The following is a 922,746-nucleotide window of genomic DNA, read 5'->3' as shown; positions in this document are numbered from 1 at the left end:
GATTGATTTTTTGATTGACGTTTTGGAACAAGTAAATGTAGAAAATACGTTTTATTTGATTGTAGGTAATGGCTCGGAATATTACAAATTGAAATCTTGGTTTGATAAAAGAAAACCAATGAATGCATTACTATTAAATTACTTGCCAAAACGTGATTACGATACCTTATTACAAAGTTGCGATATAGGATTGATTTTTCTTGATAAAAATTTTCGGATTCCAAATTTCCCATCAAGATTACTATCTTATCTTGAAATGGGTTTTCCTACAGTTGCTGCAACAGATCCTAACACGGATATTGGGAGCATAATTGAACAATATAATTGTGGTAGATCTGTTCTCGCGGGAGATACAGAAGCTTTCGAAGAAGCCATACGATCTATCATCTCTTCAGAAGAAATCTACCAAAAGATGTCTGAGAGTACGATTGATCTTTTAGTGAAAGAATACACTGCGGATAAGTCGGCTTTGATCATCGAACAACAATTTTCCTAGAATCAATGTATAAAACCATCATCAAACCATCCTTAGATTTTATATCAGCCTTAATGGCCGTAATTGCCGCAAGTCCAGTATTGTTGATCTTTGGATTGTTATTAGCCATCAATAATAGAGGTTCTCTATTCTTTACACAGGTACGCCCGGGAAAAAATGGTAAGCTGTTTAAGGTGATTAAGTTCAAAACCATGACCGACAAGAAAGACGCTAACGGTAACCTGTTGCCTGATGATCAGCGACTCACGCCTGTAGGAAAGTTTGTGAGAGCCACATCGATGGACGAGCTGCCCCAAATATTTAATGTGTTGAAAGGAGATTTAAGTTTTGTGGGACCACGACCCTTATTACCTGCCTATCTGGAACTTTACAATGAACGTCAGGCAATGCGTCATCAAGTAAAACCAGGTATTACGGGTTGGGCACAGGTCAATGGTAGAAATGCCATTTCATGGGAGCAAAAATTTGAGTACGATGCTTGGTACGTAGAGAATCAGTCATTTCTACTAGACTTTAAAATCGTCCTGCTTACCTTCAAAAAGGTGTTTAAATCTGATGATATCAACGCAGATGCAAATGCAACCATGTCTGCATTTAAAGGCAGTAAATAGTAGTTATGGAAAAAATAGCAATAGTAGGATCAGGAGGTTTAGGTAAAGAGTTATGGACACTCATTGACGCTATTAATAACAAAAATGCTACGTACGAAGTTATTGGTTTTTATGATGATGCATTTGTGGAGGAATATGAAGTCATCAATGGGGTGAATTGTATCGGTAAGGTTTCGGATTTAATTGATAAATTACCAGACGGAACCTCTATAACTTTTGGAATGGCAAATCGTGAGATCGTTAGTGCTATTTTTGATTCGTTTTCGCGAAAGCGAAACTTTAAATATCCTAATCTAATTCATCCCAATGCTCAACTAGAATACGGGACAGTAATAGGGATAGGAAACACCATTGCGACTGGTACCTTATTATCCTGTCACATTAAGTTAGGAAATTTTAATTTTTTCAACTCCATGTGCGCAGTAGGTCATGATACAATTATAGGAGATTACAATTGCTTCATGCCTAGAACCCAGATTTCTGGAGATGTAACTTTAGGTGACTACAATACCTTTTCAATGGGTTCTAGTATTGTTCAGGGAAAATCCATAGGTAACCACAATTCTATACTGGCAAATACGTTGCTTACTAAAAGTATTAAGAACCATAGAAAATACTTTGGTATTCCTGCCAAAAGACTCGACCTTTGAATAAATATATAAATAATGGAAGATTTTATAAATAATTTTGCTGAGCAGTTTGATGAAACTGATAGAAGTGAGTTTCAAAATGATACTCAATTTAAAGATTTAGATGAATGGGACTCAATGATCGCACTATCAATTATTGCGATGATGGATGAAGAATATGGAACTACAATTAATGGAGACGATATAAAAAAAGCAGATACCATTGAAGATCTCTTTAAAATTGTCAACGCATAAAGCAATATGGCTTCTTCTCGCATTTCTAATATATCAATTAAGGCAATATACACCTCTACTCCATCAAAAAGAATGGATAACCTTAATGATAAATATATAATAGAAAAGCAAGGAGAGAAAGTTCTGGAAAGTACAGGAATTAGGTATCGACACATTGCTGTTAATGAGACTGCAGCAGACTTGTGTTATGATGCTGCTAAGAAACTATTAGAAGAAAATAATAGTGACCTTGACAATATAGATTTTCTTGTATTTGTTTCTCAGACTCCTGATTATATTTTGCCTGCCAGTGCAACAATTCTACAAAATAGGTTGGGGTTAAAAACTACTGTAGCTGCATTTGATGTAAACATGGGGTGTTCCGGATATGTATACGGGCTCTCTATTATTTCTTCATTACTAGCTAGTTCAATTAACAAAAATGCTAATGCACTTTTATTAGTAGGAGACACCATTTCAAAATTGTGTGACCCTACAGACTCTAGTACTTATCCTTTATTTGGAGACGCGGGTAGCGCCACTCTATTAGGTAAGTCTAATTCTAGTGATATAATTTTTGATCTTAATAGTGACGGTTCTGGTTGTGAAGCTATTAAAGTAGAATATGGCGGATTTAAACAATTGAGTGATGGTTTTCAAAAAACTCTATACCTTAATGGGATGGATGTTTTTTCCTTTGGAATAACAAAGGTTCCTAAAGCAATAAAACAGTTTATGGAAGAGCAGTCAGTGGAAACCTCTGATTTTGATTATTTTATTTTTCATCAAGCAAATAAGTTTATGAATGAAAAAATCAGAAAAAAGTTAAAGGCTGAAGTAGAACAGGTTCCTTATTCATTGTTCGATTATGCAAACACGTCATGTGCTACTATACCTTTAACTATCACGAGTCAATTAGAGAATATTTCAAAAAAAACCAAATTGTTTATGTCTGGTTTTGGAGTTGGGTTGTCTTGGGCAAGTGCAATTTTGGAATTAGATGCCAACTGTGTTCTAAATAACAGCACTTACAATGGATAATACCATTTTTTCCCTTGAGAATAAGACTATTCTAGTAACAGGAGCTAGTAGTGGCATAGGTAGGGAGATTGCTATTGCTTGCTCAAATTTTGGGGCGAAAGTTTTAATTCTAGGTAGAAATATCGAGAGACTTAAACAGACACTATCTTTACTAGTAGGTGATGGCCATAGCTACCATTCTTTAGATCTAAATGATGACAAGCTTGTTTTAGAGTTCTGTAATTCCTCAATAGAAATCGACGGCCTCGTACATTCTGCTGGAATCGTAAAATCACAACTTTTTAGTTTTCTTAAAGAAGAATCTTTCCGACATATTTTAGATACGAATTTAGTTGCCCCAGTTATGCTTACTAAGCACCTATTAAAGAAAAAGAAAATCAATAAAGAATCATCAATCGTATTTCTTTCCTCTATTTCAGGACCAGTCGTTACTTATATAGGTAACAGTGCCTATTCTGCCAGTAAAAGTGCTTTGTGTGGAATCGCAAAAACTATGGCCCTCGAATTGGCTTCTAAAGGTATAAGAGTAAATACTATCATGCCTGCTATGATAGAAACTGAATTGATTTCATCTATTGATAGCAGTAAAGAAGATATAGAATTGGATAAGAAAAATTATCCTTTAGGAGATTATGGTAAGCCTGAAGATGTTGCGTTTTCTGTAATATTTTTATTATCTAAAGCTTCAAAATGGATGACTGGAACTGATTTAAAATTAGATGGAGGACTCACTTTAAAATGATACAATCTTATATCAACCATATCGACTATTACCTTCCAGAAAAAGTTCTTTCCAACGAAAATCTCGCTGCGGAATTTCCAGAATGGTCTGTAGAGAAAATCGCAAAGAAAATAGGAATACATAAAAGACATATTGCCGCTCATGATGAGACTTCTATGGATATGGGAATCAAAGCGGCTGCTATTCTTTTTGAGAAAAATCAGATCGATCCAAAATCAATTGACTTTTTATTGTTTTGTACTCAAAGTCCTGATTACTTTTTACCTACCAGTGCCTGTATCATGCAGGAGAAACTTGGACTGAGAAAAACCTGCGGTGCTTTAGACTTTAACTTGGGCTGTTCTGGTTTTATCTACGGCCTAAGTCTTGCAAAAGGACTTATTGCTGGAGGTATCGCAAAGAATGTGTTATTAGTTTGTGGTGAGACTTATAGTAAGTTTCTAAATTCTTCAGATAAAGGAAATCGTACTATTTTTGGAGATGCCGCTAGCGCAGTTTTGATTTCTGATGAAGCGGTAGGTCTTTCAGCAAAAATAGGTGAGTTCAATCTAGGAACAGATGGAACTGGAGCAGAAAACCTTATTGTCAAAGCAGGAGCTATGAGACAACCAGATGCATCTGGTACAGAAGTACAGGATGATTATGGAAACACTACCTCTGATGCGGACTTATTTATGAATGGTCCTGCCATTTTCAACTTTACTTCACAAAATATTCCTGAATTAGTAATCAATAATGTGAGCAAAAACAATTTTGATTTGGGAGACATTACTTATTTTGTTTTTCATCAAGCAAATGCATACATGCTCAATCATTTAAGAAAAAAGATAAAAGTAAGTCAAGACCGTTTTCCTATTAAAATGGATTTCTGTGGCAATACTGTTTCCTCCACCATACAGATCGCGCTCAAAGAGTTACACGAAGAAGGTGATTTTTCAGCAGGAGATAAAGTTCTGCTCGCAGGATTTGGAGTAGGTTACTCTTGGGGAGCAGTCACTATCGAATTAATGTAAGTTACTCGTGTATGAAATCTATCTTTGATTTTGTGCTATCTCTTTTACTAATCACTTTTCTGTTATTTCCCATTTTATTTTGCAAATTAATAATGGGTAAAAGGCTTAAACTTTTTACCCAAACCCGCATAGGCCAGCACGGTATACCCTTTACCATCTATAAATTCCGTACCATGAAGAATGGTCAGGTAACGCAATTCGGGAAATTCTTGCGTAAGACCAAACTGGATGAGCTCCCACAACTATTCAATATACTAACAGGTGATATGACCTTTGTAGGCCCACGACCCGATGTTCCTGGTTACTACGACCAACTTAAAGGAAGCGATAGGCGAGTGCTGGCCCTCAAACCGGGACTTACCAGCCTGGCCGCCATAAAATATAGAAATGAGGAAGATCTTTTGAAAAAGCAAGAAGATCCTAAAGCATATAACGATACCGTCATCTTTCCAGACAAGGTAAGGCTTAATCTAGAATATTTGGAAAATCGCAGCTTCACCTACGACGTCAAAATAATTGGGCTCACGATTATTTCGCTATTCAAGTAACTTATCTTTGACCTTTAAATAGTTGACCATGCAAGATAAAATATGGCTGTCCTCACCACACATGGGCGGCACCGAGAGAGATTTTGTGACTGAGGCCTTTGATACCAACTGGGTCGCTCCATTGGGTCCCAACGTCAATGGGTTTGAAAAGGATCTTGAAAGTTATCAAGGCGAGAACGTCCACGTTGCCGCACTTAGCTCTGGAACTGCTGCGATCCATCTGGCGCTTATTCAGGCTGGAGTTACGGCTGGTGATGAGGTCATTTGCCAGAGTTTTACCTTTTGCGGCAGTTCTAACCCCATATTATATCTGGGCGCGACACCGGTGCTAGTGGATAGCGAGCGCGATACCTGGAATATGTGTCCGCTGGCATTGGAAAAGGCCGTTGAGGATCGCATCGCCAAGGGGAAAAAGCCCAAAGCCATTATCGCGGTACACTTGTATGGTATGCCCTATAAGGTGGATGAGATTCACGCTTTCGCGAAAGCGAACTCCATAAAAGTCATCGAGGATAGTGCAGAGGCTCTGGGAAGTAGCTATAAAGGCCGTAAATGCGGTACGTTTGGGGATTTTGGAATACTGAGCTTTAACGGTAACAAGATCATCACAACGAGCGGTGGCGGTGCCATGGTGTGCCACAGTGAAGAGGACAAGGCAAAAACCGTACATCTAGCTACACAGGCGCGCGATCAAGCGCCACACTACCAGCATAGTGAGGTAGGTTACAATTACCGTATGAGTAATATTAGCGCCGGTATAGGTCGTGGCCAGATGCAAGTCCTAGATAAGCATGTCCATCTGCGCCGTGCTATGAATCAATTTTATCAAGAATTGTTTGCAGCTATCGATGGAGTAGAAGTTCTCGTTGAAAAATCTGCTGATTATTATTCCAACCATTGGCTTAGCGCGATTTTAGTTGATCCAGCTGTCACAGGTGGTATTACCAGAGAGGATTTACGACTGGCACTAGAAGCCGAAAACATAGAATCACGCCCATTATGGAAACCTATGCACCTGCAACCTCTTTATTCCAAGTACCCATATTATGGAGGCAAAGTATGCGAGGAGCTTTTTGAAAAAGGATTGTGCTTACCATCAGGTTCCAATTTGTCAAACAACGATAGAGCGCGCATCGCAAGTGTTATTAGAGGTGTTTTTAATTAAAGCTCAATAATTTAAGCTTCACTTTGTCGACTTTAACTTAATTTCAACGCTATTAACCTAGAGTTAATATTCAGTTCATTTCAGTTTCAGATTCTTCTTCTAATTTTAGTGCATAATTAAAAATCAAAAAGGAAGGTTATGAAACAAAAACTACTTTACTCTCATCTAATTATTCTGTTTTTTACAACAGGATCTTTGATGGCTCAAAACACGGTTTACCAATTAGACTTTGATAGTAATAATTCAGGTTACTCATTGAGTCTAGACGATATTGCTGGTGAGACTACCGATTATTTCAGAAGAACCGATGGGTCGGATATTGGTGCTGATTTCTCTAATGTATCCGGTTTTTATTTTGCAGCTCAAGATATCGATGGTGTTGGAGTTACCCCAATTCCAAGTAGTACACAGACCGTGACCATTCCCAATATCAATATTAGTGGATTGGATAATTTGAACTTTACAATCAAGATTGCAGAGGATGATGATGGTGTTAATCAAGATTGGGACGGTGCAGATTTTTTTCATGTTGATTATAGAATTGACGGAGGCGCCATTCAAAGTTTGATTTGGATTGAAGCAGAGACGTCAGGAACTAATCAATTACCAAGACTCGATGAAGATTTTGATGGTATCGGTGAAGGAATCGAAGTCACTGATGTATTTTCAGAATTTTCTAAGGCCATATCTGGAAATGGGTCAACCTTGGAGCTGATTCTTACATTTAAACTCGACTCAGGAGACGAGGATATTGCGATAGATGATATTTTGGTAACTAGTCAAAATACAGCGGTAAATGATTCACCATCCATTTCAAACATCAGTCAAAATCCTGATAGTGCTGTATCATCTTCAGATGAAGTTTCAATATCTGCTGTTATAACTGATGAGGACGGGCTACAATCAGTAGTATTAGATTATGATGTTGCAGCTAATGATGGATCTTTTGATGGAAGCTACGATCAATCCATTACTATGACAAATAGTAGTAGTACTTATATGGCGATTATTCCCGCACAAGCCGATGGAAGTAATATCTATTATCAAATCACAGCTACAGATTTAAATTCTACACCAGCTGTGACTAGTAGCGCGGCTTTGAGTTATCAAGTACGTGACCCACTGCCTGCACCCTCATTGATTATTACTGAAGTTGCTGACCCTTTTGATAACGCAAATGCCAGATTCGTAGAAATTTATAACAATGGATCACAACCTATAGATTTTGATATAACTCCAGTTTATTTAGCTCGTTTTGCAAATGCAAATACTACCTCTGTTGATGAGCAACTAATTGGCGTTTTGGGCGCAGGCGAGTATTTGGTAATTGCTGGTAGCGGAACCAACTATGAGTCTGCTTATGGTTTTTCGCCAGATGCCATTAGTACTGGTGTTTCTGGAAATGGAGATGATACTTATGCGTTATTCTCAGGATCGGCGGGATCTGGAACTCTATTTGACATCTACGGTGCTATTGGAACAGATGGTACAGGAGAGCCGTGGGAATATGAAGATTCGAGAGCAGTACGTAATGATTTGAATGTAACGCCCAAAACCACCTGGACGGCTAGTGAGTGGGATATAATAACAGCTAATGTCAACGACATGAGTCCAAAACGTGGTGAGCCTGACTATGTTTATGCTGCTGGTAGTTGGAGTCCAGCCGCGCCAGAAGGCTTGTCTACCATTAACGATGAAATAAGAGTAAGGGATAATGTCGCTTTGACTGGAGATCTTGAATTTAGATCGTTGACTGTTGATGAGAACATCACATTCACTGTAGGCGCAAATTCTATTACTTCCTCAAGAAACCTTTTTGTCAACGGAACCCTTGACGGCCAAGATGGAACCCTGAACTTTGCGGGAACTCTGCCACAATCCACTTTTGGAACGGGTACGCTAATTATAGAGGATTTGATAATTAATAATTCTGGTGGAGTAGCTTTCAATAATATCACCAATCTTGAAGGAATATTATCGCTAACTAATGGTGAATTAGCCACCAATGACCTTTTAACTTTAAAAAGTTTTGAAGGCAAGGCGGCGGTTATTAATGAGGTGGTTAGCGGTTCTATTTCCGGAAACGTCACCGTAGAACAATTCTTTCCAGCCACCACGGGTCGTGCCTTTAGGTTTGTATCAGCGCCTGTCAACTTTGATGGTTCCATCACTGCCAACTGGCAAGAAGGCGGTTCCAATGCCGCTGGTTTTGGGGTACAGATCACAGGTGGAGACGTGGCGCATGGTTATGACCCATCTGCTACTAACAACCCGTCACTATTTCGTTACGACAATGGCTATACCGATCCAGTAAGCGCATGGATTCCTCTAAGTACCGCTAATGGTGATGATTTGACTTCTATTTCTCCTGAAGCAGGTGATGCCTACCGTTTGTTTATTAGAGGTGACCGTACCACAGATCTTACTTCCAATACGTCAGCAGCTACCGCTACTACTCTAAGAGCTACAGGAACATTAGTTACGGGCGCCTATCCAGCGACTCCTATAGCACTTGCTGGTCCCAACCTTTATTCTCTCATAGGTAACCCCTACCAATCCAAGGTAGATGTGGAGCAGCTTTTGCAGAATGCGACGAATGTTGTTGCTACAGAATACTATCAATGGGATTCTACCACCAACAATTATGTGTTGTACGAATTTGCGACGCCAACAACACCTATGGGGTCTGACATTTCCAAAAATGCGCTACCGGGACAATCCTTCTTTGTCCAGTCTGATGCTACCGGCAATGGCTCCCTACAATTTCAGGAAAGCTATAAAACGGCAGGTTCTGATGTGGCGACAAAGAATGTGGACATAAGCAATGCGTTGACCATAAATCTATCTACTCAAGAGCAAATCGCGTCTGGTAAAGCCAATGACATAGCCATCGCGCGCTTTGACGAAGAATTCCGTACGGATTTTGATCCACAGGATACTCAAAAGTTCTTTGGGTTATCGCATAGTCTTGCTTGGGAAAAGAACGGTGCATATTACGCGGTCAATAGGGCTGCGATGCCTCAAGATGGTGACCGCTTCAATTTGAGTGTTTTTGTAGGCACCTCTGGCACCTATTTCTTTACGGTCCAGAGTCCCGAATTTGAAGGTCTAACCACTTATTTCTATGATAGCCTTTCTGATACTTATGATTTAGTCACTCCTGGCAATCCTGTTGTGATTAGCAAAAGCATTGATCTTTCAAACAGTAGCTCCACCGCTGGTGATCGCTTTCAAATAGTATTCCGTAAATCTACATTAGGGATGGATGATAATTTTGCTTTCGCGAAAGCGATCTCCTTGTTCCCTAATCCTTCTAGTGATGATGCCATTTCCATCTCCAACCTAGTGGCAGGGAAGCCAGTGACTTTTAAAATCTTCAATACTTTAGGTCAACAAGTGCTCACGGTTGAGAAGACAATAAGTGGAACGATCGAGACAATAAACGGATTGGATAATTTAGCAAATGGTTTATATTTGGTAAATGTGTATCAGAATGATCTCCAAACCTCTATAAAATTAATACTTAACTAATTTTAGTATGAAAAATTTAAAAACTTTACTTTTAATTACAGCGATGCTTTTTGCTGGAAGTTTGTACGCGCAACCACCAGCATTTGAGGAAGATGTTGACGATGTAGTCATGGCGCCAATTCCTGGAATTGCCATCGCGGCAGCAGTTGCATTGGTCATTGGCTTTAAGGTGGCTCAACGAGAAGATTAAGCTTTAAACTTAGGATTTATAATAGGTGGTGCCAGTGCGCCACCTTTTTTGTTATCTTGCATTAGATTGCCAAAAAGCGACAGCCGTGAAGTGGAGGTATTTTAAAATACGTGCTAGACAAATTCTCTGGAATGAGGATAATAGGGTGCGTATACGCAACCTAAATTATTTGCCAAGATGGCTGGTGCTCATCATCGATTTAGCTACCGTTGTTTTTTCATTTTTCATGACGTTTTTCATTGCGTCCAATCTAAATGTGTCCTTTTACAATGTGCTTAATCTATGGGAAGAGTGCGTATTTATTTCCCTGATTTATTTTTCTTCCTTTTTTCTATTTAGCACCTATGCGGGTCTTATACGTCATAGCACTTTTGTAGATATTTTTAAGATAGCTTTCTCTTGCGGTTTCAGTGCTTTCTCGCTGGCAGCCATAAGTTACGGTTACTATTTGTTTTCTGGATCTAAAATATTCTTGATCCCATTTTTGATTATCAATGCAGTGATCACCTTTGCTTGTATGCTTATGTTACGCATATTGGTAAAGTCTTTATATTCCTATATGACTAATATGGGGCGAAAAAAACATCGCGTGCTTATTTTAGGTGTCAATGATGATGCCATTGCGGTTGGGGAAGCCCTATCGATATCTGACCGTCAAAATTTTGTTCTCGGTGGTTTTGTGAGTTTTAAAAAAAGATATCAAAAAATCAAAATTCAAGGCGCTCCTATTTTTAAATACGACGAGCACTTTTTTGAAACCATTGCGCCTTATAAGATCAATGGGTTGGTTATGGTAGGAGACCAAATGAACGTCTCTGAAAAAAATAGACTCGTAGACCTTGCTCTCGAACAGAACTTGAGAATCTATCATGCTCCTTCCATCACCAAATGGGAAAATGAATCTGATGTCAATGGGAATATTAAAGAAGTTCAAATTGAGGACCTATTAGAGCGCCATCCCATCAATTTAGATGATTCACAGATTCATCACTACATCAATAATAAAACCATTCTTATCACCGGTGGTGCAGGATCAATAGGTAGTGAAATTGTACGTCAGGTCAGTCATTATCAACCTAAAAAAGTATTGGTGTTAGATCAGGCGGAATCACCATTACACAATTTAGAGTTAGAGTTACGCAAAGATCATCCGGAGGTTTCCTATGAATTTATTCTGGCGGATGTTCGGAAAAAGTCCAGAATTGAGGAAGTTTTTAAGAGTGAATCAATTGCAGTTGTGTTTCACGCCGCTGCCTATAAACATGTGCCACTTATTGAGAGAAATCCAACCGAGGCGGTACAAGTCAACATCTTAGGAACGGTAAATCTTGCTGATTTATCTGCTGAATACCGTGTAGATCGATTTGTTATGGTAAGTACGGACAAGGCTGTGAACCCTACTAATGTTATGGGAGCGAGCAAAAGGGCGGCTGAAATTTATGTTCAATCGTTGATGAACGAAAGCGAAGGAGACACCAAGTTCATCACTACCAGATTTGGTAATGTTCTTGGATCCAATGGCTCTGTCATTCCTTATTTTAAGGAACAAATCAAAAATGGTGGTCCCGTTACTGTCACTCATGAGAATATCATTAGATATTTTATGACCATTCCAGAAGCTTGTCAATTGGTTCTTCAGGCTGGAACCATGGGACAAGGTGGCGAGGTTTTTGTCTTTGATATGGGGAAACCCGTAAGAATCATGGATCTGGCGAGGAAAATGATTAAACTTTCTGGTTTAGAACCTGATAGAGATATCAAAATTTCAGTGATTGGTTTACGACCTGGTGAGAAGTTGTACGAGGAACTTTTAAGTAACGAGGCCACTACGCTTCCCACACATCACTCCAAGATCTTAAGAGCTATAGACCATGCCCAATCTTTAGAGCACGTCATGAATCTTATCATTGAAATCGCTGCTGCTGCAGAACAGTCCAATGATATCTTTATGATTAGTAAACTAAAAGTTTTGGTACCCGAATTTAAGAGTGAAAATAGCGTTTATGAGTTTCTGGATATACGAACCAATTCAGAAGATTGATTTATTACCTTTGCACCCCAAATTTAACACATGTTACGCAAATCTTTTTTACTTATAAGTTCTGCTTTTTTGCTGATACTAACCGGCTGTTCTTCCAAAAAGGATATTCTTTATTTCCAAGATATAAGCTCCAAGGAGATTTTTACACCTCCAACATATACTTCTATTATTAAGAATAACGACCAGCTATCTATTATTGTAAGTAGTGCGGATATGACAACTGTTTCCAGATACAATCGATTGGTTCCGAGTGTTAATGATGGAGAGTTTAGGCAGCTCAATGGTCAACCGCAGTTGTTGAATTATTTGGTTGACAATAAGGGCACTATTGATTTGCCTGAATTAGGACAGATCAAAGTAGCTGGAATGACAAGATTTGAGTTAGAAAAAATGCTCACGGAAGAATATAAGAAGTTTGCAAAGGATGTTTTAGTAACCGTCCGATTGACAAATTTTAAAATCACTGTATTGGGCGAAGTATCCCGACCCGGCACTTATTCTATACCCGATGAAAGAGTGACTCTACCTCAAGCTCTTGGCTTAGCTGGGGACTTGACTTTGTATGGTAAGCGGACGGATATTCAGTTGCTTAGAGATAATAATGGTGTCCAGGAAAGTTATATTATTGATTTAACCAAGACGAATGTTTTGGATAGCGATTTGTACTATCTACAACAAAATGATGTCTTGTACGTAGGGCCTAACAACGCGCAAGTCAGCGGTTCTTCCTTTAATCGAAATAACCCCTTGTATGTATCTATTGCATCACTTATACTATCAGTAATCATATTAATCGCTCGATAATGCAAGAACAAGGTTCTATAAATGTGGCTTCCGAAGAATCCCTAGCTCAGCAAATACAACCCTACTTAAATAAATGGTTTTGGTTCGTGATTTCTTCGGTTTTGTTTATTACGATAGCCATTTTCTATTTAAGATATTCGACTAAAATATATCAAGCAGAAGCCTCTATACTTATCAAAGACACTCAGGCTGGAGGAGTTTCGGAGTTAGCTGCTTTAGGGGATCTCGGAATGCTCGGTAATAATTTCAATAGTGTAGAGAACGAGATTGAAATTTTGACCTCAAGAAGACTCATGTCCAGAGTGGTAGAAGAACTTCACTTAGATGTGCGGTATTTTAGAGAAGGTAATATTAAAACTTCCGAGCTATTTCAATCAGCTCCTTTTATAGTTTCTAAAGTATTGGATACCGCCAATACAGGAAGAAATTTACAGTTTTATGTGAAGCCGGTTTCTGAGCTAACTTTTGAATATTGGTTAAACGAGGGTCAAGAACCCAATATTGCCAATTTTGGTTCCTATGTAAAAATTGGGGAGAATACCGAAGTTCAAATAAGCTCTATCAATAGTCCTATTGATGGCAGCGACAGCGACAACGTTTTTCTTGTGCGGTTAGCTGATTTTGAAAAGGTCGTCGTTAGCTATGCTGGTAAAGTTTCTGTGACTCAATCTGTAAAGAGAGGTAGTGTGATCGATCTGTCGATATCCGATCCTGTACCTTCTAAAGCCGCTGCAATTTTGAATCAATTGATTACTGAATATAATAAAGATGCGACCGAGGATAAAAACATTGTAGCTAAAAACACGGTGGAATTTATTGAAGATCGTTTGGCTACTATAGAATTGTCTTTAGATTCTGTAGAGATCAAAAAAGAGAATTTTAAGAGAGAAAATAACCTATCCGACATTGCAGCCGAAGCTGGTTTGAACCTGCAATCCAGCGCAGAATATACCTCCTTGCAAATTGAGGCTCAAACGCAATTAAGAATCGCCAGAGATTTGCGCGCTTATATGGCAAGCTTGAATGATACTGAATATATTCCTGCTAATTTAACCTTAGGAAGTAATTCGGTTAATGAAATTATTAATGAGTATAATCAGCTTTTACTTACTTACAATCAACGCTTAGAAACGGCCACTCAGCTCAATCCTATTGTACAAGAATTACAGGATCAACTGTCTAAATTAAGATCCTCCATAAATGCATCTTTAAATTCTTACATTCAGTCCTTAGAAGTTCGATTAGGTAGTATTTCATCTCAGAATAATAGAATTGAAGGCCGATTGGGAGAAATTCCAGCAACCGAAAGAACAGCAAGAGATATAGAACGAGACCAAACCATCGTTGAGGCTATCTATTTGTATCTTTTTCAAAAAAAGGAAGAAACCGCTATAAGCCTAGCCGTTACTGCACCCAAGGCAAAAGTGGTTGATAGTGCCTGGATTTCTGATCAACCTATCTCTCCTAAACCTAAAATTGTGCTTTTGGGAGCTCTTATTGTTGGTCTACTTATACCATTTGCTTTCATCTATTTAAAAGGATTGATTTATAATAAAATTGAAAATAGAAAGGATGTTACGAGACGTCTATCCAACACCTCTTTCCTAGGCGAAGTGCCTAAATTGGCCTCAGATGAATCTGATGTGATTACCAAGAACGACAGGTCCATATTAGCCGAATCGTTTAGGATTTTGCGAACGAATCTCCAGTATAAACTTTCTGCACTGTCTAATACAGTCAAAACACCCGTTATCATTGTAACTTCCTCTGTAAAGGGAGAAGGAAAAACATTTGTCTCTTTCAATCTGGCCATGACTATGGCCAACTCTGGTAAAAATGTGTTGCTTGTTGGAGGCGATATTAGAAATCCGCAGTTGCATAGATATTTGGTAAAAGGCAGCAAAAATTTAAAAGGTGTGACCGAATTTTTGGTATATCCAGAATATCAGCCCGAAGAACTGGTTCATGAAAGTGATGCTAATTCCAACTTGAAAATAATGCTATCTGGAGCCATTCCTCCCAATCCAGCAGAGCTATGGTTAAGTTCACGTGTCGATGAACTTTTGGACTATGGAAAAGAGAATTATGACGTAGTGATTATCGATAGTGCTCCGTCCATGCTGGTTACGGATACCTTATTGATCAGCGATAAAGCGGATGTTACTGTTTATGTCACTCGAGCTAATTATACCGAAAAGCCTTTGTTAGACTTTGTGAGCGATACTATCGAAAGTGAAAAACTTAAGAATGTTGCCATGGTATTGAATAACGTCAAAATAGCCAACTTCGGCTATGGGAACAAATACGCTTACTCTTATGGAGTTGACGCGGATAGCGCATGGACACGATTACTCAAAGCAGTAAAGCTTAAAAAGTAATTGATCTGAATTTTCAGAGACTATTTATTCTCAAATGTACTCATTTGTGTTTTAATGAGGATCTGCAGTGAAGGCATCAATTTTTTGTCTATTTGAATCTCTTTTATTTTGCTCAGGTGTTCCTGTTTATGAGCGTCTGTCGCTAAGAAAGAATAGTGATTGCCCTTTAAAAGTTCTAATGCTTTTTTCTTAGCGTCAGATCCATAGTGTCCCGATAGGCTTAATATATTGAGCTGCAATCTGCAGCCTCTATTTGCAAAATCCAGCATCTGTTGAATGCTTAAATACCTGTATCGTTCTGGATGTGCTAGAATGGGTTTCAAATCCAGATTACTCATTTCAAAAATCAGCTCTTCAGAGTTGAAGGGCTTCTGAAAATAGCTAAATTCAAACAACAGATGATTTCCTGGTAGGGTCAAGAAATTCCTAGTTTTAAGAATGTCCTCAAAACCACCGTCCATCATATATTCTGACGCAGTTCCCAAAAGAAAATCCGCATCGTCTTTTAATAAGCCTGCTTTGGTTTCAGTAAAGCTGCTTTTGATTTTTTCTGCATCATTACCATAGTAATCCTCCATGGTATGAGGTGTCGTGTAAACTCCAGAGAAGCCTAATTCACGATACAATTTGATCATGCTCGAGGTTGTCTCCAAGCTATCCGAACCATCATCAATATTGGGCAATACATGATTGTGCATATCGATGAGGCCATCGATCGCATCTGCCAGAAAAACTTTCTTGGTGAAAAAGAACATTAAGAGTATTGCGCTATGAGATCCTTAACTTCTTTTTCCTTCATCAATTCAGGAAAAAGTTCTTCTAGAATGATGATGTATTCTGGATCTGTTTTTAACGCATTTTGTAGATGAAATCTCGCTTTGACTTTTTGATTCAATTTATAGTAAGCACCAGCAATGCGATATTCCATTTCTACCTGTTGTGGGTAAAATTCAAGACCGTGGTTCAAGTTAGAAACGACAGCTTCAGTTTCACCTAGGGCTAACAGAATATCCGCTCTAGACAACCAGGTTTCTTGCTCGTAATTACCTAATTCAATGGCTTTGCGATAACCATATTCTGCCTCTTCAAAGAAGTTAAGGCGTTTATTCAAATGTGCATATCTTGTCCAATATAACGCATTTTCTCCATCGACTTCAATCGCCTTTTCTATATAACTTAATGCTTTAGGGTAATTCAACTGCTTTGAATAGTAGTCCACAATAGAAATCCAGCCTTTATCCAATAACGGATCTTCATTAATGGTCTTTTTGAAGTATTTAATAGCCAGTTCGCTATTCCCTAATTTGTTGAAGCATTTTCCTAAACGTAAATAAGCAAAGGATGTAGGATCATCCAGCTCTAATGTGATTTGATAATTCTCTATCGCCTCATTGTAGCGACCCAGCTTTTCCAACACCTTACCTTTTTCAAGATAGGCACCTACAAAGTGATCGTCTGAAATGATCGCAAATTCAAAAGCGGCTAGTGACTTCTCATACATCTTCAAATCAAAATACTGCTTGCCTACTTGATGCCAGGCGACCTCACAATATGGATTCTTATTCAGGAACATATTTAAGAAGTCTATGGCTTGCTGATTTTCCTGTAGAAAATCAAAACAATAGATAATGTTATAAAGCGCAGAATAGTCTGTTTCGTCCAGCTCTAGACACTGCATGAAGTTCAACTTGGCACTGGAATAGTCCTCTATAAAAAGAAATTCCATACCTATAAGGTTGTAGACGTCTGCCTTATCATCCGTTAACTGCAATGCATCATTAAGTAGGTTGATTGCCTTCTCATGCTGCTCTGTTTTGGAAAATATATTAGCCTTTTGAATGAATATTTCAGAATTGTGCGGTTGCAATTCATGTAGCTCGTCCAGTAGTTCGTGAGCCAGTTCAAATTTGTCATCAAAAATCAACATCTCTGCATGAAACAGCTTTAAGTTGACTGATGATGGGTGTTGATTCATCGCAAGATGGATCGCTTTGCGAGCCAGAGCCATCTTTCCGTTTTCCAGATAATGCTCAATAATTTCTTCAAATTCATCGCTATCAAAGAAACCTACCTCGTTGGTTTTAAGCATCAATTCAAACTTTTCAATGCTCAAATCATCATCATTATTTAAGTTGAATTCCATAGGTCGAATTTTTAATGATCCGCTTCTTACTAAGTTCAAAAGATTTGCCAAAGTCTCGCAGTTCCCGCCAAATCTCTTGTCAACATCTTATAAACAGCGCAAAACAGCTATTTATGAGCCGTAAAATTCGGCAATTGTTTGCTTCAAAATGTTACAGGCGTGATCAATTTCATCCATAGTCACGGTATAGGGCGGCGTGATGCGTATGGCTCGCTTTTCAAAAAGCAGCAAAAAGAAAATCACACCTTTTTCCCTACAACGATCAACAATGGCAGCCGTATGTGTCGCATCAGGCAATATGGCAGCTAGCATCAAACCGGTGCCTCTTACTTGCACGATATGTTTGGATAGTAAGCTTTCGCGAAAGCGTAATTCCATCATCTTCACACGTTCCATATAACCTTCTCGCAATATCACCTGCAGGGTTGCAAGAGCCGCCGAAGCAATCACAGGATTACCTCCAAAGGTGGTGATGTGCCCCAACATGGGTGATGTTTTGAAGTGATTCAAGTGTTCTGAACTTGCCGTAAGCGAACCAATGGGAAGACCACCTGCAAGGCCTTTACCACTTACTATAACGTCGGGAACAATGTCGTGCTGCTCAAAATGCCACATGGTGCCGGTACGACCAACACCTGGCTGAATCTCGTCCAGAATCAATAAGGCTCCCATTTTGGTACAAGTTTCCCGCAACGCCTGGAACCAGCGTTTGTCTGGCATGATAAAACCCGCACCGCCTTGGATGGTTTCCATCACCACGGCTGCTGTTTTATTGGTAATCCTTTTTAAGTCTGGCAGGCAATTGAATTGAATATGCTTTATATCTGGCAACAGCGGTCTGAAAGGTGCCTTGCGCTCCTCATAATCCATCAGACTAAGTGAACCTAGCGTGTTCCCATGATAACAATTCTTCATGGCGATAATTTCAGAACGTTGGGTAACGGTTTTGGCGAGCTTGATGGAGGCTTCAATGGCTTCTGTACCACTATTGACCAGATAGGTCATGTCTAAGGGCGCTGGCATCGTGCTGGCTAGCAATTTGCACAAATCCACAGCAGGTTGCTGGGCATACTCACCATAGACCATCACGTGCATATACCGATCCACTTGATCTTTAATGGCATTTACCACTTCAGGATGGCAATGTCCCAATGGCAAAGCACTGACACCTGCCACCATATCCAGATACTTGTTACCGTGCGTATCGATGATGTAGTTTCCAGAAGCGCGTTCTATTTCTAGACCTGGCGCAAATGGAGTCGTGGGCGCTTGATATTTAAAAAAGTCCTCTTTCAATTATCTCCTGTACCTTCAATATTTTCTATCTGATCTTCCTTCCTGTTTTCCAGATCCTCTTTTTTGAGCTCACTGTTTTCATTGAGGTTTTCCAAATCTTCTTTGCTAAAGAAATCGTCCTCTCTCACCGGCAACGGCAACCCCTGAATCTTGATTTGTTTAGGAATAGGTTTGCCCTTGAAAAGGTCATTATAAGACAGTATTTGTTCGTCTCCTCGCCAGTTTAATCCTCTTAGTGTTCTCGCATTCACTGGCAATTCATCTGGCGGAAAGGTGGTACCCTTAGCCTCGTTGTAATAGGTGTCCAGAACGAGTTCACCATCTTCAAATTCCAGCACAACGCGGCCACTGGTTCTTTTGTCAATTCCTATCAATTCCTGCGCTTCATTACGTAAATAGACGAGATGTTCCACATTCTTGTCAATGTTGACCACGCTCAATTCATTATCCTTGAAGAATCCCGTGAGTTCTTTTCCTTTTATTTGGTTGAAACCACCCGTCGTATCCTTGTTCACAATAAAGGCGTTGTAGAATACTCTAAGGGAATCCAGTTTTTCAGTTTGAACGTTGCTTTGGATAAAAATGCTATCGCCTGTCATTTGGCTCACGCCATTCCATAATATGGGACTGCCTATCATCTTTGTCAAACCAGTAGTTTGACGTGAGACGATACTATCTGATTTACCGCTTAGATCTTTTTTGAAGATCCTGGCATCATAGAAACCTCTCACCAGCCTATTTTCTGGTTTGCCGGTCACCATTAAGGTGTCTGCGTGTATGTACACACTGTCTTGTTCCTGAACGGATATTGCCACAGCTCTCTTGGTGATAAAGACCGAATCCTTGGCTCTAAAAACTTCGGCATAGTCACCTTTAATGACAGAATTGTTGATGGTGTCTGTGATCTTGATATTGTTGACGCCACTGGCGAAATCCCGACCGCGATTAAAATATAGGCTATCACCTCTCACATTGCGATCGTTGTAATCAATGCTGGAGTTCTTGACAAAATAACCTTCATCTGCTCGAGTATCGTAAAAGCCTCGTTCACAATACACCTTGCTCGTTTTTCCTGTGATGGTCGATGGACCATACATATAAGCATGACCAGAATCTGAATAAAAGTTCAAGTGGTTGGAATTGATCACATATTCTGGATTGGTGACCACTACCTTGTCTAGAAACTGATATTTCTTATCCTTCATGAAGTAGGTGCCAACCCTGCTTTTCAAAGTGCTTGAGGTGTCTCTAACCGTGCCACCGCTACGGTAATAGGCTTGCTGCCTCGCTCTATTGAACCACAAAGTGTCTGTTTGTAGGGTTGATTCTGGACTGCGCATATTGACGTTACCACTAGCAAAAGCCAGCTGATTCCCACCATTGTATTCTGCGTACTTGGAGTTCATAGTGATGGTATCACCTTGATTCATGCGCACGTTTCCTATGGCTTTAATGAAGTTACTTTCTTTATAAAAAACAGCTTTGTCGCAATACATTTCAATACCGCGATGCTGCACATAAACCTGTTTGCCGGAGTTACGTAAATAAAGAATGGCGCCAGGGAATTCATTTTCATTAATGCTTTCAAATGGCGACTCCACACGTATGAGTGAATCCACGGGTTGCTCTTGAGCTATGGCTGTTAGAAAGAACCCTAAGCTCAAAGCAAACGCTAAAACGAATTTTATCTGGTCCATCACAAGCTTACAATTTAATCTCTTTAGCATTTTCAGGTGTTGAGAATGCGACTTCGTTCAATCCCTTAAATTGGATATTGGTTATGGTCGCTTCACCTATGATATTAGATCGATCTACTTTATTTGAGTAGTTATAAAATTTCCAAGACGTGGCGATGGGAATGTCTTTCACTTCTTTATATTCTCCATATGCGATCGCATGAGCATTTTGCGCTGCCTTATCTGCTGGTGTGCCTCCATAGGTGACAATGTAACCCGCATGGTCTATTCGATTCGTTTCTTTATCCACATAAATCTCGTACCAATCATCTGGTGCATCACCTGTTCCTTGCTCAAAAGTGAGTTGGATTACTTTGTAATCTTCGGTATTTGGTAAAACGTTGATGATGGTGCCATCATCAGTAAGTTTGTATGGTAAGGAGAAGAAGTAACTCCAAGTAAAAATGTCAAATCGCGCTCCGCTATCGTCAGCATCCTGCGGACTCATCCAGACCTTATCACCGTCATAAATTAGTGAAGTTCCATCGGTCTTGTCAATTCTAATGTACTTCGAATCTGTGGACAAAGAAACAGTACCGTTGAGTCTTGACTGGCCGCCAAAACTCAGATCTAAATCAAACTGAACCACTTCCATATCCAGAAAAGCACTTTTCTCATGCGCCATTTCAACATCAGCAACGGCCGGTTCAATTTCTTCAACCTTTATGGTTGTATCAGGCGTTATTTGTTCGATAGATAACGAAGAATCACTTTGCTTGCAGCCTACCAAGAAAGAAATGATCCATAAAAGAAGGATTGATTTTTTCATCTAACGGGTTTTGTTGCTCTTAAACATAGAATCCAAAATCGTCTGGATCCCTTGATACATAAATACAATGGCTAAAATGGCAAAAGCAATTCCAGGCATCAAGAAAATAATGGGATGCTCGCTTCCAGCGCCTATATAGATTAAGATAGGACCCAAGAAGAAAAACGGAATCGCCATCATGAGACGCTTCACACCTTTACTTAAAACCTCTCGATCCGTTGATGGTTGTTGGTTTTCCATTAGCATAATCCTATGTGATCCAGAACAGCTCGCACGCTACCGTATTTTTTAAGAAGTTCCTGTGACTGTTCATAATCTATTCTCGTGGCTTCCATGATCATTCGCGTACCTCTATCTACGAGTTTGTCGTTACTCAATTGCATGTCAATCATTTTATTTCCTTTAATGTGACCCAATTTGATCATCACACTTGTACTGATCATGTTGAGTACCATTTTCTGTGCCGTTCCAGCTTTCATACGACTACTGCCTGTTACAAATTCTGGTCCTACTACGGGAACTATAGAATGATGGGCTATCTCATCTAACTTACTACCAGGATTACACGTAATTCCTCCTGTTATTATTCCACGATTTTGGCAGGCTTGAAGTCCGCCTATAACATATGGAGTACGACCACTGGCTGCTATGCCTATGACGACATCTTTATCCGTAATATCATAGTTTTCAAGATCCTTTATTGCTTGTGCTGTGTCATCCTCGGCATTTTCTACAGCGTTTCTGATCGCTTGATCACCGCCGGCAATGATGCCTATGACTTTTCCGGGAGCAACGCCAAAAGTAGGCGGACACTCGCTGGCATCCAGAATTCCCAAACGACCACTCGTACCAGCGCCTATATAAAAAAGACGACCGCCATTGCTCATCTTTTCAGCGATAACATCGACTAGTCGTTCTATTTCGGGCAGGACTTTTTGGACGGCCATGGCCACCTGCTGGTCTTCTTGATTTATCGCCTCCAACAATTCACGAGTGCTCATCCTCTCTAGATGATCGTGATTAGAATCCTGTTCTGTTATGTTGTTAATAGGCATATTATGGAGTTCGCTTTCGTATTTCGACTACGCTCAATATAAACTTTTGTTCACTGCGTTTACAAAAAGCGATATGATTTTAATCTTGATTCTAATATTCTACCGTTTCTACAATTTCAAGGTCATAGCCTATGATCCCGATGCGTTTGCTTTGCTCACTATTAGTCATCAACCTGAGTTTTGAGATGTTCAAATCGTGCAAAATCTGTGCACCTATGCCGTAATCCTTGTTGTCCAAGTGGCGTCTAGGCGCTTTATGGGTACCGTTTTCCTGAAGTGCTTTGAGTTCTTCCAGTCGGCCCAGCATGTTTTCTGGTTCAAACTGCTGATTGATGAACACAATCGCTCCTTTTCCTTCTTTATTCAAGCGCTCAAACATTGCGTCCAGTTTACGATCTGCCTCTGACGTTAGAGTTGAGAAGAGGTCATTGTTCACTTGGGTCGAGTTCATTCTGGTCAACACCACATCGTCGTGATCCCAATCGCCCAAGGTCAACGCTAGATGGATCTGATCGTTTGTCGTCTGTTGATAGGCTCTCAAGCGATAGTTGCCAAACCGAGTCTTCAACTCAAAGTCCTCTTTCTTTACAATCAAGCTATCGTTTTTCATGCGGTAAGCCACGAGATCTTCAATGCTCACCAGCTTAAGATCATGCTTGCGAGCCACTTCCATCAATTGTGGCAATCTTGCCATGGTACCGTTCTCATTCATGATCTCTACGATCACACCTGCAGGTTCATGGCCGGCTAATCTGGCAAAATCAATCGCAGCTTCTGTATGACCAGTTCTTCTTAGAACGCCGCCATCTCTAGCTTTTAAAGGGAAAATATGGCCTGGTTTGCTCAAGTCGTGCGACTTGGTATTCTTGTCAATAATGGCCTTGATGGTTAGAGCGCGGTCACTGGCACTGATTCCAGTAGTGACACCATGACCACGTAGATCTACAGAAACTGTAAATGCAGTTTCCATAGGGTCAGAATTATTATTGACCATCATGGGAAGCTCCAGTTCTTTGACTCGTTTTTCTGTGATAGGACAACAGATCAATCCACGACCGTGAGTCGCCATAAAATTGATCATTTCTGGAGTGACTGATTGAGCACTGGCTAAAAAATCACCTTCATTCTCTCTGTTCTCATCATCGACAACAATAATGACTTTGCCGTTCTTGATGTCTTCAATAGCATCCTCTATACGATCCAGTTGAATCTTTGTCTGCTGCTGTTCTGTAACCATGGTACTTTTGCTCTTTCAATTCTTTGCAAAGATACGGGATTATGCTGCTGTGGTAGGGCTCTTGGGTTTCTTTTTGAACCTGTTGAGAAGGGAATTGACGCTGCCGCCCAAATCAAAGAATCCTTGATCTGTGGTGGCTCTGTAGGTTAAAAATACGCCTATGGGGAAAATAATCAAGGTACTCATCCATGCACCTAGCCATGCGGGAAAGGCACCTTCAGCTGCAGATTTTTCTGCAAAGATTCCTATAAAGTGGTAGGTAAGGAAAAACATGGTGGCCACTACGAGAGGTAAACCCATACCGCCTTTTCTAATGATCGCACCCAACGGCGCACCTATAAAGAACAGAATGATACAAGCAACGCCTAGTACGTATTTTTTGTGGATCTCAATCTCATATTTATTGAGTCGTACCTGTTCTCGTTGCAGCTGCTCTTTACGAGCCGTGATGCTATAGATTTGCTGTGTGGCCTTATTTGTCGCTACGTCTACCGCACGCTTTTGATCGTTTAAAGATAGTCGCTCAAAAAAAGTTTTCTCATTGACTGTGGAATCGACGTATTTAGAAACACGATCTGTCAATTTATTGGGTGACCATTTGAGCAATTGTGTTTGGTTGTAGATGTTTTTTTGGGAATTGTAACTGGAGGAAAACGAATCAATCTGAGTTTGAAGCTCGTTGATCTTCAACATTTGATAATCATCGGTAACGTTTTCCTTGTCCATGTCCACATCATTCAACTCTGATACATCGACATTCAAAGTATAGGTCTCAAAATAGCTTTTTACAAAAGGTGATGAAGCTCGCTTTCTAGGATCGTTCACAAAAAGATCCTCGTAATAATTCCCGTTAGTCAACACCAACTGAATGATATCTGACTTAAGCGAACTTTTAAGTTCACCCTTTTCGCTTTTTATTACTCTCCAGTTTCCAGATCTACCAGGACTTTTCTTATGAATAATAACATCGTCCAAGTACTGCCCACGATCACCAGTCTTGTCAGAAACCTTGATGTTGATATCACCCAACTGATTAAACACGTTTTTACTGATCGCCATTGCTGGTTTGACCTGCGCGATGTTACGTCTTAAATTACGCTGCTTTAAGTTTCCCCATGGAATGACTGTGTTTGCAAAAACAAAACTGGTGATTCCTAATGAAAAGATGACAATCGTCAAGCTGCGCATGGCGCGCTGTAGTGATATACCGTTGGATTTCATGGCGGCAAACTCATAGTTTTCTGCCATGTTCCCAAAGACCATGATCGATGCTAAAAGGATACTAAGTGGTAACGCCAGCGGTACGATTACCGGTATGGTATACATCATGAATTTACCTATGGTAATCAGGTCAATATCCTTACCTGCAATGTCTTTGATGTATAGCCAGATGGCCTGTAGGATCAAAATAAACATTAACACAATAAAGACGCTCAAGAACGTCTTTATAAATTGTGTCAATATGTAGCGATCCAGTATTTTCAAGCTAGTTCATTTCCTCAATGTCCCAGTTTTTGTACTGGCTGGGATCAAAGGTAAAACAGTTTTTAGCTAAAGGCTCGTTGGTCTTAAAGGTTTGTAGGGTGAATGTGATCACCGTACCGCTGCGCTCTGTAATGATGGTGTTGTAAATATGCTTGGTATTGGCATCGATTCCTAAAAGAATGTTCTTGTAATCAGATCCTGATTTGATAGGTGTGAGCTTCACGTATTGGATTTTTCTTCCCTTCACGTTTTGTACAATGTCCAACTCTTTGTTGTAACCTTTTTGATAAAACGTCATGATGTTGGAAGGATTGATCATTTCACTACCGTCATTGTTTTGGGTGGCAATGGTGACTTGTTCGTCCTCACGATTGATGGTGTACAATTTTCTGCCATCGTACATGTAGGTCGTACCGTTGTAGGTCGCATTGTACTTATTACCACTCAATTTTGCCTCACCTTGTAAGTCTGTGTCAAAGTTGGCTTTAGAGTTTTTCAGATTTCCCTTATAGGTAAAAGTGACGTTGTCATAGCTCTTATATTTTGCTGCCACTTCATCCAGCAATTTTGATGCTTGATTGGATTGTGCTGTTCCCGCTTTCGCGAAAGCGAAAAAAACCACCAGCAATAGATATAAATTCTTCATTTTCATTTAATTCTGCTTTTCTGCATTTAAAAATACTTCTAGCGACGCTAAGTCTGGAATAAGCACCTGACGGGCTTTACTACCTTCAAAACCACCTACGATTCCAGCGGCCTCCAGTTGGTCAATAATTCTACCGGCACGATTGTAGCCCAGTTTTAACTTACGTTGCAATAATGAGGCGCTACCTTGTTGTGCTACCACGATAATTTCGGCGGCTTCCTTGAACTTAGCATCACGCTCTTCTATACTAATATCAAGACTTGTGCCACCTTCCTCGCCTACGTATTCTGGTAAGAGATGAGCGTCTGGATAAGCCTTTTGTGAGCCTATAAAATCTGTAATTTTCTCCACTTCTGGCGTGTCCACAAAGGCACATTGAATACGGATGATCTCATTTCCAGAGGTGTACAACATGTCACCACGACCGATCAATTGATCTGCGCCACCACTGTCCAGAATGGTCCTGGAATCGACTTTTTGTTGTACCCTAAATGACACACGTGCTGGGAAGTTGGCCTTGATCATACCGGTAATCACATTAACCGATGGTCGCTGGGTTGCAATGATCAAATGAATCCCAATGGCTCGAGCCAGTTGTGCCAATCTCGCGATAGGCGTTTCTACCTCTTTACCAGCGGTCATGATCAGGTCTGCAAACTCGTCCACGACCAATACTATATATGGTAGGAACTTGTGACCATTTGCTGGGTTCAGTTTTCTAGCCTTAAACTTTGCATTATACTCCTTGATGTTACGGCACATGGCCTCTTTCAAGATGTCATACCGCTGGTCCATCTCGATACACAGACTATTGAGTGTATTGATAACTTTGGAGTTGTCGGTAATGATAGCTTCCTCGCTGTCTGGAAGTTTTGCGAGATAATGACGCTCGATTTTATTGAAGAGCGTTAATTCTACTTTTTTAGGATCTACCAGTACGAATTTGACTTCGGCTGGATGTTTTGAATAGAGTAGTGAGGTTAGCACCGCATTCAATCCTACCGATTTCCCTTGACCTGTAGCACCAGCCATGAGTAGGTGAGGCATTTTGGCAAGATCCACGACAAAGGTCTCGTTGCTGATGGTCTTTCCAAAAGCGATAGGCAGCGCCATTTCTGCATTTTGGAACTTAGGCGATGCAATCACAGATCGCATGGATACAATAGAAGGGTTTTGATTAGGTACCTCAATACCTATAGTACCTTTACCTGGAATGGGAGCGATGATTCTAATTCCAAGTGCCGCAAGTGATAAAGCGATATCGTCCTCTAGATTCTTGATTTTAGAGATACGTACACCAGCTTCTGGTACGATTTCATACAGTGTTACCGTAGGTCCAACAGTAGCTGTGATTTTGGCAATGCCTATTTTGTAATTCTTGAGCGTGTCCACGATGCGATCTTTGTTCGCTTGCAGTTCCTGCTCATTGATGGTGATGGTTTTACCTTTAGTATAATCCTTTAAAAGATCAATAGGCGGGAACTGGTAGTTGCTTAATTCCAGGGTTGGATCAAATTCGCCAAAATCCTGCACCAACTTTGAAGCCTTATTGTCAAACACTTCCTCTTCATCGACCGTTTGCTCTATGTCCATACCTATATCATCACCGTCGCCGGTGGCTGGAATAGAAGTAATAATAGGACTGACAGGTTCGGTTTTTAGGACAGGTTCTGGAATTTCTTCTTCATCGTCCTCAATGATTGTGATGTCAGTGAGATCGACATTATCATCGCCTATCGTTTGGCCTTCAATGGTATTGGTTTTCCAATCGGTTTCCTCGTCAGTCGCTTCAATATTATCCAATGGATCAAATCCTTCTTTAACCTGAGCCGATTTGCGTTTGAAGTAGCTGCTTATTTTCTCTGGCGTGACGCCCAATCTCAACGTGAGATAAATGAGTGCGAGAAACGCCATGACAATAATGGTTCCTATCAAACCAATGTAATCTTGCATGAAGTCGTTAAGTTCCATTCCCACCATACCGCCCAATAATGGTAAGCTCTTGTGGAAAAACCCAAAAAATACGGACAGCCACAGCATGAGCGGCAGACCCCAAACCCATAGAAGGGAAATTCGCTTTCGCGAAAGCGAAAACGCTCCACGCTTTGCTGCAAATAAATAAGTTCCTGTAATAATGAGTAGAATGGCGATGGAAAAAGCCGCAATACCGAACCCGTCATAAACGAAAACGTTGCCCAACCATGCACCAAGTTTGCTGAGCCAGTTTTGAGCTTCCAGCTCACGTTCTGTGAGTCGTCCCAAAATGCTTTGATCGCTGCGCCAGGTAAGTAGGAATGAGGTGAACGATAGTAAAAAGACGATACCTAGAGCAATGAGAAAAAAACCTACAATAACTTCCTGTAAACGAGATAGTTTAAAGGATGGCATGGATAGGGAATTGGTCTTGCCTGTGGCTTTCTTTTTAGTAGTTGATTTTTTGCGGGTCATATCAATAGTGAACGAGCAAAAATAGCAATATTGTATGGTTTCTTTAAGGCTGTAACTAGTTGTTTATGCAAATAAAGGTTGTATCAAATCTTGAAAATAGGGAATGTAGATGATGAGGCCAATGATGGTAGCAATAACTGCTGCAAAGAACACGGCACCAGCGGCGATATCTTTAATATGGCCTATTTTGACATGAAAATCTGGATGTATAAAATCTGCTACGGCCTCGATGGCGCTGTTAATACCTTCGGCAGTGAGTACTAATCCTATCGCAAAACACTGGAACATCCATTGGGTTGTCGTGATCTGGAAGTAGAAGCCCATTGCGGTTACTATAATGGACAGAAATATTTGAACCTGTATGCTAGGTTCTGTTTTAATAAGGGTTGCGGCGCCGTTAAAAGCATAGACACAACCCTTTAATCTTCCTTTTATAAATTGTTTAAACCCCAATTATAGCAGGGATTTTAGTGCTTCAAGGTAATCAGGTTCTTGACCTATTTCTGGAACTTGTTGATTGTAAATGACTTTTCCATTTTCATCAACCACAACTACCGCTCTAGAATGGAAACCTTCAAAAGGTCCATCGACAATGGTCAAGCCATAGCTCTCACCAAATTCTCCTGTTCTAATATCGCTCAAATTCATGACGTTGTTAGTGTCTTCGTCCTTAGTAAATCTCTTGAGAGCGAAAGGTGTATCCCTAGAAACACTCACCACTTTTGTATTTTCTAAATCTGTCGCACGTTTATTAAAGTTGCGCACTGATGTGGCGCAAACGTCTGTGTCAATACTTGGGAAAATATTGAACACCACGCGACTGCCTTTAAAATCGGCTAGGGTTGTGGTAGAAAGGTCATCCTTTAGTAATTCAAAATCTGGAGCTTGTGATCCTACTTCGGGAAGTGAACCTACGGTGTGTATTTCATTACCGCTTAATGTAATCGTTGCCATCTGGTTTGGTTTTTCAGTTTGCACTAAATTACCCATGGTAGAAGCGCTTTAAGTTGGTAAAATGTTAAATAACAAGGGAAAGAATTATAAGAAATGACTCACATAGCCATAGAGTAAGTAAATACATTGTTTTAATTTTGTAGAAAATATCTATAATGACCATCACACAGCTCAAATATGTCCTTGCCGTAGCCCAATACCAAAATTTCACCAAGGCGGCCAATAAGGTGTTTGTGACACAACCTACCTTGAGCATGCAAATCCAGAAGCTGGAAGATGAGTTAGACGTACAGATTTTTGACCGTACTAAAAAACCTATTGAGCTAACCGAGACTGGTAAGAAGATTGTCCAACAAGCGCATAACATTGTCAATGAAAGCGATCGCATTCAGGACATTGTCGATCAAGAAAAAGGATTTATAGGTGGAGATTTTAAAATAGGTGTGATCCCAACGGTGATGCCTACTTTATTACCTATGTTCCTGATGAACTTTGTGAACCGCTACCCTAAGGTGCGCTTGCGCATTGAAGAATTGACCACTGATAATATCATCAATGGATTGTTGGAAGGTTCTATCGATGCAGCTATTGCCGCCACGCCACTGGAAAATGAAATGATCAAGGAACGTGTCCTTTATTACGAACCTTTTGTTTGTTACGATCCTAAAAATTCTGGACAAGAGAACAAAAAAATAAAAGTAGAAGACATCAATATTGATGAACTGCTGCTGTTAGAAGATGGTCACTGTTTTAAGGATAATGTATTGAACCTATGCCGCAGCTCCAAAAAGAATGACGACGATAAATTCACGCTGGAGAGCGGTAGTTTTGAAACGATGATCAAGTTATCTGATGAAGGTCTAGGCATGACTTTACTGCCTTATTTAAATACTTTAGATCTCTCATCCACTAAGAAACAAAACCTTAGATACTTTGAAGAACCATCTCCTGCTAGAGAAGTGAGTTTGATTTATCATAAATCAGAACTTAAAATGCAGATCATTGAGGCCCTACAAGGCGTCATTGCTGGTGTAGTAAAGGGCGCAATCGCCTTTAGCAACGTACAGATTATAAGTCCATTAGCTAAAAGATAATCTGAGAATTATAGCTAAGAGAAAGCTATGTCGCTTGCGGTGGCAAGCATACCTTCAATTCTGGCTGCATCACGTACAGTTTTTTAAGCCAGATATTTAATTCTTGAATTTCGAATGGAAGCAATCGATCCAGTGCCTTGTGGAGTTCCTTACAGAATAACGTGGAATCAAAACTTACCTTTTCGAGTATGATTAGGGTGTATTCAAACATCGCTCGTGCCATAATTTTTAGAATTTTAGAAGCGTAGTTTTGTAGAATAGTAGAACATTTGAGCTCATTAAATATAGGTCAAAACTCTCGCTAGACTCAAATATTAAGTGTTAATATTTGAAGTTTCCCAGTGATAAAAAAGCCTTAACAATCTACTTAAATTTGATTTCCAATACGTTAGCTAACTACTATAACACTTACAATAGATAGAATGGCTAGAAGAAAGGTAGACAAGGCTACTTTTTTCAATTCGGGATCCAGAAGTATGGAAGAAGCTATGCTCCTAACGGTCAACAGATGTTTTAGTAGTGGTATGAAAGCCAGTATAGGTAAGAACAGCACATACGATACGGATAGTTCTAAACTGCCCGATTTAATAAACTGTATCCATAGAAACAGCATCATGGAGACGAAAGCTATTATAAGGTAAGTGAAATGCAACCTTTTTGATTTTTTCAATCCCAACTTTACGGGAATGGTATTCTTTCCAGATTTCTTATCACTTTCAATATCTCGCATGTTGTTCAGATTAAGTACCGCAACACTCAATAACCCGATTGTAAACGATGGTAGGATAAAACTCCAATCCAGAACCGAAGTAATCAAGAAGTAAATACCCATCACGCTTACCGGGCCAAAAAATATAAATACAAAAACATCGCCAAGGCCTCGATAGCCATAGGCATTATCGCCAACGGTGTATTTTATAGCCGCCCATATCGCCGCGATGCCAAGAACTAAGAAGAAAAGAGAAATCAAAAGTTGCTCCAGTCCCAAGCTCACATAAATCAGGGCAACGGCACATAAAAAAGTGAGGACAGAAGTAATGATCATCACACGCTTCATTTCTGGTGGTTTGATGATGCCGCTTTGAATGGCTCTCATGGGACCTATGCGCTCGTCATTATCGGTTCCCTTAACTCCATCGCCATAGTCATTGGCAAAATTGGATAGAATCTGGAAACCTAGCGTTGTTAATAAGGCTAGAATAGGAATCCACCAGTTGAAATAAATGACCGGTATATGATTGTATGGTCCATCGAACACATTATAGCTCGCTTTCGCGAAAGCGATATCCAGATAAGCATAGGCACTACCCACAAGAATGCCACTAATACTCAAAGGCAACGTACGTGGTCTGGCTGCACTGATCCAGGCTTGGGTTTTATTCTTCAAGGTGCCATGATTTTTACCATGGTTTCCTTCAGTAAATCTGCTTGCGGCATTTGTATGGCGCCTACACCTTTAGACTTCACGTCCATTTCACGTATGATCTGGATCGCACGACTGCAATATTTCATGGGATAATTACGCACGGCCACGAGCAGTTCCTGCACAAAAAACGGATTGATTCCGGCTGCACGAGCCACACTTTTAGGCGACCGATCGTTTAAGGCATGCACCTTGAGCAACTGTACAAAAAAGCTGTGAAGTTGCGCAGTGGTGAGCACAATCGGATTGTCCTTAGGGTTCTCTGAAAAATAATTGATGATGCGATGCACCTTTACCGTATCCCGATTTCCCAAAGCCTTGCGCAACTCAAAGTTGTTGAAGTCTTTTGAGAAACCTATGTTTTCTTCAATAGCTTGTGGTGTAATGGGCTGGCTTTTATCGTGCACGATAGTGAGTTTTTCCAACTCATTGCTTATTCTGCTCAGATCATTGCCTATAAATTCCACCAGCATTTGGGTCGCCTTGGGTTCGATGGAATACCCCATTTCCTTGAGGTGCCCACTGATCCAGTTAGGCATCTGGTTGTCATAGACGGTTTTGCTTTCAAATACGACACCATTTTTCTTGATGTTTTTAAAGACTTTAGTGCGACCGTCAGGTTTCTTGTACTTAAAATTGAATACCAAGATCGTCGTGGCAGATGGGTTTTCCATATAGCTTTCCATCTGCGTAAGCTTTGAACTCAAATGCTGGGCTTCTTTCACAATGATCACTTGATAAGGTGCCATCATGGGGAAACGTTTGGCGCTCTCGATGATCTCATCCACTTTGGCATCCTTACCATATAAGACCATTTGATTAAAACCTCTTTCAGATTCATCAAGGACAGAGTTTTCGATCGCGTCACTTATCTGATCAATAAAGTAGGGTTCGTCACCATAGAGAAAATAGACAGGTGCATATTTTTTTGCCTTGATGCTGGTAAGAATATTATTGAGATCACTCATCTAGAGCCGTGGCGCTTTTTGTAGTTTTGTTATATGAAGGCACTGCGATTGCCGCCTGCAAATTTCAGGGTTAAAAATACTGAAAAAGGGCGTCTCATTTTTGATCCCATCCGTAAAAAGTTTGTCCAGCTGCAACCTGAAGAATGGGTTCGCCAGCACATCATTCAGTGGCTTATTACCTACAAGCAGGTGCCTATCAGCCTTATCAATGTAGAAAAGCAATTGATCATTGCTGGTACTTCAAAACGATATGACATTGTTGTTTTTAAGCCAGACGCCAGCATTGAAATCATTGTGGAGTGTAAGGCGCCTAGCATCACCATTGATCAAAGCGTTTTTGATCAAATTGCACGATACAATCTAGCGGTAAAGTCTACCTACCTTATGGTAAGCAATGGTATGGAGCATTACTTTTGCACCATGGACTATGATAACCAGCGGTATAATTTTATTCCAGATCTTCCAGAATATAGTTTATGAAACTAGCCATCGTCATACTTAACTGGAATGGATCAGCATTGTTGAAAGAATTCTTACCAACAGTGGTAGAATACTCTTCCAATCATCAAATTATTATTGCAGATAACGCCTCGACAGATGATAGTGTCCACTGGTTACACGAGTACTATCCAGATATTAAGGTGATCGTAAATGATGAAAACTTGGGCTATGCTGGTGGTTACAATCAAGTCATACCCCAATTAGATGCCGATGTTCTTTGTCTTTTAAATAGTGACGTTGCTGTGACTGACGAATGGTGTCAACCCATCTTGAAGGAATTTGAAAATGATGCCAGTCTTGGAGCTGCTCAGCCAGCGCTGTTGGATTATAAGAACCAAGATCGCTTTGAGTACGCTGGTGCCAGTGGTGGTTTTCTGGATCAATTGGGATATCCATACTGTCGTGGTCGGGTATTTGACTATTTAGAAATGAATCACGGACAATATGATAGCGAAATCGAGATCGATTGGGCTAGCGGTGCCGCTTTATTTGTACGTAAAAAAGCCTTCGTGGAAGCTGGAGGTTTTGACGAGCAATATTTTGCGCATCAAGAAGAAGTAGATCTATGCTGGAGATTAAGAAGACTGGACTACACCGTTAAGGTATTTCCAGATGCTAAAGTATTTCATTTAGGTGGTGGAACCCTAAACAGTCTCAACCCAAGAAAAACATACCTGAATTTTAGAAACAGCCTGCTTACCATCGTAAAAAATGACGGGCGCTCTCTCTTCTGGCTTATTATTCTGGCAAGAATGATACTTGACGGCGTTGCAGCGGTGAAGTTTTTGCTGGAATTTAAAGTAAAACATAGCTATGCAGTTTTAAAAGCACACATCAGTTTTTACAGGTTGCTGCCTTCCTTTTTAAGGAAACGTAAGCTATTGAAAACCTCAGGAATGTTGGGAATTAAAAATAAAGGTGTAACTAGCATTGTATTAAGTTATTACCTGAAAGGCAAAAGACAGTTTTTGTAAGTGATTCTTTCTTATAATTCTATGTTAACAGTTCGTTGGGATATCTCAACCTTTTTACTTTTGGAAGTTAAATAAACACAATTATACCCATGAAAAAAATAGCCCTAGTAGCACTTACTGCATTAATGGCAGTATCATGTGCCTCAAAAAAGGATTTAGAAGCAGCAGAAGCAAAAGCAAGACTTAATCAAGAATTATTGGATTCTGCAACCGTTAAATTAAACGCTTGTCTTGCAGATGAGAAGGCTGCAGCAGCAGAACTTTCTGTACTACGCGCACAAGTTGCAGATCTACGTGCGAACAACCAATCCCTTATAGATAATACAGGTAACTTGACCACGCTTTCTAAAAAAGGAGCCGAAAACCTTGAAAAGTCTTTAGAAAGTCTACGTGAGAAAGACATGCAAATACGTACTCTTAACGATGCTATTACTAGAAAAGACAGTGTAACCTTAGCTCTAGTAACTAGTCTGAAAAGCTCGTTGGGTAATCTTAATGACGAGGACATCAGTGTCAATGTAGAGAAAGGTGTGGTATATGTTTCCATCAGCGACAAGCTATTGTTTGCTAGTGGTAGTGCAAATGTGAACAGCGCTGCTAAAAATGTACTTGGAAAAGTAGCTAAAGTAGTAAACGACAAGCCAGAGATCGAGATCATGATTGAAGGTCATACTGACGACCAATCCATCAGCACTGCTAAGTTTGAAGACAACTGGGCATTGAGTGCCGCTCGTGCAGCATCAGTTACCAGAATCTTACAAAACGAGTTTGACGTGGCTCCAGAGCGTATGACTGCTGCTGGTAGAAGTTACTACGTTCCTGTTGCAGACAATAGTACTGCCGCAGGTCGTGCAAAGAACAGACGTACCAGAATCATAGTACTTCCTAAACTAGATCAATTCTTTGATATGGTAGAGAAAGGAATGGAGCAGGCAAAAGAGAATGCCAAAGCTGGTAAATAATCAAGTGAACCCTTCACTTCAAAAGCCTCCTAGTTTAGGAGGCTTTTTTTATGCAATCACTTCAAGAAAATGAAATAAGGTGTAATGAGAGTTCGCTTTCGCGAAAGTGATAACTACACCATCATCTAGAATATCTAAAGTCGATAGATGTAGCTCAAAACCTTAGGTGACAAAGCGTTTTATACTTTACCAAAAGAGAGAAACTCGTTAAACTACTGAGAAGATCGCCGCGCCATAAAGGGCAAACCTCAAGAAACGGAGTAAGCCAATGACGACCCAATATTTAAACGGGTAGCGTAGCATTCCAGCTACCAGACTACCTATGGAAAAAGGTAGCGGTAATAGCGCACCTACAGCGATTAAGATGCCACCCCATTTTCTGGCCATGATAAGTTGTTTGGCCATTTTGATTTCCAGGTAGTTATGTATCGCCGGGATCTTGAGCGACCATCTACCTATAAAATAGGAGCACATACCGCCTAGATAGGAGAGTAGTGCGATAAAAAACAGGTTGAGCGCTGGATCTGCTGTCTTGCCAGCCCATGCGATAAAAAGTTCTGGTGGGATTAAACCTAATAGAGTTTCAGATAGAAAGAAGAAGGCCAGGACACCATAATTAGGCAGTTCTGCCACGGCAAGTTCCAGTGCATCTGGAATGGGCATCACTGCAAAATGAAAGATGACCAGCAAACCAACGACTATAAGTACTGGTGGCATCGATTTTTTGATGCTTTCCACCACAAAGGAGTAAAACCCGGTGATTTTATAATACCGGTGAGCTCGTTGAGGCTGAAATTTGTTTTTGGAAGAACCCATTTAATCGACGTTGGAATTTGCAAAAATAGGAATAAGCAGCCCTTTACATTGTTAAATTCGCATCAATATAAAATATTTAAAAAGTCAACGTTTACGGTAGTTTCAAAAGGATTTAAATTCCCTATTTTTGCAAATCCCTAAACTGAAAAATAACTTCATCCATGCAGCAAGAATCCAATACAAAAATCAAAAAACTTTACGATTACCAAAAGCGTGATCTGGGTGAGATTTTTGATAGGATCGATGAGAAACCAGACGATTACAAACTTCTATATCAATTGCCTACCGGTGGTGGAAAGACCGTGGTCTTTTCAGAAATCGTGAGGCGTTACCTTAAACAAAAAAACAAAAAGGTTGTCATCCTAACACACCGTATCGAGTTGTGTAAGCAGACTTCTAAAGTCCTGGATAACTTTCAGGTCAAGAACAAGATCATCAATTCCAAGGTTAAGGAACTGGATGATCAAAAGGATTATCAGTGTTTTGTTGCGATGGTGGAAACCCTCAACAATCGTATTCAGGACGATAAACTTAAGCTGGAAGATATCGGCCTAGTGATCGTGGATGAGGCTCACTATAATAGCTTCCGTAAGTTGTTCAAGTATTTTGAACACTGTTTTATGCTAGGTGTTACCGCGACGCCGCTTAGTTCCAACTTCAAGCTCCCAATGAAGGATAACTATGATGAACTTATTGTAGGTGACAGCATCACATCCCTAGTTGACAATGGTTTTCTTGCTCGTGCGGTAACGCATACCTATGATGTAGGCTTGAGTGGCCTCACCATAGGTATGAATGGAGATTATACGGTAAAGTCCAGTGAAAAGCTTTATACAGACCATTCCATGCAGGACAAGCTCTTGCAGGCTTACTTTGAAACGAGTAAGGGAAAGAAAACGCTCATCTTTAATAATGGTATTAGAACCAGTATGGAAGTTGAGGATACCTTTAGAAGAGCAGGTCTGGAGATTAGACATTTGGATAATACCAATAACAAGGAAGAACGTAAGGAAATCTTGAAGTGGTTCAAGAAAAAGCCAGATGCGATCTTGACCTCGGTAAGTATTTTGACCACTGGTTTTGATGAGCCATCTGTGGAATCCATTATTTTGAATAGAGCGACAAAATCGTTGACTCTATATTACCAGATGATAGGTCGTGGATCACGTATCTACAAGAATAAGGAAGAATTCCAGATCATAGATCTGGGTAACAACGTGGCTCGATTTGGACTTTGGAACGAGCCTGTAGACTGGCAGCAAGTATTTAGATCTCCAGATTTCTATGTGGAGAACATTGTTTCTGACGAAGAGATTGAACGCAATTTCGTTTACAAGATGCCAGAAGACGTCAAGGCAGAATTCCCCAATACCAAAGACTTTACATTTGACATTCGTGGTGCCTATAAGCGCATCACTAAAGAAAACCGAAAATCTAAAGAAGTTCTTGATGAGAGTATCGCGCAGCACGTCCAGTGGTGTGTCGAGAATAGCGAGGACGTGTTTGACGCTCGTATCCTAGCAAAGTTGCTCAAAGAAGATATTAAGGACCGCATACGCCGCTATTCCTATTGCATTATCAACAACACCAACAATTACAAGGATTGGTTAGAAGAGGATTACTACCGCAGGTTGCGCGTCGCGATACAGCAAGAGTTTGCTGGTGTAGAAAGTTAAAAGGATTGTTATAGGTTCGCTTTCGCGAAAGCGAAATTCATATCATCATCCTACAGGTTCTTCAAGATTTAGAAGAAATCAATTTTCATAGAAACAAAAAACGCACCCATGAGGTGCGTTTTTTTATGGAAAGCTATTTTGCTTATTTAAGCATTGGACGTTGGTCTGCATTTGCCAATTCCCATGCGGTTGCAAAAATCAACTGTGCGCGCTGTGCGTACAAATCGTATTCAATCTTGTCTGGTGTGTCGCTTGATTTGTGGTAATCTTCATGAGTTCCATTGAAATAGAAGATTACTGGAACATTCTTCTCGGCAAAACTATAATGGTCAGATCTATAGTAAAAACGATTAGGATCATCTTTACCGTTATAGGTGTAGTCAAGATCCATATTCACATACGTCTTATTTGCCTTCTCACTCATGTCATGTAGGTCTTGGCTCAACATATCACTTCCGATAAGGTAAACGTAATTGGTTTTTGCTTCTCTTGCTGGATCGATACGACCTATCATATCAATATTAAGGTCTGCGATGGTATTAGCTAACGGATACACTGGATTTTGAGCATAATATTTACTTCCTTGCAAGCCTATTTCCTCTGCGGTGACGTGCAGGAATAGAATAGAGCGTTTAGGGCCGTTTCCTTCTTCCTTAGCTTGTTGAAAAGCCTCTGCGATCTCTACAAGCGCGATGGTACCACTACCATCATCATCTGCTCCATTATACACTTCGCCATTACGAGTACCAACATGATCCAGATGCGCCGAAATGACTAATACTTCTTCTGGCTTTTCTGAACCTTCGATAAACGCTAAGACATTTTCTGAAGTGATTTCTCTCTTTCCAAAAAACTCTTGAGGAATGCTTTGGAAATACTCACCGTTTTGGGCGCCACCAGGAACGTTCATTACTTGATACTTTCCTTTGAGGTATTCAACTGCTTTTCTTTGTCCAGGAGTTCCAGTCATGCGACCTTCCATATCATCGCTGGCGTACTCATACAGCTGTTCCTTAAGCTCGGCTGCGGTGATGGTGTTCATGTATTTCACCACTAATGGGTTTTTACCATCTTCCATCATTCTAGGTTCATTATCTACAGGAGTCATCGCCGTAGATTCTGTACTAGAGGTTTTTGTTGAGGTGCAGCTGGTAAGCGCAGTAATCGCAAGCGATGCGATAAGAATAGTTTTACGTATCATATATTAATTTTCAATTTTGCTTGAGCACCTTGTATTCCTCATAACACTCGCTAATGGCGTCTAGGATTTGAAGGTCGTTTGCTCCGGTTATAAATTCTTTTGAGTATTGACAGTTTCTCAATATCGCGTCAATACTTATTTTGTCCATTTGCAATAGGTTGACTAGGGTTTCCCTATCATATTTAGACTGCAGTAAATTACGTATCTCGTCCTGCTCTTTAATCCTGCGAACTTTGCTCAAGGATTTCCCTTCTTTACCGAAGGTATTGAACAAGAAGTCTACAGGGTTGAAAATGGAGTTCAATGTTTTTTCTACGGCACCAGGTGCTTTGTTACCGCCTTCATAGGCTTCTGGTAAACCACTAATGCTGAATCTGCGTGTGGCGTAAATAGGAGCGCGCTTGGCATCAATTTCAAGATAGCCAGTAAGACCATTATCGGTCACCACAACATCTTCTAGGGCGATTCCTTTTTCAGTCATGGATATAGTTACATCACCATATTTGATCCAGTCTTCGGTTACTCTAACGTTGATGGTTTGAAATCCAATATATGAAAAGTACAACGTGTCATTTACTGCGGCACGTATTTCAAAAGTTCCGTCAGGTTTGGTGATGGTTCCTATGACCTTGTTGAGGTTCACAATATTCACATCCTGTAATATGGAGTTGTCCTTTGCATTGAGGACTTTACCATTGACTATGGTTGCTTTTTGCGAGGTATTTTGGGTGTTGTTGTTTTCGGCTTGAGCGAAACCTAAATAGGCACCCAAGATTAAAAAAGTAACAACTAGTCTAATTGATTTCATACGGGACTATAAAAATACGGTAAGTGTATTGTTCTAAAATGATAATTAGTCAATTTTGATGCCATTTAAATAGTTAATTAGCTTTTTAAGGGCCTTACCACGATGGCTAATCTCAGATTTTTGATCCATGTCCATTTGCGCAAAACTCTTATCAAACCCATTAGGTCTAAAAATGGGGTCGTAGCCAAATCCCTTGTCGCCTTGTCGATGCTCGAGTATCTCGCCATCACAGCGTCCTTCAAAAACGTGTTGTTTGCCATTTAGATACAGTGAGATGACGGTCAAAAAATAGGCGGATCTGTTTTCCTTGCCTTCAAGGTTTGATAACAGTAGATCCATGTTATCCTCGCTGTTTTTATGCTCGCCGGCATATCTCGCAGATCGCACACCTGGATCGCCAGCAAGCGCGGGAACAATCAAACCGGTATCGTCTGCAAAAACAGGAAGGTCGAATCTAGTTTTGATATAATCAGTTTTAAGGATGGCATTTTCTTTAATTGTGGCAGCCGTCTCTGGAATTTCGTCAAATAATTGGACGTCCTCAAGGCTCAAAAGTTTAATGCTGCTGGGCATCATTTGTTGCACTTCTTGGAGCTTGTTGGGGTTATGCGTGGCAAATATTAATTGCATTAGGATAGTGTTTTAGATATAGATATGAGTAGATCTGAGGCTACTTCATGTTTGATCGTTGGTCGATGAAACTCACATTTTTCACCAAATAAAAGGTCGATCTTTTGCTGCTCTTTTTCTATACGCTCTTCGGTGAGGTACTCATCTTCAGTTCCGACAATATGGATGATGCGATCTGTCATCGACTTGAAGAGCTTACCGTCTTGCTCACTTAACTCATCAGGTATGCTGCCGCTATGCATAAGGAGTGCCTTTATAGGCTGTGCATAGTGCTTCAAGAAACGTGTTGCAATGGAAACACCTTGGGAATACCCCATAAGGATAAGACGTGGATCGCCTACCAACTTTTCATTCTTGATAACCTCGTCAATATAATGGAGGTTGTTGTCCATTTCCTGAACTGTATCCACTCTGGTGAGCCAACTGGCACCGACGTGTTTGAATTTCTTATCTAAATAGAATTTAGAAGGAGCCTGTAGAACGATAACGGCATTTGTTTCTGGATCGAGATCCTTGAAATATTTTTTAAAATATAGAGATAGGTAGCCCAAGCCATGAAAACAAATCCAAATGTTTTTCGTGCTTTTACTAATAGGATATAATACTTCATAGGAATTAGTGTGAACGTAAGAAACCGTCTTTACCATAGAGTCAATTTGATAGCTTATTTTTGATAAAGATATGGACAAACAAAAGATACTATCGCAGTGTAACGCCATTTGTAAGAACACACTTATGGAAACGCTAGATATCGAATTCATCGATGTAGGTGCCGATTTTTTAACGGCAAAAATGCCTGTAAATTCACGCGTGCATCAGCCTGACGGTGTACTTCATGGAGGTGCCAGCGTGGCGCTGGCAGAGTCTGTAGGTAGTGCGGCAAGTTATATATTTCTGGACACGGATTCTTTCGCCATTCGAGGGTTGGAAATTAGTGCCAATCATACCCGATCTAAAGTGGATGGACACGTGTTTGCCACCGCTAGATTCCTACACAAGGGACGAACCACCCAACTATGGGAAATCAAGATTACCGATGAGGAAGAACGTTTGATTTCCATCTGTAAATTAACGACCATAGCTTTAAAGAAAAACACTTAAATTTATATCGCTTGCGCGAAAGCCTGCTCACATACACACAAGAACTTCTACATCAAAATCTGCCGTTCTTACTTTTAAGAAAAAGTGGAGAATCCAACGTAGAAATACTCCATCAAAACTCCCAAAAATTACATGAAACGCCACATGACACAATGTCTTGTGCGGTTTTATCAAAATTTTTATCATCTGAAAACCAGTTTTATATCATTGGTGAAGTGAGGAAAAGCTTTTCATGGGAAATTAAAAGGAGAACCTTAGATGGTGTTGCCGTTAATTTGCCAGAAAATGTAAAAAAGGAGCACCAAAGCAGAGTGCAAAGTGCAGTTACATCGCTAAAAAATGGAGCACTCAAAAAGGTGGTGCTCTCTTTGAAGCACACTGTTTCTAGCAGTACTGATTCGCTAAAAATTCTTACTAATTTGCTGGATGAATATCCTAAAGCTAATTGTTATTTCTTCCATCACCCATCTATTGGAACTTGGTTGGGTGCTACACCAGAAACGCTCGTTTCCTACAAAGATGGATTGCTCAAAACCATGTCGTTGGCAGGTACAAAAAGTGCTCTTGCCGATCCCAAAATACCATGGGGAATCAAAGAGAAAAACGAACAGCAATTGGTTACTGATTTCATATCAAATGCACTAGAAAAAGTGACTGGTGAAAAACCCGTTGTTGGAGATGTCGAAACTATCAAAGCAGGTTCCTTACTCCACTTGAAAACATCGCTAGAAGTTCTTGTTGATTACGGTAAAATTAATGAGGTCGTAAATGAATTGCATCCTACTCCAGCAGTTTGTGGTCTTCCCAGACAAGCAGCTTTGGATTACATCAGGAACCATGAAAACTATGACCGCAGTTTTTATACAGGATACATAGGTATTCAAAATCCGGTGGAGCGACGAGCAGATTATTATGTCAACCTTAGGTGCTTGGAAATTGACAAATCAAATATTTATCTATATGCTGGCGGTGGTATTACAGAGTTGAGCATTCCACAGGATGAGGTTCAAGAAATCGAGAATAAGTTGATGACTATGGCGCGAATTATTACTTAAACACGACACAAAAATCTTATCCCAAGAATATTCCGGCAGCACTTTTTACGGTACGACGCATCTCGTAAAACAAAATGTAGCAATACAATGCGATATATTTAAGTACGATCATAATTGAAGATTCAAGACCATGGCAATGATTGGTATTAAATTACAACTTATTGTGATTCAATTGCTGAAACGTCAATATTCTTTTCTAAATGTTTGTTTCTTCTTTTTTTTGCAATGAATTAATAGCTTAATTCTTTCTAATGAGAATTGTTATGAATTCCTTTTAGAATATGTTGTTAATCCAGTATGAAGAGGTGCATGCGTCTATTACCTTTGATGTATGATGACATCCGTTCTACACGCACAGCAAATCATCCAGTTATTCAAGAAAAGGGATATTAAAAACATTATTATATCTCCAGGTTCTCGTAATGCTCCGTTAACCATTAGTTTCTCTCAGGATTCATTTTTCAATTGTTATAGTATTGTTGATGAGCGATGTGCAGGGCATTTTGCCATGGGAATTGCGCAACAGCTGCAGGAGCCAACGGTTCTGCTTTGTACCAGCGGTAGTGCTTTGCTCAATTATTATCCTGCGGTGGCAGAGGCCTACTATAGTGAGATACCATTAATTGTTTTGAGTGCTGACCGTCCACCGCACAAGATTGATATAGGCGATGGCCAGACCATACGCCAAAAACATGTTTTTGCAAACCATATCTTGTTTGATACGCAATTGGAAATGATCAACAGATCAGATCAGAAGGAATATTTGATTACTAACGAACGGCAGCTCAATAAAGCGATCAACACAGCTATTTCAAAGCACGGTCCCGTTCACATTAACGTCCCGTTTGAAGAACCGCTGTATAATACGGTAGAACAGCCATCCATTGACGTGAAAGTGATGGATGTGCTTAAGGATGAGACCACCGAGATCCCAGCGACATTTTACGAAAATTGGAACAATTCAAAACGTAAGCTTGTTATTCTCTCGACGCTCAATCCGCCAGTATTTGAGAAGGAAGATATAGATCGTTTGACCGCAGACGGCAGTGTGTTGGTGATGAGTGAGGTAAGCTCAAATATCGTGCACGAGAATATTGTTTGGGGAATCGACACCTTGATAGCGCCTATTGAGTTTGACGATGATCAGATTGCAGCCTTGCAGCCAGATATGGTAGTTACCATAGGCGGTATGATCGTTTCTAAAAAGATCAAGCAATACCTGCGCAGGTTTGAGACCAATATCCATTACCATATAGGCAAACGTAGGGCCTATGATACCTTTTTTAAACTTGCCGCGCATATCAAGATCGCGCCTAGAAAATGGTTACAGTCGCTACCAGCGCAAACACAACCCAGCAATTATCAAGAACAATGGCTCAATCATTTCAAGGATTACCTTTCAAAGCGTCCTGCCTATTTTGACAAAATAGGATGGAGCGATATGAAGGTTTTTGAATTGTTATTTGAACACCTTCCAGATGACATCGTTTTGCAATTAGGCAACAGTAGTACCATTAGGTATGCGCAGTTATTCAAGATGAACGCTACACACCGTATTTTTTCAAATCGTGGCACCAGTGGTATTGACGGCTGCACCAGCACCGCCATAGGTGCCGCGGTAGGTTCTGGAATGCCCACGTTTTTAATTACTGGCGATCTTAGTTTTTTCTACGATTCCAATGGCCTTTGGAACAATTACACTCCCAAGGACTTTAAGATCATACTGATCAACAATAGCGGTGGTGGCATCTTTAGAATCTTGCCAGGTGAGAAGCAGGAAGATTATTTCTCCACCTATTTTGAGACCACACACCATTTAGACGCCAGTAACTTGTGTGCCATGCATGGGTTTGGTTATACAAAGATTGATGATGAGTTCGCTTTCGCGAAAGCGTACCAACAATTCATCCATACGAATACTGCACCACAATTGTTGGAGATACAGACACCGCGCGAAATCAACGATAAGATATTATTGGACTACTTCAAATTTTTGAGGTAAAACTTTTGTTAATCTTTTTTTTTCTTTAGCTTTAACAGATAACTAATTACCAAAAAATACACGATGAGTAAATTTGATGAAAAGCTTGAAAAATACGTGGCATCCTACAAAGAACATGTAGGAGGTAGCCTTGATGAAGAATTGCTTAAAAAAGTAACCAAAGGTTTAGGCCCATCGATCTACAATCGCGATGCAGAAACAGTAAGCGCAGAGAAATCTGAGATGGAACGCGTGGTGGCCAACTATCTTCAAAAGAAATTAGGTCTTTCTGGAGATAATCTAATGGCATCTGTTGAAGCCGTCATCGAGAAATACGGAAAGAGTAACCGCTCTAAGTACCGTGCTGTAGTGTATTACATGTTGTGTGTGCACCACGGTAAGCAATCCGTTTACAACTAGGAAATTTTATTATTGCTTTCAAGAAAATCCCCAATCGGTTGCCGATTGGGGATTTTTAATTTCAAATAATTTATAAGGGTTTATTCCTTTTCTACCGCAGCCACTTCTTCCATAGTTACCATATCGCCTTTGTTCCAGGTCTGGATGGTATAATTCATTACATCTGCCACTTCTTGATCGTCCAATCCCAACGGTAGCATCACACTGTTATATGGATCACCGTTGACAACAATCTCACCTTTCAAGCCATATTTTACAGCATGTATACTTTCGGTTCGTTTTTTAGTGAGCCAGTCAGAAGGGTTTAATGGTGGGAACGCACCAGGAACTCCTTTACCGTTGGGCAAGTGGCAGGTCACACATAATTCGGAATAGATTTCCCTGCCGCGTTTCACACTTTCCTCTAATGGGTCGAGAGGCTCTGCTTTTGTTACAGTTGTTGCAGCTGTAGTTTCTTTTTTGGCTTCATTCCCACAACTGGTAAAAAGCAGCGAGAGGATAATAATGCTCAGTATTTTGTTCATGATTTCAATCTTTCTAAAATTTGTTTTGCCTTTTTATGAGACTATTTATCGGCTAATCTTATAGATGCCTTTGCCCTCAACTCCTATATAAATTTGATTGTCGGGACCTATTTTGACATTACGTAAACGGCCTAAACCGTCTACCAGTTTTTCACGTTTGGTCACTTGATGACCATCCATATAGAGCATTTCTAGGTACTGAAATTTTAAACTACCCACTAGAAAATTACCATTCCAGTCTTCATAGGAAGCATCATTTATAACAGCAAAGCCGCTAGGTGCAATGCTGGGAACCCAGTAATAAATAGGCTGTGCCATACCTTCTTTCTCGGTAATCTCAGTGAATTTGCTACCACTATAGTTGATGCCGTAGCTTATGACCGGCCAGCCGTAGTTCACACCAGCTTTTATGATGTTGATTTCATCACCGCCGCGAGGACCATGTTCGTGAGCAATAATCTCACCGGTAACAGGATGTTTCAATAAACCTTGCGGGTTTCTGTTACCGTACGTGTAGGCGGCGGTTTTGGCATCTGTGATTCCCACAAATGGATTGTCTTCTGGAATGCTGCCGTCATCATTAATTCTATAAATCTTACCGCCATCACGAGTAATATCTTGCGGATTCACGTCGCGCTCGCCACGCTCGCCTATGGAGAAGTATAATTTATTATCGTTGCCCCAAGCAAACCTGCTGCCAAAATGCTGTCCTTTTTTAGTATTAGGAACTGCTTTGTACAGTACCTTGAGATTCGTCAATTTGTCGTTGTTTAGAACGGCACTGGCGATAGCGGTGTTTCCGCCATCTTCATCACCGATGGAACTGGCATAGGATATAAAAATGATATTGTTAACATCAAAATCTGGATGAACCATTACATCCAGCAATCCACCTTGTCCACGTATATAAACTTCGGGAACGTTTTGGATTTCAATAGAAGTAGTCCCATCAAAACGAAACATTTTGCCCTCCTTTTCTGTATAGACCAAATCACCGTTAGGCAACCAATCCATGCCCCATGGATTGTTGAGCCCTTCTACAACAGGCGTTAGCGTATAGTTTTTTTGATCTTCAATCAATGGAATACCATCTACTTTAGGCACTTTTTGATTGACACTGTCATTGGTTACATAAGGCGCTTCTAAAGAAGAAGCTGCTAAGGAATCAGCATCTTTGGTCTCAGAAAATGCCTTTTTACAAGATGTGGATAGTATTAGTAAAGCACTTAAGGCAAGCAGAATTCTCATAGCATTTGTTTTTATAAAAATAATCCAATCTATAGAGCTATGGTGGCAATCATAAAAAAATTCCCTAAGCCGTTAAAGGTTTAGGGAATTTTTGAGATAGAGTAGAAGAGGTCTGCTGTTGTGATGCAGGAATCGCATTATGCTAATCTGTATCTTCTTTTAGTGTTCCAAGATTCTGATAATGATTTTTCAGGTCTGAATCTTTTGTTGATCAATTCTCTCGTCTCGTTGAAGGTGTTTGAAGCTATCATAATATAAAGTTTTAAAGGTTATACTATATAGACGAGGCATTTCTAGAATTGTTACACTACTATGTAATACAAGATAGTAAAACCGATGAAATATTTATTATTTACGTTTAAATACATAAAAAAGTCCAGATGTTGAGGTCTGGACTTTTGCTTATTGAATTTAGGTTTGCTCTATTTCAGTGAAATATTATTCCTCTTTTTTGGACTCTTCTGGAACATTGAAAATAATGGGTAAGCCGTAAATGACACCTACATTTTGTCCTCGTTGAGTTCCCGGTTGCATTTTAGGCAACAAGTTGACAACTCGAGCCGCTTCGGCTTGAAGTTCTGGAGCTTTGGCTCTAGATATAATGTTTGCAACATTGCCATTTTGATCAATTTTAAATTGAACAGAAATGGTTTGTTTACCGCTTAACCCCACTTTGTTGGCAATGGAAGTGTCAAAATTTTCTTTTACAAGCTGCGTGATATTTTGCTGCATACATTTCTTTTTCTCTGCGTTATCGCCGCTGCAACCTGGATAAGTTGGAACGTTTTCTATAATTGCAAAAGGAACAACTACTGCCTGATTTTGCATATCAGATTTTTCTTCCACTAACTCCACTTCTGCAACTACGGTCACATCGTCGGCCTTACCGTACTTCTCATGTAAATCTTTTAAATAAGCTGAAATTTCATCATTGCTCATATTTAATTGATCGATCGGACCGGTTCCCGTAAAAGAAGGACTTCCATTTTCATACTCTTGGATAGTTAAGACATAATTATTGTTCTCGACGTCACGTACTATTGTTTTCCCATTATCGTTTATTTTGTCCATGACTCTACGATATTCCTGAAATTTTGGATCCCGCAACATCCTTTTAGCAACCTCAAAACTCTTCTCCTTGCTGGTATCATCACCTATATACTTTTTAATAGTCTCGTTCCCTTTTTCTAAAACCTCCATTTCATCTGCTGTAACACCTTTATAAAAGTCAATTTGCCCATAGACATGATCTTGAAGAGTAGGTAATTCATCAACTCTATAAGTTTTCTGCTCCACTTTGATCACTTCCTGTTCAGTGCTACAAGCCGTATAAATCAAACTTGCAAATAAAACGGGTAGCATCCACAACAACTTGCGGAATGGGAATTTCTGGTTTTGGGATTGTTGTATCATGGTTAAACGGGTTTTAATGGTTTTGGATTTAAAAAATGGATTGGTAAACGAGAAGTCTGGACAATCCAGGGCTTCCTTCAAAAGGTTTTCGTAATAGGATTTTTTGCCATAAGTAGCGATCGTTCTATGATCTGCGATATGCTCATGAACCATTTTAAGTTCGCGCTGCGCTAGATAGGGTACTGGATGGAACCAGAAAACGATGCGCAACAACTCATAGAATAACAAATCCCAACTATGCTTCTGTTTAATGTGCGTGATCTCGTGCAATAGGACTTGTTCGTATCTCGCTTCCGCGAAAGCGTCATTGATATAGATATGGTTCATAAAAGAGAAGGCCGTAGGTAGATCGTGCACTTTTGTGATGTAAACCCCATTTTGGTAGATGGTCTGTCCTTGCTCTTTATAGTTTTGAATACGTGCCAGCTTGATAATAAACAGAATCGCAGCCGTTGTTATCCCCACGAAATAAGTAATCCATAGGATGCTGGTCCATTCTATTATAGGAGTTGCAGGCGTCACAGGTTGTTGATCAGCCTCAATGATGACAGGCATTACATCCATCTCGACAGGCATTAAAAAGGCTGGCGTGGTCAGGGATTGATCCAGTGGTATGACCAGCAATGGCAGTATGAAAGATACTATTGGTATGAGCAGCAAATACAAACGATGCCATTGAAAACCGGTGGTCCCTTTAAGAAATAAACGGTATAAGCCATAGAATAAGATGGCCAAAACGCAGCTGTGTATGAAATGATTCATTATTCTTCCTTTTTGTTGATTTCCTTCAAGATGTCCTCCAGATCCTGAACGCTCAATTTTTCCTGCTCCATGAAGAAGGACACCATACTTTTATAGGAGCCTTTAAAATAATTGCTGGCAAGTTTTCCAGCCGTGGCTCTGGAATACGCATCTTTACTCACGATAGGGAAGTAGATATGACCGCGACCTTCCTTGCGATAGTCCACAAACTTTTTACTTTCTAGGATGCGCGTGATGGTAGAAACCGTATTGTAGGCAGGTTTAGGGTCTGGCATCTGGTCGATAATAGCGGCAACATTAGCCTCATCGAGTTTCCATAAGATCTGCATGATCTCTTCTTCGGCTTGGGTAAGTGTTTTCATCTAACTAAATGTTTAGTTCAAATATAAACTAATATTTTAGTTAAACTAATTATTTAGTTGAATAATTCAAATAAAAAGAGATCAATCGATCTCTTCCCATAATTTTTCTGAGGATAGGCGATAGGTGCCCACATGATCCCAGCGACATTCATTAGGTGCGATGACCGATAGAAAGTGACCGTCGTTATTTTGATACAAGTGATATGTCTCGCCCACGATAGGTTCAAAAGAGAATTTTGCACCGTACACCAACTGGTTGTCGTTAAACTTTTTAGTCATCGCATCATACTGCGCTTTGAGTTGGTCAAACTGCGATTTGATCTCGTGGTTGACTTTAGAGATATTATTCTGCTTCCACGAGGTGATGTCTGGAGTAGAAATCTTAGGAGCACCTACACCGCTGGCATAGGGCAACAAGGCAGCATTATAGGTTCCAGATTCTTCATCATATACAACGGCGTCTGGCTTTTTTTTCTCACTCATGCTGCAAATTTAAGGGACAACTTTCAGTATTGTTTATTGTTAACGTGATTTTGTTAAACAAGAAATCAATAGGTAAGATGTCGTACGGTTGCCTTGATCCTTGCAGTAAGGATGAGATAGAGTTCGCTTTCGCGAAAGCGAAATAATCATTCATCGTAACAATTTTCATTTTACAGCAACTTATAAGCATGACAACAACCATACAATATATCGACTTTGAACCTAGAGTTCTTGAAAAGAGTTTCTGGGGTACACATACCTATGAGACCGTAGATGCTACCCTTGAAAGGGCTAACGAATGGATACGACGCCATTATAGCAAAGAAATCGTCAATGTGGAAACTGTAATCCTGCCGAACATTTATACCAAAGGAAAGGCCCAAACCAATCAAACCACTAAATATCCCACAGGAGGAAGCATCGTGCAAACTTTCCAGATCATTAGAATATGGTATAAAGGATAGACCGTTCTATCTTTGAGTTCTAAACTTTACCCATGAGCACGATCAACTGGAAAACAGCCAAGGAATATAAAGATCTCACCTACAAAAAAGCCGATGGTGTAGCGCGGATAGCGTTCAATAGACCAGAGGTGCGCAATGCCTTTAGGCCACAAACCGTTAGCGAACTCATTGACGCGTTCTATGATGCGCAGGAAGACCTTTCCATAGGCGTAGTGATCCTAACCGGTGAAGGGCCTAGTCCCAAGGATGGTGGTTGGGCTTTTTGTAGTGGTGGTGATCAAAACGCTCGCGGTAAAGACGGTTATAAAGACAGTGCCGGTACCGGTAGATTGAATATTCTAGAGGTGCAGCGCATGATTAGATTCATGCCTAAAGTGGTGATTTGTGCCGTGCCTGGATGGGCTGTAGGTGGTGGACACAGTTTGCATGTGGTTTGTGACATGACGATTGCCAGTAAGGAACATGCCATTTTCAAACAAACAGACCTGGACGTTGCCAGTGTTGATGCTGGTTATGGTAGCGCCTATCTGGCAAAAATGGTAGGTCAAAAAAAGGCTCGCGAGATCTTTTTCTTGGGACGTAACTATAATGCTCAGGAAGCCATGAAAATGGGAATGGTCAACGCGGTTGTACCGCACGAGGAGCTGGATCAAACGGCCTATGAATGGGCCCAAGAAATCATGGAAAAATCGCCAACAGCGATAAAAATGGCCAAGTTTGCCATGAATGCCACTGACGATGGAATGGTTGGGCAACAGGTTTTTGCAGGAGAAATGACTCGATTGATTTATATGACAGATGAGGCCAAAGAAGGCCGCGATGCCTTTTTAGAGAAGCGCAAGCCGAATTTTGGTAGCGATAAGTGGTTGCCATAAATCTAAAGAGTCGGATTTTGATTTTGTCAAATTTCTACTTTTATAGATTAAAGGAAGAAATATTGCGGTTATGTTGAAACAAGCTGGCATAAATACATCAAAAACTCAACAGAGCGTGACATTAACCTAATTTTAAGAAACCTCAATTCTTTGGTCCTACAATTGTCACTAACTTAACAGAGTAAGTTATAAGCAACGAACATGGTTAATGACCTGAAACAAAGCACCTTTCCCTATGAAGAGTTAATGACCAGCACCTGCTTGATATGTATGGTGGTGAGTAATGACTCTGAGCTTATTCAGGCAAATGAAGAGTTTTTCAATGTTTTGGGATACAGTGAGTCCTATTTTGATGATCATACCATCCTTGATATTATAAGTTCAAATGACGATTGGCCTGATCTTAAGGTAAAAGACAGCTCCAAAAGAGAACGGTTGTCAACTACATTAAAATTTCATAACAGCTCTGGAATACCGGTATATTTAAAGTGCAATTTTGGTTTTAGGAAAGATCGAGTCTATATCGCTGGTGTTGATGTCAGTATGGACATTTATTTACAACAACACAATACCACCATTAGCCAAGTGGCCAACCTAGGCGCATGGACTTACATACCAGCTCGAGATAAATTTCACTACAACGGGTTTTTTAAGGAATTGTTTGAACTATCAGATGATCAGGTGTTGGATAATAAAGTCATGTACGATGCTGTACATGATGACAGTCTACCTACTATTGATAAGGCCCTTGAAAAACTATATTTCAATCATGAACCTTATGATGTTGAGATAAAACTAATCATAGGAAAAGACGAAAAAGAAGTCTGGTTAAGAATAATAGCCGCTCCAGAAATATATAAAGGAGAAGTAGCCTTAATTCAAGGCGTTACTCAAAATATAACTCCTTATAAAGAGCTCAATATTGCTCTTGAAGAAACTAAGAAAAACCAAGAACTTGCTCTACGCGCCATTAATTCAGGATACTTTACGTTTGATCTAATTACTGAGGAGAAACGTTACAGTGATTCTTTCATGGCAAGGTCTAATTTCCCTGAGGATATGACTAGGGAAAAATTCTTTAAACTGGTACATCCTGAAGATAGAGTCGCTGCACTAGCTCAACATAAAAGAGAAATCAAAGAAGAAGGTGAGTTCTATTTCAATGCTTTTAGGGTAAGCAATCAACACGGAATCTATAGGCACTATGAAATTCATGGTTTTAAAGTCTTCAATAGTGACGGCGAGCCCATAAAACTTGTAGCTAATTTGATAGATGTTGAGGATAAGTACAAACTTTCAGAAATGGAAGACAAGCACAGGTATCACTTACGTACCATGCTGGATAACACTTTTGTACGTAGCATACTTCTGGATAAAGATTCTAGAATCATAGGACTGGATGCAAAGACCAAGAAGATTTTGATGGATCGCTTGGGTTATAATCCTATTCTCAAAAAATCTCTGTTCTCTGAAATCCTTTCCAGCTTTGATCTTTTAAAATTCAACATCATTGACCGTGTATTGAAGAAGGGTCAAGAATATAGAAATGAACTATACATCGATTTATTTGAAGATAGCAGCACTTGCTACGATGCCTTGTGCAAACCCATTCTTGATTATTCCCAAAAAGTTGATGGCTACGTGTATTACTTCTTTGATCTTAGCAATAGAGTACGCCTGCAAGAAGAAGTAAAATCTTTCCAGCATAAACTCATAACAGCACATCATTTTAAAAATAATGTGCTTGCCCAGATAGCTAACAATCAGCAATTACCTTTTGATAAACTTCTGGCGGTCACCCAAGGTATTTTTCAAGAAGAGGTTATCTACAAAACGGATAACAACTTGTCTGAAGGACAAATTAGAGGTGGTGAGGAACTTATGAATTCCCTCGATGAAATTATAAATAATAAGGATTCTGAGAGTTTGTTCTTTACATCTCAAAAACCGGTTGACCTTGCGTTGTTGTTACAGAACATGCATACCGACAGCATCAATAAAGCAAAGCAGGAAGAAATCGACTTTTCTTTCAATAATTTTGATAAACTGGTATTAGTAAACGCTGATCCTGTTTTTTTACGACAGTCCTTAGCTAATCTCTTAGATCTCTTCTTCAAGATTTGCGATAGCGAAATCGTAATGATTAAATCCAGAATCAACAATGATAGAGCAGAGGTTATTCTCAAAACGAGTTTGACCAAACAAGTCTACCTCATTATTGAACACATATTAAACTCCCATCACGCTAGCGAAGACGGCGACACTTCCAATTTCCAAGCCTTGGGTGAAGGTGTTCCGTTTGCTATAAAATACCTAGAAGGTATTAAAGGAAAAATAGAAATTGAATCTAGTGAAGATTCCAGAGCAGAATTTGTTCTCTCACTTCCATTACATCATTAGGAAACTAGATTAAACAGTGGTTCTTGCGACCACTTCTTCAATCGTCAACTGTAAATGTTTAGGTAACAGATTGTCCTTAGGCAATACAGATAATTGTCGGTCTTCATTGCTGTCAAACACATTTTTGAAAACGGGTTTCTTATCGCTCAATACTTCACAAATCTCCTTAATCAAATCACTATGATGGATTAAGTCTTTACTACCTAGGTGGAAAATTCCGCGCCTTCTTCTATTAATTAAGTAATGTATTTGCTGCGCCAGCTTGTCAATATGAGCGGCGTTGATCACGACATTGGGAAAAACCTCAATGGGAATATCGTTTTGAATTTGCGCTTTGAGTTCCTTAACTCGTGGACTTTGAGCACCGAAAATCATCGGTATGCGGCAAATCACATATTTATCTGGAGGCAGTCTTAACAACCTGTTTTCGATCTTAATTTTAAGCCTGCCATAAATACTCTCTGAAAAAGTCTTATCGTATTCATAGCTGGGGAAATTTGTAAAGCGGTCAAAAACGTTCGCGCTGGATAGAAACAGCAATCGGCAATCATTGTTCATGATATACGTAATCAATTGATCGTGTAGATACAATTGACTGTTTTCATTACCTCTTACCGCACTTATGATGTATTTAGGCTTCAGCTTATCCAGCAGGATCTCAACCATATCAGTCTCCATGTCAAATTCATGGAAATGCTGGTTGTTTCTAAATTCAGATTTGTCGCTTAAGTACGTCGCATGCACATCATACAATGGCGCTAGCTCTTTATAGATCGCATTGCCTACAAAACCGCTACCGCCTATGATCAATATCCTATTCAAATAATTACGATTTGTAGAAAGGAAGTTTTACAACGGTCGCAGGCACTAATTTCTTGCGTATCTGTATAAAGATTTTACTGTCAGGAATACCTAGAGATGAAGGTACGTAGCCCAATCCCAATCCGACATTTAGAGAAGGCGACATGGTACCGCTGGTTACCATTCCTATAGGGTTGCCCTCAGGATCTGTGATATTGTATCCACCGCGAGGTATGCCTTTCTCATCCATGGTAAAACCTACGAGTTTGCGATGTACACCGTTTTCTTTTTGGTCTGCAAGATGTTCAGAATTAACGAAGTCCTTGGTGAATTTAGTTACCCAACCTAGCCCAGCTTCTATGGGACTTGTAGTGTCGTCTATATCATTTCCATATAGACAAAAGCCCATTTCAAGTCGCAGTGTATCTCTTGCAGCAAGTCCTATGGGTTTGATGCCATAGCTTTTACCTGCTTCCAGCACACTATTCCATATTTGTTCCACCTCACTATTCTTGCAGTAAATTTCAAATCCACCGCTACCAGTGTATCCTGTGGCGCTGATGATGACGTGTTCCGCTTTCGCGAAAGCGGCAACTTCAAAATGATAATACTTTATGGCAGAAAGATCAATGTCTGTCAACGACTGCATTGCCTCAACCGCTTTGGGCCCTTGAATGGCAAGCAGTGAATAATCATCACTTAAATCTCTCAAATCTGCACCTATGCTTTCGTTGTATTTTGAGATATGATTCCAGTCCTTCTCTATATTAGAGGCGTTGACGACGAGTAGGTATTGCTCGTCTTTTATCTTGTAAATAAGTAAATCATCAACGATGCCGCCAGTTTCATTAGGTAAATAAGAATATTGAGCTCTACCTATAACCAATTTTGAAGCATCGTTTGCAGATACTTTTTGGATCAATTCCAGGGCTTTGGGACCACTAACGATAAACTCACCCATGTGGGACACATCAAAGACGCCTACATCATTGCGCACGGTGTGATGTTCAATGGTCACGCCTTCATATTGTACCGGCATATTGTATCCTGCAAAAGGAACCATTTTTGCACCTAGCGCTTGATGAACATTAGTGAGAGCGGTGTTTTTCATATCCTTGTTTTATTGGGATGGCAAATGTATCAAAATAGTAGGGAAACGCACGTGCTTTGTTGTGCGATCCCACGATGCTTCCCATTTTTTAAGTCGGGTATTTATTAAATTGCGTACAAATCAAATTCATGAAAATTCTTACGGCTGCACAACTCGCAGAAGCCGATCAGGCTACCCTCAAATCCCAGAACATTTCAAGTATAGATCTTATGGAGCGTGTGTCCACGCTGGTATTCAATAAGATTCATGAGCGTTTGAATGGAGCTCCAGTACAGGTCAAGATTTTTTGTGGTATAGGGAATAATGGCGGTGATGGACTTGCCATAGCGCGCCACATGATACAGCATGGTTATCATGTGACCACCTATGTGACCAACTGCAGCAAGAAACGTTCTAAGGATTTTCTGGTTAATTATGACAAGATCAAAGAGGTCACAAAGGACTGGCCCATTTTGCTGGATTGCGAGGAGGATATTCCCGAAATTAGCCCCGAAGATATTGTGATCGACGCCATTTTTGGAATAGGCCTTAACCGACCTGTACAAGGCTGGATGGCGAGTCTATTCAACCGCATTAATGATTCTGGTGCGTTTACGGTAAGTATTGATATGCCTAGCGGTTTATTTTCTGATACGGCACAGCCGGCAGATTCTGCCGTGATTCAAGCAGATCATACATTTACCTTCAACAGTCCTAAGCTGAGTTTCTTTTTGAAGGATACCGGAAATTACACCGGCACTTTTGAAGTGCTCAACATAGGTTTGGATCCTACATTTATCCATCAGGCAGATCCTGCAGCCATGTTGATCACGAGCGAGTCTGCACAAAACATCTATCGACCACGTAAGAAGTTTTCACACAAAGGAGATTATGGTCATGTGCTTGTAATGGCAGGCAGCAAGGGAAAAATAGGCGCTGCCCTGCTGGCAGCAACAGCAGCCATCAATAGTGGCGCTGGTAAGGTGACGGCATACGTGCCGTCTTGCGGGAATGACATCCTTCAATCTTCAGTTCCAGAGGTCATGACAATTGCAGATTCTGGTATGGATCAATTGAACGATTTCAAAACGGATCTAGAGAAATATACCTTATGTATAGGTCCTGGGATAGGGACAAGTGATGAGGTGGTTTCCGCTTTCGCGAAAGCGATTAAACTTCAATCCTCACCAGTCCTCATTGACGCCGATGGTATCAATATCCTTGCGGCAAATAGCGAATTGCTAAAGGATGTGCCGGCCAAATCCATTTTGACACCTCATGATGGTGAACTAGAACGACTGTTGGGCTCCTGGGATTCCAGTATGGAACGATTGGACAAGGCGCGAGAATTTTCTAAGCAACACGATGTAATCCTCGTCCTTAAAGGTGCGCATAGCATTACCATTTATAAGAATCATATGTACATTAATTATTCGGGTAATGCTGGTATGGCAACTGCTGGTAGCGGTGATGTTCTTTCTGGGATTATCAGTTCCTTAATGGCCCAGAGTTATGATCCATTGATGGCGGCCGTTTTTGGCACATACATCCACGGTGCATCTGGTGACATCGCAGCGCAGACTTATGCTCATGAAGGATTGCGTGCTGGAATTATTTCCAATTTTGTTGGGCCAGCTATTTTGCAACTCTTCCGTCAGGAAAAGCAGCAGCAGTAAGAGACAGATTCATTTTAGAAATTAATAATACGATATAAAAAAATCCCGGGCAGCTGCTCGGGATTTTTGATTTAATATATAAAATGGTCTTACTCTGTAGACTCTTTTGCCTTTTCAATATTCACGGTAAGCTCGTTGGTTTTCTCATCAAGATCCATGAAGATGGAATCGCCTTCTTCCAACTGGCTGTTCACGATTTCTTCGGCTAGAGCGTCTTCAATATATTTCTGTATCGCTCTTTTTAATGGTCGTGCACCATATTGTTTGTCAAAACCTTTGTCTGCAATGTAATCTTTGGCTTTGTCACTTAGCTTCAAGTTATAGCCTAGATCATCTATGCGAGAGAATAATTTCGCCAATTCAATATCAATGATTTTATGGATATCCTCACGTTCTAAAGCATTGAAAATAATCACATCATCAATCCTATTCAAGAATTCTGGAGCAAAGGTCTTTTTCAAAGCACCTTCAATCACACCACGAGCGTTATCCATCTCTGCAGATTTTTGCGCTGCGGTACCAAACCCTACACCAGAACCGAAGTCCTTCAATTTTCTAGCCCCAATATTTGAGGTCATGATAATGATCGAGTTTCTAAAGTCAATTTTTCTACCTAAGCTATCTGTCAAGTATCCATCATCAAGTACCTGCAACAACATGTTGAATACATCTGGATGCGCTTTTTCAATCTCGTCCAGAAGGATGACAGAGTATGGCTTTCTACGAACTTTCTCGGTAAGTTGTCCACCTTCTTCATAACCTACATATCCTGGAGGTGCACCTATCAAACGAGATATGGCAAATTTCTCCATGTACTCGCTCATGTCCACTCTGATGAGTGAGTTTTCGGAATCAAATAATTCCTTGGCAAGAACTTTTGCAAGCTGCGTTTTACCAACACCAGTTTGTCCTAAGAAGATAAAGGAACCGATAGGCTTGTTAGGATCTTTCAATCCAGCGCGGTTACGCTGTATGGCTTTAACCACTTGCTTCACAGCTTTGTCCTGACCTATCACTAAATCGGTTATGGTATTATCAAGATCCTTAAGTTTCTTCATTTCTTTAGTAGCAATACGATTCACAGGTATTCCTGTCATCATGCTTACCACTTCAGCAACGTTCTCTTCGGTTACGGTATCACGCTGTAGTTTTGAAGCTTCATGCCATTCTTCTTGAGCCTCGGCGAGGGCTTTTTCAAGCTTTTTCTCGTCGTCTCTTAGTTTGGCAGCTTGCTCATATTTCTGCTTTTTGACCACATTGTTTTTCTCATGCTTGACATCTTCCAGTTGTTTTTCAAGATCCAGAATTTGCTGCGGAACTTCAATATTTGCAATGTGAATGCGTGATCCAGCCTCATCCAAGGCATCAATAGCTTTGTCTGGCAGAAATCGGTCTGTCATGTATCTGCTGGTCAACTTGACACAGGCTGCAATAGCCTCGTCAGTGTAGCTTACATTGTGGTGATCTTCATACTTTTCCTTGATGTTGTTAAGTATCTCAATCGTCTCTTCAACGTTAGTAGGTTCCACCATTACCTTCTGGAAACGACGTTCTAGTGCTCCATCTTTTTCGATGCTGTTACGATACTCATCAAGCGTCGTGGCACCAATACATTGAATCTCGCCACGTGCTAATGCAGGTTTGAACATGTTGCTCGCATCTAACGATCCAGCCGCACCACCAGCTCCAACGATGGTATGAATTTCATCAATAAACAGAATGATATCTTCATTCTTTTCAAGCTCATTCATCACCGCTTTCATACGCTCTTCAAACTGGCCACGATATTTTGTTCCAGCTACAAGACTCGCAAGATCAAGAGTGATCACTCGCTTGTCATAAAGAATCCTAGAAACCTTACGTTGAATGATGCGTAGTGCAAGACCTTCTGCAATGGCGCTTTTACCAACTCCAGGTTCTCCTATAAGTAATGGGTTATTCTTTTTACGACGGCTCAGGATCTGGGAAACACGCTGTATTTCTTCGGCACGGCCTACTACTGGATCCAGTTTGTCTTCTTCTGCCATACGGGTAAGGTCACGCCCAAAGTTATCCAATACAGGTGTTTTGGATTTTTTGTTCGTTTTCTTATCTCCAGATGGTGAAAATAAATTCTCTTTGCCATCATCCTTCATGTCTTCTGCGTCATCACTAAAGGATGAAGCTAGAGGATCTTCATAATTGTCATCGCTTTGAGAAAGTAATACCTTAAACTCTTCCTTGACTCCATCATAATCTACTCTAAGCTTGTTGAGCAGCTTAGTCGTCGGGTCATTCTCATTGCGTAAAATGCACAACAGTAGATGCGCCGTGTTGATCGACGTACTTTGAAAAAGTTTTGCTTCCAGAAACGTGGTTTTAAGCGCACGCTCTGCCTGTCTGGTCAAATGCAGGTTTTTCTTTTCATTTATGGTAGTGCTTGATCCTGGGTTTGCCGGGCTGAGAATCTCAACCTTTTTACGCAGGTGATCCAGATCAACAGATAAGTTGTTGAGAATTTCAATGGCTTTTCCATCTCCATCGCGCAACAATCCTAGCATTAAATGTTCAGTTCCTATAAAATCGTGTCCCAATCGCAGGGCTTCTTCCTTGCTGTAGGCGATCACGTCTTTGACTCTTGGTGAAAAATTATCGTCCATATCGCTTCTTTGTCTAAATGTAATTAAAGATTTGTTTCAAAAAGCATTCCGTATTGTAATAATGGGTTAAAGTGAAGTTACGCTTTCGCGAAAGCGTACTATCCACACGCCTCGCAACCTATTTTACAGTCTGGAATACTTATCCACAGATCGTGGTACAATGTGTTAATAAAAACAGTACCTAATATGTCGTAGAGCCTTATCATTACTGACATTTTACTTAAATTGCTCTTTGTTAAAATTATACGTAATAAAATAGATTTTAAATGGCAGATGGAGAAAAGTTAATCCCAATTAATATTGAGGATGAGATGAAGTCAGCGTACATCGATTATTCGATGTCGGTCATAGTGTCACGAGCACTGCCAGATGTGCGAGACGGCTTGAAACCCGTGCACAGACGAGTGCTTTATGGAATGTATGAATTGGGAGTTCTATCCAATCGTGGTTATAAAAAAAGTGCAAGAATCGTAGGTGAGGTCCTAGGGAAATATCACCCACATGGTGATACATCGGTTTATGATACCATGGTGCGCATGGCACAAGAATGGTCTTTGAGATACATGCTTGTGGATGGGCAAGGAAACTTTGGTAGTGTGGATGGCGATCCGCCGGCAGCCATGCGATATACAGAAGCTCGCATGCGAAAGATTTCTGAAGAGTTGCTTGCTGATATTGATAAGGAAACGGTAGACACCCAACTTAACTTTGACGATACGTTGTCAGAGCCTACAGTTCTACCTACCAAAGTACCTAATCTTCTAGTCAATGGTGCCAGTGGTATCGCCGTTGGTATGGCGACCAATATGCCACCACACAACCTTACTGAGGTTGTAGATGGAACCATAGCCTACATTGATAACAACGATATTGAGATCGATGAGTTGATGCAGCACATCAAGGCGCCAGATTTCCCAACTGGTGGAATCATCTATGGATATGATGGTGTGAAGGACGCCATGCATACGGGTCGTGGACGCGTTAAGATACGTGGTCGTGTTAGAATTGAAGATGTCAAAGGACGCGAGTGCATCATCGTTGATGAATTGCCATATCAGGTCAACAAAGCTGATATGATCAAAAAAACTGCAGACCTTATTAATGATAAGAAGCTGGATGGTATCGCCTCTATTAGAGATGAATCTGATAGAAAAGGGATGCGTATCGTTTATGTGCTTAAACGCGATGCTATTCCTAACATCGTTGTGAATACGCTTTACAAGCATACTGTGCTTCAATCGTCTTTCAGTGTTAACAATATTGCATTGGTAAACGGTCGTCCAGAAATGCTCAACGTTAAGGAGATGATCCACCATTTTGTGGAGCATCGCCACGAGGTGGTTGTACGACGCACCACTTATGAATTGCGCAAAGCAGAAGAGCGTGCTCATATTCTTGAGGGACTCATTATCGCAAGTGATAATATTGACGAGGTGATCAAAATCATTAGAGGTAGTTCTAATGGTGAAGAGGCCCGCGAGAACCTTATCAAGAGATTTGAGCTGTCTGAAATTCAGGCACGAGCCATTGTAGAAATGCGTTTACGTCAATTGACAGGTCTGGAACAAGACAAATTGCGTACAGAATACAATGAGCTGTTAATTACCATTGCAGACCTTAAGGATATTTTAGAGAAGAAGGAACGCAGAATGGAAATCATCAAGGAAGAGCTCGCAGAAATACGCGAGAAGTACGGCGATGAGAGAAGATCACAAATTGAATACGCAGGTGGTGACTTGAGTATTGAGGATATGATTCCTGATGAGCAGGTGGTCATCACCATCTCACATGCTGGATATATCAAGAGAACCAGCCTAACCGAATACAAAACCCAAAACCGCGGTGGTGTTGGTCAAAAGGCAAGTACCACAAGAGATGAAGACTTCTTGGAAGATATTTTTGTTGGGACCAACCACCAGTACATGCTCTTCTTTACAGAGAAAGGAAAGTGTTTCTGGATGCGAGTCTTTGAAATACCAGAAGGTAGTCGTACTTCAAAAGGAAGAGCGATACAAAACTTGATCAATATTGAACAGGATGATAATGTAAAAGCCGTTATCTGTACTCAAGATATCAAAGATGAAGAGTATATCAATAGTCACTATGTCATAATGTGTACTAAAAAGGGTGTGGTCAAAAAAACCTCGCTAGAACAGTACTCTAGACCAAGAACTAACGGTATCAATGCCATTACCGTGCGTGATGGTGATACATTATTAGAGGCCAAATTGACTACCGGCGATAGCCAGATCATGTTAGGTCTTAAGAGTGGTAAAGCCATTCGATTTGACGAGTCAAAAACCCGTCCTATGGGTAGAAATGCCAGTGGAGTGCGTGGTATAAGACTTGCCAATGAGAAGGATGAGGTTATAGGAATGGTTGCAGTGAACGATATGGATTCAGAGATTCTTGTGGTTTCAGAGAAAGGATATGGTAAGCGTTCCAGCCTGGAGGATTACAGAGAGACCAATCGTGGTGGTAAAGGAGTTAAAACCATTTCCGTTACTGCAAAAACTGGAGGGTTGGTAGCGCTTAAAAACGTAACTGACGATGATGATCTTATGATTATCAACAAATCTGGTGTTGCGATTCGTATCAACGTTTCAGATCTTAGAGTAATGGGTCGTGCAACCCAAGGTGTACGATTAATCAATCTTAAAGGTGATGATAGTATTGCCGCTGTCGCGAAAGTTGCCAATGAAGATGATGAGAACGATGATGAAACATTAGAAGAAGAAACATCCTCAGAAGCAACGGAAGATGGCATAACCCTTGCAGCTGATGACAGTGAAGAATAAAATTAAATAGATAAAGTAATGAAATATAAATTTTTAATAATGGGTCTGGCAATTTCTAGTATTGCCTTTGCCCAGAAAAAGGAGATTAGAAAAATAGAAAAGGCCTTAGAAAAAGGCGATTATCAAGAGGTTTCATCAGTGTTTTCTGAAATTGATGAAAACGAGGTTGAAGATAAGTATCAAGCAGATTATACTTTCTATAAAGCCGTCACAATGATAGGGAACCCGGGAAATCCAAAAGCATCTGGCGGTGAATTGACAGAATCTATCTCAACAATTGATAGAGCAAAAGAGTTAGGTTACGGCAACGATGAATACATTTCAATTTATAAGCAAGCTGCAAAAGCTGCCATTTTTGCTGAAGCACAAAAATTACTGAAAAAAGGTGACCAAAAAGGTGCTCTTGGGAATGTAGTATTCTTGACTAAACTTAATCCTGAAGACCAATCAATGAGACTAAATGCAGCTGATCTTGCTTACCGTATTGGTGATTTTGAGGTTGCAAAGACTAATTATGAAAAGCTAATGTCTGAAGATTATACTGGTATAGAGAAAACGTTTATCGCAACAAACGTGGATACCAACGAAGAAGAGGTTTTTCCTAATAAACAAGCAGCAGATTTTGCAGTTATTTCACAAAAATTCAAGGATTCAAAAGTTGAATTATCAAAATCGAAATTAGGTACTTTGGTTACTAACTTAGCATGGATGTATAAGAACGATGGAGAGTTAGAAAAGGCTAAAACGCTTTTCAGTGATGCTCAAGCCAAATATCCAAATGATGAAAGTTTAAAATTGGCCTCTGCCGATATTTACTTGCTACTCGGAATGAATGATGAGTATGAAAAAGCTATTTCTAAATTAAATAACAATATAACTGATCCAAAGGTTTTTGAAAATCTAGGAATTGCGGCAGGTGAAAAAGAAAATTGGGATCAAGCTATCGACTACTACAAAAAAAGTATTGAATTGAACCCTGACAATTATGTCGTTCAAAATAATATTGCCGTAGCCTATATTCAAAAAGGGAACCTAGAGGAAACTACTGCTGCTGAGCAGAAAGACTTATATATGAGTGCTGCCGAACACTATGAAAAAGTATTAGAGCTCAAGCCAGACATGGATTCAGCAAAACAAACTTTGATAAGTATTTACAAATCTTTTAAAATGGACGATAAAGCTGCTGCATTAGAAGCTGGTAATTAGAACTTATCTTTTATCAAATCAAAAACCTAGCATGTGCTGGGTTTTTTTATAGAATCTTTTTAATCATTCTCAGCTTATGGGAATGGCTGGAAGTATCTAAATTGAAGATGCCTGTTTGATCTAATCGGTCAATCCTGACTTTGCCATGGGCATGAATGATATAGTTATCTTTCATTATCATTCCGACATGGGTGATTTGACCTTCAGAATTGTCAAAGAATGCCAAGTCTCCAGGGTCTGATTCTTCAATGAAACTTAGGACTTCTCCATGTTTGGCTTGATCACTGGCATCTCGGGATAAAAAATAACCGTTGAGCTTATATATCAATTGGGTGAACCCACTACAGTCTATTCCCATGAAGCTGCGTCCACCCCATAAGTAGGGTGTATTGAGTAGCAACAATGCATCGTCAATTAATGCGGATTTGTTATCTATAGCCCCAGGAGTCGTAACAGCATTGAAGGAATAGCTGTCTCCCAAAAATTCTGCCGACGACACTTGAGAACCCATGATAATGGAACTAATGGTTTGGTCTGCATGAGTGACGGTGGTGATAGGATCTTTCGCGAAAGCGATATTCTTCTTACTACTCAGATTTGTATAATCAATTTCTGAGATTTCTTGATACTGCTTGTTGTCCACCCAACCTTCATAATCATCGTTGCTTAATCGAATACGTGACCATTTCTTGCGTTGTTCCAGTACTTTACAGACCTCGCCATATAAGATTTGAGAAACCATCTCGCTCTTATCGCTGGGTTCCTCTCGCATGGGAGCGATGGATATGGGACAAATACCGTATTTCATCAATTGTAAGACTCTATGACTATCGCAGATGCACCGCCGCCGCCGTTGCAAATAGCAGCAGCTCCTAATTTGCCACCTTCGTTTTTAAGGGTACTCAAAAGTGTAGTTACGATCCTAGTACCACTGCACCCTAAAGGATGTCCTAGAGATACCGCGCCACCGTACACATTGACGTTGGTATCCTTAATACCCAGTAATTTCATGTTTGCCAAACCAACAACAGCAAAAGCTTCATTAAGTTCTATGTAATCCATGTCCTTCAATTCTAGCTGTGCCTTTTTAAGTGCTTTGGGCAAGGCTTTTGACGGCGCTGTGGTAAAACGCTCTGGTTCTACAGATGCATCGGCATAACTTACTATGCTAGCGAGTGGTTGAATGTTTAATTCTTTTGCTTTTTCTTCACTCATAAGGATTATAGCAGCGGCACCGTCATTAATGGTACTGGCATTTGCTGCAGTGACTGTTCCATCCTTTGTAAATGCAGCTCTAAGTGATGGGATCTTGTCCATTTTTACATTGGTGAATTCCTCATCAGTATCCACAACGATGTCGTCACCTCTACGTTGTTTTACAGCAACGGGAACCACTTCATCCTTAAACTTACCAGCTTTCCATGCAGCTGCAGATCTTTCATATGACTGGATCGCAAATTGATCTTGATCTTCACGTGTAAAACCATTTTCCGTTGCGCATAAATCTGCACAAACGCCCATGGCCTGTTGATCATAGGCATCTACAAGCCCATCGCGTTGCATTCCATCTACCATGGTCGCTGGGCCAAATTTCTGTGGGTTTCTCAAATGCAAATAGTGAGGAATCTGGCTCATATTTTCCATACCACCAGCTATTACGACATCCTGATCGCCTAATGCTATTGATTGGGCAGCTAGTATGATTGATTTCATACCACTGGCACATACTTTATTGACAGCAGTAGCAGGAACATTATTAGAAATACCTGCGCCCAGTGAAGCTTGCTTTGCTGGTGATTGACCTGTGTTTGCCTGCACTACATGGCCCATGAAGACTTCTTGAACATGCTTAGGGTCTAGTTGAATCTTGTCCATTGCACCTTTAATTGCTATAGAGCCTAATTGCGTCGCTGGGACAGAACTTAGTGCTCCCAAAAAACTGCCTATAGGCGTACGTGCATATGAAACTATTACTACTTTTCTCATGGAGATGTTTTCTTGCGAAAATAATAATTTCAGGCGCTAATTTCTGTCAATAATATCTGAAAAGGGAACAATCTATAATTGTAACTGATAATTATTCTGAGAGTCGTTACTTTGCAACTATGAACACCTCAAAAAATAGACTGTATAAACATCAAGATCTCGTGATCAGGATATTTCTGGTGCTGTTTTGTACCGCTATTATCGTGTATTTTTTTCCTAAAAGTGATCGGTTTAAATATGATTACGCTCAAGGTGAACCATGGGAATATGAGACCTTGTATTCTCCTTTTCGCTTTGCCATAATGAAAGATGAAGAGGAGTTGGCTCAGGAACGTCTTGAAGTGATCGAGCAGACTCCTAGACATTTTTACAGCGTCGACGTTGATCAAAGTGAATTGTTGGAAAATTATGATCAAAGCCTCAAAGCAGGACTTGCTGATAGTATTTATGACAAGTATAATAGGAAAATAAAGAGCAGCGTCAAAGAATTCCTGTCAAATACGTATCGACAGGGATACCTTGAAGACGTCCAGGATCTTAAAGATATTCATCCCATTGTATTAAAAACTGGAGATGATGAGTTGCAGCAGTTGACTTATGGCGACCTTATAACGCCCAAAGAACTGAACCAGCAGTTCGTTGATTTGTTTGCTGACTTCCCGAATGAATTTAATGGAGTGCTCACCCGCCGACTCAAAGCGCTCATCGAGCCCAATGTATTTTATGACCAGCCTATTACAGATTTAAATATTGAGAGTGAGTTGGAAAAAATTCTTCCCACTCGTGGTTTGATAGCCCAAAATGCTAGAATTATCGCTCAAGGCGAAATTGTAGAAGGCGACAAGCTGCAGATTCTCAATACACTCAACAGCACTTATGAGTCGCAAACCTGGTCTGACTCGCAGTATAATTGGAAGCTATTAGGTTATGTGATTCTTGTAGGCATGGCATTGACAATGTTAATGTTGTTCATCAAAAAGTATAGAACAGAGGTTTACCTGAGTAATAAAAAGCTTCTTTTCATTTATTTCAACATTTGTCTTTTTGCCATTCTTACCGCAGCGGTGGTGAAGTTAGATGCCGTATTCGTTTACATAGTACCGGTTTGTATGTTGCCGCTTATTGTAAAGGCATTCTTTGATGCGCGTTTGGGATTATTTAGTCATGTGATCATCATATTCATTTTAAGCTTTGTCATTCCTTCCAGCGCAGAATATCTCTTTTTGCAGATTATGGCTGGTATCGTTACCATTTTATCAGGGAAGGAAATCTATAAACGCGCTAATTTGTTTGTGACAGTAGGTAAGATCGTTCTGGTTTATTTTATTTCCTATTTTGCCTTTTATGCAGTTTACCAAGGCGGCATCACAGGTTGGGAATGGGATAGGTTGTTATACTTCACCCTTTGTGGTCTGGCAATGTTGTTTGTATGGCCACTCATTTATGTGTTTGAAAAGATTTTTAATCTTGTTAGTGACGTTTCTTTATTAGAGCTTTCTGATACCAATTCTAAATTGTTAAAGGAACTGTCCAATAAAGCACCTGGAACATTTCATCATTCCTTGAATGTGGCAAACATTGCAGAGACCATTGCAAATGAAGTAGGAGCTAACGCGATGCTGGTTAGAGTAGGAGCACTCTACCATGATGTAGGTAAAATGGCAAACCCAACATATTTTACTGAAAATCAAGGAAACGGAATCAACCCGCATGATGATTTAGATCCAGAAGAAAGCGCTCAAATTATCATAGATCACGTCATTCACGGTGTGGAGATTGCCAAAAAATACAACCTTCCAGACCGCATCATCGATTTTATAAGAACTCATCATGGGGACAGTCTTGTCTATTACTTTTATAAAAGAGAACTGGATGAAAATCCAGAGCTAGACGAGAGCCTTTTTAGATATCCTGGCCCAAGGCCGTACAGTTTGGAAACGGCAATATTAATGATTTCAGATAGTGTAGAGGCTGCTTCTAAAAGTTTAAAAAGCCCCAGCAGCGTCGCTATCGACAAGTTGGTGGAAAATATCATCACGACACAAATGAATAATGGTCAATTTCTCAATGCAGATATTACTCTAAAGCAGATAGAAGCCGTGAAAACCATCATTAAAAAGAAACTTGCCAGTATGTATCATCTTAGAATTGAGTATCCTGAGTAAAATCGCATAAAAAAAGAGTTTATTCCTTTGGCAAATTATAAACATAACATACATTTGCATCCGCTTTCAGAAATGGTAGTCGTTCTTTAAAATAGGAGAGGTGCCAGAGTGGTAATGGAGCAGATTGCTAATCTGTCGACGGGTAACCGTCGCCAGGGTTCGAGTCCCTGTCTCTCCGCAAACTAATTAAGTCAGAACCGAGACTGACTAAAATAAAAATCGGGGTGTAGCGTAGCCCGGTCATCGCGCCTGCTTTGGGAGCAGGAGGTCGCAGGTTCGAATCCTGCCACCCCGACACTTGAAAAGCCTTGCAATCGCAAGGCTTTCTTTATTTATAGCCTTTTTAAATTGGCACCCATTCCATTGCAAATCGGAAATAATACGCACCTTTAGGCAATAAAATGCAACTTTGATTGCAAATCCATTGCAAATGATTGAAGCGGAAATAATACTAGACACTAGGCGCAAGAGCGATAAGGGATTCCCCTTAAAAATAAGGGTCTATGACAGCAAGCAAAAGAAACACGCCTATATTTCCCTAAGACAATACCAAGCCACAAAGAAGATCAAAATAACGGAATATATTGCAAATCGCGAACGGCAATTGCAAAAAGAAGTGGTTTACTGTAATGAAAATGGTTTTGGCCTGGCACTATCCAAGGAACTTATTAAGTCGGGCATACCCAAAAAAGTAACCAAATCCTTAAGCGATTACGTGGATCTATTCATTCAAGAGAAAATAGATAGAGGAATGAGCGTAGACCACTTCAAAGCATTTCAAAAGGAGTTTGGATATATGTTTCCCGATGTGCCTATTAAAGAAGTAGATTATAATCTAGTGGCTCAATTTATCACACGCAAAAAAAAGTCGGGAACTGGAGACGGTGGCATCTCTCATTACGTGCGTACCGGTTCTACCATATTCAATGAAGCGGTTAGGCGTGGAATAGTCGATAATAACCCATTTAGCGGTCATAGGATCAAACGTAAGCGCACAACACCTTTAATCCTGCCGACACTAGAGCAAGTTAGAAAACTGGCTTTATATGATGGTTATGGTAATAAGGCACAAAAAGCCAACCAAAAAAGGGTTGCAGATACTTTTCTGTTCCAGATACACATAGGCGGTCATTACATTAGTGATCTAGGGCAATTGTCAGATGACAATATAAAAGATGGTAGGATAGTGTTTAAACGCTATAAGAATAGATCGAAAGAGCAAGGCGGTGAACTCGTTGATAATATGCTAAGTGATTTCTCGAAAGCGTATTTGGATAAGTATGGTTTATGGTTCAAGCATCCTGAAGATTCTGGATTCAAAAACTTTAGGGATAATTATAACACCACATTAAGGCTCATATCTAAACGATTGGAGATTGAAAACTTGCGTAGCGGATTGCCGCGATACATATTTAAAACGGCATCCGAAGAATGCAGGGCTAGGAGTGTAGTTGTTAAAAAGATACAAGGACATAAGTTCCAGGCAGTCGATGAGGGTTATATAGGCAGGCTTAGTTATGATCTAATAGACCAAGAGCATCAAATGATACTGGATTATATTTTTGGATAGGTATATGAAGTAGTTAACTACAATGATTTTTTAGTCCGTTTTCTTCTTTTAAGTTCTTGATTTGCGATGGTTTCAATAAGTGGAAAAACTCTGTATTCAGCCCACCAACAGTTTGTTTCTGTTAACTCACTTCCATACTTTATTAAGTATTTTAATTCTTTATTTGTTTTCTGTTCAACTTCATCGTAAATATTAGCATAAAGTTGTGCCAATGGCATTAAATTTTCACGCCACTTATTGAAAGTCCTTTTTGTAATGGTTTTTGATTTATCAGGCACAGTAGTTAACACCGTACAACGATCAGGCTTATTTTTTGTTTCTTTGGTGTCTAATTGCTCAATCATAATTCATATTCTATTTAAAAGTTAATTTATAATTCACTCCCGAACGGTTATACTTTATATTACCCATCAATAAACCTAAGTATCGATTCTTTTACATAAGTACCGCGCTTACCACCTTTTTTTATCTTACCGTCCTTTACGTAGTTAAACAGCGATCTTTCAGAGCAATCTAACAACTCCATAGCCTCTTGTTTGGAAACGCACTTAGAACGCTCCTCAATACGTTGGCGCTTTGCCTCATTGTAGATGAGTTGTTCAAATAACGTTCTGGTTATGATTACGGTATCGGGCGGTATGTCAAAGCTGTGTTCCAAAGTGTTGGGTTAAATAATTTTAGTCATTCGATCGCAATCCTCTACTACCTTAATAGGTGTGTTGAAAATGCTAAATCCAGTAAGTTTATTACCTGAATCTTTTAATTCAAGCTGTATATCAATTCTTAATTTGTTCTTGATTCTTTTAGTTAATGTAAAAGTAGAATCGTCGCTATCAGAACTATAAAAGTTTTCAAATTCAACATCCGAATCCTTAAGAATATGTGTTAATATTCCTTGAACAGTTGTTCCTTGAAGTTGACCATCTTCATTTTTAAAATAGATTTCCATAATATTTTCTTTAGAACTACTGGTGGGTACGAAACCACATCCCAACCCCTAAATGAGACAAGTCCTTAAAGACTACAGTAGTTGTTAATTCTAAATTGTTGTAGGGTTAAAATGGTAGTGAATCATCATCCTCATCTGGAGCATTTTCAATTGGCTCATATTCTTCAAACGGTGGCACATTTGCTGGAGCAGTTCCAGCCGCTACCTTTTCAATACGCCAACCACCTATAGAATTGAAATACTTAGTTTCTCCTTGAGGGCTATCCCATTCACGACCTCTTAAGTTGATACCTATTTTAACGCTATCACCTACATTGTATGAATCCAGTAGAGCGCATTTATCTTGCACGAACTCAATCATTAAAGGTTGTGGATATTGCTCATCAGTCGTTACAACTACTTCACGTTTTTGGAATCCGTTAGATCCGTAGGATTTTGTTTCTCCTAATACTTTGATTGTTCCTTGTACTTCCATGTTTAGTATTTTTTACCGTGTTTATATTCTCTTAGTGAGTTGTATCGCATTTTAGCTTTGATATGCTGTTCTAAGTCAATGTTCTTAAATGCTGCTAAATCCATGACTCTAATCATTATATCTGCGAGTTCATCTTCAAAAGTGTCTTTGCACAATTCTTTGAAATAATATTTAAAATCCTCATCACTAGGGCTGCCGTTTAAAGTGTTCCAAGTATCATTTAATGCATTAGAATACTTGTTATTTCTGTCAGCTTCAAGAGCCTCACTAGCCTCTGAATGAATCAAAGCGATCATTTCGCCTATGTTCTTTTCATCCTCATAGAAACCGTTTTTCACATTGATTTCATGGATTTTTTTTGATAGTTTGTTTATCATTTTTAATATTTATCGATTAAATTTTCTATTTGCTCTTTTGAAGGAAACTGTATTACCATTCCTTTATCTCCAAAGAATTTCGCTAATACGTCTACTATTTTATTGATCTGTTCTGTATTGATCTTTGTGGTACTCTTAATGTCAAATAAGGCAATTTGAATAGGTCTCCAGATGAAATTCTTAACTAGGTCTGGCGTGTGCATCATACTAAGCTGTTGACCTTTTAAACCGTTGTAGGTAAACTCTTGGCCCATTTCATTTAGTTGACTTGAGATAATGGTAAAAAGCAGATGCAATGCGCTGTTTTGCCTTGACGTCCTAGTGTTCTTTTTTTCTAGTAGGTCAATGGTCTTGCCTTGCTTTAATAAGTGGTTAAACCTATCCTTAGCCTTTTCTACTTCGGTTTCATTCTGGAGGTTGTAGATCATTCTTCTATTATTTTGACATTTTCCAAAACCAAATTCCAAAACTTCTCTAACCTTTCTTCAAGTTGCTCTTGCATTATCATATCCCTTTCAATAGTGTAGATATGAATCTGCTTTTTAGGTGGAAACTCTGGGCAGTATGATATGTAATCGCACCAATCTTTATCACTTACAAACAGATGTCCTTGGTATTGCCATTTATAAGATGGATCTGAACCACCTCTTTTAATGTTTTTCCATTGAGTGTTAGGAATTACAGACTTAACCTCTATACATCCACGATCTCCCACCATTCCATCTGTACTATCTCCATAATTGCCATATTCTGTAAATCCACCGTTGGTAACACTATTAAAGGTTTCAAGTTCGTAACGCTCAATTGCCAAAGGCTCTAATTCGCTACCGCGTTCCATAAACTTATTTCTATAGCCTATCTCATCATGTTGACCTGTAACTATCTCTAGCGCTTTCTTTTCGGCATATTCCTTAGCTGGATTACCAAAGGCCTTTCCCATGTTTGCGCAGATCTTATCAAAATTTGATGAAGTGGCTTTCTTTAGTCTAAGGTTAAACCACTCATCGCTATTTTGAATAACATCATGCCATTTACGCTGTAAGTTGGAGTTCATGCTCTTTGCTTAGTTCATAGTGTTTACGGATTGAATCAGGCGTGGTCTTACCGCTCATTACTGCATCCTTGGCCTTTTTCCATTGTTCAGTATTAGGCAGCAGCTTTGGCTTTGTTGCTTGTGGCATCGTAGGTTTAATTCTTACACCGCCAACTATTTCACCTTTCATCTTTACACTTGCATCGATGTAGAGTTCGATAGTTAAACCGCTCCAATCCTCTACAAACTTGCTACCAGCAAACTTTGCTACTTGCTTTGAGTTAGTGGCATTAAGCACCAACGGTTTTATATCTTCTTTGAAATAAGCGATATTGGCATCAATTTTTTTTCCAGCTACTCTGGCGCCCATTTCTTGCTTAACTTCTTTGATGGTAAATACAAGGCGTTTTCCTTCTTCTACCATTTCTTCAAGATCCGCACTTCCTAAGTGATCGGATTTAAATACTGATCTGTAGTGGTGTTTTGTGTTGCTCATAATCTCAATTATTTAGACCTTTTATCTCTAAGGCTTTGTTATTTATCATTTCTATCCATGCGTTAAATTTGGATGGATCTCCTGGATTCCAGTTGTCGGGTATTTGGTTTACTGTAGTTCCCATTACTCTACCGTTTCAGGTTCGTTAATCTCAATATCTCCAGCCTTTAAAAAGCGCACTACAAAACGTTTATCGTCTCGAGACAACTCATTTAAGGTCTTGCCTTTGAATACCCACTTACCACCGATTAGCTTTGGTAGTTCTGGATTATCCCTATTCTCTAATTCATAGCTTTGTATGATTCCATTTTCAAAGGACTTATCCGCGTTCTTTAATGCAACGTTTAGAATCTTCTCGTATAACAAACGGTTGGCATCATCAACATTTACCCTACCTAGTCGGGCTTTTTTGGCTTGTGATTCGCTATACTCGCTTTTGTTGTAAGCCTTTTCCAGATCGCTTATGGTATTGGTGTATTTCATTAGAAACTCCACCAGCTTCTTTGAGGGTCTTTCTCCTATTGTCTCGTAGCTTAGGATCTTGTTGATCCTTTTTTGGTTCTGCATATCTATTTGTTTAGATCGTTAATATTTACGGCCAACCCAGCATCGATAAGACAGAAAACGTCGAAGTGCCATTCAAATAGTTTTTCAAAAACCTCATAAGGGACTGTTTTATCTTCAATTAATATCTCGTGAGATTCATATCCGTGACCAAATTGGAAATAACCAGTACTTGATTTTGAATAATTATGATAGTGCCAATACTTATTTAAAGGGTAAATGCTACAGTATGCCTTGTTATCAATCCCTTTATTAAGATCAGATATCGGTCTTAGGATTGGTTTTACATCTTCGTAATCAAATTCCCATTCATCTCGCATTATAACCCTATGCTTAGATAATGCGCGAACATCAAATGTCTCTTTTTGATTTTCATTATATAATTCAAGTGACGCTTGAGCTTTCAATCCATAAGGCAAATAAGGTGCGAGGTGTTTTAGTTCTAGTTGCATGCTATCTATTTAAAAGGATTATCATTGTTATAAGTATTCCCAAACCGTTGAGATACTTCTCTGGATCGTGCCGTGCCATTAGTTTTGCAACTACCAAAGCAGATCTAACATTAAGTTTCTTCATTATCGCGCGCTTGTGGTTTCTTACCGTGTCGTAAGCGATGAATAACTTATCCGCTATCTCATCCGCGCTTAGTCCGTCAACCCATTCCCAGGCGACCTCTAGTTCTCTATTTGATAAAGTGTTTACAGCGTCCATTAGGCAGGTTCTTTTAAGTGTTCAACATAAGGTCTTTCAGCATCGTCTATCATCTCATCTGCGAGTTCATCAAATCCAAGGTTTCTAGCGTGCTGGATTAGTTCTGTTCCTTTGATGATCATACCTAAGGAATCCAAAGAATCAAACTCTTTACGGATAAGGTCTTTTAGATATGATGCTGTTTGGGCGTTCATTAGTGTAGTAGTTTTAAAAGCCATGATTATTTATTTAAGGGTTAGTTATTATTGGTTTTCTAGTGCTTTGTTTCTCATTTCTTTCATATGATCAGATCTCCTATTTCGTTCTTTTTGGGTTAATTTTATTTTATAACCTTTTTTGTAGGGTCTGTTATTAGTTATTACGGTGTGTTCGCCATGATCTAAAACTTTTAGATTTGAAATTCTGTTGTCTGTTTTAACACCGTTAACGTGATGAACATCCTCACTTTTAAGTAATTTTCTTCCTAAGTGTTTTTCCATGATGTACCTATGCTCTTTATACTGTATTCCGTTTACCTTTATCTCCCTATACCCCTTAGCATTAATCCATCCTTTTCCCTTTCCTTTATTATAAGGGGTTAACTTCCTTATTTTATATCCACAACTTCTAGAACAAGCCCTTTGTATTTCTTTACTAGGCCTAAATTGTTTGCCACAACTCTCACATGTTTTATCAGCAATAGATCTATTTCTTCTACCTAGAGTATCAAGTAATTTATTTGACATGTTTTGATATTATTTGCTTTGCTTCATTACAACCTTTAGCCGCTTGTTTTATGATGTATTTTAGCATTAAAGGGCTATCTGCTATTAGTTGGCCGTTTGCTTTAGATTCAGAGTCTTTGCCATAAACTTCTGCAATACCCACAATTCCAATTTTTGAAATAACAGTACATAAAACACCGTATTCATTGGTGTAGGTTTCCTCTTTGTCAATAAACCAATCTTCTTTATTTCCTTTAAATTCTGTATTCATGATGCTATATTTTTTCGTTTAGTGTTTTGATTAGCAGCCTTGTTATTATAAAGGCTGCGATAATTGTTAGGATTATTAAGATTGCCATTACTAGAGTTCATCGTAATACTGTTCGCATATCTCATCACAGAAATCACCATCGTTTTCTACCTCTACAAATCCACAGTGCTTACACATATGCTGCTCCTTAATAGCAGGTAATTCATATGGGCTTTCGGTCTTCCAGCTGTCGTAATTCATAGTCTTTTAGTATTAAATCGTTTTGAACTTCTTTGTAATACCGTAGCTTTACCTTTAATTTGTGTATGTACGGCAACAAACACATGACAAATCTAAAACAAATAATACAAGTAAAACAACAAAGCGTACTAAATAACACAATTAATACGCTATTTGTATTAATTCTAAATAAGAAACCATGAGCAAAGAGGACCACTCCGACTACGTTAATCACTTAAAAGAGGTGCGTAAAAAGATGAAGCTGCAAGGCGTAACCTTTGCCAAACTAGCGGAATTACTGCCAGTTAAGCAGCAAGCGTTGAGTACGGCTTTTCAAAGGAATAGCGTACAGCCAGAATATCTGGAAATCATAGAGCGTGAGTTAGGAATGGACTCGGTTAATGAACCATCAGCAGAATATAAAACAACTAATACACCAGCTATAATTAATTATAAAGGCAAGGGAGTACCTTATTATGATGTGGATTTTTTAGGCGGCTTTGATGATCTAGGGAACGATCAAACCATTAGACCGTCATATTATATTGACCATCCAGCATATAATGATGCAGATTATTGGGTAAACGTAACCGGTAAGAGTATGAGCCCATTTATATCTCATGGCGATATGATCGCAGTAAGAACAGAGCATAACTGGAAAGACTTTTTGCTAGGTGGCGAGATATACGCAATTGTAACCGATACATTTAGAACGGTCAAGAAAGTAAGGGTTGATGATGGTAAGGATTATTTTACTTTGATACCACAGAACCAAAGCCCAGAATTTACGGAACAAAAAATACCGAAGAAATTAATTCGTTCGGTATTCAGAGTGATGGGATGCGAAAAGCGTTTCGTATAACTACCAGTCGTCCTTTTTAGTTTCTCCTTGTGATCCGCTCTTAATTATCAATGCTTCTAGGTTCATATAGTTTTCAAAAGCCTCTGGCATACCTTCAAACCTACTAGTTATCTTTCCGTTCTTTCTATAGAGCCCTTTTATTGTTTGGTCAAGATCATAACCAGCGCGCGTACCGTCTGAAAACTTAGACCTGGACTCCATATTTGAATAGGTAAGCCTCATTCTGCCGTCCTTAAAATCTATTGTCATTACATATCCCAGATAATAATCTGCTGATACCAGCATCGCTTTATAGGTCCATAGAGTAGGGGAAAACGCCTTATACCTTAAGGTTTCTCCTTCCATATCCAACAGTATAGCATTGTCAGGATTTACAAAGCGGTCCTGAAGATGCCTCTTTGCGTTTTGGTACAATTCCATTGCAGATCCTTCTGCCTCAATGACTATCTGTCCGTTGACTCCTTCACTGTTTACTGTAAACTTTTCCGTCAATTCTTGTGCATTAACTGACAAGCAGCTAATTAGAATCACTGTAAACAACGTATTAAATGTGTTAAACTGCATAGTCTTTTTGTATTATAAGTATTAATTGTATTAAATTCGTACCGTCAAGTATCGTTAAAATATTCTAATCTTTTAATGATTAGCCAATTCTACAAAGCTGCCTAAGATACTTGACATATTTAGGGCGGCTTTTTTGGCTTTTAAATGTACGTCAATAATATGGAAAGCTGGAAAGACATTAAAGGTTACGAAGGACTTTATCAAGTTTCGTCAATAGGAAGGGTTAAAAGTTTAGACAGGTTTGTTTCTAGAAAAAATCATCAGACTTATTTCAAAGGTAAGATTCTTAAACACCGTTCACGAAAGGATGGTTACTACCATGTAGCTCTATGTAAAAAGGGAAAAGTAAAAAATTTTGGAGTTCATCAATTAGTTGCTATGGCTTTTTTAGATCACACACCTTGTGGTTACAAGGTAGTTGTAGACCATATCAATAATGAAAAGTTGGATAACAGATATCAAAATCTGCAACTCATATCTACAAGAGAAAATTGCAGTAAGGACAAGTCAGGATATACTAGTAAATACATTGGTGTTCATAAACATCAATCATACAATAAATGGGTTGCTACAATTAGTGTAAGAGGAAAAAGCAAATACTTAGGCTATTACAATACTGAAAAGGAAGCCTCTATGGTCTACCAGAATCATTTAAAGTCAGTTGAATCAAATCTATAAATTAAAATATTATACCGATGGAAGGATTCACGAATACCACTACCTACAAAGAGTTTCTTCAATTGCAGATCCAAAAGGAACTTGAAAAGGCCAACTCATTACAAAACAACGCGCAGTAATGGATAATACGCTAGCAGTAATAAACGCAATAGGCAGTAGTGATCGATTTATCCTATTCAGAGAAAGTGGATTGGAAATAGAGGTGAACCTTAAAGACGGTAATCTAAAATCACCTTCAAAAGTGTTTAATGAAACCGATAGACAAGCGGTTATAGATTACTTAAACCCAGTACCAGAAAAACCAACAAAACTACTTACACAGTCTGATAGCATTTCCGCTCCAAAGACGGTAAGATGCCTTAATAACGGCAAGATATACCCATCATGCAAGGCAGCAGAAAAGGAGTTGTTTCTACCTAAAAACACGGTTTCACCAGTTGCAAGAGTAACTGATCGCATAAGGACCATACACGGCTACCAATTTGAATATGTCAACAACGATAAAAGAGCAACGGCATAACAACAATCAAATCATAGAATCATGGAAAACGAGATCAAATTAAACTACAGGGAAGTAGCAGTTTTAATGGGTCAAAAATCAACCGATGTAAAGGAAGAAATATTTGCCTCATTCTTTGTTGATGAGGCTAAGATAACACTTCAGCATCAAATGACTATTGAGGAATTAGAAGCCTACTATAAGCCTTTTAGATCAGTTGATTCCAGATATGATGGAAGAGGTTCTGTTGAGATTCATGTTCTTCTTAAGAAACCTGACTATAAAAAACACCTTAAGAGTTCATCTTTTGTAAAGACTGGAAAGTTCGCGGGTGGTGCTAGTTTATTTCTGAAAATATGTAGTGAAGAACAGCTTAAGCATATTTCAGAGGTTAACGATTCTTGGAAGGAATACAGAAAGAGCATTAAAAGACAAGCTGCGCAAAGACGAGAAGAGCTAAAGAGAGAAAGAGAGGCGGCATGAGTTACAGACCAGAATTAAGCGCGGTTCAAAATCTTGAATTGGTTGGAATAAAAGTACATCTGACAGACCGAAAAGGAACTGGACAAAGATTATCAAAAGACGGTAAGTCACTAGGGTATTATTCTGCTGATAAGGCTATGGAAACTTTTTGCGGAAAGCCAAAGGAATCACTATGAAACCACACGATCCAAAAAGGCTAAACAAGCTGCGTAAACAGCTTAAAGACAAAGCAGAAAGGGAAACACCCAAAAAGATCTGTTTAAAGAACCTGAAACGCTCTGTAAAGGCTATAAGAGCCACAGAGAACAACGCAACCCTATCAAGGTATATATCCGATAGGGAAATAGAGAAACTAACATTAAAAGACTTTGAGTAATGGCAAACATTGAAAACATAAACGGCTACGAATTAAGCAAGAATTGGTTTAACTGGAGTTTTGAGAACCCAGACAAGGTAAAGCCCATTCACACCGCTATATACTTTTTTGCCATACAACAATGTAATTCTTTGGGATGGAAGGAAAAATTTGGTTTCCCTAGTCAGGTTGCGATGGATGCCCTAGGTATAAGAAATTGGAAAACCTACTCGAAAGGGCTTAACGATTTAGTTGATTTTGGTTTCATCGAAATGATAGAATCAAGCAAAAACCAGCACACCTCAAACATCATTTCCTTATCTGGTGCTTATGTAAAAAATACCAAAGCACTTACCAAAGCAACGTCAAAGCACAGTACAAAGCAAGTCCAAAGCACACCACAAAGCATTGCTAGTATAGATAAACCAATAACAAAGAACCAAGAAGATGATGTAGAGCCATCATCGACAAAGGATGATTCTTTTAAACACGACAATACCCAAAAGATCTCTATCCAGAAATGGCGGGACACCTATCTCAAGGATGAGACTTTACTCAAAGCGGTATTATCCAACAAGCGAAACAAGTTTCACGGACTGGAAGATCTCAAAAACAAGATGCAGGACTTTGTATCCATCCGCATAGAGACTTCAAAATCAGTAAGCGACTTCCAAGAGTTCTGCAAGCATTTCAGAGATTGGGCAAAATACCAAGATAACTCTCTTGAAAAGGCAGTAGATAAAAACAACATCAACATTGGTTATGCTGAATTGGCGGATCGTGAGGAGCAGGAATACTTTGCCAAATACGCCAACTCGTGATCGTTCAGGATTTTATAGCGATAGGAGTACAGCCAAAAAACAATGGCACCCAGCAAAAGGTTAGATGCCCGAACTGTAAAGCTATAGGCAAAGAGAACTGGAAGGATGAGTGCCTAAGTATAAACCTATCCGACGGCCTTTACAATTGCCATAAATGCAGTTGGTCAGGAACAGTAGCAAAAACCCAAAAAGAAGAAACCGTGTATCAAACCCCAAAGCGTACCAACATCACGAAACTAAACACGCAGGGTCTGGACTTCTTTGTAAAGCGAGGCATAACCCAAGAGGTGATAAAAACCAACAAGATCCACAGCACCAAACAAGGCGATGCGGTGGTATTTCCCTATCTGGAAAACGGTAAGCTGGTAAACTACAAAACACGGTTTCTGGACCGTAAGGATTTTAGGCAGGCAAAGGATGCAAAGCCTATGATGTTTAACTATGATCGCATTTCCAGCGCAAAGGAAATTATCATTTGTGAGGGTGAGATAGATGCCATGAGTTTTGAGGTTGCGGGATTTGAATACCACACCAGCGTAAACCAGGGAGCGCCAAACGAGAACGATAAAAACATCGACGGCAAGCTGGAATGTATAGGCAATTGCTATGATGCCTTTGAGCAGGCAGAACTAATCTATATCGCAGTAGATAACGATCCCAATGGTCGCAGGCTGCAAAAGGAACTGATAAAGCGTTTCGGCTTTGAGAAATGCAAGTTAATTGATTTTGGTGATTGCAAGGATGCAAATGAGTATCTGCAAAAGCATGGAGCGGATAAGCTGGCAGAACTCAAAGCAACCGCAACCGATGTAAAAGTTGAGGGAATCTTTGACGTGTCGGACGTTAGGGAATCGATGCTGGATAGTTTTAGAAACGGCAAGCGTAGAGGTACTACAACCTATTTTCCACAGATAGACGAGGCGTGGACCCATAGGAGCGGTGAAGTAACCGTATGGACTGGATATGAAAACGAGGGTAAGTCAACCCTACTTAATCAACTGCTATTAATCAAGGCGGTTATGGAAGGTGATAAGACTGTTTTCTTTACTCCAGAGAACTTTCCCTTGGATGATTTCTACGATGAATTATCCGAAATGTTTTTGGGTAAGTCCGTAGATAGCCATTATTCTAATTGTGCTACAGAGGATGAGTACAAAGAGGCGCTAGATTTTTGCCAAGGTAAATTTTATGCGATCTATCCAAAGGAAGATTTTAAACTGGATTCAATCTTTGATCGCACCAGATACCTAGTCAGGCGTAAAGGCATAAGCCATTTAGTAATTGATCCATACAACACCATAGAGCATTTACAACGCAGCAACGAGCGCGAAGAACTCTATATCTCACGGTTTATGGCAACGCTTAAACGCTTTGCTATTGAGAATGATATATCTATCCATTTGGTAGCACACCAAAACAGCGCAAAGGTGGATCTAAAGACCGGTAACTTCTATCAACCTTGGAGCGCAAACATCAAAGGCGGTGCGGTGTTCGCTCAAAAGGCAGACAATGTCTGTTTTGTTCAAAGACCCAACATCAAAACGGATCGTAAAGATACCAGCGTACTTTTTGGAAGTCTCAAGGTAAAAAAGCAAAGGCTGGTAGGTATTCCGCAGAATATTGAAGGGATGGTTTATTTGAGAAACAAGGCAAGGTATTTCTTCAATGGCTTTAATCCTCTTAATGACGCCAGCACGGACAATATGCCAAATATTCCATTGGGTAATCCACAGATAGCGTTTGATAGTCCAGATGAGGCTAAGAAAGTGTTTGATGATCTAGGAGAGGACGATGACGGTTTGGCTTTCTAGTTATGGAAGTTCACGAGGCACTACCAAAGTGCATAAACAACGGACTGAAAGTATATCCAATCTATAAAAAGGGATTGATGTATGTAGCTGTAGAAAAGGAAGGTAAAATAAAGATGGGAACGATAGCCCACCATACACAAAAGAGTGCTCAAAAAGCAATTAAAGAAACGCTGGTTTATCTGGCTCAAAAATTAGAGGGATGAAAGAATTTAGAATGACAGTTGCACAAGTTGAAAAGGCTGCAAAAAAGTCTAGGTATTTACTTATGACGATTAGAGGTGGTTACCGTTTCGCTATAAATTCTGGAATCGTTGAGAAAGCTAGGTTAAAGGCTAAAGTTAAGAAAAATCACGTGACTGACTATATAGGTTACCGACCCATCGGATTGCACGAATATATCTCAAACAAAACCCCATTTATATGACAAATAACACAATATAACCAACTGATTTACAAACTAAATATGTATCTTTATGTCAACCAATGCTTTAAGTACTAACAAGGTGGTTTTATCCGATCTACAGCTTAATGAATTAGGCTTTAAAAAAGAGGAGTTAATGACAATGGATGAGGGCTATTATCAGGTCCACGCCATAACCAAAGACGACTCCTTTATCGAGATCACAAATGAGTTTAACAGCGATAAGAAATTGGTACAGCAGTACATGAATGTAAGAGTGGTTGAGGATGCAAAAAGGACTTACACCAATGAAGATTTAAAGGTTTTGATTAAGTACTTAGGGAAATGAGAAAGCACACTCAAATTTATATGGATGCTCTAGGGTTTGATAAGACCGACTTTATGCCGTGCGAGCTTTCTTGTCAGCAAGGAATCGATGTTCATCATGTTATTGGACGCGGTAAGGGTGGTGAAGATAGGATTGAAAACTTAATGCTTTTAACCAGAGAGTTGCACCACAAATTGGGGGACAAGAAGGAACACATGGTGTATTTACTAACCAAGCACATGAATTACCTAGCTGTTAACAGCGTGGATTTTGATATAAAATGGTTTGATGAGAAGATTAAATATTATAAAGCGATAGCGGTATGAGTTTGATTAAAATAGTGTTGTACGTAGTATTACTGATTGCTTTGACTATATGGATAGCACAGCCTAGTATAGATTTTAAGCCATTTAAAATTTCGTTTACCAATGGTTACTACGCTATTGGTTTCACTTTAGTTTTCATTGGATTGGGATTCATAAAATACCAAGGTCATCAAAATGGCAAGAAACAGGTTATGGAAGTTGTTGAGGAAATGATTAAAAGCGGAGATTTAAAATGACTGAAATAACACTAATAGACCTACATAAGCACTCATTAAACGAGATCTATGCCGGTAAGAGTTGGCACGCTAGGAAGAAAGACAAAGACACCTATGCGCTATTAATCAAAAGCCAGGTAAAGGAAGTCTTTACAAAAGATGCGGTTTATGAGGTGGACTATAAATTCTACTACAAGTCAAGACCGCTCGACTGTAGCAATGTAGTGTATAGTTTAAAGATGATAGAGGATGTATTATTTGAGGACGACAGCAACAAGATAGTAAGAAAGCTATCTATAACATCCGAGAAAGGACCAGAGGACAAGGTAACAATCAAAGTAAATAAAATAGCAGCGTAATGACAGCAAAACAGAAAGCAAAAGAGTTGGTGGAAAAATTCAATTACTACAACAATTGCCTATGCGGTACTGGAAAAGGTTGCGCAAGGTGTGAAGAAGGAATTGAAGATATGAAGGTGAGCGCTTTGATTTGTGTTGATGAGATGATTAAAGAGCAAGAAATGTGGCAAAACGGAAGTGTTGATCCTGTTAAATACTGGCAACAAGTCAAACAAGAAATACAGAAGCTATGACACTAGAAGAAGAATTTAAAAATCAGCACGGTTACAATGCTTACGAACAAAATAACTTAAGGCCAGAAGTTCCAAACGACTTTTATGTAGAGTGGTTAGAACATAAAGTTGAATTTCTAAGGTCAATAAATAAAACGCTTATGAATTCAAGCCTAAACCAAAACGCAACGAATAAAATAACAGAGTAATGAAAACCGAACAAGAATATCTAGAAATACAACAAAGTCTTAAGAATAAACAAGAGCCTATTCTGACTAGAAAAGAAAGGCGCAAAATGCTTAGGGAAAAGAAGTCAAGCAAGAAATAGAAAACTGTAACTGCGTAAAAGAATAGGGAATGAAGATACATAGATTTAAGAAAGTAGATAAATACAAACTTAGAAACATTATTGCCGAAGAGTTGGGTATAGATAAAAGCCACTACGGCTATTTTGATCTTGCTAGCCGTTTAGATAGAGAAGGCTTATATGTGGAGAGTAGAGGTAAAAAAACATCATTAATATGGCGTTTGACTGCTCCTTTATTTGTTGTTTACATAGCTTTTGTAATCCTCTATTTATTTACAATTGGATATATAATTACAGGTAGAGCATCTGTTAATTTTAATAGCCCAATTCAGAAAACTATTGATTACTGGTCAAAAAGAATATAGCTATGAAAAAAGACCAAGAGGATATACTTCTCTTTGATTGCAATACACAAACCTATAGCACTTGCGATTGCACAACACAATGTATTAACGGACACCCAGAGTTATGATAGAAGCTAAAGATTTAAGAATTGGAAACTATGTGATGCTAGCTGATAAAGGCTTGTATCAAATTGATTGCGGTCATGATATTGACGAGATAGATGGTTTTCCAGAGGGAGACACTTACTGCGAACCAATCCCACTAACAGAAAAGTGGTTGATTGATTTAGGCGCTCAAAGGATCGCTGGTTGGGATGATATGGTTTTCTACAGAGTTACAAATGGTAATCTATGTGCTGATGTTCAAGTATTGAGTGACGGTTTTGAAAACGATATGGATAAACTTATTTTTTCTGTTCACGAATATCAAAACTATATCTACTCAACAATAGGAAAGGAACTAACTCTAAACAAAAAGCCATGATAGATATAATAGTTTACACAATAGCAGCACTAACCCTAATACTAGTATTTGCTTATTTCATCCTATCACTAGGGCACAAGGCCATTGACTGGTATGTATTAAAAAGAAACCTAATAGTACACTTCTTTGAATACCAGGTACACCGTAAGAAGTTCAAGAGGTGGCTAGAGGCTAACGAGGGAATCAAAAGAAGGTAGTTATGGAATGGATAAGCGTAAATGATAGGTTGCCTGAAGATAAACAGCAAGTAATGGGATTTTTAGGAGATCATATTTCTGGTCGATACAACGACTTTAAGATGCTGCATTATTCATCCACAACAAAAGAATGGATAAATTGGGAAACTGGTGATAATGTAGAAGATGAAATGGATAGTGTTTTCTATTGGCAAGAATTACCAGAACCACCAACAAACTAACAGCAACAAGCAATAAAGAGTAAGAAGATGGCAGCACCATATACAGATGAAGAAAAGACGGCTTTTGTTGAGCAGATCATAACGCTCATCACACAAGGTAGTAGTATCTCTAAAGCATGTAAAGAGGTCGGTATAGCCACAAGTAGTTATATGTTATGGCTTAGCCGTTCGGAACAGTACGCGCGCGATCATGCACGTGCTATGGAGTCCAGAGCCGATGTTATTTTCGAGGAAATCATAGAGATAGCCGATAGCACCGAAAACGATATTATTACCAATGAAGAAGGTAGGGAGATCACTAACCACAACGTTATCCAGCGCGATAGGTTGAGGGTAGATGCTCGTAAATGGGTTGCTGCAAAGATGAACCCTAAGAAGTACAGCGACAAGTATAGTGTAGACCACACGACTAAAGGAGAAAGCATAAGTCAAGTAACTAGGACAATTGTAGATCCTCATGGAACTTGATATAAAAACGCCTAGATGGGCATTACCACTACTAGAGCCTAAACGCTATAAAGGCGTAAAGGGTGGTCGTGGTTCTGGAAAGTCTCACACGCTTGCGGAAAATGCAGTCGAGCGCATGGTAATGAATCCAAACACATCAATCGTATGTATTCGTGAGATCCAAAAGAGTTTAAAGTTTTCGGCAAAGAAAGTAATTGAAGATAAGATACGCTCAATGGGTGTATCTCATTTGTTTGATATTACCCTAAACGAGATAAGAGCGGTAAACGGTAGTGGCATAATGATCTTCCAAGGGATGCAGGACCACACCGCAGATAGTATTAAATCGCTAGAAGGCTTTGATATTGCATGGGTAGAGGAGGCGCACTCACTAAGTAAGAAGTCGCTAAGGCTATTAAGGCCAACGATAAGAGCGCAGGATAGCGAACTTTGGTTTAGTTGGAATCCCAATATGCCAACGGATGCCGTGGATGATTTCTTCGAGGGCAACCCACCTAACAGCGTACTGATCCACGTAAACATATTTGACAATCCATTTGCACCGCAAACACTTATCGATGAGATGGAAGCAGATAGGGCTAGGTTAGATCCAGAAGATTTTGCTCACATATGGCTAGGTGAATATAATCTACAGTCAGACACTCTTGCCTTTCCACCTAGTAAACTCAACAGGTTCAAGATGGATGATCTTAACCTAGACAACGTATCAACCAAAATAGGGTTTATTGACGTGGCAAACCAGGGCGAGGACAAGTTATGCTTTCCCATTGGTTATGTGATAGGTGAGTATTGCTACATAGTTGACGTTCTATTTAGTGGTGAAGGAATGGAATACACCGTACCGGCATCCGCTCAAAAGATCAAACAGCACAAGATGAATAGCGTAATAGTAGAAACCAACTCATTCGGGATCTCATTCTACAACGATCTTAACAGCATGGTATCTATTGACGTTCAAGGCATCTATGAGACTGGAAACAAGCACCAGCGCATCATAGGAGAGCGTTACAATGTAATGAAGTACCTAGTGTTTCGTAATGACTACGAGCAAGGTAGCGAGTATGATCTATACATGAAAGAGATTATGCAATACACCAAGAGCGGTAAGACTGAAAGCGGTAAACCTATCAAACACGACGATGCTCCTGATGCAACAACGGGCTTATCCATCTTTAGGCGTGAAATGTTAGAAGGGTGAATATAGGTGCTCCGATTTGTATCCACGCGGTGGGGAAAGTTAACTTTAGTATTGATAATCAAATAGTTAATACGGTGCTCCGAATCGGTTAAAATTCATTAAATTAGTGGTATGAATGACTTTGTAGATCGTACTTTAATCAAACTCAAAAGAGAGTACAGTAAAGATGAAACCGTTGCAGCATTAACAAAGAAGCTGCGAGAAGTCGAGATTGAACTTGGTAAGGCTAATGCTTATATTTCAGAGTTAGAGGATGAGAGGCACAAGAAAAGCCTAATGACTGGCGGTGAGATCTGGTTTAAGAAGTACATTAAACTAAAAGAACGTTTTGATAAATTAAATTAGTGGTATGGAAGAGAGTAGAAACAACAAAAGATGCCCTATAGGCGATAAGATGAGAGCAGCTTGTATTGAGGTTAGTATCTCAATGGGTTATTTAACTGATTCATTAAACGAGTTATCTGAAAACAGTTTAATTCAAGAGGTTAACGAGATAATCAATAAGTGATGGATTGGATTAAAATAGATAAAAACAATCTTGTGGATGATAGAGAGGTTTTAGCAGCAAATTTTGAGCCTAGAACATTTGGATACCAAGAGAAAATTATAGGCTATCTAAGTATTGATGACGGCAAGATTACTTGCGTAAATGAATACCAAATATTACAAGATACAACCCATTACATAGACATAGATTTGTTTGATTTAAAACAATAATCAAACTTCCTGACCACCGAAAGGGTAAGCGTTAGAGTAGTAAAGATTGCGTAATGCGTGATCGGCAAGCCACCTCAAAAGGGTGGTTTTTTTATTGCATACAAAATAAATAACACAAAAATGTTAAAGTTTGTGATAAATAGCTAATTTATATTCGTTCTAAATAAGAAATAAATCGTAACTTCGCTCTTTATAAGTCTCTTATATGGGTTTAGGTCAATGGTTATTTGGTGATTTTAAAGCTACACGGCACACCGACGGCTCTATCTTCTATGAGATAGGACACCAGAAACATAGCTTTGACGGTTATACTAACCTTGACGTTGCATTAAAGAACCCTTTGCTCTTTGGCTTAATCGATAAGATTGCTTCGTCGTTGGCACAAACAGAGTTCTACATAGGAGATTTGGATAACCCTACACCAGATCCCTTAACGGATCTAATCAACAACCCTAACGACTACCAATCAAAAGAGGACTTCTGGAGAGAGTACGTTTTTCTCCGCATTTCGGATGGTTTCGTATTTCAGGCGCCAATTGGTGCTGAAGGTTTTGAGGACAAGATAGATAGCGTTGACAGCATCTACAATCTCAATACAAAGCACATCACCTATGATAATACTACGTTCCAGACAAAGCTGCTAACTAGAAAGCAGATCCAGGAGCGGCAAGTGAAATTTAGGTACAAGATTGACAACAACGTAAACAGGGCTTTCGACGTATCTCAAATCATTCCATTCTTTGACGTGGCTAACGGTGTCTGCGAGGACTTTCTACTGCGTAGCCCGTCAAAACTGGATAGTGTTTTAATGCCTGCGGTTAATATGCTTAAGGCATTTGAAGCGCAGAACATCATCATAAAGAGCAACGGACGAGAAATGTTCTTTAGTGAAAAGAAAACTAAGGAGTTAGGAATAGCTAAGCCGATAGGATCTGACGATAAGCAAGAGATTCAGCGTAAGAACGCTCAATACGGAATGCAAAGAGGGCAAAACCGTTCCATGTTCCTAAACGGTGAGACTGGATGGAAGTCTTTACATATCCCAATGAAGGATCTAGGATTCCAAGAAGTAATGGAAACCACCGCAGGAGCAATTGCAGCAGCTTTAAATATACCTAGATCACTATTACCCATATTCGACAATCCAAAGTACGAGAACCAAAAGGAAGCTGAAATATCGCTGATACAGACGATTACAGAACCAATGGCAGCCGATATATGCGGGTCCTATAGTTCCTACTTTGGGTATGAAGGAGACAAGAAATTAAAGTATAGTGTGGATCACCTAGCACCGATGCAGCACATAGAGCAGATCAAGGTAAGGAAGTTCCTTGATGTAAGTACAGCTTATAGAAACCTGCAAACTGCTGGATTCACACCAGATCAATCACAAGAACTTGCTCAATCAATGGGCGTAACATTTGGAGACGATGAGTAGATACTTGCCTAACAGCCGTAAAAGATCAATAAAAGAAAGATCTAGAGTATTATTCTTTCATTTTCAACTATGTGTAAACATTATAGGGCTACCTGTTTATTACCAAGTAACGGCAGCAGGAACACAAATAATAACACCATGAGTGATAAGATAACCAAGAAGCGGTTAAAGGAACTCAAGACCGCAAAGCAGAACAAGATCGACAACAACGAAATAATTAGGAAAGATGGATATCCAGAAAATAAAAGACATACTAGCAAATAAAAAAGAGGTGATATCCCTTAAGAAAGCTGCTGTTAAGTTTTCTGATGGATGGTCTACTCCTGCTATTGTCGTAAAGTCAAGCGCAACCAAAGCGGATAACTCCGAAGATAATGGAATCATTACGCGCGACATCATAGGTAATACTAATTACTGGATGGATAGCCACGAGGACGTTCATGTGCCTGGCAACTGGAGCAAAACCATTTCAGATGGTGGTAAGAAATTCCACTTGCACGATCACAAGTTTGAGTTAATGGCGCAAGTAGGGAAGTTTAATAGCTTGGAAGAGCGCCAGATCGCATGGAAGGATCTAGGAGTAAACAAAGAAGGGTTTACATCGTCTCTTGTTGCTAATACATCAATCCTAAAGAGTCTAAACGAGAAGATCTACAATGCGTACAAGAGCGGAGAGATCGACCAGCACAGCGTAGGTATGCGTTATGTAAAATTAGAATTTGCCGTTAATCCAGCAGCAGTTAAAAGCGAAGAAGATAACGCTAATTGGAACGAGATATATCCACTATTGGGAAACCCAGAGAGAGCAGATGAAAAGGGTTATTTCTTCATAGCAAGGGAAACAAAATTAGTAGAAATAAGCGCGGTGTTGATGGGTAGTAACTCACTTACACCAACGCTAGAAAGTAAACAAGAGCCGTCTAAAGACACTCTTGCCGAATCCGAAGCCGCGAAAGCACTTCAACTTAATCAATTTATTAACCTAGTAAAACTCTAAACGATGTCAGAAATCAAGACACCAGAGCAGATAGCAGAGGACTTAAACAAGTCTATCGCTACATTCAAAGAGCAAGTTGACAAAGCGGCTACAAAAGAAGAAATCGCGGCTGTTAACGAGGCTATTGAAACATTTAAAAACGAGCAAAACGCCAAGCTCGAAGGATTGGCTACAAGCAAAGCATTGAAAGAATTGGAAGATCGCGCAATCGCACAAGGCAAAGCAATCACCGAGTTAAAGTCAGGTGGTAAAGCAACTGTAAAAACTCTTGCAGCCGAGTTCATTGAAAAGAAAGATGCAATTAAAGACATCGCACGTGGTGGTCATGGAGAGGTTGAGATAAAAGCCTTAACCACTAGAGGATCCATCACTAACAACGCTTCAGGTTTCTTTTTACCAGAAATAGGACAGTTAGGAGTAAAGGAAAGAAGCCTTTACAACGTTCTACCTAAGGTGAATGTATCTGACAGTAACAATGGCGGTACTATTCGTTACCGTGATTGGGATGAGGCTACAATCGTACGTGCGGCTGCAATGGTTGCAGAAGGAGCAGCTTTCCCAGAATCCAAAGCAGCCTTTGAGTGGTACACTAAAGACTTGCGTAAAGTAGGAGACACCTTGCCAGTAACAGAGGAGTTTTTCGAGGATGAGGCACAAGCAGCAGCAGAACTTGATATGTTCCTTACGGTAAACGTAGAGACTGAAATAGACAGTCAATTAGTAAATGGAGATAATACAGGTCAAAACCTTGACGGTATCTTCAATTCTTCTCCAGCCTATACGCCAGTTGCAAGCGGTATCGCTTCGGCTAACCTTAAGGATCTAGCTATTAAAGTTAGAAACGACATTACACGTTCAAGAGGATCTAAGTATCGTCCTGACATGATGTTGGTTAGTTCTAGCACTATGGAAGGTTTGGTATTGGCTAAAGATGCCAACAACAACTACATATTTGATGAGAACACCGGTACTCTAGGTGGTCTTGCCGTTGTAGTTGATGAGAATACACCAGACAACGCTATCGTAGTTGGAGACAGACGTTATGCCAGAATCTACGAGAAAACAGGACTTGCTATCTCTAGAGGTATGGTTAACAACCAATTCAATGAGGATGAAATGACATTGAAGGCTAGAAAACGTCTTTTATTGTTGATTCGTGAGGTTGACAAAACTGGTTTCCGTAAGGTAACTGATGTCGATGCAGCATTAACAACGTTATCCGCAGCGGTAGCATAATCCAATAAACCATGAAACTAACTTTTAAAAAGGATTATTCTGTTTATAAGAAAGGTGAAGATGCTGTTATTGATAACAGTATGCTAGCTGCAAACCTGATTAGAAAGGGAGTTGCAGAAGTTTATAAGGAGAAGAAACCTAAAGCTAAAAAGAAGTAAAATGATAATAAACGCTACATATTTTAATAGTGGATCGCTTCACATTCCCAATGGTCAGATTGTATCTAGAAATAGAAACGAGACTGACACGGTTAGTGATTTGGATAAGGCTATTAAGGTACATGAGCGTGTATTACTTATCAATGCTTTAAATCCTACTTTGTGGCAAGCCATTGAAGATCGTTATAGTCCAGAGGGTGTGTTAGATACTGACGCACCCGACTGGATTAAAGATCTAGTCAATGGTAAGACCTATGAGATAGACGGCAATAGTTTTGTATGGGATGGACTTAAGGATGCAAATTCTTGTCTTGTCTACTACGTGTTTTCCAAGTATTTAGAAGATGATCTATACTCCTATCAGGTAGGCGGTGTATCTAAACTTCAAAACAAGGGATCGGAAAGAGTAGACAGCGGTCCATTATACCAAGATCGCTGGAATGAATTTGTATCTAAATACCAATCCAATAACTACAATCAACACTATCCAATAGTTAGAGAGTATAGGAGCGGAACTCTTTTAGATTACTACAATTCAGATATTAAAGGCGGTATTGTTCCACTATTAAAGTTTATTGAGGACTACGAGACACTTAATCCAGGCACTTATAGCAATCTGGTAAACAAATGCTATGAGCGCGTTAATTCCTTTGGGTTATGATAGTTATAGAGGACATATTGGAAAAGGTGGTTAATGGTCTGTCAGAGGTCAACCTAGGGGATAATAGGGTACAGTTTCCAGTCTTTGGATGGGGAAACAAGGATGAACTCAATAGATATCTAGAAGAACATCAGGATAAGTCTTATCCTCTTATATGGCTCATGCCAAACAATAAGAACTATTCGGTAAAACGTGTCTCTCAAAGATCAGAATTTATAATCGCTGTCAACCACACAAAGGAAGAAATCGATTTGATGAACGATCAGAGGATGGATCTGGTATTTAAGACAATCCTTTACCCACTAATGGAGAACTTCTTAAAAGGTATCAACCAAAGCCGCAACGCTACGTTTGATAATACCGGTTTTGATGTATTCGACTATCCCAACTACAAAACAAGTGGAGATAACGACGTAGTTCATTTATGGGATGCCTTAACGCTGACCATCGATGCAACTTATTTAAACAACTGCAAATCATAAGATATGGCAACTAAAAAGAAAAAGTCTACCAAAGAGGTAGCAGCGCCACAAAAGCCAAAGGGAAAATTCCAAGAGATCATCCGTAGTGGATATGGTTTCACCAAAGGAGACAAGATCCCGATGCTTCCAGGCGCTATTGAATTTTACAAATCAGTTAATATCATTAAATAATGGCACTTTTAACAAACATAGTAAACACGCTAAAATGCGGCCTTAGTGGCGTATTCGGTGCGGGGCTTGCTCATTGCAAGTTTATTTTTAAAGACATGGCAGGCGGTGCAATCCTCTTGCTTAAAAAAGGTACACAACTACCAGAGGATATCACATTGGATAGTCTTAGGGCTTTACAAGTCGCTGGAAAGTTGATTGTACTTAAAGATCCAGTATCATTTGAGGATCAATCTGGAGAGGATCAAGTAGAAACATTTTCTTCTGGTGTAGAAGTAGATGCAACTTCTGGACTCTACAAGTTGATGTTCCAATTTGTGAATGGATTGTTATTCAACAATGTACTTGCAAGTCTCAACAGTCAAGGCGCTTATGATGTCGTGTTGGTTGATGCTGGTGGTAACGCTATTTTCTACACTTCAAAATCAGGAGTAAGAAAAGGTTTTACACTAGGTCGATTAAAGGCTTCCAAGATCGCTTTTGCATCTGGAGCAACTACCAATAAGACTGGAATAATGATGCAGCTTATCAATCGTGTGGAGATGGACCAAGGTCTATCTGTTATCGATGCAAGCCAATTGGACTTCTCATTACTTGAATTGGAAGGTATCAACCAGATGGAGATCACTCTTGACGCACCAGCAGATGGAGCGGTATCTATCACTGGTAAACTCGTAAGCAAATGGGATGGTAATCTAACAGTTCCATCAATTGCCTTAGAGGATTTTACGTTTACTGGAGTTGTACCAACAGCCGCAGTAGTTGGAGACGATGGAACACTAACGTTGACCGTTCCAGCATTGAGCGCTGACCAAGCAATTACAGCCTCAATTAATGGAGTCTATACGACTACTGAAGGCCAGTTATTCAAGTCGAACACGGCTAAAGTTGTGGTAACGGCATAACCTAAGATCAGTTTAAATATGAAAAGCCTTGCTCTAGAACGGGGCAAGGCTTTTTTTAATTATGGGAACAACAATACGCGATCTATACGAGTCAGTTTCTAGGGCGCATGAGCAATTACCTAGTGAGGTGGAGCGCATTATAGAGAGGTTATCCGATAAGATAATTGAACTCAATACAGAACGCCAAATGTTTGAGGGCGTTGACAACGAGGGAAAGGATTTAGGGGTTTACAAACCACTTACAGAGGAACTAAGCCAGGGAATTAGCGGTAAGGGCTATCCCAAGAGGGCTGGAGATCCATTTAACACATACGCTACTGGCGAACTATGGAAAAGCATAGATATACTATTCAATAATGGGAATCTAAGATTTTTCACAAACAAACCCAATCACCCATTCCTGCAAAAGAAGAACGCAAAAGATCTATTAGGACTAACAAAGGACAACCAATACGAACTTAACTACGAATTACTTAAACCCAGAATCCTAGAATGGCTACACAAGACAATATAATCGACAATTGTGATGATCTGATGTTACCAGCTTTCGCGAAAGTGGTTAATACTGGCGATCTAAAGGTATTGGGAAATGGTACGGACGAGCAGTTAGGCGCTGCATGGGATAAGATAATGGATGAGTACCGATCTATTGTAGGCAAAGGTAGTGATACGGTTGTATGGCGTAAAAAAGTGCAATTACAAGCCGTTATCAATCAATACAATGACGTTACAAAGGCGCTAAACATTTATTTCAATAGTGATTTAGAAGATGATCAAAAATCAGAATTACTAAAGTTACTTAAAAAGGATAAGATAAACATTGATCCTAAAGCTGATGTTAAGCAAGAAATTGAGCGTATAAACCGTCAATTAAAGGCTAAGGAGACAAATATAAATTTCAGGACCAGTGAACTGAAAGCGATTTTACCAGAACCAACAGAAAAAAAGGAATTTGATCTTACTGCTCAACTGTACCAATTAGGTAGAGTATTGGAATACAACTACAAATTAATAGCAAAGGAAACGAGTTTAAAAGAGTTTGCCTTAATGATAAAAGAAGCAGAACAAAGAAACTCTAAAAATAAAGCGGCATGAGCAACAATAGCATAGATACTGTAATTGATAAGCAGGCTTTTGATCAGCTTACTAGGCTAAAAGAGGAAGTTAGAGGTCTTACTTCTGAATTTATAAAAATGTACGAGGCTTCACAAAAACTAAGAAACAAACCTTTTTTATCTCCAAGTGGTGGCGCACCAGCAGCTAGAAAACAGTTATCTGAAATGGAGAAGATGCAAAGGGCCTTAAACACCACCATTGAAAAGACATCCTTAGCAGAAACAGAACTTGCCAGAAAATACGCGGCATCCAGAGAACAGTTAAGACAAAAGAACCTAGAGAACAAACGCGCTGCAATATTAGCCAATGAAGAAACTGGAGCCTACAAAAGACTTTCCACAACCCTAAACAAGTTAAGAGCTGAATACAAGGATGTAGCAGCCGCAGAAGGTATAATGTCCAAAGAGGCTATTAGATTACGTAAGCAAGTTACTACTCTTGACCAATCACTTAAAAAGATTGATGCTAGTGCTGGTCAATTTGGTAGATCAGTAGCAAACTACCCGACAGCTTTCAGAGGTGCAGCTAGTGCATTGAGAAACCTAGTAGGTGCTTTTGGTTTTGTAGGTGGTATATACTTATTCAGTAACGCAGTACGCGATTCATTCCAAAGGGTTAAGCAGTTTGATAACGCCATGCAAAATATTGCGGGTGTAATGCGGGTAACTCGAAAGGATATAAGCGATCTAGAGCGCGAAATAATAAAGGTGTCTGGTGCTAGTATCAAGACCAGTAACGAGGTGGCGAAATTAGCGGAAAACCTTGTAACGTTGGGTAAGACCAAAGAAGAAATCAAAGACCTTTTAAAGCCAGTCAATGACCTTGCAATAGGTTTGGAAACTACAAGCGGTGAGGCTGCTGAATTTCTGGTGCAGATGCTAAATACTTTTGGAGCATCCACGGATGAGGCGGCTAAGTATGCTGATGTAATTGCCACTATTAGAACGTCAACATCGCTAGACTTCCAAAGGATGCGCGATTCATTTCAGTACCTAGCGCCTATTTCCAGAGTATTGAATAAGGATCTAGCCTATACTGGTAGTTTGATAGGTATTCTGTCAGATAACGGTGTAAAAGCGGAACGTGCTGGTAGATTATTGGGTACTGCTCAACAAAAACTGGCAAAGACTGGAAAAACTCTAAACCAAGCATTAGATGAGATAAATGCCAGTACAGCGAGAGGTGATACGGAAATCCAAACGCTAAAGGTCGCTTATCAATTGATGGGCGCGCAAGCGGCTAGTTTAGGTGTCGTTCTTGCAAATAATACCGATATAATTGACACTAATGCCGAGGCTATACGCAATAATTCTGGAGCGTTAAAAGACTTAACTGACCAACAATTAGAGAGTTTAGAGAATAAGCTGAAAATATTGGATGCTACATGGGAAGCATTGATATTAAATATTGATAACGGTACGGGTCCTGTTTCTGATTTCTTTAAAACAGCTATTGAAGGAGCAACAAGGTTGTTAAAGATGTTTGATAAACTTAATGAGACTCGAGATGATAGGCTCCTTAATTCAAATCAAAGAGGTCGCCAAAGCGCTGAAGATGAATTTACAAACCAGCAGACCAAAACCGAATACACGGATGAGGATCTTAAGAACCAAAAAGTATTTGATAGTAGATTAAACAAAAGGGTAACTGATGAGGAATTTGCCAAACAACAAAGAGATAAAAGAAAGCGCGAATTAGATCAGTTTTTAGTAGATAGCAGTAAAGGTGTAACGGTAATCAATCAAGAGTTGGCGAAACTTGACGAGGAGTTTTCCAAAAACACATGGTACAGCACAAAAATGACTGACCGTACCTATGAGAAAAGAAAAAAACAACTCGAAGCAGAAAAGTATTTGATTGAATCACAAGCCGCATCATTACGCGGTCAAGTTGAGTTTTATGATGAGATACTAAACAAGACAGATGAAGTAAATACGGATTTAGATACTGGAGATGGAGATACTGGCGGCGGTTCTGGTGGTGGTTCAACAAACAATCTAGCAGCGAAGCGCATGAAGGATAGTATGGCTCTTAAAGAGTTCTTACTTGAGCAGGAGATAGAACTTAACGATGCTATTTTCCAAGATGAGGAACTAACCTACATTTCAAGACTTGCATCGCTAGAACGCTTTGAGGAAGCTAAGATAGAATTGGCACAACTTAGACTGGATGAGGAACTAAAAGCCAATAAAGACAGTTTAGACGGTCAAAGGTTGGCGCGTTTGAAATACGAGCAGGAACTTGTAGAGATAGACCGTGAAAGGCTGGAACGTCTTAAGACTATGGTAGTCGATGTTAATGACGTGATGGAAGAACAAGGCCTTGAAGAAATCATTGACAACGTACCGGTAGAAGATGCTCTACAGTCATTAGCCAATACATTCAAAACATCATTTGAAGAAATGCAAGAGGCTTACCAGCGATTCCTAGACGGTGGTGGTCAAGGCGGCTTTGGTGCGTTCGCTCAAACTATGGCGGATCAATTCAAGGCTGCAAACGAGCAGATAGCGGATCTATCAGAACAAATAGGTAGGGAGTTAATCAATACTACCAATGCCATATTTGATAATAGACAGCAGCGCATTGAGGACGATATACAGCGCAATAATGACTACTATGCTAGGCTATTAGATAACGAGCGCCTAAGCACGGAACAGCGCGATCAACTGGAAGCTGAACGCGAGGCAAAGAACAGACAGCTAGAGAAGAAAAAAAGAGGGGAACAACGCAAGCAAGCCATATTTAACAAGACGGTTGCACTTGCTGAAATCGCTATTAATACCGCTTTGGCAGTATCTAAGGTTACGGCACAAGCTGGACTGGCAGCACCTCTATTGATTCCTGCAATTATTGCACTAGGAGCAGCCCAAGCCGCTACGGTATTAGCAACTCCAATACCACGCTATAAGACTGGTAAAAAGAAATCCGATAACTACGAAGGTATCGCATTATTAAATGACGGTGGCCGAGATGAAGTACGTGTTAGCGCGGATGGTTCTGTAGAGCGTTTGAAAGGTAGAAACATCATAGGACACGTTGCAAAGGATGATGTTATCTATCCTAGTGAGCAGGCTTTTAATGATGCTTTAAGACAAGGCGATATGGACTATCTAAAAAGCACTTTGAACCAAAACGGTATTATGCTATCTGGAGCGAGTAAATCAAACAAAATCAGCACAGCTGGAATACGTAACGAGATCAAACAAGGGATAAAATCAGGATTTAAAAGCGTAAGGCTCAACCCAACTATTAATGTTCAAAACGGAAGTATTGACGATTACATCAAAAGAAAAACTGGATGGATAAGAAAAGGGTAAAGTTCGTACTTCAAAGCAAAACGCAGCCAGCCTTGGAATTAAAAACCAATCCAGTAGGTTGGGATGATAAGACGCGCAAAATATCCAAAAAGGTAGGTATTGTATTTGACTTTGCAGAAAAACTGACTTTCTATGGTGATGGTTATGAATACATAAGACAAGCGGAAAGCATTGAAGGCTTTGATGCGGTAATACTTTGCACGAAATACTTCTTAAACAAGCATGATAGATACGAGATTGAGTATTCAGGACAAATAGACCTATCAAAAAGAGTTAAGAAGTTCAACTCATATCAAGTCAATCTAGAGAAAGGCGGTTTAGAATTAGACCTTAAGGCATCCTTTAACGATAGCTATGAGTTGGAACGGTTGGATAGTATAGATGGTAAGGTATTGCCACCTCTAAATTACCGCAATGGGTTTTTAAATGGCAGACAGCTACTCGTTACTTCATTGCTGGAGAATAAAGAGACTGTAAACGCTTTTCAGGTTGGATCTTCAAATGCAGTATTAAACTACATCCCAAGCCTAAACAAGGTATATAGTGGAGACTTTGATATAAACGGTGTATTCAATTTGTCCAACGGTTTCAATACTGGCGGTGATACACCACCAATTGATGGAAGTAAGGCGTATATGTCTCGTAGTTTTACTCGTAAGGAACTCAAACTAAAAATAAAAGCGGTTGCAGATTACAGTTTTAATATTTCTGTTTTAAATGGTGCCAACTCTAGTTTTATAGTTCAGTTTTTGGTCTATAAATACATTGATGCAGATAACCCTAGCGTATTTCAAAGAGTGGCAACGGTACAACGATTTGATTATCCAGGATTGCCAAGCGGTCTAAATGAGTTTAGCCTAGACCTAGACACGGATTATAATTTAGTAGTTGAGGAAGATGAAATAGTATTTTTCAGTTTTAGATTCTTTGTTAATGGTCAGGCTCTACCAAGTAATGAATTTAGTATTACTCATACCAATATATCAATAGAAAGTGAAGAAGATAATGCCTATCCATCAACTACCTACGAAGGACTAACCGTACTGGATGCCGCAAAAAGACTTAGCCTGATCACTTTCGGGCGCAATGTGGTACAATCGGAAACACTACTTAACGGACCATTCAAAGATCTACTCATTACATCGGGTAAGAAGTTGAGAGGCTTTCCAGATAGTATGGAGTTAAGCTGGAAAAACTTGATAGAATCATCCCAAAAGATACTTAACATAGATTACGGTATTGAACTCGTGGGCGGCGTTGAAAAGATCGTATTTAGAGAGTTTGATGAGTTCTTTAGACGTAGATCCCTTATTGATTTGGGTTATGTAGGAGACGTTGAGGAAATACCAACAGACCTAAACGAAAAGGTAACGATTGGTTATAAAGAGGCTGGAGAATATGAAGAACAGCAGGGATTGGATGAACACAATACTATTTCCAACTTCAAGCACAATTTCAAGAGCGTGGATGGTGAACTGGATCTTGTTAGCGAGATAAGAGCAGACAATCTAGCAATAGAACTCACACGTAGAAAGCCTAGAGAGGATTTCCCAACCGAAGATACACCCTATGATAAGGATAATTTCTTCATAGACTGCTACCAGCAATCAAGCAGTTACATAAACCGCAATTGGGATAAGGATTTTAAAGTGCTACCTACTGGAATATACAGCCCAGAAACAGCCTTTAATTTGAGGTTATCACCAGTAAACACCTTGTATCGATACAGTAACCGTCTTACTTGCCTATCACAATACCCAGACCGAAAGACATTGTTTGTAAATGCCGTAGGAAACAGTCAACTGGAAACACAATTAAAGGACGTTGGAGCGGTGGAGATCGACCCAAGACTGGAGCGCGGTGATATTCTAAACAGCGACCTATTAAAACCGTTATTCCAGCCATATGAGGCTACGTTCGTTTATAGGTTCAGCGAGGAACAGCTAAGGTATCTGATGAAGTCCACGGACGGCATACCGCATTACTACTACTCATTAAAATACACCGATAGGAACGGTAATATCAATTACGGTTTCCTATTGGAATACCAACCATCAAAAGAAGGACAAATCAAGTTAATCAAGGCAAATTATGGCATCTAAAATAGAAATAACGTTTGACGCAACACCCAATGAAAACTACTTTATTAGGTTGTTTGGTAATGGGTTTTATCTAGGTCTTAGCGGATTGTCAAAGTTCGTGACCCAAAGGGTGCAATCTGGTCAAGTTACCATAGCAGACACCTTGGATGCAACAATTGATAACTATTTCCAAGCATTAAGGGTCGACCTAAACGCTAGCGGTTCTTTTAGTATTGAAAGGATTGAGAATGGAGTATCTATAACGACCGCAGAAGATGGTGTATTTGATAATGTATCTGAAGGGCAGGCAGATGATGAGCAACCAACTGGAACAGCTTCTTTTGTAATTACACAAGTCTCTAGCGTCATACTTTTAAAGGTTGCAGACGTTGAATATTTGCCAGCAACTACAAATCCTTGTGATAATGTCTTGGTTAGGGTTACGGCAACAAAGACCTTTAAGGATCTTACCGCTCCAGTCGTGATAAACGATGTTAACAGCGATGTAGTCGAGTTTGAAGTTACTAGAGGCATCGACTTCTCCATAGGTTTACGCGAGGGTGAAATAGGTGGTTTTACATTTGATGGTTATAGAGCGCCAGCACCCATACTTATATCAGACTTTGCGATCACATCCACAGCCGTACCAACTGGCTATATCTTGAGCGTGGAGAATCTTAATGAGGTTACTTCAAATAATATAACCTACTCATTGGATGGAGTGGAGTATAGATCCAGCGGTGTATTTGATGGACTGCTTCCTGGTACTTTTACAGTCTACATAAAGGATTCATTCAACTGTATTAAAACAGTAAACTACACCATTGAACAAATGGATATTGGAGAGGCCAGCGCAACGCCATACTTCCATTATCCAGTCGGGAACCCTATCCCTATGGTTAGGCAAAAAGTAAACGCGATAGGTGAGAACTACGGAGTAGGTGATCTAATCAGCAGCTTTGAAAAGAACGACATAGCAGGAAATTATTTGCAGCCATTTCTAAATACTGATAGACCTACTTTGCAGGTCCACACGAGTTACAACAACCTTAACCTAGTGCTAAACGATTGCGATGGTAACGAGGTTTTAAGCGTTACGCCAGAACTTGCCATAAAGAATATTAACGCATTTGATTCAAGGGATGCCATAAGCTACACCGATGAGGATGGAGTATTAAGGATCTACTTTACAACTGGAAACACCTATGATGAGTTTGGGCAAATAAAGGTAGATGAGGGTCATTCCCTTGCTGGATCTTTGCCAGCTTTCTATGAGATTGGAAAGTTTATTAAAGTAGGTACATTGTTCCAACAGATAGTAGCTATTGAGTTCAATGATGAGTTTGACCGTAGCGAGGTAATTACTGGAGACAGACCACAGACAGCCGTAAACAATGAGCCAGTTATAGTGTCGGCATATTATAACGAACAGCCCTATAACGTTTACGAGTTTCCCATAAACCTAGATCAGGATTTAGGGATCTATCAGGCTGTTATTACCTACGGTTATTTAGGCAATGATCCAGTAGGAGAATACCGAAGTGAATTTATAGAGGTTAAAGATGATCTTTATAACCACCACCTAATCAAATATTGGTCGGATGGTGTCAAGGGATTGATCTTTAGCAAAGGCTTCTTTGGTTCTATACGTGTGGAATATGATAGTCCAGCTAAGGACGTTACCACAACGGACAGCGAGCAATACCAAGCGGATGATAGGCTGGTTTCCATTGATGATGAAAAGCTGGAGATCTACGAGTTTGATTTCGGTTATGTAGCCAGTAATATTAAACGTCAATTAATAGAGGTGTTACTTAACGACGTGGTGTTTATCGATGGAGTACAATACAAAAAGGTAGGAGACTACGAAAGCGAAAGGTTGGGTACATCAAACCGCTACACCTTTAAAGCGACCTTGCAAAGGCAATATGATAGGGCTTATAGATTGGGTGATTACAGCGTTAGTCAGTTAGTTGTCGATCCTTTCCCAGTCGGTAGATTTGTCGTTTCTAACGGTAGTTTTGTCAATAGTAACGGATTGGTGGTAAGTTGATTGATGGTAATGGATATGCACATCGGGCTGTTTAGGTTCTCTTGAATGGCCTGTTAGCAGATCAAAAAAGAACACGTCTATCTTATATCCAAGATAACCAGATACTAATAGTAAAAATATTATAACAATAAAGCCCAACATATAACAAAAATATGCGGTTTATACTAGCTATTTGCTTAATTTTGTTATTTAGAATGAATATAAATTAGGGTTTAAATACGTATATTTAAGTTATGGCTACAGTTCAAGAACAATTAGACGATTTAAGAAGGGCAGTAACCAACGTTAGCGAACCCAACGATTTTACAGCCGTAACCAGTAGACCTACCAATGGTAGTGCAGTAGGAATTGATCCCGCTACAAATGAATTAGTAAAACTACCTTTTGATGTTCTAGCGCCTACGTTTGGAAAGGTCAAAAAGGTAACAACCGATCAGATTACCTTTGGATATACGCCAGTTGAGGATTACGAACTTGTACAGACAATCCTGCCGAAACAAGGTTATTTCGTTCAAAAAAAACCTACCAAGGCGGATTTTGTAGATAGTGTAATCTTTCTGGAATTAGCAGAAGGTAAAACTCCGTTACAGAACGCAGTTGAAACCGATGATTTTATTTATTGGAGAGTTGACACAGCAGAATCAAATATCAACATACTGCGTTACGTAGTAGATCAGTTCTATTCATTTGAATACTGGAATACTCGTAAGGGTTTTACTTCTTTAGATTTTGAAAACAAACTAGAAACAGGTGGATATGTTGGAACTGCTCAAGATCTAAACGCTGCAATATCAGGGGCGGTATCAGGCTTTAGAGGAACTTTACTAATAACAGATAACCCTACACTTGACGGTTCATACCAACCATTGCAAGCTGGAACTTATCCAAATGCTGGAAACTTGGTCTATGATCCTGAAGATACAGATAAAGGATTTGATGTTAAATTCATAAAAACTGGTTCTAGTTGGAATAAAACAAAAGTAAACATCACAAGCAATGAAGATGAGCCTTGTGTTAATAAAATACTCGATGTACGGACTTACGGATTGCCAGATGACTTTACCCTGCAAACATTTGGGCAGTTAGATTATATTAAACCTTTAGATGCCCTTGTTTCAAGAAGGCAATCCACAATTAGATTTGGCAGAACACTACAAGATATTACTGCAAAATATTGTGCGATCATAGTTAATGAAAACGATTTAGTGTCTCAATTTAATACTAGGGACTCTAATGCGGCTGTTATAGATCAAGCCACCGTCATCATCAGGGGTGGCAAAAAATTGATGTACTTAAACATCGAGAATACATCAATTGATTTTATTCTATTGGTTTTAGGCACAACAGATACTGCTAGGGTTACGTTGCATGATTTCTATTTTGGTGATGATTTCCCAACCTTTAACATCGTCCGAAATATTAAAAACGATGTAGCTGTACCTGATGAACCCTTATGGATGGTTGCAGATTATAGAGATAGAACTTCTGCGAGGGTATTTCGCAGTCAAGTTTTAAATGTTCCATTCAATAGGTTAAATGAGGGTAGATTTAAGAGGTATATCTTTTTTGATGAAATTAAAAGCAATGAAAATCTATCGATGCCTATAGAGATAAGGGTTTTTAATAATTCAAATGGGATTATAAAATCAACTAAAAATATAGGGTCTAAAGGTGTTATTGATCTAGAAAACCAAGCTAATATAGATGCTGCTCGTGTTTTTCAAATTCTAGTGAGTGCTTCTGAGGAAGGTTTAGATGGTATTGACTGGGTTCAAATAACAAACGTAAGAACAAGCGACAGTCTTTCTGTAAATGTTATGGAAAAAGCGGAGATTCCATCCTATGAAACATCTTACGAGGCGAAAGACATAGGTGAAAACCTATTTAGGGTAGGTAAAACCATATTTCAAGGAAAGCCACCTGAAAATGCTGGTAGAGAACCCGACCTTAGCCCTGGCGGTTGGAGTGATGTTTCAAGTTATGACTATACAGGCAAGTCGCTTTCAAGAAAAACGGTTAGAGATATAAAGGTTATTGATACTAAAGGCAACCTGAATACAGGTGGCGCACTTCAGAAGGGGCGTACACTCCTTTATGTAGATAAGGAAGGATTGATGTATTTCTACAATTCAGGAAACATAGAAAGCATCCAATTTGAATCGCTTTTGGCGGGGTTACAACCACACGATCAAATAGGTCTTACTAGGTCTGGGATTACATTTATTACACTCCCACAAGACGCTACAGATACACAAAAAGAGGATCTATGGCAGTCAATGAAAGATAAGTGGAAAATGATTCCAGATACCTTTAATCTTGACATAGTTTCGGCTGTTCCTGCTCTTGCTGGTTACGCCACGCAATTTGGAAACGGTACAATTCAGTTTAATAACCAACTTTTAAGAACAGATGACACCGTATCAGTAGCCAAACTCAAAAATCCTATAGTAGGCAATCCTACTCATTTGTTGATATACGACGCAGCAGATCAATTGTTGGATGAAATCGCTTTAGTAGATCATAACTCGTCAGGGCTTGTTTTTGGTGGTTTAAATGCTAATCAAGGATCAATAACATATCCTAGCGAAATTCAAGCTATTATTGATTGGTACAATGGTCAATCTATTACAATAAACACAACGCTAGCGGCTGGTGATTATAAGTTCGTTTTAAGAGGTCGTAGGTATTCCACAACGCTTGTAGATGGTGATGTGAACATCACAGGCGACAACGGTGCTATTACTACCCTTAACATGACTGGAAACACAGGCCTTTTGCCTGGCGCTTTATTGGATATTTCTTCATCTGTAGTAACAATATCAGCGACTAACACAATAACTCTTACGGTTAATTGTGTTACCGAAAAAGATTTAACACTTGGTAATGGGGCAAGCTCAACACCAAACTGGGGACGTACTGCTGTTGGTAAATATGGCACTATAGTAGAATATGTTATAGCGCCAGAACGTCGCGCTGGTATGTGCTATTTCACAATGGATAATGGCGAGACTTGGCAAATGCTTTTTGATTGCTCACTTAATACTTTGTTTACCGCTACTAATGCCCATCACATGCACGGCGCTTGTTACGATCCTTACTGGAAAAAATTCTTTTTAATTGGTGGTGATGCAGATGAAAATAGACCATTTCATTATACTGATGTAGATGATAATATAAACTTAAGTAATGTAGTATGGACTCTTGCGGATTCAGATCCTGACCTTTACAAAATAGCTTCAGGAGAGCAGCATTGTAGCGTTTACGCGCATAAGGATTACCTGTTCTTTGGTACTGACTTCACACTTACTGGTATATGGAGAATGGCTCGTATAGATCAGGAAAATATGACTGATAGAGAGCCATGTTACATAATTAACAACACTCGAATAACTCATATACCATCTGTTTTTTATCAAAAATATGAAGATGATGAAACTATGTGTTTGTCAATGTTGGGTGATTCTATAGGTGAAGCCGAAGTGGCTCGTGAACTTAGAACATCATTATTACACTCCACGGCAGACGGTGTTACATGGCGAGAGATATGGAAGGACGAAGTTAGAAATGGTGGATTCGGTCTTAACGTTCAAAGCAAAGTGTTTCACTACGGTAATTATATCATCTTGAATATTTACAAGGATGCTAGATTTCCATCAGATCAAAGCATGGTCATAATGAAATATATATAGTTTAATTAATGGCTCAAAAAGCGTTCATATCAAAGGATAAGCAGATCATATTACGCCAGCAAAGGCGTATAGATGAATTGAATCAATCCAACCGCGATCTACAGAATATCGTGGATTCTCTTGTATTCAATTACGTTTCCAAAAATGATGACCACACTCTGACGTCAGATGATAACTACATCGATGTGATTGTTCCAAATAAGGTGATGACATTGCCAGGCGCTAGCCTTAATCCCAACAAGGTTTTTGAGATTTCAAATAGTAGCGGTGGATCTACAATTGTAGTTACCACAAACAAAGAAAAAATCTACCTACCAAACGGAGAATACCTAACTGCAACCATCAATGATGGGGAGGTTTTAAAAGTCGCGAGTACCGGCACAAAATGGAGATCGTTATGAGTTTATTTAGTTCAAGTCCTACATGGCAAAATAGCGGCAGTATAAGCGCACTAAACGGAACGGTAACTCTTAACGCTCCAGGAAGTGCAAGTGCTGTTATAGGTGTTTCTGGAACGTTTATAGGCAAGCTAAAAGTAGTTGGTAGTGGTGATACAATAGAAAGTAACGGAGTTCAGGGCGGTAGGTTATTATTTCGTTCTGGCGTTGGTTCTACTGGCTCTAATGAAACGATTAGGGATAACAACAGCCCAGATACCGAGTTTAGGATAGTAACTGGTGGTCGTTCGATTACCGTTGAAATGATCGAGTACACTTCGGGAACAGCAGAAGTTAAGATCACAGCTAGTGCAACATCATCTACCGTGTTTATAAATGGTCCAGTTCACAGTTCAATGGAAGAAGCCGTAAGGAATGGGCGAGCGTTTTCGGTTGGTACTGGCTCACAATCTGTAGGTTCTGGAAATATAATTAAATCAACTTTTTTTAATCCACCTACAAGCGGTGTTAATGCCTTTGTAACTCTTAGGCAGTTCACCAATAACTCCACCAGTACACCACAGCAGGTAAACTTTTATGTAAGCCCTACCGAGTTGGCATCTGGAGACGTAACGCCTAACAACCTTAAGACTGGCGGTGTAACATCCGCGATAAGGTTTAGAACACTTACCAACGCTACAAGTTTAGGAACTCCAACGCTATCACAAGTATTGCCTATCAACGGTATTGAAAAGAGTATTGAGGTATTGAGAATGGTACAGCCTGGAGAAATATTTGGCTATCAATTATCAGGCGTGGGTAATGGCTCATTGTTAAACACGCTGCAAATGTCTATGACTTTTATCTGGTATGAAGAAGCCGCAAATTAATTACAAGTAAAGAACTGAATATGATTACAACATTTATAAACCAGTTACCCACGGATATGCTAACCGAAGATACTTCGTTTAAGGTGTTTCTGTTTTTTGTAATCGTAGTACTGCTAATTGCGATAGGGTTTCTATACAGAAAGGTGGATAATCTGCAAGAGATGATAACCAAATTGCAGAATAATCACAAAGATGATCTTATAGAGATGCTACAAAAGAGCATTGAAAGTAATAGTTCAATCAAGGAACTTATAATGCACACGAGTATAACGGATAAGGCTACCATACTCAAGGCAATAGAGGAACATGACCGATCCATATTTACCAAGATGCAAGAAATAGTATTAAAAAAAGCATAACTCATGAGCAAAGCACTAGAAATATCAAAGAAGTATAGAACGTTACTATCTAAGCACGGTATCAATACACCGCTTAGGCTTGCTCATTTTTTCGCACAACTGGACCACGAGAGCGGTTTAAAGCCTATTAGCGAGAATCTAAACTATTCTAGGGATGGACTACTTAAGACTTTCAGGAAATACTTTGATTCAAATAGTGCCGCAACATACGCGAGAAAGCCTAAAGAAATAGCAAATAAGGTTTACGCCAACCGTATGGGTAACGGTGATGAGTGTAGCGGTGATGGTTGGAAATATAGAGGGCGTGGATTCATTCAGTTAACCGGCAAGAAAAATTATAGTGCATTGTCAAAATCAACTGGCATAGACTACGTAAACAATCCCGATCTATTACTAACTGAACCTGATGCAATGATAGCAGCTTTATGGTTCTGGACTGAAAACAGACTCAATAAGTTTGCAGATATGGATAATGTAAAGGGACTTACTAGGGCGATAAACGGTGGTTACAACGGCTTAGATCATAGGATAGAACTTACAAATAAGTACAAGAGACTATTTAATTAACGCTTTCGCGAAAGCAAAATAATATTGAGATTATGAGCGTGATCATCCTGAGTCATGAGTTAAATGAAGTAGAGCTACAAGGTTTCTTTTATGAACCTAACTATGGATGGTGTTTCTCTTATTACGAAAATGAGGAAGAAGCATTAACAGATAGTGGTTCTTATGGTTTGTTCCCAGCTGATTTTGTTGAAACCGAAACAAATCATCAAGATAGAATAGAATTGTTTTTATCTAAGAGTCCTAAAATACCACTTAAAGATATTGACTTAAAAACAATGCAGTTATCATGAAAACACTAAAACTCCTATTCCTAGTCCTGCTCATCACATCCTGCGGCTCTCGTAAAAAAGCCCTAGAGAAAACCAGCGAGCAGACCAAAACAGAAAACGCTCGTGAAGTCGATAGCGTGGTGCAAAATGATAAGCAAAAGGATATAAAAGAAGATTCCAAAGAGCGGCAATCCACTACAGATGAAGATATAAAACTTGAGGCGGATATCGCAGACCCAACAAAGCCAGCAAGTGCCAAAAAGATCAGGAATGACAGCGTTACGGAATGGCAGTTCAACAACCTTAAGAATGTAAAACTAGGAGATTCCAAAAAGACAAGTGATTCAAGTAAAGAAACGATCTACGGACTTTCAGAAAGAGACAAGTCAGCAATCAACTACCAGCTTCAAGAGTTCAACAAAGAGCAAATTGATAAGCAGGAAAAGACATTGGAAGTCGAAAGCGATAAAGGCACACCGTGGTCCGCAATGGCTTGGGCTGCAATAGGAATAGCGGCTTTAATCATAATAGGTCTAATGATCTACTTCAATAGGATAAGACCTTAAATAATAACTTACGTCAAAAGGGTATAAACCCAATTACCTAACCTATACAGTCCATAAAGAGCAGCGATAACCAAAGCAGCGTATATATATGCCTTAACTCTTTCTGAATAGTGTTTGTTGTATGGATCTTGCACTTTGTGAAGATAAAAAAACCACCCGATTAAGAGTGGTTTTATTTCCATCTGATAAAGCTCGTGGCGGCTAGGTGAATAACCCGAGGGCAATCGCTGATAATAATCCTAGTTCATAACATAGGCACGTAACTTAAGGCATTACGATTGAGATATCTAGTATTCAGCCAAGTCCTTCACCCTTTGGGTGATGACGGTTTTAATTATTGAAAATACCCAAGATATTTTTCTGATTCCTTTTCTAACCATTTAACAACAAGATCAAAATTTGCTTTAGTCAATTTACTAGCACCCAAATTTTCTGACTCAAAAATTGAATAAGAACCATCTTTATTTAATACAGAGCATCTAATAGCTGGAATTGTTTTTTGTTCTTGATTTTTATTTTGGCAATTCTCAAAAAGCTTGAAAAAAGCAGAAGATGTTCTTTCAAAATTAGAACTATCAACTTTAGAGAATGCTTGTGTGTCAACAATTGTCATAATTATATTTGTTTTTTAAGTTCGTTTAATATTTGTTCAATTGTATTAAACGGATTCAAACCTTCGGATTTATCAAGTAGATCATTTAATCTTCTTTTTAATTCTTTTTTCTTTACATTAGAATTATGCCAAGATTTTAAAGTTATGGCAAATATGGTGATACAAAGTATTCCATTAACCGATAAAAATATTATTCTAAATAATTCACTTTCCATCCTACTAATTTAATCAATTCCAGGCATTTATAATCTGTTTTACCTATCTATTTTATAAAATAACCGACAATCAAAAATAACACCTACATTGCAAATCGATTGCAAATAAACTTTTTAATCTCTTGAAACACCAATAAAATCAATATACTACTTACCGCTTTGGGAGCAGGAGGTCGCAGGTTCGAATCCTGCCACCCCGACGACGATCTGTAAGGATCGCATCATAAGCCCATCAAACCCTGTTTGATGGGCTTTTTGATTTATCCGTTTTTAGAAGACGTGCTTAAATCCTGACTTTCACATAAGAGGCTACTTCATGTAATTCTGCATTTTTTAGTGAATTGTAAAATGTGGTGGTTAAAGTTCGCTTTCGCGAAAGCGAACTGTTTTAAATATTGTTGTCTAGGCTAAATCATCGCAGCTATGTGAAACCTTTCTTTAGAACCCTAAATTTATTTGCTCAAATTCCTAAATTGCAGGGAAACCAACGATATGGAACAGAACCTGCACTCATTGCGGAAATCTTATGAAAAGGACGCGCTCCTTGAAGATCATCTTGCTAAAAATCCGTTTGAGGTATTTTCAAATTGGTTCCAGGATGCAGAAAATGATAAAGGTGTTGAAGAGGCAAATGCTATGGCAATTTCAACTATAGGTCAAGATGGTTTCCCAAAAACACGTATCGTCCTGTTAAAGGAAATAGAGGATGATACTTTTATTTTTTATACCAACTATACATCAGAAAAAGCGGTTTCCATATCAGAGAATCCACAAATTAGCATTCATTTCTTCTGGCCTAGTCTCGAACGACAGGTCATCATTAAGGCGATAGCGAGCAAGACGTCTCGAGAAAAGTCTGCTTCCTATTTTGATTCTCGACCTCGTGGTAGTCAGCTAGGCGCATGGGCAAGTCATCAAAGCGACCCGATAGCATCACGGGAAGCTTTAGAAAAACAATTGGAAGAGGTCGAGAAGCGATTTGAAGGTCAAGAAGTACCACTACCTGAGTTTTGGGGTGGTTTTCAATGTGCACCGGTATCTTTTGAGTTTTGGCAAGGACGCCCCAATCGATTACATGATCGCATCTTATTTGAAAAATCAAATGATGGCTGGAATATTAAAAGACTACAACCCTAATGAAGAAATTGATCCTAGTTAGACACGGTAAATCCAGTTGGGAATTTGATGTGCGAGATCACGATCGACCTTTGATTCAAAAGGGAATCGACGACGCGCACTCCATAGGACGTGCACTTAAAGAAATTCATACGCTACCCGATTTAATTTTATCCAGCACGGCTGCCCGAGCCCTGCAAACAGCCACGATACTTACTGAGTATATCGATTATGAGCTCAAAAAGCTTAAGATCACTAGGAAATTATATACGTTCAATTGGAAGGAACAACTTGAGGTGATCAAAAATTTAAGTGGTGATGTGGATAGCTGCATGATCGTTTCCCACAATCACGGACTTACCGAGCTAGCAGGTATCCTAGGGTCTGAATATTTTTCTAATGTTCCTACTACCGGTGTCGTGATGATTGAGTTTTCCACACAAGAATGGAGTAAAATCGAGAAAGGAAACACCACGTTTCATTTATTTCCCAAAAACATCTGATGATTAACGAATACTATAATAGAGAATTAAGTTGGCTCAAGTTCAATGCGCGAGTACTACAAGAGGCAAATGATCCAACCGTACCATTGATTGAAAGATTGCGTTTTCTGGGTATATTTTCAAATAACCTAGATGAGTTTTTTAAGGTACGATATGCCACTATTCAAAGAATTTATCGTGCAGGTAAAAATGCGACCAAATCATTAGGAGGAATATCTGCTGGAGAATTGCTTAATGAGATCAATGAGGCTGTAATTAAAGATCAGACCTTGAGTTTCCAGATTCTAAATGATCTTGAGCAGGAATTGAGTAAAGAGAACATCGTCATCGTAGATGAGCAAGAAATCCTTAAGGAACATGAAGATTTTATCAGGCAGTATTTCAATGAAAAGGTAAGTCCAGCCTTAGGAGTCATCATGATTGATGAGACTACCGCATTCCCGCCATTACAAGATGGAATGGGTTATCTGGCCGTGAGAATGACCTTTTCCAAAGGCAAAATTAAACACGCCTTAATTGAAAAGCCCAAACATCTCAATAGGTTTGTAGTGTTGCCAGATCTTAAGGATGGTAAGCAATACATTATTCTTATCGATGATTTGATAAGGCATCGCATGCACTATCTATTTAGCATTTTTGATTATCAAGACATTCAGGCCCACATGATCAAGGTCACACTGGATGCAGAGCTTGACATGGACTTGGACCTGAAGAAGAGCTTGCTGGAAAAAATTAGAGATAGTGTTTACGATCGTAAAGATGGTGACCCAGTACGATTTGTTTTTGATCGTGAGATCCATCCGGAGACCATCGACTTGATCATGAGCAAGCTGGATATTGATGATACCGACTCGATTATCCCTAGTGGACGTTATCATAACAGGCGAGATTATTTGAAGTTTCCGAGCTTGGGCAGGCAAGATTTACTATATGAAAAACAAGTAGCGCTTCCCATAAAAGGTATTGATATCAAAGGCTCGCTTTTAAAGCGTATTGCCCAAAAGGACATCCTTCAATACGCTCCATATCATACATTTGCAAACACCACAAAGTTTTTGCGTGAGGCGGCGCTGGACCCACAAGTAGAAGAAATAAAAATCACTATTTATCGACTTGCAGAGGTTTCCCAGATCGCTGGATCACTTGTCAACGCTGCAAAGAATGGGAAATCAGTGACGGTTTCCATCGAGTTGCAGGCGAGATTTGATGAACAGGCCAATATCAATTATGCAGAGCTGATGCAGGAAGAAGGTATCAAGATGATTTTTGGTGTTCCTGGCTTGAAAGTACACTGCAAGGCCTGTATGATTACCAGACGGGAAAGTCAGAAATTGAAACGCTATGGATTTATAAGTACGGGTAATTTCAATGAGGCGACCGCTGGAATTTATACGGATTACACCTTATTCACGGCAGATCGTAGAATTTTGAAGGAAGTAGAACGTGTTTTTGAATTTTTTGAAGTCAATTACAAGCAGCACAAATACAAACACTTATTAGTTAGTCCTAATTTCCTCAGGCCTGGAATAGAACGATTGGTTCGTCGTGAGATCGCTTTCGCGAAAGCGGGAAAACCTGCAAAAATCAGATTGAAACTCAATTCGTTCTCAGATTACAACATGATTGATTTATTCTATGAGGCGTCGAAAGCTGGTGTGATCATAGAATTGATCGTACGTGGTATTTGTTGTTTGATACCAGGCGTCAAAGGAATGAGCGAAAACATTACTGCGATCAGTATTGTAGATCGTTATCTGGAGCATCCACGCGTATATTATTTTCATAATAACGGCGATCCATCGGTATACATTTCAAGTGCAGATTTTATGCAACGCAATCTGGATAGTCGTGTGGAGATTGCATGTCCCATATATGATGAGGACATCAAAAAGGAAATCCTTGAAACCCTCGATATTTGCTGGAATGACAATGTCAAGGCACGAGTGCTTGATGAAACGCAGTCTAATGATTATGTCAAAAATGACAAGCCAGCATTGAGGTCTCAATATGCGACTTATGAATATTATAAAGCCAAAAACCAAAGCTAATGGGATTTAAGATAGAGAAATATGGAGCGATAGATATAGGTTCCAATGCTATACGACTGTTGATCGCCACGGTAAATGTTTTTGACGATCTCGCTCCAGTGTTTAAAAAAACTAGTTTGGTACGAGTGCCCATACGTTTGGGTCAGGACGTTTTTATTAAAGGTGAGATATCAGAGTACAACCAAAAGCGCATGGTTAAAACCATGAAAGCCTATCAACATTTGATGGACGTTCACGAAGTTTTGGACTATAAAGCCTATGCAACCAGTGCGATGCGTGATGCGGTTAATGGCAAGGAAGTTTCTCGCAAAATCAAAAAAGAAGCAGGCATAGATATAGAGATCATTGATGGGTCGCATGAGGCGGCGATCATCGCGATGACAGATCTGCACAGCATCATAGATCAAGAGAAAGTATATCTATATGTTGATGTTGGTGGTGGTAGTACAGAGTTTACCTTGTTCGCTAATGGTAATGCCGTCGAGTCAAGATCTTTCAAAATAGGTACCGTACGATTGCTCAATGATATGGTCAAAAGTTCTCTGTGGACCGAGGCAGAAAATTGGGTCAAGGAAGTTTGCGCACCCTATAATCGCATAGAATTAATTGGTTCTGGTGGTAACATCAACAACATCTTTAAGAACAGCGGCAAGGCATATGGCAAGCCATTATCCTATTTCTATCTGACCAGTTATTATGAAAAGCTGCAAAGCTATACCTATGAAGAACGCATTTATCATCTTGCTCTCAATCAGGATAGGGCAGACGTAATCATACCTGCTTGTCGCATCTATTTGAGATCCATGAAGTGGAGTGAGGCAAAGAACATACACGTTCCAAAAATTGGGCTTACCGATGGTATTATTAAATCCATATATAATTCCAAAATGCAAAACGCATCAGGATAGGCTTTTTTGGTTACTTTTAATCTTAATTTAAAGATCACATTTTTTAAAAATATAATAATGAAACATATACTACTCTTAGCGCTTATAGCTTCTTTTTCAATGACTTCTATCGCTCAAATACGCAACGAAACTTCTTATGGAGTACGTTTGGGCGCGAACTATTCAGACCTCGAAACTGACCTTTTTGAAGATGCAGAAAATAGAATTGCACCTTCTGTGACCTTTTTTGCCGAAATTCCTTTAGGGAATACCTTTTCCATAGTTCCTGAATTGGGATTCAATGCCTTAGGTGTGAAAGAAGAAAGTGTAACGGCTCCAGATGGTAATGAAGTTAATTTCAAGTCCAACTGGCTCAACACAGGCGTTTTGGTTCAAGCTAATATCACTAGATTTCTTTACTTAAATGTTGGCCCTAAGGCTGCTGTTAATGTATCAGAGAATGATGACAACGATTACTATGATTACGATCTTATGGGCGTGGGCGGTATAGGCGTGAGAATCACCAACGGTTTGAGCATTGATGCGAGATATGGCTATGGATTCAAGAATATTTACAGCAGCAATCTTGAGGCTCAAGGCTACGACGCAGAGAATCGCTTCTACCAGTTGACCCTTTCTTACAGGATGTAATTAGAGTTCGCTTTCGCGAAAGCGAATATTCATAAAGCCGCATCCTAGGATTGCGGCTTTTTTATTTATTATAGGATTCTTTGCAACAATCTGTAATTTTTAAAACTCTAGGTTGAACGTCCTGCGTAAAAGGTCTACCGCAGGATTCTTCTCGACCAATATGTTGAACTTGTCTTGATCTGTATAGATATATTTTTTGGTCACAGTTTTGTCAACATCTATCTCAAAATCAATGAGATAGTTTTGAAGTTCTCTTTTCAGGAATTCCAGAATTTGACCTTTCTCTTTCTCAAGATCCTCTTTCATAGAGGCATTGGGAAATTTGAGATGAATGGTAGTTCCCTTCAATTTAGGTTGGTCGATACCTAAAATACTGGAAAGAATAAAATCGCCTCTTTCCTTCAAATGATCGGCATATTTATTCCAAACCATGGTAAGCTCCTCTTGAGAGAAATTCTTTTCGGGTAATTTATCTGTAGAGGCCGTTGCGTCCTTTTGATTCTCCAGCATTTCCTTTTTGCGCTCCATTCCCTGTATGGAAAGTGTGCTTACACGTTTCTGTCCCTTTTGCAGCAACGCCTTGCGTTTCTCTTCTAGCGAACTTTGATCAGAAGAGCTCTTGTTATTAGTGGATGCCTGAGTTTCCTGCGAGACAGTATGCTCAGCTGAAGTTGATGGGTTTTTAATTACAGAATCATCTTCCACTTCTTGAGAAGTATCTATAGAGGCTTCTGTCTCTGTACTCGTTTGGACCGCAGCTGGTGATGTTGCGTTAACTTGATTGATAGATGCGGCAGCAGGTTCTGATACTACAGCGTTTTCAAAGGTTTTAGCCGGTAGTATGTAGGTTAAAGGCTTTTTTTTTTCACCAGATTCTGGAAGTAGGATAGAAGCGAGCTGCATTAAACACAACTCTACCAATAGGCGTTGGTTGCGACTGTTGCGATATTTTAGATCTGCATTGTTGGTGATTTCAATCGCAGTCTTCAAGAATTCCAGGTCTGTTTTTCTGGACTGTTCCAGATATTTCTTTTTGGTGGATTCTCCCAGTTCCAGTAAGACGATCGTACGCTCATCTTTACACACCATTAAATCTCTAAAATGAGATGCCAGACCACTTAAAAAATGTTGCCCATCAAATCCTTTAACCATGATTTGATCATAGTCTATCAATAATTGTGGTATATTATTCTCCAGGATAAGCGAGGTCATGCTGAAGTACGTATCACGATCCAAGACATTCAAATTCTCGGTAACGGCCTGTATCGTCAAATCTTTCCCTGAAAAACTAACGACCCTATCAAAAATCGATAAAGAATCCCTAAGAGCGCCATCTGCTTTTTGCGCAATGATCTGCAAGGCTTCCTCATCGGCATCAATTCCTTCCTTAAAGGCAATACGCTTCAAATGCTCACGCATATCACTCACGGTAATGCGCTTAAAATCAAATATTTGACAACGTGATAAAATCGTCGGTATGATCTTGTGCTTTTCAGTCGTTGCCAGAATAAAAATGGCGTGAGCTGGTGGCTCTTCCAGCGTTTTCAAAAAAGCATTAAACGCTGCAGAGGAGAGCATGTGCACCTCATCAATAATATAAATCTTATACTTTCCTACCTGTGGCGGTATACGCACTTGCGCGATGAGTTCTCTAATGCCGTCCACACTGTTGTTGGAAGCAGCATCCAGTTCAAAAATATTGAAGGCAAAATCTTCATTAGCATCATAATCCACATTATGCTGATTGATCTTTTTTGCCAGGATACGCGCACAGGTCGTTTTACCTACACCACGAGGTCCCGTAAACAGTAGAGCTTGAGCCAGGTGATTGCTTTCAATCGCATTCTCCAAAGTTTTGGTAATGGCAGATTGTCCCACGACGTCCTCAAAGGTTTCGGGTCTATATTTTCTGGCAGATACTATGAACGGTTCCATGCGTTTCAAAGATAAAATGATGCGCCGCTACGACCTTCATTACGGCCTGTTGTTTTTGCCTAAATTATTAACATGCGAGCGATTAATCGGTTAGTTTTGCAGCAGCAGGCCGCTCTATCGTCTCAACTTTTGTTGAGGAGGAAAGTCCGGACACCATAGGATATCATAGCGGCTAACGGCCGTCGTCCCGATAGCTATCGGGATAGGACCAGTGCAACAGAAAGTATGTACAGGTAATGCTGTAGTGAAACCAGGTAAACTCTATGTGGTGAAATGTCGCGTAAATCAGAGCTTGAGCGCGATCCGTGCGATTCTGAAGGGTAGGCAGTTAGAGGTCGTGAGCAATTGCGACCCTAGATAAATGATAGAGGTTCCCGTTTGTGCGGGATCACAGAATCCGGCTTATAGGCCTGCTTTTTTATTCCACATTTTCAATTTGCGTTGCAAATTGTGTTTATGGATTTTCAAATCCAAAATTCCAAAGTCAAGTTCCAAATCGCAAAATTCAAATCCCAAAATTATTGTCATTCTGAACTCGTTTCAGAATCTGCCGGCCACTTGTTTGATAGTTATTAAGTGCTAAACGGAACGATGTTAAGGAAGGGCTAGTAGCAAATTACGCTTTCGCGAAAGCGTTACCTCTTAAAAAAACTAAAAACCGTGCCGCCATATCTGCGGGCATTGTCAAAAGAAGGATGCGCACTTAGATCGGTATGTTTGGAATGCTCGATGATGAGGATTCCGTCTTCGGTAAGTATGTGATTTTCAGAGACAAAATCTGCTATCTTGAGAAAATCGGTAGATTCCAGTGCATAAGGTGGATCTGCAAAGATGATATCGTATTTAATGCTGTGATTTTCTAGGAATTTAAAGACATCTGCCTTGATCGTATCTATGGGCAAATCCAGCTCTGCAGCTGTTTTTTTAATGAAAGCGATGCAGGGAAAGTGTTTGTCTACGGCAAGTACACTGCCAGCGCCGCGACTTGCAAACTCATAGGACATATTCCCACTACCGGCAAAAAGCTCCAACACTTTGATATCACTAATGTGAATGAGATTGCGCAGGATGTTGAAAAGAGCTTCCTTGGCCATGTCTGTCGTGGGACGAACGGGCAGGTTTTTGGGAGCTTGAATACGGCGACCCTTATGAATGCCTGATATTATGCGCATATGATGTTGTTGAGATAGCTTTGATAATCCTCTATGAACGCTACATTTCTAACGTAGGTATAGAGTAAATCAAATAGCTGAGCATCTTGTTGCTCTTGAATTATGGTAAGTGGAATGGTTTCTGGATCTAGCTTATTTTGTTCCAAAGCAAACAAGGTATAGTAAAGTATATCTTCAATTTGCTCATATGGGAATATATTATGAGCTACTAAATGGTTCTTGTCTATGGCTGTAACGTAAAAATGCGACGGCATGATCTCTAGATAGATGCCGCTGGACATTCTTGAAATAACCTCCAAGGATCTCGTGGCATAATGATAATAAGCATGATCACCATAGGTGTCAAAAAAGTAATTGCTAATGTTGGAATAGGCAATGTATACCAATTGCGACCCTAAATTATCCACAGGTTCATCGATGCTAATCGTGTCTGTTTGTAACAACTTGGTGTTGTACTTCAAATAGTCTGCAGCGTGTTCTTCTTCAAATAAGGCTGCTGGTACCGCCGCATATATATTGTGATGATAAATGAGCGTCACCTCTTTGAACTCGTCCTCTAATAACGCTTCTTTTTCAAAGCTTTCTTGAATCGCTTCTAGTAATTCAATAGGATTTGCTGGGTATTTAAAACTCTTGTGTACTGCTTCTTGAACGGTCGCTGAGTTATGGGTATAAAAAGAAAGTCCATCCTGATGAATCAGGACGGACAAACTATATAGGTCGTTATTTTTAGTTGCTTCGGCTCGGTGCATATTGTCTAGGCCAGTTTCCACTTGTGGTCACCTCACTAAGGCTTCCTACTTTAATGGTTGGTCCATCAATAGCTTCTACTGCTTTTACTTCAAGTTCTGCTTTTACCAGACGTTCTGGTTGATCAAAAAGAATATCTTCTTTAGACGCTTTTGCTTCAAAAACGCTCAAGACATTCTCTCCATCAATAAAGGTATCGGTCGCAAGTTCAATTTTTCCTGGAGCACCTTCAATTGGGTAATCCAAAAGTGATCTAATATCAACACCACTAAACAAGGAATCTTTAACTGATTTGAAACCTAAGGTATCAACGATGGTTATTTCCTTAAGATATCCACCTGATCCTGATAGACCATAGCGTCTGTTTTTCTCTTCATCAACAACACTGCTATCACGCTTTTGTATCAATGCAAATTTTGCAGTATCAATGAATCTAGCAAGGGCATCAATATCATCAGTGTACTTACCTACAATTGTTTTATGGGCAGATTCTGCATCACGTAAGGTGATCAATTGAGCCACTACATCTTTATAGCGTTCTTCTTTTACTGCTTCAAATCTTACCGGTTCTGCGATGGATTGATACAACTTGTACGCAAAGAATCCTATAAGCGCAAGTAGCACTAGGATGATGACAATGTGAAGTTTGCGTGGGATTTTGTTTATAAATATCGCAAGTAGTACCAGCACTATAATACCTATTACTACCGACAAGATTAAATTGAACATAAGATGGGATGTTTATTAGCTTAATTTCAAAGCAAACAAATCTACAATTTTTTTTGTCTCGTCCTAATGAGCCGCCATATTTTTGAGTTAAGTTTATCCTCTACCTTTCCACACAATTTTAATGACTCCGCAAGATTTCTTCAAGATTTTAAAACTCGATTTTCCTTTTGAACCTACATTCCAACAGGAAAGAGCACTGGAAGAACTCTCACAATTCATTTTAAGTCCAGAGAAAGACCAGATCTTCATGTTAAGAGGTTATGCGGGAACTGGTAAGACCACCATCATAAGCAGTCTGGTGAAAAGTCTGTGGAAGGCTAAAAAAAGTCCTGTACTGCTCGCGCCTACCGGTCGAGCTGCTAAGGTCATAAGTAGCTATTCTAACAAACAAGCTGCCACGATACACCGTGAAATTTATTATCCCAAAGGTCAAGGGTCTGGCAACGTGCAGTTCACGCTCAAAGTGAATAAGCATCGCAATGCCTTATTTATAGTGGATGAAGCCTCTATGATTCCAGATGTGGTGGCAGAGAATAAAATGTTTGGCGGTAATGGATCCCTATTGGATGATCTTATAGAATATGTATACAATGGTTTTAAGTGTAAACTCATTATAATAGGAGACACTGCACAGTTGCCGCCGGTAAAGCTTAATATTTCGCCAGCGCTCGATGCCCAGTTGATCGAACAGCGGTATTTAAAGACTGTGATCGATATGGAGCTGGACGAGGTCAAACGTCAAACGGAAGGTTCTGGGATACTATATAATGCCACACAAATTAGGGAACACATTGAGGTAGACGATCCTAGTTTCAAATTCAATACGTTGCCTTTTCAAGATATCGAACGCCTTATTGACGGTCATGAGATCATGGAAACCGTTATGAATGCTTATGATAATCAAGGTCATGAAGAGACGGCTATCATTGTTCGATCCAATAAAAGGGCCAATTTATATAACCAGCAAATTAGGTCGCGTATTCTCTTTCGCGAAAGCGAACTAGCATCAGGTGATTACCTCATGGTGGTCAAGAACAATTATCACTGGCTGGATATCACAAGCGACGCAGGGTTCATCGCCAACGGTGACATCATTGAGGTGCTGGAGATTTTCAATTTTAAGGAGATCTACAGTTTCAAGTTTGCTAATGTTAAGGTACGCATGGTGGATTATCCCAATGCCAAACCTTTTGAAACCACTTTACTGCTGGATACCTTGACATCAGAATCACCATCGCTTACCTATGAGCAAAGCAACAGCCTTTATCAAGAAGTACGCATGGATTATCTCAAACTACCCAAATGGAAGCAATACAAGGAGATCAAGGCCAATCCTTATTTTAACGCGTTGCAGGTCAAGTTTTCCTATGCGATTACCTGTCATAAATCCCAGGGTGGTCAATGGGAAAATGTGATCGTAGAACAACCGTATTTGCCAGATGGACCCAGCAAGGAATACTTGCGCTGGCTGTATACGGCAGTCACTCGAGCCAAAACAAATTTGTATCTTATCGGCTTTAAAAATGAAAACTTTATAGAATAACCATGCTCGAGATCATCATAAGCGTCTGTCTGGGAATTGGCCTATCTGCAAGTGCAGGTTTTAGGGTTTTTGTGCCTCTATTGCTGTTGAGTATTGCTGGTTATTTTGAATGGATACTGCTCAATGAAGACTGGCAATGGGCTGGCAGCCTTACCGCCATCATTGTTCTTGCCGTCGCATCCATCATTGAACTGGGCGCTTATTTTATACCTTATGTAGACAACCTATTGGACACCATATCCATACCGCTGGCAACCGTCGCTGGAACACTGGTGATGTTCACGGTTTTGGGCGATGTAGATCCCATTTACAGCTGGACGCTGGCTATCATTGCCGGTGGCGGTACGGCAGCCACAATTGCGACAAGTACCAGTGCCGCGAGAGCCACCAGCACTACCGTAACTGCTGGAGTTGCAAATCCCATCATAAGTTTTCTTGAAGCTGTTTTTTCAACCTTGCTAAGCATATTGTCAATTTTAGCGCCGATTATAGCTGTGGTTGTAGTGATTTTGACGTTTTTTGGGATACGTAAATTGTATCGTAAAATCTTTAGAAAGAGTTCGCTTTCGCGAAAGCGAGATACCTTTAAACCTATTGAAAAATCATGAGCTTCTTCAAAAGAAAAACAAAATGGCAATGGTCAGAAAGTGATGAAGTCCTTGAGTTGAAAGATGATAATCTCTTCTACCTTTTATGGATGCCGCTGTTGATATTCATACCAGCGATAATAAGTTTTGCAATCCATTGGCAACATGGAGAAATGGTTGAGACCATTTTAAGCGGTACGGTAGCTGTTCCTAGTTTAATTGTCATGATGGTATGGCTCAAAACAACCTCAGTAAGAAATGTAATTTCTATGGACGATGTGGATCGTGCGGTAATTAAAAATGAGATGTTATGTATGGTGAGTCTAAAGCTTACTAATGGACGCTACCGTCAGGTATCTTTCAATACCGAGTCTACTTGCACAGCTTTTCTAGATCTTTTGAGAAAGCATCATATTGAAATAGAAAAACGTACTCCATACTGGTCCTTACCCTTAAATTATTAGAATGCTTAAAAAAATTGCCATTATCCCAGCTAGGCTGGAATCCCAACGCTTACCTAAAAAATTATTACTGGATCTGGGCGGCGCTCCAGTTATTGTAAGAACTTATGAAGCCGTAAAAAAAACCAACTTGTTTGATGAAGTTCTCGTGGCGACAGATAGTAATGATATCTATCAAACTGTATTGCAATACGATGGTAAAGCAGTGATGAGCCACAAAGAACATGATTGTGGAAGCAATCGCATCGCGGAAGCTGTCGAGGATCTAGATTATGACATCGTGGTCAATGTTCAAGGCGATGAGCCATTTACTAACAAGGTAGATTTACAGAGGTTGTTGCAGGTTTTTGATAATGACCCAAACCAAGAGATCGCATTAGCTTCATTGATGCATTCCCTAAGCGAAGAACGAGATATTGAAAACCCTAACAATGTTAAAGTGATTGTGGATACCTATGGCAATGCCATTTATTTCTCAAGATCACCCATTCCTTTTATAAGAGATGAGACTGCAAATGTAGATGTTTATAAACACGTGGGCATCTATGCTTTTCGTAAGGATGCTTTGATGGAGTTTTACAATTCAAAACCAACACCACTAGAACTCGCTGAAAAAATTGAGGCGATACGTTATCTGGAATATGGTAAAAAGATACGTATGGTGACAACGTCAAATCATACCATAGGTATAGATACTCCTACAGATCTTGAGAAAGCAAGAGTCATCTGGGACAATAATTAGGATCGTCTAATTAGATGCTAATACCTACGGGAAGCATCTCCTTGTAGTCATTGCGGTGCTTGCGCACAAAACCTGCAATCTTGGGATGAGTAGGTACAACCTTTAATTTCTTATTGTCTCTAATGTCAGCAAAAACGGCTTTTAGAAAGTTTTCCCTAAATTCTACGCTGTCTTCGAGAGTTTCTGGAATAATGAGTTTGGTTAGAAAAATTTTACGTTCTTGTTGAGCGTATTCAATTTTTGCCATGCCTGCATCCTGCTGGCATTCGTATTGACGCAAGAATGCGTTGTCTGTAACTTCGATCATATTGGTTTCCATATTCATTCTTTAAACTCTTTCTAATAAAAAGGCACAGTAACATGTTTCAAAAAAAGTTCTGAAACGCTTGTGAGAAGAGTAAAAATTGCTTGATTAACTTTGCAAAGATACTTTAAATAGCCCATTAATACTCTATGACAATCGTTAAAACCTTGATTCTGAAAGATAATCGGCTATGATTCAAGTCTACCTAATGCCTGGAATGGCGGCTTCACCGCTCATTTTTGAGAATATTTCTTTACCACAGGAGCACTTCGAGGTACACTTAATGGATTGGCTCATCCCAGAGCCTAAAGAACCTCTAACTAGCTATTGTCAAAGACTTTTAAAGCAGGTGAAACATGACAATCCTGTTCTTATTGGAGTGTCTTTTGGCGGTGTGATTGTCCAAGAAATGGCTAAGCTTATCCAAGTAAAGAAGCTCATTATTATTTCAAGTGTCAAGAGTCATCATGAATTCCCTAGGCGTATGAGACTGGCCAGAAGTACTGGCTTGCACAAGCTGCTGCCTACCAGTCTTATGGGCAACTTTGACCAGCTGTCTAAATATGGCATGTCCATCGCACCTAAAAAAATGGAACTGTACAAGCGTTACCTCAATATCAGCGATCCACAATATCTGGATTGGGCGCTGGAAACCATCATCAAATGGCAGCAAGAACAGCCCATGGAAGGAATAATTCACATTCATGGAAGTGCAGATCCTGTTTTCCCTTTAAAGTACATCAAAAACTGTGTTACCGTTGATGGTGGCTCGCATGTGATGATCATCAATAGGTTTCGTTGGTTTAATGAAAACCTGCCACAAATCATCAGGGAAACCTAGCGTTCATTCCGCTGTTTCTGTTACCTTTAGGCAAAAAATTTAGGATGAGAAAAATTGTCATCGGTTTTACAATAGCTGTGCTATCTATTGTGACCATAGGCGCCATTCAAATGGCAGATAATGCGACAGATATAGAAGCAAAATATAAGGATCCGTCCACCACATTAGTGCCTGGATACCAGATCCACTCGTTGCCCATGCCAGAAAACTTGACCTTTGCTGGCGAGTTGGTACCACTTACAGATCCAGATATACAAGAGCGTTTTGACAACGAGTTGTTGTCCAATGTTTATTTCCAGTCCAACGCGATCAAGCTGATCAAGAAATCAAAGAAGTATTTCCCCATTATCGAACCTATCTTGAAAGAGAATGGGATTCCAGACGATTTTAAATATCTGGCCGTTGCAGAAAGTGCCTTGACCAATGCTGTCTCGCCTGCTGGAGCAAAAGGTTTCTGGCAATTGATGCCAGCCACTGCTCGTGAACTGGGCATGGAAGTCAATGACAATGTTGATGAGCGCTATGACATGGAAAAGTCGACCATTGCGGCGACACAGTATTTGAAGGACAGTAAGAAAAACTTTGGTACCTGGACATTAGCGGCAGCTGCGTATAATGCTGGTAATGCAGGTGTGAATAGAGAGCAAAACCGTCAGGAAGCCGAAGAGTATTATGACTTGCTTCTCAATCAAGAGACCGCTAGATACGTTTTCCGTATACTGGCGCTTAAAACCATTCTTGAAAATCCAGAGAGCTACGGTTTCAATGTCGATCCAGAGCATTATTATACGAACGTGCCCGTCAAGAAGATTAAAGTTGATTATGAGATTGATGATTTAGTCGCTTTCGCGAAAGCGAATAACATCACCTACAAAGTGCTCAAATTGCACAATCCATGGTTGCGTGAGACCAAGCTCAACAACAAGTCCAGAAAAACATACTACATTTCTATTCCTGAAGAAGGTTATTACAAGTAGATAGGTATGGGTTGGTTCCTTACAAACTGGTTTTTAACCGCGCTCATCATCAATTACATCGTCGCACTAAGTGCGGCATTTTTCTTGATACGCAATAATCAGAACCCACGTAAGACCTTATCTTCATTACTTTTCCTCATCGCCTTTCCTTTTGTGGGACTGGCCATTTACTATTTCTTTGGGCTCGAATACCGTAAATCAAAAATCTTTAAACGCAAGGATCTTAATTCCCACCATCTGGTAGAGAAATGGAATGACCGTTTGTTCATGCACGATTCTAAACTGGAAGAATACGAGGCCAGTTTTCTAGAAGACCGTGTCAAAATGGTGCGGTTGCTAAGGCACAATCAAAAATCACCGCTCACACTGCGCAACGACTTGCAGGTATTGTATAATGGAGAGAATACTTTTGAAGCGATTTTCAAGGCTATAAAAGAAGCAAAAGACCACATACATCTGGAATACTTCATTTTTAATGATGACAATATCGGTAATCAATTTATCGACCATCTGGTAGATGCGGCGCAACGTGGTATTGAGGTAAAACTGATTTACGATTCAGTTGGTAGTGATCTTTCCAGAGCTGCCAAAAAAAGAATGACCGAAGCTGGAATCGTTCACCATGCCTTCATGCCAGTCATCTTTTCGCGATTCACCAGAAAGGCTAATTACCGCAATCACCGTAAGATTTGTATCGTGGATGGACACATAGGATTCTTGGGTGGTGTGAATGTAAGTGACGAGTACGTCAACACACCAGATCGGGATCCTTTGGACTACTGGCGCGATACGCATCTGCGTATAGAAGGTCACGCGGTAAAAAGCATGCAAGCCCAATGGTTGCTGAATTGGTTTTTTGTTTGTGATGGAGAATATCACGAGGCAGATGATGAGATTAAGGAAACTTACTTTCCAGAAATTGATGAGAAGGAAAACAAAGCGGTACAAATTGCTGCCAGTGGTCCAGACACTGACTGGGCAAATATTATGGAAGCCATCTTTGCAGGAATCAATAGCGCCGAAGAATCCATACGCATCACGACACCCTATTTTATTCCCAACGAGGCCATTCTTATCGCCTTGAAAAGTGCCGCTAGATCTGGAATCAATGTAGAGATCATGCTGCCTAGAATAGGAGACAGTTGGGCAGCACGCTACGCTTCCAGATCCTACTTTGAAGAAATCATGGAAAGCGGTATCAAGATTCATTGGTATTGTAAAGGAATGCTGCATGCAAAAACCATGGTGGTAGACAACAAGTTTTTGACAATAGGTACCTGTAATATGGATTACCGTAGCTTTGATATTAATTTTGAGATCAATGCCCTTATTTTTGATGCAGAAACAGCAAAAAGTCTGGACCAGAAATTTGATGAAGATTTGAAAGACTGCCAGACGTTGGACCTAGAAAAGTGGTTGGAGCGTTCCAAAACCTATAAATTCAAAGAGTCTTTTTGTAGATTGTGGGCACCATTGTTATAATATGAAATTAGGCAAGATGACGTTAGAGATAATATTACTGCTATTGCTTTTAGGCTTGATAGCTGGGTTTTTAAGCGGTAGTGTAGGAGTAGGCGGTGGCGTTGTAATGGTACCACTGGCGATCTGGTTTTTAGGATATGACCAGTACCAGGCTCAAGGTATGAGTCTAGCGGTACTCGCTGTTCCAGTTACCTTTATTGCTGCTTATACTTATCACAGTAGCGGTCATTATCTGGACTGGCGTTACGCCTTGATCATAGCCGTTGCCTTTGTTGTAGGCGGTTATTTTGGATCAAAAATTGCAATTAATCTCAATCAGCAGGTGCTTAAAAAGATCTTCGGATTTGTACTTCTGTTAGTAGCCATTAAAATGATTTTCTTTTCAAGCGCCAAAGCTTGATCCTAAACCTTAAAATAAAAACTATGAAAATGAACCGAATTCTTTTACTTCTTCTTTGTTGCGCAATGAGTGTGACCTTGAATGCACAAATAGAATCACCACAGCCCAGCCCTAGTGCCATGGTTGTTCAAACCGTAGGTTTGACAGATGTGACCCTGGAATACTCTAGACCAGCCATGAGAGATCGCGCGATCTTTGGTAGTCTGGTACCTTACGATCAATTATGGAGAACAGGTGCTAATGAGAATACTGTAGTAACCTTCTCTGACGATGTCACCGTTGGTGGCGCTAAACTAGCGGCGGGAAGCTATGCATTATACAGCAAGCCGGGAAAAGACCAATGGGAAATTATTTTCTATGCCAATACAGACAATTGGGGTACGCCTCAAGATTGGGATGAGAACCTTGTGGCTGCTAGTGTTATGGCAACTCCAGTAAAAACAGCTAACAAGCAGGAAAACTTCACCATTGAAATCAACAACTTGACCATGAATGGTGCAGATCTTGAGATCAAATGGGATCAAACTATGGTAAGCGTTCCTATGGTCGTTCCAACTGATGAGAAGACCTTGCAAAGCATCAATCGTATCATGTCTGGCCCATCCGCTGGTGACTATTACAGTGCAGCAACCTTTTATATGGAAAGCGGTAAGGACATGAATCAGGCCTATGAGTGGATCAACAAGGCGGTTGAGAAAAACCCAAATGCCTACTGGATGTGGAGAAGCAAGTCCTTGATGGAGGCTCAAATGGGTAATAAGGACAAGGCTATCGCCAGTGCCAAGAAATCGTTGGAGCTTGCTGCTGCCGCACCTAATCCAGATTATGTAAGATTGAACAAGATCTCTCTGGAAGAATGGGGCGTGAAGATGTAAGAATATAAGTTTCGCTTTCGCGAAAGCGAACTCATCAAAAAGCCGTTTCTCAAAAGGAAGCGGCTTTTTAATGCGATAAACCTTAGTTAAAGCCCATTGCAGGAGTACTTTCCAATCTTATTTTTATACAAAACAATTAGATTATGAAATTTTCAAGAAAAGCAGAAGCACAGTGGCAAGGAACCGGTAAAGAAGGTAAAGGCCACATATCGACAGACAGTAAAGTAATGGTGGATGTGCCATACTCGTTTGGGACAAGATTTGAAGGCGAGCAAAAAGGTACCAACCCAGAAGAATTATTGGGAGCAGCACATGCAGGTTGTTATACCATGCAGTTAAGTTTTTTACTTAATGAAGAAGGTTTTACCGCGACCAAACTACACACTAACGCAAAAGTACATTTTGAAGATGGCGAAATCACGACTGTAGATCTCGATCTTACAGGTGAGGTTCCAGAAATAAGCGCTGATAAATTTGAAGAAATTGCCAACAAGGCAAAAGAAGTTTGTCCAGTATCCAAGCTATTCAAAGCAAAAGTAAACTTGACTTCAAAGTTGAAATAAACCCATTCTTTTAGAGAATTAAAAATCCGTTACGGTACTGCCATAACGGATTTTTTATGGATTAATTTTAAAAACTACTTGTCTTCTAGAATCGGTTTTGGTTTAAGGGAACTATCACTCCAGCCGGTTTGGATGATCAGTGCTAGTGCTATGGTAAGCAAGGCTCCTAAAGGATTCAACCATAAGAATGGTAGGATCTCTATGCCGTTATCTGCTAGGTCAACAAGGTAGCAAGCTACAACCACAGCTTCAGAAATTAGTGCAGCGATGAAAATCGCTCTTCCCTTGATTTGCTTGAAGTAAAAGGCTACCAGGAATATTCCAAGAATGGTTCCATAAAATAGGGATCCAATGATGTTTACCAATTGGATCAAATTATCAAACAGCGATACTATGCTGGCAAAGGTGATCGCGATAATTCCCCATAACAAGGTGAACCACTTACTTGCCGTTACAAAGTGATCGTCATCCTTGCCGGCGCCTTTAAAACGCTTGTAGATATCAATGGTTGTGGTGGATGATAATGCGTTCAATTCTGATGCTGTAGAAGACATCGCCGCACTGATGATGACTGCTAACAAGAGACCGATAAGCCCTTTGGGCAAATGATTGAGAATAAAATTGATGAAGACAAAATCCTTATCGTTGGTTTCTGCGCTAGGGTCTGCTTTGGTAATAAGTTCGCGGGCTTTTTCCCTGTTGAGTTCTTCGGTGTTTCTAAGGTCTTTTAATTCGTTGCTTAAAAGATTGGACTCTGCAGATGTGCCATTTTCCAAGAGTTTTCCATAAACGATCTGTTTCTCTTGCTTTTCTTGAAGAATACTGGTGTGCGCCTGTTGCAATTCTATGTAATCGCTGGCATATTCACTTTCTAGAACGGCTTTTTCGGCGGCTGGATTGAAGTTAAGTGGTGTAGAATTGAATTGGTAAAACACAAAAACCATCACACCTACCATCAGGATAAAGAATTGCATTGGGACTTTAAGCAAACCATTAAATAGCAAACCTATGCGCATTTGCTTCACCGACTTGCCAGATAAATACCGCTGCACTTGTGACTGATCAGTTCCAAAATAACTAAGCATCAAAAAACTCGCACCGAATAATGCCGTCCACACATTATACCGATCGTCCAAAGAGAAATCAAAATCGAGTATTTTCATTTTGTCCGCATTGCCAGCCATCGTCAAAGCATTGTCAAAAGAAACGCTGTCTGGAAGTTGAGTTACAATCAGCACAAATGCCGTGACCATTCCAGCCATGATGACAATCATTTGTTGTTTTTGGGTAACGTTGACGGCTTTGGTACCACCAGAAACCGTGTATATGATTACCAAAATCCCTATCACAATGTTGAGGTATTTCAGTTCCCAGTTCAATACCGCACTTAAGATGATAGCTGGCGCATAGATGGTGATTCCTGCTGCAAGTCCACGCTGGATTAAAAATAGGATGGAAGCCAGTGACCTGGTCTTGACATCAAACCGCTTTTCCAAAAACTCATAAGCCGTGTACACCTTAAGCTTGTGATAAATGGGAATGAAAGTGACGCAAATAATGATGACGGCAATGGGCAGTCCAAAGTAAAACTGGACAAACTCCATCCCATCAGTATAGGCTTGTCCTGGAGTACTTAAAAAAGTAATGGCGCTGGCTTGTGTTGCCATCACAGATAAGCCTACCGTCCACCAGCGCGCGTCGCCGCCTTTGATATACTGCTCGCTGGTCTGTTTACCACGCGTTTTATAAACACCATAAAGCACGATAAATGCTAGGGTAGAGGCAAGTATGAACCAGTCCACCATAGACAGTTCACCCAGATTTCCTGAAAACCAATCAGCTATTCCCATAAACCGAGCTTAGAATGTAGAATGCCACGGCAAACATCAGGTTAGCGAAGATCACCAGCACGTACAAACGGTTCCACTTTTTAGAACTTTTGATCTTGTTTTGTTTCAAGGTTAGGTCTGTTTTTACTCAAACTAATCATGTTTGCCAGCAATTTGTAAGCACCAGCAACGCCAGCAGGCAATTCTCTAAAAAGGCTTAAACCGGTGTAGACTACATGGCCGTCACCATAAGGTGCGACCAGCAAACTTCCTTTAGTTTGGGACTCGCCTTTATCATTCATGCCTAGGATGGGCTCAAACGCTGGATCCCAGTTTTCTGGGAAATATAGTCCACGTTCTTGAACCCAACCTTCAAAATCTTGTTGCGTGATTTTATTAGGTGTGTTCAGGACTTTGTTTTCTGGATGTAGGAAGGTTACAGCTGCATTCTCGTCGGTAACTCGCTTTCGCGAAAGCGATATCTCCAACGGTCCCAATGCATCACTAGGAATACCGCGATCTGTGTTATACTGCATGACCAGCGTACCGCCGTTTTTAACGAAGGTATCCAGTCTGTTTTGAAGATTTGCCATGGCTTCTGGCTCCACGTTGAAGGCTCTGATTCCCACGACCACGGCATCGTATTTACTCAAATCAGATGGGACCTCGCCAGGCTCAAATTTAAACACCTTGCTGCCTATGGCTTCAATAGCCGTGGCAACATCATCGCCGGCTCCGTTGATGTAGGCAACGGTTTGCGCAAGATTGGAAAGTCCAGGATTGACCAGTTTTGCGGTCGCTGGTCGCACCAGTTGCTGGTCTGGAATGTGGTTGTAATCAATGTTGATGACCTCTTGATCATATTTTTTATTGCCAGATGTGGCATAAATGATCATTTCACCTTCGGCAGAATCGTTAGGTGATGTGATCATAAACGAATAGGACATGGACTCACCTTTGGATAGCGAAAATGGCTTTTGCTTCACCATGGGTTGGATCCAACCTGCTGGAATATCGGCAAAGAGTGCGATGTTGGAAACGTCCTTATAGGCTTTCACGGTGACCGTTACATTTTTTCTCTCGTCGTTGCTAAAAATGTACACAGGATTCTCAACAGAAATAGCAATTTCTGGTACTATATGGAAAGGTTCATAAATCTCGCCACGTACACGGTCTGTGGTTTTGTATATGACAGGTAAAGACATCTCAATTTTCTGATCGCCAAACGTCAAAATTACTGGAACCTGAAAAGCTGCCGTTGCTTCAGGGATTCCTATCATGTTGGGATCGTCCACCACATACATGCCTAAGCTTCCTTCTTTTTCTAAATAGTAAGGACTTGTAGGTGCTTGATCGCTAGGGATATTTAGAGTTCCTTCTACCGTGATGGAAGTATTGTTAGAGATAGAACCAGCGGCTTTTTCAAAAGAAATCGCTGCATTATTGTTGATCTGGTAATTCAATTTATCTATGGCTCGGTTCGCAAGTTCCAGATTCAATTTGATGGTCTCGCCAGACGTGGCATAAGGTTGTGTCACGTAAGCTTTGGCATACAGACCAATTAGTTCTTTTATGATCTTGTCAACCTCGCCTAATTTGACATTTTTCCAATAACCGGCTGATAACGAACTAATTTCTTTGCGCAATGCGAGCAGATCCTCTAGACTTGATGCTGGATTTTTGAAGTCATAGTTGGACAGGACGGTTTCCCATTGCGACTGTACTTTTTTACCGCCATCTACTCTGGTCCAGGTGGTGTTGATACCAGAAAACGGATCGGTTTTGTCGGTAGGAAAAGATCCTTCCAGAAACTCCAGATATTCGGTGGAAGAGCCTCTTGATCCCGATGATCCAAACCCTTGAGATTGATGGCGGCTTCGGCTCAATGCGGCGATCTCGCCTACAGAGTAGCCGGTCGAACTGAAATAATCGCCGTTATCTATTTGTAGAAGATTTGTTTTGTCCGCTTTCGCGAAAGCGTCCTCACTACCATAAAACCACCAGCTGGTGTTGAAGAACAAACGCTCTGGTTTCCAGGTGTCGACGTATTTTAATTGTGCAGGAAAGGCATTTTTATCGCTCACCATATTGAAAGCTTCGACACTTAGAATGGCGCTGCTGGTATGATGGCCATGCGTGGTGCCAGCAGTTCTATGATCAAATCTATTGATAATGATGTCTGGTTGAAATTTACGTATCACCCGAACCACGTCTGACAGAACCTCATTCTTATTCCAGATATCCAGTGTTTCTTCAGGATCCTTAGAATACCCAAAGTCATTTGCGCGTGTGAAAAATTGCTCGCCGCCATCGACGTTTCTGGCTTCCAGCAGTTCTTGCGTCCTGATCATTCCCAATTGTTCCCTCAACTCTGGACCTATTAAATTTTGACCACCATCGCCTCGGGTTAATGATAAATAGGCCGTGCGCGCCATTTTTTCATTGTCCAGCCAGGCGATCAAACGGGTATTTTCATCATCCGGATGTGCCGCAATAAATAAGGCAGATCCTAAAAATCCTAACTTTTCAATATGGTGGTAGATTTCTGAACTGCTTACTGGCGCATCGCCCAGTCTGTTTTCTTGTGCCACTGTGCCTGCCACAAATAAAAACGCAAGTAATAGATTAAGAACGTGTTTTTTCATAGATCGTGAAGATAGAATTTATAGGATTAAATTCTAAATCAATGGTTCACATTCTAGCGTAAGTATTTTCAAGTAAAAGGAGTCAAAGGCAATCGATAAAAGATTACAATTACTTAATGGGAATGTTGCGGTGTTTACCGCTCAAAATGAGATACAAACCATAGCACATTACTCCAAATGCTACCGTTCCCATAATGAATGCGCCATAGGTGGCACTTATAAATGCAAAGGCAGCATCTGCTCCTTCAGGTAAATTTTGAAGATCGTAGTAAGCAGACCTGGCAAGAACATAGGCAAATATCCCAAAAACTATCCCACGACTGAACCTGCCAAATCTACCTAAAAGTAATAGGTACTTATATTGCTTGGGACTCAACTCTTCTGGATTGATCATTTTGTCCATCATTACAGAAAACGAAATCCACCATTCATTCACCGCACTTATGGCAAGTCCCAAAGCAATCATGTAAACCACAATCTTCCCTATGACTGATTGCAATACCATAATCTTCAACTCAGAATCTCCAGAATCGTTCTTGCCTAAAAGAATAGTGATACAGGTCAAGAGCAGGAGACAATATCCTAATCCGTTGATGAGGTAGGCAGCTCTGCGGTATTTGGGTTTGCCGTTGGAACCATCGTAATCGTTGCGGTTGAAAGTGAGGTAGAATCTGGAAAAAATATAACCCGATAAACCAATAATGATAATCAGCAGTAAAAACCAGCCAAATTCCAACCTATAGACCCATTCAATGATCTCTTTTTCGTTTTTTAGGGCATAATTGAGGTTGAGTGCTGTAATAAGCGCCATCACACCTATTAAAAAGAAAACCAATCCTTTAGTGGCAATACCAAATCTGGAAAAACGTCTTGAATTTTTCAATGTTGAGTAGTGGAGTTACTTGAAGCTTAAGAAGGTTCAAGTTACTCAATCTACTGCTATATCAAGAGCTATCGACGGAAAGTTCGGTAGAACTTAACAAATCGAGAATGCCAATTTGAAAAAGATTCTTACTGAATAGGAATGTTTCTATATCTGGAACTGGCCAGCAGATAGATGCCGTACAGAGCCAAGCCAAAGGCTACAATGCCCAGAAGAACCAGGCCACCTTGTTCTTGCAGAAAAGAAAAAGCCTGTTTTGTGCCTCCAGCCATTTGAGCATCAGATTGTGAGGCTGCTTTAAAGAATAAAAACGCTATGATCCCAAATACGATCGCACGAGCCGTAAAACCTGCTTTACCGGCTTTAATTAGAAAGGATTGTGCTTTGTGGTCAAGCTCTGCATTTTGAATACGCTTTTTGAACTTTCCGGAATAGGCCCTGTACAATTCATAAATGGCTTTACCCAATAAGATCAATGCAATAAGGTATACCAAAATAGATCCCCAAGATTGATCCAGAATCATGGAAAGCCATCCTTGCGTTCCAGAACCACCTTGTGAACTATTCAAAATAATTTCAATAGCGGTGTACGCTAACAGCGCATAGGAAACGGCGCTCAAAAAATATCCAATACGTTTCACGGTAGACTTGGCTTCTGAATCTGAATTACCATCTGGATTCTTGATTACGAGATACAATCGCCAGAAAACATATCCTGCGATTCCTATGATTGTAATGATCAACAGTAATTTACCGAAGCTTTGACTTGCAATATATTCCAGCGCACCATCGCTTGAGGTGAGATTTTTCCTGGAATTAAAGGCTGCATAGGCCGTCAATCCTCCTAAAATAGTGTAAATAATTCCTTTAGTCGCGATACCTATACGGGCGAGTGTTTCTTTTTTGCTGGAGCTCATGGTGAGAAATTTGGTCAGTTCTCTCAAATATCCGAAAATTTAATATGTCTTTTCTTACAGAAATCACAATCTAAAGAAAGCGCTTCATTAATAATAAAACAGCAAGTGACTTCTAATTGATAATTTGAGATAGGATTTCCCATAATTCATCGTGCATCACGATGGGAATTTCAGCGTCATCTGGATTGCCTCCTAATCGTACCAAAACTAGGTTCTCACTGGGTACCACGTCAATGATTTGTCCATTTTTCCCTAAAGCGCTGAACATATCATCAGGAGCATTCAAGGTCACTGGCCGATTGACAGCGACTGTTGAAGAGGGAAAAACAGTCTCGCTCTTGCCATTCAACCACCATAAAAAACCGTAAGACGGATTTTGATTTTGTGAGGTTTGTGTCATTTGCGAGAAATATGCTTCAGTAAGTATTTGTTGATCGTCCCAAGTTCCTCGAGCTAGATTGAACAAGCCAAAGCGTGCCGCATCTCTGGCAGTGCTGAAATACACATTATTTTGATCCAATTCTCGCCAGGTACCAGACATACCAATTTTATTTTCAAGCCATTCATCGGTTAATTGGTTATAGCTAGCATTTCCAGCTATAGAAATCACCTCGTGCAACAATGTATATGGCGCATTGTAGTAATACCATTCGGTTGCAGGGTCTGATTTGTAGTTGAGACAAGCTGGATCAGTACAACTCAAATTGCCATTGGTAAAATCCAGTCCGGTATTCATGGACAATTGATTCCTAATAGAAATACGGCGTTCCTGACCAGCCATCATGGATGTCCATCCAGTGCCTAAATAGTCTTGGGTGGCATCATCAATGGATAAAAGTCCTTTGTCTTGCCCAATTCCTGTAAGAACACTGGTCAAGGATTTTCCGGCACTGGCCCAATACCATTGTGAATTAGCATCAAAATCAAAACGTTCCAGAAGGTCTTTTCCCCAATATTTTTCACTAGCTATTTTACCATCTTTAAGTAGTATGAATGCTCTGGTGTTATTGTTTTCCAGAAAGGAATATAATTCTGCTAGTTTAGACTCGTCCCATCCCAAGCTTTCTGGAGTTGTTGTTTCCCAAGTCGTACCATCAACTGGCGGAAAATAAAGCATTGCCTCATCAGGTGTTGAGGACTCAACCGTCTCAGGATCAGAGCAGGAAATGGTCAAGAAAACGAGAAGTAGGGCTGGTAGTAATTTCATGTATCTAAGATCTTGAAAACTCGCGAAAGTTTAAAACATCATTAGCAAGCGCAACGCTATCGTTTTCGTAATTTTGCAGCACCTTAAATACGAAATTCGCAATGCAAGATCAAACGCCATATATCCCAGTAAATAAAGTACGTATCGTTACTGCCGCCAGTCTTTTTGACGGTCATGACGCTGCAATCAATATCATGCGTCGCATCATACAATCCACGGGTTGTGAAGTGATCCACTTGGGCCACGATAGAAGTGTGGAAGAAGTCGTCAATACTGCCATTCAAGAAGATGCCAATGGTATTGCCATGACTTCCTATCAAGGTGGTCACAACGAATATTTCAAGTACATGCGTGATTTGCTGGTAGAAAAGGGCGCTGGCCACATCAAGATTTTTGGTGGTGGTGGTGGTGTGATCCTGCCATCAGAAATTGAGGAATTGATGGAGTATGGTATCACGCGCATCTATTCGCCAGACGACGGTCGTGCCATGGGATTGCAGGGAATGATCAATGATCTTGTGAAGCAGTGTGATGTTCCTGTTCCCGCTTTCGCGAAAGCGAACTTAAACGGAGAATTATTGCAAAACCACGTGCCGACGATTGCAAGGCTCATATCGCTGGCCGAAAACAGACACGAAGACTTCGTAAAACATTTTAACGAAGCCGATAAAACCGAAAAACAAGCACCTGTCCTAGGAATCACGGGAACTGGTGGTGCGGGAAAATCATCATTAGTAGACGAATTGATACGTCGTTTTCTCATCGATTTCCCTGAAAAAAACATAGGTGTGATCTCTGTAGATCCATCAAAGCGCAAGACTGGTGGCGCCTTATTGGGTGATAGAATACGCATGAATGCGATCAACAACGATCGTGTTTATATGCGATCGCTAGCGACACGCCAGTCCAATCTGGCTCTTTCTAAACACGTGCAGGAAGCTGTTGATGTTTTAAAGGCGGCCAACTATGATTTGATCATTCTTGAAACCAGCGGTATAGGGCAAAGCGATACTGAAATCTTGGAGCACAGCGATGTGTCTTTATATGTCATGACACCAGAATTTGGTGCGGCGACACAACTGGAGAAGATCGATATGCTGGATTTTGCAGATGTGGTGGCGATCAACAAATTTGACAAACGTGGCTCACTGGATGCCTTGCGCGATGTTAAAAAACAGTACCAACGCAATCACAACCTTTGGGAAGCAGACCCTGAGACCTTGCCAGTTTATGGTACCATCGCAAGCCAGTTCAACGATCCTGGAATGAATGCGTTGTACGAGGCCTTGATGACTGAGGTCACCGAGAAAACCGGAGCCGATTTCAGCTCTACAAACGAACTTAACAAAGCACAAAGCGAAAAGATCTTTGTGATTCCACCATCGAGAACACGCTACCTGAGCGAGATTGCAGAAAGTAACAGATCTTACGATCAAACCGCTGAAGTTCAGTCAAAGGTTGCCCAAAAGCTATTTGGTATTTATCAAACGATACTTACGCTAGTTGAACAAAATGAAAATGTCAGTTCGAGCGGCAGTCGAGAACAGTTCATTACAGAAAAAGGTTTAAATGAAGAAGAGATCCTGAAACAAGTTCAGGATGACAAAGAATTCATAGAATTGCTCATCGCCCAATTCAACAAAACGTTAAAAGACCTGGATCCCTACAATTGGGAAATCATCACGACTTGGGATGAGAAAGTAAATAGATACAAACAACCTATTTATGAGTTCCAGGTAAGAGATAAAGTCATCAAGATTGAAACGCATACAGAGTCACTTTCCCATAAAATGATTCCTAAAGTAGCGTTGCCTAAATACACTGCTTGGGGCGATATTTTAAAATGGTGCCTGCAGGAAAATGTGCCTGGAGAATTTCCTTATACCGCAGGATTGTATCCGTTTAAGAGAACAGGAGAAGATCCTACCAGAATGTTTGCCGGTGAAGGTGGACCAGAACGTACCAACAAACGTTTTCACTATGTGAGTCTTGGGATGCCGGCAAAACGTTTGAGTACCGCATTTGATAGTGTGACGCTTTACGGTAACGATCCAGGATTGCGACCAGATATTTATGGAAAGATCGGTAATGCTGGTGTAAGCATCTGCTGTCTGGACGATGCTAAAAAATTATATTCTGGTTTTGACCTGTCGCATGCGATGACATCGGTTTCTATGACGATCAATGGTCCAGCGCCCATGTTGTTGGGATTCTTCATGAATGCTGCGATTGATCAAAACTGTGAACGTTTCATTACAGAAAATGGACTAGGCGATAAAGTAGAAGCAAAGCTCAAGGAAATCTATGATGACAATAATGTTGAAAGGCCTTCTTATTTAAACGCTCAAGGCGAAAAGGTGTATTCCAAAAACGGCCAGGTAGATACCAGCAAATTGCCAGAAGGCAATGATGGTCTTGGCCTGATGCTTTTAGGTCTGACGGGCGACCAGATATTGGAACCAGCAGATTATACAAAAATCAAAGCTGAAACGCTGGCGCAAGTGCGCGGTACCGTTCAAGCAGATATCCTAAAGGAAGATCAGGCACAAAACACGTGTATTTTCTCAACCGAATTTGCCCTGCGATTGATGGGTGACGTTCAAGAATACTTTATTGAAGAAAAAGTGCGCAACTTCTATAGCGTTTCTATTTCTGGATATCACATTGCAGAGGCCGGAGCAAACCCCATTACACAGTTGGCTTTTACACTGGCAAATGGATTTACCTATGTAGAATACTACTTGAGCCGCGGTATGGACATCAATAAATTTGGTCCTAACTTAAGTTTCTTCTTCTCAAATGGTATTGATCCAGAGTATTCTGTTATCGGTCGTGTGGCGAGAAAGATTTGGGCCAAAGCCATGAAGAATAAATACGGCGCTAACGAGCGTGCGCAGATGTTGAAATATCACATTCAGACCAGCGGTAGATCACTTCACGCACAAGAGATTGACTTCAACGATATTAGAACTACGCTGCAAGCTCTTTACGCTATAAATGACAATTGTAACTCGTTGCATACCAACGCCTATGACGAGGCGATCACCACACCAACGGAAGAATCGGTAAGACGTGCCATGGCCATCCAGTTGATCATCAATAAGGAATTAGGACTTGCCAAAAACGAGAACCCTATTCAAGGCGCCTTTATCATTGAAGAGTTGACAGAACTGGTTGAGGCTGCCGTTCTCGAGGAATTTGACCGCATCACAGAACGTGGTGGCGTGCTAGGTGCTATGGAAACCATGTATCAGCGCAGCAAGATCCAGGAAGAGTCCATGCATTACGAGATGTTGAAACACACCGGCGAGTTCCCGATCATAGGAGTGAACACGTTCTTAAGCTCGAAAGGTAGCCCAACGGTCCTACCAGCTGAGGTTATTAGAGCGACGGAAGAAGAGAAACAGGCTCAAATTGCTACTAAGGATAATTTGCATTCCGCTTTCGCGAAAGCGCAACAAGAACAACTTTCAAACATTCAACAAGCTGCCGTCGAACAAGGAAATATTTTTGAACACTTGATGGAAGCCACCAAAATCTGTACGCTAGGCCAGATCACTGAAGCTTTGTTTGAGGTAGGTGGTCAGTATAGGAGGAATATGTAGGGAAGCGATAGCAAAGTACCTTAATAGCATTTTAATATTAAATTTTAACCCCAATAAAAGGATGAGCATCAGCTCATCCTTTTATTTTCTTGAAACTCATTAATTGTATAAATCGTAGAAACGATACCTTTAATTTGAGAAATTAATAGACATATTTTTAGTTTAAAAGATTTAAAGGCATTCTCTCGTTTTTCTAACATATTTATGTACATCTTAATACTTTGATTGGTCTTCTTGTTTTATTTTAACAAAAACACTCATCAATGATCCAATCTAATCATCCGATTTTTTCTAACTATGAAAGAGCTCCCGAAACCTATGACGAGATCTTTGATAAGGATGGAAACGTAAAGGAGGTCTACAAAAAGCTCTTTGATATTTACAGCGAGCACAGTGTGGACGATTTTGCCACCTTGAACAATAAGGCAAAATCCTCTTTCTTTAATCAAGGCATCACGTTCCAGGTATATGGTGGGAAAGAAACCAAAGAGAAAATTTTTCCTTTTGATCTCTTTCCCAGAATTATTGATGCTAAGGAATGGGATCACATCGAGCGCGGCGTGTTACAGCGCAGCAAGGCGCTCAATCATTTTCTCTATGATATCTATCACGACAAGAAAATTATCAAGGATGGTATCGTCCCCTTGGAAATGATCAGCTCCAGTACAAATTATCTCAATCAAATGAATGGGATAGAGCCACCTGGTGGCATCTACAACCATATTTCTGGAACAGACCTGATCAAGCATAGCGATGGTGAGTACTATGTGCTCGAGGACAACATACGTTGTCCATCTGGCGTGAGCTACGTGATTTGCAATCGCACTGCATTGAAAAAGGCTTTGTTTGGTGTTTTTGATGAATACCAAACGTTTACCGTGACAGATTATGCGCAGAACCTTTTGGAGATCATGGAGACTGTAAAACCTTTGGGCGTGGACCAGCCCAATTGTGTGGTCATCACGCCAGGAATTTATAATTCGGCATATTATGAGCATTCCTATCTCGCCAAAGCTATGGGCGTGGAGCTTGTGGAAGGTCGTGATCTTTTTGTAGAGAATGATTTCGTTTACATGCAGACCATCAATGGACCAGAACGTGTGGATGTGATCTACCGCAGGATTGATGACCAGTTTATCGATCCCATGGAGTTCAAGCCAGATTCAACATTGGGTGTTCCCGGTTTATTTTCGGCTTACCGCAAGGGCAATGTGACTTTAGTAAACGCACCAGGAACCGGCGTTGCAGATGATAAAGCGGTGTACACTTATATGCCAGAAATCATCAAATATTATCTTGATGAAGAGCCTATTCTAAATAATGTGTATACCTACCATTGCAGCCGCCCAGAAGAGCTGAAATATGTTTTGGAAAACATTGACAAGCTGGTCATCAAACCCGTGGACGAGGCTGGTGGATACGGCATTTCCATAGGGAATAAACTGACAAAGGCTGAAATTGAAGAGGTCAAGAAAACCATACAGGCCAGTCCGCGCAAATACATCGCACAGCCCATCATGTCGCTGTCCGTTCACGCTACCTATATAGAAGATGCCAATTCATTTGAGCCGCGACACGTCGATTTGCGCACATACACGATTCTAGGTAAGGACAAGGAATTTGTGCTCAAAGGCGGCTTGACCCGTGTGGCCTTGCAAAAGGGTAACTTGATTGTGAATTCCTCACAAGGTGGCGGATCAAAAGATACCTGGGTTTTAAAACCATGAGGCTGGTGTTGAGTTCGCTTTCGCGAAAGCGAACCCTTCAAACATCCTTTCATTTACCTATCAACCATTACACAAAAACACATTTATGTTAGCACGCGTTGCCAATAATTTATTCTGGATGGGCCGCTATATCGAGCGCTCAGAACACATCGCCCGATTCTTGAACGTCAATTATTTCTCGTCACTGGATGCGCCCAGCGAGAAATCTCAATCCAGACAACGAGTCCTGCGATCTTCCTTGTTTATGGCAAATACCATCGTAGTGGATCAGGAAACCATCCTGGATGAGAAGGAAGTATTGTTTGACATAGGTTTGAATACCGCATCTGATTTTTCCATCATCAATGCCGTAAAAAATGCTCGTGAAAATGCCAACAGTGCTCGCGATGTGATTTCTACGGAGTTGTATGAATCTCTAAATAAATTTTATCATGCGGTGCTCAATTATGATGTGGAGTTCTATAAAAATAAAGGGCTGTTTGATTTTACTGTTTTGGTTACCGAGTCTTCGGCGATCTTAAGGGAAAAAATACGAGGTACATTATTTCACGATGAGATCTATGCCATTATTATGTTGGGAATAAGTATTGAAAGAGCGATTCAAGTGAGCCGCATCATTCATGCCAAGTATAAGGACGCGCTGGTCTCTCAAAACAGCAACAATGATCTGAACAATAGTTATGAATGGATCACACTATTAAAATGTATTGAGTCGCATGACATGATGCGTCGTTATTACAAAAAGGCACCTAATTGTAAGAATGTGTTGGAGTTTCTGGTACTTCATCCAGATTGCCCGCGATCCATTATGAATAGCCTGAACAGAACAGGTAGACATATTGATGAAATCTCACAGGAAAAGCTGCCAACCAAAGGATCTGCTGCCTATTTGATTGGAAAAACCCAAGCAAAATACAAGTACCTCCAAGTGGAAAGTATCGAGAAGGATATTGAAAAACACATCAGCGAGATCCAGAATACCCTGTACCAAGTCGCCAATACTGTAGAGAAGGAGTACCTACATTATTAGTAAGAATTGCTTTTATTTACACTCTCAATTTGCATAGCCGATGGCCCTGAAATATCAGATCATTTACCACTCTAAAAACACCTATGAGTCGCCATTAAAAGAGGCCTTGTGGCAGTTTTTGATCATTCCGGAAAATAATGAATCACAGTCCATCCATCAATATACTTTTGAGAATTCTGAAGCAGTGCCTTATCAGGAATCTGTAGATGGATTTGGTAATAAGACGCTCAAATTGAGAGTTAAAAAACCTATTCATTCCATTGAGTTTACCGCTCGTATTGAACTGGTCAAAGAAGATCAAAATCCCTTTGCCGCGGTAAAGCCTACAGATCCTACGGCTGATTTTAAAGCGCTTGATCAACTGGTGTTTAAAGTGGATCATGAATCTTTTTTAACTCCAACAGAGTTGACCACGATTCCAAAGCAATTTCAAGAGTTATTTAAAATGGATCGGTCCACAACGGTTTTCCAGAATTTATTGGAATTGACGAAATGGTCTTTTAATTATTTCACTTTCAAAACAGAAGTCACCACAACAGAATCCACAATCACTGAGATATTAACCAAGAAACAAGGTGTTTGTCAGGATTTTACACATGTTTTTTGTGGAATGGCAAGATTGAATGGCATACCAGCGCGTTACGTTTCGGGTTACTTACATCAAGATAATGGACTGGTAGGTGATTTACAGATGCACGCTTGGGTGGAATGCTTTATTCCTGGAAATGGTTGGATAGGTTTTGACCCTACCAACAATCTTATGGCCGCTGGAAATCATATCAAGGTGACGCACGGTCGTGACTATAAAGATTGTGCGCCTATTAAAGGAGTCGTTTATTTATCTGGTAATGGGTCTAACGAGACCACTTACACCGTACGCGTAAAAACTGTAGAAGAATTTGCCGCAGGTCGAATATTCAACAAGATCCAAACACAATCCCAGGAACAGAATTACAAACAGGACCAGATCTTAATGAAACAAATGCAATGGCAGCAGCAACAGCAGCAATAGTTCAATGCTGATATATTCTTAGTATACATTTTACTCCAGCCAATTAAGGCTCAAAAATCTGTACTGCAACGCGAAATTATTTGTACCTACAAATTTAAAATTTTAACAAGAACAATTTTTTAAAGGAAAATACTCACAGTCTCCTTATAAAGTTTTTTTAAGCTGTTTTGTTTTTGATTAGCGACAAAACCTTACCGTTCATCTATAAAATTGATTTTAATCCTTTTATCGTTAAATCTATTAGCATTCCAGGATATTCTTGTTTTCTAATTCCTACATCAAATCTTAAAGTGAAATTGGATTTTATTGGCTTTGCAAGCAGATTGGTGGTTTCAAGACGATAGTGATCTTAACAATTTACCCATTTCGTTATTGGTATGCACAAGTAATTTTGCATAAAAATTTTACAATGAGGCTTTTATGTGTGTTGCTAATCACTTTTTTGCTAACGTCATGGACCTATGGTCAAGTTGGGATCAATACTATTGAGCCCGATCCATCTGCTATGTTAGACATCACCTCAAGCGATAAAGGAGTTTTGTTTCCCAGAATGGACTTGAATGATTTGAATGAAGCGGCTCCTGTAACTAATCCTCAAAAAAGTTTGATGGTTTGGAATACAGATGAGGCAAACGGTGGTGCATTGGAAGGTTTTTACTATTGGGACGGCACAAAATGGAGTTCATTTAAAGGTGAAACTTCACCAGAGTTATCAGGTGTTTACGGGCAGTCCACCTTAAGCAACGACGGTAATTATAATTTGCAGAGAAATAACAACACTGCTATTACTGGAGCATCTTCAAGTTCAGGATCGTCTGGAATGAATGTGTCCAATCAGTTTTCAATGAGTACTCAGATTAGTGGTATTTATGAAGTCATCTTCACCATTACTTTTAGAAAGGAACAAAACAATGGAGCAGACCAAATTCAATTCTTTCTTTCTGAAAACAACAATCCATTACCCGCAGCAACCTTGACTGCGGCTCTTACCAGAAATAAGGAAACGGTTACCTTCAAAGGATTGGTTGAGCTGCGAGCTTTCCAAACCTATGGTCTCGGAATATCTCGCAGCAATCAAGCGCCCAATTCTGTAGCTCTCACAATTTTCAGTGATCTAACGCAATTTAGTCTCGAGAGGCAATAAGCCCTTGCAAAACGATCAAGGATCGTATTTGCACAATCTTATCCTAATCCTAATGGCATTGCCATAGGATTTTAGCAATTTGCCATCCCTAAAGAAGTACCCTAAACGCAACTTGCAAGGTGGCCAAAGACGAAGAAAAGAAGAATAAGGAAGTACGCAAATACCGCTGGCTGCGCAGACTGGCCAGAGTCATTGCCGGTATCCTTATATTTCTGCTACTTCTAGTGCTTTTTATTCGCAGTCCTTGGGGACAAGATATCATTGTAGGTCAAGCCGTTAAATATGTGGAAGGCAAGACCGGTACCGAGGTTTCCATTGATAATCTATTTGTCACTTTTGATGGAAATATTGAACTGGACGGTCTCTATCTAGCCGATAAGAAAGGCGATACACTCGTTTACTCAAAAAGTCTGGAAGCCAGTGTTCCCTTGTGGCCTATCATCAATGGTGGCGGTATAAGTATCGACTATGCGCGTTGGGATGGTTTTAAGGCTAGAATCAACAGGCAGGACACTGTCGATGGATTCAATTATCAGTTTTTAATGGATGCTTTTGTGGTAGAAGATACCACGACAACCTCAGAGCCATTACAGCTGTCCATAGGCGATCTGGATTTTACCAATTTTGACGTCACGTTCAAGGATGATGTGGAACAACTGGACGCTTTGGTAACCTTTGGCAGTTTCCAACTTTCCATGAATGAATTGAATCTGGAGCAAATGGTTGTTGACATCGATGAGGTGTCGCTTACAAATGCCGTGATAAAGTACGATAAGGATACTGTTACCGCTTTCGCGAAAGCGGAACCCGACAACGACCCCAACACAGACACCACCATCGCCGAAGCTATTACAGACGACGCTGGAGACTCGCCATTACCGCAAATCACGGTAGGCAATCTAAAATTGGATCGCGTCCAGTTGGGTTATGAATCTGTCCCAGATGCGATCAACCTTGACAGCTTTATAGGATTATTGGAAACCTCTATTTCCCAGGCAGATGTTCAAAACAGTGCCTACACCGTTGATTTTTTCACACTTAACAACAGCGACATCAAAGTCGCCATGCGCACGGTAAAAAATCAAGAAGAACCTGAGGAAACAACAGCTACCACCGCATTTGAGTGGCCTGAATTTATCATTGACGTTCAAGACCTTGACTTAAAAAACAATCTGGTGGATTACAGCCTTGACGGCGCAACGCCCAAGCAAAACCAGTTTGATCCCAATGCCATTTTGATCAGTGATTTGAGATTACTAGCAGATCGTTTTTATTATGAAAATCAAGGAGCAACAGCATCGATCCAGGAGTTGACTTTTAAGGAAGGTTCTGGAATCAATGTGAATCAATTCTCGTTAGCCATTGCTGCCACAGATCAATCCATCAATATCTCAGATCTCAATGCTCAAGTGAACGATAATGCCTTACAAGGCAATATCGAGTTAGGTTACCAGAGCATGAACAACTTTATCAATAATCCAGAAAATGTGCAGCTGGATGTGGCCATTCCTAGTTATCGTATTGATTTAAGTGATGTGTTCAGATTTCAGCCGGACTTAAGGTCTAATGAATATTTATTGGCTCTTAGCAAACGACCGCTTACCGGTAGCTTAAAGGCAACTGGTTCTACTCAAGCTATGCAAATACCCAATCTCGTTGCAAAATGGGGTAACGAGACTGCCATCATAGCTACAGGTAGCTTGCGCAACGCTACAGATCCCGATAATTTGTATCTTGATTTTCCTTCCATTAAAATGCGATCCACGAGAGCAGATGTGAGCCGATTCGTGAGCGAGCAAGACCTAGGTATTCAATTGCCACAACGATTCTCTCTGGCAGGAAATGCACAAGGTAGGATCGATGATATCACGGCCAAAGCTACTCTAACCACAACTTCAGGTACGATCAAGTTAAATGGCGGTTTTAAAAATCAAGAGGTATTAACTTTCAACGCCACTATGGAAGCTCAAGAAGTGGATTTAGGTAGCATCTTGCAGAACCCGCAATTGGGCACCTTGAGTCTTAATTTAAAGACCAGCGGTTCTGGTACGACCATTAATAACTTGGATGCTGTGATTGATGCAAATGTCAACAGCTTTAGTTACAATGGTTATGAAATCAAGGATCTACCCATCAAAGGAGAGTTTAAAAACGGTAATGGATCCATTATTTCAAAATATAGGGACGACAATATTGATGTCGACCTAGATAGTCAGGTCCAACTGGACAGCGTTGCTACCACAGCAAACGTAAAGCTCGATATTGCTGGTGTTGATTTGAACGCTTTTGGGATTACCAACCAAAACGTCAAGGCTGCCGGTAAGATTTCTGCCACGTTTAAAGGTGATGCCACAAATTATGAGGTCAATTCTACCATCGCAGATGGTATTGCCGTATTTGACCAGCAGTCATATTTACTGGGTAATGTCGACTTGCAAGCCTTTGTACGACCAGACACGACATCGCTTGATGTCAAAAATAAAATGCTCGATTTGCAGCTACGATCCAATGCAGATCCTGCAGCACTTGCAGCAGCCCTGCAGCGCCATATAGATCGCTACTTGACGACTAATGTGGATATGGATACCATCCAGCCGGTAGTCATGAAAATCAAGGGAAACCTTTCTCCAGCACCCATTTTACGAGATGTGATTTTGCCCAGTCTAGAGGCTTTGGACACCGTTCAAATTGCGATGGATTTCAATGAATTGGATCGCAAACTGGATACAGATATCACGGCGCCTTACATAAAATATGCGGGCAGTGAGATAGATAGTTTGCTCATCACATCCAGGTCAGATGCGAGCAGTTTAAAATTTGACATCGGGTTTAAGGATTTGGAGTCTGGACCGCTTGCCATCAAACGCACCAACCTAAACGGTGTCGTGTCGCAAAATGAGTTGAATCTTGATTTTATCTCTTATGATGAAGAAGAAGTTTTGATGCATTTTGGGAGTTCGCTTTCGCGAAAGCGTAACAAAAACGGTATTGAAGACCTATTATTCCGTCTTAAGTTGGAGGACTTAATCCTCAACCGAAAACCGTGGACCATACCAGAAAGCAATAGCATTGCTTATGGTGATAATTTGATCACTTTCACTGACTTTAAACTCTCTAACGAGTCCCAAAGTGTAGAACTGCGAAGTGATTTGACTGGTGTGGATAAGGACCATTTGGCGATACTTTTGGACAACTTTAGGCTACAAGCCTTGCTAAGTCTGCTCAATCCTGATGAAAAACTTGCTACCGGAAGCCTTAATGGTGAACTGGTGCTGGAAGATATGTTCAATAAAATGGGCTTTACCGCAGACTTGAATATCCAAGATCTCAATGTTCTGGAAGTGCCTCTAGGCGTGTTGACGCTAGATGCAGACTCGGGTTCTGGAGATATTTACACGATGGACATGACGCTTAAAGGCGACGATGTTGACATGGGACTTAATGGCGATTACCGTGTGGATTCAGTGGCTGCTCAAATAGACTTTGATCTCGATCTACAGCGCCTTAATATGTCTACAGTAAGCAACATCGCATCAGAGTTTTTGTCTGATGGGAAAGGCTATGTATCAGGAAACATGAAATTGTCTGGTACCACGCTGGAACCTGTTTATGACGGATCTTTTGATTTTAATGAAGCAGGATTCACGGTAGATATGCTTAATGCCGCGTTCTTATTGCAGGACGAAAAACTCGTGATCAATAACGATGGTCTGGTGTTCAATAATTTTGAAGTACGCGATGCAGACCGTAATATTTTCTCCATCGATGGCAACATAGGTACTGAAGATCTGCTCACTCCAACTTTTGACTTGCGTCTGGAAGCCAATGATTTTACCGCACTCAACTCTACCGCTGGTGATAATGATTTGTATTACGGTAATGCCACTTTTGATGCGACGGCAACCATAACAGGTAATCTCACCATTCCAGTTATTAAGATGACCCTGGATGTTGATGATGCTACAGATGTAACCTATGTCATACCAGCAACAGAACTAGACATCGTGCAGCGCGATGGGATCGTTCAATTTGTAAACAAGGAAAACCCAGATGATATTCTTACACAGACTGAAGAAGAAAGCGCAACACTAACGGGTTATGACATTACCGCAGATCTTAGAATCACTAATGGCGCAAAGGTCAATATCATTGTGGATCCAACCACTGGCGACAATTTACAGGTGACTGGCGATGGTGATTTGAAATTTAGAATGACACCTAATGGTCGCATGACGCTTGCAGGTCGCTATGAAATCAATGACGGTTTTTATGAACTAAGTCTTTATGACATCGTCTCCAGAAGGTTTGATCTTGCCAAAGGCGGCAGCGTTTCTTGGTCAGGCGATCCCTTTGATGCCAATCTTGACGTGAGCGCTATTTATCAGGTAGAAACCAGTGCCAGTGCGTTGATGGCCTCACAAACTAGCGGTGCCGATGTGGCGACAAGAAACCGATTCCGTCAGGAATTGCCTTTCTTGGTATACCTCAATGTAGATGGAGAATTGATGGCTCCTGTCATCTCGTTTAGACTCGACATGCCAGAGGATGATCGAGGCGCCATAGGTGGACAGGTTTATGGTCGCGTTCAGCAATTAAATAGCCAGGATCAGGAATTGAACAAGCAGGTGTTTTCGCTTTTGGTACTCAACAAGTTTTTCCCAACCAGTGGTGCTGATGGTAGTTCTGGAGGAACAGCTGCTATTGCCAGAGATAACTTGAATCAAGCCTTGAGTGATCAATTGAATCAGTTTGGTGGTAAATTATTAGGCAATACGGGAGTTGACCTAAACTTTGGACTCGATAGCTATACCGATTATCAAGGGAACAGCCCTCAAGAACGCACCCAACTTGATGTAACGGCAAGTAAGAAATTATTGGATGATCGGTTGATCGTGAGTGTAGGTAGTGAGGTAGATATTCAGGGAAGTGCGGCAGATTCAGATGGGCAGACGCCAGTGATAGGAAACGTGAGTTTAGAATATTTACTCAATGAATCTGGTCAATGGCGATTAAAAGGTTTCCGTAAGAATCAATTTGATAACGTAATTGATGGACAACTTATCGTTAGCGGGATCAGTTTGATATTTACCAAAGAATTCAATGAATTCAAGAACTTGTTTACCAAAACAGTTCAAGAAGAAGCAGCGGCTGCCAAAAGAAAAGAAGACGCGGAGAAGAAAAAAGAACAGGAAAAAGCAGAAGCAGCAAGAAAGGAAGAAGAGGAAGCGCAACAGCAAAAGGAAGCAACCAAGAAGGAGCGTGAGGCTCAAAAGGAAAAAGAGAATTAATAGAAATGAACGACCTTTCTAGTGATAGTGGTACTTAAGAATATTTAATTGAACACAAATAGTTACATAAAAGTTGGTCTGTTATCATTGACAATAATGACAATCTACAGCTGTGCCGTAAAAAAATACGTGCCAGAAGATGAATTGCTATTGGATTCCTATAATCTTGAAATTAAAGTAGATTCTGCCGCAGTAGTAGAAGATGTTGATTTGTTGAAAGCAGAGTTAGAAAAAGCGATTTCTCCTGTTCCCAATACTAAAGTATTGGGTTTGCGTCCTGGATTGCACTATTACTACAAAGTCAATGTGGATAGCGCTGGATGGTTCAGAAAATTCATGAATAAAAAAATAGGTGAGGCGCCTGTGTATTTATCTGATGTTGAGGAAGAATCTACAAGAGACCTGATCAGAAACCGGTTGGAAAATCGTGGTTTCTTCTTCAGCAACATTTCTTCTACTGTGGAACGAAATGAGGATGCCAAAGAAGCCACTGTAGGTTATCAGGTCAATTTGCCACAACCGTATACGCTCGAGACCTATCAGGTGGATCGAGACTCGATTCCGTTTTATGATGTGCTGGAAGAACAGGTGCAAAGTTCACCCATTCAAAAAGGATCGAGATTTGATTTATCTGCCATGAAATTAGAGCGTGAGCGTATCGATCAAAATTTTAAAGAGAAAGGATATTACAACTTCAATTCTGGTTTTCTCATCTTTCAAGCCGACACCAACAGGTACGACAATCGCAAGTTTGATCTATTTCTAAAGCTTAAGAAAGACGTGCCCAGCAAAGCGGTAAAACCCTATAGAATTAAGGAGATTAATGTCTACCCACATAACATCGTAGGAGCGGACAGCGTCGCACAGGACACTACTAGATTTGATAACAAGAACTACATTCAAGATGTAGAGTTTTTCAGGGTAGATCGACTGGATCCCTTTATCACACTTAGAGAAGGAGATTTGTATAGTCCAGAAAAGTCAAAAGCCACCAGCCGTAGACTAGGTTCCATAGGTGCGTATAAATTTGTAAATATTGAATATACTGAGGTCGATAGCATTTTAAATGACTCGGTTAATTATTTGGAAGCCAATATTTATCTATCACCACTCAACAAGAGAGCTATAAGAGCAGAGCTTCAAGGAGTGACAAAATCCAATGATTTTGCTGGTCCCAGTTTGGGTCTCACATTTTCCAATCGCAATCTATTTAAAGGTGGCGAGGTGTTGAATTTATCTGCAAAGGCAGCCTACGAAGTTCAAATAGCCAGCAACAGTCAAGCTGGTCTTACCAGTACAGAATTTGCGCTGGGCGCAGATCTGATTTTCCCTAGAGTGATTGCGCCCATATCATTTGACAGCGATGTTTTTGAGTATTCCATTCCTAAAACCATCATTAGTGCAGAGGCAAACCTTCTTAATCGTAGCAAGCTTTATGGGCTTTTGACCTTTTCGGGAAGTTTTGGATACATCTGGCAGGCAAATAAGTACGTGACGCATGAATTCGATCCCATTGCGATCAATTATGTCAACCTCTTATACCAAAGTGAAGAATTTGATGCCATTCTCAATGATAACGCTTTTTTAAGAACCAGTTTTGACCAGCAGTTCATCTCTGGATTGAATTATAGTTTTACTTATAACGGTATGCTGCGCAGCAATCGCAAGAGCCTTTTCTTTGTCAACAGTAACGTCGACATTGCTGGGAACTCTATTAGTTTGCTGGCTCAAGAAGGAGATCCAGATCCAGACGGCGAGGTGCGCGATGAATTCTTGGGACTGGAATATGCACAATATGCAAAAGTGGATGTAGACTTTAGATATCACTTTATCACGGGCAAGGAACAACGCATCGCCACCAGACTTTTTGCTGGAATAGGTCTTCCTTATGGCAATAGCGATGTGATGCCCTTTAGCAAGCAATATTTTTCGGGTGGTGCCTATAGCGTGCGGGCATTTAGAACCAGATCCTTAGGTCCAGGAACCTACGCACCACCAGCAACCGATAATCGATCCTTTTTTGACCAGTCTGGAAACTTGAGGCTAGAGGCAAATGTGGAATATCGCTTCCCTATTTTCGGGTACGTAAAAGGCGCCTTTTTTGCAGACGCTGGTAACGTATGGAACACCACAAACAATGGTTTGCCAGGCGGGAAATTCAGCGGGAATTTTTACAATGAGTTGGGTATAGGTGCTGGTGCTGGCCTGCGCGTGGACGTTCAGGGATTTGTGATACGTTTTGACCTGGCCGCACCGCTTCACGATCCATCCTTGCCAGATGGCGATCGCTGGGTAAATGACTTTGCAAACCCAGTATTCAACTTTGCGATAGGCTATCCTTTTTAATGATGGATAGAGGTGTATGATGAGTTCGCTTTCGCGAAAGCGAAATTTCCTATCTTTCCTCACTCAAAAAGATCAACCATGGCAGATTTTAACTCACCTACATCCAACGCAGATTACCAAAAGCCAAGATACCAACGTCCCGAGGATGGCACTGTTGCCGCCAAAGGAATGATGGACTATGTCAAGATTTGTTTTAAGAAATATGCAGATTTTAACGGGCGTGCCCGCAGGTCTGAGTATTGGTATTTCTATCTATTTAATGTTCTAGTGTTTTTTGCTCTTTACATTCCAGTGATTGCTCTGCTTGTTGCAGAAAGTGAGCTGGTCATCCTACCGGGAATATTATTGACAATTTATGGAATAGGGATCATTATCCCAAGTCTCGCTGCCGTCGTGCGTCGTCTGCACGATACGGGTCGTAGTGGCTGGTATTACCTTTTAGGTTTGATACCACTCGTGGGCGGTATCATCATTTTGATTTTCACCATTGAGGACAGCAAACCAGGCACCAATGAATGGGGTCCTAACCCTAAAACCGTTGGCAATGACAATTTTGAAAACGATGCCTTTGCATAAACAATGATAAATATTAGGTAATTTCTTACAGGCCCATTGGTATAAGGTTATATTTGAAAAATATCTTTTCATGAATTGGAGAATTACTTTTCAAATTATAGGCTTAATTGCCGCGTTACTTTCATTAGTTCCATTGTTTGCTGCAGATTTCTGGTGGATTAGAATCTTTGATTTCCCGCACTTACAATTGACGGCTTTTACCTTAATAGCGATCTTGCTTTATTTCTTTACATTCAAACCGCGATGGATTAAAGACTACGTGTACATTGGGATTTTATTGGGTTGTTTTGCTTTTCAAATGACTAAAATCTACAAGTTTACACCCTTGAGCAGTGATGAGGTTCTGGAGAGTACTGAAGGAATTTCTGCAGATAAAGAGATCACTTTATTTACCGCTAATGTTCTTCAATCAAACAAGACTAGTGAAAACCTGTTTAAGGATATTCAAGATCAAAACCCAGATGTCATTCTTTTTACAGAAACCAATGAGCGGTGGTCAAATACCATAAAGAGCAAAATAGGCCAGGATTACAGTTTTAAGGTAGAGCAGCCACAGGATAATACCTATGGTATGTTGTTGTATTCAAAACTACCCATACGCAATTCCTCCATCAATTTTATGGTGGATAATGGTATACCTTCCATTGATGCACAAATACAGCTCAAAGATGGCAATTGGTTCCAGTTACTAGCTATACATCCAACTCCACCTATGCCGCAACACAATCCCAAGAGTACCGATCGTGATACTGAATTGATGAAGACGGCTATAAAAAGTTATAATTCAGATCTTCCCGTGGTGGTTTTAGGAGACTTTAATGATGTTGCCTGGTCAGACCCAACTGAGTTGACTAAGAAGATAGGTAAGCTACTGGATTATCGTCTAGGGCGTGGATTTTACAACACCTTTCACGCACAGTATCCAATCATTATGCGCTGGAATCTAGATCATATATTGACATCATCAGAATTTAGATTTAAGAGTGCAGGTACAGGATCAGATTACGGCAGTGATCATTTCCCGGTATTTGTGACTTTGACCCACGAGCCAGAGTTAGCTAAGGAACAAGAAGCATCAGAACCTACTGATCGTGAATGGAAACGTGCCAAGGATCAAATGAGTGAGAAAGGCATTGAAAGTTTTACAGAATTGCCACCAGCATTTGAGAGTCTATTAGATAAATAGGCACACCTTTCCTAAGTTAATAAAATAGTAATTATTACTCCTTTAACGAGACAAAGCAGGCTATTGATGCAATTTTGTAACGCAAAAAAAGGCGCATCATGAATAAACTTATACTCATCCTTGCCATTGTAGCTACTTTGAGCGGTATCATAGGTTTTACCGTTGACTTTACAGCTACTTCTTTCTTAAGAATCTTGTTTCTGGTAACCGCTGATATCGCCGTGATACTTCTATTGGGCAAATTCTTATTTCAATCAGAAAAAGGAAAACGCATTCGTCAACGTATCAGAGTACGATAACGAACTTAGGTATTCTAAGCGATGGACTTGATCCATTGATAAGAGATCATTATGGCAGTAATACCTAACAGCGTACTTGCCAAAAAATATAGGGCCGCCTGCAGATAAGCCATTTGTTTCAATAGGAAATACAACTCTGCAGAAAAGGTGCTAAATGTGGTTAGACCACCACAAAAACCAACAGCCAGCAGTAGGAATGCAGATTCTGACAGCTGGCTTTTATCATTTAGAGCAAGCACGCTTCCCAAAATCAAACATCCTAACACATTTACCGTAAGTGTTGGAATCCATTTGATACTGTCAGAATTTAACCAGATGGAAAAGGCAAACCGCAGACAACTGCCTAAACCGCCACCTATAAAGACAAACAATAAACTTTTAAGCATTAGAGTACTGGTAAATAGATCTCCGTAAGATACTCTGCTGGATTTACCACCTTGTAGGAGTCTGTTTTGTAGAATTCAAATGGTGGCTGTTCAGATCTTTCAAGGCCGTTGACGGTAATAAAACCTTCGCCTACTTGCCATGCTTCTGGTAGATATTTGTAGGCACCTTTAAGAGTGACCTTTACGGCGCGTCCTGGCTCCTGAAAACCACATAATATGGTAGAATTCACTGCAGTGATGACGCGATCCTTTACAGGTATTCCTGCAGAGAAGATGACATTTTCTCTGGTTTCATCAAACTTCTCATAGATCACCATAGGTGCACCATAACTATCTATGTTATTGGCTTGCATATAACTTCTGATCTTTTGTAGGATCTGTGATTGCAGTTTGGAAAAATTATCCAACCTACTACTCGTGGACATATATAAATAATAACCGCCACCATAATCGATCAATCCGTCTGGACTGATGGTGTACTCATCCATTTCCTTCTGGAGATAGGTATTTAGATTGGCCAGGCTCTCATCGTACATGTCACCTAATTCCTGCTCCATATCAGTTCCCGTGATTTTAGTATATACCTTTTCTACGAGTGATTGATCGCCTTGGGCACGCATCGTCACTTTTGAACCGTTCTCAACTTCTACGATTTGGTAATCAATAGTAGCTTTTGAAGTGCCTAAACTATGCTCATAGACCATCTCCATTTCCATGGATTTATTGGGATCAAGTCTGGTAATCGTCACGGTTCCAGTACCGTTCTCGTCTGTAAAAGAGTAGGAGCCATCCACACCGGCAGTCTGATCACTATAGGTTACGTTGATATCTTCTTGATCCTGATAAGCATCCCAGTTTTCCCATTTTTTGAAATCAGATAGCTGTTCGTACACCAGGCTTTTAGGGGCTTCAATAATGGCAGTTCTACTCACATCATAACGACCATCTTGTAATGAGAAATATACAGCGCCTGCGATGATGACTACAAGCAGTAAAATGAAGATATATTTGAGGGCTTTCATTGCTACAGTTGATTTACAACCAAATATACAATTAAATTCAAGCGAGCTTCAAACAAAAAAAACTACCAGACATGGAGTCTGGTAGTTATAAGGAATTGTCTCCAATTCCTTTCCCCTTTTTCTTATTTACTTTCTTACGAGTAAAAGTAGGACTTGAGGAAAGGCCAGAGAATACCCAATAAAGGGTACTTTTTGTTAAAATGTTTAGAAATAATTCGCTTTCGCGAAAGCGAACTCTCTAACAGCCTATTTATAATGATTGTGCTTTTGCAATGCATATCGCATCAATTCACCTTTGCCTTGCAAGCCCAGTTTCTGGATCATGTTCTTGCGGTGCTTGTGGACCGTTCCCACGGCGCAGTGACGTATTTCGGCAATTTGTGAGGATTGATGGCCTGCGGCAATCAGTTTTAAAATCTCGCGCTCTGTGCTTGATAGTAAATCCTCCGCATGGCTGCTGGATGTATAGGTGGACGGCATGATGGTAATCGCGCTATCCATATAGGTGTTTCCCTGCATCACACTCATGATGGCTTCCCTGACGACTGATAGAGGTCTGATTTTGAGAATATAACCATCTGCGCCGGCGTTGATCATGTCCCTTACGGCTTGATCATCATCAAACATGGTAAAGGCAATCACCTTGATACTGGAATTGATCTCTTTGACTTTTGTGCATACCTCGACGCCATTCATTCTGGGCATGCTTATGTCTGTCAAGATCACGTGAGCCTTTTTATGCTCCATAAGCTTTATAAGCTCAACGCCATCTTGAGCCGTGGCGACCACTTCAATATCTGGATCGTTTGCAAACAAAAGTTTCAATCCATCAATGAGTGATTCATGATCCTCTACGATGATGAGCTGTATCATATGATGGGAATTTCAATAGTTATGGTGGTTCCATGACCAGCACTGGAATCAATATCCATCGTACCATCCATTTCTTCTACTCTTTTTTCAATACTGTACAATCCCATTCCATCTGCTTTTTGATTGATCTTGGCTTCAAAGCCTTTTCCATTATCTTCTACCATGAGGTTAATACTTTTTTTGGAACCTATGATGTTCACGGTTGCCACACTGGCGCCGGCATGTTTTACCACGTTGCTGAGCAGCTCCTGGATCATTCTAAATATATTGAGCTCCAGCGAGTTCTCAATAGTACGGTCCATATCATGACTGTAAACGCTTACTTTTATTTTACCGGTATCCGTAAGGTTTTGCGCCAGTTTTTGAACGGTTGGGATTAGACCTTTACTGGCGAGCACACCGTTATGCCGGCTGTGTGACATGCTGCGAATGGTGGCATAGGTTTCTTCCAATAACTTATCGGTCCTGGTATAAATCTCTTTTGAGGTGTCTTCTTTAAAATGATTTTTTAGGTTTTCAAAGTAGAGCCTGATGGTCGTCAAAGAACTGCCCAAATCATCATGCAGCTCGCTTGCCAATTTTTTGCGCTCTTTTTCCTGACCAGCGATCATGGCGTCGATGGTAGCCAATTCTTGGTTTTTCATCAAGTTGTCGGCACGCTGGCGCTCGATTTCAATTTCCTGTAGGGCAATACGGCGTTTTTTACGCTGGTTGTTATAGACAAAACCACCTATAAGTAATAGTGCAAATGCACTTCCTGCGGTAGCGATGATCCATACTTTTTGCCGCTCGTTTGCAGCATTTAGTTCTGCATTTTCAAGTTTGCGTTCCTGGACTTGGTATTTTGTTTCTAGTTCTTGTAATGCATTAAAACGATTGCTTTCATTTTTTTCATTGGAGTAGGCGATGACTTTTTGATAGATCTCGCTACTCTTTTCAAAGTCTCCCATCTTAGTAAAGGCCGTCCCTAGATTCATAAGAATCTTTGACTTGTAGGGTTTTAAATCTTGTGATTCAGAAAGTTCCAGCGCTTTACGTAGGGATTCTATAGCCTCATCATAACGTTTAAGTTGAATATAGGTATAACCTAGATTCGAATAATACACAATGGTCGTTGGAATATAATTTTTATTCTCAACAAAAGATTTTGACTTCTCATAGTAGAATAAAGCAGAATCATATCGTTGTCCAAACTCATGTGTTGCAGCTATATTGAATATCGTATTGCCTGCTATTCTGTAGAGGTTTGCTTTAGCAGCAATCACTCTTGAATAATGTAATAATTTTAGTTTTTTTTCATAGGCCAAAGGATCATCTTGAGCTATTTGCATATAACGATAGGAGTTACACCCTATCAATTGATCTGGATCTTGCGTTTTTTGAGCGATCAGGCAATTTTCATCCATCAATTCATTTGCCGTACTCTCTACTTGTACCAGCGAATATTGAGAATAGATCAGCTCATCGTTAATTTCAAATAACAAGGCTAAGTCTTTTTTACCGACCAATTTTTTAGCCTTTAGAAGAGTTTTGTAGGTCTCTTGCATTTCGCCTTCAATATTGATATGCGAAACGGCATGGACAAAAAAGAATCGACTTTTTTCCAATCTAGTGAAATTGGTGGTATCGACCTTCAATAAAATTTCCCTTGCTTTTTTATATGCGCCTATGTCATGTTTCTCTTGGATGGCATCCAGTAGATTCGATTGACTAGAAACTTGCAGAGAAAAAAGCAATAAAAAAACACTGTAAAGTATTCCTTTAACCATTAAGGTTTATCTCTTATGATGACTCTACCATTAATAATAGGTTCTTCAAGCCCATCTTTTTCATTTAGATCTATCGTTGTTGGATATTCGTGATCCTTCACTAATTTTTTACTTAGATTAAATTTCTTGAGAGGTTTGGCACCTTTAACTAATTTGATATGGAATTTGCCATCTTTAGTGAAATTGGCTTCTCCTACTTGTTTATCTCCATTAAGCTGACAAAACACAACTTCACTAAGTGAAAATTTATCACTCCATTCAAAAAATGCCCAAAGCTGTAAACCAGCAGTATCGCAAAGGCAAACGGGTTTAAAACATGTATCTTGAGAAACAATAACTAAGGATTGAAAGGGGTTTGATTCAGACATTATGGGTGGTTTTTACGGTTGGGTTCAAATATGCCTTGAAATTAGGCAAAAAAAAATACCCATTATTGGGTATTTTTTTTGAATTGCTGTTCTGTCTACCTCATGATTCCCGATGGGAACGACACGACACTTTCAACGCCATCTGCACCTACAGCAGCTACTCCAAAAAAGGAATTGTCGATCACGATTTCTTCCAGCTCAAAAGAGGTCATATTACCTACATATCGTGAGTTATCCCAAGTTGGACTCGTGGTATCACGCCAGTACACCTTGTATCCTACGGCGCCATCTACCGCGTCCCATTGTAGCTTTGCATTTGCCTCTACGATTCCGCCTATTTTTAAATTCATAGGTCGGGTAGGAGCCCAAGCTAATTGTGCCAAATTAATGGCATTGACAGCTGTCAATTTTCTCGCATATGGGAAGTTCACGTGTTCTACTACGTCACCATAAGCGATGCCATCTTCTACACGTATGTCTTGATGTTGCTGAGTATAGTTTTCATGCGCTTCCATGATGCGAACTCCTGCAAATCCCAGATCGTTAAATGGTCTGTGATGTCCACCGCGGCCAAAACGATCCAAGCGATATACCATCATAGGATGCATCTCTGGCATATACGTATTTACTGATTTATAAATGTATCTGGCCAGTTGTCTTGAGATCCCATCGACCTCGCCACCATAGAAACGGCGACCGTTGCGCTCGCGCTCGGTTTCAGTTGGGTCTGTAGGTTCAGAGAAGATTCTAAATTCACGATTGTCAATCACGCCATCGACACCTTCAATATTTCCTATCATATCGTTATTCAAGAAACCTATCACGTTCCATTCATTTTTCTGGGCATACTCTGCAAAACTTTTCCCGCCAAACAATCCTTGTTCCTCACCACTCAATCCTACATAAACGATGGAGTTTCTAAACTTACGCTTGCTTAGCACTCGCGCAGCCTCAATCGTTCCTGCCATACCGCTAGCATTATCATTGGCTCCAGGAGCGTCCTTAGTATAATCAGAACCATCGCTGTTGCGGGAATCAATATCACCGCTCATCATCACAAAATCATTGGGATTTGTGGAGCCTCGCTGGATGGCAATCACATTGACCACATAAGTATCCATGGGAATACGGTTGCTCATTTCTTTAGTTACAAGGTCCTTCTGGTAGAAGACTTCCAGACAACCGCCACATTCACTGCTTATTTTATCAAATTCTGCTTTGATCCATCGTCTGGCGGCGCCTATACCGCGCGTGTCGCTTATGGTGTCAGAAAACGTGTTGCGAGTACCAAATCCTGCTAGCGTACGTACGTCGCTCTCGATGCGCTCTGCGCTCACTTCATCAATAATGTTATATAAATCCTGCTGATGTTCTGATGGTACCTGGGCAAAAGCTATGCTGGTTGCAAAAAGAAATAATAAGGTAATTAAACGCATGTGTTTTTGTTTTAAAGATAATGGTTGTTACGCTTTCGCGAAAGCGAACTCACGAACAATCCTCGTTTCATATTAGGTATTAATCTTCAAGTTCATCTGTTTCCAACTGGGCTTCAAACGAGCTCGCGATGATGTCTTCATTATTGATCCAATAATCTGAAGTGATCAATTCGTACTTCTGGTCAGAAAGTTTTTTGAAATACCACACGATATCGTCAGCCTCATCAAAAGCGGTCTCACCACTAATCTGGTCTTTGAAAAGCCGCTGAAGGATCGCGTGACTGTTGATTCCAGGACTCAATAATCGCAGCGCCGCAGCCTTATCGATTTCATAATCCACCGGTGCGTCTGGTATGGCGCTAAACTGGATTACACTGGCTTTGGCGTGCGGGAACTTACCATTATAGGCCTTGTACAGAAATTCGTTAACGTCAAACAACCTGCTGTGCAAGGAGATGTCAGAGTGCTTTTCGGCGACGTTTTCCTTGAGCATGTCGTTCGAGATCTGTTCATACTGGCCGTCATTTAATTCCTCCTGAAACTTATATCTCAAAACGATTGCTGCCGCTTCTTGAGGTTCATATTCAGATATTGCCAGGTATAACAACTCCTTCAGGTCCTGATCTGTGGCGTCGCCAGTGTCACCAAATTCAAATAGCTCCAACAAATTCACATAATCATCGTGGTTCCATTTATTTTCTATCTCATCAATGCTGGAAACGTCATTTATAGTGACTTGATACTTCATAGGCTTCATTTTTTAAATAAGGTAAAGTTAACAAGCGAGTAATTTCAGCCTACCAAAACCAGCTTAAAACATTCTGTTTTTTTTTTGATAATTCTACTCAGTCGCTTAGATTGTGAGGATCCAGCTTCAAGATGCTATGACAGCTCAAGCTCATTAAAGATCATGAAGAATTTAATAGTGATGAGGTGAATAAAAAAAGCCATCAATAATGATGGCTTTAAAGATATTATTGAACAGAGAATTACTCTTCGTTTTTGCGAATCTCCACGTGATGAGGATAAGGTATCTCGACACCTATCGCATCCAGCGTTGGTTTAAAGTTTTTCTGTAGATAGAAATACACCGGCCAGTGGTCTGCGGTTAAGGTGTATGGTCTTACTAAAATATTGATGCTGCTATCAGCATTAGTAACTACTTCTACAATAGGAGCTGGATCTTCCAGCGTCAATGGATGGTCTGTAGCTAGTTTTCTAAGCGCTTCAATAGTTTTGGGTATGTCAGCATCATAGCTTACACCTATTTCAGTTTCCACTCTCAGGATTCCCGAAGTATCAAAGTTGATAATGTTACCGTTGAGTAATGGACCATTAGGGATGATCGCCGTTTTACGGTTAAACATCAACACCTTAGTTTGTAAAATGTCAATTTCTTGAATCGTACCAGTGATGCCTTGTGCCTCTACCGTGTCACCTACCTTGAAAGGCTTGAAAAGCAATAGCAACACGCCACCGGCAAAATTGGAAAGCGATCCCTGCAGGGCAAGACCTATTGCAAGACCCATCGCGGCAAGAGCGGCAGCAAAACCACTAGTTTCTATACCTAGAGTTCCTACAATAGCAACAATCAATAAGATCCAAAGAACCCAGCGAATGATGTTCAAGAGAAACTTTTGAAGCGTGATTTCATACTCACGCTTTGCCATGATTTTACTCGTTACTTTGATGGCTCTACTAATGAGCCATGCGCCTATGATGTATAATGCAATAGCCTTCAACACGGGAATACCATATTCCAGCACTATAGCAATAACATTCTCTATTTTAAAATCTTCCATGTAAACTTTTAATTTTTGCAAATGTATTGCGTTGAGGATCAAATCTCCTTAGGAATTTGTTAAGGGTAGATGAGTAATAGGTTGAATTTCGCTTTCGCGAAAGCGTGATGACCACAACCATTTTACTATTTGATGGAGACTATACTAAACTTAAACCCTATTTTTAAATCAGAACAAAATATAATTCAAATGATGCGATCGATGATATTCAGAATCTTAGCAGTATTCATAATTACTTCTAGTGCAGTTTATGCTCAAAAAGCAGACAAGCAAACCGCCATTACAGCCGTCGCATACCTTTATTCTTTTAAGATAAATGAATCTGATGTTCAGCCTAAGCAGGAAAATATGAACTTGATCGTGGATGGTAGTGAAACAAGTTTTCAATCCTACAATTTGCGTAAGATGGATACGATCAAAGCCACAACTACCTATACGGATGTAAATGATCCAAAGAGGATAGAAAACAACCGCAAGTATAAATCGTTCAACAAGTACAATATTTATACAAATGGTATGGAAGTGACCTTCAATTCTAAATTGGGAATGGATGTATACGTTTATGAAGAAACTCTGAATCTGGATTGGCAGTTGGGAAGTGATACCAAGGAAATTATGGGTTACACCTGTAAGAATGCCCGTGTGTCTTATGGCGGTAGGCAATGGGAAGTCTGGTATGCACCAGATTTGCCTTTCAATGCAGGACCTTATAAATTTAAAGGTTTACCAGGATTGATTTTAAAAGCTACAGAAGATACCGGCAATTTTGATTTTGAAGCCGCCGCCATGAGAAGTAAAAAGAAAGTCCCATTACAGTACGCTTTTCATTCTAAGTCAAAAAATGAATTAATTAAGACAACGCGAGAAGAGTTTAACAAGATTCAGGCTTCTTATGAAGGTCTTAGTTTCAATGAAAAAATGAATTTTGGCAGAACAGATGGTTCTAGAATCGTCGTTACCCAAATGTGGGACAAAGATGGTAATGAAGAGGATTTGAGAGAATTAGATCAAGCACCTGAAAAAAGGCGACTCTTTATTGAGGTCGATCACCAATAAATCAATACTAAATTTCTCTATGGATCGAATTTTAATCTGTTCTAAAAAAATCTTGGCCTTATGTACCAGTCGTTTTTATCTACAATATTTTTACTTTTTGCTGTAGCTATCAGTATTGCTCAGAAAAACAATACATCAGAAATTCTTCAAGTGACTTATGACCACAGTTACAAGTTATTAGAATCTGATACCCTACATAAGCATGAAACAATGCGTTTGCTTATTCAAGGTATGCGCACCAGCTTTATGGAAAATTTTCAATACAAGTCTGACTCCATTATCAAAAAGAATAGCACTCACTTACCCACGACAGAAGAAGAAGCGGACATTCTCCTACAAGCCAACCAAAAAACGGATAATCTTTATCGCATTCATGCCGACCCAGAGAAACTAGGCTATTACAGTCCATTAGGTATTCACACCGTCTACCGTTATGAAGAAATTCCATCGATGGAATGGCAATTGACAGGAGCATCAAGGAATATCTTGGGATATTCTTGTAAAAGTGCAACAGTATCATATGGTGGTAGAGCCTGGACCGCTTGGTACGCGCCAGAATTACCCTATAATGCTGGACCCTACAAATTTAAAGGGTTGCCAGGACTTATACTTTCCATACACGATGCGACTAATGATTTTTCCTTTGCGATCGTTGGATTGAAAAAAATACAGTCAACGGAATTTCTCAACGTATCTCCCGCGACAAAATTTGAAAAGGCCGAAAAAGTCACACAGAAAGAATTTAACAAACTCAAGCGCGCATTTGATCAGTTGTCTATCGTTGAGAAATTAAACTATGGTAGTACTAGTACGATTAGCATTATTAACTCCAGCGGTGAAGATCTTACCAAGCAAAGAAAGTTTAATAAACGATTAGAAGGGAAGCGGGTTTATATGGAACAGTAAAATAACCGTTATCAGATCTATCAATTCATAATTTATAGTTTGAATAAAGTTAGGTTGTGTCGTTTTTTTTGGAGGTTTATCAGATATTAATCATAAAACCTATTAGTTATGAAAAAAGTATTATTAACGTTAGCAGTCATTTTAAGTCTCTCGTTTACGAATGAAAAAATTATTGACGAAATTACATACCCAGAAGAGTGTGCCGAAAATAGTGTAAGGATTTTAACAGATTGTTCTTACGACTGTTGGACATTCGGCGATCGGATCTCTGATACTTTTATAATTAATACGCGCAGGCCAACATTTCAAGAACGTTTGGATATAATAGCCCAAGAGAATGAACGTTGTGCCCAAGAAGGTCAATTGACATTAACACCTTAAATCTTATGCTAAGATTATTTTCCTTAATTTTAATTTTCAATTATTCATTACTCTTTTCGCAAGTAGAGCAAGAGGTTACATCTATTGCATATTTGCATTCATATAAACTTACAGATGCTAGTGAAAGTTATCGACAAGTAAACATGAATTTACAGATATTCGGTAATGAATCTAGTTTCCAGAGTTATAATCAACGTGTCCTAGATACTCTTATACGAGATAAACAAGCAGTTGATGCAGATATTTCTAGACTCACCACGGATTTAAAGTATCATATATATATCAACGGTAAGAGTGCTGTTTTTACAGATCGTTTTACAAGCGCAGAATATCAGTATGTCGAGAAGTTAGATTATGAATGGGAACTGTTGGATGGTCAGAAAATTATAAAAGGATTTAAATGTTATAAAGCAAGAATTTTTTATGATGGTCGAGAATGGGTGGCATGGTACACTCCTGAGATTCCTTTAAATGCAGGACCTTATAAATTTAAAGGTCTACCAGGTTTAATTATGCGAGTTGCTGATAAGGATGAATTGTTTATTTATGAATATGCCGCATCGAAAATGAGAAATAAAACAGACCTTAAGAAGTTTTTTTATGTTTATGGTTTTGACAATCTTGTTAAAGTTGAAAAAGATTTATACTTAAAAACTCGAAAACTATATAAGAATCTAAGTTCTGATGAGCAGCTTAATTTCAATAGAAAAGGAGGCAAACTCATAAGGATTGGTGAAGAAAATCGTATGCGTAGAAAGTTCATTGAAAAACCAAATCACATATTCCCAGAAATAGATAAAGTTAAATAAATATGTTTTTCCGTTAACCCACAAAAGAGTCAATGAAACCCATTGACTCTTTTTATATTGTAATATCAAACAGTTCCAAACGCCATTGCTTCACAAAACCAAAATTTTAAAAAACCTAATACTAATTCTCACGGTCTTTGGAACAATAGTAACTAATGCTCAGCAAATAGAAATTAAAGGAGTTCTTCAAGATTCTCTCCAGCAACCTGTAGCCTTTGCCACCATCATCGCCTCTAGTGACATTGACGAAAACAACGTGCTGGGCTACACAACTAGCGCAGATAATGGTGTATTCTTACTTAAAATAAAACAGGCAAGTCCATTGGATTCTTTATGGATCACGATACGGCACCTAGAACACGCAAGAAGGCAATTGCATCTTAAAGCTGTTTCTCAAAACATCACGGTGATTCTTGAAAAACAAGAAAACCAACTCAAAGAGGTTCAACTAAAGGCAAAACGAACTATTGAGGTTAAAGGCGATACTATAACCTATAATGTAGAAGGCCTTAAAAAAGAAAAGGATTATACGATTGAAGAAGTGATCGCACGCATTCCTGGTGTAGAAATTTCTGATAGTGGACAGATCAAGTATAAAGATAAGGCCATAAGCCATTTGTATCTTAATGGCGTTGACTTGTTGGAAGGTCGCTATAACATTGCTACACGCGGCATTCCAGCAGATGCAGTAGAGGATATCGACATTATGAAAAAACATAATCACGCACGTATAGATAAAGGGCGATCGGAAAGTGACGATGTAGCCTTCAATCTAAAAATCAAGAAAGATCGCAGTCTGGTTTTTGGCAGTACCAAGGCAGATGCTGGTGTACCGTTTCTAACGGGTCTTGCAGAAGGTTCGCCCATATATATTGAAGACAACTTTCAGGATATTGCAAGCGTTAAAATCAACAATATAGGTAAATCCCTTGCAAGTAATGGAACTAACCTAACCCAGGGAAATGCAGATCTATCGACATTAGAGCTGCCAGATGTTGATATTCTCACTGAACCTAATACGAACGGTACGTCAATATCAGATTCCTACTGGCTGGATAATGAATCATTTTCCATAACAAACGATGCTTTAATCAAAAGCAGTGACCAAGTGATCTTTAAAGCAGGTACAACCTATAATAAGGCTGATAATCAGATTGATCGCTTTTCAAATGCTACCTATTTCTTTGATAACGACAGCACGCAAGTCAACCGCCAGACCAGAAATAAGTTGCAGGAAGAACTATTTTATTTAGGGTTGGTACAAGAAATCAATAAAGATCGATTGTACCTCAATAACAAGATAAAACTAAGCACAGAACGTACAGATGGATTATCCAGTAATATCCAGAATGGAGAAACAATTGATTATTCCTATGATCGTAGTACTACCAGACTTTCTGACTTGCTGGAGTTTAAAACAACGATAGGTGAGCAGGTCTTGAACAATGGCTTCCTTATTGAATTTTCAGAATCTAAAGAAACAAGTTTTACCACACCTGCAGTTTTTACCGATCAGATTCCCAGTGTCATAAATCCAGACGTAACCACTCAAAATATTAAGACAAAACGTTTTAATATAGGTGGATATTCTGGATTTACATTTCTTATAGGCAAAACAAAATGGGAAGCAAAGCAACGCCTTCAATGGAGCTCAGAGAATTTACAGAGTGACTTATTTCAACAGTCTACAACTAACGACCGTTCTCAATCCAGTTTTCCCTTTGCAAGTGATTTTGAACTGAATCAACTAGAGTCGTCAACTTCATTGAAGAGCAGCTATCAAATCGGTAAGTTTAAATTAAGAGTGACACCACAGATTTCTTACCTGTATCTTGACAAAGAAGAACTCCTGCAAACAGATCTCAACCAAAAAGAAGATTATCTGTTTTTTGAACCCAGCGCAAGCCTGTCCTATAAATTGAGTTATAAATGGAATTTTTCGCTTTCTGGATCATGCAATTTGAGCACTTCTAGGTTTTCTCAATTATACAATGGTATTGCGTTACGCGATTTCACCTCTCTAGGTAGGAATCCAGACGCCATTAATGTTACAAGAGCTACCAGCGCCATATTCTTTATCAACTATGACGACATCCTGTCTGGCTTTTTCTTTAATAACAGCACGAGATTCAACGATAATACCTCAGACTTTACCTTTAGTAGCAATATTGATGAAAATGGTCTTATACAAACTATTGCTATTGAACGTGAGAATAATTCCACATCGTTTTCCAATTCAAGTAATTTTACTAAAAGATTTTTTAAAATCCTGCGTACGGACTTGCGATATTCCTTTAGTTATTTTGAAGGAGAACAGTTCTTTAACGGCAATGCCCAGGAATTTAAGAATACGAACCATTCGATTAATCTGGAGTTAGGGTTAGATAACAATACTTGGTACGGCATCACTTACAATGGTGGTTTTAATTATGGAATTTCAAAAGTGACAAACCTTAGAAATACAAATTTGTTTTTAAAGCATAAACTGGAGCTCGATTTCTACACTAGTTCAAAATCTCGACTCAATGTAGGACTTGAATCGGTAAGCTCCACAACATCTACAAATGATGTTACGAACAACAATACTTTGACCAATATTTCCTACTACTACAAGCCGAACAAAAAACTATTTCTAAGAGTCTCAATGAACAATATTTTTAACGAGGATTTTTTCACCACAGTTCAAAATAGCTCCAACTTCATCAGTCAATCTCAGTTTTCTCTGCGACCACGACAGTTTACTATAGGGCTTAATTACTCTTTGTAGAATTTGAAATGTTCCGCTTTCGCAAAAGCGAAATAATCTAACAACATTTTTACAAAAACCCTCTTCTCAATTGCCGCTCGAAACTGGAGTTATGAAATTATTTGAATAATGACAGCCGCCTCGAGCGATAGTCGAGAAGGAGCGATTTATAATTGTCGTTGTTCTAGTAAAACCATATCTCGACTGTCGCTCGATACTGGTTTACAGGATTCCCATTCAACATAAATAGTTAACCACTTGGTATAGTTGAGATTCTACTTTCAAAATTTAAAAAAAGACGACTATAAAAAAATGCCTTGAATTTCTTCAAGGCATTTTTTCAATCTACGTTTTAGTTTCCTAGAAAGGGTACTTATTTTCTTCTGTGACTTTGTCTGCGATCGTGTTTCTCAACTCGATCACGTTAGGCAAGTTAGCGTACTTAGTAAAACGTTTCAAGCCCATCAACATCATGCGTTGTTCATCACCTTCAGCAAAGCTTGCGATTCCTTCTTCAGCTTTTGCCTGGATGATCTTGGAAGCTTTGTACAAGTATAGCTTGGACATCGCGATCTGCTCTTTTTGAGAATCTTCACCATAACGGTTTGCATTTTTCTCTGTTCTTAGGATCGCACTTTCTGCCATATAGATCTCGATCAATATATCAGATGCTGCCAGCAGCAGTTGTTGATGCTTCTCTAACTCGGTTCCTAATTTTTGAACAGCGCTACCAGCTACCATCAAGAATACTTTCTTGAGTTTGGCCAGCATTTCCTTCTCTTCTGCAAATAGCTGTGAATAATCTGGCGTGTCAAAAGATGGAATAGAAGTCAATTCCTGACCTACTGCCATTGCTGGCTCAAGCAAGTTAACGTGACCTTTCATCGCTTTCTTTACTAACATTCCAACAGCTAGCATGCGGTTGATTTCATTAGTTCCTTCATAGATTCTTGAGATACGTGCATCTCTCCAGGCAGCCTCCATAGGAGCATCTGCACTAAAGCCCATACCACCATAGATCTGGATTCCTTCATCGCTACATTCCTGCATATCTTCAGAAACAGCTACTTTAAGAATAGAACATTCAATAGCAAACTCCTCAACACCTTTCAATTCTGACTGTGCGAATGTCTCTCCAGCTTCTTGTCTTGCATGGATTCTGTTTTCAATGTCTTTAGCCGCACGGTAAGAAGCACTTTCACCCACATAAGCGTTGGTGGCCATATCTGCAATCTTCTTGCGTATCGCACCGAACTTAGCAATAGGAGTATTGAACTGCTCACGATCGTTAGCATATTGTGTAGCTAACGAGATCACACGACGTTGTGCATCCAGACATGCTGCTGCTAACTTGATACGACCTACGTTCAAGGCGTTCATGGCGATTTTAAAACCTTCGCCTTGACCTGCAAGCATATTCTCTACCGGTACTAAGGTATCGTTGAAAAACACCTGACGCGTAGAGGATGAGTGGATACCTAGCTTGTGCTCTTCTTCACCCATGGATATTCCATTACTTGGATCGTTTTCTACAATAAATCCTGTGATATTTTTGTCATCGCCCATACGTGCGAAAACCACAAACACATTACAGAATCCAGCATTAGAGATCCACATTTTTTGACCGTTGATCTTGTAGTGCTTTCCGTCTTCAGTAAGTTCTGCTTTCGTTTTACCAGAGTTGGCATCAGATCCTGCGCCTGGCTCGGTCAAACAGTAAGCTCCAAACCACTCACCAGTTGCGAGTTTAGGAACATACTTTTTCTTTTGCTCTTCGGTTCCGTACAAAGTAATTGGCATCGTACCAATTCCTGTATGTGCACCAAAAGCGGTAGCGATAGAACCAGTGGCCCCAGAGATGTAGTCACAGACCAACATCGTAGAGACAAATCCCATTCCTAGACCGTCGTATTCTTCTGGTACCGCGATACCTAAAAAGCCCATTTCTCCAGCTTTGCGCATGACTTCTTCAGTCAGTGCATAGTCTTTCTTTTCAAAACGTTCTTTATGAGGCACTATTTCCTTGTCCACAAACTCGCGGACAGATTCCTTCATCATCTGTTGTTCTTCCGTGAAATCTTCAGGAGTGAACACATCTTCTGCGGCTGTTTCTGTTACTATAAACTGACCACCGCGGATCATTTTCTTTTCTGCTGTTTCTGTACTCATAATAGTATTTAGTATTTAGTATGCAAGCCTAGCTTGCTTTTAGTAATTAGACTTTTTTACTTAGTGATTTTTGTAGTGCTATATTCATTTTACTAATCTCAACGCATTGATCAACGATATTTCCTGCGGTTTCTTCATTGATTAGTTTTTCGGACAGAAACGTTTGAGTGATTAATTCTGACGTACTGCCTGACGCGATAGCTAGGAAATAATTAAACTGTTGGTTACTGTTCCGTCCAGAACCTTCAGCAATATTTGACGGAATTGAAACGGCACTTCTTTGCATTTGTGAGATCAAACCATATTTTTCTTCTTTAGGAAATTGCTCTGTAGCTTTATACACATCAAGAACAAGATCCATCGCTTTCTGCCAAATCTTAAGTTTCTCAAATTGATGCATGATGTTTCAATTATCATTAGCACGCTTTCGCGAAAGCGAAACACACAAAAAACTTTTATTTGAAACCAATCTCTTCTTTCATTAAAAAAGCTGTCAATCTAAGTACTGAAAGCAAAGCGGTCTAACTACTAATTTCTTTAATTCAAAAATTCAAATATTCCAGCCGCTCCTTGTCCGGTACCCACGCACATAGTCACCATACAGTGCTTGCCTTGATGGCCACGCTTGCGCATTTCATCAAAAATCTGCACCGATAGCTTTGCCCCCGTACATCCTAGTGGGTGACCCAATGCGATCGCGCCGCCATTGACGTTGACGATGTCTTTATTAAGATCCAACTCACGCACGACAGCTACGGACTGACTCGCAAAAGCCTCGTTCAACTCGATCAATGCCATGTCTTCTTTTTTAAGACCGGCTTGCTTTAAAGCCTTGGGAATTGCAACGATGGGAGCAATTCCCATCACGCGTGGTTCAACGGCTGCAACGGCAAAACTTACCATTTTTGCAATAGGTTTTATACCTAGTTCGTTCACCATTTCTTCACTCATCACCAGCGTGAAAGCTGCACCATCACTGGTTTGTGAAGAGTTACCAGCAGTAACACTACCGCCAGCGGCAAATACAGGTCTTAATTTTGATAGGGCTTCTACGTTTGTTCCCTTACGCGGACCTTCATCCTTAGTTACAGTGTAGGTTCTTGTTTGTTTTTTGCCGTTCTCATCTAGATAGACTTCTTCAACCTCGATAGGCACAATCTGATCTTGGAAACGATTCTCTTCTTGAGCTTTTAGGGCTTTCATTTGAGACTCGTATGCAAATTGATCTTGCTCTTCACGAGAAACGTTGTATTCGTTTGCGACTTCCTCGGCAGTAAGGCCCATTCCCCAATAGTAATCTTCGTGACCTTGTTTGGCCAGTTTGTAATCTGGAGTTGGTTTGTAACCACCCATGGGAACGTAACTCATACTTTCTACACCACCAGCAACAATACATTCTGCCATTCCTGACTGTATTCTTGCTACGGCTGCACCTATCGCGTCCAGACCTGAGGCACACCATCTATTTATAGTGGTTCCAGGAACGTCAACTCGATCCAATGCCAAAAGTGAGATTTGGCGCGCCATGTTCAAACCTTGTTCGGCTTCGGGCATTGCATTACCAATGATCATATCATCAATACGGCCTTTATCAAAATCAGGAAGATCTTTCAACATTCCTTGAATGGTTTCTGCAGCGAGTTCATCAGGTCTTTTGAACCGAAAGACGCCTCTACCAGATTTTCCTACCGCAGTTCTTTTTGCGGCTACTATATATGCTGTTTTACTCATTGTCTTAGTTTCTAAGTGGTTTACCGTTTTGCAACATGTGCTGCAAACGTTCCAATGTTTTGCGTTCTCCTGTCAAACTCAAGAAGGCTTCTCTTTCAAGATCTAGAAGATATTGTTCTGAGACTTCTTGGGCCTGGCTTAAATTACCACCTGCCATTACGTAGGCGAGTTTATTGGCAATTTTCTTGTCATGTTCACTGATGTATTTACCAGCTTCCATAGCATCTGTTCCTACTAGAAACATACCCAAAGCTTGCTGTCCAAGAACTTTGATGTTTTTGTTAGGTGGTGGTTGGGTATAGCCCATATCCGCTAACATTCTGGCTTCGGCTTTAGCAGCGGCTATCTGGTGTGATGCATTTACAACCACTTTATCCTTTCCATGCTCTAAGATTCCTAAATCAAAAGCCTCATAGGCACTGGTTGCCACTTTAGCCTGTCCAATAGTCAAGAAGTATTCTCTCAAGCGGTTGAGCTCTACATCACCTTTACCAAATCCTTTGGCAGCTCTCAAGGTCATTTCCTTTGATCCACCACCACCAGGAATAACTCCAACTCCAAATTCTACTAATCCAATATAGGTTTCCGCGTGAGCTACCACTGCATCTGCATGCATGGATAATTCACAACCACCACCTAAAGTCATTTGCTGTGGAGCGGCCACCGTTGGTATACTACTGTAGCGCATGCGCATCATCGTATCCTGGAATTGTTTGATAGCCATATTGAGCTCATCATATTCCTGCTCTACGGCCATCATAAAGATCATTCCAATGTTGGCACCTACAGAGAAATTGGTTCCCTGATTAGCCACTACCAATCCATCGTAGTCTTTCTCCGCAAGATCAATGGCTTTATTGATTCCAGCAAGTACATCACCGCCAATAGAATTCATCTTTGAACGGAACTCACAATTAATGATACCATCACCTAAATCCTGAATGGAAACACCAGAATTGCTCCAGATTTCTTTGGAAGGTCTAATGTTATCCAGAATGATGATGCTGTCCTGACCTGGCTTCTTTACATAATCCTTATCTGGAATAGAGTAGTAGTAGGTAGCGCCATCTTTAACTTTATAAAATGAATCAAAACCTTTGTCTAACATTTCAGTTACCCAGGCAGCTGGCTCTTTTCCTAGATCTTTCATGAGATCTATTCCTTTTTGAACTCCTATGGCATCCCAAATTTCGAACGGACCATTTTCCCAACCAAATCCTGCGCTCATGGCATCATCAATGCGATACAATTCGTCAGAGATTCCTGGTATTCTATGTTGTACGTAGGCAAACAGGGCTGCAAATGACTTGCGATAAAATTCACCTGCTTTATCTTTTCCTTTAATTAAAACTGGGAAGCGATCTGGTACATTATCAATGGTTTTTGTCTGCTCCAACGTGGCAAACTTCGCACGTGGTTCCAGTTCATATTCCATTGTCTCGAGATTCAATCCATGAATCTCGCTGTTCCCATCTTTATCTTTTACTTTCTTGTAAAAACCTTGTCCAGATTTACTACCCAACCATTTGTTTTGCATCATCGTGTCGATGAAGGTTGGTAGTTTGAACATATCTCTATGCTCATCTTCTGGAGCGTTTTCATAAACTCCATTGGCTACGTGAACTAATGTGTCTAATCCCACCACGTCGACAGTTCTAAATGTTGCAGATTTGGGTCTACCAATTACAGGACCGGTCAATTTATCAACTTCAGAAACGGTCAATCCCATCGCCTTAACCGTGTGGAACAAGCTCTGTATAGAGAAAATCCCGACACGGTTTCCTATAAACGCTGGTGTATCCTTAGCAAGGACAGATGTCTTCCCTAAGAATTTCTCACCATAGTGCATCAAGAAATCAGTTACCTCTGGATCACAGTCTGGTCCTGGAACCACCTCAAATAACTTTAAATAACGTGGCGGATTAAAAAAGTGAGTCACCGCAAAATGCTTACGGAAATCTTCGCTGCGCCCTTCGTTCATAAATTTGATAGGAATACCAGAAGTATTTGAAGTAATCAAAGTTCCCTTAGCACGGTACTGTTCAATTTTTTCAAAAACCGACTTTTTGATATCCAGTCGTTCTACAACAACTTCAATAATCCAGTCTGTATTCTTGATCTTAGAAAGATCATCATCTAGATTACCTGTAGAAATGCGGTTTGCAAACTCTGGAGAATAGAGTGGTGCAGGTTTACTTTTTATAGCGCTGGCAAGGTTGTCGTTCACCATGCGGTTGCGCACTTGTTTATCTTCAAGGGTTAGACCTTGAGCTTTTTCTTTATCTGTCAGTTCTCTAGGAACAATATCCAGTAATAATACCTCGCAACCTATGTTAGCAAAATGGCAAGCGATACCGCTTCCCATAATTCCTGAACCTATTACGGTTACATGTTTAATTCTGCGTTTTCCCATTTTTATTTTTTAACTAATGCTTGTTCTTGATTGTAGACCTTTTTATTGTTGACCAGCTCGTTAATCTGCTGGGCAACCTCTAGAAAGGTACTTAATTTTTCCTCTGGAATTTCTGCCTTGACCACGTTGTCAAAGGTTTTAACGACATTTTTAGAAAAGTCACGCATCTCTTTCCCAAAATCGGTTAGGTGGATCAAAACACTGCGTCCATCTTCTGGATTGCGACTTCTTTTGATCAATCCTTTTTCTTCCATAGACTTGAGCGTCCTGGATAGAGAAGTAGCTTCCATACCCATTTTGGGCCCTAAAGCAGTGCTAGGTGTTCCCGTATCTGGATCAATACTAATGAGCGCAAACCCAGTAGCCATCGTGCTGTTCTTCACGCTTGCTTGCTCGTTATACATTTTGGCCACAGCCATCCATGTAGAACGCAGCACATAATCTATCGTTTTGTTTTTCATATTCCTGCTACCAAAAATAACATAAAATACTATGCATGCATAGTAAATATGTTAAAATTTGCACTCCAGTATTGAAAGATTTACAAATGATGGTGTCTTGAAATGTGAATGTGGAGTTTTCGCTTTCGCGAAAGCGAAAAAACTACAGCCTTTTCAGTATGTAAGATAGATGTATCCAGCTGGATCATTCACCTCTGGATCATTGAGTTGGATGACATAATAATAGGTACCCGCAGGTAAAAGATCGCCATTAGTTCCTGCAACATTGGAAGTGCCATCCCAATTAGCCGTGGTCGTATCACCGTTCCAGACCAATCTACCATAACGGTTAAAAATGGAAATTCTAAAATCATCGTAGATGTCTCGCAAACCATTTATTTGAAGGCTATCATTTGCACCATCGTTGTTAGGAGTTAACGTGTTGAATACCTGAACGGGACATTTCACAACCGTCAATAGTAATTCTACAATCTCAAAGCAGTTTTCATTTGCCACTCTAACGTAAAGGGTTTGCTCAGAACTATCAATCAGAAATGGAAGCGTCGCATTGATTGCGTTTGTATTATCGATCGCAGCATCTCGAGTCTCGTGAATGGAAACATTTTGATCTTGAATAGGGTTGATGCTAGCTGCGATCCCGCTAAGATCAAAAAATGTAGCGTTGGGTCCTAAATCGCATTCGGTTAGGTTCAAGTCCAGATCATTAATCTGTACTTGAGGATAGATGGTAATTGTATTGGTCAAGGTAATGGTCTGGAACAAGGTGGACACGACTGCGGTGACTTCATAATTTCCAGCAGATGAAAACTCAATGGTTCCTTCACGGTCGCTACTTGAATTAGCCGATCCCAATGCAGGATCTCCAAAATCCCAAGCCACATCATAATCCTGAGTATTAGTTTCAAGGCTATAACTAATGGCGTCGCCGTCGCAACCATTTTCAAGCTTGATTTCAAATTCTTGAAAAAAACTTTGAACAAAAATAGGCAACCCGTAAACGCTTAAAGTGCCTGGCTGCAAGGGTTGCTCGTTAAAACCATAATTAACAGGAATGTTATTATCGTTGGGGTTTGATATAACGCTTAATGCATTTTGATTGATTCTGGAATGATAGATTTTACCATCGATACCCAATTGCAGCGCACCTCTAAACAGCTGATTTTGATCTTGGTAAATTGTTCGTTTTGATGCGGCAATATCTGTAGCGTTTAAATCAAACTGAGCAATCTCACCACCTACAAATTCAAAAATGCTTCTGGTTGAGGGTCGCAGGTAATCCACTTCGGCATAGAGGTAATTTCCATCTGGTGAGAACTCAATACCATAATAGGAACCTTCATCTTCTCTGGTCAATAAAGGAACTGGATTGCTTACTACACCGGTATTGTTATCAAAATCGTAGATATAAAGCTCACCACCTTGTGCATAAGCCAGGCTGCGAGCCTCGAGAATACTGGTGATTCCGTCAAAGTCTGCCAGTGTATTATTGGAAAAATGCGCAGCAGCCAGTTTAGTTCCAGAGCTATTGACCTTTATGTAGCCACGCATCGCAGCCACATCTACATTGGTAATAAAGAAATCCAAAAGCTCAATAAATGGATCAACTTGGGAAACTACTGGGCTCATGGACAATCCTGATGCAGTCAGTTCATAGCTATAAAACTTGTCCTCAAATTGGGTGATGATCCAGTAACCGGTATTGGTTCCATTCTCTATAGCTGTCAATTTTTCTGAGGTTCGTTCTAGGACTTGAGTGTTTTTAGAATCTTGAAGAATGGCGCCATTGCCGTTATCAAGTGTCATGTCCACGATGGAGTAGTGCATACCTTCGGCCAGGCGATAGACCAGGTCGTCTGTATCCACGGTAAAGATGTAAAACAGGTTAGAAGACTCGGGAAAAGGTACCGCAACCGCGCTGCTGGTGCTGGATGAATTGCCTTTCAAACCAGTTCCATTCACCATGATCTCATGGTTTCTATTGTAAACGGTAGAGCCGTCGGTATAAAATAGCAGGTTGCCGTCTTCATCTGATAAAGTGGCACAGCCTTCACCGGTTTGCATCTGGCTTATCGTGGTGGGCGTGATGGTTCCAGACCTAAAATCTATTCCTGCATTCTCTCCAAAAAACCATTGCGATGATTCTAATTGCGCTTTCGCGAAAGCGAAACACAGCAACATCACATAAGGAAGTATCTTTTTTTTCATGAAAAGAAGTGGCCTGCAAGGGCGATATTATCTCTTAAGAGAGAAATTTGCCGAAAACTCTGTACCATCTGTAAGTGTCGCCTTGAACCAATAATCAGTCGATGGTAGCGGCTCTCCATTAAAAGTTCCGTCCCAACCTGGACTACTAGGCGATAACTGTTTCAATAGCTTTCCAAAGCGGTCAAATATATAGATCGTTGCATCTGCTTCAAAGTTGCCATTGACACCATCCAGTTGCCAGAAATCATTGAATCCATCACCATTAGGCGTGAAGAATCTGGGATATCCCACTATACTAAATGTTGCTGTGGTCTCACCGCAACCTTTCCTATCATTCACATACAAGGTGTAAAAACCTGGCTCCAGATTCTCAAAAATAGGACTGTCTTGATATCCAGCATTAGGGTCGATTCTAAACTCATAATCGCCCAAACCGCTCACGACCGCCGTCGCCGACCCGAATGTTCCACCGTTTGCATTGATCACATCAATGTTGTCGATTGCTGCAGGTTCACTTATGACCACTGTCACAATACGTTCACTGGTACAATTGCTTGCATTAGATATAATCACCGTGTAATCACCGCCATTTCTAACATCGATGGAATACGTCGTCTCGCCATTGCTCCATTCATAGGTGTAGTCTGTAGTTGCGCCAGGCAAAGGTCCAGCATCAATGGTCAAAGGTTGTGGATTGTTACCGCAGTACTCTTGGAAATCAGTAGGTACGACTTGTGGTAAATCGTTAACTCTTAATTCTACCTCGCTTATCCCAAAACAGTTTCCATCTGACGATTCTGCTCTGGCGTAGATTATCTGACTATTAGGAACCACATTGGTGTATTGGCTAGGTAGAGCATTACGCTCTGCCAGTGCATCGCTGGCACTTAAATAATAATTGACGGTAACATCGCTGGGCGCATTAGTCAAAACAGCGCCGCTGGCGTTAGTCAGGTCAAATAGGCGCAATCCATCCTGCGTGCCATCATCATCGCACTGTTCTAATAGTGCGTCTTGAGCATCGCTAGCACTTACTCTCAAAGTGACATTTGCCGTGTTGAAACAACCTGTGTTGATATTCGTGACACGAGCCACTATAGTTTGTACCGGTGTTAGATTGCGATAGTCATTGCTGTCCAGGCGATTATTGTCATTATTGGCATCTGTGGCGTTTAAATAATATGTCACCTCTAAGTTGCTTGCATTGTTTGAAATGCTCGCATCAAAACTGGATAGGTTGAAATTGGTTCGTTGATCTGGTAAGCCATCTTCATCACATTGAAATCCAGTAAAATCTATTGCCTCAGGACGCTCTTCAACGATTAGTTCAAAGTTGGTTGTGGCTGCGCAGGAAGCTTCACTAATATTCTCAATCCTTGCGAAAACAGTCTGTCTAAAAGGAGTAGTATTGCGGTACGACAGTGGCAACGGATTTTGATTTAAGTCAGCATCGTTAGCATTCAAATGATAGGAAACAGTAAAATCTGTAGCAGACTGTGATCCTAAAATTCCTGCATTCTGAGCGGCAAGATTAAAAGTCTCGATACCGTCAAAATTGTCATCACATTCTTCTAGATCTGAGACAGGATTTGCTACAGGCTGATCGTAAATATTGATAAGAAACGATGTGGTATCGTAGCACTCAGAATTAAATGTATTATCGACTCTAATAAAAATTTCTTGTTGAGAAAGATCACTAGTAAATGGAACATTAATAGGGTTTGTTTTTTGGTCAGCATCGGTCTGATTCAGATAATAAGTAACCTCAAACATTTGCGGATCCTGACCATTCAGTACCTGATCAGATGCATCGATAAAATCAAAAGTCTCGCTGCCGTCCAAATTGTCATCGCAAGCAAACATATCATCAACAGGATTAGCCACTGGCGATTCAAAAATCTCAATCTGCTTAAAAAACTTTCTCACCGCTCCTGAAAAATCTAATGTTAAGGTAACTTGATAAATGCCTGCGGCGCTGTATTGATTGCTTGATGTTTCCAAGGTGGATGAATTACCATCACCGAATTCCCAAAGAACAGAGGTAGGTGTCACATCTGATTCAAAAGAAAACATGGTGTCATCGCCTAGACATACATTTTCAACATCGATGGTCGCAAAAAAACTTTGAATAAAAGGTGGTAGTCCTTGACGTGATCTTCTTCCGTTTAGAGGTATGGCGTCATGTCGGTAATCAGCGCCAGCACCTCTAATATCAGGATTGTTGATGACTCCTAAAAACGGTACTCCATCATTATAGGTGGCAGACAACGCTCTATAGATCTTACCATTAATCCCTAATTGTAAAGCGCCTCTATAACCTAGTCCAGAGTATAGAGAGAATCTACTGTTGTTGATTTCGGCAATATTGGGTCTAGTCAAATCAAATTGATAGACACTAGAAGTATGGTTAAAGGGATCCTCTGAACCTTGACCATTAAAGTCATTGGAAGCAGAAACATATAGAAGATCATTATTGGGAGAGAACTCAACACCGTAGCCAGCATAATTAGGAAAAGGTAATGTAAGCACTCGTTCATTGGAAACGACACCAGTAATATTATCAAAATCGTAAAGGTTGGTTCCGTCTTGCATATTAGCGCAAACTAATTTTGAACCATCTGAGGAAAACTTCAAATTTCCTCTTCTGCCGCTTATTTTCTGAGGAAAAGTACTTTTTATAGGTGTAAGATCCAGTCCTGTTGAGCTAACGGTATACACATAAAATGTGTCAAAATTTGTTGGTAGAGCGGGAATAGCATTAGCATAGGCAACCACAAAAATATCCTCACCATTATCTGCGCCTATCGCAGCAATTTTTTCTGAACAATCTCGTAGTAGATTAGGTGGGTTTGATACATCTGTGGTAACAGCGCCCAAACCACCGTCAAGGGTCAAATCGACCTCGTAATAATGCATTCCTGTAGGTGTGGAGTTTTGAAGTCTGGTGTCTACAGTAAATATGTAATAAATGTTAGGATCTCCAGGTTTGGGTATGATTATACCGCTTTGAGCGCTAGATGGGTTTCCCCTCAAACCAGTACCATTTTGCATGATGTTGTGGTTACGGTTGTAAACTAAAATCCCATCTGTATAAAATAAAAGGTTACCATCCGTATCTGATATTGTAGAACAGCCTTCATCTGTTTGCAGCCGACCATCTGAAACAGCTGACACTTCTCCTGTTTCAGGATCAAAGCGAATTCCAGCTCTATCACCAAAATACCAGTTCGCAGCCTCTAACTGCGCAAAGCCAACTTGTGAAGCAAAAAGAAGCAACACAAATAAAACAAAACGTGTTTTTATCATGTTGCTAAATTAAGGGATAAGCATCATAAATCCCTACGCTTGATCAACCAGTATGACCAATAAATGAACAAGGTGCTCCAGACAATCACTGAAGCCACATCAATCCATTCCACCGCATACTCAAAAGTGACTTCACCTTGACCCAATTGGTTCAAACCAGAATCGATCAGGCTAATGCGTGTAAATGGTTGTTTGATCAAATTTGACATCGCATTGAGCGGTAAGATGTGCTGCAGCCATTCCAAGGAATTTAATTGGAAATAGTAGTCCAATCCACGAGCGCCCAGATTCAGTAGCGCTTCAAAGATGTACCAAACAAATACAAATCCTAGCGCAAAAGCACTACGCTTCAGTAATATACCGGCAAAAAGACAGAAACAGAAGAAGATCAAATGGCTTAAAAAGAAAGCACCTAGAAATTGCATGTCAGAGAATATGATGCCTATCTCATTATAATCTGAATATATCAGGCCTAGAATAAGAGAAGCCACAAAAACAATGATTGTTGTCAATACAGCCAAGACTAGAACAAAATAGAACTTGGAAAGCACCAGCTCTTTTTTGCTCAATCCATCAATCAAGTTTTGTTTAATGGTTCTATTGCTGTATTCACTGGCAGTGAGGGAAACGATCACTATCGCAATAAAAATCTTTAAAAAACTGGTAAAGTAGGTGCTTATGTGCCATACAATCGGGAAGTTGAAAATGCCCAAATCAGATAGGCTACCAGAAAATCCATTGAACTCAAGGCGTATCATGCCACCGAACATGAGTAACACCACTATAGTCAGGTATATTGTGGTCAATACCTTACTGCTGCGACTATATCTAAATTTATGGAATTCTATATCGAGTAAACGCTTCATTCTGGGCTGGTTTAGTTGTTGGTTAATTCAATGAATTGATCTTCAAGACTTTGTTTTTTGAACATGAGTCGGCTTAGGACAATGCCAGCATTAAAGGCATCTTGATTGATTTTTGTAGTGTCCACGTCACTTAGCAATTTTACCTCAAACCCATCCATGGTATCTTCTGTAGAACCGGCATAGGTTTGCGTTTTGAGAAATTCAGCTAGCGCGGTACGATCCTTTGCATCAATTAATATGGAGCCGAAGTTTTTGTTCATCTCCTCTACAGGGCCACAGTACAACATAATGCCCTTGCGCAGTACAATTACATGAGTGCAAACTTTTTCAACTTCGTCCAGAAGGTGAGAAGCCAGCAAAATTGTCGTTCCTTGGGCTGCAATGTGTTGGATGATGTCCCGTATTTTTCGAATTCCTTGCGGGTCCAGCCCATTGGTAGGCTCATCAAGAATCAATATTTCAGGATCATTGAGCAATGCACTCGCGATGGCAAGACGCTGCTTCATACCTAACGAATATGTTTTAAAGGGACTATGCTTTCGCGAAAGCAAATCTACCAGCTCCAGTTTCTCCTCAATTTTATCTGTAGAGATGTTCTTGATCTTGCAAACAAGCTTGAGATTTTGCACCGCATCCATACTGGGATAAAAATTAGGCCGCTCGATGATCGCGCCTATCTTTTTCAATGCGTCATGGTTACTGGTCGATCCCTCAAACCATGAATAGCTTCCAGATGTTGGGTTGACCACGTTGAGCACCATTCCTAGAGTTGTAGATTTACCACTACCATTAGGACCCAAAATGCCATACACATGACCTTTTTCTATTTTGAAACTTACATTGTCGACCGCCTTAAGAGGTCCATAATGTTTTGAAAGTTGGTTAATGTCAAGGATTTTTTCCACAGTTGGTGTTTTTGTTGTAATATGAGACTAAAATAATCGCAAAACGTTACGACACGAATGAATGAAGTTCACGATGATAAGCTCTTATCAAGAAAAAAGCCCACATTTCCAGTACATCAAAAGCTTAAGGATTATTTGAAAAAATACAATAGAGAATCGAGAATCACGGTTTCCTATGATGACCTTTTACGCTTTCAAGGTGCGGTGACCGTGTACGATAACAATGACGATGATACCTTATGGGTACGTTGCTATTATTCTGATCATGAGCGCGAACACATCGATCGTGATCTCAAACATATATACGATGTATTGCACAGTGATGGTCGCGATCAGTCACAGGATTTCCTTACGGTCGATGCGGTGGACTACTGCACCTTTGGCAATACCAAACCATTTAGGATTAAGATCAGGAACATTTTGAATGACGGTCATACCTATTTCTACGTGAAAAAGGCAGATGCCTCTAGGATCTACGGTCTTGAGTTGGAACACTTGCTCTCACCACACCGTATCAATTTTTTGGTGAATAGGGATACATTGATAGAAGAACATATTGCAGGTATTCCTGGCGATGAATTCATCGAGGATTATCTAGAAGCCTGTAGCCATCAAGAACGCACGCAAATAGCCAAGGAATTTGTGAAATTCAACGAGCGCTGTCTCATACGTTTGTTGGGTGATATGCGCGCCTATAATTATGTCATTATTCCAACACACGACTTTGACCGAGTTAGTTATGCGATACGAGCTATTGATTTTGACCAGCAGAGTTATGAAGGCAGGCTTAAAGTGTACCGGCCACAGTTTTTTAAAGAAAACGTGCCTATGGTCATGAACGTAGCAGAATGCCTCAAAAACGAAAGCATTGAACAGTATAAAAAGGAAGAAAGAGCCCTTATTGCAAAGCGATTGATCAACACACAATCTCGTTACAAGGCGCTGCTTAAATGTATGCGAGCAGACCACTTGAGCTCTAACGATAAGCTCAAAGAACTCAAAAGAGAGCTGCTAGATTTTACCGGTGATGTCAAGTTCAAAAACTGTCGCAACATGGGATCAGTTCTTAATACCGCGTTGGAATTTGTGAGACGTAACTATGCTAACGAGCTGTAGTTACTTCTTCTCTTCACGGTTAAAATAGACGAGGTAGTAGTACATCTGTCGTTCTTCATCCCATCCTTTTTCCACAAATTTCTCGGCACTGTCGCTATTGGTAAAGTCCATTTTGATTTGCACGTGTGTGTCTAGGTTGATAACACTCTTAATGCCTTTGCGGGCAGCACTTACCGCTGTATTTGAAATAGGGAAGTTGGAAACGTCCTCAATACTATACTTAGGACCTTTCTCGACTTTATAGTGTTTAAATTCCGGGATGAGATCTGGATTTTCAAAAGTGTCGTTCAAAAAGGCAGACTCTTCAAAGGTGTCGTTTTTTGCAAAGTGATTGACTGCACGATTCATGAACATCACTTCTTCCTTTTTATCCTCGGCAGGAAGGACGACGTCTTTTGCAAAATCCTGGCAAAATTTCAAATACTTTTTTGTGAAGAAGTTCTCATCCTCAAATACGTCCACGCCCAAAAAGTCATCCAGCCAGTATTTTGCATCATAACGATTGGAATCCACGCTTAGAATCTTGAATCCGTTTTCTTGCTCCACATTAAAAATGATGGCGCCTTTATCCAGTTTGTTCAGGTTAACGCCTTGTTTGAGGATCATTTTAAGATCGGTTTCGGTTTCCTCAAATTGCAGAAAATCCTGCTTGATCTCGCTCTTGAAAATACCTATGGCATCAACCTTATTGTTGTCTAGCATCACGTTAGTTAAGTGACAAACGTAGACCTCACCGCTTCTTATGTGTGGATGTACAGACTGCTGGTACAAGTGTTTCGCAATCTTTTTTGAGTTGTCCAATAAGGTTGCTGGTGTGGAGAATATCGCTTTCGCGAAAGCGAACATCTCATGAAACTCTAGGTCTTCTTCATGATGAAAACTATAGTAAGCCTCTTCTTTAGAACGAAAGGGTTTCAAGAAATACTCCTTGAGCAGCGAGTGCATCTCGTCATCGAGCGGTGTACTGTTGCTGGAAGTGAGCAACATCTCACCTTTATTCTTGTTTCCCACGCGATGGATCGCAAGGTCTTCGATTCTAGTATTATATAGGTTGATCATGTGTTTTTAATAAAACTCGTTATCGTCATAGTCCTCATAGAACTCTTCATCGTCACCGTATTCATCGTCATCGTCGTCCTCTGCAAATCGTGGATCTGCCTCAAACTCTGGATCTGGCGGTGAGTCTGGTAAGGTTCCCATTTCAAAAATGACCTGAGGATAAGCTGTTCCATCTACAGGACCAGCGATATCTGCTAGTTCCAGCATAAATGTCCACATGTTCAAAAAGTCATAGATGTAGATCAACCGGGTGTTGTTCTTGTCCATCACCTCGCTCATCGCGGTATCCTGCATTTTTTTTAAAGGTGCGGCGCCTTCACTCATATCAAATAGGCAATATTCCTCACCTTGGTTCCAGTCTTCATCACTGGTATAAAAGCTCGCCATCTCGTCACCTTGCAGCTGAAATGACTGCGTGATCACGTTGTGCAAATCCTCTAGAGTAGAGTTGTCTTCAATTTCTATGTCTCTAAAAACATCTTCTGTAGCATTCAGAATTGCTCTTAATCTATAAATCATAAACCTAGATTTTAAGGGAGCGCAAAGATAGGATTTTAAAGATTTCTGGAAGCCCTGGAACTACCGCTTATTGAGAAAATCAGGCTTTAATTCTTGCAGACCTCAATCGCATCCAGATGTAGAATTGCAATCCCAAAATCAAGGATGCTACCACAAGGTGGATAGGCTGCGAGGCCAGAGCGAAATCAAAATAATTCATGATCACACCGCTACTTATAGTAATCAATAACAAAGCTGCCAAAATAGAATAGGAGCGTCCAGGATGATTCCATGTTTTAACGGCAACAAAAATGAACCAAGCATGCAGCAATAACAAAACGATGGAAAAACTGCGGTGGATAAAGAAGATTATTGGTCCATTTTCCAACCATTCTGAGCTCAATGGATAGCCAAAAAGGTCTACCTGATGATCTATAAATTGTCGCACCTGTGTACCCATGGCAACCTGAACCAATGTGAGAATGATGATGCCTAAAGCTACTTTACTAAGTTTACCGTCATTTCTATATTTTGTATTTGCCGGCAGCACTTCATAAAGAAGGTAGATCAACAAACCAACGATGAGTAACGCCACGATCATGTGTATGGTGATCAATACTGGTGACAATAAAGTGTCGACAACTATTTTTCCGATTACTGCCTGGATGAGCATGGCAAGCAATGCGACCACGGTCAATACTGTAAGCTTAGGTCTGGTTCTTATGAATTGAAGCGATAATATTGCAGCAAACAAAACAACAAAACCACCTAAGGCACCGATCAACCTATTTATATATTCTGTCCAAGTATGGAATTTGTTGAAGATGGCATAATCGTGTTTGGCATATGGTTGCCAGTTGGATTCTGAGTAAGAATCTGTGGTAAAAAAGTCTTGCCGGGCTACACGCAACTCTTCATCCACAATGATGACCATGCCTTTTTTATAAGATGTGTTGGGAGAGAATTCTAGTTCGGCTTCCTCAGTTGGTGGGATCCAATATCCAAAACATTTAGGCCAATCGGGACAGCCCATACCGCTTCCAGTCATTCGTACCACTGCACCAGCGATAATGATGAGGTAGATGACTAGGATACTAAGCCTGAGCCAGCGACGGTAGTTTTGTACGGTAAATATCACTCTATGATGTTATTTTAAATGTTATTCCGCCATAGGTTGGAATAGGTTTTATGCTAATTGAATGACGGTGCATCATCTTAAATCTTTTGAACAAAAAACCTTTTCCCGACTGTCGCTCGAAATAGGTTTAGAAAGATTTTTCTTGACTCAATCAATGCATTCGATCTCCACGCACTTCTCGGTCTTTCATCATCGCAGCCTCATACTCCAGCCAGTATTGCCATCTGTCCATCACGCGTTCTTCAGGGAAATAAGTCTTACCTAGATCCAAGAACATTCTATAATGAGCAGCCTCGGCAACCATAAATTGATGATAGAATTTTTTCAAACCTTCATCTTCCAATTTTTCTGACAGCATCTTGAAACGCTCGCAACTTCTAGCTTCAATCAAGGCACAAATCAACAGCTGATCCAAGAAAAGGAAATCGCGACTTTGACCTTTGGGCTTTCCTTTCATCAATGTTTTGATGTAGTCGTCTGGTCGTTGCAATCCCAACGAGAGACCGCGTTTTTTTAACTCGGCCAGTACCATTCTAAAATGTCCCCATTCTTCGGTTACAACAGGAGCGAGCGCATCGACTAGTTCTGGTTTGTCAGAATGCATCTGTACCATGGTAATCATGGTGCTGGCTGCCTTTTGCTCACAAAAAGCATGATCTGTTAGTATTTCTTGTAAACTCATTGCAGCGAGATCTACCCATCGTGGATCTGTAGGTAAGTTCAATCCTAAAGTGGTTTTTGAAACGGCTTTTTCCATGATACAAAGATCGTTTACAAATGCTGTAACGTCAAGATATAGCCTAACGAATACGCATTATCTTCAAAATTACAACCAGCTGAAAAAACCAAACTTATTGAGCGTATTAATCATTAAATCAATTTGTTATATTTAAATCGTCACTTAAAAATATTAATTATGAATACTCAAGAAATAGCCAACAAACTCGTGGAATATTGTCGCAACCATCAAGAAGATAAAGCTTACCAAGAACTGTACAGTCCAGAAATTACAAGTATTGAAATGTCAGAGCCCATGAAAGAAGTTCACGGAATGGATGGCCTTCAGAAAAAAGGCGAGTGGTGGAATGAAAACTTTGAAGTACATGGCACTGAAGTGTCAGATCCCATCGTGGCAGATCATCACTTTGCCGTGAGATTCTGGATGGACACGACACATAAGCCTAGTGGTGAACGTTCCCAGATGAACGAATTAGCGGTTTATCAGGTCAAGGATGGTAAGATTTGGAAAGAACAATTTTTCTATGATACGCAAGAGTAATTTGTTAGTAGTTTCAACATTGGTTACACCAATTATAGAAAGTACACAATAAGTTTATAATTAAAAAAGGGTTGCGATATAACAACCCTTTTTTGATCAACAACTATGGCTTTTTCTCCACAATTACTTTTATATGATATCGTAAAACGAATTTTTATTCGCTTGTATAGAACGAAACAGTTTTAGATTTTATCAATGAGTTTTAAAATGGACTCGATCTCGTTAGCATTTAAAGCGTCCGTTAATTCTTTCTCGCGAGCATCTACTTTGGTGTCCAACTTTTCAAGAAGCTTTAACCCTTCATCTGTGATGCGTAATTCAATTTGACGCCTGTCTTCTGGGCATTGAATGCGTTCCACAAGTTTTTTGAGAACTAATTTGTCAATGACTCTAGTCGTATTTGAATTAGAATGCAACATGTCCTTGCTCACATCTTGCAGACTGGCTGGTTTGCCATGACGACCTCTCAAGATACGTAAAACGTTGAACTGCTGTATGGTGATCTTTTCTTCTTTTAATACACTGCCAATAGCTTCCGTCATGTCAGTACCTTTTTTGATTAAAGAGGTAACAAGCTTTCGCGAAAGCGGAACAGACATAGACTTTTGACTCATGATAAATACAATTTCATTTATTGTAGGTACAAATGTACGTAAATTCTGAACCTTCATAAATAATTTACAGAATATTTCACATTTACGACCGCAGCCAAAGTCAATAAACAAGCACCTTTGCCGTTATCTATTCAAAATATACCCTATTATGAAAAATCTTTTATTGATTGCAGTAATGTTGACCACCGTCATGGGATTTGCCCAGGAAGACAGCGGTTTTGGTCTTAAAGGTGGAGTGAACTACGGCTCAACCGGCGATTTTAGAAACGAAATCGAAAACAATGTAGAGAATCCCGACAGTAAAATAGGCTACCATCTAGGTCTATTTGCTAAGGCAGATTTAGGTAGATTATATCTGCGACCAGAACTTATCTACACAAAGCTAAGCAGTGAATACAGCCTTGGAGATCTAGAGGTTCAAAAGCTGGACGCACCTATTTTGTTGGGGCTTAACGTGGTTGGTCCTTTACACATTTTTGCTGGTCCATCCTTACAATATATTCTGGACACCAGTTTTGAAACGGACAGAGTCGAGTTTAATCTGGGCGACGCGCAGGATGATTTTACCGTAGGTGCACAGTTTGGAGTAGGTTTGAATCTAGGAAAGCTAGGTATTGACCTGCGTTACGAGCGCGGTTTCAATGAGAATGAAGCAGAATTCATCAACGACAATACCAGTGTCGACCGCAGTCGCATTGATACGCGACCAGAACAATTGATACTCGCTTTGAGTCTATCCCTATAACACTCAAATTGATTTCAAATAGAACCATCCAGTAGTGAGCTGGATGGTTTTTTTTATGCCGTAAAGTCAAAAGGTGCAGGAACGTTTAAGGTAATTCGCTTTCGCGAAAGCGGATGTTCAAAAATGATCTGTTCTGCATGTAAATGAAGTCTTGAATCGGTAGTTCCATAAAGGTCGTCGCCCACAATGGGTGCGTTGAGTCCATCGACATGGGCAGCGTGAACGCGCAATTGATGGGTGCGACCTGTGATGGGAAAGAAGTGAACTTTGGTTTTGTGGTCATTTCGCTCGATAACTTCAAACCTTGTCCGGGCAGATTTACCAAATTCAAAATCGACCAGCTGGCAAGGTCGATTATCAAGATCCACACGCAGCGGCAGGTCAATAAATCCAGACTCTTTTTCAAGGTGACCGTTAAGAACGGCGACGTACCGCTTTTCTACGGTTCGTTTTAAGAATTGCTGTTGCAAATGATGGTAGGCTTCCATGGTTTTGGCGACCAGTAAGATACCAGAAGTGGACATATCCAGCCGGTGCACGATCATGGGACCAGTGGCATTGGGATATTTTGCCTTCATTCTCGTTTGAACACTGTCCGTAATGGATTTCCCAGCAACCGAAAGAAATTCGGCAGGTTTATGCACCGCGAGCATATGCTCATCTTCAAAAATAATGTCCAACTCCTTATCCACAGCGGGATTCTCCAATAACGGATTATCCTCAACATCCAATCCTTGAAGCATAAATTCCAGAACCGGCTCACACTTACTTCGGCAAGCTGGATAGAAATTCCCGTGCGATCTGACTTTAGACGCAGGTGATGGGCCGTACCAAAACTCGGCCATTGTGATAGGTTTCAAGTTCTGGGCGTAAGCATATTGCAACATTTTAGGCGCTGCACAATCTCCAGTACCTGCTGGTGGCACATCTGGTATGCGATTTTTAAAGAGCTCTTTTACGTTTTGGGTTTCTTTTCTAGCATTAAGAAAATTGTACTCGTCAAAAAGCCAGTCCTGCAACCATAAGGATCCTTTGCGACGTTTGCTACGCAGGTTTTCCAATTCAAGCTGCAAGCTTTCAAATTGATTTTTAAGAGTAGCTATCTTGTCTTCTAGATATACCTCATATTCTTTGAGAAAGAAATTGTTGTTCAGGCTCAGTTGGCGCTGTCGGGCTTCAAAACTTTTAAAAGCTTCGGTTTCCATGACTGCTTTCTCTCGTTTCAATAAACGGCGTCGCTCGCGTTTGATGGCTTTGATGCGTTCTTGTTCACGTTCTAGGGATTCAGTCTGTGCGATAGCTTTCGCATTGTAATCTGCAATTAGTTGGATGTTGACTGGATCATTTTCTAGCGCAGCGATCTGTTTTGTAACGGCATCGAGTTTGTCCGTTTCCTGTTTGAAAAATTGATCTACTCGCTCTAGTTGGTATACGGGTGGCACAAAATGTTCTTGGGTGGTCTCACCGCCCAGTTTCCCAGAAAATCCAGCGAGAAAGCCCAAATTCCTTTTCTCATCCTGAACCACCAAAACGCCAAACATCTTTCCAGCTTCCTGTGTGCCATTAGCGACGAACCATTGGTATTGTTGTTCTAGATATGCCTGCAATTGCTGGGCTGCTAGAACGGCAAGCTCATGTGGCTGATAATAAAACGGATAATTGAACTGCGAAGGCAATTCAATATTTGAAATATCGGTTTTGAAAGAATGAACGAGTGGATCCATGGCTTAAGCCAGACTTTGCATATTCACTAGGTTGTTGTAAATACCTTGTAGCGCAATCAATTCTTCATGAGTGCCTTGTTCCACAATCTTTCCTTTACTCATTACAACGATCTTATCGGCTTTTTGAATGGTGCTTAGCCTATGTGCAATGACGATAGAAGTACGATTCTTCATCACATTTTCTAGTGCCTCTTGTACTAGTCGTTCGCTTTCTGTGTCGAGTGCACTGGTCGCCTCGTCCAAGATCAAAATAGGTGCATTCTTAAGAACCGCGCGAGCAATGCTCAACCGCTGTTTTTGACCACCCGATAATTTGTTACCACTATCACCTATGTTAGTATGAATGCCTTGCGGCAATTGCGATACAAATTCCCAGGCATTCGCAATTTTGAGTGCCTCGATGACTTCTTCATCAGTAGCATTTTTATTGCTTAGCGCCACGTTTACTGCTACCGTATCGTTGAATAGGATGCTGTCCTGAGTGACCAGTGCCATCTGGTTGCGCAAACTTTTCAAGCTTACGTCCTTGATATCATGACCATCGATGCTAATGCTGCCTTTGGAAACATCATAGAATCGCGTGACCAGATTTGCAATGGTGCTTTTCCCACTACCAGACTGGCCTACCAGTGCCACGGTAGAACCTTTTGGAATCTCCAGCGAGAAGTCTTTGAGTACTTCTTCATCCTCATAGGCAAAGGATAGATTGTTGAATTGTACCGCTTTCGCGAAAGCGGAAACCTCAACAGCATTGTCCTTATCCTTAATATGATTCTCTGTATGCAGTATCTGCAGGACACGTTCTGCTGCGGCATTACCTTGCTTGACTCCATAGCTGGCTTTGGAGATAGCTTTGGCAGGCGTTAGGATTCCGTAAGCGAGACCCATGAAAGAAATGAAAATGGCGCCATCAATGTTGCCTTCAAAAACCATGGTGCCACCAAACCACAATAGCGTACCAATTACCAAAATCCCTAGAAACTCGCTCACCGGACTTGCAAGCCCTTTGCGCAGTTCTAGCTTGTTGGCAAAATTATAGTAACGCTGTGTGCTGTCTTGAAAGGTGTCTTCCATGCGACGCTCTGCATTAAATCCTTTTATGACTTTAAGGCCGCCCAATGTTTCTTCCAGTAGTGACAGGAAAAACCCTTGTTCCCGCTGGACTTTATCAGATTGCTTTTTGAGGCGTTTCCCAATGAGTGAAATGATGAATCCAGAAACTGGAATAAAAACCAAAACGAATATGGTAAGCTTTACACTAAATATCAACATCGCCGCTAGGGCAAAAAGAATGTTGAGTGGTTCCTTTACGATCAACTCGAGTATAGAAAGGAAGCTGGTTTGAACTTCTTGTGCATCGCTGGTAGCACGTGCGATAACGTCACCTTTTCGCTTTTCAGAAAAATAGGAGATGGGAAGATTTACAATCTTGTGATACAAGGCATTTCTTATATCACGCATCACGCCGTTGCGTAAAAAAGTGATAAAGTACATTCCTAAATAACCGAATAGATTTTTGAGCAAAAACAAAATAAGCACCAGACCTATCATCATCACCAGTGCCATTTCTTGATCCTCATTCATGACATCAGTCACGTACCAGTTGACGTAATCTTCCAGGTAATCCTTGGCTTGAGTAATGCCTTGCCATTCAGGTTTTACATATTCATCTTCGGTGGTTTGAAATAGCACCTTCATCACGGGAACCAGCGCCACAAAAGACAAGGTTCCAAAAAGGGCATAAAAAATATTACAAATAATATTCAGTACGCCATAGCGACGGTAAGGCCTGGCGTACTGTAGGATTTCCTTGAAGTAATTCATTAATTGATGTCTAGACTTTTAAGAATAGCGTCTAATTTGTTATTGAGTTTGTCCAGCACCGCAGGATAATCATCTGCATGATCCAGCTGTTCCTTGACTGACATGTAGAACTTGATCTTAGGTTCTGTGCCGCTAGGTCGTGCTGCGATCTTACTGCCATCTTCCAGATAGAAAATAAGTACATTAGCTTTAGGGATGTCCATAGTTTCTGTTTTGGACAAATCCTTGTTGGTGCGTTGCGAGCTTTGATAATCTTCAATGATGGTCACCTTTTTCCCGGCGATTTCGGTTGGTGGATTTTCACGCAGATCGATCATCATTTGCTTGATTTCCTGCGCTCCTGAAATTCCTTTTTTCACAAGACTTACCAGTCGTTCCTGATAGCAACCGTATTTTACATAGAGTTCTAACAGGTATTTGTAGGCTGTGGTGTGGTTCGCTTTCGCGAAAGCGATCAATTCACAAGCCAGTAACGTAGCAGTAACGGCATCCTTGTCACGAACAAAATCACCTACCATGTACCCAAAACTTTCCTCGCCACCACCAACGAAATCCTGATCTGGATAATCAACGATCATCTTTGCAATCCACTTGAAGCCGGTGAGTCCTTCCTTGCACTCCACATCATAACCATCTGCCAGCGCATGCATCATGGGAGTACTCACGATTGTTGAGCCTATGAAAGGTTTGTGCAGTGATTTCAAATCTGTTTGTTCCAACAGCAGCGCTGTCATGGCAATCATGGTCTGGTTACCGTTGAGTAACTTCATATGGCCATCGTTGTCGCGCACGGCGATTCCCAGACGGTCACAATCTGGATCTGTACCTATGACAATGTCTGCATGGATTTTATTGGCCAACTGTACTGCAAGCGCCAGTGCTTCTGGCTCTTCTGGATTGGGAGATTCTACGGTTGGGAAATCACCGTTGGGAACGGCTTGTTCCTGCACGATGTGAACATCTGTATATCCGGCTGCCTTGAGTGTGTCGGGCACCATTGTGATGCTGGTACCATGCAGGCTGGTGAATACGATTTTCACTTTGGAACGATCTACGTCACCTGCAATTTTTCCTGCCTTGACACTGTCTTCAATAAAAGCCTGATCATCGCTGTCGTCTAGGTATTTGATCAGGTCATCATTCTTGTCAAAGTTGATGTCCGTAAATTGTGTCTTTTCAATTATGTCGAGTACTTCCTTATCTTGTGGCGGCACGAGTTGACCACCATCTTGCCAGTATACCTTGTACCCATTATATTCTGGCGGGTTGTGACTTGCAGTAAGTACAATTCCAGCGTGACATCCCTTACGTTTTACCGTGTAAGAGAGTAGTGGTGTAGGACGCAGTTCTGGAAAGATATAGGCTAGTATGCCGTTTGCACTAAAAACTTCTGCCACCGTGATGGCCAGTTCTTTAGAGTTATGACGGCAATCGTAAGCGATAGCCACCTTTACCTGCTCCTCTGGGAACGTTTTCTTCAAATATGCCGATAGCCCTTGAGTGTTTTTGCCCAAGGTGTATTTGTTGATGCGATTGGTACCAACACCCATGATTCCACGCATACCACCAGTACCAAATTCTAGATTTTTATAAAAGGATTCCAAAAATTCATCTGACTGTGAAGTAATCAGCTTCTGTGTTTTTGAGATAGTATCTTGATCAAACGGCTCTTGAGTCCAGGCCTGTGCTGTTTTGAGAATGTGCTCCTTATCCATAATTCTGAAAATAGTGTGGTTTACAAAGGTAGTATTTTATAAGACTAGCCTTTAAATGCAATTCAATTTACACAATTCTCGCAGTAACTTTTCTTGAGATAGGCATCTTCTAACAATTGAAAGGTAACGCCGCCTTCCAGTGAAGGATTAAATAATTTGCAATAACGATCTTGATTCAAATTAACCGCATTGAGCATTATGGTGCGATAGGCACTGGTTTGTGTAAGTCTTTTGTCCACAAGGGTCAGATTGAGGTAATAGAACAACAGGTCTTCATCAATAGTGATTTCCTGTGCCCTAGGCTCTAAAAGTTTGATGGCCTCACCATTTTGAGCATAATAGGTTAGGAATTGTGCCAAGCTCAAATAATCGCTATCAGTTAATGGAACTTGATTGTAGGTGCTTAAAATATTGAGAACGCTTTTATCCTTTTCATTGAAGTTGCGTTTGCGCATCTCGCGCTCTGCACGAACAATATGATAATTGATATTCATGCGATTGATAAACGTGCGATTGATTCCGTAATTCTTGAGATCTGCAATTTGTTTTTTGAACTGATTTGCATCTATGGGCGCGGCATTGTTTCTCCAGATGACAAATTTCAAAACTGCAAGATTGTATTGAAGTTTTGGGTTATTGGGATCTAATTCTGCTAGTTCCTTCAATTTATTGTAGGCAATCATCGTCATGCGTATATCCATGAGATAATCATACATCATATTTTTATTGATGAAGTCCACATACTTTATTTGTTGAGGTACCGTGATCTTCTTGATGGCATCTGGCGTGCCTGCAACTCGTATTTTTTCTAATAGGGAATTTTGAATCACTACGGCATCTTCAAGCTCGTCGTTAGCAATGGATGCATTAAAAAGAGTCGTCAACTCTGGAATGGACTGTTCTTTGTACACATCGATTTTATCTAATTCTAGAGTGACTACCGCTTTGCGGTGATTGGCTAGAATAGGTTCTAATGCTGAAGCTGTTGCTCCAGTCAAAGCTGCTTTTATCTGTGATTTTGATTGGGACTTCAGGTCGCGATAGGTTGTTTTTTCAATGTCATTAAAGAATTCCACCCAGTTTTCTGAGGTGGTGATGTTGGTTTCAATTTCTGGAGATTGAAACGATTGCAGGGAACGAGCAATGCTGCTGCCGCGTTCCTGTTGCAATTCCATATTACGTTCTTTACTTCCTTCAACGCTGGCGTATGCCTTGATATCGATGGTTTTTATATTGAAATCGGTTAGTTTGAGAGAATCGTAAAGAGGTTTGATGTCTGATGGATCATAAACCGACTTGTTTTTCTCAAACGGAATCACAAATTGCAGGGTTTTGTAGCGTGTCACGGCCTGCTCCTGATCGCTTACAATCTTGTCGTTTTTATAAGTAATAGAATCTAGATAAATACCCATATCCAACAAACCCCAAGGATATGAAGCCAGATTGAAAATCGTGTAATATTTGCAAAGGGTATTGTTGTTTAGAAAAAGGATGTTGAATTCCAGATCCTGCTTAAGCATAGAGGTAGGAATGTTGCCTACTTCGACTCGGTATCTTTTATTCTCATGAGGTTTTAGGCCTCTTTTAAGTTCTGAAGTAAACACTGGTGCCAATAGTTTTCCTTTGATCTGTGATGGAACTGGATCTACCTCACATTCATATCGATTCTTGGAAACTATATCTACAGCAATCCCATCTTGCGGATTTTTAAATAACTGCTTGAACCATTTCTCATCATTGGTTTCAAAGAACAGTTTTGAGTTTTCCCTTTTGATGACAAAAGAGGTTTCCTTGGGTTTGTTTTGAAATGCCTGTTCAAAATAGCCACAGACATTGCCTCGCATTCCAGAATTGGGAAATTGAATACCAAAATTATCTTGCGCGTGACCAAGTGTCAACGACAGAACAAACAGAAGCGTGATGCAGTATTTCATGAAATCTAGTTAGAGCACTAAAATAGTACATCACTGTATAGGAACAAGAGAATTAGCTATTACTAGGCGTTTTATCGGCAATGGTGTAGCGATCCTGACTAGGTCCGGTTCTTATGATCAATTCACCCAAAAATCCAGCGATAAAGAACAAACTCCCCAAAATCATTGCTGTCAACCCAATGTAGATCCATGGATTTGTAGTAACGAGATTGTAGGGTAGGTCTGCTGCCATTTTGTACAATTTAGAACCACCTACATAAATTGCGATGAAAAAACCTAAGGTAAACATGAGGAATCCCATCGTCCCAAAAAGGTGCATCGGGCGTTTTCCAAAACGCGATATGAACGCAATAGTCACCAGGTCTAAAAACCCTTTGATAAATCGATCGTAACCAAATTTTGTCTCGCCATACTTGCGGGCCTGGTGCTGGACGACCTTTTGGGTAATCTTGGTATAGCCGGCATTTGCTGCCAGCACGGGAATGTACCTGTGCATCTCACCATGAACATCAATATTTTTGATGACTTCCTTGCGGTAGGCCTTCAAACCACAATTAAAATCATTAAGCTGGACGCCACTGGTCTTGCGTGCAGCCCAATTAAATAATTTGCTGGGAATATTTTTAGCAAGAACTGAATCGTAGCGCACCTTTTTCCAGCCGCTCACCAGATCATAATTTTCTTGGGCTACCATGCGGTATAGCGCAGGAATTTCTTCTGGGCTGTCCTGCAAGTCGGCATCCATGGTGATGACCACCGCACCTTGAGCAGCTTTGAAACCTGCGTGTAGCGCTTGTGATTTCCCATAATTACTTAAGAAACGTAGGGCTTTGATGTTGGTTCGCTTTCGCGAAAGCGAACTTAAAATATCCCAACTACCATCGGTACTACCATCGTCTATATAAATGACCTCATAGGACAGCTCTTCTTTCTCCAATACTTTATCGATCCATTCCTGCAGTTCTGGGATGGACTGTGCCTCATTGAGTAGCGGTATGACGATGGAAAGCTGCATCTATGCTGGCGGGTTTTTCTTGATGAAAAATCCAGATATTATTCCCAGAACTGTAAAAAACAACACCTTAGTAAGTGTTGCTTGTACATACTCGCCTATGGTAAATTCCTTTTTTGTAAAGGTTACCGGTGCGTTTGAGATTTCCTTTTGTTTCAATACTGCTGCTTCACTTATCGCATTAATCACGTCTTGAGAGGCAGGATCATGAATCACAAAAATGTAGTAATTGGTTAGGGCCTCTGCAAGGCAGGAGAGAAGTGCAACGATAAAGAATGCCAGAACGGCCTGTTTAAGGCTTATAAAACCACCTAGGCGGCGCTTGCAATAGATCTGACTGAAGACGGCAAGTCCCAAGATAATCCCCATAATCACAAAGAACAGTGATAGGTTTGTATAGGCTTCATTAATCCATATGTAAATATAAGAACAGCTCACCAGTGCAGAACTGATCAGGCCTATTATTAGTGCATTTTTCTTTACGATTTGATCCACTGGATTGTCAACTTTGAGGTTTGAATGCAAATATAACCGTTATGGACCTGTCAATAAATGGTTGAAAAGGATGTATTTTTGCTTCTTATGGTATTGTGTATTTAATTTAAAACATTAAATTTGCAGCCGCTAAAGAATAAAGTACAAGATCATGCAAAAAGGAATTCACCCAGAAGATTATAAATTAGTTGCGTTTAAAGACATGTCTAACGATGAGGTTTTTATTACCAAGTCTACCGCAAACACTAAAGAAACTATTGAAGTTGACGGTACTGAGTATCCGCTGATCAAACTGGAAATATCTAGAACGTCGCACCCATTTTATACGGGTACTACAAAACTTATCGATACCGCTGGACGTATTGACAAGTTCAAAAACAAATACAAGAAATTTGACAAGAAGTCTTAAGGACTGCTTACTTCATATAGAAAAGCCTCGCATTTTGCGAGGCTTTTTTTATGTCGTTATTTTTTTCTTGGACCTTCCTGCGCCTCGGCTCTCGTGATATAAAAATAGATCACATAAAACCAATTAAGAATACCAGCGAGAATGGCCCATTTGATGGATCTATCGCGCGTCCACGAACAAACAACCGCCATGGAGCAACCTAAAGCGGTACCGGTTGATATTCCAGTATTTCTTATGGTGGAGTCGATGAGTATGGAAATTATAGTCAATAGCATGAACTTTTAATTTCTTTGGTTAAGTCAAGTAACATTTATTTTTTAGAAGGGACTTTTCAAAACAGATACTCAGTTCCATTCCCACATATTGATCGTAGTTGGGAATAACGGAATAACCGTTCTTTTTATAAAGTGCAATGGCCTCTGGCTGATGAATGCCAGTTTCCAACCTGCAGACACTAAACCCTAGTTCTTCTGCCCATTTTTCTAGCTCTTTAAGGATTTGGGTGGCAACACCTTTACCTCGTACCGTTTCTAGCGTGAACATACGTTTGATTTCTACAGTTTGTGCGTCCACTTTTTTGATGGCGCCACAACCTACGGCTTTGCTGTCTTGGTAGGCTACGACCACATGATTGATTTGTTCCAGCTGGTTGAATTGGTTATAGAATTCATGATCGTCGCCATCGGTAATCGATAAATACTGGTCCAATAATGGTATCAATGACTTGAAATGGACGTCATCTGCATCAGTTCTTTGTAAATCAAATCTCACTTAAAGCTTTATTATGGATTTGTGATGGTGATAGTTCGCTTTCGCGAAAGCGATATCCTTCATCTACTTTTCAATTTTGTTATACGAAGTGACGATCCCTTTAATAAGCGCGCTGCTAAAGCCGTTATGCTCCATCTCATTAAGACCAGCAATGGTACAGCCTTTAGGAGTGGTGACTTTGTCGATCTCGTGTTCTGGATGTTGCTTGCGCTCTATAAGCAGCTGTGCGGCACCTTTGACGGTGTGCGTCACGATGGTGGTCGCCGTATGCGCATCAAATCCTATCTCGATACCACCTTGAATCATACCGCGCATAAATCTTAATACATAGGCAATACCGCAAGCTCCCAACACGGTGGCGGCATCCATCAATTCTTCATTAATGTGAATGGAGTTACCAATACTGTTGAAACATTGTGTCACCAAATCTTTAGCGCTTTCATCACTGGATGTGGTTGCTATACAGGTCAAGGATTCACCAACATCTGCAGCCGTGTTAGGCATCGCTCTAAAGATGGGTAAGCTCACATTTATCGTGGATTGTATTTGCTTTAAGGAAATACCGGTAGCGAGCGAAACCAATATGTGTCGATTCTGATCCAGAACGTCTTTAAGTTCTCCCAAAATCTCCAAAATGGAATAAGGCTTAAGCGCCACGATCAACAGCTCAGATTCCTGTGCTGCCTTGCGATTATCACTGGTGATTTGAATACCAGTGCTGGCTAGATGTTCCAGACTGGCTGTTTTCCTTTTGGTAACTGTAATGTTTTTAGGATTGATATTGGGATCTGCCAGTAATCCATTGAGAATGGACAATCCTAAATTACCGCAGCCTATGATGGCTATTTTTTTGTTGTGGATGATCATAAGGTCGATTGCTTGAAACGCCTAAGATAATAACTTCAAGGAAAGAAGTTTCTCAGGGCACCTCAATTGACCTATGGCTAAGATTGGATGCAGTGAACGTAAGGCTGCCTTTGCTCTAACGAAGCAAGTCATTAGTGTACAAATCGGTTGGTTTTACGGGCTTAGATTCTAGATTTTTGGAATAGATCCAGTCCACAAAATTTTCAATAACGGCTGGATCAAAAATGCCCCAATCGTCGCCTGGCGAAAAACTAGGTAATGACAATTGTAAAGCCTCATCCAGGTTTATGTGAGCATCCGTACTGGGAACGTGTTTTTGAAACAAGGCGATGCTCTCTTGCGGGTAATCCTTGCAGTGGTAATAACCCTTATGAGTGGCTTCAATAAATTTTTTATAAGATTCGTGATGATCTTTTAAAAGATCTCCGTTTGCTACGAGCACCGGTGAATACGAATACGGAATATCGTAATCTTCCAGCTTAAAAAAGTGAAGCGGTTGGTCAGTGCCTTGCGCTTCTACGCCTTCCCAATTCATAAAAATCCAGGTCGCGTCATAAGAACCATCCAGAATCGTTTCCCAGATGCCTAATTTTTCTGGATAACCTATGTCAAAAGTTCCAGTACCACCATCATTGATGATCATTTGGCGTACAATTTCGTCCTCATATCTCGCTTGATAGGAACTGTATCGCTTACCGTCCAGATCCTTGGGAGAATCAATGCCGCTATCGCCTTTTACCACAATCGCACTCAGATCCTTTTTTAATATTGCAGCAACACCAGTGAGATTGAACGGTCTATTTTTGGTACGATAGCTTATGATGCTTTCGGTAGGGCATAGGGCAAAATCTGCAGTGCCCAGTTCTACTTTTTTGGCTGGTGTGACCTTATAATCATCCTGTATGGGATCGACGATCGATACATCGAGATCAGCATCTTTATAAAAACCCTTTTCTTGGGCGATAAAAAATCCTATGTGATTGATGTTAGGCGTCCAGTCCAGGGCAAGCGTGATCTTCTTCATTGGTGTGATTTTAAGACTTAAAGGTAGATGCCCTTCATTGATTAGTGGACTCATTTTAGGGAATTGACAAAAGTTTAATATGAGTTCGCTTTCGCGAAAGCGGACACACCACAAACTCTATCTTTACCATCTATGAAAGAATCCTCCAAATCCCAAAGCAAGGTGACGATCACATCTGCGTTTAAAACCATCATCTGGCCGCGTAGAAAATTGGTGCTGATTGGTTTGGTACTCATCGTTATTAGTCGATTGGCCAGCCTTGTGTTGCCTTGGAAATCCAAAGCGCTGCTGGACGACGTGATTCCCAATAAGGATTTTGAAGCCTTGTATGATTTGCTCTGGCTGGTAGGTGTGGCCTTGCTGGTGCAGGCGATTACATCATTTTTGTTGACCAGAATTTTGAGCGTGCAAGCGCAGTATTTGATTTCAGAACTACGCGCCCAAGTGCAGAAAAAAGTACTCTCACTGCCTATTAGTTTTTTTGACAATACAAAATCTGGAGCGCTGGTTTCCCGAATCATGAATGATGTAGAAGGTGTACGTAATTTGATAGGAACAGGATTGGTACAGTTGGTAGGCGGTACGATCACAGCCGTAGTCTCGCTGGTGCTATTGATACGCATCAATGCCTGGATGACGCTGTTTGTGTTTTTACCTGTGGCAGTTTTTGGATTTGTTGCCTTGAAAGCCTTCAAATACATACGTCCTATTTTTAGAAATCGCGGGAAAATAAATGCCGAGGTGACCGGTAGGCTTACTGAAACGCTCGCTGGCGTGCGAGTCATCAAAGGTTTTGGCGCTGAGGAACAGGAAAACAAAATCTTTGAAGATGGCGTGGAGCGGCTATATCAAAATGTCAAAAAGAGTTTGACTTCTACTGCTGTGGTAACCAGTAGTGCTACTTTTCTCTTGGGTCTGGCGTCAGTAGGCATCATGGGAATAGGTGGCTACTTTATGATGGAAGGCGATATGACGACAGGAGAGTTTTTGTTCTTCACGATTTTATTGGGGTTTATGATAGCGCCTATCATCCAAATGAGCAACATAGGCAGCCAACTTACAGAAGCGCTTGCAGGACTGGACCGAACTGAAGAATTGATGAACCTGACGCCCGAAGATCAAATGGGCGAGCGCACCATCGAATTGAACCAATTTAAAGGCAATCTCAAATTTGACAATGTCTCATTTTCATACGAGAAAGGTAAAGAGGTCATCCATAACATTTCTTTTGAAGCTATGGCTGGTACTACAGTAGCGCTGGTAGGAAGTTCTGGTTCTGGAAAATCAACCATTGCAGGTTTGTCGGCCACTTTTTTAAATCCAAATAAAGGTGTCGTGACCATTGATGGTCAGGATATGTCCAAAGTGAAACTAGCCAGTTTTAGAAAGCATCTGGGCGTAGTTTTACAAGATGAATTTCTATTTGAGGGAACCATCAGAGAAAATATCTTGTTTCCAAGACCAGACGCTAGCGAGGAACGATTGCTCGCAGCTGTTAAAGCGGGTTATGTCAATGAATTCACGGATCGTTTTGAAGACGGTCTCGATACCTTGATAGGCGAGCGTGGTGTGAAACTTTCTGGAGGCCAGCGTCAACGCATCGCTATTGCCAGAGCCATCCTAGCCGATCCTAAAATCATCATCTTAGATGAAGCTACATCTAACCTAGATACAGAAAGTGAAGCGCTGATTCAAAAATCCCTAAGCGAACTAGTCAAGGATAGAACCACTATCGTCATCGCTCACCGCTTAAGCACGATCAAAAAAGCAAATCAAATTCTAGTCATTGAAGCTGGTGAAATTGCCGAGCGCGGTACCCATGAAGAACTGATCGCTCTAGAAGGCAGATACTTTGATTTGTATACGTATCAGGCTAGGATTTAATCTTGATGAAAGTCTTTTTGTAATTTTTATTGCTTCAATTGTATTTTACAACTAAAAGATTCAAACAAGAAATTAATACCCATCATTATTAGCACCAGCGATACGGTTCCTGCCATTATCCATTGCCATGACTCTGCATCACCGTGCTTTAAGAAACCGCTTTCAACTAGGGCAGATAATCCAAACCCAAGCGCTCCCATTCCTAAACCACCGAAGATCCAGTAGCGACGTCTTAATTGTTGATCAGTATACTTCTTCTTACTCATGATTCACCTTTTTTTAATAATGACAATAGCTATTTAATTCTAATCAGGAACTAAATTAAACTATCATATTTTTACCCCAATTAAAAAGCGCCCTTGCAGGCACTTAAGTAAATAAGTATGATAAAATGGCTTATCCTAGATAAGACTTCAAGATTTTACTGCGGCTGTTCTGGCGCAGTCTCTTGATACATTGATAATATGATCAAAAGCACTCGTATGAGTAAATTCAGAAATTTGAATTCATAATTCATTAATTTATTAGCTCAGAATAAATTTCTTATTTGATCTCAATTATATTGTTATTACTAATTGCGGGCACATCGCTAAGAGACTCGCTCCAATTTATATTCTGAAATTCATCAGTCAAAAGTTCAATGGCTTTTTTTCTGTCATTTGAAATTTCAATTAGCGCTCCATTATCATTTCCATCTTCATAGAATTTGTAATCACCTACGTAGGTAGGCTTGCCTGACTTGACTTCGTAGTTTATTGAAAATTCACTTGAAGTGAAATTTACGGATCCTGCGGCATTAAGTAAAGATTTTTCTAATTGATAAAATTCGTAATTGCCAGGTGAAACTTCAAATGCAAATGAATAGATATATTCATCGGTTGTTTCTTTCTCTGCACTGAATTTTACATATTGTGTAAATGGATTTTTCTGTACGTTTTTGACATATATATTCTGTTTATATTTTTTATCATCTTCCGCACCTTTCAATCGATAAAATAAGCTGAAGTTTTCCATTTTAGATTTTGTCTTTGGAAAAGTAATCGTTCCGAAAAAAATACCTTTTGTACTTGAACTGTCAAATGATTTAGAAATTGACTTCGTTGATGTGCAGCCAGCTAAAAAAAAGAAGGTAAATAATATTATAATCCAATTCTTCATTATGAATCTCTTGTTTAGGTTCAAATATAAGTTTGCGACATTAATTAAAAGATCTTGGCCAATAAAAAAGCGCCCTTGCAGGCGCTTCAGTAAAAAAAAATATGATAAAATGGCTTATCCTAGATAAGACTTCAAGATTTTGCTGCGGCTGTTCTGGCGCAGTCTCTTGATTCCTTTTTCCTTGATCTGGCGCACGCGCTCACGGGTCAAGTCAAAAGTTTCACCTATTTCTTCCAGACTCATAGGCTGCTGGTTCCCGATACCGAAGTATAGCGAAATAACATCTGCCTCTTTTTGAGAAAGTGTCTCTAGGGCACGTGTAATCTCTAGTGTAAGGGATTCATGCAATAGATCCTTGTCAGGATTAGGTGACTCTCCACTACGTACAACGTCATAGAGGTTAGAAGTCTCACCTTCTTTAAGCGGCGCATCCATGGATACGTGACGCCCGGCATTTTTAAGCGATTGTTTCACGTCGCTCACCGTCATGTCTAGCTCAGTGGCTAGTTCTTCTGGCGATGGTGGACGCTCGTGCAATTGCTCAAGGTGTGAAAAAGCCTTGTTGATTTTGTTAATCGAACCAATTTTATTCAATGGAAGACGCACGATACGGGACTGCTCTGCTAGTGCCTGTAAGATCGACTGGCGTATCCACCATACCGCGTACGATATGAATTTGAAACCGCGAGTTTCATCAAACCTTTTGGCAGCCTTTACAAGACCTGCATTTCCTTCATTAATAAGATCGGGTAATTTAAGCCCTTGATTTTGATACTGTTTTGCAACAGAAACCACAAAACGTAAGTTTGCGGTAGTCAATCTCTCAAGTGCTCTCTGATCACCTTTTTTAATACGCTGTGCAAGTTCCACTTCTTCCTCTGCAGTGATCAGGTCGATCTTAGAGATGTCTTGTAGGTACTTGTCCAGGGATTTAGACTCACGGTTAGTGACCTGCTTGGTGATTTTGAGTTGTCTCATTAAAATAAAAAGATTAAAAAATTAGGCGACTGTCAGCTCTTGACAATCAAATTATTAATAGCAATAATCATACCAAAGCCGAATATTCTGACACTTATTCAGACCAGCAATGGCGCGACTTTCAATACTTTTCCATTAGTCGGCAGACCAGGTTTCTTGTTACAGTGCTGGTCGTTTTTATCGCTTTCGCGAAAGCGGATTTTCACGTCACCACTAGTACTATCACGTTGTCGTTAGTGGTGAAAAAAATAATGAGAACACGGCATCTTTGTCTTAAAGCCGAAGCCTTTGTAGCTTTATATGCTTATTTTGTATTCATGAAAAATCTATCGAGCCTTCTTTTCATTCTTTTGGTCTGTCAGGTAGGACTGTCACAAAAAGGTGTGAGCGAGACAGGATTGTGGAGCCAGTATTTCTATAGCTTACCTGTTGGGAACAAGTGGAAGGTAGCTGGAGATTTTCAGTATCGCACCTATGAGTTGAGTAGTGATTTCCAGCAATTTATTGCTAGGGCAGCAGTGGTCTATACACCCGCCATAGGTACGGTAGAGCTGCACGCTGGTTATGGATATTTCTACGGCGAGCCCTTTGGCGACAAGGATGGCAGTACTTCCGAGCATCGTTTGCATCAGGATGTCTGGTTGGATACCAACGCTGGCAAAACGGTGAGTATACGGCATCGCTTTAGGTTTGAAGAGCGGTTTATAGAGGATCAGGATTTCCGTAGCAGGGCGCGTTATACGATTTTTGTAAACATCCATTTTTATAAGGATGAACAGCAATCCAAATTCTATTTGCCGTTTTGGAACGAGGTTTTTATTAATGGCGAGACTCAATTGCGCAACTCTACCGTGAATAGGTTTGATCGCAATTGGAGTTTTGGCGGTGTAGGATATAGGATCTCACAAGATCTGCGCGCACAAGCTGGTTATATGCGTGAGATTACCAGCAATACTTCAAAAGGTCAATTAGTACTCTCTGTATTTCAGTCGTTTTAAGTACTTATCCGTGTATTGACGACAGTCGGCTTTCGCTGGATACTAGTGAAGCCAAAACTATGTATGGTTAGGCTAAGTCAGCTTCCATTTATAGTCGGTATGCACTTTTTTCAAAATCAAGAAAAAAGGAATCCACCAGATGAAGTCATTGGTTACCAGCGTATAGATAAATTCAAAGGGAACTTTTCCCTGCGCATAATTAAAGACAAATCCCAACGGCCCAAAAATCTTACCCAACATACCAACGGCAACTATAGGCCAGTGACGCATGGGATCATAGCTCGCCCACCAGTAGCCTAGACCATAAACACCTATTACCATTCCCATTCCTTGCCATACCATAGGCTGATTTAACGGCTCCATGCCTACCAGTTCCCAAAACATTTGTGGAAATAATACGACCCAAGCACCCCAAAGAATATTGTAGATCGCAGCAAGTTGTAGTGTAAGTTTCATGAATATAATTTAGGTTTTGGTCAGATTTCAAGAAAGAGCTTTCAAAATTCTAAATAAATAACTTATTGAAACCCTGAAAATTCTATTTTGAGATTTGATAAAAAATAGAACATAAAAAAACCAAAGCCTTGACTTTGGTTTTAAAAAAATTTAAAATTAAGGACCTTTTATAGGCGAAATCCCAAACCGACTTGAATATAATTAAAATTAAGCTTAACGTCTTCACCAAAAAATAAATCATCTTCAAAGCGATTGTTTAATCCAAACACATATCGTCCATCAATGAAAAGTTTATCTGTGAGGTCAAAAGAAAGTCCTGCACCAAAACCTACACCAAATTTTCTAAGACCCTCTGATTCTTCATCAAGTAAATATTCAAATTGAGGTCCCGCTTGTAATGCAAGCTTAGGTGTGGCAAGGTATTCAAACATTACTGGTAGTGCAAGAGTGCTTGAAGACTCACCTTCAGAAAACGACAAGATCGCTTGTAATTCTGGCTGTATATTAAAATTTTCACTCAGACCAAACTCCCCATAAACTCCAATGTAGAATCCAGATAAATCTGAGTTTGCAGATACGTTTTCGTCTGATACACTTAAACTAAGACTATTGAAGCCTGCTTTGATACCGTTATTTGACGTTTGAGCTTGAGCGAAAATTGTGCTAAAAATTACCACTCCAATAAATAAAATTTGTTTTACCATTTTTGATTGATTTAATAATTACGATGATTCGAAGATATATTAAAGTGTAAAATTATGATTAGTATTTTTTGAATAATCTTATTGATAAATACAACTCACTAAATAATATTTAATAAAACTATTATTGTCCATACTACAACTCTCCACCAATTGGTCTTAGTTAATTGATCACAAAGTGGTACATCAAACTTTTGAGCGACCAGTTTCTCATGCTGTGGTTTGTAAAATAGTGCTGTAGACAACCACATACTGCCTACCAGTAAAAAATCAACGATATGTAAGAATTCAAACCCTGAATCGTAAAGCAGGTATCCAGAAAGGATTAGTTGTCCCAACATCAATGGCAGGACAATAAACGTAATATTCCTCATGTAGATGTGGTGCCAGCGGTCAAATCCTTCTTTTCCAAAATGGCAAAAACTGGGATAGATCACTAGCTGCACCATCCAGATGAGTACGACCAGACCTACATCAGTACACAGTTTCAATAATTCCCAAAGGGTCAGCCCCATAGCTCGATTTTAGGTGTAAGATTATTCATGGCGTTATGGATTTAAGAGATTCATCGAGATTGGAAATGAGCACGCTTTCGCGAAAGCGAAATCCCCAACTAACAAATAACTAGTACCACTTTATAGCCCGTCAAAAATAAATTAAACTTGCAGTCGTTTAGTTATAGCAATCTACAACTCTTAATGCGTCACCATTACCTCGTTTTACTTACACTACTATTTACCGGCGCGATCTGTTATGGGCAAATAGGTGGTGAGGCGACATATCAATTTCTCAATCTGGTCTCAGGAACAAAACAGGCAGCTTTAGGCGGTCGTGTACTTACTGCTGTAGGTTATGACCCTACAACAGCGATCTACAATCCAGCGACCATCAACCCTAAGATGGATAATCAGTTGCAGGTGAATTATGTCAATTACTTGGGTGATGTCAACTACGGTACGGCAAGCTACGCCTACACTTGGGATCGTCGGGTACAAACCTTTCATGCCGGTGTGACCTATTTGAATTATGGAAAATTTGATGGGTACGACGAGCAGGGAAATTCTACAGGAGAATTTAGCGGTAATGAGGTAGCGGTTTCTTTGGGTTATGCCTACAATATACCATGGTCAGACTTTTATGTGGGTGTCAATGCAAAACTGATTAGTTCACAGCTGGAAAACTTTACCTCGCTAGGTGGTGCGGTTGATCTAGGTTTGCTGTATTATGATGAAGACAAGGCTATACGCGGTGCGTTGGTCATACGCAATCTGGGTACTCAATTCACGGCATATAATGAGGTGTATGAAAATTTACCATTAGAGATTGCAGCAGGTTTTTCAAATACCATGCGCATGTTGCCTTTACGTTTACATGTGACTTTGGAAAATTTACAACAATGGGACATTGCTTTTTCAAACAGTGCCAACGCGCAGCGAGATCTGGATGGAAATGTGATTGAGGACGATCCAGGTTTTTTTAATAATGCATTGCGTCACACGGTTCTAGGTGTAGAGATCTTCCCAGAATCTGATTTCCAGTTGCGATTGGGTTATAGTTTCCGTAGGGCAGAAGAGTTGCGCATCCAGGACACCAGAGCCTTCTCTGGTTTAAGCGCTGGATTCTCACTCAAGATCAGGAAATTGCGTTTTAGCTATGCACACTCTCGTTATAGTCTTGCCTCGCACACCAGTTTTATAGGTGTAAATGTTAACTTGCAATAATATGCAACGTAAAATCACCATTGCCATTGATGGGCATTCCAGCACTGGGAAAAGCACTGCCGCAAAGCAACTTGCGCAAGAATTGGGTTATCTATATGTAGATACAGGAGCGATGTATCGAGCGGTTTCTTTTTTCGCTTTAAGCGAAAACTTAATCCACAACGGCATCTTGGACAAATCAAAGCTGGAGCAAAGACTTCACGAGATCACCATTACGTTTGAACGCCATCCAGAAAACGGAAATAACGAGGTCTGTCTCAATGGTCGCAATATTGAAAAGGAAATAAGAACCCTTGAGGTAAGCAGTGTCGTGAGCAAGATCGCAGAAGTTTCTGCCGTGCGTTCCAAACTTGTGGAACAGCAACAAAAAATGGGTGCCGAAAAAGGCGTCGTCATGGATGGTCGCGATATAGGCACGGTAGTTTTCCCAGATGCGGAATTAAAAGTGTTCATGACCGCAGCCGCTGATGAGCGCGCCAAAAGACGTTATGAAGAACTCAAAAAACGCGGTGATCATGTAAAGTATGAAGACGTTCTCAACAATGTCATAGAACGTGACCAGATAGATTCCAATCGTGAGGACAGTCCATTAGTTCAAGCTGCTGATGCACGATTGCTCGATACCAGTCATATGGATCGTGACGAGCAATTTGACACCTTGTTGCATTGGGCCAGAGAGGAACTCAAAAGACTGCAGGCCTAGACTTTAAACTTAAATTACTCCAACTCATTATCATCTGCATCATTAGGTAAAATCTCTGGCAACTTGCCGGGACGTTTTGCAGGAAAGAATTCATGGATGCTATCGTCTCCTAAATATTTGAAGCGCAGCACATCTCTATTGTTGGCGATAATTTCATAATGTAGGGAATCTCCATTGCGTATGAGGTGCAGGAACGTGACGCCTTCTTCAGCATAGTTTTTACCGTTGTAGTCTTGATTGACCACGTAGTCATAATAGTCATCGATGCTGTCCTGTTCAGACCTGTAGAACATATTGATCTGGTCTTTCTGGATCTCCATGCCGGCATCTGGATCCAGGTCATTGAGATAAGTGTCTTGTTTTAAAACCTCCATCATCTTTACACGTTCTACCGTATCCACTTTTTTAAATTGTTCTGGATGGTTACGTGGATCATCGATCACAACGGGCTTTTCATTACAGGATGCCAGCAGCAACACGCCACAAAAGGCAACTAGAATATTCTTGAACATATTATGGTTTGATTTGGTTTTCATAAATCTTGATCCATTCCCCAACAGAAATCTTGCCACAAAGATCAGCAATTAGGTCTAATGGGATGTCATCCATTTTTTTGTTGATTATGATCATAAAGGATCCGCTTTCGCGAAAGCGAACTCAAAATCAACCACTAGGGTCTCAAAAACTTTGTAGATTTTTAAATTAATTTGTACTTTTGCAAGCCCAAAACGAGAACACGGAAACCGTTTGGGAATCAAAACTTTATAAAAATCTTCTAGGGAAGTTTCTATAAGTTTCCGGCAGACCTTAGAATACAAATTTTAATCAGCAAACAAAACATGGCTGAAGAAACAACAAAACAAGAACTTGAAGCGGCACAAGATGGTGTGGCAGAAACTCAGGTTCAAGAACAAGTAGAAGCGGCGACTCCTGTCGAGGCTCCTAAAAAACAACAAGATCCTCAAGAATTTTTGGACACTTTTGACTGGGAACGTTACAGTGAAGGTATCGAGAAAGTAGATGAGGACCAACTTAAGGCTTTTGAAAAGCTGGTTGCCGAAAACTTTGTGGATACCATCGACTCTGATGTTATTGAAGGTGAGGTAATCAAGATGACAGATCGTGATGCGATCATTGACATCAATGCAAAATCTGAAGGTGTTATTTCCCTTAACGAGTTCCGTTACAACCCTAACCTAAAAGTAGGTGACAAGGTTGAGGTTCTTGTAGACGTGCGTGAAGATGCGACTGGACAATTGATCCTTTCTCACCGTAAAGCTCGTTTGATCAAAGCATGGGAGCGTGTGAACAATGCACACGATACTGGCGAGATCGTTAATGGGTATGTAAAATGTCGTACTAAAGGTGGTATGATCGTAGACGTATTTGGTATCGAGGCGTTCCTTCCAGGATCACAAATCGATGTGAAGCCTATCCGCGACTATGATGCATACGTTGATAAAACAATGGAATTCAAGGTGGTGAAAATCAACCACGAGTTCAAAAACGTTGTTGTATCGCACAAAGCACTTATTGAGGCAGATATTGAAGAGCAGAAAAAAGAAATCATCTCTCGTCTAGAGAAAGGACAAGTACTGGAAGGTGTTGTGAAAAACATCACTTCTTACGGTGTGTTTGTAGATCTAGGTGGTGTAGATGGACTAGTTCACATTACAGACCTTTCATGGTCACGTATCAACCACCCTAATGAGGTAGTAGATCTTGATCAAACACTTAACGTGGTAATCCTTGACTTTGATGAAGATAAGTCACGCATCCAGTTAGGTCTTAAGCAATTGGAGCCACACCCATGGGAAGCTCTTTCTGACAAGATCAAGCCAGGTGATAAAGTAAAAGGTAAAGTAGTAGTTATTGCAGACTACGGTGCATTTGTTGAGGTAGAAGAAGGAGTTGAAGGACTCGTTCACGTATCTGAAATGTCATGGTCAACACACTTAAGAAGTGCTGGTGACTTTGTAAAAGTAGGAGACATTATCGAGGCAGAAGTTCTTACCGTAGATAGAGAAGATCGTAAGATGTCTCTAGGTATGAAGCAACTTTCTCAAGACCCATGGACAGACATTACTTCTAAGTATCCAGTTGGATCACGTCACACAGGTATCGTTAGAAACTTTACCAACTTTGGTGTATTCGTAGAATTGGAAGAAGGAGTTGATGGATTGATCTACATCTCTGACCTTTCTTGGACTAAGAAAATCAAGCACCCATCAGAATTCTGTTCAGTTGGTGACAAGTTAGACGTAGTAGTTCTTGAACTAGATGTTAACGGTCGCAAACTATCTCTAGGTCATAAGCAGACTAAAGATAACCCATGGGATAAGTACGAGGCTGAATTTGGTCTAGGTACTAAGCATGAGGTTGAAATCACTGAAATGGTTGATAAAGGCGCTGTAGTTAAATTCAACGACGATATCACCGTATTCATCCCAACCCGTCACCTTGAAAAAGAAGATGGAACTAAGTTAGGAAAAGGTGAGAAGGCAGAAATCGAGATCATCGAGTTCAACAAAGAATTCAAGCGTGTAGTAGGATCCCATATGGTAATCCATAAGGAAGAAGAGGCTAAAATCGTTAAGCAGGCAGCTAAGCAGCAACAAGAAGCTGATAAGCCAACGCTGGGTGACGCTAACTCTAAGCTACAAGCATTGAAAGACAGAATGGAAGGTAAAGCCCCAAAGGAAGAGCCTAAAAAGAAGTCTAAAAAAGCAGCTAAAGAAGAAGAATAAACTTCAACTTTTATAAACTAGGAATCCCTTGTCATTTAGTTGACAAGGGATTTTTTTATGCAGTAAAACAATAGGTTGATTAGGGCGTTACCGTCCTGATATGATCAGGACGGTCGGGCTTTACATTACAATCTTTTTAAATATAAGAACGCTGCGCTCTCTTCTATTTAAAAAGGATTTTCATTTCAATCCCTAACGCAAAACAGGATTTAAGTTTATTAATTTATCAAATTCTTTATGCTTTATTCTTTTATCAAAACACATATAAACCAGATCCAGTTTGTTCAAATCAACTGGCAAAATTGCCAATCTCCATAAACCATTCATTGTTCAAATACTTTATATTTGTGGTCATTCAAAGATTTAATGAGCCAGAAACTTCTTCTCAACGCCGTAGAGATCGATATCATTTTGAATCGGCTAGCGTGTCAGCTTATTGAAAACCATGGAGATTTTAAAAATACCGCTTTAATAGGCGTACAGCCTAGAGGTACCTTTCTACTTTACAGGCTTAAAAAATTACTGGTAGAGAACTATCAAATTCACAATTTGCGCACTGGATTGTTAGATATTACATTTTATAGAGATGACTTTCGTCGTGGTGAAGAACCACTTAAAGCCAACTCTACCGAGATTGATTTTGTGGTAGAAAACATGAACGTTGTTATAGTTGACGATGTGTTATATACTGGGCGCAGTATTAGAGCGGCCCTAACAGCATTACAGTCTTTTGGTAGACCTAAGGCTATTGAATTGCTTACCCTTATCGATAGACGCTTTTCACGCCATTTGCCCATACAACCAGATTATAACGGTAGACAAGTGGATGCCATTGGCAACCAAAAGGTAAAAGTAATGTGGAAGGAAAACGCAGATGAAGATGCGGTATACCTACTTAAAACTAACGACCAATGAGTCAATTGAGTGTCGACCATCTATTGGGAATCAAATACCTCACGACAGAGGATATCCAATTGATTCATAAAACAGCAGATCAATTTAAGGAAGTCATCAATAGGCCTATTAAGAAAGTACCATCCTTACGGGACATTACTATTGCAAACCTATTCTTTGAAAACTCAACGAGAACAAAGCTTTCCTTTGAGTTGGCGGAAAAGCGCCTTAGTGCAGACGTAATCAACTTTAGTGCAGCTCAAAGTTCTGTCAAGAAGGGCGAAACGCTCATTGACACGGTCAACAATATTCTGGCCATGAAAGTGGATATAGTCGTCATGCGTCACCCCAATCCTGGTGCTGGTGTTTTTCTTTCCAAACACGTCAACGCTAGAATCGTGAATGCCGGTGATGGTGCACATGAGCATCCTACTCAAGCTTTATTGGATAGTTATTCCATAAGAGAAAAGTTAGGTTCCCTTGACGGTAAGAAAGTAGTCATCGTTGGTGATATTCTACACAGCCGCGTGGCGTTGTCTAATATCTATTGTTTGAAAAAACTAGGTGCTGAGGTGATGGTCTGCGGTCCAGCAACATTGATCCCGAGACATATTCAAGATCTAGGAGTCAAGGTTGAACTCAATCTTAAAAAAGCTTTGGAATGGTGTGATGTAGCTAATATGCTACGAGTACAAAATGAGCGTATGGATATCTCATATTTTCCCAGTGTACGAGAATATGTGCAGCAGTACGGTGTTACTAGAGAAATTTTGGACAGTCTGGATAAGGAAATTGTAATCATGCATCCAGGACCTATCAATCGCGGTGTAGAGATTACCAGTGAAGTAGCAGACTCTAGCCAAGCCATTATATTAAATCAAGTAGAAAATGGGGTTGCGATCCGCATGGCGGTTCTTTATTTGATCGCCTCAAAAATTCAGCACAATGACCAGTAAAGTAACCGATAAGTATACCCTATTGAAGGATGATCACGATGACGTTTGTGATTTTGCCAATTTCCTTACACGCATTCACGATAAGTTCATAGATGTCAATCTAGTGATTGATATTTCCAAATACGATGAGATGAGCCTTCAGGATTTGCTGTGCTTCTTGACATTGAGTAATACTCATAGAGCTGAAAAAAAATCTTTGGTTATTATCAATAGTGCCATTCCATCAGGAGATATTCCAGATGAAATCATTGTGGTGCCAACACTACAAGAAGCTGAAGACATTATTGAGATGGAAGAAATAGAACGCGATCTAGGATTTTAATAGTCACAAAAATTGAAACTAACCATCCTAGGCTGTCACAGTGCCACACCACGAGATAAAGCTCGTCCTACAGCTCAGGTATTGGAAATAAAAGGCCATTTAATTCTGATCGATTGCGGAGAAGGAACACAGATGGCCTTACGCAAACAGCGTGTTAAGTTCGCGAGATTCAAGCATATCTTTATTTCACATTTGCATGGCGACCATGTGTATGGGCTTATAGGTCTAATTTCCACGTTTTGCTTGCTGGGTCGTGAGCAGGCACTGCATATCTACGGACCTAAAGGTATCCAGGAAATGATCGAGCTTCAATTGAAGTTGGGCAATAGCTATATGCCTTTTGAGCTTCATTTTACCGAATTGGAAGCCACCAAATCTGTACAAATATTTGAAGACGACTCCATCACGGTGAGTACCATTCCTCTGGATCATCGCGTGTATACTAATGGATATTTATTCAAAGAAAAACCCAACGAGCGACACCTGGATATCATCGCTTGTGAGCAGCTGAATATCGAAAAAGCCTATTACCGCAAAATCAAACAAGGTGCTGACTATGTTAGAGAAAATGGTGAGGTGATCCCTAATGAACGATTAACTACAGATGGAGATCCAGCAAAAAGCTATGCTTTTTGCAGTGATACAATGTATAAGGAAGATATCATCACACACATCAAAGGTGCTACGGCTTTGTATCATGAAAGTACCTTTTTGAAACAGCACGAGGATCTATGTAAAAAAACCAAGCACAGTACTGCGGCGCAGGCTGCTGCGATTGCACGAAAGGCCAACGTTGGTATGCTTATCTTGGGCCATTATTCCAGTCGCTACAAATCCTACGACATGTTTACTGACGAGGCACGACCTATTTTTGAAAACAGTCATTGTGCGCTGGACGGTAAGGTTTTTGAAATCTAGATTCGGACTGTGAAAAAAATTCTTTGTTTATTTTTTTTATTCTCGATTTGTTCTCATTCACAGTCAGATCTGGAAATTCTTGGATATAATCTTTTATTGGGAACCTTGACAGGTGGTTTTGGTTCAGCAATCAATAAGTCGCCAGAACAAAAATGGAACGAAGCTTTTTCTGACGGTGCTTGGAAAGGAGCTGTCGGTGGAACATTACTCTATAGTAGCAAAAAATTAATTGCAGAAGTCAATAGTAAAGAAGAATGGCATCTTGCGTGGTCCTCTAAAATCATTCATGATTCTGGCGCTTCCATTATTGAAAATGCAGCTGCCAATAGACCAATGTTTGATCAAGTTAATTTCAATCTAGGGTTTGTTAGAAACGAATTCAGATTCAAAAACGGCGTCACATGGCGACCTTTAATCAAGCCATTGTCCATGACTCTCACGATATACTCGGCTATTGGTAACGACTTCGATACGGGACTTTCATTAGCCTATGGAACTCCAATATTCATAAGAGACGATGAAAGGTTACCAAATGCTTTCGGGATCACTCATGGTAATGCCATAGTATTGAGAGAATCATTTAAGAACAACTTCAGTTTGATTAATCATGAAATGGTTCACGTTTTTCAATTGGATGAATATGCTGGATTGAATAATTTAATATTACCGCAGCGTAATCGATGGATTAAAAATGAAGCATACGATAAGATTACAGATCTCTTTTATGTGGAATACCATTCATTATTTTATTACTCCTTCTACTTTCTTGATGAGCTTATTCAAGGAAGAGGCTTCAATTTATTGGAAGCTGAGGCCTACAATTTTTCAGATTCTTTTAGAAGGTAAAACCAAAAAAAATCCCGATCTGTAAATCGGGATTTTTAGGTTTTTAAAAGTCAAGACTTTTAAATTTTCTTCATTTGTTGCTTCATCATTTTTACCTGATCGGTCAGCATTCCGTGTTTATCAAGTTTTTTAGCCTCGTTAAGTAGGGTAGTGGCTTCGCGTTTGCGTCTTTTAGTCATTGCGATTCCCGCAAGATTTAATTTTGCCACGGCAAGATCTTGATCCATTCTGAGTCCAGTTTTAATTGCTTTCCTAAAATATTTCTCAGCCTGGGTCATGTTGGTTTGTGATATCATCAAACCTTGTAAGTAATTGTAATATCCCAATTGCTTTGTAACTAGTGCTTTTTCAGGATCATTGATGCGAGCTAGCCATTTTTGAGCTCCAGGAAAATCTTGTTTTCTTAATCTTAGAAAAGCCAAAATGATCATTTCATTCCAAAAATATAAAATGACAAAAATTCCAGCCAATAGTATCAACATGATACCGGTAAGGATCTCGTTTCTAGTAAATTGATAGACGGCAAATGCGACGACGAGTACGGCAAGCACCAACTTAATATTTTTATTGAACATGAGTAGTTTCGTTTGGGGCTGCAAATATAGACAACGCGCTACATTTACCGTAACTCAAAGACTTCATATACCTTTACCGCTTCAAGAATTGCCTGTTATTTTGAATAAAACTGTTCCAGCAGACTATATCCAGCGTGTTGATAAAGCTCTTTTTTACATCGATGAGCATTTGAATGAAGATCTATCTCTGGAAAAGATTGCAGCTGTTGCAGGATATTCCGCTTTTCATTTTCATAGGATCTTCAAGTTGATTACCAATGAGCCACTGCTTACTTACATCAACCGTAAACGCATCGAACGATGCGCCTCACTATTGATGCATAGACGTGATCTTTCCGTTCAAGAGATTTATCTGGAGTACGGTTTCAATAGTGCAAGTAGCTCTTCCAGATCTTTTAAGAAGTATTACGGTTTGAGTCCAGTTCGCTTTCGCGAAAGCGTTACAAACACTAACAACAAGATCCATTCATCAATTAGAAAGAATGGACAAAGGCATCTGGTTATTCAAAAATACATTTGCAGTATTAAGGAACATCTTAAATGGCTAAGCATGAACACTAGTATCCAAATAAAGCAGGTCCCAGAAATGCAACTTGCAGGAGTCACTGCCATAGGTTTTCAAAACGTTGCTGGTAGCTATGACAAACTTGTTAACTGGGCTGGAGATCAAGGGTTACTCGACGCACCAAATGTGAAAATGGTGACGGTCTACCACGACAGTGCCAAAACCACAGCGCCCGATAAGGTCAGGATAAGTGCCTGTATCTTACTCAATAAACAGGTCGAGGTTGCTGGAGAGGTCTCCTTATTGCAGTTGCCGTCGCATCGCTGTATCGTTGCACCTATGGAAATAGGATTATCAGAGTTTGAGCAGGCCTGGAAAAGCCTCTTTATATAGATGCAGGAAAGCGGCCATAAAAAAGCGGCACCGGCGTCTTTTGAAATCTACCATAACAATTACCAGGATCATCCACATAAAAAGTGTATCGTTGACTTGTGTATTCCCATAGAATAAAGGCAATGTTGATAACGTGTGAACTTTCCCAATTATTTTTACTTGTAAACATTGTGTAGTTATAAAGACTTCCTATCTTTGCACCCGATTAAAAATTAAGGTTCGACCTTTTTATTATATAGAATTACACGATGGCACAAAAGAGAACATACCAACCTAGTAAGAGAAAGAGAAGAAACAAGCACGGTTTCAGAGAGCGCATGGCATCTGCAAATGGTCGTAAAGTTCTTGCACGTCGTAGAGCAAAAGGACGCAAGAAACTTTCTGTTTCAACTGAAAGAAGACATAAGAGATAATGATTTATCCTCTATAAATTATAGGCGTTACTTTTTTAGAAGTAACGCCTTTTTTTATGCCCGCACATTAACGAAATTTGAACATCCCACAAAAACATACCCATGCCAAAAAGAAAAGATCTAAAATCCATACTATTAATAGGTAGTGGACCCATCATTATTGGACAGGCCTGTGAATTTGACTACGCAGGTTCTCAATCATTGCGATCAATGAGAGAAGAAGGAATTGAAACCATATTGATCAATTCCAACCCAGCAACCATTATGACAGATCCGTCTATGGCAGACCACGTATATTTGTTGCCATTAACAACCAAGTCCTTACGTAAAATCCTTGCAGAGCATCCACAAATCGATGCGGTATTGCCTACCATGGGCGGACAGACAGCCTTGAATTTATGTATTGAAGCACAGGAAAAAGGCATCTGGGAAGATCACAATGTCGACTTGATAGGTGTTGATATAGATGCTATCAACATCACAGAAGATAGAGAGAAGTTTAGAGAATTGATGGGCAAGATTGGGGTTGGTATGGCTCCACAAGCGACAGCAACCTCTTTCCTAAAAGGTAAGGAAATCGCACAGGAATTTGGTTTTCCATTATGTATACGATCTTCGTTCACGCTAGGTGGTGCTGGTGCAGCAATCGTTCATAAAGAAGAGGACTATGACGAGTTATTGCAGCTGGGTCTAGAGGTATCGCCCATTCATGAGGTCATGATTGACAAAGCCTTGTTGGGCTGGAAGGAATATGAGCTGGAATTGCTACGGGACAAAAATGACAACGTAGTTATTATTTGTACCATAGAAAATATGGATCCCATGGGAATCCATACGGGTGACTCCATCACGGTGGCACCTGCGATGACCTTGTCAGACCGTACCTACCAAAAGATGCGCGACATGGCGATTCACATGATGCGCAGCATAGGTGAATTTGAAGGTGGTTGTAACGTTCAATTTGCTGTGAGCCCAGATGAAAGAGAAGACATCATCGCAATTGAGATCAATCCGCGAGTGTCTCGTTCTAGTGCACTGGCATCTAAGGCCACTGGATATCCTATTGCAAAAATTGCTACAAAATTAGCACTGGGCTACACTCTGGACGAGTTGAGCAACCAGATTACCGGTAGCACTTCGGCATTGTTTGAGCCTACTTTGGATTACGTGATCGTTAAAATACCACGATGGAATTTTGACAAATTTGAAGGCTCTGACCGCACATTAGGCCTGCAAATGAAAGCCGTAGGTGAGGTGATGGGAATAGGTAGATCCTTCCAAGAAGCTTTACATAAAGCCACACAGTCTCTGGAGATCAAACGTAACGGTTTAGGCGCAGACGGTAAAGGCTATACCGATTATAATCAGGTGATTGATAAGTTGACCAACGCAAGTTGGGATCGAGTTTTTGCCCTTTACGACGCCATCGCCATGGGAATATCTCTGTCCAGAATCCATGAGATCACACGCATTGACATGTGGTACTTGAGACAATTTGAGGAGTTACATGAGTTGGAGTTGGAGATAGGAAAGTTTGATATTAGTTCGCTTTCGCGAAAGCTACTTCTAGAAGCAAAACAAAAAGGATTTGCAGATCGTCAAATCGCACACATGCTGGGCTGTTTGGAATCTGAGGTGTACACCAAGCGCGAAGAGATGAATATCAATCGCGTCTACAAACTAGTAGATACTTGTGCTGCAGAGTTCAAAGCAGAAACGCCATATTACTACAGCACCTTTGAAGCAGACATGGAAACACCTGATGGGAAGCGCGCTGCACAAAACGAAAGCATTGTTTCTGATAAGAAAAAAGTCATTGTATTAGGTTCTGGACCTAACCGTATAGGACAAGGAATTGAGTTTGATTATTGTTGTGTCCACGGTGTTTATGCCGCACAGGAATGTGGTTATGAAGCCATCATGATCAACTGTAATCCAGAGACGGTTTCTACCGACTTTGACACGGCAGACAAACTGTACTTTGAACCAGTTTTCTGGGAACATATCTATGACATCATACGTCATGAGAAGCCAGAAGGAGTGATCGTACAATTGGGTGGTCAAACAGCATTGAAATTGGCCGAAAAACTGGATCGCTACGGCATTAAAATAATGGGAACCAGCTTTGAGGCACTTGACCTAGCTGAAGATCGTGGTAGATTCTCTACTTTATTGCAGGATATCAATATTCCATATCCAGAATTTGATACCGCAACATCTCCAGACGAGGCGATGAAAGTGGCCGATAAACTGGACTTCCCGATTTTGGTACGACCTTCATACGTCCTAGGTGGACAAGGAATGAAGATCGTGATCAACAAACAAGAATTGGAAGAACACGTGGTGGACATCTTGAGAAAAATCCCAAACAACGTGTTATTGCTGGATCACTATCTGGATGGTGCGATAGAAGCAGAGGCAGATGCGATATGTGATGGCGAGAACGTCTACATCATAGGTATTATGGAGCATATAGAGCCTTGTGGGATACATTCGGGAGATTCTAATGCCACCTTGCCGCCATTCAACCTGGGCGATCTGGTAATGCAGCAAATTAAGGATCACACTAAAAAGATCGCACTTGCTTTAAAAACAGTTGGGTTAATCAACATTCAATTTGCCATCAAAGACGATATTGTTTACATCATAGAAGCCAATCCTAGAGCCTCTAGAACGGTTCCGTTTATTGCAAAGGCCTATGGAGAACCTTACGTAAACTACGCTACTAAAGTGATGCTAGGGCATAACAAGGTCACAGACTTTGACTTCAACCCACAATTGAAAGGTTATGCCATCAAGCAGCCGGTATTCTCATTCAACAAGTTCCCTAACGTTGACAAACGATTGGGTCCAGAAATGAAATCTACTGGAGAAAGCATCTTGTTTGTAGACAGTTTAAAAGATGATGAGTTTTATGAGCTGTATGCGAGACGTAGGATGTATTTGAGTAAGTAGTGCCACTAAAGTTTTAAAACCCATTTTTATAATGGGTTTTTTTATACATTTTTTAAAGTGTCATAGACAAAGATAGTTTTAATACGCGTATAATCTTTAATTTTGTCATAGATAAAGATAGATAATTGGATTTAATTGAAGTATATAATCGTTTTCCAACACATTTAGATTGTATTCATTTTCTGGAGGAGTTAAGGTGGAAAAATGTACCGATTTGCCCTTATTGTTTTTCTGATTCAACGACTGCTTACAGCAAAAAATATCGACATCAATGCAATAATTGCAACACTTCATTCAGTGTAACGGTAAACACGATGTTTCACAAAACTAGAATTGACTTGCAAAAGTGGTTTTTAGCCATCGAATTATTTACAAATTATGAAAGGAAATATTCGATAAGGGAATTAGCGCAAGAATTAAATATTGCAAAAGATTCTGCGCTACGGATGACTAAGATGATATCTTCTGACCTTAGGCGGAAAGATTCTTTAACTTTTAAAATAATAGATTATGAAAAATAATTTGAAAGCCACACATGAAGGGAAGATTAAAATTGGTGATACAGAACTTAGTGTTGCTGTTTTACAAGACGAAACTAGGGTAATTACTCAGTCGGCTGTTTTCAAAGCTTTTGGTAGAACAAAAAGAGGTAGAAAAATAGGAGAGGTTAGAGTGCCGAATATGCCAGCATTCATAGATGCCAATAACCTTCAACCTTTTATAAATGAAGAGCTAAGACAAACTTTGAATACTATTTCCTATACCTCTAAAAACGGATCAGATTTAGAAGGATATGATGCGAACATCTTACCATTGATGTGTAAGATGTATTTAGATGCTAGAGAAGCTATTAAGTTGAGTCCTCAACAAATGCCACTTGCGAGAGCAAGCGAAATTTTACTTTTGGCTTTGTCTAAGCTAGGTATCACTGCCTTGGTCGATGAGGCAACAGGTTATCAAGATGTTAGGGTAAAGGATGCTCTACAAAAAATTCTTGATCAATATCTGTTAGAAGACGCTAAAAAATACAGAGTAACTTTTCCTTTAGAGCTTTACAAGCAGTGGTTTAGACTTAATAATTGGGACTGGAGAGAGCAAAATGCTCAGAAACGACCTAGCGTTATCGGAAAATGGACGAATAAATATATATATGAACGTATCGCACCAAACATACTAAAAGAGCTAGAGAAAAAAAATCCGAAGAATAGTAAAGGTCATCGTAAGTATAAGCATTTTCAGTTCTTAACTGAAGAGGTTGGTGAGCCAAAACTTCGTGAATTTTTTGGAGGTTTAATAGCTTTAGCAAGAGCAACTAATAGTTGGAAAAAATATACCGAACTTGTTGAAAGGGCATACCCTAAAAGTGGTGATCAACTAGATATGTTTTTGGATGAATAAAATCAGCTTTATTTGACCTATGAAATTACTTGTTGGAAAAATTCACTCATTTTATGACTGTAGGACTTCCACATTATAATCCTTCAACAGTTCCACAAATTCCTCAGCATTAAAGTTGGTGGCTTTCATTTCTTTGGAACTGTTTCTCTTGATGGATTTGCGGCGTATTTCTCGGGCAAATCTCCTGATGTGCGTATCGCTACTTAATTTAAGTCCAGGTACGGCAATGGTTTTACCTTCATCATCTTTGGCCACCATAGTGACATAGCTGGAGTTACAATGCTTTTTATCGCCAGATTTGATGTCTTCAGCATCGACTCTGATGCCTACGACCATAGAAGTGTTTCCTACATAATTGACGGTAGCTTTTAAGGTAACCATCTCACCAACTTCTATAGGCGCTAAAAAGTCTACCACGTCCACACTTGCCGTCACACAATAGTTGTTGCTGTGTTTTGACGCGCAGGCAAAAGCGATCTGGTCAATCAATGATAGGATATGGCCGCCATGAATCTTGCCAGAAAAATTGGCATGCGATGGCAACATCAACATGGATATGACGACTCTGGATTCCTCGGGCGTTTTGAAAATCTTTGACATGGGTTTGAGCTTTGAGTCGATAGCAGTGAGTTTCTATTGATTACGCTTTCGCGAAAGCGAACTATACCAAAAACAATTGCATCACAATGGGCAATTGTTACTGAAAACAGGTCACGGTTTAATTGCGGTTAAAGTGTGGCGATTGCTCCAGCGAGACTTCGGTAATGAAATACTTGGTGTCACCCCAAAAGAAAAAGGTGCCGAAGCGCTCTTCATACTTGAGTTTCACATATTGACCTTGATATTCCTGTAGCTTTTCAATGACTTCTTTTTCCTCGTCCAGGACCGAGAAGGAAAATATTTGAGCACCACTGATGCCTTGAGAGATCTCGCCTTCCCAGGTTTTGACCAAGTAACCTTTACTGGAAAATTTGATCAATTCACCGCTGCGGTACCCGTCTGAATAGGTTGCAAAATATAGAAAGCTGTACCAAATAATAGCCAGCAGGACGATGGTTGCGAGGATAACGCCTAATATTTTTTTCATAATCCGGTCATTTGTTGAAAGGCTATACCCGTAAGTATTGCGATGCCAAAACTAAGCAAAGTCCCGATCAATACATATTCCGTTAATTTCATATTATGTTCTCTGTTGAGATCTCCAAACCTAAAAACTGATTTGGCTGCCAGTAGAAATCCAACAGCACCAAATTGGCCAACGACAATGAATACAAAAACCAGCAGTCGTTCTATGATTCCTATCCAGTTGCCTGCGTTTTTAAGCGAGTCGATACCAGCGTTTTCTGGATTTAATTTCCATCTTGTAAAAAACATTTTAAGCGCTATGCTTATAGGCGTGGTAAGGAAAAGGATGCAGGCGATAAAAAACCAGGTCTGAGCAGGAATTTGAAATGAGAAATAGGTAAAGTCTGCATCATAGCCTTTGATCAAAGCGATTAATACGATGACCGCCACATGGGCTACTTGATCCATCAAAAACAACCATCGCTTGTTTTTCTTATTTGTCCCATACAGTTTGATCAGATCGATTACCAAATGAGACGCCATGATGATTACCGCAATATACCACAAGTATATATCCCATAGCAGAATCATCACCAACGCTCCATGGATCAATACATGAACGTATAGTGCAACCGATTTGATCTTGCGCTTTTCCTTGCTTTTAACGCTGTCGTTAGTCTGCAGGAAAAAGTCTCCTATAAAATGGGCGATGAGAAGTTTAAAGAATAGAATCATTACTTACGTCTTTATAGTATTGAGCAAACTGATCGATCAACTCACTGGTTTCTTTCCAGTTGGCTCTCTGTAGCCTTCGGCTTAGGGTTGCTTGCTGTACTCCTAATATTTTACCTATGGCTTCTTGTGTGATGCCTGGATGCTCCATGACCGCAACAATGACTTCTGCGCTGTTTTGTGTCCAGTGATCCATATATAAGCAGGCCATCTTCAAAGTTAAGTTGAAATAATCATCAAGTGGATGACCTGATTGGACCATCATATTCACACCTTTTTCTTTCAGTGAATCTAGCAGCATACCAGATTTTGTAAGGGCGCTGCCCGTAGAAACGGCGATGTTGTTTTCGATTAGTTCTACATTCCCTAAGCCAATCGCTATTCTAACATCTAGATCTCCAAATCTCTTCAACGCTGCCTTTATTTTAATACTTACATATAGACCAAGCTCAGGAGTTTTTATTAGCGCCTGAAAACTATCACCGCGGTAGATTTGGAAAAGTCCATCACTGGAATATTCGCTCAAAATATCCTTTAATACCTTTACAAAGGTTTCAGGATCATTTTGTTGTGAGTTGATGATATCACCAGCTATAACTACTTTCATAAGTATTACGTAAATGAGTAATAATGTAAATATATTACATACATACGTAATAATCATAAATATTACCTAAAAACGTAATAAATTGAATTATTACGTAAAAGCGTAATAATTATTCTTCATCGTCATTTGGGCTATCCAGCTCTAGATAATCTGGATCGTTATCTACCGCACGACGTACCAGTTTCTCATTGACTGATTTGTTGGCTTTCGCACCTAATTTTTTCAAACGCTCTACGCGTCCTACTAAATTACCGGCACCATCAGTTAGCTTATTCATGCTAGCAGAATAGGATTTCTTAACTGTATCGAGTTGAGCGCCTACCTTGATCAAATCATCAGTAAGACCTACAAATTTGTCATATAGCGCACCAGCAGCTTTTGCAATGTCTAAGGCATTCTTTTGTTGCTTTTCATTTTGCCACATGGTGTCAATGGTGCGCAATGTCGCGAGCAGAGTCGTAGGCGTTACTATCACAATATTCTTTTCAAAGGCATCTGTATAAACTGTTGAGTCTGCGTTCAAGGCCGCCGCAAATGCCGGCTCTATTGGAATGAACAACAACACAAAATCTGGACTTTCAATCGAGTACAATTCATGATAATTCTTATCTGACAAATCGCTGATGTGTTTGCGCAAGGCAGCGACGTGCGCTTTTAAATGCAGGTGTTGTTGCGCTTCATCTTCTTCATTGACCCAGCGCTCATAGGCATTTAGGGAAACCTTGGAGTCGATCACCATTTTATTGCCGCCAGGTAGATGCACGACAACATCAGGGAAATAGGTTTTGCCTTCTTCGGTTTTGACGCTTTGCTGCACCTCATATTCCGACCCTTTTTCAAGACCTGATTTTTCTAGAACTCGTTCCAGCACCAGTTCACCCCAATTTCCGCGCATTTTGGAATCTCCTTTCAATGCCTTGGTCAAATTGCTGGTTTCCTTACTCATCTGCTCATTGAGCTCCTTCAATCCAATGATTTGTTGGCGCAATGAGCTTTGTCTATCGATGGTATCCTTATGCGTGTCTTCCACACGTTTTTCAAAACTCTTGATCTTCTCCTGTAACGGATTCAAAATCTGCTCGATGTTAAGCTTATTTTGAGTCGTGAATTTGGTGCTTTTCTCGTCCAGGATTTTGTTGGCCAGGTTTTCAAATTCCTTGGTGAACTTCTCGTTGAGTTTTTCCAATTCTGCTTGAGACTGCTCGTATTTTTCCTCGGCCTTTTCGTGAATGGTACGCATCTGGGCAAGTTGTACGCTCAAGTGTTCTTTTTCACGATTTAGTTCCTTATAGTTTTCCTCAGTTTTTAAAAGTCGAGTGCGCAGTTCTTCTTGTGTTTCCTTTTTCTGGTGGATTTCTGCATTCAGGGAACTTTGAGCATTACGCAATTCGTCACGTTCTCTTAGGACCAGTTTGCCTTCTTCTACAAGAAGGTTCAAGCGTTCTTTTTCTGCTTCCAAAAACTGGAGCGGTGAAGAGAATTTGTTTTTGGCAAAAAACCAGCCTACCAAGGCGCCTACCAACAATCCCGCGATCAGTAACACTACCGCAAACACATCTGCCGTCATAAAAAATTGATTTAGCGTAAAGTTACAAAGTCAAATAAGGTCATCTCAAAATTGCGCGGAGCAGTTATCCACATTTAATCTTTTCCAGGCCGCAGTCGATAACTTCCATGTTCCCAGCTTAGAAACGGCGATGGGAACAGCTGCTCTAGAATATTCTTCTCCTTGAATTCCTTAATGCTTTTGAACCTGATGTAGCTATCGTGGATATACACGACTTGATCTGCCAGTGCTGTGGCCATGGCAATCTCATGAGAAGAAAATATAATGGTGCGGCTCTGGTTTTGGCAATGGTTTTTGAGCAACATCAACAACTCGGCTTTATGATGAATATCCAGATGGTTGGTAGGCTCGTCCATCAAAATATAGTCGGTATCTTGAACTAAGGATCGCGCGATCAATGCACGTTGCAGCTGGCCGTCACTTAGCGTTGAAAGCTGTCTTTTTTGAAGGTCGAGTAGCTCAAAATCGGTTAGGGTTTTGTCGATGATTTCCTGATCTGCTGCGGTCAAACTTCCCAAAAAATTGGTGTACGGTGCACGGCTTATTTCCAGTAATTGCCTCACGGTGATGGATTTACTGATGGATCTGTCTGTAGTCAAAATCGAGACGTGCTGCGAGAGTTCCTCTAGGTTGATTTGTGTGATAGACCTGCCGTTGAGCGATACGTTTCCGCCCAATAAATGGCTGCCGTTTGCCATGCATCGCAACAAGGTGGACTTGCCCGTGCCGTTTGCACCTATGATGGATATGAATTTCGCTTTCGCGAAAGCGATATGACCCACACATTTTGCAAGAATCTCTTGATCGTAACCTATCTGTATGTCTTGTAAAACCAGCATTAGAAGCGAAGGTATCTCTTTTTAACGATGAGCCAGATCACGAGTGGTGCGCCTACCAGCGATGTCACTGCATTGATGGGTAACGAATAGTTGGAAAATGGCAATTGCGCCACGATATCGCAAGCGAGTAGGAGCGATGCACCAATAATAATCACCAACGGAATCAGTTTTTTGTGATCCATGCTGGGCATGATGAGTCGTGCGATGTGCGGTACGGCCAGGCCTATAAATGCGATAGGACCTGCAAAAGCGGTAATGCTACCGGCCAATATACAGGTGATAGAGATGATGATCCAGCGTGTTTTAGTAATGTTGATTCCCAGACTGCGGGCATAGGTCTCGCCCAGTAACAACGCGTTGAGTGGTTTGATGATGAGCAACAGTGCTACGAGTGATATGATCACCAATACGGCAATGACCGCAAGTTCATTCCACGTGAGGTTTCCCAAACTGCCCAATCCCCAAAATACATAACGTCGTAACTGCTCGCTGGGACTAAAATATTGCAGTATTCCAACCACAGCGCTGCTCAAACTGCCTACCATCAAGCCTATGATCAACAATCCCATCGTGTCTTTGATACGTAATGAGATCAAGAGAATCAGCAAGAAAACTGCGAGACTTCCCAAAACGCTGGAAGCAATCACGCCCAATCCTGACACCATGGAAAAACCCAGTAAAGAACCGCCCATGATACAGATCGCGACACCTAATCCCGCACCAGAAGAAATCCCCAAAACAAACGGTCCCGCTAGCGGATTCCTAAACAAGGTTTGCATGAGCATCCCAGCAATGGCCAGACCAGCGCCGGTCAACACAGCCATGACGGCACGTGGTAAACGCAGTTGCGTAATGATGTAATTATTAGTGGTATCCGGCGCATCTAGAAAAAGCCCCCAAATTTCAGATAAAGAAATATATACAGATCCCAAGGCAATGTCTGCTACAAAAAGTAGGAGCAGCAACGTGATAAGAAGGATATAAGTGGACGTTTTCAATCAGATAAAGGATCAAAGAAGTTGAGATCATTCTCTTGCGGCTTACCATGAAATATTTCGATCAAATCCTTGAGAACCAGATCAGGTCGCATGGCGGCAGATTCATAATATATAACGCCACCAGTTGGGCCTTTGCGCATTGCAAAAGTAAACAGTTGTTTTTCTTGAAATGCCTTGAATAACTCATAAGAGGCATTGTCGGCCAGCAATTGCTCGTAAGAAGTATATTGTCCAGGCGCAATCCAGAAATCGGCATTTTGAGCATCATTCAGGACGGTTTCTACATTGTATGCCAGTGAACCAGAACCTTGGGTTTCTTGGTAGATATAGTTTGCTCCAGCATCATTGATCATGCGTCCTTGCCAGGAATTGCCATAAGGCAAATACCAGACATCTTTCCACGTGGCGCCAGCGATTACCGTAGGCTTGTCTAGATCTTGAACACTTGCTTTTGCTGCTAGATAATCGGCTTCTATTTTTTTGAAAATCGCAAAGGCTTCTTTTTCCTTATTAAACAAAATCCCAAAAACCTTGATCCATTCTGCACGACCTAACGGATGTTGCTCTGTCCAGTCGCCGTTGTAGAGTACAGGAATACCGGCTTCCATCATACGATCATAGGTAGGATTATCTGCATCAATGCCGTATCCTATCACAAGATCCGGCACTAATGAAATGGTGCGCTCTAGATTGACGTCTTCATTAGAACCTAGATCTTCCACATCACCAGTATCAATGCGTTCCCGCATCGCTGGAGAACTGATGTAGTCCGTATCTGGAAAGCCTATGAGTTTGTCGGTTTCGTTCAGTAATTCCAGCGGCGGTATGTGCGTCGTGGACGTCGCGATCAGTTTTTCTACTGGGATTTGCACGTCTCCAACCGTGGCATCTGTACTGAAATCCAATTGCAATGTGTCTGCAGATCCTGGCCACGGATTATTGATCATGAGTCGATAGCCATCTTTGATTCTCATAAGGTCAAATCCCTTGGCGTACTTGACCTCTAGCGTATCGGTAACCGTAATTGCCGTCGCTGGAACAGCTGGATTTTCATTTTTACAGGAAACAAAAATGCTCGATAGGATAAGAATGACGAGTAGAAACCTTGAATTCATAGACCCCAAAAATAGAATTATTCCATGGAACCTTTCCGCATTTGGGAAATGTTCCAGAGTTATGCTGGCGTGTCTAAAGTTGTCATTACATTTGCGACTTGTTATAGGTTATGCCTCGTTGCAGGATCTAGGTGGTGAGTTCGCTTTCGCGAAAGCGAAAACATTCAAAACAACTGCATCAAACAACGAGTCGTATTAAAAGGGAATCTGGTGCAAATCCAGAACTGTTCCCGCAACTGTAGAGAATCTGTGCTATTAGTGCAGCCCGAGAAATCGGGATTTCATGTAACGCCACTGAGAAATTGGGAAGGCGATGAGATATTCAAGTCAGGAGACCTGCCATAACAAATTTGAATTGTAACCTTCGGGATAGAGGTGGCGATGAAAATTTTGTTGGTGTATTAACGCTGTTTGGCGGGTTTCTTCTTGATGCCTGCCAGCTAATTTTCTTCACGCTTGTTTCCCGGTCTAATGAAGATCGATGATCCACAAATACCTAAGTACCGCTTTATTCTCAATGATGGCCATAAGTGCCATCGCACAAGTAGATTCCACCACCACAAAGCTGGAAAAAGTCACCGTTACCGCAGCTTCTAAATTTGAGCAGCAGCGCAAGGATAGTGGCAAACCTGTGATAAAAATCACTCAAGAAGACATTGAAAAGCAAAGCGCCGCCAGCCTGGCTGATTTGTTGAACCAATACGCCGGCATAGAGATTAACGGTGCACGCAGCAATGCTGGGCAAAATCTGTCTTATTTCATTCGCGGTGGAAATAATCGCCAGGTGTCGTTCTTGATTGACGGCGCGCAAGTGAACGATCCCAGTTTGATCGCCAGTGATTTTGATCTAAGACTGGTGGATCTAGGCCAAATCGAAGAAATTGAAATATTGAAAGGCGCCTCGAGCTCGCTTTATGGAGCTAATGCTGGTACGGCTGTCATCAATATTAAATTGAAAGAGGCCGCAAGAAAAAAACTGAGAGTTTCCATAGGCTCTTTTGTAGGTACTAATTCCAGTGCTGAAGATCAGGAAATCAGTCCAGATGAAGTGACCAACTCCATCAACGCAAGCGGCAGATTGGAAAATGGATTGACCTATGCCGCTGGATTTCACCATCAATATACCTATGGATTGAGTGCCGTAGAACCACTGGATGGAAGTGCTGCAAGGCCTGATAAATTTAACCGAATCAATGGTTTGGGTCGCATAGGTTATGACAACAACGATAACTTTAAGTTAACCAGCTATGTATCATTTGATGAGTATACTGCAGAATTTGACAATTTTGATTTCACAGATGCCGATAATGAAACCTACAGCCGCCAGATACGTTGGGGAACCAATGCAGAATATAAATATGCCGACCAAGGTTCTATCGTCTACAATGATGTAAGTACACATACAAGAAGAGACACGCGCAGCGGTTCGCCTACGGTTTTCAATTCCGACGGTTATTCTTTAGACCTCTTTAATAAATATGCATTTGACCTATCGGCAGACGGTTCCCATCAGTTGAAAACGATTTTAGGTTTCAATTTTAGAACCAATAGTTTTGAGAGCGATGCGATTCCTTTTGGTAGTACAGGTTTTGAACAAACAGCTGATGAAGATGAAACTAATTTCCAAATTTATGATCCCTATGCAAATGTCGTTTATGAAAGTGGTTTTGGTTTCAATTTGAATACGGGAATACGTTACAACATCCACAGTGATTATGATAGTGAGTTGGTGTACAGCGTCAATCCGTCATGGGATTTTCAGTTAGAGGACTCGACCTTGAAGTTTTATGGAAGTTACAGTACGGCGTACATCACGCCGTCTTTGTATCAGCTTTTTGATCGCAGTTTTAATTTGGGCAATCCAGATCTACAACCAGAAACCAATAAAACCAGAGAAGTAGGCGTGGAGTGGTTTCAAAAAACCACCAGTTTAACCTTGAGTGTTTTTGACCGCAGGTCAGAAAATGAAGTGATTTTTGTTTCTGATCCCGTTACTTTTCAAGGAAGGTATGAAAATGCACCGGTCGACACACAGGTGTTTGGGTTTGAAGCCTCATTGCAAACCAGAATCGCAGATCGTTTTGATCTTGCAGCCAATTATAGCTTTGCAGATAGGACGGATGACTTGATTATCTCGCGAGTGCCTAAACAAAAAGTCAATGCTTCCCTGCGAACTAAAATTCTGGACCGCACCTTTTTGACCTTGAGATACCAATACAATGATCCACGACAGGACGCTTTTTTCAACAATACCACCTTTACTACAGATCCAGTCACCTTAGAGGCTTATCAATTAATAGATCTTGATGCTACCTATAAATTAAAAAATAGGGACCTCACATTATTTGGTGGAGTGTCCAATCTCTTTAATGAGGATTTTACTGAACTTTATGGTTTCCAAACACGTGGACGCAATTATAAACTAGGCTTGCGAGTCAACCTATAATTATTTTAATAGAAAAACCAGCGGTGTGGCAACGCGGCGGCTCCAGAATTTTTCGCTGTGTTCATGACCTTCAAATTTGATGGATCTATAGTTAGTTGCGTTGTAACCTGTCGTTTCAAAAAGTTTATCGACCCTATTTTGATGCGGTTCATATGCAGCATCAAGAGTTAAGGTGCCGTAGTCAAAATAAAATTTATGGGTAGCAGGATCTGGTATGCGGTTGGGAATATCCTGCATCATGCCTTCACCTAAAATGGGAATAGGAAAGTGAGTACTCATACAAGCCGCACCACCATAAACGTCTGGATATTCCATCATGGCGTACATGGAAATCAAACCGCCCATGGACGCTCCCATGAGAAAAGTATCTTCACGTAGTGTAGACGTCTGGAAGTTTTGGTCTACAAATGGTTTCAGTTCTTGAGTCATGAACTTGAGATAGTCATCGCTGTAGAGACGGTCGTATCCAGTGTTTTCTTTTAATTGCGCTTTCGCGAAAGCGGATTCCACCGCATCATCTGGCATTTGAGGCATGTATTCGCTAAACCGTTTTTTACCGGTGTTCCATGATGTCACAACGATCGTGGGCGATATGGCGCCGGCATCAAGCAGCGAGTCCATTTTCTCATCGATTTCCCATGCGGTGCCATAACTGGAAGTTTCTTTATTGAAAACATTTTGTCCATCGTGCATATATAGCACATGATACTTCACATCCTGTTTAGGGTAGCCCGCAGGCAACCAGATTTCAACATTGCGTTTGTCCACATAAGCAGATTCAAAGTCATTATAATAAAGGATCGTGTCCTGATAGATAGGCTGCATGATAACTTGTTCGTTTTTTGAAATCAAGGGATTTGGTTCAAAAACATTTTTTGGACTGCGATCCTTGCATCCCATTAAGCCAGCAATAAATACGGATATTAGAATACTGCGTGCTGAAAGGTTTGATAACGATTGGGTCATGCTCATAAAACTAAGGTTGAGTATCAAATATATAAAGAATCAAATTTTAAAAACCTACCTTTTACCTCGTTTAAATACACGATTATCTGTTTAAGTGCGTATTAAGATAATTTTAACATGATGTTTTAATAGTCTGTAATACAACGTTTTAATTGTGTTTAATGCATTTCATCGATGTTTTATGTTTGTTTATCGTGTTCAAACCTCCCATATTTGAACCATCATTAAAACGATAACAATCAAAAACCTCTACAAAATGAAAAAATTTACCCTAACAGCAGCTATCCTATTTACCGCAGCAACATTTGTTTCCTGCTCCACAGATTCTGAAGGTATCGACGATACCAGTGCACCGCTAAGCGGTCCCAAAGTGACCTTGTTTACAGGCAGCAACACATCTGGTAAGATCAACATGTTCGACCTTACCGATGCCAACAACATCACCAATAAGTCTTTCCAGAGCGCCAGTACCGATGGTAACGGCATCCACTACGATCCACTCAATGACTGTCTTTTTGAGGCATCAAGATCAGAGAGTAATGTATTGGTCTTTGAAAACCTAAACAACAATGAGTCCGGATCGGCACTCGCTCCATCACTTAGATCTGACGTACAGGTGAAGAACCCAAGAGATATTGCCATCTCTGGAAACCGCATCGTGGTATCTGCAGATGCAGTTGGACCACGCGACAGCAACAAGTTCTATGTATATGAGTCTACGCCCAACTCTGTAAGATTGGTCAACATCTACGAGACAGGTAACCAGCACTGGGGAATCTTCCTTGCCGGGAACACTCTTTATGCAGCCGTGGACAACAGTGGTAGAATAGCCGTCTACAACGACTTCTTCTCCAACAACAGTGGTGAACTTACCGCAGACGACCAGATCACCATTGAAGGTGCACAGTCCCTAAGAGGAATCACTTATGACGAGGTAGAGGACCAACTATTCCTTGCCGATGTCAGAAACCCATTGAACGACAGCGACGGAGCGATCCACACGATCAAGAACTTCTCAGTGATCTACAGCGGTCTTGAGGCTTACGGTACCATCACGGATGTGACCACGGTAAGCGGTTCAGAGACCATGTTGGGCAACCCGGTAGACCTTGAGTACGACAATGTAGGAAAGGTACTCTATGCAGCAGAGCGCAGCACCAACGGTGGCATGGCGCTATCCTTTGACACTACCACTGTAGGCAACGCAAGACCGAAGATGCAACAGTCCGTTTCAGGAATCTCAAGCATCTACCTTAACGTAGAATAACATACAACGATTTTTCAAGTGCAATTTGTAGAGTAGATTGTAGAAAAGAGAAGAGACCCATCTAGGGTCTCTTTTTTTGTTCCATAGTATTGAGGAATGTTACGCTTTCGCGCCTGCCTGCCGGACAGGCAGGAAAGCGAGATAGAAAATAGGGCTACTGTTTCAAACCAAACTTGATTGCCAGTAGTAATAAGAAAAAGGCTAGGAAACCCAGCAAAATCCATTTGACGCCTTTGTAATTCTTACGGTGCAATAATTTATCCTTACCGTACATGAAATAAATCAGGATCACAAAAGCCACAAAAAATACCGCAGCGAAGATGAGTTGACCACTTGAAAACATGGGATCTTTAATTGCAAGAAAGGGTAAACTCATAATGGTCATATTTTTTGTAAAATTACAATACAATAGATCAATAATCCATGAAGAAGAATATCAACGCCGTACGCGACTTTCACAAAGCCTTTAAATTAAACATTCAGGATCAACCTACCGTTAACATCTCACTGGAGCGCAAGCTGTTGCGCTATGAATTGATGCGTGAGGAAAATGAGGAATATCTGGAAGCTGCAAAAAATGATGATCTTATTGAAGTAGCAGATGCGCTGGGCGATATGCTGTATATACTCTGCGGGACGATCATTGAACATGGTATGCAGGATGTCATTGAAGATGTTTTTAACGAGATACAGCGTTCCAACATGAGTAAACTAGGAGCAGATGGAGAACCTATTTATAGAGAAGATGGTAAGGTCCTGAAGGGACCTGACTACTTCAAGCCTGATTTTGGATCCATTCTCAACAAGCACCTACAATCATGACAAACGATCAGATTTATCCAGCAGAGCTACCGCCATTAGAAACATCAGAGTTTAAGAAGCATCCCAAACGTTTTCTAAACAAAAAATTGATTGCAAAGCTTATCGTTTTTGTGCCTTTGCTGATTGCTGCCATTACCTTTATTTTTATTCTTGATGAGCCGTGGTTTACGTGGTCTGTCATTCCCGTATGGTTGCTATTGTTGGTGCTGGCTTTATTCCTTTCTTACAAAGAGTATTTTGTGCGCGGTTATGTTTTAAGAGAACTGGACATTACCTATAGACATGGATGGATCTTCCATCACGAGACTACAGTGCCTTTTAACAGGATCCAACACACGGAGATCAAAGATGGTCCCATTGACCGATTGTTCAATCTTTGTGAATTGGAGATTTATACGGCTGGTGGTAGTTCTTCAGACCTTAGTCTTTCTGGGCTAGATCCAGAAGACGCCAAAAAACTCAAAGAATTTATCTCTCATAAGACAGCCATGCATGCTTGATCTAAGCGAACCTAGGAGACAAAGCCGCAAGAGCATATTATTATATGTCTTCAAGAATGTAAAAGCATTGATTGCCGTTGCGCTATATTCCGCATTTGGGATCAATAACTTTGGTGATTATAGGATTGTCATAGGCCTTACGGCGCTGGTGGTTATTCTAGGATTACTCTCGCCACTGCTTAGTTATTATTTTTTCACCTTTTATGTAGAAGGCGATGAACTGATCATTCAAAAAGGAGTCCTTAATAAAGAACGCAAGGCCATACCGCTGGAACGCATCCAATCTGTCAACATTACCCAAAACTTGGTCCAACGTATTTTACAATTGGTAGCAGTAGAAGTAGAGACCGCTGGCTCTAAAGCTAAAGAACTAGAAATACCTGGACTAAGCCGCGATTTTGCAGAATCTTTTAAAAATCTTTTGCAGGACAAGAGTCTACAAACCTCAAATCAGGAAGTTGTTGATGAAGGGTTGACAGAGGAAATTATCGATGCTCCTAACAAACAACGATCTGAAAAGAGGAGTGAGCTTTTATCCCTAGGAATAATTGATTTATTTAAAATAGGCATTACCCAAAATCATTTGCGCAGTGGTGGCCTAGCATTGGGAGTTGTGTTCGGGTTCTGGTATAATATCAGGGATTTTGTAGAGCGTTTTTACGGGAATGTCTTTGAGGGTTTTGAATGGGAAAACATGGTAGGTTATGCAAGCTTGAGTCTGGTCGTGATGGCAGCCATCGTTTTTATCATCGCATCGGTTATTGTTAGTGTCGTATTGGTTTTCAATAAATATTATGGATACACTTTGCGGCGCAACGGTGATTATCTTGAAATCGAAATGGGATTGCTTAATAGACGCGAGATTAAAATACCTATCCAGAAAATTCAGATTCTGGAATTTCATACCAACCCATTACGCAGGTTGCTGAATTATCAAACGGCCAAAATCTATCAAGCTCAATCGCAGGGAATTTCCCTTACAGGAGCAGAAGTTCCAGCCTGTAGCCCGCAAATGATGGAGTTGTTGCAGGATTTGATTTTTGATCATGGAATGGATCCAGACGCAAGCCAGATGGACTCCATCGCCATCTCACATGCCCGATTGACTTTTTACATCGTTGCCTTACCGCTGATTTTGGCCTGTGCGATCTCCATTTACTTGGAAATTTATGCATTAGCTGCCGTGGCTGTTTTGGTGTTCGGCTGGATGGTTTTTGTGTCGTATCGCAATGGTAAAAGGACACAAATCCAGTCTGATGAAGAGTTAGTCGTCCTGCGATCTGGATGGCTTTTTCATAAAACCATGCTCATTCCCATCTATAAAATCCAAGCGGTAGAAAAATGGCGCAGTATATTTTTGAAACGCCGCCAGCAAATCCATTTTACTGTGCATACTGCCGCAGGTTCTCGAGGGTTGCGTTACTTCAATGAGAGGCAGGTTACCCAACTTAAGAATAAACTGCACAATCTGGTGCTGTTGTCAGACCGCAACTGGATGTAGCTAATAGATCCTTGTGTCTGTAATTTGGGTGATCTTCCACGCATCATCCACAAAAACCATCGTGAAGACATTACGACCGGTATGGGAACGCTTGCCATTCACATAAAATTCATAATCTGTGTGAACGCTGGCGATATGATCATCTGCAACGGTTTTAAGCGAAGTAAGGCGTTCTTCAAAAGTTACGTTTGCAGGAATGGATGCAATGGATTTCAAAAATGTATTGACTGTAGAGGCGCTCGTGGTGCGTTCATCTCCTTTGATGGCAAGGGAATGCATGGAAGCGCCGTTGACGAATTGGTTTTTCAATGCAACCGTGTCTTGTGCATGAAAGTTTTGGAAAAAGGATTCCACGGCCTTGCTTGCGGGTTGATTGTAAAGCAACACGGTAGATGATGTGGTGGCTGTGGCTGGTTGTGAGTTCGCTTTCGCGAAAGCGAGAAAAACAACCAGCACAAGAACAGGTTTCAACATGATAGTTCCATTTAAGTGTTTTTAATATTACTATTTTTACAGCACAAAACGAAGATATGTCCACAGCCAAAAAGGAATACAAACGAATTACCGTCAAATCTCTGACTGAGATGAAGGCAACCCACCAGAAAATAAGCATGTTGACTGCTTATGATTTCACGATGGCCAAAATCATCGACAGTGCTGGTGTGGATGTAATTCTTGTGGGCGATAGTGCAAGTAATGTAATGGCGGGTCACGAGACCACCTTGCCTATCACACTAGACCAGATGATCTATCACGCAAGTAGCGTCGTGCGTGGTACAGAGCGTGCGCTGGTGGTAGTGGATTTGCCTTTTGGTAGTTATCAAAGTGACCCTAAAGAGGCGTTGCGATCTGCCATTAGAATCATGAAGGAAAGTGGCGGCCATACGGTGAAACTGGAAGGTGGCAGCGAGGTCATGGAATCCATCAAACGCATCCTAAACGCTGGTATTCCTGTCATGGGGCATTTAGGCCTGACACCGCAATCGATCTATAAGTTTGGAACCTACACAGTAAGAGCCAAGGAAGAAGAAGAGGCCGAAAAGCTAAAGAATGACGCTCTTGCATTGGAAAAACTGGGATGTTTTGCGCTAGTGCTGGAAAAAGTGCCTGCAAAACTCGCTCAAGAAGTCGCTGAAAGCCTATCGATTCCTGTCATAGGAATAGGTGCCGGTGGTGGCGTTGATGGCCAGGTGTTGGTTTCTCACGACATGTTTGGGATGACTCACGAGTTTCATCCAAGATTCTTGAGACGTTACATGAATCTTTATGAAGATATGGGCAGTGCGGTCTCTCAATACATTAGCGATGTGAAGAGCTCTGATTTCCCTAACGAGGAAGAGCAGTATTGATATTGAAGACCAAGACATACCATATAAATATTCATTCAAGACGCCGATTCATAATCGCCTTTTCACTATTATTTTTCTTATTGATAATTTCACTTGTAGAATTTCTCCCATTTTCTAAATATCAATGGAGTAGCTTTATTCTATTTATTTTGGTTGTTGTACCTGCATATCTAGGTTCAAGATATTTAGCTCTGGGAAAAATAAAAGTTTTGCTAAGCGATAAAGGTCTAGCTCATTTTTGGGAAAAGAGATTTATTTTGAGTTGGCAAAAGAATTTTAAAATTTCAAAGCACAGACTGGTTAGGTGCCATATCAAAGAGGAGCGTTTATTTGACATTATACAAATAGATCTCGATGATAAAAAAAGATATAGTATTAGCAGAATCGTATTATATGGAAAACAAAATGACTTTTATCGATTAGCTAACGATCTCCATTCGATCATAAATACCTTGAAGTACCAATAAATCGATAGGATTTTCAATAGAATTATTGGCGTCCTGTATCATCATGCTCGCTTCACGGTGCAACACTTCTTTATAGTCCTCATTGATAGGTTCAAACCGCAATAACTGTGCGATCATGTCCAGTAGTTTTTGCATGACGGTAACATCGTGTTTACAGTAGGTTCTAAAGGGTGCCAGTACGTTAAAGATGAGTTCTTTAAATGTGATGGTTTTGAGATTGATGACAGGATTTTCATCCTCATCCAATACGATGCTCTTATCACTCTTTTGCATGCGCAGTGCAAACAACTCCGTTAGGTAATTGATGGTGTCTAAGGCCGTACCTGGATCGTTGATTCCAGGTGACATGGCTTTTATTCCTATCTCTGTAATTTGCTTGAATCCCAGGACGTAGTTGTCGCTTACTAACTCAGATTCTGTGAAATTGAAGTTTTTCCCTAATTCCTTGACCTGTTTATCAGTAAGTTCTTTTTCTGACTTGATATACTCCTGATTTTTAAAAACGTACAGCCCTTTTGTAGCAATCAGGTCAAATTTGGTATCACAATCCTTGGCAAGGTCTAGCAAACCAGAGATGCTGATGTTTTGTATGGTTCCACTTCGGGTGGCGTGGTAGGTGTACCAACCAGACGAATCGGGAAATTCCTGACCGTAATCGTTTTCATCGACTAGGTATTGAAGACGCTTTCGCGAAAGCGTATAAATATTCTTCAATATGTTATTGATCTGGATACTGGTGGAAATACTATGAATGAAGTAAACGAATGCTCCTAAAGTAAACACGGCGCTTATGATTCCTATCAGGACAGAGAATCCAGGTAATTGATAATTATCGCCATCAGGTTCGATTCCCATCATGGTGATGATGTTGTACAGGATCATCGCGAGAAATATTCCCAATATCGTCTGGTGCTTTCTATTGGAAATAAGGCTGGGCAATACTCGTGGTGAATAGTTGGCAGCTGCCTGGCTCAATAGTAGCATTACCATGGAAAAGGAGAATACTAACATGCTTAAACCACCAGCAATTAGCGTGGTTAATAGGTTGCGCGCGGTATCCCTATTGTTGATGACTAGAACCGGAGCATTTTCCTGTAAAAATCCTGATACGCCTCTAGATTCTGCATAAATCATGGCAAATGCAAAAAATATGGCTACGATGGAATATAGCGTAGGATAGAATGCAATGGTGCTAGTAATTACATTGAAAAAGGAACGCAGTCGAGTAATTATAATCATGCGTTAAATTTAAAGGTGTAGGATGCGCTCCTGGGTTAATAATTTCATAAGGATTGATTATTTTCACGGAAACATTGATTGCTATGTCCTACACCATACAGGAAAAAACGGATATCCTGAAAGAATTGATTGCGATGGCACACGCTGATGATCATCTTAAAAAGGAAGAAGTCGAATTTATCAAGGCAATTGCCAGCCGGATCGAGGTAGGTGAGGAACAACTGCGCTTCATGTTGGAAAATCCCGATAAAGAACCTGTAAAACCACCTAAGCAATTTGTCAAACGCATCATTCACTTTCATAGATTGATGTTGATGATGCACATCGACGGTAACGTTGATGATAGTGAACTACAACTCTTACATGAAATCGCCTTGCGTTACGGCATACGAGGCGTGACGGTGAACAAATTGTTATCTACTATGGAGAAGTATCCGCATGGTGAGATACCGCCTAGCGAATTGCTGGAAATCCATTCTGAGACGAGTAATTAGACAACTTGACAGTATGATACGAAGTAAAAAGCGACATTGTGTCGCTTTTTTGCTTTGGTATTCATTTTGACTAATGCTATGTGTAATTATTAATCTAAAATTTTCAATTATGAAATTAGCACATAGAACAGCAAACAATTGGTTACCATCTTTAATAGATGAAATGTTTAATAACGATTATTCTGGAGGTACTGCCTTACCGTTAAGTCAACCTGCCGTTAACATCGCGGAAACCGACGAGCGTTTTCACCTTGAAATGATCATTCCTGGTTTTTCTAAGCAAGACGTCGCGATTGAAGTTGATAAGGACGTTTTGACCATATCTTCTGAGGTTCAAGAAGAGAATGAAGAAAAGACAGAGCAGTTCACCAGAAAGGAATTCACGAAGCGTTCTTTCAAAAGAAGTTTCAACCTACCAGAAACCGTGAATCAGGATCAAATCCAAGGATCTTACGAGAACGGAATTCTAAGTATAGAACTTCCTAAAAAAGAAGAAGCTCTACCACAACCAAAGAGAATGATTTCTTTGAAGTAATGATTGTTGAATTAGCCTGTTAATTGCAGAATCCAAAAAAAAATCCCAGCCGCTAGGCTGGGATTTTTGTGTTTAAAACAATCGTTGAACTTCAAAATAGGTTTTGACACCTGACCCGTCAATTTCAAAATTTGAATCAGAGCTCCTTGCAAATATTTCGATAAATCCATTTGCTGGAAGATCAACCGTCGCAGTTACATTTCGGTAAAGTTGACCATTATTATGATGGTTGACAGAGTGTTCTGCATAAATAACTCCATTAACAAAAATGGAAATACCGGTAAAAATATCATTACCGTAAGAATTGGTACTATGGAATTGCGCATTTACTTTGAAGATTCCAGCCTCTGAAGATTCGAACCTATTGGTTGTGCTGTTGTAACCATTGCCTGCATTAATTACAGAATTATTCATATTTAGTTTGATCCATGTGTCAGCGCTCCCTAAGATTTGATTTGCACTTAAAATGTTTCTCGATGAAACAAAACCACCTTTCCAAGTCGCAACTCCAGCGCCATCAGTTGTTAAGACTTGGCCTGCGGTACCTGATATAGTAGGCATTTCGTACCCATCAGAATCATCTTCATTTTTAATGGCAAATCGATCGCCTCTAAAATATCCAGAGTAGGCAGGCTCGCTTCCATTATTTTGAGCTAGTGAGTAGATGGAGTAGATAGTGCCTTCACCGCCTGAATTACCAGCTTCTGTATATATACCGTAATTGGTAGATGCTGCTCCTACGGTGACGCCCATATTGTTTCTAATACCATAATTGACCTGGTCTGCGGCACTGATCTGGACATCGTTATCAATACCAAAATGGGATCCAGCACCATCTGCTGATACTCTATTTCTGATACCATATTTACTACCGCTGGCACTTGCATTATTGATGGCATCAATAGTAAATCGATTGCCGCTACCAGTCCCTGGATTACTATTATTCAAACTAAGAACAGTTGGACTCACGTTGGCATCCATATTCAGTAAAATAGATCCAGATCGTTCAATGGCATCTGTTGTATTTGTAGCTGAATTTAATGTTCCTTCACCGTAAAAAACTGGAGAGCTATTAGCAGCTGGAAGATCGGTCCATGCAGCAACGTCTGTTCCATTGGTCATTAACACTTGGCCTGCATTTCCTGAGATAGTAGGCATTTCGTAACCGTCAGAGTTATCTTCATTTTTAATAGCAAATTTGTCACCTTGAAACCATCCAGAATAGTTGTTTCTAAGGTCGTTCCCTCTAGCGATACTGTAAATACCAAAACTATTGGCGTCACTTGCAGGCGTCCCAATTTCTGAACGTATACCTATATTGATTGCTGTAGTTCCAGATGTTCCACCAACAACATTATTGATTCCAATAACACCTCGAGCAGCACTGCCACTAGATATTACATTGTTGTATATACCAACACGATCGCTGTTACCAGCAGAACTTACTTCAGATCTTATTCCGTATTTAATTCCGGTACCTCCTACTGTACTCTTATTTTCTAAGTAAGCACTATAGGTGTTGACTGATCCAGTTCCGGTATTATTATTCTCAACTTTGATGGCAATTGGATCTGCCGAGTTGTTCGCAGATACTACGTCCACATTAAATTTTCCAGTGCTTAATGAGCTGCCTACACTTACTTTACCAGTACGTTGCACATTAGACGTAGTGGTCGTAGCAAAATTTGTAGTTCCATTATCATAAAACGCGCCTGAAGCAGAAGCCGGCTCCAGCTTTATATACTGACTTCCATCAAACATGTAGATACCTTCAGTGCCGTCTGGCGTGGCACTTGGATTTAGATATACTAATAGTCCAGCTTGCGCCGCAGTTGGAAATGTGGCATCACCAGTTACGGGAAGAGCGTCTACTTTTGGAATAATGATCCCATTGTATTTCCCAGTCATCGGGCTGGCGTCTGCAACGATTTCTAGATCTGCTGTTGGTTCTATGGTATTGATACCAACCTGCGCCATTGCATTGAAAGAAATCGTAAGAATAATTGTTAAGACAAAAAGTAATTTTAACTTCATAACTAGCAAGGTGTTAAGCTAACGAAGTTAAGATTCTGTATCTAAGGTTTTGAGCGCATTTGTCGAGATCGCGACGTTAGACGTTCTATTTTGTATAACGTCTAAAATAAACGTTGAATTATTGATATAATCGTTGAATAACTACTCTTAATTCTCAGTATTTATATTTCAGAGATTTTTTCTTGAAGCATTTTAATTTGGTCTCGCAAACGTGCCGCTTCCATAAAATCCAGTTCCTTAGCGGCTGCTTCCATTCGTTTACGGGTATCTCTTACCTTTTGTTCCAATTGTGGTTTTGACATGTAGGTAGCTTCCTCTTCTGCAGCTTGCAAATTCAAGGTTTCTTCGATCGCATAAACTGCTTTGGTTTTTCCTGAAAGTGCGCTTTCCAGACTTTTCTTGATCGCCGTAGGCGTTAATCCGTGCTTGGTGTTGTACTCAATTTGTTTGGATCTGCGGTAATCGGTTTCATCCATGGTTTTTTGCATGCTCTCAGTAATCTTATCTGCGTAAAGAATGGCTAAACCATTCACGTTACGAGCGGCACGACCTATGGTTTGGGTCAATGATCTATTGTTTCTTAGAAAACCTTCTTTATCGGCATCTAGAATAGCAACTAAGGATACTTCGGGTAAGTCTAGTCCTTCACGTAAGAGGTTGACACCAATCAACACATCAAATATACCTTTACGTAAATCTGACATGATCTCCACACGTTCTAGAGTATCGACATCACTGTGAATGTAGCGACATCTTATGTTGATTCGGGAAAGGTATTTTGTCAATTCCTCAGCCATACGTTTGGTAAGCGTGGTGACAAGAACGCGCTCGTCACGTTCTTCACGTAATCTAATTTCCTCTACCAGGTCGTCAATTTGATTTTGACTGGGTCGTACTTCTATAATGGGATCCAGCAGGCCAGTTGGTCGTATGATTTGTTCCACGACGATTCCTTCACTTTTTTCCAACTCGTAATCGGCTGGCGTGGCACTCACGTAGATCACTTGATTTTGCAAGGCTTCAAACTCTTCAAATTTTAGAGGTCGATTATCCATGGCAGCTGGCAACCTAAATCCATAGTCCACCAAATTCACCTTTCTGGATCTGTCACCACCATACATAGCACCAACTTGTGGAACGCTTACGTGGCTTTCATCAATGATCATCAGGAAATCATCTGGAAAATAATCTAGCAAGCAGAAGGGTCGTGTTCCTGGCATCCTACCGTCTAGATATCTACTATAGTTTTCAATTCCAGAACAATAGCCCAATTCCCTAATCATTTCCAGGTCAAACTCGGTTCGCTCTTGCAAGCGTTTTGCTTCAAGTGGTTTGCCTATTTCTTTAAAATAATCAATTTGCTTTACCAGGTCTTCTTGTATCGCGTGTATTGCACCCTGCAAACGATCTGGAGAGGTCACAAACATGTTTGCCGGATAGATGGTAATGGTTTGATACTTTTCTATCACCCGACCATCTGTTGGATTGAAGCGTTCGATTTCTTCTATTTCATCGCCAAAAAAGTGGATTCTAAACGCCGTATCTGCATAACTGGGAAACACGTCAAGAGTGTCGCCATTGATTCTAAAATTACCACGATTAAATTCTGCTGTGGTTCTGGAATACAAGCTTTGAACGAGTTGCTTCAAAAGATCTGTACGAGCAATGACTTGATCTTGATTAAGGCGTATGACGTTTTTCTGAAATTCTACAGGATTTCCAATACCATAAAGACAGGAAACTGAAGCTACCACAATAATATCACGACGACCCGACAATAGGGAAGAAGTCGTAGAGAGTCGCATCTTCTCGATTTCTTCATTGATGGAAAGATCTTTTTCTATGTACGTACCGCTGGTAGGAATAAACGCTTCTGGCTGATAATAGTCGTAGTAGGACACAAAATACTCCACGGCATTTTCTGGAAAAAATGCCTTGAATTCTGAGTAGAGCTGTGCGGCCAGTGTCTTGTTGTGACACAATACCAAAGTAGGTTTTTGAACCTCTTCCACCACATTTGCTACGGTAAAAGTTTTACCACTTCCGGTAACACCCAGCAGGGTTTGGTAGCGTTCTTCTGCTTTGACTCCAGTCACCAGTTTTTTGATCGCGCTAGGTTGATCGCCAGTAGGCTTGAAGTCTGATACTATCTTAAAATCCATATGTTGTAAAAATAGATTTTTTGGAATCTCGCTTTCGCGAAAGCGTCGTTAAAATAAACACCTTGCATAAAAAAAGCCTCTGTAAAAGAGGCTTTCTATAATTAGATTTTGACGCGCCAGCCGTGCTGGTCTGGTGCGCGATTGTATTGAATGTCCACTAATGCCTTTTTGAATTGGCTGGAATAGCTATTTTCCAATACGGGCAACTCAAAGGTAAAGTCATTGTGCTTGTAACCTTTGATAGGCACAACCACTGCTGCGGTACCACTACCGAAGAGTTCCTTGAGCTCGCCATTCTTTGCGGCTTCATTGATCTCGTTGATGCTTACGCGACGTTCTTCTACATCTATTCCCATGTCTTTGGCAATCTGGATAATGCTGCGACGGGTCACACCATTAAGAATGCGGTCGTTGTGCGGTGCGGTCAATAATTTATCACCTATGCGCACGAAAATATTCATGGTTCCAGCTTCTTCCAGATATTCATGGGTAGCAGCGTCTGTCCAGATGATTTGTTGGTAACCTTCCTTGATGGCAAGGCTGTTGGGATAGAAACTAGCCGCATAATTACCAGCAGCCTTTGCGTACCCTATACCACCATCTGCCGCTCTAGAGTACTCTGTAGCGATAACAACGCGTACATCACCACTGTAGTAGGATCTAGCGGGTGACATCACGATCATGAATTTATATTCTGTAGCAGGAGCTGCGGCAACACCATTCTCGCTGGCAATCATAAAAGGTCTCAAATAAAGGGACAAACCGTCGCCTTTACGTACCCAATCTCTATCGAGGTTGACCAATTCCTTAAGACCATCCATAAATACTTCTTCTGGTACTTCGGGCATGGCAAGTCTTTTGGCACTGGCGTTGAATCGTATCCAGTTATCTTCTGGACGGAAAAGAAATACGTCATCATTCTCATCCTTAAAAGCTTTCATACCTTCAAAAATTGCTTGGCCGTAATGAAATACCTTGCAACTAGGTTCTACCATGATAGGTCCGTAAGGTTTGATTTCGACTTTACTCCAGCTACCATCTTTCCATGTGCACTCGAGCATATGGTCCGTAAAGGTTTTACCAAAAGTTAGGTTCTCAAAATCAGTGGAATCAAGTTTAGAATTCCGAACTTTGTCAATAGCAATTTGGTGAGTGTGATTCATTGGGTATTTCTATTTTTGCAAAGATAGTAGTTATGCCATTATTATCGACATTGTCAAATTCTTAATTTTAAACCAAAATTTTAAAGATGAAACATTTATTTGCTCTAATTTTTATCACATTGACAATAGTGGGTTGTCGCGATGCTCAAGAAAATGATGAAACACCAGCGGTGAATGAAGACCAGCTGGAAGAAGTTGCCTTTACCAATTATGGTGATGACGTGACTGCAGACTCCTACATCAAGTCTGGAGACCTTACCTATTTGTTTTCGCAATTGAAACCTAACGATACGGTTAACGTCAAGGTACGCACGGTGATCAATGAAGTTTGTGCCAAAAAAGGTTGTTGGATTGAAGTACCTGTGGGCGACGATCAATCGGCTAGAGTTACTTTTAAGGATTACGGGTTCTTTTTGCCTAAAAACAGTCAGGGAAAAGAAGTAGTGCTTTCAGGAAAAGCTTTTAAAAGCGTGACCAGTGTAGAAGATGCTAGACATTATGCAATGGATGGTGGTAAAAGCCAAGAAGAAATTAACGATATTACTGAAGATCAAATCACCTTAAGCATCGTTGCCGATGGCGCACTGGTAGAAACCTATGAAGGTGCAGACGTTTTTGTGCCAGCTCCAGCAGAAGAATCAGAATAAGTGAAACGAGAAATCATGACCACAGGCGATGGTTCCAAAACCATCCACATGCCTGATCTTAATGAACAATACCATTCTAAACACGGCGCGCTTCAAGAGGCGCGCCATGTGTTTATAAAAATGGGGTTGGAACATTGGTTAGGGCAATATCCAGAGCTTAGCGAGCTTCATATTTTAGAATATGGCTTTGGAACGGGATTGAATGCTTTACTAACTGCGGTTTATGAAATAAGTGTGAAGATTCTTTACACGGGAATGGAAGCATTTCCTGTGACTATTGAAGAAATCGACGCTATGGATTATGGTTCCTTGATTGAAAAGGAGCAGCTGTACAAATCCATCCATCAAGCTTCATGGGATGAGAACGTGGCCATTTCAGATCGCTTTCAACTGGTTAAACAACAAATGACCTTTGAATCGGTAGCATTTGAGAATCAATTTGATCTTGTTTATTTTGATGCCTTCGGGCCACGTACCCAGCCAGAATTATGGGAACTCAGTGTTTTTAAAGCAGCTTTTAAAGCGTTGAAGAATAGTGGTGTCTTGGTGACCTATTGTGCTGCCGGCCAGGTAAGACGCAATTTGCAAGAAGCTGGATTTCTTGTAGAACGATTGCCTGGACCACCAGGAAAACGCGAAATGCTAAGAGCTACAAAAGCATAACTTTTATTTTGAATTTACTGTTTTTCGGTTCAAAAATGCTATTTGAATACCGCTTTTCATTCATCATTTAATATAAGCTTCACGGGTTGCGCGGTCGTTACCCGTTATTTTTACGACAAAGCTAAAAAAGGAATTATGAGTGAGTTGGTACGCAGTTTAGAACCCTTGACGTTATGGAACCATTTTGCAGATTTAAATGCCGTTCCTAGACCATCAAAGAAAGAAGAAAGAGTAAGGCAATTCATGGTTGATTTTGCCAAAACATTGAACCTAGTCGTCCTGCAGGATGATATAGGTAATGTGATCATTAAAAAACCAGCAAGTCCAGGAATGGAAGATCGCAAAACGGTGATCCTTCAATCTCACCTGGATATGGTGCATCAAAAGAATAATGATACCCAGTTTGATTTTGACACTCAAGGCATCGAGATGGAAGTCAAGACAGACCGAGTTACCGCCAAAGGCACTACGCTAGGAGCAGACAACGGCATAGGCGTCGCTGCCATCATGGCCATTCTATCCTCAAGAAATGTGGCTCATCCACCTATAGAAGCCTTGTTTACCATTGATGAAGAAACCGGTATGACAGGCGCCAAACAATTAGACAAAACTATTTTGACTGGTCAGATTTTGTTGAATCTGGATACCGAGGAAGATGACGAGATCGACATAGGATGTGCCGGTGGTATCGACATCACAGGTACCAAAACTTATACCTTAGAAAGTCTGGACTCAGGCTTTGAAACAAAAAAGCTCACCGTCAAAGGCCTCAAAGGAGGCCATAGTGGTATGGACATCCATAAGGGATTGGGAAATGCCAACAAAATCATCACCCGATTGATGGACGCCATGCAGAAAAAAGGAGTGGTCCACTTGCAGGAATTTCAAGGTGGTAGTTTAAGAAATGCCATACCTAGGGAAGCGGTTAGTGTGGTTCGCTTTCGCGAAAGCGAACTAGAAAACATCATGGCTTCATTTGAAAGATGTAAGTCAGCTATTGAAAAAGAGTATCAATCGCTAGAACCTAATTTATCCATCAGTATTGAGGATGCTGCCAGTAAAGAGGTTTTGAATGGTGAAGACAGCAAACATTTAATCTATATGATTCTGGGTATTCAAAATGGTGTCTATCGCTGGAGCCCAGATTTTGAAGATCTAGTTGAGGCCAGTAACAACCTAGCTCGCATCCAACTGAGCGATGGACAACTCGAAGTGGCTTGTCTGACCAGATCATCAGTTGAGAGTGTGAAAGACGACCTGAAAGCCACGGTGCGTGGTGTCATGGAATTAAATGATCTAGATGTTGTCTTTTCTGGAGATTATCCAGGTTGGGAACCTAGACAAGATAGCGATATCCTCAATGTGGCTACCAGTATCTACACAGATCTATTTACACAAGAACCTAGAGTGGTGGCCTGTCACGCCGGTCTGGAATGCGGGATTTTAGGAGAACGTTATCCAGATCTGGACATGATTTCTTTCGGTCCTAATATTAGAGGTGCGCACAGTCCAGATGAATACGTAGAAATACGATCTGTTCAGAAATTCTGGAAGTATCTACTGGAAATTTTGAAAAACGTGCCAAAAGCATAATGCTTCAATAGTACAAACAAAAAACCGCTGCAAGACGCAGCGGTTTTTTGTTTTTAGAACCTTGGATCTGGCTGTCTGCGCTGGTCGTACTTGATATCACTCAAGGCACCAGACTTAATTCCAATGAAGAAGAACCAGCTGTTGTTGACACCTATAGGATTCCAGTTAAAGCTCATACGGAAACTCTCCAGATCTCGCTGAAACCTTATCGTTGTAAAGGAAACACCTTTACCTACAAAGTCATAACCGGTGTTGCCGCCTATGCTCCATCGTGGTGAGAACTCCACATCACCACTAAGCATGATACTGTTACCGCTTATTTCATTTTGCCTACGTGCATTGTTGTACGTAAAAGTATAGGCAATGTTCAAATTCCACGGGATTTTAAAACGATACAGGCTATCCTCCAGATCTACATCTTGCTGCGTAGGTTCCTCATCATCCAGAAAGTTTCCTGTGGCAGGATCGATAGGATCACCAAACAAATCATCTGCTCGTCCACCATTGCGCAGGGTAGTGCTTTCTACTTTAGTTTCCTTGTCATCTTCATCTTTAGCGCCTTTCTCAAAATCCTTGCTGTCCAGTTTAAAATTGAAACGAGCACCAGCATTTGTCAATCGTGCTAAACTACCGCCATTGTTGATGTTGAACGTATTGATTCTTTGATTGTTGGCATCTAGAGCGTAAGGATCAAAATTGGCATTAAGCTGTAAGTCCACGTCTTTATAGATAGGAATAACGCCACTTAAATTTAAAGGACTTAGTTGCAGGGAATCGCCTGCAAGATTATAGCTCGTACTTATGTTAAGACTCTTGATCCATTGCTTCTTTTTGAGCTCGCCATCTTCACTATCTGGATCCAAGACTTTGGCCTCTAGGTTATTTTGAATACTCAGGCCTATATTGCTGGAGAAAACGCGTCCAGGAGCACCAAACAAAGTACCTTCAAATCGACTAAAGAAGCGTTCCTCGTCAGACACCATGACGCCATCTTCTCTCAATAACCTTTCATAATACTGATCAAAACTTGGGTTGATGTTATAAGAAACGGATGGTCTTATAACGTGACGTACCGCTTGAATCTTAGCTTCTGGATTGGAGCTTGTAAAACTACCATATATGGTGGTACCTAGACTGGCGTTGAAGCTGTAGGTGCGATAACTATCAAAACCGCTTATTGTATCTCTTCTAATGACTTGGTTTCCACTTTCATTAGCGACTAGGGTTTGGTCAATCGTGTCAAAAACCCAATTCTCTTGAAAACTTGCACCAGTACTCACACTAAAATACTTCGCAATCTTAAAGTTGGTCGATATAGGAATGCTATGCTGTATACCGGCACGAGCATCCTTAAAAATATCTGGAGTAAACAGATTATCGTTGGTGGTAGTGGCTCGATTCTCACCTCTCACATTATATTGTAAGTTGATGTTTTGAATGATTCCTTTCTTAAGGCCACCTTCACTAGCAAAGGGAAATACCCTGGAAACACTACCTTGAAATGTAGGTAGGGTAAGGTTGGTGGTGTTGGTATTCACATTCTGGTTAATGGAAACCGTGGTGTTCAAATTGACTTGAGGTTCTCCTGGGAAAGTTTTGGAATAACTAATGGAACTGCTCAAGTTGTTGATAAGCTGTGCGCTCTGGTTGGTTTGATTAAACGAGTTTCTATAGAAATCTGGGCTACCTAGGTTCACACTGGCGCTAAATCTGCTATTAGGACTTGCATTGGCGTCCTGACTGTGTTGCCAGTTAATATTATAACGACCGGTTTGTGCAAAATCTGAAAAACCTCGTTCGCTTCTAATGGACTCTTCCAGTAAAAACCTGATGCTACCAGAATACTTATATCTTTTCCTATAACTACTTTCCACACGGGCACCGTAACTACCATTGGTAAAATAGTCTCCTAATACGGTTAGATCCACGTAGTCATTAATGGCAAAATAGTAACCACCATTGGTCAGGTTATAGCCTCGATTGTTATCATTACCAAAAGATGGCAAAATAATACCACTACGTCGCTCATTGGTCATAGGGAAAAACGCAAATGGCAATCCTAGCGGCGTTGGAACATCTGCGATGTACATGTTCACGAGGCCAGTGACGATTTTCTTTTTGGGAACAAACTTGATCTTGCGCGCTAGGAAATAATACTCGGGATTCTCGGGATTGGAAGATGTGGTGAACCTCGCGTTGCGCATAAAAAAGACACTGTCGTTTACTTTTTTGGTAATCTCGGCCACGACATTGAATTCTCCTTGAGCCGTTTTGGAATTATAGGTAAGCGCTTTTTTCGTGTCTTTATTAAAAATGATAGAATCTGGCTCTACTTTATTGGCACCTTGTGTAAAAATGGGTTTTTGCACATAGGCATTGGTAGAATCCTCGACAATCCCATAAGCATATACGTTGCCCGTGTTATTATTAATAATGATTTTACCAGCTTCCAGTCGTATGTCACCATACACAATGATCGCCTGGTCATAGAGCGTCAAGGTATTTTGTCTGCGGTCAAAACGGTTGTAGCCTTTAGCGCTGGATTCTAGTTTGTATTGAAGAAAAGCTTTGGGTTTGGTCGTGTCTTGAGCCGTAGAATCCTGCTCTACCAAGGCCTCTTGAGTAACCACAACAGGCGTTTCCACCTTACCAGAATCCTGAATAATAGGTATAGGTCGTTGTACCACAGGATTTTCCTGTGCATAACACCAGTGTAGTCCTGTTAAGAAAACTATTGATAAAATGATATGCCGTAAAATGGGATACAATCTATACTAGGGTATATTCGTTAACGAATTGGTCTGGTTTTTGAAAAGTCAAAACTACATATAATTTCTAAGGGTTTTTTTGATATTTACGCTTTCGCGAAAGCGAATTCAAAACAACCTTCTTGCAACCGATGAGGTCCTTTTATGAAAACGAAAATTTATTTCTTTATTGCGCTATTCACTGCACCGTTGGTACTTTTTGCCAATGTTATGGCATCCCATGAGAACGATCCGCCTAACCGAAAGTTCAAGGTAGTTCTAGACGCTGGACATGGTGGCGACGATGGTGGTAATTCCTATGGTGGCGTGCGAGAAAAGGACGTGGCGCTTAAGGTGACCATGGCACTAGGAAAGAAGCTGGAAGCACATGCAGATATTGAGGTGATCTATACCCGCAAAACAGATGTTTTTATACCATTATGGAAGCGTGCAGATATTGCCAACAAGGCGCAGGCAGATCTTTTTGTTTCCATTCACTGTAATGCCTTCAAAAAGGAAAGTGCAAATGGTAATGAAACCTGGGTGCTGGGATTGAGACGTAGTAATGAGAATCTTGACGTGGTGATGAAGGAAAACAGCGTGATCCTGTTAGAGGATGATTATGAAGAAAACTACGATGGATTTGATCCTAATGATCCTTCATCCTATGCGACTAGTGTATTGACTCAAGAAATATATATGGAGGACAGCATCGACCTGGCTGCGATGATTCAAAATAACTTGGCTTCAAATGTCAAACGTACCAATCGCGGCGTGAAACAAAACGTTTTTGCCGTCTTGCGTCAGAGCTACATGCCTAGTGTATTGGTAGAAATAGGTTTTTTACCCAATACAAGTGAACGCAATTACCTGACTAGCACTAATGGTGAGAAGGCAGTCACCACGTCAATTTATGATGGTATCATCGATTATAAGCAGAATAGGGATATCAATGTTTCAACCATTTCTGAAGGTCAAAAAGCATCTTCTTCAAGTGCTGTGGCGATTGAGCCTGTGAGTTCCAAAGCCGTTTACAAAGTCCAGATTGCTGCCAGCAGTAAGGCTTTAGCGCCTAAATCCAACAATTTTAAAAAGTTACCATCTATTTCCAGAGAGAAAGAAGGTGATATCTATCGATATTTTACCGGTGAAACCAATTCTTTGGAAAAGGCTAGTGAACTTAGAGAACTAGCCGTAAACAAAGGCTACAAGACCGCATTCATCGTCATCATCGAGAACGGAACCAGACGCAGATTGTAGCAACTGCTAATTAATTGTTAGTCCTAATATATAGGCAAGTCTTATATTTACATTTGCTGAAACTGCTATGCAATGAAATTTACTAAAGAAATCAAGGTTGGATTATTAACGGTAGCTGCGATAGCACTGTTTGTTTTCGGCTATTCATTCTTGAATGGGCGCAACCTCTTAAAAGCAGATCGCTCCTTCTATGCGGTCTACAATAACGTGGAAGGTTTGACTAAATCTGCTCCAGTGACCATAAACGGTTTGATTGTAGGGAATATCGATGATATCGATTTTCTAGATTCTCGTGGGCGATTGATCGTAAAATTTCATGTGGATGAAAAATTCAACTTCTCTAAAGAAAGCACGGCAACGGTTTACAGCACTGGATTGATAGGTGGTAAAGCACTAGCCATAATTCCTAACTTTGAGTCAGATGCACGACTGGCAAAACCAGGTGATACTTTGATCTCAAAAACGGATAGCGGTATTGAAGGTCAGATCATGGAAGAGTTTCTTCCTTTAAAGGATAAGATTGAAAACATGGTAGTAAGTGCAGACAGTGTTCTTACTGCAGTAAACAAAACACTTAACCCAGATACTCGTAAAGCGATCGTGCAAAGTTTGCAGGAACTTAATAGAACCTTGATTCAAGTGCAAGGTCTTTCCAGTAATGCGAACCAATTCCTAACCAATAACGATAAAGAGCTTTCCAGTACCATAAAGAACCTGAATAAGACGACAGAGAATTTTGCCAAAATATCAGACACGTTAGCACAAGTTCAAATCGCAAGTGTGGTTAAAGATTTGGAAGTCACCGTTGGGAAATTCAATAACCTATTAGATGATGTTGCAGAAGGTGAAGGAACGCTAGGTAAGTTAATGACAGACGATAGGCTTTATACGAATCTTGAACGCGCCACACGCCAGGCAGAAATGCTTCTTCAAGACATTAAATTAAATCCTACTCGATACATCAATATTTCTGTTTTTGGTAAAAAGAATAAGGAATACGTAGAACCAGACGACCGTAAGTTATAATTCATGCAGTACATACCTAATATTATTTTTGCCATCCTGTTAATAGGAATGGTAGGCTTTTTTGCGACGAACATCCGTAAGATGATTCGCAACATCAAAGTAGGTAAAGAAGTCGACCGCAGTGATCGCAAATCAGAACGCTGGTCGCAAATGGCAAAGATTGCGTTAGGTCAATCTAAAATGGTGCGTAGGCCTATTGCTGGATTTCTTCACGTCATCGTGTACGTAGGTTTTGTCATCATCAACATTGAAGTTCTGGAGATTATCATTGATGGTTTGACAGGTCAACATAGAATCTTTGCTCCATTTCTGGGTGGTTTCTATGACTTTTTGATTGCAACTTTTGAAATTTTGGCATTCCTAGTTTTAGTAAGTGTTATCGTTTTCTGGATCCGCAGGAATGTGATGAATATTCGCAGATTCCTTGCAAGGGAATTAAAAGGCTGGCCTAAAAATGATGCGAATTACATCCTATATTTTGAGGTAGTTCTAATGGCATTGTTCCTAACCATGAACGCCACCGATCTGGCAATTCAAAATGGTGTTTTAAACGGAATGTTCACTAGTGAAGCGGCGATGCATTACGTTCATGGCAATACCGTGACCGGTAGTTTTCCTATCAGTAGTTGGATGACACCATGGTATTCAGGGCTTAGCTTTGAAACACTACACATCATCGAGCGAGCCTGCTGGTGGTTGCATATTGTAGGTATCTTGATTTTCCTAAATTATTTGTACTGGTCCAAACACCTTCACATCATGCTGGCGTTTCCAAATGTTTGGTTGGCAAAATTGACACCTAAAGGACAATTCACTAACATGGAAGCCGTCACCGCAGAGGTAAAACTAATGATGGATCCTAATGCAGATCCTTTTGCGGCACCGGCTGCAGGAGTAGAGGACGAGATGCCGGCATCTTTGGGAGCTAACGATATCTTTGACTTGAATCAGGTACAGCTCCTCAACGCCTACACCTGTACAGAATGTGGTCGATGCACGGCAGAATGTCCAGCAAATATCACGGGCAAAAAATTGAGCCCGCGCAAGATCATGATGGACACGCGCGATCGACTGGAAGATGTGGGCAGCATCATCAATAAAGAAGGAGAATGGAAAGATGATGGCAAGACCTTATTGAATGACTACATCACCACAGAAGAGCTTTGGGCTTGTACTACCTGTAACGCCTGTGTAGAAGCATGTCCTATAGGCATAGATCCATTGAGCATCATCATGGAGATGAGAAGATATTTAGTGCTGGAAAACAGCGCTGCACCAACTGAATTGAACGTGACCATGAGCAATATTGAAAACAATGGAGCGCCATGGCCTTATAACCAACAAGATAGATTAAACTGGGCAAACGAAATTTAATGAGCGACGACAAAAACTTTATAGAAGCCAAAGCAGAAGACGGATCACTAATCAGTCCTATTTTGCCAGAAGGCGTGAAGAACTACCTTATAGACATTGACGGTACCATCACAGAAGATGTTCCCAATGAAGAGCCAGAACGCATGGCTACCTGCGAACCGTTTCCAGATGCGCTACAGACTTTGAACGAGTGGTATGATGACGGGCACGTGATCTGTTTTTTCACCTCACGTACAGAGGATCATAGAGAAGTGACAGAGAACTGGCTCAACAAACATGGTTTCAAATACCACAGTTTATTGATGGGCAAGCCTCGCGGCGGCAATTACCACTGGATTGACAACCACATGGTACGCGCCACGAGATACACGGGCGAGTTCACCCATCTGGTAGAGAAAGAAGTGACCATAGAGGTGTTCAAGAATCATAAATAGTTCGCTTTCAAGGAGCTCTGCGACGCAGAAGTTCACACTGAGCACAGTCGAAGTGCGAAAGCGTAACTACACAACATACCTTACAAATTTACAGAGGCTGCGTCTCGACAAAGCCCTGAATGTGAAACAATATGAGTGAAGCAATAAAAGTCCCAACGGTAGCCGAATTTATCGCGCAGAACAAACAACCAGAAGTCCTATTCTGGGTAGGTTGTAGCGGTAGTTTTGACGATCGCTCTAAGAAGATTACCAAAGCTTTTGTAAAGCTTTTGAACAAAGCAGGCGTTGAGTTTGCTGTTCTGGGAGCAGAGGAAAGTTGTACGGGCGATCCAGCAAAACGCGCTGGTAACGAGTTCTTATTCCAGATGCAAGCCATGATGAACATTGAGGTTCTCAATGGTTATGAGATTAAGAGAATAGTAACCGCATGTCCGCACTGTTTCAACACCTTGAAAAATGAGTATCCAGAATTAGGTGGTAACTATGAGGTTATTCATCACACTTCATTCCTTAAAGACTTAATAGCTACAGGAAGACTAACTATTGAAGGTGGGAAATTCAAGGGCAAAAAAATTACATACCACGATCCGTGTTATCTGGGAAGAGCTAACGAGATCTATGAGGCACCTAGAGATTTGATTGAAAAACTGGATGCTGCATTAGTAGAAATGAAGCGCAGCAAGCGTAATGGTTTATGCTGTGGCGCTGGTGGCGCACAAATGTTCAAGGAGCCAGAAGAAGGCAAAAAGGATATCAACATCGAGCGTACTGAGGAAGCATTGGAAACCGGTGCTGAAGTGATTGTTGCTGCTTGTCCATTCTGTAACACCATGATGAGTGACGGTATAAAAGCGGCGAACCAAGAAGGAAAAGTAGAAGTTCTTGACGTGGCAGAGATGATTGCAAATGCCGAGGATTTGTAATGTTTAATATGGAAATTTTAGCAACTAATAAAAATAGAGCAACTTTAAAGGTTAGGATCATGTTTTCTGTGGTCTGTTCTTTAATCACTACAGCTCTCTTAGTCGGCGCTAATTATTGGGTAGACATGATTGATTTTGAATCAACAAACGCTTTTATTTTTCTCTTAGGGTATTCCATCATTTTGTTTTTAACTTCATATTTTTTCTTAAAAACGAACAATGAAAAAAGTCGTTGAGAAAAGGTCTCTGATCTCCGTACTTTCTATCGGTTTTAGTTGTGGATTGTTAATCGCCGTTGGAATGGCTTTATGGGATTATTTTGATAATGAGCCATTTCAATTGACCCAGTTTTTATTTTATATGATATTCTTTGGTTTTTTTATGGGTTTCTCATCCCGTCACAAGATCACAAAAATTTAATTATGTTAGTAGACTTTCAAGAACTTCCTGATGATGCCAGAGTATGGATCTATCAAGCAAATCGCACCTTCAAGGATGAAGAGTTAGAAATTCTCAAGCCTCAACTTGATGCATTTTTACAGCAATGGACGGCTCACGGTAAGGATTTGAAAGCAGGTTATGATCTTCCATATCATCGTTTTATCGTCATAGGATTAGATCAAACAGAAGCTGGAGCCACAGGATGTTCCATAGATGCTTCCGTGCGTTTTATTCAGGCTGTGGAAAAGGAGTTTGATATTGATTTGATGGACAAGATGAATGTATCATTCAAAAACGGACCTTACGTGGCCTATAAAGAGCTTTCTGACTTCAAAAAAATGGCCAAGGCTAAATCCGTATCCGCTAACACCATCGTTTTCAATAACCTCGTTCAAAACGTAGGTGAATACAAGGAACATTGGGAAGTTCCAGCTTCTGAGAGTTGGCACTCTAGATTCTTTTAAACCGTTCATAAAACAGTTGATATCATCTTTTAATTCTGCCGCATCCATTGGCGGATGGCTAGCAATATTGCTATATTTCCGTGTAGGGAACGATTCTTGATTTCCCTTGCAGACAAGCCGTTTTAGAAGATTATGATGAAGAATATTATAGGGCTGTTTTTGGTTTTCGCTTTCGCGAAAGCGTATTCCCAACAATCCACAAACCCATTACAAAGTACAGATGCACAAGCCCAAAAAATATGGGTGGACAGTGTCTATAATTCTTTAAGCCAAAAGGAGAAAATAGGTCAGCTTTTTATGGTGGATCTATTTTCAAACAAGGATAAGGCGCACGTTGACCGTGTGCGCAACCTTGTTAAAAATCACCGTATAGGCGGCATTATCTTTTCTAAAGGTGGACCGCTGCAACAAGCACATTTGACTAATGAATTACAAGCAGCGTCAAAAACGCCCATGATGATTGCTATGGATGCTGAATGGGGTCTTGCGATGCGACTGGACAGTGTGTATGCTTTCCCATGGAACATGACGCTGGGCGCGACACGCACATCTACCAGCAGTTATGAAGTGGGCAAACGTATAGGTGAGCATTGCAAGCGACTGGGCGTTCATATGAATTTTGCTCCAGATGTGGATATCAATACCAATCCTGATAATCCTATTATTGGGAATCGCAGTTTTGGCGAAGACATGGAAAATGTTACCCAAAAATCTTTTGCCTTTATGAAAGGCATGCAAAGCACGGGAACATTAGCTTGTGCAAAACACTTTCCAGGACATGGTGATACAGATCAGGATAGTCACAAAACACTACCTACGGTAGGTTTTACCGCAGCGCGCATTGATAGTGTTGAGCTATATCCTTACAGACGCCTTATCGACCATGGACTGGCCAGCGTCATGGTAGCACACCTTAATATCCCAAGTCTGGAACTTCGCGCAGGATATCCTACCAGCATTAGCAAGAAAGTAGTGACAGATCTTCTTAAAAAGCAACTCAACTTTCAAGGCTTGATCTTTACTGATGCGCTTAATATGAAGGGCGCGAGCAATTTTAGCAAACCTGGCGATATCGATCTTGCAGCCTTCAAGGCAGGAAATGACGTTTTGCTGATTTCTGAAGATATTCCAACCGCCATCATCAAGATTGCAGAGGCCATCAACAAGGGAGAAATTACCCAAGAACGACTGGAGCATAGTGTAAGAAAAATACTGATGGCAAAATATCAGGTAGGCTTAAATAATTATACACCTGTCGATACCGATGACTTGATTAGTGATTTACACACTCAAATGGATGATGTGGTATATGAGTCCGCCATGGAGCAAGCGATTACCTTGCTAAAGAATGATAAGAAGATATTGCCCATCAAGGACCTAGAAACTAAAAAGATCGCCTATGTTCATTTAGGTGACGATTCAGGTGATGCTTTTTTCAAGCAATTGAACAAATACACGACGGTTGATAGGGTAGAAGGTAATGATATAGCCACCTTGTTGCGCAATCTTTCTAAGTACAACACAGTTATCGTAGGAGCTCATCGTAGCAACGATAATCCATGGACATCCTACAAATTATCCTCAAAAGAATTGAGCTGGCTTAAGGCGATAAGTAAAAATCACAGAGTAATTGTGGATTTATTTGTAAGACCCTATATGCTGGATCAGTTAAAGGATATTAAAGGCATGGAAGCCATTTTGATGTCTTATCAAAATAGTCAATGGAGCCAGGAAATAAGCGCACAGATGATTTTTGGTGCTAGAGATATCAACGGTCGTCTACCGGTAAGTTCTGGCAACTTCAAGGTAGGCGATGGACTGGAATTAAAAGGTGTCAAACGACTTTCTTATGGTGCCACACCTGCAAGCGTTGAAATGGATCAATCGATTTTAAATAAAATTGACAGCGTGGCCCAATTTACCATCGATAAAAAAGGCGCTCCTGGAATGCAGATTTTAGTTGCCAGAAAAGGTAAAGTGATCTTTGATAAGAATTATGGTGGTCATACTTATGGTAAAGAAGACCCAGTGATGTCTGAGGATATTTATGATATGGCCTCTATTACCAAGATCATGGCCACCTTGCCGTTGTTAATGGAGCTGGAAGACCGTAATGTAGTCAATCTAGACAAGCCACTTTCCGCTTATGACGAGAAGTATCGCAATACCAATAAATCAGATATTACGCTTAAGGAAATGCTTTCCCATTATGCTCGCTTGAGACCTTGGATTCCTTTTTACAGATATACTTTAGATACTTTGGACGCTACGCCATTACAACAGTTTTACTCTAAAAATAGGAGTGATCGCTATCCCATTGAAGTGGCAGATCATTTCTATGCGAGTAATTTAGTAACAGACACCATATTTAATAGAATTGCGACCAGCGATCTATTGGAAAGAAGAGTATATAAATACAGTGACTTACCGTATTACATTGTCAAGGATTTTTTGGAAGATTATTATAAAAAAGATCTGAATGAATTGACGCAAAATCATTTCTATGCTTCAATGGGAATGGATCATACAGGTTACCTGCCATTAAAACGATTCCCTAAAAATCAGATCGTACCAACTGAAAATGATACCTTATTTCGTAGGCAGCAAATCCAGGGATATGTTCATGATCAAGGCGCTGCCATGCAAGGTGGCATAGGTGGTCATGCAGGTTTATTTTCTAATGCCAATGATGTAGCAAAGATGATGCAAATGTATCTTCAAAAAGGCTCCTATGGTGGCAAAACCTATTTTAGCAGTGAGACCTTTGATAAATTCAACTATCGATATTTTGCTGGTGATAAGGTGCGTCGTGGTGTAGGCTTTGACAAACCATCCTTGGACGATGTAGGGAACACCTGCAATTGTACTAGTGATAGCAGCTTTGGTCATAGTGGTTTCACAGGAACCTACACCTGGGCAGATCCAGAAGAGGAACTTATCTATGTTTTCCTTTCCAATAGGGTTTACCCAGATGCTAATAACCGATTTATCATTAGCGAGAATATCAGGACCAACATTCAGCAAATCATTTACGATTCCATCATCCAGTAAAAACCAATACTTATGAAAATTGCAATAGTCTGTTATCCAACCTTTGGCGGCAGTGGAGTAGTAGCCACCATGTTGGGAACAGCACTGGCACATCGCGGTCACGAGATACATTTTGTCACCTACAAGATGCCGGTACGACTGGAACTATTGTCACAGAAAATATTTTTTCACGAGGTAGATGTAGAGGAATATCCGCTGTTTCATTACCAGCCGTATGATCTGGCTTTGAGTAGTAAGCTAGTGAACGTGGTGCAGGAATACAATATCGATGTGCTTCACGTGCATTATGCGATACCTCATGCTTATGCTGGTTACATGGCACAACAAATGCTGAAGGACCAAGGCATCACCTTACCTATGGTCACCACCTTGCACGGTACGGACATTACCCTGGTAGGAAGTCATCCAGTCTATAAGCCATCAGTTACTTTTAGTATCAACAATAGTGATGTGGTTACATCAGTCAGTGCTAGTTTGAAGCAGGATACCATGGATCTTTTTGATATTAGGAAAGAAATCAATGTGGTTCCAAACTTCATTGATATGTCGCTTTACAAGACCGAGTTTTCTGATTGCGATCGCTCCATTATGGCGTTTCCCAATGAGCGCATCGTGACCCATATAAGCAATATGCGTCCCGTGAAACGTATCAAGGATGTCGTCAAGGTTTTTGAGTTATTATCGCAAGAGGTGCCTAGCGTTCTCATCATGGTAGGCGATGGATCTGATCGTATAGAGGCGGAAGAATATGCTCGTTCCCGCAAGTTGCAGCATAAGATCAAATGGCTGGGAAACAGTAGCGAGATTGATCGTATTTTGTGTTTTTCAGATTTATTTCTCTTGCCGTCAGAAAAGGAAAGCTTTGGACTTGCCGCGCTGGAAGCAATGGCAAACCGCACGCCTGTTATCAGTTCTAACACTGGCGGTCTTCCAGAGGTCAATGAGAATGGAGTCACTGGTTACACAAGCGATGTTGGAAACGTTGAGGAAATGGCGCAAAATGCCATTCACATCCTTAAGGATGACGAAGTGTTGAGAGGTTTTAAAGAGTCCGCTTTCGCGAAAGCGAAACAATTTGACATACAATTGATCATACCACAATATGAGAAACTGTACGAATCCTTACTGCACGTCCAGCGATAAAAAAAAGGCGACCCAATTGGGTCGCCTTTAGTATATAAACATTTGTTTTCTAGAATTGGTATCTGATACCTAGAGCGATATCTAATTCCAAATCGTCGCGATAGTCTGCAAAATAAATTTCTGGACGTACGTCTAGCGAAAGAATCAATGGGAAGTCAAAGTCATACTCGATACCCACTTGGCCAGCTGCAAAAATAAACACCTCGCTATCGTCATTATTATCTCTTCCTGGGAAATCATCGTCAAAATCAATGCTTCCTAGTCCACCACCAACACCTGCGTACCAGTTAAAGCCGCCTTCTATATTCCAAAGCCACTGATAAACACCAGTCAATTTGAATGCGTCAAAGCGTCTTCCAGTTTCAAGGCCTAGATCCACCTCTAATCGATTGTTGCCACCTAATGCGCGCTGATAAGAAATCTCTGTTCCTAATCCGTCGCCATCACCTATTCTTAAGCCTATAGCATTATCTGAAATGGTTTGCGCCTGTACGGCAAAAGTTGTTCCTACGATTAGGGCTAACGTAAAAAGAATTTTTTTCATAATATTTGAATTTGTTGTCAAATATCCAATTATAAAAAAGTATAAAATCCTTATTTCATGTTAAGATGATGAAAGGATTATCCTTCAAATTCTTCATCTGGTGCAGCCTCTTCTTCTCGTCTTTGTTCTCTTTTTTGCTGGTTGAAACGGTACGTGAACGCAAGCGTTACTTGACGTTGTCTATATTGAAATTCACTATCTGATATAAAAGTTGCAGTGTTGGTAGTTGACTCACGTCTTCTGGAATTTAATAAATCGCTAACGTTTAAGGTCAATGAACCCTGCTCATTAAGTATGTCTTTGCTCGCTGCAAGATTAACGGTGGTGATCGCATTTTGTGTTCCCTGAGCATTTTCTGAAGCACCTCTATAGTTGACACGAGCTTGGAAATCAATTTTAGCGGGCAATTCAAACTTCTGGTTCAACCTCAAGAAATAAGTGGTGTTGACAAAATCAAAATTTTGATCGTCTCTTACGCCAGTCGGGTCCACGTAGTCTCCATCTGTCTCTACTCTAAATACATTAGCATCAGAATTGATGGTCCACCATTTGAATGGTCTATACGTTAAGGTTAATTCATATCCTAGACGCTGCTCGGTAGAGAGGTTCACGGGAAATCTAAATACCGCAGTGGTGTTATCACCTGGAGCAATTCCTGAGGTCTCGATGGTTTCCACATTGTCGGTACTTCTATTATAGTAGATAGAGGTGCTCAATGTCAGTTTAGACCATCTTCTCAAATAACCTAAATCTACCTGATTAGAAAACTGCGGATTCAAGTCAACATTCCCTTGATAGAAAGAGTTTTGACTGGACCTACTTGGGAAAGGATTCAATCGGCGGCCTCTTGGTCTGCGGACTCTTCGGTTATATCCCAACGTTATATTTTCATCTTCTTGCAATTCATACCCTAGATTTAGGGTTGGGAAAAAGCTGCTGTAGCTTTTCTTGTTGGAAACATCGGTAGTTTCTTGATTGATATTGATGTTGGTTTGTTCGAATCTAAGACCAGCCAATAGAGAAAATGCGCCAAACTCCTGTCCGTATTGACCGTACACAGCGTTGACGAATTCCTCATAATTAAAAGTATTATTCAATTGAGGATCTGGAATAAATCCGCTACCATCGTTGAAATCTTCTATCTCTTCAAAAAAGTAGCTATTGGAAATATCTCTGTAGTTACCGCGGTAACCAGCTTCATATTGAATGTTTTCACCAACTGGTTTTACCCAATCCACTTGGACCAAAGCTTCAGTTTCATCTTCGGTTTCTAGAAGTCTTTCCAGGTCGTTTAAGGTATTGGAAATGAGTTCTGTTTGATCAATATTGGATTCCTTATCTTCTATAGAAATGGAATATTGAGCGGTCGCTGTCAACTTTTGACCGTTATCATCAAGATCATTTTGATAATCTAGTGAGAATTGCAAATCATCCTCATCTTCTGACTCGAGCTCTCTTCTTAAGTTAATCTCATTAAACTCTTCGCCTTGAAAAGTTCTTGTGTTGTTGTTGGTCGTTTCATCATCATCATTTCCAAGCCTGTAAACAATGTTACCCACAATGCTACTATTATCATTGATAAAGTATTCCGCTCCAAAACTGGTAAAATAGTTTCTACCCAATCGATCAAAATCTCTACGTTCTTGAACAGCTAGCAAGGTAGTGTCAGGAAGCTGAGCATTGTCGTCAAACTTGTAATCAATGTTTGTTCTCGCATAACCGGGCGCAGTTCTATAGTTATATCCTGTATTAGTAAATAGGTTCCATTTATTGGTTCTATAATTAAGGTTTGCAGATGCTCCATAGCGCTCTGGATAACCGGCACTCACATTAAATGACCCGTTAAAACCTTGAATCTGATTCTTTCTAAGAATGATATTTAGGATACCTGCGGTACCTTCAGCATCATACCTGGCACTAGGCGATGTGATCACTTCAACACGCTCGATAGCTTCTGCAGGAATTTGTCTTAATGCTTCTGCACCATTGAAGCCCACTAAGGCGCTGGGACGTCCATCAATAAGTATGCGCACATTATCGTTACCCCTTAAAGAAACATTTCCTTCCACATCAACAGATACCGAAGGTACATTGTCCAAAACATCACTTACAGATCCACCACGCACGGTAAGATCTTGACCTATATTATAGATCTTTTTGTCCAGTCTCAAATCCACCGTGGTCTTTTCTGCCACGACCACGGCTGCTTCTAGCTGTGCGATATCTGGCTCCATGGAGATGGTTTCAAATACTTTTTCGCTCTCGATTACTACATTCTCACGTACCACAGGTTTAAAGGATATAAATTCCCATTTCACGGTATAGGTACCTGGAGTTACCAGAAATTGATAATTACCATTAAGATCAGTAATTCCGCCTTGTGGAGATACGTTAGGATCTGAGCTGATCACAGATACCGTGGCGAATTCTAATGGTGTTTGTGTGGTTTTGTCCAGTAATTTTCCCGAAACCTGTACTGGTTTTTGGGCAAAAGAGATAAAGGAACAAAATAGAAAGAGTGAATAAAGAATATGTTTCATGATAGATTTAGCTTATTGCTAAGACTGCAAATCTATCTTCTGGTTTAAACGCGAGTTGCTAAGTTTGAGTTAAAGGCGTACCGCAATTTCACAACTAAAAGTTAATTACTTGTAGCTACAATTGATCTGTAGGTTTTTCCTGACCAGTTTCCATCAAAAATGCTTTTAGAAACGCATCTAGATCTCCATTAAGAACAGCATCCACATTTCCAGTTTCATGACCGGTTCTGACATCCTTGATCAACTTATATGGGTGCAACACGTAATTACGTATTTGAGAACCCCATTCAATCTTCATTTTACCAGCTTCAATCTCGTCACGAGCAGCATTTTGCTTTTGCAACTCGATTTCATAAAGTTGGGATTTCAACATTTGCATCGCCTTCTCTCTATTTTCAAGCTGCGATCTGGTTTCCGAATTATGGATGATGATTCCTGAAGGATGGTGCGTCAATATTGCCTTGGTTTCTACCTTATTGACGTTTTGCCCACCAGCGCCGCTGGATCGTGCAAAATCCCAAGAAATATCTGCCGGATTGATTTCTATTTCTATACTGTCATCTGCTAGTGGATATACATATACAGACGCAAAGGACGTATGCCTTTTTGCATTGGAATCAAATGGTGATATACGTACTAGGCGGTGTACACCATTCTCACCTTTTAGCCATCCAAAGCTATAATCACCTTCTATCTCTAGCGTCACTGTTTTGATACCGGCTACATCACCAGATTGAAAGTTCAGTTCCTTGACCTTATAGCCACTCTTTTCTGCCCACATAATGTACATGCGCATGAGCATTTCTGCCCAGTCACAAGACTCTGTACCTCCAGCACCAGCCGTGATCTGTAGCACCGCGCTAAAGTCGTCACCTTCATTAGACAACATATTTTTGAACTCCAATTTCTCTACCAGTTCCAGCGCTGCTTGGTACTTTGAGGTAACGTCTTCTTCTGTGGCTTCATCTTCCTTATAAAATTCATAGAGCACCTCAAGGTCCTCGCCCAGCGTTACCGCAGTGGCATAATCTGTGGTCCATGCCTTTTTGTTACGCAGCTGTTTCATGATGGCTTCGGCATCCTTGGGCTTGTTCCAAAAATCTGGTGAGAAGGTTTTCTCCTCAAGATTGGTAATCTCGATTTGCTTGGCCTCAATTTGCAGATAATCTTTCAACGCTGCCGTTCGTTCTTTCAATTGCGCGATTTGGTCTGCTGTAATCATGTACTAGGAATAATTTGGAGGGTAAAAATACAGCTAAATTCCCTTTTTTATTGATGATTCCCGATGGTTAAGTGTGTAAATGGGATTAAATTTATCTCGCTTTCGCGAAAGCGAAATATCCTTAAATCCACCTGCGTCTCTATGGCATGGGAAAATAAAAAGAGTTTATGATTGATTTGCGTAGTGATACCGTGACCAAACCTAGTCCCGCCATGCTTGAAGCCATGTTTCATGCAGAAGTTGGCGATGATGTGTATAAGGAAGATCCAACGGTAAACGAGCTCGAACGCCGTGTGGCCGAAATGTTTGGAATGGATGACGCCTTATTTTTTCCTACCGGTAGCATGGCTAATCAAGCGGCAATCAAAATGCATACGCAACCTGGCGAGCAGTTGATCTGTGATAAATATGCTCATGTGTACAATTATGAAGGTGGTGGCGTGTCTTTTAACAGTGGTGTCTCGTGCAAATTGCTGGACGGTTCTCGCGGTATGGTAACAGCAACACAAGTAGAAGAGGCGATCAATCCGCCAGATTTTTATCACAGTCCATTGACCAAGCTTGTTTGTCTAGAGAATACTACCAATAAAGGTGGCGGCGCATGTTATGATTGGGAAGTGGTTAAGGAGATCAAAGCGGTTTGCATCAAACATGGTTTAGGGTTGCACCTGGATGGTGCCAGATTGTGGAATGCAATGGTCAAAACAAATCAAGATCCCAAAGAGTACGGCGAGTTATTTGATTCGGTTTCCGTTTGTTTTTCAAAGGGAATGGGAACACCGCTGGGAACAGTACTTACCGGGAAGAATCCGCTGATGAAAAAAGCGATGCGCGTACGTAAGGTTTTAGGTGGTGGAATGCGTCAGACCGGTTTTATGGCCGCAGCGGCGCTTTATGCGCTGGATCACAATATCGAGCGACTTAACGAGGATCATCGCAAGGCATCAGAACTGGAAACCTTTCTCGCAGCGCAATCCTGGGTAAAGAAAGTTGAGCCAGTCGAGACCAACATCATCATTTTTGAGGTGTTTGATGAAAAGGCAGTAAGCGATTATTGCGCTCAGAACGATATCATAATTAGCAACATGGGACAAGGCAAGCTGCGACTGGTTACACATCTTGATTACACCGATGTGCAGCACGCGCAGTTTAAGGACTTGATGACGAAGTTTGGAAATTAAACTTGAAAATTGAATAATTAATATTACCCTGAATTTTTATCAGGGTCTACTTGTATCTACTAATTACTCCGTTTATTTTCTTCTGTGACCAATCAAATTGCAGCACGTCACAATCTAATATGCTATCTTAAATATGCTGAAACCCTTTGAAAAGCTCAGGGCAGAAGAGTTTAGCATGACAGAAATAAGATAACCAGCTTACTTAAACATATCCAGTCCCGGAATATTGGGCATTCCTTCAGATGCTACGGCTGCTACCTCTTTATCATAAATGTCAGAGGCGCGATTCAAGGCTTTATTCAAGTTAAGAATCAAGTAATCCTCCAGTTGCTCTTTGTCTTCAAGAAGCTCATCTGCAACTTCAATCTTTTTGATTTGACGATCTGCTGTTATTGTGATATTAAGAAGGCCATCGCTTGATTTTTCATCAATCAACACGGTAGACATTCTTTTCTTGGTGTCTTCTACTTTTTGTTGGGTTTCTTTTAGTTTGCCCATCATTCCCATCATATCTCCGAACATAATCTTCTCTTTTTTGAATTTTAGACCACAAAAATAACAACTCCTAGCTTTCTCAAGCATCAGTTAACCTTTGATTATCTTGCGGGCTTATTTTTCAAGAGTACAATTCCCTATGGATATCACACCACCAAGAGCAAAGAAAATACCATACGTTCACGAGATGCACGGTCATCAACGACTGGATAATTACCACTGGATGAAGGAACGCGACGCTCCTGAAGTCATTAGTTATCTCAATGAAGAGAACGATTACTACGAGAAAATGACCGCTCATACTGCAGACCTTAAATTGGAATTGTTCGAAGAAATTAAAGCCAGACTGAAAGAGGACGACGAATCGGTACCTTACCTATATAACGGCTATTGGTACTTTACTAAGATGGAAAAGGGTGAATCCTATCCTTATTACTATCGTCGCAAAGATGGATCTGAAAAGGTTGAGTTGCTTTTCAATGTGAATGAAATGGCTACTGGTCACGAGTTCTACAAGCTCTCAGGAATCAATGTATCACCTAATAACAATTTAATTGCTTACGGCGTCGATGCGGTAGGTCGTAGAGAGTACTCGCTTTTTGTCAAGAATCTGGAAACCGGTGAGATACACGCAGAATCCATTTTGGGAACCACAGGAAGCTCTGTCTGGGCAAACGATAACCATACCTTGTTTTTTGCGCGTCAGGATCCACAGACTTTGAGAGCTAACAAAATCTTTAAATACAGTCTGGATCAGGAGGCGAGCGATGCATCTGTGATATATGAGGAAAAAGAGGATACTTATAACTGTTTCGTTTACAAAACCATGAGTGCTAGGTACATCATGATCAAATCCTCATCGACATTGAGTGATGAGATAAGATTTATTGATGCCAATAAGCCAGACAGTTCGTTTACCTTGATTCAGGAACGCCAGCCAGAAATGGAATACAGCGCCTCACACTATGGCGATCATTTTTATATCATGACCAATAAGGACGATGCGTTCAACTTTAAGGTAATGAAAACCTCGATTGAAACGCCACAGATGGAAAATTGGGTCGATTTGATCCCGCACGACCCAAAAGCTTTGCTGGAAGACCTCGATATCTTTAAGGAATTCATGGTGGTCACAGATCGTTTCAACGGTTTGAATCGCATCAGGATCAAATCTTGGGATGGAACTGTGGATTATTTTTTGCCCTTTTCCAGTGAAACTTATACTGCATACACCAGTGCCAACTATCAGTTTGATACAGAAGTCCTGCGCTACGGTTACAACTCGCTCACTTTACCGCCATCAGTAATTGAATTCAACATGCGCACGCGTGAGGAGAAAATATTAAAGACTCAAGAAATTGAGGATCCAGATTTTAACCCAGATAACTATGCATCAGAACGTGTTTGGGCTACTGCAAAGGATGGCGTTAAAGTGCCTATAAGCCTGGTGTATAGAAAAGATCAAAAACGCCCAGAAGGAAATCCCTTACTGCAATACGGCTATGGAAGTTATGGACACACGATCGATCCCTATTTCTCTATCTCCAGATTGAGTCTGCTGGATCGTGGTTTCATTTTTGCGATTGCGCACATTCGTGGTGGCGAGTACTTGGGCCGTGAGTGGTATGAGCAAGGCAAGATGTTCCAAAAGATGAACACCTTTACCGACTTCATAGCTTGTAGCGAGTATTTGTTGGAGCACGCTTTCGCGAAAGCGGGACACCTATACGCATCTGGTGGATCTGCTGGTGGATTGTTAATGGGTACCGTCATGAATCTAGCACCACACTTATATAACGGTATTTTAAGTGCCGTACCATTTGTAGACGTGGTAAGTACAATGCTGGATGATTCCATACCGTTGACAACAGGAGAATATGATGAATGGGGAAATCCCAATATCAAGGATAGTTATGATTACATGTTATCATATTCACCTTATGACCAGGTCAAGGATGCGGTATATCCCAATGTTTTAGTGACTACTGGTTATCACGATAGCCAGGTGCAATATTGGGAACCGGCTAAATGGGTCGCAAAATTGAGAGATCATCAAAAAGGGTCGCAAGTCATTCTGTTTAAAACAGATATGACCAGCGGTCACAGTGGCGCATCAGGTAGGTATGATGCCTTAAAAGAAGTCGCTATTGACTTCGCTTTCTTGATCGATCTGGAGAAACAGGCAGAAAAGTAAATTTTGTTTAAATTTGCAACGTTTTGCGCTTTTTTGAGCCGGGACGAAAACATACTATATGAGCGGACAAATTCAGGCGTACAACAATGTTCTTGAGTTAATAGGAGAAACTCCTCTTATTAAACTTTCTAAAACCGTTGAAGGCTTCCCTGGCGATTATTATGCTAAGGTTGAGTCGTTTAATCCAGGACATTCTTCAAAAGATCGAATAGCATTACATATTATAGAGCAGGCAGAAAAGAAGGGAATTCTCAAACCTGGTGATACTATTATAGAGACTACCTCTGGTAACACAGGTTTTAGTATTGCAATGGTAAGCCGCATCAAGGGTTACGACTGTATTCTTGCCGTGAGTTCAAAGTCCAGCGCAGATAAGATCGACATGCTCAAATCCATGGGCGCCAAGGTATATGTTTGTCCAGCACACGTGAGTGCAGATGATCCACGCAGTTATTATGAGGTGGCTAAAAGACTTCACGAAGAAATCAAGAACAGCATTTATATCAACCAATATTTTAATGAGCTTAATATGGAAGCTCATTATCTTTCTACAGGTCCAGAAATCTGGAAACAAACTGCAGGAAAGATCACCCATCTAGTGGCTTGTAGTGGTACTGGAGGAACTATTTCAGGTACCGCAAAGTATTTGAAAGAACAAAATCCTAATGTCCAGATCTTAGGTGTGGACGCTTATGGTAGTGTCTTGAAAAAATACCACGAGACCCAAGAGTTTGATAAAAACGAAATCTATCCGTATCGTATTGAAGGATTAGGTAAAAACCTTATTCCTACGGCGACTGATTTTGACGTGATCGACAGTTTTACTAAGGTAAAGGATGAGGATGCCGCACACATGGCGCGCAGGATATCCCAAACTGAAGGTATGTTCGTAGGCTACACCAGTGGTGCTGCCATGCAAGCCGTCAAGCAGTTGGTAAAGGAAAATGCCTTTGGTGACGATGCTGTTGTAGTGGTGATTTTCCCGGACCACGGCTCTCGATATATGAGCAAGATCTATAACGATAAATGGATGGAAGAACAAGGATTCTTTGACAGCATTTCTACCGCTGCAGATCAACACATCGAGTACATCAAGTAAACTATCTAATAATTAGGTGGTTAGGACGATTGGGTATTCGCTTTCGCGAAAGCGAACTTACATTTTCAACCCTTTAGTTATCAACACTTTATCAACCAGCAAAGGTTATCTTTGCCTGCATAAGTCATAGGAAATATGCGATTTCTATCGTATATTTGCCCACTTAATTTGTATCATGAAAGACTTATTTGATAAGATTTATAAAGACAAGGGACCACTAGGTAAATGGGCATCTGTTGCTGAAGGATATTTTGTATTTCCTAAGCTGGAAGGACCTATAGCAAACCGCATGCGATTTAATGGTCGTGAGGTGATCACCTGGAGTGTCAATGATTACCTAGGTCTGGCTAATCATCCCGAAGTTCGTAAAGTAGATGCAGAAGCTGCTGCAGAATACGGTAGCGCCTATCCAATGGGTGCTCGTATGATGAGTGGACATACAGATCTTCACGAGCAGCTACAGGATGAGCTAGCAGCATTTGTCAATAAAGAGGCAGCTTATCTGCTCAACTTTGGTTACCAAGGTATGGTGTCTACGGTAGACGCACTGGTCTCAAAGGATGATGTGATTGTATATGATGTAGATGCTCATGCTTGTATCATTGATGGTGTACGTTTGCACCACGGTAAGCGATTTACCTATAAGCACAATGATCTTGAGAGTATTGAAAAGAACTTACAACGTGCCACTAAAATCGCTGAAGAAACCGGTGGTGGAATCCTTGTGATTTCTGAAGGTGTTTTTGGAATGCGTGGTGAGCAAGGAAGATTGAAAGAAATTGTTGCTCTAAAAGAGAAATATAACTTCAGATTATTTGTTGATGATGCCCATGGTTTTGGTACCCTAGGTAAAACGGGTGCTGGAGCAGGCGAGGAGCAAGGTGTGCAGGACAAAATTGATGTTTATTTTGCCACATTTGCAAAATCTCTAGCGAGTACAGGAGCTTTTATTGCTGCTGATAAAGAAATTATTGATTATTTGAAGTACAACTTAAGATCACAGATGTTTGCGAAATCTTTGCAAATGCAGCTGGTCGTTGGTGCTTTAAAACGTCTTGATATGTTGCGTACTATGCCAGAGCTTAAAGAGAAGCTTTGGGATAATGTGAACGCTTTACAATCAGGTCTTAAGAAAAGAGGCTTTGACATAGGTACTACACAAAGCTGTGTAACTCCAGTATATCTTAAAGGTAGTATTCCTGAGGCAATGGCACTGGTAAAAGACCTTAGAGAAAACTATGGTGTATTCTGTTCTATCGTTGTGTATCCAGTAATTCCTAAAGGATTGATACTTCTTAGATTGATTCCTACGGCAACACACACCATGGAAGATATTGAAGAAACTCTTGATGCATTTGATGCGATCCGTAACCGCTTGGATACTGGTGTTTACAAAAGATTGAGTGCTTCAGTAGCTGAGGCTTTTGCTTAATCAGCTTCTATATAACAATTAAAAAATCCCGCTTTTCAGCGGGATTTTTTTTGGTTTCAATTCTGTAAAAGAAACTATCGCATACAGCATTTAAGCAACTATTCCTTATAAAGTGTGGCGCGCTGCATTACAGAAAGCGGATAGTTCTTGACGATGGCGCTTTCTTCGTTTCCTGTCATAGAGGTATCTTGAATTCTAGAAAGGGCAATCATGAATTCCATACGGTCGTCATAAAAGATTTCAGTACTATTTAATAGGTTGTCTGCGACCTCATAGGTGCTGTATAGCGTTTGATTGGCATAGGCACTTTCCAGAATGATTCCGTTATTCTCGTCAACTAGAAATAAGTTAGGATTGTGCGTTCGCTTCAAGTTATAATTGCGTGGTGATCGCTCTTCTCCATAATAAATACTGTATTTAAAATTGTCTGTAGAATCTGTGGCGCTCAAATGAAATTCCATAGGGATTTGCTGCTCACCATTACTGGAAGTGATCTTAAGAGTACCTTTATAGACTCCCAGGAAATCCTCTGGAAATTGTTTGATAGCGGCAACCTCGTTCTCAATTACAGGAGCAGCTGTGGTCTCCACAGTTTCTTTCTGTTCCTGTTTGCAGCTCACAAGGAGCAAAACTGTAATTACAAATGCAATATCTTTCATTTCCCAAAAATACTTTATTCTCTATTTTACGAACCTCTATAAACGAGGAAATCCCGAGAGTCAAAAGACATCTCGAGATTTCCCACTAACCAACCAAAAAACTTTATGAAAGAAATTTACTCTTCATAAACAACCTTCAATTACTATATTACAATTCGTGTGCCAAACTAACTTTAGCCTCTTTTACAACCATTTTTTCCATTTGAAAAAACCTAGTAAAGCCACAAACATACAGCCACTTAGAATCCAAAAATATCGGTAACCGTGTTCCCAGTGCAATTCTGGGATATTGTCAAAGTTCATCCCATAGATACCAGCAATGAAGGTAAGCGGTATGAAAATGGAGGACATAATGGTTAGCACCTGCATGATCTGATTCATTTTATGGCTCACACTAGATAAATACATATCTCGTAAACCTCCATTGATCTCTCTATAGGACTCCACGGTTTCTATAATTTGGATGCAGTGGTCGTAGGCATCCTGGAAATAATTCTTGATCTGTGGATCGATGTATTTGGAATCTTCCTTCAACAGTCGGCTTATGGATTCTCTCAAAGGGAATATAGCACGTCTCAATTTGAGCAGCATGCGTTTGTTTTTTTGAACTCGCTCTAGCGATGAGCGTTGTGGATTGTCAAAAATCTCATCTTCTAACTCATCCAGATGTTCTCCTATTTGTTCTACCGCGATAAAGTAATGGTCAATCACCGTATCGATAAGCGCATAGAATAAATAATCATTGTTGCTGTATCTAATGCGGCCGCGATTCTGCTCAATACGCTCTCGTATGTTTTCAAAAACATCACCTGTTTTCTCCTGAAACGTAATTACCGCATGTTTCGTTAGCAAAATGCTCACCTGTTCTTGATCTATGTCCTTTTCTTCTACATTGTAGCTTATCATCTTAATACACTGATAGATGCACTCTTCGTAGAATTCCGTTTTAGGTCGCTGAGTAGTATTCGCAATATCTTCTAACAGCAAATGGTGTAAGTGAAACTTACTACCTACTTTTTCTAATAAGTCGATCTCGTGCACACCATCTACATTGAACCAGTTGACCTGATCATCTTCCAGTTTTTCAAGATAGATACCTTCTAGCTTCGTGTATTCCTTGGCGTCATAAAAGATCGTCTCGGTCGTTACTTCTTCATGTCTATCTTCACCCACATAAGATATGGTTCCAGGCGGCTGAAATACACTGTGTTTTGATTTGGGAGTTGCTTTACGACGCAGTCTAGGCTTTTTCATCAAAAGGTTTTTAGGAACTTCTAATTTAGTTTTTCTGCGATAAATGGAGCCGAGTGACTTTCCTTGACTTTCGCCACTTCCTCAGGTGTTCCAGAAGCTACTAGATAACCGCCTTCTGCGCCACCATCTGGACCTAGATCAATCACGTAATCCGCACATTTAATAAGATCCATGTTGTGCTCTATGACAATTACACTATGACCTTTTTCTATAAGCGCGTTAAAACTATCCAACAGCTTATTGATGTCGTGAAAGTGCAATCCGGTGGTCGGCTCATCAAAAATGAATAGTGTCTTGTCGCTGGTGGTTCCCTTGACTAAAAAGCTCGCCAGTTTGATGCGCTGTGCCTCACCACCAGAAAGTGTGGAACTACTTTGTCCCAGTGTGACATATCCTAAACCAACATCTTGCAATGGTTTGATTTTACGCGAAATTTTATCTTGTGAATGTTCCTCAAAAAATTCCATCGCATCATTGATGGTCAAATTGAGCACATCTTCAATGTTCTTGCCCTCGAACTGTACCTCCAAAATTTCCTTTTTGAAGCGCTTACCGTTGCAGGTCTCACAAACCAAAGTGACATCTGCCATAAACTGCATTTCTATGGTCACCTCGCCATCACCTTTACAAGTTTCACAACGGCCACCATCGACATTGAATGAAAAATGTTTTGGCTGGTAATTTCTAATCTTGGCTACCTTCTGGCTGGCAAACAGACTGCGTATATCATCATAGGCTTTGATATAGGTTATGGGATTGGATCTAGAACTACGCCCTATAGGGTTTTGATCAATAAACTCAACGGTTTTGACGTTCTCAAACTTCCCTTTAATGTCTGTAAACTGTCCTGCTTTGGCACCATATCCACCTAGTTTTTTCAACATGGCTGGATATAGGATCTGCTTGACCAGCGTAGATTTTCCGCTACCTGAAACTCCAGTCACCATGGTGAGAACACCTAATGGAAACGTCACATCGATGTTCTTAAGATTATTTTGTCGGGCACCTGTGATATCAACGTGATATTTATGTTTTCTTCGCTTTCGCGGAAGCGGAATTTCCATAGAACCATTGAGATATTGAGCAGTTAGGCTCTTGCTTTTTAAGATCTCTGCAAGAGTTCCCGCCGCAACTACTTCACCACCATGCGTTCCTGCCTCTGGACCTATGTCGATAATACGGTCTGCTGCCTGCATGATCTCTTCATCATGCTCCACGATGATCACTGTATTACCCAAATCTCTAAGGTTTTTTAAAACCTTAATCAATCGCTTAGTATCTCGTGGGTGCAATCCTATACTTGGCTCGTCCAAAATATACATACTTCCCACAAGGCTACTACCTAGCGATGTTGCCAGATTGATACGTTGTGATTCACCTCCAGAAAGGGAATTGGATTTACGGTTTAAGGTCAGGTAATCCAGACCTACATCAGACAAAAACTCGAGGCGACTGTTGATCTCCTTGAGTAATCGCTTTGCAATGACTTGCTGTGATTCATCCAATTTGATTTCTTGGAAATAGGATTTTAAATTTTTGATGGGCATCTCTACCAGATCTGTGATCGTCGTGTCATTGATCTTGACATAGTTGGCCTCAGGTCTGAGACGTTTTCCCTTACAAACCGAACATTTTGTTTTACCTCTATAACGAGAAAGCATTACTCGGTTTTGGATCTTGTAGGCCTTTGATTCCAGCTCTGCAAAAAAGTCGTTGAGACCGGTGAAATATTTATTGCCGTCCCAAACCAGATCCTTTTGCTTATCTGTTAATTCAAACCAAGGCCTATGTATAGGAAAATCAAATTTTGATGCATTCTTAATCAACTGGTCCTTGTACCAACTCATATTGTCACCGCGCCAGGGAAATACCGCACTTTCATAAACCGATAGTGCGGTGTTGGGAATCACCAGATCTTCATCGATACCTATCACATCGCCATAACCTTCACATTTGGGACACGCACCATAAGGATTATTAAAACTGAACAAGTTAGGATTAGGCTCTAAAAATTCCATGCCATCCAGCTCGAACTTGTTTGTAAATTCTCGAGTCGAAGAACCGTCGAGATGTTCTACATAGGCAACACCTTTACCTTCAAAAAAGGCAGTGTCTACAGCATCTGCAAGACGATTATAAAAATCTTCATCATCGCGTTTGATAATCCTATCGATGACGATAAACACTTTATCCTTACTTGAAAAGTTAAGATCATTTTCATCTATACGATGTACTTCATCATTGACTTTGATACGTGTAAATCCCTGTTGTAATAAAACCGCAAGTTGTTGCGGTATATCACGTTTACCCTTTACAATGAGTCGAGTGGTCAGTAATAACTTGGTTCCGTCTTCCTCTTTTTTAATGTAATTGATGACATCTGTAACCGTGTCCTTTTTCACTTCATTTCCCGAGATAGGCGAGTAGGTGCGGCCTATACGTGCAAATAATAACTTGAGATAATCGTAGATCTCAGTCGTTGTTCCTACAGTACTTCTAGGGTTGGTGGAATTGACTTTTTGCTCAATGGCTATGGCAGGCGCGATACCTTTGATGTATTCTACTTTGGGTTTGTTCAATCTGCCCAAAAACTGACGCGCATAGGAGGAAAGGCTCTCGACATATCGTCGCTGTCCTTCGGCATATAAGGTGTCAAATGCTAGCGAAGATTTTCCACTACCAGAAAGCCCAGTAATCACGACCATTTCGTTTCTGGGAATGACCGCATTGAGCTTTTTAAGGTTGTGTAACTCAGCGCCCTTAACTAAAATATTCTTTTTGGGACTAAGGGAATCTATATTATCGAAGATGATCTTTTCTGCCATAAACACAAAGATAACAAGCGGTTCAACGATAATGGATTCTATCGAATCATTAATATGTTAAATTGTAAAGACAAATTTTGTTAGTTTGGAACAAATGTTGTTATCTTTAACCCGTTAACAAAATTTAAACACTGCGTATACAATAAAACTACTTTAAAACAGATCGGTTTCCATTTGAAAAAGATCGTTAGTTGTTATTGTATGAACTTCAAAGACGCAAGTGATGCGGTACTGGTAAAACAGTACATGAGTGGTCAGGAATCTTCTCTAGAAATCCTCATCAAAAGACATCAACAAAGAATTCACGGTTTTATCTTCTCCAAAGTATTGGACAGAGATATTACTGAAGATATTTTCCAAGATACCTTTATCAAAGTCATTCGCACGCTTAAACGTGGCAAGTATAATGAAGAAGGTAAATTTTTACCTTGGGTAATGAGAATTGCACACAACCTTGTTATCGATCATTTCCGTAGGAACAAGCGTATGCCTAAGTTTCAATCCCGTAACGACTTTGATATTTTTGATGTCATCAGTGATGGTGAGGACAGTATTGAATCTGCGTTGATTACAGATCAAGTGCACAGCGATGTCAAAAGGTTGATTGACGAACTTCCTGAAGACCAAAAGGAAGTCCTACTCATGCGTATTTATAAAGAGATGTCTTTTAAAGAGATCGCAGAAACTACAGATGTTAGTATCAACACAGCCTTGGGAAGAATGCGTTATGCTTTGATCAATCTGCGTAAAGTAATTGATAAACACAATATCGTTTTAACACAATAATCTTTTCTGGATATAATATTGCTTAGTTTTTTGCGTTTTGTGATAAATCAATAAATAATTCACATGCCAAAACTTTACAATCAAACATCTCCAGAATCATTGAAATCATCAGGGCCACGGCCAGAAACCATTCAAAGGATCTTATCCTTTTCAAAAGCACTGAGTGTCGTAAAAATTAATAATATGACTTTTGAAACACTCAACAACTAAGTTTTGTTTTAGATTTGCTTGACCCGTCTATGCCTAGCCTAGACGGGTTTTCTTTTTATAATACTCTGCAAGAACCGTTTTTCTACCTATTGTTTTTGTGATGATATCTTCATCAAGATTCCAGCCACGCGCAGGACTGTATTGACGGCCGTACCATATAATTTGCAAGTGTAGATCATTCCATTTTTCTTTAGGGAATAGACGCTTGGCGTCTTTTTCTGTTTGCACCACATTTTTACCGCTGGTCAGATTCCATCGATACATCAATCTATGAATGTGGGTATCCACAGGAAATGCTGGGATACCGTAGGCTTGAGACAACACAACCGCTGCCGTCTTGTGACCTACTGCAGGAAGTTCTTCCAGTTCCTCATAAGTTTGTGGCACCAGACCGTTGTGTTTGTCAATCAAAATATGACTTAAACCATATATACCTTTGGCCTTCATGGGTGACAGCCCAACAGGCTTGATGATTTCTCTGATCTCTTCCACTGATAATCTGATCATATCATACGGATTATCAGCTCTTTCAAACAACAAAGGTGTAATTTGATTGACGCGTACATCTGTACTTTGTGCGCTCATTAAAACAGCAATCAAAAGTGTGTACGGATCTTTGTGATCCAGCGGCACGGGAATTTCTGGATACAACTCTTCCAAGGTTTGGATGACAAAATCTACTTTTTCCTGCTTATTCATTACTATCTTTATGTTTTAAAAACTTCATTATGACAACTCTCAAAGCTGGCGACAAAGCTCCTGATTTTTCAATTCCCAATCAAGATGGTGACATCGTATCACTTTCTGATTTCAAGGGCAAAAAACTCGTGTTATTCTTTTACCCTAAAGCCAGTACGCCAGGATGTACTGCTGAAGCTTGCAATTTAAGAGATAATGTATCTCGCTTTCGCGAAAGCGGATACGAAATACTAGGTGCCAGCGCCGATAGTCCAAAGCGTCAATCCAATTTCAAGGAAAAATATGAATTGCCCTATGATTTGTTAGCTGATGAAGACCACAAACTACTTAATGCGTACCAAGTTTGGGGTCCAAAAAAGTTTATGGGAAAGGAATATGATGGGATTCACCGCACCACCTTTGTCATTGATGAAAACGGTGTGATTGAGGATGTAATTTCAAAAGTAAAAACCAAAGAACATACCGATCAGATCTTATAGATCCTGATCGACTTGGGCCTCACAATTTTTATTGCAACCGAAGAAGTTACCTTCATCTATCAATTCTGGAATTCCTTCTGGTAACATTTCTTGCCAGCCGTCTTCGCCAGACTCGATCATGCGCAGTACCTCGCGAGAGTAGATGTGACCTATGGTTGGGTCAAAATCTTCAATGTCGATAACGCGACCATTGTATTTGAAGAACTTGTAGAGTTCCTTCATACGTGGATGTACTTTGAGGTTCTCGCTGGTGGTAAGTTCGCCAGTCTCTGCATCCTGCATAGGATACAGATAAACACGCAAGTCTTTGAAAAACAGCTTCCCGAAGGCCTCGAGAATACCACCACTCAAGTGGTTGTAGTATTGTGTGTCAAATATATCAATGAGGTTATTGGTCCCCATGACTAGACCTATGCGCTCTTTAGTATAATTGTTTAGATATTCCACCAGGCGATAATATTCCTTAAAGTTGGAAATCATAACCGTTTGACCTAATGAACAAAGCAGTTCTGCTCTATGCATGAAATCTTCTTCATCAATCTCACCAGAAGCCTTTAAGTTACTGAGCGTAATCTCAAAAATTGTTTCCAATCGATCTTCCTGGACCTTTCCAGACTTGATAAACATGGCTCTGGACTTGTGATACATGTCCATGTTCACCTTAGTCACTGGTCTAAAGCTACCGCGCAATGCCAACACGTTTTTTTTGTAAAGAATTCTTGCCGCTAGAATGTTGTTCCCATCTGGACCGAACATTACGGCTTCCGTCATCTCGTTACGTAATAGCTGCAAACTCATCAATCGATTATCAACATGCGCAAATCGTGGACCATCAAAATTGATCATATCGATTTCAATTTTGTCCTTATCGATATGGTCGTATAAGTATTTCAACAATTTCTTAGGCTGGTCATGCTTATAAAAAGCGCCGTAAATCAAGTTGGTTCCCAGAATCCCTAAAGTAATTTGTTGCAATCGAGCATCACGTTCTTTAAATCTTACGTGTAGGATGATCTCGCTGTATTCTTCACCAGGTGCTGCCTGAAATTTAATACCTACCCAACCATGTCCCAAAAACTTTTTGGCAAAGTCGATGGTAGCAACGGTATTTGCGTAAGTAAAGAATAATTTATCTGGATGTTTTTCTCTGGAAATGCGCTCTTCAATCAGATCAGTTTCATGCTGGAGCATTTTGCGCAGTCTGGATTCTGTAACATATCGACCATCGTCTTGAATGCCATACACGGCATCAGAAAAATCCTTGTCGTAAGCGCTCATGGCTTTTGCGATGGTTCCAGAGGCACCACCAGCCCTAAAGAAATGCCTCACCGTTTCCTGACCAGCACCTATTTCGGCAAAGGTCCCGTAGATATTACGATTTAGATTTATTCTTAGAGCTTTGTTCTTTAAGGAAGGAACTGACTCAAAATCGTTATCTCCTGGTAAGGTAATAGCCATGTAAACGTCTTTATATGTTGTAAACAAAGGTAACGAACGTCCTAGTAGAACAAAAAAATATCAATACTTTTAACCTAACTTAATGAAAGTAAAACTCACCATACTAGGCACCGGCACATCTCAAGGAATTCCTGTCATAGGCAGCGATCATCCTGTATGTCTAAGTACAGATCCCAGAGACACAAGGTTAAGAGTAAGTGCGGCCATAGAAGTGGATGACAAACGATTCATAATCGACTGTGGTCCTGACTTTAGACAACAAATGTTGACCAATCGTATTCACCGTTTTGATGCGCTTTTGTTTACCCATGAACATGCAGACCATACGGCAGGCTTGGACGATTTAAGACCATTTTTTTTCAGGCAAGGAGCGATACAGTGTTATATGTCGCAACGCGTTCAAGAATCCTTGGAAGATCGATTTAGCTACATGTTCAAGGAAGAAGACAAATATCCTGGTGTGGCAGATCTCGATATCCATCTATTTGATACAGATGATCTGATTATTGATGGAATCATCATCAAACCCATTCTAGCTAGTCATGGATTTATTCCGGTTCATGGTTTTCGTATAGGTGATGTTGCCTATATGACAGATGTCAAGACTATAGAGACAGAAGAAAAGGAAAAGCTCAAAAATCTAGATGTTTTAGTCATTAATGCGCTAAGGTATGAACCACACAAGACCCATTTAAATGTGGAAGAAGCTTTAGCAATAGTGGAAGAACTTCAGCCTAAACGTACCTATTTTACCCATATCAGTTTCCATCTAGGCTTTCATGCAGAAGTTGAACAAAAACTTCCTGAAAATGTATTTCTAGCCTACGACACTTTACAATTAACATCCCATTCATGAGACGTAATCTCTTTTTATACCTATTCATATTTGCAGCCTTAATTGCTTTGATACTGTACGTCAACGGTAGAAACTATCAAGAGGCTATTGAAAAGGATGTGATTTCCTTAAGAGCCAAAACTCAAGAGCAGGAAGCGCTCCTAGACAGTATCGCAGACGCTAGACTTGACCAGCCGCTCAATTTTACCTTGGAACAGCATCAAGAAGCCAAAAATTATTTTGAGAAATTGGGCTGGACTTCAGAACGTGTCCAGCAAAATGTTACGGATCAATTGCTGGAACTCAATCTTACCGCTGGCGGGAATCCGTTGGTACCGTTCACAGGTCAAGGTCGCGGTTTCCAGGTGAATGACACGAGATTTGTCAATCACAAATGGGTGCTGGTCAATTTTTCAGACAACAATCAATGGGGTGAGTTGCTGGTCACTTACACCATTGTCGATGAGGAAAACATCACTCTTGAAACTACTGCAGCGGTTCTTAATGATCGTTATCGATAATTACAGACGGCTTTCCAGCCACCTTTTCATATCGTGAAAATTCTCTGGTGAGACGCCATGCCCCATTGGATATTGTTTGAAAACATAATCCACATCCAGTCGTTCCATAACAGGTTGTGCCTGCATAGCCCATGAAAATGGAATAACCTGATCCATTGTACCATGGGAAATGAAAAAGTTGGTCGTGAGTTCGCTTTCGCGAAAGCGAGATTCCAATCCATCCATATCCACTATAAGATCTTCATTCAAATAACCAGACATCGCAACTACATTTTTGAAAATAGAAGGGTCAGACAGTGCCATGGCCATGGATAAAATGGCACCTTGGGAAAAGCCCAACATATTGATGCTCTTTGCATTGACATCGTAACGGTCTTTCACTTCGCCGACAAATTTTTTAAGCAACTGGATGCTTTCTCTAGCTTGATTAAGGTCTGAAAACTTTCCTTTATCTGCAGTGTAATCAATCGCATACCACGCGGCACCATAAGGAGGCAATTCATAAGGCGCCCTAACCGAAACGATGTGTATTCCAGCATCCATTTGTGGAGCAAAGGAAAATAGATCCTGTTCATTGCTACCGTAGCCATGCACCAGAATTAGGAGTGGTGCATTCTTACGGTTTGCAGGTCGCGAGATATAGTGTAGACTCAAATCTGTATTCATATTATTTGATAAAGGTAAACCACTTTTGAAATTGCTCGCCTATGTAGGGAAGTGGTGTGGTTTGGTTTTTATAAGCATCTGCAAAACCTAAAATTGCCATCAAAAAGATAAGGCTGATCAATACAAAAGCAATCCAACCACTAGGTAAAATGCTGCCAAATGCAGTAATCAAGAATGCGATACAAGCAATCCCTAACATTTGCCTGTGATGAAAGGCAGCAAACGGCTGATTCTTGTTAAAGTTAAGTAGTATTGCAACGCCTAACACGGCTATGAAAAGCATGAGATGCACATACAAAAATACCGCACTTGCATATGCTAAAAGCGCTATCGGCTTGCCTTGTGGATCCTTATTCATTCCAAATCAATTTACCGTTATTATAAACACCCAAGACTTTTCCTGTCATTTTAGAACCTAGGAAAAGGCTGTTTTTTGATGTGCTTTTGAGCGTGTTCTTATCCAACGTGATGGTTCCTTGCGGAGTGAAAAAGGATAGGTTTGCTGCCGCACCTTTTTTAAGTTTAGGCATTTCTCGCAAAAATACTTTGTATCCAGCGGTTAGCAATCTGATGATGTTATCTTGATCTAACTTTTGGCTCAAAGCGCAGTAGGCACTTTCTAGACCAATCGTACCATAATCTGCCTGATCAAACTCTACATTTTTCGCCTCAATGGTCAACGGGATGTGATCTGTCGTGATCATGTCCACGGTACCTGATTTAATATGTTTGATCAGATTCTTATTCTCACTGGCTTCCTTTAAAGGTGGCTGCACTTTAAAGTTCGTGTCGTACTCGTTCAAGTCGTCGCTATTCTTCAGTATATGGTGAACAGACACGCTACAAGTGATGCTGAGGCCTTCTTTTTTGGCTTTTTTAATGAGGTCTAACGATGCACCTGTGGTTACCGTTGGAATGTGTAAAGAGGCACCTGTATATCTTGCTATTTCGATATCTCTAGCGATGCGTAATTCTTCGGCAAACTTAGGTATGGTTTTTAAGCCTAATTGTGTGCCAGCCGCATCTTCATTGACCATTCCTTTACCAGCAATTTGAGCATCTTGAGGAAAGGATTGAATTATGGCATTAAATGGTTTCACATATTGCAAACCAACTTTTAGCAGGTTGGCATTTTCAAGTGATTGCTTAAAATCATAGAAGGACACAGCACCTGCTTGATGCATATCATATAGCTCTGCCAGATGTTCTCCTTTTTGGTCCATCGTAAAATTACCTACAGGATGAAGAGTTGTGGCATGTCCACTACTTATAGATTTTAAATAATTGATTCCTGAAGCATCTTGTGGATTAGGCTTATTGTTAGGATTAAGCATTACATATGTAAAGCCACTGCTGGCAGCTGTATCCAGTCCATTTTTCATGGTTTGACGCTCTTCAAATCCAGGTTCACCAAAACTGACGCTACTATCAAACCAACCTATGGACAAGTGCAGATCCTCGTTTTCAATAACTTGATCGGCTTTTATTTTGATGGATGTGGCTATGTCATCAATAATTCCATCCTTGATGAGAATATCCATTCTCTTATCGTGATAATTACCATCTGGATGATGGATGTGCGCGTTTTTGATTAGGATCATTTCAGGAATTTTAAAATCATTAATTCACAAATAAGAAAAAACAATGCAGCGGCAACGAACCATTTCCAGAGTTCTAATCGATTGTTTTCTCCGTTCAACTCTTGGACAAAAGCACCTACCTCGCTGAGTACAGGAGCACCAATTTCTTCATCAGAGTAATAATCGGCTTGATTTTCAATTCTGGATGCATTGAAAGAAACATATGCGATGGACTCATCTTTAAGCATGACATCATAATTCCCAGCACGATTAATCTCTGTACCAGTAACTATGGTGACAAAAGAATTATAGGCTCTTTGCTCAGGTATAATACGGTCATTATCCAATTGTAGTTCCAAAATCTGATCTTGTTGCAGCGATTTAGGGAAACTAATTTCATTGCGTTGGGACATAGGGTAATAAAGAACTCCAACGCTGGTATTTCTCAAACCTATTTTATAAAACACGGGAACTATTAATGGAGAGTTTTGAAAATTTGAATTCTCTTCATTGAGTGGTGCAGCAAATAAAAAGGTGTTTTCAAATTGACCCAAAAACGAACTACCATCATCAAAAGATAGAATTGAACTACCACCAGCATTTTGAAAAGCGGTGGAGCTTACCTTAGGGTATTGGAAATTAGTCACCCGTTGACTAAAAACGTTCTGCAAAATGGGATGATCAAAATTGATTCCAGTGATTCGCTTTTCTACGGCAGATGGTTCTGGACCACGTAATCCATTTAAAGCCTCATATCCTGATGCGTCGCTAGAAGGAATGATAATCAAAGTGTTTCCAGCCATAGTAAAGTCGTTCAGTTCCTTAGCTAATGCTGGACTTACGACGTCTAATTCGTTAATAACGACTATTTGTTGATTTTTGATACTATTGTAATTGACATTACTTGGAGTTGCTGTCGTATAATCAAATTCGTCACCAGTGTAAATACGTTTCAAAAAGTCGTTGTCGGTATTGTTAATGTGTAATACGCTGATTTTTTCTCTCGTATTACTCGAGATGAACAAACGATTGTCAAACTGCAAACCGTCGTCGTCGATTTGAATCGATCCTTTGAAAGAAGTGATGTCAGATAAAGCAAAACTTGCTTCACCACGCTGATCTTTAAGACTCGCAGATGTTTTTGCCACTAATAGATCATCATTAAAAAAACTAATGGTTACCGGTTGTTCCTCTTCAAAATTGGAGGATAATGATAACTGGATGGTGTAATCATTATCATTGGACATAGATACAAAAGCCGAATCAATGCTGATGTTTTGATATTCTACAGGACTTAGTTTTACAAAACGAGTGTTCCACGCCTCATCGGTAGAAACAAATGGACTGTTTCCAGATCGCTGAAAATCTGAAATCCATACGAACGAAATATTATCATTGCTTCTAGGCCTGAAGGAGTCGGCTTTTAAAATGACTTGCTCTGGGCTGAGTTGGGCGGATGAATAGGAGCCTGATAGCAATTCATTGGCGATCTCTTGTTTGGTTACATTTTGAAAAGAAGCATCGTTGGTAAATAACGAAAAGCTAAGTCCAGAAGGTAACTTTTCAATCAAATCATTGACCGCTGCTTGATACAGTCTGCCATCAGTTCCCTTTGCTTGTAAACTGTTGGAATTATCTAAATAAATCACCAGATTTTCATCGAGCTTCAAACCAGATTCTGTTGGAAAAAACGGTTGTGCAAATGCAAATACGATAGCAGCGATTGCTAAAAGTCTAGTAATTAGGGTAAGCCATTTTTTAAGCGTTCGACTTTTTCTAGTTTGAGTGATTAGAGGTTTTAAAAAAGCAACATTAGTAAAAGCCACTTTTTTAAATTTCCTAAGCTGGAAAAGGTGAACAATAATCGGTATTAGGAGGAATAAAAGCCCGTAAAGTAGATTGGGATTTTTAAAAAGCATCGATTATCTAAGATTACTCAAAGATAGGATGTTCCCTAAGATTGACCAACATGTTTTGCAACGGTAAATGTAAAGGTTGTTCCCACATTTAAGGTTGACTTACATTTTATAACGCCACCCAATTTATCCACCAAAATCTTTACCGTAGACAAACCTATGCCATGACCTATCTTGCCACTGCGGTCTGCTTGATTAAGCGTGGTAAATAATTTGAAAACCTCTTTTTGTTTGGCTTCTGGTATTCCTATGCCATTATCAATGACTGAAATACGGTAATACTTATCGCATTCTGTCGCGGTAACTTGAATTCTAATCGATTCGCGATGGTTATATTTTAGACTATTGCCTACGAGATTAACCAGAACCTGTTCCACGGCAGATTCGTCACACTGCATTTCCATGTTTTCTTCAGGAAGTAAGAACTGGATAAAGTCCTGACGCATTCCTAACATCTCTTCAATATTGAGTAGCACTGTGTGAATATCAAATTTGTCACCAGTATTGATCACCATGTGTTCGCTCTCGTAATGCGTCAAGATGTTATCGATATAATCTCTCATTGAAAAAGCAGCAGACTTGATACCCGTTAGGTAATTAACTCCAGCTGCATCCAACTTATCCGCATACTTTTGTCTAATCACATCACTAGTCATGATCATGTTTGCCAGTGGCATTTTCATGTCATGAGAAACGACATGGGCAAAGTTTTTGAGCATGGCGTTCTTTTCTTTTAGAACCGTTTGCTTTTTTTCAAGCTTCAATTTTTCCTTGCGCAACTGCATTTGTCGCATAATCAACTGGCTAATCATTTTAAGCGAGTCCTTTTGTTCCTCACTTAATTTTCTAGGTTTATTGTCAATGACACAGACCGTTCCTAATGGCAGGTTCTCACTGTCCATCATGGGAACTCCAGCATAAAATATGACTGGATCTTCTGCCTTGACATAAGGATGATGCTTGAAATAGGGATGAAGCCTTGTATCCTCAATATAAAAGACGTCTTGATCGCTAGCTATGGCGTGTGAGCAAAAACTCAAATTCCTAGGCGCTGGCGGTAGATTAAATCCATATTGTGATTTGAAATGCACTACATCACGTTCCACGATGGAGATAAGTCCCTTGGGAATGCCCAGTAATCGACAGGCCACATCAAGCAGTTGATCTAAATCCTCAGTAGGTACCTCTGGCTGTACCACAAACGAATTCAAATACTTAAGGCGATCATCTTCAAGATGATGTAAGGGAGCTGGAGTCATCTGTGGCTAGGGCTTAAATGGTTTTTAAAGATACAACTATTTTATTGTAAAAAGTTTAACTACTTACTCTAAATTCCTACAAATCTTTAAAAACGCCTAATCCAAAAAGCGCATAATCATATTTAACGGGATCCACTGGATCCAGTTTTCTCAAGGCATTATCCAGCTCCAGCACTGCTTTTGCATCGTTTTGCTTGCGCTTCAACAGCTTTAGTTTTCGGGAAATATTACCAGTGTGTACATCAAGTGGTAGGGATAGTTCGCTCATCGACAACTGGTTCCAGATGCCAAAATCCACTCCATTTAAATCCTTTCTTACCATCCATCGCAGGAACATATTGATCCTTTTGGCGCTGCTGTTTTTCAACGGGTCGCTTACATGCTTCTGCGTTCGCTGCAAATGTTCGACCTCAAAAAATCGTTGTTTGAACCTTGAGATTCCTTCCTGTAGATTAGTGGATGCTTTGTTCGCTTTCGCGAAAGCGAATTCTAAACCTCCATCTCGCAACTCTATATCCTGCAATGCTCTCATAAAGGTCTTGCAGTCATCGCTGTTGAAGGTGCGATGGACAAACCCTTCAAATCGATCCAGATCTTTGGGCTGAAAATTCCGGATAAAATCTGCTGGAGAATGATCCATAAGTTCCATCAATCGATCTGCATTGTTGATGATGGATTTACGGTTGCCCCATGAAATTGTGGCGGTCAAGAAACCTGAGATGGCGATATCCTTAGGCTCCGTGAACCGGTGCGGTATCTGGATAGGGTCATGTGGGATGAAATCTGGCTGGTTGTAGATCTCTACCTTGTGATCCAGAAATTCCTTGAGCTCCTTTTTATTCATGGTGGACAAATCTACCGTCACTCATGGTAAGTGTGCTATCTGCAAGCGTTGCTAGTTCTTTATTATGGGTAACAATGACAAAGGTCTGGTTGAAATTCTTACGCAGGTCCAGTATGAGTTCATGAAGGTTTGCAGCAGTATTGCTGTCCAGATTTCCCGTGGGCTCATCTGCAAAAATCACTTTAGGGTCGTTGATTAAGGATCGAGCCACCGCAACGCGTTGCTGCTCGCCACCACTTAACTCATTAGGTTTATGGTGAATGCGATCTCCTAGGCTTAGGTATTCCAATAATTCCTGAGCACGCTTTTCTGCTTCTGCCTTTGATTTCTTATTGATATAGGCAGGAATACAAACATTTTCTAATGCCGTGAACTCTGGTAACAGTTGATGAAACTGAAAAATAAACCCTAAAGACTGATTGCGAAAATGACTTAACTGTCGTGAGGATAATTGGGTCACATCTGTACCATCGATGATCAAGGAAGAATTGGCCGCCTTATCAGGCTTTTCCAGTGTACCTAGGATATGCAACAGTGTGGTTTTACCAGCACCTGAACTTCCTATAACACTCACAATCTCTGACTCTTTGATGCTTAGGTCAACACCTTTGAGCACCTGCAGGTCATCATAGCTTTTATATATATTCTTTGCTTCAATCATGGCGGTAAAGGTAATTGCTTTTAAGTGGAAGAAAACCAAGTTTTGGCTTCATTCACGTCTATAAAGTAGGTGATACGCAAACTCAAATTATGTCTAACCGGCTGCATGAACAATTCATCCAGACTGTCTTGAAAACTGATGTCGCCTTGATCATCAAAATTAAAGATGCTGTTGCGATACAATAATCTAGCTTCACTACCTGGTGCAAATCGCCAGCGATAGGATAGATCTAGATTCCACACATTGAAGTTGGCATCTGGATTTGAGTCTTCATCTAATTCAAAGCTGCTATCTTCAGTAGTGCCATCGTCCTGCAATTCTTTAAAATCACGGCTAAAGGATGCTCTATTCCAGTTATTTCTAAACGCTAGGCTCAATGCCTGTTTATTATCAAAATTGTAAGTTCCAGAAACAGAATTTTCCACACTATGCGTATCTCGACGGCTAAGTATGGAAGAGGTGCCATTATTTGTGGTCGTGACAAAGCTATTACGTAGATCGTTTTTGCTCCAGTCAAACCTATAGATCAATAGAAATTTATCACTAAACCTATATCTAGGCGATATATTGAAATCATAGCCTTTTTCTGGATCGTCAAAAAGATAGAAGTAGCCACCTCTAATGTCTATCGCAAATTTTTTGCGATAATCTGTAGATATGAATCCGCCGAAGGATTGATTCGCAGCATACCTTACATTAAGACCAGAGACTCTGGATTCAAACCTGTTCAGGTTGCGAGTATTTAAGGAAGTATCAAAACCGAAGGCATTTCGCTCCTTGGTAAAAAATCTGGAACTTAATCTCACATCACTCTGAATGTGAAAATCTGGATCTGCAGATCTTCTATGGCCAGCACCTAATTCAAACCTATAGCTATTAAATATGCCTTTAGGAACAAATTGCTCGTATTGAATCTCGCCATAAAATTGATGGAAATTGGTTCTAAAATTTCTTCCCAAATCATTAGGATCCCAATCGTTGCTTATAAAATCATAGGATAATCTAGGTTGCCAGTTACCACTGGTACTTCTCCAGTCCAGGGCAACTGCGGTTCCAGATTTTGTCTCATCTGGCTGGAAGCGGTTACTCAATTTTACTTGAGCCCTATAATTGTTGTTCAAGTCACGATCATTATGATCTACCACAAGTGCCGTTACATTAGCGTCCGTAAAACTACCGCTGCGCAATGTACTTGCGTTGGTCAATGATACTGATGAATTAGAGCCATACTGTTGATCCAGCACAAATACATTGTAGTTCGTAATGGGTTCGGTAATCACTTTACGTCTTGAAATGATGGTGTCATTCGCACCTGTTACGTCCACTCGTTCGATGGTGGCTTCTGTTTTTTCAGTAAAGGCGTTGAGAAAACCTATACCTAGACCTCTACGGTTTCTTCCAGTAACTTTTACCGCATTGAGGAGTTTTGCGTTACTGGGATTGTCAACGATGTCTTCATTTTCAAATAATTCTATACTTCCAGCGCCCGAAGGTGTTTGACCTATGCGTCTAGAGAAAAACAGGCCACCTTTATTGAAAAGGTCAGTACCTTCAGAAAAGAACGCGCGGTTCTCGCTAAAGGTTTGTTCAAAAGGACCCAAGTTGAGTGTTACCTGATCAAAAGCCACCTGACCAAAATCTGGAATGAGCGTAGCATCCAGTGTGAATGCTTCATTGATTCCATACTTTATGTCCATACCAGCACTTATATCAAATTGCTTCTCACCATCAAAAATATCATAGCTGGTTGCCGCAAAGGGATAAAGATTAAGCCTAAGTGGCGGATTGATATCTCTCACACCAGTCAATAGAGCATCATATTGTGAAGAAGAACCGGTTGTACGATCAATGTAGTTATAGGAATAGTCCTCGTTCAAATGTCTAATCCTGCGGAATATCTGGAAACTCCAATCTTGAACAGGAGCTTCAGTAAATCGCAGCGTGCGATAGGGAATACGCATCTCTACGTACCATCCATTGTTGTCAATGCTAGTTTCTGACTTGAAAACCACATTGAAACTAAAATCCTCACTACCATTTTCTGACACGGCGTCGCCCAGCGCATTGGCGCTCGTTGCATAAAATCGGGTCTGATTGATTTGATTGTTATAAGTGTTAAGAAAAAAACCAAAAAGATCTGCCTGGGCAAATACCTCATCTCTTTGGGAGAACTGCCTTAAGATGCGCTTTGGTTCGTTATCATACATATAACCAGCCACATACAAAGCATTATCGTCATAGGCAATCTTAAATTTCGTGGGATGCGTATCTCTTTCATCCAGGCCGCTGGTAGGTTCAATCATCTTGAAATCACCACCAGATGGGATGGATTCCCAGAATGCCTCAAAAGGCTTTCCATCAATGGTAGGTTGTGTCGTAACCCTTGTGGCTTGATACGTTTTACGTTTTATGTCAGTCTGGTCTGATGAGGATTGCGCTTTCGCGAAAGCGAAATACATAAAAGCTAAGACCACTAAAAAAGTCCTTTTTAGGACAATAAAATCACGCATTTTGCAAAACTAAAGCAAAAAACCATTTTATAACTAAAGAGTTGTTAAGAATTGATGGGACTGATGCCTGCGTCGTAACTTGTATAAAAAAGAAAAATGGAAGCAATATTTGCAGGCGGATGCTTTTGGTGTACTGAGGCAGTTTTTCAACGCGTCAAAGGTGTTAGTGAGGTCATTCCTGGATTTAGTGGCGGAAACATTAAAAATCCGCCGTATCGCGAAGTGGTACAAGGAAGAACGGGCCATGCCGAGGCTATCAAAATCACTTTTGATCCTGATGTGGTGAGTTTTAATGAATTACTACAGGTATTTTTTGCCACACATGATCCAACGACATTGAATCGTCAAGGTTATGATGTGGGAAGTCATTATCGCAGTGCCATATTTTTCATGAACGAAGAACAGGAAAAAGAAGCTCTAGAGATGATTCAAAAACTCAATGAATCGAATGTTTTTGAAAACCCTATAGTTACAGAAGTGTCGGCATCAAAAGGTTTTTACAAAGCCGAAGATTATCACAAGGATTATTACAATAACAATAGAGAGCAAGGTTATTGCCAAGTTATTATTGATCCCAAAATCAAAAAGCTGATGACAGGATTCAAGGAACTGGCTGTTTAAATAGCTTCTACTTCTATTACCTGAGGATCTTTGGCAGCTGCGGGTTTCTCTTTTTTGATCATGTAGGTATAGATCCAGGTGAGCGTAAAGGTTGGTATAATATCCAGTCCTGGTACCAACTCTTCTATAGTGGTCAAAATACCAGCGGTCTTACCAGTTTGACCTGGATATACCTTAGTCATTAGGTAACCGGCAATAGGTGCCCAAACAATATCAATAAGTTCACCTACAAAAGGAATGGCATAGGATGCCATTCCTATAAGGTCAAATAGAATACTGAAAAATAATTTTGACGATTTTGATTCAAACATGGTTGTTGTCATTTATCACAGAATCTTCAAAATCCGTTCCAATTTTACTAATGCAAGTCGCTGGAAATGAGGTGTAAAAACTCTGATCTGGTTTCTACTTTTTCAAACTGACCTCTAAAACCACTGGTGGTAGTAGAACTATTTTGTTTTTGAACACCGCGCATCATCATACACATGTGCGATGCTTCGATCACCACAGCAACACCTTTAGGCTTTAGCGTTTGATGGATGCATTCTAGGATATCGTGAGTTAAGCGTTCCTGTACTTGTAGTCTTCTTGCAAAAATGTCAACAATTCTTGGGATTTTTGATAGTCCAACGATATGGCCGTTAGGGATATATGCTATATGCGCCTTTCCAAAAAACGGTAGCATGTGGTGCTCACATAGGGAATAAAGTTCAATGTCTTTGATGATGACCATGTCTTGATAATCTTCTGCAAACATGGCGCTCTTCAATACTTCTGCAGCATCCTGATCATATCCACTGGTCAGGAATTGCATGGCTTTTGCAGCTCTTTCTGGGGTCTTGAGAAGACCTTCTCGTTCTACGTCTTCGCCCAGGTCGGTGATGACACTTTTATACTTTTCTCTTATGTCGTCGGTTACTTCAATGTTGTACTCTTCAAATACTCTGTAAGGCATTCTAATAATTTTAAGGGGCCAAAGTTAAAAGCAAAGCTTGTTGAATTGTATTGTTTTTACTGAAAATTGGCTTTTGGTTCATATTCCCAGCCTATGTCGTTAAGAATCCGTTTTTTTTACGAAAACTTCATAAAAAGTTTGAGATAGTGAAACAGCCTCTTTCCATATAGGAGCAATTTGTTTTAAGTTTGTTAACAATCAATATACAATCATGAATCAAAAAGTAGTTACCCTAGGTGAAGTCCTCATGCGCCTAACCGTTCCCAATCAAAAAAGACTCTTCCAGACCGTGAATTTTGACGTCAATTTTGGTGGTTCTGAAGCTAATGTAGGCATCTCACTGGCTCATATGGGATTGAAAAATACACATATCACTGCATTGCCGCACCATGATCTAGGAGAACGAGTAGTACGTTTCTTAAATATGAATAATGTAGGTAATGAAGGAATCGTGAGAAAGGATGGTCGTTTGGGAATCTACTTTTTGGAATGCGGTGCTATGCAACGTCCTTCAAGAATTGTCTACGATCGATTTGATACCACGTTTTCATACTTGAAAGAAGATGAAATTGATTGGGATGCCGTATTTGAAGATGCCAACTGGTTCCATTACAGTGGTATCACGCCAGCCATCTCACAATCTGTGGCAGACGTTACGTTGCGAGCTTTGAAAGAAGCAAAGAAAAGAGATGTGAAGACCAGTGGCGATATCAATTATAGAAGGAACCTATGGCAGTATGGAAAACAACCGCTGGATGTTATGCCTGGATTGGTAGAATTGACAGACTACGTGGTAGGTGGTAGAGTAGATCTAGAGAATTGCCTAGGGATCTATGATGATGATTGGTCACGAAACTGTGAATTGGTTTTGGAAAAGTACCCTAACATTAAGGCGTTCTCAAAATCCATTAGAGATTCACACTCTGCATCCAGAAATGATTTGACGGTAGTGATGTATAAGGATGGTAAGCTCTACACATCCAAGAAGTACGAAATGAACAATATAGTTGATAGAATAGGTGGTGGCGATGCATTTATGGCAGGCCTTATTTATGGACTACTCAATCTAGATGAACAACAAACCGTAGAGTACGCCGTGGCGGCTTCCGTATTAAAGCATAGTACCATTGGTGATGTGAATTTGAGCAGTAAGGAAGAAATCATGCATTTAGTAGATGGTGATAACGTTGGACGTCTTTTAAGATAGCATATGAATATTGAAACCTTTATTTCCAGGACAGACCAGCACACGATCGTACCCGTTTTTTATCACGGCGATCTTCAGACTTGCATTGATGTTGTCAATGCCGCCTACGATGGTGGTGTTCGCACTTTTGAATTTGTGGACCGTGGCGCTAACGCCATTGATACCTTTAAGGAATTGATGAACCGCAAGTCACGGTGGCCAGATTTAGAGATAGGGATAGGTACTATTTATGATCTACAAACTGCTAAAGAATATATCAATTTAGGCGCTGCTTTTGTCGTTTCCCCATGTTTGGTAGACGAGGTGGCCATACATTGTCGCGATCATGATGTCTCTTATATTCCGGGTATTGCTACAATAAAGGAAGCATTTGATGCCAGTACCTTGGGTTGCAAAATGATCAAGATTTTCCCTGCAAATGTGATAGGTTCCGCTTTCGCGAAAGCGATAACATCAGTATTACCTCAACTAGCCATCATGCCTACGGGTGGTATCGAGCCTACTGCAAATGGATTGAAAGAATGGTTTGATGCTGGCGTGAACTGCGTGGGAATGGGAAGCCAGTTGTTTGATAAAAATAAGATTAGCAAAAAAGACTATGTAGGATTGTCAAATGACATCGTGGAGGCGATCAATAATGCTAATCTTGTAAAATAATTACGTGAAAAATTACGATTATGCCTATTTAAACGTCATTATTCGATTAACTTAAAATAATACTAAGCCGGTATTTGGTAAACATCAACTGTTATTGTTTATTTAGTTTACTAGATTGGTCGACCAAACATTTATGATACACCATCGTCTTAAAAATATTACAGATGTAGAGTTGTCTTCTGGTGATATAGATCCAGATAACAATACGTTCAACAATATAAAAAAGCTAATTTCTGACCATGGATACGAGAAAGGTGACAAGTTACCGTCACAGCGTAAATTGAGTGAAAAGTTAGGTGTAGGACGCAATCAGATAATGACTGCCCTGCAAAAGCTTGAGTTCTACGGAATAGTGAAAACCACACCTAAAAGCGGAACGGTTGTAACCGGTATTCAAAACCCATCTGTCAACATGATGATGTCAGATATTCTGGAACTGGAATCACCAGATTTTAAATCACTGGTAGAGTCCAGGCTTATACTGGAAGAGAACGCCGTTAGACTCGCCTCCATACGTAGAACGGATAAGGATCTAGAAGAATTGCAAGAACTGCATGGCGAATTTGTGGAGCGCATACTAAGTAACGAGCCAGCGCTTTCAGAAGATTTTGCTTTTCACAAGGGATTAGTAAAAGCAAGTAACAACAATGTGATTTATAGCTTAATGAGCATTATAGTTCCAGACTTGATCGCCCATTTGAATGCAGAACATATTTGTGATAGGTCTGAGGTGAGTATGCTTATTAGCGAACACACAACGATCTTAGAAATGATTGAGAACCAAGATGAAGAAGGTGCCGTGAAAGCGTTGAAACACCACTTTAGGTTCTTATATCAATATATTAAGAAGTAACATACAGGCTGCCACCTGTATATTTAAAAAAGTAAAGCACAGGCTGCCACCTGTGCTCTAGGGTAAATAAATAATCAAAAAGAGTTGAACCTCTTTATATTGCAAAAATAGGTAGTATCTATTTTTCTTATCTAAAATGGAAGTTTGATAGCTATTTTAAGGCTGGAGTTTATTTACAATCTACAGATCCAGCAGCTTTTGCCACGGTCAAGATTCACAGTTTGGAGGTGACTCATTAGCAAAGTGATCCGTGTACGAAACAAGTGTTTTTTGAGTTCGCTTTCGCGAAAGCGAATTTTCTCAAACCTACATTCTCCTTAAAATTATCGAGGATAAAGATGTTTAAACAAAAACGACCGGTGTGTTAAGCACCGGTCGTTTTTGTTATGGGTTCTCTATCTTAATCGATCAAGTCAAAGACTCGAGGCAACCATAGTGTAAGATCCTCAAAATAGGTGATCATTACCAGCACGGCGATCATGGCTATAAACAAAGGAAGCATAGGTCGTATGACCTTCTGAATCTTAAGATCTGCCACGCTACAGCCCACAAAAAGAACCGAGCCTACCGGTGGTGTACATAAGCCAATACAAAGGTTCATGATCATGATGATCCCAAAATGTACGGGATCCATTCCCATGGCGGTTACGATAGGTAAGAAAATAGGAGTGAAGATCAAAACCGCTGGCGTCATGTCCATAAAGATCCCAACAAATAGAAGAATCAAGTTGATTAGAATAAGGATTACTACAGGATTCTCACTAATACCTAGCAATGCAGCGCTTATTTCTTGAGGGATGTTTTCATAACTCATGACCCAACTCATCGCGATGGATGTAGCGATCAACAAAAGAACGATAGCGCTGGTTTTAATAGTTTCCAAGAGGATAGGAGCTAGGTCCTTAATCTTGATTTCTTTATAGATAAATCCTAAAGCGACTGTATACATTACTGCAACCGCACTTGCCTCGGTAGCTGTAAAAACGCCGCCTACGATTCCACCTATAACAACGACAAGTAGCATAAGACTAGGCAAAGCGTCAAAGAATCTTTTAAGGAAGGTTTTGAGACTTACCAGCTTGTCAGTAGGATACTTTTTAATGATGGAATAAATCGCAGCCACTACCATTAAGGCGACTCCCAGTAAAATTCCGGGCACGTATCCTGCAATAAACAAGGCAGCAATAGAAACACCACCGCTGGCCAAGGAATAAACGATCAACACATTACTAGGCGGAATGATCAATCCCGTTGTGGCACTGGTAATATTGACTGCCGCAGAGAATGGTTTGCTGTATCCATCTTTCTCCATCATAGGATTCATAAAACCTCCAATGGCACTTGCTGCTGCAACCGCACTTCCCGATATCGCTCCAAACAGCATACAGGAAATGATATTTACAAAAGCTAGTCCACCAGGCAATGGTCCTACTATCGCTTTGGCAAAATTGATAAGCCGTACGGCAATACCACCGCGATTCATGATCTGTCCAGCGAGTATAAAGAATGGTATCGCACTAAGTGTGAAGCTATCCAATGAAGTAGCCATGCGTTGCGCCAGCGTGGTTACCGATGGTAGAAATGGCATGGAGTAAATGAGAGTTGCAAAAGCTGCAAGTCCTATGGCGTATGCGATAGGCACACGAAAGGAAAGAAATACCAAAAAGCTTAAAACGAGAATGAGGATTTCAACATAATTCATATTAGGAAGCTTTTTGGGATTTGAGTTTGGCAAAAAATGAATCCAGACTAAAGTAACAGATCAGGATTCCAGAAATAGGTACAATCAAGTAGATAAAACCTAGTGGTAATCCCAATGATGCAGAGGTTTGCTCGAATTGAAAAGTCAATTGGCATAATCTAGAACCGCCTATGATCATGACACAAAACGAGAAAACGAAGACACTTAAATACACGAAACCGTCAAAAAAGGCGAGGTTTCTACCTACCATCTTTTCTGGTAAAAGGTCTATGGCCAGATGTAGGTGTTCACCTGTAGCATATGCGGCACCCAACAATCCAACCCAAATCAGGGCAAAACTAGAGATCTCATCTGTTGCGGTGCTGGGTGATTGAAGAATAAAACGTGAAAATACTTGCCAAGTGACTGCGGCAAGCATGATGATAAGTACAGTAAGGCAGACCTTACCTACAATGTTGACTACTGCTGCTCTCATATTAATTTTCTTGAATGGATTGAACCAATTTTTTCATGCTTGGATTTTCATCAAATATTTGAAGCATCTCTTTGGTAGCTTCTCTAAAGGGTTGTTTTTCTGGATAGTTGACTTTGACGCCGCTTTTGGTGACCGCTTCTAGAGACTCTTTTTCTAATTTTTCCCAAAGTTCGCGCTGGGCTTTTTTAGATTCCTGCACAGCTTCTTCCAACCATTGTTTTTCTTGGTCAGTCAGTCGTGCTAATGTTTCGGTTCCTATGACCAAAACATCTGGCAATGAGGTATGTTCATCAATGCTTAAAAACTTGCAGACTTCAAAATGCTTTGAGGTATAATAACTAGGAATATTGTTTTCTGCACCATCAACCACTCCTTGCTGTAATGCGGTATACAGTTCTCCAAAGGAAATAGGAGTAGGCGCACCACCTAGATCCTGGATCATCTCAATGGCCATATTGCTCTTCATGACTCTTATCTTCATGTCCTTCACATCTGCTGGCGTATTGATGGGTTCTGTTTTTGTATAAAAACTGCGGCTACCGGCATCATAAAATGTCAATCCTTGGAGGTTGAACTTTTCACCTTTGTTGAGAATGGATCTGCCTACTTCTCCGTCATAAATATTGTGGCTGTGCTGCTTGTCCCTAAACAAGTATGGAATACTGAAGACTTTATATTCAGGGATGAAATTTTCCAATACTCCAGCGCTCACTTTTGTAATGTCCAGACTGCCTATTTGGAGTAATTCAATACTTTCACGTTCACCACCTAGCTGGCCGTTGGGATATAATTGAACTTTCATTTTCCCGCCAGACTTTTGTTCCAGACTTTCTCCTAGGACGACCATTCCTTTGTGAACCGGATGCTCTGTATCCAGACTATGTGCTAATCTAAGAACGGTCACATCTTCCTCACCGGCACAGCTGCTCAATAGTAGGATTGGGACAAGAAGCAATACATATTTGAACTTCATGATTTTCATATAATGAGATTATTGAATCAGTATAGGGTTTGCAATGGTTAAACCTGCTTTTTCCACTTCGTTAGTAAAACCTTCGGCTGTTGTGAAAGCGGCATCGCTTGCTTCCCAACCGCTCATGAAGTAATAGGTGAACTCATCGCCACCTCCTAAATTCCATAAATGCGTTTGGGTAATTCCAGCTCCTTCTTTTGGAGCTTCACTTTCAGTTAAGTCATCTGTAGTAAAAATGAGCGCCATGCCCAGCAGGTCGTTGTTTTCGGATTGTTTTCCAAATGTGGGGTAAGCGGAATAACCATTAGTAATAGCGATTTTTTCTCCAACATTGGGTTTAAGATCAACTATACCGGTGACCAGCTCCATTCCTTCAGTATCACCATTGACAACCACATCGCTCTGATAAAACCAGTCTCCTTTTTCTATAGAAATAGTGTGTATGACGTCCACTATGCGGTCGCCTATAGCTTCATCTTTATAGTGTAGTTCAAAAATGGCTCTTACGGGACCTTCTGTAATGGTTTTGAACGTTGCACCATTAGTTCCCGTGACTCTGTAAAGCGAATCTTGATATTTTATGGCTATGGATCCAGCACCTAGAGAGGTGCCTACTTTTAAGATATCCATTCCCCAATCTTCTTGGGCGTGATAGTCCGTTGTCAGGCCTTGTTGCGCCAGAGTAGGTTGGGTAGTGGTTTTACCGAAAATGTCGATCCCATTGCGAGGATCAAAATAAATCCTGAAACCCACTTTATCATTTTCCCAGGCTGGTCCTTCCATTTGTAAAAATAGACTGTCCAGTTCTCTTGGGTCGCCGGTGCGCTCGTACGTTTGGACTTCGGTGGCGTTAGGTTTTGCTTTTCCAACACCAAAATGAACGTCGGTGGTTTTAGGAAATGATGCTTGTTCCGCTTTCGCGAAAGCGGAAAAAACAACTTTCTTCTCTTCATTAGGAGCAAAGTCGATCACTGCAGAAAGCTCGTCCCAATTGCCGTCGCCATCCAGATCATCCAACTGGGACGGAATCGCTTCTCCTGCAAGGGTACGCAAACCAGGAATGGAGTCGCCAGAAGTACCAGACCATTCCTTTTCTACCTCAGATCTTGGGAAAACAATCACTTCAGTCCTAGCTACATCGATTGAGTTCACGAGTAAAATGGAGTCGTCCTCCATTTCTTTTTCCTGCTTGCAGCTTATCACTGCCATTGCGATCCATCCTATAAGAATCCAACTATTCTTCATCTAGTCCTCGTTTGATGGCTTGCCAATGGTGGCTAGAATACCACCATCTACATACAGAATATGACCATTTACAAAATCACTGGCGCTGGCCGCAAGGAAAATCGCCGCACCGGCAAGATCGTCTGGATCACCCCATTTTGCTGCTGGTGTGCGGTTCACGATAAAATCGTTGAATGGATGTCCATCCACTCTAATAGGTGCCGTTTGCGAGGTTGCAAAATATCCTGGACCTATACCGTTTACCTGTATGTTGTGTTTTGCCCATTCTGTCGCCATGTTTTTAGTAAGCATGACAAGACCACCTTTTGCCGCGGCATAGGCACCAACCGTGTTGCGACCCAGCTCACTCATCATGGAGCAAATGTTGATGATCTTTCCTGACTTGCGTTTCATCATTCCTTGAACCACGTGTTTTGATACCAAAAACGGACTCACTAAATCTATATCGATCACTTGTTTGAAGTCTGCGACTTCCATTTCGGCAAGTGGTGTTCTTTTAATGATACCTGCGTTGTTCACTAGGATATCAATGCCGCCTACTTCGTTTTCGATTTTTTGAATGGCATCTTTCACTTGTGCCTCGTCAGAAACATCAAATTTGTAGCCTACAGCTTTGATTCCAGCACTTTTATATTCGGCAACCGCTTTGTCAATTTTATCTTGTGAAGAGTTCCCGTTCACAACAATTGTGGCGCCGGCCTGGCCTAGACCCTTGGCCATAGACATTCCCAAACCATGTGTACTACCGGTCACTAAGGCAACCTTACCTGTTAGGTCAAATAATTTCATAAGTCTGGATTATCTAAGTTCAGTAATTTTTGCAACGTCCATATCTCCATAATCCAGATTTTCTCCGGCCATACCCCATATAAAGGTATAGTTGGAAGTTCCAGATCCTGAATGGATCGACCATGGCGGTGAAATGATCGCTTGATGATTTTGCATCCAGACGTGTCTGGTTTCCTGCGGCTGTCCCATAAAGTGACACACCGATTGTCTTTCTGGTACATCCAGATAAAAATACACTTCCATCCTGCGATCGTGAACGTGGGCTGGCATAGTGTTCCAGACACTACCGGTTTTAAGTTCTGTCATTCCCATTTGCAACTGGCAGGTATCCACTATACCACCTATGATCATCTGGCTTACTGTTCTATGATTGGCTGTTTCAAGACTTCCTAGCTCGATTTTGTTAGCCTCAGCAAGGCTTACTTTTTTTGTTGGGAACGATTTGTGCGCTGGAGCAGAGTTGATGTAAAATTTAGCTGGATCGCTAGCATTAGCGCTATGAAAAACCACCTCTTTTGCACCTTGTCCTATATATAAGGCATCCTTATGATTGATTTCGTATTTTTTACCATCGACCTCAACCGTTCCTGCTGCACCTACATTGATGATTCCCATCTCGCGACGTTCCAGAAAATATTCTGCCTTGAGTGGATCAATGGTTTCCAGTTTCAAAGAACTTGAAGTAGGAACAGCACCACCAGCGATGTATCTATCGTAATGAGTGTAGACTAAATTGATTTTACCTTCCTGTAAGGGCTTATCTATCAAAAACTCATTTCTTAGCTCTTGAGTATCTAGCTTCTTTACTGCATAAGGGCTTGAGGCATAACGTGTTTCAAATGTTGTTGACATGGTTGTTAGTTCTATAATCGGGCTGCTGTCATGTAGTCTGCCGACGTTAATTATAATTAATGTAATCGATTGCCTAATATTACGAAATTGATCTTCTCACTCCTAACTCTAGGCCACGTAATTCTGCCAGACCTCTCAATCTTCCTATGCCTGAGTAGCCTGGGTTTGTTTTTTTCTTGAGATCATCCAGCATTTTATGACCGTGATCTGGCCTAAATGGCATCCTCAAATCTGATCTTCCTGATTGTTCTCTTTTCATCTGTTCTTTAACGAGTGCCTTCATAACGGCATACATATCTACGTCTCCATCTAGGTGGTCTGCTTCATGAAAATTTCCTTCTTCATCTCTTTTGGTAGCTCTTAAATGTATAAAATGGATGCGACTACCCAATCGTTCTACCATTCCAGCAAGATCATTGTCTGCCCGCACACCAAAGCTTCCCGTGCAAAATGTCAAACCATTGTTGGGACTGTCCACGGCTGTGTACAAATCAACAATGTCCTGTTCTGTACTTACCACACGTGGCAAGCCCAAAATAGGGAATGGTGGATCGTCTGGATGGATGCACATAAGCACGCCAGCCTTTTCTGCAGCTGGAATGATTTCTGACAAGAAATAAAATAGGTTTTCTTTTAATTCCTTAGGACCTATGTTTTCATAGGTAGCAAGAATGGTGTTGAATTCTTTGAGTGTGTAGCCTTCTTCAGCGCCTGGTAGTCCAGCTATGATGTTCTTAACAAGTTTCTTTTGTTGCTCTGGAGTGGATTTTTCCAGATAATCCTTGGCAGCTTGTTGCTGGGCTTTTGTGTAGTCATTTTCTGCGCCTGGACGTTTTAGCAAATACAGTTCAAATGCTGCAAACGCTGTAGCTTCAAAACGCAATGCCGTCGAACCGTCTGGCAGTTCATAATCCAGATTAGTACGTGTCCAGTCCAGTACCGGCATAAAGTTGTAACAGACGATGTCAATACCGCACTTGCCTAAATTGGTCAAGGTATTCTTATAACGCTCGATGTAGGTTTTATAATCGCCAGATCTGGTCTTAATATTCTCGTGAATAGGTACACTCTCTACAACAGACCAAGTTAAACCGGCATCCTCGATCCATTTCTTACGTTCCATGATCACCTCGACAGACCATTCTTCGCCATTAGGAATCTGGTGGCAAGCGCTCACGATGCCCGTGGCACCAGCTTGTTTAATATCTGCAAGGGAAACTGGATCCTTGGGACCGTACCATCGCCATGTTTGTTCTAGTTTCATTGTCTATGAGGTTGTTACGCTTTCGCGAAAGCGAAATTATTCTTCTACTTTATTACAAATTACAAATTCTATACACCGCTATAGGCGCTGAATCCGCCATCTATAGGAACCACGATCCCTGTTATGAAGGAAGCCGCATCGTCACACAACCATTCTACGGTGCTAACGAGATCTTCTGGTTTTCCATAGCGGCCCATGGGCGTTTGTCCAATGATTTGCTCACCACGAGGCGTTGCAGACCCGTCACTGTTGGTAAGGAGTGCGCGATTTTGATCTGTCAGAAAAAAGCCAGGCGCGATGGCATTGACACGTATTCCAACTTTAGAAAAATGAACGGCAAGCCATTGTGTAAAATTCGATACGGCAGCTTTGGCACCGCTGTATGCTGGGATTTTAGTAAGTGGAGTGAAGGCATTCATGGATGAGATGTTGAGAATGCTACAACCATCGCGACCTACCATGTCTTTGGCAAACACTTGTGCAGGCAAGAGCGTTCCCAAGAAATTAAGATTGAAGGTAAACTCGATGCCTTTAGGGTCAAGATCAAAAAAGGTCTTGAATCCATCGGTAGTGTTTTCAAGATCTTTCATCTGGAAAAACGGATTGCTGGTTGTTCCCATGGGATGATTGCCTCCAGCGCCGTTGATCAATATATCAACTTTACCGTATGCTTTGTTGATTTCCTTCTTTGCTGTCTCGAGCGAATCCTTTTCCAAAACGTTGCCTGCAATTCCCACGGCTTTTCCTCCATTGGCTTTGATTTCATCTGCCACGGCATCTGCAGCTTCTTTTCTTAAATCAAGAACGGCGATGTTGTGGCCGTGTTTAGCAAGTGCAACTGCTAGTGTGCTGCAAAGCACGCCGCCTGCTCCTGTAAGGACAATTGTTTTAGACATAAATGGATTTTATAAGGTTTTGGTCAACTTGAAAAGGTCAAATATGAGAAATAACTATGAAATCTGGTCGACCAAATATAAATCTATTTATATTTAAACAATATTGAAACATCACTAATTGTCAAAAAACTGATTTCAATACTGATAATTATGCAATGGTGTTGGTTCAAATTTTAAAAACTGCCAACTTTATAACTTTAGATTTGAATCGTGCGTTGAGCAGTGCTAATGACTGAAACCTATTTACAATGAATATCATGAAACCATTAATTGCCCTGATATGCCCCAGATTATGCTTTGCACTTTTCATAAGTTGCATAGGTTTTGAGATGACGGCTCAGGTGACTCCATAAATTTTAAGATCTAAGGATGTTATCAAATCGGTTTATCTACCTGACTTTAGCTATGCAGGCTATAAAAATGGCGAGGAACAAATTCCAAATACTACAGGAACCGTGATTCAATGGTATATTTCTCACGAGACTTTTCAATAGCTGGGAAAGTGACGTGGTCATCCACAATGCAGATATCGGCATATTGTCTGAAGAAATTGCGAATGTGACCATCCAAAACATCACGACCACTGGTGACCATCTGGCGTATTATACCATTGCCATGGCTGCCGTACACAATGTACTGGCCGAAAAAGTGAAGGTGTATAACAAAGCTGTATATCTGTTAAGCTTCAATACTTTTTCTGCCAAAAACGTGTACAAGGATTGTGAAGTATTTACAGATTCTGCACTAGATCAACACAGTAGGACACTCCAGTCTTTTATTTAGCAGTTATCATTACCAAGAAGAGAAATATATGGATCTTTGGAAAACCTTGGATCGCGACTTCTCAACGGTTGAAGTGGTCAGAAACATGCCCGTCAAGCACTACACATTGTGGTTTGATGACCTCTAGATTACAGAATGAAGGAATTACATAAAGCGATTTTATTTATGATGTTAAGTGCTTTTGCATTTGCTATCATGAACGGTCTCGTAAAATATCTTGCCGATTTTAGTGCCTATCAGTTGGTCTTTTTTAGATCTATTGGGACTTTATTAATTACTTCAAGTCTTCTTATGTACCATAAGATTCCCATGTTGGGGAATAAGCGGTGGTTGTTGATCTTGAGAGGTGTTGCTGGTGCGATTTCCCTTCTATTATTTTTTGCGTCCTTAAAATTCCTGCCGGTAGGTACTGCGGTGACCTTGCGGTATTTGTCGCCTATTTTTGCAGCCATCTTTGCAGTGATCTGGCTCAAGGAACGTATCAAACCCTTGCAATGGCTTTTCTTTTTGCTGGCATTTGCTGGAGTTTTGGTCCTCAAGGGATTTGATGATGGCCTCAGTTTGATAGGCTTGAGCATGATCATACTTTCGGCGTTATTTATGGGGTTGATATTTGTAGTCATTTCCAAAATAGGGAAGCAGGACCATCCTATGGTTGTGGTCAACTACTTTATGTTTATCGGGACCGTGCTGGGCGGTTTACTCTCCATGGGCAACTGGAAAAACCCGATAGGAGTAGAGTGGATATGGTTGGGAATATTGGGAATCGTAGGTTTTGTAGGCCAGCTGTATATGACCAAAGCTTTTCAAATTGCCTCTACCAATCAGATTGCACCTTTAAAATATCTGGAAGTGATTTTTACCGTGATGATTGGTGCATTTTGGTTTCTTGAAATCTATACCTGGTGGTCGCTACTGGGTATTTTGATGGTCATGGCAGGATTGACCTTGAATATTTTGTACAAATCAAGAAACGCCTGATTAGAGCTAATGCTCATCTTTACTTGTTGACCTAGTGATCTCACTGGATGGTTAGAGAGTTCGCTTTCGCGAAAGCGAATACACCACAAGCTTAACTGCTTTATTTCCAGATAGCCAATCTATAAGTGCCTAAAAACAAAAATCCCCATTTCTCAATGGGGATTTTGAACCAATCAAATAAATCATCTACTTCCAGCCGCCACCTAGCGCCTGATAAAGATCTACTCTAGCCAGGAGTTGATCTTTTTTAGTTTCAACAAGTTCCATTTTTGATTCCAAAGCATCTCGCTGCGTCAACAAAACCTCCATATAATCTGCTCTGGCTGAGGTGAACAGTTTGTTGATGATGTCAATAGATTCAGTCAACGCGGCAACTTGCTGTTCCTTGAGGTCATAACTCTTTTTGAGGTTATCAATACGTGATAACTCGTTTGCCACCTCAAAGTATCCATTAAGTATGTTCTTCTCATACTCAAATACAGCCTGTAATTGCTGTGCATTTGCCGTGTTGTACTGTGATTTGATGGCATTTCTATTGATCAATGGACTTACCAGGTCCCCAACGAGATTATATGCTAGAGATTCTGGAGTTGAGGTTAGGTATTGAGGTTTGAAGGCTTGTAAGCCTACGCCTGCCTTAATCCCGATGGAAGGAAAGAAGTTGGCTCTTGCGACTTTCACATCGAGTTTTGCAGCCATCAAGTCATATTCTGCCTGTCTTATATCAGGTCTGTTTTGTAGCAGCTGTGACGGTAAGCCTGCATTGATAGTGTCTACCTTTATCTCAAGAAAATTAGCCGAATTACGAGCTATAGGAGACGGTTTTCTTCCTATCAAGAAATTGATTTTGTTCTCAATTTCAGTGATCTGTTGTTCAATCTCATATTTCTCGCTCTGGTTCTTAAAAACCTCTGCATCAAAACGTCGCACACCCAACTGGGTTGCTCTTGCAGCTTCTTTTTGAAGCTTTACAATGCGCAGAGCATCAGTTTGCAGGGCAAGGTTTTGTTCAATGAGGTCCAGTTTGTTGTCCAACGTTATGAGCTCATAATAGGAGTCGGCCAGTTCTGCGATGAGTTGGGTCACCATAAAGTTTTTACCTTCAACGCTGGCTAGATATTCCATCACGGCCGCCTTTTTTGAATTGCGCAGTTTTTTCCAGATATCCAATTCCCAAGAGACTTGAACACCTACATTAAAATCTGTCAATGGATCTGGAAATGCTTCATTCTCACGTATGGGAAGTTGTGTTTCTACAGCACCATTTCTGCTAAATTCACCAACTTTTTCTACTTCTGCACCAGCTTGAACACCAACAAAAGGTAAGAATTCACCCTTGCGAGCTTGCACCTCATTTTGTGCTACACTTACTCGTTGCAGCATGATGTTAAGCTCTTGATTATTTACTAGAGCAGTATCTATAAGGTGTTTGAGATATTCGTCTGCAAAGAAATCTTGCCATTTCATGTTTGCGGTATTCAGGGAATCCACCAGCTTATTTCTATAATGATCTGGCATCGATCTATTTTCTTCTCTAACTTCCAGTGTAGGCGCACAGGAATGAACCAGCACCATTGCCAAAATGAGAAAGGCATACAGTTTTATGTTTCTAATCATGTTCTTCAACTTTATCGTTTTTGATTTTAGATTTCAGCTTTTTCATCAATCTGCGTAGTTTACTGATGTCTTGTTTTGCGTCGTATTGCTCTTCACTGTTTCTAATAAATGATTGAGAGACGGTCTCGTAATCTTCATTTTTAATGAGTGATTTTCCATCTGCCCAAGAACCGAATATGTAATACAATCCTGGTATGACCAGAACTCCTACCAGAGTTCCCAATAGCATTCCACCTAGGGCAGATCCACCTATGGTTTTATTTGCAATCGCACCTGCACCATGAGCAATTACCAATGGTATCAAACCTGCGATAAAGGCAAAGGAAGTCATCAAAATAGGACGGAATCTCATTCTTGCACCTTCAATAGCTGCGTCTAGAATGGTAGCACCTTCACGTCTTTTTTGGACGGCAAATTCAACGATCAATACGGCGTTCTTTCCTAAAAGTCCTACCAGCATGATCAAGCCTATTTGCGCATAAATATCATTGGCAAGGCCCATAAATTTGAGTAATACAAAAGATCCAAATACACCAACCGGCAAGGAGAAAATAACGGCTAATGGTAATATGAAGCTTTCATATTGTGCTGCAAGAACGAAATAGACAAACAGTAACACGACCCCAAAAATGTAGATGGACTCACTACCACGATTAGCCTCATCATAAGACAATCCTTCATAGGCGATGTCATAACCACGAGGTAACTGTTCCTTTGCGACCTCATTGATAGCAGCGATGGCGTCACCACTGGTGAATCCTTTGGCAGGTAATCCACGAATGGAAGCTGAATTATAAAGATTGTAACGAGTGATCTCATTGGGTCCCAATTTCTTTTCCATGGTCATGAAGGATGAATAGGGAACCATTTCACCTTCTTCATTTTTCACAAATAGTTTTTCAAGATCTGATGGTAACCTACGGTACTCAGGACCTGCTTGAGTATACACCTTGAAGAACCTACCGAAACGAATGAATCCTTGCTCATAGGTACTACCAATCAAAATATTCAGATTTTCCATGGCGTTACCGATGGTAACTCCTTTTTGCATGGCTGCCTTATTGTTGATTTTAAGTTCTATTTGAGGATAATTAGCTGCAAAGAATGTGAAGAGGCCTGTGAGTTCCTCTCTTTCGCGTAAAGCGTCCATAAACTCATTGTTCACTCTTTCAAATTCCTGATAATCCGTACCGTTGGTCTTATCCAATAATCGCATGGAGAACCCACCTGATGAACCAAAACCTGGTACTGCTGGCGGCTCAAAGTATTCAATGACGGCACCTAGATCCTTGCTTTGTTCTTCTAATTCTTCCATGATTTCATGAACGGAATGTTCTCGTTCTGACCAGGGTTTAAGGTTGATCAAACAAGTACCGGCGTTGGATCCACGACCTTCAGTCATGATCTCGTAGCCAGCCAGTGATGATACAGATTCTACACCATCAATTTTGGAACAGACGCGCTGTAGGTTTTGGGCGACTTCATTTGTACGCTCTAGTGTTGCTCCTGGCGGTGTTTGTATGATAGCATAGATAGTTCCTTGATCTTCATTAGGAATAAAGCCTGATGGCAATACCTCGTTAGTCAAGAAGATGCCTACACAAAATGCTATCAAAATACCAAAGGTCACTACACGTCTATTGACAATGTGCTTCAAGACCTTAATATATCTTCCAGTCAGCTTTTCAAAACCACGGTTAAAGGCATCGATGAACCTATTCATAATCGATCTACGTCTAGGTTTACCATGATTATTCTTAAGAATCATGGCGCATAAAACGGGTGTAAGTGTCAAAGCCACGATGGCCGAAATGATGATGGAACCAGCCATGGTAATGGAGAATTGACGATAGAATACACCAACAGGTCCAGACATAAATGAAATAGGAATGAACACTGCGACCATGACTAGAGTTATGGCGATAATTGCACCGCCTATCTCTTTGATGACTTTCTTGACCGCATCGTAGGGATTGAGATGCTCTTCTTCCATTTTGGCATGGACTGCCTCGACTACTACAATGGCATCATCCACGACAATACCAATCGCGAGTACTAAGGCAAATAAAGTGATCAGGTTGATGGAGAGCCCAAATAATTGCATAACAAAAAATGCTCCGATCAAAGAAACAGGTACCGCTATAATAGGAATCAAGGTAGACCTCCAATCACCTAAAAAAAGAAAGACCACAATGGCTACCAAGATAAAAGCATCCCGCAAGGTATGAATGACCTGCTCTATGGAAGCATCCAAGAAATTTGAGACATCATAACTGATTTTATACTCGACTCCTGGCGGTAGAGAAGCTTCAAAATCTTTTAAGGTAGACTTCACCTGATCGATGACATCACTTGCGTTGCTACCTACGGTTTGCTTCAAAACGATAGAAGCTGAGGGCTTACCATCCAGATTGGAGTAAATATCAAAAAACTCGCTGCCCAATTCTACATCTGCAATATCCTTGAGCATGAGAAGTTCACCTTCTGCATTTGCCTTGATGATGATATCCTTGTATTGCTCTTCTTTATTGTACCGTTCTTGGAACGACAACACATATTCTAAAGACTGCGATTTGATACCAGAACTTTGACCCAATCTACCAGGTCTGGCAATGATGCTTTGCTCTTCCATGGCTTTGAGAACCTCTTCTGCCGAAACATTATAGGCTCGCATTCTATCTGGTTTGAGCCAAACGCGCATGGCATACTTTCTACTACCTAAAATTTGTGCACTCGCGATACCGTTGATACGCTGGAGTTCAGGAATAATGGTGGTATAGGAATAGTTGTAAAGGAATTTCTCGTCATTTTTCTTGGCATCGCTATAGAGGTTGACATACATCAACATACTGGGTTGTACTGGTGTGATGATAACTCCTTCACGCTGGACCAATTCAGGTAACAAAGGCATGACCTGATCGACTCTAGTTTTAACTCTAACCACAGCTTCATTAGGATCTGTGCCTGGTTCAAAAATAATTCTGATGGTTCCTTCTCCAGCACTGGTGGCGTCTGAAGCAATGTATCGCATATCCTGAACACCATTAATGGCAGTCTCTAAAGGGATAAGCGTGGAATTTACCAAAACCTCTGCGCTGGACCCTGGATAGGCGATAAAGATATTGACCGTGGTAGGTGCAATTTCTGGAAATTGAGAAATTGGTAGATTGTTGATCGATAGAAGTCCTGTGAAAACAATGATCACAGAAATAACTATGGCCAGTACTGGCCGTTTTATAAACTTGCTGAACATCTCTTAATGATTTAGGTGGAACTACTCTGCGTAGAGGTCTAGTGAAGAGATGGACTTTTTAGGCTGTACAAATTCATATTCAATATGATCTCCAGCTTTTACAAGTCGAATACCTTCCAGTAAAATCTTATCTGTTGTGGCAAGGCCTTTTTCTACTACAAAAAGATTGGGAAGTTCTGTACCAACGGTGATCTCACGTTGTTGTACGATACCGTTTTCATCAATAACAAATACAAAACGCTTGTCTAAAACTTCAAAGGTTGCTTTTTGAGGAATGATGATGGCCTTCGTTAAAGGTATGGTCATCAATACGCTACCAGTTTCACCGTGTCTTAAAATTCCTTCTGGATTTGGAAAAGTCGCTCTGAAAGCGATGTTTCCAGTTTCATTGTTGAATTCACCTTCAATGGTTTCTACAATACCTTCATGTGGGAACTCTTTATTGTTTGCCATTAAAAGACGAACATGCTTCTTATCGCCTTGATCCTTACTCATGGCATAATCCAGATATTCGGCTTCTGGGACATTAAAATAAACCCACATTTCACTGTTGTCAGAGAGTGTAGTAAGTAATTCTCCTTCTTCTAAAAGGCTTCCTTCTCTAACTCTTAAATGATCAACGATACCATCAAACGGTGCTTTTACATTAGTGAATCCTAAATGAATTTGAGCCATGGAAACCTCGGCCAGTGCTTTGTCAAGTTTTGCCTTTGACATCGCTAGTTCGTTGGGAGAAACTACATTACCGTCTGATAATAGTTGGGTATTTTTAAGCTCGATTCTGGCAACATTTGCTTCTGCCTGCGCTTTCTGCAACTCGGCCTGATAAACGTTAGGCATGATTCTAAACAAAGACTGCCCTTTTGAGACGGTTTGCCCTTCGTCAATATTGATGCTTTTGAGGTAACCTCTTTCCAGCGCTCTCAACTCTATATTGCGTATAGAATGTATTTGGCTTATGTAATCTTTAGTGATGACCGTATCCATTTGGATAGGACTACTTACTAGATATTTAGTGGATTCGTGTGCTTCTTCTTTTTTATGAGTACAACTGCTTAAGATTGTGCAGAGCCCTAAAAACAATAGGAATTGTTTCATTTTACTAAGTGTTTGTATGTAATATGATTAAAAAATGGTTGGTATGAACTGGCTCTTATTGGAGTCAATTTGCATACATGAATGTTGACCTATTGATTTTATAAAATCACTAGGTGGACCATAATCATATTATAAAAACGCTGTGTAATAAATAGATATGCGGCGAGGAAGAGGCCAGTGCGTTGGAATGCTGTATAGCTCTAGAGGCAGAAACAGGAGCATTAGGCACCTCAAATACTTCTCCACTAGAATTTGAATAATCAAAACCGTAGTGATCCTTTTTCGCTAACTTATAGGACTGTCTCCAATCTTCCTCTTCAACTTCTTCGGCGATTAATTCCAGTTCCTTTTCTTGCTCTAAATTTCCCAAGAAATGATGGTCAAAACTTTGATTTTCTTGAGTCTGGATGGAATGTACTGTCTCCAGTATGGATGCTAATCCAGAAGGTGTAGATGAAGTAAGGTTAGCCGTAGAAAGCGAACCTACCGCCATCAAAATGGCAGCGACAATAAACACGAAAAATGATATTTTTTTCATTTCAACGTGCAAAATTAGAATGAAATAATGATATAAGCGTCAAAAAAGGTCTAATTTTTTTCACTTGGTTAATGGAGTTGGAAGAAAAAAACGTCAGCTTGACAATTTAAAATTGCTTCAATCCATCTTGATTAACTTCATAAAAAAAGGCCCTCAAAAACATGAGGGCCTTTCGTGATCGCAGAAGGATTCGAACCTTCGACCGCCTGCTTAGAAGGCAGGTGCTCTATCCAGCTGAGCTATGCGACCTAAAATCTACTTCTTTCAAAGCGGTTGCAAATATAAAGCATTTTTAAAAAGCCAAAAGCGATTTCCAACTAATTATCGTTCTCTTTATCCAGTTGGATTCCGAATCTGGCTAACATCTTCTTTTCAAACTTCCAGAAAAAGTCAAATTGGCCAAAAAGCCAACCCATAAAAACTAGCAATACCTGATAAAAAGGGAAAATGATCAATAATCGTAAAGGCCAGAAAATCCAACCGCTTGTGGTATCTCTATCCAGGCCTATCCATTCTAAAACCGGTCCAGATAATCGTGCCGATGCCGATCCTGTTATGGCAAAAACAATAAAGATGGCAATCAATTCCCAGCGATACTCGACGTTCCATTTTGGCCCCAATTTTTTGAAGAGCCACATGGCTATAAGATAGAAGATATAAGCATTGACGATCGTAACACCCAAGACAAATAAGTACTCATACATCACATCCTCAAAAGTGTTGGGAATGATCTTGCGAGCCACAAAAAAACCACAGGCGAGAAGGCCTATGATTCCTAGAAAAATATAGATGAGTTGCCAGTTTTTGTCTATTTCCCAGCGTTCTTTAAGTTTTTGCATGCTGCAAAAATAATCTACAGGCGTTGATTAAACCGCTCCTCAAAGAATTTAAAGTAATTAAACAGTAAGTAAGTCACCTCATAGCCGTAATCAATAGAAGTATCATAATCGATACGGAATGGATATAGGTTGGGATCGTACTGTAATGGTTGATTTACTCTCAAGTTATACAATGGGATCTTAAAATCATTAATGATATCCATAGAGCTTTGTGATCGATAACCACGTGGTGGCTGTGTCGCCAGCCAGGAGTTGAAACCAGGTTCAATAATGATGACCTCATATTCCAGACTATCGTTAGCTATACGTATCGTATCAGACTTTTCTAGATAGACACCATCATTTTCTGTACTTCCAGAAGCTTCACTGGTGCCACCACAGCTGGACAGCATCACAATTACAATAAAAAAAGTAAGTACTCCAGCTACTATCTTCATGATCTATTATTTTCCAAAAAAGCCACCCAGCATACCGCCTAAACCACCTTTTTTCTTTTTGTCTCCACCTAGAACCATTCCAGCAACATCATCGATGATGCTACCATCACCATCTGCGTCTAGAATGGTGGTCAAAAAGGATTGATCATGGCTACCAGATTGACCCAGCACAGATCCCAGAAGGTCACCTATGCCGTTTTGACTTATTTGTTGTTCTTGTTTTTGCTTTCCTAAAAGCCCCATAATGATAGGAGCGGCGATCTTGATGATTTGGCCTACAGACTGCATGTCCACACCACTTGAAGATGATATCGCGCTTTCCACTTGCGGTTGTTTGCCACCTAGAACATGCTTTAGTATTCCAGCGCCATCTTGCTCCAGATCGTCTGGACTGCCTGGTCCATCACCAAATAATCCACCCAACATATCCAGCACGCCACCATTGTGTCGTGAATCACTCAACGCGTTTGAAAGTGAGGCTGCACCTTCTGGGGTTTTTGCATTGCGTTGCATCGCGCCTAGAATAAGCGGCATGGCCTGAGATAAGACATTTGCTGTCTTATCAGGTGAAGTGTTTGTTTTTTGGGCAGCTCCTTGGATAAGCGTTTGCCCCATTTCAGTTTGTAAAAGGTCTAATATAGAAGCCATAATAGGTTGGTTTGGGAGTCAAAATACAAATAAACGTGAAAGTATTTTGTAGGAAGATTATATTATTTCGCTTTCGCGAAAGCGAATACATTTAAAGCCTAGTTCTTAATTCAACATAGGAATTAGTATACAGCTTATTTCTCAAGCCATTCAAGCGATTCATGATCTTCATCGACATCAAAAGTTTTACAGCTAATCGTTGGGATCAACATAAACTCCATATTCAATTTTTTTCTTAGGGCAGCGTTAGCGGTCACTACAGCCACCTTTTTGACCGATTTGATGAGGTCAATTACATATTCCAGCAGCATTTTAAAATATTCCCAGGAAGTGCTCAAGGTAAGTTCTTCAAAATCCTCAAACTTTACATAGAGAGACACGGCAGTTTTGGTTCTCGAGTATTTCTGGTCAATGCGTTCTACCAGCCAGTCCACATCTTCTTGTTCCATCTGGGTTTTGATCATGAAGGCGAGAATATCTGGATTCTCTCTATTGACGAGTTTAATCATGGTCGTTTAGTTTACAAATAACAGCTGTTAACTATTTTAACTTCAGTAAGATAGATTTAGGTCATTAAAGATAATCTAAGCTACGTTGATTTTATGAAAGAAAAAACGCACCTCTATCGAAGTGCGTTGTAATCCTATACAGACTAGAATTATCCTAAAATAGCTATGATCTGATCTGCCAGTTCTTCACCTATACGGTCCTGAGCTTCATTAGTCGCTGCACCGATGTGAGGTGTAAGTGACAATTTACTGTTCATCATGAGGGTAACTTCTGGAGCAGGCTCTTTTTCAAAAACGTCCAAGGCTGCAAAACTTAAGTGCTCATTTTCTAGAGCTTCTACCAGTGCAACTTCATCTAGGACTCCACCACGAGCAGCGTTAACTACAGCGCTTCCTTTTTTCATCATGGCAAATTCTTTTTTGCCTAAGACATACTCTTTTTGAGCAGGAACGTGAAGGGTAACAAAATCCGAAGTTTTGAGCAGTTCCTCTTTTTCCACTAGCGGAATCTCTACTTTGATTTCCTGACCGTCAAAAAGTTTCCATGAAATGGTTGGTGCTTTTTCTGCAAAGCTATCGTGAGCGATTACCTTCATTCCAACTCCAGCAGCGATTTTAGCAACTTCTTGTCCTATACGTCCTATACCGATAATCCCTATAGTTTTGCCACGCAGTTCAACACCAGCACCGTACGCTTTTTTCAATCCTTTAAAATTACTATCACCTTCTAGTGGCATGTTTCTATTGGAATCGTACAAGAACCTCACACCACCATATAAGTGTGCAAAAACAAGTTCTGCCACACTAGCGCTGCTCGCTGCAGGTGTGTTGATGACTTTAAGTCCTTTATCTCGAGCATATTGTACATCAATGTTATCCATACCTACACCGCCACGACCTATGATTTTAAGGCTAGGACAGTTGTCAATAAGATCTTGACGAGCGGTAGTCGCAGATCGTACTAGTAACACGTCAATCTCATGTTTATTGATGTAATCCTGTAGTTGCTCTTGAGCCACATTTGTGGTTATGACTTCATAACCGTTAGCTTTCAATTTATCTATTCCGCTTTGGGAAACGCCATCATTGGCCAGTACCTTTTTACTCATATTTCTTGTTTTGAGCATCGCTGTAAGGCGACGTTTTGTGATCCAGCCATTTGTCTATAGCTGTAATTGTTTTGATGATGATGCGTTGATAGTGTTTACGTATCCGCAGTTCTATATTTATCAAAAATATTCTTTGTGAATCAAATTTGTTAGAAAACGAGATCATAATTCATTAAGCCGTACGTTCCAGTTCTTTCATGGTATCTACTAAGGTCTGCACACTTTCCACACTCAAAGCATTGTACATGCTGGCGCGGTAGCCACCTACAGATCTGTGACCATTCAAACCGTTGATTCCAGCTTCTTTTACCATGGCATTAAAGCGCTCTGCAAGTGATTCATCATGTAGAGAAAAGGTAGCGTTCATTTTTGAACGATCTTCTTTGTTGATTACAAACCCTTTAAACAACGGGTTTCTATCAATCTCGCTATATACCATTTCTGCCTTTTGGTCATTGATTTTTTCAATCCAATCAATGCCTCCATTATCTTTCAACCACTCCAATGTCAACATAGTAGCATAGATAGGAAATACAGGTGGCGTGTTGAACATGGATTCCTTCTCAATGTGAACTTTATAATTGAGCATGGAAGGAATTTGTCTGGAAACCTTTCCTAGAATTTCATCTTTAACCACTACAAGTGTGGTACCAGCTGGTCCCATATTTTTCTGGGCACCGGCATAGATCAAATCATATTTTTCAAAATCACGCTTACGAGACATGATATCACTACTCATGTCACAAACTAATGGTACATTTACCTCTGGCGTTTCATGTAATTGTGTTCCAAAAATGGTATTATTTGTCTGGAAGTGAAAGTAATCCACATCATCAGGTACGGTATAACCTTTTGGAATGTGATTGTAATTGTCATCTTTTGATGAGGCCACCACATTTACTTCACCAAACATTTTAGCTTCTTTGATCGCTTTATCAGACCAGGTTCCCGTATTCAAATAAGCGGCCTTTTTTTCCAATAAGTTATAGGCTACCATAAGAAATTGCATACTAGCGCCACCACCTAAATACAAAGCTGAATATCCTTTACCTGTCAATCCTAAATGTTCTAGTGCCAGTGCTTGTGCTTTATCCATTACAGCGATAAAATCCTTGCTGCGGTGAGAAATCTCAAGAATACTTAAATCGTTGAAGTTGAGGATAGCATCAGCTGCTTTTTTGAGAACTTCTTGTGGTAGCACGCATGGACCGGCGCTAAAATTATACTTAAGCATATACTAGGATTTAGGTTTACACAAAGGTGCAAAAATGCCCTTTTAACTATGTTATGAAAGCGATAAGTTTTTAAGATAATGTCAACAGAAAATGTATCGTGTCCACACCATCTGCATAATCAGCTAGTCCAGGTTTTTGGGTTTCTCCAAAATCAACCAACTGTGGTGCTGCCATAGCTTTTAAAGATGGTTCTAGTGTCTGCTGCACTTTTTGATTGGCAACCACGCATTGCAAATCTTCTGCATGGGCAGTGATTTCTGCCACCAAGTCATCGTTGGTAGCATAAGAGCTGTACCCAAGCGACGCAATAGGTGAGGCATAGCTTTCGGTTTCTTCCTTGATGATCAGGAACTCGTTGTCCAATAACTTGAACTCGCTCATCAAATAAACCGCTTTATTATAATCATAATTGTTGGAGTACTTGATGTAATTGATCAACTCTCGTTTTTCATACATGGCCTTGAAAAAGGCGTCAAAATTATAATTCTCCGGCACCTTAATGTGACTCACACTGCGACATCCCAATCCAAAAAATAAAAACACATCATCACTCAACGCGACCAGTTCCTCGTGGGTTTCATCTCCAGTGAGTATGGCGATAGAATTCCGATTCTTGCGTATGATGTTAGGCTTCTTGCCAAAGTAATGCTCAAAATATCGAGCTGTATTGTTACTGCCAGTGGCGATGACCGCATCAAAATCGGTCAGGCGATCTTCAGTAAACTCAAAAGATTCTTCCAGTGCCGGTACATCTGCGCTGGCCAGTTTCAAGATTAAAGGCAACAGCACATCATCGTTGCTGCTGGTTTTGATTTGTGCAAAATGTCCTGTCAAAATGATACAAAGTACATCATGAAATCCCACTAAAGGAATATTTCCCGCAGCGATGACGGCGACTTTTTTAGGCTCGACATTCTTCAGGTGATAAGGCTCCAACCAATTATTGAGATGCTCAACCGTTAAGGCTTGCGACCATTGTTCCAGCGCAAACAGCAGATTGTCACGAGTAAACCAGGAATTTTTCTGCTCGGCGAGCGTTAGGGTTTGGTTAATGGTAATGGCCCACAAGTCCTCATCGATGTCGATGGCACTGTGGTCTGATGCTAGGTATTGGGATAGAATTTTTCCCGCTTTCGCGAAAGCGGAAACCCTATCATTTAACGAGGTATTAATTGGCTTAACAGGCAATGAATCTTATTTTTGCACAAAAGTAAAGAAAACAGCTATGGCGATCATCATCACGGACGAATGTATCAATTGCGGAGCCTGCGAACCGGAATGCCCCAACACGGCAATCTATGAAGCGGCAGATGACTGGCGATATGCAGATGGAACTGATCTGGATGGCAACGTGGTCTTGCCATCTGGCAAGGAAGTGGATGCTAACGAGACCCAAGAGCCTGTGAGCGATGAGTTCTATTACATCGTTCCAGACAAGTGTACGGAATGTGTAGGTTTCCATGAAGAGCCACAGTGTGCTGCCGTGTGTCCCGTAGATTGCTGCGTTCCTGATGAGGATGTAGTGGAAGATGAAGCCACGCTTAGAGCCAAGCAAGCCTTCATGCACAAAAGCTAGTCACGCAATCTTTTACGTATTCTTCTTCTCCTGCGCAGATATCTAAAAAGGATCACTAGCGCGATCAAAACAATGATAAAGGGCCAGATGTTGATCAACCCGATGAAGAACCACACCAGATTGTCCCAGCCATTAGCAAAACTCTCAGAAAATCGGTTTTTGTTGTAGCTCAATTCTGGAGTGGATTCATAAAACGAAATATGAAGGGTCGAGTAGGAGACCTGGTTTTCCAGATATTTTAAGCGTCCTTCAAAACTTTCAATATCAGACCTAAGAACTGCGATCTGCCTTTCAATTTCTAGAATATCGGTTACATTTTTGGCTTGTTCCAAGATTTCCAGATAACGACCTTCCAGTTCTTTTTTCGTTTTTAAACGAGCCTCGACATCCAGAAATTCTTCAGTGACATCCTTTACGTTAATGGTTTTGTAGTCCAACCGGTCCACGCCAGCAGTGGCATCTGACAGTAAGTTGTCAAAGTTTTTTGAGGGAACGCGTATGGTGATAGTATTGGTTTTACGACCGGTGGAGCTGGACTCCTCATCTGCAGCAATATAGCCACGATGTTTATTGACGGCAGTGATGATGTTATTTCTGGTCTGTGAAATATCGTTGGTTTCAAATTCAATCCTGCCATTGGTGATCAATTTACGATCAGTGATCTCGACGGCTTCCTGTTCAGGTTCTAGCATTGGAAACATATCCACATTTTCAACCATTTCGGCATTTGGATTTTCATTACAAGCGGTAAAGCTCGCAGCAATGAAAAGAAGCAAAAAACTGATTTTAAAGATTCTAGCTGTCATCATTTGGCATATTTTTGGTTTCAAATAATTCCGATATCTCATTGACGTTTCTTCAGATCAAACGCGCAGTGTGCTTCAAATATGCAGAATTTATGAAACATAGTTACTTGATTATGGTTTGTTTCGCTTTCGCGAAAGCGAACTCACAACAAACACCACCACAATTAACAGGACCACAGTTGTTGGAAAAAGCGATTGCGTACCACGACCCCAAGGGAAACTGGTCGCGATTTGCAGACAGTCTGGAGATATTGACCACATCACCAGATATGGAAGACCGCACCAGTAACATCAAGATCAATTTGCCGGCAAAAAGTTTTGAATTGGTTTCCAAACGTGGTGACATCGTCAATGAATATACCGTACTTAAAGACAGTATCGTGACCGCCGCAAAGATGGATCTATCGCAAATGGACACCACTTTTGTAATGGGAAAGGAAGATTTTAAACGTGCCGTTTTTATGCGTGACTACTACACATACCTTTACGGCTTGCCCATGAAATTAAAGGATAAAGGCACTGTAATCTCTTATGAAGTGGAGCGTAAAATGTTGAAGGAAAAGGAATATCTAGTACTGCGCGCAGATTATGATCCCAGCGTTGGCAGCGATATCTGGTTCTTTTATTTTGACCCAGAAACGTATCGCATGGAAGCTTATCAATTCTACAAGCAAAAAGAACCTCGAGTCAAGGATCCAAAATCTGGTGAGTTCATTTTACTATCCGAAGAGTACAAAACCAACGGCATCAAAATGCCTAAGGTGCGCAAGTGGTACTACAACAAGAATGATAAATATCTTGCCACTGACACGATTGTGGATTAGGCATCAATTAACTCGATACAGTCAATCAACAATTCAAATTTTTGATCCACTTTTTTTGTGGCAATCAAAAATCTCGCGTGTTTGATCTGATCGTGGTTAAAGTTGGGCATGTTTAGATTTCTACCTCTATAGGTAGGTTTCATTTCATTTAGCTTGATCTCAATAGTTTGCCACTCGCCAGTGGTCTCAAATTCTTTAATGTAGCTTTCTCTCGCGTTGTTGGAATGCTGGATTCTAAACTGATAGGTATTGCCGTCACCTTTAACTTTGATTTTTGCGATTTGGTCAGGAGTTACTTTGATGTCCAGTGAGTTATTTTGTACAGAGCTAAAACCGCCATTACTTTCTACGGTAACATTACCATAAAATCTGGCGTGACCGTCTTCAGTCAATTCCACTTTACCTTGTGAGATACCGCCCATGACACGGTCGTCCTCAATGCGCCAATCGCCCAGCCCATTTTCATTATTGAAGTCGTAAATCATTATAGGTGCGGTCATAATTAAAGTGCTTAGAAAAAGGAATAAGGGTTTCATGAGATCTATTTTTAGAATAGTCGATGAGGAGCGATGGCCTTTCAGTCCGCCGATCTAATCTTCATCAAGTTAATTATTAATATCTGATGAGTACGCAACCTTATGGTAAGTTTTGCATCTAGAATAAAAAGCCAGCCCATGAAAAAACTTATTCTTCTACTCATTCCCATTTTGTTATTGTCCTGTGAGGCACGACTGGATGATGATAAGAGAGCTTTCTTTAAAACCAGAATTGTTGATGCTCAAGGCAATCCCATTAATGATGCGGTAGTAGAAGTGACTAATTTTAGAACCTTTGAGTTCAATCCTTTTGTTTCAAGTATAAGCAAGTTTTCAGAGCCTAGTAGGGACTTTTTGCTAGGTAGAGGCGTTACTGACAATAATGGAGAAACAGATTTTCTGCTGTTGTTTGATACTTCAAATGAATATTTTGTCAATGTGTATCGCGATGGTCAAAATATTTTTAGTGTAGCGACTGGAATCGAGAGTTTTAATAACGACTTGACGCTCAACATCCCATTAATTACGGTTAAGGACGTTGCAGAGGTTGGGTTGGATTTTGTAAATACTTCTGGAACAACAGAGGTTTTTGAACTTCAAGTCAATTATTTTGATTTATCCTGTTCAGAAGTTTTTGAAAATGGCGAATTCCTGTTAGATGGTAATTGCGGCTTTTTCAATCAGATCTTTACGAGGATTAATGAAGATCCTGATGATGGGAACTTTGAGTTTCAAGCCTTTTATCCTTCTATCATCACCATTTCACTTACTGATGAGGCAGGTACTGAAACTACTCAAGAATTGTTTGTCAACAATCCAACAGAGCGCTATGAAATCAATTACTAAAGTCGTTCTAGGATATATTGTTTTAGCTAGCAGCATAGCATTTGCGCAAGAAGATGAAAGCCGACTAGCTGTTCAGATTCCAGATCGAGTTTTTGCTGCAGACATCTACCTTCAAAGAGCTTTTCCCAACGGTGATAACGTCGTAGGCAATGGACTCGCCAGTGGTACTGGTTTTGGGATAAGACTACAAACTGATGTGTATAAAAATATCTACGTAGGTGGCGCCTTGACTCAGGATTATTTTGATGTCAAGGATGTTCAGGAAATAGGGCAGTTCGATAGAGCCACAAAGTTTAATGCCTATCTGTTTGCGGGATATGATTATGTACTCAATGACGATTGGAATTTTACCGCAGATCTGGGTTATGGTTACAGTCAGAATAAAAATAAACAAGGATTTGAGCAAGGTGGCGGCACCTTTAGGGATACAGGTAATCTACTGCGACTTACCACGAGCGCAGAATATGCACTGAGCAACGGTATATCCGTTTACTTGAGTCCTAGCTATGAAAAAGTCTTCTACAAAATTGAATCCGCTCCAGCCTTGGGCGATCATTTTAATGTTGGTAATTATTTCAATCTCGCCATAGGTTTCAGGTTCAATGTGAGAGACTACAACAGTATGGATAATACAACTTCTTACGATCAAGAAATCCAAGAATTACAGAGCCGTGATCGCGATAATTTAAGCATCAGAGAAAAGCGAAAGCTTTATTTTCTCAAAAAGAAAGCTGCTCGTAAAGCCCGTAGAGAGCGTAGAAACAATAATTAATCATTCAGTAGGGTCAGAATATCGATCGCAGCCTCACTGATCTTGGTTCCAGGTCCAAAGACGGCTGCCACGCCAGCATCAAACAAGAACTGGTAGTCCTTGCGCGGTATCACGCCGCCCACGATGATCATGATGTCCTCACGGCCGTATTTTTTGAGATGTTCCATCACTTGCGGTACCAATGTCTTATGGCCGGCTGCCAGCGATGAAATGCCTAGAATATGGACATCATTTTCCACGGCTTGTTTGGCAGCTTCGGCTGGCGTTTGGAACAGCGGTCCTATGTCCACGTCAAAACCTACATCGGCATAGCCCGTAGCGACCACCTTGGCGCCACGATCGTGACCGTCCTGGCCCATTTTTGCAATCATGATGCGTGGTCTACGACCTTCTTTTTTTGCAAAGGCGTCTGCTAATTGTTGCGCTTTCGCGAAAGCGGGATCATCCATAATCTCTTTTTTATACACACCTTGAACGCTCTTGATCTGGGCACGGTAACGGCCAAATTCCTTTTCCAAAGCATCGGAAATCTCACCTAAGGTAGCGCGCTCCTTAGCAGCATTGACCGCGAGTTCCAGTAGGTTGCCTTCTCCAGTTTTTGCGCAAGCGGTTAAAGCTTCCAATGCTTTATTCACTTTATCATCGTTGCGATCTGCCTTGATCTTTTTCAATCGTTCGACTTGCTCAATTCTCACGGCAGCATTGTCCACTTCCAGCGTGTCTATAAGATCCTCATCTGGACTTGGGTATTTATTCACTCCAACGATTACGTCTATATTGGAATCGATGCGTGCCTGCTTTTTGGCAGCGGCTTCCTCGATACGCATTTTTGGGATGCCGGCTTCAATGGCCTTGGTCATACCGCCTAGCTCTTCAACTTCCTCTATAAGTTCCCAGGCTTTATGGGCAATCTGGTCTGTTAAAGACTCTACATAATAGGAGCCGGCCCATGGGTCAACGGTTTTGGTAATTCCGGTTTCTTCTTGTAGGTAAATTTGTGTGTTTCTAGCAATACGCGCGCTGAAGTCGGTTGGCAACGCAATCGCCTCATCCAACGCATTGGTATGAAGACTTTGTGTGCCACCAAAGGCTGCTGCAGCCGCTTCAATGGTAGTTCTGGCCACATTATTAAATGGGTCTTGTTCCGTTAACGACCAGCCTGATGTTTGACAATGCGTTCTTAACGCCAGTGATTTGGCATTTTTAGGATTGAATTGTTTGATCATTTTTGCCCAAAGCATTCTGGCGGCGCGCATTTTGGCGATTTCCATAAAATGGTTCATCCCAATGGCCCAGAAAAAGGATAGTCTAGGAGCAAAAGTGTCTATGTCCATGCCTGCTTCCAGTCCTTTGCGCACATATTCCAAACCATCTGCCAGCGTATAGGCCAACTCAATATCACTGGTCGCGCCAGCTTCATACATATGGTAACCCGAGATCGAGATCGAGTTGAATTTAGGCATGTTCTTGCTGGTATACTCAAATATGTCAGAGATAATCTGCATGCTAGGCGTAGGTGGATAGATGTACGTATTACGCACCATAAACTCCTTAAGGATATCATTCTGGATCGTACCGCTCAACGATGCGATGTCTACACCTTGCTCCATGGCCGCGACGATGTAAAAAGCCATGATAGGCAACACGGCGCCGTTCATGGTCATAGAAACGGACATTTGATCCAGCGGAATTTGATCAAAAAGGATCCTGATATCCTCAACGCTATCAATGGCAACGCCAGCTTTTCCCACGTCGCCTTCCACACGCTCATGATCACTGTCATAACCGCGATGCGTGGCAAGATCAAAAGCTACCGAAAGTCCCTTTTGTCCAGCGGCAAGATTTCTTCTATAAAAGGCGTTGGATTCTGTCGCGCTAGAAAAACCAGCGTATTGTCTAATGGTCCATGGCCGGCGCACGTACATAGTGGAATAGGGTCCACGTAGGTTGGGAGCTATTCCTGCTACAAAATCAAGATGTTCTAGATCGTTTAAGTTTTCTTTAGCATACTGCTTTTTGAGCGAGATACCTTCTGAGGTTTCATAGGAGCTTTGAGCAGCCGCTGTAGCTTGCTCTTCAAACGATTGAAAATCTGCCGTTATGTTCGAGAAGTCTTTTCTTTTCATCATTTGGGCATTTGCGATTTTTCTAATTCTTCGGCTAATCGTTTAGCAGCAATAGGTGTAACAAGCGCCTTGCGAGGCTTTATTTTTTGAAAGGGTAAAATCTCATATTCTTTTTGAAGCGGTGCTTCGGCATTCGGGAATTTGTTGACGCCTACCAGCGTTTTTTCTCCTTTTTTCAGTCGATCACGCTCTGCGATATCACTTTCCTTGATTTTGCGTTGTATCGTTCCTTCAAAAAGCGACTGAACAAATCCGCCAGCTTTTTCAATGCTTTTAAAGATCTCCAGCGCTTTTTCGGTCAACTCCTTAGTCAATGCGTTGATGTAGTACGTGCCATCTGCAGCGTTAGCAACTTTATTTAGGTAAGCTTCTTCTTTAAGAATCAATAATTGGTTGCGAGCGATGCGGTCGCCAAATTCATTTTCCTTATTGAAAAAGGCGTCATAAGGAAGATTGTGGACCGTATCTGCGCCACCTAGGACAGCGCTCATACATTCTGTTGTAGTGCGCAGTAGATTGACATTGTAATCCAGCAAAGATTTGTTGCGCAAACTGGGCGTTGCCGTGATGTAACAGCCTAGGTCTTTTATGCCGTAGGCGTTACCTAATGTTTTGGTCAATATGCGATAGGCTCTGTATTTTGCGATCTCCATAAAATAATTGGAACCTATGGTGGTGTCAATGTTGATACGTTTACTTTGACCATGCTCAGTAACCGTTTCCGCTTTCGGGCCTGCCTGCCGGTCAGGCAGGAAAGCGTCGTAAATATCCTTATCGTGTTCCTTACTGGTATCGCAATAATGATTGAGGTATTCATTGAGGTGCGCCGCAAAATAGGCCAGTTCCTGAGTTACCGTGGCGCCAGCCTGTTGATAGGTGCTGGTGTTGATGGTGATGTTTGAAAAATAACCTTCAAAGGATTTTAGGAAATCGGCATAGTGATTATAGTCTGATTTTTGATTTGTAAACCAGTTCCCAGTAGCAGCTAGCTGGTGTAGAATATCCAGATGCACATAGGCTTTAGGTTTAAATCCATGAAGTTTCTTTAAAAAATCAAGATCTAAAAATCGAGGATGTACTTGTAAACCAACCTCTGGTAAGTCTTTTAATAAAACCTCGAGATCAATATCTGGATTAGGAATGTCTAATAAAACACCTTCAGCTCCTCGAGATAATACGTTGAGCGCTTTTTTGTTTGCAGCTCGTGCATTGCCACAGTAGATCTTTTGAGAAATGTACCAATCATTGTTCTGGGTACCTCGACTAGGAATGTCAATGTTTACGGCACTGTCGCTGTGGTAAATAGGTTTTATGTTGATGCCGTCTGGAGTAGGCGTGACCAATGTCTGATTATAATCGGCGCCTTTGAGATCCATTTGAATCTTTTGTTTCCATGCGGCCTCAGAAACTGGTGTAAAGTCATCAAATAATCGCTTCTTCATCAATCTTCATTTTTTACGGAATCTGCATATTCTATAATATACACTTCCTCATTTTCCTTCTTCATTAAATATCGCTCACGTCCAAATTTTTCTATCCCAGCACTGTCTTCCAACTGCTGGATACGCGCTTTGTCTGCAGCGATGCCTCGCATATAGAAATCTGCTGTTTGTTCCTTGTCAGCAATTTGCTGGTCCAGCGCTCTGTGTGCGGTAAGCCATGCGCTGTCATCCAGAAACAGAATCCAAACCGCAAATAGAATTGTGATAATGAAGTATTTATTAAAATACCATTTGCTTTTGATCTCTTTCCATTTCATAAAGTCAAGATACCAATTTAAGCCAACTTTTGATCCAGAATAGAGCGCAAGATCTTAACACCAACTTCATTAAGCCTATTGGTAGGAATAATGACATCGGCATAGGCTTTAGTAGGCTCTATAAATTGCTGGTGCATAGGCTTGAGCGTGTTTTGGTAACGATCAAGTACCTCGTTGATGTCACGACCACGGTCTGTGATATCGCGTTTCAACCTGCGTATGAGACGCTCATCGCTATCGCAATCAATGTAAACCTTGATGTCAAAAAGCTCGCGAATTTCTGGCAGCGTTAGAATAAGGATTCCTTCTACAATTATGACATTGCTAGGCTCTGTCACAACTGTTTCTTTAGTGCGGTTGTGTTATACAAAAGAATACACTGGTTGCTCAATACTATTTCCCTTGCGCAACTCGATCAAATGCTCCTTCAAAAGCGCAAAGTCTATGGAATTAGGGTGATCAAAATTAATTTTCACACGTTCCTCAAAGGTAAGGTGGCTCGTGTCTTTATAGTAGGAATCTTGAGAGATGACAGTAACGTCAGTATCTGGATATTGATGGGCTACCTGACCCACAACTGTGGTTTTACCAGACCCAGTACCGCCTGCAATACCTATGATAAGCATAATTAGATTTTAGTACTGCAAAGGTAATGGTTCATCACAAATAGAATCAATAATAGACACCTTCAAATTCATTACTCATGATGATAAGGCTCGTTTTTTAGAATGGTAAAGGCCCGATAAATCTGTTCTGTGGCAAAGAGTCGCACCATCTGGTGGGAAAAGGTCATGGCACTTAAGGATAATTTAGAATTGGCTCGAGCGTAAACCGCATCAGAGAATCCGTAGGGTCCACCTATGACATAAACCAGTCGTTTCATTCCAGAAAGACTTCGCTTATTGATCAATTGCGCAAATTGCTGGCTGGAAAGGCTTTTTCCCTTTTCGTCCAGTAAAGTGACAAAATCGCTGGTTTGCAATTGGTTGAGTATAAGCTCACCTTCTTTGACCTTTTGCTGGTCGATGCTTAGGTTCTTGGTTTTTTTAAGATCCGGAATGATTTCCAGCTCAAAATTGATGTAATGCTTGAGCCGTTCCACGTACATATCTGTAAGGTCTGCGATACGGCTATCATCGGTTTTACCTACCGCCAGTAGAGTTATCTTCATGCGCCAAAGGTAAAATCTTTATTCATTTTCATAAGATTGCCTGCAGAATCTTACTTTTGAGAAACCAGAATTTGACCACCATTATGAAGTACCATGGAGCTGCATTTGAAGAAGAAGTTGACCGCATCATTACTAATGCCTTACGGGAAGATGTAGGTGATGGCGACCACAGCAGCCTGGCTTGCATTCCACGCAGTGCCAGTGGTAAGGCACGACTGCTGGTAAAGGATGAAGGAGTGATTGCTGGTATCGCTTTCGCGAAAGCGATATTCCACAAAGTCGATCCTACATTAAAAATTGAAGAATTGAAAAAGGACGGTGATCGCGTAGCTTATGGCGACGAAGTGTTTTATGTGAGCGGTTCTTCCAGATCCATTCTCACGGCCGAACGTCTGGCACTTAACAGCATGCAGCGCATGAGCGCGATCGCGACTAAAACGCGGCAATTTGTCGACCGGTTGGAAGGTACCAAAACCAAGATATTAGACACGCGCAAGACTACACCAGGAATACGTTTGTTGGAAAAATGGGCAGTTCATACTGGTGGTGGCGTTAATCACAGGTCTGGTCTCTATGACATGATCATGCTCAAGGACAATCATATCGATTTTGCAGGTGGCATCACAAAAGCAATTGAAAAAACGACAGACTACCTTCAAGAAACCAACAGGGATTTAAAAATCATTGTAGAGGCAAGAAATCTGGAAGAAATCAAAGAGATTCTAACCTCGGCCGATAAGGTTTACCGCATCCTGATCGATAATTTCAATTACGAAGACACTAGAAAAGCGGTAGAATTAATAGGCGATCAATGCCTGACTGAAAGTAGTGGCGGCATTACTCTGGACACGGTACGACAGTACGCGGAATGTGGTGTGGATTACGTTTCCAGCGGTGCGCTCACGCACAGCGTTTACAACATGGATCTTAGTTTGAAAGCCATGCATGAGTAGGCTTAAGGAAATACTGGATCGTATACCGGTCATTTCTTGGTTCGTCGCGGTCTCTAGCAGGGCACGATTGCCGGGTTTTGAAGGGATGACCATTTACGATCTTTGGGAAACCTACAGTGTTGGTATCGTTCAAGGTGCCTTTACATTGCGCGCCAGTGCGATAAGCTACAGTTTCTTCATGGCAATTTTCCCCTTCATATTGTTCATGCTTAACCTTATTCCTTTTGTACCGGTAGATAATTTCCAGGTAGATTTTTTAGAGTTTGTCAACGGGTTGCTACCGGCACAGGCCGCTGGTTCTTTTGATACCATTTTTAAGGAAATTGCATTACAGGAGAATACAGGTTTATTGACGATTGCTTTTATCACGTCCTTATTTTTTATGAGCAATGGCGTTAATGCGATTTTTGACGGCTTTGAGCGTTCCTATCATTCATCGTTCAACCGCAACATGTTCAGGCAGTATTTTGTGGCGGTTGGTGTATCATTGATGCTCAGTCTTTTTTTATTGATTTCCATAGCTATGTTCGGTCTGGTGGAATACTGGATTGATTCTTTAAGAGCAGAAGATTTTATGACGCAAAGCTCTACAGAGATCTGGTTGATTGTACTGCGCTACATTGCGATTATCATCATGCTTTATCTATTTGTGAGTACGCTATATTACACGGGAACCAAAGAAGGAAGACAAACCAGATTCTTTTCTATAGGCTCTGTGGTGACAACGGTACTTATTTTAATAACATCGTACCTCTACGGGATTTATATAGACAATTTTGCTTCCTATAATGAAATCTATGGTTCCATAGGTGCGCTACTTATTTTAATGATCTATATATGGCTTGCGGCAAACATTTTGCTATTGGGTTATGAGCTTAATGCATCTATCAGATCATTAAAGGCACGGAATTTGAAATAGGAATACTATATTTAAACAATCTAATAATTACTAATATGAAAAAATTACTCTTAATTGCTGTTGCCGCCCTTGGTACCTATACAGCATCTGCACAAATGACCGTTGAAGGTGTAACTGTAGAAAAATCAATTACAGTCGATGGTAAGGAGTTGACACTAAACGGTGCAGGATTGCGTGAAAAGTTCGTTTTTGATCTTTATGTAGGTGGTTTGTACACCACAGCAAAAACTTCTAATGGTGCGGCATTGTTAAGCTCTGATCAGCCTATGGCGATCACACTTGATATCGTCAGTAAATTGGTGACACAGGACAAGATGATTGAAGCCATTACAGAAGGTTTTGAAGACAGCGTTTCCAGTGCAGAGCGTAAAAAACTACAACCTAAAATCGATAAGTTCATCGGATTCTTTAATGAGGAGATCGTAAAAGGAAACGAATTCCAGATCGCATACGTGCCTGGAAAAGGAACTATGGCTCACAAGAATGGTAAGCTATTGGGAACTATCGAAGGTAAGGATTTTGCCAAAGGACTTTTTGGAATCTGGTTGGGTAACAAACCAGCAGACAAAGATTTAAAAAAGGGAATGTTGGGACTTTAATCTCAGACCTGTTGAATTAATTAAAAGCCCGTGAGATTTCATGGGCTTTATAATACACAGATTATGAAATATGTAGTGTTGGTGCTGTTTTGTTTTTTCGCTTTCGCGAAAGCGAACTCACAAGACGTCACTGGAACATGGAAAACCATTGATGATGAATCTGGAGAAGTAAAATCTCACGTACAGGTGTACAAAAAAGGTGATTCCTATTACGGTAAGATATTGAAGGTACTCTCCAAAGACGCGCCACCTAATCCTAAATGCGTTGCCTGTGAAGGAGCCCTAAAAGATCAACCCATTGAAGGTATGGTCATCATGAAGGACCTGAAAAAAAAGGGTAAAATGTACAAGGATGGCACCATTATCGATCCAGAAAACGGCAAAGAATATGACTGTAAAATCTGGCTCAATGAAGATAATCCAGACTTGTTGATGGTACGCGGTTATATCTTGTTTTTGTACAGGACCCAAACCTGGGAACGTCTATAAGTTATTCATAAAATAGGGCACCACAGCAAGCGCACAAAAAGGGAATCGGTTATTTTTACATAACCGATTTTTTTATGTCCTATTTTCTAGATGTCATACTACCATTGCCACTGGAGCGCTATTTTTCATACCGCATCACGGCTGCAGAGGCTGGAATGATTCAGCCAGGTATGCGCGTCGCGGTTCCCTTTGGAAAATCAAAGATCTACACCGGTATCGCTGTGGCCGTACGCGAGAATATTGAGGTTGCATACGATATTAAAGACATAGAGTTTGTTATTGATGAGGCACCTATTTTACAAAAGGGACAAATCAAATTTTGGGAATGGATCGCTTCCTATTACCTATGTAGTGTAGGTCAAGTCATGAAGGCAGCCTTGCCTAAATCACTGCTGCTGGAAAGCGAGACCATAATCCAGCGCAACGAGGAAACTACCGTAGAAGACGATGAATTAACAGATCAGGAATTCCTTATCATGGAAGCATTGGAGAATCGCAAAGCCATGAAAGTGGACGATGTGGCTAGCCTACTGGATCGTAAGACGGTATTGCCTATTTTAAGGAACATGCTGTCCAAGCATTTGATCATCCTGCAAGAAGAACTCTCTAATACCTACAAGGCCAAAACCGAAAAATACATTTCGCTCGCTCCAGAATTTCAGGATGAAGATGCTTTAAGAGAACTACTGGACTCTATGACTCGAGCTCCTAAACAGCGTGAGGTACTCATGACGCTTTTCATGATGCGCGCTGGTGATAAACTGGTCAAATCCAAAGATCTAGAAACGAGATCTAACGTAACTCGTGCCGTAGTAAAATCTTTGATCGACAAGCAAATCTTACTGGAAACGGAACAGGAAGTGAGCCGTATGCTGATGGACCGGCAAACGGGTCATAAGTTGTACGAACTCAATGGTGCTCAAGAAGTCGCATACAATGAGATCAAAACGGCTTTCGAAGACAACAAGGTTTGCCTATTGCATGGCGTGACGTCCAGCGGTAAAACCGAAATCTACGTCAAACTCATTGAGGAATATTTGGCGCTAGGCAAGCAATGTCTGTATCTGTTGCCAGAAATCGCTCTGACCACTCAACTTATTGGAAGGTTACAGAATTACTTCAAACATCAAGTGCTGGTGTACCATTCTAAATACAATCTCAACGAGCGACAGGAAGTATGGAATCTAGTACTGGATGCCCATGAACCGTACGTGGTCATAGGCGCGCGCAGCGCTCTATTGTTGCCCTTTGAAGATCTGGGTTTGATCATCGTGGATGAGGAACACGAGACCAGTTTCAAGCAATTTGATCCTGCACCGCGCTATCACGCCAGAGATTCCAGTATCGTGCTGGGAAAAATGAAAAGTTCACAAGTCCTATTGGGTAGCGCCACGCCTTCCTTAGAAAGTTATTACAATACGACTATTGGTAAATTTGAATTGGTCGAGCTTAAAAAGCGCTATAACAATGTATTGATGCCAGAAATCAATATGATTGACATTAAGGAGAAGCACCGCAAGAAACGCATGACGGGACATTTTTCCGATACGTTGATTGAGGCGATGACTCAAGCCTTTAAAAATGATGAACAGGTCATACTATTCCAAAACCGCCGCGGTTTTGCGCCCATCATGGAGTGTAATACTTGTGGGCATGCACCACAATGTCCCAATTGTGATGTAAGCCTCACCGTGCACCAGCATCGCGGCCAGATGCGATGCCATTACTGTGGTTATCACACATTTATCCCTAAGGAATGCATCGCCTGCTCCAGTACTGACCTAGACACAAAAGGCTTTGGAACCGAACAAATTGAAGCTGAATTCCTAGAGATATTTCCCCAGCGCAAAATCGCACGGATGGATCTGGATACCACGCGAGGAAAATATAGCTATGAAAAACTCATCGATAAAGTCGAGAATAGGGAAGTGGATGCCTTGGTAGGCACCCAAATGCTTACCAAAGGTCTTGATTTTAGACACGTGAGCCTGGTTGGAGTTCTCAATGCAGATGCCATGCTCAATTTCCCAGACTTCAGATCGCACGAGCGTTGTTTCCAATTGTTGACGCAGGTGGCAGGTCGTGCAGGTAGAACTGAGAAGCGAGGTATGGTTTTATTGCAGAGCTACAATCCATATCACATGATTTTGCAGCAGGTAAGCACTTATGATTACAAGACGATGTTCAAGGAGCAGTTAAAGGATCGATACCAGTTTAAATACCCGCCATATCAGCGATTGATTAGGATCACGTTAAAGCATAGGGATTACAAGACCACTTTGCAGGCAGGTGAATGGTTTGTGGGCGCTCTAAATCAAATTGAGCATGGCGTTGAGGTGCTGGGACCAGAGTTTCCGCCGGTTTCTCGAGTGCGCAATCTTTTCAACGTACACGTGCTGGTCAAGATGGGAAAGACCCATTCACCAGAAACTATCAAAGGCTTTATTGCTAAAGTCAAGCGCAGCTTTGAAAGCATCAAGCAATACCGCGCCGTACGTTGCAATATTGATGTGGATTGTTATTAGGCTGGTGTTGAGTTCGCTTTCCTGCCTGACCGGCAGGCAGGCGCGAAAGCGAACTATAAAAAATCATGGAATAATCAGGCTTAGTTCCTCTCAAACGTGAGAAGATCTGTACCGCCGTTTCCACCACTGATGTCAATAAGTTCAATTTTAGTGGAACTCTGCGAAATAATATCCCAGTCGTCACTTAGGTCTTCAAAATCGTTCATTACAGTGAAATTGATGTTGAAGTCAAGATCATCTGGACTGTCATCGCTGCTATTGCTGCTTTCCACACTCCAAGTTCCATCATAGGAATTGACGCCGTTAGTGGCATTTAAAACACCATTTGCATTAAATGTAAAATTATAGCCAGTGAAATCGCTGGTTTCATCGGTACCCGAATCGATAAAGCTGGTAATTTTCCAGGTTCCAATACCTACATTAGCCCTAATCTCATTTTGGATTGTGAGATTGTTAGGATTATCATCATCAGAGGAACATGAAAAAATAAATAAACTGATTCCAAAAAGGAATACTGCAGGAAAATTGTTTTTGAATGATTTCATCATTTCGTTTTTAGGGTTAGGTTCCACTGAAACGAAAATTTACTCTTCTTATTGTTTCACTACCAGCTCGATGCGGTCGTCCAAAATGTTGATGAGTTTTTGCTTGTACAGATTCCCAACAGCTTTTTTAAAGGACTTTTTACTCATATTGAACTCATGGCGTATTTGATCTGGCGAACTCTTATCTGTAATCATGATGGCACCAAATGGGCTTTCGCGTAGGGTTTCCAGGATGGTTTCAGAGTCGGTTTCAATCACGTTCACATAACCTTGTGGTCTTAAAGTGACATCGATCTTGCCGTCTTCACGTATGTTTTTGATAAAACCTATGCCTTCCATACCTTCTTCCAGCTCAATGAATACGTCGTCGTGATAGACGAGTCCCTCAAATTCATTTTCTATCAATACGGTGAAACCTAGTGGTGTCTCTCGTTCAATAAGAAGGTTGACCTTGTCTCCTGGCTTTAGATTCATCGAGTAAAATTTAGAACTTTAATGAGATGCGAAAGTTAGCCAATCCCTTTCAAGAATGTAATAAAAGGAACATAATTACTTTGCTGCAGGACAATAGCCTTGCTAACTTTTTACAAATTTTAAGAAGATGTTGGGCTCACGATTATCGATGATTTCCAGGAAATAGATTCCTGCATTCAAGCCGCTAACGGGAAGCTTAGTGAGATTGTTTTTTGACCTAAAGACTTCTTTGCCTTGAAGATTGTAAATTTTCACCTCGCTTATGTCAACTTGTGAAGGAAATTCTAAATGCAACACTTCTCGAGCTGGAATGGGATACATTTTGATCTGTGATTTTGTAACGCTGTTATGTGATAGTACCAGATTGCTGTACTTAGCTTGATCACCATTAGGTGCTGTTAGGATTAATCTTCTCTCATCGCCATCTTGGGAGATCTCGTACCGATAAACAGTATTTTCATTTCTCAAATAGAACGAAAAGTAGCGTTGTGTATAAATTACATTTTCTAGGGTGCTGCAGCTTCCTGCTAGTTGAACCAAATTTTGAAGAATAAAGGTATCAGTATTTTCATAAATGACTGGCGCGATTCCAGCGGTGCCAGGACAGACATAAGTTTGCAGCTCATTACTTTCGTTAAATTGTAACGGAATAAATGGAATCTCTTCGTGTGTAGGCGGTACATAGTTCTCACCATCAAGAATCAAATCAAATAAATACCATTCCTGCTCGAGCAATCTTGGATCCTGTGCCACAGTAAGGTTAGTGGCGAAAAAAATCAAAAGAAATAAAAGTGGTTTCATAAATTGACCATATCAAATGGTCTTACAAAATATGAAAATTTAATGATTTATAGGGTGTTACGGTTCTTACTGAACTTGTTTCACTTCAAACATCTTTAAAAGATGATAGTAAGATAGGTTTGACTAGGATGCTTTGAGTCTCATAATTTTAGAACGCCTCAATTCTGTAAATGCAAGATTTATTTCCACTTCCAGTAAGGAGTGCAACTATGAAAGCAGTTTTGCCTTTCGTCTTTTACGAAAGGTCAAAATTCCACCTATGAGAATTAGGATCAAGGATGGATACAAACTAAAGAATGCTAAAATCCCGAATCCTACCGCATTTCCAGCTTCTACGAGATGTAAAGCGTCCAGCAACAAAAGTAGGAGTAGAGGACCAACCCCAAAAATAAATAGCAGCAATCCAATCTTTAAAGTCAAGTGTAATTTACTCCAGGCTGATTTCATTCGGATTGATTTAGGTAAGCGTTTCTAACTAGTGATTTGTGAATGTACAACTAGTTGAGGCCGTAACTTACTTTAAATCAATTTATAATTTTAAGAAGCGAAGTGAAGTATTTTAAGTGTTGATGGACTGTGAAGTTTCATCACTATTCCTGAATTTTCTACAACTACTTAGGCAAGGTACAGCTTTGAGGTTTAGCTTTTGCCGTTGGTAATATGTGCCATAGTGGAAAGACTCGAGGATTTTCAGAAGTAGGCGAGAACGGAGCCATTACTTATTGCCATTGTTAGGCAACGTTTTTTATTTTATCCAGTTCGAAAAATTCATTGATTTTATTCAACAGTTCACTTTTCGATTTATTCATATTCAACACTCCATAAAATGGATTATTTATTGATTTGTCAATTAGCTTTCCATTTCTAATTTTCATTAAATGAGGAAATTTATTGTAGTGTTTTAATCCGTATAATGCTTCAGAAATAAATTCCGAATTATATTCAGACTCAATCTTTCTCCCGTTCAGGTATAAGATTTCAATTCCGTCATTAAGATTTGGTATAATATCATCCTCAATATATTGTTTCGAGTTCTTTCTGTTATTGTAGCAGAAGAAATTCTTCCCGTTATTTTTATTTAGAAACACTGCATATTTCTTTTCAAACTTTTTTCGCTGAAAATGTCCAATCGGGATAATAGCTATCATAAACGGAATAGCCAGAATAAATAGTGGAATTCCTATTATAATAATCGCAATGATTATTGATATGTCTTTCAGTTTTCTCAATGGTCCTTCAAATGTTGCCTATCCGTCTAATATAACCGTCAGTTACGGGTTTAGATGTGTTATTATTCGGTTTGGCACAGACGCTAGCAATTCCGAGTGGGTTCGGTCGAAAAAGAATTCGCCGTTATTGCGGTTTTGCATTGTTTTACGCTGGCTTTTTTTCATTTCGCTACTAATTCCGTTTTGTTATTTTTCTTTTCAATTAAATACAATATTCTGCCGAAATACAATAAAAAAGGTATTCCACTACCGACTGTTATAGCAAATAGGAAATTATCATATTCCCAAGCTTCATAACAAACAAAAAGGATTGGCATCAGCATCAAAGTCAGTCCGATATAAATCCAGTTCTTTTTGTTCAAAATATTATTTGAGAACAATAGAAAAATTAAAATCAGTTTTCCAATTAAGGAAACCATAGCAATTAAAATCAGGCTACTTTGAAAAGGGTATTCTTTCTGAAAATCAAATCCGTTTTTAACCATAGTCGGAATACTTATAAATTCAAACATTAGCATTATTCCGTAACCGTGTCCAGCAGGAACACCAATCAGAATTATTGAGTTCAGAATTAGGGTTATTATTATCGCTCTTTTTATCAATTATAATTCGGTTTTCAGCTTGCATACAACGGCTCCGTATATGAAAAGTAGCGCTGAAAATAAGCGATTACTTTTCGGATGAACATCAGCCGCATGTTTAAATTTTACTATTTATCTTTTTATTGGAAATCGTCAAGTTTAAAAATTTAGGGACTTTTCGAAATTACCCAAGCCATAGTGTTAGCAATGACTTGCGCAATTTTTTATATACGTTGTTACCAGTATTCTTTTTCGGTATTTCTCTTAAGTATTTGCTGAAAATATCAATATATCTATCGTCAAAGAGAATTTTTGTTACGTTTCCTAATTCCACTTTTGTTGGTTTTTCATCCAGGATTCCAGTTGCATTAAAATACTGAATAAAAACATTTTTATCAGTAATCCGTTTTATCGGTCCAATTGTAAAAGTATCGATTTCGGGATTTTCACATTCAACTGCTACATTCCGCTTGTTCTTTCTTAAAGATTTGAATATAGTTTTCCAGTCAGTTAAATCCACTTTTGTTTTGATTCCGATATTTTTCTTTTTGTTTTCCAACGACATTATCTTATCATAATATTTGTCGTTATTATTAAATCGGATTTCTTTAAAGTCTTTAATTGGTAAAATATTATAGCCTTTCAGTTCAAAATCATCACATTCCTGAAGAACCACGAATTCAGTTGAAAAATCAACGATATACCCACGACTTATTTCGTCCCAATTTTCCGCAACCTTTCTGGTAATTCGCGCGAATTTTTGGTTTTCATAAAAGTCTTTTATTTTATCGTGCATTGTTTTTTCAAATTACTCTCAACGGTTTGGTTTAACCATCAGTTACAGGTTTATATGTTTTGTTATTCGGTTTAGTACAGACGATAGCAATTCCGAGTGGATTCGTAGGTAATCGAATCCGCCGTAATTGCGATTATACATTTTTAGCAACAGTTTTTATCAGCAACCTGGTGCTTGAAACCAAGATATAATTTTCCATTTTCCTTCGACTTTTGCTATTGTCATTTCTTTAATCACTTCGTATGATGTAAACTTCGAAGCAACATATCCTACATTATTGTCGCCAAGTTTTATTTCAATCCAATTTATTCCGTCTACAGTTTGATAAGTTGTTTTTGTCATTGTCACAATACTGCAATCACATTTAAATTTCTCATAAGATGTTGTTCGAATAATTTCTGAACTTAAACTTGGTTTCTCTCGAATGTTTACATTTTCCGCTAATATTAAAAGTTCATTTTCTGTATCCACATTTTTTAAATAAGATGGTGCTTGAAAAACTACTTTTTCTTGCGGCACAATCCAATCGGTATTCTCATCTACTTTGCGAGTAAATCCAAACCTCAATAAAGTTAACATATCGTTCCAAGACTCATCAGCCAAATCTTTAAAATAGTGGTTTATCAATTCTTCTTTTGAACAACCCGGATATCCGCAAGTATCTTTGCTTTCATAGACTCTTTCCGCTAAAAACTTTTTTAGTTGTAAAGTGTCTTTTTGTATTACGCAATTGATAAGTTCTGTTTTGAATTTTAGAAAATCTAAATCCAAATAAGATTCGTCGTTAATTATTTGACCATATGTATTATAACAAAATGATATAAGAATAAAAAGTATAAATCTTTTCAATGTTGTTTGTCTTAAGTTGTTGCTAACAGCAAAGGTTTAATGCCTGTGAGGCGTTCCCTCAACTTTGACCGTTACCTTGACTTGATTGGTTTAGTTTGATGAAGATAGCTAAAGTCATTGAATAGTAGCCCAGCGTGGTGCAACCTGCAGCTGCCAGTTAAAAACGAGAGCATTAGATTTTTGTAACTATAATTTTAAAAGTTAAAAAGCCTTGCAAACCCACTGATTTTCAATAAGTCGCTCTGACTAGCTCGGAAATAAAAAAAGCCCATTCGCAATGAATGGGCTTTGTATTTATAGATACCAATACAGATTAATCCTCGCGGGAGTATTTCTCCATATAGCGTTCATACAATTCCTTCTGGCGTGTGTCCAGAGAGACATCACGACCATCGATAAAGGCTCTGGTCAGTTTATTGGTTCTCATATCCAGCGCATTGCCTTCAGAGATAAATAGTGTCGCGCTCTTGCCTTGTTCCAGCGAGCCGTACTCCTTATCAATGCCCAAAATTTTGGCAGGATTCAGCGTCACCATCATCAACGCCTTCTCGATATCCAGCCCAAAACCAGCCACGGTGCCTGCATAAAAAGGCACGTTGCGCACCTGGTGGCGTTCCATACTACCTGAGTTTTCCAAACCTACCAAAACACCAGCATCGGCCAGCAGCTTCGGGAATTTGTACGGCATGTCATAATCCTCATCGTCTCTGGACGGCAAGCTGTGCACACGTGCGGCAAGTACCGGCACGCCAGCGGCAGCGATGTCTTTGGCGATCTTTTCAGATCCTTCTGCGCCTACCAGTACGAGATTGTTGGTCAGGTTGTTCGCTTTCGCGAAAGCGAGAACGTCAATCACCGCTTTCTCACCACTTACATGAACGTACATATTAGTGGTTCCTGCCATGGCCGTTCCCATCGCCTGTAGTTTTAAATCCACGTTGTCTGGATTTTTGGTTTTGGCATAGGCCTTGGCCTTGTTGAGAAACAAGCGTAATTCTTCGACCTGCTCGTCATAATCCTTAGCTGGCTCGATAGGGCCAAAGTTGGGCCAGGAACCAGAACGTGCAAAGCTGCGCGGCCAGTTCACGTGGATACCATCGTCCATGCGTACGGCGGCATCTTCCCAGTTCCAGGCGTCCATGTGCACCACACTGGATTTACCCGAAACACGACCACCACGTGGTGTGATTTGTGCCAATAGTATCCCATTGGGTCGCATGGTCTCTACGATCTTACTTTCTGCATTGTAGGCGATAATACTGCGTATGTGCGGATTGTAGGTTCCTATCTCACGCTCGTCATCACTGGCGCCTACAGCGTCAACCTCTACCAGTCCCAGCGTTGTATTTGCTGCGATCATTCCTGGATAGATATGTTTGCCGCTGGCATCGATCACTTCGCCTTTAGGAGCTGCGAGTCTCATGGTGGTGGCATCACCAACGATAGTCAACTTGCCATCTTCAAATTCTATTACCGAATTCTCAATGACCTGACCGTTACCCAAATGTGCGGTACCATTCATGATACGCACGGCCGTTTTTTGCACGGGTGCCGGTGCCTGTTGTGCAAAGCCAGTCGCCGCGACGAGCAAGCTTGCGATATATATTAGTTTTTTCATTCTTTATAATTTACAAATCCAGTTTACCAGATTCAGAATTTCTATATATGTTTTATTTCCTGTAATTCTATGTGACAAACCAAACTTGATATTTCAAATTCAAATTCAAATTCGAGTTCAAGTTTGAGTTCAAACGTTTACCATTCCAAAGTATCACAGTGGTACTCAGTCTTCTTGGATTGTTTAGGAGTTTGAGTTTTAAGTCCCTTGTTTTTGGCCATAATCATCTCATTGGACAATTGCTGACGCTCTTTCTGGACGGCGGCTCTCATTTGCTTGTCTTTTTCAATGTCAAAGAAAACGATCCCATCCACCATCGTGATTTGTGGTCTCGCTTGAACATCTAGTGGGTGCTTGTTCCACAACACAAGGTCTGCATCCTTTCCTTCCTTGATACTACCGGTACGGTCATCGATGTGTAAGAGTTTTGCAGGATTGAGCGTGACAAACTTCCAGGCTTCTTCCTCGCTAACGTTACCGTATTTAACGGCTTTGGCAGCTTCTTGATTCAAGCGACGGGACATCTCGGCATCATCACTGTTAAAAGCAGTTACAACGCCTTGAGAATGCATGATGGCACCGTTGTAGGGTATGGCATCATTCACCTCATACTTGTAGGCCCACCAGTCAGAAAAGGTAGAACCACCAGCGCCGTGCGCTGCCATTTTATCGGCCAGTTTGTAGCCTTCCAGAATGTGCGTGAACGTGTTCAAGGTAAATCCGTAACGTTCTGCTACTTCCATCATCATGTTGATTTCTGTCTGTACATAAGAGTGACAGGTCACGTAGCGTTCGCCTTTCAAGATTTCAGAAAGGGTTTCCATTTCTTCATCATATCTAAAGCTATCTGTACCACGAGTTTTATCGTATTCCTGGGCTCTGGTAAAGTAGTCCTCAAAAACTTGTTCGACACCCATACGCGTTTGCGGGAAACGAATACCGTTATCATATCTGGATTGCTTTACGTTTTCGCCTAGAGCGAACTTGATAAATTTAGGAGAGTTGTCATAAATCATCTCGTCTGGCTTGTAACCCCATTTCAATTTGATGATGGCGCTGCGACCACCTATTGGGTTAGCAGATCCATGCAACAGTTGTGAGGTCGTAACTCCACCAGCTAGGTCACGATATAGGTTGATGTCTTCATGATCGACGACGTCCTCGATGGTCACTTCAGCAGTAGAATTATGGCCAGCTTCATTCACACCGCCATCAATGCCTATGTGAGAGTGCTCATCAATGATACCACTGGTCAAGTGCATGCCGGTAGCATCAATAACCCGTGCGCTACCAGCGCTTAGGTCGGTACCTACTTTTGAGATCTTACCGTTCTTTACCAATACGTCCATATTTTCTACAATACCTTGGTCTTCATTAGTCCAGACCGTAGCATTTTTATACAAAACAGTTTCTTGAGTTGGTTTTTTGGTCGAGCCAAAAGCAACGTTAGGATAAGTGACAGGTCCTATTTCCATAGTAGCCATATCATCCTCATCTTCTTCTTTTTCGTCTTCATCTTCTTTCTCAAATTCCTCACCCGATTTTATCGCAACAAAACTGCTTTCTGTTCCATTAGGTAAATACACTTTACCGTTGATTCTTGAAGTGTCGTTAGTCAATTTCAACGTCCAGCGTGTGAAGGATTTGTCACTGGCATCTTTTTGTGAAGTGGTTACGGTGATCCATTCACCATTGCGCGCGATCTTGCTGCCTAATTTTGTGCTGTCTTGTTTGACGGTGATTTTCTTAGCATCTCCACTGATATCGAAGGAGTAGCTGTCGCCCATCATCTGCACCGTGTAGTTTCCATCTGCATTGATGACACTGCGGTCTTTTAAGATATGCTTGGACCCTTGTACCCAGTTTTCAAAGATCTTGGTGTCCTTGTCAAAAAGCTCACCGCTGGTTACTATAAAGTTGGCTAGTTTTCCTTTTTCCAAGGTTCCTACCATGGCTTCTGCTTTGATAATTTTTGCAGGAATGGTAGTCAAAGAAGCTAGTGCTTGTTCTTTAGTCAGACCGTACTCAATGGCCTTCATCAATTTTTCATTCAAATCTCCAGGAGATTTCAAACCGTGCGTTGTGATAGCATAGGTAATTCCTGCTTTAGAAAGCATCATAGGGTTGGCAGGACCTTGTTTCCAGTCGCGCATATCTGCTAGATTCACGTACCATTCCTGATAAGGATCTGTGGTGTCGTAGGCATCTTCAAAATTGATGGGTAAGATCAATTGTGCGTTAGTAGCTTTGATATCGTCCACCATTTCATAAGCGTCTTCACCACCTACAATGACAAATTGTTTTCCTACGCGGTCACCTAGCTTATCGGCTCTCAAGATATTTTTCTTGTCTCCAGCTTCTATATATTGAACCAGATTCTTGGTAGCGTTTAAAGCTTCCAGAGAACGGTCTTTGGTTTTGGAGTTTCCTTTGGCATACCAGTCGGCATCAAAATGCGACTGACGTAACAAAGCCATCGTGCCCATAAGCGAAGTAGGGTAGGACTGGTTCGTTTGACGACTGCGGTCAAAGGAATAGTAAGCGCCATTTTTGTTGATCAAAATACGCTCAGAATCATTACCGTTGTTGTTCAAGGCCACTAACATACCAGTACCTCTTGCAATACCATCATGTAAATGGGTTTGAACCGCACCATAACCGGCTTCCATCATTTTTTCGGCGGCCTTACTGTCGTACTCGTAAAAATCTATGGCATTCTGTTCTGGTCGTATATGATCATTCCAGTAAAAACCTTCACGGCCTTCATCATATTGTTGACCTCCACGAGATGCTCTTTCTGGAGTTTTCATTCCAAAGTCTCCATAAGCCTCCACAAAAGAAGGATAGATAAAGGTTCCTGCAGCATCTTCTACCAGCGTTCCTTCTGGGATCTTGATGTTTTTGCCTATTTCAACGATTTTTCCGTCCTTGATGAGGATAGAGGCATTCTCCATTTGTTTTCCTGGACTGGTGATGATAGTGGCGTTTGTAATGGCTCTAGTGGCACTACTCACGGCAGATATGTCATCATTGTTGGGGAAATACTCTTGAGCAGTAGCGGTAAAAGCCACCACCGTTAAGAGCGAAAAAAATATTTTTTTCATGTAAAAATTGATTTAAGCTTTAAAGATAGGAATCTGATCACGATTAAAATAGCGATCCGTTAGCGAACTAATCCGTGGTTAGAATTTCCTACAAAATGAATATGGCGGTTACCATTGAAGATTGACGATTGTGGATTAACGATTGGAGATTAACGATTTCAGATTTTTGATTTATTTTTTGTCATGCTGAACTCGTTTCAGTATCTCCATGATACTTATGCACATTGCTTGGTCGATCTGCCTGTGCTGGGCCTGTCCGAGCAAATTCGAGATCTACAATGTTAAAAAATCCTGACCATTCCTAAAAATCTCCTGACCAACGCTCAAACTGGCGGTAAAAAGTCATTTATAATAATTCACCAACAAGGCAACCACATAAGAATACGTCCGCATCCCATCTGGCTGATTGTTAGCCTGTAAATAGGTATTGTAACTGGCTTGAGAAACTTTCTCGATCACATTGTCATCATACGGCGCCCAGAAATCGTCCAGTTCTTTATAGTTCTTAAAAATTCCAGGTGTTATTTCGGGTCTCAAAAGTTCAAACGCCTCAGGATCTTTGAGGTATAAATCGTTAAGGCAATAGCGCAAGGCAAAAATACTCGCACTGAACTGAAAGTATGGATCTTCATGCCTCATACCTGCAATGACCGCAATAAAGTTGGCCTCATTTTCTTTTGCAAATCCCAATTGATGCGACATTTCATGCAGGATCAAAACTGGTGTTTTGTAATTGTTTATATAGCCATTAGTCTGTGCCTCGCCAGTCATGGGATTGAGATAACCGCTGTAGCCCATATAGGTGAGCGGTAACGTGAGCAAGGATTTTTTTATACTGCTGGGTCCATAGGTCAATGATGGATCAATAGATCCTAGATTTTCAAATCCAGAAGGCGCCAGCTCAAATAAGTCGGCTTGAGATCTTGTGAAATCAACCGCTAGACTGTCCTGAGATTGCAGCTGGCTGTGCAGCTCGTTTGACGTGTACACTAGTTGTCGCGTCACTTTCAGCAACTCCTCATCGGTGTAGGTAGATTCCAATTCCAGAATCTTATGGAGCGGTTGACGGTAATAATTGAAACCCCAAGCCGCATGAAAAAACGCCAGTACAACATTTAGAGCCACAAATAGCTGGGTATATCGCTTTCGCGAAAGCGTCACAACCTCATTAAAATGTACTATCAACCACCTAACGGCCAGCAGAATAACCAATACATAATAAACATCGCCAAAAGAAAATGGGATCCAACCCAATCCAAAACGCATGGCGCGGCCTATGTATGTATAGATGCCCGTACTATACCATCGCTCCACAATTTCTGGAAAGTGGCGCAGTACGCGATACATTATGATTTGTACTACCAATAAAGTGATGGAAAGTAAGAGCGGCAGCCATTTTTTCATATTGGCTAAATTACTTTTTAATCTTCTATTTTGACAGGTATCGGGCCGCCATGTCTAACAAAGCCGCCACCTATTTCTTCAACATTAACATCCAGCTCATCCATGGTGCTTATGCGGGAAATGTTTACATCGATAGTCTCGGTATTGGATAAACGCACGTTAATAGAGCCGTCTTTATTTACGGGCAGATTGGGCACGCTGGCATGAGTATCATTATTACTTAGCATTGTTGCGCTTAAAATAGATAGATTGAGTGCAATAACACCTAACATGCTTTTAGTAAATAGGTCATTTTTGAACATAAGATTGTGGTTTTTAGAATTTGAATAACGTTTGTTCTACAATTGGTATTCCAATTTTCTATCTGTTTACTTTTTTACCGACCTTTGAATCAAAACCTACTACATGAACATCGTCCTGTCTGACTTTAACCTGCACACGCCATTATTGCCATTTACCTTTACACGTCCTACATCTCATATAAGATGCGGGATTCTTACCATGGCACAACGTTGGGAAAAGATGCTGGACCAACCGGTGAGTTATCAGACGGAAGATTATTTACAAACTAAATATCCGCTTACGGAAACAGACGATAATCTTGTGGTTGCAGGACACCTTTTTGCAACTAAAAAGTTGACACAAGCCATTCTAAATCTCGAAATAGGGCAGAAGCTTATGGCCGGCAATCATGTGATTGCCTACCGGGCAGCAAAAATCCATACACCAACCATCGAGCTCACTCAGGTTTTGTTTACAGATGAAGAAGTCGATGGCATCTTTAATACCTGGGATATTTTCTCTAAAAATGGCAAAGCTATTCAAGCTGACTTTGACCTGATCACCAACGGTAGAAAGAGCCAGCCCATTCCTGATTCTGTGCAGACCGTGAATTCAGAAAACATATTTTTAGAAGAAGGTGCCGTCGCTCAGTTTTGTATTCTGAATGCGTCGACTGGCCCTATTTATCTAGGTAAAGACAGCGAGGTCATGGAAGGCAGTATCATACGCGGTGGTTTTGCTTTATGTGAACATAGCGCAACCAAATTAGGAACCAAAGTCTACGGGCCAACGACTGTTGGACCACATTCTAAAATAGGCGGCGAGGTGAACAATTCAGTGATTTTTGGATATTCCAATAAAGGACATGAAGGATTTTTAGGCAACAGCGTGCTAGGCGAGTGGTGCAATCTGGGAGCAGATACCAATACCAGCAACCTCAAAAACAATTATGCCGAAGTCAAATTATGGAATTATGAAACCGGTCGTTTTGCACCAACCGGCTTGCAGTTTTGCGGCCTCATGATGGGCGACCACTCAAAATGTGGCATCAACACCATGTTCAATACGGGAACTGTGATAGGTGTAAGTGCTAATATTTATGGCGCTGGATATCCGCGTAATTTTATCTCGAGCTTTTCTTGGGGTGGACCGCAGGGAACTATGACTTACAAACCATCCAAAGCCTATGAGGTGGCAGATGTCGTCATGAAGCGCCGCGGTCTATCATTGGAGCAAACTGATATTGATATTCTCGACGCCGTGTTTGAAAAAACGAGCAAGTATCGCAAGGATTAATCTGCTCTTACATAGCGCTCACCGCAAGCTTCCATGCATTGATAGGTGACCGTTAATTCTCCAGTCGCTTCATCCAATTCGTAGCTAGCGGTACAATCTTCCAGGCTAAATTCCTTGGCATTAGGATTCCACTCTGCGACGGTACCTTCCTTGAAGTTGTTTCCTATGCAAACGTTTTGGTTGGAGATGACTGTGCCGTAGGCAGTAAACAGTAGGGTTTTGTCGCTCTCAACCTTGCGATAGGTGGCGTTACCGTCGCCTATGTCGTTCATGGATTCAGATAACTTCCAGGCTCCAACAACATCATTATCAACGGCTGCATCATTGCAGGAAACGGTCAAAACAATCGCTAGTAAAAAATAGGCGTACTTCATAATCGGTTTTTAATTTATCTGTGGCGGGACGATCTAGCTTTTAGAATATCCTTATTTTAGGTGTTTTGTCTAAAATTATGAAATACCTATCAACTCTCACGTGTTATCTGATGGTTTTGAATTTCGCTTTCGCGAAAGCGAACTCCCAACAACCACCTCAACAATTCAAAGGCTTTTATGACTTCACCTATGACGATAGCAAGGGAACCATCCTGCTGGAAGTCAAAGAGTTGGATAAGGAATTTTTATACGTTCATTCTTTATCTACTGGATTGGGATCCAATGATATAGGTCTGGATCGTGGGCAGTTGGGCGATGGTGTGGTCGTGAAATGGATCAAGGCAGGCAACAAATTGCTGCTCGTGCAACCCAACCTAAAATACCGCGCCATTACAGATAATGATGAGGAGCGCCAGTCTGTAGAAGAGGCTTTTGCACGATCTGTACTCTACGGTTTTGAGATCAAGAATGACAAAAAAGAAAAGACCGCAAAGGAAACCACTTACACGATCGACCTGACACCATTTTTGATGGAAGACGCTCACGGAGTGGTGGACCGACTTAAATCCCGTAATGAAGGTTCGTACAAAAACGATAAATCGCGCAGTGCCCTTTGGATGGAAAATACCAAGGCATTCCCTAAAAACGTGGAGTTTGAAGCGATGCTCACTTTTACCGGCGAGCCTAAAGGTCGCAACTTGCGCAGTGTGGCACCAGATGCGAATAGCGTCACAGTCATCCAACACCACAGCTTTGTGGAATTACCCGACGATGGTTTCGAGCCTAGGGCCTTTCATCCACGGTCAGGATCATTTTACACAAGTTACATGGATTACAGCAGCCCTATAGGTACACCTATGGAAAAACGCTGGATCACCAGACATAGACTGGAAAAGAAGAATCCGCAGGCTGCTGTGAGCGAAGCCGTAGAGCCCATCATCTACTATCTGGACCCAGGAACGCCAGAACCAGTGCGCAGTGCGCTGCTGGAAGGCGCCAGCTGGTGGAATCAGGCATATGAAAGCGCTGGCTATTCCAATGCCTTTCAGGTCAAAATGCTACCAGCAGACGCAGATCCTATGGACTTGAGATACAATTTGATCCAATGGGTTCACCGAAGTACACGTGGCTGGAGTTATGGTGGTTCCATCACAGATCCACGAACGGGTGAAATCCTCAAGGGACATGTGAGCCTTGGTAGTTTGCGTATACGCCAGGACTATATGCTCGCTCAAGGAATGCTGGAGGCGCCTTTTGCCAATGGGAAAGAATCTCCAGAAATGCTCAAAATGGCTTTGGCGAGAATACGTCAATTGGGTGCTCATGAAGTAGGTCATACGTTGGGTTTTGCACATAACTATGCGGCTAGTGTAAGTGATCGATCTAGTGTGATGGATTATCCGCATCCTAAATATGACTTGGTAAATGGCATAATATCCTTAGCAGATGCGTATGATACTGGTATAGGCGAATGGGACAAGTTGACCGTTCAATATTCTTATGGAACACCTGAAGAAAATGAGACTGAAAAAGACTTTTTGTTGAGAATTATCAAAAAGGCAGAATATGAAAATCTCCAATTCATTAGTGACAGCGATGCAAGAGCGGCGAGTGGTGCACATGCAGAGGCGCATCTATGGGATGGCGGCGAGGACGCCGTTGAAGAGCTCAATCGTATGATGCAAATTCGTAAAGTGGCGATGAAGCAATTTGGTTTAGACAATATTCCAGATGGCCAGCCACTAAGTGTTTTGGAAGATGTTTTTGTACCGGTTTATTTTTCGCATCGCTATCAGGTAGAGGCTGCATCTAAGGTAATAGGAGGCATGCGTTATTCTTATGCCATAAAAGGTGATGCCAAATTTGAATACGTCTCCAAAAAGGAGCAGGAAGCAGCACTGGAAGCCTTATTGGCAACGCTAGAACCAGAAAACCTTAAAATTCCAGAGGATTTATTACAGTATTTCCCGCCACGGGCTTATGGTTATAATAGAGATCGTGAAAGTTTTAAATCAGAGACTGGAGTGGCTTTTGATCCCATTGCTGCAGCTGTCACCAGCGCCGAAGTGACTATAGATTTCATGCTTAATGCTACCCGATTGAATAGAATCGCACAACAAGGTATTTATGGTAAAAACCTGGAATTAGGTGCCATGATGAATCAATTGACGGATCAGATTTTTGATGCTAAAACTTCTGGTGATTATGAAACTTTAATTGCCAGACGTTTACAGGAATTGTATTTGAGCAAACTTTTGATAGCAAATAATTCCAGCCAGCTGAATCTTAATGTGAAGTCAAAAGTCAAGAAACAAATTGATGCCATAAACAATCGCCTGCTAGGTTCTAAAGATGATCACGATGTGGTTTTGCACGACATGATAAAGGCTGCGCAAGACCATCCAGAAAACATCAAGGCGATTCCAGTGATGGATATTCCTGATGGTAGTCCTATAGGTAGTTGTGGTATGTAATGACCATAAATTACTTATCGTCGTTCTTGCCCCAAACGAGCTGAGTTCCCAGAATGGCAGCAGAAAGCACTATTCCTAAAACAGAAACACCTGGCCAGCCATAGTTCTCCCATGCGATGGAAGCACATAAGGTTCCCAACGCACCACCCACAAAAAATCCTACCATATAAATGGTATTGATTCTGTTTCTAGCGTCTTTGTTTTTTGAGAATATGATATTCTGATTGGTAATATGTAGGGCCTGCATTCCAAGATCGATTAGTACCACGCCTATTATCAATCCTAGGATGGAATTACCAGAGAAGTAAAACAGTATCCAAGAAATCAATAGAATAATACTCGCCGATAAGATGATGTTATACTTATTCATAGTATCGTTCAACTTACCGGTTACTGTTGCGCCCATCGCGCCTACAACACCTATGAGCCCAAAATACCCAGCAACATCGCTGCCGTAACCAAAAGAGTCTTCCAGCAGGAATACCAAGGTGGTCCAAAAGACACTAATTGCGGCAAAACCAAGGCCGCCACGTAAGGCAGCAACGCGTATAGTTGGCTCTGTTTTGAAATAATGAGCGATGGATCTGAATAAGCTTAGATAGCTTCCTTCATAGGTTGGATTTAATTTCGGTAGCTTAAAATGTAGTAGAATAAAAAGCAAAACCATCAAACCAGCGGCGATGTAAAAGATGGCTCGCCATCCAAAATATTCACCTACAACACCACTAATCGTACGGCTGGCCAGTATCCCGATGAGCAAACCACTCATAACGATGCCTATGGCACGGCCACGATGGGCTTCTTCCGACAACCGTGCTGCCATGGGAACAAACAATTGCGGAATCACAGAAGCAAATCCTATAACAAAGCTGCTGGCAATAAGAATGTAGATATTGCTGGCGACAGCGGTCACCAATAAGGAAATCACTAAAATGAAAAAATCATATTTTAGGATGAGCTTGTTGGAAAATTTGTCGCCTAAAGGAATAATGATCAGTAGTCCTGCCGCATAACCCAACTGTGTGGCCAATGCCACGTTACTAGCTGAAGCCTGAGAAACGCCTAGATTTTGCGATATTAAATTCAGCAGCGGCTGATTGTAATAAATATTTGCCACCACGAGACCGGCAGAAATACTCATTAAGTAAAGAACGGTATTGCTCAGTTTAGGCTCTGCAGTGGCGTTTTGATTCATAGCCTGCAAAGTTGCGTGCTTTTATGCTTTGGTAGTGGTAAGATTTAGTGAAAAAGAACTTACAACTCTGTTCTGTTTTTCGTGCGTTCGACAAGGGTTTACTTTGTTATTGTAAATAAAATCCTAGCGTTGAATGGCAGCTTCTGCGCATCGTTCACCATCCATGGCGGCGCTTACAATACCACCGGCATACCCACCACCTTCACCACATGGAAATAGATTGGAAATCTGTGGATGCTCTAGAGTGTCATTTCTGGGGATTTTGACCGGTGAAGAAGTTCTGGATTCCACACCTACAATATTGGCTTCGTTAGTATTGTAACCATGCATTTTATGTCCAAAGGCTTCAAATCCTTTACGCAATCGGCTGCCCAAATGTTTGGGTAATAAACTATGTAATGGCGCACTGACTAATCCTGGCTGATATGAACTTTCATTAAGTTGAGGCGAGAGTTTACCATCCACAAAGTCCGTCAATCGTTGTGCCGGTGCGGTTTGCGACCTGCCACCAGCCGTAAAGGCCATGCGTTCTAGACTTTTTTGAAATTCAAGACCAGCAAGGGCACCATGCTGCGCAAAGGACCTCAAATCTTCATCGGCATTTATTTCTACGACAATACCAGAGTTGGCAAACTTGTTATTTCTTCTTGATGGTGACATACCGTTTACGACTACCTCGCCAGCTTCAGTAGCTGCTGGGACAATAAAACCACCTGGACACATACAGAACGAGTAAACACCACGGCCTTTTACTTGTTGGACAAGGCTGTACGCCGCTGCAGGCAGTAAGTCTGGCCGCTCCATACCGCAGTTGTATTGTATGGAGTCGATGATATGTTGTGGATGTTCCACACGCACGCCCATAGCAAAGGACTTTGCCTCAATAGCAATATTCTTTTTATGTAGTAATTCAAAAATATCGCGAGCAGAGTGGCCCGTGGCGAGAATAACTTTCTCCACTTTCATTTCACGATTATCGTCTAGAATCAAAGCTTTGATGTGATCCTTCTGGATGACAAAATCAGTTACCTTGGTTTCAAAATGAATCTCACCACCATAATTCAAGATGGTTTCCCTAATCCGCTGGATAATTTTAGGTAGCTTGTTCGTTCCTATATGTGGATGGGCATCTACCAATATCTCATTGGTCGCACCGTGAAACACTAGATTTTCAAAGATGCGTCTCACATCACCGCGTTTTAAACTGCGCGTGTAGAGTTTGCCATCACTATAGGTTCCAGCGCCACCTTCTCCAAAACAATAGTTGGAATCACCATTGACGACATGATCTTGATTGATGGCCTTGATGTCGCGCCGGCGTTTTTGAACATCCTTGCCACGTTCCAGCACCACAGGTTTGTAACCCAACTCGATACAACGCAAAGCGGCATACATTCCCGCAGGTCCAAAGCCTATGATATGAATTTCGCTTGCAGTGGAAACATCTTGATAATCAAAGTGATACTCAGATTCCTTAGGAAGGTCTTCATTGATGTAAACCGCAAGTTTGTAATTGAATACAACGATTTTTTTACGCGCATCAATAGACTTGCGCAATACCACGACACCAGTAATATGGGATACATCCTCACCTAAAAAAGTCGCAGCTCTTTTTTTGATATCAGGATCCTGTTGTTCTTCAGGCAATGTGACGCGCAGTTGTATCTCTTTGATCATGGCGCAAATTTATGTATAAAGCGGTGGATAAAGTTTGCATTCAGCCGATTTCAGATGTCTAGATATTCTCGCACAAACCTTATTTTTAAGATTATGAAATCAACTTTCCTTCTTCTGCTTATGGCCATTGGTGCCAGTGCCCAGCAAACCTATTTTCCAGAGCGTCATGCTATCTGGCAACAAATATCAGTTCAAGATGCTGGTATGGATCCAGAAAAGCTGGATGATGTTATCGCTTTCGCGAAAGCGAACGAATATTCAGGCTCTAGGGACTTGCGCATTGCCATTTTAGACGGTTTTAAATCAGAACCGTTTCATGAGATTTTAGGTCCTACCAAAAAACGTGGCGGTCCTGCCGGCATGATTTTGAAGAATGGAAAATTAGTAGCAAGTTGGGGCGACACTAAGCGTGTGGACATGACATTTTCAGTTACTAAAAGTTTTCTTTCCACGGTTGCTGGACTCGCAGTGGATGACGGATTGATCAAAAATGTCAATGACACGGTAGCTGATTATGTATGGGACGGCACGTTTGCGGGAAGGCATAATTCCCAGATCACCTGGAGCCAATTATTACAGCAAAATAGCGCCTGGCAAGGAACCTTGTACGGTGGTAAGGACTGGGCAGACCGGCCACCACGTGATGGTGATCTGGATGATTGGCAATATGCAGCGCCTGCCACGCCTGGCACTGTTATGGAATACAACGATGTGCGTGTCAATGTGCTCGCCTATAGTTTGCTACAGGTTTTAAGAGAGCCACTGCCGCTTGTTTTAAGAAACAGAATTATGGATAAGATAGGCGCTTCTAGATCCTGGCGCTGGTACGGTTATGATGACGCATGGGAAACGATCGACGGTCTGCAAATGAAGAGTGTTACTGGCGGCGGCCACAGCGGTGCTGGTTTGTTTATCAATACTGAAGATATGGCGCGATTTGGTTTACTGTTTTCCAATAACGGTAAGTGGAAGAACGAACAACTGATCTCCAAAGAATGGATAGAGATGGCTACAATTTCTTCCACACCAGAGCCTAATTACGGTTTTATGTGGTGGCTCAATACAGATGGCAAACGACAATGGGATGGCGTGGATAAAGAGGTGTTTTATGCCGCTGGTTTTGGCGGGAATTTTATCGTGGTAGATCGTAAGAATGACGTAGTGGTTGTCACCAGATGGCTGGAGCCTAGTAAGATTGGTGCGTTCATGAAACTGTTAGTGGCTTCAATGAATTAAATATTAATCTGAGGTCTAGTCTATATCCAAGCGTTTCATCAAAGAACTGATATTTATACCTAGCGTATTTGTATTTTCAAATTTGAGAGTTTTATCCCCAACAGTTAAGGTATAATTGTAACCGGAAAACAGTCTTGGGTCACCTATATAGTTAGTTCGTATTAATTTTTCAAAATGATTTATAATTACTAGGTTTTCCTCTTTCAATTTAACTTTAAAATTACTGATGTTGGTAGGTTTCTTTAGCCATTGTCTTTCAAAGCTGTAATTCAAATAGTAGCTCCCATCGGATTCAAATACTTCTATCTTCGTATCATAAATTGTAAACTCACTATATATTTTTTCTTTAAGCTGCCAAGGAAGTTTTTCCTCAATTGATTTTTGTAAAAAGGTTTCTAATTCATAGTCTTGAAACTTATCTATCCAAATACCTATTTTTTGATTATTTGTACGAATCTCTATAACTGTATCTAAGGCTTGTCCATAAACATTTTTGTAATGAATATTCACCTCTTTTTCAGATGTTTTGAATGAATAGGTTGAACCCCACCACGTTGAGTCTACCAGAGTTTCATGATTACTTAATACTTCAAAATCAACTTCCGAAATGAATTGCTGGGCTTTCTTATCTCTAGAATATTCATAAGCTTCTAAATAAACGGTTTTCTGAGAGTAAGCAAATACATTAATAAGCAAGAAGGTAGCAACGAAATAGTTCATCCTCAATAGATTTAAATTGTTGGAAATCGTTTGAAAAACGGATTTAAAAAAAAGCCCATCAATCTAGATGAGCTTTAAATTTTATGAATTACAAAAATTAATCATTTTTCACGTCATAACGATCCAACATCATGACTTTGTCCCAAGCTTTGACAAAGTCGTGCACAAATCGCTCCTGTGCATCATCAGTGGCATAAACCTCTGCTATGTTGCGCAGCTGTGCGTTGGAGCCAAAAACAAGATCGCATCGTGTCGCGGTATATTTGGTCTCGCCGTTTGCTCTACTATTGATGTCAAAGAGCATTTTGCTGGAACTCTTAGGCTTCCATTCATAGTCCATACTGGTAATGACTTGGAAAAAGTCGTTTGTCAACTGTTCTGGTCTTTCGGTGAAAACACCATGTTTAGAGTGATCAAAATTTTGATCCAGCACTCGCAAACCACCTACTAAAACAGTCCATTCTGGAGCGCTCAAATTCAATAATTGAGCTCTATCCAAAAAGATACGCTCTGAAGACGTGTGATAACCTACTTTGTTATTATGGTAATTTCTAAATCCATCAGAAACAGGTTGTAACCAGTCAAAGCTTTCCACATCAGTCAACTCTTGAGTAGTATCCATACGTCCAGGAGTAAAAGGTACTTTTACATGAGTACCAGCATCATTAGCTGCTTTTTCAATAGCGACGCAACCTCCTAAAACGATAAGATCTGCAAGTGAAACTTTTTTGTTACCAGATTGACTGGAGTTGAAGTTATTTTTAATCTCCTTTAATTTTTGGAGCACTTGATTCAATTCTGCTGGACGATTGACTTCCCAGTTATTCTGTGGTTCTAGCGCAATACGAGCTCCATTAGCGCCACCGCGCTTATCAGAATGTCTATATACCGCGGCAGAGGACCAAGCTGCAGATACTAATGCCGAAATACCGAGTCCACTCGCTAATATCTGATTCTTTAAGTCTTCTATGTCGTGATCATTGACCAGGTCATGATCCAAAGCCGGAACTGGATCTTGCCATAACAAGTCTTCTTCTGGAACCTCTGGACCTAGATAACGATCTTTAGGTCCCATGTCGCGGTGCGTTAATTTGTACCAGGCTTTAGAAAAGGCTGTCGTGAAATAGTCAAAATCGCTCATGAATTTCTCACAAACCTTGCGATATTCCGGATCCATTTTAAGCGCTATATCTGAGGTCATCATCATCAAGTCGTCCATTTTACCGTCAATGTGGGCATCTGGAGTTTTAGGAGCATCAGGATCTATAGGCGTCCACTGACCTGCACCGGCTGGACTTTTCTTTTGCTTCCAATCATACTTAAATAGATTGATCAAATAATCATTATCCCAATTGGTTGGATTAGGCGTCCATGAACCTTCAATACCGTTGGTACTGGTAAATTCTGCATTTCCCGTTCCTACTGGATTATGCCATCCAAAGCCTTGTTCTTCAATACCAGCAGCTTCTGGAGCAGCACCTATTTTTTCTGCAGGCACGGCACCATGACTTTTACCAAATGCGTGTCCACCTGCAATTAGGGCAACTGTTTCTTCATCATTCATCGCCATGCGCTTGAATGATTCTCTTATGTTACGAGCGCTATCCATAGGATCCATGTTACCGCCTGGACCTTCTGGGTTTACATAAATCAAATTAGAGTGCGTTGCTGCTAGTGGGTTTTCAAGATCGTGATATTCTTCTTTAGGTCCGCCTACCCAGCGCAAGTTAGCATTCACCATTTCACCTGGATGACCTTTACGATCTCCACCTGTTTGTGATTCGTCAAATGGTTTTCCATCCCAAAATTCTGGTCCCCAATAGGTACTGCGGTCTGGTTCCCACGCATCACGACGACCACCTGCAAAACCAAAAGTTGGAAAGTTCATGATTTCTAGGGCACAGTTACCTGTTAAGATGATCAAATCTGCCCATGAAAGAGCAGATCCGTATTTTTTCTTAATTGGCCACATCAACCTACGTGACTTATCAATGTTACCATTGTCCCACCAGGAATTGATAGGAGCAAAACGCTGCATTCCTTGTGCGGCGCCACCACGACCGTCTGCGATGCGGTAAGTACCAGCAGAGTGCCAGGCCATACGAATCATTTGAGGGCCATAGTTATTGTAATCTGCAGGCCACCAGTCTTGAGAATCTGTTAGAGCATTTTTAATGTCTTGTTTTAATTCTTGAAAGTTGATCTGATTGAACTTCTCATTATAGTCTTCATCGCTTAAAGGATTCGATATGGGTTGTTCTTGATGCAGTAGATCTACCGGTAATCGGTTAGGCCACCAGTCGTCTGTTCTAGGTGCAGAACCTATAGCACCACCAATTCTGGTACCGCGGAAAGGACATTTCTCTAAGTTCTCTGGGTTGTCAATGTGTTTCATTAAAAAGTTTTTCAATTAGTAAAATGGCAAGAAACAAGATGAAATTTATCGCTTCAAAGGGATTGAAGCTTCTTGAAAGCAAGCTATGCTTGTAAAGTTAGCGGATCAGCGCTAGTTTAAAAATCTTCAAATGCCAAATTTGAATTAAAAAAGCCTTTTACGCATACTGATGATACCTATAGAACAAGCAATGAAAACAATCATTAGTACAAGTCCTATGATCAACTCTCCATAAAGTAGCTTTCCAAAAGAAAACAGCAAACTGTAGACACCAGCAACTCCTAATAGAAAGGCTATCGTTTTATATTGAAAGTTGTGAAATTTAGATTCGTTGCCAAAGATTGCCTTGTTGAACGCTGCTAAAGTGTCTGGACTACTAGGTCTGGTAAAGAAGGTTACGGTTAGCCAGGCAATGCTGGTGACTAGGACGTTTAGACAGATTTTTTCATAACCTGCAATATCTGTAAACAGAACAGCGTCCATTCTTGCGTTAACAAAAAATGCAATAGCCATAAAAAAGGAAACGACCATCGCCGTGATTTCTGACCATGGATTGATACGGTACCAGAACCAGCGAAGTATAAAAAGTAATCCAGAGCCAGCACCTATTTGTATCACTAAATCAAAAGCGTCTTTTGCCTCTTCCAATACTAAAGAGAGCAAACCAGCAAGTATCATCATGATAATGATGGATAAGCGACCAGTGATGATTTTTTGTTTTTCGCTAGCTTTCTTATTGATGAACCTAGCGTAAAAATCATTCACGATATAGCTCGATCCCCAATTCAGGTGAGTAGAAATCGTACTCATGAACGCCGCAACCAGCGATGTAACCACAAGACCCAACAAACCAGCTGGTAAAAAGGTAAGCATGGCAGGATAACTCAGGTCATTTTTAATGAATTGGGATCCTAGGTCTGGAAATGCTGTGGCTAAGGCATCCAGATTGGGATAAATAATTAAGGAAGCTAAACCTATGATAATCCATGGCCATGGACGTAGGGCATAGTGTGCCAAATTAAAAAACAACACGGCCCACGTAGCGTTCTTTTCATCTTTGGCAGCCAGCATACGTTGTGCTACATAACCACCACCACCAGGCTCTGCTCCTGGATACCAGGTGCTCCACCATTGTACGGCAATAGGAATGATAAAGATTCCCATAAGTAAATCGGTATTTGAGAAATCAGGTAGAAGGTTGATTTTATCGACTACGTTGGGATGCGTGATCAGGTTTTGCATGCCACCTATTTGTGGTAGATCTATTATGTAAACGGTTGCCCATATAGAGCCTACCATGGCAATGATAAACTGAATGAAATCTGTGATTAATACACCCTTCAAACCACCCAATAGGGAATAGGCCACTGTCACGACACTCGCAATGATTAGAGTACGCCCAGCGCTAAAACCAAACATGACATGTCCTATTTTAATAGCCGCGAGACAGACAGTTCCCATGATGATCACATTAAAAATCACACCTAAGTAGATCGCTCTAAAGCCTCTCAAAAAAGCCGCACTTTTCCCATCATAACGCATTTCATAAAACTCAAGGTCTGTAGTGATACCGCTCCTGCGCCATAATCGAGCATAGAAAAAAACCGTCAACATTCCAGTAAGTAAAAATGCCCACCATTCCCAGTTTCCAGCGACTCCAGTGGTTCTTACAATGCCTGCAACAAGATTAGGAGTATCTGCTGCAAACGTAGTGGCCACCATGGAAACACCCAGCAACCACCAGGGCATGCTGCGTCCAGAAAGGAAAAAGGAATCGGCATTTTTGGAACTTTGTCTGGAAACGACGATACCTACAATAAGTGAAATGGCAAAAAAGGAGATGATGATTGCGAAATCAATGAATTCAAGCGCCATATAATGAAAAGTTATTAACGATAACGTTTTAGTTGTTACGAAAGGCTAAATATAAAAGATTTAGGTAGCCATTAACTCAAAGATTTAATAGATTAGCTAGGATTTTATCAAAAACTACATGACAAAAAACATTCGTAAGATAGGAGTGATGACTTCGGGTGGAGACTCACCTGGGATGAATGCGGCCATTCGCTCCGTCGTTCGTACCTGTGCTTTTCACAAACTGGAATGTATAGGAATATATCGCGGTTATCAAGGTCTTATTGAAGGAGACTTCAAACCTATGGATGCGCGTAGCGTGAATAATATCATTAATAAAGGTGGTACGATCTTAAAAAGTGCACGATCTAAAGAGTTTAGGACTAGAGAAGGTCGTGATATCGCTTTCGCGAAAGCGAAAAAACAAGGTCTTGATGCACTGGTAGTCATAGGTGGTGACGGTAGCTTTACGGGAGCCATGATTTTTTCTGAGGAAAATGATTTCCCTGTGATGGGTATTCCAGGAACGATTGACAATGACATTTATGGTACATCATCAACCTTGGGTTATGACACCGCTTTAAATACCGTGGTAGATGCGATCGATAAGATACGAGACACGGCAAGTTCCCATAACCGTCTCTTTTTTGTAGAAGTTATGGGTCGCGATGTAGGAAACATTGCGCTAAATGCTGGTGTTGGAGCAGGAGCAGAAGAAATTCTTATTCCAGAAGAAAATCTGGGTAGAGATCGTTTGCTAGAAAGCTTGAAACGTAGCCGCGCATCAGGAAAATCATCAAGTATTGTGGTGGTTGCTGAAGGTGTGGAGACTGGAGAGAATGTCTTTGCATTAAAGGACTATGTGGAACAGAATCTTCCAGAATACGAAGTACGTGTATCGGTTTTAGGACACATGCAGCGAGGTGGTTCGCCTTCTTGTTGGGATCGTGTACTTGCCAGCCGTATGGGCGTCAAAGCCGTTGAAAGTTTGATGGATGGCAATTTCAACAACATGGTTGGGATTCAGGATACTAAAATTGTTTTGTGCCCGCTAGAAAAGGCTGTAAAAGGTAAAACGGATATCGATAAGGAACTCATTAGAGTGAGTGATATCATGACGACATAATATTAAGTCGTTGATAAAGAATATATTTTAGAACTGAAATGATTATTTCAGTTTGAAAGTCAATAAAGTAAACAGCTGCTTTGAGTAGCTATTAATAATTAAAGAACAAAAAAATGAGTAAGAAATTAAGATTAGGAATCAATGGATTCGGCCGTATAGGACGTATCGTATTTAGAGCGACATTAGAACGTGATAACGTTGAGGTTGTTGCTATTAATGACCTTGTAGACATTGATCAACTTGCATATTTATTGGAATACGATTCTGTTCATGGGCGTTACGGCGGTACCATCGAGATCAAAGATGGAAATCTTATCATTGATGGTGTTCATGTACGTGTAACTGCAGAGCGTGATCCAAAGAACTTAAAGTGGGATGAGGTAGATGTGGATGTAGTAGCTGACTGTACAGGAATATTTACAGATCTTGATACTGCACAAGCTCACATTGATGCTGGTGCCAAAAAAGTAGTGATTTCTGCACCATCTAAAACAGCTCCTATGTTTGTAATGGGTGTTAACGATGATCAATTGACTGCAGATCAAACTATTGTTTCTAACGCCTCTTGTACGACCAACTGTCTTGCACCTATGGCAAAAATCCTTAATGACAATTTTGGAATCAAGGAAGCATTGATGACTACGATACATGCAACCACAGCCACTCAAACTACTGTGGATGGACCTAGCAAGAAAGACTTTAGATCTGGACGTAGTTCCTTAGTAAACATCATTCCAGCTTCCACCGGTGCAGCTGTTGCGGTAACTAAAGTAATTCCTTCATTGAAAGGTAAATTGACTGGTATGGCATTCCGTGTTCCTACCGTTGATGTATCTGTAGTGGACTTAACAGTTAAACTGGAAAAGGAAACCAGTCTTGATGAAATCCACGCTGCTTTTGAAAAAGCATCTAAAGGAGATATGAAAGGTGTAGTAGGTTATACTGATGAGCCTGTAGTGTCTCAAGATTTTGTGAGCGATGCTAGAACAAGTATCTATGACGCTGGAGCAGCTATCGAATTGAACCCTTCTTTCTATAAGTTAGTAAGCTGGTACGATAACGAATTTGGTTACTCCAACAAGTTGGTTGACCTAGCAGAAAAGGTTCACTCCTTATAATTTTTTAAAAAAGGCTGTTGGAATTTGATCTAACAGCCTTTTTTGTATCTTAAAACCAATAAAAGTATTACCATGATTTTATTAACTGACAGTGGATCAACTAAGTGCGACTGGATTGCTTTATCTGACGATGGAGAGCAATTATTCAAAGCTCGCACACGTGGTATGAATCCGGCAATTTTATCTGTTGAGGATTTACAGCAACGTCTTGAAGAAAGTGAAGAACTTGTAAATCACCGTGACGAGGTCACGGAAGTATTTTTCTACGGTGCAGGCTGTGGAACGGAAAAACCTAGAACAGCTCTGAGATCTTTGTTGTGCAGTTATTTCACTAATGCAGATGTTACGGTGAAGGAAGATACAGCGGCAGCTGTTTATGCAGCGGTAGGAGATGAGCCTGGAGTGGTCTGTATCCTAGGTACGGGTTCTAATTGCTGTTATTCTGATGGTGAGATATTACATCAACGAGTGGTTTCATTGGGCTACACACTTATGGATGAAGCTAGTGGTAATTGGTATGGAAAAGAATTGATAAGAGATTATTATTTCAAAAACATGCCAGAAAATCTACGAGTTCAGTTCGCTGAAAAATACGACATGAGCGATGATCATATTAAATACAACCTCTACAAACAGCCTAATCCCAACGCTTACCTCGCCAGTCATGCCGAATTTATTTTTCAGCATTTAGAAGAACGTTACATCAAGAAGTTGTTGAGACGTGGTTTACGCAAGTTTTCAAGGAATATGATATTGCAGTTTCATGAAGAAATAAAATCCTGTCAAGTTCACTTTGTGGGTAGTATAGCCCATTTTGCCAAAGGACGCATCCAACAAGTAGCTGAAGAGTTTGATTATGAAGTAGGTAACATCGTGAGACGTCCCATCGACGGTCTTGTAGAATACCATCGCAGCAAACTTAACAGTTAATGAAACCTGATGTATTCAATTTGAAAATTGAAATCGGTAGTTTTTCTGTGACTTGCTAGAATATTGTACCGTTGTATCTCGCTCAGGTAATGCTCTAACTTAGGTTTACGGCTTATATATTCTTTATGGGTATTGTAAATTTTGAAATCAGCCATTTCTAGGTGCATCACCTTCCATTGGTTGGCAACAATATCAATTTCAACACTCAATTTATCTTCTTGCCACGCAGGGTTATGCTCTAACTGAAAGTGATAGGGTTGACCATCTGTTTTTATTTTGATTTCAATGAACTTATAGTCACTTAGGTCGTGCTCTTCTTTTTTTGAGCGCAATCCAGCCCATCCACGATCTAACGTGGGTTTTAAAGATCCTTTAAATTCCAAATAATCCTCATGAAAGATAATGTCACCTTTAGAGAGTCCACCTACTACTTGATCTGAAAATGTATGCCAAGTAATATTTTGGTTTTGAGCACCAAATAAGATGACTTCAGGTTTGATATAATTCATTGGTTTGATTGCTGTTGTATTAAAATTCACCGTTGATTTTGCAAATATTAAAAAGTTTGAACATAGTGCTCAACGGTTTGCAAATCTCTATTTAAAAAGAAGTAAATAATTTGTTTGTCGGTCTCTAATTCCATTTGCAACAAAAATTTATTCTCTTTTATCTTTCTAAAATTTAGGTCGTTTACAATCCATTGAGGATATCCTGCCACTTGATTCTTTTTCGCTTTTCCGGTCAGCTCCTCTTTGGCTTTTTTATACAGCGTCCAGGGATTGTTAGGCTCTAGAGCTACAATTTCCTTGTGCTTCAAAACGTCTACGTGAATCAAGGATTCCCATGTTGGTAAAGAGGGAAATTCATTTGGTATATTTTGGTTTTCCTTATTCTCTATCACCAACTGAATCTTAGAAGAGAGCTTTGCACCCTGTTCTAGGTCAAGATAAACATGCAAAAGATATTCTGGATGTAAAAAAGTTTTATAATAGGGAATAGTTGTTTTCTTAAGATCAAAAAACTGTGGCGTGGTAGACGAACGATCTGCCTCCACTAGACCATAGGATTTTTTGATTAGAGGCTTTAATATCCTTTTTGCCTCTTGGATTTGATCTTCTGTAATCGTCACCTTAGGATCGCGAGACTTCATCAATTTATCATAGTAGATTGATGAGCCTCCTAAAACACGTTGTAAAAATTTCCACATAGATTAAATATACAATAGTTACCTAAGGCGTTTGACTCTTGTAAGCGTTATTTGCCAATTTGATTTTTCAAACGAAAGCCCATTCTTCATAAGAGGAATGGGCTTTCAAGGTTTGTGAAGATTATAGTTATCTAATCCTCATTTTCAGTACCAGAATCTTCCTCTGTTTCATCTTCATTCTCACGTTCTAACTGTCGTTGTAGAATATTCAACTGCTTTTGTTTTTCTTTAATCACATCCAATTCTTTCTGTAGTGCGGCAATGTTCTTACGCTGCTGCACGAGAAATGGATTCTTATCATCTTTGGCATTAATGAATTGCAGATTATTTTCTAGCTGTCGCATTTCATCTTGAATCTCATCTCGACGTTTTCTTAAGTAGAAACGTTCGTTTTTGAAGTCACGTTCATCACCTTCTTTTAGGCTGTCCAACTTGTTATTGTACTTCAGCATCTCTGCATCCACGGCGGTCATACCAGCAGCAATGAATTTAGCTTTTACAAGCTTCTCAAATTTGTCTTGCAATTGGCGCTTAGAATGCGGTACTCTAGCTATGGCAGACCATTCTTCCATTAAAGCCTCTACCTGGGCCTTCATGGCTTCCTGATCATCTTGTGGCAAAAGTTCTTTGATCTTATCATAGACCTTCAACTTCGCCTCATAATTTGCCACTTCTTCTTTGCTTTCGGCTTTGCGCTGAGCGTTTTTCTGATCAAAAAACGAATTACAAGCTTTTTGGAATCGTTTCCAGATTTTATCACTGTCTTTGCGAGGTACGTGGCCAATAGTTTTCCATTCTGCTTGAATGCGCTTCATGGTATCCAGTGATTCATGAAAATTACCAGCCTCTGCATGCTCTTCGGCAATCTTGACCAGTTCCATTTTCTTGTCAAGATTATCCTGTTGCTCTTTTTTCAAGCCTTTGTAATAATCATTTTTCACCTTGTTAAATTCACGCGTCACATTGCGGAATTGATTCCAAAGCTCATTATTAACTTTTTTAGGCGCACCACCGGTGGATGTAAAAAGCTCACGTAAGGCATTAACTTCCTGTAAACTGTCTTGCCACGCTTTATGACTATCGCCGCCGCGCTCAACTATTTTATGAAGCTCTGCAATGATATTCTCCTTAATGGTTTGATTGGTGGCAGCTTGCTTGTCGCGTTCTTCATAATACGCTTGTCTGCGATCATGAATCACATCTGATGCTGCTTTGAACTCTTCCCAGATAGGATCTCTCATTTCCTTTGCAACAGGACCAGTGTCTTCCTTCCACATACGGTGTAGTTCTTGCAATTCCCGTAGTGCTTTGTGAACATCTGGCTCATCAGCGAGCTCTTGGGCTCTAGCGATAATCTTTTTATGAAATTCAAGATTGCGTTCAAAATCCTTATCTCTTAGTTCCTTACTTAGGGAGATGTAATCATAGAAATTCTGGACATGCAGGCGGTAATCTTCCCAAATGATATTATAGGCATCGTGCGGTATGCTTCCCGTATTCTTCCACTCGTCCTGTAGCTGGTTGAATTTCTTGAAAGTCGTACCTATGTTTTCTTCTTCGTCAATAAGGTTTTTGATGCCTTCAATGATGGCACGTCTCTTTTCAAGATTTTGTTCCTTTTGTTTTCTTACCTCACGTTGGAATTCTCCACGTTGTTTGCGATAAAGAGCATGAAGGTCTTTGAATTCCTTACTTTCCTTATTGTCATAATGAAAGTCTGCCGTGCGCTCTTCTTCAGGTAATTCTTGTTGGCCTTTTTCAAAAGCTTCCTTCTGTTCGGCTTGAATTTCCTTATCCTTTTGTTCAAAGGCTTTTTCCAGTTGTTTTACCGGTTCTTTGATCTTATTGATGGGATACTCCTGCATCAAATTGCGCAACTCCTTTGTTAAAAGCGCAATAGACATGACACTGTAATCCTTTTGATCTGGAGATTTGTTTTGGGATGTCGGGTCATCGCTGTCATCATCATCCTCATCATCTTCGTCATCTGCATCGACAAAAGTGTCTACCGTGGTTTCTACTTTTTTCTTTTCTTCAATGATGGCTTCTTCATGGGCGTCATCTTCCTCATTTTCTTTTGGAGTTTGACGGTTGGTTCCTTCTTTCACTTTTTCATCAGATTCTTTTTCTACCTCGATGTGTTCCTCGGTTCTGGTAGTTTCAGATTCTTTGATGATCGCTTCCTCGTGCGTGTTGTCCTCTAACTGCTCGTTAGTAGGTTTTTTGGTTTTTCCGTCTGCGTTTTTGGGCAGGTTATCGTTCGTGTCCATGTAATGGTTTTAAAAAGATGGCAAGATAATTAGAATCTACGGTTGTGACAATGATAGACAGATCACTTATTCCAGAGTTCCCAAGATTTTTCAGCTTGGTTTACCAGCATTTGATAGCCGTTGGTGACTTTGGCGCCATGCTGTTGTCCCTTTTTCATAAATAACGTTAAGCTGGGATTGTAGACCAGATCGTAAAGTATATGATCGCTGGTAAGATGCTCATAGGGAATTGCGGGACACTGGTCAGTATTAGGGTGTGTTCCTACAGGTGTGGTATTGACGATGAGTCGTACCTGTTGCATCAAATCTTTATTGAGTGATGCATAGCCTATGGTAAAATCATCCTGCGGATTCCTACTTACTTTTAGATACGGGATTTGCAAAGCTTCCAGAGTATAGGCGATAGCCTTTGAAGCGCCGCCAGTACCCAGTATCAAAGCATTTCCTATGATGGGAAGAAAAGGTTCCAAAGACTTCCCAAAACCGTAGGCATCTGTATTATGGCCGGTCCAGACGTTATCCTCAATTACCACCGTATTTATGGCGCCTATGGCAGCCGCATCTTCATGAATATGATCCACGATCTTGAGCATGCTTTGTTTATAGGGAATCGTAACATTGAGGCCTCGTAAGATCTCGTTTTTGCCGTTAGTGGTTTGATGTTGCTGGTCGTAGAGTACGCTTTCGCGAAAGCGAACTAATTCTTCCTCACTGCTCAATTCAAAATTGCGGTACTCATGATCGTTTAACTTCAACTTTTCGAATTTTTCACCAAAATAGGCTCTCGAAAAACTGTAGTCTAGGCGTGCGCCTATAAGTCCAAAAATGCTACGCGGGATTTGCTTTGTTTCCATAATGATCCAGTAAATATACGATGGCAAAACCAACGGCAATCATAAGTATGGCAAGCCACGTGTGACCGCTGGTAATCGATGGCCAGTATCGCTGGTAATTTTCCACGATCTTATTGCCGTTGTTGTCCAATAATGCGATTCCTGTCTCGCTAAGCTTAAAAATCTCACGTTTCCACGGCCAGACCACGCCCAGTGATCCGGTTATGAAACCTATGATGGTGGCATTGGTCTCGTCTCTATAATGTTTGAATGTCCAGCCCAACAAGTGTGAAAAACTGATCAAACCAGCCAAAGAGCCTGCGACAAAAACGGTAAGTATAAGCAGCAGCTCTGTTTGCATGGGATCATACCACCAACTAACGTCTCCTTGCAAGGTCAATACCACCGCGTTTAGAAAGGCATTCACACTATCGACCATTAACAAGACGTAATTGCCAAATAGAATCAACAAATAGCTACCACTCAAACCAGGTAGCGTCATTCCTGAGATGCTAACCATCCCGCAAAAGAATACAAATAATAGATTGGTGTTTTGGGTAGCTGGATCGAGTAGGGACGTAGCGATTCCAACTAGCGCACCGGCCATTAGAAATATGACTTTTCTGCTGGTCCAGTCCTCATAGCTGCGCGTGAGATAATAGATGGAACCTAGAATCATACCAAAGAATGCTGCCCAGACCAAAATAGGGTAGTAAGATATAAGCACATCAAAGCCTAAACTAACGGTAAAATAGCTGATGAGTTCGCCCAGTATCAGTAATCCGAGAAACCTACCATTGATGTAGTACATAAAACTGCGCAACCTACCAGCAGCCAAAAGCTTTAGTGCCTTGAGATTTAGTTTCTGAAACGAATAGATGAACTCTTCATAAAAACCGGCGACATAGGCTACAATACCACCACTAACACCGGGAACTTTATTTGCTGTTCCCATGGCGATACCTTTAAGTACCAGAAAAAATTTATCGCTAAGGTTACGAGTAGGTTGACGCACTTATGCTGGTTTTTTAACTGCCCATTGTTCTAAGATAAGAATAAGCAGAAAACCAATGATTACAAGAATACCAACCCATAAAATTTTTGGATCACCCGCATAATTTTGAGGCCATACACTTTTCTCTAAAAAAGGAACTTCAAGACCCTTGGAATTGATCCTGGTGCTGAGCACTTCTTTCCATGGCCATAATTTATTGAGTGATCCAATCATAAAGCCTGTAAGTAAAGCGAGAGTAAGGTTCTTCTTGTTTTCAAACAACCAAGTCAAAACTCTTGAGAATAATTTGATGCCGAATATGGCACCTATGCCAACCAAAACAAGATTGGTAAAGCTTTTAAAAGCAATGGACCACTCGCCATCCAAGATTCCCTCAATCAGATCAGTCAATGAGTTGAGTACGGTTTGATAACTTCCCAACAGCAATAGTAAAAATGCTCCAGACACACCAGGCAAGATCATAGCGATGATCGCTATAAATCCAGAGAAGAGTAAATACCACCAGCTGTCTGGCGCTCCTAAAGGTTCTGCGATGGTAATATAATAAGAAATGATGCTTCCCACTATGATGGCAACTACGGTAAGAATCTTCCAACGATCAATCTGTTTCCCAATGTATAAAATACTGGCAAGTACCAGCCCAAAGAAAAAAGCCCAGACCAGTACTGGATAACTCTCAAGCAGATGGGTGATGATTTTGGCAAGACTTAAAATGCTTATGGCAATTCCAAGTAAAAGCGAAATAAGAAAACCTAGATTATACTTGACAGTAGTGGCTTTCCATCCTATTCTCCAGAAATCTTTAATGACATCGATTCCTAGATTATCGATGGTTTTAATCAACTCCTCATAGATTCCCGTAATAAAAGCAATCGTTCCACCTGATACTCCAGGGACCACGTCTGCTGCTCCCATCATCATTCCTTTCAGTATTACGGTAACGTTTCTTCTAAAGGCCATTATGTGGTATCTGGATGGAAAAGGGTTATTGTGTCAACGTCTTAGGTTTTATTTACCTATGGATGGTTTGTGTACGGTCTGGACCAACGCTTACGATCTTAATAGGAATTTCCAGTTCTTTCTCTAAGAAATCTATGTATTCGTTTAATTCTTTAGGGAACTGTGATGGATCTGTCATTTTGGTCAGGTCTTCTTTCCAGCAAGCAAAGGACTTGTAGACTGGCGTCACATTTTCTGGTTCTATGTTATAGGGTAAATGCTCAATTTCTTTACCGTTGGATTTGTATGCAGTACAAACTTTTAATTCCTTAAATCCAGAAAGCACGTCACCTTTCATCATCATGAGTTGGGTAACTCCGTTGACTTGACAGGTGTATTTTAAAGCAACAAGATCTAGCCAGCCACAACGACGTGGACGACCAGTAACGGCGCCAAATTCATGACCTACTTTGGCCATTTTTTCTCCTATTTCATCAAATAATTCTGTTGGGTAAGGGCCGCTACCTACACGAGTCGTATAGGCTTTGAAAATCCCATAGACTTCACCAATTTGATTAGGAGCAACGCCTAAACCGGTACAAGCACCAGCAGCCGTAGTGTTGGAAGATGTAACGAACGGATAGGTTCCAAAATCTATATCCAATAATGAGCCTTGAGCACCTTCGGCAAGGATGCTTTTCCCACTTTTCTGGGCTTGCTGTAAATATTCTTCAGAATCTATGAACGTCAATTCTTTTAATCGCTCTACAGCGGTAAAAAACTCTTCTTCCATTTCATTAAGATCATACTGAATGTCAACGTCATGGAAATTAATAAGTGCTTCATGCTTGTTAGCCAGCGCACGGTACTTTTCTTTCCAGCCATCCATTTCCAGATCACCTATACGTATACCATTACGGCCAGTCTTATCCATATAAGTAGGACCAATGCCTTTAAGCGTTGAGCCTATTTTTGCCTTTCCTTTTGAAGTTTCAGAAGCCGCATCTAGCAACCTGTGAGTAGGTAGTATGATATGCGCTTTTCTGGAAATGATCAATTTTTTCTTGTAATCAATTTTAAATTGATCCAATCCATCAAGCTCTTGTACAAAAACTACTGGATCGATAACAACACCATTCCCGATGACATTTATGGATTCTTCATGGAATATACCAGATGGAATAGTCCTCAATACATGCTTGATACCATCAAATTCAAGCGTATGTCCCGCATTAGGTCCACCTTGAAATCTTGCGATGATGTTATAGTTAGAAGTGAGTACGTCTACAATCTTTCCTTTTCCCTCGTCGCCCCATTGAAGACCGAGCAATAGATCTACTGCCATTATTTGTTGTTTTCGGTTGTGTTTTTAACGCCGTAAAAGTATAAAGAATGGCTGGCAATCTTAACATCAAACACCTCTTCAATTGTCTTTTTTATCGACTCAATTCTAGGGTCACAAAACTCGATGACCTCGTTAGTATCCTGAATAATTAAATGATCATGCTGTCTGTCAAAATAGGACTTCTCATAATGCGACTGATTCTGCCCAAATTGATGCCTGCGAACCAGTCCACAATCCAACAGTAATTCTATAGTGTTATAAAGCGTGGCGCGGCTTACCCTATAGTTTTGTTCCTTCATTTTGATGTAGAGCGATTCTACATCAAAATGTTCTTCACTGGCATAAATCTCGTCTAATATAGCATATCGTTCTGGGGTCTTTCTGTGCTTATTTTCGCTTAGAAATTGCGTAAAAACACCTCTAACGATTTCTTGTTCTCTTTCTAAATTGTTGATAATTTCTTTCATTGTATCATGATCTGGTAACCTTATCGATACCATTAATTTTATTCAGATTCTGCATGAGCTTTGTGAGCATATTGATATTGGGAACCACCACAGTAATCTGGCCTTTAAATATGCCGTCATCACTAGTAAAGCTTATATTTCTAATGTTCACATGCATATTTTCAGAGATAAGCTGTGTGACTTCCTGTACCAATCCCATGCGATCTATTCCTTCTAGATTGAGATCTGCGCGATGTTCTTTTTGAGAAGAATCAATCCATTTGGCAGAAATAATACGATACGCATATTTACTTTGCAGACTTATCGCATTTGGGCAATTATTTTTATGGACCTTAATGCCTTCACTCACCGTTGTAAAACCAAATACCGCATCGCCAGGAATAGGGTTGCAACATTTAGATAAGGTATAGTCCAGACTGGCTTGCTCCTTACCGAATACCAGTTCATCGTACTTTTGAGTAACCTCTTCCTTATACAGATCAACGTTTTCTTCTTTTTTGCGCATTTTGCTTTTGAAGAAAGAGTACAAGGCATTGCTACGACTGTTTGCGTAGTCCTTGATCATTTTATTGTCAATACTGCCTAATCCAACCCTGTAGAAAAGGTCTTGACTGGTCTTCATTTTAAAGAAGGTAACCATTTCATTGACCGTATTCTCGTCTAGCTTGATCTTTTGGGATTTGAGCTTACGGGTAAGAATTACTTTTCCTTCTGCGGCAACGTCCTTTTGATCTTCTTTAAGGGCGCTTTTAATTTTGGATCGCGCGCGAGCGGTTGTTGCATAATCCAACCAGTTTTTAGTAGGCTTTTGATTATCGCTGGTAATGATGTCTACCTGATCACCACTATTTAGCGTATGTGATAATGGCACAAGTTTACCATTTACGCGAGCGCCACGAGTGTGAAGACCTACTTCGGTATGAATAGCAAATGCAAAATCTAACGGTGTTGCTCCTTTAGGCAGTGACTTGAGCTCACCTTTAGGTGTAAATACAAATATTTCCTTGCTGTAAAGATTCAGCTTGAATTGCTCCACAAAATCAATCGCATTTGATTCTGAATTTTCCAAAGCCTCTTGAAGACGGTTAAGCCATTCATCAAGGCCATCTTCTTGATTTCCCTGCTTGTATTTATAATGCGCGGCATAGCCTTTTTCTGCAATCTCGTGCATGCGTTCACTACGTATCTGTACTTCTACCCAGCGACCATCTGGTCCCATCACGGTAATGTGTAAGGCTTCATAACCAGTAGATTTAGGTGAGCTTATCCAATCTCTCAAACGTACTGGATTAGGTCTAAAATGGTCTGTGACCACACTGTATATTTTCCAAGCTAGAAACTTCTCGTTTGCTCGGTCGCTTCTAAAAACGATACGCACGGCAAACTTGTCATAGACCTCGTCAAAACTTACATTTTGTTTGAGCATCTTACGACGTATGGAAAAAACCGATTTAGGTCTACCCTTGATGTAATATTCCAGGCCTTCTTTTTCCAGACTATCATCAATTATGCAGCTGAATTGCTTGATATAGGCATCCTGTTGCTCCTTACTTTCTTTAATCGATTTCTGGATGTCATCAAAAACCTCTGGCTCTGTATATTTTAGGCCTAAATCTTCAAGTTCGGTTTTGATGTTGTAAAGCCCTAATCGATGGGCGATAGGCGCATAGATATAGAGCGTCTCGCTGGCAATTTTCACTTGCTTTGCCGGTGGCATGCTGTCCATGGTTTGCATGTTGTGCAAACGATCTGCAATCTTGATGATAATAACCCGTACATCATCATTGAGCGTCAACAACATCTTACGGAAGTTCTCTGCCTGTGAGGAAATATCGGCCTCATTCTTAAGGTGCATGATCTTGGTCAGCCCATCTACGATCCTAGCAATGGTGGGATTGAACAGCTCCTCAATATCTGCGAGCGTGTATTGGGTATCCTCAACAACGTCGTGCAATAGGGCAGCGGCGATGGCCGTGGCATCAAGGCCTATTTGTTTGGCAACAATTTTTGCTACCGCAATCGGGTGAAAAATGTACGCCTCTCCAGACTTGCGCCGTTGTGGCGCATGCGCTTCTACCGCAATGTCAAAAGCTTTCCTGATCAGCTTCTTGTCATCATTAGACAAGGCCTGATAACTAATCTTGAGCAATTCCTTGTATTCCTTGGCAATGCGCTTGTTTTCCTCTTTTACGGCAGCTTCTGTCATTATAGTAAAAATACATTAGTTTGAAACATCCACCAATAGTTAATCATGCAGTATGTCGGATTGTTCGAGTTCGCTTTCGCGAAAGCGAGAAAACATTAAACACTGCTTCATTTAATCTAGATTATTCGTTCATAATCAATTAAGTCCAGGTCTTTAACAATTTATATGTAGTTTTAAATCCCCTTTAAGTACATAGTTCAAAAAATGGTGTTGACATGAAAGAAGCGCTTAAAAGGCACAAGTCCCTACTAAAAAGTAACACTCGTTTACCTGAAGATGATTTGAAAAAATTGATTCACAGGTTCAAACGAGCTTCCAATCAATCGCTGCATAAAAATTCATTTTCTTATCTACTCAATCTGCACACGTTGGGATACGAATTCGTCAGCGATCAGTGTGTTGCATTCACTGGATTAACCTCTGCAGAATTTTGCGAGAAAGGGTTGGATGTTCTTCCAGAAATCATGGTTTCAGAAGACCTGGCAAAACTTGCCAAGCACATATTTCCTGAAATGGAGACAGCCTACAAAGCAATGGAGCCTGAAGATAGATCCAAAATCATGTTTGAGATTTATTATAGGTTGAAAGGGCACGATAATAAGGAACCTATTTCTATCGTAGAATATAGTTCTTATACCGTTTTTGATGAAGAAGGCAACGCCACTGCATCTACAGGGATATGTTATGAATCGTCATTGCAGATCAACGGAGTGCGCGGTATTGTCAGACTACAAACAGATAGCGGACAAGAATTGATCTATGATCACATGATTTTACATGAACTTGAGGTGCTTACCGCAACAGAATTAAAACTTACCGAACTACTCTCTAAAGGAAACACTAGAAAGGACATTGCTCAAGAAATGAACGTGTCCATTCACACAGTAAAAACCCATGTAAAGAATATTTACAAAAAGCTCAACGTGAATAGCGCTACAGAGCTTATTAGCCATCTTAATCCCAACTAATAGTGGATTGGCGCTTGCTATTCAGCCTAACATATTTAATCATTCACGTTAGCTATCGAAAAACCGATTGAAATATTACGTCACCTGTCTCGGGATTGAGTTTTAAGGATTATGACTATCATTTATCCAGTTGTTCCTAACAAAGTCTCAACCAGATGATTTTAGATGAAGGTGTCTATCTCATGCACCAATTATACGTTGGCACTTTGAGCCAGTAATCAACTCTTCATATTAATTTCAGTATCGATTAATACTGTTAGAATATTGGCAACGATAGATTTTGACTATGAAGACTTGCGTTTAATCATTGAAAATCTCGTGTACAAGGCTTCAAATTAAAATATATTTGAGAAGTAATGAACTTAAATAACAATCATGGATAACAACAATCACCACGACAAAGGTGCCGCAAACTCAAATGTTTGGGATATAAATGATTCCAGTGCGGTAGCTAAATGTCCTTTTATGGGTGGCGCACCTTCCAGTACTGCTGGAAGCGGAACAACCAACAGAGACTGGTGGCCCAACGCCCTTAAACTAAACATACTAAGACAAAACGCACCTAAGTCTGACCCACTAGACGAGACTTTTGACTATGCAACTGCATTCAAGAATCTTGATCTGGAAGCACTAAAAACTGATCTTAAGAATCTCATGACGGATTCTCAGGAATGGTGGCCTGCAGATTATGGTCATTATGGTGGATTGATGATACGTCTTGCATGGCACGCAGCAGGAACCTATCGCATAGGTGATGGTCGTGGTGGAGCAGGAACGGGTAACCAGAGATTTGCACCATTAAATAGTTGGCCAGATAACGGTAACCTTGACAAGGCAAGATTACTTTTATGGCCTATAAAGAAGAAATATGGTCAGCAAATATCATGGGCAGATCTTTTGATTCTTGCCGGTAATATGGCGATCGAGTCCATGGGACTCAAATTAAAAGGTTTTGCAGGTGGTCGTACGGATGTATGGGAACCAGAACAAGATATCTACTGGGGTTCTGAAACGGAATGGATGGGCAATGAAGCCCGCTATGCAGAAGGAGAATTGGAATCGCCTCTAGGAGCTACCCACATGGGATTGATCTATGTAAACCCAGAAGGACCTAATGCAAATCCAGATCCGTTAGGTTCTGCGCATGACATTAGAGAAACCTTTGGTCGTATGGCGATGAACGATGAAGAAACCGTGGCACTGGTTGCTGGTGGACACACGTTTGGTAAAGCTCATGGTGCCGCAGATCCTGAACAATATGTAGGTGCAGAGCCTGCTGGCGCACCTATGGCAGAAATGTCCATGGGATGGAAAAACAGCTATAAAACAGGAAAAGGTGACCATACCATTACTAGTGGATTAGAAGGAGCCTGGACTCCAAATCCTATACAATGGGATCACGATTACTTTAAGGTCCTGTTGGATTATGAATGGGAACTCACTAAAAGTCCTGCAGGTGCACACCAGTGGAAACCTACTGAAGCCTCAAATGCCATGAAAGCACCTATGGCTGGCGATGCCTCAAAGACTCAAGATCTAATGATGTCTACGGCAGATATGGCACTTAAGATGGATCCAAAATACCTAGAAATATCTAAAAGATTTAGAGCCAATCCAGCTGAATTTGAAGACGCTTTCGCGAAAGCGTGGTTCAAACTTACTCATAGGGACATGGGACCTAAGTCATTGTATCTAGGTGCAGACGTGCCTGAGGAAGACTACACATGGCAAGACCCGATCCCAACGGTAGATTATGACGTGATCGATGCAAATGACGTCGAGCAGTTGAAATCTGAAATTTTAAGTAGAGGATTGTCTGTATCAGAATTGGTAAGCGTGGCTTGGGCATCTGCTTCTACTTATAGACACTCAGATAAACGTGGTGGAGCTAATGGTGGACATATAAGACTGGCACCTCAAAACCAATGGGAAGTCAACAATCCAAAACAGTTGCACAAGGTGTTGAACGTATTGAAAGAGATACAGACTAATTTCAATAACAATGCAAAAGGCAACAAGCAAGTTTCTATGGCAGACCTTATTGTCCTAGGTGGTACAGCTGCGGTTGAAAAAGCAGCTAAAGATGCTGGACATGATATAGAGGTAGAATTCACACCAGGACGTGCAGATGCAATGCAGGAGCAAACTGATGTAGAATCGTTTGGCTATCTAGAGCCTAAAGCAGACGCCTTTAGAAACTATATCGCTAACGGTCAAAAAGCAGCAGGCGAGGAGTTGATGATTGATAGAGCTAACTTGATGACGCTTTCCATTCCAGAAATGACTGTACTAATTGGTGGTATGCGAGCGCTTAATACCAATCATGATGGTAGTGATACTGGAATTTTTACTGATGCTCCGGAGACTTTGACTAATGATTTCTTTGTAGCAATTACTGACTTGGGAATTACATGGAATGCAGCATCTTCAGCAGAGTTGCTGTTTGATGGTACAGATCGCAAAACTGGCCAAAAGAAGTATCGTGGTACTAGAGTAGATCTTATTTTTGGATCCAATAGTGAACTAAGAGCCATTGCAGAGGTTTATGCCAGCGATGATGCCAAAGAAAAGTTTGTAAAAGACTTTGCTAAAGCATGGACCAAAGTAATGAACCTAGACCGTTTTGATCTGGTAGATCAATTCTAATATTCATTTATAATATGCAAAAAGCCGATTCAATATTGAATCGGCTTTTTTGTTTGTTGCCATTTGAAGCTTTTTTAAAAGCTTATTCGACGATCAATTTTCTAACCGTCGTACCTGAGTCACCACTCAAACGTACCATGTAAATACCACTGGCTAGCTGGTGCTGTATTAGAGCATCGCTGGTAAGTTCCTTGGTTAAAGCTTCACGACCTAAGGTATCATAAACTCTCATGGTCAAAGGCTCTGTGATATTTTTGACATAAAACAAACCTCTAGAAGGATTGGGATATATGCTGACTTGATCTATTTCCTCTGTAGCATTTGAAAGCGTATAGGATTGTCCGACCTTATCGCCAAAGATAAAATCTACCAATTCTGGTCGATCAATAAAAGGGTTTCTATTGCGTTGCCAGTCATAGACTACATTATTTCTATTCATTTCAAAATCATCCACTGGATCTTCTTGGTGCCATTGCAATAGCGTTTGAAGATCGCCTATTTGACCTAAACGATTTTCAGGATAACCGTTTACTACTTGAAGCATTTGAGACTCATCGTAGTTGTAACGTAGGGTCATGTAGAAAATGGATCGTGCCACGTCACCATGCCAAGAGCCTTGATTGCCTGTAGGACCGTTATATTCTGGAAAATTATCATCACCTCTAGAAGAGTTTGTTCCAGAGTCTGTGGCTCGTAAATGATGGGCGTCACTATTACCATGTCTCAAACTATCCACGCTGGTTTCTACCCAAACATCAATACCATCTGCGATATCATCTAAATCTTCCAGGCTATTGTAACCACCACGAGATCTTGGAAAGACGTGCTCTCGATTCCATCTTCCAGATCCATCACTACCATCTTGGAACAATACATCACGACGTTCGGTTTCAGAGTACATCAGCCATACTTTGTTGCTGTTGAGAGCGCTGGCATCAGCTTTTTTAAGAATGGTGGTGATGTCTGCATACGTATGGTGGCGTACCACTCCAGTTTCTGCAATAATCGCGGTAATGGCTTGTTCGAGTTCTGGACTGGACTTGTTTTCTAACGCGTCATAATAACCTGCAGGAATGGTAGGTCTCACGATGCCGTAGGTTGGTGTGGTTGGATTACCATAATTTGCTACGGTAAAATCATCATCTAGGACTACATACTCAATATTGTCTTTAATTCTCTTGAAGCCTATTGGAAGGTTATCGTTAAGATCGACTCTCATGAATTCATCACCTTCATCAATATTATCATCCACTAATTCAAAATCCAACTGCTGTGAAGTCTGGCCTGCAGGAATAAATATATCTGTCACGCCAGTATAATCTGCTTCATCAAAAGTTCCATTATTGAGGCTAAAATCTAGGCTGAAATCTTGATCTGCAGGTCTGGTTAAGGTAAAGGTGAGACTAAAAAAGTCACCTTCGTTCAAATCCTCGGTCGCTGTGATTCTAAAATCAACACCTATGTAGGACGGCTCCGTCGCATCGTTCAAGGAATGCGGTGTAGGTGCTTTTACCTCATAGGTTCCATCTTCCTTGCGTTGGATGGATTCTGTTGTTTTTCTACCGTTTTCATTTTCATTGTATTGTACGGTTTCACCTAGACCATCAAGTAGGACTTGAACATCGGCATCATCTGTATCATACACTAGCGCATCGATCAGATTTGGATTATTGGGCTGCACAAAACTTTGATCTGGAAAATCATCTGCGGTCCCAAAGTAAATGGAAACAGCGTCTGCACCCAATTGTATATTACTTTCGGCCAACCTTGCGTCAACGGCTGGCGACACCAGTGAACTTCCCAAAACAAGTAAACCATTGACATCACTTGTCAATCCATCCAATTCATAGCTGTAGTACACTCTACCATTACCGGTAGTAGAGCTACTGCTTCCGTTAAAGAAAACGAGCACCATATTTTCCAAGGTCTGGAACGGCTCATCCGTTTTGAGTTCCACAAATTGCCTATCGTTGGTACTTGGCGTGTCGGCATCCAGTTCGTTAATGACTACTTGTGAGTTCGCTTTCGCGAAAGCGAAAACCACCACAATCCATAAAACATAAAAATTTCTCATAGCTTTTTTTAAGGGTTTGGCAAAAGTATCAATTACCTATAGATTCAATGATACCTAAATGTTAAGTCTGGCTTTTTTAGGATTTTAAGTGGAAGTTATTCCTGCGATCTGGTTATGTTTGAGTATGCCTCAAGATCGATCTGCACATTTTTATTCTGACTTACATGTGTACTCTGGACAGTTGGTAGAGATCTATGCCAATCGTGCCAATTTTTGCCAGGTGCCAAATGAGTGGTTCATCATCGTGACCGATGTGGAAAACTCGACCATCGCCGTACAAAACGGTAAACAGCAGGAAGTCAATCTCGCGGCTACCGGTAGTATTGTGGCTTGCCTAAATATTGCTCGTGAGGCAGGAGTTGATATTCCGTTTTTCTTTGGTGGTGATGGAGCAACGCTCCTTGTTCCTAAACTGATTAAAGAGTCTTGCCTACAGGCTTTGACCTATCATCAGGAGCGATGCCTGACTTCTTTCGACTTTTATCTGCGAGTAGGTTATCGCACGGTTAAGGAGATGCGTGAGCGAGGCTGTGTTCTCAACATTTCAAAGTTTCAGCGCAATTCCTATCACGTGATGCCGCTTATTCAAGGCGACGCGCTACAACGAGCAGAAAGCGAAATCAAATCCAATGAAGCACAGGATTTAGGCATTACCCAATTGGAGACTCAACTGCTCAACCTGGAAGGTATGGAATGCAAATGGGACAAGATCTCGCCGCCACAAGAGCAAAATGAGGTTCTTGCACTTATTATAAATGCAACAGATGTCTCGCTTCAACACGACATCTATACAGCCATTCTCAAAGAAATGGATCGCATCTATGGTGAGGATCACCAGCGTAATCCTGTAACTATGGAGCATTTGAAGATGGTCAATAGTTTAAGCCAATTGAAAAACGAGATCAAGGTCAAATACGCCACTTCAGGTTTGCGCAAGATCATCAGTACGGCAGCACGGTCCATCTTTGGAAGTTTTTACGTCAAGTACACTGAAAAAGGGCGCAACTATCTCAATGAACTTATACAATTGACCGAGGTTTTACTTCTAGACGGATCCATAAATACAGTCATAGCAGGAACCGTTGAAAAACGCAAGGAGTTTTTCAAGATGCTGGACAATATGGAGCGCAATGATCAGATCCAGTACGGTTATTATTCCAGCAAAAGCAGTATTCTATCCTGTTATGTGACGGCTATTGACGATTACCACATTCACTTTCTGGATGGAGACAATGGCGGATATACTAGAGCCAGTAAGGTACTGAAGAAAAAACTAAGTGCTTAACCGCTAACACCTGATTTTAAAGAATTCACGTCAGTAATGTTGCGCTACTCGAAACCTAAGAAACGATTGAAAACAAAACTGCTTTGAAAAATTCTAGGTTTTAGAATCTTTCAAAGCAGCTTAAGAGTTATGATAATCTCTAGTAGTAGGTGTATCTGCGCACTTTTGCAATATACTTAGCCAGTCGTATCACTTGATGGCTATATCCATATTCATTATCGTACCACACATAAATGACAACTTTATTACCTTCTTCATTGACGATGGTTGCGTTGGAATCATAAATGGATGGCGCATTAGACCCAACGATATCAGTGGATACCAATTCATTGTCAATGCTGTATTTGATCTGCTCCACTAGATCGCCTTCTAGAGCATATTTCTTCATAACGGCATTGAGTGCATCCTTGCTGGTTTTGGTTTCTAATTCTAAATTGAGAATGGCAAGAGATCCATTAGGCACAGGTACGCGTATGGCGTTAGAAGTTAGCTTACCTTCAAAAGATGGCAATGCCTTGCTTACCGCTTTACCAGCACCAGTTTCCGTAATCACCATATTAAGGGCAGCAGCACGACCACGACGGTATTTGCTGTGCATATTGTCCACAAGGTTTTGATCATTAGTGTACGCATGAATGGTTTCTAAATGACCATTGACCACACCAAAACTATCTTCAATCGCTTTCAAAACTGGAGTGATGGCATTTGTCGTACAGCTTGCTGCAGAGAAAATATCCACCTTATCGGGATGGTGCTCTTTGTGATTTACACCATGGACAATGTTCGGAATCCCTTTTCCAGGTGCTGTAAGTAATACTTTATGGGCTCCTTTAGCCTTGAGGTGTCTGCTTAGAGCATTATCATCTCTAAACGCACCCGTATTATCGATAATTAAGGCATCATTAATGCCATATGCCGTGTAATCAATATCTTCTGGCGCATTGGCGCTGATCAACTTTACGGTAGTTCCATTGATAATCAAGGATTCATCATCCAGATTATAACTTACCGTTCCAGAAAAATCCCCATGAACCGAGTCTTGGGCAAGGAGCGAGGCTCTTTTCTCCAGAACACTTTCTGTTATCGCGCCTCTGGTCACGATGGCACGCAATCTTAACTGGCTGCCTTTTCCAGCCTTGCACATAAGTTCGCGTGCGAGCAGTCGACCTATCCTACCAAAACCGTACAACACCACATCTTTAGGCGTGATTTCTTCCGTGGTTCTGGCGTCATTTAACTTGCGTGCAACAAAAGCCTGAGCATCCTGCAATTCGTTTTCTTCCAGATGGTATTCATAAGTCAGTTTACCTATATCCAATTTGGATGGCGGCAAATCCAGCGATAGAATGGCCTGAGCGATCTCAACACTATCAAAAATTGAGATAGGTTTTTGAACGAATTCACCAGCATACTCATGCAGGTTGATGATCTCGCTCACATTGCGATCAATCAATTGGTTTCTAAATAGTACCAGCTCGATGGCCTTATCGTACCATAAATCGCTCACCGCTTTGATAAAAGCGACTGCGGCGCGACGTCGATCTGTTTGGAAAGCGAGTTCCTTCTCGTAGATGTCTACTTGACTCATGAAATGAAGCGTTTAATTTTTTGCAAAAATAACCCACTAAATCGTTTTCGTAAAATATGGTGGTGTTTTTTTCGCTTTCGCGAAAGCGAACTCATTAAAATCATGAATTTCATAATAGTTAGACATGTTTTAGCCTTAAGCCAAATGGTTATGACATAAAAAAGGCCCAACAAATGAATTTGGGCCTTTTTGTATGAGTACGATAAAGGAGTTAGTCGACAGTCAATCTCCAACGTTCTATCTGACCTTGTGGATTCTTCACTTCTAGAATCAATCGCTGATTCGCTTCAGTTTGATCCATGATGTATTTTAAGTTTTCCACATTCTTGACATTCCTATCGTTGACCTTGGTAATGACATAACCGTTAAGGTTAGTGTCGGCAAGGCTGTTTTTAGTTCCTATTATGAGAGCACCGTTGTCTAGGTTATATTTTCGTTTTTCATCATTGGTAAGGTCTCTAAAGTCCATATCCAATTCTGGAATAGTGACCGTGCTATTTTTTGTAATCTCGATGGAGATAGGTCTTTCTTTACCATTGCGCAATACAGTTGCTTCTACAAAATCCCCAGGATTTTTAGATCCTACATATCCAGAAAGGTCTGCAAAAGATCTCATGCGCACACCGTCAATACTTGTAATGATATCACCCTTTCTTAGTCCGGCTTTCTCTGCACCACTGTCTTCTACCACTTCTGAAACATAAATTCCTTCAGCACTTTGAAGACCTAATTCTTGAGCGGCACGTCCATTAAGAGTACCTCCAGAAATACCCAGCATCCCTTTTTGTACAAAACCATATTCCATCAAATCCTGAATGATCTTGCGGGCATTGTTGGATGGTACGGCAAAGGAATAGCCTGTGTACGATCCCGTTGGTGATTGAATAGCGGTATTGATCCCAATAAGTTCACCACGATTATTGACCAACGCACCACCAGAATTTCCAGGGTTTACGGCCGCATCTGTCTGGATAAAACTTTGCTGCATTTGATCTCTAGTGTTGAGGTCGCGACCTTTAGCACTTATGATACCTGCGGTTACCGTACTGGTCAAATTAAATGGATTCCCTACGGCAAGTACCCATTCGCCTATTCTTGCCTGATCACTATCACCAAAGGCGACTACCGGTAAATCCTCATCCACATCAATTTTAATCAAGGCAATATCACTTCCAGGTTCAGTTCCTATAATTTCTGCTTCATAGGTGCGATTGTCATTTAAGGTCACTTGTAGCGCCTGAGAATTTTCAATCACGTGATTGTTGGTAACGATATAACCATCCTTGGTGATAATCACACCACTACCAGTTCCAACGGCCTGACGTAAGGGAACACGTCCATACATTAAATCTTGCATGGTTGGATTACCGCGCGATACGGTTAGGTTTTTAACGTGTACTACCGCATGTACGGTTTTTTCGGCTGCCTCAGTAAAATCTACTGCATTAGGAATGGCATTATTGGTATAAGTTACTGGAGTTGCAGTAAGAATGGACTCTTGAGCAAGCTCAATTTTTGATGATGTATCGGGTTCTATAAATGTTTTATAAGATCCCAATACCACTGCGCCACCTAGAACGGCAGCTCCTACAGATTTAAGTATGGATTTCATATAATGGTGTTTAAATTAAAAACTGTTTTATTGTTCTTTCATTGTTTGAGCGTCGATGATTAACCCGTATTTAACAATCGTAATTTTAACGATCCACGTACATTTGCAAGATGCAATCTATTACGTTTCATAAATATCAAGGTACCGGTAACGATTTTATCATCATCGATGATCGTCAAGAACAATTCTCCAAAAAAGATACCAAACTCATAGCAAGACTATGTGATCGCAAATTTGGCATCGGTGCAGATGGATTGATCCTGCTTCAAAACAATAAACTGCATGACTTTACCATGGTTTATTACAATGCCGATGGAAATGAGAGCAGCATGTGTGGAAATGGCGGTAGATGTATTGCCAGTTTTGCACGATTTCTGGGCGTAGCTACTGACAATACGACATTTGAGGCCATTGATGGTCTTCACCACGCTAAGATATTTGACAACGGTACGGTTAGCTTACAAATGATGGATGTCAAAAACCTACAGCTTTTTGACGGTCATGTATTTACAAACACCGGCTCACCACACCATGTGGAGTTGACAGATAATATTGATCATGTAGATGTATTTCATCAAGGGCGACACTTGCGTAACGAGCTTTACGGGAAAGAAGGTGCCAATATCAATTTTGTCCAACCAGTGACCTCATCCACTTTTAAGGTGCGAACTTATGAGCGCGGCGTTGAGGATGAGACCTTAAGTTGTGGTACTGGAGTTACTGCTGTGGCGCTGGCCATGCATAAAACCGGACAGACGCAATCCCAAACGGTAGAATTGCAAACGCCTGGAGGTAATTTGCAGGTAAACTTCGAACCAACACCAACAGGATATCAAAACATCTGGCTCACGGGACCAGCTACTCAAGTTTTTAAAGGCACCATCGAGTTATGATCCTAGAAACTGAAACTTGTAAACTACGTGCCGTAGATCCGGAAGATCTCGAGTATATCTATCAGCTGGAGAATAATCCAGCGCTTTGGGATGTAGGTCATACCTTGACGCCTTATTCAAAGTTTACCATACGCGAGTATCTTGAAAATGCCCATCGCGATATTTACGAGGTAAAACAGTTGCGACTTGCCATTTGTAAAAAAGACGATAGCATTGTTGGAGTAGTGGACCTTTACGATTTTGATCCCTATCACAAACGCGCAGGAGTTGGCATCGTGATTCCGCAAGATCTGGATAGATCAAAAGGCTATGCCAGTGCTGGTTTGCAAATGATGATTGACTACAGCTTCAACCGGCTGAGATTGCATCAATTGTATGCTGGAATTGCAGAGGATAATCTGGCGAGCAGGAAATTATTTGAAAAGTTACGCTTTCGCGAAAGCGGAATAAAAAAAGACTGGATTGCAACGGACAAGGCCTATAAAAATGAGGTCATCTACCAATTGATCAATGAATAAATACAAGAAGATATTACTGGGAATCGTCCTCATGGGACTGGTCGTCATGGCATTTTTTGCCTACAGGGTCTATGATACGTTTTTCACGGTAAACACCAACTTTACCGAAGGCACCTATGAAGTACTTATTCCAACGGGTGCCGATTATAATACCGCATTTCTTGCGATTGCAGATGCTGTCGAGGATCGGGATGCATTGCATGAAACGGCAGTGCGTAAAGGCTATAACAAGAATGTAAAAGCAGGACGTTTCCTGATCGAGCCAGGTATGAGCAACAATGAGATTATCAATGCCGTACGTTCTCGCAATATACCATTGAATGTGAGGTTCAACAATCAAGAGCGATTAGAGGACCTTGCCGGTCGTATAGCGAGCCAGTTGGAACCCGATAGTTTGAGTCTGCTAAATGTCATGAGAGATCCAACTTTCCTTAAGGAAAACGGATTTACCCAGGAGAATGCATTGTCGATGTATCTGCCCAACCAGTATGAATTTTATTGGAACAGCTCGCCTGAGGCTTACAGAAGGCGAATGCTGGCCTCATGGAAAAGCTTCTGGAATGAAACCAGAAGAGCCAGAGCGGCAGCGCTGGGCTTGACGCCACAACAAGTCACATCACTGGCGGCCATAGTTCATAAAGAAACGGCAAAAGTGGACGAACGTCCCGTAGTTGCTGGTGTGTACATCAATAGGCTGAAAAACGGAATCAAACTGGATGCAGATCCAACCGTTATTTATGCCAAGAAATTAACGGACGATGATTTTAATCAAGTGATTAAACGAGTGCTGTATAAAGATCTCACGATTGATAACCGCTACAATACCTACAAATATCCTGGCGTGCCGCCAGGACCCATAGTCACACCTGATCTAAGTGCTATCGATGCGGTTTTGAATTATAAAAAACACGATTATCTCTATTTTGTGGCAGATATTGACAACTTTGGGTACCACGATTTTTCCAAAACCTTATCAGAACATAACCGAAAGGCAGATCGATATCGTCAATGGATAAGTGCTCAAAAAGTCAATCGCTAGATCCAAATCTGACGTTTTGAGGTCCAATTTTTCTTCTATTTAAATCTCAAAATGCCGTTTTTAGTTAATTTTTTTAACTTTTTGAATCGGTTTGGGTTTTCAGCAATCGCCCTAATCATCACTTGTAGCAGCCGATTTTGTGTTCTGAAAATCGGTTAACTAACTGTTTAACAAACTTTTGTAGTTCAACTGGAATTATGTTGTAAATTTGCAGCGCTTTTAGAAAGGGTGACAGCAGCTTTCGAAACAGTAAACTATGAGAACAAACTTTGTAAACTTTTTAGCTTATCCAGTAGTTTTAATCGCTGGATTCTTTGTCTTCAAAAAGGACAATTTAAGTGTAAAAAGCATCCAAAAGCACCAAGAGTCAAAAATGACGTTTTTGACTAGTGCTACAAGACCTGTCCTTTATGGTCCCAATGATGAAACTTTTGAATCCTACACTAAGGATCTTAAGGAGTACTCGCTAGCAACACCTAATTCTGACTCCTTTATCTCTTTTAGAGAGGCGCTTGCGTTTAAGGAATCCCAAGGAAAATATGGTGTCGTGAATACATTGGGATATCTTGGTAAATACCAGTTTGGTATGAGTACCCTGCGCACCTTTGGTGTTAATGATTCCTTGGCTTTTTTACAATCGCCTAGATTACAGGAACGTGTTTTTTTAAAGAACCTAAAGTACAACCACACCATGCTGGAAGATTACATTGAAATGTATGAAGGCAAGGAAGTTGGTGGTGTCAAGGTAACTGAAAGTGGTATTCTTGCCGCAGCTCACCTTAGTGGTGTAGGTGGTGTCAAGAAGTACTTGAGAACAAACGGTTCTGGTCGCAGTCGCGATGCCTACGGTAGTTCTGTAAGAGGTTATCTTAAAAAATTTGGAGGTTATGATTTGAGCCGAGTGCTTGATTAATCACGAATTGACAATAGTATAAAAGCCTGACTGTTAAAGTCAGGCTTTTTGATTTTATTACTTTTTTGTCCCGATGCTCTTGAGCTGTATACTCAATGCTTTTGTAGATAGCTGCACTTCAATTAGAGATAGGATCAAGGAAACCATCAACGCCAATAGACTCACACCAAAAACAATATTTGCCCAGAAGCCCTTCTCAATATAGATCAAAAACATAGTGATCACTGCCAGTAAAAAACTAACGATGGCCACCGCTTGCATGTTCTTGATTATAGTAAGTCGCTTCCTTAATTTACGTACCTGTTGCAATACAGGTTCTGATGCGGACTCTTCGTACTTGCTGTGCAGGCTTCTTATCAATGCTGCTATAGCGAGATACCTAGCATTGTAGGCCAGCATAGTCAATGAGATCGCTGGGAATAGTAATGCTGGTATGCTTAAAGTTAGTTCCACGATTGATGATTTTATGAATTCAAGATGACGTTAATCTCTACTGCCAAAAATTGCGCTGCCTATGCGTACCATGGTACTGCCTTCTTCTAAAGCGATCTCATAATCACCCGTCATTCCCATGGAAAGTTCATTAAACTCATGTCTAGGATCCAGCAGTTGCTCAGATTTGATTTTGTCAAACATCGCCTTGAGCGATTTGAATTCTGCTCTTACTTGGTCTTTGTCATCTGTAAAGGTCGCCATGCCCATAAGGCCGTGAATATTGATATTGTTCAGGTTTTTGAAGGCGTCAGAGTTAAGATATTCCATCAACTCATCCTCATCAAATCCATATTTACTTTCTTCATCTGCTATGAATACTTGTAATAGGCAATTGATGACCCGATCGTTTTTTTGAGCTTGTTTGTTGATTTCTTTGGCCAGTCGTGGTGAGTCTACAGAATGAATCAAATGCACGTAAGGCGCCATGTACTTGACCTTATTACGTTGCGTGTGACCTATCATGTGCCAGTGAATGTCCTTGGGCAACGTTTCCCATTTTTCGGTCATTTCTTGGATCTTGTTCTCACCTAGGTGTCGCTGTCCAGCATCATAGGCCTCTTGCAAATCGCTTATAGGTTTTGTCTTGCTTACCGCTACTAGAGTGGCTTGTGGTTCTACGCTTTCGCGAAAGCGAACTATATTATCTGCTATTTTACTCATTTTCAAATTCGTATATGATCAATCCACTGGGAAGTTTGGGCCTGATGAAGGTGCTTTTGGGAGGCATCCTTAAGTCAGCGTCTGCAATGGATTTCATTTGTTCTACCGTGGCAGGAAATAGTCCAAAACCTACGGCATATTCACCTTGGTCGATTTTTGACTTCATCACCAACAAGTCTGACTTGCCATAACTGTAATCGATGCGTCCGTCATTTCTTAAATCTGCGATTCCCAGAATAGGTTGCAGCACTAAATCGTATAACATCTGTGTATCCAGATCGTCCAGGGCATTCTTGATGCGATGCAAATCCTTGCGCAAATATAGGCTGTAGAAATCACCATCCAGATACATGGAAAAATGATGCTTTTTTGAAGGCTTGTAAATTTCCAGACCACGATTCTGTATCCTGAAATACTGATCCAGCTGCATAAGAAAGGACTCTTTGGAATGTCCATTGAGGTCTTTAACCAATCTATTGAATTCATAGATGTTGAGCTGGCTTTCTGGAATCAGGAAACTCATGAAATAGTTATAGCTTTCATGTTTTTCTCCCATTTCTTGCGCCAGTAATGATGAACTCGAGCTGCGATGGTGACCATCTGCAATGTACAGATGCTCTTTGTTTGCAAATATTTTTTGAATGGAGGCGATCAGATCAGGATCTGTAACCGTCCATACTTTATGGCTGTTAAAATCTGTGGTCGAAAAATGATAGGCAGGTAAAGATTTCTTTATCTGTGCGGTGATGTCATCTATAGCATCATCATCCTGATAGGTCAATAGTACCGGTTCTGCATTGAAACCTACAATTTTAAGATACTCCTTAAACAACACCTCTTTATGAGATAAGGTATCCTCGTGTTTTTTGATGCGGTTGCTCTGGTAATCCTCTACACTTGCGGCCGCAATAATTCCTGTATACTGATGATGCGGATCCTTATTCTCATAAAGGTAAAAGGCAGGAACATCTTCTTGAAGCAAATGATTCTCTTCCCTAAATTCCAGAAACCTGTTGCGTACCAGGTTGAATCGTTCCTCACCAGTAATCTCGTGGCTGTATTTGTATCCTGGATTAAGGATTTGCAAAAAACTAAACGGATTGAATTTAAGCAATGCCTCCAATTCTTCTGGGCCGTAATCCTGATAGGTGCGCGAGATGACATGCGCCGCCTTTTCTGGCGTTGCTCTTATGGCTTTGAAGGGTTTTATGGTGGGCATTGCGATGATGTTGTGGTAACAAAGAAAATGAGTCAGGATTCAGAGCTGAAATAAAGAGCTCTGTCCATTTGATTAAGTGCTTTATGAAAAGCTACTTGAAACCTTTTCTGCTTTTCTTGATTCTGAATAGTCATAAAAACCTTCACCAGATTTAACGCCTTTCTTGCCAGCCATCACCATATTGACCAATAACGGACATGGTGCGTATTTATCTTTTTTGAAACCGTCATACATCACATTCAATATTGAGAGACAAACGTCCAGCCCTATAAAATCTGCAAGCTGTAGTGGTCCCATAGGATGTGCCATTCCCAATTTCATCACGGTATCAATCTCTTCAACTCCAGCAACGCCATTGTATAAGGTTTCAATCGCCTCATTGATCATAGGCATCAAGATGCGGTTAGCCACAAAACCTGGATAGTCGTTTACTTCAGTTGGTGTTTTTCCTAGCTGAACAGATAAGTCCATAATGGTCTTAGTGACTTCATCGCTGGTGGAATAACCGCGTATGATCTCTACCAACTTCATGATAGGCACCGGATTCATAAAATGCATTCCAATAACCTGATCAGGTCTGCTGGTCACGGCAGCAATTTGAGTGATGGAGATGGAAGAAGTGTTTGTAGCTAGAATACAATCTGTTGGTGCAGCCTCATCCAGTTGCTTGAAGATCTTCAATTTCAATTCTAAATTCTCTGTAGCTGCTTCAACAATAAGTTCAGCTTTCTGTACAGCATCTGGGATAGAAGTATAGGAAGTGATATTATCGAGAGTTTCTTTTTTATCTGCCTCGGTAATTCTTTCTTTGGCAATCATGCGGTCCAGATTCTTACTTATCGTTCCCAAACCTCTATCGATAGCTTCCTGAGATATATCAACTAGTGAAACCTTAAATCCTGATTGGGCAAAAGTATGTGCAATGCCGTTTCCCATGGTTCCGGCGCCTATGATGGTAATGTTCTTCATGTGATGTATTTATGGATTAAAAAGTGGTTGCTCTAAAAAAAAATCGGGAGCTGCTTTTTATCAAGTTGTTGTATAAGATTTTAGTTATTCGGTTAGACAAGATTACAAGGACTTGAAGTTTTCAATGACTTGCATCGCAACGTCTAGCGCTGCCGTACCGTCTTCCAGACTAACCACAGGAACGGTATCGTCCTCAATGGCATCTGCAAAAGTCTCCAGTTCCATCAAGATGGCATTCGTTTCGGTAATTTCTGGATTGTCAAAGTAGATTTGTTTCTTGATGCCTTCGGCATTTTGAAGGATCATGTCAAAATCTCCCGGAACTTCTGGAGCATCCTTCATACGCACGACTTCTACCTTTTTGGTTAGAAAATCGACAGAAATGTAGGCATCCCGCTGGAAAAATCTTGCCTTGCGCATTTTTTTGAGGCTAATCCTGCTGGCAGTTAGATTGGCCACACAACCATTTTCGAACTCAATGCGCGCATTGGCAATATCTGGAGTTTCTGATATGACGGAAACGCCACTGGAACTCACATGTTTCACGGGACTTTTCACCACACTCAAAATCGCATCAATGTCATGTATCATTAAATCTAGTACCACGCTCACATCTGTTCCGCGTGGATTGAATTCCGCTAGGCGATGTGTTTCAATAAACATGGGATTCTCGATGCGGTCCTGCACGGTTCTAAAGGCATCATTAAAACGTTCCACTTGTCCTACCTGGCCTTTGACATTATGCTTTCGCGCAAGCGATATCAACTCTTGAGCCTCCTCAACCGTGACCGTGATAGGTTTTTCAATAAAGAGGTGCTTACCAGCTTCAAGAACCTTTTTACCAGACTCGTGATGATAAGTGGTAGGTGTCACGACATCTACCATATCGCAGGCAGCGATGAGCTCATCCATGTTGCTGTAGTACTTGTAGCCGTACTCTTTTTCAATCTCACGGGCATAGGACTCGTTAGCATCATAAAATCCCACGAGATCGTAACGCGTGGACTGCTGTAATAATTTCAAGTGGATTTTACCCAAATGTCCTGCGCCCAGAACGCCAGCTTTCAACATATTGCTTGTGTTTCCCACAAAAATAGGGATTTTGAAGCTGGTTATGGACGTCTTTTGATATCGATCTGACCAATTTTAAAACAATCTGATAATGAAATTTTTAAGGGCGTTCCCTCGCCAAAACCTCGGTCGGGCTTTACGTTTCAATCTTTCTTTCTAGAGTGCCATGAAGGCACACTAGAAAGAAAGGATTTCCTCTTCAATCCCTAACGCAAGTAATACATAGTTTTTCAAATATGTATTAGCAGCGTAGAGTGTTTCGCATCGTTGTAGGAATTATTGGTAAAAACGAGCGTGTTTAAGCCTGTGAATAAATGACCTCAAAAAGGATTGCTACATCCTGATGGATTTGCAGTAGGCGTTCTATTTTTGCGGCATCAAAGACGACTTCATACATAAAGGAAAACGACGCCACCTCATGCAGCTCATGAAGGAGAAAGGTATTTGTGACAATGCCGTGCTGGAAGCTATCAACAAAGTGCCCAGACATTTGTTTTTGGACAGTTCTTTTATGGAGCATGCGTACCAGAACAAAGCCTTCCCTATAGGTGCCGACCAGACCATATCACACCCCTATACCGTAGCTTTTCAAAGCGAACTTCTCCAGGCGCAAGCCGGTGATAAGATTCTGGAAATAGGAACTGGTAGTGGTTATCAATGTGCGGTTCTGTTGGAAATGAAGCTCCAGGTTTACACCATCGAGCGACAAAATGAGTTGTTCAAGAAAACCAGCACACTGTTTAGAAAGCTTCGTTATCGTCCGCGCAAGTTCGTTTTTGGTGACGGATATCTAGGACTACCGGACGAGGCACCCTTTGACGGAATCATAGTCACCTGTGGCGCTCCAGAAATCCCTCAAACCTTGCTGGGTCAGCTTAAAATAGGAGGTAGGCTTGTCATTCCAGTAGGTAAAGACGAGCAAATCATGACGCTTATCGTTAGAGAGTCTGAAACAGATTATCGCAAAACCACTTATGGTGAGTTTAGATTTGTGCCATTTTTAGGTGGTAAGCAGTAAAAATCACTCGTTTCATAGTTGGCAGTTGGTTTAGAAGCTTTGAAATAAAAAAGCCCAACGATTAAGTTGAGCTTTATTATGATGATGGATTATTTTTTTAAAACTGAGAAAGTGCCTCTACCAAGTCTGCCTTGCGGTTACGACTTAATGGCAACACTTCAGAGTCAAGTTCTACTGCTTTGGAATTGAATTTCTCTACACGACGTAAATTGACTATATAAGATTTGTGTATGCGCAGAAAGTCTTCTTCAGGTAACTGCTTTTCAAAAGCTTTCATGGTAGAAAGGACGACAAGACTTTCAGTTTCTGTAATTAATTTAACGTAGTCACCTAAAGCCTGTATAAATTTGAGATCCTTCAGATATACCTTTCTTTTCTTCAGGTTGCTTTTGACAAAAATGAATTCGCCTTTGTCCTCTACCATTTCTGTTCGCATCTTATGAGCAAGAAGCGCACGTTCTACGGCATAAAGGAAGCGGTCTTTTTTGATGGGCTTTTGTAGGTAATCAATAGCACTGTAGTCAAAAGCCTTAAAGGCATACTTAGTTTGACCTGTTACAAATATGACGCCTGGCTTTTCGGTAATGTCATCCAAAAGGTCAAAACCCGTTAGAATAGGCATCTCTACGTCAAGAAATATAAGGTCCACACCAGCATCCTTAATTGCCGCTTTCGTTTCAATAGCATTGCTAAACTCTCCTGCAAGCTTTAAGTTAGGATGGTTTTCAATCAGCTTAACGATCGCAAGTCGCTGTATGCTTGAGTCGTCAACGACAAAACATTTGAGAATAGTATCTGTCATAAGAAAAGTCTGGTTAAGTAAATACTAAACAATACTAATACCTTTATAGACGAAATGCAAATAAAAGTGTTCATTAATCGATACTTTGGGTTTTTTTAACGATTTGAGCCAGTATTATTTTTCAAGTAATTACCTAAATAACTAGTATAAAATATATTGCTGGGTTTGTGGAAAAAATGTATTTTTGCACTCGTTTTAAAATAATGTAACATGAATCAATACGAAACTGTTTTCATTTTGAATCCCGTTTTATCTGATGATCAGGTAAAGGAAACAGTAAAGAAGTTTGAGAATTTCCTTACTGAGCGTGGTGCCAAGATGGTAGCTAACGAAGATTGGGGCCTTAAAAAATTGGCTTACACAATCGACAACAAGAAAAGTGGTTTTTACCACCTTTTCCAATTTGCCGCACCAGGTGAGGTAATCAATGACTATGAGGTAGAATTCCGTCGTGACGAGCGCGTGATGAGATACCTTACTGTAAGACTTGATAAATACGCTATCGAGTGGGCAGAAAAAAGAAGAAGTAGAATGTCTAAAAAATCTCAAGCTTAATTATGGCAACATTACAACAACAAGCTAAAGGAAAAAAAGACGGTGACATACGTTACCTGTCTCCTTTAAAGATCGAGACTCAAGAGAGAAAAAAATACTGTCGTTTTCAACGCAGCGGTATTAAATATATAGACTACAAGGATCCAGATTTCTTGATGGGTCTTGTCAATGAGCAAGGAAAAATACTTCCTAGACGATTGACTGGAACAAGTCTTAAATATCAGCGCAAGGTAGCCGTTGCCATCAAAAGATGTAGACACATCGCTTTGATGCCATTTGAAGGTGACCTATTAAAATAATCTAATCAGACTCAAACAATGGAACTAATACTAAAACAAGATGTAGAGCACCTAGGCTTTACAGACGATGTGGTTACTGTTAAGCCTGGTTATGGCCGTAACTTTTTGATACCTCAAGGTAAAGCTGTAATGGCGACACCAGGAGCAAAAAAGCAACTTGCCGAAACGGTAAAGCAGCGTGCACACAAAGAAGCTTCTAACGTCAAGGCGGCACAATCGCAAGCAGACAAACTAAGCGCTTTGGATCTTAAAATGGCTGTAAAAGCAAGAGAAGGCGATAAGCTTTTCGGCTCTGTAACGACAGCAGATCTTTCTGACGCTCTTGCAAAAGAAGGCATTGAAATAGACAAGAAGTTCATCTCTATCGCTGGTGGTAACATCAAGAGATTGGGACAATACGAAGCAACGGTGCGTTTTCACCGTGAAGTACAGACTTCTTTCACATTTGATGTTGTCGCTACAAAAGGATAACCTACAATTGAATTGAATAGAGCCGTTCCAAATTTTGGGACGGCTTTTTTATGACTTGATATGAAGTACAGAAGACTTACTAAAGAACAGCTGGAAGAATTACATCCAGAATTCATCAACTTTCTAGCCACTCAATCTATTGACGCGGCAGAATGGGACAAAATAAAAAAAGACAAGCCTGAAGTAGCCGAAGAAGAGATCGACATATTCTCAGACTTGGTTTGGGAAGGTGTATTGGGCAAGGCCAAGTTCTTGGAGCACATTAGTCCACAGACGATGAACCTCTTTGAACTGCGAGAAAAGGACATGGGCCTGATCTCAATCATCGTGGGCGACAACAAGATTGACATCACCACTGCGACCGGTTACAAATGGCTGCAAAACAATTTGCTGGATGAAGAAGTAAAAATCTTTACGGCAAACAAGACCTACGGCGAGGATCCCAACCTCGACAAATTCAAACTCATTGAATCTGGTGCTGTCATCACAAAAGGTGATCTATTCCGCTATTTTGATGATTTAATGGAAATGGGAAAAGAGAAAAACGGTTTCTAAAATAACCGTTGCTGGCCGTGCGTAAGATCGACTCCTTCCAGCTCCAATAATCTTTTTTTGGCGTTCAATCCACCAGCATATCCAGTCAATGAACCATCACTACCTATCACTCGGTGGCAAGGTATGATGATGGAAATCGCATTGGCACCATTGGCAGATGCGACCGCTCGCACATCTTTAGGTGATACATCGTTGTCCAGAACCTGTGGTTGAGTTTGTGATGAAAGATTGTTTTTAGTTCGCTTTCGCGAAAGCGAACTATACGAAACCGTTTCTCCATAAAGAATTTGCTGTAGGCTGTTCCACACACTTTGCTGAAATGGCGTACCACATAACCTCAATGGGATATCAAACTGCGTGCGCTCTTTTAGGAAATATTGTTCCAATTGCTGGATGGCGAGATCTATCAATTCATGATTTCCTACAGTCATGGTAGCGCGACAAAAAGCCTGAACGCGTTGATCGATTTGATCACGCATCTTACGATAGGTCCAGTCGCACAAGCAAAGTTGATTTTCAAAAACACCCAAAGTAAGTTCGCCCACAGGAGAACGATACACTTGAGTGATGATCTTATTCATACCTCAATGCCTCAATAGGGTCCAGTCTTGACGCCTTGATTGCGGGAATAATACCAGAGAATATCGTGATCACAATGGAAATGATGATGGCCCAAATAATGGCCGTCCACGGTATTTGAAACGGAATTTCAAACCCTGCCGAAACGCCCCAACCTATCAACATCCCTAAAATAATTCCGACAATACTGCCATACTGGCTCACTAAAAGGGTTTCAATGAAAAACTGCCAGGAAATCGTAGATCTTTTGGCTCCAAGTGCTTTGCGCACGCCTATTTCACGCGTACGCTCAGTTACAGATACCAGCATGATGTTCATCAATGCAATGGAACTACCAAAGATGGTGATCACGCTTATAATAATCGCCGCTACATTAAGCGCAACACTTATTTCGTCAACTGATGACATGAGCTCGTCACGCTGTACGATCCCAAAATTATCTTCTTCCAGTGGTGTCAAACCGCGTATGCTGCGCATGAGCAATGTTGCTTTATCTCTTGCGGCATCCATAAGTTGCTGGTCGTTTACCTTCACGCTTATGTCATAATTAATATTAGGTAAGGTGTAGATGCTGCGCGCAACATTTAATGGTATCAATACGCGTAAGTCGACATTGTTCCCAAAGGTGGATCCTTTTTCTTCCAACAATCCTATCACGGTAAATTTATTACCTCGTATGCTTATGGTCTGACCTATAGGATTCAATCCCTGAAATAAGGCATCTTCCATATCGCTACCCACTAGAGCGACTCTCGAATTATTTTCAATGTCGCTGGCAGAAAAGCCACGGCCATCCACAATTTTAGTACCGCTGTTATCTATGAAGTGTTCATTGACTCCAGATACGATGACTTTAGGTTTTGTCTTTCGATCCTCGCTTTTTACCTCGGCTTGTGAGGTTGCCTGAAATGAGACGCCAACTTGTGCAGTAGGAAAATCGTAATCACCTTCAAAAGCACGAACATCGCTGTACCCTATAACTGGATTGATCTTGCGTACCTCGCCGCCGCCACTGCGTCGTATCCCTAGAGAATATCGCTGGATGCTAAAGGTGTTGGTTCCTATATCAGAAAAACCATCGCTCAAAGTTCTTTCTAACGCATTGACAGCACTTAGAATACCTACTAATGCGGTGATGCCTATAGCGATGATAAAAACGGTAAGAATAGTACGCAGCAGTTGTCCTTTAATATTCTGCTGGGCAATGCTTATGTTTTCCTTAAATAGTCCGATCATGATGGATAGGACGCAAGCTTAATGGCGTTGTTACAAAAATCCAATAATTTTTATAATGAAATTCCACCATCTGCCACATAGGTAGACCCTGTAGTATAGCTACTCATGTCACTAGCGAGAAATGCAACCAATTTTGCCATTTCTTCTTCTTTTCCATAACGCTTTAGTGGAACTTGTTCTTCAAAATCTTTGTGAACCGCGGCCGCATCATCGCCTAAACCACTTTCAATGGCGTTCATCATACGACTGTCAATGACACCAGGATGTATGCTGTTGACTCTTATTTTGCGAGGCGCTAGTTCCAGAGCTGCTGTTCGCATAATTCCTATAACGGCGTGCTTGCTAGTCACGTAGCCCACCATACCAGGCGTCGCTTGCAATCCAGCTACCGAGCTTGATATGATGATACTGCCGCCATCGTTCATATAAGCCGGCGCATATTTCATTCCTAGGAATACACCTGTAACATTCACAGCCATAACTTTTTCAAAATCCTCAAGTTTAAAATCTGGCATTTTGGCTACAGGACCTTCAATTCCCGCATTATTATGGAAAATATCCACCTTACCGAATTTCTTCTCGGCAGTTTTGAAATAACCTTCGACCTGTTTCTCATCTGTAACATCTGCTACAGCATAATCAAGATCTTTAGTATCTCCATCTTTGATTCTTTCCTTTAAAGCCTTTTCTTCTAGGTCTACCAGTAAGACCTTTGCACCATAACTCAATAATACTTGAGCCGTTGCGTAACCTATTTCACCTGCGCCACCGGTAATAACGGCAACCTTGTCTTTCAAATCTTTCATTTTCTCAATTTTTTCTTTTAAAGGTATTTTTAATTCATTTTTTCATCCGTTAAGGAATTAGTAAAATGATTTAAGATACTGATGGGATGAGTAGGCACAACTTGTCAATTCCTATATTTGCAGCCTTACAAAAATTCATGGCACAAAAACCTTCCATACCTAAAGGAACTAGAGATTTTAACCCTACTGAAGTATCTCGTAGGGAATATATCATAAGCAACATCAAGAAGCATTTTCAGACCTACGGATTCATGCCGATTGAGACACCGAGCTTTGAAAATTCTGACACGTTGCTGGGTAAGTATGGAGAAGAAGGAGACCGCTTGATATTCAAAATTTTGAATAACGGTGAGTATTTGAGTAAAGTGAATAACGATGACCTATCCACAAAGGATGAATCGGTCATTACACCGCAAATAAGCGACCGCGCTTTGCGTTACGACCTGACGGTACCTTTTGCGCGATATGTGGTACAGCACCAGAATGAGATTGCGTTTCCCTTTAAGAGATATCAAGTCCAGAACGTGTGGCGAGCAGACCGTCCGCAAAAAGGTCGCTTTAGAGAATTTACGCAATGTGATGCCGATGTTGTTGGTAGCGATTCATTGCTACAGGAAGTAGAATTCATTAAACTCTTTGATGATGTTTATACCGATTTAGGCCTAAAGGGTTGCACGATCAAAATCAATAATCGTAAGGTTCTAGCCGGTATCGCCCAGATGATGGGAGCAGAGGATAAGCTCATTGATTTTACCGTGGCACTGGACAAGCTTGATAAAATTGGAGCAGATAAGGTAAAGCAGGAAATGTTGGACAAAGGCATTGACCCACAGGCGATTGAAAAACTACAACCCGTTTTTGAACTGGATGGTTCTTTTGAAGAGAAGATCGGTCAGATGAAGAATTTGTTGGCGTCTTCCAACATTGGACTACAAGGAATTGCAGAGTTGGAATTTATAAAGGAAAACCTGGTTGGGTTAGAACTCAAAACCACACATCTGGATCTTGACATCACCCTTGCCAGAGGTCTTAACTATTATACCGGCTGCATTTTTGAAGTGGCGGCTCCAGCAGGAGTGGCTATGGGCAGCATAAGTGGTGGCGGTCGTTATGATGACCTTACCGGTATTTTTGGAATGAAGGACATGAGTGGCGTTGGAATCAGCTTTGGGCTGGACCGCATCTATTTGGTCTTGGAAGAACTGAATCTTTTTCCAGAAACCGTTAAAGCAGGCGTGCAGGTATTGTTTATCAATTTTGGCGAGGTAGAAGCTAGTTACTGTATGAAATTGATGTTTCGCTTTCGCGAAAGCGGAATCAAAACAGAGCTCTATCCAGACAGCGGGAAAATGAAAAAGCAAATGACTTATGCAGATAAGAATGACATACCATTTGTAATTCTAGCTGGCGAGGACGAGATCAAATCTGGTAAGCTAACGCTTAAGAACATGAAGACCGGTGAGCAAAACCAACTCACTGCCGATGAGCTTATCCAGCGATTTAAGTAAGGCTTATTTCAAAATAACCTTGCGCTGGTAATCTTGCCCATCACTTTTCATAGTGACGATGTAATTACCACTGGCTAGGCTCTGACGAGGTAGAATGATTTCCTTGCTGCCCGTTGAAATGTTCCAGGATTTTACCTGTTGTCCCAACATATTGATCAATACCACTTCATCCAATTGAATGTTTTCAGGAGTCTTGATATGGATCGCATTAGTCCCTTGTGGCGTGAACACTAAGATATTATTCTGATCATCCAACGTCTCGTTACTCAAAGTGGATTTACCATGAAAAATGATGGAGAATCTGGTTTTATATTGACCTCTAAATAAGAAAGGACTCTCAAATTTGCCTTCTCTCAGGTTGTGCAATTCTCCAGTAACGGCATCTTTAAGAAATACTGGTTGGTCTGGATCTAGGTTTTCTATGTGATCCAATCCTATTTTGATCGTACCATGATCACTAAGCTTTACGTATAACGGCAGTTCCACCGCATCGTCCACAATCCCAATCCCTTGAATGGATAGGCGCTCATTTTTCACCCAGAAAGCCATGTCATCCATTTGATCATCAAATTGCAAACCGTCATAACCGCGATCATAACCTGTGGTAGCGTTTGGGTCAATAGTCAATAATAATTGTCTGTGGATCAAGTTAGGAGAATCAAATCCTATCCTAATTTTTGTACGTTCGTCTGCATGCTGTTGGTAAGTGGCTAGCGATGGATTGTAGTTACTACCAGGCGCAGCCACGAAAACACTATTTCCTGATGCTTCCTTTTCAAAAACGCGCTGGGCATTATTGAACTTGATGGCACCGTCATCTTTAACTACCACAAAAAACCCTTGTGCCACTGGGATGTAGCGTCCAGGAAGTTTGGCTTGTTTACCGTCGTTATTCATTAAGGCATCAGAAGTGCCTATGGTAGGATTAGGAGTGCCACCAGAAAGATTGTACATAGAGTAACCACCTTCATAATTTGCAAGGCTGTGGCTCTCGCCGCCGACATGTTCCCAGAAATAGATAGTGCCATCCAACAAAGGATTGTCTGCGATGAATTGCGCAGCATCCATAGCGCTAGGGTATGGATTGCCAACTAAATAATCGTTGCCAGCATTAGCCGTCAACTCAATGGGGCCGTTGTTAGGTAATCCCATAAAGGTATAGTTCTGATCTGTAGAGCATCCTGTGCCTTTCATGGAATAGGCTTCTCCAGCTTTAAGCTTTCCTGTGTTACCTACAAATTGCCAGTTGGCATAGGTTCCTGAGGTTAGATTGGCATATTTGTGAATCCATTTCGAAGATACGGTTGCTGCCTGGCTTTCGGTCGCTGGTGCACCATCTGAGTCGTTTGGATTGGTAAAGTTTAATGGTTTAGGTACCGATGGGTTGGTTCCATCCATCATAACAGCAGACAGGTCAAAACCACCGTTGATCTCGTTAACACCAGTGTAGCTCACCGGTGAGCTCCAGTAGTTGTAATTGTATTTGTTTCCAGTGCCTTGTTGATCACGTTCAATTTTTCCTGTACTAGATGGGTCTAATTCACTACCACTAGTTTGAATAAGTTGGGATTCATTTTCAAGATCCAAGGTTCCATTAAGTTGTAGAAAGCCATTAATGGTTAGGGCTTGATCATTTTGAACTTTGATGGTGTTAGCTTTAAGTTCTAATGCTAGAAGTTCCGTCTTTTCAGAAACGATAATATCATGATAAGTATTCACAATATTCCAAGTAACACGAACTTGCTCGCCATTCATGATTCTATAAGAACCAGGAGCATGGATGCTTCCTTGAGCGTCCCAAGTATCACTGGCATTCCAGTTTCCATTTTGGATAGAAATATAGGGTAGTGGTGCACTTTGATTGTTTGTCGTGAAGCTTGAATGTTGAGCGTCTAAAGTGGCAGCGCTTGCAGAAAGATCTGCCGCAGTTCCATTATTAAAGGTAAGGTAGGTAATCAAGCTGCTCCAGGGTAAAGCACTGGTGTTATTTGAAGACGTTTTGATGATGGCGCCAGCGAGCATATCATTTTCATTAACTAGCTCCTGATTCATGAAGAAGCGTATCTGCTCTACGGTAAGAGCTCTGTTAAAAACACGAACTTCATCGATAGATCCTTTAAAATGTTGCGGTGTGGATGAATTTGCCGCACCTATAATTAAAGGTAAGTTTTGAGATTGATCAGATAAGTTAAAGTATTGAACAGAGTCCAAAATACCATCTACGTAAATCTTCAAACTGTCATCAGTATAAGTAAGAGTGATCTGGCGCCACACGTCATAACTCAAGAAGTGATTTGAAATCATTTGAGTGGCAGCGCCTTCATTATAGAAAGTCACCTGGATTTCATTGCTTTCATTAAGCTGGATGTTCCATCCGTTATTTTGATCGCCTTTGGAAATGATGGTTTGAACGGCACTGCTTTGATCGCTGCTCGTATTTATCCATGTAGATATGGTAAAATCTTCACCTAATGATATATCATTTTGCAGAATGACTTGATCTGTAGTGCCATTAAGCGAAATGCTACCCATAGATGTGAGAATCGTTGGATTGGCAATTGCAAAACTATTAGATAGAACTATTATCAATGTCGAGATAAAGGAAGTAATTTTTAGCATATCTAGTAATTTTTAGGACACAACTAATATATCACAGATAATCGTTAAAATATGCATTATAACATTTTAATCGTTTTTAATCGATATATAAATGCATTTAAACATTTTGTCGATTCATTAATTAGGATTATTTGTTCGCATAAGCGTATAATGTTAAATTAGGTTTAAAGGTTTTAACGGTTGTTTCGCTTTCGCGAAAGCGAAATTTTAATGGTATCTACAACAAAACATTTACCTTTATTAAAAATTCTAGAGTGAAGAAAAACAAGGTCACCTTAAGTATACTTGCCGAAAAGCTCGGACTGTCTATCTCTACGATTTCAAAATCCCTGAAGAACAGTAACGAGATAAGTGAAGAGACTAAACAACTGGTAGTCAACACGGCCAGGAAAATGGGATACAAAGGCACGGTAGAGCATCCCAAAGCCCATAAGATTATTGCTGTGGTCATTCCAGGTGTGGTCAACGGCTTTTTTGCCCAGGTGCTTACCGGTATCGAACAAATGGCAGCCGAGAATGATTACAAGATCCTGACGTGCCTTACTGGAGACTCTACAGAGAAAGAGTCCTCTTTTATAGAAAGTCTTCTCAACAACTCTATTGATGGTTTTATAGTTGCCGTGGCAGAGGAATCCCAGGTCGCTTCCAACTACAGTCACTTTCAAAAAGTACTGGATCGTAAAATCCCTATGGTTATGTTTGATCGTGTGGTGGACGAGCTTGAATGCGATAAAATCACTAACGATGATTTACTTTCAGGAATAAGAGCGGTACAGTTTCTAGTTGAAAAAGGAGACAAGCAACTGTGCATGATTAGCACCATAAGTCAATTGAGTGTTGGAAAATTAAGAGAAGAAGGAATTAGAAGGCAAGTGGCGCAATACGACGATGTATTGTTGAATGTCATTACCAATGTGGATGAGAAACAACTTGATGCGCGTATTGAGGATGCCTTAAAATATGATGGTATTGATGCTATTATCGCCTTAGATCAAATGGCTGGTATTATTGCGCTCAATAAAGCAAAAGAATTGGGTATCAATATTCCAAACGATCTACAAATCATTTGCTATTCTAACGTTGTCACCTCAGAATACTCGTTCCCTAAAATGACAGTTGTGGATCAACATGCAGTAGAAATGGGAAATAAAACCTTTACAAGATTGCGCAACTTGATCAACAATCTTGAAGATATAAAGGTGACTAGAGTGCATACCTTAAAGACGTCGCTGCTAGAAAGAGGAACCACTAGAAAATAAAAAAAACCCTTCAAATTTGAAGGGTTTTTTCGTAGCGTGAGGCGGGCACGATCCGCCGACCTCAGCATTATGAGTGCTGCGCTCTAACCAGCTGAGCTACCACGCCATTTTCACTTAAACCGCTGATTGCTTAAGCGGCTGCAAATATAACTTTAATTTATATTGTAGACCAAACCCAATCCAGCAAAAATTTTAATTCAATAAATTTTCAAGACTTAATAGGTTTACGTTATATTGCCGCCCAAAGTTTAACACCCATGCAAGAGCCTATAAAATTTGAGTTGGAATTTCTCGTTCAAGTATCTCCCAGTTTATTATACCAATACTTTGCTACTCCATCTGGAATGTCAGAATGGTTTGCAGATAACGTGAACAGTCGCGGTGAATACTTCAGATTCATTTGGGATGGCCAGGAAGAGAAGGCAAAAATTATTAAGAGAATAGGCGAGGAGCGCGCTAGATTTCAATGGGATTATGATGAGGATACTAAGAAGTATTTTGAATTCCGTATTGAGGTAGATGAAATCACAAAGGATGTATCATTAATGATCACAGATTTTGGTGATGATGAGGACGAGGTTGAGGAGCAAAAAATGTTTTGGGAAAACCAAGTGAGCGAACTCAAAAAAGTATTGGGATCACGATAGTGAGCCTTTTATAAAGATTAAATTTGTGCCCTGTAAATCAGGGCATTTTTTATGATATTACTTAATGATCAATTAGTAGAAACAGAACAGGCACACATTGCCTTTAACAATCGTGGTACTTATTATGGTGATGGGGTTTTTGAGACCATACGCTGCTATAAGGGAATCGCTATTTTCTACGAATCACATTATTTTAGACTTATGTCAAGCATGCGCATCTTGCGCATGGAGATTCCCGATTCATTTACTCCAGAATTTTTTGAGGAACAAATAAAAGAGTTGCACGAGGCCAATGAATTGAACTCTGACCATACTAGAATTCGTATTACCGTATGGCGTAATCAAGGTGGATTGTACACTCCAACAGATTCCACCGTATCCTATAGCATGGAAGCTAGTTCACTTTCTCATGTTTTTGAATTCACTGGAACCAATGAAGTAGAGCTATTCAAGGACCATTTGTTGCCGCTAGGGATGCTGGGAACCCTTAAAACGACTACCAAAACTGTCAACATACTTGCCGGAATCTACAAGACAGAGAACGATTATGATGATATGCTACTGCTCAACCAAAATAAAATGGTTGTCGAATCTATATCTGGTAATTTGTTTTTAAGATCTGATAATATCATTAAGACGCCACCTATTGCAGATGGTTGTTTGAATGGTATCATGAGAGGCCAGGTGATTGCGCAATTGAAACGAATGCTCAACTATCAAGTAGTAGAAGAAAGCATTACTCCTTTTGAATTGCAGAGGGCAGATGAGATGTTTTCTACAAATGTGATTCAGGGAATCAAATCTATTAGTAAGTATCGTAAGAAAGAATATGAAACTAGCGCGGCGGACGAGTTGCGCGAGTTTTTTAATCAAAAACTTTTTAGTTAAGATTAATTGTAACTAGGGTTTTCTGGGGCATTGGACCAGATTTCATAGCCATTGCCCAGATCGCGCATCTTGATTTTCCAGATGTCATGAATTTCATCAGATAATACGACCGCACTGTCTTCATTATCTGTTACAACCCAGCTTTTAGAATCCAGTTCCTGTTGTAGTTGATCTCGTTCCCAACCTGAATAGCCTAAAAAGAATTTAATTTCATTTGAGGCAATTTTGTTTTGATTGATTAGGGCACTTACCGTTTGAAAATCGCCACCCCAATAGATGCCGTCTTCTATATGGTGAGAATCTGGAATAAGTTCTGGGACTCGATGTAAAAAATAGAGATTGTCTGTACTTACTGGGCCACCATCATATACTTCAAACTCTTCTTGAATTTCAGGAACCAATTCATTTAGAGTATAGTCCAGTGGTTTGTTGATGATAAACCCTACAATTCCTTCATTATTGAACTCAGTTAAGAGAACAACAGATCTGGAAAATGAAGCATCGCCAATAATACTGGGTTCAGATATCAATAGTTTGCCTCGGTTGGGTGCAAGAGTTTTCATAGTGTGGTGGCTATGATTAAACTTAATAAAATAAATCTGTTTATTAACAAATCATTATAATTTATTTTAAATAGATGCCTTAAAAAGAAAAACCCATCCAGCTGTAGCGGGATGGGTTTTAAATTCGTAAGAATGGGAATTAGTTTACAGCTTTCTGTAAATCGCTTCCTGCTTTGAATTTCACTACTTTTTTAGCAGCGATCTTGATGGTTTTACCAGTCTGTGGGTTTCTTCCTTCACGTGCAGCTCTTTTAGAAACTGAGAATGATCCGAAACCTACTAGAGAAACACGGTCACCTTTTTTAAGGGACTTTTCTACGTTACCTAGAAAAGATTCTAATGCTTTTTTTGCAGCTGCTTTAGAAATGCCAGCAGATTCTGCCATTCCTTCGATTAAATCTGTTTTGTTCATAATTGAATTTAAATTAATGTTGGTTAAACTAAAACGTGAAACAAATTTATACGGATTATGCTAGCACACAAGGAATACTGCAAGAAATGAGAAAAAATGTTGATAAACCTAAACAATTGTTAATAAGTATGCAGCATACGTACCGTTTTATCGCGAGGCCTTGTCAAATCTAGCATTGGCGGTAAATTGATACCCGTTAAGTAAATCGGCTGTCTTCATTCTTTTTTTGTTGGGAAATTGAAGCTCTTTTAGCTCTACCATATTTTCCGCACATGCCGCCAAAAGTTTTCCATCTTCGATGACAATACTACCAGGTATCATTTCATGAATTTTATCAACAACCTCGGTTTTAAATATCTTGATGGTTTGAGTAGTGTCGTCTTTTAGGACCGCTTTTGCTACGGGAAAAGGATTTAGGCCTCTAACCATGGCATCCACAGCGGTTGCAGTAGTATTAAAGTCAATAGTAGTGTTGGCTGCATCTAGCTTGGGAGCCTCTTTGAGCTCTTCAGCATCTTTTTGAATAGTGGTAGTCACATTGCCTGATGCGATATCGTTTACCGTTTTTAAGCTCAGCGCAGCGCCCAGCTCCATAAGTTTCATATAAAGTGTTCCTACGGTTTCTCTTTGTTCTATAGGACACTTTAGTTGATCGATGATGGCACCGGTATCAATTTTTTCATCAATAAAAAACGTTGTCACGCCTGTCTCCTTTTCATTGTTCATGATAGCCCAATTGATGGGAGCAGCTCCTCTATATTGAGGTAACAAACTAGCATGAAGATTAAAGGTACCTAAAGGCGGCATAGCCCAGACCACCTCTGGTAACATACGGAAGGCGACAACCACTTGTAAATCAGCCTCAAGTTCTTTCAATTGTTCTGTAAACTCGGTTGACTTGAGGTTAGTGGGCTGCAATAGGTGCAATTGATTTTCTAATGCATATTTCTTTACGTCACTTTGATGCAGCTGTCTGCCACGTCCCGCTGGTTTATCTGGAGCGGTCACCACGCCCACGATTTCATGTTCTGACTCATTGAGAGTCTTGAGAATACCGGTAGCAAACTCTGGTGTTCCAAAGAATACGATTTTTAGTTTTTTACTCATTGATGTGGTATTTATTGTCTGGAGTTATTTTGATCTTCTTTTGCTCCAGTAAATGTTTAATGTGATAGGTTAATTGATCGGTAGTTACTGCTGCCTTATTTCTTATCTCCTCAAAATTCATGGGTTCTTTCAAAAATTCCAAAAGATCGAGTTCATTGAAAGTGATTTTCGAACTCCTACCGGGTTGACAATTGGAACAGGAACCGCAAGGCGCACCTGATGGTTCATCAAAATACTCCAAAATGAAATTCTGCAAGCAAAGGTCGCGCTCTTGTACTAGTTGCATCATCGCATCCAGTTTTTTTTTCTTTATCTCATTTTGCATTTTAAGCAGTCCAGCAAAACGGTTGATCGTGCGATCGTTTTCTCTAGGAACCAGAAAAAACACCTGGGTATCTGCTTCGGCCAGTTGGGCTTCAATGGCCTCAAGTTGCGCCATTTTCTCAAGGACTTGTACCACTTCCTTTTCGGTCGTGTTGCTGCGCATCGCGATAAGTCCCAGATTGATATGGATCTCTTGTTGCTGGCTGCCGCTGTAGGTTCTCAGAATCGCCTGCATGACGCTACCGGCTACCTGATTGTTTCTTGTGTGATTGATGATGGTGTTTGCGCTTTCGCGAAAGCGAATACTCGACCGTCTTTCTCCATGTTGATGCATCTTCAAGACATCATATCGATCCAGTATCTGCAAGGCATTGAAACAAGAAACGGCATTGAAGTCATGATTCTTGCAAAATTCTGAAAACGAAAATTGGTGCTGCGTCTCCATACCTTCGTTAATTGGTATTTGAAGGTGATTGCACAGTGCCCTGTAGACTTGTTTGACGAATGCCACGCTGGGCAATCCTTTTATGAATTGATTATGAGCGTGATTGAGATCATTAATGTTATAGATGAATTGCGCTATGCTGGGTTGACCATCGCGACCTGCACGACCGGTTTCCTGATAGTAACTCTCGATGCTGTCTGGCAGTTGCAGGTGGACAATGGTGCGCACATCTGGTTTGTCAATTCCCATTCCAAAGGCATTAGTCGCGACCATGACTTGTTTCTGGTTTTGCATCCATTCTTTCATGGAGGCGTCTCGGCTACGCGCATCCAGACCACCATGGTAATACTGGGATGTAACGTTTTGTTGTTCCAGATATGCAGCATATTCCAGACAGTTTTTTCTACTGCGCACGTAGGTGATGGAGCTGCCTTTGTATTTTTTGTAAAAGGAAGCTATGGCGACTCTTTTGTTAGGCGTGTCGAGAATCCTGTAGGTAATATTATCCCTTTTGAAACTGTTCTTGAAAACCTGGGCATTTGGTATTTCAAGATTGTTGAGAATGTCTTCTTGAACTTGAGCGGTTGCTGTTGCGGTTAAAGCAATGATGGGTACCTCTGGTTTTAAAGCTGTGATTGTAGTGATCTGTCGATAAGCTGGCCTAAAATCGTGTCCCCATTCACTTATGCAATGCGCTTCATCCACAGCAATAAGGTTGACATTCATCATTTTGATACGCTGCTGTACCAGTGGATGCTGCAGTCGTTCTGGACTCAAGTACAGGAATTTATAGACATTTTTCCCATCGCTGTCAATGGCATGAATGGCATTGTCCAGCATATCATCCAAGTCTTTGATGCGTACCGATCCTGTTATGCCTATGGCTTTCACTCCGCGTTTTTTGAGTTGTGCGACTTGATCCTTAATTAAAGCAACCAGAGGTGAAATAACGATGCATATACCGTCCAATTGGATGGCTGGTACCTGATAGCAAAGAGACTTGCCACCACCGGTAGGTAGTAAAACGAGGCTGTTGTTTCCCTTTAAAACGTTGGAAATAACTTTTTCCTGTAGCGGTAAAAAATCGGGATGACCAAAAACGTCTTGTAATATTTGCTTTGACTTTTCAATCAATGCTTACATGTTTTAGAATAAACTCAAGTCGTTCTTCAACGCTGGCTTTAGGCACCTCAACAATTTCATAATTAAGGTCTTGATAATAATGTGCTAGAATGGAACCTATGGTTACTGCTTGATCATAACTTTCATAGCGTTCATTATCGCTTTGATAGATCTCTTTCCATGGAGGCAGGTAGAACACTGCATCATATTGATATTTCTCAGAGGCATCTTGATAAGAATCTGGTATAGGATCACCGGTAAATTTATGATAAGCCGGTACATCTGGAATGCCGCGATCATAGAAGTTGATGCCGCTGGACGCGCTTTCAAATTGTTCAATGCGACCTTGTAAGAGTTCATTACTAAACGCCATTGGGTCTTCCAGAAACAGCTGATCAATTCCTTGTTCCTGTGCTCGTTGCGTTACCATTCTAGAAATCTCGTGGTGTACTGTGTAACCAGCTTGTTCAATCGCATGGATTAGCGTGGTTTTTCCAGAACCTGGACCACCTATCAACAAGATTCTTTTTATCTTTTCCATAAACTACAAATTAAGCAAATCTCCAGTTAGCAGTAGCGCTATCCTATTATTATATTTGCATTTCTTATCACTGTTATGAACGACCCAAAGTCAGAAGAATTCTACGAAAAACTCAAATTACAACTAGCAGATACAAGCTTATGGCCTTCTAAATATCTCTATAAGTTCATCGTACCATCGCAGCAATCCAAAATTGTTGAGATTGAACAAATCTTTGACAACATGGGCGCCGTCATCAATACGAAAGAATCCAGTAAAGGCAAATACACGAGCTTGTCTATTTTAGTCAAAATGAAGAACCCAGAGCACGTGATCCAGAAGTATAAGGAAGTGGCGACAGTAGATGGAGTGATTTCCCTATAAGATAGTATTCTTCTATTTACATTAATTTTTTGTTTGAATTAGTGCTTTTTGCTTATTTTGCAGCACTTCACAATACCAATTACAGTCCATTTTGATATCATCATTAGAGTACAACACAGAGCGTAACCAGCTCAACATACCTGAATACGGTCGTCATATACAAAAACTAGTCGAGCATTGCAAAACCTTGGAAACTAAGGAAGAGCGCAATCGCATGGCTAACGCGATCATAGGTGTCATGGGAAATTTAAATCCGCATTTGAGAGATGTGGCAGATTTCCAACACAAGCTTTGGGACCAGTTTTTTATCATAGCAGATTTTGATCTGGACGTAGATTCACCATATCCATTGCCTAAAAGGGAAGATCTTGAGGCGCATCCACCTAGAATGCCTTATCCGCAAAAGAAGCCAAGATATCGTTTCTATGGAAACAACATCCAGAGCATGATCGATGTGGCAAGCTCCTGGGAAAAAGGAGAAAAGCGTGAGGCGCTTACGTTTATCATTGCTAATCACATGAAGAAATCCTTTCTCAATTGGAATAAGGACTCAGTAGATGATGCCGTGATTTTCAAACACTTGTTTGAATTAAGTGACGGAAAAATCAATCTTGCGGCCAAGGATGAAGATCTTTTGGAATCCAAAGATTTGATCTACCGCAATACCAATACAAAACGTCACAATAATAACAACAACAATCGCAACCGCTCGAAAAAAGGCGGACGCAGCAACAATAACAATAGACGTAGACGTAACTAATACAAGCTACGCTTAGATCTGATCTACAAATAGTTGTTGTTCTCAAGGCTTGCCTATGAGAGTTCAGTAATTGGTACTAACCATTCACGTATCCTTTTCAACAAGGCCATTTCTTATTCAACATAGAAAATACTCTTCTGTTGATTACTTATGAATACTTCTCCATAAAAATAAAAGATCTGATTATCCAGATGTCTATTTTTAAATTTTAAACCGATTTGTTTTCATGGGAACATTCATTATAGAAGGCGGTCATGCGCTTAAAGGAGATATTCAACCACAAGGAGCTAAAAATGAAGCGCTACAAATTTTATGTGCGGTTCTTTTAACAGCAGATCCTGTCACCATCAACAATGTTCCTGATATCATTGACGTCAATAAATTGATTGACTTGTTAAGTCATTTAGGCGTTAAAGTCACTAAAAACTCTAGTTCATCCTACACATTTCAAGCAGACAATGTAGATCTGGATTTTCTGCAATCTGAAGAATATAAAATATTAGGTCGTGGATTACGCGGTTCCATCATGCTGGTTGGTCCTTTATTGGCACGTTTTGGTAAAGGCTTTATTCCTAGACCTGGTGGTGATAAAATAGGTCGTCGCCGATTGGACACTCACTTTGAAGGTTTCATCAAATTAGGAGCAAAGTTCAGGTACAACCGTGAAGAGTATTTTTATGGAGTAGAGGCAGATCAGCTTCAAGGTACACACATGCTGCTTGATGAGGCATCAGTTACAGGGACCGCAAATATTGTAATGGCTGCCGTCATGGCAAATGGAACTACCACTATCTACAACGCTGCTTGTGAGCCATATCTACAGCAATTGTGTAAGATGTTAGTGCGCATGGGTGCCAAAATATCTGGAATAGGCTCCAATTTGTTGACCATTGAAGGAGTTGACAAATTAGGTGGTACAGAACACCGCATTTTACCAGATATGATCGAGATAGGTAGCTGGATAGGACTAGCTGCTATGACTAAAAGTGAAGTGACTATCAAGAACGTCGCATATGACGAGTTGGGTTTGATCCCATCTACCTTTCGCAAATTGGGTATAACCATAGAGCGTCGTGGCGATGATATCTATATTCCTGCACATACAGATGGTTACGAGATCCAGAACTATATTGATGGCTCTATATTGACCATAAGTGATGCGCCATGGCCTGGATTTACTCCAGATCTTTTGAGTATTGTGCTGGTTGTTGCCACACAGGCTCGTGGTAGCGTCTTGATACATCAAAAAATGTTTGAAAGCCGCCTGTTCTTTGTAGATAAACTCATAGACATGGGTGCCAAAATCATTCTTTGTGACCCGCATCGTGCAAGTGTGATAGGCCATGATTTCCAGTCCAGTTTAAAGGCTACGACCATGACGTCTCCAGACATACGCGCCGGTATCTCTCTACTCATTGCAGCCTTGAGTGCAAAGGGAACCAGCACGATTCACAACATAGAGCAGATCGACCGTGGTTATCAAAATATTGATGCCAGGCTTAAGCGCATAGGAGCTCATATCCAGCGAGTGAACTAATTTTTTGTAAAGAAGCTTGAAGACGAGTTCGCTTTCGCGAAAGCGATATTTTCAAAGTCAACGTGCAACTATTGGTCTATTCTCGTGTCAGATAGATTAGAAAATTTTCTGCCAAATTCAAGTTAGGCAAGGATTTTGTTATTTTAGTTGTATGAATCTCCGATGTTTATGTATCGTTTTGCTTTTGGGATCTTTTGCGATAGCGCAGGAGACGCCTAGAAGTTCTACAGTTAAAGTCAATCCTGTGGAGCGTAAAGTAGAAACTCCAGAAGAAACGGGTTCTTTGTTATTCCCAAAAAAGGAAGAGGCCATTACTCCATTTTTTTCTAGAACCAAAGCTCGTCCAGAAGTAAGCATGCGCACTGATACCGATCTATTGGATCCTGGTGTGCAATTTGCAAAACCCAAGTTTAAAAAGGATCTTGGGAACAGTATAGGTTTTGTGAGTGATACCTTTCTAGGAGAGATCAAGACAGGTGAAAATGTACTAACCATGGTGTGCCGTGATCATCAATATGAGGATGGTGATCTGGTTAGAGTCTGGTTGGACGACAAGATTTTAGTAGAGCAAATTTACCTGCGTAATATCTTTCAAGGATTTGATATCAATCTAAAGGAAGGATTCAATAAGCTGGAAATTGAGGCATTGAATCAAGGTTCTTCAGGTCCCAACACTGCCGAATTCAAGGTGATGGATAAAGAAGGTAATGTCATTTCTAAAAATGTCTGGAACCTAGCCTCTGGAGTTAAAGCTACAATGATCGTTATCAAGAAATAGCATCTCTTAACGTATTGTCATCAAGTTCCATCACTTCACCACTTTTCATTGTACCTATTTCGTAAATCCCTATTCTTACTCTTACAAGGCGTAGTGTTGGAAAACCTACGGCGCTAGTCATTTTACGCACTTGCCTAAATTTTCCTTCGTTTAAGGTGAGCGAAATCCAACTGGTAGGGCCGTGCCTTTCATCTCTTATTTTTTGCTTTGTTTCTGGCAGGTTAGGAACAGTTTCCAGTTTTTTCACATCACAAATATCTGTTATATACGGTTTACCATTTGCTGTGATCTCTACACCACTAGCTAGCATCTTCAAGGCTTCCTCTGTGATTTCTCCATCTACTTGAGCGTAATATTCTTTGGTAAAGGTTTTGGACCTGTTGATGTTATTACTCAGCTGCCCATCAGTGGTTATGATTAATAAGCCTTCACTGGTTTCATCCAATCTTCCAACAGCCATACAGCCATTTGGGAAATCATGAAGCTCTCCCAGAAACCTTTTCTTTTTTTGATGGCGATCGTTGGAAATAAATTGGCTGACCATTTTAAATGGTTTGTAGATCAAAAAATGCCGGTGCTCCATAAAGCTTGACTAAAAACTTGACTCTTTTGCTAAATAAAAAGCGCTTTACTGTTCTCAAGTAAAGCGCCTCATTTTATGATAAAATTAGTTAGTCTAAATGATAGATCTCCATAATATCTTTCAGGATAGACTTGAAGTCGATTTTTAAGTCAATCAACTTGCCAGATTCAAGATCAAAAACCCAACCGTGAACCGTGATGTTACGATTCTTTACTGCGATCTGTACATCACTGGTTTTAAGAACATTAATACATTGCTCTTGAACATTTAGTTCCACTAGTCTTTTGTATCTAGCTTCTTCATCTTCTATGGCATTAAGCTCATCTTTATGAGTACGGTATACATCACGTATGTTGCGCAGATAAGGATTCAATATTCCTAAATCCTGCGATTGCATGGCTGCTTTTACACCACCACAACCGTAGTGTCCACAAACAATTACATGATCTACCTTTAGATGGGTTACCGCATAATTGATCACGCCCATGGCAGTAAGATCTAGGTTTGAAGCCATATTGGCGATGTTTCTGTGCACAAATATTTCGCCAGGTCCCATTCCCATGATCTCCTCAGCGGTGGCTCTACTGTCAGAACATCCTATGTAAAGAATCTCTGGACTTTGACCAGAAGCCAATTTATCAAAGTACTGTGCATCTTCATCTAGCTTTGATTGGATCCATTGCTTATTATTTTCAAAAATTTGATCTAGGTTTTTCATGGAAAATTTAATTTGTCCTAAAATACCACTAACCACCAACTATTCAAATCCATTAGGAATGTTTTTTGAATTCAATTAAAGACACTCCAAAAAAAAACGGTAAACTGATCAGGCTTACCGTTTTAAAATGATTCTAGCTGATTCTATTTGAGAAAATCTAATAAAATTTTATGCAATTGCTCTTGATGAGTCAAGTACAAACCGTGCGGTGCTCCTTCTATGATTTCCAATCTGGAATCTTTAACTAATTTATGTCCTTGTTCTGATGTAGGTTTTGGTGGTACAATCTCATCGGCATCACCGTGAATGAATAGGGTAGGAATGTCAATTGATTTTAAAGCATCTCTCAAGTCTGTTTTACCGAACGCGTCGATACAGTCTAATGTACCTTTAGGAGAAGCCGAAACAGCAATATTGAAGTTATAATCCATTTGACCTTCAGAAACTTTGTCTTTATTGTCATCGTAGTTCACAAAGTTCTTTCCAAACTCTTTCAAGAAACCTGCTCGATCATTTTTGACGTTTTCTTTCATGCCTTCAAATACTTTTTCGGGCACACCATCTGGATTATCATCTGTTTTGAGCATAAACGGAGCGATAGAGCTTATAAATACTAATTTCTTCAAGTTGCTAGTTCCATATTTTTCCACAAATTTTCCCAGTTCGCCACCGCCCATGGAAAACCCTACGAGAGTTACATTATTGAGACTCAATTTGGTGATGATGTCATGCACGTCCTGTGACATGGTGCTATAGTTATAATTTTGATAAGGTCTGGAAGATTTTCCAAAACCACGGCGATCGTAAGTAATGACTCTATAACCCGCTTCAATCAATACAGGTACTTGATATTCCCACATGTTGCCGCTCAATGGCCAGCCGTGGCTCAAAATAATAGGATCACCTGATCCATAGTCTTCGTAATAGATAGATACGTTAGCTTCTGATGTTCCGGTTGTTTTTTCTAGATATGGCATAATTTGAATTTTTTATTTAAGATACGTTCCATTGTAAGCGACTTCTGATAAAATGATGTGAATTTGCTTTTTATTTGGAAATTGAACTCTAACAAAAAAGCCGCAAACAGGATATTTGCGGCTTTGATTTTTAGCGAGATGTTTCTACAACTCCGTACTTCCTTTTCCTTCTCTTATCAAGGTAGGTTCTGACGTGGTTAAATCAATTACTGTGGAACCGACGTTGCCTCCAGCACCACCATCGATGACAAAATCGACTAATTTGTCCCATTTCTCATGGATCAAACTAGGGTCTGTGGTGTATTCAAGGACTTCATCCTCGTCTTTGATGGAAGTAGAGATAATAGGGTTCCCCAAAGCTTTTACAAGCCCTATGGCAATATTGTTATCTGGAACGCGTATACCTACTGTTTTCTTCTTTTTAAAGATTCCAGGTAAATTGTTATTACCTGGCAAAACAAAAGTATAGGGACCAGGAAGATTACGTTTTAATATTTTAAACGTGCCAGAATCGATTTGACTGGTGTATTCACTCAAATTGCTCAAATCCTCACAAATAAAGGAAAAATTGGCCTTCTCAGATTTCACGCCTTTAAGCTGTGCAATTTTTTCAATTGCAGCCTTATTGGTAATATCACAGCCCAGACCATATACTGTGTCTGTTGGATAAATGACCAGTGCACCTTCACGCATTGCTTTGGCAATACGTTTCAATTGTTTTTGGTCGGTTTTCTCTTCGTAAAGTTTGATTAGCTCTGCCATGTTATGATCGGTTTAGAATGAAGTCAAGAGGTATATAAAGAACACTTGCAATGAGTATAAAAACCGCAATTTTTATCATTATTGAGGTCTGGTCTTTTGGTTCTGCAGGGACTTTGTGATATTCATGCTTACCATCCTTACGCAACTTTATGGCCACCGTATCCTTATGGTCATTAAAGAGATTGATGCCATAAATTATGACAGCTACAATAATAGCGATCACAATAAATTCTGACATGCCACTCATGATAAGTTGAATCATAATTGAGAATTATTAATCGGCGCGTTCGACTTCACTTTCTAGTTTAAGAACGGCGCTACCGTCTTCTTGTTTGATGTATAGGGCTTTGTTTCCTTCCTCACCGTCTCTAGTCACTTCATTTCCCTCAATGGTTCTAGTCACCTTTTTGGTGAATGTAGATTCTACCGTACCTTCTGCAGTACCGTTGCCCCATTCCCATTTTACTTTGGTTCCTTCCTTGATCATAGTTTTTTCTTTTAAAGATAGTAGAAGTTCGCTTTCGCGAAAGCGAAATAACATCAACTTAACCTTTTAATTTCAACCTGAAAAAATGCTTTACGTAGTGTGTTTGACTAAATCCACTTAAAGAATTTCTTGACCAACGAGATACTCTTATTATACGGCGGATACTTCAACGAAATATCCAACCAAGTGCCGCGATGCACCACACTTTTATAATGGCTGAAGGTTTCAAAAGTTTTCTTTCCATGATAACTGCCTATGCCGCTGGTACCCACACCACCAAAGGGCAATCCTTCATTCAAAAACTGAACCACACTGTCGTTCACGGCGCCACCACCAAATGAAAAACGATCTATAAACCAATCTGTAAAACCACTGTCGCCCGCATAAACGTAAGCGCCTAGCGGCTTGTCATAACTCGTTATCCATCGCTCTAGGTCACTCTTGTCCTTGTAACTTAAGATGGGCAAAATAGGGCCGAAGATTTCATCTTTCATCACTTTGCTTTCCCGTGCTGGCTCGTCCAGTAGTGTAGGTGCGATGTACAAATCAGGCTTATCATTATCGCCGCCATAGAGTATGGTTGCATCATCGATCATTTCTTTAAGTGCATCAAAATGAGCGTCTCTTATGATACGTGGATAATCCTTACTCTCTTGCGGATTCTCACCAAAGAATTCCACAATCGCTGTCTTGAGTAGTTCCACAAACTTCGCCTTGACACTATGGTGAATGAGCAGATAGTCAGGAGCGATGCAGGTCTGACCGGTATTGAGAAACTTTGCCCAGGCGATTCGTTTGGCACACACTTCAAGATTGGCGCTCTCATGAACAACGGCAGGATTTTTACCGCCTAATTCCAGTGTTACTGGAGTCAAATGCTTTGCAGCAGCCTGATAAATCTTTTTGCCCACGCCAGGACTTCCTGTAAAAAAGATGTAATCCCAAGATAGAGAGGTGAGTTCTTGTGCGATATCGCCATCGCCTAAAACCACATTCACATGTCCAGATTCAAAGCTTTCTTCACATACTCGTTTAAGCAAATCACTGGTTGCGGTAGAAAATTCGCTAGGCTTCAAAACCACTGTGTTTCCTGCCGCAACTGCTCCTATCAAAGGTGCAAGTGCCAGCTGGAAAGGATAATTCCATGGCGAGATGATCAATGTATTGCCGTAGGGTTCTGGATAGCGTCTCGCCTTAGATGGGAAGTTGAGTAGGGCAGCGCTCACTTTTTTGGGTTGCGACCACTTTCTGGTCTTTTTGATATAGGTATCCAATTCGCCCATCACCACCTGAAACTCTGTTACAAAAGCTTCAAATTCGCTCTTGCCCAAATCCTGTTTTAAGGCTTTGTAGACCTCGTTTTCATTCTTCTCCAGAACAGATTTGAGCTTTTTTAAAGCCTGAACGCGATACGAGACATCAAAGGTTTTGCGGGTTTTAAATAAATCAGATTGTTGTTGATGTACTTGGGCTGGCGTCATAAATTCTTTTCTATAGCTTTCCAGATAGGATCGTGTGAGGGAACTGGTGCTGTGATGTGTACCGGTTCCTTTCTTACTGGATGTATGAAAGATAAGAATCTTGCGTGTAAATGGATGCTTCCATCTTTGTTACTGCGTCTGGCACCATATTTTAAATCTCCTTTAATGACATGGCCTATTTTACTAAGCTGCGACCTGATTTGATGATGCCTACCCGTTTCTAGGTTCACTTCTAATAAACTATAGTTGTCCAGCCTGTGCAGTAATTTGTAATGAAGAGTAGCTTTTTTTGAATTAGGGACCTCGTGATCATGAGCATAGCTCTTATTTTGCTTGGGATTACGCAGCAAATAATGCGTCAAAGACTGACGTTCTTGACTTACGTGACCTTCTACCACGGCCCAATAGATTTTTTTGGTGTCGTGGTCGGCAAAGAGCTTATTCATTCTGGTAAGAGCCTTTGACGTTCTTGCAAAAATCACTGCTCCAGACGTAGGCCTATCCAGTCGATGAGTAACGCCTAAATAGACGGCTCCAGGTTTGTCGTATTTGACCGCAATGTAATCTTTGATAATATCGGGCAGGATCACGTCACCGGTCTTATCGCCTTGGACCAGATCGCCAGAGTTTTTGTTGACGGCAATCAAATGATTGTCCTCAAATAGTATACGTTGTGGGTCTAATTTATTCAAACTAGATCTTTACGATAGATACGGCGGCGCTTGTGTAGTACGGGATCATAATCCTTCCATAAGGCTTGTACAGCTACATTGTCTTCCAGCTCGGGATTAGTCTCACACAGTTCAATGCCATAATCCATAAAGTTTTGGGTCACGTTGCGAAACATCATCGCTGTAACGCCTTTACCTTGAAGCCTAGGGTGAATACCAATCAAATAGAAAGCAGCGCGATTGTTCTTCTTTTTAGCCTTTAATAGGTGAAGGATACCAAAAGGAAAAAGCTTTCCATTTGCTTTTTGCAAAGCTTCAGAGAATGAAGGCATGGTGATGGCAAATGCGACCAGCTTTCCTTCTTCATCCACCACACATTCCAGAAAATCAGGATTGATGATGGGTAGATACTTCTCTTTATACAAATCTATTTGATATTGCTGAATGGGAACGAAAGTGACCAATTTCGAATAGGTCTGATTCAGCAATTCAAACATCGCATCTACATAAGGCTCCACTTCCTTGATGTTCTTGAACTTTAAGGTCGTGAGTTTGTATCGTTTTGCTACAAGGTCTGCAAATTTGTGAAAACGCTCTGGAATAGGGTTGGGTGGCACAAACTTGTATTCTACCCATTCGGCACTTTTTGAGTAGCCCAATTGCTCCATATGTTCCTTATAATAAGGATGGTTGTACCAGGTAATCATGGTCGCTAGTTCATCATATCCTTTTACCAGCATGCCGGCCTTGTCCATGAGTGTGAACCCTACAGGACCTTCAGCATACTCAAGGTGGTGTTCTTTTCCTATTTGGTGCACTTCATTCAAAAGTGCCTTGGTCACTTCGATATCGTCTATCATGTCCAACCAACCAAAGCGCATCTTAGGCTTGTGTTGCTCATTGACTTCCAGATGATTGACAATCGCAGCGATGCGTCCTACTAGTTCGCTTTCGCGAAAAGCGAGAAACAACCAGCAGTCTGCATTTTTAAATACTTTGTTCTTTTCGGGATCAAAAGTTTCCATCTCGTCCTTGATAATGGGCGGTACGAAGTATGGATTGTTCTTGTAAAGCTCCATGGGGAACTTCACAAACTTTTTAATATCCTTTTTACTGGAGATACGTTTAACGGTAATACTCATGAATGATGGTTAGGGGAAATTACTGTTGTATTACGGGATCCTGATGACGGTCGATTCTATAGCTCATGCCCAGGTTGATTTGAAAAAGGCTAGGAGTATCCTTGAAATTAACGGCTGCACTGGCGTCTAACTGCCAGTGGTCATTAATCAAATAAGCGCCACCGGCGCGAGCAATATCGTCACTATAAAAATCTGAAATGATGGTTTGAAACTCTCCAAAAGCGGCCCACTTATTATTGATGCTGTGTGTCAAGGTAAAAATACCGCCGTACGCTGGGAAATCAGTCCCAATACGGTCTGCAATAAAGTTTCCTACAAATACCCAACGGCCAAAGTTGTTTTGGGTAATTAATTCTGCTCTAGGTGAAAAGTTCTCATTATCTGGCGGCAATAAACTGTTGGGATCTGCCAGGTCAATATTAGCACCTGCAAATACCGATATTGCAGGAACCAAGTCGCGCCATTTAAGTCTGCGGTTATCATGATAACTGTAGAGATTTACTTTGCGCTCACCCCATTTTTTTAGCGGATCCAAAATGAGATATTTTGCACCCAACGTGCTGCGGGAGAAATTAGAAAATTTGTTTTCCTGTGTACCAAAACCTTGATTGATCGTCTCGTTTACATTTTCAAAGGTTCCAAAATAGGAGATTTCCAGTTCTTCCCATAAGAGACCATAGCGCAATTGAAAAGCAAGACCGGTTATATCGCGTTCATAATTGAGTAAGCTATGTTCTTCGCTGCGATAAAAAGCAGAACCTTCTACTTGAATAACATTCACACCTACTGCAAAGGCACCTTGTGATTGTCCAGGATTGTTGGTATTGATGGTTTCTGTATACTGGCCCAACACCGCAAACGGAATCATGAACATTCCAAGCAGAAAAGGAACGATTGTTTTGTTAGTTAGCATAGTGTATAATGTGAACCAAATTTAAGATTTATTAAAGAGTCTCAAATAGGTAGCACCGTAATTTTATGGCAAAGGTTTAAAACTTGAAATTACTACAGGCTATTCTAATTATCGTGGGCGTTTATCTTGCTGTGCGATTGATCGTGAGAATGTATGGCAAATCCATTTTAAAATGGGCAGGTAAGAAAGCCATGGATCGAGTTCAACGCCAGTTTGAGCAACGTCAAAATGGTTCTTCCTATCAAAACACTGCCAAAGAAGGCGAGACCATCATCAATAACGGTAATTCTACCTCAAGATCGCATACTCAACAATCCAAGAAAACGTTAGGTGAGTACGTCGACTATGAAGAAATTGACTAATTTTCGGTTTCTAACGATCATAGTTTATTCATGCAGTTTCAGTTCAAGAAAATAATACCGCATCTAGCGGTGTTTGTCATCTTCATTATTGCCTCTCTAGCTTACTTTTATCCTGTACTTTCTGGTAAGAAGTTATACCAAAATGATATTGTTCAATACAAGGGTAACGCTAGACAACTTATCGAAAACAGGGAAGTGAATGGCGAGGAGATTTACTGGACAGATTCCGTTTTTGGAGGTATGCCTACCTATCAATTGGGCGCTAGATACGACTATGATTTCATAGATAGTCTGGATCGTGCAATACGATTCCTGCCGCGTCCCGCAGATTATCTATTTCTATATTTTATTTGTTTTTACATTTTGATGATGGTGCTGCGCGTGGATTGGCGATTGGGTCTTTTAGGTGCGCTGGCCTTTGGATTTTCTACATATCTAGTCATCATTTTGGGAGTTGGTCACAATGCCAAGGCTCATGCTATTGCCTACTTTCCGCTGGTTTTAAGCGGAATTATTTTGGTTTTTCAACGCAGGTACATTTGGGGTGGCATCTTGACCGCTATCGCCATGGCGCTGGAGCTGCAGGCCAACCATCCACAAATGACCTATTACTTGTTAATGGCTGTGGCTGTGCTAGGCACCGCCTATTTAATCGATACCATAAGGCGCAACATCTTACCTCATTACTTTAAGTCCATAGGTATCATGATCGCTGCGGTTCTCCTCGCGCTGGGAACTAATGCTAGTAATCTGCTCGCTACTAAAGAGTACAGTCAAGAGAGCACGCGCGGTCCATCAGAGTTGACTATTAACGCTCAAGGCGAAAGCGTAACAACCACGAACGGCCTCGATTATGATTACATCACGCAATACAGTTATGGCATCGCAGAAAGTCTGAACCTGATCATACCGAGGTTTGCCGGTGGCGGCAGCGGCGAGCGACCTGATGAGGAATCCAATACGGTTGATTTTCTCGTCACTACTTACGGCATTCCTAAAGCAGATGCCTTGGCATTTGCCCAGCAAAACGTTCCCTTATATTGGGGTGCACAACCTATTGTCGAGGCTCCAGCATATATAGGAATCACGGTTTTCTTTTTGGCATTGCTCGCTTGTTTCTTAATCAAAGGAAGATTGAAATGGTGGACAATAGGAGCAGCCGTTCTCGCTTTGTTGCTTTCTTACGGTAAAAACCTGGACTTTTTGACCAGCTTTTTTGTTGAGTATGTGCCTCTGTATTCAAAATTTAGAGCGATCACCTCCATTCAGGTCATTATTGAGTTGTGTATTCCTATTCTCGCCGTTGTTGGACTGTATCAACTGTTCAACAAGAAACATTCTTTAGAAAACAAATGGAAGGCTTTAAAATATGCAGGATTAGGATTGGGTGGCGTGATTCTATTCATTGCGTTATTAGGAAATCAGTTCTTCGATTTTGCTGGTCCTTATGATGCTTCCTATAGAAATAGTGAGCAACTAGGACAAGGTTTTGTGGATGCGTTGCGTCAGGACCGTTTTGAAATGATGCGAGCAGATGCTTTCAGGTCTTTACTCTATGTGGGATTGATCGTGGCAGGCTTATTTCTGTATCTCAAGTCAAAACTTTCAGAAAACCTCTTGATCCTTGGATTGGGTATCTTGATTTTAATTGACCTGGTTGGTTTTGATCAGAATTATATCAACTACGAAGAAACTCCCACTGAACGCAGCAACTTTGTAAGAGCCAGTGATTACGATCCGCCATTTGAGGCGACGCAGGCAGATCTTGAAATCGCAAAGGACGACGAAGTATTTAGAGTGTATGACCTTTTGCAGGATCCATTCAATTCAGGTCGCAGTCCATATTTCCACAGGTCTTTAGGTGGTTATCATGGTGCAAAACCTAAAAGAATTTCAGATCTCGCCGATTTCTACCTAAGAGATGAAAACGGCTATCTAATACCCGAAGTTACTAGCCAGAATCGTGAAATACTCAACATGTTCAACGTGAAGTACATCATCACGGCAAATGAGAATCAAATTCAGATTCAAGAAAATGAAGAACGCCTAGGGCCAGCCTGGTTTGTAAAAGAATATGCAACGGTCAAGGATGCTAATGAGGAGATTCAATCATTGATTTATCTTAATAGAGATAGTGTTGCTATCATCCAGGAAGATCAAAAAAAACTGCTGAATCTGGGAGAATTGGATTTTGGGTTTAATGGATCTATTGAACTAATCGATTATAGTCCTGAAAAACTAACCTATAAATCCAAGAGTTCACAGCCTGAACTAGCTGTGTTTTCTGAAGCTTATTATCCGCATGGATGGAAAGCCACGATTGACGGTAAGGAAGTTCCTATTGCAAAGGTCAACTATGCACTTAGAGGTTTGAGCGTTCCTGCTGGCGATCATGAAATTGTCTTTGAATTTGATCCAGAAGTGGTCAAAACAGGAAACACCGTCATGCTAGCGAGCAACGTGCTGCTGGGATTGGTCATTTTGGGATCGATCTTTCTGTGGATTCGTAAATCACGATAATTGAAACATCAATTGTTTATCGTCGCCTATTACTGGCCGCCAGCTGGTGGTCCAGGCGTACAGCGATGGTTGAAGTTTGTGAAATACCTGCCCAAAGATCAATTTGATATCACGGTAGTCATTCCAGAAAACCCTGATTATGCCAGTACGGATAATTCCTTGATGGACGAAATCCCTCAAGAGGTGACGACTATTAAAGTGCCACTCAATGAGCCCAGCCGATGGATCAAAAAACTGTTTAAAGGCAAAACCAGCAAGTTGCAACGCGGCTTTATTGATAAAAAGCCAGGTCTTTTGGAGCGTGCGCTGCTCTGGATTCGCGGGAACTATTTCATTCCAGATGCTCGTGTTTCCTGGGTTCAAAATGTAGTAAACAGGCTGGAGAATGATATCGCTTTCGCGAAAGTGAACTCCATCATCACCACAGGACCACCACATTCTGTGCATTTGATAGGACAAAGATTGAAGCAAAATGTCAAGTTCCAAAATCTAAAATGGATCGCAGATTTTAGGGATCCATGGACCACGATAGGTTATCACAAGTCGTTGCGATTGACAGAGAAGTCAGCAAAAAAGCATCAGGAACTGGAACGACAAGTATTAAATCAGGCAGATCAATTGATCGTCACCAGTCCATCCACAAAAACCGAGTTTGACTCCAAAACCTCACAACCAGTAACCGTGATCACCAATGGTTTTGATGTGGAGCCTAATACCGTAGATCAACCATCAGGAAACTTTTCCATCAGTCATGTAGGTACGCTATTGGCAGATAGAAATCCGTTACAGTTATGGAAATCGCTGTCTGAACTTTGTAAAGAACACGCCGATTTCAAACAAGATTTTGAATTGATACTGGCAGGTAATGTGAGTCAGGAAATTGTGGATGCCATTGATAATGCTGGATTAGGAGATTACCTAAAACTGGAAGGTTATGTGAATCACGATAGGGCAGTGGCGCTCATGAGGCAGTCACAACTACTTTTGCTCATTGAAATTGACGCTCCAGAAACCAAAGCGATTATTCCTGGAAAAACCTTTGAATATATTTCTAGCCGCAGACCTATCATCGCCATAGGTCCAGAAGGATCTGATATTAAAGGTATCATTGAATCGGTTCAAGCGGGCAATTATTACACTTATGAAGCAATAGGTTTAAAGCAGGAAATCCTTGCAGCATACGAGCGCTATAAAAATCAAGACCTACAAGGAAACACGGCAAATGTTTCCCAGTTTCATAGAAAACAGCTTACGCAGCAATTGGTTAACTTATTGGAGCGCTAGATGGGAATTGTCATCAAACATAGCAGCTGGAATCTGGTCATCACAGGCTTTGGATTTTTATTGGGAGCGATCAATGTTCTGGCGCTCGCCACAACTTATCTAGATGCCGATTACTATGGATTGATGAATTATATCTTGAGCACAGCTTTTTTGCTGTTCCCATTGATGTCCTTTGGATTGCATAATACCATCGTAAAATATTACAGTAGCTACAAAACAGATCGAGAGCGCGATAATTTCCTGACTCAGATGCTATTTTGGCCTATAGTAGGTGCGATTCCTATATTCATTTTGGTGTTTGTTTTTTACGATGACATCAGACTGCTGATTTCTACCACCAACCAGCTTACGGGAGATTTTTTGTGGCCTATTTTACTTATTGCGGTATTCCAAGCCTATTTTGAGATTTTCTACGCCTGGACTAAAGTCTATTTAAAAACCATAGGCGGCAATTTTCTGAAAGAAGTATTCTATAGAGCGGCAGCGACAATCACATTGCTATTGGTTGCTTTTGACTTTATTACCCAAGTCCAATTCATTTACAGCTTAATACTGATTTACTTCCTACGTATGCTGCTCATGGCCATCATGGCCTGGCGTACCTACGCTCCCAAACTCATTTTTTACAAATTGGAAGCTTCAAGAGAGATTTTGTGGTACTCGGTTTTGATGGTGATAGCGGGTAGTGTAGGCACGGCATTGATTGATCTGGATAAAAACATGCTCAATCAATACGTGGATCTTGCGGACATAAGTTACTACGGCGTTGCGGGATTCATTGCCACAGTGGTCGCGATACCGGCGCGTGGCATGGCGCAAATCATGCATCCGTTGACGGCAGGATATTTTAATGCTGGCGACTTGCAAAAAGTGGAATGGTTGTACAAACGCAGCTCACTCAACCTTACCATTGTTGCTGGACTGTTGATGGTTTTAATTATTTGTAATGTCCACGAATTCTATAAGTTTCTTCCAGCAGAATTTGCCGTTGCAATACCAGTTGTTCTGTTGATCTGTGTCGTGAAGTTTACCGAGAACCTTTTAGGTAACAACAATGCCATTCTGTATAACACCAACCTTTATAAATTCACGCTTTGGTTGGGATTAGGCCTTGCGATCGTTGCCTTTCTGCTGAACATTTGGTTGATCCCAAGCTATGGTTTGATAGGAGCTGCCATGGCTACCTGTGTGGCTTATGTTTTGTATGCTTTCGCGAAAGCGTACTACGTCAACATCAAATTGCAAATGCATCCATGGACCAGCAAAACGAGCATCGCCGTTTTAGTGATTTTGGTCACCATAGCCATATTTTACACTTGGGATTTTCAATGGAATTACATCGTAAACATCTTTTTTAAAAGCACCTTGATTTTCTTGGTGTATGCGGCATCTGTATATCTACTCAAACTTTCTAGCGAAGTGAATGCAGCCATCGACCAATTTATTTCCAAAATAAAACGCCCGCAATAACTGCGGGCGCTCTCATCATTTATTTAAACCTATCCTCTCGTGCTACGACGATTGGAAGAAGTGGATCTTGTGTTTCCAGATGACCTGCTGGAGCGTTGTGACGTGCTCTTTGCTTCTGGTCTACTGGATCTACTACTGGTCGCTCTAGTCGATTGACGTTGGGTGTTGCCACTAGATCTCGTACTGGTACGATTAGAAGACTGTTTTACCGCGGGTCTGGTAGATCTATTCACTTGAGGTTGAGAAACTCTAGTGGACGTATTTGATCTGGTACTAACCGCTTTACGCTCATTTGCCACGCGACTGTTGGTATTCACACGAGTCGATGTTCTATTAGAGTTGCTCACGTTCCCAACTGATCTTCCTGTAATCCCAACATTGGGACTGGGTCTAGAAGTGGACATTCTGGTCGTATTGCTCTGACGATTGTCAAAAACACCTCTAGAATTACCAGCGGTTGACCTAGTATTTGAGATAGCTCTCGTGCTACGATCATTATTACGAGGTGTAACTACTTTAGATCTTCTATCATTAGAGTTACTGGCAATCGATCTACTGTTTTGACGATTGAAATTATCGTTTCTAAATATGGATTGTCGACCGCTTGCAATACTATTGCGATACTCTCTGCTGCTACGACTATTGGAAATGGCTCGACCGCGATTGTCACGACGACCTCTTTCATAATCTCTATATACGACACGATCATAAGGTCGATAGAAGGATCTACGAACTCTATTGTCTATATAACAACCGTTGTAGTAGGTAGGCGTATTCCAATAGTTTCTATGGTATGCATAAGAGAATCTAATCGGGTTGTAATATGCTCTATAAGGTCTATTGTATACCACTACACGATCTACAAATGGCGCGGCATAGTATCCATGCCATGGCTGGTAAACATAGTTTCTATTGTAAACATTAATAAAACCAGTATAGTTAAGGATTACTCCTGGACGACTGTAGTTGACATATAGATTTCCAATGTTGCGAACATATCCATTATTGTAATTGATGAATACATCACCAGCTTGAATGATGCGTCCATAGGCATCATAATAGATAGGTGTATTCTCGATTTGAATGACCGCTCCATAGGTATCATATTGTACATAAGGATCGTAATCATAACCCGTATTAAAGGAAACGTTTACATTGCCTATGTTGACGTTGGCGCCAAACCTAGGGCCATAATCCAAGAAATTAAAATCAAACTGACCATCAGGGAAAACGGCAAATTCAATTCCACCTTCTGTGAAAATAAAGCTGTTGGAATAACCGCGATAACGCGTGTCGTCATCGGCTGGTTTTTCTGCAGACGCCATTCCAAATCCTAGGAACAGCATCGCTAATAGGGTAGATAGCTTTTTCATAATTGAAAGGTATTAGCAGTGAACAACATCGTCCACTACTATTAACAAATCAACCAGCGTGCCAAAAAATATTTTAGCTATCTAGTAGTATGTCATAGTAATTGAAAATTTATCTGTAAATAATTTATTTACAGATACTTAAAAGTAAAATGGTTACTATAAACTCATTGGGTAGAAACTACAACGTTTTCGCTTTCGCGAAAGCGAACTCTTCCAAAAACATCTAATATTTAGAATTGGATATAGAGAATTTCAATGTCGTCCTCGAGATCGATGGGTTCATAAACACCGTAAGAAGTGTCCATTCTAAAACTGACTCCATCTTCCTGTACAAAGACTCGAGCCTCAATCTCGCTGCCATAAGCTACTGGGTTCTCATAGGTTTTACGCAGTTTTTCAAAAGTCAATCCTGGACGGATCATGGCATCTGGAACGCCGCCTGGATGTACAATTTCAATGGTACTGATGACATCTGATTCAAAATAGAAATACGCAAGTTCATTATCATATTCATCTACCAATTTATAAATATCAAACGTACCGTCACCAGTTTCAAGGATGTCTTGCACCACTGTATCGCCTTCTCTCAAATCAGCATTCAATAAGGTTGAGACATTACGATCGGCAATCAATTCGCCCAATTGCAACCTTTCCAAAACCTTCGCAATATCAAAGGCTTCATAAACAAATTCCAGATGTTGATCGCTGTATTCTTCTTCGTAATTATTTAAAGGTTCTTCCAGATCTTCTACTTCTTCATCTTTTTCTAGTGGTGTATAAGAGATGCTTTCTTCCTCAACAGCGACCGTGTCGATGCTTTCCATCACTGGTGCCGTTGGTGCTACATTTTTGCAACTAAGTGAGATGAGTAAAAGGGCGATGAAGCAACATCGAGAGAACATGCGAGACAAATTTATCAAGCTAAGATACAGCAGCCTTGTAGGTTTTCAAACAGCGTTCTCTTGCTTCTTTGTGATCCACGATCATTTCAGGATAATCATCAGTATCATGTTCTGGTACAAACTCATTGATGTATTTTCTGTCTTTATCAAACTTGTCCTTTTGAGTAATGGGATTAAATATCCTAAAGTACGGCGCTGCATCCACACCACTACCAGCAGCCCATTGCCAGTTGCCTACATTGCTGGAAAGTTCGTAGTCCAATAATTTCTCGGCAAAATAAGTTTCGCCCCAACGCCAGTCGATCAGTAAATGCTTGCATAAAAAGCTGGCGACCAGCATGCGCACGCGATTGTGCATATAGCCTGTTGTATTGAGCTCGCGCATTCCTGCATCGACTAATTTATATCCTGTCGTTCCCGTTTTCCATTTTTCAAACTCTTCCTCATTGTTGCGCCATTCAATACGATCATATTTCGCTCTAAAGGCATTGTCCGTAGTTTCTGGATAGTGGTAAAGAATCTGCATAAAAAACTCTCGCCAAATCAACTCTGATAGAAAAACCTTGTTGTTGGATTGTAATCCTTTTTTGACCATCTTACGCGGACTTGCCACACCAAACCTTAAATAAACTCCTAATCGGGTAGTGCCGTCTTGAGCCGGGAAATTTCTAGTCTTTTCGTATTGCTCAATCGTCGTTGGAGTCACATCATATTCAGGAACCTCAATGGATGACTTTCTGAAACCCATATCGCTCAAACTGAGATTGGGTAACCTAGAATTCTGGATACAATTCTCTAGAACGGAGCTGGTATAGTAAATACGCAGGCCATCTGCATCTTTATGTTCTTCTTCAAAACGTTCCAGCCATTTGTTTTTGTATGGTGTATAAACAACATAAGGATCGCCATCATTTTTAACGACTTCATCCTTTTCAAAAATCACCTGATCTTTAAACGTGTGGAATGCTATTTCTTCTTTTTCTAGTAGATCTTTGATGGCAGCATCACGTTCCTTGGCATAAGGTTCATAGTCGTGATTGGTAAAAACAGCATTTACATCGTGATCTTTGAGGATCTGTTTCCAGACATCTTCGGGTTTACCATAATACATCGCGATGGAACTTCCCACTTCATCCTGAAGTTGCGAACGCATACGTTGCAATTCTTCATAGATAAAAGTGACACGAGCATCATCTTCAGGTAGTTTATCAAGAATTTCCTTATCAAAAATGAAAATAGGCAGCACCGGCAAATCTGCTGATAAAGCCTCATAGAAACCTACATTATCATCTAATCGTAAATCACGTCTAAACCAAAAAACATTTACTGCATCTGCCATTTTATCCCAAATCTAATGTGGATTTACCACCGTCAAGACCTAAAACCTGGCCTGTCATCCATCCTGCATTTTGTTCCAATAGGTAAACGGCTAGGCCTGCAATATCTTCAGCAGTTCCTACGCGCTTTAATGGATGTAGGTTACCCATTTTTTCTTTTTTATCATCGCTGTTCAATAAACGACCAGCAAGTGGTGTGTCCACCAATGATGGTGCGATGACGTTTACTCGTACGGTTGGTGCATATTCTGCCGCTAGGGCTTTTGCAAAACCTTCAATAGCACCTTTGGCAGCGGCTACGCTGGTGTGAAATGGCATACCTGTTTGTACGGCTACGGTGGAAAAGAAAACCACGCTACCGTTACCACTCTTAGTTAACAATGGCATGATATCTCTAGTGACCTTAATCAAAGAGAAAAAATTGATGGCCATATCTTCTTCAAACTGTTCCTGTTTCAACATTTTGAAAGGTTTCAAATTGATGCTTCCAGGACAGTAAACAAAACCGTCCAACGATTCTGGTAATTGACTGGTGTCTATGGAGTCCGCACTGGCATCAAAGGTGATGTGAGTCACACCATCTGGTAGGTTTTCATTTTCTCTGGATGCTACAAAAACGTTGTTTCCTTCATGAAGGTGTTGAACGATAGCGTTTCCTATTCCGTGGCTGCCGCCTATAAGTAGTATATTTCTTGACATGTTAATTGAGTATATCTTGTTTTAAAGTTGATTGATCTGACGGTGCTGTGTAAACACCAAATTTTTTAATGAGTGCGCTTTCGCGAAAGCGAAATATTTCTTCTAGCTTAGGTTTCACTAGAAAGGGCTGCACTATTTTGCCCAAAATGCCCATGGGCAATCTATAATGAACAATATCCTCCATAAGAGTGCCGCCTGGAATCTCACTTATAAAATGTTTGTGGTGCCACGTGGCATAAGGTCCATACATTTGTTCGTCGACAAAGTATTCTTTGTCTTTCACCTGTGTGATGTGCGTGACCCAATTGGTCTTAAAAAAGGGTAGCGGCTTGACACTATATTCTATAAGTTGTCCTGGATACATGCCGCGTTCTGTTCCATATAGAACGGTCATTTCCATTTCTGGAGGCGTGAGTAGCTTGAGATTGTTGGGATCTGTTAAAAAATCCCAGGCTTGGTCAAGCGATATGGGAAGCTTTTGTTTGGTATGGATCTGGTAAAGTTTCAATACGTTTTGTTTAGCGATTAAAGATAATCCCTAAACAAAAGTACGGCTCTCAATCCTTTGTTAATTGTCTGGCTCGCTATCGTCACGCAGCTCGCCGTTGGTATATTCAGCGTTCAAGGCAAACTTGATTCCTACCGAAAAAATGAGATTGGAAATATCAAAACTGGGCTGTAACCCGGTTTGAAAGACTGGATCATCACTAAAAAAGATGTCGCGTCTATTATCATAAGCAAGAGCATCACCCAGCGACCCATGATATTGTGGCGCAAAGTACAGCTGCACACTACGACGGAAGTAATAATTAAATCGTAGGCCGGTTTCTAAGACTAACGGAAACTCTTTTATAGCATCATTGTTTGGTGAATAATTTTGCTGATTGTTCTGGCTTACCGCATCTTCAGAATTTGTATTGAGATAACCTATTCCAAATCTAGCAAAGGCATCTACCTGAAAACGATTAAAGGTTTTTGAACCTACGATTCCAACACTTAGGCTTGACAGCGATGTATTATCCACATCATACACGGCAGCAAAAGCCGTCTCGTTATAAGTGTGACGAGCACCTATGCTTAACCCTACATTCTTATTGAAGTAATAATCATAAGTAAGTCCAACGGACAACCCAGAGCGTGAAATGTCTTGATAATCTCCAGTAGGTTCGGCTATACCCAGATCAATGGAAAGGTTATATCGTGGAATTTCCCGCAAATGCACAGGCACATCTTCATTTGCGCGTTGTGCTATCGCCATGGCTGGAAAAATGAGTAAAAGCAGGAGTCGTTTCATGCGGTAAATATATCTCAAACGTATTGGGAAAGCTTTATATAAGATTATGATTTCGTTTTGTTCGCTTTCGCGAAAGCGTGGTAACTTTAGGTATAACTTATAAATTAGAAATCATGAGCGATAAAGAAATCGAAGGAAAAATGGATCAAGCCAAAGGAAAAGTAAAAGAAGGTTATGGTAAAGTAACTGGAGACAAATCTACCGAGGCAGAAGGAAAAGCTGATCAAGCCAAAGGGAAAGTGAAAGAAGCTTTTGGCGAGGCAAAACGTAAAATCAAAAACGCACTAGACAGCGACGAAAAATAGAAATGGAAAAACTAACCGAAGCACAGATTGAAAAACATCTGGAAAAAGTAGAAGGATGGGATTATTATGATGATGCCATTCACACTACTTTTGAATTTGACAATTTCATGGATGCCTTTTCAGTAATGACAAGAATAGCCATGGAAGCCGAAAAGATGGAACACCATCCAGACTGGCACAACGTATATAACACACTGGAAATTACCCTGAGCACACATGACGCAGGTGGTCTAACGGAAAAGGATTTTAAACTTGCCGCAGCCATTGAGCATATTGTAGGAGATGAGTAATTTTCTCTTTTAAAATAGAAACCTCGCTACTGGCGAGGTTTTTTTATGCTTGTATTTTAGAAAAGTCTTAAGAAAAATCCCACGAAATGTGGCTAACTTGGAAATAAAAACATGAAACGATTATTAATTATTGCGGTATTATTGATTAGTGGGCTAGCAGCCGCTCAAGATTATGTGGCACCAGAACCTAATGAACGCCAGAAAGAAGAAGGAAAGGAACTAGCCAGAGAAATGGATAAACAACTTTCTCTAACTGAAAAGCAATTGCTACTCGTAGAAAAGGTAAATGCCACTTTTAACGCACAGCGTGACTTAGTTCTGGGTAATAAAGATCTCACCTTAGCAGAAAAAAATGAAGTATTACAATCGTTATATGTCGAGCAAGGTCGTGAGATGACAGATATTTTAGTAAGAGAACAGCTTGATCTTTATGAACGAATAAGAGGTGATATCCAGCCACTCATTGTCATAGAAGAGTAAATCGTATTGATAAATTATGAAACCGCCTTAATGGCGGTTTTTTTTGTGGTTGCAAGAGATAGAGCATAACCTTAATTTTACACTTCAAAATTTAAGTAATCAATGGGAAGAGCATTTGAATTCCGCAAGGCGCGCAAGATGAAACGATGGAGCGCCATGTCAAAAGCATTTACACGTATAGGGAAAGATATCGTGATCGCTGTAAAAGAAGGTGGTCCAGATCCAGATTCCAACGCAAAGTTGCGTGCCGTTATCCAGAATGCAAAGTCGGTCAACATGCCTAAGGCGAATGTGGAGCGCGCGATTAAAAAAGCAAGCGATAAGGATACTAAAAATTATGAAACGGTGCTATTTGAAGGCTATGCACCTCATGGTATCGCTGTTCTTGTAGAGACTTCTACAGACAACAATAACAGAACGGTAGCTAACGTACGTAGCTACTTTACAAAGTACGATGGTAGTTTAGGCACCAGTGGATCGGTTGAATTTATGTTTGAGCATAAGTGTCATTTCCGAATTCCAGCAGAAGGAAAAGACCTGGAAGAGTTAGAGCTGGAGTTGATCGACTATGGAGCTGAGGAATTGTTCCTGGATGAGAAAGATGAAGACGATGACAATAGCGTTGATGGAATCATGATCTATGCAGATTTTCAAAACTATGGTGCGATGCAATCTGGACTGGAAGAAATGGGACTTGAAATATTAAGTTCTGGATTTGAATACATCCCAACCGTTCAAAAAGAATTGACTGATGAGCAGCGTGAAGACGTTGACAAACTTTTGGAGAAACTGGAAGAAGATGACGATGTAAACAATGTTTACACAACCATCAAAGAAGATGAATAAATCGAGTTTTCCTTATTGATAAAAATCAAATTTGATTGTCAATCAGAATGGTGTAGATGTAGAGATAGCTTATTTTATACCTATTGCTTTTGAATCGTCAAGCAAATAGGTATCTTTAATATCTAACCTAAAAATCAAATAAAATGGTAAAGCAGAAATATCAAAGCGTCCTAGATCTAGGAGAAAAATTAAATATCCATGGTGGCGATGTAAAAGTCAATAATGGAAAACTAGAAATTACGGGAACAGCTTCTACACCTTATGAGAAGGACCTTTTGTGGGACGAGATCAAAAAAGTAGGTGGTGAGAATCCGTCAGATCTTATGGCAGATATTAAGGTAGCTGATAGCTCTGTTTATGCCATTCATACCGTAGAAAAAGGTGAGTCTCTTAGTTTGATAGCCAAGCACTATTATGGAGATCCTATGAAGTATAAAAAGATTTTTGAAGCCAACACAGACAAGCTGAAAAATCCAGATATGATTCATCCAGGACAGGATTTAATCATCCCTAATAAATAGGTTTATCCACTTCACAAAAATGCCGCTCAATCGAGCGGCATTTTTTGTATCAAGTCATTAGAGAAATCCTGTAGTTCCTTAAAAAACCTATGGAATTGATCTTCAAGCTCGTCATAGTGTTCGCGCAATTCCTTCAATGCAAATTGCATCTTGCTCTTGTTTTTGGTGCGTTGGTCCATTTGATACAGGATTTTACCCATTCCTTCTATCGTGCGGTAGCTGTACAACCAGTTGTGCTCAACCATGATAGGGTAGAAGCGTTGTATGCGCCTTGGCAGGATATCCCAACGATCTTTCAGGTCTTGATAAAAATCCAATGTAAAGCCTTCTAGATCTTGTGAGTGATACATGGACCAGTTGGCAGCTAGAAAATGGTCATAGTACAAATCAACAATCACACTACTCCATAATCCGTAGACAGGCCTTATCAATTCTTTGCTTTCGCTTACGATTTCATGAGAATCAGTGTAAGAATCAATGAGCCGATGAATAGTGATACCACGTGCAACATCTTCTGGAAACCGTGAAAAGTCCTTTCCTCTAACAGAATCTGCTATAAAATTCCCTATTCGCAGCTCTTTGTGATCTCCAGAAAGAAGGATGTGGGCAAGATAATTCATCGATGGAATTGCGGTTAATGGCGTAGAAAACTACATTTGCCGTAAATGTAAGGCATAAACAACATGACATTAATAAAATCTATTTCAGGAATACGTGGAACCATAGGTGGAGCACCAGGTGATAACCTCACACCATTAGACGCCGTAAAGTTTGCAAGCGCTTATGGGAAATGGATAAAAACGGCTTCTGGTAAAGAAAAACCTGTGGTAGTAATAGGTCGTGATGCCCGCATTAGTGGTTCTATGATCCAGTCGTTGGTTCAAAATACGTTGGTAGGTGTAGGTTGTGATGTTATTGATTTGGGATTGAGTACCACACCTACGGTAGAAGTTGCCGTACCTATGGAAAAAGCAGATGGCGGTATCATTTTAACTGCCAGCCATAATCCAAAACAATGGAATGCCCTAAAACTGCTCAACAACAAAGGAGAATTTCTGGATGGAGTAGAAGGTCAGAAAATATTGGATACTGCAGATGCAGAAGATTTCGCTTACGCGGAAGTTGATGATCTAGGTCAGGTAACCACCATTACCGACTATATCGATAGGCACATAGATGAGGTGCTGCGATTGCCTCTGGTTCAAGCCGAAGCCATTCAAAAAGGAAACTTCAAGGTAGTGGTGGATGGAGTGAATTCCACTGGTGGGATTGCGGTTCCAGCACTATGCAAAAAATTAGGTGTTGAGGTAGTAGAACTATACTGCGATCCCACAGGTCATTTCCCACACAATCCAGAGCCGCTTAAAGAGCATCTAGGCGATTTGTGTGCTGCCGTAAAAGAGCATCAAGCCGACTTTGGTATCACAGTAGATCCAGACGTGGATCGATTGGCATTTATCACAGAAACTGGCGAAATGTTTGGTGAAGAATACACGCTAGTCGCTTGTGCTGATTATGTCCTGAGCAAAAACAAAGGCAATACGGTAAGCAATCTTTCATCTTCCAGAGCCTTGCGCGACGTGACTGAAAAGCATGGTGGCACTTATCAGGCCGCTGCCGTTGGTGAGGTGAACGTAGTTCAAAAAATGAAAGACGTAAAAGCTGTAATAGGTGGTGAAGGAAATGGTGGGATCATATATCCAGACAGTCATTACGGTCGTGACGCGTTGGTTGGGATCGCATTGTTCCTTTCTTTGTTGACTGAAAAGAAAATGAAGGTAAGCGAACTTAGAGCTAGTTATCCCAGCTATTTCATGAGCAAGAAAAAGGTAGAACTTACTAAAGGGATGCCGGTAGATGCCATTCTCAAAGATGTGGAGAAAAAATATGCTTCAGAAGATTTGACAACCATCGATGGTGTCAAGATCGATTTTGAAAACGAATGGGTACACTTGCGGAAATCAAATACCGAACCTATCATTAGAATTTATACAGAATCTGCTAGTCAAGAATCTGCAGATCAATTAGCAGATCGCTTTATTGATGAACTCGAGGCGATAGCTCAACAGCACGCTTAACATCCTGTGGTTTGGTTTTCCAGCGTTTGTGAGACCATAAATAGTATTCTGGCTGTTTCCTGATTTGATCTTCCAGCTTTTGGAAAAATGAATCGGTGACAAGCCATTCTGGTTCTTTACTGGCGTCAAGAGTAATCTTGTCAAAATGCGCCTTGTAATAACCGCGCCGCACTTTTTCTACCTGCAAGTAATATACAGGCATGCCGTATTGATGTGCCATGCGCTCGCCACCCATAAATACCGGTGTTACCTGATCAAAGAACTTTGTAAAAAACTGCGCTGATGATGGCTTGGGCGCTTGATCTGCGACGAGAGCGTACAAACCAGCTTCATCAGAATTGCGACTGGCGCGTATGATGTTATAGGCCTTTTTCATGGGAACGAGATCAGAACCAAATTTGGATCGCACTTCTCTTATGTACTGGTCAAAATGCGGGTTTTTAATGGGTTTGTACACCACATAAGTCCTAAAATCCAGGAAATCATCTAGAGCTATGGTCCATTCGTAACTGGCCTGGTGTGCTAACATGAGGACGATGGGTTGTCCCGCTTTCGCGAAAGCGTTAATCTCATCCACATTGTCACAAACAAATCTTTTTTGAACTTCTCCACGGCTTATTCCTGTCGACTTGATCATCTCGACAAATATGTCACAGAAGTGGCGTGTACTTTTTTTTGAAAGAGCTACGACTTGCTGAGCATTCAACCCAGGAAAGGCAATTTTGATATTTGATGCAATGACCTTTTTGCGGTACCCAATGATGTAATACAGGATAAAGTAAACCACATCACTTAAGGCATAAATCACGGCAAAGGGAAGTCTTGCAATGAGCCAAATAAAAGGGTAAGCGATGTAAAATGCAGCGGCTTGCATCAAAGGATTTTTGGCAAATATACTATCTTGCCCACTAAGTATTTTTATATGTTTTACAGCATTGACCTTGTCACCATTGCTATTATCGCAATCACTTGTATCATTAGCTTTAAAGGCTTTCAGGATCTGGAATTCTTTGATCGATACAAGTTCAATATCTATGGCATCCAGCGTGGTGAACACTTTAGGTTTTTTACCAGTGGTTTTCTACATCTGGATTTACAGCACTTGTTTGTCAATATGCTGACGCTTTATTTTTTTGCTAACATCGTGGTGAGCAGTTTAGGAGATGTTTCTTTTGTCATCCTATACATCGTTAGCTTATTGGGCGGTAATTTTTTGAGTTACTTGTTCCACAAGGATGAATACCATTATAGTGCGATAGGAGCCAGTGGCGCGGTTTCTGGAATTTTGTATAGTAGTATTCTATTGTCTCCAGAAATGATGATTTATGGCATTATACCAGGCTATGTCTTTGGTATAGGGTATCTGGTATATTCTATTTATGGAATCAAGAATAGAGTAGGTAATATTGGGCACGATGCGCATTTTGGCGGTGCTGTTGCAGGCTATGCGACGACCCTAATTTATGATTATAGAATTATCTTAAATGAGCCTATTACCGTCATTGCCTTACTTATTCCTATCATCATTCTATTTGTCCTAATGAAACTGGGAAAAATTTAATTGAGCAGTTCTTCCAGCTTGTCATGTAGTGCTTTTCCTCTGAGGTTTTTTTCAATGATGACACCGTTTTCATCTAAAAGAAAAGTAGCTGGAATTGCAGACACGTTGTACAATTGCGCAATAGGGTCTTGCCATTTTTTTAGTCTTGAAATGTGATTCCAGGTCATTTGATCATCCTCGATGGCTGCTATCCACTTATCTCTGTCACTTTCCTGATCCAGCGATACACTTATGATATTGAAGCCTTTATCGTGGTATTTTTGGTAGGCTTCAACGACATTGGGGTTCTCTCTTCTACAAGGTCCGCACCAGCTGGCCCAAAAATCGATTAGAGTTACTTTCCCCAGCACTTCAGGAAGTTTGATCACCTCACCAGCTGGATTCTTACCTTCAAAATAAGGTGCTTTTTTACCTATGGCGACTGTTTCCACTCTAACCAGTTTTTCATCAATGGACTGCATGACGGGATGATCTACAAGGTCTTTATCAATGAGGTTGTAAAGTTCTCTAATTTTTTCAGGTTCCAGTCTATATTCATTGTACAAAGATTGCAGCGCGACCGGTGCTACGATCTCGTTAGGATGCTTCTTGATAAAATTGATCATGTTGTCATTATAGGTCAACTGCATCGTCTCGTATTCTTTTTTGAGTCGCTCCAGGCCTTCTTGACCTTCTTTGTCAAAAACCTCTTGCTGATCCTGACGTAGATTTTGGGTGGAAACCGCTTGATCAACTCTCATTTTTAGGTATTCAGAAAACACTTCATTTTCTTTTCCAGCACGAACCGTACTGTACACCAGGCTGTCCTTTTTAAGCTCTAATTCTATAGGCTGATTTTCTGACACGAAGAGCAGGATACCATTAGCACCGTCCAGCGTTAGTAGACGTTGATCGCTTAGTTCCTGTACTTCCTGCAAGCCGAAGTCAAACTTCTCGTTCATAACAATGGCGGTATCCAGTGGTATAGGAGAACCATTTCCATCGACTTCATTCAAATAAACACGTATGCCATTAGGAACATTGGGAGCTTTACCTGTAATGATGGCAGGTCCTTTATTTTCCTGACAGCTTAATAGACAAAGAGTTATAAAAAAAAGGGGTAAGACTGATCTCATTTCTTAATTTTTACCAAAAATACTAGATAATTCGGGTTAAAATAATCCCAAGGCACGGATATTGAACCTTAAACCAATCAATAATCGTATTTTTAATATATGAAATGTAACTCTAGTTTTAGTGGAGACCACCAGATGGATGTGGTGCTAAGTTTTGATAGATTAATCAATGCTTATGCCTCTCGCGTTGAAACCGAAAAAAACGGTTTTAAGAAGCTTTACTATTCTGCCTTGTTACAGGCCATCTCTAAGAATGGCTTTCCTAATGCCGATATTACCGAAGAAAATCTAGATGATTATTCTGAACCTATCGATCTAATTCTTTCAGAGCTTTTTCCTAAAAGTCTGACCAGTAATGAGATCAAAGCGGCTACCATACCATTCTCATCAGTGCTGTTCAATTGTACCGATCGATTGACAAAGATTTTTGAGAATGCTGGCGAGAATTACACATTTGACTTTTTAGAAGAAGAGACCTTTGATAGGTTTCGATTGGCTTGCGGCTTGGTTCTCAATAAGTGTTATGATATGAAATTAGATATTGGGAAACTGCTTCATGCAGAAATTCCTGATGCTAATGGTAACATAAGAACTTATAGAATTACCTACAACGCAGATTTCATAGACGTTTTTAGCAACAGCAAATCCGAACAGCTGACCGAGGACGAAATCAATGAATTACTAAGGTTTCCAGACGATGAAGAACGATGGAGAAAAGCCTTCCCACAAGGAGCATATCAATTCAAGGGTTTTGGAATTATATCTTTTACTGATGTCACAGTCGATGCCGCGATATCTGAATTAAAAACCATACTGCTCAATCAGCCAGGCTCAAAGCTTGCAGACAAGGAGAATTTTGTCAACATCTTTAAAAAGATGTTTAATATGGATAAAATCTACGCAGGATTCACCAGTTTTGACCATTATGACAGCACTTTTGAGCAAATGCATTTTTCTGACGCGCCCAGTTATATTTTAGGGCAAAGTCATTCAAAGCTTTCGCAAAATGCTATTTGTAGGGATGCCTACAAGCATTTGGTCCAGCTGCATAAACCACTTATAATTCCTGATGTAGAAGACTATCACAGCAAACAGGAAGTTACCTTCATGACCGGCAACTTGCTGGAAGCTGGAATTAAGAGTGCCGTTTTGTATCCTGTGACTAAGCACGATAAGCTTTTGGGAGTTCTTGAGCTAGGTAGTGATATTACCTTTGGACTTAACAGCTTCAATACGATTAAGATTGAAAACATCATTGATTATATCAAAGCAGCTGTCATACGTGGTGAAGAAGAAGATGAAAATAGGGTAAAGGCCATTATTCAAACAGAATGTACGTCTATACATCCTAGCGTGCAATGGAAATTTGAGCGTGAAGCCAGACGTATCTTAAAATCTAAAATCAACGGCAAGGAAGAAACCTTCAAGGACATCGGTTTTGAGGATGTTTTTCCGTTGTACGGGCAAATTGATATTGTTGGTAGTAGTGATTCCAGAAATCATGCTATCAAGGAAGATCTCTGTTACCAGTTGGATGAAGTCTGTAGTATTATCGCTTCCGCGAAAGCGTACGAACCACTGCCTATCTATGATCAAATAGGCTTTAGAGTTCAAGACTACAAAGAAACACTTGAAGGTCAGGCGATCGATGCCAATTCTGAACGAGGAATCATCAAACTATTGACTGATGAAATCAATCCTGTAATGGATCACATCAAAACCATTTCTGACGATTTGAAAGATCGTGTTGATTCCTACCAAGAGAAGTTGGATCCATTGAGTGGTGTGATTTACGAGAATCGTAATAACTACGATAACACGGTACAGACGATCAATCATGCCCTATCTAGGTATATTGATAAGAAACAAAATGAAGCGCAAGGTATCTATTCACACTTTTTTGAAAGATTCAAAACCGATGGTGTGGAACACAATATTTACATAGGTGGTAGCATCAATGAAGAGGCAGAATTCAATGTAGTTTACCTGTACAACCTAAGATTGTGGCAGTTGCAAACTATGATTGAAATGGAAGATAAATTCTATTCCATTCAGGAAAATCTTCCTTCACAGCTAGATGCCGCATCCATGATTCTGGTGTTTGACAATACTTTAAGCATACGCTACCGCATTGATGAAAAACGATTTGATGTAGATGGAACCTACAACGCTCGGTATGAAGTCATCAAGAAACGCATTGATAAGGCGCACATCAAAGGCACCGATGAGCGTATCACCCAAAAAGGAAAGATCTCTATAATCTATACCAATAATGAGAACCGTCGTGAATACATGCGGTACATCAACTATCTCCAACACAAAAAGTATTTAGGTGACGAGGTAGAACATCTGGAATTAGAAGATGTACAAGGTGTCATAGGCCTTAAAGCGATTAGGGTAAATGTTCTTTACGGTTTCAAAGCGTCTGAAAACAGAATGACTTATGACGATTTGATTGATGAATTATCTCTTAAGCAAGTAGAGAGCGAATAGAGTAATCAGTCTCTTACCTTTATAAAAAGTAAAAGCCACCATTTTTATAAATGGTGGCTTTTTTTGATATCATGTTTTGAATATTACCCTGGAACTATTTCTGCTACTACAGGATATTCATAGGTAGTAAACGCGATCACAAAGGCAATCACTGACGCAATGATACCTATCATGAATATGGTATACGTCCATCTTAATAGACTGTATTTACGGTTGAGTACGACACCTAGCAGCCATAAATCCTTTAGAAGACTTTGATAGACTTCTTCCTTATCATCCAGTAGATTCATCAATGCTTTTTGATATCTCTGGAAAGGCACCTTATGAAAATTACCAAAAAATAGTAGGTTAACCTCACGCTTTTCTACCTGCTCATCGGTAAACTCACCACTGGTGACGTTTGGCCTTGTAGATAAAATGGAAAGAATGATACTGGCCACAGAGAATAAAATTAAGATCAATGTAGGATACAGTAAATGACGGTTGCTCACTTGATCCAGTTTAGGAATCAAGTTAGCCAGTGCTAGTGAGATGATAATAGCATTTACAGACAACAGAATGTTTGCCTTAGTATCTGCAATGTCACTAAGTTTGATGTGGTTTCTTAAAGTAGTTCGAAAGAGCGTTTGAATTGCACGTTCAGGGCTTTGGTTCTTGAGGTCTACCTTAAGTTTCTCCTTGTTGTATTTGGCAGCTTTCTTCTTTTTCTTTTTGAAAAGCTTCATCAAGTTTTCGTTCTTCTTGACGTTCCAGTTTTTTACGGCATACTCGCTGTAATAGCGGTGCTTTTCAGTAAAAACCAGAATATTTTCCTTGCGCCATTCCTTATTAGACATTTCTTTACCACGCAGTTCCAACTCTTTTTTGAGCAATTCGCTGGTTTCAAAGTAATAGTCCTTGGCAAAATGTGAAGAGTCTGCATCACGCAATATTTCTTCTAGCTTACCTGTGGGTTGGTCATTGAACTTAGTAGCTCTTATTAGCTTTTGCACCAGTTTAATGGTGTCCTTATCAACGTTTTGATCTGTGAGGAATTCTTCAGCTATTTTTGCGCTTGCTTCCTCATGTCCATCGGCACCAAGAATGTAGCCCGTGTCGTGCAGCCATGCGGCCAGTAATAAGGCCTCTTTCTCTTTAACATCTATTTCAGAGTTGTCGATAATTTCGTGTGTACTTTTAACAACCCGTTTAGTATGTGTATAGTTGTGATACACATAAATATCATCTAATTTCTCCTTGAAAAGGTGCAACACAAAATCGTCGGCTGCGTTAAGTAATTCAGTCATATTAAGGTTTGAGAATTAAAATTACCACGAATTGATAACTTATGCTTAAAAATAACATTCTTTTATTAATCGCAATCTGCACTCTTGCGGGTTGTGCAAGTTATCAAGCACAGTATAAGGAAGAAGAATTAGAGCAATATCCATCAGGACAAGCGGTAGAAAAGAGCTTTTACTTAATAGGTGATGTAGGCTACTCGCCTTTAGGTGGTAAGAGTGATGGATTGTTGTCGTTAGAAAGTTATCTAGAAGGCAAAAACACTCAAGAAGATTTGCTCATTTTTTTAGGTGATAATATTTATCCCACAGGAATGCCCGCTGAAGATGATGAATTCAGGCCAACAGCAGAAAATCATCTAGATGCGCAAATAGACGTCGCTAAAAGCTTTGGTGGGAAATCCATCTTTATTCCTGGAAATCATGACTATTATAATGAGAACCTTGTCAATGTAGAACGAGAAAAGGAATACATAGAAAAGGCCATGGATGATAAAGATATCTGGCAGCCTAGCGTTGGATGTCCCATAGAAAGTCGCGAGATCACACCAGATATACAGTTAATCATTCTCGATAGCCAGTGGTACCTGGCAAAATGGGATGAGATCCCAACTATCAACGACGACTGTGATCAGATTAAAACCAGAGATCAATTCTTTCTTGCACTGGAAGATGAGTTCAAAAGGAACCAAGACAAAACCATTCTGGTAAGCCTGCACCATCCACTGTTTACCAACGGTGTTCATGGTGGACAGTATGCTGCTATCAAGCACCTTTTTCCAACACAAGGCAGATTACCTATTCCTGTACTGGGATCGCTGGTAAGCTTGATCAGAACCAGTGGTGGCGTGAGTGCGCAGGACAAGCAAAACAAAAGATATCAGGAAATGGCAGACCGTTTAAGCAAGCTTGCCATTGCCTCAAAAGCACCTCGCATCATATTTTCCAGCGGTCACGAACACACCTTGCAATACATTGAAAATTCTGGTGTGAGGCAGATTGTTTCAGGATCTGGTGCTAAGCAAGGTTATGCCACCTTAAGTAATGATGGGCTATTTGCTTATGGCGGTAAAGGCTTTGCCCGCATGGACGTGATGGAAGATGGTAGTTCGTGGGTTCAATATTATGGCTGGGATGGACAGGCTCACAAATTACTGTATACTAAAAAGGTGATTGAGCAACCTAAATCTTTCAATGTGGACTCGTTGCCAGATCGTTTTCCCGCTTTCGCGAAAGCGAACATATACGAAGATGAAAAAACAGACAAATCTGAAGTTTTCAAAGGATTATGGGGCAAAAAGTACCGAGAACTCTATGGCACAGAGATCAATGCCAAAGTTGGGATCCTAGACACTCTCAAAGGAGGTTTAAAAATTCTGAGAGCCAGCGGTAGCATAGAAACCAGATCCTTAAGATTGCAAGATCCCAGCGGTAGGGAATATGTGTTGCGCGCCTTGAAGAAAAGCTCTGTTCAGTTTTTGCAAAAAACCGTTTTCAATGATACAGATGTTTCGGTTGGGTTTGATAATACGGGTGCCGAGGATTTGCTATACGACTTTTACACAGCAGCACATCCATATGGAGCACTAGTCATTCCAGATCTCGCTGCTGCAGTGGATATTTTTCATACCAATCCAGAGATTTATTATATCCCTAAACAAAAAGCGTTAGGGCAGTACAATAATAATTTTGGCGATGAATTGTACATGCTGGTGGAACGACCAGAAGAAAATTATAACGAATTGGCGAGCTTTGGCAGGCCTAACGATATTAAAAGTACCGAGGATCTTTTTGAAAGGTTGCGTCGCGATGAAAAGTATAAGGTGGACGAGGCATCTTTCATTCGCGCCCGCATGTTTGACATGTTGATAGGTGATTGGGATAGAGGCAAGGATCAATGGCGATGGGCAGAATTTGAAAATCCCGATGGCACGGTAACCTATAAACCAATACCAAGAGATAGAGATCAGGTATTTTCCAACTTTGACGGTGCTGTTTTTGCCACCTTGAGAACTTTAGTGGGCATCACCAATCAGTTTGCTACCTACGAGGACGATTTAAGTAACGTGAAATGGTTCAATACTTCTGCCACCTATCTAGATAGAAACCTAGCTCAAGAGGCCAACCTTGAGGCATGGAAAGAACAGGCGAGATACATTCAAGAGAACCTTTCAGATGAGACTATTGAGCAAGCCTTCCAAAACCTACCGGCAGAAATTTATCCAGACGAGAGTACACAGACGATTATTGAAAGCATGAAAGCACGTCGCGATAATCTTGTAGATATTGCGGCTCGTTATTACAATGTCATTTCAAAACTGGCGATAGTCACCGGTACTGATAAAGATGATATCATAGAAATAGAACGCGTTTCAAAAGGTGTTACCAAAGTAACGGTCTATAGGAACAAAGGTGGTGAGAAAGCAGATGTTGTTTTTCAAAGAACCTTTGATCGTTCTGAAACCAAGGAAATCTGGATTTATGGATTGGATGATGACGATATTATTCACGCCACTGGTAATCCCAACAATCCTATAAAGGTAAGAGTCATCGGCGGCCAGAATAACGATATATACGATATTGAAAGCGGCAGAGCCATCACGGTTCATGACCATAAAACAAAGGAAAACACCTTTGTTGAGATGGAAGATGCCGTGAAGAGATTGACGAACAGTTACGAGATCAATACCTACGATCCCAAAAAGGCAATACAGGCCTCCAATATTCTGACGCCAGCCATAGGTTTTAATCCAGATGATGGTTTGCGACTGGCGGTTCAAAACGTCTATACCGTTGATGGATTTAATCGCAATCCGCATACAAGAGTACATAAACTGACTGCCGGATACTTTTTTGGAACTGAAGGTTATACCATTGCTTATGAAGGAGAATTTGCTGGAGTTTTTGGTGAAATGAATCTCTTGCTTTCTGGAAAATGGAATGGTCCTACGTTTACTGAAAACTTTTTTGGTTTTGGAAATGAAACCAATAATCCAGATGACGACTTAACGTACGATTTCAATCGTGTGCGATTGAGTACCTACAGTGCTGGCGCAGGAGCGATTTATCGCGGTGAATATGGTTCTAACTTGAGAGTGAACCTGACTGTAGAAGGGAATCAAATTCTGGAAGATCGTGGTAGGTTTATTACTCAGTTTCCAGGTTCACAAACAGATCCCGAATTCTTTGATAGAAAATGGTTTGGAGATGTCAATATCACTTATAACTACACCTCTTTTGATAATAACTTGAATCCTACTCGTGGGATGATCTTTGAGATCAACAACGGTTTGGTGGGTAATTTCCAGCAGATAGATGACACCTTTTATTACTTCAAACCTAAAATGGGCTTTTACAATGCTTTGACCAGAGACCGTAAACTAGTGCTTCGATCCTTGGCTCAATCTCACATCATCGTAGGTAATGATTACGAATTTTATCAAAGCGCGCAGTTAGGTCAAATGACAGGCTTGAGAGGTTACCGTACCCAGCGATTCTCTGGACAACGATCTTTTGTCACTTCAGGAGACATACGCTATAGTTTTAATGAATTTAAGTCTGGATTTGTACCCTTACAAATAGGAGTCTTTGTGGGTGGTGATGTAGGTCGTGTTTGGTTGAGTGGTGATTTTAGTGAAAGATGGCACAACGATTATGGCGGTGGTATTTGGGTGAATTCTGCAGAGGCAATAGGAGCTACATTCAACCTCTTTCACGGCGATGATGGTTTAAGATTTAGTTTCCAAGTAGGATTTAATTTCTAACAATTTCTGACTATAAATAACAAACTTGATGGATGTTGATTTCCATCAGGTTTTCTATTTTTGATCAAAAGAATAACTAATGCTAAATCCCAGAACCGGAATCGTTTTGATCGCTTTAGGCAGCGTGATTGTTATCATCGGAATTCTATTTTACTTTTTGGAAATATTCGGAGCCACAGGAATGATCCTTTTAGGCGTCTTGGTAGAAATAGTTGGTGGGATCAGTTTTCTCAAGACTCGTAAGAAATATAAGAAATAAGCTACCAGTAAAAATGGGCCATAAAAAAACCGTCCCAAACAAGTTAGAACGGTTTTTTATCAAAAACGTTTTATTAGACCGCTTTGTGAATGTCTCCAGTCTTCATTCTCCATGCATCTAACATCCAGCTGGTAGTTTCCAGTTCACGTATGTAGGCACCAATTAAATCAATAGTACCTTCATCTTCCGCTTCTCCTGCAACTTCCACTACTTTGGACATTTGCTTCAATAACAATCCATGATCATCGATTAATGCATTGACCATTTCAACATCCTTAAGTTCAGATTTTGCTTCTTTAATACTTGACATTTTTAAGTAGTCACTATAGTTAGAAGTAGGCTGAAATCTAAGTGTCAATATACGCTCTGCGATCTCATCTATTTTGAGAATGGCATCGTCGTACATTTCTTCAAATTTCACATGCAAATCAAAGAAGTTATGTCCTAAAATATTCCAGTGAAAATTTCTTAGTTTTTGGTAATACAAATGATAGTCGGCTAATAAGATGTTCAATTCTTTTGAAGTATTATTAGCTTTCTCGGCATTAAAATTTAGGTAACTCATTTTTTGGTTTTTTCTTTTTCTTTTTTGTTGATGGTTGTAGAGTCCAGATCAAAATCTTTTGGCTTTGAACGGTCTCCCATTTCTCCTAGTGGCTTATCACTCTTAGTTCTTTCAAATTTGCGTTCCATAATGTTTTGTTTTTACTAAAGATAAACCGCAACGTGCTCATCTTTAAAAACATCATGTTAAATCGTGCTTAAGGAGTTGGTAAAGCCGCCACCACAAAGAAGCTCTCAAAATCTCCACCAGGCCACTGCATCCATATCATGGGAGCAAATCCACGCTCTAGGCTTTGGCGCACTTCTGGCAATAATTGCTCATGAGTAAATGCCACCTGCAAGGACTGTGGTCGCATTTTCCATTGCTTTTTTTCAGGTAGAAAATAGAGGTTGGAGGTTATCGCTTTCGCGAAAGCGAACTCATCCATATAATATCCCTTGATGCATCTTTTATTGAGGTATTTAAATTCATGCCGCCACATTTCTCGTGGGATATAAACGTGCGCAAGGAAGCAAACCTGCTGCTTGATTTGGGTCACATCTATGTTCAATGATTGGAGCAGTTCAAGGGTTTCAGGTAATTGTAAAATAGGTAGTTGCCTGTTTTTAAGATGGTCAAACTTCTTAATGAAATAATCGCGCCTATTGGGTCCAACATAACTGGAGAGCTCCTGGTTTTGATCGTGGCTCAAGTAAGCGGATTTATAATTTTTGCCCAGCTCAAAAATGTAGAATTTGTACACCAACTCGACATGAAACACCTGCTGCGTACTTTTGTGTTTCAAGATGTAATCAATCTCGCCTAGGGTACGATTGCCTCTAAACACCTGTACGTTGGATGCGAGAACTTCATAGTTGGAGCTTTGCCTCGCGCAGAATTCAAAAAAGTATTCCGCTCGTTTACCCAATACGGTGCCATGAGGAATCGACGGCAATTCTAGAATATCTTCCTCATCGCTCAAATGGCTAAAATCAAAATTGGATAAAGGAAATTGCTGAATACCACCTAGCGTTCCCTGCCAGAAAGTGGACGTCTGGTAGAAAGCCTTGAACCTGTCATAGTCCGTATTCAAAATGGCGATGTGCTTTTGAGATAAGCTCTTGAAGATGGGCCTAAATTGAATAAAAGGTCCAGTCCTGATAACGGCTGCAGGAAACCATGCTTTTCTTGAAATACCTGCATGTAGGGTTTGATTTCAAGATCTGATCTCTTTTTAGCAGTGATCAGGTAGGTGGCAAGCTCATCACTTTGGTAGTCGTCCGTAAAGTTTAAATCGGTAGCTAGATTGAGCTGTGACAAGAGCCACTGCATGGTTTTAATATTCCATTCCATAAGTTTCTCTGGAATGTCCTGATACAACTCCATTAAGTCATCCTCATAATATTCGTAATAAGGACTGCTTTTATAGGCGCTGGTGATGCTTTTGAGATGGTTGGATGCCCAAGGCTGTGATAGGTCTATAAGAACATCTTTGTACAGCGTGGAGTTTTGCTTGCCATCGTGAACGATAGGAATGTTGAGCGTGAGCGGTCCATTGGCGGCTGCAATGTAACAACGGCTGCGATAGGTCTGCTTCACATAACTATCGTTAGCATCTACAACAAGTTGACCGCAGTGATAAATATGTACTAAGGATTCTACATCCACAAAGTAGCTAGGATGTATGATAAGCGACATATCTATTTTTTTGCTTTGCGGTTTTTCATGATTTTACGCACCACAAAATAGATGATCAAAAGCACAACAAAATACACGAAATAGGAGGTAGGCTGACCTGTGCCATTCACGGTGGTAAACAAGCGATCCCAACGCACCATATCGGTCAAACTTTTGCTCCAGTCAATACTCATCCAGACAAATACTGGTTTTCCTACCACGTGTGATTCTGGAACATAACCCCAAATGCGACTATCTTCACTATTGTGACGGTTGTCACCCATAAGCCAGTAATAGTTTTGCAGGAAGGTATATTCCGTTAGTGGTTTTCCGTTGAGGTAGACATCGTTTCCGCGTAGATTGATGGTATTGGAGATTTCCATTTCAGAGCCCTCGTAAACTTCAATGATCCTACGGTAATAGTCAATATTTTTATAGGTAATAGGTGTGGTCATTCCTTTAGCAGGAATGAGAAACGGCTTTATATTATCATAACTATTACCTACCATACCATCATAAGGGAAATAACGCTGTGAGAATGCATCTGAAAAGATGGTCTGCTCGACCTCAACAATGTTCCCGGTAGCTTCAAGTTTTTCTATCGCCTCATCAGTAGCTGCCTTGATGGATAACGCAGGTGTATTGGTACCAGTTAATTGACCTTGCTGGAAACCATCTGTGATACCAAATTCATTCATTTGTTCCTCAGTGTACTGAGCACCTTTAGTTTTTAATAGGAAGGAATGCTGCAATTTGGCTCGTTCTGGTAGTACGAGTGGTTCGCCATTAATGTGCACCTTACCTTCAATCATGGAAAGCGTATCTCCAGGAATACCAACACAGCGCTTGACGTAATTCGATTTCTTATCGATAGGTTTATAGTGGTATTTCCCATCATTATATGGGAATGCATTGACCGTATCCACTGGCCAGTTGAACACCACAATATCGTTGCGCTTCACGTCACTAACGCCTGGTAGACGCAAGTAAGGAAGTTGCGGTCTATCCAAATAACTCTTGACACTTAATACTGGAATCGTATCATGAACCATAGGAGCAGCCACAGGTGTCATGGGAAACCTAGGACCGTAATGAAATTTTGATACAAAAAGGAAGTCGCCGGTGAGTAAGGTTTTCTCAAGTGATGGCGTTGGAATGATAAAAGGCTGCATTACATACGTATGCACAATAGTAGCTGCAACCACCGCAAACAAAATAGAACTGGTCCACTCGCCGGCGGCAGTTCTGGGTTTTAGGGAGCGTTCTTTAATGTGTTCTAACGGCTGCGTGTAATTTACGTAATACAAATAAAGTCCTAGGGTTAGAACGACTAGCGCAGTGTCTTTAGCTTTGTTATAGCCAAAAGACCTCAAGGTCTCCACCCAAATCACCACAAACATGATTAAATTAACGACTGGTAAAAACAACAAAATCGTCCACCATATGGGACGATTAATAATTTTCATCAATACAACCGAGTTATACACAGGAACAAAGGCTTCCCAAGCTTGTCTGCCTGCGGCTTTATAAAATTTCCACGTACCTGCGCCGTGGACAATCTGTAATATGATAAATAGGATGATCCAACCTGTCCAACTCATTCTGTAATCTTTATTGTATTCGTTTCCCTGAAGTATTAGTTATAAAAGTAACGTCATCGTTACAATCCCAACACATCCTTCATGGTAAAGCTTCCTTTTTTGTCTAACAGCCATTCTGCCGCGATGACAGCACCTAATGCAAAACCATCACGGCTGTGTGCTGTGTGTTTGATTTCAATTTGATCTACGTCGCTATTCCAAGAAACCAAATGAGTTCCTTTAACATCATGCTCGCGCAATGCCTCAATGCCAATAGAATCTTTTTCGTTTTCCTTTCCCAGGTGCCAATCTGTAAAATGGGTGTTTTCCATAATGCCTTCCGCAAGGGTAATGGCGGTACCGCTAGGAGCGTCTGCTTTTTCTGTATGGTGTATCTCTTGAACGGCCAATTGATAGTCCTCAAAGGGCTCCATCAAAGCAGCCAATCTCTTGTTGAGCTCAAAGAATAAATTCACGCCCAAACTAAAATTAGAAGCGTGCACCAGAGCCGCATTTTGGTCAGAAACTAGTTCATAGATTTCTTCTATGCTGCTATTCCAACCCGTTGTACCACAAATAATTGGAATCTGTTTATTAATGCAATACTTCAGGTTGTCCAGTGCGCTTTCTGGTGCGGTAAACTCGATGACCACATCGCTCTTTTCTAGATCGTTTTTAGAATCATCTTTATTGATTCTTGCTACAATTTCGTGGCCTCGCTCTTGAGCAATACGCTCGATGACCTTTCCCATTTTGCCGTAGCCTAGTAGTCCGATTTTCATGATTTAAAATGTATAGGATAAAGCAAAACCATAACTGGTTCCAGATGCCGATTGATTGTAATCTAGATAAGGTTTGAAAGATAAATCGCGATCCACATCAAATTGACTTAAGTGACCATCCACATTAGCGTCTATGATTTGAATGGCATAAAATGCAGCAGCGATGAGCAAACTCAATTCTTTGTTGCGCTGTGAGACGCGTTGTGCGCGTTCCAGACCAGCGTTGGTCACAATGGGTTCGCCGTTTTCATTTGAAAATTCATCATCAGTACCACCAGCGAGTCGTATTTGAAAAGCGGTGCGTAACCGTTGATACTCCTTATCGTTAGCGATATACGCCAAAACAGGAATACCTATTCCTGCATAGGCCAAAGGTATTTTCCAGTATTTGCCGTTGTAAGCCTGTCCCAATCCTGGTAGTACAGCACTGTAAAAAGCGGCCTTAGATGGACGGTTAGCATCATATAAATAAGCGGAATAATCTGGCTGTATCAAGCTGTCAGTAACCGCATTGACTTGAATGGGATCACCGGTACGTTGCCCAAAACACCAGCAAGACGCCATCAAAAAAAGATATGGAAGCAGCTTAGCCATTTATCATTTTAGTAATGCGCTCCAGGTCTTCTTTGGATTCAAATGCTATGGTCAGTTTTCCTTTTCCGCTGGAACTTGTGGTAGCGGTCACCTTTGTATTCAAGGCGTCGCTCAATTCTTTTATCGATGATTCCACATGTGCAGGCAAGGATTTTGATTTGTTCTGCTTTCGCGAAAGCGGACTTCCCTTAGACTGTTTAACAAGTGCTTCAGTATCTCGCACGGATAAATTATCACTCAATATTTTTTGATAAATATCCAGCTGATCTTCAAGGTTTTCAATAGTGATCAAGGCACGACCATGACCCATGGAAATAAAGTTGTCACGCATACCTGTCTGGATGATTGGATCTAACTTTAACAATCTCAAATAATTGGCTATCGCGCTACGGCTCTTGCCCACACGCTCACTCATCTGTTCTTGAGTCAAGTCAATTTCTTCAATCAATCGCTGGTAAGAAAGGGCAATCTCGATAGGATCCAGATCCTGTCGCTGGATGTTTTCTACCAGTGCCATTTCCAGGGATTCCTGATCGTTAGCAATGCGTACGTAAGCTGGAATGGTTTTTAATCCCAATAATTTTGACGCACGACAACGACGTTCTCCAGAAACCAATTCAAACTTGCCAAATCCCTTTTTGCGAACGGTAATAGGCTGTATCACACCCAATTCCTTGATGGAAGAGGCCAGCTCACGCAGGTTCTCTTCATTGAAACTGGTACGCGGCTGGAATGGATTCATGTCGATATCTTCCAGCGGCAGGTCAATCACGTTGCCCACGATCTTGTCGGCATTCTTGTCCTGTGCGGTATTGATATCGTTGGATGGATCCTTTAATAAGGCTGATAATCCACGACCCAAAGCTTGTTTCTTAGTTGCTTTTGCCATGTGATTAGGAGTTTTTTGAAATGAGTTCGTTAGCAAGGCTTAGATAATTTTCTGAACCTTTGCTCGCGGCATCATAGTTAATAATACTCTCGCCATAAGATGGCGCTTCACTTAAACGCACATTGCGCTGGATGATTGTCTTGAAGGTCAAACCTTCAAAATGCTGATTGACTTCTTCTACCACTTGATTGGACAATCGCAACCTGCTATCGTACATGGTTAGCAACAATCCCTCAATATCCAGTTGTGGATTATGCAGGTTTTGCACACTCTTTACCGTGTTTAAAAGTTTGCCCAAACCTTCCAATGCAAAATATTCACATTGAATAGGGATCAAGACACTATCGCTGGCGGTTAGAGCATTAAGCGTCAAAAGACCCAATGATGGTGCGCAATCTAGGATAATATAATCGTAATCGTCTTTGATAGGTGCCAGAGCCTTGCGCAGCATCTGCTCACGGTTTTCTTGATCTACCAGTTCAATTTCAATAGCTACAAGATCAATATGTGCGGGAATGATGTCCAGGTTGGGCGACTCTGTCTTTACGATAAGGTCTGCCGCCTTGATGGTGTGTTCCAGCAATTGATACGTTCCTGCTTCAACCTTGTCCACATTGATGCCTAAACCTGAAGATGCGTTTGCCTGTGGATCTGCATCAATAAGCAATACCTTCTTTTCCAAAACACCTAGACAGGCCGCAAGATTCACGGCTGTTGTTGTTTTTCCTACGCCACCTTTCTGATTTGCAATTGCAATGATTTTCCCCATGAAAATTGTTGAATTTTTAAGACTGCTAATGTAAATATTAATGTTCGTATTGCCCAGATTAATCGGCATACTTATACCGCATTTATGTACAGCATTCTAACCTAACTTTGCGTTATGAAAAAGCTGCTCGTCATAGGATACATCTGGCCAGAACCTACTAAAACAGCTGCTGGTTACAGAATCCTACAACTTATAGATCTCTTTTTGGAACAGGAATATGAGGTGGTTTTTTGTTGTGCTGCTCGATTGAAACAGACGGCTCAACCATCGTTAAAAGAACGCCGTATATCCACACATGGTATTGATTTACATAAGGATTCCTTAGATCAATTATTGTTGGAATTTCAACCAGCAGTGGTGTTGTACGATAGATTCTTGATAGAAGAGCAGTACGGCTGGCGTGTGCGTAACCATGCGCCTCAAGCAATCCAAATCCTGGATACAGAAGACCTACATTTCCTGCGAACGGCCAGAGAACAACAGGTGCTGCAAGGCACAAGTCTTCAGGATGGATTTGAGAGCGAACTGGCATTGCGTGAGATAAGCAGTATGAATCGGGTGGATTTGAGCCTGATCATTTCAAGGTTTGAAATGGAACTGTTGCAGGACGATTTCCCAGTGGATCCTGAAACCTTGTTTTACATTCCGTTTTTGGTGGAAGGTGATCAAGTCAATAAACATCAAACTAAGGCCAAACCTTTTGAAGAGCGTCAGGATTATTGCACGATAGGTAATTTAAGGCATGCTCCTAACGTGGATGCGGTAGAAATACTTAAAACTGAGATTTGGCCTATTATAAGAGCCAATCAGCCAGAGGCACAACTATTCATTTATGGTCCCAATGCGCCTCAAAAAATACTGGACTTACATGATCCCGATAGCGGATTCCTCATCAAAGGTCACGCAGCAGACGTAGAAGTGGTGTTGTCAAAACACAAGGTTTTACTGGCGCCGTTGCGCTTTGGTGCCGGTTTGAAGGGCAAAATATTTGACGCCATGAAAAACGGACTGGCCATCGCGGGAACGGCCATGGCGTTTGAGGGAATTCGTTTAAATGATGCTCCTGCAACAGGTTCTTGGGCCGATTTTGCGGAAGATGCTTTGGATTTATCTACAAATCCATCGCGCTGGCAGGATCAAGTAAACGAGAACTTTGAGATTCTTAAAAGGGATTTTGAAAAGTCCGCTTTCGCGAAAGCGTTATTCCTTAAAATCAACGATTTAAAGCAGCATCATCCCAGAAAAAGAAGTCTGGTCAACAAAATCGCACTACATCACGCCGATGCGCATTTCAAGTTCATAAACTACTGGATCAACGCTAAAAAGAACTAATCCTGTCTATCGAGTAGTTTCTGTGAAACCTTGAAATCGGCACGATAGAGCATGTCTTTTTGAGCCCTTTTGAACTTTCCAAATGCCGATTTATACCACTGTGGATGCGTGGCTTTTTTACGGTAGACTTCATGATTGTCAGTCCCAAAAAGTTTCCCGTCGTGGTAGGCTTCCATGTTAAAAATGCCAATGCCGTAATGCTCTGCGCGCAGTAGGATAGAGGCAAAATCATTCTCGCTGAAGTAATTTTTGTCTTCTTCCAGACCTTCGTTTCTATTTTCCAGATCGTAGAAAACCTTTTCAACTAGAAACTCCTGTTGCTTGATTTCATTAGAGTCTGGTGTGGTGGATTCGCTCATAATATTCTTATTGGTCCAAAAGTGAAATGCGCACTTTTCGCTTTTTTATTTTGCTATTGTTAAGTGTATTGATCAATTCGTATGCCTTTTCATAAGGCACCGCCACAAAGGCACAATCCTGCTTGAGCTCGATCACGCCCAATTCATCTCTCGTTAGGTTTCCCTGCTTGAAAAACAAGCCGGCAATATCGCCTTTTGAAATCTTATCCTTGCGACCACCAGAAATATAAAGGGTTTCCCATTCTTGGTCTGGTTTGGCTTTTTTGGAATCGCTAAGTTCGAGAAGGCTTGCATTCTCAATAAAATCAGGTAATTCTTGTTGTTGGAACTTGATCATATATGCCGTACCGCTGGCATGCATGCGCGCCGTTCTACCGTTTCTATGGATAAATTCCTCACGTTTGTACGGCAGTTGATAATGAATGATGTAATCCAGCTCTGGAACGTCAATACCACGAGCAGCAAGGTCTGTTGCGAGAAGGATTTTGTGGGTTCCATTCCTAAACTTGATCAAGGCGCGCTCGCGATCCAGTTGTTCCAGTCCACCGTAAAAAACGGAATGCTGGATGTCACGATCCCATAAATAATCGCTCACTTCGGCAATCGTGTCTTTTAGATTGCAAAAAATGATGCCGCGTTTGGATCCTAAATGAGCGATGAGTTGGCGTAACGTAGCCAACTTATCTGGAGTAGGAGACACCACGATTTTGAGCTCGAGATTGGGCTCCTGATCATTGATAAATATCAATCGTTTAGGATTTGCCATTTTCATAAACGGCGGTATGCCTACTTTTTGAGTGGCAGAAGTCAATATTTTTTTACGAACCTTAGGTAAAGACTCGGCAATCTCGCGCATCTCGCTTTCAAAGCCAGTTTCCAGTGATTTGTCAAATTCGTCCAGCACCAAAGTCTCAAGCTGAGTAACATCAATATGGCCACGACGTAAATGGTCTGCCACACGGCCAGGTGTTCCTATCAAAATGGCTGGTGGAGTGGAAAGTAAAATTTTGTCTCCAGATCCAGATCTACCGCCGTAAACCGCATTGACCTTAAAACCACTGCCCATTTCACGTAGCACTTGCTCGATTTGAATCGCGAGCTCTCTGGACGGCACCAGAATAAGCGCCTGTACTTTCTCCACTTGAGCATCTAGCAACTGCACTAGAGGCAATAGAAACGCCAGTGTTTTTCCAGTACCTGTAGGCGATAACAACACCACTTCATCCTGTGAGCTGATCGCCTCTTGCGCAGCGACTTGCATTTCGTTTAGCTGTTTGATGCCTAGCTTGTCGAGAATTTGTTGCTGGTTTTTTAGGGAATCGCTCATGCCGCAAAGGTAAGAGGTAGTATGGTCATAAAATTGTACAAATTTTGAAAACCAAAAAGTTTACAAGAACAACTTCCCATTCTAAAAAATGGCTTTTGATAGACCTCAATTAACTATTAAAAATTAATAGTTAGTTATGACCCATTAAGTAGGAAATCTTAAGAGTTACTTTATTTCCTTTACAAATTCCCTAAAAACTTCTTTATGTCGCTCCAGATCAAGGTCTGGTGATAGGGAAGCGCGTACGATATAATCCTTGTCGCCTTCCTTAGTGGTTCCTTGGGTACTCGTGGCTGGTACGGTCCAGTAACAGCCTTTCAATTGTCCATAACTCACGCAAAACTTACTTTCCAGCGGAATCTCATCAATCATCAAATGAATCAATTTGAGATTGAGCGCGCGTTTATAGGTTTCGCGTTCTTCTGGCGTGGAACCTTTTGTAGGTAAGTCCATGGAAAACACAGATGGTGTAAAACCTTCTTGTGCGAGTTCTTCACTCACAAAATTGATTTTGGCTTCTGGCAATTCCTGCTGGATAAAATCAACAAAATCCCGAGTGTTTTCGTATGCTAATTGAATACGCTCATTCATGGAGGGCAGTTGCTGGGCAAGTATCTCGTACTGCTGAGCCGTAGCCTCATTATCGCACAATTCAAGATGCAACGCCACCTTGTCCATCAAATCTTGCGTTTTCCCATTTCCCACACAGTATCCTGCGGTACATCTACCGCCGCTAGGGAATTTGGAACCGCTGGCGTAAGAAATGGTTCGTACTTCTGATAGAATTTTACCGTCGCCCAAGAATAAATAGTTAGGACAAAAAGTTTGGTCCAGAATAAATACCGGATCGATTGCAGTCGTCCCATTAGGTGTAGTTCGCTTTCGCGAAAGCGCATTTCTCAAATCCTCCAAAACAGGAACTTCCACTCGTGGATTGGTAGGAATTTCTGCAATGATTAATGGAACAGCGTCCTGCTGGGCAATTTGATCCAGCACTCGATCGACGCTTTTTACCATGTCGTTATCGCCATCTACTGGCAAGTCCACAATTTCCACATGGTCCAAGCAAGCCGCAACGCGTCTGGCCTGGTCGTTAGTACCGCCATAACAGTTAGGTGGCACTACAAATTTGATAGGTTTGCCAGGATGTTGCTCGAGAGCGCTGTCAATAAGTCCCATCATGATGGCATACTGGATGGACAAACCACTGGAACCTACATAGGGTTGGATCGGTGATCCAGTAATCTCATTGATGGAATTTAGTACGCTGGTCTTATCGTTTTCAATGTCAGGTTCTGTTAGATCTAGTGGAGCATCTTGTACAAAGGATTCCAACGCCAACAGGGAATTTGACGGCGTCATCGCAACCGTTTCCCTGCGACGCACGTGTTGGATGTCAGATATATAACCTGAAGTCTTTTTGCCGTTTGCAATCAAGATACTTCCCAGATGACCATATAGATTGACGTAGAAATCAATGTTATTTTCTAAATGGGATACACCCATTTTCTCCTTTGGTGATAATAAAATAGTGGTTCCATCAAAAGCATCCATATCGCTAGTGGATCCAACTTGTTGCAATTCAAAATGATAACCGTAAACCTCTCTGATTTTATCAGCATCAAAAAAGTCGGGCAAATTGCCTTGATGTACTATTCTGGTGTTTTTTCCTTTCAACAGATTTGTACGCAACACCGCAAGAACGGGAACCGTTTGCGATTGAAAAGCGATGACGTGATTTGCAGCGATACCCAATTGCTGAGCAATGCCCCATTCCAAAATACAGGATAGAGGATGACCCAATCTGATATAATCGTAAGCCGTTGGCAATTCCGCCAAGGCTTCTCTTTTAAAATTGTTGGAAGTATATAGATGTTCAAATTTCTCGAGGAATTCCGTTTTGGCAAATTCTTCGTTGTAAACGTCCAGCCTATGTGTTGTAAGACCCAACCAATCTGAAGGTTGATGTTGAAGTACTTGCTTTATATATTCTAGTGACTTGTTTTCTTTCATGTTCCATTCTTATTCCAGACAAAGGTACAATCCATCCCGAGCGATACCATTTTGTTGGTTCGTCTTAGCTAAATTTTGTGATGATGTAATATTTTTTTACAAGGCAGAAAAGAACTGTCCATTGGGACCATCATTTTCTACCAATACCGGTTTTAAAGCTCCAGGCAAGACAGCTTCTACAGGATTGTCTGCGTGCTCACCACCTAGATCTGTTTTCAACCAGGTAGGATCAAAGTAGTTCAAGCGAACTGCGGTGTTCTCTAATGCTACAGCCAGGTCTTGAGAGAGTTTATCTACAGCCCATTTAGAAGCACCATAAGGTGCTAATTGAGGTTGGCCAGAAATACGAGAAGTGACGTTCACGACTCTTCCAAAGTTATTTTCAATCATCGCAGGCACAAATGCTGCACATAATTGGTACATCGCCACGACGTTTACTTTATACGTATCCATCCATTCATCAGTAGAGTGTGACCAGATGTCTTCATGGTAATCCTTCATGATCCCAGCATTGTTGTATAAAATATCGATAGGAATATTGAGATTATTCACCTGATGGATAAGTGCTTTGACTTCTTGATCATCAGCGAGATTGCCGTGAACGCTGTAGGTTTGAATAGGAAAAGATTCCAATAATTCCAGCGTTTTGTCATTGCTTGATGGCTGGCTTCCATGAACGATAATATTACATCCTAAACGTGCCAGTCCCAATGCTATTTGTTGTCCTACACCACGACTGGATCCTGTAATTAGTGCATTTTTCCCTTGTATATCCATCTTTTTAAGCTGTTTGATTTTAGTTCAAAGTTACGAAGAAGCCTCTTGGAACTTACTTGATGTCACTACCTCTTGGTGCGTCGATTTCCTTAAGGACTACGTCAGAATGTAAAAAGTCTGCGGCAGCAGCAGACTCCTTAACCTTTACCGTGCTACGCTCTATCATTTCTTTTTCAAACGCATTGAGCATATTTGTTCTGATTCCTTTTTCTCGCCAGTTCGATGGTGGCTTGCAACCTGTATATATCAGTCGTGCCAGTGAGAGCGCATCCAGTAAGGCTTGATTAGCTCCTTGACCTTTAAAAGGACTCATGGGATGCGCGGCATCGCCCAGTAATGTGATGTATTTTGATTCGTTACTTAGGCCTTGTGATGAAGATTTACCAGTGTTGTCAAAGGCTTTTTGTGATCTCGCTTTCGCGCCTGCCTGCCGGACAGGCAGGAAAGCGAACTCATCCAAAACCTCACGATCATAAACAGGATAACCGGTAACCAAATCCTCTTGCGTTGCCCTCAAAATTTGTGGGATAGGAGCGTGCCAATCTTGAGTGCGATGGATGGCTTCCAGCTTTAGCGCTTTGGGGCCTTGAGCGCTAAGACTTTTTGCATCACTTTCTGACATTGGAAAACTAAACTGCCACATGATGGAATCCCTAGAATAAGGCATCATGTACATACGCTCGTGGCCATTTGCGGTTTGAAACACCGTCGCTGAGTCCAGCAGCTCATGATCGGAATTTTCAATATCAGATAACGGACAAATGCCCAAAATCACCAAACAATCCAGATACCGCAGCTGTGTAGAGTCGTCGCTCAAAATCTGATTACGTACCTGGCTACGTATGCCGTCTGCACCCACAATAAGATCTGCCTCGTAATTACGAATATCATTGTTTACTTTGAACCGCAGCTGGACGCGTTCATTAGAAGCCATGGAACTATCTATAAATTGATGGTTCCATTGAATAGTGGCTTGATCTTTCAATTGATCAAGAAGCGCTTGTCTCAAGGCCTGTCTCGCTATGTGAATGTTGGTTTTTTTGGGAGCCTCTTTGTCACTGTTTTCCATCCATTTGCGCATGCCCCATTCGGCGATTTCTGTTCCATCAGTGTGATGAACGACATGTCTGGTAGAAACAACACCTTCATGAAGTTCTTGGATTCCGAAGCCAGCCATGGCCTTACTGGCTTGTTGTAACGTCAATCCATAACCTTGGGAACGTGCGTCAAAACTGGCGTCGCGCTCGAACAGAGTAAAAGGAATGCCACGATGCAAACAGGCTACAGCAAGTGCTGTACCACCTATACCAGCACCAACAATTGCCACATGTGGGAAGTTTTGATCTGGAATAGGAGCGTGGTCGCTTTGAACTAGTCCAGTACCGTTACAAGTTGTACAAGTTTTGAGATGACCTTTTGGTTTTTTGGGTGCCTTTCCTTCGCCATTCGATTTTTGGAAGTCGGCTAGAGCTTTTTGATATTGAAGTTTAGCCTTTTTGCGAATGCGCTGGCTTTTCTTGCCGCGTCCCAAACAATCGGTGCAGACCTTCCAGAACGTATCGGCTTTTTCCAATGGAAGCTGGTTTTTAATGCGCGGCAGCTTTATCCTTTTTAAAAAATAAAGCCTTCACCAATTTATAGATGCCTAGAGAAAGCGCACCAACTACAAGACCCGTAAGCGCTTCACCTACAATTGCCGGTAAAGAATGCAAAGCATCATGGATAAATTCTAGATTGTGGACAAAAATTCCACCAGCCACTAAAATTAATGCGATGGTTCCTATCACAGATAAACTTTTGACAATCTTAGGCAACGCCGAAACCAAAAATTTTCCAACTGTATATCCAAAACCTTTTCCATCACTGTTTTTGATCAATCGCAATCCTAAATCATCCATACGAACAATCGCAGCCACGATACCGTAAACACCTATGGTGGCAATGATCGCCACTACAGACACTACCATAATCTGATTCAAAATCGGTTCATTGACCACAGAGCTTAACGCAATAATCACGATCTCTACCGAAAGAATAAAATCGGTCACGATGGCGGCCTTGATTTTTTCTTTTTCATGAGCGATGATTTCTTCCTCAGACATTTCTTGAGATGGTATGTCCGTATCTGGTTTTGCATGCGGGAAAATCCATTCATAGATCTTTTCGGCGCCTTCAAAAGCTAGGTAAATACCTCCAAGAAGTAAAATGACGGTCACGGCCCATGGCAAAAAAGCACTTAACAGGAAGGCAATGGGTAAGATGATGAGTTTGTTGATAAAGGAACCTTTTGTGATGGCCCACAATACAGGAATCTCTCTGGAAGATACAAACCCAGAAGCTTTCTCTGCATTTACGGCAAGGTCATCGCCCAGGATTCCAGCCGTTTTTTTAGTCGCGACTTTGCTCATGGCAGCCACATCGTCCATAAGGACACCTATATCATCGAGTAATGCAAAAAATCCTGAAGCCATTAAGAAACCTTTTGTGGCAAAGGTACAAATAGGCGCGTCTTAAAGTCAAATACCCAACTTTTGTAACAAAATATTAATCCATAAAAAATCCGCAAGGGACATCAGCCTTTGCGGGTTTTTAAAGCGATATGCTGCTTATTTGGATTTTTTCAATTTCTTTTCAGCCTTCTTTTCCTTAGCTGTTTTGGTAGGTTCTTTTTTGACGTTTTTCTTAGCGTCCTGTGATTTTGCCATGAGAATTCATTTTACGGTGAACACTAAATCTAACCTTTATCTACACGCGGCCGTCCCAAAAAGTGACATTTAATTTCAAGCAGGTTTACGTTTAGTTGCAGCTATGATCAGACTTGGCTTGAGCATAATTACTCGATCTCTGTAATGATCGATATCGAGAAGCGAGTTGCTGGATCTATGGTTTTGTAACTGCTTTTTTGGGCAATATCCAGCGATTCGCCTTCTGAATCTGGCAATCCCAGCCATGGTTCAATACACACATAATCGGCTCCAGGTTTTGACCAGAGCGCGAGGTGAGGAAACCCTTCAAATCTAACGATGAGGCCCTTGTTTTTATCGCTTTCGCGAAAGCGAACCCATTCAAAATCAATATTGGATAAAATAAGTGCGTCGCGATCAAATAGGTTGTTAGAAAGTGGTAACGTGCCGTTTTTCAATTCGAAAGTCCGGAATTCATTAGATAGCAATCCAGAAGCGCCCAAGGTTTGCGCACGTAAATCCTGCGATGTAGGAAACTCGATCACGTAATCTTCCAAGGTCTGGCCATCTGTCAATGGGCAAGCGTAAGCGGTATGGCCACCGCAGGCAAAATGCATGGGAACCTCATCCTTGTTTTCAATGAAATAACTCATTTTCAAACTTTTGACTACCAGTTCATACACTACAGCAAATGAAAATTTAAACGGATATTGCTTCAAGGTCGCTGGCGAACTGTTCAAGGTAAAGGAGCATTTTGAAGCGCTGTGTTGCTCAAAAACCAATTGGTCACTATGTCTAATGATACCGTGCCGTGGCATGGCGTATTCTTGACCTTTATATATGATTTCGTCGCCCTTAATTTTTCCTATTGCTGGGAACAACACTGGCGAGCTGCTGCCCCAAACGGACTCATCGATTTGCCAGATGTGTTCTTTACCGGTTTCCTTTTCCTTAAGCGAGCGGATTTCTGCACCAGTAGAACTGATGGTGCAGGTGAGTTGGTCGTTTTTGATGGTGTGGAGCATAGAAATATTTTATGGACTCAATTTAAACAAATTGAAAAGTTGGTGAAAGGTAGAACGGTGCAAAACATTCTCTTTTGCTTTAGTTAAAGTGTTCTTCTATGATTCTTTTGTAATGCAATCAGTGAAAGAGCTACCTCTTTTAAATCGGCTCCAACAATCTCTGCTTCAGGTGCTAGCAGGTATTTCTGGTGACCAGGTCTCGCTACAAAGGCCGCTCGCCAGCCAGCCCATTGTGCACCAGCAACATCCCAACCATGAGCGGCAATCATCATACATGCCTTAGGTTTTGTATGCAATTGTTGTGCTGCCCAATCATAGGCTTGCGTAAAAGGTTTGAATTTTCCAGAGTTTTCAATGCTCAATCGAGCCTCAAAAAGTTCTGCTATACCAGCGTTAGTCAGTTGTTGTTCCACACCTTCTTTGGACGAATTAGTGAAGGCTATCAGCTTGTAGCCATCATTTTTCAATTGGATAAGCGCATCTTTCACTTCAGGATGTGGCTTCAAATGACGGAATGAATCTATCACGACGTCTATAGCGACCTCTTCTGGGATGGTAATATCATGATTAGCTGCTACCATTTGTAAGGTAGCGGCACCTATCTTCCCGAAATCTTCATACTGTCCGCTTGCGCTGGTCACTAAAGAATGGTGAAGTAACGTAGTGAACCATAATTTGATAAGATCATCTCTACCATCCAGCAATCCTCTGATGTTTTCTTTCAAGGTAGAAAGATCCAGTAAAGTTTCATTGACGTCAAAAAAAAGCACCTCAGGCCTCATTACCTCTTTCATAAACTTACCAATTATGCATGTTGTTCCATAGCTTCTTTCAAAACCTGTTTGAAAACATCGACTGGTTGTGCGCCGGTAACAGCACTTTTTCTATCAAATACAATGGTAGGAACACTATTGACTCCTAAGCTTTTCCAATAAGCCTCTTTTTTAAGTACCTCGTTGCAAGCTTCTTGATTATCTAGCATAGACAGTGCTTCATCAGCATCCAATCCTACGTCCAGTAGAGCTTGTTTGAGAACTTCTGTTTTTGAAACATCCTGACGCTCGCTAAAAAATGCTTTGGTCAATCGCATTTTTAAATCGGTTTGTTTGCCATATTGATGTGCATATTCCAGTAGAACATGAGCATCGAACGTATTTGACATGCGCTGGTCGTCATAATAATCAAAAACAAAATCTACACTATCGCCAGCAGCTGTCATTTGCTCCTGCATTTGACGGTATTGTTCAGGACTCGTACCGTATTTTTCTATAATATGCTCTTTTAAGTTCTGACCTTCTGCAGGCATGTTGGGATTGAGTTCAAAAGGTTGCCATTGGAGTTCGATTTGGTTCTCGATTCCCAGTTCTTTTATAGCCTTTTCTAATCGTTTATAACCTATCGTACACCATGGACAGACCACGTCTGATACAATGTCGATTTTTAGTTTTTCTTTCATGAGTTGTATTTAGTTCGCTTTCGCGCCTGCCTGCAGGACAGGCAGGAAAGCGAAATTAAAATAAGTTTCCTCCTTAGAAGAAACTTTACCATAAACATTAGACCATCGCAAAATCCTGAACCAGTCGTTCTGAATGGCAAACTACTACAATTCTAATACGTAGTTTAATTCCAAATTGGTGCAAATTCCCATGAAATAAGCCTTGTTCAAAAAGGGGTTAAGTGACTAGACCTTTTATTTCACTTCGTTTTCTAATTCTTGACCTTTGGAAAAAGCATGGATATTTGCCAGAGTGGTCGTAGTTATTTCTTCCATGGCTTCTTTAGTAAAATAGGCCTGATGTGAGGTGATCAAAACGTTAGGGAAACTGTTGAGGCGCAACAGCAAATCATCTTGGATGATACTTTCTGATAAATCCTGATAGAACAAGTTTTCTTCCTGTTCATAGACGTCAATTCCCAAATAACCTATTTTCTTACTGGACAGTCCGTTTATGGCATCTTCTGTATCTACCAGTGCGCCACGGCTGGTGTTGATGATAATGACGCCATTTTTCATCATCGCGATGGATTTTTTGTTGATCAAATGTTTCGTCTGTTCATTGAGTGGACAATGCAGCGATATGATGTCTGCTTGTTTGAATACCTCGTTTAAAGACAAAAATGTTACGCCCAGTTCTTTAAGTTCTGCAGATTCCTGGACGTCAAAAGCAACAAGATTGCACCCAAATCCTTTCATAACGCGGCAAAAAGTGGCACCAATGGTTCCTGTTCCTATAACGCCTACAGTTTTACCATGCAGATTAAAACCCATTAAACCATTAAGGGAAAAGTTCCCTTCACGTACCCGATTGTAGGCTTTATGTGTTTTTCTATTTAGCGTTAATATCAAAGCCACTGCGTGTTCTGCTACGGCTTCTGGTGAGTAGGCAGGAACCCGTACGATTTTGATGTTTTTCTTTTGGGCGGCTTCTACATCAACATTATTGAACCCAGCACAGCGCAGCGCAATAAGTTGAATGCCATTTGTAGAAAGAATTTCAATGGTTGCCTTGTCAACACTATCGTTTACAAAAACAACCACCGCATCAAAATCTATAGTAAGATTTGCAGTATGCCTATTGAGCGACGTTTCAAAAAATGAAAATTCATAGGCTTGATCTTGGGCATACTTTTCAAAATAGGCCTGATCATATGGTTTGGTACTGAATACGGCTATTTTCATAAGAAAGTCAATGGGATTACTCCATTAAGTAACTATAATCCATTCATCCTTACAAGAGGATATGTTTAGAAAGTTTGTTTATGGTAAATAACAATCACCTACTTTATTAAAACGCATGAAGAATGACGAATAGTTGAAAATTATTTTTAAAAGAAAAACTCCCAACCCAATTAAGGATCGAGAGTTTTACAATCATTTAGTAGTTATAATGTAGATGCTGAAACGAGTTCAGCATGACAAATCTACAATCGCCAATCTTAAATCACTAAGCTTCAACCATATCAGAATTCAATTCTAATTCTACTTCCACCTGATTTTTTAAGATATCTTCCATGGTTTCACGCTCGCGTATGAGGTGTGCCTGGCCATTGTGCCATAGCACTTCTGCTGGACGGTAACGTGAGTTGTAGTTGCTCGCCATAGAGTAGCAGTAGGCACCAGCATTAGAGAATGCCAGAATATCACCTTCACTAATCTCACTAATCTGACGGTTTTGTGCAAACGTATCTGTCTCACATATATAACCTACAACACTGTAGAAACGATTTTTACCTTCAGGATTAGATATGTTTTTGATGCCATGGTAGGAACCATACAACATAGGTCTTATCAAGTGATTGAAACCAGAATCCACACCAGCGAAAACCGTACTGGTCGTCTGTTTGATCACGTTGACTTGGGCCAAAAAGTGTCCAGCTTCAGAAACCAAAAATTTTCCAGGTTCAAACGCCAGCGCGATATCTTTACCATAAGACTTGCAGAATTCATTGAATCTGCCCGATAACTGCTCGCCTAGATCCTCAATGTCTGTAGAGACATCGCCTTCTTTATAAGGCACCTTAAATCCAGAGCCAAAATCGATGAATTCCAGATCCTTGAACTTGGCCGCCGTTTCAAAAAGGATTTCGGTGGCATACAAGAATACGCCAATGTCCAGAATGTCGCTACCCGTATGCATATGCACACCGTTAACAGTCATTCCTGTATTCTCCACAATACGCAACAAATGCGGTATCTGGTGGATGGAAATACCAAATTTAGAATCAATGTGACCTACACTTATGTTTGCATTACCACCAGCCATCACGTGCGGGTTGATACGCACACAAACAGGAACTTTCGGGTGTTTGGCACCAAATTGTTCCAGAATCGACAAGTTGTCAATGTTGATTTGCACGCCCATACTGGCCACTTTCTCGATTTCCTCGAGAGAGACGCCATTCGGCGTGTAGATAATTTTTGATGGGTCCACACCAGCAGCGATTCCCAACTGTACTTCCTGTGAACTCACGGTATCGAGTCCGGCGCCTAACTGTTTAAAAAGCTTTAAGATCGAGATGTTTGACAACGCCTTGACAGCGTAGTGAATTCTAAGGTTTTCCACTTTCGCGAAAGCGGACGTCAAACGTTCATACTGCGACACAATCGTGTCTGCATCATAGACATAGACAGGACTACCGTGTTCCTGCGCTACATGTAATAGATCTTGTGCATTCATTAGTTATGCGATTAAATTTTAATTAAGCTAACAAAAATAGGATGGAGACGCCACATAATTGGCTTTATGGCAAAACATTTTAAGTTTTACACCACATAGCGGTATTTATTTTGTTTAAATAATTCCATTTTGTTTTATCTGGGCGTTCCCATCGCTGCCACGATGGTCGGGCTTTACGCTGCAAGTCCTCGCTATCGCTGCGGGCTTTCCACTTCAATCCCTAACGTAAAACCGATCGAGCAGCAGCGATATAGAAGTAACTCTCTGAAAAAAGTAGAACATTCAACCATATCTCGACTGTCGCTCGATAATGGTTTATAAAGATGAAATTAAAGCAAAAAGAAAGCCGGTTCGAGCGACAGCGTCGCTCTGAGCTTGTCGAAGTGCTGAGAACGAGCGATTTGAAAAGAATAGGATTGTCTTAAAAACCTCTTTGGGAAGCATAATGACTTGGATTGATTCATCAAGACAGATTTATAACATATCACATAACAACCTAACGTATTATTAGGATCAATAATTTCCATTTAGAGACTTGCTTTGTTATTTTTGCTAGCCTATTACAAAACTTAAAAAACACATATGAATCTTCACGAATATCAAGGAAAAGAGATTTTAGCCAGTTATGGAGTTACCGTACAAAGAGGTAAAATCGCAACCACTCCAGAAGAAGCGGTTCAAGCGGCAAAAGAACTGACCGATGAAACAGGAACTGGATGGCACGTTATCAAAGCACAAGTACATGCTGGTGGACGTGGTAAAGGTGGTGGCGTAAAACTTGCCAAAAGCCTTGACGATGTGAAGAAAATCTCTGGAGAGATTATAGGAATGGACCTGGTAACACCACAAACTTCAGCTGAAGGGAAACGTGTTCACCAAGTGCTGATTGCAGAGGATGTCTACGAGCCAGGCGAGGTAGAAGTAGAGGAATTCTACATGTCTGTACTTCTGGATCGTGCTCAAGGGAAAAACATGATCATGTATTCTACCGAAGGTGGAATGGATATCGAGACCGTTGCAGAGGAGACTCCGCACCTGATCTTTACTGAAATTATTGATCCGGCTCATGGTCTACAAGGCTTTCAAGCTAGACGCATCGCCTTCAATTTAGGTTTGAGCGGTAAGGCATTTAAAGAAATGACCAAATTTGTGGCGAAGCTTTACAATGCATATGTAGGATCTGACAGTGCTTTGTTTGAGATCAACCCGGTATTGAAAGCTAGCGATGAGAGAATTATCGCTGTGGATTGTAAAATTACTTTGGATGAGAATGCATTGTTCCGTCACAAGGATCTTGAAGCGATGAGAGATATACGTGAAGAAAATCCAACTGAAGTGGAAGCACGTGAAGTAGGATTGAACTATGTTGACCTTGACGGTAACGTAGGTTGTATGGTTAATGGAGCTGGACTTGCCATGGCAACCATGGACTTGATCAAGCAATCTGGTGGTGAACCAGCTAACTTCCTAGATGTAGGTGGTACAGCAGATGCAAAAAGAGTAGAAGAGGCCTTCAAAATTATCTTGAAAGATAAAGGTGTGAAAGCTATTCTAGTCAACATCTTTGGTGGTATCGTACGTTGTGACCGTGTGGCGCAAGGTATTATCGATGCTAAGAAAAGTATGGGCGATGCGATGAATGTACCATTGATCGTAAGACTTCAAGGAACAAATGCAGAAATCGCAAAAGACTTGATCGATAACAGCGGTATGGACGTGCAGAGCGCTATCGAGTTTAAAGAAGCAGCAGATAAGGTCCAAGCGGTACTAGCATAAGTATTGCGAACTTTTCGAAATAAAAAAACCATCCACGAGGATGGTTTTTTGTTTTATGATAAAATCAATGATTTAGTCTTCGTCATCTTCCAGCTCTTCATCTGCAATGTCCTCAGCCTCTGCGTTAGGATCCATTTCTGGTAGTGCATCTGGATCATTCATTTCTGCATCGTCATAATCGTCAACGTCAAAAGCTTCCATCTGCATCTCCAGTTTTTGAGAGATTTTCACTAAGTATTTTGTGTCCTCAGTTTTTACCTCTACGGCGTGGATGGTTTCGTTTTTATGGTTTTTAAAACTGATGACATCGTCATCGCCATATCCGTCTGGATAGCGATCTACTAAAAGTTGCAATACATCAGGTGTCAATTTTTTATAATCTACGATGACATTTCTCATAGGAGCAGGTGTTTCAATTTTTTGGGAAAGTATAAAAATATCTTAGTACGGACAATAAAAATGTTCCAGTTTATTTATTTCAGGTATAATTTAAATCCATTACGTATCTGGTCTACAGAGACCACACAATCGGTTTTGTATTGTCCTATGGCATTGAGAAGTACGAACCGGACCTCGCCGTTAACGTTCTTTTTGTCATGTGCCATAAGGCTGATGATTTGGTCTACTACCTTATCGTTGAAGGATAATTCCAGGTCCAGACTTTGGTAAAAGGAGTCGATTTGATTGAAATCTGCCGCAGACAGTCCAGTGTTAAGCGTACTCAAATAGGATTCAACCATTATTCCTGCGGCGATCGCCTCACCGTGGAGTAAATCTTCATGATCGTCACTTGCCATGCAAAAGGATTCAATCGCGTGGCCCACAGTGTGTCCATAATTGAGGGATTTACGGGCATCCTTTTCATAGGGATCGCTTTGTACCACATCATTTTTAATAATGATGGATTGATAGATCAAGGATTCAAAAGTCTCGTCGCTGTAATCAAAATCAATCGCCAGCATATTTTCCCAATACACACGATCTGCAATCAAGCCATGCTTAAACATTTCAAAGCTACCGTTGCGCAATTGTTTTTGAGGTAAGGTCGCTAGAAAAGTAGGATCCACCAGTGTCATCACCGGCGGTTGTATCACACCTATCTGATTTTTTAAATTCCCCAAATCCACACCATTTTTCCCACCAACGGATGCGTCCACCATCGCCAGTAAACTTGTAGGCACATGAATGAAGTCAATACCACGTTTGATGGTACAAGCCACAAAACCACCTAGATCTGTCACCACGCCGCCGCCCAGACTTATAAAAAGACTGTTGCGATCGCAGCCCAGTTCAATAAGCGCACTCCACACACCAGTACATGTGTCAATATTCTTGAACTCTTCACCAGCTTCAATCTCAATCACTTCAATAGGAGCGACCGTTTCAAGTTTTGCAATAAATGGTGCGTAACAATGCTGCATGGTATTCTCATCGACCAACACAAAAATGATGCTGGGCAACTTTTTGGCCACGTACGTATTGAGTTGTACATAACATTCCTCGCCAAAATGTATGGCATAGGATTCATTGATAATTGAGGTCATTTGCGGGTCATGTTATGATGGCTCTCTTTCCAGAACTCGATAGGTTGCAACGGGATTCTTGAGGAGTTCGCTTTCGCGAAAGCGTCACAATCCACGACCATTGAACTACAAGTCTTAATGAGAACTTAAATAGCTTCAAAAGTACCAACTCTATGATAAACGAGCTGTATTTCCCATTTATATTTGCGGCATGAATAAGCAATTTTTTGAGGATACTAAGACGGCTTTTGCACTCAAGTCCAATGCTGATTTGAAAAAGTCGCGATTTATATTTTCCATGATGGGACAGCAGTGGCTGGTCAATCTAGGGTCAAAACTGACCATGACCGGCTTGAAACTGGGTTTGCCCATCAAAGGACTGATTAGAAATACCATATTTGACCAATTTTGTGGCGGTACTACTGAAGATGAGTGTATGCCTATTGTTGAGAATATGTACACCAAAGGCGTAAGTTCCATTCTGGATTATTCGGTCGAAGGAAAAGAAAATGAAGCCGACTTTGATAGCGTTGTAGGTAAGAAGCTTACCTTGATTCACGCAGCGGCTGTTAATGAGGCATTACCATTTGAAGTGGTCAAACCTACAGGACTTGGAAGATTTTACATCTGGCAAAAGGTGTCAGAAGGTAAGGAACTTACCGCGCCAGAACAGTTGGAGTGGGAACGAATCGTGAATAGGGTCGATCTACTTTGCAAAACGGCCGTAGATAGCGAAGTGATGCTCTTATTTGATGGTGAGGAAAGTTGGATGCAAGATGCCGCAGATGCTTTGGTTAGAGATATGATGCAGAGTTATAATAAGGAGAAAGCATATATCTATAATACGGTACAATGTTACCGTTGGGACCGTTTGCAATACATTGAAAACCTTTATCAAAATGCCAAGGCGAATAATTTTATCGCTGGAGCAAAGATCGTGCGTGGTGCCTACATGGAAAAGGAACGAGAGCGAGCAGAAGAGCTCAATTATCCATCACCTATCTGTAAGGACAAAGCCGCTACTGATCAAATGTTCAACGATGTGATGAACTTTATTCTTGATCATTTAGATACCATCAAATTATGTCTGGGAACTCATAATGAAGAGAGCACGCTTGCGGCTATGGAGTTCATGAAAGAAAAAGGAGTGGACCCTAGAAGTGGTGATGTTTGGTTTGGTCAATTGTACGGTATGAGTGACAATCTCACATTCAATCTAGCTGAAGCAGATCATAATGTATTTAAGATATTGCCATTTGGACCCATCAATGATGTGATGCCTTACTTGATAAGACGTGCCCAAGAAAATACTTCGGTGGCTGGTCAGGTAGGACGTGAATTGAATTTGATCAATAAAGAGATCAAACGACGCGGTATCTAATCCTTTTCTATCACTAGATTCTCAACGCGAACGTAACGATCGCAATTGGTGACGATCAAGGCAGTTTTGGCCAACTCTTGGCGGCCATTGATGTAATATCGATTACATGGAATGGTGTCAGTATTGGATTTTGAAAAATCCACATCGCCATATTTGAGGATCATAATGACGCTGGTGGTGTCAATCTCTTTATTGGCCAGCAGTTCTCTAAATTCTGGTGAGAATCTGACTGAATTCTTTTTATTAATATCTGCAATGACCCGATCTTCTGGAAACCAGTTGCACTGCGCACGTTTACCGCTTAAAAAGAATACAAGAAATACGAGGCCTATGGCAAAACCGCCCATGTAAAAACCTAGACGTTTGATAAAATTCATGAAGTTTGCTTAAAAGATGAGCAAATTTACATCGCTACAAGGTAAGTTATACCACTCGCCAACTGATTTGTTGGTATTAATACCGTGATACATGTAAATACCATTTTTAAGTCCTTTATCCATTCTTATGGAATGTTCAATACCGCCATCATCTGCGATGTTTAAGATATAAGGAGTAAAAATATTGCTCAACGAGATGGATGCTGTTTTAGAATAGCGTGATGGCAAGTTGGGGACGCAATAATGCGTCACGCCGTACTTTACGAAAGTAGGATTTTCATGCGTTGTGAGCTCGCTCGTTTCAAAACAACCGCCCATGTCAATACTTACATCAATAATGACCGAGCCAATTTTCATGTTCTCTACCATGGTTTGGGATACCACCACAGGTGCGCGGTTTTTCCCTGACAGTGCTGCTATGACCACATCACAACGTCGCAAAGCTTTGGAGAGGTATTTGGGTTGAAGAGTGCTTGTAAAAATGGATTGGCTAACGTTGTCTTTGACTTTTCTTAAGTTAGAAATAGAGTTGTCAAACACCTTTACATTGGCGCCGAGACCCAAGGCAGTTCTAATCGCAAACTCGCCTACGGTTCCTGCACCCATAATTACCACATCTACTGGTGGTACACCCGTTATATTACCGAACAATTGCCCGGTACGATTAGGGCCGCTGCTTAATAACTCTGACGCGATAAGAACAGAAGCTACACCTGAAATTTCGCTTAAGGCCGCAGTGGCTATATAGTGACCATCATCATCCTGAATAAATTCAAACGCTAGTGCGGTTATTTTTTTGGCTGCAAGTTTTTCAAAATACTCTTTGTTTCTTGTCTTAAGTTGAAGAGCGCTGATCAAAACGGTTTGAGGCTTGATCATTTTGATCTCCTCCATTGATGGTGGTGCCACCTTTAGAATAGTAGGGCAGGAGAAGACTTTTTTAGTGTCTGAAGTAAGCTCTGCACCAGAATTTAGATATTCGTTATCAGTAAAGCTGCTTCCTAAACCAGCTCCTTTTTCTATGATGATGCGATGTCCATGTGCGGTGAGTGCGGCAACCGCGTCTGGTGTGAGGCAGATTCGTTTTTCAACCTGTTGGTCTTCTTTGGGAATCCCAATAAAAAGCTCCTTTTTAGTGCGTTGAATCTCTAGACGTTCCTCTTGAGGAATCAATTGATCTTTAGTAAATGGATTGAGAATGTGACTCATAACAAGGTTTATGCAGTCAGCAAGTTAGAATAATTACTTGAAAAATCTATCGCTAGGTTTCTTGACGTAGTTTTCAATTTCTGAAATGTCGATGCCGTGAACTTTGTCGAAAACTTTAGTTCTTGCGAGGTAAGTTAATGATAGTGAGGCAATGACAACTGGAACTATAAATCCAAGTTCTTCGCTTTCATCCATAAATTTTAGATCATCATTGATAGAACTATATAGTTGAAAGCCATACATCGCCATAGGTATTAAAATACAGTGGTACCACCAATGTTTACAAGTCAAAAACCAAATCACCATCAGGTAAAAAGGTATGAATTTCGCCATGATAGTCCAAATACTTACTTGAGCTCGTAGATAATAACCAGAATGGTATGTAAATAAAAAATTGTCCCAATCCGGACCGGTTGGGACAACTTCATATGAATAAAAAAAGTATGGTGTAGTGGCCAGAATGACCGCTACAAAACTACCCACGAGAAGGTATAATGATCCACGCTTTGTCGATTTTCTTTGCATTTGTCGTTTCAGGAGCGAAAGATGTCGCTGCAGTTGCAGCTAAAGATACAGCAAAAAGTGAAACTAGGGCGATTGCTTTGAGTGATTTGTTGTTCATGATATTTGGTTTAAGTAATTAAAAAAAGGGTTTAAGTAAATAAGTGATATAAAACTAGCATTGAAACCTCCTTTTTTTATTGCTATGAACGTATAATCGCCGAAATGATAGATATGTCGCTTAGAGAACGTTTGTTGTTAATTATTTAAGTTAAAACATTAATAAATGGTAATAAACTTCATCGACGAACTACATCGCTGATATTTAAAATTCTCGATGTACTGTTAATTATTCTAATTTTAACATACTGATAATCAGAAATAATTGGAACAATTAAAGATGGCCATTCGATCAGTCTCAAAGAAGCTGAATCAAAATATTCCTCGACACCTATATCATGTAGTTCGTCGATAGTATTGATTCTGTACAGGTCAAAGTGATAGATGTCTTTGTCTGTCCCACTGTACTCATTGACTATATTATAGGTAGGAGAAGAAATGGCTTCGGTCACGCCTAGTTGTTTACAGATCGCTGTAATTAGTGTGGTCTTACCAGATCCCATGGGAGCTTCAAATAGGAGGTTATCACTTTTCGCGGAAGCGATAATATGAGCGGCAGCCTTATCTATATCTTTAAGTTGGTATTCCATTTATCGAGGATTGAAGACGGCGAAGGGTATCAACATTTCTTCTAGGGAAACTCCACCATGTTGATACGTGTTCCTATAATAACTCACATAATGGTTGTAATTGTTGGGATAGGCAAAGAATAGGTCGCCCTTTGCAAATATGAAGCTACTGCTCATATTGATTTTAGGGAGACCGATGGTTGATGGGTCTGTTGCTGCTATTACATCCTTATCCTCATAAGATAAACTACGACCAGTTTTATACCTTAAATTGAGACTTGTGTTTTTATCGCCTATGACTTTGCTGGGCGTCGTGACATTTATGGTACCGTGATCTGTGGTTAGCACGAGTTTCATTCCCAATTCTGCACCACGTTGGATCATTTCCAGCAACGGTGAATTTTTGAACCAGCTCACAGTAAGTGATCGATAGGACTTATCGGTACTGGCAAGATCCTTAATTACTTCCATCTCTGTTTTTGAGTGGGAAAGCATGTCGACAAAATTATATACAATGACCGTTAGGTCGTTATCTTTTTGAGTTTTGAAGCTTTCGGCTAGTTTGCGCCCATTTTGTTCATTAGTAATCTTATGGTATTGATGCTTAATGTTAAGACCCAATCGCTTGAGTTGTGCTTCAAGAAAATCCTTTTCATGCATATTCTTCCCACCATCGTCAGTATCATTAAGCCAATAGTTGGGATGTCTCTTTTCCATGTCTGCTGGCATTAAGCCCGAAAATATGGCGTTGCGAGCGTATTGCGTCGCCGTAGGTAAGATGGAGCAGTAGGTTTCTTCCTGGACTTTTTTGTAATTATTGTTGATGATATTCTCAAACATCTTGAATTGATCATACCTCATATTATCTACGACAACAAACAGAACTGGTTCTTTTTCCTTCAACAAAGGAACAACTCGTTTTTTGAAGAGTTGATGGCTTAATACCGGCGCATCCTCTTCATCTTCAAACCATTGCTTGTAATTTTTGTCAACAAATTTGCAAAACTGTTGATTGGCTTCTGTCTTTTGAGCGGTTAGGATCTCAAACATTCCAGAATCGTCTACATTCTCGAGTTCGAGTTCCCAAAAAAGCAATCGCTGATACATTTGCGTCCACTCTTCATAGCTATTGATCATCGACAAATCCATAGCGATCTTGCGAAATTCACGCTGGTAATCTGACGTGGTCTTTGCATTGACCAATCTAGAGTGGTCCAAATTCTTTTTTAGAGATAATAGGATCTGGTTTGGGTTCACGGGTTTAATAAGGTAATCAGCAATCTTGGAACCTATGGCCTCTTCCATAATGTATTCTTCTTCGCTTTTAGTGATCATGATCACGGGAAGATTGGCTTGTTTTTCTTTGATCTCGTGCAAGGTTTCAAGACCGGTCAATCCTGGCATATTCTCGTCTAGAAGGACAATGTCATATAGTTCTTCTTCAATAGCTTCCAGTGCCTCAGTTCCAGATACTCTTGTATCCACTTCATATCCTTTGTTTTTAAGAAATATGATGTGAGGTTTTAAAAGATCTACCTCGTCATCTACCCATAGTATTTTGATCGTCGTCATATCTGTATATTTGTTGAAACGCTTGCATCTATTGAAACAGCAGAACAAACTTAAAATATTAAACGATCCTATCTATGGATTTATTTCCGTCCCCAACAACGAGATATTTGAGTTAATTGAGCATCCTTACTTTCAAAGGCTGCGTCGCATTACCCAGATGGGTCTAAGTTATCTGGTCTATCCTGGAGCCAACCATACTAGATTTCACCATGCAATAGGTTGTATGCACCTTATGCAAAAAGCGGTTCAAGTGCTTAGATCAAAGTCGGTTAGCATCAGTGAAGTAGAAGAAGATGCATTATATAAAGCCATATTATTGCACGATTTAGGTCATGGTCCTTTTTCCCATGCGTTGGAGAATTTGATTGTACCTGGACGACATCATGAGGAGTTATCGTTGCTTTTTATGGAGGATCTCAACCGTCAGTTTAACGGAAGTTTAACCACTGCTATCCAAATATTCAAAGGTGAGTACGACAGGCCATTCATGTTGGAATTGGTATCGAGTCAGCTGGATATGGACCGGCTAGATTATTTGAGAAGGGATAGCTTTTATACAGGTGTTGCAGAAGGTAATATCAATAGCCAGCGGCTTATTGCCATGCTCAATGTCAAGGACGATAGACTAGTGGTGGAGGAAAAAGCACTGTACAGTGTAGAGAGTTTTTTATCCAATCGTAGATTGATGTACTGGCAAGTCTACTTGCACAAGACAGGCATAGGCGCAGAACACCTACTTCAAAGTGTCTTCAAGCGCATTGCAGAACTCATGCAGCGAGATATTGTTGTCGAAACACCACAAACCCTTCGTTATTTTTTGAAAAACGAAATCACTGCTCCCAAAGATTTACTGGAAGCTTTTGCCATGATTGATGACAGCGACGTCATCCAGTTACTCAAAATGAACATGAATTCTGCAGATTTCGTTCTTAGCGAGTTGTGCAAAATGATCATTAATAGGCAGTTGTTGAAAATCAAGATTGTCGATAAGCCCGTATCCACCAACAAATTGAAAAGTAAAATCGAGAAGCTCAAAAAATCCTACAATCTCACTAGTGAAGAGGCTGGCTATTTTATATTTAACGGGACCATTAGTGTTTCCGCTTACGCGAAAGCGAACCCTATTCTAATCCTCAACAAAAAAGGAAAGTTGGAGGAATTGACAGACGCTACTAACGAGCAGAGTTTTGAAGCCTTGACCAAAGTGGTGACCAAATATTACTATTGCTATCCAAAGATTCAAGATTGATTTAAATTAGTATTTTTGCTAGAATGAAATTCAAAGCGCAACAAATTGCTGATATCCTCGAGGGAACCGTAGATGGTGACCCAAATATTGAGGTTCACAAATTGTCAAAAATAGAAGAAGGATCTGCGGGTAGCTTAAGCTTTTTGTCAAATCCTAAGTATAACTCGTATTTATACTCTACTAAGGCTTCTGCGGTGATAGTAAATCAAGATTTTCAAGCAGAAAATGAAGTTTCATCAACTCTTATTAGGGTTAAGGATTCCTACAAAGCTTTTTCTAAATTATTGGAATTTTACCAAGCTGCAAAACTCAACAAAAATGGTATTGAGCAGCCCAGCTTTATTCATGGTAGCGTCAGTCATCTTGATGGTTTTTACTTGGGCGCATTTAGCTACATAGCCGAGAATGTGAAAATTGGTAAAAACGTAAAGATATTTTCTAACGTGCACATCTCAGAAAATGTAAGCATAGGTGACAATTGCGTCATTTACTCTGGTGCAAAAATTATGTCTGAGTCTGTTATAGGGAATCAAGTGATAATCAACTCTGGTTGTGTTATAGGTGCAGACGGCTTTGGATTTTCACCCAATGAGGATGGAAGTTATTCCAAAGTTCCTCAGATAGGCAATGTCATTATAGAAGACAACGTTGATATTGGTGCTTTAACAACGATAGATAGAGCTACCTTAGGTAGTACGGTTATAAGGAAAGGTGTGAAGTTGGATAACCAGATTCAGGTGGCGCATAACGTAGAGATTGGTGAGAACACCGTTATTGCATCGCAAACGGGAATCGCGGGTAGCAGTAAAATAGGTAAGAATTGTAGAATAGGTGGACAGGTAGGAATTGCCGGTCACCTTACTATAGGTGATAATGTAGGTATCCAAGCCCAATCAGGAATAGGTAAAAACATTAAATCAGGTTCCAACATTCAAGGATCACCTGCATTTGAATATGGAGACTGGAATAGATCTTATGTCAATTTCAAAAATCTCCCAAAACTAGAAAAGAGAATTACACAGTTAGAGAAAAATCACGCATAAATGACGGCAACAGAATTTAAGCAAACTACCATTGAAAAAGAGGTATCGCTTAGTGGCGTAGGCCTGCATACGGGAAAATCCGTAAAACTTAATTTTAAACCTGCACCAGCAGATCATGGTTATGCCTTTCAAAGAATTGATTTAGAAGGACAACCAATCATTGAGGCTCTCGCTAATTATGTTACCGATACAAAAAGAGGGACAACGCTGGATAAAAACGGAGTGCAGATCAATACGTGCGAGCATGTACTCGCAGCTCTTGTTGGATTGGAAATTGACAATTGCTTAATAGAAATTGATAGCAGCGAGCCACCTATTATGGATGGTTCTTCAAAGTTTTTCGTGGAAGCGTTAGAAAAGGCTGGAAAAGTAGAGCTTGACGTGATGCGTAAAGAGTTTGTGGTTAAAGAGGTGATCTCATATAAAGATGAAGAAACAGGTAGCGAGATTCTTCTCATGCCAGCCGATTCTTATCAAATCACCACTATGGTCGATTTTGGAACTAAAGTTTTGGGAACCCAAAATGCCACCTTACAAAAGATCTCCAATTTTAAAGATGATATTGCGAGTTCGAGAACCTTCAGTTTCTTACATGAGATTGAAATGCTATTGGAGCACGGCCTGATCCAAGGTGGTGACCTCAATAATGCGATCGTCTATGTGGATAAGGAACTGTCTCAAAAAACCATGGACAACCTCAAGAAGGCATTCAACAAGGATAATATATCGGTAAAGCCTAATGGGATCTTGGATAACTTGACATTACATCATCCTAACGAGGCCGCTAGACATAAGTTGTTGGACGTTATAGGCGACTTGGCATTGGTAGGTTATAGAATACGAGGTAAGGTCATAGCTACGAAACCTGGTCATTTTATAAATACACAGTTCGCTAAAAAACTTTCCAAGCTCATCAAAAAAGAAATTAGGGATAACGTGCCTCAAGTTGATATTCATCAGGAACCATTGATGGATACGGTAAAAATCATGGAAGTTTTACCGCACAGACCTCCATTCCTTTTAGTTGATAAAATTTTCAAGCTAACCGATACTGAAGTTATAGGCCTGAAAAACGTCACTATGAACGAACCGTTTTTTGTAGGTCATTTTCCAGGACAACCAGTAATGCCAGGTGTTCTCATTGTTGAGGCTATGGCACAAAATGGTGGTATTTTAGTCTTGAGTACCGTACCAGATCCCGAGAACTACCTCACGTTCTTCATGAAAATGGATAATGTGAAATTCAAACGAAAGGTTTCTCCTGGTGATACACTTATTTTTAAAGCAGAGCTCATAAGTCCTATTCGTAGAGGAATCGCTCACATGCAAGCCTATGCTTATGCAAATGGAGTATTATGTGCAGAGGCTGAACTCATGGCCCAAATCTCTAAAGTCAAATAATGAACCAACCCTTAGCATACGTACATCCAGGAGCTAAAATCGCCAAAAATGTCGTGATAGAACCTTTCACTACCATTCACAATGATGTTATCATTGGAGAAGGTTCGTGGATAGGTTCCAATGTGACCATTATGGAAGGTGCTCGTATAGGAAAGAACGTTAGTATTTTCCCTGGAGCAGTTATCTCTGCCATACCTCAAGACAAGAAGTTTGACGATGAGGATACACAGACCATCATAGGTGATGGGACTACCATACGGGAATGCGTCACCATTAATAGAGGCACTTCTGATAGGATGAAAACCATCATCGGTAAAAACTGCTGGATCATGGCCTATTGCCATATTGCGCACGATTGTATCGTTGGTGACAATTGCATTTTTTCAAACAACAGCACGCTCGCTGGACATATTACGGTAGGCGATTATGTGGTACTTGCGGGAATGGCTGCTGTACAGCAATTTTGTCAAGTAGGTAGTCATGCATTTGTAACTGGTGGATCCTTGGTTCGTAAGGATGTTCCTCCATTTGTAAAAGCTGGACGTGAACCTTTGAGCTACGTTGGGATCAATAGTGTAGGTTTGCGCCGCCGTGGATTTGAATTGGAAAAAATTCGTGAGATACAAGATATTTTCAGAATACTGTATCAAAAAAATTACAACGTAACTCAAGCTGTGGAGATCATCGAGGCAGAAATGAGTGCAACCACAGAACGTGACGAAATATTAGAATTTATTAAGAACTCAAAACGAGGTATCATGAGAGGATACGTCGGTAGTAACTAACATATGGCATCAACAAGCGACATTAGAAAAGGATTGTGCATTAGGTACAACAACGATATTTATAAAATTATAGAGTTTCTTCACGTGAAGCCAGGTAAAGGACCGGCATTCGTGAGAACAAAGCTTAAAAGCGTGACGTCAGGGAAAGTGCTGGACAATACTTTTTCGGCAGGTCACAAAATTGAAGATATTAGAGTCGAGTCCCAAAAATTTCAATATCTCTACAATGATGGTGAATTCTATCATTTCATGAATACAGACGATTATTCACAAATCAGATTGTTGGAGAGCTCTCTGGATACACCAGAACTTTTGAAAGAAGGTGAGAATGTGACGATCCAGATCAATACAGAGGATAACTCGCCACTATCCGTAGACATGCCACAATACGTAGTGCTTGAAGTAACGGCTACAGAGCCTGGGCTTAAGGGTAACACGGCGACAAATGCTACAAAACCAGCTACTGTAGAGACTGGTGCAACGGTAAACGTTCCTTTGTTTATCAATGAAGGTGACATCATCCGTATTGATACAGAGAAAGGCTCTTACCAAGAGCGCATGAAGCAATAATTGAAGTTCTCAACTACATACACATTAAGCGAAATAGCATCCATTTTGGGATGCGATTTTGTGGGTGCTCCAGATTTTCCTGTGACCGGCATGAATGAAATTCATGTGGTGACTCCAGGCGACATTGTTTTTGTGGACCATCCGAAATATTACGATAAAGCCCTTAACAGTGCCGCTACCATCATCTTGATCAATAAAAAAGTAGACTGTCCAGAAGGCAAGGCGCTGCTTATATCAGATGACCCATTTCGGGATTTCAATGTGCTTACTAAGAAGTTTAGACCGTTTATCGCTTTCGCGAAAGCGAACCAACCAGCCTACAAAATTGGTAAAAACAGTATCGTGCAACCTAACGCCTTCATTGCAAATGGCGTTGAAATAGGCGATAACTGTGTCATTCACAGCAATGTTTCCATCAATAACGACTGTATAATTGGTGATAATGTGATCATCCATTCTGGAACCGTCATAGGTACTGATGCGTTTTACTATAAGAGACGACCAGATGGATACGACAAGCTATTAAGCAACGGTCGTGTGGTCATTGAGGACAATGTGGAAATTGGGGCACTTTGTACTATTGATCGTGGTGTAAGCGGTGATACGACGATAGGTTATGGTTCAAAAATCGACAATCAAGTTCAAATAGGTCACGATACTGTTTTAGGTAAACACGTCTTGATCGCCAGTCAGGTGGGTATATCGGGTTGCGTGGTTATTGAAGATGATGCTAAACTATGGGGTCAGGCCGGTGTGCGCAGCGATGTAACGATAGGTAAAGGAGCAGAGGTTTTTGCCCAAAGCGGTATTTCCAAGGATGTTCCTTCGGGAAGTAGTGTTTTTGGTAGTCCAGCAGGAAATTCCAAAGAAAAGTTTAAAGAGTTGGCTGCTGTACGTATGCTGCCTAACTTTATGAAAAATAACAAATAAGATGTCAGCAGCGGCAAAAAAGTTAGTAACCTCTTTCTTTGAATCAGACGCCTTCAAACAAAAGGAAGTTTACGAGCAATACATTCACAGTGACCTACAGGTGTACTGGCATTCCAGTACAGGCTACAATGTCTATGATTTCACTAGTTATTGGGAATTAATTGAGTCTGCATCATTATCTTATGAAAGTTTGAGATATGATGTGAGCCATATTTTAAGTGAGAAGGATGAAGTTGCCGTACGATACACATTATACACAAGAACTATTGAAAATCCAGGTGAAGAAGTTCCCATAGGATATTTTATAAGCATCTGGAAGATTGAAGATGGAAAGTTGAAAACTTGCCATCAAACCAGTCACCCAGCTATTTAATTAAATAATAATACTCAACTCAAAAAACATATAAATGAGCGTTTTAGTAAACAAGGATTCTAAAATAATTGTTCAAGGATTCACGGGTAGTGAAGGAACATTCCACGCAGGTCAAATGATCGAGTATGGAACTAACGTCGTAGGTGGTGTAACGCCTGGAAAAGGTGGACAAACACATTTAGACAAGCCTGTTTTCAATACCGTACAAGAAGCTGTGGAAAAAGCAGGTGCAGATGTGACCATCATTTTTGTACCGCCAGCATTTGCTGCAGATGCGATCATGGAAGCTGCTGATGCCGGTATCAAAGTAATCATCGCTATTACTGAAGGTATTCCAGTGGCAGACATGGTAAAAGCGGCTGACTATATTAAAAATAAAGATTGCCGTCTGGTAGGTCCTAACTGTCCAGGTGTGATCACTCCAGGTGAAGCAAAGGTTGGTATCATGCCAGGTTTTGTTTTCAAAAAAGGTAAAGTTGGTATCGTTTCTAAATCTGGAACCCTAACATATGAAGCTTCTGACCAAGTCGTAAAACAAGGATACGGAATCTCTACTGCAATAGGAATAGGTGGTGACCCAATCATAGGTACGACTACCAAAGAAGCTGTCGAGCTGTTCATGAACGACCCAGAAACTGAAGCTATCGTTATGATAGGAGAGATAGGTGGTCAACTGGAAGCAGATGCTGCAAAATGGATCAAAGAAAACGGCAACAAAAAACCAGTTATTGGTTTTATCGCTGGAGAAACGGCGCCTGCTGGTAGAACCATGGGTCATGCCGGTGCGATCGTTGGTGGTTCTGAAGATACTGCTCAAGCTAAAAAGAAAATTATGAGAGAATGTGGTATTCACGTAGTAGATTCTCCAGCAGAAATAGGCAAAAAAGTAGCAGAGGTACTTTCTAAGTAATCCTTCGCTTCATGTAGCCAACCATTAAAATTCCCCTTTATGTCTAACTATAAAATTAGTGAGGAAATTGCGGTCAAGATGAAACTGCATTATCAGCAAGAGTATTCACAAACTTTGGAAAAACTTGCAGAGTTAAAATCCATCCTGGAAGAATTGTCTGGTGTGGATACAGGAGTTGTTGAATCTCAGCCTAAGTCTTCAGCAGAAGATGTGTCACCACAAAATGATCGTGGTAGGCGAGAAGAAACTGCAGACAAACCTAAACGTAAGTACAAGAAAAAGCCAGGACGTAAATCCATTTGGGGGAAATTTATACTTTCTCGACTTAAAGCAACTCGCACACCATTGTCTTATGACGATATGACGAGTCATGCTATTGCCATCAAAAATATTGAGCCTACGCAATTTGATAAGATTCGCAAGAAAATCATCGCGGCGGCCTTTGTTTTGAGAACCAAACAAGACAAAATTGACAATTTTGCCATCAAAGGTTCCAGAACAAAATATATGGGGCTTAAGGAATGGTATGAGAGAGAAGGATTATTGAAAGAAGAATACAGAACTAAAATAGTAACAGACTAGATGAAATTACTAGAAGGTAAAAATGTCATTATAACTGGTGCAAGCCGTGGAATAGGTAGTGGTATCGCTAGGGTTTTTGCTAACCATGGCGCAAACGTCGCCTTTACCTACAGCAGCTCAGAAGCTCCAGCGTTAGAATTGGAAAAAGAACTTCAGGGATTGGGCGTCAAGGCAAAGGCTTACAAAAGCAATGCTGCAGACTTTAAAGAATCTCAAGACCTGATTGATCAAGTAGCTAAAGATTTTGACTCCATCGATGTGTTGATCAATAACGCTGGAATCACTAAAGACAATCTATTGATGCGCATTAGTGAGGAAGATTTTGATAACGTGATCGAGGTCAACTTGAAGTCCGTTTTTAATATGACTAAAGCGGTGCAGCGCACCATGCTTAAACAACGTCACGGTAGCATCATCAACATGAGTAGTGTAGTAGGTGTTAAGGGTAATGCTGGTCAAACCAATTATGCAGCGAGTAAAGCTGGTATCATAGGTTTCACAAAGTCAGTGGCTCTTGAATTAGGTTCTAGGAACATCAGATGTAATGCTATTGCACCTGGATTTATAGTAACCGAAATGACTGGCGCACTTAATGAAGATACAGTCAAAAGCTGGAGAGAAGCCATACCGCTTAAACGTGGTGGAACGCCAGAAGATGTAGCAAATGCCTGTGTGTTTCTAGCTAGTGAGCTTAGCGCTTACGTGACGGGACAAACCTTGCACGTGGATGGCGGCATGTTGACATAACAAATATGATGGTCTGGATCTGGTTGTTTATTGCGGCAATTGCTGCAGTTCTTATTGCACTGATTCAGTATGATTATTTGTTTTCCAGTAGTAAAAAGAATAGAAAACCGTTGTTTGCCATTTTAAGGGCAGCAACGGTTTTTTGCATATTGTTGCTTTTTATCAGTCCCAAGTTTGAAAGCACTTCCTATCAAACCATTAAACCACAACTGGTGTTGATGGCAGACAATAGTCAGTCGATTGTAAATCTGGAATTTAATGAACAATTAGCTGCTGACTTTGATCAATTACTGACAGATCCAGAATTGAAAGACAAATTTGAAATTATTTCCTATCAGTTTTCTGATGGGATTTCCTTGTCAGATTCCTTGAATTTTGAAGGAGTTGCGAGTGATATTTCCGCAGCTGTGGAGCAACCACAACAGCTTTTTAGAAATAGAAACAAGGCCATTGTGTTGATGACTGATGGTAACCAAACTCTGGGTTCCAACTATCGATACAGTAAAATTGATTCCAAATCACACGTATATCCAGTCGTTTACGGCGACACCACGAGATATCCAGACCTTAGAATCAATCAGGTAAATGTGAATCGATACAGTTATCTCAATAATGAGTATCCTGTTGAAGTTTTGGTAAGCTATACGGGTGACGATCCGGTTACTACCACTTTTAGGATCATCGATAAAAACGCCACTTTATATCAGGAGAAACTAAGTTTTGATTCAGAAAAATCTTCTGCCGTCATCAATGTACAGCTCAAAAGTACAGCCATCGATTTGCAAAAAATGGCTGCGCAATTGGATCCCATAACTCAAGAGAAAAATATAACAAACAATAGACGTGATTTTGCTGTAGAAGTCATTGATCAGAAGTCTAAAATATTGATTTTAAGCAATATCGTCCATCCAGATATTGCCGCGCTCAAAAAGGCCATCGAGTCCAACAGGCAACGTACCGTTGAGATCAAGAAGACATCAGACTCCTATGATATCAATGACTACAACCTTGTGATTTTGTATGGTATGGATTCCGCTTTCGCGAAAGCGAACTCTACTATAAACACCTTGCAAAAAAACACTTGGCTCTTTTTAGGACCCAAGCCTAATCTAGGTTTTCTGAACGGTTCAACCGAAGCATTTCAAATCGAGAATTACCCACAAAGTGATGACGTGCAGCCTATTATGAATGAGGCGTATGCCAATTTTAATCTAGAATCCTTTGACTTTGAAGACTATCCGCCAGTGACGTCACCATTTGGTCAAATCATTCCTAGAGAATCTTTGAGTGTTTTGATGTACAAACAAATAGGATCAGTCACTACAGACCAACCGTTGTGGTTTACCTATGAAAACACAACGGGTAAACATGCCGTTTTTACGGGAAGTGGCCTGTGGCGATGGAGAGCGCAGAGTTACCTAGCGGAAAAGGATTTCAGAAATTTTGATGATCTCATCAATTCCCAAATCCAATTTCTCGCCAGCAACAAGAAAAGAAATCGACTGGATGTAGATTCCAAGACTTTTTATTTTGAAAATGAGCGCATTTTAATTTCTGCGCAGTATTTGAATAAAAATTATGAGTTTATCACAGATGGTGTTCTTAATATGACCATCACAAATGATGCTTCACAAGAGCAATTGGTACGTCCTTTTGTGCTTTCTGGAAATTCCTATCAGGTGGATTTGAGCGGTTTACCAGCAGGAGATTATAGCTTTACCGTGAGCGCTACTGGGGAAAATTTGAGCCGATCAGGAGCTTTTTCAATTTTGGAATTTAATATTGAGAAACAATTTGTCAACGCAGACTATTCATCTTTACAGTCTATCGCCACAGATGATCAAGTTTTTTACGGAAAGGAAATAGATAAACTCAAGACCAAGTTATTAAGTGATACCTTGCTGCAGGATGTGGAAAGGAGTGAAGTTACCTATGAGTCACTAATTGACTGGAAAATCCTACTGGCTATCATATTACTATTACTTTCTGCGGAATGGTTCCTAAGAAAATACAACGGATTAATTTAAAAAATTACACATGGAGAGATTACCTAGAGCTGCAATATTTATCATTATTGGAGTCGTTTTATTTATTATAGTTTTAATCAAAAGTGCCGTCGTTATTGACGCAGGTCAAGCTGGTGTGCTTTTTAAATTAAGTGATGGAGTTGAATTAGAAAACACCTATGGCGAAGGTTTTCAAATCATAGCACCATGGAATGATATGATCATCTTTCCAGTACGTCAATTGTCCATAAGTGACAGAATGAACGTACTATCTGTGAATGGATTAGAGGTTTCAGTAGATGCTACCGTATGGTATCAACCTGAATATGACAAGTTACCTTATCTCTATAAAGAAAAAGGAAGAGATTATGTCAACGAGATCCTTTCTCCTGCTATTAGTGCTGCAGCACGTAGTGTTGTAGGACGTTATACTCCAGAGCAATTGTATTCCAGCAAACGTGATGTTATACAGGCAGAAATTCTAGATGAAGTACGTAAAGAGTTGGAATCCCAATATGTGCAAGTCAACAGAGTGCTTGTAAAAGATGTAACGCTGCCTGAAAAAATCAAGGAAGCTATCGAGCGTAAATTGCGTCAGGAACAGGAATCTTTGGAATACGAGTTCCGTCTTACTAAAGCAACCAAAGAAGCCGAGCGTCAAAAAATCGATGCTGAAGGTAAAGCGGTGGCCAATCAAATCTTGAGCGCATCACTTACAGACAAAATTTTGACGGAAAAAGGTATCGAGGCGACTCTCAAATTAGCCGAATCACCTAATGCCAAAGTGGTAGTCGTAGGTTCTGGTGATAGTGGTTTACCAATCATCTTAGGCAACCAGTAAAGAAGAGAAGTTATCAGTATTTTGTGAATCAGGCATGAGAGCTTTAGACTTTTATGCCTGATTTTCTTTTTCAGTTAATTTCTTGGCTTGACCTTTCCAGTCATCTCTATGGATACGCCCTGGAAAGAAATCAATTAGTGCGGTAATGGCTTCCATGTCTTTATCAGACATATTAGCCAACTGGCTGAAATTATAGATCCCGATGGAATTGAGTTTTTCTTCAATAAAAGGACCAATACCAATGATCTTTTGAAAATCATCTTTGTTATGGCGATCACCACGGCCAATGGATTCAAAATCCAATTTTTCTTCAGCAAGAGACATCTTTGCATCATTGCTCAAGGATCCAGAACGTTCTCTGGTCTTTAGGGCTCTAATAGGACCAGGACGGCTTAATTCATCTATTTCAATGCGCTTTTTATCCTGTTTATCTTCATCAGCATCTTGTTCTGCTGGCTTTGGTGTGGAACTGGCGAGAGGTACAACAACCTTCTCTGTTTTTACTACCACGGTCTTATTGGACGAATTCCCGAAAAAATAGCCAATGATAAAGGCACCAAAAAGCATGACCACTAGAATCGCATAGAAAGTCCAATTGGTTAGAATATCTTCCATCATAGCTATTATTTGATTACTAGTATTATGCACAAATTGCTTCCTGATCCACCAGCATTTTGCTCACCGCGAGCCACAGACTGAATGCGGTTGGATGGTATGCCACTTTGTAAGAGGATTTTTCTAACGGTGCTGGCATTGTCCCTTGAAATAGCAAAGTTATCCTTGCTATCGCCTTCGCTATCTGTATAGCTGTATGCATATACTTTGCTTGACGGATTTTGATTCAGCAGGCTTTTGATGGTTGTTGTGTAGGCTGTAAATTTTTGATCTCCATAAAAGTATTTTTCCTGGAAGCCTGAGGTAAACTTCTTTGAAGCGATGACTGAATTAGACTCTTTTGGATTGTCTGGAGAGGCGCTTGATTCGTTATCAGCTGTTTGAGATGACGATGGGTTTGAAGTAAATGACCCATTGATTTCCATAGCAACGCCGCCATTAGCAGAACCAGAGCTAAAATTGAGGTTGTTTACAGCAGAAGTTGCAATAATTCTGTCTGCTGGAATTCCTGTATTGGTCAATAGTTTTTTTAGATATTCAGCTCTTCCAATTCCTGTATTGGGCGATTCGTTAGGATCAGTATAACCAGTGATTCTAAGAATAGATTCAGGATTTTTGTCTAAAAAGGATTTGATGCTTATACCGTAATCTCTACAGGCATATGGGATTTTCACCCGAACTTGATCTTGAAACACAACTGAAAAAGAGTTACATTGAATCAATTGCGTGCCATTAGGCAGTACCACATTAAAAGGAATCGCTGGACGATTTATATTTTCGATCGATGCGCTCTCAGTTTGTGGATCAGAATCAGTGAGATCATCAGCATCGACATTATCTGAATTCTGCAGGGAATTATTGATGGAATCATTGTTTACCTCGTCTAATTCACTGGCTGCTGATGAGCCTAAATCGGTTGAATCTTCATAGGAAAGATCGTCGATCGTTTTTTGATCAATTTCATTCTCTCCAACTATTTCAAGAGAGTTCTCCTTTACGGAATAGGTATCCATGGCATAGGATAGGAGCACTACGCACAAAGCGGCATAGAAAAGAAAAACCAATAAGCCTATCAAGAAACTTTTCACTCAAAAAAATTTTCATAAATATAATAGCTTAAACTGTAAGAATGCCAAGATGTTAACTAATACTTAGTCTTGGTCCAGGAACTTAGATTTTAAACCTGGCGTTGGGATCATACAGTTATCCTTCTTACCAAACCAGCTGTATCTATTTCTTGCGATAAAATCGTAGATGGAGTTGGTTATAAACTTAGGTAGGATGACAAAAGCATATACTAATGATATAGCTCCAGAAAGGTCTTTTGCAATACGTAAAGCAGCACTGGCCTTTATATAGGCCTTATCGTTTTTAATTAAGATGATGCTATCAATTTTGGCCGGATCAATCTGATGTTTTGAAAGTAAGGATGTACCTATTTCACTTTGTAAGGCTGCAAATCTAAATTGATCCTTAGGATCATGCTCAATAATAAACGTCACTGCTTTATTACACAGATTACAAACACCGTCAAAAAGCACGATTTTCTTTTCCATTATTTCTTTACTGGTTCTAATTGTTCAAGGCTAACTAAGGTGGTAAACATCCCATAATTGACTGTCGCTCTGCCTTTTTCTATGCTATCAATAGTTCCTATGGATTTTGAGTCGATCAAACGTACCCGTTCGTTCAGCTTAAACGTGTGTTTTGGTTTTTCCTCTACCACGGCTTTAGGCTGGGCTGCTTTTCTTTCCTGCCTTATTTTGGTCACCTTTTGAATGACCTCATTTTCCACTTGTTTCTTTTTGCCTTGCTCTTTTTTGGCTTCCGATTTTTTTGCTGGTTTGGGTTGTCGTTTCACGTTTTCAGTGATGACGAGCTTCATGAGTTCGTTCAACAATAAGCGTTTTTTCTTATTGTTTGAAAAGTCCTTAGCCAGTTGATCAAACTTTTTACCCAGCTGAATGTAGCGCTGGTAACTGTCATAGAGTTCTTGAAAATCTTCCAATTTCTGCTTGACTCGATCCTGAGTGTCCTCTAATTTGTTGGCAGTTTGTGTAGCGCGTACTTCCTTATCTCTCAAAGAAGCGTTGTTTTTGCGCAAATCTGAACGTTCTTTTTGAAGAGCAGCAATAGACTTATCAAAACGTATTTTACCACGTTCGACTTTCTTTTTGGCCTTATTGATCAATGAATATGGGATCCCATTTTTTTGCGCAACTTCAAAAGTGAACGAACTACCAGCTTCTCCTAGCTGCAACTGGTAGATGGGCTCGAGGGTTTGAGCATCAAACAACATATTGGCATTGGTCATCTCATCCAACTCGTTGGCCAGCATTTTTAAGTTGGTGTAGTGCGTGGTAATAATCCCGTAGGATTTTCTCGCATAAAGCTCTTCCAGCATACTTTCTGCTAGAGCACCACCCAATTCTGGGTCGGAACCCGTACCAAATTCATCGATTAGGAAAAGCGTCCTGTCATCTGCTTTGCGCAAAAAACCTCTCATGTTCTTTAAGCGATAACTATAAGTACTTAATTGATTATCAATACTTTGATTATCACCTATGTCAGTTAAAATATTATTGAAAAAACAAACTCTACTTTTTTCATGCACCGGTAATAGCATACCAGACTGCAGCATTACCTGCAGTAATCCTATAGTTTTTAATGTGATGGATTTACCACCAGCGTTAGGTCCAGAAATGACAATGATCCTATTTTCAGGAGCCAGTCGTATACTTTGTGGATAGGTTTTTTGGTCGCGTTCCCTATTGGCTACCATCAGTAATGGATGATAGGCATTTACCAGATCCAGTTCCAGATGATCCACGATAATGGGTAATAATCCATCAATCTTACGCGCGTACTTGGCTTTGGCAGCGACGACATCGGTTTGTGTGAGGTACTTTCGTTGTTCCTCAAATTCTTCCATGAAATAGCGCATGAAATCTGTCAGCTCTTTGAGGATGCGCTGAATTTCTTCATGTTCCTCAATTTCTAATTCTGACAGCTTTCGCGAAAGCGTCAACACGCGCTCTGGTTCAATATAGGTGATGCTACCAGTTTTGGAGCTGCCCATGATCTTTCCCTTTACTTTGCGGCGATGCATGGATCGAACAGCAAGGACGCGACGATTTTCAACAACGGTTTCCCTGATGTCGTCCAAGTATTCCAACTTGAGATAATGAGTCAATGCAGCACCAAAGCTACCGTTGAGCTGGCCGCGTACGGTATTCATTTCCCTACGCAGGTTTTTAAGTACCGGTGAGGCGTCATCCTTGATCTCTCCAAAACGGTCTAAAATCTCATCAACCTTATCTGGCACTTGAGTATTGTATTCCAATTCCTTGGTTCTAGCGGCAAGCGCTGGAAACAGTTCTTCGGTTTTCTTGAAGAATTTGATATGCTCGTTGACAGATCTAGGCAGAACCACCAACTTGCGAATGCTTTCCTTTTCCAAGACGCTATTCTCGATTCCCAGCAGTTGCAACTCGCGATCTATGGGATCAAATCCATGATTGGGAATGGCATAGTCAGAAGAAAAAGATGACAGGTATTCACTGGTGTGCGAGAGCGATTCAACAATTGCTTTTCTACCTTCTAGCGGTCTTACTTTTGATAATGCGGCCTTACCGTCGTCTGTACTGCAATAACCGGTGGCTTGCTCGACAACTTTGTCAAACTCAATATCCTGTAATGTTTTTCTGGAAATTTTCCTCATAGTCACTAACAAAAATAGGGCAGTAACGCCGTTCCCAACCGCTGATTGGTGGTTTTTTAACGGTGCTTAGATGATATGAAGGATGTTGTGAATACTTTAGTCCAGATCGCTCAAGCGTTATAGGTTCTGGATTGTAACTTTACGGTAAAAGCTTAAGATGCCTGTAAAAATTGAGCCCAGCTGGAAGGAAATGCTGCGAGAGGAATTTAGTAAAGAATATTTTGAAAACCTTATTGCATTTGTAAAGCAGGAATACGAAATTAAAACCTGTTATCCACCAGGAAATAAAATCTTTGCGGCCTTTGATCGTACACCTTTTGAAGAGGTCAAGGTGGTTATTTTAGGACAAGACCCATATCATGGTGCCGGTCAAGCAAACGGTTTGTGCTTTTCAGTAGCAGATGGGATTCCGCATCCACCATCACTCATCAATATATTTAAGGAACAGCAACGCGATACTGATTTGAGAAAGCCTTATCCCAAATCAGGCAACCTGGAACACTGGGCAGATCAAGGAGTTTTGCTCCTTAATGCAACACTTACTGTAGAAGCTGGAAAGGCCGGTAGCCATCAGAAAAAAGGTTGGGAACAATTCACCGATCATGTGATTAAAACTCTTGCAGAGGAACGTGAGAAGCTGGTTTTTATGCTTTGGGGAAGTTTTGCCAAAAGCAAGCTCAAATTTATCAATGAGAAAAAGCACTTTGTGCTCACTTCGGGACATCCATCACCATTAAGTGCCAATCGCGGCTACTGGTTTGACAACAAGCATTTCTCCAGATGCAACCGCTATTTGCAGGAGCAAGGGAAGAAGCCCATTGATTGGTAATCTATTCTTCCTCGTCAGGAAACGGTAGATCGTATAATAAATCTTCCAGTCTTATAGGCTCTTTTGATATGCCTACATTCATAAATTGTTCACTGATCTTTGCAACTGTCTTAGCGTTCAATTGCTGGTCGGTAAACTCTGTTCTCAAAAGCCATTGTTGTACGTCACCAACCTGTAGATCGTAATGTGAAGCAATGGTTCGGTCAATGCTTGGAATCTCTTTAAAATCAGCAGAATACTTATTAATAATTTGTAGCATTTTGATCAGTGCTTCCTGCTTTTCTGCAATGCATTGATCTGTTGCTGCAATGACAAAACTGGGCCATGGCGTTGCGATGGTTTCCAATCGTTTGAAAATTCCTTGATCTACATATGGCTGCGTCATATATCGTTCCCAAAGAAACAATTGCGCCTGTCCTGCACTCAAGGATTTTACGGCGCCATCGAGCGTGTTGACCAGGTCAAATTTTAATTCTTCAGGATTCCAATCGTGTCGCTTGGCAAGTAGAAAACTCATCAAATGCGAGCCACTGCCGTAACGACTTATGGCGATGACTGGATCGTGCAGTTGTGCAGTATCCTCTGCGATGAGGTTTGCAGGTGCATGAACACCCCATAACAAAGGTGATTTCACATACACCTGAAGGATTTTGGACGGATTTCCAGCGGTAATATCCTTGATAATTCCATCTGTCAAAATACAGGCGACATCAAGCTCGCCATCACGCAGCGCTTGGCACATTCTACCACTACCTTCTGGTATGTCCTGCCAGTTTAATTCTATGCTCGCTTTCGCGAAAGCGTCATCCTCAATAGCAAGGTGCCACGGTAAATTGAAATGTTCTGGAACGCCACCTATATTGATCGTTGTCATATTTATGCCTGGTGTTTGTTTTTTAAGTATTTATAAACCTCTTCTTGAGAGCGAATGATGTTATTCTCATCCGTCTCTACAAAAGGATTGTCTTCTTCAGGCGTGTGTATGCGTGCCTTGACGTTATCATTGAGTTGGATTTCAAGAATCTCGTCCAGCTCCTTGAAAATATCGTCGTCGTAAATAGGAGCGAGGACCTCTATGCGACGATCTAGATTACGGGACATCCAGTCTGCACTGCCCATAAACATGAGCGGCTCACCGTTATTGTGAAACTTATAAATCCTGCCGTGCTCCAGGTATCGATCTACAATCGAGGTCATATAAATGTTCTCACTTATTTGATCCAATTGTGGGATCAGACTCGAGAAACCACGCACGATCAATCTAATTTGAACTCCAGCTTGACTGGCTTTATAGAGTAAATTGATCATTCCAGGATCTTCCAGCTGATTCATTTTTGCAGTGATTTTGGCTGGTTTTCCTGCTTTAGCCGCATCGATTTCCTTACGAATCAAATCTTCAAAAGTTCTTCTTGTGGTAAACGGAGAAATGAGTAAGTGTTTGGCTCTGGGAATAATCAATTTGCCTTCCAATACCTTGAAAACGCGCGATAGATCTTTGGTGACCTGTTTGTTTGCGGTAAACAAGCCATGGTCGCAGTAGATCTTTGAGGTTTTGGCGTTGAAATTTCCTGTACCTATGTAAGCGTATCTTTTCAGTTTATTTTTCTCACGGCGCAGTACGAGCAATACCTTGCTATGGACCTTAATACGCGGATAACTGTAGATGACCTGAGCGCCATGTTCCTCAAAAATACGACCCCATTTGATGTTGTTTTCCTCATCAAATCTTGCTTTGGCTTCTACAAAAACGGTCACTTTTTTTCCATTTTTAAGGGCCGTTAACAGTGAATCTGTTAGATCACTTTCATCTGCTACGCGATACAAGCTTATTTTGATTTCTTCTACTTGATCGTCTGTGGAGCTTTGATCAATGAATTTTTGAACATAGTCAAAGGACATGAACGGAAAGTGAACCAATTGATCCTTTTCCTTAATGACATCAAAATAATTTTTACCGTGCAGTCCTGAATGTTCGATAACCTTCATTTCTGGCGCATGTAACTCTGGATTGTTGGTAGGATCTGGAAAACCAAAGAAATCATCAAAATTGTGATAGGCGCCACCAGCTACCATATCGATTTTGCCTAATCCCAGGCTTTTTCTAATATTCTTCCGCACCTCTTTAGGCATGGCCTCGTCGTAGAGAAATCGGGTAGGTTGACCATCTGTACGTTGAGCGAGAGATTCGTAAATCTTGTCTGCCAGTTCGCCTTCAAGTTCTTGATCCAGATACAATTCTGCATCTCTAGACAACTTGACCGAATAGCAACCTGTAATGGTTTCCTTTTCGAATAGATGTGGAAGCTTTAACTTGATAATATCATCCAGAAAACAGATGTAAAATTTTCCATCTTCTTGAGCGATCTCAACAAACCGCTGATCTTCATTTGATGGAACCTTGACAATACCGTATTTAGATTCATCCTCAAATGTTACGAGCAGATAGATATGCTGATTCTCAAGGAAAATATCGCTGTGCTTGCTGGCTTCCACTAATTCTGAATGGACCAGGCTCTTTAAATTCTCTTCAAAATAGTGAAGCGCTTCTTTTTTAAATTTATCCTGCAGCTCATCTTTTTTGAGAAGAATGATGTTGTGGTTGGCCAAATCAGGGACAATTTGGTCAAAGAAGATATCTCCTAACCATTGCTGTTGCTCATGGACTTTTTGCAGTAATTGCTTTACAAACTTGGATGGCCGTAGTGCTAGTTTTTTGCGTAAGCTCTTATCAACCCTTTTAAGCTGCCTTAGTTGTGAAACCCGAACTCTAAAATACTCATCGAGATTAGAAGAAAAAATCGCAATGAACTTCAAACGTTCATATAGCGGATTGCTAGTATCTGCAGCTTCTTGCAGCACCCGATCATTGAAGCTAAGCCAATTGATATCTCTGTGCTGATAAGGATAATCCTTTAGTTTTTCCACGAGCGTTTTATATGAACTCAAATTTCTAAATACTTAATATGCGATCTAACGTAAACTGAATCAACTTATCAACCGTCTTGTTGGGCGTTTTGGAAAAATCACCTGTGGCTCTATTGGCAAGAACCGCATTCAAAGAAACTGCTCTATGTCCCAGCAATGCTGCCATGGCATATATACCAGAAGTTTCCATTTCTAGATTGGTAATTTGGTGACCGTTAAATGAAAAATTGGAGATGAGTTGCTTTAATTCCTTATTGGATGGTGCCAACCTTAATCTACGGGACTGTGGACCGTAAAAACCAACATTGGTAATCGTGGTACCGTTTAACATTTCAATCGTCTGAAAGTGTTTTGCAAGCTCCCTATTACACTGGACAATATACGGTGTAGCCATATCATCAGATAACTTAAGTTCTTTGATAAGTGCATCTGCAAATTCTTTATCCTCAATATCATTGTCATACCAGTGCAGTAAACTGTCAAAGCCTATACCGCGCTGGGAAAGAAGAAATGAATCTATAGGAATATTGGGCTGTACGGCTCCTGTCGTACCTATACGTATGATGTCAAGAGAAGTGAGGTTCTCCTTGATCTGTCGAGTTTCAAAGTCAATATTGACCAATGCATCCAATTCATTAAACACGATATCAATATTGTCTGTTCCTATTCCTGTAGAAATAACACTGACAGGTTTACCTTTATAAGTTCCGGTATGTGTATGAAATTCTCTTTTGGCTACTTTATGCTCAATGAAATCAAAATACTTGGAGACTTCAGGAACACGTTCTGGATCACCAACGGTGATGATGGTATGGGCAAGTTGATCAGGTCTTAAATTCAAATGATAAATGCTACCATCCTTATTGAGGATCAACTCAGAATCCGAAAAGGTTGTCTTATCCATTGATCGCGATAGCTGAAATTTCTACATTCACATACTTTGGCAAGTTTGCTACTTCTACTGTTTCCCTTGCTGGTGCGGTGGCTTCATCAAAGTAGCTACCATAAACCTTATTCACTGTAGCAAAGTTTTTCATGTCGCTTAAAAAAATACTGGTCTTGACCACGTGATCAAAACTCATCCCAGCAGCTTTAAGTACTTCTTGTAGGTTTTTCATCACTAAATGAGTTTCCTTTTCAAGATCACTGGTATCAAGATTTCCAGTAGATGGATCAATGGCAATCTGGCCGCTCGTATATAATGTATGTTGATGCAATCCTCTCCATAAAACCGCTTGATTGTACGGTCCTATGGGATTGGGCGCTGTCTTAGTGTATATAATTTCCTTCATGTCGATAAATATAATGGTTTATGATAGAGCAAAAAAAAACGCACCATTTTCAGGCGCGTTTTTACAATAGATTTAGCTTTTCAGGCTATTGATCGGCTTCCATGAGTTCCATCTCAAAGATGATGTTCGAGTTAGGTGGTATAGGACCGTTTCCAGCCTCACCATAGGCAAACTCTGCAGGAATAAAGGCTACGATTTTGTCACCATAATTCATGGATAATAATGCATCTCTAAAACCAGGAATCGCTGCCGCTTGCTTGCTGTACTGCACTGGAATAGCTCTGTACATATTAGCTCTTTCCTTATTAGGGTTGACCGCATCAAATTCTTGAGCCGTTTCAATACTGCTACTGTCAAAGAGGTTACCGTTTTCTAAAAATCCAGAATATTCCAATAAAACTCTAGTTCCTTCTTCTGGCTTACCGCCATTGCCTTTCTCGATAGAATAAACCATCACGCTGCTGTTGGGCAACTTACTGGCCTTAGCTTTCATCTCTGCAAATTCATTTGCTTTTGCCTCACGCTTTGCTGGTGCTGCCGCGCGACGGTCTTCTGCTAGTTTTTGTGCGGCGATACGCTCTTGTTCTGCAAGTTCCTGACCTTCTTTGAAAGTCTTTACGGCATCCCATTTTTTGGCTTCTTTACCTTTTCTAATGATTCTTACTTTTTTCATTATAACGCTATCCACTGGACGATTGTCTCTAGGATTAGTCGCTACCGTCGATATGGAGTCGATCACGGCAAGTCCTTCTATGACTTTACCAAAAACGTTATAACCACCATCCAGATTTGCATTGGGCTCGTCCATGATAAAAAACTGGCTACCATTAGTACCAGGTCCAGCATTTGCCATGGAAAGAATTCCTTTTTCATCGTGCTTTAAAGTATCGACGATTTCTTGAGCAAATTGGTAACCTGTTTGACCAGAACCTGTACCGGTATAGTCACCACCTTGGATCATGAAACTATCAATGACCCTATGGAAGATCAATCCATCATAGAAAGGCTTTCCTTTAAGACTGTCCAGTACGTACTCGTGATTACCTTCGGTAAGTGCGACAAAGTTTGCCACTGTAGTAGGTGCAGCTTCATAATAAAGCTCTGCCAGCATGGTTCCCTTTGTAGTCTGGAATTCTGCATAGATGCCGTCCTCCATGTCTGGATACTCGTTTTTACAGGACGCTGCAGTTAATATGATGGCTAGAATAAGTAGTAAGCCGTGAATTTTCTTCATTTTCAAAAATTTAATTAGAATTATAGGGTTTGTGGTTGAGTTCGCTTTCGCGAAAGCGAAACAAATTTAATATTAATTACTCTTATCAATCTCCAGCAATTTAACCGTGCTTTTGATAGGTGTATGCAAGCCTATCCTTTTTTCATCGCCATAGAAACCATAGGCCGTGTACGACGGGAAATAAAAGACGACTTCATCATTTTCCTGCATCAATTTGAGACCTTCACGCAGGCCTTTGAAGATGCCGTATTCCTGTTCCAGACTTTTAGTGACTGGTGAGAGTTCTTCCTTACTATAAATGGTCTCGCCGTCAATAGTCTCGATGTTGTATTCAAAAGTCACGCGATCGCCAAATTCTGGACGGTCACCAGCAATGCTGTCCTGGACAATAAAACGGTAATAAAATCCATTGGAAGATCTCAGAAATTCAGTAGAATCTGCCTTGATTAGTTTTTCTATATAGGCTTCTTCGGCAGCGTTTCTTTGTTTGTTTAGTTCGATAGAGAAATCAGTCCTGGTGCTGGTTTTACGCTCGATGGGCTCACGCGCCTCCAGGTTTTTGCAACTGATCAACAACCCGACAAGTAGCGTCAGTACGAGACTATATTTGAGTATCCTGTAGGGCTTTTTCATAGTCGCGCAATATAAGGATTAATTTGTCTTTAGTTTCTTGCATACTTAGTTCTGACCTGCCGCCAGCCGCATTCTTGTGGCCACCACCATTCCAGTGTTTTCGGGCCATTTCATTCACGTCAAAATCACCTTTGGACCTTAGGGAAGTCTTGATGATGCTCTCATCCTTTTTCTCGATAAAGATCTGTGCAAATACCACGTCGTCCAGACTCAAGGCATAATTGACAAAGCCTTCAGTATCGCCTTTTTGGAAATTGTTGTCGTCCAGCTCTTGTTGTGTCAAGGTGATAAAGGCAGTTCTATATTGGGGTAGAACGGTGAGATTGTTTAGTGCCACACCCAACAATTTCATTCTTGATGGTGTGTTCACGTCATAGATTTTGCGGTTGATGGCCTCGCTATCGGCACCTTTATCTACCAGGTTAGCTGCAACGCGCAGCGTGGTAGAAGTTGTGGATCTATATTTGAAACTGCCCGTATCTGTTAAAATACCGGTATACAGACTTGTGGCCATGGCAGCATCGATTTGATTCAAGGCATCCATCTTATCTAAAAAGTGATACATCATCTCACATGTACTGCTCATGCTGGTGTCGCTATACATATAGGTAGCAAAATCATCAGGCTGCTGGTGATGATCAATCATCACAAAGGTCGCATTAGACTGTGATAGTGGTGATTCCATATCGCCGGTTCTATGCAAGGCATTGTGATCCAAGATAAAAATGAAATCTGCCGCTGCGATAAGCGCGTCAGATTCAGATCTGCTCTGCTCATAGTTCAAAATCTTATCGCTATGCGTCAACCACGACAGAAAGGATGGGAAATCGTTGGGCGAAATCATACTTACCTCATGATTCTGTTTAATGAGAAAACTATAAAGCGCGGTAATGGAACCAACAGCATCACCGTCCGGACTTTTATGAGGTACGATGACAATTTTCTGTGGCGTTGATAATTCAGCCTTCAGTTTTTGGATTTCTTCTTTTTGCATAAGGCTGCAAAAATAGGATTTCTAGGCATTTGACGATGGTAGATAAGCAGATATGTGTGAAGTACCTATGGCAAAAAAGCTTAAATACATTGTTTAAAGCCTTTTATATGACGTACTTTTGCACCGCAATTTTAAAAATGAAAAATGGCAACGAATAGAACATTTACAATGATCAAACCTGATGCTGTCGAGGATGGACACATAGGTGCTATACTAGAAAAAATAACAAGCAGTGGTTTTAAGATCGCCGCTTTGAAATTGACACAGATGACTGTGGCAGATGCTGAAGAATTTTATGCCATTCACAGTGAGCGTCCATTCTTTGGCGAATTGGTAGAATTCATGTCTCGTGGTCCTATCGTGGCAGCAGTATTGGAGAAAGAAAATGCCGTAGCAGATTTCCGTACCTTGATAGGTGCGACCAACCCATCTGAGGCTGCTGATGGAACCATAAGAAAATTATTTGCCAAAAGTGTAGGCGAGAATGCCGTACACGGTAGCGATAGTGATGAGAATGCAGCGATTGAGGCAGCATTCCACTTTGCAGGAAGAGAGATGTTCTAGAGAACATTCTTTATAAAATTAAAAACCCATCTTGATTGATTCAAGATGGGTTTTTTGTTTCAACGCTTTCGCGAAAGCGAATTTATTTAATCCTCGTGACTTTTAAGATCTTTCAATTTATACATAGTTCGCCACAAATAATAAATGGCCATAACCATCAAAGGTGCAATGGTTTGTAAAAATAGCCATGCAAAATTTTTCCAGTTAAAATATTCATACTGGAAATTTATTTCCGAACTATAGAACAGCAGTGATAGAACAGCCGCTGCAATACTTCCAGCCACAAAACCTTTGTAAATTTTATCCATCAATCCTAATCATTTCAAACTCTTCGGGTCCATCTGGTGTGTAGGATATGCACTTGTAACCATAATCCATCACATCAGTAATCACAACTCTCAGGACGCTGGAAACCACGGCCATGTTATCTAGGTTATCGGTATCGGTAATGTGCAGTTCGTATTCACAATCAGTGATCCATACGACATCGCTGTAAATCTTGAGATCGTCGGTTTTGCTTATTTCCACACTGGTCGTCTCATTGCGGTCAATGATCCACTCGCCATAGGCAGGATTGGCATACTTGAACTTACCCGTTTTAACCGAAGAGCAGTCTAGAACTTCAACCACATCATCTGCGGAAGAGTCCTTATCGTTTTTGCAGCTCATGGTAGCAAACATGAGAACCATAAAGAATAGAGTAGAAGCGATGTTGTTTTTCATACTTAGAAATTCTGTGCAAGCCATTCATAGACTTTAGGTAAAGGTAATCCCATCACGTTATAATAGCAACCATCCAACTTTTCAATGCCGGTATATCCTATCCAGTCTTGTATGCCATAGGCGCCAGCACGATCCATAGGTTGATACGTATCGACGTAATAGGAAATCTCCGCAGTGGTAAGTTTTTTAAAATAGACTTTGGTACAATCGGTTATAGTGTCTTGTTTTGTACTTGTGGTAAATGTGACCGATGTATATACTTCGTGCATCTTGCCACTCATGGAGGCAAGCATTTCTTTGGCGTGCTGTTCGTTTTCTGGTTTGCCTAAAGCCTCATTATCCAACCATACAATGGTGTCGCTGGTTATAAGCAGCTCATTTTCCTTAACGTCATTTTGAAATGCTTTCGCCTTGAGCGCCGCAAGAAAAGCGGTGATTTCACCAGCAGTTAAGTGATCTTCATAAACTTCATCGACAGGCCTAGTTTCAATTCTAAAATCGATGTCCAGTCCTTTTAGTAATTCTTGCCGGCGTGGCGACTGTGAGGCAAGTATGATGTCTATATGTTGAAGTTTTTCCTGTAACATTTAAAATTTGATTAAGGCAATACCTATGATACCAGTGAGTAAAACCAATTTACAAACCAATGAAAGTATTGCTAATTCTTTTTTGGATACGGCCGTCCACAATCTGATTCCCAGAAACATTAACGGCGCCATGATTAAAAACACGATATAGTACAAGGTCACACGGTCTGCAAATAGCTGATCAAAAACCAGATAACCTATAACCAATACTAAGATAATGGTATAAATGGACAACACTTTCAACGCCCTAAGTCGGCCCAGAACGATGGCAAGACTGTTCCTACCAGTGGCGTGATCACCTTTTACATCTTGGCAATCCTTGATATTTTCTCTTAGAAGATTTACTAAAAAAGCAAAAAGGGAAAATATCAAGAGATGCCGGAATACAGATAACTGTATAGCTCTATTTAAATCGGTTATTGAGGGAACCAGTTCAAAAACTGCGATGATAATCACCACCAACGCTACTAGTACAGAGATTACCACATTTCCCAAAAGCAGTATTTTCTTTAGGTTGGTCGCATACAAATAAAGTACAAAGGACACGATGATAAAGATTGCGGCTAGGCTAGGTAAGTGTATGCTATTGGCTAGAATAAATCCAGCAACAACGGCAAGAATAGTCAATAGGATGTAAAAATTGAAGGCTTTTTTTTCTGTGATACGTTTGCCCACGATTACTTTATCCGGTTTATTGAGCACATCTGTAGCAACGTCATAAATATCGTTGATCACGTTACCACTCGCCGTCAACAAAGCGGTGGCCAGTAGCAATAAAAACACCTGCCAAGATTCTAAAGCCAAGGAAGCCTGCGTCTGCGGTAAATAGCCGTATATAATGACCAGCTGAGTAAGAACGGTCATCAACACATTAGGCCATCGAGTAAGTTTTAAGTATATCAACTGCTAGCGGCGTTTTTACCATATTCCACCTTCCATTTACCATGCACTTTCATGACTTGCTCAATGACATCGCGTACACAGGCATCGCCACCTTTTTTGTGGGAAATATAATCGCAAACCGCTTTGACTTCTGGAATGGCATCCTGTGGACAGCTAGCCAGTCCTACATGTTCCAAAACGGGAACGTCAGGCATATCGTCGCCCATGTATAGTAGCTCTTCTGCTGTTAAATCGTGTTTATCCATATATTCCTGGAGCTCCTTCATTTTATCGTGAGCGTCCAGAAACACGTCATTAACGCCTAGTCCCAGTAGTCTGGATTTGACACCTTCATTTTTACCACCAGTTATAATGCAGACCAGATATCCATTATTTAATGCGGTTTTCATTGCATAGCCATCCTTGGCATTCATGGTGCGCAGTAATTCACCACTATCTGAAATTAGCAGTCGACCATCCGTTAGCACGCCATCGACGTCAAAAATAAAGGCCTTGATATTAGTGAGCAGTTTCTTATAATTCGTCTTCATAGGTACGTTTGATGGATTCACTTATGGCCAGATACATGGCTTGATCTTCTTCTTTTAATTGCTTCAAATGACGCTCGATGGTTTTTTGGTCACCACGGCGCGCTGGTCCCGTTTGTGCCTCTTGAGCGGTTGTGGACTGAGCATTTGTGAGCGTTTCTGCCCTCAATTCATTTAGAAGGTCTTGATCAAGGTCGGCGTTTTTTAGGATTTCCGCAGATTTGAAATAACAGTGATTGACAAAATTGTTCATATAGACAGCGGCAAGATGAAGTTGTTGTCGTTGCGTGGAGTTGATATGAGTTCGCTTTCGCGAAAGCGTACCAGCCACCAACCTCAATTTTTCATCAATTTCCTGTGAGTTAGATTCCAGGCATACGGTAACTTCTTCCAAAGCCGCTCTTCGGTATTTGGTAAAAGTTTGCGGGATGTAGAGAACACCATGCTGCTCATGTCGTGCCAAAACATTCATAGGAACGCTACCGCTGGTATGCGCCACGGCCTGATTTTGAGGCACGAACTGACTTACTTCTTGAATCGCATCGTCTGGTACCGCGATGATGTAAAGATCGCATGGCGGCCAGTTTTCTTTGAACAATGGCGCATTGATTTCTGAAAGTTTTGAACCGCTTTGGTTCGTATATCCAACAAGCTTGACTTGAGAATCTACAGCAGTTTCCAGCGCGCTACACAATTGCATTCCCAGATTACCGGTACCTATGACAAAAACACTGATCATACTGTAAAAATAGGAAGTAACAAGCGACAGACAAGGTATGGCATTGCGGCTTTTGTAAAGTATCTTTGCACACCTTTAAATAGACCTATGAAAGACAGGATAATAGCGATTCTTTTCTCCACTAGAACCATGTCCATTTTACTGATTGTTTTTGCGATAAGCATGGCCGTCGGTACCTTTATTGAAAACTCCTACGACACGCCTACTTCAAAGCTTTGGGTATATAATACTTGGTGGTTTAGCGCCTTGATGTTGTGGTTGATGCTCAACTTTATAGGTAACATCAAACGCTATCAATTATGGCAGTGGAAGAAATGGGCAACGCTCACCATGCACTTGTCATGGATTCTTATCATCATAGGCGCTGGAATCACGAGATACATTTCTTATGAAGGAATGATGTTGATACGTGAAGGCCAGACAGAAGATACCTTTTTAAGTGATGAGACGTATTACAGCGTTTTGATCCAGGGCGAGGATCCCAACGGGAATCCCATGCAACGTGAAGTGAGAGAAGAAGTCTTGTTAAGCCGCTATGATTATGACGATGTGGAAACTTTTGAATTCTATGACAAAGAGGTCAGCTTTCAAGTAGATACGCTTATTTATGACGCGGTAGAAGGATTAAAGCCTAGTGAAAATGGCGATCGTTACCTCAAGATTGTTGAAGCTGGATCTGGATCCAGACATGATCACTTGATAAAAGATGGCGAGGAAGCTAGTATTCACGGTGTTCTTTTTGCCGTAAACAAAGATCCTCAAGAAGCGGCCGAGAAAGGCATGATCAACATTATCGAGAACTGGAATGGTTACTCCATCCAGACACCTTTTGAAGGTGATTACCTAAGAATGGCAGACCAGCAAAAGGGCGAGGTCTTTGCAGATTCTCTCCAACCATTACAGTTGCGTTCCCTGTACAACATGGCAGGAATGCAGTTTGTCATTCCAGAACCTATACAGCAAGGAGAAGTAGGTATTGTGGCGAGTGCAGAACCTACATCGGCTAAAGCATATGGCCTTATTGGAACCTTGCGCAGCGGTGATGATGAGCAACGCATTGAATTGATGGGTGGAAAAGGCATCTTGACAGATTATTCCAGCACTGACATTAACGGTCTAAAATTTTATATGAAATATGGATCTATTGACCGCGAACTTCCCTTTAGCATCACTCTCAAAGACTTTATCGCCACTAAATATCCTGGAACGGAAAAAGGTTATTCTGCGTTTGAGAGTCAGGTCGTGGTCAACGATGCTGATAGTACCAAAACTGAAGAACGTATTTATATGAACCACGTTTTGGACAAAGCTGGTTTTAGATTTTTCCAATCTGGTTTTGATCCAGATGAGCTGGGAACACACCTGTCGGTAAATCATGACTTCTGGGGTAAGGCTGTTACCTATGCTGGATATATTTTGTTGTACATAGCGATGATGGCTTTGATCTTTGATCCTAATACCAGATTTGGTGAGCTGCGCAGATTGATCAATCGAGTAGAGAAGCGTAAAGCTAAAAAAGTGTTGATGATCGCAGTGTTGATGAGTGGTAGTTTCGCTTTCGCGAAACCTGCATTGAGCGTAGCCGAAATGGCGAATTACCAACAACCACCTACACAAACTGACAGCGTTGCGGTAGATCATACGGGTCACAACCACGCGGTCCAACAACCTGCCTTTCAAAATCATGCAGGACATGACCTTGAGACTGTAGATGGAGACACCTCCATGGAAAGTCGTGATGGTGTTAGTACCAACATGCCGGCAGACGCCATGAAAGCAGAACAAGCGGCACCTGCCACGCCACAGGTACTTCCAGAAATCCCATTGCGGGTTTTAGATAGCATCATCGTGGCAAATATGGTTCCCAAGGCACAGGCAGACCGTTTTGGTAGAGTAGTGGTACAGGACAATGGTCGTATGAAGCCTATCGCAACTCTAGCATCTGAGGTGCTGCGACGCATGTCAGAGCGTGATTATTATGAGGCAAAAGTGGGCGATTCCACAGTGCGCTTATCTCCAGAACAAACGCTTATAAGCATGATGCAAATGGGCCAACTTTGGTTTGAGGTGCCCATTATCAAATTGTATTACAAGAACGATTCTTTAAAATCGGTTATTGATGTGGATAAAAGTCGCTCGTATGCCAGCGGTATGGATTTCTTTAGAAAACCTAACGGCGAGGTAGGTGGCTATAAATTAAGTCCGTTCTTGGACGATGCCAACAGTGCCGACGTCAAAACCAATATTCAAAACGAATTTATTGATATCAACTTTAGCGTTGGTTTGCTGGACCAAGTCATCAGTGGTTCGATTTTAAAGATTTTCCCTAATCCCAATGCAGAAAATAATACTTGGTATTCTGCACTGGAAAGAGATGAGGCTGGCTTTGAACGTGAAGGCGATTATAATTTTGTAAGGGATTTTGTACCAGCATATACGACATTACTTAATGAAGGTAACCAGACAGGTGATTATTTAAGAGCCAATACTGCGCTCAATAGTCTATTTGAATTTCAGCGCGCTTATGGTACCGATGTGATGCCATCAGAAGACAAGATTGAGGCAGAAATCCTTTACAACAAATATGACGTCTTCAAGAGCTTGTACAAATGGTACGTGTGGTTTGGAGTCGTGATGCTGATCCTATTGATCGTTGAGATCGTTAGGCCTATGAAAGAAATCCGCTGGACGATTAAATTTCACAAGTATGCCATTTTTGGGATCTTCTTGGTACACACTCTTGCGCTGGCGGTTCGCTGGTATTTGAGTGGTCACGCACCATGGTCAGATGCTTATGAATCCTTGATTTATGTCGCTTGGGCTACCATGGCCTTTGGGTTGATGTTTGGAAGAAAAAGTGAAATGACTATTGCCAGCACGGCTTTTGTGGTCGCCATTATATTATGGGTGGCGCAATTGAACTGGCTCGATCCATCGATAGCCAACCTTCAACCGGTACTGGATTCATACTGGTTAATGATTCACGTTGCCGTGATTGTAGGTAGTTATGGGCCATTTGCCTTGGGGATGATTCTAGGTATCGTGACCTTGATCTTGATGATTTTCTCGTCTAAGAAGAATAAAAAGAAAATGGATCTTAACATCAAAGAGTTGACCTACATCAACGAGGTTTCTTTGACGGTAGGCTTGATCATGTTGACCATAGGTAACTTTTTGGGAGCCATGTGGGCTAATGAAAGTTGGGGACGTTACTGGGGTTGGGATCCTAAGGAAACTTGGGCTTTGATTACCATTTTCGTTTATGCCTTTGTACTGCACTTGAGATTGGTTCCAGGCTTGAAAGGCCGCTGGACGTTCAATCTATGGTCTGTGTTGGCTTTTTACAGCGTGATGATGACCTATTTTGGAGTGAATTTTTACCTATCTGGACTGCACAGTTATGCTAGTGGTGACCAGATCATTTCCTATCAAGCCATTTTCGGATCACTCGCATTCGTGGCTATCCTAGCAGGATTTGCCCTATGGAGAGAAAAAAAGGTGTACGGTAAGAAAAGGTTGAAATAGAGTTCGATTTCCTGTCTACCGACAGGCAGGCGCGAAAGTTCGACACTTAATATCTTCTCTTAAACGAGTACCTAGTTCAGTTTTTCACACTTGGTCTTCAAGATCGCTTTTTTCATAGCGGTTATGAATCGCAATGATGCAAAGGCCAAAGGCCACAGCAACGACGATGAGTACCGTGCTGATCAAGTCGTCCACACCAAAGGACATGCGAATGAGTATCGTAGATATGATGAATCCAGAGTTTCTGATGATCTTATGAAAATGGTGCGTGTAGAAAAAGCTAATGAGTAAAAGCACGACGTCAACTAGGATCAAAATGGTAAAGAATTGGTCAAAAAACAGATTATTGATGCTCTCAAAAGCACCAACTTGATCGCTGGTGCCGGCGACTCCTATCACCCAATCTATTAAAGTATACAGCGCCATGCCAAAGAATAATGGCAACAGGAAAACAGCGATGGTTTTCTTTTGAAATATAAAGCTCTGAATAATCTTCTGGTCAATTTTCTCGCTGATATACTTTTTCTTGCCTTGCTTCTGGAATAAATAAATGAGGTAGAATAGGACTAGAGAAGCGATGATGTCATAGGTAAACTGCAGGTCTCCTTTGATCTCAAACCAGTCAGAACTTAGCTTTAAAGCAGATAGGTCCTTAAACAGCTTACGGATGATAATGAGCGTAATGATCTCATACTGCTTGATGATATAGGTCGTAAACGATTTGGGTAGATAATAAATTAGCAGATAGACCTCATAAATCAATATAAAGGAGAAAGGTGTATAAACAGATGAGATTGGGTTCTCCAGTAATTCTGGAAGATTTTGAAAGGTGATCACCTCAAATTTCACCAGATAGATCAATAACAAATGGATAAAGAAACTGATGAGCGCGATGATAAGGATGACACGCTCTACAATGCCTCGTGTTTTATCTGAAAGAAGTACATCAAAGGATTTGTTGAGTAGTTGATTATTTTGCAGCATGTTGGCAGATTAGCATATGGCAACAAGTCGTGCCATATATCTAAGAGTAGTCAACTATCTCTTTAACTTACAGTAGGCTATGTTTTAAATGAACCTTATCAAGACACATTAGTACATAAAAAATCCCAACCGAACGGTTGGGATTTTCCTTTGATTTTGTTGAAAATACTATCGCTTCCCAACCATATCCTCAGGTCTGACCCATTCGTCAAACTCTTCAGCAGTTAGGTAGCCTGTGGCTACGGCAGCTTCTTTTAACGTAGTGCCTTCTTCATGAGCCTTGTTGGCTATTTCGGCGGCTTTGTAGTAGCCTATCTTGGTATTCAAGGCGGTAACCAGCATTAAAGAGTTGTTCAATAAATCCTTGATGCGCGTATGATTAGGTTCGATTCCCGCAGCACAGTGTTCTTCAAAACTTCTACAAGCATCACCTATCAATTGGGCGCTTTGCAAGACGGCAGCAGCCATGACTGGTTTGAAAACGTTCAGTTCATATTGACCTTGCATACCACCAACGCTTACCGTGACATCGTTACCCATTACTTGAGCACTTACCATCGTCAATGCTTCACATTGGGTTGGGTTCACTTTTCCTGGCATGATGGAACTTCCTGGTTCGTTTGCTGGGATGATAATTTCGCCAATACCGCTGCGTGGTCCACTGGCCAGCATTCGTATGTCATTAGCAATTTTATTTAAGGAAACAGCCACTTGCTTTAATGCTCCATGCGTTTCTACCAAAGCATCATGAGCCGCCAAGGCTTCAAATTTATTATCGGCTGTTTTGAAAGGTAGGCCTGTGAATTCTGCAATATAGCCTGCCACTTTAACGTCATAGCCGTCTGGTGTGTTGAGTCCTGTTCCCACAGCGGTTCCACCTAGAGCCAATTCACTCAAATGATCCAAGGTATGCTCCAAAGCAATGATACCGTGATCCAACTGGGAAACATATCCTGAAAATTCTTGACCCAAAGTCAATGGAGTCGCATCCATCAAGTGTGTGCGTCCTATTTTGACTACTTCGCTAAATTCCTGGCTTTTCTCGTGCAATGTATTGCGCAACTGGATGATCCCAGGAATGGTGTCTTCTACAATTCTTTTATAGCAGGCAATATGCATTCCTGTTGGGAAAGTATCGTTACTGCTTTGGGATTTATTGACGTCGTCGTTGGGTTGTATGGTTTTGTCACCTTCGCCTATTTTTTTACCTGCAATCTGGTGGGCGCGGTTGGCAATTACCTCGTTCACATTCATGTTGGATTGCGTTCCAGAACCGGTTTGCCAGATCACCAATGGGAATTGATCGTCATGTTTCCCATCTAGAATCTCATCACAGACCTGGGCGATCAAATCGCGCTTTTCAGTGGCGAGGACACCTAGCTCTTCATTAGTATAAGCCGCCGCTTTTTTGAGATAGGCAAAGCCATAAATTATTTCCAGCGGCATACTGCCAGATGGACCTATCTTAAAATTCTCACGGGAACGCTGTGTTTGCGCGCCCCACAATTTATCTGCTGGAACCTCTATGGGTCCCATGGTATCTTTTTCTATACGGTGTTCCATGGAGTTGATTTTACACAAATATAGAGTTCACCGCGCTTATGGCTGAATCAACCTCAATAAATTGTTCTTAAGATTTGCACAGTGACTTTTGAGGTTATCGCTTTCGCGAAAGCGAACTTATCCACACCACTTTATTCACATCAAACAGAAGATTTTTGTTAATAAAGTATACCTGCAAGTTTTATTTTATGCCTGCAGCCACTATCTTTGCAGTATCTAAACAAAAGTTATGTTTGAATTTGATCAATATTTAGGCTTTTTAGCATTTGCAGCAATTCTAACGATAGGGTTCTGGTTAATGATTTTCTTAACGGCATTTGCGATCCCTTATTGGATTACAGGTACCATGCTTGAAAAAATGAAAATGAAGAGAGAAGCCAAGAAACTGGAAAAGGAAAAGAAAGCAAATTCTTAAACGCTTTCATACGATATAAGAAAAGCCATTCTATCACTAGAATGGCTTTTTTATGGAATAGATCCAGCTGCTTTTACATACCGCCCAATCTTGTGGGAGATCGTGGTGTAGGCCATTCACTAGGCTCACCAGTACGACGGTTGATAGGCAATACAGCCTTTTCACGAGAGGCCTTTTCAGGATCTTCACTGGCTTTGTAAGCCAAGATCGCAGTCAAGATCGCATTGTTGCGCACGTCGTCAAAAACTATTTTATCATATGTATCTCTATTGGTATGCCAGGTGTAATTCCAGTAATCCCAGCTTATAGAGCTCAAACTAAATGCTGGCGCACCAGCAGCCTGGAAGGATGCATAGTCAGATCCACCACGTGCTGGTGAACCTGGGAAACTCGTTTCAATATGCTTGGTAATATCATTGGGTACCGCACTAAGCCATCTGCTCAAGTAGTCATAGGAATATAGAAAACCACCACCAGATAAGTTCACGACACGACCAGTACCGTTATCCTGATTGAATACAGCCTGTACGCCTTCAACGATTTCAGGATGATCTTCTACATAAGCTCTAGAACCGTTCAAACCTTGTTCCTCGCTGCCCCAAAGGCCTACAATAATCGTACGCTTTGGATTAGGGTAGTGCTTTTTAAGCAATCTTGCAGCCTCCATCATGGTGATGGTTCCCGTACCATTATCAGTCGCTCCAGTACCGCCATCCCAAGAATCAAAGTGCGCTGATAGCACCACATATTCATCTGGTTTTTCAGTTCCTTTAATTTCTGCTATCGTGTTGAATGTAGGTTGTTTTCCTAGGTCTTTAGATTCGGCTACAATGTTTACTTCTGGTTTGTGACCTGATTCTGCCAGCCTCCATAACATACCGTAGTCTTCCAGTTCTAGGTCGATTTCAGGAATCTTTTCTGTACTGGTGCTGAAGATCTTATTAACTCCAAAACCTCTAGACCAGTTGGATGAAATTACCGCAATAGCGCCAGCTTTTTCAAGAACGGAATCCAAATCGCGGGAAGAAACACCCATATTACTCATGTTTTTTCTAAACTGCTGGTTGAGTGTATCGCGCATTTCCTTCATTTTCTCAAAGGATTCTGGTGTTGCGAACTCTTCCCAGTTTTCATCTGGTCTACCGGTAGGTTGCGGCATGGATGTCAAGACAATTTTACCTTTAATGGTTTTCAACCAATTTTGGAATTCTGCTTCATTGGAAACGGTAGGAAGTGCCACGACTTCACCGCGTACTCCTTTTTTACCGGTGCTAGGACTCCAGGCCAGTTGCATTCCCTGTAGTGTTTGTACTCTAGGTGCCACCATGTCAATGTGCGTGATACCGCGTTCCCAGCCGCGCCAGTCGCCATATTTTTCGGTTTTGGCATCGATGCCCCATGATTTGTATTTATTCACTGCCCAATCACCAGCGGCTTTCATCTGTGGTGAACCTACTAGACGTGGTCCCACGACATCCATAAGTTCATGCGCTAGGTTTTCCAATTGGGAGTTTTCACTGGCTTCTTTTACCATGGCGTCCACCACTGGATCTTGTTGTTGGGCCGTCACAAGGCCAGCGGCCAGTATGAGACTCGAGAATAATAATTGAGTTTTCTTCATTGGTTTATATTAATTGTTAGGTTTAAAGTTAGGTGGAAAAAGTTTTATGAGATTTCGCTTTGGCTATTGCTTGTCGGTAGACAGTAAAGCGAGACCCTGTATTTTCTTGCATCAAGAAAGATGCTTTTTGAAAAAATCTATTGTACGGCTCCAGGCGAGATCTGCAGCAGCTTTGTCGTACCTAGGTGTGGAATAATTGTGGAAGCCGTGGTTGACACCTTCATAAAAATAAGCGGTATGCTCAATATTGTTGGTTTCCAAAACTTCCTTGTATTCTGGCCAGCCGGCATTCACGCGCTCATCCAGTCCAGCATATTGAAGTAGGAGCGGCGCCTTAACCTCGGCGGCTTGTTCCTTGTCAGGCTGTCGACCATAAAATGGTACCGCAGCGCCTAAACCCGGCAGTTGTACGGCCATCATGTTTGCCACCCAACCACCAAAACAGAAGCCCACAACACCTACATTGCCATTACAGTTCTCGTGGTTTTTGACGTAATGGTAAGCAGCGATAAAGTCTTCCAGCATTTCCAATCGATCGCGCTTGCTTTGCATGGCACGACCTTCATCATCATTACCTGGATAACCGCCCAACGGTGTCAAGGCATCTGGTGCTAATGTGATAAATCCATCAATCGCACCTTGTCGACCTACATCTTCCACATAAGGATTCAACCCACGATTTTCATGAACCACTACTATACCGGGAACTTTACCTGTCAGATGAGCTGGTTTTGAAAGCAAACCTTTAATCTGGCCGCCACCTTTAGGAGACTCATAGGTAATGTATTCACTCGCAAATCTATCGTCATCGACGGGAACCGTTGGGTTTTCATAATTGGGTTGCACAAAACTGAGCAATGAAGGTAGTGTCATCGCGCCTACCGCAAAAACCGATAAACGCTCCAAAAAGACACGTCTGTCAATCTTGTTGTGGGCATAATCGTCATAGAGGTCAAAAACCTCTTGGGAAATGTCTTCTCGTTTGATAATGGCCATAAGTTGTCCTTTTAGTTCCTGTTTGACCCTTTAAAAATAGGCGATCGGCTTGCAGTATCCAACAAAAAGGCAGTCGTGAGCTACCAATTCAAAAATTAATTAAAGGTTCAATCCTATGGCAAGGCCTATGAACAGTAAGTTATTGATTTTCAAAAGTTTTTTATTTAAATATAACTGATAATAATGGCTGTTACTACCTAGAATAAGTCCATCTTTGCAGCTTAATTATTATAACATTTACAATGAGTACAGGAACAGTAAAATTTTTCAATGAAACTAAAGGTTTCGGATTCATCACTGAAGAAGGTGTTGACAAGGACCACTTCGTACATATCTCAGGATTGATCGATGAAATTCGCGAAGGCGATGAAGTATCTTTTGATCTTAAAGAAGGAAACAAAGGATTGAACGCAGTAAACGTAAAAGTTCTTTAATTAGAATTTAAACAAACTGCTCTTCCCGTTTTCTTAAGGAAATAAGGAATTGAAATTAAAACCCATCTAGGCTTACCTAGATGGGTTTTTTGTTGCACAGCATTTTAAAAATGGAACAGCGTTTGAACTCATTATTACATGAAAAAGAATCAAACATTATATTCCATACTTGATCTTGCACTGGTATCGCAAGGTCAAACGACTCAACAGACGTACCACAATGCCCTTAAAATTGCTCAAGCTGCCGAAGACAATGGTTACGAGCGATATTGGCTTGCAGAACATCACAACGCTCCCAACATAGGTAGTAGTGCTACATCCATATTAATTGGATATCTGGCAGAAAACACCAATACCTTGCGCATAGGATCTGGCGGCATCATGTTACCTAATCACTCGCCATTGATTATAGCAGAGCAATTTGGAACTTTGGCAAGCCTTTATCCCAATAGAATCGATCTAGGTTTGGGTCGTGCACCTGGTACAGATCGTGAAACCGCACAAGCGATTCGCTCTGATTTTATGCAAGCCGCACATTCCTTTCCAGCAGAACTGGAAAAACTCGAGACTTATTTCAAGAAGGAAAATGCAAGATCAAAAGTTCGCGCCACGGTAGCTGAAGGTGTTGATGTGCCTTTATACATCCTTGGATCCAGCACCGACAGTGCACATCTCGCGGCAGCAAAAGGATTACCCTATGCATTTGCCAGCCATTTTGCTACCACTCATTTATTTGATGCCCTAAAGATTTATCGAGAAGAATTTAAGCCATCAGAGGTTTTGGATAAACCCTATGTAATGGCAGGTGTGAACGTAATTATTGCTGACACTGACGAAGAAGCACAAGCTCTATCCACATCTCTGATTAAAATGATTCTAGGGATCTTCACTGGCAAACGCGATTTTGTGCAGCCTCCAGTGGAGATGGACGACGATTTACAGCAAGTGATGCAGCATCCACAAATACATCAAATGCTCAAATATTCCTTTATTGGCAGCAAGGAAACTGTCAAGGAGCAAGTAAAAGATTTCTTGAAACAAACCAATGCCGATGAGCTCATCGCAGTTTGTAATATCTATGATATAAATGATAAGATCAAATCCTACACCTCATTTGCAAACATAATGAAAGAGCTAGCTGCCGAAAAGGAAGCAGTGGCAGCATAATTGAGGTTTTAATTTTTAGTTCGCTTTTCTGTCTGCGAGCAGCCAGGTGCGAAAGCGAACTTTGAACAAACCACTTGCAACTATCCATTCTGCGTGGATCATGAAGGTGTAGAAATCACGCCTTCCAATACTTGCCAAACATTATCTGCCAATATTTTATGACCTTCAACGGTAGGATGTATGCCATCGTTTTGATTTAGGGATGGAACACCGCCAACATCTTCTAATAGAAACGGTATCAAAAAGATGTTGTTTTCAGTGGCAAGATCAGAGAACATGGATTTGAATTCGCTAGTATATTGCTGACCCATATTAGGCGGTAGTTGCATTCCAGCTAGAACAATTTTGGTTTCTGGGTCGCTGGCTCTCACGGCATCAATAATGGCTTGTAAATTAGCTCTAGTTTCTGAAACAGGCACGCCACGCAAACCGTCATTGGCGCCTAATTCCAATACAAAAACATCAATTTTTTGGTTGAGTGTCCAATCAATGCGGCTTTTTCCACCAGCCGTAGTTTCACCACTAATACCTGAATTCACTACCTGATAATCAAGACCAGCGGCATCAATCTTTTCCTGAATCACACCAGGAAAGGCATCTGCTGTGTCATCGAGACCATATCCAGCCGTCAGACTATCTCCAAAAAACAAAATGGTTTTATCACTTGAAGTTTGAGCCTCTTCAGATTCTTGACTGGTAGTTTCTGTGGTGGTTTCTGTAGTTGGTGCTGTGTCATTCTTGCAGGAGAAGAGCGACAAAGCACATAGAAAATAACAAAAGTTTAATAGGATACGTTGCTTATAAATTGCTCTGTTAAAAAGGGTTTCCATAGTTTTAGATTTGAGCATAAGCTTAGCAGAAAATATTTAAAGAATCAATGTCAAAGATAATAAAGATTAATGGGCTGGAGAAAACATATACCAGTGGTTCGCGACAATTAACGGTATTGAAAAATGTCTCGTTTGAGGTAGAAAAAGGGCAAACTTTTTCCATTGTCGGGCCATCAGGTAGTGGGAAAACCACCTTGCTAGGTTTGTGCGCAGGTCTTGATCAGCCAAATGCTGGAACTGTTGAACTTTGCGGTCATGATCTGAATCAACTCAATGAAGATGAGCGCGCTCAACTGCGCAACAGAGAGGTAGGCTTTATTTTTCAAAATTTTCAGTTGTTACCTACACTAACAGCTTTAGAGAATGTAAGTGTTCCTCTAGAATTACAAGGTGATGCTACTGCGGTCGAAAGAGCTAGCGAACTGTTGGAAAAAGTAGGTCTAGGCGATCGAGTCAACCACTATCCATCACAATTATCTGGTGGTGAGCAGCAACGTGTAGCGCTGGCAAGAGCTTTTTCCAATCGTCCATCCATTTTGTTTGCAGATGAACCTACGGGAAACCTAGATGAAGAAACTGGCGAGAAGGTCATCAAACTTCTCTTGGATATCAATAAGGATGCAGGAACGACACTGGTGATCATATCGCACGATCTAGACCTTGCTGCGAGAACCCAGCAGATACTAAGGTTGAAAGGTGGACAAGTGTTAACGAATGAACCTATAACTGCGATTTGAATTCGAACCAATTAACCTCAAGCCTAAGGCTAAACTGGCTTTTAAAAATGGCGTGGCGCGATGCTAAAGCCAGTACCTCAAGATTATTGCTGTTTATGGCGTCCATAATTCTGGGTATTGCGGCTGTGGTTTCCATTCAGCTTTTTAGTCAAAATCTTACCGACAATATCCAGCGGCAATCCAAATCCCTGATGGGTGCCGACTTTATCATCGATAGTGACGACATTCCTAATGAACGAGCACAGGCGATCATCGATTCTTTGCAGCCTGACGCCCAGGAAGTGACTTTTGTTTCCATGATTGCATTTCCCAAAAATGGAGGCACAAAGCTCGTTAACGTTCGCGGTCTGGAAGGAAAGTTTCCTTTTTATGGCTCTATAGAAACGCTGCCAGCAAACGCTGGAGATCAGTATCAAAATACTGGCGGAGCACTGGTAGATGCCACATTGATGCTGCAGTACAACATCCAACCTGGAGATTCGATCAAAATAGGTGAACTCACATTACCCATTGCAGGATCGCTCAAATCCATTCCTGGTAGTGAAGGTATTTCCACATCTGTAGCGCCACCTGTGGTGATTCCTTATGAATATGTGGAAGCGACGGAATTGTTGCAATTCGGGAGTCGTAAGGAATATCAATTTTTCTTCAATCAGCCAGAGGCAGATTTGACCGCGCTGGAGCAGAAAGTAGAGCCACAACTTGATGTGGAGGATGCAGATCTGGATACACACACGAGTACCAGTAGGCGACTGGGCAGACGCTATGAAAACGTAGGTGCCTATTTGAATCTAGCCGCTTTTATCGCTTTGTTGTTGGGCTGTGTAGGTATTGCCAGTTCTGTCAATATCTATATCAAGGAAAAACTCAACGCTGTTGCGGTTCTCAAATGCATGGGCGCTTCCAGAAAGCAGAGTTTCCTGATTTACCTCATTCAAATTGCTGGTATTGGCGTCATTGGTGGATTGATAGGAACCGCTATTGGCGTTGGTCTTCAAGCGGTATTTCCCTACATATTACGGGAATTTTTACCTTTTGAGTTAGAGATTACCATTAACACACAACCCTTAATCATGGGTGTGTTGTTGGGTCTTTTCATGTCTGTGCTGTTTGCCTTGCTGCCCTTAATGCGCACCTGGTATGTTTCTCCATTGGAAGTCTTAAGAGTAACCAATTCTTCATCTGCCAGATCTAATACGGCTCGAATTATTGTGATAGGGTTGATCGTTTTGTCCCTGTATCTTTTCTCCTGGTGGCTATTGAAAGATGCGTTGTTTGCGCTAGCGTTTGTGGCTGGTGTACTGGTGACCTTTGCTATTTTAGCTGGTATTGCGATAGGTGCGATGCGCTTGATCAAAAGGAATTTTCCTAAACGCGCTGGATTCACGACCCGACAAAGCTTGCTCAACCTTTTCAGACCCAATAACCAAACCGTCGTGTTACTCGTTGCCATAGGTTTGGGAACCTTTCTGGTAAGCACTTTATACTTTACCAAAGACATTTTACTGGGAAAAACCGAAATAGGACAGGCCTCTGAAAGAGCCAATATCATAGCACTGGACGTACAGCCCGATCAACTGGATGCTGTGGTGGCTACTTTTGAAGAGAATCAATTACCCGTGATTGACAATATTCCGTTAGTCACGATGCGCATGCATAAGATCAAGGATCAATTGGTAAGCGAACTGCGTGTCGATACCACACGACAAATACGCGGCTGGATCCTCAATCATGAGTTTAGAACCACCTATCGCGATAGCTTGATACCGTCAGAAAAGATCATTGCAGGCAGCTGGACACCTTCACAAAAAACAGGCGAACTGGTGCAGATTTCCATTTCAGATAACCTAGCCCAAGATGCCAACGTTACGGTAGGCGACCGCATTACCTTAAACGTACAAGGTGTTCTTATGGAAACTGTGGTGGGCAGCATACGCCAGGTGGATTGGGCCAATCTACAGATCAATTTTTCCATCGTTTTCCCTAGCGGAATTTTAGAAAATGCACCGCAGTTTAATGTGCTAACGACCTACGCACCAACCGAGGAGCAATCGGCAGGATTCCAGCGGGATCTGGTGAGAAAGTTCCCTAATATCTCCATCATCGATTTGCGACAGGTTTTTAACGTGGTAGAAGATATACTGGACAAAGTCTCATGGATCATCAACTTCATGGCGTTCTTCAGCATTCTTACGGGAATCATTGTGTTGATAGGATCTGTAAGAACCAGCAAATATCAGCGCATCAAGGAAAGTGTACTGCTACGCACTTTAGGTGCCAAAAATCGTCAAATCCTTAAGATCACCGCCTTGGAATATCTGTTTCTGGGAATTTTGGGTAGTTTGGTAGGTATCATACTGGCTTTAGTGAGCAGTTTGCTGCTCGCGCTGCTCATATTCAAAGAGCCTTTTGTACCGTCAGCAGTGCCGTTTATAGTGTTTTTACCGGCAATTTCGATATTGGTTTTAATCATAGGATTGAGCAACATTCGCAGTGTATTGAGCAGTTCGCCGTTAGAAGTGCTGCGCAAAGCAGCATGATGCACCTCATTGAGTATCAGTTATGAAGTTTGAAAATAGTAGATGAGTGAATGTTTATTTCGCTTTCGCGAAAGCGAACTAGACCACATTTTCATTATCTTTTCTCACCGTATCAAAAACTACCAAAATGACAAAATCTCTAGGCTTCCTCCTAAAAATCGTAGCTGCCCTGGCAGTGATCGCCATTATCGCGCTGGCGATAGGCGTGGAATTTTATGCATTTAAAGAGATTTATAGCACGCTCTCAAAGATAGTTTTGGGGTATAGTGAAGAGGACGAAGTGATCAAGAATTGTTTGAAGGCACTAGATCTTGTGCTGCTGGGCGTGATTTTGTTATCTGTTGGGACGGCTTTATTTGAATTGTACGTGTGTAAGATTCCCAATTTGCCATCGTGGCTGGTCATTGAGGACCTGGATGGATTAAAGGCGTTGATGATCAAGATGGTGATTTTTATCATGACGATCTCTTTTACGGGACGTGTGGTGGTCTATAACAGTGGTGTCGAGATCTTATATCTAGGCGCTGGACTGGCACTGGTCGTAGGAGCTTTGACCTACTTTTTGGCCAACAAGGACGAGGCCTAAAATTCCAGAAATGGATCGAACCACAAATTTTCAACCTAGCATCATGGACTCCAAAAGCATTTTTTACCGTCGCATCCATCACTATGCGATTCCAGTGATCACGCTGGCGCTCTGTATGAGTTTTGCGAGTTGTCAAGGTCAAAAGAAAGACGAACCAACAGAAAAAACCACTGAGATCTATACCTATAAATCTGGTGATTACAATGGAATAGGGAAGTGGTATCTAGGTCGCGAGATCGCTCATGTCATGGGATTTCAAGGCATGGAATGGCTGAACCGTCCCGAGCGTGAGAAGGAAGAAAATGTTTCCAAACTACTGGAAAATATGGATATCCAAAGTGACGATGTGATTGCTGACATAGGCGCTGGATCTGGATACCACGTTTTTAAAATAGCACCTATAGCTCACGAAGGTGAAGTATATGCGGTCGACATTCAAGAAGAAATGCTTGCAGAGATGCGCAGGCAACTGCAAAATAACGGCATGGATAACGTGAACCTGATTAAAGGCGACGAGCAAAGCGTTAACCTACCCGAAAACACCATCGACAAAGTCTTGATGGTGGACGTGTACCACGAGTTTAATTATCCATTAGAGATGATGTTGTCCATCAAAAAGTCCTTGCGACCCAACGCCAAGGTCTATTTGATTGAATATCGTGGTGAAGATCGATCCATTCCCATCAAAACCATTCATAAAATGACCGAGGCGCAATCCATCAAAGAAATGGAAGCCGCAGGTTTTAAGCTGGTCAAGAACATCGACAACTTGCCATGGCAGCATTGTATGGTTTTTGAGAAATCCTAATCCTCAACAGCGATCAGGGAATCTTCCATTTCCAGTACTTCATCGGTTTCATGAGAAACCGATATTGAGTCTTTAAGAGCCGTGAAGTTTTTCAAACGTTCTACATCATCTTCCTCACCGGTGAAATATGGGAACACATCCATAATAGGTGATTCTGCAACGGCTGTAATCGTATATTCTCCCATTGTATCTGCCATGGCGCTTACGGTATTTTCATACGCTTCTTTCACGTCGTTGGCTTGTACAAGGAAGTAGATGTTGGTTTTACGCTCCTTGCCACTTTCTTCATCTACAGCGATGAGTGAAATCTTTGATTTGAACCAGCGGTCTGAGTTTTCGAATGGATGGATCTCGGCATAATTAGCCACTTTGATGTTGGTGATTTTGATCTCCTCGTTGTCACTCAAATAAGCCGCCATTTCTTCGGTGATTCTGCTTTCGGCTTCTGTGTAGGATATCGCATCTACCAGAAAAGGCTCTGTTTTCATTTTATGACTGGCCGTGGCTTCATTAAATTTTCTATACTTCACTTTGCACTCGTACCATGTGGCGCTCATAGGATTCTTTTTTGGGACGGCAAATATAGAGCGTCATACCAGCGGGAACCGGCAAATTTGAGGATAGATATTCACAATGACTCGCTACAATTCGTAGTCATTTTAGGGTGAGTCATTTAGAAGCTGGATAGTTTTTTATCGCTTTCGCGGAAGAGAATTAAACCATAACTGCATTACAATTATTCGCAATTCGCAGGATAAGCAGCCTAGAAACTATGCCTCATCTCTTGCGTAGAAGAGGCATTAAGCAACTGATGATAGGTTTTGATCAAATTGAAATCGGCATTGATTTCTTGAGATACGATGATTCCAGAGATACCAGTGTCCAAGATGTTCTTGACATCGTTTGTAGTAATGTTGCCAAAACCTAGTAATGGTGTTTCGGTTAGTAAAGCTTCCGCAATAGCGGTATAACCATTGATCCCTAAGGCATTCGTTTTATCTTCCTTAGCCGTTTGAAATGGTCCTAAGGCGATATAATCCACTTCTTTTTTAATCAAGTTCTCACCATCCTGCAAGGTGTGCGCGCTAGCACCAATGCTTTGCCATGGGAACAAATGTTCTCTCACTAGAGTAGGAGAAGCATCAGTTTTTTCCAGGAATACGCCGTCTGCTTTAATAGTTTCGGCAATCTTGTAATGGCTCGTGATGATGAGTCTGGTCTGGAAATGTGACGTGATGGCCTGTACATCTTTAGCCAACTGTAAAAGCGCTGGTTTCTTGATGTGCTTCATGTCCAATTGTACCAATTCGATTCCAGCACTGCAGGCTTTCTGAATGTTGTCCAGATGAAGTTGCGGCGTTTTGGCGTTTGATATGTAATGAAGTTTTGGAATCATAAATTTTAATCGAATAGGCTGACAGCACTCAGGTTATTGAATTTGCAACTAGAGTGGAAGCAAAGGTTCCCAATTCGCCATGTGTTCTAATTTATGGAACTCTTACCGTTTTAGGTGTATTGAAAACAATGAATGCTATGGTCGTAATCAACAGTAACAAGAGGTACCACGTATTAGAAACCAAATCCAGATAATTGATTAGTTCGTTAGACAAACTCAAGATCATCAACACCTGTGCACCATAGGGCAACAATCCCTGAAAAATACAGGCAAAAATATCCAGAATGGATGCGGTTTTCTTGTTATCCAGATGGTACTCATCATTAATGGTTTTGGCAATGGGACCTGTGATGATGATGGAAACTGTATTGTTTGCAATGGCTAGATTCACGGTGCTGACCAGTGAAGCAATTCCCAATTGCGCCGATTTCTTGCTGGAGATCAGCTTTTTTATTTTGATCAGAATAAAATCAATTCCACCATTTCTCGCCACGAGTGCAGCTAGACCACCGGTAAGTAAGGAAAGTAAGAAGATTTCGGTCATACTGGTAAAGCCTTCATAGGCGATTTTGGTAGATTCCAATATGGTGAAATCACCATAGGCAATCCCCAATAGGGCAGCACTGATGCATCCCAAAAGCAGTGTGATAAACACATTAACGCCCAATACAGAAAGCCCAATTACAAGAAGGTACGGCAAAATTTTAATCACCGAATAATCATAAACGATCGTCTCTGCATTGCCAGACTCTAGATCCAACCCTTGAAATATCAAAATGGCAATGGTGACCAATGCAGCTGGAAGAGCGATCTTAATATTCTCCTTGAATTTATCACTCATCTTACAACCCAAAGATTGGGTCGCAGCGATCGTGGTATCTGATATGACCGAGAGATTATCACCAAACATACTACCGCCCAGCAAGGCGCCGCACAAAATGGCGAGGTCTGCGCTGCTTTTATCGGCAAAGCCTACCACAATAGGCGCCAGCGCGACGATCGCACCTACAGAAGTTCCTGTAGAAACCGATAAAAATGCAGCGATAACAAAGATGCCCACGTAGATATATTGCACGGCAATAAAGTCCAGGCCCAAATTGACAATAGCATCCACGCTACCAGTTGCGTTAGTGATGGCAGCAAAAGCACCGGCCAAGAGATAAATCAAACACATGGTCAAGATCTTATCGTCACCACAACCTTTTAAAAGAGTTTGGATTTTGGATTCGATGGTCTGTCTGAACATCAGGAACGCCACGATAATTCCCGCAATAACAGCTATAGGTGCTGGTAATGCGTAAAAGTCATTTTGAATAATACCAACGCCTAGAAAAGTAAAGACGAAGACAAAAAGCGGTATAAGCGCTGAAAATTTAGGGGTAATCACGGTTTTATGATCCATATCTTGATTTGAGATAAGGGAAACAGCGACCAGCAATAGAAGTATGAGTTAACATTTTTTCCAAAAACTTGGCTTATCCATTTAGCACCTTGCTCGTTATTGCAGGTTGCTATCTCCCTAATGAGATTCTTGATAATTATTTGCGGCGGCAAAACTAAACCATAACATTTTAAAATGAAGCTTTGAGAACCTTATAATATGTTAAGAATTATGAGGAGCAGACCTTGCTTGGTAATCTAGTACAATGACGCCTCTGGTAAGAAATAACAGTGATCGTATGAATAGTAGAGTAGTGGTCACCGTAGTAGATTTTTATAGCGGCAGATTAGATTATCTTTATTTTGGAAAAATGGGATCCCAATGAAAAAGGTTTTGTCAATACTATTTGTTTTTAGTGGGATGGCCTTAGGTGTTGCACAGCATTCTGTTGAGGACATTTCTGGAGCGTATCATATTTCAAGTAATGATCCACATGGAGGTTCTGATATGATTATCTCACCAGATCATCATTTTGCTATCGCATTTTTTGGAGGTGTGCTCAAAGGAACTTGGCAAAAAGTAGGAGACCATTATCTATTCACCTATCATAAGGAACCTAAAGTGGTATTGTACGCTCGCTATAATTCGAGTATTCAGGATTCGGTTAAAGTTCGTGTTGGGCTTGACGCCAATAGAGGTTTTGCGATACGTTTCAATGGTTCTGAAAATGATGCCTTTACGGCTATATTTAATGAAGCCGCCAATTGCTTTACGTATCCTTATATCTACTCGCAACGCAATGCCATTGAGCAAATAGAAATCTATCAGCAGGATTTGAGAACATATGTCGAGAGCGAAATCACAAACTCTAAGAACTATATCTTTAGTTTTAAACCAAACGCTACGTATAATGAGTTATTGCTCACAGGTTTACCAAAAGGCTATTCTCAAGGTGGAACCTTTCAAGCAAGGTTCATGGAAGGTCAATTATTTATGGAAGATCAAGGTGGCATTCCAAAGCGATCCGAGTATAAAGACATCAATGCAGAAGATCTCGAATTCTTTGAACAGTATTTCAAGAATGAGATATTTCCAGAAGTTCTGGATTCAAATAATGAACAGTTCCCGTATGCTGAGAATCCTACAGATCAAGATTTAGTACCATTTATTAGAATTAGGCCTAAGATGATGCCTGTAAATACTATAGTTATGAATCCGGGAAGTTTGTTTTATTCGATTTGTGAAGATTAAAAAGAATTCGATATTTGAACCATAATGTATATTATGTCAAATAGAATATTTGAGAACTAAGTAGACTTGTTCTCGTTTTGATTACTTCTTAGAATCGTTGGTTGGTACCACTCTTCCTTGATATTGCATGACCGTTCTGGTGGTACTTCTTACGTAAACTGTTGCTTTACCATTAGCAAATACAACGACGTCCACATCATAATTTTCGGTTTTGTCATTGGCATCAAATTCAATCTCGTATTTGTATGCCTCATTATCTGCCGTGTAGAGATAATCTTCAGGCGCCTGTTCAAAATTGATACCACTGTCTTGCGGATTGTTATAACCAGCACCTTGACGACGCTCTCCAAAAAACGGTAAACTGGCTTTCACCATATCTGGATGAATTTCTAGAAAATAAGAATCACCGCTAAGATCTATCCTGTTAGCTGTGTTTCCCGTATTACGCATCAATTGTTGAATCACTTGTTGGGATGCATACGTATTCAAGGGATAAGCCGCATCCATCTCAATGCGCAACGTATCACCATTAACCACTTTATTGGTCAACGCCTCAAATTCTGCTGGGCTTCCCGTTTTTTGAACGCTGCAGGCAGTAATGCTTAAAATTGCGATAAGTAACAACACACATTTACTATATATAGGACGATACATTTTCATAACAAAGATATTTGAAAGTTAAGCTACCATAATAATGCCAAGCTTCTTGGTAAAATCCTATTAAAAAAGCCATAAGCTTCAGACAACCTTTCGCGTGTATTTTCAGATAAAGACCTTCTACCCTTTTTAAAACATTTACTCGGAACATGGAAAAACCATCAAAACTTCATTTTTTGTAGTGTTATGGATATGGAGTTCGCTTTCGCGAAAGCGTAACTATCTTTTACCTATCTACTAGGTACATATCTCGAATTAGTATTAAGACTTTTTAAGATTTTTAACCGTTCGTCGATAAAATTTAACGACAATCGTAATATTTATCAGATTAAAGTGGTCTATAACCGCGGTTCTTCTATATTAGCCTCTTAAACCAATCAACCCATATCACACCAATTCCCCTTGATCAATTTGTAATTAATTTATATAGGAAGCTATTTTATGAAAAAAAACTACGTAAGTAACTTACTGCCAACACCATGGCTGTTGTTCCTGCTGCTGTTCCTGCCCATGCTACACGCACAGGCACAGTGTCCAACGGTGACCGCTTCACCTCAAGTGATTTGTGATGCCTTTGGACTGACTTTTCAAGACTTAAATGCATTTGCCAATCCTGGCGCCAATCCTATAAGGTGGTATGCTAATCCTACTGGTGGATCGCCCATACCACCATCCCAACTCGTGCGACAAGGCACTTATTATGCGGGTGACACCACAGGAAATTGTGGTACTCGTGATGAGCTGGTCGTAGATTTTACGGTAGATCCCAGCGGCCAAAGTCTAGAAGCCATTTTTTGTGATAACGAGAATCCCACTATTCAATCCTATATCAATCAGGCGCTTGCTCCTAATGTCCCTACTGGAGGATCCGTAGAAATCTATTCAGATTTTGCACTAACAGATCAACGCCAGCCAGCAGAGGCCTTACCAAGAAATGCAAATTACTTTATCGTATTTGTGGACAACGCAGGCTGTAGAAGTCAGATAGAATCTGGTAGTATCGCCGTCTTTGATTCACCAGCTGCTCCTAGTCCACCAACCACTCAAGATTTTTGTTCTGATACTGCACCTACTGTAGCAGACCTTGATCCAGGAACGACCAATAACTTCAACTGGTATAGTGAGGTGGATAGTGATAACAGTCCAATACCACCATCCTTGTCTCCTACTACTTTGTTGATTGATGGAGAAACCTACTACGTACAAGCAGACAATTTCTTTTGTGAGAGTGAAGCTGTGGCAGTTACCGTTCGCATTGCAGAGCCACCTGTTCCAGGTGTAGGAACGACCCAGCAATACTGTATCGATAACCTACCTCAAGATGATTTTGATCTTTTTCCGTTATTGACAGGGAATCCAGATACCACAGGTACTTGGGAAGGCCCTACAACCATTACTAATGGTAATACGGGAACCACTAATATTAGTGCATTGACACCTGGATCCTATAACTATGTGTACACGGTTCCTGGTACTGATCCATGTCCAGATCAAACAGCGACTATTACCATTGTCGTTAATGAAATTTTATCTTCTGGTGTTGCTTCTGGCTTGAGTCCGTTGACTTTTTGTGAGTCACAGGCGCCGACGGCCTATGATTTATTCCAATTGATTGATGATGAAGATGCAGGTGGTAGATGGACCCAAGGAACGACCAGCTCTGATCCAACGGTCTCCTCTACTTTTGATTTTACAACCTTGGCAGTTGGTTCCTATAATTTTACGTACAGTCAGAATTTGGATCCAAATCCTTGCCCTGAAGATAACACGACGGTACAGGTAATTATTTTGGAAGATCCCAATGCAGGAACTGCTGTCCCTGCAGAAATTTGTGAGAACGAGATCGACCAGAATTCTCCTTTTAATTTATTTGATGCTTTAGATGGTTCTCAAGATAACAACAATGGCACCTGGACTGATGCGTCAAACACAACGGTAGCCAACAGTATCGACATCACTGGCTTTGCTGTGGAAGGAAGCCCTTACGTGTTTACCTATACCATCGACAATGGTTCTTGTACCGATAGTGAGTCGATTAGCATCGTTATCCAACCAGCACCAGAATCTGGTAACTATATAGGAACTCCATTTGAGGTTTGTGAAGACGCGGCTGCAGGAAGTTCGCCGTTTGATCTGTTCTCATTATTGGATGGCACGCAAGACACGAATGGTACTTGGTTTGCAGGATCCAATTCAAGTGGTACGGCAGTAACCAACCCCATTGATTTAACCACTCTGGGAACTGGTAGTTTTGACTTTACCTATACCGTACCAGCCATAGGTAACTGTACGGATGACGATGTAACAGTCACCGTGATCATCACAGAGCTGCCTGAAGCAGGAACTCCTACTCCATTTGAAGTTTGTGAAACAGACGCAGCTGCAGTCTCTCCGCTTGATTTATTCAATCAACTAACTGGTGAAGATGCAGGTGGCGATTGGTCAGACGATGATGCGACTGGAGCACTTAATGGCGATAACGTAGACTTGACACTATTAGCGGTAGGTTCCTATAGTTTTACTTATACCATTACTGATGCTAGTTGTACGGCAACATCCACAGTTACCGTTACGGTTACTGATCCGCCAGAGGCTGGTACAGGAACTGACTTTGAGATTTGTTTGGAAGATGTTACCGCTGGTCAACAGTTGGATCTCTTCAATCAGTTAGCAGGTAATGATACCAATGGTACCTGGAATGATGATGATGCCACTGGTGCCTTAACTAACAATATCCTTGACTTGAGCGCCTTATCACAAGGTTCCTATAATTTTACCTACACGGTTACAGGTATAGGAAGTTGTGTTGACGATTCTGAAACCATTACGGTCACCATAAATGATATCGCAGCGCCTGTGGCTCCAGCTACACAGGAGTTTTGTGATCAAGCCACCGTATCGGATCTCAGCGCCACAGGTACTATTATTCAATGGTATAGCGATGCCGAATTGACCAATTTGGTTGCTTCAACAGATGCTTTACAGGATGGTGAAGACTACTACGCTACTCAGACAGATTCAGTAACCAACTGTGAATCATCTGTTTCTACTGCAGTGACCGTTACCATCAATCAAACTCCCAATGCAGGAGTTGCTGCACCTATCACGGTTTGTAGCGATAATAGCGCTGTAGATCTATTTACAGCATTGGATGGCACTCAGGATGCTGGAGGAACTTGGGTGGACACGGATGGATCTGGAGCTTTAACTGGCTCTACTTTTGACGCTAGCGCCGTCGCTCCTGGAACCTACACTTTTGAGTACACCATTACCGGTACAGCACCATGTGGTAATAGTTCCACACTCACAACAGTAACGGTTCAAAATCCAGTTAGTGCAGGAACGAGTACCAGCATTGATTTTTGTTCTGATAATGCCTCAGTAGATTTATTTAGTCTATTGGGCGCAGCAGATGCTGGCGGAACTTGGTCACCTGCCTTAACCAGTAACACCGGTGTTTTTGATCCAGCCGTTGATCCAGCTGGCACCTATACCTATACCGTAATGAATGGTTGTAACACATCCAGTGCTACAGTTGAAGTTACTGTAACCGCTGCTCCAGATGCGGGCACGAGTTCCACCATCATGATTTGTAAAATTGATGCACCATTTGATTTGACTGCTAGCCTAGGTGGCACGCCGGACACCAATGGCGTTTGGTCTCCACAATTGGCAAACGGCGGAAATATTTTTGACCCTGCCGTGGATACAGCTGGAATTTATACGTACACTGTTGCGGCTACGTCTCCATGTAGTACGGATGCCGTATCGCAGGTGGACGTCATGATTGAAGAAACAGCGCCTCCAACAGTGACATCAGCGAGTTTGACATTTTGTGCTAGCGAGATGCCTATGGTAATGGATCTAGATGCAGCGGTTACCGGTGAAACGATCACATGGTACGATTCTGTAGATGCCACCACACCGTTGTCAGATGATACATTACTTGTAGATGGTGCGACTTATTTTGCTACCCAAACCAGTAATACGGGTTGTGAATCAGATCAACGAGTACAAGTTAGTGCCATTATAAATGATGCTCCTACTCCAACACTGACTGCAGATGGAGGCTCGTTTTGTGTAAATGACAATCCGACGTTGTTGGACTTGACTCGCAACATTAATGAATATGATGCTACTGCAAACAACATCCAATGGTATGCAGAAGCAAACGGCACGTCACCGTTATCCTTATCCACCTTATTGTCTCGAGATACGACTTATTATGCGGTGATTGTTGATCCTGCTTCTGCTTGTGAGAGCAGTGTGCGACTAGCCGTTACTCCAGATCTTACAGCGTGTGGTGACGTCGTTGTACCTGATGGCTTCTCTCCTAACAATGATGGCGTCAATGATACTTTTGATATTGATAATCTTGGATTCTTGTATCCAAACTTCGAAATGGAGATTTATAACAGAAACGGAATACTGGTCTATAAAGGTGTGGATAGCACACCAAGATTTGACGGTACCTCTAATCAAGATGCCTTATTTAGCAACGGTCAATTGCCGGTAGGTGTTTATTTCTACATCTTGAAATTCAATGACGGTAGCACTAAACCTAGACAAGGAAGATTATACATAAGTAGATAGAAGCCAGAAAGATGACACACATGAAAAACAACTATACAATCGGTCTGTTCCTAGCTTTTACCTTAGGTATGCTTTGTAAGGCCACTGCACAACAGGATCCACAGTTCACGCAATACATGTACAATCAAAAGATCATCAATCCTGCTTATGCCACTGGCAACCAGCAGGAGATCAATTTGGGAGCTTTGTACAGATCTCAATGGGCAGGCATTGAAGGAGCGCCTAAAACGGCTTCCTTTTTTGTTCATTATCCAGTAAATGATCGCATCGAACTGGGCTTATCCTTTACCAATGATGATATTGGTAACGTAGTTACTGAGAATAATATCTATGCAGACTTTGCGTACATACTACCTGTTTCTGAACAAGGGAAATTATCCCTTGGTTTAAAAGCTGGAGTGACATTATTTGATGCAAATTTTGATGGCTTCACCCTACAATCTGGTGGTACGGATACTGATATTGCCTTTAGGGATAACATCAATCAGACATTCCCTAATGTTGGTGCTGGAGCTTTCTATTATACCGATAGGTTTTATGCAGGATTATCGGCTCCAAATTTATTGACCACTACACACCTAGAAAATGATAATGGTGTACAGTCAACAGGAGTTCAGGATATTCATTTATTCTTGACCAGTGGTTACGTGATGGACCTCAATGACGAAATAAAACTAAAGCCAGCCTTCTTACTACGAGGTGTAAAAGGAGCACCGTTAACACTAGACCTGACGGCTAATGTGTTGTTTAATGAAAAATTTGAAGCTGGTGTAGCCTATAGATTTGGAGATGCGGTTTCTGGACTGGTCAATTATAGAATAGCGCCCAACTTGAGAGTTGGTTATGCCTATGATTATACTGTAAACAATCTAGGGAATTACAATACAGGTTCCCACGAGATCATGCTACTCTTTAATATACAATCAAAAGTTTGGGACAGAGGTTTTGACCGTTCCCCAAGATTCTTTTAATAAGACACCGAGACATTATGAGATTACGAATTACAATTCTGCTCATGGGGCTATGCACCTCATTTTGCGCCCAAGCACAAGAGCTAAGCTTGAAGCAAACCAATAGGCTTTATAAAAATCAAGCCTATGTTGAAGCCATCAAAAATTACGAAAACCTAAAGCCTACCACTGAGGTACTTAAAAAATTAGGGGATTGTTATTACTATGTTGGTGACATGGATAAAGCAGCTTTTACTTATTCCAAAGTAGAAGATAAAGGTGGCGTTATAGAAGACTATGATCGTATTTATAGATATGCACAGTCACTCATGGCAATCAAGGATTATGACAAAGCAGATAGCTATATGCTTTATTATCAAGGTCAATCGTGGAATACCAGAGAATTCCTTAAAGATCTTGAGTTAAGCACGCCGCACACTTTCAATGTTAGGCCTATGGCAAACAATGGTTCCAATAGCGATTTTGGGATGTCTTTTATGGGTAATGATAAAGTAGTCTTTGCGTCTTCTAGAAATAAGGAGCGTCCCATTTATGCCTGGAACGGACTGCCCTATTTGGATTTATACACGGCAACTTTAGATCGCAACGGTTCCTTGAAATCTGTTGAAGCTTTTGAGGCCGTCAACACAGATTTACATGAAAGCAATGCTGTATTTAACCAAGCTGGTACGGTTATGTATTTCAATAGAAATAATGAGGAACGCGTCAAGGTAGACGGTATGCCTGTTTCCAATATGCAGATTTTTAGAGCAGAATTGGTTGACGGTCAATGGACCAATATTACTTCGTTGCCATTTAACGATGAGACCTATAGCAATCAACATCCTTCTTTGAGCAAAGACGGTTCTACCTTATACTATTCCAGCAACATGCCTGGTGGTTATGGAGAGTTTGATATTTACAAAGTGGACATTCTTGGTAATGGAACCTATGGCGAACCAGTCAATTTAGGCGAGGATATCAATACCCAACACCTGGATCAATTTCCATACATCAGTGGCACTAATACTTTGTATTATGCGACCAACGGTAAACCTGGATTAGGTGGTCTGGATATTCATAGAAGTGATATGGTAAATGGTACTTTTGAAAAACCTATCAATTTAGGATCTACCATCAATAGTTCAAGAGACGACTTTGCCTATATCGTTGATGAGAACCTGGATAGAGCCTGGTTTTCATCCAATCGTAGCGGTACAGATGTGTTGTATGAGTCCTTTCGTGAAGAAAATATGCTGGATAAATACGCCGTTGGCGGTGTTGTGAAAGACAGCATCACCAATAAACTACTTCCAGAGTCGCTGGTTTCCCTTCTGGATGAGCGCGGTACGGTTATCGACGATGCTATCGTGGGAGAAGATGCCCGTTACTTTTTCAAGATCAAACCTAATAGAAAGTATACCATTAGAGGAACTCGTAAATTGTACATACCTCAAAACGTAGATTTCTCTACAGATAAAAATGGAAAAATAAGCCATGATATTTTACTGACCTTACTTTCTTATGACGATGCAGAAGATATGATCAGACAGGACCGTAAAGGTGATACTCAGGTAGAACTGGACCAGATCTTCTTTGACTTTGATGAGTCCGTTATCAAACCGAAAGCTGCAGCAACGCTGGATAATTTAGTGGACATTTTGAATAAATATCCAGAAATGGAAATCGAGATATCTTCTCACACAGATGTACGTGGCCCGGCAGAATATAATTTAGATCTATCGAATAGACGCGCCGCTGCTACTCTTGAATACATCGTGAGTAAAGGAATTGACAGGGATCGTTTGAGAAGCATTGGTTATGGTGAAATGCAACCTTTAAACAAATGTGTTAACGAAGGCATGTGTACTGAAGAAGAGTACCGTTTGAATAGACGAAGTGAGTTCAAGATCCTGAATTAAAAGCAGTTTCCACCTATAAAAAAATCCAGATGGCATTCACCATCTGGATTTTTTGTTATAGTCTGTTGATGAGTTCGCTTTCGCGCCTGCCTGCCGGACAGGCAGGAAAGCGAATTCCCTAAAAACTTTATCGCTTCAAAGAAAAATGGCCGGTCACTTCCCTATTGTCGTAAATGATGCGATACCAATAATCTGTACTGGGCAATGGCTCGTTGTTGAAAGTACCGTTCCAGCTGGGATCTGTCGCCGTCATGACTTTTAAAAGCTTCCCAAACCTATCAAACAACTCTACACGAGCGCCAGGAAATGCAGCAAGATTGCCTACTTCCCAGACGTCGTTGAATCCGTCATTGTTGGGTGTGAAAAATTGGTTGATGCCCAACCTATTGAAGGTTTGAGTTACCGTGGTACAGTTTTGCAAATCGCTTACTTCTACCACAGCCTGTAACACGCCAGTAATATCTAAATCATTGCTTCTTTGGTATGGACCGTTGTTGAATCTGTACTGGAAATCACCGTCATTGGTGATGACTGTGAGTATGTTTCCGTTTTCCTGTAATTCCAGGATTTGAGGCGCATCGATGGTGCTAATCGTAAAAGTTGCGGTAGACGAGCATCCATTGGGATTGGTGACTTCTACGGTATACGTGCCAGCACCAATTACCTGTATGGTGGGCGTGCGTTCGCCCGTACTCCATTCATAGGTCGCCAGGCCAGTAAATCCAGTATCCAAAAGGACATTCTCATCTGGACAAACCACTAAATCCTGACCACTCACCACTGGAGGATTGCTTACCGTAAAGTCGATAGCAACTCTATTAGAACTCACACATCCCGAAGCAAAATCTCTGGTTTGGGCATAATAGGTTCCAGTTTGGGTTACCTGCAACGTATTACTGGCAGACTGTAAAAAGTTACCGCCAGTAGCTGAATCGTACCAGTCCACGACAAAACCATTGGCTACGCTCACTTCAAGAGTTGCGCCTTCTCCAGCACAGCTCACGACATCATCTTCTATCGGTGTTGGTTCGGGAACGTCCACTACCCTATATTCAAAAATATCAGAAAAATTGGCGCATTCTGTTCCAATGAGATTCACGGCGTCTTCGGCGATTTTTACCCGATAAAACGTCGTCGCTGTCAATGTTGGTGAAGTGAATGAGTTTCCGTTTTCACCATTGATGTCCGTAAAATTTTGTCCATCAGTACTGGTTTGCCATTGATATTCAGGGCTATCATAAATGGATTCGCTGGTGTTGATGGTCAATGTAATGGCTTCACTGGGATCGTTGATGCATCTAAAAGCTTCCGTGTCGTTGTTTGCGTCTTCCAACTGCACCACGTCACCACAAGTACGGAACACGATATCGTCAATCGCAAGATCATTACCGCAGCCGCCATCACCTTCATTGATCATCTTTAAGATACATCCATTCTGACCTGCTGCTGTGGTGAAGGTCAATCCGTATTGTATCCATACGGGTTGGTTTTCTGCAAACCTGGGATCCATGACGCCTTGGGCAAGCCTGTTGGTATCGGTCACGTCCCATATTTCAAAACGCACCTGCACGGGTACCTCACGACCAGCACATACATTGTTGGAACCGTTAAGCAAATTGATGATCCAAGCGCTAAATTCATAGTTGGTATTCTCGCACAGTCCGTTTATGGTCGTTTGGTAAAATTGGTCAGAATCAAAGGAAGCATTAACAATAAAGGCCTTTCCGTTAGCATCACCGGTATGATCACCTACATTATGAAAGCTACCCAGCTGCTGCAAATTACTGGAAATCGTGTACTGACCGTCTTGCGTATTGGAGTTCACAAAAGTATAGCCGGTTTGAACCGCTGTCAATGGTGGACCGCTCGTGGTTCCACTGCCAAAGGTTTCGGTAAAAATTGCTTCACTGGATGCACCAGAGCAAAATCCTAATTGCGCTTTCGCGAAAGCGAAACTTCCCACCATCACCACAAAAAATATCATCTTTTTCATATTACGAAGATAATAGAACAACATTCATTTTGAGTTGGCGGCTCTAACCATCAATCATCACTCTTTTTCCCGACGTGAAGTCAGGAAATAATAGCTAAAGTGATTTAATCAAATGATTCTAAGACATTTGAAATTGTAGGGGAAATCCGCTTAAGTTTTACTGCATTTTTGCTGAATTCTCAATAACCTTAAATAATATGTAAATCAATGCTAAGAATTGATTAAATTAGGGATGAGATCCTCATCCGCAAAGTATCTTTAATCAAAAACATACATTTATGTCCATAAATTTCAACTACCAACACGTTACAGGAAGCCAAGAATTAGAGGCTTATACCGCTGAAAAACTTCAACCTATATTTGATCGCTACAACTGGGTCACCAGAGCAGATGTATTTTTTAGATTAGAAAATACTTCCAGCCGTGAAACCGGTATGATCGCAGAAATACGCCTAAGCGCACCTGGACCTAGACTTTTTGCCGAAGAATCACACAATACCTTTAAAGAGTCTGTAAAGAAAGTCGTTGCCCAACTCAAAACACAATGTGAGAAGCGCAAGGCAGATATGATAAATCACTAGGATGGTATCAATTGCAACAGACGAGCACGAGATAACGCTTATCTACAACAGCGACATCAAGAATCATAAGGAGATCTTTGCCTATGCAAAATCTGCTGACGATAATTTGAACGCTATAGACGTTACCAAACAAAAATTGACGGGCACTTTTTTCACAGAACTCGCAGATCTATTAGGTATACAAGTTAAGGACCTAATCCCAACAGATCATAGTGCTTTTGTACAAAAACATGGTGAGCACGTGAAACTGGATAACGACGGTGCTATCAAAATTCTACAACACGAACCGGATATGTTGATTTACCCTATTGCAGTCAAAGGCAAAAAAGCCATTGTTGCAAAACTTTATGGTGATATCACTCAATTTTTTGACACAGATACGGCAGCGGTAAACATACCGTAAGATTGTATCTTTGTACACAACTAAGGCTGTAGAGGAATCTTTTTCTTTTACAGCCTTCGTTTTTAAATTCTACTATTTATGATTGTTTGGGTTTCTTTCATCATTCTTGTGAGCATTTTCCTAGTGCTCGACTTATTTGTTTTTAATCGCAAGGCACATGTGATTGACACCAAGGAAGCCTCAAAATATACCGCACTTTGGGTAGGAATTGCTCTGGCATTTACCGGTGCCGTTTACCTCATTTATCAAAACGGCTGGATCGCAAATCCGGATGACCTCACGGCTTCCAATGCTGCTCTTAAATACGTGACAGGTTATTTGATTGAGTTGTCCTTAAGCATCGATAACATTTTTGTCATTGCCGTTATCTTCAAATCCTTCTCCATACCTTTAAAATATCAGCATCGCGTTCTATTTTGGGGAATTGTAGGTGCGCTTGTCTTTAGAGCACTCATGATATTGTTTGGCGTGGCATTGATTAATGAGGTAAGCTGGATGACTTATGTTTTTGGTGCCTTCCTATTGTATACGGCCTACAATATGTTGACCTCGCATGATGAGGATTTTGATCCAGAAAAGTCCTATGTGTATAAATTCGCTCGCAAGTTATTTCCAGTAACCAACACGCTTGACGGACAAAAAATGTTTGTCCATAAAATGGGGAAACGGATTGCTACACCTCTATTCCTTGCCTTGATCGTTATTGAGCTAACCGATATTTTATTTGCGCTGGATTCGATTCCTGCGATTTTAGCGATCACTGCAGATCCATTTTTGGTTTTCTCCAGTAATATCCTTGCGATCATGGGATTGCGTAGCATGTACTTCTTCCTATCCAACTTACTTGATAAATTCCAATACATACATTACAGTCTGGTGGTTATACTTGCCTTTGTAGGTATCAAGCTCATTTTAGTGCACCATGTCGAGTTCCCAGAATGGCTTTCTCTTGCGGTAATCATTCTCGCTTTAGGCTTAGGAATGCTCTTTTCAAGTCTCAAACCTACCGACGAAAAAGATCGACAAAACGTTAAAGAGTCACTCAATACCGATAAAAAGCCCTAAAAAGTGTTAAAACACCCGTTTATCGATATTTAGGTGTTTTTAGTCGGTATATTAGTATCAAATTATTTTAATATGGTACACTTCAACTATAACCACTTAACTAGAAGCAAAAAACTGGAGGAGTTTATTACTGATTCTTTAGAAGAGCTTATGGGAGAGGACTCTCACATCTCTACAGTTTACTGCTTTCTAAGTCGAACTTTTGACAACCGAGACAAACTTATCAGCACGCTTAAGATGCAGATACGTTTGAAGAGCAATGACAGTGTGGTCATCGAGCAATCTGGTACAAATTTCAAGAATGCCTTTAAAACGATTAAACCTGAATTAGCCTTCATGTTTAATGAACAACAGCGCCAGATGGTAGCATCTGCTTAAAAAGGGATACAGGTTTCCCCTAAAAACCTGACCTTTTTTAATAGTTGTGACTGTACTGGGACATTGATTAGTGCAAACACTTAACTACTTTACATTGCCTTAGACTTACCTCTACATTAATCGAGGTAAGTTTTTATTAGCTAAAAATAAAAGCCACGATCCTATAGAATCGTGGCTTTCTTCATTATAAAAGGTTTCTTGTAACTATCTAACACCCAAAAGATCACGCATCTCATCTGCCGTGACGGACTTGCCGTAAACCTTATGATCCACTTCCATGTCTTTAGTAGCGGCAAGATCACCAACATATACGGGATCAAAACCTATATCGCGTATCAACTGTTCGGTCGTTTGTTTACTGGTTTCATCTTGAGCTGCAAAAGGAATTGCTAGCTTATCGCTTTCGCGAAAAGCGCGTTCCTTTAAGTGCTCAGCATGAATCGTGTTGAAAGCTTTGGCCGTGCGAGCAGTATTGAATCTAGTCGCCACATACTCACTGCTGTTTAAATTACCATCTCTCACTTCTTGAGCCATTTCTCCATCTCTATCCGGATATGGATTTGTAGCATCAATGATCACCTTGTTTTTGTACTCACCAGCATATAACTCGGCAGTTTTATCTACTGCCCAGAATGGTGTAGCTAGTAAATAAGCATCAGCATTAGCTTCCCAAGCCTCTGCGACGCTTACCGCTTTTGCATCGCCACCAGCATCGCGTACTAAGTCATTCAACTCCTCAGGATGCCTACTGGAGAACAATACTTCATGACCTGCTTTGGCCCAATGCTTTCCTAGATTACCACCTATGTTTCCACTTCCAATTATTCCAATTTTCATATCAGCTATTTTTTAATAATTAATAATCTTTTTGTCTAGGTTGCCACGTTAATGAACTCATTAATAAGAGGTAAAACGCGATCGCATGAATTATTTGTGACGGTAAAGCTGCCCAGTTTTCGATGAGGCATGTTCCTATCATAAGAATTCCCATCAAAGCGATACCAGCTGCTAGGGCATAACGTATGACCTTCCATCCTATCAAGATTCCTATTCCTACTAACAGTTCTGCAAGAGGAATAAAGTATCCGGCAATAAGTGATGGCGTTCCTTGCAATAAAGTATCTGCAAATTCTGCACTAATCCCATCAGCTACCTGAGTTAGTTTAGGTATTCTAACTGCGCCATGAATCAAAATGCTGATTCCCATCGCAAGTCTGAAGCTGTGATAAGCAAGTTTCTTATTAGACATAAAAAGCCGCTTTTACGATTCGCTTACATCTGCGCGCTCGACATAATCTCCATTAAAGACAAATTCATCTTGCTTTTTGCGTTTACGCTCGCTTTTCTCTTCTTTTTGTAAATCTTCGGGAACATCGCTCACTTCTCCACCATAATATCCTGCGGCAATGGCGGTAGCAACGTGATAGGTATCAGGAAATTTAAATTCTTTGAGAGCTTTTTCGTGATCTAAACCTGCCATTTGATGAATAGCGATTCCCATACTCTGTGCCTGGATCGCCATGTTAGCACTAAATTGACCTAAATCATGTAAAGCATGAAAGTTATCCTTACCATCTGGAGTTTTTTTGTCGAAAACACCTAGCATCAGTACTGGAGCATTTTTAGCCCAACCTTGGTTGAATTCAACCAACACATTCATGATGCGATCATAGGCTTCGCTACCTTTCTTTCCCCAAACGATATTCCAAGGTTGCCAATTATTACTACTAGCTGCCCATCGACCGGCTTCAAATAAAGATTGGAGATCTGTATCACTTACGGGAGTATCTGCAAAAGCTCGTGGACTCCATCGATTTTTGATGAGATCGTGGATCTCATGATCAGTTGGAGTTTTTTTTAATACGTCAGTCTTAGGATCGCTCATAGCAATGTTTTTTAAGTTAGTTTCTTAAAAATACAATGCTATAAAAGGATCAATGCACGTTTAAGAATACTTAAACACGCATTTGGATGGATTTAACGATAGCGGTTGACTAGGCGCTGTTTCTACTGGCGTTGATGTTACCGTAAAGTGATCTCGTCACTAATCGCTCGTAGATTTTACGATCTTCAGAATCTTCCTGACCCATTTCCTGGATGCGTTTCAAGGCAAATTGCTGTATGGTCAATAATGGCAATACAATGTTTTCCCTAGCCAAAATACTGGCTTTTCCAGCAGGTTCGTTTTCCATTAATTCCTTCATGCCAGATAGTTCCAGCATTAAGGCTTTTGTGCGTTTATATTCATCGTGAATTAACGTCCAGAACGCTCCATATTCTTCATCATCTTGCATATAGGCAGTTAAACCAAAGAAAGACTTGGTCAAGCTCATCATGCTATTATCCAGTAATGTACGGAAGAATTTAGAGTGCTTGTACAAAGCTTCAACCTCACTCCATTTCCCAGCTTCCTTCATCTTTTCTAATGCTGTTCCTACACCATAAAAACCAGGTACATTCTGTTTTAATTGGCTCCAGGATCCCACAAAAGGAATGGCCCTCAAGTCCTTGAACTTAAGCTCGCTACTGCTACCGCGTTTGCTGGGTCGGCTACCTATATTGGTCATCGCATAATACTTGAGCGTACTCATGTTTTCCAGATACGGTAAAAACTTAGGATGCTGCTTAAAAGCCATGTAAGTTTCATAACTATAGTCTGCCAGCGCATCCATGGTAGCAGCTTCTTCCGCTGTAAAATCATTTTCCTCGCTGTTGTAGATCGCGTTGGAAACTCCACTACTTAAGAGCTGCTCAAGGTTGTATTGACAACTCTCGAGCGTTCCAAATTTAGAACTAATAGTCTGACCTTGAACGGTTAACTGTATTTGTTTGGATTCAATCTTACTTCCCATAGAAGCATAAAACTGGTGTGTCTGTCCACCACCACGCGCTGGTGGTCCACCACGTCCATCAAAAAATATTACCTCGATACCAAATTCACGACTTACAGCCGTCAATGCTTCCTTAGCCTTATAAATACTCCAATTGGCCATCAAGTATCCACCATCTTTGGTACCATCGCTAAAGCCCAACATGATATGCTGTTGGTCTCCACGACGTGTCAAATGCGCTCGATATTCCTTGTTTCCGTACAATTTGCGCATCACATCTGGTGCATGGACCAGATCTGGAACGGTTTCAAATAATGGAACTACATCAACCGCTGGGTGGTGCATTCCACACAATTTGAGCATTGCATAAGCTTCCATAATATGCAGGATCGTCTGCGTATTTGAGATGATGTAACGATGACAGGCTCTCTCGCCATTACGTTCCTGGATGGTTTTAATCGCCCTAATGCTACCTATGGTGCGTTTCGTATAATCATCGTCCAGGTCATCTTCGGTCAGGTCGCCGCTAACGATTGCCAAAGCCTCCAATTGTTCTGGCTCTGATAGATCCTGATAGTTGTTGGGGAATTTCGCTTTCGCGAAAGCGAACAATTCATCAAACACCTGATCATGAATACTACTGTCCTGACGTATATCCAAGGCAGAAAAATGAATCCCAAACAACTGAATCTTATTGATGAGCGATTGAAGATCTGCAGCAAACAGCCCATTGTGACGCTCTACTACCGTTTTCTTGATGTCTTCCAGTTCCTTTTGCAAATCTGCAGCTGTGAAGTCCAACACACCTTCAGTCGTAATAGCTTCATAACATTGAAGCTCTAGTTTTTTGAGCGGTTGCTCCACGCCCTTGAAAGTGAGCCTGCGACCTAATTTTCTCAGGTCTCTATAATAATTTTTAAATATAGTGGAACGTAGCTTCTGTGCCACGTTAAGCGTAATATCTGTGGTTACAAATGGATTTCCATCACGGTCACCACCTGGCCAGAATCCAACTTCAATAAGTGCATTTTCAAAATCTTGATTATCGGGAAAATTGATTTTAATATAATCGTAGATGTTACCCATCGCATAGTAAAACACGTTCTCCAGATACCAAACGAGACTTGTCGCCTCGTCAAAAGGAGTTGGTTTCTCCTTCTTGAAGAATGGCGTTTTCCCCAATTGCGAAAGTAGCAATTTGACTTCCATAATATCATTGCGAGTCACTGCAGCGCTCAAATCATTGATGATTCCTAACACAGATCCCGGATAGAATTGCGTTGGGTGCGCAGTAAGCACTGGCTTGATCTTAAGTTCCTTAAGATACTGAATCAACTCTGCTTCCTTTTTGTGTTCAACAGCTTCTTCTTTGATGCCTCGCAAGGTACCACGGCCATCTAGGTTTTGTACGGTAGCAAAAGCTGCATCTTCAATCGCATCAAAGAGCACCACTTGACGCTCGATGTACTGAATAAAGCTAAAGAGCAATTGTTCCTTTTCTTCCTTCGTGGTATCTCGCATGTAGCGGTCATAGAAATACTCCACAATTTCGGTAGGGTTTTTCTTAAGCTCAAATCCTTGTTTACAAATCGTATGAAACAAAGGGAGCAATCCACCAGTGTTGGAAATGTTATCAAAAGGTAGCGTCATAAAAATACCGTTGAATATGTGGTATTTTGAAGCTACTTCATTCTCGAATCGTTGTAGTTTGGGTAGTCGTGCCATAGTACGCTAAGGTACTACAGCACATCTTGATTGCCGAATATATACTTAAAGATTACGTTAAATATTGTAGATATACGTACTGAATTTCAGTTTTTCCAAAGAATGTATAGCCAAATTATGGAAAAATGATTTTGGCAATTGATAATTTATCAAATTCTAAATTTCAAATCAAGCCGTTTTCTTCTGCACGATCCGTATAGCGTCGTTGACGGTTTGCATTTCTTCCATGTCTTTTTCATCCAGTGTGATATCAAAAGCATCTTCAACATCTAGGGCCACGTCTACTAGATGGGCGCTATTGATGTTTAAATCATTCATTAAGTGACTGTTTGGCTGGATTGCGCTTGCATCAACATCTTGAGGCAAATAGATTTTTACGATGGAATAGAGTTTGTCCTGTATTTCTTCTTTAGTCATCTAGCTTTTTATTTTGAAAGATACCCATTTGCCTTGCATCAACAAATAGAGCAAGTCCAGTTATCAACTTTTATTTTAATGAAGTTCTTTAGATCAGTCCTTAAACCTGGCCAGAACAGTGCATGCATTAACATCTCCAAATCCAAAACTTGCCTTCAATAGCACATCAATCTTAGTGGTTATGGTTTCATTTGGGATTTTGGCGGGATCCACCAATTCAGCGATTTCTGGGTGCAATACGTTTAAATTATTGTTTTTAAAAATCTGCTGTTCCTGGGTCTGAAGTATACTACCTACCAATTCAATACTTCCAGCTGCGGCAAGACAGTGTCCAATACTCGACTTAAAGCTGTTCATAAACGGGAAATCCGTTCCTGATCGGTCTAAGGCTTTGGACCAATTCATCACTTCATAGGCATCTTTTCCTGTAGCGGTGACATGTCCATTGATGGCATCCACTTCACTCGCATCAATTCCAGCATCTTTCAATGATTGTCGTATGACTTTTTGAACAGCCGCACCATTAGGTGCCGTCATGCTGCCATCACCACGATGACCACCAGCATTAATAGCGCCGCCTAAAACTTCGCAATAAATCTTGGCGCCGCGATCCAAAGCAGATTCCAAGCTTTCCAACAAAATAGCTCCAGCACCAGATCCTGGAACAAATCCAGCAGCGTCCGCCGCAAACGGTCTGCTCGCCTGTTCTGGATTCTCATTATAATGTGTGGGCAAAATGCGCATCGCATCAAATCCACCCCAAATGTAAGGTCCTGAATCACTGGTAGATCCCACGAGCATCTGTCTAGCTTTACCGGCAGCAATACGTTCATAACCCATGATCAGCGCCTCGGTTCCTGTAGAACAAGCACTGGAATTACTCGTTACCATATTTCCTGCGCCCAATTCACCTGCAAGCCAGGCGCTAATACCACTGCTCATGGTCTGGATCACACTCGTACTGCCCAATCTGCGTACTTTAGCATCATCAATAAGATGAATCGCTTCCCTAAACTTCTCGCCACCGCTTTGACCGGTTCCAAAAATGATCCCGAAATCTTCTAAAGCTTGTTCCTTAGGAGCGATACTCAAACCAGCATCTTCAAAAGCTTGTTTACCAGCGATAATACCATAGAGCATGCCGCTCGCTTTAAAACCACGCTGCTGTAGCGGCGTGAGATATTGATCGATTTGTTCTTGAGTCACTTGCGGAGTTCCAGCCACCTGGCACCCAAAGTTTAAATCGGTTAATTGTTGTTGGAATCTTATACCGCTGGTTCCTTGCTGTAACGCTTTCGCGAAAGCGGAAACCCCAACAGCGTTAGGCGCCACAACACCTAATCCAGTGACCACTACTCTACCCGATTTTTGAGAATTCATAAGTGCTAAGCTAGAAACAAAATGGGAGAAAACCGATTATTGTAATTAGCAGAAGGAGATTTCAAGATGATATTCCACATTTACTGATTCGGTTGGTCACCTGAATCATGCGGTTGATTGAGAATCATACCACTCATCCAGCCTTCGGCGATTTTTTGTTCGTTCTCATCCAGCATTTGAACGACAACTTTAAGCTTATTAAATCGAAAATATTCCTTTTTGGCGCTTACGATCACCGTGGTTCCAGGCAGTACCTGATTCAAAAAATGGACGTGAGCTTCTGTAAAGACAAATTGAGGTTTTGACGGTTGATCCTTAAGTAAATAGCTTCCGAGGCAGGCTAGACCAATTTGCGCCATACATTCCTGTAGAATGACGCCTGGTGTGACGGGTTTGTTGGTAAAATGGTGTTTGTAGAAGTATTCGCTTTCGCGAAAGCGATATATCCCAATCACATGATCATCAGTGAGTTCCAGGAGTTGATCGACAAACTTGAAACCATCGCCATAAGGCAGGTTGGCCACTATTTTTTCCTTTTCTGAAAGCAACATAATTTTTAGGTTAAAGACTCGCCACCATCGACTTTTAGTACGCTACCATTGATAAATGCAGCTTCTGGACGGCAAAGTAAATAGACCAAGTTAGCCACGTCTTGCGGCTGGGTCAAGCGGTTCATGGGATTGCGCTGCAGGCTGTTTTTCTTGAGTTCTTCATACATGGGTATGCGCTGGAGGCTTTCAGTATCTGTCACGCCAGCTTGTATGCAATTCGTAGTGATTCCCAGTGGTGCGTATTCCAGTGCCATATTCCTGGTTAGAGCTTCCAGCGTGGCTTTGGCGGCACTTACAGCTGCATAACCTTTCATGGGCTTGTGGTTGCCTTCACTAGTAAAACTCAAAAATCTAGCCGTTGATGCCATAAGATTATTGGAGATCAATTGTTGAGTCCAGCTATAGTAATTGATTCCCATGGAATGGATGGTCTGGGCAAAGTCTGCTGGAGTGAGTTGATGCTCGCCTGTCAATGGTTTTAAATTTCCCTTAGAGATGCTGTGCAAAAAAAGAAATAGCTTGTTGTTGCCCAGATGCTTTTTGATCTGTTCTATCAACGTTGGAATCTTAAGATCATTCGTGGCATCTGCATTGATAAACAAATGATCTGTACTGTTTTCTAAATTATCAAAACACTGACTTATAGCTTCTTGTTGTGCTCTACCTGAACGATAGATAACGATCAACTTCATGCCGTGGTTGGCACATTTAACGGCTGTAGCATAGCCTAAACCGCTACTGCCACCCAGAATTAAACCATATTTTTGTTCCAGATCTTTTACCATTCCAGCAAAATTCTTTGTGCGGTAAATCCTGGACCAAAACTCAACATTAAACCTAAATCGCCTTTAGCAACATCTTTTCTATTCATAAAACGGTCCAACACAAATAAAACCGTGGCACTACTCATATTGCCGTAAAGTCGCAAAACTTCTTTAGTATCATCAATATTTTTACCCAACTTGCTAAAAAGGGCTTCCACAGTTTGTACTATTTTTTTACCTCCAGGATGAAAAATGAGATGATCAACATCTGCTATTTCTAGTCCGTGCTTTTTTAAAAATGGATGGATAATAGCGGGAAAATGAGAGGCGATGGTTTCAGGAACTTCTTTGTCGAGTACCATTTTAAGACCACTATTGACCAGGTCAAAACCCATCATATGCGTAGCATCTGGAAAATGGTACATCTCGTGACCTTTTATGGTAGGACCGGTTTCATCTTCGTTTGAGGAGAGCAACACACAGGCGCAACCATCTCCAAAGATAGCCGCACTCACCATGTTTGCCATGGAGTAGTCATTGAGTTGGAAGGTTGCTGTAGGCGCTTCTATCGCAACCACAGCGGCTTTTTTGTTGGGATTGGCTCGCAGAAAATTATCGGCATAGATCAATCCAGAAATACCTGCGACACAGCCCATTTCGGTTACTGGTAAGCGTACAATATCCTGTCGCATGTCCAATTCATTGATCAAATAGGCATCGATGGATGGTATCATGATTCCCGTACAACTTACCGTGATGATATAATCCAGATCTTGAGCGTTCCAGCTGGCCTTTTCCAGTGCCTTCTCAACAGCGCGTCTAGCTAGTGGGACGACTTCTCGCCTATAAATCTCGTTACGATCCTCAAAGGATGTTCTCGTGAACACCTCGATGGGATCCATAATAGAATAACGTTTATCCACTGCAGCGCCTTCAAAAATCTTGATGGTCTTGCGACGCAGACGTTCGTCCTGATCTGCAAGCCAAGTCTCTACAAAAGGAAGAATTTCTGCGGTTTCTTTATAATACTGCGGTGTTACCGTGGCAACGCTCTTAATTTTTACGCCCATGTGTTGGTATGATCCATATATAACGGAACGACCACTTCCATATCAATCGGTCATCATCTATTTCCAGTGCCGCGGTGTATCGCTCAAAATCTGCACGTCTAAAACCTGAGGCCACTGAAATCAATCCATCATGGATCGAGATCTCATTACGTATAAAAATAGGGCTTAAAAATTTAAAGAAACCATAAGCCACTGGATGTCTATGAAGGTCATTTATAATTACTGCCAGACCAGCCATTTGCATGAAACGCTTGAGAAAATCCAGAATCACATCTTCACCAAAATGATGCAAGGTCAATGTTACCAGCACGATATCACATTCTAGTTCTTTTAAAGGTGTTTTGAAAATATCGCTTTCGCGAAAGCGAACTCCTTCAATACCTCTGCTCTTCTCCGTGGCATTTTCTATAGAACGGCTGCTTAGATCAACGCCTAGAAGGTCTAATTCATATTGCGGCAATTCCTTTTTCAAATACCGCAACATCGCGCCATCACTACATCCTACATCAATAATGCGGTAGTTTTTCTGAGGATTTTGCTTGATGATATCCAGAATGGCCTTTTTTGTGAACTGGTAACCGCCAAGAAAGGTGTTGCACAAATTAATGTCTGCCACCGCCGTATCCAAGATGTTTGGATCCAGTGAAGGGTCGTCCATCCACTCGGCTTCTGTGTTTCGTTTATTGTAATTAAATCTCAAAGCTGGACTGATTTACCGTGTGTTTTCTTAATGATCATGGGCATTAGGAAAGGTAGTTTAGAAAGTAGGAAATACATCCTACGGGTCCATTTTTCATGAATCAATATTTTCTGGATCCAGCTGCCATATCTCATTCTGGATTGGAACACTTTGTTCCATTCTTTGGAATAGGATGCCATCATGCCAGGTCTGTCTGTTTTACCTTGCAGGTATTCGGTGACTTGTTTAGTTGCGATATGCGCACTGTGAATGGCCATCGCCATGCCGTTCCCGCATAAAGGATGAATCAAACCAGCACTGTCACCTATAAAAAGAAAATCAGTGTTTTTAATTTCTTTGGTACCAAAGGAAATCTGTGAGATGGCAATGGGTTTGTCCCATACAGGAGTCGCTGTTTCAAAGAATTGCTTCAGGTTCTCATTCCTGCTCATAACCTCACGCTGAAAAGTGTCAATATCCTTGAACTTTTTAAAAGACTTATAACTCGTCAAATAACACAAGTTCACAGCGCCTGTTTCCACTTGTGAAAGGCCAGCATAACCACCTTCAAAATTGTGGAGCTCTACTTTATCACTGGGCATGTCAAACTGATAATGCATTTTGACCGCAAGCCATTCTGATTTGGATTGAATAAAGTCTCGTTGTAATTTTTTATCTAGAATCGATCGTTTTCCTGTTGCGACAATGACTTGGTTACAGATATAAGAATCTGTTGCCGTGATGACTGTTTGAATCTCACCAGCAGATTGTAAATCCACCACTCGGTCTTTCACAAAATCGCATCGCTTCTTTGCTATTTGATAAAGTGAGTGATCCAGATGATGCCGTGAAATTCCATAGCCTCCTAGCGGTAATGGTGATGTGATACGGCTACCGTTGCGAAGGGTTATTTCAAAATCAGAAATTTTTGCTGGAGTCAATTCGTCTAGGTCTATTCCTTGACTTTTAAGTAAACCGTAAACTTCAGCACTTAAATATTCTCCACACATCTTATGGCGTGGATATTCGTCTGGATCGATGACCAAGACTTTAAATTGATGGGATAAAGAAACGGCAGCAAAAAGTCCTGATAGGCCGCCGCCGCAAATAATGATATCGTAGTGGGTAGTCACATCTCAAAGATAGATGTGATCCAGCGTATCAAGTGGTGAGAATGTGTTAAGATTGAATTTCTTCAGTTTCCTTATCAGAATAATATCTGCGCTGAATCACTTTCAAAATCAAATAAATGACCAATAGGCTTGCAAAAAGGCCTAACAATAATCTTCCCGTACGTCCCAATGTGCCCTCACTAGGACCAAAGAAAACTAAAAAAGAAAAGAGAATTGTCAGGAACCAAAGGACATATCTAAAATTGTCTGCTTCATCCATAAATTTCATAATCGTAACATTTAGTTTATAATGATTAGGGGAATTTTTCCAAATTTAGCAAAATTCTATAAAGTAGGTTTAGTACTCTAGCAAAGATTTAAGAGATTCCTTAATTCTCTTTTGCGGTAAATAATCTGATTCCAGATCTTTATGGAACGGTATAGGTGTATCGATACTACCTATCCTCATTACTGGAGCGTCCAGGTATTCAAAACAGCTTTCTCCTATCATAGAAGCAATATCACTGGAAACGCTACCAGTTAAATTATCTTCAGAGACCAGCAACACTCGACCGGTTTTCTTGATACTCGTGAGAATGGTTTCCACGTCTAGAGGCGATAAAGTTCTCAAGTCTAGCACATCCATGGTCTCTTCAAAATCGCCGATTAACGGTAATACCCAATGCACAGCGGCTCCATATGTAATGATGGTCGCATCTTTTCCTTCACAAACCAATCGGGCTTTTCCTATTTCAATTTCTACGTCATCAATGGGCACATCACCATAAATAGACCTGTATAAAGCTTTGTGCTCAAAGTAAAGAACAGGATTGGGGTCATTGATGGCCGCGATCAATAATCCTTTTGCATCTGCTGGACTGGATGGATACACAATTTTCAGACCTGGAATGGTATAGAACCAGGATTCATTAGTTTGGGAATGAAATGGACCAGCGCCAACACCAGCACCACAAGGCATCCTGATCACGACATCTGCATTTTGATTCCAGCGGTAATGGGATTTGGCCAGATAATTTACGATAGGATTAAATCCGCTGCTCACAAAATCTGCAAACTGCATTTCTACAACCGCCTTCATCCCAGCAATACTCAATCCCATGGCCACTTCTACGATAGCGCTTTCACAAATAGGCGTGTTACGCACGCGATCCTTGCCAAATTCCTCAAGAAAGCCATCAGTAATCTTAAAAACACCTCCATAATCTGCGATGTCCTGTCCCATGATGATCAGGTCTTCATGCGCTCGCATGGCAGATTTCAAACCTTTATGAATGGCATCCACAAACCTGATGTTCTCCGTTTCACCGTTAGAAGTTGTATTGTTATACGTGACGGGTTTGTAGACGTCTGCCAACTCTTTTTCTATGGTGGAATTAGGTTCCGCTTTCGCGAAAGCGATATTCAAATGATCTTCAATCTGTGACTTGATCTCATCGCTCCATTCCAAGATGTCTGCTGATGTGATGTATTGTTTATCCAAAAGTTCCTGCTCCAACATGCGCACTGGATCGCGCTGTTCCCAGTAATCCATGAGCTCATCTGGAACATATTTGGTACCGCTGGCCTCTTCATGTCCACGTCTCCTAAAGGTTTTAAATTCTATCAAAACAGGCCGCGGATTCTTTCTCATATCTTCCAGAATCTGCGAGGTTTTATGATACACCTCGATGATATTATTGCCATCAATGACGTGCGATTCCATTCCATAACCTATGGCGCGATCTGCTAGGTTTTCACAGCGGTATTGCTCTGACGTTGGTGTACTAAGTCCATAGCCGTTGTTCTCTATACAAAACAAAACAGGAAGATCCCAAACGCTGGCTACGTTGAGCGCCTCGTGAAAATCGCCTTCGCTGGTTCCACCTTCACCAGTAAAAACTACGGTAGCCTTTTGGCTATTTCTTAATTTTTGGGCAAGCGCGATACCATCTGCCACACCCAATTGTGGTCCCAGATGCGAAATCATTCCTATGATCTTGTACTCTTGAGTTCCAAAATGGAAGCTGCGGTCGCGACCTTTTGTAAAACCTTCCAGCTTGCCCTGCCACTGTGCGAATAGTTTCCACAATGGGATGCCTCTTGAAGTGAATACACCCAAGTTTCTATGCATAGGTAAAATGTATTCATCAGATTGCATCGCCATAGTCACACCTACAGCGATCGCTTCTTGACCTATGCCAGAGAACCATTTTGAAATCCTGCCTTGGCGCAATAGGATGAGCATTTTTTCTTCTACTAGTCTGGGTAATAGCATGCCTTTGTATAGTTCTAAAGCCAGCTCGTGATTGATTTGATTTAATTCTATTCCAGAAGAAATTGAAGACATCTTAATTAGTTTTGCAAGTATCCAAATGTAGGATAAACTTATATGTTTGTATAGAATTTACAGAGCGTCCATCATGTTCAAAAAAATATGTTTTATCCTGCTTTCATTCTGTGTCACAATCAATGCACAGAAAGACAGTATTATAGATTCTACAAAAACAGAGATTCAATTAACCGGATTTATAGCTCCTGCAGCACTGATTGCTATAGGTATGTATGGACTACATAACGAGCCCTTTAAAAAATGGGATGTCGATCTCAATAATTCTTTAAGTAAAGAAGGCCAACAAACATCAATAGATGACTATATCTATCTGGTTCCTGGGATCGCGGTTTATGGTTTGGACCTCATGGGTGTCGAACCTAAAAACAATGTTCTTGATAGAAGTTTACAATTGGGAGCCAGTTTAGGTTTGATGTATGTAGGCGTTAAAACCATGAAACGAACTATAGGCAGAAAAAGGCCAGACGGTTTAGGAAACAGCGCTTTTCCTTCTGGGCATACGGCATTTGCATTTGTGTTGGCAGAGTTTGCCCATCAGGAATTAGGGCATATTTCATATTGGTACAGCATAGGTGCGTACTCCATCGCGACAACAACGGCTTATTTGAGATTATATAATAATAAGCACTGGTTTACCGATGTAATTGCTGGCGCTGGTATAGGAATGTTTTTGACTAAGTTGGTGTATTATGCCTATCCAAAGCTAAAGAATCTTATCTTTAAACCTAGTATTGATAACGAATCTGTGAGGTTTTCATTCTCACCACAATTGGTTGAAAATAAAATTGGAGCAGGATTTAATTTGACTTTTTAATATTTTAAGATGAACAACATACCTAGCGTGGATCTTGCAGATTTCCTAAGCGATGATCCAGAGAGAAAAAAGAAATTTATTGATGAAATTGGAAAGGCCTATGAAGAGATAGGTTTTGTGGCGCTTAAGAACCACTTTCTTTCTGATGAGTTGGTAGAAAAATTATATGCACAGGTTGAAAAATTCTTTCAGCTGCCTGTGGAAACCAAGGAATCCTATGAGCGTCCAGAATTAGGCGGCCAGCGTGGATATGTTTCTTTTGGGAAAGAACATGCCAAAGGAAAAAAAGAAGGTGATTTGAAGGAGTTCTGGCATTTTGGTCAAGAGCCTAGCGATGATGCAGACCTTACGGAAACCTATCCGGATAACGTAAAAGTCAAAGAACTACCCGAATTCAACAAAACAGGAATGGAAGCTTATAGAATGCTGGAGAAAACCGGTATTTATGTACTTAGAGCTTTGGCACTGCACATAGGACTTCAAGAAAATTACTTTGATCACTGGGCTAGTAATGGTAACTCTATTTTGAGACCTATTCATTATCCACCTATAACCAGCGAACCAGAAAATGCGGTACGCGCCGGTGCTCATGGTGATATCAATTTGATTACCCTATTGATGGGCGCGAGCGCTCCTGGATTACAAGTACAACGTCGTGATGGTGAGTGGCTGGATGCCATCGCCCAAGAAGATGAATTAGTGATCAACGTAGGTGATATGTTGCAACGACACACCAACAATAAATTGCGATCTACCATTCACCGAGTGGTAAATCCACCAAGAGAATTGTGGCATACACACCGCTACTCTATTCCGTTCTTTTTACATCCACGTAGTGATATGAGATTGGATTGTCTGGAAGAGTGTATCGATGAGGATCACCCTAAACAATATGAAGACATCACTGCAGGTGAGTTTTTACACCAGCGATTAGTAGAAATAGGACTGATCAAGAAATAGCTTGATCTTCTAAAAACTAAAAATCTAGAGCTGACCTAAAAGTTTGCTCTGGATTTTTTTTTGATCTCACGTGAAGTTCTAGCCTACCACTACTTTTCCTTCAATTTTATCGATCACGGCTTGTGCTGCAGCTTTACCGTTGAGCATTGCTGCATTGAGCGATCCATTACTCAATTGATCACCTGCTAGATATATGTTTTGGGTTAGCTGTGTTTCAGTAGGATTCATGGAGTAATTAAGATTTTTCAAGTCTGGTAATGCTTTATGGATCGTTTTAGAATGGACCAATTCACCAGCATCGATCTTACAATGCTCCTTCATTTCCATTCGCACTCTCGCTGCCAGTTCGTTAATGTCGTATTCATGGCTCTTCACAATAGAAACGCTCAGCATTGTTTCATGACCTTCAAACACATCTTGCAAAAAATGGAAATTATTACTTAGCGTGTTTTTTGCGCTCACCAGTCCAATAATAGGTTTGCCGAAACCTTTATGTTCCGTTTTGAAGTATAGCACGGTAACCTCCTGCCACTTCATGTTTGAGATAGGAAGATTAGGTACCAGCCTATCGGCTTGTGTGGCTATGATCGTGTAATCAGATTCCAGTTTTGATCCATCAGCTAGCGTGATTTGGGAACCTACTACTCTAGATACGGGTTGGTTAAGGTGAATGTGCTCACTTGGCAACTGTTCTGCAAGCTGCTTTGGAATGTCTGCAATTCCGTTTTTAGATAAGGTGGCACTGCCCTGCGCGAACATTTTGAATACAAATTCAAACATTCGGCTACTGGTTTGCAGCTCATCTTCCAGAAAGATTCCCGCATAGAATGGTTTAAAGAATTTTGAAATGATCTTCTCTGAAAATCCAGCTTCTTGCAGGTAAGCCAGTGTGGTTTGTTCCTTTGCCTCAAAGATTTCCTTAAGAGATTTTTGTTTCAGCTTTCGCGAAAGCGTAAATATTTTCAACTTGTCTTTTATCAATCCAACTTTTGAAAAAGCGACCATGAATAGAAAACTAGGATCTCTGGTAGGATCTCCAACGGTTGATTTTTTACCGTCAGTGAATAGGTAGGCACCTGGTGAGAATTTGATAAGATCCAAAGATTCCAGATCCAAGAATTCCTGCGCTGCTGGGTAGGAATCCAACAATACCTGGAACCCATGATCGAGTATGTTACCGTCCTTGTAGTCTGTCGCTACACGACCACCTACATGAGCCGCAGCGTCATATAATTGTGCGTTGTACCCAGAATTCTTGAGGTGAATGGCGGCGCACAGACCGCTCACGCCTGCGCCTATGATGGTTATGGTTGGAGAATTTTGCATCTTACAAAAATAAACCAGCAAGGCAGACCGCATCGACTTTTGTCTAAGCTTAACACTTATCATTCAAACACAGTCTATTTTTACATAAATCCAGCATCATGACCCAAGAAAAAATTGAAAACGCAGAGTCCTTTAGCGAGCAGATCAGCATCGCTTTGGGCAATTATTATAACCATTTTGTTGAGTTGCTGCCACGCTTAGGACTAGGATTGATCATCATCATATTAGGATTTTTGATAGCTGGTTATATAGGTAGGTTTACCTCGAGACGCGTGAAAGCCAGAACTGCAGATCCCTTAATGAGCCGTTTCCTGGGACAAGCCATACGGTTATTGTTGATCATTGCATTTATAGTCTTGTCACTTCAAGCTGCCGGTTTTGGTAACGTGAGTGCAGGGATTTTTGCCACTGCTGGAGCCAGTGCCGTGATATTGGGATTTGCATTCAAGGACATAGGTCAAAATTTTATCGCCGGAGTCATCTTGAGTTTCAACAGACCTTTTAATGTTAATGATACGGTTGAGATTGGAGACAATTTTGGGAAGGTAAAAGCATTGGAATTTAGATACACAAAACTCAAAACCTTTGACGGTAAAGATGTCTACATCCCTAATAGTGATGTCATTACCAGACCTGTAACCAATTATACCGAAGACGGATTCTTCCGTTGGGATTTTATGGTAGGGCTAGATTACGAAGATGATATCAATCTCGCCAAAGCGGTTATTCTCAAAACCCTTGAAGATGACCCTAGAGTAATAACCAATGAGGAACATCAAAGCTATGTGGCAGAGGACGAACTAGCCACAAGTACCGTGAACGTAAAAGTCATGTTCTGGGTAGATACGACAGATTATGGTAGGGTCGCTACACAAACGAAAGGTCGAGTCATAGGCAATGTGAAAAAAGCCCTGATGCAAGAAGGATTCTATCTACCGGCAGATATTCAGGAAATCAAGCTGTATGGTCGTGAGTCTGAACTAAATTTGTCCATGAAAGAAATAAAAAGCAGCGATGATTAAAATTTTTAGATACCTAGCCATTGCAGAAGGTTATTCATTCCTTTTGGTCCTCTTTGTGACCATGCCACTCAAATATCTAGGCGGTATAGGAATGCCCAACAAAATTGTAGGAATGGCGCATGGTTTTTTGTTTTTAGGCTATGTGGTTCTTGCCATTGTGGTGGCTCAAATCCTCAAGTGGAAATTTAAGGACACGATTATAGTGATCTTAATGTCTGTAGTGCCTTTTGGTACATTCTGGATGAAGGATAAATATTTGAACGATGGTTCAGAAACTTTAGAGGCAGCCTAATCGTTGAAATAAGATCTAGAATTAAGACTAAACTCACGACACAAAAGAACTTATTTAAGAGTTCGTCGTTTTCAGTTGCAAGCTGAATTTATAGTTTGTTATTCCTCTATTCCCAAGATTATCCGCCTATACCTCGACGCTTCATGCGTTCTGATTGATATTCGGTTTCTGTTTTACCGTGAGGTGCTGGCTTTCCATTCTCATCCAGATTGACAAGGATGATCGTTTTGATGGTGATGATGGTTTCATACGTCATCTTATTGCGCACCACACAATGCAGATTGATGGAAGTCTTCCCAAAGGAATTGACCTCAAGACCTATTTCAATGATGTCGCCTGTTTTGGCGCTGGCTTTAAAGTCAATGTCACTCATATACTTAGTCACCACTCTAGAATTTTCAAACTGTATGATGGTGTAAAGGGCTGCTTCTTCATCAATCCAGTCCAACAACCTACCACCGAATAGCGTGCCGTTAGGGTTGAGATCTTCTGGTTTGATCCATTTGCGCGTGTGGAAATTCATGACTTTAGTTTGTTCAAAATTAAGCAAACCCACAATCAATTACATATTGCATTAACTTTGTCGCATCAACCCTACCACGTGAAATACATCTCGAGCCCGCATAATGCCATCATACGCCATGCAGAGCAACTGCAGCGCAAGAGCAAGACCCGCAAAAAAGAAGGTCTTTTCTTGATTGAAGGACAACGAGAAATAGGTCTCGCCATTACTGGCGGCTTTGAAATCAATAAAGTGCTCATTTGTGGTGATATTCTTTATAGCTCCAACGATTTTACAAATGACCAGGTCATTGCAGATCTTGGTTTAAAAGGCGACGAGGAGTTGATTGCCGTCTCTCAGGACGTTTATGAAAAGCTTGCCTACCGCAGTGGTACGGAAGGTTGTATCGCTTTCGCGAAAGCGAAAAAAACCAATCTATCCAACTTACCATTATCAGACAACCCATTGATTCTCATCGCAGAATCACCAGAAAAACCAGGAAACGTAGGTGCCCTGTTAAGGACGGCAGATGCTGCTGGAATTGATGCTGTGATCATCGTTGACCCCATATCAGATTTGTTTAATCCCAACGTGATTCGATCCAGTGTAGGCTGTATTTTTACTATGCCTACCGTCATCGCTACCGCTGCAGAATGTGTGGCATTTTTGCAAAGCAAATCGATTGACCTGTATGCGGCGACCCTTCAAACAAGTGAACGCTATGACCTTGTGGATTTTAAGAAGCCTGCAGCCATCGCGGTAGGCACAGAAGCTACCGGTTTATCCCAAGTGCTACGAGATGCTGCCACCACTAACATTATTATTCCCATGAGTGGCGCCATTGATAGTATGAATGTAAGTGTGAGCGCAGCTATCCTACTTTTTGAAGCGAGACGCCAGCGTGGTTTTTAACCGAGAATCGTGTACAACTCCTGTGCATTTTGTAACATTAAACATCTTGATCCAGCTACCTTTGTAATATGGATGCGCAAACTCTTTTTTACATCATTATAGGAATTCTGAGCTTTGAATTTCTATTGGAACGCACCTTGAGTTACCTTAACTATACCTGGTATTCTAAGCCAATTCCTGAAGTTGTGAGCGATGTCTATGATGCTGCAGAGTATGATCGCTCGCAGGAATATAAAGAGACCAATTTTAGATTTGGCACCATATCGGCTACTGTTTCCTTTGTCGCAACCATAATGTTCCTGTTTTTGGATGGTTTTGCCATTGTAAATGCCTGGGCGCGATCTGTGGCAGATAATGACATTCTGATTGCCATTGTTTTCTTTGGGATCATTGCGATTGCTGGCGAGTTGATCTCATTGCCGTTCTCATATTTTGGCACCTTTGTGATAGAAGAGCGTTTTGGTTTCAACAAGACCACAAAGAAAACATTCATTATCGATAAGATAAAAGGCTGGTTGCTTACCGCGATTTTAGGTGGCGGTTTGCTGGCCATCGTCATTTTGTGCTATCAATGGGCTGGCGATGATTTCTGGTGGTACGTCTGGATTTTGGTTTTTGTGATTTCGCTGTTAATGAACATGTTCTATGCGAGATTGTTTGTTCCCTTATTCAACAAACAAGTACCGCTGGAAGAAGGACCGCTGAAACATAAAATCAGCGATTATGCGGCAACGGTTGGATTCCAGCTCGACAAAATATTTGTCATCGATGGTAGTAAGCGATCTACCAAAGCAAATGCCTATTTCAGCGGTTTTGGCAGCGAAAAGCGCGTGACGCTTTACGACACCTTGATTGATAAGCTCTCTCACGAAGAGATCGTGGCCGTCCTCGCTCACGAGGTAGGCCATTACAAGAAGAAACACATCATCTACAATCTTGTGGCTAGCACAATCACTACTGGATTGACGTTATGGTTGTTTTCGCTTTTTGTCGATAGTGATTTATTGGCTCAGGCGTTAGGCGTGACTCAGGCATCCTTTCATGTAGGTCTGGTTGCTTTTGGACTGCTCTACGCACCCATTTCTAGAATTACAGGTCTGATTATGAGTTCGCTTTCGCGAAAGTTTGAATACCAGGCAGACCACTATGCCCAAGAAACCTATGCAGGTTTGCCATTGATCAATGCGCTCAAGAAGCTTTCCAGTTCGAGCCTAAGCAATTTGACACCACATCCGGCCTATGTCTTTTTTCACTACTCACACCCAAGTTTAGAGCAACGTATCGAGGCGATGAATGGGTGATCCAGCACAGGTTTAATTTCCGCTTACAGTGCGATTCTGAACGATCTTTGTCATTACGACAATTCACGACAAACCAAATGTCGTAAGTAATACCGTGGCAAAAAGTACCGTACTTCGACTGAATTACTATTTTTAGAAAATTAAATTTTCAGTACATGAATTGGATCGCAAAAAAATAAGTGAAACCCGTAAGATCAAAGGTCTCACTTAAGAACAGTTAAAAAGCTAGATTTAATTATTTCTGCGTTTTCGGCGTCGCTCCTTTTTAGCCTTTTTCTTTAAGTACTCCTCACGTTTTTTGGCACGTTCCGCTAGATTGACTTTGTCGTAATTGGGCGGCAAATTGGCTTCAAAATCCTTCCACAACGCTCGTCCTGCAAAATAATCTACTGGTATGGCTGGATCCTGTGGTTCCAGTGTGTCACGTTTGAATTGCTGCTGTAGGATGTCCTCAATATAAAAATCTTCTACCACAGTCATGGGCTGGTATTCTTCCTTAAGTGAGATGTCAAAAAAGCTCGCGGTATTATTGAACCAGAACGCACTCCAGCCACTGCGCAATCGCTTGATCAATTCAAAAGCGGTATCACCCGTCTGTCTATGGATCAATTTGATAAGGATCTGACCTTCCGTACGGGTTAGTTTTTTCAGTTCTTCTTTGAACTCGTCCTCGATGTAATTCTCCACCATTTTGGCATATCGCCTTTGGTCTCCTTTATTATCTATGGTGGCGAGCCTTCTGTCCAGTTCGGTAAGGCGTTCTGCGGCGAGTTTTGCATATGGCCACACGCGTTTTACCTTGCGTTGTAAAATCAGATATCTAACACGCTCGTAACGGCTGGTAAATTTTAGGTCTTGGATAAGCAAAATCTCATCGAGTTCCACGGCACTTACACTATCGCCATCTATGTAAAAGTAGTCTGCATTTGCGGTCTTGACGCTGTCTGTAGGTTGTGGAGAAGATGGTGTTGTTTGCGCTTTCGCGAAAGCGGAACACATCAAAAGCAACATCAAAAAATAAAGTCTCTGAATCATACCCAAATAGTGCCAAAAAGCATTCCAAAGTTAAGAATATACCCTAGAAACAAACGGTTTCTAGAGGTCGATTATTATCTTCACGACAAATTGAAAAAATAATGGCAGACAAGAGCATACTTAACGATACATCGATGGAATTTCTAGAGAAATACCTCAATACCGCATCGCCTACCGGTTATGAATGGAATGGGCAGCAAGTATGGATGGATTATCTTAAACCATATGTGGATGAATTTATTACGGACAATTATGGTACCGCTGTAGGTGTCATCAATCCAGATGCAAAATATAAAGTCGTGATAGAAGGACACGCCGATGAAATCTCGTGGTATGTCAACTACATCACTGATGATGGACTAATTTACGTCGTGCGCAATGGTGGATCTGACCACCAAATTGCACCGTCAAAAAGAGTGAATATCCATACACCGCAAGGTATTGTTACAGGCGTTTTTGGCTGGCCAGCGATTCACACTCGTGATAAATCCAAAGAGGAATCTCCCAAACTCGAAAACATCTTTATCGATATAGGTGCCGAGGATAAGGAAGAAGTGCTTAAAATGGGCGTTGATGTAGGTTGTGTCATTACCTATCCAGATAAATTCATGGTGCTGAACAAAAACAAATTTGTCTGTCGTGCCCTAGATAACCGCATGGGCGGATTCATGATCGCCGAAGTGGCTCGATTGCTTAAAGAGAATAAAAAGGAATTGGACTTTGGACTTTATGTGACCAACAGCGTGCAGGAAGAAATAGGATTACGTGGCGCCGAAATGATCACACAAACGATCAAACCTAACGTGGCCATCGTGACAGATGTAACGCATGACACAACTACACCTATGATCGATAAGAAAACCAATGGTGATGCTGCCATAGGCAAAGGTCCAGTACTGGCTTATGCACCAGCGATACAGAATAAGCTGCGCAACATCATCATGGAAACAGCGACGAAAAACAAGATTCCTTTCCAGCGTCGTGCTACCAGTAGATCCACAGGGACTGATACAGATGCATTTGCCTACAGCAATGGTGGCGTACCTAGCGCCTTGATTTCATTACCATTGCGTTATATGCACACCACAGTGGAAATGGTACATCGTGAAGACGTAGAGAACGTGATTAAAATGATATATGAGACCTTGCTGGTTCTTAAAGCAGATCAAAGCTTCAATTATTTTGAAGGTCGCAGCGAGAAACTCATCTAATCTAGGTTTTAGACCCTTGATAAATCTGCCAGTTGATGCCTAAAGACATGAGCTGGCAGTTTTTTTACCAAAACAAAGAAAATATGTTGACCGCTACAGATTGGATAGGTGCTATAGGAGTCTTTCTTATTTTACTGGCGTACTTCCTCACGGTAATCAAGAAAGTAAAGAACGAAGATCTAACTTTTGTACTCCTCAACTTTGTGGGCGCATCGCTGGCTTGCTTTGCTTCCATCCTATTGGAATACTGGCCGTTTATAATTCTGGAAGCCTGCTGGAGTTTGATTTCCTTATACTCATTGGTGAATTACTTCACTCGAAAAAACCAACTTTAAGAATCTCAGCTATTTATTTAGATCAGATAATTTATCTACCTATAAATAAACAAACTAGCAATCCGATAAGGCTACGTTTACGGCAAGACCACCTTCACTAGTTTCTTTGTATTTGGAGTTCATGTCTTGTGCCGTTTGCCACATGGTTTGAATGATTTTATCCAGTGGCACCTTTGCATTTTTGGCATCTGTATCTAGTGCCATCTCACAGGCATTGATGGCTTTGATGGCGCCCATGGCATTTCTCTCAATACATGGAATCTGGACCAATCCAGCAATGGGATCGCAAGTCATCCCTAGGTGATGTTCCATAGCGATCTCGCTCGCCATTAATACTTGGGCTGGTGTGCCGCCCATCAATTCAGTTAAGGCACCAGCAGCCATGGCACTACTCACGCCTATTTCTGCCTGACAACCGCCCATTGCCGCGCTTATGGTGGCTCCTTTCTTAAACAACGAACCTATTTCTCCAGCAACGAGTAGGAACTTTTTGATGTCTTTAAAATCGGCAGAATGGTTTTCTATCACTAAATAATACATCAATACGGCTGGAATAACGCCAGCGCTACCGTTAGTTGGTGCAGTGACTACTCTGCCTAGAGACGCGTTGACTTCATTAACGGCCAGAGCAAAACAGGAAACCCATTTGAGGATTTCCCTAAATTTTACCTCAGTACCTCTTATGGCTTCAATCCATTCTTCTTTATTCGAGTATTCGGCGCCTTTCTGTAAACGCTGGTGCGTATCATAGGCTCGACGTCTTACATTCAAACCACCTGGTAAGATACCTTCTGTATGACAACCAGTGTACATCGAGTCCAGCATCACATCCCAAATATCTTGCAATCGGGAATCGATGTCTTCAGAATCATTGAGATATTCCTCATTTTCCAAAACAATCTGTGAAACCGATTTATTTTCTCGATCACAATAAGCCAATAAATCTACCGCATTGGAAACCGGTCGTGGAAAACACTCAAAAATAGCTCTTTGTCTTGCTGCTCTTTTACGCTCTTTTTGCACAAAGAATCCGCCGCCTATGCTGTAATAGGTTTCAAATATGGTCTTGCCTGAATCCAACACGGCTTTGAATCGAATACCGTTAGGATGAAACGGCAAAAAGTTTTTATTGAACCTAATCGCCTTTTCTGGATGAAACGTAATGAGGTGAACGCCATCCAGCTGCAACAAATGCTGGTGGTTGACATACTGCACGGTTTCTGGAATCTCTGCTATATCGCAGGTTTGTGGATCTGCATTGGTGAGTCCTAAGATGACCGCGATGTCAGTAGCGTGACCCTTTCCTGTCAAGGACAGTGAGCCATAAAGATCAATTTCTATGGCAGTGACATTTCCTAAAACACCTTTATCTCGCAATTTCCCTAAAAAATTGCGAGCTGCTCGCCATGGTCCTAACGTATGCGAACTGGAAGGTCCAACGCCTATTTTAAGCATATCAAATACGCTTATAGCCTCAATCTTTTTAGGTAATTCACTCATGCAATCTGTACTTAATTTTCGCGCGCAAATATACATGGAATCCTAAGTCCATATCGCAAAAACCAAGATCACTAACCTATTGAAAAAGTGTTCCCTTCCAGATTAAACAAATAGCAACACCAGCGTGAGTACCAATCCAGCGGCGGCAAACCACATCCCTTTTTTGAAAATAGGTGTGGACGGTAAAAACATCCAGAAAGCCGACACTACAAAGAATAACAGACTGACACCAAAGAAGATATTCAAAAAATAAAGCGGATCTCCAGTTTCTGCTTTATGGAAGTTTTGAAGCTTATTGAGTAAGTATGGTGTTTCTACTTTAGTGTAGGCCGCAGCTCCAGTTGTTTTGTCGTAAGAGCCGTTTTTAAAATTGATGGTCGTAGCCGTTTCTGACGTGGCGCTAAATCTTCTAATCTTCAGCTCCTTACCTACTTGATCTGCAGTAAGATTAGGCTCTAGAGTGGTCTCGATCTCGGTTTTCTTTTTGAAAACATCGGTGTCACGATAGATGAGTGTCACACCACTTATTGCATACACAGCCATGATTCCCGCTAGGAAAAATCCTAGATAGCGGTGATACATTCTTACTTTGTTAGAGGTTTTTCTTCCCATGAAAAATTATTATTTGGAATATTTCTAAATAGCAAATTTACTATAGCTTTCTCAATTTGGAGAACACTAACTCCATTTAATTTTCAAGATTGTATCCTGAAAATAAAATTATTTTTTTGGGAAGAACATGGTGTCAATGTCGATTACCATCAACAAACTGATACGTTGTGTGTTTGATGGTACTATAGTTCGCTTTCGCGAAAGCGAATTCCTTACATATATCAACGGTTCAAAATCAAGAGACTGTGGTTGTTCAAGAGACTTTATCTTCATTTCATAGAAGGATTTTCTAGGGTCGCTTAGTAGCTACCACATCATCCTTTGTTCTCTTACGGCTATTGATAAAATAGACGCCAGTCAATAACAAGAGTGCCGCGATGCCGGTTTGAAGGCTTAATTCTTCTTCAAGAAAATACCAGCCCAGCAAAATGGCGATCACTGGATTAACAAAGCTGGATGTAGATACTTTTTCTGGAGATACGTTTTTAAGCAAATAATTAAACGAGGTGAAGGCAGCAATACTTCCAAAAAGAATCAAACAAACCAATGAGATTTGCGTTTGTGCTTCCCACGCCAGCGGTGATTTCCATGTTTCATCAAAGGCCAAACTCCCAATGACCAACAAGACTCCAGCAGACAACATCTGGTAAGCTGTAGCCACAAAAAAATTGGCTGGTAAGTCTGCAGAAGCCACAAAAAGACTGCCGCTACACCAAGCGATCAAACAGGTGAAGATCATAAGAATCCCTATGATCATGCCGTCTTTTGCGATGATATCGTTTTGGCTTACCAAAAAATACATCCCTATAATTCCCAGCGTGACTCCTACCATGGATTTCCACTGTAATTTTTTGCGTTGTATAATGCGCATCATCAATAAAATTATCAATGGCTGTAATGCGGCGAGTAAGGATGCAAAACCAGAGTCAACCCATTTGAGCGCCCAGACAAACACACCGTTACCATAAGCCAAGAACAGAAAACCAGCCAGAATGCAATTAAGCAATTGCTTTTTTGTAATCGCTAGACTGTACTTTAAAGATCTGGCAATAATAAATATGATGATGCTGGCAGATATAAATCTTATCGACGCCAGAAAGAATGGCGGCAACTCAAGCACTGCCATCTTATTCCAAAGATAGGTGCTGCCCCAAAAAACATAGATACAGAAAAAAGCAAGAATTAATATCCACGTTTTTTTGGAAAACTTCATGGTTGTGCAGCTTCTGGAATTAAGCGGGCAAAGCTATGCTTTTCCACAACCATAGACCGTTGAAGGCGTTTATTTAATTCTTAAAAAACCTTAGGACCATTTGTTTCTAATTTCTTCTAGATTCAAATTATGGATGCTACCCTCGTGAGAATGCTTTTTTGAATAATCAGGTTGGTAAGTTCCATCCTGAACTTGACCACCTATCGTTTTATAGGCGTCTCTAAAACTAGCGCCGTCCACTACAAGATTATTGATGCTATCTACTGTAAATAAATATTGATATTTAGGGTCGTTGAGATCTATGTCGGTCACAATTACTTGCTGGATGGCATAGTTCAAGATCGCTAAACAATCCTGCATGTCCACAATGGCTCTAATCATGGATTCTTTCATCAATTGATAATCTCTGTGATAGCCGCTAGGAAGATTGTTTGTCAATAAAACCATCTCACTTTGAAGCGCTTGTATGCGATTACATTTCCCACGAATGAGTTCAAAAACGTCTGGATTCTTTTTGTGAGGCATGATACTACTACCTGTGGTAAGCGCATCAGGAAAGCTCACGAAGCCAAAATTCTGACTCATGTACAAACAAATGTCCATCGCAAATCTGGAAAGTGTATTTGCCAGACTTCCCAAGGCATAACTAATCGTGCGCTCACTCTTACCACGAGCCATTTGTGCGGCCACGACGTTATATTTGAGTGTGGAAAAACCCATTTTCTCTGTAGTAAAAGTCCTGTCAATCGGGAACGAACTACCATAACCAGCCGCACTTCCCAACGGATTTTGATCCACAGTTTTAAAAGCGGCTTGAAGCAAATAGTTGTCATCTACCAGCAATTCTGCATAGGCAGAAAACCACAACCCAAAAGAAGATGGCATTGCCACCTGCAAGTGCGTGTAACCTGGAAGCAATTGATCTTTATGAGTTTCGGCGAGGTTCAATAAGGTTTCAAACAACTCATGACTTTGAGATTGAATGGCGGTTAATTGCTCTTTATAAAACAGTTGTAAAGCCGTGATCACCTGATCGTTTCGTGATCTTGCGGTATGTATCTTTTTACCAACATCACCATAACGCTGGGTAAGCTCGCTTTCAATTTTTGAGTGTACATCTTCAAATTCTTGCTCAATGACAAATTCGTCATTATCGATCTGTTCTTTGAGAATCGCAAGGCCTTCCGTAAGCTGAGCCAATTCATCTGCTTCCAAGATGCCTATTTCCTTAAGCATTTGCGCGTGCGCCAGTGAAGCTTGAACATCGTATGCAGCAATGTGTAAGTCAATCTCACGATCGTTACCTACGGTAAATTGCTCAATCCTATCGTCTATCTTAATTCCTTTGTCCCAAAGTTTCATAACCTAATTTTCTCTATTTACTATTGCCTAATCCTCTAATTCCTATTTCCTAATTCTAGTTTACAATATCTTCTCTAAGATCTGCTTGTAGATTTCAATACCTTCCACGATTTCAGAGACGTAAATAAATTCATCTGCTGTGTGTGATCGCTGGCTTAAACCTGGACCCAACTTAACGGATGGACAGGTTAAAACTGCTTGATCTGATAAGGTAGGCGATCCATAGGTTTCCCTACCTATCGCAAGTCCAGCTTTTACAATATCGTGATCCATAGGAATGCTGGAAGAGTTAAGTTTCAACCCGCGAGGCTTGATGCTGTCGCAAGGTGATTCCTTTTGAAGCAAATCGGCTATTTCCTTATTGCTGTAGGCATCGTTGACTCTAACATCTATAACCAGATCCACTTGGGATGGCACGGCGTTGTGTTGCTGTCCGGCCTTGATCTGTGTAACGGTCATCTTGACATCTCCCAAAGCCTTGCTGCCTTTCTCAAACTTGTAATTCTTGAACCACTCCAACACCTTGATACAGTTGTAAATTGCATTGTCACTATTGGGATGCGCCGCATGGCTAGCAGTTCCCTTGACAATAGCGTCAAAAACCACCAGACCTTTTTCGGCTACCGCAAGGTGCATTTGGGTAGGTTCGCCCACAATGGCTACATCGATTTTAGGAATCACCGGAATCATACTGACCAAACCCTTATCACCACTGCTCTCTTCTTCGGCGCTGGCGACGATGACTAAATTGTATTTCAGGTTTTTTTTGTCATAAAAATGGACGAAAGTCGCCAGTAAACTCACCAAACAACCGCCGGCATCATTGCTGCCCAAACCATACAACTTATCATCTTCTATAGTTGCAGTAAAAGGATCTCTCGTGTACGCTTTATTGGGCTTGACCGTATCGTGATGCGAGTTGAGCAATATCGTGGGTTTGCTCTCGTCAAAATACTTATTGATCGCCCAGACGTTATAATCCGTTTGCTTGACTTCTACGCCATGAGCCTCAAGCCAGTTGGAAATATGGCGAGCCGTTTGATCTTCCTCACTAGAGAACGACGGCGTTTGGATCAATTCCTTGAGTAATTCGATCGCATCTGTAGTTAATGAGCTCATAGAGTTAGAGTTGTGTGGTTATTATCTGTACTTGTAATCATCGAGGCCAGTCCTATATGAACGCTGGAAACCTCATTTTGAAGGGCTCTAAAACTGTTCTCCATCTTGGGCAACATGCCATCTGCAATGACCTTTTCAGATTTTAATTTTTCGTAATGGTTTTGGTCAATACTCTGGATCAAACTGCTAGGATCGTTGATGTCTCTTAAAACCCCTTGTTTTTCAAAGCAGTAGTAAAGCTGAGTGGTGTACGCTTTCGCGAAAGCGGAACATACGTCAGCCGAAACGGTATCTGCATTGGTATTGAGTAATTGACCAGCACCATCGTGCGTGATCGCGCAAAAAACGGGCGTGATGCCATGATCCAACAACAGCTGTATGAAATATACGTTCACCGTTTTGGGATCGCCCACATGACCAAAATCAATAGGTTGTTTGTCCCGTATTTTTGATAAAATGCTATTGCCATCAGCACCGGTCAAGCCTAAAGCGTTGCAGCCTAGACCTTGTAATCGCGCCACCAGATTCTTATTAATTTTACCGGCATAAGCCATGGTAATGATGTCCAACGTGGCATCGTCTGTAATGCGACGACCGTCGATTTGCTGCACTGGAACATCCAAATCCCGAGCCATCGAACTGGCCAAATTACCACCACCATGAATCAAAATCTTAGGCTCCTTGATCGCTGCAAAATCCTCCAAAAATGAACTAATAGCCGTTGGGTCATCAATCAGCTTACCTCCTATTTTTATGACTTTTAGTGTATTCATTTTTAAAACTTTGCATTTGTCTACCTAATCAATTACTTTATGTTTTCTAAAAGTGTCTTCAGAACCGCCTGCGCCGCATAAATTCGGTTTCCAGCCTGCTGGATCACTACCGATTGATCACTGTCCAGTACCGCATCTTCTACCACAACATTGCGTCGTACCGGCAAACAGTGCATGAAAATCGCATGGCCTAATTTTTTTTTGGTCATCATCCAATGGCTATCTGTATTGGTGACCTGGCCATAATCATCAAAACTGCTCCAGTTCTTCACATAAACCACATCGGCATCCTTGAGCGCTTCCTGCTGATTGTGATTGATGGTGATGCCGTTGGTGATTTCAGGATCGAGGTCGTAACCTACTGGATTGGTAATCACGAAATCTACATCACACAGCTTCATGGATTTCACAAAACTATTGGCCACGGCATGTGGCAACGCACGTGGATGTGGTGCCCAAGACAACACGACTTTGGGACGTTTTTTTGTGACTGTTTCTTTGATCGTTACGGCATCCGTCAATCCTTGTAATGGATGCGACAAGGCACTTTCCATATTCACAATGGGTACTCCAGCATATTTGATAAAAGCATTCATGACTTTCTCAGTAGCATCTGCTGCCTTGTCTTTTAAGCCTGCAAAGGCACGGACGGCAATAATATCAGCATACTGTGCAATGACCTGGGTCGCTTCCTTGATATGTTCTGCAGTGTCGAGGTTCATGACGGTACCATCACCAAATTCAAGATTCCAGGAGTCAGATACATTCAAAACCATTACATCCATACCTAGGTTGCGTGCCGCCTTCTCAGTACTCAATCGAGTTCTCAAACTGTTGTTGAAAAACACCAAGGCGATCGTTTTTCGCTTTCCTAATTCTTCAAAAGCAAACGGATCTTTCTTAAGTTGTAAAGCCAGATCTACCGTAGCGTCAAAGTTCTCCAGGCTATCTAAATTGCTGTAATGTTTCATTGAACTGCTGTTTTCAAAGCGGTCTTAAGCGCGTCGACAAAAGTGTCTATGTGTGATTTTTGAACCGTTAAGGATGGTAAGATCCTTATCAGATTAGGGTTTTTGGAATTTCCAGTAAAGATGTGATGATTAAGAATCAGGTCTTTACGCAAATCTGCAATAGGGAAATCAAACTCTAATCCCAGCATCAATCCACGTCCTTTGACCCTTTTGATCGCAGGAATATCCTTGATCTGATCCAGAAAATAAGCCGACATATCAGTAGCGGCCTGCATCAATTGCTCTTTCTCAATGATATCCAGTACCGCATTGACCGCGGCACAAGCGAGATGATTCCCGCCAAAGGTCGTTCCCAACATTCCAAAGCTAGCCTTGATGTCGTGATGGATCAATACGCCACCTACGGGAAAACCATTGCCCATACCTTTGGCAATCGGTATCAGGTCTGGCGTCCAGTCGTGTTTCTGAAAGGCAAAGAAATCACCGGTCCTACCAAATCCAGATTGAACTTCATCTGCAATGATAAGGCAATGATGCTTTCGCGAAAGCGAATATATTTCATGAAAAAAGCTCCTATCAGCTTCATCAAGTCCACCAACACCTTGAATGGTCTCTACAATGATCGCGCAGACGTCGCCGGTTTCCAAGGCTTTCTGTACCGCAGCCAAATCACCCAACTCACAAAAGATAACTTCCTGCTGGGCATTGAGCGGCGCGACGATCTTAGGATTATCCGTCGCAGCAACAGCAGCCGATGTGCGGCCGTGAAAACTGTTTTTAAAAGCAATAATCTTGTGCTTTCCCGTAGCAAACGAGGCTACTTTAAGTGCGTTCTCATTAGCCTCTGCGCCAGAATTGCACAGAAACAGATCATAATCGCCACAGCCTGAAAGTCTAGCGAGTTTTTCGGCCATTTCTTCCTGTAACGGATTCTGGATCGAATTGCTATAAAAGGCAATTTTACTAAGTTGGTCTGAAAGACGCGCAACATATTCTGGATGTGAATGACCTACTGAAATTACAGCGTGGCCGCCGTATAAATCCAGGTATTCCACATCGTTCTCGTCGTAAATAAAAACATCCTGCGCTCGAACCGGTGTGACATCAAACAGCGGATAAACATTAAATAATCCCATTAGAAATAGCTGGCTTTAAATTCAAGACCCAAGGTTTCTTCAAGTCCATAAATCAAGTTCATGTTATGTACCGCTTGTCCAGAGGCACCTTTTAATAAATTGTCAATCGTGCTGGTGATGAGTAATTGATCACCGTGCTTTTCTAAATGAATCAAACAATTATTAGTATTCACAACCTGTTTCATATGGATAGGCCGCTCACTGATGTGTGTAAAGGTCGCGTGCTTATAAAAATTGAGGTAAATAGATTGCGCCTCACTCAAATCACCTTCAAATTGGGTATAAACCGTTGCAAATATTCCTCTCGAGAAATTACCACGATTGGGAATAAAGTGAATCACTTTATCAAAGTCATGTTGTAATTGAGCTATGGATTGATTGATCTCACCTAAGTGTTGATGGTTAAAAGCTTTGTAGTGACTAAAATTGTTATCACGCCATACAAAACTGGTCGTATCTGACAGGCTCGCGCCAGCACCAGTTGCTCCAGTCACTGCATTCACGTGAATATCTGCATGGATTAATCCATGAGCGGCCAATGGTAAAATGGCCTGCTGGATCGCTGTGGCAAAGCAACCCGGATTTGCAATGTGATCTGCCTTTTCAATTTGTTCCCGATTCAATTCAGGTAAGCCGTAAACGAATTGTTTACCTTGAAAATGAGCATCTGCATTGAGCCTAAAATCATTACTTAAATCAATGATTTTAGTGTGGTCAGCAAAATGATTCTCTTCTAAAAATCTACTGCTGTTGCCGTGCCCTAGGCAAAGAAAGAGAACATCTACCTCTTTGTTTATTTGATCTGTGAACTTGAGGTCGGTCACGCCATAGAGGTCCTGATGGATATCACTAACTGGCTGTCCGGCTTTGGAAGTGGTAAAGACAAAATCTATTTCTGCCGCAGGATGGTTTAGTAGGATTCTGATCAACTCACCAGCAGTGAAGCCACTACCTCCTATAATTCCAGCTTTGATCATGAGTCCTTGTTTACGTGTTGGTAAATCTTTTGTGCGTTGCTGTAGATCTTGATAAAACCTTTGGCATCGTCTGCCGTCCAGGCCTTATTTTCTTCACCGTACGTACCAAAACCGGCATTCATCAAATCAAATGGAGATTCAATACCGTCCAATAAGAACTGATATGGTTTCAACGTAACAAAGACTTTTCCCGTGACGCTTTTTTGACTGCTTTGAAGAAAGGATTCAATATTGCGCATCACTGGATCGAGATACAAGCCTTCATGCAAATGCATCCCATAGAAACTCGATAGGTACTCTTTATGCTGCAACTGCCATTTGCTAAGCGTATGCTTTTCCAATAAATGATGAGCCTTGACAAGGATCAAGGATGCTGCAGCTTCAAAGCCTACACGACCTTTAATCCCTACGATAGTGTCGCCCACGTGAATGTCGCGACCTATGGCATAAATAGACGCCATATCATTCAGTTTCTCGATCAGTTTGTGCGATTCATCTTTGCCTCCATCAATAGAAGTCAGCTCACCATTTGTAAAACCTAATTCTATTTGTTTAGGTTCTTTGGCTTCCAACTGCGATGGATAAGCATTTTCGGGTAAGGATTTGCTGGAAGTCAAGGTCTCTGCACCACCAACGCTGGTTCCCCATAATCCTTTGTTGACTGAATATTGGGATTTTTCCCAATTCATGTCAATACCATTGGATTTTAGGTATTCAATCTCTTCCTGACGTGAGAGTTTTTTATCTCTGATAGGTGTGATAATTTCAATATCTGGTGCAAAAGTTTGAAAGATCATGTCAAATCGTACCTGATCATTTCCTGCACCTGTGCTACCGTGAGCGATAGCCGTCGCTCCTATCTCGTTTGCATAATTGATGATTTCCAACGCTTGAATAATTCGCTCAGAACTTACTGATAACGGATAGGTGTTATTTTTTAAGACATTACCAAAAATGAGATACTTCACGATTTTTTCGTAAAAAGTCTGGATTGCATCAATGTTTTGATACGTAGAAACACCCATTTTATAAGCGTTGCTTTCTATATGTTCAATTTCGGTTTTAGTGAAACCGCCTGTATTGACGCTTACGGCATGTACCTCATACCCTAGATCTTTGGATAGATGGACGGCGCAGTATGAAGTATCAAGACCGCCACTATATGCTAGAACTAATTTTTTCATTTGGATGGATCTTTTGGCTCTTCTTTTTTAAAGAGTATTGATTTTTTAATGTTTTGCAAGCGCTCGTGCAGCTTTTTGGAAACCACTTTCTTTTCTGGTTCTTTGACTTTTTTATTGGGGTCATAGAGCATCCCTGTACACAGGCACATCTTACGGTTGGTTCTGGTAAGAACGTCAAAGTTTTTGCAGGTTTGGCAGCCATTCCAGAAAGCTTCGTCTGTTGTTAGTTCTGAAAAAGTAACTGGTTGGTAACCCAATTCATAATTAATTTTCATGACGGCTAGTCCTGTGGTGATTCCAAAGATTTTGGCATCCGGAAATTTGGTTCTGGAAAGTTCAAAGACTTTTTCCTTGATCTTTTTGGCATAACCTAAACCACGATAATCATGATGTACGATCAAACCAGAGTTAGCCACATATTTACCGTGATCCCAGCGTTCTATATAACAAAAGCCCACGAACTTATCGCCATCTGTGGCGATAATGGCGTTCCCGTTGTCCATTTTGGTTTTGATATATTCTGGAGTGCGCTTTGCAATTCCCGTATCGCGCTCTACGGCAGATTTATTAATGGTCTCACAGATAATATCTGCAAACTTGTAATGTGAGGTGTCGGCAATTCCTATATTCATTGCGAGCGGTTTAAAATGAGTAAAAAATGGTAGTTTTTAGTTGCGGAAACGGACTCACCTGATTCCAATGTCGATGTAGCCCTTACGGGCGACGACGGTACCATAACGATGTCCTGCAAAAAGGAATGGCTAAGGTTTGTAAATAAAAAGAAGAAGGTTGATTCAAAATAATAGGTTTTAAAAAGAGATAACGCGCACAACACTACTAGCAGCTGCGGCGCATTCTGGGAAGGATACCTGTATGTCTATTTTGAAACATAATTTAAAACTACATACTTCTTGAAGATCTTGCAACTTATGGACTTAATTTCTAAAAATTTATCCCTGTAGAGATGGGTAAAATGAGTTCGCTTTCGCGAAAGCGAACCCTAATCGATTTAACAAATTTTTGACTTTTTACGTTGTCCTGCGAATATCATATTTGTAGGATCGTTCCTATATTTGTAGTTAATAAATTCTGATTATCAAGTACATATATGAGTAAACGAAGTGATCATAATACTGAAAGACAGTTACAGTCCATCAAAGGAATCTTTGAGGATCAAAACGCATTGTCTTTCAATGTTTTCCAACACATGCCTATAGGAATTTGCGTGACAGATTCTAATGGTATTTTTACTGATGTGAACGCTACGTACTGCGATATTTACGGTTATACCAAAGATGAATTAATAGGAAACTCCTTTACCTATGTGGTACCAGAAGAGTATCAAGAAAAACTGGTAAGCTATCATGACGAGTTCATGAAAAAGCAATACGAGTTGCAAGGTAGATGGACCGTAAAAAATAAAAATGACGAGAAGTTTGACATCATTGCCAACGCTGCATTTCTAAAAACTGCAGACGACGACAAGCGCAAAATGACGCTTGTGGTAAAGGCTGAAGAACTGGAAGATACCGTCAAGCGACTGGAGACAACTATAGCTATTCTTGAAAGAAAACTGGAAACTCAAGATATCGCCAATAGACTGGCAGAACACGATTTGCGTAATCGATTGAGTTCCATCGTATCTGTAGCTGATATTTTGTCTAAAAGTAAAGTTGACGAAAAGCAGCGCAAGTGGATTGACACCATCAAGCGCATTGGAAAAGACACTTTATTACTGCTATCATCTGCAAGGGATTTTGCTCGCATGGAACGAGGTGAGTTTGAGCCTACCATTACTGAATTTGACCTAGTTACCTCACTGGCCAATGTGACCAAGGATTATATGGAAACCATTGAGCAAAAGGAACTAGAAATCTATATGTTGCAAGATGGTCGAGAGCTTGAACCTAGTACTGACGAGATTCTTGTCAAGGGCGATGAATTTTATCTGGAACATATGTTTCAAAATCTTTTGGGGAACGCCATAGATGCTTCACCTAAAAGAGAAAAAATTACCATTGATATTAAATGTGATGACGAGCTCAAGATATCGTTTTCCAATATGGGAATGATTCCAGAGGAAATCCAGCCGACATTCTTTGAAAAATACACGACCTCAGGAAAAGATCGAGGTACTGGTCTAGGAACTTACATCGCTAGAATGATTGCAGGTTTCCATGGCGGCAATATTTCTTTTATATCTTCTAAAGAACATGGAACTACTCTATTTGTAGTATTGCCTATTGAATGTATTGTTTAAAAAAGAACCACGCTTAAAGCGTGGTTTTTTAATTTGTATTTGATTCTATAATCGCATTCCGTTTTTTCTGTATTCCACTTTATAAGTTGAATCTATGGTCTGGATCTCAAGATCATAGAATATTCCTTTATTGTAATGGTGAACTAAATCTGCACTTACTATTTTTTCAGTTTGGTGGTTTTGATTCACGGCATTTACCACAGCGGCTGGAAGGTTGTCTATGTTGACACTGTATTCTGTTTCCACCCAAAGTCCATTTTGTTGAAAACCTGCTCGCAATCTTTCTCCTTTGCTTTCAAACTGCGCTTCCCATAGTCCATTTTCATCTTTGATCCATTTCGGATTTTCCTGAGTAGGATATTTATTTACAAAAGTGGCAACTACAGATTGTGGCACTTTGGTTTCCTTGGATTCTATACAGCCTACCGCTACCATCAACCACCCTAGGATTAGTATAATTTTGATTTTCATAATCCTTGCATTTTTGGGAAATATAAGATCATAATGCAGATAATCTTGTTTATAAAAATCCAATTGGCTTAGGTTTAGCGATAGCTTAGGGAAGATTCCCTCAATTGTTAAAACGAAATCCTGCTTCGTGTGAAGGGTTTGTTTAACCTCGTTTAAAAGATTCCAATTTCTTAAAAAAACTATAGGAAATGTTAGTATATGATGCTTTCCAAATGATTCTTTGTAAGTTGCGCGGCCTTAATGGGTTGAAGACAACATCAAAACAATAGATAGCTTCCATTTAAAAAACTTATGAAGACTGCTCCAAGACCTTCTAACGAAAAATTGAGACAGCAAGCGCTAGAAAAGTATAAGATTCTAGATAGCTTGCCAGAAGATAGCTATGACGATATCACAAGAATCATTGCGTCCATCTGTGATACACCAATTGCCCTGATATCTTTATTGGATAACGACAGGAATTTCTTCAAATCCAGACATGGAGTTGATTTGTCAGAAGCTCCTAGAGATCTGTCCTTTTGCTCACATACCATTATAAGCGATGATGACATTATGGTGGTCAATGATGCGCGTGAAGATGAACGATTTATAGGAAATCCTTCTATTGAAGAGGAAAATACGGTGTTTTATGCCGGTGTACCACTCATTGACAAAGAAGGCTTTAAGCTGGGAACTCTTTGTGTTTTTGACGGCAAGCCTAGAGAACTGAATAAAACTCAAATGGAGTCTCTAAAAAGCATGGCAAAGCATGTTACCTTATTATTTGAGGAAAGACTTAAAAACTTTGAATTAGAAAGAATACAAGACGAGCTTAAAGTAAAAAATCAGGAACTAAAAGACTTTGCAGGTATTGTCACGCATGATTTGAAAACACCGCTGTCGCATATATCGATGATTTCTCAATTGCTTGCCGCAGACAATAAAGACAAGTTTTCAAAAGATTCCATGGAGTACCTCAAATTGCTTGAAGAAGCAGGATTTAACTTGAGCCGATATATCGATGGGATGCTCCTATTCTATCAAAGTGACGAACTTGTATCTGATGAATTGGATAATGTTAATTTTAAAGAGTTAGTAGAGGACATTATCGCCATGACGGGCAAAGATCCATCGGTTAAAATTTCTTATTCTCCAGCAGAACCTACAATCATTAGATCAAGTAAAGCTGCGTTGCATCAAATACTGCTCAATTTTGTAAACAACAGCATTAAATATGGTGACAAGAAAACGACTAGAGTTTCTTTAGACCTATTTGATCATGAAGATTATTACAGTATATCTGTATCGGATAACGGTCGTGGTATCCCAGAAGATAAAATTGACCATGTATTCAATCTGTTCTATACCGCAGATGATGAAGATCGACACGGTAATAAAGGAACTGGAATAGGTCTCGCTACAGCAAAAAGACTATTGAACCATCTAGATGGTACGTTTGACATCCAGTCTGAAGTGGGCAAAGGAACAAACATTACCATATTTCTACCTAAGTTCCCTAATCTTAACTCCTAACTTAACTTATCCTTGCTTTAATTCGGGTTGATCAGGCATTTGCTGCTTCGTCGGTTTGATGACAAACGGTGTGAACCAATCCCAAGTAATACCTACAGAAAATCTAGTATAATCATCTAGAAAACGATAATTGTAATCGTCACGACCTACAGATAACTGAGCCATAAAACCAAAGTCATTACTAAACGGATAGATCATAAATCTGGATTCTGATCTAAAAGGTGCACTGGATGGATGCGAACCGAAATGGTACATCGCCTGTTCGCTCAACACATATCTAATGTCTTTGAAATAACCGGTATACTCATAGCCCAACTCTATCCTGTGTCTACCATAAATATCAATATCCTCTGGATTGTAACCTCCAAAATCAGCGACTCCCAAGAATTTATTGTGGTATAACTGATATGTAGCCGTGATGGAGTGTATTTGCTCTGGTACGTTTTGAGCATCAAACGTATTTAGTCTATAATTAAAACTTACTCGAGTGAGATTGGTTGAAAAATTACCGGTCTGTCTATTGAGTAATGCGGCAAGATCTGTATCGTCTGTAAACGTATCATAGAGCGCTCTACTTTCTTCAGAATTGTCTTCAAATTCTGTACTAAAAGCGCTGCGAGATTGCCCATTACTGTAGTGACCTGTTTCAATGGCCGCAGTCAGAAAGTTGTCGTTATCTGTTTTGATAATTTTTTGCCAGCCTATCAATAATTTATAGCTAGGTGTCTTTACCGGTTTAGATTCTTCATTGTAGATTCTAAACTCTGGTTGAAAAGCTAAATAAATAGCATCACCATTTGTAATCGTATCCTTATTTAACGCAGATCGTAAATCGTTGTAGATTCCATAATACACGGTTGGCTTGGCTTCCAGAAGTATCTGTTCATAAGGATTATTTCCCAATCCAAGTGATAACTCAGGTCGTACGGATATGGGATAATACTCTTTAAAGGCACTGGTCTTGCTGTCCTGGGCATTGATCAAAAAGCCGACAAGCAATATAAAAATTGAAAAATATCTCATCATTTGTAAATAGTGAAATCGGGTACTGTACATAAAGAGCAGTACCCGATTTTAAAAAATTAAATTATTACAATTAGTTCTTTAATGACTGCATATCGATAACAAAACGATACTTCACATCACCATCTGTCACACGGTCAAAAGCTGTGTTGATTTCATCCATGTTGATCATTTCTACATCACAAACAATGTCATTCTCACCACAAAAATCAAGCATTTCTTGAGTTTCCTTGATACCACCTATTAGAGATCCAGCAATACTCTTGCGACCCATGATGATATTACCACCATTCATTGGTTCTAACGGTTCGATAGCGCCCACCATAACCATCGTAGAGTCTCTTTTAAGTAATTGTAGATAAGGATTGACATCATGTTTCACGGGAACGGTATTCAAGATGAAGTCAAAAGATCCACGGTGTTTTTTCATGGCATCTTCATCCTTAGAAATCAATACACCATCCGCTCCTAGTCTTTTGGCATCTTCTGCTTTTTCTGGTGATGTGGTAATCATGATTGTTTCTGCGCCCATAGCGGCGGCAAATTTGATTCCCATGTGGCCTAAACCACCTAATCCTACAACACCTACCTTATCACCTTCCTTGATGTTCCAATGATTAAGCGGAGAGAATGTAGTAATTCCAGCACATAAAAGTGGCGCCACGGCTTTAGTATCCAGATTAGTAGGTATTTTTAAAACAAAATGTTCTCTCACGGTAACACTTGTAGAATACCCACCATAGGTATGACCGCCTAAATGCTTGTCCTTACCATTATAGGTTCCCACCATTCCTTCTTCACAAAATTGTTCAAGGTCTTCTTCACAAGCGCTACAACTTAAACAAGAATCTACCATACAGCCTACGCCTACTAGGTCACCTTCTTTAAAGTTGGAAACATCAGAACCTACTTCTACTACTTTACCAATGATTTCATGTCCTGGAACCGATGGATACTTTGCATTTCCCCAATCGTTTCTTACGGTATGGATGTCACTATGACACACACCACAATATAGGATATCTATTTTGACGTCATTGGAATTCAAATCACGACGTTCAATCGTCATCTCTTTCAAATCTGCTTTTGAATCCTGTGCGCCGTAAGCTTTTATCTTTGTACTCATTTTTTCGTTTTATAGTTAGCAATAATTTTAAAAGTAACATTCAGTGGTAGAGCAATCGGTTAAGTTGTCGTTAAAGATTACGGGAAACGAAGCGACTATGGCGGATTAGTTTAAGTTTAACAGGAATTTCGCTTTCGCGAAAGCGATAACCCTCAAAAGCAACCTATGTCCGTACTCAGTTTGTTGATCTACTTTAGCGGTATTGCATTTCTGTTTTTTGGAGTCACTTGTTTGGTTACTCCGAGAATGAAGATGGAGTTTACAAGATTTGGCCTCTCAACCCTACAACGTCAAATCACAGGTGTGTTTCAAGTTGCTGGCGCCATAGGCCTTTTAATCTACAGCTACAACCTCACGATTGCTACCGTTGCTGCCGCAGGATTGTCGCTTCTCATGTTCCTAGGATTTATAATAAGAATGCGGATCAAGGATTCTATTTATGATTCCTCGCCCGCATTTATTTTTATGGTGCTCAATGGCATTATCGCCTATAAGCTATGGTTGATCATCTAGATAAAGATGATAAGTATCGATAGTATAAGAAATATCGCCGCTGGCAATGATTTTTTAGGTGGATCACCTACTTTAAAGTGCATGGAGATCGCGCCTGCCATAAGCAAGGCAATACCTGCTGCTCCTATCCATTCTATACTGGGAAATGCATTTGACGGATAGAAAATAGAAATGAGCAATAAGACGGCAAAGAAGCATTTCAAGGTTCCAACGATGATCATCATGTTTTTAGAAAGGCCGTAAACGGCAAATTCTTCCTTCATGCTGCTGGCGTCTTTTGCTCGCCATGGAGTTGCTTTTTTTCTATTGATAAGCCATACATTTAATATGCTTAGGCCTATTCCTAATTTGAGAATGATCTCAAAGACTTCTAGTGCTGTGTATTCCATTTGGTCTGGTATTAATGACTTCTACTAAAGTATTGCAGATGCGCTGACCAACCTCTAAATTAAGTCATAAAAAAACCGCCTTGCGATAAGCAAAGCGGTTATTCAAAAATGAAAGCTGTTTCTTATCCTTTCACTTCTTGTTCTGCATCGCGGCGCATTTCTTCACCAGCGACAATACCTATTTCTACACGACGGTTTTGTGCACGACCTTCGGCAGTATCATTAGTGGCAACAGGATTAGTTTCACCAGAGTAAGTTACAGCCATACGACTGGAAGCGATACCATCTGCTACTAGATAATCACGAACTGCAAAAGCTCTTCTCTTTGAAAGATCCATGTTATATGCGGCTTCACCTTGGCTATCTGTATGACCAGAAACCAAAATTTCTGTACCTGGATAGTCATTCATTACGTTGACCAATTTATCCAAAGTAGCTTTTGAAGATGCGTTTAATGTTGCTTGATTTGTGGCAAAACGTACACCGCTACCTTCATCAAAAGTTACAACGATACCTTCACCTACACGCTCTACTTGCGCTCCAGGGATTTCTTGAGAAATCTCCTGCGCTTGTTTATCCATCTTACGTCCTATTACGTTACCAGCAACACCACCAACTACGGCACCTATCACAGCACCTTCAGTTTGATTATTACCGTCACCTACGTTATTACCTATAATGGCACCTAGGATGGCACCACCAGCAGCACCAATGGCAGTACCACGTTGTTGCTTATTAGTGTTTTGAAGGGATTGACAGCTTACGATTAATAATAATGCTGTCGCTATACTTAAAATTCTAGTTTTCATAAATTCAGTTTAATGTTTGTGATTATTATTAGGGATAATGCTTAGTCTGCTAGCTTTCTAAAGTTCATGTTGACTTTTACCGTCTTTCCGTTGACAAGAACGCTTTGGCTCCAGGTCATGCTAGTTTCTGTTAGGTTGTTGACATTTAATCTAAATCCAGCATCTGTCTCGCTTTTATAGTTGTCACCCGTAGGCTTCAACAATAGATCACCTTCAATAATATCTTCAGATCCAGGAATCACCCATATGAAGTTTCTCGTTCCTGTATTACATTCTGGAGATTCAATTTTATAGCTACCACGGTTGTTGTTAGCGACAAAATACCACTGGCTACCCTCAAAACATTGAGCGCTTACATCTTGAAGCAAAGTAGATTCAAATTGACCATTACCTGTATAGGTTACAGAGTCAATGACCCAGTTCCCACGTACGGTTCTTTCGGTTTGTTTGATTGCATTTTGTGTACCGCCACAACCTACTAATAGAAGTGCTGCAATGGCACTTAAAAGGATATATTTTTTCATTGGTTTAGATTTTGCGACGAAATTAAATGGGTTGCGCGATCACATTTCAAAGATTAACTATGTTTAACTAGCAATCGTTAAAAACCATTAAAATGAAACAAGCCTCTTAATTATAAAATAGCGGCGCCATTGAGTATTCCTATCTTTGCACCAAAATTGAGCTATGAAGACGATTCCATTTTTTCTATCTCTATTACTTTTTGTTTCCTGCAATGCACCTAACTCTGATACAGAATCACCAGTAGCTAATAATGAGCTATCAGCTGCAGTGGTAAATGAAGCTCCTAAAAGAAATTTGAGTCCCGAGTTTAAAGATTACTGGTATGCTGGTGTGGCAGAGATTAGTAATTATGAACTGAAACAAAGTCGCTATGGCGAGATAAGAGACGGTCATGCGGTTCTCATATTTGTTACAGAACCTTTTGATCCCAACGATCAAGTAAAAGCTGATCAAGAACAAGAATCCAATAGATCTGTATTAAAGCTTAATGCCACTAGAGATTTTTATACGGGAATATATCCTTATAAAATCATGAGTAGTACGTTCTTACCATTGGACCTAGAAGGAAACGCAATTAAAGTAGCGACCTCTATTCAAGAATGGTGCGGTCATACCTACATGCAACTTAACAATAGGAACGATAAGTATGAATGTGTCCTCTTTAGTTATTTTCAAAAGGAAGGTAATAAAGAATTTGCAATCGATAATGCCATGCTGGAAAATCAAATTCCCAATCAGTTGCGCGTTGATCCTGAGTTGATGCCTACGGGTAACATCAAAATCATTCCTTCAACGGAATATTTACGGCTTACCCACAATCCCACGGAAGTCCTTAATGCAACTGCAACTTTAGAAAAACAAGACGATCAATTCATGTATTCGGTTGAGTATGAAAATGGAAGAAAGGTTTCATACACTCTTGAAAGCTCGAGTCCTTTTCAAATTCTTTCATGGAGTGAAGAATATCCAGATCGCGGAAACATAGCTACAACGACCGCGACGTTGAAAAAAACCATAAGAACGCCTTACTGGAATCAAAATAGTAATCAATACTCTGTATTAAGAGATAGTCTAGGTTTATGAAAACATTTTTAAATCAACCAGAGGTCATTCCGACGCTCATCATTCTCATAATAGCTTTTTTAATTCATAGGAGTATCATTTGGAGTGCTGGTAAGCTCAGTAAAAAGGTAGAGCGCTCCAAATTGCGCAAACAGTACCTCAATCGTTATGTAGGCTATGTCATCTGGACCATGGCAGTGATTGCTGTCATTCTTGTTTGGAGCCTAAAAAGAGATGGATTTTTGGTTGCACTAGGATCTACCTTTGCCGTAGTAGGTGTCGCTTTATTTGCGAACTGGAGCATCTTAAGCAATGTCACGGCTAGCTTTATACTCTACTTCACCTTTCCCTATAAAATTGGTGATCGAGTACGTATTCACGATAAAGATTTACCAGTAACGGCAGTGATTGAAGACATTAAAGGATTTTACACCATTTTGAGAACGGCAGAAGGCGAGCTCATCACCTATCCCAACAATTTACTATTGCAAAAAGGGGTCAGTATTCTATATAATCGTGAAGAATCTATATTTGATATCGATAAACACGAAGAAACAGATCCTACCGCAAGATAATTTACCACCATGGACCTAAAAGACCAACTTAAAAATCTATTTCCAGAGTACGAAGTACAAGAAGAAGCGCAAGAAGAACAAAGCGACGTTTGGTTGCAGGATGAGCCTTTAGAATGTCGTTTTGAAAAGCGCAAAGGAAAAGTCAATACTATTATTGCGGGATATACTGGTGCGACAGAGGATTTTAAAATACTCGCCAAAGACATCAAAACCACTTTAGGAGTCGGCGGCAGTTTTAAAAACGACACCATCATCGTTCAAGGTGATTACCGTGATCGTATCATGGATATTCTTAAGGAGAAAGGCTTTAAAGTCAAAAGAGTTGGTGGCTAAAACATATCTTTCCTAGGTTCTTTAATTATTTTTTGCTGATCTTGTACCAGATCGACTAAATAACCAACCTATTTTTTCCAAGACCGCAAAATGGCTCAACATTCTATTGCTCATCTTAGCGGGTGAAGCAGTTTTCATTTTGCCCTTTGTTCTGCCCAGAATATTTCGGCCTACGGTGTTGGAAGTCTTTCAATTATCTAATGTGGAACTGGGCGCGCTATTTTCAACCTATGGCGTTGTCGCTTTCTTTTCTTACTTATTTGGAGGTTCCATAGCCGATAAATACCAACCTAAGTACCTCATTAGTGTAGCATTACTTCTTACGGCTGCTGGTGGCTTGGTACTCGCTACCATTCCTGATTTCTGGACCTTGCAATGGCTTTACGGCTATTGGGGTTTCACTACCATATTCTTGTTTTGGGCTGCCATGCTCAAAGCAACCCGTGTTACTGGTGGTAAAAACCGGCAAGGGCTGGCCTTCGGGTTGTTGGATGGTGGTCGTGGACTGGTCGCTGCTGGATTTGGATCCTTGGGAATCTTTGTGTTTACCTTTTTTGTAGTTGATCGGGTAGCCACATCGGTTGAAAATCAAGCGGATTCTTTTCAATACGTTGTGCTAACATTCTCTGCCGTGATTGCCGTGATAGGTGTTCTGGTAGCGATATTTTTAAAATCAACCGCTCGTGCGGAAGAAGTACAAGTCACAAAATGGAAGGAATTGATTACAAACTTCAAAACCGTCATTAAGATCAAAGCGGTATGGTTATTAATGATCATAATCCTTTGTGCCTATGTAGGTTACAAGATCACAGATGTATTTTCACTTTATGCTAACGATGTACTCAAGTATGACGAGGTAGAATCGGCTAAGGTTGGGACCTATCTTCTTTACATCAGACCATTTGTAGGTGTTGGCGTCGGTTTGCTGGCAGACAAGACCAAAACCTCGCTCATGATGATTATCGGGTTTCTCCTTTCCTTACTGGGTTGTGCGCTTTTTGCCAGCGGCATCATCGATGAAGGTTTGGGAACCTTGTTTATCATTTCCATTCTCGTCACGGCTACTGGCGTTTACGCCTTTCGCACACTATATTTTGCGGCATTGCAGGAAGGTCACATACCGCTTATAATGACAGGCACCGCTATAGGGTTAATCTCGTTGGTGGGTTATACACCAGACATTTTTATGGGACCTTTGATAGGTTATTTTTTGGATGGATGGCCTGGCGAGTTGGGCCATCAGTACGTTTTTATCATGTGCGGTGCATTTATGATCATTGGTGCGATTGCCTCTATAGGCTTTTGGAACGTGACTCAAAATACACGATTGCAGTAAAGATTTTTAATGAATTCGCTTTCGCGAAAGCGAACTACATTCAAACATCACTATCAACAAAATTTTCCATCTTACAAAGAACATCTTGGATAACGCCAAGGGTAAAAATTGACAACGATCTTAACCAGCCAATGTTTGTAAAGTATCTTTGCAGACATGGCTAGACCTAAATTACAATCCATTACAGATAAACAGAAAACCTCTGTTTTCTCTCTTGATTCCTTGTCTGCAATCCCACGATTTTTTGGCGAAATCTGGCGCGTAAGCCCCAAACTTTTTACGGTCAATTCCATAGGCAGGCTGCTTACCGCGCTGTCACCAGTGATTACTTTGTGGATAGGGAAAATCATCATTGATGAAATCATCACCCAAATTGCTCTTGAAGAACAAGACCTAACGAGGCTTTGGACTTTTGTAGGTATCGAACTAGGTGTCGTGATTCTGACAGAATTACTCAACAGACTCGTCACACTTACTGATGGTTTGATAGGCGACCTCTACTCCAACGCTTCCTCAGAAAAAATTATACGCAAGACGAATGAACTTTCTCTGGAACAATTGGAAGATCCAGAATTCTATGACAAACTGGAACGTGCCAGACAGCAAACCAATGGTCGTGTAAACTTAATGAGTGACGCGCTAGGACAGGTACAGGCGCTCATTTCCATTGTTTCTTTAATTGCTGCACTTATCTATTTTGAACCTTGGCTAATTGTTCTTTTGATCCTAAGTATTATACCATCGTTTATCAATGAGGCAAAATACAGTTCGCACCGCTATTCTCTCGCACGCAGCTGGACCGCAGAACGTCGTGAGTTGGATTACCTAAGATTTGTAGGTGCCAACAATACCACGGCCAAAGAGGTGAAGCTTTTTGGACTTACCGATTATATCGCGCTGCGATTTAAAAACTTGTCCAACAAGTACTACCACATCAATAAAAACCTGTCGATCAAGCAAAGTATCTACGGCTCCCTTTTCAATATATTGGGAACCTTGTCCTATTATGGTGCTTATGTGTTTATCATTATTGAGGTCATCGCTGGCGTTCTAACTATAGGTGAATTGACCTTCTTATCTGGATCATTCAATAGATTACGCAACAACTTGCAACAGTTTTTTTCACGATTCACCCGCATTTCAGAAAGTGCTTTGTATTTAAGGGATTATTTTGACTTTCTCGATATACCTCTAGAGCAACACACAATCAATCCTGTACCATTACCAGAAGTCATTACCGAAGGATTTGAGCTAAGAAATGTTCAATTTCATTATCCAGGCAGTGACACACCGGTGCTTAAAGGTGTCAGTTTCCATATAAAGGCCGGCGAGAAGATTGCCTTTGTAGGCGAGAATGGTGCTGGTAAAACCACGCTCATCAAGCTAATTTTAAGATTTTACGAGCCTACTAGCGGTGAAATTTTGCTTGACGGCATCAACATCAAGAAATTTTCTAAAGAAGAATACCGGGCAAGATTTGGTGTGATATTTCAGGATTTTTTCAAGTATGAATTTCGCTTACGCGAAAACATAGCCGTAGGAGACATTGCCCAAATCGACAATGATTCCTTGATTACAGACGCAGCAGAGCGCAGCCTCGCCAGTCAGGTCATTGCAGAGATGACAGACGGCATTGACCAGCAACTGGGACGTCGTTTTGCCAAAGGTCAAGAACTAAGTGGTGGACAGTGGCAAAAAGTTGCGCTCGCGAGAGCCTACATGAAAAATGCCGACATCATGGTGCTGGACGAGCCGACCAGCGCACTGGACGCGCAAGCGGAATTTGATGTGTTTGAGCGATTTATAGGGCTTACTAAAGGTAAAACCAGCATCATTATCTCGCACCGATTCTCCACCGTACGCATGGCAGATCGTATTCTGGTATTGAAAAATGGCAAGATTGAAGAAATTGGGACGCATGAAGAACTCATGAATAATCCGCAGACGTATTCCAGATTGTTCAATTTACAAGCTGCTGGGTATCAATAATATTAAATGCATTTCTAAACCGTGATGTGGTTGAATTGCTATTAAAATTGACTGCGCTTTCGTGTCTGTCTGACAGGCAGAAAAGTGAAATAAAAAAAGCTCAGAATCACATCTGAGCTTTTAGTTTACCTAGAATATTTCAAATACTATTCACGAATCTGTCCGGTACCTGAAACATAGTATTTATTGGTAACTAATTGTTTCAATCCTAGTGGCCCGCGGTGATGCAGCTTGTCCGTACTAATGGCAAGCTCTGCACCTACGCCCATTTGTCCACCATCTGTAAATCGTGTAGAGGCGTTATGGTACACCGCTGCACTATCGATTTGCTCCATAAAAGTGGCGGCATCATCCTTATTTTCCGTTAGGATAATGTTGGAATGGCCTCCAGAATAGGTGTTGATGCGTTCGATGGCATCTGCCAATCCATTGACTGTTCCCATGGCTGCTTTTCTAGCTAGAAATTCCTGAAACCAGACATTTTGATCTTCAATCAGATCATTGGTTTCTAAGATGTCGGTAAATTCTTTACTAGCGACAATATGAACCTCTTTATCCGTCAACTCTTTTTCTATCCTGCGACTTACATTTTCAAAATCGGGATGATTTTGATCGATGTAAATTTTGTCAAGAGCATTACAGCCAGAAATTTTATTGGTTTTGGCATTCACGATAACCGGAATTACTTTTTCAATATCTGCGCTTGGTGCGACATAGGCAAAATTATTACCGCGACCACTTACCAGAACGGCGCATTTTGCATGCAATTTGACAAATTCAATAAGTCGTTCACCACCACGTGGTACGATGAGATCTAATGGCTGATCTGGGTTCTTTAAAAACTCCTGAGTAGCTGTGCGATCCATCTTAAGATATTGGATCCAGTCAGTGGAAAGATCATTATCCTTCAAGGCTTGATGCCAACATTTTACAAGTTCTTCATTGCTGTGGTGCGCTTCTTTACCACCTTTGAGTAATATCTTATTATTGGCTTTAAAGGCGAGAACGGCGGCCTCGATGGTGACATCTGGTCGTGATTCATAAATGATCATGATGGTTCCAAAGGGCGCTGTTCTATTGGTGATGTTCAATCCATTTTCCAAGGTGTCATCACTAATCGTTTGCCCAACAGGATCCTGCTGATCTTTAACCTCACGCACGGCACGAATCATGTCCTCTACTTTACTGTCGTCAACAATCAATCGCTCATAAAGCGCCTGATCATCACCGCTAAAAGCCTCTAGATCTTTTTTATTGGCCGCAATGATGTGATCCTTGCGCTGTGCCAATAGCTCCATCATGGACTGTAATACATTATTTTTTATGTCTTCTTTCAATAATTTCATTCTGTTTGTTTCAATTTTTTTTACGCTTTACGCTTCTTCTTCTACTAGGTGGACACGTGTTCCTACATCTTTTCCATTGACAATATCAATGATGCAATCTTCTCGTTTTCCGTTCGCGATGTAGGTTGGAATATTTTTGGCAGCAGTTTGCTTTGCTACGTTTATTTTTGATTTCATTCCGCCACGTCCTTCTCCTTCACTTTTATTGGAAGATTGAATAAACTGCTCTACCGGTTGATTGGTGGTCACGGTTTTAATCAGTCTGGACGATTCATCTGCTGGGTTACCATCATAAACACCATCGATATCAGTCAATAATATCAACATATCTGCCTGTATCAATTCTGCTACTAGGCTGGCAAGTTCGTCGTTGTCTGAAAACATCGACATGGATAGTGAAACGGCATCGTCTTCATTTGCGATGGGTACAATTCCTTGACTCAACAAACCTTCATAGCAATTGATCATGTTGTCACGGTGCTTACCTTCTGCAAAATCACGTTTAGTGGCGAGTACTTGAGCACAACGCATCCCATAATCGTGAAAGATGCTATAGTAATGACGCATCATTCTAGGTTGTCCAACTGCGGAATACACCTGACGTCTGATCGTAATATCTTCAATATCATTATCGTCCAGAACTTCCATTCCTGCAATGACAGATCCTGAAGAAATCAATACCGTAATGATATCTTCCTCATACAATCGGGCAATTTGATCCACCAATTTTTTTAAAATAGGTCTCACAATTCGATTGTCTTTATTGGTCATCACATTAGTTCCGACTTTTACGACAACTCTCTTTTTATGTCTCTTTCTTGCTTTATCTAAGTCTAACATATCTATTTTCCTAATTCAACAGCTCTATTAAAGGCAGCATACGCCGCTTCCTGAATTAAATCCTGCACATTATTATCATCCATGGAGTCCAATGCAGCTCTTGTGGTTCCACCTTTTGAGGCCACACGATTCATCCAGGATTCTGGACTCAAATCTGATTGATTGAAAAGCTCTACGGCTCCTTCAAAAGTCTGACTTACCAGAACTTTTGAGTCATGATCAGAAAAGCCCATTTTTTTTGCGGCTTCCATCATGGATTGCATAAAATAAAACACATAAGCTGGACCGCTACCAGAAATTCCTGTAGAAGCGTCAATGTCATTTTCAGTATCTAAATACACGGACTTTCCTGTGGTATCCAATAATTTCTGGACGGTTGAAAGCTCCAATCTAGAAACTTCGCTAGATGCTGTAAATGAAGTCAATCCTTTACCTACCTGTGCCGGTAGGTTAGGCATGGCACGTACGACCTTGACAATGCCTAAACCATCCTGAATAGTTTTTATGGTTACACCAGCCATGATAGAAACAATGACTTGGTCTTTTTTGGTCAATGGTTTTAACTCTGCTAGCAATTCACCAGCGTGGTAAGGCTTAACGGCTAAGAAGATAATATCTGCAGATGGTAAACAATCGGCTAGATTGGTGTACACATCAAACCGACTTTCTTTCTTGAGTTCTATGGTTTTTTCAGGACTGGTGTCTGAAATCATCAGGTTGTCCTTACTTAGGTATTCAGATTTTATGAGTGCCTTTGCATATGCAAGTCCCATATTTCCTGCTCCTATTACAAGTACTTTCATTAGGTAACTTTAATGGTTATTAGTTACCTGTAAAGCTGCAAGCACCATGCGATGGTGCCATATGAAACTTATAATTTGAAATAACTCAAAGTTATCAGTTTAAAAACCTTAAAGTCAGTGCTTTATAAAATAAATGATTGATAAGATCGCTTCCGCGAAATACTGCCAGATCGGCACCAAAAGATATAAAACTGAATTACTGGCAGGTTTTTAATCGAATAATGTTTGTATTAAAGTAACAGTTATTCGATTAATAAAGATAAAAAGAGTAAAATCAAAGATCTATGTATTAAAGATTCTAAATCACATCGTTGTATCTATTGATCATCTATTCAATTAAAAATTATTTTACCGTTGTAGATCGTCAGAAATGGCGACGTTAAAATTCCATCCAAAATCGTTAGTAAGAGCACCTTCAAAATCTTTAAGGAAAAAACTCCTATAATCTGCATCATTCTCGTCTAAGTATCTCCAATAAACCTTACTATTCTTTACTTCACCAAATTTGGTCAGAGTAATATTTAATTGATCTTTAGAAGGTTTAATGTTATTTAATTCAACAATATAAAACCTCTCAATAAACATTCTATTATCAACAAAATTTGGACTAATTGCTAGGTTAACACCTTTGCGATTAGTTTGATTACTCGGGTACAATAAGATATCAGTAGCATATTCATGTGGAGCGTTCATAGCTCTATTTGCAAAAAACGCTGTAACTTCATAATTATCTGAATCTAAAAATGTAGAGTGAAGAAATTTCAGATACACTGATAGTCCTTTCTTCTGATCATCAGTGAGTTTATTTTCAAAATTTTTATCTAATTCACTAATTTCATTTTCGGGTATAGAACTAAAGTTATTGTTGGTATTCATTTTTGAATGAAGGAAAGTTTGAAAAACAATATTCTCATTCAAGTTATGAGTATTCCATTTTGAAATACAAAATTTAATTCCTTTAAATTGAGTATTTCTAACCACTTCAAGTAATGCAGTTAATGGATTGTTGGAACAATAAAAAACTGGTTTTCCATTATAATTGCATCTATTTAATGAAGCAAATTTTATGGGTGGATAGCTGTGCTCACAGAACCTATTTATATCTATGAAAGATTGAAGCGGACGTACTCTAAATATTGGTAAAGAAAAATCAGAAAGGGAAATTGACCTTTTAATGTCAGGAATCATTTCAAATTCACTAAAAATAATCTGTTCAATTTTTTTTCTATATAATTCAATATCATCGTTTGGGCTATAAATAGGCCAAATTGTTTCTCGTAATTTTTTTACAGAAGCTAAAGACTGTTTTTCCGTTGGAAATGACCTTAAATCTTCCAAGACTAATAATTTCGTAACCAAGCTACCACATTCTTCTCGATACGATCCAGAATGTTATTGGTGTCTGCCTTATCAAATGGCTCTCCAGTGATTTTCTCGTACAACTCAATGTAGCGTTCACTGACAGATAGGATATACTCATCGCTCATTGTGGGTACTTTTTGACCTTCTAATCCCTGAAAGTCATTGGAGATCAACCACTGGCGTACGAACTCTTTACTCAGTTGTTTTTGAGGTACGCCCTTTTCCTGGCGTTCTTCATAACCATCGGCATAAAAATATCTGGAAGAATCTGGTGTATGTATCTCGTCAATGAGAACGATCGTTCCATCTGCAGTTTTACCAAATTCGTATTTAGTATCTACCAGTATCAAACCACGATCTGCTGCCAGCTGTGTACCTCTTTCAAATAAGGCGCGTGTGTATTTCTCCAGCACCTCATAATCTTCCTTGGAAACAATTCCACGAGCCAAAATGTTTTCACGCGAGATATCCTCATCGTGATCGCCCATTTCGGCTTTGGTGGCTGGTGTGATGATGGGTTGTGGGAACTTGTCGTTTTCCTTCATACCGTCAGGCATGGTGACACCACACAACTCACGTTTTCCCGATTTATACTCGCGCGCGGCATGACCGCTCATATAACCTCGTATGACCATTTCTACCTTAAAAGGCTCACACTTGTGCCCTATCGCCACATTAGGATCTGGCGTTGCGATCAACCAGTTGGGAACGATGTCTGCCGTGGCAGCCATCATTTTGGTCGCTATTTGATTCAGGATTTGTCCCTTAAATGGAATACCTCGTGGCATCACGACGTCAAAAGCACTCAATCGATCACTGGCGATCATGACCAATAGATCATTTTCCAGAGTGTACACTTCACGAACCTTTCCTTTATAAACAGATTGCTGTCCTGGAAATTTAAAATCAGTATTGGTTATGGTATCAAATAGGAACATGAAGGTTTGTTTTAATCTTTGGTAAATTTCAGAAATCCCACTTGCAATGCAGCAAATGGGATTCATTTTTATTCAATAGTTATTGACGATGTTTGGGAAGAGCACGCTTTCGCGAAAGCGAACTCACAAAAAACCTAATTGCGATTTTCTATCTCCTTATAAGCCGCAATCACTTTTTTGACCAATCTGTGACGTACCACATCGCTATCGTCCAGATACATCATACCAACACCTTCTACTTCTTTAAGGATCAACAAGGCTTCCTTGAGTCCTGAAATGGTGCGTCGCGGTAGATCGATCTGCCCTGGATCGCCGGTAATGAAAAACTTGGCGTCCTTACCCATGCGCGTCAGGAACATCTTCATCTGTGCATGTGTGGTGTTTTGGGATTCATCAAGGATAACATAAGCCTGATCCAGCGTGCGGCCACGCATAAAAGCTAGCGGCGCAATCTGGATGGTACCTTTTTCTATGTAAGACGCGAGACGTTCTGCTGGCACCATGTCGCGCAAAGCATCATAAATGGGTTGCATATATGGATCCAGTTTCTCTTTGAGGTCACCAGGTAAAAAACCAAGGTTTTCGCCAGCTTCCACAGCCGGGCGCGTGATGATGATACGTTTTACCTCGCGATTTTTAAGTGCCTGAACAGCTAGCGCGACACCTATATAAGTTTTACCGGTTCCCGCAGGACCTATGGCAAAAACCATATCGTTTTGCTTGCAAAGCGCTACCAATTTACGCTGGTTGGGTGTTTTGGGACGTATAAGCGCTCCATTATTACCATGAACCAAGACATCGTTGGTGCCCTTGGCCTCGTAATTTTCGGTCTCGTTTGCGGTTAATAAACGCTCCATGACGTTCTCGTCCATTTTGTTGTACTTGGTAAAATGTTTGAGCAACATTTCAAGTCTCTTGTCAAATTCGGCCAGTTGTTCTTCATCGCCATAGACCTTCATGACAGAGCCACGAGCGACGATTTTAAGTTTGGGATAATGTTGTTTTAAGAAGGCTAGATTCTTGTTCTTGACGCCAAAAAATTCTCTGGGATTTGCGTCTGCAAGGTCGATGACAAGTTCGTTCAAAAGCGGTAAATTAAGTGACAGATTGCGTCTATTATTTTTTAGTTTTGTTGAGGATGATCCTATGGCTTATGAAATTAGTAAATTCTAGTCTAGAGCGTTCATTTAAGAGCCAATTTTAATTATCATTTAATCAACAACCACCTACCTTTTATATGGCCATAATTACATTGACGACAGATTTTGGCTGGAAAGATCCCTATGTAGGCGCGGTTAAGGGTGCTATCCTTAAAGAATTAGACGCTGTTACTATTGTTGATATTTCACACGACATATCACCTTTTCACATTGCAGAGGCTGCCTACATCATTCAAAAGGCCTACGATTCCTTTCCTGATGGGACGATTCACATCATAGGCGTCGATGCCGAACATACTCCAGAAAATAAGCATGTCGCCATTCTATTGAACGGCCATTATTTTATTTGTGCTGACAATGGATCGCTATGTTTGATCATGAGTAAGCTCAAGGCAGAAAAAATGGTAGAGATCAACATTCACGATCGCATATCGTCCAACTTCACGACGCTGGACGTATTTGTGAAAACGGCCTGCCACATTGCTCGTGGCGGTACGCTAGAAGTTATAGGCAAGCCCATCAATTCCTTACGATCTATTACGGGTATCCATCCGCAAGTGTCTGAAAGCGGGAACTACATTAATGGCCAAGTGATTTACATTGATAATTATGGGAACAGTGTGACCAACATTAGTCGGGAATTGTTCAAAGAAGTAGGTCGTGGCCGTACTTTTGAGCTCGCGGCACGCAGTGAAAAGCACAAAGTGATTTACGACCGCTATTCTGATATCGTGAATTTTGACACGCCACCAGAAAAACGTGACGTGGACGGTAAAGGACTGGTCATTTTCAACACGGCTGGATTGATTGAAATCGCCACCTATAGATCTAATCCTTTGACCGTTGGTAGCGCGAGTACGTTATTCGGTTTGCAGCTAGATGCACCAGTCATCATAAACTTTGAAAACAAATGATAGTAAGGATTGTACAGATGCATTTTTCTGAAAACAAAATCGATGATTTCAAAGTCCTTTTTGAGGACATCAAAGAGAAGATACGTCATCAACCAGGATGTGAATTTTTAGAGCTTTATCAAGGAACTGATGATCCACAAACCTTTTTTACCTACAGTTACTGGAATTCTTCAACCGATTTAAATAACTATCGAAATTCTGCGTTGTTTCAAGAGATATGGCCTAAAACCAAAGCCATGTTTGATCAAAAGCCCATCGCCACCAGCGTAGAAAAACTTCACAGCCTTTCATGAAAGCCATTTATCTAAAGGAAATACGTGGATTCTTCAGCAGCCTGAGCGGTTATTTGGTGCTGTGTATTTTCCTATTGGTTAGTGGTTTGTTTGTGTTTGTATTTGATGGTGAATTCAATGTGCTTAATTATGGTTTTGCAGATCTGACTCCGTTTTTTCTATTGATACCATGGTTGTTTATGTTCTTGATTCCCGCGATATGTATGCGCAGCTTCACGGTAGAACGTGATCTGGGCACATTGGAAATATTGTTGACCAGACCCATTTCCATACGATCTTTAATAGGTGGGAAATTTGCTGCGGCCTTTACAATAACCACCTTGGCCTTAGTGCCTACGGTCATTTATGTCATCACGGTCGGTACTTTGGGACAGACTTCTTACAATATCGATTTGGGCAGTACCTTCGGTAGCTATTTAGGTGCCTTATTGATGTCGTTGGGCTACGTGAGTATTTCCATCTGGTGCAGTACGGTGACTAAAAATCAGATCATAGCCTTTCTCATTGCGGCGCTGGTTTGTTTTGTGATGTACTTTGGGTTTGAAGGTGCCGCAGGTTATCTCGTTACCGACGATTTGATCGCATCTTTTGGAATGAAATATCACTATGAAAGTATGGCGCGCGGCGTTATAGATACTCGTGATGTTGTATACTTTTTGAGCGTCGCTGTTTTCTTTTTCGCTTTAAGCGAAATTTCACTCAAAACAAGCCTGAATAGGAATTCATGATTAAGATCGTTAGAAATATAGCCTTGTTGATCGTTGCACTCGTTGCGATAAATTACCTGTCTGGAACGTTTCACAAACGCTTTGACCTGACTGAAAACCAGCGGTACACCATTGCTCCCGAAACGAAAAAACTGCTGGATGAAGCCGAGCTTCCCATTTTCATAGATGTATTCTTGGATGGCGAGTTACCGTCAGAATTTCTCAAATTGAAACAGGAGACCAAACAATTACTGGAAGAACTGGCCGCCATACATCCCAATTTGAAATATGATTTTCTCGATCCTGTGGAAAATCTCAATCCAGAAGAAGCCAATCAGGTCGTCCAGCAACTCGCTCGAGAAGGCGTACAACCTGCCGTCGCCAATATTATTGAAAAGGGAAAACAGACCAATGTTACCGTGTTTCCCTATGCGATCATCGCTTATGACGGTAAACGTACCGCGATCCCGTTGTTGAAATCGGTAGCGCGATCCACTACAGAGCAACGAGTGAATTCTTCTATTAATCAATTAGAATACCAACTGGCAGATGGCTTGCGCAAGGTGTCCAAGCCCAAGGAAAAAACCATTGCCATACTGCGCGACAGCGGTGAATTGAGTAACCTTCAAATCGCCGATTTCATTAGATCTCTACAGGCATATTATCGTATTGCGCCATTCGGGATTGAATTTGTTACTTCTAGTGATAGTGTGACGCCAGTAAAAGTGCTGAATGAATTGAAGAAATACGATCTGGTGATCGAGCCCAAACCAACCGTCGCCTTTTCTGAAACCAAAAAATACGTTCTTGATCAATATATCATGAATGGTGGGAATTTGCTCATGGCGGTAGATCCTATCATTATGGAAAATGATAGCCTGGCAAACCCTGATCAAAAAGCCTATGCACTCTCCAGAGATTTAAATTTGGATGACATGCTCTTTAGATACGGTCTACGTTTGAATCGTGGCTTGATTAAAGATGTTCAAAGTGGTGCGCTGGCTCTAGCGACAGGACAAGGTCGAAACACACAGTACGAAGCTTTTCAATGGCCCTACTACCCTATGGCTAGTGGTGATAGTACCAGCGATATCACACGCAATCTGGAAGAAGTGAAATTTGAATATACCGGTAGCCTGGACACGTTGAAAAGCTCCAGTAAAAAGCACATTCTATTATCATCAAGTACTGAAACTGCAATAGTTACTTTACCATCTGCCATTTCTCTAAATGAACTGGATGATGAAATAGATCCGCAATTGTATAGATCAGGTAGCCAGCCACTGGCAGCCATTGCCCAAGGATCTTTTACAAGTGCCTATAAAAACCGTGTCAAGCCATTTGAAATCAAAGATCATAAGGATGAGACCAGCAAGGCTTCCATTTTTCTCGCGGCAGATGGCGATATCATGAAAAATCAAATAGATCGCGGTCAGCCGCAAGATCTAGGATATGATATGCGTACCGGTCAGTTTTATGGGAATAAAGAATTCTTGATGAATGTGGTCAACTATATGCTGGATGATGACAATTTGATTGCCCTGAGAAACAAGGAAATCAAGGTTCCGTTTCTAGATATCAAACGCAGTTATGACCATAGATTATTGTGGCAAACGATCAACATTGTCGTGCCGTTGTTGATCATACTCGGTTTCGGTGGATTGTTCCTGTGGTTGCGTAAGAGAAAATATACTTCTTAACTCTTCTTCACGTACTGCGTCAAAATCACAATATGCTGGCCATTGACTTTTCCTTCTATGTGATTTTCGTTTTCATGATCCAGTGAAATGTTGCGCACAGGTGTACCACGCTTTGCTGTAAAACTAGCTCCTTTAACGTCTAGATCTTTAATCAGTACAACACTATCGCCTTTTGACAGAATATGACCGTTAGCATCACGATGCACTATTTGCGGCCCAGACGCAATACCTGCCATCGCCCATTCTTTGACATCATCTTCCAGATACATCATATCCAGTAAATCCACTGGCCAACCTTTAGGTTTGAGTTGGTTCAACATTCTATAGGCTACAACTTGAACTGCTGGAACGGGACTCCACATAGAGTCGTTAAGACAACGCCAGTGATTCGCATCAACTTGATCAGAATCTGTGAGCTGATTGACACAGGTAGAACAAGCTAGAATCTGAGTATCCTTGACATCACTAGGTGATTCAGGTACATCGTAGACCAGCAGTGATTCCTTGGAAGCACAAAGTTCACAAACGTTTCCAGAGCGTTCTTCGAGCTCTTTTTGCAATTCTGACATGGATTGGATTTTATGGCCGCAAAGATAGGTAGAATGTATAGTGTTAGCTCTGTATTAATATCGATAGGATTTTAAAGAAAGTAGACTTACGTTCAGCGTTTACTAAAGTATAGTTTATCTGCCCAGCGGCACACTTTTTTCAAAATCGAGATCCAAGTTGGGATTAGAAATGAGCCCATTGGCATCAATCGAGATGACGCGAGGTAGTAATAATATTCCAAGGTCTTCTTTAAATTCAAAACCATCTTTGGGACTTGCTTTTACATTAAGTCCAGCAAGCTGACTGGAAAATTGCAATTCCTTCCAAGTATCCTCATAAAGTGAGGCATCAACTCCATAAGCTACATAGTAGGTGTCTGGTTCTTGCTGTACCGCGAATTTATTCCACTTGGTTAGATTTTGGCTTAGAAAAGGATCTCTAAAACTATAAACCAATAATTGGATTTTTTTACCTTGAAAATTATTGAAATTCACGCTAGCACCATCAACGGTTTGCACTTCAGGATACTCAAACTCACTGCCCTTACCTGTTCTCTTACTTTTTCTATATAGGCGTCGTTCTTTACTTGTATGCGGATTGTAAAGTGGTTTTGAAATGTCATACAAAAAGTCTGCTCTAGGATGATGCTCCGTAGACTGGACAAATGCTTTCTTTTTAAGATCGCTAGTAATAAAACCATCTAAATCATTGACAAATCGGCGACCATACCGCACTTTTTCCAGCTGCAATAATTTCTTGAAGTTATATACCTGCGCCATGGCCTTGTATTGTGGTATAGTCGTATAATAACGATTGTTAGAGAAATCCATATCAGGAAAATCCTGCAATTCAAGATCTTCAAGCGAAGTGGTTTGGTTCATTTGATATTGCTGGTGTGCCAGTTTTACATAAGCCTGAAAACTCTTATAATACATGGCCTCATCTTCTTTAAACAACTCGCTAAAAGGCATGCTTTTTAGCTTTTCCATCCATACATTGGTCAGACTATCGACCGATGGAGCGAGTTGTGCCATGGGCTGCTTCAATAAATCCTTTTGATTGGCAAACTCGGCGTAAACTTCATTACGCGTAATCAAATATTCATTTTTTAACGCGCCTTGAGCACCTGAGTAAATGACCGTAATAAGGCTGTCATTTTTAAAAACAGCTGCATTGAAATCATCAAAGTCCTCTAGATGAATGGGAAAGATTTTATTTTCTACAATCAAGCTGTTAAAGCCTCCAAAACCAGATATATATGCAGAATCTACTCTTTCATAGACCTGATCGACCAAACTATTGGTAACGATCCTTACCGGTACATTCTCTGAAGTTGTTGTGGTAACATATATGGGAATTTCATATTGGGCCCATGATTTTAGGGAACTTATAAAAAGTAATATTAAAAACGAGACTATTTTAAATTTTGCAATATCCATTCTACACGTTGGTCTTTATTGTTATTGAAATTGTAGGATTTGCATTTAAATGTAATTGGTTTAGCAAGACCTACTTCCTGCAATCTCTTTACAGATGGCAAGTATTCTAGGGAACATTTACCCATCAACAATGATTCCATATTTTCGCCTGCTTGATGACGGTTGTATATTTTTTGAAGACCAGAAAGATATAAGGCATCTTTTGTAAAACCGCCACCACGATGAACTCTCAAGGTAATATTGAAGGCTCGCTCACGATCCAGACCGTATTGATTATGAATCAGGTTAAAGGTTTCTGTGAAGTCGTTACCTTTAATGAGACTGTCTGTGGCAATCACACGATAAGCCAGTTCTCGCAGTCTTGAAACGGTCAAATTACCGCTCATATATTCCGCAAAAACGGCTAGTCCTTCCTGTGTTTCCACATTGTTGGGAAATCCATTCCCGAACACTTTTAAGGGTTGCTCGATCGCATTAAAAGTCGTGACCAGATGAACTCCTATCTCGTGATGCGCCAAAACATTAAGCTGGTGCTGCGAGAACTGGTGGTTCTTCTTCAGTATAAGTGCACGGTCTTTATTGGAAACCATTGCCGCGGCACTCATGGCGCTGCTGGTTTTGATGGCAAAATTGAAACCGTATTCCTTTTTATAATCTTCAAAGAATTGGATCGCTTGTTCTGTAGATAATTGAGGTTCCGCTTTCGCGAAAGCGGACTCATCATCTTCCCTATGATGTAGGATAAACTTTGCGTTTTCCACCATCTTATCGGTAGGCGTACCGTAAAACCGAAGGCTGTTGAAATAAAACCTGTTGTCCGGCTGGCTTATGGTCTCAATGCACTGGACCATACCGCTGTAAGTGTATACCACGTCCTTGTAAAGGTCGCGTATGACCTTGTCATCAATGTCCTTGAGCCGCTGGCTAAAAAACAGCCGATGCAGTTTATAGGTGTCAAAACGCACCTTGCGGTATTTGAATTGTGGGTTGTACTTGTACTTTTCCTTGAAAAATTGCTTGCGTTCCTGGGCAATATTCAACGGATTTATAAACGCCAGCAGTTCCAGATTACCGACCAATCGATGAATGTTCTCATCGATTTCCAGCACTTCCTGAAACTCGCCAGTAGATTTAGATAACTTCATAAAAATTTACTGATCAAAAGTATGGTGGCGATCATAGAAACGATAAGCGTGCGACTGTATGTAGTACTTGAGCTTGTCCTTCAAGGCGTGAACCACTTCTGGATACACAACACCGGTTTCTTCATCGCAATAGATTTTGGAAACCTCGGTAGCCAGAACCAAGGAGTTCTTGGAATTGGCAGTCACGTATTTTAAAAAGAATCCGTTTCCTTGAAACACATCATTGATTTCGCAAGAAACTTCTTGTTCAATAGGCAATTCAATTTTATTGAGAATTTCCTTCCATTGTTCAATGGCCAGTTTGTATTTGATCTGATCGACGTTTGAAGTACCTATATTAAATACTGGCACTTTGCGGTCCCAACGTTTGTAATTGTAAGAATGTAGATCATAAAACACGGTCGTCCCGAAGAGCTCTTCCAACTTGACAATCAATTGCAGAATGACTCTATAAAAGTTTTCGTGCTTTTGAAGTGCACGGTCTTTTTCCTCTTCTGACAAAGGCGTTTTCCAAAGTGTCTTACCCCAAGCGGTTTCATAAATCGCGTTTTTGGGATCTCTATTGAGATCATACTCAAACCTACTGTCATGCGCTATAATCGTGATGGGCAACATGGAAATCATGGTACCCGTTGCTGGATCTTCTTCATACCAGCGATCGTACTCTGTATGCAAGCACTTTTTCCATAGTCTTTTATCAAAATGGTGTCCGTCATGTATCGCGGCGCATACGTAGGGAACGTAATCGTCAATTTTTATGGAAAACGAGTAATCGTCAACAACGGCATGAAATGTTTCTTCATGCTCGATCTTATTCAAGATCTGACGGATGGACATTTTATTCATTCAGTAGGGTGTTCTTGAGTTTTTGGGTTCTGTCTAATGCTTTTTTTCTAATGCTGGTCTCTTCTTCAAAGTAGTCAATGATCTTTTCTTGTACTTTGGTTTTAGAGGACTTGTTGATTTGAACGATGCCACCAGGCGACATCACGTTAACTTCTACCAGCATACCATTGATCACATCGATCCCTACAAAGAACAAACCATCGTTTACTAGTTTGGGACCTATTTTTTTACACAGTAGCTTTTCGGCTTTGGTAAGTACGTGCTTTTCAAAACTACCGCCAGCGCTAATGTTGGACCTATGATCATCGCCGCCAGGAACACGTCTTACGGCGCCTATAGGTTTACCGTTGAGGAGTAGAATGCGACTATCTCCTTGATCTGCGCCATCGATATAATCCTGAAGGATTACATAATTAGTAGTACCATCTTTATTGTCAATGTAGAAATCCAGCAAAGAGTTTACATTAAACATCGCACTCTTCTCAATCATGATCACGCCGCTACCACCATAACCGTTAAGCGGCTTCATGATCATGCGATCTCTAGGGTTTTCCTTAATGACTGATTTTAAATATTCCTTGTTTTTGGATACGTGCGTGCGAGGTATAATCGTGTTGTCTGGATCTACAAAACAAGCCGTATACAACTTATTGTTGGCCTCACGCAGTCCTTCAATATCATTCACGATAAATACATCTTCCTTGACTGAGTCCAAGAAGTTGAGGGCAATAGGATCTAGAGGTGGATTAGCTCGCATCATGATCACATCAAAACCAGCCAGTGGTAACATCTTTTCCTTGAATTGCGCGCGCTTATAGAAGGATTTCATTTGAGCTGGCACTTTGTCCATCTTACGTATCACTTTTGAGAATGCATAAGCTATACTATCGCGTATGGTAAGATTTGCTGGAGTTGCCATTGCAACAGTGTGACCACGCTTCATACATTCATGGATCAGCACCAACGTGGAATCACTCTCGGGATGGACTTCTTCCCACGGGTACATGATAAAACAGACATTCATAAGCTTTTCTTTTTGGTTGGTACCGTGCAAACTAGGAATAAAAAGAAAACGATGCTGTTAAGTAAATGCAATAGTTAAGTGGTAGAGGTCTTTGATTATTTTGCTTTCCTGCCTGACCGGCAGGCAGGCGCGAAAGCGAAATAATCAAAGACCAGTATCTAGCCAACATAATCTACGTGCCTAAGAGCTTAAAAACATAACTTACTCGATAGGAGTTTATGAAGAAACTTCGTCCAGGTGGTCATCCCATTCCTGTACATCTGGCTCGCCGAATTTACCCAAAGACTTCGCCACTATGGATGCTACTGTCGCGTCACCAGTAACATTCACTGTAGTACGCAACATATCTAGCGGTCGATCAACGGCAAAGATTAAGGCTAGAGCGACTGGTAGTAGTTCGCTAGGGAAATTAATGGACTCCAAAACAATCACCAGCATCACCATTCCAGCGCCAGGAACCGCAGCAGAGCCAATAGATGCCAACAGCGCCGTCAACACTATGGTTAATTGAGCGGTCAAAGCCAATTCAATTCCCAGAGCCTGACAAACAAACACCGCAGCGACTGCCTGATATAGACTGGTACCATCCATATTAATGGTGGCACCGACGGGCAGCACAAAACTCGCTACCTCTTTTTCTACGCCCATATGCTCTTCCACACGCTCCATGGTTACGGGTAGCGTTGCGGCACTAGAACTAGTTGAAAAAGCCAATAGTTGTGCAGGAGCGATTTTGTCTAAAAACCATAGCGGTGACTTCTTGACGTACAACCAGAATATCAAACAATACACACCTATCATCAAAATCAGTCCCAGAACAACAGTACCTGCATAGAATAACAAGGCGAGCAGAATATCTGGATCGTCTGCACTCACGACAACATTTGCCAATAACGCAAACACTGCAAAAGGTGCTGTCAACATGATCAGATCGACCATTTTAAGCACTACATCATTTAAGGAGTCAAAGAAATTTTTCAAAGGTTCTGCGGCCTTTTCACCTATCAATAGCATAGAAATACCTAAGAAAATGGCAAAGAAAATTACCTGCAACATCAGGCTGTTGTTGGACATCGCAGCAACCGCATTATCGGGAACCATATCTACTAATGCTTGTAATGGTCCGCTATCTTTTTGCATGGCTGCAGTGGATAGTTTACCAGCAATATCAGAATTGCCTTCATAGGTAGCGCTCAAATTGTCTATGGTTTCTTGTGAGATTCCAGAACCTGGATTCAATAGATTCACCAACCCTAAGCCTAAGGTGATCGCAATTACCGTGGTGGCTATATAAATGATAATGGTACGTAATCCCATTTTACGGAATTTCGCTATATCCTTAAGGTCAGAAATTCCTTTGATCAGCGAGGCAAGAATCAATGGCACGGCGATAAGCTTGAGCAAATTCACGAATATCGTCCCGAATGGATTGATCCAGTCTTCTACAAAACCACGACCCCAATCAAATTGTACCATCAGGAACCCAAAAAGGATTCCCAGTACCATTCCTATTAATATTTGCCAGTGAAGTGCTAATTTTTTCATGTATGATAATTAATTCGCTTTGGTTTGTACCTGAGGTCTAGGTATTAAAGCGATTTTATATTAAACTCTTGATGTTTTATTTCTCAAAAAATGATCTGCTAGAACCAGTGCTGCCATGGCTTCTACAATGGGTACCGCTCTGGGAACCACACATGGGTCGTGACGGCCTTTGCCTTGCATTTCAGTGGCGTTTCCATCTTTGTCAATGGTAGGTTGTGATTGCATAATGGTGGCGACAGGCTTGAAAGCCACGCTAAAGTAGATATCCATCCCATTAGAGATACCACCTTGAATACCGCCACTGTAATTGGTTTTTGTACTGCCGTCTGCATTGTAGAGATCATTATGCTCACTGCCCAGCATGGCGCTACCCGCAAAACCGCTACCGTATTCAAAACCCTTGACGGCATTAATGGAGAGCATGGCTTTTCCCAGATCTGCATGTAGTTTGTCAAATACAGGCTCGCCTAAGGATGGTGGCACATTTTGAATCACGCAACTTACCACACCACCTATAGTATCGCCAGCCTTGCGCACTTGCAGGATTTTTTCTTCACACGCTTTCGCGAAAGCGGAATCTGCACATCTTACTGCGTTATTCTCAATTTCTGCAAAATCCAGCTCTTGATAGGGCTGGTCCATTTTGAGATCGCCAACGCTACTCGTGTAGGCGTGGAACTGGATGGATGATAGCATCTGCTTTGCCACGGCACCAGCCACCACTCTACAAGCGGTTTCTCGAGCACTGCTGCGTCCACCGCCGCGATAGTCGCGAGTACCATATTTATCCGTATAGGTCTTATCTGCATGGCTGGGACGATAGCTGTCTGCGATGTGTGAGTAGTCCTTAGACTTTTGGTTCTCGTTGACAATCTGGAAACCGATGGGCGTTCCTGTACTCACTCCTTCAAAAATACCGGATAAAAATTCTACAGTATCAGATTCTTTACGCTGGGTAACGATCTTACTTTGACCAGGCTTGCGCCTGTCAAGATCTCTTTGAACGGCAGCAAAATCAATTTTGATTCCTGCGGGACAACCGTCAATGATGCCACCTATTGCTATACCGTGTGATTCTCCAAAGGTGGTCAGTTTAAAAGCCTGCCCAAAAGTATTTCCTGCCATAGAAGACAAATATAAGGTTTGATGGATTTAAAAGTATAGGATGTTGTTTTTTGATCTATATATTTGAAAACCATGAAGAATTTTATCTGTATTTCAATTTTATGCCTCTCGTTATTTCAATCATGTTTTGCGCAATCCGCAAACGCAGATTCAAAATTAATCAGAAGGTCCAAAAAAGCCTACAGCCAGCTTGACTGGAAAAAAGCTGAAAGGCTATTTAAGAAGGCTAGAGAGCGAGAGAATCTAGAAGATGACGTTAGTAGTCAGATCTATTACGCGAACATTTTATTTGCAAAAAAAGATTATGAGAAATCTAGAAATTTATATCATTCTATATTAAGCAATCTTGCTGCTAATGATGATAAACGGTCTTTTTTACAGCAAGGAATCTCAAGGTCACAAAAAAACATAGAATACCAGAGAAAACTCAAAGAACCTAGATTAGATATTGAGAAAGAATTGAAGAGTGGTATCATAAAACTTGACAGTTATGATAAAATCACAAGTTTAGATCAAATGGTTGTTTATCCAGGCTGTGAATCATCTGCTGATCAAAAGGCAACCGACAGATGTTTACATTATTATCTAAATGATTTAATTAGCTATAATTTTAGAAAGAACATATTGACCGATTTAGGGCTGCCAACTTCCCTTGTTATGTATCTCGATTTTAAAGTGATGACTGATGGCGTTTTAAAAGATATAGAGGTGTATTCTGTACACCCAACGGTGGAACTTGAAGCCATAAGAATATTAAAAGGTGCACCAAAACTAGAACCGGCAGTGATTAGTGGTAAACCTATCGCTGTGCTAGAAAATTTTCATGTTCATCTGTATTGAAATTTAATGATTCAGTTATTTAAAATTCTACTGTCTTGTTAGACTAATATGTGTTTGCAGGAAATTTAGCGACAAGTTGATCTTTGTATTCCAGTTCCTATATTTAGCAGTTTAAAAATCCAATTGATGTATAGATTATTCGCTTCCTTATTGCTTTTCAACTTGTTCTCCTTTTCGGTTTATGCACAAACGGAAATATCGATAAGCAAAAAGAATGAAAAGCTACTGGGCCAGTCTTATAAGTACTACTCCAAAAAGAAATTTGACAAAGCGTTGAATTATGTAGAAAAGGCCATGCAGGAATCTGAAGTTCAAGATATTGCCATGGCATCATTACTGGAAGGCAACATTCACTTTGCACTAGATAACTTAGAAGAAGCCAAAACAGCCTACCTAAAAGCCATTCAGGTTTCAAAACCAACTGATAATGCAGCCTACACGGCGCAAATAGGCCTCGCTCGCAGTATGACTAAAATAAACCGACGTAAGGAAATTGAGACCAAGAAAAGGGAAAGGGAAGCTTTAAAAGACTCCACAGATACTAAAAAGAAGAACAAAGACAAAACTGCTGCCTTTGCCATAATTGAACAGGTTCCTATCTATCCTGGTTGTGAACGAAAGCTGTCCAATGCCGCTTACAAAAGCTGCATGCAGGAAAAAATCACGGCGCACGTTTCTGAAAACTTCAATACAGGTGTTTCCAAAGCCATAGGCATCAAGGGTAAAATTAATATAAATGTGCAATTTAAGATTAGTGCCCAAGGTGATGTCATCGATATTTATGCAAAGGCTTTGAACCCTTTACTGGAAGAAGAAGCCATACGAGTGATCCAGCGCCTACCTAACATGCAACCCGGCACGCAGCAAGGAAAACCAGTAAACGTCATTTATGGTCTGCCGATCATTTTTCAGCTGAATTGATCAGCTTTGTTTGGACGTTTATTTTATTACGACATTTTGTATTCAACATAGATTTGTTGAAAGTGGTACTTTGAATGGTATGGATTCTTGCTAAAAATGGTATTTCGCTTTCACGCATGCCTGCCGGTCAGGCAGGAAAGCGAACTAAACCAACGCTATCCTAATAATACCATCTTCATCGATCGTATCAAGCTTTACGGTCTGTAATTCATTGACCAGCTCTGGATTGTAATAGGTTTTGACCTTTACGTAGTTCTCGGTAAAACCATGGATAAAACCTTCCTTATTTTCAGCTTCCCAGAGAACTGTCTTTGTTGTACCTAGCTGACTCTCATAGAAGGCTCTGCGTTTTTTGACCGATAAGCCACGCAGCATTTTGGAACGCTTTTTACGCACGTTCATGGGCACGACGCCATCCATCACAGCGGCTTCTGTATTTTCTCGCTCGCTGTAAGTGAACACGTGCAGGTAGGAAATATTTAATTCACTCAGGAACTTAAACGTATCCATAAAATGTGCATCTGTCTCACCAGGAAAACCTACGATCACATCAACACCTATGCAGCCATCTGGCATTACTTCTTTGATCTTGTTCACGCGATCCACATAAAGCTCACGATTATAACGACGCTTCATTTTTCCCAGCAATTCGTTATTACCTGACTGCAACGGAATGTGAAAGTGCGGTACAAAGGCGCGCGATCTGGAAACCAAATCAATGGTTTCATTCTTCAACAAATTGGGCTCAATGGAAGAAATGCGCAAACGCTCAATGCCTTCAACTTGATCTAGTTCTTTCACCAAATCCAAAAAGGTATGCTCATGGAGCTTGTTGCCAAATTCACCTTTCCCAAAATCACCTATGTTGACGCCGGTAAGTACGATTTCCTTGATATCCTGCGCAGCAATATCACGGGCATTTTGCAATACATTTTCCATGGTATCGCTGCGTGAAATACCTCGTGCCAGCGGTATGGTGCAATAGGTACATTTATAATCACAACCATCTTGAACTTTTAAGAAAGCTCTTGTACGATCACCTATGGAATAAGATCCCACATAAAAATCTGCCTCATCAATCTCGCAGGAATGGATTTGTGCCGGCTCATCTTTGGACAGCTGGTTGATATAATCTGTAATCTTGAACTTCTCGGTGGCACCCAGCACCAGATCAACTCCATCGACGGCCGCCAGTTCTTCTGGTTTCAATTGCGCATAGCAGCCTACGGCAATGGTAAACGCATCTTTATTTTGCTTTTGTGCTCTCTTGACAATAGACTTGAAACGTTTGTCAGCATTTTCAGTGACGCTACAGGTGTTGATGACATAGATATCAGCTGGCTCGTCAAACTCCTTGCGATCGTAGCCCTGCTTATCAAAATCGCGCGCGATGGTCGATGTCTCGCTAAAATTAAGCTTACATCCCAAAGTATAAAAAGCAACGGATTTCTTGTCTGCTACGGCGTTCATAATACGTTTTTAATAAGTTGCAAAGATACTGGCATTTCAAGACAGTAAAAAGTTTCAAAACCCATTTTGCAAAGCGATAAATTATGGATGTTCAAGTCCATCAAACCCCTATCTTTGCTAGCATGAATCGATGGTGGTCTCTCCTACTTTTTTACGTTATGATTATTGCCTGTTCTGAAGGTTCAGATCAGATTGATTCTAGGACTGTTTTCCGTTATAACGAGCATGCCAATATCACAAGTATGGACCCTGCATTTGCCAAGGATCAACGCAACATTTGGGCCTGCAACTTGATGTATAACGGTTTGGTCAAGCTTGATAACAACCTTCAAGTGGTTCCAGATATTGCTGATTCATTGGGAGTTAGCAGCGATGGTCTTACCTATAGCTTTAGATTAAAGGATAGCGTTTATTTTCATGATAATTTCGCTTTCCTGCCTGACCGGCAGGCAGGCGCGAAAGCGAACAAAACTTCAACATCATTACATAAAGTAACCGCAGCCGATTTTAAATATGCTCTGGAACGACTTACAGATCCCAGCGTTGCCTCGCCTGGCGCATGGGTCATGAGCAATGTCAAACAAATCAAGGCAGCATCTTCCAAAGAGTTAGTCATCGAATTGAAACAACCGTTTCCAGCATTTTTGGGATTGTTGACGATGAAATATTGTTCGGTCATTCCAGAAGCTTCACGGTTAGTGGATGACTACGACCGGCGTTCCAATCCCATAGGCACTGGACCTTTCTACATGAAGCGCTGGGAAGAAAATGTCAAACTGGTGTTGCGACGCAACGATCATTACTTTGAACGTGATGAAAAAGGAGCACCACTGCCCTATCTGGAAGCTGTGGCGATCACATTTAAAAATGACAAACAGTCCGAATTTCTGGAGTTTGCCCAAGGTAATCTGGACTTTATCAATGCATTGGATCCTAGCTATAAGGACGAGTTGCTAACGACACAAGGTGATTTAAAACCTGCGTATGCGTCCAGTGTGAATATGATTAAAGCTCCGTTTCTCAATACAGAATATCTAGGCCTACAACTGGATAGTGACACACCGGAATTACAAAGTTTGAAGCTGAGACGTGCCATTAATCTGGGCTTTGATCGGGTTCAAATGATCAAATACTTAAGAAACAACATAGGCACGCCTGCTACAAAAGGTTTCATTCCAGCAGGATTACCCGCTGGCGGACAGGTAGAAGGTTTTGAATATGATCCCTTAGAGGCTCAAAAATTAGTGAACGAATACCGTCAGGTAACAGGTGACGAGAATCCGCAAGTGGTGATAAGTACGAATGCTAACTATCTGGATTTGTGTGAATACATTCAAAAGGAATTAGAGAAAATAGGCATTCAAGTCAACGTAGAAGTAATGCCGCCATCAACCTTGCGACAAGCGCGCAGTGCCGGCCAATTGGATATTTACAGATCCAGCTGGATAGCCGATTACCCAGATGCTGAAAATTATCTTTCCCTATTTTATTCTGACAACTTTGCGCCCAACGGGCCCAATTACACGCATTTTTCCAACGAGACTTATGATCGCCTGTATGAGCAGGCACTAGCCAATCCAGATTCCAAGGCACGCGAACGTCTATACGTTCAAATGGATTCGCTAATCATTGATCAGGCGGCGATCGTTCCTTTATATTATGACCAGAGCGTGAGGTTTATCAGCAAGAATGTTCATGGACTGGAAACCAATGGGATCAATATTTTGGATTTGACTAGAGTGTATAAAACAGCCCATTGATGCGCGATTTCAAACTACTTTCCTCACCATTACAAGGCTTTACCGATTTTAGATTCCGTAATGCGTTGCATGAATTTTATGGTGGTATTGATACCTATTATGCTCCCTATATAAGATTCAACGGGAAACTGGAAATCAAATCTTCCTATCAAAGAGATCTGGACCCAGAGAATAATCAGGTTCCTGAACTGATCCCACAAGTCATGACGGCAGATGCAGATGAGTTTCTGCTGGCAGCAAATTATATCAAATCCTTAGGCTATAAAGAGCTCAACTGGAATCTAGGTTGTCCCTATCCCATGGTGACCAAACGCGGTATGGGATCTGGACTTATCTGTAATCATGAAGGCATCGACCACATTCTCGAAAGAGTTCATGCAGAAACTGATGTGACCATCTCCATGAAAATGCGATTGGGCTATCACGAGACGACAGAGATTCTTGAGGCCTTTGAAACGCTCAAAAAATATCCGCTTAAAAGTATTGCGGTCCACGCTCGTACGGGTCAACAATTATATAAAGGTGGCGTGCATCTAGATGCCTTTGAAAAATGCATAGAGCAATCGCCGCATACGTTATATTATAATGGAGATATTACCACGGTAGAAGTATTTCAGCAGCGACTGGAGCGCTTTCCCAGCATTGAACATTTTATGATAGGCCGCGGACTCATCGCAGATCCTTACCTACCACTTATGATCAAGCAAAATATTCATGAACACCCATCAGATCGTTGGGAACGATTCCGGGCTTTCCACGATCAGATCTTCACGCAATACGATGCGTTTCTTCAAGGTCCAACGCCCATCAAAATGAAGATGCAGGGATTCTGGGGTTATTTTGCAGAGCAATTTGACAACCCACAAAAGACGTTTAAAAAGATCAAGAAAGCTGGAAATACAAAAAATTATCAAATTGCTGTCAACGAGATCTTGAACTCGGTTAAATAATCTGGATTTACTCCATAAAAAAAGAGCGATCTCCACCGCTCTTTTTACTAGCGATCTCCACCGCTATATTTTAATAAACAACAAATTTTCAGATTGATTGCTTATTTACTTAAACCGTGATAAATGTAATACGTCGATTCAATTTAGAAGCTCTAGAACTTGTTAATTTATCCTTATAACGGTTATTAAAATATAACAACCTGTTTATCAATTGTTTGAAATTTAGCTAAAAATGCAGTTTATCGATAGCCTATTTTCGATCAAGTTCAAATCGGCTGATCTGGTTGTTTCCTGCTAACAGTCCTTGTTGATCATCAATCATCGCAATGGTGTAAAAACCAGTAGTTGATAACTGTTTCCAGTCTTGGCCTTGATTGCCGCTCCACCATATTCCAGGGCTACCTACAGCGATAAGTTCGTTACCATGTGTTTGAGGTACAAAAGCAATGTCGCTGCAATAACCAGGACCATTCCCGTCGGCGATGAGTTTCCAAGTTTTACCGCCATCGCGGGTAATCGCCTTATTGGCAATCTTATTATCCTTTGCATTCCAATCGCCGCCTATCATAACACCTAGGTTTTCGTCATAAAAATCCAGCGCATAGATACCAGTCATCTCGCCACCGCTCGTCATAGGCGTTTCTTGAACTTCCCAGGTTTTGCCGTGATCTGGGCTGTGCAATACTCTGGCAGCCAAGCCACCTGTTGCGATCCATATATGGTCACCTTGCAAGGCAATGTTAGAGTTGCTAGCCGCATAAGCCGCTTCTCCTTCTACTATTGTAGGTAATTTATCGCAAGTTATCTTGGACCAAGTGTCGCCGCCATCGTTGGTGGTCAAAACTGTAAAACAATCTTCCTGCGGGTCGCCCATGGCAATACCGTCCATGTCGTTCCAAAATTTCATGCTGTCGTAAAATACCTTCTCACCAGATTCTTCATACACCAGCGCCAGTGAATCGTTTTGGTGCGATATCCTATAGATCAAAGCGGGATTTCCAGCCGTAAGGATAAAGGTGTAATCGGCAGTAACCGCGATGGATCTAAGTTCCAATTGATCGTTGCCGTTAAAAACAACACGACCTTTTTGAATGCTGCCTAAAGTGTCATGATAAGCACCGTAGGTGCTGCGATTACCTGCAAACCAGAAGGTGCCGTCCTTCACATCCAGCGCCCGTACGCTCAATGTATCTGTAGATATAGGTTCCAATTGTATGGAGACTTCCTTGGGTGATTGATATGTTGATGTTGAGTCGTTCTTGCAGGACAGCAACAAACCTGGCAATAGAAATAAGAAGATCTTTCTCATGAATAGGATTGAAATAGGTGGTAAAGTTGAGGAATAGTTCGCTTTCGCGAAAGCGATTACAAAAACAACCTTTTAATAACTTTAAGAGCGATGAGATAAATGTATTTTTGCAGCATGAGATTTCACCACAATTTACTTCAGGCAACGGTCGATGCCTTACACAACATATTTAATGACGGCAAATATGCCGATCAAGCCATACAGCGCATTCTTAAAAGGGACACGCGATGGGGTTCTAGAGACCGTGGTTTTATTGCAGAGACGACTTATGATATCGTGCGCTACAAGCGACTCTATGCTGCGATTGCAAATGTAAAAGAGCCATTTAAACCAGCAGATTTATGGCGCATGACTGCCGTATGGATCGTGCTTAAAGGGCATGATGTTCCTGCCTGGGAAGAATATTACAACACGCCGGTACGACGCATCAAAGGAAAATTTGACGAACTATCGGCCATTACCAAATACCGTGAATCCATTCCTGACTGGATGGATGAAATGGGTAAAGAAGAACTGGGCGAAGAATTGTGGAACAAAGAAATAAGCGCCCTTAACCAGCAAGCTGATGTAGTACTGCGGACCAACACACTTCAAACAGACGTTAAAACACTACAGGAAAAATTACTGGCGCTAGAAATAGCAACGACTACAGACGAGCGCTTTCCAGATGCCTTGATTCTTAAAGAACGTGCCAACGTCTTTCAAACCGAATTATTCCAAAATGGCCTTTTTGAGGTACAGGATGCTGGATCGCAGACCATTGCTCCTTTCGCTCAAGTAGAGCCAGGCATGCGTGTCATGGATTCTTGTGCTGGTGCTGGAGGCAAATCATTGCACCTTGCAGCTTTGATGGAAAATAAGGGTCAGATCATCTCGACAGATATTTACAACGGTAAACTTAACGAGCTCAAACGTCGCGCACGTCGCGCTGGTGCCCACAACATAGAAACCCGATTGATTGACTCTACTAAAGTGATCAAAAAATTGGATGGAAAAATGGACCGCCTTGTCATAGATGCACCTTGTAGTGGTTTAGGCGTATTACGCAGAAATCCTGATGCCAAATGGAAACTGGAACCAGAATTTCTAGATAACATAAGAAAAACGCAACAGGAGATTCTGCAATCCTATAGTCGTGTGGTAAAGCCAGAAGGCATGATGGTCTATGCTACTTGCTCCATCCTACCATCAGAGAATGAGAAACAGGTCGAGACCTTTTTGAATTCTGAATCTGGAGCTGATTTTGAGTTGTTAGATTCCCAGTCGCTGATGGCTCACAAAGATGGATTTGATGGGTTTTACATGGCCTTGATGAAAAAGAAAAAATAAACTTGTTCCCCTATGAGAATAGCATTACTCTCTACCCTATTTCTAAGTGTTGTTCTAGGTGCTGCACAACCGCCAGATGGTTATTACAGCAGCGCTCAAGGCCTAACAGGCTACGAACTCAAAACCGAACTTAAGGAAATCATTACCAACGGTTTTAATGGACAGTCGTATGGTGATCTTATTGATCTTTACCAGACATCTGACAACGATGATTACTACGACGACAATCAATCGTTCACCATTCTAGACATATATTCTGAAAATCCTGATGGGCCAGATCCCTATGTGTACTCGTTCAACGATAATTGCGGGAATGTAAGTGCCAATGAAGGTGGTTGCTACAATCGCGAGCACCTGTATCCACAAGGTTTTTTTAATCAAGAGGACATCATGCGCAACGATGCGCACCACGTCGTGCCTACAGACGGTCAAGTGAATGGAAGACGTAGTAACTTTCCTTTTGGCGAAGTGAATAACCCAACCTTTACCTCGCGCAATGGCAGTAAGGTAGGACCATCTGCTACTCCAGGATTTACACAAACCGTATTTGAGCCTATCGATGAATTTAAAGGAGACATCGCTCGCAGCCTTTTGTATTTTGCTACCCGATATGAAGATAATTGGGACGACAGCTCTTGGGATGATAAGGATGCTAACGTAAGCGATCCACGTGGTGGACCCAACAAGAATCAATGGTATGAGCAATGGTTCATCGATCTATTGGTACAATGGCACAATGAAGATCCTGTAAACCAGCGTGAGCAGGATCGCAACAATGATGTTTTTGAATATCAGAATAATCGCAATCCTTTTATAGATAACCCAGAATGGGTCAACCAGATCTGGACTACAACGGCATCTACCAGCGATAATTCTTTTACTACAATAAACATTTTCCCTAATCCATCCACTGGTAGATTTCAAATCACCGATTTGCAAGAATCGGTAACAATTTCAGTGTTTGACGTTTCAGGAAGAATGGTGAAGGCAAATCAAACCTTGGAAGGCAACGCATTTGAAATTAACGGTACAGGTGTATATTTTGTGAAGTTGAATTCAAACTTAGCCAGCAAAACTTTTAGGGTGATCGTGAAATAAGTTAAGAGATATAAAACTAAAAAGCCCAATCAGAATTGATTGGGCTTTTTTATTTAGAAAATAAACAAGGTCGAACTACAAACTCATATTGAGCACCGCTCTGAATCTGGTCTCGTTATTCATCATTTTTTCAAAAGCTTCTTTGGCATCCTTCAAGGCAAATTCTTCAATCATAGGTTTGGTGCCTGTCATCGCGCTAAAATTGAGCGTATCCTCACTATCTGGCGCCGTACCACTAGGCCATCCTTTTAGACTTTTACGAGCTTGAAGCAATTGCATGGGCGATACTTCCACTTTATCTGCGGTCGCTGCAATAAGCAACATCGTACCATCCATGGCGAGACCATCAACGATGCTCGAGATGGCATCGGCATGTGGTGCGGTAGCAACGATTAAGTCGGCTCCACCCATTTCTTGTAGCTTTTCTACAGCATCCACATCATCTGTTGCGATAAACTCGTTAGCGCCTAATTCTAACGCTAGTTTCTTTTTATCCTCACTAGTAGAAATAGCAATGGTACGCATTCCCATTTTGTTGGCATATTGAATGGCAAGGTGACCTAAACCACCTATTCCTTGCACGGCAACGGTGTCTCCAGCTCTCAACCCAGCGTTGCGCATACCGTTATAGACCGTAATACCGGCACAAAGCAACGGTGCCGCCTCTGTGCTTTTAAGTTCGTCTGGAATGGATGCCGCGGCTTCATAAGGTGCCGTCATATATTCTGCATAACCACCATCATAGGAGATTCCAGAAACTTTTGCATTCTCACAATTAATGAATTTTCCACGTCGACAGGGATCACAGGTAAAACAGTGGCCACCATGCCAGCCTATGCCTACACGCTGTCCTTTCTTTAGACTGGTGACATTATCGCCCAACTCTTCGATAATACCAACAACTTCATGTCCTGGAGTTCTAGGAAATTCGTTTCCCATGGCACCTTGTTTGACAAAGACATCGCTGTGACAAACGCCACAAGCTTCGACTTTTATTAAAATCTCATTACTTCTTGGTGTTGGTTTGTCCATGTCAACGACTTGTAAATCGCCACCTTGTTCTAAAAATCTTGCTGCTTTCATAATAGTTTTTGGTTTGAAGTTAAGTTACAAAGAGAACCATTGATGTGACTTGAAATTTGAAAAACCTTAACTGTAAAACAAGGTTTATTGAGATATTGCTTTCGCGCGTGCTTGAACATCAGGCAGGAAAGCGAACTTATTTTTCCGGCTATTTCACATCTATTTCTGTCCCGTTTATCCCAGAATCCGCTTACTTTTAAAGTTTAAGATCGATCTAATGAAATGGACCAAAATTCTCGTCTTGTGCCTACTGGTTTCCAGTTGTAAAACTCCAGTGAAACGCATCATGACCATGCCCGTCAAACAGGACGCCAAATTGACCCTGATGTCTGAAATCACCGACCTTTCTCATGCCGAATCTGTGGCCTACGATCCTAATTACAATAGGTTGTACGTCTCAGTTCAAGGAGAGCAAGAGCCAGGTGATGGTGGTATTGCCACGATCGATGTGGAAGGTAATATCATTGATCTCGCATTTACAGCAGGCTTAAACAACCCTAAAGGCATTGCCTTATTAGATGATTACATTTACGTTTCTGATGTCACAGAACTAGTAGAAATCTCCCGAGAGACTGGAAAAGTTTCCAACCGATATGCCGTCGGTGACGAACAGTTTTTAAACGATGTTGCCGTGGACGATCAAGGTAACGTGTATGTTTCTGACATGCGCAGTTCTTCCATTTATCGCCTGGATTCCAATAAGGTTTTTACCAAATGGCTTTCTAGTCTAGAACTTGAAAATCCCAACGGATTATTAGCTGTAGAAAATGATCTTTACATCGCTGGCTGGGGTTTGCCAGGATCTGAAAATAGCGAAGGAAATACTCAAGGAAGGTTGCTTAAACTCAACATTACCAACAAAAAAATCGATAAGGTAACCGCCTTACCACAGGGAAATCTTGATGGTATCCAGGTTTTTGACGACACCCATTTTTTGGTTTCTGACTGGCGCCGAGGCACCATATTCAAAATTTCCAAGTTAGGTGATGTCAAAGTCTTCATGACGTCTGAAGCTAGTGTAGGTGATATTCTTTATTTACGGGATCAAAAACTTCTGGCCTTACCACTCAATCGACAAAACAAGGTACAGCTGTACAAAGTAAACTGATGGTATGAAACGAGAAGCTTTACAACTCAATGAAGACATCAAACTCTTACCCATCGCCATTGATGAGCAGGAACGTTTAAGGCGCATGATGCATCTTATCTATAAACCTGTATATCAGCATTTATGGCAAGATAATGGCGACGCCTATGTAGAATCCCAGTACAATCGGGATCAAGTGATGAGCGAACTTTCCTTAGAAAATGCCAGGTACTATTTTGTAGAATATAAAGGCGAGGTTATGGGAATGTTGCGCTATCTCTTTGATTGCCCATTTCCTGACAGCCATCATCATAACGTGACAAAACTTCACCGTATATACCTGGATCCTGCAACACACGGCTCTGGTATTGGCGCATTGTTAGTAAATTACGTGGTTCAGCAAGCCACGCTTGCAGGGCAAAAATCAGTCTGGTTGGAATGCATGGATACCCAAGAACCTGCCATAAAATTTTACACCAAAATGGGTTTTTATACAGAGCGTCGTTTTCAACTGGATTCTCCGACTATGAAACCAGAATTTCGCGGGATGTTGTTGATGAAAAAAGATCTTTGATATTGTTAAAAAGCTGGTGGTAATTCCGCTTTCGCGAAAGCGTATTCCCATCAAATACCATCCTAAAAAACTATCTTTGTAACAGCCACAAAAGCGCTCGCAATGATCCATTTTTACGGAAATCCCACCAAGAAAATTTACGCAGTACAAACCTCTTCCCATCTTACTGAAGAAGACGATAAAAAACTACAATGGCTCTTTGCCGATGCCCTTAAATTAGAGGCCGAAGCCATACCAGGTTATTTTACGGGACCACGTGCAACGACGATTACACCATGGTCTACCAATGCGGTAGAGATCACCCAAAACATGGAAATCAAAGGCATCACTCGCATTGAAGAGTTTGTCGCCTGTACGGAAAACTCGGCCTACGACAAGATGTTACAAGTCAAATTTGACGGTCTTGACCAGTCGCAATTTGAAATCAATGTTGCAGCAGATGGTGTTCTGGAAGTAGATGATATCGCCGCGTACAACATGCAGGAAGGACTTTCACTTAGTGACGATGAGATTGATTATCTCATAGCGTTGTCAGAGAAGTTGGATCGCAAGCTTACGGATAGTGAGGTTTTTGGATTTTCTCAAGTGAATTCAGAGCACTGCCGTCACAAGATCTTCAATGGGACTTTTATCATCGATGGCGAGGAAAAACCTACTTCCTTATTCAAACTTATCAAAGAAACAAGCAAGCAAAACCCCAACGAGATCGTTAGTGCTTATTCTGATAACGTGGCTTTCGTCAATGGTCCAAATGCGGAGCAATTTGCGCCCAAAACGCCCAACAAACCAGAGGTTTATCAAACCAGCCTTTTTGATAGCGTGATATCGTTAAAGGCAGAAACTCACAACTTCCCAACAACCGTAGAGCCATTTAATGGTGCGGCCACAGGATCTGGTGGAGAAATACGTGATCGACTGGCTGGTGGTCAAGGATCCTTGCCACTGGCAGGAACAGCCGTTTACATGACCAGTTATTCCAGATTGAACGATGAGCGTCCATGGGAAAAAGGTTTTGAAGCCAGAAAATGGTTGTATCAAACACCTATGGATATCTTGATCAAGGCGTCTAATGGTGCTAGTGATTTTGGAAACAAATTTGGGCAGCCATTGATCGTTGGATCTGTGTTGACCTTTGAGCATAAAGAAGCTGATCAAAATCTAGGTTTTGACAAAGTCATCATGCAGGCTGGTGGTATAGGTTATGGAAAACGTTCCCAAGCCTTGAAAAAAACACCAGAAACTGGCGACGACATCATCGTCATGGGTGGTGATAATTACCGCATAGGAATGGGCGGCGCTGCCGTGAGCAGTGCAGATACAGGAGCTCTAGATTCAGGACTGGAACTCAATGCCGTGCAACGCTCTAATCCCGAAATGCAAAAACGTGCTGCCAATGCCATACGTGGCCTAGTAGAAAGCGAGAACAACCCCATAAAATCCATTCACGATCACGGCGCTGGAGGACACTTGAACTGTCTATCAGAATTAGTGGAAGAAACTGGTGGTACTATAGATGTGGATGCCTTACCAGTTGGTGATCCTACACTTTCTCGTAAGGAGTTGATAGGTAATGAATCCCAGGAACGCATGGGTCTGGTCATGGATGCCGGCGATACTCCTATCCTAGAAGAAATAGCCGCTCGCGAGCGCGCACCACTCTATAAAGTTGGTAAGGTTACCGGCGACAATCGATTCACCTTTAGCGAGAAAGATGGTCGCAGCCCAATGGATCTGGCGTTGGAAGACATGTTCGGTTCGAGTCCTAAAACGATCATGAATGATACCACCATTGCTCGCACATATCAAGACATCTCATACGATCAAGAAGACCTTAAAAAATATGTCGAGCAAGTCCTGAAACTAGAGGCTGTGGCTTGTAAAGACTGGCTTACCAACAAAGTAGACCGTTGCGTGACCGGTCGTGTAGCTAAACAGCAAACCTGCGGCGAGCTGCAGTTGCCACTCAATAATGTAGGTGTCATGGCCATGGACTACCAGGGCAAAAATGGCGTCGCTACCACCATTGGACACGCACCTGTGGCCGCGCTTATCAATCCTGCAGCTGGCTCGCGCAATGCGATTGCAGAGGCTTTGACGAATCTGGTTTTTGCACCGCTGGAAAAAGGACTTAAAGGAGTAAGCCTTAGTGCCAACTGGATGTGGCCTTGTAACAATCCTGGTGAGGACGCTAGATTATACGCCGCGGTAGAAGCTGTTAGTAAATTTGCAATCGATCTAGGCATCAACATCCCAACAGGTAAGGACAGTTTAAGCATGAAGCAAAAATATCCAGACATGGATGTGCTGGCGCCTGGAACCGTTATCATCAGTACCGTTGGCTCTTGCGATGATATTACAAAGGTGGTTGAGCCTGTTTTACAGCGCGATGTGGATGCACCTATTTATTATATCAACATGAGCAGCACGGCTTTGGAATTAGGTGGCTCCAGCTTTGCGCAAACTCAAAATGCCGTTGGAAAAACTTGTCCAGATGTGTTGAATGTTTCCGCTTTCGCGAAAGCGTTTACTTCCATCCAGCAGTTCATCAAGCAAGGCAAAGTGCTTGCAGGTCACGACGTTGCCAGCGGCGGACTGATCACCACCTTATTGGAAATGTGTTTCCCATCGCAAAATGTAGGAATGGATCTGGACTTGTCTGAATTGGGTGACGATTTGATCAAAACATTGTTCTCTGAAAATGCCGGGATCGTGCTCCAAACCACTGATACATCGATTGAAAAAGAGTTGGCTAACAGTGGTGTCGCCTTTTACAAAATAGGAACCGCCACTGCCGAAGCAACATTGAAATTCAATGGAAATACGTTAGATATCAACGAGCTGCGCGATGTATGGTATGAGACTTCTCACCTACTCGACCGCCAGCAATCGGGAACAGCCAAAGCCGACGAGCGATTTGAAAACTATAAAAAGCAACCGTTGCAGTTTGAGTTCCCATCAAAATTTGACGGGAAATTACCAGCCTTGCCTACCAAAAGAATAAAAGCCGCAGTCATCAGAGAAAAAGGTAGTAATTCTGAACGTGAGATGGCGCGCGCCATGTATCTCGCTGGCTTTGAAGTGCTGGACGTCCACATGACCGACTTGATTAGCGGTCGTGAAAATCTGGAAGATGTACAATTCATAGCAGCGGTTGGAGGGTTTTCCAACAGCGACGTTTTAGGAAGCGCCAAAGGTTGGGCTGGTGCCTTTCTCTATAATGACAAGGCAAATGCAGCGCTGAAAAACTTTTTTGCTAGACCAGATACCATGAGTATTGGAGTCTGTAATGGTTGTCAATTGTTTGTGGAATTAGGATTGATCAATCCAGATCACGATGAGAAACCTAAAATGCTTCATAACGACAGCGGTAAGTTTGAATGTAATTTCACGAGCGTAGAGATTGCACAGAACAATTCCATCATGCTGAAATCCTTAGCAGGAAGCAAACTAGGCATCTGGGCCGCGCATGGTGAAGGAAAATTCCAGTTACCAAAGGATCGTAGTGCCTACCAAATACCAGCGACTTACGCTTATGAAGGCTACCCTGCAAATCCTAACGGCTCTGATTATAATGCCGCCATGCTTAATTCAGAAGACGGTCGTCACCTAGTGATGATGCCACACTTGGAACGCAGCTCATTCCCGTGGAATTGGGGTTACTACCCATCAGATCGTAAAGATGATGTGGTAACGCCTTGGTTAGAAGCCTTTGTGAATGCTAGGGTTTGGTTGGAGAAGAATTGATTAATTATGGGATCAATTAAAAAATTCATCAGAAAGTCATGGCATGATACCGTTGGGAGTAAAGTGATAGCATTTCTAATTATTTCAATTCTTACCGGAATTGGTTTTATAGTAAGCTCATTATTTCAATTATTATTCGGCGAATTAAGTCTAAGTAAGGTTGTTGCATCTACCAAATATTTTTTGACTTCTGAGGTTGTATTTCCGCTTTGGTTAATATTTATTTTCCTAATTATATTACTCAGTATCTATGCAAAAAAAATATTTAATTACTTAATCCAGATCAGGAAACGCAAGAATTTTCCTAGCGATATCAATGAACCTGAGAAAATTTGTATAACTGAAACTTCTACATCCTTCTTCCATCGAAGAATGTCCGAAGCGTTCCCAGATGTGAGAGGTTTAGGATGGTTTAATAATCCAAAAATAGCTATCCAAAGATTGGAAGTCCTGCTAAAGGACCCGTTGGTATTTGACAATTGGGAATCCGAATTTCATACAGACCCCAGTTGGTGGTTTCGAGCAAATCATAATATGAAAATTGACTTTGCCACAAAAATTGACAGATCAACATTTTTACTTAATCATGATCGTTTAAAAAATTAAAAGAATAGCAGCTTATAGAGGAAACAACTATAAGAGAGATTTCGTATACGTTGAAGTACATGGGGAATATAAAACAGGTCTTTACGAAACGTCCGAAACAGATATTTTAAAAAACATTTCAGACTTCGGTTATAGCTGGGAAGAATACGGTTTGCTAAAACGTAAAAATAAAAGAGACAGAAAAATCACTAGGCAAAGCTTCGATGACGGAAGTACAATTATTAATGATAAGGTTGTAGACGCAAAAAATTCGGAACTTAGAGTTCGATACTTATCAGATTATAATCTAATAATATGCGCCAAAGAATCACCTTATAATTCCAATGAATTCCTAAAGAACTCTGGAGAATATTTCAACTCAATCTTGAAAAACGAAATTGACCCTCAAGATTTATTCAATTACATGAATAGCATTGAATAATCTAGCTAGAATCTACCCAACCATCTGCTTTAATCCGGCGCGGTATTTACTGGCGCTTTTACCAGTGACTTCCTTAAACAGTTTATTGAAGTGTGAGAAATTATTGAAGCCACATTCAAAAGCCACATCGCTAATGCTCATGGGACTTTCTGCCAATAGTTTTGTGGCGTGAACCACACGGTACTCGTTGACTAGTTTAGTAAAAGTTTTTCCTGTAGATTTTTTGAAGTACCTACAAAACGCTGGAACGGTCATGCTTACCTTATCAGCGATCTCGTCCAATGAGATGTGCTCCTTAAAGTTTTGGTTGATGTGTTTGTAAATGGTCTCCATCTTAGAATTATTTTGATGGTCGGTTTCAAACACAAACTTTTCGGCATTGAGGATCTCGTAATGTTCGGTAGTTGCCAGCGTATTTAAAATGTCCAATAATAACAGGATACGCTCAAAACCTTCTACTTCATTCAATTGATGAAGCTTGTCTCCTATTTGCTCCTTCACCGGTTTGAGGAAAACGATTCCGTTTTTTGCCCTTTCAAAAAGCTGCTTGATAGGTTGTGTCGCTGGTCGTTCCAGAAAATCCTTTCCCAAAAAGTCGGGTAGGAATTGAACAAGTAGTTCAGAACCGTGATTGGGACTATCCGTATAACCTATATGTGGTAGGTTGGACCCTATCAAGATAAGCTGGCTGTTGTTATAATAAGACATGTGGTTCCCTATATGGCGCTTGCCTTGACCTTTATCTACATAAACCAACTCTATTTCTGGATGATAATGCCAGAAAGGTTTCCAGTCGATACGCTCTGTGGTGCTCCTGCTCACAAAGACGGTACTCTTCATTTCTGGATGAACTTTCTTGAGGACTGGTTTACGTAATTGCATGTCTTTCATAACACTACAAATGTACTACATCCCAAATATTCAAATGCTACTCTATTACCCTAAAAATATGGTATTTTAATACGAAAACGTTTTAGTTAATAACCTAAATGTTAATTTAGTATACAAAGTGATCAAATATGATGTTTTCTATGCATGCATAGCTATATAACTTTGCCATGTATAACAGTTAAAAACTGATTACTATGAAAACACTAAAACACATCGTACTGACTGCCTTAATGCTTACAGCACTTAACGGCTACTCCACTGAAATCGAAATCGTATCATCTGCAAGCGTGACCACCTTGCAATTTTCAAATGTCAAGAAAGGACAACAGATTACCATTAAGGACAACTCTAATATTACCTTATATAAAGAGGTCGTTGCCGGGAACGGTACTTATGCCAAAAGATTTGACCTTACCGCTCTAGAAAACGGCACCTACTTTATTGAATTGAGCAAGGATTGTGAGATCATTGTCAAGTCTTTTACCATTCAAGGCAACAGAGTTAGGTTTATTCAGGATTCTGAATACAAAATATTCAAGCCAACAGTGCGACTGGACAACGAGCACTTGATCGTTTCCCAACTATCATTGACTAACGCACCTCTAAATGTAGAATTATACTACAATGGCGTGTTGATTCACACAGATATCATCACGGGAGCGACCATTTTGAATCGAGTGTATCAACTGTCTGCTTCACAAAAAGGAGCCTACACCGTCGTTATGAATACTGGTGATCGCAATTTTGTACAAAACTTCACGATCTAAATACAAACACACACAACTTGACTAAAGGGCTACTCATTTGGGTAGCCTTTTTTGTTGTTGGACATTGAAGTTAAAGACTCTGTTCTTGTGAAAAGAAAGATTGAAGCATGAGGTTTTTAAGCAATTTGCTTTCGCTTCTGGCTGTCTGCAAACAAGAAAGCGAACACAAAAAAGCCTCTCCTATTTGGAGAGGCTTTATCATTTATAGTCAGTATAGCTGGTTATGCCATTTCTTGATCCTTCTTGCTCTTGCGATATAAATAGTCGTTGAAGATATTGCGTTTTGCAAAACGATACCTGTTAGGTGCGTTGATCAACTTTTGAAAAATAGGCTTTTGTACGCCAAAGTATTCATACGTACTACCATCTGTAAAGGTGATTTCCAACACTTGCCCTTTATGGTCAAAATCCTCGATTCCGGTATTGGTAGTGGTTTCCTTGTAGGCTTCTAGATTTGCTTCTTTGGTTTCTGGAGCGATACTTACCAGAAAATGGTACCCATCAATAATTTGACGGCTCATCACCTCGGCTTCTTCTTTCTTCTCATCACCGTCCTGGAATTTATCAGGATGCCATTCTTTTACAAGATTGCGGTAAGACTTCTTAAGCTCTTTAAGCTCAATGGGTCCTTCTACACTAAACATCTTTTTATACTGATTGATACGCTTCATAATCGCATTTTTTAAAACGCGCAAAAGTACGTCCTTAAATTTGATTACCACTATTGATATGATAAATAAAATTTTAAGAATTATCTATCTTAATCAACTGTAAATCAACGTATAATATTTTGTAAGTTTAAGAAATAGAAAATGAAAAACTAATGCAGATATACATACATTAGATCTAACATTTAATCAAAATAAAGGTGATACATCCGCATACCGAAGTACGTTTTATAAGTGAAGAAATAGGCTATGGAGTCGTGGCAAAACAGCTCATTCCAGCAGGTACCATCACATGGGTACTGGACCAACTGGACCGCGAGTTCACGCCGGCACAGTACGAGCAAATGGACTTTGTCTACAAGGAAATCCTCGATACCTACACCTTTAGAAACAACAAGGGAAACATGATTCTATGCTGGGATATAGGCAGATTTGTGAATCACAGTTTTAATTCCAACTGTCTGACCACAGCCTATGATTTTGAGATCGCAATACGTGATATCCAACCAGGCGAGCAATTGACAGACGATTATGGCTACCTCAATATTTCGGAGCCTTTTGAGGCGATGAATGAAGGTACCGACCGCAAAATGGTCTATCCAGATGACCTAACCCGTTACCACGAGGTTTGGGATGAGCAGATCAAAACGGTATTTCACAAAATACCAGAGTTGGATCAACCCATGAAGTTTCTGTTACCAGAATCACTGTGGACTAAAGTAGAGCACATTGCCGCAGGCCGTGAACAAATGGCATCCATACTTACCAATTATTTTGACCCAGAAAAGGCTTAATCCTGTTATTCATTTTTAATGGTATTCGCTTTCGCGAAAGCGTAACAATTACAGAGTACATCGTACGATTCACCATTCATCCATTTATCCAGAGCTATGTTCAAATCAAATCTAGCCGTCTTGCTATTCATTGCCATCTCGATGTTCTCCTGCAAAAATGTTGAGGAAAAAATACCTACTGAAGAAAACATCATTGAGGAACCCCAAACCTCAGACCTGCAGGACAGATCAATGAATTGAAGAACCAGTTGCAAGGCACCTGGAAGCGAGTGGATTATCCATACAGCACCTACGAGTTCAAAGGCAATACTGCAAAATTAATTTCTGAAGGTCAATATGAAGAACCTCAATTTGATCCCTACGAACTGTCCACCAGCTGCCGTTTTGCAGATGAATTCAATACCGAGTTAGCTTCAGACGAATTGGTGTTGACCAATCCTATCTTTGAAGCTTGCAGCATCGTGAGTGTGCGTCGGGATACTTTGAGAATAACTGATCTAGAACGTAGCTTTGTGATCGAGTACGCCAGGAACTAATTACTGAATCTCTATGTGGAAAAAGATTTCTCTCATTCTATTTATCATTTTTTATGGCTTTGCTGGAGTCAACCACTTTTTGAATCCTGAAACCTATGAGGAAGTCATCCCTAATTGGTTGGGCGATGCAGGTGTCATCAACATTCTTGCTGGCGTGGTAGAAATAGCAGTAGCTGTGCTTGCCATTTTTAAACCTACTAGAAAATATGCCGGATGGATCACAATCGCCATGCTGCTGGCGTTTGTCATATCGCACGTTTACTTTATTCAGTTAGGGCATTGTGCTGGTGGTGTCTGCCTGGATCCATGGGTAGGTTGGGTACGACTGGTTGTTATTCATCCGCTATTGATTTATTGGGCCTATGCCATTAGTAAATCTTAAGGCTGAACTTATTTTCTAGAGTAAGGTAGAAAGCAATAGGGTTCCCACAATCCAAAGAATGATGCTTAAAATACCACCTATGATTAAAAAGTGCTTGAATTTATAGATTCCAGTACCATAAATCAAGGCGTTGGTTTGATAACCAACAGGCGTAAAAAAGCTGAAGTTTGCCGCAAACATGACGGCAAGAATAAATGGCTTTACCTCTAGGCCAAATCCGGCACCAACAGACATTGCGATAGGCGTCATGATGATGGCGGTTGCATTATTGGATATGGTGCCGCTCATCAACATGGTAAACAAAAATATAAGTCCCAGAACAATTATAGGCGCCTGACCTTGAAGGATCTCCAGCAATTGCTCTGATATCCAAGTATCTGTACCAGTGTTGTTCATTGCAATTCCCAAAGGAATCATTCCCGCAAGTAGAAAAACAATTTGCCAGTTCACCTTTTGATAGATTTTTTCCAGAGAGATACAATTCGTCAACAACAAGATTCCTATGCCTGTCAACGCACTGGCAAGAATGGTCAAAACGCCGCTACTGGCTAGACCTATTACCGCTAACAAAGTAAATAACGTGATGTATTTTTTATACAAAGGCACGCTGCTTTTAAGTTCATGCTCGTTGAGTATGGCCACATTTTCCAGGCGTTCCAAGTCTCGCATCGATCCATCCTGTAATTCCAGCAACAATCGATCACCAGGTTTGACGCGTATGTCATTGATGTCCTTGCGTATCAAGCGATCTTTTGTGTTTCTAATGTTCTTACGCTTTTGAATGGCCAGCGGATAAGCGCCATACAAGGATGATCTGCGTATTTTTCTTAGCGTACTTCCTATAAGATTGGAACCTGGTAAGATGAGCAGCTCTATATATTTCATCACAGGCGACTCTTCATCCTTTTCCTCAATATTATTGGCCTGTTGGATTTTGTCTTTAGTGTTGCGCTCGTCGTGGAGCAACAAGTTTTCCTTTTGTACAAATTGCGCGAGATCTTCAACCGTACCCATCAGGACCAGCTCATCTCCTACTTTTACATTGATGTATTTTCCTGGCGCGTTGACCACCTTGCGATCACGTATCAATTTTATAATACTTATATCAGGATTTTCTTCGAGAATACTTTCTGATAGTAGTTGATCTACGAGCTTGCTTTCTTCAGTAATGGTCACCGTAAAGATGAATTCCTGGAGTCCATAATTTTCTGCCAGGTCTTTGCTTTTGTCCTTGGGAAGCCATTTTGAGGCGATGGTCATAAATACAATACCGATTACGAGAAATACCAATCCAAATACCGTAAACTCAAAGAATCCCAAACGCTCAGCGCCTAAGTTACGGGCAACAGAGTTCACTATAAGGTTGGTAGATGTTCCCATCAAGGTACAACTACCACCTAAAATACCAGCAAAAGATATGGGCATCAATAATTTACTGGCAGAGAAATTATACTTAGCCGATAGCTGTGAAACAATTTTTATAAAAATGATAACCACCGCCGTGGTACTAATAAAGGCAGATATACTGGCACTAACAAACATAAACACTGGTGTGATGAGAATTAGCGGCAGTATGCTGACTCTTTTAATACCACTCGTCAACCATTCAATCACGCCGTTATCTTCCAGGCTTATGGCAATAATCATAAGCGACAATACGGTAATGGTTGCAGGATCTGCAAAGCCACTAATGGCTTCTTCTGGTTTTGTAAGACCTAGAAGAACCAAGCTCACGATGATTAAAAATGCAATTTTGTCAATGGGAAACCATTCGGTTAGGAACAGTAAGATGGTCATTCCCAACACACAAAAGACTAAGATGATTTCCATTTCCATAAAGCAGCGCTAAGTCTTAAATGTATTTTTTTGTTATGCTACGCCGCTATTAAAGAATTACTAAATTTTAGAAGCTTTTGAAGCGACTTGGCTAACTTCCATGAGTTGTTTTAAAGAAACATAACGAAATGCTTAAACAGAAAGGTTACTCAAGAATCAAATACAGTTGGATCTATGCGTTGATCATAACCGGTTCCATTGTGGTCCTTTCCATACTGGTTTTTCAATTGGGCCTGCGTCAGGAATGGTATGTAAAGGCATTGTACATTCCTATAATTTTTTTGGGAATTCTCTCTTTTATTAGGGATGTCGTCTATAACTCTGCGAAAAAATTAAAGTTCAAAAAGCTCATGTTTTACGCCATGCGCACAGGAGTATTTACTTGCGTGTTTCTCTATCCGCTCATTATGTTGTTTCTTATTTATTATTACTCAGACGGCGGCATGATAAAAATGCGCGAGACCGTCATGGGTGATGCCGGTGATTTACGAGTGCTTTTCTCGCTAGAATTGGAGATTTTTATCATCGTAATTTTGTCCGCATTGGTTTCCAGTGCTATTTATTTGAACCGGCAAGACAGACCTGTGGATCTATAGGTGGTTGTTTTTTCGCTTTCGCGAAAGCGAAATACCTCTATATCTTCTAATGATTTCTTAATCAACTTAATATAGGATTTGCCTACATAAGGTCTGTAAGTAAAATCGCATTTATTATAAATAATTGATTATAAACGGGTTAAAGAATTATATTTTCTTAAATATACCCCTTTGAGGGTATTTTCATTGGCGTCGTGAAGCTGTAGCTTTAATGCTTAATCCTTAAAGGCTTCATTATGAACAAAATTACTCTTCTATTTTTCTCCTTGATTTGTTTGAGCTTAAATGCTCAAAATCAGCTATTGTCTTCTGTCCAACAAATATCAGACGGCAGTGGTGGCTTTGAGAACGTCTACGGCTATAACTATGAATACGATTCCAGCGATAATCTAATTCAGGAGACCGCTTTGAGATGGGAATCCAGTACAGCATCTTGGATTCCTGAATATCAGGACACCTATGAATATAATGCTAATCGCAGGGCAACTTTATTGATATCACAGGTATACAATTCGACATCAGGAACGTTTGTCAATGATTACAGAGACATTTACACCTATAATTCCAAGGGTGATCTGGTTGAAATAAGATCTGAAGAATTTGTAAATGGAAGTTATCAGAATGAATTTAGATTGACCGCAAGTTATAGTAACAACAGACTAACGTCTTTTATCGAATATGTTTGGGATGGATCACAATGGGTGGCAGAGGATCGTGCCTTTATCAACTATAACACTAATGGTTCAATTTCAAATCTAGTGGGCGAGACTTTAGTGAACGGTGTCTGGCAAACCGACTATAGAGACACGTTGACGTATAATAATAGTAATCAACTAGTAAGAAAAATCTTTGAAAACTGGAACGGTTCCAGTTATGATCTGGATGAAGAATTTGATTACACCTATGATAATAATGGAAACCTTACTATCGAGGTTACTGATTTCGATTTTACTGAATCTGGACCGTCCAATAGAGAAACCTATATTTATGATACAAATGTATTGATGAGCAATATCGCAAATCCATTTAGAGATAAAACAGGTACGGAATATCTTTTTGAAGACTTCCCATATGTCAATAAAATATTAGAGCAGCGTTATCAAGATTATGATTCCAGCACCATGTCCTATGAAGACGTTAGCAGTAAAACGGTTTATGACTATAATTCAACTCTTGGTGTAGAGTCTCCGGAAGCATTGGCATCTACCATCAATGTATACCCAAATCCTACAACTGGTTTGCTCAACATAGAATCTACTAATTTTGAGATCGCTCGAGTAGACGTTTATAGTGTATTGGGAAGTAAAGTGCTGAGCAGCAATAATCAAAATGTTGATTTAAGCAACGTGACTGCTGGAGTTTACTTTGTTCAAATAGCTAATAAAGAAGGTCAATTGAGCAATCATAAGATTGTCAAAAACTAATCATCTTCACACAAACAAAAAAGACCCGATGGCTTGCAGTCATCGGGTCTTTTATTTTAAAAGTAATTTGAATTACAACACCTTTGCATTTTTGACCTTTTGCTTAGTCAACGCCAATTCCAATACATTGCTCATATCACTTACATAATGGAAGGTCAAGCCTTTTAGGTAGTCAGGTTTGATTTCCTCTATGTCTCTACGGTTTTGCTCGCAAAGTAGGATTTCCTTGATTCTTGCACGTTTTGCCGCGAGGATCTTTTCCTTAATTCCGCCAACGGGTAGCACCTTACCGCGTAGCGTGATCTCACCTGTCATGGCAATGCTTTTCTTGACTTTACGTTGTGTAAATAAAGAAACTAGCGAAGTCAACATCGTGATTCCAGCACTAGGACCATCTTTTGGGGTAGCTCCTTCAGGTACGTGAATGTGAACATTGTACTTCTCAAATATTCCTGAATCGATGCCCAGTTCATCGGCATGTGCCTTGATGTATTCCATCGCTATTGTGGCACTTTCCTTCATGACCTTACCTAGATTACCGGTAACGCTCAGCTGGCCTTTACCTTTACTTAGGATGGATTCTATAAATAATATATCTCCACCTACACGAGTCCAGGCAAGTCCAGTGACCACACCAGCAACATCATTGTTTTCATACTTATCGCGCGTCATGCGTGGCGCACCTAAAACTTCAATAATAGTGTTGTTGGTGACTTTAAGGTCGTACTCGTCTTCCATCGCAATACTTTTGGCAGCATAGCGCACCATTTTTGCGATTTGTTTGTCTAGTGTACGTACACCGCTTTCCCTAGTGTATCCTTCAACGATTTTCTCTATTTGTGGTTTCCCTATTTTCAAGTGGTCTTTAGTAAGACCATGTTCCTTCAATTGTTTAGGTAACAAGTGCCTCTTCCCTATTTCTACCTTTTCCTCTATGGTATAACCAGTCACATTAATGACTTCCATACGATCGCGTAAGGCTGGCTGTATGGTTTGCATACTATTGGAAGTAGCCACAAACATCACTTTACTCAAATCAAACCCCATTTCTAGGAAGTTATCGTAAAAGCTGTTGTTCTGCTCTGGATCCAAGACTTCTAGCATCGCGCTGGATGGATCACCGTTGTGCGAACTTCCCAATTTGTCAATCTCGTCCAGTACAAATACTGGATTGGATGTTTTGGCTTTCTTGATGCTCTGTATGATACGACCCGGCATGGCTCCTATATAGGTTTTACGGTGCCCGCGTATTTCTGCCTCATCACGCAATCCACCTAGCGAAATGCGAACATACTCGCGTCCCAAAGCCTCAGCAATGGATTTTCCCAAAGATGTTTTACCAACTCCTGGAGGTCCATAAAGACAAAGGATAGGAGATTTCATATCATTACGCAATTTCAAGACTGCTAGATATTCTATAATACGTTTCTTGACATCATCCAGACCGTAATGATCACGGTCCAAGATCTTCATGGCACGCTTCAAGTCAAAATTATCCTTGGAGTACTCGTTCCATGGCAAGTCCAGAAATAAATCCAGGTAGTTGCGCTGTATGGAAAATTCTGCCACCTGCGGATTCATGCGCTGCATTTTGGCAAGTTCCTTTTCAAAATGTTCCTTGACCTTGTCGTCCCATTTTTTGGTTTTGGCACGCTGGCGCATCTCATCAATTTCTTGATGCGAGCTCACGCCACCACCCAATTCCTCTTGAATGGTCTTCATTTGCTGGTGCAGGAAATACTCACGTTGTTGCTTATTGATATCGGTTTGCACGCGTGACTGGATATCATTTTTTAGTTCGAGCTTTTGACGCTCAATATTCATGAACTTCAAGGTTTCCAATGCACGTTCTTTAAGATCATTGATCTCCAGCAATCGTTGTTTATCCTCAACCTTTAAGTTCATGTTTGAGGAAACAAAATTGACGAGAAAGCTATTGGACTCGATGTTTTTGATCGCAAAACTCGCCTCACTTGGGATGTTCGGACTTTCTTTTATAATCTCTAGAGAGAGCTCCTTAATCTTATCAATAATCGCGTTGAACTCCTCATTATCTGCGGCTGGCCTGGCTTCATCAATCGCTTTAGTCGTCGCTTTTAAATACGGTTTGGTTTCTACGATGGCATCAATTTGAAATCGCTTTTTACCTTGAATAATGACCGTGGTATTCCCATCAGGCATCTTGAATACTTTAAGGATACGCGCCACCACACCAGTCTCGTGCAGGTCTTCTAGTCCTGGATCTTCTACAGATTCATCTTTTTGCGCCACGACACCTATAGGCTCGTTGGCCTTATTGGCTTCCTGTAATAATTTTATGGATTGATCACGTCCAGCAGTAATGGGAATCACCACACCTGGAAAAAGGACCATGTTGCGCAACGGTAGGATCGCAAGGGTTTCTGGCACCGCTTCTGCATGCATTTCTTCCTCATCCTTAGAGCTCAACAATGGAATAAACTCGGCATCTTGATCAAATTCCTGCTGTGACATAATGTCTATTTGAAACTTCTTTGGTTTGAACATATATCTTCAAGTCGCCACAATGACAGTGCAGTGCGGCATATTTAAATTATTTTATTTTGGATCGTTGGGATGTTTGTAGGTATTTCGCTTTCGCGAAAGCGAACTCATCCACCATCAACCCTTTATCTATCAGTATCTTATTTGGATCTTGACTCTTGAACAACCTGCATTTCCAAAAAATGAATACCAATATTTCTATATAAATTTCAAAATCAATGCCATCAACTGTAACATGCAGGCGAAAGTTGCATCTTTAAGACAGAAACACTAACCAAGTGAACCTAACCGAACTAAAAAACGACGTATTTGATCTGTGTGAAAAAGGCGACCGGCGCGCACAAATGCAAGTGTATAATGATTATGCAAAAGGAATGTACCATGTGGCATTGCGCATTGTTGAAGATACCGCACAGGCAGAGGACATCATGCAGGAAAGTATGATCACCGCATTCTCAAAAATTCACCAGTGGAATCGTGAAGCCACCTTTGGCAGCTGGCTCAAACGCATCGTGATCAACAACTGCCTGAACTATAAAAGAAAAGCTGGTAGAATGACCACCACGACTTTTGAAGATCACCACGATGCCGTGGATGACACTGAAAACATCGATATGGAACATGCCGGATGGACCGCAAAACGCGTCCTTGCAGCCATGAAGGAACTAAAGGATAGCTACAGAGAAGTGCTCACCCTATCGCTTATTGAAGGCATGGATAATGAAGAGATCGCACAGATCATGGGAATCTCGCACGGTATGTGCCGCACGACGATCTCGAGAGCAAAAACAAGTTTAAGAAGTAAAATGGAGTTGATATGAAAGATGAAATGAAAGAGTGGTTCAAGAAGCAGGATTTTGATCTTACGGATTTGCCACAAGGACATGAACAACGTTTTCTAGACAAGCTGGAAGCCGCTTGCCAGGAAGAACCCATAAAGGAAGCCGCTGAAAATAATGAGGTACATCAAGAAACTAAACCCAAAGGTCGCATCATAAAAATGTCTGCAATCCTGAAATGGTCTGCAGCTGCCGTGATTGCCTTAATGATAGGTTCTGCCAGTTTTATGGCCGGTCGTTCCCAGACCTATGAACTTAAATCTGTTTCTCCAGAAATGGCTGCCGCACAAAGCAATTATGTAGAAGCGATTGACCAGCAACTGGCGGCCTTGAACCAGCTAAAATCTCCAGCCACAGAGCGCATCATTGCAGATGCTAAAGCCAGCCTACAAAAACTGGAAACCGATTATAAAAAGATTCAAAAAGATTTTAGGTCCAATAGTGAGAATCCAGCCGTCATTGATGCGATGATCCAAAACTTCAAGACCAGAATATTATTGCTAGAGGACGCTCGAGCACAGATTAAAGCCAAAGAACAACAACTTAAGAAACAACAAAATGAACTTATATAAAACCCTATTCCTTGTATGGATGATAATGCCGCTGGTAGCGGTAGCAAATCCAAACGACAAGTACAGAAAAACCAAAAAGATCAATAAGACCTACAGCGTCAACAGCGATGCTCGAGTGGATATTGAAAATAGCTTTGGCAATGTAACCGTAGAGTTATGGAATCAAAACACCGTAAGCATCGATGTCATCGTTGAGGTAAGCGGTAACGATGAAGATCGTGTTAATGAACTTCTGGAGCGTATCGACGTAGATTTCACAGCATCCAAGTCAAATGTGAGCGCAAAAAGTGACATTCCCAACGAAGTTTCTGGTTTTATGAGCCTATTCACAGGCAAAAATAAAACGAATACCAAGGTTGACTTTGTGGTGAAAATGCCCATGAATTCACCATTGGATCTTGAAAATGATTATGGTGCCGTGATCATCAAAAAAATGATGGCTCCATTGAAGATGAGCTGTGATTTTGGAAGATTGGAAATAGGCCAATTGTTAAATCCTAATAATGATCTTTCCTTTGACTATACCAAGAGTTCGCATATAGATTATATAAAAGGCGGCGTGATCAAAGCAGACTTTAGCGAGTTTAAAGTTTACGGTGCTGGAAGCATTGATTTTAGTGGTGACTATACTACAGCGACTTTTGGAGAGATGGAAAATATGAAATATAATTCTGATTTCTCCACCTTTAAAATTGAGAAACTCATAAGTGTGGATGGCCGTGGCGATTACAGTAAAGTTACTCTTGACAAAGTAGAGAAAGAAGCTATTTTAAAAGCAGATTTTGGTACAATGACCATCAATGAGTTAAGCAAGAACTTCAAAACCGTAAACATCAAATCAGATTACACGACCATCAAAATAGGATATGATAAGGAAGCTAGTTTTGAATATGAATGCGATACGGAATTTGGTTCACTTAACTTAGGTTCTGGATTGAACACTGTAAATTCCAAAAAAGAAATGAACGCATCCTACAAGCAAGGTTACCATATCACTCAAGGCAGCTCAAGCAACATTAATATTAATAGCAGTTTTGGTAGTGTAACCCTAAAACCCAACAACTAAACAATCAACTATAAAAATTACATCATGAAAAAAGCAATTCTTATTCTAATGACCATCGCTGCATTTCAATCTGCCAATGCACAATGGTTCGGCAATAAAAAAGTAACTGGTAATGGCGATGTCATAACCAAGAACTTCAAGACCTCAGGCTATGACGAGATAAGCATGGCAGGTTCCATGGATGTGGAACTTGTAAGCGGCACAGAAGGTACCATCACCGTCGAGGCAGAATCCAACCTAATGGAATATCTAGAAATCGAGGTCAAAGGTGATCGTCTTACCATAGGTGTGGAAAAAGGGATCAACCTTAACAGTCGTAAAGGTATCAAGGTGACCGTACCTGTAGAGTATATCGACCATGTGAGCCTTGCCGGCAGCGGCGATATCTATAGTGACCTGACCTTGAAATCTGAAAAAATGAAAATATCACTTGCTGGTAGCGGTGATATCAAATTAAAAACAGAATCCAAGAACCTAAGTCTTGCCGTGGCCGGTAGTGGTGATCTAAAAATTTCTGGAAGAACTGAGAATCTGGATGCCAGTGTTGCCGGTAGCGGAGATATAAGTGCCTATGATCTTAAGGCGAACAATGTAAAGGCGAGTATTGCCGGTAGCGGCGATGTGGCTGTTTTTTGTAATGGTGGTGAGATGAATGCCAGCATTGTAGGATCTGGTGACCTGCGTTATAAAGGTGAAACCAGCAAATTAAAAAAGACCGTCATGGGTAGTGGAGACATTACTAAGATGTAACTGATTCACGCTTTCGCGCCTGCCTGCCGGACAGGCAGGAAAGCGAAATAAACCTCAAATTAACAACATCTAATCCCGAGCAGGTACATCTGTCTCGGGATTTTTTGCTCTTGGAAATCAGGGTTTTTAACCAAAACTCAATTAATCATTATGCACTAAGTTTGCAAATTCAAATTTGAGATTGCCTTCATGTCTAAATTACCGCCTAAACACCAATTTCTAGATCTTTCCGATTATGGTCGATCTGGTGGTAAGTGGATTGCCCATTCTTTAAAAGAAACCAGCTTCACTCCTATTCATGTGACTTTGCTTTTTGTATTGAGCGGTATGATCGCCATCTACGCCATCTTGAATGGTCACTACGTCACCGCTGCCTTTTTTCTTATTCTTAAATCGGTTATTGATGCGGCAGATGGTGAACTGGCACGTTTAAAGAAGACACCATCTTATGTAGGACGCTATTTGGATTCCGTGAGTGATTTGTTGCTCAACATGATGTTTTTACTGGCCATTATGTACGTTACCCAGGCAAGTTTGCTCTGGACGGTTTTGGCTTTTGTAGGTTTGCAGTTACAGGGAACCTTATATAATTTTTACTATGTCATTTTACGCAACAGTGTGGACGGTGACCTGACCAGTCGCGTGCGTGAGAATAGCGTACCTGTAGCATTAAAAGGTGAAAATCAATCTACTGTTACCTTATTCTATCACTTATATAAAAGTCTGTATGGAGTTTTTGATTTTGTGATCTACCGTTTAGACAGTAGCGCGCGCAAATGCGAACCCTTTCCCAGCTGGTTCATGACGTTGCTTTCGGTTTATGGACTGGGCTTTCAGTTATTGATCATGGCGATACTATTGCTGTTCGGTTGGGTGCATCTCATCATCCCAACGTTACTGGCCATGTCTGTCCTGATCTTTGCTTTTATAGCGATTCGTAAAGTGTTCCTTAAATAGCGTAGCAGATTATTCTTGATTCACTTCGCTGGTTGTTTTGAGTTTGGGAACGCGTATCAATAGAATGATACCGATCACAAAAAATACTACCAGAAATAGAATACTACCACGCATGGATCCTGTAATCTCACCAACGACGGCAAAAAGCAACATCCCTATCACGATCCCAATCTTTTCAGCTACATCAAAAAAGCTGAAATAGGATGCGGTATCCAGACTGCTTTCTGGAATCATTTTAGAATACGTACTTCTGGAAAGTGACTGGATGGAACCCATCACAAAACCTACGAATCCAGCGGTGATATAGAACTGTATGGGCGTGGTGACAAAATAGCCATAGATACAAACGCACGCCCATACGATGTTGATACCTATGAGAACGTTGATGTTTCCATGCTTTCGCGAAAGCGAACTCGCCACAAACGCTCCTGCAATGGCCACCAGCTGTATCAATAGGATAGAGATAATCAAGCCTGTCGTAGCGCCTCCTTCACCCCATTCTACTTCTTCCGTACCAAAATAAGTCGCCACGAGCATCACGGTCTGAACGGCCATACTGTAGATGAAAAATGCGGCTAGATAGCGCTTCATCTGTAAGTTTTCACCCAACTGATTCCATATTTTCCTCAATTCCTTAAAGCCATTGGTAAAAATATTGTCGACGTTACTACTATCCTTTCTGGTTCCCATGGGCAAATACGCATAGGTGTACTGCGCAAATCCTATCCACCATACTCCAACGAGAACGAAGGAAATCTGCGTGGGCAATTTTTCACTTTCAAAAAAACCACCTTGAATCAAAACAAGACAAATGACCAAAAGAATAACGCTTCCTATATATCCCATGGAAAAACCTCGTGCGCTGGTTTTGTCCTGCTGGTCTGGATGCGCTACATCTGGTAAATACGAATTATAAAATACAAGCGATCCCCAAAAACCTACCAAAGCCAGCAAATAGATCAACAAACTGATCCACAGGTGATCAAAACTAAAAAACGCCAAGCCGATGCTGCAGGCGCCACCCAAATAACAGAAAAACTGTAAAAAGCGTTTCTTCTTACCAGAATAATCTGCCACTCCAGAAAGTATAGGTGAAATTATGCTGACGATCAAAAAGGCCAAGGCCGTGGTAATGATGATAATCGACTCATTGTTCATTCCCTTAAAAATCTGGGGAACGTTTCCAGTCTCATAGGCGTTACTGCTTATGGCACTGTAGTAGATAGGAAATATGGCACTAGCGATAACTAGGGAATAAACTGAATTTGCCCAGTCGTAGAACGCCCATGCGGTCAATAATTTGGGATGGCCTTTCGGGTAAGTTTGTTTCATAAAAAAAGGGTTCTTGAAGAACCCTTTAAAAGTATGTGTTTGAACTGACTATTTGAATGAAGTCACTCCGTATTTTGCCGCTTCTTTTTTAGCTATTGGTGCTAGTTGTCTCAAGTTTGCAATACGAGTATCGTTTGATGGGTGCGTGCTTAAAAATTCTGGTGGAGCCTGACCGCCGCTATTGGCTTTCATACGTTCCCAAAGTCTCGCACCTTCATCTGGATCATATCCTGCGATAGCGGTAAGAACCAATCCTATTTTGTCTGCTTCAGACTCTTGAGCTCTTGAGAATGGAAGAATGGCACCAAACTGTGACCCTAATCCATAAGCCTGATTTAAAATATTCATGGTTTGTGGACTAGTTCCAGATACAACTCCACCTACAGCAAGACCAACAGCTCCTAATTGTTGAAGTTGGCTAGCGCGCATGCGCTGTCCACCATGATTTGCAAGTGCGTGTGCTACTTCATGACCCATGATAACGGCAACACCTGTTTCTGATTGTGCTATGGGTAAAATACCTGTGTAAAATGCAATTTTACCACCTGGCATCGCCCAAGCATTTACTTGGTCATCATTAATGAGATTATATTCCCATTCGTAACCATCCAAATATTCTGGGTGGCCCAAGGCATTCAACCATTTTTGAGATGCATTTTTAATATTCTGACCTACATTGGTGATCATTCTGGATTCTGATGTTCCAGTGACAACTTTACTTTCCTGCAATACTTCATTGTAAGCAGAAAATGCAGCAGGAAATACTTGGTCGTTAGATACAGGCTTTAAGGTTCTTTCTCCCGTAAATACATTGGTAGCACAAGAGAGGACTAGCATAGAGCTAGCGATTAAATAAAATCGGATGTTTTTCATGGTTAATTTATTTGATTAGGGACTGGATTTTTTTGATATCGATACCGTGATGACTTTCAGTATGGATGATCTTTTCATCTTTAAGGACAATGACTTGAGGTGATTGATGCTGTACTTTAAGTTCCTCTGCAATAGAATTGCTAACCTCTCTAAAGTTGAGCAAGTCTAATAAATAATAGGTCACATTTTGATCTAGATTCTCATAATTACGCTCAAAATTGCTAAGCGCCATTCTGGAAATCCCACACCTCGTACTATGCTTAAAAATTACTTTGGTTTTAAGATTTGAATTTTTAACAAGATTATGCAACTGGTCAACAGACTCCAATGGTTCCCATTGAATATCTTTGATTTCGTCTTTGGCAATGTCTCGTTGCGATTTGAATAACTTGTCCATTAAACCCATAATCTGTAAGAATTTTAACCCTACAAATATAGGTGGATGTCAGGTGATAAAGTGCTAATTAATTAATAATATGTCAACCTGTCGCTTAAATCATTAAATTTTACTGACTTTTTGTCAAAATTGTTTTAGGAACATCATTTGACATAGACTCACAAAACAAAACATATGAACTTTAATAAACTCACTATAAAATCGCAAGAAGCTGTTCAACAAGCACAGCAGCTTGCACAAGAAATGGGACATCAAATCATTGAGAACGCCCATTTATTCAAGGCCATCTTAACCGTTGATGAAAACGTGATGCCTTTTCTTTTCAAGAAATTGAACCTTAATCTATCTCTGGTCGAACAGCTTATCGATAGCCAGTTAGCCCCTCTTCCAAAAGTGGAAGGTGGCGAACTTCAACTTTCCAGAGAGGCAAATAGAGTATTGAACAACGCCACATCCATTGCCAACAAAATGGACGATGAATATGTGTCTGTTGAACATTTACTGCTCAGTATTTTTGATGGTAATTCAAAAACTGCCCAGATTCTCAAAGATCAGGGCTTGACGCTTAAAGATCTTAATGCTGCTATTAACGAATTGCGTCAAGGTGAAAAGATCACCTCGCAAAGCGCCGAGGAAACGTATAACAGTTTAAGCAAATACGCCAAAAACCTCAATGAGTTAGCCGACCAAGGTAAATTGGACCCAGTAATAGGACGTGATGAAGAAATTCGCAGAATTCTACAAATTCTATCCAGACGTACCAAGAACAACCCGATGCTGGTAGGTGAACCAGGTACTGGTAAAACTGCCATTGCCGAAGGTCTTGCACACCGTATCGTGGCTGGTGACGTACCAGAAAATCTTAAGAACAAACAGATTTTCTCTTTAGATATGGGTGCACTTATTGCCGGTGCAAAGTATAAAGGTGAATTTGAAGAACGCCTAAAAGCCGTTATCAAAGAAGTGACCTCTAGCAATGGAGACATCGTGCTATTCATTGATGAGATTCACACTCTCGTTGGTGCTGGTGGTGGTCAAGGCGCCATGGACGCAGCCAATATTTTAAAACCAGCTTTGGCTCGTGGCGAGCTTAGAGCCATTGGTGCCACAACTCTAGATGAGTATCAAAAGTATTTTGAAAAAGACAAGGCACTGGAACGTCGCTTCCAAAAGGTGCAAGTGAACGAACCAGACACCGAAAGTGCCATTTCCATCCTGCGAGGTATCAAGGATAAATATGAAACGCACCACAAGGTACGTATCATGGATGAGGCCATCATAGGCGCCGTAGAGCTGTCACAACGTTACATAACAAACAGATTCCTGCCAGATAAAGCGATTGACCTTATGGACGAGGCTGCATCAAAATTACGCATGGAGATCAACTCTAAACCAGAAGAACTGGACGTGCTTGACCGCAAGATCATGCAAATCGAAATCGAAATTGAGGCCATCAAGCGTGAAAAGGACGAAGTCAAAATGAAAACCCTGCGCAGTGACCTCGCAAATCTTAAGGAAGAACGTAACGCACTCAATGCCCAGTGGGAAACTGAAAAAGAACTGGTCGACAATATTCAGAACACCAAAATTGAAATTGAAAACCTTAAACTGGAAGCAGAACGTGCAGAACGTGAAGGTGACTATGGTAAGGTAGCAGAGTTGCGTTATGGTAAGATCAAGGAAAGTCAGGAAGAGCTGGAACGTCTTCAAAAAGAAGTCAATGAAAGCGATAAGAGCAAATCGCTCATTCAGGAAGAGGTGACCTATGATGATATTGCAGAGGTTGTCGCAAAATGGACCGGTATACCAGTAGCCAAAATGCTGCAAAGCGAGCGTGAAAAACTCTTGAGACTTGAAGAAGAATTACACAGACGTGTGGTAGGGCAAGAAGAAGCCATTGTGGCCGTAAGTGATGCCGTGCGACGCAGTCGTGCTGGCTTGCAGGATCAGAAAAAACCAGTAGGTTCCTTCCTGTTCTTAGGAACAACCGGTGTAGGTAAAACAGAACTAGCCAAAGCTCTTGCAGAATATCTTTTCAACGACGATAACGCCATGACACGTATCGATATGAGCGAGTATCAAGAGCGTCATAGCGTGAGCCGTCTGGTAGGTGCACCACCAGGATACGTAGGTTATGATGAAGGTGGACAGCTCACTGAGGCCGTTCGCAGAAAACCATACTCTGTGATCTTGTTGGATGAAATTGAAAAAGCGCATCCAGATACGTTCAATACCTTGTTACAAGTCCTTGATGAAGGTCGCTTGACTGACAATAAAGGACGTGTGGCAGATTTCAAAAACTCCATCATCATAATGACTTCCAACATGGGAGCCGAGGTGATTCAGGAGCGATTTGAAAACGCGGTAGCAGATCGAGAGTCCGTTATTGAAGCGACTAAACTTGAGGTTCTTGCAGCGCTCAAGCAACGTGTGAGACCAGAGTTTATCAACCGTATTGATGACATCGTGATGTTCACACCGCTTAATGCCGCAGAAATCAAGAAAATCGTGAGCCTGCAACTTAAAGGCGTGACTAAAATGCTCGCACAGCAAGGCATCATTATAGACGCTACTCAAGAGGCGATCGACTTACTGGCACAGCAAGGATTTGATCCACAATATGGAGCGAGACCCGTGAAGCGTGTGATTCAAAAGAACGTCCTCAACCAGCTTTCAAAAAGCATACTTTCGGGATCGATTACCACAGATAGTGTGGTATTGATCGATGCTTTTGAAAATGAGTTGGTGTTCCGTAATCAATCTCAGGACGTCGATGTTGAATAATTGAAATGTGGATGATGGTTAGTTCGCTTTCGCGAAAGCGAACTCAAAATCAACCTAATAAAAAAGCCCATTCTACCTAAATAGAATGGGCTCTTTGTTTTTAATTGAATGGCTTATTCAATAATCAACTTCAAACTTTGAGATTGATCTGCCGCGGTAACTTGAACTATGTAGATTCCAGCGGACAGATTATTCATCTGTAAATTGTTAACTCCTGTTCTAAGGCTTGATCCACCTACTACTTTTCCAGTCATATCTGTTATTCTGTAAGTAGCTGTCGATGTCACCTGTGCAGGTAACTGTATGGTAAATCGCCCATCACTACTAGGATTAGGGTACAAACGCACGGCGGCTAATGCAGCGGCAATGTCATCATTAGAAAGTGTTTGTTGCGCTTCAAAAGAACCAATATCACGTGCTGGTCCAAAAACGGCTTCACCGCGTTGATCCGTCAGGTTGTTATTAGGATTTCCTTGATCCTGTGCTCTTGTCCCATCCAGTATCGCATGAGTAAAGGTGTTACCACCATTATCTTGCAATGGTCCTAAAGATGCAAATTCTGGACTAGCGACCGTACCTACAATATCATTAGGCATAGCCGTAAATGAATTTGTGTCGTCGATCTCGATAAGGTTATAATCGTTAGAAGTAATACCTGAAACGTTGAAATCACTAGCAGCTTGATTTTCTGCCACCAAAGTATTGGTAATACTAAAAGTCCCTGCAACTGATGCTAAGCCACCACCATTACCAGTGGCAATGTTTCGGGCAACGGTAACAATATCAAAAAGAGCATTGGTTCCTGCATGATAAACGCCAGCACCATCTAAAGATGCCGTGTTTGACGATATTGTTGAAGTCTCAACGATTAAAGATCCCACTTGGTTAGAGATACCACCACCATTAGAAACACTGGTATTGTTTGAAATTGTAGTGTCATAAACCTCAGTATCACCACCATTATTGAAAATAGCTCCACCACCATTGTCGACGGCTGTACCGTTGGCACTGTTGCCATCAAGTGTTGAGTTGGAGACCACCATTACGGAATTCAATTGATTCCAAAGAGCTCCACCTTCTGCAGCTGCGCTGTTGGAATTTATGATACTAGAGTCGATATTAACAACAGAACTTCCTGAGATATGCAAAGCACCACCATTTCCTGGCGCTGCCGTACCTGCAGTTCCATCCACATCATTATTTGATATTTCAGAACTTGAGATATCCAACGTACCGTCAATTAACTCAATCGCACCACCAGCTCTGTTAGCGGCGTTATTGGTAATTGTAGTATTAGTGATCGTGACGGCTCCAGTAGTGCTCAATAACGCTCCACCAGATCCAGACGCTCCTGTTGCAAGGTTTCCATCAATAAAGGAATCAGATACATTTAAAGTACCGCCATTATTAAATAAAGCTGCACCACCATCATCTGCACCAGCTCCAGTAGAAGTGTTATTTGTGATATCCACATCACTAATGGTCATGGTACCTACGTTATTCCAAAACGCTCCACCTTCCAGCGCAGCCGAATTAGAATCTGCTGTACCTCCAATAATATCCATCAATCCTGGTCCCGTTATATGGATCGCTCCACCGTTTCCAGGTCCGCCATTTGCAATGAAGTCACCACTATTTAATCCAGCCGTGTTCCCTGTAAAGTTCACATTTGTAATTGTAGATGTTGTTGCTCCTAAGGACCAATCCTCAATTCCACCACCAGCACGACTAGCGCTGTTGTTAGAAATCACCACTGGATTTGCAGTAGTACCATTTATGGTAAGTGTAGTTCCTGTAGCCATCAATATTCCACCACCAGAACCTTGTACTCCAGTCGCGACATTACCGTCGATAATTGTTCCTTCATTAATAACAACACTACCAGTCATGCTATCTTCTGAGAAGATTGCTCCACCACCAACTATTTCTGGAGGCATACCTGCAACGAAGTCACCTTGAGCATCATTTCCTGATAAGGTAGTTCCGTTAATGGTAAGTAATCCACCATTATTCCAGAGTCCACCACCTTCTTTTCTAGCGATATTGTTATTAACAGTTCCACCGGTAATAGTTACAGGTGCTGCACCACTCACATGAAGACCACCACCATTACCTGGTGCTCCAGGACCGGTTGTTGCTCCTGTAAGATTCCCGTCAAGGTTTGTGTTTGTAAGCTCTACTGAACTATCGCCATTGGTTTCGATTCCGCCACCAGCTCTGTTGGATTCATTTCCTGAAATCTCAGAATCTGTTGCTGTAAATACACCAGCAGCATTTAAAACTCCACCACCGGTAGATTGAGCACCTGTGGCTTGATTGTTAGAAACAACTGTATTGTTTGTAAGATTAACTGTACCACCTTCGTTGTAGATTCCTCCACCACCAGACGCTCCAGCAACCTCTGCATCTGATCCTCTTGCGGTGTTTGCAGAAATAGTTGTTCCAGATACTGTCATAGTTCCAGTACCATTCCATAATCCACCACCTTCATTTGCGGCATCATTTGTATTAACCGTTCCTCCAGTAATATCTACAGAACCAGCACCGCTTACGTGAAGAGCACCACCATTACCAGGTGCGCCCATTCCTGTAACCACGCCTGTGATATTACTATCTAAGGTTACGTTAGTTAATGTAACACTTGAAGTACCATTGGTTTCTATTCCACCACCAGCTCTGTTGGACTCATTGGAAGAAATCTCTGAGTCAGTTGCAGTAAATGTACCAGCAGCATTTAAAACACCACCACCAGTAGACTGTGCACCTGTGGCTTGATTGTTTGAAACAACTGTGTTGTTAGTGAGAACAACTGTTCCTCCTTCATTATAAATTCCACCGCCACCAGCAGCGCCAGGAGATGATGTGTCATTACCTGCTGCTATGTTAGAATCAATTTGGACACCACTTACGGTCATTGTCCCAGATCCATTCCATAGGCCGCCACCTTCGTTTGATGCTGTATTATTATTTACGGTTCCACCTGTGATCGTGGAAGTAGCCGCGCCAGTGAGGTGCATACCACCACCATTACCTGGAGAAGCAGAAGTGTTGTTGCTATCTAGAGTCACACCATCTAGAGAAATTGAACCTACCGGTACAGACCCATTTACATCTATAGTAGAATTATCCTCAATTCCGCCACCAGCTCTCACTGCTGTATTATTAGTTATTGATGAGGACGTAACATTGATGGTTCCTCCGCGAGTATTCAAAATACCACCACCAGAACCAGCAGCACCGCTAGCGGCATTACCATCAATAATAGCACTTGAAATATCTAATGTACCGCCCAGATTGAAGAATCCGCCACCACCATTTGCGGCTCCTGCGCCGCTTGCTGTATTATTTGCAATGCTGGTACCATCAACAGTCATTGTTCCCGTACCATTCCAAAATGCTCCACCTTCATTAGCTGCAAGATTAGCTGTTGCAGTACCACCAGTAATCGTATTACTTCCTGGTCCTGTAACGTGAATCGCGCCTCCATTTCCTGGACCACCATTAGCGGTGAAATTTGTACCATCTAGACCTGCGGAATTTCCAGAGAAATCAACATTTGTAATCGTATTTGAATTGGTGTCTAGAGACCAGTCTTCAATTCCACCACCTGCACGGCTTGCTTGATTATCCATGATCATGACAGGGTTTGCGACCGTACCATTAATGGTAAGTGTGGTACCTGTAGCCATCAAAATTCCACCACCAGAACCTTGTACACCAGTTGCCTGATTACGTCTGATGATCGTACCTTCATTAATGACAACGACACCAGTACCGTCCTCTGCAAATATTCCTCCACCACCAACGATTTGTGGAGGCGTTCCAGCAACAAAGTCGCCTTGTGCAACATTATCTTCTATGATAGTACCATTGATGGTAAGTGTGCCTAGATTGTTCCATAAACCACCACCTTCTTTTCCTGCAATATTTTCACGTACGGCTCCGCCATCAAAAGTGTAAGAACTAGATCCTGAAACGTGCAAAGCACCACCATTACCGGGATTGGTTCCCGCTTCATTTTTAGCGAATGTAGAATTGGAGATAGTTATGACACTCGCAGCATTGGCATTATCCTCAATCGCACCACCAGCTCTTTGAGAAACATTGACTCTGAATATAGAATTGTCTATCGCAAGAGTACCTCCATTAGAATTGAGTATGGCACCACCACTACCTGATGTTCCAGTAGCGCGGTTATCTCTAAATAATGTTCCTGTAATTGCAACCGTGGCACCATCATTAAAAATAGCTCCACCACCATTGGTCGCAGCGGCACCTGTGGCTATATTACTGCGGAATTCACAATCTGCGATATTGACTACCGTTGTTGCACCGCTGGCAAGAATAGCGCCACCACTTTCTGCAGATCCATCTCTAAAAATTACAGAGTCAAAATTAATGACTGCCGCAATGGTTGCATCCACATCAAAGATGCGGCTATTGGATCCTGAAGAAATCGTGGTTGAAGTACCACCATTATTTCCATCAATGGTGATGGCCGCAAAGGCATTAATAGGTATCGCTCCCATGGTCACATTGATGGTTTGACCTTGAATAGACGGGTCAAAAGTGACCGTGCCGCCTGTTCCAGCATCAGCGATCTCAATTCGTAAAGTTCCATCAGTACCGTCATCTACAGTTTTAGTTACTACTTGCGCATCAACACAAAAAGCACCTAAGAAATAGACCGCTACCACAGAAACTAGTAGAGTAAAGTTTTTCATAAGTTTTTTATTAAATTTTTGATTTATCCCTTTAAAGCTATCCGATTTTCAGGTTAAAAAAGTGTTTTTCAGCGCTTTTTGGTAAATTTTTAAGGATTTTAACACTGTTCATCGGGCTACGTAATTTTTATATTTTCGGTTTTTAAGGAAAAATCTTACTTAAAATATAATTACCTGATTATTATCGGATTAAATATATTTCTTGTATAAGATTCATGCATATTTTCGATGAAAGTGGATTTTTTCGCTTTCGCGAAAGCGAACTCTTTACCAATTGTGTAGTTGCTAGTATTACGTTTGAAAAATGAAGATCTTTCCTTACTTTGCAGTATCAATTATCAAATATGCAAATCAAAAGACTTTTTGACTTTCCTTATTATCAATTGGAAAGATTTCCTAGAGAAGACGCTCTAGTCACCAAAAAAAATGGAACCTGGGTAAAAACATCTACGCAGTCGTTTGTTGATCAATCTAGAGCCATCTCTAGAGGATTGATGAAAATGGGTGTAAAAAAGGACGATAAGATTGCGCTCATTTCCACTGTGAACCGCACAGAATGGAACATTATGGATATAGGCATCATGCAAACTGGAGCACAGGATGTTCCTATCTACCCTACCATTTCTGAAGAGGAGTATGCTTACGTACTTAATCATAGCGAGTCAAAAATGGTCTTTGTATCTGATCAAGAGGTCTATGATAAGGTCATGGCCATAAAAGATCAGGTGCCTACCTTAACTGAGGTTTTTAGCTTTGATGATATACCTGGTTGTAAAAGCTGGGAAGAGGTCAAGGAAAAAGGAAAAGAAACCGATAATGACAAGGATCTTGATGACATGATGGCGTCGATTCATGAAGACGACCTTGCTACACTTATCTATACCTCTGGGACAACTGGAAAGCCTAAAGGTGTTATGTTATCTCATAAGAATATTTCCAGCAACGCCATTAATTCTGAAACTAGACTACCTATTGAATTGGGGAACTCTAAAGCGCTCAGTTTTTTACCAGTATGCCATATTTATGAGCGCATGCTGCAGTACCTATACATTTATACAGGTAGCGGTATCTATTTTGCGGAATCACTGGAAACCATATCTGACAACCTTAAAGAGGTGCAACCAGAGGTGATGAGTGCCGTACCAAGATTGTTGGAAAAGGTGTATGACAAAATTATTGCCAAAGGTGCTGACCTCGATGGGGTCAAAAAGAAACTATTCTTCTGGGCCGTAGAACTAGGTCTGGAATGGGAACCTTATGGACAGAATGGTTGGTGGTATGAGACCAAACTCAAACTAGCCAAAAAAATCATCTTCTCTAAATGGCAAGAAGCCCTAGGTGGAAACCTAAAGGCTATTGCTAGCGGTAGCGCTGCCCTACAGCCTAGACTTGCCAGAGTTTTCAATGCGGCAGGCGTTCCTGTGATGGAAGGCTATGGTCTGACCGAGACAAGTCCAGTAATATCTGTGAATGACATGCGCAATAACGGATTCAAAATAGGAACCGTAGGTAAGATGTTGCCAGAAACTGATGTCCAGATTGCACCTGACGGTGAGATCATAATTAACGGGCCGCAACGTATGTTAGGCTACTACAAGGATCAAGAAAAAACGAATGAAGCGATTGATTCCAATGGTTATTTCCATACCGGTGACATAGGAGAAATCGATTCTGAAGGGTTCTTAAAAATTACCGACCGTAAAAAGGAAATGTTCAAGACTTCTGGAGGTAAGTATGTAGCACCACAACTTCTTGAAAACACGATGAAGCAGAGTCGTTTTATCGACCAAATCATGGTCATAGGTGAAGGTGAAAAGATGCCGGCAGCGATCATACAACCTAATTTTGAGTTTTTAGAGGATTGGGCAAATCGCAAGGGAATCTCCTTTAAGGATCATAAAGACCTAGTCAGTAATGAAAAGGTTATAAGTCGTTTCCAGAAGGAAGTAGATCAACATAACGAGAAGTTTGGAAAATGGGAACGCGTCAAGCGTTTTGAGTTGACTCCAGATGTATGGAGCATTGAAGCAGGTCACCTCACTCCTACCATGAAGTTGAAACGCCGCAATATTAAGGAAGCTTATCAAGATCTTTATGATAAGATCTACCATGAAAAGATCTGATGTGAACACCATCCACAAAAAAGAGCCACTAGTACGTGGCTCTTTTTTATTTCCTGTCGATCAAATCGTTGTTGAAAAAATGGACCGCTATTGTTTTAAATGGAATAAATATTTCAGGCATCCTTAGATCACGGTAACACAGACTCCAGTATTCATAAAAATCAAATAATACCGTACATTTGAAAGCATCTCGTGTCTAAAACGGGACGGACTTAAAACTTAGTATTTGTACGCAATAGTTGATGTAGAAACCACTGGTGGTAAATTCAATGAAGAAGGAATTACTGAAGTGGCGATTTATAGATTTGACGGTCATGAGATCGTGGATCAATTTGCCAGCCTTATCAATCCAGAAAAGGAAATCCAGCCGTTTGTGGTCAAACTTACCGGCATCAATAACAAGATGCTCGTACGCGCTCCTAAATTTTACGAGGTTGCAAAACGCATCATAGAAATCCTGGATGGAACTATACTTGTCGCGCACAATGCCAATTTTGATCATCGCATGCTGCGATTGGAGTTTGAGCGATTGGGTTATGAATTTGACATGCAAACCTTATGTACGGTAGAACTTGCTCAAAAATTAATGCCAGAACAAGAAACCTATAGCTTAGGCAAACTGGTGAGAAATCTGGGCATCCCTATTACCGATAGGCATCGTGCTACTGGCGACGCACTGGCTACGGTTAAACTATTCAAACTCTTACTCAATAAGGACAGTTCTAAAAGCATCTTACAGCAAAGCTTAAAGTCTTTTCCTAAAACCGTCGTGGCGAATAACCTCAAGACGCTTTTGGAAAAAGTGCCAGCATCCACAGGTTTGTATTACCTCTATGACGATCAAGATCAATTGATCTACATAGGCCGTAGCCGTAATATGAAAAAGAGTCTCACACAGCATTTCACCACAGATCGCAGACGATCCGTAGAAATGAGCAAGCAAGTGGAAAATGTGAGGTATGAAAAGACTGGTAACGATCTGCTCGCTTTACTCAAGGAACACCTTGAAATGAAAAAGCATAAACCTAAGTTTAACAAGAAAAGCAATAAGCCACGTTTTAGTCACGGGATTTTTTCAGGCAGTGATGACCATGGTTATATCACCTACTCTGTGCAGTCCACCAGACGAAACAATAACTACCTCACCACCTTCAGCAATGGTAAGTCGGCGAGATCGTTTATGGAAAAAATGGTGGAAGAACACCAGTTATGCGGGATTTTATCTGGACTGGAAAAGGAAACCGAAGGTCCTTGCAGTAGATATGAAACCGGCCATTGCCACGGTGCTTGCATTCAAAAGGAAACTGTAGAGCAATACAATGAGAGAGCGATCGAGGTTTATAACCTACACAACTTTAATATCAAAAGGCGCATTCTAGTGGATCGCGGCAGGGAACATACAGAACGCAGTGTAATTCTTATAGAGGATGGCGTGGTTAAAGGTTACGGTTTTGTAGATCTACAAATCCAGTTTACGGACCCTAAAATCCTCAAAAATATCATTACCGAAATACCAGAAGATCGCGACACCAGGCACATTGTTCAAAGTTATTTGAGACAACGCAAGGTGTATCGTATCATTGATTTTTAAAATAGTTTCGCTTTCGCGAAAGCGAACTCATCTACCATCCATCAAACAAAAAATCAACCCATAACTCCAGATCCATCATGGCAACACCTCACGGAAAACTATACCTGATTCCAGTAACCTTGGGCGATGTAGAACCGCTAGACGTCATGCCAGCATCGATCCAGCGAGTGGTAGAACTGGTGGATCACTACATTGTGGAGAACGAAAAAACCGCACGTAGATCCATCAAAAGTCTACTGCCTGAAAAGGAACAGTCCATACTTGAGTTTTCATTGATCAACAAGTTCACAGAGCCTTCTGAAATTCCATCCTTTTTACAGCCTTGCCTAGAAGGCAAACCCATGGGATTGATGAGCGAGGCTGGTGTGCCCGGCGTGGCAGATCCAGGTGCAGATGTGGTGGCGATCGCGCACCAAAAAGGTATCCAAGTCATCCCACTAGTAGGTCCCAGCTCCATTTTAATGGCCGTCATGGCCAGCGGTTTGAATGGTCAGAACTTTTCCTTTAACGGCTATTTGCCTATTGATAACAAGGATCGCAAACGTAGAATATTGGAATTGGAACAACGCTCCAAACAAGAGCAACAGGCACAATTGTTTATTGAAACGCCTTATCGCAATAACAAAATGCTTGAGGTATTGTGTAACAACCTCCATCCAGAAACGATGTTGTGCGTTGCCTGTGATATCACACTACCTACAGAATTCATTCTCACACAACCCATCTCACAGTGGAAACACAATAAAGAGGATCTTCATAAACGACCTGCCATCTTTATGATACAACAGCAGGATTTGAGGTTTTAGTTATTTGGATAAATAGATCCCGAAGGCCAAACGGCCGCCTTCTTCTCCCGTAAAATAGGAAATTGATCCTTTGATCAAGCCTGGAAATGCCAGTTCGATACCACCACCATAACTAGTATGGAATGTACTAACCGTATCTCTAGAGACCCAAACCCTACCTGTATCAATACCTACATAAGGAATCAATCGTAGCGGTAGTAATCGCGTTTTGATAGGTGCTGCGTCATATCTCAAATCCACGCTGGCATTCAAGGCATAATTACCGGTAAAGCGTTCCTGTCTAAAGCTGCGCAAGCCATTGGCGCCACCTAGACGTGCTGCTTGGTAAAACAAAGGTGCATCGCCCATACGCAATTGTCCTGCAATGGCAGATTTGATGATCAATCTGCGGTTATCATCTATGGCATTCCAAAAAGTCAATGAAGGATCTACACCTACAAAATGTTCGCCGTTGGCCAGATTATCCGTAAAGGAAAAGTCACCTTTAAGCCACATGCCTCGTGTGGTGAAACGATTATCGTCAATGCTCTTGAATTCATAATTGAAATATGCCTTGAAATAATCATCGCGCTCATTGTCCACATTAGTATATTCAGGAATGTTGGGCTCTACTTCGATACCTTCATACTGGGAACCAAATGTAAAACTGCTCCCATAATCTCCCATTTTGTAAATGGAGCCACCAATGGACTGGTGTTGCAAAAAGACCCGATTCACATCAAAATCAGTATCCTTATCAAAAGCGGAATCATTCCCGTAACCAAAAAAGTTCTCTGTATAATTATTGGTTGTGATGCCGGCATCTACTTGTAGATTCCATTGCCCTAGAACATTAGCTTTTGACCAGTAGCCATCAAAAACAGCCGCTTGCGTCAAAGATCTGTAATCCACATTCACTCCGTATTTGATGGTGAATGGATTGCGATCATAACCAATGGTAGCTTTTTCAATACCTAATTGCGGGCGGAATCCATCATCTGGATTGTACTCCATCTCCAGACTGAAAGTACTTTTATTAGCTGGTGATTTTCTGTGATCGTAATGGTTGATTTCATAATCATCTCTCAAGATATTGCGGGCATCGCTGGCTTTGCTCAAATCATTCTCCTCACTTTTGTAATCAAATATGGAAATACCTTTCCCGTTTTTGACATCATAAATATCCTTGCCTTTTCCTCCAGCAATCACAATGCGGATTTTACTGTCGCCATCACCAGTAACGATAAACTCATCATCATCATCAAGACCATAGATCCAGATTTCTTCGGTTTCATCATCGCTAAAAGTTCGCTCAAACAACACATCTTCAGACTTGCCGTCTTTGATGCGGTAGGCATTGATGGTGGTCTTCCCATTAGCTCGATCGATGGTGAATCGGTCGTCCTTGTCGGTTCCTTTCAGGGTTTGGAACTCTAGAAAATGCTTGTAGTATCGTTGCACGATGCTATTGAGATTTCGCTTTCGCGAAAGCAAATCCTGCTGTGTCTGCAGCCACTGTTCATCCTTGACCTCTTCAGGCATTTCATTGAAGGCTTTTTCTACCACTTCTGGAGTGATATTATCCTGAATGAATTGTACCTGCTTTTCCCAATCTTCCATGGAGGAGCGCTGCAATACGGCGCGATCCAGATGTATCGCACTACGGCTGAATTGTTTGATGTATTCAATATCTGGACCGTAATTCCCGAATTGCTTGGTACTGCCTATAGCGCCATTCATGAACTCCAATAACTTCCCATCAAATCGCGCGAAAACCTGATCTCTATCGCGCGGTATCGCTTCAAATTTGCTGTGGTCTTCATCGACCTTGATTTCAGCCCAGCGCCATTGATCTTCATGACGATCCCAATCGCCCAGCAACATATCAAATATTCTGGCGCGTATGTAAAGTTCCTCGTCAACGGTGTATTCCTCATCAGATCTTATTTTTTCAAATAGATCGTCGGTACTCTCGACATCTTCGTTATACCCAAACATATGTGCATTGTCAAAGCTGTCATCTGGCTTCTCCACGATCATGTATAAACGGTCTCCATGAGTTTCATTAAAATTCCCAAGGACAGGCTGCTTGGGAACGTAAAACAATTTAGGGTGCGTGTGGCTTAGCTTGATGGCTCCAGCTAATCGAGGCACTGCAAATGCACCATAAGGATGCGCTGCGGTATAAAAATCGCGTATCAATTTTTGTGGCAAAGTTTCCGCAAAATATTTGTCGGCATCCAGCTTATCATAGCCTGCACTTTTGAGAAACTGGAGCGCATCTTTTTCCAAAGCACGCATATTGAATTCTCTATCCAGACTGTCCACAAGACGTAATCCTTGAGTTTGATTACCACCACCAGCGCGCTCTACCTTGAGGCCGCCGTATAAAGTGTCCAGTAAAACGACCGGCGCTTCAACATCAAGACCATAAAGTCTGCGGTAGTGCTTGCCATAAAATTCTTCATAATCCTGATCGACTTCGGTTTCTTCTTTAGGATAGACGCTTGCCTTTACTGTTTTGGCGGTTACGGCTGGTAAACTAGCGATGTCATAATCTTCTTTAGGCTCAAATAAATCGGCGGCATAGACTTGTTCCAAGTCTCCATTTTCATTGACGATATGGAAAAAAACTTGCGAACTCTGATCCTGGAAAACGCGCAGTTCTGCAAACCCCAATTTACCAGCACTAAATTTCCCCTTTTTTCCCAAAGAAGCGACGTTGGTAGCGGTCACCGCACCTGAAATGATTTGCTTGATATTATCATGGTCCATGTATTGCAGGCTTTCTTCATGAGCAGATACCACAATAAGCCGATCGATTCCACTACCTATGGTCTCGATCTCTTCCATCAATTCATTCATTAAAGGATTATAACGATCCTGCGGATACAGACCTGCCTGTGATCTTACAAAACTGTATAGAAAGCCAACTCCTGGTAAGTAGGCGTTTTCCTGTTTGGGTGTGCTCAACATGCGCAACCCTAGCGTACCACCATGGACGCCATTAGTATACAAAGGATGATGCATGGCCAGTATCACGGTTTTGTGTCTTGCCTTTCGCACTGCATCGGCGAGGACCTTGATGAATTTCTCTCTGGTTTTGATCTCGCATTCATCATTGAATTTGGGATTTTTATCCCAGTTTTCAATGTACCACTCACTATCCACTACAATAAGATGCATACTGTCAGAGATATCCACTTCTTCAATAGGACACGCGTTCTCAGGCTGGAACGCTTCATCATCGTCCAGAAGTTCCTCGGTAAGCTCTTCAATATTTGTAAGACCTGAAATTCCTTCATCATTCCAGTCTTCATCGCCTGGCAGTACCAGTACATTCAGTTTTTTATCAGCGAGTAGGTTGAGCTGTTTGTTAAGCTGTTCTTTGTCTTTAGAATCCTCGTCCTTTTTACGTAGGGATTCGGCATCCACATTATCGCCCAGAACCAATACATAATCTTGCGGTTGTGATTGATCTGCAATGTGATTCACCATTTGATCAAATACGGATGGATCCTGAGCCTGATTGACACCTAGATTTCCTAAAAGATAGAAACTACGGTATTCTTCGTTTGAAGTAGAAAGTGTAGCGGTACCGCGCGTTTGAATGGCACGCTTTGCACAGGAGCCCACGATCGTGGCGGTCAAAACAACAAGAATAATGGATCGTAAAGATGCAGTCATTGGTTAAGAAAATTCCTGCGAAAGTAAAATTTTAGCTTCATTTCAGTTTTCACTTTAACGATAAGTGTTAAAAATATTCGTCGAGATACAAAATAGAGGTTGAGATGAGTTCTCTTTCCTGCCTGTCCGGCAGGCAGGCGCGAAAGCGAAATATTTAAAGAAACACCTTACAATATTATGAATCCACGTTTTCCGCACCTATTTTTAAAGCTTTCTAAACTATAACCCAGAAATTATGAAATTAACCAAGGTGTATTACGTGTTTGCCGCATCGTTGATTCTTGCCTGTTCTCCAAAAATGACAGACCAGAAAAAACCAGATGTTTCTACCGTAGACAATCAAGATGCCAGTGCGAGCGAGTCCATGACTCCAGCAATGCCTGGAATGGATCAAAAGATCCCAATGGATCCCAGCGTGCGCATGGGTGTTTTAGACAACGGTCTGACCTACTACGTGCAAAACAATGGTAAGCCAGAAGATAAGGTAGAATTGCGTCTTGCGGTCAATGCAGGGTCCATCCTGGAAGATGATGACCAGCGAGGTCTTGCCCACTTTATGGAGCACATGAACTTTAATGGTACTACTAACTTCCAGAAAAATGAACTGGTAGACTATCTACAGGGAATAGGTGTAAAATTTGGCGCTGATTTAAATGCGTACACAAGTTTTGACGAGACAGTTTACATCTTGCCTATTCCAAGTGACGATCCAGAGAAGCTGGAAAAAGGATTCACCATTCTTGAAGATTGGGCACACGGTGCGCTGTTGGAAACAGATGCCATTAATGATGAGCGTGGTGTTGTTCTTGAAGAATCCAGAAATGGTAAAGGTGCCAGCGACCGTATGAACAAGGTGACCATACCTGTTCAATTTTATGGTTCCAAATATGCAGAACGTTTGCCTATAGGTAAAGACGAGATTCTCAAAAATTTTGAACCGGCAGTACTTAAAAGATTTTACAACGACTGGTACCGTCCAGATTTGATGGCCGTGGTTGCCGTAGGTGATCTTGATCCAGCAATCATGGAGCAAAAAATCAAGGATCATTTTGCTGGAATTGAGCCTAATGAGAATCCAAGAGAACGTCCAACGTTTGATCTACCTAACCACGACGATACTAAGATTGCGATAGCGCAGGATCCAGAAGCCACTTTTGCCTCTATCAACGTGAGCTATAAAGATACTTTTGAATCAGAGCCTACGACAACGGTTGGTGACTATCGCGACGATCTTGTCAATGGATTGTTCTCCTTTATGATCAACAATCGTTTGCAGGAATTGACACAGAAGCCTAACCCACCATTCATTTTTGCGAGTAGCAGTTATGGTGGTACAGTAGCCAAAAACAAAAATGCTTATTCTTCTTTCGCAGGTTCTGCACCAGACGGACAATTAGGAGCCTTGAAAGCGGTTCTTGAAGAAAACCAACGTGTGAAGCTGTATGGTTTTGGCGAAGCGGAATTAGAGCGTGCAAAAGCGGCCTACAAGTCCAGTTTTGAATCTTTCTATGCCAATCGCGATAAAACAGAAAGCGGTCGTCTGGTAGGTCAATATGTGAACAATTACCTGAATGGTGGCGTTGTACCAAGTCCAGAATGGAGATATGAAAAGACGATGGAATTATTACCAGGCATCCAAGTAGACGAGGTAAATGCCAAAATCGAAAAATATATCCACGATGATAACAGAACGATTGTCTTTACAGGACCAACTACTGAAAACAAGCCTACTGAGGCAGACATCCTAAAAGTGGTCAATGAAGTAGCTACTGCAGAAGTCGCTCCTTATGAAGATACAGAAGTACGTGAAAATCTGATTGAAGAATTACCGGCTCCTGGTAGTATTACCAAAACAGAAACCAATGATAAGTTAGGAACCAAGACTTTCACCTTGAGCAATGGCGCTACCGTAACGATCAAGACGACTGATTTCAAAAATGATGAAATCCTGATGTCTGCCTACAGCTATGGTGGTACCAGTTTATATTCTGATGAAGATTACCTAGCTACCGTTTTTGCTAACGGCGGTCTTACGGAAGCTGGTGTCGCTGGATTATCTGCTACAGATATGGATAAGTACATGACTGGAAAACTCGTTAGCGTACGTCCATTTATAGGAAGTACCACAGAGAATTTAAGCGGATCTGCAACTCCACAGGATCTGGAAACCATGTTCCAATTGATACACTTGTATTTTACAGATCTCAACATGGATGAAGAAGCCTACAGCAGTTTCATCTCTAAGCAGAAGTCTTTCATAGGTCGCATGATGTCAAATCCGCAGACATATTTTAGTAATGAAGTGAACGAAATGCGTAATCAAGGCAACCCTAGATATGCTGGTTTCCCAGATGAGGCTGCCTATGATGCTGCAGATTATCAACGTGCTTATGAATTGTACAAGGAACGTTTTTCCAATGCTGGTGATTTCAACTTTTTCCTAGTCGGAAATGTGGATGAAGCTGCCGTGATGGAATTGTCCAAAAAGTATCTTGCTAACTTACCTTCTACCGGTGAGCAGGAAATGTACAACACCTTCGATTGGAAAGAAAAGCAGGGAACTCGTGAGATTACCGTAAACAAAGGAACTGAAGAGAAAAGTCTGGTACAGATGCGATGGGATTATGACATTCCAGCGTACAGTGCTCAGGAAGATCTAGCAGTGGACGCTTTAGGCGAAGCCTTAACCATAAGAATCATTGAAGTTTTAAGAGAACAAGAAGGTGGTATTTATGGTGGTAGCGCTCGTGGTAGCATGAGTAAAATTCCAGAACCAGGTTTCAACTTTAGCGTATCATTCCCATGTGGTCCTGATAATGTAGAGAAACTGGTTGCCGCTACTCAAAAGGAAATCGCCAATCTTAAGGAAAATGGCCCATCAGAAAAAGACTTGAATAAAGTTAAAGAAGGTTATTTGTTAGAGCGTAAGGAAGACTTGAAGTCCAACCGATTCTGGTTGAGCAACCTCGTCAACGCGAGCCGTGATCAACGTGATCCTAACAGCATGATGAACTTTGAAGCTGAGGTAGCCAAAATGACTACCAAAGACGTTCAGGAAGTGGCCAAGAAGTATCTTAATGAAGATTACATTCTTGCGATTTTGATGCCTGAGGAAATGTAAACCTCATTTCCAAAATATCAGAAAGCCCATCATTGATTTGATGGGCTTTTTTTGTGGCTGCTTTTCAGGTTTGATGAAGCGCTGAACAAAAACCTTTTCTCGACTGTCTGCTTCGACAGGCTCAGCACGGCGGCTTGAAACAGGTTTTACAAACTTTGGAACACGGATCTTTTCTTGACTTCCTACTTCGGCAGGCTCAGCACGGCGGCTCGAAACAGGTACGATAGACATTTGAAAACAACATTTTCTAAACTACCGCTCGAAACAGGTTTCATAGACTTTGGAAAACGAACCTTCTTGACTGTCGGCTAGAAAACGACTTTTGCATAGCCGCCTGATTGTTTTGACTTATACAGGACGCCAGTTCCTTTGCAAATGGGACAGGTTTGGGTTTCATAATGGTCCACCTCGCTTTTTGTGCCATAGACTTCCTTACCTGGTGCGACGTAGTAACTGCTATTGACTTTAGTACCACTCATCATCGCTACTCTATATTCGGTTCTTTTGACCTCGCCAGGTAGCGTATACAACAATACTTTTTTCTCTCTATATACGGGAACTCTTTTAACGGTAGGACAAGTTTCTTTATAGGAATTCATTCTGGTATCCCATGCGTAAATATCACCATCTGCAATGTTGAAATCCTGTGTGGTTCCAGGGCGATCGGTTTGTACGGTGATGACGCCTTTTGCTTTGTCTACACTTATGGGACTTAGGACTCTTTTCAAGGACTTGATATAGACATAGTGTTTCATGGACACTTCATTGATACCTATGGTTGCACCGGTTACCAAAGAGTTTTCCTTGTTGCCTACAAAATCGTAATTGTCGTAAGCAGGCTCTGTAAAAATATCCTTTTCAAAGGAATAGGCATTTTCTGTAGAGAATTTGCGCCCTTGTTTAAAATTCCCATTTTCAAAAGTTCCTGCCATCAAATCCCATCGTGCATTCAGGAATAATATCTCGCCACTTTTGCTGGATTTAGTGAGATTATATACACCAGGATAGTAATCGATGCGCGCGGTAAATCCTTGACCATGAAGCTTACCGTTTTTATACATACCTATCTCTACCATCGATCCATCTTCTCCTAATCGGTTGGTAACTGGAAATACTTTCACATGATATCCATCTTTTGCTATCTCACGATCTGCGTTTGCCTCCAGCACCTCTAGACTGAAATACCATTTCTTGTCCCAGTGCTCGTCTGGTACCATAAAGGCTTGTTTGGCTTCCTCGGTGACTTTGGATTTGCTGAACGCATCCACATCCCAGTCGTACTGATTGACATCCCAGTTTTCATTGAGTTCTTGAATGTCTGGTTTTTCTGTACAATCTGCTGGTTGGATGAATATGATTTTGTAATTAAGAACCGTGGCCCAGTAACACAAATTAGTCGCTCTATTGGCAATAAAAAACACGCCACCATTCCCAAATCTCTTTCTCAGACTCGTCATAAAACCGGTGATTTCCCAGCCTTCACTAGTATATAGAGTGCCCACATGTTGATAGCCCATATAGGAAACCCCATTGGGATAGGTTTGATAATTAGGAGTGTAACCTGGGACAGGCGTTACCATTCCTGGACTTTTTTCACCAAAAATAGGATGAGGTTCCTGTTTACCGTAATAGTATGTAAGCTGGCGGTACAAACTACCGTCTTCATTAAATGCAACACTTGAATAATGCTGCGCAGGCGCGGCATCCCACATTTTCTCTTCATACCACAATTGCCCATTGCCGTGATAGATAGGTACAGAATTAGGAATATAACCGTTCTTGTCTGGGCCTTCTGCTGCAAAGGGTGCATCGTTTTCCACGTATTTGAAAGGCGAGGCATTTTTAAATTCATAAAAGAGACCATTATTCTCCTTACACTTGGCCGAAAACCAAAGCTTTTTACCATAATGTGTAAACTCTATCCGATCATATTTTTTGCCTTCTTCCAGTTTTTTGGGGCTTATCAGGTTCTTTTCATGAATCGTCACTCTAGGCAGGAATTCAAAACCATTAAGATCAAATGCAGGGTTAAATTCTACTTGAGGTATGCTGTCGCCTACTTTTTGAGCCAGTCCATAACTTGCGATAAGTAGGACCACAAGGGTTGCTAGGTAATTTTTCATCGATTGGAATTTGTTTGAAATTATCAAAATCCTGGGACTGCGACAATAGGGCATTTGCCGTATCCCTTAAAAACCTTGTGGTGAAAACTTTTGAGTACCAATTAGTTCCTAGGGTTCTGTCCTGATGCTGGAATGGGAATTTCGCTTTCGCGAAAGCGAACTCCTTCAACATCTCATTGCTCCATGCTGACATGGTTCCTAACGCAAACACCAGATTATTCTGACAATTTGAGTGAGTTTCTGACAGCTTGTCATTTGAAATCTGCTGGCACAAACATTGACTTTAAGAGAGTGTCCAAGAAAATAAAATTGCTAACTAAAACATATTATAATGAGTAAAATAATTGGAATTGATTTAGGTACGACCAACAGCTGTGTTTCCGTAATGGAAGGAAGTGAGCCTGTGGTAATACCTAATGCAGAAGGGAAACGCACTACTCCATCTGTCATTGCCTTTGTAGAAGGTGGTGAGATCAAAGTAGGTGACCCTGCAAAAAGACAAGCCGTAACAAACCCAACCAAAACCGTTGCGTCCATCAAGCGTTTTATGGGTAACAAATTTAGCGAGGTTTCTAAGGAAGCTGACCGTGTTCCCTACAACGTCGTAAAAGGCGATAACAACACGCCACGTGTCGACATCGACGGTCGTTTGTACACACCACAGGAATTGAGTGCAATGATTCTTCAAAAAATGAAGAAAACTGCCGAGGATTACCTAGGAACTGAAGTAACCGGAGCGGTAATTACCGTACCAGCCTACTTTAACGACAGCCAGCGCCAGGCGACTAAAGAAGCTGGTGAAATCGCTGGACTTAAAGTAGAACGTATCATTAACGAGCCTACTGCAGCAGCGCTGGCGTATGGTCTTGACAAGAAAGATACGGATCAGAAGATCGTGGTATTTGACTTTGGTGGTGGTACGCATGACGTTTCCATCCTAGAATTGGGTGATGGTGTATTTGAAGTACTAGCAACTGACGGTGACACGCACCTAGGTGGTGATGACGTGGATGAGAAGATCATCGACTGGCTCGCAGACGAGTTTCAAAGTGCCGAAGACATTGACTTGAGAAAAGACCCAATGGCTTTGCAACGTTTGAAAGAAGCTGCAGAGAAAGCCAAAATCGAGCTTTCTTCAAGCGCACAAACCGAGATCAACTTACCTTATGTAACGGCTACCGCTAGCGGACCTAAGCACTTGGTAAAAACATTGACCAAATCCAAATTTGATCAATTGATCTCTGACCTAGTAAAAAGAACCATCGAGCCATGTGAAAAAGCATTGAAAGCTGCTGGATTGTCTAAGAGCGATATTGACGAGATCATCCTTGTAGGTGGATCTACTCGTATCCCAGCCGTACAGGATGCCGTTGAGAACTTCTTTGGTAAGAAGCCATCCAAAGGTGTGAACCCAGATGAGGTAGTTGCCGTAGGTGCAGCGATTCAAGGTGGTGTATTGACTGGTGATGTAAAAGACGTATTGCTACTGGATGTAACGCCACTTTCTCTAGGTATTGAGACTATGGGCGGCGTGATGACTAAGTTGATTGAGTCCAACACGACTATCCCAACCAAGAAGTCACAGGTATTCTCTACCGCAGCAGACAATCAGCCTAGTGTGGAGATCCACGTGTTGCAAGGAGAGCGCTCCATGGCGACAGACAACAAGACCATAGGTAGATTCCACCTGGATGGAATCCCACCAGCACGTCGTGGTACACCGCAAATTGAGGTAACCTTTGATATAGATGCCAACGGTATCATCAAGGTAAGTGCAGAAGATAAAGCAACTGGTAAGAAACAAGACATTCGTATCGAGGCATCTTCTGGATTGACTGAAGAGGAAATCCAAAAAATGAAGCAGGAAGCAGAAGCGAATGCTGAAGCCGATAAAGCAGCCAAAGAAAAAGCGGACAAGCTGAACCAGGCAGATCAAATGATCTTCCAGACCGAGCAGCAGTTGGAAGAATTTGGCGATAAGCTAGGCGACGACAAGAAAGCTCCTATTACAGAAGCTCTTGCCGACTTGAAAGCCGCTTATGAGACTAAAGAAATCGAGAAGATCGATCCAGCACTGGAAAAATTGAACACTGTATGGACCGCTGCCAGTGAAGAGATGTACAAAGCACAAGCAGATGCCCAAGGTGGACAACCTGGACCTGATGCCGGCGCTGCAGGTGCAGATCAAGGTACGGACAACACCAGCGATGTGGAAGACGTAGATTTTGAAGAAGTGAAGTAAGCAGGACGTTGGTTTTGCAACAGCAAAACTTTACGTATCGCTTATCCCAAACAAGCGGTAGCGCAGATTTGGGATCTTTATAAAGTAAGAAAGACTCTGATTAATTTCAGGGTCTTTTTTTTGAATTTTTGATTTTGCTTAAGTAAAACGCTATGTATCGCTTATCCCAAACAAGCGGCAGCGCAGATTTGGAACCTCTATAAAGTAAGAAAGACTCTGATTAATTTCAGGGTCTTTTTTGTTTTAGATATTTTTCGCTTTCGCGTCTGCTTTCCGGACTGGCAAGAAAGCTAAACAAATGACCATTACCGCAGCAAGATCATCCTAGAAAAACGTTTTGACACAACTGATAGTAAACGCTTAGACTATAAACATGCTGATAACCGCACTTAACGAAGTATTGCAGAGCGATTGACGATGCAAAGCTAGACCTTTGGAAACAGATAGATTGTGAGACTTAATTATGTAAATTGCGGTTATACAATAGTTAGCATCAATTAGGCAAGCCAAGGAAATTTATGATAATAGCAGCATTCGGAATCCCAGGAAGTGGAAAGTCCACAACTACAAAGGAGATTGGTAAAATACTTGATATTAAGACATTTCATGAACCAGAAGAATCAGATTGGGGAGAAGCAGTAAAAATGAGAAAAATTTGTGGGAATTTCAATGCTATTATGTGGTTTCGCTCAATTCGTGTTCCACACTATTATAAAGCAGATGAATTACGGAAAATTGGAAAATCAAGTATGCTAGACTCTAGCTATGACAAATTATTTTACTTGTATCATGATAAACCAGGATTAGAGTGGTTGTTTTCATCAAAAGACATATTTTATGATGAAATGGTTAGCATTTCCAAAAAAGATTATTTAAATCTGCCTGAAATAGATCTTCTTATACTATTTAAACTAAGCGAAGATAATTGGAAAAGATTTATAAACGATAGAAACAGAAATCTTGACAATGAAGAGGAATTCAAAAGATCATTTATCCTACAAGAAGCATTTATAAATGCTGCGAGAACATATTGCAAAAACACCAATTGTATTCTGTATGAACACTCTCAGTCTTATACCGATTCGAAAACTGAAGCAATCAAAATTGTAAATGACATAAAGAAATATTTTAATTGATTACTAATACTCTATACGGCTTGATTTCATCAAGTAAAGTCAACTTAAATGAAAAGTTTGCTTTACTACTTAAAGCATTTGATCAAGGTATTTGTCCGGAAACTATAACTTCTTTAGCATGTACATTTGTCATTTCATCAAAAAATGACAACCAAGTTGTAATTAGCTGGATTAAAGACAATGTATGTGAACTAGTATTTTTTGAAATAGACAATCTACATAGAATTTTATATTTAAATCAATTCCCTGATGATATCCGGAACCGGATTGCAAATAAAAAAGCTTGGCTTAGTAAAGATTTTACAGATTTTATAAAGTACTCTTTAAACCCAAAACACCATTCAATACTATTAACTAGCATTCTTGTTTTGATAAAAGAATATGGCTTAAATGATAATGACATAAAAAAATTAACTATCCAAATGGCAAATTCTGGCAAACAATACAATTATATGGAATCTGCTGATCTATCGGATAAAATTTTATTAAGAAGGTATCCAACTGGTGGCGTTTCTGAAAAAACCGCTCTAATAATGCCAAGTCTATTAAAGTGTCTTTCAAGAAAATTTAAAATAGCTTCTCCATTCTTAGTAGCTAAAACTTTAAGCTTTACAGGCGGAACTTGGGATAAACTAAATTGTATACCAGGTTTTTCTTTTCCACTACCAGGACAAGAAAGTATTGAGAAACTTGTTCAAGGTTCCGTATGCATGACTGTAACCAAAGGAGATTATAATCCTTCCGATAATAATTTATATCAACTAAGGAGTATAACAAATACAGTTAATTCTCTTCCACTAATAGTGTCAAGTATTGCAAGCAAACAAATTGCAAATCCAGTACATCAATTACTATTAGATATTCGATATGGTGAGAATACTTTCTTAAAGTCTAAAAAAGAAGCGGTCAAATTTTTTAAAATTACTAAGTCTATTTTAGAAAACAACGATATAAATTCAATAGCTGAATATACTAATTCAGAAATCCTAACTGGTAGTTCAATTGGCAACTACTTAGAAGTACTAGAAGCAGTATGTGTAATGAAAAATCAAACAAGCTATTCCTCATACATTTTCGACCAGAATGGAATTGATGTTCAAAGAGATCTCGTTATTGATTTCACAAGTACAATTATTTCTTCTTTTTCAAATGTTGATAAGAGAGATGTCTCAATAACGTGTCGAGAACATTTTGCGAAAGGAGATGTATTTGAAAGCTTCAAAGATTTACTTCTTAACCATGGAGTATCCCAAAATACCATTTCTCTAATTGAAGGCGATAAAGAATTTGTTCGAGGAAATCCATTAACTGAATATCAGATAAAAGCTGAAAAGAATGGAACTATCCGTTCAATAAACACAAGAAACATTGGCGAATATGTTAACTTCTTTTTAAGTGCAGGAACAAATATGTTTAGTAAATCAAGCAACTACTATAATGGAGTAATTATAAACAAACAAATTAATCAAACGGTAAAAAAAGGAGATAAAATGGCTACAATCCATAGTCAAAATAAGATTAATAATATTCACTTAACAAAATCATTTTTTGAAATTTACTAAATGAAAGGAAAAATAATAACAATTGAAGGCTTAGATGGATGCGGTAAATCGACTCAAATATCACTTCTTCAAAAATACTTTGCAAAGATTAATTTAAAACACAAGTTTATTCATTATCCTAAACTTAACGAAGGTGTATATGGAGAATTAATTGCCGAATACCTTAGAGGGGAATTTGGTTCTGTCGAGGCAGTAAATCCGAAAATTGTAGGTCTTCTATTTGCACTTGATAGATTGGAAAACAAGTCAATGTTAAATACTTGGCTTGAAGAGGGCTATTGTATTTTAATGGATAGGTATGTTAAATCTAACATTGCTTTTCAATGTGCTAAAGTCCATAACGAAAGTGAAAAAGCAAAACTAAAAGATTGGATTAATAATTATGAATTTGCGCATAATAAGTTACCCAAACCAGCCCTTTCATTTTTCTTAAATGTACCTTTTGAAATTATTGAAAAATCTTTGCTTAAAGACAGAACTGGGCAGGATAGAAAATATCTTAATGGGAAAAAAGACATACATGAAGACTCACTTAAATTGCAAAAAGAAGTTTTAGTAGAATATTTTAAAATGGTTGATGAAGAATCTAATTTCATTAATATCAATTGCGCGGATCCAAATAATTACTGGTTGGATCCCGAAACAATTCACACCAAGATCAAAACTCAAATTGAAAACATATTAGCGAATGGACATCATAAAGTATCTCTTAAATAAAAAAGTATATCTCTTAATTAACCTTATCATTCTATTCGTTGGATACATGCTTATTGAAAAAGGAGTAGAGTTAATCAAAGAAGATCCTACTAAATCCAACATACTTGTTTCTATTGGAACTTCTGTCATCGCAACAGGTATCGTAGTGTTTCTTGATCTTTGGAAAACCGTATCGATAAGTAAGCTAATGGAGAGAATTAAGAACATCATTAATGAAGGCGGATTAAACTTGCTATATAAGAAAAGAGACATCGACAGATATGATGACTTAATTAAAGACTTAGATACCAGCTTAGATATATGTGGTTATTCATTAGGTGGTTTCTTTGATAGTAATAGTGTAATTCTTCGAGAAAAACTTACGAATAAGAATATCAAAGTCAGAGCTTTATTTGTGGATTATAATTCTGAATCTGCAAAGATCAGAGCTCAAATTGAAGGTAAGTCAATTGATCTTTTCAGAACTAGATTCGAAACTTTCAAAAACTATTTTGATCAAGTATCAGGAATCGAAATAAGGATTATTCAGATTCCACTTTCATCAATGATTTACAGAATAGATAACACGATGTTCGTTGGTCCGCATTTTTACAAAAGACAAAGCAAATCTACATTGACAATGGAACTTAAAAAAGGTAAATGGATGTTTGATGAATATCAAAATGAATTTGAAAGGATGTGGAATGATGCTCAACCTGTTTAAATTTTGATATAATGAAGTTAATAACTATCATATCCGATCTAAAAGAAGGAGAACTATTTTGGCGCATTGCAAGAACGGATACCTTTGTCGATCTTCTTATGTTACAGTATCACAATGTAGCTAAATATGGTCTGAACTCTGAAAATGCTTGTATTATAATTCAAACTGCTATTAAAGCCATAACGAATTTTGAATTAGGCATTGTAAAGATAAAATCAAATTATAATAAGACAATTCAGGAGATAAGTGGAGATAGGAAAACAATAAATTTTAAAATTGAATCTATCATTCAGAAGGTAATTCTTGAATCTAAGCTAAAAGAAACGACTACCCCATTTCAAATTCTTCAATATTTTAAGGTTCTAAGTAATCTTGACTTAGGCAATTATGAAGTTGACATTTTTTATGATATCCTTATATCAGTAATCAACTCAGAGATAATACAAACTGATGCTAACAATATATAAGAAATAATAGCTCGTTCCTCACTACGCTTCTTATGCTAGACCGTTACCTGCAAGCTGAAAATAACCAACCGCATATGAAAAGATACATTAAAAACGGAAAAGAGTGTATTCTCTGTTCGAAGAGAAAAAAGTTAATCCATATTACACCAGAAGAAGTAATTCGACAAGAATTTGTATCGAAATTAGTAAATCAATTTGAAGTTCCTATTGAATTTATTGACGTGGAAGTTCCATTATCATATTATCAAAAAGGTAAAAGAGGAAGAGCCGACATTATTGTCTCTGGAATTGACCCAAAACTTAATGAACGAATTCCATTAATGGTAATTGAATGTAAAGCACCAACAATAGCACTAACTGATAAAGTTTTTGACCAAGTTATGAGCTATGATGAATTTTTAGAACCAGAAGTGATGATAATGACTAATGGAAAAGAAACAATAAGCCATAGTTGGGATGATGAGAAAGGAGATTACAGAGAAATCAAGGAAATTCCAATATATTCATATTTAATAAAAGGCAATGGAATTGAATTTGCAAAGGAATTTATTAATAATTGGGAAAGACCGAATCATAAAGCAGAAAAAAAGAAAAATCGAGAGCTACTTTGGGCTGATGGAAATATAGGACAAGACACAGATATAAAATATGTCCCTATTCTGGTTAATTTAGTTGGATTAATTTATGATGAAAAGAAAAAAACAGAAAATTTGGAACTGACCGAAAAAACTTTTGTTTCTGATGGAGGATTAAGATTTACAACTTTTGGAAATGCATCAGGTGGAGGATTTACAGGAGATTATCGCTACTTCATAGTCGAAAACGAAAATCAAGAAACAGAATTAGTTAGTATTTCTATAATGGGAAAAATTTCAACGAAAAATCATCCAAAATATGGAAATAGTAACGGACACACTTTATTAAATATCGCTATCGATGATTTTGAAAACAGTCATTTGTCACTTGAATACGCAATTGACCGCTTTGTAAAAGTAGAAAATGAAAAATACTCATTTTGGCACGATGGAACCTTAACAGTTGGGAAATTAGGTCGTGTAAAAAATATTGATGTTATTGACTTTATAAAAGTAAATTGTCCACATTTAATTAGAGACAATAAAATCTATTTAGGAACTGTTGATAATTCAGAAACTTTTACTTGGGAAAGTGAAAACGTGAGAAAATTAATTGCTAATCTTATTGATTATGGGTTTGTGCGAGATAAGTTTAGGCAAGTCCGAAAGATGGCCAGCACATAACAATGTATAAAAATAGGGCGAAAAGTGCTTAATCGAAAGGTCTGTGTGTATTTGTAAAGTTACCAAATTTTTAAATTTGAAGATTTTCCAAGTAAAAAGATAAATAGTAAAATTTAAAAATTCGGCTCGTACTTAACCGAATAGTTATTGCTAATTAACGCGCTACGATCCATATACAGAGACGTTGTGCCTCATTAAAACTGAAAAATGCTAATAGACGATATATTCAAAAAAATAAATATTCAAGACGGACATAGAGGCTACTATATGTTCGAAACCTTTATTCTTAATTTACTTAAAATTCATCTTGAAAAAGTAAAAAAACCATTTATCTCTCAACCTCGGAGAATTGGTTTCGATGCTTATGCACCTGAAGGTATTGAGGATATTGAAGGAGCTACTCAAATAGAGATTAAGTTTAATCTCGAAAGGTTTCCTATTAAACGTCTAATAGACCAGGTTATACATATTCAAGCTAAAATTAAAGAACCTGAACCGTTTGATAATCTACTAATAATTTCGCCTAATCCTATATCAAATAGATTTAAAAGCTATATACTTCATCGGATTGAAGACGAAAAATTACCTTTCAAAATTATAGTTTGGGGACCTGAGGAAGTTAATAGTATAGTAGCGAAAAACCGAAAAGAAGCCAATACTATTGCCAACAACCTTTTCTCTTTAAGAATTGAATCTGCGGTTGTTCAATCCTCAAAGGATTGGGAAAAAGAAAGACAAGAAAAAATTGAATTATTAAATAGATTGTATAAAAAAGGACAATTTTCTTTCTTCCTTGGTGCAGGCGTTTCAAGTAGTGCAGGAATGCCTGATTGGAATACACTTTTAAATTCTTTATTCGTAACATATTTAACGAACGAATTTGATAATGAATCAAAAATATTAGATACCGATATCGAGCAAATTGTTAATAGATTAAATCAAATTGATGAACCTTCTGCATTAATGGCGGCTCGGTATTTAAGAAAAGGATTAGATAATAGGAACACAGAGTCCGAACAGTTTACAAAAACAATAACTGAAAATCTATATAAGTTACGTGATACAGGAAAAGCTATTGATTCAGAATTAATAAAAGCTATTGTTGAAATGTGTATGCCTTTAAGAACAGGTGCAAAAGTAAAATCTGTTATAACATACAATTTCGATGACCTAATAGAAAGACAACTTGAATCACAATCAATTCAACATCACAGCATTTATTCAGATAATGACTTCATAGATCCTGATGAACTACCTGTTTATCACGTTCACGGATTTTTACCAGAAAACACTGATGCTTATGAAGGATTAGAAAAAAGCACATTAGTATTTTCAGAAGAAGGATATCACTTAATTTATTCTGACTCATATCATTGGTCTAACCTTGTACAACTTTCAAATTTGAGAGAAAATCATTGCTTAATGGTAGGTTTATCAATGACAGACCCTAATTTGAGAAGACTTTTGGATATTGCTTCAAGAAATAGTGACAAAACGAGACATTTCGCTTTTATGAAAAGGTTGACTATTGATAATTTCATAGAATCACAAGAAGGCACTGTAATAGATAATATAGATGGGGCAAAGAAATTTTTAGATAGACATCATAATTTGAACGAAGAGATTATGAGAGAACTTGGTGTTTCAATTATATGGTATACAACTTATGATGAAATTCCGAAATTATTAAGAGAAATCAAAAAATAACGAGGCACAACAATGGCTATAAGTAATTGCTTGTTCTCGCCTTCTTTTGAAAATCCTCACGGATTTTCAGCTTGGTGTGTACTTGCAAAAGTTAGTGCTAACCCACGCAACTACTCAAAGCCGAGACCGTTACCACACATTTGAATCAAACTATGGATATAATATTTTTAGATACTTCAATCTTCGAATCCAATAACTTTTTAGAAGGCAAAAGGATTAAAGAAGTATTTAAATTAGCCGAAAGAGGTCATCTTAAGGTCGTACTTCCTGAATTAACTTTTGACGAAACTCTAAATAGGATTTCAAAAAATGTTGAAGAGTCAAGCCAAAAATTCAACAAATATAGAAACGACACAAGAATCCTACGAAATGTACCATCACTCAAAGAAAAATTCGAGCCTTTTGACAGTGAAGCGGTGCAAAAAGAATTGAGAGATATTTTAAAAGATAAATTTATTGATTCCAAATTTGAAATAATTGATTATCCAACTATAAACATTAAAGATATATTTAGAAGTTATTTTGAGAAAAAATTTCCTTTTGGTTCTGGAGGTAAAAAGAGTGAGTTCCCAGATGCTTTTGCATTAAAATCAATTGAATTATGGGCAAAGGAAAATGACGTTAAAGTTTTAGCTTTTTCTAAAGACAAGGATATGCTAAACTATAAAAGCGACAACTTGGAAATTATTGATGATTTTGACTTGTATTTGAGTGATAAAATAAAAGAAATTGAAGGAGCATCTCACAAAAAACGACTCGACCAAATTGAGGATATTATTAAAAACAATCCTGACAGAATCAAGAAAGAAATAGCTGACTGGGTTGAAAATGAACTTGATGATGATTCAAAATATTGGGATTATTCAAATCACTACGAAGTTCACGATATATCAATTATTGAAGTTGATACCGATATCGAAGATTATAATATCACGAACGTATCAGAAGACTATATTTCTGTTGAATTAAGAGTTTGGGTAAACTATAAAGTCGAAATAATCATTGATGATGAGGAATATATGTATAAAGACGAAGACACTAAAGAATGGGTTTTCCTCGAAACAAAACCTGTTTTAGTTGATGAAATAAGATACATAGATGTTGACCTAATATTTGATGTCGAAGCAGATGATGATACGGTTTATGAACCCGAAATAGAATCAATTAATAATGGAAGAAAACTAAATGTATAAAAAACGTGTGGTAACAATGGCTATAAGTAATGGCGCCGTTCTCGCCTACTTCTGAAAATCCTCGAATAGTTTTACTTTAAAGATTTGCAAACTAAGACATTTAAACAAACGGTCTTTCATTCAAAAAACCATTCCCACAAATTTGAAGAACTTTATGCAACTTATGAAAACACAACCCAATATTGGAAATCGATTTTTAGCTGGATTTATAGATTACCTCATCATTTACACAGTCACATTTGTTTTGATTTTTGCCATTGGAGCACCTAATGATGAAGGCGGCTATTCCTTAGATGGCGCGCAAGCATTCATTCCTATACTTTTCTGGCTGGCGATGACTGTTGGATTGGAAAGCGGTTTAGGCGGCACCATTGGAAATTCATTAGTTGGGTTAAAGGCAATTCCACTAAGCGGTGTCAACGTAACCTGACCTTTATAGAATCATTTAAAAGACATCTACTAGACCCTATAGATATGTTCTTTTTTGGTTTAGTGGGAATTGTTACCATCAAGAATACCGAGATGAATCAAAGAGTTGGAGATTTATGGGCAAAGACCATTGTCGTACCTATGAAATCTCTAAACGAAAATGTAACGGATTAGGCAACGAGAAGAACGTGAAGTCACAATGGCCAGTAGAGATAGCTGGTTCTCTCTTACTTCTGAAAATCCTCACAGGTTATCAGTTTAATTCTTACGTAATGACAGGCAATCTATCTAAGTTGCCAATTTTTCAAATTTTATGAATCCATCCAAATCCCTTATCCTATTTCTATTCTTACAGTGTATGAGTTATGGACTACAGGCCCAAGAATCTGTAGTTCCTTTTACGGTGGATTCGATTTATGATTTTAATAAACCAAAGACCTTAGGGCTGCCTTTTGCCAAAGGATTAGAAACTGCAACCATATTTTCACCAACAGAACATCAAAACAAATACAATCATGGCGTGGTGTTATTTCCTTTCAAAGGATCGCTTTATGCACAATGGCAAAGCTCAGCCGTTGATGAAGATGGTGATGATACCCAAGTGTTTTACAGCAAAAGTTCCAATGGTATGGATTGGGAATCACCCAAGCCATTAACCCAAAAATGGAAGGATGGCATCAAAACCAGCGGTGGTTGGTGGAGTGATGGCGATACACTAGTAGCCTACATCTGCGTCTGGCCAGAGAAAGAAACTGCACCTAAAGAAGGCTACACGGAATATATGACCTCAACCGACGGTATTCATTGGAGTTTGCCCCAACGCGTGATGAATTCGCAAGGAACACCCGTAATGGGAATCATAGAACAAGATGTTCATCAATTGCCTAACGGTCGGTTACTTACGGCCTTTCATATGCAACCTGGATTAGTGGTAAAACCTTACTATACCGATGATCCGCTTGGGATTTCAGGCTGGACCGCTGGAGTGATGGAAAATATGCCAACCAAGAATCAATACATGAGCAGGGAATTAGAACCCAGTTGGTTCTATAGAACAGATGGTGCGATCGTTATGATTTTTCGGGATCAAGATAGTTCATTTAAAAAGTTGGCTGCTGTTAGCCATGACAATGGTGTGACATGGACCACTCCAATTATTGTAGATACACCAGATTCTAGAGCGAAACAAAGCGCCGGTAATTTACCTAATGGAACAGCATTCATGGTCAATAATCCGTCGGGTAAAAAAGATAGATTTCCGTTGGTTTTGACTTTAAGTAAAGATGGGTTGCACTTTGATAAAGCCTTATTGTTAAGAAGTGGCGCGAGTGATCTACAACCCATGAGATTTGAAGGAAAATATAAAAGACCAGGCTACAGTTACCCCAAAAGCGTAGTTTGGGGCGATTTCCTCTACGTTTCCTACGCAACCAACAAAGAAGATGTGGAGCTGACTAGAATACGTATTGATAATTTAAAGAATTAAAAATATAAATAAATAGCTAACCGCAAATGCCCAATTTCTCCTTTAACCACATGGCACTAGCCGTAAAAGATGTCCAGAAATCCATCTCATTTTATCAAAATGTATTTCAATTGGAAGAAATTGAAAATACAGCTTCCCATTGTACCACAAGATGGCTTTCTCTAGGCGAAGGAAAGCAACTGCATTTGATCTCACGACCAGAAGCACAGATCCAGACGATAAAGGCAGTTCATTTCGCATTAGCGACAAACGATGTTCATTCATTTATAAAACATCTTCAAACTCTTAAAATTGACTATTCAGACTGGCCAGGATCGATCAATAAAGATTATGTTCGCAACGATGGCATTCAACAAGTCTACTTTCAAGATCCTGATGGGTATTGGATTGAAGTGAATAATGATGTGTAGTAATTTATAGTCCACTTCGCTAGCTGCTCCAAGTCTGAAAAATACCTTCAAGAGCTAAAAAATTATAAGATTTCTTTACGACTCCTACGCTGCTTCCTTTTCTAACTTTAAGAAAAAAGAAGCCTCATGAAAGATATTAAAGCCGCTGTCGTCGAACAGAAAGAAGGGAAATTCAATATGAAGTCCCTTAAATTAAAGGACTTACAACCTAACGAAGTGCTCGTAGAGATTAAAGGCGCTGGGATTTGTCATACAGATTTAACCGCCAGAGACCAATCCTATGATGTGCCATTACCCATGATTTTAGGGCATGAAGGCTCTGGTGTGGTCAAAGAAGTAGGTAGCCAAGTTAAAAAAGTACAAAAAGGAGATCACGTGGTACTCACCTATGGTTCCTGCGGTACTTGTCGTACGTGTCTAGAAGGAACTCCGCAATACTGTGAGAAATTCTTCGGACTTAATTTTGGCGGTGAACGATTGGATTCTGATGAAGAAGCCATCGATCAATCAAAAGAAGAAGTGCATAGCCGCTTTTTCCAGCAATCTTCCTTTGCCACATTTTCCATCGCCACAGAACGCAATGTTGTAAAAGTAACTAAAGATGCTCCTATCGAAATGTTAGGGCCACTTGGTTGCGGAATCCAAACTGGATCAGGTGCGGTGATTAATTCTTTAAAGCCAACTGCCGGTAGTACCATTGCCGTTTTTGGAGCTGGATCTGTAGGTTTATCAGCCATCATGGCAGCAAAAATTTGTGGTTGCCAGACCATCATCGCCGTCGATATCAATGCAGACCGTTTGAAACTTGCCAAGGAATTAGGTGCGACGCATACGGTCAACAGTGACCAAGAAGAAAATGTGGTTGAAAAAATCAAGGAACTTACTGCTCAAGGTGTGGATTATGCCGCAGAGACTTCCGGGATTCCTGCCGTACTTGCACAAGCGGTAAGCGCTCTGCGCTGGAAAGGTAAAGTAGCTGTTGTAGGCGCACCACCTATGGGCGAGACTGCTCCTATTGATGTGAATGAGGTTTTGGTTTGGGGTAAACAAATCATTGGTGTCGTAGAAGGCGACAGTATTCCAGATGTATTCATACCTCGCTTGATAGAATATTACCAGAATGGCCAGTTCCCAATCGACAAATTGGTAACCAAATTTGATTTTGAAGACATCAACGATGCTATCGAGCAAATGGAGGCCGGCAAAGCCATCAAACCTATTCTAACCTTTTAAAAACTCCTTATGGATTTCTCAAAAAACTTAAATAAACAATATATCAATGGATCATGGGTCGACGGTAGCGACGATGACGTGATCATCAATAAAAATCCCTACAATCAAGAGAAACTGCAAGAAATAAAAGCAGCTTCAAAAAGTGATGTAGATAAGGCCTACAAAGCTGCAAAAGATGCGTCCACTTCTTGGGCCAACGCCTTACCACAAGAACGGTCCAAAATCGTGATGAAGTTCAGCGAGGTTCTGGAAAAGAATAAGGAAAAGATCATGGAATGGTTGATCAAGGAAGCTGGTAGTACCACGGTAAAAGCAGCTGTAGAAATACAGATTTGCCAAGCCATCATCAAAGAAGCTGCCTCATTCCCTACTCGATCGCATGGCTTTATCATGCACTCTTCCATTCCAGGAAAGGAAAACCGTGTATATCGCAGACCCATAGGCGTCATGGGAATCATAAGCCCATGGAATTTCCCTATGAATCTTTCCATAAGATCTGTCGTCACAGCTATAGCCTTGGGAAATACACTAGTACTTAAACCCGCATCACAGACTCCAGTGACTGGCGCCATATTAATCGCCAAGCTTTTTGAAGAAGCTGGATTGCCTAAAGGCGTTTGTAACGTGGTTGTTGGTAAAGGTTCCGAGATTGGTGATTACTTCGTGGCTCATGAAACGCCGCAATTGATTTCATTTACGGGATCTACACCAGTAGGTCGAAACATCGGGAAAATCGCTGGTGAAGCGCTCAAAAAAGTAGCATTGGAATTGGGCGGCAATAATGTATTTATCGTAATGAAGGATGCAGATGTAGAAAAAGCCGTCGATGCCGCACTTTTTGGAAAATTCATGCACCAAGGCCAGATATGTATGTCCATCAACCGTATAGTCGTGCAAGAAGATATTGCCGATGAGTTTGTGGATCTGTTTGTCAAAAAAGCCAAAAAGCTCAAAGCTGGTGATCCATCTGACGAAAAAGTTACCATAGGTCCACTTATCGATACCGATCAAGTAGAGCGCATCCAGGAAGATTTAAAGAAGAGCATCGACGCTGGCGCCAAACTCGTCCTGGACGGCAAGGTTGAAGGGACTTTAATGCATCCCACCATTTTGGATCACGTGACGGACGATATGCCTATTGCTGCTAACGAGATCTTTGGTCCAGTTGCGGCGATCATTCGCTTCAAGAAGGAAGAAGATGCACTCAAGATAGCCAATAGCAAGGACTTTGGATTGAGCGGAGCGCTGCACACTATAGACATTGAAAAAGGTGTTGCCTTTGCCAGAAAGGTAGAAACAGGTATGATTCACATCAATGATCAGACCGTTAATGATGAGCCCAATGTGCCTTTTGGTGGCGAGAAAGGTTCTGGTATAGGCCGTTTCAACGGTGAGTTCATCCTTGAAGAATTTACCAGGTTACAATGGGTTTCCATACAGCACGAAGGCCGTGATTATGCACCTTTCGCTTAAAGCGAAAACGCAATAACCTCCAGCTTTACAGTACACCCATTCTTTGGTAGTTACCTTAACCTTGGTGGCCATCAAAGAGTGGATTTTTTATGCCAAAACTAGAGTAGCAAGAAGTGTTACTTTTGAAAAAATCAAGCTAAAAATGTACGATGGATTTTTCCCTTTCGATTGAAGATAATAAGGCCTTGTTTCTCGATCCCATAGTCACCTATGAAAAACGCCGTATTCTTCAGCATTATTTTGAAAATGAAATGGAGATTACTGATAATGATCGCCATATTCTAGAAAAATGCCCTGCAAATGAAATCGAAACCATCGCGCTTGTAGGAGTGCTACTGGGCATCACTACTCCACTCAATGTGTTTAGATTACGTATAGGGTCTGTCTTTAAGAGCGATCCTAAACTCGCGCAAAAATGTCAGCGATGTTTCTCAACCACAGACGTAGATCACGCCGAAAGTGTTCTATTCCACTGGGAATATGAATATGATGAGAATATTGAAGAACCCGTGGTAGATGTGTATCTCTCGCACTTCAAAAAGGACTGATTTACCAGCAACCTGCGGATTCAGCACTTATCCAGATACATTTTTGATTTTCCCATTTGAGCCTTAGATTTGCTGCTTTTTTACATTTTATGTCACACAACTACTTCAAAACAGCACTTTTGTTTATTTCCGTAACCTTATTCATGTCCTGCGATTCCACGCCTTGTGATGATGGTTTTACAGAGGTCGAGCAAGATGGTAATGTTATTTGCCTACCAGATTATGTCGTCGGGATTGAAAAAACGACATGGTTGGGAACAGCCTTTTACCATAGCGATTACGGCATCATAGAATTTGATAACGGTATTTGGGTAACCACGTATGGTGAGGTTTTGGAGGTTGAAGATCTGGACTAGTTTTTCAAAACACTGCATCAGTGACTTGGTGTATTTCTAAGGAATCAAAGTACTACATTAGCCGATTCAAGACGAGCGACTCATGCAAACCTTTGTCCATTACTTCTTGCACTTTGGAGCGCCGTTGGTGATCGCTTTTGTCTTTTTTAGATCTCAATGGAAGAAAGCTTTTTTGATACTACTGGCTACCATGCTGGTAGATCTGGATCACCTGCTGGCTGATCCCATTTTTCAGGCAGATCGATGTAGCATTAATTTTCACTTGCTACATACCTACTACGCCATGATCTTGTACGTTGTACTACTATTCTTTAAAGGCCCATTGCGCATTATAGGCATCGGTTTGTTGTTTCACATGCTCACAGATACGATCGATTGTCTTTTTACCTATGCCGACTGCAAGGAATGCCTCGCCACTTCACCAGCGATTGGTTTGCTGGAAAGCATCGCCGAATTATTCCATATTTGAATTTTGAACATGAGATCGCTTTCCTGCCTATTCGGCAGGCAGGCGCTAGAGCGATATTATCTCCAACATCTCACTTTGTAACTTGACTTCAATAAAAAAGCCCATACGTTATCGTATGGGCTTTGTTCAGATGGGTTTAAAATTACTTCACTGAAGCGTATAGCATCTCTGCCACTTTCTTGGAGGACGCTGGGTTTTGACCCGTGATCAAATGACCATCCTGCAATGCATATTCTGACCAGTCATCGCCTTTGGAATAGATACCGCCATTTTCTTTCAACATATCCTCTACCAGAAAAGGAACTACATCTACCAATTCCACCGCTTTCTCTTCAGAATTGGTGAATCCAGTGACTTTTTTGCCTTTTACTAAAGGTTTGCCATCAGTTCCCTTCACATTTTTCAAGGCTGCCGGTGCGTGACAAACAAAGGCTACCGGCTTTTCCTGCTCGTTAAAGGTCTCGATCAATTTGATAGAAGTCGCATCGTTAGCAAGATCCCATAATGGTCCATGACCACCTGGATAGAACACCGCATCGTAATCTGAGGCGTTTACATCGTTCAATTTGTGAGTGGTGTTGATTCTTTCCTGTGCTTCCTTATCGTTGTGAAAACGCTCGGTAGATTCTGTAGAAGCGTCTTCAGTATCACTACTAGGGTCGATAGGTGCTTTTCCTCCTTTAGGAGTTGCAAGCGTGATCTCAACGCCCTTATCTTTTAATGTGTAATACGGTCCAGCAAACTCTTCTACCCAGAAACCGGTCTTTTTGCCTGTGTCTCCTAATTTATCATGTGATGTCAATACAAATAATACTTTCATAATGTTGTTTTTAAGTTTCTAATTAAGTCCGCTTAAATCATAGCGGTATTTTCTAATTCAATTCATTTAATCAATGACGGTAACCATTTCTTCCATAGGTTTTCTCACCTTGACCAGATCAGACAACCAGTCCTCTGAAGCTTCTCGATAGCCTATGGGAAGCAGAACCGCACTGCGCAATCCTTTTTCTCTCAAACCTAGGATCTTGTCCACTGCATCTGCATCAAAACCTTCCATAGGTACAGAATCCACTTTCTCCTCTGCGGCTGCCATCAAAGCATGTGCAAGACCTATGTAGGCTTGTTTTGCTGCATGGTTGAAATTCTCCTCAGCATCCTTTTGTGGATATGAGTTCAACAATTGTTGACGGTAGTTTTCCCAACCTTCATTTTTGAAACCGCGTATCTCATTGGTCAAATCAAACATGTGATTGATTCGTTCTTTAGTGTAAGTGTCCCAAGCGGCAAAAACCAATAGATGAGAACAGTCGGTCACGGTAGATTGATTCCACGCGACAGGCTTGATCTTTTCCTTGATTTCTTGATTGGTAATTACCATCACCTCAAAAGGTTGCAATCCGCTAGACGTTGGTGCTAAGCGTACTGCTTCCAGTATACGGTCAATTTTATCTTGAGATACTTTCTCGCCATTCATGGCTTTGGCGGCATAACGCCACTTCAAATTTTCTATTAAATTCATTTTATTGTTTTCTATTATTATGTTCTTCTTTAGAGGTAAGCGCATCCATCCAGTTGTCCAGGATATTCTTCAAATGTTTGATTTCAGGTAATGTGACGTTCTCTGTCATGAGCAATTCCAGCATCTCATTAGGGATACTAGCAGCAGTTTCCTTAAGCTCCTTTCCTTTTTCTGATAAGCAAATGATCACGCTGCGCTCATCATCCTTACAGCGATTGCGATCGATCCATCCTTGATTTTCGATACGTTGCAGCAGCGGTGATAAAGTGTTGGTATTGAGCAATAACTTTTCTGATATATAATTTACAGATACTTGATCTTGCTCCCAAAGCACCAACATGACCAGATATTGAGGATAAGTCAACCCCATTTTATCGAGATAGGGCTTGTAAGCTTTGGTAATCAACCTGGAAACCGAGTAGATAGGAAAACACATTTGATTGCCCAGTTTCAGTGCATCGGTATGTGGTTTTTGATCTATCATAAGTCGAATTAATCTCGCATTTAGAATTTATATCGTGCGCGATACAAATGTACGACTCGACATAACCAGCACTTGCCAAACTTATGTTATAACAAAAAGGATCTCAAACAATGAATATTGCATTCGTTTAATTAATAACGCGAAACCCGATGATCTTTAGCGGTAATGGTTTTAAGCAGATGAAAGAAGTAATCCAAAACTTTAGAAAATTGATGTGTTTTTGAAAAAGTTCGCTTTCGCGAAAGCGAAATCAACAACGGCCTAAATCGAATCAGAAAACCATTTCATTTCGCTAATTTAGAGGTCTATGAAAAACTTGCTTCAACTCCTGTTCCTATTGATAATTCAATTCACCACGGCACAAACCTTATTGATACCAGAACGAGTATTTGATGGAATGTCTATGCATGAGAATTGGGTAGTGTTGGTAAACGGGAACGTTATCGAGTATGCGGGTTCAAGATCAGGACTAGACGCAGCTGTAGGTACCGAGGAGATAGAATTGCCTGGAATGACCCTTATGCCTGGATTGATAGAAGGACATTCCCATATTTTATTGCATCCCTACAATGAGACTTCTTGGAACGATCAAGTGCTCAAGGAATCGCCTGTAGAGCGGTCTATAAGAGCGACAAATCATGTAAAGGCATCGCTTATGGCTGGAGTAACTACGATGAGAGACCTAGGCTCAGAAGGTGCTGGGTACAGTGATGTTTATATTAAGAAAAGTATTGAAGAAGGAATCATTCCTGGTCCACGACTGCTCGTCGCTGGACCGGCCATTGTTGCAACAGGTGCCTATGGACCCAAAGGTTTTCACGACGGTGTTACCGTACCGCTGGGCGCAGAAGAAGCAAGCGGTAACGATGTGATCGCCACCGTACGCCGCCAGATAGGCAATGGTGCTGATTTCATAAAAATTTATGCCGACTATAGATGGCAAGCCGGCGCGGCATCCCAACCCACATTTTCTATGGAAGAAATGAAATTAATGGTAGAAACTGCTAAAAGCGCAGGAACGTATGCGGTTGCTCACGCCAGCACACCTGAAGGAATGCGCAGGGCTATTCTCGCTGGAGTGGAAACCATTGAACACGGTGATGACGCCACAATGGAGATTTATGAATTAATGAAAAAGAACAACGTTGCTTTATGTCCTACCTTAGCGGCTGGTGATGCCATATCACAGTACTCTGGCTGGAACAAAAAGGTAGATCCAGAACCTGAACGTATCGTCAATAAACGCAAGTCTTTTGCGATGGCTTTGAAAAGCGGCGTGACCATCGCCTTCGGTGGTGATGTAGGTGTGTATTCTCACGGTGAGAACTATCGAGAATTGGAATTGATGGTCGATTATGGGATGGAACCGCTAGAAGTGTTAAAAACGGCGACCTCGGGAAATGCAAGCATCTTTCATTTGAACCAATTGGGTAACATTCAACCCAAATATCTGGCGGATCTTATTGCCGTAGATGGTGATCCTTCAAAGAACATCGGCGTTATGAGAAACGTGACATTCGTAATGAAAGATGGGAACATCTACAAAAACGCTAACTAAATGTAAAAAAAATCGTAAGTGGTTTAATTAAATCGTGAAACAATCAGTTGTGCACCATAAGAAGAGCCCGTAGGCGTCCCATTAGAAATAGCATTACTACCGAAAGCTGGAGAAAATGCAAAGCTGATGCGATCACCAGGATAATATCTTCTAACGTCTTTAAAATTTATAGGCTGCCCTATCTGTCCATTTCCTGTATTTGCAGGAGATCCAGCATAAACACGTAAAATATCATTCTCAATAACACCTGTGGCTCTTTCAACCCTAATTCTAAAATTGATATAATAGATACTACTCTGTACCAACGATATGGACGTTTGTAAATCAAAAGTGAAAAAACCTTCTTCATTTATAACAAACGATTCATCACCATTAATTGCGGTACCTTGATCTAATTGGATATAGGTGTTGTTATTTACCTCTACAACACCGTTGACTAGATATAAGTTTAAAAGTTCATTTGCAGCACACGGGTTACACGATCCGAAAAATGGAGTACCGCCGTTGAAGGCGTATTTAGAACTATATACGACCCTAGGAATTCCTGCATTTTCCAGCGCTTGATCACGAGTCACATTAACAAGGTCACCGTTAGTATCTCTAGCGAGTATTCTTTGAGACGCGTCTGTCTCAGAGCCTGCGTTTGCAGTCGTTATACGTACGCCACCATTTACATGAAGGTCATTTTGTGGATTTGTCGTATTGACACCAACTTGTCCTAGGACAAAACTCGTAAACGATAGGAACAGTAAAATAGATATTCTAGTAATTTTTGAAATCATATCACTTTTCTTTTAATTGAACGAACTATCGGTAGTCACATTTAGGGGATATAACTCAATTACATTCTCTATTATTTGTAGGAATGGGTAATAAAAATTGTTTCAAGAAACAGGGTTACCACTTACCTAATAATAGATACAAATCTAAAAATTTACATAGTCTAAATACGTTTTTGATCTCGAAAAATCAAAGATTTTAACAGCTGCTGAATATTCTTACAGTACTGTTTGTCAGACAATTAAAAGGTTTTAAGATTTCAACTATTTTTTTATATTACTGATAGTCAGTTATTTATATATTTTATCCTTATGGCAATCTTGAGAAAAGCATAGATGGATCGATTTTAAAATACTTTAAATCCGTCCACAACTACATTCGATTAACGGTTTAATTTGATTTAGTGAATTGGAAAGTCAGCTCTTACACCTGTTTGCAAGACAGCAGGAAAGCGAAAGCGAAATCCTATCTTTGTCTTTTCAAATAAAAAATCTTCATGGACAACAATGACATCTTACGCCGGCTGCGCTACATCTTGAACCTAAGCGACGATGCGATGATGGATATGTATGCTAAAGGTGGTGAACCTGTTTCCAGAGCAGAAGTGAGCGACTGGCTCAAAAAGGAAGAAGACGAGGCTTTTGATGTGGTCATTGATGAGAACCTAGCCACATTCCTCAACGGTGTGATCGTCAACTATCGAGGCAAAAAAGATGGACAGACTCCAGTGGCTGAAGTTGTCTTGGACAACAATATCATTTTGAGAAAACTCAAAATCGCTTTCAACTTTAAGTCTGACGAGATGGTTTATTTGATGAAATTGGGTGGTCAAAAAGTAAGCGCCACAGAGCTTAGCGCATTTTTTAGAAATCCCAAACATCCCAAATACATGCCGCTCAATGATCAATATCTGCGTAATTTTTTGAATGGTTTTCAAAAACAACGTGACGCGCAGCGCAAGAAAATCGAGCAGGATACATTGGGAAATCTTAATTCTTAAAACCTTAAGACAAACACGTAGACCAGCCTGGTATTTTTGGTATTAAAACAAGCTCGTGTTATACATTCTGCCTTTACTGCTGCTCGCTGGCGCGGCGCTCTATTTTTTCGTTTTTAGAGCTCCAGATCCTAGAACCACTACCCATCCAGAATCCTGGCATAAACTGCTGCTGGACCACGTTGTATTCTACAAGGAATTGAGCGCTATTGCCCAAAAGAGATTCCGTAATCGCATGATGCTGTTTCTGGAAGAAACTTATGTAGAAGCCGTAGGCTTTGAGCTGGAAGAATTGGATACCGTTCTCGTGGCCGCCAGCGCCGTCATACCGGTTTTTAAATTCAAGGAATGGCATTATGAAAATTTGACCGGTGTCGTATTGTATCCAGATAATTTTAATGAAGACATGAATTTTGACCAGGAGCATCCAGATCGCATGATAGGTGGCATGGTGGGCAATGGCCGTTATGAGAACCAGATGATCCTGTCCAGGTCTTCCCTACACCACGGTTTTGAGAACAACAGCGACAAACACAATACGGGCATTCACGAGTTTGTGCATTTGATCGACAAGGTAGATGGCGAGACAGATGGCGTTCCAGAGCGCCTGCTGGAAAAATCTTATGTCTTGCCATGGATCAACTTGATGCACAAGGAAATGGAGTCAATCGACAGCAATAAATCAGATATCAGGAAATACGGTGGCACCAATCAAGCCGAGTTTTTTGCAGTGGCTGCAGAGTATTTTTTCTCCAGACCCAAACTCATGAAACGCAAACATCCAGAGCTTTACAAGATGTTGTTGATGTGCTTTGATCCACGCAAGAAGCCTAAGGCTGCATGATGGATGTTGGAAGAGTTCGCTTTCGCGAAAGCGTCACTAAAACCAATCACCATCAATCACTTCATAAACCTGTGGATTATTAATGATAACGTAACGTGAAGGCGTTACAATAAGATTTAAATTGCGAGAAAATTTGAGAGTTATGAAATATTTGGTTTTGGTAGGGTTGCTATTGCTTTCCGTGCAGGTTAAGGCAGATGATTGGGGAAAAACCGGTCACAGAGTCACAGGAGCCATCGCCGAAAAATATTTGAACAAAAAAGCTAAAAAAGCCATTGCCGAACTGTTGGATGGAGAATCGCTGGCCTTTGCATCCACTTATGCAGATGAGATCAAAAGTGATGACGCCTATCGTTCCTACGGGCCTTGGCATTATGTAAATGTCCCTTTTGACAAAACCTATGAGACCCATGAACACAACGATCAAGGCGATGTGATTCAAGGTATTGACAAATGCATCAGTGTTCTACAATCAGAAACAACTACAAAAAAAGACAAGGCTTTTCACTTGCGCATGCTCATCCATTTTGTAGGCGACTTGCACCAACCTATGCACGTAGGAATAGGTGAAGATAAAGGCGGTAACGATTTCCAGGTGCGCTGGTACAATGATGGCACCAACCTGCACAGCGTTTGGGATACTAAAATGATTGAGAGTTACGGCATGTCATACACAGAACTAGCCAATAATGCAGACCGACTAAGTAAAGAAGAACGCAAAACGATCGCCAGCGGCACGCACCGTGACTGGATGAAAGACAGTCGCGTTCTGGTTAAAGATATTTATGCCAATACTGAAGTAGGTGAAAAGCTAGGCTATCGCTACATGTATGACTACTTTGAAACCGTACGCAACCAATTGCAAAAAGGAGGTATCAGACTGGCGGCATTGCTCAACGAGGTTTTAGGGTAATGTGGTAATGTGGTAATGTGGTAATGTGGTAATGTGGTAATGTGGTAATGTGGTAATGTGGTAATGTGGTAATGTGGTAAATTAGAAATTCGTTTTTAGAAATACTCTAATTACAATTTAATTTCATAATTATTATCTCAGTTTCGTTATTGATATTTGGTTGCATTAGGAAAAAACTTTCGCCTGCGCTCGAGCAGGCACATACCTAAATTCTATTAAGAAAACCAGTATTGAGCAGCAGTCGAGATATGGCTTTTGTTCCCTTTTTTTTTCCGAAATATTTATTTTTGATTCGTTTAGAACCAGTATCGAGCGGTAGTCGATATATGGCTCTAGTTCCCAAGATAAATTGCTACAAATTCCTTTTCTCGTTTCGAATTTGAAGAGAGGTCTGGCTTTTGAGAATTTAAAACCAGTATCGAGCGACAGTCGAGATATGGTTCTAGTTCCTAAGATGATTTGCTACAAATTCCTTTTCTCGACTGCCGTTCGAAACAGGAATTATAGGCTCTTGAAAAACTGATTAAACTTCGACGTAGGTAATTAATTTGAGAATTTGATTTCCGTTTAAATTTTCGATACTATAAAATTCAACTGCTCCTTGTCAAAGTCTTGTGATTAAGTCTATGGTTTATTTTTTACTTTAGAGTACTTAAAGTCGTGCTCATGAGTAATTACCACATCAAGGGATTAGAAGAATATTTTCAAGTATATCGCAAGAGTGTCCATCATCCTGAACAATTCTGGGAAGAAATCGCCGAAGAGAATTTTGTCTGGCGCAAGCGCTGGGACAAAGTGCTGGAATGGGATTTCACCAAACCTGAAGTCAAATGGTTTCAAGGCGCCCAACTCAACATTACAGAAAACTGTCTGGATCGACACCTTTACACTCGAGGTGATCAAACAGCCATCATTTTCGAACCTAATGACCCAAACGAGCCGGCAGAGCACATCACCTATAAAAACCTGCACGAGCGTGTTTGCAAATTTGCCAATGTTCTCAAGGATCAAGGCATAAAACGCGGTGATCGTGTTTGTATTTATTTGCCTATGATACCACAGCTTGCCGTCGCCATGCTGGCGTGCGCAAGAATAGGCGCTATTCACTCCATTGTTTTTGCAGGATTCTCCAGCACAGCTCTGCGCAGCAGGATAAATGATGCAGGATGCAAGCTTCTCATTACGAGCGACGGCTCCTATCGCGGCGCCAAAACCATCGACCTAAAAGGAATTGTGGACGAGGCGCTCAAGGACACACCTACGATTGAATCCGTACTTGTGGTGAAGCGCATCAAATCTGATATCCACATGCAGGACGGTCGTGATCAATGGTTGGAACCGCTGCTGGAAAAGGCTTCTGACCAATTTGATCCCGTGGTAATGGAAGCTGAAGACCCATTATTTATTCTATACACTTCCGGTTCTACAGGTCAACCTAAAGGTATGTTACACACCACGGCAGGTTATATGATTTATGCCGCCTATACTTTCAAAAATGTCTTTCAGTATAGAGAGCATGATGTGTATTGGTGTAGCGCAGACATTGGTTGGATTACCGGCCATAGTTATATTGTTTATGGACCACTTGCAAACGGTGCGACCAGCGTACTCTTTGAAGGAATTCCCAGCTATCCAGACCATAGTAGATTCTGGCAAGTCGTTGAAAAGCATAAAGTCAATCAGTTTTATACGGCGCCAACGGCTATACGAGCACTGGCCAAAGAAAAACTAAGCTACACCCAACAAAATGATTTGAGTTCGCTCAAGGTGCTAGGCACCGTAGGCGAGCCTATTAATGAAGAGGCTTGGCACTGGTATAATGAAAATATAGGTCACAAAAATTGTCCTGTCGTGGATACCTGGTTCCAAACAGAAAACGGCGGTATTATGATCAGTCCTATTCCTTATGCAACGCCTACGGTTCCTACATTTGCGACCTTACCGTTACCTGGAATACAGACTACCTTAATGGATGAATATGGTAAAGAGATCAAAGGAAATCAAGTCCATGGTCGATTGACCATTAAATTTCCATGGCCAGGAATCGCACGTAGCATATGGGGCAATCATGAGCGCTATCGAGCGACCTATTTTGACACGTTTCCTGGGTATTATTTTACTGGCGATGGTGCCTTGCGCGATGCCACTGGTTACTATAGAATTACTGGACGCGTAGATGACGTTATTATTGTGTCTGGTCATAATTTGGGAACTGCACCTATTGAAGATGCCATCAATGAGCATCCAGCCGTCGCTGAAAGTGCGATCGTAGGATATCCGCACGATGTGAAAGGGAACTCACTTTACGGTTTTGTCATTCTTAAAGAAGCTGGAGAAACTCGTGACACGACCAACCTGCGCAATGAAATCAACCAATTGATTGCAGAGCGCATTGGACCTATTGCAAAATTGGAGAAGATCCAATTCACCACTGGCCTACCCAAAACCCGATCTGGTAAAATCATGCGCCGCATACTGCGCAAGGTAGCGGCAGGCGATCTAAAGGATCTGGGCGATATCTCAACACTATTGAACCCAGAAGTGGTAGATAGTATTATCGAGAATAGATTATAGGGAAAATATTACTCATCTGCTTTTGCGCTTGCTTTGCCCTATAGGCAGAAAAAGCAAAAAAACTTTACGTCAACCATTTCCTATGATTTCCTAAAATGAAATACAAAAAATACATCGCTGGTGCTGTTCCAGTTTCAGAAATTGGTTTAGGAGCCTGGCAATTAGGAGCACAATCTGGTTGGAAAAACATGAGCGAACGAGATGCGATACGTTTGGTTCAAGAAGCTACGGATTTGGGAGTCAACTTTTTTGACACAGCGCCAAATTATGGGCACGGAACGAGTGAGGAACGCTTAGGCAAATCACTAAAGAATGTCAATCGCAGTGACATTGTGATCAATACCAAATTCGGCCATTCCAAGGAAGGTCAAATCAACTTTGATGCAGCGAACATAAGAACCTCCTTAGAAGCTAGTTTAAAAAGATTGCAAACGGATTATGTAGATTCTTTGATCATCCACAGCCCACCAGCTTCCTATTTGGATGGTTTTAAGAACGATCATTACGATATACTGGAGCAATTAGTTATAGAAGGTAAAATAAAAGGCTACGGCGCTTCTCTGGACACTTATGAGGACATGAAAACCTTGATGGATACTACCAATGCCAAAGTGATCGAGGTGTTTTTCAATATGCTCCATCAAGATACAGCAAAAGGTTTTGATCAAGCCCAAAAACAAAACATAGGCATCATTGCCAAAATACCACTGGATTCTGGATGGCTCACCGGGAAATACAGCGCCCATAGTCACTTTGATGGCATCAGAAGTAGATGGTCCCCAAAAGATATCGAGACCAGAGCTCTTTTGGTAGAAAAGATCCAATCCATTGTTGGCGATGAACATTCGCTGTTGGAGTCGGCGTTGGCTTTTTGCAGATCCTACGACGCCGTTTCTACCGTGATTCCGGGAACTACTAGTGTGGAACAATTAAGAAGAAATGTAGAAAGCACGCGCATTTCCTTGCCAGCTAGTACCATTAAGGATCTGGAAGATTTTTATGATAAAGAAGTAGCGCATTTACAGCTGCCTTGGTAATACGTCTCAGCAAATTTTGAATGGTGCGCTCGGTTATTAAATGTAAAACCCACCACAATGTTTTCTAAGTTTTTCCAATTTTATGTAGCACGATGCTGGATATGAAAACCTAATATTTTTATTGAAAAGTGGCTTGAAGGGTTTTCGCTTTCGCGAAAGCGAACTCAAAAAAAAGCAGACCATCAAGGCCTGCTTTTATTCTTAAATTAAAATGAATCTACTTTTCGGGATTCAGGATATTATCTATCCTAGCCAATAAGTCTTGATAGTGAAACTTTGTAATCGTATCGTTTGTACCTCGCATCTTGCCGCGCAATGTGGACTGTAAAGAATTGAGTTCACCGCGTACGATGGAACGTACATCACTCTGATTGACATCATAATAGTCACCGCCACGTCTACCGCGCTGCATCTCGCCTGTCATGAGGTATGACATGTGATCTACAAAGGCACGCTGTAGGTTTCTCTCATAGATATCAAGCTTGCCGTTAGGTGCAAAAACGCCTTTTCTAGCGTCATCAAATAGATTGATGGCGCTGTAGTAGTCGCTGTTGACGGTTTCTGCATTAAGTAATCGACCTATGCGGTCCAGACTTAAAAGATTAGTCAAGTGGCGCGCTTGCGCAGCTCTCATGGTTTCTGCATAACCAGCATAATCGATATTCTGGACGATGCTGGGATCAATCAACCATTCTGGTGTGGAGAATACGTTTTCATTCAACCATTCAACAGATTCCTTTTGGGTTTCTTTGTCCACATTGCTGTAAACCATTCCCTGTTGGTTAGGCTTTTTGAGATCCTCATTGACGCCACCTACATTAGTGACTACATGACCTACATAACGATTCCATACTCCTAGAAGCTCGCCATACAATTCTTCCAGATCATCATAATCATTAGTGGTGTCTGAAGTCCATTCAGGCAAATTTTTAGCCACATACTTTAGGTTTTTGATTCCGTAGGTGCTTGCCTTTACTGGGTCGTTACCTATGGCTTCCGTCTGTGATTGTGGATCAAAACTGCTGCTCTGGCGACCAAATTTATATTTGGGATCTCCAGCCTTTTCCAAAATCCATTTGTTGAGTGTTTCCACTTCGGCTTCTGGAGTGCTGGCATTAGGAATCACACGATAACCCCAATTCACCGCATAGTGATCGTAAGGTCCCATTTGACGTACAAATCTAATATTCTCATCTCCTGGTTGTGCGATGTAATTATAACGTGCATAATCCATAAGACTGGCGGCGATACCGTTTTCCTGTGTGAAATTACCGTCGCGATAATCTTCTACATCATATGCAAAACTTGCAGCCATGTTATGTGGAAAGCCCAAGGCGTGTCCCACTTCATGCGCAATCACCTGGCGCATCATCTCTCCTATTTCTTCTGGATCAGTATTCAACGTGCGCGCAGACGGATTTGCAGCACCCGTTTCCAATAAGTATCTGTTTCTATAAGATCTTAAATGGTTGTGGTACCAGATGATGTCACTCTCAATGATCTCTCCAGATCGTGGATCGCTTACACTAGGACCTACGGCATTTCTGGTCGTACTGGCCACGTAACGAACTACTGAATAACGAATGTCTTCTGGGCTAAACTCTGGATCTTCTTCAGGTGATGGAGCATCCTTTGCAATAATTGCATTTTTGAAACCTGCTGTTTCAAAAGGCTTTTGCCAGTCCTCGATACCTTGTTTGATATATTCCTTCAAGTTTTCTGGAGTTCCGGGATCTAGGTAATAAACGATAGGTTTTACCGGCTCTACCAGCTCGCCTCTCGCGTAAGCTTCGGGATCTTTAGGCTCCAGTCTCCAGCGACGTATGTAGGTGTTCTCGTCAGCTTTCAAGGCACTGCTGGAATAATCAATCTGATCAATGGTAAAGAACCCTACACGTGGATCATAAATACGCGGTTGCATAGGATCTTCTGGCAACAAGATCATGGATTGATTCATCTGCAGGCTTATGGAGCCTACAGAACCATTGGAAGGTGGCTCGCTTGCATTATAAGTAAAATCTTGCTTCACCTCAATATTTTCTGGAAAGCTCTTGATGGAATTGATAAAGCTACGGTCACTGTCTAGGTTACGCACTTTGTAAGTAGAACGTAGTCTGGAATTTAAACCGCTCAATGCTGGAATATCAGAACTAAAGAATTTTGTCACATCAATCACGGTAGCTGTGGAATCCTTACTCACCGTTTCAATATCAAAAGCGTAAAGAGTAGGCTCGTAATTGTTCACCTTGACCGAGTTTGTGATCGCAGCCGTGGAGTCTCTAGTGATTTCTGAATAGGACTTCACTTTCAACAAGATCTTATCCTGGAAACGTTCCCAAGAAACCACTTGCTCGTTGGTTTTACTACCGGCGTTCATATAGCCACCACCTAGATTAGATGGAATTTGTGCAATACGACTTACCAGCAACATGTCTTTTTTAAGTGTGTTGTTAGGGATCTCGTAATAATACTTATCCTTCACTTGATGCACTTTGAAAAGACCTTCATCTGTCTTGGCCTCCTTGGTGATCACTTTATCATACGCTTTCATTCCGTCATCAGAACCCTTAGATTTTGTGGACTCTGTAGCAGATTTTGCAGCGACTGACTTATTGGTTTTACAACTAGATAGAGCCATGGTTCCCGAGAGAAGAATGGCCAAAATAATTTTTTGATTCATAGATAATTTTTGAGATCCCTAATTTAAGGATTTGAGAGCGATTAAATAAATCACAGCCTACTTATCTTAGACCCAAAGAATGGCAGGATGGATTATCGAATTGAAGATGAAAAAATAGTGTACAAAGGTTTTTTAAAAGTGCTGGAAGCTCAAGTGACCCACGACACTTTTAATCAGGACCATCAAATACAAGCCACTCGAGAATGTCTGGAACGTGGTGATAGTGTTGCCATATTGATCTATGAAAAAGACACGGACAGTTTTTTGTTTACCAGGCAATTTAGATATCCATCGGCTAGACGCGACGCGCCTTGGATGCTAGAGCTAGTAGCCGGTTCTATTGATAAAGGTGAGACTGATATCGCTTCCGCGAAAAGAGAAACTCGAGAAGAAATAGGATACGAAGTCGAGCATTTAGAAAAGATACATACCTACTTCCCATCACCTGGTGGCTGCTCTGAACAAATCCATCTATTTTATACGGAAGTCAACCAAAGCCAGCAAACAGAGTCTGGTGGCGGCGAGTCTAGCGAAAAAGAAGACATTCAAACCGTACGCATCAAAAAATCTGAGGCAAAAAAAATGCTCCTGGAAGGAGCATTTAATAATAGCATTACCATTATTGGGTTGCAGTGGTATTTTTTGAGAGAAAAAAAGGAAAATAAGACGCTGTAATATTTCGAAACATTATTGCCTATTCATTCATTGATTTAAACGCATATTCAGAGAACCTGATATACTTAATATTATATAATAGATAAGAGAAATTAAACGTCAATTAATTTTTTAACCATCAGGTAAGTTCCTCTTCGAAGAGTTAGATCATTTCCACCACTTACAAAGGAGAGAAATAATCGATTATTAGCTGCTAACGTAACAAGAAACGTTTTTGACATCGCAAAACGCACATTGTCAGTATTACCAGAAAACATATAGCTTTTATCTATTGGTGTATTTCATATTCTTACATACGCATCAATTGCTTTGTCAACGGTATTCAATTTTTGAAAGCTTAGCGCATATCATACTTCATAGACTCTTGGCAAAATTATTTCTAAATAATTATTTGTGTTATTTAAAATAACGTTACTTGAAAGATCAGAGGTGTCAAAATCAACAGTATAGATTCCAGCACTATTTACAGCAGTAGTTGTGTTTCTGTAACCTTCTCCATAAACTTGAGAATTGGGGAAGACGTTGCAGCTCTTAGTAATAAAATTTAAACAAGAAAGCGTACTTGTTAACAAAACAGTTTGCCTTAAATATGTTATTCTAAAAGAAACAGATTTCTGAGGCACTTTTACTCTAAAATTTTTTTTTAAATGTTATTCTATCCTATTTACCGTAAGTGAATTTTCATCAGCAAGCAAAGAAACCCCATCTGTCGATTCTACCAATAAGTGAATTCTAGTGCCTGCGGCTAAATTTTTAATAATGGATTTTGAAGAAGTATTGCGTTCACCGCCATCTGAGGTACTTAAACTCACAGTGCTCCCGGCTATTTTATCGGCTGCTGCTGTAGAAGTCGAAAGATAAAATCGTTGGTTTCGTGACGTTCCATTACTGGAAGAGATCGCAGCGGTGTAAGAAATGGCATAAACACCTGCTGAAGTGACTTCTATATACGTGTTTTGCAAGCTTACATTTTTTGAAGTACTCGTATTAGAACCAAAGGTAACAGTTTTTAAACCTGTAGTTGTAAGTTCGATTGTACTGGTCTTATATATGGTTCCGTATGCCTTTTCATTAAGATTGGGTTGCCAACTAGCTACACCATTAGCATCAGAAGTTAATACTTTATTAGCTCCTTGAGTACCGTCAACAATTTTTACAGACCCCACTACATGAAGTTTGGTGTCTGGAGTGGAAGTTCCTATACCAACATTATCATCATTACCAAGAATGATGGTATTTGCCTGGCTGGCTACCGCATCAGTTCCTATGGCTGTTGCATTATCTGCGGTCACCGTTGCTCGTGAACCTAGGGCTGTTGAGTTTTGTCCTGTTATCGAGGCATCTTTACCAATACTAATAGAATATTGACCTGATAAAGGATCTCCTATAACTTTTGCATTATCACCTAACACAACAGTTCCTTGACCTTGTGCGCTTGCAGAATTTCCGATAGCCAAAGATTGATTTCCTAAAGAACCAGCATTGGAACCTATACCTATAGAATTATTGGCAGTTGGTCTAGAGTTGAAACCTATAGCGATAGCTCTATCATTAACGGTCGCGGCAGAATTGCCTATGGCGATAGAGTTATCAGCTCTACTTGACGTATTTAAACCTAATGCAATATTCCTATAACTGGAAGATGCGTTTTTACCAATGGCGATGCTCTCACCATTTATATTCGAGGCTTGATCACCTATGGCTATAGAACCTTCTCCGTTTGAATTTGAATTAAACCCCATGGCCATGGCATTTATTGAAGTAGCTTTGGACAGATGTCCCATGGCGATAGCGCCAGCGCCAGATGCATTCGCACCATTAATGTTATTTGGATCACCACCACCTATGGCAATAGCATTATTTCCATTTGCTCTAGCGTTAGAGCCTAAAATAGAGGCATACAAGCCAGAAGCCTGTGACCCAAACCCTACCACCGTCGATCCGCTTCCAGATGCTACCGCATTATTTGCAAAAGCGGTTGCATTATTGTTTGAGGCCTCTGCTCCTGCTCCAAAGGCAGTAGAACCGTTAGCGGTCGCCTTAGCTCCATAACCAAAAGCTGCCGTGAAAGTACTGGCCGCATTAGCAAAAGTTCCAAAAGCTGCAGAATAATCAGAGCTGGCTCTTGAAGTCAAACCAACTGAAATGGACTGCACACCAGTAGCTTGAGCGTCGTTACCTAGTGCAATCGTATTAATTTTATTGGCTAATGATGCATTACCCATTGCCATCGCATTTTGAGCAGAAGCTGTTGCACTTACCCCTAAGGCCGTACTGTTTTGTCCTGATGCAGAGCTAGTATTGCCTATTGCAAGACTCCTGTCTTGAGAAGCTTCACTGCCTAAACCTATTGAAGTTGATTGAAAAGCTGAGGCGTCAGCACCATACCCAATAGCAAGTGCCTGATTACTGGTGATTGCTTTGGCATTAGTCCCAATAGCTATAGAATTATTATCCTTTGCCTGGGTATTTAATCCTATTGCTATACCTCCATTGGGATCAAAGCGTCCAATCTGGTTATTGTTTACTTTGAACAAAAGCGCTCGAGGATTAGTGGTTCCCAGAAACTCACTTCCACTTAAATCGTTACCCTGTAATGTCCAGTCAGCAGACTCGGTATTCAAATCCACAAAGGTGTTCCAACGTGTTCCATTCCAATAGGTATAACCTACATTCAAACCTGCGACATTTGCCGTGTTATAAACAAGCAAACCCGTAGCTGGATTTGAGACAGTCGTAATATCTGTAATACTGGTAAGGGCAACTTTAGGTAGTAAGACGCCTTTATTTGAAGAAGAAACATCCAGTAGAGTTGACGCGTCTGGATTAACTGTACCTATGCCTACTTGGGAAAACAAGTGGAAAGAAAAAAAAGTGAAAATAAAAAACGTAAAGTACTTCATAGTAGAGTGTTGTAGGACAAAAATATTGAGATAAGTACATTTGATACGTTAAGAATGGTTAAATCAAACAAAACTGAACACTCCTTATGCACTTTATCGATTAATCTGATTTTTAAACCTAAATTGTTAACGGATGATAAAATAATAAATGAAAGGGATTTTGTAGGAAATATTTGGAACTATCATAAAATCATTTGCTATTCAACAACAAATAATTCATAGTTTTTAAAAGCCGACTTGTTTTACGGAATCACTTAAAAATGCTCTTTCAAATTCAAATAAATGAACCACAGAACCTTTATTTCCAATAACAAAAGCCCTTAAAGCTTTTGTTTTTCACCAAAACAGAACGCATGATCAATATTTCCTAAACACAGCAGATTGATGAAGCAAGTTTTGGTTCAAATAGCTGCATTTTATAATCATGGAAAATGAATAAGAATTAGATTGAAAATAAGGCTGTTTGAATTGAAATAGTCTTTCAAACTATATTCGTTAAAACTGGAAGAAAAACAGCGATTACCAAGTATCAAGTGATAGCGGTATATATTTTACTATCATTATGTTTAGAATATCCAACCATTACACTAATATTTCTTGATAGCAGTCATAAAAGTTTGTTTGGTTAGGTTTTTCTCAAAAGCAAACCACTGCATTTCATACCAGCTACCATTGGGTAAAATGATGTCTGCTGTTAAGATTTCTGTGTTTTCGCCCTGCGCTTCCCAAAAAGTTAAACCATTATCGTCAACATCTATTTTTGAATTATTAGGCATCGCTACTTCAACGAAATCCGAGGTTTCAATTGATTGTCCCGCCATACCTGAAACAACGGTTACATTTATAGACGAACCAAAAATATTTTGAATTTCAGTGGAATAAAAGTCGTTGGTTTCTTTTGTTATAGTCATTCTTATGTAACCTTCAAGCTCAATTAAACCTGTAGTGGGTAAAGTTGTGCCATTAGCCGCAGATCTTGGCTGAGTTCTATACACAGTTTGTCTGGCACCTAGTGGAGTTTTCCAACTGGCAACACCATTTGCGTCTGAAGTAAGCACCTTATCTGCACCTTGAGTACCATCAACGATCTTTATATTACCTGCAATATCGAGTTTTGCCTGTGGATCACTAACTCCAATACCAACCATTCCAGCATTATCGATAGTCATTGCAGCAGGATCCAGGGTCTGCTCCTGAGCACCAGCAGGCGTTGTGTTAAAGACTAATTTTGTAGGTAAGCTTGATGCTGTTGGGGTTCCATCCATAAACATGCGTACTCCACCCACTTCCCTGATGGATGAACCGTTATTTGTCTTAAACACTACAGATCCAATCTCCTGGTTACTGCCTAAAAGTCCAGGAGAGTCCAGAGATCCACCTGTATTGTAGAATATAACGTTGGGAGGATTTGTACTGGCACTTGTAAATTGCATGTCATTGTCGCCAGCTCTTTTAATTTCAATGCGCTCAACAGGATCATTTGTTCCTATTCCAATAAATCCATTCTCTCTAATCACCATTCGGTCAACAGTCGATAATGCGCCTGCTGGTGTTGTAGCAAATTTAATTTTACCCGAGCTTGACGTAGCACTAGACGCACCGTCAGATTCAAAATAAATCTCTGCACTAGGTCTAAAAGCATAAGTGCTAGCGTTAATTAGTGATTGACCTCTTACACCGCCCAGTCTAGTATTGTCTGGTAATAAGCCTGGTGACGCGACACTTCCTAAAGAACGGAATAAATCAAGATCAAGATCATCATCAAGTCCATCTATAAATCTTAAGAAAAGAACATCTCTGGAATTCTCCGTAGTTATATGCAACGCACCCAACGGGTTATTAGTTCCTATACCCACCTGACCCAACGTGTAAAGGTTATCTGTATTTAAGGTTGCTGGATTATTTGTGCCGGCACGATTCCATGGTTCAATGGTACTATTAATTGGTGTCCAGGCGCTTAGAGCATCATCCCAATAATGGAAGCCTTTAGTAAATGTAGAAACATCTGAAGTCAAATAAACCAATTGGCCATCCGTTGATCCTGCGGTAGACAAGTCGTTGACTCGAGGAACGAGCACACCATCAGAGGCAGATACGTTACCTAAATGATTTGCTGCCCTTATATCTAGCGAGGACTCTGGGAAAGCTGTACCTATGCCCACTTGTGAATATGCAAATACAGAAAAAAAAGTGATAATTAAAAACGTAAAGTACTTCATAATAGCATGTTGTAAAACAAAAATATTCAGATAAATAAATTTGCTATCTTAAGATTCATTAAAACAAACTAATTTGAACACTTTCAATGCACTTTATCGATTAATCTAATATTTAAACCTTGATTTTTCACAGATGATAATAAATATTAGATACTATTTTGTAGGAAAAATAACTGTTTTATTCGACAATTTAATTACGCTCAAAGTGACGAATTAGACGAATACCTATAGAAAACGCAAGAGAATCTACTCATACAAATTCACCACTACGGTCTTGATATTCACAAATTCACGAATGCCAAATCTCGACAGTTCACGTCCGTAACCAGAAATTCCCGTACCGCCAAAAGGTAAGTTAGGATGACTACTCACCTTCTCATTGATGAACACGGCGCCATCATCAAAATGAGCAGACAACCGCTCCATGCGGTCGGTATCTTCAGAGAAAAGGCTTACACCTAAACCAAATTCTGACTCATTGACTAAATCAATCGCTTCTTGATCACTTTCAAAAGTGGTAACTGCCAATAACGGACCAAAGGTTTCTTCCTTAAAAGCTGGCATGTCTCTGGTCACATGGGTCAAAATAGTAGGCTCAAAATAGGCGCCATCTCTTTTCCCACCTAGATGTAAATGTGCGCCCATATTAATGGACTTGTGCATGGTTTCTTCCAGTTCCTCCGCAAGGTCTGGTCGTGCCATCACGCCTATATAAGTATCTACTTTTAGAGGATCTCCAGATTTCAATTCCTTCACTTTATTGGTTAGCTTTTGCAAGAAAACGGTTGCTATTTCTTTGTGCAGTAACAATCGTTTACCTGCGATACAACTTTGGCCTGTATTCTGGTATCGTGCATCCACACAGGTGTCCACTGCATTATCAATATCAACATCTTCAAAAACTACTAGGGCATTACTACCGCCCAATTCCAAAACAGTCTTTTTAATCTCGCTACCTGCGGTAGAAGCCACGGCACTTCCTGCTGGTTTAGAACCGGTAAGAGTGACGGCTTTTATAATAGGGTTTTTAATCACCGATTCTATAGGGTCACTACTCACCGTAAGGTTTTTTAAGCACCCATCTGGAAATCCAGCTTCTCTAAAGAGTTCTTCCAGCATGAGAGCACAACCCATCACGCTACTGGAATGTTTGAGAACACCTACATTTCCTGCCATTAAAGCAGGCACGATAAATCGCATGACTTGCCAGAATGGATAGTTCCATGGCATTACGGCCAGCACCACACCTATAGGCTCATAAGTCACATAGGATTTATGATAATCAGTTTCAAATTTTTCTGGTTTTAAAAAACCTGGAGCATGGTCTGCATAATAATCACATAGCCAGGCACATTTTTCAGCTTCGGCTTTACCTTGACTTATGGGTTTTCCCATTTCCATGGCCATTTGTCGGGCATAGGTTTGGGCGTTTTGGCGCAGCAACTCACCTACTTTTTTGATGAGTTTTGCTCTAAAATCCATATCGGTTTTGCGCCATTCCTTAAAGGCTGCATCAGCTATTTTAAGTTTGTCTTCAATTTGGCTTTCCGTATCTTCTTGGTAGGTTTTAAGTTCGCTGCCGTTGTATGGATTGATGGTCGTGATCATGGTTTTTATTTTAAAAATACAACGAGCGCCCACTTGCGCCGAGGCTCTTTGCAATGGTTTAACGTATTGTGATTGTTGATAAGGTTGTGGAGAATGTCCGCTTTCGCGAAAGCGAATCCAGCCACATCATCCCTACATTTAAAAAACACTTTATTATGGAAAACAGAGATGAGTATCTCGTGGCGCTGCGACCCGACATCCCGAGCGCCAAAGTCAATGATACGATGAGCGCAGATGAACAGTTCCAGAATCGCACACTGCGTCCAGTGGCAAAACTGCAGCATGATTTGCTGGTGGAGGTTTTTCGCAACTATATCAAGAAATACAAGAATGTTTTTTATGGCTTGACGGCCGTGAAAAGAGTGGACTATATTGAGAATGCCGTGAACCGTGATCAAAAATTTAGGAACAGTCTCAAGGGAATTATCATGGGAATGTTCACCATCAAAGAATATTTATTTTACATCTCCAATTCCAGCGCACTTAACAAACGCATGATGAATATCGTGCGAGAACGCCTTATAAGTAGCATCCAGGTTTTTGAGCGTCCTACCATCGACTTATAGCAATATGCTAAAATTAAACTAAGTTATCGGTACCAGCTATTGCAGCCTTATATCTTTACACCAAACTAAAGGCTATGAAAGAATTGAAAATGGCTGCCGTTGCAGCTTGTAAGCAGGAAATTAAAGACCGCATCGCTGTCCATAAGGAGCAGCTGGATGACATTAATAATAGTATCGAGTCCAACGAAACCAAACACGGATATGACAATGACGACAGTCAAGGTGAACTGTTGGGAGATTTTGAACGATATGCCCAGTTGCGTGAAGAGCATGAAGACATGCTGGTAGAATTCAACAATATTGATTTTCACGGTGGCAAGAAAACAGTTCAAGAAGGTGCGATTGTAAGAACTACTGATAGATTATTACTCATAAGCGTAGGAATAGGACAACTGGAACTAAGAGAGCAAAACAGTGACCTGTTTGCTATTTCCAACAAGGCGCCCATCTACCTTGCCATGAAAGGAATGAAGGAAAACGAAAGCTTTACATTCAACAACAAAGAATTCAAAATTTTAGAAGTTTACTAGATATCAACTATTACAATAAAAAGCCCGATCGTTTATGCGATCGGGCTTTTTTGTTATCGAATCTTTGATCTGTTATTTAATGATCAGTTTGCGTGTAGATTTAAGGTTACCATCGCTTACCTGTACAAAATATACTCCAGATCCTAAGTCTGAAATGTTGACTTGCTGGTTAAATCTGCCGTTATTGTTGAAGGATTCATGACGTACCATTTGTCCAAGAGTATTATAAAATTGCACGCTGACCTTACTGGAAACGGTAGTAGCATCAAAGGTTATATTGACAACCTCATTTGCAGGATTAGGGAAAATACTGAGCCCAGAAATTTCTTCAGAACTAGAAGAGGCTGTTTGTGGTGTCGCGCCGTTTACCAGTAGAGAATACGGTTGCGTTTCTGACAGCTCGCCTTTATGAGTAATTTCGACCCTATAATTTCCTGCTGGCGCATCAATGTGGATGATTTCTATGTTGTCAACATTGTTGACACCTGTTGTGGCGGCACTTCTCGGTTTGTCCTTATTTAATTTATAAGGATAAAATACAGTACCATCGTCAGCTATCACCTTTAAATCTAAATCGTTTATCAAATTAGGTGTTTCAAGATCTTCTTCAGCGTCAAAGGCTACCTCTCTACCAGGTGCATCCGTCCATGATAAAGCAAAACTAACTCGTTCATTATTTTTAGAAACAAAAATTTGCTCATATGTATTTTTGCTTTCAAGCTCATTCTCCATGACCGAACTACTACTGTCGAGATTTAAGATCATATTAGCTGCTGCTTCTACGTCGAACAATCCCCATCCAAATCTATAATCAGGTCCGGGATCACTGCCTGCTTCTTTTGTGGTCATCAAAGCAACACCCTTTGCGGTGGCTGATTTCATAAAGATTCCTTTCTCTTCATTGTAGAGTTGTTGCAGAAGCATTAAGCCGCCCGTAACCATTGGGGCAGACATTGAAGTTCCGCTCTTTACCCCAGTTGCTGTATCAGAATCGCTACTTAAACTGAACACACCTACGCCTTTTGCTACAATATCAGGCTTTATTCTACCATCGTCCGTTGGGCCAAACGAACTAAAACTAGACATTTCTACACTTGATGGGCCACTATATCTAAAGACATTATTTACCGCTCCTACAGTAATTAAATTTTTAGCAACCGCTCTATCAGTCAAAATATCATAACCTCCATCATTAGGATTAAAACCTTGACCTCTATCATTCCCTGCACTCACAACTGGCAGAAAATAAGGATAGCGAAAAGCAATGAAGTCAAATGCTATTGCAGACTCGGTATAACGTCCAAAATAAGCAATTGGTGTATTTTGAGTTACCTCTACTCCATAACTGTGATTTGATAAAATACTACCATTTTGGGCTTCTGCAAACATTTCAGTTACATCATCATCAAACCTATAAGAGTTTAAACTTCCCATTGGAGCCATACCTCGTAAAGATAAAATACTTGAACCTGCGCTTATAATAGTACCTCCTACATGAGTACCGTGATCGCTAAGATTTTGTCCTAATTCACCATAAAAAACACGTGAGGAAAACTCTTCATGTGTTTCCCTTGAATAACCGCCATCCCATATGACTGCAGTGATACCTTGACCTTCAATGTTTAAACCTAAACTACCTCCAGAATGTAAATGATCAACGCCTATGGTAAGTCCACCGCTGTAGTTATAAGGTACGAGATAAACAGGATTTCCATTACCGTCAATTCTTTCTAGCCATTTAAACTCACCGTCAGAGGTTTTTGCAATTGCTTTAGTAGGATTAGTGGTTAGATAGTCTGAAACTTCTTTACTATTTAATTTAGACCTCTTCAGTATAAATTGTTTCAGTTCTTGTTCATGAATTGGATCTACAGCTTTCACCATTTCCTTTCGTTGCTGAGTAGTTTGAGCTTGGCCAATAACAAAAATTAAGAGGCAAATACATAAGAGTGTAATTTTATTTTCCATATAAGTAGACAAAAAGGAATATATTGTTGATAAGTAAATGTGCGCAGCCATATTATAAAAAATATCTTTGCTCCGCGATTGAGAGTCGCAATTTAATTGATTAGTTTACAAGTTTTATACCATTGTCCGCTTAATTTGGGACACCGGTAAATGATTTTAATAAGACACGATGAAGTTTATAGTATCAAGTTCCTATTTGCAAAAGCACTTACAATTGTTAGGTGGTGTGATAAACAATAACAACACATTGCCTATTCTTGACAATTTCCTTTTGGAATTGGTCGGTAATGAATTGAAGGTTTCTGCATCTGACATGGAGACCACAATTATTAGTAGACTAAATGTTGAAAGTCAAGATGATGGTCAAATTGCTATTCCAGCAAGATTATTATTGGATACCTTAAAAACCTTTCCTGAGCAGCCACTTACGTTTCATTCTGAAGGAACAATGATGACCGTAAGTCATGACAAAGGAAAATCTGAAATAGCTTGTGCTCCGGCTGAAGAATTCCCAAAAGCAGTTCAACTGCAGGATCCTAGTAGTACTTCCGTGATGGGTGATACCCTAGCGACAGCTATTAACAAAACGATTTTTGCAGCAGGAAATGATGATTTGAGACCCGTGATGAGTGGAGTATTCTTCCAATTTGCTAGTGATTCCCTAACCTTTGTGGCTACTGATGCTCATAAACTGGTTCGTTACAGAAGAGAAGATGTTACGGCAAGTCAGACGGCAGAATTTATCATGCCTAAAAAGCCACTCAACTTATTGAAGTCTATTCTACAAGGAAGCGAGGCTGATGTACTCATTGAATACAATGAAAGTAATGCTCAATTTACTTTTGAGAACACAACCATCATCTGTAGATTGATTGATGGAAAGTATCCTAATTATGAGGCAGTAATTCCTAAGGAAAACCCTAACAAACTTACCATTTCAAGAACGCAGTTCTTGAATAGTGTGCGACGTGTGAGCATTTTCTCCAATAAAACCACGCACCAGATAAGACTTAAAATGGCAGGTGCAGAATTAAATATTTCTGCTGAAGATCTAGATTATAGCAATAAAGCAGACGAGCGACTCACTTGCGATTATCAAGGTGATGACATGCAAATAGGCTTTAACAGTCGTTTCTTGATTGAAATGCTCAATAACCTTAATTGTGATGATGTATCGCTTGAAATGTCGTTACCCAATCGCGCTGGTATTCTAACCCCAGTAGATGGACTTGATGAAGGTGAAAATGTGACGATGCTGGTAATGCCCGTGATGCTTAATCAATAATAACTTACAGTTCAAATACTAAAAAGCCCTTTCAAAATAAATTTTGAAAGGGCTTTTTAAATTAAATATGCAAAATTATGCGTGTTGTCTATCGTGTTTTCCTTCTCTCAATTCTTCAACAATTTTTTTGTTGAACGCTGGAAGATCGTTGGGATTTCTACTAGTTACAAACCCTTGATCGGTTACAACTTCTTGGTCTACCCAGTTAGCTCCTGCGTTTTCTAAATCTTTACGTATAGTGTGGTAGGACGTCATTTTTCTGCCTTCCACTACTTCTGCATTAATTAAGGTCCACGGCCCGTGACAAATAGCACTTACTGGCTTCTTCTGTTTGAAAAAGTCTTTAATAAAAGAAAGGGCATCTTCGTTGGTTCTCAAACTGTCTGGATTGATTACGCCTCCAGGCAACATCAGCGCATCATAATCACTGGCACTGACTTCATTTAATTGTTTATCTACCTTATAGGATTTGGACCAATTACCGTCTGCCCAAGCTTTAATTTCACCTTTTTCAGGTGATACTATATGTACAGTGGCTCCTGCATCTTCAAAAGCTTTTTTAGGACTGGTAAGTTCGCTTTCTTCAAATCCATTCGTGGCTAATATGGCTACATTCTTATTCATAATATCTATTTTTTTGGTTCATCACAAAGATCAGGATGAAGCAAAGTAAAACAGCGTTAACAAATCAGAAGCCTACCTAAAGGAAACGGTAAATTTGTGGGAAACTTCATAAAGGACGTTAATATCTGTTCTCAATGATTTTTAAATGATGCTTCCAGTGTCCACATATCACAAACGGAATTGCTCTAACTGACATAGAGTGACCGCTACCAACACCTAGATTATTCAATGATTCTGGCGTTGCATTCTCAAACAAATCAATGGTAGAAGCTCGTACAATTTCTAGGGATGATATAAGGTTCGCTTTCGCGAAAGCGAAATCCCTCAAACCTCTCACATATAAATCCTGATCAAATCCCGGAAGGTTGGTCGCATCACCTCGCATGAATGACAAGGCGCGGTAACCAAAAATGCGTTCCGTATCCATACAGTGGACCAGCAGCTCACCTATACTCCACTTATCTGGCGCATAGCGATGGTCTAAGGGCTTTTCTAGATTATCGATGAACTTAATCGTTTCCCGAAGCGTTTCCTTAAGCATAAATAGCATATCACTGGAAAGCGATATGCTATTTATGTAAGGTTCGTAGTACGCCGCATATTCTGACGGCCTAATATCTCTACGGAAAATCATTATAGATCCTGAAATACTTTATGCAGCAATCGTTTCTTATCATTGATGCTTTCTTCCAGACTTATCATCGTCTCTGTACGGCTCACACCGTCGATGTCGTCTAAAAGGAAGATGATCTTTTTTGCATGCGTAGTGTCTCTTGCTCTTATCTTACAGAAGATATTGAACTTACCTGTGGTAATGTGAGCCACTGTTACATAAGGAATCTCTGCAATGCGTCCCAATACAAATTGTGTTTGACTGGTGCGGTCTAGATATACTCCTATGTAAGCGATGAAGTTGTAACCCAGCTGTTGATAGTCCACCGTTAAAGAGGAACCATGAATGATTCCTGATTCTTCCATCTTTTTCACCCGAACGTGAACCGTTCCAGCGGAAATATTTAATCTTTTTGCGATATCAGTAAAAGGTGTTCTTGTGTTTTCAATTAAGACATCAAGAATTTGCTTATCGATCTCGTCTATTTTAGCCCTCATTTTTTTCTGTATTTTAATACAAAATAAAAGATTGCATTGATAGATTCCTAATAATATTGAAGAATAAATGATTATTTAATGAAAGAACTGATTTTTAGCGATTGAGAGGTGACCACCATATCGTCTTCTATAACCAGATCATCTTGGAAATTTTCTTCTTTGGCTAGGTCTATAGTTCGATGTCCATATAAAATACAGTCCTCATCAATGGCATATATCATAGGTATGAACTCAAGTCCACCAGAAGCAACCTGTTCATGGTACATGATCGCGATGTCTCGGGCTCCATTAATTGATGGTGCATTGCGCAACAATATATCTACATAATTTTTCTGTACCGCAGGAATGGATTGATAGACTTCTAAAACGGACTCATTTTCATTCTCTATATTTTTCATCATGGGTACGTTTTTCAAAACGCTCATTAGCGATTCCTTAATCAGTTCTACTACATGGTCGCGACTGTAGTCTTCGCCAGCGTGTCCAGCCTCAAATAAAATGGTGGGAATGTCTTGAGACTGACAGTAATCACCCCAACAATTGATATTGAAGGCATCATCATATCGGCCTACAGCTGCCTTAGAAAGATCTTTAAGGTCGGCAATTATGTGATTGATGAGTTTCATAGACTGCAAACGAGATGGTGTTATACGCTTATCTGGATCTGCTGATGGTGTCAAAAAAGACAATTGACAGGGCAAGACCGAATTTTCAACACCATAGATGGTTCTTTGACCATGAAGATTTAAGGCCAGATCAGGTTTAAAAAAATCAATAGCATCTTTTAAAATCAAACTTTCTGGCTGACTCAATTCCTGAGCATCTCGATTAAGATCGACGTTATTGGCATTATTACGTGTCCATTCATTAGCGCCATCAGGATTTAAAACGGGAATAATATATAATGATATGTTATCCAGAAGTTGAAAGAATTCCTTGTTTTCCAAAAGCCCTACAATGGCTCTTGTGGTCGTCGATTCGTTACCGTGCATTTGTGACCACGCCAAAACCTTAAGATCGCCATGACCTAGACGTAATCCAAAAACAGATCGATTTTCAACAGAAGATCCTAGATAGGAAAACGAATAAAAATCCTGCGGCAACTTTTCAATAACTTCCATGAAAACCTTTTCAAAATGTTCATAGGTAAAGTATCGAGGTAGCTTATGAATGGATGAGCTCATAGTAATTACTCTTTGATGCAAAAGTACATTTAGTAAAGTAAATAAAGATGATCAAATGATGTGTTTACATTCGTAAACACCAGTAAATTTACAATTGTAAACAAAGCGTATCAGTGAATTGTTTATTGATGTAAACACCAAGAATAGAGAATGTACAGCAAGCAAGCTAGAGAACCTTATGAAACGACTCAAGCATTATATAGATCGATCATAATATTGTTTATCAGATGATTAAATCAATTTTATTAAACCTTTAATTCATATATAATAACTTGCTAGATCCAAAGTTTTACTAATTAAATAAAGAATGTTTACAAATGGAAAAGGTATTTGAAGTCTGTTTTGTTTATATTTGTAAACATGGTAGATTCAGAAGAATTTTCGAAACGATTAGAGCTCATTATGGAGCGGCATGAGCTTAATGCATCGAGTTTTGCCGAGCAAATTGGTGTAGGACGCAGTTCCATATCGCATATTTTATCTGGACGTAACAAGCCTAGTCTAGACTTTGTATTGTCTATTCTCAAGAGTTTTGATGATGTAGATCTTTACTGGTTGTTAAATGGAAAAGGCACCTACCCTAAATCAAGTGTTACAGAAAATTCAAATGCATCAAGTGAATCAACAACGATAAATAAGAAAGTAATCGTTCCAGAGAAAGCTAATATTCCAGACCAACCTGCAGAGCAAAAAACAACGGAACAACTTACCGAGGTTCCAAAAAAAGTATCTAGACTATCTATTAAAAACGGGAAGAATATAACAAAAGTAATTTGGTTCTATGAAGATGGAACCTTTGAAGAGTTCGTACCTAATTCTTGATTCAGATTATAGTCACAACTCTAAAACTCCTGTAAGATTTCTTTGACGGTCAAAACAGACCAAACCGATCTCCAGCGCTTATTTTTGTAATGGGTTAGATAAGGTAGCCTACTTTTAAAATATTACATATTTATGCGCAGCTTCACCATCGTTCTCCTTGCCATCATTTTTACCTCATGTTCTAATTATACCAATACTAGAGACTGTGATGATTTTAGAACTGGAACTTTTGTCTGGGAACAGGAATCTGGTGGCAAATTATTGAAAACTACTTTTGAACGCACAGAGGATTTGCAAATCGAAACTTTTGAAGGTGTGGTGGATACTTCCAGAGTAGAATGGATCAACGCCTGCGAGTGGCGCGTTATTCCCATCAACCCCAAAACTAATGCAGAGAGTCGCGCCTACCTTTTCAAGATCCTTAACACGACAGATAATAGTTATTCCTTTGAATTCAAGCAGTCTGGTCGCGACCAGATCTACTACGGGACGGCCACTAAACTTAGTGACGAATAGAAATCAATAAAAAAGCGCCAGAGTCTCTCTCTGGCGCTTTTCTTTGGCTATTCAAATAAATCTAACATGAAAACTATTTTCAAGAGAAGTGTTTTGGCTAAAAAACAGCTTCAAATTCGTTTTCACGTTTCTGACTATAGAACGCCTAAAAGGTTTAATTAATGCTTTTTGCAGTTCGCTTTCGCGAAAGCGAACTAATCACAAACACCTTAATTACAGTAAGTTATTCTCTAAAATTATTTTTGAGAGAGTATTTTGTTTTGCTCTTGCATGAGCTCTTTTAAATCATTGAGCAGCTCGATATCCTTAGGAGTGACCACTTCTGGATTTTTGGGATCCTGTGCCCTATTGCGCAGCTTGTTCATGAGTTTAATCACGACAAAAACGGTAAATCCAATAATTAAAAAGTCAATGGAAACCTGGATCAACTCACCGTAGCCTATGGCAATCTCTTCGGTTCCTGGTGTAGGCGTGGCACCTGTGGTATTGGTGGCTTCAATGCCTTCTCGCAGTACCCATTTACGGTTTGAGAAGTTGACACCATCAGTCAACAGTGATAATGGTGGTAAAAAAACCTTTTCTACAATGGCTGTGACCACCTTGTTGAATGCCGTACCAATGATGATACCTACGGCCATATCGATCATGTTTCCCTTGACCGCAAACTCTTTAAATTCAGTTAATAAGCCCATGTATTATTCCTTTCTTACTTAAAATAGACTGGCTTGTCCCTTATCATCTATAGGCGACTCACCATCTTGATCTTTTTCTTTTGTAGGTTTCTCGTCTTGAGAATTGTTGCCGTTATCAGGTGTATCGTCCTCGTCATCTTCTTCAATGACCTCTACGTCTTCTACTTCCGGCTCTTCATAAGGCAAAGGATCCAGCAGGTTGATTTGCTTGACTTTTTCCTTTGTCAACATATTCCCTTGAGCCGTGATGCCTTTGATGCTTATGAATTCTTCTAACGGAATTTCCTCATTAGGTGGTTGTTCCTTACCACGAGGTTTATTGAAAACCACTTCCGCGACCGGTAGATGATCTGTAGAAATGATTTCTAGATAGGATTTCTCGTGGTCTGATATGAAAAGCTCTTCTTTGTCTTCATTCTCGATCAAGAAACGCTTCACGTAAAATAAATCCTTCTCACCATTAAAGTAAATAGCACTGATAGGTTTGTTGGGAATCCATTTTTCCAAAACGATCATATCATCGTCAAAACGCGCTGTAACTTCAGGAACCACAGTTTTCGCTATTCCTTTTTGATTGATGATTAGTAATCGATCGTCGCCTTTGAACTCGCCCAGCAATTCACCGCGACCGTCCACATTAAGTCGTCTTACCGTATCATCAAACCAGATCTTGCGCGGTTTGAGCGTACTCACGCCTTCTTCCTTGAGTTCGACTTTCTTGATGTTGTATTTAGTCACCAGATTTCCTTTACTGGATCTTCCTTTGATCAAAATTTCAGAGAAATCTAGGTCCCATTTTAATTTTTTGATGCTGCCTTGCTGGCGCAGGTTGATCGTGACGATTTCTGCCTCACCATTAGGGTTGGCGCTAAAATAATGAACGCTGGTACCTGCCGTTCCATAGCCTACACTGTATTCACGATCTCTGGTCATGCTCGTCACTGAAAATCGCTTTACATAACTAGGACCTGTCTTACCATCACGGTAAATCAGGTTGTAAATAGTGCGTTTATCCTTCTTTTTCCAGACAGCCACATGTAAAATATCTTTACCAACGAACGTCTTGGCATCTACCTTAGTGACCATCATGGTTCCGGCTTTCGTGAAAACGATAATATCATCGATGTCTGCGCAATCACAAACATATTCATCGCGCTTCAAGCTGGTCCCAACGAAACCTTCTTTGCGATTGACGTATAGCTTTGTATTTCTAATGACCACCTTACTGGCGACGATATCATCAAAGGCTTTGAGTGCGGTCTGGCGTGTACGGTCCTTACCGTAATCCTTTTGCAATTTCTTGAAGTAATCAATGGTAAATTCTATCAGATTCTCCAGGTTCTTTTTGAGTTCTGCAATACGGTCTTCCAGCGCTTCAATTTTTTGCTGTGCCTTATCGATATCAAACTTAGAAATGCGCTTGATGCGAATCTCTGTCAACCTCACAATATCATCTACTGTAATCGCTCGCTTCAAATGCCCAATATGCGGCTTCAAGCCTTTGTCAATGGCATTGATCACGCCATCCCAAGTTTCTTCTTCTTCTATATCGCGGTAGATCCTGTTCTCAATAAAAATGCGCTCGAGTGATGCAAAGTGCCACTGCTCTTCTACTTCATCCAGCTGGATTTGTAACTCTTGACGTATGAGTTCTACCGTGTGATCTGTGCTGCGGCGCAGCATTTCAGTCACGCCTACAAATAATGGCTTGTTATCTTCAATGACACAACCCAGCGGCGATACGCTTACCTCACAATTGGTAAAAGCAAACAATGCATCCATGGTCTTGTCTGGAGACAATCCTGGCGGTAAGTGGATCTGGATCTCAACTTCGGCAGCTGTGTTGTCCTCGATCTTTTTGATCTTGATCTTGCCTTTCTCGTTGGCTTTGAGAATGGAATCAATCAGCGAACTGGTAGTTGTAGAGAATGGAATCTCTGTGATGATGATGGTACTCTTGTCTGGTGAATGCATTTTAGCACGCACACGTACCTTACCGCCTCGCATACCATCGTTATAGCCAGAGATATCTGCCTCGCCACCTGTTGGAAAATCAGGATATAATTTGAAACGCTTGCCCTGCAAATGTTTAATGCTGGCATCAATGATCTCGTTAAAGTTGTGTGGTAATATTTTGGTACTTAAACCTACGGCAATACCTTCCGCTCCTTGCGTGAGCAGTAACGGAAACTTGACCGGTAGATTGATAGGCTCCTTACGACGGCCATCATAGCTGGATTGCCATTCGGTTATTTTAGGATTGAAGAGAACTTCTAGAGCAAATTTGGATAAACGCGCTTCAATGTAACGAGAGGCCGCTGCAGGATCGCCGGTAAGAATGTTTCCCCAGTTTCCTTGCATATCAATGAGCAGGTCCTTCTGCCCTATTTGTACCATGGCATCGCCTATGGATGCATCACCATGCGGGTGATACTGCATAGTGTGACCTACAATGTTTGCCACCTTGTTATAACGACCATCATCCAGATCCTTCATGGATTGCATGATACGTCGTTGCACTGGTTTAAAACCATCTTCTATGGCAGGTACCGCACGCTCCAGAATTACGTAACTGGCATAGTCCAGAAACCATTCCTTGTACATGCCAGTGACACGTGTAATGGTTTCTGTGGCTTGTTCTTCAAAGCTGTTGTCCAGATTCTCTAATTCTTCGTTTTCGTTTTCTTCGCTCATTCATCGTTTTAGTTCAATCCTTCAATTACTTTTTTTCATAGAAGTTGGGGATTGGGGGATTTACTTCATGCAACCACATTGAGAATTCTGTTGCTCTTTTTTCTCTCATTTCGCACTAGTTTCGTTGCTTACCGATTTTCAATCCTCTATGGCGTGGACTTTTGTTCATTAATTATTGTGTGGTCAAAATGATTTAGATTTTGAATAATTGTAACTACTTATTTATTCAATTTGTAAAAAAACATATCTACCCCAGTAGTATTTTCTGGAAGTTCAAAATCTCCATCTCTACCAAATGTAGTCCCTGAGATATAGTAACTACTTTCTTCTTTAATGTCAAAAAAAATCTCACCTTCGTCAAAGCTTCCAAGAATTCTTTGAGATATCAAATTTAACTCAGGGTCGAGAATCGTGACTTGCGACCATTTTGAAAAGCTATCAGTTCTTGGATTACCAGTTGCGAAAACTATATTTCCATTGGAATTAAGATGAGTACTTATAACATTTGAAGAAGCAGCAAAAAGCTGATTTGCAATTTCGTTTCCGCTCATTGGGTCAATGATTTGAAATCTGTATTGAAATCTATTGTCAATCACCCCAGAATAAACAAATAATAGATTCCCATTATCTAGCACTAAACTCTCACGAATACTTACCCGTTCATTGCTTCTAGTAATTATTTCTTGTTGTAAAACACCATTTTCAAAAATTTTACAAAAAGGATCATCCGCGCGACCTGTGTTAGAGTTAAATTCCGATAGTCCGAAAACGTAAATCTTATCATTTTCGATAAAGAATTTTGAATTGGGAAATTGAAATGGGACATCCAAATTGTTAACTCCGACTAAGTCTCCGGAAAGAGTATATTCTTCGATGGATAAACCGTCTTGAGTTGGTCGTGATCTGTAAAAACTTGATTCACCTTCATAAAATTCCCCAAAAGTATTGCTTGCGATGAGTTTCTCAGCTATTTGGTTACCATTTTCATCAAACTGTAAACATCTTAACTCTGAGTCAATGGATATATAAAAGAAATTTATCTGACTATTCGAGATGGTTACAAAACTTGTTTCGGGAGCATCGTCGATAGACAATTCTTTTGTCCACAACAGTTGCCCGTTGGCATCAATCTTACTTATATTATTATCATTAAAATCTCGACGGTCAGAATTTAATCCATCGTTATGAAAAACGTAAACCTCATCATTAAACTCAATAGAGTTGATTGGTATGGAAAGAGGTAAAAGCACCACATATTCTCCACTATTTAGATCATTCGTTGAATTTGTGTTATTATCCTCACTCGAACAGGAGACAAATAAAATCAATAACAACAATTTGATAATCAAAGTTAGTTTTACTTTCATATTTATTTCTTGATTTTTAGATGTATTGATTTAATTCTGAAGTTGGTCAAAAATATAATTTATGTCTGTATTATCTAAATTATTAATACTGTTATCTAGACATTTAAAATCTCCTTGTAATCATCAACTCGCTTATGGAGATTGATTATTTCAAATATGAATATAAGCAGATTTTCTGTGCTTATTTTCATTACTTGTGCGGCTCTAATTTAAATACTCATCATGATTCGCTTGACGGAATTGAAGTACAATGTTATCTATTTCCTTATTGATCAATTATTCAGTTTCAATTATTAAACCTAAAAGTTTCGAATCTATTTTAAACTATTTTAATTCAGGTACAAATCTTTCTTTACCATTTTTAAGTTTCAAAAAATGTTTCCGATTATGAATTCTTTTTTTCCTAGAAATCGGCTCAATGTCAGTCAAAAAAATTTCAGTAATTATCGTTTTGTTATAATTGATTAAAATTAACAGTACAAAACTAACAATAGCAGTAATCATTGAAATGCCGTAAATTAAATCGTCATTGCTAGCAGCATTTCCAAAAACCGTATCCATTGAGCTTAGAAAGATCAATACCATTCCCACATTTAAGTACAATACATACTTTTTGTAGCTGTCAATGATAAGGAGTTTCCCATCTTCTATTCTATAATTATTACTCATTGGAATTATTTGTAGTTAAAATATTACCCATAAAAGCAAAAAGCGCAACAACTTTTAATACCAAACCAGTCGCTAATATTGTATTCCCATTGATCAAAGTACCTTCTCCAAAACCCCAATGCATGATCTTGAATAATGCACCTGTGATTATAAGAATTATCGCAACTATTAAAATTATAATGAATCCTTTATTCTTCAAATTATACTTATTCGTTAGCTACTATTGTTAATTATTCAGGCCATTAATCGAATCATAAAGGCAAACCTTCCTCCACCACATCCAATTCTACCTTTAAGTTATCAATGATAAACTCCTGACGATCTGGTGTGTTTTTACCCATGTAGAAACTCAGCAATTCTTCAATACTCATGTTGTCATCTAGCATAATAGGATCTAGTCGTATGTCATCACCTATAAAATGTTGGAACTCATCCGGGCTTATTTCACCCAAACCTTTAAATCGGGTGATTTCTGGATTTTTACCCAGTTCCGCTAGTGCCTCTGAGCGTTCTTCTGGTGTGTAACAGTATCGGGTTTCCTTTTTGTTACGTACCCTGAACAATGGCGTTTGCAATATGTATAAATGACCTTTTTTGATCAGTTCTGGGAAAAATTGAAGGAAAAACGTGATCAATAACAAGCGTATGTGCATTCCATCCACATCGGCATCTGTGGCGATGACGATCTTGTTATAGCGCAGGTCTTCCATGCTGTCCTCAATATTCAAGGCCGCTTGAAGCAAGTTGAATTCTTCATTTTCATAAACAATCTTCTTGCTCATGTTGTAAGAATTCAATGGTTTACCACGCAGTGAAAACACCGCTTGGGTATTCACGTTGCGGGATTTAGTTATGGATCCGCTCGCACTATCACCTTCGGTAATAAATAGTGTGCTGTCTAGGTAGCTATCTTTTTTATTATCTGTCAAATGCACCCGGCAATCTCGTAGTTTTTTATTGTGCAGGCTGGCTTTTTTTGCTCGATCCTTAGCCAGCTTCCTAATACCACTCAATTCTTTACGTTCGCGTTCTGCCTGTATGATCTTGCGCTGCAGTGCATCTGCCGTTTCTGGGTTTTTATGTAGATAGTTATCTAGCTGCGTTTTAACAAAGTCATTGATAAACGTGCGCACGGTAGGCAAATCACCGCCCATGTCTGTAGAACCTAGTTTTGTTTTAGTCTGCGATTCAAAAACAGGCTCCATTACCTTTATGGCAATAGCGCTTACAATGGACTTGCGTATATCACTGGCATCGTAATTTTTGTTATAAAACTCGCGAATGGTTTTTACAACAGCTTCTCTAAAAGCAGCTTGATGCGTACCACCTTGCGTGGTGTTCTGTCCATTGACAAAGGAATGATACTCTTCAGAGTACTGTGTTTTACTGTGCGTCATCGCGATCTCGATATCCTCGCCACGCAAATGGATGATAGGATAAAGTCGATCTGATTTATTGATGGTCTCGCTCAACAGGTCTTTCAAACCATGTTCTGAGAAAAACTTCTCACCATTGAAGACGATGGTCAATCCAGGATTGAGATATACGTAGTACTTGAGCATGCGTGACACATACTCTGGACGGTACTTGAAGTTTTTGAAAATCTCCTCGTCAGGAATGAATGTAATTTTAGTTCCCTTGCGACGGCTGGTTTCTTCCAGCATTTCTTGGTCGGTAAGTTCGCCACGAGAGAATTCTGCACTTGCACTCTTACCGTCACGTGTGGATTCTACCCTAAAAAAATTGGACAGTGCATTTACTGCCTTGGTTCCTACTCCGTTTAATCCAACTGATTTCTTGAACGCACGACTGTCATACTTACCACCGGTATTCATTTTTGACACCACATCGACCACCTTACCCAGCGGTATTCCACGACCATAATCACGCACGATGACACGCTCGCCCTGTATGGAAACCTCAATGGTTTTACCGGTTCCCATCACAAATTCATCGATGGAGTTATCAATAACCTCTTTAAGTAGAATATAGATTCCGTCATCGGCACTGGAGCCGTCGCCCAGTTTCCCAATGTACATTCCAGGACGCATTCTTATATGCTCCTTCCAGTCCAGCGACCGTATATTATCCTCGGTATATTTAGTTTCCTCGCTCATTTGCTCTCCATGTGTACTAGCTTGAAATATAGGAAAGGTTGTTGGGAGTTCGCTTTCGCGAAAGCGAAACTAATCAACATAAATCTCCACAAAATTGTGGATAAACGTACTATTAACACAATGCCGCGCAAGTTTGCCTATTTTTACCACCACAAAGATCTACCCATGAAAAATATCGTCCTGATACTCGCACTGGCACTGGTGTCCTGTAACAATTCCAACTCGCAAGACTCAGAAAAAGAAGATGATGGCCTGACCACGTTTTACTTTATACGCCATGCCGAAAAACAGCAAGGTGCAGATCCAGACCTGACCGTCTACGGAGAGCAGCGTGCTACAGAATGGGTCAACTATTTCTTTCTCAAGGATGTGGATCACGTGATATCGTCAGACACTAAACGTACTCGCGCCACGGCAGCACCACTCGCCAAAGCCAAGAAACTAGATGTAGAAACTTATGATGTTAGCACGGTGACTGGTAAATCACTGCTGGAGCAATATCGTGGTAAAACGGTGGTGCTCTATGGGCATAGCAATACCATAAATAAATATGCCAACGATCTTCAAAAAGATACCAATTACCCAGAACTGGATGATGCCGATTTTGATCATTTTTTTATCGTAAAGATTGATGAAAACGGGAATACCAATGCCGTCAAGGAATCCATGGACTTTGATATTGATTGATGGAATCACAACCCAATAATCCCTTACACGGCGTCAAACTCGCTGATATCGTTGAAAAACTGGTGGAACATTACGGCTGGCATGAATTGGGCGGCAAGGTCAGAATCAACGCGTTTAACACCAATCCTTCCATCAAGTCCAGTCTCAAATTTTTACGTCGCACACCATGGGCACGTGAGAAAGTCGAGGAACTGTATCTGGAGACGTTTCATAATTAGAGAAGTGTCCGCAATTACTTCTTTAGAAAAAATTCTAGATGTTTATTTGATTTTAAATGTTTCGCTTTCGCGAAAGCGATAATATCATAAGATCAATAGTTGCTTATCTTTTAAGCGTAAAATGTGCCGAAAAGTCTCTTGGCACATCATCATTTCTAGGTATGTAGTTGATCCTGAACCAATAGTCAGATGAAGGCATCAACTCACCTTGAAAGGTGCCATCCCAAGATGGGTCTGAAAAATTAAGCTGCTTGAGTAACTTCCCATACCTGTCAAAAATGTTGATGGATGGATTTTGACTTTCTTGTAACCCTGCGATGCTCCATAGATCATTGAAGCCATCACGATTGGGTGTAAAAAATTTGGGGTAGCTAAGTATAAACACCACTTGAACATCTTCACCACAGCCATTTTTATCTCTAACTATCACCTCATATCTGCCATCGTCTAGATTGTCAAAAACACCGTTCTCTTGCCACAGTCCATCGCCTATACTGTACTCAAAATCACCATCACCAGTTGCCGTGGCGATGATGGTTTGGTCCTCAGCAAAATCGATAGAAGTAATTTCTACAGATAAGGATGGTGGTTCCTTGCGCAAAGCGATGGTCTCGTCTTCAAAACTACATCCTGTAAAGTTGTTCGTAGCAATTAGTTTATACTCACCAGAGAATGTAACCTCCAAGCCACTGTTTGTTTCATCAGGTAATAACTCATCGTTCAAATACCATTCAAAAGTATGGCTGGAAGAATCCAGTCCAGATTCTAAAAATGGAGTTTCAAGGATGACGTTTCCTTCATCATCAGTACATACAATGACGGTTTCTGGTAAAATGAATTCTGGTAAAGATTCCACTGTTACTTGAATCTCGCCACTGCATCCATTATCATCAATCGCTGTCATGGTCGTTATCCCAGCTAAAATAGCAGATACCAGTCCATTCTCATCTACAGTAGCAACATCAGGATTTGAAGAAGTCCAACTCAAAGCTGAACTACCGCCAGTAAAACTCAATTGCAACTGTTCATTCTCACAAACAGGATTTATAGGTGTAATTTCTATGGGATCTGTCACTGTAATATCAATATCGTCTGCGCATCCATTCACATTGGTAAAAGTGACGGTAGCAGTACCTGGAGCTAAAGAGGTAACCAATCCTGTATTATCAACAGTCAAAACAGATGGATTTGAAGATTGCCATAGATCAGTAATTGATGAAGGAGAAACGGTCGTCAATTGGCTTGATTCACCTAAACATAATAATGTATCTCCACTTAAGGTGGCATCGGTACTAACCTCAATCATCATCGTATCAAAACAGCCAGCTAGAGTGGTATATGTAATGGTGGTTGAGCCGCTAGAAAGAGTCGATAATTGACCATTTTGATCTATAGTTGCCACTGCTATATCAGAAGATGTCCATGCGTCTGTAGCTGCTGGAGTTCCATTTGCAGTGTATGTAATTTGTGAGTCAAGACAAACTGTTTGCGGCCCCATAATTACCGGTTGGGTAAGAACGGTAAACGTTGTCGTAACGCTGTCGTTGCAACCACCTTGCTCTGTATAGGTTATCATCGTTGTACCAGCTGAGACAGCTGTAACAAACCCATTATTGTCTATCGTCGCCACATTCTCGTCAGAAGATACCCAAGGGTTTGTAGCAGATGGAGTTCCTGATCCAGACAACTGGCTGGTTTCAAATTCGCATATGGTCGTATCACCTGTAATTTGTAAATTGTTGTCAATGAAGAGATCTATAGTGTTGCTCTGCAGGCAAATCTCATCTGCTTTAATAAGTATACGGTAGTCAGAGCTTAATTCTACTCCATCTGGAATGGTGCACGTTATGGTTCCACTGGTTGACGTCTCACTCGTACCTATAACGGTCGCATTGTTAAAGTTACCTTGGGCATCGCTTAGAAGCACTTCAAATAGCGTCTGACCCGTAAATCCTCCAGACAACTCAAACTCGACCTCAAAAGAATTACTGTCGCAAAAGTCAGGTAGCGTATCAAATTCGTTCAATCGTATGTTCTTCAATAAATCTGGAAATACCGATAGGTAGATTTGCCCGTTGCTGGAGTATACTGCGACGATATCGTCCGTGAATGGATTGCGTGCGATATTGTGGCTCTCTCCTACCGCTATGACCACTGCTTCACCAAAGGTTGCACCTTGATCAGCGCTTATTTTCATTTCCAGTTGACCGCTTGAGGATTTGTAACCGTCAATCAATGTTCCTGTATTATCGGCAAACAAGGTTCTACCTTGAACGTTATTGGAGTTATCTGACAATTGGATGGTTCTAGTCATGCCAGTTTCTAGGTCAAGTCGATAACCTTCTGTACCACTACCGCCTGTAAATATATAAGTCCCGCAAGGTCCATCACTTAGAGCATAACTTGAATAGAAAACAGATCCTGCTGGAGCGAGCGTTATTTGATTGACCGTCTGGCCAGCATCTTCACTTTTAAAAAGATACAGGTTGGGGTCGTCTGTGGGAAGAAAAATGGTCCCGTTAACATCGGTCAAGATATCTGCATAAACAAATGCACCGCCGGTAGGCGTGGATGAATAGGCACCATTTCCAGAATTATTATTATAAATCAAATCAATACCAGAGGTCTGAGTCAGGTATACATTGTCGTTATAGTGCGCCATATGAACAGCGCGAGAATTAGAAGAAAAAATAAACCTAGGTGGCTCAAACGTTTCTCCTTGATCGAGACTTCTTGAAACCATTAATCCATTCGAGCTAAAAGAGACAAACACGGTCCCTTCATCGTTGACCATAATACTAGATTCTGCATTTTGCGCTGAACTTACCTGAACACCAGGCAAAAAAGATGCGCCACGATCCTCACTTTTGGATACCCAAACTCCTGTAGGTCCTTGATAGACGACATAAATAATTCCATCTGGAGATACCGCAACATTTTTACTCGTATTTGCCTGTCCTATATCATAAAAACCACTTGAATCACTGACTAAAGTACCAGTAAATACAGGTGGTTGCGAATAACTAAGTTTAAAGACAAACAGAAAAAAAACAAGGGCGCGGATGGGTAAAAATCGAGGCAAGTGCAAGTTGATAAAGTTTTGAAATAAGATCTTAGTGTCTTAGCCTAAGAAATGAAAGTGCAAAATAAAAACATATGTTAATTGAAAGGACCTTAATCTAGATTATTTCGAAAAGTAAAAATGACAAGTACAAAGTCTCTTTAATAGTTCGCTTTCGCGAAAGCGAAATCCATCAAATCCTTCTTTCAATATTTTGATCTATTTTAATTTACTACCCGTGAGATTTTTTTGAGCACATAAAAATCTGCTTTAAGTCGGTCCTTATAGCTGCTGCGAGTGCTGTCCACTGGATTTAAATCAAAGGTTTCAATGGATTCCACTTGATACTTTTGGTTGAGAAAATCGAGTTTGTTCTTTTCCACAGAATAATCTGTGAATACACCTATGGTCGATTCGTCCATCAACAATAATTCTTCGTCAGTGATATGGACCGTATGGGTCCCATAATCCCAAACCAACTCTGGAGCAAGATCTTCCAAGGCATAAATAGGTAGTTGACGTTTACTCAAGCTGGCAAGCGAATTGTAATCAGGATTGCCCAAAAGCGCATTTGATAGCGGGAATCCAAAGGTAATTACCACCATCACAAATGCGATCGTTCCATAAAACACTCTGCCTAATTTCTGCTGGATCAGACTATACCAGATAAAGGCTCCAACTGCTACCAGAGCAATTGATGTCAGGATATAATAGAGATAATAACCATCCAGTTTTTCACCAAAGTATAAAAAGGCTCCCAAAGGAAAAACCAAGCCTATAGTCGCGATAAGTCCAAAATTGAAATAAACCGGCCATTTTTCCCACTTGCTGAAGATCTGTCTAAAATTTAAAATAAGATACTCGATATAAAAAGCTGTGGTCATCGCCAGCGGAATCAACACTGGCAACAGATAGCGTGATTTTTTGGTTGGGATCAAGGACAACAGCACCACAGCCATAATAGTCCATAAAAGGACAAAAAGATAGGCTTTTTTATTGGAAACTTTCTTCTTCAAATAGGGATACAATAAACCGACGAATGCTGGTATGGTCCATATGCCAGATTGTGTGAAAAAGCTCCAATAATAATAGAATGGCTTGAGCTCGTAGCCTACCCAACGGCTGGATTCCTTGGTGGCAATTCTGGTGGCTTCTGCAGTGTCATAAACGTAGATATAGATAGCCCACCAAGATGATAATAAGGCAATCACTAGGATCATCGCCAGTAATGGCCACCATTTTTTACTGAAGGCTTTGTACTTGTAGGTGAACCCATAAGCGATAAGGAATGGAAGCAACAACGCATAATGTGATACTGGACCTTTGCTCATAAAACTTAATCCTATCAGTAATCCAGCTAGTAGCGCGTTTCGGTAAAGTTTTTCAGCTTGCGATAAGAATTGGAATAGGTAATAAATACCGACCAACATAAACGCATGGGCAAATATGTCCCAGGTGCCGTTGCGTCCTGCAAATATGACGTAGAAGCTGGTGCCAGCAATCAAGCTGGTAAGGAGCGCGAGATGATTGTTTTGAGTCAGCTTTCGCGAAAGCGAGAACATATAAAACAGCAATAACAAGGTCACAAGCGCTGCCGGTAGTCTCAATGCCATCAAACTTTCCCATCCTATGAGTTCTCCCGAAAATGCCGTCAACCATGTAGGTAACGGTGGTTTTTCATAGCGCGCCAAACCGTCCATGGTGGTGAGTATCCAGTTGCCGTCTGTAACCATCTCACGAGCGGTAACAAAGTTGCGCGCTTCCATGATGTTGGGATACAGCCATCCCAAATGGGCGATATAGACTGCAGCCCAAAGGATAATGATGCTCCAGTATGGATGTTTCTCAATGAATTTTGTCATTCCTGCGTTTTCAAAATAATAATGTTGCGGGAATACAATACGATTCCCAACAAGTGACCTAAAAATAACACTGGATCTTTTCTAATAATGGCATAGGTCAAAATTAATAGGGAACCTAGCAAGCTCAACGCCCAAAATCCCATGGGTAATGATGATTCCTTACGTTTCTCGCTATAAAACCACTGATAGATAAAGCGCAATGTAAAGACGACCTGTGCTACGATGCCTAATGCCAGCAGCCAGCTGGGAATGTTCTCATTCTGGAATAACAATTCCCTGTCATATACCTGATTGTTATATCCTATGATAAGAATAATAATAGGAAAAAGATATAGGAACCAACGCAAAGCTTTGGGAAATGATCGCCAGCTGTCCTGCAACTGCATGTTGCGTATGTAGATAAAATAGGTCAATATCTGACCCAACATGATGGCAAAGTCGTTGCGCAGGTAGCCATACAAAAAAAGCGCAAAGGATGCAATAAGACTAAGCTGCCAAAATAAGACTGGCGTCAGGACACGCTTATTCTTTTCTGAAACGATCCATTGCATAATGGATCGAGCGGAAAAGAGAATTTGGGCAACAAAACCTATGGCATAGATGACCCATTCATTCATGCCTTATCTGCTACTTTGTAATTAATGTATTTCTTCTTCATCCATAGATAGGCAAAGCAATCCATTAATGGTCCAAGTAATCTATTCCACAAACCAAACTTTGCCGTGCCCGCAACGCGTTCAAAATGTTGCACAGGAACTTGCTTGACCTTACCGTTTTGCAATAAAATCATTGCCGGTAGAAAACGGTGCAATCCCTTGAACATCGGGATGCGTTTTGCATGATCTGCTTTGATGATCTTAAGTGGACAACCGGTATCGTCCATTCCATCATGAGTGAAACTACGTCTTATACCGTTTGCTATGGTAGAGGACATGTTTTTGACAAAACTATCCTTGCGCTGTGAACGCACACCAGTCACTAGATCATATTCTCCAATGTGTTCCAACAACAAATCAAAATCCATGGGACTGGTCTGTAAATCTGAATCGATATATCCTACCAGTGAAGTTGTAGCGTGATCAAAACCAGCTTTAATGGCAGCGCTCAAGCCATAATTCTTATCAAAATTAACGTAGTGAAACTTTGGGTTTGAAGCGCAAATGTCCTTGATAATCCGTAAGCTCTCATCTGTGGATCCATCGTTTACTAAGAGGACCGACGATTCTACCTTAGAACTACTGATATAGGCGCTCAGTTCACGTTCCACTCGTTGTAGATTATCTGCCTCATTATAAACAGGTACGATAATCGTTAAAGAATTTGTCATTCAACAATGGGGTTATCTAGGTTGGATTTACAAGGTTAATAATAAAATCTAAAGTAATTTTGAAATCTGGTCAAATTGCCAAGTAATAGGGCAAACCTTTTTCAAATCAAAATAAAATCTATTCCTTTGGAATAGAAAATTCCATTCTTCATGAAAATTTTAATTACTGGCATCGCTGGTTTTATTGGGTCTCATCTCGCTGAAAGATTGCATGCGAACCATCATGAGGTGTTTGGAATCGACAACTTTTCTGATTATTACGATGTCACATTAAAGCGTGAAAATGAAGCTGCTCTTTCGCAGTTGGGTATCAAAGTAATGGAGTTGGATTTGCGAGAAGACGATCTAGAGGCAGCCTTGCCTAAAGATGTGGAATATATTTTTCATGCAGCAGCTTTACCAGGCATTGCAAGTACCTCAACATTTGAGCAGTACCTCACGAACAATGTCATTGCAACACACAGATTGACAACGGCTGCTACACATCTAGCGCACTTAAAGATGTTTGTCAATATTGGGACCTCATCAATTTATGGTAAAGACGTTTTTTGTGATGAAGAACAAATGGCTAAACCCATTTCGAACTATGGTGTCACAAAACTTGCTGCAGAGCAGCTCGTTATGTCCCAATCTCGATTAGGGAACTATCCAGCCTGCTCACTGCGATTATATTCCGTTTATGGATCTCGAGAACGACCAGACAAAATGTTTAGCCAATTGATTAATTGCGCGATACATGGGGAAAAATTCCCATTGTTTAAAGGCAGTCTTGAGCACAAACGCAGCTTTACCCATATCACTGACATCATTGACGGTATCGTGAGTACGATAGGTAAAGAGGATGTTTGCGATGGCCAAGTTATTAATCTAGGTACAGATCAGGAATACACCACCGCACAAGGAGTCCAGACGGTGGAGAAATTAATGGATACCAAAATTGATATCGACCTCAAACCAGCTCGCAGCGGTGATCAACTTAGAACCAAAGCGGTGATCGACAAAGCCAGAGAGCTGCTGGATTACAATCCGCAAGTAGGTCTTGAAGATGGCGTCCAGGAGCAGATCAACTGGTTCAAACAGTAATTCCTAAAATATCTTTCTATCCGCGATTCCTTTATTTGCAAAAAATTGAAGTTGGATTATTTCGCTTTCGCGAAAGCGGAATAAAACCATCAAATGATATAAAATAATTGATAATTGTACTAGAGTACACCTCTAATGATGAGCTGCTGAGGTCGAGCTTTACCAATGGTGAGGATCTCATTCCATTGTGTCGTGTATCTCGGGCTACGGTGTTCTTTAATTAAAGCCCATTCCTTTTCCCGGTTTCCTACTGTAGCCACCTTTACTTTGTTCTTGCCAAATTTGTTATTCAAGGCGTCAATGACTTGGGTGATTTCTTTACTTTCGTTTTTGTGTTTTTCTTCAAACAAACTCGTTTGTATCTGATTATCTGGGACGATTTTCAATAGATTTACACTTACCTTTTTATAACGGTAGCCCTGCCTGAATATCTGTTTTAGACCCTTCAAGGCCTCTTTATTCAATCTGATGGTACTGTTTGTAGGACTATCTAATTGAATACTTATTTTGTTCCTGTATTGTTTGTCATAACTGCTAAAATTATTGGTTTGTAGCCCAACCTCAATCATGGTCGCAGAGCTCTTTTGTTGTCTTAAAAGATCAGCAACCTCTGCGACATAATAGCTACAGGCTTCCGCAATGAGGCTGTAATCTGACAACATAAAACCGAAAGATTTTGCTGTTCCTATTCCTTGTTTTGCGTCTGGTTCTTCTACTAATTCTAGACACGGTATATTGTTGAGCTCTCTCCACAAGCGCTCACCAATCACTGTCATTTCCTTACGAACCCAGGCCACTGGCATTTCAGCAAAATCTAAAGCCGTAATGATGTTTTTATCTTGGAGTCTTAGAGCATGCTTTTTCCCTATACCCCAAATATCTTTTACCTGTAGGCTACGTAGCAAATGTTGTCGTTTCTCTTCTGTATCGACCACATAAACATCCTTATTCTCTGGTAATTTCTTAGCAAACTTGTTCGCAAGTTTAGCCAGTGATTTGGTTTTAGCAATCCCAACACCTACAGGAATACCTGTGTTTTTCTCTATTGTTGATTTTATTGTTCTTCCAAAGTCATCAAAATTATCGTGTGGATAGTGAGAAAGGTCGACAAAACTTTCGTCAATGCTATATTCTTCAATCAATGGTGAGAATAATTTAAGGGTGTCCATTACTCGCCTGGACATGTCGCTATAAAGCGTGTAGTTCGAAGAAAAATAAGCCACATTATTAGCATCCAATATTTTCTTGATCTTGAAGATGGGCTGAAACATTGTATATCAGCAAGTGCCTTAGCTTGTTTATTTGCAGCAATGACACAGCCATCATTATTGCTCAAAACAATTACCGGTCTTCCTTTTAAGTCGGGTCTAAATACCTGCTCACAGGATGCATAAAAGCTATTGCAGTCCACTAAGGCAATCATAACATAGATTTGATAACATATGTAATCACGCCCCAAACATTAAGCTCAGTACACTCCTGAGTGCTTACTCTATGAATCTGGAAACTGTCCTCTTGAATTACAATGGCAAGTTGATTAGCTTGGGGAACCAAAGATTTATCTACAATGAGAACATCATTCTTCTTCACCTCAAAACCTTCAAAAGAATCATCTATCGCCCTAATGTAAAATGTAGATTCTTGATTTGTTACCAATACATTATTCAAATCTATCCTAGGCTCATTGTAATGAGTCGCTGGACTTGAAAAACCAGTTTGCTTAGGTCGTTCAACCCTATGATTATCGATAGGCTTTTGAATACGATTGATATCTTTAGCTTTCATAAGCTAGATATCTTGTTTTAGCATTTATCTTCTATTGTATCTTTCTTACAATTTACAGCTTTCACTAAAGTCTGAAGACAAATTAATTATAAAACCTGATTCATCAATTACCAATGGCCTGTCCCGCTATCTCCTTTAAAAGGACCAGTCAAGTCTGGTGTAATCCAACCGGCATAAAACTCTCCTGGTTGAGCTTTTACTTTGACACCATCCACAAAACAATCCAGATGTTGTGGGTAGAATGCCAAGTGGTGTTTGAGATCTTCAAATTCAGGAAAAGGGTTGGTATAGGACCAAGCGATCCTACGAATGTTGTTTTCTTTTAATGTCCAGTACGTTGCTTCTCCTTTCCACTCACAAAAAGAACTTCTATTTGGTATTTGCTCCAGCAGCTCCATGTCGATATCCTCTTGTGGTATGTAGTAAGTAGGCGGACTGGCCGTTTCTAATACTGCTAAGGCCTTTTGAGTGGCTGCAATGGTTTTTCCTTGGTACTTGACTACAACCTCCTTAGCCACTTTTTCAATCGCTGGCGGACGTGGAAAATCCCAAACGGAACGCTGGCCTTCTTTGGGCTCAATAGCAAAGGGTGGTCTTGAATTACCTCTATTGTTCCAACCATCGCGGGCTTTTTGTAATCGATCCTCTATATTGTTTTGCATGGCGGTATGATTTTAATTTCGTGTGATTCTTTGGTATTCTACAAAATTCAGGAGTTTTCAAAATTTCGATGAATTAAAAGATAAATGCACTTATTGACAAAATATAACCTACCCTGTTTATTATACGAAAATTATTAAGCGAAACTTGTGATCAAAAAGCTGCACTTCAAACTCTCTCTAAAAAAAGAATCACTTACCTACTTTCTATTAAAATGACACGTATTTAAAAGTACGCCGGATGGAAATCCTGAGAGAAATAGATCAATTAAATTTAAACCAATCAAGTAATGATTGTAAAAAACACTTGCTAGCTCTTTTTGCCTTTCTTTTTGAACTTTCCCCAATATATAAGAAAACCGGTGACGGGAAGGCTTGCGATAAGTATGCTCAACAAAAAGGCCAGTATTTTACCTGGTAAACCAGCAATTGCACCGACATGTATATCAAAATTCATTCGCAAAATTTTATCAGACAACTTCAGATCCTTGTACGTACTATAAATAGTTTTGGAGGTTATAGGTGCAAGGGTTGTCTGATCAAAGAATAGGTAATCTGAGTCGTAATATACCCCATCAGTATTTGAGACCTCCACATAGATACTACTTGTGGGCGCATGAGGATAATGAATTTCAAAATTGTCTGCCTCAGGATATTGCTCCCAAAGCTGTGGGAGCAATCGGTCAATAGGCTGGATATTTCCTTTATTAGAAAACTCATACGGGTTATCTGGAATCATAAAGGTCACTTCTTTTTCACCTCCCAATATTTTATAAATTCCTGACTGAAACCAATCGTATGACATCGCCAGGCCAGAAACCGCAAAAATCAGTGCAAAAAGACAGATGTAAAAGCCGCCTATAGAATGAATATCAAAGTTCTTGCGCTTCCATCTTGTGGTATCCTTCCATTGAAAACTAAGCCTTTGCTTCAAACCTTTGCGCCGCTTAGGCCACCACAAAACGATACCGGAAATCAACATTACTAAAAAGATCAAAATAGCCACTCCTACAACCTGCTCTCCTATTTTAACAGGTAACCATAAATGCATATGTCCATCCAGTAGCCAAGCGAAAAATCCGGTTAAATGATCTTCAGTATGTAGCAATTTACCTGTATAAGGATTTAGGAAAATGCTGCGATAAAACAAAGGTGACTCTTGGTAAAAAATGGCTTCTATAGATTCACCTGGTTCATTATAAACCGTCCCATGTAGAGATTTTCCTGGGTACATTTCTGCAGCTAATTCTTGCACCATCGTTGGGGTCAAGACAGGTTGATCCCTTACCGTTACATATTTATAATCATCTGACAAGGCTTTGACTTCATCTTTAAAAGCCCACAAGGCTCCGGTGATGGCCACTATAAATACCACGATGCCACTGGCAAGACCTAGGATTTTGTGTATGGATCTGATTGTTTGTTTGAAAGTCATCTTAAAAGGTAGGTTTAAGTTCCACTGCCGTTTTGGTGCGGTATCGCTTTCGCGAAAGCGAGATCTTACTAAAACTTATAGGTGAAATTTGCCAGCACTGTACGTGGTTGTTGTGGGTTTATCGTAGTCCAACCCTTGTAGTATTCTAAATTGGTCACGTTATTGACCTTTAAGGCGATACGATACTTGTTGACTTCATAAAAAGCTGAAGCATTGTAAACCGTGTATGAAGGCAAAGTGAAATTACCAGTTGTGGTATAGTTTTTTACAAATCTCTCACTCGCACCATTGAACCCGAACCCAACACCTAAACCTTGTAATGTTTTATCTTGAAAAGCATAGCTAGCCCAGAAGTTGTATAGGTTTTTAGGTCCTGCCTCCAAAGGTCTTTTATTTAAAATGAGAGGATCGTCAGTTCTAGTGGTTTCACTGTCATTGTAGCTATAACCACCTCTAATGTTAAGTCCATTGATAGGGTTGGCATTAATTTCTAATTCTACTCCTTGACTTACTACCTCTCCATTGGCGATAAAATTGAATGGGTTTGCTGGATCTTGAATCACCCTATCTTGAACTCTAATATTATAATAGCCAAGTGTCCCATCAAGTCTGTTGTCAAATAAACTGGACTTAATACCAGCCTCAAACTGGTTGGCCTGCTCTGGATCAAAGGTTTGTAATCTTTGAGCGCCATCTTGAGGATCACCGACTAAACGAGGTGCTACATTATTAAATCCATTTTGATAATTTGCAAAGACTGAAAGTTCATTGTCAATGATTTGATATAGCGCTCCCAACTTAGGTGATAAGGCGGTTTGATTAAAATCATCTTCAACAGTAAGTATGTCACCATTATTATCAAAATGATCTAGTCTTAAGCCAAGCATTAAGGATAACTGAGGAGTGAAATTGACCACATCAGAAACATATAAGCTATAGATGCTATATTCTGAATTATTATTACCGACAGGTGTATTTTCAAGAGCGGCATCAACGCCAGCTGTGGACAATGGAAATAAGTCATCTTCTACTACATCAGGTGTAAAAGGATCGTCGCCATTGAACCCACCTTCTGGTGTTACATTCCCATAAAACACATAACCCGTGCTATTATCAGTTGTGTTTACATTAAGGTAATCAAGTCCAATGACCATGCGGTTACGTTTCCCAGCAATGTTGAAATCACCTATGAAGTTTTGTTGAATGTCTGTAGTGTTAGTTTGAGAGTTCTGTTTACTAATGAAACGGGTAAAGGTATCATCAGGTAGAATGCCAAATTCAAAAAGATAGGAGTAATAACCGCGAGTCGAAGTGGCGCTTTTAGAAAGCAATGTTTGTGACTGCCAGTTGTCAGAAAGTTTGTAATCCATTTCAACGCGATAGTTTTGAGTAGGATTTGTAAGAGTTAAATCATTGCTGGTAAAAGAAAATTTATTGTTGTAATTGAGCTCTTCAAGATTAGCTGATTCTGTTGGTGCATTTCTGTTCAGAAAAAGAAATGTAGGGTTTGTTTGTTCGGCTTGGGTAATCTCACCATAGAATGAGAACGAAAGCCTGTTATTCACACGGTAGGATAGTGAAGGTGCAACAAAAAAGGAGTTTCTAAATCCAGCATCTTGAAACGATTCTTGAGTACTGTAAGAAGTATTCAAACGGAAGTAGAGATTCTCATTGCTGTCAAGGTTTGTATTAAAATCACCAACAATTTGATTGAAACCATAGGATCCAGAGGTGAATGAAAGCTCTCCACCGGTTCCAGAATAAGGTTTTTTTGTTACGACGTTAATTAAACCGCCGTAGGAAGAAACTGCATTCCCGAATAAAGTTGCTGACGGACCTTTAATCACCTCAATACGTTCAATATTTGCAGGGTTTATGGTACCATTTGTCAAGCCTGGCAATCCATTAACCAGTTGCGGCTGCAGAGAAAAACCTCGTAAGGCATAATATCCAGCACCATCACCTCCACGACCTGTGGAAGTCCATAATTGCTCTACGCCGGTGGCATTTTTTAGAGCATCATCAAAGTTGGTCACGACTTGAGACTCCAACAACTCAGAAGTTACTGTGCTATATACCTGTGTGTTTTCTATATCCTTTAGAGGAAGCTTTGCCACGTAAGCACTCTTTTTTCTGGAAAACTTATTGCGACGTTCGCCGTTTAAAGTAACTGTGCCTAAAATTTCATTCCCTTCATAGAGGACTATGGTTCCTAAGTCTTTGGGCGAACTATCTTGAATAGAAACTTGAATTTCTCGAGATTTGTATCCAATCGAAGAGAATAGTAAGGTAATTGTTCCTTCTCCTATCCCAGAAATCTTAAAGTCACCGTTGCGATCACTTTGACTTCCAACTGTAGAATTCAAAACCGAAACATTAACAAGAGATAAAGGTTGATTGTTACTGTCTACTAACTTTCCACTAATGGTGGTAGTTTGAGCGTAAGAGATGAAAGTGAACAGTATTAATAATAACGAGAAATTAGAACGAATTTTCATTTATTTTTATTTAGACTAATTATAGATAGTTGAATTTGGCTGCGAATTTATACAGCGGAGATGTACTTTCCAAACTATTTGTAATTATTCTAAATAATATTTTTATCATCATTGGGGATCAGAGATTTACTTTTTTTTCAATCATATTATCCATGATCCATATACCCATTTTACCGTCTTTAATCGATTTTTCAGCCAATACCAACTTTAACTTAATCATATCCTCGCAGACTTTACGTTCTATGACTCTAGCATAGATTTGTGTTGTGGATAGTTTTGTGTGGCCTAGAAGTTTAGAAACGGTTTCAATAGGAACACCGTTGGATAAGGTTACCGTGGTCGCAAATGTGTGCCTTGCAATGTGGAATGTTAAATTTTTAGTGATCCCACATAGATCTGCGATTTCTTTCAAATAAGAATTCAGTTTCTGATTGGACATCTTAGGAAACAATGTTCCATGGCTTACAGACTTGGGATGATCGCGATATTTATCAATTAGCTGCTGAGGAATGTCCAACAAAGGAATTTTCACACGGTTATTCGTTTTCTGGCGGTTAGTCACGATCCAATAATTCCCATCAATACCCAAACTAATATTATCCATTTTTAGCTGTATCAAGTCAATATAGGACAAGCCAGTATAGCAAGCGAAAATGAATAGATCTTTGACCAAATTTAATCGCTCCATACCGAACTGCTTTTCAATAATACCCTGGAGCTCAAGTTCTGATAGATACTCACGCTCATTGCGGACATAGGTAGGTTTGAATTTTACAAATGGGTCTTTGGCCAGCCATTCCATTTTGTAAGCCATGGTGACCATTTTGCGAAGTCTCTGTATATGCTTCATCACGGTATTGTTTTCCATCTTCCGTTGATGATCAGTTGGAGTGTGACTGCGCAAATAGTTCTCAAAATCAATTAGAAACTTAAAAGATAGCTGTGATAAGTTGAGGTCGTCGGTATTCATTTTGTTTTTCAAAAACAGCTTGAGATACCTATGAGTAGTATAGTAATTTTTTAAAGTTCCGTGTGTAAGGGATTCGGTCATTTTTTCCATTGTGATACTCGACTAGATCCAATAACGTATGTTCTTGGCTGTCTTGACCTAAATACCGAGCCTTAATGGATTGTGGGCATATATGAGCCTTTTCTTTTACGAGCTGATCAAAAGCCGCATAGATATCCATTTGAAACTGATCTAAGAATCGGTTGATCTTTGTAGAATGTTGACTACTTCCAGTGGCTCTGGATTTGGCTTTGCTCCACCGAGCAATCTCTACTTTTCTTTGCAAACTGATGTTTGATCGCTTTCGATTTACAGTAATGCGTGCGATAATTGGAGCCATTCCATTTTTAGCTCTGGAGGTTTCCCGCCAAAACAGCAGACTAAAGGCTAACCGTGATTTCATAGTTGTCGTCTTAAAAGTTATGAATACTTCTCGACGAATGTCAAATCAACTATCTAAATAACAGCGTTTTACAGCTTATTCGGTTAGCAGATTTCATTTTTGAATTTGCTAACCGAATTGCTAACCGAATCGGTTGGTTTTCGATGTAATGGGATAAACTCCCATTTTATCTAAAACCTTGAAAATCATAGCATTTGCTATGATTTGATAGGCTTTGAAAGCCTCATTTGTCGGGATGACAGGATTTGAACCTGCGACCACACGGCCCCCAGCCGTGTACGCTACCAGACTGCGCCACATCCCGATTTGATCGCTACTTAAAGCGTCAAATATAACGCGTGATTATACATTGAACAAGAAATGCATGATGTCACCATCTTGCACAATGTATTCTTTTCCTTCTACTTTAAGTTTTCCAGCTTCCTTGACTTTTTGCTCTGATCCATATTCCACATAAGTGTCGTATTTGATCACCTCAGCGCGTATGAAGCCTTTCTCAAAGTCGGTGTGTATAACGCCTGCAGCTTGAGGTGCAGTTGAACCGGCATTGATGGTCCATGCTCTCACTTCTTTAACTCCTGCAGTGAAATAGGTTTCTTGATTAAGTAACTTATAGGCAGAACGTATCAATTTTGCACTACCAGGCTCATCTAACCCCATGTCAGATAGAAATTCCTTGCGCTCTTCATAATCCTCTAACTCTGTAATATCTGCTTCAGTTCCCACGGCAAGTACAAGAACTTCAGCGTTTTCATCCTTGACAAGTTCCCTTACTTTTTCTACATATTCATTACCACTAACCGCTGCGTCGTCGTTCACATTGCATAAATACAAGACAGGCTTGTCCGTGATGAACTGTAAAGGCTTGACAAATTCTGCTCTGAGTTTTTCATCTATTTGAACAGTCCGAACTGATTTTCCAGACTCAAGTGCTGTTTTAATTGAGGACAAAACCTCATCTTCACGAATAGCATCTTTATTACCCGTACGTGCTGCCTTTTTGACCTTTTCCAGTTTCTTGTCAACTGTTTCTAAGTCTTTCAATTGGAGTTCTATGTCGATTGTTTCTTTATCCCTGATAGGATTTACACTGTTGTCGACGTGAACTATATTTTCATTGTCAAAACAACGTAAGACATGAATGATGGCATCTGTCTCTCGTATGTTCCCCAAAAACTGATTCCCTAACCCTTCTCCTTTACTGGCTCCTTTAACAAGTCCTGCGATGTCAACGATTTCTACAGTTGCTGGTACTACTCTTTCTGGATTTACAAGAGACTCCAACTTCTCTAATCGTGGATCTGGTACATTTACCACACCTACATTAGGTTCAATGGTACAAAATGGAAAGTTGGCGCTTTGCGCCTTTGCATTAGACAAACAATTAAACAAGGTGGACTTACCTACATTAGGAAGACCTACGATTCCTGCTTTCATAAAAGACTTTTTTTAAGCGGCTGCAAATATACGTTTATAGCTCAGGAATATTTAAAAATGAGATAAAACAAAAAGCCTCTTGCGAGTACCGCAAAAGGCTTTCCAATATTCTTTGACTGTTATAATCTATTCTGTTTCTATTTTCATGTTATTTACCGGCATACCAAGTCCACCTATAATAGATTTTAGGCCTGGAATGTTGATGTCTTTAATCTCAACTTCTTGAATCATGGACATGATCTCGCTCACATTCATATCATCTCCCAAAATTCTCGCGACACCTAATCCCATATCGTCTGATCTGCCATAAACGATAATCTCATCAATCGCATCTTGAGAACCGTCAAACATCATTTTTAATTTAACGCCATCATCACTGTGTGACATAAGTAACTCGTATTTCTCATTCTCAAAGATCTTATCCAGTTTTGCAGATTCTGTAAGGAATAGATTCTTATTATCCTCTTTTGCGGCTAAAGCAATGAGGTTTACCTTTTCTATGGATTCATAAGCCTCACGAGACTCTGGTGAAAATTTTGAAGCATCAACTCCTATGATGGACTTAGGAATGCTTGTGGTGATAAACCCATCTTTTTCTGCACTGTCTACATAGAATTGCTGAAGCGATTGTTCGTTACTACATGATGTCAATAGCGCCATGACTGTTAGTGATATGGCAACAATTTTTAATATTAGCTTGTTCATGATATAAGTTTTTGGTGGTGGTTATTTATTTCTGCGTTGCTTTTTCTATCTGCTTCTGGCCTGGTATGTTCATTTTTTGGGTGATTCTAGCAATCTCGTTAAGATCAAGGTCTCCAGTGATGACTAGAAGAACCGTGTCTGCTTTATTGCCATCTGCATCTTCCATGAACATGACCAGTTCACGTATTTTAGTATCTGTGTTGCCCTTGCGCATATGAAAGGTGAACTTCTGACCATCTTCCTTATTGCTCATCAATAATTCCATCTTGTTTTTGGCAATCATTCCGTCTGTAAATGTTCTCATTTTTTGAGCAGAATTCATATCATCGGTGGTGTACACCCTTAAATCTTTAAGGTTACCAACGGTTTTCATCAATTGTGCAAATTCTGGATCTGTGCTGTCTATTCCAGCGATCATTTTGAACATGGCACTGGTCACTCTGGTTTCTGACACGTGCTTTAAATTGCCCACTTCGTCAAAATTCTGGGCGTTTGCTGTTATTGCAAGTGCAAAAAACAGGACTAGGGTTATTATCTTTTTCATCGTTTTGTTTTTAAAAATTAATCTTGGTTGATATTAAAAACCTGTGCGGTTTGTTTATTTATTTGGGTAATGGGTTGCAAGTTTTGTTTGCCTTTGTTGAATTTACTGGACACTAATTCAAGGGCTGCCACGGTTGCTTCATAGGCTTCTTCTGGAGATTCATAGGTTCCCAAATCAGCGTCGTTTGAATGATCATATAGGCCTGAACCTACAGCCACCATTAGGGAAACACTCGCGGCTACCGCAATGCCGGTCCAGGTCCTGCGATTGAATTTTTTGTTGTGGAGCTGTTTTGATTTCACTTTCGCGAAAGCGTCAAAACCACCATCATCTATGCTCTTCTCCATCTCATAACTATGAAACAGACCTTTGTAGACCAAGTGCTCCTGAGACACACGATCACTTTTGAAATAATCTCTTAAATCCTGCTCTTCTTGAAGGCTGGTCTCGCCTTCCCAATATTTTTCCAGTAGCTCGTTCATGCTATTTCGGTTTTATATGATTCTTCTATTTTTTTCTTGAGCAACTTGCGTGCCCTGCTTAAATTGACTCTTACCGCGGTAGACTTCATGTCCATAATGCGCTCGATGGCTTCATAATCGTAATGCTCGATATCACGCAAATGCAGTATGGTTCTATAATTCTCTGGCAGACCTGCAATCATTTTTCTCACCATGCTTACCTGCGACTCTCTTTCCAATTCATCTTGAGCATTGCGGTCTGCAGACTCATAATTGCTGTGTACAATCTTTAAGTGACTGGCCTGTTTACTCTTTAATCTGTCCAGCGAATAATTTTTCACCATCTGCATCGCATAGGCTTCCTTATTATTGATGTCTTTAATATCAGATCGCTTTTCCCAAAGCTTCAACATGGTTTCCTGTACGGCATCTGCAGCCTCTTCATGCGAGGTGAGCAGTCTGCGGGATAGGAAATACATTTTTTGCTGTACTTCTTTGAAGGTCGCTATGAAAGTTGGTTGATTCATTCCTGCGGTTCTATTATCATGACGAGCCTACCATCGAGTTGTTACAAAAGCCATGCATTTTTTTCCTAAAGCATCGATATTTAGCATGATTTATGCAATACTTGAGTGATTTATGATGCCTATAAAGGACATTGATTATTTTTAGCCCTATATATTTTCCCTTTATGAAACTTTTCAAATCCCTATTTATCATTATCGCCAGCATAGGAATCCTATCCAGTTGTGCAGAAGATAATGATGATCAATTTGCCAGCGATAGAATAGTAAAGAACTTTATCTATCGAGGTATGAATACCTTCTACCTCTATAAATCTAACGTGGATGTATTAGATAATGACCGTTTTGCAACAACAGCAGAATTGGAAAATTATCATTCCCAATTTGATTCACCAGAATCCTTTTTTGAATCATTAATCTTTGACCGCGAGCGCACAGACCGTTTTAGCATCATAGTGAGTGATTACGTTGCCTTAGAACAGGCACTTTCAGGAAACACTTTGAACAATGGTATGGAATTCGGTTTAGTTAGATATCGAGATAATCAAAGTCAAGTTTTTGGTTATGTACGTTATGTGTTGCCCAATTCTGATGCTGATAACAAAGGTGTCGAGCGTGGTCAGATCTTTAATGCAATTGATGGCATTCAATTGAACGACACTAATTTCAGAACATTGATAGCTCAAAACACCTATACCATAGGCCTAGCTGACTTCAATGGAGGTAATCCTGTTGCCAATGGAGACGAAATAACACTTTCAAAATCACAGCTACAGGAAGACCCAATTCTAGTGAGTAAAGTCATCACTCAAGGTAATGCCAAAATAGGCTACCTACTTTACAACAGTTTCTTGAGGCAATATGACGATGACCTTAATGCTGTATTTGCAGATTTTAAAGCACAAGGTGTTACCAATCTTGTTCTGGATCTAAGATACAATAGCGGTGGTAGTGTCAATACCGCTATCACACTGGGAAGTCTCATCACTAACAATCCTACCACTGATGTATATTCCAGAGAACAGTGGAATCCTGAAGTACAGGAGTTTCTCCAAAACAACAATCCAGATCAATTGACCAATTTCTTTAGAAACACCACTTTTGATGGTGACAATCTCAATCGATTAGGTCTTAATAAGGTGCACATCATTACTACTTCAAGTAGCGCCAGTGCTAGCGAATTGGTAATCAACGCCTTAGATCCTTATATCAATGTGGTTCAAGTAGGTGATGATACGGCAGGTAAGTTTCAGGCAAGCATTACTTTGTACGACAGCGAGGATTTTGGACGTTCTGGAGCAAATACTTCACATCGTTATGCAATGCAGCCGTTAGTATTAAAAAGTCTTAACAGCATAGGCAACACAGATTACTTTGACGGTCTTGCTCCAGATATTGCCTTACGAGAGGATTTCGGTAACCTTGGCATTTTAGGTGATCCTAATGAGCCTTTGTTAAGAGCGTGCCTCAACGATATATCCATCAACGGTAGCATCTGGAGACCAACTGATATTTCACCAAGTGTTTATAATATTGAATTTATGGACAGTAATGATTTCAAGCCACTGGGTAATGAAATGTGGAAGGAAGATACCACGCTGCCTATAAAGTAAGCTGTATCACAACGTATCTTTGAAGCCTTTGGAATTTCCCAAAGGCTTTTTTATGCATTCAAAAGTATCTATAATCGGTGGTGGTCTTACAGGCTTGACACTGGCTTATCTCCTCAATAAAGCTGGAATTGATTACCACGTTCTGGAGGCAAGACCACGATTAGGTGGCCGTATTTTTACAAAAATGTCTGGTAACCACATACCGGTAGATCTAGGCGCCGCATGGTTTTGGGATTACAACCCGCAATTGAAAGGGCTTTTGAAAGAACTTGAACTTCCCACATTCCCTCAAGCAATGGGTAATAAAGTGTGGTATCAGCCCAGACCTAACCAGGCTTTTCAACAAATTGAAATTCCAGCTCAGCAACAGACCAGTTATCGAATTCATGGTGGCACTACCAATTTGATTCTTTCGCTAGCATCCCAAATAAACCCGGATAAAATCAAATTAGATTCTCAAGTAATCAACATCGCCTATCGCTATTCCAAATACACCATCCAGACCACTAACGGGTTTTATGACGCAGACATGGTCATCAACACATTGCCGCCAGCACTGGCTTGCGAGTTGACCTATGATCCAGAACTTCCCGATGACTATCTAGAAATAGCCAGAAATACACATACCTGGATGCAAGGCAGCATCAAGTTTGGTTTGGGTTTTAAAACCGCTTTTTGGAAAGAACTCAACATTCCTGTAACTACGTTTAGCAGCTTTTCAGCGGCAAGCGAGGTATATGATTATTCAAATCATACCGGCGACCGCTTTGCCATCATGGGATTCTTAAATCCGCAAGTGAGCGCCATGGATAAAGTGACACGCAAGGATCAAGTATTGGAGCAGTTAAGTTCCTTTTTAGGGAAACCTGTCATGGATCACGTTTCCTATGAGGAATGTGCCTGGAATGAAGAGCCCTTTACCGCTACTGCAGGGACCATGAATCTGCCACCGCACCAGCATAACGGGCACCCTATTTTAAGGTCCAGTTTTAACAACAATAGCTTGATCATGGCTGGTTCTGAAACCAGTGCTGTGCTTCCGGGTTATATGGAAGGTGCTATAAATTCTGCTTACAAAACCTTTGATCGTATAAAGGAACTGATTTGAGGTAGGTTCGCTTTCGCGAAAGCGAAAATCAATTCATATCTTTAGAAACTTAATTTAGTTTCATGAAGAATTATACCTTTTTACTACTTCTATTAGTGCCTTTACTGGGCGTTTCACAAAAGCTGGATCTAGATCTGGTTAAAAATCTCAAACCTAGAAATATAGGTCCTGGCGGCATGTCGGGACGCGTGACTGCCATCGATGTGGTAGAAAGTAATCCAGATATCATATATACAGGTACTGCCAGTGGTGGTTTATGGAAATCTGAAAGTGGCGGCATCGCCTGGGAACCCATTTTTGACGATCAAGTCACGGCTTCCATAGGTGCGGTTGCGATACAGCAGTCCAACCCTAGCATTATCTGGGCTGGAACAGGAGAAGGAAACCCTCGTAATTCACTCAACGGTGGATACGGGATCTTCAAGTCGCTGGATGCTGGAAAATCCTGGCAATCCATGGGTCTTGAGAAGACCCGACATATTCATAGAGTCGTCATTGACCCTACAAATCCAGATGTTGTTTATGCCGCAGCCATAGGCTCTCCATGGGGCGAGCATCCAGAACGTGGTGTGTTTAAAACTACTGATGGCGGGAAAACCTGGAACAAGATTTTATACACCAACGACAAATCTGGTGCGGCAGATCTAGTGATGGATCCTAGCAATCCCAATAAACTAATAGCAGCCATGTGGGAACACAAGCGTGATCCATGGTTCTTTAAATCTGGTGGTGAAGGTTCTGGTCTCTACATCACTCATGATGGTGGCGCAAACTGGAAAAAAATGACCGATAAGGAAGGTCTTCCAGGCGGTGAGTTGGGACGCATAGGTGTTGCCATAGCTCGCAGCAATCCAAATATTATTTATGCTCTGGTTGAAGCCAAAAAGAATGCCCTCTACAAAAGTGAAGATGGTGGTTTTAACTGGAAAAAGATCAATGACAAGAGTGATATAGGTAACAGACCTTTCTATTACTCTGAAATCTATGTGGATCCTATTAATGAGAACCGCGTGTATTCTGTGTTTACTTATGTCAACGTTTCTGAAGATGGTGGTAAAAACTTTGAACAATTGATGCCAGCTTACGGCGCTAACAATGGTGTGCATCCAGACCACCATGCCTGGTACATACATCCTCAAGATGGCTCCTTTATGATTGATGGAAACGACGGTGGTTTGAACATCACTCGAGATAGAGGTAAATCCTGGAGATTCATAGGTAATTTACCGGTTGCACAATTCTACCATATCAATGTAGATATGGACATACCTTACAATGTTTATGGCGGTATGCAAGATAATGGTAGCTGGCGCGGTCCTGCCTACACCTGGCGCGATCAAGGAATAAGAAATAGCTACTGGCAGGAAATTAGCTTTGGCGATGGTTTTGACGTGGTTCCAGATCCAGACAACAGTCGTTTTGGATATTCCATGAGTCAGCAAGGTTCTGTGCAGCGATTTGACTGGCAGACAGGAAATAACTATAGCGTTAAACCTACACATCCAGATCCAGATGTTGAATTGCGATTCAACTGGAATTCGGCAATAAACATCGATCCATTTGATAGCAGTACTCTGTATTTTGGGAGCCAATTCGTACATAAGTCCACTGACAAAGGTTTGACTTGGACCGTGATCAGTCCAGATTTGACCACTAACGATCCTGAAAAGCAAAAACAAGGAGAATCTGGTGGATTGACCATGGATGCCACTGGAGCAGAAAATCATACCACATTACTTGTCATCGAACCTAGCGCCGCAGAGCGCAATGTTATTTATACAGGATCTGACGACGGTCGCGTTCATGTAACTAAAGATGGCGGCGGCAGCTGGACAGACATTAGTAAAGGACTTAAAGGTCTGCCTGAAGGAAGCTGGATTGCACAAATCAAAGCATCTGCAACTAAAAAAGGTCATGCCCTACTAGTCGCAAATGACTACCGCAGGTTCAACTATGAGCCGTACGCCTACCGCACTACAGATTATGGTAAGAGCTGGAAACGCATTGTAGATGCAGACGATGTAGAAAGCTATACGTTAAGCATAATAGAGGCTCCAGACCAGAACAATCTCATGTTCCTAGGTACAGACGATGGACTTTACATCTCTATTGATGCTGGCGAGAATTGGGTAAAATACACCAATGGTTTCCCTACGGTTTCCGTAAAAGATCTAGTGATTCACCCACGTGAGCAGGATCTTGTAATAGGAACCTTCGGACGTGCCGCATGGGTGCTGGATGACATTAGACCATTGAAGGATATCGCTTCCGCGAAAGCGAAATACGATCAACCCATCAAACTTTTTGAACCGCCTATCGCCTATCAAGCAAGATATCAACAACCTACCGGAAGCCGTTTTGGTGGTGATGCCATTTATCAAGGTGAGAACCGCGGCAGCTCAGGATCTTTCAAATATTACTTTGACAAGGAGCTTTCCAAGCAGGTAGATAGCACGGCCAGAGACACCATACGCCTTAAAATTTACGATGGTGACCGTTTGATCAGGACCTTGGAATCCAAAGCTCCCAAAGAAACAGGAATCTATCAATGGAGCTGGAGACTGCGCGAGAAAGGTGGCAATTATCCATCTCGCAATATCAATAAGAGCAAAAGGGAAAACGCTGGTGTAGATGTATTGCCAGGAACCTATAAAGCAGTAATGGAATATGGTGATGTCACTAGTGAAACCATGATTACCGTTGAGGATGACCCACGAGTGGATGAATTAACCGCAGCAGACCGTAAGGCAAAATATGACGCCATGAAAAAGCTGGAAGCATTGACCCAAGAGGTTTATGAAATCACTCAAAAACTTGCCGAAAACAAAAAAACAGCCACCTCTTTCAACGCTATGCTTAAAGAAAAGGATAAAAAGGCGTATGAAGAACAAATAAAAACCACAGATTCCATAATCAAAGCCATTGAAAATGAACAGGCAAAATACTTTGGTACAATCGATAAGCGACAAGGAATAACGCGCAATCCAGAGGTTACAGTTACCCAACGCATAGGTAGCGCACGTGGATACATCGATAGCCGTCAAGGTCCACAAACCAAAACGGAAAGCCAGTTGTTCGAGCAAGCCCAACAAGCTGCCAACAAAGCCATGACCGAAACGCAACAGTGGCTGGACCAGACATGGGAACCCTACAAAAACGAAATGAAAAATGTCCAGATCAACCTTTGGGAATAGTAGCCTATGAAAATGGAAAAAATCACCTTCCAGAATGCAGATGGCTATGAACTAAGTGGTCGCCTGGAATTACCTATTGATCAAAAACCGCATAATTATGCGGTTTTTGCACATTGTTTCACCTGTAGTAAAAACTTTACGGCGACCCGCAATATCACGCGAGCCTTGACATCTTCAGGTTTTGGCGTGCTTAGGTTTGATTTTACAGGCTTGGGCGATTCTGACGGTGATTTTGGAGACACAAATTTCTCTGGCAATGTCGAGGATCTGCTGGCCGCCATAGATTACCTGTCGACTCATCATAAAGCGCCATCACTCGCCATAGGTCATTCCTTAGGTGGTGCTGCTATAATTTTCGCTTCCGCGAAAGCGGAATCCATTCAAGCTGTAGCAACCATAGGGACACCTAGCGACACAAAGCATGTGAAACACCTTTTCGGCGATCAAATTGAAGCCATTATTGAAAATGGAGAAGCCGTAGTAGAATTGAGCGGTCGCCCGTTTAAAATCAAGGAGCAGTTCCTACGCGATGTGGATGAACAGATGTTGACGCAAACCTTGAAAGATATGCGCAAACCATTGTTGATTTGTCATTCACCACAAGACAACACGGTTGGAATACAGCATGCAGAACGATTGTATCACGCGGCGATCCATCCCAAAAGCTTTTTGAGTCTGGACGGCGCAGACCATCTTCTTACCAACAAGGAAGACAGTCATTATGTAGGCAATGTGATTGCGGGTTGGGCCAGTCGTTATCTAGAATTACCAGAAATTAAGACCATTAAATCCCAACATGAAATCGCTGCAAGTCTTAATGCAGCAGATGGTTTCACTACCCAAGTTAAAGCTGGAAATCATTACTTAACCGTGGATGAGCCGCTAGAAATTAAAGGAAATGACTACGGTCCTACTCCATACGATTTATTATCCAGCGGACTAGCATCCTGTACCGTGATGACGATACAGATGTATTCCAAGCGTAAAAAATGGCACGTGGAAGATGTAGAATGTCATGTGACGTATGACAAGCAGCATGCCGCTGACTGTGAAAACTGCGAAGACAATAGCTCCAAAATTGACACCTTCACAAGACACATCAAATTCCCTGAAGAACTGGAGGATCACCAAATTAAAAAACTACTGGAAATAGCCGATAAATGTCCCGTGCATAGAACCCTACATTCCAAAACTCAAGTGATCACACACCTGTTATGATCTTCACTTTTGAAACCACATTGACGCATAATGGTTGGGTTGGCGCCTTGGTCATACCAGAGGATATCTCAGAACAGCTTGAATCAGCAAAAATCAAAAGAGTCGTAGCAGATTTAAACGTTTCGGGAAAGGAAATAACGCTCTATGCTGGTGTTATCAAAAGAAAAGGTATCAAATACTTAATGCTCTCAAAGGCAAACAAAAAAGCCTTAGCCCTAGAAGAAGGTGATACAGTCAAGGTCAACATGAAAGAAGATACTAGCAAGTATCAAGCGCCTTTGACGGAAGAATTGGAAGCGGTTCTATTAAGTGATTATGAAGCTTATGAAATCTTTGAATCCCTATTGCCTGGTAAACAACGTAACATCATTTTCATGATTTATGGCATCAAGGATTCTCAAAAAAGAGTCGATGTGGCGCTCAACGCGATGGAAAATCTGAAAATGGGAAATCTTAACCCCATCAGGTTTGAGAAACTATTACCCTATTAAAATGAATTGATTTTTAAAGAATTGTGAAATGGTTGGTCATGGTAAAGCACTTGACTAACTTTAACCATCAAATCTAATCACTAAAAAAAATCAAATGAAAAAATTAAACGTAGCCATCATGATCATGGCACTAGTTTTCACGGTCTCTTGTAAAGAAAAAGAAAGCGACGCAATGGATGAAAACAACATGGAAACTGAAGAAGTTGAAATGAACGAGGAAATGGATAACGCCGAAATGGATGAGAAAAAATCGATTGTAGTTCCTATGGGATCCAAAAGTGAAAGCAATGTTACGGGATCAATCCGTTTTGTAGAAGAAAATGGTGTTGTAAGCATGAGTGCTAATCTTACAGGACTTACCGCTGGGACACATGCTATCCATATTCATGAAAATGGGGATTGTAGCGCCATGGACGGTTCAAGCGCTGGTGGACACTGGAATCCTACATCAGATGAGCACGGCGATTGGGGTGATGGTAGCTACCACATGGGCGATATAGGAAATCTTGAAGCTGACGGTGAAGGTGTTGCAGTACTTCAATTTTCTACAGATAAGTGGTGTATAGGCTGTGATGACGAAACTAAAAACATTGTAGGTAAAGGTGTTATCGTACACGCAACTGCAGACGATTTCACTTCACAACCTAGTGGTGCTGCTGGCGCAAGAGTCGCATGCGGTGTGATTGAATAGTTACTTCCTTCCCTAAAAATAAGAAATCTACAAGCCTATAGCTTGTAGATTTTTTTTTGCATCTTTAAAAATCCTTAAAATACATTATGAATGCACAACCAGATCTATTAATTGCTCGCTTACAAGAAGGCAGCGAGGTCGCTTTTAATAGAATATATGAACGATATCACAAGGCATTGCATGGAGTCATCTTTGCCATCGTGAAAAATGAAGATGTTGCACAAGAGATTCTACAAGATGTATTTATTAAAATCTGGAAAAATGCGAATAGCTATGATAAATCCTCTGGGAGGTTTTTTACCTGGACGCTCAATATAGCTCGTAATGCATCTATAGATTACCTGCGCAGCAAAAATCATAAGAACAGCCTTAAAAACTTAAGTACCGATAATTTCGTAGATGTTATAGTGTCCAATGAAAATCTCGATGATCAAACAGATGGAATGTTTATCAAACAATGGGTAGAAAAACTAGAGCCCATGTGTGTAAAAATCATCGATATTATTTTCTTTAAAGGATTCACCTTTAAGGATGGCGCTAAAGAGCTGGATATGCCATCTGGCACATTAAAGACCAGACACAGAAGGTGTTTGAATAATTTACGAGAAATGATGATCAACTAATGACGTTAGAAGAATTAAAAAATAGCGGAGATCTAGAGGCGTACGTTTGTGGTGTATTGTCACGGGAGCGTTCTAGAGAGATCTCAAAGCAGATCAACGAGAGTGATGAGCTTCAATTAGAAGTTCAGCAAATCGAGGATGCTTACTTTAAACTTGCTGCTGGGATATCACCTAAAATTGACGAGGTCAAGATTTATGAAAACCTACGCAGGTACATAAAGGAACAAAGTCGTGATGAGGATTCCATCAACTGGAGTCAATATCTAGGATGGGCAGCTGCGGTATTGCTCTTTATAAGTGCTGGGTACTTCTTCCATGAAAACACAAGCCTTAATGAACAGCTGGTTGATACGGAGCGTACCAATAATATACTGAATAATGAGCTAGAACAACTTGACGGACTCAATGCAGATTATCAAGAGGCACTTGCATTTATTAAAGATAAAAACACCGTTAAAGTCAATCTTGCTGGTCAAGGTGATTATGCCAACACTAGCGCTGTTGCGTTTCACAATCCGGTTACAGATAAAACTTACGTTGATGTTTCTGGGTTGCCAGAAGCTCCAGAAGATATGACTTACCAATTATGGTCCTTAACATTAAATCCTTTGACTCCTACTAGTCTAGGTGTGATGGCCATGAATGATCAAAAGTTCATAGAATTTGAAAACTCTTTTGATACGCAAGCCTTTGGTATTACTCTAGAAAAAGCCGGTGGAAGCCCTTCTCCTACTCTAGAGAGACTATATACTTTAGGAGTTATAGAGTAATCCTAGCACCACATTAATTTACAAAGCCGCGACCTTATCTCAAGGTTGCGGCTTTTTTTAGGTGACGCTCAAAAGAATTCTGCGCAATTCCAAACCATTATATAACACATTAATATTTGAAATTGTAGCCTACTATATCGGTATGTTTATTTCACAAACAAAAAAATGCCTAACTCTTGCGAATCAGGCATTCCTAAACTAACCAACCAATAGTACTCTAGATTTCTCAAGCCTAGAGTGACTAACTATCTGTTTATAGATACGTAGAATAAATGGTTATGGTTTTAAATAGACTGGATTTCTTTATAGGTCATAGGACCCATTTCATATTCTGTTTCCAGTAATTCCTCTTTAAAACTGTTCGCTTCTTCCAGTCTCCCATTTTCTTTTAAAATCAGTGCGGAATGGAATTGCGCTACAGGTTCAAAGGTTTTACCTATAACGTGTTCTTCATGATTTGCCAAAGCCTCTTTAGGATTACCATTTCTAAGCAGCGCATATCCTAATAAGTCATAAGTTTCAGGTGTGGCACGGTGGCTTACTTCCATATAAGCCAGTTCTACGGCTTCCTGCGTTTTTCCAGCATCAATGAGCTCATTGATTTTGTAAGCGTTGTACATCGCTCCGTATCCAGGATTACTGACTTTTCTCATAAAATCCTCTTTCAATGCGTTTGCCTCGTCTGTTTTATTTTCAAAAGCGGCAACCTCTGCCAGTTCAAGATTATAATCTGGTATAGGATGACGTTTTTGAAGTTTTTCCAAGATTGTTCTAGCTTCTGCGGGATCGCGATCATTAGAATAGGCAATCCATGCGATACCTTTCAGGGCATAAGTATTAGTAGGATCTAGTTCCAAGGTCTTTAAATAATGTTCATAGGACTTATCTAATTGACCATTGTGGCCATAATAATCGGCAATGTTGGAATAGCTCCATAAAACCTTCGCCTGGCTACCGCTTTGTTCCGCTAGTTTCATGGCGCGCTCCATAAGCGATATCGTAGTTTCCAGTTGACCTATGTGATCATTCCATTTTGCAGCGCGTATGAGGTAAGAGTAGTCGCTGGTATTGCGAAGACTGTCCAGAAGATTTTCAGCGGTAGAGTAATCACCCAACTCCATCGCAATATCAAATTGCACGAGCTGGCTCTCTGGAGCGCTGTAGGTTTGAGTAAAGCTGGACATCAAGCTGTCTGCTTTTTTAAATTGGTGTTGTTTAATATAAGCTTGGGCCAACGCACGCTTTGCGTTCTCTGGTTTAATGGCTGTTTGTTTTACTACGCTTTCGCGAAAGCGAACTGACTCATTCAAATATGCTACATCTCCAGTGAGATCAAATAAGGTGTTGAGCTTTCCTGCAATCCTGGCATTCCACACGATCCTTGTGGAGTCTCCATTGACCTCATCCTTGAGCTCTTGAATGTCAGTCTTTAATTCCTGAATGATCTGCTGTTCTGACTGGTTGAGATACTGCTCATAATCTGCAGGATCTGTGATGTTTTTTGAGACTGTTTTTTCAGCTTCTTGACAAGAAACCAAAATAAGCAACAATAGGGTAACGTAATATATCTTTTTCATAAGTGTAAAAATAACAAAGCCGATTCCAGTTAAAGAATCGGCTAGGTTTATAAATTCTAGTTTTCTAGAAACTAGCTGGTACTAAGTATGGGAACGTAGTAGATGTAACTCCAGATTCCAAACCTACATTATCGGTTACAAGCTCTGGCGTACCGTTATCACCATCAAAACGTGCTCCATCGTTTCCACCAAAAAGTAGGATTAAGGAAACGTCAATAACGTCATCTTGTAATCTTCTTCCTGTCAAAAAGTTTGAAGTGCTTTCAAAATAGGTTGTTGGTCCAGTTGCATTAGGTGCTACTTGAAGAACATCAAGAGCTAATGCTGTCGTCAATAACGTTTGGTTCAGTCCTAAAATATTAGTTTCATATTCGAGAGTTGTTCCAGCGGTATTACTGTAAGCAGCATAAAGTCCATCTACTTTATCAGAAAAGACACCTTGCCATTGAGAAATTTGATTTGCAGGGATCGTAACGTTAAAAGCATTTTCCTGAGCATTTGTCGTTGGAAAAACAGTGTTGATTCCAGGACGACCCATTTGATCTTCTTGTACAAAAGTACCTGTAAAATCAGTACTTGCGGTTATTGGATCTGTAATGTCATCATCATCATTACAGCTTATTGCAAGAGCGCTAACGGCTAGAGCAAGAACCATGTATTTTATATTAAATATTTTCATTGTATTCAGTTTTATAGTGTTGATTATTATCTTCTTTTTGTTTCTACCCAAACGTTATAGGCAGCTGGTAAGCCAGTCGTTGTATTCAATAATTGATCTACAATGTGTGGTGGTGCTGTTCCCAACATAGAATTAGGTATTTCAATAACAATCGCATTAGTGTTCAAGGGTGCAAATGTGTTATTTCCAGTAGTTCCAAAACCTTCTGCTGGAGCAGTTGCTACAACATTATTGAATGCTTCAAAATCAAAGAAGAATGCATCTTGACGTTGACCTGCAAAGTAGCTTACACCACCTTCAGTTTTAGTACTTCCTATATCTACGGAAGTTTTGAATTGATTCACGTCGATGGTGCTATTCAATCCTGTCTCACTAGGTCTGTATGGACCAAAGAAATACATCTTGTCTCCTTGACGTAACGCTTGGATCACAAGATCTTCAACTACTCCTGGAGGCGTACCTTCTGCACCAGTATTGTCGATGTTGATTTCAATAAGTACGTTTTCATCAAATTGAGCACTTGCATCACCTGCAGGAAGTGTCACCACAAAAGTGGTAGCATCTACATTGTTTCCTTGAAAGGCATAAAAGTCTGCAATATCAGAAGTTGTGTTAGCGACGGCTGGAGCGTCTAGGTGGTCAGCTGCGATAAACACGGCAGCTACGGCACAAACCGCAATACTTGACCAAAGGGCAATTTTTTTCATAGTTGTTTTTGTTAGTAATTAGAATTATTTCTCTAATTAACGAACAAGAACCGCTTATGGATTTGAAGAATATGTTAAACCGTACTTAAAATTACCAAAACAGGCCGTTTGACAGCGATTATCCTTCGAGCCAGCCCTTAAATTCCTTCACACGTTCCCTACTTACCACTAAATCAAATTCATCAAACGAATTGATTTTGACCTTTAATCTGGAATTGGTGTACGCAACTATATCATTAATAGAGTCAATGCTCACGATGGCCTGACGCGAGATTCTAAAAAACTTCTTGGGATCCAATTCGGTTTCCACATGTTCCAGTTTGGAGTCGATCAGATAATTGCGTCCATTGTGTAGGTTGATGTACGTTCCCTTATTTTCTGAATAGAACAATTGTATCTCGTCTGCCGTAAAAAGCTTGATGTGTTCCCCAACCTTGGCCGTGTACCTATTTTTATAAGAAGTGGTCTGATTAGTAAGTAGCGCGGCAATTTGCTGTAGGTCTGCAGGATTGATGTTAGTGACGGTGCTTTGAGAGTTATCGCTTTCGCGAAAGCGTAACTTATATTTATCCACAGCCTGCTCCAACTCTTCTGCATCGATAGGTTTCAAAAGGTAGTCAATGCTGTTGAGCTTGAAGGCCTTCAAGGCGTACTCGTCATAGGCCGTTGTAAAAATAATGGCACTGTCCACTTGAACGTGCTCAAAGATTTCAAAGGACAACCCATCGCTAAGCTGTATATCCAGAAAGATCAAATCTGGCGCAGTGTTGCTGGAAAGGTACTCCACAGCTTCCTTGACAGAGTGCACTGCCGCGCTCACCTGCAAATCGATCTTTTCCAGCATGCGAGTCAACCTTCTCGCTGCAGGTTTTTCATCTTCTACAATCAATATATTCATGAGTTGTTTCTTAAAGTATGTGACTCTTCACCATCCATGAGTTCACGTAGTTTACGTTCTTCCCAATCTTTATTGATAAAAGGATTGAATCTATAGGTTTTTGCAGCAAGACTCATCAAGCCTATGCCCCAACCCAACAACGGAAATAAAAACCACGGGAAACGCCATTCATTCTGGTAATAATTCAATGCTGCCAGACCTAAGTTGATGATCACATATATAATGACGTGATTATAAAATGCCTTGAGTTCAAATACGCGGGCTTTGGCGCGAGAATATCGCTCTTGATAGGTTTCGGTCGTGTTCATGGCTAGAAGTTTTTATCGTTCATTAATTCCTCTATTTTCTTTTCCTGCCAGCTTTTATTGACAAAGATATTTTTGTCAAAACTGCGCATATACTGGAAGAACAATCCTATTCCAAGGCCTAAAGCTGGAAAGATCACCCAAGGATAATCGCTTGTGAAATAATTGAGAATTCCCAGAAATATGAGAATTACAATGATGCGCACGGCATCGTCATAAAACTTTTTCATGTCCTTGACCTTTTCTTTAGCTTGTACGAGTCTAATGTCATCGGCTTTGGCTTCCATAAGATTGGATTTTGAGTGTTGAAGGTTGTTGGCGTCTAATAGTGGCAAGACGACTTTAAAGGTGTCTCTTGTTTTCTCAATGGTCATTTGATGAGCTGTCAGCAAGGCATATCTAGATGCGATATTATTGAGACCAACGCCGGTACTGTTGTTAACGACTGCCTTTTCATGAAGGTTATTTTCCACGACTAATTGATTCCCATCTTCATAAATAGAAAGTTTTAAGGGCTGGCTGTCGCTTATGGTGTTATGCTTGACTGCGTTTTCAATAAGCAGCTGTAGGGACAATGGGACCATCTGTAAATCGGGATTTGAAACACCATCTGGAATGGAAATATCCAGGCTGTCTTCAAACCTCATCTTGAGAAGTCTTACATAGGTCCTGGCAAAAGCCAATTCCTCATCCAGTGACACCAATCCTTTGCCGCGTTGTTCCAACACATAACGGTATACTTTGGACAGCGATGTGGTAAAATGGACGGCAGCTTCAGGGTTTTCTTCAATGAGAGAAACTAAAACGTTGAGACTATTGAATAAAAAATGAGGATCCAGCTGATTCTTAAGTGCGTCAAATTGAGCGGTAGCAGATCCTGCAATGACTTTTTGCTCCTTGATCTTAGATTTTTGAAGTTCCTTATAGAAAAAGAAAGCATGAAAAATAAGCGTAATGATGAGTGTGATGATCACTCCAGAGGCATACCATTCCAGACTTTGCTTATCCAGGTATTCCTGGACAGTCACGTCATAAATCACAATCTGAATAAATCCAATGATGAAAAACAGCGTCACCATGGTGACGATGATCGAGCCTATGATACCTGTAATCAATCGCCAGGCAGGTTGTTTTTGCCAAGATAAAAACCGATCCAGATAATCCACCAGTGCCTCATTGACAAACGTGAGAAAGAAGGCAAAAACACTATTGATGCCTATGTTTGATAAACTGTCCTTCAACGTGGTATCAAAACCAGAAAGAAATAGGTTGACCAGTGTGATCCCAACACCTATAAGGATGCTGATAAGAATAAGACGTATGAGTTTATTGAATTTCATGATCTTGCGTGTTCCCTAAATGTAAATCTTATTGAAGAACGACACAAAGATGCCATGAAGATACAGTTGGAACAAAAATGCGTCTACCCAACTGTCAAAAACCGCTACTGAATTGTAAAAAACACCAATTTATGGGGCGCTTTTAATGGTAACCTCAGGAAATTCCGTTTTGATTTCACTCATCAATACCAGCTGCCCAGCTTCAAATGCAGTGTCCAGATCCTCTAGCGTTGGATCAGAATTTGATGACCTGTAATTATTGTAATCCTGTATTACAATTCCATCAATGGTTCTGCGGTTAACGCTTTCGCGAAAGCGAAATCCACAATCATCCTCACAGTAAGAATAAGCCAGATAGTCCACGAGAAAATCTGTAGTATCAATCCAGTAAATGAATTCATCCTCATGGTCCTCGCCGCCACCATCTTCTGTAAAGGTCACCTTGATTTGATAATATTCCTGATCATTGATCTGATCCGTTCCCAGATTTTCCAGAATCACAGCATCACCATCAAGACTGTAGGGCAATTGTGCAAAATATACCACGCTGTTAAGTGAGGCGCTGTACCTGCTGCGCAGGGAATCTGGCAAGGAAACGATGCTATCGCCTATACTTCTTGTGAACCCATCATTATTAAGCTGATCCTTTACCAGGTCATCGCCTTTAGCAAATTCACGCTCATAGGTATAACGACCGCCATAACGGTCCACTTTGTACTTGATGCCTCTAAAGGTAAAATCAAGCGTTGCATTTGCCGCAATGTCTGCACCGTGTGCCGTGATGCTTTTGGCAATGATTTCTTCAGCCGTTGGAGCATCTTCCTGGCAGGAAATTAGAACCAACATTGAAATACTAAGTAGGGAAAACCAGATCTTTTTCATTTCACAAATATATAACGATGCTCACGGACTGTTAAATTATATTTGCGTTAATGGATTTCAAGAACAACGTACAGATTAAAAACCGTAAGGCTCGCTTTGAATATGAACTGCTGGATAAATATACCGCAGGAATCGTTTTGGGCGGCACAGAGATTAAAGCCATACGTTTAGGAAAGGCCAGTATTGCAGAGGCTTTTTGTGAATTCAAGGATAATGAGTTGTGGATCATCAACATGACCATACAGGAATATTCACACGCTACGCATTTTAACCATGCGCCTAAGGCAGCTCGCAAGCTTCTACTACAACGACGCGAGCTCAAAAAACTCTATAAAGACGTGACCAACTCTGGTAATACCATCATTCCATTAGTCATGTTTATCAATGATCGAGGTCTTGCCAAAATACAGATTTCACTCGCAAAAGGTAAAAAGCTCTACGATAAAAGAGAGACGATTAAAAACCGAGACAACAAAAAGCGAATGGACCAAATCAAAAAAACTTACAACGCCTAAACAACTATTTGCATTTTTGAACGTCTATTAAATAGAACATGGCTTAAAAATTGTTTGCCTTGTTCTTAAATAACTAACCACCAAGTCGTTCATTTATGAAAGTATTTTACGCGTTTATTTTTCTCATTCCATTTTTATCCATTTCTCAAATTAAAGGTACCGTTACTGATTCTAGTGGTGAACCTATACCGTTTGTGAGCATTTTTGTCAAGGACACCTACACGGGTACGTCGTCAAATGTGGACGGCGTCTACAGTCTGGACGTGAAGAAAACAGGAAACATTACGATCGTTTTTCAAAGTTTGGGCTACCAGACCAACGAAGTGAGCGTTACCGTTGATCAGCTGCCTTATAGTTTAGACACAACGCTGCAAAGCGAAACTACCTCGCTGGATGAAGTCGTCGTGCGCAGCGACGAGAATCCAGCAGATCGTGTTATACGTGAGGCGATCAGGAACAGAGAAGCAAACCGGCTTAAAAGTTCCAGCTATACTGCAAGTTTCTATTCTCGAGGTCTATGGCGCATGGACGATGTTCCAGAAAAATTCTTGGGACAGGAAATAGGTGATTTGAATGGATCTCTAGATTCTCTTACTCGCAGCGGTATCATTTACCTATCAGAAACAGTAAGCAATATCTCCTATCAGGCACCAGATAATTTTAAGGAGTTCATTACAGCGAGTAAGATAAGCGGCGATGATCAAGGCTTTAGCGCTAATAGTGCAGAACAGGCCAACTTTGATTTCTACAACAACAATATTGATTTGAATAATAGGATCGTCTCTCCTATTGCAGATTATGCCTTCAATTACTACAAATACAAATTGTTAGGAACCTTCTACGACACTAATAATTTCTTGATCAACAAGATTGAAGTCATTTCTCGCAGGCCTAAAGACAACACCTTTAATGGTGTTATTTATGTAGTGGAAGATCAATGGACCATCTACGGTCTGGAACTCACTACAACCGGCCAAAACATCAATGTGCCAGCCATTAAGGAATTGACCTTTGCTCAGGATTTCTCCTATGAATCCCAAACTAAGGATTGGGTCAAGCGCACCCAAAACATCACATTCTCCTTTGGACTTTTTGGCTTTAAGGGTAACGGCAGATTCATAGCTAATTATTCTGATTATGATTTCAATCCGCAGTTTGATAAAAAGACCTTTGGAGCAGAAGTTCTAGCCTTCAATCCAGAGGCCAATAAGAAAGACAGCTTGTTCTGGAAAAAGATCAGACCAGTACCACTTACCATGGATGAGACAAGAGAATACGTCAAGAAAGATAGTATCGCGGCGGTACGTAACGATCCTAAGTATAAGGATAGCGTGGATCGTGTGGAAAATAAATTTGGCGCCCTAGATGTTCTCACAGGTTACACCTATCGTGATTCCAACGAGAACTATCGCATAAGTTATGAAGGCGTCATAGGCGCAGGTAATTTTCAGGGATTCAACACCGTACAGGGATTTGTACTAGGTAGTGGCGTTAATTTCTCTAAAGGTTTTGATGATGACTACAATCGCACCTTGTACACCGCTGTAAATTTCAACTATGGTACCAGCGATGACAGATTGCGTTATGACGGTCGTATTTCTTATAGATTCAACCGCACCAATCGCAGGAGCATTACGCTTTCAGGTGGTACGCAGGTATCACAAATCAACGCTACCAATCCTATTACTGGATTGGAAAATTCCATTTCCAGTTTGTTTTTTGAACGCAATTTTGCTAAGTTTTTTGAACGCGATTTTGCAAGAATCAGCTATTCTGAAGAAGTCGCTAATGGCTTTTTCCTAGGCGGCTCCATAGGTTATGAAAACCGCCAACCGCTACAGAACACTACTGACCAAGTATGGTTCACGCAATCTGATGTGGATTATACGCCTAACAATCCGTTATTTCTGGATCAAAATAGATTGGCGTTCATTGATAATCATGACTTGCTCAAGGTAAGTGCTGGATTGACCATACGACCCGGCCAAAAATACCAGAGCTATCCAGATCAAAAATTCAACATCGTCAATGAAAAATACCCTACCATAAGATTAGTCTATGAAGGTGGCTTTGCGGCCAGCAACAGTAATTACAACTATCAGCAGATTAGTGCCAGCATCTGGCAAAACTTTGATCAAGGCAATCTAGGACGCAGTAGCTATTGGGTCAATGCAGGAACCTTTTTCAATGCAGACGGCATCTCGCTAGTAGATGCGCAGCATTTTAACGGGAACCAATTAAGATACAAGCTTGCCGCCTTGAATCCCTACGGTTTTGGATTGTTGGATTACTATGATTACAGCACCAATGAATCCTATGCTCAAGTACACGTACAGCACGACTTTAAAGGGTTTATCCTAGGGAAGATTCCTGGTATCAACCTACTCAATTATGATTTAATCGTGAGCGGCAAAGCGCTCATGACCCAGCGCAAGCCCTATTTTGAGGTAAGCGCAGGAATCGACAACATAGGTTTTGGTAGTTTTAGGCCATTCCGTGTGGATTATGTGCGCAGCATCACCAGCGGTAGGAACTATGGAGCTTTTGTGGTTGGGATTAATTTTGGTTTGTAGAATATTCGTCCATTATTTACTCTTTACGTTTCTGTCTAATTGGTTTTTATTAAGTTCGAATAACCAACTCCATCTATAATTAAAGACATTAATAAATAATTAGATAAAATGACAATTAAATATTTTAAAAATAAATCATACTTAGGAGTAATTAGCATACTTGCACTTTCAATTGTAATAGGTTGCGCTAGCAGTTCAAAACAAGTAGCAATTCCTGAATATTCAAAATACGAAGCAACTTACGACTCAGAATTTAGTATTGAAATTCCTGATAATTGGCATTCCTATAAAGACATTCACAATGAGCAAGCATACAAACCAATTATCTATGATAATAGATTTAAAGAGGTATCGGTATATCTACGCAAATACCAGGTTAAAAATGAATTGTCACCTGATCTTGAAAGCTTTATAGAAAAGAATATTAGAAAAGTTAGGTTTTACCAAAATCATAAAATTGAGAAACAGAAGTTGCAAACCAATCAAGGTGAGACTTACATTATTGAAGAAAGCTTCAAACTCAATAATATTTTCTACAAAAAACAACAATGGATTTTCAAACAAGATGATTATTTCTATGAGTTTAATTATTCAGGCAATGCTGCTCTTTTTTCAAATCATTTAGATGAAGCCAACGCCATTTTTCAGACTCTGAAATTAAAATAGCATAAAGTGGTAAAGGAGCAATATTCAATTAGCCATTTATGAATTAAATAAACTCTTACTGAGTGTGGATTATGTGCGCAGCATCACCAGCGGTAGGAACTATGGAGCTTTTGTGGTTGGGATTAATTTTGGGTTGTAAAAGGAGTTCGCTTTCGCGAAAGCGAGATAAATCAAACGGTATTTTATCGATAAGTTCATTTAAGTTGCGTCTTACTAAGGAATTTGTATGACACGCATCGTACCTTTAAATAAAAATGATCATGAAAAAAATTATTTGTACCAGCCTCATCGCACTTTTCTCCCTTATTTCCATTGCTCAAATCACTGAAGCGCCAGCTGATAAATCAGTAGTTTATTTTGTACGTAGTAGCGGTATGGGCGCATTGATCAACTTTACTTATTTTGACATGGAAGAAGTTATTGCGCAGCATAATGGTACTGGTTATGTGCGTTATGAATGTGAGCCCGGCGAGCACCTTTTCTGGGCACGATCTGAAAATAAAGTATATCTAAAAGCAGATCTAAAACCTGGTAAAACTTATGTCGTGCAGGTACAGCCTACCTTAGGAATGGTAAAATCTGGTGTGCAATTTAAACCACTTGATGTAGATAGCAAGTTTAAGAGAATCGTCAAAATCATGAACAAAAAAGAACCTTACACCAGAACGGAAGAAGAGCAAAATGAAATCGCTAGCAAAATGGTTAATGTGATTGAACGAGGTATGGAGAAATATAATGGCTTATTGAACGATAATTACGAGTTCGAAACGTTAAACGATGACAACATCATTCCTGTTGAACTATTGAACAAATAGCTTCAATTTATACTTCCTTCGCGCGTAAAGTTGGAGGTTTAGCAAATCATAACAAATCAAAAATCCCGCTTAGATCAGCTCTAAGCGGGATTTTGTAATTATTGATCAGCTTGAAACTGATGCTGGTGACCGTCTAATTGATCAGTCCCATTTCTTGCCAAAAAACTTAGATCTTCCAGATCCTTTTTTTCCGCCTTTTGAAGACGAACGGTCTCTTCCAGCATCGCTATCGGTTGTTTTGGTACTGCGACCTTTAAAACCACCAGATCTAGGTGCAGATCCAGAATCACCGTCAGAACGTCGCCCTTTGAATCCACCACCAGAATCACCATCTGATCTGCGGCCTTTAAAACCACCGCCATCGCGTTTGCCTTTAAAGCTACCACTACGACCACCACGATCTCTGGATTCTGTGACCTTACCATGATGTTCATCAACTCTCAATTCACGACCATCGCGCTGCGTGCCGTTGACTTTGAGCATTTGAGAGGCAACTTCTTCTTTTACATCCATAAAAGAGTGTGCGCCATCCAGAACAATACGTCCTATGTCATCACCAGTAAGACCGGTAACATCACATACGTAGCCTAACAAGGCACCTTTATTGATGTTGTCCTTGCGGCCTAGATTGATAAAGTAGGTTTTCATTCCTTCTTCCTTACCTCTATCATTCTTGCGACCACGATCGCGACCACCGCGTTCACCTCTACCACCGCGATCATCGTCACGTCCTTTGGAACGATCATTCACATCTTTGATGGAATTGCGCTTGTAGATGGAGTTATATTCTTTAGTCAATAACTTGGCAATAAGATCTTCTTTGGAAATATCTTCCAATCGCTCTACCACACTCGTCATAAGCTCGTCGCTTATCTTAGGATTGACCTCTTGATTTTTTAGGTTATCTGACCAGCGAGAAATACGCTTTTCAGTAATGGCATCCAGTGCGGGAACCTCGGCAGGTGCAAAGTTGATTCCCAATTTACTGGCGATATATTTAAGCTTGCGGTTATCACCTTTAGTAATCAACGCTAGTGATACTCCTTTTTTACCAGCACGAGCAGTACGACCAGAACGGTGCGCATAAAACTCTGGATCATCTGGTAAGGCAAAGTGAATCACGTGCGTGATATCATCAACATCGATACCACGAGCGGCAACATCTGTCGCAATCAAGAGTTTCAAATTCTTATCACGGAATCTCTTCATCGCAGCGTCGCGCTGTGCCTGTGACATGTCACCATGTAGTGCCTCAGTTGCGTAGCCGTTGTTGTTCAGCTCATCTGCTACTTTCTGAGTATCGCGTTTGGTACGACAAAATACCACACCAAACATATCTTCATGATAATCCAGATAACGACGCAAAGCTTCTGTCTTATCAGACGCCTTGAGTTGTACTGACTGGTGCTCAATATTGGTATTGACAATGTTTTCTTGATTGACTCGTACCTCTTCTGGTTGCACCATATAGGTATCTACAATACGCTTGATCTCGCGCGCCATGGTAGCACTAAACAACCAGATCCTGCGACCGCCATCACTCTTTGAAAGAATGAAGTCGATGTCTTCCTTGAAGCCCATGTTAAGCATCTCATCTGCTTCATCCAGCACCATGAACTTAAGAGAGTCAAGTTTGACTTCCTTACGTTTCATAAGGTCCATGAGACGACCGGGCGTGGCCACAACAATTTGCGCACCGCGACGTATCTCGCGTATTTGTGTCATGATGTTGGCACCACCAAAAACGGGAACCACGTTAAGCTTGCCCATCTTTTGGGACATTTGCTCCATTTGCCCACAAATTTGCTGGGCAAGTTCTCGAGTAGGTGCAAGAATCAATGCTTGCGTTTCTCTCGAGTTAATATCTATAAGATCCAATAAGGGTAAACCAAAAGCAGCAGTTTTTCCCGTACCAGTTTGCGCAAGACCTATGAAGTCTCCGTCGTGTTTCAATAAAATGGGAATGGACTGTTGCTGAATCTCTGTTGGGGTTTCAAACCCCATTTCAGCGAGGCCGTCTAGTAACGGCTGTGAGAGCCCTAAGGCTTCAAAATTTTCCAAATAACTATATTTAATTATTTTGCAAAAGTACGATTAATTAATCGCATTATAAACGGTATTAACGTTTTGAAGATCAGCTTTTAATAGGCTGCTATTTTTGCAAGGTCTCGCGGGAAAATCAGTCGATAAACTCAGTGAATTCCTCGATGGATTTGCGCTTGGGCAAATCGGTAGGTTGATTTGCTACGGTTCCCATGTAGAAAAAACCTAGAAATTGATCGTTGGGACTGGTTTCAATCGCCTCAAATTCGTTCATGTTTGCAAAACTCTTAGGTGAGCTCCAGTAAGCGCCATAACCCAATTGATGGGTCATAAGCCACATATTTTGCACGCTCATGGAAACAGCGGCAACCTCTTCCCATTCCGGGATGCTTTCCTTCTTGTCCCTATGGAGAAAAATGAGAATGATGGTAGATGATTGTTGCATCTTTTCGGCCATCTTTTTGGTCTTCATGCTGCCAGATTTTCCAGTACTCTTTTCAAACTGCTCGCCCATAAAGACGCTCAGTTTTTGCAAGCCAGCGCCACGCACCACCTTATACTTCCACGGTTGTGTTTTTTTATGGTTGGGAGCCCATCGCGCTGCTTCCAGAATTTCGTTAAGATGCTCCTCGGCAATAGGCTCACCTGTATATTCCGCTGGGAATCGCGATCGACGTTGTTGTAGGGTTTCTAGCAGTGTTTTCATGGTTTAAAGATAGTGTGGAGTTCGCTTTCGCGAAAGCGAAACAACCTTTAATCACGGTGCTCATGACTAACAGCAAGAGTCTTTGAAAAACGAATGTTACGCCAGTAGTGTGAGCATGACATAATATCCCAATCCCAGCACCGAAAGCATGATGGTAGACCAAAACCAGGCGCGACCTACCGGTGAAGCGTAGAGAATAACGCGATATATGATGCTCATGGTCAAGCACAGGAAAATATGAACGACCGTGTAGATGGAGGAAACCAAAACAACTTCTAATAGCTCAAACCTTGAGGCATCTTGAAACACCAAGAAAATCAATCCGTTCCCAAACGCGAAAACGATGAGATTGATGAGAATGATGATTTTGAATTTGGCTGGATCCATACAAAACAGAAAGTTACAATTATAGTCGCGAATAACATAATGTCCAATCGTTTCAGCCAGTTTTAAACCAACTTGAAAATTAAACTATCTGATATTAAATTACTTACACTTCTTATGAAAACCGAGAAGTGCATTTAATAGGATTTGCACTACATTTAAATAAACGAATGTAGCATGTTGACTAAAGTTTACGGCAGTGCCGTTTTTGGTGTAGAAGCACAGACGATTACAGTGGAAGTAAACGCGGCCACTGGTATAGGGTATCATCTCGTTGGGCTGCCCGATAAAGCTATAAGCGAAAGTTCCTATAGAATTGCGGCGGCGTTGACTAACGTGGGTTATAAAATGCCCGGCAAGAAACTCATCATTAACCTATCACCTGCAGACTTGCGTAAAGAAGGTAGCGCTTATGACCTACCTATTGCGATAGGAATCATGGTGAGCTCAAACCTGATAAAGGCAGACGATCTGGATCAATACATTATTATGGGTGAGCTATCATTAGATGGCACACTACAGCCCATAAAAGGTGCCTTGCCTATTGCCATTAAAGCACGACAGGAAGGTTTTAAGGGATTTATCCTTCCCAAAGCCAACGCTAGAGAGGCTGCGATTGTTAACGATCTGAAAGTGTACGGTGTCGATAACATCTCTGAAGTGATTCAGTTTTTTGACAAAGGCGTCGAGCTGGAGGAAACCGTTGTAGATACTCGAGACGAATTTTTTCAGGCACTGGAACATCCTGAATTTGATTTTAGCGATGTGAAAGGTCAAGAATCGATCAAACGTTGTATGGAGATTGCCGCGGCAGGTGGACACAATATCATTTTGATAGGCCCACCAGGCGCTGGTAAAACCATGCTGGCCAAGCGTCTGCCTTCCATCCTACCACCTATGACATTGCAAGAAGCACTGGAAACCACAAAGATTCACAGCGTCGCAGGTCGAACACTCGAGAAAGCTGGATTGATGGCGCAGCGCCCGTTTAGAAGTCCGCATCATACGATATCTGATGTCAAACAATATAATGGTGTGGATATTGTAAATTTGGGATTGTTAAATCACAATTCCAATGGTAGCAATATATACAAGGCTTTCTAAAGAAGATGCAGATTCTAATTCTATCAATAACCAACTGAGAACTGGTAAACTATTCTTTAAGGATTTAGGTATTGATGAATCTAAAATTAAGGTTTATAATGAAGGTGAAGGTATATCTGGTGGTGCAGAAATAGAAGATAGACCACAACTACAACAGCTAATATTAGACATCCAAAACGGCTTAATATCCACTGCTTGGTTTCGAGACCAGAAACGTCTTGAACGTTCTGGAATGACCTTATTTCTATTTACAGAAGTTGTCAAGAAATCAAAGGTTGATGTTTACTTTGGAAATGATTTGGAAGACTTCAAGAATCCGAAAGGGTTTATTATGCGTGGTCTAAAATCACTTCTAAATGAATCTACCAGACTAGAACAATCTTGGGAAACTAAAAAACAGCTTCACCTCAATATGAAAGAAGGTAAACATAGGGGTGGAATGCATACCTATGGTTACACATCAGATGAAAATGGTTATGTAATTGTCGATGAAGAAGAAGCTAAAATAGTTAGGAGAATCTACCAAATGTCAATGGATGGTATAGGTACCAGAGCCATAGCAAGAACACTTAATAAAGAAGGTGTAGCAACAAGAAGTAATACGGTTAAAGGTGGTTCTGGTAAACGTATAACAGTAAACAAACATACTGGTAAGGAAACCATCACAGACATAAAAGATATCAAATGGGCTGGTAATACTGTACGAGGTATTATAGTAAATGAAAAATATAAAGGAATAGCATATCTAGGTAGTGAAGAATTGGGTGAACGTAAACAATATGATTATCCTATTATCATTGAACCTAAAGAATGGAAAAAGGTAAACGACAATCTAAAAAGCAATAGAAACAATTCTGGGAAGAATGTAAAACACAAGTATCTATTGGAAGGAATGATTGAATGTGGTAGATGTGGAAGAAACTACTATGGTAGGACTAGAAAGGACAAATCAGACCATTATTATTTATGTTCATCCAAAAGGTTTCCAGAACTGAATTGTGGTAACAAGTCCATCAACATAGATTTCATTGAAAACTTCATATGGTCTACCCTAACATCTTCATCACTTAAGAATCAAATCAACCTTCAACTTGCCACCGGTGATGATAAACCTAAACTAGATACACTTCAGTTAGAAGTCGAACAACTTCATAAAGAACTAACCAAACACAAGAACGCTAAGAAGAAAGCAATTCAATCATCATTCTATTCAGACGATGATAGAGATGTTGAAGACATTGTAAAAGCTATTCAATCTAAGATTGAATCAACAGAAGAAATACTGGATAAGAAAGAAAAGGAATTAGATTATTTAAGTGATGCATCTAATAAACTTGATAAGGTTAAGGATGAATTATCCAACGTCAAACAAGAAACACCATTCAATCTAAGACAAGAGATAATTAACAAGTTCATCAAACGAATCTTCATTGAATCAGATAACAATCAGCATATGTATGAAGTCAAAATTGAATACAATGCACCAATATGGGATAACATATTTGTAACCAATCAAGCGTATTCAATAATCAAGGAAATGCACCCAATTAAAGCCATACCACAAACCATTGAATGGATTAAAGAACCCAAGAATGTTACCTATAAAAAACAACTGTATACCAAGGTTGAGCAATACCAGCCCAAGTTCAAACACAAACACATTTTCAATACGTCATTTGAACAATCCCCGTGGGAAATAGCTGAAATGAACTACTACTATAATAAACTATCTAACTAGTTGATAATCAAAAATAATCGTAATTCATTTATCCTAGTATCAATTCTATAAATAGATAATTTGGTATATTTGTGACTTAACTTAAATTTTTCAATATGAAATTGAACAACGGAAATGTTCTGGTAGTATTCGCTGCAATAGCCGCCGCCATTGAAGGTGGACGTGTTTGGATTGGTTCTACTGGAAACCCCTATGTCAAGAAAGGTGGAAATGGTAGAGGTGGACCAACTGTCACTTGGTTCAACAGGAAGAACCACAAGTAGTAGACCTTAAACCAAAAAGGGACAATTTAAAAACATCAAGATGATAGATACCAGGTAGATTTTAAAACGTAAGCAATAAATAAGTAACGACGAGCCAAAAAGCTTAAGACGTAGAATCAACCAACGGCTTCTTCATAAATTAATTCGAATAAATTCTCATTTTTCTTTTTCATATTTTTTTAGATATCGCAACAAATTGAAATTGTTGCATTTTTTTTGTCCGAAAATCAAGAAGATGAAACACCATTTACTGATAACCTATGATTTAATTCTTTTGTATATTTACAACTAATTAAACATCCTAATTATGGATTTTTTAAAAAAATTATTTGCGGGTAAAACCGAGAAGGCTACTAAGCGTACTTGGAACGGTACAACAGTTTTAGGTACTGAAAGTGCCAGTAGAGTTCGAAAAGGTAAAACTGTATCTTGGTTTACTGACAAGAAGTAGCTAGGTAAATACCTAACCAAAAAATAACGACGAGCCGAAAAGCTTAAGACGTAGAATCAACCAACAGCTTCTTTTAAATTTATCGTATATAATTCTCATTTTTCTTTTTTATATTTTCTTAGATATAGCAACAAATCAAAATTGTTGCATTTTTTTTACCCTAAACCAAGAAAAAGATAAATACTAAAATCATAACTTGTTGATTTTCATATCAAATTCATTTTTTACACCATTTGCCGGGGGAAAAATAAAAAGCTTAAAATGAGTAAAGAACAAAAGGTTGCGACAGTAAAAAAGGAATATACTTTTTATGATTTCAAAGAGAACTTAGAATTATTATATAAAGAATATAAGCTACTACTTCTATTCTTCTTACCAGCTCTTGGTGCAATATTTCAAGTTTATAATCTATGGATGATTGATTTTTCTTTGGTAAGATTCTTTTCAGCATCACAACTTATTAATGACGGAATTGCCCTATCAATAATTGTAATAGCTTTTCTTATATATGCTATTATATTAGAGGGTATAACATTTGAAGTATGCACCTACGTTGTAGAAAATCCCAGTAGAACTAGATTTGACAAGTATCTAAGGATAACATTTACGATAGTATTATTCATATTAATATTTGCCATATTTATCTACAACTTCTATTTACTGGGATACCAATCAAAACCAATAGTCAACTACGATTTGTTTTATTGTTTAACCCTAATAATTCTGTGTTGTCCTTTATTATTTGCTATTGAAGACAGCATAAAAGGAAATACTAAGAAAGACTTTTCTTTTAGAGCCAAATGGGTTTTCCTAGGGTTAATTGTAATTAACATTTTTACTAGACTTCCATCATATCTAGAAGTGGACGAAACAGAAAATTACCAGTTAGTAATCGATTATGTCCAAGAAAAATATGAAGTTGATGTAGAAAAATCAGATATACTTTACTTTAATGACCAACATATTTTCGTTCAGAAGATAATTAAGTATAATGAAAATCGTAAAGGGAGATTAACCATTTTTAATCCTAGCTACTTAGAGCGAAAGATATATATAGTTCCCTTTTCAGAGTTATTCTGATTTTTAAGTAGGGTGTTGTAAAAGGGTTTACGTTTGACAAACGCCAATGGGACAAATAGACTATAACCGTAGCCCATTAAAACCATTAAAATCATTAGATAGATAGCCAACACGCATATCTTACACCACCCCACACCCCATATCACTCTTTAATTACAGCTTGATGCCATACAGAACTAATCATTCTGATACCACCTTGTGGTTTCCACCCATCATTCATATATGTGGTTACGTATTCTTGTATTCCATTTATCGTATTTGAAGTTAATATTTTATATTCTTTCATAATTATAGTTTTAGAATGCTAATGTAAACTAATTCTAAAATTAAAAATTACTTCATCAATTTATTTGTATATACAATAGATGTAAAGGTAACCTAATTAAAATAATGTTCATTTTGTAGAATACTGAACATTATGAGAATTTATAATACATACAAACGTTAAAGTTTGATATAATGTTCGTTTACATTTGTTTAATCTCATAAATGAACATTATATTTGTACTGTCAAAATAAATTATTAACCCATTAAAATTAGAACAATGGAAAATTTACAACAGTACTGCGAACGTGAGTTCAACACACAAGAAACGTTTAACCTTCTAAAAGCATCTGGTGCTATCTTCTATAGCTGGGGTGTATCTAAAGCAACCAATTATAAGGATGCTGGATTATTGCTCAAAGTCAATGGACATCATCTAGATGGTTATGTATTTATCGTTCTAGGTTGGAATGATGTCTACAAGGTATTCTACCTAGATAATAACCACCAGCTATTGGATAGTGCAGAAGGAATCTATTGTGATATGCTAACAAATGAAATAGATGTTAGGATTGAAAAGATTGATGATTACAAATAACTAATAATGGGTGCTATCTTCAATGGTAGCACCCTATTTAATAACTTTACAAACACCTTATAACTATGACCGGTTCGCCATATATACCATTTGATAAAGCAACAACTACTGCACTTAAAATCATCCGTTCCAATTCTAAGGATAAGAACTTTGGACTGCTTATTATTTGTGGTATCAACTTAGGATTGAGGATTGATGATTTGTTACATCTAACCTATGACCAACTTAAAAAGGATTCCATCACCATTCAAGAAAAGAAAACAAAGAAGAAACGAACCTTAACTATCAATGATGCAATTAAAGATGCTTTAAGCTACTTTAAAGATGAAATAGCATATGAAGGTGGTGGTAATGTATTTGTATCACAGAAGGGTTCAGTTTACTCCAGTCAGCACGTCAATAGATTACTTAAGAAGTATTTTAATAAAGATACCACATCACATAGCTTAAGAAAATCATTTGGTAGAAGGGTGTGGTCTAATGATGGTGAATCAGAAAGAAGCTTGATTATGTTAAGTCAAATCTTCAATCATTCTTCTACAGCTACAACTAGAATCTATCTAGGAATACAACAGGAAGAAATTGATGATATATACCTAAACTTGTAGGATGGTTTCAGCAATGGTTAATTCAATAGGTTTGGTCTTTGATATCATAGGTGCAATGCTTATTTATTTCAATAGTCCAATATCGGAAGGTGGTAGTTTCTTATATAGTTCTGATGAAACAGCTAGACGTATAAAGAAAGCAACTAAGAAAAATAATCTAGTGAAATTGGGTGCTGGAATATTATTAGTTGGCTTCATTATTCAAATCATATCTAATTGGGTTTAGTAGGAATTTTCATATAAGTAATATTATCTTTATAACTTGAAAATTAATTGTAGGGATTAATCTTCATTTGTAATAGCTACTCTTATTGGGTAGCTATTTTTTTTGTCAGAAATAACCTGGTAGATTTATGGTCTAACAATAATTATTTACAATATGAACAAGGAAGTACACAACCTTATCAAAGGTTATTCAAAAAGTGAATTAGAAGCACTCATATCTGATATTCAAGATATGATTGATTCTAACAAAAAGGATTTTGGTGAAATGGATAGAAAAGGTTTCAAACACCTTAATAAGCTAATGCTGGAAAAGTTCTTTGAAGATGTTTTCAACGGTAAATATCCAGATACCGATGCTATAGTTAAGAGTTTTGAATTGAATGATGAAAGTTCTAAGAAAGCTAAGGATTATCTAAATGAAGTACAGCGTATAGTAAACCAAGAAGAATCTATACACAATCAAAATGCTACTGATGAAGAAGTAGCTAAATTTGGTTTAGAATCTGATTGGTCAAAAAGAAGTGATGAAATCAGTAAGTATCTATCAGAAGAATTTGATGTATCTAAATATGAAGATATGACTGTATCTCAATTAGAAAGTAGATATGGTAAATGGGACGATAAAAAAGGTGTTGTTATTGAAGGTAAAACTTATCTGGAACATCCTTATGAAAGAATAGGTTGTAGGCTACTTGAACTTAAGAAACAGTATATGAAGGATTGGAAGTAATCTTCTATCTTTACATCAAATAATTGTTCTTAGGTGAATAATTTATTTTGACAACTGGGCTATCCTTAATTGGATAGCCCTTTTTTTATGCTTTAGATTTTTCTTCTGGTATTAGTGGACTATTAAAAGGAACAGTAGAACTTGAACTGGTGTTATAATGGTTCACGTTGAACTGTGACATTTTTGTATAAGGCTCTAATTCAGCAGATATTTGTATCAATTATTTATCGATTACCGAGAATCACCACTTCACACAATACGTTGTTTCAAGATTGCGGAACCCAACAAAGAAATGCCTTATTAGGGCATCCTTAAATGGTTTATGATGATGTTCTTTGATTGTTCAACAGCACTAAAAGTACATTCATAATTGGTTTATGATGATGTTCTTTGGGTGTTCAATTTCACGTTACAGCCACCTAGAAAGAGTCATTATAGCTTTGGGGTGTACTGTATAGATGGGAATGAGTTTTCAGTATAAAGGGATTATTAGTCCATAGTTTACTTGGAGTAGTTGAATAAAATTTCCTAGTAGAGGTAAATAAGAAAAAAAACAAAATGTGGTACTTATTTGTTTATAAAGTAGGATGGGCAATTTACTTGTTACAGTCAACTATAAATAGGTAACCAACTTTTGAAAATGGAGTACAAAAAACGTGTCCTTTTATTATCTGACTAATGGGATTACAATTGAAGATTTAAGTGAAGATGTTTCGGATTTAGATATAATTTTTTTTGATAGCGTGGGTGAAATTGGGGTGTACTTTTTTTTAAAGTCTAGATTTTCAATCATTACATATATACAGTGAACTATAAAATTTTAGGTTATGAGCATAGCAGATTTAATTGAAATAATAAAAATGGTGATTACATTATCCTCGGTGGTTCTTTTAATATTTCACCGCAAACACATTTATAAATTTTTGACATTCGTTATATGTTGTTGTTTGTGTAAAGAACGATTGATGTGGTTGGATAAATACTACTGGAAGAATCAACCACCAGATGATGATTGATTAGATGTTATACTTATTAATGCGTTCAAAATTCTTGTGTTCATCAATAAGTTCCATCCCACCTTCTAATGTAATTACCGTTGCACCTTCAGGGTAAGTCTTATTGTATTGGTCTACCCTAGCAAACCTTCCTATTTTACCGGATGGTTTGTGTTGATACTCAATCTTCTTTCTTGTCTTGCTCATCTCCTTGTTATCTGTCTTAATCTAATCAGAAATTCTGGATTGTTTTGTAGTCGTTCTATATTCTTATCAAAGATTTGACCTATCCTAGATGATGTAACATTATACTTTTCTGCTATTGTTCTTAGTCTTAGCTTGTTTTGTCTTCCTAACCCTAAATGAAGTATTACCACATCAGCCCAATTTGGTTTCTTTAGATGGTCTTTAATTAGCTGTATCAGCTTTTCATCATTATCATCTGGTTCTGGTTCTGATGCTTCAAACATATCTTCAAACTTGTAATCAGCATCATCAGAATCCCAATTTGAAAACACATAAGCTGTTGGGTGTTCTGTTTCTTTGTTGATTGGTTTTGATATTATATCGCTTTCGTTCTGTTTTGAATCGATTAAGGATAGAAGGTTATTTCTGATACCATAACTGGCAAATGAACTGAAACCTTTGTTTGATTTGGATTCATCATAATTATGGTAGGCTATCATCAAACCTTCCAGTGCATATGATATTAAATCACTTAGTGTATGTTTTGTTGTGAATGAAAATTTATTCACCAGATGAATCACCATTGCAAACTGGCTTCTGATGATTATTTCTTTGTTTGCTTCTTTATTTTCAAATAGTATATCTAATTCTTTTCTAGATAGTTTTATGTGGTGTTGTCTTAGGTAGTTGTATTGTGTATCGTAATTGTTCAATTCTCATTCTGCATTTCTTTTGTGCTACGTTGGTAGCTTATTAGTATTTTGGTGTTTTAATATTTAGATATGTTTAGTCTCAAAGATTTAGTTGATACACCCAAAGAAATTTTGGGGATTTTATCAGCATTTACAGCAGTACCTTTTTGGTACATATGTATTCATAGATTTGAAAGAGAGTTTTTTGACGAAAATTCGTTTACCACTGTAATCATATATTGTTCAGTTTTGTCTTTTTTATATTTCTTTCAATTACTTTGGTTAAGAGTAACATTCAAAGCTTTACCGGAAGAACCAAACATATTATTCCAAGGACTAGATATTGTTAGTAGACAGATAATGTTTCTTTGCTTTATGCTAACATCTGATTTAGTTTTTGACAACTTCATTCATCCCATTGAAATCTCTATACCAAGAATGTTGATTTACTTGTTTGCTTCCTTGTGCTTAGCTGCTATGTTTGACAAAATCAGATTGTGGCGGTCTAAAAATTAGCTTCCAAGTTTGTTAGGATGTTATTGATTTTGTCCAAAGATGCTTTCAGTTCGTCCTGAAGCTGGTTAATCTTATCTAGTGTTTCTTCCATAATTTCTTTCTTTATTATAAATAGTCCGTACTTTCAAAAAGTTCAAACTTTAACAATTTTATTTTCTAGCTGTTTAGGAATTCTTCCAATATATCTTCCCTAGTATCTTCAATTGATTTGGAAGGTTTACCATCTAATACTTCATCAGTGATTGGTAAAGCTGCTACAGAAGCTTGTGCTGATGGTTTCAAATCATCCTTAACGGTTGTAAGTGGTTCTAATATTTCTTTAGTAGTTGTAGTCTTCTTTTCTTCTTTGATGAACTGCTTAAGTTTTGAGATAGTTTCATAGTTACTTCTATCACCTTGTATCATTCTGTTATCAATTCTGAATTCACCTACTGCTATATTTTTAAGTTCTACTTGCTGATTAATCCAATTGGCAAGCTTATTAATAACTGCATCATTAGCTTCATTGAAATATTTAGATTCTGCTGCCACCTTCATAAAGAATTTGAATGCTTCATCCTTCACCAATTGTTCTTGGTTCACTTCATTTTGAAGCTTCACTATTTCTTGTTCTGCTTTATATTGTTCAACTGCTGGTGTTGATACATATGGAAGTTCAACTGGCTTAATATTTTCCATTGGTACAACATCACCAACTATTGATTTAATTTCTTCCAGTGAAGCACCTTTATTAGCTAATTCAATTATATCAGCATCATATTTATCTAATTGTGCATCAGTTAAAGATGCTCTATATGTACGTAGTGTTTTTGAATCTATCATATTCTTCTTTTTTATAATCTTACTTGTTATTTCTTTTTCTGTTGGAAGTGTATTAACAACAGTAGGTGCAGATTCTGCACTTTTAGGTTTTATAGTAGGTGTATAATCTGCACCTTTGGATTTAATTTTAGTTCTAGTTGGTGTAACACCCTTTTCAATGTAGATAGTACCTTTTCTGTTTAGGTATTGATTCTTAGTAATACCTAGATTTTTGAATTTATCCCTTTGGATAATACCTTTTGTTTCTAGGTTTTTTAATGATTTGATGATTGTTCTTTTGGATACACCTATTTTATCTTTAAAATCATCTATTGAATGATAACATTTATCACCATTTCTTTGATAACTAGTGATTATTGAGATAAGAATCTTTTCTGTAAGTGTTATATCAGTTCTACTTAGTACATCAATGTGTAGTTGTATGAATGATGTTTTGTTTGATGTGTTTTCTTTTTTCATTTTCTTTTTTTCTATTCTTCATTATTATTCTTCTTGGTTAGGGTGAAGATGTTGGTGGGAGCTTATCCCCACCAACAACCCTTGTAACTCATTGGTTACATCAATAAATAGTTTGAAATATGTAAAAAGACTATTTATCCTTAAACTTTAACAAACTTTAACATTTAATGTAATTATCTAGTAATGAATGTTATTACTGCAATAAGAGTAAATAAAATTGAGAAATCAAAATGAAGTTGATATTAATTTAAATATTTATTTTTTTTATTTAAATTAAAGTTGTATAAATTGAATTAATGTTAACGCAATTATTTAGGTTGAAAATGTTTTAATCAATTTAAAGCATTTTAAGCTATTATAAATAAAATTCTATACACATATACCAATTTGAATAAATAATTAACCTAACATATCTTAAAATTATAAATTTGATATGTTTTAAATACAATTGAATTACAATTGAAGAATGATTCCAATTTATTTTAATTAAAAACAAAGAATAGAATTAGATAAATCTTAATAATCTCAATTGTAAAAATTTAGATTGAAACAAATTGAACCACTACGCTATCTTGATATTATACTATTACTATGTTATTCTTTAATTACTCTAGTTATTTAAGAAAGGATATAATTAGGAAGGATTTAATTAGTTGAAAGGTGCAGATTCTGCACTTTTAAAAGGTGCAGATATTGCACTTATAGGTTTTACATAAATTGTAAAGGTGCAGAATCTGCACTTATAGTATTCTTCTATTCAAGCAATGTTTGCTAGTACCTTTTGGATAAAAACTAATTCACATTCTTCAACCAGAAAAATAAATATCTCAATAATCTGTACTTTTTCATTTTTCATACTATTTATTATTAAGTAATGAATTTAAATATTGCGATAATGAAAATTGAAAGAACATACCAAAAAAGACATAATCCAACGTATAGTAAATAAATTCCCCAAATCTTATAGAGAAGACCTATTCCAAGAGTGTTACATCCAACTATCAACACTATTAGAAAGTTATGATGATTCACTAGCAAGCTTTAAAACATACAGCTATAAACGCTTGTATTTTACTTGTGTTGATTATCTCAACAAGTACCAGAACAATAATATTTCTTTGGATGAATCATTTTATGATGATGATGGTGAAGGAACCACCAAAGCAGACTTGATTGAATCAGATTTAAACCTAGATTCTCAACTGGAAGCAAATGATAGATTGACCATTCACTTCAACAAGCTATCAGAACGTGATAAGCTTATCCAACAACTTTACTACATAGAAGATTTAAGCGTTCAAGATATTCTAGAATTCTACTACAGTAAACACCTAATAAAGTCTAGCAAGACTATCTACAAAATCATTAACAAGAAATGACCAAATATGAATTAATCAATACACCACCAATGTTATCAGTAGTGGTTCAACTTATAAGAAATGAAATAAACGCAAATACTTCCCTGATTCAGTCAATTTCAATCTATGACAGGTTCTATCAGATTGAAGGAAGTAAAACAGAAAGATATAATCAAATTGCAGAAGAATATAATCTGTCAGCTAAGACAGTACAAAGAATAATAATAGACCTAAATAAAACTGCTAGATGAAGAAAAAAAATGACTTGTAGATTAGGGTTTCGTTGTTCGAGATATTATCCATTTCAATAAATCTTCTGGTGAATCATTAATTTTATAATCTCTTATTATTTGTTTCATTTGCTCGAACCTACCATTTTTAACGGCTTCATTTGGATTTAAATCATATTCTTCACGGTCTATGCTGTAAGTATACAAAACATCCTCTTCTCTCTCATCATCCCTTTTACCAACGTACACAGTTAAAATTGGAACATTTTTATCATTAATGTAACATTTTTTGAACGTAGTTTTATAAATCTCATCAAAACTTTGTCTATTCATAGTTATTTTCGTTGCAATAATTTGTCATCCATTATTCGTTGGTATATGTATCTAGATTCTGGTGTCAACGAATATTTTATATCACCATTTATGTTAGTTATTTTCAACAAACCATTAGTTATAAAAAAGTGTTCTAATTCATCAGAAACCTTAACATCTTCACCTCGTTCTAATTCTTCAATTATTAAATCCAACCCCCTAACATACTTTTGATTATTAAGAAATTCCTGATAAATTCTTTCTAAATTATTAGTATGAACAATACCTTCATTTCCAAAATCTTCTAAAACGGAAATTCTCCGATTTAATTGACCAACCAATTCTTCTTTTTCTCTTAGTTGATTTGTTAGTAATTCAATTTTAGCATTAAGAGTTTTTGTATCTCTATAACCAGCCTTTTCTTGTTCCAGTAAAAATTCTTCCTTAGCAACTAATGTCAACCTTTTAAAATCAGATATTTTCAAATCATTCTGATGGTCTTTTCTTTTTTCCAACCCCCACTTAGATAATAAGTCAATACCTAACATCAATAGTGGTAATCCAAGTAAATAAAAAACTGCAAATAGTATGGGGAAAACTAAACCAGAAACCCAATTAACGTATTCAGCTTCAATTGTTTCCATTCTTTCACCTATTATTTCATCTGAAAGAATGAAATAACTAATAGCTTTCCAGTTGAAAGCAATCCAAGAAAGAATAAAAGCACCTAAAAAGGGATTCTTCAAACGCTCCTTTGCGGTATCTATTACGTTATTTATTATTTCACTCATTACTTAAAGTTTATCCTTGAAGAATGGATTTAAATCTTCTTCATAGGCGTCAATTTCATCAATTTCTAATCTATTTATCAAAGCATTAAAAGAATCAGCTCTATACCTTTTAATAAAGTTATTATTTAAAGTATAACCATCTGATTCTATAAGTTGATTTTGCCATACTGATTTTGGTAATGGTGGTAAATGATTATGGATTTGACCAAATTGAAAATCTTCTGATTTTTTTGCATAAACCAATGAAAATTGTAAAAGGTCATCATTGATATTATAATAGAACTGACACTTATAATTTCTTAAAAACTCTTCTTTAGTCATTTCAAATTATTTTTAATAAAACTAGACTTTTTTGGTTTTGCAGACTATTTATAGTAAACAAACTAAATGAACACTTTTCAACAACACATAAATGCAGAAGGAACTACTATCTATTCCTTCATTGAAGGTCAACCATCAATTAATCTAAAAGAAATTCAAAATGATAGCTACAGCCGTTATGACTTTGAATTTGTAAGTGGTTCAACTGTACCAAAAATTAATAGTGATGGTACCAGATTTAAATATCTTTTAAATGGTCTGTGCGAGGTCAAGACACGTAACAGCAACATAATAGATTACCAGTCAGAAGGAATACTGATTGAACTAAATAAATTGACCGCTGTTATCCGCGAAACAACTATAAAACAAGCTGAAAATATCAATCTAATTTACCAACCGTTCTATTTATCAAAATACAATGATGTGACATACCTATTCAATCTGATGGATTGTGATTTAGGTAGAATACAAATAATCAGATGTCCGAAAACGTCATCCAGTAATGGAAACAACGAATACGTTAATAAAGCTTGTGTTTTGTTATCACCGGATGATGCAATCATAACAATTAACCACATTTAAGAAGCTGAATTAAGCAAGTAGAAGTGACATTCTATTTATGTTGAAGGGAAAAGTAGCACGTTGATGCTACTTTTTTCATTTATACCCTTTAATCACTGATAACCTTAGTAATGAAGGGAACAATATATATCAGTGGTGTTATTGGTGAAGATGTCACCTTAATTGACGTAATAAGGCAAATAAAGGCTTTAGAAGACGCTGCATCCATAGATGTAATCATTGATAGTGTTGGTGGTTCTGTTGAAGTTGGAATGGCAATTTTCAACTATCTAGACAAGCTGGATAAACCAGTAAATACCATAGCTAAACAAGCCTATTCCATCGCTGCATCAATTTTTATGGTTGGTGAAGAAAGAATAGTTGAAGAAGGTGCTGATGTACTAATGATTCACCTTCCTTGGGTTGATGGATTTTCTGGTAATTCTTACCAGTTAGAAGGTGTAGTGAAAGAACTACAAGCTATAGAAAATGACCTAGTTAATTTCTATACCAACTACATCAACATAGACGAAAAGACAATCAAAAATTTATTGGATAACGACACCTTTTTAAGTGCTGATGAAGCAGTTGAATTAGGGTTCGCAACAAGTATAAAGCAATCCCTAAAGGCGGTTGCTTTTTATGATAATAAGAGTAAACAAGAAACTAAAAAAATGAGTAAAACCAAAAAGTTTATAAATGCATTGAATGAATTCTTTTCAGATAAAGTGGATGCCACTATTCAGAATTTGATTCTTCAAGATGCAAATGGTGATGATGTCAATTTCACTGAATTAGATGCTGATGAAGTACCACAGGTTGGTGATAAAGCTGTTGATGGTGATGGTAAAGTAATCGATGGTGAAAGAGTAGCAACGGATGGTTCTAAATGGGTTTTTGAAGCTGGAGTATTAACAGAAGTTGATGCACCAGAAGAAGATTCAGAAGAAGAAATTGAAGTTGATGCTGAAGCTAAAGTTGAAGAAGAAACTGAAGTAAAAGCTGAACAAGAAGTAAAGGAAATCAGCAAATGGTCAATGACCATCAATGAAGATAACCCACAAGAAGGGGATGTACTCACTTACAGCTATGATGAAGACACTTATACATTAGGTGCTGGTGAATTTGAATTGGCTAATGGTAATACAGCAATTACAGATGCAGATGGTATTGTAGTAAAACTAATTGTAGCTGATGCACCATCAGAAGATGAAGCTGAACCATCAACAGAAGAAGTTGAAGAAGATGCAGCAGTAACAGCAATGGTTGCAATGTTATCAGCATTGAAAGCTGATAATGAAAGCTTCAAACAAGAAAACGAAAATTTCAAGAAAGAAATCCTAGCACTTAAAAAATCAATAGGTAGTGAAGAAGCTACTGTAAATGCTAGAACGGTAAATAATAACACAAAACAATCAATTGCTGATTTGCCTAAAAACTTACAGGCTCTTGCAGCATTGAGAAAATAACAAGATTAAAAAACACAAAAGAAATGGCTTTAGATATTTCAACAATTACTGGTTATGTGAATGAGAATTCAGCAGAACTTAAAGCAAAAATGAGTGCTGGTGAAACCAGTGCAAGAAACCTAACGGTTCAAACTGGTGTAAAAGCACCTACAGCAATAAACCTTATTTCAACTGATGCAAACTTCCAAGATGGTTCTGTTGCTGGTTGGACACCTAATGGTACTACTACCCTATCCAATAGAATATTGACACCGGGTGATATCAAGGTACAGGAAGCAATTAATCCAAAAGACATCAACAAAATCTGGATGTCTCAATTAGTTAGTGCTGGTTCTTATGAGGATTCAATCCCATTTGAGCAATACTATGTTCAAACCAAATTGGATGCAATCAATAAGAATTCTGAAAAGGCTATCTGGTTAGGTGATACTGCTAGTGGTGATGCAAACCTTAACAAGTTTGATGGTTTCTTAAAAATTATTGATGATTCTGGTGAAGCAGTAGATGGTAATACATCAGCAGCTACAGAAATCACAAAGGATAATGTGGTTCAATTAGTAGATGATATGTATGCTGCACTTCCATCAGATGTTCTAGAAGCAACTGATTTAAGATTAGCTGTTGGTTATGACGTAGCTAGATTATTTGTAGCCAAACACAAGGATTTGGATATGAGAAACTACGATAAGATAGCTGGAACATTTGAATTTGAAGTACCAGGTTCTAATGTAAGAATGTTTGCTACTTCTGGTTTAAATGGAACTAGCAGAATGATTTTAGGTAGTGCTTCCAATATGGTTATAGGTGTTGACTTAGAAAACGATGAAGAAGCATTCTCTATAAGATATTCAGAAGAAGAATTTGTAGTGAAGTACCACGCAAACTTCAAGAAAGCAACACAAGTAGCTTATCCATCTGAAATAGTTGAATTCACACTTTCAGCATAATAAAATAAAAATAAATGGATGTTGCATCAGTGGCACCCAATATTAAAACACATATAAAATGAATTGTAACAATAAAATTACCGCAGACATTCTGCAAGATTGTGCTGATTTACCTAAAAAGGGATTAGCTGGTAGTAAGGCTGTTATTGTGAATTATTATGATATAGACCAAACTGCAACTACTGTTAGTGGTAGTACAGTTACCAATTTAGAATTGGTTTCTGGTGCATCTGGTTTACAATTGGAATGGTTCAAAGATTTAGCTTCAACTAATTCAACTTTCGCAGCAAATACAGAAGACATAGATGGTTTCACGCATTCCTTCCTATCAAGAATAAGCAACACATCAGCAGAATCTGCTGAAAGAGCAAATGAACTTAAAAACTCTAGGGTTGTAATGGTTGTTGAAACCAAATACAAAGGTGCAGACAATGCAGATGCATATAAAATCTATGGATTTGAAAATGGGTTGGTACTATCAGAAATGACAACCAATTCCAATGAGAATTCTTCTTCTATCCTATTCACTTTAGCGAGTGGTGAAGGTGAAGTTGAACAATACCCATACCTAGTATTAAATGAAGGTGATTACGCTACTAACAAAGCTTCCTATGATAGCTTGTTTGCAGCAGTGTAAAAACTAACCAAAGAATAATTAAGAAGAATGTGGATGGAAGGGGTAACACTTAACCATCCTTTCTTCATTTTCAAAACTCAAATAAATATGAAATCAAAATTTCAATTAAATAAACCACAGGTAATCTACAAGATTGAAAAAGGTGGAAGCAGAACCATCAGCAATCAAAATATGACAGATGAACTAGCTGTTGAATTCTTAAATATCAATCCGGACAGAATCAGATTATTCTCTAAATATCCAGAGAATTATTCTGAAATGTTAGACCAAAAAGAAGGTGAAAATGATGATAACAATAGTAGTGGATTGGAACAATTTAAATTGTCAGAATTAAGGGAACTATACCCACAAATAAAAGCAACTTCCAAAGTTGACTTCATAGCCAAAGTTGAATCAAAAAATGAAGATATATAATGATGTAAAACAAAATATTTTAAGTGTAAAACTAGATAAGCGAACAGAAGTTTATAATTGGGGGTTAGACAATGCTTTCCCTTCACTGATTGAAACTCTAATCAACCTATCAGTAACTTCTAAAAGTTGTGTTGATAAAGTAGCAAAAGCAATCTATGGTAAATCATTTGGTGATGTAGGTAAGACCATCGTTAATTCTGATGGACAAACACTAAATGAAGTTCTAAGAATAGCATCTAGAGAATACGCAAAGCACAACAATCTTTACATCCACATTTCTTACAATCTTCTTTTTGAAGTAACGGCTATCAAAGTATTACCAACCACTAATGTTAGAGTTGGAAAAGCTGATGATTTGGGTTATTCTGGTAAGTTTCTAGTGTATGATAACTGGAATAAGCAAGATGGTAAAATAGAAGCAAAAGCTTTTAAGGTTTACAATAAGTATAACCCAATCAAAAGTGTTATTGAAGCGCAAATAGAAGCTTCTGGTGGTATTAAATCTTATAAAGGTCAAATACTACACATTCAAAAAGACAGTAACTCTATCTATAGCCTAAGTGATTTGAACCCAGTTATGGGTGAAGCATTATTGGAATATAATTCCCAAGTATTTAGAAGTAATGGAGCAGAAAAAGGGTTCCAAAACACAAAGCTTTTAGTCACCAAAGCGTTTGATGGTGATGATGAAAGAAACCAGTTTAGAAATCACTTGAAATCACTTCAAGGTGCTGAAAATTCTGGTAATGTATTACTTCTTGAATCTTCATCAGTAACGGATGACCTAAACACCCAAATCAAACTTGAAGACCTAACATCTAAGTATGATGATAAGCTATTTCAATACAGTGATGAACAAGCTGAAAAGAATATCTGTAAAGCATTTGGGGTGCCTGTAGTACTTGTTGATTCATCCAATGATGGATTGTTTGGTAACAGTGGTGAAATGCTTAAAGAAGCTAAGAAACAGCTATGGGAATCAAGAGAAGAAGATAGAGATATGATAGAAGAAGTATTCCAAAAATTACTATCAAAGTTTCATTCACCATTGGAAGGTGAATTGAAGGTGATTAACCCTCACGCAGAACAAATAACAGAACCAAATACAGCTACCATAGATGAACAATAATTTGATAACAGCAGATGAGTTTGCAAGCTATAGGGATATAGCGAAAAAGCCAGATAAAAAGAAAATTGATGAATGCATCACCCAAGCACAAACTGTTGATTTATACGATGTTTTGAATGAATTCTATTTTGATTTAATTGAAAATAAGGATGAAGAATCCTACCAAGATTTATTGAACGGTTCAACTTTTATAAGTAATGGTAGAAACTATTACCATAGTGGTATAAAATCACTTCTAGCTGATTTGACCTATGGTAGATATATGTACAGTGTAAATGTAAATATGACACCATTTGGTGCTACCCAGAAATTAAGTCAAGATTCATCACCAGTGGATAGAAACCTACTTAAAGATATGGCTAAACAGACACAAATAGATGCTGCCATAAAATTTCAGATGATAGACAAGTATTTGAAAGAAAATAAAATTTTATTCCCTAGATATTCTAGTGGTGATAATCCAAACATCAACACACATTCCCAAAGGTTCAGTGTGATTAAATAAAGAGTAAAACAAACAATATTAACCTTAATGGCATCCAATGATTATAACAATTCAATAGTAGCATTCTTTGCTAAAGTCACCAGATTACAAGATTTCATAGCAATGTTGGTAGGTGCATTTCTTGTGTTTCTTGTCTTCTTCACACCTATCATAGTTGATTGGGATGAACGAGTAGCAAAAAGACAAGCTGAAACCCATTTAAAACAACTGAAGATTGAAGAATCAGCAAGGCAAATGATGGATAGTTTGAGACTAGAAAAAGCTGCCCTAGCCAATGAAAAGTTTCTATATAAAAATGCTCAAATAAATAATTTGATAACTGGTTTGGGTATGCAAATAAATGGAGCATCATCCATAAATATCATAGAAGTACACAATGGTGGAAATGTGATGTTGACTAGTTCTGAATCCTTGGTAACAGTACTTTATTCCAATGATTTTATAAGGAACGTAAATATTAAACAACACTATGCAAACTACCCATTAGAACGTGGAATTAGTAGATATTTTCTGATGATGCTAGAAGCTGATGGTAAACCAGTATTTATTGAAGATGTTAGAAACTACCCCAATATTTATGAGACTGCTTCAATTCAATCTTTGGACTTAATCAATGTAAAATCAATGATAGGATGTTACATAAAAGCTGGAACCAAGGGAACATATTTTATAAGTATCACCTATCCATATTACCAAGCAAAGAATGAAAAAGATGCACTTTACGCAATGGTGCTGTTATCCAATGCCAGAAAAGATTTATTAAGGCTATTGGATGTAAAATAAGGGTAGTTACCCAAAAGAGAAACAATTAAAATAGATGAGTATAAGAATAGAAAATGTAGATAGTAACTACTTCACACTTAATTTGACCAAGTACCCTAAAATCTACCAAGCAATAAAACTTGGTAGAAATAACATTGGTATTTATAACATATACGATACAAAACAACAATTATTAGAAAGCACTAGATATGATGAATTAATTCTAAACGGTAACACCTTTTCTAGTGCTGATAGTTTGATTGATAGTTTGATACCAACATTATACAATGGTATTGACAATATTGATGTTTCTGGTTCTACTGGTGAACCAGCAAGAGTTGAAGTAATTAATAATCTTTCTTCATCTTCAACCACTAAACCACTTTCAGCATTACAAGGAAGGCTATTAGATGAAAAGAAATTAGAAATTGATGGAATAGCAGTTGATTCTGGAAGATTGGGTGGTTTCTTACCAAGTGACTATGCATCAGCTTCACAAGGGACTAAAGCAGATTCTGCTGTTCAACCACAAGATTTGGGTACTGCTGCAATTACTGATTCAACAGAATATGCAACAGCAGCACAAGGTGCCTTAGCTGATTCATCTATACAACCGGATGATTTAGGTACTGCTGCACTTACCGATTCAACAGATTATGCAACAGCATCACAAGGTGCTAAAGCAGATACAGCATTACAAGTATCAGATGTCATTGATAGCCTTACTTCCACCCTATCTAATAAGGTTTTGTCAGCAGCAAAAGGGAAGGAATTAAATGATAAAATAATTACTATAAATGCTCTTCTAACATCAGATGATTCAACCTTAGATGAAATACAAGAACTAGTTGATTTTATAAAACAAAACAAAGAAGATTTAGATGCTTTAGGTATTGAAAACATTGCTGGTTTGGTAGATGCTTTAGCAGTTAAACTTGATATAGATGGAAAAGCAGTTGATTCAGATAAACTTGGTGGTAAACTACCTTCTGAATTTGCAACAGCAACACAAGGTGCTAAAGCTGATTCAGCAGTACAACCAGAAAACCTAGGTAGTGCAGCTTTCACTGATTCTACAAACTATGCTACAGCTGCACAAGGTGTAAAAGCTGATTCAGCAGTACAACCTGAAGATTTAGGTGATGCAGCATCAACAAGTTCATCTGATTATGCCACGGCAACACAAGGTGCCTTAGCTGATTCAGCAATACAACCTGAAGACCTTGGTAGTGCAGCATTCACGAATTCATCAATATATGCTACAGCAGCGCAAGGAACGAGAGCAGATTCTGCTGTGCAACCTAATCAAATATCACAGTTTGAAGATGGTTCACAGCTTAATTCAAGAGATACTGAAAACCGAAAAAGAAGCAATCATAGTGGAACACAAACAGCAAACACTATAAGTGATTTTAGCACCGCTGTTGCTTCCAATTCTGCAGTGGCAGCAAATACTGCTAAAATAAGTAATGCCAACCATACAGGTGATGTAACCGGTGCTACAGCCCTTACGATAGGTAATGGGAAGGTAACAAATACAAAAATTGCAATAGGTACAATTACTAATGATAGGTTAACGACAATGTTGGGAAACCATATTAAAGGAAGACTTAATACTAATGGTACAGCACAAGATTTATCTGCATCACAGGTAAGAGATATTATTGGTTTAAATACCACAAATTATGCAACGGCAGCCCAAGGTGCTTTGGCTGATAATTCCGTACAACGATTACTAGAAGTTAATACTTCTCAAACCATAAATGGGTCTATAAATATTAATACTAATGGGTCTATACCATTAACATTAACTAGAGTCGGAGTTACTAATGTATTACAAAGTTTTAAGGCTGATAATGGAACTAGATATTTAGGTTTTAATGTTTTAGATGGGGTTTTTGGAGTAGGTAATTCTGTTGCTTCTCCAAGTGTTATGCCATTTAGAGTAGATACTAATACTGGAAAAATAACAGCTAATGGTAGTACATCAGATGATTGGGACTTAGCTAAAACCGCAGTACAAAGAACTGGAAAATCTATTCAAAGCATAGATGGTAATATTATACAACAAGGTAATCAACCGTATTATAAATTAACTCACGCAGCAACTGGTGGTGATTTTAGAAATATTGTAGCTGGCAATACTTCTTTTATTCAAGCTGGTTTAGATAATACAGATGATGTAGGTAATATTTTATTTACTGGTAGAAATGGTAATACTCTTAATTCTTTAAGAGTAAGATACCAAAATATAGATAGAGATATATATCATACAGGAAACTTTCCTACTTCTGATTTTGCAACAGCAGCGCAAGGTGTCAAAGCTGATAATTCAATCCAATATGGTGATAAGAATACTAACTCACTTAGTGGAGCTATAACACCAGATTTTGCAGCAAACAAAGCTAATCTACTGGATAATGTTGATTTAAATACAGCTACTAGAGCTGGTTGGTATTTTGTCAATGGTGGTGCAAATAGACCTAATCCGGCTTCAACATTATATTACTTACAAGTTTCAACCTATGCTAACCTTAACTGTGTACAAGTAGCTTACCCTTATGGTCATAGTAGTGTAGGAAGAGATATTTGGTATAGAACATTATTTCAAGGTTCTTGGCTTACTTGGAAAAAAGTAAGTACTTCTGATGAAGTTGCAACAACAGCGCAAGGAACGAAAGCTGACAACTCTGTTCAAAAAACAGGACAAACTACTCAATCGATAGAAGGAAATTTAAGTGTTGGTGGAAACGTTACTGGAAATAAATTAATATCTACCGAACTAGATGTATTTGCAGAAAACCTACCTACTAAAATAGGTAGGTCTGCTAGTCAACATATAGCGATACAAGGAGATTCTACTGGTAACTACTTAACAGGTGTAGGTAATAAAAACACCATTTTTCAAAGAGATGGTTATGCTAGAATGGTTTTTAGAATTGATGGTGTCCAATTCAGCACAAACTCTAATACATCCAGATACGACTTATTTATTAATGAAAGTGATGGTTTTGTAGGAATAAATAATGAAACACCTAATGAAAGATTAGATGTTATAGGTAATGTAAAAGCCACCAACTTTATAGGTAACGGTTCTCAATTAACAGGGGTGGCGACAGCAGCACAAGGTGTTAAAGCTGATAATGCTATACCGAAAGCTGATGTTAGCCAAAACAGATTTGGAACCTCAACAACTAAAGTTGTATCTGAAAATGCCTTAAGATTAACCAATGAATACACAGAGTTTGTTGATGCTAGGGTTGATTATGTTGAAGATGATTTATTAGACGCAACACAAGATATAGATGCAATATTCAATCAAAATAGTACACAACAAACTAGTATCAATTCTAATACTAATAGAATAACTACACTAGAAAATAATCAAGTAACCGATAGCGACTTGAATGCTCAAATTGGGCGTATCAATAATATTGAAGTAACAATGGCTAGAAGGCTTAGATGGTTTAATAACCATACCACTTCTTTGACCTATACTACTGATGCTTCTGATAGATTTAAAACAGTAATAATTGGTGATGCTGGTACACCTAATGTAAATAAAGTAATTATAACTAATGCTTGTTTACAGTCTACAGAAGATAGGGTTGAATTTGAAATTATTGGTGATAATCAAGTAACGTTTGAAAGTGAGAGCGGTGTTTCATTAAAACATAATAGCAAACTCACTAATAAGTCAGATGGTGTAAATGCTAGGATAGTTGTAGAAAAAGGATTTGAAAAAACAGAAATTTTACCAGATGGTACATCTTGGTATTTTAGAAATTACTTCAAGTTATCCGGTGATTTAGAACCAATACCTACAACGGGAACTGGTGGAACACCTACAACCTATTCCAGAATATTAGCTAGAAATGTCAATCAACAAAACGCTTGTGACTTTGTATCAAGTAGTACCTACTACTTAGACCAAAATAGTTTCAGTTCAGCAACCTTTATTTATTCTGATGCAAATGCTAATACTGCAGCACCAGTAGGATATTATACAGATGGAAACATAAATAGATATTGGGACGGTTCAACTTTAGGAATAGATAATTTTTGTAGTACGAACACAGGTGGTGTTGGATTTGAATAAGAGTAAAAGAAAAAGATTTATGAACGAAAATGAGATTAAATAATGAAGGATTAGAACACATAAAAAAATGGGAAAGTTTTAGAAATCACCCATATATACCAGTTAAAGGTGATAGACCAACCATAGGATATGGGAACACCTTTTACGCTGATGGTACACCAGTTAAAATGACTGATAACCCTATCACATTAGAACAAGGTGAAACCCTTCTAAAACTGATTGTAAAGCAGTTTGAAGGTGTGGTAAACAGATATGTTACAAGTGATATAAACCAGAACCAGTTTAACGCCCTAGTATCATTTACTTATAACGTTGGTTCAGCTAATTTTAGAAGAAGCACATTACTAAAGAAGATAAATAATAATCCAAATGACCCATCTATAGAATACCAATTCAAAAGATGGAATAAAGCATCTGGTAGAGTATTGAAAGGACTTACCAGAAGAAGAAATAGTGAAGCATATTACTATTTCACACCAATAACAGATTGCCCAAATATCCTATCATAATGGAAAAGAAAAACATAGGTCAACCATCAAAACTTCCAACATTTTTAGTGGAAATGAAAGGATTGTTAGAAGACCCTAGAACGGTTATTCTAACAGATAAAGAATTATTGGTAGCAGTTAATCAAAGATTACCAAAGAATCTAAGGGTTTCACTTAGTTGTTTTGAATTCTGGAAGACACCCAATCTTAATAGTAAAAGTCCTGAAAACATAGAACAATTAGATGATGATATGGTAGAGGATTTTAGGCAAACACTAGCGTATGCCAGAGTCCACCAAAAGATGAATCTTACCGGTAATATGTTAGATGAAAAAAATAAAAATCAGTGGGGTGCTAGTTGGTTACTGGAAAGAAAATTCAAGGATTTACAAGTAAACAAAGGTGGTGGTAACATCCAAATAGGTACTGGGAACATCACACTAAAAATTGAAGGTGGTGATTCAAATGTCATAGATATGATAGATGTGGATTATGAAGTGGTTGACGAGCAACCCAAAAGGCTAATAACTAAAAAGGATAACGATATGTAAGAATTGAAGGTAACAAGAGCATTTAATAAAATTGCAGCAATACAAGACAGAATAAGAGTAATACAAGGTGCTGGTGGTTCATCTAAAACCTATAGCATCCTACAGTGCATAATAATTCTTTGTGCTAAGGCAAAAAGACCATTAACCATATCCATAGTATCTGAATCATTTCCACACCTAAGAAGGGGTGCGGCAAAAGATTTGATAGATATTCTTCAAGATAATGGGTTATACGATGAGAAAAACCACAACAAAACCAACAATTATTACAAGCTAAACGGCTGCACCATTGAATGGTTTGGTGTTGAAGATGGTAGTAAGTTAAGAGGTGCAAGAAGGGATATTTTATTTGTCAATGAAGCAAATAATATCAATCGTGAAGCATTTACCCAGCTATCAATAAGAACAAAAGAATTTATTTTTTTAGACTATAACCCTTCACACTTAAGTTGGATTAAAGATTACATAAAAGAAGACAAATCAAACTTTGTTAAGCTTTCCTATCTAGACAATGAATTCCTATCATCAGCAGTAATTGAAGATTATAATGCAGCAATTAAAAAAGCAGAAGCTGGAAGCAGTTACTGGAAAAATTTTGTTGCTGTTTATGTCTATGGTGAAGAAGGTCAAGTGGATGGATGTATCTATGAGTATGAAAAAATTGAAGGTGTACCATCAGATGCTAAATATCTTGGTGCTGGTTTAGATTTTGGATGGAATGACCCTAATGCATTAGCCAAAATATTTCTAAGAGGTGAAAGAGATTTAATTATTGATGAATCGCTTTACAAAGCTGGTTTACTCAATAATCAGATAGTTCAACACATTAAAAAAGATGTCGAATTAGCACATCACATAATTGTTTGTGATTCTGCTAGACCTGAAATAATCAATGAACTAAGAGGTAATGGAATTCCAGCTAAAGCAGTTAAAAAAGGTTCTGGTTCAATCCTAGATGGTATATCAATTCTTCAAGGGTATAACCTATTTGTCACTAAGAGAAGTGAAAATTTAATCAATGAGTTCAACAGTTATACTTGGGAAAAGGATAACGATGGCGAAAAGTTAAATACCCCTATTGATAAGCATAATCACGGATTGGATGCTATCAGATATTTTGCAATGGATAGACTATCCAGCACTTCCAATAATTACAACACTTTAAGATGGGTTAGCTGATGGAAGAAATAAAGAACTATAAACTGGTCGACTTCCTGAAACAAGATAGAACACTGATTGATGATTATGTATCTATCCTATCTCATTCATTACCTGTTCCAACTAAGAAGGAATTATGGTTTATGAAGCTAAAACACGTTGAATTCATAAAACAGAACATTAATTCTACCGATGATGATTCAATAATCCAGATACTAAAGTTAACAGAAGGGATTAAAAAGAAGGAAGTGCTGAATATGACTATCACAAAATTCTTTGGTAAAATCAATTCAGTAAAGCAACAATTGGAAACAATCAGTAAAGCAGAACAGCAATTGGAAAGTGACCACATCAACCCTAAATGGGAAGCGGTAGATGGTTCTAAAAGAATGGCAAAGTTTGGAATACTTAACATTCTGGATAACCTAGCAAACGGTGATATACTGAAATGGGAAAAGGTAAAGAACCTTCAATTTTCAGATGTATTTACAAAACTTCTAATGGATAAGACTAAAAACGATATCCAGATAGAAATGAATAATGTAAAGATTAATTGAAATGAATGTACGAACTATTAAAACAGATATGTAATGATAACAATTGGGTGTTCCAGTATGCTAGAAAAGATTATGCAAATCTATTTGATGAAGTAGAACAAATAGGTGTACCACATCTATTTGTTGACCCAATAAGAAAACAAAAAGTATATGGTGATATGGGTGAATTGGAAGAAACAAAATACAGTGGTTCATTTATGCTACTTCTATCATCAGATATTGACGATGAAGACTATGACACCAAGTACCAAAATAACATCAAACCAATCGCTACATCAGCAGTTGAAACAATAGAGAATTCAATAAGATGTACCGGTGATTATTCTATTAGTGTATGGGATGAAATAGAAGTAATTAATGTATTTGATTACTCATTTGATGGATTACTAATCACTTACCAAATCAATGATTAATAGTGATGAAATAATCAAACAAGAAATTGAAGTCCTACTGGATGAAATTAAAGCGGTTTATAATGCATCTGGTAAAAGAGCATCTGGACAATTTGAACAAGGTTTACAAGCTACCTACACACCAAATAAAGCGGTGATTATGGGTTATCCATACCTAGCTGGTCGTGGTGCTACCAAAAATGGTCATACAGATGGTGAACCTTATCTAGTTGAATCCATTAGAGATTGGATTGTTAGTAAAGGAATAACACCAATAGAAGCAACGATGAGTGTTACCAGCCTTGCTTGGGCTATAGCTACCAAAATACATAAGGAAGGTACCAGCAAACAATACCACCTAAAAATCTATGAAGAAGTGATAACACCACAAAGAATAGATGATATAATAAAGAAGGTTTCAGTTTTTAATGTAACCCAATTCACAAATGAATTAACTGCATCACTGAACCTATTAGTACAAGATATTTAAACAAATGGCAATTCAAATAATAAAACAACCATCTACAGATTTAATCAATCCAGCTTACAATGATTCTTACATCAGCTTCAATAGTACCATAGCAAATGATTTTAAAGCTGAAATAATTATCGATGGTACACAATTATTTACAATCTATCCAGACCTACAAGGTAATTACCTACTCAACCTAAAACCGCTTGTGAAAGGTAAATATGAGGGGTTTGAGGACTTAAATACAGATAATGATGATACTAATGGAAGAAATATAGATGGTGTTTTAAAATCACTTAGAGTAAATATTACGGTATTCAATAATGTCTCAGTTGATACCATTGAGTTATCGTATGATTTTTCCAGAAGTGTAAAACAAGTAGGTGAAGATATCTACGATAACAACCTACAAGTTCTATCTGCATCTGTTAACGGAATTGATTACAACCTAACTTATTTTGAGGGTTACCCATTTACAGTTGATATTCTAAAGGTAGAAGATGATGCTACACTACAAGTAAGAAATATCAATACATCAACTGTTTCAGCACCAATATTTTCCATCAAAGATTCTTCTTTTAGATTCTACATTGATGATAGCATCAGTAATTGGACGAATAATAATTATTTAGGTCTACCAGATACCTTAAACAAACTGGAAATATTGGAAGATGGACAGTCAAAAACCAATTTGAACCTTTTAAAGATTGAACCAAAATGTGGTGTTTACTTGAAGTGGTTCAATAATCAAGGTGGGTTCAACTATTGGTTATTTGATGAATTCTATAAATCATCTATAGATACTTCTACCCTATCCACCATTGGTAGAAACACTTTCAATAATGTAGGTGAAGGAATTATAGCACCAACTAGGTTAATTGGTAAACAAGGTTCTAAGCAGCTAAACCTAAAGACCAGGGTGGATTCAAAGGAACAAAGAGTTATAGAATCTCTTTACACTTCACCTCTAGTACAGATGTATTCAGCTACGGAACCATTTCAAAGTGGACAATGGATAGATGTTACAACCAAATCAAAATTGGAAACCAACAACAAACCAATGAAAAATAAAATAAGCGTAACCATTGAGTTACCAGAAAGCATATTACCAACCCTATAAATGAATACAGTAACAGTAAATGGAAAGCAATTAGACTTATATGAAGGTGAAGAAATAAACCTAACCTATCAGATAAACAATATCAGTGATATAAGTACTAGAAACAGTACTTATAGTAACACTATATCATTTCCTAAAACCAGTAGGAATATTACAATATTTGAAAACTTAGGTATTAATGGTAATACCTCAAATGTGCCTTATAGGAAGTTACCTTGTTCCTATAATTCTGATACCATACCCATCATATCATCCGGATATATGCAAGTGAGGGAAACTAACAAAGATTCATTTGATGCTGCAATCTTTGATGGTATAATCAATCTCTCAGAGAAAATTAAAGGTAAAAAGCTTAGTGATTTAGATTTTGGTGAATACAATCATTTTTTAACCGAAACCCTTTGGTTAGATAGTCATTCGAACACTAATGGTTACACCTACCCATTTGCAGATTATGGTGGTAAATTCAGTGGTGACCTATGGCAAATTGAATATCAACTACCAGCACTATTTCTATCCACACTTTGGGATATGATTTTCACCCAAAATGGATATACCTATGAAGGTGACTTATTTGAATCAGAAGATTTTAAAAGAAAAATTATCACACCCAATAAGGGATTGGATGTGGTCAATATACCACCATCAAATGATTCATTAATCTCTAGCTATACTTCATCAGATGAAGGTGGTTTCTATCAAGGTCAAAACAGGGTTACTCATTATTTCCCAATGCCTTTAAGTTTAACCAACGGCAGTACAACGAGCTTTAGAATATCTAATGGCAATATCATTTCAAACTACACCGGTAGAATTAAGGTAGAATTGACACCAGATTTACTTGAATACTATGGTGGATGTTCAACCGAAATACTAAGAAATGGTAATGTAGTTCTAAATAATAGAAGCTTGAATACCACACAAACAGCATTTATAGATGTAGCTGTTGGTGATGTTCTTAGAGTTCAAACCAAAGCAGAATCACAATACTATGATTATGACCCAGATTTCAATGATGAATATGATGAAGGTTACGTATACGACTTTAGTAACATCGCTACCCTATCGCTTTATGAAGTCAGTGGTGGTCGTTTAATAGACTTTTCCAAGCTGTATGTGGATGTTGACCAATCAGCATTTATTAAATCTATAATGCAGCATTATGGGCTAATCGTATCAGCTACCAATGGAAATAATTTAAAATTTCTTACTATGGAAGACCTATTGAAAAATAGGGCTAATGCAGAAGACTGGACTGATAAGGTGATATCTATTGAGAGTGAAAATTATTCATTGAATGATTATGCCAGAAACAATAGAATGAGGTTCAAATATGAAGAAAACAATGAAGAATTGTTAGTACCACAAAGACAAGATGGAAACCTATTTATAGACAATGAACATCTAGCAGAAGAAAAGGATTTATTCACTTCAATTTTTAGGGTAAGGAACTTTAGTATTTATAATTCCCAAGGTGCATTGAAACAAATACCATTATGGAAAACAAAAGAAACCAATGGTACCATTCAATATGAACCAATCAAAAGTGATTTATCCCTACTAAGACACGAAAAGCCTAATAAGATTTTCAACTATAAACTTTATGATAATGGTGCTGTTAGTAGTTATGCCGGTTTAATATCATCTGTAAGTGATGATGATTGTGATTTTGATTACTTCATCAATAACTACTATTCAGAACTAACTAAGCTTTTGAATAAAAACAAAAAGGTTACCATCAATGCCTTTTTAACTGATATAGACTTAATGAACCTATCATTCATCAGGCTTAAGTATTTAAAACAGACCGGTAAATATTATTATTTGAATACAGTAAAAAGTAATAGCAAAGGAACAAGCAAAATAGAAATGTTTGAACTGAATGATTAATAAGATGCAGTAGCATCACAAAAGGAAACACTATGCAATAGAATGCCAGAAGTAATTAAAATAGCTGAACTAGCGATTGATAACAAGAAGCTGATAAGCGAACTAACCAAAACCAAAAAAGCGATTGATGAACTATCTCAAACGCAAAAAGAATTAAAAAGAAGTGGTGATACATCCAGTGAAACTTTCATTGAAAATGAAGCTGCATTAAAATCACTTAAGTCAGAATACAACAAACAACAAAAGGTACTTCAAGCCACTACCCAAGCAAGTGAGAAACTAACAAAGGAACTTAACAAAGAAGTACGTTCTGTTGATATGGCAGTTGCTAACAACAAAGAACTAAGAACTGTTAGAAATCAACTTAATACTGAAACTAAAGAAGGTGCTGATGCACTTAAAGAAATCAACGATAAGATTAATGAGAATACAGAATACATTAATGAAAATGGTTCTGACTTGGAACAACTTAAAAACAACGTTGGTAACTATAAGGAAGGTATCACCGATGCATTCCAAGAAATAAACATCTTCAACGGTGGATTAGCTGGATTTTCAGAACGTGCTAAAGCTGCTGGTGGAACCACACCCCTATTGATTAATGGTTTAAAAGGAATGGCTAGTGGTTTTCTAGGACTAGCTAAAGCTTCATTAACATTTATTGCAACACCAGTTGGTGCTGTACTAGCTGTATTAGTTGGTGCATTCCTTTTGGTGAAGAATGCTATGAATCGTTCAGAAGAATCTACTAATAAGATTACCAAGGTGTTTTCTGTATTTACAGGATTCGCTAAGAAGCTTTTACAATCCTTAGAACCACTTGGTGAATTTATTATAGATGGTATTGTAAAAGGTTTTGAACTAGCTGAAAAAGCTATTTACGAAACATTAGAAACTGTTTCTAATGGTCTAGCTGCGTTAGGGTTAGATAAAGCAGCAGAAGACCTTAGAGCCTTTAATAAAGCTGTTCAAGAAAACGCTGTACAATCCAAAGCTTTAGCTGATGCAGAAGCCAAACTAACCAAAGGAAAACGTGAACTAGAAAAGATTCAAAAGCAAGCAGAACTAGATGCTGAAAAGCAAAGACAAATTAGGGATGATGAAACTAAATCAACTAGGGAAAGAATAAAAGCTAATGAAGATTTAGGTAAGATTCTAAAGAACCAAGCAAAAGAAGAAACTGCTATCAATCAATTAGCAATTGATATCGCAAAGCAAAAGGTTAAACAAAATGGTGCTAATGCAGAATCACTAGATGAACTAGCAGAAGCTGAATTAAAACTATTGGACACCCAAGAAAGAATTAATTCACAAGAATCAGAACAACTTGTAAACAGGGTTGCAATCCAAAAAGAAGCAGCAGATAAAGCTAAAGAATATGCAGATAAAGCGATAGCCAGACAACAAGCGCAACTAGATTTATTAATAGCAGAACAAGGTATAAGAGCAAAGACCCTAGAAGAGCAGTTGGAAGATGAAAAGGTAATTGCTGAAAAGTCAATTGAAATACTAAAAGCTGAACTTAAGAATAAGAATATTCTGCAAGAAGAATATGAAACTGGTGTTCTGGAAATCAAACAAGAACTAGCTAGAAGACAAGCTGAAATAGCTGTTGATAATGCTGAATATGAACTAGAACAATACAAGCTAGCTAACCAATCCAAAATAGATTCTGATAAATATTTCAGTGATGAAGCATTAAGAATTGAAGAAGAAAGATTAAATGCTATTGCTGAAAAGCAAAGAGAGTTTGAACAACTTAGATTAGAAGAAGGTGTATCTAGTCAGACAGAATACAATAGGGCAATCAATGCAATCAATGAAGAAAATAGGATTGCTCTTGAAGAAGCTGAATTAGCTAGAAATGCTGCTATAAAAGAAAAGGAACTAGAAGACCTAGAGAATAAAAAAGAAATTGATGCAGAACGTAGAGAAGGTGAAATACAATTAGCCTATGATAGATTAGAACAAGATAGATTACAAGAAGTTGAAGCAGCACAAAGAACTGGTGCATCTATTGAACTTATCAATGAAAAGTATGCAGCTAGAAAGATAGCAATTGATGAAGCTGTTAAGGATGCTAGAATTGCTGCAAGTGAACAAACACTAGGTGCTATAGCACAACTGTTAGGTAAACAAACAAGAGCCGGTAAAGCTGCTGGTATTGCACAAGCAACCATAAACAGTTACCTAGGTTTTACAGAAGTACTTGGTGCTAAATCTGTATTGCCAGAACCATTTGGTAGTATTCAAAAAATTGCAAGTGCTGGTGCTATCGTTACATCTGGATTACAAACAGTTAAAAAGATTGCTTCAACTGATACCAAATTTGCTAGGGGTGGTTTGTTATCCGGTAGAAGTCATTCACAGGGTGGAATTAAAACACCATACGGTGAACTAGAAGGTGGTGAAGCAGTTATTAATAAACGTAGCACATCGATGTTTGCGCCTATTCTATCAGCTTTAAATGAAGCTGGTGGTGGTGTTAAGTTTGCCAACGGTGGTATCTTGGGTAATGTATCTATTAAACCATCAGCACTTATTGATTATGATGTATTAGCAAGCAAGATTGCAGATAGTAATAGAAGTTTACCATCACCAAGAGTATCAGTGGATGAAATATCTAGGGTATCAAACAACGTAAGTGTAATTGAAGCATCAGCTTCATTTTAAATACCCATTCGGTGATGATAAGAAATACCCCTTATGGGGTATTTTTTTATACTCAAAAAATAAATTACATTTAATGAACCAATTATAAATCAACCAATTATGAAATCAATTACAATTTTTCAACCTAGTAAAACATTCCTTTTAATAGTTCTAATAGGAGTTGTTAGCATTTCCTGTAAAGAAACAAAGAAAGAAGAAGCTTCTGAATCAATGAGTGAAGCTATGTATGAAGAAGATGAAGATGAAATGGGGTCGATAGTTGATATAGCGGAAGAAAATGAGGATTGGTCAACCTTGGTGTCGGCTACAAAAGCTTCTGATTTTGAAGAGATTTTTGCAACTGCTAATAAAGCAGCTATCGAGCAAATGGAGCAAGAATCATTGAAGATTTATAATTCGTCGGTAGCAGTGAATTCTTATGACTATGAAGTAGACTTTTCTGGATTGCCACATATGAATATGCTAAAGGATAGAACCTACGTTAAAAACGCAGGTATCGATGTTTATAGAGATAAGTTAGAATTACTTTTAGGTAGAATAGTTTACAAAAGCCCTAATGGTATGAAAGTAGGTGGTATTCAATTTAGTAAAGATGATTATAAACCGAAAGTAGAAACACCAAAGAACGGTGAACTAGAATCACATATTTACAAAGATGAAAGAAATACATCTTTTGGATTATTTATAGGTGTAAATCTCAATGAAAAGGAAATAGCTAACTATACTGTTACAGATATTCTCAAAGCAGTCCTAGACAGTAAATATATTGATGATAAGAAATTAGTAAACGGTATTACAGCAATGAGAACATTAGCCCAAGCAAATGATGAAAAGATGTATCTCATATCCGGGATTACGGTTACTGAAATAACATCAAAGAAATTCAAAGAAAAGGGTAATAAAATCACAGTAAACAATTTACCTTCACCAGCATCTGCATTCTCATTTGAAAACAAATTGTACACATCTAACACCAGTTTTAAACGTACTTACCAAGTAGGATTAAGTGTTACAGATTTAGATGTTTATGTTGCAGAACGAAATCTTGAAGCCGAACTAACGCCTGATACAGAATAAATGTAAACTTTGAAATACTGGTTAAAACGTCAATGGAGCTATTACTTAGAATGGCTTAGACCATCTGAAAAAGATTATAGATACACGAACAACTATAATAATCCCAGAACTGATATTTTTAATACAGTATTTGGTAAGCTTCTAATTTCATTGTTTGTGATTGTCGTAGTGATGGCGATACTTTATAAGTATTTAATCCCTCTAATACTTTGATTACGACAACCACCACATTAGATACTTTAACAGATGTCGCCTTAGTAGGCGGTGGAGCTTATCCACAACCTGGAGAGATCTCTTTATCGCACAACGGTGTACTTTTTCTCGACGAACTACCAGAATTTAAAAGAGCCGTTTTGGAAGTCATGAGACAACCTCTTGAGGATCGCGAGGTGACTATTTCGAGAGCAAAATTTACGATTACCTATCCATCCAGTTTTATGTTGGTGGCGAGTATGAACCCAAGTCCCAGTGGTTATTTTAACGATCCCAGCGCACGGGTGCAAAGTAGCCCAGCCGAGATGCAACGCTATCTGAGCAAGGTTTCTGGGCCATTGTTGGATAGAATTGACATCCATATTGAGGTCACTCCAGTGCCCTTTGAAAAGCTTACCGAAGATCGCCCAGCAGAAAAATCTACCGTGATTAGAGAGCGTGTTACGGCGGCGAGAAATGTTCAAACGGCTCGCTTTCGCGAAAGCGATAAAACCCATTACAATGCACAAATGGGAACAAAAGAGATAAGAAAATACTGTGCACTCGATGATGCTAGCAAAGATTTATTGAAAAATGCGATGGAACGCTTAAATTTGAGCGCTCGCGCGTACGATCGCATCTTGAAGGTGGCCAGAACCATTGCAGATCTGGATAAAAGTGAGCGAGTGACCGGCACGCACATTGCCGAAGCCATACAGTACCGCAGCCTAGATCGTGATGGTTGGTTGGCATAAAATAGTTGAATATGAGCAAGAACGATATACTTGAATTAGAACAGTTGCGGGAATCCTTTGGTGATGATCCTGAAACTTTTGTTGCGGTACTGGAAATGTTCATGCAAGAAGTTCCCATGGATTATGACGACCTCATAAGCAAAATGGGTCAGGAAGATTATTATGCCTCTGGTTTGCTTGCCCACAAAGTCAAAAGCAGCTACCGCATGCTGGGCATGGAAAAGGAAACGTTGTTGCTACAAGAAATTGAGGATAGGGCAAAACGTAAGGAGAACACTCACGAGATTCCAGTGCTCTTTAAACAATTTCAAGATGGTTATGAAGAAGGTTTAAAACTGATCATGCGCACCATTAAGCATCTTAAAAAGAAGATATAATTATTTCTTCTTTAGACGTAAGGTCGATTCTTCTCAATCTTCTATAAAGTCTTTGTATTCCCAGAAAAAGGCTTCCAATTTATCCATATTCTCATAAAAGAATTCATACACTTCTGGCCAGTGGGTTTTTCTGGTAATCTTGACACCTTCCATAAAAACAAAAATCCTAGAGATCACTTTACCCGATTCTAAAAGGTAATCCCGCTCAAAAATCAGGTCGTCACCTACTTCATCCCGCATAACCGATTTAAAGCTCTCAAACTTCTCAAAATAGTAGTGCCTAAAAATCTCATCGTCGTGCTCTATATCGATGGAAACCATGGCACGATGGTCTTCCATAGAAAACTTTAGGACAACATCCTTAATCTTGGTATTGTACAACGTCCACTTGCGCTGGAATCTCTTACCGAAAAACGTCCAAAAATCCTGACGTACCTGTTTTGCTTCTTCCTTTGAAAACATAGGCGGTAAAAATACAACCTTGCCATGAAGGAGTTCGCTTTCGCGAAAGCGAGATCATAAAAAATGCGGCTCTCATGAAAGAACCGCATTCTAAAATTGTAATTACTCAAATAATAATTAGAGCCTGATTATCCCTTCATCTTGGCATCTGTTTTCATTTCGTTAGAAGTTGTTGTTTTGTTCTTGACGTATTTTTCAAGCCACTGGTCTTGCTCCCACAACACGTGAAGAATGGACTCTTTTGCCGCATAGCCGTGGCTTTCCTTTGGTAGCATCACTAACCTTGCCGTGGCTCCTAATCCCTTCAAAGCGTTGAAATAACGTTCACTTTGCAATGGGTAGGTACCACTATTGTTGTCTGCCTGCCCGTGTACCAATAGAATAGGCTCGTCCACTTTTTCTGCATTCATGAATGGTGACATCGTGTTATAAATGTCTGGTGCTTCCCAGTAATTGCGTTCCTCACTCTGGAAACCAAAAGGTGTCAAGGTTCGATTATAGGCTCCTGATCTCGCGATACCAGCGGCAAATAAATCAGAGTGCGCAAGTAGGTTTGCGGTCATGAAGGCGCCATAACTGTGGCCGCCAACTCCTACTCTATTTCTATCGATATAACCCATGTCATCCACGGCATCTATGGCAGCTTTTCCGTTTGCCACTAATTGCTTGATAAAGGTATCGTTAGGCTCTTGATCACCTTCACCTATGATAGGGAAAGCAGCATCGTCCAGCACGGCATAACCCTTCATGACCCAGTACACAAAACTACCGTAGCTAGGGTATATAAACTCGTTAGGGTTTTGGGTGTTTTGACCAGCACTGGCTGCATCCTTATATTCACGAGGATAAGCCCATACCAGCATAGGAAGCTTCTCCTTTTTCTTCATGTCATAATTAGGTGGTAGATAAAGAGTCGCACTCAAGTCCACACCATCATCACGTTTGTAAGTAATCAGCTCTTTATGAACATTTTGCAATCCAGAAAATGGATTCTCAAAAAAGCTGATTTGATCCAGTTTATTTTTCTTTTCAATGTTGCGTATGTAGTAATTAGGATATTCTGTAGGACCTTCAATTCTTACCAGAATTTTTCCTTTATCCATATCCAACGCCTCCACCAGCGTTTCCTTTTTATCTGTATAAGCAGATTCATATAAACGTTTAGTAGTTGCCGCGTTCAGGTTCATTTGATCCACAAATGGGAATTGGCCTTTATCACTGTAGCCATCACCCATTAAATAAACATTGCTACCGTTTAGTTTTAGGACACTGTTGCCGTATTCATTTTTAGTGGTAACAAAATTACCAGGGTCTGAATACACATCTTGATAACTGCGGTCAAAAATCACCTTAGGTTCAACCGTGTTGTCTGATGGATCAAAAACATAGGTTCTCGTATTTCTTGTATTCCACCAATAATCATAAGCGATCGCTGTATTGTCATCACCAAACAGAATTCCCGAAAAACGGTCTTTAGTCTTAAGCAACTCTGTAGCTGTGCTATCATTAAAAGGAGCTTCCCAACTGTAAACAATATCACGATAAGGAACTTCTCTTTCTGGATCGCCACCATCCAGAACCTCTGCATACATTAAAGTATGAGGTTTATCTGCTCGCCAGCTCATGTTGCGTTTCCCTTCACGTTCTGCCATGAATCCTTGAGGCATCTCTTCTATGAGTGGTACTTCATTCACGACCGTTACCAAATTTCCAGCCGCATCATAAACGGTAGATTTTTGTGGGAACCTGCCGTAAGTCACTATATAGGAAAACGGTTTTTGCAACTGGGAAACCATCACGTGAGAACCATCTGGTGAAAAGCTCACGCCTGTGTACATAGCACCTGGCAAAAAATCTGTCGCGGTGCCGTCAAGGTTAACTTTAACCAATTTGCTAAGTGCAAGCTGCTCAAAATTGTGCTCGTCTGCCGGGTTTTTCAAAAGATCCTGATAGGTTCTATTCTGGGCTTTAGATCCATCACTGGTAGAGATCGTAGGACCTTCTGGAATGGCGACACTGGTATCGATTAGAGGTTGACGATTTTCTGCCAGCATTTTTACCATGAGAGATTTACCGTCCTCAAACCAGTCAATAGGGTTTCCCATATTGGCATTCACGGTATCATCTGTCAATTTACGGGCACTTGCCGTTGCAATATCCAGTACCCAAACCTCAGTACCATTAGACGTAGTATGCGTCATGGCGATCATGGATTCATCTGGCGACCAGTTCACGTTAGAGAGTTTGGGTTTTGCAGGCAATCCCGTTACCGGTTTTACTTCTTTAGAGCCTACTTTTTGAATCGCAACCTTGTCATAAAATGTGGTACGACTACCTATATTGGTTTTAGGGTTGATTCGTAGACCGCCCAATCGCATTTCTTCTTCAGACAAATCTGCAATGGATTTATAGGTATCCCGATACAGCAGTATCAGGTTTTCGGCCTTTTCATCAATGAGTGCAGATGGTGGTCGATCATAGTCCACTAGTTTCATGATCTCTTCAGACGGTTGTTGATAGGATAGTTTTTCTTGTGAGTTCGCTTTCGCGAAAGCGATATAAATCATCGCGATGCAACACAGTTTTATTATTCTCATGAATTCAAAAGTTAGATACCTAAAAATAAGAAATTAAGAACAATTGAATTTACTAGATCTAGCGAAAACGTTATAGTAAAACGAGGCACCTATTTATTTGTTAAAAATTGAGATAAACTCTGTATAAGCAAGGTGTTATGCCTTTGTGGAATCAACAATTTGGATATATTTGATATGAAACAAATTAAAATAATTATGACAAGAAATTACTTTACGATAATCTTTTCGTTTTTTATAGCAACGATTTGTGTACACGCACAACAAGTTACTTACAATGGAAATGGGAATACCGGTTTTGGAGGACCTGTTGGCAACGGTACTCTTCAATTGACAGATGATGGGACAACGGTCACAGGAACTTTTACTAAAGGTGGTGCGGGCTTCAATGATACCATGGTAATTTACATATCTGCAAGTTCGACTGGTAGAACAAATACTGTAGATATTAATGACACCAGCGATGATTATCGACGTGCAGTATCAAATGCAAATTCTTCTGCTATCTTTTTCCCTCCTGGTTTTGAGGTTTCTCATGCAATAGCAATCAATACTAACCAGCCAAAATTGTTTTCTATTCCAAGTAACGGTAACGTCGGCACTGGTGCTGGAAATAATGAACTTAATTTTATAAAAAATGTTGGCTCAGGGTTTAATTCTGGTGATGTTTCTTTTACATTCTCTTTTAATTGGAGTGATTTAGGGCTTGACGGCTCAACTGGTCTTAATTTTGGATTCTTAGCTACCTACGGGAATCCGAATGACGGAGATCCGAATGGAATGTTTTCATCTGACGAAGCGTTAGGTGGCGGAATCTCTGCAGGAAATCCAGGGAAACTCAACGAAATGACTTTTACACAATATTTTGATTACCCACAAGGTAGAACCCTAGGCATTGCGGCCACGGCAAGTGCAGGTTTTTGGAGCAGTCCAGGCGTTTGGACCAATGGAAATCCTCCTGGAGCAGAAGACCAAATCACCATTCAAAATGCCGTTATAACAGATGTACCTATTACCATCGATAATTCTATAACGGTCAATACCGGTTCTACTTTGACAATAGCAGCTAATCAAGTCATGAACCTCAACGGTTCTTTGACTAACAATGGAACGACTCGTTTTGCCAGTAGTGCCAGCGGTACCGCCCAATTATTAAATAGTGCCACGGCTACCGTTAACGGTGACATCACGGTAGAACGATTTATTCCTGCAGCAAATAATAATAGAAGAGCGTTTCGTTTTGTAACCTCTGCAGTGAATACATCAGGATCAATTTTTGCCAACTGGCAAGACAACGGCAATAGCGTACCAGGAGTTGGAACCCATATAACGGGTTCAGAAACTGGTGCTAATGGTTTTGATGCTACTCCTTCTGGTAATCCATCGATGTTCTCATTTGACAATACAGACGTTTCTGCAAATCAGCAGGTGGCATGGCAACCTATTGACAATACAGATGTGAATACTCTTAGCGCTGGAACGCCCTACCGTTTATTCATACGTGGCGACCGTAATTATAACTTAACCGCTACACCAGCACCAGCACCTAACAGTAATGTCGTTCTACGCGCTACAGGAACCCCTGATCTTGATGGAGCTACATTTAGCAATTTGAATGAAGTAGGTGGCAACTTTAGCCTCGTCGGTAACCCTTTCCAAGCAGTTGTAGATTTTAGGAACCTGACCAAATCTAACTTGAATACTAATTTCATTTACGTATGGAACGCTAATAAAGCGACACAAGGTGGTTATGAAACGATTAGTACAGGTACTACAGATCCTACGGAAACTCCGTTTTTATATGTCCAGCCAGGTCAATCGTTTTTTGTGGCAACAGCGGGAGATGGCGCTGCATCCATAGGGTTTGAACTGGATGACAGATCGCCTTCCAACAGCAATTTGGTCACATTCTCAAATGAAGATGTTGCAAGTATGAAGTTAACTTTGTATTCTATGGTGGATGGTAATACTGTGCGCCTGGATGATCTTAAAATTGTTTTTGATGGTGACAACGAGATCAACATTAACGATTCCAATAAGATTTTCAATCCTGAAGAAAACTTGTCGCTTCTTAAAGGATCTTCTTACTTGGCTTATGAAAGTAGAGCCTTACCAGATAACGATGAAGAAATGCAGCTAAATCTGCTTAACTATAAGCGTAACGACTATAGCATGAGTATTAGAGTCGATAATCTGGCTAGCGAGGCGACTGCGATACTAGTCGATCGATTTTTGAATACAGAACAGACGTTGTCTGAAGGTCTCAACAATATTGACTTTCAAATCAACAATCAGGATATGAGTGCTGATGCCGATCGTTTCTACATCAAGTTTACTAAAGATACGGCTAGCCTTATCGACAGTCAAAATCTGGTTTTGAAGGTGTACCCTAACCCAACCAATGGTGACCAACTAAACATCACCACTGCTGGGTTCGATTCCACTGATTTGACATTAACAATCACTAATTTATTAGGTCAAACTATAGCTACTAAAGCGATTGTAAATACAGGTAACACAGCAAAAATCGATGTGTCGACTATCGCAAATGGCATGTATATTTTTGAGATTACAGATGGTAGCACATCCAAATCTAGCAAGGTGATTTTGAATTAGTCCTTAGTTTATATCATGAATGAACCGCTGTTTTTCCACAGCGGTTTTTTTATGCTCCAATCGCTACCTTTGTAGTATGTTTAAAAACGATACGATTGTGGCGCTTGCCACGCCGGCTGGTTCTGGTGCCATTGCAGTAGTGAGGCTTTCTGGTCCGGAATCCCATGATATTGCTGCGGCTATTTTTGTTCCCGCTTTCGCGAAAGCGAACTCAAAACCAACAGCCAAACTCTATGAAAGACTGCATCCCAACACTGTGACTTTGGGACACGTTTATGACGGCGATCGTATCGTAGATCAGGTGCTACTGACCAGATTTGACGCGCCCAGATCCTACACCGGTGAGCATGTGGTTGAGATCTCTTGCCATGGTTCCATCTACATACAGCAGGAAATCATAGGATTGTGTTTGAGACAAGGTGCTCGCATGGCCGCGGCAGGTGAGTTTACCCTACAGGCATTTCTCAATGCAAAAATGGACCTATCACAAGCCGAAGCCGTTGCAGACCTGATTTCTAGCGAAAGCGCCACGGCACACCAAATTGCTCTGCAACAAATGCGCGGTGGCTTTTCTAGCGAACTCCAAGATTTGCGCAAGCAATTGCTCAATTTTTCCAGTATGATTGAATTGGAACTGGATTTTAGCGAGGAAGATGTGGAATTTGCCAACCGTGACGACCTCAAGGTTTTACTGGCCAATGCCCAAAAAACATTGCGCAAGCTTATTGATTCTTTCGCGCTGGGTAATGTATTGAAATCTGGTATTCCCATCGCGATTGTAGGAGAACCCAATGTGGGAAAATCAACCCTGTTGAATGCCTTACTCAACGAGGAGAAAGCTATTGTAAGCGAGATCGCGGGTACAACGCGTGATAGCATTGAGGACGAGATCAATATTGACGGCATCAGGTTTAGGTTTATAGATACTGCAGGTATACGTGAGACGACGGATACTATTGAAACCATGGGAATCCAACGCAGTTATGCAAAGGCAGAGCAATCCAGACTGGTTTTATATCTGCTGGATGCGACACAGCTGGATTCTAATCCGCGAATTGTGCATTGCCTGATGCGTATCCAGATTTTGAAGGAGCGCTTTCCTGACAAACCCGTTATTGTTGTCCTCAATAAACTTGATGAAATCACAGGATTACAACACGCCGAAATCACGAAGCAAATCAAAAAACGTTCTCCAGAAACGATCGTTATCTCGCTAAGCGCAAAATCAGGTACTGGAGTTGATGAGATGAAAGAGGCACTGGTAGCAAGCTTTCAAAGCGGTGCCTTGAGCGGTGATGATAGCATTGTGAGCAACGCAAGACACTATGATGCTTTGCAAAAAGCCTATGCATCACTTCTAGAAGTCCAGCAAGGAATCGCCAACGATATTTCCAGTGAATTTCTCGCTATCGACATCAAAGCTACCGCCGAGTCTTTAGGCCTCATTACCGGCGAGATCACAAACGACGAGCTGTTAGGTAATATTTTTAGTCAATTCTGCATCGGGAAATAGACCTACCTCAGATAAACATTTACGAATCGTAGTAGTTGCGTAATACTTGCTTAATACTTGCTTAATTCCGCATTATAGTTGCGTTTTTTATTTCGTCCATTTATTCTTGGATATAATTTTGTTACTGTTTTGTTTTGTACCTAATTTGTACCTGACAAAATGAGGTACAAATTTGTTACATGGAATGGAGAGAAAATGTCCCTTATCTACCCTTATTAGATGTTAATTCTATTTAAGTAAACGAAATGAGCAGTAATATTAGAATTAAACGTGTTTGCCAGCATTGTGAGAAGGAGTTTACAGCCAAAACTACAGTAACAAAATACTGTGGAGACACTTGCGCCAAAAGAGCCTATAAGGCTAGAAAAAGGAATGAAAAAATAGAGGCCGCTAACGGTACATTAAAAAGGTCTTCGAAACCAAAGGCCTCATTACATGACAAAAGAATTCTTACTGTAAATGAGGCATCTGAATTTTTAGGTTGCTCGACTAAAACCATTTACAGATTAATAAAATTAAACAAAGTACAAGCAATCAATCTTGGAGAAAGGATGACGAGAATTGATAAGGTTTCTCTTGAAGAACTATTCGCTGAACCCTCAAGCAGTTCATCAACGAAGTCAGCCTATAGAACCCCAAATCTCAAAGATTGTTATTCCTTGAAAGAGATATCTGACCTCTATGGAATATCTCAAAGCGCATTATACACGATTCTTAAGAAATATGACATTGCCAAATTCAGACAAGGCAAGTTTTCATATGTACTTAAAAATGAGATAGACAGAATTTTTGATGGCTCTGAAAATTAATTGAATGACTGTAAAAGTTACACTAAGAAAAAAAACTATTACTAGAGGCCGTCAAAGCCTTTACTTAGACTTTTACCCTCCTATAAAAAACCCAAATAAGGATGGGTTTACTAGAAGGGAGTTCCTTGGTCTATATATACTTTCCAAACCAAAAACAACCACTGAGAAACAGTCGAACAAGCAAAAGTTGTATATCGCAGAGCAATTGTGTTTAAAAAGAGAAAACGAACTAAACAAACCAGAAATATACACTGCCTTCGAGTTAGATCAGAAAAGAAAAATCGAGGCAGGGAATAAATGTTTTATTAAGTATTGTCAAGGTCTAGCTTCCGAGCGAAAAGGAAGTAATAAGAAGTCTTGGAAGTCCGCTTTAAACTATTTAGTTGAGTTTTGCAACGGCAGCATCAAGTTCAACGAACTAAATATTGACGTTTTAGAAAGATATAAGAGATATCTATTGAATAGTAATAGCGTACGTAGTAAAAAGAGTAAGCTATCTCAAAATACCGCTCATTCGTATTTTAATAAAGTCAAAGCAGCCTTAAAATCAGGGTTCAAAGATGGCTACTTAGCCGAAGATTTAAGTTCAAAGGTTAACCCTATTCCAAAGGCCGAAACCAGACGTGAGTTTTTAACGCAGGATGAATTGATACGACTTTATCAAACTGATTGTAACAACCCTTTATTGAAAAAAGCAGCGTTATTTTCTGCTCTTACGGGTTTGCGATTCTCGGATATTAAAGCATTGACATGGGGTAAAATAAGGCATATCGATAATCTTGGGTACATGATATTTTTTGATCAATTAAAAACGGGTTCTCCAGAGTACCACCCTATTTCAAAAGAAGCATATGAGCTGCTTGGAGAAAAAAGAAAAGAGTATGACTTCGTTTTTGAAGGATTGGAATATTCCGCATACCAAAATAAGCACCTTTATCAATGGATTGGAGCTGCGGGAATCACAAAAGAAATCACTTTCCACTGCTTTAGGCACACCTATGCAACTCTCCAATTACTAGGGGGTACTGACATTTATACCGTCTCAAAAATGTTGGGACATAAAGACGTCGGAACGACTCAGGTGTATGCAAAAATCACTAACGAGAGTAAATTCAAAGCTGCTGGAAAAATCAAACTCAGAAAATCATGAATTTTTTAAAAATGGCTGAGGAGTTTTTTATGCAAACTCAGCATTCCATTGTTATAGACCCTGAACCAGAGATTGAAGTTAGAGGTAAAAATATTAACGCAAACTTACCTCCAGACACCTTCTTTAAGCTAATATCATCTTTTGAATTGAAATATCCATACATAATAGAAAATGAAATATATGCGTTAAAAATTCAAATGAGAAGAGATCAGATTGAGCCAGAGCAAGCGATCGAAATTTGTAAACGCCTTAAAGATATGATATGGTGTGGATCTACCGCTTGTATAGCATCTGTTCAGCAGGATCATATGGTTGCTGAGATTCAACAGGGTATCAAAGTCAGTGAATCAGAAGCATTAAAATTTTTTAAAGATTATATTACCAAAGTCGAGCTCACGATGGAATCGATTTTTGAGATGTTGTGTTTTAGTCTTGACCCCAATAGCAATAGAAACGATTCTTCAGGTGTGGACGGTGAAATTCTACCTATCAATTTCATCAACAATTTTGATAATGTACCACCTGAAGAGGTTTTTAAATTCTACGAGAAAGAGCTTCTGAACAAAGGTGTAATTAGTAAGCTAGATTTAAATAAATTTTTAAAATCAGCATTCGAAGATCTTGATGTACCAAAGGAGAAAATTAGATTGATTCGCTACAGAACGAAAGGCGACATTGGTGATGTGTTTTATAGATTCTATAAGGATATTGCTAGAGGTTCACAGGGAGAAAAGCAAAAATATTTAAATCTACTTATTCAATACTTTGTTGACTTCACTAAGGACAAAGGTGGCCAGAGTCACTTTAGAAGAAAGTATTGAATATACTTACAGAACCTTGCACATACTTACAAGTTTTACAAAGGTTTTTGTGTCACCGTGAATCAGCGATAATGTTGTACTACTAAATGATAAGTACTAACAATGAATTCTACAGTAACATTTGAAAACCTTCCTGCTCTAATCTTGACCCTTCAAAATGAGATTGAAGAGCTTAAAACAATTATACTAAATCAATCATCAAACGAACATAATGATGATTTGCCTATTAATATTCAAGATGTTTCTGCCTTAACGGGTCTCAAAGTGAACACGCTCTATGGCTACTGCCAACGAAGGGAAATTCCCTACCAAAAGAAAGGAAATCGACTCTATTTCTTTAAATCAGAGATAATAGAATGGCTCAAAGCGGATCGCAAACATACGGTAACCGAGATGCTTCAAAAGATTAATTAAGTAAGAAGACAAGTTCATTGCATTTATGGACTCGCACTCTCCTGTGTCATTTTGAACATCTTTTATGTACAATTATATCCCGACCTTATTTGAGGTTGATAAGCTCATTGCATCCAATCAACCAAATTTTAAAGGCTTTAAAAAAGACTTCTTAATATATGTTGTTGATTCAATCCTGTGTCGATCTCAATTGGCAAGCGACTACCTTTATATCAATTTTGTACCGCTCAACTCGGAGGTTTTACAGCGCATTAAGCACAATTATAAAGCGCATCTAGACTATTTAATAGACCATGGCATAATAGAATGCGATGATCATTACATACCAAGTCAAAAATCAAAAGGCTACCGTCTTTGCAAGCTTTATCGAGAATGTTCGGTAATCTGCGTTGAAATAACTGACTTTACTCTCCGTAAAAAATTACAAAAAAGCAAAAGGCAGAATAGATGTAAAGAACTGCACCATCTAACAAAGTGGATTGACGAAAAGCTTACGATAAACAACGATCTCGTAAATTTAAAATTAGACTTAGACTTTTCGAGAAGGAAACGCATGATTCCCCATAAAAGTCTCAATTCCTCGAAAAGATTCATTAGGTCAAACAAGAGCCCTTGGAAACAATATCAACATGGGTTGGTGTCTAAGTTAAGGATATTGAACAATGACTATTACATGAATAGAGATAGCACTGTAAAGCGTTTTCACTTTAATCTCACTAACATGCCCAGTTGGATGAGAAACGCCTTAAAATACGACGGTAAAACTCTAATAAGTCTGGACATTAAAAACTCCCAACCTTACATGAGTTTATTGTTGCTAGATCCAAATTTTTGGTGTCTCAAATCTTCAAAAATTTCCGACGAAGCGCAAAATCCCTCAAAAACCATAAAATCCTCAAACAAATTAACAATCCACCACATTATCAACAAAACTTCACCACAACTACAAACCTCTTATACTATGCTAGTAGAAAGTGTGAAACCCCTTTTAAATAGAGACTTTACGAGCTATATTAGTGCAGTCACTTCAGGCACATTTTACGAATATCTCAATAATCAAATCAGGCTAGCAACAGGGGTTGCGATCGAAGATAGAAAGCAATTGAAGGATGTTATGTTTCTAGTTCTTTTTGGAGCAAATGGATATCGTGGTTTAGAGTCAAGAAGGAAGCTATTTAAGGAAGTCTTTGAGAAAAGCTTTCCCAACATTAACGAACTTTTTCAGGTGATTAAAAAGCAAAAGAAAAACACCCTAGCTTGTTTACTACAGTCAATAGAAAGCCACCTCATCCTTGATGTCATAACAAAACTCATTAGTGAAAAATATCCGAGGGCTCCATTATTCACGATTCACGACAGTATCGCTACTACTGAAGATTACGCTCAAGATGTTTATCAAATGATGGTAGAAAAATTGAGTGAATACATCGGATACCCTCCAAAACTTGCTATGGAAGAATGGAAGGAGGAAAATATCCTAAAAGAATCCCATCCGTTGGTCACATACTCTCATACATTGGATGATCCTGAATGTTTTTGAATTTTTATGTAGATTGGTTGTATGGGTAAGAAAAAAAGGCCACGCTGGATCAGAATATTGGTCATATATCTTAAAAGTCTTTGGTACTATGTGTTGTTCCCAATTGGAGGTGGCGATAAGTAGCAACCACAAGGGGTTGAAACATTCTGTTTATTCCTATTTTTGCTTTAAACAACAAGTCAATGACTATCGTAATTGCTCGCTCAGAGTTTCTTTCAATTTTATTTCCGAATTTGAGACAAGATCAAAGCAACTTGATTGATGTGTTAAAGGATTTTTATTCTATAGGTTCTACGTCACCCGAGGTTGAAATTTCTGATGATTTCATTACTATTAAGATCAATATTGAAATTAGTCATAGAGAGTCTGATCTCTCAGCTGAAATTATTTCGCTCTGTGAACAGGATAAAATAACCCAAGCCCTACCCCTTGCAAAGCAATTGGTAAAAGATTATCCAAAGGTCTCAGAATATCACAGACTACTTGGTCAGATTCAATCAGAACTAGGAAATCAAGAAGAAGGAATTAATGCGCTAATTGATTCCTTGAGGTGGAACCCGAAAAATCAATATGCTTTAATTATGATGGGAAATATATTTGCTCGTCATAAGGGGGACATTGATACGGCATTGATTTATTACAATGAGGTTTTAAAGCTAGACTCAGACGATTATTTAGCATTAAATAATATTGGAGCCAACCTTTTGCAGCTTGGTAGACTTAGGGAGGCTAAAGAGTATTTCCACAAGGCAATATTTTCTAACCCCAATTACCCAAACACTTATTACGGTCTAGCTATTATTGCTGAAGCCGAGCAGGATTATGCTGATGCATTCGATTATATTAAAAAGTCTATTAAGAATAATGAATCAAAGGATGAGGTATTCAAAAACTCTATTGCTTTTGCAAAGCGATTGTCTGAAACAATTTCTAAAACGAAACCAGTACGAGATCTAGTAAGAGGGTATGTCAAAGATTTAGAGTTAAAATACAATACTCAAATAAAAATAGAAGAGGATGATAACATATCTACAGCCGCCAAACTTGAGCTAAAAGAAAACTACGATAGGGATTATCATTTGGTGAGATATCAAAGTAAATACTCTACATATCTACATTTGATCGTTCACGAACTTATTCATCTTGAATTAGCTGAAGATGCAAGGATAGCGGACACTAATCATTTGTTCACCTCTAACCAATCCCATAAATCTAAGTTTTTTCACAACTTAGAATCAGAAGCCACGAAGCTTTACAACAATGGCATATCAAAGGATAGTGTTGCTAACTATTTTCAGGCACTTCACAACGGATTGAATAGCCAAGTCTTCAATACACCGATAGACTTATTCATAGAAGACATTATATTCCAACGTTTTAAACCACTGCGCCCGATACAATTTTATTCCTTATATGTTCTAATAAATGAAGGAGTCAAGGCAGTAACTCAAAAGGAGATAGTAGAACGTACACCGAAGGAAATAATTAGAGTAAGCAAGATTTACAATCTAATACATGCAACGCATTTTAAAACGTTATTTGGAATTGATTTGACAGGACTTCATAAGCCTAACAAAATAGAGTCAGACACAGCTAAGAAGCTTTATGATGAATTTCTTGAATACAGAGAAGACAGAGAGTCTGGAGAAGAATATGAACTAATACAACATTGGGCTGAGGATTTAAAAATGGATGGGTATTTTGATTTGATTTTAGAATCGAAGTATAGAAGTCAATCGATTGACGATGTGATTGAAAGTGTCAACTCTGATCCCTTCAACTTAAGCGAAAGCGATCCTTCTCAGGAACGAAAAATGCGATCATTTGTAGAATCACATACTTCGGAGGACGTGAATATGGCTGTCGTTATGTACATGGTTTCTGCGTTAGAATACTTGAAGGAAATGTCCCAAGAAAAAATAAAGAAGATAGCCTTTGAATTTGCTACAGTTGGCATGCAAGGCATTGACCCAAATAAAGGTGGATATCATGTTCCTTCTATCCCAAACTCAAATTTCAGCGGTTACAAAACACTAGCGTTTTACTATGTAACTTGGGCTAAAGGTATTCCTGACATGTTAGGACAACTACAAATGCCGTTTGATAAGGAGTATGAATTGGCAACCGCATTTCTAAAAAAATGATATGAGCGATCTAGATATGACAATTCAAAAGTTAGTTAAATTCAGAGATGAAAGAGACTGGTCACAATTCCATAATAGCAAAGATCTAAGCATCGCACTTTCTCTGGAAGCCAGTGAACTTTTAGAGCTGTTTCTCTGGAAGGATAATGAAGATTTTGACAAATCCAAAATGAAGGAAGAATTGGCAGACGTTCTGTGTTATGCGTTTCTACTCGCTAATAAAAACGGTTTAGACATCATAGAAATTGTAAACGATAAAATTGAAAAAAACAGCTTAAAATACCCTATAAGCAAGGCAAAGGGAACTGCCAAAAAATACAATGAATTATAGTATGAGTGATTTTCTACCTACAAATTTTGAAATAAACTCGTATATCTTTCATGGCATCGATGAGTACAATGTCAAGGATAATTACACCTTGAACAATTACCCTATTGTTTATATAATTTATGATTTAGAATCTTCAACTGCGTATGTTGGTGAAAGCACTAATGCATTACAAAGGATGCAAAATCATTTATCGCACCCTGAAAAAAAGAAGCTGAAATACGTCTACATAATTAGCAGCCCGAACTTCAATAAGTCTGCGACATTGGACATTGAGTCATATTTAATTAAATATATGGTAGCTGATGAGAAGTTTATACTTCTCAACGGAAATGCAGGTATAGTCGACCATAATTATTATCAAAAGCCAGCATACTACGAAGTTTTTAAAAACATTTGGGAAAACCTGAAACTGCAAAAAGTGGCGGTTAAAGACATCCTTCAAATAGACAACTCGGATTTATTTAAATATTCACCATATAAAGCACTTACTGCAGACCAACATAAAGCCATTTATCAGTATTTAAAACTTATTCTTAATCGTTCGGAAAGTACAGTATTTGTACAAGGTTCAGCTGGAACTGGAAAAACTATATTAGCCGTCTATCTGATAAAAATGCTGCTAACAAAGGTAGATATTGACGATTATGAGGATGCGGAAGGTATAAATCTCTTAGAACTTGAATTTGTAAAGGAGATTCAGGAGTCTAACAGGGATTTAAAGATCGCTTTAGTTGTTCCAATGGTATCTTTAAGGAAAACACTCGAAAACGTTTTTAGAAACGTAAAGGGACTAAAACCGTCTATGGTGATCGGACCTTCTGCCGTTACAAAACAAGATTATGATATATTGATTGTTGACGAAGCTCACCGACTAAAGAGACGAAAAGGTATAACCAACTATAGAAGCCACGATAATAATAATAGATTATTAGGATATGGCAATGAAGGAACAGAGTTGGACTGGATAATGAGATGCAGCAAACACCAATTATTTTTTTATGATTCTGCGCAGTCCATAAGACCATCAGATATACCACAAAGTGTTTTTGACAAGTTAAAAGTGAATACAGGGTCTCATGTCATAGAATTAACCTCTCAACTAAGAGCAAAGGGTGGCGTTGACTACATACGGTTTGTAGACCGTCTACTTAACCATCAATTACCTGAAGTTGCCGAACCGTTTAATGCAACCACTTATGATTTAAAACTTTTTAAAAACATGTCAGAGATGGTTGATGTTTTGAGATTAAAGGAAAGTGAATATGGTTTATCAAGAATGATGGCAGGATACGGATGGAAATGGAAAAGTAAAAATGCAAATGTTCCAGATGCAATTATTGACGGTATAGAGTTAACTTGGAATAGAGTTCCACACGATTGGATCAACAGCACTAAGGACTTAAAAGAAATAGGTTGCATCCATACTGTTCAAGGTTATGATTTAAACTACGCTGGTGTGATATTTGGGAACGAAATAAAATATGATGCTGTAAATCATGAAATTTATATAGACAAAGAAAATTATTACGACACTAAAGGCTCTGTTGGAATCGATGATCCCAATCAACTCAAAGAATATGTCATTAACATATACAAAACAATGATGTATAGAGGTATTTTAGGAACATACGTCTATGTTGTCGATGATGAATTGAGAGGTTATTTATCTAAATATATCAACCTCAAAGGGTAAAATTTAGCATAGTTAGATAGAGTAGCTTATGCCATGATTATAGGGGAAATTTCGTTCTCAAACAACATTGTAAAATAAACTCGTAATTAAAATATTCGAACGATTTAAAGTTACTATGAAGACAAGAATACGTTAAGGAAAATTGAAGAATTTAATTCACACACAAACAGAAACGTAAGCTTTTACATCAAATTCATGGCTATAAATAGTTTTTTAGGGAGGGTTTAAGGTGGGCTCTAGTGATGTCAAAAAGGATTATATCCATGAAATAATTTCATAACATTAAAATATTAATTTTGATTATTAATAATCCCCCCCTACGCCTTGAAAGTTATTACCCAAAATAAAAAAAAATGATGTGATCAGAGGTTCGCATCTAACGAATGAGCTCACTGTACCACCCCCCCCAAAAAAAAAAGTGCATTTTAAACAGGGGTGGGGTACTTTACAAATTGAAATTCATGAATATTTTTGGCATTTCACTTTTAGACAATTCTAATGCAATAGCGATAAATTAAGATATGAGGCTATTTCATCGAGCGTAATTTAAAACAATAAACGATAACTCTTAACTTTCTAAAATTTGTTTGTAAAAAACTCGAGTCGATTGGTAATTGCATCAGACACAATTTCTAAAGCCCTTAGTGAAAAGGTTTAGAATAATAATTTGACCTGAAAGTTAAATTGAATAAGTTTCCTAAACACCTATTCTCCATATTATATCTTCCCAACTTTCAAAAAGGTGAAGTAACTATTCAAGGGTTTAGACTTCTTTAATGAATAATAAATACATTAAATATGTCATGCTACATATCCTGAAATATAATTGTCGGGATATTCAATTATAAAATCATCAAATTCCAAGTCCGTGAGCGATTTTACAAATAATACCACTCTTGGGGTCAATGATAAAAAAGATGCAGATAAACCATCTCTAAGTTCGATCAGACTCTCATCAGACGGTTCCAGTTTTGTTTTGTTTTGCTCAGCCATTCGTATAATTTTGAATGGGAATAAATCATTATTTCTTGCATATCTAACAATATTTTCAAAAGTAGCATTTTCTACATCTTCTTGATTCTCTATTAATTTTTTCAGATAAGCTAAATAATCAAGATGATCGTGGTCAAATAAATTGAAACAATCTACTATTGAGTAATATAATGTTGTGGAAGTAATAACATATTTCTTTTTTTTATGCCCATATCGAATATTACCCCAACGGTGAGCGTGTTTGATATATTTTTCCCAAAAATAATAACCTTCACCAACCCAGCAATCTGCAGCTGTGCTTTTAAAAGGAACACTTTTTAATATAACCTCAGGATTTCCCGTATCCTCAACCGTGTGGTATAACTTTAATTCCTCCAAACTTAAAAATTATACAATTGTTGTATTTTCCTTTAAAGGAACTTCCAAATCAGATAGGTTTAAAGTTGGCAAAAGAAATGCTGGATGATTAGCTTGGTTTGACACTAAACTAACAAAAGCTCTTAAGTAAGGAAAGAAAATTGCGATTGCATTTCTGTAGAAAAATGATGGAATGTCATCTAGTGAACTTGCATTTTTAAATTTAAAGACAGCAACACTATGAACTTCAATGAATTGTTCATTTTCCTCGGTGTCTGCCGTAAAAATTATGCTTAAAGCAAACTCAGACTCATCTTTTTTAAAGATACCTGATGGCTTAAAGTTTATGTTCAGATTTTCTGAGCTTAAGTTTTGAAAATTGATGCTAACCTTATCAAATTGATAAGATTCAAATTTAAATGCTACGTCTTTGTTCATTTTGTAAAAATAAAGAATCCGAGCTGAAACTCGGATTTGCTTGTGAAATATTAAAACTAAAAGATTGTTTTTCAGGTGGCTTTTCGAATGAAAAATATAGATACCTCTTTTGGTGTTCTATTAAATCATCTATTTTTAAACCGTCTGAACAGGATGAAGCAATAATTTCAGCCCAATCTTCTTTAAATTTAATTAAATCGAGATTGTCAAAATGGTATTGAGCTCTCTCTCTTAAAGTTTCCATTATTTTATTTTAAACAAAATTAATATTCTTCTATAATATAGACTAACAAACACTTATAATGTTACTTAAATATTTATACAACAATAGTTAAAAACAACATAAAGAACAATAGAATATAAAACTAACAAACAAATTATATTGGTACTAAATAATTCATTAAGATAACAACAATCTCTCTACAAAAATAGCTTTTTTTTAAAATATATAGATTGAAGAATTAGAAGATAGCCAATCATATTCCAAAAAATACTTTTATTACTATCTTTCCTTTAAACAATAGCTCCAAAATAAACCGTGAAAGAGCAACTTTCTATAATTATCTTAAAACTCGTTTTAAAATTTGTTCTTCAAAGTGCAATAATTGTACCCTATTTGTACCTTTTAAATATAACCCTCTAAAAATCAGCATTAGTTATTTTCTGCATCGGCAAATAAACAGATGGAACTTGTAGAACAAAGTTTCTCTAAGACAGGACATCATCCAGTCTATGTCGGTGATTTTAGAAATTGATGGAGATGTATACTAATTCATTTTACTTTTGCAAGTTTCGCTTTCGCGAAAGCGAATTCTATTATCACAGTTTTTTATGAGAAAAAACTTTACTCAATACGAACCGTATTTTCTGAATGCCACAATAAAGTAACGGCTGAACGACCTGGTAAGCCATAACTGACCGTTTTTCCTTCCCAATTGATATGAATTGGTTTCATAGTATCTGATTTGTTGTAGGCCAAAATAATGATTTTTCCATCTGGGTTTTTGAGTGCCACATTAACGATGGTATCATTTTGAGTTGATGCTATTCTATGCGCTCCTGGATTTACGAATTTAGAAAGCTGACTAATGACGTAATAAGATACATTTTTAGCAAAGTTAGCGTCATTTTCTATGGTTACGGCTCCTAGACATTGATCGCAACCACCAGTTGTATGTGGTCCATAAGTGGCATCTGTAGCAAGGTTCCACTCAATTACAGCCTTAGAATGATTTCTTAGGGAACCCACGACGACATTTTCCAAATGCCATCCAAAATCTTGATCAAAATTACTGTTCGAACTTGTGTATTGTTCTGTAAAATATACATTTTTACCTGTTTGATCATACACGGTACCCATTGCTGAAATATCACCAGCATAGAGATGAAAAGCTGCACCATCCACATATTGTGAATTATTCAACACATCAATAGGATATGCTGTATTATCACAATTATGATCAAAGGCTATAATTTTTGGGGAATATGCTGAATTGGCTAGAGTTGGCCCTAAATGATCGTTGATAAACTTTATTTGCTCTGCAGAGCTCATAAGCATACTAGGTTCATTACCTGGGTGTTCTGGTTCATTTTGAAGTGTTATGGCCCATATTTTTATACCTTCTTTGTCCATTGCCTGGAGATACTTTAAAAAATAGTCTGCATATGCCTGATAATGGCTAGGTTTCAAACTACCTCCTATCCATGTGTTGTTGCTTTTCATCCATGTAGGTGCTGTCCATGGTGTCGCCATTATTTTGATATCTGGATTGATTTGTAGGATTTCCTTCAGCAATGGAAGTACATGAATAGAATCGGGACCTTGCAAGCTGAATTCGCTCATATCAAAATCACCATCGGTTTCATTGTAGGTGTAAACGGAATTGCTCAAGTCTGAAGCACCAATACTAATCCTCAAAATGGAAATTGCGTTACCATCCTTCTGATCAAACAAATCTGTGAGCAAACTTTCCTTGATTGCTGGTTTTAAACTATTTATAACTTGAGCGCTGCCTTGTGTTAAGGCAAAACCTAAGCCGTCAATTGTTTGAATTGATTCAGATTCATCTATGTTGATGGCATATTGCCCGGTAATTGCTCCAGGTTTGAATGATACCGATTCTTGTTCCTGCAATAGGGCGATTTGATCACCTGTAGTAAGCCATACAGTAGCTGTTTGAGCAGTAGATACGTTAGATATTACAATAAGAGAAACACACAAAATTAATGCAACTTCAATCTTAATTCTGGTTCCGTCAACTAAACTGGTAAAACTGGAAGTCATGTCTTCGTAATTTATGCGTTTTGTGAGAATGATTTACTCTGGTATTTAAAACAAAGCCAGTCCTATCACAGCAATTAAGGACTGGCATCATTTTGAGTTAAATAAATTTAAAAGGCTAATTGATTTATTCTACAACAATTTTTGTCACTTGAACAGATTCATCGCTATTCAAAATACGAACTAGATAAAGTCCTGTCTTTAGATTACTTACATCCAACACAGTGTTTTGAGAAATGCTTGAAGAATCAAAACTGTTCGTCATTCTACCTTGAAGATCAAAAATCTGCACCTTTGGGCTATTCAAGTTTTCATTAAAGTTGATATTCAATCCAGTTTCAGGGTTATAGAACACAGATGCCATTGTCACTTTAATTTCTGGAGTATTCAAAACAGATGGTTCTACTGTTTTAAACTGTTGATTGACATTATCTGAAGCACTGTCAAACGTTTGAATTTGACCACCAGCTACACCATTTTCTACATCCCAAGCACGAATAGGACTGTTTACCGAACCAAAACCACAGCTCGTGTGAGCTACTTGAAAGTTATACGCACCTGCTGCATCTGACTGTACAAGTTTGAAATCAATATTGTTATCGCTCGCGCTAAAAGAAGCACGCACATCTCCAAATTGACCACACCAATTGTCTTTCATTCCCAGATAATTGCCAGTCGCAACGTTTTGAATTTGATATTCATCATTACCTTGATGAGTAAAAGTCCATATTTGTGCATCGTCTAATGCGTCTGGATCAGTCATGAATGCATCAAAATCTGGAGAATTAGGAGCTGTGACCGTTTGATTAAGATTCTCGTTAAGGATAGCATAGTTACCATTAGGAATGATCTGGCCTGATGGTCCTAATTTGCTAGGGTCTATGATAAAAAATTGCTGATTGGCATTAGTTGGATCATTATCAAAAGTCTGCAATTGACCTCCAGCGGCTCCACCTTCAATATCAAATGCACGTACTGGAGAATTAGTGGAACCGAACCCGCAATCTGTAAAAGCGACGGTAAAAAGATAACTGCCTGGCAATTGACCAGGTATCAATTTAAAGTTAATGTTCGTATCGGTACTGGCAAATTTTGCCTGAACATCTCCAAATTGTCCACACCAGTTGTCTTTTATCCCTAAATAATTTCCAGTTCCTACATTTTGTATTTGATAAATATCATCACCTTGATGTGTGAAGACCCATTGCTGAATGGGATCAGTATCGCTGGGAGACGTCATTTGTGCGTCAAAATCAGGTTGATTAGGTGCTGTTACAGCCTCGTTATTTACAGATGAAAAAATCGCATATGTACCATCTTCTATCACCTGGGAAAAACCAGAGGCATAGACACCAAATAGTAATGATGCCATTAATAATTTTAATGAAGTAATTTTTTTCATGATGTTTGATTTTTAGTTTGTTATTGTTTCCGTTTTTGATAGGTTGATTGTTTTACTGTGATCACTAATGACAATTTCAAAGTCACCTTGTTCCACAGTCCATTGTAAATTCTGGTTGACAAATGCTAAATCCTCAGCTTTAAGGATGAACTCTACTCTTTGCGATTCTCCAGGTTTGATTTCCACTTTCTTGAATCGCTTCAATCGTTTTGTGTCTGGAGTTATAGATGCATATAAATCTGACGTGTAGAGCTGTACCACTTCTTTTCCAACTCTATTTCCAGTATTTGTCACTTTGACAGATACCTTGATCTCATCATCAACGTCATAATCATTTTTATCAGTTCTTAAATCTGAATAGTCAAACGTCGTGTAACTTAGGCCGTAACCGAATGGATATTGAATCGCAAAATCAGATTCATAATCATAGACTCCGTCCATCTTGTTTTGGCTTTCTGATGGTTTATAGTTATAGTTTACCAAACTGTTACTGTACAATGGATATGTATATGGCAACTTTCCTGAAAAGTTTGCCTCGCCATACAACAGTGTAGCTAAAGCATCTGCTCCATAGTTTCCTGGTAAATAGGTTTGAATGATAGCAGACATGTGCGGCTCAATCTCACCTATAAGTCTAGGACGTCCTTCATTAAGGACAAGAACCATTGGTTTGCCTGTTTTAGCAAGCGCCTTAGCCAGATCTATTTGATTCTGTGAAATTTCAAGATCATGTAAGTCTCCTGGTTTCTCTGTATAAGAATTCTCTCCTAGGCACAAAATAATGACATCAACAGTCTGTGATGCCTCAACTGCTGCATTTATATCAATGTCTTTTTCTTCCCAGTATTTGCCCTCATGGTCATAAGAGACACCTTCCTTATGTATTACATTATCAGCTCCCAGTTGATTGGTAATCGCCTCTAAAATCGTATTGTAACCTTGTGCAAACTCTTCTACCTTTTCACCTTGCCAGGAGTAGCTCCAGCCACCATTGAGTGTGCGCATAGAGTTACTGTTTGGTCCCGCAACTAAAACTTTTTTACTTTTTGATAGCGGTAATATTGCGTTTTCGTTTTTCAGTAACGTGATGGATTCCAGTGAAGCCTGATAGGCCATTTCTTGAAATTCTGTACTGGCAAATTTGGGGTATTCCGCTTTCGCGAAAAGCGATACGTCAAACAATCCTAACTTATTTTTGAGATTAAGAATACGTTCTACAGCATCATCAATACGGCTCATGTCTACCTTTCCCTCATTCACCAGTTCTACAAGATGCTTGCAAAAATCAAAATTGTAAGGGATCATGGACATATCTACACCAGCATTTACTGACATCATAACAGCTTCTTTCATTGTGGCTGCAACCTTATCCCTTTCATGAAGGTTCTCAATATCCTTCCAGTCAGTAACGACTAGTCCTTTGAAATTGAGACGTTCTTTCAACAAACCAGTAAGTAATTCCTTATTGGCATGAACCGGTACACCGTTGATAATTCCAGAATTGATCATGATAGAGGATGCTCCAGCCTCAATGGCCCTTTGGAATGGTGGAATGTGTAGTTCTTCCAACTGTATATTAGATATGATCGCTGGAGTGCGGTCTTTTCCATTTGTAGGCACTGAATAGCCTAAAAAGTGTTTTAAGCAGGAAGACACGTGAAACTTGTCAATTGCTGTGGATGATTTGTTTCCTTCATAACCCATTACCATTTTCTCACCAAAAACGGAAGCCAGATAAGGGTCTTCTCCAAAACTCTCCCAAATTCTAGGGAATCTAGGGTCACGGCCTAAATCAAGTACAGGAGAGAAATTCCAAGGAATTCCAGAAGCTCTGGTTTCATAAGCGGTAATTTCCGCCGCGGTTTTTGCAATTTCTGGATTCCATGTAGCCGCAAGTCCTATCTGTTGTGGAAAAAAGGTAGCTCCTGCTGTATACGTAGTGCCGTGAATGGCATCGATACCATAAAGTATCGGTATTTTAAGGCGTGTATCTTCTTTAGCTACCTGTTGTAGCTGACCTATTACCTCGTGCCACTTATCTCTAGTTCTTGCTCTATTATTTGCTGTATTGAGAACAGAACCTATCTTGTAATCAACTATTGCCTTTTTTACTAACGCGGGATCCAATTCCAGCGGTTCATCGCTTTCCATCTCATTTTTCCCCTTCGTGATAACATCTAGGGTAATTTGCGCCATTTGACCTACTTTTTCCTCGATGGTCATTTTCTCTATCAAGGATCGTATTTCAGCATTTGAATAGGTGACCGTCTGGGATTTTGAGAAATTGCAGACCAGAGCAATGAGTATGAATATGTATAGCTTACAGTGTGACATGAGTACGCTGGATAATTTTAATTGTTAATGGAATAAACCGGCTGCTGGCCTGAAAGATTGAGCGTGACCGTAGCTTGTCCTAATTGGGATAATGGGATATCGTCGACTGTAATTCCTTGGTTATTAGCAATATCTTCGGCTAATACTTCATTGCTACCTACAAGCTTTTTGATTACAAAGCCCCAATCTTGATTAGCTCTAAAAATGAAACGGTCGTTAGGGTCGCCAGCGTCAGCATCAATAAATTCATAGGTTAAGGCCCATGTTCCATTTCCCTGATAGGTCATAGGAACATCGCCGCCCCAACCATTAGTGATCACATTTCCAACTATACTCCAGGTGATAGGTTGCAACTCATAGGTACTGTTTATAAAGTCGACCCTAATCCTGTAGGTAGTGGTTCGTTCTGGCGATATAGGGTCACCACCAGCACTTATAGTTCCATTGCTACCACCAAACACTAATGATCTATTTTGAAAGCCGTAAAAGCTAAATGTTCCAGAAGAGTTCAATGAAGTATAGCCCTCGTACTTATTAATAGGATCTCCATTTGCATTAAAAAGACGACGTAGAAGAATCCCATTTTCAGGATTGTCACCTACCTCAGTTGCTGTTCCTGCTATGTACAGTTTTTCTGGTGTTTCTGGAAAATCAAAACGTGTCATTGAGATCGTTCTTAATGATATCTCACTGTTTTGTTGTGCAGATGCGACAACTGCCCAGGACAGATCCATTGACTCGCCAGAATTCAAACCTGCATTACTAAGTGCCTCGTCTAATCGTTCTTGAGGTATGCTAATGTATGTGGCTTTACCGCTTTCCGCGGAAGCGGAACTATATAAAGGATCAGATAAATCTGCTCCATCTTCTACCAGTAGAAATTCATAGGTTACAAGAAACCCAGAATCTGTGGTTGCGGGATTCCATGAGAATTCAATATTTGACTGTGCTTGTTCTAAATTCAATGCAATTGATGCATTCTCTGAAGGATAAGACAATTCAGCAGCACTAATAGTGAAAGCCTTAAGTTCGTCTAGGTTGTCCTCCTCATCTTCGCAAGAAGACAATACCATCGTTGACAAAAAAATCAGTGTTAGGTACTTGAATATTTTCATGACTTATTATTTAAATTAATTTGAATCTGATCACTAATCCCATGTAAATGTGGTGAGGCTGCCGTTGGGAACTGCATAATTAAAACGCTGCCCATTCATTTCTATATCTACCCTAATATCCTGACCACTCAATCCAGAATCATTATATAACACCAGTACTTTAGAGCCATCAGGATTTTTAAATGCGACATTGAGAAGTTGTCCTTCCACTTGTGTTGAATTGATAACTACCGCTCCAGATTGAACAAATTTTGAGAAATGACTAAGTATGTAGAATTCTGGATTTTTTCTAATAGCTCCCGAAGAGCTAACCTCGATAACGCCTGTGCAGATATCACAACCACCATTTGTCGGCCCGCTGTTTTCGTCCAAAGCTAGGTTCCATAACAAAATCGCCTTTGCACCTCTGCGCAATGTACCGATGAATACATTTTTCAAAAAGAAGTTAAGTTCTCCTCCAAATGTTGTATTTCCAGTGCGTATGCCAGATTGTTCGGTAAAATATATTTCTGCATCTGGATAGACATCTCTAAAGGCATCAATGTCTGATGGTTGACCACCATACGCGTGGTAAGCAACAGCATTGGTATACTGTGCCGCTAACGGATTTGATAACACTGTGGTAGGATAATCCGGATCTTCCCCAACAAAGAAATTATGATCATAGGATATTATTTTTGGAGAGACAGTAGTATTAGCCGCTAATCGAGGCCCCAAGTGCTGACCTATAAAGGTTGCCTGCATTTGAGCACTCATAAACATCGTAGGATAATCATCTGTAGCAAACAAAGGTTCATTTTGCGGTGTAATGGCATCTATTTCAATACCAGCATTTTTATAGCCTTCTAGATACATTTCCCAATAACGGGCATACACAGAGTAATTTGATGCCAACAGAAAGCCGTTTTCCAAAGAATTATTGCTCTTCATCCAGGCTGGAGCACTCCATGGAGAGCTCATGAATTTGATCTCGCTATCGATACTTAGTATTTGTTGAGCAACTGGAATGATCGGATTATCGTCTATCATATCCTGTTCCAAGGAAAATAGAGACAGTGTAGGATCTGGCGCACCTCCAGTCTCATTGTACGAATAATTGCCAATCTTAGTAAAATCAGAAGAACCAACAGTCAACCTCAAGTAACTTAAGTTCAATTGATCCTGAGCAAACAAGGTGTTCAAAGCCTCCTGATTGTTGTTCAAGAGAAAGGCAGATGAACCAGTCAGTGCAGCACCAAAACCTTCAACCTCTTGTCTGATGTCATTTTCATCAATTGTGATAACTAAATCACTGCGCACTTCAGTGGAGAATTCAAACTTATCAGGTAATTCCTGTACTAAAGAATTTTGATCTGGTGTGGTCAAAAATGCAGTGACCTGACCATTATTGCTAGTGGTATCTATTGTATTTAAAGCGGTGCTATCATCATAATCACAGCTAGTTATAAGCGTGATTACCGTTAAGAATACCACGGTACGTTTTAAAATAATCATTTTCAATGTCATCTTTTGTTTATTTAGTATCCTGGGTTTTGTGTCAAATTAGGGTTCCTATCCAATTCCGTTTGTGGAATAGGTAGTAGCAATTCAAATTCTGAAATGCTGATATCCTTTGATTCGTCAAGAGCCTCTGTCACTGCAGCAAATCCTTTGCGTTTCAAGTCAAACCAGCGGTGACCTTCGTACATGAATTCCAATCGACGCTCCTGAAAAATGGCGTCGTCCACTGAAACGGGATCTGTTTGACCACCATAATTAGGTAATCCTGCACGAAGTCTTACTCGATTAAGCAAGTCAATGGCATCACCAGTCCTATTAATTTGATTCAAAGCTTCTGCACGCATTAACAATACATCTGCATAGCGCAGGACAATCGTGTAGTCTGCAGATTGAAAAGCTTCTCCATTGCGCCACTTATAGAGGAATGACTCACCATTTCTTTGAACAAATGATGACGCTGCTCTACTATCACCACCTTGAAATTGATTGATACTATTAGGAGTTGGCGTGTTAAACTTGATGAAATCAAAGGAAGCCTCTGGAGTCGGTAGAACCAGTTCAGGAAATACATTGCCTTCAGTATCTCCTAGATAACGCACCGCAAAAATCACCTCATTATTGAACTTATTTTCTTGATTAAAGAGATTATCAAATCTTGTTTGCAAACCATAGCCTCTTCTCATAACCGCTTCCGTCCATACATCCACATTTGGATAATCCTCGAGTGTTAAGTATACCTTCGATAATAAAGCTTCTGCCGCACCTTTTGCCGCTCGTTCTGGATCGACAGGCACATCAGGAAGCAAACTTTGAGCTTCTAACAAATCCGTAATAATCTGATTATAAACCTCCTGCTGAGCAGTTCTAGAAACGTTGAGTTGAGCGGGATCTAAAGATGTGGTTTCAGTAGTTACCAGAGGTACATCACCAAAGAGTCTAACTAAATTAAAATAATGCAACCCTCTTAAAAATAAAGCCTCACCTAAAATGCCTTCCTTTCTGCCAGTATCAAAAAGTGCTTCATCCATTTGTTCTACACGATTTAGCACTGTGTTTGCACGATTAATAGCGCTGTACATCTGGGAAAAGGATCGTGTAATAATCGCGTTAGTTGGATTGACATTAAAGTTGTCTATCTGAAAATTAGCTGCATTATCTCCACCAGCAAAACAGTTATCTGACCGTACATCACCGTAAACCAGCATGTCAAATCCATAGTATGAATCTGGTTGGAGGCCATCATAACAGCTTATCAAAACAGCTTCTGCATCTTCTTGAGTTTGATACAGATTACCCGTTGAAATCTGGGTGATAGGTTCTTTGTCTATGAAGTCATCTGAGCAAGCCGTAAGGAGAAAAGCAGATAACAAAGCGCATATATATGAGTTTATTTTCATCTTTTTAAAAATTTAAGTTTGCACCAAATAAGACTGACTTAACTTGAGGATAAGTACCAAAATCAATATTTGAGGATATCGTACTACCGCCATCTCTACTTACCTCTGGATCATATCCTGAGTAACCTGTCCAGGTATAGAGATTTCTACCTTGCATGTAAACTTTGAAACTGGAAACATTAAGGTAATCCAGAACACTGTCAGGCAGATTGTAGGACAGCGTGATTTCCCTAAGTTTTATGAATGAACCATCCTCGACCCATCTTGATGATGCTCTACCATTCTGTGCAGGATCTCCAAAAACAGCAATAGGTAAAGAGCCATCTCGATTTTGGGGCGTCCATCGGTCTAGAGTAGTGGTTAATTGGTTTTTAAAAGACGATTGGTTCTCAAGTTCGAAACGCGAGGCGTTGTAAATGTCTTGCCCTTCATTTCCTTGAAAGAAAACAAATAATTCTAGACCTTTATAACTAAATGTATTGCTTAAGCCATAGGTATAATCTGGTAACGCGTTACCAATAATGGTACGGTCTGCTTCATTTACGATTCCGTTGCCATCTATATCAGAGAAGATAACATTTCCGGTGTTGGGATCAATACCTTCTGCCACATAACCAAAGAAATTACCTATAGGCTCACCTTCTCTAATGATAGCGACGTTACCTTGATCTGGAACACCACCGCCAAAAATAGGACTACCTCCTATATCTATTACTTCATTTCTATTAATACTAATATTGGCATTTAAAGTCCAGTTGAAGTCATCTGTTTGTATTGGAACAGCAGTCCCGCTAAATTCCAATCCTTTATTCACCATCTCACCTATATTTTGCAAGGAATTTGAAAACCCAGAGGTGGTTGGAATCTCTCTATTTAATAGTAGATCATAAGTACGCTTGTAATAGGCCTCTGCCGTAAAAGACAATCTTCTATCAAAAAGAGTCAAGTCTAGCCCGATGTTGTGGCCTTCTGTTGATTCCCAAGTCAAGTCTCTATTTTCAATTTGAGATGGAAAAAACGCGGGAGCTATCTGACCATTGATGGGATAATTAGCTCCTGGACTATAAAGGCCAAAAGAATTGAAATCACCTATTAGTTGATTACCTAACGTCCCATAGCCGTATCTTAATTTTACGAGGTCTATCCAATCGTAATCATCTAAAAATGTTTCTTCAGACATTAGCCAAGCCGCTGAAGCAGCATAGTAAGTAGCATATCTGTTATTGACTCCAAATCTGGAAGAACCATCTCTTCTCAATGTAGCGTTCAACAAATATTTATCCTTGTAGTCAGCCGTCAATCGAGTGAAATAAGAAATGTTCGCCCATGCAGACTCTGATGCTCCAACGTCTACTGCTTCAGATGCGGCTTCCGCTGTTTGAACTGATGCATTGGTAAAGCCTTGACCTACCAAAAAAGAGGATTCAAATTTAGATTCCTGAGCAGTGGTTCCCAGCAAAAAACCAAGGTTTAAATCTTCATTTACATCAAGGTTATAGTCAATCGTATTGTCCCATGTCCAGACCAATTCATCAAAATTTTGATTGGTGGCCTGTCCACCTAATGCCCTACCGTTGCCGGTCGTAAAAGGATCAATAAAATTATCCACCTTAGCGGCATTAAGATCCACGCTAAAAGAAGATTTCAATTTTAGATTATCTATTAAATCGTATTCGCCATAAACGTTAGAAATAATCTTGTAGGTCAGGCTTTCTAAATTTTGACCACGAACCAGTGCAATTGGATTTTCAAGCGCTTGATATGGATTTAAAGGATAGGTGCCATCTGCGCTTTGGACTGGAATGGTTGGTGGGGTTTGTAGAGCACTTAAAACCACACCACCTTGATTGACTCTGGCATTATCACTAATGGCAGAGCTTTCTGTTCTCGTTAATGCGATGCTGGTTCCTACTTTGAATTTATCATTCAAATCAAAATCACCATTGAACCTCAACGAATATCTCTCAAATTCTGAAGGATCTATAACGCCTTCCTGATTTCTATATCCACCCGATAAATAATAATTGGAATTCTCACTACCACCAGAAAAAGCCAGTTGGTAGTTTTGAATAAACGCTGGATCGTAGAGTTCCCTCTGCCAGTCTGTATTATTTTGAAATCCAAATGGATCTGTTACTGGATCAAGACCTGCATTTGCTAATGATATGTTCAAATAATCAATGTACTGCTGGCTATTTAAAACCGGTAAAGTGTTGATGACTTGATCTTCTCCTACATAAGACGAAAAATTAAAAACAGATCTATTGCTTGAGCCACGTTTAGTAGTGATAAGAACGACACCATTAGATGCTCGTGACCCGTAAATTGCAAGAGCAGAGGCATCTTTTAAAACATCCACCGATTTTATGTCAGATGGATTGAGACCTTGGGTATTTAAAACTTGGACACCATCTATGATGTAAAGAGGTTCCACACCAGCAGATATAGAATTAGCTCCACGTATTCTAACCGAGACACCACCGCCAGGACTTCCTGAGGATTGAATGACCGAAACTCCTGGAACGGTACCTACCAGAGCCTGTTCTGCAGAAGTAAACGGCTTATCTTCAATTTGTTCTTCATCTATAGAGCTGATGGATGTAGTTACTTTACGTCTGGAACTTTCTCCATATCCTATGATAACTATTTGATCCAGAACATTTTCACTCACTTTCATCAAAACGTCCAGACGATCATCGTTTGCGATCGTAATTGTTTGAGTCGCATATCCTTGATAGGAAAATTGAATTTGGTCACCTGCACTGGCTGTGATTTCATAATTACCGTCAATGTCAGTGACCGTACCTTTATTGGTAGTCAGGTTTACAACGGTTACACCCAATAGTGGGCCATCTGCGGTAGTAACTTTTCCTTTGATCACGTCTTGTAAGACAAGATAAATATCACCCAACGCGATCGTTTCATAAGTAGTAGTATTATCAAGATCAAGAGAGCTTAATGTTATTTCGCTTTCGCGAAAGCTGCTTTCATCATCATATAACGTGAAGCTCGAGGCTTGAAGCGGATTTACAAAAGCTATAAGAAATAGCCCTGCCAGATAACAACTACCTCTAGAAAGATGAATTAATGATTTCAAAATTGATTGATTTTTAGGTTGATATGTTATAGATAATACAGGATAAGTGATTGCAGTTTAGCGAAATGACTAAATTCTGATTCAGATGTAATCGACGATATTTTGTTTTGTCTTAAGGCTTTTTTAAAAGTCTGTATTCTCATTTTTTAAAAGAATTAGAAGTCAAATACTCTATGGTTACTTATTAGCTGTTGAAACAATGAGGTTGAATTAGTGTTTTGAATATTCATCTCGTTTCTCATTAAAAACTAGTAATCCTGTTCTTGGAATTCAGATAAGTAATTTGGAAATGAAATTGTCCTACGATAGCTACATCGATGTAGTTACTGCATTTAAAAACTCATTTCTTTTTAAGATTACGTGATGAGCAACTACAAAATTGTAAGGACGATTTTTCATAAGTTTTAGATTTAAGTGAGGTTTCTCACAGCGCTTACGAAGAAAGGAAGATTTAAGGCTCTAAACCATCACGAAAAAATTAAAGTGGATCTATAGAAGCTTTTTAAATATTTAAACATCTAGTTTACAGACGCTTAATTAAAAGTATGATTAGAAATAAAGTAGTAGGTTTTATTGCATATTAGGCAAAAAAAGTAGCTGATATATCCTAATTCAATAAAAGATTCGTCAGGACTTTTAAATTGGAGGGCTTTTTTAAGTAATTTGTTTCACCTCTTCTTCAAACAAATCTCTATCACCTCTGGACTTGTTTTTCAACTTTACCCGATAATTATATATCGTGTTTACAGAATAATGAAGTAGCTCTGCTATTTTGGAACTGTCACAAATCCCTAATCTTATTAAAGCATAAATTCTCAACTCAGGTGTAAGAAGTTCGTCCTTTTTGATTTGGATTTGTTCGTCTTCTCTTAAAAGACTATTTACTTGTGCAACAAAGTCTGGATAAATTTGAAGAAAAATATTGTCGAAATTATTATAGAATGAACGTTGTTCCTCTTTAATAACATCGTGGGATTTAGTTCTCTTCAATAATTCATCGTACTCCTTTCGCAACAGCATTTTAGTCACGGTTTTTCTATATCCATCAAGTTTGTTCAAGTAATTGGAACTTAAACCGAGTAGACTGCCTATGTAATGCTCCTTGATTGTATTCGTTTTACGTAATTCCTCAGATAAATCAACCAATTCATTATTTGTATTCAATAGCTTTTCATTCACTTTCTCTAATCCACGTCTTGCTTCAACAATTCTCTTTAGCTGTTTATTGATATAAATTATGGCCAGTGTGAGTAAAACAGCCATTAAACTGATTACTATTATACTAACCCATAAACTTCTCTTTTGAGCTTGAAGTTCTGTTTCATAGGCTTGATTAATGGCAGGAAGTACATTGGCAATAGTTACAAAACGCAGCTTTGAATTATACTGCTTAGCATCTTCAAAGGCTATGTTGATGTATTCATGTGCCTTTTCAACTTCACCTTGCTGAAACCGGTCTACCGCTAAGTCAGCTAGCGAAGCATTGTCCTTTACAGCTGCCTTAATATCAGCCGTAGCGGATTTTGCTAAATAGGCTCGACGCTTTTCAACATTACCTAGGGAATTATATATGCTAGATATGAAAAATGTCAAGCCCGCATACTCTCTTGAGTCGGGAGACAATTTCTCAAGTAATTCTAAATTTATATCAAGGCTTTCTTTGAGTTTTCCATCATCCCTCAATCGCATTTGCAGCATATACTTATAAAGGTCAGATTGGCGCGGCAATTCGTCCAGCAAGGAATCCGCATAGGTTTTATATTGCATTAAGTAAGAATCGCTGGATTCTTGAAGAGGTGTGTAATTCCCCATTTGTTTATAAAGCAAAGAAAACTCATACAAATAAGTGTAGCGATTTGCCTTAGTCAAGTTGTCTTTGGGAATATTCTCTAAAATGTCAAAGGCCTCTTTGTAGTTTCCTGAAGAGGAAAGTTTTGAAGCTAACTGCAATTGGGACTTGATCAATAAGCTGTCATAGCCTATTCTTTTCGCAGTACTTATATTCTTGGAAATATGATATACCGTACTGTCTAGGTTATAATCCTTATAAAGGTCTATAAGTTTTTCTCTTTCTCGATAAGCCTGATAATCATTAGTCACAGCTTGCTCCAGCCTTGACTTTATTTTCTTTATGTTTTGGAGCTTTGCACTCTCATACTCCTTTCGTTTGTTTATTGCCGCATCAAGATCATTCAAAAGCTCATTTTCTTGAGATAAACCCAAGAAGGCTGAAAAGATAATAAGGAGAAATAAAAAAGATTTTAGACCCATTATCCGAAGATATAAAATAAGGTCAAAATCAACGCGACCATAAAAATACTTGAGTCTACCCTAACTTTATATTTCAAGAAAATCTACCGTAAATTTTTGATTTCCTGTAAGTATTATAAAAAGCAATGACCTAAGCTTTAGGCACATGACATTTTATGAAATCGGATTTGCTGAAACGCCAGTAAACCATTTCAAAATCATTGGATAGCTGATAGTAAGAACTGTAAACTATCCAGCTTATCAAATATTTGAACATTACAGTTCAATGCTTATAGATGGGAAATCCTTCCCTCGGAGTATTTTAGGAGAAATAAATGTACACCTATCCTCCACCTGATTATGCAGAATACCAGTAATATCAAGACATTGAATATTCTGCATCGGCAAATAAACAGATGGTATTTTCCGCTACATCCTAAATAACCTAGGCAATATAAACCTCCATGAACTTAGCTCCGTTTGAAGTGAAATGGGTTGTATTTGCCGTAGCCGGCAGTAAAATGGTTTCGCCTGTTTGAACCGTTTCCGTAGTTCCATTGATGGTTACTTTAGAATTTCCTTCTACACACATCAAGATTACAAAAGAATCGAGATTTGAATACTCACGATCAAATTGGTGACGCACTTCAAAGATGTTGGTAGTAAAATAATTACACTCAACTACGTTAGCAACGTCATTTGCTTTTACTTCAAAATCCTTTTTGCTCTCTTCTTCAAACTCTTTGGTAGATTTCACAGACTGATCTAAATGTAGTTCTCTTTTACAACCACTGCTATCTGTACGATCCCAATCGTAAACTCTGTAGGTAATGTCTGAAGTCTGCTGAATCTCTGCAGCAACCACACCAGCTCCCATTGCATGAACCTTACCGGCTGGAATGAAATAAGCGTCTCCTTTACTTACTTGGTTGCTTTCAAAAACATCATATACATTCTCTTTACCGACGGTTCTTAATATTTCGGTATTGGCTGTTTTGTCTTTCATTCCCACGATGATTTCAGCTTCTTCTTCATGATCCATGATGTACCACATCTCTGTTTTTCCAAATGACCCGTGATCTTTCTTTGCTATAATGTCGTCTGGATGTACTTGAATGGATAGATTCTCTTTGGCATCCAGGAATTTGATAAGTAAAGGAAACTCATCACCAAATCGCTCGTAATTCTTAGAACCTACAAAGTCTTTGTTATAGGTTTTCAACATTTCCACTAGCGATAGTCCTTTATAGTCACCGTTTTTTACAACAGAAATATTTCCCTCGACGCCAGATATTTCCCAGCTCTCGCCTACATTATCTTTATCAGTATTCTTGTGAAGTACATCGCGCAGTTTAGAACCGCCCCAAATTTTTTCTTGTAAAATTGGTTCAAATTTGATAGGATAAATATTCATGGTGATATGATTTTAAGGTTATTGGAATTAAGCTGCAGTTCTTTGCGTAGATAGTGTTGATGCTGCAATTGTAAAATCGTGATCCACAACCACAGTGTTTCCTGAGTTGGTAAGTGCATAGTTCAACCAGATTTGAGTGAGGTTAAATGGGATTTTCAAAGCGTCTTTCATTCCTAATTTTGAATCTTCAACGTGAACCCATCTCATTAATGGTTGTTCAACAATCTGTTTCATGACCTTTTCCTTTCCTAGGTATTTTTTTAACCTTAGGAAGATCTCAACATCAAACAACCATCTGCTCAAAAAGCTTTTACCATATACAAAAGGCACGATCTCTCTTTTGAAAACCTTTGCACCGCATTGCGTGTCTCTAATAGGAAGTCCTAAGATCATTCCTATAAACTGCTTGATGAATTTTGAGAGGAGATTACGCATAAGATCACGTTTGATTCCTGCACCAGTTCCCATGTTTCTGGATCCAAAAACCATGAGCTTTTCATCTCGATGCAAGGTTTTTACCAGATCCTTAAAATCTCTAAAGTCTGTTGATAAATCTGCATCGATAAAGCCTATAGAAGTGATCTCTGGAATACCATACATATATTGAGATCCAGATCTTACGGCAGCGGCCTTACCCGCATTTTTCTTGATATCTACAATGCTGATATTGTATGGAGACTTCCACTGCATCTTTTCAAGGATGTCATTAGTATTGTCGGTACTACCATCGTTGACAAAGCACAGATGATAATCTTGATGAGAAATGGCAAAGTCCACGAACGCCTGTTGGTCGATTCTATTCGCTTCATTATAACACGGTATGATGATTCCAGTTTTCATAATATTTGAGATTAAATTCGTGACAAACTTAGAGCTGGTAAGGGCTGTGAGCTGTTGGTTTTCGGTCAATGGAGCATTTGTGTAGATGGAAACCGCTTATCGATAGTTAGAGCAGATTTTAAAACCTTTATCTTCGGATTGACGAAACTCATACCTCACGAGTGAATCAAAATGAAAGCATCGACTACCAATAAATATCTGATTGTAGCCATTCTAGTAGGCCTCGTTTTTCATGGCACATCCATGTTCTTTACCCTAGAGAAGACTTATGATGCGCTTATTCACCTGTTTTTTGCAAACCACTATGCGACCAGTTGGTTCGAGCCATGGAACTACAGTTGGTATACGGGCTTCACCGTTATGGGTTATCCACCGCTGGTCCATCAAGCTATAGGTGCGCTCTCTTTTATAGGCGGCTTGAAGTTTGGGATGTTTACAGTGGCCTTGATCGCTATCGTGCTATTCATTACCGGTGTGTATCGATTTACTCAGGTTTTGATTCCTGATAAAAAGGTGGCTGGCTATGCGGCGCTTCTCGCCGTGTTTTCATCATCGTTTGTAGAGACACTGCATATCTTCGGGCAATTGCCTAGTATCATAGGGATTTCCATTTTGATGCACGCGATGCCAGAGATCTATTTATGGATCAAAACGGCTCGCTATAAGCACCTTTTTAAGGCCTTGGCGCTGCTGGCAGTAACCGTGACTTCTCATCATGTCACACCCATTTTTGGAATGGCGTTCTTCATTTTTCCCTTAATTGGTATGGCGGTGATGGATGCTACCAGGGAAAAGGTGAATAGTAATAAAGAGGTGACCTTTTTCGCTTTCGCGAAAGCGTTATGGCAGCACCTCAAGCGCATCATCCTTTTTGGGGCGTGTTCCTTAGTATTGATCGTGGGCTGCATCCTGCCGTACTGGATCAATACCAAAAACAACCCGATAACTCAGGTTCCTATTCCACATGGATCTCGAGACAACTTTCTTGAGGTGACCTCTTCGGGACTGGTATTTTTTGTGATTCCATGGGGACTTTTACTCATCCTGCTACCCTATTTCTTTTACAGGTATTACAGCAAGAGATTGTTGTTCTTTGGTTTCTCATTTACCTTGCTCGCTGTACTTGGAACTGGCGGCACCACGCCTATTCCTTTGAAGATATTGGGTGAGAATGCTTTTAATATTCTTACTCTCGATCGTTTTACCTTATGGGCATCGATCATGGCCTTACCGGCTTTTGGTGAATTTTGCTACCGGTTTGTAGAAGGTGACTATAAAGAGTACTTGCAGGACAAATGGGGCAGCCTTGCCCATAGATTGTCTGGCGGATTGCTCGCCAGCTTATTTATATTCCTAGCCATTTTTACGATTACCCTTGGAAAGTTCCGACCCAGCCAGCCTGAAGAAATCAACATGCTGCCTATCGTCAACTTTTTGAATGAAGACGATCATGACATGTGGCGTTATTTGCCCTTGGGATTTGGCGATCAAATGGCATGGTTGTCTGCGCAAACCAAAGCAACTACCGTAGACGGCGATTACCATAGCGCGAGACGTTTACCAGAACTTACCTCACGAGCCGTAGAGCGACTAGAAAACTCAAAATACCGCGGAATTGAAGGTATAGGTTCGCTCCAGCAATTTCTTACCGTACCAGAAAAGTACCATTTGAAGTATGTGTTTTCCAATGATAAATTCTACGATCCACTACTCTACTTTACGGGTTGGCATCGATTGAGTTTATTGGAAAACGGAATCATGGTTTGGGAAAAAGCAGGAATCGCACCACTGCCCAGTATTTTGCCTAAAGACAATGTGCCTCTTTTTCAAAAGATCCTTTGGGGAACCATTCCTTTTCTAACCATAATTGTAGCCCTGCTATTGCACCTAAGATCGATGTGGACACGTTCCTCTAAAAGTGGTCCTGAGGAATTGCCTGCCTACATGCATTTTGCTACAGTCTACAGAAGACTGCCAAAGCTTCTTTACGGGATTTCCTTGATATGGTTCGTGATCGTGACGGTCTGTGTTGCTATAGGTATGTATATTTTTTACTTGAAAAACTCCACTCAAATCAGTGCAGAGAATGTCGTACTTGCCTACTACGATGCGCTGGATTTCAAGGAATTTGAACGGGCACATTCCTATCTGGATCCTAAAGCAGATAAATCCATCTCTCAGTTTATGCTCGAGATTTCGGTATCAGACGGTCTATTGAGCTCCTATGCCAAGCTGGATGAAATTGACATTGATATTACTGCAAAAACGGACAGTACCGCTACAGGTTTTGTAAAAGCCAACTGGGTCACGCCGCTCAAGGTTATTGATACTCGGGATACTTTGGATCTAGAAAAGATCAAAAGTAAATGGTACATCAAACCTAAACCTATTGATCCGGACGTACCACCAGAACAACTGGTTATACAGAGCAACACACAGTTTTACAATCATGGAAAGCGCAAGATAACCTCAGAGCAAACCTATCATGAGGATGTGCTCAAACAACCTGTGGTAGAGGTCTTGATGGCAAAAATGGTGGTAGTTGACGGTGAATATGCCATCATAGGTGAGATTCAAAATGTGGACAATGTACCTGCAGACATTTCAATTACGGGAACGCTCTATGACAGGGATAACAATCCATTAGCAAAATTCAATGCAAAAGATGTCATCAAACACAAATTGCTGCCTAAAGAAACGACTCCATATCGTATCAATTTTGAAGACATCGCATGGGCCAGCAATCAAGCCCAAAAGCCAGCTTCTTACGATCCAACAACATTCACAAAAATAGACCTGAGCGATACGCCTGTTAATTTTGAAGTACAAGTCGTAGCGAATGTAGCCACCACCGATTTATACCAAGCGGTAGCCACATCCCAAGTGGAGCAAAACGAAAACTTCATCAATGGTTTTCTATTTAACCCGAGCATAGAAGCAGCTACCATTCCGCAATTGTTGATCAGTTATTACAATCAGAATCAAGAACTGGTTTGGGTCGAATCCATTTATATTGATGAAAGTGTACGCCAGCAGCGCAAGCGTAAATTTCAAATTGATATTTCTAAAATCGCATTGCCAAGACTATTGTCAACCAGCCTGCAAAATGTTTCGGTGAATGGATTGCCCAATCAGAGCATCTCTGATAAAGTGGTTCCTAATCGCAATGAAATTGGTTTAACTAATCGATTGATTCCAGTAAAAAATATGCCGTTTAGATATATTTCCATTACACCTAATAGTTATATAGGAAATCCTGAATGAGAAAGCTGCATGTCTATATAGCTTTAATTTTGTTGCTCATCTTGAGCGGCATAGGCATATCATGGAATACCATGACTGGGGCGATTTCTCCATCACAGGAAAATGTACAGATCCAGATTCAAGAACCGCTAGATCAAAAAGTATATGCTAACGGAATTTCAATATCAGTTTTAGTTGCCGCATCCGTAAAAAAAGAGAATTTTAAACTCATTGTTTCTGGAACCTACGGCACTACAATTTTAAATCCCGAAAAGAAGGATGATAAATGGTTTTTCACAATTCCAGCAAGCATTTCCAAACGCGCTGGTGTCGTTCAATGGAATTTGGTTTTAGAGGATCTCATCATTCAGAAAGGCGAATTCCAATTATTGCCCGACATTAAAAATTTGAGTGCTTTGGAAAACTATTTGGGACCTCGCAGCATCGTGGCAAACATGAGAGATTATACCATGCTGGTCGCCATTCCTACAGATTCGCTGGACAACATGCTTCCCGACGATACAGAGGTTTTCCTAAAACACCAGTTCAAAAACAAAATTAACACTACTCCATTTGCCCTGGAAAAAGGCTTTGCTTGGCAACGTATTCCTGCGCCACTTTCTACTGGTAGAATTAGTACAGGCAGCACGCTGGACCAGATTTCTTCAACAGAACTGGTCGCCGATGTGTTTCCGGATGTCGCGGTGGATTTTCAACTATCGCTGGATCAAAATCATTCCTATGCAGACGGCAACGAGATTTCAACCTTCAAAACGTCCCAAATCACAGACGAGAACGGCAATGTGATGACTGATGGGACACTGGTCAAGTTTTTCGTGAGCGATGCTACCGGTTCCCAGTGGCAAACCATGGCGAGTACGATTAATGGGTACGCTTTCGCGAAAGCGATACATCCACAAACACCTACCACATGGACGGTTAAAGCTTTAATTCAAGGCATCGCAGAAAGTCCAGACCTCAACGTCACTTTCAAATCTATTATCGACGACATACCAGTGAAATTGCGAAATAATGACACCATAGTAGTCGGGCCGCTCACAAGCTATTTGGGCCAGATCATTCCCGATGGTATTCAAGTAACGATTGATTTTCAAGGAGAAACACAAATCCTCTTTACCGAAAAAGGAATGGCGAGCATCACTTTTGAAAGCGCCATCGATGAGAATGCAGAGATGACCATCGCCACTCTGGGATTAACCAAAACTTCTAAAATAGGATCGCTTGAAAAAGAATAAGACCTTGTATCGCATATTGATCGTGGCTGCTTTTCTGGCACTATTTGCTGGAATCTTATTCGGTATTAGTCAATTATTGGCCTACTTGAATACGGGCGCAGATCGTTCAACCATGCTGCATCTGGATCTGGAACGAGAAAATTATTATGTGCCTGAAGTGCTTTGGGAATCCATTGAAAACACAGGAAGACCACTAGAACCAGCCAATCAGGAAAAAATAGAGCAGGATTATCTCGACGCTTGGTATGTGAAAAATCAGGCGCTATTCACCGGTGATGATGCTGGAATTTATGAACGTTATACCAAAAGCGCCAGAGCCAAAGTACGCGAACTCATTTCTTACAATGCAAGCGAAGATATTAGTATTGAATCCACTACCTTAAGTCATCATCTCACGCTTGACTTTTACAATGCCGACGGTACATTAGCGGTGTTAACTGATCGTAATGTGCGCGGTGTAGAGCAACTCTCTCAAAACGACGAGTTTGTACTCCAACGAGAATTCAATAATGATTATCGCATCGTTCTACTGTTGGAAGATGGTTTCTGGAGAGTACGGCATTTTGAGTTGTTGCAAACACATCCTATCAAAGAAAATAAGCCCGTAATTTCCAGTGATGTCAGAAACCTGGCTGGATTAAATTATTACCCACAAGACAGTCCTTGGGACACTTTTGGAGAGAACTTCGATGCGGCACAAATCGCTGCCGATTTTAAAATTATTCAAGACTTACAACTGAATACTATTAGGATTTTCTTGAGCTATGAGGATTTCAAAATCAGCGAAGGTTCCATTGAGAAAATGGAAAAGCTTACGAAGTTGTTAGATCAAGCAGATAAAGCCGATTTAGAAGTGATGGTTACCCTGTTTGACTTTTACGGTGATTATGGAATCCAAGACTGGACTTTGACTAATGCCTACCTTAAAAATATCGTGGATCACATTAAAGATCATCCAGCCGTATTTGCTTGGGATATTAAAAATGAACCTGATCTGGATTATGACTCTCGAGAAAAACGCAAGGTGAATGCCTGGCTTTCACAGACGATCACGAGATTGAAAGAACTAGACTCCATAAATCCAGTGACCATTGGCTGGTCAACCGCTGCAGCGGCTGTGGAACTAGAAGATCAAGTAGATCTGGTTTCTTATCACTATTATCAAGATCTGGAAAATTTGTCTGCGACGCATCAAGAACTCAAATCAAAAACTACAAAACCTATCGTTTTACAAGAAATAGGCTGGTCCAGCTATCATGGCTTGTGGAACCCATTTGGGATGGACGAAGAAGATCAAGCCGAGAAATACACTGAGTTTTTTACAACGCAAAAGAGAGACAGTATTAACTATCTCTCTTGGACTTTATATGATTTTCAAGAGGTTCCTTCTAGCGTTGCGGGTTCACGACCTTGGCGACGCAACAAGCAACAATACTTTGGGCTTATTAATGTCGATGGTGAGGAGAAACCTAGCTACAATACTTTTTTGAAAAAGTAATCTTAAGCAGCTACTGGGAAATCAGCATCTACTGTTGCAGGTTGACTTTTAAAAGCATCGATATACATTTTAGTAATGACCGACATAGGCATTGCGGTGGCTGCTTCATAATTCACCTTGGCAACGTGATTTCTATATTCTGTATCGAGTACAAATCTCTTGATGGATAAGGCTAGAGAGTCCACATTGGATGGTAAAAACAATTCTGCCACATAGCCTTCATCTTCCATGAGCGTGCTTAGGTCACCTAAATCTGGCATCACAACTGCCTTGCCATAACTTCCTGCCTGATGCAATACTCCAGAACTTCCTGTGGTAGATGTATAGGGAAACACCACCATGGCACTTTCTCTAAAAATCACGGGAACTTCTTCTTCCTCTACATAACCAGTAAAGGTCAATTGTGGTACGTGGCTGTATTTCTTCTTCATGCTTTCTAGATATCCAGGAACATTAGGATTATCAGTACCAGCAATCACGATTTCTAGATCACGGCCCGTAGATTGACGTACTTTTTCTACTGCTTCAATCATCACTTCTACTTTTTTGTAGGTACCAAATTTTCCAAAAGTCATGATCTTCATAGGACCTTCTGGCAAACTGTAATCTGGTTCTGCTGGGATTTCAAATGTACCATGAGGTATCAAGATGCAATTGTTTGCCGCGTATTTCTCTTCCAGTATGTCCACATACTTTTGTATCGTTACAGCTACTTGATCTGCTTGCAGCACTACTCTAGTGAGCGTTTCGCCTATAAAATTAAAGATTTTGGACTTCCATTTGTTTTCGGTAAAACCTGCACTGCTCAAGTCTACGGCTTCCATAATATTGTGAAGCAGCACGATGGTTTTTACTTTCATCAGTTTAGTTACCCATGGAGAAAACAAGCCTAATGCGGCTGGTACTTTTTTATCTCCAAATTTCATGAATTGCAGATTGTATAAAACGGCATCAGGTTGGGTGGCTTTGACTGCCTTGGCGATGGAAAGCACATTGAACATACCGTTGAATTTCCAGCATTGCTTGACAGTAATCTTGCATCCATCTTCTTCAAAAGCAAGATCTGCAGCTTCTGGAGTGGTGTCAGTAAGCAACACGAGTTCGGTGACTTCTTCTTGCTGGCGGAAATGCTTTACCAAATGGTACGCATATTCATTTAAGGTAACTTTACTAGGTGGATAAGCGGTAACTATAGCGAGTTTCATAATTCGGTAATTTTGAGGTTATGGTATTGGATGGTGTTTACGCGGCTTGATAATAGTTGGCTGGGCTGTTTATTTCTTTTAACAATTGCTTGACGTTACGGTCTGGTGATCCAAAAAAGATCAACGATCTATCAATGGAAAGGCTGTCCTTAATCTGCTGCAAAAGAAACAGCAGTGAAGCCTGTCCGTGACCTACTTGGCATACATTCACCACAAGTCTGTTTTCAAATTTTAGAGCCGCTGTAAAATAGTTTTTCAGCTCGGTCAATCTGTTGGTGGTTACTTCACCTTTGATGCAGATGACTCCTTCGATGTTTTTGATTTCTAGTGCCATAATAGTTGAATTTAAAAGTGGATTTAGATGATGATTTCTTGTTTGATAGTACAAATATGGGGTGACGCTTTCGCGAAAGCGAACTAAAAACGACCGACGAACAACTAGTGTCGACGAATGGTAGATTCTAGCCGATTAGCACTTTTCGCATACTTTTGGTGCATCATAAAATAGCCCAACTGCATTACCAGCAAACCAGACATGACGAGCACTTGAGCAATGGTCACTTGAAATAAGGAGTCGTGAAATAGGCTGATGGCATAGACCTGTACCAGTCCAAAAACACCCGCAATGATCACCGGCTTGTATTTATCTAGGGAAAGGAAATAGTAGGCAAAGATGTTGGAAATGGCAAAAAAGGAAGTCGCAAGTGCATACCAGCCCAGCAATGGCGCAATACTCAAATACTGCTCGCCAAATAATAGGGTCACCGCAAATTCAGGCACGATAAACGTGAAGCTCACGATCATGGCAGACAAGGCCGTGATGTAACCTACATACTTTTTCAAAACAGGAATGGGATCATCACCGCGTTTGCGCAAATCGATGACCGCTGGCAGCAGGAGCATCACAAACATCCAGGTAACAAAATACACCACGCGACCAATCAACGCAAGTGAAGAGTACAAACCTGCATCATAGGAATCAAAATAATGTTTCACCATCAAGATATCGCTGTTGTTACAGACAATTTGCGTGAGCTCATAAAAGGCTGTGAGCATGAAGAACCTAAGAATGCTTTTCTTCTCTGCTGCAGACAGATCTACTTTTAAAAAGGATGCGCTACGCACCTTCTTGAAAGGGAACAAACCTGCAATAAATGAAACGCCTATGGCGATGGAGACGATAATCGCTGGACTAACAGGAAGAATGGAAAGAAGTATAAACGTCAATCCCAGTCGCCAGAACATCTCAAACTGATAGGTAATCGACAATTCCACAAAGGATTGATCGCCCTGCAGCTTCCCACGATTCACGCTCATAATAAAATAGAGCGGCACGGCCGCACCAAAAATGGTAAACATCAAACTGGATTCGGTTTGAAAAAGGCTTTGCAATTCTGGTGCGAAAATCACAACCGCGGCACCCAGCACCAGTCCGAACGTAAGCGCATACTTGTAGGCCTGCTGGATAAAGCTGTTCTGGTTCCTGCTGTGCAGTTCTACCATATACTTTGCGACGGTAAGCTGGAAGGTCATGGCCACAAAGGACAGCACCAGCAGTAAAGTGATGAGAATCACGGCATCTGCAAAGGCGCGTGGTCCCAAGAATCTTCCCAGCAACAGGTTATAGGCATAATTCCCAGCATTCACGACAAAGGCACTCGCCATGAAGATTTGCTGTGGTGTTAATGTTCTTTTGAGTTTGAGGATGATGGCAGTCATGGAAGTAGTTTTTTAGGCAATGGTTAAAAAAAGAAGTGGTGCTTCTTCTTTTCTATAAACCACTTGTAGGCGGCAGCCTTTAGTAGGCTTTTTAGTCTGGTGTACGACTTTCAGGTGTGTTGCAGAGTGTATGATGGTCATTTGCATAGCGGTATGTTTTAGATTACTGGTGCAAATATGTGGACGCATCCTTTCTGGCAGGATCAGATTTCGATGAGCAGGAATTTGCTGTAGATGAATGGCGCAGATCGCTCTTTAAACTTGTGACGAACGATTTTGGGTTGTTAGTGGTTTCAAATCCAAGTTTTGCAGGCCAGTAGTGGCATCATTTTTATCCCTATGAATCAGCTGGCTGTCTATGGGCAGTTCTCAAGTTCCTTGAATGGACCATAAGTGTAGACGAGTGGTATTTTGCTGCCGATTGATGCGCTGCAAACTGGTTCTACCTTGCTACTGTAAAATAAGGAACATGAGAGTAGTTAGTTTTTTAGTGATCGTCTTCATCGCAAGCTTTGGTTTTTCCCAGGACATGAACACCGGTTTCCAATTATTGGAACAAGGCAACTATGTCCAAGCTCGGGACTTTTTTGAAGAAGTGCTGCAGGAATATCCAGACAATAAGACCGCACGTCTTTGTTATGGAAGAGCCTTGGGTTTAAGTGGTAAAACCAAAGAAGCAAAAAGCTTGTTTATCGAGCTACAAAAGGATTACCCAACCGATTTTGAAGTAGCGCTTAATTGTGCCGAGTCCCTATTATGGAACAAAGATTTCACAGAAGCTGAAAGCGTTTATGAAGATCTGGTACAGCAAGATTCCACGAGTTTCCCAGCCATATTGGGTTATGCAAACACCTTATCCAATCTTAAGAAATACGACAATGCCTTAATCTACGTCAACAACGCGCTGGATCTACAACCAGAAAATCAAAACGCTGCCATCTCTAAAAAGTACATGCAACTGGGCAAGGCGTCCCAGCAAATCACTAACGAACAAGTGGATGATGCCATCGTCACTCTTAAAAGTAACCTGAAACTGTTCCCTAAAGATGCAGACACCCAGAATGCGTTGGCCAATGCCTACATCGCCCAAAAGAATTATGACCAGGCAGCCACGACTTACGGCGGCATGGCAGATAGTTTGAGCCTCTTGATCGGTCAATCGCTGGTCGCTCACCTACTCAAAAAAGTTAAACTCGCCTTGCAATATGCTGTTGAAGGTTCCGCTTTCGCGAAAGCGAAATTTCAACAAGATTCCGTGCAACATAAAGAGACCTTGCTAGCAGCTAACGAACGTTATATTCAGGCCTTGATCTGGAACAACAAATACCCAGAAGCCAGAGAGGTCATCGCCACGACTGAAGCAGCTTGCGGCGCGAGCAACAGACTGGATGCCTTGAAAGCAACCTTGGGCATGTACACGGGAACCTTTGCCAAAAGCATCTCCTACTACAGAGCCATTCTAGAAAAAGACAGCACCTCATTTGACGGAAACCTAGGAATCGCCAATGCCTACAGAGCGCAAGGAAATCTGAATCTTGCAAGAGATTACGCCTTGAAAACGCTGGACTTTTATCCCAATCAGCCAGATGCGCGTGCCTTATTGGCAGCGTTAAAAAACGGACTGGCTCCTGTGGTAAACACCGTAGGATCCTATACCAGTGATAATGGTAATAATGAGGCGTATGCCGCAGGAATAAATGCAGTAATTCCATTTTCTGACCGATTCAGATCTGTTTTTAATTACTCGTACAGAACTACCGAAAATACCGGTAACGGTTCCATGGCGTACAATACCAATGCCTCTGTTGGTGCGCACTATCGTGTTCACAACAATACTTGGGTAGAAAGTACGCTAGGTTTTGTAAAGGCCAACGCCGACCAGAATGACTATACAGATGTCAATGGGTCTGTCTTTGTAAAGTCCAGACCATGGGCACTGCAATATCTTGAAGTAGGCTACAGTCGCGAGCTTCAAAACTTTAATGCAGACTTGATTGACGAGAAGATCTTTATGAACAACTACTCACTTAATTACAACATGGGCACCAATATCAACCTGGGATGGTACACGGGTTTGATGCACACCCAACAAACGGATGGCAACTCGAGAAACCTATTATTCACATCCTTGTATTACACCTTTACCAAATCTCCGGCATTAAAAGGTGGCGTGAACTATCAGTACCTGAGTTATAAGGATCAGGTGCCGACACTCTACTTTAGCCCATCCAAATACCAAGCGGTCGAGCTTTTTGCAGATTTGAGCGGTAGTACGGGTAACTGGACCTACAGCGCCAATGCCGCTGGCGGTTACCAATTTATCGAGGACCAAAAAGCCACCACCTTGTACCGTCTAGAAGGTAATTTAAGCTATGCGATAAGCGAGCGCTTTCAAGCTGGTGCTTATGGAAAGTACAGCAACACGGCCAGTGCTACCGCAGCTGGTTTTGAATTCATGGAGTTAGGCGTCAAGTTGAGATGGCAAATCCTAGATGGCCCTTTATTCCAATTCTAAGAAATTCGTTCCCTAAGACGTTCCTGCCCGCTAAAGACCTTTGATTTTTAGTGGGTTTTTTGTGTTTTGATTTTTTAAGATAATCAAGAGAGGTAATTCTCTAGGAGATAGACATTGACCCAACTGTAGTTTGTATCTTGTTACAATACATAACCTTGCCCATGAACAAGATGAACCGAGACGATTTTATGGCCTTTTTTAGGAATGATGAACAATTGAATACCTTGAACGCAGACGATCGTATAGAGATCTTTAGTGAAATCCTTTTAGGAAGTTCTGACATTACAAAACAGCGGTTAGAAAACTTGATAGCTGATTATAATGTTGGGGATTTAACGGTCATTGAAATTCTGTAATGCGACAAATTAATAGAGCCTTGGAAAGCATGTTTACAGCCAACAAACAGGCAAGAGTCTTACTGGTAAATTCAACAAGAATGTCCTCAATTCTCATTCTCATTTTCTTTTCATTCATTAGTTGTAAAAACGACTCAAATGAAGAAATTAAAACATATACACTTGAATATAATACGTCAAAAAAGGAGTCGGAATTAGAGCAAATCAACAGTTCAGATTGTTCTCATCCAGAGTATTTTCAGTTTGAAAAATATGAAGAATATTGCTTATCAGAGACCATATATGCTGACCTGAATGGTAATGGGATTTTAGAAAAGATTTACTTTGACAATAACGATTGTCGGAGATTAATAATTGAAGAAAACGATGAAGATTTAATCTCAATAGGCTGTAACATGGAACAGACCTCAAGATTTCCAAATGACTTAGGTTGGGCCAATTTATGGTGTGTAGTATATGACCAAGTAACTGTTGAGGTTTTAGTGCAAGATGGAGAACTTATTGGAGAGAGAACGGTGCAATTGACCCAACCCAGTTTATTTGTTGGTAAGGAAGAAGCAGGTGGTGGAATTGTAACATATCGAAATGGAGAATATGACTGGGTTCATCAATCAGATTAAAAAAACCACCGCAGTTTCCCACGGTGGCTTTCCTCCTAACCAACCTCAAAAATAGTAATAGGTATTCAGTGGGTAGTAAATGTATTGGAGAAATGATATTTTTGATCGCTTGTAAAAAGTGTGACCATCATAGCATAAAATGAAAATGATCTTCTCATGGCTTATGGGTTATACAAGCCAAATCTAGGGCGAACTATCGCGCTATATTTTCAAAAACGACTAGCGCGTTTTAAGTGTAGACAAATGGTCCATTCACTTCGATGAATACTTTACAGCAAATTCAATCGTTTCATCAACTCAGGTCTGTTGGACCTGCTTATGGGCACCACATTTTTTGCGATGAGTACGCTGTTATCCTCAATATCAATGATTTTTCTAAAGTTGATGATGTAGGATCGGTGAACTTTTAAAAAGCTACTGTCAGGAAGTTTTTCCTGGATTTTTTTGAGTGTGGAATGTACCGTGTAGTTTTTATCCTCGGTTTTAATTAGAATGTAATCACCTTTTGCCTCTATGAGTTGGACCTTGTCAAATTCGATTTTGATCAAACGGCGATCGATGTTGACATACATTTCCTTTTCTGCTGGATCTACTTTGGTCTTTTGTGTAGCCACAGGAAGATCTTCCACAGGTGTTACAAAATTCTCTGCCTTGAGCACTGCTTTTTGAAATCTGGGCAGTGTGATGGGTTTTACCAGATAATCGACAATACATTCATAACTAAAAGCCTCTATGGCAAAGTTCTTATCAGATGTAGTCAAGATGATCTTCGGCGGGTTTTTAAGCGTATCGATAAAGTCAAAACCCGTAAAGTCTGGCATGTGAATATCCAAAAAGATGAGATCTACTTCATTCTTGTTCAAGAACTTGATGGCCTGCATCGCGTTGGGAAACTCTTCCAGCACCTTCAAATTATCGGTCTGGCTGCACAAATGGCCTACAATCGTTCTAGCTGCTGCCTCGTCATCTACAATGATACACTTCAAATCTCAGGTTTTAGGATGGACAGCAATTTACATATTACAATTGATTTATGAAATGGGTGACGCGGTCCAGAACGGTTTGGAACGACTCTTTTTGGGACGTGTTCCCAGCTTTGAGGTCGAGCTCATATTGCACCGCTAGTTCATAGCCTTCAACCAATCCCACAATGCCTAATTTATGTTTGATTTTGTGTACGTTGAGTGCCGCTTTCGCGAAAGCGGAATTCTCCATATTCATCTCGTATTCCTGGACCTCTTCAGGCCATTCTGTCTTGATAACAAGAATCAGTTTGTCTTCAAAGGCCGCATCGCCGCCAGAAAGTTCGTTGATATAATCGAGATTGGGTTGCTCCATTTAAAGCGTTTTAGGTAAAGTGAAATAGAATGTGGTGCCCTTGTCCACCTCGCTGTCCAGCCAGATGGTACCATCATAAAAGTTGACGATTTTTTTGACGATAGAAAGCCCAATACCAGTACTGAGCGAATCGTCTTCCAGCTTTTGAAACACCTGAAATATCTTACCAAAATAATCCCTGTGAATTCCCTTGCCATTATCCTTGATCTCAAACTGAATGCCTTGATCCAGCTTCCTGGCAATAACATCGATGCGACCGTTCACTTTATCCATATTGTCCACGGCATTTCCCAGTAAATTCTGGAAGAGTTGCTGTATCTTGAATCGATCTGCGGTAATGGTGGGCAACGTATGGATTTTTACCTTGATAGAACTGGGCACGTGAAGCAGCTCAACGGTTTCGGCCACCAGCTTATTGAGGTCAATAGCGTGTTCCTTGCGGTCTTCCTTATCAATGGAAGAATAGCTCAAAATCCCTTGAATCAAGGCATCCATCTTCTCTAAATGGGTCACGATCAAATCGATTTGCTGCTTTCCAGCGGTTCCCAATTCATTTTCATAGTCTTCTTTCAACCAACTGACCAGAGCCTCGATACTGCGCAAAGGAGATTTTAAATCGTGGGAAACAATGTGTGCATAGTCATTCAATTCTTGATTTTGCAAGGCGAGTTCTTTTAATAATCGCTCCTGATTTTTATTGACGGCGATGAGCTGCTCTGCCTGATTGCTTATATAATCTGCCAGGCTACCTTGTTCAATGTCTTGAATACTTTCCACATCTTCAAGGTCACCCTTTTGCGGGTTCACGCTGTTGATGACGGCTTGTAAGCGTTCCAGTAGCTTTTGTTGCTGTTCTGATTCTTCTCGTAACGACTGGTTGGCCTCAAAAAGTTCGTCAGAGCTTATGGTCATGGCGCGCTGAGTCATTTTGAATTGATCTTCCAGATTGTCATAGGAGTCACCAACTGCCTTAAGAAATGCCTGCAGGTCTTCCCTATCCCGAAGGTCTTCGGGCAGTAGTTTCCTGATCTGTCTCTTAAGCAATGGATTCATCTACTCGCTTATTAAGGTAATGGTCATGGTCTGATTGTGCAGCCTGCATTCTCGCTCACCATAAAACGGAGCAATCTCGCCATAGGAGTACATTCCTGTGATGACCACATTACTTCCTATGACATCCATGACTTCTTCTACTTCTTCTTCCACTCGCTGATCCAAAACCAATTTGCGGCCTATACAGCTTATCAATATGGCTAGTTGTGGTGGCTGTCGCCTTCCTTCCATGGCTCTAATGGCGGCAGTCTCTGACGCCGCAGCGATATCATCCATGGTACTCATCATAAGTTGGACCTTGGATTTTTCTGGAACATCACCTGCCAGAATCATGGCGTTATTTTCCTCATCAATATTGAGAATGGTGCGTACAAAGGATTGCTTGTTACCTTCCAATTGTACATTCAAAGGATAAATCAGTGCAGATCCTGGAAGGTCCTTGGCTTTATCGCCTAAGTATTTTTTATACAGATCCAAGGCTGGTTTGCCGTCGATTTCATACAGTACATTTCCTTTTGATCTAGTAATCACTCTTTCTGGACCAAATGGTTTCCAGCCGCCATAGATAGAAAAGGAAGCTTCAAAACTTTCTCCATAAAAACCAATGACTATGATCTCGCCTTCCTTAGGCGATTCATTGTAGGAAGCCAGCGTACGCTCAAACCTATCACCATCTGCGCAAAGTCCGCCAGTTATCAACGTGCTGGGCAATCTGGATTGCATGGCTTTAGTCAAGGCAGAGCCGTTGACGCTACTACCTTCAGAAATGACAAATACGTGACGCAACCCTGTGGTATTTAAAAGAGACACCACCGCATCACCTGCAGCTGCTGAGTCATCAAAATCCTTGATGTTGATTCTTTTAATTTGAAACTGAGTCTTTTCAAACTCGATCGCGGTAATGGTGATATGCTCGTCGTTGACGGCACCTGCCACAAGATCACCACTGGAAGAAGCAAATACTAACTCGCCATCTGGAAATAACGCTCTAACCTCACTCAACAACCCAGGATCTTCCAGTAAAAACCTATTCCCAAAGATGAGCACCATAGGAACGGTCAATTGCTGACGGTCTCCTATGTAAATCCAGTCCTCATTCTTCCCACGTTGTAGCTGAACAGTTTTCATAGGTTATTTGGATAAAGTGAAGTGAAACGTAGTGCCCTTTTCCAGTTCGCTTTCTACCCATATATCACCGTTATATAGATCAACGATCTTTTTAACGATGGAAAGTCCTATTCCAGTAGAATCTTTGCGCTTGTTAAGCGTCTGGAAGATTTTGAAGATTTTTTCATGATACTCTGGGCTGATTCCTATACCATTATCTTCTACAGTAAACTTGAAATGTTTGGGTGTCTCTTCAAAATCCACTTTGACATATCCTGGATCTTTATCGCAATAACGTATGGCATTGCTGATCAAGTTCTGAAAAAGCTGTTGGATTTTGACTCTATCTGCTTTTAGGGTTGGTAATGGTTTTTTAATATCCAGAGTGATGTGGTCAGGAATGTGCAGCAACATTTCAATGTCGGTCAAGACCTCATTCAAATCAACAGATTCCTTGATGCTGCTATCTGATCCTACACTGGAATATTCCAATACATCAGAGATAAGTTGCTCCATTTTTTCTAATGTCGCGTCAATCATATTAAGGTGATGCCTGGTATCTTCAGTCCACTTGTCCAGATTGTCTTCTCTAATCCAACTCACCAAAGCATTGATACTGCGCAAAGGTGATTTTAAGTCGTGGGAAACGACGTGTGCATATTCCTGGAGCTCGTCGTTGCTCTTCTCTAATTTTTTGAGAAGATTTTCCTTTTGGATTTCGAGGTTTTTGAGTTCCGTTATATCCAGATGTATTCCAATAGAGCCAGTTACCTTACCGTTGATGTTGTACTGTGGTGCACCACTTATAAGCCAATGACGAATCTCGCCATCCTTTCTACGTATCCTTACTTCATAAGAATTAGAACTGCCTTTGAGTCTCTTCTGATTTTCTTTTTGCAGTACTTCCCTGTCTTCTTTGACAAGTAACATCTCATTTCCCTTTTTACCCAGCAGCTCTTGCTCTGTATATCCTGACATAGCTTCTAGTCGCTGGTTGACCATCAAGATCTCATCATCAAGATTCACTTCTATCAAACCTAGATTCATGTTAGCAATGATACTGCTGTATTTTTCGCGCTCTACCTCAATGTTTTTGCGGTAGCGTCGTCGCAGGGTCACATCCCTATAGGCCCAAAGGTGTCCTTTATAGATTTCATTTTCATAAACTGGAATAAAGTCTCGTTCCAGAATGCGCCCATCGATCAATTGAAGTTCATCCGCAAGGGCAAGCTCCTTGTCATTTACCAGTGTATTGATGCGTTCTACAAAGCTATCAGGATCTGCAAACAGACTTTTGCTCTGCTCTGCAGCGTTAGCGCAATTTTGACCAACCAACTGTTCGGGTGTTGCAGGAATATTGAAAAACTCGCAAAATCTATTGTTGGTGATGACGATATCCCTATTTTCATCTTCCAGCAAAATGCCACTTTCAAGATTTTGGATTAAGGTCGCCAGTCGGTTTTGGGATTCTCTCAATTGATGCTCTGCAGCCTTTTCTTTCGTGATGTCTCGCACGATACCTTGCGCTGCTACCGGCTTTTTATCGCTGTCAAAAATTAAGCTCGCATTGATGTGGACCATTTTGGCAGACCCATCTTTTACAACGATTTTAATCCGAAAATCTGTGATGGATGAGTTGTGAAATAGATATTTAAACGCTTCGGCTGTTTTCTCCTTTTCATCATCATGAACCAGCGAGAAAAGATCGATATCTTCTTCTAATTTGTATCCCAGTAGCTTTTCTGCAGCATGGTTCATTTTTATAACCTTGCTGTTCATGTCCATGACGACATACGCATCCACTATGTTTTCAAAAACCCCTTGTAGTTCTGACGAGGTTTGCTTGTAGAGGTTTTCTAGTTTGAAATTGGAAATACGTAGCTCTTCAGATTTTTCAAAAAGCTCTCTAGATTTTTGTTCTAGGATTTGTTCCGCTTGCTTCCTGGCCGCCTTCTCGCGAGCTAGAGCACGTTCGTAAATCTTAATTTTATCGTCAGCCATTTCTCTGAATACTGAATTTTACCTCAGTCCCATCTTCCTTTATTTTCTCAACTAATATAGTGGCTTCAGCATTGAAATACTCAAAAGTCTTGTTCATAAGTCCCAACCCAAAACAGTGCATGGAGCGACTGGACTTATAAATCATGATCAGTGTATTCTCGGTTTTCTCCAGAACATTGAAAGTAGGAAGCTCTGCGTCTGGATATATCTTTCTGACTTCTACATGAATATGATTTTCTATAGAAGCAAGCATTTCTATAGGATCAGTAAACTCCCTTAAAAAAGAGGAATAACTATTCTCGACTACCGTGAAGAAATGTTCCCCATATACCAGCAATAGTTCATCGATGGCTATACCCGTTTCCTGACTGAGGTTGACCAATAAACTGAGCATTTCAGAAAAACTATAGGTCCCAATTGAGGTATAAATACCATTAGAAGGCAAATCTGCATTAGAAACGATGGTGTCCACCATCTCAAGGCCAAACTTATTCTCTACCAAATCCAGAAATTCTGTAAAAACGATTCCCTTCATTATCCTTTAATTAATTCGTTGGTACTCCAATAATTTAATGTGGTGCTTATCTTTTCCACATAATCATCGTACTTGAGCGGCTTCAAGATATAACCAGCAACACCTTCTTTATAACATTCCAGCATGTCTTTTCTATTGCTGGAAGTAGTCAGAATTACCACTGGTAAAAAGCGCATCACTTCGTCATTTTTTAGAATCTTGAGAAATTCCAAGCCATTGATACGAGGCATGTTCAAATCCAAGAGGATCAAGTCTGGTAACGAATCACGGTTTCTAAGTATATCAAGAGCTTCTTCACCGTTTTTTGCTTCTACGATTTCATGAGGCATTTCAAGTTTTGCGATCGCTCTCTTGAGTTTCATGACCTCAATCGTGTCGTCTTCTATGAGTAATACTCTGAGTTTGTTGTTCAAGGTTGAGGGTTTAAGCATCTACAAATATGATGTTAAAGGTCAGTTTTCTGGAAATAGTTAGTTGAACAGTATTTTACTGTCGGTAGATGACGGTTAAGTGTCGACGAATGGTAAAACGCATTGAACCATCGTCAAAAGAGAATAATTTGCTAAACCATAAGAAAAGGTCTAATAGTTCAAAAGCCTAGAGTTTTTTTGACTGCAAAGCAACGCTCATCCTGAGCAAGCTAAACCTAAGATCAGTCTAATTTTTAGCAGAAATCATCGCTGGTGTAGCAACAGTTCTAAACCCTAAGTGATCACTTCCAGAATCTCTGCTCGTACTCATTCTTGCGCTTATTCTATAGCTGGCGCAGTAGGACGCATGACATAAATAAGAACCGCCTTTCATGACCATTTCTTCCTGATATGGGTTTTGTCTGTTTTTATAGGTATTTGCTCCTTGCGGATTTGATATCACCTGATCTTTGGGTAACGTCTGGTAATAATCCTCATTATACAAGTCGCTCGTCCATTCCCAAACATTTCCAGCCATATCGTATAAGCCTAGCGAATTAGGGTCAAATGACTTGACCGGAGCCACATACTTAAAGCCGTCTGCACCTGTGTTATTGACCGGGAATTGACCTTCCCAAGTGTTTGATTTTTGACCAATCTTGCTGGAATCATCGCCCCATGTGAATATCTGTTGTGTTTCCGTTCCTTGTGCGGCGCTTTCCCATTGCGCTTCTGTGGGTAATTTGCGATTGGCCCACTTGCAATAAGCCAGCGCATCTTCATAGGCGATATGAACCACTGGATAATCTCCTTTGCCTTCAATAGAACTGCCTGGACCGTAGGGCTGTCTCCAGTTTGCGCCTATCTTCCATTTCCACCATTGGGCATAGTTGTTCATATCCACGACACCTTCAACGTCTTTGTTGAAGACTAGCGATCCAGGTTGGAGAATGGAATCTGCTGGTTTTGGCGTTCCTTCTGGCAGTTCCTTTTTCATTTGTTCCCAGTCTATGGGGCGCTCTGCAACGGTTTTATATTGTGTCGCTTTCGCGAAAGCGGAAAATTCATCATTAGTAACCTCGGTAGCATCCATGAAAAATCCATCGACCCTAACCTCATGGGAAGGCTTCTCTCGCGGCATGGCCATCGCATCGCTGTCTTTTGCTCCCATGGTAAAGGTTTTACCGGGAACCCAAACCATACCTTCTGGCGCCTCAAAAGGAGCTTTTTCTACCTCTACAATTGTCGCGTCATCTGGTGCATCATTCATAACCTCTGCAGACTTTTTACAAGCCGTTACTGAAAAAAGAAGTGTGGCGATGACGACTAATTTGATCAAAGATTTACGAGATCTATAATTGTTAAAGGTCATTTTCTTAATTTAGATATTCTTTATACACAAAAGTAATCAATTCGGCATTTTGAGATTTCCAATAATCATCACATTTATTCTATTGATAAGCGTTTCAAACGGTGTCTGGGCACAGGATGAGATGATCTTTGAACCTTTGACTGGTAAGGAAACCATAGGTCAAAGTATTACCTATGATATAATACAGGAAGAAAGTGGCATGCTCTGGATCGCTACAGAAGAAGGTGTGCTTAAACATAACTCCATTGACTTTACCATTTATAATACTAATAAAGGTCTTGAGAAAACATTGGGCAATCAAGTATCCCAAATTTTTCAGGATCAGAACGGCGAGATCTGGATAGGCACCTCAAAAGGAATAGGTCGCTACAATGTGGTCAAAGACATCTTTGAATCTGTGGATTATTCTGGAAACGTGGTTCCAACATTGGTTACCTCGATCGTACAACATCCCGAAAACGGCATTTACGCTCTGGATTATAACGGTTTGTGGCGATATGATGAATCATCACAGCAAATGGTTCAAAAGGTTGCGAACTCATCCATGGTTGACATGGCGATTTTTGATAATGTCCAGTATCTCATTTCCTCCAACACGATTTATAGATACGATGATAACCTAAACGCGCTGCAAGAAATATACACTGCGGCTGGTGAGGAATATAGCTTTATATCTCAGGCCAATGGTATGCTATTTATAGGTACTGCCGATGGTGAACTTCTCCAATGGGATCGCAATAAACTCGTCTCACTTTTTAAGGGAACAGGTAATGTTCGATCCTTGATTTTTGATAGCGGCGCCTATTATTTAGGCCTTGATGGAAGCGGTGTATATGAGTTATCTAATGACTTCAGTTTACGTCAAGTCTATAATAGTGATGAAGATGACCCTAATTCCATTTCTAATGATGGTGTTTATAAAATAATAAAAGGAAAAGACGAGCGATACTGGGTAACAACCTATGGCGGCGGCGTGCTTGCCATGCGACCTAAGTCACCATTTTCCATTTATAAACATGAACTTAATAATGATAACAGCCTTAAATCCAATTATGTAAGAAGCGTAGTCGAAGACCAGCAGGGAAATATCTGGTTCGGCACGAAAAAAGGGATTAGCGTTCTTGAAGTCGCAACTCAAAAATGGACGCATCTCACTTCCTTAAACAGGTCTGGAACCAATACGATTGTGACAGCTCTAGCTGTACAAAATGAAAATGTTTATATAGGAACATATAATCACGGTTTTTTCAAGATAAATTCTCGAACCCTATCGATTACCGACTTATCACAGGCTTTTGAAAATTCCAACGCGGCAAGCATCATTTATGATATTTTGATATCGGAAAATGGTGATGTGCTCACAACAGGACTGCGAGGTACGACGGCTATTTTTAGAAATGACGCAATAATTGAGACCATCCCAATACCTAATGGTCGTGCCCTACGTGAAGTAAGCAGCACTGAAATTTTACTTGTGACTCGGTTAGAGGTATTTAAAATCAACCCTAAGACACAAGAGTTTAAAAGCATAGGTGACCTTAAGTCTAGCGAGGCCGTAAAATTCTCTAATCTGCAGGATGCGATTAGCACCAATGGCAACTACTATCTCGCCAGTAATGGTGCTGGAATTGTAAGAATCGACCCTTCAGGGAATCTAAGTTCGATTAGTATCAAAGATGGTATGCCGTCAAATACGGTTTTAGCATTCTTGAATGTCAATGACTCTGAATTATGGGCTTCCACCACAAGAGGTCTGGCGCGGTTAATCAATACACCCGGAAATACTCAGGTCTTTACGTATGATAATTTTGACGGTAGCCTAAATAATGAGTTCATATTTAATAGTGCGACGCAACTTCAAAACGGGAAATTAGCTTTTGGCTCTACAGACGGCGCCATAATTTTCCAACCCAGAGAGATACCCATCACTGCTCAAGTTCCTAACATCGAGCTGGATGAGTTATTCATCAGCAATGAAAAAATCGATGTTGGAGAATCACCGTTGTCCACAAATCTTAATCAGCTGGAGACATTATCGTTGGGACCCGATCAAAATTCCATCGAAATCAGTTTTGTCGGGATCACCTTTCAACATCCAGAAACCATTACCTATCAATTTATGCTGGAAGGTTTTGATAAGAATTGGTCCCAACCAGACAGCCAGAACTTTGCCACCTATACCAATCTAGAATATGGAGATTATGTATTTAAGGTACGCGCCATTAATAAGTACGGTAAGCAAAGCTCTATCAAGGAATTAAAAATCACCATCAGTCCGCCATGGTATTTGACTAATCTCGCGATCGTCACCTACGTGATTTTGTTTTGTTTTTTCAGTTACATCATTTTTCATTTTACCAGGATATTGATCAAAAAGAAAAATGCTGATGAGCAGATTGCCTTTTTCAATAATATCACTCACGAGATTAAAACACCACTAGCTGTTCTTATGTCCTCGTTGGACAGAGTCACTACAGAATCTCCAGATAAGGATGAATCCAGAAAAAGAATCAAGAAAACGGTGCAGCGCATCAATTCCTTGTTTGAACAGTTGCTCAATTTTCACAAGGTGACATCCCAAAACAGCATTGAACAGCATTTAAAGGAATTTGATATCAAGCATCACGTGAGTGAGCTTGTTGACGATTTTAAACCTATGACCCAAGAAAGGAACATCAGCATTTCCTTAAATACAGACCTTACTAATAGTCACTTTTACCACGATCGAGATATTTTGGACAAGGTAGTATTGAATATTCTTTCCAATGCGATCAAATACAGTAATGACGGCGACCACATCGATATCTTCTTAAGTAATGTTCAAAATGGAGACCTTAAAATCCAAATTGTAGATCAAGGAATTGGTATCCCTAAAGACCAGCAAAAGTTTATTTTGAAAAATTATTACCGAGCCAACAACGCAGTCAATAGTCAGCGGCCAGGTACAGGACTTGGTCTGGTAATGGTTCAAAAGCTTATTGAAAAAAGTGGTGGTACCATTTCATTTACCAGCAAGGAAAATGAAGGAACCATTTTTACCATGATCCTTAAAAATTATAAGGAAGCCTTTACTGAGAAAGAATCCCAGCGCGTCATTGTTGATCCTACATTAATAGACAAGGACGACGCCCTTCAGGATGAGCTTAATAGTTTGAGTGACAGTAAAATACTAGTGGTAGAAGATAATGATGACCTTAGAAATTTGATGGTAGAGAATCTAGCGCGCTACTTCCAGGTTTTTGAAGCTGCAAATGGTGAAGAAGGTCTTGAAGTGGCACACCAACAATTTCCAGACCTGATACTCACAGATTTGATCATGCCCGTTATGGATGGCATGGAGATGTCCCGTAAACTTAAAGGAGACATCAACCTAAATCATATTCCCGTGTTTATGCTCACGGTACTACAAAATTCTACCCAAAAGCTCGACAGCTTACAAAGCGGTATTACAGAATATTTGGAAAAACCAGTGAACTACAAGCTACTCCTGGCCAAAATCATCAATACGCTCAATTATCAAAAGCAACTACGCAAACGATACATGCAGGAGAAGGATTCCAATAATGCAGCCATTTTCAAAAATGAAAAGGATCAAGAGTTCCTGCAAAACCTGGAGAAGAACATTATTGACCATCTAGATAATGATGAATTTACAGTTCATGACCTGGCTGCAAAAATGGGAATGAGCCGTACCTCTTTATATATGAAACTCAAGAATCTGGTAGATCTATCGCCACAGGATTTTATCATTACCACAAAGCTAAAACTTGCTAAAAAGTTATTGATAGAAACTGATTTGAGCATCAAAGAAGTGGCATTTAGGTGTGGTTTCACGAGCCCAAAATACTTCAGTACATCGTTCAAGAAATTCTACGATATGACTCCTACAGGCTTTTTAGACAGTTTGAAATAGAATGTGTAGAGGTATCTCGCTTTCGCGAAAGCGAAAAAACTACAACCTTTTCGTCAATTTTAAGTTCTGACAATCAAACGGTTGACGATTAACAAACCTATTGTGATATTTAGTTGCGGGAAATATTTTAGTTAAATTTTAACTTGGTCGTATAATGATCAAGACATGAGTAAAATTTTCTACCTCCTTCTTTGCCTACTACCATTATCGGTAATGGCGCAACAAACCGTCACTGGTACGGTTTACAATGAAAACAACGAACCTCTCTTAGGAGCATCTGTTTCTATAGAAGGTCAAACCACTGGTGTGGTGACCGACTTTGATGGTAAGTTTACCCTAAACGTAGAGCGTTTCCCCACTAACATCCTTATCGCTTATCTAGGTTATAAACCTAAAACGCTAGCGGTAGAACAAGCGGGTAACGTTACCGTTACTTTAGAACCTAATCTACAGGGACTCGATGCCATTGTAGTCATAGGTTATGGTGAAGTCCAGAAAGGAGAACTCACCGGTGCGGTAGGAACTTTAAAACCTAGACAAGAAGCCGTTAATGTTAACAATAGTGTAGAAAGCCTTATACAAGGACGTGTAGCCGGTGTGCAGGTACAAGCGCAAGGTAACGAACCTGGAGCACCACTCTCCATAAAAATACGTGGTCTTAATAGTTTGACCGGTAGTGGTGAACCACTGTATGTCGTGGATGGAATTATTGTAGACAGCGCAACGGAAGATACTCTGGATCCATTATCTGGTGGTAGTTCATATCTAGCACCACAAGGTGGTATCGCTGGAATCAATCCTAGAGATATTGAAAGTATTGAAGTACTAAAAGATGCGAGTGCCACTTCCATTTACGGTTCTCGTGGATCCAATGGGGTCATCCTTATCACAACAAAGCAAGGTAAAGCTGGTAAAGCCGTATTTAGCTATGATACCACCACAACCATAGGTACGGTCACTAATGATATTGAAGTCTTAAACTCAGATCAATATGTGAACTATCAAAATGATTCTAGAGCGGTAAGAGGTTTTGACCCTGCATATTATAGATATCCTGATGGATCTGTTGCAACGTTTGAAATGAGTGAGCAATTCATGATCGATAACGCCGCTACTATAGAACGTTTACAGCCGGTAGACTGGAGTGAAGATATCTATCGCACGACCATTTCAACCAACCATCGCTTATCTGCCCGTGGTGGTAGTGAGACCAGTAAATACTTTATTGCTGCTGGATTTGTGGAAACAGAAGGTGTCATTCCCAATGCGTTTGCGAGAAGCACAGACTTTCTTGCCAACCTAAGCAATGACCTAGCACCTAAACTTAAATTGGATAGTAAGTTCGGAGCCACATATACCAAAAACTCTTCTTCAAAAGGAACTGATAACCTAGGTGGGATCAACAACAACATCATACGTCAGATTGTATCTGGTGTTCCATTTTTAAATGATGAGATCAATAATGATGGGTTAGACAATAGCGAGGCACTAGATGGACCACGCGCATGGTTGAATGACTATGATGATTTGAGTGATGATCTAAGGTTGCTAGGAGCCTTAAAGTTGAACTATGACATCTCTCCTACTTTTGATTTCAAATCAACCTTTGGTGCAGACTACCGTTACAAGCAACGCCAGGTTTATTATGGTACAGCAATATCAAGAGGCGCTCAAGCAAACGGTGAAGCTGGACTTAGTGAACTAAAAAGATTCAGATATAACTGGGACAATACGCTAGGATTCAAAATGAAATTTGGCAAAAACCATAAAATCAATGGAACTGTTGGTGTTATTGTCGATCAGAGTCAAATCGAACGTAATTCCAATCAAGCGTCTAATTTTCCAGACCAGAGCCTACGTGCTGACGGAATCTCTACTGGTCAGGTTTTTCAACAACCTTTCTTTGCCAAAGAGCGTGAAACTATTCTATCCTTTTTGGGGCGTGTGAATTATACATACAGAAATAGGTATCTATTTACCGCAACTTACAGAGCAGATGGTAGTAGTAAGTTTGTAGAAGGTGAGCGATTCGGTCACTTCCCATCTGTGGCACTAGCTTGGAAAATGGATCGTGAAAAATGGTTGAGAAAGTTTGAAAATCTATCGAACCTGAAACTTAGAGTGAGTTACGGTTTCACAGGAAACCAAAGAATACCAAACTATCAATACTTAGCGCCATACGGTCCTACACAAAGTCCCTACAGTGATGCGACTGGTGGCGCTCTTACAGCCCTAATACCTCAAAACCTTTCCAACCGTGAATTGACTTGGGAAACCACAGAACAACTTAACCTAGGTTTGGATTATGGTTTCTTTGATGAAAGAGTTTCAGGTTCTATAGATATTTATAAAAAGGATATCAATGACCTGTTACTTAATCTAGAAATTGCTCCTTCCACTGGTTTTGAAACCTATTTTGCAAACAACGGTGGACTTGAAAACAAAGGGATTGAATTTTCCATCAACGCAGATATTATTGATGGTGAGGACTGGAAATGGAATGTTTACGGAAACATTGCAGCAGTCAAGAACAAGATCACCAATTTAGGTAGACCAGCAGCACAATTTGGAACAGAATTCGCTCCAGGTTATTTAGGATCTCAAATATCTGGAGGTAACTTTTTCAAAGTACCAGCAAATATTTATTTACAAGGTAGACAGGCTGGCTTGTTCTACGGATTTGCTACCGACGGAATTATCTCTGATCAAAGTGAACTGGATGACTCACCAGACTATAGAGGTCAAGCGCCTCAATTAGGTGATGTTAGACTGGTAGATCAAAATGGTGATGGTAACATCACGGACGAAGATCTTACGATTATTGGAAACCCTAATCCAGATTTCAATTATGGATTCGGTTCCAGTGTAAGCTATAAGAATGTATCCTTAAGCTTCTTCTTCAATGGTATTGAAGGAAACGACATTGCAAATGGTAACCTTTTGAGAGAAGATTATGCAGACAATAGTTCTTCTAACGTGAGAAGACAGGCATATCTAGATGCGTGGTCACCAGAAAATCCTGACGGAGCTTTTCCAAGAGTAGGATATGATCTTGCAGATGAAACTGGATTTACAGATAGAATTGTAGAAGATGGTAGCTTCTTACGTCTTTCTTATGTGACATTAGGATTTAATATCCCAACCACTGAAAAGTCCTTCTTTACAAATGCCTACCTGTCAGTTTCTGGACAAAATTTATTGTTGTTCACTAAGTATAAAGGCTTTGATCCAGAGGTAAATAGCTTTTCATTTGACCCAGGCCGTCGCGGCATTGACTGGCAATCATTTCCCAACCAGAAATCATTTGCAGCATCCCTTAATCTAACGTTTTAAAAAAAACACTATGAAAAAAATCACATATATATTCGGGTTGTTCATTCTTCTAATTGGTTTTAATAGTTGTGAAGATCTATTAGAAGAAGAGCCGGACACCTTCTTTAGTCAGGACCAAATTTTTAGCACAGAACAAGGTCTGGAGAGCGCCGTTAATGGTTTGTACGCCAGTTTTGCAGATCCAGGTTATCACGGTAGTTCATTACATGGTTTGCTGATGCCTGTGTCAGGTAAATTCTATTCAAACCAAGGAGCTAGTGAAGATGCTACCAGTCTCAATACCTTACCTAACAACACGTGGATCGAGAGAATGTGGCCTCAAATGTATAGCACTATCAATGTGGCTAACGAGATCATCTTAAATCTGGAGTCTGGCTCTGACTTAGCAAACAAAGACCTTGCACTGGGTCAAGCATACTTCATTAGAGCAGCCACTTATTTTGACTTAGTACGTCTTTTTGGGCCAGTGCCGTTAAGGTTGGCTCCTTCCACCTCAGAGACCTTAAATGCTCCAAGAGCAGAAAAATCATTAGTATACACCCAAATCATTCAAGATTTTGAGGCGGCGAAACTTTTATTACCTGATTTTGGAGAGTACCGTCCAGAGCGTCCCGTAAAATGGGCTGCTTATGCTTACTTAGGTAAAGTGTACATGCAAATGGCTGGAGAAGATGGCGGCGATCCATCGTTATGGCAAAATGCCTATGATCAAACGATTGAAGTGTATCAAAAATACAGTCTCGCTCCTACGCATGCTGCATTGTTTGATCCGACTAACGAGAACACTTCAGAATCAATTTTTGAAATTCAATATGGTCAGAATGGTGCCGTCCGTAATGCAGATATCATTCGTTTTTACACTCCAAACGATTACTACATCAACTTTGACACATTCGGCCGTATACGACCGAATAAAGAAGTCTATGATCAGCATGTGAATCAATATCCTGGAGACCCTAGGTTGGAATCCACCTTTATCGCAGGATCCTATCAACGTTACAACAGTAATAGGATGGAATTTCAAGAAAGAACCATTTATCCTAGAAGAACCAATGGTAATGACGGTTTTCCAGTGTTGAATAAATATCTCGATCCAGGGTTTAATGGAACGACTACCAGCCGTAATTTCCTGAAGTTCAGATATGCCGATGTACTTCTTATGTTAGCCGAAATCGAAAACGAACTTAGAGGTCCTGATAATGCTTATCAATATGTCAATGAAGTTCTAGCGAGAGCAAGAACTAACAGCGATGGAACTATAGCTGCAGAGCCAGCCGATTTTGAAGGAATGACACCAGAAGAGTTTAGAACCAGAATCCTTAGAGAACGTCAGTATGAGATGTTAGGTGAAGGCCATATCTGGTTTGACACTAGACGTCGCGGTTATCAGTACTTCTTGGAAGAAGTCATAAATACCCACAATAATTTTGATAACCTAGGAAACCAAGACTACATCTATCCAACTGATCGTAAAAATATGTTGCTGCCTATCGCATCGTCAGAAATTAACGGTAACCAATTGATCCAGCAATCCGATCAAAATCCAGGTTACTAATCCTATTTAAAAGAAGATATGAAAAAAAGAATAATAGATTTTGGCATACTGGCAGTAGCGATTACCGCCTTGATTATCTCTTGCGCTAGTATGACCAGCAATACAAAAGCAAATTCCGACTATATCCTTTACAAGGATGCTAGCGCACCCATTGAAGATCGAGTAGATGATCTTATGAAGCGTATGAGTCTGGAAGATAAAGTGTATCAAATGTGTCAGTACGTAGGACTGGAACACATGAAAGAGGCCGAAGCAAAGCTTACTCCAGAACAGCTGGATAAAAACGATGCTTTAGGCTTCTATCCAGGTGTACGCAGCGATAGTGTCGCACGATTGACTGAGGCCGGTCATATAGGTTCGTTCCTTCACGTTGTAACTGCAGAAGAGGCCAACTATCTACAACGACTTGCCCAAAAATCACCTTTGCAAATTCCGTTATTGATCGGAATCGACGCGATTCACGGTAATGGTTTGGTAAGTGGTTCTACCATCTACCCATCACCTATTTCACAGGCAGCGACTTTTGCAGATGATTTGGTCAAGGAAGGTAGTCGTCAAACCGCCCTAGAAATGAGAGCCAGTGGTATGCACTGGTCCTTTACACCTAACATTGACGTATTGCGCGATCCACGTTGGGGTCGCACCGGTGAGACGTATGGAGAAGATCCATATCTTGTTGGCAACATGGGAATTGCCGCCATTACAGGATTGCAATCAGATGATTATGCAGGTTCAGACCACGTGATCGCCTGTGCCAAACACCTCATCGCTGGTAGTTCATCCATCAATGGGCTTAACGCCTCACCTACTGATGTTTCTAAGCGCACCCTTTTTGAAATCTTCCTACCACCATGGAAACGTGCCGTAAAAGAAGCTAACGTCTACAGCATCATGGCGGCCCACAACGAGGTTGCCGGTATGCCAGGTCACATGGACAAGTTCATGATGACAGAGTTGATGCGCGACCGTTGGGGATTTGAAGGGTTTTACGTGAGCGACTGGAACGACGTTTCCCGCATCGATTTATGGCACCATGTCGCCAAAGACTTTAAACAAGCCGTAGAATTTTCTGTGGATGCTGGAATGGACATGAACATGCACGGCCCAACCTTTGACAAGCACGTGATCGCTTTGGTTAAGGAAGGTAGTCTGCCTATGTCCAGAGTTGACGAGGCTTGCCGCAAGATCTTGACCACTAAGTTCAAGATGGGATTGTTTGAGAATCCTTTTGTAGATGAAGAAAATGTTGAGAATGTCGCTTTCGCGAAAGCGCACCAACAAAACGCCCTGGAACAAGCCAGAAGATCCATCGTATTGCTTAAAAACGATAAGAACATCCTGCCGTTGAAATCTAGCGGAAAGATTTTCATTACAGGACCCAATGCAGATAATCAAACGACATTGGGCGACTGGGTATCACCACAGCCAGAAGAGAACGTAGTCACTATGTATGAAGGAATCAAGGAAATAGGCGAGGCAAACGGCTACAGCGTTGATTACTTTGACAGCGGCGACCGTTCCAAAGAGATTACTGACGAGAATATTGATAAGGCTGCCCAGAGAGCAAGCAGTGCAGATATGACGATTTTGGTTTTGGGAGAAAACTCCTTCCGTCATGACTGGCCTCGTAAGACCACTGGAGAGAACATAGATCGCGCTACTTTGAAACTATCAGGGAACCAGCTGAAGTTGGCTAATAAAATTCTTGATCTAGGTAAGCCCGTCATAGTCGTCTATGTTTCAGGAAGTCCTATTGCAGAACCAGAACTGGAAGAACGCGCCAGCGCCGTATTGAACACCTGGGAAAGTGGTGCTTTTGCAGGTACCGCCACAGCAGAAATTCTATTTGGAAAAATCAACCCATCTGGAAAACTTCCACTAACGATTCCGCGTAGTGTAGGTCAATTGCAAATGGTGTACAACCACAAACCAACAGCGTACATCCATAAGTATAATACGGAGAAAAAGGTACCGCTACACCGTTTTGGTCAAGGATTGAGCTACACCACTTTTGAAATGGGCGCACCTAGTATTTCTAAAACATCATTCTCCAGTAAGGATGACAAAATTGAGGTTACCGTCGATGTCAAGAATACCGGTAAAATGGATGGTGAAGAAGTGGTACAGGTTTATGTTCGTGACAACATAAGCTCTTTCACAAGACCCGTAAAAGAACTTAAAGGTTACAAAAGAGTAGCCATAGACGCTGGAGCTTCTAAAAAAGTAACCATCGAGCTAGATGCAGACGCATTTGCACTTTATGATCGTGATTACAACTATGTCATTGAAGAAGGAGATTTTACCATCATGGTAGGAAATTCCAGCGATGATAAAGTCTTGCAAGAAGTCAATGTAACAGCTTCAAATTCCATCACCCTTGAAAAAGCAAACTAATGAAGAGTCTTAAAAAAACACATATAATTGGAATTACTGCCCTACTTCTAACGCTGTGGAGCTGCAAGAACGATACTTCAGACACATCGCCAGAATTGGCTATGGCTCAAAGTGAAACAGCTGAGACCAGTAGACCCAACATCATCTACATCATGGCAGATGACCTTACCACACAAGCCATTAGTGCCTATGGTGGTATTTATAAAGACATCGCTCCTACTCCTAACATCGACAGACTTGCTCGTGAAGGAATGTTATTTCAGGATGCCATTTGTACAAATGCCATATGTGGTCCTAGTCGCGCTGCGATCCTAACGGGTAACTATAGCAACCGCAATGGCTACTATAAGAATGAAAGTGGAGGAAAATTTGACGCAAGCCAGTGGACTTTCCCACAGGAGTTTCAAAAAAACGGGTACCAGACAGCACTTTTTGGTAAATGGCATCTAGGTACTGAGCCTGTAGGTTTTGATACATTCAAGTATCACAATAGCGCTGGTCAACAGGGACACTATTGGGATCCTGTATATAATGAGAATGGTGAGGACGTCAAAGAAAAGGGCTATGCCACTAATTTAAGTGCAGATTTTGCTCTGAACTGGTTGGAAGCTGGCCGCGAGAAGCAAGATCCTTTTATGATGATCCTGCAATTCAAAGCACCACATAGACCATGGGAACCAGATGAAAAATATGAGGATCTATGGGAAGATATGGAAATGCCTTATCCAGCAACTTTCAATGATGATTATGAAGGTCGCGAACTTACCGCCGGAGATACTGAAATGACTATGGACTATTTCTCGCGCAGAGATATGAAGTACGAGGAACCGGCAAACCTAAAGGGAAGAGAAAAGATTGAGTGGGCTTTTTACGGTGCCAAAAAAGGTGAAATCGTACAGCCAGATGGAATGACGGCCGAAGAAGGAAGAAAATGGAGATATCAAACCTACATTAAGGATTACCTAGCCTGTGTGAAGTCTGTCGATGACAACATAGGTAGAGTTTTGGAATATCTAGATAAAAACAATCTGGCAGATAACACCATCATCGTTCTCACATCTGACCAAGGGTTCTATTTAGGTGACCACGGCTTTTTTGACAAACGTTTTATTTATGAAGAAAGCGTTAGAATGCCCTTTATTGTAAAGTACCCAGGTGTTGTAAAGCCAGGAACTGTAAATGAAGACGTCATTGCAAACATCGACTTTGCTCCTACACTCTTAGATCTTGCCGGTATTGAAACCGATCAGGATATGCACGGTAAAAGCTTTAAAACCTTATTGAAAGGCAACACTCCAGATGACTGGCAGCAAGCCACCTATTATCACTACTACGAGTGGCCTTACTGGCATCATGTGCAACCGCATTATGGGATAAGAACGCCTAAGTTCACGTTGGCTCACTTTTATTACAACATTGACGTATGGGAACTTTACGATCTAGAAAAAGATCCCAAGCAAATGAATAATATTATTGATGATCCAGCCTATCAGGACACCGTTGTGGAACTTAAAAATCAGCTGGCACAGTTGATGACCAAATATGAAAACAACAGATCGTTAGAAGATTTCAGAAAGATAACGGATACTGATTATGGCTCTATCGTAGACCAAAAAGATAGCGAGACCAGTGTACAAGACGTACTTACTGGATCAGATTAATAAAATTTATTCTAAAAACAAATTGTCTAGAGATCCTAGATTCATGCTATGAAAAATATCTTAAGATTATTTACGCTTACCGTAGCAATCGTTTTGACTAGCTGTGATGCTCAAAAAACCGCTACTCAAACAGAGAGTAGCACGGCAGCAAGCACACAAGTTTCCACCGGTGATCAAAAGAACATTCTTTTTATCGCAGTGGACGATTTAAAGCCGTTGCTCTCCAATTACGGTAACAGCCAGATGAAAACCCCAAATTTTGATCGGCTGGCAAAAATGGGCGTTACCTTGACTAATGCTCACGTGCAATATGCCGTTTGTGGCCCATCGCGCGCCAGCGTTATGACAGGTACAAAACCAGATCGTACAAAGGTTTGGGATCTACAAACAGATTTTAGACAGAGTGCACCATCGTTAATCTCCATGCCAGAGTATTTGATACAACAAGGTTATGAGACGACGGCAGTGGGCAAGATTTACCACAAAGGATCTTCTGCCGAAGGTCACGATGGTAAAAGTTGGTCCATTCCACATACCTTACCAGATGACTATGATCCTAAATATGGCGAGCCAGCATTCTCTTATTATCAAGATCCAGCCAATAAAGCGAAGTATGACGAGCTAATTGAAGAAGCCCGAAAAAAGGGTATGAAACAAAACGGCAAACAACGTAACTATGCGTTTAAAAAGTTCAAACCCAGTACAGAAAGTGCAGATGTTCCAGATACCGCATATCAGGATGGTTTGTACACGGTCGAGGCTCTGGAGAAGCTAGACGCTTTGGAAAATGGATCTAAACCTTGGTTCTTGGGAGTTGGCTATCAAAAGCCACATTTACCTTTTGTAGCTCCTCAAAAATATTGGGATCTATACAATAGAGATGACATTGAAGTGGCTGAATTTCAGAAGCTTTCTGAAGGCACTCCTAAATTTGCCTTTCATTCTTTTGGTGAGTTGAGGGCATATTCTGATATCGATAATTCTTTAAGAGAAGGTGACCCGCTACCTATTGCAAAGCAAAAGGAATTGATCCACGGCTACATGGCGTGTATATCTTATATAGACGCTCAAATAGGAAAGCTTCTAGACGATCTTGATCGACGTGGAATCACAGATGATACCGTTATAGTACTTTGGGGTGACCATGGTTTTCACTTAGGTGATCATACAGAATGGTGCAAGCACTCTAATTTTGAGCAGGCCACACACATACCGTTTATGTTTGCTGGACCTGGAGTGGCAAAGAACAAGAAGAATGACGCACCCGTCAACCTAGTGGACTTGTTTCCTACGGTTTTTGAACTCGCTGGTGTGCCTCAATCTTCCCAGACTGATGGTAAATCCCTAGTGCCCGTTCTAGACAACGATCCTCAAACAAGCCTGGAGATGGATTATGCCTACCACCAGTATCAACGCGGTCCTCGCATGGGGTATGGTGTGCGCACTAATCGTTATCGCTACACAGAATGGCACGGTAATGACTACCGCAGTTATGATACTTACAAAGAGGATAACATCGTGGGTCGTGAGCTCTATGATTATGAAGCAGATCCACTGGAAACTAAAAATCTTGTAAACGATCCTGCTTATAGAGAGGTGGTTGCCCAGCACAAGGCAAAACTAAAATCCCATTTACAAAGTCCTCCAAATCGATAGTAAAAGGTCTGATTCCGTTGGAATTATGGCACGATGCTGGATATTTAAATGGTAGAGAAAATTAATTACGCTTTCGCGAAAGCGAAATAAAAAACACACTTATGAAAAAACAACTTTTATTATTGCTAGCATGTTTTATGGGTGTGATCGCCCAGGCGCAGCAACAACCCAATGTATTGATCATTCATACAGATGATTTGGGTTACCACGACTTGAGTATCACAGGCTCAGAATTATATAACACGCCCAATATTGATGCACTTGCCAATCAATCGGTACAGTTCACCAATGCCTACAGCTCTTATCCACGATGCACGCCATCCAGATATGGAATGATGACGGGAACCTATCCAGTCAATGAGGATAAAGGACATCTAGGCGGTATTCCAGAAGAAAAAAACATGGTCAAGCAATTTGACAATGCTGGTTATGAAACGGCATTTATAGGCAAATGGCACTTAGGAGAAGGTGATAGTGATCCCAAAGGTTTTGGTTACGACTACTCCTATGCAGCTGGAAAAGCTGGAAGTGTAGGCCAGCGCTACTATCCATTTAACGTCAAGGCAAATGGAAAGGAAGCTAAGGAAATCGTACCAGATGTTCAAGAAGACAGTAAGGAAGGTGATTACATTAGTGATGTGATGACAGGCGCTACCATTGATTTTATCAAAAATCAGGCTGGTAAAAAACCTTTCATGGCAGTACTTGCCTTCTATGCCGTGCACACACCTCTAGAAGCTAAAAAAGAGGACAAGAAAAGAAATAAAAAACAACTGGAGTCCATGACTTTTGAGGGTCCAGATTACCTGCCACAAGGTGCAGGACGCAACAAGCAACATCAAGACAACGCAGATTATGCCGGTATGGTAGAGAATGTGGATGAAAATGTAGGTCGCTTGATGCAAACGCTTAAGGACTTAGGCATTGATAAAAATACCATCATCGTATTTTCCAGTGATCATGGTGGATTGTCGAATGATGGTAATAAAGGTGAGCGCGAACTTGCTACTTCTAACTTGCCTCTTAAGGCTGGAAAAGGTTGGTTATATGAAGGTGGTATTAGAGTACCACTGTTTGTAAAATGGGCCAATGAATTACAGCCACGAGTTGATACTGAAAGCATCATCTTAGGAATGGATATTTTCCCAACCTTGTTGGACCTTACCATCGACAAGAAAATCGATGGCCTTGACGGTAAGAGTTTTGAAGGTGTTCTACGCGGTACGGACAACTGGAGCGATAGAACCGTATTCTGGAATTCTCGTAAGGCGAGACCACATTCCACTGGAGATGCTAACATGAGTGTGGTGCGTTCTGGAGATTATAAGTTGGTCGTGTACAACAAGGAGAAAAAATCTGAACTCTATAACCTAAAAGAAGATGGTGGTGAACTCAACGACCTATCACAATCCAATCCTGCAAAAACAGCGGAGCTTACCAAAATCCTAAAAAACTGGAAAAAGGAATATCTGGTTCCAGAGAAAATGGACATTTGGAAAAATTACAGAGCAGAGCAAAAGCAGAAAGAAAAAAAGAAAGCTGGGAACAAAAAGGATAAAAACTAAGCCCGTAAGGCATATACTAGACCTATCCCAACTTTAAACGAACCTGTGTACAGCTTATCCAGTAGTATCTTGTTGATGCATATTAAGCAAGACTATGAATAGTACATCTGTAGGTAGAAATGTCGCTTTGGTGATCCTGTTATTGGTAGGATCATCAAGCATTGCACAGGTTACAACAAACCTGAATCCATCGATCAGAGCAAAATCAAAAATTGATTTTGGTTTCAACAGAAGATCTGATAACGCTCAGTTTTTTGCTTCTGCAGATTTTAAGACCATCCTTGCAGATCTTAATCCAGACGTCATCAGGTTTCCTGGTGGGACACAGGCCAACTATTGGGACTGGCGCACAGGCGCATTCATTCCAGAAACTGACAAACCTGATGGCAATCGCGAGGTGGTCACGATTCCAACTTTTATAGAGGTCATTCCATCACGCACTAAAACGGTGTATGTCGTCAATATCGCACGACCTACTCCAGCCACGGGAATTGACGTCAATGCCAGTGAGGCCGTACTCAAAAGCCAAGGTACTCTAGAGGCTAAAATTGATGATATGATTGCGGCACTGGATGAATTCAACAGATTGGGCAAAACGCCTTATGCCGTTGAATTGGGCAATGAATTCTATTTTGGTAATGAAGAAGCTGGAATATTTGAAACTTTAGAGATCAATGGTAAGTGGTATTCTGGATGGAATAGCGCGACAAATCAACCTTTTGAGAGTAACGATAAAAATGAGGCGATTGAGATAAGCGCTAGATTCTACCTGCAACAATGCAAAGAAATCGTCACGGCCATCAAGACAAAATATCCCGAGGTAAAAATTGCCATGATAGGCACAAAAGGCGGCAATGGCAACAGCTCAAGAGAGTCTTGGAACAACACCATAAGTAGCGAACTGGAAAATAATCCAGATTACGCCACACTAGCCACACAAATTGATGCCATCACGCAACATCACTACCTCAATGAAAATTATGGTAATCAATTGCCTATAAATGATATCGCTTCCGCGAAAGCTGCCATTGCAGAAAGCATCCAATACCCTATCGACAAGATCGACGATTACAATAGAGTGCCATCACCGTACAAGCTATGGATCACTGAATATGGCGTTACTAAACCTAATGCAGATGAAACCTGGGCATCTGGCGTGCGATATGCGGCACTACTCTACAGCTGGCTCGCGCGCGGTGACAAGGTGGAACAACTGCATTACCAGCATCTTACAGATCAACCTGTACTCAATTCTAACGGTGAATTAAAGCTTGCGCCCATAGGTCTTGCTTCCAGGTTAATTGCTCAGGCCAGCGCTGGAATGGATGAATTTCAGGAAATTGAGTTCGCCAATAACCCAATAGCCATGGATGGTTTACCAGCGCTTTATGGCTTCAAGTTCAAAAGCGCAGCGGCGGAAAAACTGCTCATCATCAACATCGATGAAAGCAACATCAATCCAGTAGAGTTTGGTAATCTGTTTACTTACGATGGTGAGCAAACACTTACACGTATTCACTCTAATGAGCCTTTTGTAAGTCCCGTTTTTGACGGTAGCGACAACATTAAAACCAACTCTTACATCGTTGATGGTTCAGATTCCATTCGTAAGTTTTCAATAACGATGATCGAGGTAAAAAATACCTTATCCAATGCTGATCAAAAAGCAATAGATATAAGCATCTATCCTAATCCTACTGACCATATGCTTTATGTAAGGTCTATCGAGCCTATTCTGTCTGCTGAAGTTTTTGGCGTTGATGGTTCAGTGATCATTAAAAAAGAATCCCATGCAGGAGCCATAGATATCAGCTCGTTATCTTCTGGTATCTATTTCCTAAGAATTCAGTCCAACCGTGGTTCTCAAACATTGAAATTCATTAAAAAATAAATGCTCTAATGAAAATATTTAAATCGTCGTCTATATCATTTTTCAGCTTGGGACTACTTGCTATGATGATTGTGATTTCCTGTAAATCCATTCCAGATAACTCAAGTACAAGTTCGGCTTCAAGTTCCAGCACCAATTCTAAACCTAATATCCTAATTCTGCATGTCGATGATTTAGGCTATCACGATTTGAGCATCAACGGTTCTAAGATCTATCAAACGCCCAATATTGATAAACTCGCTGGCGAAAGTGTGCGATTTACCAACGCCTATGCCAATTATCCACGTTGCGTGCCTTCACGATTTGCTATGTTGACCGGTAATTATCCAGTTCAAAATGGTGACGTTCCCGATGATGGTTTCTCCATCGACGACCTACCTGATGATCGCAATTACATAAGAGCCATAGATAATGCTGGTTATCAAACGATTTATTTAGGAAAATATCATTTAGGCGAAGACCCTAAAACCTTAGGTTTTGATACAAGCATCGCTGCCGGTCATGCAGGATCGCCCATTTCCTACATCGCACCTTTCAATGTCAAGAAAGGAAAAGGAGAATCTGACAAAGATCCCATTAAAGACCTGGATGCCATAAGCAAACCGGGCGATTATCTTACAGATGTATTAACTGACCAAGCCATCAACTACATCAAAAGTCGGGATAAAAATGAGCCGTTTATGGCCATGTTGGCATTTTATAACGTACACCAACCTTTTGAGGCAAAACAACCTGATATAGATCGCAACGAGAAGGAAATTGCCGCTTTTGATTACGGTGATATGCCAGAATACATTGAGGAAGGAACCGGCCGTACCAAAATGCGACAGGATAACGCCACCTATGCCGCCATGGTAGAAAATACAGACGAAAACGTAGGCCGCATGCTAGAGGTATTAAAAGCTGAAGGGATTTTAGACAACACCATCATCATTTTCTCCAGCGATCACGGTGGTCTGAGTAACGACGGTACTAAAAAACGTGGCCTCGCCACAACTAACTATCCACTGCGCGCAGGAAAAGGACATCTGTACGATGGTGGTATCAAGGTTCCGTTTTTTGTGAAGTGGAACCAGCTACAGCCACGTGAGGAGAACAGTATAGTCATGCTCATGGACGTCTTCCCTACACTGGCACAACTCACGGCTGGGAAAAAATCGGTTACTGCCGGACGCGACATGCTGCCTGTCTTGAAAAATGAAACGCATTGGGATGACCGTACCGTTTTTTGGCACAGTTCCAAAGCACGACCTGTAAACACCGGTGACACAAAATCCTCTGCTGTACGACAGGGAAATTTCAAACTCATCCACTGGTACGAAGAAAATCGTGTTGAATTATATGACATTTCCAGTGATGCTGGCGAACAAAACGATTTGAGCGTGATCATGCCAGAAAAGACGGAGCAATTGTTGCAAGAATTAAAAAAATGGAAAAAGACCTTCTAGAAAGGCAAACTGATAGGGAAATAGCTTTGTTGTATTTCGCTTTCGCGAAAGCGAACTAAACCACCTACTCTTTAAAAAAACAACACGAGAACAAACTATGAAAAAGTTCATTTATATAGGAATATTATTGACCAGTATGGCAGGTTTTTCCCAGCAGCCTGTCCTATCTGGGAAAGATCTCATTGATAGCGATAAGCTTTCCAACCTGACGTCTACTAAAGATCAAGGACGCATCACGCTTGAAAATGTAGACGGTAAGGAGGTGATGACGCTCACCACTATTGAACAGCCTAAATTTATCTACAGTCTGGCGAGCGCCTTGCCTATTAATAAAGAAAGTGCCACAAAAGGAACGGTTTTCCTGCTGTCGTTTGATGGTAAAACTACCGCAAGTAGCGAGGAAACTGGTGAGGCCAAATTGTTGATCCAATTGCGTCAAACGGACTCTTTTAAAGAAAACCTGGATAGGACGCTCAATATAGGTTCTACCTGGAAACGCTATAACATTCCGTTTGAAGCAACTGAGAATATCTCAAAAAAAGATCTGGGTATCGTGTTACAATACGGATTCCAGCCACAGGCCGTTGCTCTAAAAAATATCAAATTCGAAATATTTGAAAAAGGAACCCAGCTTGCAGACCTGCCCAAAACGGCCGTCACTTACAAAGGCATGGAGCCAGATGCAGAGTGGCGACAAAAAGCCAATCAACGCATCGAACACTTGCGCAAGAGTGATTATCAGGTCACCATCACAAAGGATGGAAAACCTGTAGAAGACGCGAGCATTGAGGCCTCGCTGGTAAGACATGCTTTTCCGTTTGGCGCCACCATGCATGCCGAAGAGATTTTGAACGATCCCAACCAATATGATCGATTCAAAAAGGCGTTTGGGTTGACGGTTCTAGGTAACGATCTAAAAATAAAAAGTTGGGCAAGAAAGTCCAATCGCAAAAGAACCCTCAAAGCGATCGATCAATTAAATGCCGACGGTATCACCGTAAAGGGTCACGTGCTGATGTGGCCAGGTTTCCAATACAATACAGACGAGGTCGAGGCGAACAAGGACAATCCCGAAAAAGTGAAAGAAATTGTACGCAAACACATATGGTCTGTACTTGCAGCTACAGAAGGTAAGATTTCGCATTGGGATGTGGTCAACGAGGCCTATACTAACAAGGATTTCCAGAACATCATGGGTGGCGAGGAGTTTCTTTATGAGGCCTTCAAAATAGTCAAGAACAAGGCACCGCAAGTCAAGCGATTCGTCAATGAATACGGTATCATCAGTAAAGGTGGCATCGATACCCAAAAGCAGCAATGGTATTACGATTACATCAAACGTGTGGACGAGAACGTTCCAGATGCCATTCAAGGCGTAGGTATACAGTCGCACATGGGCACCGACTTGACATCACCAGAGCGTGTTGTTGAGCTGCTCAACTACTATGCGACCTTGGGCAAACCCATCAGTATCTCAGAATTTACCATGGACGAGCAGGATCCTGCCGTTAGGGAACAATATACCAGGGATTTTATGATCGCTGCGTTCTCGCATCCTAATGTGGCAGAGTTCATGTTTTGGGGCTTTCAGGAAGATGGCCGTGGCAAGGTGGACATCTATGAAAAAGATGGCACCATAGGCGAAATGGGAAAAGCCTATTTCTCGCTAGTGGATGGAGATTGGAAAAGTTCGCTTTCGCGAAAGCGAACTAACGACCAGCCTATTGCTTCAAGAGGTTTTAATGGTCTGTACCAATATACAGTTACTGTTGATGGTGAAACCAAAACAGGTTATTTTGAAGTGAAAAATCAGAAAATGAACGACATCAAAATCGAATTATGAAATATTTGAATTTATTACTCATTTGTCTATTTCTTATTTCTTGTAAGAATGACACATCATCTACCGTCGTTGACGACACAGAGAATAATGAGTTACAAAGCGACACTGCTAACGATGAGACCCAACAGGACGATAATGTGGCTCAAGTAGCTGACTTTTTAAAGACCGATTTTCTCAAGGACGAACTTTCTTATATGACAGAAAATGACCGACAATTCCAGTTGGTAACGATGGATCTCAATGGAGATGATCAAGATGAATATTTCGTGTATTTCAACTCACCATACTTTTGTGGATCAGGTGGTTGCACGGCAGTCTTGCTGGACAGCGACATGAAGGTGCTAACAAGATTTACGGTGGTACAGACGCCAGTGATCATACGTCAAGAAGCAGTGAATGGTTATTTGCCTATCATCGTTTATTCTGATAATTCTTATCGTCAATTAACTTATGCAGATGGTACTTATCCAACTAATCCGTCCATGATTGAGTCATTTGAATATGAAAAACAAGAAGGCGACCAAGTGATTTTTGATAATGACCTTCAATCGAAGGCAACGTATCCGTTTTAAGCTATGAGATTACTGTACCTAGGTTTTTTAATCCTGATTTGTTCTTGCCAAACGCGACAAGCGACGAGTATAACCCCAACTCAGAAAGACGTAAAGCAACCTAATATTTTATGGATTGTTACGGAAGATATAAGTCCGACACTATCCTTTTACGGTGACAATACGGCCAAAACACCAGTCCTAGATTCACTCGCGGCAGAAAGTTTAGTCTATGATAATGCATATGCCGTAGTAGGTGTTTGTGCTCCTAGCAGGTCTGCCATCATTACGGGAATGTATCCTACTAGTTTGGGAACCATGCACATGCGTACGGGAAAAGACATTCAATCCTGGGGAAATCGCGAATACAGCAAAGAAACTGGAATTGTAGATCTGGAAGGAAATCCTGTAAGAGAATATGCAGCCGTCATCCCAGAATATGTAAAAGCTTTTCCAGAATTATTGCGCAAAGCTGGATACTTTACTTCCAACCATCAAAAAACAGATTATCAGTTTGCAGCACCAGTTACTGTTTGGGATGAAAACAACGCAAAGGCGCACTGGCGCAACCGCAAGGAAGGACAGCCTTTTTTCTCTGTTTTCAATTTTGATGTGACGCATGAAAGCAAGATTTGGAAAAATGCCGATTTACCGCTTACGGTAGATCCTAAAGAGGTTCCTCTTCCACCCTATTTTCAGGATACAGATATTTCAAGGAATGATGTAGCGCGACTATATAGTAATATTGAGTTATTGGACCAACAAGTAGGCAAGCTGCTACAGCAACTCAAGGATGATGGGTTGTATGACAATACGATCATTTTTTTCTACAGCGATCATGGTGGCCCATTACCTAGACAAAAACGAGACATACATCAAAGCGGCTTGCGCGTTCCTTTTATGGTAAAGGATTTGCGCGGAACTAAAGGTAGAACTGATCGTTTAGTTTCTTTTGTAGATCTGGCTCCAACCATTCTAAGCCTGGCGGGAATAGAATCTCCAGAATGGATGCAGGGAAAAGCTTTTATGGGTGATTATGATCAAAAGAAACGGGATTTTGTATATGGCACGTCAGACCGTTTTGATGAAGTCACAGATCGATCCAGAGCAGTATATAACAAAGAATATCTCTACGTGATCAACGACTTTCCAGATAAAACCTGGTACAAGGATATTTCATACCGCTTACAAATGCCTATGATGCAGGAAATGATCGACTTAAGAGATAGTGATAAGTTAGATCCTGTGCAATCTACATGGTTCCAAAACAAAGAGAATGATGAATTGTTTGACCTCAAGAACGATCCATATCGACTGAACAACCTGGCCAATCTTCCAGAATACGCTGAAGTTCGAATTAAAATGCGATCTGCATTATTGGAGTTTAGGAATGAGCACATGGATTATGGCATGATGCCCGAAGGCGAACTCATTGAGCAAATGTGGCCTGGCGGTGAGCAACCTGTTACCTCAGCGGTTACTCTAACACGAGACAAATTCAGTAATCGCAGCGTCACTTTGAACAGCAGTACGCCTGGAGCATCCATTGGGTACATCATTTCAAATGAGCCTTTAGAAAACCTGGATTTAAACAGTGGATGGCAAGTATATAATGGTGAGTTATCTCTTGAAAAGGGTCAGTATTTGTATGCTGTCGCTCATCGTATAGGTTACCAGCAAAGTGAGATCTTAACTACTATCATGGAATGATCAGAGTCCTATTCATAGTATGCGCTTTGTGGACATTCAATTCCTGCCAGTCCACCAAACAACTGGAGGAAAAACCATTAAATGTGCTATTGCTTTATATGGATGATCTACGTCCAGAACTAGGTAGCTATGGATCTGACCATATTGTATCGCCCAATCTCAATGCTCTAGCTGCAAGTGGTATGCAATTCAACAATGCCTACTGCAATGTACCGGTTTGCGGCGCGTCCAGAGCGAGCATGCTCACGGGAATGTTGCCCACCAGAGATCGGTTTTTGAACTATAATACATTTGTGGAAAAGGAAACGCCCGAGGCGATCACACTACCACAATTATTTAAACAAAACGGCTATACCACAATTTCCAACGGAAAAGTCTATCACCATCTGGACGATAGAGAATCAGATTGGGACGAGATCTATAGACCGTATGCGTTTGATCCAAATGACCAAAACCTATCGCCTACAGACTACTGGCAATCGCTCTGGAAAGATTATCAAAATCCAGAAAACATTAAAGAATATAAAGCTACAGATACGGGACCTGCCTATGAAAGTGCCGCTGTGGCTGATTCCGTTTACATTGATGGTTTGATGACTGAAAAAGTCATAAGAGACCTGAAAAAACTTAAAAAATCCAACAAGCCATTCTTTTTGACTGCTGGTTTTATAAGTCCGCATCTACCCTTTAATGCACCAAAAAAATATTGGGATCTATACGATAGAAACTCTATCAAACAGCCTGAGAATTATAATTATATCCCGGTAAATGCTCCTAAAATGAGCATAAGCAACTGGCCAGAAATGAGGGCATATTCCAATATTCCCAAACAAGGTCAGGTATCAGATTCAATCGCCATTGATTTGATCCACGGTTATTATGCCACAGTAAGTTATACTGATGCCTTGATAGGGAAGATTTTAAAACAACTGCAAGCTACAGGTCTGGACAAAAACACGATCGTGGTTTTGGTTTCAGATCATGGCTACAACTTGCAGGAACATACGCAGTGGGCAAAGTTTACCAATTATAGAACCTCTACTAAAGTGCCCTTAATCATTAGTTATCCAGGTATGGAAAACAAAAATCTCACCACAGATGCCTTGACAGATTTGACAGACATCTATCCTACCCTAGCCGATTTATGTCGCTTGAAAAAACCTGTGAATCAGTTGGATGGTGTGAGTTTGGTTCCCGTTTTGAAGAATCCACAACTGCCGGGCAAAGAACAGGTGTTGATCAAAAAGGGAAATGGTTATACCGTGCAAACTGCGAGATACAGCTATACCGAATTTCTGAAAAATGACAGTGATAGCATCGTGTCCAGGATGTTGTATGATCATAGGACAGATCCTCGTGAAAATGTAAATGTTGTTGATGAGCCCGCTTTCGCGAAAGCGAAACAAGATCTACACCAAGTGCTTCATACCAACTTTGAGAAAAATATTAACTAACCTGTTTTAGTGTTGAACCCATTTTAATTCCAAATTATGAAACCCTATTTGCTTCTACTGTTAACCGCGCTTGTTTTTTCAACAAAGAGCGTTGCCCAAAATTTAAATAAGGACAAGCCCAATGTCCTACTGCTTTTAGTTGATGATCTGCGCACCAATCTGGGTGCTTATGGAGATGAACAGGCGATCACACCTCACATGGATGCGCTGGCAGAACGCGGCGTGACCTTTAGAAACCACCAGGTGCAATATGCGGTTTGCGGGCCATCTAGAGCGGTGATCACCACAGGTTTGATGCCAGAAGAAACTGGTGTGATAGGTTTTAAACCCATTAGAAAAAAACTACCCAACGTCACTTTTTTACCCGAGTATTTTAAAAACAACGGATATACGACCGCTGCTGCAGGTAAGATTCACGATCCACGAACAGTAGGTGATGGTGAGCAAGGTGATGGCGATGATCCTGCATCCTGGAGCATTCCATACATTTCTCCCAAAGGCGGCCACAACCCAAAAAATATAGCCTTGGATTTTCAAGACTTACCTGATGAGGATTACATCGATGGCATCATTAGGAAGCAAGGAGTAGAGCTATTGGAGCAAGTAGCCACTAAGTCTGATCCATTTTTTATGGCTATAGGTTTCAAAAAACCGCACGAGCCATTCATAGCTCCAAAAAAATATTGGGATCTCTATGAAAACACGGCTTTTAAAGTAGCGGCCAATCAAAAAGCGCCCATAGGTCGTGAGGACCTCAAAACTTATGCGATCAAGGGAAAAGATGTAAAGCAGAACATGAATCCAGAAACTGGATTGATTCAGGAAGATTTTCAGCTGGAATTGAAGCGTGGTTATTATGCTTGTACTTCTTTTGTTGATGCACAAGTAGGAATGGTACTTGAAAAACTGGAGGATCTAGGCGTTGCAGACAATACCATCATCGTGCTTTGGGGTGATCATGGTTTGTTCCTGGGCGAGCATGGTAGATGGAACAAACATTCTAATCTAGAGGTTGCTTCTTCCTCACCACTATTGATTATCGACCCTAGAAATAAGGACGCAAAAGGTGAATCATTTGCTGCCGTATCGACCATTGATATTTATCCTACGCTATGTGAATTGGCTGGACTCGATATTCCAGAGCAACCTAAAAATGCCAAAAGCACTGATGGAAGAAAAATCAAAGGCCGCAGTCTAGTTCCTATTCTAAATGATACTGATGCTCAAGTGAAAATAGGCGCCATCACGCTTTATAGAGGTCAACGCGGTTTGGGTTACGGTTACCGTGTCAAGGGCAAATACCGCTATATTGAATGGGTTAAGGAAGGTCAAGAGAATTTTTATGAACTCTATGATTATGAACGCGATCCACACGAGACCAGAAATCTTGCCGTGGTCGAGAGAGAAATCTATGAACCATTACTTCACAAATTCTCCAGAAACATACGATCTCTAGGTGAAGGCGACGGCTGTATAAAGCTGCTGGAAACCAAACCTTTTGAGGTATCAGCAAAAAACAAGAACAACATTCTAGTGCGTGATGCAGACGGCGATGGCATACCAGATGATGAAGAAGGTGCTGGCGATGCCGATAATGACGGCATACCTAATTATTTAGATAAAGATTAAGGTCTGTAAAAGCCATTTAGCTATCAGGTGGAAAAGTTGCATCAAACCGTCCTTTGAGATCGTTTAAAATGCTTGGTTATTGATTGAAATGACTATGAGATTGAATTCGACTCCTATCTAATTGCAAGTGATTGGAGCCATATATAAATAGATAAACGGTAACGCGAAGCGTTCTATAACGTCGATAACATGCTAAAATATAGGGTGATTGACAATATTTATACCCTATTGTGGCGATGGTCGAACCTGGATAGATTTCTTTAAGTTTATTTTTGAAACAAAGAATACCGTTCATGAAAATAACTTTACCATTAGTCTTCTTGTTTATGTGTTACGCTTTCGCGAAAGCGCAAACAACTACCATCACCAGACAAAATACGCTTATAAAAGAAGGTCACAATTTTGGCCTGACGAATCCAGTTTTTGACGAGAATTCGCCCATGACTTACGACCCTTCCAAAGTCGATAAAAAGGGTGCTGCATTTAGCATAACCTATAATAATCAAGGTGGTACAAGCTTTGACGGCTATCCCAGCGGTACGGTTGGCGGTTTTAAGGCTAATAACTCCTATGAGCCTGGTAATGTAGAAACATGTGGGATGCCGGTAAAAATCAAGGATCTTACTGATGAGCTGCGCATTAACTGGAAAACCTCACAACGCAATGCCAATGATATTGATGACAAATGGTGGGCTACGATCAATGTGATTTTTGATGGAGGAACTGCGACATCACAACCAGATCCAGAGGCGCGAGACTATGATCTTGTGATTCAAAACGTAAGTTATGAGCAGGATGATTTCAAGGATTTAGACAATCCAGGTGGTCGCTATTGGTATTTTGCTAGAGAAACACCAGATGGCGAAATCAAAAAATTCACCTTATATATTAACGATGTTGCCTACAGCTGGGCAGTGCGTTACAAGTTTTTTGACTATGATGAGAACCATCCCGATGTGGATAAAAATGATAAGGTCCACATCAAGTTTATACCGATAGATAACAGCAATCCTATTCCGTTTTTTGATCATTCCTTAAAGCAATTTATCGACTGTACCAGAGATTACATTCAATACCTACCATTGAGCCCTGAAGAAGAAATACTGGCTAAAGAAAAGGTAGCAGAAGAAGAATTGTGGATCAAAAGCTTATCAGCCGGTTATGAGGTTTATGAGGGTTCTTCAATCCTAGCTAACAACTATTTTTACACTACAATTGATAGAACGCCACCAGCTGCAGTTGGCAATTTAAGCGTGGCAAACGCACCTAATTTTACTGCAGCATTAGAATGGGAAGCCTCTCAGGACAATGCTTTTAGCACCTATACCATCTATAGGGCAGACAATGGCGATAGCAATTTCAATATCATCGCCACAGATGTTAGAACCAATAGTTTTGTAGATACCACGGTGAATGAAGATGGTACTTATGAATATTATGTAACTGTTACAGATCGATCTTTTAATGAGTCTGAAGCTTCCAACAAGGCTGCTCTGGATGTGTTGAGTTCTGGGATCAATGAATTGGTCGATGATCTTAAGGTGTATCCCAACCCTACTCGCTCGCTGCTAAATATAGATTTGAGCAATCCTGACCTGATCGATGGAAAAATAGAGATTTATGATAGCCTGGGCAGACGCATTATCGACAAGAGAATTGCAAATTCAACCATGAGCGTGAATCTTGAAGGTGCTGCTGGGATTTACATTTTGAGAGTTCTTAACCACGACTCGATTACCAGTAAGAAGATTATATTGAATTAGATCTGGTTTAATAGTTTGAATAAACCATTCATTAAAGAAAAAATATTGAGATGAGAATACGACTACTATTGGGAATGTTGGTGATGAATTTCGCTTTCGCGAAAGCGCAAACCACTTACTATGTCTCACAAGAAAATGGCCTGAATAGTAACAATGGCCTAAGTGCGAGCTCACCTTTTAAAAACATAGACGATGCCGTTGATATCGTTCAACCAGGAGATGTGATCAAAATCATGGGTGTGTATGCCAATGCGAGTTATGACCCTAATTATAGCTATACCGGTGATATCAATGATCCACAGCTATGGCATCAGGAAAACTCTGTACGCATCAACAATTTAAACGGTACTGAAAACGCCTACATCACCTTGACATCTTTTGACGACACTACGGTACTTAAAGGTGATGGTGCTAATATTTTGCGCGTTACCAACAGTAGCTACCTACGTATTACAGACTTATTGATAGAAGGTGAAGTTGAAAACATTCCTTTAAGCACGGCACAAGCCTGCCAATTCCTGTACCGCGAGGAAAACAGTACTGAAAGTCTCTATCGAGTCCAACCTGGAACTACTCCTGAAGAAGTGGAACAGATGACATTTCCAAAGCTTAATAACATCTCAAGACCGTCTTATACAGACACTAGAGGTATGTTCTTGAGCAATGTACACCATATAGATATTGTTGGGAATACGATAAGACAAATTCCCGGCAATGGATTACGCGTTTCAGATTGCGATTTTATCAAAATTACAGATAATGAAGTAGCCAACACCTCTCGCAAGTCCTACTCTGGAACACACGGTCTGGTGGTTACCAATGCTACTAGTGGTGATGATACCAATGATGATTATAAAATCTTTATCGAGCGCAATAGAGTGCACCATAATTACAACGAAATATATTCTTGGGCGCCTTCAAAAAATATAATCACACCGTTTATAGATGAAGGAAAAGGAATCTCTTTACAACGCAATGATGTGGATGACAATGGTACTCCAAATAATCCAAACGATGATACGGGATGGCTTCATGGCCGTATTCTCATTGCCAATAACTTGTGCTATTATAATGGTTATAGCGGTGTACATTCCAACGACGGTACACGCATTGACATGATCAATAACACGTGCTATTTCAATTCTTATACAAAATCCATCTATTTGAATGAACCTTCAAACAACGGTGGTAATATAGGTATAAGCATTCAAGGTGGTAGTGATTTTAAAATCATCAACAATATATCTGTAATTGATAGTGATCAGAATAAGAGTGCGATCGCCATCAACGTGGAATCCAATATTGAGATAAAGAACAATATAATATATGGAACTAAAGGTCCTATAAACACCAACGCAGCCACGGTTGCCGTAGAAGAAAACACTAGAATGATAGATCCTGAGTTTTCTGATCCTGAAAATTTTGATTTTTCTTTAAAATCAGGCTCTCCAGCGATTGATACTGCCATTAAGGACAGCGCACCTGCAGACGACTTTAACAAAGAATCTCGAGATGAGAATCCTGATCTAGGTGCCATTGAGTTTAAGGCAACCGCAAGTAGTACAACTATCCTAAAACCCATTCTAAAGGTATACCCTAACCCTACTAATGGGATTGTAAACTGGAGCAGCACTACTCCAGTGGAAAGAATAGAAATATTTAATTTGGCCGGTCAAAAAATTCTTGTGCAAAAAGGGACCAACGATCAAATCGATGTATCGCATCTTCCTTCTGGGTACTATTTGATAAAATTAGATGCAACACCCTTTAAAGTTCTCAAACGATAACTAAAAGTGATCTGAATGTAGGTTTCAGTCACGTGAATTTTATCTCCTTTAAAAAACGAAGAAACTTTTCTACAAAAGTCTAAATATTTATCGGGTGATATAGTGAATGAATCAGTCAGTGATTTAATTTACCTTATAACTACTTCATCTACAGACGCCTAAGTATTTCACTAAAACGGTGAATTCACTACAATTGTGTAGTTGATTCCTGTAATTCACGATAATCAAACCCTATATGACAGTATTCAAACCTCGTTTTTGAAACAATGTATCATATTTACCCTGTAAGAAAAACGATGTAGTTTTTCAGAAAACTGGATTTAAATACATTAAAATAGAAAACGATGAAAAAAATAATATTTGTATTACTTATTTCAATAGCGACTGCATTCAGTGCACAAGCTCAGTCTAAAAAAGTAAAGGAAAAAGCTCAAGAAAAAGTAGAAGAGCTAAATGAACAGCTATCCTCCATTTCTGCAGATCTTGCCTTAACTGAAGTTCAACAAAAGAAGATTCTTGACCTTGAAATTGAGAAAATTGTAGGCCAACGCTCTGTAAATAAAGAAGATGATCTGAAAGATGATGAAAAAAAGGAGCAAAAGAAAGAGGTAAGAAAAGAATACCGCAAGTCCTTAAATAAAATCCTTACTAAAGAACAACGTAAAGCACTCAAGAACAATAAGGATTAAGACGTTTGTCTCAACAAGTTTCAATTGAGATTCTTCATATAGATCATCTAATTAAAATAAATTTTCATGAAAACATTTCTACTCTACCTACTTCTTGTTTTTCCTGTTCTAGCCGTTTGTCAAACTTTTGAGTTCAACAACTCTGCTGATGGATGGACAGCAAACAATGCTTCCTTAAGCACTAATGCAAATAGCATTACATTAACGCTTACAGCTGATCAAAACGCACAATTAGAAACAACAACTGCAGGTATTGATGCGACTGCTAATTCTATTTTAGCGATTAGAATGCGTAATAGTTCTGAAGTTTCAGTATTGAAAGTTAGATCAGAAAGATTGGAAACTACTGGCGTTCGTTTTACTCCATTTGATGTTGAACCATTTAATCTAGCCTATACCACCTATTTTTTTGATTTAGATAACTCTGAATGGGATAACAATAATACACCAGGAGCTACTCAAAATAATCTTACCATATTCTTTAGAGGTCCTGGAGATATAGTCAACCCATCAGATGGTACTGTAGAAATTGATCGTATAGCTTTTATATCCAGAGCAGAGCGTGAAGATTTCACATTTGAACTTGATGCCAATGATGAAGGATGGATTGGACAAGCAGGCAGCAGTATTGAAACCATTAATGGTGCCTTAAAGTGGACCGTAGATGGTACGACAAATCTTGCACGACTTCAACAAAGCGTGTTTTCAGTGGACGCTGCGAACAAATATGTTCATGTATTTCTTCAAAACAACACTCAATTCAGCACACTAAGACTTAGATATAATAGTTCTACCAATGCAGATGCCGGTATGAATGTTGGGCAGCCTACTGGTTATAACTCCTATCAGGTCATCACTTTAGATCTTACTGCCGATGCTGGTTGGAATGGCTTGATCAGTGATATTCAATTTCAAGCTAGAAACTTCACAGGTACAGGTAGTCCAACAGGAACCATTATCATTGAAAGGATTTTATTTGATAATGAACCTACCTTTAATCAACCTATTATTTATAGTGCTGGACAATTTGACCCTACAGCTAACGTAACAGCAACTGATGATTTAATAGTAAAAGATGCTTTGACACTTTCTGGAGACTTAGATGTTAGAAATTTAACTGTACAGAATAACGGTTCTCTTAACGCGGGAAGCAATGTACTCAACGTAACTGGAGACATTATTGTTGATGGTTCCATAGAGTTATCTACAGCAAGTCTCAACTTATCTGGAAGCACTTCTCAATTATTCAAGTCTCCTGATGTTAGTGTAGAAAATGTTATTATCAATAATGCTGAAGGCGTATTATTAAATACAAACCTTGATCTTACCGGCACAATCACTTTGACTAACGGAGTTTTAACTACCCAAAACAGTTCTTCCCCAACAGGTGTGCTAACCTTCAAAAGTTCTGAAGGTAAATCTGCCGTTCTTGATCAAGTAGTTAGTGGCTCCATCAATGGTACCGTTACGGTAGAAAAATTCTTTCCTGCAACTACAGGTCGTAAATTTAGATTTGTATCTGCACCAGTAAACTTTAGAGGATCGATTTATGACAACTGGCAGGAAGCTGGTGATGCAACGGCTGGTTTTGGCGTGCAGATTACAGGTGGAACAGCTGCAGACGGTTATGACCAGTCCACCTCTGGTAACCCATCTTTATTCCGTTTTGAGAATGACTATACCAATGCGGCAGATGCATGGACTCCATTGACCAGCGATAATGGTGACAATTTAACCACGATTTCGCCGGTTGCAGGTGATGCGTATCGTATGTTCATAAGAGGCGATCGTACTACAGACTTAACGACTAATACAGATCCAGCATCTCAAACCATTTTAAGAGCATCAGGAACTTTGGCTACGGGTACCTATCCGGCCAGCCCAATTACATTAGCAGGTTCCAACCTTTATTCTTTAATTGGTAACCCTTATCAATCAAAGGTAGATGTTCAGGCACTACTTGCGGGAGCTACTAACGTGAACACTGCTGAATACTACCAGTGGGATCCGACCACGAATAATTATGTGTTGTATGAATTTGCGACTCCAACCGTTCCTTCAGGGTCTGAGATTACGGGCAATGCCTTACCAGGACAGTCATTCTTTGTGCAATCAGATGCTACTGGCAATGGATCGCTACAATTTCAAGAAAGTTATAAGGTAGCCGATAGCGATGTGGCAACTAAAAACTCTACGGTAAACAATCAATTGACTATTAATCTATCCACTCAAGAACAAGCGGCTAACGGTAAAGCAAATGATATCGCCATCGCGAGATTTGATGAAGAGTATGACTCTAATTTTACTACAGATGATACTTCAAAGTTTTTTGGATTATCACACAGTCTCGCGTGGGAAAATGAAGGTGCTTATTACATCGTGAATCGCGCCAGTGTACCTGTAGATGGTGATACCTACGGTTTAAATGTATTTGTGGGAGAATCTGCAGACTACACCTTCACCTTAGACCTTAATGGCGTCGATGGAATCAACACCTATTTCCATGACAAGCTGGATGACAGTTTTGACTTGGTGACCGTTGGTGAGTCTACTTCAATCACAAAGAATATCGATCTTGCAGATGCCAACTCAGGTGCCGTAGATCGTTTTGAAATCGTTTTCAGCAAATCTACATTAGGGGTTGATGATAGTTCCGCTTTCGCGAAAGCGATATCCATCTATCCTAATCCACTATCAGGAAACACTCTATTTATCAAAGGAATGGAGCTGGATGGCGATAGCAGCGTTTCTCTTACAAATCTTGCGGGTCAAGTTCTTTTTGAGACCAGCAAATTGACGGAATCTGCAAACGTGAGAAGCATCAAGCTTCCTGAAATCGCTGCTGGTATCTACATCGTAAACGTAAACCAGAACGACAAGCAAGCGAGCTACAAACTTATCATTCAATAACAATAAATTCTAACTATGAAAAAAATTACCCTATTCTTACTATGCAGCTTGCCATCCCTGATGATGGCGCAAACCACATTTGATTTCAATAATTCCAACGATGGTTTCGTTGGAGAGTTTGGAACTCTTGATCCTGGAGCTACAGCATCTACTCTAACCATTACTGGTGCTGCAAATGAAAATCCTAAAATCACGAATACGTCTGCCGGTGTAGATGCTGCCAATGGATCCTTTGCTGTTGTAAAATTGAAAAACAACTCCAATAATGGATACATGCGCATAAGCTACCCTAAGCAGCCAGATGGAACTGAAGATCCTGGGAGCATTTTCAAGAATCAGGTAATTTCAACAAATGATACAGAGTTTAAGACTTATATCGTTGATGTGACCAATAACCAAAATTATGTAGGTACCGTAAACACTATAGATTTGATCTTTAAACTTGATGCAGATAACAATGCTGACGGTAGTGGCGGTACGATTGAAATAGACCAGATCCAATTTACCAACAACCCACCAACACCAGAGCGCAATGACTACACCTTTAGCAATGATGGTGATGTAGAAGGATGGAGCGGAAAAGGTAGAGTTGCTCTAACTGTCAGTAATGGTAACCTAATCGCTGACTATTCTGGAATCAATCCTAATACAGCTAAACTTTCTCAGGAAATCTTTTCGGTCAATGCAGATCTAGGAAACTTTGCGCATATTGTGATTCAAAACAATACCATTAATGACCAGTTAAGAATCTCTTATCCAGCAAGTGGTGGTGGTCGTGTTTTTAGAACTACACCTACCACGATCAATGCTACAGATTTTGAAGTTATCGATCTAAATGTATCAAGTGACGACTGGGTAGGAATGGTAACAGGAATTGAGCTGCAAGTACGTCAAAGTGGTGATAACACGGTCGACCCTAGTGGATCAGTAACTATTGCAAGAATTGTTTTTGATGCTAATGAAACATTAAGTGAGGAAAGTCTTCAAAAACTAGCCATAGGCATGTATCCTAATCCATCAAATGGTATGGTGAACTTTAGAACCAACGATGTAATTACTGAAGTTACTATCCATAATTTGGCCGGACAAAAAGTAATTACAGCAACTCCAGTAGGTAATAGCCTTAACATTTCAGATCTTAATCCTGGAGTGTATATCGCAACATTCAAGAATCAAAACAACGATACCTTTAGCTCAAAGCTGGTTAAGAACTAAGTTTGAATTACCTTAATCTTAAATCCTGAAACAGTTGATCTGTTTCAGGATTTTTTTGTTTGTAAGCCTAGCCTGTTTTTAGAGATCACCAAGCAGCTAAAGACGCTAAGCGTAACATTCGCCATGTCCGCACTGCAAAAAAGCACTATAAGTTTCTTTGACTTCAATTAAAGCTTGTTAACCTCAACAGGCTGCAGGCAAGAATTTCAAGTCGAGAAAATCAGCATATTTCTTACAAATGACTAGAGATTCATTTTTAATCGAATAGGTTTTTGAAGGCTTTAAGACATTTTATCGGCCTACGGCATACCCCAAAAAGGGTATATTTAACATATTATTTAAATAATAGCCCTGATTTCCATATTATTACTTAAAATTTAAACAAGGCTATGTATATAAGGTTAATTCTTGCTCTTCTCGCTCTGGGCTGTGCCATAACTTCTACTGCTCAAGAGAAATACAAAGCTACCTACGATTATCAAACAGATCAGCTATTGTATTTCACTCTGGATCGTAAAAATCAGATTATCGATACCATTGATAACACAAAGCTTAAACGAGGTAGCGTGTTGATGGTAGAAGTAAAAAACGTCAATCCTTTTGCGTTGAAAATTGAAACTACGGTAGAAGAAGAAAAGTTACATGACAACGCTGGCAGCTTCGGGTTCGGAAATTTGCTGGGCAGCATACAAAACATTACGGGCGGTGGTCTTCAATTAAACACTCCAGACTTACCCGTATCAGATTTGGCTGGATTGGCGACCAACTCACGAGGTGGAAATGCAATAGATGATCTCAAGAGTCTTACTACTAATGTCAAGGCACTCAAAAAGATGATTTTGAGCAACATGAAGAATCCCAACCTTACCAAAGAGGATATCTTGCGCAACATAAAAAACCTCGCTGCCCAAAATTCAGATCCCAGGTTACCTGATCCTGAAGACAACCTTTACCTCTATTTAGAAACATTGGATCAATTAATCGCTAGTGAAGTTCAAAATCTTAATTCCATTGTAGATGATAGTTATCTAGGAAATACTTCTAGAGGTGAAACGGTAAAGAAGTCACTAAATAGTTACTCCATTCAAAACACCGATGAAGTTTCTAGCATCGTCAATCTATACTCTAGCATTGAGGCCGCGACCTTCAGTCAAGTTTATGATTACAGGGTAACAGCAGATAATGCTGTGATAGAAATGAACTTCATTCCCAAATCTGATAACCTTGAGGAAACTACAACGAGCGATGCCATTAAAGTCAGAAGTATACCTGTTAAGGCAAAAGGAGGTTTCAAGATCAACAGTAGTGTCGCCTTGACCCTGAATAATTACACGGGTAACTCTAACGATTATTTTGTCGATGCAAATGGCGACATAGGCTCGACTCCAGATGATAGCTTTGTGCCTAACTTAAGCACCATGATCAACTTCTATCCTATTCTGGCAGATAGCTTTAACATTGGCGGTAGTTTCGGCCTTTCCATTCCTATTGCAGACGATTTGACCGGCGTGAACTTTATTCTAGGTCCATCCATTTTCCTAGGGAACAAAAACAGATTTTCTCTTTCTGGCGGTGTCGCCTTTGGACCTGTCAAGCAATTGACAAATGGCCTCGAGGTAGGAGATGTAGCTATATCAAATGATGTCGATAGCTTCACAAAAAACAAGTATGATTTGGGCTATTATTTTGGAATCTCATTTTCTCTGTTTGATTTGAATTGATAGTATGCATCGTCAATTTCTCATACCATTTATTTTTTGCTGCGCTCTAGGGTTTAGTCAAGTAGGTGAACGTGGAGGTCGCGGCAGCGATGTTAGAGAGGAAGTGACAGGAGAAAAAAGGGCTCTTATCATAGGTATTTCAGAATACCAAAATGAAGACCTTAACCTCAAAGTGGCAGATGATGATGCGCAGCTTTTCAAAAACTACCTAACTAACATTGAAAAAGTAAGTGATCAAAACATCATTTATCTAGAAAATGAACAAGCCAGCGCGCAGGCAATCTATCAGGGAATTGACGAATTGATCAAAGTCACGCAAGAAGGCGATGAAGTGTACATCTATTTTGCCGGTCATGGCGATGTCGTCAATCGTGAAAATGAAAAAGTAGGATTTCTATTAGCCCATGATGTCAACGGTGGTCGCAATTATCGTGGTACAGATGGCGTGGTTGCGTTATCTGCACTTAATGAATTTGTCAATCAATTGACCACAACAGGCGCTAATGTGGTTATGGCGCTTGATGCCTGTCACTCGGGATTTATATATGAAGAAGGTGCAAAAACCAATATGAACACCTTGAGCGACGGTGATAATTTTGTCAAGACCACAAAGTTTTTGAGCTGTGCACCTTCCCAAACCTCACAAGAAGATATCCAGTTAGGACACGGTTATTTCACCTTTTACTGGGTTCTAGGAATGATGGGCGCCGCAGATATAGGTGCACAAGACAATCAACTCAAATACAGTGAGCTAGACGACTTTGTCTATCAAGAAGTCGCCTCATTGACAAACAACCAGCAAGAACCACTTGTGATCACCAGCAATCGTCGTAGGCTTTTTAAAAACCTGATACCTGAAAATAAAGAGATTGCCATGCTGGCTCATGGAAAAAGCATCAATCTTAAGGACACGCTTCAGTTTTTACGTTCCAGTACTGTGGTTAAAGCGCCTAAGCAGCTTTCTAATATTGAAAAACAGTTCAAGCAACTCATTGATCAATGGGGACAAAAGGCAAGCAGAGAAAAAGCCCTAGAGCTCTATCAAGATGCCAATAGCAGCAATGAACTTAGTGGTGCGCAACTAAGCAGAATGCGATTTACGCTTTCGCGAAAGCTAACCAACCAATCCAACAGAATCATCAATAATTACATAAGCGGTCCCAAAGAACTTCCTGCAGGCGCAGAATTCTATGAGGAATCCCTCAATGTACGCAAGGCGATGGAATTACTTGATGTAGATCATCCCAGCTATAAAGCCTTACAGGTGAATGCCTTGTTTCTAGAGGCGTACTCTTACATACGTAACGACGACTATCAAAAATTTCCGTTGGCAGAAAAACTGCTCAAACAAGCTATAGATCTTGAAGAGCGCGCCGCATATATATGGAATGCACTAGGTATCCTGTCAAATGAAAACCATCAGTTTAAAGATGCCGCAACCTATTATAACAAAGCCATAGAGCTAATTCCCACATGGGTCTACCCTATCAATAATTTAGGTTCCAATTATTTTGAACTTTTAGATTATCAAAAAGCGATAGAAATTTATGAAAGGGCGCTGGAGATAGACCCAAACTATAATACCAGTTTACAAAACCTCGCTGCGATCGCTGAAAATCAAGGGTATATCTCAAAAGCAGAGGAAACCTATAAAGAACTATTAAAAACAGATCCTGACAACTCTACTCTATTTACCAATATCGCGCTTATAGAAAAAGGAAAAGGTAACCTTAAGGCCGCCCAAAGTTACTACTTACAAGCTCTGGAGCGATTTCCCAACAATGTTGATGTATTGTTTAAATATGCAGATTTCTTGCTGGAAAACAACATCTCTTATGTGGACCCAGTAAAATTTCTGGATAAGGCGCTAGAACTTCAACCAGGTTACTTTAAAGCACTGACAACCTATGCGGATTTTCTTAGAAGAAACCAGTCTACTCCAGAGAATTTAGCCCGTGCAGACTCCTTATACAATCAGGCGATATTAAACAATCCCTTTTATCCTTCAGCTTATTCTGGTTTAGGTTATTTGCAGCACCAACAGGACAATCCAGAAGCGGTAAAAGTGTTTGAAAAAGCAGTTGCCGCAAACAAGCAAAGCGTGGTACCGCTCTATAACCTTGCCTGGTTCAAACGACATAAGTTGAACAACATCGATACCGCGATCACAATTCACAAAAAGATCATTACTCGCAATCCCTATTACTTGCCGTCCTATCAAGAATTGACGAGCATTTATCAGTCTAGAGATAATGATGAAGCTGCCATAGACCTGGTAAAAAACTTCATTTCCAACGCCGGTGAGAATCCAGAGAACCTTCTATTGCTGGGAAATGTCTATTTCCAACAGGGAAACAAAGAGAAAGCCCTAGAGCAATACAGGCGATGCCTGCAACTGGATCCCACACATACCTATGCCGCTGCAAGTCTCGCGTTGTCACTCATTGATGAAGGTAATTTTGAAGAAGCATTACCCTTTGCAAAACAAGCGATAGAAGATAATCCTATCAAATATGGCCCAGAGACGTTTAGTAGTTCGCTTTCGCGAAAGGCGCGTAGTTACAAGCGCGATGACAAAAATAACTTAGCTCTATCTGCTTACCGTCTAGCCTACGAGTTGGATGGCACAAACACCAAACCTGCTTTTGATTTTGCACAACAGCTGTATTTTGAAAATGACCTAAAAGAGGCTGCCAGCGTGATTGAAAAAGCTAATGATGATACTAAGTCGTGGAAAGAAAAATGGCTGATCCTTAAGCTCAAGATAGCTGTTCTTGAAAAAGATGCAGCCGTGGCAGAAAAACTATTAAAGGAATATAAAACCTTGAGTAGTCGTGTGGATCCAGTACTGAAGCTACTGGTACTACAATTGAAGAATCGTAATAAAGCCAAGGAGTTTAAAAATAATATCAACGCAGCGTACTTGAGCACCTCACGTTTGATGAGGTCATATAACGAGGCTACTATCAAAATTATAAGTGATTTGTAATATGGGTAGGTTTGTGTTCCTTTTGGTATTTGTGATTTTTGAAACCAGCTCTTGCTATGGTCAAAACGTAAATCTTCGAAATGGAAATTTTTACGTTTCCTATACAGATATAGATCTCAAGAATACTACCAGCATCATTTATGATCAAGATGGTAAAATTGAAAACATTGATGGTGATCAACAAATGGCGGTAAAGATCTTTCAAACCTTTCAAAATTTAATCGGATATCTCGAACCCGCAGACGCGCGATATAATTTTTAAAAAAAAAAACTTCATGAAATTCATAGCCTCGATTTTAATCTTTTTGTTATCCATTCATTTAACGGTGGCCCAAAATGTCAACCTAAAGAATGGAAATTATTTCATGAGTTTTGCAGATGTTGATTTTCAGAAATATAGCGGCATCAAAGAAGACTTTTTGGTTCGAACCTACAATTCAAAATCGACGGTAAAAGGCTGGTTTGGGTATGGTTGGGGATCAAGACTAGAGACTAAGCTTTATTACTATCCCGATTACTCTGTCATGATACAGGAGCATGGCGCTGGCGGTAAAAGTATTTTTACCACAGCACTTCAGGACGATATTCTGTCAGAAGAGTTGATAGAAGATATTATTGATATTGAAATTGAGCAAGGCCTGTTAGACGATATACCAACAACCATAAGCTCAAGACGCAAAAAACTAACCGATTTCAGAGAAGTAAGGTTAGTTATTTATGACAGGTATGTTCAAAAAGGTTATTTCGAACCATTCTTAGAGGTTCCCGAAGGTGTTACCTGGCAAACCTTTGCTAGAGGAAGCGATAAACAACTGGTATTCAAAAATGGGCAATTCATTAGATCCTCGCGCAATGGTGAAAAAGAATACTTCAACCTTGAAGGCGATCTGGTCAAAATAATAGACACCGATGGTAATAGCCTGACAATCCAATATCAAGATGGTAAGCCCAAAAAAATATCCAGCCCTGATGAGTTTTATCTAGATATCACTACAAATGAGGATGGTTTTATTACAGCTATAGAAACATCTGACCAACAAAAAGCCGAATTGAAATACAACAACGACAACCTGGTCTATTCAAAGGATGCGAATGGTAATCTACATGCTTATGAGTATGATGTGAATCATAACCTTACTAAAATCATTTATAACCCAGTGAGGCTCAAAGGCCAGAAAATAGATGCCCGTATTATAGAATATACTCCCAAAACAATGTATGCCTCTAAAATAACTGACCGAGATGGTGATGTAACGGAATATAGCTACAAGAATTTCTTTACAGAAGATGGTGAAAAAGATGATGACCATTATGCCACTACCGTCATAACATCTGGATGGAACGGAGAGAAAGTAGAAAACTACTATGAATATCTAATAGGTAAAAAACCTAATGGAGAAAGATATACTGAAAAAATAATTACTCGCATAAGAGGCGTGGAAACAGTTTCTACTTATGACGAGAATTGCAATGCTCCCACTAGAATCGAACGTAATGGTCGATGGACCACGATGCAATTTGATAAAAACTGCAACATGATTGAAAAGGTTCGTTCAAATGGCGATCACATAAAACTAGAGTATCATCCTACACTCAAAAAGCTAATACGCGTAGAACAAAACAATACCGTAAATAAGTTTGAATACGATAAAAAAGGCAAGGTCATTTTAGCTCAAAAAAATGATGAAGAACCTATAGAACTCAAATATGCAGATAACGGTAAGATCACCCATCTAATTTCTGGAGATACTATCATTGATTTTGATTACAATGAACTGGGAAAACCCGTAAGAATTGCTCAAAAAGGGTTGGGTGAAATGAGAGTGACATATGATGATAATGGTGAGATATTAAAGGTTGAGAGCGATGGTGGCTCCAGTATCACCTTAAAAATCACACAAAGCTTCCAAAAGTTACTAGCTCTGACTAAAGTTCCTAATGTTGATTTCAATATGTAAACAGGATACTATGAAAGTATTATTACAGATCGCGATCTTCACATGCTTTCACACATTGATTGCACAAGTGGATATAAAAAATGGGAATTTTCATGTTTCCTTCACTGATGCTTCTTTTCAGGATTCAGGAGGCGCTATTGATCAATTAACCCGAACTTATAATTCAAAATCTACTGAGATAGGTTGGTTTGGCTATGGTTGGGGAACTAAGCTAGAATCTACCCTTTATATGTATCCAGATTACGCGGTGCTATTAAAAGAGCATGGTGCCGGCGGCAAAACATTATTCAAATCTACTTTTCAGGATGAGCAATTAGCCATTGATATGATTGAGTTAATCATAGACCTACAGCTGGAAAATAATTTACTAGATAATAATCCTTCATCGATAGCAGAACTTAGAAAACAACTTGGTGACCCTGACAATAGATATCAATACTATGACAAACTAGTGGACAAAGAACTTGTGGATCCAATTATGGAAGTACCAGAAGGGATTGTCTGGCAATCCTTTGACAGAGGTGATCAACAACTGACCTATGCGAACAATCTATTTTTAAGAACATCTAGATCTGGATTAAAAGAGTCTTTCAATCTAGATGGCCAATTAATAAAAATGGAAGATAAGAATGGAAATTTTACCGAAGTATTTTACGAGAACGGCTTTCCTAAAAGAATAAAGAACAAAAATGGTTATTCTATAAATATTACCACTAACGAGGATGGATTAATAACAAGTTTGAAGACATCAGCAAAGAATGACGAGGACGCCACCTATAAGTATGTGAATCAAAATTTAATCTACAGTAGAGGGACAAGATTCTATCAATATAAGTATGAATACGATGCCCTGCATAACATGACAGCGACCATTTATAATCCTGTTAGGTTTGTAGGAGAAGATGAAGACAAGCGCGTTATTGAATACTGGCCAAAATCATCTTTTACCAAACGAATTATAGAAAGAGACAGTGTCATAAAAAACTATAGCTATCAATATTATATAGATCAAAACGGAGCGAGAGATGACCTTCATTACAGCACCACGGTCAATACAAATTACCCAGATGATAAAAACGATGAAACCGTTACTTATGAATATTTTATTGGTATAAAAGCAGATGGTAGTCAGTACACCCAAAAGATCATAACAACCACAAACGGCATTACCTCATCCAGTATCTATGATGAGGCCTGCTCCTATCAACCCATTCGGATAGAGGAAGGTGATCTGTGGACCACTTTTGTATATGACAGGAACTGCAACATGATTGAAAAGGAGAAATCCACAGGTGAGTATCTCAAACTCAAGCACCATCCTACCCTAAAAAAAATGATTGAAGTCCAGCAGGACGACAACCTATTTGTTTATGATTATGATGATAAGGCAAATTTAATTTATGCGAGAAAGAATGACGAGGATGCGATGTATTTGACTTATGATGAGGATGGTCATATGGACACCATGACAAATGGTGATAAGACACTGACGTTTGAATACAATAGTAAAGGCAAACCCATTAAAATCATGATGAAGGACATTGGTATGGTCAATGTCATCTATAAATCCAACGGCGCCATCGAGCGCGTGGAAAGCCCAGATGGACATAGAATGGCGCTACAAATCACCATGGCCTTTCAGAATCTAATTGCAGTTACAAAACCTGCTAATCTTGACTATAATCTCTAAAACTATAACAATGAAAAAACTACTATTAACTCTAATCGTTACTTTGATAGGTTTTCATTCCTATGCAGATAAGTATGCGCTTATCGTCGCAATAGGTGATTATCCAGAAGGCTCTGGTTGGGGCGACATCAACTCTGTAAACGATGTAGAACTTATCAGCAATGCCTTGCAATTGCAAGGCTTTTCCAGTTCTAATATTACAACGCTCATCAATGCACAGGCGACAAAGCAAGGACTGGATGAAGCCTTAACTAACATTCAGGAAAAAATGCAACCTGGCGATGTATTAGTGGTTCATTTTTCTGCGCATGGACAACAAATCTATGATGACAACGGTGATGAAGTCGACCGTCTGGATGAATCTATCGTGCCCTTTGATGCGCAGGCATCCTACTCCAGCGATTACACCGGCCAGAATCACTACCGCGATGACCAGATAGGCAAAGTCATCACCAACTTGCGTAATAAATTGGGCAGCGACGGCCAGCTGCTTTTTATACTGGACAGCTGCCACAGCGGCTCTGCTTCACGTGGTGCAATAGCTCGTGGCGGTAAAGGTGCTCTAGTGCCACCTAATTGGGAGAAAAAAGATAATGCTACGGCAGACGGCAGCGATATGGTTGAAAAAGTAGCCCTAAATAGTGATGCGGCACCATTCGTTATGATCTCAGGAGCTAGTGCCAGAGAACTAAATTATGAATACCAGGGAAAAGGTAGTTTGAGTTACGCTTTCGCGAAAGCGATGTCATCCTTAGGCACTGATTACACTTACAGACAGCTGTTCAACAAGATAGCTAGCGAGATGGCCACCATAGCGCCCAGACAAAATCCCGTAATTGAAGGCGATGTGGATTACAAACTCTTTAATGGTGAGTATGTGCAACAACAACCTTTTTACAGTCTGAAGCGAATTAGCAATCCTAAATCCATTGTTCTCAATGCGGGAAGCGTACAGCAGCTTAATGAAGGTACCACTATAAGTGTGCTGCCGGCAGATGCGACCAGCTTTGATAAAGATCTGGTTATCACTCAAGGAAAAGTAAACCGCAGCAAATTCAATGAATCCTATGCCCTGCTGGATAAAGACCTACCTACTACTGTTGCCCAGGATTATGCTGTTTATATTGAGGACAAAAGTTATGGTGATATCGCGGTAAAGGTCTTTTTTGACAACAGCGTTAAGGATAAGTCACTCCAGAAAGAAGTGGAAAAATACCTAGCCACCAATAGCCAAGGTAGCGTGGTTACTGATATCAATGAAGCAGACCTAGTAGTAAGCAAGGAAGATGCGTTCTATGTCTTGCAAAGTCCTGCAGACCTTTCCTATCTTAATGCAGATGAGGATACCAGAGGTTCCAAAACTGCTGAAGACCTAAACAAAAACATATTTATCTATGCTCGTGGTAACTATCTACGAGATCTGGAGATGAAAAATCCAACATACGAATTTAGTTTTAAGCTCGTACCAGAAAACGTGGAAGACGAGTCCCAACACCTAGATGAAAATGGTGTGTTCAAAGTCAACACAACAGATGACGTGGTGTATCTAAATGTGACCAACAACAGCAACAAAGATCTTTACTTTACCGTATTAGAAATCTACACTGATGGTAAAATACTGCCCTTTATGCCTAACGCAGAATGTGATTACACGGACGATGAGAGATTGATCCCACGACGGTCTTCTAAATTGATTAAGGGTTGTAGATACCAGTTCGGGTCGCCCTATGAGCGCATTGTTCTCAAAGGATTTGCTTCTAGTCAGCCCATCAATATGGAACCTGTAATTACAGAAAAGACCAGAACAAGATCTGCTACCAATCCATTGGAAGCTTTTGTAAAGCAAACTGAAAATCAGTCCCGAGGTCAAAAAAGCTCCAGAACAGATTCTGGATCCATAAAAGGATACACCACAGAATTTATATATGAAATCATAAACGAATAGTCATGAAACAGCCAACCTACCTTTACCTTCTATTGTTACTTTTTATTGTTCCGCTTCTTGGGATAGCCCAAGACACTGAAATTCCACTACCTAAAGAAAACCCCTTTGCAGAGCCTGGAACTGATTCCAGAGGTGTCTTTGGAACAGATGACCGTAAAGAAGTCAACGATGTAAGCGGTATCGACCATTATACCAGAGCAACGGCGGTCATGATCCCTAAAGATATTGTTGTCAATGGTCGCATTTATGGTTACACACTCAAGCAGCGATTATCAAGACAATTTGGTACGAGTAACATAAGCAACAATGTCAAGTTTCAAGAACAACCTACTGTGGCTAACTGCACCGGTTTTCTAGTCACTCCAGATATTCTGGTAAGTGCAGGACATTGTATTCTTGATCTGGAATCAGCACAGGATTATTACTGGTTATTTGATTATACGGATAAGATGAAATACAATCCTGATGGTTATTATATTGAATACGATGACAATGACCTATTTGAGGTAGTAGAAGTTCTAGACGGTAAACTTGAAGGAGAAGGAGAATACAGCGAGGATTATGTAGTGATGAAGCTGGATCGCAAAACAGGCAGATTGCCTTACCGTATAAGAACCAGTGGCGCACCAGAGGTGGACCGTACGGTTTACACGATTGGATCACCTACGGGTTTGCCTTTAAAAATATCGACCAACAGTAAAGTGGTTGATAGTGATATAGAAAACTGGTTCAAAACAGACATCGATGCTTTTCCGGGAAATTCTGGCGGTCCGGTATTTGACTACTACGGTTGGATAGAAGGTATCCTTGTACGTGGAGCAGTAGAATATGCCAATGGGGTTTACACAGGTGACTATAAATATGATAGCGATTGTGATTGTGTCCAAACGGTGACCTTTAGAGATGCAAACTGGAATGCAGGTTGTCAAGTGCACAAAATCAATAAAATCAATTATGATTTGATCTATCGCTTCATATATGACAATCTAGAGCATAGTATAGAAACGAACAATTTAGCAGAATTCAATAGATGGTCTTCCTACAATTGGATCTTCAAGAAGCAGTACACTATAGATCGCGATCCTCTAGAGAATGTATTGATGAGAGCAGCTAGTAGAAGCATGACTTTGGATCAAAGCACGATGTTACAGGAGATGATCAAATATAACACGGGTAACTACGGTGCTGATTTTGAGAAACGTCTGGTAGAATTCGTTTTTAATTATCAATTTGAACCATTGAAAGAGGCAGCGGCAGAATACCTCAATCTAGATGTCGCAACTAATGGTGAAACCGTCCTATGGGACAAAGTCAAAGGAAATCAAAAATATCAGGTCAATGATCTTTTAGTGTACGGCGCCAACTATAATCTAACGGATGCCTACAACAACAACCTACTTCACTTAAGCGCGCAAAATGGAAATAAGGAAATGGCGCAATTATTCATCGATAAAGGAGTGTCTCTTGAAAAGGAGAACAACAGAGGCTGGCGACCTGAAAAAGTAGCTAAAAAAGCGGGTTATAAAGACCTAAGTAAGTGGTTGAAAAAGGAGCGCAAAAGAAGAGATTAAAACAAATAAATCATAATTAGTAGCTTTTTACAGGCATCTCTGCAGCTCGAGATGCCAGTTTTTTTTAACAAGAATACCAATCTAGATCATTCGCCATTTGCGACTAACTTATTACAAGCTCTGGAAGTTGAGGATGAATTCTTATCGCCAGGAAAGATTTTTTCTTTTGTGAGAGGCAATACCACAAGACCTATTCTTACAAAGTTTGGAAAAAATGAAGCTAATGGTGATTTTTTAGTGAAAGTGAAATGAAGTGATCTGCCTTACCAAAGCCTTATGGTAGTGAGTTCATTTCGTTCTCTAATATCCATTTCTTGCTTGTTATTGGTAAGTTGCAGCACCTTAACCCGCAAGTTGTTGATGAATTCTGGTGATAGGGTCAACTCGCTATTATAATCTGGTTCCAGTTGCATGGTACCACTTAATCCAGATTTTACCTGTTGCATAAAAGCAGTGGTAAAAGCGCCGTTGCTCAAGTCTCGCGCCTCAAAAGCCACATCTTGGCCAGAGGATGCAGATAGTACAGTCACGCCATTAACAGTATTTAGATTGTCGAACAAGGTGGTTACCACATCACTCACTTTAATGGGGTTCTCCTTCTTCCCTACTCTTTTCGCAATACCACCGCGCTCACCTTCATTTGGATTTGGATTTGCTTTTGTGATTTCATAATCCTCCATATCTAATGTGTTACCAGAGTGACAGGTGTCCATTAACAATAGCATCTTTGTAGATTTTGTTTCTCCCAAATAGTTGATGATATCATCAAATGAAAGGCCGCGACCAGTAACATTATTGAAGTCCATGTCGTGTGGCGCATAGTAATAATTCAATTGCTCGTCCAGCACGCCATGACCCGCAAAAAATACCATTACCTGATCTTGTACTCTTACCTTAGACTTTAGTTGATCTAGCTCTTTCTTGATGGCCTCTTGAGTGGCATCCTCGTTTAATAGATAGGTGACCGTCGTTTGTTTGAAGGATGCTGGTGTTCCCGCTTTCGCGAAAGCGTCATCCTTATCAACCAACCGTACTTGATCTTTATTTGCCAGGCTTCTCTTTTGTCTAAGTTCCAGTAGTTCACCGTCGTCAACAATAGCATTAATAATCACACTACCATCAATGGTGACCTCAAGTTCATCTTTCAACTGAAAATCAAAGTCGTATTTCTTCCAAAGAACTTTTCTTTGACTACTATCAAAAGAATCATTGGATCTTGAAATGGTTTGATCTTTCACATTGATAAAATACGTATCCAGCGTTGCAAAGGAGATGTTTGATGTAGAAGAAATTAATTGGAAATCAGTTTCCTGCCGTTTATAGAGGTAAAATGCATCTAGATAATCCTTGAACAAAAAGTGTGTACCATCGTCTGATACACTCATAAAGGTCAAGCCTTTATCGTTTTCTATCGTTCCTTTGAGGACCTGCTTATCATCATGACCATACTTAGTTATTGTAACATCGTTATTTGAACCCGTATAACTGGTTTCCACATACATCCATTGATCCTCAGGCAATTGAATCATATTATCCTGATACCGTAGATCTACGTCAAAGGGAAAACTGATGGGTTCAAATGTGTCATCCTTAATCTCATAACGGTTCCACTTATCATCCATCAAGAAATAGAAGGCGTCGCCATTTCTCGTTGGGATAAATGCATTGTAAAATGAAATCGTTTCTATCTTTTCTATAGGCGGCAAGGTCATTTCAGAAACCCGAGCCTGTTTGAAGTCAAACAAGTAAAACTTCTTTTCTAGAGCATCGTAATGATACCAATATCTACCATCTGCTCCCAAATACTTAAGGTCGTAACCATAAATATTGAATCCGTATTTATTGATGGGCTGTAGGATTCTATTGCCGTTTTTGTCATGAACGCTTAAGGGTTCTGCATAAAATTTATCATAGTAAGACTGGATATCTTCTTTGGGAATATCACCATAAAACCTGGCGATATCCAAAGCATCTTTATCTGCAAACGTTAGGTTGTTATTGGATTGTTTATATTGTGATACGCCTATGGCAAGTACATGTAGGTTGGGCTCTAGCGCAGGTCCTGTATAATTTACCGTGCTTCTCGCTATGCGCTGATTGGTAGTTGCGTCCCACAACTCTATATGATTGATAGGGTCTGAAACTTCAAAATCGAGTACCAGCTTCTCACCTTTCCATTGCCATTGTTTGTCACTCAATGCCACACCATTGTGCTTAACAACTATATTTTCCGGGCTTCCTTTTAGAGCAAAACTAACCGTATTTTGCACTTGAGCCGTCGTCAGTTCTTTACCACCATTGAGGCTAACCTCTTCGATCTTGAATTGTTTTTGATCTGGTTCAGAATTTCTTGAGGAATTTCTAAACTCTTCGGCCTTTTGGATAGCGGTAAGGTATTCTTGATCAATTTCTCCTAGCGTTTTGAGCACTTCATCAGGTTGCAAGAAATCCCTCATTTGATTGATTCCTTTTTGTGTAAGCGTTAATAAATTACCGGCATCAAAATTTGCCAAATAGTAACCTGTATCGCTTACCAATAACTGTCGTTCATCATCTTCAAGAATCCATTGTGCTTTTCGTTTTCCCGTGGATGTATCGTAGACACTAATGTTTCCTTTGGCATGACTTACAAATAATAAACTGGCATCAGTATTCAAGGAAAGCTCTACAGCAGGATTTGCCTGATCTATCGGAATCTTTTGATCCATAAAAAATACACCGTAACTATCTATGCCTAGAGCAACTTTTTCATTACCTATGGCAAATGCTTTGATTTGAAAACAGTCATTTTTTTGAGAGGTGGTTTTAAAGTCTTGATCTACTTCATAAAAGACCGTGTACTTAACGCATTTATTAAATTCAAAAGGCGGCTGCACCGATAAAGCAAAACCGGTCGAGTCGACCGATAAAATTTCATAGACCTGCTCTTTCACCAACTCTTCTGTATAAATGATCTCTTTAGATTTTGCCTGGCGAATTTCAAACACAAAGTTTTCATCTATAGTTGCGATAAGTTCACCATTTTCACTTAAAACAGCTTTGAGAAATATACCTTTTAATGGTTCACAAGCTTCTTTGGTACACACCTCAATAACCCTTAAACTAGGGTACTCAGTTACAGTAAAAGGTCGGTCAACAACAATTGCGAGTTGATTGCTGCTGCTGTAATCCACAATACTTTTACGAACCGTTAGCGCTGGTGATAAAAAGGAAAATGTATCCTCACTCAAATTGTAATCAATAAGTCTAAGCTCATTATTAAGCTTGCCCAAAAACGCTACACTATTGTTTTGAAACTCCTGCTGTCCTTTGAAAAAATTACGATCGTATTTGTCAATCCCTTTTTTAAGCTTAAGCCAGTCGTTAAATTTTAATCGGTCGTACTTATTCTTAAAAGTGCTGGCTTGATAATATCTTAAGTTCGTTTCATAATTAGAATTATACTCTTGAAGTATATAGTCACCACTTTGTAGAAAATAAGCTCGATTATCGCCATAAGCCATTGATCGCCCTAATTCTTTAAGCCGCTTTGATCCTACATTGAATTCAATCATTGATGAAGCTTCTTCACGACCCATGGTTGGATGGATAAAGCCGCGTATCAAGTTTTGATCTGCAAGGTACAGGTGACTTAAAGGTTTATCTATTTGAAATTCTTTTATGTCATAACGGCCATTTATAAGACTAGCATAAACTACCGGTGTTTCATAATTATTCATGCTGGGAAACAACAACCATTGATCTCCATTTTCTTTCACTTGAAAATTCCAATCAGTGGCAAAAATGGTAGTCTTAAAAGCTAATTTTCGGCTGAAATCTTTAAGCTGGTACCTAAAGATGCTCAGAAGTTCCTTTTCGTCCTGGTACTCAAAAAGCAAAAAAGAGTCGGCGCTTTCAAAAAACACCTTGTATTCGGCTCTGCTCTTTATAAGTTCTTCCTGATAAAGAGTTTCACCATTAAATCTTCTTACTACCAATTCATTACTATAATTGATTCCAATATCCTGAGTGAACACATAAATAGAGTCCGTCGAGGAAAACGAAATGTCTTGAATTGTTTTACTTGTTTTAGAAACACCCAATTGTGCAAATGGACGTTTCTGAAAAACTACCATTCCATTTTCCTGCCCAGAATTTATAACCGCTGCAAGGTGGTTCTCATTACGCTTACCTCTAAATGTGCCCTTAATACCAGATCGTGCCGTCTCAGCGCCTGTATCAAGATTATACGTAAACAAAGAATCAATAGGCTGATTATCAAATTGTAAATACTTTTTGGCAACGGTCAATTTGCTATCTTCAAGTGATATCAGTTTATGGATAGGATAATTATCAGCTTTTTTGAAAGTAGATATATAGGCTCCAGAACTGTAATCATGAACCAGAATTTTTCCTGAGGCATCTGCAGAATACACCTCATTACGACCTTCAATAACCACTACATCGTTAACCGGTGCATGATGAACATCCTTGAGTAGTACACCTTTAAACTCTTGATTTTCTTGAGCGCATAAAGGGATCGAAAGCAATAAAACGATCAATATCAAAAAGTCTTTCATTTCTTTAATTTTTCAAAACTTTCTGAATAGTCGCCGCGCCATTCTTTATTACAGCATCCTTGTTATCTGACAAAATGCTAGGCAACTGATTGATGTATTTACTCTTGCCACCTTCATACTCTTGCAGCTGTACGTTCACTTTAACGATGCCGTAGTTTCGGAACTCGTCCTCTGCGATATAAGGTATATCCACATACCATGACGACAGAATTGGTGTTGTAATTTGATTCTCTGGCCCGTATTTTAAATTGCGTAAATCATATTCTTGCTCAACCAGTACTGCTTCCATAGGCGTATTGTCTTTGTTACGCCATTGACCGGTGATGGATACTGATAATTTTGCATTTAGGTTTTCATCTTCATAGATCTTGGTTCTTGAAAATAGGATGCGCAATTCATTAAAGCTTAATCTGGATACTCCAGGGTTTTCTAGATCTGTAAGTATTTCAATGACGGCTTCAAAATTCAATAGGTCTTCTTTATCCTCTGTAACTCTAAGTACATCATCCTCAAAAGTAAAAGTAGCCGCCGCGCCTCTGGATCTGGGCTGTGCGTCCAGTTCCTTTTTTATGGTGTTGACGATTTCAGCTTTTTTTTCTTCATTTAAAGGCGCCTCATATTTTTTGATGTGGATCTCACTATAGTTTTTGGAAACTACACCAGTGGCGCTGTTGTAATAATAGTAATCATTAATGGAGAGCGCTTGAGAATAGGAACTCGTCAGTGATTTTGCTGTTTTTTCGGCAAGGTAGTCGGCACCTAGAAACAGTCCTTGTAATGCCGCTTCTATAAGTCCACCACGACTGTCGGACTTTTTCATTTCTACTACAAACTCTTCATTGCCTTGAATGTAGGACCTCTTGTGGACCGAGCATGAGGTCAACCAACAGGATAAAACAATCAGAAAAATGTAACGGTTATTCATCAACTCCATATGAACGAGGCTAAAAGGGCTAATTTTTAATTTTCCAGTAAACACCATCAGCGGTAGTGACCTTGATCAATTTGGATCTTAGTTGGGCTCTCAAACCAGAACCTATAACCGTGATAAGATCATCGAGGATGGATTTCGTTTCAGCGAAATAGGAATGGGATAAAAAACTGGTATCCACACCAGTCGCGTCAATCGTTTCTACGCCATCGACGAGCATGACGCCATATTCTGCATCACCTGCTCGTGCTCTACCGTGCAATGCTTTAGAGGCTTCCAGCGCGACATCATCTGCGCTCACGTAAAGTGTGATGGGCTTTTTGATGCTAGAGACCATTTGAGGCGCGATATCACGTTTGAAAATAGCTGCATCAATATCTGGAGCCGCCAGGATGATCTCCTTGATTTTTGAGGCCAGGTGTGACTTTTCCTTGATCAAGTCGACTAGGGCATCTGTCAAACCTCTATTTCCCATGCTGTGCGCGATCAGGTAAATTTCTTCTGCCTTTGATTTTGTGATATAATCCTCCAGGAAGTTTTTGATATTGGAAGTGGACCAGCGTATGTTATTCTCATCAATGGTGTAGGCAGATGTGGCTGCCTGTGATGGCCAGCTGTACAAAACGGCCTCACCGTCAAACTTTAAATCATGTTTCATTTGTGCAGTTCTTTTTGCGGCATCTGCAAAAGAGACATTGTAGCCGTGAATAAACATGAAGGTTTTACGCTTTCGCGAAAGCGAAACACCTCTAGCCATCAAATTAAAAAAGGAGCTTTCCTTTAACGGTATGATGTTTTGCAGGACAATGTGCTTGTTGGGATCCTCATTGATCTCAAACCTTAATAGCGAAGGGCTTTCAATCTGTCCTACCTTATGTGTGTAGGGAATGGTCACGTTACAAATGCCGTAATTGATTTTGTGATCTACTTCAAGATCACCGGCAAAGCGCAGGTTTTCATCCTTATTTCCCGTGTCCTTGCGGTCTGTAGCATAATAGATAGGCACTCGCGTATAGGCCTTGTCAGACGCTGTCTCACCTCTAGACTGTGCCACATATAAATCCCTTTGCTCCAGACATATTTGTATATTTTCCTGCAGCGTAGAATCATCGTTTAGGGTAATGAAGAACTCGAAAACCAAAAACCTAGAACGATTGAATACCTCATTCTCATTCATTACCGTATAGAGCTCATCGCCATCAAAATCCTGATAGTTATCAAGTTCATAAATGGACAAACCATTGTCCAGATTTACTTTGAGCTGACTTTGTTTTACGTCCTCTGCATTCAATAGCTCAACACTCAGTCCATCAAACGGAAAATCACCATTCAAACAGTCATTTTGAAGATTGACAGGAACGTTGTCCAACAACAATTGAGGTGTCACTGTTTCTTGAGCAAACGACATAGCGCCCAATAGAAATAGACAGATAATCAAATAGTTAGTTATATAGTTTTGTTTCATGACGCACAAGTTTCCTTAGCAAATTAATACAAATCAGCTAGTTATAAAAATTTGTTAAGGAGTTTGAAAGAATACGCGAATGCGATTCAACTGGCAATCGCTTTATAGAGCGTATGTATGTTAATGGAAAAGTAGTTATTGAAAGATTCTTAAACCTAATAACAACTTTAGTCCAAGAGGATTTCATCTATCACCACTTGCATTTTTTGAGTATCAAAACATTCCAGCAGTGCGTCTACTCCATGTTCAGATCCTTTGGTATTGCGGCCTACATGATGCAAGCCTTCTATAGTTACAGAGCCCAGCAAATGATTTGCGCTTTCTGAAACCGTGATACCTAAGTTCTCTTCAAACTGCTGCGTCATTGATTTAGAAACTAGAGATTCAATTAATGGATCAATGATTTTGGAAAGATTGGGTTTATCCAAAACACTGTCTATTAAGGCATCACAAACGATCTCTTTATCATTCTTACGTATTTTGAAACCTTCATCAACCAGTTCGATCTCTGGCTGATTCACAAAATCTAAATTCAAGACACGAGCATCATGAAGAGCTATGAGTTGCAGTATACTTTCTACCGGTGGCCCAAAGCTATAACGTTTTGCCATCTCATTGATCTCGATGAACCTGGCTACCAATGCCGGTGGCAATAATTGATATGTGTATAGATAATACATGTCTATTTGCAGCTCTCTCCACACTTGTCCAATAGTATAATCTAGGGAAAACGGTGTGTTACCATGAGACATTTGACAGGTTAGCTTCATGTAATCTACAATGAACATATCGGTATCAATGATATGCTCATTTTTGGTGGTTTGGTCCTTGAGCCATTTGACAATGAGGTCTTTTCCTTCTGGATCGCTCAAGGATGATCTGCCGTAAGGTTGATCAAAACGATTATAGACATTCATGACGACACCAGCTATTGGGTACAAAATATCATCAACATCCTGGACTTCTCCATTTTTGATATCTGTCTTGAGTTGATCCAACATTTCTGCCTTTCCAGCCTTGATGGGATCAAAATTGTCATCAATATGTTTTCCCACTGGTTTCGGTACCATGGCAAGTCCGTCTAGTGAGTAGGGAACGATTTGAACGTTCTTGTTGCCAGTATAATTCAGGAAGATATTGTGGTCATTTTTCTCAAATCCAGCGTTATCATCTTCAGTGATCATCCGCACCACATCAATCATGGCGAGACCCAAACCTTTAACCAAGATCTTCTTAGAAGAAGCATAAATCGCCGCAGCTTCATTGCTATACGGGTCATTGCTAAAATGCAATGCATCTTTTTTAGCATGCTCAATGAACCTCTGATTTTCCTTAGAAATAGTGGTTTTTAAATGTCCCAAGGCAAGAAGCACTTTCTTGAAATGATAGGCATTGCCTTGCTTAGTATCGAGAGTAAAAACATTTTCTTGATGGGTAAGCTTGACCACTCGTTCTCTTTTTACTTCCAGCAAACCTAGACTTTGCAACGGCTCCACGATGGATTGCGCGCGCTGGATAAGATAGGCACCGGTCACCTTACGTTTGGAGAAAGAATCCTTTTCATCATTGATGGTCACGCCCATCACCTCTTCCAGCCATTCCAGATAACTGGGAAATGAAGGGAAATGCACATCTTTTAGATTGAACGCCGGCCTACCCGCAAAAGGTTCCAAAGCACGGTCAGAAATGTTACTCCAGTTCACGCTGGTTTGATCTGGATCCCAAGCTAGACCAGTACCTAGGTTCTCACGTGTTTCAAAAAGTACGACTTTGTAATTTTCTACTAATTGTGACGATACGCGATCAGACAACGTGATAAAGAATCGTTCCAAAGCATGTAATCCTCGCGCACCACAACCTACAATAGCTAAAAACTTGGTTTCTCCCATGCTGCAAAGAACGGCCTAGATGCGCCTAAATGTTCTTTACGTTCTCTTAAATCGAGCGTACTAGATCATTTGCAATAAGATGTATGATAACTATCAGCTTATGGGCAATGGAAAGCTAGAGGATGTATTCGCTTTCGCGAAAGCGAACTACTTAAAAATTAAGATCTAGCATCTTATCATTGATCAGGTCGATGGATCTCGCTTGAATATTTTGATCAAGTTGAAGATCATGATACAGAACACTACCCAAATAAAGCCTGCAATAAAACCACCAGCAACGTCTGAAGGATAATGCACACCTAAGTAAATCCTGCTGGTTCCAATGCTCAAAATAAGAGTCACCAATAAAATGATCAATAGTGTTTTCCAGTATTTACTGATGCCAAACTGCGTGACGAAATAGATGAGCAGACCATAAAATGCCATCGCCATCATGGCGTGACCGCTGGGATAGCTCAAGGTTTCTACCATAACGAGATGTTCTGCATCTGGTCTTGCCCGGTTGATGGCCTGTTTTAAAATCAAATTAGAACTCAAGGCCAGGATCATGATCAACGCAAATTGCGCTACATATTTCCAGCTTTTGAAAAGAATATAAAACAAGAGCGTACAAAAGGTGAACATGATGAGGTAACCTAAAGTGTCGCCTACATCGGTTACAAAAACGAAATAATCAGTCAATGAGGCTGTGCGATATTGTTGCACATAATTTGAAATGGAACTGTCATAAGACGCCAGATATTCGGTCTTCAGGACTTCGGTCAATTTGATGAAGAGCTTGACGCCGCCCACAAATACAATGCTTGCCACAACAGCCGTGATGATGTAAGCCAAACGACCGTCATACTTTTCCATCGTACGTGATAGAAAATTTTTGAGGTATCGTAATAAGGCTAGTAATTGTTTTTGCACCAAAGCTTGATTTTGCAATCGATAAAATTAGCACTTATAACAGCAACCGTTTTGTAAACTTTTCACAAGCCTGATCATAATCGCAAAGTTTAAGGCTCCAATTGAGATATCTAGAACATCAACACCTTGTTCGAAAAATCTTACATAATAATTAAGAGGTCCACATCACTATTAATCGGAAATTGGCCATGGACAAAATGGTACTTCTATCTTTTCTAATCTAAGAATCATGAATATTTCTAATATCAAAGAGTGGTTGTATCTAGACCTAACGGCCTCTGCCATTATTGTAATAAGCGTTGTCATAATATTTCTAGTGCTTATTTTAATCACTCGCGTTGCCGGCCTGCGTACTTTTTCAAAAATGACCAGTTTTGATTTTGCCACTACGATTGCCATAGGTAGTATTTTGGCTTCCGTATCGCTGGATCCTAAGACTTCCATAGGTAATGGTGCCGTTGCTCTAGTAGCTATCGTTCTGTTCCAGGTGGTGTTTGCCTTGTTACAGCGCTATGCGGGCTGGTTTAGAAAAACTGCGACCAATGCGCCCATTCTGTTGATGAAAAATGGTAAAATCATTGAAGAAAACCTCGCCAAAACCAATCTGCACAGATCAGAATTGATTGCAAAACTGCGTGAGGCCAATGTCTTGAAGTTTGAAGAAGTGAAAGCCGTGGTTTTTGAAAGTACTGGTGACGTGAGCGTTCTACACGGTAAGGTTGATGAGACGTTAGAACCCAGGTTATTGGACTTTCTGGACGTGAAAAAAGAAAAAGTTTAAACCCATTTAAAAAAATAGTTATGAAAAAGATTTTTAAAATTATTACCCTAGGGAAACTAGGATGGAAAGGTTATCGCTGGTATCGCGATAGAAAGAAAAAGAAAGCTGGTAAAGGCAACAAGACAACCTCAAGGTCTAAATAGCTGCTTTAGTCATTGAACTCAACAAGGCTTTTAATTCAGCTTTACCTGTAGAATATTAGCTTTGTTCTTTTTGCTGGCTTCATTAGAAATAAACAAGATGCCTTCTTTACTAAATGTGATTCCTTCTGGCTGTGCAAAATCGTCTTCATCCAGTTCGATCACCCTTTTGATGGTGCCATCCTTTTCTAAAATCACCAGTTTGGGATCAATTCCTTCCAACACATAATACTCACCAGTTAAAGGATGCACAGCAGCATCTGATGGGCTAAATGTTTTGTAGACCTTCTTTTCAAGGTAATCCTCAAAGGCATCATCTTCCATATTGATACTCACGGTAGGAACCGCGTCCACCAGTCTTGACTCCAGATCAATTTTATATAATCCCTTGAATTCATCCACCTTATCGCGATCCTTGGGAGCTGTGATCAGGTAGGATCCATCGCGACTTATGGCAAGTGTTTCCATGTTGTTTTTGGAAGAGAACTCCGTTTTGTAACTGATGGTTTTAGCTTTTCCGCTTTCGCGAAAGCGTGCTACCTCAAAGATCTTTCCATCGCTGCGCATTACATAAGCTGTACCATTATGCACGGCGATACCTTCATAATCACCAGAATCAGCGAAATGAATATTTTGAAGAATTTTATTGCTTTCAAGATCGTAAATGAAAATTTCTCCTTCTTCATCCTGCACGCAAGCCATTTTACCATCTGGAAGCCAAGCGATACCACTTATTTCTTTTAGGTATTTGGGCATTTCCCATTTTTGAACAATGGTATAGTCAGTAGGTGCTTTTTTCTGCTTTGGCTCATCGTCGGTCTTCAAGCCTTGAAACGCAAGAAGCGCGATGATAAGTGATAACACCACGGTTACCGCCAGAGTATATTTGATCGTTTTCATAGGAGTACAAAATTGCAATATTGCATGGTCTAGGTCTCAAAAAGTAAGCCTAAAATATAGCAGGTCTTTGTTAATCATTTCTATCGTTACTGTGCTCCATTTTGATAGTTGCCCGGCATAGCTTCTACGCATCGAGCATTTCCATAAATGGGTATCTTTGAACCATGGCCAAATCTGGAAAGCAGAAAAACACAAAAAATAAGAGCAAGCATTCCAAACTTATGGAGCGCAAGAAAAACAAATTGCGCACCGAAAAGGAAGCTCGAGCACAACGCCTCAAGGATCTCCAAAAAGCCTTGAATTCTCAAAAGGAATAAGGCGATCCATATCTTTTTGATACGACCTAAAAAAAATGCGAGCCTGCTAGTGAATCACTAGCAGGCTCGCCATTCTAAACTTCAAAAAGTTTACGTAGTCGTCGCAAACTGATAAAACGCACGGCATTTTTCACCGTAAGCTCTCAAGTTTGCAAATAGACTTTCAATTCGAGAGACTCTTCCTTCTCTCTTCACAACTTGCGTTCTGTAAGGTCTCATAATAAAAATTTTAGACCCAAATATAATAATTATAAACGTTAATTATACATTTAGTTAACCTTAATTTTACATTAGAAGCCTAATCCATTGTATTATAGTAACTTGTTTTACAGCTTTATAATCACTTCATGAATGGTAGCGATACCCGCGTTTCCCTCATTGGCAATATAAATTCTACCTGTTGGACTAATAGCGATTCCTTCAGGCTGAGCAAAATTCTTACTATCCAAGAATATGATGTCCTTGACCAATCCTTTTTGATCCAGCACGACCAGTTTAGGGTGAACACCTTCCAGCAAATAAAAATCACCAGTTTGCGGGTGAACTGCCATATCTGAAGGACTAAATCTCGTTCGAACCGCTCGCTGCTCATTTTTACTAAACAGGCTGTCGTTGATCTTTATTTCAATAGTAGGACTGGATGAAGTCAATTTTGTTTGTGGGTCGATTTCATAGATTCCTTTTCTGTCTTCTGTATTATTTGTTTGTTTAGGAATGGTGAGAAGCAAATCGCCGTTAGCATTAAGTGCCAGCGATTCCATGTCATCTTTATGCGTAAAATTGGTTTGAAAATAGGTGGTTGTTTTTTGTTCGCTTTCGCGAAAGCGTGCTACTTTAAACAATCTACCATCGCTACGCATCACAAAGGCATCATCATCCATCACGGCAATAGCCTCATAATCGCCATCGCCAGCAAAATTTATACGATCCACAACCCTACCTTGCGCCAGGTCATAGATGTATATAAGTCCGTTTTCATCCTGGATACAGGCAATAGTATTATCTGTAAGCCAAGTAATACCGCTTATTTCTTCCAACTCTCTTTGAAGTGGCCACGTTTTTACGATTTCATAGTTGGTAGATGCAGCCATCGGCTTTTGGTGGGAAACCATGAGATAGGCAAAAACTGCGACCAGCACCATGCCTATCACAACTAGGGCAACGGTTAGCTTAACATTTTTCATACATGCATTTTACACAAATATCCTAGATCTAATATTTTTTGTAACCTCAAACGCTGTTAACTTATTCTAAAAGCAACACCAACGATCAATAAATATGATCCTACGATTTTGAAAATGAGAATAGAAGAATTAGAACATACCTTACAGAAGATGTGCTATCGCTTTAAAGAAAAATGTCCCGAAACGGTACGACCATCTTCCAGCTCCAGACGGTACCAATAGTCTGTAGAAGGCAATGGCTCTCCATTAAATACCCCATTCCAACCTTGTTGATCTAGAGTAAGATCTGCCAGCAATTTTCCATACCGATCAAAAACATAAAGTTTTGAATCTTGATCCAGAACCTCTAAACCTTTAATGTTCCAAGTATCGTTGTAGCCATCATTATTAGGCGTGACAAATTGCGGAATTCCCAATGTAATCACCTCTAGGGTCTGTGTCCAACATCCATTGGAATCTCGCAACTGGATGGTTTGAATACCATTGCCGGTTTCCACACCACGAAAGGTATAGGTGTAGCTGCCATTAAATTCATTCATATCATACCATGAACCATCGCCCAGCATGACCTGATATGTAGTTTCTTGATCCATGGTGGCTTCTACCTCAACATTGATGACGTGATTGTTTAACACCGCAGTCAACTCTGCATTCGCTGTAGCTTGAATAGGATTCAGTACGGTGTCTACCGTGGCGGTAGCTTTGGCCGTGCAACCTGTCATTTTGTTGATGGCTTCAACGGTATAGACACCAGCTTCATTGACCTGCAACTGCGCCGTTGCATCTGTAAGCAGCTCTGTTCCTGATTCTGTTTCTACGGTCCAGATAAAATCATAATCTTCAATGGAAAGATTGGTTCTTATTACCGTAGATAAAAACTCGCCATTAGTTGTCTCACATAGAGAAACAGAGGTAGGGTCGATGATCAGTTCTGGTGCCTTAAAGAGTTCAAATGTCAAGATCGTTGTGCTGTAGCAACCAGTGTTGGGATTGGTTAATCGTGCATAGATCACGTTTTCGCCCGTAGTAATTTCCAGTGTATTGGAGATTGAATTCAGCGAATTATCAGCATCATTTTGATTTAAATGATAGGTAATATCGAGATCTTCAATTCCCATGGTCACCTGACCATCATAATCATTCAGGTTTATAAATTCTATGCCTATTCCATTCTCTGGATCATCGCACTGTGCTACATCAATAATAGATGGCGCGATAGGCGCTTCATTCACAACAATGGTAATGGAAGCCTTATCGCTGGTAACTGCTGCCCTACTAGATGGATCTGTAGCGGTAACTTGATAGGTGGTGCTTGTGAATGGCAACACTTCAATCTGCGGCGTTGTGGCAATTACATTGAGATTTCCATCTTGTCTCCATTCATAGACATAATTACTATCGCTTACAGGTGCAAATGGTTTGGCAGTTATGGTGACAACATCCATATCATTATCACAAATAACTGTTGTGGAAGCTTCTACTTCAACCTTAACATCACAAACGGTGAGATCCAAATCAAAGTTGCGTTCACTAAAACAGTTCGCCGAATTCACATCGTACACGTAAAAAGTAAGTGGATAGGTTAAAGCCTTGTCGATATGAATAGTTTCTCCCGAATTATACTTAGTACCATTACCACCAGATTCAGTATAGTAGGCTTCATTTCCAGATAGTTTTTCACCTTTGATTTCTGGAAAAACGTAGGTCTCACAAACAAGCACATCTGCCACAGGATCTAACATTGGTGTAGGCAATATATTTACGTCAAACGATACCTGATTTTTACAGCCATTGGTACTGGGCGCATCGTCATAGATATAATACGTCACCGGATAGGTTACTGCTGCATCAAAATTGATGATGTCACCAGCGCTGTATTTAATTCCGTTGCCATCCACTTGTGAATAGAAAGCTTCATTGCCAGACAAAGCAACTCCTGTAATCGCTGGAAATGTAAAGCTGTCGCAATAGTCTCCATCTGGAATATCATCGATAGCTCCAGAACTACCGTTGCCCGTTATCGTTACAATTGCTGCATCTCTAGTAACATTACCGTTAATATCAGTGACAGTGATTTCGACTGGGTTATCGCCGGTATCAGTACAAAAGAAGGTGTCTTTACTCAAGGAAATATCCTTGATACCGCAGTTGTCAAATGCTGGATCAACTAAAATGTCATCAGGAGCAATTTTTACTGAAGATGTGTTTTCTAACGACAACGAAATATTACGTACTGTAAATTGTGGAGCTTCCTGGTCCAGGACCGTAACGTTAAAACTACAGCTGGTTTCCACACCATTGTCGTCTATAGCCGTAAAGGTGACTGGCGTAGTGCCCACAGGAAAGAAACAACCCGATTCCAGACCTGCGGTTTGTTTGACCGATGTAGGTGTGAACCTAAAATTATCAATACTCGCATCAATGGTGCCTCCAGTTTCTTCCCACGTCATTGAGGTAATGTTTTGCCATTCTGGAGTATCAGGAAAGTCTACATCACCCGTTTGAGTTGGGACGAATTCTGTACCACAATCACCGGTCTTAAAAACCATGTTTGTAGAACATACATACACACGATTAGGTGTGAATGGCTCGCCACCATTGTACGTCCATGTATTCCCTGTAGATGGGTGAATCAATGCGCCTTGTCTATTATCACATGGAATAGGCCATGGAGCGTCGATATGATCGCGGTCAAATCCTTGCAGTCGCATTCCTTCTTCTTCGTAAACAGGCAGAGCTAAAGGATCACCTTGAAATCTCATAATAATTTGATCAGCGCTAGAAACTCCCGTGACAGTAGCATCTGGAAAATTTACGATAGCTCCACATTCTCCAGCATCAGCAGATACCACAATGTCTGAAGGACACGTAATGTTTGCTGTGGTTGTAGGTTTGGCAACCTCAATATATTTCGTAGCATTATTCCACAGGCCGTACTCAGGCTTGAGAATCAAGCCAAAGAATACAATCAAAGTGGTCGCTAAGAATACCGAATGTTTCAAGAAAGTCGAGTTGCCTATTTAGGATGAACGCTATAACGTCTCAAAAATAGGGCAAACGAATGAAAAACATCGATTAAAGGTTGAAATACGTACTTTTTATGTATTTCGTCGATAAAATGTAAAGCCTAAGATCAATTAGGTATTCAAAATCTGATTTGAAACTGAAATTAATTAACCGATGTTAATTTAATAATTTAAGACTTAATGAATCTCGCTTTCGCGAAAGCGAACTCATCCTACTCTATTCTACTTCCTTAAGAAGTTCTTGAATGGCACGATCCAATTGCTGATCTGTCCCATTTATGATGGTAGAGGGCATGTTTTTGACCTGTATCATAGGATTGGTTTGATTGTTTTCCATCCAGTCGCCATTGATGTCTTTTGCACTCACTGGAACAACGCCCCAACGAGAACCATCTGGCAAACGTTCCCAACCTGCAAAACTACAAGTCCCTGGTGTAGGCATACCTACCGTGGTTCCTATCTTCAAATCGCTATAACCTGCGGCAAAACAATGTCCATCGCTGTACTGAGCCTCATTGATCATTGCTAAAGTAGGCTTGGTCCATCGCGATGTAGGCTCGCCACCAACTACTTTTTGCTCTGTCGCATAGGTTATAAAGGGCTGACCCGTGAAGAATGCAGCAAGGTCTGCCACCAGGTCACCACCACCGTTAAATCTAGTATCGACGATGACACCATCGCGATCGTGATATTTACCCATCATCTTATCGTACACATCACGATACGGACCGTCGCTCATTCCAGGAATGTGAACGTATCCCAGTTTGCCGTTGCTTTTCTTTTCTACTTCTTTTTCATTGGTTTTTACCCATCGCTTGTACAGTAGGCTGCGTTCCTCACCTAGAGAAATGGGTTTTACCGTGATGACCAGATGATCCTTCTTGTTGGGATCCTTGATTTCCAAAAGTGTGAATTTACCAGTCTTTCGGTTCAAATATTTAGCAATATCTGTGTTGGATTGAATGTCCTGACCATCGATTTTTTGGATGATCATTCCAGGTTGGATATCAAACTTTGCTTTATCCAACGGTCCACCTGTCAACACCTCGGTAATCAAGATGCCATCATCTTGATGGTCATAATCCATAAAAATACCTAACGATGCCGTTTCATCTTCATTATCGATGGAGTAACTAGAACCTCTGGCGCCAGCATGAGACACGTTTAATTCCCCAAGCATTTCAGATAACATCTCAGCAAACTCTGTGCTATTACCTATGTATGGAAGGTGCTTTTCATATTCTGTTTTCATGAGATTCCAATCGATCCCGTGAAAATTGGAATGGTAAAAAATCTTATCAGTGCGCAACCACACGTGATCAAACATGGCCTGACGCTCTGCAACTGCATCATATTCCATCTCTCCAGAAATATCAACGCCTTCTTTCTTTTCCTTTTCTGGATCAATTTTAGAAATTTTTCCACTACTCAATAGAAATAGGTTTTCTCTATCTGCATCCCATTCCAGATTACCAGAAGATGCACCTAATTTCATCTTCATTTTAGTTTCCTGCGTGCGCAAGTCGGTCTCCCATAAGTCCAGTTTATCCTCAAACCTTGTGAGATAATACAGCTTGCTATTGTCTTTGGAAAGAACGGCATCGTTCAAGCTTGAAGAATGAATGGTGAACTTCTTCACTCGATCCTTCATCTCATCCCAATCAAAAGTCAAGTCTTTGACAGGCTCTTTTTCTTTTTTGTCCTTATCTTTTTTATCTTTCTTTTTATCGTCATTATCCTCATCTGACTTCTTCTCAGACATCTTTTTGATTTCCTTCATCAAGTCGTATTCTTCCTTACTTAGATTGAATTCGTCCCATGCGTCTTGAGTAAAAAACATGCTGTAAACATCACTTTGAGTAGAACCACTCGTGGCGTAAGATTTCAAACCGTCTCTGTTGGAAAACCACAACATTTGTTTGCCATCGTTGACCCAAACTGGATTGCTATCATAATAGCCACTTTCATTAAGGTTCACTCTTTTGGATCCATCTGCCGCCATAAGCAACACATCACTATTACTTAGGGAAAGACTCCAATCTACGAGCAACCATTTACTGTCAGGACTCCATCTAAAGTACTTGTCACCATCTCTCATGTGAAACAGTTCTTCTGGAGTTAAAAGAACCACCTCTTCACCAGTCTTGATGTCCTTCACCTTAAGAGTTTTACGGTCTTCTATAAAAGCGAGTTTCTTACCATCTGGAGAATATCTTGCTAGATAGTTATCCTTATCATTTTCAATGACTGGAGTTTCTTTCAATAAGGTGGCTGCAAAAAAGAAAGGTTCTTCCTTGCGCTCTATTTCCGTTTTGAAAATGCTCCATTTACCATCGCGCTCACTGCTGTAAACAACAGACTTGCCTTCTGGTCCCCAAGTCACGAATTGCTCTGCTTCTGGCGTGTTGGTCAATCTCTTGGTAAAAGATTCTTCGACTGAGGTTACAAAAACCTCACCTCTTGCGATAAAGGCGATTTCCTTCCCATTCGGTGAGACGGCCATTTCTTGAACACCACCATTAACTGATATGAATTTATCACTGTTATCAATAGCTTGAGTAGTGATATTAACAACCAATTTTTTAGGCTGCTCACCTTCTTTCATAGTGTACAGCTTACCATCGTAACCGAAGCTGAGAACACCATTTCCATAGCTCAAAAATCGTACGGGATGCGTTTCAAAATTGGTCAACTGGATGGACTTCGTTGGCTCGTTCAAATTCATTTTGAAAACGTTGAAACTGCCGCTTTGCTCACTTAAGTAATAAACCGTCTGATCGTTGGCACCATAAACGGGTTGTCTATCCTCACCATTGAAAGTGGTCAACATTTTGTGGCTTTTTGATGCGACGTCATAAGCCCATAAATCCCTAGCGATACTGGAAGTATGGTGCTTGCGCCAGTCATTCTCTCCACCTTTTTTATCTTGATAAAGGATGGTAGATCCATCGCTGTTCACGGCCAATTCTTCGGCTGGTATGGTAAATAATTGATCCACACGACCTCCAGCAACTGGCACAGAATAAACTTCTGGCTGTGAACCGGTTGGAAACTGTCTGTGTTGGGCTGTGTCCTGACGCAAACCGCCAAAGTAAATCTGCGATCCATCGGCACTAAAAGTATAGGGTTCCTCATCACTGGAATGGAAAGTCAAACGCGTCGCACCACCGCCATTAGCATCCATCACATACACATCAAAATTGCCATACCGATTAGATGCAAAGGCGATACGTTTACCATCTGCGCTCCATACCGCCATATAATCATGGGCTTGATGAAAGGTAAGTTGTTGAGCGTTCCTACCAGTAGAAGCCACTTTATATAGATCGCCTTTATAGGTAAATACAATTTGCGACCCATCTGGAGATATCGCACTGTGACGCAACCAGCCCGCATCATTTTGGGCTGTAGCAACAATGGAGAGAAAAAAAGAGGCTAGAAATACTATGCTTTTCATGTGATATTCTTTGAGCACAGCAAGATAATTCAAATATGAATATTGCCTATAAGCCGATTAGATTTTGAGCCGTAAGAAAATTAATGCAGTAGATGGTTGATTAATTCGCTTTCGCGAAAGCGAACAACCTTAAAACCCCACCAAAAAAAATACCGCGCTATTTCTAGTGCGGCATGGATTGTTAGACACTGGTCGCGATCGTGTCGCAACTATTTTGAAGGCTACTTTTTAGGAGCTTGCTTCATAGCCTTTCCTTTTGCAGGAGCTGGCTTGGCAGCCGATTTGCTTGCGCTTTTCGGTGCTGGTTTTGCTTTGTTTGCCATGATGATATGACTTTAAATTACAAGGTAAATTTGCAGATATGCCCACCATTTTCAATCGGTATTTTAGTTAAATATCGAGGTGGTTTTAGTTAATTTTTTGAAGGGTAAAGTAAGATTAGATAGCCTGTATTTCCAGTGATTTTAATCCAAATGCTCAATCAAAAGCGCCAGTAATTGCTCTGTATGATAAGGCTTTACAAGAATCGAATCGATACCATGGCTAAAAACGTCTCGCTCCAGATTCAAGTCGTCTGCTGCGGTTAAGGCAATGACCGGTGTCGTGATGCCCATTTTACGTATCTCAATGGTCGCGTTAATACCATTCATGACTGGCATGTTAATGTCCATAAGGATATAGTCATAGGTGTTTTCTTTGACCATATCTACCGCTTCCTGACCATTGTTAGCCGTCTCGTGCTGCATATGATATTGCTCCAAAACCTTTTGGGTCACCAGCTGGTTGATCTTATTGTCATCAACAATCAAAAGTTTTTTGTGGTCGAGTTTCTTGATGTCTTTTTCCTTAATGGTGGACTCCAGTTTCTGCTCAGATCCTATCTTGATAGGTAAAACAAAAGAAAAGGTCGTCCCTATTCCATAAGTGCTTTCCATTTGCAATTTACTGTTGAGTATCGTGAGCAACTTATTGACGATAGGCAGTCCAAGACCTGTTCCACCTTCTGTAATCGTTGATGGTACTTGTGTAAACTCTTCAAAAATCTCTTTCTGGTTTTCTTCTTCAATGCCGCGACCGGTATCTTCTACCGCAAACAATAATTCTAGTTGATCATTATCCTTTGACAATTGATCTACCCTTATCATGATGGAACCGTCTTGGGTGAATTTACTGGCATTACTCAACAAGTTCATGATCACTTGTGAGAGTTTGGTCTTATCACCATAAAGCACCTCTGGAATCTTAGGGTCCACTTTGAGCACCAACTCGTTATTATTCTTCTCATTTAAAAAATGGAAGGACTGCACGATACTGTTCATAAGCAAGGATAGATTGAAGTGCTCTTCCTGCAACTGGCGTCCTTTTTCTGATTCGTACTTGTTGATATTGAGAATGTCATTTACCAAAGACAGTAAATAATCTGCAGAGAATTTTAGAGAGTTGAATTCTTCATCGTACTCTTTCAACTTTTTATCTTTCAGGAAAACAGAGGATAAGCCTATAATTCCATAAAGCGGCGTGCGCAACTCATGACTAATGGTTGAAAGAAACTTGGTATTCTTGGTGGCTAGTTTTTCTGAAACTTCTTTGGCTTCCAGATACTGTGCATTCTTGATTTGTAAATCTGCTAGCAGTTTGTTTCGTTTTGATCGCGAATACAGAAGCGTAGCAATCAAAACCAAAAGCAAAATTCCCACTATTGCAAATACCCACAAGATAGCCTCGTCTTGATCAGCTTTTTGCTTCATCAATTTTGCGGTAAATTCTGACTTGAGCAATTCCTGCTGGTATCGGTCTGCCTTGTATTTTGAGTTGGCTAACTGTTGCTGTTTTATTTTCCCGTCTTCGTAACGCTGGGTAATCAACGAATCATACACCTTGCGCACCTCTATGAGCGCTTCGTATTGTTTGGTTTTCTCATAGGCTTCTATCAAGTTCTTGTAAGAATTGAGCCTGTAGTTTTCATCAATATCATCCCTATCATTGTTTAAGGCTTCTAGCGAACTCTCTATGGCCCGATAATAAAGCCCTTGTAGAAGGTAGATACTTCCTTGAATGCTTTGGGATGTTGGGACAAATTGGCCTTTAGAACCTGGTATTTCAGGATTTTCCAGAGCTGTAACCACATCATCCATATGCTGCTGTGCCTTGCCCGGTAATTTCTTTTTTACATATATCTCAGCGAGATTATGATGAATGATGACATAGTGCAAATCCTTTGTAGCTGCACCTTTTTGCAATTCTAAGGCTTTGGTATAATAGTCTATGGTTAAGTCATAATCCGTATCAAAGTAAGTGTTCCCAAGGTTGATGTAGGTATTGATAAGTTGGAAGGTATCCTTGCGTTGCACCGCTTCTTTTAGTGCTTCTTGATAAAGCGCATCTGCATTCTCTCGATCACCTAACTGAATAAATGAATTACCCAAAACTGCACGCAACCTAGTCTTGATTCGTTGCTCATCAATTTCTTCAGCATATTCAATAAGTGCAGGTGCTTTATCTAGAATTGCCACATAGTCGCTCTCAAAATATAGATTGAAGGTGAGTTGAAGAACAGAGTCCAGTTCCTTTGCAGTAAGGTTATAGGGTGGTGCAGGCAATCTAGGAACCAATGGCTCTGATTGAGCCAATAAATTCTTGCTGCTACACAAAAACACTAGGAAAACAAGAACTAACCTCATTAGGGATATGAATAATTCTATAATCTATCAAAACCGATTGCTGTTAACAAAACGCAATTCCATCGATAAAAGTACGAATGTAACGATATCTATGAACTAAAAGGTTCTATGAATGGTTAATAGGCCTTAAATTCAGGTTAAAAGAAACTCCAGTACGCAATTGTGAAAATTTATCAATCGCATCACTAGATAATTGTAATACACGTGGATAGCCACCAGTTGTTTGTGCATCTCGCATCAGGAATAAAAGATCGCCATCTGGCGTCAACTGCACTGTTCCGGGCATTACGGGCACCGTTCTAAGTTCTGGTAATTCAGTGGGCGTACCGGTTCGAACCTTGAAAGCCATGCGACTCCAGGATTTGTACACCTCAAGAGTTTGACTAAGCAACTGATTTTGGTTATTTTTTGACAATAAGTGAAATTCTGGACCTTCAAAAACATCGATTATAGTATTTTGATTTAGTTCGCTTTCGCGAAAGCGAGTATCCTCAAAAACCTCAAAGCAATTTTCATAAGGCACGATATCACCCTTTGAGAGCTTACCACTGGCCGTGATACCAGCATACATCGACCTACTGCCCAAGATCGGCTTGGTTTTCCAACCGCCAGAAATACCTAAATAGGCAAAATTATCGTGAGTGACGTGACCTATTTTGAGCACATCGCCACGTTCCACGGCAATAGCTCTATCTATAGAAATCGTCTTACCATTAAGCGTGGCGCCGTCAACATTTTGAGATATTGAGACATAGGTCTTGGTTTCAAAAGAGATCGTCGCGCCCATGAGGATCATTTCAAGAACCGCAGCTTCTTCGCTGTTGCCTAAAATGGTATTTGTCTTTTTGGCGAGTTGCATGTCCATTGCACCAGATTGTGGCACGCCAACATTTCTATAGTCTAACCTACCCAAATCCTGTATGCTGCAGTAAAATCCTGAATGTACAATGGTTGCCTTATTCACTATGAAACTCCTTTACATTCAACCGACCGTTCTTGATCCTATCATATTCCTGCTGGTTGATTCCATAAAATTTAACCTGATCACCTATACTCAGTAAATTGGGCTGTTCTCTATGCACATCAAAAAACTCCAACGGACTTTTCCCCAATACATACCAACCACCAGGTGACGTTTGTGGGTAGACACCGCATTGTCCTGCTGCAATGGCAACACTGCCAGGTGCGATGCTGGGATTGGGCGTTTTCCTGCGCGGGATTTGCAACTTTTCAGGCAAACCAGATAGGTATGGAAATCCAGGCAAAAAACCGATGAATTCTACCGTATAAATAGCTTGCTCATGCATTTTTACAATGCTTTCAAAAGTGAGCAAGGTGTGTTTGCTTATGGACAAAAGATCCTCGCTATCTCTATCATATAAAACGGGAATTTGCCATTTAGTGCCTTGAAAACCCTGAAGGTTTTCAAGATTGCTCGACATTGACTTAAGTTCTTCAAGTCGTTGTTGATATTGCCTAATTGGTTTTTTGAAAACCACCAAGATGCTAAAATATCCTTCATTGACAACAACTTGGTCACCATAGAACCGTTCTAACTCTAAGGCCATCATATGGCGTTCAAGCCACACCGAACCATCGCTAGTAGGCCAGCTTATCTCTATAGCGTTTTCGCTTACTTGATAATATTTAAGCTTTGTATTTGGCAACTTGAATTTGATTTTGATGCAGCTGTTTAACTAGGACCGGCAATTGCATGACAAGTTTGACATTATCACCATGAATGCAATACGTATCTGCGATTAGTTCCAGATGGGCACCATCTAATGTGGTGACTTGATTATGGTGGGCCATAGAGATCAATTGATGCAACGCTTGCTCTGTGGTCTCGTGAACGGCTTCCTGCTGTGATCTAGGTACCAAACTACCGTTTTTCAAATAAGCACGATCCACAAATGCCTCGGCAATAAAAGGTTGGCCAGCTTCTTTGCATTTGTCATGCAACAACGATTTGGGCAAGCTATAAATAGGCTTTTGGGGATAAAACTCTTGAAGCCATTCAACCGTCCATTGAGCAAAGGATTCCTCATGAGCTGTGGCGTGATACAGCGCTCCATGCATCTTGATATGATGCCATTTCATTTGTAAATCAGCCGCCGTGGTTGTGAAAAGCTGAAGTTGACGAGTTACGCTTTCGCGAAAGCGAGCTCTGGACCAGTCCAATTTTAAACGACCAAAATTTTCCCGATCCTCAAAAGATGGATGTGCACCAGCTCTGACATTAAATTTTTGCGCGAGTTGCAAACTTGATTTTATACTATCGGCATCACCAGCATGACCGCCGCAAGCGATGTTGCAGGAGGAAATGTGCGGCATGATGAGCTCGTCATTGCTCATGCCTTCGCCCAGATCACAATTGAGGTCAATGATCTTCATAAGATTCCAGCTACGCTTGCAATGGTTTTACCACCTAGAAACAAAGTGACCAGCACTACCGCGAGCGCCAAAATATTTAAAAAAATGTTGTTCTTGTAGGTACCCAAAATATTGGTGTTGACCAGCCACAGCAAAATGACTGCCATTATAGGAAGCAGCAGTCCATTGGCGACTTGGGCAAAAGTGATTACTTGTATGGGCTTAAACCCTATGGATGCAAAGAGAACTCCTGTTCCCAACACTAGCATCCAGACCATTCTAAAACGCCAGTTTCTCAAATCTCTATTCCATCCCAAACAACCTTGGACCACATAGGCTGCGGCGAGCGGTGCCGTGATGGCACTAGTAATACCGGCGGCGATGATCCCAATGGCAAAAATGGTTGTTGAAAATGTACCATAGACAGGTTCAAGTGATCTGGCTAAATCTGCCGGTGAATTGATCTCCTGACCTTGCAAACCTGATGCGCCAATGATGATCGCCATAGACACCAAGCCACCAAGAATGACCGATATAATCGTGTCCCAGCGAACGTACTTCAAATCGGTATGGTTGTTCCATTTTTCCTTTACCAGCGAGGCGTGTAAGAACAAATTATAGGGAACGACGGTCGTGCCTATCAAACCCAAAATGAGTAACAGTTGATCCTCTTGAAACGATGGCTTAAAAAGCCCTTCCAACACTGCTGAATAATCTGGCTTGATGGCGATCGCCACGGCGATAAATGATATTCCCATGAGCACAACCAAAGCAATTAATACACGTTCCAGCACTTTATAGTTTCCAACCATCAATAACGCAAAAGCACAGCATCCCACTAATAGCGGTTGATACCAAGCCGTACCCGAAAGCACTTCTAGGCCTATCACACCACCAGAAATATTTCCAGCCTCATAGGCCGCATTACCCACAAATATCGCACTGATCATTAATACGATCATACCAATTTTGATGTGTTTACTCGAGATCTGATGGCGTACGATATCTGATAATCCTTTGCCCGTAATAAGTCCCAATCTGGCTGCCATCTCTTGTAATATAATGGTCGCCAGCATGGACAACACCATTGCCCAAAGAAGCGTATAACCAAAGGATGCACCAGTAATAGTACAAATCGTGATGGTTCCTGGACCTATAAACGCTGCAGCAACTAATGTTGCAGGTCCTATATTTTTGAAGATCCGTTTCAATTTTTACCTGCTTTTTGCAAGGCATAGATGGCAAAACTTCCCAACCAGTGACCGCCTTCGTAATCGTCTGCAACAAGATTAGGCAACGTGTAGGTGATATGCTCATCTGCGATCTCAATAAGATTGTCGTATTGGTGATATTGATTTGCAAGACCATAAAGCACCCAAGCCCTGCTTAAGTTAAGCCCATCTATGTGAACCAACTTACCATCTGTTCTATCGCTTACCTCACCTAGTTCAAGATCTAGTTTTCCGTTTTCGATTCCCGGAAGAAACTGCGCCAGCCACTCATGAAAATCTGAGGCTGGAAGAACACGGCGCATAATGTCCACTTCTTCCAGACATGGAGATAAAAAATCATAACCACTAGGTTCCCAATTTATGGGACAGTTTTGATCATTGCTGTAGAACTCCATGGCTTTAGATTCAATAGCTTGCTTGAGAGCTTCATTTTTTGCATGAACCGCATAATCCCAAGCAAAGGCCATCCCAAATGCCGTATTGGAGTGCTCACCTACTCTGATAGCATAGTTGAGTTTAGGTAGATATTCTACATATCGCTGGGCAACAAGAACTGTCAATGGTTGTAGCGCTGCCGCCATTTGTTTTCCCTCAGAGGTGTTCCAGGTGTCTAGCTCCTGTTGCAGTTTAAGCAGCCACGCCCATCCATAGGTGCGTTCAAAGGTTTGGTTGTTTTCGGTATTGAGGTAATCTATTTCTACCGCTACATTTGCCGCAGTGATGTTGGAAGTGAGCTTTTGAAGGAGCTCGCTTGCATTATCCAACTCTGGAAACTGTTTGAGTAGCGCCACAGCACTCCAGTGTCCATGCACCGCGCTATGCCAGTCAAAACAGCCGTAAAATACCGGGTGCTGTACCGTTGGTCTTTTTTGATCTTCTGGCGCAGCCGTGACATGTCCCATTTTATTGGGATATTCCTGATCAACACAATGTAGTGGCAGTAATGCTAGATTATTAGCCTGTTCTAATGTGAGTTGCGGTGTTGGAATGCTATCGAGGTTAGTAGAGCTATCCGCTTCCTGAGTAGGAACCTCATTCTCTTTTTGCTGGCATCCAGCAAGAATTAATACAAATGCAAGTAGGAGTTGTTTCACGAGTTTGTTTGAAGGATTCCCGTAAATGTAAAGATTGATTTTTAAATACGGTGGTTGAGAGTTGTTTCGCTTTCGCGAAAGCGAACTTAAAAACACCCTATAAAAATACCGCCTATGGTTACATAGGCGGTTTACAAGTCGTGGCTGGTTAAAAGCTATTCTTGTTTATTCTTCTCCATAAACGGTTATACCATGTTCATGCATATCAAGACCATCTTCTTCTTGTTTTGCAGTAACACGCAAACCAATGGTCTTTTTAAGGATGAACAAAATGATAAATGTAGTCAACATGGCCCATCCTATATAGGAAAGTGAACCTAACGCCTGGATGCCCAAAAGTTTGAAACCACCGCCAGATATAAGACCACCTTCCAGTGCAAATACTCCAACAAGTACGGTTCCCAGGAAACCACAGGTTCCATGAACTGATATCGCTCCTACTGGATCGTCTATTCTTAGCTTCTTGTCCAGGAATTCTATGGAAACAACTACCATGATGCCACATATAAGACCTATACATAACGCACCGAAGGCATCTACAGCACCACAGCCAGCGGTAATTCCTACCAATCCTGCAAGACCACCATTAAGTGTCATTGAAATGTCTGGACGGCCGTAACGCACCCAAGTAAAAAACATGGCACTTATGGCACCTATGGCAGCTGCAACATTGGTATTGATAATTACACTACCTGCAGCAATGGTATCGTCGCCACCCCAAGCGAGTTGCGAACCACCATTAAATCCAAACCATCCCAACCAAAGGATAAATACACCCAATGCTCCATAAAGCATATTATGTCCTGGAATGACGTTTACCTTGCCATCTACATATTTCCCGATTCTAGGGCCAACCAATTTGGCCGCTACCAAAGCCGCACCACCACCAACAGCATGCACGACTGATGAACCTGCAAAATCAATGAAACCTAAAGTATTTAACCAGGCATCATCATCAAATGGCCAATACCAGCTTCCTGATATAGGATAAATGAAAGTGGTCAAAAGCGCAGAGAATATGAGATAAGTGGAGAACTTTGTTCTACCAGCAACTGCTCCAGAAACGATGGTTGCTGCCGTAGCACAAAACACGGTCTGGAAAAACAGGTTGTACCAGTCTGTAGCGTGGAAGAAGAAGTAACCCTGCTCTGCAGAACTTAATCTCATAAAGCCTCCAGCTACTACCTCATCACCGTACATAAATGCGTATCCTACACATAGAAACATTATGGATCCTATCGCTAGGTCCATGACGTTTTTCATAATGATGTTTCCTGCATTTTTGGCTCTGGTAAATCCTACTTCTACGAGCGTAAATCCAGCCTGCATAAAAAATACAAGGATGGCGCACAGCATGATCCACATGGCGCTCAAGTCACCATTGACACTTGCTATTGCCGCATCTAAACTTTCTTGTTGAATTTGATTCATATTTATAATCTTTAATGTGTTTAGTTATAATCTGTTTGTTGTCTATTTGAGTGTAGCAGCGCCTTTTTCACCAGTACGAATCCTATAGCTCTCCTCTACATGGGAAACAAAGATTTTCCCATCACCTACATCGCCAGTTTTTGCAGATGCTATAATCGCATTGATGGTTTTCTCTTCAAATTCATCAGTCACGACAATGGAAAGATATCTGCGCTGTATATCACTAGTGCTGTAAGAGACACCACGATAGACAGACCCTTTCTTTTCATTTCCCAATCCGGTAACATCCCAATAGGAGAAGAAATTCACATCAACTTCATGTAGGGCTTTCTTAACGGCAGAAAATTTTGACTTTCTGATAATTGCTTCGATTTTTTTCATGTTATTCAGTTTGATTTAAAATTTATAGATGGCCGCGATTAGGAAGGAAGAAAGGTTGTCTGAAAACATCCCGTCAGAATCAATGAACGGCTCATCATTAGACCACGTATCAAGACGTAGTTCTGGTTTTATAGTCAAGTTTTCAATGGAATAGCTACCGGTAAGTGTTAGATCGATCACGCTAGGATCATCTGTACCGCCATGTAAAGAGAAGTACTCACCTCTCAATCCTAAATCAAAGCTATCTGATAAAGAAACTTGTGGGTAGAGTGCAGCACCGTAGAAACCAGCGTCATCATTAGTTTGATAAGCAGCATTGATTCCTAGAAAAAAGCTGTCTGAAACATCAAAACCACCGGTGTAGTCTATTTCAAATCCTAAAACAACTCCAGAGTCATAGTAAAGATTTAGATATTGACCTTTGTAACCTAATTGACCGCCTAGTGCATAATCTCCAGTCAAGTTATCATTGACATCTGTCGGATTCATAACCGCGATCATCGCGCTAAAATCTTCAGAAAGCGCAAAGTCTGCCTTTACACCTACATGGGAAAATGGTCCACTCGCAAACAGGTAAGAAGTACTGTAGTTAAAATTTCCTACTGGTGAGATAACCTCGTATCCCAAAAAAGTATTGAATCTACCCAATGTTAGAGTTGTAGATTCTGAAACATTCCAGTATGCGTATAGCTGATTTACATTAGGTAAGGTAGTAGCTTCATCTGCTCTAGGTCCAAAAACTAAATCTGCCACCGCTCCTACTTTACCATTAGAACTTTCATAGCCAGCAATAATATTTGCCATACCTACCGCAAAACCCGTTTGTCCTGCAAAAGATGCTACGCCTTGCGGTGTGTCATCACTAGCATTAAGTTGTGTACGGTAATAGGCATCAACGCTACCTTCAAAAGTGAATTTCTTGGTTTCTTCAGTTTCATCTTGTGCAAAAACACTGAAAGTTGATAACACAAATACGAAGAGTAGTAATTTTTTCATAATAAAAATGATTTGGTTGTTATGGGGATAAAACTATATTTTAAACCAATTAACCCCAATATTTTAGGGGTCAAATACATCATTTTTATCGTTATCGCAATTAAGACCCTCAAAATTATAGGGTACTCATTTAAAAGGTTGTGTTTTTATATTAACAATAATTTCACGTTTGAATTTTAGTAAGAATTTTTGCTAAAACCCAGAAAAAAACATGCAAATCATCTTGATAACATGTTAAAAAGTAGGAGAAAACGTCAGGTGAGCTACGAATAAACATTTTGTTATGAAAAAAAAGCTTTCCTAGTTTCAGTTTCAAATTATCATGAAAAAGTTCTTGGGAGGAAGCAAAATGGAAAAACCATATCCTTATACAATAGAACTATCGACTTTAGAGAAATGAGCAGTTGACCGCTATTCTCTAAAGTCAATCAGATAAAAAAGTTGATGATTCTAGCTGATTGGGCTAAAATGGAAAAAGTAATTTATTCCTCTTCCGTTTCTGCCATAGCGATTTCCGCCTGGCGGCGTTCTTCCTCTCTGGCCACCGCGCGTTCGTGCTCTAGATGCGCATAAAAATCCTTTTTACGTTGGTAGAGACTCTTGATGCCATCTGCCTTACCATATATGGTAACTACATCACCAGCCTGCAATTTAAAAGGACCTGAAGGTGACCCGTAATAATTGTCACCTTTACGGTAAACACCCAGGATAGTGATTCCTTCCTCACGCAAATTCAACTCTTGGAGAGTGCGGTTACACATCCACCCATCACTATCCACATTTGCCTCGCTAATCTTATAATCATTCTTAAGATGTAGCACCGCTTCAAAATCCTGCACTTGTAGGTCAGTATAACGTCGCAGCATGGAACTTATCATTTTGGACAATCCTCGATCTACCCATTTGCTGCGTATGGCAAACCATAAACCCGTCAATCCTACCACGATAATAAGTAAACCATATAACCTAGAGGCCGTAGTTTCAGGTAGCACAAAGGTTAGAATCAAAGAGGACATTACCGTGACAATACCTGCATTACCTATAAGCATCAGATTATAAACAATCTTACGTCTTACAGGATGATTCATAATCAGTTCTGTTTCCTTGGTACTTAATCCAGCACCGGTATAGGCAGACCTGGCCTGGAACTTGGCACTTTCTGCAGATAGCCCTGTATGGACCAGAGCAATGGACGCAATCTTGGTAATGAGAGCAGATAGGGTAACAATAAGAAATAAGGAAATCGCAGCAATCATTGGAAAAGAATCTTGATGCAAATCTATCCATATTTCTCAGATCACGATGTTATAGTTTAGTTAGCTAGTAATAAAGTGTGATATGGAGTTCGCTTTCGCGAAAGCGAAACAAATCCATCCATCCTACCTGCAACCACCATTTTAGCATTAACAGATCTAGCTTGAAGAAGCTGTCTTTTCAAATAGGAATATGACAAGGATGATGGTGTATAAATCTTGATTTAATAATCTGACAAGTAGCATTTTCCCGATCTGACAAAAGTGTTCCTTCCATTTTTTAAATTGTTACGGTTACTTTATATTAGGATATATTTAAGAGTTTTAGATACTCAAAAGCAAGGTTTATGTTGAAGCAACAAGGTTTATATTATCCAGAATACGAGCACGACAATTGTGGTGCTGGGTTTATTTGTAGTCTTAAAGGAGAAAAGTCTAATGACATCATTCACAAGGCATTACAGATTCTAGAAAAACTAGAACATCGCGGTGCCGTGAGTGCAGATGGTCGTACCGGTGATGGTGCAGGTATTTTGATAGATATACCCCACGAGTTTTTTCTAAAAAATGTGGATTTCAAGTTGCCTAAGGCTGGTAATTATGCCGTGAGCAATGTCTTTTTGCCCAAAAAGTCCAACCAGCGTCAATACTGTTTAAACACGCTAGAAAACCATTTGAATATAATGGGTCTCAATATCTTAGGATGGCGTGACGTTCCTGTGGACGCCAATCATTTGGGTAAGATCGCAACGACTACAGAACCTTTTATCAAACAGATTTTCATAGGAAAATCAGACGATAAACAATCTGACTTTGAATTTACCAGAAAGCTCTTTATCGCTCGTAAAAAAGCAGAACACGAGATCTATTCCTCTAAAATTTCAGAAAGCGGTAAGTTTTATCTGCCTAGTCTTTCTACTAAGATTATAATCTACAAAGGTTTGTTGATGCCAGGTGACATCAAAGGCTATTACAAGGACCTGAACGATCCATCGTTTGTAACCAGATTAGCCTTAGTACACCAGCGTTTTTCTACCAATACGTTCCCAACTTGGGATCTGGCACAGCCTTTTAGGTATATGTGTCACAATGGTGAAATTAATACATTAAGAGGTAATGTCTCCAGAATGTTTTCCAGACAGGAGTTGATGGAGAGCAAAGCCTTTGGCGATGATATAAAAGAAATCCTGCCTATAGTGTTGCCTGGTAAATCAGATAGCGCATCCATGGACATGGTGGTAGAATTATTGCTCATGACCGGTAGATCACTTCCTGAAGTAATGATGATGCTGGTTCCAGAAGCTTGGGAGAAAAACCCATATATGCCAGATGAGAAACGAGCGTTCTATGAATTCAATTCGTGTTTGATGGAGCCTTGGGATGGTCCAGCCTCCATTCCATTTACTGACGGGACTTACATAGGTGCCGTACTGGATAGAAATGGTTTACGCCCATCTAGATATAGCGTGACTAAGGATGGTTATGTGATCATGTCCTCAGAAACTGGCGTGGTAGAAATCGAGCCTAGCAACCTACAATTTCACGGTAGATTGGAGCCTGGGAAAATGTTCTTGGTAAACATGAAAGAAGGTCGCATCGTCAACGATGATGAAATCAAAAATGCCGTAGCGGCTAAACATCCGTACCGCAAATGGCTTAATGAAAACCTCGTTCACTTAAAGGATATACCTTATAACGATTGCCCGGTTTTTCTTAATGAGGAGACCTTGGAAAAACGCAAAGTGGTTTTTGGTTACACACAGGAAGATGTGGACACCATCATATTGCCTATGGCCAAAA

At 40.2% G+C, this 922,746-nt stretch carries 847 protein-coding genes, 5 tRNA genes, 1 other RNA gene, 5 pseudogenes and 2 riboswitches (2 of these 860 cut by a window edge); of the genes and pseudogenes, 411 read left to right on the top strand and 447 right to left on the bottom strand.

The genetic code is table 11. The features are described from left to right. The 14 genes from AAU57_RS12490 to AAU57_RS12430 all read left to right on the top strand — a co-directional run. Positions 1-496, top strand: the 3' end of a protein-coding gene (locus tag AAU57_RS12490) for a glycosyltransferase family 4 protein (protein WP_055413225.1). It extends 707 nt beyond the left edge of the window; 496 of the gene's 1,203 nt are visible here — the last part of the coding sequence; its start codon lies off the left edge, out of view; it ends in the stop codon at positions 494-496. A 5-nt stretch (positions 497-501) separates the two neighbouring features. After that, positions 502-1,107, top strand: coding sequence for a sugar transferase (locus tag AAU57_RS12485; protein WP_055413224.1), 606 nt, complete (start codon positions 502-504; stop codon positions 1,105-1,107). 5 nt (positions 1,108-1,112) lie between these two features. After that, a complete protein-coding gene (locus AAU57_RS12480; protein WP_055413223.1) occupies positions 1,113-1,757 on the top strand; it encodes a hypothetical protein in 645 nt (214 codons plus the stop codon). A 15-nt stretch (positions 1,758-1,772) separates the two neighbouring features. Next, positions 1,773-1,991, top strand: coding sequence for an acyl carrier protein (locus AAU57_RS12475; protein WP_055413222.1), 219 nt, complete (start codon positions 1,773-1,775; stop codon positions 1,989-1,991). 72 nt (positions 1,992-2,063) lie between these two features. Further along, the gene (locus tag AAU57_RS12470) at positions 2,064-3,011 is read left to right on the top strand and encodes a 3-oxoacyl-ACP synthase III family protein (RefSeq protein ID WP_197275413.1); all 948 of its coding nucleotides are present in this window, start codon (positions 2,064-2,066) and stop codon (positions 3,009-3,011) included. After that, positions 3,004-3,753 (top strand): SDR family NAD(P)-dependent oxidoreductase, encoded by a 750-nt coding sequence (locus AAU57_RS12465; RefSeq protein ID WP_055413220.1) that lies wholly within the window; start codon positions 3,004-3,006, stop codon positions 3,751-3,753. The genes AAU57_RS12470 and AAU57_RS12465 overlap by 8 nt, the downstream gene beginning before the upstream one ends. Next, positions 3,750-4,766, top strand: coding sequence for a 3-oxoacyl-ACP synthase III family protein (locus AAU57_RS12460; protein ID WP_197275412.1), 1,017 nt, complete (start codon positions 3,750-3,752; stop codon positions 4,764-4,766). Before AAU57_RS12465 ends, AAU57_RS12460 begins: the two co-directional genes overlap by 4 nt. Before the next feature lie 11 nt (positions 4,767-4,777). Next, a complete protein-coding gene (locus tag AAU57_RS12455; RefSeq protein ID WP_055413219.1) occupies positions 4,778-5,314 on the top strand; it encodes a sugar transferase in 537 nt (178 codons plus the stop codon). Between the two features lie 28 nt (positions 5,315-5,342). After that, the gene (locus tag AAU57_RS12450) at positions 5,343-6,479 is read left to right on the top strand and encodes a DegT/DnrJ/EryC1/StrS family aminotransferase (protein WP_055413218.1); all 1,137 of its coding nucleotides are present in this window, start codon (positions 5,343-5,345) and stop codon (positions 6,477-6,479) included. Between the two features lie 138 nt (positions 6,480-6,617). After that, positions 6,618-10,010, top strand: coding sequence for a T9SS type A sorting domain-containing protein (locus tag AAU57_RS12445; protein WP_082438628.1), 3,393 nt, complete (start codon positions 6,618-6,620; stop codon positions 10,008-10,010). A gap of 7 nt (positions 10,011-10,017) precedes the next feature. Then, positions 10,018-10,200, top strand: coding sequence for a hypothetical protein (locus AAU57_RS15105; RefSeq protein ID WP_156340154.1), 183 nt, complete (start codon positions 10,018-10,020; stop codon positions 10,198-10,200). Between the two features lie 85 nt (positions 10,201-10,285). Continuing rightward, a complete protein-coding gene (locus AAU57_RS12440) occupies positions 10,286-12,241 on the top strand; it encodes a polysaccharide biosynthesis protein (RefSeq protein ID WP_055413773.1) in 1,956 nt (651 codons plus the stop codon). A gap of 30 nt (positions 12,242-12,271) precedes the next feature. Continuing rightward, positions 12,272-13,045 carry a polysaccharide biosynthesis/export family protein gene (locus AAU57_RS12435; RefSeq protein WP_082438627.1) on the top strand — a complete coding sequence of 258 codons (774 nt, stop codon included), beginning with the start codon at positions 12,272-12,274 and terminating at the stop codon, positions 13,043-13,045. Beyond that, on the top strand, positions 13,045-15,423 hold the full coding sequence (locus AAU57_RS12430) for a GumC family protein (RefSeq protein WP_055413216.1): 2,379 nt from the start codon (positions 13,045-13,047) through the stop codon (positions 15,421-15,423). Before AAU57_RS12435 ends, AAU57_RS12430 begins: the two co-directional genes overlap by 1 nt. Before the next feature lie 20 nt (positions 15,424-15,443). On the opposite strand, the gene AAU57_RS12425 is transcribed toward AAU57_RS12430, so the two are convergent. The 13 genes from AAU57_RS12425 to tpx form a co-directional block, all read right to left on the bottom strand. After that, the gene (locus AAU57_RS12425) at positions 15,444-16,178 is read right to left on the bottom strand and encodes a tyrosine-protein phosphatase (RefSeq protein ID WP_055413215.1); all 735 of its coding nucleotides are present in this window, start codon (positions 16,176-16,178) and stop codon (positions 15,444-15,446) included. Then, positions 16,178-17,566 carry a tetratricopeptide repeat protein gene (locus tag AAU57_RS12420; RefSeq protein ID WP_055413214.1) on the bottom strand — a complete coding sequence of 463 codons (1,389 nt, stop codon included), beginning with the start codon at positions 17,564-17,566 and terminating at the stop codon, positions 16,178-16,180. The genes AAU57_RS12425 and AAU57_RS12420 overlap by 1 nt, the downstream gene beginning before the upstream one ends. A gap of 111 nt (positions 17,567-17,677) precedes the next feature. Beyond that, positions 17,678-18,862, bottom strand: a complete 1,185-nt coding sequence (locus AAU57_RS12415; RefSeq protein ID WP_055413213.1) for an aspartate aminotransferase family protein — start codon at positions 18,860-18,862, stop codon at positions 17,678-17,680. Then, on the bottom strand, positions 18,859-20,589 hold the full coding sequence (locus AAU57_RS12410; protein ID WP_231717817.1) for an OstA-like protein: 1,731 nt from the start codon (positions 20,587-20,589) through the stop codon (positions 18,859-18,861). Before AAU57_RS12410 ends, AAU57_RS12415 begins: the two co-directional genes overlap by 4 nt. Further along, positions 20,567-21,367, bottom strand: a complete 801-nt coding sequence (locus AAU57_RS12405; protein WP_055413212.1) for a DUF6503 family protein — start codon at positions 21,365-21,367, stop codon at positions 20,567-20,569. The genes AAU57_RS12410 and AAU57_RS12405 overlap by 23 nt, the downstream gene beginning before the upstream one ends. Further along, positions 21,368-21,607, bottom strand: a complete 240-nt coding sequence (locus AAU57_RS12400; protein WP_055413211.1) for a DUF6095 family protein — start codon at positions 21,605-21,607, stop codon at positions 21,368-21,370. Continuing rightward, positions 21,607-22,422, bottom strand: a complete 816-nt coding sequence (gene murQ / locus AAU57_RS12395) for an N-acetylmuramic acid 6-phosphate etherase (RefSeq protein WP_055413210.1) — start codon at positions 22,420-22,422, stop codon at positions 21,607-21,609. Before murQ ends, AAU57_RS12400 begins: the two co-directional genes overlap by 1 nt. Before the next feature lie 91 nt (positions 22,423-22,513). Beyond that, a complete protein-coding gene (gene ribB, locus AAU57_RS12390) occupies positions 22,514-23,659 on the bottom strand; it encodes a 3,4-dihydroxy-2-butanone-4-phosphate synthase (RefSeq protein WP_055413209.1) in 1,146 nt (381 codons plus the stop codon). A gap of 39 nt (positions 23,660-23,698) precedes the next feature. Further along, positions 23,699-25,144 carry an LptF/LptG family permease gene (locus AAU57_RS12385; RefSeq protein ID WP_055413208.1) on the bottom strand — a complete coding sequence of 482 codons (1,446 nt, stop codon included), beginning with the start codon at positions 25,142-25,144 and terminating at the stop codon, positions 23,699-23,701. Position 25,145: 1 nt separating this feature from the next. Next, positions 25,146-25,796 carry a LolA family protein gene (locus AAU57_RS12380; RefSeq protein ID WP_231717816.1) on the bottom strand — a complete coding sequence of 217 codons (651 nt, stop codon included), beginning with the start codon at positions 25,794-25,796 and terminating at the stop codon, positions 25,146-25,148. Next, positions 25,797-28,238 (bottom strand): DNA translocase FtsK, encoded by a 2,442-nt coding sequence (locus AAU57_RS12375; RefSeq protein WP_055413207.1) that lies wholly within the window; start codon positions 28,236-28,238, stop codon positions 25,797-25,799. A gap of 63 nt (positions 28,239-28,301) precedes the next feature. After that, positions 28,302-28,691, bottom strand: coding sequence for a diacylglycerol kinase (locus AAU57_RS12370; protein ID WP_055413206.1), 390 nt, complete (start codon positions 28,689-28,691; stop codon positions 28,302-28,304). Then, positions 28,692-29,192 carry a thiol peroxidase gene (tpx, locus tag AAU57_RS12365; protein ID WP_055413769.1) on the bottom strand — a complete coding sequence of 167 codons (501 nt, stop codon included), beginning with the start codon at positions 29,190-29,192 and terminating at the stop codon, positions 28,692-28,694. It lies immediately after the preceding gene. A gap of 155 nt (positions 29,193-29,347) precedes the next feature. Between tpx and AAU57_RS12360 the strand changes: the two genes are divergently transcribed. Further along, complete coding sequence (locus tag AAU57_RS12360; RefSeq protein WP_055413205.1) at positions 29,348-30,286, top strand: hydrogen peroxide-inducible genes activator; 939 nt, start codon at positions 29,348-29,350, stop codon at positions 30,284-30,286. Between the two features lie 25 nt (positions 30,287-30,311). On the opposite strand, the gene AAU57_RS12355 is transcribed toward AAU57_RS12360, so the two are convergent. The 3 genes from AAU57_RS12355 to holA all read right to left on the bottom strand — a co-directional run bounded on the left by AAU57_RS12355 (position 30,312) and on the right by holA (position 32,677). Further along, entirely contained in the window at positions 30,312-30,509 is a 198-nt protein-coding gene (locus AAU57_RS12355; RefSeq protein ID WP_055413204.1) for a hypothetical protein, read from the bottom strand. 165 nt (positions 30,510-30,674) lie between these two features. After that, positions 30,675-31,673 (bottom strand): 1,4-dihydroxy-2-naphthoate octaprenyltransferase, encoded by a 999-nt coding sequence (gene menA, locus AAU57_RS12350; protein ID WP_055413203.1) that lies wholly within the window; start codon positions 31,671-31,673, stop codon positions 30,675-30,677. Next, positions 31,670-32,677, bottom strand: coding sequence for a DNA polymerase III subunit delta (holA, locus tag AAU57_RS12345; RefSeq protein WP_055413202.1), 1,008 nt, complete (start codon positions 32,675-32,677; stop codon positions 31,670-31,672). The genes menA and holA overlap by 4 nt, the downstream gene beginning before the upstream one ends. Positions 32,678-32,710: 33 nt before the next feature. Between holA and AAU57_RS12340 the strand changes: the two genes are divergently transcribed. The 3 genes from AAU57_RS12340 to AAU57_RS12330 all read left to right on the top strand — a co-directional run bounded on the left by AAU57_RS12340 (position 32,711) and on the right by AAU57_RS12330 (position 35,114). Then, on the top strand, positions 32,711-33,157 hold the full coding sequence (locus AAU57_RS12340) for a type I restriction enzyme HsdR N-terminal domain-containing protein (RefSeq protein ID WP_055413201.1): 447 nt from the start codon (positions 32,711-32,713) through the stop codon (positions 33,155-33,157). Further along, positions 33,154-34,152, top strand: coding sequence for a glycosyltransferase family 2 protein (locus AAU57_RS12335; RefSeq protein ID WP_055413200.1), 999 nt, complete (start codon positions 33,154-33,156; stop codon positions 34,150-34,152). Before AAU57_RS12340 ends, AAU57_RS12335 begins: the two co-directional genes overlap by 4 nt. Before the next feature lie 89 nt (positions 34,153-34,241). Next, the gene (locus AAU57_RS12330; RefSeq protein WP_055413199.1) at positions 34,242-35,114 is read left to right on the top strand and encodes an OmpA family protein; all 873 of its coding nucleotides are present in this window, start codon (positions 34,242-34,244) and stop codon (positions 35,112-35,114) included. Between the two features lie 207 nt (positions 35,115-35,321). On the opposite strand, the gene AAU57_RS12325 is transcribed toward AAU57_RS12330, so the two are convergent. Continuing rightward, positions 35,322-35,831 (bottom strand): YqaA family protein, encoded by a 510-nt coding sequence (locus tag AAU57_RS12325; protein WP_231717815.1) that lies wholly within the window; start codon positions 35,829-35,831, stop codon positions 35,322-35,324. A gap of 260 nt (positions 35,832-36,091) precedes the next feature. On the opposite strand from AAU57_RS12325, the gene AAU57_RS12320 reads away from it, so the two are divergent. Continuing rightward, positions 36,092-37,606, top strand: a complete 1,515-nt coding sequence (locus AAU57_RS12320) for a DEAD/DEAH box helicase (RefSeq protein WP_055413197.1) — start codon at positions 36,092-36,094, stop codon at positions 37,604-37,606. A gap of 142 nt (positions 37,607-37,748) precedes the next feature. Here the strand turns inward: AAU57_RS12320 and AAU57_RS12315 are convergent, their stop codons facing one another. Genes AAU57_RS12315 through AAU57_RS12300 form a run of 4 tightly spaced genes read right to left on the bottom strand, consistent with a single transcriptional unit; the run spans position 37,749 to position 40,892 of the window. Continuing rightward, positions 37,749-38,804 carry a M28 family metallopeptidase gene (locus tag AAU57_RS12315; RefSeq protein ID WP_410503887.1) on the bottom strand — a complete coding sequence of 352 codons (1,056 nt, stop codon included), beginning with the start codon at positions 38,802-38,804 and terminating at the stop codon, positions 37,749-37,751. 13 nt (positions 38,805-38,817) lie between these two features. Further along, positions 38,818-39,615, bottom strand: coding sequence for a carboxypeptidase-like regulatory domain-containing protein (locus AAU57_RS12310; RefSeq protein ID WP_055413196.1), 798 nt, complete (start codon positions 39,613-39,615; stop codon positions 38,818-38,820). A 45-nt stretch (positions 39,616-39,660) separates the two neighbouring features. Next, positions 39,661-40,245 carry a non-canonical purine NTP diphosphatase gene (locus tag AAU57_RS12305; RefSeq protein ID WP_055413195.1) on the bottom strand — a complete coding sequence of 195 codons (585 nt, stop codon included), beginning with the start codon at positions 40,243-40,245 and terminating at the stop codon, positions 39,661-39,663. Further along, on the bottom strand, positions 40,245-40,892 hold the full coding sequence (locus AAU57_RS12300) for an alpha/beta hydrolase (protein ID WP_055413194.1): 648 nt from the start codon (positions 40,890-40,892) through the stop codon (positions 40,245-40,247). Before AAU57_RS12300 ends, AAU57_RS12305 begins: the two co-directional genes overlap by 1 nt. 34 nt (positions 40,893-40,926) lie before the next feature. Here AAU57_RS12300 and AAU57_RS12295 point away from each other — a divergent pair, with 34 nt between their 5' ends. The 4 genes from AAU57_RS12295 to AAU57_RS12280 all read left to right on the top strand — a co-directional run bounded on the left by AAU57_RS12295 (position 40,927) and on the right by AAU57_RS12280 (position 44,802). Continuing rightward, on the top strand, positions 40,927-41,346 hold the full coding sequence (locus AAU57_RS12295; protein ID WP_055413193.1) for a hotdog fold thioesterase: 420 nt from the start codon (positions 40,927-40,929) through the stop codon (positions 41,344-41,346). An 11-nt stretch (positions 41,347-41,357) separates the two neighbouring features. Further along, a complete protein-coding gene (locus AAU57_RS12290) occupies positions 41,358-42,401 on the top strand; it encodes a chorismate-binding protein (RefSeq protein ID WP_055413192.1) in 1,044 nt (347 codons plus the stop codon). A 331-nt stretch (positions 42,402-42,732) separates the two neighbouring features. Then, entirely contained in the window at positions 42,733-44,403 is a 1,671-nt protein-coding gene (gene menD / locus AAU57_RS12285; protein ID WP_055413191.1) for a 2-succinyl-5-enolpyruvyl-6-hydroxy-3-cyclohexene-1-carboxylic-acid synthase, read from the top strand. A 63-nt stretch (positions 44,404-44,466) separates the two neighbouring features. Beyond that, positions 44,467-44,802, top strand: coding sequence for a DUF2853 family protein (locus AAU57_RS12280; RefSeq protein WP_055413190.1), 336 nt, complete (start codon positions 44,467-44,469; stop codon positions 44,800-44,802). Between the two features lie 80 nt (positions 44,803-44,882). On the opposite strand, the gene AAU57_RS12275 is transcribed toward AAU57_RS12280, so the two are convergent. The 5 genes from AAU57_RS12275 to AAU57_RS12255 all read right to left on the bottom strand — a co-directional run bounded on the left by AAU57_RS12275 (position 44,883) and on the right by AAU57_RS12255 (position 49,594). Continuing rightward, positions 44,883-45,326 carry a c-type cytochrome gene (locus tag AAU57_RS12275; RefSeq protein ID WP_055413189.1) on the bottom strand — a complete coding sequence of 148 codons (444 nt, stop codon included), beginning with the start codon at positions 45,324-45,326 and terminating at the stop codon, positions 44,883-44,885. A 45-nt stretch (positions 45,327-45,371) separates the two neighbouring features. Next, positions 45,372-46,574, bottom strand: a complete 1,203-nt coding sequence (locus tag AAU57_RS12270) for a PQQ-dependent sugar dehydrogenase (RefSeq protein ID WP_055413188.1) — start codon at positions 46,572-46,574, stop codon at positions 45,372-45,374. Between the two features lie 438 nt (positions 46,575-47,012). After that, positions 47,013-48,749, bottom strand: coding sequence for a M56 family metallopeptidase (locus AAU57_RS12265; RefSeq protein ID WP_055413187.1), 1,737 nt, complete (start codon positions 48,747-48,749; stop codon positions 47,013-47,015). Beyond that, on the bottom strand, positions 48,749-49,111 hold the full coding sequence (locus tag AAU57_RS12260; RefSeq protein WP_055413186.1) for a BlaI/MecI/CopY family transcriptional regulator: 363 nt from the start codon (positions 49,109-49,111) through the stop codon (positions 48,749-48,751). Before AAU57_RS12260 ends, AAU57_RS12265 begins: the two co-directional genes overlap by 1 nt. An 81-nt stretch (positions 49,112-49,192) precedes the next feature. After that, a complete protein-coding gene (locus tag AAU57_RS12255; protein ID WP_055413185.1) occupies positions 49,193-49,594 on the bottom strand; it encodes a DUF2452 domain-containing protein in 402 nt (133 codons plus the stop codon). Positions 49,595-49,782: 188 nt separating this feature from the next. Between AAU57_RS12255 and AAU57_RS12250 the strand changes: the two genes are divergently transcribed. The 3 genes from AAU57_RS12250 to AAU57_RS12240 all read left to right on the top strand — a co-directional run bounded on the left by AAU57_RS12250 (position 49,783) and on the right by AAU57_RS12240 (position 53,333). Next, entirely contained in the window at positions 49,783-50,058 is a 276-nt protein-coding gene (locus AAU57_RS12250; RefSeq protein ID WP_055413184.1) for a hypothetical protein, read from the top strand. A gap of 32 nt (positions 50,059-50,090) precedes the next feature. Next, complete coding sequence (locus tag AAU57_RS12245) at positions 50,091-50,933, top strand: 1,4-dihydroxy-2-naphthoyl-CoA synthase (RefSeq protein ID WP_055413183.1); 843 nt, start codon at positions 50,091-50,093, stop codon at positions 50,931-50,933. Positions 50,934-51,134: 201 nt separating this feature from the next. Beyond that, complete coding sequence (locus AAU57_RS12240) at positions 51,135-53,333, top strand: PAS domain-containing protein (RefSeq protein WP_055413182.1); 2,199 nt, start codon at positions 51,135-51,137, stop codon at positions 53,331-53,333. A gap of 9 nt (positions 53,334-53,342) precedes the next feature. On the opposite strand, the gene AAU57_RS12235 is transcribed toward AAU57_RS12240, so the two are convergent. Beyond that, a complete protein-coding gene (locus AAU57_RS12235) occupies positions 53,343-54,155 on the bottom strand; it encodes a sugar nucleotide-binding protein (RefSeq protein WP_055413181.1) in 813 nt (270 codons plus the stop codon). A 4-nt stretch (positions 54,156-54,159) separates the two neighbouring features. Further along, complete coding sequence (gcvT, locus tag AAU57_RS12230; protein WP_055413180.1) at positions 54,160-55,245, bottom strand: glycine cleavage system aminomethyltransferase GcvT; 1,086 nt, start codon at positions 55,243-55,245, stop codon at positions 54,160-54,162. 128 nt (positions 55,246-55,373) lie between these two features. Here gcvT and AAU57_RS12225 point away from each other — a divergent pair, with 128 nt between their 5' ends. Beyond that, entirely contained in the window at positions 55,374-56,900 is a 1,527-nt protein-coding gene (locus tag AAU57_RS12225) for a bifunctional ADP-dependent NAD(P)H-hydrate dehydratase/NAD(P)H-hydrate epimerase (protein ID WP_055413179.1), read from the top strand. An 89-nt stretch (positions 56,901-56,989) separates the two neighbouring features. Here the strand turns inward: AAU57_RS12225 and AAU57_RS12220 are convergent, their stop codons facing one another. Continuing rightward, on the bottom strand, positions 56,990-59,539 hold the full coding sequence (locus AAU57_RS12220) for an ATP-dependent Clp protease ATP-binding subunit (protein ID WP_055413178.1): 2,550 nt from the start codon (positions 59,537-59,539) through the stop codon (positions 56,990-56,992). 266 nt (positions 59,540-59,805) lie between these two features. Between AAU57_RS12220 and gyrA the strand changes: the two genes are divergently transcribed. Then, entirely contained in the window at positions 59,806-62,337 is a 2,532-nt protein-coding gene (gene gyrA, locus AAU57_RS12215) for a DNA gyrase subunit A (protein ID WP_055413177.1), read from the top strand. Between the two features lie 18 nt (positions 62,338-62,355). Continuing rightward, positions 62,356-63,543, top strand: a complete 1,188-nt coding sequence (locus tag AAU57_RS12210) for a tetratricopeptide repeat protein (RefSeq protein ID WP_082438625.1) — start codon at positions 62,356-62,358, stop codon at positions 63,541-63,543. A 46-nt stretch (positions 63,544-63,589) separates the two neighbouring features. Here the strand turns inward: AAU57_RS12210 and AAU57_RS12205 are convergent, their stop codons facing one another. Then, positions 63,590-64,351 (bottom strand): C40 family peptidase, encoded by a 762-nt coding sequence (locus AAU57_RS12205; RefSeq protein WP_055413175.1) that lies wholly within the window; start codon positions 64,349-64,351, stop codon positions 63,590-63,592. After that, entirely contained in the window at positions 64,351-65,529 is a 1,179-nt protein-coding gene (locus tag AAU57_RS12200) for an acetyl-CoA C-acyltransferase (protein WP_055413174.1), read from the bottom strand. Before AAU57_RS12200 ends, AAU57_RS12205 begins: the two co-directional genes overlap by 1 nt. Before the next feature lie 119 nt (positions 65,530-65,648). Here AAU57_RS12200 and AAU57_RS12195 point away from each other — a divergent pair, with 119 nt between their 5' ends. The 4 genes from AAU57_RS12195 (at position 65,649) to AAU57_RS12180 (ending at position 69,264) form a co-directional block, all read left to right on the top strand. Next, complete coding sequence (locus AAU57_RS12195; RefSeq protein ID WP_055413173.1) at positions 65,649-67,694, top strand: HD family phosphohydrolase; 2,046 nt, start codon at positions 65,649-65,651, stop codon at positions 67,692-67,694. A gap of 94 nt (positions 67,695-67,788) precedes the next feature. Further along, positions 67,789-67,872 (top strand) — tRNA-Ser (locus AAU57_RS12190). A gap of 42 nt (positions 67,873-67,914) precedes the next feature. Next, positions 67,915-67,989: transfer RNA gene (locus AAU57_RS12185), tRNA-Pro, on the top strand. A gap of 135 nt (positions 67,990-68,124) precedes the next feature. Next, on the top strand, positions 68,125-69,264 hold the full coding sequence (locus AAU57_RS12180) for a phage integrase SAM-like domain-containing protein (protein WP_055413172.1): 1,140 nt from the start codon (positions 68,125-68,127) through the stop codon (positions 69,262-69,264). A 17-nt stretch (positions 69,265-69,281) separates the two neighbouring features. Here the strand turns inward: AAU57_RS12180 and AAU57_RS12175 are convergent, their stop codons facing one another. From AAU57_RS12175 to AAU57_RS15100, 15 genes are all read right to left on the bottom strand, one after another. Further along, entirely contained in the window at positions 69,282-69,608 is a 327-nt protein-coding gene (locus AAU57_RS12175; protein ID WP_055413171.1) for a hypothetical protein, read from the bottom strand. A 59-nt stretch (positions 69,609-69,667) separates the two neighbouring features. Continuing rightward, positions 69,668-69,922: a hypothetical protein gene (locus tag AAU57_RS12170; protein WP_055413170.1), complete on the bottom strand. Its 255-nt coding sequence runs from the start codon at positions 69,920-69,922 to the stop codon at positions 69,668-69,670. A 9-nt stretch (positions 69,923-69,931) separates the two neighbouring features. After that, positions 69,932-70,213 carry a hypothetical protein gene (locus tag AAU57_RS12165; RefSeq protein ID WP_156340151.1) on the bottom strand — a complete coding sequence of 94 codons (282 nt, stop codon included), beginning with the start codon at positions 70,211-70,213 and terminating at the stop codon, positions 69,932-69,934. Positions 70,214-70,319: 106 nt separating this feature from the next. Next, positions 70,320-70,688, bottom strand: coding sequence for a DUF3127 domain-containing protein (locus AAU57_RS12160; protein WP_055413168.1), 369 nt, complete (start codon positions 70,686-70,688; stop codon positions 70,320-70,322). A 2-nt stretch (positions 70,689-70,690) separates the two neighbouring features. Continuing rightward, positions 70,691-71,065: a hypothetical protein gene (locus AAU57_RS12155; protein ID WP_055413167.1), complete on the bottom strand. Its 375-nt coding sequence runs from the start codon at positions 71,063-71,065 to the stop codon at positions 70,691-70,693. A 2-nt stretch (positions 71,066-71,067) separates the two neighbouring features. Continuing rightward, a complete protein-coding gene (locus AAU57_RS12150) occupies positions 71,068-71,493 on the bottom strand; it encodes a hypothetical protein (RefSeq protein WP_055413166.1) in 426 nt (141 codons plus the stop codon). Continuing rightward, positions 71,490-72,119, bottom strand: coding sequence for a lambda exonuclease family protein (locus AAU57_RS12145; RefSeq protein WP_082438624.1), 630 nt, complete (start codon positions 72,117-72,119; stop codon positions 71,490-71,492). Before AAU57_RS12145 ends, AAU57_RS12150 begins: the two co-directional genes overlap by 4 nt. Next, positions 72,097-72,594 (bottom strand): hypothetical protein, encoded by a 498-nt coding sequence (locus AAU57_RS12140; RefSeq protein ID WP_055413164.1) that lies wholly within the window; start codon positions 72,592-72,594, stop codon positions 72,097-72,099. The genes AAU57_RS12145 and AAU57_RS12140 overlap by 23 nt, the downstream gene beginning before the upstream one ends. Before the next feature lie 123 nt (positions 72,595-72,717). Next, positions 72,718-73,161, bottom strand: a complete 444-nt coding sequence (locus tag AAU57_RS12135) for a hypothetical protein (protein WP_055413163.1) — start codon at positions 73,159-73,161, stop codon at positions 72,718-72,720. Between the two features lie 2 nt (positions 73,162-73,163). Then, positions 73,164-73,610: a hypothetical protein gene (locus AAU57_RS12130; protein ID WP_055413162.1), complete on the bottom strand. Its 447-nt coding sequence runs from the start codon at positions 73,608-73,610 to the stop codon at positions 73,164-73,166. Position 73,611: 1 nt separating this feature from the next. Continuing rightward, entirely contained in the window at positions 73,612-73,869 is a 258-nt protein-coding gene (locus AAU57_RS12125) for a helix-turn-helix domain-containing protein (RefSeq protein WP_055413161.1), read from the bottom strand. After that, positions 73,869-74,087, bottom strand: coding sequence for a hypothetical protein (locus tag AAU57_RS12120; protein WP_197275411.1), 219 nt, complete (start codon positions 74,085-74,087; stop codon positions 73,869-73,871). The genes AAU57_RS12125 and AAU57_RS12120 overlap by 1 nt, the downstream gene beginning before the upstream one ends. Before the next feature lie 24 nt (positions 74,088-74,111). Further along, a complete protein-coding gene (locus tag AAU57_RS12115) occupies positions 74,112-74,594 on the bottom strand; it encodes an HNH endonuclease (protein WP_055413159.1) in 483 nt (160 codons plus the stop codon). Next, the gene (locus AAU57_RS12110; RefSeq protein WP_055413158.1) at positions 74,584-74,844 is read right to left on the bottom strand and encodes a hypothetical protein; all 261 of its coding nucleotides are present in this window, start codon (positions 74,842-74,844) and stop codon (positions 74,584-74,586) included. Before AAU57_RS12110 ends, AAU57_RS12115 begins: the two co-directional genes overlap by 11 nt. 90 nt (positions 74,845-74,934) lie before the next feature. Continuing rightward, positions 74,935-75,084, bottom strand: coding sequence for a hypothetical protein (locus tag AAU57_RS15100; RefSeq protein WP_156340148.1), 150 nt, complete (start codon positions 75,082-75,084; stop codon positions 74,935-74,937). A 178-nt stretch (positions 75,085-75,262) separates the two neighbouring features. Here AAU57_RS15100 and AAU57_RS12105 point away from each other — a divergent pair, with 178 nt between their 5' ends. Next, positions 75,263-75,925, top strand: a complete 663-nt coding sequence (locus AAU57_RS12105) for a helix-turn-helix transcriptional regulator (RefSeq protein ID WP_055413157.1) — start codon at positions 75,263-75,265, stop codon at positions 75,923-75,925. Here the strand turns inward: AAU57_RS12105 and AAU57_RS12100 are convergent, their stop codons facing one another. Further along, the gene (locus AAU57_RS12100; protein ID WP_055413156.1) at positions 75,926-76,489 is read right to left on the bottom strand and encodes a hypothetical protein; all 564 of its coding nucleotides are present in this window, start codon (positions 76,487-76,489) and stop codon (positions 75,926-75,928) included. It lies immediately after the preceding gene. Positions 76,490-76,648: 159 nt separating this feature from the next. Between AAU57_RS12100 and AAU57_RS12095 the strand changes: the two genes are divergently transcribed. The 42 genes from AAU57_RS12095 to AAU57_RS11905 all read left to right on the top strand — a co-directional run bounded on the left by AAU57_RS12095 (position 76,649) and on the right by AAU57_RS11905 (position 108,241). Continuing rightward, positions 76,649-77,167 (top strand): NUMOD4 domain-containing protein, encoded by a 519-nt coding sequence (locus tag AAU57_RS12095; RefSeq protein WP_055413155.1) that lies wholly within the window; start codon positions 76,649-76,651, stop codon positions 77,165-77,167. Positions 77,168-77,285: 118 nt separating this feature from the next. Then, positions 77,286-77,687, top strand: a complete 402-nt coding sequence (locus tag AAU57_RS12090) for a hypothetical protein (protein ID WP_055413154.1) — start codon at positions 77,286-77,288, stop codon at positions 77,685-77,687. Positions 77,688-77,708: 21 nt separating this feature from the next. Then, a complete protein-coding gene (locus AAU57_RS12085) occupies positions 77,709-78,149 on the top strand; it encodes a hypothetical protein (RefSeq protein ID WP_055413153.1) in 441 nt (146 codons plus the stop codon). After that, positions 78,146-78,325, top strand: a complete 180-nt coding sequence (locus tag AAU57_RS15095) for a hypothetical protein (RefSeq protein WP_156340145.1) — start codon at positions 78,146-78,148, stop codon at positions 78,323-78,325. Before AAU57_RS12085 ends, AAU57_RS15095 begins: the two co-directional genes overlap by 4 nt. Next, positions 78,322-78,525 carry a hypothetical protein gene (locus tag AAU57_RS15270; protein WP_055413152.1) on the top strand — a complete coding sequence of 68 codons (204 nt, stop codon included), beginning with the start codon at positions 78,322-78,324 and terminating at the stop codon, positions 78,523-78,525. Before AAU57_RS15095 ends, AAU57_RS15270 begins: the two co-directional genes overlap by 4 nt. Continuing rightward, positions 78,525-79,325 (top strand): hypothetical protein, encoded by an 801-nt coding sequence (locus AAU57_RS12075; RefSeq protein ID WP_055413151.1) that lies wholly within the window; start codon positions 78,525-78,527, stop codon positions 79,323-79,325. Before AAU57_RS15270 ends, AAU57_RS12075 begins: the two co-directional genes overlap by 1 nt. Next, positions 79,322-81,136: a DnaB-like helicase C-terminal domain-containing protein gene (locus tag AAU57_RS12070; RefSeq protein ID WP_055413150.1), complete on the top strand. Its 1,815-nt coding sequence runs from the start codon at positions 79,322-79,324 to the stop codon at positions 81,134-81,136. Before AAU57_RS12075 ends, AAU57_RS12070 begins: the two co-directional genes overlap by 4 nt. Before the next feature lie 77 nt (positions 81,137-81,213). Beyond that, a complete protein-coding gene (locus AAU57_RS15320) occupies positions 81,214-81,339 on the top strand; it encodes a hypothetical protein (RefSeq protein WP_262491940.1) in 126 nt (41 codons plus the stop codon). Next, positions 81,336-81,560, top strand: a complete 225-nt coding sequence (locus tag AAU57_RS12060; RefSeq protein WP_055413148.1) for a hypothetical protein — start codon at positions 81,336-81,338, stop codon at positions 81,558-81,560. Before AAU57_RS15320 ends, AAU57_RS12060 begins: the two co-directional genes overlap by 4 nt. A 49-nt stretch (positions 81,561-81,609) precedes the next feature. After that, positions 81,610-81,885 (top strand): hypothetical protein, encoded by a 276-nt coding sequence (locus tag AAU57_RS12055; protein WP_055413147.1) that lies wholly within the window; start codon positions 81,610-81,612, stop codon positions 81,883-81,885. Continuing rightward, the gene (locus tag AAU57_RS12050) at positions 81,882-82,190 is read left to right on the top strand and encodes an HNH endonuclease signature motif containing protein (protein WP_055413146.1); all 309 of its coding nucleotides are present in this window, start codon (positions 81,882-81,884) and stop codon (positions 82,188-82,190) included. The genes AAU57_RS12055 and AAU57_RS12050 overlap by 4 nt, the downstream gene beginning before the upstream one ends. Further along, positions 82,187-82,426, top strand: a complete 240-nt coding sequence (locus tag AAU57_RS12045) for a hypothetical protein (RefSeq protein ID WP_055413145.1) — start codon at positions 82,187-82,189, stop codon at positions 82,424-82,426. Before AAU57_RS12050 ends, AAU57_RS12045 begins: the two co-directional genes overlap by 4 nt. Continuing rightward, positions 82,423-82,764, top strand: a complete 342-nt coding sequence (locus tag AAU57_RS12040) for a hypothetical protein (protein ID WP_055413144.1) — start codon at positions 82,423-82,425, stop codon at positions 82,762-82,764. Before AAU57_RS12045 ends, AAU57_RS12040 begins: the two co-directional genes overlap by 4 nt. Next, complete coding sequence (locus tag AAU57_RS12035) at positions 82,764-82,997, top strand: hypothetical protein (RefSeq protein ID WP_055413143.1); 234 nt, start codon at positions 82,764-82,766, stop codon at positions 82,995-82,997. The genes AAU57_RS12040 and AAU57_RS12035 overlap by 1 nt, the downstream gene beginning before the upstream one ends. Further along, positions 82,994-83,185 (top strand): hypothetical protein, encoded by a 192-nt coding sequence (locus AAU57_RS12030; RefSeq protein WP_055413142.1) that lies wholly within the window; start codon positions 82,994-82,996, stop codon positions 83,183-83,185. Before AAU57_RS12035 ends, AAU57_RS12030 begins: the two co-directional genes overlap by 4 nt. Before the next feature lie 148 nt (positions 83,186-83,333). Then, positions 83,334-83,648: a hypothetical protein gene (locus tag AAU57_RS12025; RefSeq protein ID WP_055413141.1), complete on the top strand. Its 315-nt coding sequence runs from the start codon at positions 83,334-83,336 to the stop codon at positions 83,646-83,648. A 103-nt stretch (positions 83,649-83,751) separates the two neighbouring features. Beyond that, entirely contained in the window at positions 83,752-84,111 is a 360-nt protein-coding gene (locus AAU57_RS12020; protein ID WP_055413140.1) for a hypothetical protein, read from the top strand. 199 nt (positions 84,112-84,310) lie between these two features. Then, positions 84,311-84,529, top strand: coding sequence for a DUF551 domain-containing protein (locus AAU57_RS12010; RefSeq protein WP_055413138.1), 219 nt, complete (start codon positions 84,311-84,313; stop codon positions 84,527-84,529). Between the two features lie 27 nt (positions 84,530-84,556). Then, positions 84,557-84,997: a hypothetical protein gene (locus tag AAU57_RS14895; protein ID WP_082438622.1), complete on the top strand. Its 441-nt coding sequence runs from the start codon at positions 84,557-84,559 to the stop codon at positions 84,995-84,997. Continuing rightward, on the top strand, positions 84,987-86,195 hold the full coding sequence (locus AAU57_RS14890) for a PBSX family phage terminase large subunit (protein ID WP_082438621.1): 1,209 nt from the start codon (positions 84,987-84,989) through the stop codon (positions 86,193-86,195). The genes AAU57_RS14895 and AAU57_RS14890 overlap by 11 nt, the downstream gene beginning before the upstream one ends. Before the next feature lie 111 nt (positions 86,196-86,306). Then, positions 86,307-86,540 (top strand): hypothetical protein, encoded by a 234-nt coding sequence (locus AAU57_RS12000; protein ID WP_055413137.1) that lies wholly within the window; start codon positions 86,307-86,309, stop codon positions 86,538-86,540. 4 nt (positions 86,541-86,544) lie between these two features. Next, positions 86,545-86,703, top strand: coding sequence for a hypothetical protein (locus AAU57_RS15090; protein WP_156340142.1), 159 nt, complete (start codon positions 86,545-86,547; stop codon positions 86,701-86,703). Then, the gene (locus tag AAU57_RS11995; protein WP_055413136.1) at positions 86,703-86,912 is read left to right on the top strand and encodes a hypothetical protein; all 210 of its coding nucleotides are present in this window, start codon (positions 86,703-86,705) and stop codon (positions 86,910-86,912) included. Before AAU57_RS15090 ends, AAU57_RS11995 begins: the two co-directional genes overlap by 1 nt. 205 nt (positions 86,913-87,117) lie before the next feature. After that, positions 87,118-88,350 carry a phage portal protein gene (locus AAU57_RS11990; RefSeq protein ID WP_055413135.1) on the top strand — a complete coding sequence of 411 codons (1,233 nt, stop codon included), beginning with the start codon at positions 87,118-87,120 and terminating at the stop codon, positions 88,348-88,350. A 226-nt stretch (positions 88,351-88,576) separates the two neighbouring features. After that, positions 88,577-89,347, top strand: coding sequence for a hypothetical protein (locus tag AAU57_RS11985; protein ID WP_055413134.1), 771 nt, complete (start codon positions 88,577-88,579; stop codon positions 89,345-89,347). 3 nt (positions 89,348-89,350) lie between these two features. Beyond that, positions 89,351-90,583: a phage major capsid protein gene (locus AAU57_RS11980; protein ID WP_055413133.1), complete on the top strand. Its 1,233-nt coding sequence runs from the start codon at positions 89,351-89,353 to the stop codon at positions 90,581-90,583. Positions 90,584-90,594: 11 nt separating this feature from the next. Continuing rightward, on the top strand, positions 90,595-90,741 hold the full coding sequence (locus AAU57_RS15085) for a hypothetical protein (RefSeq protein ID WP_156340140.1): 147 nt from the start codon (positions 90,595-90,597) through the stop codon (positions 90,739-90,741). Position 90,742: 1 nt separating this feature from the next. Beyond that, entirely contained in the window at positions 90,743-91,402 is a 660-nt protein-coding gene (locus AAU57_RS11975; RefSeq protein WP_055413132.1) for a hypothetical protein, read from the top strand. Continuing rightward, on the top strand, positions 91,399-91,884 hold the full coding sequence (locus tag AAU57_RS11970) for a hypothetical protein (protein WP_055413131.1): 486 nt from the start codon (positions 91,399-91,401) through the stop codon (positions 91,882-91,884). Before AAU57_RS11975 ends, AAU57_RS11970 begins: the two co-directional genes overlap by 4 nt. Positions 91,885-91,887: 3 nt before the next feature. Further along, positions 91,888-92,055, top strand: coding sequence for a hypothetical protein (locus AAU57_RS15080; RefSeq protein WP_156340139.1), 168 nt, complete (start codon positions 91,888-91,890; stop codon positions 92,053-92,055). Continuing rightward, positions 92,055-92,957 (top strand): hypothetical protein, encoded by a 903-nt coding sequence (locus AAU57_RS11965; RefSeq protein WP_055413130.1) that lies wholly within the window; start codon positions 92,055-92,057, stop codon positions 92,955-92,957. Before AAU57_RS15080 ends, AAU57_RS11965 begins: the two co-directional genes overlap by 1 nt. 61 nt (positions 92,958-93,018) lie before the next feature. Continuing rightward, entirely contained in the window at positions 93,019-93,471 is a 453-nt protein-coding gene (locus tag AAU57_RS11960; protein ID WP_055413129.1) for a hypothetical protein, read from the top strand. After that, positions 93,450-94,052 carry a hypothetical protein gene (locus AAU57_RS11955; RefSeq protein WP_055413128.1) on the top strand — a complete coding sequence of 201 codons (603 nt, stop codon included), beginning with the start codon at positions 93,450-93,452 and terminating at the stop codon, positions 94,050-94,052. Before AAU57_RS11960 ends, AAU57_RS11955 begins: the two co-directional genes overlap by 22 nt. Beyond that, entirely contained in the window at positions 94,049-97,390 is a 3,342-nt protein-coding gene (locus tag AAU57_RS11950; protein WP_055413127.1) for a phage tail tape measure protein, read from the top strand. Before AAU57_RS11955 ends, AAU57_RS11950 begins: the two co-directional genes overlap by 4 nt. Beyond that, positions 97,372-99,492 carry a hypothetical protein gene (locus AAU57_RS11945; protein ID WP_055413126.1) on the top strand — a complete coding sequence of 707 codons (2,121 nt, stop codon included), beginning with the start codon at positions 97,372-97,374 and terminating at the stop codon, positions 99,490-99,492. The genes AAU57_RS11950 and AAU57_RS11945 overlap by 19 nt, the downstream gene beginning before the upstream one ends. Further along, positions 99,482-101,524: a hypothetical protein gene (locus AAU57_RS11940; protein WP_055413125.1), complete on the top strand. Its 2,043-nt coding sequence runs from the start codon at positions 99,482-99,484 to the stop codon at positions 101,522-101,524. The genes AAU57_RS11945 and AAU57_RS11940 overlap by 11 nt, the downstream gene beginning before the upstream one ends. Before the next feature lie 233 nt (positions 101,525-101,757). Beyond that, the gene (locus AAU57_RS11935; protein WP_055413124.1) at positions 101,758-105,213 is read left to right on the top strand and encodes a hypothetical protein; all 3,456 of its coding nucleotides are present in this window, start codon (positions 101,758-101,760) and stop codon (positions 105,211-105,213) included. A gap of 8 nt (positions 105,214-105,221) precedes the next feature. Then, positions 105,222-105,614: a hypothetical protein gene (locus AAU57_RS11930; RefSeq protein WP_055413123.1), complete on the top strand. Its 393-nt coding sequence runs from the start codon at positions 105,222-105,224 to the stop codon at positions 105,612-105,614. Then, the gene (locus AAU57_RS11925) at positions 105,611-106,480 is read left to right on the top strand and encodes a hypothetical protein (protein ID WP_156340138.1); all 870 of its coding nucleotides are present in this window, start codon (positions 105,611-105,613) and stop codon (positions 106,478-106,480) included. The genes AAU57_RS11930 and AAU57_RS11925 overlap by 4 nt, the downstream gene beginning before the upstream one ends. A 362-nt stretch (positions 106,481-106,842) precedes the next feature. Further along, positions 106,843-107,406 (top strand): glycoside hydrolase family 19 protein, encoded by a 564-nt coding sequence (locus tag AAU57_RS11915; RefSeq protein WP_055413120.1) that lies wholly within the window; start codon positions 106,843-106,845, stop codon positions 107,404-107,406. 32 nt (positions 107,407-107,438) lie between these two features. Continuing rightward, the gene (locus tag AAU57_RS11910) at positions 107,439-107,696 is read left to right on the top strand and encodes a hypothetical protein (protein WP_055413119.1); all 258 of its coding nucleotides are present in this window, start codon (positions 107,439-107,441) and stop codon (positions 107,694-107,696) included. Beyond that, positions 107,693-108,241 carry a hypothetical protein gene (locus tag AAU57_RS11905; protein ID WP_055413118.1) on the top strand — a complete coding sequence of 183 codons (549 nt, stop codon included), beginning with the start codon at positions 107,693-107,695 and terminating at the stop codon, positions 108,239-108,241. The genes AAU57_RS11910 and AAU57_RS11905 overlap by 4 nt, the downstream gene beginning before the upstream one ends. A 334-nt stretch (positions 108,242-108,575) precedes the next feature. Here the strand turns inward: AAU57_RS11905 and AAU57_RS11900 are convergent, their stop codons facing one another. Together AAU57_RS11900 and AAU57_RS11895 are read right to left on the bottom strand one after the other, a co-directional pair. After that, on the bottom strand, positions 108,576-108,854 hold the full coding sequence (locus AAU57_RS11900; RefSeq protein ID WP_055413117.1) for a hypothetical protein: 279 nt from the start codon (positions 108,852-108,854) through the stop codon (positions 108,576-108,578). A 2-nt stretch (positions 108,855-108,856) separates the two neighbouring features. Beyond that, a complete protein-coding gene (locus tag AAU57_RS11895) occupies positions 108,857-109,069 on the bottom strand; it encodes a hypothetical protein (RefSeq protein WP_055413116.1) in 213 nt (70 codons plus the stop codon). Positions 109,070-109,561: 492 nt separating this feature from the next. On the opposite strand from AAU57_RS11895, the gene pdxH reads away from it, so the two are divergent. Genes pdxH through AAU57_RS11870 form a run of 5 tightly spaced genes read left to right on the top strand, consistent with a single transcriptional unit; the run spans position 109,562 to position 114,274 of the window. Continuing rightward, complete coding sequence (pdxH, locus tag AAU57_RS11890; protein ID WP_055413115.1) at positions 109,562-110,206, top strand: pyridoxamine 5'-phosphate oxidase; 645 nt, start codon at positions 109,562-109,564, stop codon at positions 110,204-110,206. After that, the gene (locus tag AAU57_RS11885; RefSeq protein WP_055413114.1) at positions 110,206-110,688 is read left to right on the top strand and encodes a SixA phosphatase family protein; all 483 of its coding nucleotides are present in this window, start codon (positions 110,206-110,208) and stop codon (positions 110,686-110,688) included. The genes pdxH and AAU57_RS11885 overlap by 1 nt, the downstream gene beginning before the upstream one ends. Then, a complete protein-coding gene (gene ppk1 / locus AAU57_RS11880) occupies positions 110,688-112,736 on the top strand; it encodes a polyphosphate kinase 1 (protein ID WP_055413113.1) in 2,049 nt (682 codons plus the stop codon). Before AAU57_RS11885 ends, ppk1 (AAU57_RS11880) begins: the two co-directional genes overlap by 1 nt. Further along, positions 112,736-113,644, top strand: coding sequence for a Ppx/GppA phosphatase family protein (locus AAU57_RS11875; protein ID WP_055413112.1), 909 nt, complete (start codon positions 112,736-112,738; stop codon positions 113,642-113,644). The genes ppk1 (AAU57_RS11880) and AAU57_RS11875 overlap by 1 nt, the downstream gene beginning before the upstream one ends. Before the next feature lie 57 nt (positions 113,645-113,701). Next, positions 113,702-114,274 carry an outer membrane beta-barrel protein gene (locus AAU57_RS11870; protein WP_082438620.1) on the top strand — a complete coding sequence of 191 codons (573 nt, stop codon included), beginning with the start codon at positions 113,702-113,704 and terminating at the stop codon, positions 114,272-114,274. 99 nt (positions 114,275-114,373) lie between these two features. On the opposite strand, the gene AAU57_RS11865 is transcribed toward AAU57_RS11870, so the two are convergent. Beyond that, positions 114,374-116,209: a DNA polymerase III subunit gamma/tau gene (locus tag AAU57_RS11865; RefSeq protein WP_055413110.1), complete on the bottom strand. Its 1,836-nt coding sequence runs from the start codon at positions 116,207-116,209 to the stop codon at positions 114,374-114,376. 101 nt (positions 116,210-116,310) lie between these two features. Between AAU57_RS11865 and rnpB the strand changes: the two genes are divergently transcribed. Next, positions 116,311-116,630: RNase P RNA component class A (rnpB, locus tag AAU57_RS14590), an RNA gene on the top strand. A 214-nt stretch (positions 116,631-116,844) separates the two neighbouring features. Here the strand turns inward: rnpB and rsmD are convergent. Genes rsmD through AAU57_RS11850 form a run of 3 tightly spaced genes read right to left on the bottom strand, consistent with a single transcriptional unit; the run spans position 116,845 to position 118,860 of the window. Further along, positions 116,845-117,381 (bottom strand): 16S rRNA (guanine(966)-N(2))-methyltransferase RsmD, encoded by a 537-nt coding sequence (rsmD, locus tag AAU57_RS11860; protein WP_055413109.1) that lies wholly within the window; start codon positions 117,379-117,381, stop codon positions 116,845-116,847. Next, on the bottom strand, positions 117,372-118,133 hold the full coding sequence (locus tag AAU57_RS11855; RefSeq protein ID WP_055413108.1) for a DUF3822 family protein: 762 nt from the start codon (positions 118,131-118,133) through the stop codon (positions 117,372-117,374). Before AAU57_RS11855 ends, rsmD begins: the two co-directional genes overlap by 10 nt. Continuing rightward, positions 118,111-118,860 carry a hypothetical protein gene (locus AAU57_RS11850; RefSeq protein ID WP_055413107.1) on the bottom strand — a complete coding sequence of 250 codons (750 nt, stop codon included), beginning with the start codon at positions 118,858-118,860 and terminating at the stop codon, positions 118,111-118,113. The genes AAU57_RS11855 and AAU57_RS11850 overlap by 23 nt, the downstream gene beginning before the upstream one ends. A 121-nt stretch (positions 118,861-118,981) precedes the next feature. On the opposite strand from AAU57_RS11850, the gene AAU57_RS11845 reads away from it, so the two are divergent. The 4 genes from AAU57_RS11845 to kdsB are packed head-to-tail and all read left to right on the top strand — an operon-like array spanning position 118,982 to position 122,193. Continuing rightward, on the top strand, positions 118,982-120,403 hold the full coding sequence (locus AAU57_RS11845) for an ATP-dependent RecD-like DNA helicase (RefSeq protein ID WP_055413106.1): 1,422 nt from the start codon (positions 118,982-118,984) through the stop codon (positions 120,401-120,403). A gap of 2 nt (positions 120,404-120,405) precedes the next feature. After that, complete coding sequence (locus AAU57_RS11840; RefSeq protein ID WP_055413105.1) at positions 120,406-121,011, top strand: DUF4126 domain-containing protein; 606 nt, start codon at positions 120,406-120,408, stop codon at positions 121,009-121,011. After that, positions 121,008-121,454, top strand: coding sequence for a hypothetical protein (locus AAU57_RS11835; protein ID WP_055413104.1), 447 nt, complete (start codon positions 121,008-121,010; stop codon positions 121,452-121,454). The genes AAU57_RS11840 and AAU57_RS11835 overlap by 4 nt, the downstream gene beginning before the upstream one ends. A gap of 1 nt (position 121,455) precedes the next feature. Next, on the top strand, positions 121,456-122,193 hold the full coding sequence (kdsB, locus tag AAU57_RS11830; RefSeq protein WP_055413103.1) for a 3-deoxy-manno-octulosonate cytidylyltransferase: 738 nt from the start codon (positions 121,456-121,458) through the stop codon (positions 122,191-122,193). A gap of 10 nt (positions 122,194-122,203) precedes the next feature. On the opposite strand, the gene AAU57_RS11825 is transcribed toward kdsB, so the two are convergent. Next, positions 122,204-122,512: a GNAT family N-acetyltransferase gene (locus AAU57_RS11825; RefSeq protein WP_055413767.1), complete on the bottom strand. Its 309-nt coding sequence runs from the start codon at positions 122,510-122,512 to the stop codon at positions 122,204-122,206. A 175-nt stretch (positions 122,513-122,687) separates the two neighbouring features. On the opposite strand from AAU57_RS11825, the gene AAU57_RS11820 reads away from it, so the two are divergent. The 6 genes from AAU57_RS11820 to AAU57_RS11795 all read left to right on the top strand — a co-directional run bounded on the left by AAU57_RS11820 (position 122,688) and on the right by AAU57_RS11795 (position 127,635). Further along, entirely contained in the window at positions 122,688-123,338 is a 651-nt protein-coding gene (locus AAU57_RS11820; protein WP_055413102.1) for an alpha/beta hydrolase, read from the top strand. 44 nt (positions 123,339-123,382) lie between these two features. Continuing rightward, on the top strand, positions 123,383-124,315 hold the full coding sequence (locus AAU57_RS11815; RefSeq protein ID WP_055413101.1) for a lytic transglycosylase domain-containing protein: 933 nt from the start codon (positions 123,383-123,385) through the stop codon (positions 124,313-124,315). 6 nt (positions 124,316-124,321) lie between these two features. Next, positions 124,322-125,797 (top strand): cardiolipin synthase, encoded by a 1,476-nt coding sequence (gene cls / locus AAU57_RS11810; RefSeq protein WP_055413100.1) that lies wholly within the window; start codon positions 124,322-124,324, stop codon positions 125,795-125,797. A gap of 16 nt (positions 125,798-125,813) precedes the next feature. Next, complete coding sequence (locus tag AAU57_RS11805; protein ID WP_055413766.1) at positions 125,814-126,197, top strand: sulfite exporter TauE/SafE family protein; 384 nt, start codon at positions 125,814-125,816, stop codon at positions 126,195-126,197. 23 nt (positions 126,198-126,220) lie between these two features. Further along, a complete protein-coding gene (locus AAU57_RS11800) occupies positions 126,221-127,072 on the top strand; it encodes a DUF2911 domain-containing protein (RefSeq protein WP_316931656.1) in 852 nt (283 codons plus the stop codon). A gap of 143 nt (positions 127,073-127,215) precedes the next feature. Continuing rightward, on the top strand, positions 127,216-127,635 hold the full coding sequence (locus AAU57_RS11795; protein ID WP_055413099.1) for an OsmC family protein: 420 nt from the start codon (positions 127,216-127,218) through the stop codon (positions 127,633-127,635). 74 nt (positions 127,636-127,709) lie between these two features. On the opposite strand, the gene AAU57_RS11790 is transcribed toward AAU57_RS11795, so the two are convergent. The 5 genes from AAU57_RS11790 to AAU57_RS11770 all read right to left on the bottom strand — a co-directional run bounded on the left by AAU57_RS11790 (position 127,710) and on the right by AAU57_RS11770 (position 135,116). Further along, positions 127,710-129,485 (bottom strand): sodium:solute symporter, encoded by a 1,776-nt coding sequence (locus AAU57_RS11790; protein WP_231717814.1) that lies wholly within the window; start codon positions 129,483-129,485, stop codon positions 127,710-127,712. A gap of 80 nt (positions 129,486-129,565) precedes the next feature. After that, the gene (locus tag AAU57_RS11785) at positions 129,566-132,109 is read right to left on the bottom strand and encodes a PIG-L family deacetylase (RefSeq protein ID WP_055413098.1); all 2,544 of its coding nucleotides are present in this window, start codon (positions 132,107-132,109) and stop codon (positions 129,566-129,568) included. A gap of 109 nt (positions 132,110-132,218) precedes the next feature. Beyond that, positions 132,219-132,992, bottom strand: a complete 774-nt coding sequence (locus tag AAU57_RS11780) for a DUF1206 domain-containing protein (RefSeq protein ID WP_055413097.1) — start codon at positions 132,990-132,992, stop codon at positions 132,219-132,221. Positions 132,993-133,120: 128 nt separating this feature from the next. Beyond that, entirely contained in the window at positions 133,121-133,909 is a 789-nt protein-coding gene (locus tag AAU57_RS11775) for a DUF1206 domain-containing protein (RefSeq protein WP_055413096.1), read from the bottom strand. Between the two features lie 112 nt (positions 133,910-134,021). Continuing rightward, on the bottom strand, positions 134,022-135,116 hold the full coding sequence (locus AAU57_RS11770) for a serine hydrolase domain-containing protein (RefSeq protein WP_055413095.1): 1,095 nt from the start codon (positions 135,114-135,116) through the stop codon (positions 134,022-134,024). Between the two features lie 101 nt (positions 135,117-135,217). Between AAU57_RS11770 and AAU57_RS11765 the strand changes: the two genes are divergently transcribed. From AAU57_RS11765 to AAU57_RS11720, 10 genes are all read left to right on the top strand, one after another. Next, positions 135,218-138,721, top strand: coding sequence for a methylmalonyl-CoA mutase family protein (locus tag AAU57_RS11765; RefSeq protein ID WP_055413094.1), 3,504 nt, complete (start codon positions 135,218-135,220; stop codon positions 138,719-138,721). A 263-nt stretch (positions 138,722-138,984) separates the two neighbouring features. Further along, complete coding sequence (locus AAU57_RS11760) at positions 138,985-140,448, top strand: circularly permuted type 2 ATP-grasp protein (protein WP_055413093.1); 1,464 nt, start codon at positions 138,985-138,987, stop codon at positions 140,446-140,448. Between the two features lie 85 nt (positions 140,449-140,533). Beyond that, positions 140,534-141,478: an alpha-E domain-containing protein gene (locus AAU57_RS11755; RefSeq protein ID WP_055413092.1), complete on the top strand. Its 945-nt coding sequence runs from the start codon at positions 140,534-140,536 to the stop codon at positions 141,476-141,478. Positions 141,479-141,518: 40 nt separating this feature from the next. Further along, the gene (locus AAU57_RS11750) at positions 141,519-142,490 is read left to right on the top strand and encodes a transglutaminase-like domain-containing protein (RefSeq protein WP_082438619.1); all 972 of its coding nucleotides are present in this window, start codon (positions 141,519-141,521) and stop codon (positions 142,488-142,490) included. A gap of 409 nt (positions 142,491-142,899) precedes the next feature. Then, the gene (locus tag AAU57_RS11745) at positions 142,900-143,634 is read left to right on the top strand and encodes a hypothetical protein (protein ID WP_055413091.1); all 735 of its coding nucleotides are present in this window, start codon (positions 142,900-142,902) and stop codon (positions 143,632-143,634) included. Between the two features lie 119 nt (positions 143,635-143,753). Next, positions 143,754-148,922 (top strand): translocation/assembly module TamB, encoded by a 5,169-nt coding sequence (locus AAU57_RS11740; protein ID WP_082438618.1) that lies wholly within the window; start codon positions 143,754-143,756, stop codon positions 148,920-148,922. Positions 148,923-149,018: 96 nt separating this feature from the next. After that, the gene (locus tag AAU57_RS11735; protein ID WP_055413090.1) at positions 149,019-151,268 is read left to right on the top strand and encodes a BamA/TamA family outer membrane protein; all 2,250 of its coding nucleotides are present in this window, start codon (positions 149,019-149,021) and stop codon (positions 151,266-151,268) included. Between the two features lie 78 nt (positions 151,269-151,346). Then, positions 151,347-151,844, top strand: coding sequence for a DUF805 domain-containing protein (locus tag AAU57_RS11730; RefSeq protein WP_231717813.1), 498 nt, complete (start codon positions 151,347-151,349; stop codon positions 151,842-151,844). Between the two features lie 70 nt (positions 151,845-151,914). Continuing rightward, entirely contained in the window at positions 151,915-153,030 is a 1,116-nt protein-coding gene (locus AAU57_RS11725; protein WP_055413089.1) for an endonuclease/exonuclease/phosphatase family protein, read from the top strand. Between the two features lie 98 nt (positions 153,031-153,128). Further along, positions 153,129-153,329 carry a hypothetical protein gene (locus AAU57_RS11720; RefSeq protein ID WP_055413088.1) on the top strand — a complete coding sequence of 67 codons (201 nt, stop codon included), beginning with the start codon at positions 153,129-153,131 and terminating at the stop codon, positions 153,327-153,329. A gap of 14 nt (positions 153,330-153,343) precedes the next feature. Here the strand turns inward: AAU57_RS11720 and crcB are convergent, their stop codons facing one another. The 8 genes from crcB to AAU57_RS11680 form a co-directional block, all read right to left on the bottom strand. Next, positions 153,344-153,715, bottom strand: a complete 372-nt coding sequence (gene crcB, locus AAU57_RS11715) for a fluoride efflux transporter CrcB (protein WP_055413087.1) — start codon at positions 153,713-153,715, stop codon at positions 153,344-153,346. Then, complete coding sequence (locus tag AAU57_RS11710) at positions 153,715-154,737, bottom strand: SRPBCC family protein (protein WP_055413086.1); 1,023 nt, start codon at positions 154,735-154,737, stop codon at positions 153,715-153,717. The genes crcB and AAU57_RS11710 overlap by 1 nt, the downstream gene beginning before the upstream one ends. Positions 154,738-154,983: 246 nt before the next feature. Beyond that, complete coding sequence (locus AAU57_RS11705) at positions 154,984-155,610, bottom strand: response regulator transcription factor (protein WP_055413085.1); 627 nt, start codon at positions 155,608-155,610, stop codon at positions 154,984-154,986. Further along, positions 155,607-157,379, bottom strand: coding sequence for a tetratricopeptide repeat-containing sensor histidine kinase (locus tag AAU57_RS11700; RefSeq protein ID WP_055413084.1), 1,773 nt, complete (start codon positions 157,377-157,379; stop codon positions 155,607-155,609). Before AAU57_RS11700 ends, AAU57_RS11705 begins: the two co-directional genes overlap by 4 nt. After that, a complete protein-coding gene (locus AAU57_RS11695; RefSeq protein ID WP_055413083.1) occupies positions 157,379-157,747 on the bottom strand; it encodes a hypothetical protein in 369 nt (122 codons plus the stop codon). The genes AAU57_RS11700 and AAU57_RS11695 overlap by 1 nt, the downstream gene beginning before the upstream one ends. A 95-nt stretch (positions 157,748-157,842) precedes the next feature. Beyond that, entirely contained in the window at positions 157,843-159,183 is a 1,341-nt protein-coding gene (locus AAU57_RS11690) for a M28 family peptidase (protein WP_055413082.1), read from the bottom strand. A gap of 79 nt (positions 159,184-159,262) precedes the next feature. Further along, on the bottom strand, positions 159,263-159,931 hold the full coding sequence (locus tag AAU57_RS11685) for a hypothetical protein (RefSeq protein ID WP_156340136.1): 669 nt from the start codon (positions 159,929-159,931) through the stop codon (positions 159,263-159,265). 241 nt (positions 159,932-160,172) lie between these two features. Beyond that, positions 160,173-160,985: a mechanosensitive ion channel family protein gene (locus AAU57_RS11680; protein ID WP_055413080.1), complete on the bottom strand. Its 813-nt coding sequence runs from the start codon at positions 160,983-160,985 to the stop codon at positions 160,173-160,175. A gap of 201 nt (positions 160,986-161,186) precedes the next feature. On the opposite strand from AAU57_RS11680, the gene AAU57_RS11675 reads away from it, so the two are divergent. The 5 genes from AAU57_RS11675 to AAU57_RS11660 all read left to right on the top strand — a co-directional run bounded on the left by AAU57_RS11675 (position 161,187) and on the right by AAU57_RS11660 (position 166,904). Further along, on the top strand, positions 161,187-162,041 hold the full coding sequence (locus AAU57_RS11675; protein WP_197275410.1) for a GLPGLI family protein: 855 nt from the start codon (positions 161,187-161,189) through the stop codon (positions 162,039-162,041). Positions 162,042-162,101: 60 nt separating this feature from the next. Next, the gene (locus AAU57_RS11670; RefSeq protein WP_055413078.1) at positions 162,102-162,947 is read left to right on the top strand and encodes a GLPGLI family protein; all 846 of its coding nucleotides are present in this window, start codon (positions 162,102-162,104) and stop codon (positions 162,945-162,947) included. A gap of 108 nt (positions 162,948-163,055) precedes the next feature. Then, positions 163,056-163,328, top strand: a complete 273-nt coding sequence (locus AAU57_RS15075) for a hypothetical protein (RefSeq protein ID WP_156340134.1) — start codon at positions 163,056-163,058, stop codon at positions 163,326-163,328. 5 nt (positions 163,329-163,333) lie between these two features. Then, positions 163,334-164,137, top strand: a complete 804-nt coding sequence (locus AAU57_RS11665) for a GLPGLI family protein (protein ID WP_055413077.1) — start codon at positions 163,334-163,336, stop codon at positions 164,135-164,137. Between the two features lie 85 nt (positions 164,138-164,222). Then, the gene (locus AAU57_RS11660) at positions 164,223-166,904 is read left to right on the top strand and encodes a TonB-dependent receptor (RefSeq protein ID WP_055413076.1); all 2,682 of its coding nucleotides are present in this window, start codon (positions 164,223-164,225) and stop codon (positions 166,902-166,904) included. A 339-nt stretch (positions 166,905-167,243) separates the two neighbouring features. On the opposite strand, the gene AAU57_RS11655 is transcribed toward AAU57_RS11660, so the two are convergent. From AAU57_RS11655 to AAU57_RS11615, 9 genes are all read right to left on the bottom strand, one after another. Further along, positions 167,244-169,052, bottom strand: a complete 1,809-nt coding sequence (locus tag AAU57_RS11655) for an acyl-CoA dehydrogenase family protein (RefSeq protein ID WP_055413075.1) — start codon at positions 169,050-169,052, stop codon at positions 167,244-167,246. Positions 169,053-169,098: 46 nt separating this feature from the next. Next, positions 169,099-169,452: a four helix bundle protein gene (locus AAU57_RS11650; RefSeq protein WP_055413074.1), complete on the bottom strand. Its 354-nt coding sequence runs from the start codon at positions 169,450-169,452 to the stop codon at positions 169,099-169,101. A gap of 137 nt (positions 169,453-169,589) precedes the next feature. After that, on the bottom strand, positions 169,590-170,783 hold the full coding sequence (locus AAU57_RS11645; RefSeq protein ID WP_055413073.1) for an acetyl-CoA C-acyltransferase: 1,194 nt from the start codon (positions 170,781-170,783) through the stop codon (positions 169,590-169,592). Between the two features lie 4 nt (positions 170,784-170,787). Further along, the gene (locus AAU57_RS11640; protein ID WP_055413072.1) at positions 170,788-173,196 is read right to left on the bottom strand and encodes a 3-hydroxyacyl-CoA dehydrogenase/enoyl-CoA hydratase family protein; all 2,409 of its coding nucleotides are present in this window, start codon (positions 173,194-173,196) and stop codon (positions 170,788-170,790) included. A 2-nt stretch (positions 173,197-173,198) separates the two neighbouring features. Next, on the bottom strand, positions 173,199-173,657 hold the full coding sequence (locus AAU57_RS11635) for a MarR family winged helix-turn-helix transcriptional regulator (RefSeq protein ID WP_055413071.1): 459 nt from the start codon (positions 173,655-173,657) through the stop codon (positions 173,199-173,201). A 153-nt stretch (positions 173,658-173,810) separates the two neighbouring features. Next, positions 173,811-175,862 carry a gliding motility-associated C-terminal domain-containing protein gene (locus AAU57_RS11630; RefSeq protein ID WP_055413070.1) on the bottom strand — a complete coding sequence of 684 codons (2,052 nt, stop codon included), beginning with the start codon at positions 175,860-175,862 and terminating at the stop codon, positions 173,811-173,813. 27 nt (positions 175,863-175,889) lie between these two features. Beyond that, positions 175,890-179,168: a T9SS type B sorting domain-containing protein gene (locus AAU57_RS11625; RefSeq protein ID WP_156340132.1), complete on the bottom strand. Its 3,279-nt coding sequence runs from the start codon at positions 179,166-179,168 to the stop codon at positions 175,890-175,892. Between the two features lie 23 nt (positions 179,169-179,191). Next, a complete protein-coding gene (locus AAU57_RS11620; RefSeq protein WP_055413069.1) occupies positions 179,192-180,034 on the bottom strand; it encodes an ABC transporter permease in 843 nt (280 codons plus the stop codon). An 11-nt stretch (positions 180,035-180,045) separates the two neighbouring features. Next, positions 180,046-180,939 carry an ABC transporter ATP-binding protein gene (locus AAU57_RS11615; protein ID WP_055413068.1) on the bottom strand — a complete coding sequence of 298 codons (894 nt, stop codon included), beginning with the start codon at positions 180,937-180,939 and terminating at the stop codon, positions 180,046-180,048. A gap of 57 nt (positions 180,940-180,996) precedes the next feature. On the opposite strand from AAU57_RS11615, the gene AAU57_RS11610 reads away from it, so the two are divergent. After that, entirely contained in the window at positions 180,997-182,055 is a 1,059-nt protein-coding gene (locus AAU57_RS11610) for a hypothetical protein (protein WP_055413067.1), read from the top strand. On the opposite strand, the gene AAU57_RS11605 is transcribed toward AAU57_RS11610, so the two are convergent. The 4 genes from AAU57_RS11605 to AAU57_RS11590 form a co-directional block, all read right to left on the bottom strand. Beyond that, positions 182,056-183,114: a nucleoid-associated protein gene (locus AAU57_RS11605; RefSeq protein ID WP_055413066.1), complete on the bottom strand. Its 1,059-nt coding sequence runs from the start codon at positions 183,112-183,114 to the stop codon at positions 182,056-182,058. 6 nt (positions 183,115-183,120) lie between these two features. Further along, positions 183,121-183,633: an IS1096 element passenger TnpR family protein gene (locus tag AAU57_RS11600; protein WP_055413065.1), complete on the bottom strand. Its 513-nt coding sequence runs from the start codon at positions 183,631-183,633 to the stop codon at positions 183,121-183,123. Positions 183,634-183,712: 79 nt separating this feature from the next. Then, positions 183,713-184,750 (bottom strand): COX15/CtaA family protein, encoded by a 1,038-nt coding sequence (locus tag AAU57_RS11595; protein WP_082438617.1) that lies wholly within the window; start codon positions 184,748-184,750, stop codon positions 183,713-183,715. A gap of 151 nt (positions 184,751-184,901) precedes the next feature. Continuing rightward, positions 184,902-185,507 carry a tRNA-(ms[2]io[6]A)-hydroxylase gene (locus tag AAU57_RS11590; RefSeq protein WP_055413064.1) on the bottom strand — a complete coding sequence of 202 codons (606 nt, stop codon included), beginning with the start codon at positions 185,505-185,507 and terminating at the stop codon, positions 184,902-184,904. 159 nt (positions 185,508-185,666) lie between these two features. On the opposite strand from AAU57_RS11590, the gene AAU57_RS11585 reads away from it, so the two are divergent. After that, positions 185,667-186,029, top strand: a complete 363-nt coding sequence (locus tag AAU57_RS11585; RefSeq protein WP_055413063.1) for a nuclear transport factor 2 family protein — start codon at positions 185,667-185,669, stop codon at positions 186,027-186,029. 182 nt (positions 186,030-186,211) lie between these two features. Here the strand turns inward: AAU57_RS11585 and AAU57_RS11580 are convergent, their stop codons facing one another. Further along, positions 186,212-186,643, bottom strand: a complete 432-nt coding sequence (locus AAU57_RS11580; protein WP_055413062.1) for a MarR family winged helix-turn-helix transcriptional regulator — start codon at positions 186,641-186,643, stop codon at positions 186,212-186,214. A gap of 148 nt (positions 186,644-186,791) precedes the next feature. Here AAU57_RS11580 and AAU57_RS11575 point away from each other — a divergent pair, with 148 nt between their 5' ends. Then, a complete protein-coding gene (locus AAU57_RS11575) occupies positions 186,792-187,388 on the top strand; it encodes a porin family protein (RefSeq protein ID WP_055413061.1) in 597 nt (198 codons plus the stop codon). A gap of 53 nt (positions 187,389-187,441) precedes the next feature. Here AAU57_RS11575 and AAU57_RS11570 read toward each other — a convergent pair whose 3' ends face one another. From AAU57_RS11570 to AAU57_RS11545, 6 genes are all read right to left on the bottom strand, one after another. Next, positions 187,442-189,112, bottom strand: a complete 1,671-nt coding sequence (locus AAU57_RS11570) for an RluA family pseudouridine synthase (RefSeq protein WP_055413060.1) — start codon at positions 189,110-189,112, stop codon at positions 187,442-187,444. Between the two features lie 3 nt (positions 189,113-189,115). Continuing rightward, complete coding sequence (locus tag AAU57_RS11565) at positions 189,116-190,936, bottom strand: ABC transporter ATP-binding protein (RefSeq protein ID WP_055413059.1); 1,821 nt, start codon at positions 190,934-190,936, stop codon at positions 189,116-189,118. Continuing rightward, a complete protein-coding gene (locus tag AAU57_RS11560) occupies positions 190,936-192,651 on the bottom strand; it encodes a phospho-sugar mutase (RefSeq protein ID WP_055413058.1) in 1,716 nt (571 codons plus the stop codon). The genes AAU57_RS11565 and AAU57_RS11560 overlap by 1 nt, the downstream gene beginning before the upstream one ends. A gap of 62 nt (positions 192,652-192,713) precedes the next feature. Next, the gene (locus tag AAU57_RS11555; protein WP_055413057.1) at positions 192,714-194,585 is read right to left on the bottom strand and encodes a hypothetical protein; all 1,872 of its coding nucleotides are present in this window, start codon (positions 194,583-194,585) and stop codon (positions 192,714-192,716) included. 52 nt (positions 194,586-194,637) lie between these two features. After that, positions 194,638-195,600: a glycosyltransferase family 2 protein gene (locus AAU57_RS11550; protein WP_055413056.1), complete on the bottom strand. Its 963-nt coding sequence runs from the start codon at positions 195,598-195,600 to the stop codon at positions 194,638-194,640. Continuing rightward, complete coding sequence (locus AAU57_RS11545) at positions 195,601-196,122, bottom strand: DUF4199 domain-containing protein (protein WP_055413055.1); 522 nt, start codon at positions 196,120-196,122, stop codon at positions 195,601-195,603. 121 nt (positions 196,123-196,243) lie between these two features. Between AAU57_RS11545 and AAU57_RS11540 the strand changes: the two genes are divergently transcribed. Beyond that, positions 196,244-196,501 (top strand): type B 50S ribosomal protein L31, encoded by a 258-nt coding sequence (locus tag AAU57_RS11540; protein WP_055413054.1) that lies wholly within the window; start codon positions 196,244-196,246, stop codon positions 196,499-196,501. Between the two features lie 56 nt (positions 196,502-196,557). Here the strand turns inward: AAU57_RS11540 and AAU57_RS11535 are convergent, their stop codons facing one another. The 4 genes from AAU57_RS11535 to AAU57_RS11520 all read right to left on the bottom strand — a co-directional run bounded on the left by AAU57_RS11535 (position 196,558) and on the right by AAU57_RS11520 (position 199,217). Then, entirely contained in the window at positions 196,558-196,776 is a 219-nt protein-coding gene (locus AAU57_RS11535; RefSeq protein WP_055413053.1) for a hypothetical protein, read from the bottom strand. A gap of 19 nt (positions 196,777-196,795) precedes the next feature. Beyond that, positions 196,796-197,272, bottom strand: coding sequence for a GNAT family N-acetyltransferase (locus AAU57_RS11530; protein ID WP_055413052.1), 477 nt, complete (start codon positions 197,270-197,272; stop codon positions 196,796-196,798). Positions 197,273-197,335: 63 nt separating this feature from the next. Next, positions 197,336-198,139, bottom strand: a complete 804-nt coding sequence (gene proC, locus AAU57_RS11525; protein WP_055413051.1) for a pyrroline-5-carboxylate reductase — start codon at positions 198,137-198,139, stop codon at positions 197,336-197,338. A 115-nt stretch (positions 198,140-198,254) separates the two neighbouring features. Further along, entirely contained in the window at positions 198,255-199,217 is a 963-nt protein-coding gene (locus tag AAU57_RS11520; protein ID WP_197275409.1) for an ABC transporter substrate-binding protein, read from the bottom strand. 78 nt (positions 199,218-199,295) lie between these two features. On the opposite strand from AAU57_RS11520, the gene AAU57_RS11515 reads away from it, so the two are divergent. Further along, positions 199,296-201,047 (top strand): ABC transporter ATP-binding protein, encoded by a 1,752-nt coding sequence (locus AAU57_RS11515; RefSeq protein ID WP_055413050.1) that lies wholly within the window; start codon positions 199,296-199,298, stop codon positions 201,045-201,047. Positions 201,048-201,073: 26 nt separating this feature from the next. Here AAU57_RS11515 and AAU57_RS11510 read toward each other — a convergent pair whose 3' ends face one another. From AAU57_RS11510 to AAU57_RS11500, 3 genes are all read right to left on the bottom strand, one after another. Next, positions 201,074-201,313 (bottom strand): hypothetical protein, encoded by a 240-nt coding sequence (locus AAU57_RS11510; protein ID WP_055413049.1) that lies wholly within the window; start codon positions 201,311-201,313, stop codon positions 201,074-201,076. A 277-nt stretch (positions 201,314-201,590) separates the two neighbouring features. Next, the gene (locus tag AAU57_RS11505; RefSeq protein ID WP_156340130.1) at positions 201,591-202,205 is read right to left on the bottom strand and encodes a hypothetical protein; all 615 of its coding nucleotides are present in this window, start codon (positions 202,203-202,205) and stop codon (positions 201,591-201,593) included. Positions 202,206-202,319: 114 nt separating this feature from the next. Beyond that, positions 202,320-203,183, bottom strand: coding sequence for an RNA polymerase sigma factor RpoD/SigA (locus AAU57_RS11500; RefSeq protein ID WP_041497103.1), 864 nt, complete (start codon positions 203,181-203,183; stop codon positions 202,320-202,322). A 317-nt stretch (positions 203,184-203,500) separates the two neighbouring features. On the opposite strand from AAU57_RS11500, the gene AAU57_RS11495 reads away from it, so the two are divergent. Beyond that, a complete protein-coding gene (locus AAU57_RS11495) occupies positions 203,501-204,181 on the top strand; it encodes a DUF2490 domain-containing protein (RefSeq protein WP_055413047.1) in 681 nt (226 codons plus the stop codon). 72 nt (positions 204,182-204,253) lie between these two features. On the opposite strand, the gene AAU57_RS11490 is transcribed toward AAU57_RS11495, so the two are convergent. From AAU57_RS11490 to AAU57_RS11480, 3 genes are all read right to left on the bottom strand, one after another. Further along, positions 204,254-204,637, bottom strand: coding sequence for a hypothetical protein (locus tag AAU57_RS11490; protein WP_055413046.1), 384 nt, complete (start codon positions 204,635-204,637; stop codon positions 204,254-204,256). A 167-nt stretch (positions 204,638-204,804) separates the two neighbouring features. After that, positions 204,805-205,341: a porin family protein gene (locus AAU57_RS11485; RefSeq protein WP_055413045.1), complete on the bottom strand. Its 537-nt coding sequence runs from the start codon at positions 205,339-205,341 to the stop codon at positions 204,805-204,807. Between the two features lie 98 nt (positions 205,342-205,439). After that, positions 205,440-205,853: a hypothetical protein gene (locus tag AAU57_RS11480; RefSeq protein ID WP_055413044.1), complete on the bottom strand. Its 414-nt coding sequence runs from the start codon at positions 205,851-205,853 to the stop codon at positions 205,440-205,442. 183 nt (positions 205,854-206,036) lie between these two features. On the opposite strand from AAU57_RS11480, the gene porQ reads away from it, so the two are divergent. After that, positions 206,037-207,059: a type IX secretion system protein PorQ gene (gene porQ / locus AAU57_RS11475; protein ID WP_055413043.1), complete on the top strand. Its 1,023-nt coding sequence runs from the start codon at positions 206,037-206,039 to the stop codon at positions 207,057-207,059. Between the two features lies 1 nt (position 207,060). Continuing rightward, positions 207,061-207,762 carry a (d)CMP kinase gene (gene cmk, locus AAU57_RS11470; protein WP_055413042.1) on the top strand — a complete coding sequence of 234 codons (702 nt, stop codon included), beginning with the start codon at positions 207,061-207,063 and terminating at the stop codon, positions 207,760-207,762. Between the two features lie 14 nt (positions 207,763-207,776). Here the strand turns inward: cmk and AAU57_RS11465 are convergent, their stop codons facing one another. After that, complete coding sequence (locus tag AAU57_RS11465) at positions 207,777-208,274, bottom strand: hypothetical protein (RefSeq protein ID WP_055413041.1); 498 nt, start codon at positions 208,272-208,274, stop codon at positions 207,777-207,779. Between the two features lie 327 nt (positions 208,275-208,601). On the opposite strand from AAU57_RS11465, the gene rpsA reads away from it, so the two are divergent. From rpsA to AAU57_RS11430, 6 genes are all read left to right on the top strand, one after another. Beyond that, positions 208,602-210,509, top strand: coding sequence for a 30S ribosomal protein S1 (gene rpsA / locus AAU57_RS11455; protein ID WP_197275408.1), 1,908 nt, complete (start codon positions 208,602-208,604; stop codon positions 210,507-210,509). 366 nt (positions 210,510-210,875) lie between these two features. After that, complete coding sequence (gene pyrR / locus AAU57_RS11450) at positions 210,876-211,424, top strand: bifunctional pyr operon transcriptional regulator/uracil phosphoribosyltransferase PyrR (protein WP_055413039.1); 549 nt, start codon at positions 210,876-210,878, stop codon at positions 211,422-211,424. Then, on the top strand, positions 211,421-212,359 hold the full coding sequence (locus AAU57_RS11445; protein WP_055413038.1) for an aspartate carbamoyltransferase catalytic subunit: 939 nt from the start codon (positions 211,421-211,423) through the stop codon (positions 212,357-212,359). Before pyrR ends, AAU57_RS11445 begins: the two co-directional genes overlap by 4 nt. Further along, positions 212,349-212,681, top strand: coding sequence for a hypothetical protein (locus AAU57_RS11440; RefSeq protein ID WP_055413037.1), 333 nt, complete (start codon positions 212,349-212,351; stop codon positions 212,679-212,681). Before AAU57_RS11445 ends, AAU57_RS11440 begins: the two co-directional genes overlap by 11 nt. 12 nt (positions 212,682-212,693) lie before the next feature. Continuing rightward, positions 212,694-213,599, top strand: coding sequence for a ribonuclease Z (locus tag AAU57_RS11435; RefSeq protein WP_055413036.1), 906 nt, complete (start codon positions 212,694-212,696; stop codon positions 213,597-213,599). 9 nt (positions 213,600-213,608) lie between these two features. Continuing rightward, a complete protein-coding gene (locus AAU57_RS11430; protein ID WP_055413035.1) occupies positions 213,609-214,445 on the top strand; it encodes a hypothetical protein in 837 nt (278 codons plus the stop codon). A gap of 59 nt (positions 214,446-214,504) precedes the next feature. On the opposite strand, the gene AAU57_RS11425 is transcribed toward AAU57_RS11430, so the two are convergent. Next, entirely contained in the window at positions 214,505-215,020 is a 516-nt protein-coding gene (locus tag AAU57_RS11425) for a hypothetical protein (protein ID WP_055413034.1), read from the bottom strand. Here AAU57_RS11425 and AAU57_RS11420 point away from each other — a divergent pair. After that, on the top strand, positions 215,019-215,918 hold the full coding sequence (locus AAU57_RS11420) for a GyrI-like domain-containing protein (RefSeq protein WP_055413033.1): 900 nt from the start codon (positions 215,019-215,021) through the stop codon (positions 215,916-215,918). The genes AAU57_RS11425 and AAU57_RS11420 overlap by 2 nt on opposite strands. Here the strand turns inward: AAU57_RS11420 and AAU57_RS15070 are convergent. Next, a complete protein-coding gene (locus tag AAU57_RS15070) occupies positions 215,911-216,087 on the bottom strand; it encodes a hypothetical protein (protein WP_156340124.1) in 177 nt (58 codons plus the stop codon). The genes AAU57_RS11420 and AAU57_RS15070 overlap by 8 nt on opposite strands. Before the next feature lie 79 nt (positions 216,088-216,166). Between AAU57_RS15070 and rpmH the strand changes: the two genes are divergently transcribed. The 4 genes from rpmH to AAU57_RS11410 all read left to right on the top strand — a co-directional run bounded on the left by rpmH (position 216,167) and on the right by AAU57_RS11410 (position 220,684). After that, positions 216,167-216,331 (top strand): 50S ribosomal protein L34, encoded by a 165-nt coding sequence (gene rpmH / locus AAU57_RS14885; RefSeq protein ID WP_082438615.1) that lies wholly within the window; start codon positions 216,167-216,169, stop codon positions 216,329-216,331. Positions 216,332-216,433: 102 nt separating this feature from the next. Continuing rightward, the gene (carB, locus tag AAU57_RS11415) at positions 216,434-219,286 is read left to right on the top strand and encodes a carbamoyl-phosphate synthase large subunit (protein ID WP_055413032.1); all 2,853 of its coding nucleotides are present in this window, start codon (positions 216,434-216,436) and stop codon (positions 219,284-219,286) included. Between the two features lie 125 nt (positions 219,287-219,411). Next, entirely contained in the window at positions 219,412-219,807 is a 396-nt protein-coding gene (locus AAU57_RS14880; protein WP_082438614.1) for a transposase, read from the top strand. Then, a complete protein-coding gene (locus AAU57_RS11410) occupies positions 219,797-220,684 on the top strand; it encodes a P63C domain-containing protein (RefSeq protein WP_082438613.1) in 888 nt (295 codons plus the stop codon). The genes AAU57_RS14880 and AAU57_RS11410 overlap by 11 nt, the downstream gene beginning before the upstream one ends. 51 nt (positions 220,685-220,735) lie before the next feature. On the opposite strand, the gene AAU57_RS11405 is transcribed toward AAU57_RS11410, so the two are convergent. From AAU57_RS11405 to AAU57_RS11370, 8 genes are all read right to left on the bottom strand, one after another. Then, positions 220,736-221,284, bottom strand: a complete 549-nt coding sequence (locus tag AAU57_RS11405) for an acyl-CoA thioesterase (protein WP_055413031.1) — start codon at positions 221,282-221,284, stop codon at positions 220,736-220,738. Between the two features lie 118 nt (positions 221,285-221,402). Beyond that, complete coding sequence (locus tag AAU57_RS11400) at positions 221,403-221,771, bottom strand: hypothetical protein (RefSeq protein ID WP_055413030.1); 369 nt, start codon at positions 221,769-221,771, stop codon at positions 221,403-221,405. Then, positions 221,768-222,484: a DUF3307 domain-containing protein gene (locus tag AAU57_RS11395; protein WP_055413029.1), complete on the bottom strand. Its 717-nt coding sequence runs from the start codon at positions 222,482-222,484 to the stop codon at positions 221,768-221,770. The genes AAU57_RS11400 and AAU57_RS11395 overlap by 4 nt, the downstream gene beginning before the upstream one ends. Beyond that, positions 222,468-223,088 (bottom strand): SatD family protein, encoded by a 621-nt coding sequence (locus tag AAU57_RS11390; protein WP_055413028.1) that lies wholly within the window; start codon positions 223,086-223,088, stop codon positions 222,468-222,470. Before AAU57_RS11390 ends, AAU57_RS11395 begins: the two co-directional genes overlap by 17 nt. A gap of 109 nt (positions 223,089-223,197) precedes the next feature. Further along, a complete protein-coding gene (rmuC, locus tag AAU57_RS11385; protein WP_055413027.1) occupies positions 223,198-224,655 on the bottom strand; it encodes a DNA recombination protein RmuC in 1,458 nt (485 codons plus the stop codon). A gap of 74 nt (positions 224,656-224,729) precedes the next feature. Beyond that, positions 224,730-225,494: an ABC transporter ATP-binding protein gene (locus AAU57_RS11380; protein ID WP_055413026.1), complete on the bottom strand. Its 765-nt coding sequence runs from the start codon at positions 225,492-225,494 to the stop codon at positions 224,730-224,732. Then, positions 225,494-226,492 carry an iron ABC transporter permease gene (locus AAU57_RS11375; protein WP_055413025.1) on the bottom strand — a complete coding sequence of 333 codons (999 nt, stop codon included), beginning with the start codon at positions 226,490-226,492 and terminating at the stop codon, positions 225,494-225,496. Before AAU57_RS11375 ends, AAU57_RS11380 begins: the two co-directional genes overlap by 1 nt. Next, complete coding sequence (locus AAU57_RS11370; protein WP_231717812.1) at positions 226,489-227,466, bottom strand: ABC transporter substrate-binding protein; 978 nt, start codon at positions 227,464-227,466, stop codon at positions 226,489-226,491. Before AAU57_RS11370 ends, AAU57_RS11375 begins: the two co-directional genes overlap by 4 nt. A gap of 13 nt (positions 227,467-227,479) precedes the next feature. On the opposite strand from AAU57_RS11370, the gene AAU57_RS15065 reads away from it, so the two are divergent. Together AAU57_RS15065 and AAU57_RS11365 are read left to right on the top strand one after the other, a co-directional pair. After that, positions 227,480-227,806, top strand: a complete 327-nt coding sequence (locus AAU57_RS15065; RefSeq protein WP_231717811.1) for a hypothetical protein — start codon at positions 227,480-227,482, stop codon at positions 227,804-227,806. Further along, a riboswitch (cobalamin riboswitch) is annotated at positions 227,764-227,966 on the top strand. (Overlaps the previous gene by 43 nt.) Before the next feature lie 122 nt (positions 227,967-228,088). Beyond that, positions 228,089-230,053: a TonB-dependent receptor plug domain-containing protein gene (locus AAU57_RS11365; protein ID WP_055413023.1), complete on the top strand. Its 1,965-nt coding sequence runs from the start codon at positions 228,089-228,091 to the stop codon at positions 230,051-230,053. Here the strand turns inward: AAU57_RS11365 and AAU57_RS11360 are convergent, their stop codons facing one another. Continuing rightward, the gene (locus AAU57_RS11360) at positions 230,054-231,025 is read right to left on the bottom strand and encodes an alpha/beta hydrolase (protein ID WP_231717810.1); all 972 of its coding nucleotides are present in this window, start codon (positions 231,023-231,025) and stop codon (positions 230,054-230,056) included. Positions 231,026-231,275: 250 nt separating this feature from the next. On the opposite strand from AAU57_RS11360, the gene AAU57_RS11355 reads away from it, so the two are divergent. Continuing rightward, positions 231,276-232,286, top strand: coding sequence for a hypothetical protein (locus AAU57_RS11355; RefSeq protein WP_055413022.1), 1,011 nt, complete (start codon positions 231,276-231,278; stop codon positions 232,284-232,286). 154 nt (positions 232,287-232,440) lie between these two features. Here AAU57_RS11355 and AAU57_RS11350 read toward each other — a convergent pair whose 3' ends face one another. Further along, positions 232,441-232,662 (bottom strand): hypothetical protein, encoded by a 222-nt coding sequence (locus tag AAU57_RS11350; protein ID WP_316931654.1) that lies wholly within the window; start codon positions 232,660-232,662, stop codon positions 232,441-232,443. Between the two features lie 47 nt (positions 232,663-232,709). Here AAU57_RS11350 and AAU57_RS11345 point away from each other — a divergent pair, with 47 nt between their 5' ends. From AAU57_RS11345 to AAU57_RS11335, 3 genes are read left to right on the top strand one after another with little or no spacing between them, the layout of a single operon-like run. Continuing rightward, positions 232,710-233,108: a nucleoside triphosphate pyrophosphohydrolase family protein gene (locus tag AAU57_RS11345; RefSeq protein WP_055413021.1), complete on the top strand. Its 399-nt coding sequence runs from the start codon at positions 232,710-232,712 to the stop codon at positions 233,106-233,108. Continuing rightward, positions 233,105-233,608, top strand: coding sequence for a PH domain-containing protein (locus tag AAU57_RS11340; protein ID WP_055413020.1), 504 nt, complete (start codon positions 233,105-233,107; stop codon positions 233,606-233,608). The genes AAU57_RS11345 and AAU57_RS11340 overlap by 4 nt, the downstream gene beginning before the upstream one ends. Further along, a complete protein-coding gene (locus AAU57_RS11335) occupies positions 233,601-235,109 on the top strand; it encodes a PH domain-containing protein (protein WP_055413019.1) in 1,509 nt (502 codons plus the stop codon). Before AAU57_RS11340 ends, AAU57_RS11335 begins: the two co-directional genes overlap by 8 nt. Here the strand turns inward: AAU57_RS11335 and AAU57_RS11330 are convergent, their stop codons facing one another. Beyond that, positions 235,110-235,583 (bottom strand): hypothetical protein, encoded by a 474-nt coding sequence (locus AAU57_RS11330; RefSeq protein ID WP_055413018.1) that lies wholly within the window; start codon positions 235,581-235,583, stop codon positions 235,110-235,112. 56 nt (positions 235,584-235,639) lie between these two features. On the opposite strand from AAU57_RS11330, the gene panB reads away from it, so the two are divergent. Continuing rightward, positions 235,640-236,458, top strand: coding sequence for a 3-methyl-2-oxobutanoate hydroxymethyltransferase (panB, locus tag AAU57_RS11325; protein ID WP_055413017.1), 819 nt, complete (start codon positions 235,640-235,642; stop codon positions 236,456-236,458). Between the two features lie 419 nt (positions 236,459-236,877). Here panB and AAU57_RS11315 read toward each other — a convergent pair whose 3' ends face one another. After that, positions 236,878-238,164 (bottom strand): DUF2254 domain-containing protein, encoded by a 1,287-nt coding sequence (locus tag AAU57_RS11315; protein WP_055413015.1) that lies wholly within the window; start codon positions 238,162-238,164, stop codon positions 236,878-236,880. Between the two features lie 83 nt (positions 238,165-238,247). Here AAU57_RS11315 and AAU57_RS11310 point away from each other — a divergent pair, with 83 nt between their 5' ends. Further along, a complete protein-coding gene (locus tag AAU57_RS11310; RefSeq protein ID WP_055413014.1) occupies positions 238,248-238,658 on the top strand; it encodes a TerB family tellurite resistance protein in 411 nt (136 codons plus the stop codon). Between the two features lie 109 nt (positions 238,659-238,767). Further along, entirely contained in the window at positions 238,768-239,193 is a 426-nt protein-coding gene (locus AAU57_RS11305; RefSeq protein WP_055413013.1) for an Hsp20/alpha crystallin family protein, read from the top strand. A gap of 72 nt (positions 239,194-239,265) precedes the next feature. On the opposite strand, the gene AAU57_RS11300 is transcribed toward AAU57_RS11305, so the two are convergent. The 3 genes from AAU57_RS11300 to AAU57_RS11290 form a co-directional block, all read right to left on the bottom strand. After that, a complete protein-coding gene (locus AAU57_RS11300; protein ID WP_156340120.1) occupies positions 239,266-241,227 on the bottom strand; it encodes a hypothetical protein in 1,962 nt (653 codons plus the stop codon). A gap of 161 nt (positions 241,228-241,388) precedes the next feature. Further along, entirely contained in the window at positions 241,389-243,389 is a 2,001-nt protein-coding gene (gene uvrB / locus AAU57_RS11295) for an excinuclease ABC subunit UvrB (RefSeq protein WP_055413011.1), read from the bottom strand. 101 nt (positions 243,390-243,490) lie between these two features. After that, positions 243,491-244,552, bottom strand: coding sequence for a branched-chain amino acid aminotransferase (locus tag AAU57_RS11290; RefSeq protein ID WP_055413010.1), 1,062 nt, complete (start codon positions 244,550-244,552; stop codon positions 243,491-243,493). Between the two features lie 86 nt (positions 244,553-244,638). Here AAU57_RS11290 and AAU57_RS11285 point away from each other — a divergent pair, with 86 nt between their 5' ends. From AAU57_RS11285 to AAU57_RS11275, 3 genes are all read left to right on the top strand, one after another. Next, entirely contained in the window at positions 244,639-245,199 is a 561-nt protein-coding gene (locus AAU57_RS11285; RefSeq protein ID WP_055413009.1) for a DUF4920 domain-containing protein, read from the top strand. Beyond that, on the top strand, positions 245,200-245,862 hold the full coding sequence (mnmD, locus tag AAU57_RS11280; protein WP_055413008.1) for a tRNA (5-methylaminomethyl-2-thiouridine)(34)-methyltransferase MnmD: 663 nt from the start codon (positions 245,200-245,202) through the stop codon (positions 245,860-245,862). It begins immediately after the preceding gene. A 135-nt stretch (positions 245,863-245,997) separates the two neighbouring features. Next, entirely contained in the window at positions 245,998-247,455 is a 1,458-nt protein-coding gene (locus tag AAU57_RS11275) for an aminoacyl-histidine dipeptidase (protein WP_055413007.1), read from the top strand. Positions 247,456-247,508: 53 nt separating this feature from the next. Here AAU57_RS11275 and AAU57_RS11270 read toward each other — a convergent pair whose 3' ends face one another. Next, positions 247,509-250,223 carry a putative LPS assembly protein LptD gene (locus AAU57_RS11270; RefSeq protein WP_055413006.1) on the bottom strand — a complete coding sequence of 905 codons (2,715 nt, stop codon included), beginning with the start codon at positions 250,221-250,223 and terminating at the stop codon, positions 247,509-247,511. 144 nt (positions 250,224-250,367) lie between these two features. On the opposite strand from AAU57_RS11270, the gene AAU57_RS11265 reads away from it, so the two are divergent. From AAU57_RS11265 to bshA, 9 genes are all read left to right on the top strand, one after another. Then, on the top strand, positions 250,368-251,462 hold the full coding sequence (locus tag AAU57_RS11265; RefSeq protein ID WP_055413005.1) for an N-acetylmuramoyl-L-alanine amidase: 1,095 nt from the start codon (positions 250,368-250,370) through the stop codon (positions 251,460-251,462). Positions 251,463-251,534: 72 nt separating this feature from the next. Next, a complete protein-coding gene (locus tag AAU57_RS11260) occupies positions 251,535-252,488 on the top strand; it encodes an MlaD family protein (RefSeq protein ID WP_055413004.1) in 954 nt (317 codons plus the stop codon). Between the two features lie 3 nt (positions 252,489-252,491). Further along, positions 252,492-253,862, top strand: a complete 1,371-nt coding sequence (locus AAU57_RS11255; RefSeq protein WP_055413003.1) for a (Fe-S)-binding protein — start codon at positions 252,492-252,494, stop codon at positions 253,860-253,862. Continuing rightward, a complete protein-coding gene (locus AAU57_RS11250; RefSeq protein ID WP_055413002.1) occupies positions 253,862-254,296 on the top strand; it encodes a hypothetical protein in 435 nt (144 codons plus the stop codon). Before AAU57_RS11255 ends, AAU57_RS11250 begins: the two co-directional genes overlap by 1 nt. Before the next feature lie 131 nt (positions 254,297-254,427). After that, entirely contained in the window at positions 254,428-255,219 is a 792-nt protein-coding gene (locus AAU57_RS11245; RefSeq protein WP_055413001.1) for a (Fe-S)-binding protein, read from the top strand. A gap of 219 nt (positions 255,220-255,438) precedes the next feature. After that, a complete protein-coding gene (locus AAU57_RS11235; protein ID WP_055412999.1) occupies positions 255,439-255,639 on the top strand; it encodes a hypothetical protein in 201 nt (66 codons plus the stop codon). Between the two features lie 2 nt (positions 255,640-255,641). Beyond that, positions 255,642-256,124: a hypothetical protein gene (locus AAU57_RS11230; protein WP_055412998.1), complete on the top strand. Its 483-nt coding sequence runs from the start codon at positions 255,642-255,644 to the stop codon at positions 256,122-256,124. A gap of 135 nt (positions 256,125-256,259) precedes the next feature. Next, positions 256,260-259,175 (top strand): glycoside hydrolase family 3 N-terminal domain-containing protein, encoded by a 2,916-nt coding sequence (locus AAU57_RS11225; protein WP_055413755.1) that lies wholly within the window; start codon positions 256,260-256,262, stop codon positions 259,173-259,175. A gap of 12 nt (positions 259,176-259,187) precedes the next feature. Next, on the top strand, positions 259,188-260,318 hold the full coding sequence (bshA, locus tag AAU57_RS11220; RefSeq protein WP_055412997.1) for an N-acetyl-alpha-D-glucosaminyl L-malate synthase BshA: 1,131 nt from the start codon (positions 259,188-259,190) through the stop codon (positions 260,316-260,318). Between the two features lie 49 nt (positions 260,319-260,367). Here the strand turns inward: bshA and AAU57_RS11215 are convergent, their stop codons facing one another. The 3 genes from AAU57_RS11215 to prfB form a co-directional block, all read right to left on the bottom strand. Then, complete coding sequence (locus AAU57_RS11215; protein WP_055412996.1) at positions 260,368-260,862, bottom strand: hypothetical protein; 495 nt, start codon at positions 260,860-260,862, stop codon at positions 260,368-260,370. 77 nt (positions 260,863-260,939) lie between these two features. Then, positions 260,940-263,402 carry an outer membrane beta-barrel family protein gene (locus tag AAU57_RS11210; RefSeq protein ID WP_082438612.1) on the bottom strand — a complete coding sequence of 821 codons (2,463 nt, stop codon included), beginning with the start codon at positions 263,400-263,402 and terminating at the stop codon, positions 260,940-260,942. 115 nt (positions 263,403-263,517) lie between these two features. Further along, positions 263,518-264,624, bottom strand: a complete 1,107-nt coding sequence (gene prfB / locus AAU57_RS11205) for a peptide chain release factor 2 (RefSeq protein ID WP_055412995.1) — start codon at positions 264,622-264,624, stop codon at positions 263,518-263,520. Between the two features lie 167 nt (positions 264,625-264,791). Here prfB and AAU57_RS11200 point away from each other — a divergent pair, with 167 nt between their 5' ends. Beyond that, positions 264,792-265,805: a threonine aldolase family protein gene (locus tag AAU57_RS11200; protein WP_055412994.1), complete on the top strand. Its 1,014-nt coding sequence runs from the start codon at positions 264,792-264,794 to the stop codon at positions 265,803-265,805. Positions 265,806-266,003: 198 nt separating this feature from the next. Here the strand turns inward: AAU57_RS11200 and AAU57_RS11195 are convergent, their stop codons facing one another. Further along, positions 266,004-266,387, bottom strand: a complete 384-nt coding sequence (locus AAU57_RS11195) for a YbaB/EbfC family nucleoid-associated protein (RefSeq protein WP_082438611.1) — start codon at positions 266,385-266,387, stop codon at positions 266,004-266,006. Between the two features lie 52 nt (positions 266,388-266,439). Between AAU57_RS11195 and AAU57_RS11190 the strand changes: the two genes are divergently transcribed. The 3 genes from AAU57_RS11190 (at position 266,440) to AAU57_RS11180 (ending at position 271,025) form a co-directional block, all read left to right on the top strand. Beyond that, a complete protein-coding gene (locus tag AAU57_RS11190) occupies positions 266,440-268,494 on the top strand; it encodes a S9 family peptidase (protein WP_055412992.1) in 2,055 nt (684 codons plus the stop codon). A gap of 58 nt (positions 268,495-268,552) precedes the next feature. Next, entirely contained in the window at positions 268,553-269,593 is a 1,041-nt protein-coding gene (locus AAU57_RS11185) for a PLP-dependent cysteine synthase family protein (protein WP_055412991.1), read from the top strand. A gap of 175 nt (positions 269,594-269,768) precedes the next feature. Further along, on the top strand, positions 269,769-271,025 hold the full coding sequence (locus AAU57_RS11180) for an aminotransferase class I/II-fold pyridoxal phosphate-dependent enzyme (protein WP_055412990.1): 1,257 nt from the start codon (positions 269,769-269,771) through the stop codon (positions 271,023-271,025). Between the two features lie 98 nt (positions 271,026-271,123). Here AAU57_RS11180 and AAU57_RS11175 read toward each other — a convergent pair whose 3' ends face one another. The 3 genes from AAU57_RS11175 to uvrA form a co-directional block, all read right to left on the bottom strand. Beyond that, complete coding sequence (locus tag AAU57_RS11175) at positions 271,124-271,684, bottom strand: hypothetical protein (protein WP_055412989.1); 561 nt, start codon at positions 271,682-271,684, stop codon at positions 271,124-271,126. Between the two features lie 183 nt (positions 271,685-271,867). Next, the gene (gene corA / locus AAU57_RS11170) at positions 271,868-272,938 is read right to left on the bottom strand and encodes a magnesium/cobalt transporter CorA (RefSeq protein WP_055412988.1); all 1,071 of its coding nucleotides are present in this window, start codon (positions 272,936-272,938) and stop codon (positions 271,868-271,870) included. Between the two features lie 20 nt (positions 272,939-272,958). After that, on the bottom strand, positions 272,959-275,763 hold the full coding sequence (gene uvrA / locus AAU57_RS11165; RefSeq protein WP_055412987.1) for an excinuclease ABC subunit UvrA: 2,805 nt from the start codon (positions 275,761-275,763) through the stop codon (positions 272,959-272,961). Between the two features lie 201 nt (positions 275,764-275,964). Between uvrA and AAU57_RS11160 the strand changes: the two genes are divergently transcribed. Further along, entirely contained in the window at positions 275,965-276,549 is a 585-nt protein-coding gene (locus AAU57_RS11160; protein ID WP_055412986.1) for an RNA polymerase sigma factor, read from the top strand. A 243-nt stretch (positions 276,550-276,792) separates the two neighbouring features. Here AAU57_RS11160 and AAU57_RS11155 read toward each other — a convergent pair whose 3' ends face one another. After that, on the bottom strand, positions 276,793-277,458 hold the full coding sequence (locus AAU57_RS11155) for an endonuclease III domain-containing protein (RefSeq protein WP_055412985.1): 666 nt from the start codon (positions 277,456-277,458) through the stop codon (positions 276,793-276,795). 29 nt (positions 277,459-277,487) lie between these two features. Between AAU57_RS11155 and bcp the strand changes: the two genes are divergently transcribed. Then, positions 277,488-277,937, top strand: coding sequence for a thioredoxin-dependent thiol peroxidase (gene bcp / locus AAU57_RS11150; RefSeq protein WP_055412984.1), 450 nt, complete (start codon positions 277,488-277,490; stop codon positions 277,935-277,937). Here the strand turns inward: bcp and AAU57_RS11145 are convergent. Further along, positions 277,932-279,395, bottom strand: coding sequence for a hypothetical protein (locus AAU57_RS11145; RefSeq protein ID WP_055412983.1), 1,464 nt, complete (start codon positions 279,393-279,395; stop codon positions 277,932-277,934). The genes bcp and AAU57_RS11145 overlap by 6 nt on opposite strands. Positions 279,396-279,477: 82 nt before the next feature. Here AAU57_RS11145 and AAU57_RS11140 point away from each other — a divergent pair, with 82 nt between their 5' ends. Both AAU57_RS11140 and AAU57_RS11135 read left to right on the top strand, forming a co-directional pair. After that, positions 279,478-280,251 carry an MBL fold metallo-hydrolase gene (locus AAU57_RS11140; RefSeq protein WP_055412982.1) on the top strand — a complete coding sequence of 258 codons (774 nt, stop codon included), beginning with the start codon at positions 279,478-279,480 and terminating at the stop codon, positions 280,249-280,251. Continuing rightward, positions 280,248-280,751: a hypothetical protein gene (locus AAU57_RS11135; RefSeq protein ID WP_055412981.1), complete on the top strand. Its 504-nt coding sequence runs from the start codon at positions 280,248-280,250 to the stop codon at positions 280,749-280,751. Before AAU57_RS11140 ends, AAU57_RS11135 begins: the two co-directional genes overlap by 4 nt. On the opposite strand, the gene AAU57_RS11130 is transcribed toward AAU57_RS11135, so the two are convergent. The 8 genes from AAU57_RS11130 to AAU57_RS11095 all read right to left on the bottom strand — a co-directional run bounded on the left by AAU57_RS11130 (position 280,752) and on the right by AAU57_RS11095 (position 290,151). Continuing rightward, a complete protein-coding gene (locus AAU57_RS11130; RefSeq protein WP_055412980.1) occupies positions 280,752-281,417 on the bottom strand; it encodes an alpha/beta hydrolase in 666 nt (221 codons plus the stop codon). 1 nt (position 281,418) lies between these two features. After that, a complete protein-coding gene (locus tag AAU57_RS11125; RefSeq protein ID WP_055412979.1) occupies positions 281,419-281,775 on the bottom strand; it encodes a heparan-alpha-glucosaminide N-acetyltransferase domain-containing protein in 357 nt (118 codons plus the stop codon). Next, positions 281,768-283,018: a dihydroorotase gene (locus AAU57_RS11120; RefSeq protein ID WP_055412978.1), complete on the bottom strand. Its 1,251-nt coding sequence runs from the start codon at positions 283,016-283,018 to the stop codon at positions 281,768-281,770. Before AAU57_RS11120 ends, AAU57_RS11125 begins: the two co-directional genes overlap by 8 nt. After that, positions 283,015-284,916 carry a BatA domain-containing protein gene (locus tag AAU57_RS11115; RefSeq protein ID WP_055412977.1) on the bottom strand — a complete coding sequence of 634 codons (1,902 nt, stop codon included), beginning with the start codon at positions 284,914-284,916 and terminating at the stop codon, positions 283,015-283,017. Before AAU57_RS11115 ends, AAU57_RS11120 begins: the two co-directional genes overlap by 4 nt. Positions 284,917-284,951: 35 nt before the next feature. Next, a complete protein-coding gene (locus AAU57_RS11110) occupies positions 284,952-286,172 on the bottom strand; it encodes a GAF domain-containing sensor histidine kinase (RefSeq protein WP_055412976.1) in 1,221 nt (406 codons plus the stop codon). Positions 286,173-286,248: 76 nt separating this feature from the next. Beyond that, complete coding sequence (locus tag AAU57_RS11105) at positions 286,249-287,016, bottom strand: TIGR02757 family protein (RefSeq protein ID WP_055412975.1); 768 nt, start codon at positions 287,014-287,016, stop codon at positions 286,249-286,251. After that, complete coding sequence (locus AAU57_RS11100) at positions 287,009-287,677, bottom strand: ABC transporter ATP-binding protein (RefSeq protein WP_055412974.1); 669 nt, start codon at positions 287,675-287,677, stop codon at positions 287,009-287,011. The genes AAU57_RS11105 and AAU57_RS11100 overlap by 8 nt, the downstream gene beginning before the upstream one ends. A 20-nt stretch (positions 287,678-287,697) precedes the next feature. Further along, positions 287,698-290,151, bottom strand: coding sequence for a DUF5916 domain-containing protein (locus tag AAU57_RS11095; protein ID WP_231717809.1), 2,454 nt, complete (start codon positions 290,149-290,151; stop codon positions 287,698-287,700). A gap of 132 nt (positions 290,152-290,283) precedes the next feature. Between AAU57_RS11095 and msrA the strand changes: the two genes are divergently transcribed. Then, positions 290,284-290,808: a peptide-methionine (S)-S-oxide reductase MsrA gene (msrA, locus tag AAU57_RS11090; protein ID WP_055412972.1), complete on the top strand. Its 525-nt coding sequence runs from the start codon at positions 290,284-290,286 to the stop codon at positions 290,806-290,808. On the opposite strand, the gene AAU57_RS11085 is transcribed toward msrA, so the two are convergent. Beyond that, a complete protein-coding gene (locus AAU57_RS11085; protein ID WP_231717808.1) occupies positions 290,805-291,131 on the bottom strand; it encodes a hypothetical protein in 327 nt (108 codons plus the stop codon). The two genes, msrA and AAU57_RS11085, sit on opposite strands and share 4 nt — an antisense overlap. 35 nt (positions 291,132-291,166) lie before the next feature. Further along, positions 291,167-291,763, bottom strand: coding sequence for a GTP cyclohydrolase I FolE (folE, locus tag AAU57_RS11080; RefSeq protein WP_055412970.1), 597 nt, complete (start codon positions 291,761-291,763; stop codon positions 291,167-291,169). Between the two features lie 211 nt (positions 291,764-291,974). On the opposite strand from folE, the gene AAU57_RS11075 reads away from it, so the two are divergent. The 3 genes from AAU57_RS11075 to AAU57_RS11065 all read left to right on the top strand — a co-directional run bounded on the left by AAU57_RS11075 (position 291,975) and on the right by AAU57_RS11065 (position 294,480). After that, positions 291,975-292,970, top strand: coding sequence for a sugar kinase (locus AAU57_RS11075; protein ID WP_055412969.1), 996 nt, complete (start codon positions 291,975-291,977; stop codon positions 292,968-292,970). A gap of 3 nt (positions 292,971-292,973) precedes the next feature. Then, complete coding sequence (locus AAU57_RS11070) at positions 292,974-293,627, top strand: ketohydroxyglutarate aldolase (RefSeq protein ID WP_055412968.1); 654 nt, start codon at positions 292,974-292,976, stop codon at positions 293,625-293,627. 133 nt (positions 293,628-293,760) lie between these two features. Further along, positions 293,761-294,480, top strand: coding sequence for a FadR/GntR family transcriptional regulator (locus AAU57_RS11065; protein WP_055412967.1), 720 nt, complete (start codon positions 293,761-293,763; stop codon positions 294,478-294,480). 400 nt (positions 294,481-294,880) lie between these two features. Here AAU57_RS11065 and AAU57_RS11060 read toward each other — a convergent pair whose 3' ends face one another. The 8 genes from AAU57_RS11060 to AAU57_RS11025 all read right to left on the bottom strand — a co-directional run bounded on the left by AAU57_RS11060 (position 294,881) and on the right by AAU57_RS11025 (position 302,676). Then, on the bottom strand, positions 294,881-296,182 hold the full coding sequence (locus tag AAU57_RS11060; protein ID WP_055412966.1) for a TRAP transporter large permease: 1,302 nt from the start codon (positions 296,180-296,182) through the stop codon (positions 294,881-294,883). Between the two features lies 1 nt (position 296,183). Further along, positions 296,184-296,657, bottom strand: coding sequence for a TRAP transporter small permease (locus AAU57_RS11055; protein WP_055412965.1), 474 nt, complete (start codon positions 296,655-296,657; stop codon positions 296,184-296,186). A gap of 1 nt (position 296,658) precedes the next feature. Then, complete coding sequence (locus AAU57_RS11050; protein WP_316931653.1) at positions 296,659-297,639, bottom strand: TRAP transporter substrate-binding protein; 981 nt, start codon at positions 297,637-297,639, stop codon at positions 296,659-296,661. 9 nt (positions 297,640-297,648) lie between these two features. Next, the gene (locus tag AAU57_RS11045) at positions 297,649-298,875 is read right to left on the bottom strand and encodes a DUF4861 domain-containing protein (RefSeq protein WP_055412964.1); all 1,227 of its coding nucleotides are present in this window, start codon (positions 298,873-298,875) and stop codon (positions 297,649-297,651) included. Beyond that, on the bottom strand, positions 298,876-299,664 hold the full coding sequence (locus tag AAU57_RS11040) for a gluconate 5-dehydrogenase (protein ID WP_055412963.1): 789 nt from the start codon (positions 299,662-299,664) through the stop codon (positions 298,876-298,878). Between the two features lie 9 nt (positions 299,665-299,673). Continuing rightward, positions 299,674-300,516, bottom strand: coding sequence for a 5-dehydro-4-deoxy-D-glucuronate isomerase (gene kduI / locus AAU57_RS11035; protein WP_055412962.1), 843 nt, complete (start codon positions 300,514-300,516; stop codon positions 299,674-299,676). A 79-nt stretch (positions 300,517-300,595) separates the two neighbouring features. Next, the gene (gene uxuA / locus AAU57_RS11030; protein ID WP_055412961.1) at positions 300,596-301,780 is read right to left on the bottom strand and encodes a mannonate dehydratase; all 1,185 of its coding nucleotides are present in this window, start codon (positions 301,778-301,780) and stop codon (positions 300,596-300,598) included. Between the two features lie 68 nt (positions 301,781-301,848). Continuing rightward, positions 301,849-302,676 carry an SDR family oxidoreductase gene (locus AAU57_RS11025; RefSeq protein ID WP_055412960.1) on the bottom strand — a complete coding sequence of 276 codons (828 nt, stop codon included), beginning with the start codon at positions 302,674-302,676 and terminating at the stop codon, positions 301,849-301,851. Positions 302,677-303,213: 537 nt separating this feature from the next. Between AAU57_RS11025 and AAU57_RS11020 the strand changes: the two genes are divergently transcribed. Together AAU57_RS11020 and AAU57_RS11015 are read left to right on the top strand one after the other, a co-directional pair. After that, positions 303,214-303,459 (top strand): hypothetical protein, encoded by a 246-nt coding sequence (locus tag AAU57_RS11020; protein ID WP_197275407.1) that lies wholly within the window; start codon positions 303,214-303,216, stop codon positions 303,457-303,459. Positions 303,460-303,594: 135 nt separating this feature from the next. Continuing rightward, positions 303,595-304,440: a DMT family transporter gene (locus tag AAU57_RS11015; RefSeq protein ID WP_156340118.1), complete on the top strand. Its 846-nt coding sequence runs from the start codon at positions 303,595-303,597 to the stop codon at positions 304,438-304,440. Between the two features lie 186 nt (positions 304,441-304,626). On the opposite strand, the gene AAU57_RS11010 is transcribed toward AAU57_RS11015, so the two are convergent. From AAU57_RS11010 to AAU57_RS10955, 13 genes are all read right to left on the bottom strand, one after another. Continuing rightward, entirely contained in the window at positions 304,627-306,057 is a 1,431-nt protein-coding gene (locus tag AAU57_RS11010) for a TolC family protein (RefSeq protein WP_055412958.1), read from the bottom strand. After that, positions 306,050-309,310: an efflux RND transporter permease subunit gene (locus tag AAU57_RS11005; RefSeq protein WP_055412957.1), complete on the bottom strand. Its 3,261-nt coding sequence runs from the start codon at positions 309,308-309,310 to the stop codon at positions 306,050-306,052. Before AAU57_RS11005 ends, AAU57_RS11010 begins: the two co-directional genes overlap by 8 nt. Positions 309,311-309,331: 21 nt before the next feature. Beyond that, positions 309,332-310,408 carry an efflux RND transporter periplasmic adaptor subunit gene (locus tag AAU57_RS11000; RefSeq protein ID WP_055412956.1) on the bottom strand — a complete coding sequence of 359 codons (1,077 nt, stop codon included), beginning with the start codon at positions 310,406-310,408 and terminating at the stop codon, positions 309,332-309,334. A gap of 124 nt (positions 310,409-310,532) precedes the next feature. Then, on the bottom strand, positions 310,533-310,946 hold the full coding sequence (locus tag AAU57_RS10995) for a hypothetical protein (RefSeq protein WP_055412955.1): 414 nt from the start codon (positions 310,944-310,946) through the stop codon (positions 310,533-310,535). A gap of 175 nt (positions 310,947-311,121) precedes the next feature. Then, positions 311,122-311,195, bottom strand: a tRNA-Arg gene (locus tag AAU57_RS10990). A 68-nt stretch (positions 311,196-311,263) separates the two neighbouring features. After that, complete coding sequence (locus AAU57_RS10985) at positions 311,264-311,785, bottom strand: DUF6787 family protein (RefSeq protein WP_055412954.1); 522 nt, start codon at positions 311,783-311,785, stop codon at positions 311,264-311,266. Positions 311,786-311,799: 14 nt separating this feature from the next. Beyond that, a complete protein-coding gene (locus AAU57_RS10980; protein WP_055412953.1) occupies positions 311,800-312,222 on the bottom strand; it encodes a hypothetical protein in 423 nt (140 codons plus the stop codon). A gap of 6 nt (positions 312,223-312,228) precedes the next feature. Further along, the gene (locus AAU57_RS10975) at positions 312,229-312,870 is read right to left on the bottom strand and encodes a DUF937 domain-containing protein (protein WP_055412952.1); all 642 of its coding nucleotides are present in this window, start codon (positions 312,868-312,870) and stop codon (positions 312,229-312,231) included. 134 nt (positions 312,871-313,004) lie between these two features. Then, complete coding sequence (locus tag AAU57_RS10970; RefSeq protein ID WP_055412951.1) at positions 313,005-313,379, bottom strand: STAS/SEC14 domain-containing protein; 375 nt, start codon at positions 313,377-313,379, stop codon at positions 313,005-313,007. Between the two features lie 149 nt (positions 313,380-313,528). Next, a complete protein-coding gene (locus tag AAU57_RS10965) occupies positions 313,529-314,488 on the bottom strand; it encodes an NAD(P)-dependent oxidoreductase (protein ID WP_055412950.1) in 960 nt (319 codons plus the stop codon). After that, positions 314,481-314,612 (bottom strand): hypothetical protein, encoded by a 132-nt coding sequence (locus tag AAU57_RS15315; RefSeq protein WP_262491938.1) that lies wholly within the window; start codon positions 314,610-314,612, stop codon positions 314,481-314,483. The genes AAU57_RS10965 and AAU57_RS15315 overlap by 8 nt, the downstream gene beginning before the upstream one ends. Before the next feature lie 48 nt (positions 314,613-314,660). Next, the gene (gene serC, locus AAU57_RS10960) at positions 314,661-315,722 is read right to left on the bottom strand and encodes a 3-phosphoserine/phosphohydroxythreonine transaminase (protein ID WP_055412949.1); all 1,062 of its coding nucleotides are present in this window, start codon (positions 315,720-315,722) and stop codon (positions 314,661-314,663) included. 70 nt (positions 315,723-315,792) lie between these two features. Further along, positions 315,793-316,911 (bottom strand): acyl-CoA reductase, encoded by a 1,119-nt coding sequence (locus AAU57_RS10955; protein WP_082438610.1) that lies wholly within the window; start codon positions 316,909-316,911, stop codon positions 315,793-315,795. A gap of 37 nt (positions 316,912-316,948) precedes the next feature. Here AAU57_RS10955 and AAU57_RS10950 point away from each other — a divergent pair, with 37 nt between their 5' ends. Beyond that, positions 316,949-317,299: a 4Fe-4S dicluster domain-containing protein gene (locus AAU57_RS10950; protein ID WP_055412948.1), complete on the top strand. Its 351-nt coding sequence runs from the start codon at positions 316,949-316,951 to the stop codon at positions 317,297-317,299. Here the strand turns inward: AAU57_RS10950 and AAU57_RS10945 are convergent. Continuing rightward, positions 317,296-318,108 (bottom strand): DUF4349 domain-containing protein, encoded by an 813-nt coding sequence (locus AAU57_RS10945; RefSeq protein WP_197275406.1) that lies wholly within the window; start codon positions 318,106-318,108, stop codon positions 317,296-317,298. The genes AAU57_RS10950 and AAU57_RS10945 overlap by 4 nt on opposite strands. Positions 318,109-318,197: 89 nt before the next feature. Between AAU57_RS10945 and AAU57_RS10940 the strand changes: the two genes are divergently transcribed. Continuing rightward, positions 318,198-318,929 carry a DUF6503 family protein gene (locus AAU57_RS10940; RefSeq protein ID WP_231717807.1) on the top strand — a complete coding sequence of 244 codons (732 nt, stop codon included), beginning with the start codon at positions 318,198-318,200 and terminating at the stop codon, positions 318,927-318,929. Here the strand turns inward: AAU57_RS10940 and AAU57_RS10935 are convergent. Next, the gene (locus AAU57_RS10935; protein ID WP_231717806.1) at positions 318,926-319,465 is read right to left on the bottom strand and encodes a CIA30 family protein; all 540 of its coding nucleotides are present in this window, start codon (positions 319,463-319,465) and stop codon (positions 318,926-318,928) included. The genes AAU57_RS10940 and AAU57_RS10935 overlap by 4 nt on opposite strands. Positions 319,466-319,603: 138 nt before the next feature. On the opposite strand from AAU57_RS10935, the gene AAU57_RS10930 reads away from it, so the two are divergent. Next, positions 319,604-320,311 (top strand): hypothetical protein, encoded by a 708-nt coding sequence (locus AAU57_RS10930; protein ID WP_055412945.1) that lies wholly within the window; start codon positions 319,604-319,606, stop codon positions 320,309-320,311. After that, positions 320,295-321,083, top strand: coding sequence for a porin family protein (locus AAU57_RS10925; protein ID WP_055412944.1), 789 nt, complete (start codon positions 320,295-320,297; stop codon positions 321,081-321,083). Before AAU57_RS10930 ends, AAU57_RS10925 begins: the two co-directional genes overlap by 17 nt. Here the strand turns inward: AAU57_RS10925 and scpA are convergent. The 5 genes and pseudogenes from scpA to rlmH form a co-directional block, all read right to left on the bottom strand. After that, on the bottom strand, positions 321,080-323,209 hold the full coding sequence (scpA, locus tag AAU57_RS10920; RefSeq protein WP_055413749.1) for a methylmalonyl-CoA mutase: 2,130 nt from the start codon (positions 323,207-323,209) through the stop codon (positions 321,080-321,082). The genes AAU57_RS10925 and scpA overlap by 4 nt on opposite strands. Then, entirely contained in the window at positions 323,209-324,651 is a 1,443-nt protein-coding gene (locus AAU57_RS10915; RefSeq protein ID WP_055412943.1) for a methylmalonyl-CoA mutase subunit beta, read from the bottom strand. The genes scpA and AAU57_RS10915 overlap by 1 nt, the downstream gene beginning before the upstream one ends. Next, on the bottom strand, positions 324,651-324,968 hold the full coding sequence (locus tag AAU57_RS10910) for an FtsB family cell division protein (protein WP_055412942.1): 318 nt from the start codon (positions 324,966-324,968) through the stop codon (positions 324,651-324,653). The genes AAU57_RS10915 and AAU57_RS10910 overlap by 1 nt, the downstream gene beginning before the upstream one ends. Positions 324,969-324,985: 17 nt before the next feature. Next, positions 324,986-325,594, bottom strand: a pseudogene (udk, locus tag AAU57_RS10905) (uridine kinase). A 71-nt stretch (positions 325,595-325,665) separates the two neighbouring features. Then, positions 325,666-326,139, bottom strand: a complete 474-nt coding sequence (rlmH, locus tag AAU57_RS10900; RefSeq protein WP_055412941.1) for a 23S rRNA (pseudouridine(1915)-N(3))-methyltransferase RlmH — start codon at positions 326,137-326,139, stop codon at positions 325,666-325,668. A gap of 83 nt (positions 326,140-326,222) precedes the next feature. Between rlmH and nadC the strand changes: the two genes are divergently transcribed. The 5 genes from nadC to priA all read left to right on the top strand — a co-directional run bounded on the left by nadC (position 326,223) and on the right by priA (position 331,624). Continuing rightward, positions 326,223-327,092 carry a carboxylating nicotinate-nucleotide diphosphorylase gene (gene nadC, locus AAU57_RS10895; RefSeq protein WP_055412940.1) on the top strand — a complete coding sequence of 290 codons (870 nt, stop codon included), beginning with the start codon at positions 326,223-326,225 and terminating at the stop codon, positions 327,090-327,092. Further along, positions 327,085-328,011: a YihY/virulence factor BrkB family protein gene (locus AAU57_RS10890; protein ID WP_055412939.1), complete on the top strand. Its 927-nt coding sequence runs from the start codon at positions 327,085-327,087 to the stop codon at positions 328,009-328,011. Before nadC ends, AAU57_RS10890 begins: the two co-directional genes overlap by 8 nt. A gap of 35 nt (positions 328,012-328,046) precedes the next feature. Continuing rightward, positions 328,047-328,610, top strand: a complete 564-nt coding sequence (locus tag AAU57_RS10885) for a chalcone isomerase family protein (RefSeq protein WP_055412938.1) — start codon at positions 328,047-328,049, stop codon at positions 328,608-328,610. Positions 328,611-328,673: 63 nt separating this feature from the next. Next, positions 328,674-329,099, top strand: coding sequence for a DUF2147 domain-containing protein (locus AAU57_RS10880; protein ID WP_055412937.1), 426 nt, complete (start codon positions 328,674-328,676; stop codon positions 329,097-329,099). A 74-nt stretch (positions 329,100-329,173) separates the two neighbouring features. Continuing rightward, positions 329,174-331,624 (top strand): primosomal protein N', encoded by a 2,451-nt coding sequence (priA, locus tag AAU57_RS10875; RefSeq protein ID WP_055412936.1) that lies wholly within the window; start codon positions 329,174-329,176, stop codon positions 331,622-331,624. A gap of 80 nt (positions 331,625-331,704) precedes the next feature. On the opposite strand, the gene AAU57_RS10870 is transcribed toward priA, so the two are convergent. The 12 genes from AAU57_RS10870 to AAU57_RS10815 form a co-directional block, all read right to left on the bottom strand. After that, entirely contained in the window at positions 331,705-332,169 is a 465-nt protein-coding gene (locus AAU57_RS10870; RefSeq protein WP_231717805.1) for an META domain-containing protein, read from the bottom strand. 48 nt (positions 332,170-332,217) lie between these two features. Next, positions 332,218-332,643, bottom strand: coding sequence for a hypothetical protein (locus AAU57_RS10865; RefSeq protein WP_055412935.1), 426 nt, complete (start codon positions 332,641-332,643; stop codon positions 332,218-332,220). Positions 332,644-332,745: 102 nt separating this feature from the next. Beyond that, entirely contained in the window at positions 332,746-333,444 is a 699-nt protein-coding gene (locus AAU57_RS10860) for a T9SS type A sorting domain-containing protein (RefSeq protein ID WP_055412934.1), read from the bottom strand. A gap of 207 nt (positions 333,445-333,651) precedes the next feature. Continuing rightward, a complete protein-coding gene (locus AAU57_RS15060; RefSeq protein ID WP_156340116.1) occupies positions 333,652-333,891 on the bottom strand; it encodes a hypothetical protein in 240 nt (79 codons plus the stop codon). 284 nt (positions 333,892-334,175) lie between these two features. After that, on the bottom strand, positions 334,176-334,673 hold the full coding sequence (locus AAU57_RS10850; RefSeq protein WP_055412932.1) for a hypothetical protein: 498 nt from the start codon (positions 334,671-334,673) through the stop codon (positions 334,176-334,178). Positions 334,674-334,834: 161 nt separating this feature from the next. Continuing rightward, positions 334,835-335,275: a hypothetical protein gene (locus tag AAU57_RS10845; protein WP_055412931.1), complete on the bottom strand. Its 441-nt coding sequence runs from the start codon at positions 335,273-335,275 to the stop codon at positions 334,835-334,837. A 163-nt stretch (positions 335,276-335,438) separates the two neighbouring features. After that, positions 335,439-336,050: a hypothetical protein gene (locus AAU57_RS10840; RefSeq protein ID WP_055412930.1), complete on the bottom strand. Its 612-nt coding sequence runs from the start codon at positions 336,048-336,050 to the stop codon at positions 335,439-335,441. Positions 336,051-336,209: 159 nt separating this feature from the next. Beyond that, on the bottom strand, positions 336,210-336,899 hold the full coding sequence (locus tag AAU57_RS10835; protein WP_055412929.1) for an SH3 domain-containing protein: 690 nt from the start codon (positions 336,897-336,899) through the stop codon (positions 336,210-336,212). 313 nt (positions 336,900-337,212) lie between these two features. After that, positions 337,213-338,517, bottom strand: a complete 1,305-nt coding sequence (locus tag AAU57_RS10830; protein ID WP_055412928.1) for an amidohydrolase family protein — start codon at positions 338,515-338,517, stop codon at positions 337,213-337,215. A gap of 137 nt (positions 338,518-338,654) precedes the next feature. After that, complete coding sequence (locus AAU57_RS10825) at positions 338,655-341,621, bottom strand: amidohydrolase family protein (RefSeq protein WP_055412927.1); 2,967 nt, start codon at positions 341,619-341,621, stop codon at positions 338,655-338,657. 342 nt (positions 341,622-341,963) lie between these two features. Continuing rightward, on the bottom strand, positions 341,964-343,025 hold the full coding sequence (locus tag AAU57_RS10820; RefSeq protein WP_055412926.1) for a DUF3810 domain-containing protein: 1,062 nt from the start codon (positions 343,023-343,025) through the stop codon (positions 341,964-341,966). 17 nt (positions 343,026-343,042) lie between these two features. Beyond that, positions 343,043-343,327, bottom strand: coding sequence for a hypothetical protein (locus AAU57_RS10815; RefSeq protein ID WP_055412925.1), 285 nt, complete (start codon positions 343,325-343,327; stop codon positions 343,043-343,045). A 103-nt stretch (positions 343,328-343,430) separates the two neighbouring features. Between AAU57_RS10815 and AAU57_RS10810 the strand changes: the two genes are divergently transcribed. Beyond that, entirely contained in the window at positions 343,431-344,603 is a 1,173-nt protein-coding gene (locus AAU57_RS10810; protein WP_055412924.1) for a GlmU family protein, read from the top strand. Here the strand turns inward: AAU57_RS10810 and AAU57_RS10805 are convergent. Further along, the gene (locus AAU57_RS10805) at positions 344,600-344,977 is read right to left on the bottom strand and encodes a hypothetical protein (protein WP_055412923.1); all 378 of its coding nucleotides are present in this window, start codon (positions 344,975-344,977) and stop codon (positions 344,600-344,602) included. The genes AAU57_RS10810 and AAU57_RS10805 overlap by 4 nt on opposite strands. Before the next feature lie 77 nt (positions 344,978-345,054). Between AAU57_RS10805 and AAU57_RS10800 the strand changes: the two genes are divergently transcribed. Then, positions 345,055-347,451, top strand: a complete 2,397-nt coding sequence (locus AAU57_RS10800) for a zinc-dependent metalloprotease (RefSeq protein WP_055412922.1) — start codon at positions 345,055-345,057, stop codon at positions 347,449-347,451. 10 nt (positions 347,452-347,461) lie between these two features. On the opposite strand, the gene AAU57_RS10795 is transcribed toward AAU57_RS10800, so the two are convergent. Together AAU57_RS10795 and AAU57_RS10790 are read right to left on the bottom strand one after the other, a co-directional pair. Next, positions 347,462-348,646: an MFS transporter gene (locus AAU57_RS10795; RefSeq protein WP_055412921.1), complete on the bottom strand. Its 1,185-nt coding sequence runs from the start codon at positions 348,644-348,646 to the stop codon at positions 347,462-347,464. A gap of 123 nt (positions 348,647-348,769) precedes the next feature. Beyond that, complete coding sequence (locus tag AAU57_RS10790) at positions 348,770-350,323, bottom strand: NAD(P)/FAD-dependent oxidoreductase (RefSeq protein WP_055412920.1); 1,554 nt, start codon at positions 350,321-350,323, stop codon at positions 348,770-348,772. Between the two features lie 93 nt (positions 350,324-350,416). Here AAU57_RS10790 and AAU57_RS10785 point away from each other — a divergent pair, with 93 nt between their 5' ends. Then, positions 350,417-351,559 carry a serine hydrolase domain-containing protein gene (locus AAU57_RS10785; RefSeq protein WP_197275405.1) on the top strand — a complete coding sequence of 381 codons (1,143 nt, stop codon included), beginning with the start codon at positions 350,417-350,419 and terminating at the stop codon, positions 351,557-351,559. Between the two features lie 15 nt (positions 351,560-351,574). Here AAU57_RS10785 and AAU57_RS10780 read toward each other — a convergent pair whose 3' ends face one another. From AAU57_RS10780 to AAU57_RS10770, 3 genes are all read right to left on the bottom strand, one after another. Then, on the bottom strand, positions 351,575-352,279 hold the full coding sequence (locus AAU57_RS10780; RefSeq protein ID WP_055412918.1) for a hypothetical protein: 705 nt from the start codon (positions 352,277-352,279) through the stop codon (positions 351,575-351,577). A 97-nt stretch (positions 352,280-352,376) separates the two neighbouring features. Continuing rightward, positions 352,377-354,674 (bottom strand): catalase/peroxidase HPI, encoded by a 2,298-nt coding sequence (gene katG, locus AAU57_RS10775; protein WP_055412917.1) that lies wholly within the window; start codon positions 354,672-354,674, stop codon positions 352,377-352,379. 144 nt (positions 354,675-354,818) lie between these two features. Next, on the bottom strand, positions 354,819-356,549 hold the full coding sequence (locus tag AAU57_RS10770) for a sodium:solute symporter family protein (protein ID WP_055412916.1): 1,731 nt from the start codon (positions 356,547-356,549) through the stop codon (positions 354,819-354,821). A gap of 118 nt (positions 356,550-356,667) precedes the next feature. Here AAU57_RS10770 and pfkA point away from each other — a divergent pair, with 118 nt between their 5' ends. The 3 genes from pfkA (at position 356,668) to AAU57_RS10755 (ending at position 359,702) form a co-directional block, all read left to right on the top strand. Further along, positions 356,668-357,654, top strand: coding sequence for a 6-phosphofructokinase (gene pfkA, locus AAU57_RS10765; protein WP_055412915.1), 987 nt, complete (start codon positions 356,668-356,670; stop codon positions 357,652-357,654). A 113-nt stretch (positions 357,655-357,767) separates the two neighbouring features. After that, on the top strand, positions 357,768-358,772 hold the full coding sequence (gene gap, locus AAU57_RS10760; RefSeq protein WP_055412914.1) for a type I glyceraldehyde-3-phosphate dehydrogenase: 1,005 nt from the start codon (positions 357,768-357,770) through the stop codon (positions 358,770-358,772). 72 nt (positions 358,773-358,844) lie between these two features. Continuing rightward, positions 358,845-359,702 carry a BadF/BadG/BcrA/BcrD ATPase family protein gene (locus AAU57_RS10755; RefSeq protein WP_055413747.1) on the top strand — a complete coding sequence of 286 codons (858 nt, stop codon included), beginning with the start codon at positions 358,845-358,847 and terminating at the stop codon, positions 359,700-359,702. On the opposite strand, the gene AAU57_RS10750 is transcribed toward AAU57_RS10755, so the two are convergent. The 9 genes from AAU57_RS10750 to AAU57_RS10710 form a co-directional block, all read right to left on the bottom strand. Continuing rightward, the gene (locus tag AAU57_RS10750; RefSeq protein WP_055412913.1) at positions 359,699-360,211 is read right to left on the bottom strand and encodes a CIA30 family protein; all 513 of its coding nucleotides are present in this window, start codon (positions 360,209-360,211) and stop codon (positions 359,699-359,701) included. The two genes, AAU57_RS10755 and AAU57_RS10750, sit on opposite strands and share 4 nt — an antisense overlap. Positions 360,212-360,258: 47 nt before the next feature. Beyond that, on the bottom strand, positions 360,259-360,909 hold the full coding sequence (locus AAU57_RS10745; RefSeq protein WP_055412912.1) for a hypothetical protein: 651 nt from the start codon (positions 360,907-360,909) through the stop codon (positions 360,259-360,261). Between the two features lie 131 nt (positions 360,910-361,040). Then, positions 361,041-363,179 (bottom strand): DUF349 domain-containing protein, encoded by a 2,139-nt coding sequence (locus AAU57_RS10740; protein ID WP_082438608.1) that lies wholly within the window; start codon positions 363,177-363,179, stop codon positions 361,041-361,043. Positions 363,180-363,241: 62 nt separating this feature from the next. Then, on the bottom strand, positions 363,242-364,033 hold the full coding sequence (locus AAU57_RS10735; RefSeq protein WP_055412911.1) for a shikimate dehydrogenase family protein: 792 nt from the start codon (positions 364,031-364,033) through the stop codon (positions 363,242-363,244). Then, positions 364,008-365,027, bottom strand: coding sequence for a DUF368 domain-containing protein (locus AAU57_RS10730; protein WP_055412910.1), 1,020 nt, complete (start codon positions 365,025-365,027; stop codon positions 364,008-364,010). The genes AAU57_RS10735 and AAU57_RS10730 overlap by 26 nt, the downstream gene beginning before the upstream one ends. Further along, entirely contained in the window at positions 365,028-365,987 is a 960-nt protein-coding gene (locus tag AAU57_RS10725; RefSeq protein WP_055412909.1) for a DUF368 domain-containing protein, read from the bottom strand. It lies immediately after the preceding gene. A gap of 52 nt (positions 365,988-366,039) precedes the next feature. Next, positions 366,040-367,311, bottom strand: coding sequence for an adenylosuccinate synthase (locus AAU57_RS10720; RefSeq protein WP_055412908.1), 1,272 nt, complete (start codon positions 367,309-367,311; stop codon positions 366,040-366,042). Next, positions 367,311-367,778, bottom strand: coding sequence for a Fur family transcriptional regulator (locus tag AAU57_RS10715; RefSeq protein WP_055412907.1), 468 nt, complete (start codon positions 367,776-367,778; stop codon positions 367,311-367,313). The genes AAU57_RS10720 and AAU57_RS10715 overlap by 1 nt, the downstream gene beginning before the upstream one ends. Positions 367,779-367,782: 4 nt before the next feature. Continuing rightward, positions 367,783-369,984: a RelA/SpoT family protein gene (locus AAU57_RS10710; protein ID WP_055412906.1), complete on the bottom strand. Its 2,202-nt coding sequence runs from the start codon at positions 369,982-369,984 to the stop codon at positions 367,783-367,785. Between the two features lie 215 nt (positions 369,985-370,199). Between AAU57_RS10710 and AAU57_RS10705 the strand changes: the two genes are divergently transcribed. Together AAU57_RS10705 and katG (AAU57_RS10700) are read left to right on the top strand one after the other, a co-directional pair. After that, positions 370,200-370,952 (top strand): response regulator transcription factor, encoded by a 753-nt coding sequence (locus AAU57_RS10705; protein ID WP_055412905.1) that lies wholly within the window; start codon positions 370,200-370,202, stop codon positions 370,950-370,952. 375 nt (positions 370,953-371,327) lie between these two features. Continuing rightward, positions 371,328-373,598 (top strand): catalase/peroxidase HPI, encoded by a 2,271-nt coding sequence (gene katG / locus AAU57_RS10700; RefSeq protein WP_055412904.1) that lies wholly within the window; start codon positions 371,328-371,330, stop codon positions 373,596-373,598. A gap of 82 nt (positions 373,599-373,680) precedes the next feature. Here katG (AAU57_RS10700) and AAU57_RS10695 read toward each other — a convergent pair whose 3' ends face one another. Continuing rightward, positions 373,681-375,672: an endonuclease gene (locus tag AAU57_RS10695; protein WP_055412903.1), complete on the bottom strand. Its 1,992-nt coding sequence runs from the start codon at positions 375,670-375,672 to the stop codon at positions 373,681-373,683. An 88-nt stretch (positions 375,673-375,760) separates the two neighbouring features. On the opposite strand from AAU57_RS10695, the gene AAU57_RS10690 reads away from it, so the two are divergent. Continuing rightward, positions 375,761-376,957, top strand: a complete 1,197-nt coding sequence (locus tag AAU57_RS10690; protein WP_231717804.1) for a DUF3095 family protein — start codon at positions 375,761-375,763, stop codon at positions 376,955-376,957. A 139-nt stretch (positions 376,958-377,096) separates the two neighbouring features. Here AAU57_RS10690 and AAU57_RS10685 read toward each other — a convergent pair whose 3' ends face one another. Continuing rightward, a complete protein-coding gene (locus AAU57_RS10685) occupies positions 377,097-378,545 on the bottom strand; it encodes a glyceraldehyde-3-phosphate dehydrogenase (RefSeq protein WP_055412902.1) in 1,449 nt (482 codons plus the stop codon). A gap of 211 nt (positions 378,546-378,756) precedes the next feature. Beyond that, positions 378,757-380,157, bottom strand: coding sequence for a trypsin-like peptidase domain-containing protein (locus tag AAU57_RS10680; protein WP_055412901.1), 1,401 nt, complete (start codon positions 380,155-380,157; stop codon positions 378,757-378,759). A 110-nt stretch (positions 380,158-380,267) separates the two neighbouring features. Between AAU57_RS10680 and dapF the strand changes: the two genes are divergently transcribed. The 4 genes from dapF (at position 380,268) to AAU57_RS10660 (ending at position 383,520) form a co-directional block, all read left to right on the top strand. Further along, a complete protein-coding gene (dapF, locus tag AAU57_RS10675) occupies positions 380,268-381,050 on the top strand; it encodes a diaminopimelate epimerase (protein ID WP_055412900.1) in 783 nt (260 codons plus the stop codon). After that, positions 381,047-381,568 (top strand): GNAT family N-acetyltransferase, encoded by a 522-nt coding sequence (locus AAU57_RS10670; RefSeq protein ID WP_055412899.1) that lies wholly within the window; start codon positions 381,047-381,049, stop codon positions 381,566-381,568. The genes dapF and AAU57_RS10670 overlap by 4 nt, the downstream gene beginning before the upstream one ends. Next, entirely contained in the window at positions 381,561-382,607 is a 1,047-nt protein-coding gene (gene mltG, locus AAU57_RS10665; protein ID WP_055412898.1) for an endolytic transglycosylase MltG, read from the top strand. The genes AAU57_RS10670 and mltG overlap by 8 nt, the downstream gene beginning before the upstream one ends. A 256-nt stretch (positions 382,608-382,863) precedes the next feature. After that, complete coding sequence (locus AAU57_RS10660; protein WP_055412897.1) at positions 382,864-383,520, top strand: hypothetical protein; 657 nt, start codon at positions 382,864-382,866, stop codon at positions 383,518-383,520. A gap of 57 nt (positions 383,521-383,577) precedes the next feature. Here the strand turns inward: AAU57_RS10660 and AAU57_RS10655 are convergent, their stop codons facing one another. The 5 genes from AAU57_RS10655 to AAU57_RS10635 all read right to left on the bottom strand — a co-directional run bounded on the left by AAU57_RS10655 (position 383,578) and on the right by AAU57_RS10635 (position 387,934). Then, on the bottom strand, positions 383,578-383,973 hold the full coding sequence (locus AAU57_RS10655; protein WP_055412896.1) for a DUF2721 domain-containing protein: 396 nt from the start codon (positions 383,971-383,973) through the stop codon (positions 383,578-383,580). A gap of 30 nt (positions 383,974-384,003) precedes the next feature. Then, positions 384,004-384,675 carry a YggS family pyridoxal phosphate-dependent enzyme gene (locus AAU57_RS10650; RefSeq protein WP_055412895.1) on the bottom strand — a complete coding sequence of 224 codons (672 nt, stop codon included), beginning with the start codon at positions 384,673-384,675 and terminating at the stop codon, positions 384,004-384,006. Then, on the bottom strand, positions 384,668-385,894 hold the full coding sequence (locus AAU57_RS10645; RefSeq protein ID WP_055412894.1) for a DUF1015 domain-containing protein: 1,227 nt from the start codon (positions 385,892-385,894) through the stop codon (positions 384,668-384,670). Before AAU57_RS10645 ends, AAU57_RS10650 begins: the two co-directional genes overlap by 8 nt. A gap of 81 nt (positions 385,895-385,975) precedes the next feature. Next, positions 385,976-386,863: a 3-hydroxybutyryl-CoA dehydrogenase gene (locus tag AAU57_RS10640; RefSeq protein WP_055412893.1), complete on the bottom strand. Its 888-nt coding sequence runs from the start codon at positions 386,861-386,863 to the stop codon at positions 385,976-385,978. A gap of 102 nt (positions 386,864-386,965) precedes the next feature. Further along, complete coding sequence (locus AAU57_RS10635) at positions 386,966-387,934, bottom strand: Gfo/Idh/MocA family protein (RefSeq protein WP_055412892.1); 969 nt, start codon at positions 387,932-387,934, stop codon at positions 386,966-386,968. A gap of 376 nt (positions 387,935-388,310) precedes the next feature. Here AAU57_RS10635 and AAU57_RS10630 point away from each other — a divergent pair, with 376 nt between their 5' ends. Further along, a complete protein-coding gene (locus AAU57_RS10630) occupies positions 388,311-388,952 on the top strand; it encodes a protein-L-isoaspartate(D-aspartate) O-methyltransferase (protein WP_055412891.1) in 642 nt (213 codons plus the stop codon). A gap of 97 nt (positions 388,953-389,049) precedes the next feature. Here AAU57_RS10630 and AAU57_RS10625 read toward each other — a convergent pair whose 3' ends face one another. Beyond that, positions 389,050-389,754 (bottom strand): LytR/AlgR family response regulator transcription factor, encoded by a 705-nt coding sequence (locus tag AAU57_RS10625; RefSeq protein WP_055412890.1) that lies wholly within the window; start codon positions 389,752-389,754, stop codon positions 389,050-389,052. 210 nt (positions 389,755-389,964) lie between these two features. Between AAU57_RS10625 and rpsF the strand changes: the two genes are divergently transcribed. Genes rpsF through AAU57_RS10605 form a run of 4 tightly spaced genes read left to right on the top strand, consistent with a single transcriptional unit; the run spans position 389,965 to position 391,634 of the window. Next, on the top strand, positions 389,965-390,309 hold the full coding sequence (rpsF, locus tag AAU57_RS10620; RefSeq protein WP_055412889.1) for a 30S ribosomal protein S6: 345 nt from the start codon (positions 389,965-389,967) through the stop codon (positions 390,307-390,309). Between the two features lie 2 nt (positions 390,310-390,311). After that, positions 390,312-390,608: a 30S ribosomal protein S18 gene (gene rpsR / locus AAU57_RS10615; RefSeq protein ID WP_041496972.1), complete on the top strand. Its 297-nt coding sequence runs from the start codon at positions 390,312-390,314 to the stop codon at positions 390,606-390,608. An 18-nt stretch (positions 390,609-390,626) separates the two neighbouring features. Next, a complete protein-coding gene (gene rplI / locus AAU57_RS10610) occupies positions 390,627-391,079 on the top strand; it encodes a 50S ribosomal protein L9 (RefSeq protein ID WP_055412888.1) in 453 nt (150 codons plus the stop codon). A 60-nt stretch (positions 391,080-391,139) separates the two neighbouring features. Further along, entirely contained in the window at positions 391,140-391,634 is a 495-nt protein-coding gene (locus AAU57_RS10605) for a DUF6495 family protein (protein WP_055412887.1), read from the top strand. On the opposite strand, the gene AAU57_RS10600 is transcribed toward AAU57_RS10605, so the two are convergent. Genes AAU57_RS10600 through AAU57_RS10590 form a run of 3 tightly spaced genes read right to left on the bottom strand, consistent with a single transcriptional unit; the run spans position 391,631 to position 394,255 of the window. Further along, positions 391,631-392,215, bottom strand: a complete 585-nt coding sequence (locus AAU57_RS10600; protein WP_055412886.1) for a methylated-DNA--[protein]-cysteine S-methyltransferase — start codon at positions 392,213-392,215, stop codon at positions 391,631-391,633. The two genes, AAU57_RS10605 and AAU57_RS10600, sit on opposite strands and share 4 nt — an antisense overlap. After that, the gene (locus AAU57_RS10595) at positions 392,208-393,449 is read right to left on the bottom strand and encodes an ABC transporter permease (RefSeq protein ID WP_055412885.1); all 1,242 of its coding nucleotides are present in this window, start codon (positions 393,447-393,449) and stop codon (positions 392,208-392,210) included. Before AAU57_RS10595 ends, AAU57_RS10600 begins: the two co-directional genes overlap by 8 nt. A 50-nt stretch (positions 393,450-393,499) precedes the next feature. Continuing rightward, positions 393,500-394,255 carry an SDR family NAD(P)-dependent oxidoreductase gene (locus AAU57_RS10590; protein ID WP_055412884.1) on the bottom strand — a complete coding sequence of 252 codons (756 nt, stop codon included), beginning with the start codon at positions 394,253-394,255 and terminating at the stop codon, positions 393,500-393,502. A gap of 137 nt (positions 394,256-394,392) precedes the next feature. Between AAU57_RS10590 and hisS the strand changes: the two genes are divergently transcribed. Then, positions 394,393-395,763 carry a histidine--tRNA ligase gene (gene hisS, locus AAU57_RS10585; protein WP_055412883.1) on the top strand — a complete coding sequence of 457 codons (1,371 nt, stop codon included), beginning with the start codon at positions 394,393-394,395 and terminating at the stop codon, positions 395,761-395,763. A 3-nt stretch (positions 395,764-395,766) separates the two neighbouring features. Here the strand turns inward: hisS and AAU57_RS10580 are convergent, their stop codons facing one another. Then, the gene (locus AAU57_RS10580) at positions 395,767-398,382 is read right to left on the bottom strand and encodes a LamG-like jellyroll fold domain-containing protein (protein ID WP_082438606.1); all 2,616 of its coding nucleotides are present in this window, start codon (positions 398,380-398,382) and stop codon (positions 395,767-395,769) included. Between the two features lie 254 nt (positions 398,383-398,636). On the opposite strand from AAU57_RS10580, the gene AAU57_RS10575 reads away from it, so the two are divergent. Beyond that, complete coding sequence (locus AAU57_RS10575) at positions 398,637-399,641, top strand: LacI family DNA-binding transcriptional regulator (protein ID WP_055412881.1); 1,005 nt, start codon at positions 398,637-398,639, stop codon at positions 399,639-399,641. A gap of 32 nt (positions 399,642-399,673) precedes the next feature. Here the strand turns inward: AAU57_RS10575 and AAU57_RS10570 are convergent. Next, a tRNA-Met gene (locus tag AAU57_RS10570) sits at positions 399,674-399,747 on the bottom strand. 151 nt (positions 399,748-399,898) lie between these two features. Between AAU57_RS10570 and AAU57_RS10565 the strand changes: the two genes are divergently transcribed. Together AAU57_RS10565 and AAU57_RS10560 are read left to right on the top strand one after the other, a co-directional pair. Further along, positions 399,899-400,288 (top strand): START-like domain-containing protein, encoded by a 390-nt coding sequence (locus AAU57_RS10565; protein WP_055412880.1) that lies wholly within the window; start codon positions 399,899-399,901, stop codon positions 400,286-400,288. A 51-nt stretch (positions 400,289-400,339) separates the two neighbouring features. Next, a complete protein-coding gene (locus AAU57_RS10560) occupies positions 400,340-401,176 on the top strand; it encodes an aminotransferase class IV (RefSeq protein WP_055412879.1) in 837 nt (278 codons plus the stop codon). A 2-nt stretch (positions 401,177-401,178) separates the two neighbouring features. Here AAU57_RS10560 and AAU57_RS10555 read toward each other — a convergent pair whose 3' ends face one another. The 5 genes from AAU57_RS10555 to AAU57_RS10535 all read right to left on the bottom strand — a co-directional run bounded on the left by AAU57_RS10555 (position 401,179) and on the right by AAU57_RS10535 (position 405,690). Then, positions 401,179-401,739 (bottom strand): YqgE/AlgH family protein, encoded by a 561-nt coding sequence (locus tag AAU57_RS10555; protein WP_055412878.1) that lies wholly within the window; start codon positions 401,737-401,739, stop codon positions 401,179-401,181. A 139-nt stretch (positions 401,740-401,878) separates the two neighbouring features. Beyond that, positions 401,879-402,151 carry an HU family DNA-binding protein gene (locus AAU57_RS10550; RefSeq protein ID WP_041496960.1) on the bottom strand — a complete coding sequence of 91 codons (273 nt, stop codon included), beginning with the start codon at positions 402,149-402,151 and terminating at the stop codon, positions 401,879-401,881. A 147-nt stretch (positions 402,152-402,298) separates the two neighbouring features. After that, a complete protein-coding gene (gene fmt, locus AAU57_RS10545; protein WP_055412877.1) occupies positions 402,299-403,258 on the bottom strand; it encodes a methionyl-tRNA formyltransferase in 960 nt (319 codons plus the stop codon). Next, entirely contained in the window at positions 403,251-405,161 is a 1,911-nt protein-coding gene (locus AAU57_RS10540; RefSeq protein WP_055412876.1) for an ATP-dependent DNA helicase RecQ, read from the bottom strand. Before AAU57_RS10540 ends, fmt begins: the two co-directional genes overlap by 8 nt. Continuing rightward, positions 405,154-405,690, bottom strand: coding sequence for an AAA family ATPase (locus AAU57_RS10535; protein ID WP_055412875.1), 537 nt, complete (start codon positions 405,688-405,690; stop codon positions 405,154-405,156). Before AAU57_RS10535 ends, AAU57_RS10540 begins: the two co-directional genes overlap by 8 nt. 75 nt (positions 405,691-405,765) lie before the next feature. Here AAU57_RS10535 and AAU57_RS10530 point away from each other — a divergent pair, with 75 nt between their 5' ends. From AAU57_RS10530 to AAU57_RS10515, 4 genes are all read left to right on the top strand, one after another. Next, positions 405,766-406,053: a DUF493 family protein gene (locus tag AAU57_RS10530; RefSeq protein WP_055412874.1), complete on the top strand. Its 288-nt coding sequence runs from the start codon at positions 405,766-405,768 to the stop codon at positions 406,051-406,053. A 91-nt stretch (positions 406,054-406,144) separates the two neighbouring features. Beyond that, positions 406,145-406,813 (top strand): DUF4290 domain-containing protein, encoded by a 669-nt coding sequence (locus AAU57_RS10525; RefSeq protein WP_055412873.1) that lies wholly within the window; start codon positions 406,145-406,147, stop codon positions 406,811-406,813. 226 nt (positions 406,814-407,039) lie between these two features. Beyond that, positions 407,040-408,350: a UDP-N-acetylglucosamine 1-carboxyvinyltransferase gene (gene murA, locus AAU57_RS10520; protein WP_055412872.1), complete on the top strand. Its 1,311-nt coding sequence runs from the start codon at positions 407,040-407,042 to the stop codon at positions 408,348-408,350. A 151-nt stretch (positions 408,351-408,501) separates the two neighbouring features. Further along, on the top strand, positions 408,502-409,128 hold the full coding sequence (locus tag AAU57_RS10515) for a hypothetical protein (RefSeq protein WP_156340114.1): 627 nt from the start codon (positions 408,502-408,504) through the stop codon (positions 409,126-409,128). On the opposite strand, the gene AAU57_RS10510 is transcribed toward AAU57_RS10515, so the two are convergent. The 10 genes from AAU57_RS10510 to AAU57_RS10465 form a co-directional block, all read right to left on the bottom strand. Then, positions 409,118-409,711: a pseudouridine synthase gene (locus tag AAU57_RS10510; protein ID WP_055412870.1), complete on the bottom strand. Its 594-nt coding sequence runs from the start codon at positions 409,709-409,711 to the stop codon at positions 409,118-409,120. The genes AAU57_RS10515 and AAU57_RS10510 overlap by 11 nt on opposite strands. Positions 409,712-409,799: 88 nt before the next feature. Next, positions 409,800-410,429 (bottom strand): carbonic anhydrase, encoded by a 630-nt coding sequence (locus AAU57_RS10505; protein ID WP_055413744.1) that lies wholly within the window; start codon positions 410,427-410,429, stop codon positions 409,800-409,802. A gap of 143 nt (positions 410,430-410,572) precedes the next feature. After that, complete coding sequence (locus tag AAU57_RS10500; protein ID WP_055412869.1) at positions 410,573-411,406, bottom strand: alpha/beta fold hydrolase; 834 nt, start codon at positions 411,404-411,406, stop codon at positions 410,573-410,575. A gap of 144 nt (positions 411,407-411,550) precedes the next feature. After that, positions 411,551-412,168, bottom strand: a complete 618-nt coding sequence (locus AAU57_RS10495) for an L-threonylcarbamoyladenylate synthase (RefSeq protein ID WP_055412868.1) — start codon at positions 412,166-412,168, stop codon at positions 411,551-411,553. A gap of 1 nt (position 412,169) precedes the next feature. Continuing rightward, the gene (locus AAU57_RS10490) at positions 412,170-412,430 is read right to left on the bottom strand and encodes a hypothetical protein (protein ID WP_055412867.1); all 261 of its coding nucleotides are present in this window, start codon (positions 412,428-412,430) and stop codon (positions 412,170-412,172) included. Positions 412,431-412,442: 12 nt separating this feature from the next. Then, entirely contained in the window at positions 412,443-412,655 is a 213-nt protein-coding gene (locus AAU57_RS10485) for a DUF2945 domain-containing protein (RefSeq protein WP_055413743.1), read from the bottom strand. A 107-nt stretch (positions 412,656-412,762) separates the two neighbouring features. After that, positions 412,763-414,136 carry an aldehyde dehydrogenase gene (locus AAU57_RS10480; RefSeq protein ID WP_055412866.1) on the bottom strand — a complete coding sequence of 458 codons (1,374 nt, stop codon included), beginning with the start codon at positions 414,134-414,136 and terminating at the stop codon, positions 412,763-412,765. Further along, the gene (locus AAU57_RS10475) at positions 414,133-414,828 is read right to left on the bottom strand and encodes an RluA family pseudouridine synthase (RefSeq protein ID WP_055412865.1); all 696 of its coding nucleotides are present in this window, start codon (positions 414,826-414,828) and stop codon (positions 414,133-414,135) included. The genes AAU57_RS10480 and AAU57_RS10475 overlap by 4 nt, the downstream gene beginning before the upstream one ends. Next, positions 414,825-415,949 (bottom strand): hypothetical protein, encoded by a 1,125-nt coding sequence (locus AAU57_RS10470; RefSeq protein WP_055412864.1) that lies wholly within the window; start codon positions 415,947-415,949, stop codon positions 414,825-414,827. The genes AAU57_RS10475 and AAU57_RS10470 overlap by 4 nt, the downstream gene beginning before the upstream one ends. Before the next feature lie 19 nt (positions 415,950-415,968). Continuing rightward, positions 415,969-416,862 (bottom strand): transporter, encoded by an 894-nt coding sequence (locus AAU57_RS10465; RefSeq protein ID WP_055412863.1) that lies wholly within the window; start codon positions 416,860-416,862, stop codon positions 415,969-415,971. Positions 416,863-416,945: 83 nt separating this feature from the next. Here AAU57_RS10465 and AAU57_RS10460 point away from each other — a divergent pair, with 83 nt between their 5' ends. Genes AAU57_RS10460 through AAU57_RS10445 form a run of 4 tightly spaced genes read left to right on the top strand, consistent with a single transcriptional unit; the run spans position 416,946 to position 422,498 of the window. Next, positions 416,946-417,224, top strand: coding sequence for a DUF4834 family protein (locus AAU57_RS10460; protein ID WP_082438605.1), 279 nt, complete (start codon positions 416,946-416,948; stop codon positions 417,222-417,224). 30 nt (positions 417,225-417,254) lie between these two features. Next, the gene (locus tag AAU57_RS10455) at positions 417,255-419,744 is read left to right on the top strand and encodes a YfhO family protein (RefSeq protein ID WP_055412861.1); all 2,490 of its coding nucleotides are present in this window, start codon (positions 417,255-417,257) and stop codon (positions 419,742-419,744) included. Continuing rightward, on the top strand, positions 419,745-421,028 hold the full coding sequence (locus AAU57_RS10450) for a glycosyl transferase family 1 (RefSeq protein WP_055412860.1): 1,284 nt from the start codon (positions 419,745-419,747) through the stop codon (positions 421,026-421,028). Beyond that, positions 421,029-422,498: a polysaccharide biosynthesis C-terminal domain-containing protein gene (locus AAU57_RS10445; protein WP_055412859.1), complete on the top strand. Its 1,470-nt coding sequence runs from the start codon at positions 421,029-421,031 to the stop codon at positions 422,496-422,498. Between the two features lie 29 nt (positions 422,499-422,527). Here AAU57_RS10445 and AAU57_RS10440 read toward each other — a convergent pair whose 3' ends face one another. The 6 genes from AAU57_RS10440 to AAU57_RS10415 form a co-directional block, all read right to left on the bottom strand. Beyond that, complete coding sequence (locus AAU57_RS10440) at positions 422,528-423,871, bottom strand: hypothetical protein (RefSeq protein ID WP_055412858.1); 1,344 nt, start codon at positions 423,869-423,871, stop codon at positions 422,528-422,530. Positions 423,872-424,101: 230 nt separating this feature from the next. Further along, positions 424,102-424,773: a hypothetical protein gene (locus AAU57_RS10435; protein WP_156340112.1), complete on the bottom strand. Its 672-nt coding sequence runs from the start codon at positions 424,771-424,773 to the stop codon at positions 424,102-424,104. Positions 424,774-424,792: 19 nt separating this feature from the next. After that, complete coding sequence (locus AAU57_RS10430; protein WP_055412856.1) at positions 424,793-426,112, bottom strand: cryptochrome/photolyase family protein; 1,320 nt, start codon at positions 426,110-426,112, stop codon at positions 424,793-424,795. 1 nt (position 426,113) lies between these two features. Next, the gene (locus AAU57_RS10425) at positions 426,114-426,809 is read right to left on the bottom strand and encodes an SDR family NAD(P)-dependent oxidoreductase (RefSeq protein ID WP_055412855.1); all 696 of its coding nucleotides are present in this window, start codon (positions 426,807-426,809) and stop codon (positions 426,114-426,116) included. Between the two features lies 1 nt (position 426,810). Next, on the bottom strand, positions 426,811-427,317 hold the full coding sequence (locus tag AAU57_RS10420) for an SRPBCC family protein (protein ID WP_055412854.1): 507 nt from the start codon (positions 427,315-427,317) through the stop codon (positions 426,811-426,813). 60 nt (positions 427,318-427,377) lie between these two features. Beyond that, positions 427,378-428,103, bottom strand: a complete 726-nt coding sequence (locus tag AAU57_RS10415) for an outer membrane beta-barrel protein (RefSeq protein ID WP_055412853.1) — start codon at positions 428,101-428,103, stop codon at positions 427,378-427,380. Between the two features lie 113 nt (positions 428,104-428,216). Here AAU57_RS10415 and AAU57_RS10410 point away from each other — a divergent pair, with 113 nt between their 5' ends. The 5 genes from AAU57_RS10410 (at position 428,217) to AAU57_RS10390 (ending at position 430,545) form a co-directional block, all read left to right on the top strand. Then, a complete protein-coding gene (locus AAU57_RS10410; RefSeq protein ID WP_055413742.1) occupies positions 428,217-428,408 on the top strand; it encodes a CsbD family protein in 192 nt (63 codons plus the stop codon). 2 nt (positions 428,409-428,410) lie between these two features. Continuing rightward, on the top strand, positions 428,411-428,698 hold the full coding sequence (locus AAU57_RS10405; protein ID WP_055412852.1) for a 4a-hydroxytetrahydrobiopterin dehydratase: 288 nt from the start codon (positions 428,411-428,413) through the stop codon (positions 428,696-428,698). A gap of 111 nt (positions 428,699-428,809) precedes the next feature. After that, the gene (locus tag AAU57_RS10400) at positions 428,810-429,178 is read left to right on the top strand and encodes a hypothetical protein (RefSeq protein ID WP_055412851.1); all 369 of its coding nucleotides are present in this window, start codon (positions 428,810-428,812) and stop codon (positions 429,176-429,178) included. Positions 429,179-429,280: 102 nt separating this feature from the next. Beyond that, positions 429,281-430,024: a YebC/PmpR family DNA-binding transcriptional regulator gene (locus tag AAU57_RS10395; protein WP_055412850.1), complete on the top strand. Its 744-nt coding sequence runs from the start codon at positions 429,281-429,283 to the stop codon at positions 430,022-430,024. Positions 430,025-430,167: 143 nt separating this feature from the next. Beyond that, on the top strand, positions 430,168-430,545 hold the full coding sequence (locus AAU57_RS10390; RefSeq protein ID WP_055412849.1) for a LysM peptidoglycan-binding domain-containing protein: 378 nt from the start codon (positions 430,168-430,170) through the stop codon (positions 430,543-430,545). 26 nt (positions 430,546-430,571) lie between these two features. Here AAU57_RS10390 and AAU57_RS10385 read toward each other — a convergent pair whose 3' ends face one another. Continuing rightward, positions 430,572-431,165 carry an ACP phosphodiesterase gene (locus AAU57_RS10385; RefSeq protein WP_055412848.1) on the bottom strand — a complete coding sequence of 198 codons (594 nt, stop codon included), beginning with the start codon at positions 431,163-431,165 and terminating at the stop codon, positions 430,572-430,574. 63 nt (positions 431,166-431,228) lie between these two features. On the opposite strand from AAU57_RS10385, the gene glmM reads away from it, so the two are divergent. Next, on the top strand, positions 431,229-432,623 hold the full coding sequence (gene glmM, locus AAU57_RS10380) for a phosphoglucosamine mutase (RefSeq protein ID WP_055412847.1): 1,395 nt from the start codon (positions 431,229-431,231) through the stop codon (positions 432,621-432,623). Here the strand turns inward: glmM and AAU57_RS10375 are convergent. Beyond that, on the bottom strand, positions 432,583-433,497 hold the full coding sequence (locus AAU57_RS10375) for a lysophospholipid acyltransferase family protein (protein WP_082438604.1): 915 nt from the start codon (positions 433,495-433,497) through the stop codon (positions 432,583-432,585). The two genes, glmM and AAU57_RS10375, sit on opposite strands and share 41 nt — an antisense overlap. A 48-nt stretch (positions 433,498-433,545) precedes the next feature. Between AAU57_RS10375 and AAU57_RS10370 the strand changes: the two genes are divergently transcribed. Next, on the top strand, positions 433,546-434,184 hold the full coding sequence (locus tag AAU57_RS10370; protein WP_055412846.1) for a rhomboid family intramembrane serine protease: 639 nt from the start codon (positions 433,546-433,548) through the stop codon (positions 434,182-434,184). Here the strand turns inward: AAU57_RS10370 and AAU57_RS10365 are convergent. Then, the gene (locus AAU57_RS10365; RefSeq protein ID WP_055412845.1) at positions 434,181-435,299 is read right to left on the bottom strand and encodes a TlpA disulfide reductase family protein; all 1,119 of its coding nucleotides are present in this window, start codon (positions 435,297-435,299) and stop codon (positions 434,181-434,183) included. The genes AAU57_RS10370 and AAU57_RS10365 overlap by 4 nt on opposite strands. A 99-nt stretch (positions 435,300-435,398) precedes the next feature. On the opposite strand from AAU57_RS10365, the gene AAU57_RS10360 reads away from it, so the two are divergent. Next, positions 435,399-437,792, top strand: a complete 2,394-nt coding sequence (locus AAU57_RS10360) for a GAF domain-containing protein (protein WP_231717802.1) — start codon at positions 435,399-435,401, stop codon at positions 437,790-437,792. A gap of 83 nt (positions 437,793-437,875) precedes the next feature. On the opposite strand, the gene AAU57_RS10355 is transcribed toward AAU57_RS10360, so the two are convergent. Continuing rightward, positions 437,876-439,078 carry a Pycsar system effector family protein gene (locus AAU57_RS10355; RefSeq protein ID WP_055412844.1) on the bottom strand — a complete coding sequence of 401 codons (1,203 nt, stop codon included), beginning with the start codon at positions 439,076-439,078 and terminating at the stop codon, positions 437,876-437,878. A gap of 41 nt (positions 439,079-439,119) precedes the next feature. Here AAU57_RS10355 and AAU57_RS10350 point away from each other — a divergent pair, with 41 nt between their 5' ends. After that, complete coding sequence (locus AAU57_RS10350; RefSeq protein ID WP_055412843.1) at positions 439,120-442,836, top strand: metallophosphoesterase; 3,717 nt, start codon at positions 439,120-439,122, stop codon at positions 442,834-442,836. 79 nt (positions 442,837-442,915) lie between these two features. After that, positions 442,916-443,095 (top strand): hypothetical protein, encoded by a 180-nt coding sequence (locus AAU57_RS10345; protein WP_055412842.1) that lies wholly within the window; start codon positions 442,916-442,918, stop codon positions 443,093-443,095. 73 nt (positions 443,096-443,168) lie between these two features. On the opposite strand, the gene AAU57_RS10340 is transcribed toward AAU57_RS10345, so the two are convergent. From AAU57_RS10340 to AAU57_RS10305, 9 genes are all read right to left on the bottom strand, one after another. Continuing rightward, positions 443,169-443,660 carry a Dps family protein gene (locus AAU57_RS10340; protein ID WP_055412841.1) on the bottom strand — a complete coding sequence of 164 codons (492 nt, stop codon included), beginning with the start codon at positions 443,658-443,660 and terminating at the stop codon, positions 443,169-443,171. Further along, positions 443,657-443,788, bottom strand: a complete 132-nt coding sequence (locus tag AAU57_RS15310) for a hypothetical protein (protein ID WP_262491937.1) — start codon at positions 443,786-443,788, stop codon at positions 443,657-443,659. Before AAU57_RS15310 ends, AAU57_RS10340 begins: the two co-directional genes overlap by 4 nt. Before the next feature lie 68 nt (positions 443,789-443,856). Next, positions 443,857-444,732 (bottom strand): DUF1853 family protein, encoded by an 876-nt coding sequence (locus AAU57_RS10335; protein WP_055412840.1) that lies wholly within the window; start codon positions 444,730-444,732, stop codon positions 443,857-443,859. Further along, complete coding sequence (locus tag AAU57_RS10330; RefSeq protein WP_055412839.1) at positions 444,729-445,337, bottom strand: WbqC family protein; 609 nt, start codon at positions 445,335-445,337, stop codon at positions 444,729-444,731. The genes AAU57_RS10335 and AAU57_RS10330 overlap by 4 nt, the downstream gene beginning before the upstream one ends. A gap of 2 nt (positions 445,338-445,339) precedes the next feature. Next, positions 445,340-446,917: a signal peptidase I gene (gene lepB, locus AAU57_RS10325; RefSeq protein WP_055412838.1), complete on the bottom strand. Its 1,578-nt coding sequence runs from the start codon at positions 446,915-446,917 to the stop codon at positions 445,340-445,342. Between the two features lie 59 nt (positions 446,918-446,976). Continuing rightward, complete coding sequence (gene dapB / locus AAU57_RS10320) at positions 446,977-447,678, bottom strand: 4-hydroxy-tetrahydrodipicolinate reductase (RefSeq protein WP_055412837.1); 702 nt, start codon at positions 447,676-447,678, stop codon at positions 446,977-446,979. Positions 447,679-447,681: 3 nt separating this feature from the next. After that, positions 447,682-448,272, bottom strand: coding sequence for a DUF5683 domain-containing protein (locus AAU57_RS10315; RefSeq protein WP_197275404.1), 591 nt, complete (start codon positions 448,270-448,272; stop codon positions 447,682-447,684). Next, positions 448,265-449,161 carry a ParB/RepB/Spo0J family partition protein gene (locus tag AAU57_RS10310; protein WP_055412836.1) on the bottom strand — a complete coding sequence of 299 codons (897 nt, stop codon included), beginning with the start codon at positions 449,159-449,161 and terminating at the stop codon, positions 448,265-448,267. The genes AAU57_RS10315 and AAU57_RS10310 overlap by 8 nt, the downstream gene beginning before the upstream one ends. Before the next feature lie 4 nt (positions 449,162-449,165). After that, a complete protein-coding gene (locus AAU57_RS10305; protein WP_055412835.1) occupies positions 449,166-449,930 on the bottom strand; it encodes a ParA family protein in 765 nt (254 codons plus the stop codon). A gap of 114 nt (positions 449,931-450,044) precedes the next feature. Between AAU57_RS10305 and AAU57_RS10300 the strand changes: the two genes are divergently transcribed. Then, on the top strand, positions 450,045-451,262 hold the full coding sequence (locus AAU57_RS10300) for a glycosyltransferase (RefSeq protein ID WP_055412834.1): 1,218 nt from the start codon (positions 450,045-450,047) through the stop codon (positions 451,260-451,262). Here AAU57_RS10300 and AAU57_RS10295 read toward each other — a convergent pair. From AAU57_RS10295 to lysA, 11 genes are all read right to left on the bottom strand, one after another. Further along, positions 451,259-451,621, bottom strand: a complete 363-nt coding sequence (locus AAU57_RS10295; RefSeq protein ID WP_231717801.1) for a hypothetical protein — start codon at positions 451,619-451,621, stop codon at positions 451,259-451,261. The two genes, AAU57_RS10300 and AAU57_RS10295, sit on opposite strands and share 4 nt — an antisense overlap. A 7-nt stretch (positions 451,622-451,628) precedes the next feature. Next, a complete protein-coding gene (locus AAU57_RS10290) occupies positions 451,629-452,948 on the bottom strand; it encodes a DEAD/DEAH box helicase (RefSeq protein WP_055412833.1) in 1,320 nt (439 codons plus the stop codon). A gap of 165 nt (positions 452,949-453,113) precedes the next feature. After that, on the bottom strand, positions 453,114-454,961 hold the full coding sequence (locus tag AAU57_RS10285; protein WP_055412832.1) for a hypothetical protein: 1,848 nt from the start codon (positions 454,959-454,961) through the stop codon (positions 453,114-453,116). Between the two features lie 96 nt (positions 454,962-455,057). Further along, complete coding sequence (locus AAU57_RS10280) at positions 455,058-455,738, bottom strand: SDR family NAD(P)-dependent oxidoreductase (RefSeq protein WP_055412831.1); 681 nt, start codon at positions 455,736-455,738, stop codon at positions 455,058-455,060. Positions 455,739-455,790: 52 nt separating this feature from the next. Beyond that, complete coding sequence (locus AAU57_RS10275; protein ID WP_055412830.1) at positions 455,791-457,311, bottom strand: FAD-dependent oxidoreductase; 1,521 nt, start codon at positions 457,309-457,311, stop codon at positions 455,791-455,793. 13 nt (positions 457,312-457,324) lie between these two features. Continuing rightward, positions 457,325-458,209 (bottom strand): DUF808 domain-containing protein, encoded by an 885-nt coding sequence (locus AAU57_RS10270; protein WP_055412829.1) that lies wholly within the window; start codon positions 458,207-458,209, stop codon positions 457,325-457,327. 362 nt (positions 458,210-458,571) lie between these two features. Beyond that, a complete protein-coding gene (locus AAU57_RS10265) occupies positions 458,572-459,447 on the bottom strand; it encodes an aldose 1-epimerase family protein (protein ID WP_055412828.1) in 876 nt (291 codons plus the stop codon). Between the two features lie 83 nt (positions 459,448-459,530). After that, positions 459,531-460,241: a haloacid dehalogenase type II gene (locus AAU57_RS10260; RefSeq protein WP_055412827.1), complete on the bottom strand. Its 711-nt coding sequence runs from the start codon at positions 460,239-460,241 to the stop codon at positions 459,531-459,533. Positions 460,242-460,252: 11 nt separating this feature from the next. Further along, a complete protein-coding gene (locus AAU57_RS10255) occupies positions 460,253-460,903 on the bottom strand; it encodes a DsbA family protein (RefSeq protein WP_055412826.1) in 651 nt (216 codons plus the stop codon). 234 nt (positions 460,904-461,137) lie between these two features. Beyond that, positions 461,138-462,127: a 2-hydroxyacid dehydrogenase gene (locus tag AAU57_RS10250; protein WP_055412825.1), complete on the bottom strand. Its 990-nt coding sequence runs from the start codon at positions 462,125-462,127 to the stop codon at positions 461,138-461,140. Positions 462,128-462,392: 265 nt separating this feature from the next. Next, positions 462,393-463,625 carry a diaminopimelate decarboxylase gene (gene lysA, locus AAU57_RS10245; RefSeq protein WP_055412824.1) on the bottom strand — a complete coding sequence of 411 codons (1,233 nt, stop codon included), beginning with the start codon at positions 463,623-463,625 and terminating at the stop codon, positions 462,393-462,395. Between the two features lie 582 nt (positions 463,626-464,207). Here lysA and sucC point away from each other — a divergent pair. Next, the gene (gene sucC / locus AAU57_RS10240) at positions 464,208-465,401 is read left to right on the top strand and encodes an ADP-forming succinate--CoA ligase subunit beta (protein ID WP_055412823.1); all 1,194 of its coding nucleotides are present in this window, start codon (positions 464,208-464,210) and stop codon (positions 465,399-465,401) included. Positions 465,402-465,473: 72 nt separating this feature from the next. On the opposite strand, the gene AAU57_RS10235 is transcribed toward sucC, so the two are convergent. After that, positions 465,474-465,800: a hypothetical protein gene (locus tag AAU57_RS10235; protein ID WP_055412822.1), complete on the bottom strand. Its 327-nt coding sequence runs from the start codon at positions 465,798-465,800 to the stop codon at positions 465,474-465,476. 74 nt (positions 465,801-465,874) lie between these two features. Continuing rightward, on the bottom strand, positions 465,875-466,945 hold the full coding sequence (aroB, locus tag AAU57_RS10230) for a 3-dehydroquinate synthase (RefSeq protein WP_055412821.1): 1,071 nt from the start codon (positions 466,943-466,945) through the stop codon (positions 465,875-465,877). Between the two features lie 190 nt (positions 466,946-467,135). On the opposite strand from aroB, the gene AAU57_RS10225 reads away from it, so the two are divergent. Then, positions 467,136-468,305 (top strand): proline dehydrogenase family protein, encoded by a 1,170-nt coding sequence (locus AAU57_RS10225; RefSeq protein WP_055412820.1) that lies wholly within the window; start codon positions 467,136-467,138, stop codon positions 468,303-468,305. On the opposite strand, the gene AAU57_RS10220 is transcribed toward AAU57_RS10225, so the two are convergent. The 5 genes from AAU57_RS10220 to AAU57_RS10200 all read right to left on the bottom strand — a co-directional run bounded on the left by AAU57_RS10220 (position 468,302) and on the right by AAU57_RS10200 (position 472,653). Continuing rightward, the gene (locus tag AAU57_RS10220) at positions 468,302-468,682 is read right to left on the bottom strand and encodes a DUF4258 domain-containing protein (protein ID WP_055412819.1); all 381 of its coding nucleotides are present in this window, start codon (positions 468,680-468,682) and stop codon (positions 468,302-468,304) included. The genes AAU57_RS10225 and AAU57_RS10220 overlap by 4 nt on opposite strands. Before the next feature lie 9 nt (positions 468,683-468,691). Further along, on the bottom strand, positions 468,692-469,891 hold the full coding sequence (locus tag AAU57_RS10215) for an alanine dehydrogenase (protein WP_055412818.1): 1,200 nt from the start codon (positions 469,889-469,891) through the stop codon (positions 468,692-468,694). 475 nt (positions 469,892-470,366) lie between these two features. Continuing rightward, entirely contained in the window at positions 470,367-470,513 is a 147-nt protein-coding gene (locus tag AAU57_RS15050) for a hypothetical protein (protein WP_156340110.1), read from the bottom strand. A gap of 178 nt (positions 470,514-470,691) precedes the next feature. Continuing rightward, positions 470,692-471,102, bottom strand: a complete 411-nt coding sequence (gene tsaE / locus AAU57_RS10205) for a tRNA (adenosine(37)-N6)-threonylcarbamoyltransferase complex ATPase subunit type 1 TsaE (protein WP_055412816.1) — start codon at positions 471,100-471,102, stop codon at positions 470,692-470,694. After that, positions 471,103-472,653, bottom strand: coding sequence for a bifunctional response regulator/alkaline phosphatase family protein (locus AAU57_RS10200; RefSeq protein ID WP_055412815.1), 1,551 nt, complete (start codon positions 472,651-472,653; stop codon positions 471,103-471,105). It abuts the gene before it with no gap. A 31-nt stretch (positions 472,654-472,684) separates the two neighbouring features. On the opposite strand from AAU57_RS10200, the gene AAU57_RS10195 reads away from it, so the two are divergent. Genes AAU57_RS10195 through AAU57_RS10140 form a run of 12 tightly spaced genes read left to right on the top strand, consistent with a single transcriptional unit; the run spans position 472,685 to position 484,090 of the window. After that, positions 472,685-473,902: an HD domain-containing protein gene (locus AAU57_RS10195; RefSeq protein WP_055413737.1), complete on the top strand. Its 1,218-nt coding sequence runs from the start codon at positions 472,685-472,687 to the stop codon at positions 473,900-473,902. Between the two features lie 23 nt (positions 473,903-473,925). Then, positions 473,926-474,945, top strand: coding sequence for a UDP-3-O-(3-hydroxymyristoyl)glucosamine N-acyltransferase (gene lpxD / locus AAU57_RS10190; protein ID WP_055412814.1), 1,020 nt, complete (start codon positions 473,926-473,928; stop codon positions 474,943-474,945). Beyond that, on the top strand, positions 474,946-476,346 hold the full coding sequence (locus AAU57_RS10185; RefSeq protein WP_055412813.1) for a bifunctional UDP-3-O-[3-hydroxymyristoyl] N-acetylglucosamine deacetylase/3-hydroxyacyl-ACP dehydratase: 1,401 nt from the start codon (positions 474,946-474,948) through the stop codon (positions 476,344-476,346). Continuing rightward, positions 476,346-477,131, top strand: coding sequence for an acyl-ACP--UDP-N-acetylglucosamine O-acyltransferase (gene lpxA / locus AAU57_RS10180; RefSeq protein WP_055412812.1), 786 nt, complete (start codon positions 476,346-476,348; stop codon positions 477,129-477,131). The genes AAU57_RS10185 and lpxA overlap by 1 nt, the downstream gene beginning before the upstream one ends. 3 nt (positions 477,132-477,134) lie before the next feature. Then, entirely contained in the window at positions 477,135-477,701 is a 567-nt protein-coding gene (gene efp / locus AAU57_RS10175) for an elongation factor P (protein ID WP_055412811.1), read from the top strand. After that, entirely contained in the window at positions 477,702-478,631 is a 930-nt protein-coding gene (locus tag AAU57_RS10170; RefSeq protein ID WP_055412810.1) for a UDP-3-O-(3-hydroxymyristoyl)glucosamine N-acyltransferase, read from the top strand. Between the two features lies 1 nt (position 478,632). Next, complete coding sequence (locus AAU57_RS10165; RefSeq protein WP_055412809.1) at positions 478,633-479,004, top strand: nuclear transport factor 2 family protein; 372 nt, start codon at positions 478,633-478,635, stop codon at positions 479,002-479,004. A 34-nt stretch (positions 479,005-479,038) separates the two neighbouring features. Continuing rightward, a complete protein-coding gene (sucD, locus tag AAU57_RS10160; protein WP_055412808.1) occupies positions 479,039-479,914 on the top strand; it encodes a succinate--CoA ligase subunit alpha in 876 nt (291 codons plus the stop codon). Positions 479,915-479,953: 39 nt separating this feature from the next. Further along, positions 479,954-480,496 (top strand): hypothetical protein, encoded by a 543-nt coding sequence (locus tag AAU57_RS10155; RefSeq protein ID WP_055412807.1) that lies wholly within the window; start codon positions 479,954-479,956, stop codon positions 480,494-480,496. Beyond that, complete coding sequence (gene fabG, locus AAU57_RS10150; protein WP_055412806.1) at positions 480,497-481,243, top strand: 3-oxoacyl-[acyl-carrier-protein] reductase; 747 nt, start codon at positions 480,497-480,499, stop codon at positions 481,241-481,243. It begins immediately after the preceding gene. Positions 481,244-481,248: 5 nt separating this feature from the next. Beyond that, a complete protein-coding gene (locus tag AAU57_RS10145; protein ID WP_231717800.1) occupies positions 481,249-483,270 on the top strand; it encodes a hypothetical protein in 2,022 nt (673 codons plus the stop codon). A gap of 10 nt (positions 483,271-483,280) precedes the next feature. Next, complete coding sequence (locus AAU57_RS10140; RefSeq protein ID WP_055412805.1) at positions 483,281-484,090, top strand: prohibitin family protein; 810 nt, start codon at positions 483,281-483,283, stop codon at positions 484,088-484,090. Between the two features lie 51 nt (positions 484,091-484,141). Here AAU57_RS10140 and AAU57_RS10135 read toward each other — a convergent pair whose 3' ends face one another. From AAU57_RS10135 to AAU57_RS10120, 4 genes are all read right to left on the bottom strand, one after another. Continuing rightward, complete coding sequence (locus tag AAU57_RS10135) at positions 484,142-484,708, bottom strand: hypothetical protein (protein ID WP_055412804.1); 567 nt, start codon at positions 484,706-484,708, stop codon at positions 484,142-484,144. Between the two features lie 5 nt (positions 484,709-484,713). Further along, positions 484,714-485,793 (bottom strand): OmpA family protein, encoded by a 1,080-nt coding sequence (locus AAU57_RS10130; RefSeq protein WP_156340108.1) that lies wholly within the window; start codon positions 485,791-485,793, stop codon positions 484,714-484,716. 63 nt (positions 485,794-485,856) lie between these two features. Further along, positions 485,857-486,261: a thiol-disulfide oxidoreductase DCC family protein gene (locus tag AAU57_RS10125; RefSeq protein WP_055412802.1), complete on the bottom strand. Its 405-nt coding sequence runs from the start codon at positions 486,259-486,261 to the stop codon at positions 485,857-485,859. Beyond that, positions 486,261-488,426 carry an endonuclease MutS2 gene (locus AAU57_RS10120; protein ID WP_055412801.1) on the bottom strand — a complete coding sequence of 722 codons (2,166 nt, stop codon included), beginning with the start codon at positions 488,424-488,426 and terminating at the stop codon, positions 486,261-486,263. The genes AAU57_RS10125 and AAU57_RS10120 overlap by 1 nt, the downstream gene beginning before the upstream one ends. A gap of 157 nt (positions 488,427-488,583) precedes the next feature. On the opposite strand from AAU57_RS10120, the gene ung reads away from it, so the two are divergent. Beyond that, positions 488,584-489,255, top strand: a complete 672-nt coding sequence (gene ung / locus AAU57_RS10115; protein WP_055412800.1) for a uracil-DNA glycosylase — start codon at positions 488,584-488,586, stop codon at positions 489,253-489,255. A gap of 1 nt (position 489,256) precedes the next feature. Here the strand turns inward: ung and AAU57_RS10110 are convergent, their stop codons facing one another. From AAU57_RS10110 to AAU57_RS10080, 7 genes are all read right to left on the bottom strand, one after another. Next, positions 489,257-490,129, bottom strand: coding sequence for a substrate-binding domain-containing protein (locus AAU57_RS10110; RefSeq protein ID WP_055412799.1), 873 nt, complete (start codon positions 490,127-490,129; stop codon positions 489,257-489,259). Positions 490,130-490,131: 2 nt separating this feature from the next. Next, complete coding sequence (gene ppk1, locus AAU57_RS10105; protein ID WP_231717799.1) at positions 490,132-492,201, bottom strand: polyphosphate kinase 1; 2,070 nt, start codon at positions 492,199-492,201, stop codon at positions 490,132-490,134. A 4-nt stretch (positions 492,202-492,205) separates the two neighbouring features. After that, positions 492,206-493,084 (bottom strand): nucleoside phosphorylase, encoded by an 879-nt coding sequence (locus tag AAU57_RS10100; RefSeq protein ID WP_055412797.1) that lies wholly within the window; start codon positions 493,082-493,084, stop codon positions 492,206-492,208. Then, positions 493,077-493,472, bottom strand: coding sequence for a Rid family detoxifying hydrolase (locus tag AAU57_RS10095; RefSeq protein WP_055412796.1), 396 nt, complete (start codon positions 493,470-493,472; stop codon positions 493,077-493,079). The genes AAU57_RS10100 and AAU57_RS10095 overlap by 8 nt, the downstream gene beginning before the upstream one ends. Positions 493,473-493,557: 85 nt before the next feature. Next, the gene (locus AAU57_RS10090) at positions 493,558-494,706 is read right to left on the bottom strand and encodes a peptidylprolyl isomerase (protein WP_055412795.1); all 1,149 of its coding nucleotides are present in this window, start codon (positions 494,704-494,706) and stop codon (positions 493,558-493,560) included. Positions 494,707-494,778: 72 nt separating this feature from the next. After that, a complete protein-coding gene (gene gldI, locus AAU57_RS10085) occupies positions 494,779-495,339 on the bottom strand; it encodes a gliding motility-associated peptidyl-prolyl isomerase GldI (protein ID WP_055412794.1) in 561 nt (186 codons plus the stop codon). Continuing rightward, entirely contained in the window at positions 495,308-496,333 is a 1,026-nt protein-coding gene (locus AAU57_RS10080) for a DHH family phosphoesterase (protein ID WP_055412793.1), read from the bottom strand. Before AAU57_RS10080 ends, gldI begins: the two co-directional genes overlap by 32 nt. A 144-nt stretch (positions 496,334-496,477) precedes the next feature. Between AAU57_RS10080 and AAU57_RS10075 the strand changes: the two genes are divergently transcribed. Further along, positions 496,478-496,897 carry a nucleoside-diphosphate kinase gene (locus tag AAU57_RS10075; protein WP_055412792.1) on the top strand — a complete coding sequence of 140 codons (420 nt, stop codon included), beginning with the start codon at positions 496,478-496,480 and terminating at the stop codon, positions 496,895-496,897. A gap of 86 nt (positions 496,898-496,983) precedes the next feature. Here AAU57_RS10075 and AAU57_RS10070 read toward each other — a convergent pair whose 3' ends face one another. The 6 genes from AAU57_RS10070 to AAU57_RS10045 are packed head-to-tail and all read right to left on the bottom strand — an operon-like array spanning position 496,984 to position 500,376. Then, positions 496,984-497,205, bottom strand: coding sequence for a hypothetical protein (locus AAU57_RS10070; RefSeq protein WP_055412791.1), 222 nt, complete (start codon positions 497,203-497,205; stop codon positions 496,984-496,986). After that, positions 497,198-497,620: a hypothetical protein gene (locus AAU57_RS10065; protein WP_156340106.1), complete on the bottom strand. Its 423-nt coding sequence runs from the start codon at positions 497,618-497,620 to the stop codon at positions 497,198-497,200. The genes AAU57_RS10070 and AAU57_RS10065 overlap by 8 nt, the downstream gene beginning before the upstream one ends. A gap of 2 nt (positions 497,621-497,622) precedes the next feature. After that, positions 497,623-498,207, bottom strand: coding sequence for a Maf family nucleotide pyrophosphatase (locus tag AAU57_RS10060; protein ID WP_055412789.1), 585 nt, complete (start codon positions 498,205-498,207; stop codon positions 497,623-497,625). Then, entirely contained in the window at positions 498,208-499,110 is a 903-nt protein-coding gene (locus tag AAU57_RS10055; protein ID WP_231717798.1) for a geranylgeranylglycerol-phosphate geranylgeranyltransferase, read from the bottom strand. It abuts the gene before it with no gap. Next, entirely contained in the window at positions 499,107-499,640 is a 534-nt protein-coding gene (locus AAU57_RS10050) for a KdsC family phosphatase (protein WP_055412787.1), read from the bottom strand. Before AAU57_RS10050 ends, AAU57_RS10055 begins: the two co-directional genes overlap by 4 nt. After that, positions 499,624-500,376, bottom strand: a complete 753-nt coding sequence (locus AAU57_RS10045) for a Rossmann-like and DUF2520 domain-containing protein (RefSeq protein WP_055412786.1) — start codon at positions 500,374-500,376, stop codon at positions 499,624-499,626. The genes AAU57_RS10050 and AAU57_RS10045 overlap by 17 nt, the downstream gene beginning before the upstream one ends. 87 nt (positions 500,377-500,463) lie before the next feature. On the opposite strand from AAU57_RS10045, the gene ccsA reads away from it, so the two are divergent. Then, on the top strand, positions 500,464-503,901 hold the full coding sequence (gene ccsA, locus AAU57_RS10040; protein ID WP_055412785.1) for a cytochrome c biogenesis protein CcsA: 3,438 nt from the start codon (positions 500,464-500,466) through the stop codon (positions 503,899-503,901). Between the two features lie 84 nt (positions 503,902-503,985). Here the strand turns inward: ccsA and AAU57_RS10035 are convergent, their stop codons facing one another. Beyond that, positions 503,986-504,885 (bottom strand): hypothetical protein, encoded by a 900-nt coding sequence (locus AAU57_RS10035; RefSeq protein ID WP_055412784.1) that lies wholly within the window; start codon positions 504,883-504,885, stop codon positions 503,986-503,988. Between the two features lie 168 nt (positions 504,886-505,053). Beyond that, entirely contained in the window at positions 505,054-506,448 is a 1,395-nt protein-coding gene (gene fumC, locus AAU57_RS10030; protein ID WP_055412783.1) for a class II fumarate hydratase, read from the bottom strand. Positions 506,449-506,677: 229 nt separating this feature from the next. Here fumC and AAU57_RS10025 point away from each other — a divergent pair, with 229 nt between their 5' ends. After that, on the top strand, positions 506,678-506,863 hold the full coding sequence (locus tag AAU57_RS10025) for a hypothetical protein (protein WP_055412782.1): 186 nt from the start codon (positions 506,678-506,680) through the stop codon (positions 506,861-506,863). A 73-nt stretch (positions 506,864-506,936) separates the two neighbouring features. Here the strand turns inward: AAU57_RS10025 and AAU57_RS10020 are convergent, their stop codons facing one another. After that, a complete protein-coding gene (locus tag AAU57_RS10020; RefSeq protein WP_055412781.1) occupies positions 506,937-508,484 on the bottom strand; it encodes a M20/M25/M40 family metallo-hydrolase in 1,548 nt (515 codons plus the stop codon). A 111-nt stretch (positions 508,485-508,595) separates the two neighbouring features. Next, entirely contained in the window at positions 508,596-509,480 is an 885-nt protein-coding gene (locus AAU57_RS10015; RefSeq protein ID WP_055412780.1) for a dienelactone hydrolase family protein, read from the bottom strand. A gap of 242 nt (positions 509,481-509,722) precedes the next feature. Here AAU57_RS10015 and AAU57_RS10010 point away from each other — a divergent pair, with 242 nt between their 5' ends. After that, positions 509,723-509,914: a cold-shock protein gene (locus AAU57_RS10010; RefSeq protein WP_041496837.1), complete on the top strand. Its 192-nt coding sequence runs from the start codon at positions 509,723-509,725 to the stop codon at positions 509,912-509,914. A 138-nt stretch (positions 509,915-510,052) separates the two neighbouring features. Next, positions 510,053-511,081, top strand: coding sequence for an LLM class flavin-dependent oxidoreductase (locus AAU57_RS10005; protein ID WP_055412779.1), 1,029 nt, complete (start codon positions 510,053-510,055; stop codon positions 511,079-511,081). A gap of 98 nt (positions 511,082-511,179) precedes the next feature. Here AAU57_RS10005 and AAU57_RS10000 read toward each other — a convergent pair whose 3' ends face one another. Next, entirely contained in the window at positions 511,180-511,911 is a 732-nt protein-coding gene (locus AAU57_RS10000; RefSeq protein WP_156340104.1) for an arylesterase, read from the bottom strand. Between the two features lie 47 nt (positions 511,912-511,958). On the opposite strand from AAU57_RS10000, the gene AAU57_RS09995 reads away from it, so the two are divergent. The 4 genes from AAU57_RS09995 (at position 511,959) to AAU57_RS09980 (ending at position 516,582) form a co-directional block, all read left to right on the top strand. Then, positions 511,959-512,648 (top strand): ABC transporter ATP-binding protein, encoded by a 690-nt coding sequence (locus AAU57_RS09995; RefSeq protein WP_055412777.1) that lies wholly within the window; start codon positions 511,959-511,961, stop codon positions 512,646-512,648. A gap of 47 nt (positions 512,649-512,695) precedes the next feature. Beyond that, positions 512,696-515,188, top strand: coding sequence for an ABC transporter permease (locus AAU57_RS09990; protein WP_055412776.1), 2,493 nt, complete (start codon positions 512,696-512,698; stop codon positions 515,186-515,188). Positions 515,189-515,315: 127 nt separating this feature from the next. Next, positions 515,316-515,774 (top strand): YqhA family protein, encoded by a 459-nt coding sequence (locus tag AAU57_RS09985; protein WP_055412775.1) that lies wholly within the window; start codon positions 515,316-515,318, stop codon positions 515,772-515,774. 10 nt (positions 515,775-515,784) lie between these two features. After that, positions 515,785-516,582: a class I SAM-dependent methyltransferase gene (locus AAU57_RS09980; RefSeq protein WP_231717797.1), complete on the top strand. Its 798-nt coding sequence runs from the start codon at positions 515,785-515,787 to the stop codon at positions 516,580-516,582. Here the strand turns inward: AAU57_RS09980 and AAU57_RS09975 are convergent. The 3 genes from AAU57_RS09975 to AAU57_RS09965 form a co-directional block, all read right to left on the bottom strand. Next, positions 516,579-517,139, bottom strand: coding sequence for a DUF4494 domain-containing protein (locus tag AAU57_RS09975; protein WP_055412774.1), 561 nt, complete (start codon positions 517,137-517,139; stop codon positions 516,579-516,581). The two genes, AAU57_RS09980 and AAU57_RS09975, sit on opposite strands and share 4 nt — an antisense overlap. Positions 517,140-517,345: 206 nt before the next feature. After that, complete coding sequence (locus AAU57_RS09970) at positions 517,346-517,978, bottom strand: thiamine phosphate synthase (protein ID WP_055412773.1); 633 nt, start codon at positions 517,976-517,978, stop codon at positions 517,346-517,348. 91 nt (positions 517,979-518,069) lie between these two features. After that, positions 518,070-519,380, bottom strand: coding sequence for a Na+/H+ antiporter NhaC family protein (locus AAU57_RS09965; RefSeq protein WP_055412772.1), 1,311 nt, complete (start codon positions 519,378-519,380; stop codon positions 518,070-518,072). Positions 519,381-519,424: 44 nt separating this feature from the next. Further along, positions 519,425-519,521: riboswitch (SAM-I-IV-variant riboswitch) on the bottom strand. A 219-nt stretch (positions 519,522-519,740) separates the two neighbouring features. Between AAU57_RS09965 and AAU57_RS09960 the strand changes: the two genes are divergently transcribed. Continuing rightward, the gene (locus AAU57_RS09960) at positions 519,741-520,610 is read left to right on the top strand and encodes a hypothetical protein (protein WP_055412771.1); all 870 of its coding nucleotides are present in this window, start codon (positions 519,741-519,743) and stop codon (positions 520,608-520,610) included. A gap of 81 nt (positions 520,611-520,691) precedes the next feature. Here the strand turns inward: AAU57_RS09960 and AAU57_RS09955 are convergent, their stop codons facing one another. Next, positions 520,692-521,270, bottom strand: a complete 579-nt coding sequence (locus AAU57_RS09955) for a DUF4251 domain-containing protein (RefSeq protein ID WP_082438602.1) — start codon at positions 521,268-521,270, stop codon at positions 520,692-520,694. A gap of 438 nt (positions 521,271-521,708) precedes the next feature. On the opposite strand from AAU57_RS09955, the gene AAU57_RS09950 reads away from it, so the two are divergent. From AAU57_RS09950 to AAU57_RS09940, 3 genes are read left to right on the top strand one after another with little or no spacing between them, the layout of a single operon-like run. Beyond that, positions 521,709-525,860: a gliding motility-associated C-terminal domain-containing protein gene (locus AAU57_RS09950; RefSeq protein WP_055412769.1), complete on the top strand. Its 4,152-nt coding sequence runs from the start codon at positions 521,709-521,711 to the stop codon at positions 525,858-525,860. Between the two features lie 20 nt (positions 525,861-525,880). Then, complete coding sequence (locus AAU57_RS09945) at positions 525,881-526,831, top strand: type IX secretion system membrane protein PorP/SprF (RefSeq protein WP_055412768.1); 951 nt, start codon at positions 525,881-525,883, stop codon at positions 526,829-526,831. A 17-nt stretch (positions 526,832-526,848) separates the two neighbouring features. Then, positions 526,849-528,732, top strand: coding sequence for an OmpA family protein (locus AAU57_RS09940; protein ID WP_055412767.1), 1,884 nt, complete (start codon positions 526,849-526,851; stop codon positions 528,730-528,732). A 127-nt stretch (positions 528,733-528,859) separates the two neighbouring features. On the opposite strand, the gene AAU57_RS09935 is transcribed toward AAU57_RS09940, so the two are convergent. Beyond that, on the bottom strand, positions 528,860-530,725 hold the full coding sequence (locus AAU57_RS09935) for a T9SS type B sorting domain-containing protein (RefSeq protein ID WP_055412766.1): 1,866 nt from the start codon (positions 530,723-530,725) through the stop codon (positions 528,860-528,862). A gap of 278 nt (positions 530,726-531,003) precedes the next feature. Here AAU57_RS09935 and AAU57_RS09930 point away from each other — a divergent pair, with 278 nt between their 5' ends. The 4 genes from AAU57_RS09930 (at position 531,004) to AAU57_RS09915 (ending at position 533,152) form a co-directional block, all read left to right on the top strand. Then, positions 531,004-531,306 (top strand): HPF/RaiA family ribosome-associated protein, encoded by a 303-nt coding sequence (locus AAU57_RS09930; RefSeq protein ID WP_055412765.1) that lies wholly within the window; start codon positions 531,004-531,006, stop codon positions 531,304-531,306. A 1-nt stretch (position 531,307) separates the two neighbouring features. Continuing rightward, complete coding sequence (locus AAU57_RS09925) at positions 531,308-531,709, top strand: arsenate reductase family protein (RefSeq protein ID WP_055412764.1); 402 nt, start codon at positions 531,308-531,310, stop codon at positions 531,707-531,709. 78 nt (positions 531,710-531,787) lie between these two features. Continuing rightward, positions 531,788-532,774, top strand: coding sequence for a TerC family protein (locus tag AAU57_RS09920; RefSeq protein ID WP_055412763.1), 987 nt, complete (start codon positions 531,788-531,790; stop codon positions 532,772-532,774). 72 nt (positions 532,775-532,846) lie between these two features. Continuing rightward, positions 532,847-533,152: a hypothetical protein gene (locus AAU57_RS09915; protein ID WP_055412762.1), complete on the top strand. Its 306-nt coding sequence runs from the start codon at positions 532,847-532,849 to the stop codon at positions 533,150-533,152. 204 nt (positions 533,153-533,356) lie between these two features. On the opposite strand, the gene AAU57_RS09910 is transcribed toward AAU57_RS09915, so the two are convergent. The 13 genes from AAU57_RS09910 to AAU57_RS09850 form a co-directional block, all read right to left on the bottom strand. Beyond that, positions 533,357-533,989 (bottom strand): NADPH-dependent F420 reductase, encoded by a 633-nt coding sequence (locus AAU57_RS09910; protein ID WP_055412761.1) that lies wholly within the window; start codon positions 533,987-533,989, stop codon positions 533,357-533,359. 19 nt (positions 533,990-534,008) lie between these two features. After that, complete coding sequence (locus tag AAU57_RS09905) at positions 534,009-534,401, bottom strand: hypothetical protein (RefSeq protein WP_055412760.1); 393 nt, start codon at positions 534,399-534,401, stop codon at positions 534,009-534,011. Between the two features lie 12 nt (positions 534,402-534,413). Continuing rightward, positions 534,414-535,037 carry a nitroreductase family protein gene (locus AAU57_RS09900; RefSeq protein ID WP_055412759.1) on the bottom strand — a complete coding sequence of 208 codons (624 nt, stop codon included), beginning with the start codon at positions 535,035-535,037 and terminating at the stop codon, positions 534,414-534,416. Positions 535,038-535,146: 109 nt separating this feature from the next. After that, on the bottom strand, positions 535,147-537,708 hold the full coding sequence (locus tag AAU57_RS09895) for a phosphoenolpyruvate carboxylase (protein WP_055412758.1): 2,562 nt from the start codon (positions 537,706-537,708) through the stop codon (positions 535,147-535,149). Between the two features lie 168 nt (positions 537,709-537,876). Then, positions 537,877-538,125, bottom strand: coding sequence for an acyl carrier protein (locus AAU57_RS09890; RefSeq protein ID WP_055412757.1), 249 nt, complete (start codon positions 538,123-538,125; stop codon positions 537,877-537,879). 93 nt (positions 538,126-538,218) lie between these two features. Further along, positions 538,219-539,505: a beta-ketoacyl-[acyl-carrier-protein] synthase family protein gene (locus AAU57_RS09885; RefSeq protein ID WP_055412756.1), complete on the bottom strand. Its 1,287-nt coding sequence runs from the start codon at positions 539,503-539,505 to the stop codon at positions 538,219-538,221. 80 nt (positions 539,506-539,585) lie between these two features. Continuing rightward, on the bottom strand, positions 539,586-540,056 hold the full coding sequence (locus AAU57_RS09880; RefSeq protein ID WP_055412755.1) for a 3-hydroxyacyl-ACP dehydratase FabZ family protein: 471 nt from the start codon (positions 540,054-540,056) through the stop codon (positions 539,586-539,588). Positions 540,057-540,061: 5 nt separating this feature from the next. Continuing rightward, entirely contained in the window at positions 540,062-540,841 is a 780-nt protein-coding gene (locus tag AAU57_RS09875; RefSeq protein ID WP_055412754.1) for an SDR family NAD(P)-dependent oxidoreductase, read from the bottom strand. After that, positions 540,835-541,890, bottom strand: a complete 1,056-nt coding sequence (locus tag AAU57_RS09870) for a type III polyketide synthase (RefSeq protein WP_055412753.1) — start codon at positions 541,888-541,890, stop codon at positions 540,835-540,837. Before AAU57_RS09870 ends, AAU57_RS09875 begins: the two co-directional genes overlap by 7 nt. Further along, positions 541,874-542,590, bottom strand: a complete 717-nt coding sequence (locus AAU57_RS09865; protein ID WP_231717796.1) for a methyltransferase domain-containing protein — start codon at positions 542,588-542,590, stop codon at positions 541,874-541,876. Before AAU57_RS09865 ends, AAU57_RS09870 begins: the two co-directional genes overlap by 17 nt. Further along, entirely contained in the window at positions 542,587-543,702 is a 1,116-nt protein-coding gene (locus AAU57_RS09860; protein WP_055412751.1) for an NAD(P)/FAD-dependent oxidoreductase, read from the bottom strand. The genes AAU57_RS09865 and AAU57_RS09860 overlap by 4 nt, the downstream gene beginning before the upstream one ends. Before the next feature lie 46 nt (positions 543,703-543,748). Further along, positions 543,749-543,970 (bottom strand): hypothetical protein, encoded by a 222-nt coding sequence (locus AAU57_RS09855; protein ID WP_055412750.1) that lies wholly within the window; start codon positions 543,968-543,970, stop codon positions 543,749-543,751. Positions 543,971-544,039: 69 nt separating this feature from the next. Then, positions 544,040-546,028: a thiamine pyrophosphate-dependent enzyme gene (locus AAU57_RS09850; RefSeq protein ID WP_055412749.1), complete on the bottom strand. Its 1,989-nt coding sequence runs from the start codon at positions 546,026-546,028 to the stop codon at positions 544,040-544,042. 46 nt (positions 546,029-546,074) lie between these two features. Here AAU57_RS09850 and AAU57_RS09845 point away from each other — a divergent pair, with 46 nt between their 5' ends. Both AAU57_RS09845 and AAU57_RS09840 read left to right on the top strand, forming a co-directional pair. Next, positions 546,075-546,845, top strand: a complete 771-nt coding sequence (locus tag AAU57_RS09845; RefSeq protein WP_156340102.1) for a phosphatase PAP2 family protein — start codon at positions 546,075-546,077, stop codon at positions 546,843-546,845. A 9-nt stretch (positions 546,846-546,854) separates the two neighbouring features. Then, a complete protein-coding gene (locus AAU57_RS09840; protein WP_055412747.1) occupies positions 546,855-547,805 on the top strand; it encodes an isopenicillin N synthase family dioxygenase in 951 nt (316 codons plus the stop codon). A 78-nt stretch (positions 547,806-547,883) separates the two neighbouring features. On the opposite strand, the gene AAU57_RS09835 is transcribed toward AAU57_RS09840, so the two are convergent. Then, the gene (locus tag AAU57_RS09835) at positions 547,884-549,131 is read right to left on the bottom strand and encodes an NAD(P)/FAD-dependent oxidoreductase (protein ID WP_055412746.1); all 1,248 of its coding nucleotides are present in this window, start codon (positions 549,129-549,131) and stop codon (positions 547,884-547,886) included. Positions 549,132-549,229: 98 nt separating this feature from the next. On the opposite strand from AAU57_RS09835, the gene AAU57_RS09830 reads away from it, so the two are divergent. Together AAU57_RS09830 and AAU57_RS09825 are read left to right on the top strand one after the other, a co-directional pair. Beyond that, complete coding sequence (locus AAU57_RS09830) at positions 549,230-550,153, top strand: mechanosensitive ion channel family protein (RefSeq protein WP_055412745.1); 924 nt, start codon at positions 549,230-549,232, stop codon at positions 550,151-550,153. Continuing rightward, a complete protein-coding gene (locus AAU57_RS09825) occupies positions 550,146-550,445 on the top strand; it encodes a DUF3817 domain-containing protein (protein WP_055412744.1) in 300 nt (99 codons plus the stop codon). The genes AAU57_RS09830 and AAU57_RS09825 overlap by 8 nt, the downstream gene beginning before the upstream one ends. Positions 550,446-550,563: 118 nt before the next feature. Here the strand turns inward: AAU57_RS09825 and AAU57_RS09820 are convergent, their stop codons facing one another. Next, positions 550,564-550,968 (bottom strand): acyl-CoA thioesterase, encoded by a 405-nt coding sequence (locus AAU57_RS09820; RefSeq protein ID WP_055412743.1) that lies wholly within the window; start codon positions 550,966-550,968, stop codon positions 550,564-550,566. 78 nt (positions 550,969-551,046) lie between these two features. On the opposite strand from AAU57_RS09820, the gene AAU57_RS09815 reads away from it, so the two are divergent. Beyond that, a complete protein-coding gene (locus AAU57_RS09815) occupies positions 551,047-551,859 on the top strand; it encodes a TrmH family RNA methyltransferase (protein WP_055413734.1) in 813 nt (270 codons plus the stop codon). A 68-nt stretch (positions 551,860-551,927) separates the two neighbouring features. Further along, positions 551,928-553,160 (top strand): M48 family metallopeptidase, encoded by a 1,233-nt coding sequence (locus AAU57_RS09810; RefSeq protein ID WP_055412742.1) that lies wholly within the window; start codon positions 551,928-551,930, stop codon positions 553,158-553,160. A gap of 231 nt (positions 553,161-553,391) precedes the next feature. Here the strand turns inward: AAU57_RS09810 and AAU57_RS09805 are convergent, their stop codons facing one another. Further along, a complete protein-coding gene (locus tag AAU57_RS09805) occupies positions 553,392-554,195 on the bottom strand; it encodes a DUF4294 domain-containing protein (RefSeq protein WP_055412741.1) in 804 nt (267 codons plus the stop codon). A gap of 101 nt (positions 554,196-554,296) precedes the next feature. On the opposite strand from AAU57_RS09805, the gene AAU57_RS09800 reads away from it, so the two are divergent. Together AAU57_RS09800 and AAU57_RS09795 are read left to right on the top strand one after the other, a co-directional pair. Then, entirely contained in the window at positions 554,297-555,406 is a 1,110-nt protein-coding gene (locus AAU57_RS09800) for a M42 family metallopeptidase (RefSeq protein WP_055412740.1), read from the top strand. Between the two features lie 35 nt (positions 555,407-555,441). Beyond that, positions 555,442-555,741 (top strand): CBU_0592 family membrane protein, encoded by a 300-nt coding sequence (locus tag AAU57_RS09795; RefSeq protein ID WP_231717795.1) that lies wholly within the window; start codon positions 555,442-555,444, stop codon positions 555,739-555,741. 54 nt (positions 555,742-555,795) lie between these two features. Here the strand turns inward: AAU57_RS09795 and AAU57_RS09790 are convergent, their stop codons facing one another. The 12 genes from AAU57_RS09790 to AAU57_RS09740 all read right to left on the bottom strand — a co-directional run bounded on the left by AAU57_RS09790 (position 555,796) and on the right by AAU57_RS09740 (position 567,220). Beyond that, a complete protein-coding gene (locus AAU57_RS09790; RefSeq protein WP_055412739.1) occupies positions 555,796-557,241 on the bottom strand; it encodes an L-serine ammonia-lyase in 1,446 nt (481 codons plus the stop codon). A gap of 102 nt (positions 557,242-557,343) precedes the next feature. Further along, the gene (locus AAU57_RS09785; protein WP_055412738.1) at positions 557,344-557,853 is read right to left on the bottom strand and encodes a PepSY domain-containing protein; all 510 of its coding nucleotides are present in this window, start codon (positions 557,851-557,853) and stop codon (positions 557,344-557,346) included. A 108-nt stretch (positions 557,854-557,961) separates the two neighbouring features. Further along, positions 557,962-558,126, bottom strand: a complete 165-nt coding sequence (locus AAU57_RS15045; protein ID WP_156340100.1) for a hypothetical protein — start codon at positions 558,124-558,126, stop codon at positions 557,962-557,964. A gap of 16 nt (positions 558,127-558,142) precedes the next feature. Further along, complete coding sequence (locus AAU57_RS09780) at positions 558,143-559,066, bottom strand: EamA family transporter (protein ID WP_055412737.1); 924 nt, start codon at positions 559,064-559,066, stop codon at positions 558,143-558,145. 90 nt (positions 559,067-559,156) lie between these two features. Next, entirely contained in the window at positions 559,157-560,428 is a 1,272-nt protein-coding gene (gene argH, locus AAU57_RS09775) for an argininosuccinate lyase (RefSeq protein WP_055412736.1), read from the bottom strand. Positions 560,429-560,488: 60 nt separating this feature from the next. Then, positions 560,489-561,547: a M20 family metallo-hydrolase gene (locus AAU57_RS09770; protein ID WP_055412735.1), complete on the bottom strand. Its 1,059-nt coding sequence runs from the start codon at positions 561,545-561,547 to the stop codon at positions 560,489-560,491. Next, complete coding sequence (gene argB / locus AAU57_RS09765; RefSeq protein ID WP_055412734.1) at positions 561,544-562,320, bottom strand: acetylglutamate kinase; 777 nt, start codon at positions 562,318-562,320, stop codon at positions 561,544-561,546. Before argB ends, AAU57_RS09770 begins: the two co-directional genes overlap by 4 nt. A gap of 32 nt (positions 562,321-562,352) precedes the next feature. Beyond that, on the bottom strand, positions 562,353-563,291 hold the full coding sequence (locus tag AAU57_RS09760; protein ID WP_055412733.1) for an N-acetylornithine carbamoyltransferase: 939 nt from the start codon (positions 563,289-563,291) through the stop codon (positions 562,353-562,355). After that, the gene (locus AAU57_RS09755; protein WP_055412732.1) at positions 563,288-564,427 is read right to left on the bottom strand and encodes an aspartate aminotransferase family protein; all 1,140 of its coding nucleotides are present in this window, start codon (positions 564,425-564,427) and stop codon (positions 563,288-563,290) included. Before AAU57_RS09755 ends, AAU57_RS09760 begins: the two co-directional genes overlap by 4 nt. Further along, positions 564,427-565,404 carry an N-acetyl-gamma-glutamyl-phosphate reductase gene (gene argC / locus AAU57_RS09750; RefSeq protein ID WP_055412731.1) on the bottom strand — a complete coding sequence of 326 codons (978 nt, stop codon included), beginning with the start codon at positions 565,402-565,404 and terminating at the stop codon, positions 564,427-564,429. Before argC ends, AAU57_RS09755 begins: the two co-directional genes overlap by 1 nt. Further along, positions 565,401-566,588 carry an argininosuccinate synthase gene (locus tag AAU57_RS09745; RefSeq protein WP_055412730.1) on the bottom strand — a complete coding sequence of 396 codons (1,188 nt, stop codon included), beginning with the start codon at positions 566,586-566,588 and terminating at the stop codon, positions 565,401-565,403. Before AAU57_RS09745 ends, argC begins: the two co-directional genes overlap by 4 nt. Continuing rightward, positions 566,585-567,220: a GNAT family N-acetyltransferase gene (locus tag AAU57_RS09740; protein ID WP_055412729.1), complete on the bottom strand. Its 636-nt coding sequence runs from the start codon at positions 567,218-567,220 to the stop codon at positions 566,585-566,587. Before AAU57_RS09740 ends, AAU57_RS09745 begins: the two co-directional genes overlap by 4 nt. Positions 567,221-567,696: 476 nt before the next feature. On the opposite strand from AAU57_RS09740, the gene AAU57_RS09735 reads away from it, so the two are divergent. Continuing rightward, entirely contained in the window at positions 567,697-568,848 is a 1,152-nt protein-coding gene (locus AAU57_RS09735; RefSeq protein ID WP_055412728.1) for a PAS domain-containing sensor histidine kinase, read from the top strand. A gap of 45 nt (positions 568,849-568,893) precedes the next feature. Here AAU57_RS09735 and AAU57_RS09730 read toward each other — a convergent pair whose 3' ends face one another. After that, a complete protein-coding gene (locus AAU57_RS09730; protein WP_055412727.1) occupies positions 568,894-569,319 on the bottom strand; it encodes a PepSY-like domain-containing protein in 426 nt (141 codons plus the stop codon). 291 nt (positions 569,320-569,610) lie between these two features. Here AAU57_RS09730 and AAU57_RS09725 point away from each other — a divergent pair, with 291 nt between their 5' ends. Then, complete coding sequence (locus AAU57_RS09725) at positions 569,611-570,831, top strand: GAF domain-containing sensor histidine kinase (RefSeq protein WP_055412726.1); 1,221 nt, start codon at positions 569,611-569,613, stop codon at positions 570,829-570,831. 6 nt (positions 570,832-570,837) lie between these two features. Here the strand turns inward: AAU57_RS09725 and AAU57_RS09720 are convergent, their stop codons facing one another. Then, entirely contained in the window at positions 570,838-571,854 is a 1,017-nt protein-coding gene (locus tag AAU57_RS09720; protein WP_156340287.1) for a hypothetical protein, read from the bottom strand. 73 nt (positions 571,855-571,927) lie between these two features. Then, positions 571,928-572,980 carry an NAD(P)-dependent alcohol dehydrogenase gene (locus AAU57_RS09715; protein ID WP_055412724.1) on the bottom strand — a complete coding sequence of 351 codons (1,053 nt, stop codon included), beginning with the start codon at positions 572,978-572,980 and terminating at the stop codon, positions 571,928-571,930. A 165-nt stretch (positions 572,981-573,145) separates the two neighbouring features. Between AAU57_RS09715 and AAU57_RS09710 the strand changes: the two genes are divergently transcribed. Then, positions 573,146-573,493 (top strand): DoxX family protein, encoded by a 348-nt coding sequence (locus AAU57_RS09710; protein WP_055412723.1) that lies wholly within the window; start codon positions 573,146-573,148, stop codon positions 573,491-573,493. On the opposite strand, the gene AAU57_RS09705 is transcribed toward AAU57_RS09710, so the two are convergent. The 3 genes from AAU57_RS09705 to AAU57_RS09695 all read right to left on the bottom strand — a co-directional run bounded on the left by AAU57_RS09705 (position 573,490) and on the right by AAU57_RS09695 (position 575,215). Then, positions 573,490-573,882, bottom strand: coding sequence for a DoxX family protein (locus AAU57_RS09705; RefSeq protein ID WP_055412722.1), 393 nt, complete (start codon positions 573,880-573,882; stop codon positions 573,490-573,492). The two genes, AAU57_RS09710 and AAU57_RS09705, sit on opposite strands and share 4 nt — an antisense overlap. 122 nt (positions 573,883-574,004) lie before the next feature. Beyond that, positions 574,005-574,691: an OmpA family protein gene (locus tag AAU57_RS09700; RefSeq protein ID WP_055412721.1), complete on the bottom strand. Its 687-nt coding sequence runs from the start codon at positions 574,689-574,691 to the stop codon at positions 574,005-574,007. Positions 574,692-574,732: 41 nt separating this feature from the next. Then, a complete protein-coding gene (locus AAU57_RS09695; protein WP_055412720.1) occupies positions 574,733-575,215 on the bottom strand; it encodes a lipocalin family protein in 483 nt (160 codons plus the stop codon). Between the two features lie 163 nt (positions 575,216-575,378). Here AAU57_RS09695 and AAU57_RS09690 point away from each other — a divergent pair, with 163 nt between their 5' ends. The 5 genes from AAU57_RS09690 to AAU57_RS09670 all read left to right on the top strand — a co-directional run bounded on the left by AAU57_RS09690 (position 575,379) and on the right by AAU57_RS09670 (position 580,511). Further along, positions 575,379-576,299: a hypothetical protein gene (locus AAU57_RS09690; RefSeq protein ID WP_055412719.1), complete on the top strand. Its 921-nt coding sequence runs from the start codon at positions 575,379-575,381 to the stop codon at positions 576,297-576,299. Continuing rightward, a complete protein-coding gene (locus AAU57_RS09685; RefSeq protein WP_055412718.1) occupies positions 576,296-576,853 on the top strand; it encodes a mechanosensitive ion channel domain-containing protein in 558 nt (185 codons plus the stop codon). The genes AAU57_RS09690 and AAU57_RS09685 overlap by 4 nt, the downstream gene beginning before the upstream one ends. A gap of 9 nt (positions 576,854-576,862) precedes the next feature. Further along, a complete protein-coding gene (locus AAU57_RS09680) occupies positions 576,863-577,186 on the top strand; it encodes a translation initiation factor (RefSeq protein WP_055412717.1) in 324 nt (107 codons plus the stop codon). Positions 577,187-577,292: 106 nt separating this feature from the next. Beyond that, positions 577,293-578,522, top strand: a complete 1,230-nt coding sequence (locus tag AAU57_RS09675) for an MFS transporter (RefSeq protein ID WP_316931651.1) — start codon at positions 577,293-577,295, stop codon at positions 578,520-578,522. 156 nt (positions 578,523-578,678) lie between these two features. Continuing rightward, positions 578,679-580,511: an ABC transporter ATP-binding protein gene (locus AAU57_RS09670; protein WP_055412715.1), complete on the top strand. Its 1,833-nt coding sequence runs from the start codon at positions 578,679-578,681 to the stop codon at positions 580,509-580,511. A gap of 146 nt (positions 580,512-580,657) precedes the next feature. On the opposite strand, the gene AAU57_RS09665 is transcribed toward AAU57_RS09670, so the two are convergent. The 6 genes from AAU57_RS09665 to AAU57_RS09640 all read right to left on the bottom strand — a co-directional run bounded on the left by AAU57_RS09665 (position 580,658) and on the right by AAU57_RS09640 (position 586,885). Beyond that, positions 580,658-581,857, bottom strand: coding sequence for a glutamate-5-semialdehyde dehydrogenase (locus tag AAU57_RS09665; protein ID WP_055412714.1), 1,200 nt, complete (start codon positions 581,855-581,857; stop codon positions 580,658-580,660). Positions 581,858-581,884: 27 nt separating this feature from the next. Further along, on the bottom strand, positions 581,885-582,697 hold the full coding sequence (gene proB, locus AAU57_RS09660; RefSeq protein WP_055412713.1) for a glutamate 5-kinase: 813 nt from the start codon (positions 582,695-582,697) through the stop codon (positions 581,885-581,887). A gap of 2 nt (positions 582,698-582,699) precedes the next feature. After that, on the bottom strand, positions 582,700-583,500 hold the full coding sequence (gene proC / locus AAU57_RS09655) for a pyrroline-5-carboxylate reductase (RefSeq protein ID WP_055412712.1): 801 nt from the start codon (positions 583,498-583,500) through the stop codon (positions 582,700-582,702). Between the two features lie 348 nt (positions 583,501-583,848). Continuing rightward, a complete protein-coding gene (locus AAU57_RS09650; RefSeq protein ID WP_055412711.1) occupies positions 583,849-584,838 on the bottom strand; it encodes an RES domain-containing protein in 990 nt (329 codons plus the stop codon). Between the two features lie 2 nt (positions 584,839-584,840). Next, positions 584,841-585,800 carry a phosphoribosylaminoimidazolesuccinocarboxamide synthase gene (locus AAU57_RS09645; protein ID WP_055412710.1) on the bottom strand — a complete coding sequence of 320 codons (960 nt, stop codon included), beginning with the start codon at positions 585,798-585,800 and terminating at the stop codon, positions 584,841-584,843. Between the two features lie 134 nt (positions 585,801-585,934). Continuing rightward, complete coding sequence (locus AAU57_RS09640) at positions 585,935-586,885, bottom strand: PhoH family protein (protein WP_055412709.1); 951 nt, start codon at positions 586,883-586,885, stop codon at positions 585,935-585,937. 152 nt (positions 586,886-587,037) lie between these two features. Between AAU57_RS09640 and AAU57_RS09635 the strand changes: the two genes are divergently transcribed. The 4 genes from AAU57_RS09635 to gldG are packed head-to-tail and all read left to right on the top strand — an operon-like array spanning position 587,038 to position 590,574. Further along, positions 587,038-587,874, top strand: coding sequence for an S-adenosyl-l-methionine hydroxide adenosyltransferase family protein (locus AAU57_RS09635; protein WP_055412708.1), 837 nt, complete (start codon positions 587,038-587,040; stop codon positions 587,872-587,874). Further along, positions 587,871-588,167 (top strand): putative quinol monooxygenase, encoded by a 297-nt coding sequence (locus AAU57_RS09630; protein WP_055412707.1) that lies wholly within the window; start codon positions 587,871-587,873, stop codon positions 588,165-588,167. Before AAU57_RS09635 ends, AAU57_RS09630 begins: the two co-directional genes overlap by 4 nt. After that, positions 588,164-588,895 carry a gliding motility-associated ABC transporter permease subunit GldF gene (gene gldF, locus AAU57_RS09625; RefSeq protein ID WP_055412706.1) on the top strand — a complete coding sequence of 244 codons (732 nt, stop codon included), beginning with the start codon at positions 588,164-588,166 and terminating at the stop codon, positions 588,893-588,895. Before AAU57_RS09630 ends, gldF begins: the two co-directional genes overlap by 4 nt. Beyond that, entirely contained in the window at positions 588,892-590,574 is a 1,683-nt protein-coding gene (gene gldG, locus AAU57_RS09620; protein WP_055412705.1) for a gliding motility-associated ABC transporter substrate-binding protein GldG, read from the top strand. The genes gldF and gldG overlap by 4 nt, the downstream gene beginning before the upstream one ends. Here the strand turns inward: gldG and AAU57_RS09615 are convergent. The 7 genes from AAU57_RS09615 to aroC form a co-directional block, all read right to left on the bottom strand. After that, positions 590,571-591,143: a PhnA domain-containing protein gene (locus tag AAU57_RS09615; protein ID WP_055412704.1), complete on the bottom strand. Its 573-nt coding sequence runs from the start codon at positions 591,141-591,143 to the stop codon at positions 590,571-590,573. The two genes, gldG and AAU57_RS09615, sit on opposite strands and share 4 nt — an antisense overlap. Before the next feature lie 114 nt (positions 591,144-591,257). After that, the gene (locus AAU57_RS09610; protein WP_055412703.1) at positions 591,258-592,562 is read right to left on the bottom strand and encodes a hypothetical protein; all 1,305 of its coding nucleotides are present in this window, start codon (positions 592,560-592,562) and stop codon (positions 591,258-591,260) included. After that, positions 592,538-593,707 (bottom strand): flavohemoglobin expression-modulating QEGLA motif protein, encoded by a 1,170-nt coding sequence (locus AAU57_RS09605; RefSeq protein ID WP_055412702.1) that lies wholly within the window; start codon positions 593,705-593,707, stop codon positions 592,538-592,540. Before AAU57_RS09605 ends, AAU57_RS09610 begins: the two co-directional genes overlap by 25 nt. Positions 593,708-593,713: 6 nt before the next feature. Further along, the gene (locus AAU57_RS09600) at positions 593,714-594,553 is read right to left on the bottom strand and encodes an N-formylglutamate amidohydrolase (protein ID WP_055412701.1); all 840 of its coding nucleotides are present in this window, start codon (positions 594,551-594,553) and stop codon (positions 593,714-593,716) included. Next, positions 594,546-595,577: a glutathione synthase gene (gene gshB, locus AAU57_RS09595; RefSeq protein ID WP_082438667.1), complete on the bottom strand. Its 1,032-nt coding sequence runs from the start codon at positions 595,575-595,577 to the stop codon at positions 594,546-594,548. The genes AAU57_RS09600 and gshB overlap by 8 nt, the downstream gene beginning before the upstream one ends. Before the next feature lie 216 nt (positions 595,578-595,793). After that, entirely contained in the window at positions 595,794-597,122 is a 1,329-nt protein-coding gene (locus AAU57_RS09590; RefSeq protein ID WP_055412700.1) for a dicarboxylate/amino acid:cation symporter, read from the bottom strand. A gap of 60 nt (positions 597,123-597,182) precedes the next feature. Further along, a complete protein-coding gene (gene aroC, locus AAU57_RS09585; protein WP_055412699.1) occupies positions 597,183-598,247 on the bottom strand; it encodes a chorismate synthase in 1,065 nt (354 codons plus the stop codon). Between the two features lie 72 nt (positions 598,248-598,319). On the opposite strand from aroC, the gene AAU57_RS09580 reads away from it, so the two are divergent. Both AAU57_RS09580 and AAU57_RS09575 read left to right on the top strand, forming a co-directional pair. Next, positions 598,320-599,087 (top strand): hypothetical protein, encoded by a 768-nt coding sequence (locus AAU57_RS09580; RefSeq protein ID WP_055412698.1) that lies wholly within the window; start codon positions 598,320-598,322, stop codon positions 599,085-599,087. Positions 599,088-599,213: 126 nt separating this feature from the next. After that, complete coding sequence (locus AAU57_RS09575) at positions 599,214-600,008, top strand: energy transducer TonB (protein WP_055412697.1); 795 nt, start codon at positions 599,214-599,216, stop codon at positions 600,006-600,008. A 144-nt stretch (positions 600,009-600,152) separates the two neighbouring features. Here AAU57_RS09575 and mtaB read toward each other — a convergent pair whose 3' ends face one another. Beyond that, positions 600,153-601,478, bottom strand: a complete 1,326-nt coding sequence (gene mtaB / locus AAU57_RS09570; RefSeq protein WP_055412696.1) for a tRNA (N(6)-L-threonylcarbamoyladenosine(37)-C(2))-methylthiotransferase MtaB — start codon at positions 601,476-601,478, stop codon at positions 600,153-600,155. Between the two features lie 158 nt (positions 601,479-601,636). Here mtaB and AAU57_RS09565 point away from each other — a divergent pair, with 158 nt between their 5' ends. Continuing rightward, positions 601,637-603,238 (top strand): ABC transporter substrate-binding protein, encoded by a 1,602-nt coding sequence (locus tag AAU57_RS09565; protein WP_231717794.1) that lies wholly within the window; start codon positions 601,637-601,639, stop codon positions 603,236-603,238. Next, positions 603,238-604,188 (top strand): tRNA dihydrouridine synthase, encoded by a 951-nt coding sequence (locus AAU57_RS09560; RefSeq protein WP_055412695.1) that lies wholly within the window; start codon positions 603,238-603,240, stop codon positions 604,186-604,188. Before AAU57_RS09565 ends, AAU57_RS09560 begins: the two co-directional genes overlap by 1 nt. Positions 604,189-604,438: 250 nt before the next feature. On the opposite strand, the gene AAU57_RS09555 is transcribed toward AAU57_RS09560, so the two are convergent. Beyond that, complete coding sequence (locus tag AAU57_RS09555; RefSeq protein ID WP_055412694.1) at positions 604,439-605,497, bottom strand: sialidase family protein; 1,059 nt, start codon at positions 605,495-605,497, stop codon at positions 604,439-604,441. Between the two features lie 114 nt (positions 605,498-605,611). Here AAU57_RS09555 and AAU57_RS09550 point away from each other — a divergent pair, with 114 nt between their 5' ends. Both AAU57_RS09550 and AAU57_RS09545 read left to right on the top strand, forming a co-directional pair. Beyond that, a complete protein-coding gene (locus tag AAU57_RS09550) occupies positions 605,612-606,826 on the top strand; it encodes an RsmB/NOP family class I SAM-dependent RNA methyltransferase (RefSeq protein WP_055412693.1) in 1,215 nt (404 codons plus the stop codon). 12 nt (positions 606,827-606,838) lie between these two features. Then, entirely contained in the window at positions 606,839-607,924 is a 1,086-nt protein-coding gene (locus AAU57_RS09545; RefSeq protein ID WP_055412692.1) for an endonuclease, read from the top strand. 75 nt (positions 607,925-607,999) lie between these two features. Here the strand turns inward: AAU57_RS09545 and AAU57_RS09540 are convergent, their stop codons facing one another. Further along, positions 608,000-609,007 carry an alcohol dehydrogenase gene (locus AAU57_RS09540; protein WP_055412691.1) on the bottom strand — a complete coding sequence of 336 codons (1,008 nt, stop codon included), beginning with the start codon at positions 609,005-609,007 and terminating at the stop codon, positions 608,000-608,002. Positions 609,008-609,224: 217 nt separating this feature from the next. On the opposite strand from AAU57_RS09540, the gene AAU57_RS09535 reads away from it, so the two are divergent. From AAU57_RS09535 to AAU57_RS09520, 4 genes are all read left to right on the top strand, one after another. Next, complete coding sequence (locus AAU57_RS09535; RefSeq protein ID WP_055412690.1) at positions 609,225-610,115, top strand: SMP-30/gluconolactonase/LRE family protein; 891 nt, start codon at positions 609,225-609,227, stop codon at positions 610,113-610,115. Between the two features lie 4 nt (positions 610,116-610,119). Beyond that, positions 610,120-610,668 (top strand): GNAT family N-acetyltransferase, encoded by a 549-nt coding sequence (locus AAU57_RS09530; RefSeq protein ID WP_055412689.1) that lies wholly within the window; start codon positions 610,120-610,122, stop codon positions 610,666-610,668. 102 nt (positions 610,669-610,770) lie between these two features. Next, positions 610,771-614,412, top strand: a complete 3,642-nt coding sequence (gene purL / locus AAU57_RS09525) for a phosphoribosylformylglycinamidine synthase (protein ID WP_055412688.1) — start codon at positions 610,771-610,773, stop codon at positions 614,410-614,412. A 6-nt stretch (positions 614,413-614,418) separates the two neighbouring features. Continuing rightward, positions 614,419-615,018, top strand: coding sequence for a hypothetical protein (locus AAU57_RS09520; RefSeq protein ID WP_055412687.1), 600 nt, complete (start codon positions 614,419-614,421; stop codon positions 615,016-615,018). 433 nt (positions 615,019-615,451) lie between these two features. On the opposite strand, the gene AAU57_RS09515 is transcribed toward AAU57_RS09520, so the two are convergent. Further along, the gene (locus AAU57_RS09515) at positions 615,452-616,321 is read right to left on the bottom strand and encodes an AraC family transcriptional regulator (protein WP_055413730.1); all 870 of its coding nucleotides are present in this window, start codon (positions 616,319-616,321) and stop codon (positions 615,452-615,454) included. Positions 616,322-616,524: 203 nt separating this feature from the next. On the opposite strand from AAU57_RS09515, the gene AAU57_RS09510 reads away from it, so the two are divergent. After that, entirely contained in the window at positions 616,525-617,097 is a 573-nt protein-coding gene (locus AAU57_RS09510) for a hypothetical protein (RefSeq protein WP_055412686.1), read from the top strand. A gap of 221 nt (positions 617,098-617,318) precedes the next feature. Here AAU57_RS09510 and AAU57_RS09505 read toward each other — a convergent pair whose 3' ends face one another. Further along, positions 617,319-617,768, bottom strand: coding sequence for a KTSC domain-containing protein (locus tag AAU57_RS09505; RefSeq protein WP_055412685.1), 450 nt, complete (start codon positions 617,766-617,768; stop codon positions 617,319-617,321). Between the two features lie 197 nt (positions 617,769-617,965). Here AAU57_RS09505 and AAU57_RS09500 point away from each other — a divergent pair, with 197 nt between their 5' ends. From AAU57_RS09500 to AAU57_RS09490, 4 genes are all read left to right on the top strand, one after another. Beyond that, entirely contained in the window at positions 617,966-618,559 is a 594-nt protein-coding gene (locus AAU57_RS09500; RefSeq protein WP_055412684.1) for an SET domain-containing protein, read from the top strand. A gap of 96 nt (positions 618,560-618,655) precedes the next feature. Beyond that, positions 618,656-618,799: a hypothetical protein gene (locus AAU57_RS15040; protein ID WP_156340098.1), complete on the top strand. Its 144-nt coding sequence runs from the start codon at positions 618,656-618,658 to the stop codon at positions 618,797-618,799. Continuing rightward, entirely contained in the window at positions 618,796-619,095 is a 300-nt protein-coding gene (locus AAU57_RS09495) for a hypothetical protein (protein ID WP_055412683.1), read from the top strand. Before AAU57_RS15040 ends, AAU57_RS09495 begins: the two co-directional genes overlap by 4 nt. Positions 619,096-619,108: 13 nt before the next feature. Next, positions 619,109-619,477: a MauE/DoxX family redox-associated membrane protein gene (locus tag AAU57_RS09490; protein ID WP_055412682.1), complete on the top strand. Its 369-nt coding sequence runs from the start codon at positions 619,109-619,111 to the stop codon at positions 619,475-619,477. A gap of 15 nt (positions 619,478-619,492) precedes the next feature. Here AAU57_RS09490 and AAU57_RS09485 read toward each other — a convergent pair whose 3' ends face one another. Next, positions 619,493-621,307, bottom strand: a complete 1,815-nt coding sequence (locus AAU57_RS09485; RefSeq protein WP_316931650.1) for an SLC13 family permease — start codon at positions 621,305-621,307, stop codon at positions 619,493-619,495. 134 nt (positions 621,308-621,441) lie between these two features. Between AAU57_RS09485 and AAU57_RS09480 the strand changes: the two genes are divergently transcribed. Together AAU57_RS09480 and AAU57_RS09475 are read left to right on the top strand one after the other, a co-directional pair. Continuing rightward, entirely contained in the window at positions 621,442-621,909 is a 468-nt protein-coding gene (locus AAU57_RS09480) for a hypothetical protein (protein ID WP_055412680.1), read from the top strand. A gap of 236 nt (positions 621,910-622,145) precedes the next feature. Continuing rightward, a complete protein-coding gene (locus AAU57_RS09475; RefSeq protein WP_055412679.1) occupies positions 622,146-623,333 on the top strand; it encodes a T9SS type A sorting domain-containing protein in 1,188 nt (395 codons plus the stop codon). Positions 623,334-623,405: 72 nt separating this feature from the next. Here AAU57_RS09475 and lon read toward each other — a convergent pair whose 3' ends face one another. Then, positions 623,406-625,859, bottom strand: a complete 2,454-nt coding sequence (gene lon, locus AAU57_RS09470; protein WP_055412678.1) for an endopeptidase La — start codon at positions 625,857-625,859, stop codon at positions 623,406-623,408. A 275-nt stretch (positions 625,860-626,134) separates the two neighbouring features. Here lon and AAU57_RS09465 point away from each other — a divergent pair, with 275 nt between their 5' ends. The 5 genes from AAU57_RS09465 (at position 626,135) to AAU57_RS09445 (ending at position 630,040) form a co-directional block, all read left to right on the top strand. Further along, positions 626,135-626,677, top strand: a complete 543-nt coding sequence (locus tag AAU57_RS09465; protein ID WP_231717793.1) for an RNA polymerase sigma factor — start codon at positions 626,135-626,137, stop codon at positions 626,675-626,677. Further along, positions 626,674-627,267 carry a hypothetical protein gene (locus AAU57_RS09460; RefSeq protein WP_055412677.1) on the top strand — a complete coding sequence of 198 codons (594 nt, stop codon included), beginning with the start codon at positions 626,674-626,676 and terminating at the stop codon, positions 627,265-627,267. The genes AAU57_RS09465 and AAU57_RS09460 overlap by 4 nt, the downstream gene beginning before the upstream one ends. After that, entirely contained in the window at positions 627,254-628,333 is a 1,080-nt protein-coding gene (locus AAU57_RS09455; protein ID WP_156340096.1) for a hypothetical protein, read from the top strand. Before AAU57_RS09460 ends, AAU57_RS09455 begins: the two co-directional genes overlap by 14 nt. Positions 628,334-628,357: 24 nt before the next feature. Continuing rightward, positions 628,358-629,083 (top strand): head GIN domain-containing protein, encoded by a 726-nt coding sequence (locus AAU57_RS09450; RefSeq protein ID WP_055412675.1) that lies wholly within the window; start codon positions 628,358-628,360, stop codon positions 629,081-629,083. Between the two features lie 189 nt (positions 629,084-629,272). Further along, on the top strand, positions 629,273-630,040 hold the full coding sequence (locus AAU57_RS09445) for a CDP-alcohol phosphatidyltransferase family protein (protein WP_055412674.1): 768 nt from the start codon (positions 629,273-629,275) through the stop codon (positions 630,038-630,040). Positions 630,041-630,049: 9 nt separating this feature from the next. On the opposite strand, the gene AAU57_RS09440 is transcribed toward AAU57_RS09445, so the two are convergent. From AAU57_RS09440 to ytxJ, 3 genes are read right to left on the bottom strand one after another with little or no spacing between them, the layout of a single operon-like run. After that, entirely contained in the window at positions 630,050-631,372 is a 1,323-nt protein-coding gene (locus AAU57_RS09440) for an MFS transporter (RefSeq protein ID WP_055412673.1), read from the bottom strand. A 48-nt stretch (positions 631,373-631,420) separates the two neighbouring features. Then, entirely contained in the window at positions 631,421-632,245 is an 825-nt protein-coding gene (locus tag AAU57_RS09435; protein WP_055412672.1) for a M48 family metallopeptidase, read from the bottom strand. 7 nt (positions 632,246-632,252) lie between these two features. Continuing rightward, positions 632,253-632,651 (bottom strand): bacillithiol system redox-active protein YtxJ, encoded by a 399-nt coding sequence (gene ytxJ / locus AAU57_RS09430; protein ID WP_055412671.1) that lies wholly within the window; start codon positions 632,649-632,651, stop codon positions 632,253-632,255. Positions 632,652-632,816: 165 nt separating this feature from the next. Between ytxJ and clpB the strand changes: the two genes are divergently transcribed. Next, the gene (gene clpB, locus AAU57_RS09425; RefSeq protein ID WP_055412670.1) at positions 632,817-635,426 is read left to right on the top strand and encodes an ATP-dependent chaperone ClpB; all 2,610 of its coding nucleotides are present in this window, start codon (positions 632,817-632,819) and stop codon (positions 635,424-635,426) included. Positions 635,427-635,539: 113 nt separating this feature from the next. On the opposite strand, the gene AAU57_RS09420 is transcribed toward clpB, so the two are convergent. Then, complete coding sequence (locus AAU57_RS09420) at positions 635,540-640,150, bottom strand: T9SS type A sorting domain-containing protein (RefSeq protein ID WP_055412669.1); 4,611 nt, start codon at positions 640,148-640,150, stop codon at positions 635,540-635,542. 344 nt (positions 640,151-640,494) lie between these two features. Between AAU57_RS09420 and AAU57_RS09415 the strand changes: the two genes are divergently transcribed. From AAU57_RS09415 to AAU57_RS09405, 3 genes are all read left to right on the top strand, one after another. Next, the gene (locus AAU57_RS09415) at positions 640,495-642,273 is read left to right on the top strand and encodes an AMP-dependent synthetase/ligase (RefSeq protein ID WP_055412668.1); all 1,779 of its coding nucleotides are present in this window, start codon (positions 640,495-640,497) and stop codon (positions 642,271-642,273) included. A gap of 226 nt (positions 642,274-642,499) precedes the next feature. Then, entirely contained in the window at positions 642,500-643,864 is a 1,365-nt protein-coding gene (locus AAU57_RS09410; RefSeq protein ID WP_055412667.1) for an exonuclease domain-containing protein, read from the top strand. Between the two features lie 77 nt (positions 643,865-643,941). Then, the gene (locus AAU57_RS09405; protein WP_055412666.1) at positions 643,942-644,670 is read left to right on the top strand and encodes an SAM-dependent methyltransferase; all 729 of its coding nucleotides are present in this window, start codon (positions 643,942-643,944) and stop codon (positions 644,668-644,670) included. Here the strand turns inward: AAU57_RS09405 and AAU57_RS09400 are convergent, their stop codons facing one another. Continuing rightward, positions 644,671-648,336 (bottom strand): metallophosphoesterase, encoded by a 3,666-nt coding sequence (locus AAU57_RS09400; protein ID WP_055412665.1) that lies wholly within the window; start codon positions 648,334-648,336, stop codon positions 644,671-644,673. Between the two features lie 235 nt (positions 648,337-648,571). On the opposite strand from AAU57_RS09400, the gene AAU57_RS09395 reads away from it, so the two are divergent. Further along, positions 648,572-651,457 carry a M16 family metallopeptidase gene (locus AAU57_RS09395; RefSeq protein ID WP_055412664.1) on the top strand — a complete coding sequence of 962 codons (2,886 nt, stop codon included), beginning with the start codon at positions 648,572-648,574 and terminating at the stop codon, positions 651,455-651,457. 3 nt (positions 651,458-651,460) lie between these two features. Here AAU57_RS09395 and AAU57_RS09390 read toward each other — a convergent pair whose 3' ends face one another. The 3 genes from AAU57_RS09390 to AAU57_RS15035 all read right to left on the bottom strand — a co-directional run bounded on the left by AAU57_RS09390 (position 651,461) and on the right by AAU57_RS15035 (position 653,773). Further along, on the bottom strand, positions 651,461-651,688 hold the full coding sequence (locus AAU57_RS09390) for a hypothetical protein (protein ID WP_055412663.1): 228 nt from the start codon (positions 651,686-651,688) through the stop codon (positions 651,461-651,463). 77 nt (positions 651,689-651,765) lie between these two features. Beyond that, positions 651,766-653,580, bottom strand: coding sequence for a hypothetical protein (locus tag AAU57_RS09385; protein WP_055412662.1), 1,815 nt, complete (start codon positions 653,578-653,580; stop codon positions 651,766-651,768). Continuing rightward, entirely contained in the window at positions 653,486-653,773 is a 288-nt protein-coding gene (locus AAU57_RS15035) for a hypothetical protein (RefSeq protein ID WP_197275403.1), read from the bottom strand. The genes AAU57_RS09385 and AAU57_RS15035 overlap by 95 nt, the downstream gene beginning before the upstream one ends. Positions 653,774-653,911: 138 nt before the next feature. Here AAU57_RS15035 and dnaK point away from each other — a divergent pair, with 138 nt between their 5' ends. The 17 genes from dnaK (at position 653,912) to AAU57_RS09300 (ending at position 670,970) form a co-directional block, all read left to right on the top strand. After that, positions 653,912-655,822 carry a molecular chaperone DnaK gene (gene dnaK, locus AAU57_RS09380; protein ID WP_055412661.1) on the top strand — a complete coding sequence of 637 codons (1,911 nt, stop codon included), beginning with the start codon at positions 653,912-653,914 and terminating at the stop codon, positions 655,820-655,822. Between the two features lie 518 nt (positions 655,823-656,340). After that, positions 656,341-656,958 carry a hypothetical protein gene (locus AAU57_RS09375; protein ID WP_055412660.1) on the top strand — a complete coding sequence of 206 codons (618 nt, stop codon included), beginning with the start codon at positions 656,341-656,343 and terminating at the stop codon, positions 656,956-656,958. Continuing rightward, positions 656,955-658,520 carry a hypothetical protein gene (locus AAU57_RS09370; protein ID WP_055412659.1) on the top strand — a complete coding sequence of 522 codons (1,566 nt, stop codon included), beginning with the start codon at positions 656,955-656,957 and terminating at the stop codon, positions 658,518-658,520. The genes AAU57_RS09375 and AAU57_RS09370 overlap by 4 nt, the downstream gene beginning before the upstream one ends. Beyond that, on the top strand, positions 658,521-659,237 hold the full coding sequence (locus AAU57_RS09365; RefSeq protein ID WP_055412658.1) for a dTMP kinase: 717 nt from the start codon (positions 658,521-658,523) through the stop codon (positions 659,235-659,237). Further along, complete coding sequence (locus AAU57_RS09360; protein ID WP_055412657.1) at positions 659,209-659,940, top strand: hypothetical protein; 732 nt, start codon at positions 659,209-659,211, stop codon at positions 659,938-659,940. The genes AAU57_RS09365 and AAU57_RS09360 overlap by 29 nt, the downstream gene beginning before the upstream one ends. 11 nt (positions 659,941-659,951) lie before the next feature. After that, positions 659,952-660,407: a hypothetical protein gene (locus AAU57_RS09355; RefSeq protein WP_055412656.1), complete on the top strand. Its 456-nt coding sequence runs from the start codon at positions 659,952-659,954 to the stop codon at positions 660,405-660,407. A gap of 32 nt (positions 660,408-660,439) precedes the next feature. Beyond that, entirely contained in the window at positions 660,440-661,666 is a 1,227-nt protein-coding gene (locus AAU57_RS09350) for a type I restriction enzyme HsdR N-terminal domain-containing protein (protein ID WP_055412655.1), read from the top strand. A 207-nt stretch (positions 661,667-661,873) separates the two neighbouring features. Next, positions 661,874-663,373, top strand: coding sequence for an SIR2 family protein (locus AAU57_RS09345; RefSeq protein ID WP_055412654.1), 1,500 nt, complete (start codon positions 661,874-661,876; stop codon positions 663,371-663,373). Between the two features lie 152 nt (positions 663,374-663,525). Next, complete coding sequence (locus tag AAU57_RS09340; RefSeq protein ID WP_055412653.1) at positions 663,526-664,566, top strand: PIN domain-containing protein; 1,041 nt, start codon at positions 663,526-663,528, stop codon at positions 664,564-664,566. Positions 664,567-664,729: 163 nt separating this feature from the next. Beyond that, the gene (locus AAU57_RS15265) at positions 664,730-664,996 is read left to right on the top strand and encodes an RDD family protein (RefSeq protein ID WP_231717792.1); all 267 of its coding nucleotides are present in this window, start codon (positions 664,730-664,732) and stop codon (positions 664,994-664,996) included. A 312-nt stretch (positions 664,997-665,308) separates the two neighbouring features. Further along, positions 665,309-666,481 (top strand): sialidase family protein, encoded by a 1,173-nt coding sequence (locus AAU57_RS09330; protein WP_156340092.1) that lies wholly within the window; start codon positions 665,309-665,311, stop codon positions 666,479-666,481. 50 nt (positions 666,482-666,531) lie between these two features. Beyond that, on the top strand, positions 666,532-666,891 hold the full coding sequence (locus AAU57_RS09325) for a VOC family protein (RefSeq protein WP_316931648.1): 360 nt from the start codon (positions 666,532-666,534) through the stop codon (positions 666,889-666,891). A gap of 126 nt (positions 666,892-667,017) precedes the next feature. Continuing rightward, complete coding sequence (locus AAU57_RS09320) at positions 667,018-668,124, top strand: NAD(P)-dependent alcohol dehydrogenase (RefSeq protein ID WP_055412650.1); 1,107 nt, start codon at positions 667,018-667,020, stop codon at positions 668,122-668,124. Between the two features lie 9 nt (positions 668,125-668,133). Further along, complete coding sequence (locus AAU57_RS09315; RefSeq protein WP_055412649.1) at positions 668,134-669,597, top strand: aldehyde dehydrogenase family protein; 1,464 nt, start codon at positions 668,134-668,136, stop codon at positions 669,595-669,597. A gap of 149 nt (positions 669,598-669,746) precedes the next feature. After that, positions 669,747-670,145, top strand: coding sequence for a hypothetical protein (locus tag AAU57_RS09310; RefSeq protein ID WP_055412648.1), 399 nt, complete (start codon positions 669,747-669,749; stop codon positions 670,143-670,145). A 119-nt stretch (positions 670,146-670,264) separates the two neighbouring features. Then, complete coding sequence (locus AAU57_RS09305; RefSeq protein WP_156340090.1) at positions 670,265-670,501, top strand: hypothetical protein; 237 nt, start codon at positions 670,265-670,267, stop codon at positions 670,499-670,501. An 82-nt stretch (positions 670,502-670,583) separates the two neighbouring features. Further along, complete coding sequence (locus AAU57_RS09300) at positions 670,584-670,970, top strand: DUF6122 family protein (RefSeq protein WP_055412646.1); 387 nt, start codon at positions 670,584-670,586, stop codon at positions 670,968-670,970. A gap of 142 nt (positions 670,971-671,112) precedes the next feature. Here the strand turns inward: AAU57_RS09300 and AAU57_RS09295 are convergent, their stop codons facing one another. From AAU57_RS09295 to AAU57_RS09285, 3 genes are all read right to left on the bottom strand, one after another. Further along, the gene (locus tag AAU57_RS09295) at positions 671,113-671,790 is read right to left on the bottom strand and encodes a type 1 glutamine amidotransferase domain-containing protein (protein ID WP_055412645.1); all 678 of its coding nucleotides are present in this window, start codon (positions 671,788-671,790) and stop codon (positions 671,113-671,115) included. A gap of 66 nt (positions 671,791-671,856) precedes the next feature. Next, positions 671,857-672,489 carry an NAD(P)H-dependent oxidoreductase gene (locus AAU57_RS09290; RefSeq protein WP_055413728.1) on the bottom strand — a complete coding sequence of 211 codons (633 nt, stop codon included), beginning with the start codon at positions 672,487-672,489 and terminating at the stop codon, positions 671,857-671,859. Position 672,490: 1 nt separating this feature from the next. Then, positions 672,491-672,973 (bottom strand): MarR family winged helix-turn-helix transcriptional regulator, encoded by a 483-nt coding sequence (locus AAU57_RS09285; protein ID WP_055412644.1) that lies wholly within the window; start codon positions 672,971-672,973, stop codon positions 672,491-672,493. A gap of 307 nt (positions 672,974-673,280) precedes the next feature. Here AAU57_RS09285 and AAU57_RS09280 point away from each other — a divergent pair, with 307 nt between their 5' ends. Next, positions 673,281-674,531, top strand: a complete 1,251-nt coding sequence (locus AAU57_RS09280; RefSeq protein WP_055412643.1) for a metal-dependent hydrolase family protein — start codon at positions 673,281-673,283, stop codon at positions 674,529-674,531. 23 nt (positions 674,532-674,554) lie between these two features. Here AAU57_RS09280 and AAU57_RS09275 read toward each other — a convergent pair whose 3' ends face one another. Beyond that, the gene (locus AAU57_RS09275; RefSeq protein WP_055412642.1) at positions 674,555-675,313 is read right to left on the bottom strand and encodes a hypothetical protein; all 759 of its coding nucleotides are present in this window, start codon (positions 675,311-675,313) and stop codon (positions 674,555-674,557) included. Between the two features lie 494 nt (positions 675,314-675,807). Here AAU57_RS09275 and AAU57_RS09270 point away from each other — a divergent pair, with 494 nt between their 5' ends. The 5 genes from AAU57_RS09270 to AAU57_RS09250 all read left to right on the top strand — a co-directional run bounded on the left by AAU57_RS09270 (position 675,808) and on the right by AAU57_RS09250 (position 681,676). Beyond that, positions 675,808-676,311, top strand: coding sequence for a DUF1456 family protein (locus tag AAU57_RS09270; protein ID WP_055412641.1), 504 nt, complete (start codon positions 675,808-675,810; stop codon positions 676,309-676,311). Between the two features lie 55 nt (positions 676,312-676,366). Beyond that, entirely contained in the window at positions 676,367-677,152 is a 786-nt protein-coding gene (locus tag AAU57_RS09265; protein ID WP_055412640.1) for a zinc-dependent peptidase, read from the top strand. Positions 677,153-677,294: 142 nt separating this feature from the next. Next, the gene (locus tag AAU57_RS09260) at positions 677,295-678,065 is read left to right on the top strand and encodes a S1/P1 nuclease (protein ID WP_055412639.1); all 771 of its coding nucleotides are present in this window, start codon (positions 677,295-677,297) and stop codon (positions 678,063-678,065) included. 666 nt (positions 678,066-678,731) lie between these two features. Then, positions 678,732-680,639 (top strand): acetate--CoA ligase, encoded by a 1,908-nt coding sequence (acs, locus tag AAU57_RS09255; protein WP_055412638.1) that lies wholly within the window; start codon positions 678,732-678,734, stop codon positions 680,637-680,639. A 95-nt stretch (positions 680,640-680,734) separates the two neighbouring features. Next, on the top strand, positions 680,735-681,676 hold the full coding sequence (locus AAU57_RS09250) for an aldo/keto reductase (RefSeq protein WP_055412637.1): 942 nt from the start codon (positions 680,735-680,737) through the stop codon (positions 681,674-681,676). A gap of 217 nt (positions 681,677-681,893) precedes the next feature. Here the strand turns inward: AAU57_RS09250 and AAU57_RS09245 are convergent, their stop codons facing one another. After that, positions 681,894-684,356: a zinc-dependent metalloprotease gene (locus AAU57_RS09245; protein ID WP_055412636.1), complete on the bottom strand. Its 2,463-nt coding sequence runs from the start codon at positions 684,354-684,356 to the stop codon at positions 681,894-681,896. Between the two features lie 87 nt (positions 684,357-684,443). Here AAU57_RS09245 and AAU57_RS09240 point away from each other — a divergent pair, with 87 nt between their 5' ends. Then, on the top strand, positions 684,444-685,031 hold the full coding sequence (locus tag AAU57_RS09240; RefSeq protein ID WP_055412635.1) for an NUDIX domain-containing protein: 588 nt from the start codon (positions 684,444-684,446) through the stop codon (positions 685,029-685,031). A 650-nt stretch (positions 685,032-685,681) separates the two neighbouring features. Here AAU57_RS09240 and AAU57_RS09235 read toward each other — a convergent pair. From AAU57_RS09235 to AAU57_RS09225, 3 genes are all read right to left on the bottom strand, one after another. Continuing rightward, positions 685,682-687,934 (bottom strand): hypothetical protein, encoded by a 2,253-nt coding sequence (locus AAU57_RS09235; protein ID WP_055412634.1) that lies wholly within the window; start codon positions 687,932-687,934, stop codon positions 685,682-685,684. Positions 687,935-688,521: 587 nt separating this feature from the next. Then, on the bottom strand, positions 688,522-690,153 hold the full coding sequence (locus tag AAU57_RS09230) for a hypothetical protein (protein ID WP_055412633.1): 1,632 nt from the start codon (positions 690,151-690,153) through the stop codon (positions 688,522-688,524). A gap of 246 nt (positions 690,154-690,399) precedes the next feature. After that, positions 690,400-691,761 (bottom strand): NAD-dependent succinate-semialdehyde dehydrogenase, encoded by a 1,362-nt coding sequence (locus AAU57_RS09225; protein WP_055412632.1) that lies wholly within the window; start codon positions 691,759-691,761, stop codon positions 690,400-690,402. Positions 691,762-691,916: 155 nt separating this feature from the next. On the opposite strand from AAU57_RS09225, the gene AAU57_RS09220 reads away from it, so the two are divergent. Next, a complete protein-coding gene (locus AAU57_RS09220) occupies positions 691,917-692,327 on the top strand; it encodes a hypothetical protein (RefSeq protein ID WP_055413727.1) in 411 nt (136 codons plus the stop codon). A gap of 74 nt (positions 692,328-692,401) precedes the next feature. Beyond that, on the top strand, positions 692,402-692,857 hold the full coding sequence (locus AAU57_RS09215) for a hypothetical protein (protein ID WP_055412631.1): 456 nt from the start codon (positions 692,402-692,404) through the stop codon (positions 692,855-692,857). A 72-nt stretch (positions 692,858-692,929) separates the two neighbouring features. On the opposite strand, the gene AAU57_RS09210 is transcribed toward AAU57_RS09215, so the two are convergent. Next, positions 692,930-694,876 carry a S8 family serine peptidase gene (locus AAU57_RS09210; protein WP_082438601.1) on the bottom strand — a complete coding sequence of 649 codons (1,947 nt, stop codon included), beginning with the start codon at positions 694,874-694,876 and terminating at the stop codon, positions 692,930-692,932. Positions 694,877-694,994: 118 nt separating this feature from the next. On the opposite strand from AAU57_RS09210, the gene dnaN reads away from it, so the two are divergent. Further along, positions 694,995-696,110 carry a DNA polymerase III subunit beta gene (gene dnaN, locus AAU57_RS09205; protein WP_055412629.1) on the top strand — a complete coding sequence of 372 codons (1,116 nt, stop codon included), beginning with the start codon at positions 694,995-694,997 and terminating at the stop codon, positions 696,108-696,110. Positions 696,111-696,185: 75 nt separating this feature from the next. Here the strand turns inward: dnaN and AAU57_RS09200 are convergent, their stop codons facing one another. From AAU57_RS09200 to AAU57_RS09185, 4 genes are all read right to left on the bottom strand, one after another. Further along, the gene (locus tag AAU57_RS09200) at positions 696,186-696,734 is read right to left on the bottom strand and encodes a type 1 glutamine amidotransferase domain-containing protein (protein WP_055412628.1); all 549 of its coding nucleotides are present in this window, start codon (positions 696,732-696,734) and stop codon (positions 696,186-696,188) included. Between the two features lie 118 nt (positions 696,735-696,852). Beyond that, positions 696,853-697,368: a DinB family protein gene (locus tag AAU57_RS09195; RefSeq protein WP_082438600.1), complete on the bottom strand. Its 516-nt coding sequence runs from the start codon at positions 697,366-697,368 to the stop codon at positions 696,853-696,855. Then, a complete protein-coding gene (locus AAU57_RS09190; RefSeq protein ID WP_055412627.1) occupies positions 697,368-697,844 on the bottom strand; it encodes an Lrp/AsnC family transcriptional regulator in 477 nt (158 codons plus the stop codon). Before AAU57_RS09190 ends, AAU57_RS09195 begins: the two co-directional genes overlap by 1 nt. Before the next feature lie 71 nt (positions 697,845-697,915). Further along, positions 697,916-699,028 (bottom strand): M14 family zinc carboxypeptidase, encoded by a 1,113-nt coding sequence (locus AAU57_RS09185; RefSeq protein WP_055412626.1) that lies wholly within the window; start codon positions 699,026-699,028, stop codon positions 697,916-697,918. A 360-nt stretch (positions 699,029-699,388) separates the two neighbouring features. On the opposite strand from AAU57_RS09185, the gene AAU57_RS09180 reads away from it, so the two are divergent. Further along, on the top strand, positions 699,389-699,850 hold the full coding sequence (locus tag AAU57_RS09180; protein ID WP_055412625.1) for a helix-turn-helix domain-containing protein: 462 nt from the start codon (positions 699,389-699,391) through the stop codon (positions 699,848-699,850). Between the two features lie 132 nt (positions 699,851-699,982). After that, positions 699,983-700,366, top strand: coding sequence for a hypothetical protein (locus tag AAU57_RS09175; protein ID WP_055412624.1), 384 nt, complete (start codon positions 699,983-699,985; stop codon positions 700,364-700,366). Between the two features lie 236 nt (positions 700,367-700,602). On the opposite strand, the gene mscL is transcribed toward AAU57_RS09175, so the two are convergent. The 6 genes from mscL to AAU57_RS09145 form a co-directional block, all read right to left on the bottom strand. Beyond that, on the bottom strand, positions 700,603-701,058 hold the full coding sequence (gene mscL / locus AAU57_RS09170; protein WP_055412623.1) for a large conductance mechanosensitive channel protein MscL: 456 nt from the start codon (positions 701,056-701,058) through the stop codon (positions 700,603-700,605). An 18-nt stretch (positions 701,059-701,076) separates the two neighbouring features. After that, positions 701,077-703,752, bottom strand: a complete 2,676-nt coding sequence (locus tag AAU57_RS09165) for a DNA gyrase/topoisomerase IV subunit A (RefSeq protein ID WP_055412622.1) — start codon at positions 703,750-703,752, stop codon at positions 701,077-701,079. A gap of 218 nt (positions 703,753-703,970) precedes the next feature. After that, entirely contained in the window at positions 703,971-705,119 is a 1,149-nt protein-coding gene (locus AAU57_RS09160) for a hypothetical protein (protein WP_055412621.1), read from the bottom strand. A gap of 324 nt (positions 705,120-705,443) precedes the next feature. After that, positions 705,444-705,788, bottom strand: coding sequence for a hypothetical protein (locus AAU57_RS09155; RefSeq protein ID WP_055412620.1), 345 nt, complete (start codon positions 705,786-705,788; stop codon positions 705,444-705,446). Next, positions 705,781-705,987, bottom strand: a complete 207-nt coding sequence (locus AAU57_RS09150) for a GldL-related protein (protein WP_055412619.1) — start codon at positions 705,985-705,987, stop codon at positions 705,781-705,783. The genes AAU57_RS09155 and AAU57_RS09150 overlap by 8 nt, the downstream gene beginning before the upstream one ends. Before the next feature lie 52 nt (positions 705,988-706,039). Next, complete coding sequence (locus tag AAU57_RS09145) at positions 706,040-707,905, bottom strand: DNA topoisomerase IV subunit B (protein WP_055412618.1); 1,866 nt, start codon at positions 707,903-707,905, stop codon at positions 706,040-706,042. Positions 707,906-708,070: 165 nt separating this feature from the next. Here AAU57_RS09145 and AAU57_RS09140 point away from each other — a divergent pair, with 165 nt between their 5' ends. Beyond that, a complete protein-coding gene (locus AAU57_RS09140; protein ID WP_055413725.1) occupies positions 708,071-708,592 on the top strand; it encodes a SixA phosphatase family protein in 522 nt (173 codons plus the stop codon). Then, entirely contained in the window at positions 708,592-708,810 is a 219-nt protein-coding gene (locus tag AAU57_RS09135; RefSeq protein ID WP_055412617.1) for a VF530 family DNA-binding protein, read from the top strand. Before AAU57_RS09140 ends, AAU57_RS09135 begins: the two co-directional genes overlap by 1 nt. Positions 708,811-708,913: 103 nt before the next feature. On the opposite strand, the gene AAU57_RS09130 is transcribed toward AAU57_RS09135, so the two are convergent. The 4 genes from AAU57_RS09130 to AAU57_RS09115 form a co-directional block, all read right to left on the bottom strand. After that, complete coding sequence (locus tag AAU57_RS09130) at positions 708,914-711,892, bottom strand: T9SS type B sorting domain-containing protein (RefSeq protein WP_156340088.1); 2,979 nt, start codon at positions 711,890-711,892, stop codon at positions 708,914-708,916. Between the two features lie 203 nt (positions 711,893-712,095). Then, a complete protein-coding gene (locus AAU57_RS09125; protein WP_055412615.1) occupies positions 712,096-713,733 on the bottom strand; it encodes an ArnT family glycosyltransferase in 1,638 nt (545 codons plus the stop codon). Continuing rightward, the gene (locus AAU57_RS09120) at positions 713,730-714,350 is read right to left on the bottom strand and encodes a lipid-A-disaccharide synthase N-terminal domain-containing protein (protein ID WP_055412614.1); all 621 of its coding nucleotides are present in this window, start codon (positions 714,348-714,350) and stop codon (positions 713,730-713,732) included. The genes AAU57_RS09125 and AAU57_RS09120 overlap by 4 nt, the downstream gene beginning before the upstream one ends. Beyond that, on the bottom strand, positions 714,347-715,060 hold the full coding sequence (locus tag AAU57_RS09115) for a glycosyltransferase family 2 protein (RefSeq protein WP_055412613.1): 714 nt from the start codon (positions 715,058-715,060) through the stop codon (positions 714,347-714,349). Before AAU57_RS09115 ends, AAU57_RS09120 begins: the two co-directional genes overlap by 4 nt. Positions 715,061-715,210: 150 nt before the next feature. On the opposite strand from AAU57_RS09115, the gene AAU57_RS09110 reads away from it, so the two are divergent. Further along, on the top strand, positions 715,211-716,143 hold the full coding sequence (locus AAU57_RS09110) for an NAD-dependent epimerase/dehydratase family protein (RefSeq protein ID WP_055412612.1): 933 nt from the start codon (positions 715,211-715,213) through the stop codon (positions 716,141-716,143). A gap of 119 nt (positions 716,144-716,262) precedes the next feature. Here the strand turns inward: AAU57_RS09110 and AAU57_RS15360 are convergent, their stop codons facing one another. From AAU57_RS15360 to AAU57_RS09050, 15 genes and pseudogenes are all read right to left on the bottom strand, one after another. After that, positions 716,263-716,805 carry a DUF4113 domain-containing protein gene (locus AAU57_RS15360; protein WP_231717844.1) on the bottom strand — a complete coding sequence of 181 codons (543 nt, stop codon included), beginning with the start codon at positions 716,803-716,805 and terminating at the stop codon, positions 716,263-716,265. Between the two features lie 372 nt (positions 716,806-717,177). After that, a pseudogene (locus AAU57_RS15255) lies at positions 717,178-717,566 on the bottom strand (Y-family DNA polymerase); the annotation flags it as partial. Next, the gene (locus AAU57_RS09100; protein WP_055412611.1) at positions 717,563-717,928 is read right to left on the bottom strand and encodes a S24 family peptidase; all 366 of its coding nucleotides are present in this window, start codon (positions 717,926-717,928) and stop codon (positions 717,563-717,565) included. The pseudogene AAU57_RS15255 and the gene AAU57_RS09100, both read right to left, overlap by 4 nt. A 107-nt stretch (positions 717,929-718,035) precedes the next feature. Beyond that, on the bottom strand, positions 718,036-718,590 hold the full coding sequence (locus AAU57_RS09095) for a DUF427 domain-containing protein (RefSeq protein WP_082438599.1): 555 nt from the start codon (positions 718,588-718,590) through the stop codon (positions 718,036-718,038). A 307-nt stretch (positions 718,591-718,897) separates the two neighbouring features. Beyond that, positions 718,898-720,022 (bottom strand): PepSY-associated TM helix domain-containing protein, encoded by a 1,125-nt coding sequence (locus AAU57_RS09090; protein ID WP_055412610.1) that lies wholly within the window; start codon positions 720,020-720,022, stop codon positions 718,898-718,900. A 68-nt stretch (positions 720,023-720,090) separates the two neighbouring features. Beyond that, entirely contained in the window at positions 720,091-722,520 is a 2,430-nt protein-coding gene (locus tag AAU57_RS09085; protein WP_055412609.1) for a TonB-dependent receptor, read from the bottom strand. Between the two features lie 118 nt (positions 722,521-722,638). Next, a complete protein-coding gene (locus tag AAU57_RS15250) occupies positions 722,639-723,334 on the bottom strand; it encodes a site-specific integrase (protein ID WP_231717843.1) in 696 nt (231 codons plus the stop codon). 12 nt (positions 723,335-723,346) lie between these two features. Then, positions 723,347-723,571: pseudogene (locus AAU57_RS15245) on the bottom strand (phage integrase SAM-like domain-containing protein); the annotation flags it as partial. Continuing rightward, positions 723,519-723,932, bottom strand: a complete 414-nt coding sequence (locus AAU57_RS15240; RefSeq protein WP_231717791.1) for an Arm DNA-binding domain-containing protein — start codon at positions 723,930-723,932, stop codon at positions 723,519-723,521. The gene AAU57_RS15240 and the pseudogene AAU57_RS15245, both read right to left, overlap by 53 nt. 230 nt (positions 723,933-724,162) lie before the next feature. Beyond that, positions 724,163-724,236: transfer RNA gene (locus tag AAU57_RS09075), tRNA-Pro, on the bottom strand. A 38-nt stretch (positions 724,237-724,274) separates the two neighbouring features. After that, positions 724,275-725,369 carry a redox-regulated ATPase YchF gene (ychF, locus tag AAU57_RS09070; protein ID WP_055412608.1) on the bottom strand — a complete coding sequence of 365 codons (1,095 nt, stop codon included), beginning with the start codon at positions 725,367-725,369 and terminating at the stop codon, positions 724,275-724,277. Positions 725,370-725,495: 126 nt separating this feature from the next. Next, entirely contained in the window at positions 725,496-726,074 is a 579-nt protein-coding gene (locus AAU57_RS09065; protein ID WP_055412607.1) for a DUF4252 domain-containing protein, read from the bottom strand. A gap of 25 nt (positions 726,075-726,099) precedes the next feature. Further along, a complete protein-coding gene (locus AAU57_RS09060) occupies positions 726,100-726,618 on the bottom strand; it encodes a DUF4252 domain-containing protein (protein WP_055412606.1) in 519 nt (172 codons plus the stop codon). A gap of 17 nt (positions 726,619-726,635) precedes the next feature. Further along, positions 726,636-727,100 (bottom strand): hypothetical protein, encoded by a 465-nt coding sequence (locus AAU57_RS09055; RefSeq protein WP_055412605.1) that lies wholly within the window; start codon positions 727,098-727,100, stop codon positions 726,636-726,638. Next, complete coding sequence (locus AAU57_RS09050) at positions 727,097-727,606, bottom strand: RNA polymerase sigma factor (protein WP_055412604.1); 510 nt, start codon at positions 727,604-727,606, stop codon at positions 727,097-727,099. Before AAU57_RS09050 ends, AAU57_RS09055 begins: the two co-directional genes overlap by 4 nt. A gap of 164 nt (positions 727,607-727,770) precedes the next feature. Here AAU57_RS09050 and AAU57_RS09045 point away from each other — a divergent pair, with 164 nt between their 5' ends. The 8 genes from AAU57_RS09045 to AAU57_RS09010 all read left to right on the top strand — a co-directional run bounded on the left by AAU57_RS09045 (position 727,771) and on the right by AAU57_RS09010 (position 737,311). Further along, positions 727,771-729,216: a S41 family peptidase gene (locus tag AAU57_RS09045; RefSeq protein ID WP_055412603.1), complete on the top strand. Its 1,446-nt coding sequence runs from the start codon at positions 727,771-727,773 to the stop codon at positions 729,214-729,216. A 52-nt stretch (positions 729,217-729,268) separates the two neighbouring features. Then, entirely contained in the window at positions 729,269-730,324 is a 1,056-nt protein-coding gene (locus AAU57_RS09040) for a flavin monoamine oxidase family protein (RefSeq protein ID WP_156340086.1), read from the top strand. Between the two features lie 62 nt (positions 730,325-730,386). Beyond that, on the top strand, positions 730,387-733,518 hold the full coding sequence (locus AAU57_RS09035) for a WD40/YVTN/BNR-like repeat-containing protein (protein ID WP_055412601.1): 3,132 nt from the start codon (positions 730,387-730,389) through the stop codon (positions 733,516-733,518). A gap of 6 nt (positions 733,519-733,524) precedes the next feature. Beyond that, entirely contained in the window at positions 733,525-734,736 is a 1,212-nt protein-coding gene (locus AAU57_RS09030; protein ID WP_055412600.1) for a bifunctional alpha/beta hydrolase/OsmC family protein, read from the top strand. Then, complete coding sequence (locus AAU57_RS09025; RefSeq protein WP_055412599.1) at positions 734,733-735,227, top strand: YdeI/OmpD-associated family protein; 495 nt, start codon at positions 734,733-734,735, stop codon at positions 735,225-735,227. The genes AAU57_RS09030 and AAU57_RS09025 overlap by 4 nt, the downstream gene beginning before the upstream one ends. 94 nt (positions 735,228-735,321) lie before the next feature. Beyond that, a complete protein-coding gene (locus AAU57_RS09020; RefSeq protein WP_055412598.1) occupies positions 735,322-735,918 on the top strand; it encodes a superoxide dismutase family protein in 597 nt (198 codons plus the stop codon). Positions 735,919-736,004: 86 nt separating this feature from the next. After that, complete coding sequence (locus tag AAU57_RS09015) at positions 736,005-736,541, top strand: RNA polymerase sigma factor (RefSeq protein WP_055412597.1); 537 nt, start codon at positions 736,005-736,007, stop codon at positions 736,539-736,541. Beyond that, positions 736,541-737,311 carry an anti-sigma factor domain-containing protein gene (locus tag AAU57_RS09010; protein ID WP_055412596.1) on the top strand — a complete coding sequence of 257 codons (771 nt, stop codon included), beginning with the start codon at positions 736,541-736,543 and terminating at the stop codon, positions 737,309-737,311. Before AAU57_RS09015 ends, AAU57_RS09010 begins: the two co-directional genes overlap by 1 nt. A gap of 284 nt (positions 737,312-737,595) precedes the next feature. Here the strand turns inward: AAU57_RS09010 and AAU57_RS09005 are convergent, their stop codons facing one another. The 7 genes from AAU57_RS09005 to AAU57_RS08975 all read right to left on the bottom strand — a co-directional run bounded on the left by AAU57_RS09005 (position 737,596) and on the right by AAU57_RS08975 (position 743,699). After that, positions 737,596-738,888, bottom strand: a complete 1,293-nt coding sequence (locus AAU57_RS09005) for a tetratricopeptide repeat protein (protein ID WP_055412595.1) — start codon at positions 738,886-738,888, stop codon at positions 737,596-737,598. Positions 738,889-738,952: 64 nt separating this feature from the next. Continuing rightward, complete coding sequence (locus AAU57_RS09000; RefSeq protein ID WP_055413723.1) at positions 738,953-739,567, bottom strand: DUF4331 family protein; 615 nt, start codon at positions 739,565-739,567, stop codon at positions 738,953-738,955. A gap of 26 nt (positions 739,568-739,593) precedes the next feature. Continuing rightward, positions 739,594-740,274, bottom strand: coding sequence for a DUF4331 family protein (locus tag AAU57_RS08995; protein ID WP_055412594.1), 681 nt, complete (start codon positions 740,272-740,274; stop codon positions 739,594-739,596). Positions 740,275-740,392: 118 nt separating this feature from the next. Next, a complete protein-coding gene (locus tag AAU57_RS08990) occupies positions 740,393-741,172 on the bottom strand; it encodes a LytR/AlgR family response regulator transcription factor (RefSeq protein WP_055412593.1) in 780 nt (259 codons plus the stop codon). Continuing rightward, positions 741,169-741,480 carry a 2TM domain-containing protein gene (locus tag AAU57_RS08985; protein WP_055412592.1) on the bottom strand — a complete coding sequence of 104 codons (312 nt, stop codon included), beginning with the start codon at positions 741,478-741,480 and terminating at the stop codon, positions 741,169-741,171. The genes AAU57_RS08990 and AAU57_RS08985 overlap by 4 nt, the downstream gene beginning before the upstream one ends. A 2-nt stretch (positions 741,481-741,482) precedes the next feature. Continuing rightward, entirely contained in the window at positions 741,483-742,817 is a 1,335-nt protein-coding gene (locus AAU57_RS08980; protein ID WP_082438598.1) for a histidine kinase, read from the bottom strand. Positions 742,818-742,946: 129 nt separating this feature from the next. Next, positions 742,947-743,699, bottom strand: coding sequence for a DUF6503 family protein (locus AAU57_RS08975; RefSeq protein WP_055412591.1), 753 nt, complete (start codon positions 743,697-743,699; stop codon positions 742,947-742,949). 50 nt (positions 743,700-743,749) lie between these two features. On the opposite strand from AAU57_RS08975, the gene smpB reads away from it, so the two are divergent. The 4 genes from smpB (at position 743,750) to AAU57_RS08955 (ending at position 748,268) form a co-directional block, all read left to right on the top strand. Then, positions 743,750-744,214, top strand: coding sequence for an SsrA-binding protein SmpB (gene smpB, locus AAU57_RS08970; protein ID WP_055412590.1), 465 nt, complete (start codon positions 743,750-743,752; stop codon positions 744,212-744,214). Between the two features lie 95 nt (positions 744,215-744,309). After that, complete coding sequence (locus tag AAU57_RS08965) at positions 744,310-746,787, top strand: DUF5686 and carboxypeptidase regulatory-like domain-containing protein (protein WP_055412589.1); 2,478 nt, start codon at positions 744,310-744,312, stop codon at positions 746,785-746,787. A 108-nt stretch (positions 746,788-746,895) separates the two neighbouring features. Beyond that, positions 746,896-747,453, top strand: coding sequence for a hypothetical protein (locus AAU57_RS08960; RefSeq protein ID WP_055412588.1), 558 nt, complete (start codon positions 746,896-746,898; stop codon positions 747,451-747,453). A gap of 260 nt (positions 747,454-747,713) precedes the next feature. Next, positions 747,714-748,268: a hypothetical protein gene (locus AAU57_RS08955; RefSeq protein WP_156340084.1), complete on the top strand. Its 555-nt coding sequence runs from the start codon at positions 747,714-747,716 to the stop codon at positions 748,266-748,268. A 141-nt stretch (positions 748,269-748,409) separates the two neighbouring features. Here the strand turns inward: AAU57_RS08955 and AAU57_RS08950 are convergent, their stop codons facing one another. The 3 genes from AAU57_RS08950 to AAU57_RS08940 all read right to left on the bottom strand — a co-directional run bounded on the left by AAU57_RS08950 (position 748,410) and on the right by AAU57_RS08940 (position 751,404). Beyond that, entirely contained in the window at positions 748,410-750,329 is a 1,920-nt protein-coding gene (locus AAU57_RS08950) for a DEAD/DEAH box helicase (RefSeq protein ID WP_055412586.1), read from the bottom strand. Positions 750,330-750,447: 118 nt separating this feature from the next. Then, the gene (locus AAU57_RS08945; protein ID WP_055412585.1) at positions 750,448-751,017 is read right to left on the bottom strand and encodes a nitroreductase; all 570 of its coding nucleotides are present in this window, start codon (positions 751,015-751,017) and stop codon (positions 750,448-750,450) included. Positions 751,018-751,113: 96 nt separating this feature from the next. Next, complete coding sequence (locus tag AAU57_RS08940) at positions 751,114-751,404, bottom strand: hypothetical protein (protein WP_055412584.1); 291 nt, start codon at positions 751,402-751,404, stop codon at positions 751,114-751,116. Positions 751,405-751,578: 174 nt separating this feature from the next. On the opposite strand from AAU57_RS08940, the pseudogene AAU57_RS08935 reads away from it, so the two are divergent. The 5 genes and pseudogenes from AAU57_RS08935 to AAU57_RS08925 all read left to right on the top strand — a co-directional run. Then, positions 751,579-752,481 (top strand): annotated as a pseudogene (locus tag AAU57_RS08935) (YifB family Mg chelatase-like AAA ATPase); the annotation flags it as partial. Between the two features lie 4 nt (positions 752,482-752,485). Beyond that, the gene (locus AAU57_RS08930) at positions 752,486-754,243 is read left to right on the top strand and encodes a recombinase family protein (RefSeq protein ID WP_410503886.1); all 1,758 of its coding nucleotides are present in this window, start codon (positions 752,486-752,488) and stop codon (positions 754,241-754,243) included. 95 nt (positions 754,244-754,338) lie between these two features. Continuing rightward, positions 754,339-754,506: a hypothetical protein gene (locus tag AAU57_RS15030; RefSeq protein ID WP_156340082.1), complete on the top strand. Its 168-nt coding sequence runs from the start codon at positions 754,339-754,341 to the stop codon at positions 754,504-754,506. A gap of 307 nt (positions 754,507-754,813) precedes the next feature. After that, complete coding sequence (locus tag AAU57_RS15025; RefSeq protein WP_156340080.1) at positions 754,814-754,957, top strand: hypothetical protein; 144 nt, start codon at positions 754,814-754,816, stop codon at positions 754,955-754,957. Between the two features lie 261 nt (positions 754,958-755,218). Then, on the top strand, positions 755,219-756,037 hold the full coding sequence (locus tag AAU57_RS08925) for a hypothetical protein (RefSeq protein WP_055412582.1): 819 nt from the start codon (positions 755,219-755,221) through the stop codon (positions 756,035-756,037). 142 nt (positions 756,038-756,179) lie between these two features. On the opposite strand, the gene AAU57_RS14875 is transcribed toward AAU57_RS08925, so the two are convergent. Next, positions 756,180-756,323, bottom strand: coding sequence for a DUF1737 domain-containing protein (locus AAU57_RS14875; RefSeq protein ID WP_082438597.1), 144 nt, complete (start codon positions 756,321-756,323; stop codon positions 756,180-756,182). A gap of 259 nt (positions 756,324-756,582) precedes the next feature. On the opposite strand from AAU57_RS14875, the gene AAU57_RS08920 reads away from it, so the two are divergent. The 4 genes from AAU57_RS08920 to AAU57_RS08905 all read left to right on the top strand — a co-directional run bounded on the left by AAU57_RS08920 (position 756,583) and on the right by AAU57_RS08905 (position 758,463). Further along, complete coding sequence (locus AAU57_RS08920) at positions 756,583-756,900, top strand: hypothetical protein (protein ID WP_055412581.1); 318 nt, start codon at positions 756,583-756,585, stop codon at positions 756,898-756,900. Positions 756,901-756,965: 65 nt separating this feature from the next. Then, positions 756,966-757,508, top strand: coding sequence for a tyrosine-type recombinase/integrase (locus AAU57_RS08915; RefSeq protein ID WP_055412580.1), 543 nt, complete (start codon positions 756,966-756,968; stop codon positions 757,506-757,508). Position 757,509: 1 nt separating this feature from the next. Then, the gene (locus AAU57_RS08910; RefSeq protein ID WP_055412579.1) at positions 757,510-757,734 is read left to right on the top strand and encodes a hypothetical protein; all 225 of its coding nucleotides are present in this window, start codon (positions 757,510-757,512) and stop codon (positions 757,732-757,734) included. A gap of 153 nt (positions 757,735-757,887) precedes the next feature. Beyond that, complete coding sequence (locus tag AAU57_RS08905; protein ID WP_055412578.1) at positions 757,888-758,463, top strand: hypothetical protein; 576 nt, start codon at positions 757,888-757,890, stop codon at positions 758,461-758,463. Positions 758,464-759,479: 1,016 nt separating this feature from the next. On the opposite strand, the gene AAU57_RS08900 is transcribed toward AAU57_RS08905, so the two are convergent. Both AAU57_RS08900 and AAU57_RS08895 read right to left on the bottom strand, forming a co-directional pair. Next, positions 759,480-759,665 carry a hypothetical protein gene (locus AAU57_RS08900; protein WP_055412577.1) on the bottom strand — a complete coding sequence of 62 codons (186 nt, stop codon included), beginning with the start codon at positions 759,663-759,665 and terminating at the stop codon, positions 759,480-759,482. Beyond that, complete coding sequence (locus AAU57_RS08895) at positions 759,662-760,357, bottom strand: sigma-70 family RNA polymerase sigma factor (RefSeq protein ID WP_055412576.1); 696 nt, start codon at positions 760,355-760,357, stop codon at positions 759,662-759,664. Before AAU57_RS08895 ends, AAU57_RS08900 begins: the two co-directional genes overlap by 4 nt. A 69-nt stretch (positions 760,358-760,426) precedes the next feature. Between AAU57_RS08895 and AAU57_RS08890 the strand changes: the two genes are divergently transcribed. Then, complete coding sequence (locus tag AAU57_RS08890) at positions 760,427-760,852, top strand: hypothetical protein (protein WP_055412575.1); 426 nt, start codon at positions 760,427-760,429, stop codon at positions 760,850-760,852. A gap of 156 nt (positions 760,853-761,008) precedes the next feature. Here the strand turns inward: AAU57_RS08890 and AAU57_RS08885 are convergent, their stop codons facing one another. Beyond that, positions 761,009-762,133, bottom strand: a complete 1,125-nt coding sequence (locus AAU57_RS08885; protein ID WP_055412574.1) for a helix-turn-helix domain-containing protein — start codon at positions 762,131-762,133, stop codon at positions 761,009-761,011. Positions 762,134-763,035: 902 nt separating this feature from the next. On the opposite strand from AAU57_RS08885, the gene AAU57_RS08880 reads away from it, so the two are divergent. After that, positions 763,036-763,512, top strand: a complete 477-nt coding sequence (locus tag AAU57_RS08880; protein ID WP_055412573.1) for a sigma-70 family RNA polymerase sigma factor — start codon at positions 763,036-763,038, stop codon at positions 763,510-763,512. A gap of 251 nt (positions 763,513-763,763) precedes the next feature. Here AAU57_RS08880 and AAU57_RS08870 read toward each other — a convergent pair whose 3' ends face one another. From AAU57_RS08870 to AAU57_RS08860, 3 genes are read right to left on the bottom strand one after another with little or no spacing between them, the layout of a single operon-like run. Further along, on the bottom strand, positions 763,764-764,054 hold the full coding sequence (locus tag AAU57_RS08870; protein ID WP_055412571.1) for a hypothetical protein: 291 nt from the start codon (positions 764,052-764,054) through the stop codon (positions 763,764-763,766). Positions 764,055-764,056: 2 nt separating this feature from the next. Next, positions 764,057-764,824: a hypothetical protein gene (locus AAU57_RS08865; RefSeq protein WP_055412570.1), complete on the bottom strand. Its 768-nt coding sequence runs from the start codon at positions 764,822-764,824 to the stop codon at positions 764,057-764,059. A gap of 3 nt (positions 764,825-764,827) precedes the next feature. Then, positions 764,828-765,145, bottom strand: coding sequence for a hypothetical protein (locus tag AAU57_RS08860; RefSeq protein WP_055412569.1), 318 nt, complete (start codon positions 765,143-765,145; stop codon positions 764,828-764,830). Positions 765,146-765,211: 66 nt separating this feature from the next. Here AAU57_RS08860 and AAU57_RS08855 point away from each other — a divergent pair, with 66 nt between their 5' ends. The 21 genes and pseudogenes from AAU57_RS08855 (at position 765,212) to AAU57_RS08755 (ending at position 787,370) form a co-directional block, all read left to right on the top strand. Further along, positions 765,212-765,727, top strand: coding sequence for a hypothetical protein (locus AAU57_RS08855; RefSeq protein WP_055412568.1), 516 nt, complete (start codon positions 765,212-765,214; stop codon positions 765,725-765,727). Between the two features lie 110 nt (positions 765,728-765,837). After that, positions 765,838-767,175: a Clp protease ClpP gene (locus AAU57_RS08850; RefSeq protein WP_055412567.1), complete on the top strand. Its 1,338-nt coding sequence runs from the start codon at positions 765,838-765,840 to the stop codon at positions 767,173-767,175. A 23-nt stretch (positions 767,176-767,198) separates the two neighbouring features. Beyond that, complete coding sequence (locus AAU57_RS08845) at positions 767,199-768,122, top strand: hypothetical protein (protein WP_055412566.1); 924 nt, start codon at positions 767,199-767,201, stop codon at positions 768,120-768,122. A 58-nt stretch (positions 768,123-768,180) separates the two neighbouring features. Beyond that, the gene (locus AAU57_RS08840; protein ID WP_055412565.1) at positions 768,181-768,759 is read left to right on the top strand and encodes a hypothetical protein; all 579 of its coding nucleotides are present in this window, start codon (positions 768,181-768,183) and stop codon (positions 768,757-768,759) included. A gap of 87 nt (positions 768,760-768,846) precedes the next feature. Continuing rightward, on the top strand, positions 768,847-769,173 hold the full coding sequence (locus tag AAU57_RS08835) for a hypothetical protein (protein ID WP_055412564.1): 327 nt from the start codon (positions 768,847-768,849) through the stop codon (positions 769,171-769,173). Next, the gene (locus AAU57_RS08830) at positions 769,160-770,302 is read left to right on the top strand and encodes a phage portal protein (RefSeq protein WP_055412563.1); all 1,143 of its coding nucleotides are present in this window, start codon (positions 769,160-769,162) and stop codon (positions 770,300-770,302) included. The genes AAU57_RS08835 and AAU57_RS08830 overlap by 14 nt, the downstream gene beginning before the upstream one ends. Further along, positions 770,292-770,807 carry a hypothetical protein gene (locus AAU57_RS08825; RefSeq protein ID WP_055412562.1) on the top strand — a complete coding sequence of 172 codons (516 nt, stop codon included), beginning with the start codon at positions 770,292-770,294 and terminating at the stop codon, positions 770,805-770,807. Before AAU57_RS08830 ends, AAU57_RS08825 begins: the two co-directional genes overlap by 11 nt. Positions 770,808-770,834: 27 nt before the next feature. Next, positions 770,835-771,590, top strand: coding sequence for a hypothetical protein (locus AAU57_RS08820; RefSeq protein WP_156340078.1), 756 nt, complete (start codon positions 770,835-770,837; stop codon positions 771,588-771,590). 34 nt (positions 771,591-771,624) lie between these two features. After that, positions 771,625-775,668, top strand: a complete 4,044-nt coding sequence (locus AAU57_RS08815) for a pyocin knob domain-containing protein (protein ID WP_055412560.1) — start codon at positions 771,625-771,627, stop codon at positions 775,666-775,668. A gap of 29 nt (positions 775,669-775,697) precedes the next feature. Next, on the top strand, positions 775,698-776,177 hold the full coding sequence (locus AAU57_RS08810; RefSeq protein ID WP_055412559.1) for a lysozyme: 480 nt from the start codon (positions 775,698-775,700) through the stop codon (positions 776,175-776,177). Then, positions 776,177-776,707, top strand: coding sequence for a hypothetical protein (locus tag AAU57_RS08805; RefSeq protein ID WP_055412558.1), 531 nt, complete (start codon positions 776,177-776,179; stop codon positions 776,705-776,707). Before AAU57_RS08810 ends, AAU57_RS08805 begins: the two co-directional genes overlap by 1 nt. Positions 776,708-776,710: 3 nt before the next feature. After that, positions 776,711-777,886, top strand: coding sequence for a PBSX family phage terminase large subunit (locus AAU57_RS08800; protein ID WP_082438596.1), 1,176 nt, complete (start codon positions 776,711-776,713; stop codon positions 777,884-777,886). Further along, entirely contained in the window at positions 777,886-778,422 is a 537-nt protein-coding gene (locus AAU57_RS15205) for a hypothetical protein (protein ID WP_055412556.1), read from the top strand. Before AAU57_RS08800 ends, AAU57_RS15205 begins: the two co-directional genes overlap by 1 nt. Positions 778,423-778,427: 5 nt before the next feature. Then, positions 778,428-778,835, top strand: a complete 408-nt coding sequence (locus tag AAU57_RS08790; protein ID WP_055412555.1) for a hypothetical protein — start codon at positions 778,428-778,430, stop codon at positions 778,833-778,835. Further along, on the top strand, positions 778,828-779,304 hold the full coding sequence (locus AAU57_RS08785; protein WP_055412554.1) for a hypothetical protein: 477 nt from the start codon (positions 778,828-778,830) through the stop codon (positions 779,302-779,304). Before AAU57_RS08790 ends, AAU57_RS08785 begins: the two co-directional genes overlap by 8 nt. Positions 779,305-779,308: 4 nt before the next feature. Further along, the gene (locus AAU57_RS08780; RefSeq protein WP_055412553.1) at positions 779,309-780,406 is read left to right on the top strand and encodes a hypothetical protein; all 1,098 of its coding nucleotides are present in this window, start codon (positions 779,309-779,311) and stop codon (positions 780,404-780,406) included. After that, a complete protein-coding gene (locus AAU57_RS08775; protein ID WP_055412552.1) occupies positions 780,407-782,296 on the top strand; it encodes a hypothetical protein in 1,890 nt (629 codons plus the stop codon). It abuts the gene before it with no gap. Between the two features lie 42 nt (positions 782,297-782,338). After that, positions 782,339-784,969, top strand: a complete 2,631-nt coding sequence (locus AAU57_RS08770; protein WP_055412551.1) for a hypothetical protein — start codon at positions 782,339-782,341, stop codon at positions 784,967-784,969. A 99-nt stretch (positions 784,970-785,068) separates the two neighbouring features. After that, positions 785,069-786,046 carry a hypothetical protein gene (locus AAU57_RS08765; protein ID WP_055412550.1) on the top strand — a complete coding sequence of 326 codons (978 nt, stop codon included), beginning with the start codon at positions 785,069-785,071 and terminating at the stop codon, positions 786,044-786,046. A gap of 236 nt (positions 786,047-786,282) precedes the next feature. After that, positions 786,283-786,993, top strand: a pseudogene (locus AAU57_RS08760) (YifB family Mg chelatase-like AAA ATPase); the annotation flags it as partial. 11 nt (positions 786,994-787,004) lie between these two features. Further along, positions 787,005-787,370 (top strand): Hpt domain-containing protein, encoded by a 366-nt coding sequence (locus AAU57_RS08755; RefSeq protein WP_055412549.1) that lies wholly within the window; start codon positions 787,005-787,007, stop codon positions 787,368-787,370. Between the two features lie 33 nt (positions 787,371-787,403). On the opposite strand, the gene AAU57_RS08750 is transcribed toward AAU57_RS08755, so the two are convergent. Both AAU57_RS08750 and AAU57_RS08745 read right to left on the bottom strand, forming a co-directional pair. Continuing rightward, positions 787,404-787,832, bottom strand: coding sequence for a DUF4268 domain-containing protein (locus AAU57_RS08750; RefSeq protein ID WP_055412548.1), 429 nt, complete (start codon positions 787,830-787,832; stop codon positions 787,404-787,406). A gap of 128 nt (positions 787,833-787,960) precedes the next feature. Beyond that, positions 787,961-790,429: a prolyl oligopeptidase family serine peptidase gene (locus AAU57_RS08745; protein WP_055412547.1), complete on the bottom strand. Its 2,469-nt coding sequence runs from the start codon at positions 790,427-790,429 to the stop codon at positions 787,961-787,963. Positions 790,430-790,624: 195 nt separating this feature from the next. On the opposite strand from AAU57_RS08745, the gene AAU57_RS08740 reads away from it, so the two are divergent. The 10 genes from AAU57_RS08740 to AAU57_RS08695 all read left to right on the top strand — a co-directional run bounded on the left by AAU57_RS08740 (position 790,625) and on the right by AAU57_RS08695 (position 803,457). Further along, positions 790,625-793,042: a T9SS type A sorting domain-containing protein gene (locus AAU57_RS08740; RefSeq protein WP_197275402.1), complete on the top strand. Its 2,418-nt coding sequence runs from the start codon at positions 790,625-790,627 to the stop codon at positions 793,040-793,042. A 76-nt stretch (positions 793,043-793,118) separates the two neighbouring features. Further along, the gene (gene mnmE / locus AAU57_RS08735; protein ID WP_055412545.1) at positions 793,119-794,555 is read left to right on the top strand and encodes a tRNA uridine-5-carboxymethylaminomethyl(34) synthesis GTPase MnmE; all 1,437 of its coding nucleotides are present in this window, start codon (positions 793,119-793,121) and stop codon (positions 794,553-794,555) included. A gap of 245 nt (positions 794,556-794,800) precedes the next feature. After that, the gene (locus AAU57_RS14870) at positions 794,801-795,364 is read left to right on the top strand and encodes a helix-turn-helix transcriptional regulator (RefSeq protein ID WP_082438595.1); all 564 of its coding nucleotides are present in this window, start codon (positions 794,801-794,803) and stop codon (positions 795,362-795,364) included. A gap of 4 nt (positions 795,365-795,368) precedes the next feature. After that, on the top strand, positions 795,369-796,514 hold the full coding sequence (locus AAU57_RS08725; RefSeq protein WP_055412544.1) for a tyrosine-type recombinase/integrase: 1,146 nt from the start codon (positions 795,369-795,371) through the stop codon (positions 796,512-796,514). Then, positions 796,511-797,335, top strand: coding sequence for a hypothetical protein (locus tag AAU57_RS08720; protein WP_156340074.1), 825 nt, complete (start codon positions 796,511-796,513; stop codon positions 797,333-797,335). The genes AAU57_RS08725 and AAU57_RS08720 overlap by 4 nt, the downstream gene beginning before the upstream one ends. 102 nt (positions 797,336-797,437) lie before the next feature. Continuing rightward, on the top strand, positions 797,438-797,749 hold the full coding sequence (locus AAU57_RS08715; protein WP_055412542.1) for a helix-turn-helix domain-containing protein: 312 nt from the start codon (positions 797,438-797,440) through the stop codon (positions 797,747-797,749). A 673-nt stretch (positions 797,750-798,422) separates the two neighbouring features. Continuing rightward, the gene (locus AAU57_RS15015) at positions 798,423-799,289 is read left to right on the top strand and encodes a hypothetical protein (protein WP_156340072.1); all 867 of its coding nucleotides are present in this window, start codon (positions 798,423-798,425) and stop codon (positions 799,287-799,289) included. Between the two features lie 182 nt (positions 799,290-799,471). Next, positions 799,472-801,433: a tetratricopeptide repeat protein gene (locus AAU57_RS14865; RefSeq protein ID WP_082438594.1), complete on the top strand. Its 1,962-nt coding sequence runs from the start codon at positions 799,472-799,474 to the stop codon at positions 801,431-801,433. 1 nt (position 801,434) lies between these two features. Next, positions 801,435-801,764 carry a nucleotide pyrophosphohydrolase gene (locus AAU57_RS08700; RefSeq protein ID WP_055412540.1) on the top strand — a complete coding sequence of 110 codons (330 nt, stop codon included), beginning with the start codon at positions 801,435-801,437 and terminating at the stop codon, positions 801,762-801,764. A 1-nt stretch (position 801,765) separates the two neighbouring features. Then, positions 801,766-803,457: a DUF2075 domain-containing protein gene (locus AAU57_RS08695; protein ID WP_055412539.1), complete on the top strand. Its 1,692-nt coding sequence runs from the start codon at positions 801,766-801,768 to the stop codon at positions 803,455-803,457. A gap of 801 nt (positions 803,458-804,258) precedes the next feature. Here AAU57_RS08695 and AAU57_RS08690 read toward each other — a convergent pair. The 13 genes from AAU57_RS08690 to AAU57_RS08630 all read right to left on the bottom strand — a co-directional run bounded on the left by AAU57_RS08690 (position 804,259) and on the right by AAU57_RS08630 (position 822,875). Beyond that, complete coding sequence (locus AAU57_RS08690; protein WP_055412538.1) at positions 804,259-804,828, bottom strand: hypothetical protein; 570 nt, start codon at positions 804,826-804,828, stop codon at positions 804,259-804,261. Between the two features lie 9 nt (positions 804,829-804,837). After that, positions 804,838-805,245: a protein-export chaperone SecB gene (locus AAU57_RS08685; RefSeq protein ID WP_055412537.1), complete on the bottom strand. Its 408-nt coding sequence runs from the start codon at positions 805,243-805,245 to the stop codon at positions 804,838-804,840. Next, a complete protein-coding gene (locus tag AAU57_RS08680; protein ID WP_055412536.1) occupies positions 805,223-805,489 on the bottom strand; it encodes a hypothetical protein in 267 nt (88 codons plus the stop codon). Before AAU57_RS08680 ends, AAU57_RS08685 begins: the two co-directional genes overlap by 23 nt. Positions 805,490-806,089: 600 nt before the next feature. Further along, complete coding sequence (locus tag AAU57_RS08675; protein WP_055412535.1) at positions 806,090-807,529, bottom strand: glycoside hydrolase family 30 protein; 1,440 nt, start codon at positions 807,527-807,529, stop codon at positions 806,090-806,092. Positions 807,530-807,653: 124 nt separating this feature from the next. Then, complete coding sequence (locus tag AAU57_RS08670; protein ID WP_082438593.1) at positions 807,654-808,928, bottom strand: RICIN domain-containing protein; 1,275 nt, start codon at positions 808,926-808,928, stop codon at positions 807,654-807,656. A gap of 12 nt (positions 808,929-808,940) precedes the next feature. Next, positions 808,941-811,262: a glycoside hydrolase family 3 N-terminal domain-containing protein gene (locus AAU57_RS08665; RefSeq protein ID WP_055412533.1), complete on the bottom strand. Its 2,322-nt coding sequence runs from the start codon at positions 811,260-811,262 to the stop codon at positions 808,941-808,943. Between the two features lie 17 nt (positions 811,263-811,279). Then, on the bottom strand, positions 811,280-812,377 hold the full coding sequence (locus tag AAU57_RS08660; RefSeq protein ID WP_082438592.1) for a SusE domain-containing protein: 1,098 nt from the start codon (positions 812,375-812,377) through the stop codon (positions 811,280-811,282). A gap of 33 nt (positions 812,378-812,410) precedes the next feature. Then, positions 812,411-813,883, bottom strand: a complete 1,473-nt coding sequence (locus AAU57_RS08655; RefSeq protein WP_055412531.1) for a glycoside hydrolase family 30 protein — start codon at positions 813,881-813,883, stop codon at positions 812,411-812,413. A gap of 11 nt (positions 813,884-813,894) precedes the next feature. Beyond that, entirely contained in the window at positions 813,895-815,274 is a 1,380-nt protein-coding gene (locus AAU57_RS08650) for a RagB/SusD family nutrient uptake outer membrane protein (RefSeq protein WP_055412530.1), read from the bottom strand. Between the two features lie 4 nt (positions 815,275-815,278). After that, positions 815,279-818,371: a SusC/RagA family TonB-linked outer membrane protein gene (locus AAU57_RS08645; RefSeq protein ID WP_055412529.1), complete on the bottom strand. Its 3,093-nt coding sequence runs from the start codon at positions 818,369-818,371 to the stop codon at positions 815,279-815,281. A 654-nt stretch (positions 818,372-819,025) separates the two neighbouring features. Then, positions 819,026-820,642, bottom strand: coding sequence for a DUF6377 domain-containing protein (locus AAU57_RS08640; protein WP_055412528.1), 1,617 nt, complete (start codon positions 820,640-820,642; stop codon positions 819,026-819,028). Between the two features lie 424 nt (positions 820,643-821,066). Next, positions 821,067-822,035 carry a type I phosphomannose isomerase catalytic subunit gene (locus tag AAU57_RS08635; RefSeq protein ID WP_055412527.1) on the bottom strand — a complete coding sequence of 323 codons (969 nt, stop codon included), beginning with the start codon at positions 822,033-822,035 and terminating at the stop codon, positions 821,067-821,069. A gap of 27 nt (positions 822,036-822,062) precedes the next feature. Next, positions 822,063-822,875, bottom strand: coding sequence for a dolichyl-phosphate beta-glucosyltransferase (locus tag AAU57_RS08630; protein WP_055412526.1), 813 nt, complete (start codon positions 822,873-822,875; stop codon positions 822,063-822,065). A gap of 171 nt (positions 822,876-823,046) precedes the next feature. On the opposite strand from AAU57_RS08630, the gene AAU57_RS08625 reads away from it, so the two are divergent. The 3 genes from AAU57_RS08625 to AAU57_RS08615 are packed head-to-tail and all read left to right on the top strand — an operon-like array spanning position 823,047 to position 828,872. Further along, on the top strand, positions 823,047-826,139 hold the full coding sequence (locus tag AAU57_RS08625) for a hypothetical protein (RefSeq protein ID WP_055412525.1): 3,093 nt from the start codon (positions 823,047-823,049) through the stop codon (positions 826,137-826,139). Then, the gene (locus AAU57_RS08620) at positions 826,136-827,374 is read left to right on the top strand and encodes a hypothetical protein (RefSeq protein ID WP_055412524.1); all 1,239 of its coding nucleotides are present in this window, start codon (positions 826,136-826,138) and stop codon (positions 827,372-827,374) included. The genes AAU57_RS08625 and AAU57_RS08620 overlap by 4 nt, the downstream gene beginning before the upstream one ends. Then, the gene (locus AAU57_RS08615) at positions 827,361-828,872 is read left to right on the top strand and encodes a glycoside hydrolase family 2 TIM barrel-domain containing protein (RefSeq protein WP_055412523.1); all 1,512 of its coding nucleotides are present in this window, start codon (positions 827,361-827,363) and stop codon (positions 828,870-828,872) included. The genes AAU57_RS08620 and AAU57_RS08615 overlap by 14 nt, the downstream gene beginning before the upstream one ends. A 2-nt stretch (positions 828,873-828,874) precedes the next feature. Here AAU57_RS08615 and AAU57_RS08610 read toward each other — a convergent pair whose 3' ends face one another. From AAU57_RS08610 to AAU57_RS15300, 4 genes are all read right to left on the bottom strand, one after another. Beyond that, the gene (locus AAU57_RS08610; protein WP_055412522.1) at positions 828,875-830,077 is read right to left on the bottom strand and encodes a glycosyltransferase; all 1,203 of its coding nucleotides are present in this window, start codon (positions 830,075-830,077) and stop codon (positions 828,875-828,877) included. A 37-nt stretch (positions 830,078-830,114) separates the two neighbouring features. Then, positions 830,115-830,411 carry a hypothetical protein gene (locus AAU57_RS08605; protein ID WP_055412521.1) on the bottom strand — a complete coding sequence of 99 codons (297 nt, stop codon included), beginning with the start codon at positions 830,409-830,411 and terminating at the stop codon, positions 830,115-830,117. Between the two features lie 104 nt (positions 830,412-830,515). Further along, positions 830,516-831,796: an oligosaccharide flippase family protein gene (locus AAU57_RS08600; protein ID WP_055412520.1), complete on the bottom strand. Its 1,281-nt coding sequence runs from the start codon at positions 831,794-831,796 to the stop codon at positions 830,516-830,518. A gap of 12 nt (positions 831,797-831,808) precedes the next feature. Then, positions 831,809-831,943: a hypothetical protein gene (locus AAU57_RS15300; RefSeq protein WP_262491933.1), complete on the bottom strand. Its 135-nt coding sequence runs from the start codon at positions 831,941-831,943 to the stop codon at positions 831,809-831,811. A 322-nt stretch (positions 831,944-832,265) separates the two neighbouring features. On the opposite strand from AAU57_RS15300, the gene AAU57_RS08595 reads away from it, so the two are divergent. From AAU57_RS08595 to AAU57_RS08585, 3 genes are all read left to right on the top strand, one after another. Then, the gene (locus AAU57_RS08595; protein WP_055412519.1) at positions 832,266-834,311 is read left to right on the top strand and encodes a tetratricopeptide repeat protein; all 2,046 of its coding nucleotides are present in this window, start codon (positions 832,266-832,268) and stop codon (positions 834,309-834,311) included. A gap of 161 nt (positions 834,312-834,472) precedes the next feature. Next, positions 834,473-834,667, top strand: a complete 195-nt coding sequence (locus AAU57_RS08590) for a hypothetical protein (protein ID WP_082438590.1) — start codon at positions 834,473-834,475, stop codon at positions 834,665-834,667. Next, entirely contained in the window at positions 834,667-835,287 is a 621-nt protein-coding gene (locus AAU57_RS08585) for a hypothetical protein (RefSeq protein ID WP_055412518.1), read from the top strand. The genes AAU57_RS08590 and AAU57_RS08585 overlap by 1 nt, the downstream gene beginning before the upstream one ends. 269 nt (positions 835,288-835,556) lie before the next feature. On the opposite strand, the gene AAU57_RS08580 is transcribed toward AAU57_RS08585, so the two are convergent. The 8 genes from AAU57_RS08580 to AAU57_RS08545 form a co-directional block, all read right to left on the bottom strand. Continuing rightward, positions 835,557-836,273, bottom strand: coding sequence for a LytR/AlgR family response regulator transcription factor (locus AAU57_RS08580; protein ID WP_055412517.1), 717 nt, complete (start codon positions 836,271-836,273; stop codon positions 835,557-835,559). A gap of 34 nt (positions 836,274-836,307) precedes the next feature. After that, entirely contained in the window at positions 836,308-836,625 is a 318-nt protein-coding gene (locus tag AAU57_RS08575; protein WP_055412516.1) for an Hpt domain-containing protein, read from the bottom strand. After that, positions 836,626-837,678: a sensor histidine kinase gene (locus AAU57_RS08570; RefSeq protein WP_055412515.1), complete on the bottom strand. Its 1,053-nt coding sequence runs from the start codon at positions 837,676-837,678 to the stop codon at positions 836,626-836,628. After that, on the bottom strand, positions 837,679-838,806 hold the full coding sequence (locus AAU57_RS08565) for an FIST signal transduction protein (RefSeq protein ID WP_055412514.1): 1,128 nt from the start codon (positions 838,804-838,806) through the stop codon (positions 837,679-837,681). It lies immediately after the preceding gene. 3 nt (positions 838,807-838,809) lie between these two features. Continuing rightward, positions 838,810-840,786, bottom strand: coding sequence for a PAS domain-containing sensor histidine kinase (locus tag AAU57_RS08560; protein WP_055412513.1), 1,977 nt, complete (start codon positions 840,784-840,786; stop codon positions 838,810-838,812). Continuing rightward, a complete protein-coding gene (locus tag AAU57_RS08555; protein WP_055412512.1) occupies positions 840,779-841,321 on the bottom strand; it encodes a heme NO-binding domain-containing protein in 543 nt (180 codons plus the stop codon). The genes AAU57_RS08560 and AAU57_RS08555 overlap by 8 nt, the downstream gene beginning before the upstream one ends. Next, entirely contained in the window at positions 841,321-841,752 is a 432-nt protein-coding gene (locus AAU57_RS08550; RefSeq protein ID WP_055412511.1) for a response regulator, read from the bottom strand. The genes AAU57_RS08555 and AAU57_RS08550 overlap by 1 nt, the downstream gene beginning before the upstream one ends. Before the next feature lie 226 nt (positions 841,753-841,978). After that, a complete protein-coding gene (locus tag AAU57_RS08545; protein WP_082438589.1) occupies positions 841,979-843,103 on the bottom strand; it encodes a formylglycine-generating enzyme family protein in 1,125 nt (374 codons plus the stop codon). 49 nt (positions 843,104-843,152) lie between these two features. Here AAU57_RS08545 and AAU57_RS08540 point away from each other — a divergent pair, with 49 nt between their 5' ends. From AAU57_RS08540 to AAU57_RS08440, 21 genes are all read left to right on the top strand, one after another. Further along, positions 843,153-847,016, top strand: coding sequence for an ATP-binding protein (locus AAU57_RS08540; protein ID WP_156340070.1), 3,864 nt, complete (start codon positions 843,153-843,155; stop codon positions 847,014-847,016). A 165-nt stretch (positions 847,017-847,181) separates the two neighbouring features. Continuing rightward, the gene (locus tag AAU57_RS08535) at positions 847,182-850,349 is read left to right on the top strand and encodes a SusC/RagA family TonB-linked outer membrane protein (RefSeq protein WP_082438588.1); all 3,168 of its coding nucleotides are present in this window, start codon (positions 847,182-847,184) and stop codon (positions 850,347-850,349) included. 10 nt (positions 850,350-850,359) lie between these two features. Continuing rightward, entirely contained in the window at positions 850,360-851,904 is a 1,545-nt protein-coding gene (locus AAU57_RS08530; protein ID WP_055412508.1) for a RagB/SusD family nutrient uptake outer membrane protein, read from the top strand. An 18-nt stretch (positions 851,905-851,922) separates the two neighbouring features. Beyond that, positions 851,923-854,298, top strand: coding sequence for a glycoside hydrolase family 3 N-terminal domain-containing protein (locus AAU57_RS08525; RefSeq protein WP_055412507.1), 2,376 nt, complete (start codon positions 851,923-851,925; stop codon positions 854,296-854,298). After that, positions 854,298-855,959 (top strand): sulfatase, encoded by a 1,662-nt coding sequence (locus tag AAU57_RS08520; RefSeq protein ID WP_082438587.1) that lies wholly within the window; start codon positions 854,298-854,300, stop codon positions 855,957-855,959. Before AAU57_RS08525 ends, AAU57_RS08520 begins: the two co-directional genes overlap by 1 nt. A 48-nt stretch (positions 855,960-856,007) precedes the next feature. Continuing rightward, a complete protein-coding gene (locus tag AAU57_RS08515) occupies positions 856,008-857,615 on the top strand; it encodes a sulfatase (RefSeq protein ID WP_055412506.1) in 1,608 nt (535 codons plus the stop codon). A 101-nt stretch (positions 857,616-857,716) separates the two neighbouring features. Then, positions 857,717-859,180: a sulfatase gene (locus AAU57_RS08510; RefSeq protein WP_082438586.1), complete on the top strand. Its 1,464-nt coding sequence runs from the start codon at positions 857,717-857,719 to the stop codon at positions 859,178-859,180. Between the two features lie 94 nt (positions 859,181-859,274). Then, on the top strand, positions 859,275-861,071 hold the full coding sequence (locus AAU57_RS08505) for a T9SS type A sorting domain-containing protein (protein ID WP_055412504.1): 1,797 nt from the start codon (positions 859,275-859,277) through the stop codon (positions 861,069-861,071). 8 nt (positions 861,072-861,079) lie between these two features. Next, entirely contained in the window at positions 861,080-862,519 is a 1,440-nt protein-coding gene (locus AAU57_RS08500) for a sulfatase (protein WP_082438585.1), read from the top strand. 97 nt (positions 862,520-862,616) lie between these two features. Then, positions 862,617-864,362: an endo-1,4-beta-xylanase gene (locus AAU57_RS08495; protein WP_055412502.1), complete on the top strand. Its 1,746-nt coding sequence runs from the start codon at positions 862,617-862,619 to the stop codon at positions 864,360-864,362. Next, positions 864,359-864,934, top strand: coding sequence for a hypothetical protein (locus AAU57_RS08490; protein WP_055412501.1), 576 nt, complete (start codon positions 864,359-864,361; stop codon positions 864,932-864,934). Before AAU57_RS08495 ends, AAU57_RS08490 begins: the two co-directional genes overlap by 4 nt. A gap of 3 nt (positions 864,935-864,937) precedes the next feature. After that, a complete protein-coding gene (locus AAU57_RS08485; protein ID WP_055412500.1) occupies positions 864,938-866,623 on the top strand; it encodes a sulfatase in 1,686 nt (561 codons plus the stop codon). Beyond that, positions 866,620-868,077 carry a sulfatase gene (locus AAU57_RS08480; protein WP_055412499.1) on the top strand — a complete coding sequence of 486 codons (1,458 nt, stop codon included), beginning with the start codon at positions 866,620-866,622 and terminating at the stop codon, positions 868,075-868,077. The genes AAU57_RS08485 and AAU57_RS08480 overlap by 4 nt, the downstream gene beginning before the upstream one ends. A 36-nt stretch (positions 868,078-868,113) precedes the next feature. Then, on the top strand, positions 868,114-869,706 hold the full coding sequence (locus tag AAU57_RS08475) for a sulfatase-like hydrolase/transferase (RefSeq protein WP_055412498.1): 1,593 nt from the start codon (positions 868,114-868,116) through the stop codon (positions 869,704-869,706). Between the two features lie 293 nt (positions 869,707-869,999). Next, positions 870,000-871,469 carry a T9SS type A sorting domain-containing protein gene (locus AAU57_RS08470; protein WP_082438584.1) on the top strand — a complete coding sequence of 490 codons (1,470 nt, stop codon included), beginning with the start codon at positions 870,000-870,002 and terminating at the stop codon, positions 871,467-871,469. Positions 871,470-871,519: 50 nt separating this feature from the next. Continuing rightward, complete coding sequence (locus AAU57_RS08465; protein ID WP_082438583.1) at positions 871,520-873,256, top strand: T9SS type A sorting domain-containing protein; 1,737 nt, start codon at positions 871,520-871,522, stop codon at positions 873,254-873,256. A 344-nt stretch (positions 873,257-873,600) separates the two neighbouring features. After that, on the top strand, positions 873,601-873,945 hold the full coding sequence (locus AAU57_RS08460) for a hypothetical protein (RefSeq protein WP_055412495.1): 345 nt from the start codon (positions 873,601-873,603) through the stop codon (positions 873,943-873,945). A 66-nt stretch (positions 873,946-874,011) separates the two neighbouring features. Next, positions 874,012-876,855, top strand: a complete 2,844-nt coding sequence (locus tag AAU57_RS08455) for a T9SS type A sorting domain-containing protein (protein ID WP_055412494.1) — start codon at positions 874,012-874,014, stop codon at positions 876,853-876,855. Positions 876,856-876,870: 15 nt separating this feature from the next. Next, on the top strand, positions 876,871-878,070 hold the full coding sequence (locus tag AAU57_RS08450) for a T9SS type A sorting domain-containing protein (RefSeq protein ID WP_082438582.1): 1,200 nt from the start codon (positions 876,871-876,873) through the stop codon (positions 878,068-878,070). Between the two features lie 389 nt (positions 878,071-878,459). Further along, positions 878,460-879,791, top strand: coding sequence for a hypothetical protein (locus tag AAU57_RS08445; RefSeq protein WP_055412492.1), 1,332 nt, complete (start codon positions 878,460-878,462; stop codon positions 879,789-879,791). 4 nt (positions 879,792-879,795) lie between these two features. After that, entirely contained in the window at positions 879,796-882,780 is a 2,985-nt protein-coding gene (locus tag AAU57_RS08440; RefSeq protein ID WP_055412491.1) for a tetratricopeptide repeat protein, read from the top strand. Here the strand turns inward: AAU57_RS08440 and AAU57_RS15010 are convergent. Then, the gene (locus AAU57_RS15010) at positions 882,764-882,985 is read right to left on the bottom strand and encodes a hypothetical protein (RefSeq protein WP_156340068.1); all 222 of its coding nucleotides are present in this window, start codon (positions 882,983-882,985) and stop codon (positions 882,764-882,766) included. The genes AAU57_RS08440 and AAU57_RS15010 overlap by 17 nt on opposite strands. 70 nt (positions 882,986-883,055) lie before the next feature. On the opposite strand from AAU57_RS15010, the gene AAU57_RS08430 reads away from it, so the two are divergent. The 4 genes from AAU57_RS08430 to AAU57_RS08415 are packed head-to-tail and all read left to right on the top strand — an operon-like array spanning position 883,056 to position 889,944. Next, complete coding sequence (locus tag AAU57_RS08430) at positions 883,056-884,738, top strand: DUF6531 domain-containing protein (protein WP_055412489.1); 1,683 nt, start codon at positions 883,056-883,058, stop codon at positions 884,736-884,738. A 10-nt stretch (positions 884,739-884,748) separates the two neighbouring features. Next, a complete protein-coding gene (locus tag AAU57_RS08425) occupies positions 884,749-886,428 on the top strand; it encodes a DUF6531 domain-containing protein (protein ID WP_156340066.1) in 1,680 nt (559 codons plus the stop codon). A gap of 10 nt (positions 886,429-886,438) precedes the next feature. Next, positions 886,439-888,373, top strand: a complete 1,935-nt coding sequence (locus AAU57_RS08420) for a caspase domain-containing protein (protein WP_055412487.1) — start codon at positions 886,439-886,441, stop codon at positions 888,371-888,373. A gap of 2 nt (positions 888,374-888,375) precedes the next feature. Next, positions 888,376-889,944 carry a trypsin-like peptidase domain-containing protein gene (locus AAU57_RS08415; protein WP_055412486.1) on the top strand — a complete coding sequence of 523 codons (1,569 nt, stop codon included), beginning with the start codon at positions 888,376-888,378 and terminating at the stop codon, positions 889,942-889,944. A 263-nt stretch (positions 889,945-890,207) separates the two neighbouring features. Here AAU57_RS08415 and AAU57_RS08405 read toward each other — a convergent pair whose 3' ends face one another. The 5 genes from AAU57_RS08405 to AAU57_RS08385 form a co-directional block, all read right to left on the bottom strand. Beyond that, the gene (locus AAU57_RS08405; protein ID WP_055412484.1) at positions 890,208-894,503 is read right to left on the bottom strand and encodes a caspase domain-containing protein; all 4,296 of its coding nucleotides are present in this window, start codon (positions 894,501-894,503) and stop codon (positions 890,208-890,210) included. A 4-nt stretch (positions 894,504-894,507) separates the two neighbouring features. Beyond that, complete coding sequence (locus AAU57_RS08400; protein WP_156340064.1) at positions 894,508-895,428, bottom strand: hypothetical protein; 921 nt, start codon at positions 895,426-895,428, stop codon at positions 894,508-894,510. A gap of 28 nt (positions 895,429-895,456) precedes the next feature. Then, positions 895,457-896,899: an alpha/beta hydrolase gene (locus AAU57_RS08395; RefSeq protein WP_055412482.1), complete on the bottom strand. Its 1,443-nt coding sequence runs from the start codon at positions 896,897-896,899 to the stop codon at positions 895,457-895,459. Positions 896,900-897,066: 167 nt separating this feature from the next. Beyond that, on the bottom strand, positions 897,067-898,788 hold the full coding sequence (locus AAU57_RS08390; RefSeq protein ID WP_055412481.1) for an FAD/NAD(P)-binding protein: 1,722 nt from the start codon (positions 898,786-898,788) through the stop codon (positions 897,067-897,069). Between the two features lie 183 nt (positions 898,789-898,971). After that, positions 898,972-899,700, bottom strand: a complete 729-nt coding sequence (locus tag AAU57_RS08385) for a phosphatase PAP2 family protein (protein ID WP_055413717.1) — start codon at positions 899,698-899,700, stop codon at positions 898,972-898,974. 229 nt (positions 899,701-899,929) lie between these two features. On the opposite strand from AAU57_RS08385, the gene AAU57_RS08380 reads away from it, so the two are divergent. Both AAU57_RS08380 and AAU57_RS15295 read left to right on the top strand, forming a co-directional pair. Next, the gene (locus AAU57_RS08380; RefSeq protein WP_055412480.1) at positions 899,930-900,481 is read left to right on the top strand and encodes a DUF421 domain-containing protein; all 552 of its coding nucleotides are present in this window, start codon (positions 899,930-899,932) and stop codon (positions 900,479-900,481) included. 20 nt (positions 900,482-900,501) lie between these two features. Then, the gene (locus tag AAU57_RS15295) at positions 900,502-900,624 is read left to right on the top strand and encodes a hypothetical protein (protein ID WP_262491932.1); all 123 of its coding nucleotides are present in this window, start codon (positions 900,502-900,504) and stop codon (positions 900,622-900,624) included. A 30-nt stretch (positions 900,625-900,654) separates the two neighbouring features. On the opposite strand, the gene AAU57_RS08375 is transcribed toward AAU57_RS15295, so the two are convergent. Next, positions 900,655-901,521, bottom strand: coding sequence for an SdiA-regulated domain-containing protein (locus AAU57_RS08375; RefSeq protein WP_055412479.1), 867 nt, complete (start codon positions 901,519-901,521; stop codon positions 900,655-900,657). A 164-nt stretch (positions 901,522-901,685) separates the two neighbouring features. On the opposite strand from AAU57_RS08375, the gene AAU57_RS15200 reads away from it, so the two are divergent. Further along, complete coding sequence (locus AAU57_RS15200; RefSeq protein ID WP_172443306.1) at positions 901,686-901,838, top strand: hypothetical protein; 153 nt, start codon at positions 901,686-901,688, stop codon at positions 901,836-901,838. Positions 901,839-902,164: 326 nt separating this feature from the next. Here the strand turns inward: AAU57_RS15200 and AAU57_RS08370 are convergent, their stop codons facing one another. The 13 genes from AAU57_RS08370 to AAU57_RS08310 all read right to left on the bottom strand — a co-directional run bounded on the left by AAU57_RS08370 (position 902,165) and on the right by AAU57_RS08310 (position 920,949). After that, on the bottom strand, positions 902,165-903,022 hold the full coding sequence (locus tag AAU57_RS08370; RefSeq protein WP_055412478.1) for an SdiA-regulated domain-containing protein: 858 nt from the start codon (positions 903,020-903,022) through the stop codon (positions 902,165-902,167). A 155-nt stretch (positions 903,023-903,177) separates the two neighbouring features. Beyond that, positions 903,178-906,024 carry a T9SS type B sorting domain-containing protein gene (locus AAU57_RS08365; RefSeq protein WP_156340062.1) on the bottom strand — a complete coding sequence of 949 codons (2,847 nt, stop codon included), beginning with the start codon at positions 906,022-906,024 and terminating at the stop codon, positions 903,178-903,180. Positions 906,025-906,265: 241 nt separating this feature from the next. After that, on the bottom strand, positions 906,266-909,505 hold the full coding sequence (locus tag AAU57_RS08360) for a S41 family peptidase (RefSeq protein ID WP_055412476.1): 3,240 nt from the start codon (positions 909,503-909,505) through the stop codon (positions 906,266-906,268). Between the two features lie 464 nt (positions 909,506-909,969). Continuing rightward, positions 909,970-912,186: a response regulator gene (locus AAU57_RS08355; RefSeq protein WP_082438581.1), complete on the bottom strand. Its 2,217-nt coding sequence runs from the start codon at positions 912,184-912,186 to the stop codon at positions 909,970-909,972. A gap of 106 nt (positions 912,187-912,292) precedes the next feature. Next, complete coding sequence (locus AAU57_RS08350) at positions 912,293-913,150, bottom strand: biotin-dependent carboxyltransferase family protein (protein ID WP_055412474.1); 858 nt, start codon at positions 913,148-913,150, stop codon at positions 912,293-912,295. Continuing rightward, on the bottom strand, positions 913,143-913,853 hold the full coding sequence (locus tag AAU57_RS08345; protein WP_055412473.1) for a 5-oxoprolinase subunit B family protein: 711 nt from the start codon (positions 913,851-913,853) through the stop codon (positions 913,143-913,145). The genes AAU57_RS08350 and AAU57_RS08345 overlap by 8 nt, the downstream gene beginning before the upstream one ends. After that, on the bottom strand, positions 913,834-914,580 hold the full coding sequence (locus tag AAU57_RS08340) for a LamB/YcsF family protein (protein ID WP_055412472.1): 747 nt from the start codon (positions 914,578-914,580) through the stop codon (positions 913,834-913,836). Before AAU57_RS08340 ends, AAU57_RS08345 begins: the two co-directional genes overlap by 20 nt. Beyond that, entirely contained in the window at positions 914,577-915,770 is a 1,194-nt protein-coding gene (locus AAU57_RS08335; protein WP_055412471.1) for an Nramp family divalent metal transporter, read from the bottom strand. The genes AAU57_RS08340 and AAU57_RS08335 overlap by 4 nt, the downstream gene beginning before the upstream one ends. Further along, a complete protein-coding gene (locus AAU57_RS08330; protein ID WP_082438579.1) occupies positions 915,767-916,885 on the bottom strand; it encodes a DUF2891 domain-containing protein in 1,119 nt (372 codons plus the stop codon). The genes AAU57_RS08335 and AAU57_RS08330 overlap by 4 nt, the downstream gene beginning before the upstream one ends. A gap of 165 nt (positions 916,886-917,050) precedes the next feature. Next, positions 917,051-918,316, bottom strand: a complete 1,266-nt coding sequence (locus tag AAU57_RS08325) for an ammonium transporter (RefSeq protein WP_055412470.1) — start codon at positions 918,314-918,316, stop codon at positions 917,051-917,053. 42 nt (positions 918,317-918,358) lie between these two features. Further along, positions 918,359-918,697 carry a P-II family nitrogen regulator gene (locus tag AAU57_RS08320; RefSeq protein ID WP_055412469.1) on the bottom strand — a complete coding sequence of 113 codons (339 nt, stop codon included), beginning with the start codon at positions 918,695-918,697 and terminating at the stop codon, positions 918,359-918,361. A 15-nt stretch (positions 918,698-918,712) separates the two neighbouring features. After that, positions 918,713-919,693 (bottom strand): outer membrane beta-barrel protein, encoded by a 981-nt coding sequence (locus AAU57_RS08315; protein ID WP_055412468.1) that lies wholly within the window; start codon positions 919,691-919,693, stop codon positions 918,713-918,715. A gap of 482 nt (positions 919,694-920,175) precedes the next feature. Beyond that, positions 920,176-920,949 (bottom strand): TrkA C-terminal domain-containing protein, encoded by a 774-nt coding sequence (locus AAU57_RS08310; protein ID WP_055412467.1) that lies wholly within the window; start codon positions 920,947-920,949, stop codon positions 920,176-920,178. A gap of 344 nt (positions 920,950-921,293) precedes the next feature. On the opposite strand from AAU57_RS08310, the gene gltB reads away from it, so the two are divergent. Next, on the top strand, positions 921,294-922,746 hold the 5' end (the start) of the coding sequence (gene gltB, locus AAU57_RS08305; protein ID WP_055412466.1) for a glutamate synthase large subunit. It continues 3,050 nt past the right edge of the window; only the first 1,453 of its 4,503 coding nucleotides appear in the window; its start codon is at positions 921,294-921,296; the stop codon falls past the right edge of the window.

The sequence above is a fragment of the Nonlabens sp. YIK11 genome (assembly GCF_001413925.1).
Taxonomy (GTDB): domain Bacteria; phylum Bacteroidota; class Bacteroidia; order Flavobacteriales; family Flavobacteriaceae; genus Nonlabens.
The sequence above is the reverse complement of the archived record's forward strand: the minus strand, read 5'-3'. Positions and strand labels throughout refer to the sequence as shown.

Coding starts and splice junctions, on each gene's coding strand:
- AAU57_RS12240 (WP_055413182.1), top strand. CDS start 51,135: ATGGTTAATGACCTGAAACAAAGCACCTTTCCCTATGAAGAGTTAATG.
- AAU57_RS12140 (WP_055413164.1), bottom strand. CDS start 72,594: ATGAGCAACACAAAACACCACTACAGATCAGTATTTAAATCCGATCAC.
- AAU57_RS11775 (WP_055413096.1), bottom strand. CDS start 133,909: ATGAGCTCCAGCAAAAAAGAAACACTCGCCCGTATAGGTATCGCGACT.
- AAU57_RS12435 (WP_082438627.1), top strand. CDS start 12,272: ATGTTACGCAAATCTTTTTTACTTATAAGTTCTGCTTTTTTGCTGATA.
- folE (WP_055412970.1), bottom strand. CDS start 291,763: ATGCCTTACAGAGTATTTGAAGAGTACAACATTGAAGTAACCGACGAC.
- AAU57_RS09275 (WP_055412642.1), bottom strand. CDS start 675,313: ATGATTTCAAAAATTACTAGAATATCTATTTTACTGTTCCTATCGTTT.
- AAU57_RS09605 (WP_055412702.1), bottom strand. CDS start 593,707: ATGAAGTTATCTAAATCTACTGGCGAGTTTCAGGAAGTGCTGGAAATC.
- AAU57_RS08990 (WP_055412593.1), bottom strand. CDS start 741,172: ATGAATATATTGATTGTAGAAGATGAAAAACCTGCAGCGAGAAGGTTG.
- AAU57_RS15035 (WP_197275403.1), bottom strand. CDS start 653,773: ATGTCAGCATGGAGCAATGAGATGTTGAAGGAGTTCGCTTTCGCGAAA.
- AAU57_RS12095 (WP_055413155.1), top strand. CDS start 76,649: ATGGAAAGCTGGAAAGACATTAAAGGTTACGAAGGACTTTATCAAGTT.
- AAU57_RS09550 (WP_055412693.1), top strand. CDS start 605,612: ATGAGATTTCACCACAATTTACTTCAGGCAACGGTCGATGCCTTACAC.
- AAU57_RS09375 (WP_055412660.1), top strand. CDS start 656,341: ATGATAATAGCAGCATTCGGAATCCCAGGAAGTGGAAAGTCCACAACT.
- pyrR (WP_055413039.1), top strand. CDS start 210,876: ATGAGCCAGAAACTTCTTCTCAACGCCGTAGAGATCGATATCATTTTG.
- AAU57_RS10880 (WP_055412937.1), top strand. CDS start 328,674: ATGAAATATGTAGTGTTGGTGCTGTTTTGTTTTTTCGCTTTCGCGAAA.
- AAU57_RS09890 (WP_055412757.1), bottom strand. CDS start 538,125: ATGACTAAAGAAGAAATACAGGACAAACTCTATTCCATCGTAAAAATC.
- AAU57_RS15015 (WP_156340072.1), top strand. CDS start 798,423: ATGAATAGAGATAGCACTGTAAAGCGTTTTCACTTTAATCTCACTAAC.
- AAU57_RS12400 (WP_055413211.1), bottom strand. CDS start 21,607: ATGGAAAACCAACAACCATCAACGGATCGAGAGGTTTTAAGTAAAGGT.
- AAU57_RS10135 (WP_055412804.1), bottom strand. CDS start 484,708: ATGATGGAAGATATTCTAACCAATTGGACTTTCTATGCGATTCTAGTG.
- AAU57_RS12165 (WP_156340151.1), bottom strand. CDS start 70,213: ATGGAAATCTATTTTAAAAATGAAGATGGTCAACTTCAAGGAACAACT.
- AAU57_RS08495 (WP_055412502.1), top strand. CDS start 862,617: ATGAAAAAGTTCATTTATATAGGAATATTATTGACCAGTATGGCAGGT.
- AAU57_RS09050 (WP_055412604.1), bottom strand. CDS start 727,606: ATGAATCAACCAACTTTCATAGCGACCTTCAAAGAAGTACAGCAAAAA.
- AAU57_RS11245 (WP_055413001.1), top strand. CDS start 254,428: ATGAGTGAAGCAATAAAAGTCCCAACGGTAGCCGAATTTATCGCGCAG.
- AAU57_RS10945 (WP_197275406.1), bottom strand. CDS start 318,108: ATGATGACAGCTAGAATCTTTAAAATCAGTTTTTTGCTTCTTTTCATT.
- AAU57_RS10980 (WP_055412953.1), bottom strand. CDS start 312,222: ATGAAGATAGTAGCTGGAGTACTTACTTTTTTTATTGTAATTGTGATG.
- AAU57_RS11330 (WP_055413018.1), bottom strand. CDS start 235,583: ATGTTGAAACCTGTTCTTGTGCTGGTTGTTTTTCTCGCTTTCGCGAAA.
- AAU57_RS10140 (WP_055412805.1), top strand. CDS start 483,281: ATGGAGAGATTACCTAGAGCTGCAATATTTATCATTATTGGAGTCGTT.
- AAU57_RS11845 (WP_055413106.1), top strand. CDS start 118,982: ATGACTCCGCAAGATTTCTTCAAGATTTTAAAACTCGATTTTCCTTTT.
- AAU57_RS09955 (WP_082438602.1), bottom strand. CDS start 521,270: ATGAAAATGTATCGTCCTATATATAGTAAATGTGTGTTGTTACTTATC.
- AAU57_RS10355 (WP_055412844.1), bottom strand. CDS start 439,078: ATGACTGAATTACTTAACGCAGCCGACGATTTTGTGTTGCACCTTTTC.
- AAU57_RS08370 (WP_055412478.1), bottom strand. CDS start 903,022: ATGAAAAATGTTAAGCTAACCGTTGCCCTAGTTGTGATAGGCATGGTG.
- AAU57_RS11565 (WP_055413059.1), bottom strand. CDS start 190,936: ATGAATTACTTCAAGGAAATCCTACAGTACGCCAGGCCTTACCGTCGC.
- AAU57_RS08460 (WP_055412495.1), top strand. CDS start 873,601: ATGAAAAAAATAATATTTGTATTACTTATTTCAATAGCGACTGCATTC.
- AAU57_RS10995 (WP_055412955.1), bottom strand. CDS start 310,946: ATGAAAAAAATATCATTTTTCGTGTTTATTGTCGCTGCCATTTTGATG.
- AAU57_RS10780 (WP_055412918.1), bottom strand. CDS start 352,279: ATGAACTATTTCGTTGCTACCTTCTTGCTTATTAATGTATTTGCTTAC.
- AAU57_RS09575 (WP_055412697.1), top strand. CDS start 599,214: ATGTATAGATTATTCGCTTCCTTATTGCTTTTCAACTTGTTCTCCTTT.
- AAU57_RS11075 (WP_055412969.1), top strand. CDS start 291,975: ATGAATCAAAAAGTAGTTACCCTAGGTGAAGTCCTCATGCGCCTAACC.
- AAU57_RS10000 (WP_156340104.1), bottom strand. CDS start 511,911: ATGGAAACCCTTTTTAACAGAGCAATTTATAAGCAACGTATCCTATTA.
- AAU57_RS11965 (WP_055413130.1), top strand. CDS start 92,055: ATGGCACTTTTAACAAACATAGTAAACACGCTAAAATGCGGCCTTAGT.
- AAU57_RS12300 (WP_055413194.1), bottom strand. CDS start 40,892: ATGGTAAAGACGGTTTCTTACGTTCACACTAATTCCTATGAAGTATTA.
- AAU57_RS08600 (WP_055412520.1), bottom strand. CDS start 831,796: ATGACTGCCATCATCCTCAAACTCAAAAGAACATTAACACCACAGCAA.
- AAU57_RS09390 (WP_055412663.1), bottom strand. CDS start 651,688: ATGTCTATCGTACCTGTTTCGAGCCGCCGTGCTGAGCCTGCCGAAGTA.
- AAU57_RS11195 (WP_082438611.1), bottom strand. CDS start 266,387: ATGCTTGAGAAAGCTAGGAGTTGTTATTTTTGTGGTCTAAAATTCAAA.
- AAU57_RS10365 (WP_055412845.1), bottom strand. CDS start 435,299: ATGAGATCAGTCTTACCCCTTTTTTTTATAACTCTTTGTCTATTAAGC.
- AAU57_RS10145 (WP_231717800.1), top strand. CDS start 481,249: ATGATGGTCTGGATCTGGTTGTTTATTGCGGCAATTGCTGCAGTTCTT.
- AAU57_RS11885 (WP_055413114.1), top strand. CDS start 110,206: ATGAAGAAATTGATCCTAGTTAGACACGGTAAATCCAGTTGGGAATTT.
- AAU57_RS12475 (WP_055413222.1), top strand. CDS start 1,773: ATGGAAGATTTTATAAATAATTTTGCTGAGCAGTTTGATGAAACTGAT.
- AAU57_RS15040 (WP_156340098.1), top strand. CDS start 618,656: ATGTTCAAATCAAATCTAGCCGTCTTGCTATTCATTGCCATCTCGATG.
- AAU57_RS09925 (WP_055412764.1), top strand. CDS start 531,308: ATGGTATCAATTGCAACAGACGAGCACGAGATAACGCTTATCTACAAC.
- mtaB (WP_055412696.1), bottom strand. CDS start 601,478: ATGAACGCCGTAGCAGACAAGAAATCCGTTGCTTTTTATACTTTGGGA.
- AAU57_RS10795 (WP_055412921.1), bottom strand. CDS start 348,646: ATGAATCAAAACGCCACTGCAGAGCCTAAACTGAGCAATACCGTTCTT.
- AAU57_RS11010 (WP_055412958.1), bottom strand. CDS start 306,057: ATGATTAGAAACATAAAACTGTATGCCTTTCTCATTTTGGCAATGGTG.
- AAU57_RS12155 (WP_055413167.1), bottom strand. CDS start 71,065: ATGATAAACAAACTATCAAAAAAAATCCATGAAATCAATGTGAAAAAC.
- AAU57_RS08420 (WP_055412487.1), top strand. CDS start 886,439: ATGAAAAAACTACTATTAACTCTAATCGTTACTTTGATAGGTTTTCAT.
- AAU57_RS12270 (WP_055413188.1), bottom strand. CDS start 46,574: ATGAGAATTCTGCTTGCCTTAAGTGCTTTACTAATACTATCCACATCT.
- AAU57_RS12380 (WP_231717816.1), bottom strand. CDS start 25,796: ATGAAAATGAAGAATTTATATCTATTGCTGGTGGTTTTTTTCGCTTTC.
- AAU57_RS11515 (WP_055413050.1), top strand. CDS start 199,296: ATGAAAGAATCCTCCAAATCCCAAAGCAAGGTGACGATCACATCTGCG.
- AAU57_RS15270 (WP_055413152.1), top strand. CDS start 78,322: ATGAAACCACACGATCCAAAAAGGCTAAACAAGCTGCGTAAACAGCTT.
- AAU57_RS11255 (WP_055413003.1), top strand. CDS start 252,492: ATGCAGTACATACCTAATATTATTTTTGCCATCCTGTTAATAGGAATG.
- AAU57_RS12090 (WP_055413154.1), top strand. CDS start 77,286: ATGGATAATACGCTAGCAGTAATAAACGCAATAGGCAGTAGTGATCGA.
- AAU57_RS12330 (WP_055413199.1), top strand. CDS start 34,242: ATGAAAAAAATAGCCCTAGTAGCACTTACTGCATTAATGGCAGTATCA.
- AAU57_RS11635 (WP_055413071.1), bottom strand. CDS start 173,657: ATGAAAAACAAAACGATAGATTATGTGCTGCGTTCTACATGGATGGCT.
- AAU57_RS11665 (WP_055413077.1), top strand. CDS start 163,334: ATGCTAAGATTATTTTCCTTAATTTTAATTTTCAATTATTCATTACTC.
- AAU57_RS09085 (WP_055412609.1), bottom strand. CDS start 722,520: ATGAAAATTCGTTCTAATTTCTCGTTATTATTAATACTGTTCACTTTC.
- AAU57_RS09040 (WP_156340086.1), top strand. CDS start 729,269: ATGCATTCAAAAGTATCTATAATCGGTGGTGGTCTTACAGGCTTGACA.
- AAU57_RS11990 (WP_055413135.1), top strand. CDS start 87,118: ATGGGTTTAGGTCAATGGTTATTTGGTGATTTTAAAGCTACACGGCAC.
- AAU57_RS08380 (WP_055412480.1), top strand. CDS start 899,930: ATGAATATTTCTAATATCAAAGAGTGGTTGTATCTAGACCTAACGGCC.
- AAU57_RS10025 (WP_055412782.1), top strand. CDS start 506,678: ATGTTTGAATTTGATCAATATTTAGGCTTTTTAGCATTTGCAGCAATT.
- dnaK (WP_055412661.1), top strand. CDS start 653,912: ATGAGTAAAATAATTGGAATTGATTTAGGTACGACCAACAGCTGTGTT.
- rsmD (WP_055413109.1), bottom strand. CDS start 117,381: ATGCGCATAATATCAGGCATTCATAAGGGTCGCCGTATTCAAGCTCCC.
- AAU57_RS10530 (WP_055412874.1), top strand. CDS start 405,766: ATGAACGACCCAAAGTCAGAAGAATTCTACGAAAAACTCAAATTACAA.
- AAU57_RS14895 (WP_082438622.1), top strand. CDS start 84,557: ATGGCAGCACCATATACAGATGAAGAAAAGACGGCTTTTGTTGAGCAG.
- AAU57_RS08915 (WP_055412580.1), top strand. CDS start 756,966: ATGACCGGTTCGCCATATATACCATTTGATAAAGCAACAACTACTGCA.
- AAU57_RS09965 (WP_055412772.1), bottom strand. CDS start 519,380: ATGGATCATAAAACCGTGATTACCCCTAAATTTTCAGCGCTTATACCG.
- AAU57_RS08655 (WP_055412531.1), bottom strand. CDS start 813,883: ATGACATTGAAAATGATTATTTTAAAACGTACCGTGGTATTCTTAACG.
- AAU57_RS09115 (WP_055412613.1), bottom strand. CDS start 715,060: ATGACAAATTCTTTAACGATTATCGTACCTGTTTATAATGAGGCAGAT.
- AAU57_RS09365 (WP_055412658.1), top strand. CDS start 658,521: ATGAAAGGAAAAATAATAACAATTGAAGGCTTAGATGGATGCGGTAAA.
- AAU57_RS10860 (WP_055412934.1), bottom strand. CDS start 333,444: ATGAAACCACTTTTATTTCTTTTGATTTTTTTCGCCACTAACCTTACT.
- AAU57_RS10965 (WP_055412950.1), bottom strand. CDS start 314,488: ATGAGTAAAAAGGTACTGGCCAATGATGGCGTTTCCCAAAGCGGAATA.
- AAU57_RS08625 (WP_055412525.1), top strand. CDS start 823,047: ATGAAAGCATCGACTACCAATAAATATCTGATTGTAGCCATTCTAGTA.
- AAU57_RS12035 (WP_055413143.1), top strand. CDS start 82,764: ATGACAGCAAAACAGAAAGCAAAAGAGTTGGTGGAAAAATTCAATTAC.
- clpB (WP_055412670.1), top strand. CDS start 632,817: ATGAACTTTAATAAACTCACTATAAAATCGCAAGAAGCTGTTCAACAA.
- AAU57_RS10985 (WP_055412954.1), bottom strand. CDS start 311,785: ATGCAAAAACTTAAAGAACGCTGGGAAATAGACAAAAACTGGCAACTC.
- AAU57_RS10360 (WP_231717802.1), top strand. CDS start 435,399: ATGAAATGTAACTCTAGTTTTAGTGGAGACCACCAGATGGATGTGGTG.
- AAU57_RS12120 (WP_197275411.1), bottom strand. CDS start 74,087: ATGGCTTTTAAAACTACTACACTAATGAACGCCCAAACAGCATCATAT.
- gldI (WP_055412794.1), bottom strand. CDS start 495,339: ATGAAAAAGCCCTACAGGATACTCAAATATAGTCTCGTACTGACGCTA.
- AAU57_RS09220 (WP_055413727.1), top strand. CDS start 691,917: ATGGAAAACAGAGATGAGTATCTCGTGGCGCTGCGACCCGACATCCCG.
- AAU57_RS11745 (WP_055413091.1), top strand. CDS start 142,900: ATGAGGCTTTTATGTGTGTTGCTAATCACTTTTTTGCTAACGTCATGG.
- AAU57_RS11865 (WP_055413110.1), bottom strand. CDS start 116,209: ATGGAACCGTTCATAGTATCTGCCAGAAAATATAGACCCGAAACCTTT.
- AAU57_RS08905 (WP_055412578.1), top strand. CDS start 757,888: ATGAACAAGGAAGTACACAACCTTATCAAAGGTTATTCAAAAAGTGAA.
- AAU57_RS10215 (WP_055412818.1), bottom strand. CDS start 469,891: ATGAGTCACATTCTCAATCCATTTACTAAAGATCAATTGATTCCTCAA.
- AAU57_RS12100 (WP_055413156.1), bottom strand. CDS start 76,489: ATGCAGTTTAACACATTTAATACGTTGTTTACAGTGATTCTAATTAGC.
- AAU57_RS10225 (WP_055412820.1), top strand. CDS start 467,136: ATGAATAAGCAATTTTTTGAGGATACTAAGACGGCTTTTGCACTCAAG.
- AAU57_RS10095 (WP_055412796.1), bottom strand. CDS start 493,472: ATGAAGGAAATTATATACACTAAGACAGCGCCCAATCCCATAGGACCG.
- AAU57_RS08510 (WP_082438586.1), top strand. CDS start 857,717: ATGAAAAAACAACTTTTATTATTGCTAGCATGTTTTATGGGTGTGATC.
- AAU57_RS09805 (WP_055412741.1), bottom strand. CDS start 554,195: ATGATTCAGAGACTTTATTTTTTGATGTTGCTTTTGATGTGTTCCGCT.
- AAU57_RS08695 (WP_055412539.1), top strand. CDS start 801,766: ATGAGTGATTTTCTACCTACAAATTTTGAAATAAACTCGTATATCTTT.
- AAU57_RS09760 (WP_055412733.1), bottom strand. CDS start 563,291: ATGAAACATTACAGCAATTTAGATAGCCTGGAGAACTTTGACGCTACG.
- AAU57_RS09180 (WP_055412625.1), top strand. CDS start 699,389: ATGGTAGATTCAGAAGAATTTTCGAAACGATTAGAGCTCATTATGGAG.
- AAU57_RS09930 (WP_055412765.1), top strand. CDS start 531,004: ATGTCCATAAATTTCAACTACCAACACGTTACAGGAAGCCAAGAATTA.
- bcp (WP_055412984.1), top strand. CDS start 277,488: ATGACAACTCTCAAAGCTGGCGACAAAGCTCCTGATTTTTCAATTCCC.
- AAU57_RS08475 (WP_055412498.1), top strand. CDS start 868,114: ATGAAACCCTATTTGCTTCTACTGTTAACCGCGCTTGTTTTTTCAACA.
- AAU57_RS10940 (WP_231717807.1), top strand. CDS start 318,198: ATGAAACATAGTTACTTGATTATGGTTTGTTTCGCTTTCGCGAAAGCG.
- AAU57_RS09035 (WP_055412601.1), top strand. CDS start 730,387: ATGAAGAATTATACCTTTTTACTACTTCTATTAGTGCCTTTACTGGGC.
- AAU57_RS15090 (WP_156340142.1), top strand. CDS start 86,545: ATGGAAGAGAGTAGAAACAACAAAAGATGCCCTATAGGCGATAAGATG.
- AAU57_RS11140 (WP_055412982.1), top strand. CDS start 279,478: ATGAAAGTAAAACTCACCATACTAGGCACCGGCACATCTCAAGGAATT.
- AAU57_RS09855 (WP_055412750.1), bottom strand. CDS start 543,970: ATGAAATTTATGGATGAAGCAGACAATTTTAGATATGTCCTTTGGTTC.
- AAU57_RS08605 (WP_055412521.1), bottom strand. CDS start 830,411: ATGGCACTAGAAATCAAAAACATCGAAGGAGTCATCTGCATCAAAGGT.
- AAU57_RS10035 (WP_055412784.1), bottom strand. CDS start 504,885: ATGCTGCAAAATAATCAACTACTCAACAAATCCTTTGATGTACTTCTT.
- mscL (WP_055412623.1), bottom strand. CDS start 701,058: ATGGGCTTATTAACTGAATTTAAAGAGTTTGCGGTCAAGGGAAACATG.
- AAU57_RS08755 (WP_055412549.1), top strand. CDS start 787,005: ATGAGCAAGAACGATATACTTGAATTAGAACAGTTGCGGGAATCCTTT.
- AAU57_RS11695 (WP_055413083.1), bottom strand. CDS start 157,747: ATGTCTGAATCAAACCCCTTTCAATCCTTAGTTATTGTTTCTCAAGAT.
- AAU57_RS09005 (WP_055412595.1), bottom strand. CDS start 738,888: ATGAAAAAGATATATTACGTTACCCTATTGTTGCTTATTTTGGTTTCT.
- AAU57_RS09785 (WP_055412738.1), bottom strand. CDS start 557,853: ATGGGAAGAAAAACCTCTAACAAAGTAAGAATGTATCACCGCTATCTA.
- AAU57_RS09505 (WP_055412685.1), bottom strand. CDS start 617,768: ATGAAGCGTATCAATCAGTATAAAAAGATGTTTAGTGTAGAAGGACCC.
- AAU57_RS09895 (WP_055412758.1), bottom strand. CDS start 537,708: ATGGCACGACTACCCAAACTACAACGATTCGAGAATGAAGTAGCTTCA.
- AAU57_RS08750 (WP_055412548.1), bottom strand. CDS start 787,832: ATGTTTTCAAAGGAAGAAGCAAAACAGGTACGTCAGGATTTTTGGACG.
- AAU57_RS10315 (WP_197275404.1), bottom strand. CDS start 448,272: ATGGCTAAGCTGCTTCCATATCTTTTTTTGATGGCGTCTTGCTGGTGT.
- AAU57_RS10020 (WP_055412781.1), bottom strand. CDS start 508,484: ATGAAGAAAACTCAATTATTATTCTCGAGTCTCATACTGGCCGCTGGC.
- AAU57_RS09340 (WP_055412653.1), top strand. CDS start 663,526: ATGGATATAATATTTTTAGATACTTCAATCTTCGAATCCAATAACTTT.
- AAU57_RS08965 (WP_055412589.1), top strand. CDS start 744,310: ATGAAAGTATTTTACGCGTTTATTTTTCTCATTCCATTTTTATCCATT.
- AAU57_RS09440 (WP_055412673.1), bottom strand. CDS start 631,372: ATGAAACAAACTTACCCGAAAGGCCATCCCAAATTATTGACCGCATGG.
- AAU57_RS08325 (WP_055412470.1), bottom strand. CDS start 918,316: ATGAATCAAATTCAACAAGAAAGTTTAGATGCGGCAATAGCAAGTGTC.
- argB (WP_055412734.1), bottom strand. CDS start 562,320: ATGAATACACTAAAAGTCATAAAAATAGGAGGTAAGCTGATTGATGAC.
- AAU57_RS12130 (WP_055413162.1), bottom strand. CDS start 73,610: ATGCAACTAGAACTAAAACACCTCGCACCTTATTTGCCTTATGGATTG.
- AAU57_RS09985 (WP_055412775.1), top strand. CDS start 515,316: ATGACAAAATCTCTAGGCTTCCTCCTAAAAATCGTAGCTGCCCTGGCA.
- efp (WP_055412811.1), top strand. CDS start 477,135: ATGGCATCAACAAGCGACATTAGAAAAGGATTGTGCATTAGGTACAAC.
- AAU57_RS10345 (WP_055412842.1), top strand. CDS start 442,916: ATGCTAAATCCCAGAACCGGAATCGTTTTGATCGCTTTAGGCAGCGTG.
- AAU57_RS08640 (WP_055412528.1), bottom strand. CDS start 820,642: ATGGGTCTAAAATCTTTTTTATTTCTCCTTATTATCTTTTCAGCCTTC.
- AAU57_RS11605 (WP_055413066.1), bottom strand. CDS start 183,114: ATGATCAACCTATATAATACTAGAATCGAAGACCTTGCGATCCATCGC.
- AAU57_RS10870 (WP_231717805.1), bottom strand. CDS start 332,169: ATGAAATCATTCAAAAACAATTTTCCTGCAGTATTCCTTTTTGGAATC.
- AAU57_RS09840 (WP_055412747.1), top strand. CDS start 546,855: ATGAACAACATACCTAGCGTGGATCTTGCAGATTTCCTAAGCGATGAT.
- AAU57_RS08530 (WP_055412508.1), top strand. CDS start 850,360: ATGAAAAAAATCACATATATATTCGGGTTGTTCATTCTTCTAATTGGT.
- AAU57_RS08360 (WP_055412476.1), bottom strand. CDS start 909,505: ATGAAAAGCATAGTATTTCTAGCCTCTTTTTTTCTCTCCATTGTTGCT.
- AAU57_RS09435 (WP_055412672.1), bottom strand. CDS start 632,245: ATGAAAAACATCCGATTTTATTTAATCGCTAGCTCTATGCTAGTCCTC.
- AAU57_RS11645 (WP_055413073.1), bottom strand. CDS start 170,783: ATGAGTAAAACAGCATATATAGTAGCCGCAAAAAGAACTGCGGTAGGA.
- AAU57_RS08850 (WP_055412567.1), top strand. CDS start 765,838: ATGAAGGGAACAATATATATCAGTGGTGTTATTGGTGAAGATGTCACC.
- AAU57_RS08490 (WP_055412501.1), top strand. CDS start 864,359: ATGAAATATTTGAATTTATTACTCATTTGTCTATTTCTTATTTCTTGT.
- AAU57_RS12335 (WP_055413200.1), top strand. CDS start 33,154: ATGAAACTAGCCATCGTCATACTTAACTGGAATGGATCAGCATTGTTG.
- AAU57_RS11465 (WP_055413041.1), bottom strand. CDS start 208,274: ATGTTCAAGAATATTCTAGTTGCCTTTTGTGGCGTGTTGCTGCTGGCA.
- gldG (WP_055412705.1), top strand. CDS start 588,892: ATGATTAAGATCGTTAGAAATATAGCCTTGTTGATCGTTGCACTCGTT.
- AAU57_RS10975 (WP_055412952.1), bottom strand. CDS start 312,870: ATGGCTTCTATATTAGACCTTTTACAAACTGAAATGGGGCAAACGCTT.
- AAU57_RS08340 (WP_055412472.1), bottom strand. CDS start 914,580: ATGAAGATCATTGACCTCAATTGTGATCTGGGCGAAGGCATGAGCAAT.
- AAU57_RS08805 (WP_055412558.1), top strand. CDS start 776,177: ATGGAAAAGAAAAACATAGGTCAACCATCAAAACTTCCAACATTTTTA.
- AAU57_RS09710 (WP_055412723.1), top strand. CDS start 573,146: ATGTCCGTACTCAGTTTGTTGATCTACTTTAGCGGTATTGCATTTCTG.
- rplI (WP_055412888.1), top strand. CDS start 390,627: ATGGAACTAATACTAAAACAAGATGTAGAGCACCTAGGCTTTACAGAC.
- AAU57_RS11675 (WP_197275410.1), top strand. CDS start 161,187: ATGATATTCAGAATCTTAGCAGTATTCATAATTACTTCTAGTGCAGTT.
- AAU57_RS11110 (WP_055412976.1), bottom strand. CDS start 286,172: ATGACTCCAGCTCCCTTACATCATCTTGAAGATGATCGCCTTAAGTAT.
- AAU57_RS10725 (WP_055412909.1), bottom strand. CDS start 365,987: ATGGCCTTTAGAAGAAACGTTACCGTAATACTGAAAGGAATGATGATG.
- AAU57_RS09665 (WP_055412714.1), bottom strand. CDS start 581,857: ATGAAATTATTGAAAGAAGACATAAAAAATAATGTATTACAGTCCATG.
- pfkA (WP_055412915.1), top strand. CDS start 356,668: ATGACAAAAAACATTCGTAAGATAGGAGTGATGACTTCGGGTGGAGAC.
- AAU57_RS08355 (WP_082438581.1), bottom strand. CDS start 912,186: ATGAGGTTAGTTCTTGTTTTCCTAGTGTTTTTGTGTAGCAGCAAGAAT.
- AAU57_RS08665 (WP_055412533.1), bottom strand. CDS start 811,262: ATGTCACACTGTAAGCTATACATATTCATACTCATTGCTCTGGTCTGC.
- AAU57_RS08520 (WP_082438587.1), top strand. CDS start 854,298: ATGAAGAGTCTTAAAAAAACACATATAATTGGAATTACTGCCCTACTT.
- AAU57_RS09145 (WP_055412618.1), bottom strand. CDS start 707,905: ATGAGCGAGGAAACTAAATATACCGAGGATAATATACGGTCGCTGGAC.
- AAU57_RS11045 (WP_055412964.1), bottom strand. CDS start 298,875: ATGAAGAATAGTTGGATTCTTATAGGATGGATCGCAATGGCAGTGATA.
- AAU57_RS12010 (WP_055413138.1), top strand. CDS start 84,311: ATGGAATGGATAAGCGTAAATGATAGGTTGCCTGAAGATAAACAGCAA.
- AAU57_RS08890 (WP_055412575.1), top strand. CDS start 760,427: ATGTTTAGTCTCAAAGATTTAGTTGATACACCCAAAGAAATTTTGGGG.
- AAU57_RS09285 (WP_055412644.1), bottom strand. CDS start 672,973: ATGATAGATCAAAAACCACATACCGATGCACTGAAACTGGGCAATCAA.
- AAU57_RS11560 (WP_055413058.1), bottom strand. CDS start 192,651: ATGGATAAGGAGCACATTCTCAAAACAGCACAGGCCTGGACTCAAGAG.
- AAU57_RS15045 (WP_156340100.1), bottom strand. CDS start 558,126: ATGAAGATAAAGTCTCTTGAACAACCACAGTCTCTTGATTTTGAACCG.
- dnaN (WP_055412629.1), top strand. CDS start 694,995: ATGAAGTTTATAGTATCAAGTTCCTATTTGCAAAAGCACTTACAATTG.
- AAU57_RS11755 (WP_055413092.1), top strand. CDS start 140,534: ATGTTAGCACGCGTTGCCAATAATTTATTCTGGATGGGCCGCTATATC.
- ccsA (WP_055412785.1), top strand. CDS start 500,464: ATGAAAGACAGGATAATAGCGATTCTTTTCTCCACTAGAACCATGTCC.
- rpsR (WP_041496972.1), top strand. CDS start 390,312: ATGGCAACATTACAACAACAAGCTAAAGGAAAAAAAGACGGTGACATA.
- AAU57_RS10425 (WP_055412855.1), bottom strand. CDS start 426,809: ATGTCAAGAAATATACTACTTATAGGCGGCAGCCACGGAATAGGAAAC.
- AAU57_RS11420 (WP_055413033.1), top strand. CDS start 215,019: ATGAGTAGTTTCGTTTGGGGCTGCAAATATAGACAACGCGCTACATTT.
- AAU57_RS08985 (WP_055412592.1), bottom strand. CDS start 741,480: ATGAACACGACCGAAACCTATCAAGAGCGATATTCTCGCGCCAAAGCC.
- AAU57_RS11590 (WP_055413064.1), bottom strand. CDS start 185,507: ATGGAAAAAGCCGTTTCAAAAACCACTTTAGGATTGAACTTACCTACA.
- AAU57_RS11500 (WP_041497103.1), bottom strand. CDS start 203,183: ATGAGACAACTCAAAATCACCAAGCAGGTCACTAACCGTGAGTCTAAA.
- AAU57_RS08630 (WP_055412526.1), bottom strand. CDS start 822,875: ATGAAAACTGGAATCATCATACCGTGTTATAATGAAGCGAATAGAATC.
- AAU57_RS10395 (WP_055412850.1), top strand. CDS start 429,281: ATGGGAAGAGCATTTGAATTCCGCAAGGCGCGCAAGATGAAACGATGG.
- katG (WP_055412904.1), top strand. CDS start 371,328: ATGGATAACAACAATCACCACGACAAAGGTGCCGCAAACTCAAATGTT.
- AAU57_RS10820 (WP_055412926.1), bottom strand. CDS start 343,025: ATGAAAAAATGGCTGCCGCTCTTACTTTCCATCACTTTATTGGTAGTA.
- AAU57_RS09745 (WP_055412730.1), bottom strand. CDS start 566,588: ATGAAAAAATTAGTTCTAGCATATAGTGGCGGTCTTGATACTTCATAC.
- AAU57_RS11580 (WP_055413062.1), bottom strand. CDS start 186,643: ATGAGTCAAAAGTCTATGTCTGTTCCGCTTTCGCGAAAGCTTGTTACC.
- AAU57_RS08715 (WP_055412542.1), top strand. CDS start 797,438: ATGAATTCTACAGTAACATTTGAAAACCTTCCTGCTCTAATCTTGACC.
- AAU57_RS09015 (WP_055412597.1), top strand. CDS start 736,005: ATGAATGCACAACCAGATCTATTAATTGCTCGCTTACAAGAAGGCAGC.
- AAU57_RS11380 (WP_055413026.1), bottom strand. CDS start 225,494: ATGCTGGTTTTACAAGACATACAGATAGGTTACGATCAAGAGATTCTT.
- AAU57_RS08770 (WP_055412551.1), top strand. CDS start 782,339: ATGCCAGAAGTAATTAAAATAGCTGAACTAGCGATTGATAACAAGAAG.
- AAU57_RS11620 (WP_055413069.1), bottom strand. CDS start 180,034: ATGAAGCGTTTACTCGATATAGAATTCCATAAATTTAGATATAGTCGC.
- AAU57_RS10480 (WP_055412866.1), bottom strand. CDS start 414,136: ATGACGCCAGCCCAAGTACATCAACAACAATCTGATTTATTTAAAACC.
- AAU57_RS08860 (WP_055412569.1), bottom strand. CDS start 765,145: ATGACTAAAGAAGAGTTTTTAAGAAATTATAAGTGTCAGTTCTATTAT.
- AAU57_RS10330 (WP_055412839.1), bottom strand. CDS start 445,337: ATGTCGCTTATCATACATCCTAGCTACTTTGTGGATGTAGAATCCTTA.
- panB (WP_055413017.1), top strand. CDS start 235,640: ATGTCCACAGCCAAAAAGGAATACAAACGAATTACCGTCAAATCTCTG.
- AAU57_RS10970 (WP_055412951.1), bottom strand. CDS start 313,379: ATGATTAAACTCGTCAATAGAGAGAATCCAGATATTCTCGCCTTCATG.
- AAU57_RS11950 (WP_055413127.1), top strand. CDS start 94,049: ATGAGCAACAATAGCATAGATACTGTAATTGATAAGCAGGCTTTTGAT.
- AAU57_RS10750 (WP_055412913.1), bottom strand. CDS start 360,211: ATGAATTATATCAAACCTGAAGTCATCTTATTTGGTGCTCAAAACCAA.
- AAU57_RS08835 (WP_055412564.1), top strand. CDS start 768,847: ATGAAATCAAAATTTCAATTAAATAAACCACAGGTAATCTACAAGATT.
- AAU57_RS10930 (WP_055412945.1), top strand. CDS start 319,604: ATGAAAAAACTTATTCTTCTACTCATTCCCATTTTGTTATTGTCCTGT.
- murQ (WP_055413210.1), bottom strand. CDS start 22,422: ATGCCTATTAACAACATAACAGAACAGGATTCTAATCACGATCATCTA.
- AAU57_RS10755 (WP_055413747.1), top strand. CDS start 358,845: ATGATTTTATTAACTGACAGTGGATCAACTAAGTGCGACTGGATTGCT.
- AAU57_RS09315 (WP_055412649.1), top strand. CDS start 668,134: ATGGATTTCTCAAAAAACTTAAATAAACAATATATCAATGGATCATGG.
- AAU57_RS11355 (WP_055413022.1), top strand. CDS start 231,276: ATGAAAAAATTTACCCTAACAGCAGCTATCCTATTTACCGCAGCAACA.
- AAU57_RS09990 (WP_055412776.1), top strand. CDS start 512,696: ATGGCGTGGCGCGATGCTAAAGCCAGTACCTCAAGATTATTGCTGTTT.
- AAU57_RS09600 (WP_055412701.1), bottom strand. CDS start 594,553: ATGAATAAAATGTCCATCCGTCAGATCTTGAATAAGATCGAGCATGAA.
- AAU57_RS10155 (WP_055412807.1), top strand. CDS start 479,954: ATGTCTAACTATAAAATTAGTGAGGAAATTGCGGTCAAGATGAAACTG.
- AAU57_RS09735 (WP_055412728.1), top strand. CDS start 567,697: ATGAGTAAACGAAGTGATCATAATACTGAAAGACAGTTACAGTCCATC.
- AAU57_RS10695 (WP_055412903.1), bottom strand. CDS start 375,672: ATGAGAAATTTTTATGTTTTATGGATTGTGGTGGTTTTCGCTTTCGCG.
- AAU57_RS09415 (WP_055412668.1), top strand. CDS start 640,495: ATGCAAATCAAAAGACTTTTTGACTTTCCTTATTATCAATTGGAAAGA.
- AAU57_RS08505 (WP_055412504.1), top strand. CDS start 859,275: ATGAATAGTACATCTGTAGGTAGAAATGTCGCTTTGGTGATCCTGTTA.
- AAU57_RS08320 (WP_055412469.1), bottom strand. CDS start 918,697: ATGAAAAAAATCGAAGCAATTATCAGAAAGTCAAAATTTTCTGCCGTT.
- AAU57_RS11935 (WP_055413124.1), top strand. CDS start 101,758: ATGGCTACAGTTCAAGAACAATTAGACGATTTAAGAAGGGCAGTAACC.
- AAU57_RS10680 (WP_055412901.1), bottom strand. CDS start 380,157: ATGAAATCCATACTTAAATCTGTAGGAGCTGCCGTTCTAGGTGGCGCA.
- AAU57_RS10295 (WP_231717801.1), bottom strand. CDS start 451,621: ATGAGCGAATCCACCACACCAGACTCTAATGAAATCAAGCAACAGGAG.
- aroB (WP_055412821.1), bottom strand. CDS start 466,945: ATGACCTCAATTATCAATGAATCCTATGCCATACATTTTGGCGAGGAA.
- lpxD (WP_055412814.1), top strand. CDS start 473,926: ATGAAATTCAAAGCGCAACAAATTGCTGATATCCTCGAGGGAACCGTA.
- AAU57_RS10565 (WP_055412880.1), top strand. CDS start 399,899: ATGCAAGAGCCTATAAAATTTGAGTTGGAATTTCTCGTTCAAGTATCT.
- dapF (WP_055412900.1), top strand. CDS start 380,268: ATGCAATCTATTACGTTTCATAAATATCAAGGTACCGGTAACGATTTT.
- AAU57_RS12025 (WP_055413141.1), top strand. CDS start 83,334: ATGAAGATACATAGATTTAAGAAAGTAGATAAATACAAACTTAGAAAC.
- AAU57_RS12265 (WP_055413187.1), bottom strand. CDS start 48,749: ATGAATCATTTCATACACAGCTGCGTTTTGGCCATCTTATTCTATGGC.
- gldF (WP_055412706.1), top strand. CDS start 588,164: ATGAAAGCCATTTATCTAAAGGAAATACGTGGATTCTTCAGCAGCCTG.
- AAU57_RS09300 (WP_055412646.1), top strand. CDS start 670,584: ATGCAAACCTTTGTCCATTACTTCTTGCACTTTGGAGCGCCGTTGGTG.
- AAU57_RS08995 (WP_055412594.1), bottom strand. CDS start 740,274: ATGAAAAAAATTGCCCTTTGGTCAAGTATTGCGGTTTGTGCCGTAGCT.
- AAU57_RS10220 (WP_055412819.1), bottom strand. CDS start 468,682: ATGAATTTTATCAAACGTCTAGGTTTTTACATGGGCGGTTTTGCCATA.
- AAU57_RS08660 (WP_082438592.1), bottom strand. CDS start 812,377: ATGAAAATATTCAAGTACCTAACACTGATTTTTTTGTCAACGATGGTA.
- uvrA (WP_055412987.1), bottom strand. CDS start 275,763: ATGGCAGAAAAGATCATCTTCGATAATATAGATTCCCTTAGTCCCAAA.
- AAU57_RS10640 (WP_055412893.1), bottom strand. CDS start 386,863: ATGAAGAACATTACCATCATAGGCGCCGGAACCATGGGAAACGGCATT.
- AAU57_RS08595 (WP_055412519.1), top strand. CDS start 832,266: ATGAGAGTAGTTAGTTTTTTAGTGATCGTCTTCATCGCAAGCTTTGGT.
- AAU57_RS11365 (WP_055413023.1), top strand. CDS start 228,089: ATGATCCACAAATACCTAAGTACCGCTTTATTCTCAATGATGGCCATA.
- AAU57_RS11505 (WP_156340130.1), bottom strand. CDS start 202,205: ATGAAGAATTGGATTATAATATTATTTACCTTCTTTTTTTTAGCTGGC.
- AAU57_RS12445 (WP_082438628.1), top strand. CDS start 6,618: ATGAAACAAAAACTACTTTACTCTCATCTAATTATTCTGTTTTTTACA.
- AAU57_RS11125 (WP_055412979.1), bottom strand. CDS start 281,775: ATGAATAAGGATCCACAAGGCAAGCCGATAGCGCTTTTAGCATATGCA.
- cls (WP_055413100.1), top strand. CDS start 124,322: ATGGGTTGGTTCCTTACAAACTGGTTTTTAACCGCGCTCATCATCAAT.
- AAU57_RS08310 (WP_055412467.1), bottom strand. CDS start 920,949: ATGATTGCTGCGATTTCCTTATTTCTTATTGTTACCCTATCTGCTCTC.
- AAU57_RS12295 (WP_055413193.1), top strand. CDS start 40,927: ATGGACAAACAAAAGATACTATCGCAGTGTAACGCCATTTGTAAGAAC.
- AAU57_RS12205 (WP_055413175.1), bottom strand. CDS start 64,351: ATGAAATACGGTATTTGTCCCATATCCATCGCTCCCATGCGAGAGGAA.
- AAU57_RS11340 (WP_055413020.1), top strand. CDS start 233,105: ATGACAAACGATCAGATTTATCCAGCAGAGCTACCGCCATTAGAAACA.
- AAU57_RS08550 (WP_055412511.1), bottom strand. CDS start 841,752: ATGCTTAAACCCTCAACCTTGAACAACAAACTCAGAGTATTACTCATA.
- AAU57_RS10910 (WP_055412942.1), bottom strand. CDS start 324,968: ATGAAATGGAAAGAGATCAAAAGCAAATGGTATTTTAATAAATACTTC.
- AAU57_RS11770 (WP_055413095.1), bottom strand. CDS start 135,116: ATGAAATTACTACCAGCCCTACTTCTCGTTTTCTTGACCATTTCCTGC.
- AAU57_RS10720 (WP_055412908.1), bottom strand. CDS start 367,311: ATGGCAGTAGATCTATTGCTCGGTCTTCAATGGGGCGACGAGGGAAAA.
- AAU57_RS11610 (WP_055413067.1), top strand. CDS start 180,997: ATGAATGAAGTTCACGATGATAAGCTCTTATCAAGAAAAAAGCCCACA.
- AAU57_RS09645 (WP_055412710.1), bottom strand. CDS start 585,800: ATGTTCCTATTTGATACCATAACCAATACTGATTTTAAATTTCCAGGA.
- AAU57_RS08545 (WP_082438589.1), bottom strand. CDS start 843,103: ATGACCTTTAACAATTATAGATCTCGTAAATCTTTGATCAAATTAGTC.
- AAU57_RS11370 (WP_231717812.1), bottom strand. CDS start 227,466: ATGAGAATCAAAGATGGCTATCGACTCATGATCAATAATCCGTGGCCA.
- AAU57_RS09055 (WP_055412605.1), bottom strand. CDS start 727,100: ATGAACGAGCTACTGGAAAAATATTGGGAAGGCGAGACCAGCCTTCAA.
- AAU57_RS09045 (WP_055412603.1), top strand. CDS start 727,771: ATGAAACTTTTCAAATCCCTATTTATCATTATCGCCAGCATAGGAATC.
- AAU57_RS10650 (WP_055412895.1), bottom strand. CDS start 384,675: ATGAGTAAAATAGCAGATAATATAGTTCGCTTTCGCGAAAGCGTAGAA.
- AAU57_RS10435 (WP_156340112.1), bottom strand. CDS start 424,773: ATGTTCTCTCGATGTTGCTTCATCGCCCTTTTACTCATCTCACTTAGT.
- AAU57_RS10080 (WP_055412793.1), bottom strand. CDS start 496,333: ATGCAAAAAGAAGAAATCCAAAAACTGAAGGCTGAATTATCAACGCCA.
- AAU57_RS08955 (WP_156340084.1), top strand. CDS start 747,714: ATGAAAAAAATTATTTGTACCAGCCTCATCGCACTTTTCTCCCTTATT.
- AAU57_RS10110 (WP_055412799.1), bottom strand. CDS start 490,129: ATGACAACGATCAATATAGGTGGCGTTCCAGAACATTTCAATTTACCG.
- AAU57_RS11980 (WP_055413133.1), top strand. CDS start 89,351: ATGTCAGAAATCAAGACACCAGAGCAGATAGCAGAGGACTTAAACAAG.
- uxuA (WP_055412961.1), bottom strand. CDS start 301,780: ATGAAACTAGAACAAACATGGCGATGGTACGGTCCCAAGGATCCAGTT.
- AAU57_RS08840 (WP_055412565.1), top strand. CDS start 768,181: ATGAATTGTAACAATAAAATTACCGCAGACATTCTGCAAGATTGTGCT.
- lon (WP_055412678.1), bottom strand. CDS start 625,859: ATGTTCAAACCAAAGAAGTTTCAAATAGACATTATGTCACAGCAGGAA.
- AAU57_RS11940 (WP_055413125.1), top strand. CDS start 99,482: ATGGCATCTAAAATAGAAATAACGTTTGACGCAACACCCAATGAAAAC.
- fmt (WP_055412877.1), bottom strand. CDS start 403,258: ATGAGTAAAAAACTAAAAATCGTATTCTTTGGAACACCAGAGTTTGCT.
- AAU57_RS11015 (WP_156340118.1), top strand. CDS start 303,595: ATGAAGGAATTACATAAAGCGATTTTATTTATGATGTTAAGTGCTTTT.
- AAU57_RS09350 (WP_055412655.1), top strand. CDS start 660,440: ATGCTAGACCGTTACCTGCAAGCTGAAAATAACCAACCGCATATGAAA.
- AAU57_RS08900 (WP_055412577.1), bottom strand. CDS start 759,665: ATGAGCAAGACAAGAAAGAAGATTGAGTATCAACACAAACCATCCGGT.
- AAU57_RS10790 (WP_055412920.1), bottom strand. CDS start 350,323: ATGATCAAAGAGATACAACTGCGCGTCACATTGCCTGAAGAACAACAG.
- AAU57_RS08845 (WP_055412566.1), top strand. CDS start 767,199: ATGGCTTTAGATATTTCAACAATTACTGGTTATGTGAATGAGAATTCA.
- AAU57_RS09135 (WP_055412617.1), top strand. CDS start 708,592: ATGGAATCACAACCCAATAATCCCTTACACGGCGTCAAACTCGCTGAT.
- AAU57_RS10890 (WP_055412939.1), top strand. CDS start 327,085: ATGAGTAGGCTTAAGGAAATACTGGATCGTATACCGGTCATTTCTTGG.
- AAU57_RS11850 (WP_055413107.1), bottom strand. CDS start 118,860: ATGTTCAATTTAATCTTGTCGGTAGTAATAGGTATTATAGTGCTGGTA.
- AAU57_RS10815 (WP_055412925.1), bottom strand. CDS start 343,327: ATGTTCAAAAATGACCTATTTACTAAAAGCATGTTAGGTGTTATTGCA.
- AAU57_RS10015 (WP_055412780.1), bottom strand. CDS start 509,480: ATGGCCATTATCAAACGAGAAGACATTTCCCAAGAGGTTTTTGACCTC.
- AAU57_RS12150 (WP_055413166.1), bottom strand. CDS start 71,493: ATGATCTACAACCTCCAGAATGAAACCGAAGTAGAAAAGGCTAAGGAT.
- kdsB (WP_055413103.1), top strand. CDS start 121,456: ATGCTTAAAAAAATTGCCATTATCCCAGCTAGGCTGGAATCCCAACGC.
- AAU57_RS08785 (WP_055412554.1), top strand. CDS start 778,828: ATGATTAATAGTGATGAAATAATCAAACAAGAAATTGAAGTCCTACTG.
- gyrA (WP_055413177.1), top strand. CDS start 59,806: ATGGCAGATGGAGAAAAGTTAATCCCAATTAATATTGAGGATGAGATG.
- AAU57_RS12050 (WP_055413146.1), top strand. CDS start 81,882: ATGAGAAAGCACACTCAAATTTATATGGATGCTCTAGGGTTTGATAAG.
- AAU57_RS11520 (WP_197275409.1), bottom strand. CDS start 199,217: ATGAGTCCACTAATCAATGAAGGGCATCTACCTTTAAGTCTTAAAATC.
- AAU57_RS14870 (WP_082438595.1), top strand. CDS start 794,801: ATGAGCAGTAATATTAGAATTAAACGTGTTTGCCAGCATTGTGAGAAG.
- AAU57_RS09125 (WP_055412615.1), bottom strand. CDS start 713,733: ATGACAAAATTCATTGAGAAACATCCATACTGGAGCATCATTATCCTT.
- AAU57_RS11300 (WP_156340120.1), bottom strand. CDS start 241,227: ATGAAGTTAAAATTACTTTTTGTCTTAACAATTATTCTTACGATTTCT.
- AAU57_RS09355 (WP_055412656.1), top strand. CDS start 659,952: ATGAAGTTAATAACTATCATATCCGATCTAAAAGAAGGAGAACTATTT.
- sucC (WP_055412823.1), top strand. CDS start 464,208: ATGAATCTTCACGAATATCAAGGAAAAGAGATTTTAGCCAGTTATGGA.
- AAU57_RS14875 (WP_082438597.1), bottom strand. CDS start 756,323: ATGAAAGAATATAAAATATTAACTTCAAATACGATAAATGGAATACAA.
- AAU57_RS09360 (WP_055412657.1), top strand. CDS start 659,209: ATGGACATCATAAAGTATCTCTTAAATAAAAAAGTATATCTCTTAATT.
- AAU57_RS12045 (WP_055413145.1), top strand. CDS start 82,187: ATGAGTTTGATTAAAATAGTGTTGTACGTAGTATTACTGATTGCTTTG.
- AAU57_RS10310 (WP_055412836.1), bottom strand. CDS start 449,161: ATGGCAAAAGCAACTAAGAAACAAGCTTTGGGTCGTGGATTATCAGCC.
- AAU57_RS08455 (WP_055412494.1), top strand. CDS start 874,012: ATGAAAACATTTCTACTCTACCTACTTCTTGTTTTTCCTGTTCTAGCC.
- AAU57_RS11285 (WP_055413009.1), top strand. CDS start 244,639: ATGAAACATTTATTTGCTCTAATTTTTATCACATTGACAATAGTGGGT.
- AAU57_RS09485 (WP_316931650.1), bottom strand. CDS start 621,307: ATGGAAATCATCTTAGTCTTTTGTGTGTTGGGAATGACCATCTTACTG.
- AAU57_RS09940 (WP_055412767.1), top strand. CDS start 526,849: ATGAGATTACGAATTACAATTCTGCTCATGGGGCTATGCACCTCATTT.
- priA (WP_055412936.1), top strand. CDS start 329,174: ATGTCCTATTTTCTAGATGTCATACTACCATTGCCACTGGAGCGCTAT.
- AAU57_RS11085 (WP_231717808.1), bottom strand. CDS start 291,131: ATGACAACAACCATGTTTGAATCAAAATCGTCAAAATTATTTTTCAGT.
- sucD (WP_055412808.1), top strand. CDS start 479,039: ATGAGCGTTTTAGTAAACAAGGATTCTAAAATAATTGTTCAAGGATTC.
- AAU57_RS09245 (WP_055412636.1), bottom strand. CDS start 684,356: ATGAATCAAAAAATTATTTTGGCCATTCTTCTCTCGGGAACCATGGCT.
- AAU57_RS11230 (WP_055412998.1), top strand. CDS start 255,642: ATGTTAGTAGACTTTCAAGAACTTCCTGATGATGCCAGAGTATGGATC.
- AAU57_RS08465 (WP_082438583.1), top strand. CDS start 871,520: ATGAGAATACGACTACTATTGGGAATGTTGGTGATGAATTTCGCTTTC.
- AAU57_RS10010 (WP_041496837.1), top strand. CDS start 509,723: ATGAGTACAGGAACAGTAAAATTTTTCAATGAAACTAAAGGTTTCGGA.
- AAU57_RS11400 (WP_055413030.1), bottom strand. CDS start 221,771: ATGAAAAAAATATTAGGCGTTATCCTCGCAACCATCGTCCTGCTGGCT.
- AAU57_RS11540 (WP_055413054.1), top strand. CDS start 196,244: ATGCAAAAAGGAATTCACCCAGAAGATTATAAATTAGTTGCGTTTAAA.
- AAU57_RS11315 (WP_055413015.1), bottom strand. CDS start 238,164: ATGATTATAATTACTCGACTGCGTTCCTTTTTCAATGTAATTACTAGC.
- menD (WP_055413191.1), top strand. CDS start 42,733: ATGATGACATCCGTTCTACACGCACAGCAAATCATCCAGTTATTCAAG.
- AAU57_RS11005 (WP_055412957.1), bottom strand. CDS start 309,310: ATGTTCAGCAAGTTTATAAAACGGCCAGTACTGGCCATAGTTATTTCT.
- AAU57_RS11405 (WP_055413031.1), bottom strand. CDS start 221,284: ATGTCAAAGATTTTCAAAACGCCCGAGGAATCCAGAGTCGTCATATCC.
- AAU57_RS10550 (WP_041496960.1), bottom strand. CDS start 402,151: ATGAACAAAACAGATTTAATCGAAGGAATGGCAGAATCTGCTGGCATT.
- AAU57_RS12060 (WP_055413148.1), top strand. CDS start 81,336: ATGAAAGAATTTAGAATGACAGTTGCACAAGTTGAAAAGGCTGCAAAA.
- AAU57_RS12425 (WP_055413215.1), bottom strand. CDS start 16,178: ATGTTCTTTTTCACCAAGAAAGTTTTTCTGGCAGATGCGATCGATGGC.
- ychF (WP_055412608.1), bottom strand. CDS start 725,369: ATGAAAGCAGGAATCGTAGGTCTTCCTAATGTAGGTAAGTCCACCTTG.
- ung (WP_055412800.1), top strand. CDS start 488,584: ATGCCTGTAAAAATTGAGCCCAGCTGGAAGGAAATGCTGCGAGAGGAA.
- AAU57_RS08500 (WP_082438585.1), top strand. CDS start 861,080: ATGAAAATATTTAAATCGTCGTCTATATCATTTTTCAGCTTGGGACTA.
- AAU57_RS08975 (WP_055412591.1), bottom strand. CDS start 743,699: ATGAAAAAGATCTGGTTTTCCCTACTTAGTATTTCAATGTTGGTTCTA.
- AAU57_RS10645 (WP_055412894.1), bottom strand. CDS start 385,894: ATGCCCACCATAAAACCCTTCAAAGCCATAAGAGCAACGCCAGAAAAG.
- AAU57_RS08855 (WP_055412568.1), top strand. CDS start 765,212: ATGAACACTTTTCAACAACACATAAATGCAGAAGGAACTACTATCTAT.
- AAU57_RS10600 (WP_055412886.1), bottom strand. CDS start 392,215: ATGAATAAGATCATCACTCAAGTGTATCGTTCTCCTGTGGGCGAACTT.
- AAU57_RS09260 (WP_055412639.1), top strand. CDS start 677,295: ATGAAATATTTGGTTTTGGTAGGGTTGCTATTGCTTTCCGTGCAGGTT.
- AAU57_RS08920 (WP_055412581.1), top strand. CDS start 756,583: ATGGAAAATTTACAACAGTACTGCGAACGTGAGTTCAACACACAAGAA.
- uvrB (WP_055413011.1), bottom strand. CDS start 243,389: ATGGATTTTAAGATAGTATCAGACTTCAAGCCTACTGGCGATCAACCT.
- AAU57_RS09515 (WP_055413730.1), bottom strand. CDS start 616,321: ATGCAATTACGTAAACCAGTCCTCAAGAAAGTTCATCCAGAAATGAAG.
- AAU57_RS11105 (WP_055412975.1), bottom strand. CDS start 287,016: ATGAATAAAAAGGAGCTCAAGGAATTTCTGGATCACAAGGTAGAGATC.
- AAU57_RS09155 (WP_055412620.1), bottom strand. CDS start 705,788: ATGAGTAATAATTATAGAATAGAAGATGGGAAACTCCTTATCATTGAC.
- AAU57_RS09975 (WP_055412774.1), bottom strand. CDS start 517,139: ATGAGCGCCACATGGTACGAGTGCAAAGTGAAGTATAGAAAATTTAAT.
- AAU57_RS09880 (WP_055412755.1), bottom strand. CDS start 540,056: ATGTTGCTTTCAGAAAAGGAAAAAATAGTGGCCAACCTGCCTTATGGC.
- AAU57_RS08620 (WP_055412524.1), top strand. CDS start 826,136: ATGAGAAAGCTGCATGTCTATATAGCTTTAATTTTGTTGCTCATCTTG.
- AAU57_RS11765 (WP_055413094.1), top strand. CDS start 135,218: ATGCAAGATCAAACGCCATATATCCCAGTAAATAAAGTACGTATCGTT.
- bshA (WP_055412997.1), top strand. CDS start 259,188: ATGAAAATTGCAATAGTCTGTTATCCAACCTTTGGCGGCAGTGGAGTA.
- AAU57_RS08570 (WP_055412515.1), bottom strand. CDS start 837,678: ATGAATCCATTGCTTAAGAGACAGATCAGGAAACTACTGCCCGAAGAC.
- AAU57_RS09185 (WP_055412626.1), bottom strand. CDS start 699,028: ATGAGCTCATCCATTCATAAGCTACCTCGATACTTTACCTATGAACAT.
- AAU57_RS10470 (WP_055412864.1), bottom strand. CDS start 415,949: ATGAGTATTACCGTTAAACGTATCTCCAGTAAAAAGGATATTAAAAAG.
- AAU57_RS09200 (WP_055412628.1), bottom strand. CDS start 696,734: ATGAATAAGAATGTAGCCATATTAGCCACGAATGGATTTGAAGAAAGC.
- AAU57_RS09995 (WP_055412777.1), top strand. CDS start 511,959: ATGTCAAAGATAATAAAGATTAATGGGCTGGAGAAAACATATACCAGT.
- AAU57_RS08980 (WP_082438598.1), bottom strand. CDS start 742,817: ATGAAATTCAATAAACTCATACGTCTTATTCTTATCAGCATCCTTATA.
- AAU57_RS11910 (WP_055413119.1), top strand. CDS start 107,439: ATGAGCGTGATCATCCTGAGTCATGAGTTAAATGAAGTAGAGCTACAA.
- AAU57_RS09835 (WP_055412746.1), bottom strand. CDS start 549,131: ATGCAAAATTCTCCAACCATAACCATCATAGGCGCAGGCGTGAGCGGT.
- AAU57_RS12275 (WP_055413189.1), bottom strand. CDS start 45,326: ATGAACAAAATACTGAGCATTATTATCCTCTCGCTGCTTTTTACCAGT.
- AAU57_RS12030 (WP_055413142.1), top strand. CDS start 82,994: ATGACACTAGAAGAAGAATTTAAAAATCAGCACGGTTACAATGCTTAC.
- AAU57_RS15295 (WP_262491932.1), top strand. CDS start 900,502: ATGAAAAAGATTTTTAAAATTATTACCCTAGGGAAACTAGGATGGAAA.
- AAU57_RS08610 (WP_055412522.1), bottom strand. CDS start 830,077: ATGAAACTCGCTATAGTTACCGCTTATCCACCTAGTAAAGTTACCTTA.
- AAU57_RS09755 (WP_055412732.1), bottom strand. CDS start 564,427: ATGGGATTATTTAATGTTTATCCGCTGTTTGATGTCACACCGGTTCGA.
- AAU57_RS11725 (WP_055413089.1), top strand. CDS start 151,915: ATGAATTGGAGAATTACTTTTCAAATTATAGGCTTAATTGCCGCGTTA.
- AAU57_RS08430 (WP_055412489.1), top strand. CDS start 883,056: ATGAAATTCATAGCCTCGATTTTAATCTTTTTGTTATCCATTCATTTA.
- AAU57_RS10005 (WP_055412779.1), top strand. CDS start 510,053: ATGAAAAAGAATCAAACATTATATTCCATACTTGATCTTGCACTGGTA.
- AAU57_RS10185 (WP_055412813.1), top strand. CDS start 474,946: ATGACGGCAACAGAATTTAAGCAAACTACCATTGAAAAAGAGGTATCG.
- AAU57_RS09935 (WP_055412766.1), bottom strand. CDS start 530,725: ATGAAAAAGATGATATTTTTTGTGGTGATGGTGGGAAGTTTCGCTTTC.
- AAU57_RS11925 (WP_156340138.1), top strand. CDS start 105,611: ATGAGTTTATTTAGTTCAAGTCCTACATGGCAAAATAGCGGCAGTATA.
- AAU57_RS12115 (WP_055413159.1), bottom strand. CDS start 74,594: ATGTCAAATAAATTACTTGATACTCTAGGTAGAAGAAATAGATCTATT.
- AAU57_RS11720 (WP_055413088.1), top strand. CDS start 153,129: ATGAATAAACTTATACTCATCCTTGCCATTGTAGCTACTTTGAGCGGT.
- AAU57_RS09545 (WP_055412692.1), top strand. CDS start 606,839: ATGAGAATAGCATTACTCTCTACCCTATTTCTAAGTGTTGTTCTAGGT.
- AAU57_RS09555 (WP_055412694.1), bottom strand. CDS start 605,497: ATGAGAAAGATCTTCTTATTTCTATTGCCAGGTTTGTTGCTGTCCTGC.
- AAU57_RS09920 (WP_055412763.1), top strand. CDS start 531,788: ATGATTGTTTGGGTTTCTTTCATCATTCTTGTGAGCATTTTCCTAGTG.
- AAU57_RS09290 (WP_055413728.1), bottom strand. CDS start 672,489: ATGAATTTAATAGAAAATTTGAAGTGGCGTTATGCCGCCAAAGCCATG.
- AAU57_RS09700 (WP_055412721.1), bottom strand. CDS start 574,691: ATGAAAACTAGAATTTTAAGTATAGCGACAGCATTATTATTAATCGTA.
- AAU57_RS10770 (WP_055412916.1), bottom strand. CDS start 356,549: ATGGCGCTTGAATTCATTGATTTCGCAATCATCATCTCCTTTTTTGCC.
- AAU57_RS12325 (WP_231717815.1), bottom strand. CDS start 35,831: ATGCCACCAGTACTTATAGTCGTTGGTTTGCTGGTCATCTTTCATTTT.
- AAU57_RS10270 (WP_055412829.1), bottom strand. CDS start 458,209: ATGGCTTCAGGATTTTTTGCATTACTCGATGATATAGGTGTCCTTATG.
- AAU57_RS11040 (WP_055412963.1), bottom strand. CDS start 299,664: ATGAAATTATTTGACCTAACAGGTAAGGTTGCCTTAGTGACCGGTAGT.
- AAU57_RS11490 (WP_055413046.1), bottom strand. CDS start 204,637: ATGAAACTTACACTACAACTTGCTGCGATCTACAATATTCTTTGGGGT.
- AAU57_RS10740 (WP_082438608.1), bottom strand. CDS start 363,179: ATGGACACGAACGATAACCTGCCCAAAAACGCAGACGGAAAAACCAAA.
- AAU57_RS11145 (WP_055412983.1), bottom strand. CDS start 279,395: ATGGCTATTACCTTACCAGGAGATAACGATTTTGAGTCAGTTCCTTCC.
- AAU57_RS11000 (WP_055412956.1), bottom strand. CDS start 310,408: ATGAAACAATTCCTATTGTTTTTAGGGCTCTGCACAATCTTAAGCAGT.
- AAU57_RS11625 (WP_156340132.1), bottom strand. CDS start 179,168: ATGATAAAAACACGTTTTGTTTTATTTGTGTTGCTTCTTTTTGCTTCA.
- AAU57_RS09520 (WP_055412687.1), top strand. CDS start 614,419: ATGGGATCAATTAAAAAATTCATCAGAAAGTCATGGCATGATACCGTT.
- AAU57_RS11895 (WP_055413116.1), bottom strand. CDS start 109,069: ATGGAAAGTGAATTATTTAGAATAATATTTTTATCGGTTAATGGAATA.
- AAU57_RS12210 (WP_082438625.1), top strand. CDS start 62,356: ATGAAATATAAATTTTTAATAATGGGTCTGGCAATTTCTAGTATTGCC.
- AAU57_RS11735 (WP_055413090.1), top strand. CDS start 149,019: ATGACAATCTACAGCTGTGCCGTAAAAAAATACGTGCCAGAAGATGAA.
- AAU57_RS11185 (WP_055412991.1), top strand. CDS start 268,553: ATGAGCGGACAAATTCAGGCGTACAACAATGTTCTTGAGTTAATAGGA.
- AAU57_RS08515 (WP_055412506.1), top strand. CDS start 856,008: ATGAAAAATATCTTAAGATTATTTACGCTTACCGTAGCAATCGTTTTG.
- AAU57_RS12135 (WP_055413163.1), bottom strand. CDS start 73,161: ATGCAGAACCAAAAAAGGATCAACAAGATCCTAAGCTACGAGACAATA.
- AAU57_RS10840 (WP_055412930.1), bottom strand. CDS start 336,050: ATGCACGATAAAATAAAAGACTTTTATGAAAACCAAAAATTCGCGCGA.
- AAU57_RS08535 (WP_082438588.1), top strand. CDS start 847,182: ATGAGTAAAATTTTCTACCTCCTTCTTTGCCTACTACCATTATCGGTA.
- AAU57_RS09420 (WP_055412669.1), bottom strand. CDS start 640,150: ATGAAAAACTTTACTCTACTAGTTTCTGTGGTAGCGGTCTATTTCTTA.
- AAU57_RS09225 (WP_055412632.1), bottom strand. CDS start 691,761: ATGATCACGACCATCAATCCATACAACGGCAGCGAACTTAAAACCTAC.
- AAU57_RS09795 (WP_231717795.1), top strand. CDS start 555,442: ATGCCTAAAGACATGAGCTGGCAGTTTTTTTACCAAAACAAAGAAAAT.
- AAU57_RS12220 (WP_055413178.1), bottom strand. CDS start 59,539: ATGGACGATAATTTTTCACCAAGAGTCAAAGACGTGATCGCCTACAGC.
- AAU57_RS12160 (WP_055413168.1), bottom strand. CDS start 70,688: ATGGAAGTACAAGGAACAATCAAAGTATTAGGAGAAACAAAATCCTAC.
- AAU57_RS11130 (WP_055412980.1), bottom strand. CDS start 281,417: ATGAATACAGATTTGAGTCTACACTATATCTCGCGACCTGCAAACCGT.
- AAU57_RS10495 (WP_055412868.1), bottom strand. CDS start 412,168: ATGGCAGAGCTAATCAAACTTTACGAAGAGAAAACCGACCAAAAACAA.
- AAU57_RS11585 (WP_055413063.1), top strand. CDS start 185,667: ATGAATACTCAAGAAATAGCCAACAAACTCGTGGAATATTGTCGCAAC.
- AAU57_RS11395 (WP_055413029.1), bottom strand. CDS start 222,484: ATGATTCTATTCTTTAAACTTCTCATCGCCCATTTTATAGGAGACTTT.
- AAU57_RS12085 (WP_055413153.1), top strand. CDS start 77,709: ATGGAAAACGAGATCAAATTAAACTACAGGGAAGTAGCAGTTTTAATG.
- AAU57_RS10390 (WP_055412849.1), top strand. CDS start 430,168: ATGGTAAAGCAGAAATATCAAAGCGTCCTAGATCTAGGAGAAAAATTA.
- AAU57_RS09385 (WP_055412662.1), bottom strand. CDS start 653,580: ATGAAAAATTACCTAGCAACCCTTGTGGTCCTACTTATCGCAAGTTAT.
- AAU57_RS11050 (WP_316931653.1), bottom strand. CDS start 297,639: ATGAAAATCATGAAGTTCAAATATGTATTGCTTCTTGTCCCAATCCTA.
- AAU57_RS09670 (WP_055412715.1), top strand. CDS start 578,679: ATGGCTAGACCTAAATTACAATCCATTACAGATAAACAGAAAACCTCT.
- AAU57_RS09455 (WP_156340096.1), top strand. CDS start 627,254: ATGAACTTATATAAAACCCTATTCCTTGTATGGATGATAATGCCGCTG.
- corA (WP_055412988.1), bottom strand. CDS start 272,938: ATGAAAAAGCCTAGACTGCGTCGTAAAGCAACTCCCAAATCAAAACAC.
- rpmH (WP_082438615.1), top strand. CDS start 216,167: ATGGCACAAAAGAGAACATACCAACCTAGTAAGAGAAAGAGAAGAAAC.
- AAU57_RS12255 (WP_055413185.1), bottom strand. CDS start 49,594: ATGAGTGAGAAAAAAAAGCCAGACGCCGTTGTATATGATGAAGAATCT.
- AAU57_RS12480 (WP_055413223.1), top strand. CDS start 1,113: ATGGAAAAAATAGCAATAGTAGGATCAGGAGGTTTAGGTAAAGAGTTA.
- AAU57_RS08725 (WP_055412544.1), top strand. CDS start 795,369: ATGACTGTAAAAGTTACACTAAGAAAAAAAACTATTACTAGAGGCCGT.
- AAU57_RS10885 (WP_055412938.1), top strand. CDS start 328,047: ATGAAAAAATTACTCTTAATTGCTGTTGCCGCCCTTGGTACCTATACA.
- AAU57_RS11575 (WP_055413061.1), top strand. CDS start 186,792: ATGAAAAATCTTTTATTGATTGCAGTAATGTTGACCACCGTCATGGGA.
- serC (WP_055412949.1), bottom strand. CDS start 315,722: ATGCTTAAGTATAATTTTAGCGCCGGTCCATGCGTGCTACCACAAGAA.
- AAU57_RS11640 (WP_055413072.1), bottom strand. CDS start 173,196: ATGGGAAAACGCAGAATTAAACATGTAACCGTAATAGGTTCAGGAATT.
- AAU57_RS11815 (WP_055413101.1), top strand. CDS start 123,383: ATGAGAAAAATTGTCATCGGTTTTACAATAGCTGTGCTATCTATTGTG.
- AAU57_RS11855 (WP_055413108.1), bottom strand. CDS start 118,133: ATGCACCGAGCCGAAGCAACTAAAAATAACGACCTATATAGTTTGTCC.
- AAU57_RS10455 (WP_055412861.1), top strand. CDS start 417,255: ATGCAGTTTCAGTTCAAGAAAATAATACCGCATCTAGCGGTGTTTGTC.
- AAU57_RS10465 (WP_055412863.1), bottom strand. CDS start 416,862: ATGCTAACTAACAAAACAATCGTTCCTTTTCTGCTTGGAATGTTCATG.
- AAU57_RS10660 (WP_055412897.1), top strand. CDS start 382,864: ATGAGAACAAACTTTGTAAACTTTTTAGCTTATCCAGTAGTTTTAATC.
- AAU57_RS10165 (WP_055412809.1), top strand. CDS start 478,633: ATGTCAGCAGCGGCAAAAAAGTTAGTAACCTCTTTCTTTGAATCAGAC.
- AAU57_RS11685 (WP_156340136.1), bottom strand. CDS start 159,931: ATGAAGTATCAAGTCACTATAAATGACGTTTCCAGCATTGATGAGATA.
- AAU57_RS11100 (WP_055412974.1), bottom strand. CDS start 287,677: ATGATTGAAGCAAAGAATATATATAAAAGCTATGATGACCTGCAGGTG.
- AAU57_RS09460 (WP_055412677.1), top strand. CDS start 626,674: ATGAAAGATGAAATGAAAGAGTGGTTCAAGAAGCAGGATTTTGATCTT.
- holA (WP_055413202.1), bottom strand. CDS start 32,677: ATGAGTGATCTCAATAATATTCTTACCAGCATCAAGGCAAAAAAATAT.
- AAU57_RS12455 (WP_055413219.1), top strand. CDS start 4,778: ATGAAATCTATCTTTGATTTTGTGCTATCTCTTTTACTAATCACTTTT.
- AAU57_RS10500 (WP_055412869.1), bottom strand. CDS start 411,406: ATGCCATATCTAGAAAAAACAACCGGAACATCAGAAGCTAACGTATCT.
- AAU57_RS10050 (WP_055412787.1), bottom strand. CDS start 499,640: ATGAAGACGAATTATAAGAAACTGCTCACTAATATCAAGGCCTTTATT.
- rlmH (WP_055412941.1), bottom strand. CDS start 326,139: ATGAAGATAACTCTACTGGCGGTAGGTAAAACCGATGATAGCCGTATC.
- AAU57_RS08440 (WP_055412491.1), top strand. CDS start 879,796: ATGCATCGTCAATTTCTCATACCATTTATTTTTTGCTGCGCTCTAGGG.
- AAU57_RS09190 (WP_055412627.1), bottom strand. CDS start 697,844: ATGAGGGCTAAAATAGACGAGATCGATAAGCAAATTCTTGATGTCTTA.
- AAU57_RS08775 (WP_055412552.1), top strand. CDS start 780,407: ATGAATACAGTAACAGTAAATGGAAAGCAATTAGACTTATATGAAGGT.
- AAU57_RS10285 (WP_055412832.1), bottom strand. CDS start 454,961: ATGAAAGAAAACAAGTCACTAGAATATATAAAGCAAGTACTTCAACAT.
- porQ (WP_055413043.1), top strand. CDS start 206,037: ATGCGTCACCATTACCTCGTTTTACTTACACTACTATTTACCGGCGCG.
- AAU57_RS09450 (WP_055412675.1), top strand. CDS start 628,358: ATGAAAAAAGCAATTCTTATTCTAATGACCATCGCTGCATTTCAATCT.
- AAU57_RS15030 (WP_156340082.1), top strand. CDS start 754,339: ATGAAATTGAACAACGGAAATGTTCTGGTAGTATTCGCTGCAATAGCC.
- AAU57_RS12420 (WP_055413214.1), bottom strand. CDS start 17,566: ATGGAATTCAACTTAAATAATGATGATGATTTGAGCATTGAAAAGTTT.
- AAU57_RS10415 (WP_055412853.1), bottom strand. CDS start 428,103: ATGAAACGACTCCTGCTTTTACTCATTTTTCCAGCCATGGCGATAGCA.
- purL (WP_055412688.1), top strand. CDS start 610,771: ATGATCCATTTTTACGGAAATCCCACCAAGAAAATTTACGCAGTACAA.
- AAU57_RS09010 (WP_055412596.1), top strand. CDS start 736,541: ATGACGTTAGAAGAATTAAAAAATAGCGGAGATCTAGAGGCGTACGTT.
- AAU57_RS10685 (WP_055412902.1), bottom strand. CDS start 378,545: ATGAGTCAAGTAGACATCTACGAGAAGGAACTCGCTTTCCAAACAGAT.
- AAU57_RS11190 (WP_055412992.1), top strand. CDS start 266,440: ATGGATATCACACCACCAAGAGCAAAGAAAATACCATACGTTCACGAG.
- AAU57_RS08740 (WP_197275402.1), top strand. CDS start 790,625: ATGACAAGAAATTACTTTACGATAATCTTTTCGTTTTTTATAGCAACG.
- AAU57_RS11360 (WP_231717810.1), bottom strand. CDS start 231,025: ATGAGCATGACCCAATCGTTATCAAACCTTTCAGCACGCAGTATTCTA.
- AAU57_RS12280 (WP_055413190.1), top strand. CDS start 44,467: ATGAGTAAATTTGATGAAAAGCTTGAAAAATACGTGGCATCCTACAAA.
- rpsA (WP_197275408.1), top strand. CDS start 208,602: ATGGCTGAAGAAACAACAAAACAAGAACTTGAAGCGGCACAAGATGGT.
- AAU57_RS10605 (WP_055412887.1), top strand. CDS start 391,140: ATGAAGTACAGAAGACTTACTAAAGAACAGCTGGAAGAATTACATCCA.
- AAU57_RS08585 (WP_055412518.1), top strand. CDS start 834,667: ATGCGACAAATTAATAGAGCCTTGGAAAGCATGTTTACAGCCAACAAA.
- AAU57_RS09325 (WP_316931648.1), top strand. CDS start 666,532: ATGGCACTAGCCGTAAAAGATGTCCAGAAATCCATCTCATTTTATCAA.
- AAU57_RS10370 (WP_055412846.1), top strand. CDS start 433,546: ATGTTTTACAGCATTGACCTTGTCACCATTGCTATTATCGCAATCACT.
- AAU57_RS10490 (WP_055412867.1), bottom strand. CDS start 412,430: ATGATTCAACTTATCATGAGTGGCATGTCAGAATTTATTGTGATCGCT.
- AAU57_RS10625 (WP_055412890.1), bottom strand. CDS start 389,754: ATGACAGATACTATTCTCAAATGTTTTGTCGTTGACGACTCAAGCATA.
- AAU57_RS08865 (WP_055412570.1), bottom strand. CDS start 764,824: ATGAGTGAAATAATAAATAACGTAATAGATACCGCAAAGGAGCGTTTG.
- AAU57_RS09090 (WP_055412610.1), bottom strand. CDS start 720,022: ATGACTTTCAAACAAACAATCAGATCCATACACAAAATCCTAGGTCTT.
- ribB (WP_055413209.1), bottom strand. CDS start 23,659: ATGGTTACAGAACAGCAGCAGACAAAGATTCAACTGGATCGTATAGAG.
- crcB (WP_055413087.1), bottom strand. CDS start 153,715: ATGCTTAAAAGTTTATTGTTTGTCTTTATAGGTGGCGGTTTAGGCAGT.
- AAU57_RS11875 (WP_055413112.1), top strand. CDS start 112,736: ATGGGATTTAAGATAGAGAAATATGGAGCGATAGATATAGGTTCCAAT.
- AAU57_RS09885 (WP_055412756.1), bottom strand. CDS start 539,505: ATGAATTCTCAAAAATCGGGTAGAGTAGTGGTCACTGGATTAGGTGTT.
- AAU57_RS11555 (WP_055413057.1), bottom strand. CDS start 194,585: ATGAAATACTGCATCACGCTTCTGTTTGTTCTGTCGTTGACACTTGGT.
- AAU57_RS11975 (WP_055413132.1), top strand. CDS start 90,743: ATGATAATAAACGCTACATATTTTAATAGTGGATCGCTTCACATTCCC.
- AAU57_RS10300 (WP_055412834.1), top strand. CDS start 450,045: ATGAAAAAGCTGCTCGTCATAGGATACATCTGGCCAGAACCTACTAAA.
- pdxH (WP_055413115.1), top strand. CDS start 109,562: ATGGAACAGAACCTGCACTCATTGCGGAAATCTTATGAAAAGGACGCG.
- AAU57_RS09800 (WP_055412740.1), top strand. CDS start 554,297: ATGGCAGACAAGAGCATACTTAACGATACATCGATGGAATTTCTAGAG.
- fumC (WP_055412783.1), bottom strand. CDS start 506,448: ATGGAACACCGTATAGAAAAAGATACCATGGGACCCATAGAGGTTCCA.
- AAU57_RS09065 (WP_055412607.1), bottom strand. CDS start 726,074: ATGAACAAGCTAATATTAAAAATTGTTGCCATATCACTAACAGTCATG.
- AAU57_RS08960 (WP_055412588.1), top strand. CDS start 746,896: ATGACAATTAAATATTTTAAAAATAAATCATACTTAGGAGTAATTAGC.
- AAU57_RS08830 (WP_055412563.1), top strand. CDS start 769,160: ATGAAGATATATAATGATGTAAAACAAAATATTTTAAGTGTAAAACTA.
- AAU57_RS10125 (WP_055412802.1), bottom strand. CDS start 486,261: ATGGAAAAGAAAATCGTGCTTTTTGACGGTGTTTGTAATCTGTGTAAT.
- AAU57_RS11135 (WP_055412981.1), top strand. CDS start 280,248: ATGAGACGTAATCTCTTTTTATACCTATTCATATTTGCAGCCTTAATT.
- tpx (WP_055413769.1), bottom strand. CDS start 29,192: ATGGCAACGATTACATTAAGCGGTAATGAAATACACACCGTAGGTTCA.
- AAU57_RS10925 (WP_055412944.1), top strand. CDS start 320,295: ATGAAATCAATTACTAAAGTCGTTCTAGGATATATTGTTTTAGCTAGC.
- AAU57_RS09910 (WP_055412761.1), bottom strand. CDS start 533,989: ATGAAAATTGGAATAATTGGAAGTGGAAACATAGGTGGTAATCTAGGA.
- AAU57_RS09730 (WP_055412727.1), bottom strand. CDS start 569,319: ATGAAAATCAAAATTATACTAATCCTAGGGTGGTTGATGGTAGCGGTA.
- msrA (WP_055412972.1), top strand. CDS start 290,284: ATGGAAGCAATATTTGCAGGCGGATGCTTTTGGTGTACTGAGGCAGTT.
- glmM (WP_055412847.1), top strand. CDS start 431,229: ATGACATTAATAAAATCTATTTCAGGAATACGTGGAACCATAGGTGGA.
- AAU57_RS11275 (WP_055413007.1), top strand. CDS start 245,998: ATGAGTGAGTTGGTACGCAGTTTAGAACCCTTGACGTTATGGAACCAT.
- AAU57_RS10785 (WP_197275405.1), top strand. CDS start 350,417: ATGAAATCAACTTTCCTTCTTCTGCTTATGGCCATTGGTGCCAGTGCC.
- AAU57_RS11485 (WP_055413045.1), bottom strand. CDS start 205,341: ATGGTAAAACAAATTTTATTTATTGGAGTGGTAATTTTTAGCACAATT.
- AAU57_RS12145 (WP_082438624.1), bottom strand. CDS start 72,119: ATGAACTCCAACTTACAGCGTAAATGGCATGATGTTATTCAAAATAGC.
- AAU57_RS08575 (WP_055412516.1), bottom strand. CDS start 836,625: ATGGAGCAACCCAATCTCGATTATATCAACGAACTTTCTGGCGGCGAT.
- AAU57_RS09280 (WP_055412643.1), top strand. CDS start 673,281: ATGAAAAACTTGCTTCAACTCCTGTTCCTATTGATAATTCAATTCACC.
- AAU57_RS12460 (WP_197275412.1), top strand. CDS start 3,750: ATGATACAATCTTATATCAACCATATCGACTATTACCTTCCAGAAAAA.
- AAU57_RS08450 (WP_082438582.1), top strand. CDS start 876,871: ATGAAAAAAATTACCCTATTCTTACTATGCAGCTTGCCATCCCTGATG.
- rpsF (WP_055412889.1), top strand. CDS start 389,965: ATGAATCAATACGAAACTGTTTTCATTTTGAATCCCGTTTTATCTGAT.
- AAU57_RS08400 (WP_156340064.1), bottom strand. CDS start 895,428: ATGAATAACCGTTACATTTTTCTGATTGTTTTATCCTGTTGGTTGACC.
- AAU57_RS11915 (WP_055413120.1), top strand. CDS start 106,843: ATGAGCAAAGCACTAGAAATATCAAAGAAGTATAGAACGTTACTATCT.
- AAU57_RS11445 (WP_055413038.1), top strand. CDS start 211,421: ATGAGTCAATTGAGTGTCGACCATCTATTGGGAATCAAATACCTCACG.
- AAU57_RS08685 (WP_055412537.1), bottom strand. CDS start 805,245: ATGAACAAAGACGTAGCATTTAAATTTGAATCTTATCAATTTGATAAG.
- AAU57_RS09790 (WP_055412739.1), bottom strand. CDS start 557,241: ATGAGTGAATTACCTAAAAAGATTGAGGCTATAAGCGTATTTGATATG.
- AAU57_RS09230 (WP_055412633.1), bottom strand. CDS start 690,153: ATGAAGTACTTTACGTTTTTAATTATCACTTTTTTTTCTGTATTTGCA.
- AAU57_RS11550 (WP_055413056.1), bottom strand. CDS start 195,600: ATGCAGCTTTCCATCGTCATACCGCTACTCAATGAGGCACAGTCCATC.
- AAU57_RS11905 (WP_055413118.1), top strand. CDS start 107,693: ATGAAAACACTAAAACTCCTATTCCTAGTCCTGCTCATCACATCCTGC.
- AAU57_RS09690 (WP_055412719.1), top strand. CDS start 575,379: ATGAAGACGATTCCATTTTTTCTATCTCTATTACTTTTTGTTTCCTGC.
- AAU57_RS15080 (WP_156340139.1), top strand. CDS start 91,888: ATGGCAACTAAAAAGAAAAAGTCTACCAAAGAGGTAGCAGCGCCACAA.
- AAU57_RS08485 (WP_055412500.1), top strand. CDS start 864,938: ATGAGATTACTGTACCTAGGTTTTTTAATCCTGATTTGTTCTTGCCAA.
- AAU57_RS12410 (WP_231717817.1), bottom strand. CDS start 20,589: ATGCTAAAGAGATTAAATTGTAAGCTTGTGATGGACCAGATAAAATTC.
- AAU57_RS10865 (WP_055412935.1), bottom strand. CDS start 332,643: ATGAATCTAAAGCCAGGAGACAAGGTCAACCTTCTTATTGAACGAGAG.
- AAU57_RS09610 (WP_055412703.1), bottom strand. CDS start 592,562: ATGGATATTGCAAAATTTAAAATAGTCTCGTTTTTAATATTACTTTTT.
- AAU57_RS08820 (WP_156340078.1), top strand. CDS start 770,835: ATGGCATCCAATGATTATAACAATTCAATAGTAGCATTCTTTGCTAAA.
- AAU57_RS09140 (WP_055413725.1), top strand. CDS start 708,071: ATGAAAAATATCGTCCTGATACTCGCACTGGCACTGGTGTCCTGTAAC.
- AAU57_RS09445 (WP_055412674.1), top strand. CDS start 629,273: ATGTCTAAATTACCGCCTAAACACCAATTTCTAGATCTTTCCGATTAT.
- AAU57_RS11630 (WP_055413070.1), bottom strand. CDS start 175,862: ATGAAAAAAAAGATACTTCCTTATGTGATGTTGCTGTGTTTCGCTTTC.
- AAU57_RS10075 (WP_055412792.1), top strand. CDS start 496,478: ATGGCAACGAATAGAACATTTACAATGATCAAACCTGATGCTGTCGAG.
- AAU57_RS09535 (WP_055412690.1), top strand. CDS start 609,225: ATGAAATGGACCAAAATTCTCGTCTTGTGCCTACTGGTTTCCAGTTGT.
- AAU57_RS12180 (WP_055413172.1), top strand. CDS start 68,125: ATGATTGAAGCGGAAATAATACTAGACACTAGGCGCAAGAGCGATAAG.
- AAU57_RS11425 (WP_055413034.1), bottom strand. CDS start 215,020: ATGTTCAATAAAAATATTAAGTTGGTGCTTGCCGTACTCGTCGTCGCA.
- AAU57_RS09030 (WP_055412600.1), top strand. CDS start 733,525: ATGAAAATGGAAAAAATCACCTTCCAGAATGCAGATGGCTATGAACTA.
- lpxA (WP_055412812.1), top strand. CDS start 476,346: ATGAACCAACCCTTAGCATACGTACATCCAGGAGCTAAAATCGCCAAA.
- AAU57_RS11410 (WP_082438613.1), top strand. CDS start 219,797: ATGAAAAATAATTTGAAAGCCACACATGAAGGGAAGATTAAAATTGGT.
- AAU57_RS10950 (WP_055412948.1), top strand. CDS start 316,949: ATGGCGATCATCATCACGGACGAATGTATCAATTGCGGAGCCTGCGAA.
- AAU57_RS15240 (WP_231717791.1), bottom strand. CDS start 723,932: ATGAAATCACGGTTAGCCTTTAGTCTGCTGTTTTGGCGGGAAACCTCC.
- dapB (WP_055412837.1), bottom strand. CDS start 447,678: ATGAAAATCGGACTACTAGGCTACGGCAAAATGGGAAAGGTCATCGAG.
- AAU57_RS10290 (WP_055412833.1), bottom strand. CDS start 452,948: ATGAGCGATTCCCTAAAAAACCAGCAACAAATTCTCGACAAGCTAGGC.
- AAU57_RS08445 (WP_055412492.1), top strand. CDS start 878,460: ATGTATATAAGGTTAATTCTTGCTCTTCTCGCTCTGGGCTGTGCCATA.
- AAU57_RS10800 (WP_055412922.1), top strand. CDS start 345,055: ATGAAATACCTATCAACTCTCACGTGTTATCTGATGGTTTTGAATTTC.
- AAU57_RS11835 (WP_055413104.1), top strand. CDS start 121,008: ATGAGCTTCTTCAAAAGAAAAACAAAATGGCAATGGTCAGAAAGTGAT.
- AAU57_RS10590 (WP_055412884.1), bottom strand. CDS start 394,255: ATGAAAGATTTGAAAGACAAGGTTGCCGTTATTACCGGTGGCGCAGGT.
- AAU57_RS15070 (WP_156340124.1), bottom strand. CDS start 216,087: ATGTTTACAAGTAAAAATAATTGGGAAAGTTCACACGTTATCAACATT.
- proB (WP_055412713.1), bottom strand. CDS start 582,697: ATGTTAGACTTAGATAAAGCAAGAAAGAGACATAAAAAGAGAGTTGTC.
- AAU57_RS11825 (WP_055413767.1), bottom strand. CDS start 122,512: ATGGAAACCAATATGATCGAAGTTACAGACAACGCATTCTTGCGTCAA.
- AAU57_RS10705 (WP_055412905.1), top strand. CDS start 370,200: ATGAAAGAAGCGCTTAAAAGGCACAAGTCCCTACTAAAAAGTAACACT.
- AAU57_RS08765 (WP_055412550.1), top strand. CDS start 785,069: ATGAAATCAATTACAATTTTTCAACCTAGTAAAACATTCCTTTTAATA.
- AAU57_RS09740 (WP_055412729.1), bottom strand. CDS start 567,220: ATGAATATAGGAATTGCCGACACCTCACATTACAAGTTTGCAGATATT.
- AAU57_RS09540 (WP_055412691.1), bottom strand. CDS start 609,007: ATGAAAGCAGCAAGATTTTTAGAACAAGGTGGCGATTTACAAGTCGTT.
- AAU57_RS10405 (WP_055412852.1), top strand. CDS start 428,411: ATGGAAAAACTAACCGAAGCACAGATTGAAAAACATCTGGAAAAAGTA.
- AAU57_RS15205 (WP_055412556.1), top strand. CDS start 777,886: ATGGAAGAAATAAAGAACTATAAACTGGTCGACTTCCTGAAACAAGAT.
- AAU57_RS09215 (WP_055412631.1), top strand. CDS start 692,402: ATGAAAGAATTGAAAATGGCTGCCGTTGCAGCTTGTAAGCAGGAAATT.
- AAU57_RS08555 (WP_055412512.1), bottom strand. CDS start 841,321: ATGAAGGGAATCGTTTTTACAGAATTTCTGGATTTGGTAGAGAATAAG.
- AAU57_RS11055 (WP_055412965.1), bottom strand. CDS start 296,657: ATGAGAGCAGCAGTAGTCAACATTGTAGGTAAGGTCTGCCTTACTGTA.
- AAU57_RS09770 (WP_055412735.1), bottom strand. CDS start 561,547: ATGAGCTCATTAACTACAGATGCGATCGAATTACTCAAGGAATTGATC.
- mnmE (WP_055412545.1), top strand. CDS start 793,119: ATGTTTAAAAACGATACGATTGTGGCGCTTGCCACGCCGGCTGGTTCT.
- AAU57_RS14865 (WP_082438594.1), top strand. CDS start 799,472: ATGACTATCGTAATTGCTCGCTCAGAGTTTCTTTCAATTTTATTTCCG.
- AAU57_RS10235 (WP_055412822.1), bottom strand. CDS start 465,800: ATGAGAAATGTCATCGTAGATTATAAAAAATTGACACCTGATGTATTG.
- AAU57_RS08885 (WP_055412574.1), bottom strand. CDS start 762,133: ATGAAAAAAGAAAACACATCAAACAAAACATCATTCATACAACTACAC.
- AAU57_RS09820 (WP_055412743.1), bottom strand. CDS start 550,968: ATGAATTTCCACACGCGCAAATGGATCAAACCAGAAGATCTCAACCCT.
- AAU57_RS11265 (WP_055413005.1), top strand. CDS start 250,368: ATGAAAACGAAAATTTATTTCTTTATTGCGCTATTCACTGCACCGTTG.
- AAU57_RS12470 (WP_197275413.1), top strand. CDS start 2,064: ATGGATAACCTTAATGATAAATATATAATAGAAAAGCAAGGAGAGAAA.
- AAU57_RS11930 (WP_055413123.1), top strand. CDS start 105,222: ATGGCTCAAAAAGCGTTCATATCAAAGGATAAGCAGATCATATTACGC.
- AAU57_RS12055 (WP_055413147.1), top strand. CDS start 81,610: ATGTCAACCAATGCTTTAAGTACTAACAAGGTGGTTTTATCCGATCTA.
- AAU57_RS08870 (WP_055412571.1), bottom strand. CDS start 764,054: ATGAATAGACAAAGTTTTGATGAGATTTATAAAACTACGTTCAAAAAA.
- AAU57_RS10090 (WP_055412795.1), bottom strand. CDS start 494,706: ATGAAGAAAATTCACGGCTTACTACTTATTCTAGCCATCATATTAACT.
- AAU57_RS09635 (WP_055412708.1), top strand. CDS start 587,038: ATGGCCATAATTACATTGACGACAGATTTTGGCTGGAAAGATCCCTAT.
- nadC (WP_055412940.1), top strand. CDS start 326,223: ATGAAGTACCATGGAGCTGCATTTGAAGAAGAAGTTGACCGCATCATT.
- AAU57_RS10555 (WP_055412878.1), bottom strand. CDS start 401,739: ATGAAAACTCTTGCACCCAACCGAGGCAAACTATTGATATCTGAACCC.
- AAU57_RS11795 (WP_055413099.1), top strand. CDS start 127,216: ATGAAATTTTCAAGAAAAGCAGAAGCACAGTGGCAAGGAACCGGTAAA.
- AAU57_RS11700 (WP_055413084.1), bottom strand. CDS start 157,379: ATGGTTAAAGGAATACTTTACAGTGTTTTTTTATTGCTTTTTTCTCTG.
- AAU57_RS08395 (WP_055412482.1), bottom strand. CDS start 896,899: ATGAAACAAAACTATATAACTAACTATTTGATTATCTGTCTATTTCTA.
- AAU57_RS08480 (WP_055412499.1), top strand. CDS start 866,620: ATGATCAGAGTCCTATTCATAGTATGCGCTTTGTGGACATTCAATTCC.
- AAU57_RS12200 (WP_055413174.1), bottom strand. CDS start 65,529: ATGAGAAAAGTAGTAATAGTTTCATATGCACGTACGCCTATAGGCAGT.
- katG (WP_055412917.1), bottom strand. CDS start 354,674: ATGAAACACATTGACAACCCAGAGAACTTAGAGAAATGTCCTTTCCGC.
- gap (WP_055412914.1), top strand. CDS start 357,768: ATGAGTAAGAAATTAAGATTAGGAATCAATGGATTCGGCCGTATAGGA.
- AAU57_RS08650 (WP_055412530.1), bottom strand. CDS start 815,274: ATGAAAATAAACTCATATATATGCGCTTTGTTATCTGCTTTTCTCCTT.
- ppk1 (WP_055413113.1), top strand. CDS start 110,688: ATGATTAACGAATACTATAATAGAGAATTAAGTTGGCTCAAGTTCAAT.
- AAU57_RS10410 (WP_055413742.1), top strand. CDS start 428,217: ATGAGCGATAAAGAAATCGAAGGAAAAATGGATCAAGCCAAAGGAAAA.
- AAU57_RS10805 (WP_055412923.1), bottom strand. CDS start 344,977: ATGAAGTACGCCTATTTTTTACTAGCGATTGTTTTGACCGTTTCCTGC.
- AAU57_RS10580 (WP_082438606.1), bottom strand. CDS start 398,382: ATGCTAAAAATTACTTCCTTTATCTCGACATTGATAATAGTTCTATCT.
- AAU57_RS11305 (WP_055413013.1), top strand. CDS start 238,768: ATGAAATTAGCACATAGAACAGCAAACAATTGGTTACCATCTTTAATA.
- AAU57_RS09980 (WP_231717797.1), top strand. CDS start 515,785: ATGGATCGAACCACAAATTTTCAACCTAGCATCATGGACTCCAAAAGC.
- AAU57_RS15060 (WP_156340116.1), bottom strand. CDS start 333,891: ATGAAATCAGCCTGGAGTAAATTACACTTGACTTTAAAGATTGGATTG.
- AAU57_RS12355 (WP_055413204.1), bottom strand. CDS start 30,509: ATGGCACGAGCGATGTTTGAATACACCCTAATCATACTCGAAAAGGTA.
- AAU57_RS11650 (WP_055413074.1), bottom strand. CDS start 169,452: ATGCATCAATTTGAGAAACTTAAGATTTGGCAGAAAGCGATGGATCTT.
- AAU57_RS09320 (WP_055412650.1), top strand. CDS start 667,018: ATGAAAGATATTAAAGCCGCTGTCGTCGAACAGAAAGAAGGGAAATTC.
- AAU57_RS12175 (WP_055413171.1), bottom strand. CDS start 69,608: ATGATTGAGCAATTAGACACCAAAGAAACAAAAAATAAGCCTGATCGT.
- AAU57_RS08525 (WP_055412507.1), top strand. CDS start 851,923: ATGAAAAAAAGAATAATAGATTTTGGCATACTGGCAGTAGCGATTACC.
- AAU57_RS10440 (WP_055412858.1), bottom strand. CDS start 423,871: ATGAAAAAGCTATCTACCCTATTAGCGATGCTGTTCCTAGGATTTGGA.
- AAU57_RS11680 (WP_055413080.1), bottom strand. CDS start 160,985: ATGGAAGATTTTAAAATAGAGAATGTTATTGCTATAGTGCTGGAATAT.
- AAU57_RS11180 (WP_055412990.1), top strand. CDS start 269,769: ATGAAAGACTTATTTGATAAGATTTATAAAGACAAGGGACCACTAGGT.
- AAU57_RS12375 (WP_055413207.1), bottom strand. CDS start 28,238: ATGACCCGCAAAAAATCAACTACTAAAAAGAAAGCCACAGGCAAGACC.
- AAU57_RS09950 (WP_055412769.1), top strand. CDS start 521,709: ATGAAAAAAAACTACGTAAGTAACTTACTGCCAACACCATGGCTGTTG.
- AAU57_RS10515 (WP_156340114.1), top strand. CDS start 408,502: ATGAATCTCCGATGTTTATGTATCGTTTTGCTTTTGGGATCTTTTGCG.
- AAU57_RS12485 (WP_055413224.1), top strand. CDS start 502: ATGTATAAAACCATCATCAAACCATCCTTAGATTTTATATCAGCCTTA.
- AAU57_RS09725 (WP_055412726.1), top strand. CDS start 569,611: ATGAAGACTGCTCCAAGACCTTCTAACGAAAAATTGAGACAGCAAGCG.
- AAU57_RS11600 (WP_055413065.1), bottom strand. CDS start 183,633: ATGATTTATAGATTAAGAGCAATTCTGAATGCTACAGAAGATGTTTTT.
- AAU57_RS10915 (WP_055412943.1), bottom strand. CDS start 324,651: ATGAAGAAGCGATTATTTGATGACTTTACACCAGTTTCTGAGGCCGCA.
- AAU57_RS08590 (WP_082438590.1), top strand. CDS start 834,473: ATGAACAAGATGAACCGAGACGATTTTATGGCCTTTTTTAGGAATGAT.
- AAU57_RS11160 (WP_055412986.1), top strand. CDS start 275,965: ATGAACTTCAAAGACGCAAGTGATGCGGTACTGGTAAAACAGTACATG.
- smpB (WP_055412590.1), top strand. CDS start 743,750: ATGGATTTCAAGAACAACGTACAGATTAAAAACCGTAAGGCTCGCTTT.
- AAU57_RS15075 (WP_156340134.1), top strand. CDS start 163,056: ATGAAAAAAGTATTATTAACGTTAGCAGTCATTTTAAGTCTCTCGTTT.
- AAU57_RS11155 (WP_055412985.1), bottom strand. CDS start 277,458: ATGAATAAGCAGGAAAAAGTAGATTTTGTCATCCAAACCTTGGAAGAG.
- AAU57_RS08415 (WP_055412486.1), top strand. CDS start 888,376: ATGAAACAGCCAACCTACCTTTACCTTCTATTGTTACTTTTTATTGTT.
- AAU57_RS09250 (WP_055412637.1), top strand. CDS start 680,735: ATGAAATACAAAAAATACATCGCTGGTGCTGTTCCAGTTTCAGAAATT.
- scpA (WP_055413749.1), bottom strand. CDS start 323,209: ATGAAAAGAAAAGACTTCTCGAACATAACGGCAGATTTTCAATCGTTT.
- AAU57_RS09160 (WP_055412621.1), bottom strand. CDS start 705,119: ATGAAAGTAAAACTAACTTTGATTATCAAATTGTTGTTATTGATTTTA.
- AAU57_RS11060 (WP_055412966.1), bottom strand. CDS start 296,182: ATGAATTATGTTGAAATCCTCATTCTCGTTTTAAGCTTTTTGGTATTT.
- AAU57_RS10070 (WP_055412791.1), bottom strand. CDS start 497,205: ATGGATAAAATTTACAAAGGTTTTGTGGCTGGAAGTATTGCAGCGGCT.
- AAU57_RS09580 (WP_055412698.1), top strand. CDS start 598,320: ATGAAGAATTTTATCTGTATTTCAATTTTATGCCTCTCGTTATTTCAA.
- AAU57_RS11655 (WP_055413075.1), bottom strand. CDS start 169,052: ATGAGTACAGAAACAGCAGAAAAGAAAATGATCCGCGGTGGTCAGTTT.
- AAU57_RS12310 (WP_055413196.1), bottom strand. CDS start 39,615: ATGAAATCAATTAGACTAGTTGTTACTTTTTTAATCTTGGGTGCCTAT.
- AAU57_RS11710 (WP_055413086.1), bottom strand. CDS start 154,737: ATGAAAGCCCTCAAATATATCTTCATTTTACTGCTTGTAGTCATCATC.
- AAU57_RS11820 (WP_055413102.1), top strand. CDS start 122,688: ATGATTCAAGTCTACCTAATGCCTGGAATGGCGGCTTCACCGCTCATT.
- AAU57_RS11120 (WP_055412978.1), bottom strand. CDS start 283,018: ATGATCCTAATCAAAAACGCGCACATCCATCATCCAGATGGTAATTAT.
- AAU57_RS09530 (WP_055412689.1), top strand. CDS start 610,120: ATGAAACGAGAAGCTTTACAACTCAATGAAGACATCAAACTCTTACCC.
- AAU57_RS08680 (WP_055412536.1), bottom strand. CDS start 805,489: ATGGAAACTTTAAGAGAGAGAGCTCAATACCATTTTGACAATCTCGAT.
- AAU57_RS15310 (WP_262491937.1), bottom strand. CDS start 443,788: ATGGAACGCAAATTTGAAAGAACTAAGAGTGATAAGCCACTAGGAGAA.
- carB (WP_055413032.1), top strand. CDS start 216,434: ATGCCAAAAAGAAAAGATCTAAAATCCATACTATTAATAGGTAGTGGA.
- AAU57_RS11870 (WP_082438620.1), top strand. CDS start 113,702: ATGAAACATATACTACTCTTAGCGCTTATAGCTTCTTTTTCAATGACT.
- AAU57_RS10350 (WP_055412843.1), top strand. CDS start 439,120: ATGCTTAAAAATAACATTCTTTTATTAATCGCAATCTGCACTCTTGCG.
- AAU57_RS09060 (WP_055412606.1), bottom strand. CDS start 726,618: ATGAAAAAGATAATAACCCTAGTCCTGTTTTTTGCACTTGCAATAACA.
- AAU57_RS10280 (WP_055412831.1), bottom strand. CDS start 455,738: ATGGATATACAAGGGAAAAATGCACTAATTACAGGATCCAGTCGTGGT.
- AAU57_RS09510 (WP_055412686.1), top strand. CDS start 616,525: ATGAAAACACTAAAACACATCGTACTGACTGCCTTAATGCTTACAGCA.
- AAU57_RS10375 (WP_082438604.1), bottom strand. CDS start 433,497: ATGCAAGCCGCTGCATTTTACATCGCTTACCCTTTTATTTGGCTCATT.
- AAU57_RS08825 (WP_055412562.1), top strand. CDS start 770,292: ATGAACAATAATTTGATAACAGCAGATGAGTTTGCAAGCTATAGGGAT.
- argH (WP_055412736.1), bottom strand. CDS start 560,428: ATGAAACTTTGGGACAAAGGAATTAAGATAGACGATAGGATTGAGCAA.
- AAU57_RS10400 (WP_055412851.1), top strand. CDS start 428,810: ATGAAACGATTATTAATTATTGCGGTATTATTGATTAGTGGGCTAGCA.
- AAU57_RS09915 (WP_055412762.1), top strand. CDS start 532,847: ATGGTACACTTCAACTATAACCACTTAACTAGAAGCAAAAAACTGGAG.
- AAU57_RS09120 (WP_055412614.1), bottom strand. CDS start 714,350: ATGAATGAATGGGTCATCTATGCCATAGGTTTTGTTGCCCAAATTCTC.
- AAU57_RS14890 (WP_082438621.1), top strand. CDS start 84,987: ATGGAACTTGATATAAAAACGCCTAGATGGGCATTACCACTACTAGAG.
- AAU57_RS09490 (WP_055412682.1), top strand. CDS start 619,109: ATGTGGAAAAAGATTTCTCTCATTCTATTTATCATTTTTTATGGCTTT.
- AAU57_RS09695 (WP_055412720.1), bottom strand. CDS start 575,215: ATGAAAAAATATATCCTTTTAAGTGCCATTGCAGCACTTCTATTAGTA.
- AAU57_RS10485 (WP_055413743.1), bottom strand. CDS start 412,655: ATGATCAAGGAAGGAACCAAAGTAAAATGGGAATGGGGCAACGGTACT.
- AAU57_RS11840 (WP_055413105.1), top strand. CDS start 120,406: ATGCTCGAGATCATCATAAGCGTCTGTCTGGGAATTGGCCTATCTGCA.
- AAU57_RS12225 (WP_055413179.1), top strand. CDS start 55,374: ATGAAAATTCTTACGGCTGCACAACTCGCAGAAGCCGATCAGGCTACC.
- AAU57_RS11785 (WP_055413098.1), bottom strand. CDS start 132,109: ATGAAAAAACACGTTCTTAATCTATTACTTGCGTTTTTATTTGTGGCA.
- AAU57_RS09590 (WP_055412700.1), bottom strand. CDS start 597,122: ATGAAAAAATTAGCACTTCACTGGCAAATATTAATAGGAATGGTACTG.
- prfB (WP_055412995.1), bottom strand. CDS start 264,624: ATGATTACAGCAGACCAAATCGCGCAATTGAAAGAACGAACGGCAGCG.
- AAU57_RS09400 (WP_055412665.1), bottom strand. CDS start 648,336: ATGACTGCATCTTTACGATCCATTATTCTTGTTGTTTTGACCGCCACG.
- AAU57_RS15025 (WP_156340080.1), top strand. CDS start 754,814: ATGGATTTTTTAAAAAAATTATTTGCGGGTAAAACCGAGAAGGCTACT.
- AAU57_RS09240 (WP_055412635.1), top strand. CDS start 684,444: ATGGATTATCGAATTGAAGATGAAAAAATAGTGTACAAAGGTTTTTTA.
- AAU57_RS11260 (WP_055413004.1), top strand. CDS start 251,535: ATGAAATTTACTAAAGAAATCAAGGTTGGATTATTAACGGTAGCTGCG.
- AAU57_RS12110 (WP_055413158.1), bottom strand. CDS start 74,844: ATGAATACAGAATTTAAAGGAAATAAAGAAGATTGGTTTATTGACAAA.
- AAU57_RS10430 (WP_055412856.1), bottom strand. CDS start 426,112: ATGGCAGATGCAGTAAATGTTTTTTGGTTTAGACGTGATTTACGATTA.
- AAU57_RS11440 (WP_055413037.1), top strand. CDS start 212,349: ATGACCAGTAAAGTAACCGATAAGTATACCCTATTGAAGGATGATCAC.
- AAU57_RS09095 (WP_082438599.1), bottom strand. CDS start 718,590: ATGCAAAACAATATAGAGGATCGATTACAAAAAGCCCGCGATGGTTGG.
- AAU57_RS12405 (WP_055413212.1), bottom strand. CDS start 21,367: ATGAAAAAATCAATCCTTCTTTTATGGATCATTTCTTTCTTGGTAGGC.
- AAU57_RS09560 (WP_055412695.1), top strand. CDS start 603,238: ATGCGCGATTTCAAACTACTTTCCTCACCATTACAAGGCTTTACCGAT.
- AAU57_RS12125 (WP_055413161.1), bottom strand. CDS start 73,869: ATGGACGCTGTAAACACTTTATCAAATAGAGAACTAGAGGTCGCCTGG.
- AAU57_RS10535 (WP_055412875.1), bottom strand. CDS start 405,690: ATGGAAAAGATAAAAAGAATCTTGTTGATAGGTGGTCCAGGTTCTGGA.
- AAU57_RS12320 (WP_055413197.1), top strand. CDS start 36,092: ATGCAGCAAGAATCCAATACAAAAATCAAAAAACTTTACGATTACCAA.
- AAU57_RS15360 (WP_231717844.1), bottom strand. CDS start 716,805: ATGTTGTCAGATTACAGCCTCATTGCGGAAGCCTGTAGCTATTATGTC.
- AAU57_RS12195 (WP_055413173.1), top strand. CDS start 65,649: ATGAACACCTCAAAAAATAGACTGTATAAACATCAAGATCTCGTGATC.
- AAU57_RS10045 (WP_055412786.1), bottom strand. CDS start 500,376: ATGATCAGTGTTTTTGTCATAGGTACCGGTAATCTGGGAATGCAATTG.
- AAU57_RS09175 (WP_055412624.1), top strand. CDS start 699,983: ATGCGCAGCTTCACCATCGTTCTCCTTGCCATCATTTTTACCTCATGT.
- AAU57_RS09875 (WP_055412754.1), bottom strand. CDS start 540,841: ATGGTAAAAGATCTGGAACAAAAATATGGTTTAATTCTGGGTGGCAGT.
- AAU57_RS12105 (WP_055413157.1), top strand. CDS start 75,263: ATGAGCAAAGAGGACCACTCCGACTACGTTAATCACTTAAAAGAGGTG.
- AAU57_RS08945 (WP_055412585.1), bottom strand. CDS start 751,017: ATGAAAACACTGCTAGAAACCCTACAACAACGTCGATCGCGATTCCCA.
- AAU57_RS11115 (WP_055412977.1), bottom strand. CDS start 284,916: ATGCTTTTTAAAAATCCCAATCTACTTTACGGGCTTTTATTCCTCCTA.
- AAU57_RS11175 (WP_055412989.1), bottom strand. CDS start 271,684: ATGAAAGATATTGCATTTGTAATTACAGTTTTGCTCCTTGTGAGCTGC.
- gcvT (WP_055413180.1), bottom strand. CDS start 55,245: ATGAAAAACACCGCTCTCACTAATGTTCATCAAGCGCTAGGTGCAAAA.
- AAU57_RS10445 (WP_055412859.1), top strand. CDS start 421,029: ATGGGAATTGTCATCAAACATAGCAGCTGGAATCTGGTCATCACAGGC.
- AAU57_RS08315 (WP_055412468.1), bottom strand. CDS start 919,693: ATGAAAAAATTACTACTCTTCGTATTTGTGTTATCAACTTTCAGTGTT.
- AAU57_RS10560 (WP_055412879.1), top strand. CDS start 400,340: ATGATATTACTTAATGATCAATTAGTAGAAACAGAACAGGCACACATT.
- AAU57_RS11235 (WP_055412999.1), top strand. CDS start 255,439: ATGAAAAAAGTCGTTGAGAAAAGGTCTCTGATCTCCGTACTTTCTATC.
- AAU57_RS15300 (WP_262491933.1), bottom strand. CDS start 831,943: ATGCAAATGACCATCATACACTCTGCAACACACCTGAAAGTCGTACAC.
- AAU57_RS09630 (WP_055412707.1), top strand. CDS start 587,871: ATGATAGTAAGGATTGTACAGATGCATTTTTCTGAAAACAAAATCGAT.
- AAU57_RS08470 (WP_082438584.1), top strand. CDS start 870,000: ATGAAAATAACTTTACCATTAGTCTTCTTGTTTATGTGTTACGCTTTC.
- AAU57_RS08720 (WP_156340074.1), top strand. CDS start 796,511: ATGAATTTTTTAAAAATGGCTGAGGAGTTTTTTATGCAAACTCAGCAT.
- AAU57_RS15050 (WP_156340110.1), bottom strand. CDS start 470,513: ATGAACAACAAATCACTCAAAGCAATCGCCCTAGTTTCACTTTTTGCT.
- AAU57_RS08425 (WP_156340066.1), top strand. CDS start 884,749: ATGAAAGTATTATTACAGATCGCGATCTTCACATGCTTTCACACATTG.
- AAU57_RS12450 (WP_055413218.1), top strand. CDS start 5,343: ATGCAAGATAAAATATGGCTGTCCTCACCACACATGGGCGGCACCGAG.
- AAU57_RS09905 (WP_055412760.1), bottom strand. CDS start 534,401: ATGTCTAATAAGAAACTTGCTTATCACAGCTTCAGACTTGCGATGGGA.
- AAU57_RS10305 (WP_055412835.1), bottom strand. CDS start 449,930: ATGGGGAAAATCATTGCAATTGCAAATCAGAAAGGTGGCGTAGGAAAA.
- AAU57_RS09345 (WP_055412654.1), top strand. CDS start 661,874: ATGCTAATAGACGATATATTCAAAAAAATAAATATTCAAGACGGACAT.
- AAU57_RS11900 (WP_055413117.1), bottom strand. CDS start 108,854: ATGACAATTGTTGACACACAAGCATTCTCTAAAGTTGATAGTTCTAAT.
- AAU57_RS11570 (WP_055413060.1), bottom strand. CDS start 189,112: ATGGATCCACTCGTTCATTCTTTCAAAACCGATATTTCAAATATTGAA.
- AAU57_RS08390 (WP_055412481.1), bottom strand. CDS start 898,788: ATGGGAGAAACCAAGTTTTTAGCTATTGTAGGTTGTGGTGCGCGAGGA.
- AAU57_RS10200 (WP_055412815.1), bottom strand. CDS start 472,653: ATGACGACGATCAAAATACTATGGGTAGATGACGAGGTAGATCTTTTA.
- AAU57_RS10065 (WP_156340106.1), bottom strand. CDS start 497,620: ATGAAAAACAACATCGCTTCTACTCTATTCTTTATGGTTCTCATGTTT.
- AAU57_RS09830 (WP_055412745.1), top strand. CDS start 549,230: ATGACCCAAGAAAAAATTGAAAACGCAGAGTCCTTTAGCGAGCAGATC.
- AAU57_RS11995 (WP_055413136.1), top strand. CDS start 86,703: ATGGATTGGATTAAAATAGATAAAAACAATCTTGTGGATGATAGAGAG.
- AAU57_RS11290 (WP_055413010.1), bottom strand. CDS start 244,552: ATGAATCACACTCACCAAATTGCTATTGACAAAGTTCGGAATTCTAAA.
- AAU57_RS12245 (WP_055413183.1), top strand. CDS start 50,091: ATGAGCACGATCAACTGGAAAACAGCCAAGGAATATAAAGATCTCACC.
- AAU57_RS08560 (WP_055412513.1), bottom strand. CDS start 840,786: ATGGCTGACGATAAAATTAAGATTTACGAACGTGCTCTAGCTCGCGAG.
- AAU57_RS09310 (WP_055412648.1), top strand. CDS start 669,747: ATGGATTTTTCCCTTTCGATTGAAGATAATAAGGCCTTGTTTCTCGAT.
- aroC (WP_055412699.1), bottom strand. CDS start 598,247: ATGGCAGGAAATACTTTTGGGCAGGCTTTTAAACTGACCACCTTTGGA.
- AAU57_RS08670 (WP_082438593.1), bottom strand. CDS start 808,928: ATGAAAAAAATTACTTCATTAAAATTATTAATGGCATCATTACTATTT.
- AAU57_RS08910 (WP_055412579.1), top strand. CDS start 757,510: ATGGTTTCAGCAATGGTTAATTCAATAGGTTTGGTCTTTGATATCATA.
- AAU57_RS12020 (WP_055413140.1), top strand. CDS start 83,752: ATGATAGAAGCTAAAGATTTAAGAATTGGAAACTATGTGATGCTAGCT.
- AAU57_RS15320 (WP_262491940.1), top strand. CDS start 81,214: ATGTATGTAGCTGTAGAAAAGGAAGGTAAAATAAAGATGGGAACGATA.
- AAU57_RS09475 (WP_055412679.1), top strand. CDS start 622,146: ATGAACAAAATTACTCTTCTATTTTTCTCCTTGATTTGTTTGAGCTTA.
- AAU57_RS10710 (WP_055412906.1), bottom strand. CDS start 369,984: ATGACAGAAGCTGCCGTAAAAGAGGAAAACAAGCGCATTGCCAAGGAA.
- AAU57_RS11495 (WP_055413047.1), top strand. CDS start 203,501: ATGAAAAATCTATCGAGCCTTCTTTTCATTCTTTTGGTCTGTCAGGTA.
- AAU57_RS09165 (WP_055412622.1), bottom strand. CDS start 703,752: ATGAGCGAAGAAAACGAAAACGAAGAATTAGAGAATCTGGACAACAGC.
- AAU57_RS08790 (WP_055412555.1), top strand. CDS start 778,428: ATGTACGAACTATTAAAACAGATATGTAATGATAACAATTGGGTGTTC.
- AAU57_RS09195 (WP_082438600.1), bottom strand. CDS start 697,368: ATGATTTTCCGTAGAGATATTAGGCCGTCAGAATATGCGGCGTACTAC.
- AAU57_RS11670 (WP_055413078.1), top strand. CDS start 162,102: ATGTACCAGTCGTTTTTATCTACAATATTTTTACTTTTTGCTGTAGCT.
- AAU57_RS12305 (WP_055413195.1), bottom strand. CDS start 40,245: ATGCAATTAATATTTGCCACGCATAACCCCAACAAGCTCCAAGAAGTG.
- AAU57_RS11250 (WP_055413002.1), top strand. CDS start 253,862: ATGAGCGACGACAAAAACTTTATAGAAGCCAAAGCAGAAGACGGATCA.
- AAU57_RS10670 (WP_055412899.1), top strand. CDS start 381,047: ATGATCCTAGAAACTGAAACTTGTAAACTACGTGCCGTAGATCCGGAA.
- AAU57_RS10810 (WP_055412924.1), top strand. CDS start 343,431: ATGAACATCGTCCTGTCTGACTTTAACCTGCACACGCCATTATTGCCA.
- AAU57_RS15085 (WP_156340140.1), top strand. CDS start 90,595: ATGAAACTAACTTTTAAAAAGGATTATTCTGTTTATAAGAAAGGTGAA.
- AAU57_RS11535 (WP_055413053.1), bottom strand. CDS start 196,776: ATGCTATTGACTATAATTTCCATACTCATCGACTCCACCATAAGAAAT.
- AAU57_RS12360 (WP_055413205.1), top strand. CDS start 29,348: ATGACCATCACACAGCTCAAATATGTCCTTGCCGTAGCCCAATACCAA.
- AAU57_RS09870 (WP_055412753.1), bottom strand. CDS start 541,890: ATGGGCGTAAAAATTAAGAGCGTTGCCACGGTAACACCGCAGTATTAT.
- AAU57_RS08700 (WP_055412540.1), top strand. CDS start 801,435: ATGAGCGATCTAGATATGACAATTCAAAAGTTAGTTAAATTCAGAGAT.
- AAU57_RS11480 (WP_055413044.1), bottom strand. CDS start 205,853: ATGGGGCTGACCCTTTGGGAATTATTGAAACTGTGTACTGATGTAGGT.
- rmuC (WP_055413027.1), bottom strand. CDS start 224,655: ATGACGGCAGATGTGTTTGCGGTAGTGTTACTGATCGCGGGATTGTTG.
- AAU57_RS09235 (WP_055412634.1), bottom strand. CDS start 687,934: ATGAAGTACTTTACGTTTTTTATTTTCACTTTTTTTTCTTTCCACTTG.
- AAU57_RS15250 (WP_231717843.1), bottom strand. CDS start 723,334: ATGGCTTACAAAATGGAATGGCTGGCCAAAGACCCATTTGTAAAATTC.
- AAU57_RS12430 (WP_055413216.1), top strand. CDS start 13,045: ATGCAAGAACAAGGTTCTATAAATGTGGCTTCCGAAGAATCCCTAGCT.
- AAU57_RS15105 (WP_156340154.1), top strand. CDS start 10,018: ATGAAAAATTTAAAAACTTTACTTTTAATTACAGCGATGCTTTTTGCT.
- AAU57_RS09850 (WP_055412749.1), bottom strand. CDS start 546,028: ATGTCTTCAATTTCTTCTGGAATAGAATTAAATCAAATCAATCACGAG.
- AAU57_RS11345 (WP_055413021.1), top strand. CDS start 232,710: ATGAAGAAGAATATCAACGCCGTACGCGACTTTCACAAAGCCTTTAAA.
- AAU57_RS11955 (WP_055413128.1), top strand. CDS start 93,450: ATGGCTACACAAGACAATATAATCGACAATTGTGATGATCTGATGTTA.
- AAU57_RS10120 (WP_055412801.1), bottom strand. CDS start 488,426: ATGAGGAAAATTTCCAGAAAAACATTACAGGATATTGAGTTTGACAAA.
- AAU57_RS09810 (WP_055412742.1), top strand. CDS start 551,928: ATGGATGCGCAAACTCTTTTTTACATCATTATAGGAATTCTGAGCTTT.
- AAU57_RS09680 (WP_055412717.1), top strand. CDS start 576,863: ATGGACCTAAAAGACCAACTTAAAAATCTATTTCCAGAGTACGAAGTA.
- lysA (WP_055412824.1), bottom strand. CDS start 463,625: ATGAATGCACAAGATCTATTACATGTAGCGCAGGAACACGGTAGTCCT.
- AAU57_RS10745 (WP_055412912.1), bottom strand. CDS start 360,909: ATGTGGAAATTTTTACAACGTGTTTTAGGAGGCTCATCAATCTACTAT.
- tsaE (WP_055412816.1), bottom strand. CDS start 471,102: ATGGAATACCAACTTAAAGATATAGATAAGGCTGCCGCTCATATTATC.
- AAU57_RS11210 (WP_082438612.1), bottom strand. CDS start 263,402: ATGAAACATATTCTTTATTCACTCTTTCTATTTTGTTCCTTTATCTCT.
- AAU57_RS09685 (WP_055412718.1), top strand. CDS start 576,296: ATGAAAACATTTTTAAATCAACCAGAGGTCATTCCGACGCTCATCATT.
- AAU57_RS09270 (WP_055412641.1), top strand. CDS start 675,808: ATGGACAACAATGACATCTTACGCCGGCTGCGCTACATCTTGAACCTA.
- AAU57_RS10340 (WP_055412841.1), bottom strand. CDS start 443,660: ATGAGTTACCTAAATTTTAATGCCGAGAAAGCTAATAATACTTCAAAA.
- AAU57_RS09110 (WP_055412612.1), top strand. CDS start 715,211: ATGAAAATTTTAATTACTGGCATCGCTGGTTTTATTGGGTCTCATCTC.
- AAU57_RS10825 (WP_055412927.1), bottom strand. CDS start 341,621: ATGAAAAAAATATTTTTTTCGCTCTTAACGGTGGTGGCTTTTACCGCT.
- proC (WP_055412712.1), bottom strand. CDS start 583,500: ATGAAAGTACTTGTAATAGGAGCAGGAAATATGGGACTTGCATATGCA.
- AAU57_RS09000 (WP_055413723.1), bottom strand. CDS start 739,567: ATGAAAATATTTAATATAAAATACATGGTTCTTGCTCTAGCCGTTAGC.
- ytxJ (WP_055412671.1), bottom strand. CDS start 632,651: ATGGGTTTAATGGACAAGTTATTCAAATCGCAACGAGACATTGCCAAA.
- kduI (WP_055412962.1), bottom strand. CDS start 300,516: ATGTCAACAACATTTGAAACACGTTATGCCTCAAGCCCTTATGCAGTA.
- AAU57_RS08925 (WP_055412582.1), top strand. CDS start 755,219: ATGAGTAAAGAACAAAAGGTTGCGACAGTAAAAAAGGAATATACTTTT.
- AAU57_RS08815 (WP_055412560.1), top strand. CDS start 771,625: ATGAGTATAAGAATAGAAAATGTAGATAGTAACTACTTCACACTTAAT.
- AAU57_RS09565 (WP_231717794.1), top strand. CDS start 601,637: ATGATTATTGCCTGTTCTGAAGGTTCAGATCAGATTGATTCTAGGACT.
- AAU57_RS11335 (WP_055413019.1), top strand. CDS start 233,601: ATGCTTGATCTAAGCGAACCTAGGAGACAAAGCCGCAAGAGCATATTA.
- AAU57_RS11025 (WP_055412960.1), bottom strand. CDS start 302,676: ATGTCTAAAACAATTGTCCTTACAGGAGCAGGCGGCGTGCTTTGCAGC.
- AAU57_RS08675 (WP_055412535.1), bottom strand. CDS start 807,529: ATGACTTCCAGTTTTACCAGTTTAGTTGACGGAACCAGAATTAAGATT.
- proC (WP_055413051.1), bottom strand. CDS start 198,139: ATGATCATCCACAACAAAAAAATAGCCATCATAGGCTGCGGTAATTTA.
- AAU57_RS12260 (WP_055413186.1), bottom strand. CDS start 49,111: ATGAAAACACTTACCCAAGCCGAAGAAGAGATCATGCAGATCTTATGG.
- AAU57_RS10255 (WP_055412826.1), bottom strand. CDS start 460,903: ATGAAAGAAAAACTAAAAATCGACATTGTATCAGACGTGGTCTGTCCA.
- AAU57_RS11960 (WP_055413129.1), top strand. CDS start 93,019: ATGGGAACAACAATACGCGATCTATACGAGTCAGTTTCTAGGGCGCAT.
- gshB (WP_082438667.1), bottom strand. CDS start 595,577: ATGAATGTCTGTTTTATCATGTACCCGTGGGAAGAAGTCCATCCCGAG.
- AAU57_RS15100 (WP_156340148.1), bottom strand. CDS start 75,084: ATGAATTACGACAGCTGGAAGACCGAAAGCCCATATGAATTACCTGCT.
- AAU57_RS12075 (WP_055413151.1), top strand. CDS start 78,525: ATGGCAAACATTGAAAACATAAACGGCTACGAATTAAGCAAGAATTGG.
- fabG (WP_055412806.1), top strand. CDS start 480,497: ATGAAATTACTAGAAGGTAAAAATGTCATTATAACTGGTGCAAGCCGT.
- AAU57_RS12465 (WP_055413220.1), top strand. CDS start 3,004: ATGGATAATACCATTTTTTCCCTTGAGAATAAGACTATTCTAGTAACA.
- AAU57_RS09405 (WP_055412666.1), top strand. CDS start 643,942: ATGGCAACACCTCACGGAAAACTATACCTGATTCCAGTAACCTTGGGC.
- AAU57_RS15265 (WP_231717792.1), top strand. CDS start 664,730: ATGAAAACACAACCCAATATTGGAAATCGATTTTTAGCTGGATTTATA.
- AAU57_RS09780 (WP_055412737.1), bottom strand. CDS start 559,066: ATGAAGTTTTCCAAAAAAACGTGGATATTAATTCTTGCTTTTTTCTGT.
- AAU57_RS09900 (WP_055412759.1), bottom strand. CDS start 535,037: ATGAGCGATCCTAAGACTGACGTATTAAAAAAAACTCCAACTGATCAT.
- AAU57_RS09210 (WP_082438601.1), bottom strand. CDS start 694,876: ATGGCTGCGCACATTTACTTATCAACAATATATTCCTTTTTGTCTACT.
- AAU57_RS09480 (WP_055412680.1), top strand. CDS start 621,442: ATGCTTAAACAGAAAGGTTACTCAAGAATCAAATACAGTTGGATCTAT.
- AAU57_RS10510 (WP_055412870.1), bottom strand. CDS start 409,711: ATGGAGCACCGGCATTTTTTGATCTACAAACCATTTAAAATGGTCAGC.
- murA (WP_055412872.1), top strand. CDS start 407,040: ATGGGAACATTCATTATAGAAGGCGGTCATGCGCTTAAAGGAGATATT.
- AAU57_RS10505 (WP_055413744.1), bottom strand. CDS start 410,429: ATGAAAAACCTAGATCAAATTTTTGAAAATAATAAGCAATGGATCCAA.
- AAU57_RS11750 (WP_082438619.1), top strand. CDS start 141,519: ATGGCCCTGAAATATCAGATCATTTACCACTCTAAAAACACCTATGAG.
- AAU57_RS09715 (WP_055412724.1), bottom strand. CDS start 572,980: ATGAGTACAAAGATAAAAGCTTACGGCGCACAGGATTCAAAAGCAGAT.
- AAU57_RS12000 (WP_055413137.1), top strand. CDS start 86,307: ATGAATGACTTTGTAGATCGTACTTTAATCAAACTCAAAAGAGAGTAC.
- AAU57_RS08810 (WP_055412559.1), top strand. CDS start 775,698: ATGAGATTAAATAATGAAGGATTAGAACACATAAAAAAATGGGAAAGT.
- acs (WP_055412638.1), top strand. CDS start 678,732: ATGAGTAATTACCACATCAAGGGATTAGAAGAATATTTTCAAGTATAT.
- AAU57_RS12340 (WP_055413201.1), top strand. CDS start 32,711: ATGAAGGCACTGCGATTGCCGCCTGCAAATTTCAGGGTTAAAAATACT.
- AAU57_RS11945 (WP_055413126.1), top strand. CDS start 97,372: ATGGATAAGAAAAGGGTAAAGTTCGTACTTCAAAGCAAAACGCAGCCA.
- mltG (WP_055412898.1), top strand. CDS start 381,561: ATGAATAAATACAAGAAGATATTACTGGGAATCGTCCTCATGGGACTG.
- AAU57_RS11970 (WP_055413131.1), top strand. CDS start 91,399: ATGATAGTTATAGAGGACATATTGGAAAAGGTGGTTAATGGTCTGTCA.
- AAU57_RS09020 (WP_055412598.1), top strand. CDS start 735,322: ATGAAAAAATTAAACGTAGCCATCATGATCATGGCACTAGTTTTCACG.
- AAU57_RS08405 (WP_055412484.1), bottom strand. CDS start 894,503: ATGAAAGACTTTTTGATATTGATCGTTTTATTGCTTTCGATCCCTTTA.
- AAU57_RS11790 (WP_231717814.1), bottom strand. CDS start 129,485: ATGGGAATAGCTGATTGGTTTTCAGGAAATCTGGGTGAACTGTCTATG.
- AAU57_RS11760 (WP_055413093.1), top strand. CDS start 138,985: ATGATCCAATCTAATCATCCGATTTTTTCTAACTATGAAAGAGCTCCC.
- AAU57_RS11985 (WP_055413134.1), top strand. CDS start 88,577: ATGGATATCCAGAAAATAAAAGACATACTAGCAAATAAAAAAGAGGTG.
- AAU57_RS10385 (WP_055412848.1), bottom strand. CDS start 431,165: ATGAATTATCTTGCCCACATCCTTCTTTCTGGAGATCACAAAGAGCTG.
- AAU57_RS11705 (WP_055413085.1), bottom strand. CDS start 155,610: ATGATACAGCTCATCATCGTAGAGGATCATGAATCACTCATTGATGGA.
- AAU57_RS10260 (WP_055412827.1), bottom strand. CDS start 460,241: ATGAAAGAGGTAATGAGGCCTGAGGTGCTTTTTTTTGACGTCAATGAA.
- AAU57_RS10250 (WP_055412825.1), bottom strand. CDS start 462,127: ATGAAAATAGCCGTATTCAGTACCAAACCATATGATCAGGCCTATTTT.
- AAU57_RS10635 (WP_055412892.1), bottom strand. CDS start 387,934: ATGTTGAAAGCTGGCGTTCTGGGCGCAGGACATTTGGGTAAAATCCAC.
- AAU57_RS11690 (WP_055413082.1), bottom strand. CDS start 159,183: ATGCGTTTAATTACCTTATTATTTCTTTTTGCAACCAGCATAGCTTTT.
- lepB (WP_055412838.1), bottom strand. CDS start 446,917: ATGAGTTGGACAGGTTGGATCATCCTATTTATCATATTACAGATTGTC.
- AAU57_RS09100 (WP_055412611.1), bottom strand. CDS start 717,928: ATGAAAGCTAAAGATATCAATCGTATTCAAAAGCCTATCGATAATCAT.
- AAU57_RS10595 (WP_055412885.1), bottom strand. CDS start 393,449: ATGATCGGACTATTTAAGGAAAACATAAGCATTGCCCAGCAGAATATT.
- AAU57_RS10100 (WP_055412797.1), bottom strand. CDS start 493,084: ATGGATAAGACAACCTTTTCGGATTCTGAGTTGATCCTCAATAAGGAT.
- argC (WP_055412731.1), bottom strand. CDS start 565,404: ATGATCAAAGCTGGAATTATAGGAGGTAGTGGCTTCACTGCTGGTGAG.
- AAU57_RS08635 (WP_055412527.1), bottom strand. CDS start 822,035: ATGAATATTTATCCTATCAAATTTGAACCAATTTTACAAGAAAAAATT.
- AAU57_RS11730 (WP_231717813.1), top strand. CDS start 151,347: ATGGCAGATTTTAACTCACCTACATCCAACGCAGATTACCAAAAGCCA.
- AAU57_RS09960 (WP_055412771.1), top strand. CDS start 519,741: ATGAAAAAGGTTTTGTCAATACTATTTGTTTTTAGTGGGATGGCCTTA.
- AAU57_RS15095 (WP_156340145.1), top strand. CDS start 78,146: ATGAGTTACAGACCAGAATTAAGCGCGGTTCAAAATCTTGAATTGGTT.
- AAU57_RS10830 (WP_055412928.1), bottom strand. CDS start 338,517: ATGAAAAAACTAATATATATCGCAAGCTTGCTCGTCGCGGCGACTGGC.
- AAU57_RS11800 (WP_316931656.1), top strand. CDS start 126,221: ATGAAAATGAACCGAATTCTTTTACTTCTTCTTTGTTGCGCAATGAGT.
- AAU57_RS09945 (WP_055412768.1), top strand. CDS start 525,881: ATGAAAAACAACTATACAATCGGTCTGTTCCTAGCTTTTACCTTAGGT.
- AAU57_RS11065 (WP_055412967.1), top strand. CDS start 293,761: ATGATACACCATCGTCTTAAAAATATTACAGATGTAGAGTTGTCTTCT.
- AAU57_RS11215 (WP_055412996.1), bottom strand. CDS start 260,862: ATGAAAAAAATTCTTTTTACGTTAGCCCTAATCGTAGGAACAACTTTT.
- AAU57_RS11225 (WP_055413755.1), top strand. CDS start 256,260: ATGAAGAATATTATAGGGCTGTTTTTGGTTTTCGCTTTCGCGAAAGCG.
- AAU57_RS11070 (WP_055412968.1), top strand. CDS start 292,974: ATGAATATTGAAACCTTTATTTCCAGGACAGACCAGCACACGATCGTA.
- cmk (WP_055413042.1), top strand. CDS start 207,061: ATGCAACGTAAAATCACCATTGCCATTGATGGGCATTCCAGCACTGGG.
- AAU57_RS11390 (WP_055413028.1), bottom strand. CDS start 223,088: ATGAAAGTAGTTATAGCTGGTGATATCATCAACTCACAACAAAATGAT.
- AAU57_RS12250 (WP_055413184.1), top strand. CDS start 49,783: ATGACAACAACCATACAATATATCGACTTTGAACCTAGAGTTCTTGAA.
- AAU57_RS11350 (WP_316931654.1), bottom strand. CDS start 232,662: ATGAGTTTACCCTTTCTTGCAATTAAAGATCCCATGTTTTCAAGTGGT.
- AAU57_RS10715 (WP_055412907.1), bottom strand. CDS start 367,778: ATGAAAGAAATTATCAACAATTTAGAAAGAGAACAAGAAATCGTTAGA.
- AAU57_RS10935 (WP_231717806.1), bottom strand. CDS start 319,465: ATGAAACCCTTATTCCTTTTTCTAAGCACTTTAATTATGACCGCACCT.
- AAU57_RS08940 (WP_055412584.1), bottom strand. CDS start 751,404: ATGGATCCAGCCAAATTCAAAATCATCATTCTCATCAATCTCATCGTT.
- AAU57_RS09705 (WP_055412722.1), bottom strand. CDS start 573,882: ATGGAATACACAGCACTAGAAGTCTTTGAGATCATTCTCAAATTAGGA.
- AAU57_RS08780 (WP_055412553.1), top strand. CDS start 779,309: ATGGCAATTCAAATAATAAAACAACCATCTACAGATTTAATCAATCCA.
- AAU57_RS09970 (WP_055412773.1), bottom strand. CDS start 517,978: ATGATTCCAAAACTTCATTACATATCAAACGCCAAAACGCCGCAACTT.
- AAU57_RS11310 (WP_055413014.1), top strand. CDS start 238,248: ATGTCCTACACCATACAGGAAAAAACGGATATCCTGAAAGAATTGATT.
- AAU57_RS12040 (WP_055413144.1), top strand. CDS start 82,423: ATGACTGAAATAACACTAATAGACCTACATAAGCACTCATTAAACGAG.
- AAU57_RS15200 (WP_172443306.1), top strand. CDS start 901,686: ATGGCCAAATCTGGAAAGCAGAAAAACACAAAAAATAAGAGCAAGCAT.
- AAU57_RS08745 (WP_055412547.1), bottom strand. CDS start 790,429: ATGAGAATAATAAAACTGTGTTGCATCGCGATGATTTATATCGCTTTC.
- AAU57_RS09295 (WP_055412645.1), bottom strand. CDS start 671,790: ATGAAAGTATTATTTGTATTGACATCACATGATAAATTAGGAGACACA.
- AAU57_RS09330 (WP_156340092.1), top strand. CDS start 665,309: ATGAATCCATCCAAATCCCTTATCCTATTTCTATTCTTACAGTGTATG.
- AAU57_RS10265 (WP_055412828.1), bottom strand. CDS start 459,447: ATGCTCCACACCATCAAAAACGACCAACTCACCTGCACCATCAGTTCT.
- AAU57_RS10735 (WP_055412911.1), bottom strand. CDS start 364,033: ATGGAAACAAAGCAAATCCCGCGTAGCATTTTTGGACTTATAGGCGCA.
- AAU57_RS09825 (WP_055412744.1), top strand. CDS start 550,146: ATGATTAAAATTTTTAGATACCTAGCCATTGCAGAAGGTTATTCATTC.
- AAU57_RS09025 (WP_055412599.1), top strand. CDS start 734,733: ATGATCTTCACTTTTGAAACCACATTGACGCATAATGGTTGGGTTGGC.
- AAU57_RS08565 (WP_055412514.1), bottom strand. CDS start 838,806: ATGAAAACTGTTCAGCTACAACGTGGGAAGAATGAGGACTGGATTTAC.
- AAU57_RS11510 (WP_055413049.1), bottom strand. CDS start 201,313: ATGAGTAAGAAGAAGTATACTGATCAACAATTAAGACGTCGCTACTGG.
- AAU57_RS10060 (WP_055412789.1), bottom strand. CDS start 498,207: ATGTTACAGGAAAAACTTCAACATATAGACATCATACTTGCCTCACAG.
- AAU57_RS11805 (WP_055413766.1), top strand. CDS start 125,814: ATGACGTTAGAGATAATATTACTGCTATTGCTTTTAGGCTTGATAGCT.
- AAU57_RS09615 (WP_055412704.1), bottom strand. CDS start 591,143: ATGTCAGAATTGCAAAAAGAGCTCGAAGAACGCTCTGGAAACGTTTGT.
- AAU57_RS08375 (WP_055412479.1), bottom strand. CDS start 901,521: ATGAAAACGATCAAATATACTCTGGCGGTAACCGTGGTGTTATCACTT.
- AAU57_RS09395 (WP_055412664.1), top strand. CDS start 648,572: ATGAAATTAACCAAGGTGTATTACGTGTTTGCCGCATCGTTGATTCTT.
- AAU57_RS11200 (WP_055412994.1), top strand. CDS start 264,792: ATGATTGATTTGCGTAGTGATACCGTGACCAAACCTAGTCCCGCCATG.
- AAU57_RS09720 (WP_156340287.1), bottom strand. CDS start 571,854: ATGAGATATTTTTCAATTTTTATATTGCTTGTCGGCTTTTTGATCAAT.
- hisS (WP_055412883.1), top strand. CDS start 394,393: ATGGCACAAAAACCTTCCATACCTAAAGGAACTAGAGATTTTAACCCT.